Annotated in this window: 831 protein-coding genes, 20 tRNA genes, 2 other RNA genes, 3 pseudogenes and 3 riboswitches (2 of these 859 running past the window's edge); of the genes and pseudogenes, 539 read left to right on the top strand and 317 right to left on the bottom strand. The window is 68.3% G+C overall.

From position 1 onward, the window contains the following. Positions 1-679: the 3' portion of a zinc metalloprotease HtpX gene (gene htpX, locus P9849_RS13190; RefSeq protein ID WP_278267189.1), read on the top strand. It extends 191 nt beyond the left edge of the window; 679 of the gene's 870 nt are visible here — the last part of the coding sequence; its start codon lies off the left edge, out of view; its stop codon occupies positions 677-679. A 107-nt stretch (positions 680-786) separates the two neighbouring features. On the opposite strand, the gene efeB is transcribed toward htpX, so the two are convergent. The 4 genes from efeB to P9849_RS13170 form a co-directional block, all read right to left on the bottom strand. After that, positions 787-2142, bottom strand: coding sequence for an iron uptake transporter deferrochelatase/peroxidase subunit (efeB, locus tag P9849_RS13185; RefSeq protein ID WP_278267188.1), 1356 nt, complete (start codon positions 2140-2142; stop codon positions 787-789). A gap of 2 nt (positions 2143-2144) precedes the next feature. Next, positions 2145-3317 carry an iron uptake system protein EfeO gene (efeO, locus tag P9849_RS13180; protein WP_278267187.1) on the bottom strand — a complete coding sequence of 391 codons (1173 nt, stop codon included), beginning with the start codon at positions 3315-3317 and terminating at the stop codon, positions 2145-2147. Between the two features lie 33 nt (positions 3318-3350). Next, positions 3351-4250, bottom strand: coding sequence for an iron uptake transporter permease EfeU (efeU, locus tag P9849_RS13175; RefSeq protein WP_278267186.1), 900 nt, complete (start codon positions 4248-4250; stop codon positions 3351-3353). A 276-nt stretch (positions 4251-4526) separates the two neighbouring features. Further along, a complete protein-coding gene (locus tag P9849_RS13170; protein ID WP_066211754.1) occupies positions 4527-5018 on the bottom strand; it encodes a YajQ family cyclic di-GMP-binding protein in 492 nt (163 codons plus the stop codon). 193 nt (positions 5019-5211) lie between these two features. Here P9849_RS13170 and P9849_RS13165 point away from each other — a divergent pair, with 193 nt between their 5' ends. Further along, positions 5212-5514 (top strand): hypothetical protein, encoded by a 303-nt coding sequence (locus tag P9849_RS13165; protein ID WP_278267185.1) that lies wholly within the window; start codon positions 5212-5214, stop codon positions 5512-5514. Positions 5515-5630: 116 nt separating this feature from the next. Then, positions 5631-5715: transfer RNA gene (locus P9849_RS13160), tRNA-Tyr, on the top strand. A 100-nt stretch (positions 5716-5815) separates the two neighbouring features. On the opposite strand, the gene P9849_RS13155 is transcribed toward P9849_RS13160, so the two are convergent. Continuing rightward, positions 5816-6025 (bottom strand): hypothetical protein, encoded by a 210-nt coding sequence (locus tag P9849_RS13155; protein ID WP_066211749.1) that lies wholly within the window; start codon positions 6023-6025, stop codon positions 5816-5818. Positions 6026-6197: 172 nt separating this feature from the next. Between P9849_RS13155 and P9849_RS13150 the strand changes: the two genes are divergently transcribed. Continuing rightward, positions 6198-7016: an SAM-dependent methyltransferase gene (locus tag P9849_RS13150; protein ID WP_278267184.1), complete on the top strand. Its 819-nt coding sequence runs from the start codon at positions 6198-6200 to the stop codon at positions 7014-7016. Positions 7017-7020: 4 nt separating this feature from the next. Further along, the gene (locus P9849_RS13145; RefSeq protein WP_144627873.1) at positions 7021-7563 is read left to right on the top strand and encodes an acyl-CoA thioesterase; all 543 of its coding nucleotides are present in this window, start codon (positions 7021-7023) and stop codon (positions 7561-7563) included. A gap of 29 nt (positions 7564-7592) precedes the next feature. On the opposite strand, the gene P9849_RS13140 is transcribed toward P9849_RS13145, so the two are convergent. The 3 genes from P9849_RS13140 to P9849_RS13130 are packed head-to-tail and all read right to left on the bottom strand — an operon-like array spanning position 7593 to position 10066. Beyond that, positions 7593-8384, bottom strand: coding sequence for an ABC transporter permease subunit (locus P9849_RS13140; RefSeq protein WP_278267183.1), 792 nt, complete (start codon positions 8382-8384; stop codon positions 7593-7595). Position 8385: 1 nt separating this feature from the next. Beyond that, positions 8386-9408 carry an ABC transporter ATP-binding protein gene (locus P9849_RS13135; protein WP_278267182.1) on the bottom strand — a complete coding sequence of 341 codons (1023 nt, stop codon included), beginning with the start codon at positions 9406-9408 and terminating at the stop codon, positions 8386-8388. 1 nt (position 9409) lies between these two features. Next, on the bottom strand, positions 9410-10066 hold the full coding sequence (locus tag P9849_RS13130; protein ID WP_278267181.1) for a TetR family transcriptional regulator: 657 nt from the start codon (positions 10064-10066) through the stop codon (positions 9410-9412). A 121-nt stretch (positions 10067-10187) separates the two neighbouring features. On the opposite strand from P9849_RS13130, the gene P9849_RS13125 reads away from it, so the two are divergent. The 3 genes from P9849_RS13125 to P9849_RS13115 all read left to right on the top strand — a co-directional run bounded on the left by P9849_RS13125 (position 10188) and on the right by P9849_RS13115 (position 13001). Then, on the top strand, positions 10188-10574 hold the full coding sequence (locus P9849_RS13125; RefSeq protein ID WP_107004346.1) for a thioredoxin domain-containing protein: 387 nt from the start codon (positions 10188-10190) through the stop codon (positions 10572-10574). Between the two features lie 101 nt (positions 10575-10675). Next, the gene (locus P9849_RS13120; RefSeq protein WP_278267180.1) at positions 10676-11305 is read left to right on the top strand and encodes a rhomboid family intramembrane serine protease; all 630 of its coding nucleotides are present in this window, start codon (positions 10676-10678) and stop codon (positions 11303-11305) included. Between the two features lie 10 nt (positions 11306-11315). Then, a complete protein-coding gene (locus P9849_RS13115; protein WP_278267179.1) occupies positions 11316-13001 on the top strand; it encodes an AMP-binding protein in 1686 nt (561 codons plus the stop codon). A gap of 74 nt (positions 13002-13075) precedes the next feature. On the opposite strand, the gene P9849_RS13110 is transcribed toward P9849_RS13115, so the two are convergent. Further along, positions 13076-13738: an NAD(P)-binding domain-containing protein gene (locus P9849_RS13110; RefSeq protein WP_278267178.1), complete on the bottom strand. Its 663-nt coding sequence runs from the start codon at positions 13736-13738 to the stop codon at positions 13076-13078. A gap of 81 nt (positions 13739-13819) precedes the next feature. Here P9849_RS13110 and P9849_RS13105 point away from each other — a divergent pair, with 81 nt between their 5' ends. From P9849_RS13105 to P9849_RS13095, 3 genes are all read left to right on the top strand, one after another. Then, positions 13820-14320 carry a MarR family transcriptional regulator gene (locus P9849_RS13105; RefSeq protein WP_278267177.1) on the top strand — a complete coding sequence of 167 codons (501 nt, stop codon included), beginning with the start codon at positions 13820-13822 and terminating at the stop codon, positions 14318-14320. Further along, positions 14317-15447 carry an NAD(P)-binding domain-containing protein gene (locus P9849_RS13100; RefSeq protein ID WP_278267176.1) on the top strand — a complete coding sequence of 377 codons (1131 nt, stop codon included), beginning with the start codon at positions 14317-14319 and terminating at the stop codon, positions 15445-15447. Before P9849_RS13105 ends, P9849_RS13100 begins: the two co-directional genes overlap by 4 nt. A gap of 63 nt (positions 15448-15510) precedes the next feature. Then, entirely contained in the window at positions 15511-15804 is a 294-nt protein-coding gene (locus P9849_RS13095) for a DUF1905 domain-containing protein (protein ID WP_278267175.1), read from the top strand. Between the two features lie 18 nt (positions 15805-15822). Here the strand turns inward: P9849_RS13095 and P9849_RS13090 are convergent, their stop codons facing one another. The 5 genes from P9849_RS13090 to P9849_RS13070 all read right to left on the bottom strand — a co-directional run bounded on the left by P9849_RS13090 (position 15823) and on the right by P9849_RS13070 (position 24821). Further along, positions 15823-16830 (bottom strand): 3-methyladenine DNA glycosylase, encoded by a 1008-nt coding sequence (locus P9849_RS13090; protein ID WP_347567904.1) that lies wholly within the window; start codon positions 16828-16830, stop codon positions 15823-15825. 84 nt (positions 16831-16914) lie between these two features. Further along, on the bottom strand, positions 16915-20901 hold the full coding sequence (locus tag P9849_RS13085; RefSeq protein ID WP_278267174.1) for an error-prone DNA polymerase: 3987 nt from the start codon (positions 20899-20901) through the stop codon (positions 16915-16917). Positions 20902-20988: 87 nt separating this feature from the next. Next, positions 20989-22680, bottom strand: a complete 1692-nt coding sequence (locus tag P9849_RS13080; protein WP_278267173.1) for a DNA polymerase Y family protein — start codon at positions 22678-22680, stop codon at positions 20989-20991. Next, entirely contained in the window at positions 22677-23423 is a 747-nt protein-coding gene (locus P9849_RS13075; protein ID WP_278267172.1) for a hypothetical protein, read from the bottom strand. The genes P9849_RS13080 and P9849_RS13075 overlap by 4 nt, the downstream gene beginning before the upstream one ends. A gap of 171 nt (positions 23424-23594) precedes the next feature. Further along, positions 23595-24821, bottom strand: a complete 1227-nt coding sequence (locus P9849_RS13070) for an MFS transporter (RefSeq protein ID WP_278267171.1) — start codon at positions 24819-24821, stop codon at positions 23595-23597. Positions 24822-24903: 82 nt separating this feature from the next. Between P9849_RS13070 and P9849_RS13065 the strand changes: the two genes are divergently transcribed. The 3 genes from P9849_RS13065 (at position 24904) to P9849_RS13055 (ending at position 28141) form a co-directional block, all read left to right on the top strand. Next, positions 24904-25452 carry a Chromate resistance protein ChrB gene (locus tag P9849_RS13065; protein ID WP_278267170.1) on the top strand — a complete coding sequence of 183 codons (549 nt, stop codon included), beginning with the start codon at positions 24904-24906 and terminating at the stop codon, positions 25450-25452. Positions 25453-25552: 100 nt separating this feature from the next. Then, positions 25553-26938: a cystathionine beta-synthase gene (locus tag P9849_RS13060; protein WP_107004355.1), complete on the top strand. Its 1386-nt coding sequence runs from the start codon at positions 25553-25555 to the stop codon at positions 26936-26938. A 36-nt stretch (positions 26939-26974) separates the two neighbouring features. Next, positions 26975-28141, top strand: a complete 1167-nt coding sequence (locus P9849_RS13055) for a cystathionine gamma-synthase (RefSeq protein WP_278267169.1) — start codon at positions 26975-26977, stop codon at positions 28139-28141. 835 nt (positions 28142-28976) lie between these two features. Here P9849_RS13055 and P9849_RS13050 read toward each other — a convergent pair. The 3 genes from P9849_RS13050 to P9849_RS13040 all read right to left on the bottom strand — a co-directional run bounded on the left by P9849_RS13050 (position 28977) and on the right by P9849_RS13040 (position 33271). Next, positions 28977-30128: a hypothetical protein gene (locus P9849_RS13050; protein ID WP_278267168.1), complete on the bottom strand. Its 1152-nt coding sequence runs from the start codon at positions 30126-30128 to the stop codon at positions 28977-28979. Between the two features lie 119 nt (positions 30129-30247). Further along, a complete protein-coding gene (locus P9849_RS13045) occupies positions 30248-31714 on the bottom strand; it encodes an MFS transporter (RefSeq protein WP_278267167.1) in 1467 nt (488 codons plus the stop codon). A 6-nt stretch (positions 31715-31720) separates the two neighbouring features. Next, the gene (locus tag P9849_RS13040) at positions 31721-33271 is read right to left on the bottom strand and encodes an FAD-dependent monooxygenase (protein ID WP_278267166.1); all 1551 of its coding nucleotides are present in this window, start codon (positions 33269-33271) and stop codon (positions 31721-31723) included. Positions 33272-33487: 216 nt separating this feature from the next. On the opposite strand from P9849_RS13040, the gene P9849_RS13035 reads away from it, so the two are divergent. From P9849_RS13035 to P9849_RS12995, 9 genes are all read left to right on the top strand, one after another. Further along, positions 33488-34456, top strand: a complete 969-nt coding sequence (locus P9849_RS13035) for an AfsA-related hotdog domain-containing protein (protein ID WP_278267165.1) — start codon at positions 33488-33490, stop codon at positions 34454-34456. Positions 34457-34470: 14 nt separating this feature from the next. After that, positions 34471-35535 (top strand): hypothetical protein, encoded by a 1065-nt coding sequence (locus P9849_RS13030; protein WP_278267164.1) that lies wholly within the window; start codon positions 34471-34473, stop codon positions 35533-35535. Between the two features lie 47 nt (positions 35536-35582). Then, positions 35583-36521, top strand: coding sequence for a beta-ketoacyl-ACP synthase 3 (locus tag P9849_RS13025; protein ID WP_278267163.1), 939 nt, complete (start codon positions 35583-35585; stop codon positions 36519-36521). Between the two features lie 16 nt (positions 36522-36537). Further along, entirely contained in the window at positions 36538-36783 is a 246-nt protein-coding gene (locus P9849_RS13020; RefSeq protein WP_278267162.1) for an acyl carrier protein, read from the top strand. Further along, positions 36780-38012, top strand: a complete 1233-nt coding sequence (locus P9849_RS13015) for a beta-ketoacyl-[acyl-carrier-protein] synthase family protein (protein WP_278267161.1) — start codon at positions 36780-36782, stop codon at positions 38010-38012. The genes P9849_RS13020 and P9849_RS13015 overlap by 4 nt, the downstream gene beginning before the upstream one ends. Positions 38013-38068: 56 nt before the next feature. Continuing rightward, positions 38069-38701, top strand: a complete 633-nt coding sequence (locus P9849_RS13010) for an HAD-IB family hydrolase (protein WP_278267160.1) — start codon at positions 38069-38071, stop codon at positions 38699-38701. Continuing rightward, positions 38698-39720, top strand: coding sequence for a 3-hydroxyacyl-CoA dehydrogenase family protein (locus P9849_RS13005; RefSeq protein ID WP_278267159.1), 1023 nt, complete (start codon positions 38698-38700; stop codon positions 39718-39720). Before P9849_RS13010 ends, P9849_RS13005 begins: the two co-directional genes overlap by 4 nt. A 63-nt stretch (positions 39721-39783) precedes the next feature. Continuing rightward, positions 39784-40296: a MarR family winged helix-turn-helix transcriptional regulator gene (locus P9849_RS13000; protein ID WP_278267158.1), complete on the top strand. Its 513-nt coding sequence runs from the start codon at positions 39784-39786 to the stop codon at positions 40294-40296. 166 nt (positions 40297-40462) lie between these two features. After that, on the top strand, positions 40463-41014 hold the full coding sequence (locus P9849_RS12995; RefSeq protein ID WP_278267157.1) for a hypothetical protein: 552 nt from the start codon (positions 40463-40465) through the stop codon (positions 41012-41014). Here P9849_RS12995 and P9849_RS12990 read toward each other — a convergent pair. Beyond that, entirely contained in the window at positions 41011-42030 is a 1020-nt protein-coding gene (locus P9849_RS12990; protein WP_278267156.1) for an aldo/keto reductase, read from the bottom strand. The two genes, P9849_RS12995 and P9849_RS12990, sit on opposite strands and share 4 nt — an antisense overlap. Before the next feature lie 68 nt (positions 42031-42098). Here P9849_RS12990 and P9849_RS12985 point away from each other — a divergent pair, with 68 nt between their 5' ends. Together P9849_RS12985 and P9849_RS12980 are read left to right on the top strand one after the other, a co-directional pair. Beyond that, positions 42099-43073 (top strand): zinc-binding dehydrogenase, encoded by a 975-nt coding sequence (locus P9849_RS12985; RefSeq protein ID WP_278267155.1) that lies wholly within the window; start codon positions 42099-42101, stop codon positions 43071-43073. Then, positions 43070-43726 carry a hypothetical protein gene (locus tag P9849_RS12980; RefSeq protein WP_278267154.1) on the top strand — a complete coding sequence of 219 codons (657 nt, stop codon included), beginning with the start codon at positions 43070-43072 and terminating at the stop codon, positions 43724-43726. The genes P9849_RS12985 and P9849_RS12980 overlap by 4 nt, the downstream gene beginning before the upstream one ends. Before the next feature lie 232 nt (positions 43727-43958). Here P9849_RS12980 and P9849_RS12975 read toward each other — a convergent pair whose 3' ends face one another. Further along, a complete protein-coding gene (locus P9849_RS12975; protein WP_278267153.1) occupies positions 43959-44381 on the bottom strand; it encodes a helix-turn-helix domain-containing protein in 423 nt (140 codons plus the stop codon). Between the two features lie 84 nt (positions 44382-44465). Between P9849_RS12975 and P9849_RS12970 the strand changes: the two genes are divergently transcribed. Both P9849_RS12970 and P9849_RS12965 read left to right on the top strand, forming a co-directional pair. Then, a complete protein-coding gene (locus tag P9849_RS12970; protein ID WP_278267152.1) occupies positions 44466-45317 on the top strand; it encodes an NAD(P)H-binding protein in 852 nt (283 codons plus the stop codon). A 71-nt stretch (positions 45318-45388) separates the two neighbouring features. Further along, the gene (locus P9849_RS12965; protein WP_278267151.1) at positions 45389-45940 is read left to right on the top strand and encodes an AAA family ATPase; all 552 of its coding nucleotides are present in this window, start codon (positions 45389-45391) and stop codon (positions 45938-45940) included. A gap of 107 nt (positions 45941-46047) precedes the next feature. On the opposite strand, the gene P9849_RS12960 is transcribed toward P9849_RS12965, so the two are convergent. From P9849_RS12960 to P9849_RS12950, 3 genes are all read right to left on the bottom strand, one after another. Further along, entirely contained in the window at positions 46048-46833 is a 786-nt protein-coding gene (locus P9849_RS12960; protein WP_278267150.1) for a hypothetical protein, read from the bottom strand. Positions 46834-47045: 212 nt separating this feature from the next. Beyond that, positions 47046-47534 carry a hypothetical protein gene (locus P9849_RS12955; RefSeq protein WP_278267149.1) on the bottom strand — a complete coding sequence of 163 codons (489 nt, stop codon included), beginning with the start codon at positions 47532-47534 and terminating at the stop codon, positions 47046-47048. 145 nt (positions 47535-47679) lie between these two features. Continuing rightward, positions 47680-48033: a DUF2750 domain-containing protein gene (locus P9849_RS12950; protein WP_278267148.1), complete on the bottom strand. Its 354-nt coding sequence runs from the start codon at positions 48031-48033 to the stop codon at positions 47680-47682. Positions 48034-48230: 197 nt separating this feature from the next. Here P9849_RS12950 and P9849_RS12945 point away from each other — a divergent pair, with 197 nt between their 5' ends. The 3 genes from P9849_RS12945 (at position 48231) to P9849_RS12935 (ending at position 50311) form a co-directional block, all read left to right on the top strand. After that, on the top strand, positions 48231-49016 hold the full coding sequence (locus P9849_RS12945; RefSeq protein ID WP_278267147.1) for a VOC family protein: 786 nt from the start codon (positions 48231-48233) through the stop codon (positions 49014-49016). Positions 49017-49097: 81 nt separating this feature from the next. Beyond that, positions 49098-49727: an ATP-dependent Clp protease proteolytic subunit gene (locus P9849_RS12940; RefSeq protein ID WP_278267146.1), complete on the top strand. Its 630-nt coding sequence runs from the start codon at positions 49098-49100 to the stop codon at positions 49725-49727. Further along, complete coding sequence (locus P9849_RS12935) at positions 49724-50311, top strand: ATP-dependent Clp protease proteolytic subunit (RefSeq protein ID WP_278267145.1); 588 nt, start codon at positions 49724-49726, stop codon at positions 50309-50311. The genes P9849_RS12940 and P9849_RS12935 overlap by 4 nt, the downstream gene beginning before the upstream one ends. Before the next feature lie 24 nt (positions 50312-50335). Here the strand turns inward: P9849_RS12935 and P9849_RS12930 are convergent, their stop codons facing one another. The 3 genes from P9849_RS12930 to P9849_RS12920 all read right to left on the bottom strand — a co-directional run bounded on the left by P9849_RS12930 (position 50336) and on the right by P9849_RS12920 (position 52353). Further along, positions 50336-50707: a helix-turn-helix transcriptional regulator gene (locus tag P9849_RS12930; protein ID WP_278267144.1), complete on the bottom strand. Its 372-nt coding sequence runs from the start codon at positions 50705-50707 to the stop codon at positions 50336-50338. Between the two features lie 59 nt (positions 50708-50766). Further along, positions 50767-51189 (bottom strand): hypothetical protein, encoded by a 423-nt coding sequence (locus tag P9849_RS12925; RefSeq protein ID WP_278267143.1) that lies wholly within the window; start codon positions 51187-51189, stop codon positions 50767-50769. 111 nt (positions 51190-51300) lie between these two features. Continuing rightward, positions 51301-52353, bottom strand: a complete 1053-nt coding sequence (locus P9849_RS12920; RefSeq protein ID WP_278267142.1) for a helix-turn-helix domain-containing protein — start codon at positions 52351-52353, stop codon at positions 51301-51303. On the opposite strand from P9849_RS12920, the gene P9849_RS12915 reads away from it, so the two are divergent. After that, on the top strand, positions 52352-52741 hold the full coding sequence (locus P9849_RS12915; protein ID WP_278267141.1) for a cupin domain-containing protein: 390 nt from the start codon (positions 52352-52354) through the stop codon (positions 52739-52741). The genes P9849_RS12920 and P9849_RS12915 overlap by 2 nt on opposite strands. Positions 52742-52842: 101 nt before the next feature. Here P9849_RS12915 and P9849_RS12910 read toward each other — a convergent pair whose 3' ends face one another. The 4 genes from P9849_RS12910 to P9849_RS12895 all read right to left on the bottom strand — a co-directional run bounded on the left by P9849_RS12910 (position 52843) and on the right by P9849_RS12895 (position 60016). Next, a complete protein-coding gene (locus P9849_RS12910) occupies positions 52843-54984 on the bottom strand; it encodes a phospholipase C, phosphocholine-specific (protein ID WP_278267140.1) in 2142 nt (713 codons plus the stop codon). A 202-nt stretch (positions 54985-55186) separates the two neighbouring features. Next, positions 55187-57640, bottom strand: coding sequence for a cation-translocating P-type ATPase (locus P9849_RS12905; RefSeq protein WP_278267139.1), 2454 nt, complete (start codon positions 57638-57640; stop codon positions 55187-55189). Positions 57641-57818: 178 nt separating this feature from the next. After that, positions 57819-58856 carry a hydroxyacid dehydrogenase gene (locus P9849_RS12900; protein ID WP_278267138.1) on the bottom strand — a complete coding sequence of 346 codons (1038 nt, stop codon included), beginning with the start codon at positions 58854-58856 and terminating at the stop codon, positions 57819-57821. A gap of 68 nt (positions 58857-58924) precedes the next feature. Then, positions 58925-60016, bottom strand: a complete 1092-nt coding sequence (locus tag P9849_RS12895) for a LacI family DNA-binding transcriptional regulator (protein WP_066211699.1) — start codon at positions 60014-60016, stop codon at positions 58925-58927. A gap of 141 nt (positions 60017-60157) precedes the next feature. Here P9849_RS12895 and P9849_RS12890 point away from each other — a divergent pair, with 141 nt between their 5' ends. After that, positions 60158-62149, top strand: a complete 1992-nt coding sequence (locus tag P9849_RS12890; RefSeq protein WP_278267137.1) for a DUF2264 domain-containing protein — start codon at positions 60158-60160, stop codon at positions 62147-62149. On the opposite strand, the gene P9849_RS12885 is transcribed toward P9849_RS12890, so the two are convergent. From P9849_RS12885 to P9849_RS12875, 3 genes are read right to left on the bottom strand one after another with little or no spacing between them, the layout of a single operon-like run. After that, entirely contained in the window at positions 62130-63617 is a 1488-nt protein-coding gene (locus tag P9849_RS12885; protein ID WP_278267136.1) for an APC family permease, read from the bottom strand. The genes P9849_RS12890 and P9849_RS12885 overlap by 20 nt on opposite strands. Further along, positions 63614-64837: a glutathionylspermidine synthase family protein gene (locus P9849_RS12880; RefSeq protein ID WP_278267135.1), complete on the bottom strand. Its 1224-nt coding sequence runs from the start codon at positions 64835-64837 to the stop codon at positions 63614-63616. Before P9849_RS12880 ends, P9849_RS12885 begins: the two co-directional genes overlap by 4 nt. A 2-nt stretch (positions 64838-64839) precedes the next feature. After that, a complete protein-coding gene (locus tag P9849_RS12875; RefSeq protein ID WP_278267134.1) occupies positions 64840-65562 on the bottom strand; it encodes a Tat pathway signal protein in 723 nt (240 codons plus the stop codon). Positions 65563-65774: 212 nt separating this feature from the next. Here P9849_RS12875 and P9849_RS12870 point away from each other — a divergent pair, with 212 nt between their 5' ends. After that, positions 65775-67313 (top strand): ATP-binding protein, encoded by a 1539-nt coding sequence (locus P9849_RS12870; protein WP_278267133.1) that lies wholly within the window; start codon positions 65775-65777, stop codon positions 67311-67313. Continuing rightward, positions 67310-67984 (top strand): response regulator, encoded by a 675-nt coding sequence (locus P9849_RS12865; protein WP_278267132.1) that lies wholly within the window; start codon positions 67310-67312, stop codon positions 67982-67984. Before P9849_RS12870 ends, P9849_RS12865 begins: the two co-directional genes overlap by 4 nt. A 9-nt stretch (positions 67985-67993) precedes the next feature. Here the strand turns inward: P9849_RS12865 and P9849_RS12860 are convergent, their stop codons facing one another. Next, positions 67994-68407, bottom strand: a complete 414-nt coding sequence (locus tag P9849_RS12860) for a GNAT family N-acetyltransferase (protein WP_278267131.1) — start codon at positions 68405-68407, stop codon at positions 67994-67996. 84 nt (positions 68408-68491) lie between these two features. Between P9849_RS12860 and P9849_RS12855 the strand changes: the two genes are divergently transcribed. From P9849_RS12855 to P9849_RS12835, 5 genes are all read left to right on the top strand, one after another. Further along, positions 68492-69148: an MOSC domain-containing protein gene (locus P9849_RS12855; RefSeq protein WP_278267130.1), complete on the top strand. Its 657-nt coding sequence runs from the start codon at positions 68492-68494 to the stop codon at positions 69146-69148. A gap of 523 nt (positions 69149-69671) precedes the next feature. Then, complete coding sequence (locus P9849_RS12850) at positions 69672-71882, top strand: DEAD/DEAH box helicase (RefSeq protein WP_278267129.1); 2211 nt, start codon at positions 69672-69674, stop codon at positions 71880-71882. After that, positions 71876-72295, top strand: coding sequence for a LysM peptidoglycan-binding domain-containing protein (locus P9849_RS12845; RefSeq protein ID WP_278267128.1), 420 nt, complete (start codon positions 71876-71878; stop codon positions 72293-72295). The genes P9849_RS12850 and P9849_RS12845 overlap by 7 nt, the downstream gene beginning before the upstream one ends. A 120-nt stretch (positions 72296-72415) precedes the next feature. Further along, positions 72416-72487: transfer RNA gene (locus P9849_RS12840), tRNA-Thr, on the top strand. A gap of 62 nt (positions 72488-72549) precedes the next feature. Beyond that, positions 72550-72623, top strand: a tRNA-Met gene (locus P9849_RS12835). Positions 72624-72767: 144 nt separating this feature from the next. Here the strand turns inward: P9849_RS12835 and P9849_RS12830 are convergent. Next, positions 72768-74732, bottom strand: a complete 1965-nt coding sequence (locus P9849_RS12830; RefSeq protein ID WP_278267127.1) for a DUF5107 domain-containing protein — start codon at positions 74730-74732, stop codon at positions 72768-72770. Positions 74733-75186: 454 nt separating this feature from the next. Between P9849_RS12830 and P9849_RS12825 the strand changes: the two genes are divergently transcribed. From P9849_RS12825 to P9849_RS12775, 11 genes are all read left to right on the top strand, one after another. Further along, entirely contained in the window at positions 75187-76815 is a 1629-nt protein-coding gene (locus P9849_RS12825) for an ABC transporter substrate-binding protein (RefSeq protein WP_278267126.1), read from the top strand. Between the two features lie 131 nt (positions 76816-76946). After that, on the top strand, positions 76947-78032 hold the full coding sequence (locus P9849_RS12820) for an ABC transporter permease (RefSeq protein WP_278267125.1): 1086 nt from the start codon (positions 76947-76949) through the stop codon (positions 78030-78032). Continuing rightward, positions 78032-79084, top strand: coding sequence for an ABC transporter permease (locus P9849_RS12815; protein WP_278267124.1), 1053 nt, complete (start codon positions 78032-78034; stop codon positions 79082-79084). The genes P9849_RS12820 and P9849_RS12815 overlap by 1 nt, the downstream gene beginning before the upstream one ends. After that, positions 79081-80796: an ABC transporter ATP-binding protein gene (locus P9849_RS12810; RefSeq protein ID WP_278267123.1), complete on the top strand. Its 1716-nt coding sequence runs from the start codon at positions 79081-79083 to the stop codon at positions 80794-80796. The genes P9849_RS12815 and P9849_RS12810 overlap by 4 nt, the downstream gene beginning before the upstream one ends. Before the next feature lie 122 nt (positions 80797-80918). Beyond that, positions 80919-82514 carry a Na+/H+ antiporter gene (locus P9849_RS12805; protein WP_278267122.1) on the top strand — a complete coding sequence of 532 codons (1596 nt, stop codon included), beginning with the start codon at positions 80919-80921 and terminating at the stop codon, positions 82512-82514. Positions 82515-82617: 103 nt separating this feature from the next. Continuing rightward, a complete protein-coding gene (locus P9849_RS12800; protein WP_278269162.1) occupies positions 82618-83562 on the top strand; it encodes an aldo/keto reductase in 945 nt (314 codons plus the stop codon). A 163-nt stretch (positions 83563-83725) separates the two neighbouring features. After that, a complete protein-coding gene (locus tag P9849_RS12795; protein WP_066211663.1) occupies positions 83726-84586 on the top strand; it encodes a CoA ester lyase in 861 nt (286 codons plus the stop codon). 14 nt (positions 84587-84600) lie between these two features. After that, positions 84601-84828 (top strand): DUF3188 domain-containing protein, encoded by a 228-nt coding sequence (locus P9849_RS12790; protein ID WP_278267121.1) that lies wholly within the window; start codon positions 84601-84603, stop codon positions 84826-84828. Between the two features lie 132 nt (positions 84829-84960). Further along, positions 84961-85410: a MaoC family dehydratase N-terminal domain-containing protein gene (locus tag P9849_RS12785; protein WP_278267120.1), complete on the top strand. Its 450-nt coding sequence runs from the start codon at positions 84961-84963 to the stop codon at positions 85408-85410. Then, on the top strand, positions 85410-85877 hold the full coding sequence (locus tag P9849_RS12780) for a MaoC family dehydratase (RefSeq protein ID WP_278267119.1): 468 nt from the start codon (positions 85410-85412) through the stop codon (positions 85875-85877). Before P9849_RS12785 ends, P9849_RS12780 begins: the two co-directional genes overlap by 1 nt. Then, the gene (locus P9849_RS12775; protein WP_278267118.1) at positions 85874-86938 is read left to right on the top strand and encodes a UDP-N-acetylmuramate dehydrogenase; all 1065 of its coding nucleotides are present in this window, start codon (positions 85874-85876) and stop codon (positions 86936-86938) included. Before P9849_RS12780 ends, P9849_RS12775 begins: the two co-directional genes overlap by 4 nt. 54 nt (positions 86939-86992) lie before the next feature. Here P9849_RS12775 and P9849_RS12770 read toward each other — a convergent pair whose 3' ends face one another. After that, entirely contained in the window at positions 86993-87469 is a 477-nt protein-coding gene (locus P9849_RS12770; protein WP_278267117.1) for a hypothetical protein, read from the bottom strand. A 65-nt stretch (positions 87470-87534) separates the two neighbouring features. Between P9849_RS12770 and P9849_RS12765 the strand changes: the two genes are divergently transcribed. Further along, on the top strand, positions 87535-88674 hold the full coding sequence (locus tag P9849_RS12765) for a winged helix DNA-binding domain-containing protein (RefSeq protein WP_278267116.1): 1140 nt from the start codon (positions 87535-87537) through the stop codon (positions 88672-88674). Here the strand turns inward: P9849_RS12765 and P9849_RS12760 are convergent. The 16 genes from P9849_RS12760 to P9849_RS12685 form a co-directional block, all read right to left on the bottom strand. Continuing rightward, positions 88662-89309 carry a DUF3060 domain-containing protein gene (locus P9849_RS12760; RefSeq protein WP_278267115.1) on the bottom strand — a complete coding sequence of 216 codons (648 nt, stop codon included), beginning with the start codon at positions 89307-89309 and terminating at the stop codon, positions 88662-88664. The two genes, P9849_RS12765 and P9849_RS12760, sit on opposite strands and share 13 nt — an antisense overlap. Positions 89310-89405: 96 nt before the next feature. Further along, entirely contained in the window at positions 89406-90560 is a 1155-nt protein-coding gene (locus tag P9849_RS12755; protein WP_278267114.1) for an aminotransferase class V-fold PLP-dependent enzyme, read from the bottom strand. 262 nt (positions 90561-90822) lie between these two features. Next, positions 90823-91953 (bottom strand): aspartate-semialdehyde dehydrogenase, encoded by a 1131-nt coding sequence (asd, locus tag P9849_RS12750; RefSeq protein ID WP_278267113.1) that lies wholly within the window; start codon positions 91951-91953, stop codon positions 90823-90825. 293 nt (positions 91954-92246) lie between these two features. Then, on the bottom strand, positions 92247-92651 hold the full coding sequence (locus P9849_RS12745; RefSeq protein ID WP_278267112.1) for a hypothetical protein: 405 nt from the start codon (positions 92649-92651) through the stop codon (positions 92247-92249). 5 nt (positions 92652-92656) lie between these two features. Then, positions 92657-93295 carry a hypothetical protein gene (locus P9849_RS12740; protein WP_278267111.1) on the bottom strand — a complete coding sequence of 213 codons (639 nt, stop codon included), beginning with the start codon at positions 93293-93295 and terminating at the stop codon, positions 92657-92659. A 23-nt stretch (positions 93296-93318) separates the two neighbouring features. After that, positions 93319-94329, bottom strand: a complete 1011-nt coding sequence (locus P9849_RS12735) for a hypothetical protein (RefSeq protein WP_278267110.1) — start codon at positions 94327-94329, stop codon at positions 93319-93321. Positions 94330-94420: 91 nt separating this feature from the next. Continuing rightward, on the bottom strand, positions 94421-94651 hold the full coding sequence (locus P9849_RS12730; RefSeq protein WP_278267109.1) for an NF038396 family protein: 231 nt from the start codon (positions 94649-94651) through the stop codon (positions 94421-94423). A gap of 35 nt (positions 94652-94686) precedes the next feature. Next, positions 94687-95262 carry a dihydrofolate reductase gene (locus tag P9849_RS12725; RefSeq protein WP_278267108.1) on the bottom strand — a complete coding sequence of 192 codons (576 nt, stop codon included), beginning with the start codon at positions 95260-95262 and terminating at the stop codon, positions 94687-94689. Beyond that, entirely contained in the window at positions 95259-96062 is an 804-nt protein-coding gene (locus tag P9849_RS12720) for a thymidylate synthase (RefSeq protein ID WP_278267107.1), read from the bottom strand. The genes P9849_RS12725 and P9849_RS12720 overlap by 4 nt, the downstream gene beginning before the upstream one ends. 4 nt (positions 96063-96066) lie before the next feature. Continuing rightward, positions 96067-96495, bottom strand: coding sequence for a GntR family transcriptional regulator (locus tag P9849_RS12715; RefSeq protein ID WP_278267106.1), 429 nt, complete (start codon positions 96493-96495; stop codon positions 96067-96069). Beyond that, positions 96492-98129 carry a hypothetical protein gene (locus P9849_RS12710; RefSeq protein ID WP_278267105.1) on the bottom strand — a complete coding sequence of 546 codons (1638 nt, stop codon included), beginning with the start codon at positions 98127-98129 and terminating at the stop codon, positions 96492-96494. Before P9849_RS12710 ends, P9849_RS12715 begins: the two co-directional genes overlap by 4 nt. 150 nt (positions 98130-98279) lie before the next feature. Beyond that, positions 98280-98900, bottom strand: a complete 621-nt coding sequence (locus P9849_RS12705; protein WP_278267104.1) for a hypothetical protein — start codon at positions 98898-98900, stop codon at positions 98280-98282. An 11-nt stretch (positions 98901-98911) separates the two neighbouring features. Beyond that, positions 98912-99889 (bottom strand): NUDIX hydrolase, encoded by a 978-nt coding sequence (locus P9849_RS12700; RefSeq protein WP_278267103.1) that lies wholly within the window; start codon positions 99887-99889, stop codon positions 98912-98914. After that, on the bottom strand, positions 99889-102132 hold the full coding sequence (locus P9849_RS12695) for an RNA degradosome polyphosphate kinase (RefSeq protein ID WP_278267102.1): 2244 nt from the start codon (positions 102130-102132) through the stop codon (positions 99889-99891). The genes P9849_RS12700 and P9849_RS12695 overlap by 1 nt, the downstream gene beginning before the upstream one ends. A 54-nt stretch (positions 102133-102186) precedes the next feature. Continuing rightward, positions 102187-103173 carry a mycothiol synthase gene (mshD, locus tag P9849_RS12690; protein WP_278267101.1) on the bottom strand — a complete coding sequence of 329 codons (987 nt, stop codon included), beginning with the start codon at positions 103171-103173 and terminating at the stop codon, positions 102187-102189. An 81-nt stretch (positions 103174-103254) separates the two neighbouring features. Next, the gene (locus P9849_RS12685) at positions 103255-103953 is read right to left on the bottom strand and encodes a response regulator transcription factor (protein WP_066211624.1); all 699 of its coding nucleotides are present in this window, start codon (positions 103951-103953) and stop codon (positions 103255-103257) included. Positions 103954-104112: 159 nt separating this feature from the next. Between P9849_RS12685 and P9849_RS12680 the strand changes: the two genes are divergently transcribed. From P9849_RS12680 to P9849_RS12660, 5 genes are all read left to right on the top strand, one after another. Then, positions 104113-104958 (top strand): permease, encoded by an 846-nt coding sequence (locus P9849_RS12680; protein WP_278267100.1) that lies wholly within the window; start codon positions 104113-104115, stop codon positions 104956-104958. Positions 104959-105091: 133 nt separating this feature from the next. Continuing rightward, entirely contained in the window at positions 105092-105718 is a 627-nt protein-coding gene (locus P9849_RS12675; RefSeq protein WP_278267099.1) for an FABP family protein, read from the top strand. A 63-nt stretch (positions 105719-105781) separates the two neighbouring features. After that, a complete protein-coding gene (locus P9849_RS12670; RefSeq protein WP_278267098.1) occupies positions 105782-106897 on the top strand; it encodes a folate-binding protein in 1116 nt (371 codons plus the stop codon). Between the two features lie 172 nt (positions 106898-107069). Further along, positions 107070-107642, top strand: coding sequence for a PadR family transcriptional regulator (locus P9849_RS12665; RefSeq protein ID WP_278267097.1), 573 nt, complete (start codon positions 107070-107072; stop codon positions 107640-107642). Between the two features lie 69 nt (positions 107643-107711). Next, positions 107712-109214: a DHA2 family efflux MFS transporter permease subunit gene (locus P9849_RS12660; protein ID WP_278267096.1), complete on the top strand. Its 1503-nt coding sequence runs from the start codon at positions 107712-107714 to the stop codon at positions 109212-109214. Positions 109215-109351: 137 nt separating this feature from the next. On the opposite strand, the gene P9849_RS12655 is transcribed toward P9849_RS12660, so the two are convergent. The 4 genes from P9849_RS12655 to P9849_RS12640 form a co-directional block, all read right to left on the bottom strand. Next, positions 109352-110377 (bottom strand): 6-phosphofructokinase, encoded by a 1026-nt coding sequence (locus P9849_RS12655; RefSeq protein WP_208186556.1) that lies wholly within the window; start codon positions 110375-110377, stop codon positions 109352-109354. Positions 110378-110555: 178 nt separating this feature from the next. Continuing rightward, positions 110556-110810 (bottom strand): PspC domain-containing protein, encoded by a 255-nt coding sequence (locus tag P9849_RS12650; protein WP_278267095.1) that lies wholly within the window; start codon positions 110808-110810, stop codon positions 110556-110558. A gap of 31 nt (positions 110811-110841) precedes the next feature. Next, on the bottom strand, positions 110842-111402 hold the full coding sequence (locus tag P9849_RS12645; protein ID WP_278267094.1) for a hypothetical protein: 561 nt from the start codon (positions 111400-111402) through the stop codon (positions 110842-110844). Continuing rightward, entirely contained in the window at positions 111402-112820 is a 1419-nt protein-coding gene (locus P9849_RS12640; protein ID WP_278267093.1) for a PspC domain-containing protein, read from the bottom strand. Before P9849_RS12640 ends, P9849_RS12645 begins: the two co-directional genes overlap by 1 nt. Positions 112821-112946: 126 nt before the next feature. Between P9849_RS12640 and P9849_RS12635 the strand changes: the two genes are divergently transcribed. From P9849_RS12635 to P9849_RS12610, 6 genes are all read left to right on the top strand, one after another. After that, positions 112947-114323, top strand: a complete 1377-nt coding sequence (locus tag P9849_RS12635) for an ATP-binding protein (protein WP_278267092.1) — start codon at positions 112947-112949, stop codon at positions 114321-114323. After that, positions 114320-115015 carry a response regulator transcription factor gene (locus P9849_RS12630; RefSeq protein ID WP_278267091.1) on the top strand — a complete coding sequence of 232 codons (696 nt, stop codon included), beginning with the start codon at positions 114320-114322 and terminating at the stop codon, positions 115013-115015. The genes P9849_RS12635 and P9849_RS12630 overlap by 4 nt, the downstream gene beginning before the upstream one ends. A gap of 171 nt (positions 115016-115186) precedes the next feature. Further along, on the top strand, positions 115187-116614 hold the full coding sequence (locus P9849_RS12625) for an ABC transporter permease (protein ID WP_278267090.1): 1428 nt from the start codon (positions 115187-115189) through the stop codon (positions 116612-116614). A 2-nt stretch (positions 116615-116616) separates the two neighbouring features. Continuing rightward, on the top strand, positions 116617-117300 hold the full coding sequence (locus P9849_RS12620; RefSeq protein ID WP_278267089.1) for an ABC transporter ATP-binding protein: 684 nt from the start codon (positions 116617-116619) through the stop codon (positions 117298-117300). Positions 117301-117491: 191 nt separating this feature from the next. After that, positions 117492-118013 (top strand): M23 family metallopeptidase, encoded by a 522-nt coding sequence (locus tag P9849_RS12615; RefSeq protein ID WP_278267088.1) that lies wholly within the window; start codon positions 117492-117494, stop codon positions 118011-118013. A 104-nt stretch (positions 118014-118117) separates the two neighbouring features. After that, on the top strand, positions 118118-118876 hold the full coding sequence (locus P9849_RS12610) for an AraC family transcriptional regulator (RefSeq protein WP_278267087.1): 759 nt from the start codon (positions 118118-118120) through the stop codon (positions 118874-118876). On the opposite strand, the gene P9849_RS12605 is transcribed toward P9849_RS12610, so the two are convergent. Both P9849_RS12605 and P9849_RS12600 read right to left on the bottom strand, forming a co-directional pair. Further along, positions 118792-120006, bottom strand: a complete 1215-nt coding sequence (locus tag P9849_RS12605) for an MFS transporter (protein ID WP_278267086.1) — start codon at positions 120004-120006, stop codon at positions 118792-118794. The two genes, P9849_RS12610 and P9849_RS12605, sit on opposite strands and share 85 nt — an antisense overlap. 295 nt (positions 120007-120301) lie before the next feature. Next, the gene (locus tag P9849_RS12600; protein WP_278267085.1) at positions 120302-121522 is read right to left on the bottom strand and encodes a pyridoxal phosphate-dependent aminotransferase; all 1221 of its coding nucleotides are present in this window, start codon (positions 121520-121522) and stop codon (positions 120302-120304) included. A 182-nt stretch (positions 121523-121704) separates the two neighbouring features. Between P9849_RS12600 and P9849_RS12595 the strand changes: the two genes are divergently transcribed. The 10 genes from P9849_RS12595 (at position 121705) to P9849_RS12550 (ending at position 130367) form a co-directional block, all read left to right on the top strand. Next, positions 121705-121777, top strand: a tRNA-Trp gene (locus P9849_RS12595). Between the two features lie 115 nt (positions 121778-121892). Continuing rightward, positions 121893-122174, top strand: coding sequence for a preprotein translocase subunit SecE (gene secE, locus P9849_RS12590; protein WP_066211598.1), 282 nt, complete (start codon positions 121893-121895; stop codon positions 122172-122174). Between the two features lie 158 nt (positions 122175-122332). Next, positions 122333-123139: a transcription termination/antitermination protein NusG gene (gene nusG / locus P9849_RS12585; RefSeq protein ID WP_278267084.1), complete on the top strand. Its 807-nt coding sequence runs from the start codon at positions 122333-122335 to the stop codon at positions 123137-123139. A 130-nt stretch (positions 123140-123269) separates the two neighbouring features. Beyond that, the gene (gene rplK, locus P9849_RS12580; protein ID WP_066211594.1) at positions 123270-123698 is read left to right on the top strand and encodes a 50S ribosomal protein L11; all 429 of its coding nucleotides are present in this window, start codon (positions 123270-123272) and stop codon (positions 123696-123698) included. 127 nt (positions 123699-123825) lie between these two features. Further along, a complete protein-coding gene (gene rplA / locus P9849_RS12575; protein WP_066211592.1) occupies positions 123826-124533 on the top strand; it encodes a 50S ribosomal protein L1 in 708 nt (235 codons plus the stop codon). A gap of 176 nt (positions 124534-124709) precedes the next feature. Then, positions 124710-125834 carry a GNAT family N-acetyltransferase gene (locus P9849_RS12570; protein WP_278267083.1) on the top strand — a complete coding sequence of 375 codons (1125 nt, stop codon included), beginning with the start codon at positions 124710-124712 and terminating at the stop codon, positions 125832-125834. Next, the gene (locus tag P9849_RS12565; protein WP_278267082.1) at positions 125831-126952 is read left to right on the top strand and encodes a GNAT family N-acetyltransferase; all 1122 of its coding nucleotides are present in this window, start codon (positions 125831-125833) and stop codon (positions 126950-126952) included. Before P9849_RS12570 ends, P9849_RS12565 begins: the two co-directional genes overlap by 4 nt. Before the next feature lie 298 nt (positions 126953-127250). After that, a complete protein-coding gene (rplJ, locus tag P9849_RS12560) occupies positions 127251-127808 on the top strand; it encodes a 50S ribosomal protein L10 (RefSeq protein ID WP_066211587.1) in 558 nt (185 codons plus the stop codon). Positions 127809-127870: 62 nt separating this feature from the next. Then, positions 127871-128248 (top strand): 50S ribosomal protein L7/L12, encoded by a 378-nt coding sequence (gene rplL, locus P9849_RS12555; protein ID WP_066211585.1) that lies wholly within the window; start codon positions 127871-127873, stop codon positions 128246-128248. Between the two features lie 292 nt (positions 128249-128540). Continuing rightward, complete coding sequence (locus P9849_RS12550) at positions 128541-130367, top strand: 5'-nucleotidase C-terminal domain-containing protein (RefSeq protein ID WP_278267081.1); 1827 nt, start codon at positions 128541-128543, stop codon at positions 130365-130367. A gap of 85 nt (positions 130368-130452) precedes the next feature. On the opposite strand, the gene P9849_RS12545 is transcribed toward P9849_RS12550, so the two are convergent. Continuing rightward, positions 130453-131652 (bottom strand): acetyl-CoA C-acetyltransferase, encoded by a 1200-nt coding sequence (locus P9849_RS12545; protein WP_278267080.1) that lies wholly within the window; start codon positions 131650-131652, stop codon positions 130453-130455. 226 nt (positions 131653-131878) lie between these two features. Between P9849_RS12545 and P9849_RS12540 the strand changes: the two genes are divergently transcribed. The 31 genes from P9849_RS12540 to map all read left to right on the top strand — a co-directional run bounded on the left by P9849_RS12540 (position 131879) and on the right by map (position 160878). Further along, positions 131879-132298: a YbaK/EbsC family protein gene (locus P9849_RS12540; protein ID WP_307498711.1), complete on the top strand. Its 420-nt coding sequence runs from the start codon at positions 131879-131881 to the stop codon at positions 132296-132298. 287 nt (positions 132299-132585) lie between these two features. Then, the gene (rpoB, locus tag P9849_RS12535) at positions 132586-136086 is read left to right on the top strand and encodes a DNA-directed RNA polymerase subunit beta (protein WP_278267079.1); all 3501 of its coding nucleotides are present in this window, start codon (positions 132586-132588) and stop codon (positions 136084-136086) included. Positions 136087-136171: 85 nt separating this feature from the next. Next, entirely contained in the window at positions 136172-140071 is a 3900-nt protein-coding gene (locus tag P9849_RS12530; RefSeq protein ID WP_278267078.1) for a DNA-directed RNA polymerase subunit beta', read from the top strand. A gap of 436 nt (positions 140072-140507) precedes the next feature. After that, complete coding sequence (gene rpsL, locus P9849_RS12525; protein ID WP_066211570.1) at positions 140508-140882, top strand: 30S ribosomal protein S12; 375 nt, start codon at positions 140508-140510, stop codon at positions 140880-140882. A gap of 1 nt (position 140883) precedes the next feature. Next, positions 140884-141354 carry a 30S ribosomal protein S7 gene (gene rpsG, locus P9849_RS12520; protein ID WP_278267077.1) on the top strand — a complete coding sequence of 157 codons (471 nt, stop codon included), beginning with the start codon at positions 140884-140886 and terminating at the stop codon, positions 141352-141354. 69 nt (positions 141355-141423) lie between these two features. Then, complete coding sequence (gene fusA, locus P9849_RS12515; RefSeq protein WP_278267076.1) at positions 141424-143538, top strand: elongation factor G; 2115 nt, start codon at positions 141424-141426, stop codon at positions 143536-143538. 224 nt (positions 143539-143762) lie between these two features. After that, the gene (tuf, locus tag P9849_RS12510) at positions 143763-144953 is read left to right on the top strand and encodes an elongation factor Tu (RefSeq protein ID WP_066211563.1); all 1191 of its coding nucleotides are present in this window, start codon (positions 143763-143765) and stop codon (positions 144951-144953) included. Between the two features lie 643 nt (positions 144954-145596). Continuing rightward, a complete protein-coding gene (gene rpsJ, locus P9849_RS12505; RefSeq protein WP_003803825.1) occupies positions 145597-145905 on the top strand; it encodes a 30S ribosomal protein S10 in 309 nt (102 codons plus the stop codon). A 17-nt stretch (positions 145906-145922) separates the two neighbouring features. Next, positions 145923-146573: a 50S ribosomal protein L3 gene (gene rplC / locus P9849_RS12500; RefSeq protein WP_208186543.1), complete on the top strand. Its 651-nt coding sequence runs from the start codon at positions 145923-145925 to the stop codon at positions 146571-146573. A gap of 4 nt (positions 146574-146577) precedes the next feature. Further along, positions 146578-147198, top strand: a complete 621-nt coding sequence (rplD, locus tag P9849_RS12495; protein WP_066211557.1) for a 50S ribosomal protein L4 — start codon at positions 146578-146580, stop codon at positions 147196-147198. Beyond that, a complete protein-coding gene (gene rplW, locus P9849_RS12490) occupies positions 147195-147500 on the top strand; it encodes a 50S ribosomal protein L23 (protein WP_066211554.1) in 306 nt (101 codons plus the stop codon). Before rplD ends, rplW begins: the two co-directional genes overlap by 4 nt. A 28-nt stretch (positions 147501-147528) precedes the next feature. Beyond that, entirely contained in the window at positions 147529-148368 is an 840-nt protein-coding gene (gene rplB / locus P9849_RS12485) for a 50S ribosomal protein L2 (protein ID WP_066211552.1), read from the top strand. Positions 148369-148380: 12 nt separating this feature from the next. Continuing rightward, positions 148381-148662, top strand: coding sequence for a 30S ribosomal protein S19 (rpsS, locus tag P9849_RS12480; RefSeq protein WP_066211549.1), 282 nt, complete (start codon positions 148381-148383; stop codon positions 148660-148662). A 38-nt stretch (positions 148663-148700) separates the two neighbouring features. After that, entirely contained in the window at positions 148701-149066 is a 366-nt protein-coding gene (rplV, locus tag P9849_RS12475) for a 50S ribosomal protein L22 (RefSeq protein WP_066211546.1), read from the top strand. Next, complete coding sequence (rpsC, locus tag P9849_RS12470; protein ID WP_066211544.1) at positions 149067-149870, top strand: 30S ribosomal protein S3; 804 nt, start codon at positions 149067-149069, stop codon at positions 149868-149870. Next, positions 149871-150287 (top strand): 50S ribosomal protein L16, encoded by a 417-nt coding sequence (gene rplP / locus P9849_RS12465; RefSeq protein ID WP_066211542.1) that lies wholly within the window; start codon positions 149871-149873, stop codon positions 150285-150287. A gap of 2 nt (positions 150288-150289) precedes the next feature. Then, a complete protein-coding gene (rpmC, locus tag P9849_RS12460) occupies positions 150290-150613 on the top strand; it encodes a 50S ribosomal protein L29 (protein WP_278267075.1) in 324 nt (107 codons plus the stop codon). Beyond that, on the top strand, positions 150610-150903 hold the full coding sequence (gene rpsQ, locus P9849_RS12455) for a 30S ribosomal protein S17 (protein ID WP_066211537.1): 294 nt from the start codon (positions 150610-150612) through the stop codon (positions 150901-150903). The genes rpmC and rpsQ overlap by 4 nt, the downstream gene beginning before the upstream one ends. A gap of 246 nt (positions 150904-151149) precedes the next feature. Beyond that, positions 151150-153420 (top strand): excinuclease ABC subunit UvrA, encoded by a 2271-nt coding sequence (locus tag P9849_RS12450; protein WP_278267074.1) that lies wholly within the window; start codon positions 151150-151152, stop codon positions 153418-153420. Positions 153421-153723: 303 nt separating this feature from the next. Continuing rightward, positions 153724-154095, top strand: a complete 372-nt coding sequence (rplN, locus tag P9849_RS12445) for a 50S ribosomal protein L14 (protein WP_066211533.1) — start codon at positions 153724-153726, stop codon at positions 154093-154095. 2 nt (positions 154096-154097) lie between these two features. Beyond that, complete coding sequence (gene rplX / locus P9849_RS12440; protein ID WP_066211529.1) at positions 154098-154460, top strand: 50S ribosomal protein L24; 363 nt, start codon at positions 154098-154100, stop codon at positions 154458-154460. Further along, complete coding sequence (gene rplE / locus P9849_RS12435) at positions 154460-155038, top strand: 50S ribosomal protein L5 (RefSeq protein WP_066211524.1); 579 nt, start codon at positions 154460-154462, stop codon at positions 155036-155038. Before rplX ends, rplE begins: the two co-directional genes overlap by 1 nt. A 67-nt stretch (positions 155039-155105) precedes the next feature. Then, positions 155106-155504, top strand: coding sequence for a 30S ribosomal protein S8 (rpsH, locus tag P9849_RS12430; protein ID WP_066211521.1), 399 nt, complete (start codon positions 155106-155108; stop codon positions 155502-155504). Between the two features lie 18 nt (positions 155505-155522). After that, a complete protein-coding gene (rplF, locus tag P9849_RS12425) occupies positions 155523-156059 on the top strand; it encodes a 50S ribosomal protein L6 (RefSeq protein WP_278267073.1) in 537 nt (178 codons plus the stop codon). Between the two features lie 2 nt (positions 156060-156061). Continuing rightward, on the top strand, positions 156062-156445 hold the full coding sequence (rplR, locus tag P9849_RS12420; RefSeq protein WP_066211516.1) for a 50S ribosomal protein L18: 384 nt from the start codon (positions 156062-156064) through the stop codon (positions 156443-156445). 29 nt (positions 156446-156474) lie between these two features. Next, entirely contained in the window at positions 156475-157143 is a 669-nt protein-coding gene (gene rpsE / locus P9849_RS12415; protein ID WP_174521246.1) for a 30S ribosomal protein S5, read from the top strand. Between the two features lie 3 nt (positions 157144-157146). After that, positions 157147-157353 carry a 50S ribosomal protein L30 gene (gene rpmD, locus P9849_RS12410; protein WP_066211508.1) on the top strand — a complete coding sequence of 69 codons (207 nt, stop codon included), beginning with the start codon at positions 157147-157149 and terminating at the stop codon, positions 157351-157353. Then, positions 157353-157841 (top strand): 50S ribosomal protein L15, encoded by a 489-nt coding sequence (gene rplO / locus P9849_RS12405; protein WP_066211506.1) that lies wholly within the window; start codon positions 157353-157355, stop codon positions 157839-157841. The genes rpmD and rplO overlap by 1 nt, the downstream gene beginning before the upstream one ends. Positions 157842-158019: 178 nt before the next feature. Beyond that, positions 158020-159330 (top strand): preprotein translocase subunit SecY, encoded by a 1311-nt coding sequence (secY, locus tag P9849_RS12400; RefSeq protein ID WP_278267072.1) that lies wholly within the window; start codon positions 158020-158022, stop codon positions 159328-159330. After that, positions 159327-159920 (top strand): adenylate kinase, encoded by a 594-nt coding sequence (locus tag P9849_RS12395; protein ID WP_066211500.1) that lies wholly within the window; start codon positions 159327-159329, stop codon positions 159918-159920. Before secY ends, P9849_RS12395 begins: the two co-directional genes overlap by 4 nt. Before the next feature lie 127 nt (positions 159921-160047). Continuing rightward, a complete protein-coding gene (gene map / locus P9849_RS12390) occupies positions 160048-160878 on the top strand; it encodes a type I methionyl aminopeptidase (RefSeq protein ID WP_278267071.1) in 831 nt (276 codons plus the stop codon). Between the two features lie 129 nt (positions 160879-161007). Here the strand turns inward: map and P9849_RS12385 are convergent, their stop codons facing one another. The 4 genes from P9849_RS12385 to P9849_RS12370 form a co-directional block, all read right to left on the bottom strand. Further along, complete coding sequence (locus P9849_RS12385) at positions 161008-162468, bottom strand: chlorohydrolase family protein (RefSeq protein WP_278267070.1); 1461 nt, start codon at positions 162466-162468, stop codon at positions 161008-161010. Between the two features lie 335 nt (positions 162469-162803). Further along, positions 162804-164150 carry an ABC transporter substrate-binding protein gene (locus P9849_RS12380; protein WP_278267069.1) on the bottom strand — a complete coding sequence of 449 codons (1347 nt, stop codon included), beginning with the start codon at positions 164148-164150 and terminating at the stop codon, positions 162804-162806. 86 nt (positions 164151-164236) lie between these two features. Next, positions 164237-165106: a carbohydrate ABC transporter permease gene (locus tag P9849_RS12375; RefSeq protein WP_278267068.1), complete on the bottom strand. Its 870-nt coding sequence runs from the start codon at positions 165104-165106 to the stop codon at positions 164237-164239. After that, positions 165103-166086 carry a sugar ABC transporter permease gene (locus P9849_RS12370; protein WP_278267067.1) on the bottom strand — a complete coding sequence of 328 codons (984 nt, stop codon included), beginning with the start codon at positions 166084-166086 and terminating at the stop codon, positions 165103-165105. The genes P9849_RS12375 and P9849_RS12370 overlap by 4 nt, the downstream gene beginning before the upstream one ends. A gap of 250 nt (positions 166087-166336) precedes the next feature. Between P9849_RS12370 and P9849_RS12365 the strand changes: the two genes are divergently transcribed. The 11 genes from P9849_RS12365 to glmM all read left to right on the top strand — a co-directional run bounded on the left by P9849_RS12365 (position 166337) and on the right by glmM (position 174618). Continuing rightward, positions 166337-167326, top strand: a complete 990-nt coding sequence (locus P9849_RS12365) for a P1 family peptidase (protein WP_278267066.1) — start codon at positions 166337-166339, stop codon at positions 167324-167326. 231 nt (positions 167327-167557) lie between these two features. Beyond that, a complete protein-coding gene (gene infA, locus P9849_RS12360) occupies positions 167558-167779 on the top strand; it encodes a translation initiation factor IF-1 (RefSeq protein WP_009358723.1) in 222 nt (73 codons plus the stop codon). A 58-nt stretch (positions 167780-167837) separates the two neighbouring features. Further along, on the top strand, positions 167838-167951 hold the full coding sequence (gene rpmJ / locus P9849_RS12355; RefSeq protein ID WP_011775570.1) for a 50S ribosomal protein L36: 114 nt from the start codon (positions 167838-167840) through the stop codon (positions 167949-167951). A 178-nt stretch (positions 167952-168129) separates the two neighbouring features. Continuing rightward, a complete protein-coding gene (rpsM, locus tag P9849_RS12350; RefSeq protein ID WP_066211481.1) occupies positions 168130-168507 on the top strand; it encodes a 30S ribosomal protein S13 in 378 nt (125 codons plus the stop codon). Positions 168508-168560: 53 nt separating this feature from the next. Further along, entirely contained in the window at positions 168561-168962 is a 402-nt protein-coding gene (gene rpsK, locus P9849_RS12345; RefSeq protein ID WP_066211479.1) for a 30S ribosomal protein S11, read from the top strand. 127 nt (positions 168963-169089) lie between these two features. Further along, complete coding sequence (locus P9849_RS12340; protein WP_066211477.1) at positions 169090-170100, top strand: DNA-directed RNA polymerase subunit alpha; 1011 nt, start codon at positions 169090-169092, stop codon at positions 170098-170100. A 68-nt stretch (positions 170101-170168) separates the two neighbouring features. Next, positions 170169-170708: a 50S ribosomal protein L17 gene (gene rplQ, locus P9849_RS12335; RefSeq protein ID WP_278267065.1), complete on the top strand. Its 540-nt coding sequence runs from the start codon at positions 170169-170171 to the stop codon at positions 170706-170708. Between the two features lie 29 nt (positions 170709-170737). Then, positions 170738-171652 carry a tRNA pseudouridine(38-40) synthase TruA gene (truA, locus tag P9849_RS12330; RefSeq protein WP_278267064.1) on the top strand — a complete coding sequence of 305 codons (915 nt, stop codon included), beginning with the start codon at positions 170738-170740 and terminating at the stop codon, positions 171650-171652. 232 nt (positions 171653-171884) lie between these two features. Beyond that, the gene (rplM, locus tag P9849_RS12325) at positions 171885-172328 is read left to right on the top strand and encodes a 50S ribosomal protein L13 (RefSeq protein ID WP_066211456.1); all 444 of its coding nucleotides are present in this window, start codon (positions 171885-171887) and stop codon (positions 172326-172328) included. Positions 172329-172365: 37 nt separating this feature from the next. Next, a complete protein-coding gene (gene rpsI / locus P9849_RS12320) occupies positions 172366-172872 on the top strand; it encodes a 30S ribosomal protein S9 (RefSeq protein WP_066211453.1) in 507 nt (168 codons plus the stop codon). Between the two features lie 387 nt (positions 172873-173259). Then, positions 173260-174618, top strand: coding sequence for a phosphoglucosamine mutase (glmM, locus tag P9849_RS12315; RefSeq protein ID WP_278267063.1), 1359 nt, complete (start codon positions 173260-173262; stop codon positions 174616-174618). Between the two features lie 79 nt (positions 174619-174697). On the opposite strand, the gene mscL is transcribed toward glmM, so the two are convergent. From mscL to coaA, 3 genes are all read right to left on the bottom strand, one after another. Next, positions 174698-175072, bottom strand: coding sequence for a large conductance mechanosensitive channel protein MscL (mscL, locus tag P9849_RS12310; RefSeq protein ID WP_278267062.1), 375 nt, complete (start codon positions 175070-175072; stop codon positions 174698-174700). 135 nt (positions 175073-175207) lie between these two features. Continuing rightward, positions 175208-176038: a M15 family metallopeptidase gene (locus tag P9849_RS12305; protein ID WP_278267061.1), complete on the bottom strand. Its 831-nt coding sequence runs from the start codon at positions 176036-176038 to the stop codon at positions 175208-175210. Then, positions 176038-176988, bottom strand: coding sequence for a type I pantothenate kinase (gene coaA, locus P9849_RS12300; protein WP_066211440.1), 951 nt, complete (start codon positions 176986-176988; stop codon positions 176038-176040). Before coaA ends, P9849_RS12305 begins: the two co-directional genes overlap by 1 nt. Before the next feature lie 83 nt (positions 176989-177071). Between coaA and glmS (P9849_RS12295) the strand changes: the two genes are divergently transcribed. The 4 genes from glmS (P9849_RS12295) (at position 177072) to glgX (ending at position 183162) form a co-directional block, all read left to right on the top strand. After that, positions 177072-178976: a glutamine--fructose-6-phosphate transaminase (isomerizing) gene (glmS, locus tag P9849_RS12295; RefSeq protein ID WP_278267060.1), complete on the top strand. Its 1905-nt coding sequence runs from the start codon at positions 177072-177074 to the stop codon at positions 178974-178976. Positions 178977-178981: 5 nt separating this feature from the next. Then, positions 178982-179329 (top strand): holo-ACP synthase, encoded by a 348-nt coding sequence (locus P9849_RS12290; RefSeq protein WP_066211436.1) that lies wholly within the window; start codon positions 178982-178984, stop codon positions 179327-179329. A gap of 14 nt (positions 179330-179343) precedes the next feature. Continuing rightward, positions 179344-180957, top strand: a complete 1614-nt coding sequence (locus tag P9849_RS12285) for an NAD(P)H-hydrate dehydratase (RefSeq protein WP_278267059.1) — start codon at positions 179344-179346, stop codon at positions 180955-180957. A gap of 84 nt (positions 180958-181041) precedes the next feature. Next, positions 181042-183162, top strand: a complete 2121-nt coding sequence (glgX, locus tag P9849_RS12280; protein ID WP_278267058.1) for a glycogen debranching protein GlgX — start codon at positions 181042-181044, stop codon at positions 183160-183162. Between the two features lie 96 nt (positions 183163-183258). On the opposite strand, the gene P9849_RS12275 is transcribed toward glgX, so the two are convergent. Then, the gene (locus tag P9849_RS12275) at positions 183259-183489 is read right to left on the bottom strand and encodes a hypothetical protein (RefSeq protein WP_278267057.1); all 231 of its coding nucleotides are present in this window, start codon (positions 183487-183489) and stop codon (positions 183259-183261) included. Between the two features lie 292 nt (positions 183490-183781). Between P9849_RS12275 and mgrA the strand changes: the two genes are divergently transcribed. Both mgrA and P9849_RS12265 read left to right on the top strand, forming a co-directional pair. Further along, positions 183782-184834, top strand: coding sequence for an L-glyceraldehyde 3-phosphate reductase (mgrA, locus tag P9849_RS12270; RefSeq protein WP_278267056.1), 1053 nt, complete (start codon positions 183782-183784; stop codon positions 184832-184834). A gap of 235 nt (positions 184835-185069) precedes the next feature. Next, a complete protein-coding gene (locus P9849_RS12265) occupies positions 185070-186155 on the top strand; it encodes an inositol-3-phosphate synthase (protein WP_278267055.1) in 1086 nt (361 codons plus the stop codon). Positions 186156-186288: 133 nt separating this feature from the next. Here the strand turns inward: P9849_RS12265 and P9849_RS16230 are convergent, their stop codons facing one another. Beyond that, positions 186289-187386 (bottom strand): hypothetical protein, encoded by a 1098-nt coding sequence (locus P9849_RS16230; protein WP_347567903.1) that lies wholly within the window; start codon positions 187384-187386, stop codon positions 186289-186291. A gap of 313 nt (positions 187387-187699) precedes the next feature. Here P9849_RS16230 and P9849_RS12255 point away from each other — a divergent pair, with 313 nt between their 5' ends. From P9849_RS12255 to P9849_RS12215, 9 genes are all read left to right on the top strand, one after another. Continuing rightward, entirely contained in the window at positions 187700-188380 is a 681-nt protein-coding gene (locus P9849_RS12255; RefSeq protein ID WP_278267054.1) for an HAD family hydrolase, read from the top strand. A gap of 298 nt (positions 188381-188678) precedes the next feature. Then, entirely contained in the window at positions 188679-189740 is a 1062-nt protein-coding gene (locus P9849_RS12250) for a LacI family DNA-binding transcriptional regulator (RefSeq protein WP_278267053.1), read from the top strand. Between the two features lie 68 nt (positions 189741-189808). Continuing rightward, positions 189809-191482: an ABC transporter substrate-binding protein gene (locus P9849_RS12245; protein WP_278267052.1), complete on the top strand. Its 1674-nt coding sequence runs from the start codon at positions 189809-189811 to the stop codon at positions 191480-191482. A 377-nt stretch (positions 191483-191859) separates the two neighbouring features. Further along, complete coding sequence (locus tag P9849_RS12240; RefSeq protein WP_278267051.1) at positions 191860-192837, top strand: ABC transporter permease; 978 nt, start codon at positions 191860-191862, stop codon at positions 192835-192837. Between the two features lie 9 nt (positions 192838-192846). Next, positions 192847-193860, top strand: coding sequence for an ABC transporter permease (locus P9849_RS12235; RefSeq protein ID WP_278267050.1), 1014 nt, complete (start codon positions 192847-192849; stop codon positions 193858-193860). Then, positions 193857-194786 (top strand): ABC transporter ATP-binding protein, encoded by a 930-nt coding sequence (locus P9849_RS12230; RefSeq protein ID WP_278267049.1) that lies wholly within the window; start codon positions 193857-193859, stop codon positions 194784-194786. The genes P9849_RS12235 and P9849_RS12230 overlap by 4 nt, the downstream gene beginning before the upstream one ends. After that, positions 194783-195832: an ABC transporter ATP-binding protein gene (locus P9849_RS12225; RefSeq protein WP_278267048.1), complete on the top strand. Its 1050-nt coding sequence runs from the start codon at positions 194783-194785 to the stop codon at positions 195830-195832. The genes P9849_RS12230 and P9849_RS12225 overlap by 4 nt, the downstream gene beginning before the upstream one ends. Further along, positions 195832-197397, top strand: a complete 1566-nt coding sequence (locus tag P9849_RS12220) for a glycoside hydrolase family 32 protein (protein ID WP_278267047.1) — start codon at positions 195832-195834, stop codon at positions 197395-197397. The genes P9849_RS12225 and P9849_RS12220 overlap by 1 nt, the downstream gene beginning before the upstream one ends. A 119-nt stretch (positions 197398-197516) precedes the next feature. Beyond that, complete coding sequence (locus P9849_RS12215) at positions 197517-199115, top strand: glycoside hydrolase family 32 protein (RefSeq protein WP_278267046.1); 1599 nt, start codon at positions 197517-197519, stop codon at positions 199113-199115. 337 nt (positions 199116-199452) lie between these two features. On the opposite strand, the gene mshA is transcribed toward P9849_RS12215, so the two are convergent. Then, positions 199453-200664 carry a D-inositol-3-phosphate glycosyltransferase gene (gene mshA / locus P9849_RS12210; protein WP_278267045.1) on the bottom strand — a complete coding sequence of 404 codons (1212 nt, stop codon included), beginning with the start codon at positions 200662-200664 and terminating at the stop codon, positions 199453-199455. Positions 200665-200871: 207 nt separating this feature from the next. Here mshA and alr point away from each other — a divergent pair, with 207 nt between their 5' ends. The 5 genes from alr (at position 200872) to tsaD (ending at position 205034) form a co-directional block, all read left to right on the top strand. Continuing rightward, entirely contained in the window at positions 200872-202128 is a 1257-nt protein-coding gene (gene alr / locus P9849_RS12205; protein WP_278269160.1) for an alanine racemase, read from the top strand. Beyond that, positions 202125-202700, top strand: a complete 576-nt coding sequence (gene tsaE, locus P9849_RS12200; RefSeq protein WP_278267044.1) for a tRNA (adenosine(37)-N6)-threonylcarbamoyltransferase complex ATPase subunit type 1 TsaE — start codon at positions 202125-202127, stop codon at positions 202698-202700. The genes alr and tsaE overlap by 4 nt, the downstream gene beginning before the upstream one ends. Then, positions 202697-203401 (top strand): tRNA (adenosine(37)-N6)-threonylcarbamoyltransferase complex dimerization subunit type 1 TsaB, encoded by a 705-nt coding sequence (gene tsaB, locus P9849_RS12195; RefSeq protein WP_278267043.1) that lies wholly within the window; start codon positions 202697-202699, stop codon positions 203399-203401. Before tsaE ends, tsaB begins: the two co-directional genes overlap by 4 nt. Positions 203402-203469: 68 nt before the next feature. Beyond that, positions 203470-203940, top strand: a complete 471-nt coding sequence (gene rimI / locus P9849_RS12190; RefSeq protein ID WP_278269159.1) for a ribosomal protein S18-alanine N-acetyltransferase — start codon at positions 203470-203472, stop codon at positions 203938-203940. Beyond that, positions 203937-205034, top strand: coding sequence for a tRNA (adenosine(37)-N6)-threonylcarbamoyltransferase complex transferase subunit TsaD (tsaD, locus tag P9849_RS12185; RefSeq protein WP_278267042.1), 1098 nt, complete (start codon positions 203937-203939; stop codon positions 205032-205034). The genes rimI and tsaD overlap by 4 nt, the downstream gene beginning before the upstream one ends. A 99-nt stretch (positions 205035-205133) precedes the next feature. Here tsaD and P9849_RS12180 read toward each other — a convergent pair whose 3' ends face one another. After that, complete coding sequence (locus P9849_RS12180; RefSeq protein ID WP_278267041.1) at positions 205134-205832, bottom strand: type 1 glutamine amidotransferase domain-containing protein; 699 nt, start codon at positions 205830-205832, stop codon at positions 205134-205136. A gap of 123 nt (positions 205833-205955) precedes the next feature. Between P9849_RS12180 and P9849_RS12175 the strand changes: the two genes are divergently transcribed. After that, positions 205956-206855 carry a LysR family transcriptional regulator gene (locus P9849_RS12175; protein WP_278267040.1) on the top strand — a complete coding sequence of 300 codons (900 nt, stop codon included), beginning with the start codon at positions 205956-205958 and terminating at the stop codon, positions 206853-206855. 10 nt (positions 206856-206865) lie between these two features. Here the strand turns inward: P9849_RS12175 and P9849_RS12170 are convergent, their stop codons facing one another. Both P9849_RS12170 and P9849_RS12165 read right to left on the bottom strand, forming a co-directional pair. Further along, positions 206866-207198, bottom strand: a complete 333-nt coding sequence (locus tag P9849_RS12170) for a TfoX/Sxy family protein (RefSeq protein ID WP_278267039.1) — start codon at positions 207196-207198, stop codon at positions 206866-206868. Positions 207199-207334: 136 nt separating this feature from the next. After that, positions 207335-208489 carry a glutamate--cysteine ligase gene (locus P9849_RS12165; RefSeq protein WP_278267038.1) on the bottom strand — a complete coding sequence of 385 codons (1155 nt, stop codon included), beginning with the start codon at positions 208487-208489 and terminating at the stop codon, positions 207335-207337. Between the two features lie 219 nt (positions 208490-208708). Between P9849_RS12165 and P9849_RS12160 the strand changes: the two genes are divergently transcribed. From P9849_RS12160 to P9849_RS12145, 4 genes are all read left to right on the top strand, one after another. Then, entirely contained in the window at positions 208709-209926 is a 1218-nt protein-coding gene (locus P9849_RS12160) for a GTP-binding protein (protein ID WP_278267037.1), read from the top strand. Between the two features lie 49 nt (positions 209927-209975). Beyond that, entirely contained in the window at positions 209976-210098 is a 123-nt protein-coding gene (gene ykgO / locus P9849_RS12155; protein ID WP_278267036.1) for a type B 50S ribosomal protein L36, read from the top strand. 53 nt (positions 210099-210151) lie between these two features. Continuing rightward, a complete protein-coding gene (locus P9849_RS12150; RefSeq protein WP_278267035.1) occupies positions 210152-210988 on the top strand; it encodes a shikimate 5-dehydrogenase in 837 nt (278 codons plus the stop codon). A gap of 151 nt (positions 210989-211139) precedes the next feature. Then, on the top strand, positions 211140-213224 hold the full coding sequence (locus tag P9849_RS12145; RefSeq protein ID WP_278267034.1) for a hypothetical protein: 2085 nt from the start codon (positions 211140-211142) through the stop codon (positions 213222-213224). An 89-nt stretch (positions 213225-213313) separates the two neighbouring features. On the opposite strand, the gene P9849_RS12140 is transcribed toward P9849_RS12145, so the two are convergent. After that, positions 213314-214537, bottom strand: coding sequence for a class I SAM-dependent methyltransferase (locus P9849_RS12140; RefSeq protein ID WP_278267033.1), 1224 nt, complete (start codon positions 214535-214537; stop codon positions 213314-213316). An 81-nt stretch (positions 214538-214618) separates the two neighbouring features. Here P9849_RS12140 and P9849_RS12135 point away from each other — a divergent pair, with 81 nt between their 5' ends. The 3 genes from P9849_RS12135 to groL all read left to right on the top strand — a co-directional run bounded on the left by P9849_RS12135 (position 214619) and on the right by groL (position 217228). Next, the gene (locus tag P9849_RS12135; RefSeq protein WP_144627767.1) at positions 214619-215005 is read left to right on the top strand and encodes a hypothetical protein; all 387 of its coding nucleotides are present in this window, start codon (positions 214619-214621) and stop codon (positions 215003-215005) included. A 211-nt stretch (positions 215006-215216) separates the two neighbouring features. Then, positions 215217-215513: a co-chaperone GroES gene (groES, locus tag P9849_RS12130; protein ID WP_066211406.1), complete on the top strand. Its 297-nt coding sequence runs from the start codon at positions 215217-215219 to the stop codon at positions 215511-215513. Between the two features lie 104 nt (positions 215514-215617). Beyond that, positions 215618-217228, top strand: coding sequence for a chaperonin GroEL (gene groL / locus P9849_RS12125; protein ID WP_278267032.1), 1611 nt, complete (start codon positions 215618-215620; stop codon positions 217226-217228). A gap of 88 nt (positions 217229-217316) precedes the next feature. On the opposite strand, the gene P9849_RS12120 is transcribed toward groL, so the two are convergent. Then, a complete protein-coding gene (locus P9849_RS12120) occupies positions 217317-218324 on the bottom strand; it encodes a hypothetical protein (RefSeq protein ID WP_278267031.1) in 1008 nt (335 codons plus the stop codon). Beyond that, entirely contained in the window at positions 218321-218686 is a 366-nt protein-coding gene (locus P9849_RS12115) for a PadR family transcriptional regulator (RefSeq protein ID WP_278267030.1), read from the bottom strand. Before P9849_RS12115 ends, P9849_RS12120 begins: the two co-directional genes overlap by 4 nt. A gap of 172 nt (positions 218687-218858) precedes the next feature. Here P9849_RS12115 and P9849_RS12110 point away from each other — a divergent pair, with 172 nt between their 5' ends. Together P9849_RS12110 and guaB are read left to right on the top strand one after the other, a co-directional pair. After that, positions 218859-220955: an acyltransferase family protein gene (locus tag P9849_RS12110; RefSeq protein ID WP_278267029.1), complete on the top strand. Its 2097-nt coding sequence runs from the start codon at positions 218859-218861 to the stop codon at positions 220953-220955. Between the two features lie 136 nt (positions 220956-221091). Further along, entirely contained in the window at positions 221092-222603 is a 1512-nt protein-coding gene (gene guaB / locus P9849_RS12105) for an IMP dehydrogenase (protein WP_278267028.1), read from the top strand. A 204-nt stretch (positions 222604-222807) separates the two neighbouring features. Here guaB and P9849_RS12100 read toward each other — a convergent pair whose 3' ends face one another. Continuing rightward, positions 222808-223200: a MarR family transcriptional regulator gene (locus tag P9849_RS12100; protein ID WP_278267027.1), complete on the bottom strand. Its 393-nt coding sequence runs from the start codon at positions 223198-223200 to the stop codon at positions 222808-222810. Positions 223201-223284: 84 nt separating this feature from the next. Here P9849_RS12100 and P9849_RS12095 point away from each other — a divergent pair, with 84 nt between their 5' ends. Continuing rightward, entirely contained in the window at positions 223285-224760 is a 1476-nt protein-coding gene (locus P9849_RS12095; RefSeq protein ID WP_278267026.1) for an MFS transporter, read from the top strand. Between the two features lie 172 nt (positions 224761-224932). Here the strand turns inward: P9849_RS12095 and P9849_RS12090 are convergent, their stop codons facing one another. Beyond that, positions 224933-225580 carry a hypothetical protein gene (locus tag P9849_RS12090; RefSeq protein ID WP_278267025.1) on the bottom strand — a complete coding sequence of 216 codons (648 nt, stop codon included), beginning with the start codon at positions 225578-225580 and terminating at the stop codon, positions 224933-224935. A 340-nt stretch (positions 225581-225920) separates the two neighbouring features. On the opposite strand from P9849_RS12090, the gene P9849_RS12085 reads away from it, so the two are divergent. The 4 genes from P9849_RS12085 (at position 225921) to P9849_RS12070 (ending at position 230151) form a co-directional block, all read left to right on the top strand. Next, a complete protein-coding gene (locus tag P9849_RS12085) occupies positions 225921-227039 on the top strand; it encodes a Dyp-type peroxidase (protein ID WP_347567925.1) in 1119 nt (372 codons plus the stop codon). Positions 227040-227091: 52 nt separating this feature from the next. Next, positions 227092-227892: a family 1 encapsulin nanocompartment shell protein gene (locus tag P9849_RS12080; protein ID WP_278267023.1), complete on the top strand. Its 801-nt coding sequence runs from the start codon at positions 227092-227094 to the stop codon at positions 227890-227892. A 45-nt stretch (positions 227893-227937) separates the two neighbouring features. Beyond that, on the top strand, positions 227938-229068 hold the full coding sequence (locus tag P9849_RS12075; protein WP_066211386.1) for a GuaB3 family IMP dehydrogenase-related protein: 1131 nt from the start codon (positions 227938-227940) through the stop codon (positions 229066-229068). A gap of 705 nt (positions 229069-229773) precedes the next feature. Then, the gene (locus P9849_RS12070; RefSeq protein WP_278267022.1) at positions 229774-230151 is read left to right on the top strand and encodes an excalibur calcium-binding domain-containing protein; all 378 of its coding nucleotides are present in this window, start codon (positions 229774-229776) and stop codon (positions 230149-230151) included. Positions 230152-230303: 152 nt separating this feature from the next. On the opposite strand, the gene P9849_RS12065 is transcribed toward P9849_RS12070, so the two are convergent. After that, complete coding sequence (locus P9849_RS12065; RefSeq protein WP_278267021.1) at positions 230304-230807, bottom strand: hypothetical protein; 504 nt, start codon at positions 230805-230807, stop codon at positions 230304-230306. 45 nt (positions 230808-230852) lie between these two features. On the opposite strand from P9849_RS12065, the gene P9849_RS12060 reads away from it, so the two are divergent. The 3 genes from P9849_RS12060 to P9849_RS12050 all read left to right on the top strand — a co-directional run bounded on the left by P9849_RS12060 (position 230853) and on the right by P9849_RS12050 (position 234765). Beyond that, positions 230853-232340: a hypothetical protein gene (locus tag P9849_RS12060; protein ID WP_278267020.1), complete on the top strand. Its 1488-nt coding sequence runs from the start codon at positions 230853-230855 to the stop codon at positions 232338-232340. A 114-nt stretch (positions 232341-232454) separates the two neighbouring features. After that, positions 232455-234191 carry a glycerol-3-phosphate dehydrogenase/oxidase gene (locus tag P9849_RS12055; protein ID WP_278267019.1) on the top strand — a complete coding sequence of 579 codons (1737 nt, stop codon included), beginning with the start codon at positions 232455-232457 and terminating at the stop codon, positions 234189-234191. An 85-nt stretch (positions 234192-234276) separates the two neighbouring features. Continuing rightward, positions 234277-234765 (top strand): PTS sugar transporter subunit IIA, encoded by a 489-nt coding sequence (locus P9849_RS12050; RefSeq protein WP_278267018.1) that lies wholly within the window; start codon positions 234277-234279, stop codon positions 234763-234765. Between the two features lie 135 nt (positions 234766-234900). Here the strand turns inward: P9849_RS12050 and P9849_RS12045 are convergent, their stop codons facing one another. Continuing rightward, positions 234901-236733 (bottom strand): ABC transporter ATP-binding protein, encoded by a 1833-nt coding sequence (locus P9849_RS12045; protein WP_347567902.1) that lies wholly within the window; start codon positions 236731-236733, stop codon positions 234901-234903. Further along, positions 236726-238447: an ABC transporter ATP-binding protein gene (locus P9849_RS12040; RefSeq protein WP_278267017.1), complete on the bottom strand. Its 1722-nt coding sequence runs from the start codon at positions 238445-238447 to the stop codon at positions 236726-236728. The genes P9849_RS12045 and P9849_RS12040 overlap by 8 nt, the downstream gene beginning before the upstream one ends. 207 nt (positions 238448-238654) lie before the next feature. On the opposite strand from P9849_RS12040, the gene P9849_RS12035 reads away from it, so the two are divergent. The 5 genes from P9849_RS12035 to P9849_RS12015 all read left to right on the top strand — a co-directional run bounded on the left by P9849_RS12035 (position 238655) and on the right by P9849_RS12015 (position 246348). Beyond that, a complete protein-coding gene (locus tag P9849_RS12035; protein ID WP_347567901.1) occupies positions 238655-239503 on the top strand; it encodes an SURF1 family protein in 849 nt (282 codons plus the stop codon). Beyond that, positions 239500-239985: a DUF3817 domain-containing protein gene (locus P9849_RS12030; RefSeq protein ID WP_278267016.1), complete on the top strand. Its 486-nt coding sequence runs from the start codon at positions 239500-239502 to the stop codon at positions 239983-239985. The genes P9849_RS12035 and P9849_RS12030 overlap by 4 nt, the downstream gene beginning before the upstream one ends. Positions 239986-240175: 190 nt before the next feature. Next, a complete protein-coding gene (guaA, locus tag P9849_RS12025) occupies positions 240176-241762 on the top strand; it encodes a glutamine-hydrolyzing GMP synthase (RefSeq protein WP_278267015.1) in 1587 nt (528 codons plus the stop codon). 138 nt (positions 241763-241900) lie between these two features. Next, positions 241901-245737, top strand: a complete 3837-nt coding sequence (locus P9849_RS12020; RefSeq protein WP_278267014.1) for a DUF4011 domain-containing protein — start codon at positions 241901-241903, stop codon at positions 245735-245737. 125 nt (positions 245738-245862) lie between these two features. After that, positions 245863-246348, top strand: a complete 486-nt coding sequence (locus P9849_RS12015) for a hypothetical protein (RefSeq protein ID WP_278267013.1) — start codon at positions 245863-245865, stop codon at positions 246346-246348. Positions 246349-246530: 182 nt separating this feature from the next. Here P9849_RS12015 and cpaB read toward each other — a convergent pair whose 3' ends face one another. The 3 genes from cpaB to P9849_RS12000 form a co-directional block, all read right to left on the bottom strand. Beyond that, complete coding sequence (gene cpaB / locus P9849_RS12010; protein WP_278267012.1) at positions 246531-247217, bottom strand: Flp pilus assembly protein CpaB; 687 nt, start codon at positions 247215-247217, stop codon at positions 246531-246533. A 122-nt stretch (positions 247218-247339) separates the two neighbouring features. Then, positions 247340-247615: an FmdB family zinc ribbon protein gene (locus tag P9849_RS12005; RefSeq protein ID WP_278267011.1), complete on the bottom strand. Its 276-nt coding sequence runs from the start codon at positions 247613-247615 to the stop codon at positions 247340-247342. 100 nt (positions 247616-247715) lie between these two features. Next, a complete protein-coding gene (locus P9849_RS12000) occupies positions 247716-248354 on the bottom strand; it encodes a 5-formyltetrahydrofolate cyclo-ligase (protein WP_278267010.1) in 639 nt (212 codons plus the stop codon). A 73-nt stretch (positions 248355-248427) separates the two neighbouring features. On the opposite strand from P9849_RS12000, the gene galU reads away from it, so the two are divergent. The 4 genes from galU (at position 248428) to P9849_RS11980 (ending at position 251091) form a co-directional block, all read left to right on the top strand. Then, positions 248428-249324, top strand: a complete 897-nt coding sequence (gene galU, locus P9849_RS11995; RefSeq protein WP_278267009.1) for a UTP--glucose-1-phosphate uridylyltransferase GalU — start codon at positions 248428-248430, stop codon at positions 249322-249324. An 11-nt stretch (positions 249325-249335) separates the two neighbouring features. Further along, positions 249336-249950 carry a GNAT family protein gene (locus tag P9849_RS11990; protein ID WP_278267008.1) on the top strand — a complete coding sequence of 205 codons (615 nt, stop codon included), beginning with the start codon at positions 249336-249338 and terminating at the stop codon, positions 249948-249950. Between the two features lie 101 nt (positions 249951-250051). Continuing rightward, positions 250052-250948 carry a hypothetical protein gene (locus P9849_RS11985; RefSeq protein WP_278267007.1) on the top strand — a complete coding sequence of 299 codons (897 nt, stop codon included), beginning with the start codon at positions 250052-250054 and terminating at the stop codon, positions 250946-250948. Positions 250949-251018: 70 nt separating this feature from the next. Then, a tRNA-Ala gene (locus tag P9849_RS11980) sits at positions 251019-251091 on the top strand. An 82-nt stretch (positions 251092-251173) separates the two neighbouring features. Here P9849_RS11980 and P9849_RS11975 read toward each other — a convergent pair. Genes P9849_RS11975 through P9849_RS11965 form a run of 3 tightly spaced genes read right to left on the bottom strand, consistent with a single transcriptional unit; the run spans position 251174 to position 255310 of the window. Beyond that, positions 251174-253783: a hypothetical protein gene (locus tag P9849_RS11975; protein WP_278267006.1), complete on the bottom strand. Its 2610-nt coding sequence runs from the start codon at positions 253781-253783 to the stop codon at positions 251174-251176. 8 nt (positions 253784-253791) lie between these two features. Continuing rightward, positions 253792-254787 carry a magnesium/cobalt transporter CorA gene (corA, locus tag P9849_RS11970; protein ID WP_208186481.1) on the bottom strand — a complete coding sequence of 332 codons (996 nt, stop codon included), beginning with the start codon at positions 254785-254787 and terminating at the stop codon, positions 253792-253794. Between the two features lie 7 nt (positions 254788-254794). Further along, positions 254795-255310, bottom strand: a complete 516-nt coding sequence (locus tag P9849_RS11965; protein ID WP_278267005.1) for an Lrp/AsnC family transcriptional regulator — start codon at positions 255308-255310, stop codon at positions 254795-254797. A 171-nt stretch (positions 255311-255481) separates the two neighbouring features. On the opposite strand from P9849_RS11965, the gene P9849_RS11960 reads away from it, so the two are divergent. Continuing rightward, positions 255482-256714 carry an MFS transporter gene (locus P9849_RS11960; RefSeq protein WP_278267004.1) on the top strand — a complete coding sequence of 411 codons (1233 nt, stop codon included), beginning with the start codon at positions 255482-255484 and terminating at the stop codon, positions 256712-256714. Between the two features lie 46 nt (positions 256715-256760). Here P9849_RS11960 and P9849_RS11955 read toward each other — a convergent pair whose 3' ends face one another. After that, positions 256761-257264: an Lrp/AsnC family transcriptional regulator gene (locus P9849_RS11955; RefSeq protein WP_278267003.1), complete on the bottom strand. Its 504-nt coding sequence runs from the start codon at positions 257262-257264 to the stop codon at positions 256761-256763. Positions 257265-257326: 62 nt separating this feature from the next. Then, complete coding sequence (locus P9849_RS11950; RefSeq protein WP_278267002.1) at positions 257327-258379, bottom strand: nitronate monooxygenase; 1053 nt, start codon at positions 258377-258379, stop codon at positions 257327-257329. Between the two features lie 29 nt (positions 258380-258408). Here P9849_RS11950 and P9849_RS11945 point away from each other — a divergent pair, with 29 nt between their 5' ends. The 4 genes from P9849_RS11945 to P9849_RS11930 all read left to right on the top strand — a co-directional run bounded on the left by P9849_RS11945 (position 258409) and on the right by P9849_RS11930 (position 261136). Beyond that, complete coding sequence (locus tag P9849_RS11945; protein WP_278267001.1) at positions 258409-259332, top strand: BadF/BadG/BcrA/BcrD ATPase family protein; 924 nt, start codon at positions 258409-258411, stop codon at positions 259330-259332. A gap of 104 nt (positions 259333-259436) precedes the next feature. Next, positions 259437-259994: a phosphoribosyltransferase family protein gene (locus tag P9849_RS11940; RefSeq protein WP_278267000.1), complete on the top strand. Its 558-nt coding sequence runs from the start codon at positions 259437-259439 to the stop codon at positions 259992-259994. A gap of 117 nt (positions 259995-260111) precedes the next feature. Next, positions 260112-260333 carry a hypothetical protein gene (locus tag P9849_RS11935; protein ID WP_278266999.1) on the top strand — a complete coding sequence of 74 codons (222 nt, stop codon included), beginning with the start codon at positions 260112-260114 and terminating at the stop codon, positions 260331-260333. Then, positions 260333-261136 carry a Fic family protein gene (locus tag P9849_RS11930; protein ID WP_278266998.1) on the top strand — a complete coding sequence of 268 codons (804 nt, stop codon included), beginning with the start codon at positions 260333-260335 and terminating at the stop codon, positions 261134-261136. The genes P9849_RS11935 and P9849_RS11930 overlap by 1 nt, the downstream gene beginning before the upstream one ends. A gap of 18 nt (positions 261137-261154) precedes the next feature. Here P9849_RS11930 and P9849_RS11925 read toward each other — a convergent pair whose 3' ends face one another. Beyond that, entirely contained in the window at positions 261155-262195 is a 1041-nt protein-coding gene (locus P9849_RS11925) for a pirin family protein (protein WP_278266997.1), read from the bottom strand. A gap of 103 nt (positions 262196-262298) precedes the next feature. On the opposite strand from P9849_RS11925, the gene P9849_RS11920 reads away from it, so the two are divergent. The 4 genes from P9849_RS11920 to P9849_RS11905 all read left to right on the top strand — a co-directional run bounded on the left by P9849_RS11920 (position 262299) and on the right by P9849_RS11905 (position 267374). Further along, on the top strand, positions 262299-264122 hold the full coding sequence (locus P9849_RS11920; protein ID WP_278266996.1) for a beta-galactosidase family protein: 1824 nt from the start codon (positions 262299-262301) through the stop codon (positions 264120-264122). A gap of 89 nt (positions 264123-264211) precedes the next feature. After that, complete coding sequence (locus P9849_RS11915; protein ID WP_278266995.1) at positions 264212-265210, top strand: ABC transporter substrate-binding protein; 999 nt, start codon at positions 264212-264214, stop codon at positions 265208-265210. A 28-nt stretch (positions 265211-265238) separates the two neighbouring features. Further along, complete coding sequence (locus P9849_RS11910) at positions 265239-266459, top strand: pyridoxal phosphate-dependent aminotransferase (RefSeq protein WP_278266994.1); 1221 nt, start codon at positions 265239-265241, stop codon at positions 266457-266459. A 51-nt stretch (positions 266460-266510) separates the two neighbouring features. Then, positions 266511-267374, top strand: coding sequence for a polyphosphate kinase 2 family protein (locus tag P9849_RS11905; RefSeq protein WP_278266993.1), 864 nt, complete (start codon positions 266511-266513; stop codon positions 267372-267374). A gap of 70 nt (positions 267375-267444) precedes the next feature. Here the strand turns inward: P9849_RS11905 and P9849_RS11900 are convergent, their stop codons facing one another. Further along, positions 267445-267669 (bottom strand): exodeoxyribonuclease VII small subunit, encoded by a 225-nt coding sequence (locus P9849_RS11900; protein ID WP_278266992.1) that lies wholly within the window; start codon positions 267667-267669, stop codon positions 267445-267447. A gap of 1 nt (position 267670) precedes the next feature. Next, positions 267671-269032 (bottom strand): exodeoxyribonuclease VII large subunit, encoded by a 1362-nt coding sequence (gene xseA / locus P9849_RS11895; protein ID WP_278266991.1) that lies wholly within the window; start codon positions 269030-269032, stop codon positions 267671-267673. 141 nt (positions 269033-269173) lie between these two features. On the opposite strand from xseA, the gene P9849_RS11890 reads away from it, so the two are divergent. After that, positions 269174-270067: a hypothetical protein gene (locus P9849_RS11890; RefSeq protein WP_278266990.1), complete on the top strand. Its 894-nt coding sequence runs from the start codon at positions 269174-269176 to the stop codon at positions 270065-270067. Between the two features lie 16 nt (positions 270068-270083). Here the strand turns inward: P9849_RS11890 and P9849_RS11885 are convergent, their stop codons facing one another. Then, a complete protein-coding gene (locus P9849_RS11885) occupies positions 270084-270662 on the bottom strand; it encodes a MarR family transcriptional regulator (protein WP_278266989.1) in 579 nt (192 codons plus the stop codon). A gap of 131 nt (positions 270663-270793) precedes the next feature. Between P9849_RS11885 and P9849_RS11880 the strand changes: the two genes are divergently transcribed. From P9849_RS11880 to P9849_RS11870, 3 genes are all read left to right on the top strand, one after another. Further along, positions 270794-273001, top strand: coding sequence for an MMPL family transporter (locus tag P9849_RS11880; RefSeq protein ID WP_278266988.1), 2208 nt, complete (start codon positions 270794-270796; stop codon positions 272999-273001). A 123-nt stretch (positions 273002-273124) separates the two neighbouring features. Then, positions 273125-274210: a 4-hydroxy-3-methylbut-2-enyl diphosphate reductase gene (locus P9849_RS11875; protein ID WP_278266987.1), complete on the top strand. Its 1086-nt coding sequence runs from the start codon at positions 273125-273127 to the stop codon at positions 274208-274210. A 156-nt stretch (positions 274211-274366) separates the two neighbouring features. Continuing rightward, on the top strand, positions 274367-275212 hold the full coding sequence (locus tag P9849_RS11870; protein ID WP_278266986.1) for a PhzF family phenazine biosynthesis protein: 846 nt from the start codon (positions 274367-274369) through the stop codon (positions 275210-275212). A 102-nt stretch (positions 275213-275314) separates the two neighbouring features. Here P9849_RS11870 and P9849_RS11865 read toward each other — a convergent pair whose 3' ends face one another. Continuing rightward, a complete protein-coding gene (locus P9849_RS11865) occupies positions 275315-276511 on the bottom strand; it encodes a DNA recombination protein RmuC (RefSeq protein ID WP_278266985.1) in 1197 nt (398 codons plus the stop codon). A 78-nt stretch (positions 276512-276589) separates the two neighbouring features. On the opposite strand from P9849_RS11865, the gene ychF reads away from it, so the two are divergent. Further along, positions 276590-277675, top strand: coding sequence for a redox-regulated ATPase YchF (gene ychF, locus P9849_RS11860; RefSeq protein ID WP_278266984.1), 1086 nt, complete (start codon positions 276590-276592; stop codon positions 277673-277675). 68 nt (positions 277676-277743) lie between these two features. Here the strand turns inward: ychF and P9849_RS11855 are convergent, their stop codons facing one another. The 4 genes from P9849_RS11855 to P9849_RS11840 all read right to left on the bottom strand — a co-directional run bounded on the left by P9849_RS11855 (position 277744) and on the right by P9849_RS11840 (position 281139). Beyond that, positions 277744-279297 carry a hypothetical protein gene (locus P9849_RS11855; RefSeq protein WP_278266983.1) on the bottom strand — a complete coding sequence of 518 codons (1554 nt, stop codon included), beginning with the start codon at positions 279295-279297 and terminating at the stop codon, positions 277744-277746. Positions 279298-279659: 362 nt separating this feature from the next. Continuing rightward, a complete protein-coding gene (locus tag P9849_RS11850) occupies positions 279660-280031 on the bottom strand; it encodes a hypothetical protein (RefSeq protein ID WP_278266982.1) in 372 nt (123 codons plus the stop codon). Positions 280032-280088: 57 nt separating this feature from the next. Beyond that, positions 280089-280481: a hypothetical protein gene (locus tag P9849_RS11845; RefSeq protein WP_278266981.1), complete on the bottom strand. Its 393-nt coding sequence runs from the start codon at positions 280479-280481 to the stop codon at positions 280089-280091. 103 nt (positions 280482-280584) lie between these two features. Next, complete coding sequence (locus tag P9849_RS11840; RefSeq protein WP_278266980.1) at positions 280585-281139, bottom strand: TetR/AcrR family transcriptional regulator; 555 nt, start codon at positions 281137-281139, stop codon at positions 280585-280587. 117 nt (positions 281140-281256) lie between these two features. On the opposite strand from P9849_RS11840, the gene P9849_RS11835 reads away from it, so the two are divergent. From P9849_RS11835 to P9849_RS11790, 10 genes are all read left to right on the top strand, one after another. After that, positions 281257-282690 (top strand): MFS transporter, encoded by a 1434-nt coding sequence (locus tag P9849_RS11835; RefSeq protein ID WP_278266979.1) that lies wholly within the window; start codon positions 281257-281259, stop codon positions 282688-282690. Positions 282691-282903: 213 nt separating this feature from the next. Beyond that, positions 282904-283881, top strand: coding sequence for an alpha/beta fold hydrolase (locus P9849_RS11830; RefSeq protein WP_278266978.1), 978 nt, complete (start codon positions 282904-282906; stop codon positions 283879-283881). Further along, positions 283878-284327 (top strand): NUDIX domain-containing protein, encoded by a 450-nt coding sequence (locus P9849_RS11825; RefSeq protein ID WP_278266977.1) that lies wholly within the window; start codon positions 283878-283880, stop codon positions 284325-284327. The genes P9849_RS11830 and P9849_RS11825 overlap by 4 nt, the downstream gene beginning before the upstream one ends. Before the next feature lie 83 nt (positions 284328-284410). After that, the gene (locus P9849_RS11820) at positions 284411-284854 is read left to right on the top strand and encodes a helix-turn-helix domain-containing protein (RefSeq protein WP_278266976.1); all 444 of its coding nucleotides are present in this window, start codon (positions 284411-284413) and stop codon (positions 284852-284854) included. Next, positions 284851-285189, top strand: a complete 339-nt coding sequence (locus P9849_RS11815; protein ID WP_278266975.1) for a HepT-like ribonuclease domain-containing protein — start codon at positions 284851-284853, stop codon at positions 285187-285189. The genes P9849_RS11820 and P9849_RS11815 overlap by 4 nt, the downstream gene beginning before the upstream one ends. Before the next feature lie 247 nt (positions 285190-285436). After that, complete coding sequence (locus P9849_RS11810; RefSeq protein ID WP_278266974.1) at positions 285437-286300, top strand: AraC family transcriptional regulator; 864 nt, start codon at positions 285437-285439, stop codon at positions 286298-286300. Between the two features lie 184 nt (positions 286301-286484). Beyond that, entirely contained in the window at positions 286485-287213 is a 729-nt protein-coding gene (locus P9849_RS11805; RefSeq protein ID WP_278266973.1) for a hypothetical protein, read from the top strand. Positions 287214-287275: 62 nt separating this feature from the next. Then, positions 287276-287812 carry a hypothetical protein gene (locus tag P9849_RS11800; RefSeq protein ID WP_278266972.1) on the top strand — a complete coding sequence of 179 codons (537 nt, stop codon included), beginning with the start codon at positions 287276-287278 and terminating at the stop codon, positions 287810-287812. Positions 287813-288084: 272 nt separating this feature from the next. Further along, complete coding sequence (locus P9849_RS11795) at positions 288085-288366, top strand: type II toxin-antitoxin system RelE/ParE family toxin (RefSeq protein WP_278266971.1); 282 nt, start codon at positions 288085-288087, stop codon at positions 288364-288366. Then, entirely contained in the window at positions 288353-288655 is a 303-nt protein-coding gene (locus tag P9849_RS11790; RefSeq protein WP_278266970.1) for a HigA family addiction module antitoxin, read from the top strand. The genes P9849_RS11795 and P9849_RS11790 overlap by 14 nt, the downstream gene beginning before the upstream one ends. Before the next feature lie 33 nt (positions 288656-288688). Here P9849_RS11790 and P9849_RS11785 read toward each other — a convergent pair whose 3' ends face one another. Further along, positions 288689-289519 (bottom strand): oxidoreductase, encoded by an 831-nt coding sequence (locus P9849_RS11785; protein WP_278266969.1) that lies wholly within the window; start codon positions 289517-289519, stop codon positions 288689-288691. Positions 289520-289597: 78 nt separating this feature from the next. Further along, a complete protein-coding gene (locus P9849_RS11780; protein ID WP_278266968.1) occupies positions 289598-290503 on the bottom strand; it encodes a LysR family transcriptional regulator in 906 nt (301 codons plus the stop codon). 72 nt (positions 290504-290575) lie between these two features. Here P9849_RS11780 and P9849_RS11775 point away from each other — a divergent pair, with 72 nt between their 5' ends. After that, positions 290576-291514 carry a DMT family transporter gene (locus tag P9849_RS11775; protein WP_278266967.1) on the top strand — a complete coding sequence of 313 codons (939 nt, stop codon included), beginning with the start codon at positions 290576-290578 and terminating at the stop codon, positions 291512-291514. 65 nt (positions 291515-291579) lie between these two features. Continuing rightward, positions 291580-292815, top strand: a complete 1236-nt coding sequence (locus tag P9849_RS11770) for an alpha/beta fold hydrolase (RefSeq protein ID WP_278266966.1) — start codon at positions 291580-291582, stop codon at positions 292813-292815. A gap of 44 nt (positions 292816-292859) precedes the next feature. On the opposite strand, the gene P9849_RS11765 is transcribed toward P9849_RS11770, so the two are convergent. The 6 genes from P9849_RS11765 to P9849_RS11740 are packed head-to-tail and all read right to left on the bottom strand — an operon-like array spanning position 292860 to position 299422. Then, positions 292860-293684 carry an HpcH/HpaI aldolase/citrate lyase family protein gene (locus P9849_RS11765; protein ID WP_278266965.1) on the bottom strand — a complete coding sequence of 275 codons (825 nt, stop codon included), beginning with the start codon at positions 293682-293684 and terminating at the stop codon, positions 292860-292862. Further along, complete coding sequence (gene hpaH, locus P9849_RS11760; protein WP_278266964.1) at positions 293669-294454, bottom strand: 2-oxo-hept-4-ene-1,7-dioate hydratase; 786 nt, start codon at positions 294452-294454, stop codon at positions 293669-293671. Before hpaH ends, P9849_RS11765 begins: the two co-directional genes overlap by 16 nt. Positions 294455-294478: 24 nt before the next feature. After that, positions 294479-295642: a 3,4-dihydroxyphenylacetate 2,3-dioxygenase gene (gene hpaD, locus P9849_RS11755; RefSeq protein ID WP_066211290.1), complete on the bottom strand. Its 1164-nt coding sequence runs from the start codon at positions 295640-295642 to the stop codon at positions 294479-294481. 30 nt (positions 295643-295672) lie between these two features. Next, positions 295673-297226, bottom strand: coding sequence for a 5-carboxymethyl-2-hydroxymuconate semialdehyde dehydrogenase (gene hpaE / locus P9849_RS11750; protein ID WP_278266963.1), 1554 nt, complete (start codon positions 297224-297226; stop codon positions 295673-295675). Between the two features lie 41 nt (positions 297227-297267). Next, positions 297268-297945, bottom strand: a complete 678-nt coding sequence (locus tag P9849_RS11745) for a GntR family transcriptional regulator (RefSeq protein ID WP_278266962.1) — start codon at positions 297943-297945, stop codon at positions 297268-297270. A gap of 4 nt (positions 297946-297949) precedes the next feature. Continuing rightward, a complete protein-coding gene (locus P9849_RS11740; RefSeq protein WP_278266961.1) occupies positions 297950-299422 on the bottom strand; it encodes a fumarylacetoacetate hydrolase family protein in 1473 nt (490 codons plus the stop codon). Positions 299423-299573: 151 nt separating this feature from the next. Here P9849_RS11740 and P9849_RS11735 point away from each other — a divergent pair, with 151 nt between their 5' ends. Continuing rightward, positions 299574-300941, top strand: a complete 1368-nt coding sequence (locus P9849_RS11735) for an MFS transporter (protein WP_278266960.1) — start codon at positions 299574-299576, stop codon at positions 300939-300941. A gap of 143 nt (positions 300942-301084) precedes the next feature. Here P9849_RS11735 and P9849_RS11730 read toward each other — a convergent pair whose 3' ends face one another. Then, entirely contained in the window at positions 301085-302740 is a 1656-nt protein-coding gene (locus tag P9849_RS11730; RefSeq protein WP_278266959.1) for a thiamine pyrophosphate-binding protein, read from the bottom strand. Between the two features lie 288 nt (positions 302741-303028). Here P9849_RS11730 and P9849_RS11725 point away from each other — a divergent pair, with 288 nt between their 5' ends. Continuing rightward, a complete protein-coding gene (locus P9849_RS11725) occupies positions 303029-304927 on the top strand; it encodes an FAD-binding monooxygenase (RefSeq protein ID WP_278266958.1) in 1899 nt (632 codons plus the stop codon). 14 nt (positions 304928-304941) lie between these two features. On the opposite strand, the gene P9849_RS11720 is transcribed toward P9849_RS11725, so the two are convergent. Continuing rightward, the gene (locus P9849_RS11720) at positions 304942-305649 is read right to left on the bottom strand and encodes a helix-turn-helix domain-containing protein (RefSeq protein ID WP_278266957.1); all 708 of its coding nucleotides are present in this window, start codon (positions 305647-305649) and stop codon (positions 304942-304944) included. Between the two features lie 47 nt (positions 305650-305696). Continuing rightward, positions 305697-305921, bottom strand: a complete 225-nt coding sequence (locus P9849_RS11715) for a hypothetical protein (RefSeq protein WP_278266956.1) — start codon at positions 305919-305921, stop codon at positions 305697-305699. Positions 305922-306013: 92 nt separating this feature from the next. On the opposite strand from P9849_RS11715, the gene P9849_RS11710 reads away from it, so the two are divergent. The 7 genes from P9849_RS11710 (at position 306014) to P9849_RS11680 (ending at position 313608) form a co-directional block, all read left to right on the top strand. Further along, positions 306014-307021 (top strand): helix-turn-helix domain-containing protein, encoded by a 1008-nt coding sequence (locus P9849_RS11710; protein WP_278266955.1) that lies wholly within the window; start codon positions 306014-306016, stop codon positions 307019-307021. 116 nt (positions 307022-307137) lie between these two features. Beyond that, the gene (locus P9849_RS11705; RefSeq protein ID WP_278266954.1) at positions 307138-307353 is read left to right on the top strand and encodes a hypothetical protein; all 216 of its coding nucleotides are present in this window, start codon (positions 307138-307140) and stop codon (positions 307351-307353) included. Then, positions 307350-307895, top strand: a complete 546-nt coding sequence (locus tag P9849_RS11700; RefSeq protein ID WP_278266953.1) for an MOSC domain-containing protein — start codon at positions 307350-307352, stop codon at positions 307893-307895. Before P9849_RS11705 ends, P9849_RS11700 begins: the two co-directional genes overlap by 4 nt. Positions 307896-308189: 294 nt before the next feature. Then, positions 308190-309830 carry an ABC transporter substrate-binding protein gene (locus P9849_RS11695; protein WP_278266952.1) on the top strand — a complete coding sequence of 547 codons (1641 nt, stop codon included), beginning with the start codon at positions 308190-308192 and terminating at the stop codon, positions 309828-309830. A 145-nt stretch (positions 309831-309975) separates the two neighbouring features. Further along, a complete protein-coding gene (locus tag P9849_RS11690; RefSeq protein ID WP_278266951.1) occupies positions 309976-310905 on the top strand; it encodes an ABC transporter permease in 930 nt (309 codons plus the stop codon). Then, positions 310895-311884, top strand: coding sequence for an ABC transporter permease (locus P9849_RS11685; RefSeq protein WP_278266950.1), 990 nt, complete (start codon positions 310895-310897; stop codon positions 311882-311884). Before P9849_RS11690 ends, P9849_RS11685 begins: the two co-directional genes overlap by 11 nt. 11 nt (positions 311885-311895) lie before the next feature. Beyond that, positions 311896-313608, top strand: coding sequence for an ABC transporter ATP-binding protein (locus tag P9849_RS11680; RefSeq protein ID WP_278266949.1), 1713 nt, complete (start codon positions 311896-311898; stop codon positions 313606-313608). A gap of 171 nt (positions 313609-313779) precedes the next feature. Here P9849_RS11680 and P9849_RS11675 read toward each other — a convergent pair whose 3' ends face one another. After that, positions 313780-314550, bottom strand: a complete 771-nt coding sequence (locus P9849_RS11675; RefSeq protein WP_278266948.1) for an SGNH/GDSL hydrolase family protein — start codon at positions 314548-314550, stop codon at positions 313780-313782. A 348-nt stretch (positions 314551-314898) separates the two neighbouring features. On the opposite strand from P9849_RS11675, the gene typA reads away from it, so the two are divergent. The 3 genes from typA (at position 314899) to P9849_RS11660 (ending at position 318996) form a co-directional block, all read left to right on the top strand. Continuing rightward, positions 314899-316806: a translational GTPase TypA gene (gene typA, locus P9849_RS11670; RefSeq protein ID WP_144627705.1), complete on the top strand. Its 1908-nt coding sequence runs from the start codon at positions 314899-314901 to the stop codon at positions 316804-316806. Positions 316807-316937: 131 nt separating this feature from the next. Further along, entirely contained in the window at positions 316938-318482 is a 1545-nt protein-coding gene (locus tag P9849_RS11665; RefSeq protein WP_278266947.1) for a WXG100 family type VII secretion target, read from the top strand. A 52-nt stretch (positions 318483-318534) separates the two neighbouring features. Further along, complete coding sequence (locus tag P9849_RS11660) at positions 318535-318996, top strand: hypothetical protein (protein WP_278266946.1); 462 nt, start codon at positions 318535-318537, stop codon at positions 318994-318996. A gap of 16 nt (positions 318997-319012) precedes the next feature. On the opposite strand, the gene P9849_RS11655 is transcribed toward P9849_RS11660, so the two are convergent. Then, positions 319013-319498 carry a hypothetical protein gene (locus P9849_RS11655; RefSeq protein WP_278266945.1) on the bottom strand — a complete coding sequence of 162 codons (486 nt, stop codon included), beginning with the start codon at positions 319496-319498 and terminating at the stop codon, positions 319013-319015. 162 nt (positions 319499-319660) lie between these two features. On the opposite strand from P9849_RS11655, the gene P9849_RS11650 reads away from it, so the two are divergent. Continuing rightward, a complete protein-coding gene (locus P9849_RS11650) occupies positions 319661-320095 on the top strand; it encodes a DUF3592 domain-containing protein (RefSeq protein WP_278266944.1) in 435 nt (144 codons plus the stop codon). Positions 320096-320136: 41 nt separating this feature from the next. On the opposite strand, the gene P9849_RS11645 is transcribed toward P9849_RS11650, so the two are convergent. Further along, on the bottom strand, positions 320137-320394 hold the full coding sequence (locus P9849_RS11645) for a hypothetical protein (RefSeq protein WP_278266943.1): 258 nt from the start codon (positions 320392-320394) through the stop codon (positions 320137-320139). A gap of 120 nt (positions 320395-320514) precedes the next feature. On the opposite strand from P9849_RS11645, the gene fdxA reads away from it, so the two are divergent. From fdxA to P9849_RS11630, 3 genes are all read left to right on the top strand, one after another. Beyond that, positions 320515-320838: a ferredoxin gene (fdxA, locus tag P9849_RS11640; RefSeq protein WP_066211251.1), complete on the top strand. Its 324-nt coding sequence runs from the start codon at positions 320515-320517 to the stop codon at positions 320836-320838. 11 nt (positions 320839-320849) lie between these two features. Continuing rightward, positions 320850-321992, top strand: a complete 1143-nt coding sequence (gene dapC / locus P9849_RS11635) for a succinyldiaminopimelate transaminase (protein ID WP_278266942.1) — start codon at positions 320850-320852, stop codon at positions 321990-321992. Positions 321993-322217: 225 nt separating this feature from the next. Continuing rightward, positions 322218-323501 carry a citrate synthase gene (locus tag P9849_RS11630; RefSeq protein ID WP_208186409.1) on the top strand — a complete coding sequence of 428 codons (1284 nt, stop codon included), beginning with the start codon at positions 322218-322220 and terminating at the stop codon, positions 323499-323501. 82 nt (positions 323502-323583) lie between these two features. Here P9849_RS11630 and galE read toward each other — a convergent pair whose 3' ends face one another. Then, positions 323584-324597, bottom strand: a complete 1014-nt coding sequence (galE, locus tag P9849_RS11625; RefSeq protein ID WP_278266941.1) for a UDP-glucose 4-epimerase GalE — start codon at positions 324595-324597, stop codon at positions 323584-323586. A gap of 66 nt (positions 324598-324663) precedes the next feature. Between galE and P9849_RS11620 the strand changes: the two genes are divergently transcribed. Together P9849_RS11620 and P9849_RS11615 are read left to right on the top strand one after the other, a co-directional pair. After that, on the top strand, positions 324664-325272 hold the full coding sequence (locus P9849_RS11620) for a TetR family transcriptional regulator C-terminal domain-containing protein (RefSeq protein WP_278266940.1): 609 nt from the start codon (positions 324664-324666) through the stop codon (positions 325270-325272). An 89-nt stretch (positions 325273-325361) separates the two neighbouring features. After that, complete coding sequence (locus tag P9849_RS11615; RefSeq protein WP_278266939.1) at positions 325362-326003, top strand: hypothetical protein; 642 nt, start codon at positions 325362-325364, stop codon at positions 326001-326003. 65 nt (positions 326004-326068) lie between these two features. On the opposite strand, the gene P9849_RS11610 is transcribed toward P9849_RS11615, so the two are convergent. Both P9849_RS11610 and dapD read right to left on the bottom strand, forming a co-directional pair. Then, positions 326069-326923, bottom strand: a complete 855-nt coding sequence (locus P9849_RS11610) for a hypothetical protein (RefSeq protein WP_278266938.1) — start codon at positions 326921-326923, stop codon at positions 326069-326071. Positions 326924-327000: 77 nt separating this feature from the next. Beyond that, positions 327001-328011, bottom strand: coding sequence for a 2,3,4,5-tetrahydropyridine-2,6-dicarboxylate N-succinyltransferase (gene dapD, locus P9849_RS11605; RefSeq protein WP_278266937.1), 1011 nt, complete (start codon positions 328009-328011; stop codon positions 327001-327003). 68 nt (positions 328012-328079) lie between these two features. Between dapD and dapE the strand changes: the two genes are divergently transcribed. Then, positions 328080-329183, top strand: coding sequence for a succinyl-diaminopimelate desuccinylase (dapE, locus tag P9849_RS11600; RefSeq protein ID WP_278266936.1), 1104 nt, complete (start codon positions 328080-328082; stop codon positions 329181-329183). A 94-nt stretch (positions 329184-329277) separates the two neighbouring features. On the opposite strand, the gene P9849_RS11595 is transcribed toward dapE, so the two are convergent. From P9849_RS11595 to P9849_RS11580, 4 genes are all read right to left on the bottom strand, one after another. Then, positions 329278-330153 carry an amino acid ABC transporter permease gene (locus tag P9849_RS11595; RefSeq protein ID WP_278266935.1) on the bottom strand — a complete coding sequence of 292 codons (876 nt, stop codon included), beginning with the start codon at positions 330151-330153 and terminating at the stop codon, positions 329278-329280. Then, a complete protein-coding gene (locus P9849_RS11590; protein WP_278266934.1) occupies positions 330150-330797 on the bottom strand; it encodes an amino acid ABC transporter permease in 648 nt (215 codons plus the stop codon). The genes P9849_RS11595 and P9849_RS11590 overlap by 4 nt, the downstream gene beginning before the upstream one ends. Positions 330798-330866: 69 nt before the next feature. After that, the gene (locus P9849_RS11585; RefSeq protein ID WP_278266933.1) at positions 330867-331781 is read right to left on the bottom strand and encodes a glutamate ABC transporter substrate-binding protein; all 915 of its coding nucleotides are present in this window, start codon (positions 331779-331781) and stop codon (positions 330867-330869) included. Positions 331782-331919: 138 nt separating this feature from the next. Further along, a complete protein-coding gene (locus tag P9849_RS11580) occupies positions 331920-332675 on the bottom strand; it encodes an amino acid ABC transporter ATP-binding protein (RefSeq protein ID WP_208186400.1) in 756 nt (251 codons plus the stop codon). A gap of 104 nt (positions 332676-332779) precedes the next feature. On the opposite strand from P9849_RS11580, the gene P9849_RS11575 reads away from it, so the two are divergent. The 4 genes from P9849_RS11575 (at position 332780) to P9849_RS11560 (ending at position 335552) form a co-directional block, all read left to right on the top strand. Further along, positions 332780-333556, top strand: a complete 777-nt coding sequence (locus P9849_RS11575) for a TIGR00730 family Rossman fold protein (RefSeq protein ID WP_278266932.1) — start codon at positions 332780-332782, stop codon at positions 333554-333556. Between the two features lie 69 nt (positions 333557-333625). Then, complete coding sequence (locus P9849_RS11570) at positions 333626-334006, top strand: DivIVA domain-containing protein (protein ID WP_278266931.1); 381 nt, start codon at positions 333626-333628, stop codon at positions 334004-334006. A 79-nt stretch (positions 334007-334085) separates the two neighbouring features. Beyond that, the gene (locus P9849_RS11565; RefSeq protein WP_278269156.1) at positions 334086-335276 is read left to right on the top strand and encodes a hypothetical protein; all 1191 of its coding nucleotides are present in this window, start codon (positions 334086-334088) and stop codon (positions 335274-335276) included. Positions 335277-335381: 105 nt separating this feature from the next. After that, the gene (locus tag P9849_RS11560; RefSeq protein WP_278266930.1) at positions 335382-335552 is read left to right on the top strand and encodes a DUF3117 domain-containing protein; all 171 of its coding nucleotides are present in this window, start codon (positions 335382-335384) and stop codon (positions 335550-335552) included. Between the two features lie 85 nt (positions 335553-335637). On the opposite strand, the gene P9849_RS11555 is transcribed toward P9849_RS11560, so the two are convergent. Next, complete coding sequence (locus tag P9849_RS11555; RefSeq protein WP_278266929.1) at positions 335638-336270, bottom strand: O-methyltransferase; 633 nt, start codon at positions 336268-336270, stop codon at positions 335638-335640. Between the two features lie 215 nt (positions 336271-336485). On the opposite strand from P9849_RS11555, the gene sigE reads away from it, so the two are divergent. Beyond that, a complete protein-coding gene (sigE, locus tag P9849_RS11550) occupies positions 336486-337070 on the top strand; it encodes an RNA polymerase sigma factor SigE (RefSeq protein WP_278269155.1) in 585 nt (194 codons plus the stop codon). A gap of 84 nt (positions 337071-337154) precedes the next feature. Then, positions 337155-337529, top strand: coding sequence for a twin-arginine translocase TatA/TatE family subunit (locus P9849_RS11545; RefSeq protein WP_278269154.1), 375 nt, complete (start codon positions 337155-337157; stop codon positions 337527-337529). Between the two features lie 97 nt (positions 337530-337626). On the opposite strand, the gene P9849_RS11540 is transcribed toward P9849_RS11545, so the two are convergent. The 3 genes from P9849_RS11540 to P9849_RS11530 are packed head-to-tail and all read right to left on the bottom strand — an operon-like array spanning position 337627 to position 340692. Then, positions 337627-338757 (bottom strand): Mrp/NBP35 family ATP-binding protein, encoded by a 1131-nt coding sequence (locus P9849_RS11540; RefSeq protein WP_278266928.1) that lies wholly within the window; start codon positions 338755-338757, stop codon positions 337627-337629. Further along, positions 338754-339416: a DUF1003 domain-containing protein gene (locus P9849_RS11535; RefSeq protein ID WP_278266927.1), complete on the bottom strand. Its 663-nt coding sequence runs from the start codon at positions 339414-339416 to the stop codon at positions 338754-338756. The genes P9849_RS11540 and P9849_RS11535 overlap by 4 nt, the downstream gene beginning before the upstream one ends. Then, a complete protein-coding gene (locus P9849_RS11530) occupies positions 339409-340692 on the bottom strand; it encodes a CBS domain-containing protein (protein ID WP_066211215.1) in 1284 nt (427 codons plus the stop codon). Before P9849_RS11530 ends, P9849_RS11535 begins: the two co-directional genes overlap by 8 nt. 76 nt (positions 340693-340768) lie before the next feature. Here P9849_RS11530 and P9849_RS11525 point away from each other — a divergent pair, with 76 nt between their 5' ends. Continuing rightward, a complete protein-coding gene (locus P9849_RS11525; protein WP_278266926.1) occupies positions 340769-341770 on the top strand; it encodes a general stress protein in 1002 nt (333 codons plus the stop codon). Positions 341771-341935: 165 nt separating this feature from the next. Here the strand turns inward: P9849_RS11525 and P9849_RS11520 are convergent, their stop codons facing one another. Then, a complete protein-coding gene (locus P9849_RS11520) occupies positions 341936-343498 on the bottom strand; it encodes an aminopeptidase P family protein (protein WP_278266925.1) in 1563 nt (520 codons plus the stop codon). Between the two features lie 195 nt (positions 343499-343693). Between P9849_RS11520 and P9849_RS11515 the strand changes: the two genes are divergently transcribed. Both P9849_RS11515 and P9849_RS11510 read left to right on the top strand, forming a co-directional pair. Next, positions 343694-344995, top strand: coding sequence for an MFS transporter (locus P9849_RS11515; protein WP_278266924.1), 1302 nt, complete (start codon positions 343694-343696; stop codon positions 344993-344995). 33 nt (positions 344996-345028) lie between these two features. Then, positions 345029-345874 (top strand): PHP domain-containing protein, encoded by an 846-nt coding sequence (locus tag P9849_RS11510; protein WP_278266923.1) that lies wholly within the window; start codon positions 345029-345031, stop codon positions 345872-345874. Between the two features lie 4 nt (positions 345875-345878). Here P9849_RS11510 and P9849_RS11505 read toward each other — a convergent pair whose 3' ends face one another. Next, complete coding sequence (locus tag P9849_RS11505; RefSeq protein ID WP_278266922.1) at positions 345879-346505, bottom strand: TetR/AcrR family transcriptional regulator; 627 nt, start codon at positions 346503-346505, stop codon at positions 345879-345881. Positions 346506-346541: 36 nt separating this feature from the next. On the opposite strand from P9849_RS11505, the gene P9849_RS11500 reads away from it, so the two are divergent. Beyond that, positions 346542-347372 carry an alpha/beta hydrolase gene (locus tag P9849_RS11500; protein WP_278266921.1) on the top strand — a complete coding sequence of 277 codons (831 nt, stop codon included), beginning with the start codon at positions 346542-346544 and terminating at the stop codon, positions 347370-347372. A 115-nt stretch (positions 347373-347487) separates the two neighbouring features. Here P9849_RS11500 and P9849_RS11495 read toward each other — a convergent pair whose 3' ends face one another. The 3 genes from P9849_RS11495 to P9849_RS11485 form a co-directional block, all read right to left on the bottom strand. Then, positions 347488-348363 (bottom strand): DNA methyltransferase, encoded by an 876-nt coding sequence (locus P9849_RS11495; protein ID WP_278266920.1) that lies wholly within the window; start codon positions 348361-348363, stop codon positions 347488-347490. Positions 348364-348371: 8 nt separating this feature from the next. Beyond that, positions 348372-350030 carry a DEAD/DEAH box helicase gene (locus P9849_RS11490; protein ID WP_278266919.1) on the bottom strand — a complete coding sequence of 553 codons (1659 nt, stop codon included), beginning with the start codon at positions 350028-350030 and terminating at the stop codon, positions 348372-348374. Between the two features lie 265 nt (positions 350031-350295). Further along, positions 350296-351783, bottom strand: coding sequence for an RNB domain-containing ribonuclease (locus P9849_RS11485; RefSeq protein ID WP_278266918.1), 1488 nt, complete (start codon positions 351781-351783; stop codon positions 350296-350298). A gap of 131 nt (positions 351784-351914) precedes the next feature. Between P9849_RS11485 and P9849_RS11480 the strand changes: the two genes are divergently transcribed. The 3 genes from P9849_RS11480 to P9849_RS11470 all read left to right on the top strand — a co-directional run bounded on the left by P9849_RS11480 (position 351915) and on the right by P9849_RS11470 (position 354486). Then, positions 351915-352859, top strand: a complete 945-nt coding sequence (locus P9849_RS11480) for a DUF805 domain-containing protein (protein WP_278266917.1) — start codon at positions 351915-351917, stop codon at positions 352857-352859. Positions 352860-352991: 132 nt separating this feature from the next. After that, complete coding sequence (locus P9849_RS11475; protein ID WP_278266916.1) at positions 352992-353702, top strand: DUF805 domain-containing protein; 711 nt, start codon at positions 352992-352994, stop codon at positions 353700-353702. 106 nt (positions 353703-353808) lie between these two features. Further along, positions 353809-354486: a DUF805 domain-containing protein gene (locus tag P9849_RS11470; protein ID WP_278266915.1), complete on the top strand. Its 678-nt coding sequence runs from the start codon at positions 353809-353811 to the stop codon at positions 354484-354486. A 74-nt stretch (positions 354487-354560) separates the two neighbouring features. Here P9849_RS11470 and thiE read toward each other — a convergent pair whose 3' ends face one another. After that, entirely contained in the window at positions 354561-355223 is a 663-nt protein-coding gene (thiE, locus tag P9849_RS11465; protein ID WP_278266914.1) for a thiamine phosphate synthase, read from the bottom strand. 27 nt (positions 355224-355250) lie between these two features. After that, positions 355251-355367, top strand: a riboswitch (TPP riboswitch). Here thiE and thiO point away from each other — a divergent pair. The 3 genes from thiO (at position 355363) to P9849_RS11450 (ending at position 357594) form a co-directional block, all read left to right on the top strand. Continuing rightward, complete coding sequence (thiO, locus tag P9849_RS11460) at positions 355363-356562, top strand: glycine oxidase ThiO (protein WP_278266913.1); 1200 nt, start codon at positions 355363-355365, stop codon at positions 356560-356562. (Overlaps the previous riboswitch by 5 nt.) Next, positions 356559-356795, top strand: a complete 237-nt coding sequence (gene thiS / locus P9849_RS11455) for a sulfur carrier protein ThiS (RefSeq protein WP_278266912.1) — start codon at positions 356559-356561, stop codon at positions 356793-356795. The genes thiO and thiS overlap by 4 nt, the downstream gene beginning before the upstream one ends. 1 nt (position 356796) lies before the next feature. After that, positions 356797-357594, top strand: coding sequence for a thiazole synthase (locus P9849_RS11450; RefSeq protein WP_278266911.1), 798 nt, complete (start codon positions 356797-356799; stop codon positions 357592-357594). 200 nt (positions 357595-357794) lie between these two features. Here P9849_RS11450 and P9849_RS11445 read toward each other — a convergent pair whose 3' ends face one another. The 3 genes from P9849_RS11445 to P9849_RS11435 form a co-directional block, all read right to left on the bottom strand. Next, positions 357795-358097: a hypothetical protein gene (locus P9849_RS11445; RefSeq protein WP_278266910.1), complete on the bottom strand. Its 303-nt coding sequence runs from the start codon at positions 358095-358097 to the stop codon at positions 357795-357797. A gap of 6 nt (positions 358098-358103) precedes the next feature. Continuing rightward, positions 358104-358328 (bottom strand): DUF3107 domain-containing protein, encoded by a 225-nt coding sequence (locus P9849_RS11440; protein ID WP_066211181.1) that lies wholly within the window; start codon positions 358326-358328, stop codon positions 358104-358106. Between the two features lie 155 nt (positions 358329-358483). Next, entirely contained in the window at positions 358484-359101 is a 618-nt protein-coding gene (locus tag P9849_RS11435) for a TetR/AcrR family transcriptional regulator (protein ID WP_244907321.1), read from the bottom strand. 110 nt (positions 359102-359211) lie between these two features. Between P9849_RS11435 and moeB the strand changes: the two genes are divergently transcribed. Beyond that, positions 359212-360417, top strand: a complete 1206-nt coding sequence (moeB, locus tag P9849_RS11430; protein WP_278266909.1) for a molybdopterin-synthase adenylyltransferase MoeB — start codon at positions 359212-359214, stop codon at positions 360415-360417. Between the two features lie 48 nt (positions 360418-360465). Here the strand turns inward: moeB and P9849_RS11425 are convergent, their stop codons facing one another. Beyond that, a complete protein-coding gene (locus P9849_RS11425) occupies positions 360466-361869 on the bottom strand; it encodes a glutamyl-tRNA reductase (protein ID WP_278266908.1) in 1404 nt (467 codons plus the stop codon). Between the two features lie 146 nt (positions 361870-362015). Between P9849_RS11425 and hemE the strand changes: the two genes are divergently transcribed. The 9 genes from hemE (at position 362016) to P9849_RS11380 (ending at position 372442) form a co-directional block, all read left to right on the top strand. Further along, positions 362016-363092 carry a uroporphyrinogen decarboxylase gene (hemE, locus tag P9849_RS11420; protein ID WP_278266907.1) on the top strand — a complete coding sequence of 359 codons (1077 nt, stop codon included), beginning with the start codon at positions 362016-362018 and terminating at the stop codon, positions 363090-363092. Positions 363093-363099: 7 nt separating this feature from the next. Continuing rightward, positions 363100-364644 carry a protoporphyrinogen oxidase gene (gene hemG, locus P9849_RS11415; protein ID WP_278266906.1) on the top strand — a complete coding sequence of 515 codons (1545 nt, stop codon included), beginning with the start codon at positions 363100-363102 and terminating at the stop codon, positions 364642-364644. Positions 364645-364735: 91 nt separating this feature from the next. Further along, positions 364736-365446, top strand: coding sequence for a hydrogen peroxide-dependent heme synthase (gene hemQ, locus P9849_RS11410; protein WP_278266905.1), 711 nt, complete (start codon positions 364736-364738; stop codon positions 365444-365446). After that, positions 365443-366672 (top strand): ferrochelatase, encoded by a 1230-nt coding sequence (locus tag P9849_RS11405; protein WP_144627677.1) that lies wholly within the window; start codon positions 365443-365445, stop codon positions 366670-366672. The genes hemQ and P9849_RS11405 overlap by 4 nt, the downstream gene beginning before the upstream one ends. Positions 366673-366716: 44 nt before the next feature. Then, positions 366717-367691, top strand: a complete 975-nt coding sequence (gene hemC / locus P9849_RS11400) for a hydroxymethylbilane synthase (protein ID WP_066211166.1) — start codon at positions 366717-366719, stop codon at positions 367689-367691. After that, the gene (locus P9849_RS11395) at positions 367675-368622 is read left to right on the top strand and encodes a uroporphyrinogen-III synthase (protein ID WP_278266904.1); all 948 of its coding nucleotides are present in this window, start codon (positions 367675-367677) and stop codon (positions 368620-368622) included. Before hemC ends, P9849_RS11395 begins: the two co-directional genes overlap by 17 nt. 18 nt (positions 368623-368640) lie before the next feature. After that, entirely contained in the window at positions 368641-369618 is a 978-nt protein-coding gene (hemB, locus tag P9849_RS11390; RefSeq protein WP_278266903.1) for a porphobilinogen synthase, read from the top strand. Positions 369619-369717: 99 nt separating this feature from the next. Then, positions 369718-371367, top strand: coding sequence for a hypothetical protein (locus P9849_RS11385; protein ID WP_278266902.1), 1650 nt, complete (start codon positions 369718-369720; stop codon positions 371365-371367). A 22-nt stretch (positions 371368-371389) separates the two neighbouring features. After that, complete coding sequence (locus tag P9849_RS11380) at positions 371390-372442, top strand: LLM class flavin-dependent oxidoreductase (protein WP_278266901.1); 1053 nt, start codon at positions 371390-371392, stop codon at positions 372440-372442. A 90-nt stretch (positions 372443-372532) separates the two neighbouring features. Here P9849_RS11380 and P9849_RS11375 read toward each other — a convergent pair whose 3' ends face one another. Together P9849_RS11375 and P9849_RS11370 are read right to left on the bottom strand one after the other, a co-directional pair. Beyond that, on the bottom strand, positions 372533-373279 hold the full coding sequence (locus P9849_RS11375; RefSeq protein WP_278266900.1) for a 3-hydroxybutyrate dehydrogenase: 747 nt from the start codon (positions 373277-373279) through the stop codon (positions 372533-372535). Continuing rightward, positions 373276-374667 (bottom strand): MFS transporter, encoded by a 1392-nt coding sequence (locus P9849_RS11370; RefSeq protein WP_278266899.1) that lies wholly within the window; start codon positions 374665-374667, stop codon positions 373276-373278. Before P9849_RS11370 ends, P9849_RS11375 begins: the two co-directional genes overlap by 4 nt. 168 nt (positions 374668-374835) lie before the next feature. On the opposite strand from P9849_RS11370, the gene P9849_RS11365 reads away from it, so the two are divergent. Genes P9849_RS11365 through P9849_RS11355 form a run of 3 tightly spaced genes read left to right on the top strand, consistent with a single transcriptional unit; the run spans position 374836 to position 378400 of the window. After that, positions 374836-375750 (top strand): LysR family transcriptional regulator, encoded by a 915-nt coding sequence (locus P9849_RS11365; RefSeq protein ID WP_278266898.1) that lies wholly within the window; start codon positions 374836-374838, stop codon positions 375748-375750. A gap of 38 nt (positions 375751-375788) precedes the next feature. Beyond that, positions 375789-377090 (top strand): glutamate-1-semialdehyde 2,1-aminomutase, encoded by a 1302-nt coding sequence (hemL, locus tag P9849_RS11360; protein ID WP_107003591.1) that lies wholly within the window; start codon positions 375789-375791, stop codon positions 377088-377090. Positions 377091-377104: 14 nt separating this feature from the next. Next, on the top strand, positions 377105-378400 hold the full coding sequence (locus tag P9849_RS11355; protein ID WP_278266897.1) for a glycoside hydrolase family 3 N-terminal domain-containing protein: 1296 nt from the start codon (positions 377105-377107) through the stop codon (positions 378398-378400). A gap of 24 nt (positions 378401-378424) precedes the next feature. Here the strand turns inward: P9849_RS11355 and P9849_RS11350 are convergent, their stop codons facing one another. Next, positions 378425-379120: a LysE family translocator gene (locus tag P9849_RS11350; RefSeq protein WP_278266896.1), complete on the bottom strand. Its 696-nt coding sequence runs from the start codon at positions 379118-379120 to the stop codon at positions 378425-378427. An 80-nt stretch (positions 379121-379200) separates the two neighbouring features. On the opposite strand from P9849_RS11350, the gene P9849_RS11345 reads away from it, so the two are divergent. Next, the gene (locus P9849_RS11345) at positions 379201-379656 is read left to right on the top strand and encodes an Lrp/AsnC family transcriptional regulator (protein WP_278266895.1); all 456 of its coding nucleotides are present in this window, start codon (positions 379201-379203) and stop codon (positions 379654-379656) included. A 134-nt stretch (positions 379657-379790) separates the two neighbouring features. Here the strand turns inward: P9849_RS11345 and P9849_RS11340 are convergent, their stop codons facing one another. The 4 genes from P9849_RS11340 to P9849_RS11325 all read right to left on the bottom strand — a co-directional run bounded on the left by P9849_RS11340 (position 379791) and on the right by P9849_RS11325 (position 383490). Next, positions 379791-380528 carry an amino acid ABC transporter ATP-binding protein gene (locus P9849_RS11340; RefSeq protein WP_066211147.1) on the bottom strand — a complete coding sequence of 246 codons (738 nt, stop codon included), beginning with the start codon at positions 380526-380528 and terminating at the stop codon, positions 379791-379793. After that, a complete protein-coding gene (locus P9849_RS11335; RefSeq protein ID WP_278266894.1) occupies positions 380525-381289 on the bottom strand; it encodes an amino acid ABC transporter permease in 765 nt (254 codons plus the stop codon). The genes P9849_RS11340 and P9849_RS11335 overlap by 4 nt, the downstream gene beginning before the upstream one ends. Positions 381290-381382: 93 nt before the next feature. Continuing rightward, positions 381383-382330, bottom strand: a complete 948-nt coding sequence (locus tag P9849_RS11330) for an ABC transporter substrate-binding protein (protein ID WP_278266893.1) — start codon at positions 382328-382330, stop codon at positions 381383-381385. 428 nt (positions 382331-382758) lie between these two features. Beyond that, entirely contained in the window at positions 382759-383490 is a 732-nt protein-coding gene (locus P9849_RS11325) for a 3'-5' exonuclease (protein WP_278266892.1), read from the bottom strand. Positions 383491-383581: 91 nt separating this feature from the next. Between P9849_RS11325 and P9849_RS11320 the strand changes: the two genes are divergently transcribed. Genes P9849_RS11320 through P9849_RS11310 form a run of 3 tightly spaced genes read left to right on the top strand, consistent with a single transcriptional unit; the run spans position 383582 to position 390997 of the window. Beyond that, on the top strand, positions 383582-384004 hold the full coding sequence (locus P9849_RS11320; protein ID WP_278266891.1) for an MGMT family protein: 423 nt from the start codon (positions 383582-383584) through the stop codon (positions 384002-384004). Positions 384005-384017: 13 nt separating this feature from the next. Next, the gene (locus P9849_RS11315; RefSeq protein WP_278266890.1) at positions 384018-387572 is read left to right on the top strand and encodes an ATP-dependent DNA helicase; all 3555 of its coding nucleotides are present in this window, start codon (positions 384018-384020) and stop codon (positions 387570-387572) included. Continuing rightward, positions 387569-390997 carry an ATP-dependent DNA helicase gene (locus tag P9849_RS11310; protein WP_278266889.1) on the top strand — a complete coding sequence of 1143 codons (3429 nt, stop codon included), beginning with the start codon at positions 387569-387571 and terminating at the stop codon, positions 390995-390997. Before P9849_RS11315 ends, P9849_RS11310 begins: the two co-directional genes overlap by 4 nt. 41 nt (positions 390998-391038) lie before the next feature. On the opposite strand, the gene P9849_RS16225 is transcribed toward P9849_RS11310, so the two are convergent. Beyond that, positions 391039-392535: a phosphotransferase gene (locus tag P9849_RS16225; RefSeq protein WP_347567898.1), complete on the bottom strand. Its 1497-nt coding sequence runs from the start codon at positions 392533-392535 to the stop codon at positions 391039-391041. An 89-nt stretch (positions 392536-392624) separates the two neighbouring features. Between P9849_RS16225 and nudC the strand changes: the two genes are divergently transcribed. The 3 genes from nudC to P9849_RS11290 all read left to right on the top strand — a co-directional run bounded on the left by nudC (position 392625) and on the right by P9849_RS11290 (position 396631). Further along, positions 392625-393677, top strand: a complete 1053-nt coding sequence (nudC, locus tag P9849_RS11300) for an NAD(+) diphosphatase (RefSeq protein ID WP_278266888.1) — start codon at positions 392625-392627, stop codon at positions 393675-393677. Between the two features lie 258 nt (positions 393678-393935). Beyond that, positions 393936-396071, top strand: coding sequence for an ATP-dependent DNA helicase UvrD2 (locus P9849_RS11295; protein WP_278266887.1), 2136 nt, complete (start codon positions 393936-393938; stop codon positions 396069-396071). Further along, positions 396068-396631, top strand: a complete 564-nt coding sequence (locus P9849_RS11290; protein WP_278266886.1) for a M48 family metallopeptidase — start codon at positions 396068-396070, stop codon at positions 396629-396631. Before P9849_RS11295 ends, P9849_RS11290 begins: the two co-directional genes overlap by 4 nt. A gap of 135 nt (positions 396632-396766) precedes the next feature. Here P9849_RS11290 and P9849_RS11285 read toward each other — a convergent pair whose 3' ends face one another. Together P9849_RS11285 and P9849_RS11280 are read right to left on the bottom strand one after the other, a co-directional pair. Next, positions 396767-397333: a hypothetical protein gene (locus tag P9849_RS11285; RefSeq protein ID WP_278266885.1), complete on the bottom strand. Its 567-nt coding sequence runs from the start codon at positions 397331-397333 to the stop codon at positions 396767-396769. A gap of 228 nt (positions 397334-397561) precedes the next feature. Next, positions 397562-399001 (bottom strand): zinc-dependent metalloprotease, encoded by a 1440-nt coding sequence (locus P9849_RS11280; protein WP_278266884.1) that lies wholly within the window; start codon positions 398999-399001, stop codon positions 397562-397564. A 166-nt stretch (positions 399002-399167) separates the two neighbouring features. On the opposite strand from P9849_RS11280, the gene P9849_RS11275 reads away from it, so the two are divergent. The 5 genes from P9849_RS11275 (at position 399168) to P9849_RS11255 (ending at position 404603) form a co-directional block, all read left to right on the top strand. Further along, the gene (locus tag P9849_RS11275) at positions 399168-400298 is read left to right on the top strand and encodes a PDZ domain-containing protein (protein WP_278266883.1); all 1131 of its coding nucleotides are present in this window, start codon (positions 399168-399170) and stop codon (positions 400296-400298) included. Between the two features lie 233 nt (positions 400299-400531). After that, complete coding sequence (locus tag P9849_RS11270; RefSeq protein WP_278266882.1) at positions 400532-403519, top strand: UPF0182 family protein; 2988 nt, start codon at positions 400532-400534, stop codon at positions 403517-403519. Positions 403520-403619: 100 nt separating this feature from the next. After that, positions 403620-403693: transfer RNA gene (locus P9849_RS11265), tRNA-Met, on the top strand. Between the two features lie 148 nt (positions 403694-403841). Further along, a tRNA-Met gene (locus tag P9849_RS11260) sits at positions 403842-403915 on the top strand. A gap of 169 nt (positions 403916-404084) precedes the next feature. Further along, complete coding sequence (locus P9849_RS11255; RefSeq protein ID WP_278266881.1) at positions 404085-404603, top strand: GNAT family protein; 519 nt, start codon at positions 404085-404087, stop codon at positions 404601-404603. 197 nt (positions 404604-404800) lie between these two features. On the opposite strand, the gene P9849_RS11250 is transcribed toward P9849_RS11255, so the two are convergent. Together P9849_RS11250 and P9849_RS11245 are read right to left on the bottom strand one after the other, a co-directional pair. Then, the gene (locus P9849_RS11250; RefSeq protein WP_278266880.1) at positions 404801-405610 is read right to left on the bottom strand and encodes a PspA/IM30 family protein; all 810 of its coding nucleotides are present in this window, start codon (positions 405608-405610) and stop codon (positions 404801-404803) included. Positions 405611-405718: 108 nt separating this feature from the next. Next, positions 405719-407743 carry a TPM domain-containing protein gene (locus tag P9849_RS11245; RefSeq protein WP_278266879.1) on the bottom strand — a complete coding sequence of 675 codons (2025 nt, stop codon included), beginning with the start codon at positions 407741-407743 and terminating at the stop codon, positions 405719-405721. A gap of 283 nt (positions 407744-408026) precedes the next feature. On the opposite strand from P9849_RS11245, the gene P9849_RS11240 reads away from it, so the two are divergent. The 6 genes from P9849_RS11240 (at position 408027) to P9849_RS11215 (ending at position 414413) form a co-directional block, all read left to right on the top strand. After that, positions 408027-409643 carry a trypsin-like peptidase domain-containing protein gene (locus P9849_RS11240; protein ID WP_278266878.1) on the top strand — a complete coding sequence of 539 codons (1617 nt, stop codon included), beginning with the start codon at positions 408027-408029 and terminating at the stop codon, positions 409641-409643. Between the two features lie 218 nt (positions 409644-409861). Next, positions 409862-410662 (top strand): electron transfer flavoprotein subunit beta/FixA family protein, encoded by an 801-nt coding sequence (locus P9849_RS11235; protein WP_278266877.1) that lies wholly within the window; start codon positions 409862-409864, stop codon positions 410660-410662. A gap of 18 nt (positions 410663-410680) precedes the next feature. Further along, the gene (locus tag P9849_RS11230; RefSeq protein WP_278266876.1) at positions 410681-411619 is read left to right on the top strand and encodes an electron transfer flavoprotein subunit alpha/FixB family protein; all 939 of its coding nucleotides are present in this window, start codon (positions 410681-410683) and stop codon (positions 411617-411619) included. Between the two features lie 5 nt (positions 411620-411624). Further along, positions 411625-412386 carry a PIG-L deacetylase family protein gene (locus P9849_RS11225; protein WP_278266875.1) on the top strand — a complete coding sequence of 254 codons (762 nt, stop codon included), beginning with the start codon at positions 411625-411627 and terminating at the stop codon, positions 412384-412386. Positions 412387-412488: 102 nt separating this feature from the next. Continuing rightward, positions 412489-413034 (top strand): gluconokinase, encoded by a 546-nt coding sequence (locus tag P9849_RS11220; RefSeq protein WP_278266874.1) that lies wholly within the window; start codon positions 412489-412491, stop codon positions 413032-413034. Then, a complete protein-coding gene (locus P9849_RS11215; RefSeq protein WP_278266873.1) occupies positions 413031-414413 on the top strand; it encodes a gluconate:H+ symporter in 1383 nt (460 codons plus the stop codon). Before P9849_RS11220 ends, P9849_RS11215 begins: the two co-directional genes overlap by 4 nt. Positions 414414-414653: 240 nt before the next feature. Here P9849_RS11215 and P9849_RS11210 read toward each other — a convergent pair whose 3' ends face one another. Together P9849_RS11210 and P9849_RS11205 are read right to left on the bottom strand one after the other, a co-directional pair. Further along, positions 414654-415121 carry a tRNA (cytidine(34)-2'-O)-methyltransferase gene (locus P9849_RS11210; RefSeq protein WP_278266872.1) on the bottom strand — a complete coding sequence of 156 codons (468 nt, stop codon included), beginning with the start codon at positions 415119-415121 and terminating at the stop codon, positions 414654-414656. 35 nt (positions 415122-415156) lie between these two features. Then, positions 415157-416110, bottom strand: coding sequence for a J domain-containing protein (locus P9849_RS11205; RefSeq protein ID WP_278266871.1), 954 nt, complete (start codon positions 416108-416110; stop codon positions 415157-415159). A gap of 125 nt (positions 416111-416235) precedes the next feature. Between P9849_RS11205 and P9849_RS11200 the strand changes: the two genes are divergently transcribed. From P9849_RS11200 to secA, 12 genes are all read left to right on the top strand, one after another. Next, positions 416236-417165, top strand: coding sequence for a diacylglycerol kinase family protein (locus P9849_RS11200; RefSeq protein WP_278266870.1), 930 nt, complete (start codon positions 416236-416238; stop codon positions 417163-417165). Between the two features lie 44 nt (positions 417166-417209). Next, a complete protein-coding gene (locus P9849_RS11195) occupies positions 417210-418433 on the top strand; it encodes a cysteine desulfurase family protein (RefSeq protein ID WP_278266869.1) in 1224 nt (407 codons plus the stop codon). Positions 418434-418575: 142 nt separating this feature from the next. Continuing rightward, complete coding sequence (mnmA, locus tag P9849_RS11190; protein WP_278266868.1) at positions 418576-419682, top strand: tRNA 2-thiouridine(34) synthase MnmA; 1107 nt, start codon at positions 418576-418578, stop codon at positions 419680-419682. A gap of 109 nt (positions 419683-419791) precedes the next feature. Continuing rightward, positions 419792-420187, top strand: coding sequence for a chorismate mutase (locus tag P9849_RS11185; RefSeq protein WP_066211110.1), 396 nt, complete (start codon positions 419792-419794; stop codon positions 420185-420187). Next, positions 420184-421251 carry a hypothetical protein gene (locus P9849_RS11180; RefSeq protein ID WP_278266867.1) on the top strand — a complete coding sequence of 356 codons (1068 nt, stop codon included), beginning with the start codon at positions 420184-420186 and terminating at the stop codon, positions 421249-421251. The genes P9849_RS11185 and P9849_RS11180 overlap by 4 nt, the downstream gene beginning before the upstream one ends. A 66-nt stretch (positions 421252-421317) precedes the next feature. Then, entirely contained in the window at positions 421318-421992 is a 675-nt protein-coding gene (gene mtrA / locus P9849_RS11175) for an MtrAB system response regulator MtrA (protein WP_066211108.1), read from the top strand. Positions 421993-422224: 232 nt separating this feature from the next. Then, positions 422225-423925, top strand: a complete 1701-nt coding sequence (gene mtrB, locus P9849_RS11170) for an MtrAB system histidine kinase MtrB (RefSeq protein WP_278269153.1) — start codon at positions 422225-422227, stop codon at positions 423923-423925. Positions 423926-423936: 11 nt separating this feature from the next. Next, the gene (locus P9849_RS11165) at positions 423937-425760 is read left to right on the top strand and encodes an LpqB family beta-propeller domain-containing protein (protein WP_278266866.1); all 1824 of its coding nucleotides are present in this window, start codon (positions 423937-423939) and stop codon (positions 425758-425760) included. A gap of 273 nt (positions 425761-426033) precedes the next feature. Beyond that, complete coding sequence (locus P9849_RS11160) at positions 426034-426909, top strand: phosphoribosyltransferase family protein (protein ID WP_278266865.1); 876 nt, start codon at positions 426034-426036, stop codon at positions 426907-426909. Positions 426910-427050: 141 nt separating this feature from the next. Then, positions 427051-427731 (top strand): ribosome-associated translation inhibitor RaiA, encoded by a 681-nt coding sequence (gene raiA / locus P9849_RS11155; protein WP_107004430.1) that lies wholly within the window; start codon positions 427051-427053, stop codon positions 427729-427731. Positions 427732-427777: 46 nt separating this feature from the next. Next, complete coding sequence (locus P9849_RS11150) at positions 427778-428995, top strand: crosslink repair DNA glycosylase YcaQ family protein (protein WP_278266864.1); 1218 nt, start codon at positions 427778-427780, stop codon at positions 428993-428995. Between the two features lie 115 nt (positions 428996-429110). After that, positions 429111-431828 (top strand): preprotein translocase subunit SecA, encoded by a 2718-nt coding sequence (secA, locus tag P9849_RS11145; protein ID WP_278266863.1) that lies wholly within the window; start codon positions 429111-429113, stop codon positions 431826-431828. Between the two features lie 40 nt (positions 431829-431868). Here secA and P9849_RS11140 read toward each other — a convergent pair whose 3' ends face one another. Together P9849_RS11140 and P9849_RS11135 are read right to left on the bottom strand one after the other, a co-directional pair. After that, a complete protein-coding gene (locus tag P9849_RS11140) occupies positions 431869-432237 on the bottom strand; it encodes an Rv3235 family protein (RefSeq protein ID WP_278266862.1) in 369 nt (122 codons plus the stop codon). Between the two features lie 213 nt (positions 432238-432450). Then, positions 432451-433428, bottom strand: coding sequence for a hypothetical protein (locus P9849_RS11135; protein WP_278266861.1), 978 nt, complete (start codon positions 433426-433428; stop codon positions 432451-432453). Between the two features lie 106 nt (positions 433429-433534). On the opposite strand from P9849_RS11135, the gene P9849_RS11130 reads away from it, so the two are divergent. Beyond that, positions 433535-434143 (top strand): hypothetical protein, encoded by a 609-nt coding sequence (locus P9849_RS11130; RefSeq protein ID WP_278266860.1) that lies wholly within the window; start codon positions 433535-433537, stop codon positions 434141-434143. Positions 434144-434169: 26 nt separating this feature from the next. On the opposite strand, the gene P9849_RS11125 is transcribed toward P9849_RS11130, so the two are convergent. After that, positions 434170-434400: a helix-turn-helix domain-containing protein gene (locus P9849_RS11125; protein WP_278266859.1), complete on the bottom strand. Its 231-nt coding sequence runs from the start codon at positions 434398-434400 to the stop codon at positions 434170-434172. A 150-nt stretch (positions 434401-434550) separates the two neighbouring features. Here P9849_RS11125 and P9849_RS11120 point away from each other — a divergent pair, with 150 nt between their 5' ends. The 4 genes from P9849_RS11120 to P9849_RS11105 all read left to right on the top strand — a co-directional run bounded on the left by P9849_RS11120 (position 434551) and on the right by P9849_RS11105 (position 443113). Then, complete coding sequence (locus P9849_RS11120) at positions 434551-435186, top strand: hypothetical protein (RefSeq protein ID WP_278266858.1); 636 nt, start codon at positions 434551-434553, stop codon at positions 435184-435186. A 113-nt stretch (positions 435187-435299) separates the two neighbouring features. Then, positions 435300-436664, top strand: coding sequence for a P-loop NTPase (locus P9849_RS11115; protein WP_278266857.1), 1365 nt, complete (start codon positions 435300-435302; stop codon positions 436662-436664). Positions 436665-436747: 83 nt separating this feature from the next. Further along, positions 436748-441595, top strand: coding sequence for an NAD-glutamate dehydrogenase (locus P9849_RS11110; protein WP_278266856.1), 4848 nt, complete (start codon positions 436748-436750; stop codon positions 441593-441595). A 15-nt stretch (positions 441596-441610) separates the two neighbouring features. Continuing rightward, entirely contained in the window at positions 441611-443113 is a 1503-nt protein-coding gene (locus tag P9849_RS11105; protein ID WP_278266855.1) for a PAS domain-containing sensor histidine kinase, read from the top strand. A 450-nt stretch (positions 443114-443563) separates the two neighbouring features. Here the strand turns inward: P9849_RS11105 and P9849_RS11100 are convergent, their stop codons facing one another. Continuing rightward, on the bottom strand, positions 443564-443812 hold the full coding sequence (locus P9849_RS11100; RefSeq protein WP_066211085.1) for a WhiB family transcriptional regulator: 249 nt from the start codon (positions 443810-443812) through the stop codon (positions 443564-443566). Positions 443813-444096: 284 nt separating this feature from the next. Between P9849_RS11100 and P9849_RS11095 the strand changes: the two genes are divergently transcribed. Continuing rightward, a complete protein-coding gene (locus P9849_RS11095) occupies positions 444097-444582 on the top strand; it encodes a hypothetical protein (protein ID WP_278266854.1) in 486 nt (161 codons plus the stop codon). On the opposite strand, the gene P9849_RS11090 is transcribed toward P9849_RS11095, so the two are convergent. Continuing rightward, positions 444570-448502: an FtsK/SpoIIIE domain-containing protein gene (locus P9849_RS11090; protein ID WP_278266853.1), complete on the bottom strand. Its 3933-nt coding sequence runs from the start codon at positions 448500-448502 to the stop codon at positions 444570-444572. The genes P9849_RS11095 and P9849_RS11090 overlap by 13 nt on opposite strands. Positions 448503-448668: 166 nt before the next feature. Here P9849_RS11090 and glf point away from each other — a divergent pair, with 166 nt between their 5' ends. From glf to P9849_RS11060, 6 genes are read left to right on the top strand one after another with little or no spacing between them, the layout of a single operon-like run. After that, the gene (gene glf, locus P9849_RS11085) at positions 448669-449856 is read left to right on the top strand and encodes a UDP-galactopyranose mutase (RefSeq protein WP_278266852.1); all 1188 of its coding nucleotides are present in this window, start codon (positions 448669-448671) and stop codon (positions 449854-449856) included. Further along, complete coding sequence (locus P9849_RS11080; protein WP_278266851.1) at positions 449853-451895, top strand: glycosyltransferase; 2043 nt, start codon at positions 449853-449855, stop codon at positions 451893-451895. Before glf ends, P9849_RS11080 begins: the two co-directional genes overlap by 4 nt. After that, positions 451892-452761, top strand: coding sequence for an ABC transporter permease (locus P9849_RS11075; protein WP_278266850.1), 870 nt, complete (start codon positions 451892-451894; stop codon positions 452759-452761). Before P9849_RS11080 ends, P9849_RS11075 begins: the two co-directional genes overlap by 4 nt. After that, positions 452762-453511: an ABC transporter ATP-binding protein gene (locus P9849_RS11070; RefSeq protein WP_278266849.1), complete on the top strand. Its 750-nt coding sequence runs from the start codon at positions 452762-452764 to the stop codon at positions 453509-453511. A 7-nt stretch (positions 453512-453518) separates the two neighbouring features. Next, positions 453519-455684 carry an acyltransferase family protein gene (locus P9849_RS11065; protein WP_278266847.1) on the top strand — a complete coding sequence of 722 codons (2166 nt, stop codon included), beginning with the start codon at positions 453519-453521 and terminating at the stop codon, positions 455682-455684. A gap of 51 nt (positions 455685-455735) precedes the next feature. Then, a complete protein-coding gene (locus P9849_RS11060; protein ID WP_278266846.1) occupies positions 455736-456782 on the top strand; it encodes an ABC transporter substrate-binding protein in 1047 nt (348 codons plus the stop codon). A gap of 64 nt (positions 456783-456846) precedes the next feature. On the opposite strand, the gene P9849_RS11055 is transcribed toward P9849_RS11060, so the two are convergent. Then, positions 456847-458889, bottom strand: coding sequence for a DUF6541 family protein (locus tag P9849_RS11055; RefSeq protein ID WP_278266845.1), 2043 nt, complete (start codon positions 458887-458889; stop codon positions 456847-456849). Positions 458890-459038: 149 nt separating this feature from the next. Between P9849_RS11055 and P9849_RS11050 the strand changes: the two genes are divergently transcribed. The 7 genes from P9849_RS11050 (at position 459039) to P9849_RS11020 (ending at position 465548) form a co-directional block, all read left to right on the top strand. Then, complete coding sequence (locus tag P9849_RS11050) at positions 459039-459776, top strand: glycosyltransferase family 2 protein (RefSeq protein WP_278266844.1); 738 nt, start codon at positions 459039-459041, stop codon at positions 459774-459776. Positions 459777-459779: 3 nt separating this feature from the next. After that, positions 459780-460199, top strand: a complete 420-nt coding sequence (locus tag P9849_RS11045; RefSeq protein ID WP_278266843.1) for a DUF2304 family protein — start codon at positions 459780-459782, stop codon at positions 460197-460199. Next, entirely contained in the window at positions 460196-461092 is an 897-nt protein-coding gene (locus tag P9849_RS11040; protein ID WP_278266842.1) for a glycosyltransferase family 2 protein, read from the top strand. The genes P9849_RS11045 and P9849_RS11040 overlap by 4 nt, the downstream gene beginning before the upstream one ends. Positions 461093-461212: 120 nt before the next feature. Continuing rightward, positions 461213-462199 (top strand): UDP-N-acetylglucosamine 4,6-dehydratase (inverting), encoded by a 987-nt coding sequence (gene pseB, locus P9849_RS11035; RefSeq protein ID WP_278266841.1) that lies wholly within the window; start codon positions 461213-461215, stop codon positions 462197-462199. Beyond that, positions 462180-463331: an aminotransferase class V-fold PLP-dependent enzyme gene (locus P9849_RS11030; RefSeq protein WP_278266840.1), complete on the top strand. Its 1152-nt coding sequence runs from the start codon at positions 462180-462182 to the stop codon at positions 463329-463331. Before pseB ends, P9849_RS11030 begins: the two co-directional genes overlap by 20 nt. Beyond that, positions 463328-464074: a glycosyltransferase family protein gene (locus P9849_RS11025; protein WP_278266839.1), complete on the top strand. Its 747-nt coding sequence runs from the start codon at positions 463328-463330 to the stop codon at positions 464072-464074. The genes P9849_RS11030 and P9849_RS11025 overlap by 4 nt, the downstream gene beginning before the upstream one ends. Position 464075: 1 nt before the next feature. Continuing rightward, positions 464076-465548: a bifunctional UDP-2,4-diacetamido-2,4,6-trideoxy-beta-L-altropyranose hydrolase/GNAT family N-acetyltransferase gene (locus P9849_RS11020; RefSeq protein ID WP_278266838.1), complete on the top strand. Its 1473-nt coding sequence runs from the start codon at positions 464076-464078 to the stop codon at positions 465546-465548. A gap of 113 nt (positions 465549-465661) precedes the next feature. On the opposite strand, the gene pseI is transcribed toward P9849_RS11020, so the two are convergent. Both pseI and P9849_RS11010 read right to left on the bottom strand, forming a co-directional pair. Beyond that, positions 465662-466714 (bottom strand): pseudaminic acid synthase, encoded by a 1053-nt coding sequence (gene pseI / locus P9849_RS11015; protein WP_278266837.1) that lies wholly within the window; start codon positions 466712-466714, stop codon positions 465662-465664. 106 nt (positions 466715-466820) lie between these two features. Next, a complete protein-coding gene (locus P9849_RS11010) occupies positions 466821-467852 on the bottom strand; it encodes a hypothetical protein (protein WP_278266836.1) in 1032 nt (343 codons plus the stop codon). 393 nt (positions 467853-468245) lie between these two features. Here P9849_RS11010 and P9849_RS11005 point away from each other — a divergent pair, with 393 nt between their 5' ends. Then, positions 468246-469562: a hypothetical protein gene (locus P9849_RS11005; protein WP_278266835.1), complete on the top strand. Its 1317-nt coding sequence runs from the start codon at positions 468246-468248 to the stop codon at positions 469560-469562. A 21-nt stretch (positions 469563-469583) separates the two neighbouring features. Here P9849_RS11005 and P9849_RS11000 read toward each other — a convergent pair whose 3' ends face one another. Further along, positions 469584-472223, bottom strand: coding sequence for a GH25 family lysozyme (locus tag P9849_RS11000; RefSeq protein WP_278266834.1), 2640 nt, complete (start codon positions 472221-472223; stop codon positions 469584-469586). A gap of 282 nt (positions 472224-472505) precedes the next feature. On the opposite strand from P9849_RS11000, the gene P9849_RS10995 reads away from it, so the two are divergent. From P9849_RS10995 to ssrA, 14 genes are all read left to right on the top strand, one after another. Further along, positions 472506-473726, top strand: a complete 1221-nt coding sequence (locus P9849_RS10995; protein WP_278269152.1) for an ATPase, T2SS/T4P/T4SS family — start codon at positions 472506-472508, stop codon at positions 473724-473726. Next, a complete protein-coding gene (locus P9849_RS10990; protein ID WP_278266833.1) occupies positions 473726-474580 on the top strand; it encodes a type II secretion system F family protein in 855 nt (284 codons plus the stop codon). The genes P9849_RS10995 and P9849_RS10990 overlap by 1 nt, the downstream gene beginning before the upstream one ends. Beyond that, complete coding sequence (locus P9849_RS10985) at positions 474577-475515, top strand: type II secretion system F family protein (RefSeq protein WP_278266832.1); 939 nt, start codon at positions 474577-474579, stop codon at positions 475513-475515. Before P9849_RS10990 ends, P9849_RS10985 begins: the two co-directional genes overlap by 4 nt. Before the next feature lie 257 nt (positions 475516-475772). Beyond that, positions 475773-476018: a hypothetical protein gene (locus P9849_RS10980; RefSeq protein ID WP_278269190.1), complete on the top strand. Its 246-nt coding sequence runs from the start codon at positions 475773-475775 to the stop codon at positions 476016-476018. Positions 476019-476070: 52 nt separating this feature from the next. After that, complete coding sequence (locus P9849_RS10975; protein WP_278266831.1) at positions 476071-476472, top strand: TadE/TadG family type IV pilus assembly protein; 402 nt, start codon at positions 476071-476073, stop codon at positions 476470-476472. 424 nt (positions 476473-476896) lie between these two features. Further along, the gene (locus P9849_RS10970) at positions 476897-477253 is read left to right on the top strand and encodes a hypothetical protein (RefSeq protein WP_278266830.1); all 357 of its coding nucleotides are present in this window, start codon (positions 476897-476899) and stop codon (positions 477251-477253) included. After that, the gene (locus P9849_RS10965) at positions 477250-477753 is read left to right on the top strand and encodes a pilus assembly protein TadG-related protein (RefSeq protein ID WP_278266829.1); all 504 of its coding nucleotides are present in this window, start codon (positions 477250-477252) and stop codon (positions 477751-477753) included. The genes P9849_RS10970 and P9849_RS10965 overlap by 4 nt, the downstream gene beginning before the upstream one ends. 157 nt (positions 477754-477910) lie before the next feature. Next, positions 477911-478477, top strand: a complete 567-nt coding sequence (locus tag P9849_RS10960) for a GNAT family protein (protein ID WP_278266828.1) — start codon at positions 477911-477913, stop codon at positions 478475-478477. Between the two features lie 71 nt (positions 478478-478548). Further along, a complete protein-coding gene (gene prfB / locus P9849_RS10955) occupies positions 478549-479664 on the top strand; it encodes a peptide chain release factor 2 (RefSeq protein ID WP_278266827.1) in 1116 nt (371 codons plus the stop codon). 221 nt (positions 479665-479885) lie between these two features. After that, positions 479886-480641, top strand: coding sequence for a cell division ATP-binding protein FtsE (gene ftsE, locus P9849_RS10950; protein WP_278266826.1), 756 nt, complete (start codon positions 479886-479888; stop codon positions 480639-480641). Next, positions 480638-481552, top strand: a complete 915-nt coding sequence (gene ftsX, locus P9849_RS10945) for a permease-like cell division protein FtsX (RefSeq protein ID WP_278266825.1) — start codon at positions 480638-480640, stop codon at positions 481550-481552. Before ftsE ends, ftsX begins: the two co-directional genes overlap by 4 nt. Before the next feature lie 25 nt (positions 481553-481577). After that, on the top strand, positions 481578-483026 hold the full coding sequence (locus tag P9849_RS10940; protein WP_278266824.1) for a M23 family metallopeptidase: 1449 nt from the start codon (positions 481578-481580) through the stop codon (positions 483024-483026). 149 nt (positions 483027-483175) lie between these two features. Then, positions 483176-483646, top strand: a complete 471-nt coding sequence (gene smpB / locus P9849_RS10935; protein ID WP_066211021.1) for an SsrA-binding protein SmpB — start codon at positions 483176-483178, stop codon at positions 483644-483646. A 103-nt stretch (positions 483647-483749) separates the two neighbouring features. After that, positions 483750-484118, top strand: a transfer-messenger RNA (tmRNA) gene (gene ssrA, locus P9849_RS10930). A 68-nt stretch (positions 484119-484186) separates the two neighbouring features. Here the strand turns inward: ssrA and P9849_RS10925 are convergent. The 12 genes from P9849_RS10925 to P9849_RS10870 all read right to left on the bottom strand — a co-directional run bounded on the left by P9849_RS10925 (position 484187) and on the right by P9849_RS10870 (position 497011). Beyond that, a complete protein-coding gene (locus P9849_RS10925; protein WP_278266823.1) occupies positions 484187-484753 on the bottom strand; it encodes a phosphatase PAP2 family protein in 567 nt (188 codons plus the stop codon). A 64-nt stretch (positions 484754-484817) separates the two neighbouring features. Next, positions 484818-487028, bottom strand: coding sequence for a transglycosylase domain-containing protein (locus P9849_RS10920; protein ID WP_278266822.1), 2211 nt, complete (start codon positions 487026-487028; stop codon positions 484818-484820). 52 nt (positions 487029-487080) lie between these two features. Beyond that, positions 487081-487626, bottom strand: a complete 546-nt coding sequence (locus P9849_RS10915) for an SRPBCC domain-containing protein (RefSeq protein WP_278266821.1) — start codon at positions 487624-487626, stop codon at positions 487081-487083. A 63-nt stretch (positions 487627-487689) separates the two neighbouring features. Next, a complete protein-coding gene (locus P9849_RS10910) occupies positions 487690-488439 on the bottom strand; it encodes a hypothetical protein (RefSeq protein WP_278266820.1) in 750 nt (249 codons plus the stop codon). Positions 488440-488497: 58 nt separating this feature from the next. Next, positions 488498-489211, bottom strand: coding sequence for a metal-dependent transcriptional regulator (locus P9849_RS10905; RefSeq protein WP_278266819.1), 714 nt, complete (start codon positions 489209-489211; stop codon positions 488498-488500). 74 nt (positions 489212-489285) lie between these two features. Next, positions 489286-490545 (bottom strand): Nramp family divalent metal transporter, encoded by a 1260-nt coding sequence (locus P9849_RS10900; RefSeq protein ID WP_278266818.1) that lies wholly within the window; start codon positions 490543-490545, stop codon positions 489286-489288. Between the two features lie 87 nt (positions 490546-490632). After that, a complete protein-coding gene (locus P9849_RS10895) occupies positions 490633-491409 on the bottom strand; it encodes a class I SAM-dependent methyltransferase (protein ID WP_278266817.1) in 777 nt (258 codons plus the stop codon). A gap of 120 nt (positions 491410-491529) precedes the next feature. Continuing rightward, positions 491530-492939, bottom strand: coding sequence for an aminotransferase class V-fold PLP-dependent enzyme (locus tag P9849_RS10890; protein WP_278266816.1), 1410 nt, complete (start codon positions 492937-492939; stop codon positions 491530-491532). A 39-nt stretch (positions 492940-492978) separates the two neighbouring features. Then, a riboswitch (SAM riboswitch) is annotated at positions 492979-493094 on the bottom strand. A 72-nt stretch (positions 493095-493166) separates the two neighbouring features. Next, entirely contained in the window at positions 493167-493988 is an 822-nt protein-coding gene (hisN, locus tag P9849_RS10885) for a histidinol-phosphatase (RefSeq protein WP_066211009.1), read from the bottom strand. Positions 493989-494052: 64 nt separating this feature from the next. Then, a complete protein-coding gene (locus P9849_RS10880) occupies positions 494053-495150 on the bottom strand; it encodes a ribosome small subunit-dependent GTPase A (protein WP_278269151.1) in 1098 nt (365 codons plus the stop codon). 28 nt (positions 495151-495178) lie between these two features. Continuing rightward, on the bottom strand, positions 495179-496546 hold the full coding sequence (aroA, locus tag P9849_RS10875; protein ID WP_278266815.1) for a 3-phosphoshikimate 1-carboxyvinyltransferase: 1368 nt from the start codon (positions 496544-496546) through the stop codon (positions 495179-495181). A 3-nt stretch (positions 496547-496549) separates the two neighbouring features. After that, the gene (locus tag P9849_RS10870) at positions 496550-497011 is read right to left on the bottom strand and encodes a DoxX family membrane protein (RefSeq protein ID WP_278266814.1); all 462 of its coding nucleotides are present in this window, start codon (positions 497009-497011) and stop codon (positions 496550-496552) included. Positions 497012-497175: 164 nt separating this feature from the next. Here P9849_RS10870 and P9849_RS10865 point away from each other — a divergent pair, with 164 nt between their 5' ends. The 3 genes from P9849_RS10865 to P9849_RS10855 all read left to right on the top strand — a co-directional run bounded on the left by P9849_RS10865 (position 497176) and on the right by P9849_RS10855 (position 499686). Next, entirely contained in the window at positions 497176-497988 is an 813-nt protein-coding gene (locus P9849_RS10865) for a sigma-70 family RNA polymerase sigma factor (RefSeq protein ID WP_278266813.1), read from the top strand. Beyond that, positions 497985-498236 carry a mycothiol system anti-sigma-R factor gene (gene rsrA / locus P9849_RS10860; protein ID WP_278266812.1) on the top strand — a complete coding sequence of 84 codons (252 nt, stop codon included), beginning with the start codon at positions 497985-497987 and terminating at the stop codon, positions 498234-498236. The genes P9849_RS10865 and rsrA overlap by 4 nt, the downstream gene beginning before the upstream one ends. Positions 498237-498519: 283 nt before the next feature. Further along, positions 498520-499686, top strand: a complete 1167-nt coding sequence (locus P9849_RS10855) for a zinc-dependent metalloprotease family protein (protein ID WP_278266811.1) — start codon at positions 498520-498522, stop codon at positions 499684-499686. Between the two features lie 343 nt (positions 499687-500029). Here P9849_RS10855 and P9849_RS10850 read toward each other — a convergent pair whose 3' ends face one another. The 4 genes from P9849_RS10850 to P9849_RS10835 form a co-directional block, all read right to left on the bottom strand. After that, entirely contained in the window at positions 500030-500647 is a 618-nt protein-coding gene (locus P9849_RS10850) for a PadR family transcriptional regulator (protein ID WP_278266810.1), read from the bottom strand. Next, entirely contained in the window at positions 500647-501465 is an 819-nt protein-coding gene (locus P9849_RS10845) for a DUF4097 family beta strand repeat-containing protein (RefSeq protein WP_278266809.1), read from the bottom strand. Before P9849_RS10845 ends, P9849_RS10850 begins: the two co-directional genes overlap by 1 nt. A 167-nt stretch (positions 501466-501632) precedes the next feature. Beyond that, a complete protein-coding gene (locus tag P9849_RS10840; protein WP_278266808.1) occupies positions 501633-502235 on the bottom strand; it encodes a GDSL-type esterase/lipase family protein in 603 nt (200 codons plus the stop codon). A 171-nt stretch (positions 502236-502406) separates the two neighbouring features. After that, the gene (locus P9849_RS10835) at positions 502407-506225 is read right to left on the bottom strand and encodes a multifunctional oxoglutarate decarboxylase/oxoglutarate dehydrogenase thiamine pyrophosphate-binding subunit/dihydrolipoyllysine-residue succinyltransferase subunit (RefSeq protein WP_278266807.1); all 3819 of its coding nucleotides are present in this window, start codon (positions 506223-506225) and stop codon (positions 502407-502409) included. 345 nt (positions 506226-506570) lie between these two features. Here P9849_RS10835 and P9849_RS10830 point away from each other — a divergent pair, with 345 nt between their 5' ends. From P9849_RS10830 to P9849_RS10805, 6 genes are all read left to right on the top strand, one after another. Continuing rightward, the gene (locus P9849_RS10830) at positions 506571-507890 is read left to right on the top strand and encodes a hemolysin family protein (RefSeq protein ID WP_278266806.1); all 1320 of its coding nucleotides are present in this window, start codon (positions 506571-506573) and stop codon (positions 507888-507890) included. Further along, positions 507883-508965, top strand: coding sequence for a hemolysin family protein (locus tag P9849_RS10825; protein ID WP_278266805.1), 1083 nt, complete (start codon positions 507883-507885; stop codon positions 508963-508965). The genes P9849_RS10830 and P9849_RS10825 overlap by 8 nt, the downstream gene beginning before the upstream one ends. Positions 508966-509048: 83 nt before the next feature. Beyond that, complete coding sequence (locus tag P9849_RS10820) at positions 509049-510059, top strand: zinc ABC transporter substrate-binding protein (protein WP_278266804.1); 1011 nt, start codon at positions 509049-509051, stop codon at positions 510057-510059. Between the two features lie 93 nt (positions 510060-510152). Continuing rightward, the gene (locus tag P9849_RS10815) at positions 510153-510917 is read left to right on the top strand and encodes a metal ABC transporter ATP-binding protein (RefSeq protein ID WP_278269150.1); all 765 of its coding nucleotides are present in this window, start codon (positions 510153-510155) and stop codon (positions 510915-510917) included. Continuing rightward, the gene (locus tag P9849_RS10810; RefSeq protein ID WP_278266803.1) at positions 510918-511802 is read left to right on the top strand and encodes a metal ABC transporter permease; all 885 of its coding nucleotides are present in this window, start codon (positions 510918-510920) and stop codon (positions 511800-511802) included. Continuing rightward, a complete protein-coding gene (locus P9849_RS10805; protein WP_278266802.1) occupies positions 511795-513111 on the top strand; it encodes an MFS transporter in 1317 nt (438 codons plus the stop codon). The genes P9849_RS10810 and P9849_RS10805 overlap by 8 nt, the downstream gene beginning before the upstream one ends. On the opposite strand, the gene P9849_RS10800 is transcribed toward P9849_RS10805, so the two are convergent. Further along, a complete protein-coding gene (locus tag P9849_RS10800) occupies positions 513053-513490 on the bottom strand; it encodes a Fur family transcriptional regulator (protein WP_278266801.1) in 438 nt (145 codons plus the stop codon). The genes P9849_RS10805 and P9849_RS10800 overlap by 59 nt on opposite strands. Before the next feature lie 205 nt (positions 513491-513695). On the opposite strand from P9849_RS10800, the gene P9849_RS10795 reads away from it, so the two are divergent. Continuing rightward, the gene (locus P9849_RS10795; RefSeq protein WP_278266800.1) at positions 513696-514529 is read left to right on the top strand and encodes an aldo/keto reductase; all 834 of its coding nucleotides are present in this window, start codon (positions 513696-513698) and stop codon (positions 514527-514529) included. Between the two features lie 51 nt (positions 514530-514580). Further along, positions 514581-515267 carry an MBL fold metallo-hydrolase gene (locus P9849_RS10790; protein ID WP_278266799.1) on the top strand — a complete coding sequence of 229 codons (687 nt, stop codon included), beginning with the start codon at positions 514581-514583 and terminating at the stop codon, positions 515265-515267. Between the two features lie 135 nt (positions 515268-515402). Here the strand turns inward: P9849_RS10790 and P9849_RS10785 are convergent, their stop codons facing one another. Next, entirely contained in the window at positions 515403-516512 is a 1110-nt protein-coding gene (locus tag P9849_RS10785; protein WP_278266798.1) for a PLP-dependent cysteine synthase family protein, read from the bottom strand. A 130-nt stretch (positions 516513-516642) separates the two neighbouring features. Here P9849_RS10785 and P9849_RS10780 point away from each other — a divergent pair, with 130 nt between their 5' ends. Beyond that, complete coding sequence (locus P9849_RS10780; protein WP_278266797.1) at positions 516643-517482, top strand: sulfurtransferase; 840 nt, start codon at positions 516643-516645, stop codon at positions 517480-517482. 19 nt (positions 517483-517501) lie between these two features. Here the strand turns inward: P9849_RS10780 and P9849_RS10775 are convergent, their stop codons facing one another. The 4 genes from P9849_RS10775 to P9849_RS10760 all read right to left on the bottom strand — a co-directional run bounded on the left by P9849_RS10775 (position 517502) and on the right by P9849_RS10760 (position 522607). Continuing rightward, positions 517502-518953, bottom strand: coding sequence for an amidase (locus P9849_RS10775; protein WP_278266796.1), 1452 nt, complete (start codon positions 518951-518953; stop codon positions 517502-517504). After that, positions 518950-520182 carry a M20 family metallo-hydrolase gene (locus P9849_RS10770; RefSeq protein WP_278266795.1) on the bottom strand — a complete coding sequence of 411 codons (1233 nt, stop codon included), beginning with the start codon at positions 520180-520182 and terminating at the stop codon, positions 518950-518952. The genes P9849_RS10775 and P9849_RS10770 overlap by 4 nt, the downstream gene beginning before the upstream one ends. Positions 520183-520221: 39 nt before the next feature. Further along, positions 520222-521589 carry an MFS transporter gene (locus P9849_RS10765; protein ID WP_278266794.1) on the bottom strand — a complete coding sequence of 456 codons (1368 nt, stop codon included), beginning with the start codon at positions 521587-521589 and terminating at the stop codon, positions 520222-520224. Between the two features lie 91 nt (positions 521590-521680). Beyond that, complete coding sequence (locus tag P9849_RS10760) at positions 521681-522607, bottom strand: LysR substrate-binding domain-containing protein (protein ID WP_278266793.1); 927 nt, start codon at positions 522605-522607, stop codon at positions 521681-521683. Positions 522608-522696: 89 nt separating this feature from the next. Here P9849_RS10760 and P9849_RS10755 point away from each other — a divergent pair, with 89 nt between their 5' ends. Together P9849_RS10755 and P9849_RS10750 are read left to right on the top strand one after the other, a co-directional pair. Next, positions 522697-523860: an NAD(P)-dependent alcohol dehydrogenase gene (locus P9849_RS10755; RefSeq protein WP_278266792.1), complete on the top strand. Its 1164-nt coding sequence runs from the start codon at positions 522697-522699 to the stop codon at positions 523858-523860. Next, positions 523857-524285: an HIT family protein gene (locus P9849_RS10750; RefSeq protein ID WP_278266791.1), complete on the top strand. Its 429-nt coding sequence runs from the start codon at positions 523857-523859 to the stop codon at positions 524283-524285. The genes P9849_RS10755 and P9849_RS10750 overlap by 4 nt, the downstream gene beginning before the upstream one ends. Positions 524286-524396: 111 nt before the next feature. Here the strand turns inward: P9849_RS10750 and P9849_RS10745 are convergent, their stop codons facing one another. From P9849_RS10745 to P9849_RS10720, 6 genes are all read right to left on the bottom strand, one after another. Then, positions 524397-525380, bottom strand: coding sequence for a beta-ketoacyl-ACP synthase III (locus P9849_RS10745; RefSeq protein ID WP_278266790.1), 984 nt, complete (start codon positions 525378-525380; stop codon positions 524397-524399). Positions 525381-525483: 103 nt separating this feature from the next. Beyond that, complete coding sequence (gene hrpA / locus P9849_RS10740; protein WP_278266789.1) at positions 525484-529575, bottom strand: ATP-dependent RNA helicase HrpA; 4092 nt, start codon at positions 529573-529575, stop codon at positions 525484-525486. A 286-nt stretch (positions 529576-529861) separates the two neighbouring features. After that, a tRNA-Arg gene (locus P9849_RS10735) sits at positions 529862-529937 on the bottom strand. A gap of 183 nt (positions 529938-530120) precedes the next feature. Then, the gene (locus tag P9849_RS10730; protein ID WP_278266788.1) at positions 530121-531650 is read right to left on the bottom strand and encodes an oxidoreductase; all 1530 of its coding nucleotides are present in this window, start codon (positions 531648-531650) and stop codon (positions 530121-530123) included. Then, the gene (locus P9849_RS10725) at positions 531650-532525 is read right to left on the bottom strand and encodes an FAD:protein FMN transferase (protein WP_278266787.1); all 876 of its coding nucleotides are present in this window, start codon (positions 532523-532525) and stop codon (positions 531650-531652) included. Before P9849_RS10725 ends, P9849_RS10730 begins: the two co-directional genes overlap by 1 nt. 7 nt (positions 532526-532532) lie before the next feature. Next, on the bottom strand, positions 532533-533003 hold the full coding sequence (locus tag P9849_RS10720) for an FMN-binding protein (protein WP_278266786.1): 471 nt from the start codon (positions 533001-533003) through the stop codon (positions 532533-532535). Positions 533004-533189: 186 nt separating this feature from the next. On the opposite strand from P9849_RS10720, the gene argS reads away from it, so the two are divergent. The 10 genes and pseudogenes from argS to P9849_RS10670 all read left to right on the top strand — a co-directional run bounded on the left by argS (position 533190) and on the right by P9849_RS10670 (position 546010). Then, positions 533190-534839: an arginine--tRNA ligase gene (gene argS / locus P9849_RS10715; RefSeq protein ID WP_278266785.1), complete on the top strand. Its 1650-nt coding sequence runs from the start codon at positions 533190-533192 to the stop codon at positions 534837-534839. Next, entirely contained in the window at positions 534839-536353 is a 1515-nt protein-coding gene (gene lysA, locus P9849_RS10710) for a diaminopimelate decarboxylase (protein WP_278266784.1), read from the top strand. Before argS ends, lysA begins: the two co-directional genes overlap by 1 nt. Positions 536354-536376: 23 nt before the next feature. Further along, on the top strand, positions 536377-537681 hold the full coding sequence (locus P9849_RS10705; protein WP_278269149.1) for a homoserine dehydrogenase: 1305 nt from the start codon (positions 536377-536379) through the stop codon (positions 537679-537681). Continuing rightward, complete coding sequence (gene thrC, locus P9849_RS10700; protein ID WP_278266783.1) at positions 537682-538785, top strand: threonine synthase; 1104 nt, start codon at positions 537682-537684, stop codon at positions 538783-538785. Between the two features lie 3 nt (positions 538786-538788). Next, on the top strand, positions 538789-539757 hold the full coding sequence (thrB, locus tag P9849_RS10695) for a homoserine kinase (RefSeq protein ID WP_278266782.1): 969 nt from the start codon (positions 538789-538791) through the stop codon (positions 539755-539757). Between the two features lie 209 nt (positions 539758-539966). Beyond that, positions 539967-542093: a transcription termination factor Rho gene (rho, locus tag P9849_RS10690; protein WP_278266781.1), complete on the top strand. Its 2127-nt coding sequence runs from the start codon at positions 539967-539969 to the stop codon at positions 542091-542093. Between the two features lie 93 nt (positions 542094-542186). Beyond that, complete coding sequence (gene prfA / locus P9849_RS10685) at positions 542187-543260, top strand: peptide chain release factor 1 (RefSeq protein ID WP_278266780.1); 1074 nt, start codon at positions 542187-542189, stop codon at positions 543258-543260. A gap of 9 nt (positions 543261-543269) precedes the next feature. After that, a complete protein-coding gene (prmC, locus tag P9849_RS10680) occupies positions 543270-544154 on the top strand; it encodes a peptide chain release factor N(5)-glutamine methyltransferase (RefSeq protein WP_278266779.1) in 885 nt (294 codons plus the stop codon). 83 nt (positions 544155-544237) lie between these two features. Beyond that, positions 544238-544909 (top strand): annotated as a pseudogene (locus P9849_RS10675) (L-threonylcarbamoyladenylate synthase); the annotation flags it as partial. 354 nt (positions 544910-545263) lie between these two features. Next, complete coding sequence (locus tag P9849_RS10670; RefSeq protein WP_278266778.1) at positions 545264-546010, top strand: WecB/TagA/CpsF family glycosyltransferase; 747 nt, start codon at positions 545264-545266, stop codon at positions 546008-546010. Positions 546011-546047: 37 nt separating this feature from the next. Here the strand turns inward: P9849_RS10670 and P9849_RS10665 are convergent, their stop codons facing one another. Beyond that, positions 546048-546944 carry a glycosyltransferase family 2 protein gene (locus P9849_RS10665; RefSeq protein ID WP_278266777.1) on the bottom strand — a complete coding sequence of 299 codons (897 nt, stop codon included), beginning with the start codon at positions 546942-546944 and terminating at the stop codon, positions 546048-546050. 248 nt (positions 546945-547192) lie between these two features. Between P9849_RS10665 and P9849_RS10660 the strand changes: the two genes are divergently transcribed. The 13 genes from P9849_RS10660 (at position 547193) to P9849_RS10600 (ending at position 557435) form a co-directional block, all read left to right on the top strand. Further along, positions 547193-548299 (top strand): MraY family glycosyltransferase, encoded by a 1107-nt coding sequence (locus tag P9849_RS10660; protein WP_278266776.1) that lies wholly within the window; start codon positions 547193-547195, stop codon positions 548297-548299. A gap of 298 nt (positions 548300-548597) precedes the next feature. Next, positions 548598-548894, top strand: coding sequence for a DUF6355 family natural product biosynthesis protein (locus tag P9849_RS10655; RefSeq protein WP_278266775.1), 297 nt, complete (start codon positions 548598-548600; stop codon positions 548892-548894). 175 nt (positions 548895-549069) lie between these two features. Then, positions 549070-549582, top strand: a complete 513-nt coding sequence (locus tag P9849_RS10650) for a hypothetical protein (RefSeq protein WP_278266774.1) — start codon at positions 549070-549072, stop codon at positions 549580-549582. Between the two features lies 1 nt (position 549583). Then, the gene (locus P9849_RS10645) at positions 549584-549871 is read left to right on the top strand and encodes an AtpZ/AtpI family protein (RefSeq protein ID WP_278269148.1); all 288 of its coding nucleotides are present in this window, start codon (positions 549584-549586) and stop codon (positions 549869-549871) included. Between the two features lie 78 nt (positions 549872-549949). Then, complete coding sequence (gene atpB / locus P9849_RS10640; protein ID WP_278266773.1) at positions 549950-550750, top strand: F0F1 ATP synthase subunit A; 801 nt, start codon at positions 549950-549952, stop codon at positions 550748-550750. Positions 550751-550826: 76 nt separating this feature from the next. Then, a complete protein-coding gene (atpE, locus tag P9849_RS10635) occupies positions 550827-551030 on the top strand; it encodes an ATP synthase F0 subunit C (protein WP_278266772.1) in 204 nt (67 codons plus the stop codon). A 55-nt stretch (positions 551031-551085) separates the two neighbouring features. After that, positions 551086-551640, top strand: a complete 555-nt coding sequence (locus P9849_RS10630; protein WP_278266771.1) for a F0F1 ATP synthase subunit B — start codon at positions 551086-551088, stop codon at positions 551638-551640. After that, entirely contained in the window at positions 551640-552467 is an 828-nt protein-coding gene (locus P9849_RS10625) for a F0F1 ATP synthase subunit delta (protein ID WP_278266770.1), read from the top strand. Before P9849_RS10630 ends, P9849_RS10625 begins: the two co-directional genes overlap by 1 nt. An 82-nt stretch (positions 552468-552549) precedes the next feature. After that, positions 552550-554187, top strand: a complete 1638-nt coding sequence (atpA, locus tag P9849_RS10620; RefSeq protein ID WP_278266769.1) for a F0F1 ATP synthase subunit alpha — start codon at positions 552550-552552, stop codon at positions 554185-554187. A gap of 88 nt (positions 554188-554275) precedes the next feature. Continuing rightward, a complete protein-coding gene (locus tag P9849_RS10615) occupies positions 554276-555166 on the top strand; it encodes a F0F1 ATP synthase subunit gamma (RefSeq protein ID WP_278266768.1) in 891 nt (296 codons plus the stop codon). Positions 555167-555250: 84 nt separating this feature from the next. Continuing rightward, on the top strand, positions 555251-556705 hold the full coding sequence (atpD, locus tag P9849_RS10610; protein ID WP_278266767.1) for a F0F1 ATP synthase subunit beta: 1455 nt from the start codon (positions 555251-555253) through the stop codon (positions 556703-556705). Between the two features lie 2 nt (positions 556706-556707). Continuing rightward, positions 556708-556983: a F0F1 ATP synthase subunit epsilon gene (locus tag P9849_RS10605; RefSeq protein ID WP_066210930.1), complete on the top strand. Its 276-nt coding sequence runs from the start codon at positions 556708-556710 to the stop codon at positions 556981-556983. A 20-nt stretch (positions 556984-557003) separates the two neighbouring features. Then, entirely contained in the window at positions 557004-557435 is a 432-nt protein-coding gene (locus tag P9849_RS10600; protein WP_066210928.1) for a DUF2550 domain-containing protein, read from the top strand. Between the two features lie 114 nt (positions 557436-557549). Here P9849_RS10600 and P9849_RS10595 read toward each other — a convergent pair whose 3' ends face one another. After that, complete coding sequence (locus P9849_RS10595) at positions 557550-558782, bottom strand: amidohydrolase family protein (RefSeq protein ID WP_278266766.1); 1233 nt, start codon at positions 558780-558782, stop codon at positions 557550-557552. Between the two features lie 148 nt (positions 558783-558930). After that, the gene (gene nucS, locus P9849_RS10590; protein WP_278266765.1) at positions 558931-559626 is read right to left on the bottom strand and encodes an endonuclease NucS; all 696 of its coding nucleotides are present in this window, start codon (positions 559624-559626) and stop codon (positions 558931-558933) included. 264 nt (positions 559627-559890) lie between these two features. Here nucS and P9849_RS10585 point away from each other — a divergent pair, with 264 nt between their 5' ends. The 3 genes from P9849_RS10585 (at position 559891) to P9849_RS10575 (ending at position 562440) form a co-directional block, all read left to right on the top strand. Continuing rightward, a complete protein-coding gene (locus P9849_RS10585) occupies positions 559891-561141 on the top strand; it encodes a hypothetical protein (protein ID WP_278266764.1) in 1251 nt (416 codons plus the stop codon). An 83-nt stretch (positions 561142-561224) separates the two neighbouring features. Continuing rightward, entirely contained in the window at positions 561225-561566 is a 342-nt protein-coding gene (locus P9849_RS10580) for an ATP/GTP-binding protein (RefSeq protein WP_278266763.1), read from the top strand. A 58-nt stretch (positions 561567-561624) separates the two neighbouring features. Further along, positions 561625-562440 (top strand): alpha/beta fold hydrolase, encoded by an 816-nt coding sequence (locus P9849_RS10575; RefSeq protein WP_278266762.1) that lies wholly within the window; start codon positions 561625-561627, stop codon positions 562438-562440. An 84-nt stretch (positions 562441-562524) separates the two neighbouring features. Here P9849_RS10575 and P9849_RS10570 read toward each other — a convergent pair whose 3' ends face one another. Further along, positions 562525-563868, bottom strand: coding sequence for an AI-2E family transporter (locus P9849_RS10570; RefSeq protein WP_278266761.1), 1344 nt, complete (start codon positions 563866-563868; stop codon positions 562525-562527). Between the two features lie 136 nt (positions 563869-564004). On the opposite strand from P9849_RS10570, the gene P9849_RS10565 reads away from it, so the two are divergent. The 7 genes from P9849_RS10565 (at position 564005) to P9849_RS10535 (ending at position 572604) form a co-directional block, all read left to right on the top strand. Beyond that, positions 564005-565789: a hypothetical protein gene (locus P9849_RS10565; protein WP_278266760.1), complete on the top strand. Its 1785-nt coding sequence runs from the start codon at positions 564005-564007 to the stop codon at positions 565787-565789. A 67-nt stretch (positions 565790-565856) separates the two neighbouring features. Continuing rightward, a complete protein-coding gene (locus tag P9849_RS10560) occupies positions 565857-566843 on the top strand; it encodes a tetratricopeptide repeat protein (protein WP_278266759.1) in 987 nt (328 codons plus the stop codon). Positions 566844-567092: 249 nt separating this feature from the next. Further along, a complete protein-coding gene (locus P9849_RS10555; RefSeq protein ID WP_278266758.1) occupies positions 567093-567872 on the top strand; it encodes an ABC transporter ATP-binding protein in 780 nt (259 codons plus the stop codon). Next, positions 567854-569425 (top strand): transporter, encoded by a 1572-nt coding sequence (locus P9849_RS10550; protein WP_278266757.1) that lies wholly within the window; start codon positions 567854-567856, stop codon positions 569423-569425. The genes P9849_RS10555 and P9849_RS10550 overlap by 19 nt, the downstream gene beginning before the upstream one ends. 90 nt (positions 569426-569515) lie before the next feature. Further along, complete coding sequence (nagB, locus tag P9849_RS10545) at positions 569516-570298, top strand: glucosamine-6-phosphate deaminase (protein ID WP_278266756.1); 783 nt, start codon at positions 569516-569518, stop codon at positions 570296-570298. Between the two features lie 88 nt (positions 570299-570386). After that, complete coding sequence (locus P9849_RS10540) at positions 570387-570695, top strand: DUF3039 domain-containing protein (protein WP_066210908.1); 309 nt, start codon at positions 570387-570389, stop codon at positions 570693-570695. Between the two features lie 133 nt (positions 570696-570828). Beyond that, positions 570829-572604 (top strand): DEAD/DEAH box helicase, encoded by a 1776-nt coding sequence (locus tag P9849_RS10535; protein ID WP_278266755.1) that lies wholly within the window; start codon positions 570829-570831, stop codon positions 572602-572604. Positions 572605-572707: 103 nt separating this feature from the next. Here the strand turns inward: P9849_RS10535 and P9849_RS10530 are convergent, their stop codons facing one another. After that, positions 572708-573322, bottom strand: a complete 615-nt coding sequence (locus tag P9849_RS10530) for an isochorismatase family protein (protein WP_278266754.1) — start codon at positions 573320-573322, stop codon at positions 572708-572710. Then, on the bottom strand, positions 573319-574584 hold the full coding sequence (locus tag P9849_RS10525; protein ID WP_278266753.1) for a nicotinate phosphoribosyltransferase: 1266 nt from the start codon (positions 574582-574584) through the stop codon (positions 573319-573321). Before P9849_RS10525 ends, P9849_RS10530 begins: the two co-directional genes overlap by 4 nt. Before the next feature lie 170 nt (positions 574585-574754). Here P9849_RS10525 and clpS point away from each other — a divergent pair, with 170 nt between their 5' ends. The 6 genes from clpS to rdgB are packed head-to-tail and all read left to right on the top strand — an operon-like array spanning position 574755 to position 578951. Beyond that, positions 574755-575105 (top strand): ATP-dependent Clp protease adapter ClpS, encoded by a 351-nt coding sequence (clpS, locus tag P9849_RS10520; RefSeq protein WP_278266752.1) that lies wholly within the window; start codon positions 574755-574757, stop codon positions 575103-575105. Next, positions 575098-575703, top strand: coding sequence for a DUF2017 domain-containing protein (locus P9849_RS10515; protein ID WP_278266751.1), 606 nt, complete (start codon positions 575098-575100; stop codon positions 575701-575703). Before clpS ends, P9849_RS10515 begins: the two co-directional genes overlap by 8 nt. After that, entirely contained in the window at positions 575700-576698 is a 999-nt protein-coding gene (gene murI, locus P9849_RS10510; RefSeq protein WP_278266750.1) for a glutamate racemase, read from the top strand. Before P9849_RS10515 ends, murI begins: the two co-directional genes overlap by 4 nt. After that, complete coding sequence (locus P9849_RS10505; RefSeq protein WP_278266749.1) at positions 576695-577492, top strand: MBL fold metallo-hydrolase; 798 nt, start codon at positions 576695-576697, stop codon at positions 577490-577492. The genes murI and P9849_RS10505 overlap by 4 nt, the downstream gene beginning before the upstream one ends. Positions 577493-577515: 23 nt before the next feature. Next, positions 577516-578301, top strand: coding sequence for a ribonuclease PH (gene rph / locus P9849_RS10500; RefSeq protein WP_107002769.1), 786 nt, complete (start codon positions 577516-577518; stop codon positions 578299-578301). Next, positions 578298-578951 (top strand): RdgB/HAM1 family non-canonical purine NTP pyrophosphatase, encoded by a 654-nt coding sequence (gene rdgB / locus P9849_RS10495; protein ID WP_278266748.1) that lies wholly within the window; start codon positions 578298-578300, stop codon positions 578949-578951. Before rph ends, rdgB begins: the two co-directional genes overlap by 4 nt. A gap of 108 nt (positions 578952-579059) precedes the next feature. Here the strand turns inward: rdgB and P9849_RS10490 are convergent, their stop codons facing one another. Continuing rightward, entirely contained in the window at positions 579060-579731 is a 672-nt protein-coding gene (locus P9849_RS10490; RefSeq protein WP_278266747.1) for a VTT domain-containing protein, read from the bottom strand. A 164-nt stretch (positions 579732-579895) separates the two neighbouring features. Between P9849_RS10490 and P9849_RS10485 the strand changes: the two genes are divergently transcribed. The 4 genes and pseudogenes from P9849_RS10485 to P9849_RS10470 form a co-directional block, all read left to right on the top strand. Next, positions 579896-580297: a GntR family transcriptional regulator gene (locus P9849_RS10485; protein ID WP_278266746.1), complete on the top strand. Its 402-nt coding sequence runs from the start codon at positions 579896-579898 to the stop codon at positions 580295-580297. A gap of 2 nt (positions 580298-580299) precedes the next feature. Beyond that, positions 580300-581247, top strand: a complete 948-nt coding sequence (locus P9849_RS10480) for an ABC transporter ATP-binding protein (protein ID WP_278266745.1) — start codon at positions 580300-580302, stop codon at positions 581245-581247. Further along, the gene (locus P9849_RS10475; protein WP_278266744.1) at positions 581244-581930 is read left to right on the top strand and encodes a hypothetical protein; all 687 of its coding nucleotides are present in this window, start codon (positions 581244-581246) and stop codon (positions 581928-581930) included. Before P9849_RS10480 ends, P9849_RS10475 begins: the two co-directional genes overlap by 4 nt. Positions 581931-582018: 88 nt before the next feature. Next, positions 582019-582576, top strand: a pseudogene (locus tag P9849_RS10470) (3'-5' exonuclease); the annotation flags it as partial. A 103-nt stretch (positions 582577-582679) separates the two neighbouring features. Here the strand turns inward: P9849_RS10470 and P9849_RS10465 are convergent. Next, the gene (locus tag P9849_RS10465) at positions 582680-583798 is read right to left on the bottom strand and encodes an ADP-ribosylglycohydrolase family protein (RefSeq protein WP_278266743.1); all 1119 of its coding nucleotides are present in this window, start codon (positions 583796-583798) and stop codon (positions 582680-582682) included. A 71-nt stretch (positions 583799-583869) separates the two neighbouring features. Between P9849_RS10465 and P9849_RS10460 the strand changes: the two genes are divergently transcribed. Both P9849_RS10460 and P9849_RS10455 read left to right on the top strand, forming a co-directional pair. Continuing rightward, positions 583870-584226, top strand: coding sequence for a DUF202 domain-containing protein (locus P9849_RS10460; protein WP_082723999.1), 357 nt, complete (start codon positions 583870-583872; stop codon positions 584224-584226). A 2-nt stretch (positions 584227-584228) separates the two neighbouring features. Next, positions 584229-584561 (top strand): DUF202 domain-containing protein, encoded by a 333-nt coding sequence (locus tag P9849_RS10455; protein ID WP_278266742.1) that lies wholly within the window; start codon positions 584229-584231, stop codon positions 584559-584561. On the opposite strand, the gene P9849_RS10450 is transcribed toward P9849_RS10455, so the two are convergent. Then, positions 584505-585425, bottom strand: a complete 921-nt coding sequence (locus P9849_RS10450; protein WP_278266741.1) for an alpha/beta hydrolase — start codon at positions 585423-585425, stop codon at positions 584505-584507. The genes P9849_RS10455 and P9849_RS10450 overlap by 57 nt on opposite strands. Positions 585426-585478: 53 nt before the next feature. Here P9849_RS10450 and P9849_RS10445 point away from each other — a divergent pair, with 53 nt between their 5' ends. Both P9849_RS10445 and P9849_RS10440 read left to right on the top strand, forming a co-directional pair. Then, complete coding sequence (locus tag P9849_RS10445; RefSeq protein ID WP_278266740.1) at positions 585479-585859, top strand: MerR family transcriptional regulator; 381 nt, start codon at positions 585479-585481, stop codon at positions 585857-585859. 167 nt (positions 585860-586026) lie between these two features. Beyond that, a complete protein-coding gene (locus P9849_RS10440) occupies positions 586027-586980 on the top strand; it encodes an aquaporin (protein ID WP_278266739.1) in 954 nt (317 codons plus the stop codon). Positions 586981-587043: 63 nt separating this feature from the next. Here P9849_RS10440 and P9849_RS10435 read toward each other — a convergent pair whose 3' ends face one another. Beyond that, positions 587044-588030, bottom strand: a complete 987-nt coding sequence (locus P9849_RS10435) for a WYL domain-containing protein (RefSeq protein ID WP_278266738.1) — start codon at positions 588028-588030, stop codon at positions 587044-587046. A 92-nt stretch (positions 588031-588122) separates the two neighbouring features. Here P9849_RS10435 and P9849_RS10430 point away from each other — a divergent pair, with 92 nt between their 5' ends. Beyond that, the gene (locus P9849_RS10430) at positions 588123-588488 is read left to right on the top strand and encodes a VOC family protein (protein WP_278266737.1); all 366 of its coding nucleotides are present in this window, start codon (positions 588123-588125) and stop codon (positions 588486-588488) included. Between the two features lie 87 nt (positions 588489-588575). On the opposite strand, the gene P9849_RS10425 is transcribed toward P9849_RS10430, so the two are convergent. Continuing rightward, a complete protein-coding gene (locus P9849_RS10425) occupies positions 588576-589994 on the bottom strand; it encodes a DUF2130 domain-containing protein (RefSeq protein WP_278266736.1) in 1419 nt (472 codons plus the stop codon). Positions 589995-590182: 188 nt separating this feature from the next. Here P9849_RS10425 and P9849_RS10420 point away from each other — a divergent pair, with 188 nt between their 5' ends. Next, on the top strand, positions 590183-591496 hold the full coding sequence (locus tag P9849_RS10420; protein WP_278266735.1) for an MFS transporter: 1314 nt from the start codon (positions 590183-590185) through the stop codon (positions 591494-591496). A gap of 114 nt (positions 591497-591610) precedes the next feature. Here the strand turns inward: P9849_RS10420 and P9849_RS10415 are convergent, their stop codons facing one another. Continuing rightward, entirely contained in the window at positions 591611-592435 is an 825-nt protein-coding gene (locus P9849_RS10415; protein WP_278266734.1) for an alpha/beta fold hydrolase, read from the bottom strand. 250 nt (positions 592436-592685) lie between these two features. On the opposite strand from P9849_RS10415, the gene P9849_RS10410 reads away from it, so the two are divergent. From P9849_RS10410 to P9849_RS10390, 5 genes are read left to right on the top strand one after another with little or no spacing between them, the layout of a single operon-like run. Beyond that, entirely contained in the window at positions 592686-593447 is a 762-nt protein-coding gene (locus P9849_RS10410) for an NUDIX domain-containing protein (RefSeq protein WP_278266733.1), read from the top strand. Further along, entirely contained in the window at positions 593444-594757 is a 1314-nt protein-coding gene (gene nadA, locus P9849_RS10405; protein ID WP_278266732.1) for a quinolinate synthase NadA, read from the top strand. Before P9849_RS10410 ends, nadA begins: the two co-directional genes overlap by 4 nt. Next, complete coding sequence (locus tag P9849_RS10400) at positions 594754-596538, top strand: FAD-binding protein (RefSeq protein ID WP_278266731.1); 1785 nt, start codon at positions 594754-594756, stop codon at positions 596536-596538. Before nadA ends, P9849_RS10400 begins: the two co-directional genes overlap by 4 nt. Beyond that, a complete protein-coding gene (nadC, locus tag P9849_RS10395) occupies positions 596535-597437 on the top strand; it encodes a carboxylating nicotinate-nucleotide diphosphorylase (protein ID WP_278266730.1) in 903 nt (300 codons plus the stop codon). The genes P9849_RS10400 and nadC overlap by 4 nt, the downstream gene beginning before the upstream one ends. After that, positions 597434-598591 carry a cysteine desulfurase family protein gene (locus P9849_RS10390; RefSeq protein ID WP_278266729.1) on the top strand — a complete coding sequence of 386 codons (1158 nt, stop codon included), beginning with the start codon at positions 597434-597436 and terminating at the stop codon, positions 598589-598591. The genes nadC and P9849_RS10390 overlap by 4 nt, the downstream gene beginning before the upstream one ends. A gap of 26 nt (positions 598592-598617) precedes the next feature. On the opposite strand, the gene P9849_RS10385 is transcribed toward P9849_RS10390, so the two are convergent. The 9 genes from P9849_RS10385 to P9849_RS10345 form a co-directional block, all read right to left on the bottom strand. Beyond that, complete coding sequence (locus P9849_RS10385; protein ID WP_278266728.1) at positions 598618-599148, bottom strand: GtrA family protein; 531 nt, start codon at positions 599146-599148, stop codon at positions 598618-598620. 102 nt (positions 599149-599250) lie between these two features. After that, positions 599251-599724 (bottom strand): MarR family winged helix-turn-helix transcriptional regulator, encoded by a 474-nt coding sequence (locus P9849_RS10380; protein WP_278266727.1) that lies wholly within the window; start codon positions 599722-599724, stop codon positions 599251-599253. Then, a complete protein-coding gene (locus tag P9849_RS10375) occupies positions 599721-600854 on the bottom strand; it encodes an LLM class flavin-dependent oxidoreductase (protein ID WP_278266726.1) in 1134 nt (377 codons plus the stop codon). Before P9849_RS10375 ends, P9849_RS10380 begins: the two co-directional genes overlap by 4 nt. A 206-nt stretch (positions 600855-601060) precedes the next feature. Further along, positions 601061-604168 (bottom strand): efflux RND transporter permease subunit, encoded by a 3108-nt coding sequence (locus tag P9849_RS10370; protein ID WP_278266725.1) that lies wholly within the window; start codon positions 604166-604168, stop codon positions 601061-601063. Positions 604169-604295: 127 nt separating this feature from the next. Next, positions 604296-605807, bottom strand: a complete 1512-nt coding sequence (locus tag P9849_RS10365; protein WP_278266724.1) for a malate:quinone oxidoreductase — start codon at positions 605805-605807, stop codon at positions 604296-604298. 78 nt (positions 605808-605885) lie between these two features. Further along, on the bottom strand, positions 605886-607550 hold the full coding sequence (locus tag P9849_RS10360) for an ABC transporter substrate-binding protein (protein WP_278266723.1): 1665 nt from the start codon (positions 607548-607550) through the stop codon (positions 605886-605888). An 86-nt stretch (positions 607551-607636) separates the two neighbouring features. Beyond that, positions 607637-607721 (bottom strand) — tRNA-Leu (locus P9849_RS10355). 128 nt (positions 607722-607849) lie between these two features. Further along, on the bottom strand, positions 607850-608335 hold the full coding sequence (gene bcp, locus P9849_RS10350) for a thioredoxin-dependent thiol peroxidase (RefSeq protein ID WP_278266722.1): 486 nt from the start codon (positions 608333-608335) through the stop codon (positions 607850-607852). A 128-nt stretch (positions 608336-608463) separates the two neighbouring features. Beyond that, on the bottom strand, positions 608464-609717 hold the full coding sequence (locus tag P9849_RS10345) for an APC family permease (RefSeq protein ID WP_278266721.1): 1254 nt from the start codon (positions 609715-609717) through the stop codon (positions 608464-608466). A 363-nt stretch (positions 609718-610080) separates the two neighbouring features. Here P9849_RS10345 and P9849_RS10340 point away from each other — a divergent pair, with 363 nt between their 5' ends. The 3 genes from P9849_RS10340 (at position 610081) to P9849_RS10330 (ending at position 611233) form a co-directional block, all read left to right on the top strand. After that, positions 610081-610479 carry a hypothetical protein gene (locus tag P9849_RS10340; protein WP_278266720.1) on the top strand — a complete coding sequence of 133 codons (399 nt, stop codon included), beginning with the start codon at positions 610081-610083 and terminating at the stop codon, positions 610477-610479. A gap of 13 nt (positions 610480-610492) precedes the next feature. Further along, complete coding sequence (locus P9849_RS10335; protein ID WP_278266719.1) at positions 610493-610693, top strand: hypothetical protein; 201 nt, start codon at positions 610493-610495, stop codon at positions 610691-610693. 87 nt (positions 610694-610780) lie between these two features. Then, complete coding sequence (locus tag P9849_RS10330) at positions 610781-611233, top strand: hypothetical protein (RefSeq protein ID WP_278266718.1); 453 nt, start codon at positions 610781-610783, stop codon at positions 611231-611233. 530 nt (positions 611234-611763) lie between these two features. Here the strand turns inward: P9849_RS10330 and P9849_RS10325 are convergent. The 3 genes from P9849_RS10325 to P9849_RS10315 all read right to left on the bottom strand — a co-directional run bounded on the left by P9849_RS10325 (position 611764) and on the right by P9849_RS10315 (position 613573). After that, positions 611764-611976 carry a hypothetical protein gene (locus P9849_RS10325; protein WP_278266717.1) on the bottom strand — a complete coding sequence of 71 codons (213 nt, stop codon included), beginning with the start codon at positions 611974-611976 and terminating at the stop codon, positions 611764-611766. Between the two features lie 15 nt (positions 611977-611991). After that, positions 611992-612888 (bottom strand): hypothetical protein, encoded by an 897-nt coding sequence (locus P9849_RS10320; RefSeq protein ID WP_278266716.1) that lies wholly within the window; start codon positions 612886-612888, stop codon positions 611992-611994. A gap of 609 nt (positions 612889-613497) precedes the next feature. Next, positions 613498-613573, bottom strand: a tRNA-Lys gene (locus P9849_RS10315). 287 nt (positions 613574-613860) lie between these two features. On the opposite strand from P9849_RS10315, the gene ilvD reads away from it, so the two are divergent. From ilvD to metG, 8 genes are all read left to right on the top strand, one after another. After that, positions 613861-615564: a dihydroxy-acid dehydratase gene (gene ilvD / locus P9849_RS10310; protein WP_278266715.1), complete on the top strand. Its 1704-nt coding sequence runs from the start codon at positions 613861-613863 to the stop codon at positions 615562-615564. Between the two features lie 318 nt (positions 615565-615882). Further along, positions 615883-617772, top strand: coding sequence for an acetolactate synthase large subunit (locus tag P9849_RS10305; protein WP_278266714.1), 1890 nt, complete (start codon positions 615883-615885; stop codon positions 617770-617772). A gap of 2 nt (positions 617773-617774) precedes the next feature. After that, entirely contained in the window at positions 617775-618287 is a 513-nt protein-coding gene (gene ilvN / locus P9849_RS10300; RefSeq protein WP_066210822.1) for an acetolactate synthase small subunit, read from the top strand. Positions 618288-618336: 49 nt separating this feature from the next. Beyond that, positions 618337-619362 carry a ketol-acid reductoisomerase gene (gene ilvC, locus P9849_RS10295; RefSeq protein WP_066210821.1) on the top strand — a complete coding sequence of 342 codons (1026 nt, stop codon included), beginning with the start codon at positions 618337-618339 and terminating at the stop codon, positions 619360-619362. 193 nt (positions 619363-619555) lie between these two features. Next, entirely contained in the window at positions 619556-621151 is a 1596-nt protein-coding gene (gene serA / locus P9849_RS10290) for a phosphoglycerate dehydrogenase (RefSeq protein ID WP_066210819.1), read from the top strand. Positions 621152-621333: 182 nt separating this feature from the next. Next, positions 621334-624129 carry an FtsX-like permease family protein gene (locus P9849_RS10285; RefSeq protein ID WP_278266713.1) on the top strand — a complete coding sequence of 932 codons (2796 nt, stop codon included), beginning with the start codon at positions 621334-621336 and terminating at the stop codon, positions 624127-624129. Continuing rightward, on the top strand, positions 624126-624938 hold the full coding sequence (locus P9849_RS10280) for an ATP-binding cassette domain-containing protein (RefSeq protein ID WP_278266712.1): 813 nt from the start codon (positions 624126-624128) through the stop codon (positions 624936-624938). The genes P9849_RS10285 and P9849_RS10280 overlap by 4 nt, the downstream gene beginning before the upstream one ends. A gap of 43 nt (positions 624939-624981) precedes the next feature. Next, entirely contained in the window at positions 624982-626538 is a 1557-nt protein-coding gene (gene metG / locus P9849_RS10275) for a methionine--tRNA ligase (protein ID WP_278266711.1), read from the top strand. A 107-nt stretch (positions 626539-626645) separates the two neighbouring features. Here metG and P9849_RS10270 read toward each other — a convergent pair whose 3' ends face one another. The 4 genes from P9849_RS10270 to P9849_RS10255 form a co-directional block, all read right to left on the bottom strand. Next, positions 626646-629180, bottom strand: a complete 2535-nt coding sequence (locus P9849_RS10270; protein WP_278266710.1) for an ABC transporter permease — start codon at positions 629178-629180, stop codon at positions 626646-626648. Further along, positions 629180-629956 carry an ABC transporter ATP-binding protein gene (locus P9849_RS10265; RefSeq protein WP_278266709.1) on the bottom strand — a complete coding sequence of 259 codons (777 nt, stop codon included), beginning with the start codon at positions 629954-629956 and terminating at the stop codon, positions 629180-629182. Before P9849_RS10265 ends, P9849_RS10270 begins: the two co-directional genes overlap by 1 nt. 113 nt (positions 629957-630069) lie before the next feature. Continuing rightward, on the bottom strand, positions 630070-630783 hold the full coding sequence (locus tag P9849_RS10260) for a response regulator transcription factor (protein ID WP_278266708.1): 714 nt from the start codon (positions 630781-630783) through the stop codon (positions 630070-630072). A 2-nt stretch (positions 630784-630785) separates the two neighbouring features. Continuing rightward, positions 630786-632012 (bottom strand): sensor histidine kinase, encoded by a 1227-nt coding sequence (locus P9849_RS10255; RefSeq protein ID WP_278266707.1) that lies wholly within the window; start codon positions 632010-632012, stop codon positions 630786-630788. 166 nt (positions 632013-632178) lie between these two features. Here P9849_RS10255 and P9849_RS10250 point away from each other — a divergent pair, with 166 nt between their 5' ends. From P9849_RS10250 to P9849_RS10240, 3 genes are all read left to right on the top strand, one after another. Beyond that, the gene (locus tag P9849_RS10250; RefSeq protein WP_278266706.1) at positions 632179-633240 is read left to right on the top strand and encodes a 3-isopropylmalate dehydrogenase; all 1062 of its coding nucleotides are present in this window, start codon (positions 632179-632181) and stop codon (positions 633238-633240) included. Positions 633241-633326: 86 nt separating this feature from the next. Next, positions 633327-634439 carry a branched-chain amino acid aminotransferase gene (locus P9849_RS10245; protein ID WP_066210804.1) on the top strand — a complete coding sequence of 371 codons (1113 nt, stop codon included), beginning with the start codon at positions 633327-633329 and terminating at the stop codon, positions 634437-634439. Between the two features lie 98 nt (positions 634440-634537). Further along, entirely contained in the window at positions 634538-635434 is an 897-nt protein-coding gene (locus P9849_RS10240; RefSeq protein ID WP_278266705.1) for an MBL fold metallo-hydrolase, read from the top strand. Here P9849_RS10240 and P9849_RS10235 read toward each other — a convergent pair. Beyond that, positions 635431-636657: a beta-ketoacyl-[acyl-carrier-protein] synthase family protein gene (locus P9849_RS10235; protein WP_278266704.1), complete on the bottom strand. Its 1227-nt coding sequence runs from the start codon at positions 636655-636657 to the stop codon at positions 635431-635433. The two genes, P9849_RS10240 and P9849_RS10235, sit on opposite strands and share 4 nt — an antisense overlap. A gap of 62 nt (positions 636658-636719) precedes the next feature. Between P9849_RS10235 and P9849_RS10230 the strand changes: the two genes are divergently transcribed. The 7 genes from P9849_RS10230 (at position 636720) to P9849_RS10200 (ending at position 641311) form a co-directional block, all read left to right on the top strand. After that, the gene (locus P9849_RS10230) at positions 636720-637343 is read left to right on the top strand and encodes a TetR/AcrR family transcriptional regulator C-terminal domain-containing protein (protein ID WP_278266703.1); all 624 of its coding nucleotides are present in this window, start codon (positions 636720-636722) and stop codon (positions 637341-637343) included. Between the two features lie 126 nt (positions 637344-637469). After that, positions 637470-638246, top strand: a complete 777-nt coding sequence (locus tag P9849_RS10225) for a fumarylacetoacetate hydrolase family protein (RefSeq protein ID WP_278266702.1) — start codon at positions 637470-637472, stop codon at positions 638244-638246. A 182-nt stretch (positions 638247-638428) separates the two neighbouring features. Continuing rightward, positions 638429-639946, top strand: a complete 1518-nt coding sequence (gene gltX / locus P9849_RS10220; protein ID WP_278266701.1) for a glutamate--tRNA ligase — start codon at positions 638429-638431, stop codon at positions 639944-639946. A gap of 8 nt (positions 639947-639954) precedes the next feature. Continuing rightward, positions 639955-640809 carry an HAD family hydrolase gene (locus tag P9849_RS10215; protein ID WP_278266700.1) on the top strand — a complete coding sequence of 285 codons (855 nt, stop codon included), beginning with the start codon at positions 639955-639957 and terminating at the stop codon, positions 640807-640809. A 114-nt stretch (positions 640810-640923) separates the two neighbouring features. After that, a tRNA-Gln gene (locus P9849_RS10210) sits at positions 640924-640995 on the top strand. A gap of 65 nt (positions 640996-641060) precedes the next feature. Then, positions 641061-641133: transfer RNA gene (locus tag P9849_RS10205), tRNA-Glu, on the top strand. Positions 641134-641235: 102 nt separating this feature from the next. After that, positions 641236-641311 (top strand) — tRNA-Glu (locus P9849_RS10200). 271 nt (positions 641312-641582) lie between these two features. Here the strand turns inward: P9849_RS10200 and P9849_RS10195 are convergent. Both P9849_RS10195 and P9849_RS10190 read right to left on the bottom strand, forming a co-directional pair. Continuing rightward, positions 641583-642122, bottom strand: a complete 540-nt coding sequence (locus P9849_RS10195; RefSeq protein WP_278266699.1) for a DUF1697 domain-containing protein — start codon at positions 642120-642122, stop codon at positions 641583-641585. 15 nt (positions 642123-642137) lie between these two features. After that, positions 642138-642857 (bottom strand): IclR family transcriptional regulator, encoded by a 720-nt coding sequence (locus P9849_RS10190; RefSeq protein ID WP_066210786.1) that lies wholly within the window; start codon positions 642855-642857, stop codon positions 642138-642140. A gap of 133 nt (positions 642858-642990) precedes the next feature. Here P9849_RS10190 and leuC point away from each other — a divergent pair, with 133 nt between their 5' ends. Continuing rightward, positions 642991-644442 carry a 3-isopropylmalate dehydratase large subunit gene (leuC, locus tag P9849_RS10185; protein WP_278266698.1) on the top strand — a complete coding sequence of 484 codons (1452 nt, stop codon included), beginning with the start codon at positions 642991-642993 and terminating at the stop codon, positions 644440-644442. A 33-nt stretch (positions 644443-644475) separates the two neighbouring features. Then, positions 644476-645075 (top strand): 3-isopropylmalate dehydratase small subunit, encoded by a 600-nt coding sequence (leuD, locus tag P9849_RS10180; RefSeq protein ID WP_278266697.1) that lies wholly within the window; start codon positions 644476-644478, stop codon positions 645073-645075. 169 nt (positions 645076-645244) lie between these two features. On the opposite strand, the gene P9849_RS10175 is transcribed toward leuD, so the two are convergent. From P9849_RS10175 to P9849_RS10155, 5 genes are all read right to left on the bottom strand, one after another. Beyond that, on the bottom strand, positions 645245-646963 hold the full coding sequence (locus P9849_RS10175; protein WP_278266696.1) for a glycoside hydrolase family 13 protein: 1719 nt from the start codon (positions 646961-646963) through the stop codon (positions 645245-645247). A 74-nt stretch (positions 646964-647037) separates the two neighbouring features. Beyond that, positions 647038-648744 (bottom strand): glycoside hydrolase family 13 protein, encoded by a 1707-nt coding sequence (locus tag P9849_RS10170; protein WP_278266695.1) that lies wholly within the window; start codon positions 648742-648744, stop codon positions 647038-647040. A gap of 45 nt (positions 648745-648789) precedes the next feature. Then, positions 648790-649611 carry a carbohydrate ABC transporter permease gene (locus P9849_RS10165; RefSeq protein ID WP_244907215.1) on the bottom strand — a complete coding sequence of 274 codons (822 nt, stop codon included), beginning with the start codon at positions 649609-649611 and terminating at the stop codon, positions 648790-648792. 80 nt (positions 649612-649691) lie between these two features. Next, positions 649692-650594 carry a sugar ABC transporter permease gene (locus tag P9849_RS10160; protein WP_278266694.1) on the bottom strand — a complete coding sequence of 301 codons (903 nt, stop codon included), beginning with the start codon at positions 650592-650594 and terminating at the stop codon, positions 649692-649694. After that, positions 650591-651883, bottom strand: a complete 1293-nt coding sequence (locus P9849_RS10155; protein WP_278266693.1) for an extracellular solute-binding protein — start codon at positions 651881-651883, stop codon at positions 650591-650593. The genes P9849_RS10160 and P9849_RS10155 overlap by 4 nt, the downstream gene beginning before the upstream one ends. Positions 651884-652115: 232 nt before the next feature. On the opposite strand from P9849_RS10155, the gene P9849_RS10150 reads away from it, so the two are divergent. The 5 genes from P9849_RS10150 to P9849_RS10130 all read left to right on the top strand — a co-directional run bounded on the left by P9849_RS10150 (position 652116) and on the right by P9849_RS10130 (position 657836). Then, on the top strand, positions 652116-653342 hold the full coding sequence (locus tag P9849_RS10150; RefSeq protein ID WP_278266692.1) for an ROK family protein: 1227 nt from the start codon (positions 652116-652118) through the stop codon (positions 653340-653342). Between the two features lie 109 nt (positions 653343-653451). Then, entirely contained in the window at positions 653452-654774 is a 1323-nt protein-coding gene (gene murA, locus P9849_RS10145) for a UDP-N-acetylglucosamine 1-carboxyvinyltransferase (RefSeq protein WP_278266691.1), read from the top strand. Between the two features lie 36 nt (positions 654775-654810). Continuing rightward, complete coding sequence (locus P9849_RS10140) at positions 654811-655590, top strand: lysophospholipid acyltransferase family protein (RefSeq protein ID WP_278269147.1); 780 nt, start codon at positions 654811-654813, stop codon at positions 655588-655590. 56 nt (positions 655591-655646) lie between these two features. After that, a complete protein-coding gene (locus tag P9849_RS10135) occupies positions 655647-656651 on the top strand; it encodes an NAD(P)H-dependent glycerol-3-phosphate dehydrogenase (protein WP_082724048.1) in 1005 nt (334 codons plus the stop codon). Positions 656652-656720: 69 nt separating this feature from the next. Continuing rightward, positions 656721-657836, top strand: coding sequence for a D-alanine--D-alanine ligase family protein (locus P9849_RS10130; RefSeq protein WP_278266690.1), 1116 nt, complete (start codon positions 656721-656723; stop codon positions 657834-657836). A gap of 108 nt (positions 657837-657944) precedes the next feature. On the opposite strand, the gene P9849_RS10125 is transcribed toward P9849_RS10130, so the two are convergent. After that, positions 657945-658478 carry a DUF3515 domain-containing protein gene (locus tag P9849_RS10125; RefSeq protein WP_278266689.1) on the bottom strand — a complete coding sequence of 178 codons (534 nt, stop codon included), beginning with the start codon at positions 658476-658478 and terminating at the stop codon, positions 657945-657947. 142 nt (positions 658479-658620) lie between these two features. Here P9849_RS10125 and thiL point away from each other — a divergent pair, with 142 nt between their 5' ends. The 4 genes from thiL (at position 658621) to rsmD (ending at position 663583) form a co-directional block, all read left to right on the top strand. After that, positions 658621-659679 carry a thiamine-phosphate kinase gene (gene thiL / locus P9849_RS10120; RefSeq protein ID WP_278266688.1) on the top strand — a complete coding sequence of 353 codons (1059 nt, stop codon included), beginning with the start codon at positions 658621-658623 and terminating at the stop codon, positions 659677-659679. Between the two features lie 22 nt (positions 659680-659701). Then, positions 659702-660676: a DAK2 domain-containing protein gene (locus P9849_RS10115; RefSeq protein ID WP_278266687.1), complete on the top strand. Its 975-nt coding sequence runs from the start codon at positions 659702-659704 to the stop codon at positions 660674-660676. A gap of 63 nt (positions 660677-660739) precedes the next feature. Then, complete coding sequence (locus P9849_RS10110) at positions 660740-662959, top strand: ATP-dependent DNA helicase RecG (RefSeq protein WP_278266686.1); 2220 nt, start codon at positions 660740-660742, stop codon at positions 662957-662959. Between the two features lie 60 nt (positions 662960-663019). Next, positions 663020-663583 carry a 16S rRNA (guanine(966)-N(2))-methyltransferase RsmD gene (rsmD, locus tag P9849_RS10105; protein ID WP_278266685.1) on the top strand — a complete coding sequence of 188 codons (564 nt, stop codon included), beginning with the start codon at positions 663020-663022 and terminating at the stop codon, positions 663581-663583. A gap of 149 nt (positions 663584-663732) precedes the next feature. Here the strand turns inward: rsmD and P9849_RS10100 are convergent, their stop codons facing one another. Both P9849_RS10100 and P9849_RS10095 read right to left on the bottom strand, forming a co-directional pair. After that, positions 663733-664518, bottom strand: a complete 786-nt coding sequence (locus P9849_RS10100) for a fused MFS/spermidine synthase (RefSeq protein WP_278266684.1) — start codon at positions 664516-664518, stop codon at positions 663733-663735. Then, the gene (locus P9849_RS10095; RefSeq protein ID WP_278269146.1) at positions 664515-665720 is read right to left on the bottom strand and encodes an aminotransferase class I/II-fold pyridoxal phosphate-dependent enzyme; all 1206 of its coding nucleotides are present in this window, start codon (positions 665718-665720) and stop codon (positions 664515-664517) included. The genes P9849_RS10100 and P9849_RS10095 overlap by 4 nt, the downstream gene beginning before the upstream one ends. A 178-nt stretch (positions 665721-665898) precedes the next feature. Between P9849_RS10095 and coaD the strand changes: the two genes are divergently transcribed. The 9 genes from coaD to P9849_RS10050 all read left to right on the top strand — a co-directional run bounded on the left by coaD (position 665899) and on the right by P9849_RS10050 (position 675939). Continuing rightward, positions 665899-666381: a pantetheine-phosphate adenylyltransferase gene (gene coaD / locus P9849_RS10090; protein ID WP_208189183.1), complete on the top strand. Its 483-nt coding sequence runs from the start codon at positions 665899-665901 to the stop codon at positions 666379-666381. Between the two features lie 85 nt (positions 666382-666466). Next, the gene (locus P9849_RS10085; protein WP_347567897.1) at positions 666467-667054 is read left to right on the top strand and encodes a YceD family protein; all 588 of its coding nucleotides are present in this window, start codon (positions 666467-666469) and stop codon (positions 667052-667054) included. Between the two features lie 52 nt (positions 667055-667106). Next, positions 667107-667310, top strand: coding sequence for a 50S ribosomal protein L32 (gene rpmF / locus P9849_RS10080; RefSeq protein ID WP_066210751.1), 204 nt, complete (start codon positions 667107-667109; stop codon positions 667308-667310). A gap of 16 nt (positions 667311-667326) precedes the next feature. Further along, positions 667327-668022 carry a ribonuclease III gene (rnc, locus tag P9849_RS10075; RefSeq protein ID WP_278266682.1) on the top strand — a complete coding sequence of 232 codons (696 nt, stop codon included), beginning with the start codon at positions 667327-667329 and terminating at the stop codon, positions 668020-668022. A gap of 3 nt (positions 668023-668025) precedes the next feature. Beyond that, positions 668026-668985: a bifunctional DNA-formamidopyrimidine glycosylase/DNA-(apurinic or apyrimidinic site) lyase gene (gene mutM, locus P9849_RS10070; protein WP_278266681.1), complete on the top strand. Its 960-nt coding sequence runs from the start codon at positions 668026-668028 to the stop codon at positions 668983-668985. Positions 668986-669128: 143 nt separating this feature from the next. Continuing rightward, entirely contained in the window at positions 669129-672725 is a 3597-nt protein-coding gene (gene smc / locus P9849_RS10065) for a chromosome segregation protein SMC (protein WP_278266680.1), read from the top strand. Positions 672726-672746: 21 nt separating this feature from the next. Continuing rightward, the gene (gene ftsY, locus P9849_RS10060) at positions 672747-673952 is read left to right on the top strand and encodes a signal recognition particle-docking protein FtsY (RefSeq protein ID WP_278266679.1); all 1206 of its coding nucleotides are present in this window, start codon (positions 672747-672749) and stop codon (positions 673950-673952) included. A gap of 284 nt (positions 673953-674236) precedes the next feature. After that, entirely contained in the window at positions 674237-675604 is a 1368-nt protein-coding gene (locus tag P9849_RS10055) for an ammonium transporter (RefSeq protein WP_278266678.1), read from the top strand. Next, positions 675601-675939, top strand: a complete 339-nt coding sequence (locus tag P9849_RS10050) for a P-II family nitrogen regulator (RefSeq protein ID WP_066210740.1) — start codon at positions 675601-675603, stop codon at positions 675937-675939. Before P9849_RS10055 ends, P9849_RS10050 begins: the two co-directional genes overlap by 4 nt. Positions 675940-676069: 130 nt before the next feature. Here the strand turns inward: P9849_RS10050 and P9849_RS10045 are convergent, their stop codons facing one another. Further along, positions 676070-677473 (bottom strand): glucose-6-phosphate dehydrogenase, encoded by a 1404-nt coding sequence (locus tag P9849_RS10045; RefSeq protein WP_278266677.1) that lies wholly within the window; start codon positions 677471-677473, stop codon positions 676070-676072. Between the two features lie 142 nt (positions 677474-677615). On the opposite strand from P9849_RS10045, the gene ffh reads away from it, so the two are divergent. Then, entirely contained in the window at positions 677616-679187 is a 1572-nt protein-coding gene (gene ffh / locus P9849_RS10040) for a signal recognition particle protein (protein WP_278266676.1), read from the top strand. Between the two features lie 3 nt (positions 679188-679190). Further along, on the top strand, positions 679191-679700 hold the full coding sequence (locus tag P9849_RS10035; RefSeq protein WP_278266675.1) for a hypothetical protein: 510 nt from the start codon (positions 679191-679193) through the stop codon (positions 679698-679700). Between the two features lie 96 nt (positions 679701-679796). Here P9849_RS10035 and thiC read toward each other — a convergent pair whose 3' ends face one another. Continuing rightward, positions 679797-681569 (bottom strand): phosphomethylpyrimidine synthase ThiC, encoded by a 1773-nt coding sequence (gene thiC / locus P9849_RS10030; protein WP_278266674.1) that lies wholly within the window; start codon positions 681567-681569, stop codon positions 679797-679799. Next, positions 681563-681669, bottom strand: a riboswitch (TPP riboswitch). Its footprint overlaps the gene before it by 7 nt. Positions 681670-681762: 93 nt before the next feature. On the opposite strand from thiC, the gene P9849_RS10025 reads away from it, so the two are divergent. The 3 genes from P9849_RS10025 to P9849_RS10015 all read left to right on the top strand — a co-directional run bounded on the left by P9849_RS10025 (position 681763) and on the right by P9849_RS10015 (position 684325). After that, a complete protein-coding gene (locus P9849_RS10025) occupies positions 681763-682899 on the top strand; it encodes an amidohydrolase family protein (protein WP_278266673.1) in 1137 nt (378 codons plus the stop codon). Between the two features lie 27 nt (positions 682900-682926). Then, a complete protein-coding gene (locus P9849_RS10020) occupies positions 682927-683805 on the top strand; it encodes a VOC family protein (RefSeq protein ID WP_278266672.1) in 879 nt (292 codons plus the stop codon). A gap of 73 nt (positions 683806-683878) precedes the next feature. Continuing rightward, entirely contained in the window at positions 683879-684325 is a 447-nt protein-coding gene (locus tag P9849_RS10015) for a hypothetical protein (RefSeq protein ID WP_144627463.1), read from the top strand. 84 nt (positions 684326-684409) lie between these two features. Here the strand turns inward: P9849_RS10015 and P9849_RS10010 are convergent, their stop codons facing one another. Both P9849_RS10010 and P9849_RS10005 read right to left on the bottom strand, forming a co-directional pair. After that, a complete protein-coding gene (locus tag P9849_RS10010; protein WP_278266671.1) occupies positions 684410-685477 on the bottom strand; it encodes a cation diffusion facilitator family transporter in 1068 nt (355 codons plus the stop codon). Beyond that, a complete protein-coding gene (locus P9849_RS10005) occupies positions 685474-685839 on the bottom strand; it encodes a metalloregulator ArsR/SmtB family transcription factor (protein ID WP_278266670.1) in 366 nt (121 codons plus the stop codon). Before P9849_RS10005 ends, P9849_RS10010 begins: the two co-directional genes overlap by 4 nt. A 311-nt stretch (positions 685840-686150) precedes the next feature. Between P9849_RS10005 and rpsP the strand changes: the two genes are divergently transcribed. From rpsP to P9849_RS09930, 15 genes are all read left to right on the top strand, one after another. Continuing rightward, a complete protein-coding gene (rpsP, locus tag P9849_RS10000; protein WP_278266669.1) occupies positions 686151-686564 on the top strand; it encodes a 30S ribosomal protein S16 in 414 nt (137 codons plus the stop codon). Continuing rightward, positions 686565-686807: an RNA-binding protein gene (locus P9849_RS09995; protein WP_278266668.1), complete on the top strand. Its 243-nt coding sequence runs from the start codon at positions 686565-686567 to the stop codon at positions 686805-686807. A gap of 150 nt (positions 686808-686957) precedes the next feature. Further along, positions 686958-687506 carry a ribosome maturation factor RimM gene (rimM, locus tag P9849_RS09990; RefSeq protein ID WP_278266667.1) on the top strand — a complete coding sequence of 183 codons (549 nt, stop codon included), beginning with the start codon at positions 686958-686960 and terminating at the stop codon, positions 687504-687506. A 3-nt stretch (positions 687507-687509) separates the two neighbouring features. After that, on the top strand, positions 687510-688319 hold the full coding sequence (gene trmD, locus P9849_RS09985) for a tRNA (guanosine(37)-N1)-methyltransferase TrmD (protein ID WP_278266666.1): 810 nt from the start codon (positions 687510-687512) through the stop codon (positions 688317-688319). Positions 688320-688579: 260 nt separating this feature from the next. Continuing rightward, the gene (gene rplS / locus P9849_RS09980) at positions 688580-688939 is read left to right on the top strand and encodes a 50S ribosomal protein L19 (protein ID WP_066210717.1); all 360 of its coding nucleotides are present in this window, start codon (positions 688580-688582) and stop codon (positions 688937-688939) included. A 54-nt stretch (positions 688940-688993) separates the two neighbouring features. Continuing rightward, complete coding sequence (gene lepB, locus P9849_RS09975; protein WP_278266665.1) at positions 688994-689650, top strand: signal peptidase I; 657 nt, start codon at positions 688994-688996, stop codon at positions 689648-689650. Between the two features lie 19 nt (positions 689651-689669). Next, on the top strand, positions 689670-690488 hold the full coding sequence (gene lepB, locus P9849_RS09970; RefSeq protein ID WP_278266664.1) for a signal peptidase I: 819 nt from the start codon (positions 689670-689672) through the stop codon (positions 690486-690488). Between the two features lie 2 nt (positions 690489-690490). After that, a complete protein-coding gene (locus P9849_RS09965) occupies positions 690491-691201 on the top strand; it encodes a ribonuclease HII (RefSeq protein ID WP_278266663.1) in 711 nt (236 codons plus the stop codon). Positions 691202-691262: 61 nt separating this feature from the next. Then, complete coding sequence (locus tag P9849_RS09960; protein ID WP_278266662.1) at positions 691263-691589, top strand: DUF2469 domain-containing protein; 327 nt, start codon at positions 691263-691265, stop codon at positions 691587-691589. Positions 691590-691610: 21 nt separating this feature from the next. After that, entirely contained in the window at positions 691611-692906 is a 1296-nt protein-coding gene (locus P9849_RS09955) for an MFS transporter (protein WP_278266661.1), read from the top strand. 141 nt (positions 692907-693047) lie between these two features. Further along, on the top strand, positions 693048-693413 hold the full coding sequence (locus P9849_RS09950; protein ID WP_278266660.1) for a YraN family protein: 366 nt from the start codon (positions 693048-693050) through the stop codon (positions 693411-693413). Further along, positions 693413-694966, top strand: coding sequence for a YifB family Mg chelatase-like AAA ATPase (locus tag P9849_RS09945; RefSeq protein WP_278266659.1), 1554 nt, complete (start codon positions 693413-693415; stop codon positions 694964-694966). The genes P9849_RS09950 and P9849_RS09945 overlap by 1 nt, the downstream gene beginning before the upstream one ends. After that, entirely contained in the window at positions 694963-696162 is a 1200-nt protein-coding gene (gene dprA / locus P9849_RS09940; protein WP_278266658.1) for a DNA-processing protein DprA, read from the top strand. Before P9849_RS09945 ends, dprA begins: the two co-directional genes overlap by 4 nt. A 218-nt stretch (positions 696163-696380) precedes the next feature. After that, positions 696381-697304, top strand: coding sequence for a tyrosine recombinase XerC (locus P9849_RS09935; RefSeq protein ID WP_278266657.1), 924 nt, complete (start codon positions 696381-696383; stop codon positions 697302-697304). Between the two features lie 234 nt (positions 697305-697538). Further along, positions 697539-698042, top strand: a complete 504-nt coding sequence (locus P9849_RS09930; RefSeq protein WP_278266656.1) for a DUF3145 domain-containing protein — start codon at positions 697539-697541, stop codon at positions 698040-698042. Positions 698043-698253: 211 nt separating this feature from the next. On the opposite strand, the gene fabF is transcribed toward P9849_RS09930, so the two are convergent. The 6 genes from fabF to aceE all read right to left on the bottom strand — a co-directional run bounded on the left by fabF (position 698254) and on the right by aceE (position 706333). Next, a complete protein-coding gene (gene fabF, locus P9849_RS09925; protein WP_278266655.1) occupies positions 698254-699492 on the bottom strand; it encodes a beta-ketoacyl-ACP synthase II in 1239 nt (412 codons plus the stop codon). 207 nt (positions 699493-699699) lie between these two features. Beyond that, positions 699700-699945, bottom strand: a complete 246-nt coding sequence (locus P9849_RS09920; RefSeq protein ID WP_066210694.1) for an acyl carrier protein — start codon at positions 699943-699945, stop codon at positions 699700-699702. A 99-nt stretch (positions 699946-700044) separates the two neighbouring features. Beyond that, on the bottom strand, positions 700045-701094 hold the full coding sequence (locus P9849_RS09915) for a beta-ketoacyl-ACP synthase III (RefSeq protein ID WP_278266654.1): 1050 nt from the start codon (positions 701092-701094) through the stop codon (positions 700045-700047). Next, positions 701091-702074 (bottom strand): ACP S-malonyltransferase, encoded by a 984-nt coding sequence (locus P9849_RS09910; RefSeq protein WP_278266653.1) that lies wholly within the window; start codon positions 702072-702074, stop codon positions 701091-701093. The genes P9849_RS09915 and P9849_RS09910 overlap by 4 nt, the downstream gene beginning before the upstream one ends. A 91-nt stretch (positions 702075-702165) precedes the next feature. Continuing rightward, positions 702166-703395, bottom strand: a complete 1230-nt coding sequence (locus tag P9849_RS09905; protein ID WP_278266652.1) for a helix-turn-helix domain-containing protein — start codon at positions 703393-703395, stop codon at positions 702166-702168. A gap of 199 nt (positions 703396-703594) precedes the next feature. Further along, positions 703595-706333: a pyruvate dehydrogenase (acetyl-transferring), homodimeric type gene (gene aceE / locus P9849_RS09900; protein WP_278266651.1), complete on the bottom strand. Its 2739-nt coding sequence runs from the start codon at positions 706331-706333 to the stop codon at positions 703595-703597. Positions 706334-706679: 346 nt separating this feature from the next. Between aceE and P9849_RS09895 the strand changes: the two genes are divergently transcribed. The 5 genes from P9849_RS09895 (at position 706680) to P9849_RS09875 (ending at position 709001) form a co-directional block, all read left to right on the top strand. Then, positions 706680-707099: a DUF3052 domain-containing protein gene (locus tag P9849_RS09895; protein ID WP_066210681.1), complete on the top strand. Its 420-nt coding sequence runs from the start codon at positions 706680-706682 to the stop codon at positions 707097-707099. Further along, on the top strand, positions 707099-707593 hold the full coding sequence (locus tag P9849_RS09890; protein ID WP_278266650.1) for a peroxiredoxin: 495 nt from the start codon (positions 707099-707101) through the stop codon (positions 707591-707593). Before P9849_RS09895 ends, P9849_RS09890 begins: the two co-directional genes overlap by 1 nt. Beyond that, positions 707590-708456, top strand: a complete 867-nt coding sequence (locus P9849_RS09885; protein WP_278266649.1) for an NAD-dependent protein deacetylase — start codon at positions 707590-707592, stop codon at positions 708454-708456. The genes P9849_RS09890 and P9849_RS09885 overlap by 4 nt, the downstream gene beginning before the upstream one ends. Positions 708457-708590: 134 nt before the next feature. Next, a tRNA-Val gene (locus P9849_RS09880) sits at positions 708591-708666 on the top strand. Positions 708667-708836: 170 nt separating this feature from the next. Then, a complete protein-coding gene (locus P9849_RS09875; RefSeq protein ID WP_278266648.1) occupies positions 708837-709001 on the top strand; it encodes a hypothetical protein in 165 nt (54 codons plus the stop codon). A gap of 17 nt (positions 709002-709018) precedes the next feature. Here the strand turns inward: P9849_RS09875 and P9849_RS09870 are convergent, their stop codons facing one another. Both P9849_RS09870 and P9849_RS09865 read right to left on the bottom strand, forming a co-directional pair. After that, entirely contained in the window at positions 709019-710017 is a 999-nt protein-coding gene (locus tag P9849_RS09870) for an alpha/beta hydrolase (protein WP_278266647.1), read from the bottom strand. A 31-nt stretch (positions 710018-710048) separates the two neighbouring features. Beyond that, complete coding sequence (locus P9849_RS09865) at positions 710049-711368, bottom strand: MFS transporter (RefSeq protein ID WP_278266646.1); 1320 nt, start codon at positions 711366-711368, stop codon at positions 710049-710051. 184 nt (positions 711369-711552) lie between these two features. Here P9849_RS09865 and P9849_RS09860 point away from each other — a divergent pair, with 184 nt between their 5' ends. Continuing rightward, entirely contained in the window at positions 711553-712659 is a 1107-nt protein-coding gene (locus tag P9849_RS09860; protein ID WP_278266645.1) for a LacI family DNA-binding transcriptional regulator, read from the top strand. 14 nt (positions 712660-712673) lie between these two features. Here the strand turns inward: P9849_RS09860 and P9849_RS09855 are convergent, their stop codons facing one another. After that, a complete protein-coding gene (locus P9849_RS09855) occupies positions 712674-714311 on the bottom strand; it encodes a serine hydrolase domain-containing protein (protein ID WP_278266644.1) in 1638 nt (545 codons plus the stop codon). 224 nt (positions 714312-714535) lie between these two features. Here P9849_RS09855 and P9849_RS09850 point away from each other — a divergent pair, with 224 nt between their 5' ends. Then, a complete protein-coding gene (locus P9849_RS09850) occupies positions 714536-714784 on the top strand; it encodes a hypothetical protein (protein WP_278266643.1) in 249 nt (82 codons plus the stop codon). A 43-nt stretch (positions 714785-714827) separates the two neighbouring features. On the opposite strand, the gene P9849_RS09845 is transcribed toward P9849_RS09850, so the two are convergent. Together P9849_RS09845 and P9849_RS09840 are read right to left on the bottom strand one after the other, a co-directional pair. Continuing rightward, positions 714828-716375, bottom strand: a complete 1548-nt coding sequence (locus P9849_RS09845; RefSeq protein WP_278266642.1) for a S53 family peptidase — start codon at positions 716373-716375, stop codon at positions 714828-714830. Between the two features lie 113 nt (positions 716376-716488). Next, the gene (locus P9849_RS09840) at positions 716489-717418 is read right to left on the bottom strand and encodes a LysR family transcriptional regulator (protein WP_278266641.1); all 930 of its coding nucleotides are present in this window, start codon (positions 717416-717418) and stop codon (positions 716489-716491) included. A 122-nt stretch (positions 717419-717540) separates the two neighbouring features. On the opposite strand from P9849_RS09840, the gene P9849_RS09835 reads away from it, so the two are divergent. From P9849_RS09835 to P9849_RS09820, 4 genes are read left to right on the top strand one after another with little or no spacing between them, the layout of a single operon-like run. Further along, on the top strand, positions 717541-718845 hold the full coding sequence (locus P9849_RS09835; protein ID WP_278266640.1) for an aromatic ring-hydroxylating dioxygenase subunit alpha: 1305 nt from the start codon (positions 717541-717543) through the stop codon (positions 718843-718845). Beyond that, a complete protein-coding gene (locus P9849_RS09830) occupies positions 718842-720236 on the top strand; it encodes a ferredoxin reductase (RefSeq protein WP_278266639.1) in 1395 nt (464 codons plus the stop codon). The genes P9849_RS09835 and P9849_RS09830 overlap by 4 nt, the downstream gene beginning before the upstream one ends. Positions 720237-720290: 54 nt before the next feature. After that, entirely contained in the window at positions 720291-721214 is a 924-nt protein-coding gene (gene purU / locus P9849_RS09825) for a formyltetrahydrofolate deformylase (RefSeq protein WP_278266638.1), read from the top strand. A 25-nt stretch (positions 721215-721239) separates the two neighbouring features. Further along, positions 721240-723747, top strand: a complete 2508-nt coding sequence (locus tag P9849_RS09820) for an FAD-dependent oxidoreductase (RefSeq protein ID WP_278266637.1) — start codon at positions 721240-721242, stop codon at positions 723745-723747. Between the two features lie 197 nt (positions 723748-723944). On the opposite strand, the pseudogene P9849_RS09815 reads toward P9849_RS09820, so the two are convergent. From P9849_RS09815 to P9849_RS09765, 11 genes and pseudogenes are all read right to left on the bottom strand, one after another. Continuing rightward, positions 723945-724197, bottom strand: a pseudogene (locus P9849_RS09815) (hypothetical protein); the annotation flags it as partial. After that, a complete protein-coding gene (locus P9849_RS09810; RefSeq protein ID WP_278266636.1) occupies positions 724194-725375 on the bottom strand; it encodes a Cmx/CmrA family chloramphenicol efflux MFS transporter in 1182 nt (393 codons plus the stop codon). The gene P9849_RS09810 and the pseudogene P9849_RS09815, both read right to left, overlap by 4 nt. A gap of 253 nt (positions 725376-725628) precedes the next feature. Then, a complete protein-coding gene (locus P9849_RS09805) occupies positions 725629-727338 on the bottom strand; it encodes an APC family permease (protein WP_278266635.1) in 1710 nt (569 codons plus the stop codon). 136 nt (positions 727339-727474) lie between these two features. Further along, positions 727475-728980: an aldehyde dehydrogenase family protein gene (locus P9849_RS09800; protein WP_278266634.1), complete on the bottom strand. Its 1506-nt coding sequence runs from the start codon at positions 728978-728980 to the stop codon at positions 727475-727477. 4 nt (positions 728981-728984) lie between these two features. Next, a complete protein-coding gene (gene betA, locus P9849_RS09795) occupies positions 728985-730691 on the bottom strand; it encodes a choline dehydrogenase (protein WP_278266633.1) in 1707 nt (568 codons plus the stop codon). Between the two features lie 241 nt (positions 730692-730932). Beyond that, positions 730933-731517, bottom strand: coding sequence for a TetR/AcrR family transcriptional regulator (locus tag P9849_RS09790; RefSeq protein ID WP_278266632.1), 585 nt, complete (start codon positions 731515-731517; stop codon positions 730933-730935). Between the two features lie 206 nt (positions 731518-731723). Further along, positions 731724-732941 carry a formaldehyde dehydrogenase, glutathione-independent gene (fdhA, locus tag P9849_RS09785; RefSeq protein ID WP_278266631.1) on the bottom strand — a complete coding sequence of 406 codons (1218 nt, stop codon included), beginning with the start codon at positions 732939-732941 and terminating at the stop codon, positions 731724-731726. Between the two features lie 70 nt (positions 732942-733011). Further along, complete coding sequence (locus P9849_RS09780) at positions 733012-734001, bottom strand: ABC transporter substrate-binding protein (protein ID WP_066210630.1); 990 nt, start codon at positions 733999-734001, stop codon at positions 733012-733014. Positions 734002-734015: 14 nt separating this feature from the next. After that, positions 734016-736064 (bottom strand): ABC transporter permease subunit, encoded by a 2049-nt coding sequence (locus P9849_RS09775; RefSeq protein WP_278266630.1) that lies wholly within the window; start codon positions 736062-736064, stop codon positions 734016-734018. Beyond that, complete coding sequence (locus tag P9849_RS09770; RefSeq protein ID WP_278266629.1) at positions 736061-737068, bottom strand: glycine betaine/L-proline ABC transporter ATP-binding protein; 1008 nt, start codon at positions 737066-737068, stop codon at positions 736061-736063. Before P9849_RS09770 ends, P9849_RS09775 begins: the two co-directional genes overlap by 4 nt. 292 nt (positions 737069-737360) lie before the next feature. After that, the gene (locus P9849_RS09765; protein WP_278266628.1) at positions 737361-738017 is read right to left on the bottom strand and encodes a GntR family transcriptional regulator; all 657 of its coding nucleotides are present in this window, start codon (positions 738015-738017) and stop codon (positions 737361-737363) included. Positions 738018-738142: 125 nt separating this feature from the next. Here P9849_RS09765 and glyA point away from each other — a divergent pair, with 125 nt between their 5' ends. From glyA to P9849_RS09730, 7 genes are read left to right on the top strand one after another with little or no spacing between them, the layout of a single operon-like run. Continuing rightward, positions 738143-739435, top strand: coding sequence for a serine hydroxymethyltransferase (gene glyA / locus P9849_RS09760; protein WP_278266627.1), 1293 nt, complete (start codon positions 738143-738145; stop codon positions 739433-739435). Continuing rightward, positions 739435-740652 carry a sarcosine oxidase subunit beta family protein gene (locus P9849_RS09755; protein ID WP_066210620.1) on the top strand — a complete coding sequence of 406 codons (1218 nt, stop codon included), beginning with the start codon at positions 739435-739437 and terminating at the stop codon, positions 740650-740652. Before glyA ends, P9849_RS09755 begins: the two co-directional genes overlap by 1 nt. A 21-nt stretch (positions 740653-740673) precedes the next feature. Further along, entirely contained in the window at positions 740674-740967 is a 294-nt protein-coding gene (locus P9849_RS09750) for a sarcosine oxidase subunit delta (RefSeq protein WP_066210618.1), read from the top strand. Next, positions 740964-743936 (top strand): sarcosine oxidase subunit alpha family protein, encoded by a 2973-nt coding sequence (locus P9849_RS09745; RefSeq protein WP_278266626.1) that lies wholly within the window; start codon positions 740964-740966, stop codon positions 743934-743936. Before P9849_RS09750 ends, P9849_RS09745 begins: the two co-directional genes overlap by 4 nt. Then, on the top strand, positions 743929-744588 hold the full coding sequence (locus tag P9849_RS09740; protein ID WP_278266625.1) for a sarcosine oxidase subunit gamma family protein: 660 nt from the start codon (positions 743929-743931) through the stop codon (positions 744586-744588). Before P9849_RS09745 ends, P9849_RS09740 begins: the two co-directional genes overlap by 8 nt. A gap of 1 nt (position 744589) precedes the next feature. After that, entirely contained in the window at positions 744590-745444 is an 855-nt protein-coding gene (gene purU / locus P9849_RS09735; protein WP_278266624.1) for a formyltetrahydrofolate deformylase, read from the top strand. A 38-nt stretch (positions 745445-745482) separates the two neighbouring features. Continuing rightward, positions 745483-746334, top strand: coding sequence for an HAD-IIB family hydrolase (locus P9849_RS09730; protein ID WP_278266623.1), 852 nt, complete (start codon positions 745483-745485; stop codon positions 746332-746334). A gap of 45 nt (positions 746335-746379) precedes the next feature. Here P9849_RS09730 and P9849_RS09725 read toward each other — a convergent pair whose 3' ends face one another. Continuing rightward, on the bottom strand, positions 746380-747039 hold the full coding sequence (locus P9849_RS09725) for a class I SAM-dependent methyltransferase (RefSeq protein ID WP_278266622.1): 660 nt from the start codon (positions 747037-747039) through the stop codon (positions 746380-746382). A 92-nt stretch (positions 747040-747131) separates the two neighbouring features. Continuing rightward, positions 747132-748562 (bottom strand): PLP-dependent aminotransferase family protein, encoded by a 1431-nt coding sequence (locus tag P9849_RS09720; RefSeq protein WP_278266621.1) that lies wholly within the window; start codon positions 748560-748562, stop codon positions 747132-747134. Here P9849_RS09720 and P9849_RS09715 point away from each other — a divergent pair. From P9849_RS09715 to P9849_RS09705, 3 genes are all read left to right on the top strand, one after another. Beyond that, on the top strand, positions 748561-749496 hold the full coding sequence (locus P9849_RS09715; protein WP_278266620.1) for a DMT family transporter: 936 nt from the start codon (positions 748561-748563) through the stop codon (positions 749494-749496). The genes P9849_RS09720 and P9849_RS09715 overlap by 2 nt on opposite strands. Then, a complete protein-coding gene (locus P9849_RS09710; RefSeq protein WP_278266619.1) occupies positions 749496-750107 on the top strand; it encodes an FMN-binding negative transcriptional regulator in 612 nt (203 codons plus the stop codon). Before P9849_RS09715 ends, P9849_RS09710 begins: the two co-directional genes overlap by 1 nt. A gap of 114 nt (positions 750108-750221) precedes the next feature. After that, positions 750222-750482: a GlsB/YeaQ/YmgE family stress response membrane protein gene (locus P9849_RS09705; protein ID WP_278266618.1), complete on the top strand. Its 261-nt coding sequence runs from the start codon at positions 750222-750224 to the stop codon at positions 750480-750482. A gap of 119 nt (positions 750483-750601) precedes the next feature. Here P9849_RS09705 and P9849_RS09700 read toward each other — a convergent pair whose 3' ends face one another. Next, positions 750602-751351, bottom strand: a complete 750-nt coding sequence (locus tag P9849_RS09700; RefSeq protein ID WP_278266617.1) for an FCD domain-containing protein — start codon at positions 751349-751351, stop codon at positions 750602-750604. A gap of 191 nt (positions 751352-751542) precedes the next feature. Between P9849_RS09700 and gndA the strand changes: the two genes are divergently transcribed. Continuing rightward, positions 751543-752979 carry an NADP-dependent phosphogluconate dehydrogenase gene (gene gndA, locus P9849_RS09695; protein ID WP_278266616.1) on the top strand — a complete coding sequence of 479 codons (1437 nt, stop codon included), beginning with the start codon at positions 751543-751545 and terminating at the stop codon, positions 752977-752979. A gap of 135 nt (positions 752980-753114) precedes the next feature. Here the strand turns inward: gndA and P9849_RS09690 are convergent, their stop codons facing one another. From P9849_RS09690 to msrA, 4 genes are all read right to left on the bottom strand, one after another. Further along, complete coding sequence (locus P9849_RS09690) at positions 753115-753639, bottom strand: hypothetical protein (RefSeq protein ID WP_278266615.1); 525 nt, start codon at positions 753637-753639, stop codon at positions 753115-753117. Between the two features lie 94 nt (positions 753640-753733). Then, the gene (gene epsC, locus P9849_RS09685; RefSeq protein ID WP_066211882.1) at positions 753734-754309 is read right to left on the bottom strand and encodes a serine O-acetyltransferase EpsC; all 576 of its coding nucleotides are present in this window, start codon (positions 754307-754309) and stop codon (positions 753734-753736) included. Between the two features lie 189 nt (positions 754310-754498). Next, the gene (gene cysK / locus P9849_RS09680) at positions 754499-755434 is read right to left on the bottom strand and encodes a cysteine synthase A (RefSeq protein ID WP_107002885.1); all 936 of its coding nucleotides are present in this window, start codon (positions 755432-755434) and stop codon (positions 754499-754501) included. A gap of 65 nt (positions 755435-755499) precedes the next feature. Beyond that, complete coding sequence (msrA, locus tag P9849_RS09675; RefSeq protein WP_066210594.1) at positions 755500-756024, bottom strand: peptide-methionine (S)-S-oxide reductase MsrA; 525 nt, start codon at positions 756022-756024, stop codon at positions 755500-755502. Positions 756025-756154: 130 nt separating this feature from the next. On the opposite strand from msrA, the gene P9849_RS09670 reads away from it, so the two are divergent. Both P9849_RS09670 and P9849_RS09665 read left to right on the top strand, forming a co-directional pair. After that, complete coding sequence (locus P9849_RS09670; RefSeq protein ID WP_278266614.1) at positions 756155-757174, top strand: Nif3-like dinuclear metal center hexameric protein; 1020 nt, start codon at positions 756155-756157, stop codon at positions 757172-757174. Between the two features lie 125 nt (positions 757175-757299). Continuing rightward, positions 757300-758034 carry a C4-type zinc ribbon domain-containing protein gene (locus tag P9849_RS09665; protein ID WP_278266613.1) on the top strand — a complete coding sequence of 245 codons (735 nt, stop codon included), beginning with the start codon at positions 757300-757302 and terminating at the stop codon, positions 758032-758034. Between the two features lie 10 nt (positions 758035-758044). Here P9849_RS09665 and P9849_RS09660 read toward each other — a convergent pair whose 3' ends face one another. Beyond that, complete coding sequence (locus tag P9849_RS09660) at positions 758045-758809, bottom strand: peroxide stress protein YaaA (protein ID WP_278266612.1); 765 nt, start codon at positions 758807-758809, stop codon at positions 758045-758047. 114 nt (positions 758810-758923) lie between these two features. Between P9849_RS09660 and rnpB the strand changes: the two genes are divergently transcribed. From rnpB to P9849_RS09640, 4 genes are all read left to right on the top strand, one after another. After that, positions 758924-759300, top strand: an RNA gene (rnpB, locus tag P9849_RS09655) — RNase P RNA component class A. Positions 759301-759522: 222 nt separating this feature from the next. Beyond that, a complete protein-coding gene (locus P9849_RS09650) occupies positions 759523-760932 on the top strand; it encodes a glyceraldehyde-3-phosphate dehydrogenase (RefSeq protein ID WP_278269145.1) in 1410 nt (469 codons plus the stop codon). Between the two features lie 82 nt (positions 760933-761014). Next, positions 761015-761206 (top strand): hypothetical protein, encoded by a 192-nt coding sequence (locus P9849_RS09645; protein WP_278266611.1) that lies wholly within the window; start codon positions 761015-761017, stop codon positions 761204-761206. Between the two features lie 116 nt (positions 761207-761322). Next, positions 761323-762141: an HNH endonuclease family protein gene (locus P9849_RS09640; protein WP_278266610.1), complete on the top strand. Its 819-nt coding sequence runs from the start codon at positions 761323-761325 to the stop codon at positions 762139-762141. Positions 762142-762174: 33 nt separating this feature from the next. On the opposite strand, the gene P9849_RS09635 is transcribed toward P9849_RS09640, so the two are convergent. Next, positions 762175-762681 carry a GNAT family N-acetyltransferase gene (locus P9849_RS09635; protein ID WP_278266609.1) on the bottom strand — a complete coding sequence of 169 codons (507 nt, stop codon included), beginning with the start codon at positions 762679-762681 and terminating at the stop codon, positions 762175-762177. A gap of 90 nt (positions 762682-762771) precedes the next feature. Between P9849_RS09635 and P9849_RS09630 the strand changes: the two genes are divergently transcribed. Then, complete coding sequence (locus P9849_RS09630) at positions 762772-763659, top strand: LysR family transcriptional regulator (RefSeq protein WP_278266608.1); 888 nt, start codon at positions 762772-762774, stop codon at positions 763657-763659. A 90-nt stretch (positions 763660-763749) separates the two neighbouring features. On the opposite strand, the gene P9849_RS09625 is transcribed toward P9849_RS09630, so the two are convergent. Next, the gene (locus P9849_RS09625) at positions 763750-764592 is read right to left on the bottom strand and encodes an acyltransferase domain-containing protein (RefSeq protein ID WP_278266607.1); all 843 of its coding nucleotides are present in this window, start codon (positions 764590-764592) and stop codon (positions 763750-763752) included. 3 nt (positions 764593-764595) lie between these two features. Then, positions 764596-765180 carry a peptide deformylase gene (def, locus tag P9849_RS09620; protein ID WP_107002993.1) on the bottom strand — a complete coding sequence of 195 codons (585 nt, stop codon included), beginning with the start codon at positions 765178-765180 and terminating at the stop codon, positions 764596-764598. Positions 765181-765399: 219 nt separating this feature from the next. Between def and P9849_RS09615 the strand changes: the two genes are divergently transcribed. Further along, positions 765400-767190 (top strand): BCCT family transporter, encoded by a 1791-nt coding sequence (locus tag P9849_RS09615; RefSeq protein ID WP_278266606.1) that lies wholly within the window; start codon positions 765400-765402, stop codon positions 767188-767190. 44 nt (positions 767191-767234) lie between these two features. On the opposite strand, the gene P9849_RS09610 is transcribed toward P9849_RS09615, so the two are convergent. The 4 genes from P9849_RS09610 to orn all read right to left on the bottom strand — a co-directional run bounded on the left by P9849_RS09610 (position 767235) and on the right by orn (position 769756). Continuing rightward, positions 767235-768086: a PhzF family phenazine biosynthesis protein gene (locus tag P9849_RS09610; RefSeq protein ID WP_278266605.1), complete on the bottom strand. Its 852-nt coding sequence runs from the start codon at positions 768084-768086 to the stop codon at positions 767235-767237. Between the two features lie 128 nt (positions 768087-768214). After that, positions 768215-768691, bottom strand: coding sequence for a GNAT family N-acetyltransferase (locus P9849_RS09605; protein WP_278266604.1), 477 nt, complete (start codon positions 768689-768691; stop codon positions 768215-768217). A gap of 209 nt (positions 768692-768900) precedes the next feature. Further along, positions 768901-768976 (bottom strand) — tRNA-His (locus P9849_RS09600). Positions 768977-769108: 132 nt separating this feature from the next. Next, complete coding sequence (gene orn, locus P9849_RS09595; protein WP_278266603.1) at positions 769109-769756, bottom strand: oligoribonuclease; 648 nt, start codon at positions 769754-769756, stop codon at positions 769109-769111. 197 nt (positions 769757-769953) lie between these two features. Here orn and mptB (P9849_RS09590) point away from each other — a divergent pair, with 197 nt between their 5' ends. Continuing rightward, entirely contained in the window at positions 769954-771498 is a 1545-nt protein-coding gene (mptB, locus tag P9849_RS09590) for a polyprenol phosphomannose-dependent alpha 1,6 mannosyltransferase MptB (protein WP_278266602.1), read from the top strand. 137 nt (positions 771499-771635) lie between these two features. Here the strand turns inward: mptB (P9849_RS09590) and P9849_RS09585 are convergent, their stop codons facing one another. Both P9849_RS09585 and P9849_RS09580 read right to left on the bottom strand, forming a co-directional pair. Then, a complete protein-coding gene (locus P9849_RS09585) occupies positions 771636-772919 on the bottom strand; it encodes a glycosyltransferase 87 family protein (RefSeq protein ID WP_278266601.1) in 1284 nt (427 codons plus the stop codon). A gap of 9 nt (positions 772920-772928) precedes the next feature. After that, positions 772929-774233: a glycosyltransferase 87 family protein gene (locus P9849_RS09580; protein ID WP_278269144.1), complete on the bottom strand. Its 1305-nt coding sequence runs from the start codon at positions 774231-774233 to the stop codon at positions 772929-772931. A gap of 271 nt (positions 774234-774504) precedes the next feature. Here P9849_RS09580 and mptB (P9849_RS09575) point away from each other — a divergent pair, with 271 nt between their 5' ends. After that, positions 774505-776013 carry a polyprenol phosphomannose-dependent alpha 1,6 mannosyltransferase MptB gene (mptB, locus tag P9849_RS09575; RefSeq protein WP_278266600.1) on the top strand — a complete coding sequence of 503 codons (1509 nt, stop codon included), beginning with the start codon at positions 774505-774507 and terminating at the stop codon, positions 776011-776013. 64 nt (positions 776014-776077) lie between these two features. Here mptB (P9849_RS09575) and P9849_RS09570 read toward each other — a convergent pair whose 3' ends face one another. The 5 genes from P9849_RS09570 to P9849_RS09550 all read right to left on the bottom strand — a co-directional run bounded on the left by P9849_RS09570 (position 776078) and on the right by P9849_RS09550 (position 780587). Then, positions 776078-777310, bottom strand: coding sequence for an MFS transporter (locus tag P9849_RS09570; RefSeq protein ID WP_278266599.1), 1233 nt, complete (start codon positions 777308-777310; stop codon positions 776078-776080). Between the two features lie 61 nt (positions 777311-777371). After that, entirely contained in the window at positions 777372-778124 is a 753-nt protein-coding gene (locus P9849_RS09565) for a YoaK family protein (RefSeq protein ID WP_278266598.1), read from the bottom strand. Between the two features lie 51 nt (positions 778125-778175). Then, positions 778176-779996: a glutamine--fructose-6-phosphate transaminase (isomerizing) gene (glmS, locus tag P9849_RS09560; protein ID WP_278266597.1), complete on the bottom strand. Its 1821-nt coding sequence runs from the start codon at positions 779994-779996 to the stop codon at positions 778176-778178. Between the two features lie 74 nt (positions 779997-780070). Next, complete coding sequence (locus P9849_RS09555) at positions 780071-780331, bottom strand: hypothetical protein (RefSeq protein WP_278266596.1); 261 nt, start codon at positions 780329-780331, stop codon at positions 780071-780073. Between the two features lie 180 nt (positions 780332-780511). Beyond that, a tRNA-Arg gene (locus P9849_RS09550) sits at positions 780512-780587 on the bottom strand. A 151-nt stretch (positions 780588-780738) separates the two neighbouring features. Here P9849_RS09550 and P9849_RS09545 point away from each other — a divergent pair. From P9849_RS09545 to ettA, 3 genes are all read left to right on the top strand, one after another. Continuing rightward, positions 780739-781314 carry a single-stranded DNA-binding protein gene (locus P9849_RS09545; RefSeq protein WP_278266595.1) on the top strand — a complete coding sequence of 192 codons (576 nt, stop codon included), beginning with the start codon at positions 780739-780741 and terminating at the stop codon, positions 781312-781314. A gap of 157 nt (positions 781315-781471) precedes the next feature. Then, on the top strand, positions 781472-781936 hold the full coding sequence (locus P9849_RS09540) for a hypothetical protein (protein WP_278266594.1): 465 nt from the start codon (positions 781472-781474) through the stop codon (positions 781934-781936). A 126-nt stretch (positions 781937-782062) separates the two neighbouring features. After that, positions 782063-783745 carry an energy-dependent translational throttle protein EttA gene (gene ettA / locus P9849_RS09535; protein ID WP_107002906.1) on the top strand — a complete coding sequence of 561 codons (1683 nt, stop codon included), beginning with the start codon at positions 782063-782065 and terminating at the stop codon, positions 783743-783745. A gap of 133 nt (positions 783746-783878) precedes the next feature. Here the strand turns inward: ettA and P9849_RS09530 are convergent, their stop codons facing one another. Beyond that, a complete protein-coding gene (locus P9849_RS09530; RefSeq protein WP_278266593.1) occupies positions 783879-784805 on the bottom strand; it encodes an acyl-CoA thioesterase II in 927 nt (308 codons plus the stop codon). A 145-nt stretch (positions 784806-784950) separates the two neighbouring features. Between P9849_RS09530 and P9849_RS09525 the strand changes: the two genes are divergently transcribed. Further along, complete coding sequence (locus P9849_RS09525) at positions 784951-785433, top strand: thioesterase family protein (protein ID WP_278266592.1); 483 nt, start codon at positions 784951-784953, stop codon at positions 785431-785433. 102 nt (positions 785434-785535) lie between these two features. Further along, positions 785536-786246 carry a hypothetical protein gene (locus P9849_RS09520; protein WP_278266591.1) on the top strand — a complete coding sequence of 237 codons (711 nt, stop codon included), beginning with the start codon at positions 785536-785538 and terminating at the stop codon, positions 786244-786246. Between the two features lie 105 nt (positions 786247-786351). Here P9849_RS09520 and P9849_RS09515 read toward each other — a convergent pair whose 3' ends face one another. Both P9849_RS09515 and P9849_RS09510 read right to left on the bottom strand, forming a co-directional pair. Further along, positions 786352-786789: a globin gene (locus P9849_RS09515; RefSeq protein ID WP_278266590.1), complete on the bottom strand. Its 438-nt coding sequence runs from the start codon at positions 786787-786789 to the stop codon at positions 786352-786354. A 4-nt stretch (positions 786790-786793) separates the two neighbouring features. Continuing rightward, positions 786794-787393 carry a mechanosensitive ion channel domain-containing protein gene (locus tag P9849_RS09510; protein ID WP_278269143.1) on the bottom strand — a complete coding sequence of 200 codons (600 nt, stop codon included), beginning with the start codon at positions 787391-787393 and terminating at the stop codon, positions 786794-786796. A gap of 128 nt (positions 787394-787521) precedes the next feature. Between P9849_RS09510 and P9849_RS09505 the strand changes: the two genes are divergently transcribed. Continuing rightward, the gene (locus P9849_RS09505) at positions 787522-788505 is read left to right on the top strand and encodes an NAD-dependent epimerase/dehydratase family protein (RefSeq protein ID WP_278266589.1); all 984 of its coding nucleotides are present in this window, start codon (positions 787522-787524) and stop codon (positions 788503-788505) included. 60 nt (positions 788506-788565) lie between these two features. Here P9849_RS09505 and P9849_RS09500 read toward each other — a convergent pair whose 3' ends face one another. Together P9849_RS09500 and pepN are read right to left on the bottom strand one after the other, a co-directional pair. After that, positions 788566-789036, bottom strand: a complete 471-nt coding sequence (locus P9849_RS09500) for an OsmC family protein (protein WP_278266588.1) — start codon at positions 789034-789036, stop codon at positions 788566-788568. Positions 789037-789194: 158 nt separating this feature from the next. Then, complete coding sequence (pepN, locus tag P9849_RS09495) at positions 789195-791747, bottom strand: aminopeptidase N (RefSeq protein WP_278266587.1); 2553 nt, start codon at positions 791745-791747, stop codon at positions 789195-789197. Positions 791748-791877: 130 nt separating this feature from the next. Between pepN and P9849_RS09490 the strand changes: the two genes are divergently transcribed. The 3 genes from P9849_RS09490 to P9849_RS09480 all read left to right on the top strand — a co-directional run bounded on the left by P9849_RS09490 (position 791878) and on the right by P9849_RS09480 (position 794337). After that, on the top strand, positions 791878-792888 hold the full coding sequence (locus P9849_RS09490; protein ID WP_278266586.1) for a hypothetical protein: 1011 nt from the start codon (positions 791878-791880) through the stop codon (positions 792886-792888). Positions 792889-793006: 118 nt separating this feature from the next. Beyond that, positions 793007-793447 (top strand): ribose-5-phosphate isomerase, encoded by a 441-nt coding sequence (locus P9849_RS09485; protein WP_244907228.1) that lies wholly within the window; start codon positions 793007-793009, stop codon positions 793445-793447. Then, complete coding sequence (locus P9849_RS09480; RefSeq protein WP_278266585.1) at positions 793447-794337, top strand: DNA-formamidopyrimidine glycosylase family protein; 891 nt, start codon at positions 793447-793449, stop codon at positions 794335-794337. The genes P9849_RS09485 and P9849_RS09480 overlap by 1 nt, the downstream gene beginning before the upstream one ends. Positions 794338-794501: 164 nt before the next feature. On the opposite strand, the gene P9849_RS09475 is transcribed toward P9849_RS09480, so the two are convergent. Next, positions 794502-794572: transfer RNA gene (locus P9849_RS09475), tRNA-Gly, on the bottom strand. A gap of 118 nt (positions 794573-794690) precedes the next feature. Between P9849_RS09475 and P9849_RS09470 the strand changes: the two genes are divergently transcribed. From P9849_RS09470 to P9849_RS09445, 6 genes are all read left to right on the top strand, one after another. Next, positions 794691-794765: transfer RNA gene (locus P9849_RS09470), tRNA-Pro, on the top strand. An 87-nt stretch (positions 794766-794852) separates the two neighbouring features. Further along, positions 794853-796205, top strand: coding sequence for a trigger factor (gene tig / locus P9849_RS09465; RefSeq protein ID WP_278266584.1), 1353 nt, complete (start codon positions 794853-794855; stop codon positions 796203-796205). A gap of 244 nt (positions 796206-796449) precedes the next feature. Then, the gene (locus P9849_RS09460) at positions 796450-797043 is read left to right on the top strand and encodes an ATP-dependent Clp protease proteolytic subunit (RefSeq protein ID WP_208189416.1); all 594 of its coding nucleotides are present in this window, start codon (positions 796450-796452) and stop codon (positions 797041-797043) included. A 30-nt stretch (positions 797044-797073) separates the two neighbouring features. Then, positions 797074-797733, top strand: a complete 660-nt coding sequence (locus P9849_RS09455) for an ATP-dependent Clp protease proteolytic subunit (protein WP_107002914.1) — start codon at positions 797074-797076, stop codon at positions 797731-797733. A gap of 150 nt (positions 797734-797883) precedes the next feature. Next, positions 797884-799161, top strand: a complete 1278-nt coding sequence (clpX, locus tag P9849_RS09450; protein WP_278266583.1) for an ATP-dependent Clp protease ATP-binding subunit ClpX — start codon at positions 797884-797886, stop codon at positions 799159-799161. 59 nt (positions 799162-799220) lie between these two features. Beyond that, a complete protein-coding gene (locus P9849_RS09445) occupies positions 799221-799826 on the top strand; it encodes a DsbA family protein (RefSeq protein ID WP_278266582.1) in 606 nt (201 codons plus the stop codon). 15 nt (positions 799827-799841) lie between these two features. Here P9849_RS09445 and P9849_RS09440 read toward each other — a convergent pair whose 3' ends face one another. The 4 genes from P9849_RS09440 to gluQRS all read right to left on the bottom strand — a co-directional run bounded on the left by P9849_RS09440 (position 799842) and on the right by gluQRS (position 806136). Then, entirely contained in the window at positions 799842-800729 is an 888-nt protein-coding gene (locus P9849_RS09440; RefSeq protein WP_278266581.1) for a DNA-formamidopyrimidine glycosylase family protein, read from the bottom strand. Between the two features lie 390 nt (positions 800730-801119). Further along, positions 801120-802232 carry a ribosome small subunit-dependent GTPase A gene (gene rsgA / locus P9849_RS09435; protein WP_278266580.1) on the bottom strand — a complete coding sequence of 371 codons (1113 nt, stop codon included), beginning with the start codon at positions 802230-802232 and terminating at the stop codon, positions 801120-801122. 341 nt (positions 802233-802573) lie between these two features. Further along, positions 802574-805189, bottom strand: a complete 2616-nt coding sequence (valS, locus tag P9849_RS09430) for a valine--tRNA ligase (protein WP_278266579.1) — start codon at positions 805187-805189, stop codon at positions 802574-802576. A 38-nt stretch (positions 805190-805227) separates the two neighbouring features. After that, on the bottom strand, positions 805228-806136 hold the full coding sequence (gluQRS, locus tag P9849_RS09425) for a tRNA glutamyl-Q(34) synthetase GluQRS (protein WP_278266578.1): 909 nt from the start codon (positions 806134-806136) through the stop codon (positions 805228-805230). Between the two features lie 115 nt (positions 806137-806251). Here gluQRS and P9849_RS09420 point away from each other — a divergent pair, with 115 nt between their 5' ends. Together P9849_RS09420 and P9849_RS09415 are read left to right on the top strand one after the other, a co-directional pair. Beyond that, entirely contained in the window at positions 806252-806626 is a 375-nt protein-coding gene (locus P9849_RS09420) for a protease inhibitor I42 family protein (protein ID WP_278266577.1), read from the top strand. A 118-nt stretch (positions 806627-806744) separates the two neighbouring features. Further along, a complete protein-coding gene (locus P9849_RS09415) occupies positions 806745-807116 on the top strand; it encodes a DUF488 family protein (protein ID WP_278266576.1) in 372 nt (123 codons plus the stop codon). Between the two features lie 99 nt (positions 807117-807215). Here the strand turns inward: P9849_RS09415 and P9849_RS09410 are convergent, their stop codons facing one another. After that, the gene (locus P9849_RS09410; protein WP_278266575.1) at positions 807216-807749 is read right to left on the bottom strand and encodes a GNAT family N-acetyltransferase; all 534 of its coding nucleotides are present in this window, start codon (positions 807747-807749) and stop codon (positions 807216-807218) included. Positions 807750-808024: 275 nt separating this feature from the next. On the opposite strand from P9849_RS09410, the gene P9849_RS09405 reads away from it, so the two are divergent. From P9849_RS09405 to ndk, 7 genes are all read left to right on the top strand, one after another. Continuing rightward, positions 808025-809035 (top strand): NADP-dependent oxidoreductase, encoded by a 1011-nt coding sequence (locus P9849_RS09405; protein ID WP_278266574.1) that lies wholly within the window; start codon positions 808025-808027, stop codon positions 809033-809035. A 149-nt stretch (positions 809036-809184) separates the two neighbouring features. Then, positions 809185-810177, top strand: a complete 993-nt coding sequence (locus P9849_RS09400) for a TauD/TfdA family dioxygenase (RefSeq protein WP_278266573.1) — start codon at positions 809185-809187, stop codon at positions 810175-810177. Positions 810178-810360: 183 nt separating this feature from the next. Beyond that, positions 810361-811137 carry an SDR family oxidoreductase gene (locus P9849_RS09395; RefSeq protein ID WP_278266572.1) on the top strand — a complete coding sequence of 259 codons (777 nt, stop codon included), beginning with the start codon at positions 810361-810363 and terminating at the stop codon, positions 811135-811137. Between the two features lie 379 nt (positions 811138-811516). Continuing rightward, entirely contained in the window at positions 811517-814777 is a 3261-nt protein-coding gene (ileS, locus tag P9849_RS09390) for an isoleucine--tRNA ligase (protein WP_278266571.1), read from the top strand. Next, on the top strand, positions 814774-816135 hold the full coding sequence (locus P9849_RS09385; protein ID WP_278266570.1) for a folylpolyglutamate synthase/dihydrofolate synthase family protein: 1362 nt from the start codon (positions 814774-814776) through the stop codon (positions 816133-816135). The genes ileS and P9849_RS09385 overlap by 4 nt, the downstream gene beginning before the upstream one ends. Before the next feature lie 2 nt (positions 816136-816137). After that, positions 816138-816575 (top strand): DUF4233 domain-containing protein, encoded by a 438-nt coding sequence (locus P9849_RS09380; RefSeq protein ID WP_278266569.1) that lies wholly within the window; start codon positions 816138-816140, stop codon positions 816573-816575. 73 nt (positions 816576-816648) lie between these two features. After that, on the top strand, positions 816649-817062 hold the full coding sequence (ndk, locus tag P9849_RS09375; protein WP_278266568.1) for a nucleoside-diphosphate kinase: 414 nt from the start codon (positions 816649-816651) through the stop codon (positions 817060-817062). A gap of 69 nt (positions 817063-817131) precedes the next feature. On the opposite strand, the gene P9849_RS09370 is transcribed toward ndk, so the two are convergent. Beyond that, the gene (locus P9849_RS09370) at positions 817132-817773 is read right to left on the bottom strand and encodes a vitamin K epoxide reductase family protein (protein WP_278266567.1); all 642 of its coding nucleotides are present in this window, start codon (positions 817771-817773) and stop codon (positions 817132-817134) included. 457 nt (positions 817774-818230) lie between these two features. Between P9849_RS09370 and P9849_RS09365 the strand changes: the two genes are divergently transcribed. The 13 genes from P9849_RS09365 to P9849_RS09305 all read left to right on the top strand — a co-directional run bounded on the left by P9849_RS09365 (position 818231) and on the right by P9849_RS09305 (position 832509). After that, complete coding sequence (locus P9849_RS09365) at positions 818231-821791, top strand: ribonuclease E/G (RefSeq protein WP_278266566.1); 3561 nt, start codon at positions 818231-818233, stop codon at positions 821789-821791. Positions 821792-821940: 149 nt separating this feature from the next. Then, positions 821941-823485, top strand: coding sequence for a bifunctional hydroxymethylpyrimidine kinase/phosphomethylpyrimidine kinase (gene thiD, locus P9849_RS09360; protein ID WP_278266565.1), 1545 nt, complete (start codon positions 821941-821943; stop codon positions 823483-823485). Between the two features lie 284 nt (positions 823486-823769). Continuing rightward, positions 823770-824078 (top strand): 50S ribosomal protein L21, encoded by a 309-nt coding sequence (gene rplU / locus P9849_RS09355; RefSeq protein ID WP_066210498.1) that lies wholly within the window; start codon positions 823770-823772, stop codon positions 824076-824078. 44 nt (positions 824079-824122) lie between these two features. Continuing rightward, the gene (gene rpmA, locus P9849_RS09350) at positions 824123-824383 is read left to right on the top strand and encodes a 50S ribosomal protein L27 (RefSeq protein ID WP_066210496.1); all 261 of its coding nucleotides are present in this window, start codon (positions 824123-824125) and stop codon (positions 824381-824383) included. Between the two features lie 144 nt (positions 824384-824527). Next, positions 824528-826138 (top strand): GTPase ObgE, encoded by a 1611-nt coding sequence (obgE, locus tag P9849_RS09345; protein ID WP_278266564.1) that lies wholly within the window; start codon positions 824528-824530, stop codon positions 826136-826138. Next, entirely contained in the window at positions 826135-827268 is a 1134-nt protein-coding gene (gene proB / locus P9849_RS09340) for a glutamate 5-kinase (RefSeq protein WP_278266563.1), read from the top strand. The genes obgE and proB overlap by 4 nt, the downstream gene beginning before the upstream one ends. Positions 827269-827294: 26 nt before the next feature. Continuing rightward, the gene (locus tag P9849_RS09335) at positions 827295-828599 is read left to right on the top strand and encodes a glutamate-5-semialdehyde dehydrogenase (RefSeq protein WP_278266562.1); all 1305 of its coding nucleotides are present in this window, start codon (positions 827295-827297) and stop codon (positions 828597-828599) included. An 88-nt stretch (positions 828600-828687) separates the two neighbouring features. Then, positions 828688-828930 (top strand): hypothetical protein, encoded by a 243-nt coding sequence (locus tag P9849_RS09330; RefSeq protein WP_278266561.1) that lies wholly within the window; start codon positions 828688-828690, stop codon positions 828928-828930. A 46-nt stretch (positions 828931-828976) separates the two neighbouring features. Continuing rightward, positions 828977-829597 (top strand): nicotinate-nucleotide adenylyltransferase, encoded by a 621-nt coding sequence (nadD, locus tag P9849_RS09325; RefSeq protein WP_278266560.1) that lies wholly within the window; start codon positions 828977-828979, stop codon positions 829595-829597. A gap of 69 nt (positions 829598-829666) precedes the next feature. Continuing rightward, positions 829667-831244 carry a hypothetical protein gene (locus P9849_RS09320; RefSeq protein WP_278266559.1) on the top strand — a complete coding sequence of 526 codons (1578 nt, stop codon included), beginning with the start codon at positions 829667-829669 and terminating at the stop codon, positions 831242-831244. Between the two features lie 68 nt (positions 831245-831312). Beyond that, positions 831313-831714 (top strand): ribosome silencing factor, encoded by a 402-nt coding sequence (gene rsfS, locus P9849_RS09315; protein WP_278266558.1) that lies wholly within the window; start codon positions 831313-831315, stop codon positions 831712-831714. Positions 831715-831815: 101 nt separating this feature from the next. Continuing rightward, a tRNA-Ala gene (locus P9849_RS09310) sits at positions 831816-831888 on the top strand. A gap of 303 nt (positions 831889-832191) precedes the next feature. Beyond that, entirely contained in the window at positions 832192-832509 is a 318-nt protein-coding gene (locus P9849_RS09305; RefSeq protein WP_278266557.1) for a hypothetical protein, read from the top strand. Positions 832510-832673: 164 nt separating this feature from the next. Here the strand turns inward: P9849_RS09305 and P9849_RS09300 are convergent, their stop codons facing one another. Further along, positions 832674-833159 (bottom strand): hypothetical protein, encoded by a 486-nt coding sequence (locus P9849_RS09300; protein WP_278266556.1) that lies wholly within the window; start codon positions 833157-833159, stop codon positions 832674-832676. Positions 833160-833333: 174 nt separating this feature from the next. Here P9849_RS09300 and P9849_RS09295 point away from each other — a divergent pair, with 174 nt between their 5' ends. Continuing rightward, positions 833334-833708, top strand: a complete 375-nt coding sequence (locus tag P9849_RS09295) for a VOC family protein (RefSeq protein ID WP_278266555.1) — start codon at positions 833334-833336, stop codon at positions 833706-833708. Positions 833709-833771: 63 nt separating this feature from the next. On the opposite strand, the gene P9849_RS09290 is transcribed toward P9849_RS09295, so the two are convergent. Next, positions 833772-834599: a DUF6357 family protein gene (locus tag P9849_RS09290; RefSeq protein WP_278266554.1), complete on the bottom strand. Its 828-nt coding sequence runs from the start codon at positions 834597-834599 to the stop codon at positions 833772-833774. 425 nt (positions 834600-835024) lie between these two features. Here P9849_RS09290 and P9849_RS09285 point away from each other — a divergent pair, with 425 nt between their 5' ends. Next, entirely contained in the window at positions 835025-835648 is a 624-nt protein-coding gene (locus P9849_RS09285) for a ScbR family autoregulator-binding transcription factor (RefSeq protein WP_278266553.1), read from the top strand. Between the two features lie 122 nt (positions 835649-835770). Here the strand turns inward: P9849_RS09285 and P9849_RS09280 are convergent, their stop codons facing one another. Beyond that, a complete protein-coding gene (locus P9849_RS09280; protein WP_278266552.1) occupies positions 835771-837162 on the bottom strand; it encodes an NAD-dependent succinate-semialdehyde dehydrogenase in 1392 nt (463 codons plus the stop codon). A gap of 434 nt (positions 837163-837596) precedes the next feature. On the opposite strand from P9849_RS09280, the gene P9849_RS09275 reads away from it, so the two are divergent. Continuing rightward, positions 837597-838352: an SDR family NAD(P)-dependent oxidoreductase gene (locus tag P9849_RS09275; protein ID WP_278266551.1), complete on the top strand. Its 756-nt coding sequence runs from the start codon at positions 837597-837599 to the stop codon at positions 838350-838352. Between the two features lie 42 nt (positions 838353-838394). Here P9849_RS09275 and P9849_RS09270 read toward each other — a convergent pair whose 3' ends face one another. The 5 genes from P9849_RS09270 to P9849_RS09250 form a co-directional block, all read right to left on the bottom strand. Further along, complete coding sequence (locus P9849_RS09270; protein WP_278266550.1) at positions 838395-840119, bottom strand: thiamine pyrophosphate-binding protein; 1725 nt, start codon at positions 840117-840119, stop codon at positions 838395-838397. Positions 840120-840122: 3 nt separating this feature from the next. After that, a complete protein-coding gene (locus tag P9849_RS09265) occupies positions 840123-841835 on the bottom strand; it encodes an amidohydrolase (RefSeq protein WP_278266549.1) in 1713 nt (570 codons plus the stop codon). Positions 841836-841944: 109 nt separating this feature from the next. Beyond that, positions 841945-842703 (bottom strand): amino acid ABC transporter ATP-binding protein, encoded by a 759-nt coding sequence (locus P9849_RS09260; RefSeq protein WP_278266548.1) that lies wholly within the window; start codon positions 842701-842703, stop codon positions 841945-841947. Next, positions 842703-843623, bottom strand: a complete 921-nt coding sequence (locus P9849_RS09255) for an amino acid ABC transporter permease (RefSeq protein WP_278266547.1) — start codon at positions 843621-843623, stop codon at positions 842703-842705. The genes P9849_RS09260 and P9849_RS09255 overlap by 1 nt, the downstream gene beginning before the upstream one ends. A 27-nt stretch (positions 843624-843650) precedes the next feature. Next, positions 843651-844652 (bottom strand): ABC transporter substrate-binding protein, encoded by a 1002-nt coding sequence (locus P9849_RS09250; protein WP_278266546.1) that lies wholly within the window; start codon positions 844650-844652, stop codon positions 843651-843653. Between the two features lie 120 nt (positions 844653-844772). Between P9849_RS09250 and P9849_RS09245 the strand changes: the two genes are divergently transcribed. The 4 genes from P9849_RS09245 (at position 844773) to P9849_RS09230 (ending at position 848025) form a co-directional block, all read left to right on the top strand. Next, the gene (locus P9849_RS09245) at positions 844773-845471 is read left to right on the top strand and encodes a TetR/AcrR family transcriptional regulator (protein ID WP_278266545.1); all 699 of its coding nucleotides are present in this window, start codon (positions 844773-844775) and stop codon (positions 845469-845471) included. Positions 845472-845527: 56 nt separating this feature from the next. After that, positions 845528-846748 (top strand): PLP-dependent aminotransferase family protein, encoded by a 1221-nt coding sequence (locus P9849_RS09240; protein ID WP_278266544.1) that lies wholly within the window; start codon positions 845528-845530, stop codon positions 846746-846748. A 117-nt stretch (positions 846749-846865) separates the two neighbouring features. Then, complete coding sequence (locus tag P9849_RS09235) at positions 846866-847210, top strand: zinc ribbon domain-containing protein YjdM (protein WP_278266543.1); 345 nt, start codon at positions 846866-846868, stop codon at positions 847208-847210. Between the two features lie 134 nt (positions 847211-847344). Then, the gene (locus tag P9849_RS09230; RefSeq protein WP_278266542.1) at positions 847345-848025 is read left to right on the top strand and encodes a DNA alkylation repair protein; all 681 of its coding nucleotides are present in this window, start codon (positions 847345-847347) and stop codon (positions 848023-848025) included. A 337-nt stretch (positions 848026-848362) separates the two neighbouring features. Here the strand turns inward: P9849_RS09230 and P9849_RS09225 are convergent, their stop codons facing one another. Genes P9849_RS09225 through P9849_RS09215 form a run of 3 tightly spaced genes read right to left on the bottom strand, consistent with a single transcriptional unit; the run spans position 848363 to position 850208 of the window. After that, positions 848363-849373 (bottom strand): NADP-dependent oxidoreductase, encoded by a 1011-nt coding sequence (locus P9849_RS09225; protein ID WP_278266541.1) that lies wholly within the window; start codon positions 849371-849373, stop codon positions 848363-848365. Positions 849374-849388: 15 nt separating this feature from the next. Then, positions 849389-849784 (bottom strand): DUF1304 domain-containing protein, encoded by a 396-nt coding sequence (locus P9849_RS09220; protein ID WP_278266540.1) that lies wholly within the window; start codon positions 849782-849784, stop codon positions 849389-849391. A 1-nt stretch (position 849785) separates the two neighbouring features. Continuing rightward, positions 849786-850208: an organic hydroperoxide resistance protein gene (locus P9849_RS09215; protein WP_066210439.1), complete on the bottom strand. Its 423-nt coding sequence runs from the start codon at positions 850206-850208 to the stop codon at positions 849786-849788. Positions 850209-850258: 50 nt separating this feature from the next. Between P9849_RS09215 and P9849_RS09210 the strand changes: the two genes are divergently transcribed. Both P9849_RS09210 and P9849_RS09205 read left to right on the top strand, forming a co-directional pair. Further along, the gene (locus P9849_RS09210) at positions 850259-850699 is read left to right on the top strand and encodes a MarR family transcriptional regulator (RefSeq protein ID WP_278266539.1); all 441 of its coding nucleotides are present in this window, start codon (positions 850259-850261) and stop codon (positions 850697-850699) included. Positions 850700-850835: 136 nt separating this feature from the next. Continuing rightward, positions 850836-850908: transfer RNA gene (locus P9849_RS09205), tRNA-Ala, on the top strand. Positions 850909-851061: 153 nt separating this feature from the next. On the opposite strand, the gene P9849_RS09200 is transcribed toward P9849_RS09205, so the two are convergent. Beyond that, the gene (locus P9849_RS09200; RefSeq protein ID WP_278266538.1) at positions 851062-851667 is read right to left on the bottom strand and encodes a TetR/AcrR family transcriptional regulator; all 606 of its coding nucleotides are present in this window, start codon (positions 851665-851667) and stop codon (positions 851062-851064) included. A 105-nt stretch (positions 851668-851772) separates the two neighbouring features. Between P9849_RS09200 and P9849_RS09195 the strand changes: the two genes are divergently transcribed. The 8 genes from P9849_RS09195 (at position 851773) to P9849_RS09160 (ending at position 861211) form a co-directional block, all read left to right on the top strand. Further along, on the top strand, positions 851773-852678 hold the full coding sequence (locus tag P9849_RS09195; protein ID WP_278266537.1) for an AvrD family protein: 906 nt from the start codon (positions 851773-851775) through the stop codon (positions 852676-852678). Positions 852679-852687: 9 nt separating this feature from the next. Next, positions 852688-853293 carry a hypothetical protein gene (locus P9849_RS09190; RefSeq protein WP_278266536.1) on the top strand — a complete coding sequence of 202 codons (606 nt, stop codon included), beginning with the start codon at positions 852688-852690 and terminating at the stop codon, positions 853291-853293. A gap of 762 nt (positions 853294-854055) precedes the next feature. Continuing rightward, positions 854056-855087 carry a LacI family DNA-binding transcriptional regulator gene (locus tag P9849_RS09185; RefSeq protein ID WP_278266535.1) on the top strand — a complete coding sequence of 344 codons (1032 nt, stop codon included), beginning with the start codon at positions 854056-854058 and terminating at the stop codon, positions 855085-855087. Positions 855088-855096: 9 nt separating this feature from the next. Next, the gene (locus P9849_RS09180) at positions 855097-855831 is read left to right on the top strand and encodes a beta-phosphoglucomutase family hydrolase (protein WP_278266534.1); all 735 of its coding nucleotides are present in this window, start codon (positions 855097-855099) and stop codon (positions 855829-855831) included. Between the two features lie 91 nt (positions 855832-855922). Continuing rightward, positions 855923-858256, top strand: coding sequence for a glycosyl hydrolase family 65 protein (locus tag P9849_RS09175; protein WP_278266533.1), 2334 nt, complete (start codon positions 855923-855925; stop codon positions 858254-858256). A gap of 196 nt (positions 858257-858452) precedes the next feature. Then, complete coding sequence (locus tag P9849_RS09170; RefSeq protein ID WP_278266532.1) at positions 858453-858884, top strand: universal stress protein; 432 nt, start codon at positions 858453-858455, stop codon at positions 858882-858884. A 150-nt stretch (positions 858885-859034) separates the two neighbouring features. Then, a complete protein-coding gene (locus P9849_RS09165; RefSeq protein WP_278266531.1) occupies positions 859035-860354 on the top strand; it encodes a threonine/serine exporter family protein in 1320 nt (439 codons plus the stop codon). A gap of 35 nt (positions 860355-860389) precedes the next feature. Beyond that, complete coding sequence (locus tag P9849_RS09160) at positions 860390-861211, top strand: SDR family NAD(P)-dependent oxidoreductase (protein ID WP_278266530.1); 822 nt, start codon at positions 860390-860392, stop codon at positions 861209-861211. A 58-nt stretch (positions 861212-861269) separates the two neighbouring features. Here the strand turns inward: P9849_RS09160 and P9849_RS09155 are convergent, their stop codons facing one another. From P9849_RS09155 to arsB, 4 genes are all read right to left on the bottom strand, one after another. Continuing rightward, the gene (locus P9849_RS09155) at positions 861270-861608 is read right to left on the bottom strand and encodes a transcription initiation protein (protein ID WP_278266529.1); all 339 of its coding nucleotides are present in this window, start codon (positions 861606-861608) and stop codon (positions 861270-861272) included. An 86-nt stretch (positions 861609-861694) separates the two neighbouring features. After that, entirely contained in the window at positions 861695-863101 is a 1407-nt protein-coding gene (locus P9849_RS09150) for an FAD-dependent oxidoreductase (RefSeq protein WP_278266528.1), read from the bottom strand. 65 nt (positions 863102-863166) lie between these two features. Beyond that, entirely contained in the window at positions 863167-863577 is a 411-nt protein-coding gene (locus tag P9849_RS09145; protein WP_278266527.1) for an arsenate reductase ArsC, read from the bottom strand. After that, entirely contained in the window at positions 863574-864617 is a 1044-nt protein-coding gene (gene arsB / locus P9849_RS09140) for an ACR3 family arsenite efflux transporter (RefSeq protein ID WP_278269142.1), read from the bottom strand. The genes P9849_RS09145 and arsB overlap by 4 nt, the downstream gene beginning before the upstream one ends. Positions 864618-864773: 156 nt before the next feature. Here arsB and P9849_RS09135 point away from each other — a divergent pair, with 156 nt between their 5' ends. The 5 genes from P9849_RS09135 to P9849_RS09115 all read left to right on the top strand — a co-directional run bounded on the left by P9849_RS09135 (position 864774) and on the right by P9849_RS09115 (position 868225). Next, the gene (locus tag P9849_RS09135; RefSeq protein ID WP_278266526.1) at positions 864774-865127 is read left to right on the top strand and encodes a metalloregulator ArsR/SmtB family transcription factor; all 354 of its coding nucleotides are present in this window, start codon (positions 864774-864776) and stop codon (positions 865125-865127) included. A 29-nt stretch (positions 865128-865156) separates the two neighbouring features. Continuing rightward, the gene (locus tag P9849_RS09130) at positions 865157-865627 is read left to right on the top strand and encodes a GNAT family N-acetyltransferase (protein ID WP_278266525.1); all 471 of its coding nucleotides are present in this window, start codon (positions 865157-865159) and stop codon (positions 865625-865627) included. 143 nt (positions 865628-865770) lie between these two features. Next, positions 865771-866514, top strand: a complete 744-nt coding sequence (locus tag P9849_RS09125) for a phosphatase PAP2 family protein (protein WP_278266524.1) — start codon at positions 865771-865773, stop codon at positions 866512-866514. 39 nt (positions 866515-866553) lie between these two features. Continuing rightward, positions 866554-867228: a response regulator transcription factor gene (locus tag P9849_RS09120; RefSeq protein WP_278266523.1), complete on the top strand. Its 675-nt coding sequence runs from the start codon at positions 866554-866556 to the stop codon at positions 867226-867228. Continuing rightward, positions 867221-868225, top strand: coding sequence for a HAMP domain-containing sensor histidine kinase (locus P9849_RS09115; RefSeq protein WP_278266522.1), 1005 nt, complete (start codon positions 867221-867223; stop codon positions 868223-868225). The genes P9849_RS09120 and P9849_RS09115 overlap by 8 nt, the downstream gene beginning before the upstream one ends. Here P9849_RS09115 and P9849_RS09110 read toward each other — a convergent pair. The 3 genes from P9849_RS09110 to P9849_RS09100 form a co-directional block, all read right to left on the bottom strand. Beyond that, entirely contained in the window at positions 868216-869376 is a 1161-nt protein-coding gene (locus tag P9849_RS09110; protein ID WP_278266521.1) for an ABC transporter ATP-binding protein, read from the bottom strand. The genes P9849_RS09115 and P9849_RS09110 overlap by 10 nt on opposite strands. Beyond that, the gene (locus P9849_RS09105; protein WP_278269141.1) at positions 869373-870857 is read right to left on the bottom strand and encodes an iron ABC transporter permease; all 1485 of its coding nucleotides are present in this window, start codon (positions 870855-870857) and stop codon (positions 869373-869375) included. The genes P9849_RS09110 and P9849_RS09105 overlap by 4 nt, the downstream gene beginning before the upstream one ends. A 121-nt stretch (positions 870858-870978) precedes the next feature. Then, entirely contained in the window at positions 870979-872031 is a 1053-nt protein-coding gene (locus P9849_RS09100) for an iron ABC transporter substrate-binding protein (RefSeq protein WP_278266520.1), read from the bottom strand. 253 nt (positions 872032-872284) lie between these two features. Between P9849_RS09100 and P9849_RS09095 the strand changes: the two genes are divergently transcribed. The 4 genes from P9849_RS09095 to P9849_RS09080 are packed head-to-tail and all read left to right on the top strand — an operon-like array spanning position 872285 to position 876880. Beyond that, a complete protein-coding gene (locus P9849_RS09095) occupies positions 872285-873796 on the top strand; it encodes a fatty acid--CoA ligase family protein (protein ID WP_278266519.1) in 1512 nt (503 codons plus the stop codon). Continuing rightward, positions 873793-875058 carry a beta-ketoacyl-[acyl-carrier-protein] synthase family protein gene (locus tag P9849_RS09090; RefSeq protein WP_278266518.1) on the top strand — a complete coding sequence of 422 codons (1266 nt, stop codon included), beginning with the start codon at positions 873793-873795 and terminating at the stop codon, positions 875056-875058. The genes P9849_RS09095 and P9849_RS09090 overlap by 4 nt, the downstream gene beginning before the upstream one ends. Next, complete coding sequence (locus tag P9849_RS09085) at positions 875055-876227, top strand: acyl-CoA dehydrogenase family protein (protein WP_278266517.1); 1173 nt, start codon at positions 875055-875057, stop codon at positions 876225-876227. Before P9849_RS09090 ends, P9849_RS09085 begins: the two co-directional genes overlap by 4 nt. 29 nt (positions 876228-876256) lie before the next feature. Beyond that, positions 876257-876880 carry a GyrI-like domain-containing protein gene (locus P9849_RS09080; protein ID WP_278266516.1) on the top strand — a complete coding sequence of 208 codons (624 nt, stop codon included), beginning with the start codon at positions 876257-876259 and terminating at the stop codon, positions 876878-876880. 12 nt (positions 876881-876892) lie between these two features. On the opposite strand, the gene P9849_RS09075 is transcribed toward P9849_RS09080, so the two are convergent. From P9849_RS09075 to P9849_RS09060, 4 genes are all read right to left on the bottom strand, one after another. After that, complete coding sequence (locus P9849_RS09075; RefSeq protein ID WP_278266515.1) at positions 876893-877384, bottom strand: hypothetical protein; 492 nt, start codon at positions 877382-877384, stop codon at positions 876893-876895. A gap of 64 nt (positions 877385-877448) precedes the next feature. Beyond that, complete coding sequence (locus P9849_RS09070) at positions 877449-879470, bottom strand: glycosyltransferase family 39 protein (protein WP_278266514.1); 2022 nt, start codon at positions 879468-879470, stop codon at positions 877449-877451. A 45-nt stretch (positions 879471-879515) separates the two neighbouring features. After that, on the bottom strand, positions 879516-880004 hold the full coding sequence (locus tag P9849_RS09065; RefSeq protein WP_278266513.1) for a DoxX family membrane protein: 489 nt from the start codon (positions 880002-880004) through the stop codon (positions 879516-879518). Continuing rightward, a complete protein-coding gene (locus tag P9849_RS09060; protein WP_278266512.1) occupies positions 880004-880480 on the bottom strand; it encodes a DM13 domain-containing protein in 477 nt (158 codons plus the stop codon). Before P9849_RS09060 ends, P9849_RS09065 begins: the two co-directional genes overlap by 1 nt. Before the next feature lie 194 nt (positions 880481-880674). Between P9849_RS09060 and P9849_RS09055 the strand changes: the two genes are divergently transcribed. Further along, positions 880675-881370 (top strand): response regulator transcription factor, encoded by a 696-nt coding sequence (locus P9849_RS09055; protein ID WP_278266511.1) that lies wholly within the window; start codon positions 880675-880677, stop codon positions 881368-881370. Then, positions 881364-882545, top strand: coding sequence for a HAMP domain-containing sensor histidine kinase (locus P9849_RS09050; protein ID WP_278266510.1), 1182 nt, complete (start codon positions 881364-881366; stop codon positions 882543-882545). Before P9849_RS09055 ends, P9849_RS09050 begins: the two co-directional genes overlap by 7 nt. A 10-nt stretch (positions 882546-882555) precedes the next feature. Here P9849_RS09050 and P9849_RS09045 read toward each other — a convergent pair whose 3' ends face one another. Then, positions 882556-883164 carry a DUF4304 domain-containing protein gene (locus tag P9849_RS09045; RefSeq protein WP_278266509.1) on the bottom strand — a complete coding sequence of 203 codons (609 nt, stop codon included), beginning with the start codon at positions 883162-883164 and terminating at the stop codon, positions 882556-882558. A 236-nt stretch (positions 883165-883400) separates the two neighbouring features. On the opposite strand from P9849_RS09045, the gene P9849_RS09040 reads away from it, so the two are divergent. Beyond that, entirely contained in the window at positions 883401-884324 is a 924-nt protein-coding gene (locus tag P9849_RS09040; protein ID WP_278266508.1) for a hypothetical protein, read from the top strand. A gap of 1 nt (position 884325) precedes the next feature. On the opposite strand, the gene P9849_RS09035 is transcribed toward P9849_RS09040, so the two are convergent. The 5 genes from P9849_RS09035 to P9849_RS09015 all read right to left on the bottom strand — a co-directional run bounded on the left by P9849_RS09035 (position 884326) and on the right by P9849_RS09015 (position 889998). Continuing rightward, positions 884326-885303 (bottom strand): hypothetical protein, encoded by a 978-nt coding sequence (locus tag P9849_RS09035; protein WP_278266507.1) that lies wholly within the window; start codon positions 885301-885303, stop codon positions 884326-884328. 192 nt (positions 885304-885495) lie between these two features. Further along, positions 885496-886371, bottom strand: coding sequence for a carbohydrate ABC transporter permease (locus P9849_RS09030; RefSeq protein ID WP_278266506.1), 876 nt, complete (start codon positions 886369-886371; stop codon positions 885496-885498). Then, the gene (locus P9849_RS09025; protein WP_278266505.1) at positions 886368-887330 is read right to left on the bottom strand and encodes a sugar ABC transporter permease; all 963 of its coding nucleotides are present in this window, start codon (positions 887328-887330) and stop codon (positions 886368-886370) included. Before P9849_RS09025 ends, P9849_RS09030 begins: the two co-directional genes overlap by 4 nt. Next, positions 887327-888619, bottom strand: a complete 1293-nt coding sequence (locus P9849_RS09020) for an extracellular solute-binding protein (protein ID WP_278266504.1) — start codon at positions 888617-888619, stop codon at positions 887327-887329. Before P9849_RS09020 ends, P9849_RS09025 begins: the two co-directional genes overlap by 4 nt. Next, on the bottom strand, positions 888616-889998 hold the full coding sequence (locus tag P9849_RS09015; RefSeq protein ID WP_278266503.1) for a Gfo/Idh/MocA family oxidoreductase: 1383 nt from the start codon (positions 889996-889998) through the stop codon (positions 888616-888618). The genes P9849_RS09020 and P9849_RS09015 overlap by 4 nt, the downstream gene beginning before the upstream one ends. Positions 889999-890087: 89 nt before the next feature. On the opposite strand from P9849_RS09015, the gene P9849_RS09010 reads away from it, so the two are divergent. The 4 genes from P9849_RS09010 to P9849_RS08995 all read left to right on the top strand — a co-directional run bounded on the left by P9849_RS09010 (position 890088) and on the right by P9849_RS08995 (position 895458). Beyond that, positions 890088-891248, top strand: a complete 1161-nt coding sequence (locus tag P9849_RS09010) for an ROK family transcriptional regulator (protein WP_278266502.1) — start codon at positions 890088-890090, stop codon at positions 891246-891248. A gap of 107 nt (positions 891249-891355) precedes the next feature. After that, entirely contained in the window at positions 891356-893401 is a 2046-nt protein-coding gene (locus P9849_RS09005) for a right-handed parallel beta-helix repeat-containing protein (RefSeq protein WP_278266501.1), read from the top strand. A gap of 158 nt (positions 893402-893559) precedes the next feature. Then, entirely contained in the window at positions 893560-894414 is an 855-nt protein-coding gene (locus tag P9849_RS09000) for an alkaline phosphatase family protein (protein ID WP_278266500.1), read from the top strand. A 177-nt stretch (positions 894415-894591) separates the two neighbouring features. Further along, the gene (locus tag P9849_RS08995) at positions 894592-895458 is read left to right on the top strand and encodes an HAD-IIB family hydrolase (protein WP_278266499.1); all 867 of its coding nucleotides are present in this window, start codon (positions 894592-894594) and stop codon (positions 895456-895458) included. 81 nt (positions 895459-895539) lie between these two features. Here P9849_RS08995 and P9849_RS08990 read toward each other — a convergent pair whose 3' ends face one another. The 3 genes from P9849_RS08990 to P9849_RS08980 form a co-directional block, all read right to left on the bottom strand. Further along, complete coding sequence (locus P9849_RS08990; RefSeq protein WP_278266498.1) at positions 895540-896382, bottom strand: PRD domain-containing protein; 843 nt, start codon at positions 896380-896382, stop codon at positions 895540-895542. Positions 896383-896501: 119 nt separating this feature from the next. Then, positions 896502-897935 carry a glycoside hydrolase family 1 protein gene (locus P9849_RS08985; RefSeq protein ID WP_278266497.1) on the bottom strand — a complete coding sequence of 478 codons (1434 nt, stop codon included), beginning with the start codon at positions 897933-897935 and terminating at the stop codon, positions 896502-896504. A 33-nt stretch (positions 897936-897968) separates the two neighbouring features. After that, positions 897969-899840 (bottom strand): beta-glucoside-specific PTS transporter subunit IIABC, encoded by a 1872-nt coding sequence (locus tag P9849_RS08980; RefSeq protein WP_278266496.1) that lies wholly within the window; start codon positions 899838-899840, stop codon positions 897969-897971. 343 nt (positions 899841-900183) lie between these two features. Between P9849_RS08980 and P9849_RS08975 the strand changes: the two genes are divergently transcribed. The 8 genes from P9849_RS08975 to P9849_RS08940 all read left to right on the top strand — a co-directional run bounded on the left by P9849_RS08975 (position 900184) and on the right by P9849_RS08940 (position 908353). After that, complete coding sequence (locus tag P9849_RS08975) at positions 900184-901878, top strand: hypothetical protein (RefSeq protein WP_278266495.1); 1695 nt, start codon at positions 900184-900186, stop codon at positions 901876-901878. A 159-nt stretch (positions 901879-902037) separates the two neighbouring features. Then, positions 902038-902340 (top strand): urease subunit gamma, encoded by a 303-nt coding sequence (locus tag P9849_RS08970; RefSeq protein WP_278266494.1) that lies wholly within the window; start codon positions 902038-902040, stop codon positions 902338-902340. 8 nt (positions 902341-902348) lie between these two features. Beyond that, on the top strand, positions 902349-904502 hold the full coding sequence (gene ureC / locus P9849_RS08965) for an urease subunit alpha (RefSeq protein ID WP_278266493.1): 2154 nt from the start codon (positions 902349-902351) through the stop codon (positions 904500-904502). Positions 904503-904539: 37 nt separating this feature from the next. Beyond that, the gene (gene ureE / locus P9849_RS08960; protein WP_278266492.1) at positions 904540-905013 is read left to right on the top strand and encodes an urease accessory protein UreE; all 474 of its coding nucleotides are present in this window, start codon (positions 904540-904542) and stop codon (positions 905011-905013) included. Continuing rightward, positions 905013-905729: an urease accessory UreF family protein gene (locus tag P9849_RS08955; RefSeq protein ID WP_278266491.1), complete on the top strand. Its 717-nt coding sequence runs from the start codon at positions 905013-905015 to the stop codon at positions 905727-905729. The genes ureE and P9849_RS08955 overlap by 1 nt, the downstream gene beginning before the upstream one ends. Positions 905730-905739: 10 nt before the next feature. Next, complete coding sequence (gene ureG / locus P9849_RS08950) at positions 905740-906354, top strand: urease accessory protein UreG (protein ID WP_066212142.1); 615 nt, start codon at positions 905740-905742, stop codon at positions 906352-906354. After that, positions 906351-907298, top strand: coding sequence for an urease accessory protein UreD (locus P9849_RS08945; RefSeq protein WP_278266490.1), 948 nt, complete (start codon positions 906351-906353; stop codon positions 907296-907298). The genes ureG and P9849_RS08945 overlap by 4 nt, the downstream gene beginning before the upstream one ends. 62 nt (positions 907299-907360) lie before the next feature. Further along, positions 907361-908353: a nickel transporter gene (locus tag P9849_RS08940; protein ID WP_278266489.1), complete on the top strand. Its 993-nt coding sequence runs from the start codon at positions 907361-907363 to the stop codon at positions 908351-908353. 37 nt (positions 908354-908390) lie between these two features. Here P9849_RS08940 and P9849_RS08935 read toward each other — a convergent pair whose 3' ends face one another. Further along, complete coding sequence (locus P9849_RS08935) at positions 908391-909083, bottom strand: YitT family protein (protein WP_278266488.1); 693 nt, start codon at positions 909081-909083, stop codon at positions 908391-908393. 116 nt (positions 909084-909199) lie between these two features. Here P9849_RS08935 and P9849_RS08930 point away from each other — a divergent pair, with 116 nt between their 5' ends. Then, entirely contained in the window at positions 909200-909682 is a 483-nt protein-coding gene (locus tag P9849_RS08930) for an Lrp/AsnC family transcriptional regulator (protein ID WP_278266487.1), read from the top strand. 135 nt (positions 909683-909817) lie between these two features. On the opposite strand, the gene P9849_RS08925 is transcribed toward P9849_RS08930, so the two are convergent. From P9849_RS08925 to P9849_RS08915, 3 genes are all read right to left on the bottom strand, one after another. After that, a complete protein-coding gene (locus P9849_RS08925; RefSeq protein WP_066212148.1) occupies positions 909818-910222 on the bottom strand; it encodes a Rid family detoxifying hydrolase in 405 nt (134 codons plus the stop codon). Between the two features lie 95 nt (positions 910223-910317). Then, positions 910318-911064 (bottom strand): IclR family transcriptional regulator, encoded by a 747-nt coding sequence (locus tag P9849_RS08920; RefSeq protein WP_278266486.1) that lies wholly within the window; start codon positions 911062-911064, stop codon positions 910318-910320. Beyond that, positions 911061-911218 carry the 3' end of a sugar kinase gene (locus P9849_RS08915; RefSeq protein WP_278266485.1) on the bottom strand. The gene runs 838 nt beyond the window's last position, so the window shows 158 of its 996 coding nt (coding positions 839-996); the start codon falls outside the window, past its right edge; its stop codon occupies positions 911061-911063. The genes P9849_RS08920 and P9849_RS08915 overlap by 4 nt, the downstream gene beginning before the upstream one ends.

Here is a 911218-nt window from a genome sequence, read left to right as displayed (position 1 = left end):
GCAGGCCGTGGAGATCCCCGAAGCGCAGGCTCCCGAGCTGTACCGCGTGGTCCGGGAACTGTCCCAGACGGCCGGGCAGCCCATGCCGCGGATCTACATCTCACCCACCATGACCCCGAACGCGTTCGCCACGGGCCGCAATCCGCAGCACGCCGCGGTCTGCGTCACGCACGGCATCGTGCAGCTGCTGAACGACCGTGAGCTGCGGGGCGTGCTCGGCCATGAGCTCATGCACGTCTACAACCGTGACATCTTGACGTCCTCGGTCGCCGCGGCCGTTGCCGGCGTCATCACCTCGGTGGCGCAGTTCATGATGTTCTTCGGCGGCGGCAGCCGTGACGGCGAGCGGAACATGAACCCGCTCGCCGCGATCGCGATGGCGCTGCTGGCGCCGTTCGCCGCGTCGCTGATCCAGATGGCGATCTCACGGACCCGCGAGTACGACGCCGACGAGGACGGCGCGAAGCTCACGGGCGACCCGCTGGCGCTCGCCTCGGCCCTGAGCAAGATCGAGCGCGGCGTCAGCCAGTACCCCCTGCCGGCGGAGCAGACGCTCGTGAACACCTCGCACCTCATGATCGCCAACCCGTTCCGCGGCGCCAATGTGGCCAAGCTGTTCGCCACGCACCCGCCGATGAAGGAGCGCATCGCCCGTCTGGAGCGCATGGCGGGCCGCTGAGCCCTTCCCGTCTCGCGAAAAGCCAGTGGAGCACCACCCCGGGATCCGGGATGGTGCTCCACTGGTTCATCGCCGCGATGCGTTCTATGAGAAGTGCACGGTGCGTTCTAGGCGAACAGCCCCTGGCCCACGTATTCGCCCGGCTTGATCCCCGGTGGCACGGCGAACAGGCCGGAACCGGTGTGCTTGAGGTACTCAACGCTCAGCCGGTCGCTGGAAGCCAAGCGGTTCTGCATGGGGACGAACTGCGTGCGGGGATCCCGGACGAAGGCGATGAAGAACAGGCCCGCGTCCAGTCGGCCGAGGGAGTCGTTGCCGTCCGTGAAGTTGAAACCACGGCGGAGCATCTTCACGCCCTTGTTCGTGGCGGCATGCGCCAGCCGCACATGGGAGTCCATGGCGATCAAGGGGGCGTCGCCGCGCCCCTTGGCCTCGAAGTTCGGCTCGGTGAACTCCTGGCCGCCGGAGAGCGGGGCGCCGGTGGACTTGGTCCGCCCGATCACGGCCTCCTGCTCGCCGAGGGACGTCCGGTCCCAGACCTCGATGTGCATGCGGATCCTGCGCGCCACGAGGTAGCTGCCGCCCGCCATCCACTGTTCGCCGGGCTTGCCGCCGGGGGCCACCCAGACGTGCTCGGACAGCTGGTCCGGTTCCTCCGCCTTGAGGTTGGCGGTGCCGTCCTTGAAGCCGAAGAGGTTGCGGGGCGTCTGCTGGCTGGTGGACGTGGAGGACGTCCGGCCGAAGCCCAGCTGGGACCAGCGCAGCCGGGCCCGGCCGAAGGCGATGCGGGACAGGTTGCGGATCGCGTGGACGGCCACCTGCGGGTCGTCCGCGCACGCCTGGATGACCAGATCCCCGCCCGTGCGCTGAGGTTCCAGTTGATCGCCCGGGAAGTGCGGGAGCTCGATGAGCGCCTCCGGAAGGCGGCCGGAGAGACCGAAGCGCGGCGCGCCGTCGTCGGTCACGAAGAAGGACCGGCCGAAGCCGAAGGTGATGGTCAGGTTCGACGCCGAGAGGCCCATGGCCTCGCCGGTGTCGGAGGGAGGGGCCTCGTAGTCGCCGCCCACGGCGCCGCCTTCGCCGGCCTCGCGCCCGGCGGCCATCGCCTCCGCGGCGGACGTCCAGTCCTTCAGGAGGCCGATGACGTCGTCCCGGCTCGTGGCGGTGACGTCGAAGGCGGCGATGTGCAGGCGGTCCTGGACCGGCGTCACGATCCCGGCCTGATGCTCGCCGTGGAAAGGGACGACGGCGGTCGCCGCCGGCTGCGCATCGGCGCCGGACGGGCGCGTGACGGCGTAGCTCGCGGCGGCTCCGATGGCGCCCGCGCCGACCAGCGAGGCGGTGGTGAGGAGCCCGCGCCTGCTGACCCGCGGACCGGAAGACGACGGAACGCCCGCCGTCTCCTGGGAGGTGGTCTCCGGGGAGGCGGCGGGCGGGACCGGGGTGCTGTCCTGCTCGGGCATGGTCAGAGGACCACCGCGGCGGTCAACTGGCCGAGCGGCTCGCCGAGGGCGTCCACCAGGGCGGCGAGCTGCTTGACCTGATCGGGGGTCAGCTCGATGTAGTACTTGAAGCCGTCGCCGACCTTGTACTTGTCCAGCTCGGTCTGCAGGGCCGCGAACCGCTGGTCCAGGGTCTTGGCCAGTTCGGGCTTCTTCAGGGCCACCACGGGGCGGAGGTTCTGGTAGGCGATGCGCGCGCCGTCGACATTGGCCTGGAAGTCCCAGAGGTCGGTGTGGGACCAGATCTCCTCTTCGCCGGTGACCTTGCCGGTGGCCACCTCGTCCAGGAGCTCCTTGGCGCCGTTGCCGAGCTTGTCCGGGGTCAGGGTCAGCGTGCGGGTCCGCTCGAACAGCGTCTGAGTGTCCGCCACGAGCTTCTGGGACAGCTTCTGGCGTTCGGCCGCGGTCAGCGCGGTGTAGCCCTTCGGCGGGAAGAGGTCCTTCTCGGCCTTGTGCCAGCCGGTCCACTGCTGACCCTTCTCCAGGTCCGCCTCACGGAGGTCGAGGCTGGGGTCGAGGTCACCGAACGACTCGGCCACGGGCTCGATGCGCTCCCAGTGCATGCGCACCGAGGCGTAGAGGCTGCGGGCCTTCGCGGCGTCGCCGGAGGCGTAGGCGGCGGCGAACGCCTTGGTGCCGGTGAGCAGCTGCTCGGTCTGGTCCTTGACGTAGGAGACGTACTGCTTGGTGGCGGTGTCCAGGAGTGCCTTGGTGTCCGAGTCGACGGACGCCGTGGTGCCGGAGGCCTCGACGGTGAAGGCCGCGCGGATGCCCTCGCCCTGCATGCCGGGCTTGCAGGCGGTGAGGTACTTGCCTTCGGGAGCGGTCACCACGAGCTTGCGGGACAGGCCGGGACCGATGTTCTCGACCTCACCCACGATCCGGAGGCCGTCCTCGGCCAAGAGGTAGAACTCGGTGACCTGCTGGCCGTCGTTTTTCACATCGAACGTCAGGTGGCCGCTCTTGGCCGTGACCGCGCTGAGCGTGCACTCCTTGTCCGTGCTGCTCACGGAGATCGGACCGTCCGTGGCGCCGGCGGCCGGCTTGGCGTTGTCCGTGCAGGCGGTCAGCGCCAGGGGAGCGACGACGGCGAGGGCCGCGAGGGAGCTGAAGGCGCGACGAGGGGAAGCGGGCATGACTGTCCTTGGAGAGTTCTTGAGGGAGAGGAATCAGGAGACGGGGGCGGCGGCGCGGGAGGAGACCGGCGCGGTGTCCGCGGGGAGGCTCTGCGTGGCGCGGCGTGCGGCGGCTGCCTTGCGGGCGGCCTGCGAGCGGCGGTAGTTCCGCAGGTAGAAGTAGAGCGTCGGGACCACGTAGGCCCACCAGGCGATCGCTTCCAGCCAGGTGGTGGCCGGGGAGAAGTTGAAGGTGCCCTTGAGGAGCGTGCCGTACCAGGAGTCCGGCGGGATCGCGCCGGAGACATCGAAGGCGAGGTTGTGAAGACCCGGGAGCAGGCCGGCTTCCTGGAGGTCGTGGATGCCGTAGGAGAGCACGCCGCCGGCCACCAGGATCAGGAAGATGCCGGTGACGGTGAAGAACTTGCCGAGGTTGATCTTGAGGACCCCGCGGTGCAGCAGGTAGCCGAGCAGGACCGCGACGGCCAGGCCGAGGACCGCGCCCAGCAGCGGGACGGTGCTTTCTCCGGTCGCCTGTGCGGCGGCCCAGAGGAACAGGGCGGTTTCGAGGCCTTCGCGGCCCACGGAGAGGGCGCCCACCAGGATGATGCCCCAGGCGGCTCCCGTGGCCGCCGCGTCGATCTTGCCGTGCAGTTCGGTGCCCAGCGTCCGGGCGGTGCGCGCCATCCAGAAGACCATCCAGGTGACCATGCCGACGGCGACGATCGAGAGCGATCCGCCGATCGCCTCCTGGGCCTCGAACGTCAGGCCACGCGGGCCGAAGGTGAGGAGCGCGCCGAACGCGATGGAGATGGAGACGGCGGCGCCGATCCCGATCCAGAGTTTCGGCAGGAGGTGGGAGCGTCCGCTCTTGACCAGATAGGCCATGAGGATCACGACGACGAGGGTCGCTTCGAGGCCTTCGCGCAGACCGATCAGGAAGTTCCCGAGCATGCTGGATTCCTTGCTGTGTATGGGGTGCAGCGCGGCCCGGGGAGGGGTGCGCCGAGCAGAACATTACTCTCTCGGCTGAATTATGCAAACTTTATGTTGGCTATTGAAGTCAGGTGAGCTTGGCCTGGGTCCGGCACGGCTCGCGGCCGGTTCCAGGCCGGTCCCGCTTCCGGTCCACGGGGACGTCCGCAGACGACGACGGCGGGCGCCCCTGCATGGGAGGCGCCCGCCGTCGTCGTGGGCTGGCTCGGTTGGGCGCTGATGCGCCGGTCCGGCTTAGCTGCGGAAGTTCACGAACTGGAGGTCGACGTCCTCGAAGTTCTTGAGCAGCGCCATGGTGGCCTGCAGGTCGTCGCGGGACTTGGAGGTCACGCGGAGCTCGTCGCCCTGGATCTGGGACTTGACGGACTTGGGGGCCTCGTCGCGGATGAGCTTGTTGATCTTCTTGGCGATGTCCTGCTCGATACCTTCCTTGATGGAGGCTTCGATGCGGTACTCCTTGCCGGACGGGAAGGGCTCACCGGCATCGAGGGACTTGAGGGAGATGCCGCGCTTGATGAGCTTGGACTCGAAGACGTCCAGGACGGCCTTGACGCGGTCCTCGGAGTTGGCCTTCATGAGGATCTTCTCGCCGCTGAAGTCGATCTCGGCGCCGACGCCCTTGAAGTCGTAGCGCTGGGCGATCTCCTTCTGGGACTGGTTGAGGGCGTTGGCAACCTCTTGCTTGTCTACCTTGCTGACAACGTCGAACGTGGACTCGCCGGCCATGATTCTCCTTAGGCGGTGGGTGGTTTCTTCCTACGAGTTTAAGGCCTGGCGCCACGGAACGCGCGGGGAGTCGGGCTCGTGGCTCACAGTTCACTCTCAGCTGATCTCTGGGCGGAACTCATCCGGGCCGGGGAGAGTTGCCTCAGTAGGAACTCCACAGGGGTTCCCGGAATGAATGAAGGCAGGAGAAGTCATGACGGCGGAACGCACGAAGGGCGCGGTCTCGGCCTCGGCCGGCAAGCAGAGCAGCCGGACGGCCACGGTGATCAAGGGCGCGTCGGCCGCGCTCGCCTCCGCAGCAGTGGTGGCCGCGTCCGTGGCCTTCGCCCCGCAGGCCGCGCCTCAGGCCCGGGTGAACGGCATCCACGCGGATCTGCAGCGCGCGGTGCAGCTCAAGCAGCTCACGCCCGAGCAGGCCGCGCGTTTCGAGGAGCGCATGAGCCGCACGATCCTGGGGTCCGGCGGGGGCTCCGGCGGGGACGAAAGCCAGGCCTGATCCGCCGTCCGAAGGGCCTGACGAGGCCCGATTCGATTCTGCGGAGAATCTTCTGTAAAGTTGTCTTGCTTCCACTCGCCGGAAACGACGGGCGGAAGTGCTTCTTCGTGAAGCTCGGCAGATTACCCGAGCGGCCAAAGGGGGCTGACTGTAAATCAGCTGGCACTGCCTACGGGGGTTCGAATCCCTCATCTGCCACCAGGGAAAGGCCCGGAACCACATGGTTCCGGGCCTTTCGTGTTTCCTGGGGCGGGCTTGCCGTGCGCGCAGACGTCGGCGCGGGGCGGGCCCGTGAATGGGCTCAGTTCTCCAGCGCGTAACCGTCCAGGTGGTGGACCAGGCGGCGGCCCAGGCCGCCGTCGAGCTGGATCCAGAGGGTGGTGCGGTCGTGCGTCATGCCGTCGACGTGGCCGACGATGCGGTCGCCTCGCTGGTCCGCAAGAGCGATCGGCTGGCCCGAGGGGATTTCAGGCCAGAGGTGGTTGATCTCGGTGGCGCCCAGTGCACTCACGGCAGTCTCCTTTGCTGCTTGTTCTCATCTCAATGACCTCATTTTCCAGGAGTTGAATGAATGGCGGGTGAACATCCGCCGTGAATTACCCCCCCAGGTCGCCTTCGTCTTTCGTCCACATGCGGTGCGCATTTCCTTGTGCCGGACCAGACCATCGCCGAGCATGAATGTCATGAACACCCCGACCCTGGACACCGACAGCCTGGTGCTCCGTCTGCGCGCCGCCGGCTGCGTCTTCGCCGAGGAGGAGGCCGCCATCCTGGAGGAGAGTGCGCTGGACGAAGCGCATCTTCTCCGGCTGTGCGAGCGGCGGGAACGGGGCGAACCGCTGGAGCAGCTCGTCGGCTGGGTGGATTTCGGCGGCCTGCGGCTCTCGGTGGGGCCCGGAGTCTTCATTCCCCGGCAACGGACCCTGTTCCTGGCCGGGCTGACGCTCGGCGCTGCGCGGGAGCATTCCCATCCCGTGGTGCTGGAAGCCTTCTCCGGGGCGGCTCCGGTGGCCGCCTGGGTGGTGCACCACCTTCCCGGGGCGACGGTCCATGCGAGTGACGCCGACGCCGTCGCGCTGGCACATGCGGAGCGGAACCTCGGCTCCGGGGCCGTGGTGTCGCGGGGAACGGTGCTGTCGGCGGTGCCGCCGCGGTTCCGCGGCGCAGTCGACGTCCTGGCAGCAGTCCCGCCCTACGTTCCGGAGTCGGAGGCCCTGTTCATGTCCCGCGAGTCCCGAGAACACGAACCCGGCGCGGCCGTCTATGCCGGAGCGGACGGACTCGACTTCGTCCGGGCCCTGATCACCGAGGCGGGACCGTGGCTCAGTCCTTCGGGGCGGATCCTCCTGGAGATGAACCGTGAACAGCTCGCGGCAGCGGCCGCTCACGGTGAAGAGGCCGGGTACGATGCGGAGCGCCTTGTCGCGGAGGACGGCCACACCGGGGTGCTGTGCCTGTCCCGGTCCGGGTCTTCCGCCCTAAGTTACCGACAAGTAACATAAGGGCATGCACCTCATCTTCCGGACCCTCTGGCTGCTGTTCGCCTCGCGTCGCCGTTCACCGTTGAGCATCTGGGACACGTCCAGTCTGCCGATGCGTGCCCTGCCGACCGATGTGGACATCGCAGTCCACATCAACAACGGCATGTACTTCTCCCTCATGGATCTGGGCCGTTTCGACCTCATGGTCCGGGCCGGAGTGTGGGAGCGCATGCGCAGGAAGGGATGGAGCCCCGTGGTCTCCGCTCAGACCATCAGCTACCGCAAGTCGGTCAAGCTGTGGCAGCGGTACACCATCGAATCCCGCATCATCGGCCTGGACGCCAAAGCCATCTACTTCGAACAGCGCATGGTCGCCAACGGCGAGATCTACGCCCGGGCCTACATGGCCACGCGGCTGGTCCACCGGGGACGTCCGGTGAGCAACGAGGAGATCATCGCCGAGGTCGGCCCCGTTCCGGAGGACCTCGTGCTGCCGGAATGGATCCACGAGTGGCGTTCCGAGGTCGCACTGCCGGGGTCGCGCACGCCGGCGCCGCATGAGTGGTGACTGACCCCGCGGCCCGGTGAAGGTGCGGCTCAGCGGCCGACGTCGCGGGCGCGCAGCACGAGCGCGGCCAGCGCCATCAGGATGACCGTTCCGCCCCACATCCCGGCGCAGGCGCCCCAGTCCACGCCCTGGCTGAACGGGTCGGAGCCGAAGAACCAGTGGTACGGCGAGAAGTCCAGGAGCCACTTGGCGGAGTCGCTCTGCTTGCCGACCGCGTTGAAGACGTAGCCGAGCACCGCGACGGCCGCACCGAGGATGAGCCCGTGGACGCGGCGTCCCCGCAGTGCTCCGCCGAGGAGGGCGGCCGCGGTGCTCAGCGCCAGCAGCCCGGCGTAGCCGAGGGCCGCGCCCGTGACCTTGCCCAGGTCCAGGTTCAGCTGGGACGGGCCGTTGAGCACCGCCACCGCGCAGTACATGACCAGCACGAGGAAGAGCAGTCGCGCCAGGATCGCCAGCGCACGCCCCACCACGAGCTGCACCCGGGTCACGCCGTGCGCGAGGGTCAGTTCCAGCAGACCGGATTCCTCGTCACCGCCGACCGCCGACGCGCCCCAGGCGATCGTGGCCATGCTGAGCAGCAGGAAGCCGAGCAGTCCGAACAGCGTCGACTGGGTGTACCCCGGGCCGCTGCCGAGCTGGTCGTAGTTCAGGGTCCTGACCAGCTGGGTGGGCAGTGATTTCAGCAGCTGCTGCATCTGCCCATTGCCCACCATCGAGGGGAACAGCGGCAGGTAGAGCGCCGCCGCGGCCACCAGACCCACGGCCCAGGCGAGCGTCGCCCGCCAGCTGTCCACCACGCCACGCGTGAAGATCGCGAACATCTCAGGACTCCTTCCGTGCGTGCCGCTCATGGCGGCCGCCCCGGCGTGCCGCCTCCTCCGGAGGCGTCGGCTCAGTGTGGGCGCCGTACAGGGTGAGCACCGCCTGCTCCAGGTCGGGCTCTTCCAGCACGACGTCGGTGACCGGCAGGGCGGCGAGTGCTGCGAGCAGGGGGCGGACGCCGTCGTGCACGCTCGCCTCCAGCCGTCCGTCCGGGAGGGTGGTCAGGCCGTCGACGCCGGGGACGCTGCGCAGACGTTCGAGAGCGTCCTCACGCTGCTGGTCGCCGTCTTCGAGGCGGACCCGCAGGGTTCGGACCGCGGTCGCCCGCAATTCCTCGACGCTCGCGTCCGCGACGATCGTCCCGGCGCGAAGGATCGCCACCCGGTCCGCGCTCTGCTGCAGTTCGCTCAGCACGTGGGAGCTGAGTAGGACCGAACGGCCGTCCGCGCGGACCTCGGCGATCATCGAGAGGAACTCCTGCTGGAGCAGGGGATCCAGGCCGCTGGTGGGCTCGTCCAGGATGAGGAGTTCGGGGTCGTGCATGAAGGCCTGGATGAGCCCGAGCTTCTGCTTGTTGCCCTTGGAGAGTTCGCGGACCTGCTTGTCCAGCGGGACGTTGAGCCGTTCGGCCAGTTCCTCGATCCGGCCGTGGCGCACCGGGCCGCTCAGCCGGGCGAAGTGTTGGAGGAGCTTGCGGCCCGTGACCCGGGATTCCAGGATCAGTTCGCCCGGAAGGTAGCCGATCCTGCGGCGCAGCTCGGGGCCGGCGTGCCGCGGGTCCTCGCCGAGGACCCGGAGTGTCCCGCTGCTGGGCCGGATGATGTCCACGAGGCACCGGAGCGTGGTGGTCTTGCCGGCGCCGTTCGGCCCGATCAGGCCGAGGACGGAACCCGGCGGCAGCTCGAAGCTGAGCCCGTGGAGCACCTCGTTCCGCGCGAAGGACTTGTGCAGGGATTCGACGCTGATGCTGGCCGAACGGGCCCTGTCTGTGGCGACGCCGGCTGAACTGGTGCTGGACGACATGTCAGGCCTCCTGAGGTTCGTCGTGGTCCGGGGAGGTGGCCTCCCGGTAGGCCGTGAGGAAGGCGTCCGTGGTGTAGAAGCCGTGGGTGTAGAGCTCCAGGCCCGGTCCGCCGATGCGCTGCATGACGCTCTGCCAATCACCCTCCACTCCCAGTGCCTCTGCCGCGATCGGGCCGAAGGCGAGTGAGCCGACGCTGGTGAGGGCGGTGAGGACGGCGACCCCGCGGATGTCGGTGAAGGGCCGGACGGTCCCGTCCTCGATGCCGCTGCGGATCACCGATTCGCTCAGCTCCACGAGGTGCTGGAACAGCGAGGCGCTCGTGGCGGTGCCCTCCAGCAGAGCCTGGCGGAGGTAATCCATCTCCAGGGTGTAGCCCTCCGGATTGCGGTTGAACTCCGCCATGAGGTGTTTGAGTCCGCCGGGCCGCATCTTGTTGCTCGCCCGTTCGGTGGTCACGCCGAGAACCTGCTCGTCACAGGCTTCGCGCAGCCCGGCGGCCGAGCCGAAATGGTGGATGAGCAGGCCGGGGCTGACCCCGGCCTCCGTCGCGATGGCACGCAGGCTCGTCTTCGCGAAGCCATCGCGGGCGTAGAGCCTGATGGCGGTGTCGCGGATCCGGGCCTTGGTGGTGAGGTCGTCCTGTGGTGCTGAACGCATGTTTAAGATACTAAACACGTGTTCAATGGAGGGGAAGAGGCGGGCTGGAAATGGTCACGCCCTCAGCGGAAAGGGTGCGGGCACGGTGGCCAGGGGCCGCCCGGATGGTTACCGTGGAGACATGGCTACCGTAGACATCACCGGAGAACAGTTCACCGAGACCATTCAGGGCAACGACATCGTGCTGGTGGACTTCTGGGCTGATTGGTGCCGACCCTGCAAGATGTTCGCCCCCAACTACGCCGCCGTTTCGGAGAAGCACCCCGACGTCTTCTTCGCCAAGGTGGACACTGAGACGGAGCAGCAGCTGTCCGCCGAGGCCGGCATCACCTCGATCCCGACGCTCATGGCCTTCCGGGAGCAGGTCCTGGTCTTCTCCCAGCCCGGCGCCATGTCCGCTCCGCAGCTCGAGCAGCTCGTGGAGGCCGTCAAGGGCCTGGACATGACCGAGGTTCACGCTCAGGTCGCCAAGGCGCAGGCCGAAGCCGGCGAGACCGCCGAGGACTGAGCCACCCTCTCCCGTGCCGACGGCCCGGTGAGCGCCCCCGCGGGCGCCGCCGGGCCGTCGTCGTCCGCGGGGCCGAAAGGGCGGCCTTCTAGACTGTCCGCATGAGCCTCATTCCCGAGCAGGACGAGCAGGAGCGGCCCGGCCGGAGCCGCGTCGCGACCGCGGCCGTGACCATCGGCGGGTTCGTCCTGCTGCTCTGGGCCATCGAGCTGGTCGACACCGTCATGGGCCACCGGCTTGATTCCTTCGGAATCAGGCCCTGGAATCCGTCCGGGCTGAGCGGGATCCTCTTCGCGCCGCTGCTGCACTTGGGCTGGGGTCACTTGATCGCGAACACCGGCCCACTGCTGGTGCTGGGCTTCGTGATCCTGCTGTCCGGAGTCGGCGCGTGGCTGCGGGTCACCGCCGTCGTCTGGCTGGTGGGCGGCATCGGCACCTGGCTCACGGGCGGACCGGGGTCGCTGCACCTCGGCGCCTCCGGGCTGGTGTTCGGCTGGATCGTCTATCTCGTGCTGCGCGGGGTCTTCACCCGGAGCGTGCCCCAGATCGCGCTCGGCGTGGTGATCCTCCTCGCCTACGGGGCCGTTCTCTGGGGTGTTTTCCCAGGTCAGACCGGAATCTCCTGGCAGGGACACTTGTTCGGTGCGATCGGCGGAGTGCTGGCGGCCCGCCTCGAAAAGCCACGGCAGGACAGCCCTGAGGTCTGGCCGCCGACGCGTACCAACCAGTAACCTGCCTCACATGGACTCCTACACCGCCGGGGACGCCAGCGTCCCGCTGCTGAACCGGACGATCGGCGACGACTTCGAAACCGTCGTCCAGCGCTTCCCCGAACGGGAAGCGCTCGTGGAGGCGGGACTTCCCGGCCACGCACCGCGCCGGTGGACGTACCGTGAACTGAACGACGACGTCGACCTCCTGGCGCGTGCCCTCCTCGCCGTGGGCATCGGCGTGGGGGAGCGGGTGGGCATCTGGAGTGCCAATTGCGCCGAGTGGACGGTCCTTCAGTACGCGACGGCCAAGATCGGCGCCATCCTGGTGAACGTCAATCCCGCGTACCGCACGCACGAGCTCGAATTCGTGGCCCGGCAGAACGGCATGCGGATGCTGGTCCTCGCTCCGGATGACCGGAACAGCGACTACGTGGCCATGGCTCGCGCGGCCGTCGAGCACTGTCCCGAACTGCGGGAACTCGTCTTCCTTCCCGGCAACACCGAGACCGATCCGCAGCTGAGCCTGCGGGAGGGGGTCCCGCAGAGCCCCGGGGAGTGGAGCTGGAGCGGGCTGCTCGAGGAGGCGGCCGTCGTCGTGCCCGAAGCGCTCGCGGAGCGGATGGCGGGGCTGGACCCGCACGACGCCATCAACATCCAGTACACCTCCGGCACCACGGGGTTCCCGAAGGGCGCCACCCTCACGCACCACAACATCCTCAACAACGGACACCAGATCGGCGCCCTCCTGAAGTACACCGAGGAGGACAAAGTGGTCATCCCGGTGCCGTTCTACCACTGCTTCGGCATGGTGATCGGGAACCTGAACATCTTCTCCTACGGGGGCACGGCGATCATCCCGTCGCGCTCGTTCAACCCGGCGGCCGCGCTGCGGGCGGTACAGGAGTTCGGGGCGACGTCTCTCTACGGGGTGCCGACCATGTTCATCGCCGAGCTGGCCCTTCCCGACTTCGACTCGTACCGTCTCGAGACCCTGCGGACCGGCGTCATGGCCGGGTCGCTCTGTCCCATCGAGGTCATGAAGCGCGTGATCGGGGAGATGCACATGAAGGACGTGGCCATCTGTTACGGCATGACCGAGACGTCGCCCGTCTCGACCATGACCCGCGAAGGCGACACCCTGGCGCAGCGCACGGAGTCGGTGGGGCGGACGATGCCGCACTGTGAGAGCCGGATCATCGACCCGCTGAGCGGCGAGGTGGTGCCTCGGGGCGAGATCGGCGAGCTGTGCACCCGCGGCTACGTCGTGATGAAGGGCTACTGGGATCAGCCGGACAAGACCGCCGAGGCCATCGACTCCGAGGGCTGGATGCACACCGGAGACCTGGCCCGGATGGACCAGGACGGCTACGTGCTGGTGGAGGGTCGCATCAAGGACCTCGTGATCCGCGGCGGCGAGAACATCTATCCCCGGGAGATCGAGGAGTTCCTTTACCAGCATCCGGACGTTCAGGACGTCCAGGTGATCGGCGTCCCGGACGAGAAGTACGGCGAAGAGCTCATGGCCTGCATCATCCTGAAGCCCGGCGCGCCTGAACTGACCGTGGAAGGCCTCCGCGAGTACTGCGCGGGACGCCTGGCGCACTACAAGATCCCGCGATACCTGGAGCTGCGGGAGAGTTTCCCCATGACCGTCTCCGGCAAGATCCGGAAAGTGGAGATGCGCGAGGAAGCGGTGAAGAGGATGGGGCTGTAGGGGTTCTTCACGAATGCGGGGCCACTTGATGCCGGTTCCTGGCCCTGCGGGTGGCATTAAGTGACCCCGCAATCCTAGGCGGCGGCGGACTCCACTCCGATGAGCTCGCGCAGGTCGTCCGCCTCCACGTTCGCCCCGAAAGCGGGATTCCCGGGCTCGAGGCGGGCGCCGGCGGCGAGCGGGGTCAGGATCACGGGGTCGAAGCCGAGAGCGTCGACCAGCTCAGCGACAGCGCCGAGATCCTCTTCCTGATCACCCGCGACGGCGATCGCCTTCCGTCCGGCTGTCCCGGCGGGCCGGGCGCCTTCGTCCAGGTCGTGGTAGCCCATGTGGTTGAAGGCCTTCAGCACGCGGGACTCGGGCAGGAAGTCCTGGACGATCTCGCTGGTGGACGTCACGGGATTCCGGAGATCGTCGCGCAGACCGTCCGTCTCCCACCAGTAGTTCATCGCGTCGATCACCGGCTTGCCGCGGAGTTCCTCCACCGGAAGGCTCTGGTACTTGCCCAGGGGCAGGGCGAGGACGACCAGGTCAGCCTCTCGCGCGGCTTCCTCCGGACGCACGGCGACGGCGCCGGGGGCCAGGACGGCGGTGATGAGGGAGATTTTGGCGGGGTCGCCGGAGCCCGAGATGAGAACCTTATAGCCCGCCGCGACAGCCAGGCGCGCCAGGACGGTCCCCACCTTTCCGGCGCCGAGGATGCCGAGGGTGAGGGGGTTCTCCTGGTGTGCCGTCATGGCCGGGCGCCTTCCGCTGCAGAATGAATTGACATGTCAATAGTCCGCTTCTACAGTTGACATGTCAACTCGGGAGGAATCATGGCCCACATCCAGCACCGCCCCGGCTCTGCCCGGGACCACCTGCCCACGCGGGAGGAACTGCGCATCTGGCGGAACTACCTGGAGACGGCCGAGGCCCTGCAGGCCCGGCTCGCGGCCCGCTTTCTGAGCGAGACCGCTCTGTCCGCGGGCGACTATCAGGTGCTCCTGGCGCTGAGCGAGGCGGAGCGGAACACCCTGCGCTCCTCGGAGCTCGCGGACCTGGTCGGCTGGGAACGCAGCCGGCTGTCGCACCATCTGGGCCGGATGGAGAAGCGCGGACTCATCAGCAGGAACACCTGCACCGATGAGGCGCGGGGCATCGACGTCCGCGCCACGGACCACGGCCTGGAGACCTTCCGGGCGGCCTCCGTCCCCCATCTGAAAGCGGTGCACGAGCTGTTCCTCGAGGCCTTCACTCCGGACGAGCTCGTGGACGTCGACCGGGTGAGCCAGGCCCTGCGCCGGAATCTCGGGCTCGACTGGGACGGACGGAAGTGAGCGGCGCCTCGGCGGGGGAGGGCGTCCGGCGCGCCGCCGTCGTCGTCATCGGGGCAGGGCAGGCCGGCCTCTCCGCCGGTCATCATCTGCGGCGCAACGGCTTCGTCAGCGCGCTCGCAGAGCCGGAGGCGGAGCGAGGCTTCGTGATGTTCGACGCCGAGGAGCGGCCGGGCGGCGCCTGGCAGCACCGTTGGGCGTCGCTCACCATGGCGACCGTCAACAACATCTTCGATCTGCCCGGACTCCGGCAGCCCTCGGTCGACCCGGCCACGCCCAGCAGGACCGCCGTCCCGGAGTATTTCACCGCGTTCGAAGAGGCCGAGCATCTCCCGATCCTCCGGCCGGTCACGGTGCATTCCGTGTCCCGGGCCGATGACGATCCGGACGGCGAGCTCCTGATCGACACCAGCGCCGGACGGTGGAGTGCCCGGGCGGTGATCAACGCGAGCGGCACCTGGACCAATCCCGTCCTGCCCGACTACCCGGGACGGCAGACGTTCCTCGGCCGACAGCTCCACACCAAGGACTACGTCTCCCTCGACGAGTTCGCGGGGCTCCGCGTGGCCGTGGTGGGCGGTGGGATCTCGGCAGTGCAGCAGCTCGAGGAGATCTCGCGGGTCGCCACAGTCCGTTGGTACACCCGGCGCGAACCGGTCTTCCGCGAGGCCGGGTTCAGCCCGGAAGTCGAAGGGCGCGAGACCATCGAGAAGGTCACCGCCGACGCCGAGGCCGGCAACCCGACCGGCAGCATCGTCTCCTACACGCAGCTCGCCTGGACCCCCTATGCGCGTGCGGCCAAAGCCCGCGGCGCGCTGGAACGCCGGCCGATGTTCAAGGCGATCGAGCCTTACGGCGTGCGGGAGGCGGACGGTTCCTTCACCGGGGTGGACGTGATTCTCTGGGCCACCGGATTCCGCCCGGCTCTGGCGCATCTGGAGCCGCTCGCGCTGCGTAATGAGCGCGGCGGAATCGAGGTCCGGGGCACCCAGGTGGCGGCCGAACCGCGGGTGCACCTGATCGGCTTCGGTCCGTCGCAGTCGACCGTCGGCGCCAACCGGGCTGGCCGGGACGCCGTGGCGGGGATCGTCCGGCTGCTGGACCGGGAACGGGTCGCGGCCGAGGGCTGACGTCTCCCCTCAGGAGGCGTACCGTGGCAGGAGGGCAGGCTTTCAACGAGGAGAGGAACCCGAATGGCCGACGCGACACAGCCGGGACCACTGGACGTGACGTTCACCGCCACGCTCGTGACGAGTCCCGCCAAGGGCGGCTGGACCTATGTGCAGATGGACGGCTCGGCGGAGTACTTCGGAACCCGCGGGCTGGTCCGGGTCACGGGAACCGTCGACGGGGAGCCGTTCGAAAGCTCCTTCATGGCCCTCGGCGACGGCACCCACAAGCTCCCGATCAGTGCTGCGCTGCGGCGACGGAGCGGCAAGACCGCAGGCGACGAGGTGACGGTCCACCTGACCGAGCGGCGGGCCTGAGGGGTTCGGCTTCGGGCCTCAGTGGCCTCGGTGGTCCTGAATCGTCATCTTCGGTCCGTAACGCGGCGCCCGGACGCCGGCCGCGTAGAGCAGCCGGACGACCCGTTGCCGCTGCCCCTCCCATGGGGCGAGCAGGCGCAGCATCCCGGCGTCGTCCGTCCGTTCGCCGGTCAGCGCGAAGCCCACGAACTTGGCCAGGTGGAAATCGCCCACGGAGATGGCGTCAGGGTCTGCGTGCGTGCGCTGGGTGACTTCGGCCGCGGTCCACACCCCGATGCCCGGGATGCTCTGAAGCCCCGCGGCTGCCTCGGTGGCGCTCTTCTCCGCCAGCCGTTCGAGGCCCGACGCCGAGCGCAGCGCCCGCAGGACGGTCGCCGACCGCTGGGGGCCGACCCCGGCGCGGTGCCATTCCCAGGACGGCACGCGCAGCCATTGAGCGGCCGACGGCGCCACCATCAGCCCGGCGGGCGCGAACCGGCCCGCACCCGGAGCCGGGGAGCCGAAGCGGCGCACCAGGTAACGGTAGCCCCGGCGGGCTTCGAGTGTGGTGACCTTCTGTTCGAGGATCGTGGGCACGAGTGACTCGACCACCCGCCCCGTGGCCGGTGCCCGCAGGCCGGGGTTCCGGCGTCGGGCTTCCCGGACCAGTGTGGGCAGGGAGGTGTGGAAGGGGTCGGCGTCGAAGGTTCCCCAGTCATCGGTGAGGCCGAGGAGGGCCGGCGCGGAGGCGATGGCGTGAGCCGCACCGTCGCCCCAGGCCCGCGCCCGCAATTCGTCCCGGTGATGGGTGAGCAGGAGGGACACCGTGCCCTCCGGGGTGCGGAAGGCCGTCCAGAGTCCGCCCGGATGCGGGGCGAAGGTGAGGTCGCCGTCGCCTCGTTGCAAGGGGAAGCACGTGGCCGCGAGCGAGTAGTGCGCCGGCGCCTCCCAGACCTCTTCCGCGTCTGGTGCCGCGGAGACCCCGACCGGGCGCGCGGCAGGTGCCGCGGCACCTGAGGCGCGGGAGGTGGGGAGAACGGAGGTCACGGGAGCATCATGTCACGGGACACTGAACGCTTCCTTTCACCGGGTCGCTTCATGGGGTTCCTTTCATCGCCGCTCGGTTCGCACTCACCGGAAATCCCTCGAGGTGGTCTTGGCCCGCAGGGGGAGGGCCTCCAGTCGGTCGGCCACCAGATTGATGACGCCTTCCTTGCTGCGTTCCATCAGGCCCCGCACCACCATGGCCTTGGCGGTCTGCGCGACGCGTCGGTAGCGGGTCCACACCCCGACGCTGCACACCACGTTGAGAATCCCGGTCTCGTCCTCGAGATTCATGAACGTGATGCCCTGCGCGGTCTGAGGCCGCTGCCGGTGGGTCACGAGCCCCGCGACCTCCACCCGAGTGCCGTCCTCCGCGCTGCGCAGGGCCGTGATCCGCAGGACTCCGCGCGCGTCGAGGGGACCCCGGGCGTGCCGGACCGGGTGGTCGTCCGTGGCGATGCCGGTGGCCCACAGCTCGTACGCCACGGCCTCCTCGTCACCCAGTTCGGGCAGGAGAGGCGGCTGGATGTAAGGCTGCGTGCCGGGGAGCTGGCCCGGCCGTTCGAGCGCGGCAGAGCCTGCCTGCCAGAGGGCCTCACGACGGCTGAGCCCCAGGGATTCGAAGGCTCCGGCCGAGGCGAGTGCTTCGAGCTGTTCCGCGGTGAGGCCGGTGCGCCGGGAGAGATCCGTCAGACCGAGGAAGGGCCCGTTCGTCTCCCGCTCGGTCACGATGCGTTCGGCAAGGTCCTTCCCGATACCCGTGACGCTGGCGATCCCGAGGCGTACGGCGTGCGTCCCGTCGCGGCGGTGGGCCTCGCCGTCGTCGGGAGCCTCGGGATCGAAAGGACCGACCTTGGGCTGGAGGTCGTCCAGGCAGGAATCGAGCCCGCGGCGTGGGGTTCTACGGGATGAGGCTCCGTAGGATGAGGTTCCGTGGGGTGGGGTGGGTGTCCGGGGAGCGTCGTGGCCCCGGGCGGTGTCCCGGTGCGCGTCGCCGGGGTCCGCGCCGTCCTCCGGTTCGCCGTCGTCCGGCTCCAGGCACGCTTCCGCCCGGGAACGCAGGATGTCCGGGCGCAGCACCCGCACCCCGTGACGCCGGGCATCGGCCACCAGAGTCTGCGGTGAGTAGAAGCCCATGGGCTGAGCCCGGAGAAGAGCCGCCAGGAACGCGCCGGGGTAGTGCAGTTTGAGCCAGGAACTCGCGTAGACGAGCAGTGCGAAGCTCAGGGAATGCGATTCCGCGAAGCCGAAATTGGCGAACGCTTTGATCTGCAGATAGATGGTCTGGGCCTCCTCAGGGCTCAGCCCGTTCTCCGCCATGCCGGCGAAGAGCTTCTGTTTCAGGCTGTCGATCCTCTCGATTCCGCGCTTGGAACCCATGGCCCGGCGCAGGAGATCGGCGTCCTCGGCGCTGCACCCGCCGATCGCCATGGCCATCTGCATGAGCTGCTCCTGGAACAAGGGGACGCCGAGGGTCCGTTTGAGGACCGGCTCGAGGAGAGGGTGAGGGTAGGTTTCCTTCTCTTCCCCGGAGCGGCGCCGGATGTAAGGGTGGACGGCGCCGCCCTGGATGGGGCCGGGCCGGATGAGCGCGATCTCCACCACCAGGTCGTAGAACTCCCGGGGACGCAGGCGGGGGAGAGTGCTCATCTGAGCCCGGGACTCCACCTGGAACACTCCCACCGAATCGGCCCGGCAGAGCATGTCGTAGACGGCGGGCTCCTCTTTCGGCAGATCTGCCAGGGTCCAGCGTTCGCCGAAGTTCTCTTCGACCAGGTCGAAGCAGTACTGGAGCGCGGCGAGCATCCCGAGGCCCAGGAGGTCGAACTTGACGAGCCCCATCCACTCGCAATCATCCTTGTCCCATTGCAGAACCGTGCGGTTCTCCATGCGCGCATGCTCGATCGGCACCACTTCCCCCACGGGGCGTTCGGTCAGGACCATGCCGCCCGAGTGGATGCCGAGGTGCCGCGGATAGCCGAGCAGCTGCTCGGCGAGGGCGAGGACGGGTTCCGGAATGACGGCGTCGTCCGATGGTCCTTCCGAATCCGCTGGTCCCTTCGAGGAGGACGAGGACCCGGACGGCCGTGACGGTCGGGACGGTTGAGAGGAATGGGAGGACCGGGACGGCTTTGTCCGGCCCTCCGCGGCCCTGCTCTCCGGCTGCCCTCCTCCTGCCACGGCCGGATCCGCAGTGGTGTCCGCAGCAGATTCCCGGGCCGCCGGCTCGTGTGCCTCCGACTCGCGGGCCCCTGTCTCTCTCGCCCCTGACTCCCGGGCCTCTGAGAGGGCGTCCCAGCGGTTCAGCTGCTTGGACCACGCATCCTGCTGGCCCTGGCTGTAGCCGAAGGCCTTCGCGACATCCCGCACGGCGTTCTTGGGCCGGTAGCTGATGACGTTCGCCACCTGTGCCGCATTGGCCCGGCCATAGGTGGCGTAGACGTGCTGAATGACCTCTTCGCGCCGGTCCGAGTCGAAGTCGACATCGATGTCCGGTTCCTCCTCCCGCAGGCTCGAAAGAAAGCGTTCGAACGGCAGGCGGTACATGATGCTGTCCACGGCCGTGATGCCGAGGAAGTAGCAGGCGGCGGAATTCGCTGCGGATCCCCGGCCCTGGCAGAGGATGCCCCGGCTCTTCGCGAACTGAGTGATCTCATGAACGATCAGGAAATAGCCCGGGAAGTCCTTCTTCTCGATCACGGCCAGCTCCTGCTCGACCCGGGCCCGCACCTCCTCCACGGGCACCGGCCCACGCCACCCCGGCCCTGGAGCGCCATACCGTTCCGTGATGCCCTGCTCCACCAGCTCGCGCAGATACGACATGGGGGTGTGCCCCTCCGGGACGTCCTGCTGTGGCAGTTTCGGGCGGGCCGAACGGAGCGGGAAGGAGAGCTGGTCGGCCAGCAGGACCGTGTTCGCCACAGCGCCCGGATACCGTGCGAAGCGACGGGCCATCTCCTCACCGCTTCTCAGATGGGCTCCGTCGCTCGCGGGAAGCCAGCCGTCCATCTCATCGAGGCTCCGGCGCGCTCGGACGGCGGCGAGAGCCGTGGCCAGCGGGTGGCGGGACGGCTCCGCGAAATGCACCGCATTCGTGGCGACGCAGGGCAGGCCCAGCCGGTCGGCGATCGCGGCAAGGGCGTCATTGTGAGCGCTGTCGAGGGGATTGCCGTGATCGAAGAGCTCGACGGCGACACCCTCCGGCCCGAACCGCTCGACGAGGCGGCGCACGGCATGTTCGGCGGCGGCTTCGGGGCTGCGGAACCCGCCGTCCGCACCGGCTCCTGCGAGGGCCCGCCGGACGGCCCCTTTTCGGCAGCCCGTGAGAACCACGGCGTGTCCGCGCAGCCGCACGGCGAGGTCGTCGAGGTCGAAGACGGGGCGCCCTTTCTCCGCACCCACGGCGAGCTGGGCCTGCGTAATGGCCCCGGCCAGACGGTGGTAGCCCTCCTCGCCCCGGGCCAGCACCAGGAGGTGTTCGCCCTCGGGATCGGCCACCCCGTTCTGCGGTGCGCTCAGACCGAGGGAGAGCTCCGCGCCGAAGATGGTTTTGAGCCCATAGGCTTCGGCGGCCTCGGCCAGCCGGACCACTCCGTAGAAGCCGTCATGGTCGGTGATGGCCAGGGCGTGCAGGCCCAGTTTCACGGCCTCCTCCACGAGTTCCTCCGGGGAGGAGGCACCGTCCAGAAAGCTGTAGTGCGAATGCGCATGTAGTTCGGCGTACGGAATGGTGACCCTGGTGCCGGCTGCCCGTCCGTGATGTCCGCTTCGCGCCCGACCGGGCTCCGCCGTCGTGCGTCCGCCTGCGCCGGAGAAGTCCGGGTCTGCGCTGAGCGATGGGGCGCTGAGGGGCGAGGCACCGGCTGAGGCCGGGTCCGTTCCGGACTTCTCGGTGGCTGCGGCGAGGAGCTGGGGGAGTGGGATGTACGGGCCGCGTTTGTGGGACCACGCGGGGCTGTCCCCGCCGTCGCGCTCGATCGGAGCCCGCCCGGCGTCAGTGCGCTTGGCCTTCCGTTTCCCGGCACGCTGGACCTCGGTGCCGTCGAGGATGTCATGGAGCTGTTGCCATGGCATGGAGGGGTTGTTCCAGCCCACCGTCTTCTCCTTCCCGCTGTTCAGAATGACCGCTGTTCAGAGTGGCTGCCCCGCCTGCTCATGCTGTCAGTCGTACCGGGCTTCCGCCCACCACTCGCCGCCTTCGCCGAGCAGAAGCCAGGCCTCGTTCTCACTGTCGAGGATCTGAAAGCGCTCGGCCTGGCGTTTCTCCTCCGCATCCCACCAGCGCTGCCGCAACAGCCAGGGCCCGGCCCACCCCACGACGGCCCGGCGCAGGGCACGGGGGCCGGGGGAGAACCAGGCCGGAGGCGCGGCCAGATCCCCTCGTTCCCCGACCTGTAGGGTGCCCGAATGCTCGTCCAGCAAGCGGACCGGCAGAGGTTCGGGGAACACCGTGGCCGGCAAAGGGTCCGGGATGGCGCCGGGCCAGGGTCGTTCTGCGCGTGCTGCCGTGCCGGACGGGGCCTCCTCGCCCCAGGGCACCAGCAGGCTGCGTTCCGCCAGGAGACGGCCGCCTCCCGGCACAGGGTGCAGCACGGATCCATGGCCGAGCATCGTCTGGAGACGCCGGAGGCCATGGTCGAGACGTTCGTCCACGCCACCGAACAGGGCCTGTCCACGGCGGCCCAGCAGGTCCACGGCATCCGGGATGACCCTGATCTGGACGATGGGGGCGCCGAGGGCTTCACCCGTCATCCTCCACCGGGCTCCCGGGGCGGCAGTGTTCGCCGGGGCGGTCTTCCGGCGTGCCGGGGCCGGAACGCCGGACGACTGGAGCTGCCAGCGGATGCGGTCCACGACGTCGCCCGCGCCGAAGTGATGCGGGTGCCCCCAGCTGCGTTCGGAGCGATGCCCGGCGTCGTCCGTGATGCTCACTCGCAAGGTGGTGCAGGCGAGCCCTTGACGACGCAGCCGTTCCACGAATTCCTCCGCGGTCGGCCGCACGGCGAAAGCGATCTGATCCACCCGGTCCAGGCCGGGCTCGAACGTGATGGTCCGGTCCTGGGGAGGAGGAGGGATCCGTGGCACGATCTCCCGGGGATCCCGCCCGCGGGCGCAGGCGTGGGCCAGGAACCCCGCGGCGCCGAACCGGGACCGGACATCCGACGATGACAGGGCCGCGAGGCTGCCCAGGGTCTGGATGCCGAGACGGATCAGCAAGGAGACGAGCCGGGGCTCGCCCAGGACCGTGACCGGAATTCCTGCGAGGAAAGCGGGAGAGTCTCCTTCTGCGACGATGAACAGTGGCGAGAGCTCCGTGGTGCTGCGTGCCGCCTGTTCGGCTGCGAACACCGAATCCGCGATCCCGGCCCTCGCTTCGAGCCCCAGCTGCGCGGCCGCTTCAAGGGCGGCGCCGACGGCGGCCTCCTCACTCCCGTAGTAACGGACGGCGCCCCGGGCACGGATGACACACAGGCCGGGACGGAGGATCTGCACCCCCGGCAGCACGGCCTCGAGGGCCGTGACGACCGGTTCGAACTCCCGGGAGTCCCGGTCAGGGTCGGCGTGCAGCGTCACGAGGTCGGGGCAACGGGACTGTGCTTCGCGGACGCGGATGCCCCGGACCACGCCGGCTGCCCTCGCCTCGGACGAGCAGACCGCGACGAGACCCTTCTCGAGGAGCGCCGCGGGGACACGCTCAGGGATCTCCTCCGCCAGCTGTGCGGCGACGAGTGGCCAGTCGGGGAACCAGACGATGAGCGCCCGGGGGACGCCGGACGGCGTCCCCGTGCTGGGTGCCTCTGTGCTCGGTGTTCTCGCGTCCGGCCTTCTTGCGTCCGGTGGTCTCACGTTCATGGTGAGACCTGCACGAGAGCAGGGCGGTGAGCCGTCGACGCGTGCGGGGCCCGGGACGCTGACTGTCCTCCGGTGCCCTGCCACGTTCCGGCGCCGTCCAGGTTTCCGGAGGAATCCAGTGACGCGAGATCCAGGGAGGCGGTCCGGGTGCGCCCACGGTGCTGGAGTTCCAGCTCCATCCGGTGCCGCCTCAGGTGACCATGGCCGTCGCCGAGCCCTTCCCAGCGAGAGCCGCGCACCCGGAGCAGTCCCTCACTCTGCGGCCAGGGGCCGAGGACCAGGAGCGTTCCGCCGCGTTCGCGCAGGCGTGAGGCGAGGCGCGCCGCGTCCCCCGGGGCGACCCGGCCGGGAGGCCGGACCAGCAGCACCGGAAGGACGTCCGCAAGGGTCGAGACGACGGGGACCCACTCCGGTCCGGTGTCCGGGACCAGCACGAACCGTTCGAGCACGACGCCGAAGCCCGCGGCGGCCTCGGCGCCGAAGTCGGGGATGCCCGCCGCGCCGCACCACTGGCCGTTCGCGGACGGCCCCGCGAGCAGCGCCATGGCCACGGAAAGAGGGGTCTCGAGCGAATACGCCGCACCGCCCTTCAGCCCAGAGGGGAAAAGCCTTCGAAACCCCGGAATCACGGGGTGAGAGCCCTCCCTATTGCCCCTGCCCTGCATCACGTGGATGCGTTCCTGGAGCGCGCGCAGACCGTCCTCCGCGGAGGCGGTGGAGACGGAGCTGAGCGGGAGTGGCATGCCTCCATTATTCGAAAGTATGTTCGATTAAGTCAATCGGGCGAAGGGGTGCCTGTGGATACTTCGAGACCCCTTCCGGAGGGGTCTGCGAGGCTCCGGAAGGGGTCGTTTCGGGCGCTTTTCGGCGGGTTTCAGGGACCTTCTCGGAGCGGGCGGTGACGTCGTCGCTGGTCAGGTGGTCGGGGAGGGATGGCGGCGTTCGGCGGGGCGGTCAGCGGGCCGGGGGTCGCCGTCGTCGTCGCGCCGGAGACCGCTCCAGCCTGCCGCTCCGGCGACCGCGCTGAGGCCCGCCAGTGTGAGGAGCGCGGCCGGCAGGGTCCAGAGGGTGGCGAGCGCGCCGACGAGGAGAGGGCCGCCTGCGTCGCCGAGTTCGCGCCCCATCTCGGCGCTGCCCATCGTCCGGCCCATCCGTTCCTCGGGAGTCGTCGCGGCGAGGTGTGCGAAGGCGAGCGGCGTCAGCGTGCCGGTCATCACGCCGAACGCCAGGGTCGCGGCGAAAAGCGTGACGGCGTTCGGCCAGAAGGCGAGGAGGGTGAGGCCGACGGCGGCCAGGGCCATACCGACGGCGCTGCCGGTGGCGGTCCGGAGCCGCCCTTCGTCGTGCAGTCGTCCGATGACCGGCTGCGCGGCGGTCGAGGTCAGAGCGAGCAGTGCCACTGCGGCGGCACCCGTCAGGGGATGAAGCTCCAGGCGGACCGCCAGCAGGGGCAGGAAGCCGACCGCGACGCCGAGAACGGCGGTGGTCATCGCCATCAGCAGGGTGGGCAACAGGAAGCCGCGCGCCGTCACCTGCCGTGCCAGATCCCGGAGGGTCGAGCGCTGCCGTGGTGCCGGGGGCAGCGCCGGAAGGCCGCGGCTCACCCAGACGGCCGCGGCCAGGGCGAAGAGTGCGAGTGCCAGATAGAGGGACTGGATCCCGAACCATCCGGTGAGGGCGATGCCGATCAGCGGTCCCAGCACATACCCCAGGCTCTTCCAGGCGCCGTACCGTCCGAAGTAGCGGCCGAGCCGCTCCTTGCCAGCCAGTCGTGCGACCGCGGCCGACGACGCCGGAGAGAACGCCGACGCGGCCGCGCCCTGCCCCAGCCGGGCGAGGGCCAGCATGGCGGGGGAGGCGCTGAGCAAGGCCAGGAGGGACGCTGCGGCGAAGGCGATCAGACCGCCGATGATCACCGGCTTCGCGCCGATCCGGTCGCTGAGGGCCCCGAAGACCGGCTTCAGGACGACCTCGGCCAGGTCGTAGAGCGCCAGGATCGCCCCGAGTCCCAGGAGGGTCAGTCCCAGGTCGGCGGATTCCGCGCCCAGGACCGAGGCCACTCCGTGCGCTCCGAAGGCGGAGGTGAAGCCTGCCAGGTAGAGGGGGATGAGGGGGCGGGCCGTGTCATTCGATGCCGTCACATCAATCAATGTAACAGGCGTTACAAATGCTCGTGTGCCTGTGGTGAGCGATCAGGGTCTGTCAGGTGTTACGGTCCAAGGCATGGGTGCAGAGATCGAATGGGTTCTTGCCGTCGTCCAGGTCCCGGCCGAGCCGTCGCGGCACCGGGTGGCGGTCTGGCGTGAGCTGCGCCGAGCCGGAGCCGTCCTCATCTCGCAGAGCACCTGGGCGCTGCCCGCCACCGAACCCTTCCGCTCGGCGCTGGAGAAAGCCGCGCAGCTCGCGGCCGACGGCGGCGGAACCCTGGCGACGTTCGACGCCGGCCCGCGGGACAGCGCCTCACAGGACTTCATCGAGTCCGCGTTCCGGGCGGCTCGGGTGGATGAATGGCGCGAGTTCCTGGCCGATTGCGGAAAATTCGCCGAGGAGATCGACCGGGAGATCGCCAAGGAGAAATTCACCTTCGCCGAACTCGAGGAGGAGGAACAGAGTCTGGACCGGCTGCGCCGTTGGTACCGGGATCTGAAGAGGCGCGACGTCCTCGCCCTCCCGGAGGCGCAGGAGGCCTCCGACCGGCTCTCCGGCTGCGAAGACCATCTCCACCAGTTCTCCGAGCACGTCTACCGGGCGACGCGCGAACCGGGGGCCTGAATCCTCTTACGGGGCCTTTCCACAAGCCCGCGTGACCTTGGATTTCCACATCCCTCCTGCCGCCCCCGCGCTGTCAGTGCCAGCGGATAGAGTTGATGCCATGAAGTACGCGGAGTCCGTCCTGGACCTGATCGGCAACACGCCCCTCATCAAGCTCAACCACGTGACCGAAGGCATCGAAGCCACCGTCCTGGTCAAGCTCGAATACCTCAACCCCGGCGGGTCCATCAAGGACCGCATCGCGGCGAAGATGGTCGCGGATGCGGAGGCGAGCGGCAAGCTCCAGCCCGGTGGCACCATCGTGGAGCCCACCAGCGGCAACACGGGTGTCGGCCTGGCGCTCGTGGCTCAGCAGAAGGGCTACAAGTGCATCTTCGTGGTCCCGGACAAGGTGGGCGAGGACAAGCGCGCCGTGCTGCAGGCGTACGGCGCCGAAGTCGTGGTGACCCCCACCTCCGTGGCCCCGGACAGCCCGCAGAGCTACTACGGGGTCTCGGACCGTCTGGTCCGCGAGATCCCCGGCGCCTACAAGCCGGACCAGTTCTCCAACCCGGCCGCCCCCGGCAGCCACTACGAGTCCACCGGTCCCGAGATCTGGCAGGACACCGACGGCAAGATCACCCACGTGGTGATCGGCGCAGGCACCGGCGGCACCATCACCGGCACCGGCCGGTACCTCAAAGAGGTCTCCGCGGACCGTCCCGCATCCGAGGGCGGCCAGGTCAAGGTCATCGGCGCGGACCCGGAAGGCTCCGTCTACTCCGGTGGCACCGGACGCCCGTACTTCGTCGAGGGCGTGGGCGAGGACATGTGGCCCGGCAACTATGACAAGTCCGTGCCGGACGAGGTCATCGCCGTCTCGGATGCCGATTCCTTCGCCATGACCCGCCGGCTCGCCCGTGAAGAGGGCCTGCTGGTGGGTGGTTCCAGCGGCATGGCGGTGGTCGCCGCGCTGCGTGCGGCGAAGGACCTCCCGAAGGATGCCGTGGTCGTGGTGATCCTCCCGGACTCCGGGCGTGGCTACCTCGCCAAGATCTTCAACGACCAGTGGATGCGGTCCTACGGCTTCCTCCCGGGCGCTGAGGAGGACACCGTGGGCGCCGTGCTGGAAGGGAAGAACGGATCCCTGCCGGACTTGGTCCACATCCATCCCAACGAATCCGTCCGCGACGTCATCAACATCATGAACGAGTACGGGGTGGACCACATCCCCGTGCTGTCCGCCGAACCGCCCGTGGTGATGGGCGAGGTTCTGGGTTCCGTGGACGAACGCACCCTGACCAGCAAACTCTTCCGCGGCGAAGCCAAGATGACGGACAAGATCGCGGACCACATGGGGGAGAAGCTGCCCGTGATCGGCTCCCTCGAGTCCATCTCCGCGGCCCGCGCCCTGCTCTCCGAGTCGGACACCATCATGGTGACCTTCGTCGGAGCGCCCGTGGGCATCGTGACCCGTCACGATCTCCTCGCCTACCTCAGCAACTGACGCCCACCGGCACACGCCTCATGGAAGGGAAACACCATGTCCCACGCAGCTGACCGCACCGCGGGGTTCAACACCACCGCAGTCCACGCCGGCCAGGCCTTCGAACCCCGGACCGGCGCCGTGGTCCCGCCCCTGCACTTCTCCTCCACCTACGCACAGGACGGCATCGGCGGCCTGCGCGACGGGTACGAGTACGGCCGCGGCGGCAACCCCACCCGTGACGCACTCCAGGAGCAGCTCGCCGCGGTGGAAGGCGGCAAGTACGCCTACTCCTTCGGGTCGGGCCTGGCCGCAGAGGACGCCCTGATCCGGGCCCTCTGCCGCCCGGGGGACCACATCGTGCTGGGCAACGACGCCTACGGTGGCACGTACCGCCTGATCTCCCGCATCCACGGGGACTGGGGCATCGGCAACACCGCCGTGAACCTGGCTGATCTGGAAGCCACCGCTCAGGCTGTGCGAGACCACCAGACCCGCCTGCTCTGGGTCGAGACGCCGTCGAACCCCATGATGCGCATCAGCGACATCGCGGCGCTCGCGGACATCGCTCACGACGCCGGGGCCCTCCTGGTGGTGGACAACACCTTCGCCTCGCCGTACCTGCAGAACCCGCTGGCGCTGGGTGCCGACATCGTCATCCACTCCACCACCAAGTACATCGGCGGACACTCCGATGTGGTGGGCGGCGCCGTGGTGCTCAACGATGAGGAACTGGCTCAGAAGGTGCAGTTCCTGCAGTTCGCCGCCGGTGGCGTCTCCGGCCCCATGGACGCGTTCCTCACCACCCGCGGTCTGAAGACCCTGGGCGTGCGCATGGACCGTCACTGCAAGAACGGACAGGCCGTGGCCGAATGGCTGCTGACCCGTCCTGAGGTGGAGGCCGTGCTGTACCCGGGTCTGCCCGACCACCCCGGTCACGAGCTCGCCGCGAAGCAGATGCGCGGCTTCGGTGGCATGGTGTCCGTCCAGTTCAAGGGCGGCGCCGAGGCGGCCCGCAAGGTGGCCGAGTCCACTCGGGTGTTCACGCTGGCCGAGTCGCTGGGCGGCATCGAGTCCCTCATGAACTACCCGGCCGAGATGACTCACGCCTCGGTCAAGGGCACCGAGCTGGCCGTCCCGGACAACCTGCTGCGCCTCTCGTGCGGCATCGAGGACGTCGAGGATCTCCTGGCGGACCTGGAGCAGGCCTTCGCCCAGCTCTGATTCCCCGGGACTTTGGCCTGAAGCGCCGGTCGAGCACGGTGGTCCCCCACGGGGCCGTGCTCGGCCGGCGTTGTGCGTTGAGGCGCTCAGTCCCCTTTCCTCAAAGAGCGACAGCGAGCCCACCCGAGAGGCGACGATCCGGCGGTTGGGCCTCAAATCTCCAGCTGCAAGGTAGGAGGTTTTCGTCCGAACACCCTGGCACTGTCTAGAACTCGTCTCCCTTGCGGTGCCGCCGCCGAGTCGCTGCGCGGTCAAGGATCATCAGCCCCCTGATACTCGTGATGAGTCTGCGGCAAGTTTCGAATTTTACTCCTGAGCGTCAGCTGTTAACCTGAGGCCATGTGGGACCATGACGTGCGTGTAGCTTTGCATGCCTTCCTTGAGGAGGAACACGTTCATCAGAGGACCCCTACTCGTATCTTGGACGAGCTTGGCCTGGCCGGTGAGGTACGGGTGGATGTTGCCGTTTTGAACGGGTCTTTCTCAGGGTTTGAGATCAAGAGCGAACGAGACACGTTGAAGCGTTTGCCTAAGCAGGTCGAGGTGTATTCAAAGATCCTTGACTATATGACGTTGGTGGTAGCTGATCGGCACCTTGAGCATGCGTTGGAACAGGTGCCCGGCTGGTGGGGAGTGCTCACTGCCCGCGCTACCGACTCCGGGGTGCGTTTGAGCCGCCATCGCCAGGGATTGCCGAACCCCGGAGTCGAAGCCGCTTTTCTTGCGACCTTGTTGTGGCGCGATGAGCTCCTGGCTGCTTTGGAAGACCGGGGCCTTGTTAAGGGGTTCCGATCCAAGCCGGCGAATACTCTACGTGCTCGGCTCGTCGAGCATCTCAGTGGTGAGGAAGTGTCGGAGCTTGTGAGGGAGCAGCTGAAGGCCCGGACAAACTGGAGAGGGAATGTAGCGTGACCTCGATGTGCCTATAGGTTGCCCATTGTCGCCACGTCCCCGCGTTGCCCGGCTTGTAGGGCATTGAAGAGTCGAGGGTGTTATCGATCCAGTCATCGGCGCGGGTTCGAATTGGAGTGCCATAAAGATGATGCTGGGTGAGCGGCCCGGTAGCGGTCGGAACCGCTTTACCTCCTTTCCCTCTGCCTTGGCTTGCTTTATAGAGGTCACCTCGGCTGAACAACCAGTTTTCTTCCGTGGTGTAACGGAATGTGGCACTGATGGCCAGATAACGGGGATCAACCTCGAGCACAGCCTCTGGGTTGATGACAAGGTGGTCGAAGAAGTCTGCCCGGCGAGAGTCGGGTCCATTGAATGCTTGGCGACCAGCAGAATACTGCCTCCAATCATGTCGGGGGAGTACCGAGACCCCCTTGTCAGCCGGAGTAGCGGCCGGCCAGGCGTAGCCGCCCACCGTTACGCTCCGCCACTGCGTGGCTGATGGTGCCTGAAGCTCCGTCTGGATGGCCGAGGCTACAAAGGAACTGGTATCGGCGCCGAAATCGAGGAGAAGATCGACGTCGGCAGGTGCCACGCCCACCGCTGCGAGGATCGCCTGTGATGGCGAGGGGTTTTTGCTGGGCCACTCGGGCCCGGTCAGCTTCAAAGCGATTCCTCTCCCGGTCTCGTGATGCAGCGCCCGTGCGGCCGCTACAAGGGAAGAGGAACTCTCCGGTGTGAGGACCGGGGTCAGAGCCAAACCGAGTGACTCAGTCTTGCGGACCAGCCAGATGATCGGGTGGGTCGATCCATGGATGGGACGTTCATCATCGAGGAGCGAGGTGTCGACGAAGGCCTGGGGTGCCTTCCTGGCGGGGACGAGTTTCTCGGGAAATGGCGCGATGTGCTGTGCCATGGACTTCGTATGATCACCCTTGTCGTAGTCGAAGGGTCTTGCCGGGATGACAAAAATCGGTGTGAACCTCTCATGTGCCTCTTTCGAAAGATCCCTCAAGGCCTTCAACTCTCCTTCCCGGGCGAGGGTGAACGGTCGGTAATGTGGTGAGCCGCTTTGCTCAGTGTTTTCTTGGGACATCAGTCCTCCTGAAGGGCTGGTTGAGATGGAAAAGGGGAACGCTGGTCAGCCACGCGAATAGGCGCGACCTCCACCACTCGAGCAACGACCAGTGATTTCACAGATCCGACGATCCTGACCTAATAATCGACCTTCTCCGGAGCGGGTGCTTCAGTTTCGCTCGTGGCCTTGCGGCTCATAGAGGCCGCCTTGGGTCCGGGAAGGAAGACGGCGACGAGCGCGCCAACCACAAGCACGGCCACCCCATTGGCTCCGATCGCAACTGTCAGGCCATGCAGGAGGCCATTGGTGTGGCTGGAATCGCCAGTCGATGCAGCTGCGGCGAGAATCGATGCCATGATCGGCGTACCCAGGGCGAGTCCGACTTGTTGGCTGGTCGTGGTGAGACCTGTTGCAAGTCCTTGTTCGTCATCGGGCAATCCGGAGGTGGCTGTGACCATGAAACCGATGATGGAACCGATATGTCCGATCGCGCCAATGACGATTCCGGCGAGGATGAGGGCGAGGGACGACATGTTCGGTCCGGCGAATGCCAGCATGAGCGTCCCAGCGCCTTGGAAGACCAGTGCCGTGACTAGAAGGGTTTTCTGTCCGAAGCGGCCGATGATCTTCGGCACGAAGTTGGCTGCGACGATCGAGACGATGCCGATGGCAGCCACGATGAAACCGGTGATCAATGCGTTGAGCAGCAGGACGTCCTGGAGATAGAGAGTCAGCAGGAAGGTGAGTGAGGACATCATCGAGAACGTCGTGAGGCCGGCCAAGTTGCCGAGAGCGACTGTGCGCCTGCGGAGGATCTGCACGGCCACCAGCGGAGAAGCGATTCGGGATTCAACCCACCCGAAGATCGCGAGCAACACGATCCCTGCCGCGAGCCATGGGTAGGGAGCGCCTACGGTGACGCCGGTCTGGCCGGCAACCGTCAGCCCGTACACGAGCGCAGCAAGGCCGGCGCTGATGAGAACGGAGCCGGTGAGGTCGAGACGAGGTTTGGTCTCAGGCCGGGATTCCTGAAACAGGATGGGAGCAGCGACAAGGATCACCGCTGCGACTGGGACGTTGATGAAGAACGCCCACCTCCAGTTGAGTCCCGTGGTCAGCACGCCGCCAAGAAGCGCCCCGACGGTGAATCCTGCAGAAATCAGGGCGCCGTTGATACCGAGGGCTCTGGCCCGACGAGGCCCTTCTTCGAACGAAGTCGTGAGCAGTGACAGCGCAGTTGGTGCGACGGCGGCTGCGCCGAAGCCTTGCACGATCCGGGCACCGATGAGGATCCAACTGGTTGATGCGATGCCGCCGATGAGACTGCCACCGCCGAGCAGTATCATGCCGATCACAAAAAGCAGACGCCGACCGACGAGGTCGCCTAGACGTCCGAAGAGCAGCCCGAAACCGGCGGCGGGAAGGGCGAATGCTGTGATGACCCACTGCAGATCGGCTGCCGAGATTCCCACATCGTGCCCAATGTCGGGGAGCGCGACATTCAGGACGGAGAAGTCCACTGCGAGGGTGAAGCTGGCGCCCAGAAGCGCGATGAGTTTCCATCGTTCCCGCGCGGTGAGTTTCACTGAGGTTGGCTGGGACATGGGGTATTAGTCACCTTTCTTGTTCTCAAACAGGGCACGTGATGTGGCCTGTTGTGCATTCAGGACGTGCGGCGGAATGGCACCATCCCGGCCGAGGACGCCCTCGGCGATGATGTGCCCGTCGGGGCGGACGAGGTAGTAGTGCGGTCGACGCCCAAGTCTGAGGGCTGAGCCTGGCGCGGCGATGGCACCGAGGTCTCGAACGCAGTGTGCTGTGCGGGGCTCGATGGCGGCGACCTGAACCGCCCAGTTGTGCGCGAGCGTTCGCCCGGGCCAAAGGAAAAGGGTGTGACGGTCACGGTCGTGCGTTGGCCAACTCGACCATGGCGCCCGTGAAGGGGCCTTTCCGGCGAAGGACGGGAAGCGAGAACCGATCAGCTTGCTGCCGGAGGCCTCGTTATCTAAGTCGTAGCGGGTATCCAGCTGGGTGATGGTGTCGACAAGATTCGGTCGCCGCAGGCTTCGGGTCGCCACGAAGACTGCGGCATCCCGCATTTTGGTCGCCCGCGGACCCGATACCCCTGACCACCGGGCGAGGCGGGCAGACGTCGAGGCAACGCGGGCCGCAGCGGCGCGCCGCTCGTCGTCGTAGGTGTCGAGCAGCCGCTCATCAGCGATCTTCTGGATGACGTGTGCCAGCTTCCATCCGAGGTTGGCGGCGTCCTGCAGGCCTGTGTTCATTCCTTGGCCGCCAGCCGGACTGAGCAGATGAGCGGCGTCTCCGGCGAGAAGCACGCGTCCTGCGCGAAAACGTTCGGCGGTTCTGAAGGCGACGTCGAAGGCGCTGGTCCACTCCGGAGCATGGACATCGGTGACAAGCCGGCTGTTCTGGGTCAGGATTTTGCGAAAGAACGCGTGGTCGGGTTTCTCAGCATCCGGAGACATCGCCACTGCGATGCGCATCGTTTTTTCCGTGAAGGGTGAGATGCCGATCGCAGTCGACCGCGAATAGATGTAGTGAAGCATCCGTGTCGACAGAGTTCCCTCGATCGCGGCATCTCCGATGCCGAATCGAGCAGTCCCCGGTGGTCCGGTGAAGGTAATCCCGGCCAGCTCACGCACCGCACTGTGCGCTCCGTCGGCACCGATGACCCATTTCGCCCTCACGTTCTCCGTCCGGCCTACGGTGACCACCGTCAGATCGACCCCGGAAGCGTCCTGTGACAGGCCGACAACCTCGCTGCTGCGCGCCAGAGGGCCAAAGTCACCCTCGTACCTCTTCACGAGCATCCGTTCCGTCATCTCCTGTGAGATGGCGAGTCCGAACGGGTACGGGGCCTCGCGGATAGCGGAGAAGCGCAATTGACCCAGATCGTGCCGATTGGAGTGGAACTCGACCCCCTCGATGGCGCGGCCCCGGTCCATGAGGTCATCTACGACGCCGATGGCCTGCATCAGCTCAAGCTGCCGGGGCCAGAGGACCGACGCGCGTGAGTGCCGCAGCGGTCTGCGGGCCTTGTCCAACAGCTGGACCGAGACGCCGCGCATTGCCAGATCGATTGCCAGGTACAGGCCCACCGGTCCCGCCCCCACCACGACAACATCAACCTCGTTCATCGTGTCTCCTTCATTCATGGAGCAAACGGTAACAGACATCTGTTATATATCAGTAACCGTATCAACTGAGGATTGAGGCCAGAGCCGGGGAGCGAAAATGGACTTGACATGCGACAAGGCGCGCGCCAATATCAGAGCGCTGGTACGTAGCAACCAACTGTTTAGATCCTGCGCAGAGCTGAACCGTTGCGTGACCTGAGCTCTGAGAGGGAAGACATGACCGCGGTTCTGCAACCGAGAAGCAGCCGAACAATTGACCGACATTTGGTCCACCGAAGGCAGGTGCACGAGGTTTTCATCACTGAAGTGGACATGACTACCGGGTGGTGCACGGCTCAATTGCCGGCGAGCCACAGCTATTACGGAGACACCGCGGGGCCGGTTGACATCCTCGGTCTGATGGAGGTCTGTCGGCAGGCTGTCACAGCCGCAGCCCACCTCGAATGGAAGATCCCGTTCGGCACGCATTTCGTGCTCCGTCAGTGGGAAGGCAGTTTCCCCCTCGATGCCAGGCCCTCGCAGGACGATCCTCCCCTTGAGGTACAGGTGTGGGTCACGCTCCGAGAGCATCAAACCCGTCGGCAGCAGGTCCGTTCAGTGGCCAGTACCGTCGAGCTCTTTCGGGCAGACGGAAAGACGCTGGTCGGCACGATGTCGTTCGACGTGATGTTCCTTACCGAGGAGACGTACCAGTATTTGAGGTCCACCCGGTCTTCAGGGACACCGGCCCCTTCCAGCCTTAGTCTGAGTGACACCCCCTCCACGATCGAACCATGGGCGGTTGGCCGGACGCACCCCGACAACGTGCTCATCACTCAAGCCGTAGGCCGAGGCTCCTCGCTCATGGGTGTACTCCGTCTGCCCGTGCGCAACTGGAGCATCTTCGACCATCCGCAAGACCATGCTCCAGCCATGGCTCTCACGGACGCCGCGCGACAGCTGGTGGGGCTCAGTGAACCCTCCCACGGTCCCGAGCAGCAGTGCCTGGTCTGGTTCCGCGGTGAGTTCTCTAACTACGTGGAGCTGGACATGCCCGCGGTGTTGTCAGTTCGCGGTGGCAAGGACGCTCCGGCCGGCTCGAGCAGTCACCTCATAGAGATCCGCCAAAGTGGCGCGGTCGTTGCGACGATCCACCTCGGATTTGAGAAACACCTCACCCCATTCACTTCTCAGGAGACCCATTGAAGATGCCCCCGGGCGTGCGCATCGCCGCCACCGCCCTCGTCCTGGCGCCCACCATCGACACCGCGACCGCTGTTCAGCAAGGCATCGTCACGCAAGAGGTGGCCCGAGACGTCGGCGTCAATCGACTCCCCGCAGCACAGGAACCTGGACCGCCGCTTCTGGCATTGAAGGCTGCGGCGACGGCGATCTCGTCGGCCCACGTCGACAACGACGGGATCGGCCTTATCGCCCATGCCTGGATTCATCACCAAGGTCATGACTTCTGGTCTCCCGCGCATTACCTCGCCGATCAGCTGGGCGCTCACGCCGCCCTTCCGATCGGCGTGCAGACCATGTGCAATGGGGGAGAGACAGCCCTAGAGATTGCACTGGCGCGAATGGCTGTCGATCCCGCGTGCCGTGCCGCGCTGGTGTCAACCTCGGACATCTTCGACGGCGATTTCGATCGCTGGAACAGCGATTCCACGCTCTGGTACGGTGACGCGGGCGCTGCCGTGGTCTTGACGAAGTCAGCCGATGACAGGCTCCCTGAAATTCTCTCCACGGCCACCAGCGTGGTTCTTTCCGGTGAAGGCCTCCACCGCGGTGTGGATCCTTTCACCTGGAAGCCGGGAGAGGCTCGCGACACCATCGATGTACGCCGGACCAAGAAGGCGCACTTGCACACTCCGGGGCGTGCAGAATCGTTCGCTGCTGATATGGTCGACGCGCTGCGGTCAGTGATCACGCGGAGCCTTGCCGACGCCGGGATCCCGGTGGAGTCTGATCGGCTACGGTTCATCGCGCTTCCCCGCGTCGGCAGGAAAGTCGTGGGTGACATCTACGCTCCAGCGATCCGTAAGCTGACGCCGAAGCCCCTCGTGTATCTGGGTGATGACTCTGGTCACCTCGGCGCGGGAGACACTCTGGCCAACCTCCACGACATGCTCTCCCATGGCGTCCATGCGATCGACGACATCGGTCTTTTCATCTGCGCAGGGGCCGGGTTCACGGTCTCCTGTGTGGCTGTTCGCCTCGGTGACCTCAGAAGTTCAGGGAGATCGGTCGCTGAAGATGAGCGGACGGCGGTGTCTGCATGAGTCGTGGAGCAGTCCTTGTCGCAACCGGAAGCGCGCTGCCCTTGCACGTGGAGACCAATGAGATGCTCTCGATGCGGATGGACACCTCGGACGATTGGATTCGTCAACGCACGGGCATCCTCCAGCGGCACGTCGCCACGCACGAAACCACGAGGGACCTAGCCGCCGCCGCCGCAGAACGAGCGCTCGAACAGTTGCCGTCCGGGCGTTCCATCGACCAGCTGATCTTGGCTACCACGACACCCGACAGGGCCTGCCCGGCGATGGCCCCGGAGGTCGCGTCTCGGCTCGGGCTCGGTACGATCCCCGCATTTGACATCGCCGCAGTGTGCAGTGGGTTCTTATACGCGCTCGCCGCTGCCCGGAACGCCGTCTGCTCAGGCGCTGCCGACCGCGTCCTGATCGTGGCGGCGGAGACCTTCACCCGCCTCCTCGACCCCAATGACCGGACCACGGTGCCCTTGTTCGGAGATGGGGCAGGTGCAGTCATCATCGAGGCCGGCCATGCCGAGGATCCCGGGGCGATCGGAGAAATCGTCCTGCGCAGTGACGGCGCTCTGGCCGACTTGATCCGAGCCGAGGGCGCCGCAGTCGGGAGTGCCCCCGGGTCAATGGACCCTTACTTCCACATGCAAGGTCAGGCGGTCTTCCTCAATGCCGTGGTCCGCATGCAGGAGGCTGCTCAGATCGCCTTGACCAGTGCCGGCTGGGATGTCGAGGAGGTCGATCACTTCGTCGGGCACCAGGCAAACGCCCGGATTCTCGCAGCGGTGGCCGACCGACTCGATCTGCCCGCCAGTAGGGTCCGGATGAACCTCCGCCGCGTGGGCAACACGGCTGCGGCTTCCATCCCGATCGCCCTCGACGAGGCTCTGAGGAGCAACACGATCACTCGGGGACAACGGATCGCGCTCGCTGCCTTCGGAGGCGGAGCGACCTGGGGTGCAGCGACGCTCACCGCTCCGGATACCACCTTCACCATCTGAACAAAGGAACATGCCCATGCCGACCATCCACGACTCCTTCCTGACCATCCTCACCGAGAAGTTCGGTGTGCCCGTCGAAGAGACCGCGAACGCCTCCTCGACGATGGATGACCTTGGACTGGATTCCCTAGCTCTCGTCGAGATGCTTCTCGATGTTCAGAAGAGTTTCGGTGCCACCATCGAAACCGGAATCATTCTTCCGCACCACACGATCGATCAGGTTGTGAATCTGATTGCCGAGCGCGCTGGTGCATCGCGATGACGAGTGATCGTTTCGACGCCGCCATTACTGGCATCGGTCTGGTCACCCCGGCCGGCCTCACGGCCTCGACGACGTGGAGCACTATTCTCTCCGCCGCGCGAACTGAAGCACACGATCGCACGATCGGTGACGGATCCACGGTCCTGCCGGTCGCCGTCGTTCCTGACTTCGATCCGCGGGCGGAGTTCGGACCGGCAAAAGCCTGGCGGTTGGCCCGGTTCGTTCAGCTTGCGATCCTCGCGACCCGTGAAGCCCTCAACGACAGTGGCCTTGAGCCGACACGCTGGGACGGTTTCCGCGTCGGGCTGGTGATGGGGAACTCGCTGGGCGGAGCGGAGGTCTACGACAGGGCTGCGGAAGCGATGTCGAACGACGGCCCAAACGGTGTGTCGCCGCTGTTGATCCCATCTGCCATGCCGAACATGCTGGCTGGCACGCTCGCAATCGAATTCAAGGTGCGCGGGCCCGCGTTCACGGTCGCGACGGCCTGCGCGTCCGGCACGTCGGCGATCGGCCAGGGCCGTGACCTTCTGCGACAAGGTCGGTGCGATGTCGTGATCGTTGGTGGCGCGGAGAGCGCCCTGACAGACATCAACCTCGCAGCTCTCAACAACATGGGAGCGCTCAGCAAGCTCGGGAAACCCGTGGAGTCTGCATCGCGACCGTTCTCGGCTGACCGCGCCGGTTTCGTGCCCGCTGAAGGTGCGGGAGTTCTGATCCTGGAATCGGCAGAGGCGGCGCGATCGCGTGGGGCCCGGGTTTACGCCCACGTTTCCGGGTTCGGCTCGAGCACGGATGCCCAGCATGTCACGGCCCCGGATCCGTCCGGCGACGGCATCCGGCGTGCCATCCTGGAAGCTGTTGAAGTGGACGCTGGCTTGGGCCTGAGCGAGGTGACCCATGTGAACGCGCATGGCACGTCGACTCCGCTCAATGACGCGTCGGAAGCGGCGGCGATCCGCGATCTGTTCGGCTCGGGCGTCCCGGTGACCTCTGTCAAGGGCGTCACCGGGCACACCCTGGCGGCGGCCGGTGCGATCGAAGCCGCGGTGACGGCGTTGACCCTCTCGAAGCGTACGATCCCGCCCACAGCAAACACCGAGCGCGTCGACGCCGCCTTCTCGATCGACCTCGTGACCGGTCAGAGCCGGGAACTTGCATCAGGCGTTGCGGTCACCTTGTCTGCCGGTTTCGGCGGGCATAACGTCGCCCTCGCTCTGACTCCGTGAGGACTCTTGTGATAGCGAACGAGCAGCGCCATCGTCGGTCGGCTGCGTTCTTCGACGTGGATGAAACCCTCGTCAACCTGAAGACCATGCAGTCGTTCCTCAACCACTACTTCGGTTCAGACGCAGGCATCCGGCCCTGGGACCGCTTTCAGCAGGGTCTGGGAACGACTCCACGTGCTGACGGCAACCGAAGATACTACCGGCTCTGGAAGGACGAGTCCCTTGCGGACGTGGAAGCGGCCGGCCGCGCCTGGTTCGCGCGGGTGAGGCACCAGCCTGACTTCTACGTCGAGGAGACCCTTCGCCGTCTTGAGGCGCACCGAAGATGCGGGGACCTGGTCTTCCTCATTTCCGGGTCGTTCCACCCCTGCCTGGCCCCTCTGGCTTCTGCGCTCAAGGTCGACGGCGTGTATGGAACCATCTTGCAGGTCTCCGACGGGCGACTCACCGGTGAGGTCCTCGTCTCCAGAATCGGCGAGGGCAAGCGGGACGCCTTCACGCAGGCCGTCAGCGAGCACTTCATCGATCCTCGGCGCACCTGGGCGTACGGCGATCATCCTTCAGACGCCCCGCTGCTTTCCAGTGCGCGGAGACCGTACGTCGTTCGCCCCGACGCCACCATGCGTGACATGGCTCGGCAGCACGGCTGGCCGACCCTCACCTTCTGCAACGATCTGGAGGAGCGATGACTTCGATGGCCACCGCGGCCATAGCGGACCGGCTCGTCCATGGGCTGCGCTCGAGAACCATCGACGTTTCGCGCTCGACAGGGCTGTCTCTTCCAACCATCGCGCACACACTGTTCTTAGGTTGCGGAATCCCGGCATCAGTCAGCCTGGGAACTGATGCTGCCGGATCATTCTCCGGGGCCTTCGAGCAACCACTGGAGAACATCAAACGAGTAGGTGTCCTCGGGGCCGGCACGATGGGGGTCGGTATTGCTCAGGCGGTCGCGCACGCCGGCATCTCCGTGGCCGTGTACGGCCGCCGCGAAGGCCCCAGGTTGGCGGCCGTTGGAGAGGCACTGAGGACAGCCGCGGGTGGACGAACGGCTGGGATTTACGTTGGATCAGACCTTCAGGTTGTAAGCCGCAGCGATGTGATCATCGAAGCGATCGCTGAGGATCCTGCAGCCAAGGTCGAGGTCCTAGAAGACGTATGGCGGATGAACCCGGGCCCGCCCCCGGTCTTCGCCACGACGACATCGAGCCTGTCGATCACGGAACTCCAGCGTCGGCTCGGGGATCGCCTTGTCCTGGTTGGTGCGCACTTCTTCAATCCGGCCAGCACCAACCCACTCGTCGAGTTGATTCAAGGGAACGCGCCACGTGAGGCACTGGACCGTGTGGCCGGGCTGTGCCGACGGCTCGGGAAGTCGCCCACCGTGGTGCCCGACACTCCCGGGTTCGTGGTGAATCGAGTCCTGATTCCGTATCTGAATGATTTCTTCGGGGAGATTTCGCGCGGTGTTGATATCCGGGCCCTGGATCAGCACATGCGCAAGCTATATCGGTTACCGCTGGGTCCATCGCGGCTGGCCGACCTGATCGGGCTGGATGTGGTTCTGGCAATCCAGGAGTCTTTGGCCGAGCGCGAATCCGATCTTTCCCTGCGGCCGGCCCCTCTGCTGAAGGCGCTGGTGAAGAATGGAATTCTTGGACGTAAGAGTGGCCACGCGCTTGCGTCAGCGCCAATCGGTCTAAACTAGCGGAATTCGATCTTCAGTTTGTGCCACAGGCCTGTGAAGAAGCAGATGCGGTAGCATAATAAGATGCCTGCTACGAACGCGAAGAGCACTTCCGATCAACCGCGGCTGTCGGCTCCGCGACGCGGCCAGACCGCGTTCGAGGAGGACCTGGACTCCAGGCTCGGCACCTATCTGAAACTCGCAGAGCAGACACTCATGGCCGAGAAGGCACGGGCTCTCCGTGATTTTGATCTGAGTGTGGCGCAGTACGCGACCTTGATGGCGCTGTACTACGTTCCCGAACAGTCGGCGGCGATGCTGGCCCGTACGGCCGCTGTGACGCCTCAGACGATGGCCACAGTCCTGTCGAAGCTTGAGGCCAAGAGGCTCGTGGACCGTGTTCATTCAGAGATCCATTCCAAGGTCCTCCTGGTGTCGTTGACGCCGAGCGGCGAAGCGCTGGTGCTGAGAGCTGATGCCAGTGCCCGGGCTGTGGAACAGCGGCTGCGGGACGCATTCACCGAGAGCGAGGTGGCCGTCTGGAAGGAACTGCTTCTGCGCGCGGCGTCAGCGGTGCGCGATCAGGATGGCGAATAGCGCACTGCGGCCCTCGTCCCGGAACTGTCGAACGGCATTGGGCACAGCGTTGGAGGACTTGTTTCATAGCCGCGTCGATGCACTTCTATGGGTGATTGGACGGACGCAGGGTGAGGACTGGTCCCGTGGCGTGGGACCGTCGGCGCCGAGTGCTCGTTCCGTTCGTGTGGAATCTCAGGTCGCCGCCGAGATGGTCGACGTCGTGGCTGAGCTATGGGCATCGCTGACGTCAACCGAGATCCCTGCACTTGCAAGAGCTCAGCACGGCAAACCTGTTCTCGTCCTGGGCGACGAGCGCCGCGCGGATCTCACTGTGTCGATCGCACATGACTCGTCGTCCGTCGGGGTCGCTTTTTCCTTTCGACGAAGCATCGGCTTGGACATCGAGTCCCGCGAGCGGGTCATCCCGCCGGCCGTCGAGCTCCTCTTGACGCCGATATCGGCGCCAAGCCCCCGCTTTCTCACGCCGGTGGAGGCTTGGACGGTCTATGAAGCCCTCGCGAAGGCCGACGGGCGAGGCCTGGGCCTCGGCATCTCGGGCCTCTCGATCGCTGGGACAGCAGCGGGCGGAAACGTCTGGGCGGTGGCCGATGGCTCAACATACGCTGTGCACACGACGACCCTCGATACGGGTTCAACCGTCTCCGTCGCGGTGCAGGGTGCGGGTCCCGTGAGCGTCAGATTGGTGGTACCGGGTTCTGGGATGGGTGCTGTCTAGTAGCGGCTTCCCTGTGCGGGCCCGAGGCCGTCTAGCTCAGCGATGTCGGTCTCGCTGAGACTGACATCGATGGCTCCGAGGTTTTCCATGAGGTGGCGTGGAGTGCGGGTTCCTGGAATCGGGAGTACGCGGGGTCCTTGACCCAGAGCCCAGGCCAAAGAGACTTGCGCGGGTGACGCGTCGTGTGCTGTCGCGATCCGGCGCACGGTTGCGGTGATGAACCGGTTGTGTTCCATCGCCTCTGGCTGAAAGCGCGGATTTGTCTTGCGGAAATCGTCGTCATCGAGCTTGCCGACGTCGATGCTGTCAGTCAGGAAGCCGCGGCCGAGAGGTGCGAAGGGGACGAAGCTTGCGCCGTGGTCTGCGGTCCAGCTCACCACATCTCCGCCCGATGTGCTCGCCGACCCCGCAGTCGCGGGCCGCAAGTCATGGCCTGCCGAAGCGATCCCCTGAGCGTCGCGGGTCCACAGTGACAGTTCTGACTGGATCGCGGTGACGGGGTGGATCGCATGGGCACGCGCGGCTTCTACTGTGCTGACCTCCGACAGGCCGAGCCATCGAATCTTTCCCTGCGAGACCATGTCAGCCAGAGCGCCCCAGCTGTCCTCAAGGGGGACAGTCGGGTCGACTCGGTGAAGGTAGTACAAGTCGATGATTTCGCGTCCCAGATGCGACATGCTTTCGTCGACCTGGCGTCGCAGTGAATCCGGAGTGGCCTCCCGCCGCATCGTGTGTGTCGAAAGGTCGTCGACGACGAGACCGCCCTTCGTGGCGATCACGACGTCCGGCCGCTCTTTCAACGCTCTGCCGACGAGTCGTTCGTTATGGCCGTCGCCGTACACGCGCGCTGTGTCGAAAAAGTCGACGCCCTGATCAACCGCCGTGCGGATCACCGCCATGGACTCGGCGTCGTTGCGGCTGCTCTCCGCGTAACCCCAGCTCATCCCCATGCATCCCAGCCCAAGCGGGGAAACCATCCGTCCGGTTGTGCCAAGTTCTCGCACCATCTTTGTCATCGCATCCTGTCATGTATCAGATGTCTGCTATTGTGGCCAGCGTACACGACGAGTCGAGGAGTATGACGATGAAGGCGCTTCAGATCACTGACTACACCGGAGCCGGGATTCTGCGCTACCAGGATGCGGATGTGCCCGTGCCTGGGGAAGGGCAGGTCGCGATCGAGGTCACCCATGCCGGTGCGAATTACGTCGAGGCTCTCTTCGCGGGTGGCTTCGTCCCTGACCTGGCGGTGCCCTGGACGCCGGGGATTGAAGCGGTCGGGTATCTGCTCGGGAACGAACCCCTTGAAGGTTTAGGGAAGTCCGGGGATCTCATCGCGGCGCTGACCATCAACGGCGGCGGCGCCTACGGTCAAATCGCCGTGACAAACGCGCATCTGGTCAAGCGGATCCCGGCGGGACTGTCTCCTGTGGTGGCTGCCGCGGTGCCGTCCAACACCACCACGGCGCTGCTCGTCATCGAGCGCCTCGCAAAGCTCCGCCCCGGGGAGAGCGTTTTGGTCCATGCCGCTGCCGGGGGCCTCGGTTCGCAGATCGGACAGGTCGCCAAACACTGTGGTGCAGGGCGGGTGGTGGGCGTCGTCGGTCGTGAGGAGAAGCGTCAGCATGCGCTTGATCTCGGGTATGACGAGGTGTGGCTGCGCTCAGAACTCGATGAGCACCTGGACGAACGGTTTGATGTCATCGCTGACCCCGTGAGCGGCCCGGCCCGCGTGCTCAGCATTGACTTGCTCGCCTTTGAGGGCCGCCTTCTGGTCGTCGGCGACGCAGCGCAAGCCGGTGATCAGTGCATCAGCAGCAATAGCTTGTGGTTTGGCGGCAAGAGCGTCCTCGGATTCAACCTCGGCGCGCTCGCTGCGGCTCGCCCGAAGCTCGTGGGAGAGTATCTCGACCGTGCACTGCATCTGGTGGCGGACGGGACGATCCGCGTTGAGGTGACTGCGACCAAATCCATCCAGAACGGTGCATCCGTCCTCGAGGACCTGCGCTCCGGAACGACGATCGGCAAGACCGTCCTGTCTCACGAGCGAGACTCATGAGCGTGCAGGAGAGCCGAGTCATTTCGCGACGGGCTCTTCTCGCATCGAAGATCACGTTCGTCACGACGGTGATCGGGTTGATCGTCGCCGTGGTGGGGCTGGTCCAGTTCGCGCACCAGATCACGGATCAAAATGGGGTGATAGCCGGACGAGATAAGGACATCGAGAAGCTCAACCAGCAGGTGCAGGCCGACCGCGCCATCCTCGATTCCCGGCAGGAGACCATCACTTCGTTGCGAGCGGAGAACACCAAGCTCAGGGCGGCGGTTCCCTACACGGTCGCGCCCGAGGACACTCATCCAGTCCGGAGCGTAGCCACCATCACGCTGGCGAAAGAGGGGGACACCGCAGACCTCAATTCCACGTTGCCCAATTTCCGCAGCAGTGGAAACTCTTGGACGGACACGTTGAGATTCGCCGGTGACGAGGTCAGGCTTGGGTACGGGGTCTCCACCTTGATGCTGTCAAAAGGCCCTGCGAACTACGCCACTTGTGCAGCAGCCACCGGGTGGGAGAAGAAGCCCGATCTTGACCCTCATGTCCTGTCCAATCCCACCACATGCTTGCGTCTCGACTCGGGCCGCTATGGGGCAGTGCAGGTCCGCAAATATGACTCAGAGAAGGCGACACTGACGATCACTGTTTGGGAATGACCGGCCAGGGCGGCCCGCCCTTGGCGGTGGCCGTGTGGTCGGCGGGGCGGATCCTCCGTCATTGGGGCTGGCCGAGGCGGGATCTACGTCGCTTCGGATGTGCGTGCTGGAGTAGGCCCTCACCGAGGTGTCAACAAGGTCACCCTCCTTCGCATCGCCCGAGTGCCAGGGGGGATCGATCCTTGACCTCGGCCTGCCGGCAAGCGCTGACGGCTGTGAAGTGCCTTAGATCCTATCGGATGTCGTTGTCGGGGTGCTCGGCATCGTAGGCCTGACGGGCTCGGGCGATGCTGTCACGGTGTCCGAGTGACCAGTCGGCGAGTGCTTTGACGAGGTGCGTCAGGCTTTCGCCTGTGGCGGTGAGGCGATAGTCGACTTGGGCCGGCACCGTCGGATAGACGGTCCGAAGAACCAGGCCGTCGCGTTCCAGTCTGCGAACGGTCAAGGTGAGCATCCTCTGGGAGATTCCGTCGACGGCGCGCTGAAGCTCCCGGAAACGTCGGGCACCATTCGCGAGTTCGACGATCACGAGGACCGACCATTTGTCTCCAACTCGGTCCAGGACTTCCCGGATGCCGCAATCAGCATGGTCGGGCTGTCCGCAGGGGTCCAGGTCTGCTGGGCCTATGGTTACCCCGGTGTGCGTCAGTGACATCAAGCTGCCTCCTTGTGGACTGCCTTCGACTGGTCAAGACTCAGCCTAGTTACTGATGAGAACCACGAAGGAGAACGACCAGACATGATCTTGGTGACCGGCTCGAATGGACAACTTGCCTCACTGATTCTGCAGGAACTGGCCGCCAGGCAGGTGCCCGCCGTGGGCGGTAGCCGGACTCCCACCGGCAGGCAGCGCCGCCTGGACTTCGACGAGCCGTCCAGCATCGATCTGACGGGCGTCTCGACTCTGGTGCTTGTTTCTGCCGGCTATGCCGAGGACGACCAGGTCATCGCCCGGCATCGAGAGGCCCTTGCTGCTGCAGCCCGGGACGGCGTCGAGCACGTCATTTACACGAGTCTGACAGGTTCTGGCGATCACCTGGGGTTCGCCCTGGCGCACCGCGCCACCGAACAGTTGGTCGAGCGCAGCGGTCTGGCGTGGACGATCCTGCGCAATGGGCTCTACGCCGAGCTCTTCGGTGCGCTGCTGACGTGGACGACCGACGGCGTTCAGTCGGCCTTCGGCCAGGGAGCGCTGTGCGCAGTGGCGCGGGAAGATCTTGCCGCGGCGGCGGCCATCGTGGCTAGCGCCCCGGCAGAACATGCCGGCAGGATCTACGACCTGGTCGGTGATCCGGTGACAGCCGAAGATGTTGCCCGGCGACTTGGCGTCCCCCATGAGAACATCGGGCTCGCGGCGTACCGGGCACGGCTTCTCGCAGATCAGAACCTGCAGCCGTTCCAGGCACCGATGCTTGCCTCGATTGCCAGCAGCATCCGGCACGGCTTCCTCAGCAGTACCGGCTCTGACCTGGGACAGCTGCTGGGCCGACCGTTCACCGATCCGGTGGCCGTCGCCGCGGCTAGCGCGGCCGGGAATCGGCCAGCGGAGGCGGCCGCTCATGAGGAACCACAGGAGGCTGAGGTGTTTTGACCCCTTAGACGATTCCTGACCGGGGTCGGGCGGTCGGAAAGCACCGAGCCGGCCGTTGGTATCGTTGCGGGATGGCGCCGGGTACGTCTGGAATTTTTCTCAATGGGTCCTACGGGGTGGGCAAGACCTCGGTGCTTGACCACCTCGGGGACCGCTTCGCGGGGGCAGGGCTGCCTTTTGCTCTGTTCGATGTCGATTGGTTCCACCGTTCATGGCCGGTGGCTCCGGACGATCCGGGAAACATCCGGATTGAGGCGGACAACATGCGCACCGTGTGGAACAACTATCAGCGCAGTGGCCGACGGACGCCGATCATCGCCGGAATCATCGAAACCGATCAGGATCAGCGGCGGTATGAGGAATGCTTCGGCGTCGAGCTGCTCGTGGTGCATTTGACGGCATCGCCCGAGGTGGCCGCCGAGAGACTCCGTGGGAGATACCCGAGTTCTCGGAAGGAAGCGCTGACGTGGCACCTCGAACGCCATCAGGCACTCGCCGAACGGCTCCAGGCAAGCCCTCACGCGTTCGTCATCGATACCGGCGATGTCACCCCGGAGCATGTCGCTTCCGTGGTCTTTGCGCAGTTCACGTCCTGGATGCAAGCGTGGCGCAGGGCCGAGTGAAACCTCCGCCAGCGTTTCATCGATGAACTGACCCGCAGCCAGAAGTCACGGCTCTGGGGCAGGATCCGACTGACCCAGATCACCTTCTGAGACCGAACCGCTTCGGTCTACCGCCCGTACAGGTCAATGCGGCGTCGGACTTTTTCCAGATGGGTCAACTGTCCCAGGGGTTCTCCGATCGCGGACAGCCTGAGCTGCGCGTCGATGAGCCCCTGCTCGGCGAGGTCATCGATCGCGAAATTGCGGCGACGCTTCAGATCGGCGCGGTCGAAGACCGGCAAACGGCTCACTTCCTGGCGAATGCGCTCGACGCCGGTAGCACGGGAAGAGACTGTGGTTTTAGCCCCGAACCGGAGGAGCACTGCGAGTGTGAGCAGGAGGCCGGAGAAGATCGCCGTGAAGACGGGGACCCGCCAGGCACCCGCGTCATATCCGCTCGCCTCGACCAGGTTGCCGGTTCCTGTGGCCCCCAGGATGGCGAAGACAGCCGTGTAGACGCCGTAGAGGGCTGTCGGGCCGCTCCAGGTCGCACCGCGCTGCACCCACCTAACGGCCACCACCAGTTGCCCCACCAGGGTGACGATGAAGCACATCCCGGCCACGGGGATCGACGTGCTGGGCGGCGTTCTCGGGATGTTGCCCAGATAAGGGTGTTCGCCATAGATGGCCACGCCGAGTATCGGCGCCAGGAGAAGAGCTGCGAGGCCCACGACGGCCACGATGTTGATCAGGATCCGTGCATCGTCGGATGGTCTCGGAGGGACGATGTCCTCCTCGTCCTCGGCCTCGATGGCAGCGAGGATGGCCGGATGGTCCTTCAGGATCTTCCGTTCGAGCGCCCCGAGGTCGGGCCTGCCGCCCGGCCGCAGGGTGGGGTGTGATTCGTCTGCCATAAATCCAGAAGGTAGCAAAAAGGAAGGGAAAGCCATGATCTCTTCCGACGGGTCTTCCTTTGCGGTGCTCCGCTCCACTGAACGGGAGGGCCATGGACGGATGAGCGCCGAACCGAAGAACTGTGCCAGAGGAACCGCGCAGAGAAACGCAACCGTCCCACCACGTGCCTGTCCAAGGGCAACGAGGGGCGCCGCGTGGACCGCGACCAGGCCTACGGTGGCCAAGAGCCTTTCAGAAGCAACGCTGCTTCGTCGGTGATCCGTTTCCGGGGATCCTCGCGCTCATCGGCCCAAGGGCGGGCCCGGCCTTCCCCCTCCGTCACCGCGAGAACGATCGGTTGAAGGGCCGAAGGATGGCCGAGCTTGATCCATCCGTGGAACCAGATCAGCCGGCCGCCGATTTCCGGTTCGAGTTCTCCTCCGGTGATCTGTTCGCACCACCAGCGAACCAGTTCCCACCGATTGAGGGGGCTGTCGATAGGCTCAGCCGGTTCAAGACCCAGTTCGGCGACGACATCGTGGAACAGGTCGCGCGCGTCGCTTTCCTCCCGCCGGGAGAGTCCTGCCAGCAGCAAGAGGGATGCCGAGTCCACGCCGTCGAGCACCGCCCGCACGGCGACCGCGATCAGTGTGTGCGAACCGAGGGGTACCTGGAGCGCCTCGCTGAGGGCGAGCATCCGAAGGCCTTGGAGTGCATCCACGGGATGAGTCTGCCACGACGATCGGCGCGGGCCTGGTCACGAGGCTGAGGAGCGTTGGACCATGCTCACGAACATGAACGTGCCCCTTGAGGCAAAGGCAGTCGTTCCGCGGAGCGTGCGGTCGGGCCTGCGGACTGCTGCGAAATCAGTTTCTCAAAGCGCGCAGAGCATCCATGACGGTCAGCGGCGGCACCTCGAAACCGGTCGCGCGGGAGCCCGACCAGTTGAGTCCGACGAGCATTCCATCGCGGTGGAGGCCCGGGAGCCAAGCGTCCATCCACCGGTCCAGCGGCAGCGAGATCACCTCGAAGTCACGGTAATCAGGAACTGAACTGACGACGCTTTCCGCGCGGCCAAGGAGAGACCAGAAAGGCATGGTCCGGTGCCCTTCGGCGCTCAACGGAGCCGGAAAGCCCCGGTCATCGCGGACGGTCCACACCTCGAGGTGTTGGACGACTTCCCGGTAGAACGCGCTGGCGTGCGCGGCACTGATGCTCACGATCCTCATCCTTGCAGAAGGCGTCGAGAGAGTGCCTCATGCTGAGTCCCGACGTCTAGGCTGGTCGTGGAACGCTCGGGCGACGTCGCGAGAACCCCTTGGCTGATCTGTCCGGCCCGACCCCAGCGTCAAGCGAACCGCAGGACGGCCTACGGCAGGTTCTGGAACAACGATGTCCTACAGGTGAGGAGCTCAGCATGACCGGCACCCCTTCACTTCCCGCAGGGTCGCCCTGCTGGGTCGAGACGCTTCAGCCCGCCCCGGAATCCGCAGCGTTGTTCTACGGTGAGCTGTTCGGCTGGACATTTGATGAGGCGGGCCCGGACGGCTCCCGTGTCGCGCGCCTCGACGGGAGGCGTGTGGCCGGCGTCGCGCAGGCACCGCCGATCCTCGACCGGGGCGCCTGGGTGATGTACCTCCTGGTGACTGACTTGGAGGCGACCGTCGACGCCGTCCAGGAAGCCGGAGGCACCGTGCTCGCCGGGCCCCTGGAACTCCAAGAGGGTGAGCGCACCGCGCTCTTCACGGACCCGGCAGGAGCGGCCTTCGGAGTGCGCGAAGGCAGTGCCCCGACCATCAGCGAAGTCGTCGATGTGCCTGACGCCTGGCAGATGAGCGCACTGCACACCCCCGACGTCGAGGCGGCCGGCGCGTTCTACGCCGCGGTTTTCGGGTGGCGGATGGAGCCAGTGCCCGGTTCGGCGCTCGCCCTCTGGCGCCTGGACGGCAGCACGCGCAAGGCCGCCGACCCGGACCTTCCCGACGACGTGGTCGCCGTGGCCACGGAAACCCCCGCGGCTGCGGGCGTTCCGACGCACTGGGCGATCAATGTGCAGGTCGCCGACGCGGATGAGGTCGTGCGCCGAGTCATCGAGCTGGGCGGGTCCGTGCTCATGCCGCCGACGGATGCGCCGGGCTTCCGGAACGCTCTGATCGCGGACCTTCAGGGTGGAGTGCTCGCCATCAGCCAGATCGTCAGGTGACCCGGACCCCTCTGCTGTGGGCTGCTCTGCCCGTGGCAGAGAGGGGCCCATCGCAGGGTCACCCGGGGTGACGATGGCTTCATGACTGATGCTCCGAAACAAGCCCTCTTCTCCGAATCCATGCGGCGCGAGTTCTTCGAGCGCCGTGTCCTGGTGCTGGACGGCGTCCTCGACGACGACAACGGCACCGTCCTCGCCACCCAGCTGATGCTGCTGGCCGCCGATGACCCGTCGGCGGACATCGCTCTCTGGATCCATTCCCCGGGCGGCTCCGTTCCCGCGATGCTGGCGATCCGGGACATCATGCGGACCATCCCCAATGATGTCTCCACGCTCGCCCTCGGGATCGCGTGCAGCGCCGGGCAGTTCCTGCTCTCCTCCGGCGCCCAAGGCAAACGGAAGGCGCTCCCTCATTCCCGGATCCTGATGCACCAGGGCTCGGCGGGCATCGGGGGAACCGCGGTCGACATCGCCCTGCAGGCCGACGATCTTCGCCATATGCGCGACACCGTCCTCGGACTGATCGCCCAGGACACCGGCCAACCGGTGGAGCGCGTCCATGAGGACTCCCTGCACGACCACTGGTACACGGCGGAGGAGGCCAGGGCTTACGGCTTCATCGACGCGGTGGTCGGCTCCTTCGAGGAGTTCCGGCCGTCGTCGCGCGTCGCCGCAGGGTTCGCGCATGCCACGGGAGGGGCCGTCCGATGAGCAGCTACACGATTCCGAACGTCATCGCCCAGCATCCGCGCGGTGAACGCATCATGGACGTCTACTCGCACCTGCTCACCGAACGGGTGGTCTACCTCGGCACGGGGATCGATGCCGGCGTCGCCAACGCGCTCATCGCGCAGCTGCTGTATCTCGAGGCGCAGAACCCGGAGCATGACATCCAGCTCTACGTCAACTGCGAGGGCGGCGACCCGAGCGCCATGCTGGCGATCTACGACACCATGACGTTCATCAAGCCGGACGTGGCGACCACGTGTGTCGGGCAGGCCGTCGCGGTGGGGGCGGTCCTGCTCGCCGCCGGCGCGGACGGCAAGAGAGCGGCGCTTCCGCACTCCCGCATCGTGCTCCATCAGCCCGCGGCGCAGGGCCGGGGGACGATTCCCGACCTCATCCTGCAGGCCGACGAGGTGATCCGCATCCGCTCAGATATCGAGGAGGCGCTCGCGCTGCACACGGGCCAGAGTGTGGAGACCCTGCGCCGGGACACCGACCGGGACCGCACCTTCACCGCTCAGGCGGCGCGCGACTACGGCTTGCTGGACCTCGTGATCACGAGACGCTGAGCAGGGCCGCGTCGGGGTTGGGGATCAGGCGGCCAGCGCGAAGCAGGTCGGGCCGGCCATGCTCTGCTCCACCACGGGACGCTCGACCGTGAGGGCCTGCGCCACATCGAGCGTGAGATCCACGAGGGTCACGTCCAGGGCACGGGCCACGACGGCGATGATCTCGCTCGACGGCTCCTTGCGGCCACGCTCGATCTCGGACAGGTACTGCGTCGAAACGCCGGCCCGCGCGGCGACCGTCTCGAGGGTCTCACCCCGCTCGGTCCGCCGGCGGCGCAGCGACCCGCCGAGGAGGTGACGCCACAGCGGCTCCCGCCTCAGGGGGCTCACCGGCGAGAGACGAGCGACGACGTCGGGGGCTTCGGAGCGCTGTTCGCGGAAGGGATTCTCGGCCATGCTTCATCGTAGGACGGCGGGTCGCCGGGCAGGAGATTCTCTGCTGTCAGCAGAGAACTTCACCGCAGTGAGAGTGTGGCCGCCTCGGACGGCGGTTCCGGGGACACCGCCTTTTGCGGCACGACGACGATCTGGACGTCGTCCTCGTAGACGACCCGGCCGGGATCGTCCGAGTGGAACAGCTCGCAGGCGACGTCGTAGCGGCGCAGGAGGTCGACGTAGAGGTCGACCCTGGCCAGCAGGTGTTCGGCGGTCGACTTGAACCAGGCCTGGGCGGCCGGATTCGCGACGGGATCGTAGACCGACTTCGCCGGGGTCGGATAGGCGGCGTCGTAGTAGTCATTGGCGCTGCGCCAGGACGCCCAGTCCTCAGGACTGAGGTGACCCTGCTTCGCCAGCCGATTGGCCAGCGCGAAGATCCCCAGATGGATCCCCGTGCTGTCGGGCACCGGGGACTGGTAGCGGAGGAATCTCTGACTCATACCGACCAGCCAAGCAGACGAGGCGGAGACACGCCCGGAACCGGAGTGTGCGGGTTGCGACGTGGTGGGTCGATCGTCACTGCGGGTGGTCTCACGGCGTCGCCATCAGGCTCACGCACTCCCGGACGTTCCGCCCGGTCCCGGCCGGGATTCGAAGGTCCGTCGATAGGCCGTGGGAGTGAGTCCGGTCTGCGCGGCGAGGTGTTTGCGGAGGTTCGCGGTGGTCCCCAGCCCACTGCGGTCCGCGACCTGGTCCACCGAATAGTCGGTCTGTTCCAGCAGGCGGCGGGCGTGCTCCAGTCGGATGGCACTCAGCCATTGGAGCGGTGTGCAGCCGAGTTCCGCTCTGAAGCGCCGGTGGAGCGTGGCGACGCTCAGGGACGCGCGGGCGGCGACGTCGGAAACCGTGATCGCTTCGGTCGCGTGCCGTTCAGCCCAGTCGAGAGCCGCCGCCAGGTCGCTTTCGGCTTCTTTGGGGATCGGCCGGTCGATGAACTGCCGCTGACCTCCCGGCCGATGGCCTGGGAAGACCAGCCGACGGGCGACGGCGGATGCGACATCCGCTCCGTGGTCTTTCCTGATCACGTGCAGCGCCAGGTCGAGCGCGGCCGCGCTGCCGGCCGAGGTGAGGATGTCGCCGTCGTCGACGAAGAGGACCGCCTCATCGAGATCGACCTGTGGGTACCGGGTGCGGAATTCGTCCGCCCACTGCCAGTGAACCGTCGCGCGGCGGCCGGTCAGCACGCCAGCCTCCGCCAGCGTGAAGGCGCCGCTGCACATGCCCAGCAGGCGTGCGCCCCGTTCATGGGCCCGGGTGATCGCGCTGAGGACGTCGGGATGGTGGGGCATCGACGTGTCGGGGCGGTTGGGCACGATGACGGTCGTGGCGTCGTCGAGAGCTGAGAGATCCGCGATGCCGGTCATCCGGAAGAACCCCTGACGCATCCGGACCGTCTGGTGCGCGGCGCACAGCCGGAAATCATAGAGCAGGCCGCCGACCTCGGGGCGGTCGATTCCCAGGACTTCGGTGAGGCACGCGAGTTCGAAGGGGTTCGATCCCTCGTCGACCAAGGCGACCACGGTTTCCGATCGAGAGAATTGTTGCGACATGTGCCATTTATTGCACTTTCTCCAGCGCTCGGCAATCCGGACGATGGAAGACATGAAGCATCAGAGCGTCAACATCGACACCGTCCTCGGCTCTTTCCAGGAACTGTGGAGCCCTCGGATCCTCACGCAGGTCAACGACTGGGACGTCCGCTTGGCCAAGGTCGAAGGATCGTTCGTCTGGCACACTCACCCGGACACGGACGAACTGTTCATCGTGCTGGACGGTGCCCTCGACATCCATGTCCGGGAGTCGGGAGAGGAACAGGTGGTGCACCTCGAGCGGAACGATGTCTTCGTCGTCCCGCGAGGAGTCGAGCACCGCCCTGAGTCATCGGAAGGGGCGACGATCATGCTGTTCGAACCGACCGGCACGTTGAGCACGGGTGATTATGAGGGGGAGATCCCGGACCACATCACGTCGACCACGGGCCTGCCCGCCTGAGGCGGACGTCCCGTCCCTCTCACTGCACAGAACGCCGGTCGAGCGCCGCGCCCCGACAGGGAACGCTGCGCCCGAGCGGCGTTTCGGGCCGGAACCAGCCGCTAGCCGGAGATGCCGGGCCGGCCGTTCTCCTCGCAGCCGGTCAGACGACGGCGGAACGTCGGGTCCTGCTCGGCCGTGATCTCGACGTCGTACCAGCCGTTCTTCGTCTCCCAGCCGAGCGACTTGCGCGCCCCCGGCTTCAGGCGCACCGTGGTGGTCCGGTCCCGGTACTGCAGCGAGGTCAGGCACAGGGTCACCGCGGCGGTCCCGTTGTTCCGCAGCTCCAGGTGCAGCGAGTCGCCTGTGCGGCGATCCACGGAGACGTCGACGCCGGCCGCGGCGCCCGCCGTCGTGCCCTTGAGCTCGTACTGGAAGCGGTTCGGGCCGGTGACGATCAGGTCGACCCGGCCGCTCGGCGCGGGAAGGCGGACGGTCTCCGCGGACTTCACGTCCACGTGCCGCGGCTCGGCGACCTCGCCCGCGTAGCCGTACACGGTGAAGTGCGTGGAGCGGGTGCCGGCGTTGCGCAGCGACAGCTCGACGCCGTCGTCGTGCAGCGAGGCGGCGACGCGCGGCCGGTAGGGGAGCGGCCGCGCCGGGCGGGTGCCGCGTTCCTGGATCGGGGCCACCTGCGCGACCGGGGGAACCGGGTGCCAGCGGCCCACGGCGGCGGGGACCGGCGCCGGGTGATCGAGCTGCGGCGGGGTGCCGCCCGTCGTGAAGTCGAAGACGCCGGTGAGGTCGCCGCAGACCTCGCGGCGCCACGCCGAGATGTTCGGTTCCTGCACGCCGGTCCACTGTTCGAGGAAGCGCAGCACGGAGGTGTGGTCGAACACCTCTGAGCTGACGTGCCCGCCGATGGTCCAGGGGGAGACCACGGTCATGGGAACGCGCGGGCCCAGGCCGATGGGCCGGGCCGTGGTCCAGTCGGTGGACTCGCCCGAGGCCGGGCGGGGCTGGACGGGCGGCGGGACGTGGTCGAAGTAGCCGTCGTTCTCATCGAAGTTCAGGAAGATCGCGGTGCTGTCCCAGGTCTCCGGGTCGCTGGCGACGATGTCCAGCATCCGGTAGACGAAGTTCGCGCTGCCCACGGGCGTGGAGGAACTGGGGTGTTCCGAGTCGGCGGCGGAGGGGACCAGCCAGCTGACCTTCGGGAGCGTGCGGCCGGTGATGTCCGCCGCGAAGCGTTCCAGCAGCGTGTCCGGTCGGCCGCGGTGCATGGCCTTGTCGAACAGGGCCTGGTCGGCCTTGCTCAGGCGGGCGCGCCCGGCGTCGAGCTGTGCCAGCAGACGGTCCTGTTCGGCGGGGGTCTTGCCGTGCAGGGAGTCGTAGAACTCCTCGGTGGTGCGGAAGTTCCCGTCCACGGCCGCGAGCATGGTGCGCCCGATCTTCTTGAAGGTCTGGAAGTATTCGACGGCGTTGTCCGTGAAGTTGTCCCAGTCCTGGTAGATCCGCCAGGACACCCCGGCCTTCTCGAGACGCTCGGGGTAGGTGGTCCAGTCATACCCGCCGTGTGCGTAGTCGTAGGCCGCATTGGTGACGGCGCGCTGCGTGGAGCCGGGTTCGTAGCCCGTGGTGCCGCTCCAGAGGTAGGTGCGGTTGGGGTTGGTGGAGCCGTTCACGGAGCAGTGGTACGCGTCGCAGATGGTGAAGGTGTCCGCGAGTTCGTACTGCAGCGGGATGTCGGCGCGCTCGTAGAACGTCATGGTGGACGGGCCCTTCGCGGGGATCCACTGGTCGCACCAGCCGTTGTTCCAGGCCTTGGTGGTGCCGGCGAACGAGTGGTCCAGGGCGCCGAGGTACTGGATGTCCGAATCCGGCCGGCCGGCGAGCTCCGCGGCTTTGCGGAGTGAGAACGGCAGGACCGTCTCGCCGGTGGGGCGGGCTTGTTCATACATGCTCTTGCCGTTGGGCAGGCGGGTGATCGACCGGTCGCCATAGCCGCGCACACCGCGCAGCGAGCCGAAGTAGTGGTCGAAGGAGCGATTCTCCTGCATCAGGATCACCACGTGCTTGATGGACTGGAGGCCGCCCGGGCGGACGGGACGGGCCATGGCGGCCTGCACCGACGGCGGCAGCAGGGAGCCCGCTGCGGCCAGCGCGGTGGCGGCGGCGGTGGCGCCGAGGAAGCCGCGGCGGGACAGGCCGGTGGTGCCGGGAGTGGGGTTGTCGTCCGGGGAAGCGGGAGGTAGCGACGTCATGCGAATGCCTTCCGTGAGGGGTTGGGACCTCCCACGCTAGAAGGCCCCGGTGAACCCACGGTGACTTGTCTGTACATCTTCCGGCAACCACTCGAACAGAAGTGCGCGGCACCCCTCTCACACGCGAACCGCCAGTTGTGGCCCGTATCCGAGGTGGATACGGGCCACAACTGGCGGTTCGCGTGAGGGGGAGGGGAGGGGATCAGGCTGCGGCGCGGGACTTCCGGTTGCCGAACCACCAGGCGATCTCCACCAGCACGATGCCCACGGCCGCGACGCCGAACGCCGTCCAGAGCTGCGCCGGTCCGCCGATCTCGAGCTGCAGCACCGAGCGGGCCCCGGGGATCGCGAACATGGCCACCGTCCCGCCGATCATCGCGGTCAGCAGGAGCGCCTTCCACCAGGTGTACGGCCGCGCCACGATCGCGAGCACCCACAGGGCGATCGTCATGAGCGTCAGCAGGGCCGCGGTCGAACTCTGCGCCTGCGGCACGGCATCGCCGCGCACCATGAGATAGGACACGAACGCCGCGATGCCGACGACGACGCCGGCCGGCAGCGCGCGCCGCAGGACCCGGGAGGCGAAGCCCGGCTGAGCCCGGTCATGGTTGGGCGCGAGGGACAGGACGAAGGCGGGCAGGCCGATGGTGAACCACCCCACGATGGTCACGTGGCGGGGCAGGAACGGGTACGGCACCTGGTCCAGCCCGATCAGCCCGGGCAGCCCCACGAGAATCGCCAGCAGCACGGAGTAGACCGTCTTGGTCAGGAACAGCGTGGCGACGCGTTCGATGTTGCCGATGACCCGGCGCCCCTCGGCCACGACGTGCGGGAGGGTGGCGAAGGAGTTGTCGAGCAGCACGATCTGGGCCACGGCACGGGTGGCGGGACTGCCGGCGCCCATGGCCACCCCGATGTCCGCGTCCTTGAGGGCCAGGACGTCGTTGACGCCGTCGCCGGTCATGGCCACGGTGTGGCCCTTGGACTGCAGGGCCTTGACCATGGCGCGCTTCTGATCCGGGGTGACCCGGCCGAAGACGGTCCCGCGGTCCACCTCGTCCGCCAGCGCGGCCGGATCGGCGTCCAGCGTGCGGGCGTCCACGGTGCGCTCCGCCCCGGCCAGGTGGAGGGACCGGGCCACGGCGCCGACCGAATCGGCATTGTCCCCGGAGATCACCTTGACCTTCACGTTCTGCTCCGCGAAGTACTCCAGGGTGGCTGGCGCCTCGGCCCGGACCTTCTGTTCCAGGATCACGAGAGCTGCCGGGGCCTGGATCGTGGCGGAGTCGAGGTCGCGGGCACGGGCCAGGAGCAGCACGCGCAGGCCGGTGGAGCCGAAGCGGTCGGTCTCGTGGCGCCACGGTTCCAGCCCGGTGACGCCTGCGGCCTCGGCGGCGTCCAGAAGGACGTCCGGCGCTCCGAGGAGCCAGCTGCCGGAGGCGTCCTCGGCGGTGTCGCCCTGGAAGGTCGCGCCGCTGTACTTGCGGCTGGACGCGAAGGGCAGGGTCTCGGAGACCTCCCAGGCCGGTGCGGTGGGGTAGGCCTCGCGGATGGCTTCCATGGAGGCGTTGGGCCGCGGGTCGCTCGCCGCCAGCGCCGCCAGGGCTGAGGCGGCCAGCTGCCGGGCGGCTCCGTCGGCGCCGGGGGTGGCGCCGGCGTCGTCGTCCGCTGAGAAGTCGCCGGGGGTCTCCACAGAGCCCAGCCGCATGGCGTTCTCGGTGAGGGTTCCGGTCTTGTCCGCGCAGACCACGTCCACGCGCGCCAGGCCCTCGATGGCCGGCAGTTCGTTGACGAGGCACTGGCGGCGGCCGAGGCGGATGACGCCGACGGCGAAGGCGATGGTGGTCATGAGGACCAGGCCTTCCGGGACCATCGGCACCAGGGCGGCGACCATGCCCCGCAGGGCGTCGGACAGGGCCTGATGTCCGGAGAGCTGGTTGTAGATGGAGAGCACGCCGGCGGGGATGAGGAGCCAGGTGATGACTTTGAGGATCTTGTTGATGCCGTTGCGCAGTTCCGAGTTCACCAGGGTGAACTTGCTGGCCTCCGCGGAGAGCTTCGCGGCGTAGGCCTCCGAGCCGACCTTCGTGGCCCGGTACAGGCCGGTGCCGGAGGAGACGAAGCTGCCGGAGAGGACTTCGTCCCCGGGAGCCTTGGCGAGGGCGTCCGATTCGCCCGTGAGCAGGGACTCGTCCACCTCCAGGCCGGACGCTTCGAGGACCTCGCCGTCCACCATGACCTGGTCCCCGGGGCCGAGCTCGATGAGATCGTCCCGGACCACGTCCTCGGGTGCGATGTCCTGGCTGGTGCCGTCCCGGCGGACGCGGGGCTTCGCCTGCCCGACGATCGCGAGCCGGTCCAGGGTGCGTTTCGCCCGGATCTCCTGGATGATGCCGACCACGCTGTTCGCGATGATCAGGAGGCCGAACGCCGCGTCGATGAAGTACCCCGTGGACACCACGATCGCGGCCAGGACCGCGAAGATCGCGTTGATGCGGGTGAAGACGTTGGCGCGGACGATCTGCCAGGTGCTGCGCCCGGTGGAGTCCTCGGTCCGGTTGACGGCGCCCGCCGCGACGCGTTCGGCCACTTGATCCGGTGTCAGGCCTGTCAGGGGCACGCCGGGACGGTCATCGAGGGTCTGCACGGTGCTCACGAAGCCAGCCTAACGGCGGCGACTGGGCCGCGCCTCGGAGCGCGGGTGGAGATGCGGGTGCGCCTTCGGGATGACCCTGCCTTCCTCGCGTTGTGTGCTCAGTTGTTGCGGGTCCCGGCGGCCATGACCCGCAACAACTGAGCACGCAACGGCCGGAAGGATGGACGACGACGCCGGGTCAGGCCATGCGGTCCAGCTCGGCGAGCGTCACCTCGTGGAGGAGGGGCTCACCACGGGCGGCGCGGGCGGCCTCCGTGATCGCACTTCCCGCGAGCCGTTCCAGCTCGGTGCCCAGGGAGCCGGCGATGTGCGGGGTGAGGACGACGTTCGGCAGGGTGTAGAGCGGTGAGTCCTCCGGGAGCACCCACGGGGTGGTGACGTCCAGGATCGCGTCGATGTCGCCGAGGGCCAGGCGTTCGATCAGCGCCTCCTGGTCCACGAGTTCACCCCGCGCGGTGTTGATGAAGGTGGCCCCGGGCCTGAGGGTTCCCAGCAGCTCCCGGCTGATCATCCCGGCCGTGCTGGGCAGGGACGGCGCGTGGAGGGAGACCACGTCGCTCGTGGCGACGAGTTCGTCCAGCGGGAGCAGTGTCGCCCCGAGGGACTCCGCCTCCGTGGCGCTCAGGTAAGGGTCCGCGACGCAGAGTTCCAGCGAGTACGGCTTCAGGAGACGCAGCACGTGCCGTCCGATCCGGGACGCCCCGATGATGCCCACCCTCCGGCGGTGATTGCCGATGTCCGGGAACAGGGTGAGGGGATCCAGCCCCGCGCGCTCGCGGTGCAGCAGGCCGCTGAGCCGGAAGGCCTTCTTGTTGGCCAGCAGGATCATGGCCACGGTGTACTCCGCGACGGGGATGGCGTTCTCGTCCGCGGCGGAGGTGACCCGGATCCCCCGTTCCCAGCACTCCCGGGAGAGGTGAGGCTTCACCGTGCCGGCCGCGTGGTGAATCGAGCGGAGCCGCGGGGCCCGGTCCAGGACGGCGGCGTCGATCCAGGCGGTGCCCCAGCAGGTGAAGAGGGCGTCGACCTGGCCCAGGACCTCGAGCGCCTCGGGGGAGCCGTACTCGGTCAGGGGCGTCTCGGTGACCAGGGAGAGTTCCGGCGGGAGGTTCCGCAGGACGTCCTCCGGGAAGAACTGCCCGGCGGTCGCCGCGGGCATGGCCAGGGCGACGCGATACGGGGAGGAGCCGGGGAGGGAGCTGCTGGACGTGTTCATCGTTCTCTACTGAACGCTCCGACGTTCAGATGCACAACCAGATGAACAAAGACGGACGTGTCGGCCCCCTACAGCGCCAGGCCGGCCGGAAGCTGCGTCCGGGTGGACTGCCGTGGCACGAACTGCGGCGAGAGGGCCACGCGCTCGCGGGCGCAGAACCCGTCCCGGACCCGCTGCAGACAGAGGCTCGCGGCACGGTGACCCAGCTCGAACTTCGGCGGGGCCACGGCGCTCAGGGGGAGCAGGCCGAGAGAGGCGATCTCGTCGTCGTAGGCCACGACCTCCACGTCCTCCGGGACCCGGACGCCCTGCTCGAGGAACAGTTCCGTGAGGGCGAGCGCGCAGCCGTCGTTGTGGACGAGAACGCCGCGGATGCCCTCCGCCCGGCAGCTCTCGGCGAGGCGGGCGAGTGCGGCGCGGTGGGCCTCGTGCCCGTGCGCCGAGGACGGGATCCGCACCACATGCGGCGCGTGACCGGTAAGCTCCAGGGCCCGGCGGTAGCCCGCTTCGATGGGCGGTGAGTTGGGGCTGTCCTCGAGAATCCCGAGCGCGACCGGCCCTCCACTGGACTGCACCCAGCGCCTCACGAGCCGTTCGGTGCCGCGCACGTGATCGGTGAACACCGAGTCCCACGGGCCCGGGTCGAGGACGTTCTCGAGCGGCCGTTCCACCAGGACGACCGGGATCCGGGCGTCGTAGAGGGCTTCCAGCGTGGGGGTCGGACCGTCGTCCGCGCCGAGCGGGGTGATCAGGAGGGCGTCGATCGGCGACGCGAGGAAGCGCTTGAGCAGCCGCAGTTCCTCGTCGGGGTCGTAGCCGCTGACGCCGAGCACCAGCCGGGCGCCCGCCTGTTGAGCGGCGCGGCCCGCTCCTTTGATGATGAGGGAGAAGTAGTACTGCGAGGTGGGGACCAGCAGACCGATCGTGAGCTGACTCGGCGCGGCCGGACGGAAGGCGGAAGCGCCACCGGGCAGGCCGTCGTCGGCCGGCACCGCTCCACCGTGCACGCGACGCAGCACGCCCCGGCGCTCCAGCGTCGCGAGGTCACGCCGCAGCGTCATCCCGGAGACCCCGACCTTCTCCGCGAACTCGGTCGCCATCAGCTTGCCGGAGAGCGTGAGCTCCTGCTGGATGAGTGCGTGCCGCTCCTCGGCGTGCATGATCCCCCTCGGGTGTTCAGTTTCTTTCAGATGAACGACGTTCCTTCCAACTGAACAGGCCCGCCCCTAGCGTGGTCAAGAGCTGTCCGGGGTCTGACCGCCCAGCGCCGCCTCCGCGGCGCCCCCGGGCGCACGGAGAGGGTGAATGGACAGGTGAACGACGACGCCGCGCAGCGCCGCGCGTACTGGTTCGGCTTCGCGGACCGGCAGCTCCTCGCGGTGCGGCCGTACTTCTCGCCGGGCCACGCTTTGCTGCGGCTTCCTGGACGCCCGGCGTTCTCCGGGGTCCGCTCGGACGAGCTCGAAGGGTTCGCCCGCACCTTCCTGCTGGCGGCCCTGCGGGTGGCGGGGTCCGGCGGCGACGACCCCCACGGACACCTGGACTGGTACCTCCCGGGGCTGGTGGCGGGCGCGGAGCGGGCAGCGGGCGAGGGTGCCGACGCGGCGCGCACAGCAGCCGCCGACGAATCCTGGAACCCCGTCGTCAGCCGGACCCAGGCGCTGGTCGAGGCGGCGTCCGTGGCGATCGGGCTGCAGCTCACCCGGCCCTGGCTCTGGGACCGCCTGGGCCCTCAAGAACAGGACACGGTCGCGTCCTGGCTGCAGGGCGCCGGAACCGCCGACCCCTGGGACAACAACTGGGTCCTGTTCAACGCCCACGTGGCGGAGTTCCTGGCCGGCGTGGGACGTGACCACAACCCGAACCACATCACCGCGGCCCTGGACCGGATCGAGGACTGGGCCGTGGACGGCGGCTGGTACCGCGACGGGGACAACGGCGGCACCGGCGACTTCTTCGACTACTACTGCGGCTGGGCCCTGCACCTCTACCCGCTGCTCTGGTGCCGGTTCGCCGCGGACCGGTCGGTCGGCGGCGCTCACCCCTGGGCAGCGGACCGGTTGCCGCGGTACCGGGAACGCCTGAGCGAGTTCCTCCGGACGTACCCGGCCTTCTTCGGCGGCGGAGGGGAGCCGGTCTTCCACGGCCGTTCGCTGACCTACCGCTTCGCCGCGGCCGCTCCGCTGGCCCTTGGAGCGCTCTTCCTGGAACCGGACGACCCGGGTGGGGACGCGGAGTCACTGGCGCGGGCCGGGACCCTGGCCACGGCGACCCTCCGGTACTTCGACACCCCGGACGCGTTCCCGGACGGAATCGCCTGCCTCGGCTGGCAGGGGCCGTACGAGCCGATGATCCAGAACTACTCCGGACCCGGCTCGCCGTACTGGTCCTCGAAAGCGTTCCTGGCGCTCCTGCTCCCGGAGAGCAGTCCCTTCTGGAACACGCCCGTCGACACGCAACCGCCAGATCTGGAGGAAACCGCTCTCCTCCCGGGACCCGGTTTCCTCCTGCACCGCGGTCCGGACGGGATCGCCCAGCTCGCCAACCACGGCAGCGACAAGCACTACGGCCCCGGCAGCGACAACGCCCTCTACAGCCGCTTCGCCTTCTCCAGCCACACGGGGCCCATGCGGCTGCCGGGGCAGGGTCTCGGCAGCGGCACCGACCCTGTGCCGTCCGAGGCGGTGGACAATCATCTGGCCGTGCTCGACGCCGCGGGCCGCGCCTCGTGGCGCACCCGGATCCATCGCTTGGAGACCTGTCCGGGCACAGGCTCCGGAGCAGCGGTCGCGAGTTTCCACCGGCCGGTCTGGACGGTCACGGAGGACGAGGCGGAGCAGCCCCTCACCGTCGCCACCGGCACGACGGCGCGCGGCGGCTACCAGCTGCGCGTGCACCGGGTTCAGCTTCCGGCGGGTCCTGCCGGGCGGTACGACGGATGGTCCGTCCGCGAGGGAGGCTGGGCCGTCACTCCCGGGGTCCACGCCGCCCTCTGGCCTCTCACGCAGGACCCGCTCACGCAGGGGAGCGCCGTCGTCGTCGGAGAGATGCAGGGGACCACCGCCTTCGGCGAGGCGCGGTGCCCGACGGCGACCACCTCACTGAGTGCCGCCACGACCCTCCTGGCCTCCGTGCATCACCTCGGGCTGGAGACGCCCGGACACCGGCCCGGACCGTTCGCCCTCACCGAAAGCGGGGGATGGGTGCGGGCGTCGGTCCGGATGCTCCCCCTCCAGGACGATGAGGGGGAGCCGTTCACCCTCGGGCTCGAGTTCAGGACACCCGGGACGTGAAGTAGGCGCGGGTCGCGGAGGAGAAGCGCGCCCACAGCAGCAGGCCGATCCCCAGGACGGCCAGCACCAGCACGACCACCAGGGTCCCGCCCACGCCGCCGGCGGCGGTCTGCGAGAACTCCGGCTTCGCCCACTGGACGATCCCGGACACGAACGCCACGGTGAGCAGCACCCCGCCCAGGAGCGGCAGGATGCCCCGGAGCCAGAGGTTCCGGGCCGAGTCCCGCAGCGTGTGCCGGAAGGTCCAGACGCACGCGAACGCGGTGACGGCGTAGTAGAAGGCGATGAAGACCGTCACGGCGTTGGCGGAGTCGATCATGACGTTGGCGCCCAGGAAGGTCAGCACGAGGTAGTAGACGCCGGCGGCGCCGAACACCACCCAGGAGACCGTGCGCGGCGCCTGCGTCGCCGGTTCCACGGAACCGAGGCGTGCAGGCAGTGCGCCCTGACGGCCCATCGCCAGCAGGCTGCGCGTCACCGGGAGCACCGTCGCCTGCGCGCCGGAGAGGATCGAACCCAGCAAGGACACGAGGACCACCCATCCCCACGGGCCCAGCGCCGTCTCCCGCAGGGCGCCCATGACGTCGCCGGAGTTGTCCGGGTTGCCGAGGCCGATGCCGTTGGTGTCCGTGGAAGCGAACATCATGAGCAGCACCGTGAGGGCCAGGTAGACCAGGACCAGGGCCACGGTGGAGAGCAGCGCGCCCCGGCCGGGAGTGCGGGAGGGGTCGTCGCTCTCCTCGTTCAGGGAGAAGCAGGTGTCCCAGCCCCAGAAGAGGAAGATCGCCAGGAGCACGCCCTGGCCGAGCCGGGACGGGTCCTGAAGGGCGGCGCCCAGGTCGAACCAGCCCCAGTGGAAGACCTCGGCCGCGCCGTCGCGGACCACCCCCACCACGAGGGCGATCGCCAGGACGCCCAGGGCGATGTACTGCACATAGGTCAGGGTGCGCTGGACGTTCTCGCCCATCCGGATGCCCCGCGAGTTGACCCAGCACATGCCGGCCATGATGACCAGCGCCGTCGGGACGGTCAGCCAGGGCGAGACCTCCCAGGAACCCCGGGAGATGAGCGCCCACAGGTACTGCGCGGCCACATGCCCCAGGTTCACCAGGACCACGACGCTCGCCACGGCCGTGGCGAAACCGGCCGCCCAGCCGCTGTAAGGGCCGAACGCCCTCCGGACCCACGTGAAGGACGTCCCGCAATCGGGTTCGCGCGCGTTGAGCTCCCGGAAGGCCAGCGCCACCAGGAGCACCGGCGCGAAGCCCAGCACGAGCGCCAAGGGGGCGAAGTCGCCTACCCGGGACACGATCAGCCCCAGTGTCACGGACAGCGCGAAGACGGGCGCCGTGGAGGCCATGCCCAGCATGGTCAGATCGCCCAGGTCCAGGATCCCGGCCCGGAGGCCCTTCGGCGTGACGGCGACGGCGGCCGAGGGACCGCCGTCGGTGATGCCCTGACGGTTCATGCCGCACCTCCTGTGAATGCCTCAGCGGCTTCGGCTTCCAGCTCCGCGGCGGTGGGCGCCGGGGCGTCGATGATGTTCGGGACGAAACGGCAGAAGAAGTCCGTGACGGGACCGTCCGACTCCCGGATGCCGCAGCCCACGGACTCGCCGCCCACCACCCAGAGGCCCAGCACCGGATGGCTGCCGTCGAAGTCCGGGAGCTCCTGGTACTGCTGGTAGCACCAGCCCTCGCGGCCGTAGTCGCCGGGCTGTTCCAGGTCGATGCCTGGGGCGTGGATGCGGATGTTGTCGCCTTCGCGGCCGTGCAGGGGCTTGGCCACCCAGGCGGTCAGGTCGCGGGGCGAGTCCAGATACGCGGGCAGGAGGTTCGGGTGCCCGGGGTAGAGGTGCCAGAGGGCGGCGAGCAGCGCCTTGTTGGAGAGCAGCATCTTCCAGGCCGGCTCCACCCACTGCGGGTTGACCTCACGCCGCAGGAGGTACTGGCCGAAGGGCTCCTTGGCCATGAGCTCCCACGGGTACAGCTTGAAGATGGTGCTGATGGGGAAGTCGTCCATATCGACGAACCGCTGGTACCCGTGGTTCCAGCCGATGTCGGACATGTTGATGCCGACCGTCGCCCAGCCGGCCTGTTCGGCCACGTCCCGCATGTAGCCCGTGGTCATCCAGTCCTCGCCGGAATCCTCTTCCTCCGCATGCGCCAGGTGCAGACGGGACATGCCGGTCCGGGCCTGGTAGCGCCGCCATTGCTCGATCAGCGCCTCGTGGATCCCGTTCCACTGATCCTTCTCCGGCATGACGTCCTGCAGCCAGTACCACTGGGCGAGCGACGCCTCGATCAGACCGGTGGGGGTGTCCGCGTTGTATTCGAACAGCTTGGCGTCCCCGCCCTTGCCGTCGTAGGCGAAGTCGAAACGGCCGTAGATGTCCAGGTCGCCGGCCTCCAGGGACGCGACGGCGAGCTCACGCGCCTCGGGCCCGATGCCCAGGTCACCCATCGCCCCGGTGCCCAGGAAACGTGCGGCCTCCAGGCACATGCGATGCATCTCCTCGGCCACGAGTTCCAGACGCTCCACCTCGTCCATCTGGAATTCGTAGTAGGCGTTCTCGTGCCAGTACTCCACCTGGGTGCCGTCCGGCTTGGTGCTCGTGGAGAACACCAGTCCCACGGATTCGATCTTCTCGCGCCAGTCCGGGCGCGGGGTGGCGGGTTTGCGTTCCATGCTCAGCCTCCCGTGCTTCGGCCGCCGGAGCTCTTGCCGAAGCCGCCGCGGCTGGTCGTGCTCTTGGTGAAGCTGCCGCCCTTGGAGGAGAAGCCCTTCGCGGCGTGGGAGCCCTTGGGGAGAGTCGAGGTGCCGCCCGAGTAGTTCTTCACGGAGGAGCCGATCGCCGGGATGCTGCTGCCGCGAGGGAAGAAGTACCAGCCGTAGTGTGCGTGGCTCCGTCCGGCCGTGCTGCTGGCCCCCGAGTCCTCGCACTTCTCGTCCTCGACGCGCTGCTGCGTGGATTCGTCGGTGCAGACCTGGGCGTAGTCGTCGTCATCGTTCTGGCTGGCCACCACGGCAGTGATCGTGCCGGCCAGCAAGGCCGTCACCCCGAGGGTGATGACGACGGTGCGCCGCCGCTTCCGCTTGGTGTACCGGCGTTCGGTGGCCTCGGCTTCGAGGGCGAACGGGTCCACGGCGGGCGCCGGGTTGGCGCCGTACCCGGCGGGGGAGTAACCCGGAGCGGCTCCGCCATGGGGCGGAATGCCGGCTCCGTAGGGCGGCCGGGCTGGAGCGCCGGCCGCCGCGAGGTCTTCGTGCAGCGGCGGCTGAGGCGGCTGCCAGGGAGGGGTGGGGGAGGAGCCGTCCTTGCGCCGTCCCGCGCCACTGTCCGCCTGGGGCATGCCGGCGGGATCCCCCTGTGGGGGCTGCTCCGCTCCGGACGGTGTGTCGTTCTGGGCCATGGGCCTGTCCTCCCCGCGAGTGCTTCCGTGACCTTGCCGGACGCGGCCCGGCAAGCGGCGGCGCATCCGGCACGGTGTGACCGATCACGCTCAGTGTACTGAGACAGAACCGGAAAGGAAGGCGGATGACATGGGGAGGACTGCCCATCGCCCCCCGGAGGCTCGGGGACCGATCTTCCGCAGGCAGCGACCCGGCCTGCGAGACTGGTGGCATGACGCAGACGCAGAACTGGGCCCTGACCCGCACCTGGGCCCGGAAGGTGTTCGGGGTCCAGCGGCCCGGGCTCGGTCTGGTGCTGGCGTTCGTCCTCCCGGCAGTCCTCGAAGCCGTGGTCACCGCCACCGGCTTCCGGGACTTCCCGGTGGTCCTGCTCCTGCACCTGGCGGTCGCGGTGCTGGTGGCCGCGCTCGGCGGGCTCTGGCCGGCCGTGGTGGCCTCGGTGGTCGCGACGCTGCTGCTCAATCTCTTCTCCACCCAGCCCATCGGGTCCTTCCACATGGTCGATCCGAAGGCCGCCGTCACCGTCGTGATCTTCCTGGTGGTGGCGTGCTCCATGGCGCTCGCGGTCGGCCTGGCGGGGCGCCGCGCCATCCAGGCCGAACAGGCCCGCGACGAAGCCTCCCTCCTCAACGGCCTGGCGCTGCGCATTCTCGGCTCGGATGACTCCCTCGAGTCCTTCCTGCACCGCCTGAGCGAAACGCTGGACGGCCGCCCGGTCTCCCTGCTGTCGGTGGAGGACGACGGCGCGTGGCCGCAGGGCGCGCAGGTGGAGCGCCTGCTCGCCAGCACATCGCCCGAGGCGCCGGCGCGGTCGGCGGCAGCGGAGGCGGCGGTCGCCGTCGGGGACCAGTACCGGCTCCTGGTGGGCGGCGCCGAACTGGACGCCCGGCAGCAGCACCTGCTCGGGGCGTTCGTCGCCCTGGTCGTGGCCGTGCGGGAGCGGCAGGAACTCGTGGTGAGCCAGCGGGAGAACGCGAAGCTCAGCGAGGGCAACGTCATGCGCACGGCCATCCTTCAGGCCGTCTCCCACGATCTGCGGACACCCATTGCGGCCATCAAGCTCAATGTGGCCACGCTGCGGCAGCCGGGCATCGAATTCAGCGCGGAGGAACGGGCGGAGCTTCTAGCCTCGGTGGAGGATTACACGGACCGGCTGTCGTCGCTCGTGGCGAACCTGCTGGACATGTCCCGGCTCACGGGGGACTCGGCCGCGCCGTTGCTCCAGTCCGTGCGCTGGAACCAGGTGATGGGATCGGCGCTGCAGGGCGTCCCGGCGGGACTGGTGACCCTGGACGTCGACGGCCGGCCACCCGTGGAAGCGGACCCCGGCATGCTGGAGCGCGTGGTGGCCAACATCGTGGAGAACGCCGTCCGGCACGGACGGGGGTCCCGGATCACTCTCACGGCACGGGAGGATGTGGTGCTGTGCGGGCGGCCCGCGGCGGAACTGCGGCTGGCGGACCACGGCCCGGGCCTGGACCTGGACCGGCAGGAGGAGCTGTTCCAGCCTTTCCAGAGCCTCCACGATTCCTCGCAGGGCGGGGTCCGCGGCGTCGGCCTGGGGCTCGCGGTGGCCCGTGGCTTCACTCAGGCGATGGGCGGCCGGCTGCACGCGGAGGAGACCCCCGGGGGAGGCCTGACGATGGTCCTGACCCTGCCGTTGTCCGTAGGGCTGGGGAAGGCCGACTCGGGCGAAACGGGGCCGGGATCGGCAGACAGGAACGCACCGTCGACGGAGGGACGGCCATGACGAAGGTCCTGGTGGTGGAGGACGAATCGGGGATCGCCCGCGCGCTCCAGCTGAACTTCAAGGCGCACGGCTACCAGCCCCTGCTGGCGCCCAATGCCGCCGTGGCCCGCCGCCTCGCCGCCGACGAGCAGCCCGAGGTGGTCATCCTCGATCTGGGCCTGCCGGACGAGGACGGTGTGGATTTCATCCGCTGGCTGCGGCAGTGGAGCCTGGTGCCGGTGATCGTGCTGTCCGCGCGGCACGGGTCGCAGGACAAGGTGGCCGCACTCGACGCCGGCGCGGACGACTACGTGACCAAACCCTTCGGCATCGAAGAGCTCATGGCGAGGCTGCGGGCGGCGACCCGGCGCTCCGCCGTCGTGCAGGAGATCCCGCAGGTCCAAGGGGCGGATTTCACGGTCGACCTGGCCGCGCGGAAGGTCACCCGGGAGGGGGCCGAGGTGCGGCTGACGCCCACGGAATGGAGCATCCTCGAGATCCTGGTGCGGAACCAGGGCCGGCTGGTCAGCCAGCAGCAGCTGCTCCTGCAGGTGTGGGGACCGGCGTATGCCAAGGAGACGCAGTACCTCCGCGTCTACTTGAACCAGCTGCGCCGCAAGCTGGAGAAGGACCCGGCCACGCCGCGGCACCTCATCACCGAGGCGGGGATGGGGTACCGCTTCGAACCGTAGGGACGCAGGTCAGGCCTTCACCATGAAGCGGGAGGGGTCATCCAGCGGCCCGAAACCGTACTGCTCGTAGAGTCCGTGCGCGTCGGCGGTCGCCAGGAGCACGCGCCGCAGGCCCAGCGGCTCGAGGTCGGCGATCACTCCGCCGATCAGGTCCTTGCCGACGCCCTGCCCGCGGACCGCGGGATCCACGAAGACATCGCAGAGCCACGCGAAGGTCACCGCGTCGGTGACCACCCGGGCGTAGGCCACCTGCCGGCCCGTGGACCGGTCGAACACCCCGTAGTTCCGGGACGAATCCATGGCGGCGTCCTGCCTCGGCCGCGGCCGTCCCTGCGCCCAGTAGGACTGTTCGCTGAGCCAGCGGTGCACCTGCTCACGGTCCATGTCATCGAGCCGGGCGGAGAAACGGTAGGCGGAGTCCATGGCCTCACGGTAGTCCGGACTCCCGGGGGCGGCGAGTCGAAACGGGCCGTTCCGGGGTGACAGGGGCTTTAGTAGGCTGGTCGCATGCATCCCGGAACCGTCCTGGCCGTGTGCCGCGTCCACGAACTCCGTCCCGACCCCGAGGGCCGGGTGGGGGTCACCGCCATCGACAAGCGACCCGTCGAGGGCCCCGTCACCGTGCACCGGCTCGGCCTGCACGGCGACATCCAGGCGGACCGCGCCAACCACGGCGGGTTCGACCAGGCGGTCTACGCCTACTCCCAAGAGGACGCGGACCACTGGGCCGCGGAGCTGGCTCGCAATGTCCCCGCCGGGTACTTCGGGGAGAACCTGCGCCTCGCGGGCATCGCCACCACGCAGGCCGTGATCGGGGAGCGCTGGAGGATCGGCACCGACGTCGAACTCGAAGTGACGTCGCCGCGCGTCCCGTGCGCGACGTTCCAGCGCCGTGTGGAGGAGGCGGCCTGGGTCCGCCGCTTCACGCAGGAGGGCCGGGTGGGCTGCTACCTCCGGGTCATCAAGACCGGCGACATCCGCGAGGGCGATCATGTCCACCGCGTCTATGTCCCGGACCACGGCATCACCGTGGGGCAGTGGTTCAGCGAGCCGACGCTGGAGATGATCGACGCCCTGCGGGACGCCGAGGCGGACGGCCACATCGTGCTGCAGGACGAGTACCACGTGAAGTTCGAGAAGCTGGAGAAGCGCCTCGGCCGCTGACTTGCGCCGCTGACTTCTGAGCTGCGCTTCTGAGTCGCGTTCGTTGTGTGCTCAGTTGTTGCGGGTGTTTCGCCTCGGAACCCGCAACAACTGAGCACACAACTCGGTGGGAGCAACCACACGCCGATGACGGCGCCGCACGCCCCGCTGTGGCCAAGCTAACACCGCGAGCTGCCGCCGGCGTCTGGCGTCGCCCCGGTGGCGTCCCGTATGATGGAGACATCCCCCAATCCGGTTTTCCATTCATCCTGCCCAATTTTTGAGGCAGGACAGGTTGAACAAGGGGTCCACAGGGTGTGTGGGCAATTCATGGAACGGCCGGCTGAGCACGTAGAGGCTCGGAAGAAAGCACTGCGCAGAACTCGCTGAGAGAGCGACAGGGATGCAGTGGGATGCCTGGCCATGGGATTGCAAGAGCGCTGGGTTTCCGAGCATCGGGTCAACCGGCTCCGATGCCCGTACTGGCGGCCGCCCTTGACTGTGTGTGCGCCCGCCCGGCTGGAATGAATGAGGTTCCTCCACCGTGCCCGAAAACAATCTGACTGAAAACAACTCCGCCGAGACCGTCGAGAACGAGACCGTCCAGGCCCCCGAAGAGACCACCGCCGCTCAGGCCGTGGACGCGGCTCCGGCCGACGCCGAGACCGCCGCCCCGGAGGGCGACGACGACGGCGCCATCAAGTTCACCGACCTCGGCATCGACGGCCGCGTGCTGGCCGCCCTGAAGGATGTCGGCTACGAGAAGCCGTCCCCCATCCAGGCCGCCACCATCCCGCTCCTGCTGGAAGGCCGCGACGTCGTCGGCCTGGCCCAGACCGGCACCGGCAAGACTGCCGCGTTCGCCATCCCGGCCCTGTCCCGCATGGCCGAGCTGCATGACACCAACGGCCCCTCCCGCAAGACCCAGGCCCTGGTCCTGGCCCCCACCCGTGAGCTCGCGCTCCAGGTCGCCGAGGCCTTCACCTCCTACGCCAAGCACATGGAGGACTTCACCGTCCTCCCCGTCTACGGCGGCTCCGCCTACGGCCCCCAGCTGGCCGGCCTGCGCCGCGGCGCCCAGGTGGTCGTCGGCACGCCCGGTCGTGTGATCGACCACCTCGAGAAGGGTTCGCTGGACCTCTCCGAGCTGCAGTACCTCGTGCTCGACGAGGCCGACGAGATGCTCCGCATGGGCTTCGCCGAAGACGTCGAGAAGATCTTCCAGGAGACCCCGGACGACCGTCAGGTCGCCCTCTTCTCCGCCACCATGCCCGGTCAGATCCGCCGCATGTCCAAGCAGTACCTGAACAACCCGGAAGAGATCTCGGTCAAGTCCAAGACCACCACCGGTGCGAACATCCGCCAGCGGTACGTGCAGGTCATGGGCCCGCACAAGCTGGACGCCATGACCCGCATCCTCGAGGTCGAGGACTTCGACGGCGTGATCGTCTTCGTGCGCACCAAGATGGCCACCGAGGACCTCGCCGACAAGCTCAAGGCCCGTGGCTTCCAGGCCGCCGCCATCAACGGCGACATCGCTCAGGCTCAGCGTGAGCGGACCGTGGAGGCCCTGCGCGACGGCCGGATCGACATCCTCGTCGCCACCGACGTCGCGGCCCGAGGCCTGGACGTCGAGCGCATCAGCCACGTCGTCAACTTCGACATCCCGCACGACACCGAGAGCTACGTGCACCGCATCGGCCGCACCGGCCGTGCCGGTCGCAAGGGCGACGCGATCCTCTTCATGACCCCGCGCGAGAAGTACCTGCTGCGTGCCATCGAGCGTGCCACCAAGCAGCCCGTGGAGCACATGCACCTGCCCACCGCGGAGACCGTGAACAGCCTGCGCATGAGCAAGTTCGCCGACCAGATCACCGAGACCCTCGAGTCCGAGGACCTGAACGCGTTCCGCGACCTCATCGCGTCCTACGAAGAGGAGCACAAGGTCCCCGCCGCGGAGATCGCCGCGGCCCTGGCCGTCATGGCCCAGGGTGGCAAGCCCCTCCTGGTGGAAGAGCTTCCCGCGACTCCGGAGTTCCAGAAGCGTGAGCGCAACAAGGACGGCTTCAACTCCCGTGGCCCGTCCCGTTCGGTCACCGAGGGCAACGCCACCTACCGCATCGCGGTGGGTCGTCGCCAGCGCGTGCTCCCCGGCTCGATCGTGGGCGCCATCGCGAACGAGGGCGGCCTGAGCTCCTCGCAGATCGGCGGCATCGACATCCGCAGCGACCACACCCTCGTGGAGCTGCCGGCCGAGCTGACCAAGGATCAGTGGGCCGCTCTGTCCCGCACCCGGATCGGCGGCGAGCTGATTCAGCTCGAGCTCGACAACGGCCGTCGCCCCAACCGGGAGCGCAACGACCGTGGCGGCGACCGCGGTGGTGACCGTGGTTTCGGCGGCGGACGCGGCGGCAACTTCAAGGGCAACGGCGGGTTCAAGCGCGAATTCCGCAAGTCCGACGAAGGCGGCTTCAACCGTGACCGTGGCGAGCGCGGCGGTTCCGACCGTGGCGACCGCGGTGGCTTCACCCGTGACCGCGGGGAGCGCAGCAGCGCCGACCGTGGCGGACGCTCCTACTCCGAGCGCAACGAGCGCAGCTATGATCGGGACAGTGGTTCCCGCGGTGGATACGGGGAACGGCCGCGCACTGGCGGCTACGGTGAGCGCTCCGGCGGTGACCGCGGCAACAGCAGCTTCGGTCAGCGCAAACCGCGCCACGGCAAGGGCGACTTTGGCGGACGGAACAAGTGGTAAAAAACGTCTCTGAAGAGGCGTTCACCCCTGGGGTGGGCGCCTCTTCGGCGCATTCAGGGCATGGTCCGGCCCACCGGGAGGATGCTCCCGTCGACGCGGTGCCGGCGGGTGCTGAGCCGATCGACGGCGAGCAGACCAGTGCTGAGCCGGGCGAGGGCGTCGGGGCGCACGTCGCGGTACTGGGCCCCGACGACGCCGGGAGCCCCGACGAGGCGCCCGGGGAGACGGAGGTGCTGGCCGCCGTCGTCGTGCCGGAGAGGCCGCGGGAGGTGACGGTGGACGAGGGGGAGACCCTGGAGTCGATTGCAGCGCGCTGGGGTGTCGACGCGGGCGAGCTGGCGGCGCTGAACGCGTGGTTCGTGCCGAACCCGGGATCGCTGTTTCCCGGGCAGGTCCTGACGCTTCCCGACTGAGTCGAAAGAGCGCCGCAAAGGGCCGATGAGCTGGGCGGATGTGATCTGCGTCAAAGACGGGGCGTGGGTGCACTCTCGATTTGGCGCGCGGCCCCGGATCCGGTAAAGTATTTCTTCGTTGCCCCCTTAGCTCAGTGGTAGAGCGCGTTCTTGGTAAGAACGAGGTCGCCGGATCGATTCCGGCAGGGGGCTCTGGATGAGTGGCCTGTGTCAAGGCGGTTTTGACCGGCTTGGCATGGGCTTTACTCATCCGTGGCGGCGTAGCTCAGCTGGTTAGAGCGCACGACTCATAATCGTGAGGTCCCGGGATCGAGTCCCGGCGCCGCTACCGAGAAAGGCCCCCGGAACGTCAAAGTTCCGGGGGCCTTCTGCGTTCCCGTCTCACCCCCCATCGACTGCTCCATACGATGCCGAAGTCACGAATTTCCGGAAGAAAACGGTATCCTATGGAGCAGTCGATCTGAAGACCGGCTCAGGTCATCGTGAAGTCGTACTCCACGGGGAGCGGTTCTCCGGGAACGGACGACTCCCAGAGCTCCCGCAGCACATTCACGCCCTCTCGGAGGTCCGGGACTTCGATGCCGGCCTTCAGGAGCTCGGCCACCTCCTGCGTCCGGCCCAGCGCGTGCAGCGCCCGGGCCCTCAGGAGCAGCAGGCGGCCGTGGAAGAACGCTGTCGGGTCCTCGCACGGCACCCCCGACAGCAGCGCGAGCGCCTCCTCCGGCTCGCCCGCCGCAAGAACCGCGTCCAGCGCTTCGGCGAGCAGCCGCCGGTCGTCGGGCGCGAGGGCGCACGCCGTGCGGTAACGAGCCACGGTCTCGCGGCGCGCCTCTTCCTCTCCGCTGACATCGCCGACGACGCCGGCCCGCCCCCGCGCTATCAGGGCGAGGCCGCGGTGGGCCAGGGCGGTGTCGCGGGCGGAGAGCCCCCTCGTCGCCGGAGCCAGCGCCTCCAGATACAACGCCTGGGCCTCCTCCACCCGACCCGCGCCATGCGCCATGAAGGCACGCTGCAGCAGGGCCGCCGGATCGCCCGCCAGCGCCGCGAGCCGTTCCTCCCACAACGGCCCGGCCGGCTGCGTGGTGGCTCCGGGGAACGTGCCGTCGCGGAGCAGCGCGAGCCACGGTTCCTGCTCGGCGCCCAGCGAAGTCTCGGGGAACGGGGTGCCCGCCGGGAACGACGGGAGCCCGGACTTCTGGCGCACGTCCGCCTCGAGAGCGCCCCAGCCCTGCCCGTGGCCGAGGATCTCCTGCACCGGGAGGTCCATCCGCGATTCGGCGGCCCGGTGCGCCTCGTCGAGTCCCGCGCGGTCCAGGAGGGCGTTGACCCGTTCGCCTGCGTGCGCCACGGCCGTGGACCAGTCCTCCGCGTGCGCCAAGGCTGGGTCCACGGCGGCGTTCCCATACGCCTCGGTCCAGGTCCACGACCCGCCTGCAGGGAGGGGGAGTTGCTGGAACTGCGTCTGTGCCAGCCCCGCCTGGATCTCCGCGTACTCCCCACCGTCCGGAGTCAGCCAGCGCTGCCAGTGGCGGCCGCCTTCGCTCGTGCCCCAGACGAAGAGCTTGCGGCCCCTCAGCCGGTCGGTCGAGAGCATGGCGAGGCCGTCGCCGTCGTCGTCCGCCGTCAGCACCCACTTCCGCGCCGCCTCCGGGACATCGAAGAAGAAGTCGTTGGCGTGCCGGTTCCGGGCCGGCCACGTGCAGTCGCGGCCCTCGTAGCGGCTGGGATCCACGACCGTGATGCTCGAATAGTCACTCGAGTACGCCGTGGCCGCAGGGGCCAGGACCCGGCTCCCCGGGGTCTGGGGCACCGCCGCGTTCGACCACCAGTACATCGGCACGTCGTGGTCCTGGGGGTTGCTGATCCGCACCGAGACGAACAGGACGGGCGAGTCCTCGGGCAGCCACGCGTCCACCTGGAACACGACGCCCCGCAGACGTTCGTACTCCCAGAAACGCAGCACGTCCTGCCCATCCGGCCCGCGCACGATCCCGTGATGCAGCGGAGCGCACGTGGTGGGCGAGTGGCCCCGCGTGCCGATGTTCCATTCGATCCCGCCGGCGAACCAGGCGTTCCGCAGCGCGAAGTTCGCCAGCTGCAGGGTGCCGGGGGTGTGGAGGAGCTGCTTGCCACTCCTCTTGTCGAACAGCTCCCAGAGCCGCCCGCCCCAGCCGGGCAGGAACACGGCGCGGAGCAGTTCGTTCTCCAGCACGACCGTCCGCACGTCCTGCTCCACCAGCGTCCGTCCGTACCCGTCCTGCGGTGTGTAGGGATGCAGGCTCGGCGGGTATCCGTACTCGATGTCCCCGAGCCCCGCCGCCGCGCCCGACGCAGGATCATACGGCGTCTCGGGCAATGGGCCGAGAAGCGGCAACGTGCCGTCCGGACCCAGCGGGGCGACTTTCAGGCGGCGTGAGGAGGCGGTGATACTGGCCATGGGAACTCCCGGAGACGACGACGGCGGTGTGCTCGGGCGGGCGACCCGTCACGGCGCCGCGCTCACCGCTGATTCTCGCGGGGCCGCGCGGGACGGTCCAGGGCGGCGGGTCCAAGCGGTCAGCAATGAACACCGGAACCCCCACCCTCGATCGACTGCTCCCTACGATGCGATTCCGCCCCGGATTCCGGCGAAAAGGGAACCCTGTGGAGCAGTCGATGAGGAGAGGAGGAGCGCAACCCGGAAGGCACCGGTTCCGTGCGGCGGAACAGGTGCGTCGCCGTCGTCCGGTTCGGCCTCGCCGCATCACACTTTGGTAAACAGGTGTTGTGTGCTGCGCATCACATTCGCTAGTGTTGCGTCTGGCCTGAACTGGCAACACTTCTTTCAGATGTGGCCCGGGCCGGCGAGCGTGTGTTCCCACGCGCTGGAAGACTGACAAGGAAGTTCTCCGATGGCAACGAACAAGATCGCCCTGCGCAGTGTTATCGCACTGGCCGGGGTTTCCGCCCTGGCGTTGACGGCCTGCACCGGCCCGTCCGGCGGGGGGACCTCCACCGGAGGCAGTGGTGGGACCACCATCGCCTACGGCACCACCGACAAGGTCACCGCACTGGATCCCGCAGGTTCCTACGACAACGGCTCCTTCATGCTGATGAACCAGGTGTTCCCGTTCCTCATGAACTCCAAGCCCGGCAGTGCCGAGCCTCAGCCGGACATCGCGGAGTCCGCCGAATTCACCAGCCCCACCCAGTTCACCGTCAAGCTGAAGTCCGGCCTCAAGTGGGCGAACGGCCACACCCTGGATTCCAAGGATGTGAAGTTCAGCTTCGACCGTCAGATCAAGATCAACGACCCCAACGGTCCCGCCAGCCTCCTCGGCAACATCGCCTCGATCGCGGCCCCGGACGCCACCACCGTGGTGTTCACCCTCAAGCAGGCGAATGACCAGACCTTCGCTCAGATCCTGTCCAGCCCGGCCGGCCCGATCGTCGATGACGAGGTGTTCCCCGCGGACAAGCTGCTCTCCGATGAGGACATCGTCAAGGGCAAGGCGTTCGCCGGTCAGTACGTGATCGATTCGTACAACAAGAACACCCTGGTCAGCTTCAAGCCGTACGCCGACTACAAGGGCCTGCTCGGCGCTCCCGCCAACAGCGGCGCAACGGTCAAGTACTACACGGACCAGAGCAACATGAAGCTCGAGATCCAGCAGGGCGCCATCGACGTGGCCAACCGCAGCCTCAGCGCCACGGACATCGATGACCTCAAGAAGGACTCCAAGCTCAAGGTGCACGTCGGCCCCGGTGGCGAGATGCGCTACGTGGTCTTCAACTACGACACCATGCCGTTCGGTGCCAAGGCTCAGGGCGCGGACCCGAAGAAGGCCCAGGCCGTGCGCCAGGCCGTCGCCAACCTGGTGGACCGCCAGGCGATCGCGGACCAGGTCTACAAGGGCACGTATCTCCCGCTGTTCTCGAACGTGCCGAGCGGTTTCCTGGGAGCCAACACCTCCTTCAAGGACCTGTACGGCACCGATGGCAAGCCGGATGCTGACAAGGCCAAGAAGGCTCTCGCCGATGCCGGCGTCGCCACCCCGGTGGATCTGAAGCTCGAGTACAACCCGGATCACTACGGCAAGTCCTCCGGCGACGAGTACGCCATGGTCAAGGACCAGCTCGAGAAGTCGGGCCTGTTCAAGGTGGACCTGCAGTCCGCCGAGTGGGTCACCTACAACAAGGCCTCCAAGGCTGACGCGTACCCGGTCTACCAGCTCGGCTGGTTCCCGGACTTCTCCGACCCGGACAACTACCTCACCCCGTTCTTCCCCAAGGGCGGCTTCATGAACAACCACTACTCGAACCCCGAGGTGGACAAGCTCATCGCGAAGCAGCTCACCGAGAAGGACAAGACCCAGCGCGAGAAGGACATCCAGGATGTCCAGAAGCTGCTGGCTCAGGACATCTCCACCCTGCCGCTCCTCCAGGGCGCTCAGGTGGCCGTGTCCGGTGTGAACGTCAAGGGCGTGGACAGCACGCTGGACGCTTCCTTCAAGTTCCGGCTCGGCAGCGTTTCCAAGTAACACGACGGCAGGGGGCCGGGAAGCTTCATTCCCGGCCTTCTGCCGTTTCGGCTGTCAGCCTCTGACCGCCGCCCGGTGGCCGGGGCTGCTGTCCCCGGCACGGTCACGCACATCTCGACGCAAGGTTCCCCATGTCTTCCATCATCGAAGCTGAGTCCCCCGAGGCGCTCAGCCCCGCTGTCTCCCCCCGGAGCAGCGGGGGAGTGGGCCGGTACATCCTGGTCCGCTTCCTGCTCATCTTCCCCACGATCTTCATCCTGGTCACCCTGGTCTTCTTCCTCATGCGGGTCACCGGCGACCCCATCACCGCGGCACTGGGCGGACGCCTGCCGCAGGACCAGCTCGACGCCAGGATCCACGAGGCCGGTTACGACCGGCCCATCCTCGTCCAGTACTTCGAATACCTCGGCCAGATCGCCACGGGTAACTTCGGCACCACCATCTCGGACCGCCGGCCCGTCGCGGAGATGCTCGCGACCTTCGGCACCGCGACCCTCGAACTCACCTTCAACGCCCTGGTGGTGGCCCTGCTGATCGGTATCCCGCTCGGTATGATCGCCGCCCACAAACGGGACAAGGCGCCGGACGCCATCCTGCGCTTCTTCGCCATCCTGGGCTACGCCACCCCCGTGTTCTTCGCGGGCCTGCTGCTCAAGCTCACCTTCTCCGTGGCACTCGGCTGGCTGCCGGTCTCCGGGCGCGCGTCCACCACGACGGAACTGGCCATGAGCCAGCTCGCGGCCCCCACCGGGATCTACTGGCTGGACGCCCTGCGCAGTGGGAACCTCGACGCTTTCGGTGACGTGGTCAAGCACGCGATCCTCCCCGCCGTCGCTCTCGGCCTGCTGACAGCGGGCATCTTCCTGCGGCTGGTCCGCACCAACCTGATCGGCACACTCGGGAAGGACTACGTGGAGGCCGGGCGGTCCCGCGGTGTGAGCGAGTTCCGGCTCGTCACCAAGCACGCCTACAAGCCCGCGCTGATCCCGATCATCACCGTGATGGGCCTTCAGATCGCCATGATGCTCGGCGGCGCGGTCCTCACGGAGACGACGTTCGAGTGGAAGGGCCTGGGCTACCAGCTGGCGCAGTACCTGACCGCCCGTGACTTCGTGGCCGTGCAGGGCATCGTGATGCTGCTCGCCGTGATCGTGGCCGTGACCAACTTCGTGGTGGACATCGTGGCCGCCATCATCGACCCCCGGGTGAGGTACTGATGTCTGCAACACCGACGACGCCGGCCCCCGCGCCGCAGCTTCCTCAGCGCGGCTCCTGGCTGCGCCGCCTTCCCGTCATCTCCCACTTCCGCCAGAGCGTCGGCCTCCAGCGCGGCATGCTCGTGCTGGGCACCGCTCTGACGGTGCTCTTCGTTCTCGTGGCCCTGCTGGCGCCGGTGATCGCGCCGTACGGCTACTCCCAGATCTCCGACGCCGACGGCACCTTCCCGGCGCAGGCGGCCCCCGGCGGCAAGCACCTCTGGGGCACCACGGTCGGCGGCTATGACGTCTTCTCCCGTGCGGTGTGGGGCTCCCAGACCGCGGTGATCGTGATCCTCGTGTCGGTGGCCCTGTCCCTCGTGCTCGGCGTGCTGCTGGGCCTGGTCAGCGGGTACCTCGGCGGCTGGGTGGACCGGATCCTCGTGGTCGTCGCCGACGCGATCTACGCCTTCCCGTCGCTGCTGCTCGCCATCGTCATGTCGATCGTGATCAGCCACGGCCAGTCCAGCTTCTGGGGCGGCGTGCTCGCCTGTGCGTTCTCCATCACCGTGGTGTTCGTGCCGCAGTACTTCCGCGTGATCCGTGCGGAGACCATCCGCCTCAAGGCCGAGCCGTTCGTGGAGTCCGCCAAGGTGGTGGGCGCGTCCCCATGGCGCATCATGGGCCGCCATATCTTCAAGAACGCCACCCGCACCCTGCCGCTCATCTTCACGCTGAACTCCTCGGAGGCCATCCTGACCCTGGCCGGTCTGGGCTTCCTGGGCTTCGGCATCGAACCGACGTCCGCGGCCGAGTGGGGCTTCGACCTCAACAAGGCCATGTCCGACGCCTCGTCCGGGATCTGGTGGACCGGCGTCTTCCCGGGCGCCGCGATCGTGCTGACCGTCCTGGGCCTCACGCTCATGGGTGAGAGCATGAACGACCTCAACGACCCGCGACTGCGCGGACGCCGCAGGCCGGGCCGTAAGAGCACGTCCCGCGCCGCCGTCGTCGGCTCCGCGCAGGGCGCTCAGAGCGCGCCGGGTTCGAACGGAAAGGAAGCCACCGCATGAGCGCGGCAGCACATCGCGGGACGACCGGTCCCGTACGGCAGGACGGCGAAGCCGCGGTCCTGGACATCGAGCACCTGAACGTCACGTTCGCCACCGATGGCGGGGACGTGCATGCGGTCAAGGACGTCAGCCTGGAGGTGCGTCCGGGAGAGGTCCTGGCGATCGTCGGCGAGTCCGGCTCCGGCAAGACCGTGACGGCACGGACCATCCTGGGCCTCCTGCCCGAGACCGCGACCAGCCAGGGCGCCGTGCTCATCAACGGCCAGAACGTGGTCAGCGTCAGCCCGGCCGAACTGCGGAGGATCCGCGGCCGGGATGTGGCGATGGTGTTCCAGGAACCGTCCACGGCCCTGAACCCGGTGTTCACCATCGGCTGGCAGATCGCCGAAGGCATCCGGGCCCATGCCCGCGACGGTCAGAAGGTCTCGGCCAAGGACGCCAAGGCCCGTGCGGTCGAAGCGCTGCGCAAGGTCGGCATCCCGGAGCCCGAGGTCCGGGTGGACTACTACCCCCACCAGCTCTCCGGTGGCCAGAAGCAGCGCGTGGTCATCGCCGCGGCGCTGGCGCTGGACCCCGGGCTGATCGTGGCGGACGAGCCCACCACGGCCCTCGATGTCACCGTGCAGGCCGAGATCCTGGAGCTTCTGCGGGAGCTCCGGGACGACTACGGCACTTCGATCGTGCTCATCACCCACAACATGGGCGTGGTGGCCGACCTGGCCGACCGGGTGGTGGTCATGTACCGCGGCGATGTCGTCGAGGAGGCCCCGGTCCGGACCCTGTTCGCCGAGCCGAAGCAGGATTACACCAAGGACCTGCTGGCCGCGGTGCCGCACCTGGGACGGAACTCCGCATCGGAAGGTGCCGAGGGGCGGCTGCACCAGGACGGCAGGATCCTCGTGGAGGCGAAGGGTCTGAGTATCGAGTTCCCGGGCCGCTTCGGACGCCCGGGGTTCAAGGCCGTGGACGACGTCAGCTTCACCATCCGGGAGCGCGAGGTCTTCGGCCTGGTGGGCGAGTCGGGTTCCGGCAAGTCCACCATCGGCCGTGCGATCGCGGGCCTGAACCGGGTCACGGGCGGCAGCCTGACGGTGTTCGGGCAGGAGATGGTCGGGTTCCGCGAGAAGAACTTCAAGCCGCTCCGCAAGGACATCGGGTTCGTGTTCCAGGACCCCGCGGCGTCGTTCAACCCGCACCTCACCATCGGGGAGTGCATCGCCGAGCCGCTCATCATCCATCGGAAGCCGAGCGCGGCAGAGGCGCGCAAACGCGTCGGTGAGCTGCTCGAATCGGTGCAGCTGCCGGCGTCGTACGCGGCGCGGTACCCGCACGAACTCTCAGGCGGCCAGCGGCAGCGGGCCTCGCTCGCAAGGTCCCTGGCCCTCAATCCACCGCTCGTGATCGCGGATGAGCCGACCTCCGCGCTGGACGTCTCCGTGCAGGCGAAGGTTCTGGAGCTCTTCCGGGACATTCAGGAGGAGTACGGGTTCGCGGCGCTCTTCATCAGCCACGACCTGGCGGTGGTGGACATGCTCTCCCACTGGGTGGGCGTGCTGCTCAAGGGCCGGCTCGTGGAGCAGGGCATCGGCAGCCAGATCATGGGCCACCCGAGCCAGGAGTACACCAAGCGGCTCATCGCTTCGCTACCCGTGCCGGATCCGGACGAGCAGGCGGCGCGCCGCAAGGCGTACCGGGCGGGGCTGACGGCTTGATCCTGGCTGCCTGACTCACCGCCTGACTCACCGCCGAGTTCGGGGGTCCGTGCCCAGACCGGGGTCTGCAAGCCCCGCCAACGGACGGAACCCCCGAACTCGGCGGATGGAACAATGGCGACATGGAACAGCTCGCACTCATCGTCGGATTGCTCTTCGCCACGGTGCTCGCCGTCGGTCTCGGGGACCGCCTCAAACTCCCGTACCCGGTCCTCATGCTGCTGATGGCCATGGTGATGACCTTCATCCCCGGGTTCCCTGAACTGGCGATCGACCCCGAGCTGATCCTCCCGATCTTCCTCCCGCCCTTGCTTTTCGCGACGGCGCAGCGCAGTTCGTGGCAGGTGTTCCAGCTGCGCTGGCGCACTCTGCTGTGGCTCGCCGTCGGGCTCGTGGTGGTGACCACGGTGTTCGTGGCAGGGGCCGCCTGGCTCCTCATCCCGGGCATCGGCATCCCGGCGGCCATCGCGCTCGGCGCCATGGTGGCCCCGCCGGACCCGGTCGCCGTCGAGTCCGTGGCCGGCAAGGTCCACATGCCCCGCAAACTCATGAACATCCTGCAGAGCGAGGGCCTGTTCAACGACGCGGCCGCCATCGTGATCTTCCAGGCCGCCGTCGCCGCGACCCTGGCCGGGCGGAACCTCGACGCGAGCCTGGTGCCGAAGTTCCTCCTGGGCATCGTCCTCGCCGTGGTCATCGGCGTGGCCATGGGCTATGCGGCCAAACTCGTCACCTGGCTCGTCACCGCGGGTGTCGCGCGCACCGCTGTGAGCCTCGTCGTCCCCTTCGCCGCGTACATCCTGGCGGAAGAGGTCCACGCGTCGGGCGTCATCGCCGTCGTGGTCGTGGCACTGGAGATGAAGCGACACGCGCGGCCGGAGGACGCCGCGGAGCGCGTGAGCCAGGCGGCGTTCTGGGACGTGGTGGAGCTGCTGGCCACCGGCCTGGCGTTCGGCCTGGTCGGCCTCGACATCCGTCAGGTCATCCACCATGAGGGCGCGGGAATCTTCGCGATGGTCCCAGCGGCCATCGCGGTGTGCGCCGTGGTCGTGGTGGTCCGGTTCCTCTGGACCTGGCTGTACCTGTCCACCCGGCGGTCGCTGTATCGCGGCGACTGGGTGGGGATGCTCAAGGACGTCATCATCCTCAGCTACAGCGGCATGCGCGGACTCGCCACCCTGGCCCTGGCGCTCGCTCTGCCGCTGGTGCTCGACGACGGGTCGGCCTTCCCGGCCCGCGACCAGATCCTGGTGACCGCCTGCGCCGTGCTCCTGGTGACGCTCGTGCTCCCAGGCCTCACCCTGCCGGCCCTCATGAAGGTGCTCAAAGCCCAGGACGACGGCGCCGAGGAGAAGGAGGCGACCCGCATGCTCGGCCGCCGGGCCCAGAAGGCCGCCATGCTGGCGCTCAAGCAGAGCGAACTCGTCAACCAGCTCACGCCCGAGCAGCAGGCCCTGATGGTCAAGCGCTTCAAGTCCCTGCACCTGGAACTGCAGGGCGCCGATCCGGAGCACCCCGGCAAGGGCCTCCCCGACGACCTGCGTGAACGCTTCGCCAAGGGCCGCGAACTCATGGTGGCGGCGCAGACCATCGCCCTCGACGCCGCCCGCCAGGAGGTGCTCGTGGCCCGCAAGGAACTCGGCATGGATCCCGAGGTGGCGGACCATGTGCTGCGCCAGCTCGACCTGCGGACCATGGTGATGCCCAAGGCGGACTGAGCCGCCCGCGCGCCGCTGTTCAGGCGCTTGCCGTGACTGGCGGCGTCGCGGTGGGCCGTGAAAGAGTTCCTGTATGACCCAGAACACAGAAAGCGGGCCCGGCATGGGCCGGATCATCTATGGCTGCATGGGACTCGGCGGCGCCTGGGAACCTACGCCGTACACCGAGGCGGACGTGGCGCAGGCGTCCGACGTCATCGACGCGGCCCTGGCGATCGGCGTCGAGCTGTTCGATCACGCGGACATCTACCGCTTCGGCAAGGCCGAGGCCGTGTTCGGCGAGGTCCTGGCGGCGCGGCCCGAGCTGCGGGACCGGATCCTCCTGCAGAGCAAATGCGGCATCCGGCTTCACGAGAACGGCCTCAACAACTACTACGACCTCAGCTACGACTCCATCATGGAGCGCGTCGAGGGCATTCTGAGCCGGCTCCGGACCGACCACCTGGACACGCTCCTGTTCCACCGGCCGGACCCGCTGCTCAACCGCGAGGAGGCCGCCCGCGCGGTGCGCGAACTCCTGGCGGATGGCCGCATCAAGGCGCTGGGCGTCTCCAACATGTCCACGGCGCAGATGGAACACCTTCAAGACGCGCTGTCCACCCCGCTGGTCGCGAACCAGCTCGAGATGAGCCTCGGCACCCGCGACTGGCTGGATTCAACCGTCACGGTGAATCACCGCCAGGGTTCCGGCAACCCGTTCCCGCACGGCACGCTCGAACACTGCATGAGCCGCGGCATCGAACTTCAGGCCTACGGTTCACTGGCCAACGGACGCTACACCGGGGGAGTGCCGGCTCAGGAGCTCAGCGAGGCGGACCGCGCGACGGCGGACCTGGTCCAGGAGCTCGCCGCTGAGTTCGGCGTGGCGCCGGAGTCCGTGCTGCTCGGCTGGCTCATGAAGCACCCGGCCCGCATCTCCCCGGTGATCGGCACCACGAACCCCGGCCGCATCGCGGCCTGCGGCGACGCGATCGCGGTGGCCGAACGGATGGACCGGCTGCAGTGGTACCGGCTCTGGATCACGGCCCGGGGCGAGTTCATCCCGTAACCGGCGGCCCGGCACGGCGCGTCCTTCCTGGCTATACCGGTCTAGGGCCAAGGTGACGCTTGCCGCTCGGAATCTGTGAGAAAAGTCAAATAAGACCAGATATGACTGTCCGGGGCCCACAAACGCTTGGGCGGGTGTGGCCCCGGACCGGTACCGTATTCTCATGAGTTCTTCCGTCACTTCCACTGGTCGTCCCACTCGAAAAGTCAGCCCGGATATCGCCCGTTCGTGGCTCCTGGTCAACGCCATGAAGACGGAACTCTTCGATGACGCCGCCGCCTCCCGCGCGGACGCCATCATCCTGGACATCGAGGACGCCGTGGACCCCTCGCACAAGGACGAGGCCCGCGACAACGTCCGCGGCTGGCTGGAAGCCGGCGGGCAGGCCTGGGTCCGTATCAATGACGCCACGAGCCCCTTCTGGGCCGATGATCTGGCCGGCCTCCGCGGCACTCCGGGTCTGCTCGGCGTGATGCTCGCGAAGACCGAGTCCGCCGACCAGGTGACCGAGTCCTACCACCGCATGGACGGCAAGACCCCCGTGATCGCCCTGGTCGAGTCCGCCGTGGGCATCGAAGAAGCCAACAACATCGCCAAGGGCCAGGGCTGCTTCCGCCTGGCCTTCGGCTCCGGCGACTTCCGCCGCGACACCGGCATGGCGGCGACCCCGGAGGCCATGGCCTACCCGCGGGCCAAGCTCGTGGTCGCCAGCCGCGTCGGCGGCCTGCCGGGCCCCATCGACGGCCCCACCGTCGGCAGCAACCACCCCATCCTGCGCGAGCAGAGCGCCATCACGGTCACCATGGGCATGACCGGCAAGCTCTGCCTCGCCACGGACCAGACGGCCATCATCAACGAGGTCATCAGCCCGACGCCGTCCGACGTCGCCTGGGCCACCGACTTCATGAACGACTTCGAGGCCAACGGCCGCGTGATCCGTGACGGCTCCGACCTGCCCCGCCTGGGCCGTGCCGAGAAGATCATGAAGCTCGCCACCGCCTTCGGCGTCACCCCGGCGCTCTAGGACTGACCTCGTTCATGCTGGGTGACTTCTGGGCGAGCGCGTCCACCGCATACAAGACCGTGGTGCTCAGCGCCCTCGGCTTCATGGTGGTGGGCCTCGGCCTGAACATCATCGGCCTGGTGAAGCACAACAACCCCCTCGCGATCGGCGCGCTCCCGGTCATCGGCGTGGGTCTCCTGCTCCACGTGGTGGGCATGGTGATCCGCACCCGCGAACTCCGCAAGGGCGGCCCGGGGAAGTAGCCCTCGCCGTCGTCCTTCACCGCGAACCGCCACGTGGTGCCCGTATCCGTCACGGATAGCGGCACCACGTGGCGGTTCGCGTTTCCGGGGCGGTCTCCGGTCCGGCGGGCCGTCGGACGATAGGCTTGTTCCATGAGTATCAATCCCGATCTGCAGGGCCGCAGCTACCCGGCCGCCGAGGTGTACGAGGTGGGCCGCGAGAAGGTCCGCGAGTTCGCCCGCGCCGTGAAGGCCACCCATCCGGCACATTTCGACGTCGAGGCCGCCCAGGCGCTCGGCCACGCCGATCTGGTGGCGCCGCCCACCTTCGCCATCATCGTGGCGCAGCGGGCCGACGCTCAGCTGATCGAGGACCCCGAATCCGGGATCGACTTCTCCCGCGTCGTGCACGCGGACCAGCGCTTCACGCACCACCGTCCTATCGTCGCCGGTGACCGCCTGGTGGCCGAGCTGCACGTGGACACCGTCCGCGGCATGGGCGGCGGCGCCATGATCACCACCCGTTCGGAGATCTCGACCGTGGACGGCGAGAAGGTCGCCACCACCACGTCGTCCATCCTGGTCCGCGGAGAGGGACAGTAATGCCTGCACTGAATCGACCTGCCCTGAATCGACCTGCACTGAATGAGCTGGAGAAGGGCCAGGAGATCGGCCGTCGCGTCATCGACGTGAACCGCGTCGACCTCGTGAAGTACGCCGGCGCTTCCGGGGACTTCAACCCGATCCACTGGAACGAGGCCTTCGCCCGGGGCGTGGAGCTGCCGGGCGTGATCGCCCACGGCATGTTCACCATGGGCTCTGCGGTTCAGCTGGTCACCGACTGGGCGGGAGATCCCGGAGCGGTCACCGACTACCAGACCCGCTTCACGAAGCCGGTCCTGGTCGAGGACACCACCGGGACCGACGAGCCCGGCGCGCAGATCGAGGTGGCCGGCGTCGTCGGCGCGCTCGACGAGGAAGCAGGGACCGCCCGGATCGACCTCACCGTCACCTTCGACGGGCAGCGGGTCCTCATGAAGGCCCAGGCCGTGGTGAAGCTCTCCGCATGACACAGCCGACGCTGGCCGAACTGACCACCACCCGCGTGGGCGGCCCCGCGGGCCGTTACCTGGAAGCGGACTCCGAAGCCGCGATCATCGACGCCGTCCGCAGCGCCGACGCGGCGGGTGAGGATCTGCTGATCCTCGGCGGGGGATCGAACCTCCTGGTGTCCGACGACGGGTACCCCGGCACCGTCCTGCGCATCACGTCGCAGGGCATCCAGGTCTCCTCCGAGGAGACGTGCGGCGGCGCCACCGTCACGGTTCAGGCAGGGCACCCCTGGGACGCGTTCGTGCACCACAGCGTGCTGCACGCGCACTCCGGGGTCGAAGCGCTGTCGGGGATCCCCGGCAGCACGGGGGCGACCCCGGTCCAGAACGTCGGCGCCTATGGTGCGGACGTCTCGCAGACGATCGCCCAGGTGCGGACCTGGGACCGTGGGACCAACGCGGTCCGGACGTTCACCCTCTCCGAGCTGGAGTTCGGGTACCGTGACTCGATCCTCAAACGGACCACGAGCAACGGGTCCCCGCGCTTCGTGGTGCTGAGCGTGACGTTCCAGTTCCCGCTGGGCCGGATGAGCGCCCCGATCCGCTACGCCGAGCTCGCCCGCACCCTGGGTGTGGAGCCGGGGGAGCGGGCCAACGCGCTGGAGGTCCGTCACGCCGTGCTCGAGCTCCGCAAGGGCAAGGGCATGGTCCTGGACCCGGAGGATCACGACACGTGGTCCACAGGGTCCTTCTTCACGAACCCCGTGGTCAGCGAGGCGGAGGCGGCCCGGCTGCCCGAGGACGCCCCCCGGTACCCGGCGGGCGACGGACTGGTGAAGCTGTCCGCGGCCTGGCTGATCGACCACGCAGGATTCCCGAAGGGCTTCGGCCTGGCCGAGGACTCCGTGACGGGCGGACGGGCCTCGTTGTCCACCAAGCACACCCTGGCACTCACCAACCGTGGCGGCGCCAGTGCTCAGGACCTCCTGGCCCTGGCGCGCGAGGTGCGGGGCGGCGTGGAGGCGGCGTTCGGCGTCGTGCTCCACAACGAGCCGCTGCTCATCGGCCTGGAACTCTGACCCTCACTCGATCGGCTGTCCCCACGCCGGTGGGGACAGCCGATGGGAGGGGAGTCAGGCTTCGGGTTCGTCCAGTGAGCAGGCGCGGCTGAAGAGCAGGTAGCTGAGGGCCGAGGCGCAGGCGCCCGTGAGGAAGACCTGGCTGAAGGCGAGGGTCTGCGAGGTGGGGCCACCCACAAGGAACAGGCCGATCACGGAGAACGCGATGGCCCCCGAGAGCATCATGAGTGCCCCGAAGTAGAAGCTGCGCACCATGACGGGCAGCTCGTTGCTGAGGGAGAGCTGCCAGCGCGCCGAGCGGGGCTTGTCCAGGGGCTGCGAGAACACCGCGCAGGCCAGGAAGACGATCGAGAGCGCCGCGGCCGTGGAGCCGATCACCTGGATGATCTGCAGCGTGCTCGAGACCTTCAGCCCGGACGTGATCGCCACGAACAGGGCCGCGCCCATCCCGAGAAACGCCAGGAACCACCCGGGCACGGCCAGGCACCGGCTCAGCAGGCGCATGTTCGGCCAGAGTTCTCCCAGGGTCACTCTTCCACCTTATCCGGTGCGGCGTCGCCGGCACGGTGTCGGACCCCTGTGCCTAGGATGACAGCATGGCCTCGACGCTGACTCCGCGGGACATCCCGCGCCTCCGGCTCCTCAGTCATGGGCTGCTGCCCGCGCCGGAAGGATTCCCCCGACCCGACTTCCACGCCCCGGAGGACGTGGTCGGCTGGATGACCGCCCTGCAGGGGCAGGATTGGTATTCGGTCCCGTGGTCGATCGGCGCCCGGTGGACCGGTGGCGCGACGACGGCGGCGCAGGCCTCCGCTGCCTCCGCGGCTGCGGTGCGCCAGGCTTTCGCCGACGGCCGGATCGTGCGCTCGTGGCCCATGCGCGGCACCCTGCACACGCTGCTCCCGCAGGACCTCCCCCTGTTCCACGCTCTGACCGCCGAACGTCTCCTGAAGTCCATGGCCGCCCGGCATCGGAATCTGAGCATCGTCCCGGAGGACTGGGAGAAGGCCCGCTCCGTGGTCCGCGGGACCCTGCGTGGCGGGGGTCGCGCCACCCGGGCTGAACTGTTCACGGCACTCGAGGAGTCTGGGCAGGGCACCCGGGAGCAGCGGGGCGCCCATCTGCTCCTGGTCCTGTCCATCACGGGGACTCTCGTGCAGGGACCCGCCGACGGCAGGGAACACCTCTTCGTGCTCCAGGACGAGTGGATCACGTCGCCGCGCGAGCTGTCCGTGGAGGACGCCCTCGACGATCTGCTGGAACGTTATGTCCGCAGCCACGGCCCCGCGACCATCCGCGACTTCGCCTGGTGGACCGGCCTGCCCCTCGGCCCGTGCCGTGCGGCGCAGCTTCGTCTCGGCGACCGGGTGCGCGAGTACGAAGGCGGCTGGCTGCTCAGCGCGGAGACGGCGGCTTGGTTGGACGCCAGGGACGGCGAGCCGCTGCCGGGTGCGCGGTCGTTCCACGTGCTCGCCGGGTTCGACGAGTACATCCTCGGGTACACGGACCGCACTCCCGTTCTCGCCCGTGACCACTTCGACCTGATCGTGCCCGGCGGCAACGGCATGTTCAAGCGCACGATGATGAGTGGCGGCGTGACGGACGGGACGTGGTCCACCGACTCGCGCGGCGCCGTCGTCCTTGAACCGTTCGATGGGGCCGGCGCCCGGCCGCACCGTTCGAGCGCGGCGCGAGCGGCCGCCTACCAGCGGTTCATGGGCACTCAGCGGGTGTAGGTGTTGTCCTTCCCGGTGTCCGAGCCGGGAAGCTTGACGCCGGAGGACCAGTTGAAGGTGTTCGTGTCCCCGCTGACGGTCAGCCCGCTCAGGGTGCCGCTGAGGACAACCGTGTTGCGGTCTCCGGTCACCGTGAGGGCCTGGACGTCGTGGGCGTTCAGCGAGCCGCCGTCGGCCCCGAGCGTGACCTTCCCGGCTTTCCGGCTGAGGGTCACCGTGGTGTCCGCGCCGGACACGGTCAGCGTGGCGATCTCGTCGGCGTTGAGACTCGCCTTGGCGCCCGTCGTCTCGACCGCATCCCACTTCTTGCCGATGACCGCGGCGCCGGACCCGGTGACCACGAGCTTCTTCGCTGAATCGATGTTCGCGTGAACATCGCTCCCGGAAAGGGTCACCGTCCCGCAGTCGCCGGTGAGGACGGCCGAGGAGTTCTTCGCTGAGATCACGACGTCCTCGCCGGCGGCGCAGCTGCTGTCCGCAGTGATCTCCCGCGAGCCACTCGCGGAGGGCGCCGTCGTCTCTGAGTCCGAGGCCTGTGGTGCGGAGCAACCCGCGACCGTGAGAGCGATCAATAGACCCGCGGCTGCGGCGCGAGATGAAAGTGCGGTGCGTGCTGAAAGTGCGGTGCGGGTCATGGCAATCCCCTGTGCGTGACGTCGACTGATGGCTCCGATCCTAGCCGCTCACGTGGATCTCGGGAGCGTGATGTCGGAGGCCGGCCGCGTGATGCCCTAGGCCGGCTGGATTCCCATGCGGTCCAGGGCAGCGCGCAGCCGCTCGACCGTGCCGTCGACGTCACCGAGCTTGTCCAGCCCGAACAGCCCGACACGGAACGTGGAGAAGTCCTCCGGCTCTCCGCAGTGCAGCGGCACACCGGCCGCCACCTGAACGCCCTCCTGCCCGAAGCGGGCTCCGGACTTCAGCTCGGGGTCGGTGGTGTGCACGACCACGACACTCGGCGCCGCGAACTCCGAGGACGCCACCGACGGCAGCCCGCGCTCCGCGAGAAGCTCCCGGACCCGCCTCCCGAGCTCTTCCTGAGCCGTCCGCAGTTCCGTGTAGCCGCGGTCCCGCGTCTCGATCATCTGGGCGAGGTTCCGCACGATCGTGTCCGTCGGCATCGTCGCGTGATACGCAGCTCGGCCCTCGCGGTAGGCCTCGGAGATGGTGAGCCAGGTCCGCAGGTCGAGGGCGAAACTCGTCGACGCGCGGGATTCCACGAATTCCCGAGCCGTCCTGCTGAGCATGACGTAGCCGACGCCGGGGGAGCCGCTCCAGCCCTTCTGCGGGGCGCTGAGCAGGACGTCCACCCCGAGCGCCTCCATGTCCACGAGCAGGGCGCCGGAGGCGATGCAGTCGAGCACCAGCACGCCGCCCACCTCGTGCACGGCGTCGGCGAGGCCCCGGACGTACTCGTCCGGGAGGACCATGCCGGCCGCCGTCTCGACATGCGGGGCGAACACGACGGCGGGCCGCTCGGCACGGATGGCGGCTACGACCTCGTCGAGTGGGGCAGGGCTCCACGCCTCCTGCGCGCCCTCGCCGTCCGGGCGCGCGGTGCAGACCGTGACGCCGGAGGCGATGGAACCGGCGTCGAGGATCTGGGACCAGCGGTAGGAGAAGAGCCCATTGCGCACCACCAGGGCGTGCGCGCCCGCGGCGAAGTGCCGGGCGACAGCCTCCATGGCGTAGCTCCCTCCGCCGTTGACGAGAGCGACGGCGTTCGCGGAGCATGCGGTGCGGAGGATCTCGAGCGTCTGCTGCATCGCGGTGATGAAGCGCTGGGACATGTGGTTCAGGGACCGGTCCGTGAAGACCACCGAGTACTCCAGCAGGCCATCGGGATCGACATCGGGACGGGGCAGCTCAGGCGTGGGCAGGTTCATGGCTCCATCGTGGCATGACCGGAGGAGCAAGCACAGCACCGGGGCTTTCTTGTGGACGGAGTTATGCACAGAGCCGAAGACCGCTGCGCCGCCCCGCGGGACGCCCGTACCCCTCAGACCGCACCCCCAGACCGCAGCGCCGGACGCCGCGCCCCGCCGCCGTCGTCGCGCCCGGAAAGGAAAGGCTGCCACCGGAAACGACGGAAGGCGCGGACTCCCGCAGGAATCCGCGCCTTCCGGTGACGCGGGGAAGCTGGAACCGTCAGAGACGGCCGGTCGCGATGCTGACCATGCGGCGCAGCGGTTCGGCGGCGCCCCAGAGGAGCTGGTCACCCACGGTGAAGGCGCTGATGTACTCCGGGCCCATCTCCATCTTGCGGATGCGGCCGACCGGGATGTTCAGCGTGCCCGAGGCGGCGACGGGAGTGAGGTCGTTCATGGACGCCTCCTTGACGTTGGGAACGACCGTGGCCCATTCGTTATCGGCGTCGATGATCTTCTCGATCTCCTCGACGGAGAGGTCCTCGCGGAGCTTGAGGGTGAGCGCCTGCGAGTGGGAGCGCATGGCGCCGATGCGCACGCAGAGGCCGTCCATGATGATGCGGTCCGCGTCGGTGGTGCCGAGGATCTTGTTGGTCTCCACCCCGGCCTTCCACTCCTCGCGGCTCTGGCCGTTGCCGAGGTCCGAGTCGATCCAGGGGATGAGCGAGCCGGCGAGCGGCACACCGAACTGGGCGGCGTCCACGCCGTCGCGCTGGTGGGCGAGCACCTTGCGGTCGATCTCCAGGATCACCGACGCCGGGTCCTGCAGTTCGCTGCTGACCTCGGCGTTCAGCGTGCCGAACTGGTTGAGCAGCTCTCGCATGTGCCGCGCGCCGCCGCCCGAGGCCGCCTGATACGTCATGGACGTGCCCCACTCGACCAGGTTGTTCTTGAACAGGCCGCCCAGGCCCATGAGCATGCACGACACGGTGCAGTTGCCGCCGATGAAGTCCTTCACGCCGGATTCCAGCCCGCGGTCGATGACGTCACGGTTGATGGGATCCAGGACGATGATCGAGTCGTCGTTCATGCGCAGCGTCGAGGCGGCGTCGATCCACAGGCCGTCCCAGCCGCGCGAGCGCAGCGCGGTGTGGACCTGCTTCGTGTAGTCGCCGCCCTGAGCGGTGACGATGATCGGCAGCTTCGCCAGGGTGTCGATGTCGAACGCGTCTTCCAGCGTGCCGGCGCCCTCAGCGAAGGACGGGGCGGCACCACCTGCGTTGGAGGTGGAGAAGAAGACGGGGTTCAGGCTGGCAAAGTCATTCTCTTCCTGCATGCGCTGCATGAGGACGGAACCGACCATGCCACGCCACCCGACAAAACCTACGGAAGGCACGGCTGCGTTAGTCATGACCTGATTTTACGGGGAAAGACGCCCGCGTTTCCGCCGGTTACGTCACACGGGCGTTGGGAACGGTGTGGAAGCGCACGACGGCGGGTGGTTGGGGGCGTGGCGGGGCCGGGCGGGTGTGGCGCGGGCCGGCGGTTCCGGGTGCGTCACCGGGATCTGCGCCCCAGTTTGTTTTCTGCGCCCCAATTTCTTTTGTGCGCCTCAATTGGAGCGCACAAAAGAAACTGGGGCGCAGAAATCCCCGATTCCAGCAAGCGACAGCGCCTACAGCGGATGACGGTGGACGGACGTCGTCAGCGATCGCTGGGTTCAGGAGCGCCGCGGCTCCGGCGGACTTTCCTCGCCCGGTATTCGTCCCGCGCCATGCCGAAGAAATACCAGCTCAGGAGGGCGGCGAAGGCGGTCACCACAAGGATTCCCCAGGGGGCCGGGCCGCCGTTCGCGAGGACGACGAACAGGACGACCAGAGTGCCGAGACCGAGCAGCACCATGAAGCAGAAGAGGATCCCCATGCCCCACCAAGTGCTGACCTGGGGGTGCCCGCGCCCAGGAGAGAACCCGATCTCATCCGCGGGGTAGCTGCGCAGCCCCTGGTCCTTGGTGTGCCGCAGAACGCGCTTCTCGCCGCGGGCGAGGGCAGCCTTGTGCTCCTTGATCACCTCGTCGTTGTGACGCTCGCGGTCATTGCTGAACGCCAAGTCAATCAGTCCTGCCGGATGAGCCGGATCTGTGCCAGGAGCGCTGCATCGTCCAGACCCGCTGTCTCCGTGACATCGTCGTCGGCGGCAGTGGACAGCCCGATGGTCCAGGAACCGTTCCCGTTCTTGATGTAAAGGGTTCGACCGCTGGCATCTTCTCGCCGACGGACAGTGGCACCGCCCCGGGGATGAACGCGGAGGTGTTCCCGAACGATGAAGAAGTCGGCTTCCGCGCCGGAGAGGCCGGGACGCTGAGCCATGGCCCACCAGGTCAGGTATGCACGGGGCTGGAAGAGGAGGTGTAGGTCGGGGCTTTCGATCCCGATCACGCTGTCCGTCAGCTCCTCGGTGATCAGGGAGATCTCCATGCGGCGCGTGGCGGAGGACAGCGCCGCGGCCACCGCTGCGGTGGGCCCGGACACGGCGATGTCCCCACCCGCTTCGACAGTGGCCAGACCACGGGCGACGAGCGACGACGCACCCGCTGCGACCATGTCGGGGTTGCCGACGTACTCCGAGACACGCAGTGCCTCAGCACTCGCGGTCGTCGCTTCGCTGGGAACCATGGCGGCCAGCGTCGCGATTTCGGCGAACCCATAACCGATGGTGTCCGGCTGGGTCTGGGATTCGGTGTGTTCAGTCATCGTTCTCTTCTCCAGTCAGTGCGTCATAAACCAAGGAAACCGCCGAGCTTCTTCAATCCCTTGCCGGCAGCGTCAAGGGCCTTCCCGCCCGCATTCCAGGCTCCTACGGCAGCGTCGCCGATCGCCTTGCCGGTGGCGTTCACGGCATCATGCACGAACGGCACGTTGTCGTAGATGGCGAGGGCGCCACTAGCGACCATGGCTGCGGTTCCGATGGGCGGCGGAGCGAAGCAGGCCACCCCCAGCCCGGCTTTCACGGAGGAGTAGATGCCTTCCCCGATCTCGCCCTTGCTGAAGTTGTTGAAGGCGTCCAGTGTGTCGAGCCCGACACCGAGGCCACCGAGCGCCTTGCCACCGACGCTGAAGAACTTGGCCGCTTTGCCGTCCTCGGCGAGGTTCAGAAGGTTGCGGGCGTCTCCACTGTAGGCCTCGGAGAGCGAGTTGAGACCCTTGCTGATGTAGTTTTCATCCTGGAAGGCCTTGGCGATCGCCCGGAAGTCCTTGGACCAGAAGTCCTTGAATCCGTCCGCTTGCTTGGAGAAGTTGACCAAGTCGAAGATCCCGGCCCGCAAGTCAGGGTATGCCTTGATCGTGTTGTACAGATCCCAGCCGTTGCGGAAGGGTGAGTTGTCACCGTCCGCGAGCCAATCCGGGCCCAGCTGGAACGGACTACCGTTCCCACCGGGGCCACCCCCGGGACCGCCACCCCCGGGCCCCCCACCAGGACCGCCCGGCATCGGGCCGCCGCCGGAGCCGTGGGCCGCGTTCGACGCGGTCTCCTGCTCGTCGGCCTGCGTGAGCAGGAAGCGTGACTGCTTCTTGAGCGCCGACGCCGCGTTCATCAGCACCGTGCGGTGGCTGCTGTTCCACTCCGACTTGAACCGGACCGCGTCCGGGCCCTGCCATGCCTGTGCGCTGTTGATGCTCTGGCCCAGCTGGCTCGACTGCTGGAGCAGATTCTCCGATGCCTTACCGAAGGTCTGCGCCAGAGTGCGCAGCTGCGCGACGTCCGCGCCCCACACCGTGCTTCCCATCAGGACTCCTGTCGCCCTCTGTCATGTTCATCCACCAGCGAGAGTATCCCGGGAGCGTGCCGGGATGCGATGGGGAGCGCTCCCCATCGGCTCACTCCGCCTGGGAGGCCTCCTCGGCCAGGGCGGTACGGCGCTTCTTCACGGCCCACCAGGAGCCGAACACGAACACCTGGGTAACCACCACCAGGACGATCACGCCGGGGATGCGATTGCCGCCCAGGATCATGAAGAGCCCCAGGACGGCGGTCACGAGGCCAAGCAGCGGGAAGAGCATGTACCCGAGCACGAAGAGGACGTCGGAGCGGGTCAGAAGGTGTTTCATGCGGGCCTTTTCAGAATGCGGGGATGGTGGGCGCCTCAGGCGCGTTCCCAGAGGGTGAAGCGGTAGCGGGTGCCGTTCGAGGAGGTCAGCCAGCGCTCGGCCCCGTCTTCCGCCGGCTCGGGTTCGACGGCGGTGCGCCGCCACGAGTCCGGCAGCTCGGGAGCGTGCGTGTCGCCGTCGGCGTCGGAGTCGATCACGGTGATGACCGCGAAGTCGGCCTCCGGCAGGGACTGCCGGTAGATCTGACCGCCGCCGATCACCCAGCGGAGCCTGTCCCCGGCCTCTGCGAACGCCGCCTCCAGCGACGGCACGACGACGGCGCCCTCCGCCTCGGGCGTCCCCGCCCAGTCCTCGCTCCGGGTCACCACGATGTTGGTGCGGCCGGGCAGAGGGCGGAACTTCGCGGGGAAGGACTCCCAGGTCCGGCGGCCCATGATCACGGGGCGGCCCGCGGTCATGGAGCTGAAGTGCTTGAGGTCCTCCGGGACGTGCCATGGCATGGTCCCGGCGTTGCCGATCACGCCGTTCGCGGTCTGGGCCCAGATCATGCCGGTGCCCCGGAGTCCGCCGCGGATCCGGTCCGCGAAGGCCGTGGGCCCTCCGGAGCTCATACGGCCACCGGGGCCTTGATGCCCGGGTGGTGCTGGTAGTCGACCACTTCGAAGTCCTCGAACTCGTAGTCGAAGATGCTGTCCGGGACGCGCTTGATGTGCAGCGTCGGATACGGGAGGGCTTCGCGGCTGAGCTGGAGTTCCACCTGCTCCACGTGGTTGTCGTAGACGTGGCAGTCGCCGCCGGTCCAGACGAAGTCGCCCACCTCGAGGCCGGCCTGCTGAGCGATCATGTGGGTCAGCAGGGCGTAGGACGCGATGTTGAACGGCACCCCGAGGAACATGTCGGCGGAGCGCTGGTACAGCTGGCAGGACAGTTTGCCGTCGGCCACGTAGAACTGGAAGAACGCGTGGCACGGGGGCAGCGCCATGTTCGAGATCTCGGCGACGTTCCACGCGGAGACGATGTGGCGGCGTGAGTCCGGGTTCGACTTCAGGTTCGCCACCAGCTCGGCGATCTGGTCCACGTGGTTGCCGTCGGGGGTCGGCCACGAGCGCCACTGCACGCCGTAGACGGGGCCGAGTTCGCCGTCGTCGTCCGCCCACTCATCCCAGATGGTGACGCCGCGCTCCTGCAGCCAGCGCACGTTCGAGTCGCCGCGCAGGAACCAGAGGAGCTCCAGGGCGAGGGACTTGAAGTGCACGCGCTTCGTGGTGATCAACGGGAAACCCTCGGAGAGGTCGAAGCGGATCTGGCGCCCGAAAACGCTCCGCGTCCCCGTGCCCGTCCGGTCCGATTTGTGGGTGCCATGTTCCATGACGTCACGCAGCAGGTCCTCATAAGGCGTGGGGATGCTCATGGGTTCAGTCTACCGGGCCAGGGGCCGGCCGCAGAGGGTCCTGACCGCCCCTGTGGATGGCGCGGCTCAGCGTCTCGGACCCGACTCCGTGATGGCGCGCGACGGCGAGCAGCTCCTCCAGCGCGGCGGCCACGGGCGCGGGAAGCGCGGGAGCCTCACCGCCCAGGTGCGGCGCCCCGTGCCCGCGCGGCGGCGCGACGACGGTGCTTCCCGAGCGCCGTGCCGTCCGGATGAGTCCAGCCCCCTCGAGTTCGCGGTAGGCGCGCGCGACCGTCCCGGCTGCAAGGCCCAGGTCCCCGGCCAGGGCCCGGACCGTGGGGAGCCTGGCTCCGTCCGTCAGGGCCCCGTTCCGGATCATCGCTTCAAGTTGCGCCCGCACCTGCTCGAACGGGGGAACGGGGGAGTCGAGGTGGATCTCGATCCGGGCGTTCATACGTGGTGGGGTTCCGGGACATGAACCGCATCCTCCGGTTCGGGGACCGGGTCGACGGCGCTGAGTGACCAGAGCAGCACGGCCAGGAGGATCAGCACGGTGCCGGCGAGCTGAGCGAATCCGAGGATCGCAGTGGTCACACCGCCCTCCGCCGTACGTCCCGTGACCTCCATCGGGAGCCTGATCTGGAAGAGCAGGAAGGCGGAGGCGCAGAGCAGGATGGCGCCGCTCCACAGGGTCAGCCGCTGCCAGCGCTCCTGGGTGACGGCCTCGCGGTCCAGGCGGATCGTGGCGGGCAGCACCGAGGTGAGAGTGCGGATGGCGATCCGGCGGCCGGTCAGCAGTGTCAGGACGATGATCAGGAGCGAGCCGAGACCGCACGCGATGATGGCGGGGACGGCGATCTCGCTGTGATCTCCCTCGGTGGACGCGACGTTCCACAGTACGCTCGCCAGCGCGACGAGGACGGTGATGGTGCAGAGGGCGGCCACCGTCAGAGTCGAGGCGCGGGGGAACGGCAGGGAAACGGGGTGCGCCGCCAGGTGGGTCGGGGAAGCCGGGTGAGTCTGGGCTGCCGGGGGGTCTTGCGCGATCCGGGGATCCTGGAGGATCTTCCCCGTGCACCAGAGCACCCAGAACAGGAACAGGACTCCGGCCGTCAGGACGATCACGATCGAGTGCAGCCCTGCCCCGAATACGGCGAACGACGGGACGAGGACGAGGAGGGTGACGAGCCCGAACGGCACGGCCGGCACCACCGCGAGACGGTGCCATCGCAGCGCCGGGTCGGCGGGCTGCGGGTCGGACACCGGGCGGAAGAACGGGATGGGCCAGCGCCACATCACGAGGAGCACCAGGACGTTGAAGGCCGCCCCGGGTTCGATCCAGGAGTCGGTTCCGAAGCCCGGCACCTTCATCCCGGCGAACCCAGCGCCGATCGCCCCCAGCCCGGACGCGATGGTGGCCGAGGTCCGGAGCAGCCGGTTCATGGACAGGGTCCGCAGGTACGAGTTCTCCCGGCGGGTCAGTCCCGGCAGCTGGTGCCGGTGGGTGATCAGGAGGAGCACCGCCACTGTGCCGGCGGCGAGCGCCAGCCATGCACCACCCAGCCAGGCCGCGACCTCGACGCCGGGGAGCCGGCCCGGGTTCGGCACGGCGTAGGGGGAGGGGTCCTCGCGCGGCGCCATCCCGGCGAAGCCGAGCGTCGCGAGGATCATGAGCTGGCTGATCAGGAACACGAGTGCCGTGACCGTCGTGAGCGGTTTGGGAAGGAAGTCGATCAGCCGACGGGGCTGGATGTCCGCGACGCGTACAGACCGCCGGCCGCCCGGATAGCTCCACTGGCCGAGGGCATGGATGCCGAGGACCAGCAGGACCGGGACGAAGAGCATCCACGGCGCCGGCGCGGGACTGAACTGCGCCTGCTGGATCTCCCAGAACGTCGAGGCTCCGGCCAGCGAACTGGCCATCCAGCCGAGCACCCCCACGGTGAGTGAATGCCGGGCGGCGGTGGCCTGCGTCGCCCCGTGCGGGCCGGCGGACACCATCCGGCGCAGCAGCAGGAACAGGATGACGGCGCCGGCCAGGGCCATGCCGAAAGGAACGTAAGGCGTCAGCTCGTACGGAATGCTCATCTCAACCCCCAATTTTGTATCAAGTGTTTGATACAAAACAGGAGGTGTCAAGAGCATGCATCCCCCTTAATCGCCGCGAGGGAACAGCTGACGCCCTCTTCCGCGGCGGGAAGGTGCGTCAGCTGTTCCCTCGCGGGAAGGAAGGGCGAACTAGAGCGCGGCGGCCTCGAGAAGTGCGGCCACCTCGGCAGGGCCGAGCCCACCGACAGGCTCCTCCGCGCCGCTGGCGGAGATCCCGGCGAAGCGCCAGCCGTCGGCGTCGCGCGTGACGGCGTAGGAGCTGTCGCGCTCCTGGGTGCTGACGGTGACGGTCGCCTGGCTGCCCGGGTTCTCGTCGGCGTGCTGATGCAGGATGGACACGGCGGTCTGCGCGGCGGTCAGCTCCTCCGGCAGCGGGGTGGCGAACCACGTGCTCAGGATGCCGGGCTGGAACAGCATGCGCATCCCTTCGGCCTCCACCATCACCAGGCGTGTGGAGGCGTCTTCGCCCGCGCTGACCTGCAGCGTGATCCAGAGCCGTCCGCCGCCCAGCACGTGCGCGACGGCGGACGCCGCGCCGCTGATCCCCAGACCGTCGCCCTCGGGCTGCACGAAGCCGCGGGCTGCGAGGCCGGAAACCCCCACCTCGGAGAGCGTCGGGTCGGCGGCCCACGCCGCGGCGTCGAGTGCTTCGACGGAGCGGTCGTGGCCCGGCCCTTCGAAGCTGCTCAGCAGGAAGGCCAGTTCGGCGATGCCGAAGCCGATCGGCTCGGGTGCTGCGTTTTCAGTCATCAGTCGATCCTTCAGTCGTCGAAAGGCCGGTACTGCTCCACCGCGACCACGCGGGACCGGGAGTCCTTGCGCACGTGGAGGACGAGCACCTCTCCCGGGGCCAGGTACGGGTCCCGGGCGGGCAGGCTCTGGGCGAGCGGCGCTTTCATGTGCCTGGAGACCTGCTCCAGGATGGTCGGGAGGGTGGGCCGGTGCACGCACACGGCGGCGGGCACACCCTTGTCGAAGACCGCCTCGATGGCGGCCGCCGTCTTCTGGGGTTTGCGCTCGTGGCTGTGCTCCGTCAGGGCGTCCACGAGCTTCACCTTCGCCTTCGTCGCCTTCACATAGGGCGCGATGGTGGAGATGCAGCGTTTCCACGGGCTGCTGACGATCCGCTCCGGACCCCACACGGCCAGGAGCCGCCGCACGGCCTGGGCCTGGCGGAGGCCGGAAGCGGCCAGGGTCCGGTCTCCCTCGCCCTTCGTCCAGGACGCACGGGGCTTCGCCTTCGCGTGGCGCACGATCACGAGGGGCCAGGTGTCCAACGCGTCGTCCTCGAAGGCCGCCACCAGGGCTGCGAGAGGCTCGCGGTCGGAGGGGTTGCTGAGCAGTTCCGCCGCGCGTTCCGGCGAGCACCACAGGAGGCTGTCCACCTCCTTGCCGTCCTGCTTGACCTTGGCGTTCTGGGCGTTGACGGCCCAGTAGTGCACCACCTTCAGGCCGGACGCCACGCGGTAGTGGATGCTCGGCAGGGGGATTCCGAGGCCGGCGGTCAGGCCGATCTCCTCGAAGATCTCCCGCGCGCCGCACTCCGGCACCGTCTCGCCGGCGTCGAGCTTCCCCTTCGGCCAGGACCAGTCGTCATAGCGCGGGCGGTGGATCAGCAGCACCTCGAGCGCGCCCCGGGTGACGCGCCAGGGCAGCCCGCCCGCGGCGACGACCGCGATCTTCTCGCCGGGATGTTCGGACTGGTCGGCGACCAGTGCGTCGGCACGTGCTGCGGGCATCAGCGGAGGGACCCCGTGCGCTGGCGGGAGCGGGAGGCGAGCAGCCACGACTGGATGTCCAGGAGGGGCGTGCCGTCCTCGGCGAGGTGGTGACGTTCCCACTCGCCGTCGCTGTCCAGGTGCCAGCTGGAGGTGCCCGGGTCGACGTAGCGGTTCATGAGATCCAGCAGTTCCTGGATGTCGTCCTGGTTGGTCAGCTGCACGAGGGCCTCGACGCGGCGGTCCAGGTTGCGGTGCATCATGTCGGCGGAGCCGATGTAGACCACGGGGTCACCGTCGTTGGCGAAGGTGAAGACCCGCGAGTGCTCCAGGAAGCGGCCCAGGATGGACCGGACGGTGATGTTCTCGCTCAGTCCGGGCACGCCGGGACGCAGGGAGCAGATGCCGCGCACGATCACGTTGACCTCCACCCCGGCCTGGGAGGCGCGGTACAGGGAGTCGATGATCGCCTCGTCCACCATGGAGTTGACCTTGATCTGGACCTTGGCCTTCTTCCCGGCCCGGGCGTTGGCGATCTCCTGGTCGATGCGTTCGATCAGGCCGCTGCGCACGGAGCGCGGCGCGACGAGCAGACGCTTGAACGTCGACTTGGGGGCGTAACCGGAGAGCTGGTTGAACAGCTTGGACAGGTCCTCGCCCACCTGGTGGTTCGCGGTCAGCAGGCCCAGGTCCTCGTAGTACCGGGCCGTGCGGGGGTGGTAGTTGCCCGTGCCGATGTGGCAGTAGCGGCGGATGCCGTCCGACTCCTGCCGGACCACCAGGGAGAGCTTGCAGTGCGTCTTCAGGCCCACGATGCCGTACACCACGTGCACGCCGGCCTGCTCGAGCTTGCGGGCCCAGGAGATGTTGGCCTGCTCGTCGAAGCGGGCCTTGATCTCCACGAGGGCCAGGACCTGCTTGCCGGCCTCGGCCGCGTCGATCAGGGCGTCCACGATCGGCGAGTCGCCACTCGTGCGGTACAGGGTCTGCTTGATGGCCTGGACCTTGGGGTCCGCCGCGGCCTGCTCCAGGAAGGCCTGCACGGAAGTCGAGAAGGAGTCGTACGGGTGGTGCAGGAGGATGTCACGACGGCGCATGGCTGCGAACACATTCGCCGCCTTGGAGGTCTCGGACTCGTTCAGGTACCGCGAGGTGTGCGGGACCTGCTTCGGGTAGTGCAGATCGGCGCGGTCGATCCCGGCGATGACCGAGAGCCCGCGGAGATCCAGCGGCGCCGGGACGGCGACCACTTCGGATTCGTCGATGCTGAGCTCGCGCACCAGGAGTTCCCGCACCGCGGGGTTGATGTCCGTGGTGACCTCGAGGCGGACCGGCGGGCCGAAACGGCGGCGCAGCAGTTCCTTCTCGAGGGCCTGGAGGAGGTTCTCGGCGTCGTCCTCTTCAACCTCCACGTCCTCGTTACGGGTCACGCGGAAGGTGTGGTGCTCCACGACCTCCATGCCCGGGAAGAGCTGGTCGAGGTGCACCGCGATGACCTCTTCCAGCGTGATGAAGCGCGCCACGCGGCCGGGCACGGCGCCGGCACGCGGGCCGTCGACGGCGATCAGGCGCGGCAGCTGGTCCGGCACCTTCACACGGGCGAAGAGCTCCTTCTGGCTCACGGGGTTGCGCACCACCACGGCCAGGTTGAGGGACAGTCCGGAGATGTAGGGGAACGGATGGGCCGGGTCCACGGCCAACGGGGTCAGGATCGGGAAGACCTTCTCCGTGAACATCGTGCTGACCCGGTGCTGGGCCTCACTGTCCAGCTCGTCCCAGTGCATGAGGTGGATGTGCTCGTAGGCCAGGGCCGGACGGATCTGCTCGGCGAAGACGCGGGCATGACGCTCCTGGAGGGCGCTGGCGGCCTCGCTGATCTGCTCGAGAACCTCCACGGGGCTCAGCCCGGCGGGGGACGGCACGGCCAGGCCCGTCGCGATGCGGCGCTTGAGGCCGGCGACGCGGACCATGAAGAACTCATCCAGGTTGGACGCGAAGATGGAGAGGAAGTTGACCCGTTCCAGCAGGAAGAGATCCGGGTCTTCGGCGAGTTCCAGCACGCGCGCGTTGAACTTCAGCCAGGACAGCTCACGGTCGAGGAAACGGTCCGGGCTGATGTCGCCGTCGGGCAGCAGGCTCGGCTCCTGGAACTCCGGAAGCTCGATCCGGTCCTGCGTCGCGCGGGCGGCGTTGACCTCGGACGAGCCGAAACGCTGGGAGAGCCTGCTCACGGTCCCCGTGGAACCCTTGTTGTCGCTGCTCATGCCACACTCCTTAAACCGCAGTCGATCCACCTCAACCTTACAGAACGGAAACGGTCAGGAAGCCGGGTTTTTCCGGTACATGACGTCGCTGTCCCAATGGGTGAATCCGAGGCTTTCGTAGAGCCGCACGGCCGGGGCGTTGTCGGCCTCCACGTAGAGCAGCACGGTGGCCGCTCCGCGGTCCCGGAGATGCGTGATCCCGCGCCGCGTGAGGACCTTGCCGAGGCCCTTCCCCTGCGCTTCCGGGACGACGCCCACCACGTACACCTCGCCCTGGGGACCGTGCCCGTCGTGGGCGGATTCCAGCTTGGTCCAGTGGTAGCCGGCGATCCGGTCCTGCCCGTCGAGGACCAGGAAGAACCCCTCGGGATCGAACCACGCCTCGGCCTGGCGCTCCTGGAGGTCCCGCGGCGTCAGGGCGCCTTGTTCGGGATGGTGCGCGAAAGCCCGCGCGTTCGCGTCGAGCCAGGCGGCCTCGTCCCGGCCGGGCACGAAGGTGCGCAGCGTGTAGCCGTCCGGGAGCGCGCCGTCGTCGACGGGGGAGATCGCAGAGGGCGTGCTCAGGCGCATCCGCCACAGCTCGCGCACGCGGGTGAAGCCGAACTGCGCGGCGAGGTCCTCGGCCGCGGCGGCGTCGCCGTGGGACCAGGCCTGGATGCCGTCGAGGGTTCCGCGGCTCGCCTGGAGCTCCCCGGCCAGGCGCAGGCCGACCCCGATGTTGCGGTACCCGGGGTGCACCGCCATCTCGAGGACGGCGTCGTCCCCGGTGGTGACGAGCACCGCGAAGCCCGACAGGACGGCGTCGCGCGCGGACTCCTCCTCGGCGAAGGGGTCTTCCGGGGAGTAGACCAGGTACGCCTCCACCTGCTGACCGTCGTTGCCACCGGTGCGCAGGGCGATGAGGGACTGCTCGGAGACGCTCGGGGTGCCATCCGCCGCGGAGGAGGCCTTCAGGAGTTCGGCGGTCTCGGCGAGGAGCCCGGCGTCGAGCGGCGCCAGGTGGCGGTGGACCGGCCAGTGGGAGGCGTTAGCGCTAGTCATGTCACCAAGGCTAGTACCGGCCGCGCAGCCGCGTCCCGGACCTCAGGCCGCAGATTCCGGTCTGGCCTTCCGGTCTGACCTTCAGGCCTGGGCGTGCTGCTCGTCCTGCTCGCGCGTCATGGTGAGGCGGTAGCCCACGTTGCGGACCGTGCCGATCAGCGTCTCGTGGTCCGGGCCCAGCTTGGCGCGCAGGCGCCGGACGTGGACGTCCACCGTGCGGGTGCCGCCGTAGTAGTCATAGCCCCACACCTCGGTGAGGAGCTGCTGACGGGTGAAGACGCGCCCGGGGTGCTGCGCGAGGTACTTGAGGAGCTCGAACTCCTTGAAGGTCAGGTTGAGGGCCTCGCCGTTGATGCGGGCGGTGTAGCTGGCCTCGTCGATCACGACGCCGGACGCGCGGATCTCCGTGTCCGCCTCCTCCTCGGCGCTGCGCCCCCGGGCCAGGGCCAGCCGGATGCGGGCCTCCACCTCGGCGGGACCGGCGGATTCGAGGACGACGTCGTCCACGGCCCACTGGGAGGAGATCGCCGCCATGCCGCCCTCGGTGAGGATCAGCAGCAGGGGCACGGACAGGCCCGTGGCCTTGAGGAGTTTGGTGAGAGAGCGGGACCCGACCAGGTCTTTCCGGGCATCGAGGAAGATGATGTCGCACGGATCGGTCTCCAGCAGCGCCGTCGGCTCCGCCGGAAGGATGTGCACCCGGTGATTGAGCAGTTCGAGCGCAGGCAGGATGTCCACCGACGAATCGGTGCTGTTGGTCAGTAACAAGAGTTGCGACATTGTCCCCTCCAAGGATCTGGAGCGCGTCGTCGAGCCTGATGACTCAGTATATCGAGTCGGCCCTCGCATCGAGTTATTCCCGTCACAATGTGGACGGGACGGCGGGCGGGCGCTGTGCGGGGATGGGCGCGAATGCTCCGGATGGGGGAGGATGGCTGTGTGAGCCCAGCCGCTGAACCTTCCAAGAACGACGACGCCGGATTCGCCCTCCTGGGCCACGGCGCCTCCCGTGCGGGTTCCGGCCGCGCCGGGGGCTTCTTCTCGACGGGTCACGGATACCGCACGGTGGGTCTGGCATCCCTCGTGGTGCTCGCCGTCCTCGGCGTTTCACCCTGGCTCGGCCCCACCACCCACGCCGTGATCTGCGCCGTTCTGGCCGTCGTCTTCGGCCTGGCCTGGCGCCACTACCTCGGCATCCCGGCGCGCAAGACCCTCGGCGGCATCATCGCCGCCGTCGGCGCCCTCTCGGTGCTGGGCGCGGCGGTCTCGCCCGGTCCGGGGTTCCTGGCGTGGGCGGCTCCGCTCATCGCGCTCGGGATCATGGCCGTCATGCTCGTGGAGCTGATCCGCGGCACGGGCCAGCCTCAGCGCCTCGAATCGACCTTCGGCGCGAGCGGCGGCGTCGTCCTGTCCGCGCTTGCGGGCGGCTGGGTCGCCAATGTGCGCCTGGGCGGCCTGCGGGAGATGCTCGTGATCGTGGTGGTGTGCGCTGCCGTCGCGGTGTGCGTGGGCCTCATCCGCTGGCCGGACAGCATCGTGGCGCCGCTCGGCATCGTGCTCGCCGTGCTCGTCGGTCCGCTCGTCGGCTGGTTCAATCCGCACGTGTCCATGCTGCCCAGCGCGGCGCTCGGACTGGCGGCCGCGGTCCTCGTGGTGAGCTTCCGCCGGCTCATCACCTTCCGGGTCCACAGCGCCTCCCTCGTGGGCGCCGTGGCGCTCGGTCTGGGGCCGGTGCTCGCCCTCGGCAGCGTGGCGTATTTCCTCGGCAAGCTCCTGCTCGTTTAACCGTTAGGATGAAGTCATGTCCGTCCTTGCATTTGAAATCTTCTTCCTGGTCCTCCTCGGCGTCGCGAGCATCGCGATGGCCTGGTTCGCCGGCCTGGTGGTGTACCGCCTCTTCAAGGGCCAGAAGTAAGCCGTGCCCGTCGAGATCCCCAGTGACCTGACGCCCGAGCTGGTCCCTCTTTCCTGGTTGATCGGGGAGTGGGAGGGCCGCGGCCGTCTCGGCACGGGTGAAGAGGGCTCCGAGCACTTCGTGCAGCGCGCCACCTTCGCCCACAACGGTCTGCCGTATCTGCAGTACCGCGCCGAGAGCTGGCTCTGCGATGACGAAGGGACCATTCTGCGTCCCCTCACCGTGGAGATGGGCTTCTGGGCGCTGGAGCGGAAGCTGGTGGACGCCGACGGCGGCCCCGGCATGCTTCCGGCCGACATGGTCCCCGCGCTCAAGACGGCGGATGACGTGGAGGCGCTGCGCAACGACGACGGCGGCTTCGACATCTCCGTCTCGATCGCCCACCCCGGAGGCATCTCGGAGCTGTACTACGGCCAGATCAAGGGGCCGCAGATCCAGCTGAGCACCGACATGGTCATGCGGGGCAGCCACTCCAAGGACTACTCGGCGGCGACCCGCATCTTCGGTCTGGTGGACGGCAAGCTGCTCTGGCGCTGGGACGTCTCGCAGGGCAAGTCCTCGGGCGACCCGGCCGAGGGCAACGGCGGTCTGGAAGCCCACGCTTCGGCCATCCTCAGCAAGCTCGCCTGACACTCCCCGTCCGGGAGGTCTCGGGCGCGGAATAGCTCCCACCCCGGGAAGGTTGCACCCTGTATGGAGTACACAAGCCCTCTGTTGTCGCGCCCTTCAGCCGTGGCGGGAGCCGGTGTGGACAGCCCGGTGGCCGCCCACTACGGACAGCCGCTCAAGGAACAGCGGGCTCTGGCCGCAGGACGCGCCGTCGCGGACCTCTCGCACCTGGGTGTCGTTACGGTCAGCGGCCCTGACCGGCTCTCCTGGCTGGACACCCTGTCCTCGCAGCGCCTGAACGGCCTCGCCGAGGGCACCTCCACGCAGCTTCTCCTCCTCGACCTTCAGGGCAGGATCGATTTCGACATCCGGCTGGTCGATGACGGCACGACGGCGTGGCTCCTCGTGGAGCCCGGCCTCGCCGAGTCGCTGGCCGCGTTCCTGGACCGCATGCGTTTCATGCTGCGCGTCGAGGTGCAGGACGTCAGCGCGGACTGGGCCGTGGTCGGAAGTACCGGACCGGTGCCGGCCTTCGACGGTCTCCTGTCCTGGCAGGACCCCTGGCCCGAGGTGACGGAGGGCGGCTACTCCTACGCCGCCGTCGACGTCGAGCAGCACCCGGGCCGCGACCGTCCCTGGCGCGAGTGGCTCGTGCCCCAGGCGGAGCTCGCCGAGCGGACCGCGGGCCTCGAGCTGGCCGGCATGATGGCCGTCGAGGCGCTCCGGATCGCGGCGTGGCGTCCCCGGCAGGGATTCGAGACGGACAACCGCGCCATTCCCCACGAGCTGGATCTGATCCGCACGGCCGTCCACCTGTCCAAGGGCTGCTACAAGGGCCAGGAGACCATCGCCCGGGTGCACAATCTGGGGCATCCTCCACGGCGCCTCGTACTGCTCCAGCTCGACGGCTCGCAGCACACGCTTCCGTCGCTGGACAGCCCCGTGGTCCTGGACGGACGCACGGTGGGCCGTCTCAGCAGCGTGGCGCAGCACCACGAGATGGGGCCGATCGCCTTGGCCCTGATCAAGCGCAACGTCGATCCCGCGGCGGTGCTGAGCGTCGTCGATGCGAGCGGTTCGCAGGACCCCGACGGCAACCCCGTGGAGGAGACCTACGCCGCGGCGCAGGAAGTGATCGTCGCCCCCGAGGCCGGCCAGGTGGTCGGCCGCCAGAGCGGCTTCCTCCGCGCTCCTCGCTGAGCCCCGGCGGCGCCATCCAGAACAACACCTGACGAGAGCCATCTCACGCGGCGGACTATTCCACATGGAATAATCGGTGTGGAATGATGGTTGCAGGCATCGACCAGCCCGTGACATCCCGGGTGCTCCGGTCTGCCGGCCATCCCACCACACCCGGAAGGAACCGCACTCCATGACCTCTCCTTCCCTCACACCGCTCAGCCTCGCGGCGCTGGGGCTGCTCCGTGAGAAGCCCATGCACGCCTACGAGATGTACCAGACCCTGATGTTCCGCGGCGAGGACCGGACCGTGAAGGTCCGTCCCGGCACGCTCTACCACGCCGTCTCCCGGCTGGAGGAGCAGGGGTTCGTGGAGGAGGACGGGGTGGAGCGCGACGGCAAGCGGCCCGAGCGCACGGTTTACCGCATCACCGCGGCGGGGGAGGACGCCCTGGCATCCAACCTCATCGTGCTGCTGGGGGATGCCTCCAACGCCTACCCGCCCTTCCCTCTGGCCCTGGCCGAATGCCACAACCTGCCGAGCGAGGTGGTGGTGGACCGGCTGGAGGCCCGGATCGCCGGACTGTCCGAACGCCTTGAGGAGTACCGCTCCGCCGAGGCCCGGGCCATGGAGCGCCACGTCCCGCGCCAGTTCTGGCTCGATGTGAAGTATCAGCACCATCTGCTCGCAGCGGAGATCGACTGGCTCACCGGCCTGGTCGCCGAGATCCGCAGCGGGGACCTGGACATCAGCGTCCCCTCCTGACCCTGACGCGGGGAGCAGGCTCCCCGTCCTTTTCCAACCGACTCGACAACGACACCGAAAGGTTCCGACGTGGAACAGATCGCCCGACCGTGGCCCGCCCTCTGGTCCCTCGTGGTCGGCTTCTTCATGATCCTGGTGGACAGCACCATCGTGAATGTCGCCAACCCGAAGATCATGGAAGGCCTGAACACCGACATCAACGCTGTCATCTGGGTGACGAGCGCCTATCTTCTCGCCTATGCCGTCCCGCTGCTCATCACGGGCCGTCTCGGTGACCGTTTCGGCCCCCGCAACCTCTACCTGACCGGCCTGGCAGTCTTCACCCTCGCCAGCCTCTGGTGCGGTCTGGCCGGCGACATCGGGATGCTGATCGCCGCCCGCGCCGTTCAGGGTCTGGGAGCCGCCCTCATGACGCCGCAGACCATGGCCGTCATCACCCGCATCTTCAAGCCCGAGGAGCGCGGTTCCGCCATGGCCCTCTGGGGCGCCACCGCCGGTGTCGCCACCCTCGTGGGCCCGCTTCTGGGTGGTCTCCTGGTGGACAGCCTCGGCTGGGAGTGGATCTTCTTCGTGAACGTCCCCGTGGGCATCATCGGCTTCATCGCCGCCGCCCGCTTCGTCCCCAAGCTGGAACAGCACCAGCACCGCTTCGACTGGCTCGGTGTGCTGCTCAGCGCCGTGGGCATGTTCCTGCTGGTCTTCGGTCTGCAGGAAGGCCAGAGCTACAAGTGGGGCACCGTCACCCCGGGCATCACCGTCTGGGGTCTCATCACGGCGGGCATCGTGGTGCTGGTGGTCTTCGTCCTCTGGCAGTCCGTCTACCGCCGCCGCTACAACGGTGAGCCGCTCATGCCCCTGGACCTGTTCAAGGACCGCAACTTCAGCCTGGCGAACCTCGGCATCAGCCTCATGGGCTTCACCATCAGCTCGATGATGCTGCCGATCATCTTCTACATCCAGATGGTCCGCGGCCTGACGCCGACCCAGTCGGCCCTGCTCATGGCCCCCACCGCCGTGGTCTCGGGTGTCCTGGCGCCGTTCGTCGGCAAGTGGATCCCGCGGATGAACCCGAAGATCGTCATCCCGGTGGCCTTCGGCCTGATGTCGCTCTCGCTGTTCATCTACTCGTTCCTCACCACGCCGGACACCCCGGTGCTGATGTACCTGATCCCGGCCGCCATCATGGGTGTGGCGAGCTCCGGCATCTGGGCCCCGATGAGCGCCACCGCGCTGCGGAACCTCCCGCCGCGCAAGGCGGGCGCCGGTTCGGGCATCTACAACTCCACCCGACAGGTGGGCGCGGTGCTCGGTTCGGCGGCGATCGCGGCCCTCATCCAGGCGCGCCTGGCCGCGGAACTCCCGCAGGCCCCGGCCGGCAAGGGAGCTCCGAGCGGCGAGATGGCCACGGGTGTCCTGCCCGAGTTCCTGCACGCCGGGTTCTCTTCGGCCATGGCGCAGTCGATCGTGCTGCCGGCCTGCGCGATCCTCGTCGCCGCGGTGGCCGCGCTGTTCTTCGTCCGGCCCGCCGCGCCTGCGCCGGCGCCGGAGCAGGAGAAGGTCTCCGCCGACTGACGCGGCACCCGGTGGGCCATGGGGCGGTGGCTCACCGGGCGGAGTCGGGACACGGAAAAGGACGACGACGGCGGGTGCGCACCCGCCGTCGTCGTCCTTTCGTGTGTCTGCAGTCCGGCCGCCCGCCGGAGCGGCGATCAGCCGAAGAGGACCGCGGCTTCCTCGTAGCGGTGGAGCGGCACGGTCTTGAGGCGGCCCAGGGCGTTCTCGAAGGTGACGTGTTCGATCTCGGTGCCCTTGAGCGCGACCATGGTGCCCCAGCGTCCCTCGACCACCGAGTCGATGGCGGCCATGCCCAGACGGGTGGCGAGGACGCGGTCGAAGGCGCTTGGCACGCCGCCGCGCTGAATGTGGCCCAGGATGGTGGCGCGGGTCTCGATGCCGGTGCGGGCCTCGATCTCCGGGGCGAGCTGATCGGCGATGCCGCCCAGGCGCGGACGGCCGAAGGTGTCCAGGCCGCGCTCGGAGTGGGGCGCCTCGAGGTGTTCCGGGACGAAGCCTTCGGCCACGACCACGAGGGGCGCGCGGCCACGGTCGTGAGCCTCGGTGACCCACTCGGAGATCTGCTCGATGCTGACCTGCTGCTCCGGGATGAGGATGGCGTGGGCGCCGGAGGCCATGCCGGCGTGCAGCGCGATCCAGCCGACGTGACGGCCCATGACCTCGGCGATCATGCAGCGGTGGTGGGATTCGCCCGTGGTGCGGAGGCGGTCGATGGCCTCGGTCGCGATCTGCACGGCGGTGTCGAATCCGAAGGTGTAATCGGTGGCGTCGAGGTCGTTGTCGACGGTCTTCGGGACGCCCACGATCTTCAGGCCGGCGTCCGTGAGACGGCGGGCCGCGGCGAGGGTTCCTTCGCCGCCGATCGCGATGATGGCGTCGATGCCCAGGCGCTCCATGTGACGCATGATGGTCTCCGGGCCGCCGCCGTTCTCGAACGGGTTGGTGCGGGACGTGCCGAGGATGGTGCCGCCCTGCTTGGCGATGCCACGGACCATGGTGCGGGGGATGTCGATGACATCGCCTTCGACCACACCTCGCCAGCCGTCACGGAAGCCCACGAATTCGTGGCCGTGGATGGCGATCCCCTTGAGGACGGCGCCGCGGATGACGGCGTTGAGTCCGGGGCAGTCGCCGCCGCTGGTCAGGATGCCGATTTTCATAGCTCAGAGGCCCTTCGTCGATGAAGCAGTGTTGAAGAGCGCCCCGTTGAGCCCACGGCAATTCTACGGTTTTCTGTGACCCAGATGACAAATGGCCCCCCGTTCATGAACGGAGGGCCATGCTCGTCACGGGTCACGCCACGGCTGTGCCGCGACGTGTTCCCTGCTGACGTGGTGGTTACTTGACGCCGCGGTTCTGCAGGAAGCCCTGCAGGATGATGCGGCCGTCCTTGGTGTCCGGCAGGAGGAGCCAGGCCGCCAGGTAGACCACGAAGGCCGGTCCCGGCAGGAGGCAGAAGAGGAGGTAGCCGATGCGGATCCAGGCCACGTCCACCTTGAACTTGGCGGAGAGCCCGCCGCAGACGCCGCCCAGCCAGCGTTCCGGTCCACGCTTCAGGCCGAGGCCCCTGATGATGCTGAAGAACTTGTCCATGTCTCTAGCCTTCCGTGTCAGGCGTGCTTTGTCACGCGACGCCGGAGCCGTTGCCCGGCGACCGGCGATGGTCGGTGCCCCGCCCGGCGGGGGTCTTCCGTGCCGCGGCGGACACGAGTCCGCCGAGGACCAGGGCCGCGCCCGTCCCGATCATCAGACCGATCAGGACGTAGGTCCCGTCCAGCGCCACGATTCCCAGCCGGGAGACGATGAGGAGCCCGGCGAGTGCCATGATCAGCAGCCCCCAGACGATGGTGCTGACCCGGGGTCCGCCGTGGCGTTCCTCGGGAACGGCCTCGGGAGAGGTCGCGGGAACGGTGACGGGAGCGACGGCCGGAGCGGCGTAGGGTGCGGCATCGGGTGCAGGGTCCGTGGCCGGCACGAAGGGGGCGCCGTGAGGCGGCTCGCCGGCGTCGTCCGTACCGTGGGCATCGCCGGCCCCGGAAGACCCGATCGGCTTGTCAAAGAACGACGGGGCGGCGTCGAAGCGGTGCGTCGCGGGGAGCGCCGCGCTGACGGCCTCCGTGCGGGGGAGCACGGTGTCATCGGTGTTCTCCTGATCCGCATCCCGGGGGGATTCGTCGGTGTTCATCAGAGGCTTCCTTCCTGGACGGAGATGTTGCTGAAGGTCCCATCGAGTTCGATGACCAGCGGCTGGCCCGGCTTGCCGTCGTTGTAGTTGCGGGTGCCTTTGTCGGCCACGTGGCCCGTGTCGGTGCCGTCCTGTTCGAGCGAGGCGAAGGTCAGGTCGGTGCGGATCTGCACCGGGATGTTCTCCGGGATCACGAGGGTCAGATCACCGGCGGTGACGTCCAGCGGGACCACCACTCGGCTGCTCAGCGGCGCCCCGCCGCCCAGGCCGCTCAGGTCGACGGTGCCCTTGCCGCCCGTGAGGTCGAATCCCTGCCGGGCCTGGTCGACCCCGGCCGGGGTCCAGTCGCGGTTCTGGAAGTGCAGTCCTTCGGCCCGCGGGGCGATCGTGAAGAACGCGCCGATGACCAGGCCGACCACGGCCAGGAATCCGAGGAAACCGGAGGTCCGCCCGCGGATGCCCGCGATCAGGACACCGAGGCCGAGCACGGCCGCGCCACTGGCCAGGACCACCGCGGTGGAGGCGGTGCCGAGGTCGATGACGCGGGCCGCGTCCAGAGCCTTGAGCGCGCCGCCCACCAGCAGGGCCAGGCCCACGAAGACCGCGACGAGCGCGCTGCCGGGTCCCTGCCGATGCCGAGGGACCTTCGGAGGCCGCGGCGCGGCGGGAGGCGTCGAGCGGGGCGGCGCCGGGGCTGACGGCGCCGCGAGCGACGGCGACGGCAGCGGCGGCGCCGGGAGGTCCGTCGTCGTGGTGGCCTGGAAAGCCGGTGCGGGTGCCGCTGTGCCGGCGGCAGCGGACGTGAACGGCTGCTGAACGCCGGTGGCGTCCCAGTCCGTGTGCCGGAAACCATCTGCCGGTGAACCAGGCGCCGGGTGGTTCCGGGCGTCCTTGGCACGCTTGTGCTGCATCAGGTAGTAGATGCCGAAGGCCGCAGCTCCCACCCAGACCAGCGTCCAGAACAGGGCGTTGAGTCCGTTCCAGCCCCAGTCCCAGAAACCGCGTCCAAGGCTCGGGAAACCGATGATGGTGGTGATGAGCGCGCCGGTCATGCCGCCGCTCCACCGCCCCGCTCCCGCCTCCTGGACGTGGATCCGGCCGTCCGGTTCGGGCAGCAGGGCCCAGGCGACGCCGTAGGCGAGAACGCCGATGCCGGCGAAGACCGCCAGGACGATGAAGATGCCGCGCACGATCAGCGGGTCGATCCCGAACCGGTCGGCCAGTCCACTGCAGACACCGCCGAGCCAGCGGTCACTGCCGCGGCGGATGCCGAGGCTGCGGATCCAGGAGAAGAAGTCCTGGGACGTGTGTGCCGTGCCGGGCGCCTCCTGTGAGGCGCCGGCCCCCTGCTGACCGGCCTGGGCCGTGGCCCCGGCCGGCTGCCGGGGTTCCTCTGGTGTGGTGCTGTGCGTGTTCATGGTTCGATCCTCTCGTCCGGGAGCCCCGCCCCTCTACTGGGGGATACCCTGAAGCACCCCTGAGACCGCCCTGAGATCCCCGTCCGCCCGGCCGGGGAGACCCTGTTCCGTGGTTGGATGGACGACATGACGACAGCCGCCCAGCGCCCGCCCCTGGTCCGCAGTGGCGACCGCATGATCGCCGGTGTGTGCAGCGGGCTGGCCGCGCATCTGGGGTGGCCCGTGAAATTCGTCCGGCTCGGGATGATCATCGCGGCCTTCGCAGGTGGCGCGGGTCTGGTCTTCTACGGCTGGCTCTGGACCATGGTCCCGACGGCGGACGAGGACGCCCAGCGGAAGGCGGCCCGCCCGGCGTCGCCGATCGCCCCCGCCGTGAGCGGCACGGAACCGGTCCCGGCGGACGACGCAGGCCCACCTGCCGCTGGGCCGACCGCGGGACCGCCGTGGCTGCGCTCGCGTGACGGCAAGGGCTGGTCCGTCCCGTACGGCAAGGAGGTGCTGCTGGGAGCGGGCCTGCTCCTGCTCGCCGCGATCCTCATCGCACGGCAGCTGGGGGTCGACGTCCCTCTGGGCACCCTCATTCCCGTGGCGGCGATCCTGGGTGGCGCGGCCATCGCCTGGATGCAGCTCGACGAGACCCGCAGGGCCCACCTCGTGGACCGGACCCGCGCGAATCAGGCCGGGGGCTGGGTGCGCCTGCTGGCCGGCCTGGCCCTGGTGATGGCCGGGGTGCTGGTCATGGTGTCCGGCGCGGGGTCCTGGGAGCAGACCTGGCTGGCGCTGCTGGCCTCGGTCACAGTGCTGGGCGGGGTGGGGCTCGTGCTGCTGCCGTGGGGGCTGAAGTTCTGGAAGGATTTCGAAGCCGAACGCGCCGGGCGCATCCGCGAGACCGAACGCGCCGAGATCGCGGCCCATCTGCACGACTCCGTCCTCCAGACACTCGCGCTCATCCAGCGCCGTGCCGGCTCCGAGCAGGACGTGGTGCGCCTCGCCCGTGCCCAGGAGCGCGAACTGCGCACCTGGCTCTTCGGGGACACCAACCGCGACGCCGGCCTGCTCGCCGAGCGGATCAAGGCGGCCGCCGCGGAGGTGGAGGACACGCACGGCCACGCCGTCGACGTCGTCAGCGTGGGCGACGTGGCCATGAGTGAACGCCACGAGGCCCTCGTCCAGGCGGCGCGGGAGGCGATGCTGAACGCCGTCCGGCACGGCGGCGGGGCGGTGTCCGTCTACCTCGAATGCTCGGACGGAGGGGCGGATGTCTTCATCAAGGACCGCGGCCCGGGCTTCGACGTGGATGCCGTGCCCGAGGACCGCATGGGCGTGCGGGAGTCGATCATCGGCCGGATGCAGCGCCACGGTGGCACCGCCGTGATCCTCAGTGATGAGGACGGCACGGAAGTGCGCCTCAGCCTTCCCGCGGCGGCGCGCGACCACGAGGACACGGACTCCCGCAAACCCGACGCCCGGAAACCACAGCCACGGAATGGAGACGACGCATGACTGACCAGAGCCCCGCCGCGGAGGCCCGCGCGACCCCGGAGGCCCGCCCCGCCGCCCGCGTGGTGATCGTGGATGACCACGCCATCTTCCGTTCGGGCCTGCGGGCGGACCTCGGGGACACGATCGAGGTGGTGGGTGAGGCCGGCTCCGTGGATCAGGCCGTCGAGGTGATCACCCAGGAGGTTCCCGACGTCGTGCTCCTGGACGTCCACCTGCCCGGGGGACTGGGCGGGGGCGGCCGTGAGGTGATCAACCGCTGCGCCGCCCTCCTGGGCCAGGTCCGTTTCCTCGCCCTGAGCGTCTCCGACGCCGCGTCCGACGTCGTGTCCGTCATCCGCGCGGGCGCTCGCGGGTACGTGACCAAGACGATCTCCGGCGAGGAGATCACGGCGGCCGTGCACCGGGTGGCCGGCGGTGACGCGGTCTTCTCCCCGCGGCTGGCGGGTTTCGTGCTGGACGCCTTCGGCACCGCGGTGGAGGACATCGCCGACGACGAGCTGGATCGCCTGTCGGCCCGCGAACTGGAGGTCATGCGTCTGATCGCGCGCGGCTACAGCTACAAGGAGGTGGCGAAGGAGCTCTTCATCTCGATCAAGACCGTGGAGACTCACGTCTCCGCCGTGCTCCGCAAGCTGCAGCTCTCCAACCGCTATGAGCTGAGCCGTTGGGCCGCCGAGCGGCGCCTGCTCTGAGCTTCTTAAATCCCGGCTTCTTCAGACCTGCCCGCTTCAGACCTGGGCTGATCCAGACCAGCACGATCGTTCTCACAGCCCGCGCATAGCCTGGGCCGTCTCCTCGCACAGCGGGACTGCGCACTCTGAGGGGAGCAGTCCGCGACCGGCGGACCTTTCCCGAGGAGAACAGTGAACGTCCTTGCCCGGAGCGTAGGCAATGCCTTCCGCAACACCATCAGAACGACGGCGGTGGTGGCCGTCCTGGCGGTCGCCATCGGCCTGGCGCTGGCCATGCTCGTGGCCAACCAGGCCGTCGGGGCCAAAGTCCAGGAGCTGAACGCTTCCGTGGGGACCGTCCTGACGGTCAATCCCGCGGGCGGCCAGGGATTCGACGGCGGCGGGGAACCGCTGACCGAGGCTGAGGCGAAGACGGCCGCGGCAGTGCCGCATGTGCAGTCGGTCGTGTCGACGAAGGCCCTGCGGCTGCGCACGGAGAGTTCGGCGTCGTCCGGCACGCAGGAGCCTGGCTTCGGTGGACCCGGGGGGCAGACCACCGCCGTGACCACGAGCCTGCAGCCCGCCATCGACGCCGGCACTCTGGGTCGGCGCAACAACTCCGGCTCCACGGAAGGCTCTGGCGGCGGGGGAACCGGCGGCTCTGGCACCGGTGGCGCGCAGAACCGCACGTTCCAGCTCCCCATCACGGCCACCGGCACCGGCGCCGAGGTGGACAGCGCCGGCAAGGCCCTGAACATCACCGCGGGCACCGGGCTCGGTGATTACACGAAGGCGAGCACCAAGGCCCTGGTCGGCACGACGCTCGCCACCAAGAACGGCCTGAAGCCGGGTTCGGTCTTCACCATCGACGGGAAGAACTACACGGTGGCGGGCCTCTTCGACGCGGGCACCGAGTTCGGGAACAACGCCGTCTATCTGACCCTGCCGCAGGCGCAGGCTCTCGCGGGAACCACCGGCGAGGTGTCCAGCATGATCGTCACCGTGGACTCGATGGCGAACGTCGACTCGACCCGCACCGCTCTGCAGTCCGCGCTGGGCTCCAGCAAGGCCGACGTCACCCAGGGACAGCGCAATCTGGCGAGTGCCGTGAGCTCACTGGACAGCGTCAAGAACATCTCGATGGTGGCCTTCATCGCCTCACTGGCCACGGCCGGGCTGGTGGTCCTCTTCATCATGGTGCTGCTCGTCCGGGAACGCCGCCGCGAGATCGGCGTCCTGAAGGCGATCGGCGCTCCGAACCGCACCATCGGTCTGCAGTTCGTGCTGGAGGCGCTCGTCCTCGTGGCGCTCGGCAGCGTCGTCGGCGGTGTCATCGCGTCCTTCGCCAGCAGCGGGATCGCGTCGGCGCTCGTCAGCTCCAACACGGCCGGAGCGGCGGCGGGACGCCGTGGCCAGGGCGGTGGGTTCGGTCCCGGCGGCGGGGGAGGCGGGTTCCTGGGAGGCGCCAATCAGCTCCTGACCTCCGTCAATGCGAGCGTCTCGCCGGGCGTCATCGCCCTGGGCATCGGAGCCGTGTTCGTCGTGGCCATCATCGGCGCCCTGGTTCCCGCGCTCCTGACCGCGCGCATCCGCCCCATCGAAGTCCTGCGAGGAGAGTAGTCATGATCGAAGTCAAGGATCTGGTACGTCAGTTCAGCTCCGGGGACCGCACCATCAAGCCGGTCAACGGCGTCAGCTTCCAGCTCGAGCGTGGGGCGTTCGCCTCGATCGTGGGCAAGAGCGGCAGTGGCAAGAGCACACTGCTGTCCCTGCTCGGCGCGCTGGACAAGCCCACGAGCGGCGATGTCGTGGTGGACGGGGTGAGCCTGGCCGGTCTGCCGGACGCGAAGCTCACGGCGTACCGCCGTAAGGACATCGGGTTCGTCTTCCAGCAGTTCAATCTGGTGCCGAACCTGACCGCGCTGGAGAACGTCATGCTGCCCATGGAGTTCGCAGGCCTCGGCCGGAGCGCCCGGAAAGCCCGTGCCCAGGCGCTGTTGGAGCGTGTTCAGCTCGACCCGGAGAAACACGGCCGGAAGGCCAACCGCCTCTCGGGTGGCGAACAGCAGAGGGTGGCGATAGCCCGAGCGCTGAGCAATGAACCCCAGCTGATCCTGGCCGACGAGCCGACCGGCAACCTCGACGAGCAGACGGGCGAGCACATCGTCGAGCTGCTCAGCTCGCTGAGCACGGAGAACCGGACCACGGTGCTGGTCGTCACGCATGACCGTGGACTCGCGCAGAAGACCCAGCGGCGTTTCCGGCTCCAGCAGGGCACGCTGCGGGAGGAGGCGGCGCGGGCCTGATGGCGTCCCGTGATCGCGGGGGCGTCCTCCATTGGGGGGAGGATGCCCCCGCGCGACCGTACCGGTCCGGTGCGACTCTTGACAGCTCGGTCGATGTGTTGACAGCTTGTTCCTGGGTGTCGTGACACTGTGTTAAGCCACGGGCGACGCCCATCCGTCTCGCCAACCCATGAGCACTCAGGAGAACAGTCATGACCGATCGTCAGGAACCATCCATCCTGCCCAGCCGACGAAGCGTTCTCGGAGGCGGCCTCGCCGTCGCCGGTCTCACCGTGACGGGCATCGCCATCGCGCCCGCGGCCCAGGCCGCGTCCTACGTGCGTCCCGTGCGGGACCCCTCCGCCCACCCGATCACGGCGCAGTGGCGCCAGCCCGGCTCGTGGGCCGCCGGCTATCACACGGGCGTGGACATCGGATGCCCCGTCGGCACCCCGGTGTACGCGACCATCGGCGGCGACGTCCGCACCGGCCGGGCCAATTGGGGTTCCGCCTACGGCACCATGATCCTCATCAATGACAACGTGGACGGTTCGGACTGGGGCTACTGCCACCTGTCCCGCTCGGTCGTGAGCGACGGTCAACGGGTCGCCACCAACCAGCTCATCGGGTACTCGGGCAACACCGGCAACACCACCGGCCCGCACCTGCACCTCGAGCGGCGTCCGCGGTACGGCGGGTACGGCTCGGATAAGAACCCCAACCTCTGGCCGTGAGCTGAGCCCCGGCCCGGCCGGAGCACTCCCGGCCGGATGACTCTTGGCCCGCGCTCGGGCAGCATCCGAGGAATGACCGGGCCCCTGGACGCGTTCCGGTGAAGGTGACGGACTTTCAAGCCCAGTGGGAAGCCAGCGCCTCCACCGTGCTCGACCTCGCCGAGGGTGAAGCCCTTCCGTGGACTTCACCCTCGGCCTGGTTCCTGGTGCTCTCCGGGACCGTGATGCTCCGCTGGAACTCCGAGGAGCGCGCGCTCCCGGCATCCGCGGCCGCCTTCCTCCGCCAGGCGGCACGCTTCCAGGCGCGGGCGAAGGAACCGAGCCGGGTGCTCCACGTGGACCTGGCGGAACTGACCGGGGCCGCCCTGCCGGAGCCTGCGATCGTGCCCGACTTCAATGCCCGGCACCACGGTGTCACCGAATTCATCGCCGCCTGCCCTTTGAGCGGGAAACCGACGGTCCGCGATTTCAACCGGGGGTACGGACATCTGATCGGCGGCGCGATGATCGTCTCCCTGGACACGGCGGAATCCGTGGGCGAATGGGACCCCGGGGTGTGCCGGGCCGCCTCCGCCATCCGTCAGGATCCTGGGCACCCCTGGACCCTGCTGCAGCTGTCCAGGCTGGCGCTCCTGAGCCGTTCGGCCCTGGCGGAGCGTTTCCGCGCGCAGACGGGCGTGACGCCCATGCAGTACGTGCGCCAGGAGCGGCTCGCCCGCGCCGCCCATCTGCTGCGGAACGGGGACCAGCAGATCAGTCAGATCGCCGCGAGCGTCGGCTACGCATCCGACGCCGCCTTCGTCCGGGCGTTCTCCGCGGAACGCGGGACCACTCCCGGCCGCTGGCGGGCATCCGCGGGCTGAGCGGGCAGCAGCGCGAACCCGACGCCGGCCAGCACGGCCGCCGTCGCCGCGGTGACGAAGACCGCGGCCAGTCCCGAGTGATCCACCAGCAGCCCGCCGACGACGGCGCCCAGCGTGATCGCCGCCTGGAACGCGGTGACCTGAAGACTGACCGCGGCCTCGGCGTCGTCCGGCTCGACCGTGGTGACCCACAGCTGAGTCGTCACCGGCACCAGATTGAACCCGAGGCCCCAGGCGAGGCTCGCCACGGTCAGGGACGCCGTAGTGCCGCTCTGCGAGGCCAGCAGGAGCGAAGCCGCCAGGACGACGGGCCCGAGTGAGACGGCGAGCCGCAGCCGGCGCGAGATGGCGCCCGCCAGGACGTTCCCCACGAGGCCGCCGACGCCCCAGAGCAGCAGGAGCCAGCCCATGGCTCCCGGGTCCACGGAGTCGATCGCGAGCCTGATGTACGGGTACGCGGTGAAGTTCGCGAAGGCGGCCAGCCCGACGCAGAGGATCCCGAGCATGAGACGGCGACGCCCGAGAGCCCGGCGCATCATCGCGGACCCGGCCGAAGGATGCGCCGGCACGGTGGGCAGCGTGAGCGCGAGCGTGAAGGTGGCGAGGACGCCCACCGCGGCGGCCGCCCAGAAGACCTGCCGCCAGCCGAGCGCCGTCCCGACGACGGCGGCGAGCGGCATCGCGGCGATGGTCGCCACGCTGGTGCCGGTCGCCAGGGCCGTGGAGACCAGGGCGGCACGCGACGGCAGGACGTGGACCCCGGCCCCGAACGCCAGGGACCAGTAGCCCGCGATCGCGACGCCCAGGATCAGGCGTCCGAGCAGCAGGACGGGGAAGGACGGGGCGAGGGCCACCAGCACATCGGCCAGCGTCCCGATCCCGAGCAGGACGACCAGCACGGTCCGCCGGTCGGTGCGGGGCACCAGGCTGGCGAGGCTGGGGGCGGTCAGTGCGCCGGCCAGGGACGTGGCCGCCACGGCCAGTCCGGCGGTGCCGTCACTGACCCCCACGTCGGCGGCGATGAGGGGCAGGACGCTCGCCGGGAGGAATTCGCTGGCCACCAGCAGGGTGATGCCGAGGGCCAGGGCGGGGATCGCGAAGGGTGCGCGTCGAAGAGCGGTGGGTTTCATGGACTCCACTGTTCCGGGCTGAGAGCGCTCATCCTTGACCCGGAGTCCGGGGTCATTGCCCTGCCGTCCAGGACCGCCCGGCGGGCCGGGAATCCGGCAGGCAAGGACTCCGACGGGCAAGGAATCCGACAGGCCGGGGCATCGGAGCCAGGACCCTGGAGACAGGGCAGCGGAGCCGGAACCGCCGAGACACACCCTGAAAACACGAACGCCCCGCACCGTGCTGGACGGTGCGGGGCGTTCGTGTTGCCGCGGTACGACCGCGGCGCGGCCGTTGCGGCTCAGGCGGCGTGGCTCACGCGGCCTTGCCGAGGAACTCCTGCAGACGGCGGACGCCTTCGGCGAGGTCGTCGTCGCCCAGGGCGTAGCTCAGGCGGAGGTAGCCGCTCGGGCCGAACGCCTCACCCGGCACCACCGCGACCTCGACCTCGTCGAGGATGAGCGCCGCCAGCTCGGCACTGGTCTGCGGAATGGCGGTCCCGCCGGCGGCCGTCGGGAACGACTTCCCCAGCAGCCCGCGGACGTCCGCGTAGGCGTAGAAGGCGCCCTTCGGCGTCGGGCACTCCACGCCGTCGATCGCGTTGAGGCCCGCCGTGATCGCCTGACGGCGACGGTCGAAGGCCACCTTCATCTCATCCACCGCGGTGAGCGGGCCGGAGACGGCGGCCAGCGCGGCGATCTGCATGATGTTGGAGACGTTGCTGGTCGCGTGCGACTGCAGGTTGGTGGCCGCCTTGATGACGTCGGCCGGGCCGATCATCCAGCCCACGCGCCAGCCGGTCATGGCGTATGTCTTGGCCACGCCGTTGAGGATGATGACCTTGTCGCCGAGCTCCGGAGCGGCGGCCGCGATGGAGGTGAAGGGCACGCCGTCGTAAGTCAGGTGCTCGTAGATCTCATCCGTGACCACCCAGAGACCCTTGGAGGCGGCCCAGGCGCCGATTTCGGCGACCTGCTCCGGGGAGTACACGGCGCCCGTGGGGTTGGACGGGGAGACGAAGAGCAGGACCTTGGTGTTCTCCGTCAGGGCGGCTTCGAGCTGCTCCACGGTGACCAGGTAGCCCTGCTCCGGTCCGGCGAAGACCTCCACGGGCACGCCACCGGCCAGGCGGATCGCTTCGGGGTAGGTGGTCCAGAACGGGGTCGGGACGATGACCTCGTCGCCCGGATCCAGGAGCGTGGCGAAGGCGTTGTACACGGCCTGCTTGCCGCCGTTGGTCACCAGCACCTGGGAGGCGTCCACCTGGTAGCCGGAGTCACGGAGCGTCTTCTCCGCGATGGCCTGCTTGAGCTGGGGCAGACCTCCGGCCGGGGAATAGCGGTGATACGCGGGATTCTTCGCGGCCTCGATCGCGGCTTCCACGATGTACCCGGGGGTGGGGAAGTCCGGCTCACCTGCCCCGAAGCCGATCACCGGACGGCCCGCGGCCTTGAGGGCCTTGGCCTTCGCGTCCACCGCGAGGGTGGCGGATTCGGCGATGGAGGAGATGCGTCGGGAGATGCGTGAAGAGGGCATGGGGCGGAGTCCTTCGCGTGTTTTTCAGCGTGATCCCGGGGTCAACCGGCACTTCCAAGCTTAGGCTGAGGTGATCCACGAGGCACAGCCGGAACCGGCGATGAGTCCCACTTAGACGTTTTCCCACATCTTGCGTATAGTTGTACCTCGGTGTTGGAAGCCGAAAGGCCATCCGACTCCATAGGGTAGTGGCGCAATTGGTAGCGCAGCGGTCTCCAAAACCGCAGGTTGCAGGTTCGAGTCCTGTCTGCCCTGCGCATGGTTAGCTCCAGGCGTGAGCCGGGAAAACCACAGCACCAGCACTGAGGCTTGCCGAACGGTAGCCGCACGGGTTCGTCAGAACAGCACGGCAAAGAAGAGCGAGGGAACAGTGACCGATACTGCCGCCAATGACGCTCAGGGCCGTCCAGCCAAGAGCGGCGGGAAGAAGGGCAAGAAGCTGGGCTTCTTCGCCCGGATCGCCCTGTTCTTCCGGCAGATGATCGGCGAGCTGAAGAAGGTCGTCACGCCGACCCGCTCCGAACTCCTCAACTACACGCTGGTGGTGCTGGTCTTCGTGGCGATCGTCATGCTGATCGTCACCCTCCTGGACCTCGCCTTCGGCGTGGGCGTCGGCTGGGTGTTCGGCGGCACGGGTCCCACGGAACGCTGACCGACTGACTTTCCGCAGGCCACCGGATCGCCCCCGCGAGGGGGTTGAGATGGCTGCCTGTGGAATTGAGCCATTTAAGTGGGATGCCCCTCTGGGTGGCTCGGCCACCCCGAGCGTACCCACGCTTGCAATGCACTAACGACGAAGCAGGAGACCACGTGTCTGAGCAGGAGCTCGAATTCAGCGAGGCCGTCAACCAGGACGTCGCCCCGGAGTCCCAGGACGCCGTCGAGGCTGACACTGCTGCGCCCGAAACCCCGGCCGCCGAGGCTGAGGAAGCGGAAGCCGTCGCCGAGGCAGACGACGCGGAGGCTGTCGACGCGGAGGAGAGCGACGCCGTCGCCCCCGCAGCACCTGCCGAGGATCCCCTCGAGGCCTTCAAGGCCAAGCTCCGCCGCCAGGAGGGCGACTGGTTCGTCGTCCACACCTACGCCGGCTACGAGAACCGCGTGAAGACCAACCTCGAAACCCGTGTCCAGACCCTGGACATGGAGGACTACATCTTCGAGATCCAGGTCCCCATGGAAGAGGTCGTGGAGATCAAGAACGCGCAGCGCAAGGTCGTCACCCGCGTGCGCATCCCCGGCTACTGCCTGGTCCGCATGGAACTCACGGACGCCTCCTGGGGCGCCGTCCGCCACACCCCGGGCGTCACCGGATTCGTGGGCAACGCCCACAACCCGGTCCCACTGAAGCTGGACGAGGTCGTCTCCATGCTGGCTCCGGTCTTCGAGCAGGAGCAGGCTGAGCAGGAAGGCGGCAAGCAGGCCCGCGTCGCCGCCGCCCCGGTCCACGTCGACTTCGAGGTCGGCGAGTCCGTGATCGTGAAGGAGGGCCCGTTCGAGACCCTGCCCGCCACGATCTCCGAGATCAAGGTCGAGTCCCAGACCCTCGTGGTCCTGGTCTCCATCTTCGAGCGCGAGACCCCGGTCACGCTGGCGTTCAACCAGGTCACCAAGATCTGACACCCCGAGATTTCGTTCCCGGACCGTGCTGCTTTAGCGGTTCTGGAACGTCCGGCCACCTCGCCAAGGTGGTCACCCAACTGAGGCGCACTCCTGTTCCTCAGTAAGCAATTGAGAGAAGGACCCTACATTGGCTCCCAAGAAGAAGGTCACCGGCCTCATCAAGCTGCAGATCCAGGCAGGTGCCGCCAACCCGGCCCCTCCGATCGGTCCCGCGCTTGGTCAGCACGGTGTCAACATCATGGAGTTCTGCAAGGCGTACAACGCTGCGACGGAATCCCAGCGCGGCAACGTCATCCCGGTCGAGATCACGGTGTACGAGGATCGCTCGTTCACCTTCATCACCAAGACCCCGCCGGCTGCTGAGCTCATCAAGAAGGCCGCAGGCGTGGCCAAGGGCTCTGCAACCCCCCACACCGTCAAGGTCGCCAAGCTGACCCAGGCACAGGTCGAGGAGATCGCCACCACCAAGCTGGCCGACCTCAACGCCAACGATGTCCAGGCTGCTGCCAAGATCATCGCCGGCACCGCTCGCTCCATGGGTATCACGGTCGAGTAATCACGGCCTCAGGCCACCCGCCGGTTCGCCGGCACTTCGAAATTCATAACGTCCCGTGCAACGACGGGGCAGTGGCAGGGCCGAGCGCGGTCCGCAGACCACAACTGCACAAGGAGAAATACGCAGCATGGCAAAGCGCAGCAAAGCATATGAGGCAGCCGCCGCCAAGATCGACGCGGAGAAGCTTTACGCTCCGGCCGAGGCGGTCACCCTGGCCAAGGAGACCAACCCCTCCAAGTTCGACGCGACCATCGAGGTGGCTTTCCGCCTGGGTGTCGACCCCCGTAAGGCCGACCAGATGGTCCGTGGCACGGTCAACCTGCCGCACGGCACCGGTAAGACCGCCCGCGTCCTCGTGTTCGCCACGGGTGACAAGGCTGAGGCCGCACTGGCCGCCGGCGCCGACTTCGTCGGTTCCGACGACCTGATCGAGAAGATCTCCGGTGGCTGGACCGACTTCGACGCAGCCGTCGCGACCCCCGAGCTCATGGGCAAGGTCGGTCGTCTCGGTAAGGTCCTGGGTCCGCGTAACCTCATGCCGAACCCCAAGACCGGCACCGTGACCCCGGACGTCGCCAAGGCTGTCAACGACATCAAGGGCGGCAAGATCGACTTCCGTGTCGACAAGCACTCCAACCTCCACTTCATCATCGGCAAGGCCAGCTTCGACGCCGAGAAGCTCGCCGAGAACTACGCCGCTGCTCTGGAAGAGGTGCTTCGTCTGAAGCCGACCGCCGCCAAGGGCCGTTACATCCAGAAGGCCACCGTGGCCACCACCTTCGGCCCGGGCATCTCCGTGGACCCGAACGTGACCAAGGTCGTCCTCGGCGCCTAGTCGCCCCTCGCAGGCTTCGCCTGCACGGTCCCGTCTGACGACGGAGGCCACCCCTGACAGAGGCCGCTCAGCATCGCTGGGCGGCCTCTGGCATTCCCGGCCGGCGGTCGTCCGGACCGGGGACGGCAGTGCGATCGGCCGGGGACGGCGGAGCGGCGCCGGGTTAGGGTGGAAGGATGACGGAGTCCACCTTCAGCATCGAACAGCTGGTCCTGCCGGAGTCTCTCGAGTCCCCGGAGGCCCGGGACTTCCTGGACGTGTGCACGCTGTCGGATGAGCTGGTGCTCCGGACGCGGGGCAATCTGGACCTGGCCACCCCGAACCGCGCACGCTTCATCCTGTGGCGGGACACCGAGTACGCTCGGCTGCGCGTCTACTTCGTGCGCCTCGAAGGCCGCGTGGTGGCCCGCGCCTGGATCCACTTGCCACTCAAGGACAACCTCGACACCGCTTGGCTGAGTGTCGGCGTGCATCCCGACTTCGAGGGCCGCGGTCTCGGCCGGGCCCTGGCGGACCACCTGGAGGCGGTGGCGCTGAGCGAGGGCCGCACCGTGGTCCAGATGGGCACGGAACACCCGACGGGCACTGCGGACGACGACGGCGAGCGGCTCCTCCCGCCGACGGGCAGCGGCAGCGTCCCTGCGGAGTCGCGGGCGGTCCGGTTCGCGCGGCGTCGCGGCTACGAGCTCGTGCAGGTGGAGCGGACGAGTGTGCTCGAGGTGTCCGACGAGTCCCGCCGTGCCGCCCACGCGCTGCTGGAGGAGGCGGCCGCCCGGGCCGAGGAGTCGTACGAGCTGGTCACGTGGTTCGACGAGACCCCGGAGGACTATGTCGAGGATCTCGTCAGGCTCTCCACGAGCATGTCCACGGAGATCCCTCTCGGCGGACTGGAACTCGGCGAGGAGGTCTTCGACGCCGGCCGGGTGCGTGAGATCGACGCCCGCCGCCGTGAAGGCGGCGTCCGCGCGGTGACCACGGCGGCCCGCCACCGGACCACCGGGGAGCTCGCCGGCTATTCCGTGCTCGAGTACCTCCCGGATCACCCTGAGGTGGGGGAGCAGGACAACACCCTGGTGCTGCCGGGGCATCGCGGGCACGCCCTGGGCCAGTGGATGAAGGCCGCCAACTTCGAGAGGCTCCTGGAGGCGTTCCCGGCGGTGCGCAGGATCTACACCTACAACGCGGACGAGAATCAGCACATGCTTGCTATAAACATCGCGACGGGGTTCCGTCCGGCGGGTCATGACGGGCAGTGGCAGGCGCATCTGGACGGTCGTGCGGCAGCAGCGGAGGGGTCATGAGCATCAGGATCGAGCAGCTGTGGATCCCGGACACCCTTGACGGTCCGGACGCCGCGGACTTCCTGGCGGCCGTGGACGTGTCACGCCGGGTCCGGCTCGCCACGTGGGGGACCGACGACCTCGCCTACACGCCGCTGGAGAAGCTCTACGAACTGCGCGACCCCTATGAGCGGCAGGTGCTGCTGACCGCCACCCTGGACGGCGTGATGGTCGGCGTCGCGGACATCTCGCTGCCCCTGCTGGGGGACATCGACGTCGCGGAATTCACCCTGGACATCCTGCCGGAGGCCCAGGGCCGTGGCGTGGGGCGGGATCTCATCCGGGCCGCGGAGCAGTTCGCCCGGTCGGAGGGCCGGCGGCACCTGCTGGTCGACACGAACCACCCTGCCGCCAGCCTCGGGGACACCGAGGACAGCCTGCAGCCGGACAGCGGTCCGGGCTTCGTACCGCTCGCGAGCCGCTCCGTCGACTTCGCCCAGCGCAGCGGTTACACCCTGGAGCGGATCGAGCAGTTCAGCTCCTGCGCCCTGCCGCTGGACACGGTCCTGGAGGGCCAGCTCACGGCGGAGGCCGAGGCCGCGAACGACGGACGGTACCGTCTGCACCACTGGCGGGACCGCTGCCCCGAGCGCTGGCTGGCGGACATGACCGCGCTCGACTCCTCCGCGGAGGACCTCACCCTCGCCGCTGCCGCGGATGCCGGGGTGCCCGCCACCGTCTGGGAGGACTACGACGTGGAGGCGCTGCGCCGTGCGGAGGAGATCGCCATGGCGCAGGGGCGGCGGACGGTGGTCACCGCCGTCGAGCATGTGGAGACCGGCGTTCTCGTAGGCGTCACCACCATCAGCGTGCTGCCGCAGCGGCAGGACGTGGTGTTCCAGGACGAGACCCATGTGCGGCTCGCGCACCGCGGCAACAAACTGGGCCTGCTGCTGAAGATCTCGAACATGCAGCAGCTGCAGGACCTCTTCCCGGATGTCCGCGTGATCTACACCTGGAACGCCCTCGAGAACCGGTATCTGCTCACCGTCAATCAGCAACTGGGGTTCCGGACCGCGGGGGTGACGGGCCTCTGGCAGAAGCAGCTGCCTGATCTCCGCCAGCCGCACCTGAGCTGAGGCCGGCCCGCCGATTTGCCCGTCCGGCGGGATCTCCCGTAAGCTGGGATCACCAAAGACCGTCGGTTGTTGGATATCCCTGTGCTTTCTGCCCTGCAGAACCGTGTGGATCTCCATCGAAGGACCCTTCAGCATAAGGGCGGCCGGCGCAGGTGAACCGAGCGAGAAGTCTGATCTTCCACGCCCCGTGCGCCTGCGCGGGGCGTTTTTTGTTGGTGCCCCTGAGTACCTGATGCGCGGCTCACGCCGCGAGCAGCGAGGACCTTCCTGACCGGCCTGATTCCCCGGAAGGAGGGTTATGACAACGCCGAACAAGGTGGCCGCAGTTTCTGAGATCACCACCGATTTCAACGAATCGACCGCCGCTGTCCTGACCGAATACCGCGGGCTCTCTGTCGCACAGCTCAAGGAGCTGCGTCGTTCCCTGGGCGCGGAGACCAAGTACTCCGTCGTCAAGAACTCCCTGACCGCGATTGCAGCCAAGGAAGCCGGTGTCGACGCGTTCGACGGCCAGCTCGCAGGCCCCACCGCAATCGCCTTCATCAAGGGCGACGCCGTTGCTGCCGCGAAGAGCCTCACGGACTTTGCCAAGGCCAACAAGCAGCTGGTCATCAAGACCGGTTACTTCGAGGGCAAGGCTCTGAACGCTTCGGAAGTTGCCGCACTGGCCGCTCTCGAGTCCCGTGAGCTGCAGCTCGCGAAGGTCGCCGGTGTCCTCAAGGCCCCGGCTGCCGCAGCTGCCCGCATCATTGATGCCCTGCGCATCAAGCTCGAAGAAGAGAACGGCGCTCCGGCGCCCGCCGCTGAGGAAGCACCTGCCGAGGCTCCGGCCGAGGCCGCTTCCGAAGAGGCCTGATCCTCTTCTCCCCACCCACACACTGTGGTGCGCAGGCACCAACTACAGGAAGGACGCCAATCATGGCGAAGCTCAGCAACGAAGAGCTCATTGAAGCTTTCAAGGAACTGACTATCATCGAGCTCTCCGAGTTCGTCAAGCTGTTCGAGGAGACCTTCGAGGTCACCGCCGCAGCTGTTGCCGTTGCAGGCCCCGCCGGTGGCGGCGCTGCTGAAGAGGCCGAGGAGAAGACCGAGTTCGACGTCGTCCTCGAGGCCGCCGGCGACAAGAAGATCGGTGTCATCAAGGAGGTGCGCGCCCTGACCTCCCTCGGCCTGAAGGAGGCCAAGGACCTCGTCGACGGTGCCCCCAAGGCCGTCCTCGAGGGCGTCAACAAGGAGACCGCCGAGAAGGCCAAGGAGCAGCTCGAGGCTGCCGGCGCCACGGTCACCGTCAAGTAGCATCTGCTGCTGGTCGGTTCCCCGGTCCTCTGAGGATCGGAGACTGTCTGCTGAGAAGATCCCGTCCACTTCGGTGGGCGGGATCTTCCGCGTTAACGAGGCCGGGGGAGTGGTGCGCGGACCGGCGCGGCCGGGACGGGCGGTAACCTCCGGTGAACAATTCAGGAATCGTTTCACAACTCCTTCCCAGGGCTGTGACGGCGGCCTAGACTGGCGCTTTGGGCCCCTCGGTCCATCCCCCTCGCGCCCGGTCTCCGGGCGTCGTCCCGTCGTCACCCCCCAGAGGTAACCCATGAGTGAAACCAGCACCGTCAGCCGCCGCGCCATGCTGAGCGCCGCCGTCGTCGCGGGCTCCAGCGCCGGAGCCCTTCTCGCCGCCGCACCTGCCGAGGCGAGCCCCGGCCACGGCGCCAAGCGCTTCCGTCTGACCGTGCTCGGCACCACGGACCTGCACAACAACGTGTTCAACTGGGATTACTTCAAGGACGCCGCCTACGCGGACAAGGCGGGCAATCAGATCGGCATCGCTCAGGCCTCGTCGCTCATCAAGGCGGTCCGCGCCGAACGCGGTGAGTCCAGCACCCTGACCATCGACGCCGGCGACACCATCCAGGGCACACCGCTCGCTTACTACTTCGCCAAGATCCGCCCCGCCTCCCGCACGGTGAAGCACCCCATGGCCCTCGCCATGAACGCGGTGGGCTACGACGCCGTCGCGCTGGGCAACCACGAGTTCAACTATGGCATCGACCACCTGCGCACCTGGGAGCGCCAGCTGACGTTCCCCGTCCTGGGCGCCAACGTCCACGTGGCCGGCCGCGCGGCCCGCGCCTTCAGCCCCTACGTCCTCAAGCGCGTGCGGACCTCCGCAGGCTGGGTGACGGTGGGCATCGTGGGTTTCGTGACCCCGGGCTGTGCCCTGTGGGACCGCCACAACGTGGAGGGCAAGCTGGACTTCAACGGCATCGTCGAGGAGGCGAAGAAGGTCATCCCCGAGGTGCGTGCCGCAGGCGCGGACGTCGTGATAGTCTCCTGCCACTCCGGCGCGACGCCGGGCTCCTCCTACGGTGACGCCCTGCCCTTCCCGGAGAACGCCTCGAGCCAGCTCGCCGAGCAGGTGCCCGGGATCGACGCGATCCTGGTCGGCCATGCGCACCAGGAGATCCCGGAGCGGTTCGTGACCAACACGGCCACGGGACGGCAGGTCCTGCTCACCGAACCCCTGCGCTGGGGCATGCGCGTCTCCGTGATCGACCTGGACCTCGTCAAGGAGCGGGGCCACTGGAAGGTCGAGACCGCTCACTCCCACCTGCTGGACGCCAAGACCGCGCCCGAGGATCCCGCCGTCGTCCAGGCCGTCACCTCCGCCCACCGCGAGGCCGTGAAGTACGTGAACACCGCCATCGGCTCCTCCACGGCGCCGCTGTCGACGGCCACGGCCTGCTGGGAGGACACCGCCGCCATCGACGCGATCAACTTCGTCCAGGCGACCCGGATCAAGGCCGAACTCGCCGGCGGCCCGAACGCCGGGCTGCCGGTCCTCTCGATCGCCGCGCCGTTCTCCCGCTCGGTGGACGTGGCCGCGGGTCCGCTGACCATCCGCGACATCGCCGGCCTCTACATCTTCGACAACACGCTGCTCAGCATCAAGCTCACCGGCGCCCAGCTCAAGGCCTACCTCGAGTGGTCCGCGACGTACTACAAGACCGTCACGGGCACCACGGTGGCCGCCGCGGACCTGACGAACGCCCCCACCGCGCTCGCTCCGGCGGGCACCCCGGATTACAACTACGACATCGTCTTCGGCCTGGACGCACCCCTGGAGTACAGCATCGACGTCGCCCGTCCCGCGGGTCAGCGCATCCAGGGGCTGAGCTACGGGGGAGCGCCCGTCGCGGACGGCGCGGAGTTCGCCCTGGCGATCAACAACTACCGCCAGAGCGGCGGCGGCAGCTTCCCGGGCGTCACCCAGGCTCCGGTCCTGACCAACAGCCAGCAGGAGATCCGCCAGCTCATGATCGATTACGTGGTGGAGCACGGGGTCCTGGATCCTGCGGCCGTCGCCCGCAACGACTGGAAGCTGGTGGTCGACGGTCAGCCGCTGACCGTCACGGCCTGACACGGCTCACTGAATGCGAGAGGCCGGCCGGGCACCCAGATCACTGGGTGCCCGGCCGGCCTCTCCTGTGGGGCAGGAGCCGCGATCAGTCGCGGTAGAGCAGAAGGGCCTCGCCCTGACCACCACCACCACAGAGGGCGACGGCGGCCTTGCCCTGGCCTCGGCGCTTCAGCTCGAAGGCGGCGTGCAGCGCCAGGCGGGCGCCGGAGGCGCCGATCGGGTGGCCCAGGGCGATCGCCCCGCCGTGGATGTTGCAGCGGTCCAGCGGGTAGTCCAGGTCCTTGAGGGACTGCACGGCCACCGAGCCGAAGGCCTCGTTGATCTCGATGAAGTCCAGGTCCCCGGTCTCCCAGCCGGCCCGGCGGAGGGCCGCCTGGATCGCGTGCGAGGGCTGCGAGTGGAGCGAGTTGTCCGGCCCGGCCACCTGCCCGGGGCTGCCCACGACGGCGAGGTAGCCCAGGCCGTGGTCGTCCGCATACTTGCGGGACGAGAGCACCAGCGCGGACGCGCCGTCGGAGAGCGGCGAGGAGTTGCCGGCCGTGATCGTCCCGTCCGTCGCGAACGCGGCCTTGAGGCCGCCCAGGGTCTCCAGGGTGGTCCCGGGACGCACCCCTTCGTCGGTGTCCACGATCAGCGGGTCGCCCTTGCGCTGGGCGATGCTGAGCGGCGCGATCTCCTCGGTGAAGACCCCCGCGGCGATGGCGTCGGCCGCGCGGTTGTGGGACGCGGCGGCGACCTCGTCCTGGGCTCGGCGATCGATGCCCAGGGTGAGATTGAGGCTCTCCGTGGACAGGCCCATCGACTGGCCGTCGAAGGCGTCCGTGAGGCCGTCGTGCGCCGCATGGTCGAGCGCCTGCACGGTGCCGTAGTTCCAGCCCTGCCGCGAGCCGGGCAGCAGGTGCGGGGCGCGGGTCATGGACTCCTGACCTCCGGCCACGACGACGTCGGCCTCCCCCGAGCGGATGAGGCGCGCGGCGTCGATCACGGCGGTGAGCCCGGAGAGGCAGACCTTGTTGAGGGTCACCGTGGGCACGTTCCAGCCGAGGCCGGCTCCCACCGAACTCTGGCGCGCCGGATTCTGGCCGGCGCCCGCCTGGAGGACCTGTCCCATGATGACGGCGTCCACGTCGTCCGGGTCGATGCCCGCGCGTTCCACGGCGGCCTTGATGGCGTGGCTGCCGAGCTGGACGGCGGTCTTGCTGGCGAGCTGTCCGTTCAACCGGCCCTGCGGCGTGCGGGCAGCGGCGAGGATGACAACGTCATTGTTGCTTTCAGTGCTGGACATGGGCCTTCGCTTTCCGTGATGTGGTTCTCCACCAAGGCTATCGCGTGGTGGCCTCGGCTTCGCCGGCCTGCCAGGATGGTGTGGACAGCAGAGGAATGACGGCGATGAAGGAGACTCCGTGACCGAGTCCACCACTGGAAGCGCATCCCAGGAGACGGCCGGTTCCCAGGAGCCCGCGGACCCGCAGGATCGCGTCAGGCGAGACGCCGCGGAGCGGGGCCTGGAGATCGAGATCCGCGAGCGGCCCGCCGCCGGGTCCCTCCAGGAGGCTGCGGCGCTGCTGGGCCTGCCGCCGTCGGGCATCGTGAAGACGCTCGTGGTCAAGCGTTCGGACGGGACGTACCTCTTCGCCCTGGTCCCGGGCGGCCGTGCCATCTCCTGGCCGAAGCTGCGCGCGGTGGTGGGGGTGAACAAGCTCCGTCTGCCGGAGGCCGAGCTCGCCTTCGAGGCCACCGGGTTCGTGCGGGGCACCATCACCCCGATCGGGAGCACCACCGACTGGCCCGTCTTCGCGGACCAGTCGATCACGGGCCGGAGGGTGGCCATGGGGGCCGGCGCGCACGGGTACAGCCTGTTCGTGGACGCCGATGAACTGATCCGCGCCTACGGGGCCACGGTCGCCGACATCACGGTCCCGGAGGACTGACGGCGGCTCGCCGGGTCCCGGCCCGGCTTGACTCGGGCACCGCGACTGAGGTAGACATATTCGTTTCTGTCCTGTATCGTGGATATTTGCGTCTTCCCTCTGTACCTTCGGCCTTCATATAGCGGTGGGCTGGTCGTGTCTGTGGCATTTAAGCAAAGAGTGCTTATGCCGCTCTACGGTCCCGGGTCATATAGCGGTCCCGGTCGGGTGGTGCCAAGCGTGTCGTGCGCTTCGGACACTCAATGGGGGAGGGCTGTTCAGCCCGAAGGTCTGTGGAAGGAACCCTCTTGGTCGCCTCGAGCACCCCAAACAATGAAACCGCTACCACTGATGGTGCGACTCGTCGCATCTCATTCGCGAAGATTCACGAGCCGCTTGACGTCCCGAATCTGCTCGCACTCCAGACGGACAGCTTTGACTGGCTGGTAGGGAACGAGCGCTGGCAGGCCAAGGTCGCCGCCGCTGTCGAAGCCGGCGACGAGTCCGTCGCCACGACGTCCGGCCTGGCCGACATCTTCGAAGAGATCTCCCCGATCGAGGATTTCCAGGGCACCATGTCCCTGAGCTTCTCCGATCCGGAGTTCTACGAGCCCAAGTACACCATGGCCGAGTGCAAGGATCGCGACGCGACCTACTCCGCTCCGCTGTACGTCAAGGCCGAATTCATCAACAACAACACGGGCGAGATCAAGCAGCAGACCGTGTTCATGGGTGACTTCCCGCTGATGACGGAAAAGGGCACCTTCGTGGTCAACGGCACCGAGCGTGTCGTCGTCTCGCAGCTGGTCCGTTCGCCCGGCGCCTACTTCGAGAAGTCCCCGGACAAGACCAGTGACAAGGACATCTACTCGGCCCGCATCATCCCGTCCCGGGGTGCCTGGTTCGAGCTCGAGATCGACAAGCGCGATCAGGTCGGCGTCCGTCTGGACCGTAAGCGCAAGCAGTCCGTCACGGTGCTGCTGAAGGCACTCGGCTGGACCGAAGGCCAGATCCTGGAGGAGTTCGGCCAGTACGACTCCATGCGCGCCACCCTCGAGAAGGATGCCACGCAGACCCAGGAGGAGGCCCTCCTGGACATCTACCGCAAGCTGCGTCCGGGCGAGCCGCCCACCGTCGAGGCCGCCCAGAACCTTCTGGACAACCTCTACTTCAACGCCAAGCGCTACGATCTGGCCAAGGTCGGCCGCTACAAGATCAACCGCAAGCTCGGCATCGACCGCCCGCTGTCCGACCGTGAGGCCTCCATCCTCCACGTCGAGGACATCGTGGCCATGATCAAGTTCCTCGTGGCACTGCACGCCGGTGAGACCACCATCAAGGGCGTCCGTGACGGCCAGGAAGTGGATCTGCGCGTCGAGGTCGATGACATCGACCACTTCGGCAACCGCCGCATCCGCGCCGTGGGCGAGCTCATCGAGAACCAGGTCCGCACGGGTCTGTCCCGCATGGAGCGCGTGGTCCGCGAACGCATGACCACGCAGGACGTCGAAGCCATCACGCCGCAGTCGCTGATCAACATCCGCCCGGTGGTGGCAGCCATCAAGGAGTTCTTCGGAACTTCGCAGCTGTCCCAGTTCATGGACCAGAACAACCCGCTCTCGGGTCTGACCCACAAGCGCCGTCTCTCGGCTCTTGGCCCGGGTGGTCTGTCCCGTGACCGCGCCGGCATGGAAGTCCGTGACGTGCACCCGTCGCACTACGGCCGCATGTGCCCCATCGAAACCCCTGAAGGCCCGAACATCGGTCTGATCGGCTCGCTGGCATCCTACGGCCGTATCAACGCGTTCGGCTTCATCGAGACCCCGTACCGCAAGGTGTCCAACGGCGTCGTCAGCGACGACGTCGAGTACCTCACCGCGGATGACGAGGCCGAGGTCGTCATCGCCCAGGCCAACGCGCCGCTGGACGCCGACAACCGCTTCACCGAGGAGACCGTCCTCGTCCGTGAGCGCGGCGGTGGAGGCGAGCCCGTGCTCATCCCGGCCGAGGACGTGCAGTACATGGACGTCTCCCCGCGCCAGATGGTGTCCGTGGCGACCGCCCTGATCCCGTTCCTCGAGCACGACGACGCCAACCGCGCCCTCATGGGTGCGAACATGCAGCGTCAGGCCGTGCCGCTGGTCCGCGCCGAGGCCCCCTTCGTGGGCACCGGCATGGAGCGCGCCGCAGCCGTGGACGCCGGCGACGTCGTGGTGGCCAAGAAGGCCGGTGTGGTCTCCGAGGTCTCCGCCGACCTCGTGGTCATGCTGAACGACGACGGCACCGAGACGAGCTACCGCATCGGCAAGTTCTCCCGGTCCAACCAGGGCAACTGCTACAACCACCGCGTTCTGGTGGATGAAGGCCAGCGCCTCGAGGTCGGCGGCATCATCGCCGACGGTCCCTCCACGGACCAGGGTGAGCTCTCCCTGGGACGCAACCTCCTGGTCGCGTTCATGTCCTGGGAAGGCCACAACTTCGAGGATGCCATCATCCTGTCCCAGCGCCTGGTGGCCGAGGACGTCCTGTCCTCCATCCACATCGAGGAGCACGAGATCGATGCCCGCGACACCAAGCTCGGTGCCGAGGAGATCACCCGTGACATCCCGAACGTCTCCGAAGAGGTCCTGGCGGGCCTGGACGAGCGTGGCATCATCCACATCGGCGCCGAGGTCGAGGCCGGGGACATCCTGGTCGGCAAGGTCACCCCGAAGGGCGAGACCGAGCTGACCCCGGAGGAGCGCCTGCTGCGCGCCATCTTCGGTGAGAAGTCCCGCGAAGTGCGTGACACCTCCCTGAAGGTGCCCCACGGCGAGTCCGGCACCGTCATCGGTGTGCGCGTCTTCGACCGTGACAACGACGACGAGCTGCCCCCGGGCGTGAACCAGCTGGTGCGCGTCTACGTGGCCGCGAAGCGCAAGATCACGGACGGTGACAAGCTCGCCGGCCGTCACGGTAACAAGGGTGTCATCTCCAAGATCCTGCCGATCGAGGACATGCCGTTCCTGGCGGACGGCACCCCGGTCGACGTGGTCCTGAACCCGCTGGGTGTCCCGGGCCGAATGAACGTCGGTCAGGTGCTGGAAACGCACCTGGGCTGGGTCGCGAAGACCGGCTGGAAGATCGAAGGCGAGCCGGAGTGGGTCAAGAACCTCCCGAACCTGCCTCGTGAGACCGCGCCGAACCAGACCCTGGCCACCCCGGTGTTCGACGGCGCACGTGAAGAGGAGATCGCAGGCCTGCTGAACTCCACCAACGTGACCCGTGACGGTGACCGTCTGATCGACGCCTCCGGAAAGACCCGTCTGTTCGACGGCCGTTCCGGCGAGCCGTTCCCGGACCCGATCTCCGTGGGCTACATGTACATCCTGAAGCTCCACCACCTGGTGGACGACAAGATCCACGCCCGGTCCACCGGTCCGTACTCCATGATCACGCAGCAGCCGCTGGGCGGTAAGGCCCAGTTCGGCGGTCAGCGCTTCGGTGAAATGGAAGTGTGGGCGCTGGAGGCCTATGGCGCGGCGTACACGCTCCAGGAGCTCCTCACCATCAAGTCTGACGATATCCACGGCCGCGTGAAGGTGTACGAGGCGATCGTCAAGGGCGAGAACATCCCGGAGCCGGGCGTTCCCGAATCCTTCAAGGTTCTGATCAAGGAAATGCAGTCGCTCTGCCTGAACGTGGAGGTCCTCTCCACCGACGGCACCACGATCGAGATGCGTGACTCTGACGATGCAGTCTTCACGGCTGCCGAAGAACTGGGCATCGATCTGTCCCGCGCAGAGCCCAGTTCCGTCGAAGAGGTGTAGTGACGTGCGGCGGCGGCTCCGGCCGCCGCTGCACCCCACCTCTTCCTGACAGTCAAGACTTAGAGACAAGAGAGAACAGGATTCCATGTCCAGCGAATCTTCCTTCGGCCTCATGCAGATCGGCCTGGCCACTGCGGATGACATCCGTGACTGGTCCTATGGCGAAGTCAAGAAGCCGGAAACCATCAACTACCGCACTCTGAAGCCGGAGAAGGACGGTCTTTTCTGCGAGAAGATCTTCGGTCCTTCCCGTGACTGGGAGTGCTACTGCGGCAAGTACAAGCGCGTGCGCTTCAAGGGCATCATCTGTGAGCGCTGTGGCGTCGAGGTCACCCGCGCCAAGGTGCGCCGTGAGCGCATGGGCCACATCGAGCTCGCCGCTCCCGTCACCCACATCTGGTACTTCAAGGGCGTTCCGTCCCGTCTGGGGTACCTGCTCGACCTGGCGCCGAAGGACCTCGAGAAGGTCATCTACTTCGCCGCCTACATGATCACGAGCGTTGACGAGGAGAACCGTCACGCCGAACTGCCGAACCTCCAGATCGAGCACGACGTGGAGAAGAAGCAGCTGGTCGACACCCGCGACGCCGACATCGCCGCGATCGCCCGCGACCTGGAGGACGAGCTCGCTCGCCTCGAGGGCGAAGGCGCCAAGGCCGCCGACAAGAAGAAGGCCCGCGACTCCGCCGACCGCCAGATGGCGAACGTCCGCAAGCGTGCGGACGCCGACATCGAGCGTCTCGAGCAGGTCTGGGACCGCTTCAAGAACCTCAAGGTCGCCGACCTCGAGGGCGATGAGGGTCTGTACCGCGAGCTGCGCGACCGCTACGGCATGTACTTCGAGGGCTCCATGGGCGCCGAGGCGATCAAGAAGCGCCTCGAGACCTTCGACCTCGAGGCCGAGGCCGAGCTGCTCAAGGACATCATCCAGAACGGCAAGGGCCAGCGGAAGACCCGCGCGCTCAAGCGCCTCAAGGTCGTCAACGCGTTCCTCACCACGGACAACAGCCCGCTGGGCATGGTCCTGGACGCCGTCCCGGTGATCCCGCCGGAACTGCGCCCGATGGTGCAGCTGGACGGTGGCCGCTTCGCGACCTCCGACCTCAACGACCTGTACCGCCGTGTGATCAACCGCAACAACCGCCTCAAGCGTCTGCTCGAGCTCGGTGCTCCGGAGATCATCGTCAACAACGAAAAGCGCATGCTGCAGGAAGCTGTTGACAACCTCTTCGACAACGGCCGTCGCGGCCGTCCCGTCACGGGTCCGGGCAACCGTCCGCTGAAGTCCCTGAGCGAGATGCTCAAGGGCAAGCAGGGTCGTTTCCGCCAGAACCTCCTCGGCAAGCGCGTCGACTACTCCGGCCGTTCGGTCATCGTCGTCGGCCCGCAGCTGAAGCTGCACCAGTGTGGTCTGCCCAAGCAGATGGCTCTGGAGCTCTTCAAGCCGTTCGTGATGAAGCGCCTCGTGGACCTCAACCACGCGCAGAACATCAAGAGCGCGAAGCGCATGGTCGAGCGTTACCGTCCGCAGGTCTGGGACGTGCTGGAAGAGATCATCACCGAACACCCGGTGCTGCTCAACCGTGCACCCACCCTGCACCGTCTGGGCATCCAGGCCTTCGAGCCGCAGCTCGTGGAAGGCAAGGCCATCCAGCTGCACCCGCTCGTGTGCGCCGCCTTCAACGCGGACTTCGACGGCGACCAGATGGCTGTGCACCTGCCCCTGAGCCCCGAGGCCCAGGCTGAGGCGCGCATCCTGATGCTGTCCTCGAACAACATCCTGAAGCCGTCCGACGGCCGCCCCGTGACCCTCCCGTCGCAGGACATGATCATCGGTCTCTACCACCTGACCACCAAGCGTGTGGGCTCTGCTGGTGAAGGCCGGATCTTCTCCTCCGTCTCCGAGGCGATCATGGCGTTCGACGCGCGGGAACTCCACCTGAACTCCAAGGTGAAGATCCGCCTGGACAACTTCGTGCCGTACGAAGGCTGGGAAGGCCCCGAGGGCTGGGAGCCGGGTCAGCCGGTGCTGGTCGAGACCTCCCTGGGACAGGTCATCTTCAATGACACCCTGCCCGCGGACTACCCCTGGGTCGAGGCAGTCGCCGACAAGGGCGAGCTCTCCCGGATCGTCAACGATCTGGCCGAGCGTTACCCCAAGGTCGTCACCGCCGCGACGCTGGACAACCTCAAGGACGCCGGTTTCTACTGGGCCACGCGCTCCGGTGTGACCGTCGCCGTGTCCGACATCGAGGTCCCGGCCGCCAAGCCGGAGATCCTCGCGGGCTACGAGGAGAAGGCCGCGAAGATCCAGAGCCAGTACGACAAGGGTCTGATCGACGAGGACGAGCGCCGTCAGGAGCTCATCGAGCTCTGGGGCAAGGCCACCGACGAGGTCGCCTCGGTCATGCGCAAGTCCCTGTCCCCGATGAACACCATCAACCGCATGGTGTCCTCCGGTGCTCGTGGTAACTGGATGCAGGTCCGTCAGATCGCAGGTATCCGTGGCCTCGTGGCCAACCCCCGTGGTGAGATCATCCCGCGTCCGATCAAGTCCTCCTACCGTGAGGGCCTGTCCGTGCTCGAGTACTTCATCGCGACGCACGGCGCCCGTAAGGGTCTGGCTGACACCGCTCTGCGTACCGCCAACTCGGGTTACCTGACCCGTCGTCTGGTGGACGTCTCGCAGGACGTCATCGTCCGCGAGGCCGACTGTGGCACCGAGCGTGGTCTGGTGACCCCGATCGCCCTGGTCGACGAGAACGGTGAGCTGCGTCTGGACGAGAACGTCGAGAACAGCGCCTACGCCCGTACCCTGGCCGTCGACGTCGTCGACGCCGAGGGCAATGTGCTGGCCGCTGGCGGCAGCGACTGCGGTGACGTCGTCATCGCCGAGCTGTTCGCCGCGGGCATCACTGAGGTGAAGGTCCGGTCCGTGCTGACCTGTGAGTCCACGGTGGGCACCTGTGCTCTCTGCTACGGCCGTTCGCTGGCCACCGGCAAGACCGTGGACATCGGCGAGGCTGTCGGCATCATCGCCGCTCAGTCCATCGGTGAGCCCGGCACGCAGCTGACCATGCGTACGTTCCACACCGGTGGCGCCGTGTCCGCCGGCGGTGGCGACGACATCACCCAGGGTCTGCCCCGTATCCAGGAGCTCTTCGAGGCCCGCACCCCGAAGGGTGTGGCCCCGATCTCCGAGGCCGCCGGTCGCGTGAACATCGAGGAAGGTGAGAACTCGGTCCGCATCGTCGTCACTCCTGACGACGGCACGGAGGAGCTCGCCTACCCGATCCTGCGCCGCTCGCGTCTGCTGGTCGCCGACGGCGAGCATGTCTCGGTGGGCCAGAAGCTCGTCCAGGGTCCGGTGGACCCCAAGCAGGTGCTGCGCATCATGGGCCCCCGTGCCGCGCAGAAGTTCCTGGTGGACGAGGTCCAGGGCGTGTACCGCAGCCAGGGCATCGGCATCCACGACAAGCACGTGGAGGTCATCGTCCGCCAGATGCTGCGTCGCGTCACCGTGATCGAGTCCGGCGATTCGGATCTGCTGCCCGGCGAGCTCGCCGAGCGCAGCCGCTTCGAAGGCGAGAACCGCCGCGTGGTGTCCGAGGGCAAGAAGCCGGCCTCCGGCCGTCCCGAGCTCATGGGCATCACCAAGGCGTCGCTCGCCACCGAGTCGTGGCTGTCGGCCGCTTCCTTCCAGGAGACCACCCGGGTGCTCACCCAGGCGGCCATGGAAGGCAAGAGCGACCCGCTGCTGGGCCTCAAGGAGAACGTCATCATCGGTAAGCTCATCCCGGCCGGCACCGGCCTGCCGCGCTACACCGATGTCAGCGTCGAGCCGACGGAGGAGGCCAAGGCGAGCATCTTCTCCGCTCAGGCCTCGTTCAGCGACTTCTCCTACGACCCCATGGGTGTCGACGGAGGCAGCGAGTTCCACGCCATCCCGCTGGATGACTACGACCTCGGCGGCGACTACCGCTAAGGATCGCAGCGCATCCGATGCGTGACAGGGAGGGCCTCACCGGTTTCCGGTGGGGCCCTCCCGCCTTTCCCCGGGCGGCACGACGGCGGCCACGCGCCGTCGTCGGTCGAGCGGGGGGAGCGCCGGGGCAGAGGGAGTGTGGCCAGGCGCCAGGGCGCCCGCGATTCACGGAGGCGGTCTGCGCCGTGGTACAGTTGATCTGATTGATTTACGTGGCAGCGGACACCGTCCATGTTGTGGGGAACTTGCACAACGAATGCCACGATTTTGCATGCCTGGGGCCCTTGCGGATTGTTCGGATCGGGGCCGGGTGTGCATCTCTTTGAAGTGCTTCGCCCTGGCGTTCCTGTGGTTCGGTCCGCAGACTGACAGGCCGGGGCAAAGCAAATGGGGAGCGGCTGGGAACGGCCGCTCCAGATGATGGAGAACACGAACAGTGCCTACTATTCAGCAGCTGGTCCGTAAGGGCCGCACGCCGAAGGTCTCCAAGACCAAGGCTCCTGCCCTTAAGGGCAGCCCGATGCGCCGCGGCGTCTGCACCCGCGTCTACACCACCACCCCGAAGAAGCCGAACTCGGCTCTCCGTAAGGTCGCCCGCGTCCGCCTCAACGGCGGCGTCGAGGTCACCGCGTACATCCCGGGTGTGGGTCACAACCTGCAGGAACACTCCATCGTGCTGGTGCGCGGTGGTCGTGTGAAGGACCTCCCCGGCGTTCGCTACAAGATCGTCCGTGGCGCCCTCGACACCCAGGGTGTGAAGAACCGCAAGCAGGCTCGCAGCCGCTACGGCGCAAAGATGGAGAAGAAGTAATATGCCTCGCAAGGGTCCGGCCCCCAAGCGGCCGCTCGTTTCGGATCCGGTTTACGGTTCCCCGCTGGTCACCCAGCTGATCAACAAGGTTCTCGTGGACGGCAAGAAGTCCACCGCCGAGCGCATCGTCTACGGTGCTCTTGAAGGTGCCCGCGAGAAGAACGGCAACGATCCCGTCGTCACCCTGAAGAAGGCCATGGACAACATCAAGCCGAGCCTTGAGGTCAAGTCCCGCCGTGTCGGTGGCGCCACCTACCAGGTTCCGGTCGAGGTCAAGCCGGGTCGCGCCACCGCGCTGGCCCTCCGCTGGCTCGTCGGTTACTCCAAGGCCCGTCGTGAGAAGACCATGACCGAGCGCCTCCGCAACGAGATCCTGGATGCCTCCAACGGTCTCGGCGCCGCCGTGAAGCGTCGCGAAGACACCCACAAGATGGCCGAGTCCAACAAGGCCTTCGCCCACTACCGCTGGTAAAAACACACGAACCGCCGCCGGCCTCCTCGGTCGGCGGCGGACGTGTTGTCCATCTCAAAGGGAGACACCGTGGCACAGGACGTGCTTACCGACCTTAACAAGGTCCGCAACATCGGCATCATGGCCCACATCGATGCCGGCAAGACCACTACTACGGAGCGCATCCTCTTCTACACGGGTGTGAACCACAAGATCGGTGAAACGCACGACGGTGCGTCCACCACCGACTGGATGGAACAGGAAAAGGAACGCGGCATCACCATCACGTCTGCCGCCGTGACCTGCTTCTGGAACAAGAACCAGATCAACATCATCGACACCCCCGGTCACGTGGACTTCACCGTTGAGGTTGAGCGCTCCCTGCGCGTCCTCGACGGCGCCGTCGCCGTCTTCGACGGCAAGGAAGGCGTTGAGCCGCAGTCCGAGACCGTGTGGCGTCAGGCTGACAAGTACAACGTCCCCCGCATCTGTTTCGTCAACAAGATGGACAAGCTGGGCGCTGACTTCTACTTCACCGTCGACACCATCATCAGCCGCCTGGGCGCCAAGCCGCTCGTGATGCAGCTGCCGATCGGTTCCGAGAACGACTTCATCGGTGTTGTGGACCTGCTCGAGATGCGTGCCCTGGTGTGGCCCGGCGATGCCAAGGGTGACGTGACCATGGGCGCCTCCTACGAGGTCCAGGAGATCCCCGCCGATCTGCAGGAGCGTGCCGAGGAATACCGCGCACAGCTCGTGGAGACCGTCGCCGAGTCCTCGGAAGAGCTCATGGAGAAGTACCTCGAGGGCGAAGAACTCACCCTCGAGGAGCTCAAGGCCGGCATCCGCAAGATGACCGTCAACTCCGAGCTCTACCCGGTGTTCTGTGGCTCCGCCTTCAAGAACCGCGGTGTGCAGCCGATGCTCGACGCCGTCATCGACTTCCTGCCGTCCCCGCTGGACGTGCCGGACATGGTCGGCCACAACCCGCGCAACGAGGAAGAGGAACTGGTCCGTAAGCCCAGCGCTGACGAGCCCTTCTCCGCTCTCGCCTTCAAGATCGCGGCACACCCGTTCTTCGGTCAGCTGACCTTCGTCCGCGTGTACTCCGGTCACGTCGAGGCCGGCGCCCAGGTGGTCAACTCCACCAAGGGCAAGAAGGAGCGCATCGGCAAGCTCTTCCAGATGCACGCCAACAAGGAGATGCCCGTCGAGGGCGCCACCGCCGGCCACATCTACGCCGCCATCGGTCTGAAGGACACCACCACGGGCGACACCCTGTGCGATCCGAACAACCAGATCGTGCTGGAGTCCATGAGCTTCCCGGAGCCCGTGATCTCGGTGGCCATCGAGCCGAACTCGAAGGGTGACCAGGAGAAGCTCTCCACGGCCATCCAGAAGCTCTCCGCTGAGGACCCGACCTTCCAGGTCTCCCTCAACGAGGACACCGGCCAGACGGTCATCGCCGGCATGGGCGAGCTCCACCTGGACATCCTGGTGGACCGCATGCGCCGCGAGTTCAAGGTCGAGGCCAACGTGGGCAAGCCCCAGGTCGCGTACCGCGAAACCATCAAGAAGGCCGTTGAGAAGGTCGACTTCACCCACAAGAAGCAGACCGGTGGTTCCGGTCAGTTCGCTAAGGTGCAGGTTTCCTTCGAGCCGCTCGAGACCACGGACGGCACCTTCTACGCGTTCGAGAACAAGGTCACCGGTGGCCGCGTTCCGCGCGAGTACATCCCCTCCATCGACGCAGGTATCCAGGACGCCATGCAGTTCGGCATCCTGGCCGGCTACCCCATGGTGGGTGTGAAGGCCATCCTGATCGACGGCGCGTACCACGACGTCGACTCCTCGGAAATGGCGTTCAAGATCGCCGGTTCCCAGGTGTTCAAGGAAGGCGCACGCCGTGCCAACCCGGTTCTGCTGGAACCGCTCATGGCCGTCGAGGTCCGTACTCCCGAGGAGTACATGGGCGATGTCATCGGCGACCTCAACTCCCGCCGTGGCATGATCCAGTCCATGGAGGATGCTGCCGGCGTCAAGGTCATCCGTGCCAACGTTCCGTTGTCCGAGATGTTCGGCTACATCGGTGACCTGCGTTCCAAGACGCAGGGCCGCGCGGTGTACTCGATGACCTTCGACAGCTACGCCGAGGTTCCCAAGGCTGTGGCTGACGAGATCATCCAGAAGAACCGCGGCGAGTAAGTTGTCGCACCCCGGTGGGGGAGGCCTTCGGGCTTTCCCCGCCGGCGTCGCGTGGCTTTCGGCAGCTCGCCGAGGGAGCCGCGACACTCAGGCCCCAGGGACCAACCGGCCCCTGAACCGCAATTTCATCAAAACCCCTGCCCCCAAGTAGACTTGTAGAAGTTCTGCCGCGACACCCGTAGCAGAGTCAGCACGTCACTTGAAAAATGTTCTAGGAGGAACCTGTGGCAAAGGCAAAGTTCGAGCGGACTAAGCCGCACGTCAACATCGGCACCATCGGTCACGTTGACCACGGTAAGACGACGCTGACGGCCGCCATTTCCAAGGTGCTGTACGACCAGTACCCGGATCTCAACGAGCAGCGCGACTTCGCTTCCATTGACTCTGCTCCGGAAGAGCGCCAGCGCGGTATCACCATCAACATCTCCCACGTGGAGTACCAGACCGAGAAGCGTCACTACGCACACGTCGACGCCCCCGGTCACGCTGACTACATCAAGAACATGATCACCGGTGCTGCTCAGATGGACGGTGCAATCCTCGTGGTTGCCGCCACTGACGGCCCGATGGCTCAGACCCGTGAGCACGTTCTGCTCGCCCGCCAGGTTGGTGTCCCCTACCTGCTGGTCGCGCTGAACAAGTCCGACATGGTCGAGGACGAGGAACTCCTCGACCTCGTCGAGATGGAAGTTCGTGAGCTTCTGTCCTCGCAGGACTTCGACGGCGACAACGCTCCCGTCATCCGCGTCTCCGGTCTGAAGGCTCTGGAAGGCGACCCCAAGTGGGTTGCTTCCGTCCAGGAGCTCATGGCCGCCGTCGACGAGTCCGTTCCGGACCCGGTTCGTGACCGTGACAAGCCGTTCCTGATGCCGATCGAGGACGTCTTCACCATCACCGGTCGTGGCACCGTGGTGACCGGCCGCGCCGAGCGTGGCACCCTCGCCATCAACTCCGAGGTCGAGATCGTCGGCATCCGCCCGGTCCAGAAGACCACGGTCACCGGTATCGAGATGTTCCACAAGCAGCTCGACGAAGCATGGGCCGGCGAGAACTGTGGTCTGCTGCTCCGTGGCCTCAAGCGCGACGATGTCGAGCGTGGCCAGGTTGTGGTGAAGCCGGGTTCCATCACCCCGCACACCAACTTCGAGGCCAACGTCTACATCCTCTCCAAGGATGAAGGCGGCCGCCACAACCCGTTCTACTCGAACTACCGCCCGCAGTTCTACTTCCGCACCACGGACGTCACCGGCGTGATCACCCTCCCCGAGGGCACCGAAATGGTCATGCCTGGCGACAACACCGAAATGAGCGTTGAGCTGATCCAGCCCATCGCCATGGAAGAGGGCCTCGGCTTCGCCATCCGTGAAGGTGGCCGCACCGTTGGTTCGGGTCGTGTGACCAAGATCATCAAGTAGTCACTGACTGCTGATCGCCGGCTGATGCCGGTGTGAAGGCCCCGCTGCTTCGGCAGCGGGGCCTTTGCTTTGTCCTTTGCTTTGTCCTCGGGCAGGGGAGGACTCCAAGGACCCCATGAGTCCCGCGCATAGTCCTCTGGCGGCTGGGAGTGCGCCGCCCGGGGCTTGACGGCTGCAATCGCGCGTCCCACGGCCGTCGCGGCCTCAGCGGCGCCTCCCTCGCAGGTGCTTCGGGACCTGATCCGGCGCCGTTCCCACGTCCTCGGCACTGGCGCTCTCGAGTGCCCGTCAGATCCCGATTCGCTATTCCCTTCCAGATGCGCCATACTTGAAGGGTTGTTCAAGCGCCCCTTCGTGCCCCGACCCGGATAATGCCGGGTGTCAGGGACCAGGCTGGGGACCAAACATGACCAATCCATCCACTGAGAACGGTGTGACGCGTCCAGAATCTGGCCGACACGCCCGACCGCGTGGGTCGGTTGCTCCGGTGGGTTGAGGAACCCGGGCTCAGCTCGGATTCAGCTCATGCGGAGAGCGGTAGTCACGACTTCAAATGCCTCGGCAGCCGCACATAACAGCAAAGAGATGCGAATAGCGGTCCTGATCACTCAGGACTGAACCTAATGAAAGAGAGTCAGGCGACATGGCGGGACAGAAGATCCGCATCCGGCTGAAGTCATATGACCACGAGGTCATTGATGTTTCGGCACGGAAGATCGTTGAGACGGTCACGCGCGCAGGCGCAACGGTAGTCGGCCCGGTGCCGCTGCCCACGGAGAAGAACGTTTACTGCGTTATCCGTTCTCCCCACAAGTACAAGGACAGCCGTGAGCACTTCGAAATGCGTACTCACAAGCGTCTGATCGACATCATCGACCCCACGCCGAAGGCTGTTGACTCGCTCATGCGTCTCGACCTGCCGGCCGACGTGAACATCGAAATCAAGCTCTAGGGAGGTGCTGAGAGACTATGACCGCAACCCGCAACGTTAAGGGCCTGCTGGGCACGAAGCTCGGCATGACCCAGGTTTGGGATGAGAACAACAAGCTCATCCCCGTGACCGTCGTCCAGGCCGACTCCAACGTCGTCACCCAGCTGCGCAACGCAGACAAGGACGGCTACACCGCGGTTCAGATCGGCTTCGGCCAGATCGACCCGCGCAAGGTCACCAAGCCGCTCGCCGGCCACTTCGACAAGGCCGGTGTCACCCCGCGCCGTCACGTCGTCGAACTGCGCACCGCTGACGCCGAGAGCTACGAGCTCGGCCAGCAGCTCTCCGTGGAGCTCTTCGAAGCCGGTCAGAAGATCGACGTCGTCGGCACCACCAAGGGCAAGGGCTTCGCCGGTGTCATGAAGCGTCACGGCTTCTCCGGTGTCGGTGCTTCCCACGGTGCTCACAAGAACCACCGCAAGCCCGGTTCCATCGGTGGCGCATCCACCCCGAGCCGCGTCTTCAAGGGCCTGAAAATGGCCGGCCGCATGGGCAATGTCCGTCACACCACGCTGAACCTCACGGTTCACGGTGTCGACGCCGAGAAGTCGCTGCTCCTGATCAAGGGTGCCGTTCCCGGCGCCCGCGGCTCGGTCGTCCTCGTACGCACCGCCGTGAAGGGAGCCTAGTACCATGGCCAACACCATCAAGGTTGACCTGCCCGCCGAGATCTTCGACGTTCAGACCAACGTGCCGCTGCTGCACCAGGTCGTCGTCGCGCAGCTCGCTGCTGCTCGTCAGGGCACTCACAAGACCAAGTCCCGCGGCGAAGTCGCCGGTGCCGGTCGTAAGCCGTTCAAGCAGAAGGGCACCGGCCGCGCCCGTCAGGGTTCCGTCCGTGCTCCTCACATGACCGGTGGTGGCGTCGTCCACGGCCCGACCCCGCGTGACTACTCGCAGCGCACCCCCAAGAAGATGAAGGCTGCTGCTCTCCGTGGCGCCCTCTCCGACCGCGCTCGTAACGGTCGCATCCACGTGGTGGAGTCCCTGGTTTCCGGCACCACGCCGAGCACCAAGGACGCCCGCGCCGCGCTGAAGGCGATCTCCGACCGCAAGAACCTGCTCGTGGTGATCGACCGCGCCAACGATGTTGCAGCACTGTCCGTGCGCAACCTCGTCGAGGTTCACGTTCTGTACGTCGACCAGCTCAACACCTACGATGTGCTGATCTCCGACGACGTGATCTTCACCAAGGACGCCTTCGACGCCTTCGTTGCCGGTAAGGACAACAAGACCGTGGAGGAAGCCAAGTGAGCGCCGTCTTCAACAAGGACCCGCGTGACGTCATTCTCGCGCCCGTGGTCTCCGAAAAGAGCTACGGCCTGATCGACGAGGGTCAGTACACCTTCCTGGTGGACCCCCGTTCGAACAAGACCGAGATCAAGCTGGCCGTGGAGAAGATCTTCTCCGTCAAGGTCGACACGATCAACACCATCAACCGTGCCGGTAAGCGCAAGCGCACCAAGTTCGGATGGGGGCAGCGCAAGAGCACCAAGCGCGCGATTGTCACCCTGAAGGAAGGCACCATCGACATCTTCGGCGGTCCGCTCGCGTAGCGGAGACCACTTTAACGAGGAATAAATTATGGCAATCCGCAATTACAAGCCGACCACCCCGGGCCGTCGTGGCTCGAGCGTGGCCGACTTCAGCGAAGTAACTCGCTCGACTCCGGAAAAGTCGCTGCTGCGTCCGCTCACCAAGAGCGGTGGCCGCAACAACACCGGTCGTATCACCACCCGTCACAAGGGTGGTGGCCACAAGCGCCAGTACCGCGTGATCGACTTCCGTCGTCACGACAAGGACGGCGTGAACGCCAAGGTCGCGCACATCGAGTACGACCCCAACCGTACGGCTCGTATCGCGCTCCTGCACTACGTTGATGGCACCAAGCGTTACATCATCGCTCCCAACAAGCTCTCCCAGGGCGACATCGTGGAGTCGGGTCCGAACGCTGACATCAAGCCCGGCAACAACCTGCCGCTGCGCAACATCCCGGTCGGTACCGTGATCCACGCAGTTGAGCTCCGCCCCGGTGGCGGCGCCAAGATGGCCCGCTCCGCCGGCGCCTCCGTGCAGCTCGTCGCCCGTGAAGGCCGTTTCGCCCAGCTGCGTCTGCCGTCCGGTGAAGTCCGCAACGTCGACGTGCGCTGCCGCGCCACCGTCGGCGAGGTCGGCAACGCCGAGCAGTCGAACATCAACTGGGGCAAGGCCGGCCGTATGCGCTGGAAGGGCGTCCGCCCGACCGTGCGTGGTGTGGCCATGAACCCGGTTGACCACCCGCATGGTGGTGGTGAAGGCAAGACTTCTGGTGGCCGTCACCCGGTCAACCCGAACGGCAAGCCTGAGGGTCGCACCCGCCGCCCCAACAAGGAAAGCGACAAGCTCATTGTGCGTCGTCGTCGTACCGGCAAGAACAAGCGATAGGAGCCTGGAAACATGCCACGCAGCCTGAAGAAAGGTCCTTTCGTTGACCAGCACCTCTTCGTGAAGGTCGCCAAGGAGAACGAAAAGGGCACCAAGAACGTCATCAAGACGTGGTCCCGTCGCTCGATGATCATCCCGGACATGCTGGGTCACACGATCGCCGTGCACGACGGACGCAAGCACGTGCCGGTTTTCATCACGGAGTCGATGGTCGGGCACAAGCTCGGCGAATTCGCCCCGACGCGGACTTTCCGCGGCCACGTGAAGGACGACCGCAAGGGCAAGCGCCGCTAGGCGCCTGACCTCGGTCTTAAGACGAGAGAAGGAAAGCAATGGAAGCCAAGGCTATTGCGCGTCACATCCGCGTAACGCCTATGAAGGCCCGGCGCGTCGTCAACCTTGTTCGTGGCAAGCAGGCGAATGAGGCTCTGGCGATCCTGAAGTTTGCTGAGCAGGCAGCTTCGGAGCCGGTCTACAAGGTAGTTCAGTCCGCCATCGCGAACGCCCGTGTCCTCGCGGACCGTGACGGCGTCGCGTTTGACGAAGGTGATCTGTACATCAGCGAGGCATTCGTTGATGAGGGTCCGACCATGAAGCGGTTCCAGCCGCGTGCCCAGGGTCGTGCCTTCCAGATCAAGAAGCGCACCAGCCACATCACCGTGGTTGTCGCTACCCCGGAGAACGAGGAGGCCCGCTAAGTGGGACAGAAAGTAAACCCGAACGGGTTCCGACTCGGCATCACCACCAATCACATCTCGCACTGGTTCGCGGACAGCAACAAGCCCGGTCAGCGCTACAAGGACTTCGTCCGTGAGGACGTCAAGATCCGCGAGCTCATGACCACCGGCATGGAGCGCGCCGGCATCGCCAAGGTCGAGATCGAGCGTACTCGTGACCGCGTGCGTGTGGACATCCACACCGCCCGTCCGGGTATCGTGATCGGCCGTCGTGGTGCTGAAGCAGACCGCATCCGCGGCGAGCTGGAGAAGCTCACGGGCAAGCAGGTTCAGCTGAACATCCTCGAGGTCAAGAACCCCGAGATCGAAGCTCAGCTGGTGGCCCAGGGCATCGCCGAGCAGCTCTCTTCCCGCGTGGCTTTCCGCCGTGCGATGAAGAAGGCCATGCAGTCCGCACAGCGCGCCGGCGCCAAGGGCATCCGTGTCGCTTGCTCCGGTCGTCTGGGTGGCGCTGAAATGTCCCGCTCGGAGTTCTACCGCGAAGGTCGTGTGCCGCTGCACACCCTGCGCGCCAACATCGACTACGGCTTCTACGAGGCAAAGACCACCTTCGGCCGCATCGGCGTGAAGGTCTGGATCTACAAGGGCGATGTGACCGCGAAGGAGCTTGCTGCACAGCAGGCCGCAGCCCCGTCCCGTGGCCGCAACGAGCGTCCCGGCCGCCCCGGTGGCGACCGTCGTCGTCGCAACGAGCGTCCGGCCGCCGACGCAGCTCCGGCTGCCGAGGCACCGGCTGCTGAAGCAGCAGAAGGAGGACAGGCTTAAATGCTGATCCCACGTCGAGTCAAGCACCGCAAGCAGCACCACCCGGGTCGTTCCGGCGCTGCCACCGGTGGCACCGAGGTCACCTTCGGTGAGTTCGGTATCCAGGCGCTGACCCCGGCCTACGTGACGAACCGCCAGATCGAATCTGCGCGTATCGCCATGACCCGTCACATCAAGCGTGGCGGTAAGGTCTGGATCAACATCTACCCGGACCGCCCCCTGACCAAGAAGCCTGCCGAAACCCGCATGGGGTCCGGTAAGGGTTCCCCCGAGTGGTGGGTGGCCAACGTCAAGCCGGGACGGGTTCTCTTCGAACTCTCCGGTGTGAATGAAGAAGTGGCCCGCGAGGCACTGCGCCTGGCAATCCACAAGCTCCCGTTGAAGGCACGCATCGTGCGTCGCGAAGGTGGTGAATAGAAATGGCAGTTGGATCCAAGGATCTGGCCCCGGCACAGCTTGACGGTTTCGACAACGAGCGTCTGGTTGCTGAACTCCGTAAGGCCAAGGAAGAGCTGTTCAACCTGCGTTTCCAGTCCGCCACTGGTCAGCTGGAGAGCCATGGCCGACTCAAGTCCGTGAAGCGCGACATCGCTCGCATCTACACGGTCCTGCGTGAGCGCGAGCTGGGCATTCGCCCGGAGCCCGCTCCGGTGGTCGAGGCCAAGGAAGAGAAGAAGGCCAAGAAGTCTTCCAAGAAGGCCGAGGCCGTTGAGGCCGCAGCTACCGAGGAGGACGCCAAGTGAGTGAAAAGGATCAGAACGTGACGGAAACTGCTGCGCAGCAGCGCGGTTACCGCAAGACGCGTCGCGGCTACGTGGTCTCCGACAAGATGGAGAAGACCATCGTCGTCGAGGTCGAGGACCGTGTGAAGCACGCTCTGTACGGTAAGGTCATCCGTCGTACGTCCAAGATCAAGGCTCACGACGAAGAGAACACCGCCGGCATCGGCGACCTGGTTCTCCTCGCCGAGACCCGCCCGCTCTCCGCCACCAAGCGCTGGCGTCTGGTGGAGGTCATCGAGCGCGCCAAGTAAAACCGGCCGCTTGATCGCTCCACTGAGCATCGAGAAGACCCCCGTTCCCTTCTGGGAGCGGGGGTCTTCCGCTTTCCCCGGCTCCCGGCCATGGCTCAGCGCAGCGCGCGGACGGCGAGACGACGACGGCGGCCCGGCTTCGCGCCGTCGTGCGTCCACCGGGTGCCGGGCCAGGATGTCGGAGGCGGCGGGTATTCTGTCCTCAGTGCGCGGGGGAGCGCTCCGCCGATGATCCTGAGGTGACTCATGCCGACTGACCTTGCCCGCCATGCCGCCGATTCGCATGGCCTCATCAAAGTGCGCGGGGCGCGCGAGAACAACCTTCAGGACGTCTCGCTGGATCTGCCCAAGCGCCGCATCACGGTGTTCACCGGAGTGTCCGGTTCGGGCAAGAGCTCCCTGGTCTTCGGGACCATCGCCGCGGAGTCCCAGCGGCTCATCAACGAGACCTACACGACTTTCGTGCAGTCCTTCATGCCGAGCCTGCCCCGCCCGGACGTGGACGAGTTGGAGAACCTCTCCGCCGCGATCGTGGTGAACCAGGAGCGGATGGGGAGCAATTCGCGGTCCACGCTGGGCACCGTCACCGACGCCCACGCCCTGCTGCGGATCATCTTCTCCCGGGTGGGGGTGCCGAGCGCCGGTCACGCCGGGAAGTACTCGTTCAACCTGGCGGAAGGGATGTGCCCGGAGTGCGAGGGCGCGGGGGAGATCTCCGCGCTGGACGTGGACGTGCTCCTGGACCGGAACCTGTCCCTCTCCCAGGGGGCCATCAAGGTGCCGGGCTTCACCGTGGACGGCTGGCTGATCAAGGTGCTGCTCGGGACGGGACGGTTCGATCCGGATCTGCCGGTCAAGGACTACGATCCGGAGACGCTCGACTTCCTGCTCCACTCGCCGGCCGTCAAGGTCAAGATGGACAACGTCAACATGACGTTCCTCGGGCTCGAGACCCGGATCCGGCAGAGCTACCTGGCCGGAGGCAAGGAGCCCAAGCAGGCGCACATCAAGGCCTTCCTGGAACGGGCCGCCACCTTCGCGGAATGCCCGCTGTGCCACGGCGGCCGCCTCAACCAGGAAGCCCTGGCCAGCAGGATCGACGGGCAGAACATCGCGGAGTGCGCCCAGATCCAGGTCACGGATCTGATCGAGTTCCTGCGGGGCGTCGACGAGCCCTCCGTGGCGCCGGTGATCACGAACCTGCTCGGCACTCTGCAGGCCCTGGTCGACATCGGCCTCGGGTACCTCAGTCTGGACCGGGCGTCCTCCACCCTGTCCGGGGGAGAGGCCCAGCGGGTGAAGATGGTCCGGCACCTCGGGTCGCCGCTCTCCGACGTCACCTATGTCTTCGATGAACCGACCGTGGGCCTCCACCCGCATGACATCGCCCGGATGAACGATCTGCTGCGGAGCCTGCGGGACAAGGGCAACACGATCCTGGTGGTCGAGCACAAGCCGGAGGTCATGGCGATCGCCGACCACATCGTCGACATCGGTCCCAAGGCCGGCATTCACGGCGGGGAGATCGTCTTCCAGGGCAGCTTCGAGGATCTGTCCTCCGCTCAGACCCTCACCGGACAGCACGTCGGCTCACGGGTCCCCTTCAAGGAGTCCGTGCGGACCGCGACCGGAGCCTTGGAGATCCGCGGCGCGAACACGCACAATCTGCGCGACGTGGACGTGGACGTGCCCACCGGGGTGCTGTGCGCCGTCACGGGCGTGGCCGGTTCGGGGAAGAGCTCGCTCATCCATGGGGCGCTCGGCAAGCGGGACGGCGTGCACGTGGTGGACCAGTCCGCCATCCGCGGTTCGCGCCGTTCCAATCCCGCCACGTACACCGGGGCGCTGGACCACATCCGGGCGGCCTTCGCCAAGGCCACGGGCACCAAACCCGCCTTGTTCTCCGCCAACTCCGAAGGCGCCTGCCCCACCTGCAAGGGGGCAGGGGAGACGTTCACCGAGATCCCCGGCATGGCGCCGGTGGGAACGCTGTGCGAGGACTGCGGCGGCAAGTGCTTCACGGACGAGGTCCTCGAATACCGCCTGGGCGGGCTCAACATCTACGAAGTGATGCGGCTGAGCGTCGAAGAGGCGCTGGACCAGCTCGCGGTGCCCAAGGCCCGGCCCATCCTGGAACGACTGGCCCGGGTCGGCCTCGGATACATCACCCTCGGCCAATCGCTCTCCACCCTCTCAGGCGGCGAGCGGCAGCGGATCAAGCTCGCCACGCACATGGGCAGCGACGCCGGGGTGTTCATCCTGGACGAGCCGACCACGGGACTGCACCTGGCCGACGTCGAGAACCTGCTCGGCCTGCTCGATCAGCTGGTGGACGAGGGGAACACCGTGGTGGTGATCGAGCATCATCTCGGCGTGGTCGCCCATGCGGACTGGGTCATCGACATGGGTCCAGGAGCCGGCCACGACGGCGGCACGGTGGTCTTCGAGGGCACCCCTGAGGCGCTGGCGGACTCGGACAGCCTGACCGGGCGCTACCTCAAGGCGTACGTGTCCTGAACCACCCGGAATCCCAGGATTCACGCGGGTTCCCGGTTCGTGGAGCGCGCCTGCGCTGTGCTAGGATATTGAGCTTGTATGGGTGCGTCATGCGCCCGAACAGATCCTCGTAAACCATCGTGCCAGTGCATACTGCCTCAGGGCCGGTCCCCGGCCAGGGGGCCCAGATGCGTCTGGAACGAGGGTTTAACCCTGTGCTGGCAAAATCCAGGCAGGGCAGAGACACCCCAACAACCGTTCCGCAAGGCTCGCACTGTAGGCAGTATTTCAGCGTGAGAACCGGCGCGACGCAAGGAGTAAACATTGATTCAGCAGGAGTCGCGGCTTAAGGTCGCCGACAACACGGGTGCCAAGGAAATCTTGACCATCCGCGTTCTCGGTGGATCCGGTCGCCGCTACGCAGGCATCGGCGACGTCATCGTCGCCACCGTCAAGGACGCTATCCCTGGCGGAAACGTGAAGAAGGGCGACGTCGTCAAGGCTGTCGTCGTCCGCACCCGTAAGGAGCGCCGTCGTCCGGACGGTTCCTACATCAAGTTCGATGAGAACGCAGCCGTGATCCTGAAGAACACGGACGGGGAGCCCCGCGGCACCCGTATCTTCGGCCCGGTTGGCCGCGAGCTTCGCGACAAGAAGTTCATGAAGATCGTCTCGCTGGCCCCGGAGGTGCTGTAACTATGGGTGCAAAGATCAAGAAGGGCGATCTCGTCCAGGTCATCACCGGCGCTCGTCAGTCCCGTGGTGGAGACCGTGGCAAGCAGGGCAAGGTCCTGCGGGTGTTCCCGGAATCCAACCGCGTTCTGGTTGAGGGCATCAACCGTGTCACCAAGCACGTGAAGGCCGGCCAGACCCAGCGCGGCACCAACACCGGTGGCATCGAGGTCGTTGAGGCCCCGATCCACCTGTCGAACGTCGCTCTGGTGGATCCGTCCACCAAGAAGCCGACCCGCGTCGGTTTCCGTGTCGAGAAGGTTGAGCGCGACGGTGTGGAGCGCGAAGTGCGCATCCGCGTCGCCAAGGCCTCCGGGAAGGACATCTAATGACTGAGACCCTCGAGACTCCGGTGAAGATCGTCCCGCGTCTGAAGACCAAGTACGCCGAGAACATCAAGCAGTCCCTGCAGGATGAGTTCGAGTACGAGAACGTCAACCAGGTTCCGCGCCTTGTGAAGGTCGTCGTGAACATGGGTGTCGGTGACGCCGCCAAGGATTCCAAGCTGATCGACGGCGCCGTCCGCGACCTGACCGCGATCACCGGTCAGAAGCCCCAGGTCACCAAGGCCCGCAAGTCCATCGCCCAGTTCAAGCTGCGTGAGGGTATGCCGATCGGCGCCCACGCGACGCTTCGTGGCGACCGCATGTGGGAATTCCTGGATCGTCTGGTCACCCTCGCACTGCCCCGTATCCGCGACTTCCGCGGCCTGAACGGCAAGCAGTTCGACGGTAACGGCAACTACACCTTCGGTCTCACGGAGCAGGTCATGTTCCACGAGATCGACCAGGACGCCATCGACCGCGTCCGTGGTATGGACATCACGGTTGTCACCACCGCGAAGACCGACGAGGAAGGCCGCGCGCTGCTCAAGCACCTCGGCTTCCCGTTCAAGACCGAAGACTAATCCAACTACGTAAAAGGTCCACTGGCTCCGCCCGTGGAAACCGGTACGAGGAAGGGCATGAGCCCTCATGACCATGACTGATCCCGTCGCAGACATGCTGACCCGTCTGCGCAATGCAAACTCGGCGTACCACGACACCGTGTCGATGCCGTACTCCAAGCTGAAGGCCCGCGTCGCCGACATCCTGAAGGCCGAGGGTTACATCTCGGACTGGAAGGAAGAAGAGGCACGCGTCGGCAAGACGCTGACCATCACCCTTAAGTTCGGTCCGAGCCGCGAGCGTTCCATCGCTGGCGTCCGCCGTATCTCCAAGCCCGGTCTGCGCGTTTACGCGAAGTCCACCAACCTGCCGCACGTGCTGGGTGGCCTGGGTATCGCTATCCTGTCCACCTCTTCCGGCCTCCTGACTGACAAGCAGGCCGGCAAGAAGGGCGTGGGCGGCGAAGTCCTCGCGTACGTCTGGTAACGGGAAAGGAAGAGAAGAATGTCGCGTATTGGACGTCTCCCCATCACCGTTCCGGCTGGCGTTGAGGTCAAGATCGATGGAGCCGTTGTCACCGTCAAGGGTGCCAAGGGCGAACTGAGCCACACCGTGGCCAGCCCCATCGAGGTGGCCCTGGAAGAGGGCACGATCTCCGTGTCCCGCCCGAACGACGAGCGCACTGCTCGCTCGCTGCACGGCCTGACCCGTACCCTGATCGCCAACATGATCGACGGCGTGACCAAGGGCTACGAGAAGAAGCTGGAAATCGTCGGCACGGGTTACCGTGTGCAGGCCAAGGGTTCTGACCTGGAGTTCGCTCTGGGCTACAGCCACCCGGTCAGCGTCGTCGCTCCCGCCGGCATCACGTTTGCCGTTGAAGGCCCGACCAAGCTCTCTGTTGCTGGCATTGACAAGCAGCAGGTCGGCGAAGTCGCTGCCAACATCCGCAAGCTGCGCAAGCCCGACCCCTACAAGGGCAAGGGCATCCGTTACGCCGGCGAAATCATCCGCCGCAAGGTCGGAAAGGCTGGTAAGTAACCATGGCCATCAGCATTAACAAGAAGCGCAACAGCAAGAACAAGACCTCGGCCCGTAGCCGTCGTCAGCTGCGTATCCGCAAGCGCATCTCCGGTACCCCGGCTCGTCCGCGCCTCATCGTCAACCGTTCGGCCCGTCACATCTTCGTGCAGGTCGTGGATGACACCGTGGCAAAGACCCTCGCCTCGGCCTCCACCATGGAAGCCGATCTGCGTGCGTTCGAAGGTGACAAGACCGCCAAGGCCAAGCGCGTTGGTGAACTGGTCGCCGAGCGTGCCAAGGCAGCCGGTGTTGAGGCCGTGGTCTTCGACCGCGGTGGCAACAAGTACCACGGCCGCATCGCCGCCGTCGCTGACGGTGCTCGCGAAGGTGGTCTGGCGCTGTGACCGAAGTGAACAACGAAAAGGAAACCCAGGTGACTGAAGCTGCAGCCGCTGTTGCAACTGAAACCACTGAGGCTGCCAACAACGACAACCGCCGTGGCGGCCGTCGTGGTGAGCGCGGCGAACGTGGTGGCCGTGGCGAGCGTGGCGGCCGTGGCCGTGACGCCCGCGAGGCCGAGAAGAGCCAGTTCGTTGAGCGTGTTGTAACCATCAACCGTGTCGCCAAGGTGGTCAAGGGTGGCCGCCGCTTCAGCTTCACCGCCCTCGTGGTGGTCGGCGATGGCAACGGCATGGTCGGTGTCGGTTACGGCAAGGCTCGCGAAGTCCCCGCCGCCATCGCCAAGGGTGTTGAAGAGGCTAAGAAGTCCTTCTTCCGCGTCCCGCGCGTCGGCAGCACCATCCCGCACCGCGTCCAGGGCGAAGCCGCCGCTGGTGTCGTGATGCTCCGTCCGGCTTCCCCGGGTACCGGTGTTATCGCCGGTGGTCCGGTCCGCGCCGTGCTGGAGTGCGTCGGCATCCACGACGTGCTGTCCAAGTCGCTGGGCTCCTCCAACGCCATCAACATCGTTCACGCGACTGTTGAGGCTCTGCGTCAGCTCGAGGAGCCGGCAGCTGTTGCCGCTCGTCGTGGCCTGCCGCTGGACGAGGTTGCTCCCGCAGCTCTGGTGCGTGCTCTGAACAACCAGAAGGCAGGTGCCTGAGCCATGGCAAAGAACCTGACTCCGTCCGACGCTCAGTTGGAAATCACCCAGATCAAGGGCGTCATCGGCGCCAAGCAGAACCAGCGTGACACGCTCCGCTCTCTCGGTCTCAAGCGCATCGGCCACTCCGTGGTCCGTTCCGCTGACGCCGTGACCGTGGGCATGCTCAACACGGTTCCGCACCTCGTAGAGGTCAAGGAGGCGAAGTAATGGCTGAGAAGAAGACTGCTGAGCCTGCAGCGACCGAAGAGAAGCAGCACGCTCTGAAGATCCACCACCTGCGTCCCGCCGCTGGTGCCAAGACCGCGAAGACCCGTGTGGGCCGTGGTGAAGGCTCCAAGGGTAAGACCGCCGGTCGTGGTACCAAGGGCACCAAGGCGCGTTACCAGGTCAAGGCCGGCTTCGCCGGTGGCCAGCTGCCGCTGCACATGCGCCTGCCGAAGCTTCGCGGCTTCAAGAACCCGTTCCGTGTCGAGTTCCAGGTGGTCAACCTTGACCGTCTCTCCGAGCTCTTCCCGGAGGGTGGCACCGTGACGGTGGCCGACCTGGTCGCCAAGGGCGCGGTTCGCAAGAACCAGCCCGTCAAGGTGCTCGGCTCTGGTGACATCACCGTCAAGGTCGATGTGACCGTGGATGCCTTCTCCGCCAGCGCGGCTGAGAAGATCCAGGCCGCCGGTGGTTCCGTCACCGCTCTCTGAGAGCCGGACCCGCTGAACGCGATCTGAGAACTCCCGGCACCCGGACAGCTGTCCGGGTGCCGGGAGTTCCTGCATTCGCGACGAATTACGGGGCTGACCGACACAACGGTTAGACTCTGATGTCGGGTTCAACCAGGAACCCACTCTCCTTTACCTCACAGATCCCTCAGGAGGACGCTTGCTCAGCGCATTCGGCCGTGCCTTCAGGACCCCTGACTTGCGACGCAAGTTGCTGTTCACTCTTGGCATCGTCACGATCTTCCGGCTCGGCGCGTTCATCCCGGCACCGGGTGTGAGCTATAACAACGTTCAGCAGTGTCTCCAGCTGACGCAGGGCAACAGCAGCCTGCAGCAGATGGTGAACATGTTCTCGGGTGGCGCCCTGCTTCAGGTCTCCATCTTCGCGCTGGGCATCATGCCGTACATCACCGCCAGCATCATCGTTCAGCTACTGCGCGTCGTGATCCCCCGGTTCCAGGAACTGTATGAGGAAGGCGCCTCCGGGCAGACCAAGCTCACGCAGTACACGCGGTATCTGACGATCGCCCTGGGCCTCCTGAACGCCACCACGCTGGTGTCCCTGGCCCGTTCCGGTCAGCTGTTCCAGGGCTGCGCCCTGCCGCTGATCCCGGACAACAGCATCATCACGACGATCCTGCTGATCATCACCCTGACCGCAGGCACCGGCCTCATCATGTGGATGGGCGAGCTCGTGACGGAAAAGGGCATCGGCAACGGCATGTCCCTGCTGATCTTCACCTCCATCGCGGCCGGCTTCGTGCCCGCCATGAACGGCATCATCGGAGCCAAGGGCTGGGGCACGTTCATCGCGGTCCTGCTGGTCGGCCTCCTGACCGTGGCTCTCGTGGTCTTCGTCGAGCAGTCCCAGCGGCGCATCCCGGTGCAGTACGCCAAGCGCATGGTCGGACGCCGCACCGTCGGTGGCACCACCACCTACATCCCGATCAAGGTCAACATGGCCGGCGTGATCCCCGTGATCTTCGCGTCGTCCATCCTGTACCTGCCGGCGCTGATCGCGCAGTTCAACACCCCGACGGACGGGCGCCCCGTTCCCGAGTGGGTGGTGTGGATCAACAACAACCTCACCAAGGGTGATCACCCGTTCTACATGGCGGTGTACTTCCTGCTGATCATCTTCTTCACCTACTTCTACGTCTCGATCACCTTCAACCCTGAAGAGGTCTCGGACAACATGAAGAAGTACGGTGGCTTCATTCCCGGGATCCGGGCGGGCCGTCCCACTGCTGAGTACCTGCAGTACGTGCTGTCCCGGATCACCCTGCCAGGTGCGCTGTACCTCGGCATTGTTGCGCTCATCCCGCTGGTGGCCCTGGTCCTGGTCCAGGCCAACCAGAACTTCCCCTTCGGCGGCACCTCGATCCTCATCATGGTCGGTGTCGGACTGGAGACGGTGAAGCAGATCGACGCGCAGCTTCAACAACGGCACTACGAAGGGCTCTTGCGATGACAAGAATGCTGATTATCGGTCCTCCCGGCTCCGGCAAGGGGACGCAGGCCGAGCGGATCTCCGATCGTCTCGGTGTGGTGGCCATCTCCACCGGCGACATCTTCCGCGCCAACGTCAAGGGCGAGACCCCGCTGGGCCTGGAAGCCAAGAAGTACATGGACGCCGGGGACTTCGTCCCCGACTCGGTCACCAACCGCATGGTCCGTGACCGGCTGGGCCAGGACGATGTGGCGGAGGGCTTCCTGCTCGACGGCTACCCGCGCACGGTCGCGCAGGTGGACGAGCTGGACCAGATCCTCTCCGAGTCCGGCACCCGCCTGGACGTGGTGCTCCAGCTGACCGCGGATGACGAGGAACTCGTCACCCGTCTGCTCGGCAGGGCTCTGGAGACCGGCCGCAGCGATGACAATGAGACCGTCATCCGCCACCGGCTGGATCTCTACCACGAGCAGACCGAAGCCGTGGTGGGCAAGTACGCCGAGCGCGGGATCCTCCGCCGCGTGGATGGCATCGGAGCCATCGACGAGGTCACGGACCGCGTGATGGCCGCCATCGCCGAGGCCGTGGCGGACGAAGCCGCCAGCGCCTAGAAATCCCTGTCATGCCCCTGGAGACACTCCGGGGGCATGGTTTTTCCCCGGTGGCCCCGAACCGGCCGCCCCGACGTCAGTAACCCCGAAGGCCGCGTGACACGCGACCGGAACCGAAGGAAGACCTGTGGCATTCCACTCTCCGCGGATCGAGTACAAGACCAACGCCCAGATGCGCATCATGCAGGAGGCCGGCGAGCTTCTCAGCCGTGCCCTGGACGCGGCCGTGGCCGCGGTCGCACCGGGTGTCACGACCGATGAGCTGGATGCCGTCTTCGCCGCGGTGGTGGACGAGGCGGGCGCGCAGTACAACTTCCTCGGCTACCACGGCTATCCCAAGCACATCTGCGCCTCGGTCAATGACGAGGTGGTGCACGGCATCCCCGGGCCGCGCGCGCTGGAGCCCGGTGACGTGGTGAAGATCGACGGCGGCTGCATCGTGCGCGGCTGGAACGCCGACTCCGCACGGACCGTCATCGTGGGCCAGGGGGATCCGGAGGACGAGCGTCTCTCCGAGGTCACCCGTATGGCCATGTGGCACGGCATCGCGGCGCTGGCCACCGCCAAGTACGTGGGCGACATCGGCGACGCCATCGACGACTACGTGACCGCTCAGAAGGGCAAGCCGCTCGGCATCCTGGAGGACTACTGCGGCCACGGCATCGGCTCGCAGATGCACATGGCGCCGGACGTCCTGAACTACCGCAGCAAGCACCGGGGCCCGAAGATCAAGCCGGGCATGTGTTTCGCGATCGAGCCGATGCTGGTCCGCGGCGGACTCGAAACCGCCGTGCTGGAAGACGACTGGACCGTCGTCACCACCGACGGCGCCCGGGCTTCGCAGTGGGAGCATTCCGTGGCCGTCCACCGCGAGGGCATCTGGGTCCTCACGGCACCCGACGGCGGCGCCTCCGAGCTCTCGAAGCTCGGCGTGACCGTGGTGCCGATCCCGGGGTGAGCCAGGTCCGCCGTCGCGCGTGAACAGGCGACGGCGGCGCCGTGACAGTCTGCGCAGAGGCCCCTGACCGTGCTGGTCAGGGGCCTCTGGCGTTTCCTCCCGAGGTGGGCCAGGTGAGGCCCGCGCCGCTCAGGCGAGGGGGAAGCTCGGAGGGAGCAGTTCCTCCGTGGAGCGGTGGGCGTGGTCGGAGGCGCTGAGCGAGGCCATGTAGCGGTTCAGGAACTCCTGCGCACGACGGCGGTGGTCGCTCGTGTCCACGGTGACGACCCGGTGGTCCTCGACCACGGTCCGGCCGGCGACGACGACCCGTGAGATGTCCCGCCCGTCGGCGTTGAGGATCAGGGTGCGGATCGGGTCGGCGTACGGGCCGATGTGGCTGCCGGTGAGGTCCAGGACGAAGTAGTCCGCCTGGCAGCCGGGCGCGAGGCGTCCGAGGTCGTCCCGGCCGAGGGCTTCTGCGGGATCGAGGGTGGCGGAGCGGAAGAGATCTCCCGCCTGAGCCGCCGCCCGGTCTCCGGTGGTGGACTTCTGCATCGCCATCGCGAGGTCGAGGCCGCGGATCATGTTCGGCGGCGCCGAGTCGGTGCCCATCACCACCCGGATCCCGCGGGCGCGGTACGCGTCATAGTCCTCCAGCACATTCCCGTAGTGGGCGGAGGGGATGGGGCAGAACACCACGGACGTCCCCGACGCCGCGAGGAGTGCGAGGTCGTCGCCAGCCCCGTAGGCGCTGGGCATGTGGCGATGCCCTGGCACCGTCCAGGCGTGCGGGATGAAGGTGCGGTCCGCCAGGAAGCCGATCGAATGGAGGTAGGGGAGAGGGCGCAGCCCGGTGCGTTCGATCATGGTCGCCACCTCGGACAGCCCCTGGGCGGCGTGGAGCCGGACCGGGATCCCCAGCTCGTCGGCCGCCTGACGCGTGAGCCGGAGTGTCTTCTCCGTCTGCGTCTCGATCCGGGCCGGCAACAGGGCCGTGCGGATCCTGCCGTCCGCCCGTCCTTCATGGTCCTTCGCGAAGCGGATGGCTTCGGCCAGCCCGTCCAGGCCCCGCTGCTCGTCCTCGTGCAGCAGTACGCGTGTCCCGTCGGTGTAGGGGATGTGGGTGCGGTAGCTGGGACCGAGGTACGCCCGCAGGCCGATGTCCTCGACGGCCGATGCCAGGTGCGCCAGATCCTCATAGTCCTCGCACCAGTCGAGATAGCTCTCCGCCGCGATCGGCATGAGGGTGGTGATGCCGTTGAGTGCGAGCTGGGTCAGGGCGAACTCGCGGCGGAAGCGCAGCTCCTCCGGGTTGAAGACCGGAGCGTTGTCCTGGAGGTGCTGCTCCGACCGGAGGAGGCCCAGCCGGGTGTCCGGTCCGTGCCAGGAGTCGAAGATCGCGTGGTCGATGTCGGCGAGGGCGTTGAGGTCGATGAAGCCGGGGGAGACGATCGAGAGTCCCGCGTCGATTTCCCGGTCGACCGGCCCGGCGTAGTCCCGGCCGACGAACAGGATGGCGCCGTCGTCGTGGACCAGTTCGGCGTCCGGCAGGATGCGGTGGTCACCGTCGGCGTAGCCGATGATGAAGGCCGCCTTGATGCGGGTGATCACTCGTGTGCTCCTCGGATGGCAGGAAGTGGGGCCACCGGTCGGGATCCCCGCCCGACCAGGATGGCATCCCCGGTGTTCCAGGACCAGCGGGCTCCGCCGTTCATGGCGCAGATGTGTTAAATCGTGGCGTGGTGATGGCGGGACTGTGCTGTTGTCGCGGCGTCCTGCCACTGCGCCCGGACGCTGTGCCCGGCCACGGCGTCCCGCCACGGCGGCCGGAGAGCGCAGCTGCCGGACGCTACGGCTCCCAGACCCGACGCCCTGCGAAAACGACGACGACGGCGGCCACCGCTGAGGTGGCCGCCGCCGTCGTCGTGCTCCGGAGAGTGAATGCCCTACTTGGCGATCTTCGGCTTCACGTCCTTGGTGTAGATGCCCTCGAGGGTGCCCTTCAGGGTGGTGAGGCTGCTCTTCACGTCGGCCTTCTGGGTCAGGATCGCCGCGGCGGCCTTGGCCATCTCCTGGTCCGCGCCCGGCAGGAACACCCGTGCGTTGTCCTGCTTGCGGGTCACCGCCAGCTGATCCATGGCGATCTTGATCTGAGGCGTCTTGGCCAGCGCCGAGGTCATGTCCGCGGACTTGCGGGTGGGCATGTAGCCGGTGGCCGCGGAGAAGAGCGCGGTGTTCTCCGGCTCCGTCACGAACTTCAGGAACGTGGCGGCGGCGAGCTGCTGGTCCTTCGGAACGCCCGCCGGGATGCCCAGGCCGGCGCCGCCGGTCGGGCAGACCGGGTTCTGCGAGGCGGAGCCGCCCGGCAGGAAGCCGACGCCCACGGTGAACTTGGCGTTCTGCAGCACGCCCACGAGCGAGCCGGTGGAGGACAGGGTGGCCGAGGCGATGCCCGCGGCGAAGTCGTCCGCGGAGTCCTTGGAGGAGACGCCGGCCCAGCCGTCCTTGTAGACCGAGTCCTGCGCGAACTGGAGCGCCTTGACGTTGGCGTCCGAGTCGGCGGTGATGTCCCAGTCCTTGGACCAGCCGCCGCCTTCACCCCAGAGGTTGTTCTGCAGGGTCCAGCCCGCGTAGCCGGCCAGTGCCGGGTACATGAAGGCGAACTCCGCCTTGGACGCGGCCTTGAGCTTCGGCGCCCATTCGGCGAACTCGGCCCAGGTCTTCGGCGCGCGGTCCGGGAGACCTGCGGCCTTGAAGTGGTCCTTGTTGTAGTAGAAGAGCGGGGTGGAGCGGGCGTACGGCATGGCCCACTGCTGGTTGTCGTAGCCGTAGTCCGCCACGAGGGTCTCGCGGAAGTCGGACAGGCTGAAGTCGAGCTGCTTGATCAGGCTGTCCAGCGGGATGATGCTCTTGTTCATGTAGTAGCGGAACCACCACACATCGGACAGGACCACGAGCGCCGGCAGTCCGCTCTTGGCGGCCTGTGCGGTCTGGAACTTCTGGGCGATCTCCTCGTAGTCCTTGCCGCCGGTGATGAGGTTGACCTTGATGTCCGGGTGCTTGGCCTGGAACTTCTCGATCAGCTGCTTCTCGACGTCCTGGGACTTGCCCGGGTGGGTGGACCAGAAGTCGAAGCTCGCGGCGGGCTTCACACCGCTGAAGTCCGTGTCCGCGGCGGCCTGGGAGGCCCCGCCACCGCTGGTGGAGGGACCGCCGCAGGCGGCGAGGGCGGCGGTGACGGCCGCGGCGGCGGAGAGGCCGAGGAATTGACGACGGCGCAGGGGCGTGTTCATGAGGTGACCTTTCAGTGATGCTGGGGGTGCGATGGTGCTGGTGTGGTGTCGGTGGGGAGGCGCGCCTCCCGGGATGGGGCCGGAGATCAGCCCGTGACGCTGCCCTGGGTGAGGCCGGCGACGATGTAGCGCTGGAGCATGGCGAAGATGAGGAGGACCGGCAGGATGACCAGGACCGAGCCGGCCATGAGGATTCCCCAGCCGGCGCCGTTGCTCTCCGAGTTCTGAAGGAGCGTCAGGCCGACGGGAAGGGTCATGCTCTCCGGGCGGTCCGTGATGATGAGGGGCCAGATGTAGTCGTTCCATTCGCTGACCACGGTCACGAGGCCCACGGTGGCGATCGAAGGGATGGAGACCGGCACCACGACCCGCCAGAGACGGCGCCAGTGCCCGGCGCCGTCGAGCTCCGCGGCTTCCAGGATGGAACCCGGCAGGGTGAGGAAGTGCTGGCGGAGCAGGAAGGTTCCGAAGGCGGTGCCCAGGCCCGGCAGGATGATGCCCCACAGGGTGTTCTTGCCGCCCAGCCCGGCGATCAGGATGTAGTTCGGCAGGATCGACACCTGGGCCGGGACCATGAGAGCCACCAGGATGATCACGAACACGACGTTCTTGAACGGGAACCGGACGAACACCAGGGCGTAGGCCGTCAGGATGGCCAGGCTCACCTTGATGGCGGAGCCCACGGCCGTGACGATCACGCTGTTGAGGAAGAACTGTCCGAACGGCACGGTGGTCATGGCCGTGTGGTAGTTGTCCAGAGTGGGCGCCTGGGGCAGGATCTTCAGGTCCGTGGTGACGATCTCGCCGGGCTGCTTGAAGGAGCTCAGCACCATCCAGAGCAGCGGCAGGAACACCACGAGCGTGGCCACGATCAACGGGATGTAGCCGCCGGCGAGTGTGGCCACGAGGTTCTTCCTGCTGAGAGCGCGGGGACGGCTGTCGGTCAGAGTGCTCATGCGTAGTGCACCTTCTTCTCCACGAAACGCAGCTGGAGGACGGTGACCACCAGAAGGATGGCGAACAGCACCACGGAGATGGCCGCCGAGTAGCCGGCGCGGTTGTAGGCGCCGAAGGCCTGCAGATAGGCCTCGTAGATGAGTGTGCTGGTGCCGTTGCCCAGCGGCGTCATGATCCGGATCAGGTCGAAGGCCTGGAGCGAGCTGATCATGGTGGTGATGAGCAGGAAGAACGTGGTGGGGGAGAGCAGCGGCAGCGAGATGCTCAGGAATCGCCGCATGCCGTTGGCGCCGTCGAGGGACGCGGCCTCCATCACCTCGGTGGGCAGTGACTGCAGGCCCGCGAGGAAGACGACGGCGCAGTAGCCGAGGTTCTTCCAGACGTAGACCACGATCACCATGACCAGGGCCAGCTGGGGATCGTTGATCCACTCGGGGCTCTTCAGCCCGGCGCCGCGCAGGATCCAGGCCAGGACGCCGTAGCCGGGGTCGAAGATGAACAGCCAGACCAGGCCGACGCCGACGCCGGACAGGACATAGGGGGCGAACACCGCGGCGCGGGCGAAGGTGGTGCCTTTGACCTTGGCGTTCAGGGCGAGGGCCACCAGGAGGCCCAGGACCATCGAGCCGCCGACCGTGAGCACGGTGAACACGGCGGTGGTCCCGAGGACGCGCGGCGCGTCCGGGCTGGTGAAGAAGGTCAGGTAGTTGCCGAACCCGACCACGGTGGCCTCGGCCGAGCCGAGCGTCCAGTCCAGCGTGGAGTAGTAGATGTTGTTCAGCAACGGCAGGTAGGTGAAGACGCCGATCAGCAGGAGGTTCGGCGCTGCGAAGGCGAGGAACACCAGGAAGTCGCGACGGCGCCGGGGGCTCCAGCCGCGTTTCCGTTCCGCCGTCGCTGGGGCGGGAGCGCCGGCGGCGGCCCGGGGAGGGGCCTGCGTCGCGGGGCGCTGGGCAAGGGGGATCTCAGTATCAGTCATCAGGGAATCTGGGTCGTTCCAACCTGCGTCAGAACGCGCAGGACATCCTCACTTCACCACAGCGCCGCCCGTCGCAGCCCGGCTTTCCGGGCCATCCGGCCAGAGTTCCCGGACACTTCAGGACCGGTTCTCCGGACGTCCACCGGAGCGGCACCTCGCGTTCACAAACGAGGGGCGACTCCCGGTTTCGGGGGCGTTCCTGTGAGGAGTCCCCCAGCGGACCGGGAGCCCCGGGGTGGACAATGAAGCCATGGGACGGATCACGGAGGTGCCCGGGGTGCGGGTGGGCCATGCGGAACGCATCGGCGAGGGCTGGCTGAGCGGGGTCACCGTGGTGCTGCCCCCGCCCGGGACCGTGGGGTCGGTGGATGTGAGGGGCGGCGGGCCGGGAACGCACGAGACCGACGCCCTGGATCCCAGCACGCTCGTCCCGACCGTCGACGCGGTCGTCCTGACCGGCGGCAGTGCCTACGGACTCGCCTCGGCGGGCGGTGCACAGCTGTGGTGCGAAGAGCAGGGCCTGGGCTTCCCGGTCCAGGGTGGCGTGGTGCCGATCGTCCCGGCCGCCGCGATCTTCGACCTGGGGCGCGGAGGCGACTTCCGCGCGCGCCCCGATCTGGAGATGGGGTACCGGGCGGCGCGGGACGCCGGATCGCGCGAGCCGGGGCACGACGTCGAGCGGGGCACGGTCGGCGCCGGAACCGGCGCACTGATCGCCCAGGGCGCGTACAAGGGAGGGCTCGGAACGTCGGCCGTCCACCTGGACGGCGGCATCGTGGTCGGAGCGCTCGCGATCGTCAATGCGCTGGGAGTCCCACAGTTCCCGGCAGCGGCGACAGGCGCAGCGGCGAGCCGGGAGGAATCCGGAAGCGAGGCGAAGGATGCTCACGCTGCGCCGGCCGCCGGCTCGCTCAACACGACGCTCGCCGTCGTCGTGACGAACGCCGCCCTGGACGCCGCCCAATGCCGCCGCACGGCCACGGCGGCGCACGCCGGCCTGGCCAGGGCCCTCAGCCCCAGCCACACCCTGGCCGACGGGGACACGGTGTTCGCGCTCTCGACCGGTGGATCCACGGCCTGGACCGGGCTGGATCCGGCGGCCCGGACCGCGTTCCTGATCGGTCTGCAGAGCGCCGCGGCCGAGGCGGTGCGCCTGGCCATCCTGGACGGAGTGGCTCGGGCGGAAGGCGTCACCACGCCGGCGGGGACGTTTCCGGCATTCGGCGATGGGGGTGCGTGATCCGTCGAAGGACGGCTATCATGGCCCGATTTAACTTCTGGCACCGGATGCCGTACAGTTGATGGTTGGTTGTCTGTTCCGTCATGCCCTCTGCGCTTCCGAGCGTGTGGGGTCGGCCCACTTCAGGGTGGGAATGCATGGACTGGCAGCCTGTGGGAATGATCCCACAGGAAAACACCCATTGCCTGCTGAGCACACCCGTGCTCTCCGGCACAACAGTTAGCGGAGGATATGGCCAAGAAGGACGGGGTCATTGAGATCGAAGGCGTGGTGACCGAAGCGCTGCCCAACGCGATGTTCCGTGTTGAGCTGACGAACAAGCACATCGTCTTGGCACACATCTCTGGAAAGATGCGTCAGCACTACATCAGGATCCTCCCGGAGGACCGCGTGGTGGTGGAGCTGAGCCCTTACGACCTCACCAGGGGTCGTATCGTCTACCGCTACAAGTAAAGACCACTGCCGCGGCCCGCCGCGGCAGAGGACAACTGCAAACACGCAAAGGAAAGCCATGAAGGTCAAGCCGAGCGTCAAGCAGATCTGCGACAAGTGCAAAGTGATCCGCCGTAACGGCCGGGTCATGGTGATCTGCGAGAACCCGCGCCACAAGCAGCGCCAGGGCTGATTCCCCTTCGGGGACCACACTGGACTGCTTGCCCACGCAAGTAATAGATAAGGCAGCACAAGCTGCGCTGGGACGTAATGGGCCCGGACAGCTAACCCCCGGTCGGAGGCTGGGGCCGCAGTGAAACTGCGGGTGTACTGCCTACGACCTCCGGTTCAATCAAGGAGTACCGCCAAACATGGCTCGTCTCGCTGGCGTTGACATCCCCCGCGAAAAGCGGTTGGTGATCGCGCTTACTTACATCTACGGCGTGGGCAAGACCCGTGCACAGGAAACCCTGGCTGCCACCGGCATCAGCCCGGACGTCCGGGTCAAGGACCTCAGTGACGCTGAGCTGGTTCAGCTGCGTGACTACATCGAGGGCAACTACAAGGTTGAGGGTGACCTTCGCCGCGAAGTGGCTGCTGACATCCGCCGCAAGGTCGAGATCGGCAGCTACCAGGGTCTGCGTCACCGCAGGGGCCTGCCGGTCCACGGTCAGCGCACCAAGACCAACGCTCGCACCCGTAAGGGTCCGAAGCGGACCGTCGCAGGCAAGAAGAAGGCCGGCCGCTAAACCCCTTGGGTTTAGCTCCGGGTTTCCCAAGAAACTTTCTGTAGGAGAAAAGCATGCCCCCGAAGACTCGTGGCGCTGTCCGCAAGCCGCGTAAGAAGGACAAGAAGAATATCGCGCTTGGACAGGCGCACATCAAGAGCACTTTCAACAACACCATCGTGTCCATCACGGACCCGTCCGGTGCTGTGATCTCCTGGGCTTCCGCCGGTGAGGTCGGCTTCAAGGGCTCCCGCAAGTCCACCCCGTACGCCGCGCAGATGGCTGCTGAGACCGCCGCGAAGCGCGCGCAGGAGCACGGTCTCCGCAAGGTGGACGTGTTCGTGAAGGGCCCGGGCTCCGGCCGCGAAACGGCTATCCGTTCGCTGCAGGCCGCCGGCCTCGAGGTCGGTTCCATCCAGGACGTGACCCCGAGCGCTCACAACGGCTGCCGTCCGCCGAAGCGCCGCCGCGTCTAGTAGCAGTGGCCTGGTCATGCCGTCATCACCGCCTCGGGCGGCGGTGACGGCATGACCGACGGAACGACGTCGATTTCCACTACCTGTGTTGCGTCATATAGCGGATGCTCGCTGAAAGGAAACATAAGTGCTCATTGCACAGCGCCCCACCCTCACTGAAGAGGTCGTTTCCGAAAACCGCTCCCGGTTCGTCATCGAACCGCTGGAGCCGGGCTTCGGTTACACTCTCGGCAATTCCCTGCGTCGTACCCTGCTCTCCTCGATCCCCGGCGCTGCTGTCACCAGCATCCGGATCGACGGCGTGCTGCACGAGTTCACCACTGTTCCGGGTGTGAAGGAGGATGTCACTGAGATCATCCTGAACATCAAGAACCTGTCGGTGTCCTCCGAGCACGATGAGCCGGTTGTCGCATACCTGCGCAAGCAGGGTCCCGGTGTCGTCACCGCTGCGGACATCGCTCCGCCGGCCGGCGTGGAATTCCACAACCCGGACCTGCACATCGCGACCCTGAACTCCAAGGGCAAGTTTGAGCTCGAACTGACCATCGAGCGTGGCCGTGGCTACGTCTCCGCTGCTCAGAACAAGGCTGGCGACTCCGAGATCGGCCGTATCCCGGTCGACTCGATCTACTCGCCCGTCATGAAGGTGACCTTCCGCGTGGAGGCCACCCGTGTCGAGCAGCGCACCGACTTCGACAAGCTCGTCGTCGATGTCGAGACCAAGCAGTCCATCGCCCCGCGCGATGCCGTCGCTTCCGCCGGCACCACGCTGGTCGAGCTCTTCGGTCTGGCCCGCGAGCTCAACGTTGCCGCTGAGGGCATTGAAATCGGCCCGTCGCCCACGGACGCTGCTCTGGCAGCCGACATGGCGCTGGCCATCGAGGAACTGGACCTCACCGTCCGTTCCTACAACTGCCTCAAGCGCGAGGGCATCCACACCGTGGGCGAACTCGTGGCGCGTTCCGAGGCCGACCTGATGGACATCCGGAACTTCGGTGCCAAGTCCATCGACGAGGTCAAGGCCAAGCTTGTTGAACTGGGTCTCTCTCTGAAGGATTCGCCTCCCGGATTCGATCTCGCCGCCCGCGCGGCCGCGATCGATGAGGACGACGCGACCTTCAGCGACGAAGAAGCCTGATAAAGCAGATTTTGGTTCTCCCGGGCCGTTGATGGCCCGGTGAAACCACCCATCTAGGAGATAGAACTATGCCTACCCCCTCCAAGGGTCCGCGCCTGGGCGGTGGCCCGGCTCACGAGCGCCTGATGCTCGCGAACCTGGCCGCTCAGCTCTTCGAGCACAAGCGCATCACCACCACGGTCACCAAGGCCAAGCGCCTGAAGCCGTACGCCGAGCGTCTGGTCACCTTCGCCAAGCGTGGCGACCTCGCCTCCCGCCGCCGCGTGCTCGGCCTGATCAGCGACAAGGGCATCGTCCACGAGCTGTTCACCGACATCGCCAAGCAGGTGGAGAACCGTCCCGGCGGCTACACCCGCATCACCAAGATCGGCAACCGCAAGGGCGACAACGCCCCCATGGCCGTGATCGAGCTCGTGCTCGAGCCGCTCTCCGCGAAGCAGGCCGTCGTGGCCGAGGCCACCAAGGCTGCTGAGAAGGCCGCTCCGGCCGAGGAAGCCGCTGTCGAGGCTCCGGCCGAGGAGACCACTGAGGTCGTCGAGGAGACCGTCGAGGCTCCCGTCGCCGAAGAGGCCACCGAGGAAGCAGCTGAGGAGAAGGACGCCAAGTAAGGCTCCTTCAACCCAGTAGACTTTGGTCTATGCAGTTCGAAGAACCCGTCGTCACCCCCACCGGTGACGGCGGGTTTCTTCGTGTCCGGATGGGGCTGGCCTATGACGGCGCCCCGTTCCGTGGCTGGGCCGTGCAGCCGGGACTGCTCACGGTCCAGGGCGTGCTGGAGGAAGCTCTCGAGATGATCCTCCGCCGGCCTGTGCGCCTCACGGTCGCCGGGCGGACTGACGCGGGCGTCCACTCCCGCGGACAGGTGGTCCACTGGGACACCACCGAGGCGGAGTGGGAGCGTGTGGGCCGCGGGAACGTGGACGGCGCCGCCCAGACGTTGCAGCGCAGGCTCCGCGGCACCCTGGCGAAGGTTCTCGGGAACCTGAGCGGCGCCGTCGTCGTGCACAGCGTGGAGCTCGCGGCGGAGGGCTTCGACGCCCGCTTCAGCGCCCTGTGGCGCCGCTACAGCTACCGGATCGCCGACGACGCGCGGAACTGGGATCCGCTGGGCCGCTCGCTCGTGCTGTGGCACAAGAAGGCCCTGGACACCGAGGCGATGAATCGCGGCGCCGCGCAGCTCCTGGGACTGAACGACTTCAGGTCCTACTGCAAACCCCGTGAAGGGGCCACCACGGTTCGCGAGCTCCAGCGTTTCGACTTCGAACGGGGCGCGGACGGGATCATCACGGCGCACATCCAGGCGGACGCGTTCTGCCACAACATGGTGCGGGCGCTGATCGGCGCCACGCTGACCGTGGGGGAGGGCGCCGAGCCGCCTCCGTGGCTCTGGGAGCGGCTGCTGGAGAGGAAGCGTGACTCGCGATCGGTCCTGGCGCCGGCGCATCCGCTGGTGCTGGAGTACGTCGCCTACCCCGAGGATGACCAGCTCAAGGCCCGCGCCGACCAGACCCGGGCCGTCCGGGACGAGGGCCGGCCCGGCGCTTTTGCCTGAACGGGTCATTAACGATAAAGTTTTAAGTCGTTGTGCGTGTGCCCTCTCGATGTTGGGTGCCGGCCGGATGATTCTGTTGCATGGATCGTGAATCCGGTCGCGCTATCGAGCTTCGGGTCTCACTGGTTCCCTAGAGCCCTCACCTCTGATCCGGTCGCACAGGAACCCTTCAGCAGGAACTCACGCCTGCTGAAACTACTTTGAACGCCAGAACAAGAACGAGGCATACACCGTGCGTACGTACACCCCGAAGCCCGGCGATGTTGATCGCCAGTGGCACGTCATTGACGCAACCGACGTCGTCCTGGGCCGTCTTGCCAGCCACACCGCCAATCTCCTGCGCGGCAAGCACAAGCCGACCTTCGCCGCTCACATGGACATGGGCGACTTCGTCATCATCATCAACGCTGAGAAGGTCGCCCTGACCGGCGCCAAGCTCGAGCAGAAGCGCGCTTACCGCCACTCCGGTTACCCGGGCGGCCTCAAGAGCGTCAACTACGCCGAACTGCTGGAGAAGAACCCGGTTCTGGCCGTGCAGAAGGCCGTCAAGGGCATGCTGCCGAAGAACTCCCTGGCTGCCGCTCAGCTGACCAAGCTGAAGGTGTACCGCGGTGCTGAGCACCCGCACGCCGCTCAGCAGCCCCAGACTTTCGAAATCACCCAGGTCGCCCAGTAGTCCTGGCCACCACCCAACTTAGTTTTCAAGGAGAATCGTGGCTCAGAACGAAGAACTGACCACCGAGGCCGTCGAGGCCGAGGAAATCCCCACCAGCTACACCTCGGAGAGCGCCCCGGCGCAGGCTTCCGAGCAGAAGGAGCGCCCGGCCCTGACGGTGCCCGGCTCCGGTGTCGGCCGCCGTAAGGAAGCCATCGCCCGCGTGCGCGTCGTTCCGGGTTCCGGCAAGTGGACCATCAACGGCCGCGAGCTGGAGAACTACTTCCCGAACAAGCTGCACCAGCAGGAAGTCAACGAGCCGTTCCGCATCCTCGAGCTCGAGGGCGCTTACGACGTCATCGCCCGCATCCACGGTGGTGGCCCCTCCGGCCAGGCCGGTGCGCTGCGCCTCGGCATCGCTCGTTCCCTGAACGAGATCGACGTCGAGAACAACCGCCCGACCCTCAAGAAGGCCGGCTTCCTGACTCGTGACGCCCGCGTCATCGAGCGTAAGAAGGCCGGTCTCAAGAAGGCCCGTAAGGCACAGCAGTACTCCAAGCGCTAAATCGCGCCTACCAAAAAAGCGGTTCGCAGCGCGAGCCGCTTTTTTGGCGCCTCGGCGCGATTCAGCGCTTGGCTCCACAAGCGCTGGGGGCGTCGTCTTCCCGAAAGGGCCGGTCGCAGGGCGACCGGCCCTTGGGGGTCTCTCGGCGTTTCCTCCAGGCTCGGCCGTTTCTCGGCTGCCGGGCCTTCGGAGTTCCCCGGGGCTGTGGACATTCCCCTGCGCTGCAGCGGCGGGGAAAGTCCGGATGACCGGGGAAAACGACGTCGGAGGGCCAGGGCGCGGGTCCGGTGGCGGGGGTGTCGCGACGGGCCGGCAGCGGGGGAGCGGAACGGAGCCCCGGAACGACGGTCTGCGCTGCCGGGGGTCCCGTCGGCTAGAATCGATCCGATGTCTAGATTATTTGGAACCGATGGTGTCCGGGGCCTGGCGAACGGACTGCTGACCGCTGAACTGTCCCTGCAGCTGGCTCAGGCCGCGGCCGTGGTGCTGGGGCACAACCACAGCAACGGCAGTCGGCCACGCGCCGTCGTCGCACGAGATCCGAGGGCCAGCGGCGAGTTCATCTCGGCCGCCGTCGAGGCCGGCCTCGCCAGCTCCGGCGTGGACGTCTACGACGCGGGCGTGCTGCCCACCCCGGCCGCCGCCTTCCTGGTGGCGGACCTGGAGGCCGACTTCGGCGTCATGATCTCCGCCTCCCACAACCCGGCGCCGGACAACGGCATCAAGTTCTTCGCCCGCGGCGGCCACAAGCTGCCGGACGAGGTGGAGGACGCGATCGAGGCCCAGATGGAACTCGGCTTCGAACGCCCCCAGGCCGCCGGCGTGGGCCGTATCCGCCGCTTCTCCGACGCCGAGGACCGCTACATCCTGCACCTCTTGCGGTCGATCGCCCCCCAGCGCCTCGAAGGCCTCAAGGTCGTGCTGGACTGCGCGAACGGCGCCGCCAGCGGCTGTTCCCCTGAACTCTTCAAGGATGCCGGCGCGGACATCGTGGTCATCGGCGCCGATCCGGACGGCCTGAACATCAACGACGGCGTGGGCTCCACACACCTCGGCCCGCTCAAGGCAGCGGTGCTGGAGCACGGCGCGGACCTCGGGATCGCCCACGACGGCGACGCCGACCGCTGCCTCGCGGTCGACCACGAGGGCCAGGAGGTCGACGGCGACCAGATCATGGCGATCCTGGCGCTCTCCCTCAAGGAGGCCGGCCAGCTCAGCCAGGACACCCTCGTGGCCACCGTGATGAGCAACCTCGGCCTCAAGATCGCCCTGCGCGACGCCGGGATCACCATCAAGGAGACCGCGGTCGGGGACCGCTACGTGCTGGAAGGCATGCGCGAGGGTGGCTTCAACCTCGGCGGCGAGCAGTCGGGCCACGTGATCTTCGCGGACTACGCGACCACCGGTGACGGCCTCCTCACGGGCCTTCAGCTGGCCGCTCAGGTAGCCCGCACCGGCCGCAGCCTCAAGGACCTGGCCGGGGCCATGAACAAGCTCCCGCAGCTCATGATCAACGTCAAGGGCGTCGACAAGGCCCGCGCCACTCAGGATCCCCACGTGGCCGCCGCCGTGGCCCGCGCGGAACAGGAGCTCGGCGAGACCGGTCGCGTCCTCCTGCGCCCCTCCGGCACCGAGCCCGTGGTCCGGGTCATGGTGGAGGCCGCGGACATGGAGACCGCCACTCGCGTGTGCGAGGATCTCGCGGCGATCGTCAAGGAGCACCTGGCACTCGAGTCGACCTCCTGAGTCCCCGCGTCACGACGACGAAGGCCGCCACCCGTTCGGGTGGCGGCCTTCGGTCGTTCCGGGGAGAAGGGTCTGCGGGTCAGCGGTTCTTGAGGGAGTCGCGGATCTCGGTGAGGAGGGCGATCTGGGGATCGACCGCCTCCTCCTCTTCCTTGATGCCGAGCTTGGCATTGCGACGGGCGATCATGTGGTTCATCGGCATGACGATGACGAAGTAGATGGCGGCGGCGATGAGGACGAAATTGATGACTGCGGCGATGACGCTGCCGTAAGCGAAGCCCTCCCAGGTCATCCCGGCGAGGTCTTTGGCCTGGAACAGACGGGCGATCAGCGGCGTGAGCAGCCCCTTGACGATGGAGTCGATGACGGCGCTGAACGCGGCGCCCATAACGACGGCAACGGCCAGATCGACGACGTTGCCCTTCATGATGAATTCTTTGAAACCCTTGAGCATAAGCTTCAAACTAGCGCATCCAACGCCCGATCAGGTGGCTTAAAGCTTACTTTTCTCCGAACGGCGTGTCTGGAAGTGACAGAATTCCACATCCGCTGCAACCGCCATGGCCAGTGATTGACAGCTTTTCGCAGGCTAGCGGTAGCCGGGTGCGGAGGGCAGACCGAAGTACTGCTCCAGGTTCTTGATGCCGCGCTGATGCATGTCGCGGGCGGCTTCCGGGCCGATGTACCGCAGGTGCCAGGACTCCGCGAGATAACCCGTCACGGCCTCCTGGTCCATCTGATAGCGGACGATGAAACCGAACTCGTGGGCCCGCTTGGCGGCCCAGACGGCAGCCGGGGTCGAGGCGAAGCACGGGACGAAGGCGCAGGCGCCGCCGCTGTCCCCGATGTCGAACGCCCAGCCGGTCTGGTGCTCGGAGTAGCCCGGGCGGGCCGAGGCAGTGTCCGCGCTGGCGGCGCCGCGGGCATCCGCGTACGACTGGTACAGCCGCACCTGGGTCGCGTGAGAGCGATATCCGCTCGCCAGGACCAGGCCCACGCCGTCCTGAGAGGCGGCGGCGAACATCTTCTCGGCCGCAGTGGCGGTGGTCGCGTTCACGAGGGCAAGTTCACCCTGAGCCGTGGATGCGACCGCGGGGGCGCGCAGGTCCTGCGGCGCGAAGTCCACGGGTCGCAGGGGCCGGTGCTTGTTCACCACGACCCACGGGCTCCGGGGGTCATCGAACGAGTGCCGTGTGCCTCGCAGTGACAGGTACGGGGCGGCCGGGGTGGGCTTCGGCGACGGCGCGGCGGAAGCGGACGGCGACGGCGCGCGCGAACCGGAGGCGGAGATACCACCCGCCGCGGCTGGTGAGGCCGAGGCGGAACCCTGGGGCGGCGTCGTCGGCGAACAGGCGGCGAGGCCGAGTGCCCCGGCGCCGAGCAGGCCGGCCCGCAGAAGATTTCTCCGTCGTGGTTCCATCAGACCTTCCTGAGCAGCATGCGCCGGATCGAGTGATCCGGGTCCTTGGTCAGCACGAGCTGGGCCCGCCCCCGGGTGGGCAGCACATTGTGGACGAGGTTGGGTTCGTTGATGCGCTTCCAGATGTCCCGGGCGGTCTCCTCGGCTTCAGCATCACTGAGGGACGCGTAGCGGTGGAAATAGGAGTCGGGCTGGGAGAACGCCGTGGTGCGGAGCTTGCGGAAGCGGTCCACGTACCACTCTTCGATGTACTGGGTCTTCGCATCCACGTAGATGGAGAAATCGAAGAAGTCCGACAGGGCCAGTCCGAGCCGGCCATCCTGGCGGATCTGCGCGGGGGCGAGGACGTTGAGGCCCTCCACGATCAGCACGTCCGGCCGGCGGACGACCACTTCGCGGCCCGGGACGATGTCATAGGTGACGTGCGAGTACCACGGCGCCCGCACCTCCTCGGCTCCGCCCTTGATCGCCGCGACGAACCGGAGCAGCGCGCGGCGGTCGTAGGACTCCGGGAAGCCCTTGCGGTCCAGGAGTTGACGACGGCGGAGCTCGGCCAGGGGGTAGAGGAAGCCGTCCGTGGTGATCAACTCGACATTGGGGGTGCCGGGCCAGCGCCGCAGCATCTCCCGGAGCACACGGGCGATGGTCGATTTGCCTACCGCGACCGAGCCGGCGACACCGATCACGAACGGGGTGCGCTGGGTCTGCTCGCCGAGGAAGGTGGTGGTGGCGGAGTGCAGCTGGCCGGCGGCCTCCACATAGAGGTGAAGGAGGCGTGACAAGGGAAGATACACGTCCCGGACCTCCGCCATGTCCAGGGGGTCGCCGAGGCCGCGCAGGCGGTCCAGGTCCTCCTGGTTGAGCGGCTGCTCCATCTGGGCGGCCAACCGCGACCAGGTCTGGCGGTCCAGCTCCACGAAGGGGGACGCGCCGTCGCCCTGGTTGTCCATGCGGTGCAAACTCACCTAAGAGATTCTGCCCGCCCGCGGGGCCAGAATGAAATGCACACGCCCGGGCCGGTAGGCTTGTGCGCATGTGTGGAATTGTGGGATACACCGGCCGGACCACCACTGCCGATGAAGCGGGCCGCTCAGCCCTCGGCGTGGTCCTGGAAGGCCTCCGTCGTCTGGAATACCGTGGATACGACTCCGCGGGCGTCGCCGTGCTCGAAGAAGGCGGTGTCGCCGCCCGGAAGAAGTCCGGCAAACTGGCGAACCTGCTGAGCGAGCTCGAAGCGCACCCGCTCCCCGAGTCCCTGACCGGGATCGGGCACACCCGGTGGGCGACCCACGGCGGCCCGACCGACCAGAACGCGCACCCGCATCTGGCCGACGGTGGCAAGCTGGCGCTCATCCACAACGGCATCATCGAGAACTACTCGGAGATCAAGCAGGAACTGCTCGCCCAGGGCGTCGAGTTCCTCTCCCAGACGGACACCGAGGTGGCCGCGGCCCTGCTCGGCCAGCTCTACCGCAAGCTCGCGGGCGGCGCCATGTCCGGCGACTCCGGCACCGCCATCCTGACCGAGGCCATGCGTCAGGCCTGCCAGCGCTTCGAGGGCGCCTTCACCCTGCTGACCATCCACGCCGACGCCCCTGAGGCCGTCGTCGCGGCCCGCCGTAATTCCCCGCTGGTCGTCGGACTCGGCGACGGAGAGAACTTCCTCGGTTCCGACGTCTCCGGCTTCATCGACTACACGCGCCGCGCGGTCGAGCTGGGCCAGGACCAGATCGTCACGATCACCCCGGACACCGTGGAGATCACCGACTTCCACGGCAACCCGGCCGAGGGCCGTGAGTACCACGTGGACTGGGATCCGGCATCCGCCGAGAAGGACGGCTACCCGTCCTTCATGGAGAAGGAGATCCACGACCAGCCTGAGGCCGTGGCCAACACGCTCCTGGGCCGTTCCGACTCCCACGGCAACCTGACGCTCGACGAGGTCCGCATCGACCCCGAGCTGCTCAAGTCCGTCAACAAGATCATCGTGCTCGCCTGTGGCACCTCCGCCTACGCCGGCCAGGTGGCCAAGTACGCGATCGAGCACTGGTGCCGCATCCCCACCGAGGTGGAGCTGAGCCACGAGTTCCGCTACCGTGATCCGATCGTGGACGAGAACACCTTGATCGTCTCCATCTCCCAGTCGGGCGAGACCATGGACACCCTCATGGCCGTCCGGTACGCCCGTGAGCAGGGCGCCAAGACCGTGGCGATCTGCAACACCAACGGTTCCACGATCCCGCGTGAATCCGACGCCGTGCTCTACACGCACGCCGGCCCGGAGATCGCCGTCGCCTCGACCAAGGCGTTCCTGGCGCAGATCACCGCCGCCTACCTGCTGGGCCTTTATCTGGCACAGCTGCGCGGAAACAAGTTCAAGGGCGAGATCAAGGACATCCTGTCCGACCTCGGCAAGATCCCGGCCAAGATCTCCGCGATCCTCGAGCGTGAAGAGGACATCAAGTCCCTGGGCCGCGGCATGGCCGAGGCCAAGTCCGTCCTGTTCCTGGGCCGTCACGTGGGCTTCCCGGTCGCCATGGAAGGCGCGCTCAAGCTCAAGGAGCTCGCGTACATCCACGCCGAGGGTTTCGCCGCCGGTGAGCTCAAGCACGGCCCGATCGCATTGATCGAGGAGGGCCAGCCGGTCTTCGTGGTGGTGCCGTCCCCGCGCGGCCGCGACTCGCTGCACTCCAAGGTGGTCTCCAACATCCAGGAAGTCCGCGCCCGCGGCGCCCGCACCATCGTGATCGCCGAGGAAGGCGACACGGACGTGGTGGACTACGCCGAGCACGTCTTCTACGTGCCGGAGACCCCGCCGCTGCTGGCGCCTCTCCTGACCACGGTGCCGCTGCAGCTCTTCGCCGCAGCTCTCGCCGAGGCGAAGGGCTACGACGTGGATCAGCCGCGTAACCTCGCCAAGAGCGTGACCGTAGAATAAGCGCCATGATTGTTGGAATCGGCGTTGACGTGGTGGATATCGAGCGTTTCAAGCGGCAGCTGGAGGGCACTCCGGCGCTGCGGGACCGGCTCTTCGTCCCTGCCGAGCGCGAACTGAACGACCGCTCCCTGGCCGCGCGTTTCGCCGCCAAGGAGGCCGTGGCCAAGGTTCTGGGCGCTCCGGCGGGCATGAACTGGCAGGACTGCTGGATCGGGCTCTCCTCTGAAGGGCCCAGCATTCAAGTCAAGGGCACGGTCAAGGCCGTGGCCGATTCCAAGGGCATCAAGCACTGGCATCTGTCGATGAGCCACGACGGTGGGATCGCCACCGCCATGGTCGTGGCGGAACGCTAGACGACGAGCAGGACATGATCGGCGCTCATTCCGCGGATCAGGTGCGGGCCGCTGAGCGGCCCGCCCTGGACGCCGGGATGGGCGCCGAACTCATGTGCAGGGCCTCCCACGGTCTTGCTCTGACGATCACCCGGGAACTCCGGGCCCGGCGCGGACGGGTCTACGGGGCCCGGGTGACAGGCCTGATCGGCAAAGGGAACAACGGGGGCGACGGGCTCTGGGCCCTGGCGTTCCTGGCCCGGCGCGGCGTGGCCGTCACTGCCGTCCTCGTGGACGCGTCGGCCCATGCCGAGGGACTCGCGGCACTCCTGGCCGCAGGGGGCCGGGCGGTGCGTCTGGCGCCCGGCGATCCTGCGCAGCAGGACGGTTCGGCCAGCGACCATCCGGCGCGCGACGACGCCGCCCGGCTCCCGCTGTGCACGCTCGCTGAGGCGCAGGACCAGTGCGTCCGGGCGGACATCGTGATCGACGCGATCCTGGGCACGGGCTCACGCGGCGGACTCCGGGGCACCGCCGCCGGACTGGTCGAACTCCTGCTCCGTGAGGGCTCCGAGGGGCGCGCCATTCCATACGTCGTGGCCTGCGACGTCCCCAGCGGCGTCGACCCGACGACGGGTGAGGTGACCGGTCCGGTGCTCCGGGCCGGGACGACCGTCACGTTCGCCACGGCCAAGTCCGGGCTGTTCCTTCCCCCGGGGGCGGGATGCGCCGGCCGGGTGGAGGTGGTTCCGATCGGCGTGGAGGACCGTCTTCCGGAACCGGTCGTGCTGCGGCTCGCGCCGGAGGACGTCTCGCGTCTCCTGCCACGGCCCGCGGCGGAGGGCCACAAGTACACGCGCGGCGTGCTGGGGGTGGTGGCCGGGTCGGAGGAATACCCCGGCGCCGCCCTCCTGGCCTGCACCGGCGCCCTGGCCGCCGGGGCCGGCATGGTCCGCTATTTCGGCCCGCCGTCGGTGGCCGCCTTGGTCAACGCCGCGCTGCCGGAAGTGGTCTGCCACACCGGTCCCGAATTGCAGGGCCGGGTCCAGGCCTGGGTTCTCGGGTCCGGGGTGTCCGGCGAGGAACAGCTGGACCGCTGCCGACAGGCTCTGAGCCTGGGACAGCCCGCCGTCGTGGACGCAGGAGCACTGGACCTCGTGGGGGAGCGCGTCGAGGACCGTCCGGAGCTCATCCTCACCCCGCACGCCGGGGAACTCGCCCGGCTCCTGGGCCGTCTGGGGACGGAGCGTGACCGCGCGGAGGTCGAAGCGACCGCCGGGGCTTCGCTGCGGGAGGCGGTCCGCCTCACCGGGACGACCATCCTGCTGAAGGGGCCGCACACCCTGTGCCACGAGCCCGGCGGGAGCCTTTTCTCCCAGGCCGACGGCACACCGTGGCTCGCGACGGCGGGCAGCGGGGACGTCCTGGCGGGAGTCCTCGGCGCGCTGCTCGCGCAAGGCGGCGCGGCGCCGTCGTCGGGCCGGGAGGAAGGCGACGCCGGACGCTGGGCCGCCACCGCCGCTCTGGCCGCCGCGGTGCACGGCAGGGCGGGCCGGATCGCGTCGGGAGAGGCCGATGGCGGGCGCGGCCATCCGATCACCGCACGGGACATCGCCCACGCCGTACGCCTCGTGTGGGATGCTCCATGACATCCGCGTAGCGGAATCGACATCTGAGTGCACTAAGGTGAGCCCGCAGGGGCACCGGGACTACCGCCTGAGGAGGCACACCGCGTGGAGAATGTGAATCAGCAAGTCTGGCCGGGCAAGGCGTATCCGCTCGGGGCGACGTATGACGGCGCAGGCACCAATTTCGCGCTCTTCAGCGAACGCGCCGAGGCCGTCGAACTGTGTCTGGTGGGCGACGACGGCGGCGAGCAGCGCATCCCGCTCACCGAGGTGGACGGGTACGTCTGGCATGCGTACCTGCCGGCCGTGCGCCCCGGCCAGAAATACGGATACCGGGTATCCGGCCCGTACGAGCCCGAGCGCGGCAATCGCTTCAACCCGAACAAGCTCCTCCTGGACCCTTACGCGAAGGCCGTGGCGGGACAGGTCGACTGGGATCCGGCCGTGTTCAGCTACGACCACGAGGACCCCACGCAGCGCAACGATGACGACTCGGCGCCGCATGTGATGCTGGGCGTGGTCATCAACCCGTACTTCGACTGGGCGGGCGATCAGCAGCCGGGCATCCCGTACCACCAGAGCGTCATCTACGAGGCACACGTCAAGGGCCTCACCCAGCTGCACCCGGACGTTCCGGAGGATCAGCGGGGCAGCTACGCGGGCATCGCGCACCCGTCGGTGATCAAGCACCTGCAGGACCTCGGGGTCACGGCGATCGAGCTCATGCCCGTGCACCAGTTCGTCAACGACTCGGTGCTGCAGGAGAAGGGTCTCTCCAACTACTGGGGCTACAACACGATCGGCTTCTTCGCGCCTCACAACAAGTACTCCTCCACGGGGGAGCAGGGCGAGCAGGTCCAGGAGTTCAAAGCCATGGTGCGGGATCTGCACCGGGCCGGCATCGAGGTGATCCTGGACGTGGTCTACAACCACACCGCGGAGGGCAACCACCTCGGTCCTACGCTGTCCTTCCGGGGCATCGACAACGCCGCGTACTACCGACTGACCGATGACGATCCCCAGTACTACATGGATTACACGGGGACGGGGAACTCCCTGAACGCGCGCAACCCGCACTCGCTGCAGCTCCTCATGGACTCGCTGCGGTACTGGGTGACCGAGATGCACGTGGACGGCTTCCGCTTCGACCTCGCGGCCACCCTGGCCCGTGAGTTCTACGACGTGGACAAGCTGTCGTCCTTCTTCGAACTCGTGCAGCAGGATCCGGTGGTGTCCCGCGTGAAGCTCATCGCCGAGCCGTGGGATGTGGGGCCGGGTGGCTACCAGGTGGGGAACTTCCCGCCGCAGTGGACCGAATGGAACGGCAAGTACCGGGACACGGTCCGCGACTTCTGGCGTGGTGAGCCGGCAGCGCTGGGCGAGTTCGCCTCGCGCCTGACAGGTTCGGCGGATTTGTACGAGCACTCCGGGCGGCGTCCGGTGGCCTCGATCAACTTCGTCACGGCCCACGACGGGTTCACCCTGCGCGACCTGGTGTCCTACAACGAGAAGCACAACGAGGCGAACGGCGAGGACAATCGCGACGGCGAGTCCCACAACCGGTCCTGGAACTGCGGCGTCGAAGGCCCCACCGACGACCCCGAGGTGCTGGCGCTGCGCTCACAGCAGCAGCGGAATCTCCTGGCCTCGCTGCTGCTGTCCCAGGGTGTCCCAATGATCCTGCACGGCGACGAACTGGGCCGGACCCAGGACGGCAACAACAACGCTTATTGCCAGGACGCGCCGCTGACGTGGGTGCACTGGGACGAGGTGGACGAGGACCTGATCGACTTCACCGGCCGGCTGAGCAAGCTGCGGCAGGAGCATCCGGTGTTCCGGCGCCGCCGCTTTTTCGACGGTCGCCCGGCCGAAACCTCCGAGGGCGAGTGGCTGCCCGACGTCGTCTGGCTCGATTCGGACGGCACGCCCATGACCGACGAGGACTGGAACAACGGCTTCGCCCGGACGCTCGCCATGTTCCTCAACGGCGGCGCCATCCAGGCGCCGGGGGAGCGCGGCGAGGAGATCCTGGACGACGACTTCATCCTCTGCTTCAACGCCCACGACGACGAGGTGGAGTTCACGCTCCCGGCAGAGAACTACTCCGCGTCCTGGACCCCCGTGCTGGACACTTCGGGCCGTGAATGCAAGGGATCGCTCGCGGCACGGTCGAAGGTCTCGGTGCCGGCCAAGTCCATGCTCGTGCTGCAGGGCTGGCGGGGGTAGGGGCCAGTCGTGGAGTGATCCGGCGCTCCCGCACGACGCGCCGTGGGCCGGGTTCCAGGTGGAACGCGGCCCACGCGCGTCACAGGAGACGGACTGCTACTTCGTCAGGGCCGACGCCCGGACTGCAGCCTCTTCGCGGAAGGTTTTGAGCTTCGCGAGTTCTGCCGAGCGCTGCTCGACAGCCGTGGTGAGGTACCGGGCCAGGTTGTCCTCGATGCGCTGCACCAGCCGGGTCTTGTCGCGACACTGGTCGATCGGCAGGGGATCAACCCGGAGGGGGAGAGGAATCCTCCTGGCGGTGATCGGCGCGGCCCCGGCCACGTCCAAGCGTTGTTCACAGCTCCTCCGGTGAAGCCCTCGTGGTGGCTGGAGTGGAGGCCTGGAACCGTGGTTCACCTTGCACTTTCTCGGGGCTCAGCGCCGCGAATCCCGAGAAAGTGCAAGGTCGAGTGATGGTGCTCAGTCGGGCTGGTTGCCGTCGCCATCGGGCACTCCTGCGCCGGCACGTCGCCCATGCTCCGGCGCGTCACAGGTGGGTCCAGCCCCGGCCCCTGTGCACCGGGGTTCACTCTGCGGGACGGTCCTCGCCCGCGGGTTACTCGAGTGGCAGGATGGTGACGTGACTTACCTTGCTTCCCCTCAGCGCTACGACACCATGCGCTACCGCCGCGTCGGACGCAGCGGTCTGAAGCTGCCGGCCATCTCCCTCGGCCTGTGGCACAACTTCGGCGACGACAAGCCCTTCGAAACCCAGCGCGCCATCCTGCGCCGTGCCTTCGACCTCGGCGTCACCCACTTCGACCTCGCCAACAACTACGGTCCGCCTGCCGGCAGCGCCGAAACCAACTTCGGCCGGCACCTCGCGGAGGACTTCCGCCCGTACCGGGATGAACTCGTCATCTCCACCAAGGCGGGGTATCACATGTGGGAAGGCCCCTACGGTGAGTGGGGCTCCCGCAAGTACCTGCTCTCCAGCCTGGACGCCTCGCTCCAGCGCATGGGCCTGGACTACGTCGACATCTTCTACAGCCACCGCCCGGATCCTGCGACCCCGCTCGAAGAGACCATGGGCGCCCTGGACACCGCGGTCCGTTCCGGCCGCGCGCTGTACGCGGGCATCTCCTCCTACACCCCGGAGCAGACCCTGGAGGCGGCCCGCATCCTCAAGGACCTCGGGACCCCGCTGCTCATCCACCAGCCGAGCTACTCGATGCTGAACCGCTGGACCGAGGACGGCACGCCGAACCTCTATGAGGCGCTGGACCAGGTGGGCGCGGGCACCATCGCGTTCTCGCCTCTGGCCCAGGGCATGCTCACCGACCGCTACCTGAACGGGATCCCCGCGGATTCGCGCGCCGCGCAGCAGCGGTTCCTCAGCGAGAAGGCGCTGACCGACGAGGCCATGGACCGCGTCCGCGGCCTCAACGAGATCGCCGCCGGGCGCGGGCAGACCCTCGCCCAGATGGCCATCGCCTGGATCCTCCGGGACCAGCCGAAGGGCTCCCCGGTCACATCCGCCCTGGTCGGCGCGTCGAGCGTGCGGCAGCTCGAGGATACCCTCGGCGCCATCGACCGGCTCGATTTCACGGCCGACGAGCTCTCCGCGATCGACAAGTTCGCGGTCGAGTCGGACATCAACGTCTGGTCGCCGAAGCTGCACCGCAACTCCTGACCACCCGCACACGTGAGCGACGACGGCGGCCGCCCGGCCGCCGTCGTCGCTCACGTTCCGGGGCCGGGACTAAAAACGTGGCCCGGAGCGTTGTGAGGTGTTGCCGAGGGTTTTAGGGCCACTTCGGCGTGTTCGATAGACTGCATGAGCGCCTGAGGCATCGCCGCCGGGCGCTCGCTGCCGCTCCCCGGCCCCGGGTGGAGCCCGCAGTTCACGTATTTGACTAAGGAGTTCCGTGCCGTCACACCCCATTCGCGTTGCCATTGTTGGCGTAGGCAACTGTGCCGCTTCCCTGGTGCAGGGCGTCGAGTACTACAAGGATGCTGATCCGAACAGCACGATTCCCGGCCTCATGCACGTGGAATTCGGGCAGTACCACGTTCGCGACGTGCAGTTCGTGGCCGCCTTCGACGTCGACTCGAAGAAGGTGGGTCTGGACCTGGCCGACGCCATCGGCGCCAGCGAGAACAACACGATCAAGATCGCCGACGTGCCCAGTACGGGTGTGACCGTTCAGCGTGGCCACACCCTGGATGGCCTGGGCCGCTACTACCGCGAGACGATCGTGGAGGCGCCGGAGGAACCGGTCGACGTCGTCGCCGCCCTCAAGGCCGCCGAAGCGGACGTCATGGTCTGCTACCTGCCCGTCGGCAGTGAGGAAGCCGCCAAGTTCTACGCGCAGTGCGCCATCGACGCCGGCGTGGCCTTTGTCAACGCGCTGCCCGTCTTCATCGCCGGCACCCCGGAGTGGGCCGCGAAGTTCGAGGCTGCCAAGCTCCCGATCGTGGGCGACGACATCAAGAGCCAGATCGGCGCCACCATCACGCACCGCGTCATGGCCAAGCTGTTCGAGGACCGCGGTGTGACCCTGGACCGCACGTACCAGCTGAACGTCGGCGGCAACATGGACTTCAAGAACATGCTCGAGCGCGACCGTCTCGAGTCCAAGAAGATCTCGAAGACCCAGGCCGTGACCTCCAACGTCGAGGCCGAGCTCCGCGCCGACGACGTGCACATCGGCCCGTCCGACTACGTGGCCTGGCTGGATGACCGCAAGTGGGCCTTCGTCCGCCTGGAAGGCCGTAACTTCGGCGACGCCCCGGTGTCCCTGGAGTACAAGCTCGAGGTGTGGGACTCCCCGAACTCGGCCGGCGTGATCATCGACGCGATCCGTGCCGCCAAGATCGGCCTGGACCGCGGCATCGGCGGCCCGCTGCTGTCCGCCTCCAGCTACTTCATGAAGTCCCCGCCGGAGCAGGTCAACGACTCGGCGGCACGCGAGAACGTCGAGGCGTTCATCCGGGGCGATCTGGAGCGCTGAGTTTCTCCGCTGACCCGCACATGACGAAGGCCCCCTCCGCTCGGAGGGGGCCTTCGTCATGCCCGGTGCCAGGGCGGCGGCGCCGGCGTCGCAGTCAGCGTGCGACGCCGGCCTGAGCCGCCGGCGTCGACCGTCAGCGGCGGCCGGCCTGGAGACCGGCGCGCGCCATGGCGTCCGCGTAGGAGCGGCCCATGTCGATCAGCCACTCGGTCTGGCGTTCCTTGGAGCCGGCGAAGGAGCGGCCGTGCAGGGAACGGGCCTTGTAGACCTTGAGGCCGCGGCGCCAGATCAGCGGGTTGTCCGTCTTGAGAAGCATCTGGGCGAGGCGGTTGGCCTCGGTGCCGTGGGCGACGATCGCCGATACGCGCGGGAGGATCCGCAGCAGGGCGATCAGGGGCTTGAGGCCCGCGCTGACCTGCTCGGGGGTCAGCTTGGCGTTGGGCTCGCCCGGGGTGAACCACGGGTGGGTGTTCCACGGCATCATCCACTCGGGACGCAGGCCCAGCTGGAACTGGAGGCCGAGCAGGCGGGTGGCCGCGGCGTCGTCGCCGGCCCACACCACGCCCTGCGGAGAGGCCGCGCTGTTGTTGGAGAACAGGCTCAGGATCCGGCAGTCCTCCACCGAGTGCATCGGGTCCACATAGGGCACCTCGAAGCCCGGGCGGAGCTTCCGGAGGAACTCGACGTGCTCGTTCACGGGCGCGATGTGCGGGGCGAAGAACGGGCTGTCCGGCAGGGTGCGCGGCTCGTCGGCCGGAGCCTCGTCGGCGTCGACGACGGCGGCGTCCGCGACGGCGGCGGCGGTCTCGGCGTCGGCTTCCGCGGCGAGAGCCTCGGCCTGGGCTGCGGGCCGAACGGCGGGCTCCGCTGCGACCGGCTCGACGACGACAGGTTCGGCGACCGGCTCAGCGACGACCGGCTCGATCCGGCGGGTGATGACCTCGCTCGCCTTCGGGGGAGTCCTGACGGTCTTCTTGGCTGCGGCCGGCGCCTTCTGGGTGGCCGTGGCCTTGACGGCGGGCTTGCGACCCGGCTTCTTCGCCTCGGGCGCCGGGGCGTCCAGGTCATCCTCGTCGACGAGGATGCCGCTCAGCAGCTTGTCCAGCTCGTCGAAACCGTTGTCGTACTCGTCGTCGGGCTCATCGGTGTGGCCGAAGCCCTCGTCGTAGCGGGAACTACGGCTGTCGTAGTCCTCGTCCTCGAAATAATCCGTGTCGGCCAGGGCGGTCATGAGGGCAGGGCTCTCCTCGGGTCATGCGGGCCGGTTTCAGGGCGCAAGACAGTGCGCCCGGTCCTGGCCGGGAAAGTGGGGTGAGGGGTGCCCACCGGAAAGCCGGTGAGACTGTCAATATTAGCAAGCCGCGGGACTCTTTTGGAGCGCTCGTGGCACAGGTCTCTTCTCCGACGATTCATGACGGCCGGCGCGGCCTGACCCACCCTTTTACGGAATACCCACGGACATTTCCGTGGGTGAACCACGAACGGGTGGGTGGCGTTGAGGACGAAGGGATGGGCCTGACGATCCGTTGAGTATTCTCGGGAAGGTGAGCAGCCTCAGAGCGGTCGGATTCGATCTGGACGGGACCCTGTTCGAGCACCGCGGCTCCGCGACGGCGGCGGCCGACGGATTCCTGGCTGAGTTCGGTGTGGTTCCCACGGACCACACCCGGGAGCTCTGGTTCGCCGCCGAGGAGCACGAGTTCGAACGGTGGCGAGCCGGTGACATCGGGTTCCAGCAGCAGCGCCGCAACCGCGTGACCACGGTGTTCGGAGCTCTCGGTCTGGAAATCCCGGACACCTCAGAGAGCCTGGATGCGCTGTTCGACCGATACCTGGCGGCTTATCGCGCGGCGTGGCGGCTCTTTCCGGACTCGGGAGACGTCCTCCGGCGGCTCCGGCTCCGCGGCGTCAGCATCGGCATTCTGACGAACGGCGCTCAGGAGCAGCAGCGGGAGAAGCTGGAGCGAACCGGGCTCGTGGATCTCGTGGACGCGGTCTGCGTGTCGGAGGAGATCGGCGCGCGGAAGCCGGACCGCCGGGCGTTCAGCATCCTTGCAGAGCGCCTCGGGGTGGCTCCGGACGCCTGTCATTTCATCGGTGACAACCCGGAGCACGATGTGGCCGGGGCCCGGGATGCCGGAATGAGCTCTTCCCTGATCGAGCGTCATCGCCCCGGAGCGCCGAGCCTGCTGGAGATCGTGGAGCGGGCGGTCGGACGTCTCTGATCCGTCTGGCCCAGTCGGTCCGGCCGGCGCGGCCTGACCCACCCTTTTGCGGATCACCCACGGACATTTCCGTGGGTGATCCACCAAAGGGTGGGTGGGGCGGCGGGCCTGGGGCGGAGGAGGATGGCAGGGCGAGGAAACGGGCCGTGGGGAATGTTCCGGCAACCTCGTTGACACGCATTGGTAACGCGCGTAACCTAAATCACATCGCGCAGGTAACGCGCGTTACTAGAGGACTTCATCACGGCCTCGCACCGCCTCCGTGCGGAGCGGGCGAGGACAGGCACCGGAGCATTCAATGGCGAAAATCACCCCCGCGAAGAAGCGGCGACAAGGCGTCACCATGACCGACGTCGCGCGTCGCGCAGGGGTGTCCCGCACCACCGTCTCCTTCGTGCTCAGCAACCGGGAAGACGCGAACATCTCCGAGGAGACCCGCCAGCGCATCGCCGAGGCGGTGCAGGAACTCGGCTACCGTCCGAACGCCGGGGCCCGGGCGCTGGCCGCACGCCGCAGCGACTGGTACGGGATCGTCACCGAGATCGTGACGGCGCCCTTCGCCGTGGACATCATCAAGGGCGCCCAGGACCAGGCCTGGAAGGACCGCCGGTTCCTCCTGGTCGCGCCCTCCGACCAGGCGGACTCCACGGGCCCGAACCGCGGTCTCGAGGACGCGGCGGTGGAGAAGCTGCTTGAACAGCGGGTCGAGGGCCTGCTGTATGCGGCCACCTATCACCGCGGCCTCCACGTCCCGGCCGCGGCCGGCGAGGTGCCGACCGTCCTCATCAATTGCTACGACGCCGACGGCCGCTTCCCCTCGATCGTCCCCGATGAGCGGGGCGGCGGACGGGTGGCCACCGAACGACTCTTGCGCGCCGGCCACACCCGGATCGGCGTCATCGATCTGGACCCGGGGATCCCGGCGTCCGTCGGGCGGCTGGAAGGGTGCCGCGAAGCCCTCGCCGCCGCCGGCCTGGAACTCGACGACGAACTCGTGGTCTCCGGACACGCCACGGCCGACGGCGGCTACGAAGCGGCCGCAACGATTCTTGACCGGTTCCCGGCAGGAGGGGGCAGACCCACCGCCCTGTTCTGCCTCAACGACCGGATGGCGATGGGCGCCTATGACGCCATCAAGGAACGGGGACTGACCATCCCCGGGGACATCGCCGTGATCGGGTTCGACAACCAGGAGCTCATCGCCGCCTACCTCAGGCCGAAGCTCACCACGGTTGCCCTGCCCTTCGAAGACATGGGCGCGCTCGGCGTGAAAACGCTGGCCGCGCTCACAGCAGGACAGCCGATCGCCGCCGACCGGCAACTGGTCGGCTGTCCGCTGCTTGAACGTTCTTCAGTCTGACCGCGAAATCACCACTGAAGAACAATCCCACCCCACCTTTGCTGTAAGACAGGAATGAGACCACCATCATGACACACCCTCGTTTTCTGAGGGCTGCGCGGGTCACCGCCGCAGGCCTCGCCCTGGGGACCCTGCTCCTCACCGGCTGTTCCGCCAACCCCGGAGGGGCAGGCAAAGCCCCGGCGGCTGATGTGAGCGCCCTGCTCACCATCCCGCGGGAGGACATGGCGACCTTCGACAACAACTTCAACCCGTTCGCACCCACCGTGAACCCCCTGGTGCAGCAGGCCATCTACGAACCGCTGCTCGTCTTCAACCCCGCCAAGGGCGACACCACCCCGTGGCTCGCGACCGCCTGGGACGTGGCCAAGGACGGCCGGTCCATCACCTTCACCCTGCGGGACGGGGTCAAATGGTCCGACGGTCAGGCCTTCACCGCCGCGGACGTCGCGTACACCTTCCAGCTCCAGAAGAAGCTCAAGGGCGGCTTCGACTACCTGAAGTCCGTCACTGCGGACGGCAAGAACAAGGTGGTCTTCACCTTCACCAAGCCGTGGTCCCCGGCCCTCTACGACGTGGGGCAGCTGCCGATCGTCCCGCAGCACGTGTGGTCCAAGATCTCCGACCCGGCCAAGGACCCCAACACCAAGCCCGTGGGCACCGGTCCGTACACCGAGGTGGACGGCTTCCAGTCACAGTCCTACGTGCTGAAGAAGAACCCGCAGTACTGGCAGCCGGAGAAGCAGAAGATCGCCGGCATCAAGATGCTGGCCATGTCCGGCAACGACGCGGCCAACCTCGCGGCGGTCAACGGGGACGTCGACTGGGCCCCGCAGTACATGCCGAACATCGAGAAGACCTACGTCTCCAAGGACAAGGAACACCGTCACTACTGGTTCCCGCCCACGGGCGCCATGATCAACTGGCAGCTCAACACCACCAAGGCGCCCTTCAACGACCCGCAGGTGCGCAAGGCCCTCAGCATGGCCGTGGACCGCGAGCAGGTGGCCAAGATCGGCATGAGCGGCTACGCCCAGCCGGCCGACTGCACCGGTCTCTCGGGGAACTACAGCACCTGGAAGGACCAGGACCTCGCGGCGAGCTGCACCTGGACCAAGCTGAACGTGGACGAGGCCAATAAGGCGCTCGACGCCGCCGGCTACCCGAAGGGCGCGGACGGCAAGCGGACGCTGAAGAACGGCAAGCCGTTCGAGTTCAAGATCTCCGTGGGCGCCACGTCCTCCGACTGGCTCTCCGTGGCCAATGTGATCTCCCAGAACCTGCAGGCGGTCGGTGTGACCGCCAAGGTCGACTCCCCGGACTGGGCCTCCGTGGTCTCCGGCTACGAGCAGGGGACCTTCGACTCCGGCATCGTCTGGAGCGCCAACGACCCGAGCCCCTACAAGTACTTCGACACCATCATGGGCACCGACACCGTCAAGCCGGTCGGCGCCAAGACCACGGACAACTACCACCGCTTCGGTGACCCCAAGGCCGACACCCTGCTGAGCCAGTTCGCCGCCGCCGGTGACGACGCCGCACAGAAGAGCCTGGCGAAGAAGCTGCAGGCCGAGTACAACGACGCCGCGCCGGTGGTGCCGCTGTTCTCCGGCCCGGAGTGGGGGGCCTACACCGACGCTCGCTTCACGGGCTGGCCCACCGAGGCGAATCCGTACGCGACCCTCTCGGTCCGCTCCGCCACGACCGTCCTGGTGCTCACAAACCTCGAACCCCGGAAGTGACCCGGCGTTCCTGACCGGCCGGGCGCTGCTGAAGGTCCCGCCCGGCCGGTCAGGACACCCGGCTTGTCTCGTCGCTCCGTGTCGGCGGCGCCACGGCGGGCCTCGCCTCCCGCGCTCCGGCGGCGCCACTCCGCCACCCCGACGGTGTGCCCGCTCCGGCCGCCTGCCGCGGCCCCGCACACGAGCGTCCTGCACCTCACCGCCCTGCGGCGCCACTCCGCCACCCCGACGGTGTGCCCGCTCCGGCCGCCTGCCGCGGCCCCGCACACGAGCGTCCTGCACCTCACCGCCCTGCGGCGCCCGCGCGCCATCGGGCCCCACCCTCCCTCCGCGCACCCGGAGGGAACCCCATCAGCCATCCCGAACGGAGGGATCCCGTGCGCTTCATCCTGCGCCGCCTGGGTTTCTACCTGATCGCCTTCTGGGCATCCATCACCCTGAACTTCCTGCTCCCACGCTTCATGCCGGGGGACCCCGTCTCCCGCATGTTCGCCAAGTCGCAAGGCAAGATGCAGCCCGAGCAGCTCGAGGCGCTCCGCACCATGCTCGGTGTGGACGACCGGCCGCTCTGGCAGCAGTACGCCGACTACCTGCACAACATCCTGACCGGCAACATGGGCATCTCCATCACCCGTTTCCCCACGCCGGTCACCGAGGTCATCGCGTCCCAGGTGGGCTGGACCCTCCTGCTGGGGGCGACTGCCCTGGTGATCGCCGCCGTCGTCGGCAATCTGCTGGGGATCCTCGCCGCCTGGCGACGCGGCGGCTGGGTGGATTCGGCGCTCCCGCCGGTCCTGATCTTCATCGGCTCGTTCCCGTACTTCTGGCTCGCGATGGGCGCGCTGTACCTCTTCGGGGTGACGCTCGGCTGGGCTCCGCTGCGGCACGCCTACAGTGACGGGCTGGAACCGGCGTTCACATGGGAGTTCCTCTCCGACGCCGGGGCGCACCTGGTGCTGCCGGCGCTGACGATCGTGCTCGTCTCGATCGGCGGCTGGATGCTCGGGATGCGCAACACCATGATCGCCACGAACGCCGAGGACTACATCACCATGGCCGAGGCGAAGGGCCTGCGGCCGGGGCGCATCATGTTCCGCTACGCCGCCCGCAACGCGATGCTGCCGTCCGTGACCAGTTTCGGCATGAGCCTCGGCTTCGTGGTGGGCGGCGCCCTGCTCACCGAGGTGGTGTTCGCCTACCCCGGCGTCGGGTACCAGCTGCTCAACGCCGTGCAGGGCCTCGACTACCCGCTCATGCAGGGCCTCTTCCTGACCATCACGGCAGCGGTCCTGCTGGCCAACTTCCTGGTGGATGTCCTCTACGTCCGCCTCGACCCGCGCGTGCGCAGCAACTAGGAGCCGACCATGAGCATCTTCACCGATCCATCCGTTGACGCCACGGCTGAGCACGAGCCGGCGCCGAACCCCGGCACGACGACGGCGCCCGTCGCCGGCGCGGCCTCGACCGCGCCGCGGGGCACGCGGAAGCCGCGGCTGGGATTCCTGCGCGGCCTCCTGCGCAACACCAAGGCCCTGGTGGGCGTCACCATCCTCCTGGTCTTCGTCCTGCTGGCCCTCCTGGCCCCGGTCCTCTTCCCGGGGAACCCCTCCCGCATCACGGACCTGGCCAGCCTGGAACCGTCGCCCGAGCACTGGCTCGGGACCTCCGCCAAGGGCCAGGACGTCCTGGCCCTGACCGTCCACGGCGCCCGCAGCTCGCTGCTCGTGGGATTCACCGTGGGGCTCGCCTCGACCCTCGTGGGCATCCTGGTCGGCCTGGCGTCGGCCTATTTCGGCAAGGCGATCGACGAGACCCTCTCCCTCGTGACCAATGTCTTCCTGCTCCTGCCCGGCCTGCCGCTCCTGGTGATCCTGGCCGCGTTCCTCCCACCCGGGCTCGGGACCGTGATCCTGGTCCTCATCGTCACGGGCTGGGCGGGATCCGCGCGCGTGCTGCGCTCGCAGGCCTTGTCCATCCGGTCCAAGGACTTCGTGGCGGCGTCCATCGTCTCCGGCGAAGGGACCCTGCGGATCATGTTCGCGGAGATCCTGCCCAATATGGCCTCGATCGTGATGGGCACCCTGCTCGGCTGCGTCATCTACGGCATCGGCGCCCAGGCGGGCCTCGAATTCCTGGGCCTCGGGGACATCAGCACGGTCTCCTGGGGCAACAACCTCTTCTGGGCCGGCAATGAAGGTGCGCTGCTGACCGGCAGCTGGTGGGTGTTCGTGCCGTCCGGGCTCTGCATCGCCCTCGTCGCCTTCGCCCTCGCCCTCATCAACTACGCCGTGGACGAGGTCACCAACCCTCGCCTGCGCACGATCAAGGCCGCGCGGCCGGCCGCCGTCGCGCGTCGTTCTGGAAGGAGCGCGTCATGACCGTCTCCCAGGTGTCCTTCGGATCTCACGAGTCCGTCCTGGAAGTCACCGACCTCACCGTTCAGTATGTGGGCGAGGCCCGCTCCACCACGGCCGTGGACCGCGTGTCCTTCAGCATCGGGGCAGGGGAGGTGTTCGGCCTGGCCGGGGAATCCGGCTGCGGTAAGTCGACCATCGCCAATACGCTCATGCGGTTGCTCAAAGGCCCGGCCCGGATCGCGGGCGGCTCCATCCGGTTCGGTGGCCGCGACGTCCTGGCCATGAGTCCGGAGGAGCTCCGCCGGTTCCGCTGGCAGGACGTGGCGATGGTGTTCCAGTCGGCCATGAACTCCCTCAACCCGGTGCTCACCGTCGGGGAGCAGATCGTGGACATCTACACCACCCACGCCGGCTACTCGCGCCAGGAGTCCCTGCGCCGGGCGGCCCAGCTCCTGGAACTGGTCCGCATCGATCCGGTCCGGCTGAAGTCGTACCCGCACCAGCTCTCCGGCGGGATGCGGCAGCGCGTGGTCATCGCGATGGCGGTGGCGCTCAAACCGTCCCTGCTGATCCTGGACGAACCGACCACCGCCCTGGACGTGGTGGTGCAACAGGAGATCATGGCGCAGATCAAAGAGCTCCAGCACGAACTCGGGTTCTCGGTCCTGTTCATCACGCACGACATGTCCCTCATGGTGGAGCTCTCGCACCGGATGGCCGTCATGTACGGCGGGCGGATCGTGGAGACCGCACGGGCCGCGGACATCCACCAGCAGCCGCGGCACCCCTACACCCAGGCGCTCATGGGCGCCTTCCCACCCCTGAGCGGCCCGCGCGTGCCGCTCGCCGGCCTCGCCGACGGAGTGAAATTCCGGGACATCCCGGACCTGGAGGAAGTCTCCCCGGGCCACTTCGTGGCACCCGTCCTGGAAGGAGGGCTCCGATGAGCATCACTGACGTGTCCTCACTGGCCCCCGTCGCCCCCACGGAGACGGTCCTGGAACTGCAAGGTCTCAGCAAGACGTTCCCCCTGGGCGGGCTGTTCTCCCGGAAGTCCACGCGGGCGCTCCACGAGGTGGACCTGACCCTGGGGCGGGGCGAGATCGTCGCCCTGGTCGGGGAGTCGGGCTCCGGCAAGAGCACCCTGGCCCGCTGCGTCGCCCGGCTGGAGACGCCCAGCTCCGGCCGGATCCTCCTCGAGGGCACGGACGTGCTGGCCAGAAACCGCTTCCAGGCCACGCGGGCGTACCGCTCCCAGGTCCAGATGGTGTTCCAGGACCCCTTCGGCTCCCTCAACCCCGTTCACCGGATCGAACACTTCCTCCGGCGCTCCCTGGCGCTGCACGGCCGGACGGGCTCGGAGAAGGAGACCCGCGAGCGCCTCGAGGAGCTCATGGATGTGGTGGGGCTGGAGACGGCCATGCTGCAGTCGTATCCGCACGAGCTGTCCGGAGGGCAGCGGCAGCGCGTGGCGATCGCCCGGGCGCTCGCCGTGGAGCCGGAGGTGATCCTCGCCGACGAACCCACCTCGATGCTGGATGTCTCGGTGCGGATCGGGATTCTGAACCTCATGCGATCGCTGCGTGACGAGCGCGGCATCTCCATGCTCTACATCACCCATGACCTCGCCTCCGCCCGCTACCTGGCGGACCGGATCGCCGTGATGTTCGCGGGGGAGCTGGTGGAGGAGGGGGAGTCGCTGGATCTCCTGGCGGACCCCCGGCATCCCTACACCCGGCTGCTCGTCTCGGCCGTGCCGGACCCGGCGCGTGCAGGCTCTTACGATCCCGCGCTGAGGGCGGAGCTGCGGGCGGCCGTGATGCACGCGGCGTCGTGCCCGTTCGACGGCGATCCCGAGCAGGCTTGTTCCGCCGAGCGCCCCGTGCGCCACCGCGTGGGCGACCCCGCACAGCGGCACTGGGTCCGCTGCCATCTCTACCGCCCGGCCGCATCCTCGGCCGGCCACGCACTCGCAGAAACCAAAGGGCACTGATGACCGAAACCCTGCACCCGCTCGCCCTCGTCCCGGAGGACGAGCTGGTGGCCCGCGCGGAATCCGATCCGCTCCGGCCGCGCTTCCACTTCGCTTCGCCGGCCGGCTGGCTCAACGATCCCAACGGCGTCAGCCAGTGGAACGGGGAGTACCACCTCTTCTACCAGTACAACCCAGAGGGGGCCTTCCACCACCGGATCCAGTGGGGCCACGCCACCTCGACCGACCTGGTCCACTGGAACGACCGCCCCGTGGCCCTGGTCCCCGGGGACGGACCTGACGATCCGGACCGGGACGGCTGCTGGTCGGGGGTGCTGGTCGACGACGGCGGCACGCCCACCCTGGTCTACTCCGGCCGGCACGGCGAGCGCGAGCTTCCCTGCGTGGCGCTCGGGAGCCCGGACCTCCTCAGCTGGACGAAGGACCCGCGCAATCCCGTGATCGCCGCCCCGCCCGCAGGGGTGGACGTGACCGCATTCCGGGACCATTGCGTCTGGAAGGAGAACGGACGCTGGCGCCAGCTCGTCGGTTCCGGGATCCGTGGCCATGGAGGGACGGCGTTCCTGTACGAGTCCGCGGATTTGCGGCACTGGGAGCTCCTTGGCCCGCTGCTGGTGGGGTCCGCGGCGGACGGCGCCTCCGGGGACGCCGACTGGACCGGCACGATGTGGGAGTGCGTGGACCTGTTCAGCGCGGGGAGCGGGGCCGCCGGCGACCCGGAGGCCCGGGACGTCCTGGTGTTCTCCGCCTGGGACGACGGAGTCACGCACCACCCGCTCTACTGGACCGGACGGTATGCGCACGACTCGTTCCTCCCGGAGGCACTCCACCGGCTCGACTACGGCGGGCGCCACTTCTACGCCCCGCAGTCCTTTCGGGACGACGCCGGCCGCCGGATCATGTTCGGCTGGCTCCAGGAAGCACGGAGCGATCGGGCCGCGGTGGAGGCGGGCTGGGCGGGTGTCTTGAGCGTGCCCCGCCTGCTCCTGCCCGCTGCCGACGGGTCCCTCGACTTCGCACCGGTCCCGGAGCTGGAGGCGCTGCGCCGGGACCACCGGACTGTGGAGCCGCGGGTCCTGGTGGGGCCGGAGCGTCCCGGGGATCTCGCCACCGTCGTGCTGCCCGTGGAGGGGGTCCAGCTGGACCTGGAACTCGACGCCGAACTGGCCCCCGGCTCCGAGCTGCGCCTGGGGGTGCTGGCGGTCCGTGCCGCGGGCCGGGCGGTGGAGGAGACGGCCGTCTCGGTGTCCCGGGACGCCGACGGAAACGGCATCCTGTCCCTGGACCGGAGCCTGAGCAGCATGGACACCGCCTCCGGGCTGGACCGCTCCGGGCTCGCCGGACCCGTCCCGCTGCCGTCCGGCCGGGTCCGGCTGCGCGTCCTCGTCGACCGTTCCGCCATCGAGGTGTTCGCCAACGGCAAGCCCCTGACGGCCCGGGTCCACCCGACGCTCGGCGGGGGCCAGGTCACCCTCGGCGCCATGAGCGGGACCGTCCGTCTCCTGTCCTTCGACGCCTGGACCATGGCGGACAGCACCCCGGACGGCCGCACGCTCCGTCCGTGACCCCACCCGGGTGCTCCGCCGGGCCGCCTACCAGAACGTGGTGGTCACGCCGCTCTGAGCAGCGTGACGACGAGCAGCAGCACCATCCCCAGCACCATCCCGAGAAAGGACCAGGAGACATGAGGAGATCCATCAGCAAGGACCGCAGCCCGGCCGCCGGCACGGGCGAGGGACCAGGGATGAGCAGGCGATCCCTTGTCACGGGAGCCGGGGTGGCCGCCGTCGCGGCACTGGCGGTTCCTCTCAGCGGCTCGCCCGCGGAGGCGGCGCCGGCAACGAACGGAGGACGAATGCGTCAGCGGCCCGAATTCCATCTCAGCGTCCCGGACAACTGGAAGAACGACCCCCAGCGGCCGGTCTACGTCAACGGCGAGTATCTGTACTACTACCTCTACAACGGAGACTATCTCGCAGGCGGTGGCGGCACCTCCTGGCGGCTCGCCACCACGCGGGACCACGTGTCCTTCCGGGACCGGGGCGTCGCCATCCCGAAGTTCACCAATGCCAACGGGGACTGCTGGTCGGGGAGTCTCGTGGTGGATGAGGAGAACACCGCGGGCTACGGCAGGGGCGCGGTGATCGCCGTCGTCACCCAGGCCCCGGAGGGCAAGCAGGCCCAGTATCTCTGGTACTCCACCGACGGCGGGCGCACTTTCCGGCCGGGTGGGACGGAGCCTGTGCTGCCGAACCCCGGCGTCCCCGACTTCCGGGACCCGAAAGTGGTCTGGGATGCCGAGCGGCGGCGCTGGATCCTGGTCAACGCCGAAGGCCACCGGCTGGGCTTCTACGCTTCGTCCGATCTGCGGTCCTGGGCGAGGGTGGGGGAGTTCGTGCGGACCGACATCGGGCTGCTGGAATGCCCGGACCTCTTCCGGATGACCGCGGACGACGGGAGCGCTCACTGGGTTCTCGGCACCAGCGCGAACGGCAAGGGGCGGGGGCTGCCCGCCACCTACGCATACTGGACCGGGACGTTCGACGGAGCGTCCTTCACCACGGATCACGACGAACCCCACTGGCTGGACTGGGGTTTCGACTTCTACGGCGCAGTCACCTATCCGGATCACCTGGCCTCCGGCGCGGAGAATCCCTCGCTCCGGCGCGCCATCGGCTGGGCCAACTTCTGGGACTACCCGCACAACACCCCCACGCTCGCCACGGACGGGTACAACGGGGACGACATGATCGTCCGGGAACTCCGCCTGGTCCGCACCGGGAACGGTTACCAGCTCGCGTCGAGGCCGCCCGCCGCCCTCGCATCGTACGTGACGCGCACGCACCGGCTCGGCGACGTCCGGGTCCGGGGCACCCGGGACCTCACGATCCGCTCCGGCGCCTACGACCTGAGCTGCGAACTGGTGTGGAATCCGTCGGCGCCACCGTCCAATATCGGGCTCGAGCTGTGCCGGGCTCCCGGCGGCGGGCGGCACGTGGCGGTGGGCGCCTACCTCCGTGGCCCGTTCAGCTACGTCAACCGCCGGCCCACGATCAACCCGACGGGCGGTGAGTCCCAGACCCCCCTCGATCCGTCGACGGGACGGCTGGCGATCCGCGTCCTGGTGGACCGGACGAGCGTCGAACTGTTCGTCGGGGACGGCACGGTCGTCCATTCGCACCGGGTCTTCCCGCTGGAGGGCGACGACGGCATCCGGCTCTATGCGAACGACGGCGAAGCCACCTTCCGCGGGCTCACGGTCCGGGAGCTGCGGGTCAGGTAGGCGGGGCACCCGGATCGACCCCCGGCTTTGTGGAATACCCACGGACATTTCCGTGGGTGATCCACACAAGGGTGGGTGGTAGCGGAGATCGGGGACTCGAGGCCCGGAGGTTTTGGGTCCGGGGGCCCTGAGGCCGGAGGCGCGCCAGGCTGGCCCGACACGTCGTGGGACGACAACGCCGGGCGGCCCGGTCCGGCGGATGGGGTAACCCGGCTTTGCCCCCGGTTGTGTGGATCACCCACGGACATTTCCGTGGGTATTCCACACAAGGGTGGGTCGGATGGCAGATCGGGGACTCGAGGCCCGCGTGGGACGACGACGCCGGCGGCCCGGTCCGTCAGCCGGCGTCCAGGGCCCGGCGATAGGACGCCAGGGTGGCGCGGGCGGCGCTGTCCCAGCCGAAAGCAGAGGCGTGGCGCACGGCGCCGAGGCTGAGCGCGGTGCGGAGGGCGGCGTCGTCGTACAGGCGTTCCAGGGCGGCCGCCCAGGCGGTGATCCGGTGACCGTCCACGAGCAGGCCGCTGACGCCGTCATCCACGGCGTCGGCCAGCCCGCCCACGCGGGTTGCCAGCACGGGTGTGCCACAGGCCTGCGCCTCAAGGGCGACGAGCCCGAACGACTCGCTGTAGGACGGCATCGCCACCACGTCCGCGGCGCGGAACCAGGCGGCGAGCTCCTCGCGGGGCACCGCATTCCGGCGGGTCACCACGTCGCTCATGCCGCTCGCGGTGATGACGGCGTCGATGTCGTACTGACGGCTCCCACTCTGCTCCCCCAGCAGGGTCAGACGCAGCGGGATGTCCGGCCGCCGGGCCCGGAGCGCGGCGGCCGCCTGGACCAGGACATGCGGTCCCTTGAGCCGCTGCATCCGGCCGGCGAAGACCACGTGGAAGCCCGGTGGCGCGGGCGCAACCGGCCCGGCAGGGGAGAAGACGTCCAGGTCCACGCCCGGCGCCACCACGTCGATCGCGGCGGGAGAGGCGTCGTAGTGGGACTGGAGTTCGAGCGCCTCGGCCCGGGTGTTGGCGATGAGTCGCGCGGCGCCGTCCACCACGCACTGCTCGCCCTCCTCCCGGTTCGCCGGCTCGGCGTGCTCCCCGGAATGCAGATGCTGGTTCTTGACCCGCGCCATGGTGTGCATGGTGTGCACCAGCGGCACGTCCCACGCCCGGGCCAGGTGCAGCCCGGCGACCCCGGAGAGCCAGTAGTGCGAGTGGATGAGCTGGTAGTGGCCCTGCGCCTGCCGGGAACGGATGGCGTCCACCTCGTCGGCCATCCGGTGGACCAGGGAGGGCAGCTGTTCCTTGGGGATCCGCCGCTTCGGGCCGGCCTGGATGTTGTGCACGCAGATGCCGGCCTCGGGATGCTCGACGTCGGGCTGGTCAGGAGCCACCGCGCGCGTGAAGATCTCCACCTCGACCCCCGAGCGGGCCAGGGCGGACGCCAGGGACCGCACGTAGACGTTCATGCCGCCCGCGTCCCCGGAGCCGGGCTGTTCCAGCGGCGAGGTGTGGAGCGAGAGGAGTGCGACGCGGCTGACCGGTGGCATGATTCCTCCCTGGTTCGCGGGGCTGATTCGGCAGGGACGGAGGATGCTGACGTCCCTCAGAGACTTTACCGCTCCGCGGTGTCACGCCCGCGACGCCGGAGGGGTGACACCGGCCTCGTGACGAGGGCTACGCGGTGGCGCCAGGAAAGAGCCGGGCCACGCACCTAGACTTAACGGGTGACTTCCGAGACCCCGACCTCCCCGACCGTGCCGCACAGCCAGCCGGTGACCGCGCAGGACGGCGCCGCCCTCCCGGAGCGGGCTGCGATCATCGATCTGGCCGCCATCCGCCACAACGTCCGCCGCATGGCGGAGATCGCGGCGCCGGCGAAGGTCATGGCCGTGGTCAAGGCCGACGGGTACGGTCACGGCGCTCTCCCCACCGCTCAGGCGGCGCTCGACGGCGGCGCGAGCTGGCTCGGCACGGCCCACGTGAGCGAGGCGCTGGCTCTCCGGAACGCCGGGATCGACGCGCCGCTGCTCGCGTGGCTGCACACCCCGGACACTGACTTCACCGCTGCCATCGAAGCCGGCATCGACCTCGGCTGCTCGGGCTGGGAACTGGAGCATATCGTCGCCGCCGCGCGTTCCGTGGAGCACCCGGCACGCGTCCACCTCAAGGTCGACACCGGCCTGGGCCGGAACGGGTCCACGGTCGAGTCGTGGGACCAGCTCATCGGCGAGGCCATCGACTACCAGGATCAGGGTCTGCTGCGCGTGGTCGGCATCTTCTCCCACCTGGCCGTGGCCGATGAGCCGCACCGCCCGGAGACGGATCACCAGCTGGACGTGTTCCGTGAGGCGGTCGCGCTCGCGGAGGATGCCGGGATCGACCCGGAGGTCCGGCACCTCGCCAACACCCCGGCCACGTTCACCCGGCCGGACGCGCACTTCGACCTGGTCCGCGTGGGCATCGGCGTGTACGGGCTGTCGCCGTTCGCGGATCAGCGCAGCGACGACCTCGGCCTCATCCCCGCCATGACCCTCCAGACCCGGGTGGCGAACTGCAAGGCCGTCCCGGAGGGTCAGGGCGTCTCCTACGGACTGCATTACAAGACCAAGGCCCCCAGCACCCTCGCCCTGATCCCGCTCGGCTACGCGGACGGCGTGCCGCGCATCGCCACCGGCGGGCCGGTCCGGCTCGCCGGGCGCACCTACCCCGTGGTCGGCCGGATCGCGATGGACCAGATGGTGGTGGACCTCGACGCCGCACTGGACGGCGCGGAACGGCTCGCCCTGGTGGGCACCCCCGCGGTGCTCTTCGGCTCGGGCCGCGACGGCGGGCCGCTCGCCGATGACTGGGCCGCCGCCGCGGGCACCATCAACTATGAGATCGTGACCCGGATCAGCGGCAGGGTCCCGCGCGTCTATGTGGACAGCGAGGCCCGTCCGGATGCTGCGCCCGCCGAGGCGCGCCCGGCCGCCCGCGAAGAGACCGACACCCGCCAGGAGACGGACGCATGAGCGAAGCCCGCTGGACCGCGACCTTCCACGTGGCCGATGTGGAGGAGACGCAGGCGCTCGCCGAGACCATCGGCGCCACCCTGGACGCCGGTGACCTGCTCATCCTCAGCGGCGGTCTCGGCGCCGGGAAGACGACCTTCACCCAGGGACTGGGCCGCGGCCTCGGCGTCCGCGAAGGCATCATCTCGCCCACCTTCGTCCTGGCCCGTCGGCACCCGAACCTGCCCGACGGCCCGCGTCCGGGCGGCCCGGACCTGGTGCACGTGGACGCCTACCGGCTGGGCAGCGCGGAGGAGCTCGAGGACATCGACCTCGAGGAGACCCTGGACACCTCGGTCACCGTGGTCGAGTGGGGCCGGGACCGCGCCGAGCAGCTGTCCGCCAGCCGCCTGGAGATCGACCTGGAACGCGCCACCGGCCAGGAGGCCGGGGAGCAGATCATCCTGGATTTCGAGGATGAGGACGAACCGCGCACCCTCACCGTGACCGCGTACGGGGACCGCTGGGCCGAGCGCCCGGCGTGGGCCCGCGCCACGAACGCATCAGCCACCCCGCAGGAAGGGAACCAGTGACGACAGTCCTGTCCATCGACACCTCGGCCATCGCCGGCGCCGCCATCCTCCGGACCGCGCCCGACGGCGTGGAGGTCCTGGCACGCTTCGCCACCGAGGACACCCGCAGCCACGCCGAGGTCACCGCCCCGGCCGTCGCAGGGCTCCTCGAGGAGACCGGCCTGACCGGCAAGGACCTGGACGCGATCATCGTGGGCGTCGGACCGGGCCCGTTCACCGGGCTGCGCGCCGGGCTGACGGTCGCGCGCACGCTCGGCTTCGCCTGGGGTATCCCCGTGCACGGTGTCATGAGCCTGGACGCCATCGCCGCGGCGGCGGTCGACGCCGGGGCGCCGGAGCGTTTCCTGGTCGCCACCGACGCGCGCCGCAAGGAGGTCTACTGGGCCCTCTACACCCACGACGCCGGCGCCCCGGTCCTGCTCGACGGCCCGCACGTGCAGCTCCCGGCCGAGGTCCCGCTCGGCGAGCTGCTGGGCGACGCCGCGGCGCGTGGCACCGCCGTGTACGGGGCGGGCGCGGGGCTGTACCCCGGAGCCCTGCCCCCGGTGGAGGGCTTCGCGCACACCCAGCCCGGCGCCGTCGCGCTCGGAAAGCTCGCCCTGCAGCGCCTGGCCCGCGGCGAGCAGCTCCTGGACACCGAACCGCTGTACTTGCGGGAATCCGACGCCCAGGTGCCCGGCCCGAGGAAGCGGGCTCTGTGAGCGGGAACGACGAATCGCCCCGGAGGTATGTGGTGGATGAGCGGGATCCCGGGTTCAGCCTGCGCGCGATGACCCCGGAGGACCTTCCGGTGGTGCACGGCCTGGAGGAACGGCTGTTCCCGGAGGACGCCTGGCCCCTGGACATGTTCGAGGCCGAGCTGATGCAGCGGGACACCCGTGAGTACTTCGTGGCGACCATCGGCGGCACGGTGGTGGGGTATGCGGGGCTCATGTGCATCCCGCCGATCGCCGATGTGCAGACCATCGCCGTGATCCCGGAGTTCGAAGGCCGGGGGATCGGCTCCGCGCTGCTGCGGACGCTGCTCCAGCGGGCGGCGCACGGACAGGCGGATGACTTGCTGCTCGAGGTCCGGGAGGACAACCCCCGCGCGCAGGAGCTCTACAAGCGATTCGGTTTCGAGCAGATCGCGGTGCGGAAGAACTACTACAAGGGCGGGGTCAACGCGCTCATCATGCGGCGGGCGCTGGACCCCGGACAGGGAGCGGACGCCGTGCAGGACGACGGAGGCAAGCCATGAACCGAACCGAACCGCTGATCCTCGGCATCGAATCCTCGTGCGATGAGACCGGGGTCGGGATCGTGCGCGGCAGCACGCTGCTGAGCAACACGGTGTCCTCCTCGATGGACGAGCATGTGCGCTTCGGCGGCGTGATCCCCGAGATCGCGTCCCGCGCCCACCTGGAGGCGATCGTCCCCGCCCTCGACGCGGCCCTCACGGAGGCCGGAGTCACCCTCGACGAGCTCGACGGCATCGCCGTGACGGCGGGCCCGGGGCTCGCGGGCGCGCTCATGGTGGGAGTGAGTGCCGCGAAGGCGCTCTCGGTCGCCACCGGCAAGCCGCTCTTCGCGATCAACCACCTCGTGGCGCACGTCGCGGTCGGGCTCCTCGATCAGCAGGTCTTCGCACCCGGCCCCGAAGGCTCCGCCGCGCTGCCGGAGAACCTCGGCGCCCTCCTGGTGTCCGGCGGGCACACGGAAGTGCTGCGCGTGCGGAGCATCCACGACGTCGAACTGCTCGGCAGCACGATCGACGACGCCGCGGGCGAGGCTTACGACAAGGTGGCGCGCCTGCTCGGGCTGGGGTACCCCGGCGGACCGGTGATCGACCGGCTGGCCCGCGAGGGTGATCCGAAGGCCATCCGGTTCCCGCGCGGCCTGACCCAGCCGAAGTACATGGGCACCGCGGAGGAACCCGGCCCGCACCGCTACGACTGGTCGTTCAGCGGCCTGAAGACCGCCGTCGCGCGCTGCGTGGAGCAGTTCGAAGCGCGCGGTGAGGAGCCTCCCGTGGCGGACATCGCCGCGAGCTTCCAGGAGGCCGTGGTGGACGTGGTGACCGCGAAGGCGATGCTCGCCTGCAAGGAGCACGGCATCACGGAACTGCTGCTCGGCGGCGGGGTGGCGGCGAACGCGCGGCTGCGCGAGCTGACCGCCAAGCGCTGCGCGTCGCACGGGATCAGCCTGCACGTGCCGCCGATCAGCCTGTGCACGGACAACGGCGCGATGGTCGCGGCGCTGGCGTCACGGCTCGTGATGGACGGCGCGGAACCGTCGAGCCTCGGCTTCGCCCCGGACTCGTCGCTGCCGGTGTCCACGGTCCTCCTGCCCTAGTTTTCGCCCGCGAACCGCCAGTAGGTGCCCGTATTCCGCATGGATACGGGCACCTACTGGCGGTTCGCGCAGGGGAGGTCCCGCGCGGGGGCGGGGCGGTCAGGCGGACAGCAGATCGATCAGCGCGTTGGCGGTGACGGCGCTGGACTGAGGGTTCTGTCCGGTGAGCAGGTTCCCGTCGATCACGAGGTGCGAGGACCAGGGGGCATCCGTGGCCACCACGGCTCCGCTCTCCCGTAGACGGGATTCGAGCAGGAACGGGGAGAGCTCACCGAGGCCGCCCTGCTGCTCCTCCACATCGCTGAACGAGGTGAGGCGACGCCCGGCGAAGAGGAAACCGTCGCCATCCCGTGCGGACAGCAGACCCGCCAGCCCGTGGCACAGGGCCGCGATGGGCAGGCCGTCCCGGTCCGCGTCGGCGAGGAGCGCCCCCAACCCGGGATGGTCTACGAGATCCGCCATGGGCGCATGGCCGCCTGGCAGAAAGAGCGCGTCGATGTGTTCCAGGCTCGTGTCTTCCAGTGCCACGGGGTTCTCGAGTGAAGGGGCGATCCCGTCGAGATAGGCGCGGAACCGTGCGGCGGCCTCGGGCTCCACACCGCCCTGCGCCGACAGGCTGGCGGGATCGACGGTGGGAGCGACGCCTCCCGGGGTCGCGAAGGTGACCTTGAGGCCGGCTTCGCTGAAGAGCCGGTGAGGCTCCGCGACCTCCTCCGCCCAGAAGCCGGTGGGATGCAGGGTGCCGTCCGAGAGGCGGAGTTCGGTGGCCGCACTGAGGACCATGAGGATGCTTGACATGAAGAGCTCCGTTCGATGAGCCGGCCGACGATCGGCCGCTATGGAGTGAAGCCATGGACCATCGGGATTCTTCCGTGACCCGTCAGCAAGCCATAAGATTTCTGATGACGGAAGGGTGGCGGAATGAATCTCGATGTGGTGCAGAGTTTCCTGGAGATCTACCGGAGGGGGTCCCTGACGGCTGCGGCGACCGCACGCGGACTCAGCCAGCCCGCGGTCAGCGGACACCTCCGGCGCCTCGAAGAGCACCTGGGCGAGAGCCTCTTTCAGCGGACCGGCCAGGGAGTGACGCCCACCGCCCGTGCCGACCTGCTGGCCCACCGGCTCGGAAGCCACCTGGACGAAGTGAAGGCGGCACTCCGGGAGAGCGATGAGGAGGGGTGGACGGGCACGGTGAGGATCGGAGCCGCTGCCGAGATCACCGCGGCCCGGCTGGTCCCCGGGCTGTCATCGTTGGCCGGCCCGGGCCTGCAACTGCGATTCACCACCGGACATCCGGAGGGGCTGCTTCCAGAGCTCGTCGAGGGTCGGCTGGACCTGGTGGTGTCCTCGGTCCGGCCGCGGATGCCAGGGGTGGAGGCCGTGCCGCTCATTGATGAGGAGTTCGTCCTGATCGCCGCCCCGGGGATCGCACGGCGAGTGGATCCGGAGCTCTTGAGCTCCTCGCCCCTGAAGGCGCTGGCGTCACTGCCTCTTGTCGCGTACTCCGAGGAACTCCCCATCATCCGTCGGTACTGGCGCAGCGAGTTCGGGCAGCGGCCGGGTAACCCCGTGGCGCTCCTGGTTCCGGACCTGCGGGCGGTGCTGGCCGCCGTCGTCGCTGGCGTGGGGGTGTCCGTCCTCCCGCGCTATCTGGCCGGTCCCGCCGTCAGCGTGGGGCAGGCCGAGGTGCTTCATGAGCCGGTGGTGGCTCCGCTCAACACCCTTCATCTGGCACGCCAGGGCGGAGTGCCTCCGACTCCGGCGGCGTCGCGGGTGGCCCGCCGGCTCCGGGAGCTGGCCTCGTCGTGGGGCGATCTCTGACGAGGGCTTCCTACTTCGGCGGCAGGGACGCGGCGTAGTCGACGCCGACGCGCACCCAGCGTGCCAGCCCGTCGTCGTCGCGGGTCACGTCATCGGCCACGCGCAGCCAGCCGTCCATGGCTCTGCCCCGCATGACCGCGCGCTCGACGCCGGGATGGGAGCAGAGCTCGTCGCTCGCGGTGGGATCGGCGCGGAGCATGAGGCCGCCCTGTCCGCTCGCGCTCACGGCCATGTTGCCGCCCACCAGGAAGGCGAGCCCGCCGAACATCTTCTTCTCGGTGAAGTCCACGGCGCCCGTCAGCAGATGACGGATCCGGGCCGCGAGTTCCTCGTCGTATGCCACGCCCTCATCGTCGCACCGGGACGGGGGAGCGGCAATGGTTTTCCCGTCGCCAAGGAGTCGCGAAGGAACAGCTCACGCCCGGAAAACGCCCGTGACAGGGCACGACGTGTTCCCTCGCGGGGTCGGGGAGGGGCGATCAGGCGTCGGGGCCCTTGCGCATCTGCTGAATGAGGTCGAGCACGACGGCGTGCAGGTCGCCGTCGTTCGCTGCCGCCACTTTGCGCTGCCGCTGGTAGCCGGCGCCCCGCTCGATGATCTTGTCCACGTGGGCGAGTTCCTCGGAGCAGCCGAGCTTGGCCGCGATGGGCTCGAGGCGGTTCAGCACGTTGTTGCGCAGGTGGTCGGTGACCAGGAGTTCGTCGCCGGCCCGGTTCAGAATGATGATGGCGTCCAGGCCGTAGCGGGCCGCACGCCACTTGTTCTCCTTGAGGAACCAGCGCGGCATGGTGGGGATGGCCCAGCCGGCATCGAGCTGCTGGGATGCCTCCTCGACCAGGCACTGGGTCAGCGCGGCGATGGCGCCGACCTCTTCGAGGGTGGCGAGCCCGTCGCAGACCCGCATCTCGATGGTGCCGAGAGCGGGCACGGGGCGGATGTCCCAGCGGATCTCGCTGCCGGTGTCGATCACCCCGGTGGTGAACATGTCGTAGACGTAGTCCTCGTACTGCCCCCAGGACTGGAAGGTGAACGGCAGGCCCGCGGTGGGAAGCTGCTGGAACATGAGGGCCCGCTGGGAGGCGTAGCCGGTGTCTTCCGCGCCCCAGTACGGGCTCGAGGCGGAGAGCGCCTGGAAGTGCGGCATGTAGTTCAGCAGCGCGTCCATGACGGGAAGCGCCTTGTTGCGGTGATCGAGGCCGACATGCACGTGGACGCCGTAGATCACCATCTGGCGGCCCCACCACTGGGTGCGGTCGATCAGCTTGGCATAGCGCTCCTTGTCCGTGACGGGCTGGAGCTGCGGCGGGCTGAAGGGGTGACTGCCGGCGCAGAAGACTTCGACGTCCATGGGGTCGGTGACTTCGCGGACCGCGTCGAGGGAGCGCTGCAGATCGGCCTTGGCCTCGGACACGGTGTGGTGCACGCCGGTGACGAGTTCCACGGTGTTCAGGAGGAGTTCCTGTTTGATGTGCGGGTGTTCTTCGCCATCCTGGAGCCCGGGGTGGTTCGCGGTGACCTGGTCCAGGACTTCCTGGGCCACGGACGCGAGCTCTCCGGTGTGGCCGTCGACGAGAGCGAGCTCCCATTCAATGCCGAGTGTGGACTGCTCCGAGTCTGCGAAGTCGATCTGCACCTGGTCCCCTCCTTCTTGCTCGGCTTCCTCTGAGTGGCGGTCAGGAGACCTTGCCGATGCTTGCGTAAGTCTAATATGCGAGGGGCCTCGGCCGAGCTGGTGAATCCTGCGTGACAGCGGGAGATGCGTCACGCGCTGACACATGACGCCGCGCGTCGCCGGGGGACAGGACCGCCCCTCGAATTGATAATGAGAATCATTCTCATATAAGCTCTCTCCATGCATCTCACCATGGTCAGCTCCCTGGACAGCCACTGCCGCGCGGAGGCCGTGAAGCTCGTGGGCCGAGGTCACCGCGATTCGGTGCTCGTGCTCCATGACCTGCTTCCCGACTCCCGCGTCCTGCGCCGGGTGCACTTCCGCGACCGGATCATCGACCGCCAGGAGAAGCTCCTGGAACACGGCTGCCTGGCCTGCACCGTCCGCCTCGACGTCGTGCCGACCGTGCGGGAGTTCGCCCGCGCGGGCTGTCCCCATCTGGTGCTCGGCCTTCCGCCCGGGGTGGCCGCGGGTCAGGTGCTGGAGGAGCTGCGGATCAACGGGCCCGAGGATCTGGTGATCGACAACCTCCTCGTGGCCGTGGACCCGTCCGAACTCGACGATCAGATCTGGGATCCGCGGACCCTGCATGACGCGGGGTTCACCCCGATGCCCGCGGACGACCGCGTGAGCGGCGAGTTCCTGGTGGGCGAGTTCGTGCTCGGCGACACCGTGCTGACCGTTCCCGGGCTGTCGGCCTCCCTCGCCACGGACCTCGCCGTGGACGCCGCCTCGAACCTTGCTGCGGACGCCGACGCCGACCGCGGCGCCGATGCTCCCTCGGCGCCGGCATTCCCCGGACCGTCGTGGACCGAGGGCGTGCGCCTCCTGGGGCACCTGGCGCCCCATGCCGCGGTGCTGGGCGCCGGAGACGAGTTCCGGCCCGGATGCCACGACAGGGCGGAGGCGCTGACCCGCTCGCGCCCGGGGGCGGTGCTGGCTCCTCGGGAGCAGGACCCGGCCGATGGCCCGGGAGCGTTCCGCACCGTGGTGCACCGTCTCGCCCGGCCTCTGCATCCGCTCCGCCTGCATCTGAACCTCCCGGAGCTGGCCCAGGGGGCGCACTGGCTGCGGGGCACGCTCCGTCTGGCGTCGTCCGGCTACCGGAGCGTGGCGCTTCAGGGCGTCGGGCCTCGGGTGTGGATGGAACTGGCCGAGAGGCCCGCGCCCGGCGCCCGCCCGGAGCCGTTCCCCACGCGCTGGGGAGGGGGTCCGCTCACGGCGGAGGCCGCCGTCGTCGCCGTGACGGGGCGTGTCGAGGACATCGACCCGGCGGCGGTCGCGCGGCTGCTCGATTCCTGCCAGCTCACTGACGCCGAGCTGGCCCTCAACCCCGCGCGCTTCCCCGACCCGTTCGGTCTGCCGGACCGCGATCCGACGGCCTGGCCCGGCCTGTGACCGCGGCGGGCCCCACGCTTCCACCATCCCCATCCCGAAAGGAACAGCCATGAAAGTCCGCAATTCGCTGCGCGCCCTGAAGAAGGTCCCCGGAGCCCAGGTGGTCCGGCGGCGCGGCAGGACGTTTGTGATCAACAAGAAGAATCCGCGGTTCAAGGCCCGGCAGGGCTGACTCCGCCACGGCCCGGCGTCCACGGACGCCGGGCCGTGCAGTTTAATGAGCGCATGGCGATCTTGAACAAGGACATGACCCTCTGCATCTCCCTCGCGGCGCGGCCCAGCAACATCGGGACCCGTTTCCACAACTACCTCTACGAGAAGCTCGGGCTGAACTTCGTCTACAAGGCCTTCGCCCCGGCCGATCTGGCCGCCGCGGTGCAGGGTGTCCGCGGCCTGCCGATCCGTGGCGCCGCCGTGTCCATGCCGTACAAGGAGGCCGTGATCCCGCTGGTGGATCACCTGGCGCCGTCGGCCGCCGCGATCGACTCGGTCAACACGATCGTCAATGACGACGGCGTCCTGACCGCCTACAACACCGACTACCAGGCCGTGGAGCGCCTCCTCGCCGAGAATCGGGTCGACAGCGGGCTGTCCGTCATGCTCCGCGGCTCCGGCGGCATGGCGAAGGCCGTGGTCGCCGCCTTCCGGGATGCCGGCTTCCGCAACGTCACCGTCGTCGCGCGCAACGAGGAGAAGGGCCGCGCCCTCGCTGGGCTGTACGGCTTCGCCTGGCAGGCCGACGACGACGGCGGCCACCTCGCGGACGGGTCGCAGGCCCAGGTGCTGGTCAATGTCACTCCGCTCGGCATGCGCGGCGCCGAGGAGGACGCGCTGTCCTTCCCGCAGTCGGCGATCGAGGCGGCCGAGCTGGTGTTCGACGTCGTCGCCATGCCGTCCGAGACTCCTCTGCTGAAGGCCGCCCGCGCCGCCGGCAAGCCCGTGATCACGGGCGCCGAAGTGGCGTCGATCCAGGCGGAGGAGCAGTTCGTGCTGTACACCGGGGTGCGTCCGGACGCGGAGCTCGTCCGCGAGGCGAGCGAGTTCTCCCGCCGCGAGGCCTGACAAGCCGCCCGCCGCAAGCCCTTCACAGCTCCTGTGCAGTCCTGTCCGGACCCCTTGGCGGCGCATCACTAAACCGTTATAGTTCCTGGCAGCGGCGCAGCGCTGCGCCGCCAGCGACCTGAAGGGCGGTATCTGAATGTCCAGTTCCAGCATGACCAGCAGGCGAACCTTCCTCACCGTGGGCGGAGCGGGCCTGGCCGGAGTGCTCGGCCTCGCCACGGCCCCCGCGGCCTCGGCTGCCGGCGGCGCCTCGGCGGGAGTGCATCCCGTCATGGCGCCGGCCGGCGTCCCCGTGCCGGGCAGCGGCGGCATCCCGGCCGGGCCGTCCACCTTCGGGTGGAATCCCCGGGACCTGCTCGACTTCGACCCCGCGACCACCCCGTGGGGCCGGCATCTGCGGTGTCTCCTGCCGCGGGCCGAACGCATCGCGCCGTTCGCGCCGACGCAGGCCCACCCCGACCTCGACCCGGCCGTCCAGCTGTCCACCCTGACCATCGACGACGCCGGTTCGGTCTACGAAGGGCGGAACCAGGCGATCGGCCAGGAACCGTATGTGTACACGCAGCGGTACTGGCCGTACATCGACATCTGGGGGACCTGGCACGGACAGGTGCTCGCCTCCGTGCCGGATGACGTGGTGAAGAACCCGTCCGCCCCGGGCCGTGACTACGGCGTCATCGACATCCCGAACCCCGGATGGACCGAAGCCGCGCACAAGAACGGCGCCCGTGCCATCGGCGGCTGGTTCTGGCCCCGCAGCACCACGGCGTTCGATGAGTTCCTCGTGCAGCGCGCCGACGGCGGATTCCCGGTGGGGGACAAGATCGTGGAGCTGAAGCAGTACTTCGGTTTCGACGGGCTCTTCATCAACCAGGAGGCCTCGATCACCAAGGCTCAGGTGGGCAAGCTGTTCGAGCTCTTCCGGTACATCAAGTCGATCGACCCGGACTTCTATCTGCAGTACTACGATGCGGTGCTGCCGGACAGCGGAGTCCTGGACTATCAGAACGAACTCAACGCCCGGAACCTGCCCTCGCTCGGCACGCCGGGGGACCGCGCCGTCGACTCCATCTTCATCAACTACGACTGGCCGCGCGTGGATCCGGGCCTGCGGAACAGCGCGGCCGCCGTCAAGGCCGCCGGCTTCGACCCCCGCGAGGTCGGTTTCGCCGGGGTGGAGCACCAGAAGGGCGGCTTCCGTCCGATGGAGTGCTTCGGGGACCTGGCGGCGCCGGGGAAGCCCGGACCGCTCTCGGTCGCGCTCTTCGTGGACAGCGAGTTCTGGCTGGACGCCGCTCACCGTGGCGAGGTCCATGACCCGGAGGGCCGTGCGCGGTACCGCGATCTGGAGCAGAAGTTCTGGTCCGGGCCCACCGGGAATCCGGCGGAATCGGGCCGGCTGGAGCCGCGCAAGCCTCCATACCGCAGCGACGTGCTGAACTACCGGCAATGGGACGGCATCGCCCATTCCGTGGTCGAGCGCTCGCCGTACGGTGCGCTGCCGATCGTGCACTCGTTCAACGTGGGCGTCGGGTCGTCGTTCAGTGTCGGGGGACGGGCGGTCAGCTCGCGGGGCTGGGACAGCCAGGGCATCGCCGACCCCTCGCTCAGCTGGCAGTACTGGACCGAGGGCCGGCTCGCCGTCGCGCTGGATGAGACCGCCTCCTACGACAGCGGCCACAGCCTCTCCGTCTCCGGCACGGGCGTGCTGCACCTCTTCAAGACCGACCTCCGCCAGAGCCGTGCGGTGCAGGTGGAGGTGGTCGCGAGCCCCGGTCTGACCCTGGAAGTCGGGGTCACCCGCCGGTCGAAGCCGGGCCGCATCGAGTGGCGGCCTCTCACGCGCGACGGCGGCCCGTCAGCCCCGTGGGCGCCGCACCGCGGCGTCATCCCGGCCGACCGCGACGCCGTCGTGCGGCTCTCGCTGCGGATCAGCGGCGCCGGACGGCTCGGACGCCTGTCCTTCCGCGAGTCGGGGGCCACGACGGCGCCCGCGGCGGTGCGTGGCCTGGCGGTCCGGACGGTCGGTGGCGGCACGGACGTGGAACTCACCTGGGCCCTCGGCAGCGGCGCGACCGCGTATGACGTGTTCCAGGGGGACGCGTGGCTCGGCAGGACGCACCGGGACGCGTTCTTCTCCCCGGCGGTGGACCTGGCTTCGGGCCGGACGTTCTCCGTGGTGCCGATCTCGGCCGCAGGAGTCCGCGGGACGGCCACTCGGGTCACGCTCGCGTGATGCGGCGCCCTGAGGCGCTGTTCGCCGGTCACTGTCACCGCGGACAGCGCCTCAGGGCCGGCTCACGTCGGGCTCGGCCCGACACCCGCTCAGCCGCGGTCGACCGGCTCCACCACGATCACCACGCGGTCCTGGCCGATCCTGGTCAGGACCAGGGTGGCGTGGTTCCCTCCCTTGCGCGGCTTGCCCGGCAGGAGGAGTTTCCGGAGTTCCTCGGGGGTGACGGCGGTGCCGCGCTTCTTGATGTCGAGGCTGCTCACGTCGTGGGCTTTGACCCAGTTCCGGAGAGCCTTGACGTTGTACGGCATGGTCTCGAGGATGCGGTAGCTCCGCGCGAAGGGCGTTGCAAGAGCCTTCTCGCTTGCGAGGTAGGCGATCTGAGGATCGAGGAAGTGCGCCCCGATCCGTTCCGCCAGATCCGAGACGAGCCCGGCGCGGATGACGGCGCCGTCGGGCTCGTGCAGGAAGCCCTCCACCGGGCCGGTCAGCGCCTCCGGGCTCTCGCCGAACTCTGTCCCGGAGGTGAGTTCCACTCGACCCGCGGGTGTCAGCAGGAGCGCCGAGCGCCGGACGCCCTCCCGCGCCAGGGCGTTGAACCAGAGGGTGACCTCCGTGACGTCGCCGTCCACGGACACCCACTGGGCCTCGCAGCCCGCCGGGATCGATTCGTGGGGCATGCCCGGGCCGAACTTCACACCCACGGCCTTCTCCTCCGCGGCGAGGCGCTCCACGAAGGACAGGGGAGGGGAGAACGCTTCGGGGTCCCACAGCCTGGCCGAGCCGGACGTGGAGACCTCCCGGCGCGCGGGATCCAGCCACACGCCGTCGTACTCCGCGAGGTCCAGCGTAGTGGCGTCCGTGTGCAGCACGCGCGCCTCCGGGAAGGACCGCAGATTCACGGCGGCGCAGGCGGCGGTCTCCTCGTCCCGCTCGACGGCGGTGACGTCGAGGTTGAGGGACGCCAGGGCCAGCGCGTCGGCGCCGAGGCCGCAGCCGAGGTCGATCACGCGTGTCACCCCGGCCCGGCGGTACCGTTCGGCGTGCAGGGCCGCGACGTTGAGCCGGGTTGCCTGTTCCAGGCCGGCCGGGGTGAAGAACATGTCCTGCGCGAACGGACCGAACTTCGCCTCCGCCTTCGCCCGGAGCCGGCTCTGGGTCAGCAGGGCGGCGACCAGGGCCGGATCATGTCCCTCTTTACGGAGCCGGAGGTTCTGCGCCAGGGCGTCCTTCTCGGAGTAGGGTTCCAGCGAGTTCAGCAGGGAGAAGGCCTCGGCAGTGAGCAGGGGCGCGATCTGGCCGTCGGGGGTGGGCATGGTTCCAGCCTAGTGCGCGGGCCGGCGGCGGAAGGGTCGCGGGCGGAGCGGGCGTCCAGCCATGGCCGGTAGGCTGGCAGTATGAGCGCCCACCAGCCCAGATCATCCGCCTCGAGCTCCCGGAAGGTGCTGGTGGCCCTGCTCGGCGAGTATTCGCGGGCCCTGCTGATCGTGGGCGTGGTCGTGCTCCTCGTGGCCTTCGCCGTCCTGGGTGTGCTGTGGGTCCTCGACACGTTCAATGCCGCCGTGTACTCCGTGGACGGCAAGAACATCGCCGACGCCACCGAGGAGGCGAAGGGGCTGCGGGAGATCTACTCGCCCGTGCGCGCCGGGGCCTGGGTGGTCCTCATCCTCGCCGCCGTGTTCGCCGCACTCGGGGCCGTGGGGCTCTATCTCAACCGCGACAACCGTCCGAAGGGGCAGGATCCTGAGCAGGGCGACCTGGGCGTCGAGGACATCCTCGACTGACCGTGCCCCGGCCCCGCGCCGAACGTCGAGGCGGAGGTGTTCCGCCGATGACGAATAGTTGGCACTCGCCTTGACCGAGTGCTAACGCATCCCTACAGTTGCTATTAGCACTCGTACCCCTCGGGTGCTAAGCCCAAGGTTGCTGCCGGCACCGCGACGACGGTTGGCACCGCGGCTGAAGACGTAAGAAATCTCATGCAAAGGAGAGATCGTGTCGGTCTCCATCAAGCCTCTTGAGGATCGTATTGTCATCCGCCAGCTCGCCGCTGAAGTGACCACCGCTTCCGGCCTGGTCATCCCGGACTCCGCTCAGGAGAAGCCGCAGGAAGGCGAAGTCGTGGCCGTTGGCCCCGGCCGCGTGGACGACAATGGCAACCGTGTTCCGATCGACGTTGCCGTGGGCGATGTCGTGCTGTACTCCAAGTACGGCGGCACCGAGGTCAAGGCCGGCGGTGAGGAGTACCTCGTGCTGTCCTCCCGCGATGTCCTGGCGATCATCGTCAAGTAACGCCCCTACAGCTCATGTAGCGCAGATCCCCGCACCATGACCGGGTGCCCGGCCTGGCCGGTGCCCCCTGTCGGTGACGGGGATCTGCTCTTGAAAGGACACTCATGGCAAAGCAACTGGCGTTCGACGACGCCGCACGCCGCGCGCTCGAGGCCGGTATCGACAAGCTGGCCAACACGGTCAAGGTCACCCTCGGCCCGCGCGGCCGCAACGTCGTGCTGGACAAGAAGTGGGGCGCGCCCACCATCACGAACGATGGTGTGACCATCGCCCGTGAAGTCGAGCTGGACGACCCCTACGAGAACCTTGGCGCACAGCTCGCCAAGGAGGTCGCCACCAAGACCAACGACGTGGCCGGCGATGGCACCACCACCGCCACCGTTCTGGCCCAGGCCCTCGTCAAGGAAGGCCTCCGCAACGTGGCCGCCGGCGCTGCTCCGGGCGAGATCAAGCGTGGCATCGAGACCGCGGTGGAAGCCGTGGCCGATCGCCTTCTGGAGAACGCCCGTGAAGTGGAGGGCAACCACGTCGCGAACGTGGCCGCCATCTCCGCGCAGTCCGAGGAGATCGGCGAGCTGCTCGCCGAGGCCTTCGGCAAGGTCGGCAAGGATGGTGTCATCACCATCGAAGAGTCCTCCACCACCCAGACCGAGCTGGTCCTCACCGAGGGCATGCAGTTCGACAAGGGCTTCCTGTCCCCGTACTTCATCACGGACCAGGACCGCCAGGAGGCCGTCCTGGAGGACGCCTTCATCCTGATCAACCAGGGCAAGATCTCCAGCCTTCAGGACCTGCTTCCCCTGCTGGAGAAGACCCTGCAGGCCAACAAGCCGCTCTTCGTGATCGCTGAGGATGTCGACGGTGAGGCTCTGTCCACGCTGATCGTCAACCGCCTGCGCGGCACCCTGAACGTGGTCGCCGTCAAGGCTCCGGGCTTCGGCGACCGCCGCAAGGCCATGCTGCAGGACATCGCGATCCTGACCGGCGCCCAGGTCATCTCCCCGGAGCTGGGCCTGAGCCTGGACCAGGTGGGCCTCGAGGTGCTCGGCACCGCCCGTCGCATCACGGTCACCAAGGACTCCACCACGATCGTGGACGGCGCCGGCACGGCCGACGACGTCGCCTCGCGGGTGGCTCAGCTGCGTGCCGAGCTGGAGCGCACGGACTCCGAGTGGGACCGTGAGAAGCTCCAGGAGCGCCTGGCGAAGCTCGCCGGCGGTATCGGTGTCATCAAGGTCGGCGCCGCCACCGAGGTCGAGCTCAAGGAGAAGAAGCACCGCATCGAGGACGCCGTGTCCTCCACGCGTGCCGCTCTCGAAGAGGGCATCGTCTCCGGCGGTGGTTCCGCTCTGATCCACGCTCTCAAGGCGCTGGATGAGAGCCCGGCCGTCGCCGCCCTGCAGGGTGACGCCGCCGCTGCCGTGGGCATCGTCCGCCGCGCTCTGGCTCAGCCGCTGCGCTGGATCGCCCAGAACGCCGGCTTCGACGGCTTCGTGGTGGTCTCCAAGGTCTCCGAGCTGGAGAACAACCACGGCTTCAACGCCAAGACCGGCGAGTACCAGAACCTCATCGAGGCCGGCGTCATCGACCCGGTCAAGGTGACCCGTTCGGCTCTGCGCAACGCGGCCTCCATCGCCGCGCTGGTGCTGACCACGGAGACCCTGGTCGCCGAGAAGCCCTCCGACGAGGATGAGCACGCAGGTCACCAGCACTGACCCGTCTCTGACACGGAAAGGCCCGGATCCCCCCAATGGATCCGGGCCTTTCGTGTTGTCGGGGCCGGCTCACCGCCGGCGGCTGGGCTCAGCGGCCGGGCGTGGCGCTCGGCTTCGGACTGGTCGGAGCCGGTGTGACCGGCGACGACGGCGCGGGGGAGCGCGGCGCGGACGTCGCACCGGCGCCGGGCACGGCGCTGCCTGGTGTTGCAGGGCCGGGTGTGGTCGGGCTGGGCGCGGGACTCATGCCCGGGGCCACGGCTCCGGACGTGCTCCGCGGCGCGACGACCCACGGGCCGGGATCCTCCGCCGGGGCCAGATCGATCGGGATGCTGGACCCGTCGTTGGTGAAGAACCGGACGTTCTCCAGGCGCGTGCCGTCCGGGCCGTAGACGAAGAACGGTCCCACGACCGAGCCGTTGTGGCAGACGCCGTCGTACAGGGCGCACGATCCTGCGGGGACGTACCCGGTGTACTCCTTGGTGCTGTTCGCCACCGAGATCGCCATGGGGACCGTGACGAGGGATGCCACCACCGTCACCACATTGGTGATCGTCCGCAGCCGGGCAGGCCGGTGTCCGGGCCGGAGGACCTTGGTGCTCCAGCTGACGCTCAGCACCACGCAGAGGATGAAGAACGCCCACGTCAGCGGTCCGTGCGGGAACACGAAGCGCGGGACGCCCGATCCCCACGCCGACGCGATGATCTGATACACCGTCCAGGCCCGGACCACCCACCAGAGCGGTCGCAGCAGGACGAGGAAATCCCAGGTGGCCCGGAGGAGGGGGTATCGATCCGCGGCGAGGCGGAGCTTGGTGACGGCCTCGCGGTATAGGGCGGTGAAGCCACGCACCGCGCCGGACCGGCTCTCGCTCCTGGGGGCGAGTCCGGCGGACGTCCGCAGTTCCGCCGCGTACGAGGCCGGCGATTCCAGCGGCGCCGTCCCGGACTCACGGAACTGCTCCAGGAGGTCGGCGTCGAGGCCTTCGGTCAGCTCGTCGACGTCGTGCTTCGGCAGATCGCCGAGCTCGCGGCGTACGGCCGCCGCGTAGTCGGCGATGGCTGCCGGGACGCCCGTGGTTCCAGTGGTGCTCATTCCGTCTCCTGGGTGGTTTCGGTGGTGCGGGTGCCGGGGAGCGGACCCCCGGAGATCAGCAGGTCCATGCTGCGCGAGAAGTCCTGCCATCCTTTGGCCTGGACCTCCAGCAGGGCCTTGCCCTGCGTGTTGATGCCGTAGTACTTCCGGTGCGGGCCCCCGTCGGAGGGCACGACATAGCTGCTGAGCGCGCCTCCGTTGTAGAGCCGGCGCAACGTGCCGTACACCGAGGCGTCCCCGACCTCCTCGAGTCCCGCCGCGCGGAGCCGTCGGACGACGTCGTAGCCGTAGCCGTCCTCACGCTCCAGCACGGCCAGGACGGCCAGGTCCAGGACACCTTTGAGCAACTGTGTGGTTTCCACGGATCCCCCTTTCCGACCTCATGGTTCGTCCACGGATCTTCTGCACACGACACTACTACGCAATGCACACTAGTCAAGAGTGCGGAGTAGGCCAGTAGGTCCCGAGGAGGCGCATAGCCGGCGCACAGGCTAGAATGTAACGATGAGATAACGCTCCGACGGCTGGATAGGTATGCTCACCGCGACGATGAAGAACGCCCTCACACGGCTCTCTGGAGGCACGGCTCGCACGGCCGGCCCCTCGAGCCCCGACGCGACCCCTTCCGCGGGCGCGGCGCGTTCCTTCCGTCCGGAGATCCAGGGGCTCCGCGCTCTCGCGGTCCTGATGGTCGTCACCTATCACGTCTGGTTCGGGCGCGTGTCCGGAGGCGTGGACGCGTTCCTGCTCATCTCCGCCTTCCTCATGACACTGCAGTTCACGCGGCGCTTCGAACGGGGGCAGCGGGTCAGCCTGCCGAAGCACTACCTCCATGTCTTCCAGAGGCTGCTCCCTGCGGCCGTCCTCGTGATCGTGGTGGTGCTCCTGGCCGTCCGGTTCCTGGTGCCCGCCACGCGCTGGGCCGACATCATCGGCCAGGGCCTCGCCTCGCTGTTCTATGTGGAGAACTGGGCCCTTCAGGCGCAGTCCGTGGACTACTACGCCCCGGACCATTCGCTGGCGAGTCCCTTCCAGCACTTCTGGTCGCTGTCCATCCAGGGGCAGATCTTCATCCTGTGGCCCCTGATCTTCGTGCTCTGCGGAATCCTGGCGCGGAAGTTCGGCTGGAACTACCGCGCGGTGCTGATCCCGGTGTTCTCTGTGGTTTTCGTGGCGTCCTTCATCTTCTCGGTGCAGTACACCGCGAGTCATCAGGCGCTGGCGTACTTCGACACCTTCGCCAGGATGTGGGAGTTCGCGCTGGGAACCCTGCTGGCGCTGGTCCTGCCGTACCTGAATTTCCCCCGCACGGTGCGGATCGTGCTGGGCTGGGCCGGCGTGGCCGCCATGCTGAGCTGTGGGTTCATCCTCGACGTCCAGGGAGCCTTCCCCGGTTATGTCGCCCTGTGGCCGACGCTCGCCGTGTCCGCGGTGCTGGTCGCCGGCGCCACGGAATCCCGGGTGGGGGTCGATCGGATCCTCAGCTCCAAGACCCTGGCGCGGCTCGGTGGGAACTCCTACGCGCTGTATCTCTGGCACTGGCCGGTGCTGACCCTCGCTCTCGTGGTGGCCGACCGGGAGTCCGCGGGCTTCCTGCTGGGCCTGGGCATCATCGTCTTCTCCCTCGCGGCCGCGGTCCTCACCACGCGCTTCGTGGAGAAGCCGCTGCGCAGCTGGAACTGGGTCGAGCGGAGGACGAGCAACGCGGTCGTCGCGACGGTGACGCTCGTGATGTGCGCCGCCGTGCCGCTGACCGCCTGGCGGGTCGACTACAAAGCCAAGTCCATGACGCCCGTGAGCGTCTCCACCGTCACCAACCCGGGCGCCACCAGCCTCGAGCCCGGCTATGTCCCGGAGGAGCAGTCGGCCAGCGCCGTCGTGCCCCAGCCGGAGCGCGTCGGCAGTGACTGGTCCACGCTGGAGGGCGGCTGCGAGGGCGCCTTCAGCCCGAGTCAGGGAGACGAGGTCATCCGCAACTGCGCCCTGCAGCCCGCCGAGGGGACCGCGTCCAAGACCGTTCTGGTGGTGGGTCACTCCCACGCTCAGCAGATGCTCGCCGCGATCAAGCCTCTGGCGGCCCAGCAGAACTGGAACCTCATCGCCGATGTGAAGGGCGGTTGCCCGTACTCCGTGGAGCCCACGGGCAACGAGGAGTGCGACGCGTTCAACGCCGATCTGCGCCAGTACATCAAGCAGCTCAAGCCGGACCTCGTCATCACGATGGCCACCCAGTCCACCCCGGACTCCCCGGACGAGCAGCTGAGCACCGGATTCGAGAGCACTGCCCGCGATCTCGGCGAGCAGGGCATCAAGGTGGTCGGGCTGCGGGACAACCCCCGCTCCTCCAAGAACCTCGCCGAATGCGCGCTGGTCAAGGGCGTCGACAACCCGGCCTGTGTGATGCAGCGGGATCAGGTGCTGCCGGCGGTGCCCGTCTACGCGCCGCTGGAGCCGGTCCTGAAGAACACCACCTTCATCGATCTCAGCGACTACATCTGCCTGCCCACCACGTGCCCGCCGGTGGTGGGGAAGGTGCGGGTGTTCCTGGATTCGAACCATCTGACGGAGACGTTCGTGGACACGCTGGCGGCGCCGTTCGCGTCGGAGTTCACCCGGCTCATCAAGTGGTGAAGCTCACGCGGGCCCGGAGGAACAGCGGCCCCGTCTGTCGCGTTTAGAATTAATCAACTACGCACGGACCAGACCCGTAATGACTGGCTGGTCATCTGTTGCACACCCACCCGGTATCCCCGAAAGAGGCGCACTCATGACCACCCCTGAACACGATCCGTTCGGCTTCGTGGGACTCACCTACGACGACGTCCTGCTCCTGCCCGGCCACACCGACGTCATCCCGTCGGACGCCGACACCTCGTCCCGCATCTCCAAGCGCATCACGGTCCAGACCCCGCTGCTCTCCGCGGCCATGGACACCGTCACCGAATCCCGCATGGCCATCGCCATGGCGCGTCAGGGCGGCCTTGGCGTCATCCACCGCAACCTGTCCATCGCGGACCAGGCGGACCACGTGGACCGCGTGAAGCGCAGCGAATCCGGCATGATCACCAACCCGCTCGTGGTGGGTCCGGACGCCACACTCCTCGAGCTGGACCAGCTCTGCGCCCGCTACCGCGTCTCCGGTCTTCCGGTGGTCGACGCCGACAACCGCCTGCTCGGCATCATCACCAACCGCGACACCCGCTTCGTCCCCGAGAGCGAGTACCCCAACCGCCTCGTGCGCGACGTCATGACCAAGATGCCGCTCGTGACCGGCCGTGTCGGCATCACCCGTGACGAGGCCTCGGACCTCCTCGCGAAGAACAAGATCGAGAAGCTCCCGCTCGTGGATGCGGACGGCCGTCTCCAGGGCCTCATCACCACCAAGGACTTCACCAAGGCGGAGCAGTACCCGCTGGCCACCAAGGACGAGGAAGGCCGCCTCCGCGTGGGCGCCGCCATCGGCTTCTTCGGTGACGGCTGGGAGCGCGCCATGACCCTGGTCGAGGCCGGCGTCGACGCGCTGTTCGTGGACACCGCCAACGGCCACTCGCAGGGCGTGCTGGACATGATCGCCCGTCTGAAGGCCGAGAAGTCCGCCGCGCACGTGGACATCATCGGCGGTCAGGCCGCCACCCGCGAGGGTGCGCAGGCCCTGATCGACGCCGGCGCCGACGGCATCAAGGTCGGCGTGGGCCCGGGCTCCATCTGCACCACGCGCGTCGTGGCCGGGGTGGGCGTCCCGCAGATCACCGCCATCTACGAATCCGCCAAGGCGGCCATCCCGGCGGGCGTCCCGCTGATCGCCGACGGCGGTCTGCAGTACTCGGGCGACATCGGCAAGGCCCTGGTCGCCGGCGCCGACACGGTCATGCTCGGTTCGCTCCTGGCCGGCTGTGCCGAGTCCCCGGGCGACCTGATCTTCGTCAACGGCAAGCAGTACAAAAGCTACCGCGGCATGGGCTCCCTGGGCGCCATGCAGAGCCGCGGCAAGAACACCTCGTATTCGAAGGACCGCTACTTCCAGGCGGACGTCTCCGGTGACGACAAGCTGATCCCCGAAGGCATCGAAGGCCGCGTCGCCTACCGCGGCCCGCTGTCCTCCGTGGCGTACCAGCTGGTGGGCGGCCTGCGCCAGACCATGTTCTACGTCGGCTCCCCGAACATCGCCGAGCTGAAGGCCCGCGGCAAGTTCGTCCGGATCACCCCGGCCGGCCTCAAGGAGAGCCACCCGCACGACATCCAGATGACGGTCGAGGCGCCGAACTACACCTCGCGCTGAGTTCCGGTGCGGCGCTGAGCCTCTGAACAGCGCCGAGCAGCACCTCGCTGACGACGACGGCGGCGGGCCACCTTACCGGGTGGCCCGCCGCCGTCGTCGTCTCCGGTCCGCTCGCCCCGTCGGATACGCGAACCGCCACATGGTGCCCGTATCCGTGGGGGATACGGGCACCATGTGGCGGTTCGCGTGAGGGGGGGAGGCCTCTCAGGACTCCGTGGGCGCCGCGAGGGTGTTCATCAGGACCTCGCGGTGGATCTTCGCGGCGTCCTCGTGCAGCTGGACTCCCGCGTCGGTGAGGCCCACCACGAGGGAGCGCCGGTCCTCGCTGCACGCGGAGCGGTGGACGTAGCCACCCTTCTCGAGGCGGTCGACGATCTTGCTCAAGGCGCTCTGCGTCATGGGGGAGACCTGGGTGAGGTCCTTCATGCGGCACTCCGCATCCCCGTACTCCGCGAGCAGGTCCAGGGTCTCGAAGTCGTTCAGCCCGATCCCGAAGTGCGAGGCCAGCTCGCGGTCCAGGGTGTTGGAGGTCTTGAGATAGCAGCTCTGCACGGAGCGCCATTGCTCCACGAGGGCCGTGGCGTCTGTAGTTGACATGTCGCCATTTTAGTCCATGACGGAATATTTTTCCATGGAAACATTTTCCTTGTCATTCGATGATGCGTCATATAAGTTGTTCCCATGGATTCAGGAAGCACACTGACCGCAGCCCCCGTGACAGGGGCCGGCCCCCGGACCTCCCCGGCACCCGGCCTGGCTGTCTCCGACCTTCTCTGGAGCCGCCGCACCTGGCTGCTCCTCGTGACCCTTTGCATCGTTCTCGCCCTCGACGGCCTCGACGTCTCCATGGTGGGCGTCGCCCTTCCCTCCATCGGCCAGGAACTCGGCCTCGGCACCGGCGCCCTCCAGTGGATCGTCTCGGCCTACGTACTCGGCTACGGCGCCCTGCTGCTGCTCGGCGGCCGCATGGCGGACCTCCTCGGCCGCCGTCGGGTTTTCCTGGTGGCCCTGAGCGTCTTCGGCCTCGCCTCCCTGCTGGGCGGCCTGGTCAGCGACCCCACCCTGCTGATCGCCACCCGTTTCATCAAGGGGCTGGCCGCCGCGTTCACCGCCCCGGCCGGCTTCTCGATCATCACCACCAACTTCGTCGAGGGCCCCGCCCGCAACAAGGCGATCTCCATCTACGCGACCTTCGGCGCCAGTGGCTATTCGCTGGGCCTCGTGGTCGGCGGATTCATGACCGAGCTGAGCTGGCGCTGGACCTTCCTGGTCTCGGTGCCGGTCGCCGCCCTGGTCCTGCTGATGGCCCTGCGGTTCATCCCGCGTGACCGCCCCGCGGCGGAAGGCGGCCACGACATCTGGGGCGCCGTGACGCTGGCGCTCGGGATGCTCGGCCTTGTTTTCACCGTGGTCCAGGCCCCCGATTCCGGCTGGACCTCGCCCTTCACCATCGGCGGATTCGTCTTGTCCGCCGTGGTGCTCGCGCTGTTCGGGCTCATCGAGACCCGCACCCGTCACCCCTTGATCCGCTTCGGCATCCTCCGGGAAGGCTGGGTGGCCCGCGCCAACCTCGCGGCCGTCGCGCTCTTCGGCTCGTACCTGAGTTTCCAGTTCATCGTCACGCTGTTCCTGCAGTCAGTTCTCGGCTGGGCGCCGCTCTCGATGGCATTGGCACTCCTGCCCGCCGGACTCCTGGTGGTCAGCAGCGCACCGTTCGCGGACAAGCTCATCGACCGCTTCGGCGCGACCCGTCTGATCGTGGTGGGCCTGACCGCCCTGACGGCCGGATACGCGTGGTTCCTGCGCATCGGCCCGGACATCAACTACGTGGTGGACGTCCTGCCGTCGGTCCTCCTGCTCGGCGTCGGCTTCGCCCTCGGATTCCCGGCCATCAATGTGCAGGCGACGGCGGGTATCCACGACGACGAGCAGGGCCTCGCCGCCGGCCTCATCCAGTCGAGCACCCAGGTGGGCGCGGCTCTCGTGCTCGCCGTGACGACGGCAATCGTCACCTCCGGGTCGCACGGCGGTTCCCCGACCCACGACGCCTCCGCGATGCTCGCCCAGTTCCGTCCGGGACTCGTGCTCAGCATGGTGATCGCGGTGGTCGGTCTCGGCATCGCGCTGTTCCCGCAGCGCCGCCGGTCGCACGTCTGACGCGCGTCTGGTTCGTCCGCGCCCGTTTCACCCGCACCCGCCTCGGTCGCGAAGTGACAGTTGATGCCCCCAAAACCCGGTTGTGGGGGCATCAGCTGTTCTTTCGCGTCTGAAGGTGATTCGTGGCGGGGCCTTCTGGCAGGGGTGGTCTGGGAGGGGCCGTAAGGGGCGTTCAGAGGGGTCCGTAGCTTGCGTTGCCGACGGGATCGCGCCACGTGGCCAGGTCCTGTTCCAGCAGGGACCGGAGGGCCGGGTCGGTGGTCGCGCGCCTCCGGAAGGATTCCCGGGCACGGCCCTGGACGGTCGACGGCACCGCGATGCCAGCGAGAAGGAGCGAGACGAAGAGGACGTAGGCGCCCGCGAGGCCGATCACGGTGCTGGTGCCGCGGGACGCCGCTCCGGGGATGATCGCGGCGAGGACCGCTCCCAGCACCGCGGCGAGGAACCCTGCCATGATCAGCCCGCCGCGCGCGGAGCCCGGCCTGCGGGAGATCAGGGTGCGGGACGTGTCAGGCAGTGCCGAACGGACCCGCTTCCAGAAGACGAGCCCCAGGGCCAGCAGGACCGCACCCAGACCGCCGAGCACCAGCACTACGGCGACGGCGCCCGTCATGGCCGTGATGAACGCGCCGGTGAGGATGAGGACGGGACCCATGCCGATCGCGCTGCTCCATGCCGCCGACAGCGTGCCCTGGGCATCGGCCAGCTGACGGAGCCGGGAGGGCGCGTTCGGCGGGCCGACCTGCGCGAGCCCCGGATCCAGCCAATGGTCCAGCGGATGGGTCGGCTGCGGCAGCGGGGCGGGCTGAACGGTGGCCATCAGACGCCGGCTCCCGGAACGTCCGTGCCGCCGGTCGCGGGGAACGAGGGGGCGGCGTCGTTCTGTGGGGTCATCGGAACCTTTTCTCGAGTGCGTCGTCGTCTCGGCGTTTCAGGTCTCAGTCTAGGAAAGCCTGGCCCCGGCACCCGCTGGCGCCCGGCTGTACGGCGCGGTCTTCGAACGTGACGCCCGTCGTTCGACGCCGACGAGAACACTGCCGCCGTGACCAGGCACGCTGTTACTGTGAGGGCATGTCACTCACGGTGTGGATCACGGCTGTCGAACCCCTCTCCGCAACGACCGTCCGGCAGAGCGAGGAACGCCGGTGACGGCGCACAGCCTGCCGCCGGGAGGCGGCTACACCGCAGGGTCCATCACCCAGAACGTGTCCGGCCCACTGACGCGTTCCGCGGTCTTCCTGGTGCTGTCCGTCGCGGACGAGCCGGGCGCGCTGGACACGGTCCGCGACGTCCTTTCGGACCTGGACGGCCTCGTCAAGACCGTGGGATTCCGTGACCTGAACGGCCGCCTGTCCTGCACTGTCGGGATCGGGGACCGCGTCTGGGCGCCACTGTCCGGTCTGTCCCGGCCTGCCGAACTTCATCCTTTCCGCGAGATCGTCGGGGCCACCCACACCGCCGTCTCGACTCCGGGCGACCTGCTCTTCCACATCCGCTCGGACCGGCAGGACCTCTGTTTCGAGTTCGAACGCCTCCTCCTCGCCGCCCTCGGGACGTCCGTGAGCACCGTGGACGAGGTCTCGGGCTTCCGGTACTTCGACGCCCGTGACCTGCTGGGGTTCATCGACGGCACCGCCAACCCCGTGGGCCCGGACCTGCCCGAATCCGCCCTGGTGGGGGAGGAGGACCCGCAGTTCGCCGGCGGCAGCTACGTGGTGGTCCAGAAGTACCTGCATCCGATCAGCGCCTGGCAGGGCCTCACCACGGAGCAGCAGGAGAAGATCATCGGCCGCACCAAGGCCGACAACATTGAACTCGACGACGCCGTGCACGGCCAGAAGTCCCACAAGACTCTCGCCACCATCACGGATGAGAACGGCGAGCACGACATCGTCCGGGACAACATGCCATTCGGAACCCCGGGCGCCGGCGCCTTCGGGACGTACTTCATCGGGTACTCCCGGCATCTCTGGGTGATCGAGAAGATGCTCGAACGGATGTTCATCGGCGACCCTCCCGGACTGCATGACCGGCTGCTGGACTTCTCGACGGCGGAGACCGGCACCACGTTCTTCGTCCCCACCGCCGAGATGCTCGCCGCCCTCGGCGACACCGCCGCTGCCGCGGAAGCTCCGGCGACGCCCGCCGAGGAGGACGTGGCCGCGGTGGCGGAGCCCGCCGTCGTCGGGCCGGAGGCCGCTGCTCCCGCCCCGGCAGGTGCTGCGCCTGCCGCCGGTTCCCTGGGGATCGGTTCCCTCCGGAACGTCTCCACCCCCTGACCGCCCGCATACTGAACGCCCCGCCCGAGCACGCCCGTCGAAAGGACCAGCCATGAATCACCTGCTGCGCGAACACGCTCCCATCACCCGGGACACCTGGGCGATGATCGATGACGAGGCGAAGACCCGGCTATCCGCGGCTCTGGGCGCCCGCCGCCTGGTCGATTTCGCCGGGCCGCTCGGCTGGCAACACTCCGCGACGTCGACGGGCCGGGTCGGCCCTGTGGTGTCTGCTCCTGCGGAGGGCGTGATCGCCCGGCCGCGCAAGGTGCTGCCGCTCGCCGAGGTCCGGGCCGGTTTCTCGATGTCCCGCGAAGAGCTCGACGCCGCCACGCGCGGGGCCGTGGATGTGGACTTCGCGACGCTGGACGCCGCCGCCCGGAAGATCGCCGAGGTCGAGAATTCCGCGGTGTTCGACGGCTGGGACGAACTCGGCATGACCGGCATCGCCGCGGCCTCTCCTCATACGCCGATCCAGACCGGAGATGACCCCCGCCGTCTGGCCGTGCATGTCGCCGCCGCGGTGGCCGCACTCAAGAACTCCGGGATCGGCGGCCCGTACGGTCTCGCCCTCGGCTACGACGCCTGGGTGAACGCGACCGGCGGCAACGACATGGGCGGCTCACCGCTCCCCACGCATCTGCAGCGCATCCTGGAAGGCCCCGTGCAGTGGACCCCGGGCATCAACTCCTCCGTGGTGCTGAGTCTGCGCGGCGGGGACTTCATCCTGGAGAGCGGCGAGGACCTGGCCGTGGGGTACGCGGACCACTCCGCCGCGAGTGTGGAGCTCTATCTCCAGGAGACCTTCAGCTTCCGCGTGGCGACTCCGGAGGCCGCGATCGTCCTCGCCTGAGCGACGCAATCCGTCCGGAACCCGCTTCACGATAGAGTTGGACGCGTGACTTACGAGATTGAGATTGGCCGTGGGAAGCGCGGACGCCGTGCGTATGGACTCGATGACATCGCGATCATCCCCAACCGCCGGACCCGTGACCCGCAGGACGTGAGCGTGTCCTGGCAGATCGACGCCTACAAGTTCGACATGCCGGTGATCGCCGCTCCGATGGACTCGGTCATGTCCCCGACCACGGCCATCCGCCTCGGTGAGCTCGGCGGTCTCGGCGTGCTGGACCTGGAAGGTCTCTGGACCCGCTTCGAGGATCCGCAGGCCCAGCTGGACCGCATCGCCGAACTGCAGCAGGAGTCCCCGAGCGAGCTCGTGACCCGCACCCTGCAGGAGATCTACCAGGCTCCGATCCAGGCCGAGCTCATCACGCAGCGTCTCGCTGAGATCCGTGCCGCCGGTGTCACTGTGGCGGGTTCGCTCACGCCGCAGCGCACCCAGGAGTTCTACAAGACCGTCGTGGCCGCCGGCGTCGACATCTTCGTCATCCGCGGCACCACCGTCTCGGCCGAGCACGTCTCCAAGACCACGGAGCCGCTCAACCTCAAGCAGTTCATCTACGAGCTGGACGTTCCGGTGATCGTGGGCGGCGCCGCCGGGTACACCCCGGCGCTGCACCTCATGCGCACCGGTGCGGCTGGCGTCCTCGTGGGCTTCGGTGGCGGCGCCACCACCACGACGCGCCGCGCGCTCGGCATCCACTCGCCGCTCGCCTCGGCCATCTCGGACGTCGCCGCCGCGCGCCGCGATTACCTGGATGAGTCCGGCGGGCGCTACGTGCACGTGATCGCCGACGGCGGCATGGGCACCTCGGGCGACATCGTGAAGGCCATCGCCATGGGCGCCGACGCCGTCATGCTCGGTTCCGCACTGGCGCGCGCCGAAGAGGCACCGGGCAAGGGCTGGCACTGGGGCGCCGAGGCGCACCACCCGGAGATCCCGCGCGGCGACCGCGTCCAGATGGGCACCGTCGGTCCGATGGAGGAGGTCCTCTTCGGGCCGGGCCACCACACCGACGGCACTTCCAACCTGATCGGCGCCCTGCGCCGGTCCATGGCGACCACGGGCTACTCGGACCTCAAGGAGTTCCAGCGCGTGGACGTCGTGGTGCGCCCGCGCCACTGAGCCGCCCCGCAGCCGCTGCTCCACACGACGACGGCGCGGCTCCCGCATGGGGGCCGCGCCGTCGTCGTGTTCGGGGCTGCGTCCCCGGCGAGTGCGCCGAGATCGCTATACAAGGTCTGAGATCGCTGTCGGACGTAGCGAGGTCAACCTCGGGATAGCGAGTTCAGCCCACCTTCGCGGTGCCGGGCTGATCTCCGGCGAGTCTGCCCTTCGTGACGGTGTGGTGACTGGCGGGATTTCGGGAATTCCCGGCAAGGGAGTACGTTCCAGGGATATCGCACGTTCCTGGGGGATCGAGTCATCATGAATTCTTCTGTCAGCCATCGCCGGACACGGCGGAAACCGACGGGTGCGGTGCGTGTCGCGTCGCTCGTCCTGGGGGCGGCTCTCGCCCTGACGGGATGCTCCGTCACGGTGCAGCGGGCAGGTGGTGCGCCGACTGCATCATCGTCTGCTTCGCCCACGGAGACCTGTCCCAGCCCGGAGCCCACGGTGAGGGTCACGGCCACGGCGGGCGTCGAGCCGTCGACGGGGGCGACGTCGGCGCCCACCGATGACGCCCCTGCGCCCTGTCCGACCGCGACGGAGACCATCACCGTGGCTCTCCACCGGTCCGGCGAGGTGTGCACGAGGATCGGCGACACTTACCTTGCCGTTGAGCCCGCCCTGACTTGCTTCAAAGACAAGACCGGCAAAGCTCTGTGGATGACGGCCGCCCAGGTCCGGCAGACCCAGGCGGAGATCGCGAAGGCCAAGGCCGCGGCCGACGTGGCGCGCAAGAAGGCTCAGGAGGCGGCGCGGCAGAAAGCCGCGGCGGCTGAATTGCAGAAGGCGGCGGCCGCCGCGGCTCAGCAGGCAGCGGCAGAGGCTCAAAAGGCCCAACCGCCTGCGGAACAGACTCCGCGCCGGTTCGTGCCGGAAGCGCCCCAGAACCCGCCGGCGCCCGCGGCTCCGGACCCGGGCTCGGTCTATTACGCGAATTGTGCTGCGGCCAGGGCCGCTGGCGCCGCTCCGCTCCATATCGGTGAGCCTGGCTACAGGCCGAAACTGGACCGGGACGGGGACGGCGTCGCCTGCGAATAACCCACCCGTCGTCGTCGGTCGGGACGGTTTCGGGCCGGGTGCGCCGAGATCGCCAGCCCGACCTGCCCATGCCACTGAGTACGCTATCGGGGGTCTGAGTCCGCTACATCATGTAGCGGACTCAGACCCCCGATAGCGTACTCAGCCAAGTTTCAGGCGGCCGTTCCGGGAGTCCAGCCGCCGTCGAGCAGTTCCTGGATCCGGGCGAACTCCCGCCGATGCCATTGCGAGTGCTGCTTCCGACATGCGCTCGCGGGGACCAGCGACCACTTGCGGTGGTGATGAGTGCAGATCCGCTCGACCAGGGTGCCCTTCTCCGTCGGTTCGAGGCGGAGTTCGAACCGTTCCGCGGGCCCGGTCTGGCCCCAGCTGCGCGCCACCAGGCTGCGCTGGGGGATCTCTTCGAGGATCTCGCACGCGGCGTGGAACTCCTTCCCCGCACGCTTGGCCACCAGGTGGTGGATTTCGCCGACACCGTCCGCCGGCGGCTCCGCATACCCGCGGACGGCTCCGGCAACCAGCAGGGGTGCGTACTCGGCGGGCCGGAGAAGGTCCCAGATCAGTTCGGCGGGAGCGAAGATCTCGGCGCTGTCACGCATCTCCAGGACGCGGTGCTTTCCGGCGTCACGGTCTGTTCCTGGGGTCCACCACGGCATGGGGCCAGCGTATCCGGCCAGACCGGTGTGGACGAGCTCGGGGACATGGACACCCTGGAGAGAATGCACTTGTCACCCTGGACTGGACATGGTGAAGTGGTCCATCAGCAGTGGCGACTTCAGGGGGAAATGGACATGCCGATACCAAGCCTGGATGGTGGAGACCGTGAGGGCAGCGAAGTCTCCTTGATCTCAGATGGGGACGGTATCGCGGTCCTCGGTCACCCGACTGCTGTCGATCGCTTCCTGGAATCGGCGGGAGTGGAGTCCCGGGAACTGAATTTGGCGCGGTTGCAATCATCGCTTGGGACGGGTTCGGGCGTAGCAGCCGCAGGTGCCGCGATCGCCGAGAATTCGGGACGCTGGGTTCAGCTCACCAAAGAGTCGGCGAAGTTGATTAGCAAGAACAAGTTGATGACGAACTCGGCATCCGGTCTCAGCATGGGGGTGGTTCAGGACCGGGCGGGCCAGATCAAAGGAATCGTTCAATTCGCCAAAACAGGAACGACTTCGGTCCTCGGTAATCCAGCCGTCCTCTCCGGAGTCGCGGGCATCATGGCTCAGCTCGCCATGCAGCAGGCGATGGATGAGATGAACGACTATCTCGCCAAGATCGATGAGAAAGTCGACAGTGTGCTCCGTGCACAGAAGGACGCGGTGCTGGCAGACATGATCGGTGTCGACCTTCTCTTGGAGGAGGCGATGATCATTCATGAACGGGTCGGATCAGTTTCACAAGTGACCTGGTCGAAAGTGCAGAGTTCGTCAGCGACATTGTCACGAACGCAGGGGTATGCGCTGCGCCAGCTGGATGCTCAGCTCGCCCGACTTGAGAAGAAGGTCAAGGTCGGAGAGCTCGTTGATGTACTGGCGGACGTGACTCCGGCGATACAGGAATGGCTTGCCGTTCTGGCCCGGTGCGTGCAGTTGCAGGACGCCACTGCATTTCTCGAGCTGGACAGGGTGCTGGGTGAGACGCCCGACGAATTGGATCGCCATCGGCTCGGGTTGAAGGTCGCCCGGAAGAATCGTCTCGATCTGATTTCGCGAACTTCTGCCCGGATGCTGGAGCGGGCGCATGCTGTCGGACGCTGGGCCAACAACAAGGTCTTGATGCACCCCCGTGATTCACCGATTGTCGTGAGAGACCTCATGGTCATTGCCGGAAGTGTTCACGATTTCCATCACGCCCTAGGAATTGAGAGAGACTCCGAGGCTCTCGAATCGCGGCGTTGGCTGGAGGCCGTCACCGATGCCGGGGACAAGTTGCTTGAAACGGGCGCGGAAGGTTTAGTCGCCGCAAAGAGCGGCGTGACAAACACCGCGATCACGGTCACTCGTTCCTTCCGGAGCATTGATCGCGACGGTGATGGAGTCCTCGACGAGCCGAAGGTCGTGAGCTCGCTGAAAGACGTTGGTGGGAAGATAGCGAGCGCCGTAGACACGGCCGGTGGGCTGACGGGACGTCTCGGCTTCAAGAAACGGGACCGTGACGGGCGGAATTCGCAGGAGGGCGGATTCCCCGTCGACTGAGATCACAGGACGCGGCACGAGCGGTGTCGAACAGACCGCTTTCGCCCCTGCCCAAGGAGCCCCCGAAAGACTAGGGTGGAACCAAGTCTTAGCCACGCATATCGGGAGGCTTCCATGAGCCAGAATGCCAGCAGCAAGGTCCTCGGTCCGGAGCAGCGCGAGCTGTCCATCGAGGCACTCAAGAAGACCACGGAGCCGGGTCAGGAACTCGACATCCTGATCGTGGGCGGTGGTGTGGTCGGGGCCGGTGCCGCCCTCGACGCCGTCACCCGCGGTCTCAAGGTCGGCATCGTCGAGCAGCGTGACTGGGCCTCCGGCACGAGTTCCCGCTCGTCGAAGCTCATCCACGGTGGGCTCCGCTACCTTGAGATGCTGGACTTCGCTCTCGTCACGGAAGCATTGCAGGAACGCGGTCTGCTGATCCAGCGCATCGCGCCGCACCTGGTCCGGCCCGTGCCCTTCCTGTACCCGCTCTCGAAGAGGTTCGTCGAGCGCCCGTATGTCGGCGCCGGGATCCTGCTCTATGACACGCTCGGCATGACCAGCGGCAACGCCCGCGGCGTCCCCATGCACAAGCACCTCACGCGGCGCGGCACGCTCAAGGCGGCGCCGAGCCTCAAGGATGACGCCATGGTGGGCTCCATCCGCTACTACGACGCCCAGGTGGACGACGCCCGCCTGGTGGTGAACATCATCCGCACCGCCGCCGGCTATGGCGCTCACGCCGTCAACCGCATGAAAGTGGTCGAGTTCCTCCGGGAGGGCGAGCGCGTGGTGGGCGCGCGCCTGGAGAACATGGAGGACGGCAGCACGTTCGACGTCGCCGCCAAGCAGGTCGTGAACGCCACCGGTGTGTGGACGGATGAGACGCAGGCCCTGGTCACCGACCGTGGTCAGCTCAAGGTCCGTGCGTCCAAGGGTATCCACCTGGTGGTACCCCGGGACCGGTTCCAGTCGACGGTCGGTCTGATCCTCCGCACCGAGAAGAGCGTCCTGTTCGTCATCCCGTGGGGTCGGCACTGGATCATCGGCACCACGGACACGGACTGGAAGCTGGACAAGGCCCATCCGGCGGCCTCCAGCAAGGACATCGACTACGTCCTGGAGCACGTCAACAAGGTGCTCAAGCGCCCCCTCACCAGGGAGGACGTGGAGGGCGTGTACGCCGGGCTCCGTCCGCTCCTGGCCGGTGAAAACGACTCGACGGCGAAGCTCTCCCGCGAGCACGTCGTGGCCCATCCGGTTCCGGGCCTCGTGGTGGTGGCCGGCGGCAAGCTGACCACGTACCGCGTGATGGCCAAGGACGCCGTGGACGAGGCGGTGCGGGGTCTCGACGACCGGGTCGCCCCGAGCTGCACCGAGGGCATCCCGCTCCTCGGAGCCGAAGGCTTCAAGGCCGCCTGGAACCGCCGTCATCGCAGTGCGGAGGAAGCGGGCGTCCATGTGGCCCGGGTGGAGCATCTCCTGAATCGCTACGGTTCGGAGACCCAGGAGCTCCTGGACCTGATCCGTGAACGGCCCGAGTTGGCGGAACCGCTGCCGGGAGCGGATGATTATCTGGGCGCGGAAGTGGTCTTTGCGACTACCCATGAGGGCGCCCGTCATGTGCATGATGTCCTCACGCGCAGGACCAGGATCTCCATCGAGTCCTGGGACCGTGGAGTCTCGGCGGTGCCCGTGGTAGCCCGCCTCATGGGCGAGGTGCTCGGCTGGAGCCCCGTCCAGGAGGAGAGCGAGATCAAGCACTACCTGGCCCGCGTGGAGGCCGAACGCCTGTCGCAGGAGCAGCCGGACGACGAGTCCGCCGATGCGGCGCGGATCGGTGTGGATGACATCATCCCGCTCCGCTGAGGACGACGCCTGGAGGCGCCGTCCGGTGGTGGCCCGCAGCGATGCGGGTCCGCCACCATCGACCGTTGACTGAAAGGACGCCCCCGTGGCTGAGGATCTTAACCGTTATGACGCTGAGCTCACCCTGCCCAGCATGGTGATCCTGGAAATGGAGGCCACGGACCGGGAGGACGCCGCGGCGCAGCTCGCGCAGCGGCTCTTCAGCGCCGGGCGGGTGTCCAATCTGGTGGGCTTCCTCGAGAGCGTCAACTCCCGCGAGCACCAGATGGCGACCGGCCTGCCGGGCGGCATCGGGCTTCCGCATGCCCGCAGCGAATTCGTCACTCAGCCGTCGATCGCCGTCGGCGTCACCAAGTACGGGCACTCGCTCGACTTCGGCGCGGCGGACGGACCGGCCAATCTGATCCTGCTCATCGCCACCCCGGCCCAGTCGTTCTCGGAGCACCTCGAAGTGCTCGCGACGCTGGCGCGCTCGCTTTCCAAGGAGAGCTACCGGGAGTCCCTGCGCCGGGCCCACGATCCCGAGGTCATCGCCGAGCTGATCAACACTTCGCTGGTGTTCTTCGACCACTGAGGTTCCCCGGCCACTCGCCCGGCTACTGAGCCGGCCACTGGCCCGGCTACTGGCACGCCTCGGTCGAAACCACCCCTGAAACAGACATTCCCCGGCGCCACAGCGCCGGGGAATGTCTGTTTCAGCAGGGATGCGTCACTCGCTGCGCCACGACCGCCACAGGGCGGCGTAGGAACCGTCGAGCGCCAGCAGCTCGTCGTGACTGCCGAGCTCGGTGATCCGGCCGTCCTCCACGACGGCGACCCGGTCGGCGTCGTGGGCGGTGTGCAGGCGGTGCGCGATCGCCACCACGGTGCGGCCGCTCAGCACGGCACCGAGGGAGCGTTCCACGCTGCGGGCCGCCTGCGGATCGATGAGGCTGGTCGCCTCGTCGAGCACCAGGGTGTGAGGATCGGCCAGCACCAGACGGGCCAGGGCGAGCTCCTGCGCCTGCGACGGGGTCAGCGCGTGACCTCCCGAGCCCAGCTCCGTCTCCAGGCCGTCCTTGAGCGCGGAGAACCACGGCGCGGCTCCCACATCGTCCAGGGCGGCGAGCAGCTCGGCGTCGCTCGCCTCCTCCTTGCCGAGGCGCAGATTGTCCGCCAGGGTCCCCACGAACACGTGGTGTTCCTGCGTCACGAGGGCCACCTCGCGGCGGAGCTCCTCCACCGGCAGGTCCACGAGTGGCACCCCGCCGACCGTGACGGCTCCGGACGTCGGCGGGTTGATGCCGGCGATCAGGCGGCCGAGCGTCGATTTGCCGGCGCCCGACGGGCCCACCATGGCGAGCCGCTCGCCGGGCACCAGTTCCAGGTCCACCCCGTGCAGGACGTTCCGCCCCGCCCGGTAGGCGAAGGTCGCACCGCGGACCGAGATCCGGCTGCCGTCGGGAGTCTCGCCGCTCACCACACGGTCCGCGGGAACCTCCTTGACGCCCACGATCCTCGCGAGCGAGGCGGCGCCGAACTGCAGTTCATCGAGCCACATGATGAGGGTGTTCACCGGCTCCACGAGGGCCACGGCATACAGCGCGACGGCGGCCACGGACCCCGCGGACACGGCGCCGACGGAGACCAGCCAGCCGCCCCAGAGGACCACGAGCACCGCCGGCAGCCACAGCGCCAGCTCGGTCACGGGGAACAGCGTCGAGCGGAGCCACAGCGTGTACTTCTCGGCCTCGAAGGCCTCACGGATCGCGGCCCGCGTGCGGTGGATCCGCTGAGGTCCGAGGCTGAGGGCGTCCACCGTGAGGGCGCCGTCCGCCGCTTCGGAGATGGTCCCGTCGATGGTGCCGTACGCCGCGTGCTCCCGCTGGTAGCCCGGGCCCGAGCGCTTGAGGTACCAGCGGGTGACCGGGATGATGAACGGCGCGCTGACCAGCAGCCCGAGGCCGAGCAGTGGGGACACCACGAATGCCGCGGCCAGCGTCAGCGTCACGGTGACGACGGCGACCAGGAGCCGGGGCACCCCGAAACGCACCGCATGGGAGAGCGCTTCGACGTCGTTGGTCGTGCGGGAGAGCAGATCGCCCGTGCCGGCGCGTTCCACGGTGGAAAGGGGCAGCGAGGTGACGTCGCCCATGAACTCCTCGCGGAGGTCCGCGAACACCTTCTCGCCGAGGACCATGGACCGGTAGGAGGCGAGCCGCTGCAGCAGTGCCTGCGCCACCACCGATCCGAGGAGGGCCACGCTCAGAGCGGTCACGGTTGACATGGTGGTTCCCGACGTCACGGTGTCCACCAGCCGCCCGATGATGAACGGCCCCACGAGGCCCATGATCGCGGCGGCCGCGTAGAACACCATGACGCCGACCAGGCCGCGCCGGTTGCGCCGGAGCAGCCGCCACGCCTCCGCCCGCACCTCGGCGGACGCGGCGATGGGCAGACGGTTGCCGGGATGGGGGAGGGCCGCTGCTGCCTCGGGCAGGCTCTGGCGCGCCTCGTTCTCCTCCAGCAGAGGTTCCTCGAAGGACTCCACCGTGTTACTCACTGCGAATCACGACCATTCGGTACTCGGGACAGCGCTCCAGCAATTCGGCATGGGTGCCGGTGAGCGGTTCGCCGGTTTCGGGAAGGAAGATGACGCGGTCCATCGCATGCAGCAGCAAGGGACTCGCGGTGGTCACCAGCGTCGCGGAGCCGCCGTGACCGTTCAGCGAACCGCGGGACTGGGAGAGCCCCTCGGCGATCCGCGCTTCGGTGTGGGCGTCCACCGCGCTCGTGGGCTCCACGAGCAATAGGAACTCGGGCTCGCTCAGCAGTGCCCGGGCGAGCGAGAGCCGCTGACGCTGCCCGCCGGAGAAGCTGCGGCCCTTCTCGTCGACCTCATGGTCCAGCCCCTCCTCGAGAGCGTCCAGGATGTCCAGGCCCGCGGCGGCTTCCAGCGCCTGCAGGATGCGCTGGTCGCTGTGGCGCCCCTGCGGGTCCAGCGTGCTCCGGAGGCTACCTGTGAACAGCTGAGCTTCCGCCTGGCTGAACACGATCCGCCGGCGGATGTCCGCGAGCGGGTAGGCCTCGAGGGGCAGGTCGCCCCAGAGGACGTTGCGGGAGGCGGCGTCCTCGAAGCGGCCCAGACGCTTCGCCACCGCGGCCGAGCGGCCGGGATCCGAGCAGACCAGCGCGGTGAGACCCTGCGGCGGGACCGTCACGCCGCTCTCGCCGTCCTCCAGTGGGGAGGACGACGGCGGCGCCGAGGTGCCGTCGTCGCTCACGAGAGGCGGCGCTCCCAGGAGCTTGCTGACCTTGCGCGATCCCACCACGCCGCGGATGCCGACGTTGAGGGCCTCGGACCCCGTCCTGATCGGAGCGACGAGGAACACCGAGAAGCCGTACAGGGACATGAGCTGTCCCGGGGTGATCGTGCCGTCCAGGGCGAGTGCCGCGCCCGTGAAGGTGAAGAACACACTGAACGCGCCGCCGATGAGAAGCTGCGAGGCTTCCAGGGTCGCGACCGACTTGGCGACCTCGATGCCCTGTTGACGCGCGTGCTGGGAGCGCTCGCGGTACCGGTTGACGAAGATGCGCTCGCCGCCGATGCCGCGCAGCACCCGGAGGCCCGCGACCGTGTCCGCGCCCACGGAGGTCATCTTGCCGGTCGCCTCGCGCTGGGCCTGCTGGCGCTTCTGGAACGGCTTGACCACGAAGACCAGGAGCGCGCCGAGTGCGGGCACGCCGATGAGGACGGCGATGCCGAGCGGCAGGTGGATGCCCGCCACGAGCGCGGAAACGACGAGGTAGGAGACGATCGAGCCGGAGAGCCGGGCCGTCACGTCGAAGAGCTGTCCGATGCGCGGGGCGTCATTGGACGCGACCGTCACGATCTCGCCTGTCGGCACGGCCCGTCCCACGGATTCGCCGCCGCGAGAGACCTTCACTCCGATGAGCTCCTTGGTGGTCAGAGCGGCCTGCAGCCAGTTGCTCACCGCGAGGCGGTGCCGGATGGTCGTGGTGGCCGCCTGGATCGCCGCGAGGCACAGGAAGATGGCCGTCCAGAACAGCAGGGCGCTGAAGTCCTGAGCGACCACGCCGAGATCCAGGGCCTTGCCGATCACGAACGGGGCGAAGGCCTGTGACAGCATCCAGATGATGCCGAAGAAGAACCCGCCGATGAGGGTGGGCAGCTGAAGGCGACCCAGCCAGAGCAGGAATCGACTGGGGGAGAGACCGAAAGGCTCGTCAGGACGGGGATAAGGGTACTCTCGCACAGCGCCAGCCTAAATGAGGCCTGAGTCACAGGGAAGTTCATGTGAAAGATTTCTTTCGGGAAATTCTGGAATAAAGCGTTCTTGCTGGTGGAGGGCCATTCTGTTACGGGTGCCGGACCGGTCGCGAGGGTGTGTGCGGGGGCCGTGGGGGTCACGTGCGCGAGGGGAGGCTTTTGGGGAATTCCGAGGTTCAGACAGTACGGTGGAATGGTGCTGAAAACTGCCCTCAAGCCGCGTTGGATCGCCGGATTGCTCTTCGCGCTGCTGGTGTCCACGGTTTTCGTGCTCCTCAGTCAATGGCAGTTCGGGCGTTCCACCGAGCAGGAGAAGACCCCGGACAGCGCTCTGGAGTCCCCGCGGCCCCTCAGCGAGGTGCTCAAGCCGGGCACGTTCTTCCCCTCGTCCGTGGCGGATCAGATGGTCACGCTGACCGGGCACTATGACCCCTCACGCCAGGTGCTGGTCAAGGACCGTCTGCTGGATGGCCGGAGCGGGTTCTGGGTGGTCACCGCCTTCGCCGTCGACGGCGCCCCGCGTCTCGCCGGGGCGAAAGCCACCCCTGCCACGTGGATCCCTGTGGCCCGCGGATGGATCGCGTCCGAGGATCAGGCGCCCCGGGCGCCTCAGGGTCAGATCGCTCTCACCGGCCGGCTGGTTCCTTCCGAAGCCCCCACGGTCACTCAGGATCTCCCGCAGAGCAGCTATTCCAATCTGTCCGTGGCGGAACTCATCAACGTCTGGGACGTGTCGAGCTATCAGGGCTTCGTCGGCGCCAGTCAGGAGAAGAGCGCGGGCCAGGATGTCGGCGCCCGTGACGATACGGACCTCAAGCCGCTGCGGCTGAAGGCGGCGCCCCCCGAGCAGGGCGTGAACTGGCTCAACATCTTCTACGCCGTGGAGTGGGTGGTCTTCGCAGGATTCGCCCTCTTCATCTGGTGGCGCCTGGTGAAGGACGACTACCAGCGGCAGCTCGAAGCCGAAGAGGACGCGGCGCTGTTCGCCCGCCATCAGTCCGCTTCGCAGAACACCCCCGATGACCACAGGAGCAGCGAATGATCGACCCCAAGCCCGCAGGCACCCCCGCGCCCCGTCCGCGGCGTTTCGGAGGGACGGAGCAGCAGATCCGTTCCGCGCTCAAGTTCTACAAGGTCCTGGCCTACGCCACGGGCTCCTTCCTGCTGCTGCTCTGCGTCGAGCTCATCCTGCGGTACGGCTTCGGCCAGTTCCTCTTCGTGGGCGGCACGAACGCCGTGACCGGGCAGCCGCACGTCTTCGGTCTGGCCAGCGCCGACCCGGCCGGTGTGGTGGGCGGCGCAAACCTCTCCATCATCGTGCTGATCGTGCACGGCTGGATGTACGTGCTGTACCTGATCTCCAACTTCCGTCTCTGGAGCCTGATGCGCTGGCCGTTCGGCAAGCTCGTGGTCCTGGCCCTCGGCGGCGTGGTGCCGTTCCTCTCCTTCATCGTCGAGAAGAAGACCCACGCTGAGGTGGAGTCCGAACTCGCGGCGAACCCCCAGGGCGCCAGCCGCTACTGAGCGGTCCGTTTCACCAGGTCACCACGACGCCGGGCGGTCGCGCTGAGCGGCCGCCCGGCGTCGTCGTGTGTCTGGACTCCGCGCGCGACAGCGGCCGCGCGCCACGGCTGTGACGGCCGCGGTTGTGAGCCGCACTACTCGGGGCCGGTCCGGTGTGCGGGGGAGGGCCGCGGGACCGTATCCTTGAGGGGTGACCAATTCCCCCGCAGCTCAGACTTCTCAGCGCCCCGTGCTGGTGGTTGACTACGGTGCACAGTACGCGCAGCTGATCGCCCGCCGCGTGCGTGAGGCGAACGTGTATTCGGAGATCGTTCCGCACACGCTCAGCACCGAACAACTTCTGGCCAAGAACCCCGCCGCCATCATTCTTTCCGGTGGTCCCTCCAGCGTTTACGCCGAAGGTGCCCCGAACGTCGGCGCGGACCTTTTCGAGGCCGGCGTCCCCGTCCTCGGCATCTGCTACGGCTTTCAGGCCATGGCCCGCGCCCTCGGCGGAGAGGTCGCTCAGACCGGCCTCCGCGAGTACGGCTCCACGGAGACCACCCTCGTCGGTGAGCCCCACTCGCTGCTGGAAGGCGTGACCGACCACCGTTCGTGGATGAGTCACGGCGACTCGGTGCACCGCGCTCCCGAAGGCTTCGAGGTCCTCGCCACCACGGCGGGCGCTCCGGTGGCGGCTTTCGCCAACGAGGAGAAGTGCCTGTACGGCGTGCAGTGGCACCCCGAGGTCAAGCACTCCGAGAGCGGCCAGAAGATCCTGGAGAACTTCCTCTACAAGGGCGCAGGCCTGGACGCCAACTGGACCACCGGCAATATCGTCGAGGACCAGGTGGAGCGCATCCGCGAGCAGGTGGGCGACGCCCGCGTGATCTGCGGTCTGTCCGGCGGTGTGGATTCCGCCGTGGCTGCGGCCCTGGTGCAGCGCGCCGTGGGCGACCAGCTGACCTGTGTGTTCGTGAATCACGGCCTGCTGCGTGAAGGCGAGGCCGAGCAGGTGGAGCGCGACTTCGTCGCCGCCACCGGGGCGAACCTCTATGTCGCCAATGAGCAGGAGCGCTTCCTGAACGCCCTGGCCGGGGTCAGCGATCCCGAGACCAAGCGCAAGATCATCGGCCGCGAGTTCATCCGCGCGTTCGAAGAGGCCGAGCGGGCGATCATCGCCGAGGCGGCTGCCGATGGCGAGAGCATCAAGTTCCTGGTCCAGGGCACCCTGTACCCGGACGTCGTCGAGTCCGGCGGCGGCGAGGGCACGGCCAACATCAAGAGCCACCACAACGTGGGCGGCCTGCCGGAGGATCTCCAGTTCGAACTGGTGGAGCCCCTGCGCACGCTGTTCAAGGACGAGGTCCGCGCCGTCGGCGCCCAGCTGGGTCTTCCGGCCGAGATCGTGGGACGACAGCCGTTCCCGGGCCCGGGTCTGGGCATCCGCATCGTCGGTGAGATCACCGCTGAGCGCCTGGATCTGCTGCGCAAGGCCGACGCGATCGCCCGCGCCGAGCTGACCGCCGCCGGCCTGGACAATGAAGTGTGGCAGATGCCCGTCGTGCTGCTCGCCGATGTGCGCAGCGTGGGTGTTCAGGGCGACGGCCGCAGCTACGGTCACCCGATCGTCCTGCGTCCCGTGTCCAGCGAGGACGCCATGACGGCCGACTGGTCGCGCCTGCCGTACGACCTGCTCGCCCGCATCTCCAACCGCATCACCAACGAGGTGGATGGCGTGAACCGCGTGGTGCTGGACGTGACCAGCAAGCCGCCGGGAACCATCGAGTGGGAGTGATCCCACCCGGCAGTTGATCCGTGACCGGTCCGCTTCTGCGGGCCGGTCACGGCTTTTTCCCCGGAATTCCGCTGGACTTTGGCAAGTCGTGGGCGTTGCAAGCCCCGGTGGCGCTCCGAGGCGGATACCCTCGAAGGTATGCCTATCTGGTCTAAAGCCTCACGCGCCAGTGCAGCCAGTGCAGAGAAGAAGGAACCCGTGCCGGAGAACCCACAACACGACGAACGCTCCGAGGAGCTGAGCCGCTGGCTCGCCGCGTTCGCGCCGGTGTCAGGCCCGGACACCCTGCTGCGCTTCTCACGCACGGCGGACGGCACCATCGACCTGGCGCACGCCCACCCGTCCGGCCTCGCCCAGCTGATGGCGGGCCGTAAGACCCGCCTGTCCACGCTGATCCGCGAGCCGCAGGAGTACACCCGCGCGGCCAGGGCCGCCCGGAGCATCCGCGCCAAGGTCTATGAGATGGGCAATGAGCGGGGCATCGACGTCGGCTACCTCTCGGCCGGAACGGCCGTGTGGACGTCGGCCGTCGGCGGCAAGCCGCAGCGCGTCACGGCGCCGGTCCTGCTGGCCGCCATCAGCCTGAGCCTGCGTCCCAGCGGCGACGACTACGAACTTCAGGTCCTGGAGCAGGCGCGGATCAATCCGGCCCTGGTCCGGCACCTGAAGACGGTGCACGGCATCATCTTCGACGTCAACGCTCTGGCGCGTCTCGCCTACAGCACCGCCCGCTTCGATCCGCAGCCCGTGCTGGAGCGGATGGAGACGGTCATCGCGCCGATCCATGGAGCCGAGATCCTGCCTGAACTGCTGGTCTCCACGTTCGCGGACCTCCCGCAGGATCTGGACGATCCGTGGATCAGCGACCGTCATGAGCTGATCAGCGCGCTGGCGGACCCGAGCACGGTGGAACCGCGGGTGCCGATCACGGCCGACGAGTTCGTGCCGCTGGATGAGCGAGATCCCGCGGACGAATTCCTGCTGCTCGACGCCGACGCGTCCCAGCAGCTCGCTCTCGACGTCGTCCGCGCCGGCGACTCCGTGGTGATCTCCGCGCCTCCCGGCACCGGTCAGACGCAGACGGTGGTGAACGCCCTCGGTGAGCTCGTGATGGCCGGCAAGTCCGTCCTGGTGGTGGGCGAACGCCGCACCTCGCTGGCCGAGCTCAATCAGCGCCTTGCAGCCCTCGGTCTGGAAAGCCTGGTGCTGCCGCTGAGCACGAGCGCCAATCCGGCGCAGCTCAAGGCACAGCTGATCCAGGCGATCGTGCGCAATGAGAAGGCCGAGGAACCGCAGCTCGATCAGCTGCACAACACCCTGCGGAGCCGCCGGCACTCCTTGGCCGAGCACGTCGCCTCGCTGCACAACGTGCGGTCCAGGTGGGGCTGCTCGCCCTATCAGGCGATGCAGGCGCTGGCTCGCGCCGTGGCCACCGACACGACGCCGGGCACGACCGTGCGCCTTAAGCGCAGCGTCCTGGACAGCATCAAGGACCGTGAAGTCACCGCGACGCAGCTGATCCGTGCTGCCGAGCTGGGCAGTTTCACCCGTTCCACCGTGACGAGTGAATGGCATGGCGCACGCCTCCTGACCCGCAAAGAAGCCCAGGAGGCCCACGAGACGGCGGCCCGCCTGAGCACCTCGGTGCCGGAGCTGCGCCGCCGCATGGAGGAGTTCGCCGAGCAGGCGCAGCTCCACCTCGGCGCGAACTTCCACGAGTGGGGCGAGCAGCTCGGGCTGTTCCTCGGCATGCGTGACAGCCTCAGCCGCTTCTCCGTGGAGATCTTCGACCGCGACGTCCATGACTTCATCGCGGCCACGGCCCCCAGCGCCTGGCGCCGCGAGCGGGGCATCGAGATGACGAGCCTGGGCCGCGCCAAGCTGCGCAAGTACGCCAAGGAGTTCGTCCGCCCGGGCGTGCACATCCTGGACCTGCACGAAAGCCTCAAAGAGGTGCAGGTGCAGCGCGAGCAGTGGTCCAAGTACGCGGCGTCCCAGCGGCACCCCGTGGTGCCGTCCGGCCTCGCCGATCTTGACACCCGCTACACGGAGGTCAAGAAGGACCTGCTGACCCTGAGCCAGGCGCTCAAGGGAACCCGTGGCGGGACCGATCTTCAGGAGATGCCGCTGGCGGCTCTGGAGACCCGCCTGGCCTCGTTGAGCGGTGACACCGAAGCGCTGGAAACCCTTCCCGAGCGCACTCTCATCCTGGACAGCCTGCGGGGCCAGGGACTGGACGAGCTGCTGGATGACCTGGCGGCCCGCGAAGTCCCGGCCGAGGCGGTCAGCGCCGAACTGGACCTCGCGTGGTGGCAGTCCGTGCTCGAAGCGATGATCAGTGGCGACGACTATCTCGCGATGTCCGACGGCGACAGCCTCCGCACCATCGAAGGGGAGTTCCGCCTCGCCGACAGCGCGCACATCGCGAGTGGCGCCGGACGCCTCCGGTGGTCTCTGGCGGAGCGCTGGCGGGACCTCGTGCAGCGGGAGACCCGCCAGGCCGAGCTGCTGCGGAGTCTGCTCAAGGACGGCCGGGTCAGCATGGCAGCCCTCTGGGCACAGGCTCCCCAGCTGCTGTCCAGCCTCGTCCCGATCTGGACGGTCAGCCCGCATTCGCTGTCCCGCGCGCTGCCGGCCGGGGTCCACTTCGACGCAGTCGTGGTCATCGACGCCGAATCCACCTCGCTGCGCAGCGCTCTGCCCGCCGTGGCCCGAGGCACCCAGGTGGTGGCCTTCGGCGATGCGAGCATCGGATCGCCCCGGGCTTTCTCGGTGGCCGTCGAGCGACCGGATGACCGGGCCGATGTCACTCAGACCGTCACGAGCACTCTCGACGCCCTGAGCGAGGTGCTGCCCAGTGTGGAACTGCGCAATGCCTACCGCTCGGTGGATGAGGATCTGAGCCTCCAGCTGAGCCGTTCGTTCTACGGTGAACGCCTGAACCGTCTGCCCGACGGGAACGCGGTCACCGGTCTCGACCGGTCGATCGTGGTCGAATACCTGCCGGACGGCACGGGCCTGCCGGTGCAGGGCAAGGAAGCCGTGGAGTCGGTCATGGCCGAGGTCAACCGTGTGGTGGAGCTCGTCTTCGAACACGCGAGGACCCGTCCGCGGCGCTCTCTCGCGGTCGTGACGAGCACCCTGAACCATGCCGCGCGGATCGGCGAGGCCATCAGGCTTCAGCTGCCGAACCACCCGTTGCTGGCGGACTTCTTCCATGGGACCGGGCCGGAATCCTTCCGTGTGGTGGACCTGGAACGCTCCCGTGGCCTGGTGCGGGATCACATCATCTTCTCGCTCGGTTTCGGACGGACGCCCCATGGCCGGGCGCTGCACAGCTTCGGGCCTCTTTCGGCCCGCGGTGGCCGTGCCAAGTTCGCTCTTGCCATGTCCCGGGCGCGTCAGCATCTTCATGTCCTCACCTGCTTCAAGCCGGAGGACCTGGACCGCAGCCGCCTGAGCCACGGCGCCGCGGACTTCTACGATCTGCTGGACCGTGAACTCGGGGGCAACTACTCCCTGGGCAGTCACGCTTCCCGCGCCGCATCGAGCGATCCGAGCCTGGGGGAGGACGCCCTGGTGGTCGATCTCGCCGAGCGCCTCCGGGTGCGTGGCGCCCGGGTGTGGCACCAGTACGACGGCGCCATCGATGTGGTGGCCGCGGCCGACCCCCTGCACACCATGGGCAAGGACGACTCCGAGATCCCCACGCCGGTGGCGATCGAGTCCGACGGCACCGCCGCCTACCAGAAGCGGTCCATCCGTGAACGGAGCCGGCTGCGTCCCGAGCTGCTCGAACGGATGGGCTGGCGTCATGTCTCCCTCTGGACGATCGAGGTCTTCACGGATCCTTCGTTCTGCGCCGACCGCATCGCCTCCTATCTCCACCTGGAAGGCGAGGAACCGGCAGGGACTGAGAACACCGCCACCGGCTTCATGACGCAGGTGCCCCTGGGCGACGACGGAGTGCTGTGAGCGGTGCTCCCGGTGATCCCGGGGGAGCTCAGGACGGCTCTCCGGATGCCACCTCGGCAGAGTCCACGTCGAACTCCACGTCATCATCAGGGACCGCAGGAAGCGAAGGCGCAGGAAGGAATAGCGTGGACGCCGGTGTTGCCGCGAGTGGTTCCACGTCCGCCCTGTCCGCTCCGGCCGGTGAGTCAGGCACGGGGCGGAAACGGCGAGGATCCCGCCGCGCCACGGTGCAGGTGACCCGACTGGACGTGGCCGTCGGCCAGTCGATCGTGATGCCGTCGGCGAAGGCGCCGCGTGCGCAGCCTTCGTCGCCGGCCCCCGGACGTCCGGCCTCCGAAGGCCCCGCCACCGGAAGCGCGGCCGCCGAAGACACGACGCCGGGTTCCGAGGGAGCCGCTCGGCGGACTGCCGCGGCGTCACCGGGCACCTCCGTTCCGGGGGCCTCCACTCCGCGCACCTCCACTCCGAGCGCCTCTCGGCGGAAGGGCATCCCGGAAGGGATCCTGCCCGACAAGGCCGCCGAAGACCTGGACGCCGCCTGGGGCGGGTCGACGGGCAATCCCGAACGGGACGACTGGCTGAAGGAACAGCGGCCTCCCCACTGGGACTGACGGTCGCAGCGCGCCGGCGCCGTCGTCGTCCGGAACGATGTGACCGAACGGTCCGCCCGGCGCCAGTGCTCGGCGAGGACCGACCGTGCGCGTGCCGCAGGCAGACCGGGCCGTGCCTCCAGCACCCCACGCGAGGATGTGATCCCAGCAGTCCGCCCGGCGCTGTCCCATGGTCAGCGGACTCATCGGACCAGCACGAATGACAAGCGGCCCTGACGCTGCACTCCGGCAAGCGCCCTCGACTGTGACGGCGTCGCTCCGACCACAACCAAGCCCGGCGATTCCTCGGCTCCGAGCCACGAGCCGGAACCCTTCTCTCCTTGCCCGATCCAGAGAACGGCGACCCGGCGCGCCAGAAGCCGCGGCTCCTGGTCCTCGGGGTCCCGGGCCGCTTCCGGGCCGGGCTCGGGACTGAAGACCACGTCGATGAGTTGTCCCGGACTCAGAATGCGCAGGGACGACGGATCGGCCATCCGGAGTGGCACGGCCGTGGTGCCGGGCGGAGTTCCTGCGAGGAGTCCGGGCCCGGTGAGTGAGGTGTCATTGAGTGCCTGGCCCCGGCGGAGGGGTGTGGCCAGTCGCCGACCCAGCAGGGCCGTGAGGTCCCGGTAGCTGCCCGCGGGAACCGCGGAGGGTGGCAGTTGCACCGTGGTGAGCTGGGTTCGTTCCAGCGTGGCCCCGGCCGGAAGGTCGGCGGAGGCGGCCACCACGGCGGTGCGTTCGGCCGGTTCGGGAGTGAGCTGGTACACCGCGAGACTTGCCGCGGCGGCGAGGCTGGCGGCCGCGAGAAAACGGCGGTGCCGGATGGCCCAGGAACGGACTCGGCGCGGGGCGGGGATGCGGCGTGGGCCGGACGATGGATTCCTCATACACCGAGGCTAGGGAGCGGACGTGCTCCCGACGGTGGGGAAATCGTCTATGTGGACAACGGGGTGCTCCCGGGTCATGGTGGGGGAGTGACTCCCCTGTCGCAAGCGCCCGGGAGCCCCGGTCAGTTGCTGCTGCTGGCGGGGGCCGCCGCAGGGGCGGAGGAGCCGGAGGCCGTGGAGGACGCCGAGGAGGCGGCCGGGACCGTGCTCTGCGAGGACGAACCGCGGGAATCGGTCCGGTAGAACCCGGAACCCTTGAAGACCACGCCCACGCTGTTGAATTTCTTGCGCAGAGTTCCGCCGCACTCGGGGCACGTGGTCAGGGAGTTGTCACTGAATGACTGGACGATCTCGAAATCGTGGCCGCAGTCCTTGCAGGCATACGCATAAGTCGGCACGGATTCTCCTCAGTTCTCTCGGTCCTGAACGGATACGGATTAGCACTGTCAGGTTCCGAGTGCCAATTCTATCAAAGAGGTCAACGCGCGGACCGTGGAATCACTTCCCGAAGGCCCGCCACTGCCGCTCCGTCACGACGGCGTCCACGGGCCGGTCGAGCGCGCCGACGGCGAAGGATCCCTGCGGGACGAACTCCGGCTCGAAGACCAGGGCCGCCAGGGGGACGTCGTGCCCGGTGTCCGCCAGCGTCGCGAGGAAACGATCGTAGTAGCCGCCGCCCTGCCCCAGCCGGTTGCCCGCCGCATCCACGGCGGTCGCGGGCAGGAGCATCGCATCCAGCCCGGGGCCGTCCGCACCGAAGAGGTCCTGGAAGCCGAGCCCTGGACCCACGGGTTCGTCGACCGGGGCGAGGTCACTGCGGCGGACCTCGATGCCGGGATGCCAAAAGACCCACTCCATCAGGTGCCCGGGAAGGCAGACCGGGACCAGGACCGTGCCCCCCTGGTCGTGGAGGGCCTGGAGCAGCGCGGCGGTGGGTGGTTCGACGGCGGCGTTCAGGTAGCACGCCACGCTGGGGGCGGACGAAGGGTCCGTCGGCAGGACCGTGGAAAGCCAGGCCGAGGCCTGCTCGGCGAAGGACGCACTCAGGCGTGCGGCGTCGTCGTCGGTGCGGAGAGCGGCGTCCGCGCGGCGTCGGCTGCGCTGCGCGGATCGGAATTCCGCTTTTGCTGCTGGCATGGATAAAACCGTCATTCTGTCGCAGGAAAACCCGGGAGGATGGACTGGTGACTGTATCGGCTAGATTAGTCCTGTGACCGAACAGAAGCAGATCCGTAAAGCCGTCATCCCGGCCGCAGGCCTGGGAACCCGATTCCTGCCGGCCACAAAGGCCATGCCCAAGGAAATGCTGCCGGTGGTGGATAAGCCGGCCATTCAATATGTGGTGGAAGAAGCATCCAGCGTCGGCCTGGATGACATTCTGATGATCACGGGCCGCAGCAAGAGGGCCCTGGAGGACCACTTCGACCGCGTCCCGTCCCTGGAGGCGACGCTGGAGGCCAAGGGTGATGCCCGCAAGCTCTCCGCCATCCAGGAGTCCACGAATCTCGCGGACATCCACTATCTCCGGCAGGGCGACCCCCTCGGCCTGGGCCACGCGGTGCTGCGTGCCCAGCAGCACGTGGGCCAGGAGCCTTTCGCCGTGCTCCTCGGCGACGACCTGATCGACCCCCGCGATGAACTGCTGTCCACCATGATGAAGGTGCAGCAGAAGACCGGCGGATCCGTGATCGCTCTCATCGAGGTGGAGCCGGACCAGATCAGTGCGTACGGCTGCGCCGACATCTCCCCGGTGGAGGGCGAGGACTTCGTCCGCGTCAGCCAGCTGGTCGAGAAGCCGTCCGTCGAGGAGGCCCCGTCCAACCTCGCCGTGATCGGCCGTTACGTCCTGCACCCCGCCGTGTTCGACGTCCTGGCTCACACCGAGCCCGGCCGTGGCGGCGAGATCCAGCTGACCGATGCCCTGCAGACGCTCGCCGCAGGCGACGGCGAAGGGTACGGCGTCTACGGCGTGGTCTTCCGTGGCCGCCGCTATGACACCGGGGACAAGCTGAGCTACCTCAAGGCCGTCATCCAGCTGGCTTCGGAAAGTGAGGACCTCGGTCCTGACCTCCGCACCTGGCTCGGCGAGTTCACCTCCGCTCTCTGACGCAGCCGCCGGTGCGTCAGGTTCCGTACTGGCCCGTCACCCTGGAACACGGTGACATCGTCCTGAGGCCCATCCGGCAGAAGGACCGTGTCGAGTGGACGACGGTCCGTCAGCGCAACAGGGACTGGCTGCAGCCCTGGGAGGCGAGCAACCCGAATCCGGGCGGTCGCCTGCCCACCTACCGGGAGATGGTCAGCTCGCTCAGGACGCAGGCGCGTCAGGGCAGTGCGCTGCCCTTCGTCATCACCGAGCGCCGGCCGGGCCTGACGGCGCCGGCGATCGTCGGCCAGCTGACCGTCTCCAACATCATGTGGGGGTCGGCCATGATGGCGAGCACCGGTTATTGGGTGGATCAGGACCGTGCCGGCCGGGGCATCGTGCCGACCGCGGTGGCCCTCGCGACGGACTTCTGTTTCGAGGAGCTCGGCCTGCACCGGATGGAGATCAACATCCGGCCGGAGAACACCCCGAGTCTGAGGGTGGTGGAGAAGCTCGGCTTCCGGCCGGAAGGGCTGCGCCCGGCGTTTCTCCACATCAACGGCGAATGGGCGGATCATCTCAGCTTCGCTTTGACAGCTGATGAGGTCCCCGGCGGCGTGCTGAACCGCTGGCTCGCCGGCAGATGAGACCGGGTCGCCGTCATTTCCTGGCGAGTTGGGCGACACACTAGGTCAAATGGTCAGGCGGGTGGTGACCACCCCCTAACGTGAAGACTGTGGATTTCCCCATGAGCAGCTCAGTGGTCCTGGTGGCTGCTGTCGCGTTCTGGCTCCTGGGGATCGCTCCATCCCTGCTGAAGCGCCGCGTCCGGGTTCGGACCGTGGAAGTGGAGAGGGAGGAGCGTCCCGCTTCCTTGCCGGTGGCAAGGATCGGGCCCGCGGTGACAATGCAGGACGGCAGCGAGGAGGAAGAGACCGTGCCCATGGAGAATCCAGGCCAGCAAGATCTCTCAGTCAACCCTGTCCGCCGTCCCAGGATCAAGACGGGAAGGGCATCGCTCGCGCTGCTCGGCGCCGTCTCCCTGGTCGCCGTTCCGGTGACGGCCGTGCTCACGCTGTTCTCGGTCGTCGCGCCGAGCGCCCCTCTGCTGTGCTTGTTCGTGACTGCGGCGTGCGTCGCGGTCCTGCGCCAGCTCGCCAAGCGTGACCGTCTGCGCCGAGTGGAGCGCGCCTTCCAGGACGCCATGGCGTCCCCCGCCTCTCCGGTGCGCGACGTCGCGGTGGAACGTCCGCTGTCGTCTCCCAGTGAGCCTTTCGACGGTTCGCTCGCGGAGCCGGTGAAGGAGACGGAGGAACCGCCGCTCACAGCGGCTGAGCTGCGTCTCGCGGCCCTCGCCGTCGCGCGGGAGATCGGCGACTCCGAGGCCGGGTCCGGCGAGACCTGGGAACCGGTCGATGTCCCGAAGCCCCTGTACGTCGACGCGCCGCGCGCGGAACGTCCCGCTCCGGAGCCGCTCGACCTGCCCGAGGCCCCCAAGCCCGAGGGCAAGCCGATCATCAAGGACGCGCTGAAGCCGGACCTGGCGCAGGCCGTCCAGGCCGGTGCGGCGAACGTCGCCGTGGTGGGACAGGGCCAGTCGGCACTCCGGAATCTGGACGCGATCCTGCAGCGCCGGAGGGCCTGAGCCCCGCGTTTTTGAACTTGCGGCTGTTTCTTTGTAGTCTGATCCAGTTGGTTCCCGCGAGAGCGGGTCCGGGGCTATAGCTCAGTTGGTAGAGCGCTTCGTTCGCATCGAAGAGGTCAGGAGTTCGAATCTCCTTAGCTCCACAGTTTCACCGAAGGCCCCTCCTGATCAGGAGGGGCCTTCGGTGTTTCCAGGGCAGTGGGGGCTCCGTGCGCCGCCGCGACGTCACCGTTGCCGTTTGGCGGCCTTCTGCGCGAGCTTGAGGAGGTTGGCCGCCTCGCGGAGTTCGTCCGGGCTGAAGCCGAAGTGATGCGCCGTGCGGATCCAGGCGTAGGTGTCGGCGGCGGAGCGGTGGTCGCCGAGCTGCGCGAAGCAGGTGGCCAGCGCGAAGGCGGAGGATCGTGCACGCTGCAGGACGGCGGGCTCCGGGGCGGCTCCCGCGATGTCCAGGACCTGTCGGTGTGCCGCGGCGGAGTCCGCGAACAGGGCGAGCCGGTCCAGCAGCAGGCTCTTGTTGCGAAGGGCTTTCACCGCGCGGAGCCGGCGTTCGGGGGACGACGCCGACGCCTGCTGAACCCAGAGAAGGCGGTCGTAGGCCACCAGCGCGGCGTGGACGTCTCCCAGGTCGTCGAGGAGCACCGCGCGGTTGTAGAGCGCCGTCTCGCGCGCGCTGACGATGTCCCCGTCCTGTGAGCCGTCGGCGAAGCGGTCGAGGGCGTCGTAGACGTTCAGGGCCGAGGACGGATCGCCGAGCTGGGCCTGCGCCCGGGCGAGGCGGAGATGCGCCCGCGCGTTGATGCGGGCGGCGCGCGTGTCGAGGTCCGGGCGTGGTGGCGCGGCGCGACCCGCCACGAGGGAGAGCTCCTCCCAGCGCCCCGCATCCTCGAGGAGCCCACCCAGGGCGTCGAGCGCGGCCAGCACGAGCAGGACGGTCGCCTGGTCCGTGGGGCGGGCGCCGCCGTCGTCGGTGATGGAGCGCAGCACTGTCTCGGCGTGCGCGAGGTGGCCGGCCTTGACCGCCCGGTCCGCTTCGTCGAGGCGTGCCCGCAGATCGCGGTAGCGAGCGCCGGAAGCGCTGTCCGACTGCGCCACGGCCGGCACGCTGAGGATGCCCAGATTCTCCCGGGCGAGGCGCACAGTGTCCCGGATGTCGGCTTCGCTGCTCTCGCCGTGCCGGGCGACGAGCGAGTTCAGAAGCGCGACGGCGGTGTCCTTCCGGCCGCGCTCCGCTTCGTCCGTGGCCTGGCGGAGGAGCCGACGGGCGTCGAGTCCGCGGATGTGAGGATCCTCGTCCTGCCCGAACAGGACGCCGAAGCGGGCCCGCGCGGCCTCCTGGTCCTCCGGCGACACGTCCGGGGACTGCCAGAGGGAGAAGAGGGAGTTCGCGGCCTGGGCCCTCTGCCGGGGGTCTTCCGCTGTGGCGAACCGCCCCAGAAGCTCTTCGATGACGGCCCGGGATTCGGTCAGTCGCCCTGCTTCGCGGAGCAGACGTCCGTGCCAGTACAGGGCCTGAGCGATGACGCCCGAGGCGTCCGGCAGACCGTCCTCTACGGCGAAACGGACCGGGATCGACGCCAGCAGTGCCCGCGCTTCCTCGCGCCTGCCGACATCGTCCAGACGCAGGGCCCGTTCCAGCTCGGCGAGCGCGAACGGCACCCGCAGTTGGGGATCCCCTTCGGCGTCCGGGAAGCGCCGTGCCAGGTCTTCCGACAGCGCGACGGCGCGCACCGGGTCCCCGAGCGCGGCGGTCGCTTCCGCCACTCGGGCCGCCAGCCGCAGCCGGGCGGCGACGGTCACCGGGCTGCGGTCTCCGGCGAACACGGCGTCCGCGTGAGCCAGAACTCGGAGGGCCGTGGCCGTCCGGGAGGACTCCTCGCCCTGCCGGCCGTAACGGAGCAGGAGGGCCCACAGCAGGCCGTCCCGGAGTTCGTCGTCCGGATGCCCGCCGAAGCGGTCGATGAGAGCCCGGTGACGGGCTTCAGCCTCGGCTTCCCGTTCCTCCTCGGGGACACGGAGCAGCACCTCGTCCAGGAAGGCGCGGTGCAGTGCGAATCCGCGCCGCGTTTCCTCGGTCAGGGGCAGGGCGAGCACGGCGTCGGCCAGGGACCGGATGGACTGCGTGGCGTCACCGTCCTCGGCGTCCAGAAGGAGCAGTGCGGAGCGGTGCAGGAGAGGCCGCGCATCGGGGAGATCCTTCGCCTCCTCGATCACCCGCCGGAGCAGCTCGAGGCTCTCGGCGCGGCCGTCGTCGAGCCCCAGGCGTGTCTTCGATGCCTCGTACAGTGCTTGGAGGCGGACCGTCCGGAGGCGGGGGTCGTCCTCGCCGGTCAGCGAGAGGGCCAGGTGTTCGAAGGCCCGTGCCACATCATTCGACGGGCGGCCGAGGTGCCGTGCGAGCAGGCCGGCGGTCAGCAGGGCTTCGGATCGGGCGCGCCGGATGACCAGGGCTTCGTCGGGGTCGCCGTAGCGGTCGGCATAGGTTTCCGCGGCGCGCAGGACGTCCACCAGCACGATCGCGTCGGGATCCGCGCCGTGGATCCACTCGATGGCCTCCAGCTCCGCGAGGGCGCAGGCTTCCCTGACCGCGGGGGTGGGCACGCCGGCGGTCAGCTCGCCGAGCCGCCGGAGGTGTTCGGCGGCCAGGGGATACGTCTCGGGGGTGGTCCCGAGCCGGAGCAGGAGGCCCACGGCCTCGGCCAGGGCGACCGCCTCCGGTTCGGTCCGGGCCGGCGGGGCATCCGCGAGGGCTGCGCTGAGCAGCTCGACGGCCTGTTCGTCGTCACCGCCATCGGACAGGACACGGACGAAGGCGAGGAATTCGGCGTCGATGCTCATGATGCTCCCTACATCCAGCCCTTCTTCTTGAAGATCAGATACAGCAGCGCCGCGAGGGCGACCATCATGCACACGGCGAGCGGATAGCCGAAGGGCCACTCGAGTTCCGGCATCTCGCGGAAGTTCATGCCGTAGATCCCGGCGACGATGGACGGGGCGAAGAAGATCGCGGCCCAGCCGGAGATCTTCTTGACCTGCTCGTTCTGGGCGAGGGTCACCTCGTTCATCCGGTTCGCCGTCAGGGTGCCGTCCAGCGTGAGGGCGTTCTGGAGGATTTCACGGAAGGAGTTCACACGGGCGATCACGGAGGCCACGTGGTCGCGGACGTCCCGGAGATTGCGCTGCAGTTCGACGTTGACCTGGTACTTGGTGAAGCCCCGTTCCAGGACCTCCATCATGTCCGGGAGCGGCTGGATGGCTCGCTGGAACTGGATCACCTCTCGGGTGAGTTCGTAGATGCGCCGGGACACGGTGGAGTCTCCGGCGAACAGCTGGTCCTCGATCTCGTCGATGTCGTTCTCCAAGCCGGCCACCACGGGGGAGTAGTCGTCCACCACCTTGTCCAGCAGCGCGTACAGCACGGCCTCGGGACCCATGCTGAGCAGCTCGGGATTGTCCTCCAGCCGCTTCCGCACCGCTGCGACGCCCTGGGTCTCGGCGTGACGGATGGTCACCACGAAGTCCGGGCCGGTGAAAATGTGGAGCTCCCCGAACTCCACGGTCTCGGTGGAGTCGATGTAGCGGGCCGGGCGGAGCACGGTGAAGAGGGTGGAGTCGTACCGTTCCAGTTTGGGGCGCTGGTGCGCGGTGACGGCGTCCTCGACGGCCAGGGGGTGGAGCCCGAACTCCACCGCGATGTCCTTCATGTCCTCCTGGCTCGGGCGGTACAGGCCGAGCCAGGCCATCCCGCCGGTCTCCTCCATGCATTCGCTGGTCTGCAGCACGGACTGCGGTTCGAGAATCCGGCGGCCGTCCACGTAGACGGCATTGTCGATGATCGTCACGGCTTCATTATGGATGAGCGGCGGCCTGGGCGCGCGCTGCGCGGGCGTTCTCCTGCACATCCAGGGCCCGGCTGAGCAGCGGTTCGGTGCGGTAGGCGATGTGGGTGTGGAGGGCCAGCACGGTCTCGGTCCTGATCACGCCCTTGATGCGGACCACCTGACGGAGCACGGATTGGAGCTGGTGGGTGTCCGTGGCGGTGAGACGGACCCAGAGATCGCCCCGGCCCGAGATCTCGTGGACCTCCAGCACTTGCGGGATGAGCCTGAGGGCGGCGATGACGGAGTCCAGTTCGCGGTGGGTCACCTCGATCGTGACGAACGCGACGACGTCGTACCCCACCGCTTCGAGGTCGATCTCCCGGCCGCCTCCGGTCAGGACGCCGGAGCGCTGCAGGCGGCGCAGCCGCGCCTGCGCGGTGTTGCGGGCGATGCCCAGGACTTCACTGAGTTCGCTGACCTGGATCCGCGGTTCCCGGACAAGTTCCAGGAGGATCTTCAGATCGGTGGCATCGAGATTGTTCAATTGCGCACTCCAGCTCAATAGACGGCGAATCTGTTGAATGTTTTGCGCAATTATCTCTGCGCACACTGATCGATAGTACGGGAATGCCTCATGATCTGAACAGGCCTCAACCCAGGGCCTGAGAGCTTCGCGACGGCACACCCACCGTCCACAGCCGCGAGGAAGATCCCGATGACCGTCATCAGTGAACTGCGTATGCGCCCGGCCGCCCGTGAATGGGGCTGGGAAGCGTCCACCACGGCCCGCCTGGTGCTGTCCGGCGTGGTCATCTTCGTGCTCCTGGTCGGAGCCAATCTGGCCACCCCGCTCTACCCCTCCCTGCAGGCCGAGCTCGCCCTGGGTCCCTTCGGCACGACGGTCGCCTTCTCGAGCTACGTGATCGCCCTCGTGGCCACCCTCGTGCTCGCCGGCCACTGGTCCGACCACATCGGTCGGCGCGCCGCCCTGGTGGTCTCGGTGGTGGTTGGGCTAGCCGGCACCGCGGTGTTCGGGCTGGCACAGAATCTGCTGATGCTGTGCGGCGGGCGGGTGCTCCAGGGCGTCTCGATCGCGCTCGCTACGGGAGCCAGCGCCGCGGCCCTGCGCGAACTCCTGCCGACCCGCCCGGAATGGGCTTCCCGCTTCACGTTGCTTTCGTCGTCCGGTGGAGTCGCTGCCGGGCCGGCCATCGGCGGCCTGTTGGCCCTGCTTCCCGGTGGACGGACCGCGCCGTTCGTCGTGCAGATGGTGGTGCTGGCGCTTCTTCTCGTGCCGCTCTGGCTCATCAAGGCCCGTCCAGCCATCATGCGTGCCGAGCACGGCTTCGACCATAGGGCCCTCGCCCCTCGGCGGCTCGGGGTGCCGTCCCAGGCCCGCGGGCCCTTCTGGCTCGCGGCGCTGGTCGGATTCCTCAGCTTCGCGATCTTCGGATTCCAGCTCTCCCTCGCTCCTGGGTTCTTCGCCCAGGGGATGCACCTCAATTCCCTTCCCCTGGTGGGGGTCCTGGCGGGTCTCTCCCTCGGCGCCTCGGCGCTGAGCCAGCTCACCGGGTTCTCCGGCAAGGCGACCGTGCCCGTGGGACTCACGGTGCTCGGACTCTCGATGCTCCTGACCGCTTGGGCGAGCAACACCTCCGCGCTGTGGCTTCTGGTGGTGGCCTCGGTGGCGGCCGGGTTCGGACAGGGCCTGTCCTTCCGGACCGTGTTCAACCGTGCGGCGATGGCCGTGTCACCGACCCAGCACGCGCAGATGGTGTCCACGGTGTACGTGGTGACCTACCTGGGGAGCGCGGTGCCGGTGCTCGGCCTTGGCCTTGCCGCCGCGGTCTGGGGGATGACGACGGCGGTCACCGCCTTCGCGATCCTGGCCGCCGTCGCAGCGTTCCTCCTGGCCCTCGCGTCCCTGCGCGGTTCTCGCCGGGTCTGAGGGGGACAGGGTGCCTGAACGCCCACAGCCCCGGTCGGGCCGCCCCTCAATCCAGCAGGCCCGAGTTCCCGTCCATGTGCTCGAACACCAGGGTGGTCTCGGTGTGCCCGACCACCGGGTCGGTGGCGAGGTTGTCCAGGACCCAGTCGCGGAGTTCCTCCGTGGTGGCCACCGCGATGTGCAGGAGGTAGTCCACCGAGCCCGAGGTGTGGAAGGTGGACAGCACTGCGGGGAGACGTGGAACGCGCGCGGTGAACTGATCGATCTGATCGCGGTCGTGCGCCCGGAGGCGGACGGCGATCAGCGCTTGGACGCTGCGGCCGATCGAGGCGAGATTGAGTTCGGCGGTGAAGGACTTGATGATGCCGCGTTCCTGAAGCGTCCTGGTCCGCATCAGCGCCGTCGAGGGTGCGATGCCCACGTCCTCGGCCAGCTGCTTGTTGGAGATGCGGGCGTCCTCCGAAAGAATCCGGATGATTTTCCGGTCCACGTCGTCCAAGGTTTCGCCAGTAGCCCCTGGATTGCGAAGATTCTTCGCTGAATCGGCCATTGTTCCTCCGCTTCGAATGTCACTACATGATACGGCGGGGCGGCGATTCGCGAAATGCCGGATCAGCGCTCGGATGCGACGCTGAGGAATGGCGCCAGGACCTCGCGCAGCGGGGCGGTGGACGCCTGTCGCCAGCCGGTGCCGGCCCAGAGGTTCAGGCCGTCCGCGAGTCCCTGCCGGGCGGCCTCGGCGCGCAGTGGCGCGGTGAGGTGGTGGACGGCGGGATATGCGTCCGGTGCGAGCGCGTCATACTCGCGCAGGAAGGCGTTCTCGAGACCGCGGGCCCGTCGTCCCGTGAAGGCTCTCGTCATGCGGGTCGCGACGAAGCGGGCGTCGCCCAGGGCGTCCTTGTGCAGCGGGCGCGCCCCGGACTCCGGCGTCCGCAGCAGCGCGGTGCCGAGCTGCACCGCGGAGGCCCCGGCGTCGTACGCCGCACGGGCGTCCGCGGGCGTCATGATGCCCCCGGCGGCGATGAGAGGCAGAGCGACGTGCCGGGCCAGCTCGGCGACGAGGCCCGCGGCGTCGCCGGCTGCAGGCGGTTCGCCCGGAAGGAAGCGGCCCGAATGACCACCCGCACTCTCGTGCTGGACCACCAGAGCGTCGACGCCGAGAGCGACCGCAGCTTCGGCCTCCGCCAGGTGGGTCACCGTCGCCCAGAGTCGGCTGCCGCGGGCCTGGAGCGCCTGGGCGTCCTCGGCGGACGGGAGGCCGAAGGTGAAGCTGACCACCGGGACCGGGTGCTCCAGCAGCAGGCGGATCTTGGCGGGGCAGTCGTCATCGTCGTCGAGGACCGGCTCGGGCACCGCGACCCCCAGGCGGTCAGCCCAGGGACACAGGGCCTCCGCGTAGTGGAGCACGGCCTGCGGGTCGACAGGCGCCGGGTCCGGAACGAACAGGTTCGCCCCGAACGGAGCTCCGTCCAGCGCGGAGGACCGCGCCTCGATCTCCTCGAGCTGAGCGCCGAGCTCCGCGGCACTCCGGTAGCCGGCGGCGACGAATCCCATGGCTCCGGCGTCCAGCGCGGCACTCACGAACGCGGTGCTGCTGGTTCCTCCCGCCATGGGAGCGGCGATCACGCGGGACGGCAGCGGCATGCCGTCGTGGGTTCCTGACATGGGGTTTCCTCCTGCGTACCCTTGGACTCGTGACTACTCCAAGCCATCCTGCCACCGAGCTGCCCGAGACCGCCTCCCACGAAGCCGTGGCCATCGACATCGGAGGCACCAAGACCCGCGGCGTGCTGCTGCGGAACGGTCGCATCGCCGGTGATCTGACCGTGGGCAGCGCCAATGTGCAGAACGTCAGCGAGGACGCCGCGCGGCAGGCTTTCGCCGAGCTGTTCGCCGGACTCGCTCCGACGGCCGTCACGCGCGTGGTGGTCGGTGCGGGTGGCGTCGACACCGAACAGGACAAGCACGCCCTCGCGTCCCTCATCCAGCCGCACGTCCCGGGTGCGGACATCACCGTGGTGCACGACTCCGCTCTCCTCCTGGCCGCCGCGGGTGCGACGGCCGGCGTCGCCGTCATCGCCGGGACCGGCACCGCGGCCTGGGGCCGCGACATCTCGGGCCGGGAGTCCCGCTTCGGCGGTTGGGGCTATCTGCTGGGGGACGAGGGCAGCGGTTACTGGCTGAGCCGCGAGGCGGTACGGCACTCGCTGCGCCGCTTCAACTCGGGCCTGGAAGCCGATGCGCTCGCCGTGGCCTTGTGCGAGTCGGTCGGAGCGCCCGACGTCGCCGGGCTGATCGCCGCTTTCCATCACCCCGACAAGGGCCGCCGCTACTGGGCGGAGCGGAGCCGCGTGGTGGTGGACGCCGCGCGGGGCGGCAACGAAGGGGCCAAGGACATCCTGCGCCGCGCCGCGGACGAACTCACGACCCTCGCTCTCGGCGTCCTGGACAACCTCGGCATCGAAGGCCCCGTGGTGCTCGGCGGCGGCCTGGGTCAGCACGTCCCGGAGATCTCGGTGCCGTTCCGCGAGGGCCTGGCCGCCCGCGGTCACCACGACGTCCGTGTGCTCGAGCAGGAGCCGGTCTTCGGAGCCGTCGCGCTGCTCACGGCGGGGTAGGGGCCTTCTGCCGGTTGGTGCTGGTGGTTCGAGCGCGCTCGCGCTGTGGAAGCCGGGGCTCGCTCGCCGCAGTCGGACGAGGGCTCTGATCTATGATTCACCTCATGCATTCCGACGGACCAGACGACCTCCGCCGGCGCATGGCGGAATCCTTCGCGTGGAAGACGAGTCCCGGCACCGGAAACCAGTATTTCAATCTGTACACCTGGTGGCGGGACCCGGACATCGTGGGAACGGTCGGCGATCTGCTCGCGGCGCCGTTTCGAGAAGCCGGACCAACGGTCGTCATCGGTCCGTCCGCCAGCGGTTACATCACCGGTGTGCTTGCGGCCACGAGCCTGTCGGTGGGCTTCTGCCCCGTTCGGAAGGACGCTGCGCCGTCCTTCGACACTGATCCGTGGATCACCGTCACCAGCCCGCCCGACTACAAGGACCGGCATCTCGAGCTGGGTCTTCCCAAGGGATTGATCCGTCCCGGTGACCGCGTGCTCGCTGTCGACGACCTGATCGACAGCGGCGGTCAACTCTTGGCATTGCAGCGCCTCGTCGAAACCATCGGAGCGACTTGGCTCGGCGCTTCGGTCCTGATCGACAATCTCAAGGAGCCACGGCTGAGGCGGCAGCTGAACCTCAAAGCCGTCTTTCACAGCCGGGACCTCTGACCGCTGTCACGCCGATCCGCGCTCTGAAGGTGACGACGTGAGATCGCGGTCAATCGCCCTGTTTTCCCTTGTCGGTGTCACGGCGTACCTTGTGGAGAGGACCCGAAGGAGCACGTAATGGATGACCAGCGATTGAACGCCAGGGAGCGGTGGCTCGAGGCATTCGACGGCCTGAGCGCGCTGCAGGCGCATGCCCTGGAGCAGGCCCTCGTGTCCTCCTGGCATGAGGGCGTCGAGCCGACGGCGGACCTCGTTCATGACATCGCGGCCCGCGCCCGGAGTGAGATCAGCTTCTCTGAGTTCAGAGACCGGGTGTTGCGGCGAGCAGGAGTTCAGTGATGGACACTTTGCCCGGCCCGGAGGCCGTTGCGCAGGAGGAGTACATTTATCCGGAGACCTGTGACCCGGCCACGGGCCGCGCGGTGTTCCAGAATCTCCACGGGATCCGGGACCTTGCCACCCTCGCCACGGTCGAGTCGGAACTTGCGACCGCACGGTTCCGGCAGCTGCTGCAGGGCGTGGTCCGGATACCGCTCGAACCGGACACTTCGTACCTGCAGGACGTCCACCGGCACCTGTTCCAGGACACCTACGCGTGGGCCGGGGAACTGCGGACCGTGAACCTCGCCGCGGGGGACATCGTCTTCCCGGACAGGAATCTACTGAGGACCCATCTCCGCCCTGTCCTGTGCACGGCGGCCACCACGGACTGGCGCAGGATCGATCTCGACGGCTTCGTGCGCATGGCGTCGATCCTCTTCGCGGGGCTCAACCACGTGCGCCCCTTCCGCACGGGCAACGGGCGGATGATCATGGCCGTCCTGCATGAGATCTCGACCCTCAGCAGGTTCGAGTTCGACTTCGACAGGGTGAGCCGGTACGCCTGGGACGCCATGACCCAGGCGACCCTGCCCGCCCGGGGTGAGTTCATGCCCCGGGCGACGGAGGCGGTCGCCGTCTTCCGGGCGGCCTCGGTCGGCCGCACCACCCCCGTTCCGAATCGCACCATCCAGGCGATGCGCGAAATCTCACGCAGGAGTCCGTCCGGACGCTTCACCAGCCCGGACGCCCTCAGGGCTCGCCATGACGAAGCGGAGCACCGGCGGTATCACGGCTACGGAGAAGAGCGGCAGGACCCCTGACCGCGACGACGGCGGCCTTCAGCGCCGCCGCACGCGCGGCCTGAGCGTCACACCGGGCAGCGGAGGCGCCGGGATGTGTCCGACTTCCGCCTGTGCCGCGGCGGTCGCGCCTCCCTGATGACCCGCGACCCAGCCGAAGCGTGACCCGGCGATCTCCGCGGCCGTGGGCTCGGCGCCGTCGTCCGTGTAGAGGGCGCCGCTGGCTTCCCAGTCGTCCCGGGCCTGCACGATCTCCTCGTGGTTCCGGCCCACGAAGTTCCACCACATGAGGAGGTCCTCGCCGAGCGGTTCGCCGCCCAGGAGGAAGAAGCGGGCGCCGGGTCCGGCGTCGACGGTCAGGTTCGTGCGCTGTCCACCGAGGTAGAGCAGGGGACCCGGCTCGAGGGACTGTCCTTCGACGGTGAGCGTCCCGTCGATGACCAGCAGGGCATGCTCGAAGCCCGGATCCAGTGGGATGATCGCGGAGCCTGCGGCGTCCACCTGAGCCCCGACGAGGGGACTGAACGCGCTCGCAGGGGAGGCGACGCCCGCCAGGGACCCCATCACGACGGTGGCCTCCCAGCCCTCACCCTCGGCGACGGGCAGGTCCTGATGCTGTTCGAAGGCCGGTTCGCGGTGCCGGTGCTCCTCGGGCAGCGCCACCCAGAACTGCAGGCCTTCCTGGACCGGGATCTCATCGCCGTCCAGGCAGGTGAACTCGGAGTGGGCGATCCCGCGCCCGGCCGTCATCAGATTGAGCTCCCCGGGGCGGACGGTCACATCGCTGCCGAGGCTGTCCCGGTGGCGGATCTCGCCCTTCAGCGGCCACGTGACGGTCTGCAGCCCGATGTGCGGGTGAGGCAGCACGGTCATGGCGACACGGCCCGGTCCGAACCGGTCCAGGAAGCACCACGCCCCGATGGTGGGGAGGTCCTTGAGGGGGAGTGTCCGCTGGACGGTGATCGCACGGATTCCGCCGAGGGGCACGGCGCGCTCAGGCCAGAGTTCGAGGCACGGTTCCGGCACGGTGGTCCGGGCCGGGCAGGCCTGCTGATCCGGGGACGGGTCGAGGTTGGTCACAGCGCCACTCTACGCCGCCGGAGCGGGCCGGGCAGTGGGATCATGTGTGCGTAATTGTTTATTTTGTATCGATTAAGTGTGCTGCCACTTCTAGACTGGTCCCATGCCCACTCCGATTCTCAGCTACCGCGATGCCCGCCTCTTCAAGGGCGACCGCGAGCACCGCATCCTGGCCGGCGCCATCCACTATTTCCGCGTTCACCCCGAGCTGTGGGAGGACCGTCTGGCACGTCTGAAGGCGATGGGCGCCAACACCGTGGACACCTACGTCGCCTGGAACTTCCACCAGGAGCGGCGTGAGGATGCCCCGGACTTCAGCGGCTGGCGGGATCTGGGCCGGTTCATCGACCTGGCGGGCGAACTCGGCCTGGACGTGATCGTCCGCCCCGGACCCTACATCTGTGCCGAATGGGACAACGGCGGGTTCCCGTCCTGGCTCACCGGGACCCCCGACATCATGCTCCGCTCCACCGATCCGCGCTTCACCGGGCCTGTCGGCGAATGGCTCGACCATCTGGTCCCCGTCATCGCGAGCCGGCAGGCGGCGCAGGGCGGGCCCGTCGTCGCGGTCCAGGTCGAGAACGAGTACGGCAGCTACGGGGACTCCGCCGAGTACATCCGTTGGAGCGCCGAGGCGCTGCGGGAGCGCGGCATCACCGAACTGCTGTTCACCGCGGACGGCGGCAGCGACTACTACCTCGACGGCGGCGCCGTCCCGGAGATCTGGGCGACCGCCACGCTGGGGTCCCGCGGCGCCGAGGCGATCGAGGTGTGGAAGCGCCGCCGGCCCGCCGAGCCGTTCTTCAACGTCGAATTCTGGGGTGGCTGGTTCGATCACTGGGGCGAAGCCCACCATGTGCGTCCGGGCAGTGAAGCGGCGGCTGAGATCCGCACGATGCTCGACGCCGGCGGCTCCCTCTGCGTCTACATGGCCCACGGCGGGACGAACTTCGGACTCGGCGCGGGAGCGAACGAGGACGGCGGCATCCAGCCGACCGTGACGAGCTACGACTCCGACGCCCCCATCGCCGAGAACGGCGCCCTCACCGAGAAGTTCCACGCCATCCGCGCCGAATTCCTGCGCGCCCAGGGCCTGGCCGACGACGAGTGGCCGGCCATCCCGGCGGCGCTCCTGGAACCGGCGCCGGTGCTGCCCGCGCGCACCCTGGAGCTGTCCCCGGCCCGTCTGCCGCTCCTGGACGCCTTGCGCGCGGGGCTCGACTCCGCCGTCGAGGCCGGAGAGCATCACCCGAGCGAGCGGCCGCTGAGCTTCGAGGAGATCGGCCACCATAACGGTCTGCTCTTCCACCGCGCGACGGCGGTCCTCCCGGGCCGCGAGGACGCTCCCCAGGAGTGCCTCCTCAAGCTGCCTGAGCTCCACGACCGCGCTCAGATCTGGGTGGACGGCGAACCGGTGGGCATCCTGGACGATACGACCGGCGCGGCGGGCCTGGCCGTGCTGGGCCACGGTCGCGAGGTGGTGCTGGAGATCCTCGTGGAGAACGTGGGTCGCATCAATTACGGCCCGCACACCGGTCAGCGCAAGGGCCTGCTGGGCGGGGTCCTGGTCAACCAGCGCTTCACGCTCGGCTGGGAGCACCTGGTGGTCGACCCGTCGCGGTTCGGCCAGGAGGACCTGGCTGAGCTGGCGACCGCTGACTTCGAGGCGGAGATCTCGGCGGACACGTACCTCGCGCTGCCCGGCTCGACCAAGGGCTTCGTCTGGATCAATGGGTTCCTGCTGGGACGGTACTGGGAGATCGGGCCGCAGGAGACCCTGTACGTGCCGGCGCCGCTCGTGAAGGCCGGTCGGAACACGGTGCACATGCTGGAGCTCGGCGTCAGCGGCGGCACGGTGGAACTCCGGGAGGCTCCGCAGCTCGGGGCCACCCGCGTGGACGTCCTCACGGAGGCCGAACTCGCCTGAGCCGGAGCACCCAGGATCGGTGCGAGGCCGCGGGATATGCTGGACAGGCTCTCGCACCGTCCAGAACGCCCCCTCGAAGGAGTGCCCCCATGGCCCCGATGCGTCCGTCTGCCGTCGTCCGGACCGTGATGGCCGCAGCCGTTCTGGCCTGCCTGCCGGCCTTCACCGCCTGCGCGCCCGGCCAGCCCGCCCCGAGTCCGGCCGTGACGAGCGGCGCGCCCCAGCGGCCCGTCGTCGTCGGTGCGCTGGACACGGCGGAAGGCGCGCTTCTCGCCGAGCTGTACTCGGGCGCGATCCGTTCGGCCGGGGTGCCGAGCAGCGCCAAGCTCAATGTCGGCGGACGCGCCGCGACGCTGGAAGCCCTTCGCTCCGGCCGGGTGCAACTGGTCCCGGCCTACACCGGCAGCCTCCTGGAAGCACTGGGCGGCACCACCAAGGACACGGGCGACGATGCGGTGAAGACCGGGATCAACGCCGCCTTGCGCAAGCCACTGGCCGTCCTGGACGCCTCGGGCGCTCAGGACCGCGAAGTCGTGGCCGTCACCAAGGTGACGGCCGAGAAGTATCAGCTCAGGACGCTGGAGGACCTGGGGAAGGTCTGCGCGCAGACGGTGTTCGCCGCGGCGGCGGATTTCAGCGGAGGGCTTTACGGCTCTCAGGCCCTGAAGACCGCGTACTCCTGCACGCCCAAGCGCGTGATCACCTACGGCATGACGAGCGGACCGGACGGCGGACCGTCGCTGCCGAATTCCGACGCGCAGCCCAATGCCACCCTTCCGCAGCCGCTCAAGTCGCTCCTCGAGGACGAGGCTCAGGTGGCGGTCCTGCTCAGCACCGATCCCGCGATCGTGGACAACGATCTGGTGGTCCTGGAGGACAACCGCAAGGCGCTGCTGCCGGAGCAGGTCGTGCCCGTGGTGGACGAGGCTGCATTGCCGGAGCGTGCCCGGGACGCCGTCAACAATGTCTCGCGGACCCTCACGGCGGACGATCTGGTGACCATGAACCGGGCCATCCGGGGTGACCAGGCCCGCACACCCCACGAAGTCGCCCTCTCCTGGCTGAAAGAGAGGGGGATCACAGGGTAGAGGCTGTGTCATATGGCATATTTGGTGAATGGCAGAATTCAAGCAGTCCACCAAGCTTCACAACGTCCTCTATGACATCCGGGGACCGATCCTTGAGGCTGCGCAGCAGATGGAGGCCGAGGGTCACAAGATCCTGAAGCTGAACATCGGCAATCCGGCGCCCTTCGGCTTCGAAGCGCCGGACGCGATTCTGGTGGACATGATCCGCCATCTGCCCCATGCCCAGGGCTACAGCGACTCCCGTGGCATCTTCTCCGCCCGCACCGCCGTCTCGCAGTACTACCAGACCCGCGGCATCCAGAACATCGGCGTCGATGACATCTACCTGGGCAACGGCGTCAGCGAGCTCATCACGCTCTCCCTCATGGCGCTGCTCAACGACGGCGACGAGATCCTGATCCCGACCCCGGACTACCCGCTGTGGACCGCGTCCGTCAGCCTCGCGGGCGGCCGCCCCGTCCACTACCTCTGTGTGGAGGAAGAAGGCTGGGCGCCGGACATCTCGGACCTCGAGTCCAAGATCACCGAGCGCACCAAGGGCATCGTCCTCATCAACCCGAACAACCCCACGGGCGCGGTGTACTCCGAGCGCACCGTCCGGGCGATCGTCGAGCTCGCGGACAAGCACGGCCTGGTGGTCTTCTCCGACGAGATCTACGAGAAGATCCTCTACGACGATGCCGTGCACGTGAACACGGCCAAGATCGCCGGCGACGACGTCCTCTGTCTCACCTTCAACGGTCTGTCCAAGGCGTACCGCATCTGCGGGTACCGGGCGGGCTGGATGGCCATCTCGGGCCCGAAGGCCGCCGCCAAGGACTTCCTCGAGGGCATCAACCTCCTGGCCAATATGCGTCTGTGCGCCAACGTCCCCGGGCAGCACGCGATCCAGACCGCCCTCGGCGGGTATCAGAGCATCAACGATCTGATCCTGCCCGGCGGCCGGCTCCTCGAGCAGCGGAACAAGGCGTACGAGCTGCTCAACGCCATTCCGGGCGTCAGCACGGAACAGGCCCACGGCGCGCTGTACCTGTTCCCGAAGCTGGACCCTGAGGTCTATCACATCCGGGATGACGAGAAGTTCGTCCTGGACCTCCTGCGGGAGCAGAAGATCCTGGTGTCGCACGGCCGTGCGTTCAACTGGGTCCGCCCGGATCACTTCCGGATGGTCACACTACCTGCGGTCCCCGACATCGAAGAGGCGATCGGGCGCATGGCCGATTTCCTGAGCCGGTATCCCGGCAACTGACCGACCTCCGGTCAGTCAACAGCCCGCACATCCCTGGGGAAGGAATGGAACATGGCGTCGAAGAAGAGCCTGGTGGACTTCACGAAAGATCCGGCGAAGACCTTGAAGGTGAAGGAGGGCTTCGCCCTCGCGGACGTCGATCCGGACTCATCGCCGGGATTCCCGGGCCGGAAGAGCGACGGCGCCGCACACCTCGAGCGGCAGGACGCCCTGTTGTCGGGTCTGCAGGAGCGGCTGTTCGCGGCGTCCAAGGGCGGCGCCCCGGATCGGGTGCTCCTGGTGCTGCAGGCCATGGACACCGCGGGCAAGGGCGGCATCGTCAGCCACGTGGTGGGCGCGATGGATCCGCAGGGGGTGCGTCTGAAGGCGTTCAAGGCCCCCACGGAGGAGGAGAAGTCCCACGACTTCCTGTGGCGCATCGAGAAGGAGGTGCCCGGAGCCGGCATGGTCGGTGTCTTCGACCGCTCCCACTATGAGGACGTGCTCATCCACCGGGTGCACGGCTGGGCCGATGGCGCCGAGCTGGAACGCCGCTACGCCGCCATCAACGAGTTCGAGGAACGCCTGATCGCGGAGGGCACGCGCGTGGTCAAGGTGATGCTCCACATCTCCAAGGACGAGCAGAAGGAACGCCTTCTCGCCCGGCTGGAGGATCCGGCCAAGCACTGGAAGTACAGCACCGGGGACCTGAAGGAACGCGGGTTCTGGGAGGACTACCAGGCCGCCTTCCAGGCCATGTTCGAGAGGACGTCCACTGCGGCGGCGCCGTGGTACGTGGTCCCGGCGAACAAGAAATGGTACGCCCGCATCGCCGTCCAGCAGCTGCTCATCGACGCCCTGGAGGACATCGATCCGCAGTGGCCGGCCGCCGACTTCGACGTGGCCGAGCAGATCGCCGCGGTCGAGGCCTCCTGAGGGGACCCGCCCGGGCCGGCGCCCTGAGCGTGGTTCCCCCGAAGGGAGCGGTCGGCTGACCGCTGCCGGGTCAGGCCTCGGCGTCCGGCTGGGCGGCCTTGAGCCGGGCGCGGGCGCCCTCCAGCCACTCCTCGCAGCGGGCGGCAAGGGCTTCTCCGCGCTCCCAGAGCGCCAGCGAATCCTCCAGGGTGCTTCCACCGGCCTCGAGACGCTGCACCACGAGGAGCAGTTCTTCGCGGGCCTCCTCGTAGCTGAGAGCGGTCACGTCCGGTGCGGTGGTGGTCTTCTCGGCCATGTCAGTTCCTCACGTCCTGGGAAGCGGTGTCGCCTCCGGTCTTGTCCTGTCGGGTGGTCTTGTGCTGCTGCGTGGTCTTGCGGGCGCGGGCGGTGGTCCCGGACGACGCCGGGGTGGTCGCCTGTGCCGTGAACTTGCCTCCGGCGACGCGGATGAGCAGGTCCCGCCCACCCTCGGTCTGTGCCGGGTCCCGGACGATCGCCCCGGAATCCTTCCCGCCCTCCAGATGCACGACGGCGTACCCGCGGTCCAGTGTCTTCTGCGGGGAGAGCGCGAGCAGCTGAGCCCGGAGGTGGGTGATCTGATCCTGACCGCGCGCAAGGGCGGAGGTGAGCGCCGTCGTGGACGTCTGGCGGAGGCGCCGGAGCTCCTCGGCCCGTGAGTCCACCATGGTCAGGGGCTGCGCCAGCACCGGGCGCGAGCGGAGCTGTTCCAGACGCTCGGACTCCCGGTCCACGCGCTGGTGGATGACGCGGCGCATCTGATCCCGGGCGTAAGCGAGACCCGCGAGTTCCTCGGCGACGTCCGGGACGATCCGCTTGGCGGCATCGGTGGGGGTCGAGGCACGGAGATCGGCCACGTAGTCCAGCAGGGGCTGGTCCGCCTCGTGGCCGATGGCGCTGACCACCGGCGTGGTCGCGCGGCTCACGGCCCGGATGAGGTCCTCATTGCTGAACGGGAGTAGGTCCTCCAGGGAACCGCCGCCGCGCGCGATGACGATGACGTCCACGTCGGGGTCGGCATCCAGCTCGAGGAGGGCGGCGGTGACCTGACCGACGGCCGTGACGCCCTGGACGGCGACCTCCCGCACGTCGAACTCGACCGCCGGCCAGCGGAGCGCGGCGTTGCGGAGCACGTCCTTCTTGGCGTCCGAGTCCCGGCCGGTGATGAGCCCGATCCGGTGCGGCAGGTAGGGGAGGGGACGCTTCAGTTCGTCGGCGAACAGGCCCTCGGCGGCCAGCGCCTGCCGCAGCCGTTCGATCCTGGCGAGCAGATCCCCGAGGCCCACGGGGCGGATGTCCCGCACGGACATGTTGAGGCGGCCCGTCTTGAGCCAGAACTCCGGCTTGAGCTGGGCCACCACGCGGGAGCCGCGCTCCAGGGTGGCGTCCAGCCGATTGAGGTTGTTCGCCCAGATGGACGCCGGGAGCGATACTTCGGCGTCCACGTCGCGCAGGGTCAGATACGAGGCGCTGCCGCGGTGGTTCAGCTCGATGATCTGGCCTTCGACCCACGCCATGGGCGTCCGGTCGATGTGGGCCTTGAGCTTCTCCGACAAAAGCCGTAGAGGCCAGGGGTTGTCCGGGGAGGTCTCGCCCGCGGTGGCGGGCAGAGCCGCAAGGCTGTCCTGCGGTTCACTCATGTGCTTTCCTCACTCTCGCCATTCCTTCCTTCACCCTATCGAGGAGCGAGGACATTTTCGTGCCGACTAGACTGGCTGGTGACCCCGGCGACCCACCCGCGGGTTCCTCCGCCCCGCTTCCCCGCCCATAGAAAGGCCACGGTGCGTACCACCATCGCCGTCCTCGCGGCCATCCTGTCCTTCGTCCTGACCCTGATCGCGGGTCCCGTGCTGTGGCTGGACAAGAATGTCGTGGACCGGGCGGGATTCGTGCAGACCATGAGTCCGCTCGGCCAGGACGACTCGTTCAAGAGGGATCTCGCGACGGCGATCGGACGGCGCGTGGCGGCCGAAGTCCCGGTTCCGGAGCAGATCGATTCCGTGGTGAGCAAGGCCGTGACCGCCGCGGCGAACGGCATGTTCGACCTCCCGGGATATCCCGAGGCCTGGAACGCCACCCTCGAGCGGAGCCACGCCCTCACCATCGGCGCGGAGTCGAAGACCTCCACGACCGCCTTCACCCTCGACGTCGCGCCGCTGGTGGACCTCGTGGTGAAGGAGGCGAACAAGAAGCTCCCGGTCAAGGTGGCAGGCCCCAAGGTCGCGCTCATCAGCATGGGCGACCTGAGCCAGCGCCAGATGATCGAACCCGTTCTCAAGGTCGCGCCGTACGGCACTCCGCTGACCGTCGGCGCCGTCATCGCGTTCCTTCTGGCCCTGGTCAGCGCACGACGGCGGGGCGCATTCCTCATGGTGGCGGGCGTCGGCGCGGTGGTCATCGCCGTCATCTGGAAAGTGGTCACGTTCGCCGGCGTCACCGTCCTGGGCCAGCGCATGAGCGGTGAACTCGAAGGAGTGGTCCTCACCCGGGTCGGCGATGTCGTCACGGCGCAGGTCGATCAGACCTTCTGGGCCTTCGTCATCGCCGGGCTCGCCGGATTCCTGGCCGGCATCGTGATCGAGTCGGTCCGCCGTCGGAAGGAGATCCGCCGGGTCGGCGCCTCCGCCCCGCGCGCGGACGATGACTACGACGACGGATTCCTGCCCGGCCGCTGACGGTCCCGCCGGCGGCTCACTCCGCCGTGGCGGACTCCCAGATCTCCGGTGACGGGGTGATCTCCCGGGCCATCTCCTGCAGGAAGCGGATGACGACCTCCCTCTCGGCCGGCGCGAGGCCCGCCGCGACGCCGAACCGGCGCGCCTGCTGACGGCCCACCGTGTTCATCGCCGCCGCGCGGGTCTCCTCGGTGACGGTGATGGCCAGGGCCCGGCGATCGCTGGGGTGGGCCTGTCGCAGCACGTGTCCCGCTCGCTCCAGCCGGTCCAGGAGCTTCGTGGTCGAGGCGGTGGAGATCCCCAGGTGCGTCGCGATGCCGCCCGGGGTGGCAACGATGCCCTGATTGCGCGCCACGATCAGGTAGTGCAGCGCCCGCATATCCGACTCATTGAGCTTCATGTAGCGGCGGGAGGCGTCCGACAGCTCGTTCTCCGCCGTCCGGAGTGCCGCCAGCGCCTCCATGACCCGGTTGATCTGCTGGAGGTCCTCGGGGGACACCCCCGACCGGTCGACCAGTTCCTCGTGCGGATCGGCGGTCTCGGCGTGATACATGGACGCGGGTCCGAGGCCCTCCTCGTCGCCAGGAAAAGTCATCCCTCAAGTTTACTCCTTGGCTTTCTTTCAACTTGTCTAATTGCTAGCCTGGCTAGAAACAAGGTGATGGAAGTATGTTGGTGACCGAACCGGAACACTTTCCATCGGGATGACGAGGGCAGGACATGAGAATGCAGCGGACCCAGGAACAATCTCCCCGGGAGGTGGCGGCGCCCCCGTCCACGGGCTCCCCGAAGACTCCGGCTCGTTGGATCAGGATCTTCCTGCCGGCGCTGCTGATCGTCGGCTGGCTCGTGGCCGGAAGCATCGGGGGACCGTATTTCGGCAAGGTGGACGAGGTCTCGTCCAACGACCAGACCACCTACCTGCCGTCGTCGGCGGAAGCCACTCAGGTCCAGCAACTGCTGCCCGCGTTCAACGAGCCTGACCGGATTCCCGCCATCGTCCTGTTCACCGCGGACTCCGCGCTCACCCGGGACCAGAGCGCGAAGATCACCGCGGTCCTCCAGGACCTGAAAGGGCGTCAGGGTGTCGCGGGGGACATCTCCCCGGCGATCCCGTCGGAGGACGGGAAGGCCGTTCAGGCGTTCGTGAGCATCGACTCGACATCCGAGGTCGGCGCCGTGGTCGAAGAGCTGCGCCAGGAGCTGCGTCAGAACACGCCCTCCGGGATCACCGTCCAGGTGACCGGACCCGCCGGGTTCACCGCGGATCTGCTGGAAGGTTTCTCCGGGATCGACGGGCTGCTGCTGGCGGTCTCCCTGATCGCCGTGCTGATCATCCTGGTGGTGGTCTACCGTTCCTTCCTGCTGCCGCTGGCGGTGCTGCTGAGCAGTGTCTTCGCCTTGTGCGTGGCCCTGCTGACCGTCTGGTGGCTGGCGAAGGCCGGCGTGCTGCTGCTCAACGGCCAGACGCAGGGCATCCTGTTCATCCTGGTCATCGGTGCGGCCACCGATTACTCCTTGCTCTACGTGTCACGCTACCGGGACGAGCTGGCCCGAGGCCACGAGCGCTGGGCAGCCTCCCGCACGGCCCTGCGCCGTTCCCTTGAGCCGATCGCGGCGTCCGGCGGAACCGTGATCGCGGGCCTGCTGTGCCTGTTGCTCAGTGATCTGAAGTCCAACAGCGCCCTGGGTCCGGTGGCGGCCATCGGAATCGTCTTCGCCATGCTGTCGGCCCTGACGTTCCTCCCCGCGCTGCTCTACGTCATGGGCAGGGCCGCGTTCTGGCCGCGCCGCCCGCGTGCCGTGGACGACGACGCCGACCCGGACTCGGCGACCACGCGCCGGACCGTCTGGGACCGCCTCGCCGTGGCCATCCGGCGTCGTCCGCGACTGATCTGGAGCAGCACCGTGGTGCTCCTGGTCGCTGCCTGCTTCGGGCTGGGCGGGCTGCAGGCGTCCGGCGTGCCGCAGTCGGATCTCGTCCTGGGGAAGTCCGAAGCTCGTGACGGTCAGAAGGCCCTGGGGGAGCACTTCCCCGGAGGGTCGGGCAGCCCCGCGCTGCTGGTCGTTCCCGCGGACCGCTGGACCGATGCCGCCGCCGTCGCGTCCCGGGAGCCGGGAGTCCAGTCGGTGAGCGTGAGTTCCAAGGACGCCCCGGGCGGGTCGATTCCGTGGACCCCGCCGGGGGAGAAGCCGGCGAATCGTGCTCCCCAGGCCACCAGCGCCACACCGACCGAGGCCGACGGCCGTGTGCTGCTCCAGGCGACGCTTCGGGACGCCCCGGACTCGCAGGCCGCGGAGGACACCGTGGTGGCGCTGAGGAGCGCGGTCGGCCGGGAGGTCCCGGGGAGCCTGGTCGGCGGCGTGACCGCCACCGCCCTGGACACCAACACCGCCTCGGTCCACGACCGGAATCTCATCATTCCCGTGGTGCTCGGAGTCATCTTCGTGATCCTGGGTCTGCTGCTGCGCTCGATCGTGGCTCCGCTGCTCCTGATCCTGAGCACGGTGCTGTCCTTCGGCGCCGCGCTGGGGGTTTCGGCTCTGGTGTTCAACCACGTGCTGCACTTCCCCGGAGCGGACGCGTCGGTGCCCCTTTACGGGTTCGTGTTCCTCGTGGCGCTCGGCATCGACTACAACATCTTCCTCATGAGCAGGGTGCGGGAGGAGATGAAGAAGCACGGCTCCCGGGAGGGGCTGCTCCGCGGGCTGAAGGCGACGGGCGGTGTGATCACCTCTGCAGGCCTGGTGCTGGCGGCGACCTTCGCGGCGCTGGGCGTGATCCCGATCCTCTTCCTGGCCCAGATCGCTTTCATCGTGGCCTTCGGAGTGCTGCTGGACACCTTCGTGGTCCGGTCACTGCTGGTGCCTGCGGTCGGGTATGAGCTGGGGCGGTGGATCTGGTGGCCGTCGCGCTGGTCGCGGAAGCCGTGACACCTGCGGGACGCGCCGTTCACGGTCGATGGGGGACCGGGAACGGCACGACCTCGGCGCCGGGGGTTGGCTGGGACGCAGCTCACCCCCGGAGGCCGGGTCCGGTTCAGTAGAATGGATGTCATGACCTCGGCCGCCATCTCAGTGCCCATGCCCTCCATCCCGCGCAAGCGCCGGACCCGCGAGGAGGTGGAGGCCGCTGCGCCGGTGGCCGCTCCGAAGAAGGTCCTGCTCGCCGCGCCGCGTGGTTACTGCGCCGGCGTGGACCGCGCGGTGATCGCCGTCGAGAAGGCGCTGGAGCACTACGGCCCTCCCGTGTACGTCCGCAAGCAGATCGTCCACAATGTGCACGTCGTGACCTCCCTTGAGGAGAAGGGCGCCATCTTCGTGGAGGAGAACGACGAGGTGCCCGAGGGCGCCCTGGTCATCTTCTCCGCTCACGGTGTTTCTCCGGCCGTGGTCCAGTCCGCCGAGGACCGTGGCCTGCGGACGATCGACGCCACCTGCCCCCTGGTGACCAAGGTGCACCGCGAGGCCGTCCGCTTCGCGAAGGATGATTACGACATCCTGCTCATCGGCCACGAAGGTCATGAGGAGGTCGAAGGCACCGCGGGTGAGGCGCCTGAGCACATCCAGATCGTCAACGGGCCGCACGAAGTTGACCAGGTGACGGTCCGGGATCCGAACAAAGTCATCTGGCTTTCGCAGACCACACTGAGCGTGGACGAGACCATGGAGACTGTGCGCCTGCTGCGGCAGAAATTCCCCACCCTGCAGGATCCGCCCAGCGACGACATCTGCTACGCCACCACCAACCGCCAGGTGGCCATCAAGAAGGTCGCCCCGCAGGCGGACCTCGTGATCGTGGTCGGCTCGGCGAACTCGTCCAACTCGGTCCGTCTCGTGGAGGTGGCCCTGGAGTACGGCGCCAAGCGGTCCGAGCGCGTGGACTACGCGAACCAGGTCGATGAGGCATGGTTCGAAGGCGTGGCCACCGTCGGCGTCACGTCCGGAGCGTCGGTCCCCGAGGTCCTGGTGCAGGACGTCCTGCGCTTGCTGGCCGACTACGGGTACGGCGATGTCCAGGAAGTCGTGACGGCCGAGGAGGACCTGCTGTTCTCTCTTCCCAAGGAACTGCGGGCGACCCTCAAGGCGGCCGGCGATTCCAGCCGGGCCCTGGGTGGCCGTGGCAACCGGCCCCTGAGCTGACCTCCCAGCGTTCGCCGGCTGAAACCCCCTGGATCACCGTTGCGTGATGCAGGGGGTTTTCCTGTTTCGCCACGGCGCGGAAGAAGCCCCTCTGACCTGCGCTGATGCCCGGGAAGCCGGTCCATCCCAGCCTCTGCCGGCTGATAGCCTCGAAGGATGAGCAGGCGATTCAGGCAAGTGGATGTTTTCGGCACGACGGCGCTGGGTGGTAACCCGGTGGCCGTGGTGCTCGACGGCGAGGGGATGACCACCGAGGAGATGGTCCGCTTCACCGCCTGGACCAACTTGTCCGAGTGCACCTTCGTCCTGCCGCCCACCACCGATGAGGCCGACTACCGGGTCCGGATCTTCGCCCCGGGTTCCGAGTGTCCCTTCGCCGGCCACCCGACGCTCGGAACGGCACGCGCCTGGCTGGACGCCGGTGGGGTGCCGAAGACGCCCGGGGTCATCGTGCAGGAGTGTGGCGCCGGTCTGATCCAGGTCCGTGAGGAAGAGGGGCTGCTCGCCTTCGCCGCCCCGGGTCTGATCCGTGGCGGTGAGGTCGAGGAACCCTACCTGCAGGACGTGGTGGAGATCCTGGGCGTCGAGCGCGAGGACGTCGTCGAAGCCCGGTGGATCGACAACGGGCCCGGGTGGGTGGGGGTCCTCCTGGCCGACGACCGCACCGTGGTCGGCCTTGAGCCGAATGCGAGCCGTCATCCCGGACGATGGGACATCGGTGTCCTCGGTCCGTGCCCGGACGGCGACCAGGACGCTTTCGAAGTGCGGGGCTTCTTCTCCGACGGGATCGGCGGCCCTCTGATGGAGGACCCGGTGACCGGCAGCCTCAACGCGTCGGCGTCCCAGTGGATGATCGAGACCGGTCGCGCGACGCCTCCGTTCACCAACCGGCAGGGCGGCTGCATGGGCCGGGACGGCCGCATTCACCTCAAGGACGTCGACGGCGAGCTGTGGGTGGGCGGCACCGCCGAAGTGGTCTTCAGCGGCGAGTACCGCGGCTGAGTGCTGCGGATTGGGTTCCGTGGGCTGGGGCCCGCAAGCTGAGGCCCGCGGGCTGAGGCCTGTGGGCTGAAGTCCGTGGGCTTGGCCTCGTGGGCTTCGCCGTCAGGAGGCGGCCCGGTCTTCCTCGTCGAGGAGCTCCGCTGAGGTGAGCACCCTGGGCGTCGTTTCGATGGTGGCCGGGGTGCTGAACTGTTCGGCGTCGCCGAGGTTCAGGCTCGTCATCTTGCGGGCGGTGCTCAGGACCCGGGTCTCGAGGGTGCCGACGAAGCGGTTGTAGTTCTCCACGCTCGATTTCAGCGACGTGCCCATCTTGGAGATGTGGCCGCCCATGGTTCCCAGGCGGGTGTACAGCTCCTGGGAGAGGTCGTAGAGGTCCTTGGCGTTCTCGGTCAGGAGCTCCTGCCGCCACGTGACGGCGACGGCCTTGAGCAGCGCCATCAGGGTGGCGGGGGAGGCGAGGGCGACGTTCCTGCTGAAGCCGTAGTCGAGCAGGCTGCCGTCGGCTTCCAGCGCTGCGGCCAGGAACGACTCCGCGGGCAGGAAGCAGACCACGAGTTCCGGGCTGGCGGGGACGGCATCCCAGTACCGTTTGCTCGCGAGGGCGTCGATGTGGGCCCGGACAGCCTTGGCGTGGGCTTTCAGGAGGTCGTTCCTCCGCTCCGGTGAGGAGGCTCCGTTCTCCTGGGCTTCCAGGAAGGAGCTGAGCGGCACCTTCGAATCCACCACCAGGTACTTGCCCTGGGGCAGCTGCACCACGAGGTCGGGGCGGACCGCCGCGTCACCGGACACCGAACTGAACTGTTCGTGGAAGTCCACGTGGTCCAGCAGACCGGCGGACTCGACCACCCGACGGAGCTGGACTTCTCCCCAGCGTCCGCGGCTGGCGTTGTTCTTGAGGGCCGACGCCAGTGAATGCGTGCTCTCGAGGAGTGCCGCCTCCACCTGACGCGCCGATTGGAGCTGCTCGGAGAGCTGCCCGAACTGGTGCTGCCGGTCCCGTTCCAGGAGTGCGACGTGCTGCTGGACGGCGGCGAGTTTCTCGGCCACGGGCGCCAGCGCATGCAGGACGGTGTTCTCCTGCTCGTCGAGGCTGCTGAGGGCACTGTTCTGGCGTTCGAGCAGTTCAGCCCGCGCCCGGGCGTCGGCGAGGGATTCGCGGCTGAGGCCCAGCTGCTGTTCCGCATCCCGCAGCTGGGCGCGCAGGAGGGGCGCGCCGTCGTCGTTCCGGGAGCGTCCCCAGAGGAAACCGGCGGCGAGTCCGAGCAGCAGAGCGAGAAGGACGAGCAGGATGTTTTCCATGCTTTTCACTGTGCCATGGGGGACTGACATTAATGGCGGCGGCGGGCCGAGGGGCGGTTCCCGGTATGATGGTTGACCGTGGCTCTTACTATCGGCATCGTCGGACTTCCCAATGTTGGCAAGTCAACGCTCTTCAACGCACTGACCCGCAACCAGGTCCTCGCAGCGAACTACCCGTTCGCGACGATCGAGCCGAATGTCGGCGTCGTCAACCTCCCGGATCCGCGCCTCACCCAGCTCGCCGAGATCTTCGGCAGCCAGCGGATCCTGCCGGCCACCGTGTCCTTCGTGGACATCGCCGGCATCGTGAAGGGCGCGTCGGAGGGTGAAGGCCTGGGCAACCAGTTCCTCGCCAACATCCGCGAGGCCGAGGCCATCGCCCAGGTGGTCCGCGTGTTCGATGACCCGGACGTCATCCACGTGGACGGCAAGGTCGACCCGCGCTCCGACATGGAGACCATCAACACCGAGCTGATCCTCGCCGATCTGCAGACCATCGAGAAGGCGATCCCGCGCCTGGAGAAGGACATCCGCGCCCGCAAGCGCGAGCAGTCCGAACTCGACGCCATCAAGGCCGCCCAGGCCGTCCTCGAGCGCGGCGACACCATCTTCTCCTCGATCGCCTCGGACAAGCTGGACCTGGACAAGCTCAAGGAACTGAGCCTGCTCACGGCCAAGCCCTTCATCTACGTCTTCAACGCCGACGAAGGCATCCTGGGCAGCGAGGAGAAGCAGGCCGAACTGCGCGCCCTGGTCGCGCCGGCCGACTGCATCTTCCTCGACGCCAAGCTGGAGTCCGACCTCGTGGAGCTCTCCGAGGAGGAGGCCCGCGAGATGCTGGAGATGAATGGTCAGGAGGAGTCCGGCCTGGACCAGCTCGCGCGCGTCGGTTTCCACACCCTCGGCCTGCAGACCTACCTCACCGCAGGTCCCAAGGAGGCCCGTGCCTGGACCATCCGCCAGGGTGACACCGCCCCGCAGGCCGCCGGCGTGATCCACACCGACTTTCAGCGCGGCTTCATCAAGGCGGAGGTCGTCTCCTTCCAGGACCTGGTCGACGCCGGTTCCATGGCTGAGGCGAAGTCCCGCGGCAAGGTCCGCATCGAAGGCAAGGAATACGTCATGTCCGACGGCGACGTGGTGGAGTTCCGCTTCAACGTGTAGTTCTCCGCACGGAAAGGCCCCGGCAGCTTCGGCTGCCGGGGCCTTTCCTGTTGTTCAGATGTCTGCCGTCAGCGGTACGTGACCGTGACCCCGTAGCGCGGATGCCAGGTGAGGTATCCGTGCTGGAAGAACTGCCGGGAACCCCAGACGTTGTTCGGGTAGGTCCGGCCCATGAGCAGCGGCTTCTCCTCCGTGGTGGGGTATCCCAGCCGGCCCCACGCCCACTTCAGGGACTGGTAGACCTTCGCGTTCGGTCCCATCACGCGCTGGGCGCCGGTCGTGGGGGACCACCAGATCATCCCGTTCTGGAACCACTGGTAGCAGCCGCGGCCCGGGGCCGTGCACTGCTCATCGCCGATCGGGTAGCCCAGGGACTTTCCGGTGTACGCCGACGACTTGTAGTCCGCCCACACGTAATTGGCGCGCTGGTAAGCGCCCAGGACCGCGCCCCGGACGGCACGTGCGCCGCTCGCCTTCGACCACCAGATCATGCCGTGCTGGAAGCGCTGGTAGCAGCCCGACTTGTCCACGGAGTTCACGATCAGTCCGAAGCACTGTTCGACGGCGGTGGGATACCCCAGGTAGCCCTTCTCGCCGCCCAGGGACCGCCACTTGGTGCGGATGGCGCCGGCGACGGGCTGGGCGCCTGTGGTGGGTGTCCACATCACGGTTCCACGGGCGAATTCCTGGCTGCAGCCCTTCTGGGGCAGACCGCACCGCTCGTCGGACAGCGGCGCCCCGTACAGACCGACGTTGACCCTGTCGCCGTCCCAGCGGAACATCGCTCCCCGGACCACCGCGAGCGACGTCCCCTTGGTGTAGATGGAGGCGTGCTGGAACGTCGTCTTGCAGTAGCCGACCGCGTACGTCAGGTCGCACGTCGAGTACAGCGGATAGCCGGCCGCCTGGCCTGCTTCGCCGCCGAGAGCCCGCCAGCGCGTCCACTCGGGGCTGCCGACCGCGATGGAGCCTCGGACCGAGGTCCCCAGCGAGTACATCTGGACGATGACGTTGTTTCTCACGCTGTTCGCGTAGCCCACGAACCGCGCAGTGCAGCCTCCCTGGGCGAGGCCGCATTGCACCGGGGACAGCCAGCGGACGCCGCTGCTGGTGGAGCCGCGCGGCTGCAGGTACTGAACGATCGGCTGGCTGCGGTCGAGCACGAAGGCGGCGGCTCCGTCGGGCGCGACGATGACGGCCTTCTGGAACACCTGCTGGTCGGAACCGGGCACCGAGAGACCGGGTTCGGTCCACCGGTAGTCCGTGAGGTCGCCTTCCGGCATGCCGTACTTCGCGTATCCGCCGCCTTCGAAGTACTTGGCGCCCACCGCCGTCGTCCGCGAGACCCCATGGGCTCCGACGCTGGTGTTCCAGTAGGCGGTGCCGTCTTCGAACTCCTGCGTGCAGAAGGTGGCGGACGCGCACACCTGTGCGGTGACCGGCTTGCCGAACCGCGGTGGGATCTCGTAATACCGGTACCACGTGGCGAACTTGTCGCCGATGGCGACGGGCGTCGGTGTGGCGCTTGGAAGCGGAGTGGGTGCCACGGTGGCCGTGTCGCTGGGGGAGGGCGACGGTGTCGGCTCCGACGACGGCGTGGCGGTCGGTGCGTCAGTGGTCACCGGGTCCGTGGCGGACTCCGTCGGGGAGGGCGTCGCCGACGGAACCGATGTGCTGCTGACCTCGGGGGTGGACGATTCCTCAGCATTCGCAGAGGCCACGGGGGTGACCAATCCGCTACACAGAGTGATCGCTGTGGTCACCGCGAAGAGAGCTTTCAGCCCTCGACGCCGAATGCTGGGCACGTGTGCCATGGTCCCCCAAAAAATACCGTACGGCCGGATTGCTGAACGGATTCTATCGGGTGGGAGGACCGCTGGGAAGGGCGCGAAGACATCGTGCTCGACGACGACACGGTGCAGTGCCGCTTCACTGTGTGACCACGGTGCGAAGGGGAACCGGTCGGACCCGGAATCGTCTCCGTTCAGAAGGTGTTGTCGGCGGACAGCTCCGTCTTCGGCGGTCGCCCGAACTTCGCCCGGTAGGCCTTGATGAGTTCGCCTCCAGTGACCTCGTCACCCGATGCGAGCCGTGCAAGGTGCGGCACGAGCCAGCGGGCGTCACAGGCGTCGAATTCCTCGGCAAAGCTCTCGTTCAGCGCGCCGTCGAGGATCACCCATGTGACCGCCACTTGTCCGCCGGCGTTGGCGATGTGAGGGCCCATCGAAAAGTTGAGAAGGGTCCTCTCACCGCGTGGGTAGACGCTGATCGACACCGGGTGCGGCCAGCCGGTGGCGCCCTCGGGCGAGTGGCCGAGCACCAGGAAGTTCAGCTGCCCGCGTGATGTGCCGGCCATGCGGTCTCCTTTGTCTTCCAGGGACCGTGTGCCGGTCCTGCGGATCGGGTCATCAGACTAGTCCGCTGAACCAGCCGCCGGGCCCGCCGCCGCGGCCTCCGCGAGACCCTTGAGGTGCTTCGCCGTCGCGCGCCTGATCGAGGCCACCTTCGGGCTGTCGACGCGCCCCGGGGGCAGGCTGTCCAGAATCGTGACGCCCGCGCGGGCGGCGAGCGTCAGCAAGCCCCACATGCCGATCGAGTCCAGTTCCAGGTTGATCTCCTGGGCAGTGGCGGCCGCGAACGCCGCATGCGCGACCGCTTCGACCTCAGGGTCGCTCGGCCTCTTGGCCGCGCCTTTGACGGCGTTCGGCTGGTTCGAATAGTTGTCGAGCGCGGTGAGCAGCCGGTCGGCACGCTCGGCCCCGAGGGCGGCCTCGACCCTCTCCTGAATCGGGTACGTCTCCGTCATGGTCGTTTCCTGGCCTCATAGGGTCACTGCGGTGATGTCCGCCGGAACCCCGGCGGGCGTACACCGCTCATGGTAACCACGTCGGCGCAGATGCGCGGGAGTGTCAGGTGCGCGGCGCCAGGAGTCCGTCCGCGAGGACGTCGAGCATGGCGGTGACGGCTTCCGGAGGCAGGCTGCTGTTGTCGGCGACGGCGGCCACGCCACCCACCAGGCGGCACATCTGCAGGGCTTCCGCATCGGACCGGAGATCGGGCCCGAGGGCGTCGATGACCCTCTGGTTGGCCTGCATGTAGGTCTGGCATTTGGCCTCGTACGGGGACCCGGCCACTCCGAGCGAGGCGGTGATCCGCGCGGCGGCGCCCTGGTGTGCCGTGAGCATCGCGGTGTACTCCCGGAGCCACAGGGCGAGCCGTTCCCGCGGGGTTCCCGGCGCCTCCATGGCGGCGTCCGCAGCGGCGTTGACCTTGTCCGCCCAGGCTTCGATGACGGCGTCGTGCAGCGCGTCCTTGGTGGGGAAGTGGCGGTAGAGGGTGCCGGCGCCGATGCCGGCCTTCTTGGCCACCTCGTCCATGGTCAGCGCATCGTAGCCTTTGGCGCGGGCCAGCTCCCGGGCCACTTCGACGATCCGGTCACGGTTCCGACGGGCGTCAGCGCGCACCTGAACACTTCCTTCGAGAAAAGTCTTGCGAAAACGGAGAGTGTCTCCGTATAGTTCTAAGCGGAGCAACTCTCCGATTAGTGTACGCCAGTCCCCGTCGTCAGAACAGGACTCCCCATGGCTCCCCTCACAGACACCCTTCTGCCCACCCGGAACCGGGCCACAGCCCGGACAACCTCCCTCGGGCTGGGCCTCGTCATGCTCGCCCAGCTCATGCTCGTCCTCGACGCCACCGTCGTGAACGTGGCGCTGCCCCGCATCGCCACGGACCTCCACTTCTCCCCGGCTCAGCTCAGCTGGGTCCTGAACGCCTACGCCCTTGCCTTCGGCGGCCTCCTGCTGCTCGGCGGCCGCGTAGGCGACGTGCTCGGCCGCCGTCGGACCTTCCTGGCCGGCGTCGCCGTCTTCACCCTCTTCTCACTCCTGGGTGGCCTCGCCACCGATCCGCTCTTCCTGGTGGTCGCACGCGCCTTCCAGGGGGTCGGCGCCGCGTTCGCCGCCCCGAGCGTGCTGGCCCTCATCACGACCAGCGCCCGCGATGACAAGGCGCGCAACCGCGCCCTGGCCATGTTCTCCGCGATCTCCTCCATGGGTGGCGCGCTCGGCCTCATCCTCGGCGGCATCCTGACCTCGACGGCGGACTGGCGGTGGACGCTGTTCATCAACGTCCCCATCGGCCTGGCGATCCTCGTGACCGTGCCGAAGCTGGTGGCGGAGACCCCGCGCCAGACCGGGCACTTCGACGTCCTGGGAGCCGTCACCGCCACCGGCGGCGCCGTCGCGATCGTCTGGGCCCTGATCCAGGCCGCCGAGGACGGCTGGTCCAGCCCGCTCACCCTGACGGGGCTCGCCGTCGGCGCCCTCCTGCTCGTCGCGCTCGCCGTGACGGAACGCAGGGTGGCCCATCCGCTGCTCCGGCCGCAACTGCTCCGCAGCCCCAGCCGTGTGGCGGCACTGGCCGCGATGGCGGCGACGTACGCCGGAATGCTCGCGATGTTCTTCCTGATGGTGCAGTACCTGGAGGATGCGCAGGGCTACTCGCCGCTCCTCACGGGACTGATGTTCCTGCCCATGCCCGTCGGAGTGTTCACGATGTCACGCATCGTGCCGAGGCTGGTGGAGCGCTTCGGCGCGGAGCGTCTGGTGAATGTCGGCGCCGCGCTTCGGGTCGCCGCTTTCGTCCCTCTGGCGCTGATCGGCCCGCAGACCCCGCTCACGCTGGTGATCGCCGCGCTCGCCTTCACCGGCATCTCGGCAGGGCTGACGTTCATGCCGTTGACGACCCTCGCCCTGCGGAACGTCGATCCGGAGGAGGCCGGTGCCGCATCTGGCCTGTTCCAGACCATGCAGCAGCTCGGTGGCGCGGTCGGCCTGGCCATCGTGGCCTCCGTCTTCGCGGCCTTCGCGATCCCCGGCGACTTCTACGCCGGAGGCAGGGCGGGCTTCCTCGCGGCGACCGTTCTCTCGGTCATCGCCCTGCTGTCGGTGCTCGGCCTGGCGTTCCGGACGCGGAGTGCCCGACCGCTGGAGGCCGACGTCGACGCCGTCTGAGCCATCCGCTCGCTGTTCACGCACTGACGGGAAAGACCCCGGCACCACCTGGTGCCGGGGTCTTTCCGTGTCGTGGGTCGGAGGGCGAAGTCGGCGACGTCGCCGAGGAACCGGAGGTCGTGTGGCAGGCTCGTGCTGTGGCACGGTCGGCGGCGGCCACGACGACGGCGACCCGTCGCCTCCCGGGGCGCGGCAGGGAAAGGGCGTGACGGCATGTCAGAGGTTCCTCGCGAGTCCGGCTTCCTCGAGGTCACCGAAGGCCAGCGGATCTACTGGGAGGAGTGGGGCGACCCCCTGGGAATTCCCGTCCTTTATCTGCACGGAGGTCCCGGCGGAGGACTCGGTGCGAGTGGCTATCGGCGGCGGGTGGACCTGGAACGGACCCGGGTGGTGGGCTTTGAACAGCGAGGGTGCGGACGCTCACTACCGCACGCCTCCGATCCGCTGACCGACCTCGGGGTGAACACGACGGCCCATCTCATCGGCGATATCGAATCACTTCGTGCCGACCGCGGGATCGATCGCTGGGTGGTCAATGGGGTCTCGTGGGGTTCCACCTTGGCGCTGGCGTATGCCCAGGCCCACCCGGACCGGGTGCTGGGGCTCGTGCTCGTGGCGGTCACCACGACGAGTCGCCGCGAGGTCGAGTGGATCACCGAAGGTGTCGGCATGATGTTCCCCGAGGCCTGGGACCGACTTGCTGCGTTCGCGGAGGGTTCGGATATCGGATACCGGCGGGGCGAGGGCCGATTGATCGATGCCTATGCCCGGCTTCTGAGCTCGGCGGACAGCGGGCTCCGCGATGCGGCGTCGAAGGAATGGGCGCTCTGGGAGGACACCCACGTGTCCATCGGCTCCGGCGGATTCTCCAGAGACCCGCGATGGGAGTCCGACGCCTACCGCCTCGCGTTCGCGACGCTGACGACGCATTACTGGTCGAACTCAGGGTTTTGCGAGGCTGGGCTCCTGGCGGGTATGGCCGGCATCGCGGACATACCCGGCGTGCTCATCCACGGCCGGAACGATATTTCCGGCCCTGCGGTGACCGCCTGGGAGGTGCATCGCGCATGGCCCGCGTCCCGTCTGGTGATCGATGAGGGGGAAGGCCACGGAGGCGCCGGGATGATCGAGGCGTGGTCGCAGGCGAACGACGACATCCTGGCGGCGGTCCGCGCCCGGGGCATGGCATGAGCGGCGCAGCGCCCCGGGAGGCGCGGGTGGTCCAGAAGGCCGTCGCCTACGTCGTCCACCACGGACGACTCCTGGTCTTCACCCACGACGACGTGCCGATCGAGGTCACGGGCGTGCAGGTTCCGGCGGGCACCGTCGAGCCCGGGGAGGCTCCTGCGGAAGCGGCTGTCCGGGAGGTGTTCGAGGAGACCGGCCTGAAGACCCGTGTGGTCCGTGAGCTGGGCACGGAGTTCTACGATGTGCGGCCGGCCAAGGAGGAGCGTCACGAGCGTCATTTCTTCCAGCTGGTGCCGGTGGAGGACTCTGTCCCGGAACGATGGCAGGCCGGTGAGGAGCATCCGTCCAAGGGGCAGGCGCAGCGCTGGACCTGCTGGTGGGCGCCCTTGGAACACGGTCACGTGCTGTGCGCGGGCTTCGGGGCCCTGCTGGGGGAAATCGTCGGCTGATGCTGCCTTTTGAGTCGAAGATGGCGGGCTGATATCGATGGATTTCACAGACGCGCCCCTATATCACGCGATATATTTAGTGGGTGAGTAACCGCGTTCGAGAAATCCGCGAAGCCGCTGGATTGAGCCAGGCCGAGCTGGCCCGCCGCTCCGGCGTGGCTCAGCCCAACATCGCGGCTTACGAGGCTGGTCGGCGCAAGCCGAGCGTTGATATGGTGAACCGCCTCCGCGCGGCAACACTGCCGCTTCCCCACGATGCGTTGGCTGACCACCGAACTGACCTGGTCGATCTCGCGCACCACTATGGTCTTGTCAACGTGAGAGTCTTCGGGTCGGTCGCTCGACGTGACGACAGGCCCGGCAGCGATCTGGACCTTCTGGTCACGAGACCTGCAGGCATGGGTCTGTTGACGCTTGCTAAGTTTGCCGATGAAGCCGGCGAACTCTTGGGCATCGAGGTCGACGTCGTGACTGACGGCGGCCTACCGGACGACCATGAAATTCTGAAGTCTGCGGTTGAAATATGAGCGATCGTGACAGCCGGGCCTTGAACGAGATCCTGAGGCTGTGTGCGATCGGCGCCGATCTCGTCGCGCGAGGGCACGACTGGTACACCGGTGACCCTGACAATGTGCCAGGACTCGCAGCAGAGTCGCTCATCGTGAAAATCGGTGAAAACGTGGCGCGCATGAGTTCAGAGACGATTGGGCTGCATCCGGAAGTTCCCTGGTCCTCCATCAAACGCATGCGTGACCGATTGGCCCATCACTATGAGGGAACGGACTACGGGGCCGTCTGGGACACCCTGGTCAACGATCTGCCGGTCATCGATGGATATATCCGGTCGCTCGATCTCGGATGAATCCTGGAGGCCGCCCGACAGGGTGTTTTTTGCTGAGCGCGAGTCTGAGAAGTTCGAGGTCTGTGGACCATGCCACCGATGTTGCGCTGCAGATCGTCCGCGGTCTGTAGGTCGCTCGGCGTGGCCGCATGATGTACAACCTGCTGCCCACTGGACATTGAGCGAGCAACCCTGATCGAACCGGACCGGAACTATCGGGTCCCGTCCCCGGCCCGCCCCGGAGAATCATTGGTGTCAGGAGGACCACATGATCGCCACGCTCAACGCCCTGGTCGACCACATCGAGGAGAATCTCGGTGAGCCGATCGACGTCGCCGGATTCGCCCGGCGGCACGGCACCACGGAGTATCACCTGCGGAGGATGTTCGCATCGCTGGCGCAGCTGCCGCTCTCGGAGTACATCCGCAACCGCCGGATGACCCTCGCCGGCGCCGAACTGGCCGCAGGCGCGCCGCATCTCCTCGATGTGGCCGTGCGCTACGGCTACGGGTCGGTCGAGGCGTTCGGCCGGGCGTTCCGTTCCGTGCACGGCGCCAGCCCGTCCGACGTGCGACGCCATGGTGGTCCGCTCAGCACTCACACCATGCTCAGGTTCCGCCTGAGCGTAGAAGGGGGCACGTCCATGGACGTCACCATCACCGAACTGCCCGGCCTCATGCTCGTCGGGCATGCCGCTCGGGTCCCGCTCATCCATCGAGGGGTCAACCCTCACATCCAGGCGCACCTCGCCGCGATCCCGGTCGAGGAACACGTGCGCCTCAAGGCCCTGAGCAGCGCCGAGCCGTCGGGCATCCTCGCAGTCACCGACGGCACCGATCCGGACGCTCCGGAAGGATCTCTGCTCACGTATCTGCACGGCGTCGCGGTGGAAGCCGGCACGGAGTTCCCCGAGGATCTCGACGCTCTCCCGCTCGAAGCCGGCACCTGGGCGGTGTTCGCCGCGCGGGGCCCGTTCCCGGAAACGCTGCAGAACCTCTGGGCCGCGACGGCGACCGAGTGGTTCCCGTCGAACCCGTGGCGGTTGCGGCCCGGTCCGTCGATCGTGCGGTATCTGGAATTCAAGGAGAGCTTCGCTTCGTGCGAGCTCTGGTTGCCGATCGAGAAGGGGTGAGCGAGCGGTCCTGGGGCGGGGGCGATGCCCCGGGACCATTGCCGACCTTGAGGGGGCCACCTAGGATCGGGATGTGTTGCTCGCCGCTCTGTCTCCGTGCCATCTTGGGTCGGCGGAAGACCTCGCCCCCCTGCGTTTCGGACCTCCCGACCCGGCGTCCCCGATAGCGTCGCGCAGTCTCTTCATGGCGGGCGCACAGGCGTTCGAACTCTCGTCATGGTGCGGCACCTGTCCGTTCCTTTTCAAACGTCTGCCCGGTGCGAACGGCACTCTCTCGTCAGCGGTGACCTCAGTCCCGGCGCTGGAGCAGGCGATCGGGGCAGTGGACGCGGAGTTGATCGAGGCCTTCGCCGGGTTGCTTCCTGAGGGCGATTACCTTCCTCTTCTTCTGGAAGTCCGCCCGGAGCTCGTGAAGCCCGGCGACCAGAGGGACTACTTCGCGCACGAGCAAGTGGAGACCTGGGGCATCGACAGCTTCTGGGGTCTGCCTGAGGATCCACGGAGCTTCTACTATCGGACCTTTGAGACGTCCGTGGGAGACGCCGCGCACCTCTACGAGTTCGTCGTCCCCATGGTCCCGCCGACCTGGAACGACCGCGGGCGGGTTGCGCAGTATGAACAGATCCTGGGCCAGGGCACGACGCCGACGGCGGTCGCCCTGTCGACGCTGGACGTGTGTCAGCCCGCGCTCGCCGGGCCTTCCGGGGACTACTACGCCCATTGGGGACTCACGCATTTCCTGCTTGACGGGCACCACAAACTAGAAGCTGCGGCGCGTCGGGGAGGGGTGGTTCAGATCCTGGCATTCGTCAGTCTGAGCGACAGTCTCGCCACGTTCGCGGAACTGCAAAGACTCCCTGAGCTGCTGCAGCGCCCGCCCGGTGCGCGCCGCACGTCGGGCGAAGGTAGCTGAGACGCCTGTAATCGGCGGTCACCTCTGCGCGGCCGACGTCGGTCATGGCAGGATCAGTGTCCATGACCGACGTCGAGAACATCACGGATGGCATTGCGCTCCTCCGCGCCCTGGAGACGATCCCCACGTGGAGGAAGCCCCGGTGGGGAGATCTTGGCCTGCCTGTCGTCGACCGAGGTGACCATGCCATCTTCCCTCTCGCGATGGCCCCTCTGAGCGATTCCGGTGACGCCGGCGCGCTCCTCGAGACCGAGACCACGCTGAGGCGTCACTGCATTCACTTCTACGGCGGCGACTCCTTTCACGCCGAGTCGGTCCTCAGTCCGGACGACGGTTACGGGCGGAAGGTGCTCGAGGCCGGAGCCATTCCCCACGGAAGCGCTGTGCTGTGGTGGGGGATTCAGAACCTCGCCGTCGTGCTCATCCGGGCTGTTGATGAACGACGGCGGTTGGAGACCCTCGCCCTCCATGTCCTCCCCAAGGACTGGGTCTGGGAATCAGCGGTGCCGTTGAGCACCAAGCGGGCCGCGTCTCATGCCCGGCGCATGGCCCGGGAATGCAGCGCCGCTGACGCGCGGTGGTCCTGGCCGTTGAGCTGAGGCCGCGGGTCATCTGCGGCGGAGGCGAGTCTGTGTGGCCGTGGCGCGAGTCTTCCACACCGGACCTTGTCCACATAGCGAACTTCACCAGGCGACGAGGCGGTGCGACTGGACGAAGCTGAGGGCATGAGTATCAGAGAGATCATGCGGCGACAGGTCTTCGTTGCGGGAGTCCTGCAAGGGAGCAGCCCGCGCTATCGGCACCTGGTGACGTGGCGAGCTTTTGGTATAACGCATTCCGTTAATAACGCGATGCGTTATATGCTGGCGCTGTGATCAGGTCGTTCCGCGACCCCGCCACCGGTCGCCTGTGGCGGAGGGATCGCGTACCGTCGATCGATTCTCGGATCCATCGTGTCGCCCTGCGAAAGCTCCGTCAGTTGGGAGCGGCCGAATCACTCGCGGATCTGCGCGTACCGCCTGGCAATCGCCTGGAAGCGCTCGCGGGTGAACGTGCAGGGCAACACAGCATCAGGATCAATGACCAGTGGCGCATCTGTTTCCGGTGGACGGACGCTGGTCCCGAGGAGGTTGAGATCGTTGACTATCACTGAGCGGCTCGCGCCGGTCCACCCCGGTGAAGTGCTCCTGGCCGACTTCATCGAAGCCTTCGGCATCACACAGAACAAGCTGGCAGTCTCGATCAAGGTGCCTCCGCGAAGGATCAACGAGATCGTGCACGGAAAGCGGGCGATCACGGCCGATACCGCGCTCCGGCTCGCGCGGTACTTCGGTACCACGCCCCAGTTCTGGCTCCATCTCCAGATTCAGTATGAACTGGACCGTGCCGAGGATCGGGTGGCCGGACAGATCGCCGAGATCACGCCGTTGCAGGTGGCTTAGCACACGAGTGCCGCCGCACTCCCGTTCTAAGCCTCAGACCCCCAGTCCCCGGGCGATCAGTGCGTCGAAAGCGCGGTCGGGGAGCACCGCCCGCAGGAACACCAGCGGTTTGGCGCCGAAGCCCGGGAGGTACCGCGTCCGGGGGTGCTTGGCGGTCGAGGCTTTCACGACGGCCTTGGCGACCACTTCGGGCCGGGAGGCCAGGCGCGCCGTCGGACCCGAGCTGCCGCCGATCGTCAGGGCCATGGCCGCGGCCTGTCCGGCGTACGGCCCGTCCCCGGAGACCTCCTGTAGGTTTCCTGCGGCGATGCCGCCCCACTCGGTCCGGATGGACCCGGGTTCGATGAGCACGACGTCGATCCCGAAGGGCGCGAGTTCCATCCGCAGGGCGTCGCTGAGTCCCTCGACGGCGTATTTGCTGGCGTGATACCAGGCGCCCATCGGCATGGCGAAGCGTCCGCCCATGGAACTGACGTTGAGGATCCGGCCGCTGCCCTGAACGCGCATCCCCGGGATCACGAGCTGCGCCATCCGGGCGAGCCCCAGGACGTTGACGTCGAGCTGCGCCTGAGCCGTCGAGAGCGGCACCTCTTCCACCGAGCCGTAGGACCCATAGCCGGCATTGTTGACCAGCACGTCGATCCGGCCCTCCGGCTCCAGGATCGAGGCGATCGCGGCGGCGGACGACTCCGCGTCGGTGACGTCCAGGGCGATCGTGTGAATGCCGGCGTCGGCGAGGGCTGCCATGCGGTCGAGGCGGCGGGCCGCCGCATAGACGGTGAAGCCCGCCGCGTGCAATCCGCGGGCGGCGGCCTCGCCGATCCCCGAGGAGGCTCCCGTGACCACTGCGACCTTCTGCGTCATGTCCTCGTCCTTTCCTGGCGTGTGGAATCCCGACCGGATCGTCCGGACCGAGAGGTGAAGCGCTTGCTCACCACATTCTCACGGAGTTTCCAGGGACAATCCTGACTGCCGCAGGATCTCTTGAATGACGGCCCGCAGATTGGGGCCGTCGGCGGCCGCCGCCCGGACCACGAGTGACACCTCGCGGAAGGAGGCTTCCCCCGTGAGCGGCACCGCGGCGACACCGGGCGGCAGGGGTCCGCGACCGAGACGGGGGACCGCGCCCACGGCCAGGCCTGCCGCGATGTACTCGATGATCGACTGGAATTCCGCGGCCTCGTAGACGGGGCCGGTGGGATTGCCGAGTCCGCCCTGCGCGGCGATCCACTGGCGGTACGGTCCGTCATCCGGTGTCACGGCCCACGGCTCCTGCCGCAATTCCTCCATGGACACCCCGGGCCGCCCAGCCAGCGGATGCTGGGCGGGGAGGATCGCGTCCACGCGGTCCACCCCGAGCGAGAGGCGCCGCAGTTCGGGATCGGGAGCCTCCTCCGCGAGGCGGCCCCACGTCTTCACGAGCGCGAGATCCGTCAGGCCGGTCCGGACGAAGAGCAGGGATTCCTCGGGCTCGAGCTCCAGCGGTTGCACTGCCAGGGCCGGGTGCGCGGAGCCGAGGGCCGCGACGGCGGGGATGATCAGCCCCCGCAGCGCCGTGGGGAAGACGGCGATCCGCACCCGGCCCGCCGGTTCGCCGTCGTGCGCCGCCGCCAAGTCGTCCAGCGCGAGGACGATGGGACGTCCGCGCTCCACGAGCGATCGCGCGTACTCCGTGAGCACCACCCCGCGCCCCACTCGCTCCAGGAGGGCGCACTGGACGGTCCGTTCGAGGCGGCGGATGTGCTGGGTGATGTTCGACGGCGTGTAACTGAGCAGGGTCGCGGCCGAGGTCACCGAACCCGTGTCGGCCACGGCGATCAGAGCGCGGAGCGAAAGGACGTCGATCATTCACTAATTCTACAATGAAATGCCTAGAAACTATTACTGGTGCTAAAAGAAAATCGCGCTCATGATCGATACATGACCTCCTCCGCAGACCTCACCAGCACCCGCCGGCAGTCTCCCTCAGGCCCGCCGTCAGCCTCCACAGTGCTGCGCGCCAAGATCTGGCTCGCGCTCGCCATGGCGGGCTGGGGCACCATCGGGGTGTTCAGCATCCAAGCCGGCACCGACCCGATCACCACCGTCGCGTGGCGCTGCGTCTTCGCCTCCGGCGCACTGCTGCTCCTCGCGCTGGCGACCGACGCGTTCCGCAAGAGCACCTGGACCGCGAAGGCGGTCCTGCTCACTCTCGGCGGCGGCGTGGCACTCGTGGCGAACTGGGTGTTCCTCTTCCAGTCCTTCGCCACCACCACGCTCACCGTCGCAACGGTGTCGTATCACATGGAGCCGTTCCTGCTGGTGGCGCTCGGCGCGCTGATCAGCCGCGAACTGCCGAGAAGGCGGGACCTGATCTGGCTGGTCGTGGCGTTCGGCGGGCTCCTCCTCGCCACGAAGTTCATCGGGCCCGGAGGGATCGAGAACCTCGCGCCACGCGAGATCGGTGGCGTCCTCTCGGCGCTGCTCGCCGGCCTCCTCTACGCTCTCGCCACCCTGGCGGCGAAGCACACAGCAGGGATCCGCCCGTATGTCATGACCCTGATCCAGTGCGTGACGGGGGCCCTTCTGCTCCTGCCGTTCGCCGCCCAATTGCAATGGAGCGGCACCGGCTGGTGGTGGATCGCGGCGATGGGCGTGATCCACACCGGCCTGCTGTACTCGGCGCTCTACGGCTCGGCACGGGTCCTGTCCACCATGGCCCTCGCGGCGCTGTCCTTCGTGAATCCAGCCGTGGCGATCTTCGCGGATATCGCGGTCTACGGCCACATCCCGGACCTGGTCCAGCTCGCCGGCATCGTCCTGATCGCGGTCGCCACCGTCACCATCACGGTGCCCCGGAAGGACAAGGTCCTCGATTAGTCTGGTGACTGTTCTGTCCTGGTCTGTCCAGCGGCGATCCAGCCCTGACGAAGGAGTTCCCCGCGATGTCTTCCGTGCTCATCCGCGACTGCCGCGGACCCGAGGAGTACCCCGGGCTGGTCGCCATCTGGCGCAGTGCCGTGGACGCGACCCATGACTTCCTCGAGGCCGCGGACCGCGACGGGATCGAGGCGCAGCTCGCCGAGGCGTACTTCCCGCAGGTGCGGCTGAGCGTCGCGGAGCTCGACGGGCGGGTGGTCGGCTTCGCCGGGACGGCCGAGGACCGGCTGGAGATGCTCTTCGTCGACGCCTCCGCTCATCGGCAGGGGATCGGAGGCGCCCTGCTGGACCACGTGATCAGCGCGCAGGGCGTGCGGTCCGTGGACGTCAACGAACAGAATCCCGGGGCCGCCGCCTTCTATGCGCACCACGGGTTCGTCGTGACGGGGCGCAGCGAGACCGACGACGCCGGGCGCCCGTATCCGCTCCTGCACCTCGCCCTCGCGACGGTGCGGCCCCAGCCGCACCTCGTCCGGCGGGGCGAGGGCACACCGCTCCTGTTCGTCCACGGCAACGGCATCGACCACCGCCTGCTGCTGGATCTGGACGACGTGTTCGACGACGGCGGCTGGGAACGTCTGTACCTCGACCTCCCCGGATTCGGCGGCACTCCCGCCCTGACCGGCGATGGCGATCTGCCGGCTCTCGCGGACTGGCTCGACGCCGCGGCGGGGGAGCTGACGGGCGGGCGGCCCTTCGCCGTCGTGGGCAACTCCCTGGGTGGCCTGCTGGCGCGCGAACTGGCGGCGCGGCGGCCCGATCAGGTGCTCGGGCTGGCGCTGCTGGCTCCGGTGGTGGACTCGGTTCTCTCCCGTCGCACGCTGCCGGAGCAGACCGTGCTGCGGCGCGACGAGGATCTGCTGCGCTCGCTGAAGCCCGGCGATGCGATGGCGTATGAGGAACTGTCGGTGGTGCAGTCGCCGGAGAACTGGGAGAGGTTCCGGACCGCGGCGCTGCCCGGGCTGAAGGCCGCGGACCCGCGCGCCATGGATCGCCTGGCTAAGCGCTACGTCCTGGACCCGGCGCCGGACGCCCGGCTGGCGGGGTTCGCCAAGCCGGTGCTGATCGTGGCCGCGCGACAGGATCACGTGGTCGGTTTCGAGGACCAGGAAGTCCTCGCTCAGAGCTTCCCGGACGCGCGGTACGAGGTTCTGGATGAAGCCGGCCACAACGTCCACCTGGATCAGCCGGAGAAGGTCCGCGAGCTGCTCCGGGAGTGGGCGGCGCGGGTGCGGCGGTAGCGTACCCGGCCGGGCCTGTCGGCCCGGGCCGGGCAGGGCGCGTTTCAGTACGAGGCCGTGGCCCCGCCGCCGTCGCCCCCGTCGCCGTCCCCGGGCTGGGGGATGAAGCGCGCGGCGAGAGCCTCGGACGCTCTGGCCGTCAGCGCGACGTCGGCCCCCACGAGCAGGAAGGCCGCCCCGGCCTCCGCATAATCGGCGGCGGCCTGCGGGTCGAAGGCGTTGACGCCCACGGGTTTCCCCGCGGCCATCACGTCGGCGAAGGCGCGGCCCACCGCGGCGACGACCTCCGGGTGGCCCTGCCGGCCGAGGAAGCCCAGCGACGCGGCCAGGTCGCTGGGACCGACGAACACGCCGTCGATCCCGTCCACCGCTGCGATCGCACGTGCGTTCTCCACGCCCTCGCCGGTCTCCACCTGCACGAAGACCGACACGTGCTCGGCCGCGTTCTGCAGGTAGTCCGGCACGCGGTTCCAGCGGGCGGACCGTGCGAGGGCACTGCCCACACCCCGGATGCCGTGCGGCGGGTACTGGGCGGCGGCCGCCACGGACCGCGCCTGTTCCTCGGTGGAGACCATCGGCACCAGGATGGTCTGAGCGCCCAGGTCCAGGACCTGCTTGATGATGACCGGATCAGCGGACGGCACTCGCACCACGGCCGTGACCGGGTATCCCGACACGGCGTGGAGCTGGGAGAGCACGGATTCGAGACCGTTGGGCGCGTGCTCCATGTCGAGGAGGATCCAGTCGAGGCCGGATCCGGCCATGACCTCCGCCATGACGGGCGAACCGGAGCAGACCCAGCCGCCGAACAGGGGACGGTCGGACCCGCGCAGGCGGTGGCGGAGTGTGGGGCTCAGAGGAAGCGGCATGAGATGGTTCCCAACGGTCCGTAGTCGCAGAGCACGCTGTCGCCCCGGGAGATCCAGACGGGCCGGGTGAAGGACCCGGCCAGGATGATCTCCCCGGCCTCCAGCCGGTCTCCGTGGTGGTGCAGCTTGTTCGCCAGCCACGCGACGCCGGTGGCCGGATGGTTGAGGACGCCCGCGGAGACGCCGGTCTCCTCGATGGTCTCATTGCGGTACAGCAGGGCGGACACCCACCGCAGATCGATCGCATCCGGCTTGGTGGGATTCCCGCCGAGGACCATGCCACCGTAGGCGGCGTTGTCGCTGATGGTGTCCACGATCGTGCGCCCCTCCAGCTCGAGGTGGGAGTTCAGCACCTCCAGCGCCGGCGTGACGTACTCCGTGGCCCGGAGCACGTCCATGACCGTGCAATGCGGTCCTTCCAGTGGCGCGTTGAGCACGAAGGCCAGCTCCACCTCGATCCGCACATTCGAGTACGCGTCGAAGGGGAGCACGGAGCCGTTCTCCCACACGGTGTCATCGAACATCACGCCGTAATCGGGCTCCGAGATCCCGGTGGCCTGCTGCATGGCTTTGGAGGTGAGCCCGATCTTGCGGCCCACCAGGCGGCGGCCCGCCGCCAGGTTCTTCTCCTGCCAGACCCGCTGGATGGCGTACGAGTCATCGACCGTCGCCTCGGGGTGCCGTGCGGTGATCCGGGGGATCACCGCACGGTCGCGTTCGGCGTCGGCGAGTTCCTGGGCCAGCTGGGCGATGGTGCTGTCGTTCAGCATGGTGTTCCTCCCTCTCCGCTGACTCTAGAGCTGGTTGCCCAGCTTGTACTCGCCCTGCTTCCATTCGGGCATGGCCTCCTGGTCGTCCGGCCGGGTGTAGGAGAACCCGTCCGCGCCGATGGTGACGGCCATTTCGCTCGAATCGGTGCGCGCGACGACGGGCTGCGGGTTCCCGTCCAGGTCCAGGACCAGCGACGCCTCGGTGTACCAGCTGGGCACCACCGGGTTGCCCCACCAGTCGCGGCGCTGGTTGTCGTGCACATCCCAGGTGACCACCGGGTTGTCAGGGTCCCCGGTGTAGTAGTCCTGGGTGTAGACCTCCACCCGGTGGCCGTCCGGATCCCGCAGGTACAGGTAGAAGGCGTTGGAGACGCCGTGCCGTCCCGGACCGCGCTCGATCGCGTCGCTGCGGCGCAGCGCCCCGAGCTTGTCGCAGATCGCGAGGATGTTGTGCTTCTCATGCGTCGCGAAGCACACGTGGTGCATCCGGGGGCCGTCGCCGCCGGTCATCGCGGTGTCGTGCACGGTCGGCTTCCGGCGCATCCAGGCTGCGTAGACGGTGCCTTCGTCATCCTGGATGTCCTCCGTGACCCGGAACCCCAGGTCCTGCATGAACTTCACGGCACGGGGGACATCCGGGGTGACCTGGTTGAAGTGGTCCAGGCGCACCAGCTCACCCGGAACGTGCAGATCGTAACGCCAGGACAGGCGTTCCACGTGGTCGGTCTGGTGGAAGAACTCATACGGAAAACCCAGGGGATCCTCCACACGGACCGAGTCGCCGATGCCCTTCACGAAGCCTTCCGGGCGACGCTCCACCCGACAGCCGAGCTCCGTGTAGAACGCGACGGCGCGGTCCAGGTCCTCCGGTGTGCGGACACGGTAGGAGAAGGCGGCGACGGCGGCCACGGGTCCCTTGCGCAGCACCAGATTGTGGTGGATGAACTCCTCGGTGGAGCGCAGGTAGATCGCGTCCTCGTCCTCTTCCGTCACGTGCAGGCCGAGCACGTCCACGTAGAAGACCCGGGAGGCGGCCAGGTCGGTCACCACGAGTTCCATGTACGCGCAGCGAAGGATGTCCGGCGCGGGGGACTCGGGGGTGGCCACCGGGTTCGCCGTGTGGATCGGCGCCTCCTGGCTCACGTAGAAACCGGAGGAGGTGAGGGTGCGGTCTTCCAGATGCGTCATGTCATGCGTCCTTGCGTGAGATGGGGCGGTTCAGCGGGGGTCCGGGTCGTCGAGATCGTTCTCGTGAGGCGGTTCCTGCTTGCCGAAGGTCGGGTTGTGGACCTTGCCGAGCGTGATGTGCACGGCCTGCTGGTCGGTGTAGAAGTCGATCGAACGGTAGCCGCCCTCGTGACCGAGACCGGAGGCCTTGACGCCGCCGAACGGGGTGCGCAGATCACGGACGTTGTTCGAATTCAGCCACACCATGCCGGCCTCCACGGCCTGCGAGAAGTTGTGGGCCCGCTTCAGATCGTTCGTCCACACATAGGCGGCCAGGCCGTACTTGGTGTCGTTGGCCAGCGCGAGCGCTTCCTCCTCCGTGTCGAAGGGGGTGATCGCCACGACCGGGCCGAAGATCTCCTCCTGGAAGATCCGGGCGTCCGGTGCGACGTCGGCGAACACGGTCGGCGCCACGAAGTTGCCGAACGCGAAACCTTCCGGCTGTCCGCCGCCGGCCACGAGGCGACCCTCACCCTTGCCGATCTCGATGTAGCCCATGACCTTTTCGAAGTGCTCGGGGTGCACCAGCGCGCCGACCTCGGTGGCGGGATCGTGCGGGTACCCGACCTTGACCCGCCGGGCCTGAGCGGCGTAGCGCTCCACGAATTCGTCGTAGATGCCGCGCTGGACCAGGATGCGCGAGCCGGCGGTGCAGCGCTCGCCGTTCAGGGAGAAGACGCCGAAGATCGTGGCGTCGATCGCGGCGTCCAGATCGGCGTCGTCGAACACCACGGCCGGGCTCTTGCCGCCCAGTTCCATGGACAGACCCTTCAGGAACGGCGCGGCGTTGCCGAAGATGATCTGACCGGTGCGGCTCTCGCCCGTGAAGGAGATGAGCGGCACGTCCGGGTGCTTCACCAGGGCGTCGCCGGCGTCCTCGCCGAGGCCGTTGACGAGGTTGAACACGCCCTTCGGCAGGCCCGCCTCCTCGAAGATCCCGGCCCAGAGGGAGGCGGAGAGGGGGGTGAACTCGGCGGGCTTGAGCACCACGGTGTTGCCGGTCGCCAGGGCGGGGCCGAGCTTCCAGCTCTCCAGCATGAAGGGGGTGTTCCACGGGGTGATGAGCCCGGCGACGCCGATCGGCTTGCGGTTCACGTAGTTGATCTGGCGGCCGGGGACCTTGAAGGTGTCATCCGCCTGAGCCACGATCAGGTCCGCGAAGAAGCGGAAGTTCTCGGCCGCACGGCGGGCCTGGCCGAGGGCCTGGGTGATGGGCAGACCGGAGTCGAAGGACTCCAGCTCGGCGAGGCGCTCGTCCCGGGACTCGACGATGTCCGCGATGCGGTGCAGGATCCGGGAGCGCTCGCGGGGGAGCATGCGGGGCCACGGGCCCTCGGTGAAGGCGCGACGGGCGGCCGCGACGGCGCGGTCGATGTCGGCTTTCTTGCCCGCTGCCGCGGTGACGTAGCTTTCGTTGGAGACGGGTTCGAGGACGTCGAAGGTGTCTCCGTCGAGGGAGTCGACGAATTCCCCGTCGATGTAGTGACGGATGCGCTCGGGCAGGTCCGCGGGGACGTGCCGGCGGTCCAGGGCCGTGGGGGTCATGCTCTCCTCCAAGGTTGTGATCGTGACACCCGGATGGGTGCTCAGGCGGTGTGCCCGTCGCCGGGATGGCGTTGGGCGAGGTAGGCGTTCATCGTGGCCCAGCGGTGGTCCCGGGCGGCCATCTCGATCTCGAGAGGGCTGGCGTTGCTCCGGATGAGCTCGATGATGTGGTCGTGTTCCTCCACCGACTCGCGGGCGCGGCCGGGGATGAAGGAGAAGGTGGAATCGCGGACCCCGGCCATGCGGGCCCAGCCCCGGTGCACCAGGTCCAGGATGTGCGGGTTCGGGCACGGCTCGAACAGCACGGTGTGAAACTGCTGGTTCACCACGGTGAAGAGGTGGGGGTCGAAGTCGTCGAGGAGCCGGCGCAGCCGTTCGTTCATCTCCGCCGCCCGGTCCAGGTCGATCGAGACGAGGTGCGGTGCGGACAGCGAGGTCGCGACACCCTCCACGACGCCGAGCGTCTGCATGGTGTGCACGTACTCCTGCTCGTCCACGAGCGTCACGCGGGCGCCGACATTGCGTTCGAACTCCACGAGACCCTCGGCCTCGAGCCGCCGGACGGCTTCGCGCACCGGGACCACGCTCATGTCCAGGGAGGACGCGATCGACCCGAGCACGAGCCGGTAGCCGGGCCCGAACTCGTGGCGCGCGATGCGCTCGCGGATCCACTCGTAGGCGATCTGGGACTTGCTGAGGGAGGTCACGGTGCTGCTCATGCCCTCATTCTCCCGTTCCGCGTTCGGCCTCGAAGAGGGCCCGCCACTCGGCGTTCAGGGGGAACAGCCCGTCCACGGGATGACCGTCGGCCACCTGGCGCGCGATCCAGGCGTCCTCCGCTTCCTGGGCCAGGGCCGCGTCGGCCACCTCTTCGGCGAGCGACGGCGGCAGGACGATCACGCCGTCGTCGTCGCCGACGATGATGTCGCCGGGCTGAACGGTGGCGCCGCCGCAGGAGATGGTCAGATCGCTGTCCCACGGCACGTGCTTGCGTCCGAGGACCGCAGGGTGGGGGCCCTGGCTGAAGACCGGGAGGCCGGTCTCCGCCACGGTCACGTAGTCCCGCACGCCGCCGTCGGTCACGACGCCGGCCGCGCCCCGGACCTGCGCCCGCAGCGCGAGCACGTCCCCAAGGGTGCCGGAGCCACGCTCACCGCGGGCCTCGATGACGATGACCTCACCTTCGCCGACAGAGTCGAAGACGCGTTTCTGGGCGTTGAAGCCGCCGCCGTGGCTGCGGAAGAGGTCTTCGCGGTTCGGGACGAAGCGGAGCGTCTTCGCGACGCCCACCATCTTGGTGCCGGGCACGGAAGGCCGCACGCCGTCGATCGCCACATTGTCGAGACCGCGCTTGCGCAGCTGCTGTGAAAGGCCCGCCACCGGGGTCTCCAGCAACTTGGCCCGCAAGGCGGGGGAGAGGGCGGGGCCTGGTTCGCCGAGACCGGCCGCCTCACGGGAGCCCCAGGCCTCCTCGCGCTGGTGGTCGTCCACGGACGGCAGGGAACCGAGGGCGGGGTCGAAGGCGCCCGGGCCCTCGACCACGCGGGAGACGAGGCGTCCGCTCGACGGCGCGCCTTCCACCGTGGGAGCGTCGACCTCGACTTCGATCACGTCGCCGGGCACGGCCACGGAGGAGCCGGCCGGGGTGCCGGTGAGGATCACGTCGCCGGTCTCGAGGGTGAGGTGCTGAGAGAGATCGGCGATCAGCTGGGAGAACGGGAAGATCATGGCGCCCGAGGTGTCGTCCTGGACCAGGTCGCCGTTGCGCCAGGCCCGCACGCGGAGGGCGGCGGGGTCGATCGTGCGCGCGTCGATCAGCTCGGGGCCCACCGGCGTGTAGCCGTCCCGCCCCTTGTTCCGCAGATTGGAGCCCTTGTCGTTGGACCGGAGGTCGTACAGCCCCCAGTCATTTGACGCCGTCACCCAGGCGACGTGGTTCCAGGCCTCGCCCACGGAGACCCGGTGCGCGGGCTCACCGATGACGAGCGCGATCTCGCCTTCGAAGGCGAGCAGTTCGGTGCCGGCGGGCCGCTCCACGGTGCTGCCGGAGACGCTCAGGGAGCTCGTCGGTTTGAGGAAGTAGGAAGGCGAAGCGGGCGTCCGGCCGCGCTGCGCGGCACGCGACGCATAGCTCAGATGCACGGCGATGATCTTGCCGGGAGTCACCTGAAACGGCGTGGATTCCTTGGTCGGCACGGGCGTCCCTTCACTCGCTGACGGAGGTCGTACACCAAATCATATACGATTTGGATTCACTGACAAGGGGGTTGTCAGGTCATATCTGAAATCGTATATTTTCTGGTGCAATGCGATGGTGCATCGCCCGAACTCGCCCCTGGAGCACCAGATGAACGAGAAATCCCCTGTCCTCACCCGCCCGGAAGCGTCCGCCACGGACCGCCGCCGGGTCCTCTTCGCCACCGTCGTCGGGACGACCGTCGAGTGGTACGACTACTTCATTTACGCCTCCGCCGCGGGGCTCGTCTTCGGACACCTGTTCTTCGAACCCGCCGGGAAGGGGATCGGAACCATCCTGGCCTTCCTCACGGTGGGCATCAGTTTCCTCTTCCGCCCGCTCGGAGCCTTCCTCGCGGGTCATTTCGGTGACAAGTACGGCCGCCGGATCGTCCTGGTGGTGACGCTGATTCTCATGGGCGTCTCGACCGTGCTCATCGGCCTGCTGCCGGGCTACGCGCAGGCCGGCATGCTCGCGCCGGTCCTGCTCATCATCCTGCGGATCCTCCAGGGCATCTCGGCCGGTGGCGAGTGGGGCGGCGCGGTCCTGATGGCCGTCGAGCACGCCCCGCGGAACCGGCGGGGGCTCTACGGGGCCATGCCGCAGATCGGTGTGCCGATCGGGCTGCTGCTCGCGAGCGCGATGCTCGCCATCATGAACGCGCTCTTCCCGGGCGAGGCCTTCCTCGGCTGGGGCTGGCGCATCCCGTTCCTCTTCTCCGTGGTCCTGATCCTCGTGGGTTATTGGGTGCGCCGGCGGGTGGAGGAGAGCCCGGTGTTCACCGAGATCGCCGCCCGCAAGGAGCAGACCGGGATGCCCGTGGTGCGCCTGTTCGCCCGGTACACGCCGCTGGTCCTGCTGGCCGCGCTCGTGTTCGCCGGCAACAACGCCGCCGGGTACATGACCACCGGCGGCTATGTGCAGAACTACGCCACCAATCCGGACGGGCCGGTGGGTCTGGACCGCGGGTCCGTGCTGTGGGCCGTGACCGCATCGTCGGTGAGCTGGCTCGTGTCCACCTTCGTGGCCGGCTGGCTGAGTGACCGTATCGGCCGCAGGAACACCTATCTGATCGGGTGGGTGCTCCAAGGGTCGGCGGTCCTGGCCCTGTTCCCGCTGGTCAACACCGCGAACTCCGGCCTGCTGGCCCTGGGACTCATCCTGCTCACGCTCGGACTCGGTTTCACGTACGGCCCGCAGTCGGCCTGGTACTCGGAGATGTTCCCGGCATCCGTGCGCTTCTCCGGGGTTTCGATCTCGTATGCCATCGGGGCCATCGTCGGCGGCGCCTTCGCTCCGACCATCGCCGCCTGGCTCCAGCAGACCACCGGCACGTCCCAGTCGGTCACCTGGTATCTGCTGGGCATGACCGTCGTGGGTCTGATCGCCACGCTCCTGCTCCGGGACCGGCGGGGCATCGACCTCAGCCCCGCCGCGGAGGAGGAGCAGTCGCACGGCGTCTACGCCTGGCAGCGCTGAACAAGGGCGGTGCTGACCAGGCGGTGAGTTGACCGCGAGGCCCGGCGCCGGCGTCGTGCGTGGTTGAGATGGCCCCTTCTCGGGCGGAACCTCGCGGTTTCCCCGAGAAAGTGCCATCTCGCCGACGACGCCGGCCCCCGGCGTCAGCTGTTCACGCGGATGACCTCGCGCTGGTAGGGGGCGATCACCGAGCGTGAGATCCTCAGGTCGAGCACGAGGAAGGGGCGCTCTCCCGCCGGACGGGAGGCCCATTCGGCGAGCCGGTCGAGATCCTCGATGCGCCGCACCACCACGCCTTCGGCCCCCACGGCGCTGCCCAGCGCGGCGAAGTCCACGTCCGGGATGAGCATGGGATCCTCGGCCAGGCCTTTGAGGCCGTAAAGGTTGACCTCGGCGCCGTACGCTCCGTCGTTCCAGACCACGCACAGGCCCCGGCCGCAGGCGGTACGCACCGCGGTCTCCAGATCGGACAGCGCCATGAGGCCGCCGCCGTCGCCCGTCGTGAGGACGATCGTCGCGTCAGGGTCGGCCTGCGCGGCACCGGCGACGCTGGGGAAACCCAGTCCGATCGACTGGTACGCGGTGCCGACCATGATCATGCGGGTGGGCGAGGCCACCGGCCAGAACATGTTGGCCCAGGCGATGAAGTGCCCGCCGTCGCTCACCACGATCCGGTCCTCCGGCAGCAGTTCGGCGATCCGCGCGGCTGCCAGCCGGGGATCGAGCCGCCCGTCGGCCAGCTCGGGCTCTCCGGGATCCTGGGTGCGCAGGGCCGCGACGTCCACGGTGTCCCGCCAGCCCGATGGCCGTGCGCCGTCGAGGGCCGCGTCGAGGGCCGCGGTGAGCGCCTCCGCCACCAGGCGCGCGTCGCCCTGCAGGTAGTCGCCCACGCGGGGATGGGTCGCGGCCGGCGCGATGTCCACCTGCACCACGCGGGTGCCCGGCGCGAAGAGCTCGCCGAACCGCATGGTGAACGGATTCAGTGACGCGCCGAAAACGATCGCGACGTCCGCTTCCCGGATCAGCTCCATGGCGCCCGGCGCTCCGAAACCACCAGTCACCCCGAGGTCGAAGCGCTGGTCGGGGAAGACGCCTCGCCCGAGCGCGCTGGACGAGGTGACGGCCCCGGTGGCGTCCGCGAGGGCTCCGAGAGCGGGGCCGGCGCCGGCGAGATGCGCTCCGCGCCCGGCGAGCAGGAGCGGCCGTTCGGCCTGGGCGAGCGCCTCGGCCACGCGGGCGATGGCGGCCTGGGTGAAGGGGGCCGGCGCCTGGGGCTGTGGGAGCCGGAGCGGGGGAGTGGCGGGGACGTCCCCGGCCTCCAGCGTGGGCACGTCGTAGGGGATGGCGAGGACCACCGGGAGCCGATACGCGAGGGCGTGCTCGATCGCGATAATGGTGGTCGCCGCCGCGTCGAGCCGCCCCGCGGTATAGGTGCGGACCCCGACGGCGGACGCGAGGGCGATCTGATCCACATCCCACGGGCGGGGGCCGGAGGTCGGCTCGTCCCCGACGATTAGCACCAGCGGGATGCGTGCCTGGGCCGCCTCCGCCAGCGCGGTCAGCGTGTTGGTGAACCCGGCGCCATAGGTGGTGGTGGCCGCTGCGATGCGACCGGATGCGCGGTAGTGCGCGTCCGCCGCCACCACGGCGCCGGCCTCGTGGCGGACCGCGGTGAAGGTGGCGTCGGTGTCGCGCAGGATCGAGTCCAGGAAGTAGGCGTTCCCATTGCCCATGAGGCCGAAGACCTGATCGATGTGGCGGGACAGGGCGATCGCGACGTGCTGAGAGACGGTGGGCATGGTCGTGCCTTTCGAGACAGACGGAGAGGTGGTGTCCGTATGTGTCTCGCGCGTGCTGTTCGCACGGCTTCGTGCCCCTTTTTCGGGCACCGGGCTCGGCCGCCTGTGAGGCTGGCTGTGCCGGACGTCACACATCATACCCAAGAACATGGATCGTATACGTTCTCTTGTCGCGCCGGTTCCGGGCGGTTATGCTCACTTCATTCGATAAAGGAATAGTGGGTTCAATTATCGAACTTTGACTATTGGCAGCGTCTGTCACCACACAGCGACGTGAGGAGATCCACCGTGCAGTTCCACCACCATGGGTACGTATCCGGCGACCCGCGCATCCAGCCGGCCGCGGGCGTTGGGCTGAACCGCCCGGATGAGCTGCCGGATGAGGTGGACGTCCTCATCGTCGGCACGGGACCCGCAGGCATCACCCTCGCCGCGCAGCTGTCCCAGTTCCCGGACGTCACCACCCGCATCATCGAGCGCCGTCCGGGCCGCCTCGAAGTGGGACAGGCCGACGGCATTCAGGCGCGGAGCGTCGAGACCTTCCAGGCGTTCGGCTTCGCCCAGCGGATCACCGAGGAGGCGTACCGGATCACCGAGATGGCGTTCTGGAAGCCGAACCCCGAGCAGCCCGGCGACATCATCCGCACCGCCGTGGCACCGGATGACCCCAGCGGCGTCAGCGAGTTCCCGCACCTGATCGTGAACCAGGCCCGCGTCCAGGACTACTTCCTGGAATTCATGAAGAACTCTCCCACCCGCAACCGGCCGGACTACGGCTGGGAGTTCGTGGGCCTCGAGATCGACCCCGAGGGCGGGGAGGGCCCGGTCTCGGTCACCCTGCGCCGGACGGCGGGCGCGGACGAAGGCACCGAACGCGTGATCCGGGCGAAGTTCGTGGTGGGCGGCGACGGCGCGCGCAGCAAGGTCCGCGACGCCATCGGCCGCAAGCCGGTGGGGGACCAGGCCTTCCACGCCTGGGGCGTGATGGATGTCCTCGCGGACACCGACTTCCCGGACATCCGCCGCAAGTGCGCCATCCAGTCGCACGACGGCGGCAGCATCCTCCATATTCCCCGCGAAGGCAACCACCTCTTCCGCATGTACGTGGACCTCGGCGAGGTGCCGCACGACGACTCGGGCAAGGTCCGTCTGACCAGTCAGGAGGAAGTGGAACGCCGGGCCAACCAGATCCTGCACCCCTACACCCTCACCGTGCGGCATGTCGCGTGGCGGAGCGTCTACGAGGTGGGGCACCGCGTCACGGACCGCTTCGACGATGTCCCCGCCGAGGAGGTGGGCTCCCGGACGCCGCGCGTGTTCATCATGGGCGACGCCTGCCACACGCACAGCGCCAAGGCCGGTCAGGGCATGAACGTGTCCATCCAGGACGGCTTCAACCTGGGCTGGAAGCTCGGGCACGTGTTGGAAGGCCGGGCGCCGCTCTCCCTGCTCGACACCTACTCCGCCGAACGTCAGGTCGTGGCGCAGAACCTGATCGACTTCGACAAGGAGTGGTCCAGTCTCATGGCGGCCCGTCCGGACGAGATGGCCGATCCCGCGGAGCTGGAGCGCTTCTACGTCCAGACCGCGGAGTTCCCAGCGGGCTTCATGACCGAGTACACGCCGTCACTGATCGTCGGGACCGCCGACCACCAGGATCTCGCCACCGGCTTCCCGCTGGGCAAGCGCTTCAAGTCCGCCGAGGTCACCCGGGTGTGTGACGGCAACCCGGTGCACCTCGGTCATCACGCCCGGGCCGACGGCCGCTGGCGCATCTACGTCTTCGCCGGCCACGACGGCCTCGATCCGGCGTCGGAGACCGCCGGTCTCGGACGCTGGCTGGGGGAGTCCCCGGAATCCCCGCTGGCGGCCACGCCGGCCGGTCTGGACACGGATGCCTGGTTCGACGCCAAGGTGATCTACCAGCAGCCCCACCTGGACATCGACATCACCACGGCGCCGGAGGTCTTCCTTCCCCGCACCGGGCCGTTCCAGGTCATCGACCATGAGAAGGTCTACGCCGCCGATCCGCGGCATGACGTCTTCGACGCCCGCGGCATCGACCGGGACGGCGTGATCGTCGTGGTCCGCCCCGACCAGTACGTCGCGCAGGTCCTTCCGCTCACGGCTCGGGATGAACTGGCCGGGTTCTTCGCGCAGGCCAGCCCGAAGGCATCGCGCTCCTGACGGCCAGAGCGCGCTCAGGCGCCGTACGCCCGCGCGATCCGCTCGCCGGCGGCCTTGAGCCGCTCGGCGATGGACTCCTCCTCATGGGGAAGCGAGACGTGGATGACCGCGATCGACGCCGGCGGCTGGCCCGGCAGGGTCAGCGGGACGGCGACCGACCACAGCGACGGGACCACCTCGTCATGGCTGAGGGCGTACCCGCGTCGGCGGCTGAGGTCGATCTCGGCGCGGAGCTGTTCGTCGACGTCGTCGGGCCAGGCTTCGGACGGGAGGGAGAGCAGGATCGCTTTCCCGGGGCCGCCACGCGTGATCGGGTGGCGGTGTCCCGGACGGTAGGAGACGACGGCCACGGTCTGGCGCGGGGACGCGCTGATCAGGGTGACCGCCTCCTCATGGTCCAGCTGGACGGCGAGGAGGCAGGTCATCCCGAGTTCGTTGGCGACCGCGTTGAGTTCGGGGAGGGCGGCCTGCTGGAGGTCGCGGGACACCCCCGCGGCCAGCGCTGCCAGGCCGGCGCCCAGGGCCACCCGTCCGGAGGCGTCCCGGAAGGCCAGGCCATGGCTTTCCAGCGTGAGCAGGAGCCGGTAGGCGACGGAACGGTGGACGTTCAGCGCCGCCGCCAGTTCCGCGATCGTCGGCGGACGGTCGGACGCGGCGATGATCTCCAGCAGGCGGATGCCACGGCTGAGGGTCTGGGATCCGGGCGTGCTCGTGTCACTCACATGTTCGATAGTAGAACAGGCACGTCCCGGCTCCCGGCCGCTGGAATTCAGTGGATGACGGTGCGCGCCTGAGCACGAGCCAGCTCGACCTCGCGGCGGACGGTCTCGTCCTCCTTCCGTGCGCGGTACTCGAGATCCAGACGGTCGCGCAGCACGTCCCGCTCGCACGGGGAGAGCGGACGCTGGACGGTGCGCCGAGGGATGAAACGGGTGAGGGACGGGAACAGACGACGGCGGAGGGATGGGCTGGAGTGAAGGGGTGAAGTGACCATGTCCTCAGTCTTGGCGGGCCGGCTGGTGGAGTCCTCGATTCGGCGCAGGCCGAATCATCGAGGCCGGCGTCGCCCCGTATTACTCTCAAGCCATGCTGCTGCAACTGACCCCGGCGGACCTCACCCGGATCCGCTTCAGCGTCTCGCCCTGGTGGGAAGCGGTCACTTCGGTGCTCACGCTTGCCAAAGGAGTGCCGATGCACCGGCGATGGATCGCGGAGTCCAAGGAGGTCCTGACCGCGAGCCCCGGCGCCGCACGGAAATGGGATGTGCTCCGGGCCTTCATCACGGCCAACGGGCACATCCTGGACGGACTCACCCCCACGCCGTCGCGGGATGAGAGCTTCCAGGACAGCAAAGACCGCGTGCTGAATCAGGACGCGAATCTGCTGCTGCATGACCTGCGGATCATCCGCTCGGTGGCCGATCACCCGGCCGCCCCCGCGATCCTGGACGCCTTCGAAGCCGAGCCGCACCGGGTGATCGAGGAATTGTGCGACGCCGTCGAATGGGTCTGGCGGCTCGCCGTCGAACCTCATTGGGAACGCATTCATGCGCTGCAGGTGGCCGACATCGACTACCGGCTCCGCCTGCTCTCCCGCGGCGGTCTCGACGAGGTGCTCAGGACCCTTCACCCCCAGGTGCTGCGGGTGGACGAGGGGCTCGATTTCGTCGGCAAGAGCTGCGATGTCTTCTCGGGCACGAGCTGCGACCCTGCGGTCGATCCCGCCGGCCCGGGCCTGACCCTCATCCCCTGCGTCTTCGCCTGGCCGGGAACGGTCTTGCTCAACGCCCGTCCTTACACGCCGACCGTCAGCTATGCGCCGCGCGGCGTGGGCTCCCTCTGGGAAGTGCGCGACGGCGGCCGGGACGCCTGCGCGCTGTCCGATCTCATGGGCGGCACGCGCGCCGCCGTGCTGGCCCAGCTGGACATCCCCATGACCACGAAGTACCTCGCGCGGCATCTGGACATCTCACCGGCCACGGTCAGCGAACACCTCAAGGTGCTCGCGGCGGCGCGCCTGCTGGAGGCGTATCGGCGGGGCCGGGAGGTCTTCTACCGCCGGACCTCGCTGGCGGACGAACTGCTGAAGGCCTGATCGATGGGGTCCGGCGGCTCGGCGATCCGGGGCCTGACTGCGTCGCGCGGTCGGCCTTCCGCAGGCGCCGGCCGGGTGCTCTTCCACCGGAACCCGCCGCACCCTAGGCTGGTCCCGTGAGCCTCCTCGATGACCCCTTCGACTACAGCGAGACCAAGGACAGGAAGATCCTGATCCGTCGCGGTGGTCGGCTGGTCGTGACCGTCGCCGGAGGCCGGGCGCAGGATCTGGCGGCCCGTCTGGCACGCTCGGATGAGGACGCCCGGCAACAGCTCCTGGCCCGGGTCACCGGCAATTACCGCCGCGGCAACGAGAAGGGCGGGCGGGGATGAGCGTGGCAGGCCACGTCGTGGCTCTGCATCGGAGTCCTGTGCACGGCTTCTCCAAGGAGACGGTCGACTCGCTCCGTCTCCTGGAGGGTCAGGGCGTCGAAGGGGACGCCCACTGTGGGGTGACCGTTCAGCACCGCTCGCGGGTGGCGGCGGATCCGTCCCAGCCCAACCTCCGTCAGGTGCACTTAATCCAGGCCGAGCTCTTCGAGGACCTGCGGGTGGCCGGCTTCGCGGTGAAGCCGGGAGATCTGGGGGAGAACCTGACCACGAAGGGAGTGGATCTGCTGTCCCTTCCGGTGGGGACCCGGCTGCTCATGGGTGAGACCGTCATCACGGTGACGGGCCTGAGGAACCCCTGTCAGCAGATCAACGGCTTCCAAAAGGGGCTGCTGAAGCAGGTTCTGAAAGTTGATCGGGACGGCCGTCCGATCCGGCTGGCGGGCGTGATGGGCATCGTCTCGCGCGGGGGAGAACTGTCCACCGGCGACCGCATCGAGGTGGTGCTTCCCGCCGGAGAACACTTCCCTTTGACAAGGGTCTGAACCGGCTCGGGCTGCTGAACTGCGCCTTCGACAAGGGCGCGGAGAAGTGGTGGAGAAATGGCGAGCGCCGGACGCATTGCGTCATGGGAGGTGACAATCAAGTCAACTCCCCGCAGCGGCGTAACAAAGGGCCGGTTTGAGGATCACGGTTTGGCAACGGATGCCCACTGGGTGGACAAAATCAAGCTAAGCTTTCACGTTATGTAGGCCAAGTCACACCTGTGTGTCCTGGACCTCGTTCATGGGAATCCGCGAGATTCCCCATCTCTACTCAGGAACTCCAAAGGAGGCGGAATGCGTTTCTCGCGCACTTCCAAAGCACTGGGCCTGGCGGCCATCGCTGCACTGGCCCTCACGGCCTGTGGTGGCGGCGGCACCACCGCTGGCGGCTCCAACGGTGGCGGCGACACCACCAAGGTGATCACGGTGGACGGATCCGAGCCCCAGAACCCGTTGATGCCTGCCGGCACCAACGAGGTCGGCGGCGGCAAGATCATCGACCTCATCTTCGCGGGTCTGGTCAGCTACGATCCCACCGGCAAGCCGGTCAATGAGCTCGCAGAGTCCATTGAGACCAAGGACGCCCAGCACTACACGATCAAGCTCCGTGCGGGCAAGAAGTTCACGAACGGCGAGGCCATCACCTCCAAGAGCTTCGTGGACGCCTGGAACTTCGGTGCTGCTGCGAAGAACGCCCAGCTGAGCTCCTACTTCTTCGAGAGCATCAAGGGCTTCGACGAGGTGAACAAGGAAGGTTCCACCCTGGACAAGATGTCCGGTCTGAAGGTCGTGGATGACACCACCTTCACGGTCGAGCTGGCTCAGCCGGAGTCTGACTGGCCGCTGCGTCTCGGCTACTCCGCCTTCATGCCGCTGCCCTCGGGCGCCATCAAGGACCCGAAGGGCTTCGGCGAGAAGCCGGTCGGTGACGGCCCGTACAAGCTGGACGATTCCGGCTGGCAGCACAACGTCCAGATCAAGCTCGTTCCGAACCCGGATTACGACGGCCCGCGCAAGCCGAAGAACGGCGGCGTGGTCTTCAAGATCTACCAGAACGACGAGGCGGCCTACCAGGACCTCGTCGCGGACAACCTGGACGTACTCCAGACCATCCCGACCAGCGCGATCGCGAACTTCAAGACCGATCTGCCGGACCGGAACATCGAGAAGCCCTACGCGGGCAACCAGACCATCGCCATCCCGTACTACCTCAAGGGCTGGTCCGGTGAAGCAGGCAAGCTGCGTCGCCAGGCGATCTCCATGGCCATCAACCGGCCCGAGATCACCAAGGTCATCTTCCACGACGGCCGCCAGCCGGCCAAGGACTTCACCGCACCGGTGCTGTCCGGCTACTCCGACTCCCTGCCGGGTTCTGAGAACCTGAAGTTCGACGCCGCCAAGGCCAAGGAACTGTGGACGAAGGCCGACGGCATCGAGAAGTGGGATCCGAACCAGACCTTCACCATCGCGTACAACGCGGACAAGGGCGGTCACAAGGCGTGGGTCGAGGCTGTCACCAACCAGCTGAAGAACAACCTCGGCATCAAGGCGGAGGGCAAGCCCTACGCCACCTTCAAGGAAGCCCGTAACGACGCAACGAAGGGCACCCTGACCGGCGGCATCCGCGCCGGCTGGCAGGCCGACTACCCGTCGCTCTACAACTTCCTCGGCCCGATCTACGCCAAGGGCGCCGGATCGAACGACGCCCGGTATGACAACCCGGCGTTCGACAAGCTGCTGAAGGAGGGTCTGGGCGCCACCTCGGTCGAGGAGGGCAACAAGACCATGAACAAAGCTCAGGAGATGCTGCTGCAGGATCTCCCGGCGATCCCGCTCTGGTACCAGGTCGCCCAGGGCGGCTGGAGCACCAAGGTGACCAACGTGGACTACGGCTGGGACGGCGTTCCGCTGTACTACAACATCACCGCCAAGTAACACCTGAAGACGACGACGGCGGAGCCCGCCAGCCGCTGGACGGCACGGCTCCGCCGTCGTTCTCATGTTTCGAAATAAGGTTCCTTGATGAACACATCCATCTCCCGCACAGCGGAGCACAACTCCGGAGAGGTGGGTTGACCCCGTGGTTAGCTACATCCTCAAACGCTTCCTGCAGCTCATTCCCGTCTTCCTGGGCGCCACCTTCCTGGTGTACTACCTGGTCTTCAGCCTTCCCGGTGACCCGATCGCCGCGCTGTTCGGCGACAAGCCAGTCAACCCGGCCGTCGCGGCTCAGCTCCGTGCCCAATACCACCTGGACCAGCCCTTCATCGTCCAGTACCTGCTCTACCTCAAGAGCATCTTCACCTTCGATCTCGGGCTCGATTTCTCCGGGCGCCCGATCGCCGCGGTGCTCGGCGAGATCTTCCCGGTCACGGCGAGGCTCGCCATCATGGCGCTCGTCTTCGAGGCCGTCTTCGGCGTCCTGTTCGGCCTGTTCGCCGGCCTGCGCAAGGGCAAGTTCTTCGACGGCACCGTCCTGGTGGCCTCCCTCATCGTGATCGGCATCCCGATCTTCGTTCTCGGCTTCCTGATGCAGTTCTTCATCGGTGTCCAGCTCAAATGGGCCAAGCCGACCGTCGGCGCCGGCGCCCCTTTCGAGGACCTCATTCTCCCGGCGCTCGTCCTGGGCCTGGTGTCCTTCGCCTACGTGCTCCGCCTGACGCGCACGAGCGTCATCGAGAACATGAACGCCGACTACGTCCGCACCGCCACGGCCAAGGGCCTGTCGCGGTCCCGCGTCGTCACCGTCCACATCCTCCGGAACTCGCTGATCCCGGTCGTGACCTTCCTGGGCGCCGACCTCGGCTCGCTCATGGGCGGCGCGATCGTGACGGAAGGCATCTTCAATGTGCCCGGTGTGGGCAACCGGCTCTACCGTGCGGTCCTCACTGGTGAAGGACCGACCGTGGTGTCCATCGTCACGCTGCTGGTGCTGGTGTACTGCATCTCCAACCTCGTCGTGGATCTGCTCTATGCCTGGCTCGACCCGAGGATCCGTTATGACTCCTGAGAACGATATTCCGAACATGAACGAGACCCCGCGTCCGCAGACCATCCCGCACTTCGTCGCACCGCTGGACGAGACTCCGCTTCAGGCCACGGACAAGGTGGACGAGGGCGCCGCTCCGTCCAGCCTGTGGAAGGAAGCCTGGCGGAATCTGCGCCGTCAGCCGCTCTTCATCCTGTCGGCCTTCCTCATCATCGTGGTGGTCCTGGTGGCGCTGTTCCCGGGACTCTTCTCGCCGCTGAACCCGGCGGATGACAAGTGCCTCCTGGAGAACTCGAACGGGCCGGCATCCGCCGGGCATCCGCTCGGCTTCACCCAGCAGGGCTGCGATGTCTACGCCCGCGTGATCTTCGGCACGCAGAACTCGGTGACGGTGGGTGTCTTCACGACCCTCGCCGTGGTCCTCTTCGGCGGTGCCATCGGCGCCCTGGCCGGCTACTACGGTGGCTGGGTCGACGCGGTCCTGGCCCGTATCAGCGACATCTTCTTCGCACTGCCCATGATCCTGGGCGCGATCGTCGTGATGCAGCTCCCCATGTTCCGTTCCTCCCGTACGGCATGGACCCTGGTGGTCATCCTGGCCCTGTTCGGCTGGCCTCAGGTCGCCCGCATCACCCGTGGTGCGGTGATCGAGGTCAGGAACGCCGACTTCATCACCTCGGCGCGGTCGCTGGGTGTCTCGCGATTCCGGGCGCTCCTGCGCCACGTGATCCCCAACGCCATGGCACCGGTGATCGTGGTCGCGACCATTTCGCTCGGTACGTTCATCGCGGCGGAATCCACCCTGTCCTTCCTCGGCATCGGTCTGCCCCCGAGCGCGATGAGCTGGGGCAACGACATCCAGAGTGCTCAGGCGTCGTTGCGCTCGAACCCCTGGCCGTTGCTGTGGCCCTCGTTCGCCCTGATTCTCACCGTGCTGAGTTTCATGATGCTGGGTGACGCCCTGCGCGATGCGCTTGATCCCAAAGCACGGAAGCGGTGACAGGAGCTCCCATGACTCAGAACATTCAGATCCGAGAAAGCGGTGCGGACGCACAGCGTCCGCTCCTGGAGATCAAAGACCTCGCCATCACCTTCCGCACGAGCCACGGAGAGGTCGACGCGGTCCGGAACGCCAACTTCACGGTCATGCCCGGCGAGACCGTCGCGATCGTCGGCGAGTCCGGCTCGGGCAAGTCGACGTCGGCCCTGGCCGCCATCGGTCTGCTCGCCGGCAACGGGCGGGTGTCCGCCGGTCAGATCATCTTCGACGGCGAGGACATCACTCATGTGAGTGAGAAGCGCATGATCGAACTGCGCGGCAACTCCATCGGCATGGTGCCTCAGGACCCCATGTCCAACCTCAACCCGGTGTGGAAGATCGGCTTCCAGGTCAAGGAGACGCTCAAGGCCAATGGTCTTCCGAGCGGCCCCAAGGACGTCGCGAAGGTGCTCGCCGAGGCAGGACTGCCGGACGCCGAACGGCGTGCCAAGCAGTTCCCGCACGAGTTCTCGGGCGGCATGCGCCAGCGTGCGCTGATCGCCATCGGCCTCTCGTGCCAGCCGCGCCTGCTGATCGCGGACGAGCCCACCTCGGCGCTCGACGTGACCGTCCAGCGCCAGATCCTGGACCACCTCGACCGCATGACGACGGAACTCGGCACTGCCGTGCTGCTCATCACGCACGACCTCGGTCTCGCGGCCGAGCGGGCGCAGAAGGTCGTCGTCATGTACAAGGGCCAGGTGGTCGAGTCCGGGCCGTCGCTCGAGCTCCTCCGCAACCCGCAGCACCCGTACACCAAGCGCCTCGTGTCCGCGGCTCCGTCGCTGTCCTCGCGGCGCATCCAGGTGGCCAAGGAGGAAGGCGTCGAAGCCGTCGACCTGCTTGCTCCCACCGAAGTGGTGCATGAGAAGGGCAAGCCGGACGAGGTCCTGAAGATCGAGAACCTCAAGAAGGTCTTCAAGCTGCGCTCGGGCTTCGGACGCAGCACGGACTTCACCGCGGTGGACGATGTCAGCTTCACCGTCAAGCGCGGCACCACCACCGCGATCGTCGGTGAGTCCGGCTCCGGCAAGTCGACCGTCGCCCAGATGGTTCTGAACCTGCTGAAGCCCACCAGCGGCAAGATCATCTTCGACGGCGTGGACACCTCGACTCTGAACGCGGCGGAGCTGTTCAAGTTCCGTCGGCGTGTGCAGCCGATCTTCCAGGACCCGTACGGTTCGCTGGACCCGATGTACAACATCTACCGGACCATCGAAGAGCCGCTGCGCACCCACAAGGTCGGCGACAAGGCCAGCCGTGAGAAGAAGGTCCGTCAGCTGCTGGACCAGGTCTCGCTGCCGCAGTCGGCGATGACCCGGTACCCGAATGAGCTCTCCGGCGGTCAGCGTCAGCGTGTGGCGATCGCCCGCGCTCTCGCGCTCGATCCCGAAGTGATCATCTGTGATGAGGCGGTGTCCGCTCTCGACGTGCTCGTTCAGGATCAGGTGCTCAACCTGCTCGCGAACCTGCAGTCCGATCTGGGTCTGACCTACCTCTTCATCACACACGACCTCGCGGTGGTCCGTCAGATCGCCGACGAAGTCTGCGTCATGGAGCGCGGCAAGCTCGTGGAGACCGGCACGACGGACGACGTGTTCGAGAATCCGCAGCAGGACTACACCCGGCGGCTGCTCGACGCCATCCCGGGCGCCACTCTGCTGCTGCCTCCCGAGGTCGCCTGAGATCCGGAGACCTGCAGAGGCCGGAGCCACACCGCATGCGGTGGGGCTCCGGCCTTCGGTGTTAAAGGGGCCCGGTGTTAAAGGGGTCCGCTGCCAGAGGCATCCCGCCCTGTTCCGCCACGGGTCGCTGTCGAGGACCAGTGTTCCGGGACGTTCAGCAGCCTGGGGTGTTCAACGGCCTTCCAGTGCCCGGGCCAGGTGCTCCGCGAACACGGGCGTCAGGCGCTGATGGCCGCTCGCCTTCAGGTGCACTCCGTCCGCCATGTCGTTCTGGAGTCCGTACGTGGACACCCAGCCGCCGGGATCCACGAATGGGGCCCGCAGCTCTTCGGCGACCCCCGCCAGCATCGAGTCGACCACCAGCCGCCGCCCGCCGCCGTCGTTCGCCGAACGGGAGAGCACGCCCACCATCACGAGCCGGGAACCGGGATAGCGGCGGTGCATCAGGTACGCCAGCTGGCGGGCGTTCTGCGAGACTTCGGAGAGCTGCTTGCCCTGGCCGGCGTCGTTGCCGCCGCCCTGGAACACGATCAGCTCCGGCGCGAACGGCGGGAGCTTCCAGGCGCCGTGCCGGTACGACTGAAGGTAGTTCCCGGACCGAGGCCTGGTCGCGGCGTACCCGGTGCCGCCTGCCCCGACCCACGTGACCGAGTAGCCGAGCGAGGCGAGGCCGCGCCGCGGCCAGGTGTCCTCGCCGGGGACCCCGGCGGCCCCGGCCGACTGGGAGTCTCCCACGAGGAGCGCGGTGCCTTTCCGCACACCGTCCGGCCCGGTCACGGCGACGACGGCGGTCCCGCGCCCTGCGCCGACTCCGCCCGCGGCCATCTGGCCGGGGGAGCTGTGGGCGGGGGAGAGGGGGGCCTTCTCGCTGACGACGACGGAGCCCGCGACGAGGGCGAGCACGGCCGCGGAGAGTGCGACGCGACGGAAGGCGATGTTCACAGGGTTCCTTAGACGAGGGGCTCTGCACTCAGTGTGGGGCCCGTGGAAGGGGTTTGACCAGTCGGTGGGCGTATCGAAATGATCACGACCTGCAACCCTGCCCGGAAGGGCATGGCGCCTCTGACATCGGAGGACTCGCCGGTGCCGGGCCGAAGCGCGGAACGAGGTGGCCCGAGGTCTGTCCTGGCCCGGGATTCCCGGCTGGTCCCAGGGCCCTTGCTCAACCCGGTAGAATTGTCGTGGAAGGGCTGTGGTGTCCTCCCCCTGCTTTGTGCCCCGTCGCTGGACAAGTGATCCGCGGGCACGGAATTCACTGTCTTGTCGTCGTTGAAACGAGTCGAAAACCGCATGTCCGAAAACACTGCCTCGCGTTCTGATCTGCGCAATGTCGCAATCGTCGCCCACGTTGACCATGGCAAGACCACGCTCGTGGACGCCATGCTCCGTCAGACGAACTCCTTCGCCTCCCACGGCGAGGTCGAGGACCGCGTCATGGACTCTGGTGACCTTGAACGTGAAAAGGGCATCACCATCCTGGCCAAGAACACCACGGTGGCCTACAACGGTCCCGCCTCCAACGGCGAGACCATCACCATCAACGTGATCGACACCCCCGGCCACGCCGACTTCGGTGGCGAGGTGGAGCGCGGTCTGTCCATGGTCGACGGCGTCGTGCTGCTCGTGGACGCGTCCGAGGGCCCGCTGCCCCAGACCCGCTTCGTGCTCCGCAAGGCGCTGGCCGCGCACAAGCCGGTCATCCTCCTGGTCAACAAGACCGACCGTCCCGACGCCCGCATCGAAGAGGTCGTGCACGAGTCCATGGACCTCCTGCTGGGCCTGGCCTCCGACCTGGCCGACGAGGTTCCGGACCTGGACCTGGACAAGGTCCTCGAGGTCCCCGTTGTCTACGCCGCCGCCAAGGTGGGGCGCGCCTCCACCGAGCAGCCGGCCGACGGCACCGCTCCGGAGAACGAGGACCTGGAGCCGCTCTTCAAGACGATCATCGATCACATCCCGGCGCCGACCTACAACCCGGACGGCGTGCTGCAGGCTCACGTGACCAACCTGGACGCTTCTCCGTTCCTGGGCCGTCTGGCGCTGCTCCGCATCTACAACGGCACCCTCCGCAAGGGCCAGCAGGTCGCCTGGGCCCGTCAGGACGGCACCCTCAAGACCGTCAAGATCACCGAACTCCTGGCCACCAAGGCGCTGGAGCGCGTTCCGGCCGAGTCCGCCGGCCCGGGTGAGATCGTCGCCGTCGCCGGTATCGAGGACATCACCATCGGTGAGACCCTGACCGACCTGGAGAACCCGCAGCCGCTGCCGCTCATCACGGTGGACGACCCCGCGATCTCCATGACCATCGGTATCAACACCTCGCCGCTGGCCGGCAAGGTCAAGGGCGCCAAGGTGACGGCCCGTCAGGTCAAGGACCGCCTGGACAAGGAACTGATCGGCAACGTCTCCCTCCGTGTCCTGCCGACCGAGCGTCCGGACGCCTGGGAGGTCCAGGGCCGTGGCGAGCTCGCCCTGGCCATCCTCGTCGAGCAGATGCGCCGCGAAGGCTTCGAGCTGACCGTGGGCAAGCCGCAGGTGGTCACCAAGACCATCGACGGCAAGGTCCACGAGCCGATGGAGCACATGACCATCGACGTGCCGGAGGAGTTCCTCGGCGCCGTCACGCAGCTCATGGCCGCCCGCAAGGGCCGCATGACCAACATGGCCAACCACGGCACCGGCTGGTGCCGCATGGAGTTCATCGTTCCGGCCCGTGGCCTGATCGGTTTCCGCACCAAGTTCCTCACGGACACCCGTGGCGCCGGCATCGCCTCCTCGATCGCCGAGGGCTACGAGCCGTGGGCCGGCCCCATCGAGTACCGCACCAACGGTTCCATGGTCGCCGACCGCGCCGGTGTGGTGACGCCGTTCGCCATGATCAACCTGCAGGAGCGTGGCTCCTTCTTCGTGAAGCCCACCTCCGAGGTGTACGAGGGCATGATCGTCGGCGAGAACTCCCGCGCTGACGACATGGACGTCAACATCACCAAGGAGAAGAAGCTCACCAACATGCGTGCTGCTTCTTCGGACTCCTTCGAGAACCTCACGCCGCCGCGCGAGCTGACCCTGGAGGAATCCCTCGAATTCGCCCGCGAGGACGAGTGCGTGGAGATCACCCCCGAGGACATCCGCATCCGTAAGGTGATCCTGGACTCCAACGAGCGCCTGAAGGCCGCCAGGGCCCGCGCGCGTTCCTGATTCCCGCCTGACCTGGGCGCCGTGCGCCATGGGGAGTTATCCCCATGGCGCACGGCGCCTTTGTCGTGAAAGGCTGTCGACTGGATCAATACGGTGGCCAGGGGATGCCCGGCGCGGGGAGGAATGGACTGATGGGCCTTTACGGAGCGGATGTCGCCAGACTCCGGGAACTGTCCAGTGCCATGGACAAATCGGCGGAACTGCTGAAATCCCGGACCAGGAATCTTCAGGCCGAGATCATGAACTCGCCCTGGAAAGGCCAGGACGCACGCCGTTTCCTGCAGAGCTGGAGCAGTGAGTACCAGCCGATGCTGGAGAAGGCCATCAACGCCTTGAGCCAGAACGCGAAGACGCTCACCGCCCAGGCGAAGGAGCAGGAGGACGCTTCCAACTCCTCTGGCGCCGGAACCGGTGGCGGCCCGGGCGGAGTTCAGAAGACCTCCCCTGAGGAGCTGACGAAATCCCTGGAGGAGATCTCCCACGCGACGCCGGCGCAGCAGGCGGCCTGGTGGAACGCCCTGTCGGACGAGGACAAGAAGTACCTCCTGAGCAATCCGGCCACCGCAGCGCTCATCATGAAGCTCGACGGCGGCGTGCCCGATTCCGCGCAGGAACAGGCCCGGAAGTTCCTGCAGGACGAGGCCAAGCGCACCATCCCGGTCTACAAGGAATCCCTCAAAGCCGACGCCAATCTCCGGGTGGCCTGGGTGCATGGAGGCGTGGGGGTGAGTGCGGAGGTCGTGCAGAACGCCGATGGTTCCGCCACCCTCAGGGTCTCCGGGAAGCTCGGCATCGGCGCCAACAACCCCACGGGTGAACTGGGCGCCACGCTCAACGGCGAGATGTCCCGCGAGTACAAGTTCGCCTCCCTGGAGGAGGCGATGAAGGCCCGCACCCAGATGGTCACGGATCTGCCGCCGGACAGCTTCGACAAGGCCGTGGACGCCACCACGAACGCCCCGAAGTACGTGCTGGACACGATCGACAACGCCGCCGACAAGAACGGCGCGTCGAGCCATGTGGACCGTCTGAAGGGCTCGCTCTCGCTCGAGGCCGAAGGCAAGGCCGGAAGCGCCTCCGGAAGCGCGAAGCTCGATCTGGCGTACGAGCACAATCTCTCGGACGGCACCTCCAAGGGTTCCGGCGAGTTCTCCGCCAAGGGCAACCTCGATCTGGACGGCCGGCGCTTCGAGGCCGACGGCAAGGGCGGCCTGACGGTCAACTGGGACAAGGACCACAACATCAAGTCGGTCTCCGTGGCCGTCGAGGGCACCGTGGCGCAGGGCGTCAAGGACTCCGTCAAGGGCGTGGACAACGGGCTGTCCGCAAGTTCCACGACCACCACCGGGACCCAGGGGTCGGTCAAGATCGACATCCCCTACACCCAGGAGAACCAGCAGCTGATCCAGCAGTACCTGCAGCATGCGGCGTCGAACGACACCGCGGGTGTGGCAGGGGATCTCTCCAGGCTCTACGACGCGGGCTCCGCCACGGTCCAGGTCAACGAGGTGGTCACGAACAAGAACGAGTTCAAGGTGGACGCCAAGGTGGTGGAAGCCAAGGTCAGCACCGAGGCCAAGGTCACGCAGAACGTGGTCACCTATTACAAGGTGCCCAACGACGGCCGCCTGGATGTGGTGAACGGCAAGGTCCCGCCGGGATCGGGTGGCTGGTGAGCAGCGCCGATAGGCTGTTTCCGAGTAGTCAGTCCTCAAGGAGAATCGCATCATGACCGTGAACATCGACTCCCCGCTCGGCTTCCGGGCCGAGTTCCCCGAGCACACCCTCACGCTGGACGAGTCCACGGGCGGGCCGCTGACCGAGCAGTACGGCCTTCCGGGCAACGTCCTGGTGACCCTGTACCAGGACCGGAACGTCCCCGCCGACGTCGCCGGCGCCAACCTGTGGGCGCACCGTCAAGGTGACTACTACCTCAACGAGATGAATGCCTCGCAGCTCACCGAGGGCGCGTTGAACGGCGATGGGAAGGAAGCCTACGTCGTCATGCTCAAGCTGCCCGCGGGCGACGAGGAGGCACCGAGGATCGTCTCCTGCGTCGGGATGGTGCAGAACGGGTCGTTCCTCGGCCTCGTGACGGTGTGGCCGGTGTTCGACGAGTCGGTGGAGCCGCGCACGGAACTCCTGCGCGAGATCGTCGGCTCCGTGACGGTGCTGCCCCCGGCGTCGTAGCGTTCCGGAGAGCCGGTCAGAGCACCTTCAGGGTGAGCGTGACCCCCTCCGGGCTGCAGAGCCCGGAGGCACGCAGGAAGTGCTGTGACACGAGATCCTTGTCCTGCTTGCTGGGGCCGTCGCCCTCACCGGCGGCCTTGCCCTGGTACGCCAGCACCACGATGCTCATGGACTTGTACAGGCCCTGCAGGTCGTAGGGAACGGCGTCGGAGGCCCGATCGAATTCGTCCCAGAGATCGAGAAGCCCCTTCTTGTCGGTCGGCTGCAGTCCGGCGAGCTTCTCGTCCAGGGAGTTGAACTTCTCGCAGCCTTCCTTGAGGCTCAGGGCGCCGGTGCTCGCGGAGGGGCTGCCGGCGCTGTCGGAAGGCGAGGATCCGTCCACCGGCGTGGTGGCGGACTCGCTCGGCTGGCTGGAGGCCGGAGCGGGGAGCGGAATGGTCGGTGCGCACGCCGCGAGCAGGGGGACGAGTGCCAATGCGGGCCAGAGCGAGGTCTTCTTCATGGTGCCTTTTCTGCCGGTCGTGTTCTGGACGGTGCGTGTACTGTGAGCCACGCTACCGGGACCGCCCGGCCCGTGCATGTCATGTGGATGGGGAGACCTGCCCATCCGGACGGAAAGGGGTCCCGCTGTGAACCAGGGATCCGGTGAAGAGAGGAACCGCCCATGTCCACCGTTCAGACCATCGCCTGGAGCATCTGGGGAGCCTTCGTCGTCCTGATGGTGGTCGTCTCCGTGGTCCAAGTGCTCGCTTTACGACGGCGGGAGCGCGGCATGCGCGAGTGGCCGCGCGTTCAGGCCGTGGTGGTAGGCCACAAACTGGGCCCCGGGGTGGGCGATGGCACGGACGGCACAGCGCGGTATTTCCCGATCTACCAGTACCAGGGTCCCGATGGCCGGGTGCTCCAGGGGCGCGCCCTGCGGGGCGGGCCTAACCCGTATCCGTTGGGCAGCGCCCTCGAAATCTGTGTCAATCCGCAGAAGCCCAGCGAGTCTTATGTGATCGAGAAGACGAGCAAGGTCTTGCTCGGCTGCACCCTGGTGTTCGCGGTGGTCTTCCTGATCGGATCGTTCTTCTTCCTCAGGATCCTGCTGGGCTGACGGGTCGGGCCGGCGCCCCGGGACGCCGGCCGGGAACAGCGTCAGAACCGCGGCGCACGACGCGCGGGCGGCGGCGGGACGGGCTTGGCCAGGGTCACGCGGTCCAGCGGGATGCTGATCTCGCCGGTCCTGCCCGTGATGACGATCCGCGGACTCACGACGGCGGCGTCGTCCCGCGCGGTCAGCTCGCCGAGAGCGTCGCTGAGGGCGCCGTCGTCGAGCCGGAAACGCACGACCACCCGAGTGCCCAAGGGGGCGCTGAGCAGCAGGGGAACGCCGCGAAGAGTGGAGAACGACACGCCTCCATCGTAGAGCGGCGTCATCCTCTTCGGTGAAGTGACCTCCGGGGTAATACAGTGGAGTCCAACGGAGGAACGCCTGCGGGACACGGGCACCGTTATCGGAAGGAATATGGGAACGTGACGTACGTAATCGCGCAGCCTTGCGTGGACGTGAAGGACAAGGCCTGCATTGAGGAATGCCCGGTCGACTGTATCTACGAAGGCGAGCGTTCCCTCTACATCCACCCGGACGAGTGCGTCGACTGCGGCGCCTGCGAGCCGGTCTGCCCCGTCGAGGCCATCTACTACGAGGACGACGTCCCCGACGAGTGGAGCGAGTACTACAAGGCCAATGTCGAGTTCTTCGTCGACCTCGGTTCGCCCGGCGGCGCCGCCAAGGTCGGCAACACGGGAACGGACCACCCGTTCATCTCGGCCCTTCCTCCGCAGAACCAGGACTGAGTTCCGCGACGATGGCGTTTCCCTCCGAGAGCTTCGGTCTGAGTCTTCCCGAGTACCCCTGGGAGGCCCTCGCGCCGTACCGCGCCAAGGCGGCGCAGCACCCGGGTGGTGTGGTGGACCTGTCCATCGGCACCCCGGTGGACCCCACTCCGGCCTTCATCCAGGACGCCCTGGCGGCCGCGGCCGACGCTCACGGGTATCCCACGGTGCACGGCACCCCGGCGCTCCGAGAAGCCGTGGTCGACTGGTTCGAACGACGCCGGAACGTCGCAGGGCTGAACCCCGACGCCGTGCTGCCCACCGTCGGGTCCAAGGAGATGGTCGCCTGGCTGCCGTTCTTCCTGGGCCTGAAGCCCGGCGACGTCGTGGTGCGGCCGAGCGTCGCCTACCCCACGTATGACATCGGCGCCCAGCTGGTGGGCGCCACGCCCATCGCCGCCGACGACCTGGACGAGCTGGACGCCGCCACGCGCGCCAAGGTGCGACTGGTCTGGCTGAACTCCCCGGGCAACCCCACGGGCGAGGTCCGTTCGGCCGAACGCCTCAAGAAGGTGGTGGACCAGGCGCGTGCACAGGGCGCCGTGGTCGCCTCCGACGAGTGCTACGCCGAACTGGGATGGGACGCCTGGGACGCACAGCGAGGCGGCGAGGCCGTCCCCAGCGTGCTGGACGAGAGGGTCAGCGGGGGAGACGTGTCCGGTCTGCTCGCCGTCTACTCCCTGAGCAAGCAGTCCAATCTCGCGGGGTACCGCGCGTCGTTCGCGGCCGGTGACCCCGTCCTGATCGCCAACCAGGTCAACGCCCGCAAGCATGCCGGCATGATCGTTCCGGCGCCGGTGCAGGCCGCGCTGCGGATCGCCCTGGGGGACGATGCCCACGTGCAGGCGCAGAAGGACCTCTACCGCGGCCGCCGCGAGCGTCTCCTGCCCGCCCTCCGCCACTTCGGCCTGGACATCCAGCACTCCGAGGCCGGCCTGTATCTGTGGAGCACCGCGGGCGAGGACACCTGGACCACGGTGGACCGCCTGGCCGACCGCGGCATCGTGTGCGGCCCCGGCGTCTTCTACGGACGGCGCGGCGAAGGCTTCGTCCGCATCGCCCTCACGGCCACGGATGAGCGCGTGGACGCCGCGGTCGAACGCCTGCTCGCCTGAGCCCCGGCGTCGCACTTCTACTCCGCCGCAAGGCGCCGCGCAAGCCTTGCTGGGAAAAAGCTGTCGATTAGGGTAGCGCTTGCCGGTGGTTGTAGTTTGTTACTGGAAACCTGGCGATTCCTCCGGGAAATCCGCCCTGGCTTTGTCGGATACGGCCAACCCGCAGCCGCTGAAGCCACTGGATCACGAGTTCTACCGGGGCGACGCCCCCATGAAGGAGACTCCATGACTGAGCACAAGAGCGCAACGCTCCGCCATGAAAACGGCGAGCTGCAACTTCCCCGTATCGCCGCGGTGGAGGGCAACGACGGGTATGACGTCTCCAAGCTCCTGAAGGCCACGGGCGCCGTCACCTACGACCCCGGGTTCATGAACACGGCGGCCACTTCGTCCGCCATCACCTACATCGACGGCGACGCCGGGATCCTGCGCTACCGCGGGTACCCGATCGAGCAGCTGGCGCAGCACTCCAGCTTCCTCGAGGTCTCCTACCTCCTGATCTACGGCGAACTGCCGACCCCCACCGAGCTCGAAGAGTTCGACCAGAAGATCCGCCGTCACACCCTGCTGCACGAGGATCTCAAGGGCTTCTTCGGAGGTTTCCCCCGTGACGCGCACCCGATGCCGGTGCTCTCCTCCGCCGTTTCCGCGCTGTCCACCTTCTACCAGGATTCCCTGGACCCCTTCAACCAGGAGCAGGTGGAGCTCTCCACCATCCGCCTCCTGGCCAAGGTCCCGGTCATCGCGGCGTACGCCCACAAGAAGTCCATCGGACAGCCGATGCTGTACCCGGACAACTCGATGAACCTGGTGGAGAACTTCCTGCGCCTGTCCTTCGGTCTCCCGGTGGAACAGTACGAGCTGGACCCGACCATCGTGAAGGCCCTGGACCTGCTGCTCATCCTGCACGCGGACCACGAGCAGAACTGCTCCACCTCCACGGTCCGCCTGGTGGGCTCGGCCAACGCCAACCTCTTCGCGTCCGTCTCCGCCGGCATCAACGCCCTCTTCGGTCCCGCCCACGGCGGCGCCAACGAGGCCGTGCTGAAGATGCTGCGCCAGATCCAGGCCGACGGCATCAAGCCGGAGGACTACATGGAGAAGGTGAAGAACAAGGAGGACGGCGTCCGCCTCATGGGCTTCGGTCACCGCGTGTACAAGAACTACGACCCGCGCGCCAAGATCATCAAGGCGACCGCTCATGAGGTCCTCGGCAAGCTCGGCGGCAACGACGAACTGCTGGACATCGCGATGCGCCTGGAGGAGAAGGCCCTGGCGGATGACTACTTCATCCAGCGCAAGCTCTACCCGAACGTGGACTTTTACACCGGCCTGATCTACAAGGCCATGGGCTTCCCCGAGAAGATGTTCACCGTGCTGTTCGCCATCGGCCGTCTGCCGGGCTGGATCGCCCAGTGGCGCGAGATGATCAACGATCCCGCCACCAAGATCGGCCGCCCGCGCCAGCTCTACACGGGCTACCCGGAGCGCAACTACCCGGCGGTCTGATCCCTGCTTCAACGACGACGGCGGCCGCTCACCTTTCCGGTGAGCGGCCGCCGTCGTCGTTCAAGCGCTGGAGGCTCCGCCGTCAGGAGGCGTAGCCGTTCGGGTTGTTCTTCTGCCAGCGCCAGTGGTCCTCGCACATCTCGTCGAGGGACCGAGTGGTGGACCAGCCGAGATCGGCCAGGGCGGAGGAGGGGTCGGCCCAGAAGGCTGGGAGATCGCCCTGACGTCGGCCGGTGATCTCGTAGGGGAGCGGGCGCCCCACGGCCTGCTCGAACGACTTGAGCACTTCCAGGACGCTGGACCCCCGTCCGGAGCCCAGGTTCCAGCGGAAGGCGCCGGTGCGGGAGGCGATGTGGTTCAGCGCGGCGAGGTGGCCCTCGGCGAGGTCCACGACGTGGATGTAGTCCCGCAGGCAGGTCCCGTCCGGAGTGTCATAGTCGCCGCCGAACACCATGAGCTTCTCGCGGCGCCCCACCGCGACCTGGGCGATGTACGGCACCAGGTTGTTGGGGATGCCCTGCGGGTCCTCGCCGATGAGGCCCGAGGGGTGGGCTCCGACCGGGTTGAAGTAGCGCAGGAGTGCCACGGACCAGCGCTCGTCCGCGGCACTGAGGTCACTGAGGATGTCCTCGATCTGCTCCTTGGTGCGGCCGTAGGGGTTGCTCGCGCCGATCTCCATCTTCTCGATGTACGGGATGGGGTTGTGCTCCCCGTACACCGTGGCGGAGGAGCTGAAGACGATGCTGCGCACGTCGTGGGCGTCCATGGCGCGGAGGAGATTGATGGTGCCGGCCACGTTCCGGTAGTAGTACTCGAGCGGGATGCTCGCGGATTCGCCCACGGCCTTCAGGCCCGCGAAGTGGATCACCGCGGTGAAGTCGTAGGCGGAGAACAGCCGGTCCAGGCCTTCCGGGTCGGTGAGGTCCACCTGATGGAAGGGGACCGGCTTGCCGCTGAGCTGCGCCACCCGGCGCAGCGACTCCTCGCTCGAATTGGACAGATTGTCCATCACCACCACGTCATGTCCGGCCTCCTGGAGGGCCAGGACGGTGTGCGAACCGATGTAGCCGGAACCGCCGGTAACCAAAATCGTCATGGCATCACCGTATCGCAGCGCGCAGAAGAAGCGCAGGTGTGCTACAAACTAAGGGTGCCGAAAGTCGTGAATGCAGCAGCCCGAAGAGCCGATGTGGCCGATGCGGTCTTCCGGATCATCGCCACCGATGGCCTGGCCCGCGTGTCACTCCGGGAGGTCGCCGCGGAGGCGTCCCTCGTGGTCGGTTCCGTCCGGCACTACTTCAAGGACAGCGCTGAGCTTCTCGAGCACGCCTTCGCCACGGCCCACGACCGGCTGGAGGAGCGTCTGGCCGCCCGGCTCCCCGCCGTGCACGCGGCCGTCGAAGCCGGGGACCGGGAGGCCCTGACGGAGGCCTCGCTCCTGCTCCTCGCGGAGTTCCTGCCCCTCGACGGGAACAGCGCGGCCGAATGCAGCGCCAGGACGGAGTTCCGCCTGGCCTCTCGGGGGAACGCCGGGCTCCAGGCAGAGGCCGAGCGCGGCTACCGGGCGTCCGCCGCCGTCGTCGGGCAGGTCATCCAGGCCTTCCGGCCGGACGGGAGGCTGGAGGATCTGGTGGTGGAGGCGGAACGCCTCATGTCACTGCTGGACGGGCTCTCCCTCCACGCCCTCGTGCACACGCAGTGGCTGGACGCGTCCATGTGCCGGAGCGTGCTGCTGGCCCATCTGGCGAGCCTGGAGTCTCCCGAGGTTTAAACCCCCAGCCCATTAACACTGCGGGACCGCGGATCTACACTGAGAGCCGGGGCCGTATGCCGTGCTGACGGCAGGGCCAGGAGGTCTGCATGAGCGTCGATGAACCCATCGGCTCCGGAGGGTCCGGGGCGGACGAGCCAGCACCGTGGAACATCACCGTGGGCACCTCATTCCCGTTGCTAGTCGCCCTGTATCTCCGGGACAGCTCGGGGATGCACGACGCCGGGATCCCCACCCTGGCGCCCATCGAACCGCGCGTGCACGGCAGTGAGCACCACCACCTGATCTCGGAGGTGGGCGGCCGTGACGCCCTCCGGATCGAGTGGGAGGCCTGGTGGGAGCATCTTCTCCGGACCCACCACAGCCACACCCAGTCGCCGGCCATCCTGGAGACGGCCCAGTTCGTCGGGTCCCCGGCGCTCCACCGGGTGGCCAGCGCGCACCGCGGCGCGGCGTACAGCTGGGCGGAGGCGAGGGTCCGCGAGCACACCCAGCATGAGGCGCGGCATTCCGGGGTCCTCGAGGCCGAGGTGGAAGCCGTGGTGAAAGCCCGGGAGAAGGCCGTACGACGCCGGGCGCGGACGTTCAGCCTGAACGTCGTGGTGCTGCCGTTCGCCGAGCCGCGCGCCTGGTATTCGGCGCCGGATCTGGTGCTGCTCAGTCACCACCTCACGCGGGACCCGCTGCTGCTGCGCAGCTATCTGGAGCCGATCGTGGAGCTGCTGGTCTGACGACAGCGCTGGTCAGAAGACTGCGCTGGTCTGAGGACTGCGGGGAGCCCGCGCCGGGATGCGGGTCAGGCGCCGGGCCCGGAGGCGAGGGTGATGACCACCTGGTGGCCGAGCGCATGCGTGGACCGCCAGCCGTCGCGGTTCTCCCGCAGCCAGGTCTGCGTGTCGTAGTCCACCCGGTCGATCCCGAACGCCTTGGCATGAGCCACGGCCCAGTGGGCCACCGCCCAGCCCGCCGTCCCGGAGACGTCCACCCGGACCTCGCGGCCGGAGCCGTCGAGCTCGAGGTGCGGGAAGGCCTTCGCCAGTTCCTTCCGCACGGCCTGCGGATCCCCGGCGCCGGGCGCGGGTGCCAGGCTGCAGCTGAAGGACGCAGGGGACTGGCCGGTCAGGGCCGAGGCGAACGCGCGGCCTTCGCTCTCATGATCCGCGTAGGCCTCGGGGAAGGCGGAGCGCTGAACGGTCTGGGCGGCCTCGGTCAACGGGATCGACTGGTAGTTCGGCACCTTCACCAGGGCCTTGTAGAAGGTGGCCGTCGAGTAGTACGGATCCATGATCTGGGCCTCGGTGCCCCAGCCCTGCGAAGGCCGCTGCTGGAAGAGGCCGCGGGAGTCCGGGCCGGCCGCATCGCCGTAGTTCAGGTTCCGGAGGTTCGATTCCTGGATGGCTGTGGCGATCGCGATGGAGGAGGCGCGCGGTGGGAGCTCGCGGCTGACGCCGACCGCGGAGATCAGCGAAGCATAGACAGACTGCTCGGGGGTCAGCTGGAACTTCTGTCCGGACGTCTCGGTGGTGCACAACTCGGGTCCGTCGGCACTGATCGAGTGGGTCAGCTGGACGGCGACCCAGATGCCTCCGGCCACAAGGCTGGCGAGGAGGACGAGCGTGATCCAGAGCCTGAGGTGGCGACGTCGTGACACGAGGAGCTTCCGTTGGGGGACAGGAGAGGGGGCGGAGCCTGCGGCTCCACCCCCTCCATGGTAAATGGCGTTCCTGACTAGTTGGCGTGCAGCGCCTCGTTCAGTTCCACCGTCTGGCCCTTGCGCGGCAGGACCTCGACCTCACCCGTGCTGGAGTTGCGGCGGAAGAGCAGGTTCGGGACACCGGAGAGCTCCACGGCCTTCACGATCTGCTGCTGCTCCTCGCCGTCGGCGTCCTTCGGCCCGTGGACGCGAACCCGGGTTCCGGCCGTGACGTACAGGCCGGCCTCGACCACCGAGTCGTCGCCGATGCTGATGCCCACGCCGGAGTTGGCGCCGAGCAGGACCCGCTCACCCAGGGCGACGCGCTCCTTGCCGCCGCCGGAGAGGGTTCCCATGATGGAGGCGCCGCCGCCGACGTCGGTCCCGTTGCCGGCCACGACGCCGGCCGAGATCCGGCCTTCCACCATGGAGGTGCCGAGGGTGCCGGCGTTGAAGTTCACGAAGCCCTCGTGCATGACCGTGGTGCCGTCGGCGAGGTGCGCGCCCAGGCGGACGCGGTCGGCGTCGGCGATCCGCACGCCGGTGGGGACCACGTAGTCCACCATGCGCGGGAACTTGTCCACGCCGTACACCGTGACGTTGCCGCGCTTGCGCAGCTTGGCGCGCACGCTTTCAAAGCCCTCGGGCAGGGCCGGGCCGAAGTTGGTCCACACGACATTGGCGAGCTTTCCGAAGAGGCCGTCCAGATTGATGGTGTTCGGGGCCACGAGGCGGTGGGAGAGCAGGTGCAGGCGCAGGTAGGCGTCGGCGGTGTCCGCGGGGGCCTCGTCCAGGTCGATCTGCACGAAGACCACCTGCTGCTGGGTGCCGCGGTCGGCGTCGTCCCCGGCGGCGGCCGCCTCGATCAGATCCTGCGGGGCGTTCTCCACGGAGCGCAGGGACTCGGCGGCCTCCCCCAGGGCGGGTGCCGGGAACCAGACGTCCAGGACGGTGGCGTCCTCGCCGCGGACGGCGATGGTGGCGATGCCGAAACCGTGGGCGGTGCGGCTCTGGGCGGAAGCGTTCTCAGGGGCTGCGGAAGTCATGCGAGCAGTTTATCGGCGCGTCGTGCGGCCTCAAAAGCAAGGGCTCCGCGTGACGGTAGAGTGAAAAAATGACCGCTCTGGACCTTCAGCAGGACGTTTCGCTCCTCACCGCCGCACTGATCGACATCAACAGCGTCTCCGATCAGGAGACCGCCATCGCCGACGCGGTGGAGCAGGCCCTGCGGGCCCTGGACTTCTTCGAGGTGACGCGCGACGGCGATTCGATCGTCGCGCGCACGACGGCGGGCCACGCCGAACGGGTCATCCTCGCCGGCCACCTGGACACCGTGCCCCTGCCGGGCACCGAGGGAGCCCGCGGCACGGTGCCCAGCAGCTGGGAAGGCACTCCGGGCGAGGGTGTGCTCCACGGACGCGGCGCCGTCGACATGAAGGGCGGAGTGGCCGTGCAGCTGGCTCTCGCCGCCGCGATCGGTCGAGGCGAGCTGGTCCCGCAGCGCGATGTCACGTTCGTCTTCTACGACCATGAAGAGGTCGAGGCCTCCAAGAGCGGTCTGGGCCGGCTCGTGAAGAACCACCCCGAGCTGCTGACGGGTGACTTCGCGATCCTGCTCGAACCCACCAACGGCGTGGTGGAGGGCGGCTGCAACGGCACGAGCCGCTTCGAGGTGACGACCCGTGGCGTGGCCGCGCACTCGGCCCGTGCGTGGATGGGGGAGAACGCGATCCACGCCGTGGCGCCGGTCCTGACCCGGCTCGCCGCATACCAGCCCCGCACCGTCGCGGTGGACGGGCTGGACTACCGCGAGAGCCTGAACGCGGTGCTCATCCACGGTGGCACCGCCGGGAACGTCATCCCGGACCGCTGCGTGGTGGAGATCAACTACCGCTTCGCCCCGGACAAGACCGCGGACGATGCCGAGCTGCACGTCAAGCAGCTCATGGAGGGCTTCGACGTGGTGCGGACGGACGCCGCGCCGGGCGCCCGGCCCGGCCTCAACCACCCGGCGGCCGCGAGCTTCGTGGCCGCGGTCGGTGGCGAGCCGAAGCCCAAGTATGGCTGGACCGACGTCGCGCGCTTCTCCGAGCTCGGCATCCCCGCCGTGAACTTCGGCCCGGGGGACGCGCTGCTGGCCCACAAGGACGACGAGCGCGTGGATGCTCAGGCCGTGCGGACGTGCCTGGCGGCGCTCACCGCCTGGCTCTCGGACTGAGCCCGGCGCACCAACAGAGTCCTGCGGAACAGCAGAGAGGCCGTGACCCCCAGGGGTCACGGCCTCTCTCGTGCGCGGATTCAGGATGCCGGCGTCAGGCGCCTGCGCTGCCGCCCTCCGCGGCGGAGCCCGGAGCCGGATTGGCGTCCAGCACCTTGCCCTTGCGCCCCTTCCGCAGACGGATCTCCACCAGCTTGGCGATGCCGGACAGGATGAGGCACAGGCCGATGTAGATCACCGCGGCCACCATGGCGGCCGGGATGATCGGCGAGCCGTAGAGCGTCTGCGAGCCGAAGTACTTGGCCTGGAACAGGATCTCGTTGTAGGTCACGATGAAGCCCAGTGCCGTGTCCTTCAGGATCACGACGAGCTGCGCCAGCACGAGAGGAAGCATCGCGCGGAACGCCTGGGGGAAGAGGATCAGGCTCATGACCTGGCCCTTCCGCAGGCCGATCGCCAGGCCGGCCTCCTTCTGGCCCTTCGGCAGCGACTCGATGCCGGCGCGGAAGGCTTCCGCAAGGACCGAGCCGTTGTACAGGGTCAGGCCGCCGACCACTGCGGCGAACGGCGTCACGCCGTGCACGCCGATCGTCGGCAGGCCGTAGTAGATCATCATCATGAGGATCAGCAGCGGGACGGCCCGGAACAGCTCCACGAACCAGAAGCAGGGCACCGAGACCCAGCGGTGGTCCGAGAGCTTGCCGACGGCGAGCAGCATGCCGAGCACGATGCTGAGCACCGCGGCCAGGGCGAAGGCCGAGAGCGTGGCTCCGACGGCCTGGACGATCGTCTGCTGCACCAGGGGGAAGGTGAAGATCTTCCACTTGGCCGCAGTGAACTGGCCGGAGTCGATCAGCCGGATGATGACGAAGGCGAGGATGCCCAGGACCACCAGGAGCGTGACCGCGCCGCCCACCAGATAGCGAGTTCTGGCCTTGGGGCCGGGTGCGTCGAAGAGTACCGAGGTCATCGTGCCACCTTCCACTTCTTCTCAAAGTGCCGCTGGAGCAGGGAGAGCAGAGCGACCAGGATGATGAAGCCCAGGGCCACCCACAGCAGACCGACCATGGCGGGCTCACCGCGTTCGGACAGATTGGCCCGGATGGCGCCGGCCTCCATGACCGAGAAGCCCGCGGCCACCGTGGTGTTCTTCAGCAGGGCGATCAGCACGCTGAACAGCGGCGGGATCACCGCCCGCACGGCCTGGGGCAGGACCACCAGGCTCAGGGTCTGTCCGAAGTCCAGGCCGATGGCACGGGCCGCTTCAGCCTGACCGACCGGCACGGTGTTGATGCCGGACCGGATGGTCTCCGCGATGTAGGTGGCAGTGTAGAGGCTCAGGCCGATGATCGCCGCCACCATGAAGCTGATCTGCGGCAGGCCGAGCTTCGGATATCCGAAAGCGAAGAAGAACAGGATCAGGGTCAGCGGGGTGTTGCGGACCAGGTTGACGTACACCGTGCCGACCGCCCTGGCCGCCGGAACGGGGGAGACGCGCATGGCGCCGACCACGGTGCCGATGATCAGGGAGAAGATGGCCGAGAAGAAGAACAGGATGATGGTGTTCTTGAAACCCTCAGTGAAGAGGTCGAGGTTGTCGAGCAGCGTGTTCACGTCTCAGATCGCTTTCGCTCGCAGGGACAGGGACGGCTCGTGGGGCGGTTTCCCGCCCCACGAGAGATGTCACTTGTAGTCATCCACCGGCGGCTGCTGCACCTTGGTGCCGGTGCTGCCGAGGGTCGAGTCGTAGATCTTCGTCCAGGTGTCCTTGCCGTCCGTGAACAGCTTGTTCACGAAGTGACGCAGCGCGGCGTCGCCCTTGGCCATGCCGACGCCGTACTTTTCGGTCGTGAACGGCTCGCCGACCACCTTGAGCGCCTTGTCAGGATCCTGCGACGCGTAGCCCAGCAGAATGGCCTGGTCGGTGGTGACCGCGTCGACCGTGCCGCTCTTCAGAGCATCGACACACTGCGAGTAGTTCTCGAACTCCTTGGTCTCGGCCTTCGGGAAGTTCTCCTTGATGTTCTGGATCGGGGTGGAACCCGTGGCGGAACAGACCTTCTTGCCGTCCAGGTCCTTCTCGCTCTTGATGCTGGTGTTGTCCGACTTCACCAGCAGACCCTGACCCGTGATGAAGTACGGGCCGGCGAAGTCGATCTGCTTCTTGCGCTTGTCGGTGATGGAGTAGGTGCCGACGTAGTAGTCGATGTCACCGTTCTGGATCGCGGACTCGCGGTTGGCGGAGGGGATCGGCTTGAATTCGATCTTGCTCTTGTCATAGCCGAGCGAGGCGGCGATCCACTTGGCGATCTCCACATCGAAGCCGCTGAACTCGCCCGTGGCTGCATCCTTGAAGCCGAGTCCGGGCTGGTCCTGCTTGACGCCGATGCGGATCTTGTCATTGGACTTGATCTTGTCGAAGGTCGGGCTGCCCGTCAGAGAGACGTCCTTGGCGACGGTGTACGGAGCGTCACCGCCGCCTGCGGCGCCGTCGCTCGGGGAACCGCCGCTCGAGCCGCCACAGGCGGAGAGCGTCAGGGCGAGTGCCGCGGCTGCGGCGCCCAGTGCCGCGGTGCGGCCGGTGAAAAGCTTCCTCATGGTTGTCGTTCCCTTTCCGTGTCCGGTCGGTGGACCGGGGAGATGGAGATGAGCCGGGTGCGTGGCTCGGTACTGAGCAATCGAGTAGAAATCGGTCACTGAGCCATCACATGCCGACAGCCTCAGTGGTGGGTGGGGTCAGTGGGTGAGCAGCTTGGACAGGAAGTCCTTGGCACGGGAGCTCTGAGGATTCGTGAAGAACGCCTCGGGCTCGGAATCCTCCACGATCTGCCCATCGGCCATGAAGACCACCCGGTCCGCGGCCTTGCGGGCGAAGCCCATCTCGTGGGTCACCACGATCATGGTCATCCCCTCCTTGGCCAGCTGGACCATGACGTCCAGGACCTCGTTGATCATCTCGGGGTCCAGGGCGCTGGTGGGTTCGTCGAACAGCATGACCTTGGGCTTCATGGCCAGAGCACGGGCGATCGCCACGCGCTGCTGCTGGCCTCCCGAAAGCTGAGCGGGGAGTTTCGGGGCCTGCTTGCCCACCCCCACCCGTTCCAGAAGTGCGCTCGCATCGCGCTCGGCGGTGGCCTTGTCCTGCTTCTTGACCTTGATGGGGCCCAGCGTCACGTTGTCCAGGATGGACTTGTGCGCGAAGAGGTTGAAGGACTGGAACACCATTCCGACATCAGCGCGCAGATTCGCGAGCTGCTTGCCTTCCGCCGGGAGTTCCTTGCCGTCGATGGTGATGACACCGTCGTCGATGGTCTCCAAGCGGTTGATGGTCCGGCACAGCGTGGATTTCCCGGACCCGGACGGCCCGATGATCACCACCACCTCGCCGCGCTTCACCTGCAGATTGATGTCCTGCAGAACGTGCAATGCGCCGTAGTGCTTGTTAACGCCCTTGAGGGAGACGAGGGCCTCCCCTTCCTCATGTGCGGTCATGCCATGACCTTAGTCACATCTTTTGGGCAATGTGAACTCAAGCACACAATCTCTGCCGGATTGTGATCCACGCTGAGCTGGGCTGATCCCGTTAGCCTAAGACCATGAGCACGCACTTCACTTCCCCCCGGCACAACGAACCCCGGCGTCGCGGCCCCGTGGAACTGCGGCGCGGGCAGGCCGGCATCGAAATGGCGGACCAGCGGCTGCTGGACAGCGGCACGCCGGGCGCCTTCGTCCACTCCGACCCCTGGCGCGTCATGCGGATCCAGAGCGAGTTCGTCGAGGGCTTCGGCGCCCTGGCGGACCTCGGGCCGGCCATCAGCGTGTTCGGTTCGGCCCGCACCAAACCCGGCTCCCGGTATTACGAGCTCGGAGTGCAGATCGGCCGCAAGCTCGCGGAGAGCGGGGTCGCGGTGATCACCGGTGGCGGACCCGGCTCGATGGAGGCCGCCAACAAGGGCGCCGTCGAGGGCGGCGGGGTCTCAGTGGGACTCGGCATCGAGCTGCCGTTCGAGCAGGGTATGAACGAATGGGTGGACCTCGGCGTCAACTTCCGGTACTTCTTCGCCCGTAAGACCATGTTCGTGAAGTACGCCCAGGGTTTCGTGGTGCTGCCGGGCGGCCTGGGGACGCTCGACGAGCTGTTCGAGGCCATGGTGCTGGTCCAGACCCACAAGGTGACGTCCTTCCCGATCGTGCTGGTGGGCGTGGACTACTGGACGCCCATGATCGAGTGGATCAAGGGGACGCTGGTGGCCGAGGGGATGGTCTCCCCGCAGGACCTGGACCTGATCCAGCTGGTGGACGACCCCGACGACGCCGTGCGGCGAGTGCTCCACGACGTCCACCCGGGCACCTCGGACGAGCGCCCCGAATAGGGTTTCTCCCCGCGAGCCCCGCCCCGGTCCGTTGTCGGCCGGAGCGGGGCTTTCTGGCACCATGGAGGCATGAGTTTCCTCCTGGTCTTTCTCGCGATCGTGGTGCTCGGCGCGGCCTTCGTCATGGCCACGCCGCTGCTGCGCAGGATCAAGGTGGGAGGACGATCCGTGACCGCCCCCGATCTGGAGGACGGTTTCGAGGAGCCGGTGGCGAACCTGCCGGCCGTGCTGCTCCCGGAACGTCCCACACCCGCGGATGTGGACCGGCTGCGGTTCTCGCTTGGCCTGCGCGGGTACCGGATGGACCAGGTCGACGAGGTCCTCGATCGCCTGCGGGATCAGCTCGCCGTCCAGCAGAGCGAACTGAGCCGGCTGCGTGGCCGGCTCGCGGAGCTGACGGCGGGTGGCGCCGCCGTCGGGCCTGCTGCCAATGACCAGCCGCATGAGTGAGCCGGCCAGCCGCATGAGTGAGCCGGTCTCCGACCAGCTCCGCCGGGGTGTGGGGGAGCCGGCGCTGCGCGCCCAGGGCATGTTCATGTCGCCGCGGAGCTGGCCCTGGTGGGCCCAGCTCAGCGCGGTCTACGTGGCGGCACGGGTCCTCAGCTTCTTCGTGTTCTCCGGCGCCGCGTTCAAGCAGGGCATGAATCCCTGGATGCCGGCGAGCCCCGGGTACTGGGACTTCATCACCATCTGGGACGGCCGCTGGTACCAGACCGCCGCCGAGCAGGGATACCCGTCGCAGCTCCCGGTCGACGCCCTCGGAAACGTCCAGGAGAACGCGTGGGCTTTCTACCCGCTGTTCCCGCTGCTGGGGAAGGCCCTCTCCGGACTCCTGGGGATTCCGGTCCTGGCATCGTTGACTGCGATCGCCATGGTGGCCGGTCTCTGCGCCGTGCTGGTGATCTTCCGTCTCTTCCTCTGTTTCGCTTCCCACCGCACGGCCTTCTGGGGTGCGGCCTTCGTGGCCGTGTTCCCCGTGTCCGGGATTCTGCAGGTGCCGTATGCGGAATCGCTGAATCTCCTGCTGCTGGCCGCCTCGCTCCTGGCGGTCGTGCGGAAGCGCTACCTGACCGCGATCCCGTTCGTCATCCTCGCGGCGCTCTCCCGCCCCACCGGGGTGCCTTTCGGCGCGCTCGTGGGGCTGCTGCTGGTCCATCGCCTGTGGGCGCTCTTGCGGGCGCGACGCCGGCCGGCCCCGGAAGAGCTCGGCTCGCTGCTGCGTCACACGGCGCTGACCGTGGTGGCCTGCGCGGCCGCGCTCACCTGGCCGGCGCTCGCCTGGCTGAAGACCGGAGACCCCCAGGCGTACACCCGCACCGAGACCGTGTGGCGGGGGACCGACCTGGTGCCGTTCAAGCCGTGGTGGGACATGGCCGTCGGGCTCCTCGGACCGGGACTCGGGCCCGTCGCCCTCCTGCTGTTCGTGGGCGGGCTGGCCTGGGCCCTGCTGAAGGCTCCGGCGGTCCGGGCGATCGGCGTCGAACTCCGCCTGTGGTGTGCCTGCTACTTCGGGTACCTGCTGGCCTTCCTGCACCCTCAGACCAGCACATTCCGGATGCTGCTGCCGCTCTTCCCGCTGGCGCTGGCAACGGCATTCGTCTCGCGTTCGAGGGCGTACCGCTGGACGGTCGTCCTCATGTTCTCCCTGCTCCAGATCGTGTGGATCGTCTGGCTCTGGGCCTGGGCCCAGCTGCCGGGCGGCGGCGACTATCCGCCGTGACCTGGGGTCCTGCCCATGACCGGGTTGGTCCATCGATTAGCCTGTGACGCGCGACTCAGGGGATAATGGACTGGACGCACTCGACGAACGCAAGGAGAATCTCCTATGGCCGCCATGAAGCCCCGGACCGGGGACGGACCCATGGAAGTGACCAAAGAAGGACGCAGTCTCATCATGCGGGTCCCGCTGGAAGGCGGAGGCCGCCTGGTGGTGGAGCTCAACGCCGACGAGGCCGCTGAGCTCAAGGGCTGCCTGGAGGGCGTGACGCAGAGCTGAAGGCCTGCAGTGCTGAAGGCACACGGAGCGCGGCTGCTGGAAAGCGGCCGCGCTGCGGCATTTAAGGAGGCTCGGCTGAGCAGGCTCAGCGCTTGACCGCGGCGAGGAGGCCGTCGCCGGTGGTGAACACGGTCGTCAGCACGCCCTCGTCCTCGCGCAGGCTCTTGATGAGCTGGCGCAGGGCGACGGTGGTCTGGTCGCGGTTGGCGGGGTTGCTCACGCGGTCGCGGTCGAGGGCGTCGTTGAGCAGGAGGACGCCACCGGGCTTGAGCAGGCGGAGCGCCTGGGTGACGTAGAAGGGGGCCTGGACCTTGTCGGCGTCGATGAAGACGAGGTCGTAGGCGGAATCGGTGAGGCGCGGCAGGACGTCCTGGGCGCGGCCGGAGATGGTGCGGGTGCGATTGGCGGGCACGCCGGCTTCGGCGAACGCCACGCGGGCCGCGCGGAGGTGCTCCACATCGTGATCGATCGAGGTCAGCACCGCCTGCGGGGAGAGCCCGCGCAGCAGGTACACGCCGGAGACGCCCGCGCCGGTGCCGATCTCCACGGCGGTCCGGGCCTTCGCCGTGGCGGCGAGGACGGAGAGGGCCATGCCGGTGCCCGCGGAGACCGCGGGGACACCCAGGTCGAAAGCACGTTCCCGTGCCCGGAGGAGCACCTGGTCTTCCTCCGGCAGGCCTTCAGTGAAGGACCAGCTGGTGGATTTGTCGGTGCTCATGTGATTCGCCCTCTGCGGAAAAGATGTAATCGGAAGAAGCTCCCCAGATATTTCACAGGGAACCTTGACATGATAACGGTCAAAGTGCTGGCGATTGAAGCCGGGACTCGGTATGGCGCATACCCGCCATCGGGGGATGGATCGGAAGGGAGCAGGACATGCTGAACATGGCTGACAACCCTGCCACCGCGGTGGCAGGCGAGGACTCCGGCCCAATGGAAACGCCGCTGGAGGAATGGAAGCGCCCCAGCTGGGAGGAAGTGGTCACCAACCACTCCGCCAAGGTCTTCCGCCTGGCCTTCCGTCTCACGGGCAACCGCCACGACGCCGAGGACCTCACGCAGGAGGTCTTCGTCCGTGCCTTCAAGTCCCTGGACAAGTTCAAGCCCGGCACGCTGGACGGCTGGCTCCACCGCATCACCACCAACCTCTTCCTGGATCAGGTGCGCCGCAAGGCCCGCATCCGCTTCGACGGACTGCCCGAGGACGCGGACCAGCGGATCCCGGGCAACGAGACGAGCCCGGAGCGCAGCTTCGAATTCAACAACCTGGATTCCGACATCCAGGCCGCGCTGGACAAGCTGCCGATCGAATTCCGCACGGCCGTGATCCTGTGCGACATCGAGGGTTTCTCCTACGATGAGGTCGCCACCGCGCTCGGCATCAAGCTCGGCACCGTGCGCTCCCGGATCCACCGTGGACGTGCGCTGCTCCGGACCGCTCTGGCGGACCGCGATCCGCGTCGCACGGCCACCGGACGGCCCCAGCTCAAGCTCCCTCGCGTGGCGGGAATCCACTGACCGGAGACGCTCCGTGTCACTGAAGATCGGCCCCACGTCCGGGATCGTCCGGGAGGCGGGGGAGAGGGTAGTCTTTCCAACGTGATATTCGGTATTAATGGGCCAGAATTCCTGATCCTGCTGATCATCGGCATTCTGGTGATCGGCCCCAAGCGTCTGCCCGAATACACCCAGGGCCTGATGAATCTGGTCCGTGGCGTCCGGAAGATGGCTTCCGGCGCCCGCGAGCAGATCAAGGACGAGGTCGGCATCGACATCGACGAGGTCGACTGGCGCAAGTACGACCCCCGTCAGTACGACCCCCGCCGCATCATCCGCGAAGCGCTGCTGGAACCGGACACCCCGGCCGCGGCGTCGGCCGCCGTGGGTGCGGCCGCTGTCGCGACCGCCATGCCCGAGCGGGAGATCCCGCGACTGGCCGAGGGCGAAAGCGCGCCTTTCGACACCGAGGCCACCTGAGCCGAGCTGCCAGCACGACGACGGCGTGCCGACCACTGTGGGTCGGCACGCCGTCGCCGTCTCCGGGGTGAGCCGTGGCCGTCTGGACGGCCGACGGTCACCCCCGGGGGGTGACTCCGAGGGAGAGCCCGCTCAGCCCGCGTGGCTTGGCGGCCAGCGCGTCCGCCACCGAGAGCAGTTCGCGCGAGACCGCGGTGTCCGGGTGGGCCAGGACGACAGGCATCCCGGAGTCCCCGCCCTCCCTGAGAGCGATCTCCAGGGGCAGTTGGCCCAATAGTGGGACCTGGTAACCGAGAGTCTCCGTCAGGCGCTGGGAGAGCGTCTCACCGCCTCCTGAGCCGAACACCTCGAGCCGCTCGCCGCCCGGGGTGTCCAGGTACGACATGTTCTCGACCACGCCGACCACCTGCTGGCCGGTCTGCGTGGAGACCGTGCCGGAGCGTTCGGCGACGTCGGCCGCCGCCGACTGCGGGGTGGTGACCACCAGGACCTCGGCGGACGGAAGGAGCTGCGAGACGGAGATGGCGATGTCGCCGGTGCCCGGGGGCAGGTCCAGGAACAGGTAGTCCAGGTCGCCGAAGTACACCTCGGAGAGGAACTGTTCCAGGGCACGGTGCAGCATGGGGCCGCGCCAGGCCACGGGGGCGTTGCCCTCCACGAACATGCCGATCGAGATGACCTTCACTCCGTGGGCCACGGGCGGCAGGATGAGCTCGTCCACGCGGGTCGGGGACTGGGTGATACCCATGAGGCCCGGCACGGAGAAGCCGTGGACGTCGGCGTCGACGATGCCCACGCGCAGGCCCCGGGCCGCCAGGGCGCAGGCGAGGTTCACGGTCACGGAGGACTTGCCGACGCCGCCCTTGCCGCTCGTCACGGCGAACACCTTGGTGAAGTTGCCGGGCTGGTTGAACGGGATCCCGCGGGTGTCGCCAGGTCCCCGGAGCTGGTCTTTGAGCGCCTGCCGCTGCTCCGGGGTCATGACGGAGAGCTCCACGTCCACGGACGTCACTCCGGGGACCGTGAACAGGGCCGCCGTGGCATCGGCCGTGATCGTGTCCCGCAGGGGGCAGCCCTGGATCGTGAGGAGCACGCGCAGACGGACCGCGCCGTCGTCGTCGATCTCGACCGCGTCGACCATGCCCAGCTCGGTGATGGGACGCCGGAGTTCAGGGTCGATGACCGTGTCCAGGGCGCGTTGCAGCTGCTCCGTGGTGGGCGCGGTCATGCTCCCGGGTCCTGGCTGGGCTTCTTGATCTTCGGGATCTGCTGGGTGCGGGGGCCGCGCTGACGGTCCCGCTTGTCGCGGATCTTCTCCTTGACCTTGTCGGCCGTGGTCTCGCCGTCGCCCGTGCCGTCTTCGCCCGAGTGGAACTCCTCCTGAGCCTCGATGATGTCCTCGAGGAGGGAGCGCATCTCGGCGCGGACGTAGTCACGGGTGGCCACTTCACGCAGCGCGACACGCAGTGCGGCGAGTTCGCGGGTGAGGTACTCGGTGTCCGCGAGGTTCCGCTCGGCGCGCTGGCGGTCCTGTTCCAGTGCCACGCGGTCACGGTCGTCCTGCCGGTTCTGGGCGAGGAGGAGCAGCGGCGCCGCGTAGGAGGCCTGAAGGGAGAGCATGAGCGTCAGGAGGGTGAATCCGAGGGCCTGCTGGTCGAACTGCCAGTCGGCGGGGGCCCAGCTGTTCCAGGCCAGCCAGAACACGCAGAAGATCGTCATGTAGACGAGGAACTGCGGGGTGCCCATGAAACGGGCGAAGCCCTCGGTGGCCTTGCCGAACGCGTCCGGGTTTGGCGAGAACCGGGGGAAGAACCGGCCCCGCGCGGCGCGGGGGGTGTCCAGGCTGTACTTGTCCGCCCCGGGGCGGCGATCCTTCTTGTCAGCCATTGCGACCCCTCAGCTTCTTGAACGGGACGTCCTCGGCGTGGGCGCGCCAGTCTTCGGGCAGGAGGTGATCCAGGACGTCATCGACGGTGACGGCGCCGACCAGCCGGCCGGTGTCGTTCACCACGGGCAGGGCATTGAGGTTGTAGACCGCCATGATGCGGGCCACCTCGCTGATGTGGGCCTGATCCTGGACGGGCTCCAGGTTCTTGTCCACCAGATTGCCGATCGGTTCAGGCGGGGGATACCTCAGGAGCTGCTGAATGTGCACGACGCCGAGGAAGCGGCCCGTGGGGGTCTCCAGCGGCGGGCGGGCGATGAAGATGGAGGACGCGAGCGCCGGGGTCAGCTCTTCGCGGCGCACGTGGGCCAGGGCTTCGGCCACGGTGGCCTCCGGCGGGAGGATCACGGGGACCGGGGTCATGAGACCGCCCGCGGTGTCCTCGTCGTATTCCAGGAGGCGGCGGACGTCCTCGGCCTCTTCGGGCTCCATGAGCTGCAGGAGTTCCTCCTGCTGCGCCTCGGGGAGCTCGGAGAGGAGGTCGGCGGCGTCGTCCGGGTCCATCTCCTCCAGCACGTCGGCGGCGCGCTCGCGGTCCAGCGAGGACAGGATCTCCACCTGGTCCTCTTCAGGGAGCTCCTGGAGCACGTCGGCGAGACGTTCGTCCTGGAGTTCGCTGGCCACCTCGAAGCGGCGCTTGTCGCTCATCTCCTGCAGGGCCTCGGCGAAGTCGGCCGCCTTGAGGTCCTCGTGGCTGGCGACGAACGCCGTGGCGGCCTGCGGTTCGGTGGCCGCGGCCGGGACGGCGTCCGTCCAGTTGATGATCATGGTCTCGTTGCGGCGCAGCCGGGCGAGCGGGGAGAACGAGTGACCTCGGCGCACGAAGAGCTTGGAGACGAACCAGTCGCCGGAGCGGTGCTGGTCGATCGCGATGTCCTCGATCGTGGCCGAGCCCGAGCCGTCCGTGAGGGTGACGCGGCTGTCGAACATCTCGGCGACCACGAGAGTCTCCATGCCGCGCTGTTCGAAGCGGCGCAGATTGACGAGCCCGGTGCTGATGACCTGGGCCTGGTCCATGCTCGTCACGCGCGTCATCGGCACGAACACGCGTTTCTTGCCCGGGACTTCCACGACCAGGCCGACCGCATGCGGAGGCGCGTTGTTGGCGCGGGCCAGCACCACGACGTCGCGGACGCGTCCGAGCCGATCACCCAAAGGGTCGAAGACATCCAGACCGAGGAGGCGGGCAACGAAGACGCGGGAAGTAGGGTTGCTCACCCGACTAGGCTATCCACTTCGTCCACGTTTGGCTGAATTCCGGTTGCAGACCGGCTGAATAGGCAAGAATGTGGGTATGTCGAACTTGTTTGGTGCACCCAGGATTCCCGAGGAGCTCCGTTCCGTGCCGCAGGGCGTGACGGTGGGCTCCTACAACTCCTACCTCGATGCCCAGAAGGCCGTGGACTACCTGGCGGACCAGCAGTTCCCCGTCCAGTACGTCTCGATCGTGGGCAACGACCTGAAACTCGTGGAGCGCGTGACCGGCCGTCTGAGCTACCCGCGCGTGGCCATGTCCGGCCTGCTCAGCGGCGTGTGGTTCGGTCTCTTCATCGGTCTGCTGCTGTCTCTGTTCTCCCCGGGCGGCGCGTTCTCCGTGGTGACCTCGGTGCTGATGGGCGCGGCTTTCTTCGCGCTCTTCGGCATCGTCAGCTACGCCATGCAGCGGGGCAAGCGGGACTTCACCTCGACCAGCCAGGTGCTGGCCAGCAGCTATGACGTGATCGTGGCACCTGAGGTCGCGGGGGAGGCGAGCCGGCTGCTGCTGCAGCTTCCCATGCGGGGCAACGACGGCGGCAACCGGAAGCCCGGCCAGCAGCAGGGTCCGCAGGGCGGTCAGCACTCGGGCTACGGGCAGGGCCACGGTCAGGGCTACGGCCAGCCGCAGGAACCGCAGCGGCCCGAGGCCTGGGGCAATCCGTACGGACAGCGCGCCGAGGACGCCGGCCAGCAGGCTCAGGCGCCGGAACAGCAGGCGCCGTCCACGGTGTCCTCGGACTATCGCGACCTCCCGGACGGCCGCCCGCAGTACGGTGTCCGGCTGAACCAGACGCCCCCGGCGGCTCCCGCCGCGCCGGCCCACGAACCGCAGCACGCTGAGCCGCAGCCGGCTGAACAGCAGTTCGCGGAACAGCAGCACGACGCCGGGTACCAGCCCGACGCCGCTCCGCAGACGGAGCCGCAGGGCGAGCACGCGCAGCAGCCGGATGGCCAGCAGGACGACGGCCAGGCGCAGCATGACGAGCCTCAGCAGGGCCGGCACGGCGAGCAGCCCACCAAGGACCCCCGGGGCGAGTAGCACCGGCCGGTTCCGGCGGGACCACGAAGTGTGACGCCGCGCGTCGCACGGGTCCGGAACGACGAATGGCCCCGCACCGGGATTACGGTGCGGGGCCATTCTCATGCCCGGGGCGCGGTGCTCACGCTGTCGCGTTCAGCGCGCCACAACGGCGGTGAGCGGCACTCAGGCGCGCAGGCTCGCCATCCAGGCCTCGACGTCGTCGGCCGTGCGGGGGAGGGCGGCGCTCAGGTTCACGGCGCCGTCCGCGGTCACCAGGATGTCGTCCTCGATGCGGACGCCGATGCCGCGGTACTCCTCCGGGATCGCGAGATCCTCGGACTTGAAGTACAGGCCCGGCTCGATGGTGAACACCATGCCCTCGGCGAGTTCGGCGTCCAAGTACAGCTCGCGCTTGGCCTGGGCGCAGTCGTGGACGTCCATGCCGAGGTGGTGGCTCGTGCCGTGCGGCATCCAGCGGCGGTGCTGCTGACCGCTGTCCGCGACGGCCTCCTCCACGGTCACGGGCAGCAGGCCCCACTCGGCCAGGCGCTCGGCCAGGACGCGGGTGGCGATCTGGTGCAGTTCGCGGAACTTCAGGCCCGGGCGTGCGGCGGCGAAGGCCGCGTCGGCGGCGTCCAGCACGGCTTCGTAGACGCGGCGCTGCACCTCGGAGAAGGTGCCGTTGACCGGCAGGGTGCGGGTGATGTCCGCGGTGTAGAGGCTCTCGGCCTCGACGCCGGCGTCCAGCAGGAGGAGGTCGCCCTCCTTCACCTGACCGTTGTTGTTGATCCAGTGCAGGATGGTGGCGTTGTTGCCGGAGGCGGCGATGGTGTCGTAGCCGAGGTCGTTGCCTTCCTCGCGGGCCTTCGCGAAGAACGCGCCTTCCACGACGCGCTCACCGCGGTGGTGCGCGACGGCGCGCGGCAGGGCCTTGACGACCTCGTGGAAGCCTTCGACGGTGGCGGCGACGGCCAGCTTGAGCTGCTCGACCTCCCACTCGTCCTTGATCAGGCGGAGCTCGGACAGGGCCTCGGCCAGCTTCTCGTCGAGGGCGTCGAGCTGGGAGAGGTCCAGGTTCTCGGGGTCCTGGGCGGTGTTGTAGCGGGCGGTGTCCACCAGGGCGTCGATGTTCTCGTCCACCTTGCGAAGCAGGCGGATGGAGATACCGCCGATCTCGGAGGCACCGACGTTCTTGGTGATCGCCACTTCGAGTTCGTCGAGGTGCGCGGTCGCCAGGTCGAGGCGGGCTTTCAGGTCGGCCAGGCTCGGGCGCGGGCCGATCCAGAACTCGCCGGACCGTGCGTCCGCGTAGAACTGCTCGGTGTCGCGGCCGGCCATCGGGCGGAAGTAGAGGGTGGCGTGGTGGTGGCCGCCGTCGTCGCCCTGGCCGTCATCGGTGGGTTCGAGGATCAGAACCGCATCCGGTTCGTGGTCCACGCCCAGGCCCGTCAGGTGAGCGAAGGCCGAGTGGGGGCGGAAGCGGTAATCCGTGTCATTGCTGCGGACCTTGTGCGGACCGGCCGGGATCACCAGGCGTTCGCCCTTGAACTGCTCCGAGATCGCACGACGGCGGCGGGCGGCGTGTGCGGCGACGGCTTCCTCGGCCGGAAGCTCCTGCGAGGCGGGAGCCCAGCTGCTGGCCATGAAGGCCTTGAAGGCATCGGAGGAGGGGCGCTGCGAACGGTTGTTCACACGGTCCTCCAACGGCTGGGTGCTGGCATCAGTGGTGTGTTCTGCGTCATTCACCCTCCTATCGTCTCACTGATCCGGGCGGGCAGGAGCCGGGACCCGGAGTGCCACTCCAGGTGTTTGACTCGCGTCACGGACGAGTCCGCTGTATATGTCGTACTTCATGCCGAAACCCCGGCCGGCCCGGGGCGTCTGGGGAGCGTGGTGTTCCGCCGGATCGGTTCGGCAGCCCGATTCAAGGTCAGGTCATCGATGCGCGCGGAAGTGACGGATACGGCCCGGAGAGCCGGCCTGCCCCTTGCCTTCTTCGGCTTCCTCACCGCCGTCAGCATCTCGAACATCGGGGACAGTTTCCGATCGCTTTCCCTTGATCTGTGGTTCTACGAGGCATCTGCGGACAAGGAGGCAGCACGGGTCACGTTGCTGCTGATGACGATCCTCCCGGCTTTGGTGCTGGGCCCCCTCGCCGGCGCCGTGGCGGACCGGTGGGACCTTCGGCGGACCTTCCTCGTCACGACCGTGTTCCGAGGGCTTCTGAGTTTCGGACTTGCCGCTGCGGCATGGCTCGCCGGGCCGGGGTACCTGGCCGTGCTGATCGTGACCGCCTCGGCGATCTCGTCGGTGTTCTTCGCTTCGTCGGCGTTCGTCTTCCTTCCACGGCTGGTCAAGGAAGGTCTGCTCTCCCGGGCGAACGGCTACCTCGAGTCGGCCACCTGGGCCGTGAGCTCGGTCGGGCCTGCCCTGGCGTCGGGCGCCTTCGCGCTCTGGGGTGCGGTGCCCGCTTTCCTCATCGATGGCGTGTCCTTCATGGCCGCCGCGTACCTGTTCTCCAAGGTCGTCCGGAAGACGCCCGGAGCGGGCACTGAACGTGTGCCGTTGGCGGACCGGCTCCGGGTCTTCAAGGAGGAACTGCGGGAACTGGTGCTGGGCATTCCTCCCGCGGTGCGCTATCTGGCAGGACACCGTCCAGCTCTCGGGATACTCCTGGGTTCTTATGGGGTCACCATCACCGCCGCGGTCAACTCGTTCAGCCTGATCTTCCTGATCGCCTCCGATCTCGGGCTGCCCGCGGAGGTCTTCGGCTTCGTGCTGTCGCTCAATGGCATCGTGGCCGTCGCCGCCGCGGTTCTCACCGGCGTCTTCCTGCGCACCGAGGCTCTGCGCCGGTACTTCCTCGCCTGTCTGCTCCTGCTTGCCACATCGCAAATGATCATGGGGCTGTCGCCGAATGTGATCCTGTTGCTGGTGGGCGTGGCGGTGAGCGCGAGCGTCAATGCTCCGTACAACGTGGCCGTCACGACGCTGTTCCAGAAGTCGATCTCGGAGAAGTTCCTGGGGCGTGTCGAAGGTCTGGACGTGTCAGTGGACAACGCGCTGAGAATCATCGTTCTCCTGGCCGCCGCCTGGTCGGTGGGTTCCTTCGGGGCACGTCCGGCGCTGATCGTGTCGGGGGTGATCGCGGTCGTCCTCTGTGGCGTCGCGTGGTGGCTCACCCGGGAGACCGGTGAACCAGGGGAGCCCCGCCCGGTGAGGGGCGACGACGGCGACGGGTGAGCTCCGCGGGTCCGCCGGGACTACGCTGGGAGCGTGAGGATCGACCTGCATGCACACTCGAACATCTCGGACGGCACTCAGCCGCCCGCCGACCTCGTGGCCTCCGCCGCTCAGGCCGGGCTCGACGTCGTCGCGCTGACGGACCATGACACCACCGACGGGTGGGCTGAGGCCGCCGAGGCGGCGAAGGCTCTGGGCGTCGCCCTGGTGCCGGGCATGGAGATCAGCTGCCGCACCTCCGAGGGCATCAGCGTCCATCTGCTGTCCTATCTGCACGATCCCACGCACCCCGGCCTGCTGGAGGAGATCTCGAAGGCCCGCGACGCGCGGCTCAGCCGGGCCGAACACATGGTCGCGCTGCTCGCGGAGGACTACCCGCTCAACTGGGACGACGTCACCCAGCACCTGGCGCCGGGCGCCACCGTGGGCCGCCCGCACATCGCGGACGCCCTCGTGGCCGCAGGGATCGCGAGTGACCGGACCGAGGCCTTCGCCACGATCCTGACGTCCCATTCGCGGTACTACGTGCAGCATTACGCCGTGGAGCCGGCGCTCGCCGTCGAGCTCGTCAGGGACGCCGGCGGCGTTCCCGTGTTCGCCCATCCGGTCGCCAGTGCGCGCGGCCGCGTGGTGGGGGAGCGGACCTTCCACGAGATGATCGACGCCGGCCTCGGCGGCCTGGAGGTCTGGCACCGGGACAACCCGCGCGAAGGCCGCGAATACCTGCTGGGGCTCGCCGCGAAGCACGACCTGATCGTCACCGGTTCCAGCGACTACCACGGCAAGGGCAAGCCCAATCTGCTGGGCGAGAACCTCACGTCACCGGAGCAGCTCGCACGGATCGAGGAGCAGGGCCGTGGCAGCGTGATCCGGGGGTAGGACCTCAGGCTTGAGAGGATGTGGCGAGTGTCTGCCGGGCGATCAGCCGGAGGGTGAGACGAGCCGTGTCCAGGAGTTCATCCCGTCCTGCCCCGAGATTCGATTGTGCGGACAGTCCGTGCCACACCGACTGGATGAAGGACGTCAGTGTCTCCGGTGAGACGCCGGGGCGCAGCTCGCCGTCGGAGGCCGCCTGGCGAAGCCGCGTGAGCAGGGCCTCCGCGTTGGAGGCCTGCAGGTCCGCGATATAGGCGCGGGCGTCGAGGGTGCTCGTGCTGTCGGCCAGGGCGGCACTGCTGATGAGGCAGCCGGGATGAACCTCGCTGCTCTGGGTGAACTCGCCCACCGAATCGACGAGCACTCGCTCGATGACCGCCAGAACGTCCGGTTCGGCGACGGCCTGTTGGTAGATCTCGCGGTAACGCTCGGCGTAGGTCCGCACGGTCTCCTCGAAGAGGCCAGCCTTGCTCCCGAAGGCGGCGTAGAGGCTCGACGTCGAGATCCCCAGCTCCGTGGTCAGCGTACGGGTTGACGTCCCGGAGTAGCCGTGGCGCCAGAAGAGGCGAGCGGCACCCAGGATGGCGCGATCGCGGCTGAACGTCGAGGGGCGGCCTCGAGTGGTGGAAGACACCCTGGAATTATAGATCGTTTGCTCCATAATTGATTTATGGAGCAAACGATTCAAAAAACAGTGAAGCGTGACGACGGTAGCTGGGTGACGGTGGATGTGTACGGTGACCCCGCCGCGCCCGGCCTCATGATGGTGCCGGGCGTGATGAGCGACGCCCGGTCCTGGGGAGCCGTGGCGCGGGCGATCACGGCCTGGCCTTCGGTCGCCGTGCTGAACCGCCGGGGCAGGACGCCGTCTGGCCCGCTCACCGCGGACTACTCCCTGGATACCGAAGTAGGCGATCTGCTCGAGGTGCTGAACGTCCTCGGTCCTGTGACGACCGTGTTCGGCTGGAGCTACGGTGGCCTGATCGCTCTGCTCGCCGCCGGCCGGCATCCGATGGAGCAGGTGATCGCCTACGAGCCCGTCGAACGGCCCTTCGCCGCGGAGGTTCTTCCGGCACTGCGGGCGGCGGAGCAGGCGCACGATTGGGATCGGAGTGTGGAGATCGTCAACCGCGATATCTCAGGTTTCACGGCTGACTACGTCACGGGGCTGCGGGCGGATCCCGCCGTCTGGGAGGAACTCCGGCGCTTCAGCGTGCCGCTGTCCGCCGAACTGATGGCGCTGAACGCGGTGGCGCCGCCGAAGACCCTGGCGCCGGAAGCCGACCGGGTGGATCTCATCGTCGGCGAGCGCAACCGCCACCGTGAGCCCTATGGGGTGGCGTTCGACGCCATCGCAGCCCGGGTTTCCGGCGCGGGGATTCACGAACTCGCCGGAGTGGGCCACCTCGCGCATCTGGAGGACCCCGTCGGGCTGGGACGTCTCCTCGACGCCCTCGCCCGGATCGAGGACCAGGGCCGTGGCAGCGTGATCCGGGGCTGACGGGTCCGGTTACGCCGGTCTCGGCGCCCCTCTCGACGCAGTGCGCCGCAATGGGGGCGCGCCATGCCGACAAGGGCGCAACCGCCACCGAGGGCACACGGCCGGGAAGGCGCCCTCAGTCCAGCGTATGCACCGTGGCGGAGTCCGCGAGGCGGGTCGCCATGACGGACACGGCTGACGGGTTCTCGTCCACACAGACGAAGCGGCGGCCGGTCTTCGCGGCCACCGCCCCGAGGGTTCCGGAACCCGCGAAGAAGTCCAGGCACCAGTCGCCGGGGCGTGTGGAGGCCATGACCATGCGGCGCAGCAGCCCTTCCGGCTTCTGCGTCGGGTAGCCCGTCTTCTCCTTGCCCGTGGGGGAGACGATGGTGTGCCACCAGACGTCCGTGGGCAGCTTCCCGCGCTGGCGCTTCTCCTCGGTCACGAGACCAGGGGCCATGTACGGTTCGCGGTCTACCTCGGCCGCGTCGAAGTGATACGTCTCCGGGTCTTTGACGTAGACCAGGATGTTGTCGTGCTTGGCGGGCCAGCGGCGACGGGCGCGGGCGCCGTAGTCGTAGGCCCAGATGATCTCGTTCAGGAAACACTCCCGCCCGAAGATCGCGTCGAGCATCACCTTGGCGTAATGCACCTCGCGGTAGTCCAGGTGCAGGTACAGCGTCCCGTCCGGGGCCAGGAGACGCCACGCCTCCCGCAGTCGGGGCTCCAGGAACGCCCAGTAGTCCTCGAAGGCGTCGTCGTAGCGGTGCAGGTCCCCCCGCAGTGTCTGGTACGACCGTCCCTGGAAGCCGATCCGGTCACCTTCGCCTTCCGCGCTGCGGACCATGGTGGTCTGCTGGCGGCGCTGGGTGCGACCCGTGTTGAACGGGGGATCGATGTAGATGAGCGTGAACGAGTCATCCGGCAGGGCCGGCAGGAACCCGGCGTTGTCCGCTTGGACCACCAGGTTCCCGCCGTCCGGCTGCCAGAGCTGTTCAGCGGTCCGGGCCATGGATCCCGTCAGGATTCCTGGGCGGGGGCGCCGGCCTCGCGGGCCACGACCTCGCCGTTGCGGCGGCGGGTGCGGTTGCGCGGGCGGCGGCGACGGGAGTCGTCGTCGCTCTTCTTCTCGGCGGCAGGCGCTTCGGTGGTCTCCGCGGCAGGCTGACGCGTCCGACGACGGCGGCCCTCGCCGTCCCCGGAAGCCCCCTCGCTGCGCCGGCCATCGGAGCGGCGCTCGCCGCTGCGCTGACGGTCGCCTCGGGAGGAGGACGACGGGCGCTTGGTCACGCGCTTTCCGGTCTCGCCCAGATCTTCGAGGACCTCGGCATCCACGCCGGCCAGGACGCGCTTGTCCCGGGGCAGACGTCCCTTGGTGCCCTCCGGGATGTCCAGATCGGTGTAGAGGTGCGCGGAGGACGAGTAGGTCTCCACGGGCTCGGCGAAGTCCAGCCCCAGAGCCTTGTTGATGAGGGCCCAGCGGGGCATGTCCTCCCAGTCCACGAAGGTCACGGCGGTGCCCTTGTTGCCGGCACGGCCCGTGCGGCCCACGCGGTGGAGGTAGATCTTCTCGTCCTCGACGCACTGGTAGTTGATGACGTGGGTGACATCGTCGACGTCGATGCCGCGGGCTGCGACGTCGGTGGCCACCAGGACGTCCACCTTGTTGTTGCGGAAGGCCCGCAGGGCCTGCTCGCGGGCGCCCTGGCCCAGGTCGCCGTGCAGGGCGGCCGCGGCGAACCCGCGGTCCACGAGCTCCTCCGCCACCTTCGCGGCGGTGCGCTTGGTCTTGGTGAAGATGACGGTGCGGCCGCGGCCCCGGGCCTGCAAGATGCGGGAGACGACCTCGATCTTGTCGAGAGCGTGGGCGCGGTACACCAGCTGGCGGATGTCCCGCTTGGTGAGGCCCTCGTCGTCCGGGTCGGCCGCGCGGATGTGGGTGGGGCGCGTCATGTACCGGCGGGCCATGGCGATGACCGGGCCGGGCATGGTGGCGGAGAAGAGCATGGTCTGGCGCGTGCCGGCCGGGGTGGCGGCCATCAGCGTCTCGACGTCCGGCAGGAAGCCGAGGTCCAGCATCTCGTCGGCCTCGTCCAGGATGACGATCTTGATGTTGGAGAGGTTCAGGTGGCGCTGCTTGTACAGGTCGATCAGGCGGCCCGGCGTGCCGACCACCAGGTCGACGCCGTTCTGCAGCGCTTCGATCTGCGGCTCGTAGGCACGGCCGCCGTAGATGGTGGCGATGCGGACCTGGTGCAGCCGGCTGGCGGTGGCGAGGTCGTTCGCGACCTGCACCGCGAGCTCGCGGGTCGGGACGATCACGAGGGCCTGCGGAGCACCCGGGACCTGCAGCTTCGAGTACTTCGGGTCATCGCTGGTCACGATGCGCTCCAGCGCCGGGACGCCGAAGCCGAGGGTCTTGCCCGTGCCGGTCTTCGCCTGGCCGATGATGTCGTGCCCGCCGAGCGCGACGGGGAGCGTCAGCGCCTGGATGGGGAACGGGTGGACGATGCCGGCCTGGGCCAGGGAATCGACGATCTCGGCGCGGACGCCGAAGTCCGCGAAGGTCTTCTGGACCTCGGCGTGCGGTTCCGCCGTGGTGGTGATGGTCTCTTCCGGCTCGACACTCTCGGTGCCGCTGGTGTCGACCAGGACTTCATGACTGTGGGTTTCGCTCACGCGTGCCTCCTTGGCATTGCTCCGCCAGCGCCGGGACGGGCGTCTGCCAACCTTGGCGACGGCACCGGTCGTTCCAGGAAAGAACCCGGAGAAGGCGGAGTACGGGTGGAAGCCGATCGCGGTCTGCGTGGGCCGCACTGGCGGCCATCAGGGGTGCCGGGCCCGTGAAGAACGGGCGGGGCGGGGGAAATCAATGGTCAATCAACGACCGGGCATCCATGACTACCCCTTCATTCTAGGGGATGGAGGGCTGATTCCCCGGATTTCACCCCTCGGCTGCGGCCGGTGAGGTCTCTTCGACCAGGCTGAAAGTGACGGAGCGGCCCTTGATGTCCGCGGCGTCCAGCCGGACCTTGACCCGGGTCCCGGGTTCCATGACCCCGGTGCAGCGTGCCGAGACCGCCGGGTCGAGCAGCTGGACCGTGGCGACCGGCGCGGTGGCGTTCTTCCCATTGCCGGTGGAGATGACCACGGCGTCGAAGACCTCTCCCAGGCGCGGCAGCATCAGCGCGGCCTCGACCGTGTCGATCGCGGCGCGGTCCAGGCGGGACGAGCGCTGCTCGGCGGCTTTCATGAGGTCCGGCACCTGAGCCAGGCTGTCTCGGGCCCAGGCCGGGACTTCGGTGCCCTGGCTCAGCGCTTCGCAGACCACGAGCACCCAGCGGTCGACCAGACGGCGCAGCGGCGCGGTCGCGTGGGAGTAGGGCGCGGCGATGGCGGCCTGGATGGTGTCCTGGGGGACCTCGCCGTCGAAGGCCAGATAGCCCGCGCCGCGGAAGAGGGCGGCCGCCGCATGGATGATCGCGAGGTCCTTCGGCTGAGCGGGATCCAGTGTCCTCAGGTATTCGCCGTAACTCATGCCGCCCGGGCCGTGGGCGCTCCACGGTTTGCCGAGGGCGGCGGTCTGGCGTTCGAAGGTCTCGAGGGAGCGCGCGTCGGGAGAGGGCATGGTCCTCAGGATGCCCACCGAGCCGCGCACCATCAGGTCCGCGGCCGCCATGCCCGTCATCAGCGAGATCTGGGCGTTCCAGTCCTCCACGGGGAGGGGGACCTCTGTGAGGAGGCGGTAGGCGCCGGTCTCCGGGTCCTGCTCCACCACCTGGGCGGGGAGTTTCAGGGACGCGCCGCCCCGGAGGCGTTCCAGCTCGATCCGCTTGAGCCCCACCTCCCGGAGGAGCTGCAGGCACTCGCTGGCGGTGCCGCCGTCGATGGCCTCCTGCACGCCCTGGTAGCTCAGCTTGGCGCGCGAGCGGACGCGGGCCCGGCGGACCGTGGCGTTCACGACGGCGGCGGTGGAGTCGAGCGTGAACTCCCAGAGGAAGGCGGACCGGTCGACGTCGGGCAGCAGACTGCCGGCATCCTCGGAGATCGCTTCCGGGTGGAGCGGGATCCGTCCGTCGGGGGCGTACAGGGTCAGCCCGCGACGACGGCACTCGGCGTCCAGCGCCCCGCCCGGCGCGACGAACGAGGGCACGTCCGCGATCGCGTAGTAGACGGTGTAGCCGTCCTCGTGACGCTCGATGAAGAGGGCCTGGTCCAGATCCGTGGACGACGCCGGGTCGATCGTCACGAACTCGACGTCGGTCCGGCCCCAGTCCGGAAGCGCGTGGGCGCGGATGGCGCGCTCGGTCTCCTCGAGGACCTCGGGCGGGAAGGCCTGGGGGACTTCGAGTTCTTCGCGGAGTGCCGTGAGCGCCTCCGCGAGACCGTCCTGAACTCCTGGGGCGCCACTGGGGATCCATGTGTTCGTCACGCTCACAGGCTAGCCCCCGGGCGGACTCCCGGCTTCTCCGACATCCCGCCGAGCCCTGCTTCTGGCATACTGACAGCAAAATCATCACCGCGTGTCACGGCCGTCAAGGCCAGTCAGGAGCAGGGCCAGCCATGACGAATCAGCCCGAGTCCCAGCAGCCGCAGCCTCAGCAGCCGCCGGTTCCCCCGCAGCGCCCCCAGAATGCGCCGACCCAGCAGGGCCAGGGGCAGCCGCAGGGCCAGCCGCAGCAGTATGGCCAGCAGCCGGGACATCAGCCGCAGTACGGCCAGCAGCAGTACGGCCAGGGCGGGCAGCAGCCCCAGCAGTACAGCCAGCAGCCCGGAAACCAGCAGCAGTACAACCAGCAGCAGTACAACCAGCAGCCTTACGGCCAGGGCCAGCCCACGCAGCAACAGGGTTACCCGCAGCAGGGCCACTACCAGCAGTACGGCCAGCAGCAGAGCGGCCAGTACCAGCAGCAGAGCCAGTATCAGCAGGCCGGCCAGGCCGCGCCGCAGCAGTACGGTCAGCCGGGTGGATCGTATGGCCAGCAGGCGTACGGTCAGCAGCAGTTCGTCTATGGTGGCCAGTCCGCCGCAGTGCCGGGCCCCCTGGACCCGGGTGCCAGCCTCGGCTTCATGGCCGCCATCAAGACGGTGTTCCGGAAGTACGCCACGTTCACCGGCAGGGCGGGCCGTCCGGAATTCTGGTGGTGGTTCGTGTTCGTGGCCGTGATCGGCGTCGTCCTCAGCACCCTTGCCGTGATCTTCTTCAGCACTGGCCTGTCGCAGGCGGTCGCCGACGGTGATTACACGGAGATCCCCGGCACCGGTCAGGCACAGGTCAACTCGAACGCCTCGATGATCATCGGCTTCGTGCTCTGGGGTATCGCCGGCCTGTTCTCGCTGGCGGTCCTCGTGCCGACCCTCGCCGTCGGGGCCCGGCGTCTCCACGACGCCAACTTCAGCGGCTGGTTCCTGCTCCTCTACCTGGTCCCTATCGGCAACCTGGTGCTCCTGTTCCTGTGGGCTCAGGCTCCCAAACCCGAAGGCGCGCGCTTCGACGCGAGCTTCTGACGCCGTCGTCGACGGCCAATCTGGAGCCGAAAGGCCGCCACGGAGCATCTCCGTGGCGGCCTTTCCTTTCCCTGGGGCGTTCCGTGGGCGAGACTGGCGGGAGAACAGGACACCACCAGGGAAAGCGTGAACATGAGCCAGCCTCCGAACCACCCCGGCGACACCCCTTCCGCGAGCGGCGCGCAGCCGCCGCAGCCCGGCACCCAGCCGGTCCAGCCCGGCACGGGCGCACCGGTCCCGCCGGAGACCGCGCCCGGGTATTCACAGCAGTACCCGCAGCAGCACCCCCAGGCCTACCCGCAGCAACACCCGCAGGGCGGTCCCGCCTGGCAGGCTCCCGCGTGGCCGGCGCCCGGATGGGGTCAGCCCGTCCCGTTCGTGCCGCGCCCTCGCGTCGGGTTCGTGGACGCCATCAAGTCCGGCTTCCGAAACTACGCCACCTTCAACGGCCGTGCGGTCAACTCCGAGTTCTGGTGGTGGTTCGTCTTCGAGTACCTGGTGCTCGGGATCCTCGGCTATGTGGCGTACTTCTTCCTGTTCGCCGGCATCATGACGTCGCTGGGCGGGGCGCTGTCGACGTCGTCCCGGCGCGGTTACCGCAGTCCGGAGACCGACTTCATCTGGAGCGCTCCGCTGGTGGCCGGGATCGTGCTGGGCATCCTCTTCGTCATCGTGGCGCTGGCGCTGCTGATCCCCGGGCTCGCTCTGCGGGTCCGCCGTCTGCACGACGCCGGATACAGCGGCTGGTTCGTCCTGCTGAGCCTCGTGCCGTTCGGTTCGGTGGTCGTGCTGGCGCTCCTGGCCATGGAAAGCAGCCCCGAAGGCATGAAGTACGGATATTGAGCCTGCTCAATGGGGAGTTTTCCCCATTGAGCGAAGGCTGGATGTGGTGGAGACTGTACGGTGAAGAAGCATCAAGCGCACCCATGAACAGGGAAAGAACAGGACCATGACGCAACAACCCGATTGGCAGAACAACAACGGCGGCCAGCCGCAGCAGCCGTCCTACGGCCAGCAGCCTCCTCAGGCACCCCAGTACGGGGCCCCTCAGGCGCCGCAGGCTCCTCAGTACGGCCAGCAGCAGCCGTACGGCCAGCAGGGCTACCAGCAGCAGCCCGCCAGCCCGTACGGCCAGCCCGCTTACAGCGGCGGCCTCTACCCGCCGTACGTCCCGCGCCCGAGCGTCGGATTCTCGCAGGCCATCAAGATGGGCTTCGCCAACTACGCGAACTTCAAGGGCCGCGCCAGCCGGAGCGAGTTCTGGTGGTGGTACCTCTTCCAGGCACTGGTGGCGGGTATCCCGATCGCCATCGGCTACGGTCTGTTGATTGGTGGGATCGTCTCTCAGTCGGCGTACTCGGACTCCTCGACCGGTTACACGTCCTCTTCGGACGTCACCTTCACCGGGGCGATGGTGTTCGGCACCATCCTCCTGATCCTGGGTGGCCTCATCGGACTGGCCCTTCTGGTGCCGTTCATCGCCGTCGCGTGGCGCCGTCTGCATGACGCAGGCTTCCCCGGCCCGATGTATTTCCTGGGCCTCATCCCGTACGTGGGTGGCATCATCCTCATCGTGCTGTGTGCCATGCCCAGCAAGCCCGAGGGCATGAAGTACGAAGTCCAGTAGCTCCGGCTGCGACGACCACGGCCCCGGCGCCTTCGCGAGAAGGCGGCCGGGGCCGTGGCTGTTTAAGAGAAGTGTCAGGCGTCGGGGAGCTCCGCGAGCAGGCGGCGTGCGGCGTCCGCAGGGTCCGCGGCCTCGGTGACGGCGCGGACCACCACCACACGACGGGCCCCGGCCTCGACCACCTGGGCCACGTTGCCGTGATCGATGCCGCCGATGGCGAACCACGGGACGGAGGTCCCGGTCGAGTCCGCGTACCGGACCAGATCGAGACCCACCCCGGCGCGGCCGGGCTTGGTCGGAGTGGCCCAGAGCGGCCCCACGCAGAAGTAGTCGGTCTCACCGCGAGCCGCGGCAGCGAGGGCGGCGTCCACCTGCTCCGGCGCGTGGCTCGAGAGGCCGAGCAGGACGTCGTCGTTCAGCAGGGAACGTGCGGCAGGCAGCGGCAGGTCCTTCTGGCCCACGTGCAGCACCGGGCTGCCGGAGAGGCGCGCGATGTCGGCGCGGTCGTTCACGGCCCAGAGCTTCCCGTGGCGTTCGGCAGCCTCGCGGAGCACTGCGAGGAGCTCCAGTTCCTCGGCCGCTTCGATCTTCTTGTCCCGCAGCTGGATGATGTCCACCCCACCGGAGTACGCGGCGTCCACGAAGTCCGCGAAGTCCCCTCGTTCCGCCCGCGAATCCGTGCAGACGTACAGTCGTGCGGCGGCGAGGGAAGGTGTCGCAATTGCTCGATTACCCATGGGCTTCAGCCTAGTTCCTCTAGACTGGTGCGGTACTGCGGGAGCCGGAGCGGATGGTCACATTCGCCGGCTGAGAGGGCTTGAGCGCCGACCGCCACACCTGATCCGGTTAGCACCGGCGTAGGGAAGGACGAGGAGCATGGAACAGGAGCCGGTGGACGTCGCCGTGATCGGCGCGGGCATCGTAGGCCTGGGGATCGCCTGGACGCTGCTGTGCTCCGGCCGCCGCGTGACCTTGATCGACCCGGCCCCCGCACAGGGCGCGACCTTCGCCGCCGCCGGCATGCTGGCCCCGGTGAGCGAGTACCACTATCAGGAAGAAGCTCTCCTGGCGCTGACCCTGGAATCGGCGGCGCTCTGGGAGGATTTCGCCGCCCCGTTCGGGCCCCTCAACGGCCACCAGACGACGCCGACCCTCGTGGTGGGCTTCGACGCGGCCGACCGTGCCGCGCTCGCCGACCTGCAGGCGGCGCAGCAGGCACACGGCCTGGAGGTGCAGACGGTGTCGCTGCGCGAGGCGCGCCGGATGGAGCCCCTGCTCTCGCCGCAGCTCTCCGGCGCGTTCCTCACTCCGGGTGATCATCAGGTGGATCCGCGGGTCCTGCACGCCGTGATGCTGGAGGCCTTCCGCCGCGACGGCGGGACGGTGCTGACCGAGCGGGCGGATGGGCTGCACTGGACGGCGGACGACGACGGCGGCTCCTCCACGGACCGGGTGGCGGGAGTCCTGCTCGCCTCGGGCCGCGTCGTGGCCGCCGAAGAGGTCATCGTGGCGAACGGCCTGGCGTCCCCTGAGCTGAGTGGGCTGCCCGAGGGGCTGGACCTGCCGATCCGCCCGGTGTACGGGGACATCCTGCGACTGCGGATCCCGGAACGCCTGCGGCCCTTCCTTTCCGCGACGGTGCGCGGCTCGGTCCGCGGAATCCCCGTCTACCTGGTGCCCCGTGAGGACGGCACGGTGGTCATCGGAGCGACCCAGCGCGAGGACGGGCAGGCCGGAGTGTCCGCGGGCGGCGTGCATCAGCTCCTGCGGGACGCTCAGCAGCTGGTCCCCGCAGTGGCGGAGCTCGAACTCGAAGAGATCACGGCACGGGCGCGGCCCGGGACACCGGACAACGCGCCCCTGCTCGGCAGGGTCGCCGCCGCACACGGAGGCGAGGTGGCCGGACTGGTCATCGCCACCGGATTCTTCCGCCACGGCGTCCTGCTGACACCCGTGGCGGCCCGGGCGGTCCTGGACCTGCTCGACGGACATGACGACGGGCGCTGGGCGGCCTTCCGGCCCGACCGGTTCAGCCCGGGACTTCTGAACGAACACACAGTGGAGGCGCACGCATGAACATCACGGTGAACGGCGAACGGCGCGCCGTGGGGGAGGACGCCACGGTAGCGGTCCTGGTCTCCCAGGTGACCGGACGCGAGATCCTGGCGGACGGAAGGGCAGCGGACGGCCGCCGCGTCGGGATGGCCGTGGCCCGGAACGCCACCGTGATCCCGCGGAGCCTGTGGTCCGGGACCGTGCTGGAAGACGGCGACGAACTGGAACTCGTGACCGCGGTGCAGGGAGGCTGACATGACGGAGATGCTGCAGGACCAGGGGCTCGATCCCTTGGTGGTCGATGGAGTGGAGCTGGGGTCCCGGCTCATCATGGGCACGGGAGGGGCGCCGAGCCTGGACGGTCTGGGCGCCGCGCTCGTCGCCTCCGGGACGGAACTCACCACCGTGGCGATGCGGCGGTACAGTCCGGCGCAGAGCGGCTCCTTGTTCCAGCTGCTCGTGGACCAGGGGATCCGCGTTCTGCCGAACACGGCCGGGTGCTTCACGGCGCGCGACGCCGTGCTGACCGCGGAACTGGCGCGCGAGGCCCTGGAGACGGACTGGGTGAAGCTCGAGGTCATCGCCGACGAGCACACGCTGCTGCCGGACGCCGTGGAACTGGTGGACGCCACCGAGCAGTTGGTCTCCCGCGGCTTCAAGGTCTTCGCCTACACGAACGACGACCCGGTCCTGGCGCTGCGCCTCGAGCAGCTCGGCGCCGCCGCCGTGATGCCGCTGGGCGCCCCGATCGGCACGGGGCTGGGCATCCTCAATCCGCACAACATCGAAGTGATCGTCTCGCGGGCCTCTGTTCCCGTGGTGCTCGACGCCGGCATCGGCACGGCGTCCGACGCGGCGCTCGCCATGGAACTGGGCTGTGATGCGGTGCTCCTGGCCACGGCCGTCACCCGTGCGCAGGATCCGGTCCGCATGGCGACCGCCTTCCGGCACGCCGTGACGGCGGGCCGCCTGGCCCGCCTCGCCGGCCGTATCCCGCGCCGCGAGCACGCACTGGCCTCCTCCAGCATGGAGGGCCGGGCCGAGTTCCTCTGAGCCACGGGGGTCCTCCGGGACGTTCCTCTGACGCCCAGAGGGCAGGGTGGAAGATTCCGGGGCGGGGGCTCCGGCGCGGATCGCGGCGCGCGGCGAGACCCGAGCGAGAGGCGACAACGACTGAGGGGCGCCTCCCGGACCTGAACGGTACGGGAGGCGCCCCTCGGCGTCGCGCCTGAAAGACGTCCGGCCTGAAGGAATCAGACCTTCAGGATTTCCGTCAGCGCCTTGGCGTCCTCGGCGGATCGGCGGGAGCTGAGGATCCAGGACACGGAGAACGACGCCGCGATGCCCAGGACCAGCGGTCCGATCCACGGCAGCCAGGTCCAGCCGGGCAGGTAGCCCAGTCCGAACGCGATGAAGATGATCCAGCTGAGTGCGGTGACCAGGACGCCCGCCCCGGCCGGGAGTGCGGCGCCCAGCGTGGCGCGCTGCCGGTTGACGGCCCAGGCGAGCGCGCCGACGGCCGCCACGAGCAGGACCGGGATGATCAAGGACAGCATGTCTGCCTACAGAGCGCCGAAACCGACGCGGCGCTGCTCTTCCGGGCCCATCTCGACGTAGCCGAGGACCGCTGCGGGGATGATCACGCGGCGGCCCTTGTCATCGGTCAGGGAGAGCTGTCCGCCGGAGGCGAGGGCCTCGGAGACGGCGGTGGCGATGGCCTCCGCTTCCTCGGAGGACTCGAACACGACTTCGCGAGCGACGTTCTGGATGCCGATCTTTACTTCCACAATTGCCTCCTGGCAGTTTCGTGCGGGCCACGGACGAACACGGCGCACCGCAGGCTTCAACAGCTGTTCCAAGCCTAATATGGCGGGCCGGGGGAGAAGGCCTGTTCGGGCACGCTGGGAGCGAACACGGGGTCGGGCGGAGCGGAGGCGCGCGCTCAGCTCTCCTTCGGGAAGCGGCTGATGCCGCGCCAGGCGAGGCGGTAGATGAGGTCGCTGGCGACGTCGAGGTCGAGCTTCCCGTCCGTCTCGAGCCAGTACCGCGCACTGACCTGGGCCATGCCGGCCAGGCCGCGTCCGAGGAGCTGCGCTTCCAGGAGGGGGAGTTTCGTGTCTTCGGCGATCACCCGGGCGACCGCGTCCGCGAAGGTCCGGTTGAACGTCTCCAGACGGTCGCTGACCTCCTCGTCATTGGTCAGTCCGGATTCGAAGACCAGACGGTGCGCCTGATCGTCGCCGGCCATGAACTCGAAGTAGGCCCGCATGACGGCCTGGACGCGGAGCTTGTTGTCCGTGGTGGAATCGATGGCCGTCAGGAGCATGTCCGTCAGCACCGCCAGATGGCTTTCCAGGAGTGCGAGGAAGAGTTCCCGTTTGGAGGGGAAGTGCTGGTAGAGGACCGGCTTGCTGACCCGGGCCGTCTCGGCGATCTCGTCCATCGCGGCACCGTGATAGCCGTTCGCGACGAACACCTCCTGGGCCGCCTGGAGCAGCTGTGCCCGCCGTTCGTCCCGGGGAAGACGCGCGGTACGAGCGCCCGGCCGTGCTTCGCTCACCGTCACATTCCATCCTTTACTTCCAGCGCCATCCCTGTGCGTCCGGCGTGAAGGCCAGTTTACCCATAGGTAATATGACGCGTGTGAGGCGGTGGGCATACATTGAAGACATGTCCTCCCTGACTTCCCGCACCGCTTTGCCGCCCCTGGTCGAACCCGCGGCGGATCTGACCCGCGAAGAGCTCGAGCGCTATTCGCGCCACGTGATCATCCCGGAGATCGGCTCCGAGGGCCAGCGCCGGCTGAAGAACGCGCGCGTCCTGGTGATCGGCGCCGGTGGGCTGGGCTCGCCTGCGCTGCTCTACCTCGCGGCGGCGGGCGTGGGCACCCTGGGCGTGGTGGACGACGACGTCGTGGAGCTGAGCAATCTCCAGCGGCAGGTGATGCACACGGTCGATCGTGTGGGGCTGCCGAAGACCGAATCGGCCGCGCTGGCCATCGCCGAGCTGAACCCGTTGGTGACCGTGGTCCAGCACCGCGTCCGCCTGGACTCCTCCAACGCCGTCGAGCTCTTCCGGCAGTACGACCTGATCCTGGACGGCGCCGACAACTTCGAGACCCGCTACCTCGTCAACGACGCCGCGGCGATCGCGGGCAAGCCGTACGTGTGGGGCTCGATCTTCCGGTTCGACGGGCAGGTGAGCGTGTTCTGGGAGCAGCACGGCCCCACCTACCGGGATCTGTACCCCGAAGCCCCGCCGGCCGGCAGCGTCCCGAGCTGCGGCGAAGGCGGCGTGTTCGGCATGCTGTGCGCCGCGGTGGGCTCCCTCATGGTGAGCGAGGCCATCAAGCTGGTGACGGGCGTGGGCCGGTCCCTGCTGGGCCGTGTCGCGCTGTTCGATGCCCTGGGCGGGTCCTGGCGGGAGATCACCGTGCTCAAGGATCCTGAGGCGCAGCCCATCACCGAGCTGAGCGACTACGCCGCGTTCTGCGGCATCGCACCCGCGGAGGAGGCGTCGTCGGAGGCCGGCGGTGAGGACGACGGAGTGATCGACGCGCGGCGCCTGGCTTCGATGCTGGAGCAGCGCGACGCCGGGACACGGGACTTCCTGCTGGTGGACGTGCGGGAGACGGGGGAGCGGGACATCGTGGCGATCCCGGGCTCCGTCCTCATCCCGCAGGGCCGGATCCTGGCAGGCGACGCGTGGAACGAGCTGCCGCGGGACACCGAGATCGTGTTCCACTGCAAGGCGGGCAGCCGCTCCGCGAACGTGCTGGCCGCCGCGCGCCGCGAGGGCTACACGAAGGTCAGCCACCTCGACGGCGGCGTGCTGGCATGGGTGCGGGACGTGGAGCCGGGCAAGCCGGTCTACTGAGGGTTCGGGCCTGAGCGTCCGGATGTCCGGGTTCCAGGCCCGGAGGCCTCAGGCGCTGAGGTCCTGCTGAGTCTGAACCTGCTGAGTGTGATCCTGCGCGGCGCCGCCGTGCGACGGGGCTTCATGCGCAGGGCAACCGGCCTCCGACGCGGCAGGCTGCGGCTCGGCGACGTCGATGCCGTAGAGCGCCTCGATGGCGTTCACGTACTGCTCCTGCAAACCGGCGGCGGCGAGTTCGCGGCCGCGGACCATGGGGGTGTGCAGGAGCTGCTTGACCATGCGGCGCAGCGCGAACTCCACCTCCTCGGCGGCGGCGGTGCAGCCGTGCCTGGCCCGCACGCGCTCCATCTCGGAGTCGAGCACGGACATGGTGTGGCGGCGCAGCGCCACGATGGCGGAGTCCACGCTGCGGGAGCGCCGCTCCGCTTCGAATTCATGCGCGGCGGAATCCACGATCCGGGTGGCCTCGGCCAGGGATTCGGCGGCTTCCTCGGGCGCGGCGAGCCGCACGGATTCCAGCGTGAGGAGTTCCACGCCGTCGAGCTCATCCACGGCGGGGTCGAAGTCGCGGCTGAGCGCCAGATCGATCACGATCAAGGGCCTGGGCTCCGGGCCGCGGACCTCGGCGAGCTCCTCGGCGGACACCCGGCGGTCCGAACCGCTGCAGCCGATCAGGACGTCGGCTTCGGCGATCGCGGCGGACAGATTGTCCGCGTCGAGCGCGGTGCCGCCACGGGCCGCCACGAATTCGCCCGCCCGGCCGGAGCCGGAGAAGACGCTGACCCGGGTGCAGCCGCGTTCGCGGAGCAGGGCCATGGTGGCTCCGGCGTAGGCGCCGGTGCCGAAGAGGACCACGCGGGTGTTCTCCCAGTCGCGGTCCACGGACAGCTCGGTGGCCAGTTCGAGAGCCACGGAGACGATCGAGAGGCCGCGGCTGCCCAGGGCGGTGCGGGTGCCGACCTCCTTCGCCGTGCGGCTGGCTGCCTGGAACAGGCGCACCAGGCCGGGGCTCGCGGTGCCGGAATCCTGGGCGGTGATGAGGGCGCGGCGCACCTGGCCCGCGATCTCGCGTTCGCCGACGACGGCGGAGTCGAGTCCCGCGCCGACCGAGAAGAGGTGGCGGGCCACTTCGGGGCCACGGCGGAGTGTCAGGGCCTGGGAGACGGTGTCCACGTCCAGGCCGCTCTGGGTGGTGATGTTCTTGAGAAGTTCGTCACGGGCCGCTTCCAGGCCGCGTTCGGTGGCGGCTTCGGCGTAGATCTCGAAGCGGTTGCAGGTCGCCAGGACCACGGAGCCGTTCAGCGCGAGGTCCTCGGCGGCGTCACCGGAGCGGCCCGGCAGCGGCGGCGACATGGCGCTCCGCGAGGCGACGGCGGAAGCGCCCTTGCTCAGCCGAGCAACGGTTTCGAGGTTCAGATCGGCGTGGGTCGCCGTGAGGGAAAAGAGCACCACAGTGGCACCATCTTATGCTCTTCGCACCTTTGTAGAAAAACCGGCCGCGAATCCGCGGATCCCAGCAATGGCGCGGAAATCACTGACACAGTGTCAGTGACGAAGTGTCGTCAAGTGGGAGCCCCGAAGGTAGGCACAATCAAGATATGCCTTCCATGCTCCAGGCCCTCCCGGCTGCCCACCCTCTGGTCACCGGCGCCACGTCGGATTCCCCGCTGATCACCGCGTACCGCGGAGGCAAGCCCACCCGTCGGCCCGTGTGGTTCATGCGCCAGGCCGGCCGCTCGCTGCCCGAATACCGCGAGGTCCGCCAGGGGATCTCCATGCTGGACTCCTGCCTCAAGCCCGAGCTCGCCGCGGAGATCACGCTGCAGCCCGTGCGCCGCCACGACGTCGACGCCGGCATCTTCTTCTCCGACATCGTGATCCCCCTCAAGCTCGCGGGCGTCGGCGTGGACATCGTCCCCGGTGTCGGCCCGGTCCTGGAGAACCCGGTGCGGACGGCTGCGGACGTCGCCGCCCTGCCGAAACTCACCTGGGAGGCCCTCGAGCCCATCCGGCAGGCCGTCCGGCTCACCGTCGAGGAGCTGGGCAGCACCCCGCTGATCGGTTTCGCAGGCGCCCCGTTCACCCTGGCCGCCTACATGGTGGAAGGCCGCCCGTCGCGCGACCACCTCGGCCCGCGGACGATGATGCACGCCGACCCCGAGACCTGGGAGGCCCTGGCCGCCTGGGCCGCCGACGCCTCGGGCCTCTTCCTTCAGGCGCAGCTCGAAGCCGGCGCCTCCGCCGCCCAGCTGTTCGACTCCTGGGCCGGTTCCCTCGGCCTGGCCGACTACGAGCGCTACGTCGCCCCCGCCTCCGCCCGGGCGCTGGACGCCGTCCGCGGCCTCGGCGCCCCGCTGATCCACTTCGGCACCGGCACCTCCGAACTGCTGCCCGCCATGCATCGGGTCGGCGTGGACGTCATGGGTGTCGACTACCGTCTGCCCCTCGACGAGGCCAACCGTCGCCTCGGTGGCGCGGTCCCGCTGCAGGGCAATATCGACCCCGCCTTGCTGCCCGCTCCGTGGGAAGTCCTGGAGGCCCATGTCCGCAAGGTCATCGCGGCGGGCGCCTCCGCCCCGGGCCACGTGGTCAACCTCGGTCACGGGGTGCCCCCGGAGACGGATCCTGACGTGCTCACCCGTGTGGTCGAGCTCATCCACTCGATCGGGTACTGAGCCCGCCATGTCCCAGCACACCCAGCCACAGCAGGGCCGCGGCCCTGCCCCGGTGACCGCGCCCGCCGGGGTGCGGCGCGCCGTCGTCGTCGGCGGGGGAGTGTCGGGGCTGCTGGCCGCGTACCGGCTGAGCGCCGACGGCGTGGCCGTCACCCTCGTGGAGGCGCGGCCCGTGCTGGGCGGTGCGGTGGGTTCGCACACTGTGGGCGGGCTGACGCTCGACTCGGGCGCGGAGTCCTTCGCGACGCGCGGCGACGCCATCCCTGCTCTCCTGACGGAGCTGGGACTCGACCAGGACGTGGTCGCGCCGCATCCGTCGGGTGCGTGGGTGAGGCTTCCCCAGGGGCCGCGCGAACTCCCGAAGACCGGTGTCCTCGGCATCCCGGCCGATCCCTGGGACGAGGAGGTCCGCCGCACGCTCGGCTGGACCGGATCCCTGCGGGCGAGCCTCGACCGGGTGCTGCCCGGCAATCTCGGCGCCGGTGCGGACGTCAGCAGCGTGGCCCGGCTGGTCAGGCTGCGGCAGGGCCGGCGGGTGCTGAAACGCCTGGTCGAGCCGGTGGTGGGCGGAGTCCACGCTGCCGATCCGGGCCTGCTCGATGTGGACATGGTGGCCCCCGGCCTGCGGAACCGGATGAGGGAACACGGCTCGCTCGGCGCGGCCGTCCTCGCGCAGCGGCAGTCCGCCCGGGCGATCGCCGGGGACTCGGACCGGTCCGGAAGCCCTCGCCGTGCGGGGTCCGCCGTCGCGGGTCTCCGTGGCGGCATGCACCGGCTGGTGGAGGCGCTGGAAGCGCGCGTCCGGGAGGCCGGCGCCCGCGTGCTCACCTTTGCCGTGGCGCGGCCCGTCAGCCGGGACGCCGAGGGCGTCTGGACCGTTCCCGTCGAGCGCGACGGCGCGGCGGAGACGCTGCGCGCCGAGCACCTGGTCGTGGCGCTGGACGGCCCTGCCGCCGTCGAGCTGCTCGCCTCCCAGGTGCCCGCTCTCGCAGCGCACCGCCCCGAGCCGGGGGCGCGGATCAAGCTCGTGACCCTCGTGGTCGACCAGCCCGAGCTGGATGCCCGCCCCCGCGGCACCGGCATCCTCGTGGCGCCCCAGACGCAGGGTGTGCAGGCGAAGGCCCTCACGCACGCGACCGCGAAGTGGCCGTGGCTGGCCGAGGCCGCAGGGCCGGGCGTTCACGTGCTGCGCCTCAGCTACGGTCGTCAGGACGGTGACCCGGGTCAGGGGCCCGGCCCCGCCGCCCCCGAGAGCGACGAGGAGCTCTTCCGGGCTGCCCTGGCCGATGCGTCCGAGCTGCTGGGCGTGCCCCTCGCCGCGGAGGACGTGCTGGATCACGACGTGGTCCGCTGGTCCGGGGCGCTGCCGTTCGCGGCGGTCGGACACCGGCAGCGTGTCGCGGCCGTCCGGGAGCTGTGCGCTGCGGAGCCGGCACTCGACGTCGTGGGAGCATGGCTGGCGGGAACCGGGCTCGCCGCCGTGGTGGCGGACACGCTCAAGATTTTCACCGGAGCCGGGACCGGTTCCGGGCAGGGGCCCTCGCGGGCCTAGAATTCTACGTATCGTAGAAGTCAAAAGAAGTACCGAAGTACACAGCGGAGACGGACATCCGATCACTTCCGATGCAGGAGGACACAGCAGCATGAGCCACGCAGCAGCAGGACACCACGCCGGGGCGCCGGAGCCCCAGGGCGGCGGCAACGAGTTCTTCACCCTCTGGGCCGTCTTCAAGCGCACCGGCGCCGTGGAGCGTGCCGAGGGCGCGGTGGCCGCCTTCGAGACCCTCGTCGAGTCGCTCTCCGAGCATCAGGTGACCCTCCGCGGCGCCTACGACGTCTCCGGCATGCGCGCCGAGGCCGACGTCATGCTCTGGCTGCACGGCGCCAAGCCGGAGGAGCTGCAGGCCGCACTGCGCCGCATCCGCCGCACCGAGCTGTTCGCCGGCACCGAACTGGCGTTCTCCGCCATGGGCGTGCACCGTGACGCGGAATTCGCCAAGAGCCACACCCCGGCCTTCTCCCGCGGCGTCCCCGCCGAGGAGTGGCTGTGCGTCTACCCGTTCGTCCGCTCCTACGAGTGGTACATCCTCCCCGCCGAAGAGCGCGGCCAGATGCTCCGTGAGCACGGTCTGCTCGGCCGCGAGTTCCCGCAGGTCCAGTCCAACACCGTGGCATCCTTCGCCCTGGGCGACTGGGAGTGGATCCTGGCCCTCGAAGCGCCGGAGCTGGTGGACCTGGTGGACCTGATGCGCCACCTGCGTCACAGCGAGGCCCGTAACCACGTCCGCGAAGAAATCCCGTTCTACACCGGTCGTCGCATCCCGGCGGCCCAGATTGCCGAGGTCCTTGCATGAGCACCCCAGTCGACGCCGCCCTCGAGGCGCTGCACATCAGCACCGAACCGAACCCCGTCACCGACCGCGGCCGCATGGCCCCGGCCGAGTACGACGCCGTCCTCCTCGCCTCCTTCGGCGGGCCCGAGGGCCAGGACGACGTGATCCCCTTCCTGCGGAACGTCACCCGTGGCCGCGGCATCCCGGACGAGCGCCTCGAAGAGGTCAGCCACCACTACCGCGCGTTCGGCGGCATCAGCCCCATCAACCAGCAGAACCGTGAGCTGAAGGCGGCCATCGAGTCCGAGCTCTCCGCCCGCGGCCTCGACCTGCCGCTCTACTGGGGCAACCGCAACTGGGACCCCTACATCCCGCAGACGCTCCAGCAGATGTACGACGACGGCCACCGCCGCGTCCTCATGATCACCACGAGCGCCTACTCCTGCTACTCCAGCTGCCGCCAGTACCGCGAGGACATCGGCCTCGCGCTCACCGAGACCGGCCTGGACGGCAAGCTCCAGGTGGACAAGGTCCGCCAGTACTTCGACCACCCGGGCTTCATCCTCCCGTTCGTCGAGGGCACGCTCGAGGGCCTGCAGAAGATCCGTGTGGCCCTGGAAGCCGAGGACGGCTCCCGGGACTCGGAGATCCGCGTCCTCTTCGCCACGCACTCCATCCCCACCCGTGACGCCGAGGCCGCCGGCCGCAGCGCCGACGAGCCCCGCGATTTCGAGGGCGGCTCCGCCTACGTCGCGCAGCATCTGGCCGCCGCGCGCGCCATCATGGCCGTCGTGGCCCCCGAGGTCGCCTGGGATCTGGTCTACCAGTCCCGCTCCGGCGCCCCGCACGTGCCGTGGCTCGAGCCGGACATCAACGACCACCTGGAGGAGATCGCTCCGCAGGGCGTCAAGGGCGCCGTGATCGTGCCTCTCGGCTTCGTGAGCGACCACATGGAGGTCGCCTGGGACCTGGACACCGAGGCGCTGGAGACCTGCAAGGAACTCGGCGTCGAGGCCGTCCGCGTGCCGACCCCGGGCACGCACGGCACCTTCGTGGCCGGCCTCGTGGACCTCATCAGCGAGCGGACGGTGGCCCAGAACATCGCCGACCGCCCGCACGTCACGGACCTCGGCGCCTGGTACGACATCTGCCGTCCCGGCTGCTGCGAGAACTTCCGCGGCGCCAAGCCGGTGATCGCCGAAGCCGGTGTCACCCTCGGCACCACGCACGACGCATACCCGGCCTAGGCCGCATCACCCGGGGACACCGGGACAAGGAGGAAGAGAAGAGCATGGGCGTCCGCATCGGAACGCGTGGGAGCCAGCTGGCTGTCACACAGTCCCAGCACACCGCAGATCAGCTGGCCGCGGTCGGCGGTTTTGAGACGGAACTGATTCGCATCAAGACCGACGGCGACGTCCTCACCGGCCCGCTGTCCCAGATGGGCGGCACGGGGGTGTTCGCCGTCGCGCTGCGCGACGCGCTGCTGGTGGAGCGCTGCGATGTGGCCGTCCACTCGCTCAAGGACCTCCCGACGGCGGCCGTCCCCGGCCTGACGATCGCGGCGGTCCCGGCGCGTGAGGACGTCCGCGACGCGCTCTGCGCGCGGGACGGCCTCACGCTGGAGACCCTGCCCATCGGCTCGAGGGTCGGCACCGGATCCCCGCGCCGGGCGGCCCAGCTCCTGCTGACCCGTCCGGACCTGGAGATCGTGGACATCCGCGGCAATGTGGACACCCGTCTGGGCCGCGTGCCGGGCCTCCCGGGCAACGCCGCGGACGCCCCGGGTGACCTGGACGCCGTGGTGCTGGCCGCCTCCGGGCTGAAGCGGCTGGGCCGGACCGATGTCATCAGCGAGTACCTCGAGACGTCCGTCATGCTCCCCGCCCCCGGGCAGGGTGCCCTGGCCGTCGAGACCCGCAGCGCCGACGCGCCGCAGGACCTCTCGCAGGCCGCTGCGCCGGACGTTCTGGCGCAGGCTCTCGCCGCGATCGACGACGCCGACTCCCGGCTCGCCGTGACCGCGGAGCGCGCGCTGCTGGCGCGGCTCGAGGCCGGCTGCGCCGCACCGGTCGGTGCCCATGCGTTCCGCAAGGGCAGTTTCCTGCACCTGCAGGCCGTGGTCTGTGCGCCGGACGGCACCCGGCACGAGCGCCGTTCCAAGGCGACGGACGTCTTCACCGAGGTGGGAGCGACCCTCCTGGGGATCGAACTGGCTGAGGAACTCCTCGACGCCGGGGTGGCGGACTTTGCCGACCTCGGCTGAGCGGCCCTCCGCCGAGGGGTTCCCGCAGACGTCCACCGACTTGGAGGACCGGGACATCCGGGCCGAGCGGGAACGCCTTGGCCTGGACCCCGAGCGCCTGCCGCTCGCCGGCCGCACCGTGCTCCTGACCAGGTCCCCGGATCGGGCGCAGGTCATGAACCACGCCCTGAAGGTCCACGGCGCGTGGCCGGCGCTCCTGCCTCTCATCGACTTCGAGGCCGTGACCGACCCGTCCGCGGTGGTCGACGCGGTGGACCGTGCCATCGCCGGCGAATACGACTGGCTGGTGGTCAGCAGTATCACCACGGTCCGGGCTTTGGTGCAGTACGCGGGCACCGAGCGCTGGAAGGCGCTCACCGAGGCGCCGGTCCAGGTCGCGACCATCGGGCCCACCTCGCGGGCGATCCTGGAACGGCTCGGACTGACCGTGGCGCTCGCGCCCGAGGACCGGCAGTCCGCGGAAGGACTCCTGGCGCTGTGGACCGGACAGGGTCACCGGATCCTCCTGCCGCAGGCCGACATCGCGGGCACGGTGCTCTCCGAAGGGCTCCGGGCCGCCGGGAACACCGTGGACACCATCACGGCGTACCACACGGTGGACGCCCCGGCCCGGCCGGAACGCCGCCTCACGGTCGAACTCGGCCGCAGCGTGACCGGTGCGCCGAGCGTGTCCTCCTTCGCGATCCTCAGCCCGGAACAGGCCAGGCAAGCCGATGCGCACGGGCGGCTCGACGCCGTCGTCGCGGCCTCGCCGAGTGCCGCACGCGCCGTCGTGGAGCGTCTCGGTGACGCCCTCCAGGCCCGCTTCGTGGCGATCGGGCCGAGCACCGCGGCCGAGGCGGAGCGCCTCGGCCTCACCGTGGCCGCCGTCGCGGCCACCCCCACACCCCAGGGAATCGTCGACGCCGTCATCGCGGCGCTGGACGACTGACATTCAGGAGAAGAACCCATGGAACTCCACCACCGTCCCCGCCGTCTCCGGACCACCCCCGCCCTGCGCCGTCTGGTGGCCGAGCACCGCCTGGCGCCGGCCGAGCTGATCCTGCCCGCGTTCATCCGCGAAGACCTCAGCGAGCCGGCCCCGATCACGTCGATGCCCGGCGTCGTGCAGCACACCACCGATTCCCTCAAGCGCGCGGCAGCCGAGGCCGTGGAGCTGGGAGTGGGCGGCATCATGCTGTTCGGCGTGCCGGCGGTGCGCGACGCCGAAGGCAGCGCGAGCCTCGACCCCGACGGCGTGCTGAACAAGGCCATCCGCGACGTCCGCGCCGAAGTCGGCGACGAACTGGTGGTCATGAGCGATGTCTGCCTGGACGAGTTCACCGATCACGGCCACTGCGGCGTGCTCGACGCCGACGGCCGCGTGGACAACGACCGCACGGTCGAGATCTACGCACGGATGGCCGTGGCACAGGCGGAGGCCGGCGCTCACGTCCTCGGCCCGTCCGGCATGATGGACGGCCAGATCGCCCCGATGCGTTCCGCGCTGGACGCCGCAGGATTCCAGGACGTCTCGATCCTGGCCTACGCCGCCAAGTACGCCTCGGCGTTCTACGGCCCGTTCCGTGAAGCAGTGGATTCCCAGCTTCAGGGCGACCGCCGGACCTATCAGATGGACGCCGCCAATCGCCGCGAAGCCCTGCTCGAGGTCCAGCTGGATCTCGACGAGGGTGCGGACATGGTCATGGTCAAGCCGGCCATGAGCTACCTGGACATCCTGGCGGACGTCGCTGAGATGAGCCCCGTGCCCGTGGCGGCGTACCAGATCTCGGGCGAGTACGCGATGATCGAGGCCGCGGCCGCCAACGGCTGGATCAACCGCGACGCGGCGATCATGGAGTCCGTCCTGAGCATCAAGCGGGCCGGTGCCGATATGATCCTGACGTACTGGGCCAGCGAGCTGGCCGGGTGGCTGCGCCGGGGCTGAACCCGAAGGTGTTCCGGGGCGTCTGAGACGGCGCCCCGTACGGCGCGGCCGGCAGGGCGTCCCGGATCGGCCGTGGCGCCGATGACGAGGGGGACGTCGATGGGTGCGGAGCGGGCTGCGGGGAAAGCCTGGACGAAGGCGGTTCCGACGGGGCCGAGGGAGTCCTGGATCGACGTCCTGCGCGCTCAGGGCCAGGCGGTGTTCTCCGGGCGCGGCCTGAGAACACTGCTGTCGCTCGTGGCGGTGATCCTCGTCTTCTCGGTGCTGGCCGGCGTCGTGCTGACGATCGTCCTCATCACGATGCTGGCGACGGTCACCGGCCTTCCCCTCGACGCCGGCGCCCTGGCCGAGCACCCGGAGACCGCCGTCGTCGTCCTGCTGGTCGAGGCGGGCATGCTGCTCGGCGGAGGGCTCGACGCGACCTTCCACGGCGCGCAGATCGCTCAGGGCACCGCGTTCTCGCAGCTCCATGCGACCGGGCTGGTGATGAGCTTTCTCCTGCTCCTCTGGTGGTGTGTGCGAGGTGTGTACCGGCGGTCCAGCCGCCGGGAAGAGAGCCCCTGGCCGATGACGGCGATTCTGGCGCGGGCGTTCTGGGAGGCGTTGTTCACCACGTTCGTGGTCGTGCCCGCGCTCGGGTTCTGGTCCCCGACCGTGGACCTTCCGCTGACTCTCAGCGTCACTCTGCAGACGCGCTGGTGGTCGATGGCTCTCACCGTGTTCACCCTGGTCTTCCTGGCGGCGGTGACCGGCCGTCTCCAATGGCTGCGCGCACCGGGCCAGGGTCTGCTGGAACTTCTCGTCGATGAGGTGCGGCGGATCACTGTCCACTTCCTGGTGGCGTTCACGGTCATCGCGACGGTGTTCGCCGCCGTCGCCCTGGCCGAGGCTCCTCCACAGCCGGACGTGCCGGGTGACGGCACGCTGGGCCCAGCGCTGCTCTTGACGGACCCCGTGTACCTGGGGTTCCTCGCTGCGGCAACGGTGCTCGGTGGTGGGGTCATCACGTGGTCCTCGGTGGCGCTGCCCATCCGCGCTCTGGTGGAGACCCCTGCTCCCTTCACCTCGGGCTTCGGACCGGAGGGCGCCGCAGCGGCGACACCGCTTCTGCTCGGACTCTGGATGCTGGCACTCGTGCTGGCGCTGCGCCCCGCCGTCGTGCTCGGACTGCGACGGCGGGCCGCCGACAAGGCGCTGGCCGCCCGTGATCTGGCCGAGGGGCGTCCGTCGGGTGCGGACGAGGGACAGGCGCGAAGCTGGGAGTCGATCCGCTCCCGCAGGAGGAGGGTAGGCCGTGCCGTGGCTCTTCCGGTGCTCGTGACGGCCTTGCTCGTGGTCCTGCAGCAGACGTTCGTGAATGCCGTCTCCTGGTTCGAGCCCGTGATGATGCCTCCGTTGGACGGTCCCGCGCCGGGGTACTCCTCAGGGGTGTCCCTGCCCTGGTACCTTCCCCTGTTCGGCGGCGTCTTCACCGCCCTGATCTCGGCCGGAGCGGCGTGGCTTCCGTCCCTGCTCGAGCGCGCGCCCCGGCTGATGGGCCTGCTCGCCTGGCGCACGCGGGAGCTGGCCGACTGGCAGGCGGCCCGTGGTCTCACGGAGCGGGCCGGAGGCACTTCGCCTGCGGGGCGGCGTCCAGCGGCGGAGGCGTCCGTGGCCGGGGCGTGGGACGCGGGCAGCGGTGACGTCGAGATCCGGGAACTGGAGTACGACGGGCCGGTCCCGGACGGCCCGTTCCGCGGCCGGGAATGAATCCGGACCACCCTCGGTTTGCATGCATATGCATACAGATTCCACGCACTCGGTTCATCTCGGCGTCGACACCTTCGGTGATGTGACCCTCCGCCAGGACGGCGCGCCCAAGTCTCATGAGGAAGTCCTCCGCGACGTGGTGGAGGAGGGGGTCCTGGCCGATCAGGTGGGTCTGTTCGGTTTCGGCGTGGGGGAGCACCACCGCAAGGACTTCGCGGTCTCCGCGCCGGAGGTGGTCCTCGCCGCGATCGCCGGGAAGACGGAGAACATCCGCCTCTCCTCGGCTGTCACCGTGCTCTCCTCCGACGACCCCATCCGCGTCTTCCAGCGCTTCTCCACCCTCAACGCCATCTCCGGCGGACGGGCCGAGGTGGTGCTGGGCCGTGGATCGTTCATCGAGTCCTTCCCGCTCTTCGGCTACGACCTCGAGGACTACGAACTCCTGTTCGAGGAGCGCCTCGCCCTCTTCGACAAGGCCCGCTCGCAGAAGCCCATCCACTGGGAGGGCCGCACCCGCGGGCCGATCCGCGGGCTCATGGCGTATCCGCAGGTCTCCGACGGGCTGCTTCCCGTGTCGATCGGCGTCGGCGGCAGCCCGCAGTCGGTGGTGCGCGCCGCGAGCTACGGCTACCCGATGACGCTCGCGATCATCGGCGGCGACCCCGCCCGCTTCCGTCCCTACGTGGACCTGTACTACAAGTCGCTCGAGGAGCAGGGCAAGGAGTGGCAGCCCCTCGCCGTGCACTCCCCGGGCCACGTGGCGGAGACGGATGAGCAGGCTCGCGAGGAGTTCTTCCCGCACTGGCTCGCCAGCCGCAACAAGATCGGAGCCGAGCGTGGCTGGGGTCCCGCGAGCCGCATCGAGTTCAACGAGCAGGTCGCGGCGCACGGCGCGCTCTACGTCGGTTCGCCGGAGACCGTGGCCCGGAAGATCGTCACGGCCAAGAAGAACCTCGGCATGCAGCGCTTCGATCTGAAGTACTCCAACGGCACGCTCCCGCATGCCTCCATGCTGAAGAGCATCGAGCTGCTGGGCACCCAGGTCGCGCCGCTCGTCAACGACATGCTGGCGTAGCAGCACCGAGGCGTTTCCCTGACAACGGACTTCCCCCGGCGTTCCGGCGCCGGGGGAAGTCCGTTGTCGCGGGGAGAGCGATGCCGGGCGTCAGCGCGCCGACCAGCCCCCGTCCATCGTGTAGCCGGCCCCGGTGACCATGGCGGCGTCGTCGGAGGCGAGGAAGCGGGCGAGTGACGCGACCTCCTCCGGTTCCACGAGGCGTTTGATCGCCATCTCGGTCAGCATGACCTTCTCCAGCACCTCGGAGGGGGTGATGCCGTGCGCGGCGGCCTGATCCGCGATCTGCTGTTCGACCAAGGGAGTCCGGACGTAGCCGGGGTTCACGCAGTTCGAGGTGACGCCGTGGGCCGCGCCCTCCAAAGCGGTGGCCTTCGACAGTCCTTCCATCGCGTGCTTGGCGGTCACGTAGGCGCTCTTGAACGGCGACGCCCGTAGCCCGTGCACCGAGCTGATGTTGATGATCCGTCCCCAGCCCCGGCGGTACATTCCGGGGAGTGCGGCCCGGATCAGGAGGAAGGGCGCCTCCACCATGAGCCGCTGGATCCGTCGGAACGTGTCCGGGTCGAACTCGGTGATCGGCGCGACCTTCTGGAATCCGGCGTTGTTGACCAGGACGTCGCAGTCCAGCTCGAGGGTCTCCAGAGGGGCGGTGTCCAGGAGGTCGACGGCCCACGCCTCTCCGCCGATCCGGGTGGCCACCTCCTCCGCGGCCCGGCCGTCCACGTCCGCCACGACCACGTGCAGCCCGGCGTCCGCCAGGGCCGTGGCCACGGCGGCGCCGATCCCCGAGGCCCCTCCCGTGACGAGCGCCTTCCGCCGCCGGTCCGCGCTCATCGCAGGGACTCCTTCGGATGTCCGACGACGGCGGCGGACGCCCCGCGACCCGGCGCGGCTCCGGCGTCGAGGGCCCGCAGGGAGATCCCGCGCGTCTCGCGCAGACACAGTGCCGCCACCAGGGTGATGACGCCGGCGACGGCGAGGTACACGGCGGTGGGCCACCAGGAGCCGGTGCTCTTGAGCCATTCGGTGGCGAGGACGGGTGCGAGCGATCCCGCCACGATCGAGGTCACCTGGTAGGCGATGGAGACCCCCGAGTACCGCATCCGCGTGGGGAACATCTCCGCCATGATGGCCGGCTGCGCGGCGTACATCAGGGAGTGGAACAGCAGGCCGACGATGATCGTGAGCACCACGATCCAGGTGTTCCGCGTTCCGAAGGCGGGGAACGCCCAGAAGCCCCAGGTGCCGCCGAGGATCGCGCCGGCGAGGTACACGGGCCGCCGTCCCACACGGTCGGCGAGGCGTCCCACGAGGGGGATCGCGATGAAGTGGCACACGTGCGCCACGGCGATCATGCCGAGGATCTCCGCCGTGTTCACCTTGAGGGCCGTCCCGAGATAGACGATCGAGAACGTCACGACGAGGTAGTACAGGATGTTCTCCGCGAAGCGCAGCCCCATTCCCACGAGGACGCCGCGGGGGTACTTGCGCAGGACCTCCCAGACCCCGAACCCGGCGTTCTTCTCGCGGTCCATCTCCGCCTTGGCCTCCTGGAACACCGGTGCGTCCGTGATCCTGGTCCGGATGTAGTACCCGACCAGGACCACCACGGCGGACAGCCAGAACGCCACGCGCCAGCCCCAGGACAGGAACTCCGCCGGAGCGAGGACCGAGGTCATGATCCAGAGAACCAGAGTGGCCAGCACGTTGCCGAGGGGCACCGCGGCCTGTGGCCAGGACGACCAGAAGGCCCGTTGACCGTCAGGGGCGTGTTCGGCCACCAGGAGCACGGCGCCGCCCCATTCGCCGCCCAGCGCGAGGCCCTGGATGAAGCGGAGTGCGACGAGGAAGATGGGCGCCCACACCCCGATCTGCTGGTAGCTCGGGAGGCAGCCCATCAGGACGGTCGCGACCCCGATCATCATGATGGTGATCTGCAGGGTCTGCTTCCGGCCGACGCGGTCGCCGAGATGCCCGAAGACCACGCCGCCCAGGGGCCGAGCGATGAAGCCGACGGCGTAGGTGATGAAGGCGGCGATGATGGCGTCGTACTCGTTGCCCATCTTAGGCAGCAGGATCTTGTTGAAGACGATCGTCGAAGCCGTGGCATAGAGGAAGAAGTCGTACCACTCCACCACGGTCCCGGCCATGGAGGCGGAGACGATGCGGGTCAGGAGCGGACGGTCGGCGGCCGCTTCGGCGGATTGTTCTCTGGTGCTCATGGAGTTCCTCCGGTGTCTGCAGTGAGCCGGCACCACCGCGTTATGATGCGCGTCACTGGATCCCTGCCAGTATCGCTGCGCGAATTTGCCGCATCAATGGCCAGTGCCGCACCACGAATGTGCAGAATTGCACAGCACGTGGTGGGCGGCGGGTCTAAGGTGGTGCCCATGACGACGCCGTCACCCTCGCCGGATCAACTGCTGGTCCTCCTGGAGGTCTCCCGCTCCGGACGGTTCACCGTGGCCGCCGGAGCCCTGGGGCTGAACCACACCACGGTGGCCCGGAAGATCGCCGCCCTGGAGAAAGCGCTCGGAGGCCGCGTCCTGGTCCGGTCGGCCGGCGGCTGGGAACTCACGCCGCTGGGGGAGCGGGCGGTGGGCGTCGCCGCCCAGGTGGCCGACGCCGTCGCGCGTCTGGGGCCCGAGGCGGAAGACCCGGTGACCGGGGTGGTCCGCATGACCGCCACTGACGGATTCAGCGCCTACATCGCCTCGCCCGCGGTGGCGGCGCTGCGCAGGACGCATCCCGGTCTCGCGGTGGAGCTCGTCACCGTGACCCGGCGCGCCCAGCAGCAGCGCTCCGGCGTCGACATCGAAGTGGTGGTCGGGGAGCCCCAGGTGCACCGGGCGGAGGCCATCCCGCTGGGCGCCTACACGCTCGGCATGTACGCGTCCCGCGACTACCTGGCTCGGCACGGGACGCCGGAGTGCGAGGAGGATTTCGCCCGGCATGGCCTGGTGTACTTCGTGGACTCGATGCTCCAGGTGGATGACCTGGACGCCCCGCGACGGCTCGCGCCGCAGATGCGGGACGCCCTGACCTCCACCAACGTCTTCGTCCATGTCGAGGCCACGCGGGCCGGCGCGGGTATCGGCTTCCTGCCCTGTTTCATGGCAGACCGGCATCCGGACCTGGTCCGGCTCCTCCCGGAACGGTTCAGCGAACAGCTCCCGTACTGGATGGTGGTCCGCGCCGACGCGCTCCGCCAGCCCGCCGTCGCAGCGGTCATCTCGGCCATCCGGAGCAAGGTGGCGGAGGAGCGCGAGATGCTCCTGGGACGGCCGGTCCCGGGGGCCTCCTGAACGTGCGTGGAGCCCTCCCGGAGTGGGAGAATGGAGTCATGACCCACTCCGAAGAGCTCTTTGCCCGTGCCCAGCAACTCATGCCCGGTGGGGTGAACTCGCCCGTCCGGGCGTTCGGCTCGGTCGGCGGCACTCCTCGGTTCATGGCGGGCGCGAAGGGCGCCTACCTGTACGACGCCGACGGCCAGGAATACGTCGACCTCGTCTGCTCCTGGGGCCCCGCGCTCCTGGGCCACGCGCACCCCGCCGTCCTGGACGCCGTGCACCAGGCCGTGGACCGCGGCCTCTCCTTCGGAGCGTCCACCGAGGACGAGGGCCGCCTCGCCGAACTGGTCATGCAGCGCGTCCCCGCCGTCGAGCGCATCCGCATGGTCTCCACCGGCACCGAGGCGACCATGACCGCCATCCGCCTCGCCCGCGGTTTCACCGGCCGGGAGCTCGTCATCAAGTTCGCCGGCTGCTACCACGGCCACGTGGACTCGCTCCTCGCCGCCGCCGGCTCCGGCCTGGCCACCCTCGCGATGCCGGGCAGCGCGGGCGTCACCGAGGCCACGGCGTCGCAGACCCTGGTGCTTCCGTACAACGACCTCGCGGCCGTCGAAGCCGCGTTCGCCGCTCACCCGGGCCGCATCGCCGCGGTCATCACGGAGGCCGCCCCGGCGAACATGGGCGTCGTCACCCCGGGCGAGGGCTTCAATGCGGGCCTGCGCCGGATCACCGAGGCCAACGGCGCCCTGCTCATCCTGGACGAGGTCCTCACGGGCTTCCGCACCGGCTGGGCCGGCTACTGGGGCCTGACCGGCGCCACCGAGGGCTGGGCTCCCGACCTCTTCACCTTCGGCAAGGTGATCGGCGGCGGCCTGCCGACCGCAGCCCTGGGTGGCCGTGCCGAGGTCATGGATCACCTTGCTCCTCTGGGTCCCGTCTACCAGGCGGGCACGCTGTCCGGTAACCCGGTCGCGATGGCGGCCGGCGTCGCGACGCTGACCCACGCGACGCCCGAGGTCTACGCCACGGTGGACGCCCGTTCGCTGGAACTGTCCACGGCCCTTTCGGCAGCCCTGGACGCCGAAGGGGTGGACCACTCCATCCAGCGCGCCGGAAACCTCTTCTCGGTGGCCTTCGGAACCTCCGCCACCGGCGTCCACGACTACGCCCAGGCCCAGGCCCAGGAAGCGCACCGCTACGCGCCGTTCTTCCACTCGATGCTCGACTCCGGTGTCTACCTGCCGCCGAGCGTCTTCGAGGCCTGGTTCCTCTCCGCCGCGCACGACGACGCCGCCATGGACCGCATCTTCACCGCACTTCCCGCCGCGGCCAAGGCAGCCGCGGGGGCTTGATCAAAGGACTCGCCATGGGCGCGCGCAGCCTGCGAAGGACCCGGGGAGCGGGCATCACCGCCCTGCTCCTGGTTCTTTCCGGCTGCGTGCTCTCCGGCTGCGCGTGCCAGGCGCAGCCGGTGAGTCCGACCGGTTCCTCCACGGCGTCCGGGAGCGTCGGCGCCACGGCAGGGTCGTCGCCGACCCGCTCGGCGACCCCCACTCCGACGCCCACGCCCACCTCGACCCGCAGCACTCCGAGCCCGGCGCCGTCGCCCGCCGCGCCCGGCGCCAGCCCCGCCAAGCCGCCCCCCGGTCTGGCCTCGCTCAGTCTGCGCCAGCGGCTGGGACAGCTCTTCCTGGTCTCGGCCAAGGCGGACGGGAGCAATCTGGGCGCGACCGCGGCGGCCCTCCAGGCAGGCGTGGGCAACTTCTATCTCAACGGCCGGACGTCCGACGGCGTCGACGGGACGGCCTCCGTGGTCGCTCAGCTGCGCGCCGCGGTCCAGTCCTCGCAGACCGTCATCCCTCCCGCCATCGCCACGGATCAGGAGGGCGGGCAGGTGCAGGTGCTGCGTGGGCCCGGGTTCAGCGCGATTCCGAGTGCCGTGCAGCAGGGGCAATGGGCTCCCGCCGATCTCCGGGCGGCCGCCCGGCAGTGGGGGAGCGAGCTTCGCGCGGCCGGGATGACGATGGATCTGGCCCCGGTGCTGGATGTGGTCCCGTCCGCGGACTTCGCGCCGCAGAACATCCCGATCGGCCACTACCAGCGCAATTACGGCTTCGATCCGGCGACGGTCTCGGCGTCCGGGAACGCCTTCGCGCAGGGGATGGCCTCGGCGGGCGTGGCTCCCGTGGTGAAGCACTTCCCGGGCCTCGGCCGGGTCACGGCCAACACCGACGTCGCCACCGATGTGCATGACACCGTCACCACGCGGAACGACCCCTCGCTGCAGCCGTTCCGCCAGGCCGTCCAGTCGGGAGTCCAGTGGGTGATGCTGTCCAACGCCTACTACGACCGGATCGATCCGTCCCGGATGGCGCCGCTGTCGCCGGTGATCATCCAGGGCATGCTGCGCCAGGATCTCGGATTCCGTGGGGCCGTGGTGTCGGACGATCTGTGTGAGGCGAAGCAGCTGTCCTCGCTGAGCCCGGAGGACCGCGCGATCGGGTTCTTCAACGCCGGCGGGTCGCTCCTGGTGTGCGCCAACAGCTGGACCGCGAGCCGGATGCTGGATGCCGTGGTGGCCCGGGCCGAGGCTGACCCGGCGTTCCGGGCGAAGGCCGAGGCCGCCGCCCAGCTCGTCGTGCGGACCAAGTCCGCGTCCTGAACCGGACGCCCGGGCCGTTGGCGGTCAGGCCAGCAGGTGCCCGCCCTGCTCGACCAGAAGCGCGACGGAGATCAGCAGCATGAGCAGTCCGCTGCCCAGCGTGACCGTGCGGGCCAGTCCGGGGCGGCTCCGGAGCAGACGGCGGGCGGCGAACGCCACCGCCCCGTAGACGAGCACGCAGATCAGCACGTGGGACAGGCCCATCACGGTCGTCTGCGCGGCCACCGGCAGGGGTGAATTCAGCGTCACGAACTGTGGCATGACCGCGGCGAAGAGCAGCACGCCCTTCGGATTGATGCCGCTGGTGCCCAGCCCCACGAGGAACTCCCGTCCGCGGCGGGGACGCTCGGCGACGGGCGCGGACGGAAGGGTTCCTGCGGTCTGGTCGAGGATCGGAAGGTCGCCCGAGGACGCCGGGCCGGTGGACTCGATCCGTGCCGAACGCCACGACCGCAGGGTGCTCAGGCCCAGCCAGGCGAGGTAGAACGCCCCGGCGATGGACAGCCAGGAGACGAGGTCCGGCCGGGCCGCCAGGAGCACCCCGAGCCCGGCGGTGACGAGGGCGGTGTGGACGACGTATCCCGTGCAGAGACCCGCCACGGACGGAACCGGGGAGGAGCGGCGGAGACCGGCCGCGATCGTGTAGGCCCAGTCGGCGCCCGGAGTCATGACGAGTGCCAGCGAGATGCCTGCGAAGCCCAGGAACGGCGAGAAGTCCATGGCGCAAGACTAGGGAAATCCTCGCGAGAAGTGCTCGCGACTTTGCGGCGGATTCCCGCATTCTGCGATAGATTCTTCTCGTGATCGACGCCATTGACAGAAGTATTTTGCGCAGCCTTCAGAAGGACGGCCGGATGACGGCCACCGCGCTGGCCGCGGAGGTCGGGCTGACGGTGGCGCCGTGCCATCGACGGCTCAAGGATCTGGAGGCCGACGGCGTCATCCGCGGCTACCGTGCCGAGGTGGATCTGCAGAGCGTCGGACTCGGTTTCGGAGCCCTCGTGTTCGTCACGCTCCGCGAGACGTCCCAGGAGACGATCCGGGCGTTCGAGGACGCCGTGGTGGCGGAGGTGCAGATCGTCGAGGCGTACCGCTTGTTCGGTGATCCCGACTACCTGCTGAAGTGCGTGGCGACCGATCTCGCCGGCTTCCAGTCCCTGTACGACACTCACCTCGCGGCGTTGCCCGGGGTGGCCAAGCTCAGCTCCACGATCGTCATGCGGGATCTGAAAGGCGCAGGCGTCCTGCCGCTGTGACCCGCGCGCTCTGACGGCCACGACGGCGGGCGGTGCGCCGCCGTCGTCGTCCCCCGGATCCGCGAGGGAACAGCTGAGGCCCCCACCCGAGCCGGATGGGGGCCTCACCTGTTCCCTCGCGAAGGGGGAAGGCGTCAGAGCACGTCCGAGAGGAAGGTCTTCAAACGGTCGGTCTGCGGGTCGGTGAAGAGCTGGTCCGGGGACCCGTTCTCGACGACCACGCCGCCGTCCATGAACACCACCTGGTTGGAGACGTTGCGGGAGAAGCCCATCTCGTGGGTGACGACGACCATGGTCATGCCGTCCTTCGCCAGGTCCGTCATGAGGGCCAGCACGCCCTTGACCAGTTCCGGGTCGAGGGCTGAGGTGGCCTCGTCGAAGAACATGACCTCGGGCTGCATGGCGAGGGCGCGGGCGATCGCGACGCGCTGCTGCTGCCCGCCGGACAGGGTGGCGGGACGCACCTCCGCCTTGTGCTTCAGCCCGACCTTGTCGAGCTGCGCCAGCGCCTCGGTCCAGGCCTGGTCCTTGGGCAGCTTGCGGAGCTTGCGCAGGGCGAACGCGACGTTCTCGCCCACCGACTTGTGGGGGAACAGGTTGAACTGCTGGAACACCATGCCGATGCGGCGGCGCAATTCGTCGGGATTGTCCTTGAGCACCGAGCGGCCGTCCAGCAGGATGTCACCCTGGTCGGGCTCGATCAGGCGGTTCATGACCCGCAGCAGCGTCGACTTGCCCGAGCCAGATGGGCCGATGACCGAGGCGGCCGTGCCCTTCTCGACATGGAGGTCGATGCCGCGGAGCACCTTGTTGCTGCCGAAGGCGAGGTGGAGGTTCTTGCCTGTCAGGGAACCGGATTCGAACTGGCTCATGCGTGGGATCCCTTCCCGATGACGGCTGCGGCCTCATCCGGCTCGGCCTTCTGGGCCTTGCCGGTGCGCAGGCGGTTGTCGAGGTAGTTGACCAGGTGCGTCAGGGGGATGGTCAGCACCAGGTAGAAGATGGCGGCGGCGACCAGCGGCGACTGGTTGCCGTTGTTCGCGGCAAAGTCCTGGCCGATCTGGAACAGCTCACGTTCGCGGGCCATGAGGCCCAGGGTGAAGACGAGGGAGGAGTCCTTGATGAGCGAGATGAACTGGTTCATCAGGGCCGGCAGCACGCGGCGGATGCCCTGCGGCACCACGATCGAGCGCATGGACGAGCCATAGCCGAAGCCGAGCGCGCGGGCGGCCTCCAGCTGTCCCTTGTCCACGCTCTGGATGCCGGAACGGAAGACCTCGCCGGTGTATGCGGCGGCCATCAGGCCGAGGGCGATGATCGCCATCGGGTACGGGCTGGAGATGCCCGTGAAGTCCTTGAGGATCGGGCCGAAGCCCAGGCCGATCACCAGGATGACCAGCACCGCGGGCAGGCCGCGGAAGACGTCGGTGTAGATGCGTGCGATCCACCGGGCCACGGGGTTCCGGGAGATGCCCATCAGGGCCAGCAGGATGCCGAGGACCATGCCGATCAGTGCCGAGCTGACAGCCAGGACAATCGTGTTCAACAAGCCGTAGGAGAACATCGTGGGCAGAACCTCAGCGATGTAGTCCCAGTTCAGAAAGGTGTCCGCAAGGCGGCTCCAGGCGTCCATATGACTCCTTCGGTATCAGCCGCTCAAGCCTGGACCCCGAAGGGCCCAGGCTTGAGGGGCGGTGTTCACAGCGACGTGACCTGCGGTCAGCCGTTACTTGTCGGCGGGGACCTTGACGGCCTTGCTGCCCGGCTTCCAGCCTTCCGGCAGACGCTCGGCGTCGGTCTTGCGCTCCGGGAACCACTGCTTCACGAGCTTGGTCCAGGTGCCGTCGGCGATCACGGCGTCGAGGGCTGAGTTCAGAGCGTCGGTCAGCGGCTGGTTGTCCTTGGCCACGGCGTAGGCGGAGAAGTTCTGGGTGGCGACCTTCTTCTCCTGAATCTTGGTGCCGTCGCCCTCCTTGATCTGGCCTTCGGCCTGCTGAGACGGGGCCAGCCAGGCGTCGATCTGACCGCTCTTCACGTTCGCGTAGGCGGTGTTGTAGTCCGGGTAGCGGACCGGGTCCAGGCCCAGCTGGTTGGTGACCATGTCGTCCTGGACCGTGCCCTGGACGACGCCGACGCGGACGCCGGACTTGAGTTCAGAGATGCTCTTGACCTTGCTGTCCGTCTTGGAGACGAGGGCCATGAAGCCGAAGTCGTAACCGTTGGTGAAGCCGACGGTCTTGCGACGGGCGTCCGTGGTGGAGATGGAGGAGGAGCCGACGTCGAACTGCTTGTTCTTGACCTGGGCGAGCAGGCTCTGGAACTTGGTGGAGGCGAACTCGACCTTGAGGCCGAGCTTGGCGCCCATGGCGCGGAGCAGCTCGTTGTCGAAGCCGGTGAAGTTGCCGGACTTGTCGATGTAGATGCTCGGCGGGGCGTCGGACAGGGTGCCCACCTTGATGGTGCCCGGGGTCAGGAGGCCGAGCTTGTCCTTCTCGATCTTGTCGATCGGGGTCACGTCCGCCGTCGTGTACTTGTCCGGCGTCTGAGCGCCTGCGAGGGCATCCGTGGAGGCACCGCCGCTGGCCGGGCCCGAGGTCCCGCCGCACGCGGCGAGGGACAGGGAGAGGACGGCGGCGATGGCGCCGGTCTTCAGGAGATTTCCGGTCAGTTTCAAAGGTGTGGTGCTTTCTCTCGTGGCCTGGCCCGGTCCGTCCGGGGGAGATGGTCCGCGCGGACTCCGGGGGTTCCGGTCGTCGAAACGGCCCGCGGGTATGGTGTTCTGATCAGTCACCCGGCGCGGGCCGAAGAATGAATTTAAGTATGGCACGCGGGGATTCGCGGCTTCACGAAGGCGTAACATTCGGAGTTGACTTGATTTCACCGAATTTTCTGCAATTCAAGCTGAAGAAATGCTGGGAAAGTGGTGGCGCGAGAGCCGTATCTCAGAAGCTCTGAGCTGCGCGCCGGATCACGTCCCGCTGTGACCTTGATCTCACGACGGGCGGATTCGTGAGGTGGCGGGGCTGCCTGCGGATGCGGCCTGGGTGGTCCCGTGAGACGGCAGTGGTCCCGTGCGGCGGCGTGACGCTGCGCGACGCAGCGTCAGAAACCGCCGCGCTCGGGTTCCTCGGGCGGCAGGACCGGCCACTCACCCTCGATCACGGCGGTGGGCTTGGTCCGGCGGAGGTACTGCTGGAAGTCGGCGGCCTGAGCGGCGGCCCACTCGATCTGCAACCGGTGGAGTGCCGCCGTCGGCATGACGATCTTGGGGAACTTCTTCGCCATCGCATCCAGCAATCGCACCGTGGCCAGGGCGTCCGCCGCGGAGGTGTGGGCGTTGTCCAGGCGGACTCCGTACTCTTCGCAGAGGGCGCCGAGGGTCCGGGTGCCCTTGCGGTACCGGTCCACCTGCTTGTTGATGATGAAGGGGTCCAGCACGGGGAAGCGCGTGACCTGCGGGATTCCGTGGCGGGCGCATTCAGCGGCGAGAACGGTGAAGTCGTAGTTGGCGTTGAACGCCATGACGGGGGTGCCGGCGTCGAACAGGTCCTGAATGGTGTTCCGCAGCTCCAGCACGACGGCGGCGGCCGGACGGCCGTCGGCGCGCGCCTTGGCGGTGGTGATGCCGTGCACCTCGGCGGCCTCGGCGGGGATCTCGACGCCGGGATCAGCGAGCCACTCGTGTTCCTGCAGGACCTCGCCCTTCGCGTCCACCACGATGAGCGAGGCGGTGACGATCCGGGCCGCGCGGGAGTTCTTTCCGGTGGTCTCCACGTCGAAGGCCGCGCGGGGCCCCGCGTTCCAGATGCTCTCATTCCGCTGCGTGCTGCTCATGCCTCAACGCTACCTGGACCGGCCGATGGAATGATCCACATGCGGCGTTCTGGACAGGGCAGACCGGCCGCGGGCCTCTACGCTGAGGAACATGCGGCAGGAATACATCGATGCGGTCCGGCGGATCGTGGCCATGGTGCCCCCGGGCACCGCGGTGGCTTACAGCGACATCTCCGATCTGCTCGGGCAGGGTGGTCCTCGTCAGATCGGCGCGATCATGGCGCGGCACTCGGACGGGCTCTGCTGGTGGCGGGTGCTGCGCGCCAGCGGAGAGGCTCCGAGCGGTCATGAAGTGGATGCCTTCCGGAAGTACCTGGAGGAGGGCACGCCGCTCCGGGGTCAGGTGGAGGACTTCGCGCGGACGGGGGAGGGCCGCTGGCGGGTGGACTTCCCCGCGGCGCGCTGGGCGCCTCGCGAGGAGGAGTTCCTCGTGATGGATGCCCTGGCCGAGGCCCTGCGGGCGGCGGGGCCGGAAGGCGCCGTGGTCGGCGGAAAGAATGTCGGAGCCCCGTGATGGAATGGTTCGCGTGACGGAACAGATCTCAGGACGGCAGTCCGCGGCAGTCCGCGGCGCACGGCCCACGCTGCTGCCCCCTCTGCGGGTGGCGGGCGCCCGGCCGGAGCTGAGCCCGGACCAGCAGGCCGTGGTGGATCTCCCTCAGGGGAGTGGGCCGGTGATCCTGTGGGGAGCGCCCGGCACCGGAAAGTCGACCACGCTGGTGGAAGCGGCCGTGCGGCGGGTGGACGCCGATGAGGTGGACCCGGAGCGTGTCCTCGTCCTGGCTCCGAGCCGTGTGGCTGCCACCCGTCTGCGGGACTCCCTGACAGCCCGGCTGGGCAGGAGCCTCGGCACCACCCCGGCGCGGAGCTGGGCGGCGTACGCCTTCGACGTGATCCGCCGTGCCCACGCCGAAGGGGCGATCGCCCTGGACGGGCCGCCCCGCCTGCTGTCCGGGCCGGAGCAGGACCAGGTCATCAAGGAATTGCTGGACGGCGCACAGGAGATGCCCGGCGCCGGCGTCCGATGGCCTCGGGACCTCGAGGCCGCGCTGCCCACCCGCGGCTTCCGGCAGGAGGTCCGGGAACTCTTCGACCGGCTGATCGAGCACGACGGCGGCGCGGAGGATCTGGAAGAGCTGGCCGGAGAGGTGGGGCGGCCGGAATGGCTGGCCGCCGCCCGTTTCTACCGTGAGTACCGGGATGTCATGGACCTGCGGAACGCCGGGGCCTTCGACCCCGCGGGGATCATCTCCGCCGCACGATCGGTGTTCGCAGGATCTCCAGGGTTCCTGGCTGCGGAGCGGGAACGCCTGCAGCTGATCCTGGTGGACGACCTCCACGAATCCAACCGCTCGGTGTACGAGTTCTTCCTCGACCTGGCGCAGGGCAAGGACGTCATCGCGACGGTCTGCCCTGACACCGCCGTCCAAGGATTCCGTGGAGCCCGGCCTGACCTGGTGGCCCGGGTCGCTGAGGAGCTCGGCGCGGAGACGTCCGGCGCGGACGGGAAGGGCGTCCTGAACCGTGAACTCACCACGTCGCACCGCCTGACCCGGCAGCTGGCCGAGGTGTACGAGCGGGCCGCCGCCCGGGTGCCCCGCGGCGCGGACGCGTCCTGGGCCCGCACGCTTGAAACCCGCACGCTCGAAGCCCGCACGCTGGAAACCGCAGCGCCGCGCTCAGGTGAGGATGGGACAGATCCTGCCTCCACAACGACTGCGGTGACTGATGGACGGAAGCCGCCGGTCACCGGAGCCGTGTTCCGCGGGAGCGGCCATGAACTGAGGTTCCTGGCCTCGGAGATCAAGTCCGAGCACCTCAAAGGGAAGAGGAGCCTCGAGGATCTCGCCGTGGTGGTCCGCAACGGTGCGGAGGTCTCACGTGTTCAGCGATTTCTCCTCGCCCAAGGCATCCCGGTGCGCGTGTCCCTTGGTGAGACGGCCGTCCGGGACGAGCTCGCGGTGCGACCGCTGCTGGACGTCCTGGGCGTGATTCTGGACCAACTCGCACTGGACCCCGAACGTGCCGTGGAACTTCTGTCCTCGCGGGTGGGAGGGGCCTCCAGTCTCGACATCCGGCGGCTGCGGCAGAGGCTGCGCCATGAAGAACTGATCGCCGGGGGCACGCGGGGCAGCGACGATCTGCTGGTCGAGGCGCTGGGGGATCCGGGCTGGTTGGAGTCGCTGGGCATCGTGGCTCGCCATGCCTTCCGGATCGCCCGGATGCTCGCGGACGGCAGGAGAGCCGCCGAGGAGCAGGCCGCCAATGGTGAGACCGTGCTCTGGGCCATCTGGAAGGCCTCCCGCCTTGCTGATCCCTGGGCGGAGACCGCTCTCGAATCCGGCACGGCCGGCGCACGCGCGGACCGCGACCTGGACGCCGTCATGGCGCTGTTCGAAAGCGCCGAGCGTTTCGCCACGCAGTTCCCCGGGTCGGGCGCGGCGCAGTTCTACGACTACCTGACCGCGCAGGAACTTCCGATGGACACCCTCACGGCTCGGCCTCCCGTCGAGGAGGCTGTGGAGGTTCTGACGCCTGCCGGAGCCGCCGGACGCGAGTGGCCCGTGGTCTTCATCGCGGGCCTCCAGGAGGGTACCTGGCCCAACACCAGGCTCCGGGGTGAGCTGCTGGGCAACACGCTGCTCGCGGACGCCATGGAACATGGCCCTGTCGTCGCCTTGCAGCAGGGACCTGGGGAGCGGCTCCGGGCCATCCGCACCGATGAGCTCCGGACCTTCGTCGCGGCACTCAGCAGGGCCTCCGAGCGGCTGGTGCTGACGGCCGTCGAGGATGAGGAGTCACGTTCCTCGGCCTTCCTGGAGCTGGCCGTTCCTGGCGCCTCGGACGAGGTGGGGACCCAGGCCATCCGTTCCCTCGATCTGCGCTCACTCGTCGCGGAGCTGCGGCGCACCGCGGAGGAGTATCATGCGGGGTCAGGTTCCGGGGAAGGACTGTCGCGATCCGGCGTTCCGTCCGCCGGTCGTGAGAGTGCCGGCCCGTCCACCGGGTCTCTCAACGCCCCACTTCGGGACGCTGTGCCTCACGACGCACGTCCTCACGGCGCACGTCCTCACGACGCCGCAGCAGCCGTCGCCCGGGATGCGGCCCAGGTGCTGGCTCTGCTCTCCCGCCACGACGTCCCCGGCGCCCACCCCGCGCAGTGGTGGGGGCTGGCGCCGGCCAGCACCGAGGACGATCTCGTCCCGGACGGTGGCACGGTGGTGGTGTCGCCGTCGAAGGTGGAGAAGGCCAGCAAATCGCCGCTCGAATGGTTCGTCCCGGCCGCCGGCGGAGAGGCGCACACGGACTTCGCCAGGAGCCTGGGGACATTGATTCACGCCATCGCGGCAGAACTCCCGGACGGCACGCTCGACCAGTACAGGGAACTGCTCGACCGTCGCTGGCCCGAACTGGGCCTTCCGGAAGGCTGGGAGAACGACGCGCTTCGGCGACGTGCGGACCTGATGCTCTTCAAGCTCGCCAGTTACGTCGCATCCCTCAAGGGCACAGGAACCACGGGCACGGGACGGTCGCTCGCGGCGGTCGAGATCGACTTCACCGTGGACCTCGCGGAGCCACTGGAGTTCGTGCCGGAGGGGGAGACCACGGCCAGGAAGCTGCACACCAGGATCAGAGGCCAGATCGACCGGCTGGAGGTGGACTCCCAGGGCGGCGCTTACGTCGTCGACTTGAAGACCGGGAAGTCCAAGCCCCGGAAGGAGGACATCATCCAGCACGCCCAGCTCGGCACGTATCAGGCCGCCATCAATGCGGGGGCTTTCGAGAACGGCGCCCGTCAGGAGGATCCCTCAGCCGGGTCCAGGACCGTCCCACCGATCAACTGGAGTGGTGGCGCGGCCCTGGTGCAGCTCGGCGACACCACCAAAGGATTCACCGAGCAGCAGCAGCCGCAGCTGGGCCCGGAAGACGGCTGGGCGATGGACTTGGTCCACCAGGCGGCCATCGCCATGGCAGGTCACGCATTCGAGGCCCGGCACGATTCGGCGGGGACGCCGTTCGGCGGTTGCAAGACGCCGGAAGTCTGCCCGCTGTGCCACTCGGGAAGGCAGGTCACGGAATGACGGAAACCACCGCGGCGATCATCTCGCCGGAGGAACTGGCCACCCTGCTCGGCGGCAACACCCCCACGGAGGAGCAGTCCCGCATCATCGCGGCGCCCCTTGAGCCGCTCTTGGTGATCGCCGGTGCAGGGTCGGGCAAGACCGCCACCATGACCGACCGGGTCGTGTGGCTCGTCGCCAACGGACTGGTCAGTCCCGAGGAGGTCCTCGGCGTCACGTTCACGCGCAAGGCGGCGGGGGAACTCGCCCATCGGGTCCGGAAAGCGCTCCAGCAGTTCGCCCAGGTCAATCAGCGGCTCGGGATCGCTCCTGTGCAACTGGCGGTGGACGAGCTCCACGAACCACGGGTTTCCACGTACCACTCCTATGCGAACTCCCTCGTCGCGGACTTCGGCCTGCGCCTCGGGATCGAGCGGGACGTCACCCTGATGGGTCCGGCGCAGGCCTGGCAGCTCGCCAGCCAGGTGGTCGAAAGCTATGACGGTCCCATGGAGTACGTTGAGGCCGCGAAATCGAGCCTGGTCAACGGCGTCCTGAAACTCGCGGGAGAGTGTGCCGAGCATCTCCGCCCCGCGGTGCCGGGTGCACTGGCCGGGTCCTCGCAGCGCGTCAGCGTGGAGGAGTGGGTGGCGGATCTTCTCTCGCAGTATGAGGCGCTGCCCCCGAAGGTCGCAGGACGTGCGGCGGAGACTGCGGCGAGGTCGCTCCAGACCAAGTTCCGCACCCGGGTGGCCCTGGCCCGCATGGTGGGCCGTTATGCCGAGGTCAAGCGGCAGCGTGGCTTGCTGGACTATGGCGATCTGGTGGCTCTCGCCGCCACGATTGCCCAGGACGTCCCGCAGGCCCGGCAACTGGAGCGGGACCGGAGCAGGGTCGTGATCCTGGACGAGTTCCAGGACACGTCCCATGCGCAGATGGTCCTGTTCTCGGAGCTGTTCGGCGAAGGCCATGCGGTCACCGCGGTCGGCGATCCGAACCAGTCGATCTACGGCTTCCGCGGCGCCTCCGCGGGCCAGCTCTTCCGCTTCACCGAGGCATTCCCTCGACGGCGGCCCGACGGCGGTTTCGAACCGTCCGGCACGGCCTACCTCACCACCGCCTGGCGCAACGGCGAACGGATCCTGGAAGTCGCGAACCGGGTGGCAGGTCCGCTCTCCTCCGCGTCGGGGACCGCGAGCGTCCCGGAACTCAGGCCCCGTCCGGGGGCTCCTGCCGGGGCGGTCGTGCTGGCCCGTTTCACCGACCAGTACAGCGAGGCTGCGGCGCTCGCCGACGATGTGCTGTCCCTGCGCGCTCCCGGACGGCCCGCCCGCACGATGGCGGTCCTGTGCCGGAAGCGGTCTCAGATGCTCCCGGTCCAGGAAGCCCTGGAAATGCGGGGGATCCCGTATGAGGTGATCGGCCTGGGAGGCCTGCTGGAGACGCCGGAGATCATGGACCTCACGGCCACCCTCCACGTGCTGGCTGATCCCGGACGGTCGGACAAGCTCATGCGCCTGATGGCGGGGGCGCGCTGGCGGATCGGGCCGGCCGACCTCATGGCGCTGCAGGAGTGGTCCTCCCAGCTGGCGCGGCGTCGGTCCTCCCGGATCCGAGCGGACGCGGAGGAACCGGACGAGGACAGCGCTCTGACCCCGGACCCGGTCGACGACTCGAGCCTGATCGAAGGACTCGACTTCCTGCCGACACCGGGCTGGGTGTCTTCCGCCGGGCGGTCCTTGAGCCCTCTCGGTCAGCAGCGTCTGGAACGGCTGTCCGAGGAACTCCGGCGACTCCGGGGACACCTGGGCCATGAACTCGTGGATCTGATCGCCGAAGTGGAACGGGCCATGCTCCTGGACATCGAGGTGGAGGCGCGGGCTGGGCGGAGCCTCCATTCCGCGCGCCGGAATCTCGAAGCCTTCACGGATCAGGTGCTGCAGTTCAACCGCAGCAACGAGCGGGTGGACCTCCTCGCGTTCCTGTCCTGGCTCGAAGCCGCGGCGCGCGAGGAGAACGGGCTTGCGGCAGCTCCTCCTGAACCGGATCCCGAAGCCGTGCAGATCCTGACCGTGCACGCCTCCAAGGGCCTGGAATGGGACGCGGTCTTCGTGCCCGGTCTCAACACGAAGGATTTCCCGTCGGAGCGGGCCGCGCACTGGGATGTCGAGATCGACACCTTGCCGTGGCCCCTGCGCGGTGATCATGCCAGCCTTCCCCTGTGGGACACCACAGAGGCGGGCCAGGCCGAATGGACCCGCAGCGCCAAGCAGTTCGCCGAGGAGGCGAAGGTGCACGCCGTCCGTGAGGAGCGGCGGCTCGCCTATGTGGCGTACACCCGGGCCAAGGATCTGCTCTGGGTGTCGAGCCATGCGTACGCCACGGCCGGCTCGCTGCGCCCGATGTCGGACTTCCTCGCGGAACTGCTCCCGCTCGCTGAGGACGAGGACTTCCCCGAAGTGCAGCTCCACGGACTCAGCGTCGGGGAAGAGGACATCCCGGATGCCAATCCGCTGACGGCGCAGACCCGTCGCTCGCCCTGGCCGTACGACCCGCTCGAGGGCCCCCTCGACGGCGAGACCGGACAGCGCAGAAGCATGGTTCCGGGGCGTCGAGCCGCTCTGGAGGCGTCCGCTCACGCCGTGCTCGCCGCACTCGAACCGAGCGGTGAGGACCGTCCCGGGCGATCCGGACTCGCGACGTCTGAACCTGACGGGCAGCACGACGTCCTCACGCCAGACCCCGACCACGCGCCACTCTCCGTCCGCACGCCACAGGGCGAAGCCTGGCTCGAGGATGCCGAGCTCCTGCTGGCGGCCCAGCAGCGGCAGCCCCGGCGGCATGAGGTCCGGCTGCCCGCGCACATCTCGGCCTCGACCCTGGTGGAACTGGGCACGGATGCCGAGGCGGTGGCACGCAGGCTCCGGCGTCCGGTTCCCCGGGAGCCGGGCCAGGCCGCCCGGAAGGGCACGGTGTTCCACGGCTGGGTGGAGGAGTTTTTCGGACAGGCAGGCATGCTGGACCTCGACGAGCCCCTGAGCGAGGACGCCGCATTCGACACCGCGCTCGGTCTCGATGAGCTGGTGGCGCGGTTCAAGGCCTCGGACTGGGCCCACCGCACTCCGGCGTACCTGGAGGCGCCGGTCGAGACGTCGGTCGGACCTCTCGTGGTCCGGGGACGGATCGACGCCGTGTTCCGCGACGCCGACGGCGGGTGGGACCTCGTCGACTGGAAGACCGGCAGGGCGCCACGGGACGCGCAGGACCTGGCCAGGAAGTCAGTCCAGCTGGCGGTCTACCGGCTGGCGTGGTCACGGTTGCGAGGAGTTCCCCTGGACTCGGTCAGGGCGGCCTTCTACTACGTGGCCGACGATCAAGAGATCAGGCCGCATGACCTCGCGGATGCGGAGGAACTGGAAAGGATCGTCAGCGATGCGCTCGGCTGAGCGTGACAGAGGCTGCGGTGGGCCGTGGTGCGGCCTGCCGGTCAGCCTTCCTGCTTGATGACCGGCAGGGCCGTGGTCTCGACGCCGGCCTGCGAGTCGCGGGCTTCGTCCTCGCGCTCGGACGGGGATGCCGCCTCCTCGGAGGGTGCGCCGTCCAACGGTTCCGCACCGACAGGGGCGGCTTCCGAGGAATGCCCGGAGCCCGGGACCGAGGGAGTACCGGGTACATCGGCGCCGGCGCCCTTGGCCTCGTCGGCACCGGCATGGTCCCGGTTGCCGTTCACGGCGCCGGCGCCCTCGCTGTCGCGTGCAGTGGCACCGGCCTCCGGATCCGCCGAAGACTCGGACGGAGACGGCACCACGGACAGGCGAGGGGCGTTCCCTTCGTGGACGTCCTCGTCCGCCCCACCGCTCGTGGCCTTCGTGGCCTCCGCTGCGGCGGTTCCGGAGATCGACGTCACGGTGACCTTGGACCCCTGGCCGGTCACCGGGGCGGCTCCGGAGCCGTCCTCGTCACGCTCCCGCTTCAGACGCGCGGACTCCTCGGCGGCCTCGGCCGCGTCAGCCTCGGCCGCTGCTTCCTCCGCCTCCTCGAGTTCGCGGGCCGCGGCCTCGCTCGCCCGGATGTCCGAGGCGAGATCGGCCAGCATGGTCTCCGCCTCGCCGATCACGGCGGCGTCGTTCTTGGCCAGGCCCCTCATGAGGTACTGCGCCAGCGCGAACTCCGCGGAGAGTGCGGCGCGTCGCAGCAGATGCGGGTCCGGGACCTGCCCGGCCGGGCCGGGCAGCGCATCGCGGTAGTGGTGCAGAACGGCGTCCACGAAGGAGGTGTCATGGGAGGCGACGAGCCAGGCGAAGTCGTCCGCCGGATCGCCGATGTGCAGATCGGTCCAGCCGGTCACGGCAGTGACCTTGCCGTCGTCGAACAGCAGGTTGTCTTCGTGCAGATCGCCGTGCACCACCGAGGCGTTGAAGCGCCACAGCGTCACATCCTCCAGCGCGTGCTCCCAGCGCAGCAGGAGCTCGGCGGGGATCTTCCCGCTGGTGGCGGCCTGATCCAGTTCGTTCAAGCGGCGCTGCCGGAACTCGTTGGCGCTGTAACGGGGAAGGTCGGCGCGGTCCACGACGTCCTGCGGAAGGGCGTGGATGGCGGCCAGGACGGAGGCGACCTCTTTCGCCGCGGCGTCCCCGGACCGTTCGAGCTGCTCCAGCGGGAACGACTGCCCAGCGACGTGGGTGTAGACGAACGTGCTGAGCGGGCCCCGTCGGACGCAGCCGAGCACGGTCGGGATGCGGAACGGCAGCTCGGCACGCAGAGCCGCCGGGAAGGCACGGAGGATGGCGAATTCGCTCTCGAGCCGGGCACTGGCTTCTTCGTGGCGAGGCGAACGGACGCGCCAGCGCTGTTCGTCTTCGCCGAAGAGCAGGGCGGCGTCAAAGTCTGCGGGGTCGTCAAGATCGGCCCGGACGGCGGTGGGGGAGATGCCGGGCACTGCAGCGGCGGCCAGGGCTGCCAGTTCGAGGGGGGAGCGCTTCACATCTTCCACCGTAGAGGGGTGTGCACCCGACTGTCCCCAGCACGGGCGGCGAGTCGCCAATCCCGGAAGGCAGTGGGTACGGTTGAGGCATGCATTCCCCCGGGCTTTCCACCACTTCCGCAGGCCTGCTCTCGCCGACGGTTCTCGGGACGCCTCCGGCCCTCATGGACCGCATGTCCGGTGAGAGAGCGAGGCCGGAAGCTCTGGCGGCGCTCCGCGAGGACCCCGCCACGCGATACCTGCTCCTGGCCCGCCGCAGCACCCCCGTTCTGGCCGAGGAGGACAGCCAGCGGCTCGTCTTCCTGTCGTCTGCCGAGGTCGACGCTCTGGGTCCGGTGCGGGTCCTGCAGGAGATCCACCTGGGCCGCGTGCTCCCGACGCGCGACGACGCCGACCCGGCTACCGGGTCCGGCGACGGTCCGCTGCCGGCGGGGACCGCCGTCGTCGCCCTCGTGCTGAGCGAACCTCTCGCCGCGGACAGTCCCGCACTTCCCGCGGGAGCGGTGTGGCGTGGCTACCGCGAGAGCGGCGCGTGGCTCTCTCCTCTCGAATCGGAGCTGTTCATCGAGGCGCAGGCGATCGCGGGGTGGCATGAAGGCCACGGATTCTGCCCCCGCTGCGGAACCCCGACCGAGATCGAGCAGAGTGGCTGGGTGCGTCGCTGCCCCCGGGAGAACGTGGAGATCTTCCCGCGGATGGATCCCGCCATCATCGTGAGTGTCGTGGGTCCGGACGGGCGGATCCTGCTGGGCGGCGGTGGCCCGGCCGATGGCAAAGGACATTCGGTGCTGGCAGGCTTCGTCGATCCGGGGGAGTCGCTCGAACAGGCGGTCGTCCGTGAACTGGGCGAGGAGGTCGCGGTCGAGGTGGACGCGGTCCAGTATCTCGGGTCGCAGTCGTGGCCGTTCCCGGCCTCCCTCATGCTGGGTTTCACCGCACGGACCAGGAGCAGCGATGCCCGGCCGGACGGCGTCGAGGTGACTCACGCCCGCTGGTTCACCCGTGAGGAACTGCAGGATTCGGTCCTGGCCGGCACGGTGATCATCCCCAGCCGGTTGTCGATCGCGAGGAACCTGATCGAACATTGGTATGGCGGTGAGGTGATGGAGCCCCCGGCGCCGCCGGTGAGCGTGCGGAGCTGAGCGGGGCGGGCACGCACCGCCAAGCCACCCCGCAAACCATCAGGCCCAGACCATCAGGCCCAGACCACCGGCCCAGACAACCTGCCCAGGCCACCCGCCCGGGCCGCAGCACCACCGCCTGACCCTGGCCCCACCTGACTCGGGAAGGGCGCAAGACCGGGCGCGGGCCCCGGGCCGACTCAAGACCTGGCCCGCAGCAAGATCCGGCCCGATGCAAGACCTGGCACGACGCATGACTCGGCACCTCGTGGTGCCGCAGTGACTGAAGGAGCAGACACCCTGGACGTGGAGAACGGCAGCAGCCTCGAGGAACGGATTCTCGGAGGCCTGGATGCGGAACAGCGAGCGGTCGCGACCACGCTGACCGGGCCGCTGTGTGTCCTGGCGGGCGCCGGGACCGGTAAGACGCGCGCCATCACGCATCGCATCGCGTACGGCGTCCACTCCGGGGTCTACACCCCGCAGCGACTTCTCGCGGTGACGTTCACCGCCCGTGCAGCCGCGGAGATGCGCAGCCGTCTGCGGGACCTCGGCGTCCCCGCGGTGCAGGCCCGCACCTTCCACGCGGCGGCGCTCCGCCAGTTGCAGTATTTCTGGCCCCAGGCGATCGGTGGCTCGGTCCCGCAGCTCCTGGACCACAAGGCCGGTCTCATCGCCGAATCGGCCCGCAGGCTGCGCCTCACCGTGGACCGGGCCGCGGTGCGGGACATCGCGGCCGAGATCGAGTGGGCCAAGGTGTCCATGCTGACCCCGGCCAACTACCTCGCCCGCGCCCAGGGCCGCGGTGAGCCGGGCGGCCTGGAGCTGCCCGCCGTCGCGCGCATCTTCGAGGCGTACGAAGAGGTGAAGACGGACCGCAACATCATCGACTTCGAGGACGTCCTGCTCATCACGGTGGGCATCCTGGAAGAGGATCCCAAGGTGGCCGCGACGGTGCGCGACCAGTACCGGCACTTCGTGGTGGACGAATACCAGGACGTCTCGCCCCTCCAGGAACGGCTGCTCCAGCTGTGGCTCGGAGGCCGCGAGGAACTATGCGTCGTGGGCGATGCCAGCCAGACCATCTACTCGTTCACCGGCGCGACGCCGCGGCATCTCCTCGACTTCCCGAAGACCTACCCGCAGGCGCAGGTGGTGCGCCTGATCCGCGATTACCGTTCCACGCCGGAGGTGGTGAAGCTCGCGAACACCCTCCTGCGGAGCCGCCCGTCAGGTGGTCCGGAGGCCGACAAGGTCTGGGCGAAGCCCCTGGAACTCGTGGCGCAGAGGCCGCACGCCGCGGAACCGGTGTTCATCGAGTGCCCCGACGACGAGGCGGAGTCGGCGGTCGTGGCCGAACGCATCTCGACGCTCATCGCGGCCGGCACCCCCGCGGCCCAGATCGCCGTCCTGTTCCGCACCAATGGACAGTCCGAGGCGTTCGAGCAGGCCCTGTCCGCCCGGGACATCCCGTATCAGCTCCGCGGCGGGGAACGGTTCTTCCAGCGCCGCGAAGTGCGCGAAGGGATGCTGCAGCTGCGCGCCGCAGCCCGCGCCGACTCGACCCGCGGCGCCGCCGTTCCCGGGACCGTGGCGGACGTCCTCTCGAGCCTGGGCTACACGTCCGAGGCGCCGGTCGGTGGCGGCGCCGTCCGGGAGCGCTGGGAATCCCTGGCGGCCCTGGTCAATCTGGCACAGGATCTGGCGAACAGCCGCGGGGAGGATTTTTCCCTGCTCGACTTCGTGACGGAACTCCAGGAACGGGCCACGGCCCAGCACGCCCCGACGGTGCAGGGTGTCACCCTCGCCTCGCTGCACTCCGCCAAGGGCCTCGAATGGGACGCCGTGTTCCTGGTGGGCATGAGCGAAGGACTCATGCCGATCTCCTTCGCCGAGACCCCGTCCGACGTCGATGAGGAACGACGGCTGCTCTACGTGGGCATCACGCGTGCGCGGACCGACCTCTGCTTCACCTGGTCCACCGCGCGCACCCCGGGCGGCCGCGCACACCGCAAGCCCTCCCGCTTCCTCGACGCGCTGCGGCCCGGCGGCAACGGCAGCACGGTGCGCGAATCCGCGACCCGTCTCCGCAAGAACCGCGTCAAGGCCGTCGCGACCCAGTGCAAGGTGTGTGGCACGCAGCTCACCACCGGCCCGGAGCGGAAGGTCGGCCGCTGTGTCGACTGCCCGCCGTCGCTGGACGAGAAGCTGTTCGAGGCGCTGCGCGAGTGGCGCAAGGCGGAGGCGTCGTCGGCGGACGTCCCGGCCTATGTGGTCTTCACCGATGCGACCCTCACGCTGATCGCGGAGGAGAAGCCGGAGACCATGGAGGCGCTCGCGGTGCTCTCCGGTGTGGGGCAGCGCAAACTCGAGAAGTACGGTGAGGCCGTGCTGAAGGTGGTGGCGGCTCAATGAGCCGTGCGGGTCAAGCGGAGCAGCCCCGGTTCGCACCGGACGGGACCCCCGTGGTGGTGCGCCGCTCGGCCCGCCGCAAGCGCACCGTGAGCGCGTTCTGGGAAGGCGGGACCGTCGTCGTCGCCATCCCGGCGCGCTTCACCCACGCTCAGGAGGACGAATGGGTGCAGAAGATGCTGCTCCGCCTCCAGTCGCGGGAAGCCTCCGGCAAGGCAGCAGGCCGGAACGACGACGAGCTCGCCGAGCGCGCCCGGCTCCTGTCCCAGCGGTACTTAGGCGGCCAGGCGCGGCCGAGCAGCGTGCGCTGGGTCAGCAACCAGAATTCGCGATGGGGTTCCGCCACCCCGGCGGACCGTTCCATCCGCCTGTCCGACAAGCTTCAGGGCATGCCGGACTGGGTGGTCGACTACGTCCTGGTGCACGAGCTGACGCATCTGCTCGTGGCGGGACACGGCCCGGACTTCTGGAAGCTGTGTTCGGCCTACCCCGATCTGGAGAAGGCGAAGGCGTTCCTCTCCGGCGTCGCGTACGCGCAGTCGAGGGGCCTCACCGAGGACTGAGGACGGTGTTGATCTTGTCCACACCGTCACCTATCGTTGAAGTGTCTCCCCATCGTGGTGGGTGAGGAAGTGAGCCTCAGGAGTTCCTGCCGTATGACAGGGCCTGGGGCTTCGCGTTTTCCCGGACTGCCCTGTTCAGGCAGGAAGGCGATGGATTTCCGCGAGCGAGATCAATTCCGAGTAGGCGGTTTGCGGCACGGTCTCACCGTGGGCCACCACGCCGCAGAGGACGTCGGCCGCCCACAGCAATGGCTCACGAGGGCCTGCGCAATGCTCCATTCTCAGAGTTCCGTCGATGATGCGGCGCGAGCGGAGCATCTGAAGCATGGCCAGATCGCGCCGGTCGTCGGCTGGTCCACGGGATTCCACCACGACGAGCGTCACTTCCAGCGCCCGCAACTCGAACAGGAGCCGTTCAAGGCAGAGGCGGCGCTGGCGTTCCTGCGTGTGTCCAGAGTGCTGCGACCGGATCACGACGCACCCCGTTGCTGGAAGCTCCGCCATCGCCTTCACTATGGCGAGACGGGCGGAGTCATTCGAGTCGCGCCAATGGAGCTTCTTGGCCTTCTTCGGCTTGAGCCCGGACACCTGTCTCCGGGCCTCGTCCAGATCGTCTGAGTGGAGCACCACAGCGGCCAGGATGTAGGTGGCGCCCCCAGGGACGGCGAGCATGGACTCATCGACGAACGCGACTCGGGTCACCGCATCTCCCGCTCCTGGTCAAGGCGTGGTCAAGGCCTGGGCAGGGCATCGGCCGCCCAGAGGGTTTTCGATTCCCGATCCTAGTGGCGAGGGCTGACACGTGATGTCGAACGGTTCTGAAATCGCAGGGTCCTCAGGCGCTGACCGGCCAGAGCCATGGGGGGCGTGGTCCTTCAGGACCACGCCCCCACGGGGATTGAGCGACCGGCGCCCACGGGCATCAGCGACTCACGCCCCGGGCTTGCCGTCCTCGTCGGACGGCCCTTCGGCGGGACCATCCGTGGACTCGTCCGTCGACCCCTCGGCCGGCTCGTCGAATCCGCCGGAGAGCAGCTTCTCGATCGCGTCGTCCACCTCGGCGTCGCTCGCCTCGGCCAGCTGACGGCGGGCGCCGAACCCCTGGGGGTCGTTGAGATCCTCGGTGGTCGGGATGAGGTCGGGGTGCTTCCACACGGCGTCGCGGCCTTCGGTCCCGCGTTCCTCCTTCAGCGCGGCCCACAGGGCGGCGGCCTCACGGAGGCGGCGGGGACGGAGTTCCAGGCCCACCAGCGAGGAGAATGCGTGCTCGGCCGGGCCACCGGTCGCACGACGACGGCGGACGGTCTCGCGCAGCGCGGGCGCGGTGCTCAGCACCCCTTCCAGGGCTTCCGTGGTCACTTCGTCCACCCAGCCCTCGATCAGGGCGAGGGCCGTCTCCAGCTTGTCGAGCGCGGCCTGCTGGGCAGGGGTCCGCTCCGGCATGAACACGCCTTCCTGGAGCGCGGCCTGCAGGGACTCGGGGTTGGACGGGTCGACATCCTGAGCCAGGTCCTGGATGCGCGAGACGTCGATGTGGATGCCGCGCGCGTAGTCCTCAATGGCGCCCAGGACGTAGCCGCGCAGCCACGGCACGGAGGTGAAGAGGCGGGCATGGGCGGCTTCGCGGACACCGAGGTAGATCCGGACGTCCTCAGCGGGGATCTCCAGACCCTCGCCGAATGCCGCGATGTTCGTGGGCAGCAGAGCCATCTCGAGATCGGCCAGCGGAATGCCGATCTCGGTGGAGCCGACCACTTCGGTGGCCAGCGAGCCGATCGCCTGGCCGAGCTGCATCGCGAAGATGGCGCCGCCCATGTTCTGCAGCATCGAGCCGGCCCCGCCCATCATGCCGCCGAGGCCCTGGAGCTTGAGCTCCTCGGGCAGGTTCTGCGTCATCGCGTCGGTGAGGGCCTTGGCGACACTGTTGGCCACGGGCTCCGTCAGGCGGCGCCAGGTCGGCATGGTGGCTTCGACCCACTCGGCCCGGGACCAGGCCTTGCCGATGATGTTCGGCTCGGGGAAGTCGGTGACCTTGTTGAGCCACAGGTCCGCGAGGCGCAGAGTCTGATCGACGTCGCGCTGCTCGACGGAGCTCGGGGTGGGGTCGCTCGACTGCGCGGCGACGTTGCGTGCAGTGTCGTGGGCCAGCTTCCAGTTCACGGGGCCGTCCGAGCTGGACGACAGCATGGCCTGGACCTGCTGGAACATGGAGGCCAGGAACTGGGGGTCGTCCGGCAGACCGCTGGCCTTGGCGAACTCCTGGGCGTCGAAGCCCTCCGGAGCAGCACCTCCCATGAGTCGCCGCAGCATCTCCTGAAACTGGTCCTGGGGATCCTCGCCGGGGTTGTTCGTGTTGGGCTCGTTGCTCATGGTCCACCGATCTTTCCTGGGCCTTTTCCTTCACGGTACCCCTGCCCAGGCACCCCTGTCGCCGGTGCCGATGGCGGTTTCGCTGAGGGCAAAGCAGGGTCCGCGGCGGGGACACTCAGTTTCGCCGCCTACCCTTGAGTGAGCACCGTTGATCCGGAAGGAAACCATGAGCGAGCAGTTCCCGGCGACCCCGCCGGCGCAGCCCTATTCGATGCCGGCACCGCCGGAGGGCACGCCCGGACGGCGGCGCCGTCGTCGTTTTCCGATCGGCGCGGTGATCTGGGGACTGTTCTTCGTGGTGCTGGCGCTGGGCTCGCTCGTCCCGCTGCCGTACGTGATCGAATCCCCGGGTCCGACGTACAACACGATCGGCACCGTCGAGGACAAGAAGGTCATCCAGATCACCGGGCACGAGAGCTTCCCGGCTCAGGGTGATCTCGACCTCACCACCGTCTACGTCTCGGGTGGCCCCGGCGGCCGCGTGACCGGATTCGAGCTGATCCAGGCGTTCATGGATCCGTCCAAGGCGGTCTACGACGAGGACCAGATCTTCCCCAAGGGCGTCACCAAGGAGCAGAACCAGAAGGAGAACGCCCAGGCCATGACCAGCTCCCAGGAGAACGCCACCGCGGCGGCCCTGGGCGCGCTGAAGATCCCGTTCCAGCAGAAGCTCACGGTGGGCGGCTTCACCGAGGACTCTCCGGCCGAGGGAAAGCTGAAGGACGGCGACGTCCTCCTGAGTATCGACGGGAAGCCTTCCACCTCGATGACCGCCGTCCGTGACGCGCTCGCCGCGTCGAACGGCAATGAGGTCTCGGTCCAGGTGCAGCGCGGCGCGGACAAGCCGACCGTCCGCTTCGCGCCGGTCAAGGACAAGGACGGCCGCTACCTCATGGGCATCGGGCTGGCCTTCTCCTTCGACTTCCCGTTCAAGGTCCAGTACCAGCTGGACCAGGTGGGCGGTCCGAGCGCGGGCCTGATGTTCACCCTGGGTCTCATCGATTCGCTGACGCCGGGGGACCTGACCGGCGGCAAGCACATCGCCGGCACCGGCACCATCACGCCGGACGGCCAGGTGGGCCCGATCGGCGGCATCGCCCAGAAGATGCACGGCGCCCGTTCGGCCGGCGCGGGCCTCTTCCTGGCTCCGGCCGCCAACTGCGACGAAGTGGTGGGGCACATCCCGGACGGGCTGGAGGTCGTCAAGGTGAACACCGTGTCCGACGCCCGCACCGCGGTGGAGACCTACGCCAAGGGCGGTGACCTCGCCGCCCTGCCGCACTGCACGGCAGGCTGAGTGCCCGACGGCGCGTGGCCGGGCACGCGCCCGGCTTTGCACGGGGTGTCGTGCCACGTCATCCGGCCGGCCGCGCGGGAACGGCCCGGGCAGGCGCGGGGCCGGGGGAGTTAGGCTGAAGGCGGGGAACCTCACGGCCGATCCGTTCGTGGAACAGGTGTGACGGGTCCCCCGTCCATCACCGCAGCGAAACTTCCATCGAGGTACTGAGCGTGTCAGGAACACCCCATCCCATGTCAGCCCCCGGGCCCCGCAGGCGACGCGGAGCCTTCGTGCCAACACTCATCGTGGTGGCCGCACTCGTGGCCGGCTTCGTCTTCTTCGCCAATGTCTGGACCGATGTCCTCTGGTACCAGCAGCTCGGGTTCATCGGGGTCTTCGTGACCCAGAACCTGGCGCGGATCGGAGTCTTCCTGGCCGTGTTCCTCCTCATGGGACTGGCCGTCTACTTCTCCATCCGGGTGGCCTATCGCGCCCGCCCGGTGTACGCGCCTGATCAGGCCGCCCAGGACAATCTGGGCCGCTACCAGGCTCAGTTGGAACCGGTCCGCCGGGCCGTGATGATCGGCCTGCCGGCGGTCCTCGGCCTCTTCGCAGGCACCGCGGCGATGGGTCAGTGGCCCAAGGTCCTGCTGTTCTTCAACCAGGAGTCCTTCGGTCAGACCGACCCTCAGTTCAACCTGGACCTGGGTTTCTACGTCTTCTCGCTGCCATTCCTCGGCTTCCTGCTGTCCCTGCTCATGAGCATCGTCGCCGTGGCGGGACTCGCGGGTCTGCTGACCCACTACCTCTACGGCGCGATCCGGATCCAGCCGCGAGGCGTGTTCTTCAGCCACGCCGCACGCCTGCAGCTCGGCATCACGATCGCCGTCTTCCTCCTCCTGCTCGCCGCGAACTACTGGCTCGGCCGCTACACCACCGTGCAGAACCCGAACGTCGGCCGCTGGGCCGGTGCGCTGTACACCGATGTGAACGCCGTGGTGCCCACCCGGTCGATCCTGGCTGTCGCCGCGGCGATCGTGGCCGTGCTGTTCATCGTGGCCGCGATCATCGGCAAGTGGCGTCTGCCGGTCATCGGCACCGCCATGCTGATCATCACCTCGCTGCTCGCCGGCGGCCTGTACCCGTGGGTCATCCAGCAGTTCCAGGTGCGTCCGTCGGAGCAGACTCTGGAGAAGGAGTTCATCCAGCGGAACATCGACGCCACCCGCGCCGCCTATGGCCTCGACAAGATCAAGGTCAACGAGTACAAGGCCACCACGACCGCGACTCAGGGCGCGCTCCGGAATGACGCGGAGACCGCGGCGAGCATTCGTCTGCTGGACCCGAACCTGGTCTCGGCGTCGTTCGGCCAGCTCGAGCAGTACCGCCCGTACTACCAGTTCCCGGGCACTCTCAACGTGGACCGCTACAAGATCAACGGCAAGGTCCAGGACACCGTGATCGCCTTGCGTGAGCTGAACCCGGACGGGCTGAACGCCGACCAGCAGTCCTGGTACAACAAGCACATCGTCTACACGCACGGCTACGGCGTCGTGGCGGCCAAGGGCAACAAGTTCACCTCGGACGGCAAGCCGGACTTCCTGCAGTCGGGCATCCCGAGCACCGGCGTGTTCGGTGATGACAGCAAGTACCAGCCCCGCATCTACTTCGGCGAGAATTCGCCCGAGTACTCGATCGTCGGCGCCCCTCAGGGCGCCCCTCACCGGGAGCAGGACCGCCCGGCCAGCAAGGACGGCGGCGAGACCCAGTACACCTTCACGGGCAACGGCGGCCCCAACGTGGGCAATCCGCTCAACAAGCTGCTGTACGCCATCAAGTTCCAGTCCTCGGACCTGCTGCTCTCCGACGGCGTGAACGCCGATTCGCAGATCCTCTACGACCGGAACCCGCGCGACCGCGTCGAGAAGGTGGCTCCGTACCTGACCATCGACGGCAACGCCTATCCCGCCGTGGTGGACGGCCGGGTGAAGTGGATCGTCGACGGCTACACCACCAGCAGCGATCTGCCGTACTCGCAGTCGCAGCAGCTGGACTCCGCGACCCGTGATTCCCAGACCGCGGCCGGCCGGCTCGCGGCGCTGCCCGGTGAGTCGGTGAACTACATCCGCAACTCGGTCAAGGCCACGGTGGACGCCTATGACGGTTCCGTCTCCCTGTACGCGTGGGATGACCAGGACCCGATCCTCAAGGCATGGCAGAAGGTCTTCCCCAGCACGGTGAAGCCGCTGTCCGAGATGTCCGGCGACCTGATCAGCCACGTCCGGTACCCCGAAGACCTCTTCAAGGTCCAGCGGGAACTTCTGGGCCGGTACCACGTGACCGACGCCGACGGGTTCTACAAGAACAACGACGCGTGGAGCGTGCCGAACGACCCGACGATCAAGGGCAACGACGTCGCACCCGTGAAGCAGCCGCCGTACTACATGTCGATGCAGATGCCGGGTGAGTCCAGCACGGCCTTCCGCCTCACGAGCACCTTCATCCCGCAGACCGTCGGCGGCAACGCCCGCAACGTGCTCTACGGCTTCCTGGCCGCCAATGGCGACGCCGGGGACAAGGCGGGTGTGAAGGATCCCAAGTACGGTGAGCTCGAGCTGCTCAGGCTGCCCACCGACACCCTGGTCCCGGGTCCGGGTCAGGCTCAGAACAAGTTCGACTCGGATCCGAACGTCTCGCGTGAGCTGAACCTGCTGCGGCAAGGCGCCTCCTCCGTGGTCAGCGGCAACCTGCTCACGGTTCCCATGGGCGGCGGTCTGCTTTACGTGCAGCCGGTCTACCTGAAGTCCACCGGCAGCACGGCGTACCCCACGCTCCAGCGCGTGCTGGTGGCGTTCGGTGACCAGGTCGGCTTCGCTCCGACGCTGGATGCCGCGCTCGATCAGCTGTTCGGCGGCAACTCGGGCACCAAGGCCGGTGACGCCGCGAACAACAACGGCAACTCCGGGGGCACCGGCTCCGGTTCGTCCTCGGGCAGCTCCGGCGGCAATGGCGGGGGCACGGCTCCCGCTCCGGGCCTGAAGGCGGCGCTGGACGACGCCAAGAAGGCGATCGACGCCGGCCAGGCGGCCCTGAAGAACGGCGACTTCGCGACCTACGGCGAGCAGCAGAAGAAGCTGCAGGACGCGCTGAACCGGGCCCTGGCCGCCGAGGGCGCTCAGGGCGGGGCGACGCCCAGCCCGTCGCCGTCGTCGAGCCCCTCGCCGAGCACGGGGAAGTAGCCGGAAGCCGCCCCGCGTCGCGTATCGCGGCAGGTGAGGCGCTGATCACGTCACCTCGATTTGGTCTGCGGTTCATCAGCCGGTAGAGTAGTTCATGCGACGCGGGGTGGAGCAGTTCGGTAGCTCGCTGGGCTCATAACCCAGAGGTCACAGGTTCAAATCCTGTCCCCGCAACTGGCAGAAGGCCGGAACCATTGGTTCCGGCCTTCTTGTTTTCCCGATGCTTTTCAGTACTGCGCTTCCGGCGCCCGGAGCATGAGGCGGAGATCACGTGGTCTCGAATTGGTCTGACGGGTCTCAGCGGGTAGCGTGGTGGGTACGACGCGGGGTGGAGCAGTTCGGTAGCTCGCTGGGCTCATAACCCAGAGGTCACAGGTTCAAATCCTGTCCCCGCAACGCGCAAGGGCCGGAACCAATGGTTCCGGCCCTTTTTCATGCCCCGGCACTGGTCGAGCTTGCACTTTCTCGGGAGTCCCGGGGACGGAAGCCCGAGAAAGTGCAATCTCGGCTCCTCCGGGTGGCCTGTCCGCTTGCCGTCCGGCCCGGCGGCGACCAGGATGAGCTGATGACCACCCTGCGCCCCCTCACCCTGAACGATGCCGCCGCCGTCGCCGCCCTGCTCCAAGAGAGCCGCGAGCACCTGGCGCCCTGGGAGCCCGTGCGGCCCGAGGCCTTTTTCACGGAGGAAGGGCAACGCCTGGAGATCCGCGGCGCGCTGGAGGCGCTGGCGCAGGGGAGCAGGGCGCCCTTCGTCATCCTGGACGACGACGGCGCGGTGGCCGGCCGCCTGAACATCAACAACATCGTGCGGGGCGCCTTCGAATCGGGCAGCCTGGGCTACTGGGTCGCCGCCGGGCGCACGGGCCGCGGTCTGGCCGGAAAGGCCGTCGGCGAGGCTGTCGAGCACGGTTTCCGGCACCTGGGGCTCCACCGGCTGGAGGCGGGCACCCTGCTCCACAACGCGGCTTCACAGCGTGTCCTGCTCAAGAACGGCTTCACGGAATTCGGGACGGCGCCCCGGTACCTCAAGATCGAGGGCCGCTGGCAGGACCACCGTCTGTTCCAGCGGCTCAACGAGGGCTGACGCCCGGGGCTCTCCGCGCACTTCGGGCTCTGGGGTGCACCCGGACTCTCCGGCGCGCCGCGGGCCGTCAGGCGTGAGGGAAGCGCGAACACCGACCCCGCGAGCCGGACCCCGTAGACCGACGACAAAGCCCCCGGACCACGAAGGGTCCGGGGGCTCGTCGTCTGAAGGGCACGCCCTTCAGGAGAGTCTGACGCTCAGAGGCGGTCGAAGTCCTCTTCGTTGACGGTGCCTGCGCCCGCCAGCGGCTTGGCGGCCGCAGGCGCGGCCGGGGTGCCGGAGATCGCGGCGGGGCTGCCACCGGCCTTCAGGGCGGCCAGGCGGGCTTCGATCTCGGTCTGCTCGCCGAGGTCCTCGAGCTGGTTGAACTGAGCGTCCAGGCTCGATGCGGCGATTTCCTGCTGACCGAGGACCTTGGCCTCTTCGCGACGGATCTTCTGCTCGAAGCGGCCGACCTCGCTGGTGGGATCCATGATGTCGATGCTGCGGAGCGCGTCGTTGACCTGGGTCTGGGCCTGGGCGGTCTTCGCACGGGCCACGAGTTCATTGCGCTTGGAGGTCAGCTCGTTGAGCTTGCCGCGCATCTGGTCCAGGCCGGTCTTGAGGCGGTCCACCACCTCGGTCTGCGCCGCGATGTTGGGCTCGGCCGCGCGGGCCTCGCTCTCGGAGCTCATCTGACGCTGGATGGCGACCTTGGCCAGGTTGTCGAACTTCTGGGCGTCGGCGGCGTTGCCGGCCGCACGGAACTCATCGGCCTTGCGAGAGGCGGCGAGGGCCTTGTTGCCCCAGTCCTGGGCGTTGCGGACGTCCTCGGCGTGGTCCTGCTCCAGCATGCGGAGGTTGCCGATGGTCTGGGCCACGGCCGACTCGGCTTCCGCGATGTTGTTGGAGTAGTCGCGGACCATCTGGTCCAGCATCTTCTGCGGGTCTTCGGCGGAATCGAGCAGCGCGTTGATGTTCGCCTTGGCCAGCTGCGCGATGCGACCGAAAATGGACTGCTTTGCCATGGTTTTACCTTTCGTGTGGCCCGTGATGCCGAAGGCGGCCGCCGCCGGCGTGGTCATGGACGCGTGGGTGATGTGTGTCTGAAATCGTAGGGTCTGGTCTGACGGGGATCAGAAGCTGCCGCCGCCACCGGAGTCGCCGCCCCAGTCGCCACCGCCGCCGGAGTCGCCCCCACCGAAGCCACCCCAGCCGCCGCCGGAGTCGCCGCCGCCCCAGCCCCCGCCGGAATCGTGGTGGTTGCCGCTGTTCAGGATCGAGTTGATCAGGAGCCCGCCGAGGATCGCGCCTCCCAGTCCGTTGCCGTTGCCTCCGCCGAACATGCCACCGCCGCCGTAGCCGCGCTGGTTCATGCCGAACTGGTCGACGTCGGACTGGGCCAGCTGGGCCGCCTGTCCGGCCAGCGCGTTGGCCTGGTTGGCGTAATTGAGGGCCTGCACTGGATCGCTCTGGGAGATGGAGATGGCGTAGTCGAGATTGCGCTGTGCTTCCGCGAGTCGAGTGCGCGCCTCGGTCCCGACGCCGCCGCGCCGTGCCGCGACGTAGTCGCTCGTGGCGCTGATCTGGGACTGGGCCGTGACGATGCTCTGCTGCAGCGACGCGCGCGCCCGCTGAGCCTGTTCCTGCTGGTCCCGCACGCCCGTGAGGACCTGATCGAGAGCCGCCGTCGAGTTCGACAGCGCCTGCAGGTCCGCTACCGGATCGAGGTGGCCGTCCTGGTAGCGGGCTTTGATCCCGGCCAGTGCCGCCTCCACGCCCGCCACGGGACCATTCAGTTCAGGGTGCTGACCGGTCTGGGCGTAGGCCTTGGCCTGGGCCAGGTCCTGTGCGGCCTGGGACACTGCGGCTTCCAGCGAGGTCTTGGCCTGCGCCAGGTTCTGGTCCACGGAGGAGATGGCCTCGACGAGTTTCTGCGCCTGACCGAGGGCCCCTTCCGCGGCGCGGACCGCGACGGCGGCCTGGCCGCCGTCGCCGGCCTGAAGACGCTCCTCGGCGGTGCCCACGGCGTTGCCGACGAAGTCGAGACGCTCCCGTGCCTGCGCGATGTTGTCCTGGACCTGCGCGAGGGCCGTCGGGGCGTAGCCCTGGCGGAGACCCTCGAGCTTCTGCTCGGCGTCCTGGATGGCCTGGGTGGCCGCGCCGGCGTCGGACTTGATGCGGACCACGGCCTGCGGGGCGTTCTTCTCCAGCTCACGCAGGGAGTCGAAGGACGCCTGCTGATCCTTGAGGGAGGCGATCGCCGCCTCGGAGTAGCCGATGATCTGCGTCAGCCAGGTGCGCTGCTGCTCCGGGGTGTCCGGGATGTGGTCATCCAGCTGCTGCTGGAACTTGAAGGACTCGCTGAGCTGGGCCTTGGCCTGCTGCACCGCCGCGGCGAAGTCCTTCACCGCGTCCGGCCCGAACTGCGCCTCCGCGAAGCCGAGTTCCTGCTCGCTGGACTTGATGGCGTCGTCGGCGGCGATCAGGAGGGGGCCGCTCTCGGCCCGCAGCTGCTCGATGCTCATCCGGGCCAGACGGTCCTGCTCGGTGGGCGCGTTCTCGATGCCGGCGGCCTGTGCGGCCTGACGACGGCGGCGGACCAGCCAGAAGGCGCCGGCGCCTCCGACGACCACCACGGCGCCGCCGACGAGGAACGGCGTGGCGCCGGGGCCGGAGAGCTCCTTGTCCGTCTGCTCGGCGACCGCGACCGCCGCACCGGTGAAGTCAAGCTTGCCCTGGGCCAGCTGCTCCCGTCCTGCCTGGATGATGCTGTCACGCTGGCCGCTGCTGATGGTGCTGCCGGGACCTCGGGTCAAGTAGTACTGGCCTCCGCTGGTGCTCACCGCATAGAGCAGGTCTTTGGAACCCATGCCCTTCTGCTTGCCGACCACCGTGGACCATTTCTGCGGATCGCTCGGGTTGGTGAAGGTATCCACCACTACGACGAAGAGGTTGATCTTCTGGTCCTTGTACAGCTTGCTGATGGCGGACTGCACCTTGCCGTGGTCCAGCTTGTTGCCGGGGTCCACGATGTTCTGTCCCGGACCGATGGTGACGGGGTCGGCCGCCTGCGCGGCTGTGGTGCCGAGGAGGAGAGTGGCCGAGAGGCCCAGCCCCACGGCGAGAATCGTCCTGGCCTGTTTCAACAGGGTGCGCATCCGCTACCTTTCAGCAGTCACGGGACCCGCTGAGGTAGTCGGACCCGCTGCCATGAACGTCCCCAGCCGTACTGTTCAGCCGTTGGCCGCTGTGGCATTTCCTTGATTCTAGGCATGCCCCGAAAGGGGCGTCCATCAAAGGAACTCCGCCCGTGGCGAAAAGGTTCCCCAGCCGGTCGTGTGCCGCGTCTAGGCTTTCAGCAAACAGTCAGCCAGTGCTTTCAGTCCGCTCAGACTCCTTATGGATAGTGGAAGCCAGAAGACGAATCTGAAAGGCAGAACGATGACGGAGAACCCCAGCAACGAGCACGGCGGACCGGCTTCCCAGGAGCCCCGTCCCCAGGAGCACCCGACCATGCCTCTCGAGCACGCCACGGAGCCCACGCAGGCACTCCCGAGCCGCCCGGCCGCCCCGGGGTCTCCTTCTCAGGACCAGCCGCAGGCCCACCAGGCTCCGTACCGGCAGGGCGGTTACCAGCAGCCCCAGCCGCAGCAGCCGCCCCAGCCGGGCTACGCGCCGGGGGCGCCGGCCGCGCCGGCCATGGCGGGCGCCTCGGCGTCGCAGCACGGCGGCACGCACGACGGCGGCGCGCACGGCGCCGGTCCTCAGTTCTACGGCCAGCAGAGCGGCTACCCGCAGCAGCAGGCGGCACCGGCCCAGGCCTACACCACCCAGGGAGCCCAGCCGAAGACGGCGCGGAAGATCGGCGTCGGCACGCTCGTGGCGGCCGTGCTCGCGGCGGGTCTGGTCGGCGGCGCCGTCGGCGTCGGTGGCAACTCCCTGCTCAACGCGGGCCAGCCGGCCGCGGCGACCCAGTCCAACAGCAGTGGACAGGGGGGCATCGTCATCAACAACAAGGACAGCGTCACCGCGGTGACGGCCGCGGCGGCCAAGGCGGCGCCGAGCGTCGTGACCATCGCGGCCAGCGGCGGGAACTCGTCGGGCACGGGATCGGGCATCGTCCTCGACGACCAGGGCCACATCCTCACCAACACCCACGTGGTGACGCTGGACGGCGCCGTCTCCAAGCCCACGGTCGAGGTCCGCACGAGCGGGGGCAAGGTCCTCAAGGCCACCGTGGTCGGCACGGACCCGCTCTCCGACCTCGCGGTCATCAAGGTCGACCCGTCCGGACTGGTCCCCGCCACGCTGGGGGACTCCGGCAAGCTCAACGTCGGCGACACGGCAGTGGCCATCGGCTCGCCGCTCGGTCTCACCAACACGGTGACGGACGGCATCGTCTCCACGCTGAACCGCACGATCTCGGTGCAGTCCTCGGCCGCCCCCTCGGACGGCAGTGACTCGGGCAAGGACGACGGCGGTTACAACTTCGCCCCGCCCTTCGGCCAGAACAAGTCCTCGTCCTCCGGCGGCTCGGTCTACCTCAATGTCATTCAGACGGACGCCGCCATCAACCCCGGCAACTCGGGCGGCGCCCTCGTCAACGGCAAGGGCGAGGTGGTCGGCGTCAACGTCGCCATCGCGACGGCGGGCAGCGGTTCCAGCGATGGCAGCGGCAGCACCGGCAACATCGGCGTCGGCTTCAGCATCCCGATCAACTACGCCAAGCGGATCGCCCAGGACATCATCAAGGACGGCAAGGCGACGCACGGCCAGTTCGGCACCACGGTGCAGAGCCAGGCCGCCGGCTCCGGCGACTCCTCGGCGTTCTCCGTGGGTGGGCTCGTCATGAGCGTCGTGCCGGGTTCCGCGGCCGACAAGGCGGGGATCCGGAAGGGCGATGTGATCACGCAGTTCGCCGGGTACACCATCTCCGATGCGAAGGAACTGACCGCGGCGGTCCGCGAGCAGCCCGCCGGCGGCAAGGCCACGGTGACCGTGGTGCGGAACGGCCAGAGCCAGCAGATCGAGGTGACCCTGGACGCGGCCAAGCAGTAGGCGTCAGGCTCCCCCCTCGCTGTGAGGCCGGGCTCTGTGGCTGGTCGTGGTGACGCACCATGACCGGCGGCAGGACCCGGCCTCCGTCGTGTGGCAAGCTAGGAGATGCAGCCGTCCGTCCGCATCGTCGCGGGCGGATGCGGCTGTCCGCCCCGCGCGGTGATTCCCGTCAGCCAGGGCCTGAACCGAGGCCTGCGTGAGAACACTATGGGAGAACCATGAAGATCGTGGTCTTGGTCAAGCACGTCCCGGACGCTCAATTCGAGCGCCATCTGTCCGGTCCGGGTCACACCGTCGACCGTTCGGAGAGCATCCTGTCCGAGCTCGATGAGTACGCTCTGGAAGCGGCTCTGCAGATCAGCGAGGCGAACGGTGGTGAGAAGGGCGGCAACACCGTGATCGCCCTGACGATGGGCGCCGACGGCGCGTCCAACTCCATCAAGAAGTCCCTCCAGATCGGCGCGTCCGAGGGCTATCACCTGAGCGATCCGGCCCTGGCCGGTTCGGATGCGGCGGCCACGTCCCTCGCCCTCGCGGCGGCGATCCAGCGCATCGCCCAGGACGGTCCCGTGGACCTGGTGATCGGCGGCATGGCCTCCACCGACGGCGAGACCTCGCTGGTCCCGGCGCAGCTGGCCGAACGCCTCGGCTGGGCCTATGTGGGCCACGCCAAGTCCCTCGACGTGAACGGCGCGACGGTCGCCGCGTCCCGTGAGGTGGACGGCTTCGCCGAGACCCTCGAAGCGTCCCTGCCGGCCGTGGTGTCGGTGACGGATCAGATCAACGAGCCCCGGTACCCCAACTTCAAGGGCATCATCGCGGCCAAGCGCAAGAAGACCCACCCCCTCGCGCTGGGCGACCTGGGCCTCGAGGCGGCGTCGGTCGGCGCCGCGGGATCGCTCACGGTCCTGGAGGACGCGCAGGAGCGTCCGGCCCGCACCCAGGGCACCATCATCACGGACGAGGGCGACGCCGGCATCAAGCTGGTCGAGTTCCTGGCCGCCGAGAAGCTGATCTAGCGTTACCAGGAGCGAAACATGGCACATGTCCTTGCAGTCATCACCAGCCCCGATGGCGCCCTCAAGAAGAACCAGCGCGAACTCCTCACCCTCGGCCGCGGCCTGGGTGACGTCTCCGTCGCCCTGATCGGCGACGACGCCGCGGCCACCGAAGCCGCGACGTACGGCGCCGCGGTCACGTACACCGCCCCTGCCGCCGTGAGCGCGCTCGGCGGCTCCGCGCGCGCCGCCTTCGTCGCAGAAGCGGTGTCGCGCTCCGGCGCCGACGTCGTCCTGCTCGAGAACGGCGTCGCGGCCAAGGAACTCGCGGCGAGCCTCGGCGTGAAGCTGAACGCCGGCGTCGTGACCGATGTGGTGTCCCTGAGCACCGACGGCGCGGCCACCAAGTCCGTCCTGGCCGGGTCCTACACCACGGTGGCCCGCGCGCGCACCGCCGTGGCCGTCTACACCGTGAAGGCCCACGCGGTCGAGCCGTCCGAGGCTCCGGTCGAGGGCCGGACCGAGGCGATCGACCTTCCGGAGTCCGCCTACGGCGCGGCGGCCCGCATCACGTCCCGCGAGGCCAAGCCGGCCACGGGCCGCCCGGATCTGGCCGACGCTCGGATCGTCGTGGCCGGCGGCCGCGGCGTGGACGGCGATTTCGGCCCCGTCGAGGAACTCGCCGATCTGCTCGGCGCCGCCGTGGGCGCGTCCCGCGTCGCCACCGACAACGGCTGGATCGGCCACGATTCGCAGGTCGGCCAGACCGGCGTCGTCGTGTCCCCGCAGCTGTACATCTCCGCCGGCATCTCCGGCGCGATCCAGCAGAAGGCCGGCATGCAGACGGCGCAGGTGATCGTCGCGATCAACACCGACGAGGACGCGCCCGTCTTCGAGATCGCCGACTTCGGCATCGTGGGTGACCTGTTCACCGTGCTGCCGCAGGCCAGCGAAGAGATCCGGCGCCGGAGGGGCTGAACCACGTGAGCATCACTCATCACCCGTCCGCTTTCACTCCGCGTGAGGGCGGGCGGGTGCTCTGTTTCACCGCCCACCCGGACGACGTGGACTTCGGCGCGGCCGGCACCATCGCCGCCTGGACCGCCGCAGGGGTGGAGGTCATCTACTGCGTCATGACCGACGGCGACGCCGGCGGCTTCGAGGCCGAGGAGGACATCGCGTCCCGCCGGGTCGAGGAGCAGCGCCGTGCCGCCGCCCTGGTGGGCGTGGAGACGGTCCACTCTCTGCACGAGCGGGACGGGTATCTCGAGCCGACCCACGAGGTCATCAGCCAGGTGGTCGCGCTGATCCGGCAGTACCGGCCGGACGTGGTGCTGACCATGCATCCGGAGCGCAACTGGGAGCGTCTGCAGAAGAGCCACCCGGATCATCTGGCGGCGGGGGAGATCGTGACCCGTGCCGTGTACCCCGCGGCGGAGAACCCCTTCGCGTACCCCGAGCTGGAGGCGCGCGGTCTGCGGGCGTACAAGGTCCCGCAGCTCTGGTTCATGGCGGCGCCGCAGGAGCGGGAGAATCACTTCGTGGATGTCACCGGGACGGTGGACGCCAAGCTGGCCGCTATCCATATCCACGCTTCTCAGCATCCGGATCCCGATGCCATGGACGCCCAGGTCAGGGCTCAGTTGCGGGAGAACGGAGCGCGGACCGAGGCGGGGGACCGCGCCCTGGTCGAGTGCTTCCACGTGGTGTTCGTGAACGCGGAGTCGACGTTCGCCGGCTTCTAAAAATGTGATTTATTCCACTGCGCCATCTTGCGCGAGGAGTAGGCTGGGTCTACAGTTCTAGAGAAATTAAATAATACTTATTCCTCTGAAGGGCAGACCTCAATGGAGAAGACTGCAATCGAGCACCCGGTCCTCGTGATCATGGGTGTCTCGGGCTCCGGCAAGTCGACCGTGGGCGGATTCCTGGCCGGCGCGCTGGGTTGGGAACTCGCCGAGGGCGACGACTTCCACCCCGCGGCCAATGTGGCCAAGATGGCCTCCGGCCAGCCGCTCACCGATGAAGACCGGTGGCCGTGGCTCAACACCATCGCCGATTGGATCCGTAACCGGGACACCCTGGGTGAACCCGGCGTCGTGACGTGCTCGGCGCTCAAGAAGCGATACCGTGACGTGCTCCGCGGCCCGAACGTCGTGTTCGTCTACCTGCATGGCGGCAAGGGCCAGATCTCCGACCGCCTCCAGGCGCGCCACGGGCATTTCATGCCGCCGGAACTCCTCCAGTCCCAGTTCGAGGCTCTCGAAGAGCCCACTGAGGACGAGAACGTCCTGATCGTGGACATCGAGGGGACGCCCGCAGAGGAAGCACACCGCATCATCCAGGGTCTCGGACTGAAGCCCACCCCGTATGGAGAGGCAGAAATCGCATGAACACGACGGCGTGGACAGGGCATGACACTCAGCTCATCATCGTGGCGCTCATCGGCATCGCCGCGATCGTCCTCCTCATCACCAAACTCAAGGTCCACCCCTTCCTGGCGCTCGTGCTGGGATCGGCATTCGTGGGCCTGGCGTCCGGCGTCGAGCTGGACAAGGTCATCAAGAACTTCGAAGAAGGCGTGGGCGGTGTCCTCAAGGAGGTCGGCCTCCTGATCGCCCTGGGCGCCATGCTCGGGAAGCTCCTCGCGGACTCCGGCGGCGCCAACCGGGTGGTCGACACCCTGCTGGACAAGGCCAAGGGCAACAAGCTCGTCTGGATGATGACCCTCGTCGCGGTCATCATCGGCCTGCCGATGTTCTTCGAGATCGGTCTCGTGCTGCTGCTTCCCGTGATCGTGCTGGTCGCCCAGCGCTCGGGGCTCAAGCTCATGCGCGTCGCGATCCCGGCTCTGGCCGGCCTGTCCGTCCTCCACGGTCTGGTCCCGCCGCACCCGGGTCCGCTCGTGGCCATCGCCGCACTGAAGGCCGACCTCGGCCTCACCCTCATCTTCGGCCTCACGGTCGCCGTTCCCACGGTCATCATCTGTGGTCCGCTGTTCTCCAAGCTCGCGGCCCGCTGGGTCCCGGTGGACGCTCCGGCCGTGGCCGGCGGCATCGACACCCAGCACGGTCCGGACCTCAGCGAGGTCAAGCGCGTGCCGAGCTTCGGGATCACCCTCTTCACCATCGTGTTCCCGGTCATCCTGATGCTCTTCAAGGCGATCGTGGACATCGTGACGCCGGCCAAGGACCCGTCGGCTCTCCGGGTCTTCGCCGACTTCATCGGTCAGCCCCTCGTGGCCATGACCCTGGCCGTCCTCCTGGCCATGGTGACCTTCGGCTACGCGGTCGGCTTCACCGGGTCCACCATCACCTCCAAGCTCGGCGCCAGCCTGGGCCCCATCGCCGCGATCATCCTGATCGTCGGCGCGGGCGGCGGCTTCAAGCAGACCCTCATCGGCGCCGGGGTGGGTGACGCGGTGGCCAAGTGGGCGACCGGAGCCAACATCTCGGTCCTCGTGCTCGGCTTCCTCATCGCGGTCGCCCTGCGCCTGGCGACCGGTTCGGCCACCGTGGCCACGGTCACCGCGGCGGGCATCGTGGCGCCGCTCGCCAGCAGCCTGTCCCCGGGGCACGCCGCGCTCCTGGTCCTCGCGATCGGCGCGGGCTCGCTCTTCCTCTCGCACGTCAACGACGCCGGCTTCTGGCTCGTGAAGGAGCTGTTCGGCCTCACCGTGGGTCAGACGTTCAAGACCTGGTCCGTGATGGAGACCCTGATCTCCGTGGTCGGCTTCGTCTGCGTCATGCTGCTCTCCTTCGTGGTCCCGTAGCGCCAGGCCGACATGGCTGGGCCCTCGACGGGTCCGACGGCGGGGCCCACGTCGGCGAGGGCCCCGACCCGCAGCGAAGCAAGGGTCGGGAGCCGATGGGGACGGGTGGTCACCTATTCCGGGTGGCCACCCGCCGTCGTCGTTTAAGCCGATCGACTGCTCCACACGAGGTCATTCCAGGGTCCCGGAGGCCCGGAAACGGCATCGTGTGGAGCAGTCGATCGGAGGGGGGAGCAGGGATCAGAGCTGGGCGCCCTGGAAGCCGTTCTGACGCCAGGCCTCGAAGAGGACGATCGACGCCGAGTTCGCGAGGTTCAGCGAGCGGCGCGAGGGCAGCATGGGGATCCGCACCCGCGAGGTCACGTGAGGGTCGTCCTTCACCTCGCGCGGCAGGCCGACCGATTCCGGGCCGAACATCAGCACGTCGCCCGGCAGATAGTCGACATCCGTGTAGGAGGTCTCGCCGTCGCTCGTGAACGCGAAGACGCGGCGCGGCTTGAGAGCCTCCCAGGCCGCCTCGAGCGTGGGGTGGACCGTCACGACGGCGAGGTCGTGGTAGTCGAGCCCGGCGCGGCGCAGTTTGGCGTCGTCGAAGTCGAATCCGAGAGGTTCCACGAGGTGGAGCTCCGCCCCGGAGATGGCCGCCAGACGAATGGCGTTGCCGGTGTTGCCAGGGATTTCGGGGGTGTAGAACAGGATGCGGAACACCCGATCATCCTATCCGGACGGAGGGGACGGCCCGCTCAGTGCATCCCGCGGATGAGCCGGGCGAGCGACGGCACGTGCACCACGTTCGGCTGCGGCCCGCCGCCCAGGAACTCCCGCAACCCGCGGATGGTCCCGGCAGCGTTGCCCACTTCCACGCCTCCCGTGACGCCCGGCCTGCGGTCGATCACGGGTTCGTGCAGATTGTCCCCGGGGCCGAGAACCATGGTCCAGCCCGTGACGTGGAGCTCCGGGAAGAGGTCCTGCAGATGGCGCACCGAGTGGGCGAGCAGCGGCGGCAGCACCGACCGTCCGCCGTGCAACAGGCTCTCCCCGTCCCAGGCATAGGCGCCGTGAGGCAGCACCATCGAATCGATCAGGGCCAGACGGTACCCGGCGAGGATCGCGTGATCGATGTGCGTTCTGCCGTCCGGGGCCTTCAGGCCGTTGATCAGTCGCGCGGACGGCTGCTGGGCCACCACGTGGCGCAGCAGGAGCTGCATCGTCCGCTGCTCCCGCCGGATGCGCGCCTCGGCCCCGAAGATGCCGCGTTTCCGGGGCAGCCCGTGCATCTGGAGCCGGGCGAGATCCTCGGGCAGCAGCGTCCCCGGAGCATCGAGCGGGGGAGCGAAGACCGCAGTGTCGGAAGCCTTGGGCCGCGGACCGGAGGAACGTGTGGTGGCGTGAGAGTCGGTGCCCGCCTCCCAGGCCGTGGAGAATCCGTTCCGGGACGGGCTGCCCCAGGCACCCTGGCCGTCGGCTTGGCCCCCGCCTTGTCCCGCGCCGTAGCTCGCGTCGTATCGCGCCCGGGACTGATCGTCGACCAGGATCTCGTAGGCGAGCGTGACGGCACGGAAGCGCTCGGGATCGCCGCCCCGGTCCGGGTGGGTCAGTCGGGCGGCCTTGCGGTAGGCGACCTTGATCTCCTGGGTGCTGGCCGTCATGGCCACGCCCAGAACCTGGTAGTGGTTCTCACCAGGTACTGCGGTCATCAGCACTGCCTTTCCTGTCCGACGTTCCTGTCCGTCGTCCCATTCCGCCGGGGCCATCCCGCGATCGCCGGGTGGTGGTGCAACGAATCGTTCGCCGGGCCGGTTCCTGGCGTGCACAATAAAGCGTGATCAATCGCCCGCGCCCCGTCAAACCACGGCCCCTGGAGGGCGTGAGGCTCGCCGTCCTGGTCAATCCCTCGGCCGGCAGCCGGCAGGGGATGCTCCGGGCGGCCCGCGCGGTCGCGGTCCTGCAGGAGGCCGGCGCCCGGACCACGGTGCTGTCGGCCGCGGACCCGGACACCCTCGCCGCGATGGCCGACGACGCCGCCTCCTCCGCCGATGCGCTCGTCGCCGTCGGCGGGGACGGCATGGTCCAGGCCGGCGCCGAGGCCGCCCTCCGGAGCGGGCTCCCCCTCGGCATCATCCCGGCCGGCACGGGGAACGACGCGGCCCGGGCCCTCGGAGTGCCTCGCCGGGGTGACGCGGCGGTCCAGCGGCTTCTCGGTGTCTGGGCCTCGGGAGGCAGGGCGGTGGACGTCGCTCGCGTGGATCTGCCCGACGGAGCCGTGCGGCACTACGTGACCGCGCTCGCGGCCGGCTTCGACGCCGTCGTGAACCGGCAGGCCAATGAGTGGACCCGCCCGCGGGGAACGCTGAGGTATGTGGCGGCCATCTTCCGCCGCATCGGGGGATTCCGCCCGGTGCACTACCGCTTGCGGGTGGACGGCGTCACCGAGGAGACCGACGCCGTCATCCTCACGGTGGCGAACGGCTCGTCCTTCGGCGGAGGGCTGAGGATCGCTCCCCGGGCCGTGCCGGACGACGGGATGCTGGACCTGGTCACCGTCGCGCCGATCTCCCGGCTCCTCCTGGTGCTGATCTTCCCTCTCGCCTTCTTCGGCCTGCATGTACTGCACCCGGCCGTGACGGTGCGCCGGGTGCGGGAGGTGCGGCTGGAATCCGGCGGTCCCGTGTGCCACGCGGACGGGGAAGCCCTCGCCGCGCCACCCCTCACCGTCACGGTGCTGCCCGGGGCGCTGCGCGTGCTCGTCTGACGGCCGGCGCTCCGCGGCCGTCACGGCGGACTTAAACTGGTGATGTGCCTGTCTATCTCGACCATGCCGCCACCACCTCCCTCCATCCCGCCGCGCTCGCAGCCATGACGCGTGAGCTGACGCGCACCGGCAACCCGTCCTCGCTGCACGGCGCGGGACGCCGGGCCCGGAGCGCCGTCGAGGAGGCCCGCGAGGCCATTGCCGCGGCCGGTGGCGGGCACTCGTCCGAGGTGATCTTCACCTCGGGCGGCACTGAAGCGGACAATCTGGCGGTCAAGGGGCTCTTCTGGCAGCGCCGGGCCGAGGATTCCCGCCGGGTGCGCATCCTGTGCTCGACGATCGAGCACCACGCCGTCCTGGACACGGTCGAGTGGCTGGAGCGTCACGAGGGCGCCGAGGTGACCTGGCTCCCCGTGGACGGGGAGGGCCTCCTGGATCTGGCGGCCCTGGAAGCGGAACTTCAGCGAGACCCGGAGTCGATCGCGCTCGTCACCGTCATGTGGGCCAACAACGAAGTGGGGACCATCCAGCCGATCCGGCGGGTGGTGGAACTCGCGCAGGCCGCCGGGGTCCCGGTGCACTCCGACGCCGTGCAGGCGTTCGGCGCGCTGCCGCTGGGATTCCGGGACTCCGGGCTGGCCGCCATGAGCGTCAGCGGCCACAAGATCGGGGGGCCAGTGGGCGTCGGGGCGCTGTTCCTGCGCCGCGACGTGAAACTGGTCCCCGTGCAGCACGGCGGGGGACAGGAACGCGATGTGCGGTCCGGCACGCTGGACACCGCCTCGATCGTGGGTTTCGCAGCGGCCGCGACCGCCTGCGCGCAGGCGTTGGACGAGGAAGGTGCCAGGCTCTCCGCGCTCCGCGACCGTCTCATCGAGGGTGTTCGGGCCGCTGTGCCCGAGGCCGTTCTCCGCGGCGCGCCGGGCCCGGGACGCCTTCCGGCCAACGCGCATTTCACGTTTCCGGGCTGTGAAGGGGATTCGCTGCTCTTCCTGCTCGACATGTCCGGCGTCGAGAGTTCGACCGGTTCCGCGTGCACCGCGGGCGTTCCGCGACCGTCCCATGTGCTGCTGGCGATGGGGCTCAACGAGGAGACGGCGCGCGGCGCCCAGCGGTTCAGCCTGGGGCACACGACGACGGACGCCGACGTCGACGCCCTGCTCAAGGCCCTGCCGGGCGCGTTCGCCCAGGCTCGCAAGGCGGGCATGGCCGGTCATGAGTCGAGCATCCAGACGGCCGCGACGGTCGCGCGGGGGAGTGGAGCCTGAGCGGTCGCGGGCTTTTCCGGGAATACCGCTCAGCCGGGGGCGTTAAGATGGAAGTACGCGCAGACCGCTCGCGGTGCGCGTCCTTCCACGCTCCCTCCCCGAGAAACCTGATGAGAAAGCCGGTATGCGAGTTCTAGCAGCCATGAGTGGCGGAGTCGACTCCGCCGTCGCCGCAGCACGGGCGGTCGAGGCCGGCCACGACGTCGTCGGCGTACACCTCGCGCTGTCCCGCATGCCCGGCACGCTGCGGACCGGAAGCCGCGGCTGCTGCACGATCGAGGACTCCCGCGACGCCTACCGCGCCTGCGACGTGCTCGGCATCCCGTACTACGTGTGGGATTTCTCGGAGCGGTTCAAGGAGGACGTGGTCCAGGACTTCATCGACGAGTACGCCGCGGGCCGCACCCCGAACCCGTGCATGCGCTGCAACGAGCGCATCAAGTTCGCCGCGCTCCTCGAGAAGGCCGTCGCCCTCGGCTTCGACGCCGTCTGCACGGGGCATTACGCCAAGGTGATCGAGGACGAGAACGGCAACCGCGAACTTCACCGCGCCGCCGATTGGGCCAAGGACCAGTCCTACGTCCTGGGCGTGCTCACCCACGAGCAGCTCAAGCACGCCATGTTCCCGCTGGCCGAGACCCCGTCCAAGGCCGAGGTCCGGGCCGAGGCGGAGCGCCGCGGCCTCTCCGTGGCCAACAAGCCGGACAGCCACGACATCTGCTTCATCCCCGACGGCGACACCGCCGGCTGGCTCGCTGAGAAGATCGAGATGGAGCCGGGGGACATCCTGGACGAGACCGGCGCGAAGGTCGGCGAGCACGGCGGCGCCAACGCGTTCACCGTCGGACAGCGCCGCGGCCTCAAGCTGGGCCGCCCGGCGCCCGACGGCAAGCCGCGCTTCGTTCTCGAGATCCGGCCCAAGGAGAACACCGTGGTGGTGGGTCCGCAGGCCCTCCTGGCCATCGACGAGATCCGCGGCATCAAGATCTCATGGGCCGGCCTCCCGATCGCCGAGGTCGCCACGGGCGAGGACTTCCCCTGCCACGCCCAGGTCCGGGCGCACGGCGACCCCGTCCCGGCCCGTGCGCGGGTCGAGGAGCGCGACGGCGTGCCGCAGCTCGTTGTGACGCTCGACGAGGCTCTCCGCGGCGTCGCCCCCGGCCAGACAGTGGTCCTCTACCAGGGCTCGCGCGTGCTGGGTCAGGCGACCATCGACAAGGCCCGTTCCCTGCAGCGCGCCGAACTCTGAGGCGGGGCGCCGGGAGGGCGGGCTTGAGGACCTTCGGGGTCCCGCCTCGCCCGTCCCACTCAGCGGACATCCGCCGTGGTTGCCGGTCCGCGTCAGTAAACTGGTTCCCATGACCGCGGAGCATCACATCAGCCAGGCCTTTGATTTCGATCCCGAAGCGAGCTCGCTCGCCGGGGAAGTGGACCAGAGTGTCATGGACGAGCTCCTCACCATCCGGTCCAGCATCGACAACATCGATGCCACCCTCGTCTTCCTCCTGGCAGAGCGGTTCAAGGCCACGCAGCGTGTCGGCGTGCTCAAGGCCCGTCACAAGCTGCCCGCCGGGGACCCGGGCCGTGAGGCGGCGCAGATCGCCCGCTTGCGCGCCCTCGCCACGGAGGCCCACCTCGATCCCGCCTTCGCCGAGAAGTTCCTGAATTTCATCATCAGTGAGGTCATCCGGCACCACGAAGCCATCTCCGCCGATCACGAGCGCCAGGCCGGGCAGGCCGGCTCCCCGGCGTGACCGCCGAGCAGCGGGGCCTGAGCGGCGCCCGCGTGATCGGGTCCGCCCACGGCCCCTGGCCCGGGACCGACCCGCTCGAAGCCACGCGGGCCCTGCGCGGGGAACTCGGAGCACCGCACGCGGCTCCGTTGGCCGAGCTGCCGTCCCGGGGTGTCGGCTCCGACGCCACTGGACGGAGCGCCGCGCTCCTCGTCGGGCTGTCGGCCGATGTGCAGCCCCATGGCTGGCGCCTCGGTGAGACCGGCTCCGCGGATCATCGCCGTGCGCTGTCGGCGCTCGCCACGGATCTGCAGGTGCTCGCCGACGTCGCCGGGGAGGAGGAGGCCGCGCCCGGGCCCCTCAAGCTCCAGCTGCTCGGGCCCGTGACCCTCGCGGGTTCGCTGTATCTGCACCATGGCGAACGCGTGATCTCCGACCACGGTGCACGCCGCGATGTGGCGCAGGCCCTCGCGGAGGGGGTCCTGGACCACGTGGCCGCCGCCCGGCGTGCGGTCCCCGGTGCCGAGATCGCCGTCGTCGTGGAGGAGCCCCTCGTGACCGAGGCGCTCGCCGGCACCATCCCCACCGCGAGCGGCTACCGCACCCTGCGCTCCCTGCCCGGCGAGGAGGTGACCGCCTCCTGGCGTTGGCTCGTGGACGCGCTGCACTCCGCGGGCGCCGCCGAGGTCGCCATCGCCGTTCCCGGGGTGGAAGCGCCACTGGAGCGCATCGTGCAGGCGGGCGCGGACGGGGTGGGTCTCAAGACGGCCACCCTCACCACCCGGCAATGGGAACGGCTCGCGGGGCTTCTGGAAGGCGGGAGGACCATGTGGGCGGAGTGCGTGCCGCTGACGGTCGCGCCCGGCCAGGAGGCGCGCACGACGACGGCGCTCGCGGACTCGCTGCTGAGGACGTACCGCGATCTGGGGCTGCCGTCCTCGCTGGTGCCGCGGCTGCGGCTCCTGCCGGAATCGCGGTTCGTGTCCGAACGGGGCGGCTGGAGCCGGACCCCTCAGGAGGCCCTTCGGACCCTGCAGCGCGTCACCGCGCTGGCGGACTCGCTGGAGCAGTCGATCGCGTCCTGACCGGGCGAATCACCGCTGAGGACACGGATACGACAAAGCCATGGCCGTTAAGGGAAGATGGGTGCCATGAAGGGACGCATTCTGGTAGTTGACGACGACGAGGCACTGGCCGAGATGATCGGCATCGTGCTGCGCAACGACGGCTTCGACCCGAGCTTCTGCGCAGACGGCGCCCAGGCGCTCAGCGCCTTCCGCAGCGCCAAGCCGGACCTCGTCCTGCTGGACGTCATGCTGCCCGGCTCGGACGGCATCGAGGTCTGCCGTGCCATCCGGGCGGAGTCCGACGTCCCGATCGTCATGCTGACCGCCAAGTCGGACACCACGGACGTGGTCCGGGGTCTGGAGTCCGGCGCGGACGATTACGTCCCCAAGCCGTTCAAGCCCGCCGAACTCGTGGCCCGTGTGCGCGCCCGCCTGCGCCCGGGCGACCAGAAGGCCCCCGAAACCCTCAAGATCGGTGACGTGTCCATCGACGTGGCCGGTCACACCGTGACCCGTGCCGGGGCGCCGATCTCCCTGACCCCGCTGGAATTCGACCTTCTCGTGGCCCTGGCCCGCAAGCCCTGGCAGGTGTTCACCCGTGAGCTGCTCCTGGAGCAGGTCTGGGGCTACCGTCACGCCGCGGACACCCGTTTGGTGAACGTCCACGTCCAGCGGCTGCGGTCCAAGATCGAGAAGGACCCGGAGTCCCCGGAGATCGTCCTGACGGTGCGTGGTGTCGGATACAAAGCCGGTTCCTGATCCCGGCGCCTCCGCTGGTTCCTCACCTGCCGGCGCCTCCGTCGGCTCCGCGACCGCCGTGCCGGGCAAGGCCCTGGTGCGTGTGACGGACGCGACCACCCTCCCTGCCGGGGGAACGCAGACGGAGGCGGCCGCCGTCGTGCCGGAGACCCAGGACGCCAGCGGGGTTCTGAAACGCTACGGCGGACGGAGCGGGCGTCTCGTCCGGCTCTTCGGACTCCGGGCGCTGGCGATGCTGCGCCGCGCCGCGCGGCTCCTCTGGCGCGGCGTGACCTGGCTCGGCCGGTCCATCATCCACCGCTGGCGCCGTTCGCTCCAGTTCCGCACGGTGCTCGTCACGGTGCTGCTCGCCTCCGTGGCCCTGGTGGCCGTGGGCGCGTACCTCAGCAGCCAGATCGCCAGCAATCTCTTCCAGGAGCGTCTGCACCAGGCGGAGAACGACACTCGGAGCAGTGTCGCCACTGTTCAGAACACGTTCGACGGCGCTCAGGTCACGGACCTCGACTCGGTGCAGAAGCTCGTGGGGGACACCCTCGCGGCGCTGGACAGCAGGGGCACCCAGCTGAACCGGCGGTTCATCTTCCTGGCCGTCCCGGACCAGACCCAGCCGCGCACCCGCTGGGTGGACTCGCGGAGTTCCACCGACATCGGGCTGAGCGTCCTCCCGGATGATCTGCGCGAGGCGGTCCAGAAGGCCGGCCACGAGCAGTACTGGGCCTCCACCGCGCTGCCCGTCCCGGGTGGGACCGATCCCGCCATCGTCATCGGCAACAAGGTGTCCTTCAACGGCAGCGTCTATGAGCTGTACCTGATCTACGACATCTCCTCGGCCGAGACGACCCTGAACGACATCCAGAACGTGCTCCTCATCGGCGCCGGAGTCCTCGTAGTCCTGATCGGGGTGCTCGCCTGGTACGTGACGAGCGCCGTGGTCCGGCCCATCAGCCATGCCGCGCACGTGTCCGAGAACCTCGCGGCCGGTCAGCTTCAGGAACGGATGCTGGTCAAGGGCGAGGACGAGGTCGCCCGTCTGGGCGCCTCGTTCAATCACATGGCGGCGAGCCTGCAGGAACAGATCACCCAGCTCAACACGCTGTCGCAGATGCAGCAGCGCTTCGTCTCGGACGTGTCCCATGAGCTGCGGACGCCTCTCACCACGGTCCGCATGGCGGCCGATGTGCTGTACGAGTCGCGGGACGATTTCGACCAGATCAACAAGCGCTCCGCGGAGCTGCTGCACACCCAGGTGGAGCGGTTCCAGTCCTTGCTGGCCGACCTCCTGGAGATCTCCCGCTACGACGCCGGAGCCGCGCAGCTCGACGCCGAACCACTCGACCTCGCCGCGCTCATGGGACGCGTGATCGAGGGCGCCGAGCCGGTCGCGGAGGAGTACGGCTCGGCCGTGCACCTCACCGCGCCGCCGGAGGGTGTCGTGGTGGAGATGGATGCCAAGAGGATCGAGCGGATCCTCCGGAATCTGCTGCTCAACGCCCTGGAGCACGGCGAAGGCCGTCGGATCGACGTGATGGTCGCCGCCAACGACGATGCGGCGGCGGTGACCGTGCGGGATTACGGTCTCGGACTGGACCCGGCCCAGGCGGCCCGGGTGTTCGACCGCTTCTGGCGGGCCGACCCGGCGCGCGCCCGATCGACCGGCGGCAGCGGCCTGGGCCTGTCCATCGCCCTGGCCGACACGAAGCTCCACAACGGCTGGCTCGAGGCGCGTGGCCGCAAAGGCGACGGCAGCACCTTCCGGCTCACCCTCCCGCTCAAGGTCGGCGGCACGATCGTCGAATCCCCGCTGCCGGTGGACAACTATCAGCCCGCTGAAGCGCCCGTAAGCCTTCCGCGCTTCCTGCCGCCCGCCCTTCCGGCCGGGTCCGGAATCGCCGAACACCACGTCGAGGAGATCGGGCGGGAGGACTCCCGGTGAAAGGACATTCCGTGGAACCGAGACGGTCCGGCGCGGCAGCCGCGGACTCCGCGGCCGTGACCACGGCGCAGGGTGCGGTCAGTCGCGGACGGATTGCCGGACGACGGCTTGCCGGACGACGACGGGGCGCGCCGTCGGTGCGGAAGGCCCTCGCGCTGGTGCTCGCCGTCGTCGTGCTGGTGGCGGCAGGCGGCTGCGCGTCGATCCCGCGCTCCGGACCGGTGGGCAAGAGCCAGGGCGACACGGCGCCCCAGGCCAAGGACGCGCAGAACTACTATCCGCAGCCCCCGACGCCCGGCGGATCGCAGGACTCGATCATCGAGGGCTTCTACAACGCGGGCAGCAGTGACGCCGACGATTACCAGGTGGCCCGCCTGTACTTGTCGCAGAGTGCGTCGACCACGTGGAAGGCGGAGGTGGGCACCCTGGTGTACCGCTCCGCGAAGGTGGAGCGCGGGGCCAAGGCCAACGAGTACGTCTATGACCTCGACCTCGCCTACGAGGTGGACGGCCAGGGCATCGTGACCACCCACCCGAAGGGCACCCACCGTCGGGTGCCGCTGACGCTGGCCCAGGTCAACGGCGAATGGCGCATCAGCCAGCTCGCCGGCGGGACGGTCATCCCTCAGGATGTCTTCCAGCGCCGGTACAACCCCTACACGCTCTACTTCTACGACCCCAGTTTCCGATACGCGGTCCCCGATGTGCGCTGGTTCATCCGCGGTTCCAGCACGGCCACGTCGATCGTCAAGGCGGTCCTCGCCGGGCCGGCGCCCCACTTGAAGGGGGCCGTGGTCAGCGCGTTCCCGGATGGGACCCGGCTCGCCAAGGACTCGGTGCCGATCGTGTCCGGCACCGCACAGGTGGACCTCACGGCGGAACTGCTGCAGAGCTCCGTGACGGACCGGCACCGGATGCTGAACCAGCTGACGATCGCCTTGCGCGCGCCCGCCTCGGTGGTCAGTGTCCAGCTTCTGGCGGGTTCCACGGCGCTGACCATGGACGGTTCCGACTCCGTGGTCCCTCCCATCCTGAACGCCACGGTCCCCTCGTGGCAGGTGTCCGTGCTGCAGAAACAGCTCGGGATCTACGACAACAACAAGGCCGAAAGGGTGAAGGGGCTGGACACCGCGGAGTACAACCCTCGCAATCCGGCCGTGTCCTACACACAGGACACCTTCGCCTTCCTCAACCAGCAGCGCTCGGCCCTGTACATGGCCAGCGCCGGCAAAACGCTGAAGGAAGTCCTTGACGGCACGGAGCTGCTCCGGCCGAGCTTCGATCCGCAGGGCTGGGTCTGGAGCGGTAACAGCGGCACCGCAGGCGGTAAGCTCACCGCGTTCAACTCGGACAATGCCTTCGGTCCCGCTCCGCCGGCCTCCGTGACGCTCACCCCGGACTGGCTGCGCGGGCAGACCGTCAAGGACGCTCAGCTTTCACGGGACGGCACCAGGATCCTGATCCTCACCGGCTCGGGGGAGGGCACCAAGGTCCTCATCGCCGGGGTCATCCGCAGCGCGGACGGCACGCCCCGTGGCCTGACCACGCCCTTGCCGCTCTCCGACGGGAAGAACGTCACCCAGGGCGCCTGGGTCAGCGACACCCAGGTGCTCGTGGCCAACACCTCGGGCTCCGGCGCCGAATCGCCCGTGCTGCTGTCGCTGCGGAGCTTCCAGGCCCAGGAACTGTCCGACGTCGTCGGCCTGCGCGGGATCAGCGTCGGCAACGGCGTCCAGGACATCTACGTGCAGACGGCCACCGGGCTGGCTCAGCGGGTGGGCAACACCTGGGTCCAGCAGGGTGCGGGTGTGAAGGACCCGAAGTTCGCCGGCTGAGGGACGTCTGGACGACCTGATCCGTGCCTTGTGTGGATCGATATCCACATGCACGAGCTGTGTGTTCCACCGCGGACGGTTCTCGCCCAGGATCGTCCCATGGACTCCTTCACCTCTCCGGTCTCTGCCAGCGGACGGTTGCCTTCCGCCGGCCGGCTCTTGCCCGCCGGCCGGCTCTTGCCCGCCGGCCGGCTTTCGCCCAGCGGTCGACGCGCGGCGCCTCGGACCGGACTGTCACGCGCGGTGGGTGGGCTCCTCGCGGGCCTGACCTCCATGGCCAGCCTCGTCACGGGCGCCGAATGCGCGGCCTGCGGGCTGCCCGAGGTCATGCTCTGTCCCGCGTGCCGGCGCGAACTCCACCGCCACGGCCTGGCGCCGTTCCCCGTGGGGGACCGGGCGCCGGCACTCGCGGGCCGTCCGGACTGGACGGTGCTGACGGCCGCCGACTACGCGGGGGTCCTCTCGCAGGTGATCCTGACCCAGAAGCGCCTCGGCCATCGTGAACTGTCGCGCGAACTCGGGGCTCTGCTGCACCGCGCGATCTGGGCGTTTCCCCGAGGGGCCGCACCCGCCACCGGACGGCAGGAGGCTCCGCGTCCGATGTGGCTCGTGCCGGTGCCGGGCAGTGGGGCCTCTTTCCGCACACGTGGCTTCGACCCCCTGGCCCTCGTCGTGCGCTGCGCCGCTGCCGCCGGGCTTCCGACCGACTGCGGAATGATGCCGGCGCTGGCCGTCCGCGGCGTTTCGGAACGCGTGGCGCGCGCGGCCGTGCGCGGCGCCCGACCACGACATGACGGCAACCAGGCCCCGGTGCTGAAGAGGGTGGGCCGGGCGCTCCGGAAAACCCTGCCGCGGCCGGGAAACGGGCAGAAGGGACTCGGCGCCTCGGCCCGCAGAGCACGCCTGTCCGGCAGCATGAGACTGTCCCGGGCCTTCAGGGTCGTCCACCGGGCCGATGCGCTGAAGGGCGCCGACTGTGTGCTCGTGGACGATGTCCTGACCACCGGCGCCACGCTGGATGAGGCGGGCCGGGTCCTGGAGGAGGCCGGTGCGAGAGTCCTCGGGGCGGTGGTGCTCGCCGCAGCGAGGCCGCCCTCGGACCGGGGGAGTTCCCAGGAAGAAATAAGTGAACAAGGGATGAATTACTGAGCGCTATCCACTAACGTCAGTACTGGGTACCAAGCCAAGAAGGTACCTGTCGATAGCGGCTCGGAAAGGGGCTCGACTGTCAAACAGACCGGCCCCAGGAACCAGCCGTCGTCGTGCCACCGAAACACTGTGGAGGACACCATGGAGTTCATGATCAGCGGCCGCAACGTGACTGTATCGGACCGTTTCCGCGAGTACGCGAGCGAGAAACTCTCCAAGCTGGAGACGCTGGGCGACAAGGTCCAGCGGATCGACACGAAGGTCTCCAAGAAAGCCCACTCCCGGTCGGCGGATAACGATCTCACCGTCGAGGTCACTGTTCTGGGACGTGGCCCGGTGATCCGGGCCGAGGCTGTTTCGGGTGATAAGTTCGCGGCCTTCGACCTGGCCTATGGCAAGCTCCTCGAGCGCCTGCGCCGTGCCAAGGACAGGCGGAAGGTCCATCACGGCAGGCACACTCCACAAGCGGTGCATGAAGCGACCGCGAGCCTGGAACCACCGGCGCCTGAATCCCCTGAACCTCCGGCACCCTATGAGATCCCCAACGACATCCCCGCGGGCGATTCGCCCGTGCTGATCCGCCGGAAGGTCTTCCCCGCCACGACCATGACGGTCGACGAGGCCGTGGACAACATGGAGCTCGTGGGCCACGCCTTCTACCTCTTCGTGGACAAGGAGACCGAACAGCATTCCGTGGTGTACCGTCGCACGGGATGGACCTACGGCGTCATCACCCTCGACCCTGAATGCACGGAAGCCGAGGGCCAGGAGAAGATCCACGCCTACCGCTCCGACGATGAGGACGCGGTGGTCGTCGCCTGACGGAAGTGCGCGCCAGAGGTGGCGCGCAGGACAGACAAGGAGCACCGTGCCGGAAACGCTGACTCTCGCCCAGGCGAGGAGAATCGCACTGGCGGCACAGGGACTCTCGAAGGAACGGCCCACCGGCCCCGCCACAGCGAGGTCGGTGGGCCGTTCCTTCGCTCAGATGCAATTGGTGCAGATCGACTCGGTCAACGTCCTGTCCCGCAGCCACTACCTTCCGTTCTTCTCGCGGCTGGGAGCGTACGACAAGGCCCTGGTGGACCGGATGTCCCAGAAGGCTCCGCGGAGCACGATGGAGTTCTGGGCACACGAGGCGAGCTTCATCCAGCCGGCCCATTTCGAAGCCCTGCGCCATTGGCAGCGCCGCCGTTGGGTGAGCGCCGAGCACCTCGACGCCGGTCAGCGTGAAGAACTGCGGGAGAGCATTCTGGACGTGCTCGGGCGCTCGCGGCCACTGACCGCGTCCCAGCTCACGGAGCGCCTCGGCCACGTCGAAGAGAAGCGCAACGACCACTGGGGCTGGAACTGGAACGCCGTGAAGGTGGTGCTGGAGTACCTCTTCGCCCGCGGCGAGGTCACGTCTGCCGGCCGGACGGAACAGTTCGAACGCCGTTACACCCTGACCGCCCGGGCCTTCCCCCTCCTGGATTCCCTTCAGGGGCCCGACTTCCATGATCCTGCCGCCCGGGAGTCCTCCCTCGATCTCCTGGTGGAGGCTTCCGCCAGAGCACACGGCGTCGGCACGGTGAAGTGCCTCGCGGACTATTTCCGGCTGCCGGTCCGGCCGGTGGCCGAGGCCCTCGAGCGCCTGGCCGCGCGCGACGTCGTGCGCCCCGTGGACGTCGACGGCTGGGGGAGCGGGCTGTACCGTCATCTCGGGGTGAAGCTTCCGCGGGCCTCCGCGGGGCAGGCCTTGCTGAGTCCGTTCGATCCGATGGTGTTCGAGCGCACCCGCCTGGAACGGCTTTTCGGCTTCCACTACCGGATCGAGATCTACACGCCCGCCCATCGCCGCCGTTACGGGTACTACGTGCTGCCGTTCCTGCTCCGGGACACCATGGCCGCACGGGTCGACTTGAAAGCGGATCGCGCGGCGTCGCGTCTGCTGGTGCGCGGCGCCTACGAGGAGCCCACGGCTCCGTCGGACACGGCGGCCCGGCTGGCCGGGGAACTGGAGACCATGGCGTCCTGGCTGGGACTGGAATCGGTCGAGGTCGAGGGAAGCGACGACTTCACCGCCCGGCTGAAGCGTTCGCTGTAGGCGCATTCGACCCTGCAAGCGGGAACCCTGGGCGGTTCCCACACGTGTCTCACGTAGACTGAACACGCCGTGAACGGCATGCCAAGACACGCGTATCGATTGGGAGTACCCGCACGTGGCCTCACTTCTTGAAAAACTCTTGCGCACCGGCGACAAGAAGACGCTCAAGCGTCTCCGCAACTATGCGGACGCCATCAATGCACTTGAGGATTCCTTCACAGGCTTCACCGATGCCGAACTCCGTGCTGAGACGGACCGGCTGCGGGAACGCCATGAGGACGGCGAGTCCCTCGACGCGCTGCTGCCGGAGGCCTTCGCCGCCGTCCGTGAGGCTTCAGCCCGAACCCTGGGCATGCGGCACTTCGACGTCCAGCTCATGGGTGGAGCCGCGCTGCACCTCGGCAACATCGCCGAGATGAAGACCGGTGAAGGCAAGACCCTGGTGGCCACCGCTCCCGCGTACCTGAACGCGCTGAGCGGCAAGGGCGTGCACGTCGTCACGGTCAACGACTACCTCGCTGAATATCAGTCCGAACTGATGGGCCGCGTGTACCGGTTCCTAGGCCTGACCAGCGGTTGCATCCTGGCCAATCAGGATCCCGCTCTGCGCAAGGTCCAGTACGACGCGGACATCACCTACGGCACCAACAACGAGTTCGGCTTCGATTACCTGCGCGACAACATGGCGTGGGACAAGTCCGAACTGGTGCAGCGCGGTCACAACTTCGCGATCGTCGATGAGGTGGACTCCATCCTGATCGATGAGGCCCGTACGCCGCTCATCATCTCCGGCCCGGCCCAGGGCGATGCCAACCGCTGGTACGGCGAGTTCGCTTCGCTGGTGCAGAAACTCGAGGAAGGCCGCGACTACGAGGTCGACGAGAAGAAGCGCACCGTCGGTGTTCTCGAGTCCGGCATCGCCAAGGTGGAGGACTACCTCGGCATCCACAACCTCTACGAATCCGCGAACACCCCGCTCATCGGGTTCCTGAACAACGCGATCAAGGCCAAGGAGCTGTTCAAGCGCGACAAGGACTACGTTGTCATGGACGGCGAAGTCCTCATCGTCGATGAGCACACCGGGCGTGTGCTCGCCGGCCGCCGCTACAACGAAGGCATGCACCAGGCGATCGAGGCCAAGGAGAAGGTCGAGGTCAAGCCTGAGAACCAGACTCTGGCGACCGTGACCCTGCAGAACTACTTCCGTATGTACGACAAGCTCTCCGGCATGACCGGCACGGCCGAGACCGAGGCCGCCGAATTCATGTCCACGTACAAGCTCGGCGTGGTGCCGATCCCCACGAACCGGCCGATGCAGCGCATCGATCAGCCCGACCTCGTCTACAAGAACGAAGTGGTCAAGTTCGACGCCGTCGTGCAGGACATCGTCGAGCGTCACGAGAAGGGCCAGCCGGTCCTGGTGGGCACCACCAGCGTCGAGAAGAGTGAGTACCTCTCCCAGAAGCTGGCCAAGGAGGGCGTCCGTCACGAAGTCCTCAACGCCAAGAACCACGCTCGCGAAGCCGCGATCGTCGCCGAGGCAGGCCGTAAGGGCGCCGTGACCGTGGCCACCAACATGGCCGGTCGCGGTACGGACATCATGCTCGGCGGCAGCCCCGAGTTCACCGCGGTCGCTGCGCTCAAGGCGCGGGGGCTGGACCCCGAGGAGCATCCCGAAGAGTATGAGGCCGCCTGGCCTGAGGCTCTGGAAGCCGCGAAGAAGGCGGTCAAGGACGAGCACGAGGAAGTCCTGGAACTCGGCGGTCTGTATGTGCTCGGCACGGAACGTCACGAGTCCCGTCGTATCGACAACCAGCTCCGTGGCCGTTCCGGCCGTCAGGGTGATCCGGGTGAGTCCCGCTTCTACCTGTCGCTCACGGATGACCTCATGCGCCTCTTCAACTCCGGTGCGGCGGAACGTCTGATGGCTTCGACCCTGGACGACGAGACCGCGCTCGAGTCCAAGATGGTCTCCCGTGCGATCGCCTCGGCCCAGGGCCAGGTCGAAGGACGCAACGCTGAGCAGCGGAAGAACGTGCTCAAGTACGACGACGTCCTGAACCGCCAGCGCGAGGCCATCTACGGCGACCGTCGCCGGATCCTCGAGGGCGACGATCTGCACGAAAAGGTGCAGTTCTTCCTCGAGGACACCATCAACGCGGTGATCGATGACGCCACAGCCGAGGGACACAGCGAGGAGTGGGACTACGACCTCCTGTGGAGCAACCTCAAGACGCTGTACCCGATGACCCTGAGCCAGAAGGACATCTTCGATGAGGCCGGTGGCAAGGCCGGCGTCACCGCTGCCTTCCTCAAGGACGAGATCCTCTCCGACGCGCGTCTCGCCTACGAGGCACGGGAGAAGCAGCTCGGCAGCGAGAACATGCGCGAATTCGAACGCCGTGTCGTTCTCTCCGTGATCGGCCGCAAGTGGCAGGAACACCTGTATGAGATGGACTACCTGAAGGAAGGCATCGGGCTCCGCGCGATGGCCCAGCGCGACCCGCTGGTGGAGTACCAGCGCGAGGGATACACGCTCTTCCAGGCCATGATGGCCGGTATCCGCGAGGAGTCGGTCGGCTTCCTCTACAACCTGGAGGTGGAGGTCACCGAGACTCCCGCCGCCGAGGCCACGTCGGAGCCGCACATCCATGCAGCAGGCCTGGAGACTCCGGAACAGCCCGCGCAGCTGCAGTACTCCGCTCCGGGTGAGGATGGCGAGACGGAGACCCACGTCGAGCGGAAGGACTCCGCGACGGACGCCACTCGTGACGCACGGTCCGGCAACCCCGCCCGCAGTGGTGGCAAGAAGGGCAACCGCAAGCGTCGCTAGTCGCCGGGATTAATCGCCGGGTCGGGAAACCGTCCAGTGGTCACCCGATCTCGAGGGCCGTCACGATCCAGGAAACACGCCGTGCTTCCATCCGGATCGCGACGGCCCTCGTGCGTTGACGGCAACGGACCACGGCGGTGGCCTCGAGGACCAGGGGCGTGACGCATTGGGCGTGGACGCTCTGCACATGGGCGTCCGCGTAGGGTGACGGGCGATCCCGCCCGAAGTGTTCCTGACATTCCTGGACCAGGGCCCTGCGGAGCTGAAGCGATGAGAACAGCGGAGGTTCCATCCAGCGCGACAACTGTTGAAGCGGCCGTGTGCCGTTCAGCGCCTCCATGATGGCCTGCACCAGGCGATGGACCTGCCCTTTGAGCTGATGCAGCCTTCGAGCGTCGTCGAGGGACACGGGAAGAGGCTGGGGCGGGATCGATCGTGGAGGCGTGATGGTCCGGAGGGTTTCCGCACGGCCATCACCCGTTCTGGGTGATCGGTGCGGACTTGCTGGGGGAGGAGCTCCAGCCTCGGCAGGTGTTGATGCAGGCGGTGTCATGGGATGTTCTCCTTCGAAAACGTTGGTGTCGGGGTGCCGTCATCACGGCAGGGTGGAGAAGCCGCCGCGTCATCGCCTGTCCGGCACTGTGAGGACCGTTCCCGGCAAGAGGTGGTTCGGGTCGCCACCGATCACGTCGCGATTGGCGGCATACCAGCGGGGCCAATACCTGGCGATCTCCACGTCCGTGGCTCCGGGGCCCAGCTCGCGGGCCGCCAGAATCCAGAGGGAATCACCGGACCGGACTTCGACTTCCCGCGGTGCGGATGGATGGGCCGCAGGGGATCGCCGCGGCCCTGCCGCCAGATGGCCCGCCTCGGGGAGGCCGCCCGAAGGTGTCCAGCCAGGATCCAGCGAACCCGGCCCGTCCGAGGGGGCGGGGGACCAGACACCTTTCGCGGAGTTGCCGTGAGCCCGGGCCCTCGGCTCCGGGGGTATGTCCGTCTCGGAGACTCCGTCCGACCACGTCGGCTCAAGGGACCGCTCCTCGAGGGTGTGCGAGGCGGACTCTGTCGGCGTGTTCGTTCCGTGCGCGCCGCTCAACGAATCCAGGAGACCTTCCCGTACCGGCGACGTCGAATGGCGGGGCTGCGGCGAGGAGGCGGGGTGAACGGGCGAATCCGCGAGGACGGTACTCGGTGCGGCACTGACGGCGGCCTGGGCTCCGGTGCTGCCGAGGAGACTGAGGCCCAGGACCGCCAGTGCCAGGCGTCGCATGAACGCCGGCGACCACTTGCCCAGCTGGTCAGACGGCGTTCGGCGCCCACGCATTTCCGAGGCGGCGGACAGGAAGGCCATCACCATGGACAGCAGCCACCAGACCACTGTCGCCGACCCCGCCCAGAAAACGATCGAACCCACCAGTGTCTCCACCCGCTGGTCGGGCAGGTCCGAGGTGGCCCAGCCGGGGTGTGCCGAGCCTGTTGAGCGATTGAACCAGCCGATCAGCATCAAGCCGGCTCCCACACCGAGGACGTACAAGGACACCACGGCATCTGCCCTGGTTCCTGAAGGCATGTGGCGGTGCTGAGGCTGCGCGAGCTTCATCAACCTCTCCTTTGATGTCATTTGATGCGATTTGATGAAAGTAGATCCATCTTGATCCGGCTGAGGGCGTTTGTCCAGAGTGTGTTTCAAACAGTGTGACTTTTGAATGACAGGGCGTCCCTTCTACGGTGATCCCATGCGCTGGGGACTGCTCTTCGGAGACATCGAAGCTCAAGTGGATGAGGCTCTGCGCCTGGAGAGAGAATCCAGTGCGGCCGAAATGGAACGCGCCGAGTTCGCTCGTGTGCGGTTCCGTGACCGCCTGAGGGGTGCCGAGGGTCGTGTCGTCACCCTGGAGGTGGCCGGCGTGGGTCGACTGGAAGGGGTGGTGCGACGGGTCGGCAGCGATTGGCTGATCGTGGAGGAGAGCGCCTCCGACTGGCTGATCTTCACTCCGTCGATCCTGTCGGCGACAGGGGTGGGCGCGTCCGCTCCTCCTGCCGAAGGGGCCCTGTGGGAAAGACTGGGCGTGACATCCGCCTTGAGGACGGTGTCCCGTGATCGGTCCGCGGTCCGGGTGTTCCTGAGCTCCGACGGCCAGGGATCCCCGGTGCGGTCCGGGGTGATCGCGCGGGTCGGCGCCGACTTTCTGGATCTCTGGGAGGCGGACCGGGCCATGGAGGCCGGAGGGCGGCACGCGGTCCACACGATTCCCCTGGCCGCCTTCAGGGCGCTCCAGAGCGGAGCGGGGGCAGGGGTGTTCGGCGCCCTCTGACGCCCGGAGTCCGGTGGAGCCGGACCTCAGCTGGAAGTGGGGCTCTCCGAGGGGGAAGCGGAGTTCTCGATGCTGAGCCTCGTCTGCTCGTACTGCTCCTGGATGTACTCCTCGAGCTTCTCGGCCTCTACTCGCCAGACACCGCGTCCGCCGATCCGGATGGCCTTCAATTGCCCACTCCTGACGAGCGCATAGGCCTGCGAGGAGTTGATCTGGAGGATCTCCTCCACGTCGGCGAGGGTCAGGAAGCGGCGCATGAACCCATTCTGCCATCTTGTGGATCGGCGCGAAGGTCAGTTATCCACAGACCGGGATCATGCGGTGTCACTCGACAGAGAATTGCGTCACTCTTCATGAATAATCACCCGGGAAAGTGATGTGTTCCCTTCGATGGATTGGAGAGTTCCATGAGCGACGCCGCCGTGAGCCGCCTGAGAAAGCCCTCGTGGAAGGATCCTCGTCTTCTCCTGGGACTTCTTCTGGTCCTGCTGTCCACCGCGGGCACGATCTCGCTGGTCGCCAGCCTCGACCGGGGAATCGAGGTCTACGTGGCACGGAAGGGGATCCCGGCGGGTGATCACCTCGTGGCTGCCGACTTCGAGCGCTCCACCATGAGACTTGGAGGTGCGGAGACGCAGTACCTCCGCGCGGACCAGCCGTTTCCAGAGGGGATGATCGCGACGGCGTTCGTCGGAAAGGGGCAGCTCGTCCCCACCAGCAGCATCGCCGCAGCCCGCACGCTCACCAGCAAGCCGGTCGCCGTTCCGGTGGAGGGCGTACTTCCGGAGCAACTGCAGGAGGGCGCCGCCGCGGACCTGTGGGTCGCCGCTCCGGACGAGCGTAACGGATTCAAGGAACCTCACCTTCTCGTCCGGGCGGGAGACGTGGTCAAAGTGGTGCAGAACCAGCAGACGTTCGGTGCGAATGCCTCTCAGGTGGTGATCGTGCTCATCCCTGACGGCCAGTTATCCCAGGTTCTCGCCGCGCAGGCCAACAAGTCCAGGATCTCGCTGGTCTGGAATCCTGCGGGGCACGCTTCATGACAGTGAGCATCGCCGCTCATGGCAGCGGATCGGCGGAACTCGCAGAGAGGCTGAGTGGGGCGCGACGCGGCGTGTTCACGGTGGTCAGGCGGAGCGAGAGCCTTGAGGAACTGATGGGTGCCTGTCAGGCCGGCCTGGCGCAGGTGGCGCTCTTCGCCGGAGGCGATCTGGCGCTGGACGCCACCACGGTCGACCGACTGAGAGCTCTCGGGGTCGTGGTGCTGGTGCTGAGTGGTGATCCTTCGGAACGAGAGCGGCTGGCGCGCGTGGGAGCGCTGACCCTGCCTCCCGACGCTGAGGTGGCGCAGGTGGAGGAATCGCTCTCGACGGCTCTGGACGTGGTGGGCCGCCAGGTGGATTCATCGCGTGCGGCCAACGACGACGGCGCGTCCGGGCCGAGGGCGACGCCGGGGAGTTCCTGGGCGCGGGTTCCCCACCAGAGCACCGGCCGACCGCCGGAATCCGCGGTGGACGGGTCCGCGGACGCCGGTGGAGACCCCGCCGGCCGCCCGGTGGGCGGTCGAAGTCAAGTGGTGGGAATGCGGGGCAACGCCGCCGGTGCCGGAACGGCCACCGAGGGGCGCCGGCATCGACAGCACACGGCGCAGGATCCGGCGGGACCGCCCTGCGTCCTTGTGGTCTGGGGGCCTGCAGGAGCGCCGGGACGGACGACGGTGGCGGTCAACATCGCGGCCGAACTCGCGATGGAGGGGCGCCGTGTCGCACTGCTCGACGCCGACTCCTACGGTGCGAGCGTGGCCGCACACCTCGGACTCCTGGACGAGTCGGCCGGTCTCGCCCAGGCGTGCCGTCTGGCGGACCAGGGCAGACTCGATGCGACGGCGCTCGAACGCCTCCGGGTGCCGCTCGCACTGGGGACGGGATCCCTGGACGTGCTGAGTGGCCTCACCCGGCCGGAACGGTGGACCGAGCTCCGCGGGCCCGCGCTCGCGATCGTTCTGGACCTCTGTTCCGCCCTCTATGACCACGTGGTCATCGACGTGGGCTTCTGTCTGGAGGCCGACGAGGAACTCAGCTTCGACACCATGGCGCCCCGGCGAAATGCGGCCACTCTCGTAGCTTTGGAAGCGGCGGAAAGGGTCTACGCGGTGGGGGAGGCCACTGCTGTGGGATTGCCCCGTCTGGTGCGTGCCGTGCCGGCTCTGCTCGAGGCTGCGGCGCAGGCTGAAGCGGTTGTGCTGATGAACAAGGTGCGGCAGGACGCCGTGGGACGCTTCCCGGAGCGCCAACTGCGGGAAGCGTGGGAACGTTTCGGTCCCTCCCTGCCGATCGCTTCATTTCTCCCATTCACCCCGCTGGTTGCGGACACCGCTCTGCGGCAGGGGAGTGTTCTGGCGGAGTCCGCGCCGCACTCCGAACTGCGTCGGGCGGTCCGAACATTGGTTTGTGCACCTGCACAGCGTTCTCGGAAATCCTCTGTGTTTTACGCCACGACGCGGCGCGCAGGATCGCGCTAGGCTCGCCACTAAGACCGCAATGAAGCGGTGAATCATTCTCCCTGGAGGCGTGCAACGTGTCGCTGGCAGACAGCAATCCGACGATGACCAAGGAAACGGTCGACACTTTCCTGGACAACTACTACCAGCACCTCGCACCCGAGGACCGGGCGCGCTACGACGCGGACGTGCTCCGCGAGCGTGCGCTGGCCCACCACGGGCTCGGGAGCCGCCGCTCCCCGGAGCAGGCCCTGGTGGAAGTCCGGACCGAACCCGGATGCAGCGTCGTCCTGATCGTCACGGACGACATGCCGTTCCTGGTCGACTCCGTCGTCGCCGAGCTGGTCCGCCAGCACCGCGCCATCCGCCTCGTGGTGCACCCGATGCTCGTCGTGCAGCGTGATTCCGACACCCACGAAGCCGGCAAGATCTCCCAGGTCCCCGCACACGTGGGCCAGACCAGCGGTGACACCGCCGCCATCCCCTCGCTCGCCTCGTTCGTCGCCGCGGAAGGTTCCACCACGCGCCTCGAGTCGTGGATCGCCGTCGAGATCGACCGGGCTGACGAGGAGGAAGCCGCGGAGCTGGTGACCGGACTCGAGAAGGTCCTTCACGATGTCCGCACCGCGGTCGAAGACTGGCAGAAGATGCGCGACAAGGCCTCCGAGGTCGCCGATGAGCTGGGCCAGCTTCCCGCCGACGCCGGCATCCAGGACGTCGCCGGCGCCCAGGCGCTGCTGCGCTGGATGGAGGACGACAACTTCACCTTCCTCGGCTACCGCGAGTACGACCTCCTGGACGTCAACGGCGAGGACGTCCTGGAGGCCCACGAAGAGGGCGGTCTCGGCCTCATGCGGAGCCTCGGCGATTCCCCGAAGATCCAGCACCTGACGGATTCCGGCCGGTCCAAGGCCCGCGAGAAGCGCGCGCTGGTGATCACCAAGGCGAACTCGCGGTCCACCGTGCACCGCGCCGCGTACCTCGATTACATCGGCATCAAGAGTTTCGACGCCGCGGGCAACGTGACCGGTGAGCGCCGTTTCATCGGGCTCTTCTCCACCAACGCCTACACGGGCTCCGTGCGGACGATCCCGATCATCAAGGACAAGGTGCGCGCCGTCCTCGAAGCCTCCGGGTTCCCCACGGAGTCGCACTCGGGCAAGGATCTCCTCGGCATCATGGAGACCTACCCCCGTGACGAGCTGTTCCAGATGGACGTGCCGGAACTCGTCGCCACCACCCAGGCCATCATGCTGCTGCAAGAGCGCCGCCGGACGCGCCTCTTCCTCCGCCCCGACATCTACGGGCGGTTCATGTCCGCGGTGGTCTTCATTCCGCGGGATCGGTACACGACATCCGTGCGCCTGCGCCTCCAGGACGAGCTGACCCGCACGTTCGACGCGGTCTCGATCGACTTCGAGGCCCGGATGAGCGAGTCGGCCCTCGCCCGCGTATTCTTCCGCATCCGGCTGCCGAAGGGCGCCGATCTGAGTGCCTTCGACACCGATGGCCTCGAAGAGCGCCTGGTGCGCGCCGCCCGTTCCTGGTCCGAAGGATTGGGCGAGGTCCTCGGCGAGAATTACCCGGAGGCGACCGCGGAGCGCCTGGCCTCCCAGTGGAGCGACGCCTTCCCGGCCAGCTACCGCGTCGATTACGAGGTGGAGGACGCCCTGCTGGACATCCAGCGCTTCGAGGACTGCCTCGCCCACGCGGCGACGCAGGGCGGGGAGAAGGCCGTCGAGCAGCAGATCCAGCTGCACGCGTACCTTCCGGAAGGCGCCGGCGAGATCCTCGAGGAGGATGCCCGCGTCAAGATCTACCTGCTCGCACCGCGAAGCCTCAGCAAGATCCTGCCGGTCTTCCACAACCTGGGTCTCGAGGTGCTCGATGAGCGTCCGTTCGAGATCGAGACCAAGGATGGCCAGGACTTCTTCCTCTACGACCTCGGCCTGAAGTACCCGGCTGGGACCGATCCGCTGGCCAGCAGCAGCCTGCTCGCCGAGTCGTTCTCCGCGGCGCTGAACGGCACCATCGAATCCGACCGCTTCGACCGCCTGGTGCTCGCCGAAGGCATGACCTGGCGCCAGGTCCTGATCCTGCGCAGCTACGCCAAGTACATGCGGCAGATGGGCAACACCAACTCGTACGGCTTCATCGCCGACACGCTGCTGGCCAACGCCGAAGTCACGCGCGGTCTGGTGGCGCTGTTCGAGGCCCGCTTCGATCCCGCCCTGCCCACCGCCGGCGGCGAGCTCGACGACGACGGCCGCGCCGTCGCCGTCGAGCAGGCTCACGCTGCGCTGGAGGAGGCCATGGCCGGGGTCGCGACGCTCGACGCCGACCGAGTGCTGCGGACGTTCATCAACCTCATCGATCAGACGCTCCGGACCAACTACTACCAGGGCAAGGAGTACCTCAGCTTCAAGCTCAACCCGGCCGGCATCGAAGGTCTCCCCTTCCCGCGGCCCGCGTTCGAGATCTGGGTGTACTCGCCCCGGGTCGAGGGTGTCCACCTGCGCTTCGGCGCCGTGGCCCGTGGCGGCCTGCGCTGGTCCGACCGCCGTGAGGACTTCCGGACCGAGATCCTCGGCCTCGTGAAGGCACAGATGGTCAAGAACGCCGTGATCGTCCCGACCGGCGCCAAGGGCGGCTTCTTCGCCAAGCAGCTCCCGGACCCGTCGGTGGATCGCTCCGCCTGGATGGCCGAGGGCATCGAAAGCTACAAGACCTTCATCCGCGGTCTGCTGGACATCACGGACAACCTCGTGACGGACTCCAACGGTGAGCACGTGGTGGCACCGCGCGACGTCGTCCGCCACGATGCGGATGACAGCTACCTGGTGGTGGCCGCGGACAAGGGCACCGCGTCCTTCTCCGACATCGCGAACGCCATCTCGGCCGAATACGGTTTCTGGCTGGGCGACGCCTTCGCTTCCGGCGGTTCCGTGGGCTACGACCACAAGGCCATGGCCATCACCGCCCGCGGTGCGTGGGAGTCCGTGAAGCGTCACTTCTCCGAGCTGGACCTCGACACGCAGAGTGAGGACTTCACCGTGGTCGGCGTCGGCGACATGTCCGGCGACGTGTTCGGCAACGGCATGCTGCTGTCCGAGCACATCCGGCTCCTGGCCGCATTCGACCACCGGCACATCTTCCTGGACCCCCAGCCGGATGCGGCTTCCTCCTTCGCTGAGCGCAAGCGGTTGTTCGAGCTGCCGCGTTCGTCCTGGGATGACTACAACCGCGATCTGATCAGTGCCGGGGGCGGTGTGTTCCCGCGTTCCGCGAAGTCGATCCCGATCTCGCCCCAGGTCCGCGTGGCTCTGGGCCTGCCCGACGGCACCGAGTCCATGAGCCCGCCGGAACTCCTCAAGGCGATCCTCTTGGCACCGGCCGACCTCCTCTACAACGGCGGCATCGGGACGTACGTCAAGGCCAGCACCGAGAGCCACGCCGAGGTGGGTGACAAGGCGAACGACGGCATCCGCGTCGACGGGCGCGACCTGCGCGTCAAGGTCGTCGGTGAGGGCGGCAACCTGGGCATGACCCAGCGTGGCCGGATCGAGGCGGCCCTGCAGGGCGTCATCCTCAACACGGACGCGATCGACAACTCCGCCGGCGTCGACTGCTCCGATCACGAGGTCAACATCAAGATCTTCATCGATCGCATGGTGTCGGCCGGCAAGCTCGATCCGGCGGAACGCGCAGCGTTCCTGGCGTCCATGACGGACGAGGTCGGCGAGCTGGTGCTCGAAGACAACATCGAGCAGAACATCCTGCTGCTCAACGACCGCACGCGGGTCGCCGAGTGGAGCCCGAGCTACGAGCGCCTCATGGACTGGCTGGACGTGAAGGCCGATCTGAACCGCGAGCTGGAGGCCCTGCCGTCCACCGAGGTTCTGCGCCAGCGTCTGGCACAGGGTCAGGGTCTCACCTCTCCGGAGCTGTCGGTCCTCGCCGCCTACGCCAAGATCGAACTCGCCGACGCTCTGCGCGACAGTGACCTCGCGGACGATCCGTGGTTCGGTTCCACGCTGCGGGCCTACTTCCCGAAGGCTCTGGCGGAGCGTTTCGACGCCGAGCTGGACAGCCACCCGCTGCGCCGCGAGATCATCGCCACCGTGGTGGCCAACGAGATGATCAACGTCGGCGGCATCACGTTCGCCTTCCGCGCCATCGAGGAGACCTCGGCCACCGAGTCCGCCGTGGCGAAGGCGTTCATCGCCCTCCGCGAGATCTACAAGCTCCCGGAGATGCTCAACGCACTGAACAGCCTGCCGGCGTCGTTCCCCACCGCGCACTGGACCACGGTGCACCTGGACATCCGTCGTCTTCTCGACCGCGCGGTGCGCTGGCTCGTGGCCGACGGCGCGACCAGCGCTCCGGTGGCGGACATCGTGGCGGACTTCGGTCCCAAAGTCGCCGCCCTCCGTGGCCGCCTCGCGGATTACCTCCGCGGCGAGGACCTGGTGCGCTTCGAGGCCTGGCGGACCCGCGCCAGCTCCTGGGGTCTGCCGGACGAACTCGGCATCCGGTGGGCGGAACTCTTCGAGAGCTTCCCGCTGCTGGAGATGGCCAGGATCTCCCGTCAGACCGGCGAGAACATGGACGATGTGGCACGCGTGTACTACACGGTGTTCGACCGCTTCCACGTGGACTCCCTGCTGGAGCGCATCAGTGCGCTTCCGCGGGATGACCGCTGGCAGGCCTTGGCCCGTGCCGCGCTGCGCGACGACCTCTACTCGACGGTCGCCGACATGACCACGTCGGTGCTCGGCGTCAGCAAGGGTGAGACCGCGGCCGACGACCGTCTGGCGCAGTGGGAGGACCGGAACGCCGAGCAGCTGATGCGGGCGCGGAACATGTTCGAAGAGGTCAACTCGCTCGAGAAGGACGACATGGCGTCTCTCTCGGTAGCATTGAGGCTCTTGCGTTCCATCGTCCGGCACTGATCGAGGAGACTCCCCGTGGCCATATTCACTGATCCCATCAAGGAACATGCTGATTTCGGCCCCGGGGACGCGGAGTGGCTCCATCTGCTGGTCGGTGACTGGCAGATGGTGGCCGACCTCGCCTTCGCCGACCTCGCCTTGTGGTTCCCGGATCCCGAGCTGGGATTCGTGGCCCTCGCTCACGTGAGGCCGTCCACGAGTCATACCGTGTTCCACACGGACTTCGTCGGCGAAGGCATCCGCTCGGATCTTCAGCCGCTCGTGGAGCGTGCGTGGAAGTCCCGCCACATCGAGCGGTCCTCCGAGGCGGCCTGGAGCAACGGGGACTCGGCGCTCCGGGTGGAGGCGATCCCCATGGTCCGCAATGGCCGGACGCTGGCGGTGGTCACCTCTCACCTGGACCTGTCGAGTTCACGGATGCCGTCCCGGCTGGAACTCACGTACCGGCAGTGCGCCTATGACCTGCTCAAGATGGGCACGCAGGGCCTCTGGCCGGATTTCGCCTCCCCGACGGGGTCACGTCGTGGCGCACCCCGTGTGGGAGACGGCCTCATCCGCTTGGATGCCGATGGCATCGTGCAGTACGCCAGCCCCAACGGGGTGTCGGCTTTCCGTCGGCTCGGTGACATCGAGTCGCTGGAGGGCCGCTCCCTGGCGGAGGTCACGGCGGGCCTCATCAAGGACCGGCGCCTGGCGGACGAGACCCTTCCGCTCGTCGTCACGGGCCGCATGCCGCTGCGTTCCGAGATCGAGTCCCGGGGCGTGTCGCTGACGCTGCGGGCGATCCCTCTGCGGGACGGCACCCATCGTTTCGGGGCACTAGTCCTGTGCCGCGACGTTTCAGAGCTCCGCCGTCGCGAACAAGAGCTGGTCAGCAAGGACGCCACCATCCGGGAGATCCATCACCGGGTGAAGAACAATCTCCAGACCGTGGCCGCGCTGCTGCGGATGCAGTCACGCCGCATGGTGAGCGAGGAGGCCCGTCAGGGTCTGGAACAGGCCATGCGCCGGGTGGCGACGATCGCCCGTGTGCACGAAACCTTGTCGCAGGGCCTGTCGCAGGTCGTCGATTTCGACGAGCTCATCAGTCCGCAATTCCGACTGTCGGCGGAGGTCGCTTCGCCCGCACAGAAGGTGAGCACCGAGCTGACCGGGGAATTCGGCAAACTGCCGAGCGACCTCGCGACGCCACTCGCGCTGGTCATCAACGAACTCGTCACTAATGCCGTCGAACACGGCCTGCAGGACCGGGCGGGCACCGTCTGGCTCGACGCGCAGCGAAGCGTCACCGAAGCGGGCGAGCGCCAACTGACCGTCACGATTTCCGACGACGGCGTGGGGCTGCCGCCGGATGCCGATCCCGCGGCCGGTCCGGGCACCCTCGGCGGCACCAGCGGGGGACTCGGCCTTCAGATCGTCCGCACACTCATCACGTCGGAGCTTCGCGGCACGATCCGCTGGCTGTCCCGTGACGGCGGGGGAACCGTCGTCCGTCTGGTGGTCCCGCTCGACGCCTGAGGCCGTCGGATCCGCGCGGGACTGCTTCAGGTAGGCCGTGCCAGCACCACGGCACCACTGTCGGCAGGTCCTTCCGGCACCAGCTGCCGGCGGCGCAATCCGCCGGTGCGGTCCGCGGCCGCCAGGGTCCGTGAGCAGTGCAACTTGTTGGCTGCGCGGTCCGGTGGCGCGAACTGCCGGCGGCGTAACCCGTTGCACCACGGTCCGCGGGTGCGGACCATGGACTCCACTGTTCGGTGCCGCGACCTGGGGGAGAACGGTCCACCGGCGGCTCGACCCATTGGCGGCACGGTCCGTCGGCGCAGACCACGGGCGCCAGGGTCCGGTGCCGTCGACTTCCAGCAGCACGATCCGCAAGGAGCACGCCAACGCAGTGGCGGGCCGGAACCCTCAGGTTCCGGCCCGCCACTGCGTTGTACTGCTCGGAAGTTCGACTGCTCCGTTTGCGCTTTAGGAGGCGCGGCGAGCCCTCGCGGCGCGGCGCTTGAGTGCGCGACGCTCATCTTCGCTCATGCCACCCCAGACGCCGGCATCCTGGCCGGACTCGAGTGCCCACTGCAGGCAGGTGTCCACCACGGGGCACCGGCGGCAGACGCTCTTGGCTTCTTCAATCTGGAGAAGCGCTGGGCCCGTGTTGCCGACAGGGAAGAAAAGCTCGGGGTCCTTGTCCAGGCAGGCGGCACGGCTACGCCAATCCATGCGATCACTCACTCCAAATCTGTGTTTCAGGCTTTGTGAAAAATTTCACTTGGCCCTTCATAGGAAAGGGGCCATTTCTGGCCCCGCGACTCTATTAACAAGCGTGTCACGTTAACGCGGAGCAAACAAGGGGTGAAAGCCGTCAAATCGCCGGAAAACATGAGTGGTGCATCACATCCCCGGCTCAGTGATGTCCCGAATTTGACTATGTCCGGTAGGGTGCGACTGTGTCAAGGGTCCTGCCGTAGGGCGCCCGTCCCAGCCGCGTGGCTGAAAGAGAAAGCATGCCGATGAATTCCCCTCAGACCGGTGCCCTCCTGTCCCGGCCACTCTCGGTGACGGTGGTCTCCCTGGTCGCCCTGGTGGAAGGCCTGGTCCTCCTGGTGGTCGCCGGGATCTATGTGGTCAACCTCCTCGCGGGAACTCCCGTCCTCACCTTCGCGGGCGCCGTCTTCCTCGCGGTGTTGTTCGCCGCGCTCGGGCTGGGCCTCATGGCGATCGGACATTTCCTCTTCCGCGGCTACCGGTGGCCCCGATCCGGCGCCTTGGTGGCGCAGCTGTTCATCCTGGCGATCGGAATTCCGACGCTTCAAGCCGGCCTGATCTGGCAGGGTCTCCTCATCATCATTCCCGCGGCCGTTTCCGCCGTGCTGATTTTCGATCCGAGAGCTGTCGCCTACGGCCGATGGAGCACGCAGGCCGCCGACGACGACGAATCCAGCGCCGAGCAGGGAGCGACCGGCGAGCCATCGGACGGTCAGCCGAAGTAATTCCACCAGTCGTCCAGTGAGGCGACGTCCAGCGAGAGGTCGCTCTCGGGCCGGTCGCCCGCCGACGTGGCGGTTCCGGCATAGAGCCGCTGGACCTCGGGCTCCGGGTCAGGGTGCCACGCCTCCGGCGTCGACGCCCTGGCGGACACCGGCTCTGCCACCTGCAGTCCTCCACCGAAACGCGAACTTCTCAGCAGCACGCGCGACGACGACGGGTCGAGCCGAGCGAGCGCCGCGGAGAGCCGGAGGTCCTCCTCAGCCCGGGCTGAGGGCAGGTAGATCGAATGGCAGACCGTTCCCACGGCGCGGGACGACGTCAGACCCTCATTGCCGCCGACGAGAACGCGGACTCCGGCGACACCGTCGCTGCGCAGCAGGTCAAGAAGTTCTCCCTCCAGTCCGTAATGCTCTGAGGATCTGATCGCAGCGAGCGTCGATTCCCAGGACTCGATATAGAGGAACACCTCTCGGTCGGAATCCTGCCGGCCTTCCCGCAACTCACGGAACAACTGGGCGATTTCAGCGGTGTTCTGAGCGGGGATGATCCGGGGGCGAGGGTCCGTCTCCGACAGGCTCGCGGACGAGATCCGGTCGGGAGCCCGAAAGACTGAGCAGTTCAACCCTGCTGGAGGAGGCGGGTCGGTTCCGGGCCAGGTCGTCTGCAGGGTGAGGGCGACGAATAGAGGAGCGCGTCTGTGAGCGGCGGTCGCGAAGAGAGCAGAGACCAAGGCGTTCCTGTCGTGTGGTGCTCCCAGCACCGCGATGGATTCCCCGCGTGCCCACCGCAAGACGTCCAGGCGCTGATGATCGGGACGGTCGACCAGGGCGAGGGGTGGATCATCGTCCGCTCGGGCAAGGGCGAAGTCCGGGAGCCTGGCCGGGTCGAACCGTCGGGGCAGAGGCGGCGCAAGGACTCTCCGCGGGCGCGGCCCCGACCCTGGTCTCAGGCCCGGCCTCAGCCCGAGAGCCGGCCCCGGCCTCGGCCCGAGGCCCGGCCCCATCCTCAGCTCGATTCCCCACTCCGTCGGATGTCCCGGGCGCCCGTCAGGAGCAACCTCGGCCTCGTGATCCGCGTTCCATGTCTGCCAGGCGGAGGACACCTTACTGCACCACGACGTGAGGTGCGCACCGGAGTCGTCTGCCTCGTGCGACGCCCTCTCATTCGACGGCTCGTGTTCGCCCCACACGCTCACCCGGACGTCGTCGTCGGCGACAAGCGGGGCAGAGGAGGCGTCGGCCACCTGGATCAGTGTCCTGCTGGCACCCTTCGCCAGCACGGCACGGCCGGGCAGCTCCGACGGGATTTCCGCGGCCTGGGACGTGCCGATCACGTCCAGGGAGTCGAGTTCCGATTGAACCCTCAGAGCGATGCTCGTCCCCAGGTTGGCCCGGATGTCGGCACTCACGGCACCCTGAGGCCTCTGTGTCGCCAGGACCAGGTGCAGTCCCAGCGACCGACCGATACTGGCGAGCCTGATGAGTTCGCGGAGACTGTCCGGAGCATGGTCCATCATCATCCGGAACTCGTCGATGATGAGGCAGACGCGGGGGAGCGGAGACTCGTGCGACCGTCGAACCCTCCGATAGCCGGCCCAATCCGAGACTCCGAGCTCGCGGAACCGTTGTTCCCGGTGGAGGACCTCGGCCCGGAGGGAGGCGAGAGCCCGGTCCAGTTCGGCCGGCCCGAGATCGGTCACCAGTCCATGGACGTGCGGCAGGTCAGCCACCCCGTCGAAGGCCGCGCCTCCCTTGAAGTCGACCAGGACGAAACCCAGCTCCGAAGGTGGCAGGTGGCTCGCCGCGGAGAGGACCATCGTGCGGAGAAGTTCCGACTTGCCGGACCCTGTCGTGCCGGCCACCAGGAAATGCGGGCCGTCGTGCACCAGATCGAGAAGGACCGGTCCCTCCTGACTGACGCCCACAGGGAACGAGAAGGCGTCCGCTGCGCAGCTGGAATGCCAGGTCTCGACGATCGCCGGGGCGGACGTGGGGGAGAGGCTGCCGAGGGACACGGTGCCAGGGACGGCCGTGCGCTCCTCGGGGAATCCGGTGCCCGTCACGAATGGGTGCAGAGCGCGGAATCTCCGGCAGAACCGGTCGAGGACTTCCGGTGAGACGAGGTCGGGGATGAAGGTCCGGGCAGGCAGGTTCGTGTGGGCGGGGAGCACCGTGCCCAGAGTGCGGTCGATTCTCACCATCGACAATCCGTGAAGCCCGCGGGGAACCGAGGCACCGGCGCCGGGCGATTCCTGGAAAACGACCGTCGCCGACCCCGGGGCGCCTCGTTCCCCCGGACCACAGGGAGGCGGCGCCGCGGGCGCGCCGACCACGACGAGGTGAGGCGGTCCCGAGGCCGCCGTGTGCTGGGACAACCTGTGCTGGGACAACGGGTGCGGAGACGTCGACCCCTGCGAAAAGGCCTCCGCCCAGCTGTTGACCCAGCGGATGCCGGGCAGAAACCGCAGCGAGGCGGGCATGACCCGGTCAGGGTCGACCAGGATCACGCCCGGCCGGCGCCCGCCTGGTCTCCGGAGAAGCTGGACCAGGAGCCCGCAGACGAATTCCGTGTACTCGGGAGGTTCGGCGACCACCATCAGTCCGGGGTCGGCCCGGACGAGGATCGGGGCATCGTGATGAACCAGGGCAGGGTTTCGTGGATCTGCGCCCGTGCGTTCCCGCATCTTCCGGGAGTCGGGGTATCCGCCGTGGCGGCGCGCTCGCAGCCGACCGCGAGGACGGAATCGTGGTTCCCTCGACCGCGCGCGCGATTCCTGGGTCCCGCCTCGGAGTGCTTCAGTGCGGTCTCGGGACCGTCGGGTGCCACCGGCCTCCGAGGTCCGGATCGCCCGGGCGATGAGCGGTGTCTCCGCGCGGCACACGATGTCGGCTGGCGCCTCGCCGGTGCCGAGCCTCAGCCACAGACCGTCGTCGGACGCCGGTCCGCCACCCCCCGGACGGACGCCGTCCGGTCCCGCCGTGGGTAGGTGGTGCACGGTGGGGGCGGCCTGTGCGAGGAGCAGTGTCCCCAGTGGAGGGAATCCGGTCGCCAGATGCTCGCGGTCCTCGGCCACCGCCTCCTCGAGCCGGAGCTGGAAGGCCCGTGCCGCGCGGGTGCCGGCGATCGCAGGGAAGATGAAGGGCGCCGAGGACAGCAGGGAGAGCAGCGCGAACTGCCATGTCCCGGAACTCCACGCCAAGGCCAGCCCACTCAGCAGGGGACCGGCCGCCAGGAGCAGGGTCATCGCCCTGCCATGGTCCTTCTGCGGTGCGGTGACCTCCTGAGGCGGTCCCGGCGGTGCTCCGAGCGAACTCAGATCCGTTTCCCACAGTGCGGTCGCGCGCAGAGCGAACTCGGTGGCCCCGCACCTGATGGCGCTCGCCGTCGAAACCGCCGACGTGCCGCGAAGGCTGACGCCATCCACGATGGTCCCGTGCAGACTGCCCCGGTCAGTCCACCGGATGGACTCAGGCGAGACGGACAGGACCGCATGATCCCGGGAAAGGCTCGGATCGGTGAGACCGAGGGCCGGGGCGCCCCGTCCGAGGTGATGCTCGCCACGTCGGAGAGGAAGGGCTGCCCCCGCGTCCGGGCCGGACAGCACGACCAGTTCGAGATGCGCCGCGGGCTCGGCGGAGCGGCCGGATCCGGCCACGTTCCCGAGCGAGGGACCCAGGATGACGCACCCGGTCACGAGGGGTTCTGCGCCAGGGATGAGCGAGAACAGAGGCCTGCCCGCGACGGTGAAGGGCCCCGGGCCGTAGCGGCTCTCGAGGGCGGTGGAGAGGTGGGTTCCCTCCGCCGCCGGCCCGCAGACGATGGTGAGTTCCACGGAACGCGAGCCGAAGCCGGAAGGCGCCCCCGCGCCGTCGTGCACCACCAGCGTGCACTCGAGAATCACGGGTGACCGGAGACGTTTCATGCCGTGAAGACTAGGGAGCGGATGGCCCGGAAAAACCCCGCTGGTCTCGCTATGTGGACAAACCGGTCCTCCGGCCTGTGGGCACAAACTCGGGTACCCTAGTTCAGCAGGCGCATGCTCCTCCATGCATGGCCGCCGGTCCGCCCCGAGTAGTTCAGGAGAATTGGTGAACGCTGATCTGGTTGTTGTCGGTTCAGGCTTTTTTGGTCTGACCATTGCGGAACGGGCCGCGCGTGAGCTGGGCCTGAAGGTCGTGGTCCTGGACAAGCGTCATCACATCGGTGGCAACGCGTACAGCGAGACCGAACCCCAGACGGGAATCGAGGTGCACCGCTACGGCGCCCACCTCTTCCACACCTCGAACGAGAAGGTCTGGGAGTACGTCAACCGCTTCACCACGTTCACGAACTACGTGCACAAGGTCTACGGCGTCCACAAGGGTGAGGTCTACTCCCTGCCCATCAACCTCGCCACGATCAACCAGTTCTTCCGGGCCAACATGACCCCGGGCGAGGCCAAGGCCCTGATCCAGGAGCAGGCCGGCGAACTGGCGGGCACGGATCCTCAGAACCTCAATGACAAGGGCATCCAGCTCATCGGACGCCCGCTGTACGAAGCGTTCATCAAGCACTACACCGGCAAGCAGTGGCAGACGGATCCCAAGGATCTGCCGGCCAGCATCATCTCCCGCCTCCCGGTGCGCTACAACTACGACAACCGGTACTTCAACGACAAGTACGAGGGTCTGCCCACGAACGGATACACCGCCTGGATCGAGAAGATGGCGGAGCATCCGAACATCGAGGTCCGGCTGAACACCGACTTCTTCGACGATTCGCACGAGTATTCCAAGTCCAAGGTCGTTGGCAAGATCCCCGTGGTCTACACCGGCCCCGTGGACCGTTACTTCGACTACGTCGAGGGCGACCTCTCGTGGCGCACGATCGACTTCGAAGAGGAAGTCCTGCCGATGGGCGACTTCCAGGGCACGAGCGTGGTGAACTACAACGACGAGGACGTCGCCTTCACTCGCATCATCGAGCCCCGTCACTTCCACCCGGAGCGTGGCTACCAGGAGGAGAAGACCGTCGTGATGCGCGAATTCTCGCGCTTCGCCGAGAAGGGCGACGAGCCCTACTACCCGATCAACACCCCCGAGGACCGCGAGAAGCTCCTCAAGTACCGCGATCTCGCCGCCGCCGAGGACATGGTCCTGTTCGGCGGCCGCCTCGGCACGTACAAGTACCTGGACATGCACATGGCCATCGGCTCGGCGCTCTCCATGTTCGAGAACAAGATCCGTCCCGCCTTCGCGGACGGGGCGAAGATGGAAAGCGGTGGGGTGGACGCATGAGCAAGGGAGTCCTTCCCGGGCAGACCGGTGTGGATGACGCTTCCGGATGGGTCACCCTCCAGCGGGTCATCTTCCCGGAGCATTCGGAGATGGACACCGCCCCGCTCTATGTGGACATGGGCACCGCCGCAGGCATGCCCGCGCCGAGCGAGCAGGAGGCACGGCGGCAGGGCCGCCGTCCGGTCCGCCTGAGTTCGCAGGCCCGTGAAGCACACGCCGAGGATTTCACCGGGCGCTGCTCCACCAGGGTCCGCCCGGGTGAGCGTGTCTCGTTCGGCAGCTACTTCAACGCCTTCGCGGCCGGGTACTGGCGCAAGTGGACCACTCTCAGCAAGGTCCGCCTGAGTGTGAGCACCCGCGGTGAAGGCACGATCGTGGTGTTCCGCTCCAACGCCAAGGGCGCGCTTCTGCAGCAGAAGAGCATTCCGGTGACGGGTGATCAGACCTCCGTGGTGGACCTGGATCTTCTGCCGTTCGGCGACGGCGGCTGGTACTGGTTCGACCTGGTGGCCGGCCGCGGCGAGCTCTTCCTGGAGTCTGCCGAATGGCAGGCGCCGGGCCCCGCCCCCGAGCGTGCCACGGTCACGCTCGAGATCACGACGCTGAACAAGACGTCCTACTGTCTGAACAACCTCCGTCTCCTGGCGGATCACCCAGAGTGCCTGGAGCAGGTCACCGAGGTCCTGATCGTGGACCAGGGCACCGACAAACTCGTCGAGGCCACAGGATTCGACGAGGTCGCGAGCCGTCTCGAAGACAAGCTCCGGATCATCGAACAGTCCAATCTGGGCGGCTCGGGCGGCTTCTCCCGCGGCATGTTCGAGGCCTGTGAGAACGGCAGCGACTACGTGCTGCTCATGGACGACGACGTCGTGATCGAGCCGGAGAGCATCACGCGCCTCCTGACGTTCGCGGCTTACTGCCGCAAGCCCACGCTCGTGGGCGGACACATGTTCGATCTGCACCACCGGACCGCCCTGCACACGCTCGGCGAGATCGTGAATCCTCACCGGATCCAGCCGGACCAGCCCTACGGGGAGATGGAACTCGGCCACGACTTCCTCACGTCCAATCTGCGGCAGACGCCGTGGATGCACCGGCGGGTCGACGTCGACTACAACGGCTGGTGGATGTGCCTCATCCCGACGTCGGTGATCCGCGAGATCGGCCTGGCACTGCCGATCTTCATCAAGTGGGACGACGTCGAGTTCGGCCTGCGTGCCAAGGCGAAGGGGTACCAGACGGTCAGCCTTCCCGGCGCGGCCGTGTGGCACATCTCGTGGGGCGACAAGGACGATCTGGTCGGCTGGCAGGCCTACTTCCACAACCGCAACCGGCTCATGGTCGCCCTGCTCTACAGTCCCTTCGCCCGTGGCGGCCGTGCCCTGGTGGGCGCGTTGTTCGCCGACATCAAGCACACCCTTTCCATGCAGTACGCCACGTCCCAGGGACGCGTCTGGGCGATGCAGGACCTGCTCAAGGGTCCCCGTGAGCTGCACGGCACCCTGAGCACCACGCTGCCGCGCATCCGGACGATGCTCGCATCCCACAGCGACACCGTGTACAAGAGCGACCCCGAAGCGTTCCCCACCGCTCAGAAGGAACAGAGCCTCGGAGGAAGCGCAGCGGTGTCCAGCCGTCCGTCGCTGAAGATGATGCTCCCGTGGGGTCTGAAGACCCTCCGGAAGCAGCTGTTCACGGACGTCTCCGACCGGGACCGCGCCGTGCCTCAGACGCGGATCGCCCACCAGGACAACAAGTGGTGGACGGTGTCGCAGTTCGATTCGGCGATCGTGACCAACGCCGACGGCACGGGGGCGTCCTGGTACGTCCGCGACCCCCGCCTGGCGAAGTCCCTCCTGATGAACGCGGTCGGCAGCCTGGCCCAGATCGTCCGGAACTGGGACGACCTCGCGGCACGGTACAAGGCCGCGCTGCCGGAGCTGACCTCCCGCGAGAGCTGGGCGAAGACCTTCGCGGAGCACACCATCTCGGACACCCGTGAGAAGAGCTCCCAGGCGGTGGGGGAGCGAGCATGAGTTCGCTTCAGGACACCCCCCTGATCCGGCCTGGGATCGGGCACGGGCTCAAGGACGTCTTCCGGCAGAGGTATCTGCTCAAGCTGCTGGTGCAGAAGGAGATCAAGCTCCGGTACCGCGGCTCGGTGCTGGGCGTCCTGTGGTCCTACGTTAAACCCGCGATCCAGTTCGTGGTGTTCTACGTCGCCATGGGCGTCTTCCTCGGGCAGAACCGCAACGTCGAGAACTACGCGGTGTATCTCTTCTCCGGCATCGTGCTGATCAACTTCTTCACCGAAGCCCTGAACAACGCGGCCAGGTCGATCGTCTACAACAGCGGGCTGATCAAGAAGATCTTTCTGCCCCGCGAGCTGTTCCCGGTCGCGTCGGTCTTCGTCTCGGCGGCCCATTTCCTCCCACAGCTCGTGGTCCTGCTGATCGGCTGTCTCCTCACCGGGTGGCGTCCCACGCTGCTCGGGCTGATGGCCGGCATCGCGGGATTCGTGGTGCTCGCCATGCTCTCTGTGGGGCTGGGTCTGTTCTTCAGTTCAGTCAACGTGTACTTCCGGGACTCGGAGAACTTCGTCGAGATGATGCTCATGGTCGCCACCTGGGCGTCCCCGGTCATGTACCAGTGGAACATGGTGCACGACCGCCTCGGCGAGTTCTGGTTCGCGGTGTACCAGGCGAACCCGGTCACCGTGGGCGTCGAGCTCTTCCACTACGCCTTCTGGTCCACGACGACGGGGGGCTCGGCCACCCAGGCCGCCCCGCCGATGCTCTTCGAGCTGTGGCTCCCGGTGGCTCTCATCGTCTCGGCTGCGGTCCTGGCTCTCGGCCAGTTCACCTTCCGCAAGCTGGAAGTCAAGTTCGCGCAGGAGCTCTGAATGTCCGAACAATCGCCCATCACCGTCGAGATCAAGGGCATCAGCAAGCAGTTCGTCCTGCGGCACACGCGCTCGATCAAGGAAGCCCTCATCTGGTTCCTCAAGGGCCGCAAGGGTGATCTCTCCGCGAAGTTCCACGCCCTGCACGATGTCAGCCTGGACATCCGCCAGGGCGAGACCGTCGCTCTTCTCGGATTCAACGGCTCGGGCAAGTCGACGCTGCTCAAGCACATCTCCGGCGTCATGACTCCGGACGAGGGGACCGTGCGCACCCGCGGACGCGTCGCCGGCCTCATCGAGGTTGGGGCCGGTTTCCACCCTGATCTCTCCGGTCGCGACAACGTCTATCTCAACGCCGCCATCCTCGGGATGTCGGAGGCCCAGATCAAGGAGCGTTTCGACGCGATCGTCGACTTCGCCGAGATCGGCGAGTTCATCGACACCGAGGTCCGTTTCTACTCCTCGGGCATGTACCTGCGGCTGGCGTTCTCCGTGGCGGTCCACACCGATCCGGAGGTCTTCCTGGTCGACGAGATCCTCGCCGTGGGCGATGAGCCGTTCCAGCGCAAATGCCTCGCGAAGATCCAGGAACTCGCCGACGAGGGCAAGACCCTCGTGGTGGTGAGCCATGACCTGGACCTCGTGCAGCGGGTCTGCGACCGGGGGGTCCTCCTGGAACACGGTCGCGTCATCAAGGACGGGCCCAGCCACGAGGTCGTGGAGTTCCTGCGCTCCCGAGAGAGCGCGTGATCGCCCGATGACGCAGGACGCACCCACCCTGGCGCCGGCGGCCGAGAAGCCGAAGAGGCCCCAGGGGAAGTTCCGCACCGACATCCAGGCCCTGCGCGCCCTGGCCGTGGCCGCCGTCGTCGTCAACCATCTCTGGCCCGCCGCGCTGCCCGGCGGCTATGTGGGCGTCGACATCTTCTTCGTGATCTCGGGCTTCCTGATCACGCGCCACCTGGTCGACGAACTGCGGGGGACCGGCAGGGTCCGTTTCGCCGCGTTCTACGCCCGCCGCATGCGCCGGCTCCTGCCGGCGGCTCTGCTCGTCTCGGTGGTGGGGCTGGTGGCTTCCTGGTTCATCCTGCCGTATTCGCGCTGGCTCGACGTGGCGTGGGAGACGCTGGCCGCGTCCTTCTACGGTGAGAACTGGATGCTGGCCGCGAAGTCGATCGACTATTCGGCCGACCATGAGCTGGCCACGCCGGTGCAGCACTACTGGTCCCTCTCCGTGGAGGAGCAGTTCTATCTTGTCTGGCCGCTGCTGCTGGCGGGGGCCTTCCTGCTCGCCCTGCGTCTGCGCAAGCAGCCTCTGCGTCTGCTGAGCCTGGTCATGGGCGTGGTGTTCGCCGCCTCCCTGGCCTACAGCGTCTACTTCACCGCCACCAGCAAGAACGAGGCGTACTTCGTCACCACCACGCGGGCGTGGGAGTTCGCCCTGGGCGGCCTGCTCGCGATCCTCACCTTCGCACTGTCGGGCCGTGGCGCCCGTGCTCACGACGCCGAGCCGCCGGTCGCGGCGCGGCGGTGGATGGGCGCGCTGGGACTCGCCGGCGTGGCCGCGCTGGTCTACTCGCTCGCGACCTTCAGCACGGAGACGGAGTTTCCCGGCTACATGGCCTTGATCCCCGTGCTGGGCACCGGGGCGATCGTGCTGTCCGGGTCCGTGCTCGGCCAGAGCGCCCTCCCGTGGGTGGGATTCCGGCCCGTCCAGTTCCTGGGCGACATCTCGTACTCCTTGTACCTCTGGCACTGGCCCCTGATCATTCTCGCGATGCCCCTGCTCGGACGGGAGCTGGGGAACTGGGAGAAGCTGGCCATCGCGGTCCTGGCGATCCTCCTGGCGTTCCTGACCAAGCGGTACGTGGAGGATCCGGGCCGGTCCCGGCTGTTCCGGAACCGGAAGGCCCGCGTCACCATCCTCGCCGGTTTCGGCACCATGGCCGTCGCCGGGGCCCTCTCCGTCGCCATGGTCTTCTCCGCCGGTCAGGCCGAGAAGATGGAGCAGGAACAGCTCGCCCAGCTGGCGAAGTCGCCATGCTACGGCGCTGCGAGCCTTCTCAAGGGCGCTGCCTGCCCCGACAAGTACGGTCCTCCCGACGCGCAGAACATCGGCAAGGCCGAGTCCCCTTACTTCGCGGTGCCCGGTTGCCGTGGTGCGGCTGACCCGCTGGTCGTCCAGGGGGTGTCCTACCTGCAGGAGTGCGATTTCTCCCGGGGCAAGACGGACGCCCAGGACGTGTGGTTCATCGGGGACTCTCACGCCGAGCAGTGGAAGTCGGTCTTCTTCGATCTGGCGCGCAAACAGCAGTGGAAGGTGCGGATGAGCCTCGCCGGGGGATGTTCCCTCGCCGATGCCCGCCGGGTCGCCTTCATGGATGCGCCGAGGCTTGACGCTGGGAGCCAGCAACGTTGCCTGGACTGGAGCCGGCAGGTCTCCGACCGGATCATGAAGCAGCGTCCGGACCTGGTGGTCGCCTCGACGTTCTCGGCCAAGGAGACGATCGACGACGGTACTGGCCGCGACCAGCTGAGCCAGTATCACTCCAGCGTGGAGCGGCGCGTCGCCAAATGGGCGCAGAACGGGAGTCGTGTGGTTATTCTGCGCGATCCGCCTCTGACCCTCGGCAAGAGCACCCCGACCTGCGTGCTCAACAACAAGGGCAACGCCCTCGCCTGTGCCACGGAACGTGCCAAGGCGCTCGTGGCGGACCCGACCGCTCAGGCGGCCGAGAAGCTCCAGGTGCGGAATCTGAAGGTGCTGGACATGACCGATCAGTTCTGCGACGACTCTCGCTGTTACGCGGTCACGGGTGGGCTTTTCGTCTACTTCGACAACAATCACCTCACCAGGAGCTATGTTGAAAGCCTTGCACCCGTGTTCGAGCGGAGGCTCCTGGGCCTCGTACAAGGGGCATAGCCAGAACGCCATGACGACAGGAATGCCGATTTTCATGATGGGAAGCGAGAAATGACCTCCGGACCCGACTTCAACAGCACCAGCCGCCGCGGCTTCCTGGCGCTGTGTGCAGCGATCCCACTGGCCCTGAGCGCCTGCTCGGGCGGTAAACAGGGACCCGCCAAGGCGCAGGCCTCAAACACGGGTTTCCCGCGGACCATCAAACACCGGTTCGGTTCGACGGAAGTGGCCTCGCCGCCGTCGAAAGTCGTCGCCCTGGGCACCGTCGAAGCCGAGACTCTCGTCGCGTTGGGGCTCGCGCCCCTCTCTCGCCCTGGGGCGGACTCCACCTCGTGGTACCGGGCCGGCCTGCGTGCACTCGCGCCGGAAGACGCCCCACAGAACTATGACGACAGCCGGGTGCTGAGCGCCGGCGATTTCAAAGACCTCAAGCCGGACGCGTTCATTTCCGTCGGTTCTCGGCTGAGCCGCGAAGAGTATGAATCTCTGTCGACGGTGGCGCCAGTCATTGTTGCGCCGGATTCCGTTCCGGCTGCGCAATGGGAACCCGTCACGGCCTTCATGGCAGAAGTCCTCGGTCTGAAAGAGCCTGCCGCCGAGCTGATCTCCGATGCCCGTCAGAAGATCTCTGATGCTGCGGCCACCTATCCCGGACTGAAGCATTCGACGGCGCTGTTCGTCTCTGCGTCGTCCGCGTCCGGTTCCGACCTGGTCCTGTCGGGGAAGTCCTCCGCGCCCCTCGCCTTCTTCAGCACGGTCGGTCTCACTCCTGCGCAGGTCGTCAGCGCGTTGGAGAAGGATGTAAAGCCGACATCGTCCCGTTTCCCGCTCGGAACCGGCTATCTTCCGCGCGCTCGCGCAGACGAGCTGGCTGCGGATGTTCTGGTCGTGTCGGTCCCGATGAGCGATTACACCGTGTACAAGGCGAACAAGAAGCTCAGCTCCGACTTCCCCGCTTTCGGGAAGGGAACTGTCTATGTCGTCGCCGGTGACGAGACGGTGGCCCTTCAACGACAGTCCATTCTCGGGGCTCTTTGGGCAGCGAGGAATGTGCTTCCGGAACTGGCCAAGTCCGCCTACAAGTCCAAGCACGCCTGAGCAGCGGCCGACGAAAAGGGGCGGCGCACCCTATGGTGCGCCGCCCCTTTTTCGCGTCGTCGGCTCACTGACAGGCGGTGACCCGGAAGAGCCGGGCCTTTCCGACCGCCTTGACGAGTTCGACACCCGGAGCCGAATTGTCTGCCAGGTCGCGCGTTCCTTCCAGCGGTTCTCCACGAGGGGTCATCTCGTCATCCGCGAAGTCCAACGCCCAGTAGGCGCGTTTCTCCTTGATGACGGGGCACACGCTGGGGTTGTACGCCGCCTCGCTCCAGTGGTCCATCAAGAGTTTCTCGCTGTCGCTTCGCGCACCGAGGATGTGGGGAGCTATGACGTGGCGTCCGGAGAAGGCATAAGCCATGGAAGCGCCGGTCCGAGGATTGCCCACGATGATGTCGCTTGCGGGCACCAAGGAAGCCAGTTGCTTCATGAGCGTCAGTTCGTCCGTCGTCACGAGGCTGGAATCGCTCCGGGTCTCGAACGTCGTGGTGAGCTTCTGCTGAACGTTGGCCAGGGTGCCGCCCTGGGCGGCGATACCGAGCACCAGGATGACGACGGCGGCAGTCGTGGTCGAGCCGGTCGGGCCCTGAAGGCGTGCTGCGAGCTTACGCAATGGCTGGAGCGGCGACTTTGCCCGGAGCTGCGTGTCTGAGACCCAGCGTGTGAGGATCGGGCTGAGCCTGGCGATGATCCAGTCGAGGCCGAGGGCGACGACCGGGAGGGTCACGAGGGGAAGCATCGCGGCGAAGCGGTTGCTGTCCGAATACCACACGCCGGTCATGAAGTACCGGAAGGATCCGGGTGGCCAGGCTGAGACGATCAGGTACAGCACTCCAGCGATGATGAACATCCCCAGGGTCCACCAGTAGGTCCGGAAGCGGCGGGCGATGACGTAGAGACCTGCGACGGTGAAAAGGAAGATAATCCAGGCCACAGTGGTTCCCATGGGGGCGCTCGTCAAGACTTCGCCGAGGGCTTGTGCGTTGGTCTGGAACGGAGGCCAGCTTGCCGCGCTGAGCGGGGGACGGGCTGCGATCCAGACGCCCAGAGTACCGAGGAAGTAGACCGCTGTCGCGAGAGCCCAGAGGATGAAGGCCTTCGTGGAGAGGTCACCCCTGGCCCGCCGGGCTAGAGATCTGAAGAAGACACCCAGGACGGCTGGAGCGGTGAAGGCCAGAAGCGCGACGAATGCGCTGGGGTGGGTGAGCGCCAGACCTGGAACCGTGGCGACGAGGAGAATCAGCGCGCTGACGTTCAGGCGAAGCTTTCCCGAGCGGATGCCCGTGGCTTCGATCGCCAGTGCGAGAACGGCTGGGAGCATGGTGAGCGCGGCATGGTTGGGATAGAGGATGCCGAATGCCACCATGAGGTACGGGAAGCTGCTGAAACCGGCGGAGAGGACGCCCGCCCCGAGGAGTGTCAAGGGCCGGGAGCCGATGATGCGGGTGACCAGGAACAGGGAGCCAAGCGGCCAAACGAGTGCCCCATAGAGGATGGATCCCCAGTTCACCACCACGGTGATGGCCTGTCCGCCGGACATGAACACCAACGCCAGCAGGGCGTGCATGCCTGCGGGGTACAGACCCTTGGACGTCTCCGTGAGGTTCCCCAGGGTCAGCGTATTCGCCGTTTGGGTATCCGCAATGTAGCGGACCGCGTTGAGGTGGTAGACATTGTCGAAGGTCTCGGAGAACGACTCCGGTGACCCGAACCCGGACATGTACCGGGCGCCGATGATGAGCGCCGGGACGAGCACTGAGAGAAGGATGATGAGAGTGTTCAGCCGCGTCTTGGGGTAAGAGACCAGGTCAGCCTCACCGATGGACAGGTGGTCCTGGGACACGCCGCGGCGGCGCAGCACCAGCCGCACCGCGACGATGATCACCAGCACGACCAGCGTCAGGGCGAGTACGGTCAGCGGATTGAACGGAATCCGTGCGAAACCGAAGATGATGCCGCCCGATGCGGCTACGGTCGTCGTCACGGGTACGGCCAGAACAGCCAGGCTCAAACCACGCACGCCGGCGGCCCACAACAGGGAGAGGCCCGGGACAAAGAAGACCAGGACGGCGATGGCGAGCGTGGGCAGGGTTTCCCACCAGGACATAGATCAACTCCTATTAACGTCAACGCAAGACTACTAGGCCTGGCCGGGAGATCGGGGCTGAGGGGCTTGCCGCGCGCCTAATCCGGGTCCGCTCCTTGCTACAATTCAGGATCATGGGTAACTCACGGCGTTCTGGCGTTCTCATCGTCATGCCAGCGTGGAACGAAGCCGAGGCGATCGGTGACACCATCCGAAATGTGCTTGCTGTGGTTCCCCAGCACGATGTCCTGGTGGTCGATGACGGCTCCAAGGATGACACGCCGCGGATCGCGGCGGAGGCAGGGGCCACCGTTCTCCGGCTTCCCTTCAACCTCGGTGTCGGCGGCGCCATGCGCGCCGGATTCAAGTACGCGCTCCGCAACAGGTATCGCGCGGTCATCCAGGTCGACGCCGACGGTCAGCACGATCCGCATGACATCGACCGGGTCCTCGCGGGCCTCGAGCACGCTGACATCTCGATCGGCGCCCGTTTCGCCGGCCGCGGCAGCTACGGCGCCAAGGGGCCCCGCCGCTGGGCGATGTTCTTCCTCGCGAAGGTGATCTCCGGCGTCGCGCACACGCAGCTCACGGATGTCACGTCCGGGTTCCGCGCCGCCAACGAGCGGGCCATCCGGCAGTACATCTCCCATTTCCCCACCGAGTACCTCGGTGACACGATCGACTCCCTCGTGGTGGCCATCAAGTCCGGCTGCAAGGTGACACAGATCCCCGTGGAGATGAAGGAGCGCCAGGCGGGCACGCCGAGCCAGAGCCCTCTGAAATCCACCATCTACCTGGCCCGTTCGGGTCTGGTCCTGTGCTTCGCGCTGGCCCGGCGCAGGACCCCGCGCCCGCTGGAGCTGCACGCACCGCAGTCGGGCGACATCGCCGGAGAGGGAAGTGTCTGAGGCATGAGTGTCGCAGTGTCGTTGGTCCTGTCCATCCTGATGGTCATCGTCGTTCTGGTCATGCTCCGGAACGGACGCCTCCGTGAGAAGTACGCGATTCTCTGGCTGGTCATCGGTGGCCTCACCATCATCCTCGGGCTGTTCCCGCACCTTCTGAACTGGGCCGCCTCGCTGGTGGGCGTCGTCGTGCCGTCGAACCTCCTGTTCGCGCTGTCGATCCTGCTCCTGGTGGGCGTGAGCCTGCACGTGTCCCGTGAACTGACCATCCTCGAGGACGAGACCCGCATCCTCGCGGAAGAGGTCGCCATCCTCCGCTGCTCCGTGGAGCAGCTCCAGCGTGATGTCCACGCTTCCCAGTCCCTGGCCCCGGATTCCCAGGCCGCCACTCAGCCAAGCCTTCTAGCGAGAGAAGAAGACAAGTGACGATTGATGTAATGCTGCCGTACTACGGCGACGTGGCCATGATGAAGGCCGCCGTGGATTCGGTGCTGGCCCAGGACGACAAGGACTTCCGGTTCACGATCGTCGACGACGGGTACCCGGACGAGAGCCTCCCGGCCTACTTCAACGGCCTGGTCGAGGGCGACGACCGCGTCCGGTACTACCGGAACGAGGAGAACCTCGGGGCCAACGGCAACTACAAGAAGTGCATCGGCCTCGTGGAGCACGACATCGTGATCATCATGGGCGCCGACGACATCATGCTCCCCAACTACCTGAGCACGGTCCGCAAGGCGTTCCAGGACCCGTCCGTCAGCATCGTGCAGCCCGGCGTCGAGGTCATCGACGAGAACGGCGCCGTCTACGAGCCACTCGGCGACAAGGTGAAGACCTACCTGCGCCACAAGCTCGTCGGTGGCAGCAGCGAGGCCGTCGTCGAGGGCGAAGCGATCGCGGAGAGCCTCATGGTGGGCGACTGGCTGTACTTCCCGTCGGTGGCGTGGCGCTCCGAGGCCGTCAAGCACCACGACTTCCGTCCCCAGTACAACGTGGTCCAGGACCTCGCGCTGGCGACCGACATCATCCTGTCCGGTGGCCGCATGGCCGTGGTCTCCACGGTCTGCTTCCAGTACCGCCGCCACCGCGAGTCCGACTCGTCGGTCCGTGCGCTCGACGGCCGCCGCTTCGCCGAGGAGCGCGCCTTCTTCGACGAGTGCGTCCGTGACTTCACGGCCAAGGGCTGGCCGCAGGCCGCCCGCGCCGCCAAGTGGCACCTGACGTCCCGCCTCAACGCGGCCTCCCTGACCCCGAAGGTCATCTCCAAGGGCATGTGGCCCGGCCTGCGCAAGCTCGCCGCGCACGCAGTCCGTCCCTGATCTCCAGCGTCCCGCCAAAATGGCGGAATGCTAAGCTATGCAACAGTCGGGGTCGGCGCGAGTGAGCTTGCGTCGGCCCTGGAACATCTACTCTCAACAATTTCAAGGTGGTTCAAACGGATGTCTCTCCTGAGCGGTTCTTCGGTTCTGATCACGGGCGGTACAGGCTCCCTGGGTAAAGCCCTCATTCGGGAAATCCTGGATAACCATGATGTCCGTCGGCTCGTCATCTTCAGCCGTGACGAACTCAAGCAGCTCGAAGTGCGGACGATGTTCAACAACGATCCGCGCCTCCGCTGGTTCATCGGCGACATCCGGGATCGCAGCCGCCTGAACCGTGCCTTCCACGGGGTCGACTACGTCATTCACGCCGCCGCGCTGAAGCAGGTTGACACCGCTGAGTACAACCCCTTCGAGTACGTGCAGACCAACGTTCAGGGTTCGCAGAACGTGATTGACGCTGCCATCGACGCAGGCGTTAAGAAGGTGGTGGCGCTGTCCACCGACAAGGCTTCCAGCCCGGTCAACCTGTACGGCGCCACCAAGCTGTGCGCAGACCGGCTGTTCATCTCGGGCAACCACTACGCTGCCGCGTACGACACCCGTTTCTGCGTCGTCCGCTACGGCAACGTCATGGGCTCCCGTGGCTCGATCGTGCCGATCTGGAAGAAGATGGCGGCCGAGGGCCAGTCCCTGGGCATCACTGACAATCGCATGACCCGTTTCTGGATCACTCTCGACCAGGCGGTGAAGTTCGTTCTGGATTCCTTCGAGATCATGCAGGGCGGCGAGCTCTACGTTCCGAAGATCCCTTCCATCCGGATCACGGACCTCGCCCTGGCAGTCGACGAGAACGCCAAGACGCACGAGATCGGCATCCGTCCTGGCGAGAAGCTTCACGAAGAGATGATCGCTGCTGATGACTCCCGGCGCACGGTGTCCGTGGGTGACCGCTATGTGGTGACTCCGCACCTCGGTGGGTGGGGTTACGAGGTTCCGGAAGGCGCCGAACCCGTGAAGGACGGCTGGAGCTACCAGTCGGATGGCAACGAGCGCTTCCTGTCCATCGAAGAGCTGCGTGCGATGTTTGAAGCGGAAGGTCTCTGAGAACGTGCTTCCTTACGGGCGGCAGTCGATTGCCGACGAGGACATCGAAAGTGTCGTAGAGGCGCTTCGGAGTGACTGGCTCACCACCGGACCCAAGGTGGATGAGTTCGAACGGGCGATCTCCGAGGTCGCCGGTGGCTCACAGGCAGTAGCGGTGACCTCCGGAACGGCGGCACTGCATGTGGCGTACGTGGCAGCCGGGATTAAGCCTGGCGACGAGGTGGTCACAACTCCGATGACCTTCGTCGCCACGGCTTCGACGGCGGCGATCGCCGGTGCGAAGATCGTCTTCGCTGATGTCGAGGAGAGCACCGGAAACCTCTCGCTCGAGGCGGCTCGCGCGGCTGTCACGGACCGCACCAAAGTGATCACCGCGGTCGATTACGCTGGGCTGCCGGTCGACGCCGTCGCCTTCCGGGATCTGGCTCACGAGAACGGTGCGCTGTTCATCGAAGACGCCGCTCACTCCGTGGGTTCCCTGCTGAACGGTGTGCCGGTAGGCAAGGAAGCGGACTTCACCACGTTCTCTTTCTTCCCCACGAAAAACATGACCACCGCTGAAGGCGGCGCGGTCGTGACACCGTCGGATGAGCTGGCTCTCCGTGCTCGGCGGTTCAAGGGGCAGGGTCTGATTCGCGAACAGAGCGAGTTGCGGTACCCGGACGAAGGTCCGTGGCACCAGGAAGTGCACGACTTCAGTCTGAACTATCGTCTGCCGGATGTCCTCTGCGCCCTTGGGATCAGCCAGATCACACGCCTGGGGGAGTTCCGCACCCGTCGGCAGTGGATCCACGATCAGTACAACGCTGCGTTCGGACCTCACGAGGCGCTCAAGATTCCCGGCACCACGCCGGGAGCTGAGCCCGCGTGGCACCTGTACCCGTTGCGAGTGGAAGCCGCTCGTCGTCGTCAGATCTTCGAGGAACTGCGTGCGCGGGGCATCGGTGTCCAGGTCAACTACATTCCGGCCTACTGGCACCCGGTGTTCGAAGACCTCGGATACCAGCGGGGCATGTGCCCGGTGGCGGAACAGTACTACCGCGAGGAGATCTCGCTGCCGTTGTTCCCCGGCCTCAAGGACGACCAGGTCGAGATGGTCATTGAGAACGTCCTCGACGTCGTGGGCTCATGACGATCAAGCAGTCACCGCGCGTTGTCGCGGTCATTCAGGCCCGCGTCGGTTCGTCCAGACTGCCGGGGAAGGTTCTCCGTCCGCTGGGCGGCCGGCCGGTCCTCGAGTGGGTCGTGAATGCCGCCCGCCGGGCAGAAGGAATCGATGAGGTGGTGATCGCCACCTCATCGGAATCCGGTGACGATGCGATCGTCGAATTCGCCTCGACACGCGCCCTCAAGGTGATCCGCGGCAGTGAGGACGATGTCCTGAGCCGGTTCCTGCTGGCCATCGAGGAGACTCAGGCAGATGCCGTGGTCCGTCTCACGGCGGACTGTCCGCTTCTGGATTCCACCGTCATCTCGCAGGTGGTCTCCCTCTGGCGGACGGACACCACTTTGGATTACGTCTCTACGACCCAGGTCCGGTCTCTGCCGCGGGGGCTCGACGTGGAACTTGCCACGGCGTCTGCTCTTGTACGGGCGGACCTGCGCAGCGAGCCGCATCACCGTGCCCATGTGACAAGTTCGTTGTATGAAGAAGGTTCGGAGTTCTCCAGGGCTGCATTGACGTTCACTCCTCGTTTCGACCACTACAGGGTGACGCTCGACACCGTTGAAGACGCCGCATTGCTCGACGCACTTGTGGCTTCCCTGGACACTGAGGCGCCGTCGTGGAGGGACGTGGTGTCCGTGCTGGACCGGAACCCGCAGATCGTCGCTCTCAACGCCCATATTGAGCAGAAGGCTCTGACCGAGGGCTGACGTGCGGATTCTCTTTCGTGCAGATTCGCGCAAGGCTCAGGGACTGGGGCATGTCGTCCGGGTTCTCGCCCTGGCGGAGGCTGCGCAGCACGCTGGTCATCAGGTGTTCTTCTCCGGAGACGTGGAGATCCCCTTCGGCGAGGACATGGTTCTTGCCCTGTTCGGGGAACGGTTTCCCAGGCCTCAGGGCCCTCAGGAGCTCGTTGAGCTGGCACTGCGGCTCCAAGTGGACCTGGTGCACATCGACACCTATGAGGAGCAGGGACCGCTGAAGGCGGTCTTCGAGGAGTCCGGTCTCCTCCTGTCCTCGACGGAGGATGGGAACTTCGGCCGGAGGCCGGCGCATCTCGTGATCGATTCCTCTCCGGGATGTGAGCTCGAACGGCGCCCGGATGATGGATCCTGGCGGCTTCTGCGCGGCACGTCCTTCACACCCATCAGGCCGTCTCTGCGTGACATGGATCTTCCGGCGGAACTCCGGGATTCTGCGGGTTCGTCCGAGCTGCGGGTCATGGTGGTGATGGGCGGGACCGATGCGCGGAACCTCACCCAGCAGGTGGCGGGATGGTGGGCGGCCAGCGGCGTGGAGTCGACCTGCTACGTGGTGGGCGGTGGCGTTCTGGATGTCACGCTCAGTCCCGGTCAACGTCTGGTCCGCTGGGATCCGTCGCCGTCCGTGTCAGGTGCTTTCCGCGCGATGGATCTCGTCATTTCGGCGGCGGGGACGACGGTGTGGGAGCTGGCCAGCTTGGGCGTCTCGTCAGCCGTTGTCCAGACGGTCGACAATCAGCGGGACAATTATCGCTTCATGACGGAGAACCGGGTGGCTGTCGGTCTCGGTGACGCCAGCACAGGCAGTGTCGCGACGGAGGCAGCAGTCGGCGAGATCAGGAGTCTGCTTCTGGATCCGCGGAGGCGCACCGCTCTGGGTGATCAGGCGCACTCCATCGTGGATGGCCAGGGGAGCGCGCGTGTCGTGGGGGTGTGGGAGGACTTCGTCTCTCCCGCTCATCGCGGTGTCTCGGCACGGCCTGCAGGGCTCGGAGATGCGTCGTTGCTCTTCGAGTGGCGTAATGATCCGAGCGTTCGAGCCGTGTCCAGGCAGACGTCCGAGCTCGACTGGGCCGGGCATGCCTCCTGGGTCGCCCGGACCCTCTCCCTTCCGGACAGAGTTCTGTTGATCGTGGAGCAGGATACGAAGCCGGTGGGCACCGTCCGCTTCGATGAAGTGTCGCCACGGGTGTGGGAGTCCTCCATCACGATAGCCCCGGCTGAACGAGGCAAAGGACTCGCACTCGACATCCTCGGCGCTGCTGAACGCACTTTGCTGGCGGAACGCGATGTCGAGCAGTTGGTAGCTGAGATGCTGACGGACAATGTCGCCTCGCACCGGTTGTTCCTGAAAGCGGGCTATGCGGGCGGACCAGCCACCGGCAGACCAGGATGGCAGCACCTGAGCAAGCGTGTGCACTGACCGGAGACTCTTGGGTCCGTTGAGCTGACCTCAGGCTTGCGCCGGCTCGTGAATGACGAAGGGCTCGCCCCAGGGCTTCTCCTGGGGCGAGCCCTTCGTCATTCAGTCGTATGTCAGACGATGTCCCACGTCAGCGGGGTGCCGGCATCGGCATCGGCACGGAACGTGCGACCCATCACTGTGTCGAGGTACGAAGGCTCAAGGCCACCTGCGGGACGGATCGACCTGACATTCTCTGAGGTGACGGTTTCTCCGGCACGAACCGGCTTGACCACGTACAGCGATCGACGCAGCCGGAGGCTTTCAGACTCGCCGGTGGTGTGCTGGATGACAGGGGAGCCAAGGGCTTCCCAGGCGGTGCGGCTCTCGGATACGAGGGCCTGCAGTTCGTTCGGCTCGAGGGAGAAATCGGAGTCGACCCCTCCGTCGGCCCGGCTCAGGGTGACGTGCTTTTCCACCACGGTCGCTCCGAGCGCGACTGCGGCGATGGCGGCGCCGATTCCCATCGTGTGATCCGAGAGGCCGACCTGGATGCCGAAAGCGTCGCGAAGGACGGGGATCGTCCGGAGGTTGGACTCAGACGGGGCCGCCGGGTAGGACGAGGTGCAGGCCAGGACGACAATCTGGTCATTTCCCTCGGCGCGGATGGTCTTGACCGCCGTGTCGATGTCGGTCAGCGTCGCGGCGCCGTCGGAAAGGATGACGGGTTTGCCGGTCTGAGCCACTCGGCGGAGGAGCGCAAGATCGCCGATCTCCAGTGACGCGATCTTGTACAGAGGAGCGCCCAGAGACTCGAGGAGATCGACAGCGGTGTGATCGAACGGGCTTGAGAAAGCGATCAGCCCACGGGACCGCGCTCGTTCGAAGATGGCCTCGTGCCACTCCCACGGCGTGTGCGCTTCCGTGTACAGCTGGTAGAGGTTCTTGCCACCCCACAGCGGGTGATCGCCACTGATGGTGAACTGCGGCTTGTTGGAGTCAATCGTGATCGTGTCAGCGGTGTAGGTCTGCAGTTTGACTGCCTGAGCGCCGGATTCGGCAACCATGTCGACGATGTCGAGTGCGCGCTTCAAGTCACCGTTGTGATTTCCGGACATCTCCGCGATGATGAAAGGCGGTGCGTCGGGGCTGATACGGTGATTCGCGATTTCGTAGGAAAGAGGCATCAGGGGCCGTCCTCAATAAGCAGATGGGTTCTCTGGAAAGTTGTTCAGCTACTAACAGTAGTCCGGAGTGGCCGTGAGGGCCGTGATACAGGGAACAGTTCGGCGCTCAGACCTGGATGTCGAGATCCGGAGCGACAAGATGTCTGGAGACCTGGGCGGTCAGGCGATCGGGGAGATGTTCGACGGGATGCAGCACGAAGTGCCACGGTGACACTTTGACGGCATTGACCACGGGACCGACTTCACGTTTCTTCAGACCGAGAATCGCTGCGGCCTTGGCGAGTGGTGCCCCGAGCCAGTAATGGAATGCGGCCCGATAGTTCGGCCCGTTCCACCCTAAGAGATCCCGGAGTTCGTCCGGTGACCGCATGGCGTCAGCGCCAAGCTCCGCCCTTGCCAGCGACTTCAGCGCCGCCAGGTCAGTGTTGGGGTCGTAGAACTCGGGCCACAGCTTGCGGAGGTATTCCTCTGAGGATTCTTCCTGGATGCCGGCGATCTGGAAGTGAGGACCGTAGATCTCAATCGGAGTGCCCACCGCCGCTGCATAGACCAATGCGGTGGCAAGACGGTTGGACACTACCTTTTTGGCATTCATGATCAGCCAGAGCACGCGTGCCAGGAAATCCGGATCTCTGCGTTCTCCCGCGGTGGTCAGGCGGTGACCCGCATCGCGCCACGCCGCAACGACGTCGGGCCGCTGGAGGTCATCGATGTGCATGCAGACGAGCGCCGGTCCTTCTTTTTCGTAGATCTCCCGGGCGTAGGCCGCCTGATCGCCTTCGACAGCGACCAGCCGGGTGCCATGGAAGGGGAAGACTACGGTGTCGAGAGTGGGCGTCGGACGCTCGCCGTTCTTCTCCACCATATCGGCGAGATACAGGGCGGGAGCGCCGATGGGCGTGCTGTGGAATCCGGTCTCCCGGAATGACTCTTCTTCCGTCCAGCCACGCGAGTCGTGGGTCCACGTGAAGAGATTGCCCGCGGGGGCAGAGCCGGCGAGATCCGCGAAGTGAGTGCGGATCGGCGTGACTGGAGTCCAACCGTGCTGCAAGAGGCCCTGGAAGTGCCGGGGACGGGTGAGCCCCGCAAAGCCAGCAAGGACAGCAGAGTGCCCGTAGAAGTGGTTCTGAATATCCACGTACCGTTCTCCTCCGGAGGTTCAAGGGGTGGCCGCTGCGCTTGGCGCACGGGCCGCACTTCAGAATACGCCATGTGATCCTGCAGCATTCTCGGAGGAAGGTACCGGTAGAATCACCACCGTGGCCTCGTGGCCGTCCTCGAAGCCAGGACCTTCAGGGCCGGTCGACTGAACGGTCACGTGGCCCAGCGTCTTGTCACGTCAGCGCAGACGGCGCCCGGAGGCCACTCGGCTCCTCCGGTTGGCCGTAGTCCATTCGCCCGTATCTTGCGGGTGCCGCTCCGATTGATTGCGATTCACGTGTCCGTCACACCCTCCACCACACAACAGACGGCGTCTGTGGGCCGAAACTCCTTCCTCTACCTGCTGGGCACTCTGACCCAGGGGGCAGGGGTGTTCCTGCTCCAGCCCATCACACTGCGCGTGCTGCATGACGATGTGAAGTGGCAGGAGCTGTTTCTTTCCATCTCCGTCATCCAGGTGGGCGTCGTCCTTGCGACCGCTGGTCTTCCGCTCGAAATCACCAATTCCTGGTACGACAAGGACGGACCTCGGCGGTCCCGGGCGATCAGTGGTTTTCTGTCATTCGGCGGCGCTTTTCTGGGTATCGCTGTCGCGGCCGCCTTTCTTCTCCTCTCGACCGTTACGGGGTGGGCACCAGTTTTCGCATTGGCCATAGCGGCCTTGGGCTTCCAGGCCAGTGTGCTGAGCGCCCAGGCGATTCTGAGAGCACAGGGGCGCGCGGTCAGATTCGTCGTCCTGAGCCTGATGTCCTCGATGGGCGCGTATGGCATCGGCTTGCTGGTGATGGTCATCTGGGGTCCGGAGCCCTTCGATTTCATGCTGGGCTATCTCGGCGGTGTGGTGGCCACTGCCCTCCTGGCCTGGAGCTGGACGCGACCGAGCAACCCGTTCAGGATTCCTGGCATCATCGGTGAGTCCTTCCGGATCGGCCTCCCGGTTCTGCCGCACACCGGCGCCCTCATGCTGCTGACGCAGGGCATGCCGTTCCTTCTGGCGCTCGTGGCGGCGCCTGGACTCTCGGGTGACTACGGCAAGGTCCAGATCTTCGTTCTGGGTACCATCTCCGTGCTGAATGCGCTCAACAATGCCTGGGTCACTTCGATCATGTCCACGCGGGGGGCGGCGCGAACGGTTCAAGTCCACAAGATCGCGAGGACGGCCAGCTGGATTTCGGTGGGACTTGTGGTTCTGGCCGGAAGTGCCGCGAACCTGGTCGTGCACCTCATGGCACAGGGGAAAGAAAGCCTGATCCCGCTGGCTCAGGTCATGCCATTGGTCGGGATCGGCTACGCCCTCTATCTGACGGCATGCACCTTGCTTTTCGCTGTCAGGGAGACCTGGTGGCTGGCGATCCTGTCTCCACTGGCGCTCATTGTGGGGATTGCGATCGCGGTAATGCCTGCATTGCGAGGCGATCTGACTCTGGCCGGGCTGGCCTCGGCGATGAGCTTCCTGTTGCTTGGCTTCATGTACTACCTGGTCGCCAAACGCCATCTGGAGGGCCACTGGCCGCTGAGGGATTTCGTGATTGCAGCCGTGGTGTCGGCCGCCTACGTGGCGGCGATCGAGTTGCTCCCCAGGGACCTTCTCACGGGGCTCATCACCTGCTGCGCAGGCCTGATTCTGGCGGCTGCTGCCGTCGCCGTCGTCGTGCTGAAACGGCGGCGGGCGAGGAGCGCTGCCTGAACGTGGCAGCGCTCCTCAGGGTCAGCCTGCGCCGAGATTGATCAGGACGTTGCGGCTTCCGCCGCGTCCATCACCGGACATGAGCTGCAAGGTCCCATCCGTCTGCCGGTACAGAATGCTCGGGTAGCCCGTCGAGGTGAAGTCGTGGGCCGGGATCAGCAGGTCGGTGTTGGCCCATGGCGCCGGCACCGATGTGCGGGGCAGGAATCCTCCCTTTCCATCGCCAGGATAGAGCCACTTCCCGCCCGCGGGCGTTGTGGCCAGCAGATCCGCTTTACCGTCACCGTCGTAGTCTCCGACAGGGAGGATGGCGTTGAAGGCGTTCCAGCCATTGCCGATCACCCGGCGGGGGAGGAATCCGTCGCTCCCGTTCCCCGGGTACAGCCAGAGGGTGCCATCCGATGAGCGGGCAACGACGTCGCCCCGGCCATCACCATTCCAGTCTGCGACCGCGCTGATCGAGCTGAAGATCTGCCATCCTCGTCCGATCGCCTTCCGAGGAAGGAAACCGCCTCGCCCATCAGTGGGGTACAGGAAGAGCGTGCCGTCGCCGGCACGGCTCAGGAGCGCCGGATTCCCGTTGGCTGCGAACCGGGGCGCATGCGTGACCGAGTCGAAAACCTGCCATCCGGACCCGATCTGGCGGCGCGGCTTCCAGCCGCCGCGGCCGTTGCCCGGATAGAGGAAGAGGATTCCCGCCTTGTCCTGAGCGAGCACGTCAGGAACGCCGTCGCCGTCGAAGTCCTCACTGCCCAGGATCCGCGAGAATCCTTGCCACGCTGCGCCTACGGGGACCGAGTCCGCGAACGACGATTTGCCACTGCCCAAGTACCCGGTGAGCTTGCCCGTGGAGTCCTCGACGATCACATCGCTGCGACCGTCGCGGTTGACGTCAACACCGCCGACGATCGAGGTGAAGCCACTCCAGCCTCGACCGATGACAGTCCGACCACCGAAGCCATTGGAAGAGTTGCCCGGATACAGGAGGAGATCTCCCGAGACGGTGAGGGCCAGGAGATCGGGAATGCCGTCGCTGTTCATGTCGCCGGCCGGAAGAACGGACGCGAATTGCTGCCAGCCCTGACCGATGATCGACCGGGCCTTGAAGCCGCCCCGGCCGTTACCGGGATAGACCCAGAGGGTTCCGTCCGGGGACACCGCCATCAGGTCATTGAACCCGTCGCGGGTGAAGTCCCCTGGTGCCAGGATGGTGGTGAATACATCCCAGCCGGTTCCGATCCTCACCCGTGGCAGAACACCGCCCCGGCCATCACCTGCGTAGAACCAGAGGTCGCCCGCGCCGTCCCTTGCCAGAATGTCCGGGGTCCGGTCGCCGTTGAAGTCCTTGCTCGCCACGACGATGTCGTAGATGTTCCATCCTGTGCCGATCGTGGTGGGCGTGGCGAACGACCCGTCCGGAAGACCTCTTTGGAGCGAGAGGATCCCGGAGCTCGACTTCTTGACCAGATCCGGGAGGCCATCGGACGTGAAATCACCGCCGGTGAGCCGGAAGGTGTTGGTGAAGTTCGCCGGCGGCGTGCCCTTGGCAAACCGGGCGAGACCGGCCTGATCACCGTTCCAGACGTTCGAGTCCCCGACGAACGGACCCTCGTCGCTGTACTGCCAGAGGCTGTACTGCTGCCAGCTCGCCGGGAGTGTCCCGGGAGTGTTGCTGGCGGACGACGGGTAGGCCGCGATCCACAGCGGGTAATCGGAGAACGCGGCCGAGTTGCCGGTGCAGCGGCTCCACCAGTCCGTGGTGGTGTAGATGACCGGGTACCGTCCGGTCAGCTGCTTCATGGTGTTGCCGAAGTCGGTGATCCACCGGACCATGGGCGCGCCGGCCAGGCTGTAGCAGGTGTCGCCGGAGTTGTAGCCGAGGTCGGTGCGGCCCTGGTAGGGGTTGTACTCGATGTCCAGGACAGGCGGAAGGGTGATGCCGTCGCTGCTCCATCCACCGCCGTTGGCGACGAAGTACTTGGCCTGGTCCGCGCCCGAGGACCAGCTCGGGATGGCGAAGTGGTACGACCCTCGCACCATGCCCTGATTGGCCGATCCGTTGTACTGGGACGCGAAGTTCGCGTTCGTGTAGTAGGAGCCCTCGCTCGCCTTGACGTAGGCGAAGCGGGAACCGAGGTTCCACTGTGCCCTCCAATCTACGGTGCCCTGCCAGGCGCTGACGTCCTGGCCCGGGACACCGAAGCCGGGGCGCCAGTGGCCCGTGCTGAAGGCGGCGGGCGCCATGCGGGAGAGGCCAGAGGAGGAGACCGGGCCGTTGCCGGCGCCGGTCACCGGCGCATCGGGATGGTCGGGGGCCGTCAGGGCCTCGGGCTTGGGCTGCGGGCCGGCCGTGGGCTGGACGGCCAGGTGTTTCCGGTCGGCATTCGACCGCATGGTGGCGCCGATCCGTCCCACGGCGTTCCGGGCCGTGGCGGGATCGCCGGCCGTCTCGCCGTCGGGCAGTGGTTCGGTCGCCGGCGGCGTCAGGGTGTTCTGGGACGGTGTGGGCGCCCCTGTCGTGGGCGCCGCCGTGGCAGGTGCCGTCGTCGCGGGTGCGCTGGGCGCAGGGGTGGAAGGGGTGGTGCGAACCGGCGTCGCGGTGCCGCTCGGCTGCGGGGTGGGAGCCGCGGTCGCGGAGTTGACCAGGGAGAGAAGCAGCACTGTGGACAGTGCCGCGGATGCCAGGCTTCTGGCGAATGCACGACGACGGTGGGCTGGGGTGGCGGGCTGAGACCCGTGGTGCATGAGACTCTCCGAGGGCCGGAAGGGTGGGGGAGGCGGGAGCGGGGCGGACTCGCGCAGTGCCTCCAGACTAACAGCGCGCTCTCGGATGAGTCAGGGGGCGTCGAGGCGTTGTCCACAGGCCGCCGGATGTTACTTGTCGCGAATTGGCGTGTTTCATAACATGACTTCACCATGACAGAAATCAACGGAGGGCGAGCCGTGGAGGCTGTGGAACTCATCGAGTCCGAGGTGCGGGAACTGGTGCGGCGTCGGGGGATCGATCCGTGGGCAGACGCGGAGCAGATCAAAGGCCTCGTCGCGGAGGCGGTGGCGGACTATGAGGAGCGGGCGGTGCGGGGCGGTCTCCCGGTGCTGGAGGGGCCGGAGGAAGCCGCGCGCCACTTGCTGGATTCGGTGGCGGGATTTGGCGAGCTCCAGTCCTATTTCGACGACCCGGAGGTGGAGGAGATCTGGTTGAACGGGCCGAGTGAGATCTTCGTGGCGCGAGCCGGGGAGTCGGAGCGAACCGGTCTGGTGATCTCGCAGGCACGGGTCGAGGCCCTGGTGGAACGCATGCTGAAGACGTCGGGCCGTCGTCTCGATCTGAGTTCCCCGTTCGTGGACGCCTCCCTGCCGGACGGTTCCCGCCTTCACGTGGTCATTCCGGACATCACGCGTCGGCATTGGGCCGTCAACATCCGGAAGTTCGTGGTGAGGGCGTCCCGCCTGGAGCATCTGGTGGAACTCGGCACCCTGACCCGGTCGGCGGCGCGGTTCCTCGGCGCCGCCGTGAGCAGCGGGCTCAACATCCTCGTCTCGGGTGCCACCCAGGCCGGGAAGACCTCGCTCCTCAACTGCCTGACCTCTGCGATCGGCGCCCGCGAGCGGGTCATCACCGTGGAGGAGGTGTTCGAGCTGCAATGTCCGCTCCCTGATGTGGTCGGTCTTCAGTGCCGCCAGCCGAATCTCGAAGGGGAGGGGGAGATCCCCCTGCGGCGGCTGGTGAAGGAGGCGCTGCGGATGAGGCCGGACCGGCTGATCGTCGGTGAGGTCCGTGCCGCCGAGAGTCTCGATCTCCTGATCGCCATGAACTCCGGGGTGGGGGCGATGGCCAGTGTCCATGCCAACTCCGCCCGGGATGCCGTGACCAAGATCTGCACCCTGCCCCTGCTCGCCGGCGGCAACATCACCAGCGACTTCGTCGTGCCCACCGTTGCCTCGTGCCTCGACCTCGTGGTCCACTGCCAGCGGCAGCCCAGCGGCCGACGGCTGGTCACGGAGATCGTCGCGCTCGGGAGACGGGTGGAGAACAACGTCATCGAGTCCAGTGCCATCTTCGCTCTGCAGGATGGGGTCCTGGAAGCGACCGGCCAGTTCCCGCCGGAGGAGAAGTTCGTCCGCGCCGGGTTCCGGCTGCAATCGCTCGTGGGGGCTGCCTGATGTCGGCGGCGCTGGGACTCCTGCTCGGCATGGGCGTACTGCTGATCTGGTGGTCCTGCTGGCCGCGGCCCGAACGAGACACGACGCCGTCACGGCCCTCGCGGATGGCCAGTGCGCTTCAAGCGGCAGGGGTGGAGCGGGTGACACCCGCCGGCCTGGTGGGTTCCGCGGCGGCTCTGGCACTGGTCACCGGGCTGGCGCTCCTGGGCCTCACTCGGTCAGCGCCCATCGCCCTGTGCTTCGCCGCGTTCGCCGCCTGGGGGCCGTGGTCACTGGTGACCTGGCGGGCACGACGCCGTGTCGTCGCCCTGCGACGCGCCTGGCCGGACGCGGTGGATCACCTGCGGTCCGCCATCCGCGCCGGGCTCTCGCTGCCGGAAGGGCTGATGCAGCTGGCGCTCAAAGGGCCGGAGGACCTGCGTCCCTTCTTCGCGGAGTTCGCAGCCGACTACCGCTCCGGTGGGAGCTTCGACATCTCCCTCGCGCGCTTGAAGGGTCGTCTGTCCGATCCTGTCGCGGACCGGATCATCGAGGCGCTGAAGCTGACCCGCGACGTCGGGGGAGCGGACCTGGGAATACTGCTCTCCGCCCTGGCCGACTTCCTCAGGGATGATGCGAGGACCCGGAGCGAACTTGAGGCCCGGCAGTCGTGGACCGTCAATGCCGCGCGGCTGGCGGTGGCGGCGCCCTGGCTGGTGCTCCTTCTGATGTCTACCCGGCATGAGGCGATCAGCGCGTACAGCACGGTGCAGGGGATGGCCGTCCTCGCGGGTGGGCTGGTCGTGTCGGTCGTCTGTTACCGGGTCATGCAGCGGATCGGTGCGCTCCCCTCCGACGAGCGGGTCCTCGGATGAGCCCGGCGTTCGTGGCCGCCCTGTGCGGTTTCCTCTGGGGTTGCGGCGTCTGGCTCGCGGTGGTGCGCCTGCCGATCATGAGGTCCACGACGCTCACCGAACGTGTCGCCCCGCAGCTGCGGTCGCAGGACACGAGTTCGCGGCTGCTCAGGTCCGCGGCGCACTCCCTGACACCCTTCGGCCCGCTGGAGCGGATCCTCGCGCCCGTCGTCCGTGATGCGGGCGCCTGGCTGAGCCGGTTCCGCTGGGGGAATGCCGCGCTGCAGGACCGTCTGACGCGCGCCGGGAGTGCCCGCACCCCTCTGGATTTCCGGGTGGTCCAGCTCCTGCTCGGGGCCGCGGCCTTCACCGGCATTCTCACGGTGAGTCTGCTCGGGGTCGTTGCCGGACGGGTCACTCCTGTGCAGGCGGTCGTCGCCTCCTTGAGCTCAGCGGCGGTCGCGGCACTGGCGCAGGAGCAATGGCTGGCGCAGCGGATCAGGGCGCGGGAGGCGAAAATTCTGCGGGAGTTCCCCGGGCTCGCCGAGATGATGGCACTGGCCGTCGGCGCCGGGATGAACGCTCGTGGCGCCGTGGAGAGGATCGCCACGATCGCGCAGGGTGAACTCGCGGACGAGTTCGCGCGGACGGTGGCCGATGCCCGGTCCGGCACACCCTTCCTTGACGCGCTGCGGGGTCTCGCCCGCCGGGTGCGCCTCGTCCCGGTCGAACGATTCGTGGACGGTCTCATCGTGGCCATGGAGCGAGGCACGCCGCTCGGCGATGTGTTGCGTGCCCAGGCCCAGGACGTCCGCGACGCAGGCAAGCGCGAGCTCATGGAATCCGCCGGCCGCAAGGAGATCTTCATGATGGTGCCGGTCGTGTTCGGTGTGCTGCCGCTGACCGTGCTCTTCGCCGTCTTCCCCGGCCTCGCGGCCATCACGCTGATGCTCTAGGTCCTCTGATGTTCTGGGCCGATGGCCTCAAGTGCGTCTTCTGAAAGACGCGTGCACGCCCCTGAAGGACCAACCAGTTCCGCTGAAGGAAAGGTATATCGATGACACCCTACGAGAGGATCCCGGCCCGCTTCCGCCGGACGGCAGCGCCCCCTCCCAGGACGCAGGGCCCGCCCTGGGCCCCAGCGGACCGGCGAGGGGACCCCTGCGTTGTCCGCGCCCCGCACTGGCGAGTGCCCAGTAGCCCGCGAACGGTCGTGACCCTGCTGTCCGTCTGGATCGCGGCGCTCTGTCACTTCCTTCTCACGTTCCGCACGTCCCTCTGGACCCAACGCTGCGCTGAACTCGAGGAGCGGAGCCGGCACCCGGAACGAGGGGACGTGCCCGGCTGGGTGATGGTGACGCTGATGACGGCAGCACTGGTGGCTCTTTTGCTGGCGGTGGCGGGACCCGCCCTCGAAGGTCTGTTCCGCCAGGCGATCGACACCGTCACCCGGAAATGAGGTGCGTGTGAGGGGCGGGGTGCGCCGACGAATCGAGCCGTGTGGTGGCCCCGTGCCGTCAGCGCGGTGCACGGCTCGCGGACGTGGTCTGGAGCGGGGTTCGGCGGTGGTCGATTTCGTGCTGGTGTCGGGGCTTCTCACTCTGGTGTTCCTCGGGGTTCTGCAGCTCACCCTGATCCTCCATGTCCGGAACTCGTTGATCGATGCGGCCTCTTCAGGTGCGCGCTATGGAGCGCTCGCCGACCGGGCCCCGGAGGATGCAGTCTCGAGGGCCAGGGATTTGATCTCGGGATCCGTCGGGCAGGGATTCGCGCAGGACATCTCGGTCACGGAGTCCCGGGAAGGCGAGGTCCGGCTGATCACCGTGACCGTGAGGGCACCGTTCCCGGTCCTGGGCCTCCTGGGCCCGGACAGGGAACTGGAAGTGAGCGGTCATGCTGAACGCGTCGAGTGAGGGCGTTGCCCGTCGGTTCGTCCGGCGCCCTCAGGTAACCAGCACGATCAAAGTCCAGCCCTGGCACTCCTCTCCCGAGGGGTTGTACCGGGCCACGGCCTATGACGCGGCCGCGGGACACGGGGCACTGGAGAAACACGAGGCATCCGGCATAGGCGGTGCATTTGAGAAGAACTGTGCAGTCGAGCAGCCTAGTGCACTTGCGAAACACAACGCACTCGAGACCCGCCAAGCTCAGCAGAAACACAAGGCACTTGAGAAACATCGGGCGCCTGGGAATCACCCCGGTTCTGAGAACGACACGGCTCCCGCTCCCTCTGGCGTGACGTCGGTTTCCCGGCCGGGTCGCGAGGCCTGTGCCAGCGGGAGCAGTGCCTCGGAGCGGGGGAGCGCCACCGTCGAGTTCGTCTTTCTGTCTCTTCTGGTGCTGATTCCGGTCCTCTACTTCGTCCTGACGGTCACCAGGATTCAGGCCGCGGGATTCGCGGTGACCGGAGCCGCGGATCAGGCGTCGCGTTTAGCGGTCCACTCGAAGGACGAACGAAGCGCCCGGCTCGCCATGGACCGTGCCGTCGAACTCGCGTTGGCCGATCAGGACATCCCGGCCGGGACCGCGCAGCTCACGGTCACCTGTCAGCCTGCGGACTGCAGGCGGCCCGGCACCGCGGTGACGGTGGAGGTGGCGGTCGACGTCCAGCTTCCTTTCACACCACCGGGCCTCGGACTCGACGTCGCGCATCTCGCCGCCAGCGGCACGCAGATCGTCGGGAGGTTCGGATGAGCGTCGGTGACGCCCGGCAGGTCAGCCGATCCGGCACAAGGGCGGGCAGTCGACTGGCGACCACCTGGGGAGAGCGAGGGAGCATCAACATCCTCACCCTCGGCTACGTCGTGATCGCTCTGCTGGCCGCGGTGGTCCTGCTCGATGTCTCCTCGGTGTACCTCGAGCACAAGAGATTGCTGTCCCTGGCCGACGGCGCGGCCTCCGCCGCGGCGGATTCATTCGACGTCACCGGCATCGCGGGGGAGGGGCCGGACCGCGCCGCGGTGCGACTCGACGACGGCAGGGTGCGCGCGACGGCGACGGATTACCTCCGACGCAGCCCGGCGGCGTCGAACCTGGATCAACTGGCGGTGGTGGGTGTTTCCGGCAGTCCCGACGGGCGGAGCGCCACGGTGAAGCTCAGTGCCGTGGCGCACCCACCGCTGCTCGGGGTCGTCGTGCCGGACGGCATCACGATCGAGGCCGGCTCGACGGCGCGTGCCCGGCTGATGCGGTAAGGCCCGGAACCCTCGACGGCTGGGCGCACCCGCGAACCCGGCGCTCGCCGAAAGGCGACCCTTTGGTGTGCAGGGGCCGTGGTGTACAGGACCCGTGGTGCATTGTTCCGCGGCATGCTCTGCCCACGGCGTACCGTGCCCGTGGTGTACTGGGGCGATGCTGCCGAACGAGATGCCCCGTCTTCAGCACGGCCCGGTCGTGCTGCGAGCCTTCGAAAGCCGCGACGCTGCGCTGGTGCAGGCGGCCGCGTCCGATGAGCTGATCCCGTTGATCACGACGGTGCCGGTCAGCGGGACGCACGAGGAAGCCCTGGCGTTCATCTCGCGGCAACACGACCGCCTGTTCACCCGCACCGGGTACTCGTTCGCCATCGCGGACGCCGTGTCCGGCGAAGCAGTCGGCCAGATCGGACTGTCGTTGCGGGATATCGAACAGGGGCGTGCGAGCACCGGCTACTGGGTGGCCAGGGCTCACCGGGGCCGGGGATATGTCACCGCAGCCTTGCAGGCGCTCACCGTCTGGGCGTTCGAGCTCGACGAGGTGGAGCGACTCCAGCTGTACGTCGAGCCGTGGAACCGGGCTTCGTGGCAGGCCGCTGAACGCTGTGGGTTCCAGCGCGAGGGACTGCTGCGATCGTGGCAGCAGATCGGGGGAACCCGGAAGGACATGTACGTGTACAGCAGGATCAGACAAGACCCCTCGATACCCACGGCTTCGTCCTGAACGGTGCGAGCAGGCGCCAGGCACCCAGGCCAGGACGGCGACCGCCGCGCATGCCGTAGTCTTGGAAGACCATGGCTGAGATTGATTTTCCTGCAGAGATCCGTGCACTGAGGGCTACCTACGACTCGATCGCACAAGTGTCAGACGTCGATTCCCTGCGCCGGGACATCGCCGAACTCAGCGAAAAGGCAGGCGTCCCCGATCTCTGGGACGACCCGGCCGCCGCTCAGGTGGTGACCTCGCAGCTTTCCCACCGTCAGTCGGAACTCGAACGCCTGACCACACTGGCCGGGCGGATCGAGGACCTGGAGGTCCTGGTCGAACTCGGCCAGGAAGCCGGCGATGAGGACTCTCTGACCGAGGCCGCGAACGAGCTCGCCTCGATCCGTGCCTCCCTCGAGCAGCTCGAGGTCGTCACGCTCCTGTCTGGTGAATACGACGAGCGCGAGGCCGTGGTCACGATCCGTTCCGGCGCCGGTGGAGTGGATGCCGCGGACTTCGCTGAGATGCTCATGCGCATGTACCTCCGCTGGGCCGAACGCCGCGGGTACTCCACGAAGGTCATGGACACCTCCTACGCTGAAGAAGCGGGCATCAAGTCCGCCACGTTCGAGGTCAACGCGCCCTATGCCTTCGGCACCCTCAGCGTGGAGGCCGGCACGCACCGCCTCGTGCGCATCAGCCCCTTCGACAACCAGGGCCGCCGTCAGACGTCCTTCGCCGCCGTCGAAGTCATCCCGCTGATCGAACAGACCGACTCCATCGAGATCCCGGACAACGAGATCCGTGTGGACGTGTTCCGTTCCTCCGGCCCCGGCGGCCAGTCGGTCAACACCACGGACTCCGCCGTCCGCCTGACCCACATCCCCACGGGGATCGTGGTCTCGATGCAGAACGAGAAGTCCCAGATCCAGAACCGCGCAGCCGCCATGCGTGTCCTCCAGTCCCGTCTGCTCCTCCTCAAGAAGGAGCAGGAAGACGCGGAGAAGAAGGCTCTGGCCGGTGACATCAAGGCGTCCTGGGGCGACCAGATGCGGTCCTACGTCCTCAATCCGTACCAGATGGTCAAGGACCTCCGGACCAACCATGAGGTCGGCAACACGAGCGCCGTCCTCGACGGCGACATCGACGATTTCATCGACGCCGGCATCCGCTGGCGCGCCGACAGCCGCAAGGCCGAGGCCTGAGCCGGAGCCGAGGAGAACGCCGGCTCGGAGCGTCGATGACAGCGGCCTCACCTGGGGGAGCCGTGCAAGCCTTTGCACGACACGCCGCCCGAATGGGGCGGCGTTCCCGGAGCGCGAACATAAACTCGAGGAGCCGGTGCCATCACTTCCCCCAACACTAGGCCCAGGCCCCGGCCGCTGGAGCGGTTCCGTCGCGCCTGCCGACCGGGCTGTGTGAAGCCATGATTCGATTCGAAAATGTCACCAAAATCCACGACCCCAAGGCCAGACCCGCGCTCGACTCGGTGAGCGTGGAGATCGAAGGCGGCGAATTCGTCTTCCTCGTGGGCGCTTCCGGGTCCGGCAAGTCGACCTTCCTCAAAATGGTGTACCGCGAAGACGTGGCCACCACGGGATCCGTCTACGTCGCCGGACACAACGTCTCCACCCTCTCCAGCTGGCGCGTGCCCAAGCTGCGCCGGAAGATCGGTGTGGTGTTCCAGGACTTCCGCATCCTGCCGCAGAAGAACGTGTACCAGAACGTCGCTTTCGCCATGCAGGTGATCGGCGCCAGCCGTGCCCGCACCAAGGAGCGCGTGACCGACGTGCTCGCGATGGTGGGCCTGGAGGGCATGGAGAAGCGCATGCAGCATGAGCTCTCCGGTGGTGAGCAGCAGCGCGTGGCGATCGCCCGCGCCGTCGTCAATCAGCCGGACATCCTGCTGGCCGACGAGCCCACCGGTAACCTCGACCCGACCACGAGTGTGGAGATCACCGAGGTGCTGAAGAAGATCAACGCCAACGGCACCACCGTGGTGATGGCCACGCACGATGACGACATCGTGGACCAGATGCGCCGCCGCGTCATCGAGCTCACCAAGGGCAAGGTCGTCCGCGACGAGGCCAAGGCCACGTACACGTCCCTCATCCCCAAGGTGAAGACGTCCGCCGGTGCGCCGGAGACCGCCGCCACGACGACGGGGGAGCCGCGCGCATGAGGCCCATGTTCATTCTCGGAGAGATCGTCAACGGCCTCCGCCGGAACCTCTCCATGTTCATCTCGGTGGTCCTGGTGACCTTCGTGTCCCTCACCTTCGTGGGCGCCGCCGGGATGCTTCAGATGCAGATCAACCAGATGAAGGGCTACTGGTACGACAAGGTCCAGGTCGCCATCTTCCTCTGCAGCCCCGGCTCCACCACGGCCAACTGCTCCTCCGGCCCGGTGACCAAGGAACAGCAGGACAATCTGCGCAAGACCCTGGATTCGGATGCGATCCGCCAGTACGTCAACGACTTCCAGTTCGAGTCCCAGGACGAGGCGTACAAGCACTTCAAGGAGCAGTTCGCCAATTCGCCGATCGTCGACTCGGTGACCCCGGACCAGCTGCCCTCCTCCTTCCGCGTGAACCTGAAGGACCCCGAGAAGTACAAGGTCATCTCGGAGACCTTCTCCGCCCAGCCCGGCGTGGAGAGCGTGATCGATCAGCGCCAGATCCTGGAGAAGCTCTTCTCTGCCATGAACACGGCCTCGTTCGTCGCCATCGGCATCGCGGCGATCATGATCATCTGTGCGGCGCTGCTGATCGCGACCACCATCAGGCTCTCGGCCTTCATGCGGCGCAAAGAGACTGCCATCATGAGACTGGTGGGAGCGTCCAAGGCGGTGATCCAATTGCCCTTCATCCTCGAAGGCGTGATCGCGGCCGTGGTCGGAGCGCTCCTCGCCTCCGGAGCGATCTGGGGGATCTCGCACTTCTTCCTGACCGGCTACCTTGCCGAGCAGTACAAGCAGACCGCCTTCATCTCGGATGCGCAGACCCTCTGGCTGGTTCCCGGCCTGATCGCTCTGGGCGCCGTGATCGCCGGCGTCTCGTCCCTGTTCACCCTCCGCAAGCCGCTCAACGCCTGAGCGTGGGCCCATGGAAAGGAACGTCATGAACGTTGCAGGACCGACTCAGAGGGCTCTCGCGAAGGCTGCGCGGCTCCGTTTCCCGTACGACGGCGACCAGTGCCGCAAGGCCGTGCGCCGCACCGTGGGCGCCTCCGCCGTCGTCGCGCTCCTGCTGGGCTTCGGCCTCACGCCGAGCCAGGCCGACAACCTGGACGATCAGCAGCAGGCGCTCCAGAACCGCGCGAACCAGGTGCAGTCCTCGCTCGAGTTCCTGGACGGCAAGATCGCCAAGTCCGCGGCCGACCTGACCCTGTTCCAGGGCCGGTTGCCGGGGGCGCAGAAGGCTCTGGCCGACGCTCAGGGGCGGGTCGCGGCGGCTGCGTCCGAGGCCCAGTCCCTGGCCGTGCGTGTCGACGCGGCTCAGCAGAGCAAGGCGAAGCTGGCGCAGGAGATGAGCCAGGACAAAGCGAAGTCCAGCGAGACCAAGAAGCTGATCGGGCAGATCGCCACGCAGGCCTACAAGTCGGGTGGCGTGCCCAACGACCTCACGCTGTTCTTCGGCGCCACGGACACGGAGAAGCTGGTCAGCAGCATGGACCTGGCTGATCAGGCGCTGCGCACGCAGAACGCCGCGATGGAGAAGCTCAACCAGCAGAGCGCCGTCAACGTCAACCAGTCCGCGCGCCTCGCCGCCGTCGAGCAGGAGATCGCCGACCTCAAGGCGCAGGCGGACGCGGCCCTGGCCCGGGAGCAGTCGGCCCGTGACGAAGCCGCACGTCAGAAGGCGGCGGTGGACAAGCTCGTCTCGGACACGACGCGGCTGAACAAGGAACTTGAAGCCTCCAAGCCGGCGATCCAGGCTCAGTTGGCCAAGGTCAACCAGGCTCAGGACCAGGTGGCCGCTCAGATCAAGGCCCGCGACGAGCGGCTCCGCCAGGAATGGCTCGCCGAGCAGCGTCGCAAGGCCGAGGAGGCCGCCGCGGCTGCCGCCGCCGAGGCCGCACGGCAGGGTCAGGCTCAGCCTCCGGCCCAGCCGCCGTACGTGCCGCCGGCGCCGGGGCCGATCTCCTCGTTCGGGATCCGGGCTCCGTTCGACGGCAACCCGCCCATCACGTCCGGCTGGGGCTGGCGTGCGGTCCCTCCGGGCACGATCGACTTCTGGGGCACCGGCGGTTACATGCACACGGGCGTCGACTTCGGCGTCGGCTGCGGCACCCCCGTGCACGCGGCGGCATCCGGCACGGTGACCCTGGCCGGCTGGATCACCACCGGTGGTGGCTGGACCGTCCAGGTGTCCCACGGCGTCGTGCAGGGCAACGCGCTGACCACGGTGAACTACCACAACAGCTCGGTCGTGGTGTCGGCGGGACAGCACGTCGAACAGGGCCAGGTCATCGCCTATTCGGGTAGCTCCGGCAACTCGACCGGCTGCCACGCCCACTTCGAGACGTGGGTCAACGGCTCCCCGGTGGACCCGATGACCATGCTCTAGACGTCCTGGAGCGTCACCTGGAAGGCCTGTTCCCCGAGGGGGAGCGGGCCTTCCGGCGTCTGGCGCGTTCTTCCCGAGCGGACAATGCGCGGTACGGCGCGGCGCATGGGTAGACTGGAAGGACTGTTTTCAGACCGAAGGAGTCAGCCGTGCCGAAGGAAAGTGGCCGGAAAGTCGTGGCCACGAACCGCAAGGCGCGCCACGACTACGAAGTGCTGGACACCTATGAGGCGGGGATCGCGCTCATGGGGACCGAGGTGAAGTCCCTCCGCGAGGGGCACGCCAACATGGGCGATGCGTTCTGCACGTTCTACAACGATGAGCTCTGGATGGAGCAGGTCAACATCCCGGAGTACAGCCAGGGGAGCTGGACCAACCACTCCTCGCGCCGCCGCCGGAAGCTGCTCCTGCACCGCGCCGAGCTCATCAAGATCTCCCACAAGATCCGGGAGAGCGGCTTCACGATCGTCCCGTTGCAGCTGTACTTCGTGGACGGGCGCGCCAAGGTCGAGATCGGCGTGGCCCGCGGCAAGAAGGAGTACGACAAGCGCCAGAGCCTGCGCGAAGCCCAGGACAAGCGCGAGGCTCAGCGGGTCCTCCGGGCGCGCAACAAGCGCTAGCCGGCCTCGCCCGGGGATGCCTCCGGGCTTGGTTTCGTGCGCCAGTGGAGGTATGCTGGAGAGTCCTGTTGGGGAGACCTGACAGGGATTGGTAAATGAACATGGGGATGATCGGTTTCGACGATGTCTGTCGACGCAGGTGAAGCGGGCCGAGGATGCAGGCTTATCTCGTAAACGATGTCTGCAAACCAATAAGTGCCGAATCTAAGCGCACTGACTTCGCTCTTGCTGCCTAAGCAGTAAGACAGTCCGTCAGCCCACGGTTGCTATCGCCGTGGAATCTGGCGTCGTCTAGATAGCCACTGCCAGGGGCCCTCGTCATCGGGGCTTCTGGGACTTCAAGATGACTGGGCCCGGATCAGCCAGCTGTTTGCAGCATGGCTGGGGCCGAGAAATTCCGACGCAAACTGCGCCCGGAGAAGCCCTGCAGAAGCAACATCGGACGCGGGTTCGATTCCCGCCATCTCCACCTTTGAAAGGCCCTGGATCTTCACGATCCGGGGCCTTTCGCCGTCTTCAGGGTGGTTGCTCAGGACTCTTTCACGCCATGAGCGCGTAGGCGCCCCAGACGAGGAGTCCGGCCGGGACGCCGGCGAGCACCTGGGCGACAGTGTGGTCGCCTAGACGGACCCGCGACCAGCCGACGGCGACGGGGATGAGCAAGAGCGGAGCGCTCCACGGCCCCAGGGCGGTCACCAGAGCCATGGTGGTGAACACGACGACGGCGGTGTGCACGCTCAGCTTCCAGAACGCGTTGACGGCTCCCACCACGATCATCCCGAGCGCCACCCCGAGCAGGCCGAGCACAGCGGACCACGGCGCGTTCAGGAGAAGGAGAACCGCCCAGCCGATCGCCGCCGAGCCGAGCGAGGCGATCAGCACGGGCAGACGCTGCTTGCGGTCGCCCACGTGATGGTCGCTGAGCCGCCCGCGCCGGGACGCGATGACGATGCCGAGGAACGGCCCGATCGCAGTGAAGACCGCGGCGAGCAGGCCGAACCTCAGACCGCGCCAGCCGTCCGCCACGGCACAGCTGATCAGCAGGAAAGCGGTGACGAGGACGGTGGGGGAGAAGACCTCAGTGAGGATCCGGGCTAGACGGCGCACGTCGCCCATCGTATCCGGCGGCGGACGGCCTCAGAGAACTACTGGAATGCCACTGGAGAACCGCTCACCGCCGTGGCTTGGCCTTCTTCGCCGTGTCCGGCTTCTTCTGCTCGGCTTTCTTCGGCGCGGCCTTCTGGGGCAGGGTCGGCGGATCGAACGGGCCGTGAGCGTACAGGCCGTAGACGGCCTGCATGTACCGCGCCCACTGCGGCCCGGCGATGTCCGCGCCGTCGACCGCAGGGTAGGTGCGGCCGTTGATCGTCACGTTGGTGCCCGGACGCGATTCGCTCGCGTTGAACGGATCGCCGAAGAAGGACGCCGTGGCCAGACCCCGCGTGTAGCCGACGATCCAGGTCTGGTTGTTGTACTGATTCGTGCCGGTCTTGGCCGCGGCCGGCGCGGTGACCTTGTCCGGGATCAGGAGGCCGGAACCCTTGGAGAGGACGTCCTGGAGCACGTTGGTCGCTCGTTTGGCCACCTCGGGGGTGATCGCGCCGGCCCTACATGACGGGCTCTGGCCTCCGAGGCGTTTGCCCTTCCCGTCCTCCACACGGGTGATGGAGATGGGGGTGCAGTACGTGCCATTGCTCGCGAAGGTCGCGAAGGCGTTCGCCATGGTCAGCGGGGCCACATTGGCGCCGCCCAGGAGGTTACCGAGGGTGTTGAGCTGGAGCTTCTGGCCCTTCCCGGCGCCGTCGTGCATGCCCAGGGCGTCGGCCGCACGCTGGATGTCGCAGAAATCGTTCAGCCCGGCGGCCGAGGCGAAGGTGGCCGTGTTGATGGAGTAGTAGATGCCCATCCGCACGGTCATGGGCCGGTAGAAGCCGGGGGTGTCGTTCTGCAGGTCCGGGGCTGCGCCCTTATCCATCTCCCGGGAGTTGTACGCGCCCGCGACGGGGCCGCAGGTGCTCTTCCACGGGAAGTTCAGCGGATAGACGCGGCGCGCGGCATCCACCGTCTGATCGGGCGACTTGCCCTCACCGAGCCAGGCGGCGAGCGTCACCGGCTTCATGGTGGAGCCGGGCTGCATGCCGCCCACGCCGCCCAGGGCCTGGCCGGCGTCGTCGGTCTTGTCCACGTTGAAGTTGTACGCCGTGACGAAGCCGGAGCCCTGTTTCGCGAGCATCCGGGAGTTCTGTGCCATGGCGACCACCTTGCCCGTGCCCGGCTGGATCGTCACCAGGGAGGCGCCCCACTTGTCCGGATTGGCGCCGGTGGTCGCGTCGACCTGGCGCTGCGCCGGACCCTGCAGACGCGGGTCGAGCGTGGTGCGGATCGTGAGACCGCCGCGCTGCAGCAGCTTGAGGCGCTCGTCCGGCGTCGCGCCATAGGCGGGATCGTTCAGGAACTGGTGCAGCACGTAATCGCAGAAGTACGGCGACTGCGCGGCGTAAGCACAGCCCTGGCGGGGCTGCTTCACCGCCAGCTTGAGCGGGGTCTTGACGGCGGCGTCGTGCTTCTTGGCGGTGATGTAGCCGTGCTTGAGCATCGCGTCCAGCACCAGATTGCGGCGCTCGACGGCGCGGTCCGGGTGGGCGATCGGGTCGTAGTAGCCGGGGCCGTTCACCAGGCCGGCGAGCAGGGCGGCCTGCGGCAGGCTGAGCTTCGCGGCGTCCACCGAGAAGAAGTACTGGCTGGCGGCCTGGACACCGTACGCGTTGCCGCTGAACGCCACGATGTTGAGGTAACCCTGGAGGATCTGATCCTTGCTCAGGCGCTTCTCCAGACCGAGGGCGAGCTTCATCTCGCGCAGCTTGTCCCCGGTGGTCTTCTGGCCGTTGAGCACGACGTCGGCTGCGTCGCCGCGGGCGGTCCGGCTGTCGTTCAGGACATTGGTCACGTATTGCTGGGTCAGCGTGGAGGCGCCCTGCCGGCCACCCGACGCGTTGCTGACCAGGGCGCGCATGATGCCCATCGGATCGATGCCGCCGTGTTCGTAGTAGCGGTAATCCTCGACCGCCACGAGCGCGTTGCGCATGTCCGGGGCGACCTGCTTGAGTGTCACGTCCTGACGGTTCTCACTGAAGACGGTGGCGATCGGGGAGCCGTCTGCGGCCACGATCTTGCTCACCTGCCCGGGTGGGTTGATGGTGAGCTCCTCCGGCAGGCTGTCGAAGAACTCCACCGAGCCCTTGGTGGCGGCATCCGTGGCGGCCACCAGAGGCGCCAGGAAACCGACCAGGAGCGCACCGATCACAGCGCTCACGGTGGCGAAGGCCAGGAGTCTTCCACCCACTGCGGCCACGGACTTCAGGACATTTCTCGCAGGGCTCATCTCTTCGAGCCTAACGGAAATGCCTGGACGGCCGCTCAGAAGTCGACGTGCTTCAGCGGTAGAAACCGTCCCGGAGGCGGACTCCGTGTTCCAGCCAGGCCTTCATCGCGGCGAGCATTCCGGTCCAGCCCATGCAGTTGCCGAAGGCCGCCGTGGCGCCGTCCTCCGTGGGCTTCCACGCGCGCTCGCGCACCACGACCTTGGTGCGGGCGCCGTCGTCCACGGAGGAGAACAGGAAGTCGACCACGGTGCCGTCCGTCTCGACGGACGTGCCCGGGGCGGCGCCCCAGCGCAGCGAGATCGCCTCACTCGGCTCGGCCCGGAGGACCGTGACGGGGAAGGCCCCCGGGAAGTCCGCGAAGTCCCACCGGACGGTGGCGCCGGTCTCGAGGCGGCCCACCGCGCCGCCGGTGGTGAAGTACTCACTCAGGATGGCCGGATCCGCCACCGCCTCATAGACTTCCGCGACGGGCCGCGCGATGAACCCGAAGACCTCGAAGCGGAGGTCCGTCACCGGGGCGCCGCCACTGGGCTCTTGTGAGGCGGCCGGATCCTGCGAAGTGGTCGGATCCTGCCGAGCGCTGTTCTGGTCTTCCATGAAATCTCCTTACTCTCGGGGCCTGGAACGACCGGCCCGGGTGCGGTGTCCGGCCGTGCTGTGTCAGCGTGCGGCCTGCCGCCGTTCTGCGGGCCGCCGTCGCATGGCGATCGACTTGAGGTGATCCGGCCGGGCGGGGTCGAACCAGACATCCACGAGTTCACCGGTGACCACGGGATCGTCCGCGGTGATCATGGCCGGACGGCGGACGAATCGGCGGGTGCCGTTGAGGTCCTCGAAAGAGTAGGTGACCGACGTCAGGATCCGGCTGGACTCGTGGAACCGCTCATAGCCCTGGTTGGTGACCACCCCTGTGGTCAGCCGCCCGGTTCGCAGGGTCTCCTCCTCACGACGCCGGTCGGCGGCCCGTGCGCCCCAGGAGACCACGGACAGGATCCCCAGGAACAGGGCGATCCCGCCCAGCCACCAGGTCCCGGGAATCATGCGCGGTTCCCGGAACCACTCCGGTGCGGGCGCCACGACGGCCGTTCCGAAGGCGGCGGAGGCGCAGGCGAGTGCCTGGGCCGCGCCGAATCCGGGCAGCCGGGGATTGCGCACGGAGCGGGCGACCCAGGTGTTCAGGCCCAGGATCGTCGCTCCTGCGGCGACGGTCAGGGCCGTGATGCGGAGGATCCACTGCCACGGTTCGGGATCCTCGTTCTCCGTGTCGAGCACGGTCACGAACGCGGTGATGCTGTACGCCGTCACGAAAGCGCCGAGGATCAGCGTGAGGCCGGGCAGCCAGAGGTCCCGGGCCTGCGGGGTCCTGGACGCTCTGGCGCGAGCGGCGGCATCCGGATCGATGATGCTCATGCAAGGATGCAAACACGATGCCCCGCGATCCGCAACGTTCCGGAGAAGGGGCGGACTCTCAGGGGAGGATGCAGCCCTCGTGCGGCGAGTCGTCCGCCACCCACAGGGCGTGCAGCGCCTGCTCGCCCAGTTCCGCGGTGTGGCCCTCCTGGCCGCCGGGAGGGGCGACATGGACCTGCAGCGCGCCGCTGAACGGCTTGCGTTCGCCGACCTCGACGACGGCGTCGACGTCCACGCCCTCCCGGCTGAGATAGCGCAGAAGCTCCGGGTCGTCGTCGCTGATGCGGGTGATGAGCCCGTGGTGCCCCTCATCCAGCTCGGAGAGGAGCCGGGCCTCGGGCAGCGCGACGGTGCCGTCGGCCGTGGGGATGGGGTCGCCGTGGGGGTCGCGGTCCGGATGACCGAGCTTCTCGGCGAGGCGCTCCACGAAGGTCTCGGAGACGGCGTGTTCCAGTAGCTCGGCCTCGTCATGGACCTCGTCCCAGGCGTAGCCGAGTTCGCGGACCAGGAATGTCTCGATGAGGCGGTGCCGCCGGACGACGGCGAGGGCGAGGGACCGGCCCTCCGCCGTGAGCGTCACGGCGCCGTAGGGTTTGTGGTCCACCAGGCCGAGGTCTTTGAGTTTGCGCACCATCTCGGACACCGAGGAGTTCGCCACGCCCAGCCGCTGGGCCAGCTGGGTGCTGCTGATGGGCTTGTCCTGCCACTCGGTGAACGAGTAGATGACCTTGACGTAGTCCTCGATCGAGGAGGAGGCGACGGCAGACTTCACGGCCCCAGTTTAGTCGAGGCCGGTGACGGAGCCGGGGTGGTGACCGTCCGCCGTCGTGCCAGGGCCGCGTTTCCTCAGCCGCCCGGGACGAAGGTCAGCCAGATCAGCACCCCGTTGAGGACGATCACGAGGAGTGCGCTCACGGCGGCCGCCACCTGGAGCGCGGGATGGTCCGCGTGGCGCCCCATGACGCGGCGGTCCCGGCTGAGCAGGTAGAGCGGGATCAGGGCGAAGGGGATGCCGAAGCTCAGCGCGACCTGGCTCAGCACCAGCACCTGGGTGGGGTCCATGCCGACGGCCAGGATGATCACGGCAGGGATGAGGGTGAGGACCCGGCGCAGCAGGAGCGGGATCTGCACCTTGAGCAGGCCGCCCATGATCGTGGCGCCGGCATAGGACCCGACCGCGGTGGAGGCGAGACCTGAGGCGAGCAGCCCGACGGCGAACACGGCGCCGATGACCGGGCCCAGCGTCGTCGTGATGGCGGCATGGGCGCCCTCGATGCTGTCGGTGCCCTCCCGGCCGCTCAGGGCGGAGGCCGCGAGCAGGAGCATGCCGATGTTCACGGCGCCGGCGATCGCCAGCGCGGAGACGACATCCCAGCGGGTGGCCCGGATGAGGCGGCTCAGAGCCCGGTCGTCCGGTTCCGGGCCTCCCAGCGGGCGGTGCCGGTCCCGGGAGAGGGCGGAGTGCACGTAGATCGCGTGGGGCATGACGGTCGCGCCGAGCATGCTCGCGGCCAGCATCACGGACTCGGTGCCCTGGAAGCGGGGCACCAGGCCTCCCAGCACCCCGCCGGCACTGGGTGGGCTCACGATCAGGCCGCACAGGAAGCCCGCGGTGATGACGGCGAGCAGCACGATGATCGCGTTCTCGAAGCTGCGCTGGCGCCGCCGGTTCTGCATCAGGAGCAGGGCCATGGACGCCGCGCCGATGATGATCCCGCCGAGGGGGAGTGGAATGCCGAACAGCAGGTTGAGGGCGATGGCGCCGCCGACCACCTCCGCGAGATCCGTGGCGACGGCCACCGTCTCGGCCTGCAGCCAGAACAGCCGCCGGCCCCAGGTGGGGAACCGCTGTCCCAGAAGTTCCGGCAGGGAGTGCCCGGTGACCAGCCCGAGCTTCGCGGACTGGTACTGGACCATCACGGCCATGATGTTGGCGGCGACGAGTACCCAGACCAGCAGGTAGCCGAACTGGGCACCCGCGGTGAGGTTGGCCGCGACATTGCCCGGGTCCACATAAGCGATGGCGGCGACGAAGGCCGGCCCGAGCAGCAGGATTCCCGCGCCACGACGCGGTGCGACGACTCCTGGGGACAGCTCGGTCTTCATCTCATCCTCCCTTAGGTGTGCCGAACCAAATGATTTCGGCTTGCCTAAAACTCTAGGGTCGGAGGCCTTTCAGCGCAAGTGTGACCGTCAGTGCCGCGTGGTCTTCCAGGCGTAGCAGCGGTAGGGGAGGGTGAGGACCTCCCCGGGATGATGGCCGAGATGTTCGTAGAGGTACCACTCGAGGTTGGCGAGGACCTTCTCCCGTGTGGGCACGGACGCGCGCAGGTAGTAGCTCCGGGATTTGGTCAGCTCCAGGAGATCCTCCGGCGTCACCCGGTCCTGCCACGGGATCACCGCGGCCTGGAGGTCGCCGAAGCCCGGCCCGACGGCGGGGACGAAGTGCGGCTTGATGACGTCGCCGGCATGCATGATGCGGGACAGCCGGTGCACCCAGGGGACGGACGTGTCCAGCTGGTTCCAGATCAGCGCGAGCGTCCCGCCCGGCCGCAGGACCCGGAGGGCCTCCGCACTCGCGGCGAGAGGATCGAACCAGTGCCAGGCCTGGGCCACCGCGATCAGATCGGCGCTCTCCGCAGGAAGGCCGGTGGCCTCCGCCGTTCCCTGAACGGTCGCGACGCCGGGGAGCTCCGCATGCAGCTGGGCCAGCATGTCGGCGGAGGGCTCCACCGCCGTCACGTCCAGGCCGAGATCCACGAGCAGCGCGGTGTACTTCCCGGTGCCGGCTCCCAGGTCCACGGCCGATCGCGCGCCATCAGGCACACACCAGGCAGCGGACTCCGCCGGATAGGAGGGCCGGACCTGAGCGTAGTGCTCCCCGCCCTGTTCGAAGGCGCGGCCCATCTCCCGGCGAGTGGTGGTGTCCATGCGGGGACCACCGGGCGGCGACACGTGACGGGCTGACATGCTGACTCCTGGACCATGACGGGATCCGCCCGCGGTGCGTGGGGACGGCTTGCCGTTTAAGGGTCGCACAGGGGGCGGCCGCGCCGACCCCTGTGCGACCGGAGGGGCCGCGTCAGAGGATCAGTCCGTGGTGGTGCAGGGCGCGGCGCCCGCCGTGCCGGGGGTGTTCGGCGCCCAGTGCGGGTAGCTGCGCTGATCGTTCGCGGGGACCCAGCGTCCGGCGTCGACCACGTAGTCCCAGCCGAGACCGCGCTCGCGCAGCTGCCGGATCCCCTCGATGAGACGCTCGGCGTCCTCGAGCCGGGATCCCAGACCGAAGCTGGCCCGGAGCGATCCGGCGGGCAGACCCAGCCGCTTGAGCAGCGGGTGGGCGCAGAACTTGCCGTCCCGGAGCCCCACCCCGTGCTCGGCGGAGAGGTACGCGGCGACGAGGCCCGCGTCGTAACCTTCGACGGAGAAGTTCACCACGCCGATCGAGTCGGTGGAATCGCTGAAGATCCGGTGCACGGTGACGCCGTCCAGGGCGGCGAGGCCGTCCTCCAGGTGGCGGCGGATGTCCGCCTCGTGCTGCTGCCAGGAGTCGTGGTCCAGGGACACCAGGACCTGGGTCGCCCGGGCGAGGGTGGCCGCGCCGAGGACGTTGGGGGAGCCGCCCTCATGGCGGGCCGGTCCGGTGGTCCACACGACCGAGTCGAGGCGGGCCTCCCGCACGGCGCCGCCGCCGAGCAGGTGGGGAGTGCCGGCGTCGAGCCAATCGGCGCGGCCCACCAGGACTCCGGCGCCGAACGGCGCGTACAGCTTGTGGCCGGAGAAGGCGAGGAAGTCGACGTCGAGCGCGGTGATGTCGATCCGGCGGTGCGGCGCCAGCTGGGCGGCGTCCACGACGATCCGGGCGCCGTACTCGTGCGCCAGGGCGGCGAGCTCGGCGATCGGCAGGATCTCACCAGTGACATTGGAAGCGCCCGTCACGGCCAGGAGCGCGACGCCGCCGGCTTCGAGTTCCTCCCGAAGGGCCTCCACGGTGGCCGCGATGGTCTCCCGCGCCACGAGGCTCCGGTGACCGACCCGCTGCCAGGGAAGAAGATTGGCGTGGTGCTCGATGTCCAGATAGAGGACGTCACCGGCCTGTTCGCCCTGGCGCTGGGGCAGGCAGCCCGCCAGCACGTTCAGGGAATCGGTGGTGTTGCGCGTGAAGATCACCAGGTCATCGGGGCGTCCGCCCACGAAGTCGCGCACGATCTCCCGGGCGTTCTCGTACACCGAGGTGCTGATCTGCGACGCGTACCCGGCGCCGCGGTGCACGCTCGCGTAGTACGGCAGGATCTCGTTCAGGTAGGCCGAGACCACGCTGAGCGCGGGGGCGGAGGCGCCGTAGTCGAGATTGGCGTAACGGACCGTGCCGCCCTGGATGAGCGGGGCCTGGATCTCCGCGCCGGTGACCGCGGCGAACGGATTGGCGGCCAGCGACGGCGCGTGGGTGCGTCCGGTTCCGGCGACGGCGGAGCGGGGGGCAAGGGTGTTGACGGACATGCTGAGACCTCTGCATCGTGGAGGGGCCCGCACAGGCGGGCGCCGCGCTTGCCGCACCACTTTCTGTGGCCGGCCTGGTCGTCACCCGGGGCACCCCACCGCGTCTGGAGGGTTGCCGGCCAGCAAACCGGGGTTTAGCGCTGGCACTCGTGACCTGATTACGAGAGTAAAACAGCGGCGCGTCCCCGAAGGAACGCGCCGCGAATATTACGTGGAATATGACCTGCTCAGGGGGCCTGCAGCAGATCGTCCAGCCCGGGATTGAGCCTGCGGAGGAACTCCGAATGCAGGATGCCGTTGCTGGCCACCGCGTTGCCGCCGAACGGGCCGTCCTGCCCGTCCAGCGAGGTGAAGCGGCCGCCGGCCTCGGTCACGATCGGCACGAGTGCCGCCATGTCATAGAGGTTCAGCTCCGGCTCGCACGCGAGGTCCACGGCGCCCTCGGCCAGGAGGCAGTAGGACCAGAAGTCGCCGTAGGCGCGGGTGCGCCAGACCGTGTCGTGGAGGTCGAGGAACTCGTCCCGCAGGCCGAGTTCCTTCCAGCCGCCCAGGCTCGAGTAGGAGAGGGAGGCGTCCTCGAGGCGGTGCACATCGGACACCTTCAGCCGGGTGGCGGAGGCGAGGGAGCGCCCCGTGTAGGCGCCGTGGCCCTTGGAGGCCCACCAGCGGCGGCCCAGGGCGGGCGCACTGACGACTCCGACCACCACCTGGTCGTCCTCGATGAGGGCGATCAGGGTGGCCCAGACCGGCACACCGCGCACGAAGTTCTTGGTGCCGTCGATCGGATCGATGACCCAGCGGCGGGAGGAGTGGCCCGTGGTGCCGAACTCCTCGCCGATGACGGAGTCCCGCGGCCGGGCCCGGGACAGCTGGGCACGGATGTACTCCTCGGCGCTCCGGTCGGCGTCGCTCACCGGCGTCAGATCCGGCTTGGTCTCGACCTTCAGATCCTGGGCCTTGAAGCGCGCCATGGTCTGGGCATCCACCTGGTCCGCCATGACATGGGCAAGCCGGAGGTCATCGGTGTAGTTCTGGGAGGAGTCCATCATGGGTTAAACCGTACCCACAAAGCGCGCGTCCCAGTTCATCCGGGGCGCGGACGCGATCGCGCCGTCAGGGAGCGCCGAGCTCCTTGGCCTCGCGTTCCTCCTGCGTTCCGGCGTCCAGGACCCGGCGGAGTGACTCCAGCCGGGAAGCGCCGGCGGGCCCGGCGTGTCCCTCGGCGACCCAGGCGTCCAGGCCACAGCCGATCGCCTGTGCGCCGTGCTTGCAGCCGCGCTCGCAGGCCTCGGTGCCGGGCGCCAGATCCGGGAACGCCTGCAGGATGCGTTCGGGATCGACCAGGGCGAGACCGAAGGACCGGACGCCGGGCGTGTCCACGATCCACGTCCCGGGCCGTGCCCCCGGCATCTGGAGTGCCAGGGCGGAGCTGGAGGTGTGGCGGCCACGGCCCGTGACGGCGTTGACCTGTCCGGTGGCCCGTTCGGAACCGGTCAGGGCGTTGACCATGGTCGACTTGCCGACGCCGGAGTGCCCCAGGAGGACGCTGACCGAGCCGTCGAGTTCCTCGCGGAGTTCCTCGACCGCGGTGCCCAGCAGGGAGGCGGAGCCGCCGTCGGCGCTGCGGGCGTCGATCCCGCTGGCCCCCGCCTCCGTGGTGCGGCTGATGATGACCTTGAGATCCAGGGCCTGGTAGTTCGCCAACAGCTCGGCGGGGTCCTTCACATCGGCCTTGGTGATGAGCAGGATCGGTTCGATCCCGGCGTCGTACGCGGCCACGAGGGCGCGGTCGATGAAGCCGGTGCGGGGCTCGGGGTTCGCGGCCGCGACCACGACCACGAGCTTGTCCGCATTGGCGACGACGACGCGCTCCACCGGGTCGGTGTCGTCCGCGCTGCGCCGCAGCAGGGTCTTGCGCGGCTCGATGCGCACCAGCCGGGCCAGGGTGTCCGGATCACCGGAGACGTCGCCCACGAGGGCCACGAAATCGCCCACCACGACCGGGTTGCGCCGGAGCTCCTTGGCCCGCGCCGCGATCACCGTTCGTTCTTGCGACGTTCCCTCGTCCAGGACGGCGGTGTAGCGGCCGCGGTCCACGGTGATGATGCGTCCGATCACCGCGTCCGAATGGCTCGGACGGTCTTTCGTGCGCGGCCGGGACCCTCGTTTGCTCGGCCGGAGCCGGACATCGGATTCATCCCAGGAAGACAGGGAACGACCGGATTGCCCACGCCCCACGTCAGGAGCCCGCCTGAGTGCCGGCGGGCGAGGTCTGCCCCGTGTCCCCGGCGCGTCCGTCCAGCATGGCCGTCCAGAGCGCGGGGAAATCCGGCATGGTCTTGGCGGTGGTGGCGATGTCCTCCACGAAGGTCCCCGGCACGGCCAGGCCCCAGATGGCGCCCGCGGTGGCCATGCGGTGATCCGCATAGCTGTCCAGGACGGCGCCGTGCAGAGGGACGGGCCGGATGATCAGGCCGTCGGCGGTCTCCTCCGCATCGCCGCCCATGCGACGGATCTCGGTGACGAGCGCCTCGAGGCGGTTGGTCTCGTGCCCGCGCAGATGAGCGATGCCGCTCAGGCGCGACGGCGACTCGGCCAGGGCGCACAGCGCGGCGACCGTGGGCGCCAGTTCGCTCGTGTCGGCGAAGTCGCCGCCCAGGATCCGGGGTCCGCCCTGCACCACGAGAGTGGAGCCGTCCAGGGTGACCGTGGCGCCCATCCGGGTGAGGATGTCCCGCCAGAGATCTCCCACCTGCGTGGTGGGACTGGGCCAATGCGGCACGCGGACGGTGCCGCCAGTGACGAGTGCCGCGGCGAGGAAGGGACCGGCGTTGCTGAGGTCCTGCTCGATCCGGACGTCGAAGGCGCTGATGGGGCCGGGGGAGACGAACCAGTGATCCGGCACGGAGTCGTCCACCGTGACGCCCAGGGACCGGAGGACCTCGACGGTCATCCGGATGTGATCCAGGCTGGGCACGGGCTTGCCTGCGTGCTCGATGTGGAGGCCGTCCTCGAAGCGGGCGCCGACCAGCAGGAGGGCCGAGACGAACTGGCTGCTCCCGCTCGCGTCGATGATCACGTGGCCGCCGGGGACGGAGCCTTCCCCGCGCACGGTGAAGGGGAGCGACGCCGGGGCGCCGCCGTCGTCGGACGCCAGGGTGATGCCGAGCGCCGCGAGTGCCTGGATGATCGCGCCCATGGGGCGCTGGCGTGCGTGGGGGTCGCCGTCGAAGTGGGTGTCACCGCGGCGCAGGGCGGCGAGCGGTGGGACGAACCGCATGACCGTCCCGGCGAGCCCGCAGTCCACGCTCACGGGGGACGCCGGGGCGTCCTGGGGGATGGGGGTGATGACCAGATCGGGACCGAAGGACCCGTCCCCGGGGACCTCGTCCACGGTGGCGCCCAGGCTCCGCAGCGCCTGGATCATCAGCGCCGAGTCCCGTGAATGCAGGGGTGCGCGGAGCCGGGACGGGCCGTCAGCGAGTGCCGCGAGGACGAGGTAGCGATTGGTCAGGGATTTGGAACCCGGCACCGAGACGGTCGCGTCGACCGGACCGGTGGCCAGGGGAGCCGCCCAGGGCTGGACGACAGGGGCTTGCTGCGGCACGAATCAGTCTCCCTTGGAGGCGCCGGCGCCACCCTCGGGCCGGTGCTGCACGCGCCACACGAGGCTCGGCTTCCCCGCGGTGTCCACCATGGCCAGCAGGGCGGCGCCGTTGAGCGAGAGGTTCTTCAGGAGCTGATTGCGGCGAGCCGCGCGGCCTTCCTTGGTGGTCGCGTCAGCGGCGCGGTACTCCAGCGCCGTGGTGCACGCGGCGGAGGCGGCGAGCACCAGGGCGGCGAGACGGGGCAGCTTGCCGAAGGCGAAGAGGGCACCCGCACCGAGCTGTGCGCCGCCGGCCGCGCGATTCAGGAAGGCGTCCCCGAGTTCGACCGGCAGGGTGTCCGCCACGCGGCGGGCCAGCACGGCGGGCCGGACGGTGGGATCCTGCGCCTTCTTGATCTTGTGGATGCCGTCGGCGATGAAGCTGCTGGCGAGGAGCGGACGGGCAAGGAATCGAACCACGGACACGAGACCTCCTGGAGAGATGGTTCACCTGGTGGGTCACGGGACAGGAGCGCCCGGACTACCTCTAGTCTTGCATCTTTGCGGAATAATTGCGCCGCGGAAGCGGTTGTCCGAAGCAGTGATGACACGAGGAGAAGCCTCGTGCCGACGATGTTTCAGGAGTGCCCATGCCCGTGGTCTTGGATCGCCCGGCAGCACCCGTGGGCTGGACCGGTGGCTCCCGGGTTCCCGCCCTTGCCGCGGGGCTAGACTGGGACGCGATGAACACCACGGAATCGGAGATCCCCGGGTCCGGAGCCGCAGCGGCCCGGAAGACGGACGAAGAAGCAACGGGGCGGTCCGCCTCGGACAGCAGTGCGGTGGACGTCGCGTCCGAGAGCGACGACCAGCGGAGGGCCCGTTTCGAACGGGACGCCATGCAGTACGTGGACCAGCTGTATTCGGCGGCCATGCGCATGGCACGGAACCCCGCCGACGCCGAGGATCTGGTGCAGGAGGCCTACACCAAGGCGTTCTCGGCCTTCCATCAGTACAAGCCCGGGACGAATCTGAAGGCCTGGCTGTACCGCATCCTGACCAACACGTACATCAATCTCTACCGCAAGCGGCAGCGGGAGCCCCTGCAGTCCCATGGGGAGACCATCGAGGACTGGCAGCTGGCGCGAGCGGAGTCCCATACGTCCACCGGCCTCCGTTCCGCTGAGACGGAAGCCCTGGACCACCTGCCGGACTCGGACGTCAAGCGGGCCCTGCAATCCATTCCGGAGGAATTCCGGCTGGCGGTGTACTTCGCGGACGTCGAAGGCTTCGCCTACAAAGAGATCTCAGAAATCATGAACACCCCGATCGGGACGGTCATGTCCCGCCTGCACCGTGGACGCCGGATGCTCCGCGAGATGCTGGCGGAGTACGCGGCGGAACGGGGGATCGGCGTGCGGCGCACCGCGGTCGACACGGCACCAGTGGAGAAAGCGAAATGAAAGACTGCCAAGGCCTGGGCGATTGCGAAGACGCCCGTATTGAACGCATCTACGAATACCTCGACGGCGCGCTGCCCCGCGCCGATGTCGAGGAGATCAAGGATCACCTGGCGAACTGCCCCAATTGCCTGGAGCAGCACGACCTCGAATGCATGATCCGGTCCATGGTGAAGCGTTCCTGCACGGAAGCCGCCCCGGACCAGCTGAAGCAGAGCATCCTGGACAAGATCCACGCCGCCCGCGCCTGACCTTCGGCCTGCGCGGCGCGCCGAGTGCCGGCGCCCTCTGCATCCGGTGAAAGCCCCCGTGCCCGTCCCGAGTGGACCGGCACGGGGGCTTTCTCGTGTCCAGGAACGCAGCTTCTCGGGAGGCGGTCTTCCGTGGAGTCGCCTGTTGTTAATTGTTTAACTTTTTCTGTAACAGTCGTTGAAGAGGACTGTGACGATCTGGTCTTGTGGAAGTGATCACAGCCCGGCCCACCCGGCCGGGCGTCCTGTGGTCCTCGCACCTCCACCCTGAAAGGTGATCATCATGAGACAGAAGATCGTGAACGCAGCCTCCGCCGGGGTTCTGACCCTGGGTCTGGGCCTGTTCGGCGTGCTGCTTCCCGCCAGCCCCGCCCAGGCGGCCATCACACCGACCTCTACGGACTCCGACGGCGACGGCCTCCCGGACGCCTGGGAGACCAACGGCGTCGACACGAACGGAGACGGCGTCATCGACCTCGACCTTCCCGCACTGGGGGCCGACCCGCACCGGGCGGACCTCTTCGTCGAGCTGGACTACATGCCGGGCCTCCTGCCGTCCACGGCGGAACTCGACAGGATCCGGCAGGGTTTCGCCGGCCTCCCCGTCAACAACCCTGATGGCACGACGGGTGTCACGATCCACCTCGACGCGGGATCAGCGCGCGGAGCGGCCTACGACCTGGGCGGCGGCAATGAGATCCCGTACAAGCAGAATCTGAGCGGCGTGGATGAGGTCCGCACGCTCCGGCAGCAGTACTCCGACCCGAACCGTGCCAACGTCTTCCATTACGCGGTCTTCGGGGACAGCTACGGCAACAGCTCGTCCTCGGGACAGGCCTGGATCAACGGACTCGAACTGCTGGTGACGGTGGGACCCCGCTACTGGGGCAACGCCAGCAGTGACACGCGCGTGGGCACCTTCATCCACGAGCTCGGGCACAACCTCGGCCTGACGCACGGCGGCGCCGACAACGTCAACAACAAGCCGAACTACCTGAGCATCATGAACTATTCGTACCAGCTCACGGGCGTTCCGCAGACGGCGGGAGGAGCCTACTTCGGGTACTCCACCCGTTCGCAGATCAGCCTCAATGAGGCGGCCCTCAACGAGGCGGCCGGACTCGGCCCCGCGGCGGCGGGCTACCAGCTGTACTGGTGGACCGGTGGCACGCGCCACCAGGCCAGGGCCGACGCGGCGATCGACTGGAACTGGAACGGCGCCATCAACGCGGGCACCGTGAGGCAGGACATCAACAAGGACAACGCGGTGGCGACCCTGAACGGTCCGAACGATCTGCAGAACCTGAGTCTCGCCGTCGGCACCAAGGGCAAGGCGTACAGCGGCCGGACCGCGCGCAGCGCACCGGTCCCGCTCGTGGCCGAGACGAATGAGCTCGCCTATGAACTGGCCCGGCAGCTCCACCCGGACAAGGTCCCGGCCAAGCACTGAGCGGCGTGAGCGTGCCGAACGCCTGCTCACGCCCTGAACGCCCGACGTCGGCCCTCACTCTGCGCCGACGGCGCGGTTTCGCTCCGGTCGCCTCCATATGGGAGACTTGAGGGCAGCTCTTTGAGAGTCGAGAACAGAAGGAGTCCAGCTATGAGCAAGCGTGCACGCAAGCGTCGTGATCGTAAGCGTGGCGGTGCCAACCACGGCAAGCGCCCCAACACCTGAGACTGACCGCCGCTCCGTGCGGCGGATCATCTCAGCGTGACGCTGAACAGTCGGGCCCTGGAACCATTGCGGTTCCAGGGCCCGAGGCGTCTGTGGATCACGACGGCGCGTGGCGGGGTCAGCTCCTGAAGAGCTCCTTCGCCTCCGCGCGGGCCCTGTCCAGAATGGTGCGCAGGGCGTCCAGCTCGGTCTCGTTCAGCTCACCGTGGGCTTTGCGGAGCCTCACGAGCATCAGCAGTTCCGAGCGGAAGCCCGTGATGAGCTGTTCCGCCGCCTGGCTGAGGGCGGTCGCCCGAGCCTGGGATGCGGACGTTCCCGGCTTCACATACCCGTGATGAGCGGCCTCCGCGCGGGCCTGACGGGTCGTGGAGGCCAGTTCCTCGCGGAGTGAGCGCATGTTGCTCCCGATGTCCTCCCGCAGGGTGTCCGCCAGGCGCCGGACGGACGCCGAGATGTCGTTCTCCACACCGGACAGCTCCTCCCGGCGGCTCTCGAGTTCGCGGCGGCCGGCGTCGGTCAGGCTGTAGCTCGTGCGACGTCCGTCCACGTGGGTGCTGACCAGTCCTTCCTCCTCCAGCTTGGCGAGCCGGGGATAGATGGTCCCGGCGCTGGGGGAGTAGGTCCCGTTGAAGCGGTCGCTGAGGGCCTTGATGAGGTCGTAGCCGTGTTTGGCGCCGTCCTCCAGCAGGGCCAGAAGATAGAGGCGCAAGGCGCCGTGGGCGAAGACGGGGGGCATTACCGGGTTCCTTCCTCTGCCGGGGCATGCACCACCGAGACGTCGCCGGACACGGAGTTGGTGCGGAGCACCAGGAGGTGCTCCTCCGGGCCGACGATCGTGGCGACCGTGTTCTTCACGGGCATGTAGCGCTGCGTGTCGATGATGACCTGGCCGGAGCCGGTCTTGGCCTTCAGATCGACGCCCACGGTGTGGGGGAGCCGGATGGTCATGTCGCCCGAGACGGTGTTCGCTCCGATGTCCTGTGTGTCCTCGGAGACGTCCAGGAGGATCTCCCCGCTGACGTTGTTGAGCCGGACGTGGTTGAGCGCGCCGGTGGCCGTGACCGCTCCGGACACGGTATTCACGGACAGGCTGCCGTGGTGATTGCGGACGATCGCCTCACCGCTGACCGAGTTCACGTCCAGGTGGGAGGAGGTCCGGTCGGCCACCACATCGCCGGACACCGTGTTGAGCGAGGTCTTGGCGGTGGTCCCGGAGACCAGGCCGCCGCCGGCGACGGTGGAGGCGTCCACCTGGATGCCGGCGGGCACGGCGATGCTGATGATGACCGAGTTCTCCTGGGACTGGGTCACGGTGTTCATGACGTTCTTGAACCAGCCCTGGGGCCCCGGTTCCTGGTGCCGGACCTCGAGCCGTCCGGCATTGAAGCTGACGTCGAGGGGATCCCCGGAGATCTCTGAGACCTCGATCCGGGTGATGCTGTCCTCGTGGGTGACCACGTCGAAGCGCCCGTGCACGATGCCGAGCTTCAGGGACGTCACACCTTCGATGTCGATCGTCTGTGGACCGGTGACGGACCAGCGTTCCTCTGCCATGTTCTCCTCCTCGAATCTTGCGATATATCGCGTTTGTGATTTCACGATATATCGCGATATATCTCGAGTCAAGAGGCTCCTTAAACGCAGTGAGTGCTCAGTTGTTGCGGGTGTCGGCATTCGACACCCGCAACAACTGAGCACTCAGTGTGGGAAGCGGGAGAGGGTCAGTCCGTGGGCTCCGCGATCTTGAGCCACTGGAACCAGCCACGGTGCAGGACGAGCCAGGCCATGAGCCCGTAACCGGCCTGGCCGGGAGCGCCGGCATTGGCCGCCAGGTCGTTGCGCCATTGCTCATGGTTGAGCAGGGGAGCGAAGGTGTCCACATACAGGTGGTGACGGCGGGTGGTGACATCGGCGAAGGCGGTGTTGAGTTCGGCCAGACGCCGGTTCTTGGCCGGGTCGAGGCTCGGGGGCGGGCCCACCACGAAGACGGAGACGCTCGCCTGTGACGCGTGATCCAGGATGTTCGCCAGGTTCAGGCGGCTGCGGGCGGTGGAGAGCCCGAAGTCGATGTCCCGTCCGGACAGGCCGATGACCAGGCGGTTCTCATAGCCCTGACCGAAACGGCGGCCCGTCTCGTCCGCCCAGCGCGCCGAAAGGCCCTCGGTGCCCTCCTCGGGGCACGGCAGCGAGTAGCTCTCCAGGGCGAACTGATCCCGCGGCGTGCGGGCCAGCACCCGGCCGTACCAGCCCAGTGCGCGGGGGTCGCCGAGACCTGCCAGCAGTTCATCGCCGATCGCGGCGATTCGAAGTTTCCTGTCCTCCACAATGTCCTTTCGCGCAGCTGATGCGCCGTGTCCGGCGCAGCGTCCCCACTCCATTAAACGACAGACGCCCGCCGCCTGTGCCACGAAGCGCAGGTGACGGGCGTCTGAAAGCCGCGACGCGCCGTCGTGCGTCACCGCTGTGCGGTGGGCGACGACGGCGCGCCGGCCGGGTCAGGCCCGGTGGTCGAAGGCCTGCTGGAGGAGCAGTGCGTTCTCGGCCGCGTGACGCTTGCCGGTGCCGGCTGCCGTCGAAGCGGACGCGCGACGGCTGACCAGGCGGACCGGGCGGTCCAGGGACGGCACCAGGTTCAGAGCCATGAAGCTCCACGGACCCTGGTTGGCGGGCTCGTCCTGGGCCCAGACGACGTCGGCGTTCGGGTACTTGGCGAGCTCCGCGCGGATCTCCTCTTCGGGCAGCGGGTACAGCTGCTCGACGCGGATGATCGCCGTGCTGGAGTCCTGAGCCTTGTCGCGGTTGGCCAGGAGGTCGTAGTACAGACGTCCCGCGACCAGGATGACGCGCTTCACGGCGGCCGGATCGAGCTCGGCGTGGTCGCCGATCACCGGCTGGAACCCGCCTGTGGTGAAGTCGGCGACCGAACTGGCGGCGCCCTTCAGACGGAGGAGCTGCTTCGGGGTGAAGACGATCAGCGGCTTGTGCGGGCGGCTGTAGGCGTGGCGGCGCAGCAGGTGGAAGTGGTTCGCCGCGGTCGTCGGCTCCGCCACCACCATGTTGTTCTCCGCGCACATCTGCAGGAAGCGCTCGATGCGGGCCGAGGAGTGGTCCGGGCCCTGGCCCTCATAGCCGTGCGGCAGCATGAGGACGAGCGAGGAACGCTGGCCCCACTTCTGCTCGGCCGAGGAGATGAACTCGTCGATCACGGTCTGGGCGCCGTTGACGAAGTCGCCGAACTGCGCCTCCCACATGACCAGGGCGTCCGGACGCTCCACCGAGTAGCCGTACTCGAAGCCCATGGCCGCGTACTCGGAGAGCAGCGAGTCATAGATCCAGAGCTTGGCCTGGTCCTCGGAGAGGTGTTCCAGCGGAGCCCATTCCTGGCCGGTCTTGCGGTCGTGGAACACCGCGTGACGCTGCACGAAGGTGCCGCGGCGGGAGTCCTGACCGGTGAGACGGACGGGGACGCCCTCCATGACGAGCGAGCCGAAGGCCGCGATCTCGCCGAAGCCCCAGTCGATGCCGCCGTCGACGGACATCTGCGCACGCTTCTCGAGGAGCTGCTTGAGCTTCGGATGGACTGTGAAGCCCTCCGGGACGTTGAGGAAGGCCTTGCCGATGTGGGCAAGGGTCTGAGCGCTGATCGCGGTGGTGCTCGGCGTGTTGACCATGCCGTCGTTGCGCTGCGCCATCGGCCGTTCGATGCCGGACACGGCCGCGGAATCTGAGGTGATGACCGGGATGGGGGAGGTCTGAGCGGCGTGAGTCTCCGCGAAGACGCGCTCCAGGCGCTCCTGGTAGTCGCGCAGCAGCTGCTCCGCTTCTTCCTCGGTGATGTCGCCACGGCCGATCAGGGCCTCGGTGTACAGCTTGCGGACGCTGCGCTTGGCTTCGATCAGGTTGTACATGAGCGGCTGGGTCATCGAAGGGTCGTCACCCTCGTTGTGACCGCGGCGGCGGTAGCAGACCATGTCGATGACGACGTCCTTGTGGAACCGCTCGCGGAACTCGAAGGCGAGCTGGGCCACACGGACCACGGCTTCCGGGTCATCGCCGTTCACGTGGAAGACGGGCGCCTGGATCATCTTGGCGACGTCGGTGGAGTACGTGGACGACCGCGAGGACGACGGCGACGTGGTGAAGCCGACCTGGTTGTTCACGATCACGTGGATGGTGCCACCGGTGCGGTAGCCGCGCAGCTGGGACAGGTTCAGCGTCTCCGCGACCACGCCCTGGCCCGCGAAGGCCGCGTCGCCGTGGACGAGGATGGGCAGGACCGGGAAGGCGGTGCCCTGGTCCAGCAGATCCTGCTTGGCGCGGACGATGCCTTCCAGCACCGAGTCCACGGCCTCGAGGTGGGACGGGTTGGCGGCCAGGTACACCTTGGTGGTGTTGCCCGACTCGGAGGTGAAGGTGCCCTCGGTGCCGAGGTGGTACTTCACGTCACCGGAGCCCTGGACGCTGCGCGGATCCTGCGTGCCTTCGAATTCGCGGAACACCTGGGCGTAGGTCTTGCCGGCGATGTTGGTCAGCACGTTGAGGCGGCCACGGTGGGCCATGCCGATCGCGACCTCGTCGAGGCCCTTGTCCGCGGCGTCCGAGATGATGGCGTCCAGCAGCGGGATGAGCGACTCGCCGCCTTCGAGGGAGAAGCGCTTCTGCCCGACGAACTTGGTCTGCAGGAAGGTCTCGAAGGCCTCGGCGGCGTTCAGACGCGAGACGATGCGCAGCTGCTCATCGCGGCTCGGCTTGGAGTACGGGTGCTCCAGCTCGTCCTGGAACCACTGACGCTCCTCGGGATCCTGGATGTGCATGTACTCGATGCCCGTGGTGCGGCAGTATGCGTCGCGCAGCACGCCGAGGATGGTGCGGAACTTCAGGAACTGCTTGCCGCCGAAGCCGCCGGTGGGCCATTCGCGGTCCAGGTCCCAGAGGGTCAGACCGTGGTTGAGCACATCGAGGTCCGGGTGCTTGCGCTGGACGTACTCGAGCGGATCGGTGTCCGCCATGAGGTGGCCGCGCACGCGGTAGGAGTGGATGAGCTGCTGGATGCGGGCGACCTTGTTGATCTCGTCGGCCGGATCGACCTGGACGTCCGGGCTCCAGCGCACGGGCTCGTACGGGATGCGGAGCTCTTCGAAGATCTCGTCGTAGAAGTTCTGCTCGCCCAGCAGGAGCTGGTGGACGATCCGCAGGAACTCGCCCGAACCGGCGCCCTGGATGACGCGGTGGTCATAGGTGGAGGTCAGGGTGATGATCTTGCCCACGGCCATCTCGGCGAGCTTCTTCTCGCTGGAACCCTGGAACTCGGCTGGGTACTCGAGAGCGCCGACGCCGATGATCGCGGCCTGGCCCTTGGACAGGCGCGGGACCGAGTGCACCGTTCCGATGCCGCCCGGGTTGGTCAGGGAGACCGTGGTGCCGGAGTGGTCATCGGCGGTCAGCTTGCCGTTGCGGGCGCGCTTGATGAGGTCCTCATAGGTGCGCCAGAACTCGGCGAACCGCAGGGTCTCGGCCTTCTTGATGTTCGGCACCACGAGCAGGCGGCTGCCGTCGGGCCGGGGCATGTCGATCGCGATGCCGAAGTTCACGTGGGCGTTCTCGACCGCGACCGGCTTGCCGTCCTGCACGTCGTACGTGACGTTCATGGAGGGGAACTGCTTGAGCGCCTTGACCACGGCGAAGCCGATCAGGTGCGTGAAGGAGACCTTGCCGCCACGGGCACGGGCCAGGTGGTTGTTGATGACCACGCGGTTGTCGATCAGGAGCTTGGCCGGGACGGCGCGCACGCTGGTGGCCGTGGGGACCTCGAGGCTGGTCACCATGTTGGCGGCGATCGCCTTGGCCGGTCCGCGGAGGACCTGGACCACGTTCTCCTCGTGCGGGCCGGAGTCCGCGGGGGCGCTCTTGGGCAGCTGGGCGGGGATCGGCGCGGTGGCCGTGGTGCGGTTGCCGTCCTTGGCGACGACGCGCGGCGGGGCCTTGGGAGCGGGCGCGGCGGGGCTTTCCTGGGCCGGGGCGGCGGGTGCCGGAGCGGCAGGCGCCGGTGCAGCGGCGGCGGGCGGCGCCGTCGCGGGAGCAGGTGAGGCGGGGGCCTCGGTCGCAGTGGCGGTCTTGGTCGCCTGGGCCACGGTCGGCAGCACCTGAGTCTGCGTCGACGGGGCCGGGTTGCCTGAACCGTAGTTCTCGAAGACAGACCACCACTTGGAGTCCACAGAGTTCTTGTCTTTCAGAAACTGCTCGTACAGCTCATCTACAAGCCACTCATTTCCGCCGAACTCTTCGGGTAGACGGTGGTTTGGCTGCTCTGGCACGTGATACGCCTCTTCCATTTTTGTTTGCCCGCTGGAATGAGAGCCGGCCTCGGTGCCGGCCTGGTCCAGTGCCGGGTTGCGTGAACCCAGACCTTTGCCAGTCTAGTGACGACGCTTGCTGAGGGCTAATCTACAGAGCGTAAAAGTTTGCGTGCCTTTCGGGCCCGCCTCTGGATAGACTGGTGTTCTTATGGACAGTCATTCCAGGTGCCGGCCTGGACGCTCCCGACGCCGCCGCAGCCATGCTGCCCCCGCGGCGTCCGATCCAGCCGGCAGACCCCGATCCCATGCCCATCCACCCACCCGCGGACTGACCGCTGCCAGCCGAGGGGGTGACCACGCTCCATGGAATGGCTCTTCCTCGTCTTCGGCATCCTGCTGATCTTCGGCACCGGCTTCTTCGTGGCCGTGGAATTCTCCCTCGTGGCCCTCGACCAGGCGCAGGTGCAGGCCGCCGTCGACGACGGCGATGAGGCCGCCAAGCCTCTGCTGGCCTGCCTGAAGTCCCTCTCCACCCAGCTGTCCAGCTGCCAGTTGGGCATCACCCTGACCACATTGCTCACCGGCTATGTGCTGGAACCGTCGGTCGGCAGCCTGCTCAAGGAACCTCTCCGAGGCCTCGGCCTCGCCGACCCGACGCCGGTGTCCCTCGTGATCGCGATGATCGCGGCGACCGTCTTCTCCATGATCCTGGGCGAGCTGGTGCCCAAGAACCTCGCGATCGCCCAGGCGATGGCGGTCGGCAAGGCCGTTGCCCGTCCGCAGCTCGTGTTCACCATGATCTTCAAGCCCGCGATCATCGTCCTCAACGGCTTCTCCAACAAGGTGCTCGGCATCTTCGGTTTGGAGGCCAAAGAGGAGATCTCCGGCGCGCGCACCCCGGACGAGCTCGCCTCCCTGGTGCGCCGTTCCGCGGAGATGGGCACGCTGGACCCCGGCACGGCCGAGTTCCTGGCACGCACCCTGCGCTTCTCCGACAAGACCGCGGCGGACGTCATGACCCCGCGTTTCCGCATGGAGACGCTGGACGCCGTGGAGCCGGTGACCGCCGTCGTCGACGCGGCCCGTGCCACCGGATACTCCCGCTTCCCCGTCACCGGAGAGTCCGTGGACGACATCAGGGGAGTGGTGCACATCAAGAAGGCCGTGTCGGTTCCGTCCGCCAAACGCGCCGAACTAGAGGTCGGCTCCCTCATGACCGAGGTGTTCCGGGTTCCGGAGACCATCCCGCTGGATGACCTCATCGCCGAGCTGCGTGCCTCCAACATGCAGCTGGCCGTGGTGCTGGACGAATACGGTGGCACCGCCGGCGTCGTGACGCTGGAGGACCTGGTCGAAGAGATCGTGGGTGAGGTCGCCGACGAGCATGACCGGCGGAGGCCGGGCGTGCTCCAGGGTGCGGACGGCCGGTGGTTCTTCCCCGGTCTGCTGCGTCCGGACGAGGTCGGGGCCCAGATCAAGGGCCTCGTCATCCCCGAAGACGGTTCCTACGAGACGGTGGGTGGCTTCGTGATGAGCAGCCTGGGACGCATCCCGGTGGCCGGCGATCACGTCGCGGTCCAGGGCGGCGAACTGCGCGTGGTCCGCATGGACGGGCGCCGGGTGGACCGGCTCGCCTTCCTGCCGCGCGCCGAGGAATCCACCGAGGGGGCGCGCCATGAGTGACTGGATGGGAATCCTCTGGCTGGTGGTGCTGCTGCTCGGCAACGCCTTCTTCGTGGCGGCGGAGTTCGCCATCATGTCCGCGCGCCGCAGCCAGATCGAGCCTCTGGCCGAGGCGGGGTCGCGACGTGCGGCCACCACCTTGAAGGCCATGGAGCAGGTCTCGCTCATGCTCGCCTGCGCCCAGCTCGGCATCACGGTGTGCTCGCTGCTCATCCTGCAGGTGGCCGAACCGGCCATCCACCACCTGATCGCGGAGCCGCTCGAGCACCTGGGCATCCCCGAGACGCTCGCCGGTGCGCTGGCATTCGCCGCCGCGCTGATCGTGGTGACGTTCCTGCACGTGACCTTCGGTGAGATGGTGCCGAAGAACATCTCGGTGTCCGCCGCGGACAAGGCGGCCCTGCTGCTGGCCCCTGTGCTGGCGGCGCTGGCCACCATGCTGCGGCCGGTCGTGGCCACGCTGAACTGGTGCGCCAACCACGTGCTCAAGCTCATGCGCGTGGAGCCGAAGGATGAGGTGACCTCCACCTTCACCCTGGAGGAGGTGCAGTCGATCGTCCACGAATCCACCCGGCACGGCCTCGTGGAGGACGACGCCGGCCTGCTCACGGGCGCTCTGGAGTTCTCCGAGCGCCGCGCCTCCCAGGTCATGGTCCCGCTGGACCGGCTGGCGACGCTGAGTGAGGACGCCACGCCGCAGCAGTTCGAGCGGATGGTCTCCAAGACCGGCTACTCCCGCATCCTGCTGAAGGACGACGAGGGCGAGCTGTCCGGGTATCTCCACATCAAGGACGTCATCTCCATCCCGGAGTCCCAGTACGACCAGCCCATCGCCGTGGTCCGTCAGCGTTCGCTGGTGAACATCGACCCGGAGATGGAGATCGAGGACGTGCTGGCCCGGATGCAGAAGAGCGGGTCCCACGTGGCCCGCGTGGTGGACGGGCAGGGGCACACCCTGGGCGTCCTCTTCCTCGAGGACGTGATCGAGGAGCTGGTGGGCGAGATCCAGGACGAGACGCAGGCGAAGGACGCCGTGCGGTACTGGGAGAGTCAGCGGACGTCCGAAGAACAGTGACGTCCACCCTTAAATGGAAATGATTCTCATTTAGGTCTAGGCTGGGGGAAGCAACTTTCCCCCAGCCTGAACCAGAGGTCCCCGTGCAGTCCCGAAAGAACGTGCCGTTCCGCAAGAACATCCTGTCCCTGACCGCGCTGTCCGGCGTCGTCCTCCTGAGCGTCGCCGCCTGCTCCACCCCCGGCAGCAGCGCCGCGGGCACGGAGAGCGCCAAGACCGGCGAGATCACCGTCGTCGCATCCACGAGCGCCTACGGCAGCCTCGTGAAGGCCATCGGCGGCGACAAGGTGACGGTCGAGTCGATCGTCTCCAAGATCAGCCAGGACCCGCATTCCTACGAGGCCACGGCCCAGGACCGGCTCAAGGTCTCCAAGGCCGGGCTCGTCGTGGTGAACGGCGGAGGCTATGACAGCTTCATGGACGGCATGGTGGCCGACGCCAAGCTCGATCCCGCCAATGTCATCAATGCGGTGAACATCTCCGGCCTCCAGCAGGAGAGCACCGAGAGCCCCGCCCCGAGCACCTCCGCGGCGGACGACCACGGGCACGATCACGACCACGGCTCCTTCAACGAGCACGTCTGGTACAACTTCCCGGCCATGCAGAAGGTCGCGGCTCAGGTGGAGCAGCGGCTGAGCGCGCTGGCCCCGGCGTCGGCGGCGGAGTTCAAGCACAATGCGGAGGCTTTCACCTCCCGACTGAGCGGCTACCAGCAGACTCTGGAGAAGCTGACGAAGGGCAGCCATGTGGATGTGGCGGTCACCGAGCCGGTGCCGCTCTACCTCCTGGAGGCCGCAGGCCTGCACAACGTCACCCCCGAGGAGTTCACGAGCGCGGTGGAGGAGGGGCATGACGTCCCGGCCTCCGTCCTCGACGAGACCCTCAAGCTGTTCTCCTCGAAGAAGGCGGCCTTCCTCGCCTACAACGAGCAGACCTCCGGCCCGCAGACCGAAGCGGTGAAGAAGGCCGCCACCGACGCCGGCGCGCCCGTCGTGTCCTTCACCGAGACCCTGCCGGACGGCAAGGACTACCTGAGCTGGATGTCGGACAACGTGGACGCCGTCCAGAAGGCCGTGGAGAAGGTCCGGGGCTAAAGTGATAGCGATGCGCCGTTGCGCATCCTCCATCGTCCCGTGCTCAGGGAGAACATGAACGAGAATACGATTCACCCGGGCCCGGCCTCCCTGATGTCACTCAGGGAGGCCGGGCTCGGCTTCGGCCGGCGCGTCCTCTGGGAGGACCTGAACCTGGATCTGAAGGCCGGCGAGTTCCTAGCCGTGCTCGGCGCCAACGGCAGCGGCAAGAGCTCGCTGCTCCGCGTCCTGCTGGGGCTCCTGCCGCTGACCTCCGGCACATTGGAGAGCAGGGTGCCCAAGGAGCGCGTGGGCTACGTGCCCCAGCAGAAGTCGTTCGCCCCGGACACCGCCCTCCGGGCACGCGATCTCGTGGCGCTCGGTGTCGACGGGCACCGGTGGGGCGTCCGCCTGGAACGGCGCGGCGTCAACCGGAAAGTCGACGAGCTGCTGGCGCACGTCGGGGCCACGGACTACGCCAAGGTCCCCGTGGGCCAGCTCTCCGGCGGCGAACAGCAGCGCTTGCGGATCGCGCAGGCGCTCGCGGCCGACCCCGCCATCCTGCTCTGCGATGAGCCGCTGCTCTCCCTGGACCCGCGGCACCAGAACATCGTGAGTGAACTGGTCAACCGTCAGTGCCGCGACGAGGGCTCCGCCGTGGTGTTCGTGACCCACGAACTCAACCCGGTGCTGCCCTATGTGGACAAGGTCCTCTATCTGGCCGGGGGACGCTTCTGCATCGGCACCCCCGACGAAGTCATGAACACCGAGACCCTGTCCGAGCTGTACCAGGGCCACGTGGAAGTGATCCGGTCCGGCGACCGGCTGATGGTCTCGGGCATCCCCGAACAGGTGCACCACGAACAGGAGAGCGAGTAAGTGGATTTCAACTCCGTTCTGAGTGCCATCTTCAACTTCGAGAACTACGGCGAACTGCTGGCCCTGCTGCAGAACTCTCTCTGGGCCGGAGCGGTCCTGGGCGTGCTCGGGGGCCTGGTCGGCGTGTTCGTGGTCAAGCGGGACCTCTCCTTCGCGGTGCACGGCATCTCCGAGCTGTCCTTCGCCGGCGCCTCCTTCGCCTTGCTGATCGGGGCCGACGTGGTGTTCGGCTCGCTGCTCGGCTCTGTGGCGGCCGCCCTGCTCCTGGGCGTGATGGGTCTGCGGGCCCGGGAGAAGAACTCCCTCATCGGCGTGCTCATGCCCTTCGGTCTGGGCCTCGGCATCCTGTTCCTCTCGCTGTACGAGGGCCGCGCTGCCAACAAGTTCTCCCTGCTCACCGGGCAGATCGTGTCCGTGGACGCCGTGCAGCTGCAGATGCTCGCGGTCACCGCCGCCCTCGTCATGGTGGCGCTCGTGGTCCTGTGGCGGCCCCTGAACTTCGCCAGTGACGACCCCGACGTGGCCGAAGCCCGTGGCGTCCCGGTCAAAGGCCTGTCCATGGCCTTCATGCTGATCCTGGGCGTCTCCGTGGCACTGTCCATCCAGGTGGTGGGCGCGCTCCTGGTGCTGGCCCTGCTCATCACTCCCGCGGCCGCCGCCTTCAAGGTGACGGGTTCGCCGGCGCTCGTCGTGCTGCTGAGCGTCGTTTTCGCCACCACGTCCACCGTGGGCGGCATCCTCCTGGCGCTGGGCGGGCGCATCCCGATCAGCCCCTACGTCACGACCATCTCCTTCCTCATCTATCTCGTGTGCTGGGGGATCGGGTCCTGGCGGAAGCGGAAGGGCCGCAACGGGCGCCGCGTCGAGGATGTGGCAGGTGCCTGAGGCATCCCCGGCGGTGGCCGGTGGGCTGACCGACGACGGCGGCCGGGCGCGCGCGCAGCGGCGGACGCTCGCCGTCGTCGTGATCAGCCAGGTCCTGGGCGGCGCCGGGCTCGCCGCCGGCATCACGGTGGGGGCGCTGCTGGCGCAGGAGATGCTCGGCAACGACGGCGTCTCCGGTCTGCCGACCGCGCTCTTCACCCTGGGCTCCGCCCTGGCGGCCTATCTCGTGGGCCGGACCACGCAGCGCTTCGGCCGGCGGCCCGGGCTGGCGTTCGGCTTCGGCGCGGGCGCTCTGGGAGCGGCCGGCGTGGTGCTGTCCGCGATCCTGTGGAACCCGGTGCTGCTCTTCGTCTCGCTGTTCCTGTACGGCGGAGGCTCCGCCACGAACCTTCAGGCCCGTTATGCCGGGACCGATCTTGCGACGGCTGATCAGCGCGGCCGAGCCGTGAGCATCGCCCTGGTGTCGACCACTCTGGGCGCGGTGGCCGGCCCCAATCTCGTGGAACCGCTCGGCGCGCTGGCCCGCTCCTGGGGGCTGCCGGTCCTCTCCGGGCCGTTCCTGCTGGCCGCGGTGGCGTACGCGGCGGCCGGTCTGGTGCTCTGGGTCCTGCTGCGGCCCGATCCGTACCGCCTGGCCCGCGAGCTGCGGCAGTCGGCGGAAGCCGCGGCCGAGGCGCCCGCCGTCCCGGAGACACCCGCTCCCGCGTCCGCCGCGGTGGAGCCGGTGAGGAAGCCCGCGCGGCACGGCGTCGCGCTGGCCGCGCTCATCATGGTGCTCACCCAGGTGACCATGACCGCGATCATGACCATGACCCCGGTGCACATGCGGGCACATCATCACGGCCTCGGGGAGGTGGGTCTGGTGATCGGCGTCCACATCGGTGCCATGTACCTGCCGTCCCTGGTCACGGGCTGGCTCGTCGACCGGATCGGCCGGGTCTGGATGGCCTGCGCCGGCGGGCTGGTGCTGGTGGCCTCAGCCGTTCTGGCGACACTGGCCCCGAGCGATTCCCTGGGACTGCTTCTGCTGGCGCTGGCCCTGCTGGGCCTCGGCTGGAACTTCGGCCTCATCACGGCGACCGCGCTCCTGGTGGACGCCACCGAACCGGAGAGCCGCGCCCGGGTGCAGGGCGGCGTCGACGTCCTCGTGGCGCTGTCGGGCGCCGGTGGAAGCGCCATGGCGGGGGTGGTGATGGCGGCGGGGGATTACTCCGCGGTCACTCTCGGAGGAGGGGTGCTCGCTCTCCTGCTCATTCCTGTGGTGCTGTGGTCCCAGCGGACTGGGAGCATTCGGCGCACAGCCCCATAATCTCCACGGTGTGGGTGACGGCGGTGAAGCCGTGCTCGGCGGCCATCTTCGCGGCCCAGGCCTCGACGGCGGGCGCTTCGATCTCCACGGCCTTGCCGCAGCGACGGCAGAGCAGGTGATGGTGGTGGCTGTCCGCTTCGCAGCGGCGGTAGACGGCCTCGCCATCGGTGCTGCGGAGGACGTCCACGACGCCTTCATCCGCCATGGACTGCAGGATGCGGTAGGTGGTGGCCAGGGAGACGGAGACGCCGGAGTCCTGCAGGGAGCGGTGCAGTTCCTGCGTGCTCACGAAGTCCTCCAGCTGATCCAGGGCGGCGTCCACTGCAAGGCGCTGCTTGGTCACCCTCGTCTGCACCCGGGCCTCTGAGCTCTGCTCCACGACTACTCTCCTGGTTGTCCTGTTCTGAACGTCCAGTTTAACAAGGAGCGGACGGGGATTAGTCCCAGCAGGGGCCGGGGGCGGTGAGAGGTTCGGCTCAGGGTGTCCGGCTCAGTGTGATCGGCTCAGTGTGATCGGCTCGTGGGAATGGCAACAATCGGGTTCCCAGCACGCCACGGTAGTTCACGCAGTAGGCTTCACTGCCATGGCCTCGTTGAAAACCGTCACGCTGTCCGATGGCGCCGTTCTGCCTGCGCTGGGGCAGGGCACCTGGTTCGTGGGGGACGACCCCTGGCGCCGTGATGCCGAGATCGCCACGCTGCGGGAGGGGATCGACCTCGGCCTGACCCTGGTGGACACCGCGGAGATGTATGGCGACGGGCGCTCGGAGGCCCTGGTCGGGGAGGCCATCGCGCCGGTCCGGGACCGGGTGTACCTGGTGGACAAGGTCCTGCCGTACAACGCGTCCCGGCGCGGCACCGTGCAGGCCTGCGAGCGGTCCCTCGAGGTGCTGGGAACCGATTGGATCGACCTGTATCTGCTCCACTGGCCCGGCCCCCACCCAGTAGAGGAGACCGTCGAAGGCTTCGACGAACTCATCCGGCGCGGGCTGATCGGGGCCTGGGGGATCAGCAACTTCGACGCCGACGCGCTGGACCGCTTCCCGAGCGCGCCCGCGGTGAACCAGGTGCTCTACAACCCCTCGCGGCGCGGCCCCGAGTTCGACCTGTTCCCGGCGCAGGCGCGGCTCTCCAGCCCGGTGAGGACAATGGCGTACTCGCCGATCGAGCAAGGCCGTCTGCTGGACGACCCCGCGCTCGGGGACATCGCGGAGGAACACGGCGTGAGTGTGGCTCAGGTGCTCCTCGCCTGGGCGATCCGGTCCGGGGACGTCATCGCCATTCCCAAAGCGTCACGTGTCGAGCACGTCCGCGACAACGCTGCCGCCGCCGCACTGGAACTCAGCGCTGCGGACCTGGATCGTATCGACGCCGCATTCCCGGCGCCCACCCGGAAGGTTCCGCTGGAGATGCTGTGAGGGTGCTGGATCAGCTGATGTCATGACAGTCCGCAGGCGTACCCTGAGGTCATGCAGCTGACCAAGTACACCCATTCCTGTGTCCGCCTCGACAAGGAGACCCCTGAGGGGCACCGTACCCTGGTCATCGACCCGGGATCGTTCTCGGAGACCGGGCCCGCTCTGGACGGTGCCCACGCCATCCTCATCACCCACGAGCACGCGGACCACGTGGACGTGCCGGCGGTCGTGGCGGCGCTCGTGAGCTCGCCGGACCTGGTCGTCTATGCCCCCGCCGGCATCGCGGGCACTTTGCGGCAGGAGGCCGCGGCAGCGGGCGCCGCCGCCCCGGACGGCCGGGTGCACGACGCCGGGAGCGGGCTCGACGTCGTCGTCGCCGGGTACTCGGTGCGCGGCTTCGGCAGCCAGCACGCGATCATCCACCCGCTCGTGCCGCTCGTGGCCAACACCGGGTACCTCGTGGACGGGACGCTGTTCCACCCGGGTGACAGCTTCACGGTGCCGTCCGGGGTGGAGGTGGACACGCTGCTCGTGCCGGTGCACGCGCCGTGGTCCAAGATCCAGGAAGTGATCGACTTCGTCATCAGCGTCCGCGCACGCCGCGCGTTCAACATCCACGAGGCGCTGCTCAACCCCGCCGGGCTGTCGATGCTGGAAGGACACGTCACCCGGCTGGGCGGCCTGTACGGCACGAGCTACGAGCACCTCGACTCAGGGGAGACCCGCGACCTCGGGTGAGCGCATGTCGTCGTTGCGTGCTCAGTAGTTGCGGGTGATCCGGCGTGGAACCCGCAACTACTGAGCACGCAACAACCACTGAGCACGCAACAACCACTGAGCACACAACGGGAGGGAAGGGGCGCCCCCGGCGGATCACTCCGCGAACTGCTCCCACACGCCGGTGTCGAGGAAGCGTTCGATCGTGCGCTCATGCGAGGAGGGATCCAGTCCCTTGTCGGCGAGCCACGCGTCGTTCTGGTGGCTGCAGGCGTAGCGGTTGCCCGGATCGCACATGAGCGTCACCACGCTGCCCTGTTCGCCGCGCGCGACCATGCCGGCGATGATCTGCCACACGCCCCAGAGGTTCGTGCCGGTGGAGGGGCCGGCGTCGAGGTTCGCGTAGCGCTTGAGGTGACGCATCGCCGCGATGGACGCCGCGTCCGGGATGGGGATCATGGCGTCGATGACGGCGGGGACGAAGCTCGGTTCCACGCGCGGACGGCCGATCCCTTCGATCCTCGACGGCATCCCGGTGGTGAGCTCCGGGTCCCCGTCCCGCCAGGAAGGGTAGAAGGCGGAGTTCTCAGGGTCCACCACGGCGAGCTTCGACGGGTGCCGGTGGTACCGCAGGTAGCGGCCGATCGTGGCGCTCGTGCCGCCGGTCCCGGCGCCCACGACGATCCACTCCGGGACCGGATGCTTCTCCCGCGACATCTGCTGGAAGATCGATTCGGCGATGTTGTTGTTGCCCCGCCAGTCCGTGGCCCGTTCGGCATAGGTGAACTGATCCATGTAGTGGCCGCCGGTGGTCCGGGCGACCTCTTCCGCGGTCGAGTAGACCTCGCCGGGGTGGTCCACGAGCAGGCAGGAGCCGCCGAAGTCCTCGATGAGGCGGATCTTCTCCTCGCTCGTGCTGCGGGCCATGACCGCGATGAAGGGCAGGCCGAGCAGCCGCGCGAAATAGGCCTCTGAGACGGCTGTGCTGCCGCTGCTGGCCTCCACGATGGTGGTCCCCGGCCCGATCCAGCCGTTCACCAGGCCGAAGAGGAAGAGCGAGCGCGCCAGCCGGTGCTTCAGGCTGCCGGAACGGTGGGTCGATTCGTCCTTGATGAACAACTCGATGCCCCACTGCTCCGGCAGCGGCACGCTGTACAGGTGGGTGTCGGCGGAGCGGTTGGCCTCCGCCGTGATGATCCTGATGGCTTCGTCGGCCCAGGCCCGCTCCTCGGAACGGACCACCTGGGGGAAATCTGCTGCGCTCACGGGCACTAGCCTACTGGGCGGGCGCCTCCTCATCGGCGTGGCGGACGTGCCCCCGGAACCGGTCCCAGCCCTGTTCAGCCTGTGGTGGGGTGTTGCCCGGGAGCGCGTCGACGGGCATAGAGTGTGCCTCATGGACCAAGAATTCCCCGTGACCATCGCCCCTGCCGAAGTCCACGATCTGGACCCGGACAAGCTCGTCCTCTTGGATGTCCGATGGAAGCTGGGCGATCCGCTGGGCCGGGACAAGTACCTCATGGGACACCTGCCGGCCGCCGTGTACGTGGACATGGAGACCGACCTGGCGGGCCCCGCCAGTCCGGAGGACGGCCGTCATCCGCTGCCCGACCTGGAGAGCTTCCAGGCCGCGGCGCGGCGCTGGGGCATCAACGACGGCGACACGGTCGTGGTCTACGACAACTCCGGATCCATGGCGGCCGCCCGCGCCTGGTGGCTGCTGCGCGCGTACGGCCACGCGGACACGCGGATCCTCGACGGCGGGCTCATGGCCTGGGTCCAGGAGGACTTCCCGATCGAGAAGGACGAGGTGGTCCTCCCCGCGGGGAACGTGACGCTCCGGCCGATGGCCCAGGGCACCGCGATCTCCATCGACCAGGCCGCCGAGTGGCCGGCCGACGGCATCCTGCTCGACGCGCGCGCCGGGGAGCGGTTCCGCGGCGAGACCGAACCGATCGACCCCCGCGCGGGCCACATCCCGGGCGCGGTCAGCGCGCCCACCACCGAGAACGTCGACGAGGACGGGCTGTTCCTCGAGCCGGAGGCGCTCCGGGCGCGGTTCGCCGGACTCGGCGTCGAGCCCGGCGGCCGCGTGGCCGTCTACTGCGGTTCCGGCGTGACGGCGGCGCACGAAGTGGCGGCCCTGGCGCTCGCGGGCATCGACGCCACCCTGTACCCCGGTTCGTTCTCCCAGTGGTCCCACGACGCCTCCCGCGAGGTCGCCACGGGGGAGTGAAAAGGGCAGGGCAACGCCGTCAGACCCGGCTGAGCCCGAGCGACGGCATCCGGTGATTCCAGGGGCGCAGTTCTTCGACCGCGGCGCCCAGGGAGAACACGGTCGCGTCGTCGAAGGGGTGACCCACGATCTGCACCCCCGTGGGGATGCCGCACGCGGCCATGCCGCTCGGCACCGCGAGCACAGGACAGCGGTTGGCGATGTTGAACGGCCCGGTCATGTGCGCCTGCCAGTAGTGCTCCAGGTGGACCCCGTTCACGTCGATGCCGTCGAGATACAGGCCGTCGGCTTCCAGCGCGGCGACGGCGGACGCGGGGCAGAGCAGCGCGTCGAAGCCGGTCATGGCCTCGGCGAGCTGAGCCTGGATCCGCGCCTCGGCCCGGATGCCGTCAAGCAGACGGTCCTGGGCCGTGGCGGCACGAGCGTCCGCCATGAACCGCCGGGTGTACGGCGCCAGGAGGTGCTCCGAGCCGGCCGTGTCGTCCTCCATGGCCGGTCCCAGGAGATGGCCGAAGTGCGTGAACATGGTCCGGCTGATCTCTTCCGTGGTCCACGGCAGGGAGATCTCCTCCACCACGGCGCCGGCGGCCCGCAGCGCCGCGGCGACCTCGCGGGTGTTGGCCTCGACGTCGGGTTCCACGGGGTAGTCGCCGAGCCGCACGCACAGGGCGATGCGGCGGCCCCGGACCGCGTCCACGGCTGTGTCCGGGAGTGCCAGCACGGGCGGAGGGTCCGTGAGCGTGGCGTGATCGCCGGGGTGCCGGCCCGCCAGGACGGAGGCGAGCAGTGCCGTGTCGGCCACCGTCCGCGCCATGGGTCCGTCACCGCGGTAGTGGTCCGCGGCCAGGGGCGCCAGCCCCGGGATCCTCCCGTAGGGCGCCTTGAATCCGACCGTGCCCGTGAAGGAGGCCGGGAGGCGGGTGGAGCCCGCGATGTCCGACGCCGTGGCGAGGGGCGACATCCCGGCGGCCAGCGCGGCCCCGGCCCCGCCGGACGACCCTCCGGGTGAGTACCGCGGGTTCCACGGATTCCGGGTGACTCCCCAGAGCGGGCTGTGCGTGACGGTGGCGCAGCTGTATTCAGGGGTGGTCGTCCGGGCGTGGATGATCCCGCCGGCCGCACGGATCCGTTCGATGACGGGGTGGTCCTGCTCGGCGATCACGTCTCGGTGAGCCACCAGCCCCTGGGACAGGGTGTGGCCGGCCAATCCGTGCTTCTCCTTCGCCGCGACCGGCAGGCCGAGCAAGGGGGTGATGCCGTGCCCGCGGGCATAGCGGTCGGCGGCCTCCTGGGCGGAGACGAGCGCCGTGTCGAAGAGCGTTTCGCTGAGTGCGTTGACGGCGTCGTCGACGTCTTCGATCCGCGCGATCAGCGCTTCCATCAGCTCGACCGGGGAGAGCTCCCTGCTGCGGAAGAGGCGGAGGGCCGTGGTGGCGTCCAGCCGGTGCAGTTCGGTGGAGCCGCCCGTCACGAGAGTGCCCCCGTGACGAGTTCACGGGCCACCCCGGTGAGCATGGCGAGGCCCGCGGTCATGTCGGCGTCCGTGGAGAACTCGCGCTCGCAATGGGAGACGCCGTCCACGCTCGGGATGAACAGCATCACCGTGGGGGCCACGGTGTTGAGCGCGACCGAATCATGGCCGGCCATCGTCTGGATGCGGCGGGCGGACAGGCCGAGGTTCGCCGCGACCTTCTCGGAGAGCTCCAGGCCGTTCTCCGGGAAGCGGCGGATCGGGCGGACGTCGAAGTCCTTCACGGTGATGGTGAGGTCGTGCTCCCGGGCCAGCCGGTCGATGTCCCGCAGGAGACTCTCCCGCGCCGCAGCCACGATCGCGGGGTCGCCGGAGCGCAGATCGGCGACCAGATGGACACGCCGCGCCACGACGATGGGGGAGTTGGGCTCCAGGGTCATCTGACCCACGGAGGAGACCAGCGCCTCATCCGGGAAGTCGCCCGTCACATCGTGCACCTGGAGGATGATCTTGGACGCCGCCACCAGGGCGTCGTGCCGGTCGGCCATGGCGGTGGCCCCGGTGTGGGACTGTTCGCCCAGCACCTCGATGTCCAGCTTCTGGGTGTACCAGCTGGAGTCGACCAGACCGATCGTGTGCCCCTCGCGCTCCAGGATGCGTCCCTGTTCGATGTGGATCTCGGCGTACCCGACCACGTCCGGACCCTCGTCCGTGCCGAGGTATCCGATCATGTCCAGCGCCTGGCGGACCGCCGTCCCCTCCAGATCGCGGACCCGGAGCATCTCATCGCGGTCGAAGAGGCCCGCGAACACGGAGCTGCCCATGATGCTCGGGGCGAAGCGGCTGCCCTCCTCGTTGAACCAGTTGACCACCGCGAGGTTGAACTTCGGGCGCTCGCCGGAGGCGACCACCTCGGCGTCGAGTGCCTTGGCGGTGTGCAGGGCCGCGAGGACGCCGTACGCGCCGTCGAAGCGGCCTGCGAGCGGCTGGCTGTCCAGATGCGAGCCGAGCAGGATGTACGGGGCGCCGGGAGTCCATTCGAGCAGGCCGAACATGTTCCCGATGCCGTCCACGCGGAGCTGCCATCCGGCGTCGCGGATCTTGCCGGCGAACCAGTCACGGGTCTGGCGGTCGGTGTCGGTCGCGGCCTGGCGTTCGACGCCGTGGCGCGGCGTCGCGCCGATGGTCGCCACGTGGTGGAAGTCGCTGAGGAATTCGGAAGCGCTCATGAGCTTCTCCTTTGTCGTGAAGGCGTGAAGGAAGGTGGGTCAGCCGAGGCGGCCGCGGGTTTCGGGAACCTTGGTGAACAGGAGCAGCAGGAGGACGACGGCGGCGGCCGCCGCCATGTACACGCCCGGCATGAAGGGCACTCCGCTCGCTCCGACCAGGGCCGTGCCGATGAACGGCGCCGTGCCGCCGAAGAGGGCATAGGCGACGTTGTAGCTGACGGCGGCCGAGGTGAAGCGTGTCCTGGTCGTGAAGATCTCGACGAAGAAGGTGTAACAGCCGCCGCCGTAGACGCAGAGAGCCACCACGAAGAGGGCCTGGCCCAGGAGTGCGAGCATCGTGTTCCCGCTCGTGACCAGCGCGAAGCTGGGCACCGACAGGACGGCGAGCGCGGCGGCCCCCGCGATGAGCAGGGGTTTCCGGCCGAATCTGTCGCTGAGCCGTCCGCCGAACGGGAGCAGGATCGCGTACAGGGCCAGGGCCGAGGCGTTCACCAGAAGCGACTGCTCGCGGGTGAGGTGCCCCGCGGTCTGCACGTAGGAGACGAAGTAGGCGGAGAGGAAGTAGAACCCCATGGCGGTCAGGCCCATCACGACGATGACCTGGACCATGCGGAGGCCGTTCTCGCGGAATGCGGCGCGGACTGGGCTGAATTCGGGGTCCCGATCGGCGCGTGCCTGGTGGAACGCTTCACTCTCCTCGGTCCGGCTGCGGATCCACACCCCGACCAGGGCCAGCGGCAGCGCCAGCAGGAACGGCAGGCGCCAGCCCCAGGAGGTGAATGCCTCGTCCGGCAGGGAGCGGCTGAGGAGCAGGATCATGCCTCCCGCCACCACGGAGGGCAGGGCCGTCGCGGCGATGGTGATGTTGAGCCAGAAGGCCCGCTTGTGCACGGGGGCGTGTTCGAACACGAAGGACGGCGCCCCCACGGATTCGCCGCCGGCGGAGAACCCCTGGATGAGCCGGCACAGCACGAGCAGCGCGGGCGCCCACGGGCCGATCTGCGCATAGCCCGGCAGCACGCCCATCAGGGCCGTGGCCCCGCCGATCGCCATGAGCGTGATGGTGAGGACCCGGCGTCGTCCGATGCGGTCGCCGAGCGCGCCGAAGAACAGGCCGCCCAGTGGACGCACCACGAAGGCGACGCCGAAGGTCGCGAAGGTGGCGAGCAGGCCCACGACCGGGTTTCCGCTGGGGAAGAACAACTGGGAGAAGATGACGGCCGTGAGGCCGTAGAGGGTGAAATCGTAGAACTCGATGAACTGGCCGACGCTTCCTCCGAGGAGGACCCGTCGCTGCATGACGGTGCTCTTGCCTGCTGCGGCGGTGGTGGTGACGGTGGGGGCTGGGGGTTCCGTGGTGCTCCCGGTGCGGGTTCCGGTGAGGTCGACGGCGTGCTTCAGGACCATGGGATCTCCTTTGAAGGACTTGCCATCAACGATCAGTGGCGCGGATCACATCTGTCTAATTGATTGTTTTTAGCCCTCCCATAGATTTCCTTTATGAGTCCGGGGAGCCGGCCCGTCCGTAGATGAGCCGGCAGGTGTCCTCGAACGCGAGGGCGCGGCGCGTGGCTTGCACTCCTGCGGGGCGCACCAGCATCACCTCGATGGGCGGGAAGTCATCGCTCAGTTCCAGCGCGACGACCCGGCCGCTAGAGTAGGTGCGGTCATTGTGGAGGCGCTGATTGAGGACGGCGTAACCGTGTCCCTTGGCGACGAAGGAGCGCACGGTCTCGTAGCCCGAGAAACGGTGACGCACCCGGGGGCTGATGCCGGCGCTCCGGTACAGCCGTTCGTAGTATTCGCGGCTGTGCGGGAGGTCCAGCACGATGGCCGGATCGTTCTCCAGCTCCCGCAGCGCGATCCGGCTCCGTCCGGCGACGGCGAGCGGGTGGTCCGCGTGCACGAGGACGTGCGGCGGGATCCGTTCCAGGACTTCGGACGTGAAGCCGGCGCCGAGTCCGAGGCCGTACATCAAGGCGACGTCGCACTCGCCACGGAGCAGCACCTCGTGGAGCCGGGCGAGGTCGGCCTCCACGATCGAGACCGACACCTCCGGGTGCTCCGCTTCGAACGCCTGCAGGATGGTGGGCAAGCGGAACGGGGCGAGCGGTGCGAAGACCCCGAGCTTCAGCTCGCCGCTCAGGGACGCGGACATGCCGTTGACGGACTCGTAGAGCGAGTCGGCCTGCTCCAGGATCGGTTTGAGGTCCTGGGCCAGCTGACGGCCGCTCGCCGTGAGCCGCACCCCGCGGGGCCGCTGGCGGACCAGCAATTGCGTCTGCAGCGCGGACTGAAGCTGCGCCATCGCCGTGGAGAGGGCAGGCTGCGAGATGTTCAGGGCGTTCGCGGCGGCCGTCATGTTCTGAAGCTCGGCGACCACCGCGAAGTAGCGCAGCTGGGTCAGCGTGAAGGGGCGTGACATGCCTCCATGGTGGCATCCCGGCCGTCGGGCGGGGCGTCCGGACCCGCCCGCCTGGTCAGCCGCGCGGCCCGGGCGGTAGCGTTTCGGGTATGACTCCCGGACGTCCCGTGCCCCCTCCGCTGGGCAGACCCCTTCCCGATCTCGACTCTCCGCTCGGTGATCCGCGCGACGACGAAGGGCGCCTGGTCGCGGCCCTCGGCGCCCGCTCGGCGGACGGCGGCCTGGAGCCGCTCACGCTCGCACGGCGGGCTCCCGCCCCGGACGACGTGGAGATCCTGATCGAGTTCTGCGGACTGTGCCATTCGGATGTCCACTCGACCCGTGGCGAGTGGGGGAGTGCGAAGTATCCGATCGTCCCCGGTCACGAGATCGTGGGCCGGGTCCTGCGCACGGGGTCCGCGGTGACGGACGTCGCCGTCGGGGACCGCGTCGGCGTGGGGTGCATGGTGGACTCGTGCCGTGAGTGCGACGCCTGCGAGGACGGTCTGGAACAGTACTGCTCCCGCGGCATGGTGGGCACGTACGGGGCCTCCGACGTCCGCCACGGGAACGAGCGGACCCAGGGCGGCTACGCGCGGACCATCGTCGTGGACCGGAACTACGTGCTGCGCGTCCCCGAATCCCTCGACCCCGCCGCGGCCGCGCCGCTGCTCTGCGCGGGGATCACGACCTACTCGCCCCTGCGCCACGCCGGCGTCGAGGAGGGCGACGACGTCGGCGTCGTCGGGCTGGGCGGGCTCGGCCACATGGCCGTGAAGCTGGCCAAGGCCATGGGCGCCACGGTCACGGTCTTCACCACCTCGGAGTCGAAGCGGGAGGCCGCGGCCGAGCTCGGCGCGGACCGCGTGGTCAACTCCCGCGACGAGGAACAGATGCGTGACGCCTCGGACTCCGTGGACGTCATCATCGACACCGTCGCGGCCCCGCATGACCTCAACGCCCTGCTGCGGGCCCTCCGGCGGGACGGCGTGATCTATCAGCTCGGCCTCCCGTCCGGCGAGATGCCGCCCGTGGACCCCGGGCTGCTCATCCGCAAGCGGGCGGCCTATGCGGGGTCCCTGATCGGCGGGATCGCGGAGACCCAGGAGATGCTCGATTTCTGCGCGGAGCATTCGCTCACGAGCGACATCGAACTGGTCGGCGCGGAGCAGGTCAACGAGGCCTTCGAGCGGATGGTGGCCGGTGACGTGAAGTACCGTTTTGTCCTGGACAACAGCACATTGCAGCCCGCAGGGAAGGAAGCAGACGCGTGAGCACTCTCTTCACCAAGATCATCAACGGCGACATCCCCGGACGGTTCGTCTGGCGCGATCCTGAGGTGGTCGCCTTCCTCTCGATCGGCCCGCTGGCGCCGGGCCACACCCTCGTCGTCCCGGTGGAGGAGGTCGACCGCTGGACCGATGCTTCGCCGGAGACCCTCTCGAAGGCCATGATCGTGGCCCAGCGGATCGGTAAGGTCCAGGTCGAGGCTTTCGGCTCGGAGCGGGCGGGCCTCCTGGTGGCCGGCTACGAGATCGACCATCTGCACGTGCACGTGTGGCCGTCGAACTCGATGAAGGACTACGACTTCGCCGCGGTGGACACCAACCCGGATCCCGCGGAGCTGGATGCGAACGCGGAGAAGATCCGCGAGGGCCTGCGCGCGGCGGGTTACGCCGAGTTCGTCCCGGAGGAGTGAGGCCTTAACCCTCCAACCCCTTAAACACATCGACTGCTCCACAGGATGCGCATTTCGCCGGTTTTCCGGGGATTCCAGCATCCTGTGGAGCAGTCGATGGGGGGAGGGCTGTTACTTCGTGCGCGGGGTCATGGCGACCATGCCCGCGAACGTGAAGCCGCCGCCGAAGCCGAAGAGCAGCGCCGGGACGTCGGCCGGGATCTTGCCCGCGTGCCACCACTTGCTGTAGCCGAGGGGGACGCTCGCGGCGGACGTGTTGCCGGACTCGGTCACGTCTGTCACCACCACCTTGTCCGTCAGGCCGAGGACCTGCGCCATGGGCTCGATGATGCGGAGGTTAGCCTGGTGCGTCACGAGGACTTCGATGTCCTCCATCTGCAGCCCGGAGCGCTCGACGGCGGCGCGGGCGTGCTTCTCCGCGTCCTTCAGCGCCCAGCGGAGCACCTCGCGGCCGTTCTGCCAGAACTTGTTGGTGGGCGGCGCGATCAGCACGGCGTCGGCCAGATCGCCCTTCGAGCCCCACACCACGGGGCCGATGCGGGGTTCGTCGGTCGCGCCGATCACCATGGCGCCCGCGCCGTCGGCGGTGAGCACGGCGGTGCTGCGGTCGGTCCAGTCCGTGACCTTGGAGAGCGTCTCGGCGCCCAGCACCAGGGCGTGGCTCGCGGTGCCGGAGCGGATCGACTGGTCTGCCAGGCCGAGGGCGTATTCGAAGCCCGAACAGGCGGTGTTGATGTCGATGATGCCGGGCCCGCGCTCAGCGTTGCCGAGACCCAGGGCCTGCGCCACGCGCCCGGCGGTGTTGGGGGAGCGTTCCGCCGCGGTGGTGGTGGCCACGATGACCAGGTCGATCTGCTCGGGGGCGATCCCGGAATCCTCCAGGGCCATGCGGGCCGCGGGGATGGCCAGGTCCTTGACCGTCTCCTCCTCACCGGCGATGTGTCGCGTGACGATGCCCGTCCGCTGACGGATCCATTCGTCGGAGGTCTCCATCATCCCCTCGAGCTCATGGTTGTCCATGACCCGTTCCGGCTGGGCGTGGCCAAGGCCGAGGATTTCAGTGCCGGCGTTCGGCGCGGGGAAGCTGAGCTTCATATGGAGTCCTTAGGTTGCGGATGGGCGGACCATCCAAGTTTATTTGACCGGGCCGCATCCTGGCTTCCATGACGTCCGGCGCGGAGGGTCAGGGTGAGGAGGGTCAGGGTGCGAGGGCCTTGTTCAGCGCGACTCGGATCCGCTTCTCGCTCACCGAATACTGCGTGCCGAGCTCGACGGCGAACAGGCTGACCCGCAGTTCCTCCAGCATCCAGCGCACATGGGTTAACTCGGGGCCAGGTCCTTCGCCTGAGCGAAGTGCCGCCACGGCGTCGTCGTACTCATCCTCCAGGCGCTGGACGACGGCCATGTTGTTGGCGTCGCGCTGGACGTTCGTCGGCAGCTTCTCGAGTCGGCGCTCGACGGCGGTCAGGTACCGCGGCAGCTGAGCGAGCTGCTGGTAACCCGTCTGTGCGACGAACCCGCGGTACACGAGCTGGGACAGATGGCTCTTCTCGTCGTTCAGCGCGCTGATGAGTGCCAGGCTTGTGCTGCCCTTGAGCTGCTTCTCGATCCGGCGGGCGCTGGCGAGGATGCGCTCGACCACGGCGGTCACGGTGAACACCGTGTCGATAAGGTCGGCCCGCACTTGTTCGTAGAGGGCGTCGAACGCCTTGGCATCCCACGGGAGCTGGGCCGGCACGAGCTTGTCGATCGCGGCCTGGGCGCAGTCCGCGATCAGCTCGCTCACGCTGCCGTGCGGGTTCTGGCTGAACGTCAGTTTCTCGGTGTTGCTCAGGTGTTCCAGGACGTAGCGGTCCGGGGCGGGGATCTTCAGGGCGAGCAGGCGGATGACACCGGCACGCATGGCGGCTTCCTGGCGTTCGGCGGTCTGGAACACGCGCAGGCCGACGGTGGAGCCCTCGTCCACGAGTGCCGGGTATCCCGTGACCGTGTGGCCACCGAGCTGCCGGCTCACGCTGCGCTGGATCACGCCACCGCTTGCGGCGGTCAGCGCGGCCCAGTCCTTGAGCCCGCTCAGTTCCGCGATGCCCGAGGCGTGCAGGCCTGGCTCGGCGCCCGCCGTCGTCGTGCTGTCCGGAATGCGTGAGCCGTCCGGAATGCGCGCACCGGCGCCGGTCTTCCCGCCGGCCTTGCCCGGCCTGCCCGGGGTACCGCTCACCGACTTCGGTGTGGCGCCCAGGCTCTCCGCGATCGCGCGGCGTGTGGCGGGGGCGAGTTCGTCCTGGAGCGCGGCGAGGTCCTTGCTGTCGCCGAGAACCTTGCCCTTCGCGTCCACCACACGGAAGCTCATGCGCAGATGAGGCGGCACGGAGTCCCAGGAGAAGCTGCCTTCCGGAACCACCTGACCGCGGAGCCGCCGAAGGGTCAGCGCCAGGGCGTCCTCGATCCGGTCCTCGGTGGGGGAGAAGTCGGTGTCCAGTGCCGCCACGGCCTGCCGGGCGACGTCGGGGGCCGGGACGAAGTTCTTCCGGACCGCCTTGGGCATGGACTTGATCAAGGCGGTGACCAGCTCCACGCGCTGGCCTGGGATCTGCCAGCGGAAGGGCTCGGGATCCACCTGGTTCAGGAACAGCGCCGGGATCTCCACGGTGGCGCCGTCGGACGGATCCGGGGTGGCGCCCGGGGCGACGGGATGGAACTCGTAGCTCAGCGGGAACTCGAAGCCCTGCTGGTGCCAGGTCCGGGGGAAGGCCGACTCGTCCAGGTCGTCAGCCTCGTCACTCATGACGAGGGCGCGGTCGAAGTCGAGCAGTCCCGGATCCTGCTGGCGGGCTTGCTTCCACCAGGCGTCGAAGTGCCGCTCGGAGACGACTTCGCGGCCGATCCGCTGGTCGTAGAACTCGAACAGCGTCTCATCATCCGCCCGGATGTCGCGGCGGCGCATGCGGGTCTCGAGTTCCTCCACCTCCCGCAGAAGAGCGCGGTTGCGCTGGAAGAACTTGTGGTGGGTGCGCCATTCGCCGTCCACCAGGGCGTGCCGGATGAACAGCTCGCGGCAGAGTTCCGGGTCCACGGAGGCATAGTTGACGCGGCGCTTGGGGATGATGGGCACGCCGTAGAGCGTGACCTTCTCATAGGCCATGACGGAGCCGGACTTCGAGGACCAATGCGGTTCACTGAAGGTCCGTTTGACCAGCTGCGGGGCCACCAGTTCCGCCCACTCGGGCGCGAACGCCGCGGCGACCCGTGCCCAGAGACGGCTGGTCTCGACCAGTTCCGCCGCCATGACGAAGGCCGGGGACTTCTTGAACAGCGCCGAGCCGGGGAAGATCGCGAAGCGGGTGCCGCGGGCGCCCGCGTATTCGCGCTTGCGCTCGTCGTAGAGTCCGATCTGGCTGAGCAGGCCGGACAGGAGGGACTGGTGGATCACGTCGTGCAGGCCCACAGGATCGGTGTCCCGGCTGTTGTCCACGGTGATGCCGAGCGGTTTGGCGAGCTGCCGGAGCTGCGCGTAGAGCTCCTGCCATTCCCGGACCCTGAGGTAGTTGATGAACTCGGTGCGGCACAGTCGGCGGAACTGACTGGAGGAGAGCTCCCGTTGCTTCTCCTGCAGGTAGTTCCACAGGTTCAGGTAGCCGGTGAAGTCGCTCTTCTCATCCTTGAAGCGGGCATGCTTCTCCGCGGCCTGCTGCTGTTTGTCGGTGGGCCGTTCGCGCGGGTCCTGAATGGTCAGCGCGGCGGCCAGCACCATGACCTCACGCGCGCAGCCGCGGCGGGCGGCCTCCACGATCATGCGGCCGAGGCGCGGATCCACGGGGAGCTGCGCCAGCTGATGCCCGACGGCGGTCAGCCCGGACGGCTTGCGGCCCCCGGAACGCTCGCCACGGCCCCGCCCGCCGCGGCGTCCGCCCCGGCTTGCACGGGTGGCGCCGTCGGTGCTGGTCCCGTCGGCGCTGACCTCCTCCGTGGGGGCCGCGTCGGCCGACCCGCCCGGCGCGGGAAGGGCGCCGAGCTCGCGCAGGAGGGTGACGCCGTCGTTGACCGCGCGGGTGTCCGGCGACTCGACGAACGGGAAGCCTTCGACGTCCTTCGGCGTGCGCGCGACGCCGATCGCGATCATCTGGAGGATGACGGCGGCCAGATTCGTGCGGAGGATCTCGGGGTCGGTGAACTCGGGACGGCCGAGGTAATCGTCCTCCGAGTACAGCCGAATGGCGATGCCGTCGCTGACACGGCCACAACGGCCGGAACGCTGATTCGCGGATGCCTGGGACACGCGTTCGATGGGCAGCCGCTGGACCTTGGTCCGGTGCGAATACCGGGAGATCCGTGCGGTGCCGGTGTCGATCACGTATTTGATGCCGGGCACGGTGAGCGACGTCTCGGCGACGTTGGTGGCCAGGACGATGCGACGTCGCGGCCCCGGGTTGAACACCTTGTGCTGCTCCGCGAGGCTCAGCCGTGCGAACAGCGGCAGGATCTCGGCGTCGGCCAGGCGGGGGTTGCGGGGGAGACGGCCCTGCAGCGCTTCCGCGGCTTCGCGAATCTCCCGCTCGCCGGAGAAGAACACCAGGATGTCGCCGGGGGCCTCCCGGGAGAGCTCGTCCACGGCGTCGCAGACCGCGTCCACGGGGTCCCGGTCCTCTTCGAGTTCGTCGTCCAGTTCCTCCTCGCCGCCCGGTTCGGACAGCGGGCGGTAGCGGATCTCCACGGGGAAGGTGCGCCCGGAGACCTCGACGATCGGCGCCGGGGTGTCCTCGCCGCCGAAGTGGCGGGCGAAGCGCTCCGGATCGATCGTGGCCGAGGTGATGATGATCTTCAGATCCGGGCGCTGGGGAAGCAGGCGCTTGAGGTATCCGAGGATGAAGTCGATGTTGAGGCTGCGCTCGTGGGCCTCGTCCACGATGATGACGCTGTACTTCCGCAGGAGACGGTCCCGTTGGATCTCCGCGAGCAGGATCCCGTCCGTCATGAGTTTGACCTGGGTCTGCGGCCCCACCTCACCGGTGAAACGGACCTGGTAGCCCACTTCCTGGCCGAGCTCCACATCAAGCTCCTCCGCGATGCGCTCCGCGACGGTGCGGGCGGCCAGACGACGGGGCTGAGTATGGCCGATCAGACCGTGCTCGGCCAGGCCGAGTTCCAGGCACATCTTCGGCAGCTGCGTGGTCTTGCCGGAGCCGGTCTCGCCGGCCACGATGACGACCTGGTTCTCCGAGATGGCGGCCATGATGTCCTCACGGCGTTCGGAGACGGGGAGCGCGGCGGGGTATGTGATGTTCAGAGGCATGACCTGATCAGTCTAGTTGGGCGTGTGAGGTGCGTCGCCGAAGGGCCGGGCGCCGGGGTGGCAGAGGTGCTCTGCTTGCTTTCCCCGCGCCTTGTGGCTGAGTGACGAGGGGGTCTGGGCGCGGGGCCCCTTGACGCAAGCCGCCGCACCTCTGCCACTCTGGCCGCCGTTGAGTGACATCGTCGGCATCGCACTCGGCCGTCGCGGACTGCCCAGTCGTGCCGGTCCGGGGGAGGGGGAGATGACGAGAGCCCCGGTTCCGTGGAACCGGGGCTCTCGCTGTATCTGGTGCCCTCGATAGGATTCGAACCTACGGCCTTCTGCTCCGGAGGCAGACGCTCTATCCCCTGAGCTACGAGGGCGGGCCAGGGATCCCGGGATGGCCCCGGAACGTCCTCGAGCTTAGCAGGAATCCCCCTCCGGATGCGAAATCGGCCCGCCCGGGGAACGCGGTGGGCGCGTCGCCTCCGGGCCGGGTCGGGTCGAACCCTGTACCCGGACCGTCGCCCCTCGACACGTGGCCCGTCGTAGGGGGCGTGAGGGAATCAGTACCCCAGGAAGGAATCGCTCTTCACCCGGCGGACTCCTGCTGCACGCAAGGCGCCCCGGAGGGCGGCGACGAAGTCGGGGGCGCCGGACACGAGTGCGTGCCGCCCCGCGGCGTCGGGCACCAGCTCGGCGATCCGTGCGGCGCTGAACCGCTCGCTGCCCACGTGCTCGACGCCGTCGGGCAGCCGGGTGCCTTCTGGAAGCGGCGTGGAGGTGCGCAGGAGGACTTTCGCGCCGGAGCGGGCCAGCGCGCCGAGGTAAGCGGCGTCGTCGTAGTCCCGCACCGAGTAGAGGACCACGGTGTCCGGGAGAGACCCGGCGGACGCGCCATCCAGCATGCCCACGAACGGGGTGATCCCGATGCCGCCGGCGACCAGGAGCGCTGGACGGTCCGATGGGCCGAGCAGGAATTCGCCCCCGGTGCGGCTCAGACGGAGCGCCGTGCCTGTCTCCATTTCGTAGAGCGCCTTCTTGGCGGGCGATGGCTGGCTCGGCATGCGGGTGGCGATCCGGAGGACACCGTCGCCGGCCGCGACCGGGCTGAACACCCGCCGCGAGGAACCGATGCCGGGCACCGGAATGGTGAGTTCCACGTACTGTCCTGCGGCGAGGCGAGGGTCGTCAGCGGCGCGGAAGGTGAACTCGGTGATGTCCTTGCCCACCGGTCGATGATCGAGAAATGTCACCAGGCTGGAACTCTTGGGCCGGAGGATGAACGCGAGGATGTTGCCCACGAGCAGCACGGCCTCCGGAGCGTTCGAGAGGATCACGGTGCCGAGTTGGAGCGAGAACGGCAGGCTGAAGAGCACGCCGACCAGGACACCGACCAGGATCCGCTGCCACCGTCGTGGCGGAAGGGTGAGCGGTTCACTCAGCATGAAGCAGGCGAAGAACACCGTGGCCTGACTCGTGAACCACAGCGCGGGCACCTCCGCCGCCGACATTCCGCGGCCCAGAGCCACGGCGACGGCCGTCACCAGCGAGGCCGCCAGGAACGTGAGGGCCACCGGGAACTGCCCGGCACGGTAGAGCACCAGCAGACCCAGCGGAACTACCGCCCAGAGCAGCAGGGGAGAGCCCACCCACCAGGTCGCCGCATTCAGACCGGTCAGCGAGATGATGAAGGCCCCGAGTGCGGCGGGGTTGAACAGGTGCCGGCCGTGCCAGGCGAGGGCGTATTTCGACGCGGAGGCCAGCACGGCGGCCAGCGCCACGCCCAGCCCCTCACGGAAACCCGTCGCCGGCCAGAAGAGGAAGTACAGCAGTCCCGCGGTGACCAGCGACGAATCCCAGTAGGGCCGCATCCGGAACAACAGGGCGCAGGCTCCGTTGGACAGCGCGGTCGCCGCAAGGCAGAGGACCAGGTGGAGGCACAGTTCGGGAACACCGAACTCGGTCCAACCGAGAGCGTCCAGAACGAGGCTGTAGACGATCAGGACGCCGAGGGACAGCGCCACCACGCGGGTCATCGACAGGCGGCCCAGTGGCCGGGTCACACGCTGCGTGACGCTCAGAAGTGCGGACATCAGAACAGGCCTTCCAGGAAGTACTCGGAACCTTCGGCGTGCCCATCGCTGTGCACGGTCAGCCACTCCACGCCGTAGCGCGCCGCCAGCTCCTGGCCGGGGACGAAGAACAGCGCCGTGGCGAGCCCGTCGGCCTGTATGGCCTCGGGTGCCAGAACCCAGCTTGCCACCACTCGCCGCACGGGTTCGCCCGTCAGGCCGTCCAGGACGTGGTGCAGCCCGCGGCCCCATGCGCGACGCGCGGTGCCGGAAGCCGCGAGCGCCTGCTGCTGGACCGCGACGACGCCGATCGCCCGGCTGCTGTCGAACGGGCTCTCCAGCCCGATCCGCTCAGCCATGGCGCCCGAGTGCCGGAGGTCGCCGCCGGCGTCGACCAGGTAGTCGGAGACCCCGGAGTCCTCGAGGACTCCGCAGACCAGATCCACCAGAAGTCCTTTGCCCGCCGCGCCGATGTCCAGCAGAACCGGACCGCGCGCCGACACGGTCTGGTCTTCCCAGCGCGCGTCCCGGCCCCAGACGGGTGCGGGGACGGCGGGCCCGTGGGGAGTCAGGGAGTAGGCCGCGTCGTAACCCAGCCGTACGAGGGACTCCCCGATGAAGGGGGTCACCGAGCCTCCGCTCAGTTCGTGGAGCTCCCGGTACAGGCGTCCGAGGGGTGCCGCCTCGGCGGGGAGCACCAGAGTCCGCTCGGCGCCGTTCCGTGGGGCAGGCTCGGCCGCCCAGCGCGCGACCGTGGAGTCGGAGCGGAAACGCGACCACACGCTGTCGAACTCGTCGATCCTTCGCCGGATGTCCGCTTCGATCCGTTCGGTGAGTCCCTCGGCCCGGATCCACCAGCGGGTGCCGATCGCCTCGAATTCCAGGGGACCGTTCATGCCGGCATCAGCCCGCCTGCTTCTTGATGGCCTCCACCGCGTCCTTGAACCCGCCACTGGTCAGGCTCGATCCGGCCACCCGGCTCACGTCGAGCTCATCGATGCTCTTGCCCACCACCAGGTCCTTGATGCCGCCGGCGAAGCGGTTCTGGAACAGCTGGGTGTTCGCGCTGGTGGGATGGGTGGCGATCTTGACATCGCTGATCTTGCCCGATGCCAGCGTGAGAGTGACCCCCACAGTCTCTTCACCGTTGGGGGAGGTGTAATGCCCGTCCGCGCTGTAGGTGCCGTCCTTGTAGTGACCAGGGGTGGCAGGGGTTCCGGTGCCGCCCGCGGCACTGGAGGCGCCGCCTGTGGGGGAGACATCGGCGGTCGAGGTCCCCTGCTTCGCCGGGGCGCAGGCCGTGGCGCCGGCCAGCACGGCCAGTCCAGCGGCGGTGCCGGCCAGGAACTTCAGAGAAGGGGTGGAGGTGGTCATCGATGCTCCTGGTGGGGAAGAAGGCATGGAGACCCGGAGGGCTGGCTCCACCGTAAATCGCCTTGCTGGGCGTATGTCCAGAGTTTCCTGAGAATGGATGGTTTATGTGGACAACCCGTCCGAAGCTGTCCACATGGCGGGTTCATGCTTTTCCGCCGGGCAGGCCCCTCCCCGTAGGATTGGGGGGTGACTCCCGAACAGCTTTCCGCAGCAATCACCGCATGCCTGAAGGACGCCGTCGCTGACGGCTCGATCAACCTCCCCGCCGAGGCGCTGGAGGCCGAGGTCCGTGTGGAGCGACCGAAGAACCGGGAGCACGGAGACTGGGCCACCAATGCCGCCATGCAGTTCGGGAAGCGCGCCGGCCTCTCGCCCCGCGAGTTCGCCGCCGTTCTGGCCGCGAAGCTCGAAGGCGTTGAGGGCGTGGCGTCGGTGGACATCGCAGGTCCCGGCTTCATCAACATCACTCTGGACGCCGGCGCCGCCGGCGAGCTCGCGCGCACCATCGTCGAGGCGGGCGCCACCTATGGCAACAATGACGCGCTCGCAGGCCACACGGTCAACATGGAGTTCGTCTCCGCCAACCCGACGGGTCCGCTGCACATCGGCCACACCCGCTGGGCGGCGCTGGGCGATTCCATCGCCCGTGTGCTGCGTGCCGCCGGCGCCGATGTCACGGCCGAGTACTACATCAACGACGCCGGCAGCCAGATGAACGTGTTCGCCAACTCGGTGCTGTCCCGCCTGCGCGGCCGGGACGTGCCGGAGGGCGGCTACCCCGGTCAGTACATCGTGGACCTGGGCCACGAGGTCCTTCGCGAACACCCCGCCATCCGCGAACTGACCGATGAGGCCGCGCTGCCCATCGTCCGCGAGGCCGCCTACCAGGCGCAGCTCGAGGACATCAAGCAGACGCTGGCCGATTTCGACGTGCATTTCGACGTGTACTTCTCGGAGCGGACCCTGCATGAGTCCGGCGCGCTTGAAGCCTCGGTGGACCGCCTGCGCGAGCAGGGACACGTCTTCGACCAGGACGGCGCCGTCTGGCTGCGCACCACGGACTTCACGGATGACAAGGACCGCGTCCTCATCCGTGCCAATGGCGAGCCCACGTACTTCGCCGCGGACGCCGCGTACTACCTCACCAAGAGGGATCGCGGCTTCGAGGAGAAGATCTACCTTCTCGGCGCCGACCACCACGGCTACGTCAACCGCCTCAAGGCCATCGCCGCCTGCGCCGGCGACGACCCGGAGAAGAACATCGAGGTGCTGATCGGGCAGCTCGTGTCCGTGAACGGTGCCAAGCTGTCCAAGCGTGCGGGCAACATCATTGAGCTCAAGGACCTCATCAGCTGGCTCGGCAAGGACGCGGTGCGCTACTCTCTGGCTCGTTTCCCCGCGGACTCGCCCATCACGCTGGAGCCTGAGGTCCTCAAGAAGAACAGCAACGAGAACCCCGTCTTCTACGTGCAGTACGCGCACGCCCGCTCGCGCGGCACGGCGCGCAACGCCGTGGCCGCGGGCGTGGACCGCAGCGAGTTCGACGCGTCGCTGCTGATCGATCCCACCGAGAACGAGCTGCTGTCCCAGCTGGGCAGCTTCCCGTCCATCGTGGCGAAGGCGGCCGAGCTCCGGGAGCCGCACCGCATCGCCCGTCACCTTGAGGTCATCGCCGGGGCGTACCACCGCTGGTACGACGCCTGCCGTGTCACCCCACAGGGCGACGAAGAGGTCACCACGGTCAACCGCACCCGGCTGTGGCTCAACGATGCCACCAGCCAGGTTCTGGCCAACGGCCTCGCGCTCCTCGGTGTCTCCGCCCCGGAGCGCATGTAGTGAGCGGCGTGGACGTGACCGGGCCCAGTCCGCTGGCCCCGGAATGGCTGCGGCTTCCTTCCGATCTGAACGCCTTGCACGCCCCGAGCTGGGCGCACGACGTCGCACGAACGGATGCCGGCGAGCTCGCCGTGGACGGGGTGACGGTCGGCTCTCTGAAGGAGCAGTTCGGCACTCCGCTCTTCGTGCTGAGCGAAGGCGACTTCCGTGCTCGTGCCCGGGCGTTCCGTGATGCGTTCAACGAAGCTTTCGCCGACCTCTGCGGGGGAGTGGACGTCTACTACGCGGGCAAGGCTTTCCTGAGTGTGGAGGTCGCACGGTGGGTCCGTCAGGAAGGGCTCCGGCTCGACACCTGTTCCGGCGGCGAACTGGCGGTCGCCCAGCGAGCCGGCTTCCCGGGTGAGCTGCTCGGACTGCACGGCAACAACAAGTCGGCCGCCGAGATCAACCGTGCCCTGGACATGAACCTCGGCCGGATCGTCGTGGACAGCATCGACGAGCTGGAGCGCGTGGCGGACATCGTTCAGCGCCGCCGGGCCGAAGGCGCCCAGGAGCCCGGTCGGCAGGCGACCGCCAAGGTCATGCTGCGCCTGACGCCCGGCGTGCACGCCCACACCCACGAGTTCATCGCCACGGCCCATGAGGACCAGAAGTTCGGTCTCTCCATGGCGCCGGGCACCGCGGAGGACGCGGAACTGCGCGGCATCGACCCGGCTCTGTCCGCGGCGGAGCAGGCCGTGGACGCGGCCGTGGCGCTGGAGGGCATCGAACTCCTGGGCCTGCACTGCCACATCGGATCGCAGATCTTCGAGGCGGACGGCTTCGCGGTCGCGGCCAGGAAACTGCTCGCGTTCCACGACGCGATGCAGCGCAAACACGGGATCGTCCTGCCGGAGATGGATCTCGGGGGAGGCCACGGCATCGCCTACACCCCCGTGGACACCCCGCGCCCGGTGGCCGAGATCGCGCAGGCCCTGGCCGGCGTCGTGGGGGACACCTGCCGCGAGCTGGGCATCGCGTGCCCGCGCATCTCGATCGAGCCCGGACGGGCGATCGTGGGCAGCACCACCTTCACGTTGTACGAGGTCGGCACTCGCAAGACCGTCCAGGTCGAGGCGCCGGACGACGCGGAGCGGACGTACCCGCGGCGCTACGTCTCGGTCGACGGCGGCATGAGCGACAACGCCCGCCCGGTGCTTTACGACGCCGATTATTCGGCCGCCCTGGCGAGCCGTTCCTCGGATGCTCCCGCCCAGTTGTCCCGAGTGGTGGGCAAACATTGCGAGAGCGGGGACATTGTTGTTAAAGATGTTTACCTGCCCTCGGATGTCAGGGCCGGTGATCTCCTGGCGGTGCCGGGCACCGGCGCCTACTGCTTGGCACTCGCGAGCAACTACAACTACCTGGCACGTCCGGGAGTGGTCGCGGTCTCTGACGGGACCGCCCGGTGGATCATTCGTGGGGAAACCGAGGAAGACCTCTTGAACCGAGACATGGGAGCCGGACAGCTGTGAACACCGACGTTGTGAACACCGACGTGAAAGACACCAGGACCCTCAAGGTCGCGCTTCTGGGCTGCGGCAACGTGGGATCTCAGGTGGCCCGCATCCTCCTCGAGGACGCCGAGACCCTGGCCGCCCGCACCGGCGCCCGTCTGGAGCTCGTCGGCATCGGCGTCCGCACCATCGACGCGCCCCGTGACGTCGAGCTTCCCCGGGAGCTCTTCACCACCGACTCCGAGTCCCTCGTGGCCGACGCCGACCTCGTCATCGAGCTGATGGGCGGCATCGAGCCCGCCCGCAGCCTGATCCTGTCCGCGGTCCGCCACGGCGCGTGCGTGGTCACGGGCAACAAGGCTCTGCTCGCCCAGGACGGCCCCACCCTCTACGAAGAGGCGGACCAGGCGGGCGTGCAGCTCTCGTATGAGGCCGCCGTCGCGGGGGCCATCCCGATCCTGCGTCCCATCCGTGACAGCCTCTCGGGTGACCGCATCACCCGGGTGCTCGGCATCGTCAACGGCACCACGAACTTCATCCTGGACCAGATGGATTCCACGGGCGCCCAATTCGAGGATGCCCTGGCGGAGGCGCAGCGCCTCGGATACGCCGAAGCGGATCCGACCGCGGACGTGGAAGGCCACGACGCCGCGGCCAAGGCCGCGATCCTCGCCTCGCTGTCCTTCCACACCCGGTTCTCCCTCGACGACGTGTACTGCGAGGGCATCACCAAGGTGAGCGCTGCGGACATCGCCGCCGCCAAGGACGCCGGATTCGTCATCAAGCTGCTCGCCATCGCGGAGGAGCTGACGGACGACGCCGGAGCCGAGGGCGTCAGCGTCCGCGTCCACCCGACGCTCCTGCCGCGGGAACACCCGCTGGCCGCGGTCCGGGGAGCGTTCAACGCGGTCTTCGTCGAGGCGGAGAACGCCGGCGAGCTGATGTTCTACGGCCAGGGCGCAGGTGGCACCCCGACCGCGTCCGCCGTCCTGGGCGACCTCGTCTCCGCGGCACGTCGGATCGTGCTCGGCGGCCCCGGCCGCACCGAGACCACCACGGGCCATGTTCCGGCGCTGCCCATCTCGGCGAGCCGGACCAGCTACCACGTGGGCCTTCGCGTGGCGGACCAGCCGGGCGTCCTCGCCCGGATCGCTCAGGTTTTCAGTGACAACGGTGTGTCCATCGAACTGTTCCGGCAGAGCATCAGCAGCGCTGATCAGTCCGCCGAACTGCGGATCGTGACCCACCGGGCCAGCGAGGCGGACCTCGCGGCGACCGTCGCATCCATTTCTCAACTGGACGTCGTGCAGGACGTGACGTCCGTCCTCCGTGTGGAAGGTGTCTAAGTGGCTCATCAGTGGCGCGGCGTGATCCGCGAATACGCCGAACGTCTGCCTGTCGACGAGAGCACCAGGGTCATCACCCTGGGCGAAGGCGGCACTCCTCTGGTGCACGCCCAGAAGCTCTCCGAGCTCACCGGCAACACCGTCTACCTCAAGGTCGAGGGCATGAACCCGACCGGCTCGTTCAAGGACCGCGGCATGACCATGGCCATGACGGCCGCCGTGCAGGCCGGAGCGCAGGCCGTGGTCTGCGCCTCCACCGGCAACACCTCGGCGTCCGCCGCGGCCTACGCCACCTCGGCCGGTCTTCGCTGCGCCGTCCTGGTCCCCGAGGGCAAGATCGCCATGGGCAAGCTGTCCCAGGCCATCGCCCACGGCGCCACACTGCTGCAGGTGGACGGCAACTTCGATGACTGCCTCGAGATCGCCCGCAAGCTGAACGAGGCGTACCCGGTGTTCCTGGTGAACTCCGTCAACCCGGCCCGCATCGAAGGCCAGAAGACCGGCGCCTTCGAGGTCGTCGACGCTCTGGGTGACGCCCCCGACATCCACGTGCTGCCCGTCGGCAACGCCGGCAATATCAGCGCGTACTGGAAGGGCTACAAGGAGTACGCGGCGCCGTACCAGTCTGCGACCGCCGGCGAACTGGCCGCCGTCGCGACGCGCACCCCCGCCATGTGGGGCTTCCAGGCGGCCGGCGCGGCGCCGTTCGTGGCCGGACACCCGATCACCCACCCCGAGACGATCGCCACCGCCATCCGGATCGGCAATCCCGCTTCCTGGGACACCGCCGTCGCCGCCCGTGACGAGTCGGGCGGCCTGATCGAGGCCGTCACCGATGAGGAGATCCTCGCCGCCCACCGCTGGCTGTCCAGCAAGGAAGGCGTCTTCGTGGAGCCCGGCTCCGCCGCAGGTGTCGCCGGTCTGATCAAGAAGCATGCCGCGGGCGAAGTCCCCACCGGCAAGACCATCGTCATCACCGTGACCGGTCACGGCCTCAAGGACCCCCAGTGGGCCCTCCGCACCGAGGACGGCAGCGACGTCTCCCCGGTCAAGGTGCAGAACGACGTGGTCTCCGTGGCCGCGGCCCTCGGCTTCGAGGGCTAGGTCTTGGCTCACCATCACGACGGCGGTGCGGCGTCTCTCGCCGCACTGCCGTCCGGTCTTTCCGTCACCGTCCGCGTCCCGGCGACGAGCGCGAACCTCGGCCCCGGCTATGACAGCCTCGGCCTGGCCGTCCAGCTCTTCGACACCGTGACGGTCGAGACCCTCGACTCCGGCGCCCTCGAATTCACCCTCACGGGTGAAGGCACGGAATCCGTGCCCCGGGACGGCAGCCACCTGGTGGTCCGTTCTCTCGAGTCCGCCCTGGCCCAGCTCGGGTACCGGCACCAGGGTCTGCACCTGAGCGCGGAGAACGTCATTCCCCACGGACGCGGACTGGGAAGCTCGGCGGCCGCCGTCGTGGCCGCCGCTCTCGCAGCCAACGGCCTGGTGCCGGAGGAGTCCCGCCGCGGGCTGGACTGGGTCCTGCAGTTCACGAGCGAGCTGGAAGGGCATCCGGACAACGTCGCCCCGGCGATCTTCGGCGCCCTCGCCCTCTCCTGGCAGGAAGGGTCGGAGTTCCGCAGCGCCCGCGCGGAGGTGCACGCGGATGTGGTCCCCGTCGTCGCGATTCCGGATTTCGAGCTCTCCACGGAACTCGCCCGGACGCTCCTGCCGGCCCGGATCGACCACCACGCCGCGGCCATGAACTCCGGCAGGGCGGCGTTGCTCGTGGCGGCGCTGACGTCACAGCCGGATCTGCTCGTGCCGGCGACGCGGGACTATCTCCACCAGGATTACCGCGCCACGGCGATGCAGCCCAGCGCGGATCTCATCGCCGAGCTGCGCGAACGCGGCCATGCCGCCGTCGTCTCCGGAGCCGGTCCCACGGTCATGACCCTCGCCCGTTCGACGGCAGAGGCCGCCGAGGTGGAGGAATTCATCCGGCAGCGGGAATCGGCAGCGGTGTCGTGGCGTGTTCTGCGACCGGCCGTAGACCGTGAAGGTGCTAAAGTGGAAGTGCATCCGCGGTAAATCCGCAGTGGATGCCACTTTTTGCGCGCGGGGAATCCACCCGCGGATCCTCTTCTTGGACCGTGTGTTTCGCGCGGCAAATTCCTTGCAAAAACTCGTGCATCGCCCCATTGCGCGGTCATGAGCAGCCCAGGATGATCTGAAGGCCTGTGCTGTCAACCCAACCGTCCGGCTCCAGCCCGGACGCCATCGAGGGGGAAGGATCCTTCGTGACTGAAACCACTGTCCTGACTACGGATGTGGACAAGACAAGCTCCGCTGCACCGGCAGCGAAGAGCGGCGGCCTGGCGGGCCTCAAGCTCGCCCAGCTGCAGGCGCTTGCCAGCCAGCTCGGCATCTCCGGGAGTTCCCGGATGCGCAAGGGCGACCTCGTGACCGCCATCTCCGACCACCAGCGCGGTTCCTCCGTGGCCGATCGTCCCGCCAAGGGCGAGGAAGCCGCCAAGGCGCCTGCCACCACCAAGGCGACCGCCGCCAAGACCTCCTCCGCCAAGGCCGCCGCGCCGCAGGCCGAGGCCACGTCTGAGGCCAAGGCCGATGCTCAGCCCGCTTCTTCCGAGCAGGAGTCCTCCGCGGACGCCGCGCCGGCCCGGAGCCGCACCCGCGGCCGCTCCCGCCGCGCGGGCAGCGACGGCGTCGTCGCCGCGTCCGAGACCGCTGCGGAGACCGCACCCGCCGAGACGGCCGCTCCGGCCGCCGAGCAGCGCTCCGAGAACGCTGACAACGCCTCCGGCGAGCAGGGTTCCGAGCGCCGCAACACCCGCACGCGCAACCGCAACCGTCGTGCCGAAGGCGGCGAGAACGCCGGTGAGCGTTCCGAGACCCCGTCCGAGACCGCCGAGGCCTCGTCCGAGCAGGGCGACGTCCGTGACGGCGAAGGCAACCGCCGCAACCGTCAGCGCTCCGAGCGCGGCCCCCGCAACGGTGAGGGCAACGGCCAGAACAACGGCAACCAGCAGGGCGCACGCCAGCAGGAGAGCCGTCAGCAGGAGACCCGTGGTGACGAGGAAGAGGGCGGAAACCGCCGGAACCGTCGCAACCGCCGTGACCGCAACGAGCGGAACGACCGCAATGACCGGAATGATCGCAACGACCGCTTCCGCGATCGCAATGAGCGCCGCCGTGGCCGCAACCAGGGCCCCGAGGTGGACGACACCGAGCTGAGCGATGACGATGTCCTGGTGCCCGTGGCCGGCATCCTCGACGTCCTGGACAACTACGCGTTCATCCGCACCTCCGGTTACCTGCCGGGCCCGCAGGACGTGTACGTGACCCTCAACCAGGTCCGCAAGTACAACCTGCGCAAGGGCGACGCCGTCGTCGGCGCGATCCGCGCTCCCCGCGAGGGCGAGAACAACAACCAGCAGAACAACCGCCAGAAGTTCAACGCTCTGGTCCGCGTCACGAGCGTCAACGGCCTGCAGCCGGAGGAGCTCAAGAACCGCGTCGAGTTCAACAAGCTCGTTCCGCTCTACCCGTCCGAGCGCCTGCGCCTGGAGACCGATCCCAAGAAGATCGGCCCGCGCATCATCGACCTCGTGGCTCCCATCGGTAAGGGCCAGCGTGGCCTGATCGTCTCCCCGCCGAAGGCCGGTAAGACGCTCATCCTGCAGTCGATCGCGAACGCCATCACCACCAACAACCCTGAGGTCCACCTCATGATGGTTCTGGTGGATGAGCGTCCGGAAGAAGTCACCGACATGCAGCGCACGGTGAAGGGTGAGGTCATCGCCTCCACCTTCGACCGCCCCGCTGATGACCACACCACGGTGGCCGAGCTTTCCATCGAGCGCGCCAAGCGTCTGGTGGAGATGGGCAAGGACGTGGTGGTCCTCCTGGACTCCATGACCCGCCTGGGCCGTGCCTACAACCTGGCCGCGCCGGCTTCCGGCCGCATCCTCTCCGGTGGTGTCGACTCCGCCGCGCTGTACCCGCCCAAGCGGTTCTTCGGCGCAGCCCGCAACATCGAGAACGGCGGCTCGCTGACCATCCTGGCCACGGCCCTGGTGGAGACCGGCTCCAAGATGGACGAGGTCATCTTCGAAGAGTTCAAGGGCACCGGCAACATGGAGCTCCGCCTGTCCCGCCACCTGGCGGACAAGCGCATCTTCCCGGCCGTCGATGTCAACGCGTCCAGCACCCGTCGCGAGGAGAACCTGCTCTCCGCTGACGAGGTCAAGATCATGTGGCGTCTGCGCCGCCTGCTCTCCGGCCTCGAGCAGCAGCAGGGCCTGGAACTGCTCACGAGCAAGATCCGTGAGACGCAGAGCAACGCCGAGTTCCTGCTCCAGGTGCAGCGCACCACCCTGGCTGCAAAGTCGGAGAACGACAAGTAGCTCCTGACGGGGATGGGACCGGCCACACGCCGGTCCCATCCCCGTTTGCCGTCTCCCGATAAACTGGTGACCAGGTCGAAAGAGGTTTAGAACATGTTTGAGTCCGTCCAGGGTCTGCTCGACGAGCATGCCGCGATCCAGGCGCAGCTGAGCGATCCCGCCGTCTACGCGGACCAGTCGCTGGCCCGCAAACTGGGGCGTCGTTCCGCGCAGCTCAACGGCATCGTGGAGGCGTACAACATCTGGCGCGGACTCACCGATGACCTGGAAGCCGCCCGTGAGATGGCCGCCGAGGATCCCGACTTCGCCGAGGAGGTCGCCCAGATCGAGGAGAAGCTGCCGGCTGCGCAGGAGAAGCTGCGCCGTCTGCTCATTCCGCGCGATCCCGACGACGCCCGCAACATCATCATCGAGGTCAAGGGCGGCGAAGGCGGTGAGGAGGCCGCGCTGTTCGCGGCCGACCTGCTCCGGATGTACACCCGCTATGCCGAGTCCCGTGGCTGGAAGACCGAACTGATCTCCGCCAACGAGTCCGATCTCGGTGGGTACAAGGACGCTCAGATGGCCATCAAGGGTTCCTCCAATGACCCCGCGGAGGGTGTCTGGGCCCGTCTGAAGTTCGAGGGCGGCGTGCACCGCGTGCAGCGCGTCCCCGCGACCGAATCCCAGGGGCGCATCCACACCTCGGCCGCCGGTGTGCTGGTGTTCCCGGAAGTGGACGAGCCCGAAGAGATCGAGATCCTCCAGAACGATCTCAAGATCGATGTCTATCGGTCCTCCGGCCCCGGTGGACAGTCCGTGAACACCACGGACTCCGCCGTCCGCATCACCCACCTGCCCACGGGCATCGTGGTGGCGATGCAGAACGAGAAGTCCCAGCTGCAGAACCGTGAGGCCGCCATGCGCGTGCTCCGGGCCCGCCTTCTGGCGCACCAGCAGGAGCAGCTCGACGCGGAGAGCGCCGAACACCGCAAGTCGCAGATCCGGACCATGGACCGCTCCGAGCGCATCCGCACGTACAACTTCCCGGAGAACCGCATCGCGGATCACCGCACCGGGTACAAGGCGTACAACCTGGACGCCGTCATGAACGGCGACCTGGAGCCGGTCATCCAGTCCGCCATCGAGATGGACGAGCAGGCACGCCTGGACGCCATCGGCGAGTAGCGGAACACCGTGTACGACGACGACGCGCTGCGCCCCGGCGCGCCCCTGGCCCCTGCGGTCCGGGCCGCCGCGGCCGTGCTCACCGCGGCGGGCGTGCCGAGTCCGCGCCGGGACGCCGAGCTGCTCCTGGCGCACACCCTGGGCCTCGACCTCAAGGAACTGCAGCACGCGGTCCTCATGGGATCGCGTGTCGTCCCGGAGGAGTTCGAGCGACTCGTGGAGCAGCGCGCGGAGCGCATTCCACTCCAGCACCTGACCGGGGTCGCCTCCTTCCGGCACCTGGAACTCTCTGTGGGCCCGGGCGTGTTCATCCCCAGGCCTGAGACCGAGACCGTGGTTCAGTGGGCCGTGGACCGGTGTGCCGAGCTGCGGGCCGACGGGGTCGTGGCACCTCTTCTGGTGGACCTCGGCACGGGTTCGGGAGCCATCGCGGCTTCGCTGGCACATGAGGTGCCGGGTTCGCGCGTGCATGCCGTCGAGCTGAGCCCTCTGGCGATCGCCTGGGCCGAGCGCAACACGCGGCCGCACGGCGTCGAGCTTCATCAAGGCGATCTGCGGGACGCGCTGCCGGAACTGAACGGCCTGGTGGACATGGTGGTGTCGAATCCGCCCTACATCCCGAGTGAAGCGGTGCCCCGCGAACCCGAGGTCGCCGAGCACGACCCCGAGATGGCGTTGTACGGCGGGGGAGTGGACGGCATGGAGCTGCCTCTCGCCGCTGCCGCCAGCGCTGCGCGTCTGCTCAGGACCGGCGGTTGGTTCATCATGGAGCACGCCGAGGTGCAGGCGCCGTGGCTCGCCACGCGTCTGGGCCAGGACCCCGCCTGGTCCGACGTGACGACCCACCAGGACCTCAACGGCCTGGACCGCGCCACGTCCGCCCGTCGCAATTGAGGCGGACACCGGGCCGGACCCCTCTGCCGGAGGTGGGACACGGCACGGACTCTGGATCTGAAAAGAGATGGGAGAATGTCAGCGTGACTTCTAGCTACGACTGCTCAACGGAAGAAACCCGCTTCGAGGGACTGGCGCACGCCCAGCGAGCCATCGCCGAACAGCAGTGCATCGTCTTCCCGACGGACACGGTGTACGGGATCGCCGCGGACGCCTTCTCCCCGCTGGCCGTCCGTCTCCTGCTGGCCGCCAAAGGCCGCTCCCGGACCATGCCTCCGCCCGTGCTCATCCCGCGCGTTCAGACCATGGACGGGCTCGCAGTGGACATCGGCGACGACGCCCGGAAGCTCGCCGAGAAGTTCTGGCCCGGCGCCCTCACCTTGATCCTGCATGCCCAGCCGTCCCTGGAATGGGATCTGGGCGAGACCAAGGGGACCGTCGCACTGCGCGTCCCGGATGACGAACTGGCCCTCGAGATCCTGGCCCGGACCGGCCCTCTGGCCGTGTCCTCGGCCAACCGGAGCGGCCAGCCGGCGGCGCAGACGGCTGCCAACGCCCAGGAGCAGCTCGCCGAATCGGTGGAGGTCTACCTCGACGGCGGGCCCCGTCCTGCCGAGTCCGACAGCGACGACGTCGCCCTGCCGTCCACGATCGTGGACTGCACCGGCAGCCGCGCCCGCGTGGTGCGCCAGGGTGCGATCGCTCTGGAAGATCTCCGCGACGTCGTCCCGTCGATCCTGGCCTTCGGCCAGGAGGTCCCCGTCTGGCAGCCCGGCGCCGACAGCGCGCTGAACGGCGCGGACGCCGCGACTGACGCGGACGCCGTGACGGACGAGGCCGAGACGGCCGAACAGACCGACGCCCCGGAGACTCCCGCCGCCGACGGGACGGACGAGGCCGTCGCCGCGACCGAGGCGACCGACGTCACGGAGGGGTCTGACTCCGCTACCGCTGAAACGCCCGCTGATGTGGCTGCCGCCCCGGCCGTGGCCACTGAAGAGGAAGCCTCAACGTCCGACGCCCCAGCCGGCCTCCCCACGGACGACACGGCACACTCCACCGGGACCGACCGGATCCCCGGACAGCAGGAACCGGGTAAGGACGCCTGAGTGAAGCGCGAGAGGGTCCCTCTGCTCGGCGTGGAGGTGACCCCCTGCACCGCCACGGAGCTCCTGGAAGAGCTCGGACGGCTCGTGTCCGACGGCGGCACCCACACCGTGGCGGGGCACAATCTGCACAGCGTCACCCTCTGCCTGTCCGATCCGGATTTCGCGGCGTTCTATGACGAGAGCTCCGTGGTCCTGATGGACGGCGCGCCGGTCGCGAAGCTCTGGGCACGGGCCCATGGGCCGGCCTCAGGCGCGGGGGAGTACCGTCTCGGCACCACCGACTGGCTGCACCGGATCGGTGAGGTGCCCGGTCTGGACCGTGTCGCCGTCCTGGGCGCGGGTGCGGAGGCCAATGACGCCGCCGTGCAGGAACTGGCCCGAAGGCTTCCTGACGCCCGGGTGGAGGGCATGTCCGGTGAGAACTGGGGGCCGGAGGCCGAAGCCCGGGCCGCGGCGTGGCTCGGGGGATTCCGCCCCCAGCTCGTGCTCGTCGGCCTCGGCATGCCCCTGCAGGAACAGGTCATCGGCCGTCTGGCCGCTCAGGGCCTTCCCGCGGTGTACTGCGCCGTGGGTGGCGCGATCGAACAGACCGCCGGTCTCCAGCGCCTGGCTCCCCGGTGGATCGGACGCCTCGGATTCGAGTGGGCCTACCGCTTGCTGTTCCATCCGCGCAGGGTCGCCTACCGCGTGTTCGTCGAACCGTGGAAGCTCGCGTGGCTCCTGGCCCGGCGCAAGTTCCGGGGCTGATCCGTGCCCTCTCGGCGCGGCACGGATCGCGCCCGGATCAGAACTTCTGCTGGTCCAGCGGTGCGAAGCCCTTCTCCCGCAGCCCGAGCGAGAACGCCCGCAGCCAGCCCAGATACCCCTTGAGGTCGCCGCGGCGCAGGAAATACACGGTGTAGCCGCCGACGTCGGCCACGAATGACTTCACCCGCTTGTAGCGGCGGATGAGGTACCCCCGGTTGCGGTAGTAATAGAAGCGCTTGAACGCGGTCCCGGGCACGATCACGTGCCAGCGCGCTCCGAAGACGTGCTGCGTCTCGTCCTCCGCCGCCGGGTGGCTGATGGCGGCCGTGGTCACCGTGCCGAACCGGATCCCGGCCTTGCGGAGCCGGATGGTGAAGTCGACCTCGTCGCCCCGGATGAACAGCCGGATGTCCGGGAAGCCTACGCGGAAGAACACGTCCGAGCGGATGAGCGCCCCGTTGAAGAAGTGCCCGTCGTCGGGGATGAAGCCCAGTCGTTCCACCTCCGAACGCTCATGGGTGACCTTGCCGTCCAGGCGGAAGAAAAACGAGAGTCTGCTGGAGTCCTGCGGTGACACGACCAGGGGCACGACGGCGTCGAGTCCTCGCGCTTTGGCCTCCCGCACCAGGGTGGCCAGGCAGTCCTCGCCGAGCGGGACGGCGTCGTCATCCATCATCCAGACCCATTCGGCGCCGCTGGCGACGGCCTTCAGCGCGGCCAGGGCGAAACCGCCACCGCCTCCGAGATTCGCCTCGGACCGGATGTAGTCCACCCGGGGATGCCGTGCGGCGATGTCGGAGGCCGGCCGGGTGCCGCTGTCCACCAGGCAGATGCTGGTGATCGGTGCGCTCTGAGCCGTCAGTGAACCGAGGAGGACCTCGAGGTCGTCGGGACGGTCGAAGGTCACCGCCGCCACGGCAACGGTCGGATTCATTGTGTTCCTCTCAGGGTGTTCTGCCACGTCGCCGTGTCACCACTTGGTATGGTGAAACCCGCAACCACGTCACGGACTGAGTATCCTGACTACCGTCAACCTTATTACGTGGTCCGGTCGCCGTCGGGACGGTGCAACGCAGGACACCGCGGATCCGACGATCCCATGAGAGCAGGATCAGTGCAGAAGAACAACCGACGCGGAAGCGGGGACCTCGTTCCCACTCACGCATCGCGGGGCCGTTCCGCATGATCATGTACTCCCTCATGGCGCTCACCGCCATGGTCGTCTCCTACTTCGCCACGTGGCTGGCCAGATCGCTGGGCAACCGGTACGAGCTCTTCACACCGATCCGCCTCCGTGACCAGCACACGAAGCCGGTGCCGCGGCTCGGCGGCCTGGGGATCTTCGCCGGTGTCCTGGTGGCGCTCCTGGTGGCCAGCCAGTCCTTCTTCGTCAAGGACATCTTCAAAGGCAACGCCTCGCCGTGGGGGGTGCTCGCGGGAGCCGCCGTGATCGTGCTGGTCGGACTTCTGGACGACCTCATCGACCTCAAGTGGTGGATCAAGCTGCTGGGGCAGTTCGGCGCCGGGCTCGTCGTGGCCGTCTGGGGTGTGCGGATGACGGTCATCCCGTTTTTCGGGGAGCCGATCCATCTCACGTCCTACCCCCTCAGCGTCGCGGTGACGGCCTTCCTGATCGCCGTCACCATGAACGCCCTGAACTTCATCGACGGGCTGGACGGCCTCGCGGCGGGTGTCTCGATCATCGGCGGCTCGGCCTTCTTCCTCATGGCGTATTGGGTGCACCGCAATGCCGTGCTCCTCGACTACTCGGACCTGGCCACCCTGCTCACGGCTGTGATCGTGGGGAGCTGCCTGGGCTTCCTTCCGCACAACTGGTATCCGGCGCGGATCTTCATGGGGGATTCCGGCGCCATGCTGATCGGACTGCTCATGGCCTCCGCCGGTATCGTGGCCACGGGTCAGGTGGGATCCGGGCTGTACGAGCGGGTCAACGGCCTGCCCACCGTGCTGCCGCTGCTGCTGCCCTTCATGGTGATGGCCGTCCCGCTGCTGGATCTCATCTCGGCGGTGGTGCGGCGCACTGCACGCGGCCGGTCGCCGTGGGCCGCCGACCGTGGACATCTGCACCACAAGCTCCTGGACCTCGGGCATTCCGACCGCTCGGCCGTGCTCCTCATGTACGCGTGGACCGCCGTCCTCGCCTACGGCTGCGCCGCGATGGCGTTCTTCCCGTGGGGGACCGTGGTGACCGTGGTGCTCATCCTGTGCGCGATCCTCACCGCGATGACGCTCAAGCCCCGCCTCGCGCGCTCCGCCGACGACTCCTGAGGCACCGGTCATAGCCTGACGGCTATCTTCGGCGCTGAACGGCTGACGAGCACTCTTCGCGCCCCGCCTTTCCAGAGCATCAACTGGCCAGTGATGGGCTCAAGATCACCCGTGCGTGTTCGCCACAGAAGGATTCCGGGCACTCCGTCCATCGTCAGATCGTGCTGTCGTAACTGCAGGCACTCCGCGAAAGACTCCTTTCGGAAGTCTCTTGACAAAACGCTCGATATCCAATTGACTCACCTTGTCAGTCGTAAGTGAGGCGTAACACTTAGTGAGAGGCAATGTGATGAAACGGATGATTTCCGCACTGGCAGCCACAGCGATGCTCTGTCTGGCAGGAGTGGCGGTGGCGGAGCCGGCGCAGGCGGTTCCCACCGGCCCGAACAGCGGTCCTTGCGGCCTGCAAGGCGTCTATGACGTGGTGGCGGGCAATTTCGCCGACTACCGGCATTGTGGATCCGCGTCGGTCTGCGTTCACATCGACTACTGGGTCGGCTCCGGGGTCGAGAAGGCATGGCCGGGCGGCAACAGGTTCTACGGAGCGGCTTGGAACAAGATCACCAACGTCTATTACGTACCGGGCAGCTGCTGACCACATGATGTCTGGGAGAAGGGCTGGGCGCCAGAGGCGTTCAGCCCTTCTCCTTTCAGGGGCGAGCTGATGGGCGAGGCCCTCAGCCGTTGGCTCGTTTCTATCTCGTGTAGAATTGATAGGACGGAGGCACCCTGCCGATTCCGTTCCATTCCTATCGACCGCTAAGGCCGCCATGTCTGCATCCTCGCCCCGCCCTTCCAGGGCTTCTCGGCGTCGGACGACGACGGCGGGCGACCCCGGATCGCTCTGGCTCCGCCTTCTGGCGCTCAGTTCAGCAGCGGCCGCCGCTGGTCTCCTCGTCACCGCGGTCATCGCCGCGGTGCTGAACGGGGGACTGGGCGCCCTGTCCGTGCTCTGCGGCGGCGCACTGGTGATCGTCTTCTTCGGGATCTCCCTGCTCGCTGGCCACTTCGTCGGAAGAAACAACCCGTCCGGGGCCGTCGGGCTCATGGCGGCGCTGTACTTCGTGAAGGTCGTCGTGTTCGGCGTCGTGTTCCTGGTGTTCCGCGCTCCGGCGTGGCTGCATGGCCGGTGGTTTGTTACAGCGGCGGTCGTGACGGTCATTCTGTGGCAGATCGCGGAACTCTACGGTTTCTCGCGCGCACGACTCCTCATCTTCAACGAACGTTCACAGGCCGCTGATCAGGGCAAAGGTCCCGCCGATGCACCAGAAGGCGGTCGCTGACATGGTCAAAGATTCGAAGAACACGAAAGCTGCCGAGCCGACCGATGCTGGCGACGGTGGATACAACGCCGGGATGGCAGTCTTCAGCTACATCGTCGGCGGAATCGTGGTCTGGAGTTTGATAGGCTGGGGACTGGATTCACTGTGGGGAACGCGCTGGTTGGTGCTCGCTGGAGCCATTCTCGGTGCCGCCGGAGGTTTCTATCTCGTTCAGATGCACGGCTTCTTCAAACATCGTGCCGAGAACCCCGGGCCCGAGCCTGGGAAGCCCCACAAGCCTTCCAAATAATTTCACAGGGGGATCCGCTCTCAGAGCGAGCACGCCCCGCCACATGCCCAACGATGGACACTGCAGAGAGGAAACGCGTTGTTCGCGCTTACGCTCCCCGCTCAGGATTCGGGTTCTTTCAACCCGCCTGGTATTGATGAAATGCACCTCCCGGCGATTCTGCCTTGGGGGGCGGCGGACGGTTTCTCCAAGCAGATGCTTCTGGTGATCCTCTCCGTGGTCATCATCGCGGCCTTCTTCCTGGCCGCCGCCCGCAAGGGCAAGCTCGTCCCCGGAAAGCTCCAGTTCGCCGGTGAGACCGCCTACGGTTTCGTCCGCAACAGCATCGCCAAGGACATCATCGGCGGCAAGGACTTCCTCAAGTACGTCCCGCTGCTGTTCAGCCTCTTCTTCTTCATCCTCGTCAACAACATCTACGGTGCGATCCCCGTGATCCAGCTGCCGTCCTTCTCTCACGTGGGCGGCGCCTATGTGCTGGCCGGCCTGGTGTACCTGACCTGGATCGTCATCGGCGTCAAGAAGAACGGCATCCGCTACTTCAAGCTGGCAACCGTTCCTTCGGGCGTTCCCTTCTACATCCTGCCGCTCGTGATCCCGATCGAGATCATCTCGAACTTCGTGGTCCGCCCCATCACGCACAGCCTCCGTCTGTTCGCGACCATGCTGGCAGGCCACCTGATCGTGATGATCGCCGGTTCCGGCATCGAGTTCCTCATCTCCCAGGAAAGTGTCCTCCTGAAGGGCACCTCGATTCTGGTTCTGGCCGGCGCGGTGGCCATGTACATGCTCGAAGCGCTGATCATGGTGCTGCAGGCGTACGTGTTCACGCTGTTGACCGCCATCTACATCGAAGGCGCGCTCCACGCCGACAGCCACTGAGGCATCCAAGAATTCCCGGCGACGGGATAGCTCAAACCCCTAAAACAGCCGCTCAGCGGCGACTGAAAGGAAAACAATGCAGGGCAATCTCAACCTTGTTGGTTACGGTCTCTCCGCCATCGGTGGTGGCATCGGCGTGGGTCTCGTCTTCGCCGCCTACATCAACGGCGTTGCCCGCCAGCCGGAGGCTCAGCGCGTGCTGCAGCCGATCGCGTTCCTCGGCCTGGCACTGACTGAAGCTCTTGCCATCCTCGGCCTGGTCTTCGCTTTCGTTCTCTAGTAGAGGCTTCTCCTCACACGCGAAACCAACTACTAGCAGATAAGGACGGGTGAATATGGATCAGCTGATCCTCGCCTCCGGCGACGCCGCTGAAAAGCCCAACCCTCTCATTCCCAATGTCTGGGAAATGGGCGTGGTCCTGGTCGGCTTCCTGGTTCTGCTCTTCATCGTGGTCAAGTTCGTTGTCCCGATGTTCGAGAAGACCTTTGCCGAGCGTGCCGAGGCCATCGAAGGCGGCATCGCCAAGGCCGAGAAGGCGCAGGCGGAAGCCACCGCAGCGCTGGAAGAATACAAGCAGCAGCTGACGGACGCCCGCGCAGAGGCCAATCGCATCCGCGAAGAAGCCCGTGCCGAAGGCGCCCAGATTCTCGCTGAGCTCAAGGAGAAGGCCGCCGCTGAGGCAGCCCGCATCACCGAGCAGGCCCACGTACAGATCGAGGCAGAGCGTCAGGCCGCCGTCGTCTCCCTGCGCAGCGAAGTCGGCAGCCTTGCCACGACGCTCGCCGGGCGCATCGTCGGTGAGTCGCTGGAAGATGATGCCCGCGCATCCCGCGTGGTCGATCGCTTCCTCGCCGATCTGGAGAACCAGAGCGCAGGTGCAGCACAGTAATGGCAGGTGTATCGAGCGAATCGCTGAAGGCGGCTCTGGCCGAGGTGGAGCCCAAGCTCTCCACGGCTCCGCTGTCCCTGGCGAACGAGCTTTTCGGAATCCTCGAGGCGCTTGACGGCTCGGCCGGTCTGCGTCGCGCTCTGACGGACCCTTCGCGCACCGCGGAGGAGAAGTCGGGCCTGATCCGTGGACTTCTGGCCGGCAAGGTCTCGGCCGATGCAGAGCAGATCGTCAGTTCGCTGGCGGCCTCCCGCTGGGCTGACTCCCGTGACATCGGCGATGCGCTCGAAACTATCGCCGCAACCGTGGCGATCGCCGTCGCTGAGTCCAAGGGCGCCGCAGCAGGTCACGGCGCCTCCGGGCTGGAAGCACTGGAGAACGATCTCTTCGCCTTCAACACGGTCGTCGGCGCCAGCCACGAGCTGCAGCGCGCCCTCGTGGAGCCGGCTGCTGCACCGCAGCAGAAGGCGGAACTGGCACGCAAGCTCGTTCCGAGCGCCAGCGAAGAGGCACAGCTCCTCATCCGTCAGGCCGTCGTCGCCCCGCGTGGCGTCAAGCCGGCCAAGCTGGTGGAGCGCTTTGCAGAGTTGGCCGCCAAGCGCCAGGAGCGCTGGATCGCCACGGTGGAAGTGACCCGCCCCCTCACCGAAGAGCAGCAGGCCCGCCTCCAGGCCGGTCTGAACGCGCTCTACGGCCGGGAGCTCAAGGTCAACACCGTCGTGGATCCGGAGCTCATCGGCGGTATCCGCGTCAAGGTCGGTGACGAAGTGGTTGACGCTTCCGTGCTGACCAAACTCGGCGAACTGCGCCGCAAGCTGGCCGGCTGAGCCAGGCAAGCACAACTTACCGACAGAACACCAGGTCATCGTGAGCAGCGATGATCACGAAACAGGAGAGCAGGGACTGCAGATGGCCGAATTGACCATCAATGCCGACGACGTCCGCAATGCCTTGAACGAGTTCGCGGCGTCTTACGAGCCCGGCAACGCCGAGCGCGTCGAGGTCGGCCGTGTGACCACCGCCAGCGACGGTATCGCCCGTGTCGAGGGTCTTCCCTCGGTCATGGCCAACGAACTCCTTCGCTTCGAGGATGGAACTCTGGGTCTGGCCCAGAACCTTGACGTCCGTGAGATCGGCGTGATCGTACTCGGTGACTTCACCGGTATCGAAGAAGGCCAGGAAGTGCACCGCACGGGTCAGATCCTTTCTGTCCCCGTCGGCGACGCGTTCCTCGGCCGCGTGGTTGACCCGCTGGGCCAGCCCATCGACGACCTGGGCGACATCAAGGCTGAGGGCACCCGCGCACTGGAGCTCCAGGCCCCGGGCGTGACCCAGCGTAAGTCGGTCCACGAGCCGATGCAGACGGGTCTCAAGGCCATCGACGCCATGATCCCGATCGGCCGTGGCCAGCGTCAGCTGATCATCGGTGACCGCCAGACCGGTAAGACGGCCATCGCGGTGGACACCATCATCAACCAGAAGGCCAACTGGGAGTCCGGCGACGTCAACAAGCAGGTTCGCTGCATCTACGTCGCGATCGGCCAGAAGGCGTCCACCATCGCCGCTGTGCGCCAGACCCTGGAAGAGAAGGGCGCCCTGGAGTACACCACGATCGTGGCCTCCCCGGCTTCCGACCCCGCGGGCTTCAAGTACCTGGCTCCGTACGCCGGTTCGGCCATCGGCCAGCACTGGATGTACGGCGGCAAGCACGTCCTCATCATCTTCGATGACCTCTCCAAGCAGGCCGAAGCCTACCGCGCCGTGTCGCTGCTGCTGCGCCGCCCGCCGGGACGTGAAGCCTACCCGGGTGACGTGTTCTACCTGCACTCCCGTCTGCTCGAGCGTTGTGCCAAGCTCTCCGACGAGCTGGGCGCGGGCTCGATGACCGGTCTGCCGATCATCGAGACGAAGGCGAACGACGTGTCCGCCTACATCCCGACCAACGTCATCTCCATCACCGACGGCCAGATCTTCCTGCAGTCGGACCTCTTCAACGCCAACCAGCGTCCCGCTGTCGACGTGGGCATCTCGGTGTCCCGCGTGGGCGGTTCCGCTCAGGTCAAGGCCATGAAGAAGGTCTCCGGCACCTTGAAGCTGGACCTCGCTCAGTACCGCGACATGCAGGCCTTCGCCATGTTCGCCTCGGACCTGGATGCGGCTTCCCGCCAGCAGCTGACCCGTGGCGCCCGCCTCATGGAGCTGCTCAAGCAGGGCCAGTACCAGCCGTACCCGGTCGAGAACCAGGTCGTCTCCATCTGGGCCGGCACCAACGGCTACCTGGACGATGTCCCGGTCGAGGACGTGTCCCGCTTCGAGTCCGAGTTCCTCGAGCACCTGAAGCACAGCACGTCCATCCTGACCACCATCGGCCAGACCAACCTGCTGGAGAACGACACGGTCGAGGCTCTGAAGACGGCGATCACCGACTTCAAGCGCGGCTTCTTCGGCGAGGGTCACAGCCAGCTGGTCGGCGCCGGCCACGAAGAGCACGAGGCCATCTCGGGCGACTCCGTGGACCAGGAAAAGATCGTCAAGCAGAAGCGCTAGAGGCAGTCACCCCGGGGCCACCTTCGCGGGTGGCCCCGGGGTACCGCACCGGAGCCTTGGATCCGCTGGATCCTAAGAAAGGACAAGTATGGGAGCCCAGATCCGGGTCTACCGCCAGAAGATCGCCTCGACCACGTCGATGCGCAAGATCTTCAAGGCGATGGAACTGATCGCGACCTCTCGCATCGGTAAGGCACGTGCTCGTGTGGCTGCATCCCAGCCCTACGCCCGCGCCATCACCCGTGCCGTTTCTGCTGTCGCCAGCCAGAGCCAGGTGGAGCACCCGCTCACCACCGAGCCCGCTCAGGTGCGCCGCGCCGCCGTCGTCGTGATGACGGCCGACCGTGGTCTCGCCGGCGCGTACTCGGCGAGTGTGCTCAAGCAGGCCGAAGGCCTGATCGAGCTGCTCCACAGCGAAGGCAAGGACGTCAAGACCTACCTGGTGGGTCGCAAGGCGCAGGCCTACTTCGATTTCCGTTCCCGTCCTTACGCCCGCGTCTGGACCGGCGGCACCGATGCTCCGGAGTTCGCAACCGCTCAGGAGGTCAGCAAGGTCATCCTGGATGACTTCGCCACCGACTTCGAAGAGGGCGGCGTGGAGGAGATCCACGTGGTGTACACGCGCTTCAAGTCCATGGTGACCCAGGAGCCGACCGTCGTCCGCCTCCTGCCCCTGGAGGTCGTGGAAGAGGAGAATACTCCGGAAGCGGAGATCCTGCCCCTCTACGACTTCGAGCCCGAGACCGAGCAGGTGCTGGACTCGCTGCTGCCGCGCTACATCGAATCCCGCATCTTCGCGGCGATGCTGCAGGCCGCAGCGTCCGAGCTGGCCGCCCGTCAGCGTGCCATGAAGTCCGCAGGCGACAACGCGACCGAGCTGATCAAAAAGTACACGCGACTGCGCAACACGGCCCGTCAGGCCGAGATCACGCAGGAGCTCACCGAGATCGTGGCCGGTGCCGACGCACTCGCGTCGTAACCGCCCGACAATCCCGGCGCAGCCTTCGCGGCTGTACCCAAAGCTAGACTTAACACACGCCATCTACTGAGTGAAGTGAGAGAGATGACTGCCACCGCCACCGAGCACGCAGCCACCGCGGCCGGCGCCACCGGTCGTATTGCCCGCGTCATTGGGCCGGTTGTCGACGTCGAATTCCCGGCCGACGCCATCCCGGAAATCTACAACGCCCTGACCACTGAGGTCACCCTCAATGGTGAGACCAAGACCATCACCTTCGAGACTTCGCAGCACCTGGGCGACAACCTGGTCCGCGCCATCTCGCTGCAGGCGACCGACGGCCTGGTCCGCGGCACCCAGGTGTTCGACACCGGTGCCCCCATCTCCGTGCCCGTGGGCGACGGCGTCAAGGGCCACATCTTCAACGTGCTCGGCAAGCCGCTGGACGTCGAAGAGTCCGAGCTCCAGGTCTCCGAGCGCTGGCCCATCCACCGCAAGGCCCCGAGCTTCGCGAGCCTCGAAGGCTCGACCGAGATGCTCGAGACCGGCATCAAGGTCATCGACCTTCTCACCCCGTACATCAAGGGTGGCAAGATCGGCCTGTTCGGCGGCGCCGGCGTGGGCAAGACCGTGCTCATCCAGGAAATGATCACCCGTGTTGCTCGCAACTTCGGTGGCACCTCCGTGTTCGCCGGTGTCGGTGAGCGCACCCGTGAGGGTAACGACCTCTGGGTCGAAATGGACGAGGCCGGGGTTCTGAAGGACACCGCCTTGGTGTTCGGCCAGATGGATGAGCCGCCGGGAACGCGTCTGCGCGTGGCCCTGTCCGCTCTGACCATGGCGGAGTACTTCCGCGATGTGCAGAACCAGGACGTGCTGCTCTTCATCGACAACATCTTCCGCTTCACCCAGGCCGGTTCCGAGGTGTCGACCCTGCTGGGCCGCATGCCGTCCGCCGTGGGTTACCAGCCGAACCTGGCCGATGAGATGGGTCTCCTCCAGGAGCGCATCACCTCGACCAAGGGCCACTCGATCACGTCCATGCAGGCGATCTACGTCCCTGCTGACGACTACACCGACCCGGCGCCGGCCACCACCTTCGCGCACCTGGATGCGACCACCGAGCTCTCCCGTGAGATCGCTTCCCGTGGTCTGTACCCGGCCGTGGACCCGCTGACCTCCACTTCCCGCATCCTGGATCCCCAGTACATCGGCAAGGACCACTACGACACCGCTGTGCGCGTGAAGCAGATCCTGCAGAAGAACAAGGAACTCCAGGACATCATCGCCATCCTCGGTGTCGATGAGCTCTCCGAAGAGGACAAGATCGTCGTGGCCCGTGCCCGTCGTATCCAGCAGTTCCTGTCCCAGAACACCTACACCGCCAAGCAGTTCACCGGCGTCGAGGGTTCGACCGTGTCCATCAAGGACACCATCGAGGGCTTCAAGGCGATCTGCAACGGCGACGTCGACCACATCGCCGAGCAGGCGTTCTTCAACGTCGGTGGTATGGACGATGTCGAGCGTCAGTGGGCCAAGATCCAGTCTGAGACCCGCTGATCATGGCTGAGCTCGACGTTGAGGTCGTCGCGGCGGACCACTTCGTGTGGTCCGGCGCGGCCAAGGTGGTCAACGCCCGCACCAGCGATGGCGCGATCGGCATCCTCCCCGGGCACGCGCCGGTTCTGGCGATCCTGGCGGAAGGTGAACTGTCCATCGAGCCGGTCACGGGCAGCCGCATCCACGTCACCGTGGATGGGGGATTCTTCTCCGTTGACAATGACCGAGTGGTGATCGTGGCTGACAATGCTCAGCTCAACGATTCCGCCGCGGCGTAGGGCTGAATAGTCCGCGCTAGATGGGTGATTCGGTCATTGTCACTCTGGGCATCGCAGCGATCCTCGCGATCATCATCGGTGCTCTGTGCCTGGTAGGGGTGCGCCGCGTCAATCTGCGGCGCGCCCTGGGCACCATCGACGCCTCCATCTGCCTGGCCAACGGCCGCTGGCAGATGGGGGTTTGTCGTTTCCAGGGTTCGGAGCTCGAGTGGTTCAAGATGTTCTCCCTGAGCCCCACGCCGCGCTACAGCTTCGAGCGCAACCAGCTTGATCTGGTCCGACGGCGTGAGCCGGGCGAGGTGGAGTCGTCCAGGATCCAGCCGGGCTCGGTGATCGTGGAGCTGAGCTACGAGGGCCAGGAAGTGCTGCTCGCGATGCGTTTCGACGAGTACACCGGGCTCTCCTCCTGGCTGGAAGCCGGGCCGAGACCGGGACTCAACCGGCTCGACTGAGCATGCGCCCGGGAGCACCTCCCGAGGATGACGAAAGGCCGGGCCGTGGGCCGCTGTGGGATTCTCCACGGCGGCCCACGGCCCGGCCTTCGGCGTCTGTGAGGGTTGCGCGGCTCAGACGAGCCATTCCCCCTGGCGCATGACGCGCTGGAGCCGCAGATCGGCGTCGAGCACCACGACGTCGGCACGCAGGCCGCGGCGCAGGCTTCCCACCTCGTCGTCGAGTCCCAGGACGTCGGCGGGGACAGCGGTCGCCGAGCGGACGGCGTCGGCGAGGGGGACGCCGGCGGCGACGGTCCGCTGGACCACCTGGAGCAGCGTGGCGGTGCCACCCGCGATCGACCCGGTGGCGTCGAGGGTCGCGACCCCGTCCGCCACGGTGACGGGGGAGGGGCCGAGCATATAGTGCCCGTCGCTCAGTCCGGCCGCGGCCATGGAATCCGTCACCAGCAGCACATTCGCGGAACCGACCAGGTCGAAGACGGTCAGCGTGGTCTGGGGGTCCAGGTGCGTGTTGTCGGCCACGAGTTCCACGGCGGCCCGCCCGGCCTGGGCGGCGCGGAGGCACGCCGTCACGGGGCCGGGATCGCGGTGGTGGATGGGGCGCATGCCGTTGAACAGGTGGGTGACGGTCGGTCGGCTCGTGGAACCGTCGAACCCGGCGGCGGCCAGGCCGTCCCGGGCCGCGGCCAGGGAACTGGCGGCGGTGGGGTCGTCGGAATCGGTGTGGCCGAGCGAAGGGACCACACCGTGGGTGGTCAGCAGGTCCACGAGCTCCGCCGCCCCTGGCAATTCCGGGGCGTAGGTCATGGTGCGGAGCTTGCCGTTGGCTGCGAGGATCAGCTCTTCCGCGAGCTCCAGATCCGGGTTCAGCAGGAAGGCCGGGTTCTGCGCTCCGCAGCGGGCCTCGGACAGGAAGGGACCTTCGAGATGGATGCCTTCAAGGAGCCCTTCCTCGGTCAGCCCGACATAGAGCTCGATGCCGTGGAGAAGGTCTTCGCGTGACGCGGTGACCATGCTCGCGAGCAGCGACGTGGTGCCGGCACGGTGCAGGAAGTCGATCGCGGTGCGGGCGGAGTCTTCCTGCCCCGAGGGGAAGTCCCCGCCGTTTCCGCCGTGGCAGTGGATGTCGACCAGGCCGGGGATCAGGATGGCGCCGTCGGGCAGGGGAGTGGGCTCCACGCCGTCGAAGGCCGGGTCTGAGAAGTCCGCTGCGGGCCCGGCATGGACGATCCTGCCGTCCGCGATGGCCACCAGACCGTCGGCGAGGGAGTCGCCGTCGGAGACGATGCGGCCGCGCAGGATGACGCGCTGTCCATCAGGGGAAGAGGTGCTGTCCAGAGGCATGCCATGAGTCTACGGGCAGGACAGCGGGCGGTTGAAGCGTGACCTGCGTGGGGTGGCGCGGGCCCGCCGTTCGGCAAGCAAACGGGAGCCGCGCGGGAGCGGGCGCCTACGGCAGGTGGCTCAGGCCAGGTGCCTCACAACTGACAGCTCAGAACAGGCGGCTCTCCGCGTCGTCCACGCCGCGCATGGCGTCGTAGTCGAGCGTCACGCAGTCGATGCCGCGGTCCTGTGCGAGCACTCGCGCTTGCGGCTTGATCTGCTGGGCGGCGAAGATGCCGCGCACGGGGGCGAGCACCGGGTCGCGGTTGAGCAGTTCGAGGTACCGCGTGAGCTGCTCGACCCCGTCGATGTCGCCGCGGCGCTTCAGCTCGATCGCCACGGTGGCGCCGGCGGCGTCGCGGGCCAGGATGTCGACAGGGCCGATCGCCGTGAAGTATTCGCGGCGGATGAGGCTGTAGCCGGCGCCGAGCAATTCGATCTGCTCGGCCAGAAGACGCTGGAGGTCCGCCTCGACGCCGTCCTTGATCAGCCCGGGATCGACACCGAGGTCGTGGGCGGTGTCGTGGAAGATCTCGTGGATGTTGACGATCAGCCGGTCGTCGGTCTTGGAAGACTGCACCACCCACTGCTCGGAGACCCCGGTCTCGAGCTCGGTGTCCTCGGGGGCCTGGACCCGCAGGGTGGCGGGTGGGCTCATCCAGTTGAGGGGCTTGTAGGAGCCGCCGTCGGAGTGGACGAGGACGGAGCCGTCCGCCTTGACCACCAGGAGGCGCTTAGCCAACGGCAGATGGGCCTTGAGCCGGCCGACGTAGTCCACGGAGCACTGAGCAATCACCAAACGCACGCACAGAACAATACCGGCTCGGGCCGTGATCAGGCGTGCGGGCCACGGCCCTGTGCGCCCCGGGCCGCGCAGGTGAACCTCCTGCGACCCTGACGAACGTCATCTGAACGGCGCGCGAGCGCTCCATGAACTCTTCGCCAGAGGGCCTCCGGACCTCTGGGCAGCCAGGTTACCCGTTGGTAATTTCAGTCTCGGCCCCACCGCCGGGGCCGTCCGCGGGACCTTCGGACCTGAGGGCGCGTCACCGATCAGGAGTCTCCAGACATGCAGCATCATGCCCGCGGGATGCGTTCCCGTCTCGTCCCAGCACTGACCACAGCACTGACCTCGACGCTGGGCATCGCCGCCCTGGTGTTCGGCTCGCTGCTGGCCGGCGCGCCTGCCGCCAGCGCAGACAGTCCCGGCGCCGGTGATCCATGGGTGGTCTCCGTCGGGGACTCCTACATCTCGGGCGAGGCCGGGCGCTGGGCCGGAAACACCAACGGCAGCGCCGGGGCGATCGATGCTCTGGGCGCGAGCGCCTACAACGACAACGCGTCGAACACCGCCGAGACCATCGCCCGGTGCCACCGGAGCCACGCCGCGGAAGTGGGCATCGGGGGAGGGGTGAACAGCCTGAACCTCGCCTGCTCCGGGGCGCGCACCTCGACGTTCACCAATTCGAGCGGCTACTTCAAGCCCGGCCTGGACTTCTACAGCTCCGGCGGTCAGCAGGGCCAGGCCCTCATGCTCCAGAACTTCGCGGCGAACCACAACGTGAAGATGGTGGCGCTGTCGATCGGAGGCAACGATTTCGAGTTCGGCACGATCATGCAGGAATGCGTCACGGACTTCCTGACCTCCTTCAGCTGGAGCCCGAAGTACTGCAAGAACGGCAGCACGGTCGCGACCGCCATGAGTTCCGGCACGGTCGCCGCCAACACCGGCAAGATCGCGACGGCGATGCAGAACATCCGTACCGCCATGCGGAACGCGGGGTACAGCGATGGTTCGTGGACGCTGCTCGTCCAGAACTACCCGTCGCCGCTCCCGGTGAGCGGCGCGATGCGCTACGGCCAGAGCGGCTACACCCGGCAGAACACGGGCGGATGCGGACTGTGGGACGCCGACATCGACTACGCGGCGAACACCCTCCTGCCCACGATCAACGGCGCGGTCTCTCAGGCCGTCGCGCAGAGCGGGCTGAGCAATGTGAAGACCCTGGACGTCACGTCACTCTTCTCGGGCCGGAGGCTCTGCGAGAACACCGTGGGGCTACTGGAGGAGAAGGGGGTGGGGTCCTGGACTCAGGCCGGCGCCGCCGACGCCACCGAGTGGGTCAACCAGATCCGCACCGTCAGCACTGCGAATTCGGACTACTTCGTCCAGGAGTCCCTGCACCCCAACTACTGGGGCCAGCTGGCCCTGCGGTCCTGCCTGCGCCAGGCCTACAACCAGGGCGCTCCGAAGGGCGGCAGCTGCGCACGTTCCGGCACCGGCCTGCTGAGCGGGGAACCCGTCGTCGCGCTGCGCTGACCGGCTTCTTCTGCACGGTTCCGGGCGCGTCCCGGGGCGACACAGCGGCGGCCCGACGGCGACGGCTTTGGCACAATGGAACCATGCCCCGCAGCAACCGTCCCCGCCGTCGTCCCGGGAGCACGCCCACCGGGAGCGGGAAGCGCGGTGCGGCACCTGCTCCGCTCGAAGGGCTGGAGCGCGCGCGGATCGGCATCGACCGGCGGGAAGTGGCCCCGGACGGTGTCTGGATGGTCCGGACGATGACGGCGCTCAGGGCCGGCAAGGAGTACACCTGCCCCGGCTGCCATCGGCAGATCCCGCCCGGACTCGCCCATCTGGTGGTGTGGGAGGAAGACCACCTCTTCGGCGAGCAGGCCGGCATCAACGAACGCCGCCACTGGCACACGCGCTGCTGGACGGGCCGCAGCTACCGGTACCGGTGAATCCCTGCGCTCCGTCACCGGGCGCGACGTCGGGTGGTGCTGACTTAGGCTTGAGACCATGACTGCAGTGCCCTCCGCCTATGACCCCGCCGACCCGGCGACGCTCACCTTCACCGACCCGGGAGGGCCGCAGCCCCTCCGCGCGTCCACGGTTCTTCCGGCCGTGCGGGAGAACATCGAGCTGCGCACGGCGGACGGCCTGACACTGTACGGCGAACTCGCGCTCCCGGCCGACGGGCAGGTCCGTGCCACCCTCATCACGCTCCACCCGCTGCCCACGCACGGCGGGTTCATGGACTCCCACGTCTACCGGAAGGCGTCCTACCGCCTTCCGGCCCTCGCCGGGATCGCCGTGCTGCGTTTCAACACGCGCGGCACCTCCTCACCGCGCGGCACGAGTGATGGCGGGTTCGACGGCGGCGTCTCCGAACGTCACGACCTTGAGGCCGCGGTGCGCTTCGCCGTCGACCGCGGGCTTCCGAGGCTCTGGCTCGTCGGATGGTCCTTCGGCACCGAACTCGCGCTCCGTTACGGCAGCGTCAGCCCGGCCGCCGAGGAGATCGAGGGGGCGATTCTGCTGTCCCCGCCTTTGCACCGCGCTGGCGATGACGATCTCCGCCGCTGGGGCGCGTCCCCTTTGCCGTTGAAGGTCCTGGTCCCGGAGCATGACGATTACCTGCAGCCGGCGGAGGCCGCGCAACGGTTCTCGCTGGTGCCGCAGGCGGACGTGATCGGGGTCGACGGCGCCAAGCACCTCTGGGTGGGGGAGAAGCAGGTGCAGCGGGTGCTCAACGAGATCGTGGCGACCGTGGCGCCGGAGGTTCCCACGCCGCTGCCCACCGAGTGGGCCGGTCCCGCTGCACAGGGACAGTAGCGGCTACTTCGCCGGACGACGAAGGGCCCCACCGCATCAGCGGTGGGGCCCTTCCTGGTCAGACCTGCTGGTTCCTGCCCGGTGCTACTTCCGGTCCTGCTGTGGGACCAGGACTTCCTTGATGAGGAGCATGATCGCGGCGGCGGTCGGAATGGCGATCAGGGCGCCGAGCACTCCGAGAAGGCTGCCACCGGCGATCACGGAGATCACGGCCACCGAACCCGGGACGGACACGGCGCGCTGCATGATGCGCGGCGAGACGAAGTACGCCTCGAACTGCAGATAGGCGAAGTAGCAGATGGCGTAGATGACGGCGGTCTGCCAGCCCATGGTGAAGGACACCAGCGTCACGAGGATCCCCGCGATCAGGCCACCCACCAGCGGGATGAAGGCGAGCAGCGCCACGACGAAGGCGAGCAGGACGGAGAACGGCACGTTCAGGATGGACATCACGATGAACGCGAAGGTGGCGTTCAGGAGGGCCACGCAGACCTGGCCGATCACGTAGTTGCCCACCGAGCGGGTGATCTCCTCGGAAAGCTCCATCACGCGCGGGCGGCGCGAGCGCGGGGCCAGACGGTAGGCGAACGACTTCATGGACGGCAGAGCGGCCAGGAAGTACAGCGTGAGGACGAGGACGATCAACGCGCCGAACAGGCCGTTGGCCACCGAGGTGCCGAAGCCGACGATCCCGCCGAACACGCCACCCACGGCGCTGGAGTCCTTGATGAACTTCTGGATCTCTTCCGTCACACGGTCTTTCAGCCCGAACTGCTCGTTGAGGTTGTTGTAGAAGTCCGAGCGCAGGAAGTCGTTGATCCAGACGGGACCCTGCGTGATGATCTGGTTGACCTGGTCGACCACGGTCGGGATCAAGGTGGCGAAGAAGCCGCCCACCACGGCCAGGAGACCGAGCAGGACGATCACGATGCCCGCCGGACGGGGGACCTTGCGGTTCTCCAGCGTGCGGACCACGGGATCAAGCCCGAGGGCGATGAACAGCGCGGCGATGATCCACAGGATGAGCTGCGTGGTGTGGCTTCCGACGTAGAAGAGCAGCAGTGCCAGCCCGACGCCCACGGTGAGCATGAATCCCAGCAGCACCGGACGCTGCACGGAGAAGCCCTGGCCGGTCGGCTCTGTGAGGTTCGCCTCGTCGTCGCTCGCCTCGGGGAGCGCGAAGTGCGCCCGGGGCAGTGCGCCCGGCACCGGCTTCTTCAGCTGGCCGAAGGCACGCTTGACCCGGCCAAGCAGACCCGTGTCCGCAGCCGCAGCCTCCGGCAGCTTCGCCGCGGCCGCGTCCGCGCCCTCGCGGGAGGCGGGCGCTGCAGGGGTCGGCGCCGGGACGGAGGCGGCGGACTCCGTCTCGGGAGTCGTCTGCTCCGCCGCCTCGGTGGGCGGGGTGTTCTCCGGCTGGTGTTCACTCATGGGGTCTTCCTTGGGTGGTCAGGCGAAATGATGGGCTGGGGCCGGATTCACACTATCAGCGCAGTCCTTTCCTCCCTGCTTCCCAGCCTCAGCGGATACCATGAAAGAGACCATGACCCCGATGTTAGGTGCATTTGTGCGTTTGAAGTCAGCGATCGCCGTCTTTGTCCTGGGACTGGTAGCCCTGTTCCTGGGCATTGGCCAGAAGACCTTCTGGGCTCCGCCCGAGAGGGTGAGCGTTGCGCTCCCTTCCTCGGTGCAGCAGGCCCCGCTCACGGTGGTGGACCCTGCGTTCGCGAAGTTCGGCGACGGCAAGGTCGACCTGGACATCAAGGGTGAAGGCAGCTTCACCGTCGCGGTCGGACGTCCCGACGACGTCGCCGCCTGGGTCGACAAGACCGCTCACAACACCGTCAAGGGCGCGGACGCGGAAGGCAAGGCGCTCGACGTCCAGCACGTCGACGGCGACGCCAAGGCGCCGAACCCGGCCACCGCCGACATCTGGGCGAGCACTCAGTCCGGCAACGGTGAGCTCAAGTTCGCCTGGTCCGCGCCGGAAAAGGGCGACTGGTCGCTGGTGATCGCGAGCGACGGCACCAAGCCCGCTCCTTCTCAGCTCGAATTCAGCTACGCCAATGACACCAGCACCCCGTGGAGCGTTCCGCTCATGGTGCTGGGCGGCCTGCTCATGCTGGGCGCTCTCCTCTTCGCCTTCCTCTTCGGCAAGGGCGGCTCGACGCCGGCCAAGGCCACGGCGGCCGACGGCGCCACGACCTCGGGTGACGCGGACACCGTCGTGGCGGCTCCTGCCTCCGAGGCCTCCGACGCCGAGACGACCGCCACCGAGGAGAAGACCGCGGACATCGCCGAGCCAAAGAACGCCGAGCCGAAGGACAAGCCGTCGGCCTTCCAGCGGATCCCCGCCATCGCCGGCGCGCTCAGCCTGGCGGTGGCCGGTGCGCTGGGAGCAGCGGTCCCCGCTCACGCCGAGAACTCGCCGTCGAGCCCCGCGGCCTCCGACGCCGGGTCCGGCGCGGTGCCGGTCGTGACGGACGATCAGCTGAAGCGCATCCTCGCCAGCACCGCGGACGCGGTCAGCACCGCGGATGCCGCCAAGAACGCCAAGGACCTGGGCGATCGCGCCACCGGTGAGGCGCTCACGATCCGCACGCAGAACTACAAGATCCGGGCCTCGGCCTCGAGCCACCCGGCGGTCGCGCCGGTCGCCGCTCAGAAGCTGCTGACCCAGGTCGTCCCGACCGATCGCGCCTGGCCCCGCACGGTGACCGCCGTGACCCAGGGCGCCAAGAACCCCACGCCGCTGATCCTGACGCTGACCCAGAAGTCGGCCCGGGAGAACTACAAACTCGTGAGCGCGTCGTACCTCCTGCCGGGCAACACCTTCCCCGCGATGAGCGCGGACGGCGTCAAGACGCTGGACGCGAAGAGCGCCAATGGTCTGACCGCGAGCCCCACGGATGCGATCGCGGCCCTCGTGGCGCGTCTGAAGGACCCGAACGGCTCCGCGAAGCTGAAGTTCGGTGACAACACCTACTTCCAGCAAGCGGAGCAGCAGAAGAAGGACGCGATCGACCCGAAGAACAACGGGGCGAACGTGAAGCCCGGGTTCGACTACAAGCTCCTCGGTCAGCCGGACGCCGTGTTCCAGTCGGACGACGGCGGCGCCGTGGTCGTGGCGGACCTCGAGTTCACCATCACCCTTCAGCCCACCAACGACGGTGACACCGTGGACCTGTCCGACCAGGCCGTGGCTACCCTGGCGGGCACCAAGAAGACGAACAAGAAGGTGACTCAGCACTTCATCGACTCGGTGACGCTGCGCATCCCGCCGGCCGGTTCCAAGGAGAGCTTCACCCTGTTGTCCGCGGACCGTTACCTCACGGGCGTCAAGCTGGGCTGAGCCCGTCCACGCATCGTTTCCCGGCCGGTGAGGTGATCCCTCACCGGCCGATCCCCTAGGAGGACAGTTGCCCCAGGCAGCACAGAACCCATTCGATTCACTCGCCAGTCTTCGCGGTGCGGTCGATCTCTCGGCCCTGAAGGCGCGCGCCCAGGCTCCGGCCCCGGCTCCTCGGGCAGCCGCACCGGCCGCGTCCGCCGCCGACGGAGCGGAACCGTCCGGCGGCGCGGGGTCGTACCGCGCGAACGTCACCGAGGCGAACTTCCAGGACGTGGTGGAGCTCTCCGTCCAGGTGCCCGTGATCCTCGCACTCTGGGCCCAGTACTCGCCGGAGTCGCAGCGCACGCTGAGCCTCGTCGAGGATCTGGTCAATCGGCAGGACGGCACGATGGTCCTGGGCGCGGTCGACGTCGAGGCCTTCCCCGAGATCATGCAGGCCATGCAGATCTCCGGCGTTCCCGCCGCGGTCGCCGTCGTCAAGGGTCAGCCCGTGCCCCTGTTCCAGGGACCGGTGGAGGAGGCGCATCTGGAGGCGCTCTTCACCGAGCTGCTGCAGCTCGCGCAGGCGAACGGCGTGCACGGCCGGATCGGCCCGGTCTCCGGCGCCGGCGCGGAGCCGGCCGAGGCGCCGCTGCCGCCGCTGCATCAGGAGGCCCTGGAGGCCATCGAGTCCGGCGACTACGCCGCCGCCGAACGCGCCTACCAGCAGGCTCTCGACGAGCAGCCCGCCGACCACGAGGCCAAGGCCGGACTGGCGCAGGTGCGCCTCCTGCTGCGTCTCGACGGTCTGAGTGCCACGGACGCCGAGGCTCTGCGCCAGCAGGCCGCAGCAGACCCCGACGACGTCGAGGCCCAGTTGCGTCTGGCGGATCTGGACGTCTCGGGCGGCCACGTCGAGGACGCCTTCTCGCGGATCGTCACCTTCATCGGACGCCACTTCGGACCTGAACGTGAGACCGCTCGGGTCCGCCTGCTGGAGCTCTTCGAGGTGGTGGGCGTCAAGGATCCGCGCGTGGCCGCGGCGCGTCAGGCTCTGGCGAGGGTTCTGTTCTGAGCAGACGCTCGGTGAGCTGACCGTCGGCGTCGCGGGACCGTGACGCCGGGGCCACACGCATGACCGCAGGGAGGGCATTCCGCACGGATGCCCTCCCTGCGGTGTGTCCCGAGGTTTCCGGAGCCGGGCGCGGGGCACCCGCTGGGCGTAGTCAAAGATCGTCCTGAAGTAGCATCCCGGAGCGTCATCACACTTGTTAGCGTGAAATGCATGACTCACTCGCACCCGGAATCCCAGCCATTTTCCCCGGTGGAAGTCCCCAGGACCCCGTCGCACGTTCCGGCCATCGCCTTGCGCGGCCTGGCCAAGCGCTTCGGTGAGAAGATCGCCGTCGACGGCATCAGCCTGGATGTCCCCGTGGGTTCCTTCTTCGGTCTGGTCGGACCCAACGGCGCCGGCAAGACCACCACGCTGTCCATGGCGACCGGACTCCTGCGCCCTGATTTCGGGAGCGCCGAGATCCTCGGGGTGGACATGTGGCAGGACCCGACGGCCGCGAAGAAGCTGCTGGGGACCCTTCCGGACGGTGTCCGCCTGTTCGACCGCCTCAGTGGCGAGCAGCTGATCACGTACTCCGGTCTCCTGCGGGGGATGGACCGGGAGACCGTGGCCGTGCGCGCCCAGGAGCTGCTGGCCGCACTGGACCTCACGACGGACGCCGGCAATCTCGTGGTGGACTACTCGGCCGGCATGACCAAGAAGATCGCCCTGGCCTCGGCGCTGATCCACGCTCCGCGGGTCCTGGTGCTCGACGAGCCTTTCGAGGCCGTGGATCCCGTGTCCTCCGCGAACATCACCGACATCCTGAAGGGTTTCGTGGCCTCGGGCGGCACCGTGGTGATCTCCAGCCACGTGATGGACCTGGTCCAGCGCCTCTGCGACCACGTGGCCGTGGTGGCCGGCGGACGTCTCCTGGCGGCGGGCACCGTGGACGAGGTGCGTGCGGGGCAGAGCCTCGAAGAGCGCTTCGTCAGCCTGGTGGGCGGCCGTCACGAGGGGGAGGGGCTGGCATGGTTGCGACACTCCTGAGGCTCAAACTCCAGATCCTGGGCAACGGGTTCCGCCGCAGTCCGTGGCAGATCGTCGGCCTGGTGCTCGGCGGGCTGTACGGCCTGGGCGTGCTGACGTTCATGGTCATCGGCCTGATCGTGCTGCGCCTGGCGGACGTCGACCTCGCCCGGACCATCCTGGTGCTGGCCGGATTCGCCGCGGTGCTGGGCTGGACCGTGGTGCCGATCCTCGCCTCCGGCATGGACATGACCCTGGACCCGCAGCGGTTCGCCGCCTTCGGCATCCCGCAGCGTGACCTCATGACCGGCATGGCGCTCGCCGGTCTGGTGGGGATACCCGGCCTGCTGACGGCCATCCTGAGCCTGACCACGGTCGTGAGCTGGTGGAGGTCGCCGCTGCAGGTGGTCGCCGCCCTCGTGGGCGCGCTCCTGGGCCTGGCGAGCTGTCTGCTCTATTCGCGGTGTGCCGCCGCCTGGGGCAACAACCTGGCGCAGTCCCGCCGCTACCGGGAGATCGGGACCATTCTGATCTTCATCCCGCTCGTGCTCCTGGGCCCGATCATCAGTGGCGCCGCCCAGGGCCTCCAGGACAACGCGCGGTACCTGCCCGACCTCGCCGCCGCTCTCGCGTGGACCCCCTTCGGCGCCCCCTGGGCCCTGCCCGCCGACGTCGCGGCCGGTGATTACGGCTCGGCCGCGCTCCGGATCCTGATCTGCCTCGCCGTGATGGCATTGGCGGTCTGGCTGTGGAACATCGCCCTGGTGCGGTCCATGGTCAATCCGCCGCGCGCCAGCGGCGCCAAACGAGCGGCCGGCAAGCTCGGCTTCTTCTCGTGGTTCCCGGCGACCCCCACAGGTGCTGTCGCCGCTCGCACGGCCACCTACTGGTTCCGCGATCCGCGGTATTCGGCGTCGCTGATCGTGGTGCCTCTCATGCCGGTGCTTCTGTACTTCATGGGCACGCAGAACGGGAACTTCAGCATGCTGCTGGTGGTGGGCCCGCTCGTGGCATTCCTCATGTCCTGGAGCATCAGTTCGGACGTCTCCTATGACGACACCGCCTTCGCTCTGCACCTCTCCACCGGCACGCCGGGACGCGCCGACCGCTGGGGCCGCGTCCTCGGCTGCTGCATCCTGGCGGTGCCCGCCGTGGTGGTCGTGGTCTTCGCCTCCATCGCCCTCAGCGGGCGGTGGGAACTGCTCGCGGGCATCTTCGGCGCGTCGGCCGGCGTCCTCATGGCGGGTCTGGGCCTGGCTTCGGTCATCTCGGCCCGCTACGTCACGGCGGTTCCGAAGCCCGGGGAGAGTCCGTTCAAGAACCCGCCCGGAGGCAAGGGCCTCACCCTGGCGATCCAAGGCGTCGGCATGCTCGTGCTCCTGGTGATCTGCCTGCCGATGGCCGGGCTGCTGATCGCGGAGCTCGTGACCGGAAACCACCTGTGGGGCTGGATCAACCTCGTGGCCGGAACGGCCTGGGGAGCCTTCCTCCTGTGGTTGGGAGTGCGTCTCGGAGGCCGGGATGTTGAGCGCCGAGGACCGGAACTTTTAGCGCAATTGATTAAAAATAGCTAACTTCACTCACTTTCTATCGTTTTTTGGGGTCGAACTGTATAAGATCGAAGCAGTTCACAGCTCCTGAGTAGGAAATGAGGCCGCAAGAGCATGGAAGTTGTCATCCTCCCCGATGCCGCTCACATCGGTGCCATGGCGGCGGACGCCATCGAGGCGCTCCTGAAGCGCAAGCCGGAAGCGGTGCTGGGCCTGGCGACAGGCTCCTCACCGCTGCCGATCTATGACGAACTCGCCCGCCGCCATGCGGAGGACGGTCTGGACTTCTCCCGGGCGAGCGGCTTCGCCCTGGACGAATACGTCGGTCTGCCGCTGGGTCATCCGGAGTCCTATCGCGAGGTCATCCGCCGTGAGTTCAGCGACCGGGTCAACATCGATCCGGAGAACGTGCACAGCCCCAACGGCGCCGCGCGGGACCTTGCGGCGGCCTGCCAGGAGTACGAGGACGCGATCAAGGCGGCGGGAGGGGTCGACCTCCAGATCCTGGGCGTCGGAACCGATGGGCACATCGGGTTCAACGAGCCCGGCTCCTCGCTGGCCAGCCGGACCCGGATCAAGACGCTCCTGGAACAGACCCGCAAAGACAACGCCCGGTTCTTCCACAGCATCGACGATGTCCCGCATCACGTCGTGACCCAGGGACTCGGCACCATCATGGACGCCCGGCACGTGGTCCTCGTGGCCACGGGCGCCCAGAAGGCGCAGACGGTCCACGACTTCGTGGAGGGACCGGTCGCCGCGATCTGCGCGGCTTCGGTCCTCCAATTGCACCCGCATGCGACGATTCTGATCGACGAGGCGGCCGCCTCCTCGCTGCGCCTCGCGGACTATTACCGCCACGCTTTCGAGAGCAAGCCGGAGTGGCAGGGACTCTGAGTCCAGCCTCCCGCGAAGGGCTCCCAGCAGACGTCCAGACGTCCACCGGGAGCCCTTCTTCGGGTCCGGGCACGGTAGAGTGGATGTCATGACGTTGCCTCCCGATCCTTTTGAGAACGACCCCTCGCGCGAGCTCTCCGGCCCGGGCGGTTCGACCGCGACGATCGAGCGCACCGAGCAGCGCGAACAGGTGGAACCGGGCGATCATGAGCGCTTCTCGCACTATGTGCGCAAGGAGAAGATCATGGAGTCCGCGCTGACGGGCGAGCCTGTCATCGCGCTCTGCGGCAAGGTCTGGACCCCGGGCCGTGACCCGCAGAAGTTCCCCGTGTGCCCCACGTGCAAGGAGATCTACGAGGGCCTCCGTCCGGGCAAGGACGACGACGGCGCCAAGTAGCGCCTGCCCTTCCGCGCCGTGCGCGCGGGTTTCCTGACGGCCCGGCCGGGTGCCGCCGCGCTCCGGCGTTCACCACGGCCCGGCATTGCTTCTTCCGCTGACGACCGACGACCCTAGCGAGGCTCTTTTCCCCATGACTGACACGCTCTTCGGCGGCCCCACCCTCCCACCGGCCTACCCCGAGCGTGCCGCCTGGGGCACCGCGCCCAAACTGCGTGCCTGGCAGCAGGAGGCTCTGGACAAGTACCTCAGCACCCGGCCCCGGGACTTCCTCGCAGTCGCGACGCCGGGCGCCGGCAAGACGACCTTCGCCCTCCGGGTGGCGACCACCCTGGTGGATTCCGGCGTCGTGAATCGCATCTGCATCGTGGCGCCCACCGACCACCTGAAGCGGCAGTGGGCCGACGCCGCAGCCCGCGTCGGCCTGGCGATCGACCCCAACTTCAAGAACTCGGACGGCCGGCACGGCCAGGGATTCATCGGCGTCGCGGTGACGTACGCCCAGGTGGCGTCGAAGCCCATGCTGCACCGGGCCCGGACCGAGGCGGCCCGCACGCTCGTCATCCTGGACGAGATCCACCACGGTGGCGAGTCGCTGTCCTGGGGCGACGGGCTCCGCGAGGCGTTCGAACCGGCCGCGCGGCGCCTGTCCCTCACGGGCACCCCGTTCCGCTCCGACACCTCGCCCATCCCGTTCGTGGAGTACGCCGAGGACAAGGACGGCATCCGCCGTTCCAAGGCCGATTACAGCTACGGTTACGGCAACGCGCTCAAGGATCACGTGGTCCGTCCGGTCATCTTCATGGCCTACTCGGGTCAGATGCGCTGGCGGACCAGTGCCGGTGAAGAGATGGCCGCGTCGCTCGGTGAGGCGGCGGTGACCAAGGACGTGACGTCGCAGGCGTGGCGGACGGCGCTGAACCCCCAGGGCGAATGGATCCCCGCGGTCCTCTCGGCGGCGGACAAGCGGCTCTCCGAGGTCCGCCGCACCGTGCCCGACGCGGGCGCCCTGGTGATCGCCACGGACCACGAGGATGCGCGCGCCTACGCCGGGCAGCTCCGCCGGATCACGGGGGAGTCGCCCACGGTGATCCTCTCCGACGACGCGAAGGCCTCGAGCAAGATCGAGGAGTTCTCCGCCGGGCAGAGCCGCTGGATGGTGGCGGTGCGCATGGTGTCCGAAGGCGTCGACGTGCCGCGCCTGGCCGTCGGCGTGTACGCCACCTCGACCTCCACGCCGCTCTTCTTCGCCCAGGCCGTCGGCCGCTTCGTGCGTGCCCGGAAGCGCGGCGAGACCGCCTCGGTGTTCCTGCCGTCCGTCCCGCAGCTGATGGGCCTCGCCAACTCCATGGAGGCCGAGCGCGACCATGCGCTGGACCGCCCCCGGAACGAGGACGAGGACGGACTCTTCAACCCCGAAGACTCGTTGATGGACGAGGCGAACCGGGAGGAGAAGGCCTCCGACTCCCTGACCAAGGGCAAGTTCGAGGCGCTGGACTCCCAGGCCTCCTTCGACCGTGTCCTGTTCGACGGCGGCGAGTTCGGCACCGGTGGCGACATCGGCAGTGAGGACGAGCTGGACTTCCTCGGGATCCCCGGACTGCTCGACGCCGACCAGGTGGGCGTGCTTCTGCGGCAGCGCCAGGCGGAGCAGCAGTCCCGCCGGCGGAAGCCCGCCGCCGCTCCCGCGGAGGCGCCCGGCGTCGCGGATCACCGCCGCCTGATGGATCTGCGCAACGAGCTCGCGAAGAACGTCTCGGCCTGGTCGGCGCGCACCGGTACACCGCATGGCATGGTGCACAACACGCTGCGTGAGGTGTGCGGCGGTCCGGCCGTCGCGCAGGCGAGCGAGGAGCAGCTCAAGGCCCGTCTGGCGAAGATCCAGGGCTGGTTCGTCGGACGGAAGTAGCGTCCGGGCGTGCCCGGAATCTTGCGTGACCGGATGGTTGCGTGCTCAGTTGTTGCGGGTGTTCCGGAAGAAGACCCGCAACAACTGAGCACGCAACGCCGGATCAGGCGATGACGACGCCTGACTCCTCGAGCTCGTCGAAGGTCGGCTCCGGGTCATCCGCCACCGAGGCGGTCAGCTCGCGGAGGACCGTGACGGCATAGCCGGCCTGGACGCCGTCGAGGGCGGTCGCGCGGACGCAGTGATCCGTGGCGATCCCGACCACCACGATGTCCTCGACATCGCGTTCCTGGAGCCACTCGTCCAGGGACTCGCCGTCCTCGTCCTCGGAGGGCAGCGCGCCGGGCTGGCGGTCCCCGGTGGACACGGCGTCCTCAGGGGCGAGCAGCCCTTCGAAGCCGGAGTAGGCGGCGGCGAAGCGGCCCTTGCGGAAGATCGCCTCGATGAACTCCTGGTCCAGGTCGTGATGCAGCTCCGCGCCGCTCGTCCCGGCGACGCAGTGGCGCGGCCAGGAGTCCTGGAAGTCCGGCTCGTCGGAGAAGTGGCTGCCCGGATCGACATGCCAGTCCTGTGTGGCCACGACGTGGTCGTACAGGTGGCCGTGATCGTCCAGGTATTCGCTGATGGCCGCGGCCAGGGCGGCTCCGCCCTCGACGGCCAGCGATCCTCCTTCGCAGAAGTCGTTCTGCACATCCACGATGATCAGGGCTTTGCTCATGGTGCCTCCTCATAGAGGGTGGGAATGACCGGTTCTCCTCGCTGGAGCCTGTTCACCGCCGGCGGCATCTCGGCCAGGGACGCGGCATGCCGTTCGCGGGCGCGCGTCACCGCCTCAGGACCGGTCCAGCCGGGGAGGACTTCGCCGCCGGCCACGAACTGCACGAGGAGCGGGCGGTCGTTGCCGTCGTTCACGGGTTCATGGCCGATGCCCACGAGCTCCGCGGTGGCGGTGCCCCGCTCGTTGAGCCGTCGCAGCGCGTACTTGCGGCCGCCGACGCTCGCCTTGTTCTTGGCGGCCTTGGCGACGGAGACGAACTCGCCATCGTCGTTGGTGCGGCTCACGAGCTTGTAGACCATGCCCGCGGTCGGAGCGCCGCTGCCCGTGACGAGGGAGGTGCCCACACCGTAGGAGTCCACCGGGGCGGACTGCAGGGCGGCGATGGCGTACTCGTCCAGGTCGCTCGTCACCACGATCCGGGTGTTCACGGCGCCGAGTTCGTCCAGCAGCTGGCGCACCCACTGCGCCTGCGCCACCAGGTCGCCGGAGTCCAGGCGCACCGCGCCCAGCTTGTCTCCGGCCAGGTCCACGGCCGTGCGGACGGCGGTCTCGACGTCGTACGTGTCCACCAGGAGGGAGGTCTCCGGGCCCAGCGAGCTGAGCTGCGCGGTGAACGCGTCGCGTTCGGTGTCATGCAGCAGGGTGAAGGAGTGTGCGGCGGATCCGAAGGTCTTCAGCCCGTAGCGCAGCCCGGCTTCCAGGTTGGACGTGCTGACGAAGCCGGAGATGATCGCGGCGCGGGCGGCCGCGACGGCGGACTCCTCGTGCGTGCGGCGGGAACCCATCTCGATACACGGGCGGCCCCGGGCGGCCAGCGCCATGCGGGACGCGGCCGAGGCGATGGCGCTGTCATGGTTGAGGACCGACAGGACGTAGGTCTCGAGGATGCACGCCTCGGCGAACGTCGACTCGATCACCAGCAGCGGGGAGTTGGGGAAGTACAGCTCGCCCTCGGGATAGCCCCAGATGTCGCCCGTGAAACGGTAGGACGCGAGGAAGGCCAGGGTCTTCTCGTTCACCACGCCGGTGCTGCGGAGGAATTCGAGTTCCTCCGGCCCGAAACGGAAGTTCCGGATGCCTTCCAGAAGACGGCCCGTGCCCGCGACGACGCCGTACCGGCGGCCGTCCGGAAGGCGACGGGCGAAGACCTCGAAGACGGAGCGCCGCTGGGCGGCGCCTGACTCCAGAGCCGCCTGCACCATGGTGAGCTCGTAGTGGTCGGTATACAGCGAAGCGCGGGGTTGCTGCCAGGATGTACTCACGCATCACACTTTATCCTCACGCCGTGATCCGGCGCTGGTCCGGTCCCTGCCCGGCGCCGGGCGACCCGGCGGGGACGCGACGGGCCCCGGACACTGCCTAGAATGGACTAATGAATCCCACAGCCACGGCAGAGGTGCGGCTTGCCGCCCTGACGGACCCGGAGGTCCGTGAGGAGCACGGCCTGGAGGAACGGACGCTCACGGACACCCCGTGGAATCTGGTGGTCTGGAACGACCCCGTGAACCTCATGAGCTATGTCAGCTACGTGTTCCGGAGCTACTTCGGATACTCCCAGAAGAAGGCCGACCGGCTCATGATGGAAGTCCACCGCAAAGGCCGCTCGATCGTGGCTCACGGGGGCCGGGAGCGCATGGAACAGCACGTGGTGGCGATGCACGGGTACGGCCTGTGGGCCACCGTGGAACGCGCCGGTGCCGGTGGAAAGGGACAGCATGGCTAAGACATTCGTGCCGGGCAGCCGGGGCATCACCGGTTTCCTCGAGGAAGAGGAGCGGGAGCTCCTGCGGAAGCTGTTCTCCGACGTCATCAGCATGCTGGAGCCCGAGGCTCTGGACTCCGAGGACCCGCTGGTGGCCCTGGTCGGTTTCGACCCCCACATCGCCCCTCCGTCGGATGCCGCGCTGCGCCGCCTCCTCCCGGACGGTGTGAAGGACGACGACGAGGCCGCCCTCGAATTCCGCCGCTTCACCGAGCGCTCGCTGCGGGAGAGCAAGATCGGCGCGCTGCGTGCGGCCTCCCTCGCGCTCGAGAGCAATGAGCTTCACCTGGACGAGAACCAGGCCCGGAACTTCGCCATGGCCCTGAACGACGTGCGCCTGGTGGTGAGCGAGCGCCTCGGCATCCGCACCCAGGACGACGCCGAGGCGGTCCACGCCATGCAGGAGTGGTCGGACGCCGACGACCTGGAGACCTACCTCTCCGTGGTCTACAACTTCGTGACCTGGCTTCAGGACTCCCTGGTCCAGGCCCTCAGCTACAGCCTGGACACCGGCTCGTCCCGGGCCGGGAAGAAGGGCGAGGGGGAGGGCCTCGCATGAGTCTGCCGGGCTCCGAGCAGTTGCTGCCGGCCGCGAACGAGGCCACGCAGCTGCCACGCTCCGAACGTCCGATCGGGATCTTCGACTCGGGCGTCGGGGGACTGACCGTGGCACGGTCCGTGATCGACCAGCTGCCCACCGAAGCCGTGCTCTATGTCGGGGACACCGCCAACGGCCCCTACGGCCCTCTGCCGATCGCGGAGGTGCGGGCCAACGCTCTCGGCATCATGGACGAGCTCGTCGACTCGGGCGTGAAGCTCCTCACGATCGCCTGTAACACGGCGTCGGCGGCCGTGCTCCGCGACGCCCGCGAACGCTACGAGGCGCGCTACGGCATCCCCGTGATCGAGGTCATCCAGCCCGCGGTGCGCCGGGCGGTCTCCTCGACACGGAACGGGCGCATCGGCGTGATCGGGACCTCCGCCACGGTGGGGTCCCGGGCGTACGAGGACACTTTCGCGGCGGCCCCTGACCTGGAGGTCCTCTCGGTGGCGTGCCCCGAGTTCGTGCCGTACGTGGAGGAGGGCATCACGACGGGGCCGGAACTTCTGGCGCTCGCCGAGGATTACCTGGCGCCGCTGAAGGCCGCAGGCGTCGACACCCTGGTGCTCGGGTGCACGCACTACCCCTTGCTCACCGGTGTCATCTCCTACGTGATGGGGGAGGACGTCACCTTGGTCTCCAGTGCGGAGGAGACGGCCAAGGACGTGTACCGTTCACTCATCAGGCACGGTCTGGAACGCCAGGACCCCGCCACTCCGAAGCACCATTTCGTCGCGACGGGTGACGCCGACGGGTTCGGGAAACTGGCCCGTCGATTCCTCGGACCGGAGGTGGTCAGCGTGGAGCATGTGGATCATGTCTCGGCGAGCTATCCCACCGGAAGCCTGGCGAAGATCACACCGGAGATGCTGGAGGCGGCACGGGCGGCAGCTCGGCAGCCGCGCATCTCCCACTTCGTGGCGAAGGCCACGGCGGACGGGGGACAGGGATGAAGCTGACCATCGTGGGCTGCACGGGGAGTTTCCCCGGGCCCGGTTCGCCGGCGTCGTGCTATCTCCTGACCGCGGACAGCGGCGGACGCCGCTGGAAGATCATCCTGGACCTCGGCAGCGGCGCCCTCGGCTCGCTCCAGCGGTACACGGATCTCGAGGACATCGACGCGATCTTCCTCAGCCACCTGCACCCGGACCACTGCATGGACCTGTGCGGACTGCACGTCGCGGTGCACTGGAAGCCCGGTGGCTGGGACCGCGGCCGGATCCCGGTCTGGGGACCCGAAGCGACGGCGGACCGTCTCGCCACCGCCTACGGCCTGGAGCTGGACCCGGGCATGCACGAGGACTTCGACTTCGGTTCCTGGACCGTGGAGAAGCCGGTCCAGGTGGGCCCGTTCACCGTCACCCCCTACGCCGTGAACCACCCGATCGAGGAGGCGTACGCCCTCCGCGTCGAGTGCCGTCAGGAGCTCGAGGACGGGACCGTCAAGGAGACCGTGCTCAGCTATTCGGGTGACACGGACAGCTGCCCCGCACTGGTCGAAGCTGCCCGCAACGCCGATCTGTTCCTGTGCGAGGCGGCCTTCCAGGAGGGCCGTGACGACGCGATCAAGGACGTGCACCTGACCGGCAAGCGAGCCGGGGAGGCGGCCGTCGAGGCGGAGGCCAAGCGGCTCCTCCTGACGCACATCCCGGTCTGGACGGACGCGAACACCGTGCTCGCGGAGGCCAAGGAGGTCTTCGGCGGCGGCGTCTCGGTGGCCGTGGCGGGCGTGCATTACGAGCTCTGACCGCCCGCGATAGGCTTGGTGTCATGACCCCCAACCTTTCGAACGAGTCATCCCTGCCCGCCACCGTGGTGCGCGCCGATGGCCGCAGCCCCGAGCAGCTGCGGCCCATCAGCATCACCCGCGGCTGGTCCAACCAGGCCGAAGGGTCTGCGCTGATCGAGTTCGGCAACACCCGGGTGCTGTGCACCGCGTCCCTGACCGAAGGGGTGCCGCGCTGGCTCAAGGGGGAGGGCCGCGGCTGGGTCACGGCCGAATACGCCATGCTGCCCCGCGCCACGAACACGCGGTCCGACCGTGAGTCCGTGAAGGGCAAGATCGGCGGCCGCACCCACGAGATCTCCCGGCTCATCGGCCGTTCGCTGCGCTCCATCATCGACACCAAGGCGCTGGGCGAGAACACCATCGTCCTGGACTGCGACGTGCTCCAGGCCGACGGCGGCACCCGCACCGCGGCGATCACCGGCGCCTTCGTGGCGCTCGCCGAGTCCATCCGCTTCGCGCGGGAGAACAAGCTCATCGCCCCGAAGGCCAAGCCGCTGACCGACACGATCGCCGCGGTCTCCGTGGGCATCATCGACGGCGTGCCGATGCTGGACCTGCCGTATGTGGAGGACGTCCGCGCCGAGACCGACATGAACGTCGTCGTCACCGGTGGCGGCAAGTTCGTGGAGGTCCAGGGCACGGCCGAGGGCGCGCCGTTCGACCGGGATGAGCTGAACCGCCTCCTGGACCTGGCCCTGATCGGCACGAGCCAGCTCGCCGCGATCCAGCGGGAGACGCTCGGCGAAACCCTGGACGGCATCCTGTGACCGCCCCGGAGTACACCGTCCCCGACGGCGCCCGCCTGGTGCTCGCGACCCGCAACGCCGGCAAGCTGAACGAGCTGCGCGATCTTCTGCGCGGGCAGGTGCCCGGTCTGGACGTCGACACGCAGGTCATCGACGCCGCGACGGCCGGTGTGCCGGACGTGGTGGAGGACGGCACGAGCTTCGCCGAGAACTCCCTGCTCAAGTCCCGCGCCGTGGCGTCGGCCACCGGGCTGCCGTCCATCGCGGACGACTCGGGCCTGAGTGTGGACATCATGGGCGGCGCGCCGGGCATCTTCTCGGCCCGCTGGGCCGGCCGCCACGGCGACGACCAGGCGAACCTCGATCTTCTGCTCGCCCAGCTTGGGGACATCGCCGAGCCGCACCGCGGCGCCGCCTTCGTGTGCGCCGCCGCGCTCACGGTGCCGGGGGCGGACGAGGAGGCGTACGACGTCGTCGAGTACGGCACGCTCAACGGCACCCTGCTCCGTGAGCCGCGCGGTGAGGGCGGCTTCGGTTACGACCCCATCCTGCAGCCGGAGGGGGAGGCCCGCAGCTGCGCCGAGCTGAGCCGCGAGGAGAAGAACGCCATCAGCCACCGCGGCAAGGCGTTCCGGGCCCTGCTGCCCGCGATCGTGAAGGCGCTGTCCTAGCCGCGGACCCGCCGGTGATGCACTGCCGGCCTGCGACGCACGAGAGCCCCCACTGGAATCCAGTGGGGGCTCTCGTCTGTCCGGGGCCGGATGGGTCCGCGGGAGGGCTCAGGCCTTGCCGGACTTCTTCCGGTCGAGGTAGCCCTTGATGCCTTCGATGAGGATCGGCAGGACCGAGACGAGCACGATCACGATGAAGATCAGGTCCAGGTTCTTGGAGACCCACGGCACACGGTCGCCGAGGATGTAGCCGAGCAGGGTGACGCCGCCGCCCCAGAGGACTCCGCCGATCACGTTGAAGAGGAAGAACTTCTTCCGGTCGTACTCCGCGACGCCCACGATGACCGGGACGAAGGTGCGGATGATGGGCACGAAGCGGGCCAGGATCAGGGCCTTGCCGCCGTGCTTTTCGAAGAAGACATGGGCCTTCTCGACATTCTCGTGCTTGAACAGCCGGGATTCGGGACGGTTGAAGAGCGCGGGGCCGGCCTTGCGGCCGATCAGGTAGCCGCACTGGTTGCCGATGATGGCCGAAATGACCACGAGGGTGATCAGGGCGACGATGTTGAACTTGATGGTTCCGGTGGCCACGAGCAGGCCGGCCGTGAAGAGCAGGGAATCACCCGGCAGGAAGAACCCCACCAGCAGACCGGTCTCCGCGAAGACGATGCCGCAGACCAGCAGGACCACCCACGGCGCCAGCGCCGGGTCGGCCAGGAAGATCTGCGGGTTCAGCCAGTCCGGCAGGAAGGAAGCGGTCGGTACGGGTACACGCGCCATGGCGTGCAGGGTATCGGCGGCAAAAGAGGCATCAATCACCGTCCCAGCCTACGGGTCCCCACTGGGGTTTCGCTGGACGTTCCCTCCACGGGCTTGCGTGACGGGTTCAGTGGTTCTATGGTTAGTTACATGAGTAATGAACCAATGTGGTTGGGAGGCGCGCCGTGATCGACGACTCCGGCCCGATCTTTCTCCAGATCGCGGCGCTCATCGAGAACGACATCGTCTCGGGCGCGCTGCCGGAGGAATCTCAGGTGCCCTCGACCAATGAGTTCGCCCAGTACTACCGCATCAATCCGGCCACGGCCGCCAAAGGAGTGAACACCTTGGTGGAAGAAGGAATCCTGTACAAGCGCCGCGGCATCGGCATGTTCGTCGCCGCAGGAGCGCGGGACAAGCTGCTCGGCCGTCGCCGGGAGCATTTCAAGTCGCAGTTCGTGGAGCCGCTCTGCCTCGAGGCCGGCAAGCTGGGCATCGCCCGCGCCGAGCTCCTGGCGATGCTGACCGCGGCGCTGGACGACGAGAAGGCCGAAGGCCACGACACGAGCACGCAGGGGAAGGCATAGCCATGAACGAACAGACAGTGGTCCAGGTGCGCGGCCTCGGCCGGAGGTACAAGGACGTCACCGCCCTGGAGGAGGTGGATCTGGAGTTCCGGGAGAACAGGATCTACGGCCTGCTCGGGCGTAACGGGGCGGGCAAGACCACCCTGATGTCCATCCTGACCGCACAGGGTTTCCCGAGTGGCGGCACGGTCCGTGTGTTCGGCGAGGATCCGTACGAGAACGAGCGGGTCCTGCGCAGGATCTGCTTCATCCGCGAGTCTCAGAAGTACCCGGACGACTTCACCCCCGCGCAGGCGTTCCAGGCCGCCGCCCTGTTCTTCGCGGACTGGGACCAGACCTTCGCCGAACGCCTCGCCGAGGATTTCCAGCTGCCTCTCAAGCGGCGGATCAAGAAGCTTTCGCGGGGCCAGCTCTCCGCCGTCGGGATCGTGATCGGCCTGGCGAGCAGGGCGGAGCTGACGTTCTTCGACGAGCCGTACCTGGGTCTGGACGCGGTGGCCCGCCACCTGTTCTACGACCACCTGGTCAAGGACTTCGCCGAGCATCCCCGCACCGTGGTGCTCTCTTCCCACCTGATCGATGAGGTGGCCAATCTCCTGGAGCACATCGTGGTCATCGACCGGGGCCGGATCATCATGGACGACGAGGCGGAGGAGATCCGGGGTTCGGCCGTCAGCGTGGCGGGTCCGGCCGACGTGGTCGCCGCATTCGTCGAGGGATACCCGGTCCTGTTCGAAGAGCGTCTGCTCAACACGGTGTCGGTTTCGATCGCCGGACGGCTCAGCCCGATGCAGCGCCGCGAGGCGGCCGAACTGGGACTCACGCTCGGACAGGTCTCGCTCCAGCAACTGGTGGTCCACGCCTCCCTGTCCGCTCAGGGCGCGGAGAGCTCATTGAACGACGCCGCCGGCTCCGGCCGCGGCACGGACAGCAAGGAGGCGGCCCGATGAACAGGGTCCTGGCGGTCAGCCGCATGCAGCTCATCAACAAGTGGACGTTCCTGGGGATCCCGTCCGTCATCCTCGGCGGAGCCTTCGCGCTCTGCCTGGCGCTCTTCGCCATCATCCCCGCCGGCCCGAAGTTCAGCGGAGGCGCGCCCTTCGCACCGCTCTGGTACTTCTTCGCCCTCGGGATCCAGAGCCTGACACTGACGTTCCCCTTCTCGCTCGGCATGAGCGTCACCCGCCGGGCCTTCTTTCTCGGCACCTATGTGACGTTCACCGCCGTGGCACTCGGCATGGCCGTGATCTACGGCATCGGCACCCAGGTGGAGCTCGCGACGCACGGCTGGGGGATGGACGGGTACTTCTTCCGCGTCCCGTTCCTCTTCGACGGGCCGTGGTGGCAGAGCATGATCGTGTCCTTCGTGATCACACTGTTCTTCTTCACGCTCGGTTTCTGGGGCGCCACGCTCTACAAGCGCTGGGGTGTCACGGGAGTCCTCGTGGTGAGCATCGGACTGGCTCTCCTGGTGGTGGCCGCGATCTTCGTCATCACGCTCGGCGGTCTCTGGGGTGCTGTGGGCGACTTCCTCGTCCAGATCTCCATCCTGGGCCTCTCAGGGATCCTCGCGCTGCTGGCGGCGGCGATGGGACTGGGTGCGTTCCTCACCATCCGCCGGGCGGTGCCCTGACGGGCCGCCTGGGTGGGAACGGTCGGACGGCGTGAGCTCGCCGGATGGCCTGACCCGGAGGATCGGCGCGAAGGCGTAGGCTTGAGGAGTGCCCCTGAATTTCACCGCGATCGACTTCGAGACCGCGAACGGATTCTGGGGCTCTCCTTGTGCCCTGGGGATGACCCGGGTCCGTGACGGCCTCGTGGTGGAAGAGGACTGCTTCCTGATCCGGCCGCCCGCGGGGCACGACCATTTCGACCCCCGCAATATAGCGATCCACGGCATCCACCCGCATGAAGTGGCCGGGGAACCCCGCTTCCTGGAGCTGTTCCCGCGCATTCAGGAGTTCATCGGGGATGACGTGGTGGTGGCTCACAACGCCGCCTTCGACCTGGGCGTCATCGACGCCGCGCTCAGGGTTTCGGGGGAGCGTGCGCCGCGGTACCGCTACGCCTGCACCGTGGTGCTCTCGCGCCGGTGCTACAGCCTGCCGTCCAACTCGTTGCCGTTCGCGGCGCACCAGGCGGGCGTGCCCCTGGTCAACCATCACGACCCGGCGGAGGACGCCCGGGCCTGCGCGGGGATCCTGGTGGACATCGCCACCCGGCAGGGCGCCGGCTCGGTCGAGGAGCTGTACCAGGGTCTCGGCATGGCATTGCCGCAGACCTCGGGTGTGCCGACGCGCTGAGAGGTGTGGGCCGCTGAGTGCAGGGCCCGCTGAGAGGTGTGGGCCGCAGTGCGGGTTGCTCTGCGAGCTCCCCTGCGCCCTACTCCGCGACGAGCCGGGCGAGTTCGTCCGCGATGTGCCCGACCACGTCCAGACCCGTGACGCCACTCAGCCAGGCCTCCGGAAGCGCCTCTTCGCCGTACAGCACGCCGAGGATGTTGCCGGCCAGGGACGCCGTGGAATCGGAGTCACCGTCATGATTCACCGCCAGTGCGACGGCGGCGCGGAAGTGCCGCTGGGCCTGCGCCACGGCGGACTGCCCGGCCGTCGGCTGAGCGTCCGCGGCGCCGGCGCCCGGCGTCGTCGTGCCGGAAGCATCACCCGTGGGATGGGTGGCCAGCACGGCGTACAGCGCGATGGCGAGCGCTTCCTCCGCCACCCATCCCTCGCCGAGCTCAGCGCATAGGTGCTCGGGCGTCAGAATGCGGCCTTCGGCCGCGAGCTCCAGGGCGCGGGAGACGCGGAGCAGCAGGGCCGGGTCGGTCGCGGGGTCCTCCCGGAGCCGCGCCGCCAGCGCGGCGACCGCATCATCGAGCGATGCTCCGAGCAGGAGTTCCTGAATGAGGAGCGAGAAGTGCGCGGCCGACTGCCGGGCGGACGGGTGCCCATGCGTGAGGGATGCGGCGTCGGCGCTCAGGCGCAGCACCGCCTCGGGAGCCAGCTGGGGGACCAGGCCGAACGGGGCGGACCGCATGACGGTGCCGCAGCCCTTGCTGTCGGGATTGACGGGGCGGGCCGGGGTGCCCATCTGGCCGGTCGAGAGGCCCGTCAGGCAGGCGTTGCCGGGGTGTCGCTGATGGCGGAGGATCTCCTGGCCGTCGATCCATCGGGGCTGCGGGTGCGGCGCGGAGTCCGGCAGCTCGACGCCCTGTGTGTCCAGCCAGCGGAGATAGGCGAGCCACACGCAAGCCAGTTCGTCGGCTGCCACGCCGTCACGGGCCCAGGCGAGCACCTCCGAGAGGCCGTCCGCGCTGTACAGGGTCATCTGGGTGTCATCGGAGAAGTCGACGGGCCCGCTCAGCTGCTCGAACCCCTGCAAGCCTTCGGCGCCGAAGCGCTCGCGGATGACGGGGGTCCGGTCGAACTCGACCACGTAGCCGAGAGCGTCCCCGAGGGCGCCGCCCAGGAGTGAGCCGCGGATCTTCGATGCGATTGCCATGGTGCCAATCTATCGTCCCGCAAGGGCGCCCGGCGCACGGCCCGGCATCGCTGCGCCGGTACCCTTGGTTCATGCGACAACCTCGGTGGCGGCAGCGTGGCACTGCCCCTGACTACCGCTTCTCCCTGGCCAATGAACGGACCTTCCTGGCATGGCTCCGGACGTCGCTGGCACTGCTTGCCGGGGCGGTCGCCGTCGACCAGCTGGCGCCCGGGATCGCCCCGGTGTTCCTTCGCATCACGCTGTGCGTGGTCCTGGCGCTGATCGGCGCGGGACTGGCCGGGATGGCGTACCGCCGCTGGGCTCAGGCCGAGGACGCCATGCGTCAAGGGCGGGAGCTGCCGTTCTCCTGGATCCTGCTCGTCATGAGCGTGGTGGTCGTGCTGGCCGCGATGGTCCTGGCCGTGCTGATCGTGGTGCGGCACTGAGTATGGAGGACACCGAGCGGGACCCGGGGCTCCAGCCGCAGCGTACCGCGCTCGCCTGGCGACGGACTCTCCTCTCCCTGTTGGTGGTGGACTTCTTCATCCTGCGGTCCTGGCTGTTCCCCCGTGCCGACGGGAGTGGCGCCGTGACCGTGGTGAACGGCGTCGCCGTTGCCGCCGCGGCAGCCGCCACCGTCGTGGTGTGCACCTTCGCGGTCCTCCGCGTGCGGCACCTGCGCGACGGCGAAGGGGCGCCCCGGGCGCTCGCCGTCGCCGGCAGTTCAGCGGCCGTGTGCCTTCTGGCGTGCAGTGCGGTCGCCGTGATGCTCGTGCGCTGAGGGGGAGTGATACTGGAGGGCCGCAAGCCAGCCCCGGATGACCGCCGACACCGCGGAAGCATCTTCATACGGAGCGAGATGGCCGACGTCGTCAAGAACGGTGATCTCCGGTCTGCCGGCAAGAAGCGATTGGAGCCGGTAAGCCTGCTCGAGCGGGATCCACTGGTCCTGTGCGCCCCAGCCGATGTGGGTGGGGCAGCGGACCGACCCGAGGCGTTCGGCCAGGGGCCGGGTGTCTTCGGCGCTCAGCGACGCGATCTGCCGATAGAACGCGCTTTGGCCCGGCTCGCCCAGCCAGGGTGACACGAGCCGATGCAGGGCCTCAGCGGGGAGGTCTCGGGCCAGTGCTCCGGAGATGTACTCCTGGACCAGGGCGGCATGGAGGTTGGATGGAAGCTCCGTGAAGACCTCGGAGTGATCCGATACCAGGCGGAAGAACGGGGATCCCCACGGTTCGAGCGTGACGATGTCCCACAGCAGGAGATCCGAGTACTCCGCCCCGTGGACGAGGTGAGCGCCGAGGGCGACAGCCCCGCCGATGTCATGGGCGACGACGTGGGGTCGTTCGATGTGCCATCGGTCAAGGAGCTCCACGAGCCGCGGCGCCTGAGCCCGGAGGCTGGTGGACACCGAGGGTCCCTTCGCGGAGCCGCCGTAGCCGGGCATGTCCCAGAGAAAGACACGGTGATCCCGCCGCAGGTCTTGGGCGACTTGACCCCATACGGCGGACGACCAGGGCGTGCCGTGGCAGAACACGATGTCACCCCGGGATGGTCCGGGCGGTTCCAGCACGCGCGTCGCAATGGCGTGGCCGTCAACGGTCACGATGGTCGGTTCCGGCAGGACTGGATCATGGATGGTCATGAGGCCACGGTAAAATCTCAGGTCAACCTGAGGTCAAGGAAAGGTGGTCCGGGATGAAGATCGGGATGGCCGCGAAAGAAGCCGGGGTCGACGCGCATGTCCTCCGACACTGGGACGAGATGGGCGTCGTTGTGCCGGACCGAGCCCCGTCGGGACACCGGGAGTACACCTCCGATCAGGTCACCCGGCTGCGCGTCGTGCGGGCGTGCCAGGAAGTAGGGATGAGTCTGGCGGAGATCCGGCTCATCCTGCATCGCGACGAGGCCGGGCGCGCCGAAGTCATCGGAGACCGGCTGGCACGGATCCGTTCGCAGCGTTCGCAGCTGGAGGACGCCGAGCGATACCTTGAGCATGTCCTCGGGTGCACCCATGATCTGCTGTCGAGATGTCCGGACTGCACGCGATATGCGTCGGGCGGCAGACCGTCCTCGTGACCGTCCAGTGCCTGCCCCCAACTTCGCAGAGCTCAGCCCGGGGACCCCTGGCACTAGACTTGGAGCTACAGGGGGTTCCCAGGCAGTGATGCCATGGTGAGGGGGCCCGCGTGGCCGGAACCTTGCCGCGCACCACATCAAGCTGACATTCGAAGGACAGGACATTCATGACTTCCGTCGACGCTGAGCGCGCCGAAACGGCCATCCGTACGATTCCCGGCAGCGGACAGAAGCCGGCACACAGCCTGCTGCTGCGCGCCGGAGCCGAGGTCCTGGGCACCTTCCTGGTGGTCTTGGCCGGTGCGGGCGTGGTGATGTTCACCAACACCTCACTCGCGCTGTTCCCCGGCCCCATCGCCACCGGTCTGGCGACCATCGCGGCGATGTACGCCCTGGGGCGCGTCAGCGGCGGTCATTTCAACCCGGTGCTGACCCTCGCCTCCGCCGTCGCCGGACGGTCGGCCTGGCGTGACGCGATCGTCTACCTTCTCGCGCAGCTGGTCGGCGCCCTGGGTGCCGCGCTGGCGCTCGCGGCCGTGCTCCGCAACATCCCGGGCATCAAGGTCGACAGCTCGTTCCGCTTCGTCGCCGCGGGTTACGCCGAACACTCGCCGTTCTCGGTGCAGCTGCCCGGCGTCCTCCTCGTGGAAATCGTCGGCGCCGCCGTGCTGGCGGCGGTGTACCTGGCCGCGAGCAAGGATGGCAAGAACCGCAACATCCCCGCCGCGGCCGTCTCCGTGGGCCTGGCCCTCGCCGTCCTGGGCCAGTTCGCCCAGGGTCTGTCGAACAGCCAGTTCAACCCGGTGCGGGCTTTGGCCACGGCCATCTTCGCCGAGCCGTGGGCTCTTGAACAGCAGTGGCTCTTCTGGGTCGCACCGCTCGCCGGCGCCCTGCTGACGGGCATGGTCGCCCGGCTCATCACGGTCACCGGCGCCGACCTCGCGGCAGCGGAGGAAGTCCGCGCCGCGGAGGCCGGCCTGCCGGCGGAGGCTGGGACCGGCGTCGTCGCGCAGGAGGCTGCGCAGGAGACCGTGGTGGAGGAGGCTCCCCAGGAGAAGGCCGAGAGCGCCCGCGCCGCCGCCGAGCATGAGGAGGCCCGGGACTTCTTCGACAAGAAGTAACCCGCTTCCCTCGCAGCAGGGGCCGCCGACCATCAGGTCGGCGGCCTCTGCGCGTTTCCGGCGTCAGGTGTTCCCGGGACGAATCGGCGCGTGCCGCAGGGCCAGGTCCTCCGCGAGGCGGTGGATGACGTCGCGGGCGCCGGCGGGGGAGAGGACTTCGAGATGGTCCCCGAACTGGAGCAGCTGCCGCACCGATTCAAGGTCCGGATAGAGCAGCACCGCGGTGCACCAGCCGTCCTGTCCTTCGGCCTCGGAAGGCTCGACGGTCTCCAGCCGCGACCCGAGGATCCGCCGGGCCAGGTCGAGCCGGCTCGCCCGCAGACGGACCGTCACGCGCACCCGTCCGGACCCCTCGGTGCGTTCCTTCAGGGCCGTCCATGCGGTCCGCAGGGTCTCGCCGTCGCGCAGTCGTGCCGGGGTCTCCAGCATCGCGTAGTCGGTGAGCCGTTCCAGGGCGAACAGGCGGCCCTCCCCGTCGGCGTCCGCGACGAGGTACCAGCGCCCCGATTTCGCGACGATTCCGTACGGGTCCACATCGAGCGAGGACGGCTTCGCCTCCGCGCTGCGCCGGTACTCGATCCGCAAGCGGTGGCCGGAGCGGAGAGCCCATGCGAGATCCGCGACGTCGGCTCCCGCGCCGGGATCGGCGAACCAGGCCGTGCTCTCGACATGAACCAGATCAGCCAGGCGGGCCGGCTCCCGGGCGCCCGGGTTCGCGGCGGCCCGCGCGGCGATCTTGCGTGCGGCCGCCTGGTGCGCGGAGGACAGTCCGAGAGCGTCGAGCTGCGCCGCGTCCAGTCCCGTCAAGGACAGCGCCTCCAATTCCGTCGGATCCAGGTGGGAGGCGTTGAGCCGGGCATCGGAGAGCAGGACGATCCCGCCCGCGCGTCCGCGTTCCGCATACACCGGAACCCCCGCCGTGGAGAGCGCCTCGACGTCCCGCAGAATGGTCCGTCGCGACACCTCCAGGCGCTCCGCGAGCTCCGTGGTGGTGACGCGCTGGCGGACCTGGAGCAGGAGGAGGAGATGCAGCAGCCGCGAAGCCTTCATGGACAGCAATCCTCGCAGAAAAGGTGACAGATGGTGTCGTGTTTGAGGATCTGATGGTCCTGTACCGGCCAACAGCGACCCGAGGAGTTCTCATGTCCGCACCGAATCTGTTCCTGTTCTACGTTCGCGATGCCGAGGCGTCCACCGCCTTCTACAGCGACCTGTTCGACGTCGCCCCCACCTTCACGAGCCCTCGCTACGTCGCGTTCGAAGCTGCCCCGGGCGTGCTGTTCGCGCTGTGGACCGGCCGCAGCGAACACGCCGTTCCGAGCACGCCGCGGACGAGCGAGATCGGGTTCATGGTCCCCGGCTCGGCGGAGGCCGTGGATGCGGTGTACGCGCGGTGGGTCGCGAAGGGCGTCACGGTCCTGGAGGAGCCGCACGACGACGTCTTCGGACGCACCTTCGTCATCGCCGACCCGGACGGCAATCTGATCCGGGTGTCGCCGGTGGACTAGGGGGCGACGCCGGCCGGCTGGGTGCCCGGGCGCCCGGCCCGCAGGAGGGCCAGCCCGCCCGGGGCAGCCCGCCCGGGGCAGCCCGCGCTACTCCAGTGTGGGCTGTTCCGGGCCGTCCGGCCGGGACAGCTCGGCGAACTTGGCCGCCATGGTCGGATTGCCGCGGGTGAGCTTCTTGATGGTCACATCCTGCGCCTTGTCATTGGCCAGCCGCAGGTTCCGCTCCGATCCGAGCAGCGACTCCTTGACCTTCTGCAATTGCGCGATCGACTTGTCGATCTGGTCGATGGCCTCGTGGAAGCGCCGTGACGCCAGCTCGTAGTTCTTGCCGAAGCGGCTCTTGAAGTCCTCCAGCTGGTCCTCGAAGTCCGTGATGTCGATGTTCTGAGCCCGGACGAGCTCCAGCTCGGTCTTGTACTTCAGAGAATTCAGGGCGGCATTGCGGAGCAGGGTGATGATCGGGATGAAGAACTGCGGCCGCACCACGTACATCTTCGGGTAGCGGTGGGAGACGTCCACGATCCCGCCGTTGTACAGCTCGCTGTCGGCTTCGAGGAGACTGACCAGCACGCCGTACTCGCAGCCCTTCTCGGCGCGGTCCCGGTCGAGTTCCTTGAGGAAGTCCTCGTTCTTGTGCTTGGTGGCCGTGCCGTCGTTCTCGTTCTTCATCTCGAACATGATGGAGACGATCTCGGTGCCGTTCTCATCGCTGTCGCGGAAGATGTAGTCGCCCTTGCTGCCGCTTCGCGCGTCGTTGTCCTTCTCGAAGTACGCGCGCGGGAACGCGGTGGCCCGCAGGCGGTTGAACTCGGTCTCGCAGTGCTGTTCCAGCGTCTCGCCCACCATCTTGGTGGAGAGGCGGGCCTTCATGTCCCGCAGTCGCTCGATCGCGTCGTCCCGGTCCCTCAGCTGGGTCTCGTACTTGTCCTTGAGCGCCTGCTCCGCGAGCTTCTTCTCCAGGGCCGCGCGCTCCAGCTCGTTGCGGAGCGCATCGCGGTCCTTCTCGACGTTGCCCACCGCTTCGGTGATCGCCAGCCGCCGGGCGGTCTCGCCGGCGTCGAGCTTCGCTTTGAGGTTCTGGATCTCCGCGTCCTTGGCGGCGGCCGCGGCCTGCAGTTCACTGCGCAGCTTCGCCTCGAGCAGTTCGGTGGCGGTCTGCTGGTCACGCCGGGCCTGCTGGAGCTCGCTCTGGAGGGCGTCGCGCTGCTTCTCCACATCGCCCAGGGCCTCCGCGACGGCGAGGCGGCGCGCGGTCTCCTCGGCTTCGAGCCGTGCCTTCAGATCCTGGATCTGGGTGTCCTTGGCGCTGGCGGACTTCTGAAGCTCCTGAGCCATCCGGGACTCGGCAAGCTCGACCGCCGCGGCCTTCTCCTTCTCGGCCAGCTCGAGCCGCTGATGCAGCTGCTCCTCGAACTCACGGTCCCGGACCTGCCGGACGATCTCGGCGTAGCCCGCCTCATCGATCGTGAAGGCCTTCCCGCAATGGGGGCAAACCACCTCGTGCATGTGCGCGTTCCTTCCACGTCGCCAGGATGCATTCGCAGCCCCCAGCCTATAGGGGACGGCTGACACTCTGACGCGCTGCGGGGACGGGAACGCCGGTATACTGGAGGGAGTACAAAGGGTCGGGCGCATCGGGTGGCAGGGACGGTGCGCACTGCGTTCTGCAGTATCACCTTCCAGGAGTCCTGCGCATGACAGCACCCTCCCGTACCTCTGAAGACCGCCCCTCCGTGGCGGCATCCCCGGTCTCCGCCTGGGAGCGCATCGTCGGCATGTTCCGGCAGTACGCGCAGCTCCCGCGCCTCAGCGGTGGCTGGTACATCTTCCTCACCATGCTGGCCCGCCTGCCGCTGGCCATGCTCACCATCGGAACCATGAGCCTCGTCACGGCGGTGACGCACTCCTACGCCTCGGCCGGGCTGGCCGCCGGAGCGGTCGGCATCGGCTCCGCGGTGGGCGCGCCCTTGGTCGGCATGCTCGCCGACCGCCTGGGGCAGCGTCCCGTGCTCCTCGGCTACGCGGCCGCCAACGTCCTCTCGCTGGCCCTTCTTCTCGGAGCCTGCCTCACCTCGCAGGATCCTTCCGTGCCGTGGATCGTGGCGGCGGCCTTCGCGGGCGGCTTCACGTCTCCGCAGGTCGGACCGCTCTCCAGGGTGCGCTGGCTCGCGCTCATCGCACGGAAGCGCGGTTCGCGTGCCGGTATGAACGACGTCGCCATGTCCTTCGAGGGCACCACGGACGAACTCACCTTCGTGCTCGGTCCCGCCCTGGTCGGTGTCCTGGCGGCGTTCCTCGCGCCCTGGCTGCCGCTCGCGCTCGCCGCGCTCCTCACCCTGGTCCTCGTCCCGCTCTTCGCCCTCCATCCGAGCGTCACTGCCGTGCAGGGCACGCGGAACGCGCCGGCCGGCACGACGACGGCGGAAGCCCCCGACGGTGCGGGCCGCCTGCGTCTGGCGATGGTCGTCGTCGCAGTGCTGGCCATGGTCTGCATGGGCACCTTCTTCGGCGGCACTCAAGCCGCACTCAGCGCTTTCGCCGGTGAGTTCGCCAACCCGGAACTCGCGGGCCTGCTCTATTCGGCCATGGGGCTCAGCTCCGCGGTCATGGCGCTGTCCATCGCGGCCTGGCCCGAGAAGTTCCGCCACGGCGCACGGTGGGTGTTCTGCGCCCTGCTGCTCACGGCGGGCAGCGCGCTGCTCCTGCTGCCGCTCACCTTCGGCAGCATCATCCCGGTGCTGCTCGTGCTGGGTGTCGCGGTGGGGCCGCTCATGGTCACCGTGTTCGCGATCGGCGCCCAGGTGGCTCCCGCGGCGCGCATGTCGACCGTCATGACCGCCCTCTCGAGCGGGATCGTCGCCGGGACGGCTCTCGGTTATGCCGTGGCGGGCGCCGCGGCGCAGGCCGGCGGTTCGCATCCGGCGTTCCTGGTGTCCGGCTCGGCCGCGCTGCTGCTCATGCTGCTCGGCCTGGTGGCCGGGTGGATCCTCAAGGCCCTGTCCCGCTGAAGGGTGCTTCGCCCTTGAGTTCCGTTTCTCCTTGAGTGCTCAGTAGTTGCGGGTCCTGGGCGTCGGAACCCGCAACAACTGAGCACTCAACGCACTGGGCAGGGCGGCCCGTGATCAGCGGGACAGGAACTCGAGCGCGGCTTCCTTGAAGACCCGGCTGGTGACGGCGTTCGTGTGATTCCGGCCCGGGATCAGCAGGGTCTCGGCATGGCCGCCCGCCTCCTCGACCAGGGCCGCGAGGGTGGGGAGGGACGCCGCGCGGGGATCCTCCGAACCCGCCGCGAGGAGCACGTCCTGATGGGGCACGGCGTCCTCGGGGTCGAACGGCTCGACCTTCGCCGCCTCGATCAGCTGCAGGAACGCGAAGATGTTGTTGCTCGGCACGAGCTGTGCCATGGTGAGCAGCGCCGCGGTGGACGCGTCGGCGATCGGAGTGCCGTCAGCGAGGTGACGCTGAGCGGCCACGACGTCGAACTCCGCGAGCGGGTCGTTGTGGCTCGGGCCGCCGAGCACCGCGCGCCGGACGAGCCCGCGCTGGGTGCCGGCGATCTCCCAGCCGATGCGCCCGCCGAGTGAGTAGCCGATCACGTCGAGGCCGCTGCTCGGGTCGCCGTCGCGCAAGGGGCGGGCGCCGACGTCGGTCACTGCCTGCAGCAGATCGGCGCGGATCTTGCCGGGGGAGTAGGAGTCCATGTCCGCGGGAGCTTCGCTGTGCCCGTGGCCGGGGAGGTCCACGGCGATCGCCCAGCGGCCGGCCTTCAGGAGATCCCGGATCCAGCCGCTCTGAACCCAGTTGAGCTCGATGCTGGACGAGAAGCCGTGCACGAGCAGGATGGGCGGCAGGCCGGCGTCGGTGTCACCGCGGAACACTTCGACGTTGAGCCCTGGGTCGCGTCCCTCCACGGTGTGCGGCTGGTTCTGGCCTGCGTGCCGGGTCATGTCCGTGTCCCTCCTGGGTGATCTCGCGGCCGTCGCGCCGGTCGCCTCCGGGGCGCCGTCGTCGGGGTCCGGGGCCTGGGCCGGCCCGTGAAGTCACTCTACCGCTCGCCCGGGACGGAACAGCAGCCCCGAAGGGCCCGCTTCATCCGCTTGTCCGTCGGGCCGGTGGAGGTCTATCCTCAGTTATAGTCATAGTGACTTTAACTCGACTGAGACGCCGAGGAACCGGAATCCCGGGAAAGGAGAGCCGATGGATCAGTGGCAGCCCTTGACGGTCCCCGTGCAGGCCAACCCGGTCGGCAATGTGGAGGAACGTCGCCTCGCGGCGCCCGGGCTGGCGATCTCCACGGTCATCTTCGCGCTGAAACCCAGCGAGACCTCCGGTCGTCCGACGCTCTGGCTTCCCCTGGTCCGCCGGATCCGGGAGCCGTTCAAGGGACAGTGGGCGCTCCCGGGTGGCCCTCTCCGCCACGATGAATCGCTGCCCGAGGCCGCCTCGCGGAACCTTCTCGACACCACGGGGCTGGCTCCCCGCTACCTGGAACAGCTCTACGCCTTCGGCGGCCTGCACCGCTCACCCGCTCAGCGCGTGGTGAGCATCGTCTACTGGGCGCTGGTCCAGTCGGAGGAGGCCGAACTGCCCGGCGAAGAGGAGAACGTCCGCTGGTTCCGGGCGGACAAGGTCGAAGACCTGGCCTTCGACCACCAGGAGATCGTGGACTACGCCCTCTGGCGGCTCCGCAACAAGATGGAGTACGCCTCGATCGCGTTCCACTTCCTCGGCGAGTACTTCACCCTGGCCCAGTTGCGGGAGGTCTACGAGGCCGTCCTGGACAAGCCTCTCGATCCCGCGAATTTCCGGCGGCACGTCACGAATGCCGTCGGGATCGAACCCAGCGACCGGTACCTCCAGGGCGGCAAGCACCGCCCGCCGCGCCTCTACCGCTACACCGGCCCCGCGCCGTCGAGCACTCCCCGGACAGCACCGACCACAGCAAGGACCCCCTCATGAGCAGCGTCAACGCCACCATCCAGCTCCTGACCCGCGAACAGGCCGAAAGCGCCGCGCTGTCCCGCGCCGCCGGGCAGAGCACGTGCAGCACCGAGCTGGCCAGTGGCCCCTGGGAGTACGACGCCGCCGAGGCCGCACGCGGCGTCCCCGCGTACGGACCGGGCGCCTCCAGTGCCGACGTCGCGCCCGCGAGCACGCCCCGGCAGGGTGAGATCCCGGCCGAGTACAAGCAAGCGAGCGACGCCGAACTGGACCGCCGCATCCTGGCCGCCAAAGAGGCGCTGGGAGACCGGGCGGTCATCCTGGGGCACTTCTACCAGCGTGACGAAGTGGTCAAGTACGCCGACTTCGTGGGCGACTCCTTCCAGCTGGCGAACGCCGCCCTGACCCGTCCCGAGGCGGAGGCGATCATCTTCTGCGGGGTCCACTTCATGGCCGAGACCGCGGACATCCTCTCCACGGACCGCCAGGCCGTGATCCTCCCCAACCTGGCGGCCGGCTGCTCCATGGCGGACATGGCGGACATCGACTCCGTGCAGGAGTGCTGGGAGCAGCTCGAGGAGATCTACGGCACCGCGCCGGATGCCGACGGCAAACTCCCCGTCATCCCGGTGACCTACATGAACTCCTCCGCCGCGCTCAAGGCGTTCTGCGGTGAGCACGGCGGGATCGTCTGCACCTCCTCCAACGCCGCGACCGTGCTGGAATGGGCCTTCGAGCGCGGGCAGCGGGTCCTGTTCTTCCCGGACCAGCACCTGGGCCGCAACACGGCGAAGGCCCTGGGCGTGCCGCTCGAGCACATGCCGCTCTGGAATCCGCGGAAGGACCTGGGCGGCAACAGCGAGGCCACCCTGGAGGAGGCCGAGGTCATCCTCTGGCAGGGCTTCTGCTCGGTCCACAAGCGCTTCACCGTCGCGCAGATCGAGAAGGCCCGTCAGGATCACCCGGGTGTGACCGTGATCGTCCACCCCGAATGCCCCATGGAGGTGGTGGATGCGGCCGATTCGGCCGGATCCACCGACCACATCCGGAAGGCCGTCGCGGCCGCCACCGAGCCCACGACCTTCGCCATCGGCACCGAGATCAACATGGTCAACCGGCTCGCCGCCGAGTACCCGCAGCACACGATCTTCTGCCTCGACCCGGTGATCTGCCCCTGCTCCACCATGTACCGCATCCACCCCGCCTACCTGGCCTGGGTGCTGGAGGAACTGGTGCAGAGCCGGGTCGTGAACCAGATCGTCGTGGATGACGCCGTGCAGCAGGGCGCCCGCGTCGCCCTGGAACGGATGCTGGCGGCGCGGCCATGACAGCCCGCCCGGATCTTCCCGGAGCCGACGACGCCGCCACGCCGTCCGCCGGTCGCGCGCCGTCCGCCGGACTCGCCGTGGTCGGCGCCGGGATCGCGGGCCTCTACGCCACGCTGCTCGCCGCCGAAGCCGGAATCCCCGTGGTGCTCCTGACCCGGAGCGAGTTGGAGGCGAGCAACAGCTTCGCCGCCCAGGGCGGGATCTGCGCCGTCCTGGACGAGGCCCGCCGGGCTCCCGGCGACTCGGTGGAGGCGCACGTCCGGGACACGCTGGCCGCGGGGGCCGGACTGTGCGATCCGGAGGCCGTCCGCATCCTCTGCTCGGGCGCCCAGCTGGACGTGCGGAATCTGGAACGGTTCGGCGTGCGCTTCGACGCCGGGGCGTCCGGCGATCCGGCGCTCGGCCTGGAGGCCGCGCACTCCCACCCCCGGATCCTTCACGTCGGCGGGGACGCTACCGGCGCCGGGATCGTCCGCGCCCTGGTCTCGGCCGTCATCGCCCAGGTGCTGGCCGGACGGGTCAGCCTGGTGGAGAACGCCTGGGTCACGGCGCTCCTGCCTGATGCCCGCGATGCCGGAAGCGTCCGCGGCGTCGTGTTCGAGCGGGACGGCATGCGCCACGAATTGCCGGCGGCAGGAGTGCTCCTGGCCACCGGCGGCGCCGGCCGTCTCTTCGCTCGGACCACCAATCCGTCCGGGGCTCTGGGGGAGGGCGTCGGCCTGGCGCTGGAGGCCGGTGCGGTCGTGACGGATGCGGAGTTCCTGCAGTTCCACCCGACCGCGCTGCGGCTGCCGGGCCAGGCGCAGGACGGCTGGCTGGTCTCCGAAGCCGTCCGGGGCGAGGGCGCCGTGCTGCTGGATGACGAGGGCCGTCGATTCATGCCGGACTATCACCCTCTGGCCGAGCTGGCCCCGCGCGATGTGGTCTCGCGGGCGGTCGCCGCTCACCTCGCTGAGCGCGGCGCCCCCGAAGGGGCGGTGTTCCTCGACGCCAGGCCCCTCGTGGAACGCGAGGGCCGGGGATTCCTGGCGCGCCGTTTCCCGAGCATCAGCGCCGCGCTGGCGCTCGCGGGGATCGACTGGGAGCGTGAGCCCGTCCCGGTGGCTCCCGCCGCCCACTACTGGATGGGAGGCGTCGCCACGGATCTCTGGGGCAGGACCTCCGTCCCCGGACTCTGGGCCGCCGGTGAGGTGGCGTGCACCGGGGTGCACGGTGCGAACCGGCTCGCCTCCAACTCGCTGCTGGAAGGTCTCGTCTTCGCCCGCCGTGCCATCGAGGCGCTCTCGGCGGAAGGGTCGGGTTCCGCTGATTCCGCTGGAACCCCCTGGCCTGCTCGCCACCCGGCGGCGGGTGTGGCGGGGCTGCCGGTGCCGGCCGTCGGTGAGGACAACGACGGCGGCGCGCCGGCGTCCGGCTCCGCTGTGCCTGGCGCCGCAGCACCACGGCTCGAGGACCCGAGTCTTGAAGCCTCCGGCCTCGAAGCGCTGCAGCACCTCATGACCGCGGAGGCCGGCATGTCCCGCACCGCGGAGGGGCTGACCCGGGCCGCGTCCGTGCTGGACGGCTGGCTCGCGCGGTCGAACACCCCCGCCTTCCGGCACAGTCTCCTCGCCGCCCGGGTCCTCGTGGCGGGAGCCCTCTCCCGCGAGGTCAGTGTCGGCGCCCATCACCGCGCGGACGCCCCGGCCGGGCAGCCTGTCGATCAGCGGCACCTGAGCTGGCGCGCCGAGCCGCGCGCCGTCGTCGTCCCCTCGCCTTCCGGAAGGATCCCCACCCCATGAACCAGACGCTGACCACCGGATTCCTGGTGGGTCCGGACGAACGGGCCCTGGACCGGGTCATCCTCACCGCGCTGGAGGAGGACGCCGCGCACGGCGATGTCACCAGTGAGGCGTTCATCCCGCTGGGGGCGACCGCCCAGGCCGTGGTGCGGGCCCGGGTCCCGGGCGTCCTGAGCGGAGGACCCGTGGTGCAGCGGGTGTTCGCGCTGGTCGATCCCCGGGTCCGGGTGACGGCGCTCGTGGAGGACGGCAAAGCGTTCGAGCCGGGGGAGCGGCTGACCCTGATCGAGGGTCCGGCCCGCTCAGTGCTGCTGGGCGAGCGGATCGCGCTGAATCTGATGCAGCGGATGAGCGCGATCGCCACCGCCGCTCAGGAACTCGTGGCGGCGGTGGCCGGGACGCGTGCGCGGGTGGTGGACACCCGGAAGACGACGCCGGGCCTGCGGAACCTCGAACGGTACGCCGTGCGGTGCGGTGGCGGGCACAATCACCGCTACAGTCTGTCCGACGCGGTCATGGTGAAGGACAACCACCTGGCCGTCCTCACCGGTGGAGACCCCGGGAAGATCACCGAGGCGCTCCTGGACGGCAAATCCCGCCTCGGCCACACGGTGCACCTGGAGGTCGAGGTCGACGGTCTGGAGATGATCGAACCCGTGCTGGCCGCCGGCGTGGACACCATCATGCTGGACAACTTCTCCCTCGAGGACCTCGCCGAGGGTGTGCGCCGGGTGGCGGGACGGGCGCTCGTGGAGGCGAGCGGCAACGTCCGGCTGGACACCATCGCGGCGATCGCCGCCACCGGAGTGGACATCATCTCCTCCGGTGCGATCACGCACAGCGTCGCCAATCTGGACCTGGGCCTCGACATCGACATCCACCCTCAGGGCACGCCGTGATCTACCTGGACGCGGCGGCCACCACCCCGGTCCGCCCCGAGGTGCTGCAAGCGCTCTGGCCGGTCCTGTCCGGCACGTTCGGCAATCCGGCGAGTCACCACGAAGTGGGCGAAAGCGCCCGGGCGGTCCTGGAGGACGCACGACGCCGGGTGGCCGCCGTGCTCGGCTGCCGTCCCGCGGAGGTGCTCTTCACCTCCGGCGGCACCGAAGCCGACAACGCGGCGCTGAAGGGCATCGCCCTCGCCCGCAGGGCACGCGATCCCCGACTCGACCGTGTCCTGATCAGCGCGGTCGAACACCCCGCGGTGGCGGAATCGGCGGAGTATCTCGCCAGGGTGCACGGCTTCACGGTGGATGTCGTTCCCGTGGACCACCGGGGTGTGATCCTCGCCGAAGAGTTCGGCGCTCTCCTCGGGGAGCGCACCGCGGTGGCGAGTGTCATGTATGCGAACAACGAAGTGGGCACCGTTCAGGACCTTCCGGCCCTGGCGGCTCTCGCGCAGGCGGCCGGCGTTCCGCTGCACAGCGACGCCGTGCAGGCCGCCGGCGCGCTGCCGCTGGACGTCCGTGGACTGGGCGTCGCCGCGCTGTCCCTGGCCGGGCACAAGCTGGGCGCCCCCAAGGGCAACGGCGTGCTGTACCTGAAGGCCCGGACCCCGTTCGAAGCGCTGCTCCACGGCGGTGGCCAGCAGAGGGACCGGCGTTCCGGGACGGAGGACGTGGCGGGGGCGGTCGCCTTCGCGACGGCCCTGGAACTCGCCGAGTCGGAACGCCGCACTATGGACGGCCCTGCCGCGGAAGATCGACGGGACCGCTTCATCCGCGCCGTCCAGGACGCCGTCCCGGGTGCGGTGCTCACGGGCGATCCCGTGAACCGGCTTCCCGGTTCGGCCTCATTCTGCTTCCCTGGAGTGGCGGGGGAGACGGTGCTGCTCGAGCTGGAGCGACGGGGGATCGTGTGTTCGAGCGGCTCGGCGTGTGCCGCCGGGTCCAGCGAGCCGTCCGCCGTCCTGACGGCCATGGGCCTTCCCGCGGATGTGGCGCTCACCGCCGTGCGCTTCAGCCTCCAGCGGGAGACGAGCGAGGAAGACCTGGCGGTGACCGCACGAGCGCTGGGTGACATCTTCAGCCGGCTCGGCGCCGGAACCGTCTGATCCTCAGGAGTTCAGGCGCTCCGTGTTCAGGCGCTCCGTGCGCGGCGGAAGATCCACTGCCGGAACAGGGTGAACCGGACCACCGTGGCCAGGAACCCGGCCAGGGTGGTGGTCCAGAGTTCCTCGGTGACGGTCGCCTCGGGCTGGAGCCAGTGCAGCAGGGCCAGGCTGGACGCCGTGATGACCCAGGCGATGCCCATCACGAGGAGTCCGCGTGCGTGATCCCGGGCCGCGCCCTGTCCGCCCTGGATGCGGAACGTGGCGGCGCGGTTCAGGGCCGTGTTGAGGATCGACGTCGAGACGAGAGCGAGCGCGTTGGCCCACTGGGGGCCGACGGAGGGGCGCAGCAGCGCGTACAGGCCGATCGACGCCGCCGTGCACAGGACGCCGACCACCGTGAACCGGCCGATCTGGCCCCAGAGGCGGGAGGCCGCCGTCGTGGGTCGCGCCGCGGAGCCGCCACCGGCTTCACCCGTCACGGCGACGGCCGCCGGCGACCCGGGTCCGGGCTCCGCGGCGGCCGTGCTTCCGACGGTCCCGGTGGTGCTGCTGCTCATGCCCTCAGTCTTTCACGGCACCCTGTGGCGTGCCGGTGGATTGCTGTGCGGTGGCTGGGGATTTCCTGGTCGGCCACCACCGGTCGTGCGGCGGGCCGGGCCCTATTCCGGGTGCCCGAGCCCCTGCCGCAGCTTCTCGGTCAGGCGCATGAGGTCGGCCATCTCGTCCTCCGTGAGGGCCGGACCCACGACGGCGGCGATGTCCCGGACGTGCGCCCGGCCGATCTCCTTCTGCACCGCGCGGCCTTCCGGCGTGAGGCGGATCAGGATGCCCCGGCCGTCGTCCGGCGCGGTCTGACGCTCGATCAGCCCACGGTTCTGCAGGCGCTCCACCAGTCGGCTCAGGCTCGACTGGCTGAGGAGCACGCGATCGTTGATCTCGTGCAGGCGCAGCCAGCCCTCCGGGCAGCGGCTGAGCGTGAACAGGACGTCGTACTCCTTCACGCTGACCTTGTGGGAGACGCCGACCTGCCTGAAGGCGGGAGCCTCATTGAGGCGCCGCATGACCGCCACCTGGGCCCGGAAGAGGGACTCCCAGGTGGCGGCGGCCGTGCGGACGTGCGGTGCCTTGCTCATGACGTCGCGACCTGCCCGGCCGGTTCGTCCTGGCCCGCGCCCTCACTCTCGGCCTGCTTGGCCTCCTTGGCGGCCACGAGCGAGGCGTGCGTCGGGGCGTCCGGCACGGTGGCGGGACGGCCTTCGGCGAAGCCCTTGCGGAGCTCCGGCAGGATCTCACCGAGCAGGTCCAGCTGCTCCAGGACCGTCTTCAGCGGAAGACCGGCGTGGTCCACCAGGAAGAGCTGGCGCTGGTAGTCGCCGAAGGTCTCACGGAAGCTCAGGGTCTTCTCGATGACCTCCTGCGGGCTGCCCACGGTGAGCGGCGTCTGCGAGGTGAAGTCCTCCAGGGACGGTCCGTGGCCGTAGACGGGGGCGTTGTCGAAGTACGGGCGGAATTCGCGGACGGCGTCCTGGGAGTTCCGGCGCATGAAGAACTGTCCGCCGAGACCCACGATGGCCTGCTCCGCCGTGCCGTGGCCGTAGTGCTCGTAGCGCTCGCGGTACAGGGCGATCAGCCGCTGGAAGTGCTCCTTCGGCCAGAAGATGTTGTTGGCGAAGAATCCGTCACCGAAGTAGGCCGCCAGCTCGGCGATCTGCGGGGTGCGGATGGAACCGTGCCAGACGAACGGCGCGACGTCGTCCAGCGGACGCGGGGTGGAGGTGAAGTTCTGCAGCGGGGTGCGGAACTTGCCCTGCCAGTTGACGATGTCCTTGTCCCACAGCTCACGCAGCAGGCTGTAGTTCTCGATCGCCAGGTTCACTCCGTCCTGGATGTTCTTGCCGAACCAGGGGTAGACCGGCGGGGTGTTGCCGCGGCCCAGCATGAGGTCCACACGGCCGTCGGCCACGTGCTGCAGCATCGCGAAGTCCTCGGCGATCTTCACCGGGTCATTCGTGGTGATGAGCGTGGTGGACGTGGAGAGGATGAGCTTCTCCGTCTGCGCCGCGATGTACGCGAGCGTGGTGGTGGGGGAGCTGGAGAAGAACGGGCGGTTGTGGTGCTCGCCGAGCGCGAACACGTCCAGGCCCACGTCCTCGGCCTTCTTGGCGATCTCGACCGTCGCCTTGATCCGCTCGTGCTCCGTGGGGGTGGTGCCCGTGGTGGGGTCCGTGGTGATGTCACTCACGGTGAAGATTCCGAATTGCATTGCTGCCTCCTTGGCCACGTCCAACTCTACCAAATTATATGCATTTGCATCTAATTTCACTCGTGTCAGCGCTGGAAGGTCAGGATCTATTCCCGGGGGATCCGGAACCGGAACGGAGCGGCCCGCCCGGGGCGCCGGCATGCAGCCGAGGCCCCGGACGGGCCGGGTCGTGCGGAGATTCCCCAGGTCAGTCCTGGGCGAACGAGTCAGTCCTGGATGGCCACGTGCCGGTGGTGCTCCTGCTTCCGTTCCTGACGCCGTTCCCGCCGCCCCTCGACGAGGCGGTAGAGGACCGGCACCAGGATCAGGGTGAGGAGCGTGGAGGACACGAGCCCGCCGATCACCACGATCGCCAGCGGCTGCGAGATGAAACCGCCACCGCCGGTCAGTCCGAGCGCCATCGGGGTCAGGGCGAACACCGTGGCCGCCGCCGTCATCAGGATCGGCCGCAGACGGCGGCGGGCGCCGTGTTCGATCGCGTCCGCCACGGACATCGCCTCACGGCCCGGCTCCGCCCTCCGGTACTGGTTGATGAGGTCGATCAGCACGATCGCGTTCGTGACCACGATGCCCACGAGCATGAGCATGCCGATCAGGGACGGCAGGCCGAGCGGCACGCGGGACACGAGGAGCAGGCCGATGGCACCGGTCGCGGCGAACGGGATCGAGACGAGCAGGATGAGCGGCTGGACCAGGGACTTGAACGTCGCCACCATGATCACGTAGACGATCGCGACGGCGGCCAGCAGCGCCAGCCCCAGCTGACGGAAGGAGTCGGCCTGTTGCGTCGTGGCGCCGCCCACGGCCGCCGTCGTGCCGGCCGGGAGCTTGATGGACGCCAGACGCTTCTGCACCTCCGTGCTGACCGCGCCCAGGTTGCTGCCGTCCGGGGTGACCGAGACGACGGCGGTGCGCTGGCCGTTGCTGCTGGTGATGCTGGACGGCACGTTGACCTGCTGGACGTCGGCCACCGCGGAGAGCGTCAGCGGAGTGCCCGGGATCTTGCTGTCCTTGAGCTCCTGGATGCTGCGGAACGGCTGGGCCTCGCCCACGCGGACGGAGTAGTCCGTGACGCCGAGGCGCAGCTTCACATCGAGCGGCGGGTTGGACGCGCTGGCCAGCAGGCCTCCGATCTGCTGCTCCGAAAGGCCCAGCGCCGCGGCCTTGGCCCGGTTCACCTCCACCTGGACCACGGGGTAGGAGGACGCCAGGTTGCTGGTCACGGAGGTGGTGTTCGGCACGTCGCCGAAGGCTGTGACGAGCTGCTGGGAGGCCTTGGCGAGGGCGTCCGAGTCGCCCGAGCGGATGGTCACGTCGACCGTGTTCGAGCTGCCGAAGCCGCCCTGTTGCGAGCCGATCGTGAGCTTGCCCGCGTCCTTCAGGTCGTTGAGCTTGGCCCGTGCGGCGTCCTGGAGCTTCAGCTGGTTCTTCTTCTCATCCGTGGTCACCGTGAAGTTGGCGTCCGACGAGCCGCTGGAGACCATGGCGCCGTACCCGGTCCCGGCGTTGCCGAGGATGACCTGGACGTCCTTGACGCCGTCGACGTCCTTGAGCGCGCTCTCCACCTTCGCCGCGGCCTTGCTGGAATCGTCGAGGGTGGTGCCCGCGGGCAGGGACTGCCGGATGGTGAAGCTGTTCTGGCCCGAGTCGCCCAGCAGGTTGGTGGGCAGCAACGGGGTCATGGCGAAGGTCGCCACCAGGATCACGACGGCGGAGACCAGGGTGATGACGGGATGGCGCTGAGTGGCGTGCAGGACGGGGACGTAGCCACGGGCGAGCCAGGAGCGCTCCTCCTTGGCGTGGGCCTCCCGCTCGATCTCCGCCTGCTCGCGGCCGTGGACGTTCCCCGACTTCAGGAACCAGTAGGCGAGCACCGGGACGATGGTGAGGGAGACGAAGAGCGAGGCCAGCAGGGCGATGGTCACCGTGAGGGCGAAAGGCCGGAACAGCTCGCCCGCGATGTCGCCCACGAACGCGATCGGCAGGAACACGGCCACCGTGGTGAGGGTGGAGGCGGTCACGGCCCCGGCCACCTCGCGGATGGCGGTCAGGATGGCCGTCTTCTTGTCCTCGCCGTAACTGAGGTGCCGCTTGATGTTCTCGATCACCACGATCGAGTCGTCCACCACACGTCCGATCGCGATGGTCAGGGCGCCGAGCGTCAGGATGTTCAGGGAGTACTTGGCCGCCCCGAGACCGATGAAGGTGATGAGCAGGGAGAGCGGGATCGAGATGGCCGTGACCAGCGTGGACCGCACGGAGAGCAGGAACAGCAGGATGATCACCACGGCGAATCCGAGGCCCAGAAGGCCTTCCGTGGTGAGGTCCTTGATGGACTTCTCGATGAAGGGCGCCTGGTCGAAGACCGAGGTGAACTTGGCGCCGTGACCGAGCTCGTCCTGCAGCGCCGGGATCGCATCGCGCACCGCGTGGGAGAGCGCCACGGTGTCCGCTTCGGGCTTCTTCGTGACGGAGAGCGCGAGCGTCTGCACGCCGTTGGTGCGCGTGATGGAGGTGGCCGGGTTGTCCTTGAGCTGGACCTGGGCGATGTCGCCGATCGTGGTCGGCGTGTTCGCACCCGCGAGCGGGAGCGCCTTCACGGCGTCCAGGGTGTCCACGCGCGTGCCGACCTGCAGGGACAGCTCCTTGCCCTGCTCGGTGATGGTTCCGACCGGGATGACGGAGCCGTTGTCCTTGAGGGCCTGGCGGATCGACTGGGCGCTGAGGCCACGCTGGGCGAGCGCTCCGGCCTGCGGCAGGATCGAGACGTACTGACCGGTGGCGCCGCTGACTTCGGCGCCGCGCACGCCGTCGAGCTTGAGCAGGCGCGGCACGCTCAGGCGGTTCAGCTGCTCGCTGAGCACGCTCAGCGGCTGGTCCGAGGACACCGCCAGATAGACGACCGGGAAGTCGTTGATGTTGCCCGCGTAAGACTGAGGGTCGACGTCGGCCGGCAGGTTGCGCTTGGCGCTGGAGATCGCGCGGTCCACCTGGTTGCGGGCCCGGTCCAGATTGGTGCCGTAGGCGAACTTGAGGCTCACCGTGGAGACGCCGCTGCGGGAGGTGGAGGTGGTCGACTCGACCGCCTCCACGCCGCCCAGGGCCTGCTCCAGGGGCTCGCCCACCTGCTTGTCCACCACTTCGGCGGAGGCGCCCGGCATGGTGCTGAGCACGGAGATCTGGGGGAACTCGATCGACGGGATGAGCTCCTGCTTGAGAGAGCCCATCGTGATGACGCCGAACACCGCGGCGAACACCGTGATCAGCGCGATCAGGGCCCTGTTGGCGAGAGAGAGCTGGGAGAGGCGGAACACGGTACTCCTTGAGCAGGAACGGTCAGTGCGGGACTCGGCCGTGAATGCAGAGAACCCCCGCCACAGGGCGGGGGTTCATCACGGGTTCAAGGACCCGCGCTGCCAAACACTGTTGCTGAGGGCAATCTTACTGTGCGGTCCTGACGGTATTCGCCTCGTCCAGCTGGAGCACGGTGGCGGTGTGGGTTGCCAGCTCGCGGGCCAGTTCAGGGTTGTCGTTCAGGCGCACGCCGTAGCCGGGGAGCATCTCCTTGATCTTGCCTTCCCAGCCCTTGAACTGCGCGGGGAAGGAGCGCTTGAGGAGCTCGAGCATGATCGGGACCGCGGTGGAGGCTCCGGGGGAGGCGCCGAGCAGGGCGCCGATCGAGCCGTCACGGCTCGTGATGACCTCGGTGCCGAACTGCAGGGCGCCGCCGCGCTTCGGGTCCTTCTTGATGATCTGCACGCGCTGGCCGGCCGTGATGAGCTCCCACTTGTCGCCGTCGGCTTCGGGGTAGTACTCGCGCAGGGCCTCGACCTTGGCGCCGTGGCTCTTGGTGACCTCCTTGACCAGGTACGCGACCAGGTCCAGGTTGTCCTTGGCGACGCCCAGCATCGGCACGATGTTGTTGGGACGCACGCTGCCGGGGAGGTCCCAGTAGGAGCCGTTCTTGAGGAAGTTGGTGGAGAAGCCGCCGTACGGGCCGAACAGCAGGGAGCGCTGGCCGCCCACGTAGCGGGTGTCGAGGTGCGGCACGGACATGGGCGGGGCGCCCACGGAGGCCTGGCCGTACACCTTGGCGTTGTGCTGGGCGGTGACGGTCTCGTCGGTGCAGCGGAAGAACTTGCCGGAGACCGGGAATCCGCCGTAGCCCTTGGATTCGGGGATGCCGGAGGCCTGGAGCAGGTGCAGTGCGCCGCCGCCGGCTCCCACGAACACGAACTTGGCGTCGATGCTGCCGCGCTCGTTCGATCCCAAGTGGCGGGTGGAGACCTTCCAGCCGCGGCCGAAGGAGAGTCGCTCCAGGTCGGTGACGTCGTGGAAGTAGTTGACCTCCACGCCGGAGCGCTCCAGGTACGCGGTGAGCTCGCGGCTCAGGGCGCCGAAGTCGACGTCGGTGCCCTCGGCCACGCGGGTGGCGGCGAAGCGGCCCGGCTGACGGCCTTCCATCACCAGGGGTGCCCAGCCCCCGATGGTCGCGGCGTCCTCGCTGTGCTCCATGGTGGAGAAGAGCGGGTGCGGCTTGAGGGCCTCGTAGCGCTTCTTGAGGTAATCGGAGTGCTCGTCACCGAGCACGAAGCTCATGTGCGGCACGGTGTTGATGAAGCCCTTGGGGGAGCCGATGAGCTGCTCGGACACCAGGTGGGACCAGAACTGGCGGGAGAGCTGGAATCCCTCGGCGATGCCGAGTGCCTTGGCCGGGTTCACGGAGCCGTCCTTGGCCTGCGGCATGTAGTTCAGCTCGCAGAAGGCGGAGTGGCCGGTGCCCGCGTTGTTCCAGGGATCGGAGCTTTCCAGGCCCGCCTGGTCGAGGCGCTCATAGAGCACGATCGACCAGTCCGGCTGGAGCTGCTTGAGGAACGCACCGAGGGTGGCGCTCATGATGCCTCCACCGATGAGGACGACGTCGGCGGAGGAAGTCTTGGAAATGAAGGTCACAGTGAACTCCGATTGCAGCAACATTGGGCAGTAGCAGAATATCCCCTGGCGGTCTCTATCAAAAATTGCCCCTGAGAGTTATCCTTTGAGTTTTACCTTCGAAAAGACTTCGTTCAGAACGGGGGACGAAGGGTAGCTCACCACGCGGTCCGACATCGCCAGAGCCGAGATCGGATAGGCGATGGGGAGGGCGGGCAGCGCCTTGGCGATCCGCTCGTTGATGGAGCGGTAGAGCGTGGAGCGCTCGTCCCCGTCCGGGAGGGTGCGGGCACGTGCGATGTCCTTGAAGAGGTCCGCATCGGTGTAACCGAACTCACTGCGGGTGGAGCCGAAAAGCGGGGAGAGGAAGTTGTCCGGATCGGCGTACGAGCCGTTCCAGCCGAACAGGTGAAGGCCGTGGTTTCCCGGCGAGGTCACCTTCTGCGCGTAGCCCTCCGTCCAGGGGACGGGCACCGGCTTGATCACCAGGCCGACGGCGGTCAGCTCACGGGCGATCTCCGCGTAGACCTTCTCCGGGGACGGCAGGTACGCCCGGGTCACGTTCACCGGGTAGTAGAACGGGATGGGCTTGCCGTCGTAGTTGGCCTCCTTGAGGAGGGCCTTGGCCTTGTTCGGGTCGTAGCCGAGCGCAGGGGCCCCGTTGTTGAAACCGGACAGCCGGGGTGGGACGAACTGCGTCGCCTGGGCGGTGCCGTCCAGGTAGAAGCGCCGCACGATCGTGTTCTTGTCCACGGCGTACTCGATGGCCTGCCGGACCTTGAGATTGTTCAACGGGGCCACGGACTGGTTCATGCCCAGGTACATCACGGAGAAGGGGTCGCGCTGGACGACCTGCTGACCCTTCTTGACCAGGGCCTCCATGGTGTCCACGGTGATGTTGTCGTAGGCGTCGATCTCACCCTTGTCGAGGGCTTCGCGGCGCACTTCCGGGTGGGAGATGACGCGGAACGTCACGGTGCCGATCTCGCCGCGGTCACCCCAGTACCGCGGGTTGGCCTTGAGCGTGACCTCGGAGTCGTCCCAGGACGCGAACTGGAAGGGCCCGGTCCCCACGGGGTGGGTGCCGTACGCGGACACCTTGGTGCCGGCCTTGGTCTGTGTGAGGGCGTCGGCCTTGCCTTCAGTGAGGGCCTTGGGGGAGGAGATCGCCAGCGACGGCATCGTGAGCGACTGGAGGAAACCGGTGAAGGGCTCCGACAGGTCGATCGAGACGTGATGGGCGTCCTTGGTGGTGCAGCCCCGGTAGATCGACTTGGCCGGTTCGTCCGAATAGCCCCGGAAGATCGTGCCGAAGGTCGCGCTGCTTTCCTTGCGGAGGGCAGGGCTCAGCTTGTACCAGCGCTGGAAATTGGCGCAGACGGCCTGGGCGTTGAAGGGGGTCCCGTCCTGGAAGCTCACACCCTGGCGGAGGGTGAAGTCGTAGCGCAGACCGTCGTCGGACGCCTTCCATTCAGTGGCGAGGGACGGCGCGGGCTTGCCCGTGATGGCGTCGACGGTCAGGAGACCTTCCAGCACCTGCCGGGTCACCCGGTAGGACTCGAGATCGGAGGTGAGCGCCGGATCGAGGCCCACGGGCGGCGCCGGGGTTCCGAAGCGGAACGCCTTGCTGGGAGCGGTGGAGGAGCTGCTGCTCGGCTCGGGCGTCGCAGTGGGCGTACAGCCACTGAGAAGGACGGCGGCGGCACTGGCGGCCGCCAGCAGGCGCCGCGTGCGCGGAACACGGACGGAGCGGGCTGGGGCCACTGGCTTCATCACCTCACGTGTGGAAAGGCCGCCGGCTGTCCGGCGGCCCGTGGACTGCTTGGTGTTCTGGGGTCATGCTGTGTCACTGGTGCGCAAGGTGGGACTTGAACCCACACGCCCGAAGGCACAGGAACCTAAATCCTGCGTGTCTGCCAATTTCACCACTCGCGCTGGTGTTGTGCGGCGCTGAACGCCACGCTCAAGTCTAGACGCAATCGCAGGGGAGTCGGCTCAGCGAATTGCGTGATGTGGGTCCTGATGCGGCGGCCACGGACCGCCGCCTCAGGGCCCACACCCGTTCAGGCGGGGAGCTTGAGGTCCCGGCGCAGCTTGGCCACGTGGCCCTTGGCGCGCACGTTGTACTGGGCCACCGCGACGTTCCCTTCCTCGTCGATCACGAACGTGCTGCGGATGATCCCCTGGTACGGCTTGCCGTAGTTGAGCTTCTCGCCCCACACGGCGTAGCGGTCCGCCACGAGGTGGCCTTCATCGGCGAGCATCGTGTAGCCGAAGTGCTCCCGCTGGTCCCAGGCTGCGAGCTTGTCCACCGGGTCCGGGGAGATGCCCAGGACCGTGTAGCCCTCCTGACCGAAACGTGCCAGGTTGTCGCGGAAGTCGCACGCCTGCTGCGCACAGGCCGGGGTGTCGGCCTGCGGGTAGAAGAAGAGGATGACCCGCTGGCCGCGGAGCGAGGAGAGCGTGACGTCGTCGCCCTGGGCGTTCTTCAGCGTGAAGTCCGGAGCCGGTGTTCCCGGCGTGAGGCGCGGAGTGGTGGACGTGGGCAAGGGTCTCCTCCTTGAAGCGGTGATCCGGGGGCGACGGCGCCTGCTGCGCGGCGCCGTCGGTGACTTTCAGCCTATAAGTCCGGGCCAGGGGCGCCCTAATCAGACGGGTCCCCCGTGGGAGGACGGCTTCAAGAGGCCCGAGCGAGCCGGATCCCTCGCAGGATGATGCCGACGGCGAAGACCGCCGCCCCGGCCACGACGGACGGCAGCGGAAGGGTCGCGGCCAGTGCGACGCAGGCCAGTGCCCCGAGCACTTGGAACACGCGCGGGTACCGACGGTCGGCGCCGTTCTGGGTGTAAGCGGCGACGTTGGCCACGAGGTAGTAGATCAGCACACCGAACGAGGAGAAGCCGATCGCCCCACGGAGATCCGCCACCGCGATGATCCCGCAGATCGCGACGGCGACCGTCACCTCGGCCCGGTGCGGCACCCGGTACCGGGGGTGCACGGCCGCGAGCCAGTGGGGCAGGTCGTGTTCCCGGGCCATCGCCAGACTCGTCCGTCCGAGACCGGCGATGAGGGCGAGGAGCGCCCCGAGTGCGGCGACCGCCGCTCCCGCGCGCACGACCGGCGTCGCCCAATCGGCGTTTCCCGACGCGACGGCGGCGGCGAGCGGCGCGGGTTCCGCGGCGACGCCCGACGGTCCAAGCGTCGCGAGCAGCGTGACGGCGACCGTCGCGTAGACGACGGCGGTCACCGCCAGGGCGATGAGGATGGCGCGGGGGATGGTCCGCCGGGGTTCGCGGACTTCCTCGCTCAGGGTCGCGATCCGGGCGTACCCGGCGAACGCGAAGAACAGCAGCCCCGCGGACTGCAGAATGCCGTACCAGCCGTGCGCCAGGAGTCCCTCTCCGGCGATCTTGCCCGGATCAGGGGAGGAGCCCGTCCAGCAGGCGGCGACGATGATGGTCAGCGCGGCCAGGACCAGGACCATGAGAATGCGGGTCAGGCGAGCGGTCCGGGTGATGCCGTGGTAGTTCACCGCGGCCAGCGCGATCACGGCGAGGACGGCGACGGAGCGCTCCCAGCCGGGTGGGGCCACATACGCGGCGAAGGTCATGGCCATGGCGGCGGCGCTCGCGGTCTTGCCGATCACGAATCCCCAGCCGGCCAGGAATCCCGCCCACGGACCGATCCTCTCCCTGCCGTAGAGGTAGCTGCCGCCCGAGGCCGGATACGCCGCGGCGAGCTGCGCCGAGGAACTGGCATTGCAGAAGGCCACGAACGCGGCCACCAGAAGTCCGATCAGCAACCCCGACCCGGCCGCCGCGGCCGCCGGGGTGAACGCCGCGAACACGCCGGCGCCGATCATGGACCCGAACCCGATCAGCACGGCGTCGACGGTGCCGAGACGGCGTGCCAGCGCAGGGGTCTCACTCATGCGGGGTTCCTTCTCAGGTGTCGTCGCTCAGGAGGCGTGCATCGGGAACCGTGCCTCTCCCACAGATCGTTGCATGCTCTCGTTACCGGACGCATCCCGAGTGCACCGGCACGCGGCACGGCGCCGCAAATGACTCTTAATCAATGGGTTCCGGGTTCACAACCGGACGCCGGTTGTCGCTACTCGCTGTAGTGGATCTTTCCCTGCGACTACCGTCTGTCACGGTGGCGTGCTTGGATCAGAGGACGGTTTGAATCGAACTTCGCACCGTGTATACGACGCCGTCCGGCGGCTGTGCCCACGACGCGAGGAAATGGCCACACTCTACGGCGCGTGCGGCCGGAAGGTCAGGGGGAGATCGCTGTGCTGCTGATGACGGAAATGCTGGAAGGTTCGAGTCCGGGGTTCGAGGTGCAGACCGTGGAAGTCGTGGAGGGATATCTCCTGGTGCGTCTGCGCGTCGGCGACGAACGGCAGGAGTACCTGGACACGCCCAGAGGTGTGCGCCTCACGCAGCGGAGCCTCCTGGAGGACGGGGTGATCTTGTCCGATGAATCGGGCAACAGGGTGAGTCCTCTGCAATCAGTGAGCTCCGGTGGTGGACCCTTTGCGGGAATGGAGGACATCGCCTTTCCTTTGATGCCGTCGCTGTCGTTGGAGGACACCCTGACCCTGGACGCCGCGGACGTCCACCTGCGTTTCGCCGTCGTGACGCCTGGGCCGGCAGCAGCGGAATCCTTCGACACTGTCGGCCGAGGCTGACGAGAGGATCACGATGAGCTACTGCAAGAAAGCCGCCTGGTGGCAAGGTTCAGTGTTCATTGTCCTGGCGGTGACCAACGCGCTGTCGGACCACAGGCCGGGGTGGAAGATCGGGCTGGTGACGGCGAGTTCGGTGATGGCCGTGGTGGTCATCGCGGGATGGCTGTGGCGCGACCGTCGTGAACCGCCGCCGCGGGGGTCGGCCCGGGAATAGCGCGGGGCCGGGCGGCTCCAATCCGTTCCCACGTGTGGTTCCGAATCGTTGCATATCGATCCGGACCACACCAGAAGGCGGCACACCGTGAGCACCCTCTCCTTCCTCGACCGTCTGCCGACGGCGCATCGACTCACCGGGGACCATCGCGACGGGCTCAGCACCGAAGCGCTGGCCGCCGTCGACCACATCTTGTCCGGGGGAGCGGTGTATCTCCCGTTTGCTCGGCTCGGGCATCGGACCGCCATGGATCGGGGCATGAGCCCTGAGGTGGAGTTCCTGGGCCAGTTCTCCGCGTCGTCGCCCTACACGGCAGGCGTACTGCTGAAGGTCCGCTTCGCCGACGATCCGTTCGTGTCCTTCTGGGTCCCGGCGGACTACCTTGCGCACGGGGACTGCCGAACGTGCCGGCAGTTGTGGGACGAGGTGGAGGCGCTCGCCGCCGACGCCGCCCCGGGGGTGATGCTGTACGGCCTGACGAGCGCGGAGAACGGTGTGCTGGTCAAGGAGGCGGACCTGGTGCGGGCCCACGCGGGGTGAGAAGGGCAACACGGCATGGCCGCAGGTGTAGGTCCCGATGGCAGTGGCGTCGATCCAGTGCTCGCCGTGGATGGTCTCGTATTTGACGGTCCGCAGGTCCGGCGGCGCCGCGGTTTTGGGGTCCTCCGGCTCCAAGCCGGGGAACAGTGCGGAGGTCATGTCCTTTGTCCTTGTGCTGTGTCAACGGGTTGGTCGGTGAAGGGCCATCAGAGCCGGCAGGTTGTGCATGCCCGCACGCAGCTCCTGTTCAGGTGGGTGGGGTGTTTGCACTGTCCGCAGAGCGGCGGTGGGAAGAGGAGCAGGGTGGGCATGGTCAGGCTTTCGGGCATGAAATGGCACCCGGGAAGGGTGCTCGGGGGCGAGGGCTGCTGGGCGGTGTGGTGGAATACGTCGGTGGCCGCGCTGCGGCCTCACCGCAGATTTTGAATCGACTGGCCGTGGCACGCAAGAGGCCCGGGCCGACAAACCGCCGACCCGGGCCTCTTTGTGGCGCGACCTATAACGCCACAACCTACCCGATGGGAAACTCATCAATTTCGGAGCCATTCCTTATTGGCGAAGTACAAGATCATCCTCGTGCCCTCCACGTAGATGATGTGTCCACCAGCCGCAATAAGTGCGATGTAGAACCACCTCTCAACCGTTGGGTGGAGCAGGAGTGGACCGGCGAGCCAGCCCACGAAGGATGTCGCGATCAACGCCATGACGACTTTCAGAATCTTGAGGAAATTCTCCTTCTTCACGACTTCGCCTCCCAACTAGTGGCATTGACTTCCACTGTAGACGAACGTGTTCCACGAAGCGTATGGCGGAAGTGGGATTGGGTAGCCGATAATTCCGACACACTTCTGCTGGGCCGTTGCCACGCCAGCGGTAATCGTCACATACGCCGTTGCGAGCCGACAGGCGATTGCAGCAGGGCCAGGAGCTGCTTGGCAGGCCGCAGAGATGTACTGTCGCCCGAGTGAACCTCCGGAGGCGATAGCCGCGGTCTCGCCCCTGTCGAAGTAGATTGAGCACCACGGGACGCCGCATCCGAACTCTGGGTCTGCCACGACCGGGTACGCTGCGCCACGGTGATCGACCTTTTGAAGGAGCGTGTTCCCCGACACCGTGTATGAGGTGGGGAGGGACTTCCCTGAGACGTCCTTGGCCCAGGGGGGAAGGATCTGGTTCAGCTGTTCGCCAGCCGCGTTCGTAACGTTCACCGAGCCATCCTTATTGAGGCTCAGTGTGGTGTTGGCGTCTCCGACGATGAACTTGTACTCGCTCGGCGCCGTGGGGGTGTTGATCACCACGTACCCGGCTTTGGTGCCGTTCGGGCCGGTGCCGATGACGGTTCCGTAGTCGTTCCCGCGGGCGCGGTTGACCTTGACACCGTTCTCGACGGTGGCGGTGGTGCCGGGTACGGAGGCCGTGAGGTCCACGGGGGCGATCTTCGACTCGGTCGCGGGCTTGGTCGCCAGGTTTCGCGCGGCGATCTTGCTCTGCGCCGTGGCGGCAGGTGAGCCGATGAGGCCCTGCTGCTGGACCACGGCGAGTGGATCCTCGTGGTGGTTCGCCTCGGCGGCGTTCGCCGGTCCGGCGACTCCCAAGGATGTTGCGACGACGAGTGCGGCTGCCGCGCCCGTCAGTAACTTCTTCAGTGCTGACATGTAGTTCTCCCCTGAACTGCTTGTTGACTTGGAAATTTTTGACCGATCGTACTGGCTATTTTTCACGCTACCCGGCGCGACGTGACAGTTGTTGTCGCCCCTAGGGGGCATTTTCTACACCGATTTGAAAATAGATGGGGCCTGTTCGGCCGGCTTGCCCGAAACCGGCGAAGCGGCGGGGCGCGTTGAAGCGTTCTGGGGACGGCCCGACCTTGTGGGGAACCAGAAGTCGGGATGGGTGAGCGCGCCGATCTGCGTACAGAACTCGACCTCCGCGAAGCGGGAATGTGGTGGTTCTGCGCCGAGTGCGGCCCGGCGGGTGCATTCGACGGAGGCGTGCACGTGCTGGTTCGGGTGGCCAGGGTTCCTCATGGCGGTCGCCGCCTGGCGCGTCCCGTTGATCAGGGGCCTGGAGGTCCAGTCCACGGTGCCCGCACGAGACATGGTTGCCTGGGCGTCCGCGTCAAGGAATGGCGTCGTGCAGACGCACGTTGCATGGCGCTGAAACGCAGGCGCACGGTGTTCCCGCAGCACCTAAGGGATGCGAAGAGGCGGGGTACAAAAAAGTCCCGCCCGATCATGCCTTTCAGCAGATCGAGCGGGACTCGTTGGTGCACCCCCCGGGACTCGAACCCGGAACCCATTGATTAAGAGTCAATTGCTCTGCCAGTTGAGCTAGAGGTGCATCGTTGTGGCTTCTCAGCCGGGCTTTTCTTCCCGTCTGCGTTCCCCGCAACGAGTAAGAACTCTACTGGAGTTTTCCGCAAAAGTGAAATCGGGGCCTCGGGGGAGCTTCGAAGCGGTCCCGCAGGCCCTTCCGGCCCGGTTTTCCGGGGGAGTGGATGCCGCGCGCTGTCGCAATCAGACCGCTGGCAACTCGTCCGGTGCCATTCTGTGAGGCACGTCATAGACTGGCCGCAACGTGCCGGGCCTTGCTCGCTGGGCCCAGGCTCCCGAGCGACGGAGGATGCCATGACCGCAGAACCCACTCCAGACATCAAGCCACGTTCCCGGGTGGTGACGGACGGCATCCATGCGGCTCCGGCGCGCGGCATGTTCCGCGCCGTGGGTATGGGCGACGAGGACTTCGCGAAGCCGCAGATCGGCGTCGCGAGTTCCTGGAATGAGATCACCCCGTGCAATCTCTCGCTCAACCGCCTCGCCCTGGCGGTGAAGGAAGGCGTGCACGCCGGAGGCGGGTTCCCGATGCAGTTCGGCACGATCTCCGTCTCAGACGGGATCTCCATGGGCCACGACGGCATGCACTTCTCGCTCGTCTCCCGCGAGGTGATCGCGGATTCGGTGGAGACCGTGATGCAGGCCGAGCGGATCGACGGCTCGGTGCTTCTCGCGGGCTGCGACAAGTCGCTCCCCGGAATGCTGATGGCCGCCGCGCGCCTGAACCTGGCGAGTGTCTTCCTCTACGCGGGCTCCATCATGCCCGGCTGGGTGCGCCTGGAGGACGGCTCCGAGAAGGAAGTCACGCTCATCGACGCCTTCGAAGCGGTGGGTGCCTGCGCAGCGGGCCGGATGAGCAGGGGAGACCTGGACCGGATCGAGCGCGCGATCTGTCCGGGGGAGGGCGCATGCGGCGGCATGTACACGGCGAACACCATGGCGTGCATCGGCGAAGCGCTCGGGATGTCCCTGCCCGGTTCCGCCGCGCCGCCGTCAGCCGACCGGCGTCGTGACGATTTCGCGCGTCGTTCCGGTGAGGCCGTGGTCAACCTCCTGCGGCTGGGCATCACCGCGCGGGACATCATGACCAAGCCCGCGTTCGAGAACGCCATCGCCGTCACCATGGCCTTCGGCGGCTCGACCAACGCGGTGCTGCACCTTCTCGCGATCGCGCGGGAGGCCGGCGTCGACCTCGTTCTCGACGACTTCAACCGCATCGGCGACAAGGTGCCCCATCTCGGCGACCTCAAGCCCTTCGGCCGCTATGTGATGACCGACGTCGACCGCATCGGCGGGGTGCCGGTCATCATGCGGGCACTGCTCGACGCCGGCCTCCTGCACGGCGACTGCCTCACCGTCACCGGCCGCACCGTGGCCGAGAACCTCGAAGCGATCAACCCGCCGGACGTCGACGGCAAGATCCTGCGGGCCCTCGACAACCCGATCCACAAGACCGGCGGCATCACCATCCTGCACGGATCGCTCGCCCCGGAGGGCGCCGTGGTGAAGACCGCCGGTTTCGACGCCGAGGTCTTCGAAGGCACGGCCCGCGTCTTCGAGCGGGAGCAGGGCGCCCTCGACGCGCTGGACCGCGGCGAGATCCAGAAGGGCGACGTCGTCGTCATCCGCTACGAGGGCCCCAAGGGAGGCCCCGGCATGCGCGAGATGCTCGCCATCACCGGCGCGATCAAGGGCGCGGGCCTCGGCAAGGACGTCCTGCTGCTGACGGACGGGCGCTTCTCCGGCGGCACCACCGGGCTCTGCATCGGACACGTCGCGCCGGAAGCGGTCGACGGCGGGCCCATCGCCTTCGTCAAGGACGGCGACCGGATCCGGGTGGACATCGCGGCCCGGTCCTTCGATCTCCTGGTGGAGGAGGAAGAACTCGCGGCCCGCAAGGTGGGCTGGGCGCCGCTGCCGGCGCGCTTCACCACGGGCGTCCTCTCGAAGTACGCCAAGCTGGTCAATTCGGCGTCCACCGGGGCGTACTGCGGCTAGCCGGCGCTCTCGCGCGACGACGACGGCGGCTCCCCGCCGCCGTCGTGCCCGCATGCCGGACGCGGCCGTCCACATTGTGAGACGAGGCGTCCGGCAGTTGACACTAAATCGCGCCACGGGGAACACTGTAGCCATGACTGAAACCGTGATCGTCGTAGTCCTTACCAAGCGCGTGGCATAAGCCAAGCTGGTAACGGTCAGTCACGCGCAACCCCTCGAAGAGCCTCACGGCTGAGGGGTTTTTTTGTTGCTAGAGACGTCACGGCCAGTCACCCACCCGAAATCGCCCCTCAGGGGGCACCAACGAGGAAGAGTCCGATGAGCAAAGGATCGCCCATCAGCCCCACGCTGTTGGCTGCAAAGTCCGCGAAGAATGCGGAAAAGTCCGAGCGCGCCGTCACCGCTGCCGATGACGCAGCGGCCCTCTCTCCTGTCCTCGGGCCGAACAACGTTGTACCCCCAACGGAGATGACCGGCTCACAAGCACTCGTCCGCTCGCTCGAAGAACTCGGCGTCAAGGACATTTTCGGTTTGCCCGGTGGTGCCATCCTGCCCACCTACGACCCGTTGATGGCTTCCAGTTTGAATCACATCCTGGTCCGTCACGAGCAGGGAGCCGGCCACGCCGCGCAGGGCTATGCCATGGTCACCGGTGAGGTGGGCGTGTGCATCGCCACCTCCGGTCCTGGCGCCACCAACCTGGTCACCGCCATCATGGACGCCCACATGGACTCCGTGCCGATGGTCGCCATCACCGGTCAGGTCAGCAGTGGCGTGATCGGAACGGACGCCTTCCAGGAGGCGGACATCGTCGGCATCACCATGCCGATCACCAAGCACTCGTTCCTGGTCACGGACCCGGACGAGATCCCCCGGGTCATGGCCGAGGCCTTCCACCTCGCCTCCACGGGCCGTCCCGGCCCCGTCCTGGTGGACTTCGCCAAGGACGCCCAGGTCGCCAAGACGATGTTCTCCTGGCCGCCGAAGATCGACCTGCCCGGGTACCGTCCCGTGCTGCGCGGTCACAGCAAGCAGCTCCGCGAGGCCGCCAAGCTGATCGGCGCCGCCAAGAAGCCCGTGTTCTACGTCGGCGGCGGCGTGCTCAAGGGCCACGCCTGTGAAGAGCTGAAGGAACTCGCCGAGCTGAGCGGCGCCCCCGTGGTCACCACCCTCATGGCCAAGGGCGCCTTCCCGGACTCCCACCCGCAGCACGTCGGCATGCCCGGCATGCATGGCACGGTCTCCGCGGTCACCGCACTGCAGCAGGCGGACCTGCTCATCACGCTCGGCGCCCGTTTCGATGACCGCGTGACCGGCGTGCTGAAGACTTTCGCACCGAACGCCAAGGTCATCCACGCGGACATCGACCCGGCCGAGATCTCCAAGAACCGCACCGCGGACGTGCCGATCGTGGGCAGTGTCAAGGAGATCATCCCCGAGCTGACCGAGGTCCTCCGCGCGTACTTCGAGGCCAACGGCAAGCCCGACCTTGGCGCCTGGTGGGCGTTCCTGAACAACCTCAAGGAGACCTACCCGCTCGGCTGGACCGAGCCGGAGGACGGCCTGATCGCCCCGCAGCGCGTGCTGCAGCGGATCGGCGAGCTGACCGGTCCCGAGGGCGTCTTCGTGGCAGGCGTCGGCCAGCATCAGATGTGGGCCGCGCAGTTCATCAAGTACGAGCGCCCGCACGCCTGGCTGAACTCCGGCGGCGCCGGCACCATGGGCTACTCCGTCCCGGCCGCCATGGGCGCCAAGGTCGGCAACCCGGACCGCGTGGTCTGGGCGATCGACGGCGACGGCTGCTTCCAGATGACCAATCAGGAACTCGCCACCTGTGCCATCAACAACATCCCGATCAAGGTCGCGATCATCAACAACTCCTCGCTGGGCATGGTCCGCCAGTGGCAGACCCTGTTCTATGAGGGCCGGTACTCGAACACCGACCTCAACACGGGCCACGACACCGTCCGGATCCCGGACTTCGTCAAGCTCGCCGACGCCTACGGCTGCGCCGCGCTGCGCTGTGAGCGGGAAGAGGACATCGACGCCACCATCCAGAAGGCCCTGGAGATCAACGACCGCCCCGTCGTGATCGACTTCGTGGTCAGCCCCAACGCCATGGTGTGGCCGATGGTGCCCTCCGGCGTGAGCAATGACCAGATCCAGGTCGCCCGGAACATGACCCCCGAGTGGGAAGAAGAGGACTGATCATGAGCCGTCACACTCTCTCCGTGCTGGTGGAGGACAAGCCCGGCGTGCTCACGCGCGTCTCCGGCCTCTTCGCCCGCCGGGCCTTCAACATCAATTCCCTCGCCGTCGGCCCCACGGAGGTGCCGGGCACGTCCCGCATCACCGCGGTGGTCGAGGCGGAAGGTGACCTCATCGAGCAGGTCACCAAGCAGCTCAACAAATTGATCAATGTGATCAAGATCGTAGAGCTCACGAGCGACGCTTCCGTGCAGCGCGACCATATCCTGGTCAAAGTACGGGCCGATGCCGCAACGCGTCTGCAGGTCACCCAAGCCGCAGACCTGTTCCGCGCCTCCGTGGTCGATGTGTCCACCGACTCATTGATCATCGAGGCCACCGGTCATCCGGAGAAGATCACAGCACTGCTGTCAGTCCTGGAGCCCTTCGGCATCCGCGAGATTGTGCAGTCCGGCACCTTGGCCGTTGGACGGGGACCCCGCTCCATGAGTGACCGCGCTCTGCGGTCCGCCTGAATCCCACACGAGACACCGTTCCACCCCCACCATTCCAAGGAGAATTTCCATGACCGAGCTGATCTACGATGACGATGCAGACCTGACGATCGTCCAGGGCAAGAAGGTCGCCATCGTCGGCTACGGCTCCCAGGGCCACGCCCACGCCCAGAACCTGCGCGACTCCGGCGTCCAGGTCGTCATCGGCCTGAAGGAGGGCTCCAAGTCCATCGCCAAGGCGGAGGACGAGGGCTTCGAGGTCAAGAGCGTGGCCGACGCCGCGGACTGGGCCGACCTCATCATGATCCTGGCGCCGGACCAGCACCAGCGTGCGATCTACAACGACTCCATCAAGGACAAGCTGACCGCGGGCAAGACCCTGGCCTTCGCCCACGGCTTCAACATCCGCTTCGGGTACATCCAGGTCCCCGAAGGCGTGGACGTCATCCTCGTCGCTCCGAAGGCCCCGGGCCACACGGTGCGCCGCGAGTACGTCGCCGGCCGAGGCATCCCGGACATCATCGCCGTCGAGCAGGATGCCACCGGCACCGCCTGGGAGACCGCCAAGTCCTACGCCAAGGCCATCGGCGGCACCCGTGCCGGCGTCATCAAGACCACCTTCACCGAAGAGACCGAGACGGACCTCTTCGGCGAGCAGGCCGTCCTCTGCGGTGGCGTGTCCCAGCTGGTCCAGTACGGCTTCGAGACGCTGACCGAGGCCGGCTACCAGCCGCAGATCGCCTACTTCGAGGTGCTGCACGAGCTCAAGCTGATCGTCGACCTCATGTGGGAGGGCGGCATCGCCAAGCAGCGCTGGAGCGTCTCCGACACCGCCGAGTTCGGTGACTACGTCTCCGGCCCGCGTGTCATCGACCCGCGCGTCAAGGAGAACATGGCGGCCGTCCTGGCCGACATCCAGAACGGCGCCTTCGCCAAGCGCTTCATCGACGACCAGGACAACGGCGCCGTCGAGTTCAAGGAGCTGCGCGCCAAGGCGGAGCAGCACCCGATCGAGGCCGTGGGCAAGGACCTCCGTGCCCTGTTCTCGTGGAAGCAGCAGGACTCCGACTACGTCGACGGTTCCGCCGCTCGCTGATCGCCGCCCGAAGGACCATGATCCTTCACAAAAGGGAAGCCGATTCCCGGCACGCCGCACCGAGCCAGTAATCTCGGTGGCAGGCGTGTGAAGCAAGGACGCCGGGCCCGCACACTGTGCGGGTCCGGCGATTCCACGCTCAGGACACCTGAGACAAGCCACTGCAGTATCGATCGCCACAAAGAGGTCACCGGTGACAGACACCAAGCCCGTAGTACTCATTGCCGAAGAACTATCGCCTGCCACCGTGGCGGCACTGGGACCGGATTTCGACATCCGGCAGACCGACGGCGCCGACCGTTCCCAGCTCCTGCCGGCCCTGGCCGACGCCCACGCCATCCTGGTCCGCTCCGCCACGCAGGTGGACGCCGAAGCCATCGCTGCCGCGCCGAACCTCAAGGTGATCGCCCGTGCCGGCGTCGGCCTGGATAACGTCGACATCAAGGCCGCCACTCAGGCCGGTGTCATGGTGGTCAACGCGCCCACCTCGAACATCATCTCCGCCGCCGAACTCACGGTCGGCCACATCCTCAGCCTGGCCCGCCACATCCCGCAGGCCTGCGGCGCCCTCAAGGCGGGGGAGTGGAAGCGCTCCAAGTACTCGGGCACCGAGCTGTTCGAGAAGAAGATCGGCATCATCGGCTTCGGCCGCATCGGCGCCCTCGTCGCCGCCCGTCTCCAGGCCTTCGGCACCGAGATCCTCGCCTACGACCCCTACGTCACCTCGGCCCGCGCCGCACAGCTCGGCGTGAAGCTCGTGACCCTGGACGAGCTCCTGGCGCAGTCCGATTTCATCACCATCCACATGCCGAAGACCCCCGAGACCGTGGGCATGCTCGGCGCGGACGCCTTCGAGAAGATGAAGGAGACCGCGTACGTGGTCAACGTCGCCCGCGGTGGCCTGGTCGACGAGACCGCCCTGCACGAGGCGCTCGTGGCCGGCAAGATCGCCGGCGCCGGCATCGACGTGTTCTCCAAGGAGCCCTCCACGGACCTGCCGTTCTTCGGTCTGGACAACGTGGTCGTCACCCCGCACCTCGGCGCGTCCACCGCGGAGGCCCAGGAGAAGGCCGGCATCTCCGTGGCGAAGTCGGTCCGTCTGGCCCTGGCCGGAGAGCTCGTCCCCGACGCGGTCAACGTGGCCGGCGGCGTCATCCACTCCGACGTCCGCCCGGGCATCCCGCTGATCGAGAAGCTCGGCCGGATCTTCACCGCCCTCACGCACGACTCGGTGACCCAGATCGACGTCGAGGTGGCCGGTGAGATCGCTGCCCTGGACGTCAAGGTCCTCGAGCTGTCCGCGCTGAAGGGTGTGTTCGCCGACGTCGTCTCCGAGCAGGTCTCCTACGTCAACGCCCCGGTGATCGCCGAGCAGCGTGGCATCAACGTCCGCCTGATCACCACCGAGAACGCCGAGGACTACCGCAATGTGCTGACCCTCCGCGGCGCGCTGAGCGACGGTTCGCAGATCACGGTGTCCGGCACCCTGACGGGTCCGAAGCAGGTCGAGAAGCTCGTGGGCGTCAACGGTTTCGACATCGAGATCCCCATCACCGATCACCTGATCGTGGTCAGCTACCAGGACCGTCCCGGCGTCGTCGGCACCATCGGCCACATCCTGGGCATGAACAACATCAACATCGGCGGCATGCAGGTGGCGCGCAGCGCCGAAGGCGGCGACGTCCTGGCCCTGCTGACGGTCGATTCCTCCGTGCCGCAGCAGGTCCTCGACGCCATCAAGGCGGGCGTGGGCGCCAACGCCGTGCGTGAGGTCGACCTCGAGTCGTAAGGCCACACTGACGGGACCGAGGGTCCCGGGAACCCGGGCCGGTCTGCCTACAATAGCTATGGCGCTTTTGAGCGTCGCAGCGGTCGGCAGGCCGGCCCGAAGTCTTGAACCACCCCGTCGGAGCGTGGGCGAAGCCATGTCTGCAGTGCAGCCCTCTCCCGTTCCCTCACCCCAGGAGTGCAATGAACGCCGTTGAACGGTTCATCAGGAGCCGCGTGCTGCTGCTGACCGCGACCATCCTGATCGCGACCATGGCGCTGTCCGTCCTGGTCCAGAGCAGCTCACAGGCGGCTCTGGTCAAGACCGTGGACCAGAACTCCCGCGGCCTCTACGACATCCTGGTGCAGGCGCCGGGACAGGGCGAGGGCAAGCTCATGCAGCCGGACATCGTGACCGGCCAGGGCGGGATCAGCTTCGATCAGCTGGACAAGATCCGTCAGATGGACGGCACCGCGGTCGCCGCGCCCATCTCGCTGGTGTCCCGCGTGACGCAGAACCTCGAAGCCCCGCAGCTGCGGGCGATGGACTACCTCGGGTACAACTCGGGCCTGGTGGGGCTGCAGCAGACCAGCACCCCCGGCTCCACCGACGGCTCGAAGTGGCCGCAGGCCGAGTCCGTGCTCCCGGACAAGGCGACGAAGTACCGGATCACGGCCAGCGCCACGAGCTCGGACGGGGTGACCGAGCGGCAGCTGTTCAGCACCGTGGGCGAAGGGACGCTCGGCAAGGCCAAGGTCGTCCAGACCACGGTCGCCGGCGGCAAGTCCGTGCAGATCCAGGCTCCGGAAGGCGAGACGGGCATCAAGTTCCCCGCCCCCGCAGGCACCTCCACCCACACTCTCTTCAACGCCAACATCGCGCTGCCGCTGGCACCGGAGATCAGCGAATCCGTGGTGGCCGTGGACCCGACTGCCGAGCGCGCCCTGCTCGGCGAGGCCGGCGCGTTCCTCGCGCCGCTCGAGAAGGCTCCGCCTGCGGACGGCCGCAACGCCGGCGCCATCGGCCGTTTCTTCCAGGAGAAGCTCTCGTCCGGCATGTCCCAGCAGGACATCCAGGACGGGCCGGACTTCCTGGGCGTCCGCCTGAAGTACTGGGCCCCCACGCTCATGCAGTACGAGGCGAGCGTGCGCAGCAAGCAGATCACCGACGACTCCCAGGCCATCCCGCTGGTGGTGCGCCAGGGCACCAACCTGGACGTCAAGTACAACGTCAAGATCGAAGAGCTCGACGACGCCGGCAACGTCAGCAAGGAGGTCGGCACCGTCTCCAAGAACCTCGGTGACGGCTACCTCCCATTCGTCTCCAAGTCCCCGTTCGTGCTGCAGTGGCCGGGCGGGACGGACCATTCCGACCTTCTGGGCTCCACGTCCAGCTTCGCGTCCGGTCTGTACGACCCCGCCACCTGGAGCACCCAGTTCGCGGCCGCGCCGGACTACTCCGCCAAGAGCACCGAGGCCAACGGCTCCGAGGAGAAGCAGGCCGTCCCCGGTGACTGGGTCACGGTCAACAGCCTCCCGGAACGCGCCCTCGACGGCACGGCCGTGGATCAGGGCCAGCGCAAGCCGGTCCAGGACCGCTCCTACCGCAAGGACGTGGCCCGCGGCGACGCCAAGGCGACCCCGCTGCCCATCGTCTACGGCACCTTCGACCCCGCCGCGGTCCAGAAGGCCGCGGGCGACATCAACCGCCTGCCGCTCGGCGGCTACGATCCCGTGCCGTTCAGCCTTGCGAAGGACGCCTCGGGCGGCGACGCCGGCTCGAAGGCCCTCAAGCCGAGTCTGAGCGCCACGGGTCTGGTCAGCCAGTCCGCCGGTGCGATCACGGACTACTACGGCCTGGCCGCCGCCCGCGGCTACACCAAGGACGCCGACGTCGTGGACGCCATCCGCGTGCGCGCCAAGGCGGAGGGTGGCTGGCGTCAGGCCGGCGGCGATATCGCCAAGCTCGCCGACCAGATCCGCGCCCTCGGCCTCAAGGCCACCGTCGTCTCCGGCTCCGCCCGTGAGGACGCCAACATCTTCGTCCCGGGCTACAGCAAGGACGCCTCCGGCGCCGAGCAGGCCCTCGGAACCGTCCAGCAGTCGTGGGTCCGCCAGGATGCCGCGGCCGCGGTGAGCAGCTCGCTCTCCGGGACCAACATCATGCTCCTCTTCCTCGCCCTGCTGGGCGCCACCCTGCTGACCGCGGCCTCCACTGTCAGCTATGTGCGCAAGCGCCGGAGCGACGCAGGCATCCTGCGGGCCATGGGCTGGAACCAGAAGCAGATCAGGAAGTGGGTCCTCCAGGAGTTCGGCGTGGGCGCCGCGGCGCTGGCCGCAGCAGGCCTGATCCTCAGCGTCCTGAGCTGGAACCTCGCCACCGCGATCGTCTCGCTGCTCGTCCTGGTCATCTACGCGGTCGCGGCCTGGCTGGCGGTGCGTCAGCTGCGCCACCACCACGTGGTCGACCAGGAGGTCGTGGACGACTCCAGCCTCATCACGATCGATTCGCCGCTGACCTTCGCGAACCGTCAGCTGAAGACCCACCGCTTCAACACCCTGGCCCTGGCCGTCGCGGTCGGCGTCTTCGGCGCGGCGGTCGGCGCGCTCGTCTCGGTCCTCGTGGACATCCCGCGAGCAGCCGGCGCCTCCGCCCTGGGCGGCCTGGCGGCGGGGAGCATCGTCCTCCCGGCCATCATCCTGGCCGTGGCCGGCGCGGTCGTGGGGCTGTTCCTGACCATCGTGACGGGCCGCTTCGAACTGGGCGCCAAGCGCGAACAGATCGGCGTGCTCAATGCGATGGGCTGGAACCCTGACATGCTCCGTCAGGTCCGTTTCTTCGAACACGCCCTCGTGGGCCTGTACGCCCTCCCCATCGGCGTGCTGGGTGCCGCGCTCCTGGGTATTTTCCTCGCCCCCTACGCGGCTGTCTGGGCAGGCCTGGCCGGTCTGCTCGCCGTCGTGGTGTGGGTTCCCGTAGCGACAAGGATCATTCGATGACCATTGAACCGGAATCCCGGAAGAACCGCCGCGCCGAAGAGCGCCCCGCCCCGACCCAGGACCAGGAGAACACCGTGAGCGTGGAGCAGTCCGCCGTGGACGGCACCGAACTCCAGACCCGTGCGAACACCATCATCAAGGTGGCCGACCACGAGACCCCGCTGCGCCTGGAGGATGTCACCATCCGCTACGGCGGGGAGCGCAACGGCGCCGAGCGCGTCACCGTGGTCGAGAATTTCACCATGGACCTCGACGCCGGTGAGATGCACTGCGTCGCAGGCCGCTCCGGCTCCGGCAAGACGTCCATCCTGACCGTGAGCGCAGGCCTGACGCTGCCCACGAGCGGCCGCGTGTTCTGGGAGGACGCACCGCTCGACGCGATGAACGATGACGAGGTGGCCGACCGCCGTCGCGCGCTCATCGGCTATGTGGACCAGGGCGGCGCCCTGATCGAGGGCATGAGCGCCCTGGAGAACGTGCTGCTGCCCGCCGTCCCGGATGGCGAGGTGGAACAGCGCACCGAAGCCGCGAAGGACCTGCTGGAGCTGGTCGGTCTCGGCAAGCGCATCAAGCACCGTCCGGCCCAGCTGTCCGGCGGTGAGCGCCAGCGCGTGGCGATCGCCCGCGCGCTGATCCTCGGCACCCGCGTGCTGGTGGTCGACGAACCCACCGCCAGCCTGGACCGCGCCGCGGCCAACAAGATCATCGGCATCCTCAAGGACACCACCAAGGACGGCATCTCGGTCCTGGTCGCCTCGCACGACCACGAGCTCATCCGCGTGTCCGACACGATGACCGAGCTCAACTGATCACCGCCCAGCGCCCCGCACGCACAGCAGGAGAGAACACACCGTGACGCAGCAGAAGCCGTCCTACTACCTGACCACGGCCATCACGTACCCGAATGGCGTCCCGCACATCGGACACGCCTACGAGTACATCGCCACGGACGCGATGGCCCGCTTCAAGCGGCTGGACGGCTTCGACGTCATGTTCCTCACCGGCACGGACGAGCACGGCATGAAGATCGCGCAGGCAGCCGAGAAGGAAGGCATCACGCCCCAGGAGCTCGTGGACCGCAACGCGGAGATCTACAAGGCCACGCACGCCGAGCTGGGCATCAGCTACGACCGTTTCATCCGGACCACGGACGAGGACCACTACGCGGCGAGCCAGGAGATCTGGCGCCGCATGGAGGCCAACGGCGACATCTACCTCGGCAAGTACGAGGGCTGGTACTCGGTGCGTGACGAAGCGTTCTACGGCGAGGACGAGACCGAGCTCCGCGAAGACGGCAAGCGCTACTCCAAGGCCACGGACACCGAGCTGACCTGGACCGAGGAGGAGAGCTACTTCTTCCGGCTCTCCCAGTACCAGGAGAAGCTCCTGGCGCTCTACGAGGAGCAGCCGGAGTTCGGCTACCCGCGCGGCCGGTTCAACGAGGTCATCAGCTTCGTCAAGGGCGGGCTCGAGGATCTTTCCATCAGCCGCACCACCTTCGACTGGGGCGTTCCCGTCCCGGGCGATGACAAGCACGTCATGTACGTCTGGGTGGATGCGCTGACCAACTACCTGACCGGCGTCGGGTTCCCGGACGAGTCCAGCGAGAAGTTCCAGCGGTTCTGGCCCGCCGATGTGCACGTGATCGGCAAGGACATCTCGCGATTCCACGCGATTTTCTGGCCGGCGTTCCTCATGAGCGCCGGGCTGCCGCTGCCGAAGCGCGTGATGATCCACGGCTTCCTGCACAACAACGGCGTGAAGATGTCCAAGTCGCTGGGCAATGTGGTGGCGCCGGCGGACTTCGTGGCGCAGTACGGCCTGGACCAGGTGCGCTACTTCTTCCTGCGGGAGGTGCCGTTCGGCGCGGACGGCAGCTACAGCCATGACGCGATCGTGGGCCGCATGAACGCTGATCTGGCCAACAACTTCGGCAACCTGGCGCAGCGGTCGCTGTCCATGGTGGCGAAGAACTGCGACGGCGCCGTGCCGGTCCCCGGCGACTTCACCGCCGCGGACGAGGCCATGCTGGCGCAGGCGGACGCGCTGCTCGGAACCGTGCGGGCTGAGTTCGAGGAGCAGCAGTTCTCGCGGGCCCTGGAGGCCATGTGGCACGTGCTGGGGGAGTGCAACGCGTACTTCGCCGAGCAGCAGCCGTGGGTCCTGCGCAAGACCGACCCGGCCCGCATGAACACCGTGCTCTACGTGACGCTGGAGGTGCTGCGCCAGGTCGCGATCCTGAGCCAGCCCGTCATGCCCGCCTCCGCGGGCAAGGTGCTCGACCTGCTCGGCCAGGAATCCGAGGAGAGCCGTCTGTTCGCGGCGCTTCCGACGCGACTGGTGACCGGCACGGCCCTGCCCGCCCCGGCTCCCGTCTTCCCCAAGTATGAGGAGCCCGAAGAGGCCTGATCGCCTTCTCGTCCTTCACGAAGGAACAGCTGAGGCCCGGAAAACATGGTTTTCCGGGCCTCAGCTGTTCTCTCGCGTCAGGGGGGAGCCCCGACGCTCGGAGCGGGTCAGCTCACGGCGAGACCTTCCACGGGGGAGAGGCGTGCCGCACGCCGTGCCGGGACGATGGAGGCGAGGAGCGCCGCCACGATGGCCACCAGCAGCACCCCGGCGACACCCAGCCACGGGGCGTCGAAGGGGACGGGACCCATCACGCCGAGGGCGGACTTCGCGCCGAGCCAGCCGAACGCTCCGCCCAGCAGCACACCGAGGAGTGCCGAGACGCCCGCGATCAGGACTGCTTCCAGGGCCAGCATGAGCCGGAGCTGGCGCCGCGTCAGACCGAGCGCCCGGAGGAGCGAGTTCTCCCGGGTGCGTTCCAGGACGGACAGGCTCAGCGTGTTGGCCACACCGATCAGCGCGATGAAGACCGCCACCGCCAGCAGGGCCGTGACCACGAGGAGCATGACATTGATGACCTCTTCGAACGCGGCCCGTTCCATGACGGCCCCGCTCACGTAGGCGGCCGGGACGTCCAGGGTCGTGGCGATCGTGTTGACCACGCCGCGGATGTCGCTGGCCTGCACGTCGGCATTGAGCTTCACCCAGAGCCGTTCCCCACTGGTGGGAAGGGCGTTGTTGATGGCGCGGGCGTCGTCGAGCGTCATGACCGGGACCATCTCATCGGTCCTGGTGCGGATGGCCTCGAGCACGATCTTGCCGCGCGGGCCGTTCACGGTCACGGGACCCTTGGGTCCGGTGCGCGACACCAGGAGCGTCCCGTTCTGGGGCTGCCGGTTCTGGTCGTTGAGCACCGTGCGGGCTGCGCTCGGATCCACCGCGTAGACGGTCATCTGAGATCCGTTGGCGCCTTCGGAGGTGTCAACGACATTCCCCGCGGTGACCAGCATCGCGGTCGCCGCGACACCCTTCAGACCGGCGACGCTCTGGGCCGAGGCCGGGGTGAAGCCCTTGGAGGAGGGTCCCTGCTGACCCACGGCCGGTCCGGCGGGTGAACTGACGCTGATGTCCACGGGGTACCGTTCGGCAAGGCCCTGTCCCAGGGCAGCCTTGGCGGACCCCGCCCCCACCATCATCATGGTCACGAGCGTCACGCCGATGAGCAGCGCCGACGCCGTCGCGGAGGTGCGGGCGGGGTTGCGGACCGCGTTGAGGGCCGCGAGCCGACCGGGGACTCCGCTCGGCCGGGCGAGCCGGCCCACGGTGCGCACGGCGCCGGGGATGAAGAGTCCGGCGCAGAACAGGACGCCCAGGAAGGTCAGCAGACCGCCGGGAAGAGCCACGAGGAGACTGTTCATCCAGGCGCCGCCCAGCAGCATCGGCATGCCGATGACGAGCAGGATGAAGCCGATCACCAGACGGACCCGGCCGCGGCGGTTGCTGAGCGAGGCGTCGTCGAGCGGGCGGAGGGCAGCCAGCGGGGCGACACGCGTCGCGGCCCGGGCGGGCACCAGGGCCGCGATGAAGGTCATGATCACTCCGACGAGCACGCCCGCCACGAGGGCCAGCGGATCGACGGCGAGGGTGGCGAAGGACCGGGTCGGGTCCGTCTTGGCCAGGGCGATCAGCCCGGCCATCACGCCGACACCTGCCAGGGCGCCGACCACCGAGGACACGAGGCCCACGATCGCCGCTTCCACGAGCACGGAGGAACGGATCTGAGACCGCGTCGCGCCGATGCAGCGGAGCAGGGCGAGTTCGCGGGTGCGCTGGGCGATGATCACCGAGAAGGTGTTGGACACCACCAGAGCGGAGACGAACAGGGCGATCACCGCGAAGGCGAGCAGCACGACGGTCAGCTGATCCTGGCCGTCCGTGAACTGCTGGACCTGCGCGACGGCGGCCTCCTCCGGTGTCCGGACGGATGCGGCCACGGGGCCGGAAGCAAGAGCCTTGGAGGCCTTCTCCTTCATCTGGCCGACGTCGGCGCCGGGGGCGAGCTTGAGCTGGATCATGGACACGCGGTCCTCACCGCCCGAGAGCTGTGAGACCACGGAGGCGGGCGCGAGGAGCTGAGCGAAGCTCCCGCGCAGCGGATCTGAGCTCGGTTCCAGGATGCCGGAGACCTTCAGAGTGATCGGCTCGGGCTTGCCCGCTCCCGCGCCGTCTTCCGCGGCGCCGGCCGGCTGAAGCTTCAGCACGGATCCGACGCTGAGCCGGAACTGCCCGGCCGTGCTGGCGTCGACGGCCACTTCGCCGGTGCCGCCGGGGAGATGGCCCGAGCGAGTCCGCGCGGATTCCAGTTCGGCGGGGGCGGAGTTCTGGACCATGCCCAGGAAGGAGGCGTTGTGGCCGTCCACCAGGGTCATGGCATTGGACTGACCGTAGACGGTTTCGACGCCGGGCACGGTGGTCAGGTTCTTGACGTCCTGAGCGGTGAAGTTCTCGTTGCTCTTGACCGGGGCCACCACCAGACCGGCTCGGTGATAGCTCTCACCGAGGCTGGCGGCCAGGGACGCCTTCGTGCTGGAGGACACCAGGAGGGTGCTGACCAGGAAGGCCACCGCGAGCATGATGGCCAGGCCCACGGCGATGAAGCGCCGCCCGTGGGTGCGCAATTGGGAGAGTGCGACGCGCAGCATCAGGCCCCCAGCTCGCTCATGGCGGCCAGGACGGACTCGGCGGTGGGCTCCTCGATCTGTCCCACCACCTGGCCGTCGCTCATCAGGATGACGCGGTCCGCGTAGCTCGCTGCCACCGGGTCGTGGGTGACCATGATGATGGTCTGGCCCAGTTCCTTGCTGCTGCGGCGCAGGAGCGAGAGGACCTCGGCGCCGGAGCGGGAGTCCAGGTTTCCGGTGGGCTCGTCGCCGAAGAGGACGTGCGGACGGGTCAGGAGGGCGCGTGCGACGGCGACGCGCTGCTGCTGGCCTCCGCTGAGCTCGTGCGGGCGGTGCTTCAACCGGTCCTTCAGGCCGAGGACGCCCACGATGAAGTCGAACCATTCGAGGTCGGCCTTGCCGCCCGCGAGTTCGATGGGGAGCAGGATGTTCTGCTCCGCGGTGAGGGTGGGGACCAGGTTGAAGGCCTGGAACACGAAGCCGACGTTCTCACGGCGCAGGGTCGTGAGCTGGGTGTCGTTCAGGCCGGTGATCTCGGTGTCGCCGAGGTGGATGTGGCCGGAGTCGGCGGTGTCCAGGCCGGCGAGAAGGTGCATGAGAGTGGACTTGCCCGAGCCGGAGGGGCCCATGATGGCGGTGAAGCGGCCCTTGGCGAAGTCGATGCTGACGTCGCGCAGGGCGGCCACGGCGGTTTCGCCCTTGCCGTAGTTCTTCACGAGATGACGGGCGCTGACGGCCAGGTTCGTGGCCCCTGAAGGCGAACCTGGGGAAGGGACTTGGTGCGTTGTGGTGGTCATGCTTCCACGCTATGGCGCGGCGCCGCTCCGGCGGATCGGGCCAGGGTCTGCCTTTCGGGACCGGCGGGCTCATACCGGGGGATGAGCTTCCGACGGCACGTCTCCGACCAGGGTCAGCCCACGCCCGGGGTGACCACTCCCGCCTCGTAGGCCATGACGACCAGCTGGACGCGGTCCCGGGCCTGCATCTTGGCCAGCACGTGCCCCACATGGGTCTTGACGGTGGCCTCGGAGACGAACAGACGGGCGGCGATCTCCGGGTTGGAATCGCCCGCGGCGATCATCTCGAACACTTCGCGCTCACGGGGCGTGAGGGAATCGAGCTCCTCCTGGTGGTTGCCGCGGGCCTGGGGGCTGTTGCGGAGCAAGGGCGCCACGTGGTCCAGGAGCCTGCGGGTGGTGGAGGGTGCGATCACGGCGTCGCCGCGGTGCACGGTCCGGATGGCTTCCAGGAGCTCCTCCGGGGGCGCGTCCTTCAGGAGGAATCCGCTGGCGCCGGCCTGGATGGCTTCGAGTGCGTACTCGTCCAGGTCGAAGGTGGTCAGGACCACGACTTTGAGGCCGGCGCGCTGCGAACCGGGGTTCTGGCGGGACGAGTCCTCCAGCAGCCGTCGGGTGGCTTCGATCCCGTCCATGCCCGGCATGCGCACGTCCATGAGGACCACGTCGGCCGTGGTGGCCGCAAGGTTCTGGAGTGCCTCGAGACCGTTGGACGCCTCGGCCACCACACTCAGATCCGACTGGGAGTTGATGAGCATGCTGAAGCCCGAACGGACCAGCTGCTGGTCATCAACCAGCGCGACGCGGATGGGGGTGGGTTCCTGCATGGTCAGGCCTCCGAATAGGGGATCAGTGCTTCCACGGTGAATCCTCCGCCGGGAGCGGGGCCCGCCGTGACCTTTCCATCGTAGAGTGCCACACGCTCGGCCATCCCGCGCAGCCCGTTGCCGCCGCCGGCCGACGGCGGATCGGCGGCGGCTCCGCGGCCGTCGTCCTTGACCGTGAGGTGCAGGCCCTTGCCGCTCCAGCGCAGCGTGGTGTCGACGGAGGCGGCCGGCCCGGCATGCTTGAGGCAATTGGTGAGCGCCTCCTGGACCAGCCGGTAGGCGGTCAGCCCCGCACCGGCGGGCAGCGCCGAGCGCGGCGCGCCTTCCTCCTGAAGCGCGACGACGAGCCCGCTGGCCCGCATGTCCGCCACCAGATGCGGGATGTCCTCGAGCCCGGGCTGGGGACGGTACTCCGTGTCCTCTTCCTGCCGGAGCACTCCGAGGAGCCTGCGCATCTCGGCGAGCGAGGAGCGGCCGGTCTGAGCGATCGTCTCCAGCACCTTGCGGCCCATCTCCGGATCGGCCACCGCGGCGTACCGGCCGCCGTCGGCCTGGGTGATGATGACCGAGAGGGAGTGGGCCACGATGTCGTGCATCTCCCGGGCGATGTGCGCCCGCTCGTCCGCCGCGGCCAGGGCGCGTTCCTGCTGGTTCTCGATCTCCAGCCGCCGGGCCCGGTCCTCCAGCGCCTGGATCCTGATGCGGCGTGCCCGGGTGAGGGCGCCGAGGGTCCAACAGAAGAGGACGACGAGCCACAGGGTGACCGCGGCCATCGCGACGCCGAAGATCTCGCCCCGGGAGAAGTCGTTCACGTTCTGCGCGAGGATCTTGGCGGGGAGCAGGACACCGCCGAGCAGGCCGAGGATCAGGGCGAAGCGGCCGTCCCAGCGCCGGCCGTACGCCGCCGCGGCGTAGATGATGAAGGGGACGGCGAGGATGCCTCCGGCCAGGTCGTACTCGATCCCCAGGCTCGCGAGACAGAGCACCGCGAGGGTCCACATCGCGATCCGCGGCCGGGTCCGGCGCCAGGCCAGGGTCGCGAGCATAGGGAGGCTCAGGATGGCGCCCCAGATCCTGCTCGTGTACATCGGATCGCCCGGGTCCGGCGAGGTGACCATCGACAGCAGGTAGATGGACTCCACGCCGAGAATGACGAGGACCGCCACGATCACGTCCACGATGAAGTGGTGCCGGTGGGTCCAATGGGTGATGCGCTGCCAGAATTCCATCGTTCCCGACCTTATGCCACCACCCCGGCAGCGTCCTCAACCCTGGGTCGGAAACCTGGGGCCGAAATCCGGGCCGGAATTCCGGGGCGCGGCGGCTCCCTCAGGAGCCCCGTCCACGATGTGAGATGCGTTGACCATATTCTGGATGCTCTGGCACTGTGGAACCATGAGCACGAGCACCATTGATCTGGCAGTCATCCCCGGCGACGGCATCGGACCCGAAGTCACCGCTGAGGCGCTCGCCGTGCTCACCGCCGCCGTCGAACGTGACGGCGTTCAGGTCTCGCCCACGCACTACGCGCTGGGCGCGCAGCACTGGCTCGAGACCGGCGAGACCCTGCCGGAATCCGTGCTGGAGGACCTCAAGACACGGGACGCCATCCTGTTCGGAGCCATCGGCGCCGCGCCGGGCGACACCCGCATCCCGTCAGGCCTGATCGAGCGTGAATTGCTGCTCAAGCTGCGCTTCTCCCTGGACCACTACGTGAATCTGCGTCCCTCCCGCCTGTACGGCACGGTGGGCAGCCCCCTGGCGAACCCGGGGGAGATCGACTTCGTCGTGGTCCGCGAAGGCACTGAAGGCCCCTACGTGGGCAACGGTGGCTCCCTCCGCACGGGAACCCCGCAGGAGGTGGCCACCGAGGTCTCGCTCAACACGGCCTACGGCGTCGAGCGCGTGGTCCAGGACGCCTTCCGGCGTGCCAGCCAGCGCCCCCGCAAGAAGGTCACCCTGGTGCACAAGCACAACGTCCTGGTGTTCGCCGGGCACTTGTGGAAGCGCACCGTGGAGGCTGTCGCCCAGGAGTTCCCTGAGGTCAGCCACGATTACCTGCACATCGACGCGGCCACGATCTTCCTGGTGACCGATCCCAGCCGCTTCGATGTGATCGTCACGGACAACCTCTTCGGTGACATCCTCACCGACCTCGCCGCTGCCGTCACGGGTGGCATCGGCCTGGCGGCGTCCGGGAACATCAACATGGACCGCACCGCACCGTCCATGTTCGAACCCGTGCACGGCTCGGCGCCCGACATCGCCGGCCAGCAGAAGGCGGACCCCACGGCGGCCATCCTCTCCGCCGCGCTCCTGCTCGATCATCTGGGCCACCACGAGGCGGCCCGGCGCATTGAGACGGCCGTGGCGGCCGACGTCGAGTCCCGCACGGGTGCCCCGCGCACCACGAGCGAGATCGGCGCAGCCATCACCGAAGCCGTCCGCAAAGCGTAAGCTTGGCAAGGACAACTCACCAGCCGCAGGCGGCGTCCCCTCAGCGATGAGCAGGCGCCGCTTCAGCGGCACTTTTTGGAGGAATCATGACTGCGACGGCTCAAGACGTCACCTTCACCATCCAGCGCTCGGAGACCCCGAAGTCCGCTGAGGAACGCGCCGAGATCCTGGCGAACCCGGGATTCGGCAACCACTTCACCGACCACACCGCCGTCGTCGACTACACGGTCGACGCGGACGGCAACGGTTCCTGGCATGACGCCCGCGTCGAGCCTTACGGCCCGATCAGCCTGGACCCCGCGGCCGGCGTGCTGCACTACGGCCAGGAGATCTTCGAAGGCCTCAAGGCGTACCGTCACGCTGACGGTTCCATCTGGACCTTCCGCCCCGACGCCAACGCCCGCCGTCTGAACAAGTCCGCCGAGCGCCTCGCGCTGCCGCAGCTTCCCGAAGAGGTCTTCGTCGAAGCGATCAAGCGGCTCGTGGCCGAGGACCAGGACTGGGTCCCGTCCGGCGACGGCGAGGCCCTGTACCTCCGTCCGTTCATGATCGCCACCGAGGCGTTCCTGGGTGTCCGCCCGGCGCGCGAGGTCTCCTTCCGGGTCATCGCGTCCCCGGCCGGCAACTACTTCGGCGGCGAGCTGAAGCCCGTCTCCATCTGGATCTCCCGCCAGTACGCCCGTGCGGGCCGCGGCGGCACCGGTGCGGCCAAGTGCGGCGGCAACTACGCCGCATCGCTCATCGCCCAGATGGAAGCCGAGTCGCACGGCTGCAAGCAGGTCCTCTTCCTGGACCCGTTCAATGACAACGCGGTCGAAGAGCTCGGCGGCATGAACGTCTTCTTCGTCCTCAAGGACGGCTCCCTGGTGACTCCCGCGCTCAGCGGCACGATCCTCGAAGGCGTCACCCGGTCCTCCATCATCACCGTGGCCCGTGAAATGGGCCGAGAAGTGGTCGAGCGCAAGATCACCCTGGATGAGTGGCGCGACGGCGTGGCCTCCGGCGAGATCGCCGAGGTGTTCGCCTGTGGCACGGCCGCGGTCATCACCCCGATCGGCCTGCTCAAGGATGAGACCGAGAGTATCGGCAGCGAGGACGCCAAGGCCGGCGAGGTCACCATGGCCATCCGCGAACGCCTGCTCGGCATCCAGACCGGCAAGGTCGAGGACACTCACGGCTGGCTGACCCGCCTGGCCTGAGCCCGTTCTTCCCGGCCCTCCTCTGAGTGCCTCCCGTGGCCGCCCGGTGACGCATCGCGTCGCTGGGCGGCCACGGCCGTATCTGGCAAGCTGTCCTCATGCCGGACACCACTCCTGACGCCGTCCCTCCCGTGTCTGAACCTCAGTCTGAGCCTTCTGCCGCCGAGCTGCCTCTGCCCGCCGAGCTGCTTCCGGGCGTCCTGAGCGACGCCGGCCCCGGCCTTCGCGTGCTGCTCGCTCCGAACCCCGGGCCCATGAGCCTGCGCGGCACGCAGAGCTATGTGATCGGGCCGGACGGTTCCTGTGTGATCGTGGATCCCGGACCCGAGGACGAGGCCCATCTGGCGGCGCTGGCGGCTCTCCGTCCGGTGTTGATCCTGGTCACGCACCGCCACGCCGACCACACCGCGGGGATCGACCGGCTCCGGGAGCTGACCGGCGCACCGGTGCGGGCCGCGTCCCCGGACTTCTGCCGCGCCGCCGAACCGTTGCTGGACGGGGAGGTCCTGACGGCGGGTGATCGGGAGATCCGCGTGATCGCGACGCCGGGCCACACCTCCGATTCACTTTGCTTCCACGTGCGGGGTGTCGAGGCGTCCAGCGAGGACGGGGGACCGGATGGCGGCGGCCTCTTGAGCGGTGACACGATCCTCGGCACCGGCACCACGATGCTGGACCACCCGGACGGCACGGTCGCCGACTACCTCGCCAGCCTCGGGAAGCTGGCCGCCCTCGCGGAGGACGCCGGGGCTCCGGTGACCCTGTTCCCGGCCCACGGCGGGCTGGGTGGGGACCTCGGCGTCGTCGTGCGGGAGTACTTGGAGCACCGCCTGTCCCGGCTCGCCGAGGTGCGCCGTGCCGTCGCCGCCGTGGGTGACGACGTCGACGCGGTCACCGCCGCCGTCTACCCCGACGTGCCGGACGGGGTGCGGCGCGCCGCGCGGCTGAGCATCGAAGCGCAGTTGCGGTACCTGCGGGAGTCCCGCGACGGCTAGGCCCGGGTGATCACGAGCGACACGTTCTGCCCGCCGAAGCCGAAGGAATTGCTCAGCACCGCGTCCTGAGGCGCCTCCCGGCGTTCGACCACGAGGTCCAGATCGATGTCCGGGTCCACCGTGTCCGGAGAGAGGTTCCGGGTGGGCGGGACGACCCCGTGTTCCACGCTCAGGACCGCCAGGAGCGCCTCGATCGCCCCTGCGGCCCCGAACAGGTGGCCCAGGGCGGCTTTCGGCGCGGTGACCGTGGCCCGTCCGAAGACCTCGCGGATCGCGTGGGCCTCGCCGGAATCGCCCACCGGCGTCCCGGTCGCGTGCGCGTTGACGTGGGAGATGTCCTCCGGGCGCAGCCCCGCCTGGGCGAGGGCCTTGCGCATGGCGGCGGTCTGCCCCGAACCGTCCGGTGCCGGGGCCGTGATGTGGTGTGCGTCGGAGGTGATGCCCGCCCCGGCCAGGACGGCGTGAACCGCCGCGCCGCGGCGTCGCGCATGCTCGGCGCTCTCCAGGACGACGACGGCGGCGCCTTCGGAGAGCACGAAACCCCGCCGGTCGGCGGCGAAGGGCCGGGAGGCGGAAGCGGGGTCTTCGCCGGGCTGCGCAAGGGCGCGGGTCTGGGCGAATCCGGCCACGGTGATCAGTGCGATGGCGGCCTCGGTTCCGCCCGCAATGACCACGTCCGCCTCGCCAGACCTGATGAGCCGGGCCCCGAGTGCGATGGCCTCGGCGCCCGACGAGCAGGCCGACACCGGGGTGTACGCGCCGGCGCGGGCGCCGTACTGGATGCTGACGGTCGCAGCCGCGGCATTGGGCATGAGCATCGGGATGGTCCGCGGGGAGACGCGGCGCTGCCCCGACGTTTCCAGCACGTCGTCCTGCTCGAGGAGCGTGGTCACCCCGCCGATGCCCGTGCCGATGGCGACGGCGAAACGGGCCGGGTCGACGTCGGGTGTCCCCGCGTCCGCCCACGCCTCCGCCGTGGCCACGAGGGCCGCTTGCTGGGAGCGGTCGAGCCGCTTGGCCTGGACAGGGTCCAGCAGGGTGGCCGGATCCGCTGCCATCCGGCCCGCGACCTGCGGGGCCAGCGCGGCGATCCCGGTGCCCGGCAGGGTGACGATGCCCAGCCCGGAGCCGCCGGTCAGAAGCGCGGCCCAGGTCGTGGGGACGTCCTGGCCCAGGGGAGTGATGGCGCCGAGGCCGGTGATGACCACATCGGAGGATTCCATGGGATCGCCTTTCTTGTATGCGATACAACAATGCTTAAAGTTGTATCACATACAATTTGAGGATGATCGTCGAACGACACCCGGCGTCCGCAGCAGCCCTCTCCTCGGGAGGGGAGCGGGGCCGCGCCACCCGGAACCGCCTGATGGCCGCGGCCGCCCGGCTCTGTTCGGAACGGCGGAGCCTTGACGTGAGCGTGGCGGAGATCGCCCGCGAGGCCGGGGTCTTCCCCAACCAGGTCACGTATCACTTCGGATCCAAGGACTCGCTGCTCCTGCAAGCCGCCTTCCTGGTGCTGCTGCAGGAGACGCGGAGGGTCGAGCGGATCGGGCGGCAGGCTCCCGACGCCGGGGCGTTCCGCCGGAACATCTCCCGGGCCGTGCTGGCCCTTCCCGCGCTTCCCCTCGTGGCGAAAGCCCTCGCGACCGGGGTCGCCAAGCCGGAACTCGCTCCCGTGGTCGATCACCACCTGCACCTGCTGTTCCGCCAGTCGGAGCGGTTCCTGCGGCAGCAGATCGACGGCCGGGGGTGGTCGACGGCGCGGCCCCTCGAGGCCGAGGCCCGCACCTTCTGGAGCACGGCACTGGGGGCGGCGCTCCTCTCGCGGGCCGGCGTGGACGGCACCGCCGATGATCTGGACCTGGCCGGAGTGCTCAGCGTCCGGGACGGGGCCGAACTGCCGGGCTGAGGTGCCGGGCCGAGCCTCGTTCTGCGCCCGAAATCGGTTTCCGCGCCCCGATTGAGGCGCGCTCGGTGAATCAGGGCGCAGAATCACGGGACAGGGGGTGTTCCCTCGCGCCCTAGACTTAGCACCATGCGTATCGCCCGTTTCGTCCTTGACTCCGAACCCCAGTACGGCATCGTCGACGGCCCCGCCGGGTCCGAGACCGTGACCGTCATCCACGGCGACCCGTTCTTCAACGGTGTCGAGCGGACCGGAACCACCCACCCGCTCGTCGACGTCCGCCTCGTGGCCCCGATCATCCCGCGCAGCAAGGTGGTGGGTGTCGGCCGCAACTACGCCGAACACGCCGCTGAGCTGGGCAATGAGGTCCCCGAGGAGCCGCTGCTCTTCTTCAAGCCCAACACCTCCGTGATCGGCCCCGGTGAGCCCGTCTTCCTCCCTGAATTCAGCGATGAGATCTCCTTCGAGGGCGAGCTCGCCGTCGTGATCGGCCGCATCTGCAAGGACGTCCCGGTGGAGCGCGCCGACGAGGTCATCTTCGGCTACACCTGCGCCAACGACCTCACCGCCCGCGACGTGCAGCGCCGCGAGAAGCAGTGGGCCCGCGCCAAGGGCTTCGATGGCTCCGCGCCCCTGGGTCCGTGGATCGAGACCGAGCTGGACACCGAGTCGCTCGGCCTGCGCACCCTGGTCAACGGTGAGGTCAAGCAGGACGGCAACACCGCGGACATGGTCTGGGGTGTCAAGGAACTCGTCGCCGAGGTGTCCCGCGCGTTCACTCTCCTGCCCGGCGATGTCATCCTCACGGGCACCCCGGCCGGCGTCGGGCTGCTGAATGAGGGGGACCGGGTCTCCGTGGAGATCGAGGGTATCGGGACCCTGACCAACCCGGTGGTGCGGCGCTAAGCGTCCCACCCGAGCCTCCCGGACGGCCTGTCCGGGCATGACGGCGCGTGGCGGCGGAAGCCGCGACGCGCCGTCGCGCTGTCCGGACTGAGCCGCGGTTATCTCCAGGGCGCTCAGGCGGCCAGCGCGTAAATGGGGCTGCCCGAAAACGTCAATGGAACTGACGTAAAGTTAGAACCACTATGACTACCGCTGAACGCCTTGGCTCCGAAATCCCCAGCGTCGATGACACCACGCCTGTCCGCGTGCGCTTCTGCCCGTCTCCCACGGGCACCCCGCACGTCGGCCTGATCCGCACCGCCCTGTTCAACTGGGCCTACGCCCGCCACACCGGCGGCAAGATGATCTTCCGCATCGAAGACACGGATCAGCAGCGCGACTCGGAGGAGAGCTACCAGCAGCTCCTCGAGGCCCTGGCGTGGCTCGGGATCACCTGGGATGAAGGCGTCGTGACCGGTGGCCCGCACGAGCCGTACCGGCAGTCGCAGCGCGGTGAGATCTACCAGGACGTCATCGCCAAGCTGGTCGCCGGCGGGCACGTCTACGAGTCCTACTCCACCCCGGAGGAGATCGAGGCCCGGCACCGCGCCGCAGGCCGCGATCCGAAGCTCGGCTACGACGGCTTCGACCGCGAGCTGAGCGAGGAGCAGGTGGCGGCGTTCAAGGCGGAGGGCCGCGAGCCCGTGCTGCGCCTGCGCATGCCGGACGAAGACCTCACCTTCACCGACCTGGTGCGCGGCGAGATCACCTTCAAGGCCGGCTCCGTCCCGGACTTCGTGGTGGTCCGCGCCAACGGCCAGCCCCTCTACACCCTGGTGAACCCGGTGGACGACGCGCTCATGGGCGTGACGCACGTGCTCCGCGGCGAGGACCTGCTGTCCTCCACGCCGCGCCAGATCGCGCTCTACCGTGCGCTGTACGCCATCGGTGTCGCCGAGTACATGCCGCTCTTCGGTCACCTGCCGTACGTCATGGGCGAGGGCAACAAGAAGCTCTCCAAGCGCGACCCGCAGTCCAGCCTCTTCCTGCAGCGGGACCGCGGCTTCATCCCGGAGGGCCTGCTGAACTACCTGGCCCTGCTCGGCTGGTCGCTGTCCGCCGACGAGGACATCTTCACGGTGGACCAGCTCGTGGAGAACTTCGACATCCACGATGTCCTGGCCAACCCGGCGCGCTTCGACCAGAAGAAGGCGGACGCCATCAACGGCACGCACATCCGTCTCCTCGGCGCCGAGGACTTCCGCAACCGCCTGGTGCCGTACCTGCGCGCCGCGGGCCTGGTGGGGGAGACCCTCACCGGTCGCGAGGAGGAGATCCTCACCGAAGCCGCCCCGCTGGTCCAGGAGCGCATCACCCTGCTGGGCGAGGCCCCGGAGATGCTCGCCTTCCTCTTCAAGGCCGATGACGCGATCGACGTCGCGGATGACGCGCTGAAGGGCATGCCGGAGAACGCCGGCGAGGCCCTGGACGCCGCGGTCGACGCGCTGGACGCCCTGGAGGACTGGAACGCCGAGACCATCCAGGAGGCCCTGCGAGGCGCTCTGGTGGACGGCCTGGGACTCAAGCCCCGCCTGGCCTTCGGCCCGGTCCGCACGGCCCTCTCCGGCCGCCGGATCTCCCCGCCGCTGTTCGAGTCGATGGTGATCCTGGGGAAGGACTCGTCCCTGGCCCGTCTCCGCGCGTTCCGCGCCACCCGCTGAGGCCGGCCATGGTCCCCACGGGAGTCCTGTTCGACATCGATGACACCCTCGTGGACCTGGCCTCCGCCATGACCCGCGCCCTGGGCGGCAGCCTCCTCGAGGTCCTGCCGCCCGGGGCGCTGGCGTCCCTGGGGCTGGGTTCCGGCGTGCCCGCCGCGGACGGCGCGGGACTTTCCGCGCACGACGCCGAGGCCCGCCGTCGCTGGCTGGCGTTCAGTGAGCACTTCGTGCAGGACGTCACCGGCGCCTACGACGACTACCTCACCGGCCGGCTGGACTTCCAGTCCATGCGGATCCTGCGGCTGCACCGCGCCGCGGAGCCGCTCGGCCTGACCGTCGACGACGAGCTCGCCCTGCGCTGGGTGCTGCGGTTCGCGCAGCTCGCCGAGACCGGGGTGACCCCGTTCCCGGACGTGCTCCCCGTCCTCGATCTCCTCGACGCGCACGGTATCCCGTATGGGGCCGTCAGCAACAACGTGGAGGCGTTCCAGCGGGCCAAGCTGGGCTACGCCGGGCTGTCCCGCATCACCGTGGTGGTGGGGACCGACACCCTCGGCGTGACCAAGCCCGACCCCGCCATCTTCCACGAGGGCGCGCGCCGGCTGGCCGTGCCGCCCGCGGAGTGCTGGTATGTGGGGGACAACCCGGTGGTGGATCACGACGGCGCCGTGGCCGCCGGGCTGAAGGGCGTGTACCTGGATCGCGGCATCCCCGGCAGCGGCAGCTCCGGGAACTCTCCCGTGCCCGGATTCGTGCGGCCCGCCGGGGAGCGACTGACCATCCGTTCCTTGTCCGAGGTGCCGGCTCTGCTCGGTCTCGACGACCCGGCGAGGGAGTCCCTGAGCGTCGGTGACGCGGTGTGATCCACCGCTCCGGCCGCCGATTTGTCAGCGGCCAGGCGAACAGGTAAAGTAATTACTCGTGCTGAGGGGCACGGCGAACCGCAAGGGGAACCGGCGAATGCCCTGAAATGCCGATGGGATATGGTGTAATTGGCAACACTACGGTTTCTGGTACCGTCATTCTAGGTTCGAGTCCTGGTATCCCAGCGCAGGATTTCCTTCGGGAAAAACAGCCGGAAGATCGAGTTTTCTCTGATCCTCCGAAAAGTACTGGCCCCATCGTATAGCGGCCTAGTACGCCGCCCTCTCACGGCGGTAACGCGGGTTCGAATCCCGCTGGGGTCACGAAATCCATTCACGCGGCGTGCCGGGTGGATGGTCTTCACGTCTGTTCGCAGGCGACAATCGGTGCGGCGCCGTTCTCCGGAACGAAAGCCGCAAGTGCTCGGCCCCATCGTATAGCGGCCTAGTACGCCGCCCTCTCACGGCGGTAACGCGGGTTCGAATCCCGCTGGGGTCACCACGAAGAATCCCCGGTCCTCATGGGCCGGGGATTCTTGCGTTTAAGCCTGTTCGGCTGCCCGCTGTTCGCCGAGTTCGTGTGTGAGTTCGCCCGTTGTGGACGTCCGCTCATGATGCGCCTTCACCGAGTTCGGGGGTTTGTTCCGAAAACAGGGGTTGCAGCCACCGCGCTCGGAACGACCCCCCGAACTCGGCAGGTGGGGGTGCGGGGGCGTGGGGCTCGTGGGGGGCGTGTGGGTGTGGGTTCGGGCGGCGCGAGAGACGCGCGGCCCTCAGGCGAGGGCGGCCTGGACCTTGAGGAGCGTCCGGAGGTTCCGGGTCGTGGTGTAGGGCTTGTAGGCGGCCCGTGCCATGAGTTTGGAGACGGGAGCGTCCGTGCTGGATCCCACGGCCACCTGGGTCGCGATGGCACCCGGTGTCAGGCGGACGATGCCCGTGGGGCCGAGGGCCGAAGCGGCCTCGATCAGGGAGTCCAGGACCTGAGGATCGCTGGCCAGGGTGACGTAGGAGTGCTGCTCGGGATCGTCGGCGGGATACGGGGTGGCCTCGACGATCCGGTCGATCTCCTCGCGGTCCGTGACGATCACCCAGGCGTCGTAGCCGAACCGGGCCCGCAGGGCGTCCTCGCAGGCCTTCTTCACGACTTCCGGCCCGGAATCCGCCTCCAGGATCACGTTCCCCGTGGCCAGCAGCGTCTTCACGTTCTGGAAAGGGCCCTCGCCCAGGCAGGCCTTGAGCTCCTCCATCCGGATGTTGATCCCTCCCACGTTGATCCCGCGGAGGAAGACGGCGTAGCGGTGCGGCTCGGTCATGACGTCAACCGTGCCTCAGTCGTTGCCCTTGCGCAAGGCTTCGGTGAGCAGGCGCCCGGCGTTGCAGACGACCTCGGCGTGCATCCGGCCCGGCTGACGGGTGAGGCGCTCGATCGGTCCGGAGATCGAGACGGCGGCGATCACGCGGCCGGACGGGCCGCGCACGGGGGCCGAGACGGAGGCGACTCCCGGCTCGCGTTCGCCGAGGCTCTGAGCCCAGCCGCGGCGTCGTACGCCGGCGAGGACGGTGGGGGTGAAGCGGGCGTTCTGCAGGCCCTCGAGCAGGCGGTCGTGGTCCTCCCACGCGAGCAGCACCTGGGCGGCGGAGCCGGCCTTCATGGACAGCTGGGTGCCGACGGGGATGGTGTCCCGCAAGCCGACGGGGCGCTCCGCGGACGCGACGCAGACGCGCCATTCGCCCTGGCGGCGGAAGATCTGGGCGGATTCGCCGGTGGCGTCCCGCAGCTGGAGGAGCACCGGGCCGGCGGAGGCGATCAGACGGTCCTCGCCGGCTGCGGATGCCAGCTCGACGAGGCGGCTGCCCAGCACGAAGCGGCCCTGCATGTCGCGGCTCACCAGGCGGTGGTGCACCAGAGCGAGGGCGAGCCGGTGCACGGTGGGACGTGCGAGTCCGGTGGCAGCGACCAGCTGTGCCAGGGTGGTCGGTCCGGCCTCGAGAGCGTCGAGAACCTGAGCCGCTTTGTCGATGACGCCGACGCCACTTGAAGTGTCCATACAATGATATTGCCGTCTCAATATCTGAGATGCAAATCATTTCGCTGGCACTCTCCGGTGCGGGCTGGAACAGTTGAAATACAGCATCAGCACACCGCGGGGCCACCGGCCCGCGCAATGAAGGGAGAAGGCCATGCCGAAGACACTGGCCGAGAAGGTCTGGGACGCGCACATCGTGCGTAAAGGCGAGGGTGAAGGAGTCAACGCCCAGCCCGATCTCCTCTTCATCGATCTTCACCTGGTGCACGAGGTGACCTCACCGCAGGCCTTCGAGGGTCTGCGCCTGGCCGGCCGTCCGCTGCGCCGCCCGGATCTGACGATCGCCACCGAGGACCACAACACCCCGACGATCGACATCGACAAGCCGATCCCGGATCCCACCAGCCGCACCCAGATCGAGACGCTGCGCGCCAACTGCAAGGAGTTCGGCGTCCGCCTGCACTCCCTGGGTGACAAGGAACAGGGCATCGTCCATGTCGTCGGACCTCAGCTCGGACTGACACAGCCCGGCATGACCGTGGTGTGCGGCGACTCCCACACCTCCACGCACGGCGCGTTCGGCGCGCTGGCCATGGGCATCGGCACCTCCGAGGTCGAGCACGTCATGGCCACGCAGACGCTGTCCCTGAAGCCGTTCAAGACCATGGCCATCAACGTGGAGGGCACCCTGAAGCCGGGCGTCTCCTCGAAGGACATCATCCTGGCGGTCATCGCCAAGATCGGCACCGGCGGCGGACAGGGCTACGTCCTGGAATACCGCGGGTCCGCCATCCGGGCGCTGTCCATGGAGGCCCGCATGACCATCTGCAACATGTCGATCGAGGCCGGCGCCCGCGCCGGCATGGTGGCGCCGGACCAGACCACCTACGACTTCATGAAGGGCCGCCCGCACGCTCCGGAAGGCGCCGACTGGGACGCCGCCGTCGAGTACTGGAACACCCTGCACACCGATGAAGGGGCCGTCTTCGACGAGGAGGTGTTCCTGGATGCCGACACCCTCGAGCCGTTCGTCACGTGGGGCACCAACCCGGGCCAGGGCGTCTCCCTCTCCCAGGCCGTCCCGGACCCCGAGTCCTTCGGCGACGAGAACCAGAAGGCCGCCGCACGCCGCGCCCTGGAGTACATGGACCTGGAAGCCGGCACTCCGATGAAGGACATCCGCGTGGACACGGTCTTCCTCGGCTCCTGCACCAACTCCCGCCTGGAGGATCTGCAGGCCGCAGCGGACGTCATCCGTGGCCGCCGCAAGGATCCCAATGTCCGCATGATGGTGGTCCCCGGCTCCGCCCGCGTCCGTCTGGAAGCGGAGGCGATCGGCCTGGACAAGGTCTTCAAGGAGTTCGGCGCCGAGTGGCGCTTCGCCGGCTGCTCCATGTGCCTCGGCATGAACCCGGACCAGCTGGCCCCGGGCGAGCGCTGCGCGTCCACCTCCAACCGCAACTTCGAAGGCCGTCAGGGCAAGGGTGGGCGCACCCACCTGGTCTCGCCCGTGGTGGCCGCCGCCACCGCGGTCCGCGGGACGCTGAGCTCCCCGTCGGATCTGGAACCCCTGGCCCAGGACGACGCCGGCACCGCCGCCGCCTGAGCCCGCCGCGACACGAATTCCCAGGAGCACACGATGGAAAAATTCACCACCCACACCGGCATCGGCGTCCCGCTGCGTCAGAGCAACGTCGACACGGATCAGATCATCCCCGCCGTCTACCTCAAGCGCATCACCCGTACGGGCTTCGAGGACGCGCTGTTCGCCGGCTGGCGCAAGGATGAGAACTTCATCCTGAACCAGGAGCCCTTCAGCCGCGGTTCCGTGCTGGTGGCGGGGCCCGACTTCGGCACCGGTTCGTCCCGCGAGCACGCCGTCTGGGCGCTCAAGGATTACGGGTTCAAGGCCGTGCTGTCCTCCCGCTTCGCCGACATCTTCCGCGGCAACTCCGGCAAGCAGGGCCTCCTGGCCGCCGTGCTGGAGCAGGACGACATCGAACTGATCTGGAAGGTCCTCGAGAACGCTCCGGGCACCGAGGTGCGCGTGGACCTGGAGTCCAAGGTCGTGGAGTGCGGCAATGTCGTGGCGCCGTTCCAGATCGACGACTACACCCGCTGGCGCCTGCTGGAAGGCCTGGATGACATCGGGCTGACCCTGCAGCATGAAGAGGACATCACCGCCTATGAGGCGACGCGTCCGTCCTTCAAACCGAAGACGCTCCCCGCCAAAAGCTGAGGGCCAGAGCGCTGAGTAGCAGAGCGCTGAGTAGCAGAGCGCTGAGCGGCAGCGTGCTGGTAGGCCGAGTTCCCGGCCAGGACTGACGTGACACACGACGACGGCGGCCCCTCCTGAGGGAGGGGCCGCCGTCGTCGTGTGCTGGGTGCTTCAGCCGGTGTGCGCTTGATCAGCCCCGCAGCCAGGCGGTGGTCGCGCCCGGGAGGGTGTGTCCCTCGAGCGGGGCGCTGCTCAGCAGCACCTCGCCGTCCGGGAGCGTGGCCGGAGCGTCGCCGAAGTTCGTGACGCTGATCCAGCCCCCGGGGCGCCGGAAGGCGAGCACCGAGGAGTTCTCCGTGGGCAGCCATTCGAGGTCCTCGGCGCCTTGGAGCTCGGCGCGGAGGGCCAGGGCCTTGCGGTAGAAACTCAGCGTGGAGTCCTCCTCCGCTTCCTCCGCCTGCACCGAGTACTCCGCGAACCACGCGGGCTGGGGCAGGTGGGAGCCACCCGTGCCGAAACCGAACGCCGGACCATCGCTCGTCCAGGGCAGGGGCACGCGGCAGCCGTCGCGGCCGATCTCCACACCGGGGTTCCGGAAGAAGGACGGGTCCTGCCGCTCGGCGTCCGGGATCTGGCCGACCTCCTGGAGACCGAGTTCCTCACCCTGGTACAGGTAGGACGAGCCCGGCAGCGCGAGCATGAGCTGTGTGGCGGCGCGGGCGCGGCGCAGGCCGAGCGCGGCGTCCACCGCGGCCGGGTCGCCGCCGTCGAGCAGCCAGGACTTGCCGGCGTTGGCCATGATCGCGCCGGACTCCGCCGGACCGGACTCGGGCAGCCCGTAACGCGTGGCGTGACGGACCACGTCGTGGTTCGAGAACACCCACGTGGAGGAGGCGCCGCTCGCCGCGGCCTCGGCGAGGTTCTTCGTGATGATCTCGCGGAAGTCCTCGGCCCGGAAGTCCGCCTGGAGCAGGTCGAAGTTGAACGCCTGGCCCAGCCCCTCCGGGCTCGCGTACCGGGCACGGCGGTCCGGGTGAACCCAGGCCTCGGCCACGGCCGTGCGGGCGGGGGAGTACTCGTTGAAGACCGTGCGCCATTCGGCGTAGATCTCGTGCACCGCGTCGCGGTCCCAGAACGGGTGGGAGCCGTCCACGAACCCGTCCGTGCCGGTGTTGAGGGCCTGGAGGTCCGCCTTGGACGGCATCGGCTCGGAGAAGTCCTTCACCATACCGTGCGCCACGTCAACGCGGAAGCCGTCGACGCCGCGATCGGACCAGAAACGCAGGGTCTTGAGGAAGTCCTCGCGGACTTCGGGATTGTCCCAGTTGAAGTCCGGCTGTTCCTTGGCGAACAGGTGGAAGTACCACTGGCCCGGCGTGCCGTCGGGCTCGGTGACGCGCTCCCAGGCAGGGCCGCCGAACACCGAATCCCAGTCGGACGGCGGCAGTTCGCCGTGCTCTCCCTTGCCGTCACGGAAGATGTACCGGTTGCGGGCGGGCGAGCCGGGCTCCGAGGCCAGCGCCTCGCGGAACCACTCGTGGCGGTCCGACGAGTGGTTCGGCACGATGTCCACGATGAGGCGGATGCCGGCCGCGTGGAGCGCGGCGACCATGTCGTCGAAGCCCGCGAGGGTCCCGAGCCGCGGATCGACGTCGCGGTAGTCGTCCACGTCGTAGCCGCCGTCGGCCAGCGCCGAGGGATAGAACGGGCTCAGCCAGACGGCGTCGACCCCCAGCTCCCGGAGGTACCCGACCTTGGACGTGATGCCGGGCAGATCGCCGATGCCGTCGCCGTTGGAATCGGCGAAGCTGCGCGGATAGATCTGATAGACGGCCGCCTGGCGCCACCAGTCGGGGTCGCTCAGGTGGCCGGCGTCGCGGTGCTGTGCCTCGGGGGCGGTGGTGCTCACAATGCTCCTTGTCGGAAGGTCGGGGGTGTTCCCGGCCCAGGGGTCGCCCGGGCCGGGAACGGGAATGAAGGCGGTCAGGCCGAGGCCGCGGTGCCCGGGACACGCAGCCACGCGGTCGCGGAGCCGGGCAGGAGGCCGTTCTCCACGGGCGCGCTCGCGAGCAGCAGCTCTCCCACGGGCAGCTCCACGGGTTCCTGGCCGAAGTTGGTGATCGTCAGCCAGCCGCCAGGCCGGGTGAAGCCGAGTGCCTCAGAGGGCGTCTCCACCCACTCCAGCGTCTCGGCGCCCTGCAGCGTGCTGCGCAGGCGCAGAGCCGTGCGGTACAGGTTGAGGGTCGACGCCGGGTCAGAGTCCTCGGCTTCCACCGAGTACGCGCCGAACCACTCCGGCTGGGGCAGATGTGCGCCGCCCGGCCCGAAGCCGAACGATGGCCCGGACGACGTCCAGGGGAGCGGCACGCGGCAGCCGTCGCGCCCCAGGCCGTCGTAGGACCAGGCGGGCTGGTGCACCGAGCGGTGGTAGGCCGGGTCCTGCCGCGCCTCGGCGGGCAGGTCGCCGACCTCCTGCAATCCGAGCTCCTCACCCTGGTAGAGGTAGGTGCTGCCGGGCAGGGCCAGGAGGAAGAGCGTCGCGGCGCGGGCCCGGGCGAGGCCGAGCGCGGGATCGACGCCGTCGGCCGGCGCCCCGGCGATCATCCACTCGATGCCCTGCTTCACGCCCTTGCGGCCGCCCAGTGGCGGCAGACCGTAGCGGGTGGCGTGGCGGGTGACGTCGTGGTTGGAGAGCACCCAGGTGGAGGACGAACCCGTGGTCGCCGACTGGGCGAGGTTCTCCGTGACGATCCGCCGGAACGCCTCCGGGTCGAAGTCCGCGGTCAGGAGATCGAAGTTGAAGGCCTGGCCCAGGCCGTCCGGCGAGGCGTACTTCGCGCGGCGCACCGGGGAATCGACCCAGGCTTCGGCGACGGCGGTGCGGGGCGGGTCGTACTCGTTGAACACGGCGCGCCAGTCGGCGTAGATCTCGTGCACCTCGTCCCGGTCCATGAGCGGGTGGGTGCCGGAGTCGCGGTCCAGCGCGTCCAGGTCCGCCCGGCCGGGCAGCGTCTCCGGAAGGTCCTTCACCAGGAGGTTCGCCACGTCCACGCGGAATCCGTCGACGCCGCGGTCGGACCAGAAGCGCAGGGTCTTCAGGAAGTCCTCGCGGACCTCGGGGTTGTCCCAGTTGAAGTCCGGCTGTTCCCTCGCGAAGGTGTGCAGGTACCACTGGCCGGGAGTGCCGTCCGGTTCGGTGATGCGTTCCCAGGCGGGTCCGCCGAACACCGAGTCCCAGTCCGACGGCGGGATCTCCCCGTGCTCACCCAGCCCGTCCCGGAAGAGGTACCGTTCCCGGGCCGCGGAGCCGCGGGGCGAGGCCAGGGCCTCCCGGAACCACGCGTGCTCGTCCGAGGAGTGGTTCGGCACGATGTCCACGATGACGCGGATGCCGGCCGCGTGCAGGGCGGTCACCATCTCGTCGAACTCCTCGAGCGTGCCGATCCGGGGGTCGACGTCGCGGTAGTCCGCCACGTCGTAGCCGCCGTCCGCGAGGGCTGAGGGGTAGAAAGGGCTCAGCCACACGGCGTCGATCCCCAGAGCAGCCAGGTACGGCACTCGCGAGATGATGCCCCGCAGATCGCCGATGCCGTCGCCGTTGGCGTCCGCGAAGGAGCGGGGGTAGATCTGGTAGACGGCGGCCTGACGCCACCAGGTGGCCTCGGGGAGAAGGACGGATTCTGCTGCCATGGGGGATTCCTCGGAGAAGTCGGTGAGGTGGATGCGGAGCGGGCGTCAGCCCTTGACGGCGCCCTGGGTGACGCCCGCCATGACCCAGCGCTGCGTGAACAGGTAGGCGACGATCGCGGGGGCCATCGCCATGAGGTAGGACGCGAAGGACACGTTGTAGTTGTTGCTGAATTGAGTCTGGAACAGGTTCTGCCGAACCGGAAGGGTCTGCAGCGCCGGATCCGAGATGATGAGGGACGGCATCATGAAGTCGTTCCAGGCGTACAGGAACGCGAAGATGCCCACCGTGGCGCTCATGGGGGCGAGCAGCGGGAAGATGATGCGCCAGAAGGTGACCCAGGTGCTCGCCCCGTCGATCCGGGCGCTCTCCTCGAGCTCCAGCGGGATCGACCGGAGGAAGGCGGTGAACAGCAGCACGCTGAAGCTCAGCTGGAACATGCTGGCCAGCAGGATGACGCCGAGCGGGTTGTCCAGATGCAGGAGCCCGGTGAGCTGGATCTGCGGCAGCGCCACCACCGGGAACGGGATGAACATCGCGGCGAGCAGGTAGTAGAACGAGTAGCGGAACACCTTGCGGTCCCAGTTGCGCACGATCGCGTACGACGTGAACGCCGAGAGCACGATGGTGAGCACCACGGTGCCGGCCGTCACCAGGAGGCTGACGCCTGCCCCGACGGGGAAGCTCGTCAGATTCCAGGCCTGCACGAAGCCGTCGACCGAGAAGGGCGCGGGCAGGGAGAAGGCGTTGCCGTCCACGGCCTGCGCCCCGGTCTTGAACGCCATCGAGAGGGTGACGTAGAGCGGCAGCAGCACGGTGACCGCGCAGAGCAGGAGCAGGACGGTGGCGGGCCAGTTGACCCGCTCCATCCGGATGCGGGGCGCGCGGCCCCGGCCGCGCTCGCCGTCGGCGGCGTGGGTCTCGGGGGTGAGAAGCGTCTGCGTCGACATCAGAGTGCGTTCCTTCCGCGGGTCAGCGAGAGCTGGAGCAGGGAGATGAGGACCGCGACGACGAAGAAGATCGTCGCGTTGGCCATCTGGTAGCCGTAATCGCCGCCGTTGAATCCGGCGATGATGCTCATGGCGATGCTGCGGGTCGAGGTGCCCGGACCGCCGTCGGTGAGGCCCTTGATGATGTCGTAGGCGTTCAGGAAGCCCTTGAAGCCGAGGATGACATTGATGACCACGTAACCCGCCACGAGCGGCATGGTCACCCGCAGGAGCTGCTGCGTCTTGCTGGCGCCGTCCAGATCGGCCGCTTCGTAGACGTCGCCCGGAACCGAGAGGAGCCCGGCGATGTAGATGAGCAGCGTGCCGGGGATGGCCTGCCAGGCGGTGACGGCCACGATCGCCACCCAGGCGAGGTCCGGGTTGGCGAGCAGACTCGTCTGGAGCCAGGTCACGCCCGTGGCCGAGCCGACGGCGGGCAGCGAATTCGAGAAGAGGAAGTTGAAGACGTAGGCGATGATGATGCCGGAGATGACCATCGGGATCACGAAGACGGTGCGGAGCCCGGTCTTGAAACGGATACGGGCGGTGAGTCCGATCGCCAGGAGGAAGGCGATCACGTTCACCACGAGCACGGTGACGATCGAGAAGCCGAACGTGAACAGGTAACTCTGGAGGATGGCCGGGTCGCTGAACAGGGCGATGTAGTTCGTCAGGCCGTTGAAGCTCCAGTCGCCGACGCCGATGGAGTCAGTGAAGCTGAACGTGATGCCGATGATGCCGGGCACCGTGATGGCCAGGGTGAACAGGACGAGACTCGGCAGCAGGAAGAGCCAGTAGACGGGTTCGACACGACGCCGGCCGCGCAGGACCGTGCGCCCCGCGGCGCTGGTGGAGGTGCTCATGTGGTCTTCTCTTTCGTGGCCGGCGCCCGGAAGGCGAGCCGCGCCCAGTCGGCGTCGAGGGTGCGCAGGGTGGCTTCGGGCTCCGCGCCGAGGGCGATCGCCTGGGCGTAGTTGAAGACCGGGATGGTCTTCGGGATGAGGACCGAGGGGCCCTGGTAGACCTTGCCCTGGTCGACGTAGGGGATCATCCCGGCGACCCGGGGATCCTTCGGCGGCGCGGCGCCCTTGAGCGGGGTGAACCCCAGCTGGGAGTCGTTGTACGCCTGGATGTGCTCGGGCTTGTAGAGGTAGTCCAGGAACGCCCGGGCGGCCTCCTGATGCTTCGAGGCCTGGGGCACCATGGCCGCGAGGTCCAGGTTGACCCGCACGGCCAGGTCCTTCTCGTCGTTCGTCATCGGCAGGGGGAAGGTGCCGAGCTCCAGATCGGGCGCCGTCTTGGCGATCTCGCTGAAGGCCCACGGCCCCTGCAGGTACATGGCCGCCTTGCCCTGGGCGAAGGCGAGGTTGCCGTCGCCGTAGGTCTGGCTTGAAGCGTTCTTGTTCGTGTACTTCAGGAGCTGCTGCATCCGGGCCATCGGCGCGGCGAACGCCTGGGAGAAGGACGTCGTGGACGTCGTGCCCACCGTGTCGCCTTCGGCGGCGAGCCGCTGGTAGAAGTCCACCACGTTGAGCGAGCCGCCCACGGCGTAGTCGAACCAGCCCTGGCCGACCGTCCAGTTGTCCATGATGGTCGCCTGGAAGGGCGTGACGCCGGAGGCCTTGAGAGCTTCGCAAGCGGCGAGCAGCTGGTCCCAGGTCTTCGGCACGGCGATGCCGTGAGCGGCGAAGATCTTCTTGTCGTAGATGACCGAGGACGCCATGACGGAATAGGGGAGTGCGCTCTGGCGGCCCTCGCAGTGCCCGTACTGATCCAGCAAGGGCTGGTAGTCCTGGCGGATCTGCCCCGCGGCGGCCGTCCCGCTCAGATCGCTGAGCGCGCAGCGGTCGATGAACCGCGACACCTCGGTGTTGTAGTTCGCCAGCATCAGATCCGGCGGGTTGCCGCGGACGAAACTCGCCGAGACCACGTCCACTCCCGAGGTGTCCAGCACCACCCGCGTCTTGGTCTGGGATGCGTTGTACTCGTTGACCACCTTGGTCATGAAGGGGATCGCTTCACGCTTGCTGAAGGTGAAACGGATGGTCTCCGTCCCGCCGTCGCTCGCGCACCCTGAGAGCAGGCCGCCCAGCAGGGCGAGGCTCAGCGCCAGCCCCGCTGCGCGCCTGGCCCGTGTCGGTTTCACAGACACCGTTGTCCTTTCGTCGTGCGGCCGGGCCGCGGGCGCCGGGCGGGGAAGTCCTTCTGAGAGTTGCCGGGCGAGTTTAGATAGGAGGTAAATTTATAACCTATCGACAGTATAGAGGTGATCCGGCTCACGCCGTCAAGGGCGCTCGTGACGTGTTTCGCCACCTCGATTCATGAGCTAGATTTCAGAGCAGACCCGCGGACGGGCCTCGCAGGCAGAAGGAGTGTGGGCGTCGATGATGAGCGAGACCGCGCCTTCGACCCAGGTGGTGCGCAGGATCAACGCCAGAGCCATGCTGCAGGCCATGCGCGGCGCCGGGGTGCTCACGGGCACCGAACTCATGGCGGGGACAGGCCTCTCCCGGGCCACGGTCATCTCGATCTGTGACGAACTCGTGCGGCTCGGCTGGCTCCGCGAGCTGGGGAACCAGCGGGACGCGGGAGACTACGTCAAGGGCCGCCCGGCCCGCCGCTTCGTCTTCGACGACGGCGCCGCGAGTGTCCTGGGCATCGACATCGGCGCCCACAAGATCACCGCCATCGTGGCGGACATGGCCGGAACCCCCTTGTCCCAGGTGACGCTGCCGTTCCGCGCCGACAACGTCGCAGCCGACGAACGCGCGGACGTCCTGGACCGCCTCGCCGCCCAGGCGCTCGCCGACGCCGGGGTGGACGCCGATTCGGTGCTCGCGGTCTCCGTGGGCGTGGCGGCCCCGGTCGGCCGGGACGGGAACGTCCTCACCGTCCAGGAGTTCTGGCGGTCCTTCGACGTTCGGGCCATCGTCTCCGAACGCCACGGCTGGCACGTGCTCCTGGAGAACGACGCCAACCTCGCTGCGCTCGCGGAACGCTGGATCGGCGTCGCGCAGGGCATCGACAATCTCGCGGTCATGCTGGCCGGCGACCGGCTCGGTTCCGGCGTGCTCGAGTCCGGCCGGCTCCTGCACGGCCAGCTCGGCGGCTTCGGCGAACTCGGCTACCTCGAGCACCTCGACGGGGTCGGCGACACGCACGGCATCGCGCACCATGTGGCGCAGTGGGCGCGGGATGCGCTCGACGACGGCGCGGACACCGCCTTGCGCGTCGCCTGCGGCGGGGAGCCCTCCGCCGTGAGTGCGGAGATGGTGTTCTCGGCCGCGGCGGACGGCGACGCGACCGCCGTCGGGATCCTCGACAGGGTGGCCCGGCGCATGGCGCGCGTCATCGGCGCGCTGAGCACCATGGTGAACCCGGAGGCCGTGGTCATCGCGGGCGCCGTGGCCGAGTCGGCGGGCGCGCTGCTGCCCGGGATCACCCGCGAGCTGCCGCGCTACACGCACACCCCTCCGCGGGTCCTCGTGTCCTCCCTGGGGGAGGGCATCGTGTCCCTCGGAGCCGTCCGCCACGCCCTCGATTACGTCGAGGAGAACGCCCTGGACGTGTACCCTGCGTCGCTGCGCCAGGCCCCGGCCGGACGGGCCTGATCCACGCCGGGGCGGGCGCGCAGGGTCCCGCCCGCGCGCCGTCGGGGCTCTATGCTTGATGAGGAGCTGGGACCCAGCTCCGAACGTAGAAGTGCGAGGACAGATGTCGATGAGTAGTGTGCTGACCATCCGGGGCGGGGTTCCGCTCAGTGGCAAGGTTTCCGTGCGGGGCGCCAAGAATCTGGTGCCCAAGGCGATGGTCGCAGCACTGCTCGGCAGCGAGCCCTCCGTGCTCCGCAACGTCCCGGAGATCAAGGACGTCGAGGTCGTCACCAGCCTGCTCCAGCTGCACGGAGTGACCGTGGTGAAGGACCCGGTGACCGGGGATCTGAGCCTGGACCCGGCCAACGCCAGGAACGCCTCGCACACCGAGATCGACGCGCACGCGGGTGACTCCCGCATCCCGATCCTGTTCTGCGGACCGCTCATCCACGCGATCGGCGCGGCCTTCATCCCGGATCTGGGCGGCTGCCGCATCGGCGACCGGCCCATCGACTTCCACCTCGCCGTGCTCCGCAAGTTCGGCGCCGTGGTGGAGAAGACCGGCAACGGCATCCACCTCTCCGCGCCGGAAGGCCTCAAGGGCGCCAAGATCACGCTCGACTACCCGAGCGTCGGCGCCACCGAGCAGGTCCTGCTCTCCGCCACCCGTGCCGAGGGCATCACGGAGCTGCGCGGCGCCGCCATGGAACCCGAAGTGGTGGACCTCATCGCGGTGCTCCAGAAGATGGGCGCCATCATCAGCATCCAGACGGACCGGACGATCCGGATCGAAGGCGTCTCCGAGCTCCGTGGCTACGATCACCGAGCGCTCCCGGACCGCAATGAGACGGCCTCCTGGGCCTCCGCCGCGCTCGTGACCCAGGGCGACATCTTCGTCGAGGGCGCCGCCCAGCACGACATGATGACCTTCCTGAACACCTACCGGAAGGTGGGCGGCGGCATGGACATCATGGACGAGGGCATCCGTTTCTACCACCCGGGCGGCAAGCTCAACCCGCTCGTGCTCGAGACCGACGTGCACCCCGGATTCATGACCGACTGGCAGCAGCCCCTCGTGGTGGCCCTGACCCAGGCGGACGGTGTCTCGATCGTGCACGAGACCGTGTATGAGAACCGCTTCGGCTTCACCCAGGCCCTCACCCGCATGGGCGCGAGCATCCAGCTGCACCGCGAATGCCTCGGCAGTGTGCCGTGCCGCTTCGGGCAGCGGAACTTCCTGCACTCGGCCGTCATCTCCGGCTCCACGCCCCTGGTGGGCCGGGACATCGACGTCCCGGATCTGCGGGGCGGCTTCAGCCACCTGATCGCGGCCTTCGCCGCCACGGGCGTCTCCCGCGTCACCGGCACCGAAGTGATCCAGCGCGGCTATGAGCGTTTCACCGAGAAGATCGCCGGGCTCGGCGCCGATTTCGAACTCACCGGAGCGTAGAACCCCATGGGGAAGACCGAGAAGACTCAGCACGGCATGAAGGAGAGCCCGGGGTCCCGGGCCACCTTCGCCTTCCTGGCCGGTGTGCTCCGGCCCCTCATGAACCTGGTGCTCTCCAAGCGCTGGGAGGGCCTGGAGAACCTGCCTGAGGGCGGTTTCATCGCCGCGCCCAACCACGTCACGGAAATCGATCCGGTCGTCGTGGGCCACATGCTCTACAACGCCAAGCGCCCGCCGCACTTCCTGGCCAAGGCGAGCCTGTTCAAGATCCCGGTGTTCGGACGCCTGCTGCACAGTTCGCGGCAGATCCCGGTGGAGCGCACCACCGCGGGAGCGAACAACTCGCTCAAGGTGGCGCAGGAGGTGGTGGACGCCGGTGGCTCCATCATCATCTACCCGGAGGGCACGCTGACGCGCGACCCCGATCTGTGGCCCATGAAGGGGCACACGGGCGCAGCGCGGCTGGCGCTGCAGACCGGTGCGCCCGTGGTCCCGATCGGCCACTGGGGCGCGCAGGAACTGTTCCCGCGGTATGCCAAGCGGCTCCACGTGTTCCCGCGGAAGAGGGTGCGCGTGGTCGTCGGACGGCCGGTGGACCTGGAGGACCTGCGGGGCAAGCCGATGACCAAGACCGTGCTCACCGAGGCCACCACGCGCATCATGGATGCCGTGACCGCCCTGGTCGCGGAGCTCCGCCAGGAGCCGGCGCCGGCCGAGCGCTGGGATCCGGCCGCCCACGGGCAGAGCGCCACGGGCCGGCTCGACCCGACGGGCGCCGCTCCGGCCCCGAAGAACGACGACGGCGGCGCCGCGTGAGCGCTCACGACACCGCCACCGCACCGGGAGAGGCAGCTGTGGAGAAGATCGCCGTCATGGGCGCCGGTTCCTGGGGGACCACTTTCGCGAAGGTCCTGGGCGACGCGGCCCTCGCAGCGGGCGAACCCCGGGACATCGTGCTCTGGGCCCGGCGTGCCGAGGCCGCGGAGGAGATCAACCGCGAGCACCGCAACAGCCGCTACTTGCAGCAGATCCCGCTGCCGGACGCGGTGCGCGCCACGGACAGTGCCGTCGAGGCCCTGCGGGACGCCGCCGTCGTCGTGCTGGCGGTCCCTGCACAGTCCCTGCGCGAGCAACTGCGTGCCTGGAAGGACGCCGTGGCGCCCGGAGCCCTCGTGGTCTCCCTCATGAAGGGCCTGGAACGCGGCACGGACGAGCGGATGAGCGAGGTGATCGCCCAGGAGTGGGGGACGCCCGCGTCCCAGATCCTGGTGCTCTCCGGCCCGAACCTGGCCATGGAGATCGCCCGGGAGGAACCCACGGCCTCCGTGGTGGCCTGCGCGGACGAGGCCATGGCGCAGCGCGTCGCGGAACTCTGCACGGCGCCGTACTTCCGCCCGTACATGAGCTCGGACGTGGTCGGGGTGGAGATCGGCGGGATCGTCAAGAACGTCATCGCCCTGGCCGTCGGCATCTGCGAAGGCCGGGACATGGGGGACAACACCAAGGCCTCCGTGATCACGCGCGGCCTCGCCGAGACCACCCGCCTGGCGCTGGCACTGGGCGGCGAAGCCCACACCCTGGCCGGTCTGGCGGGTCTGGGCGACCTCGTGGCCACCTGTGCCTCGCCCCTCTCCCGCAACCATACGGCGGGCAAACTGCTCGGCCAGGGCCTGACCCTGGACGAGGTGGTGGAACGCATGACCCAGACCGCGGAGGGCGTGAAGTCCGCGGACGCCGTGCAGGAACTGGCGGCGCGGCATGGCGTCGAGATGCCGATCACCGCGGCCGTGGTGGCGGTGCTCGCCGGTAAGCTGGCTGTCGAGGATCTGGGCCCGCTGCTCCTGAACCGCTCCTTGAAGTCCGAGGACGGCTACTGAGCCGGCCGCTCCCGCCAACCATCCGCACCACTGACGACCCGCACCATCGACGACCCGAACGGAACCACTGTGACTGACGCCCGGAAGCCCCGCATCGCCGTCCTCTTCGGAGGACGCTCCAGTGAGCACGCCGTCAGCTGTGTCACCGCAGCGGGCGTGCTGGGAGCCATCGACCGGGAGAAGTACGATGTGATCCCGATCGGCATCGCCAAGACGGGCCAGTGGGTCCTGCCCGAGGCGGACCTCGACCAGTGGTCGCTCACCGCGGACGCCCTGCCCGAGGTCACCCCCGGGGAGGCCACCGTGGCCCTGGCCGAGATCGGCGGAGAGCACCAGCTGATCGTGGCGGCGCCCGATCAGGTCCCCACCGAACTGGGACAGGTGGACGTGGTCTTCCCGCTCCTGCACGGGCCGTTCGGTGAGGACGGCACGATCCAGGGCCTGCTCGAGCTCAGCGACACCCGCTATGTCGGCGCCGGCGTGCTGGCCTCGGCCATCGGCATGGACAAGCACTTCATGAAGGTCGTTTTCGAGGCCGCGGGTCTGAAGGTCGGACCGTACCTCGCCGTGACCGACCGTCAGTGGCTCCGTGACGCCGCCGGGGTGCGCCGCCAGGTGGAAGAACTGGGCTTCCCCGTCTTCGTCAAGCCCGCCCGGGCCGGTTCCAGCATGGGCATCTCCAAGGTGGACCGCGTGGAGGATCTGGACGCCGCCATCGAGGAAGCCCGCAGGCACGATCCGAAGCTGGTGATCGAAGCCGGGATCGTGGGCCGGGAGATCGAGTGCGCCGTGCTGGAAGGCCGGGGCACCGACGAACCGCGCGCCTCGCTGCCCGCCGAGATCGCCGTGGCCGTGGGGGAGCACTCCTTCTACGACTTCCAGGCCAAGTACGTGGACAACGCCGCGTCGCTCAGCTGCCCGGCGGATCTGCCGGAGGAGGCCATCGCCGAGGTCCGGAAGCTCGCGGGCGTCGCCTTCGACGCGATCGGCGCCGAGGGACTGAGCCGCGTGGACTTCTTCTACACCCCGGACGGCGAGTTCATCATCAACGAGATCAACACGCTGCCCGGCTTCACTCCGAAGAGCATGTACCCGCAGATGTGGGCCGCGACGGGCCTGAGCTACACCGAGCTGATCGACGAGCTCATCCATCTGGCGCTGCACCGCAAGACCGGGCTGCGCTGAGCCGACTGCGCTGAGCGGCATACGCTGAGCCAGGCACACGGAAGGCCCTCACCGTTCGCGGTGGGGGCCTTCGCCGTCAGTGCGGTCTTCCCTGTGTGGGGCGACCGCCTACTTGCCGCTGCCCGGGAGGTTCTGCAGATCCTCCTGGCCCACGCACTTCTTGGTGGCTTTGATCTTGCTGGCGGGCGCCGAGAGATCGGCCAGCACCGTGGCGGACGAGATCTTCCCCGGATCCAGGAGCACCTCGACGGCGGGGGTCCGGCCGAAGGTCGTCAGGGTGTAGATCGGGCTGCCTTTCTCGCCCTCCTTGATGACCCAGTCCACGCCGTTCACGGTGGCGCAGCGGTCCTTCGTGGGACCGGGCGGGGTGACGCCGCAGCGCAGGATCACCAGGGACGGGTCGCCCCACGCGGCCGTGGCCTGGGCATTCGTCTTCCGCAGCGCCGCGTCGCCGATCTTGTCCGGAAGCGCCACCATCATCGGAGCGCAATCCGGGTTGGCGGCATCCTTGGCCGGGGTGACGTCGACGGCGGGTGAGCAGGCGCTCAGGGCCAGCACGGAGCCCAGCGAGAGGGCCAGCAGGGCCGCCGGTTTCGGAAGTTTCCGGGCCGCGGACCGCGGGGCAGGACGGGTGACACGCATGGCACCAGCCTACCGAGCTTCGCTGGGAGCCCTTGTCAGGGGACCTTCGCACGGCGGCTCCGCCCGGACTTCCCGCGCCGGATGACTGGTCCGCCCCGGGAGCGGTTGACGCTCCGGGCCGGAAGTTGGATAGCGTTGCCGTGTGCCAGAGAACCAGCCGACCGTCGCCGCCGTGGGGGAGTCGGGCCTCCTCGCGAGGATCTTCCCCCTCCTGCCGCAGGGCCCCGCCACCCTCCTGGGTCCCGGGGACGACGCCGCTGTGGTCTCGACGCCGGGCGGCAGCGTGGTGGTCTCGATCGACACCCAGACGCAGGACCAGGACTTCCGCCTCCGCTGGAACAACGGCTATGCGAGCACCGGTCACGACGTCGGGTGGAAGTCCGCGGCCCAGAATCTGAGCGACATCAACGCCATGGGCGCGGAGCCCCACTCGCTGCTCATCAGTCTCACCCTGCCCCCGGAGACGCCCGTCGCCTGGGTGGAGGACTTCGCCCGCGGAGTGCACGACGCCGTGCGCGCGCTGGGGGCGGAGGTCGCCGTCGTCGGGGGTGACCTCGGCCGTGGCCGGGAGATCTCGGTGACCGCCACGGCGATGGGCCGGGAGGTGGCCGGGAAGGTCGGACTGCGCTCGGGGGCCTCGGCCGGTGACGTCGTCGCGGTGGCCGGAAGGCCCGGCCGTGCCGCCGCCGGGTGGTCCCTCCTGGAGAGCGCCGTCCCCGTGGGGGATCTCACGCCGGACCAGCGTGCTCTGATGGATGCCCAGTGCCGGCCGTGCCCGCCTCTCGGCAGTGGAGCGGCGGCCCTGGCGGCGGGCGCCACGGCCATGATGGACGTCTCGGATGGGCTGCTGAAGGACTCCGGGAGGCTTGCCCGGGCGAGCGGCGTCACTCTCGAACTCGACCCCCTCCTGCTGGCCGTCTTCGGCCCGGAACTGCGCCCCGCGGCCGAGCTGCTGGCCGCCGTGCCGGGGTCCGGCGAATCCGCGGAAGACCTGGTCCGGGGGTGGATCCAGGGCGGGGGCGAGGACTTCTGCCTCCTCAGCACTTTCCCAGGAAACGGTCCCGTGCCGGACAGCTTCACTGTTGTAGGCTCAGTGGTGCCCACCCCGCCTGGACAGGAACACGGTTCCCGGATCCGCACCGATGACGGGGACGCAGCAGGGCACGCGACGCGAGGATGGGATCACTTTGGGGCACCATAAGATTGCCGCCAACGCTCAGGCGATGAGGCGCTGGCTCTGCACCGCGGAGCAGGTGGTGGGCAATCACAGCGACCGACTGAATGCCATCAACATCTTCCCGGTGGCCGACGGCGACACCGGAACCAACCTCTATCTGACCCTCCGGGCCGCGGCACGCGCCATCGGTCCTGAGGAATACCCGGTCGGCAACGACGTCGGCGTCGTGCTCGCCGATGCCGCAGGCGCCGCCATGGAGAACGCCCGCGGGAACTCCGGCACCCTCCTGGCCGTCTTCCTCGCCGCGCTCGCGGAATCCGTACAGGGCCACACCCGCCTCAGCGCCCCCTTGCTGGCCTCCGGTCTGCGGCGGGCCAGGATGCGCTGCTGGTCCGCGCTGAGCGAGCCGGTGGAGGGCACCATGCTGTCGGCGCTCGCGGCCGCGGCCGACGCCGCCGAGGAGATGGACTCCGCCCTCAACGGCGACGACAGCAATCTGGCCCTTGCCCAGTCCCTGAACCACGTGGTGGAGACGGTGCAGCAGGCCGTGGTCCGCACGGAGGAGCAGCTCGGCGCACTGCGCCAGGCCCAGGTGGTGGACGCCGGCGCCGTCGGGTTCCTGCTGGTCCTGGACTGCCTGCGCGGCACCATCCTGGGCACGCAGACGAGCGAGACCGCCTGGGACGAGCTGCACGGCTACCAGACCGAGTTCCCGCACATCCACGGGGACATGCCCGCCGACGACGGCTACGAGGTCATGTGCACCATCGAGCTGTCGCCGTTGGACGCCGCCACCCTCCGGCAGCGCCTCGACGAGATCGGTGAGTCCGTCATCATCTCGCCGGTGAAGGCCGTGACCGGGCACCGCGACGGCGTCGATGTGCAGGAAGGCGAACTCAGCTACCGCTGGCGCGTCCACGTGCATGCGGCGGATCCCGCCCCGGTGCTCGAACTGATCAACGCCCTGGGCGAGCCCGCCAACGTCACCCTGTCGGAGCTGGCCGCCCCCCGCGAGTCCTGAATGGGACGGCGGAACGCACGCGTGCCCGCGGTCCTGGACCCCTCCGGCCGGAGATGATGACCCATGGAACAGCACACCTCGCTTGAGCTCCTTCTCGGCAAGCGCGTGGCCGGGAGCCTGGAGAAGAATCTGGGCCTGCACACCGTGGCGGACCTCCTGGACGACTTCCCGCGCCGGTACCTGGACCGCGGAGAGCTGAGCAGCATCGAGACCCTGCCGTTCGATGAGGACGTCACGATTCTCGCCCGCGTCATCTCGAGCAGCACCCGCACCATGCGCGCCCGTCGCGGCTCCATCACCGAAGTGGTGATCAGCGATGCCGAGGACGAGTTCGGGCCGGCGCTCTCCTCCGTGAAGCTGAGCTTCTTCAACGGCTTCAAGGCGAAGCAGCAGCTCCAGCCGGGCGTGCTGGCGCTGTTCTCCGGCCGGGTCGGCTCCTATGCCGGCAAACTCACGCTCACCAATCCGGACTTCATCCTGCTGGACGAGGCGGTCACGAGCACCGCGGACGCCGAGGCTCTCGCGCGGATGCCGATCCCCGTGTACGCGGCCACCGCGAAGGTGAGTTCCTGGACCGTCCAGCGGGCCGTCGGGATCGTGCTGGACCGGGTGGACACCGGCGGCTGGGGCGACCCGATCCCCGCGGAGATCCGCCGCCGGAAGCACCTTCCCGGGCTGTCCGAGGCGTACCGGATGATTCACCAGCCCGCCACGGCCGAGGACTACTGGCGTGCGCGTCACCGCTTCCGGTACCAGGAGGCGCTGGTCCTCCAGACGGCGCTGGCCCGTCGCCGCGCGGAGATGGCGCAGGAGGTGGCCACCTCCCGTCCCGGAAGGCTCGACGGCGCGCTCCAGGTCTTCGACGCCCAGCTTCCGTTCACGCTCACCGCGGGACAGCGGCGTGTGGGCGAGGAGCTCTCCCGCGACCTGGCGACCTCCCATCCCATGAACCGGCTTCTGCAGGGCGACGTGGGTTCGGGAAAGACGCTCGTGGCGCTCCGGGCGATGCTTCAGGTGGTGGATTCGGGCGGTCAGGCCGCACTCCTCGCCCCCACGGAGGTCCTCGCCGCTCAGCACGCCGAGTCGATCCGCAGGACCCTCGGAACCCTCGCGCGCGACGGCCTCCTCGGCCCCGGCGACGGCCCCTCCGTGAGCGTCGCCCTCCTCACGGGTTCCCTCTCGACGGCGGCACGCCGCCAGGCGCTCCTGGATGCGGCCTCGGGCGACGCGGACATCGTGGTGGGCACGCATGCCCTGCTGGGGGAGAACGTGACGTTCTTCGACCTCGGGCTCGTGGTGGTGGACGAACAGCACCGCTTCGGTGTGGAGCAGCGGGACGCCCTCCGCGCCAAAGCGGACGCCCCGCCGCACCTGCTCGTCATGACGGCCACCCCCATCCCGCGCACCGTGGCCATGACGGTCTTCGGCGATCTGGAGACCTCGGTGCTGGACGAGCTGCCGGCCGGACGTGCGCCGATCGTCACCCATGTGGTGGGACTGCAGGAACACCCGTCCTGGGAGGCGCGGCTCTGGCAGCGGGCCCGGGAAGAGGTCGACGCCGGACGCCAGGTGTACGTCGTGTGCCCCAAGATCGGCGATGGTGACATCTCCAACGACGACGGCGGCGAGGGCCTCGCCGACCCGGCCGGCGGTGAGCAGGGCACGCAGCAGCTCGCCGGCGTCGTGGGCATGCTGGAGACGCTCCGCGCGGCTCCGGCTCTCCAGGGTGTGCGGGTCGAAGCCCTGCACGGACGCATGGCCCCCGAGGAGAAGTCCGCCACCATGGCCGCCTTCGCAGCCGGGGAGGTCGGCGTGCTGGTGTCCACGACGGTGATCGAGGTGGGCGTGGACGTCCCGAACGCGACGCTCATGGTGATCCTCGACGCCGACCGCTTCGGCATCTCCCAGCTGCACCAGCTGCGCGGCCGGGTGGGCCGTGGTGGCCTGCCGGGCACGTGCCTCCTGGTGACGCGGCTGGAACCGGATCATCCCAGCAGGGAGCGGCTGACCGCCGTCGCCGCCACGACCGACGGCTTCGCGCTGTCCCAGGAGGATCTCAAGCTGCGGCGTGAAGGCGATATCCTGGGCGCCCGGCAGTCGGGCGGGCGGTCGACGCTCAAGCTGCTGCGGGTCATCCAGGACGAGAAGATCATCGCCGAGGCCCGGGACGACGCGCAGGATCTGGTAGCCGAGGACCCCACCCTGCAGCAGCATCAGGCGCTCCGGGTGGCGATGGAGAATTATCTGAACCCTGAGAAGGAAGCCTTCCTTGAACGGGGCTGAGCACGGACACCGGTGCGCGGCGGGACCCGAGGTCCGCGAAGCACTCGAAGGAAGGAACCCATGAGCCGGATCATCGCAGGCGCCGCCGGAGGTCTGAGCCTGGTCTCGGTGCCGGGCACGGCCACGCGCCCCACCACCGACCGGGTCAAGGAGGCGCTGTTCTCGCGCCTGGAGTCGTACGGGATCCTGCAGGGCGCCGAGGTGCTGGACCTCTTCGCAGGCTCCGGAGCGCTCGGCCTGGAAGCCGGGAGCCGTGGCGCCGCCTCGGTGACACTCGTGGACTTCGACGAGAAGGCCTCCCGGGTGTGCCAGAAGAACGCCGAGCTGGTGACGGCTTCGGCCAAGGGGCTGCGGACGTCGGTGCAGCGGGCCAAGGTGGCCACGTTCCTGGAGCGGACGGCCGTGGGATCGTGGGACCTGGTGTTCCTCGACCCGCCGTACCCGCTCACCGAGGAGGACCTGGTGAGGGTGCTGGAACTGCTCGTGCCGCGGCTGTCGGACGGCGCCGTCGTGGTGCTCGAGCGGAGCTCGCGGTCTCCCGAGCCGGGGTGGCCCGCGGGGCTCGAGCGGTTCGCGGAGAAGAAGTACGGCGAGACGACCCTGTGGTTCGCGGAGCCGGCCTGAGCGTTCGTTCCTGAGGCTGGCGGGTCTTCGTCTGACGTGCGCCCGTCGGGTGTTTTCCCCCGCGGCTTAGACCCGCCTCTGCGCTCGTTCCTCGCTGCGAGGCGCGATGCGCCGCTTCCGGGAAAGCACCCGCCGGGCGGCCCCCTAGTTCACCCCAGCCAGTCTTCGAGCTCCATGCCGCTCAGGACCGCGGCGGGGTGGGGTCCTGCGGCCAGGAGCGCGTCCGTCCAGGCGGCGGGCCACGGTTCGGCGCGGGCCGCGAACACGATGTTGCCCGGGTAGCGCGCGGCGAGCATGCCTGTCTCGCAGAGGGCCGCGACCCCGCCGGGGAAGACCTCCAGGAGTGCCTTGCCCTGGCTGCGGATGAGGGTGAAGGGCGGGTCGTCGCCGACATTGACCAGGAAGAGCCCGCCCGGTTCGAGCCGCTCCGCCACTTCGCGGTAGAAATCCGCCGACGCGAGGTGCGCCGGGGCTTCCGGACCGGAGAAGACATCCAGCACCACGACGTCGAAGCGCCGCGGCCCGCCGTCGGCCTCCGGTTCCAGCGCCGCGAACTCCGCTCGCGCATCTCCCAGCGCCATCTCCAGCAGGGTGCCCTCGGGCAGGGGCAGTTCCGTCAGGACGAAGTCCGGCAGCTCACGTTCCAGTTCCACGGCCCACTGGCGCGAGCCGGGGCGCGTGTGCTGCAGATACCGCGGCAGGGTGAGGGCGCCGGCGCCGAGGTGCGCGGCCGTCACGGGCTGTGCGGGCGGCGCCACGAGATCCGTCGCGTGGGCCATGCGGGCGAGGTACTCGTAGAAGATCTGGCCCGGGTCGGCCAGGTTCACGTGGGACTGCTCGGCGCCGCCCAGTGCGAGGATCGCGGAGCCGGGCACCAGGGTGTCCGGCTCGATGCTCGCGTGGACGCCGCTGGCCCGGAGGTACCGCGAGCTCACCGGCTCACCTCTGAGGACTGGCCCAGCGCGTCGCTCAGCCCGCTCAGGCGGGCGACCGCCTCACGGAGCACCGGCTCACGCTTGCAGAAGGCGAAGCGGAGCAGACTCGCGGTGCGGCGTGCGCCGTCGTCGTGGCAGAAGACCGAGAGCGGGATGGCCGCCACCCCGATACGTTCCGGCATCAGCCGCGCGAGTGCGGCGGCGTCATGGAAGCCCAGGGGAGCGGTGTCCACGGTGACGAAGTAGGTGCCCTGCGGCTCGTAGACGGTGAAGCCGGCGGCCCGCAGACCGTCCGAGAGGAGGTCCCGCTTCCCGCGCAGCGTTTCGGCGAAGCCACGGTAGAGGGAGTCGTCCAGATTGAGTGCCGATGCCACGGCGCCCTGGAACGGTGTCCCCGAGCTGTAGCTCAGGAACTGCTTGACGGTCCGGGCGGCCGCGACCAGGGGAGCGGGCCCGCTCAGCCAGCCGACCTTCCAGCCGGTGAAGGAGAAGGTCTTGCCGGCCGAGGAGACCGTGAGGGTGCGGTCGAAGGCGCCGGGACGCGTCGCGATCGGCACGTGGGGCACGTCGAAGGTCAGGTGCTCGTAGACCTCGTCGCTCAGGATCACCGCGTCATGTCGCGTGGCCTGCTCGACGATCAGGTCGAGCACCTCCGTCCCGAACACCACACCGCACGGGTTGTGAGGGTTGTTGAGGATCACCAGCCGCGTCCGCGGACCGAACGCGGCGGCCAGTTCCTCCGGTTCCGGCTGGAAGTCCGGGGCGCGCAGCGGGACGGTGCGGTGCACGCCGCCGGCCAGCGCGATCATCGCCCCGTACGAGTCATAGAAGGGCTCGAACGTCACCACTTCATCACCCGGACGCACGACGGCGAGGATCGCCGCCGCGATCGCCTCGGTGGCGCCGGTGGTCACCACCACCTGGGTCTCCGGATCGAGACCGATCCCGTAGAAGCGATGCTGATGTCCGGCGATGGCCTCGCGGAGCGGCTGGATCCCCTTGCCCGGCGCGTACTGGTTCTCGCCGCGGGCGATCGCCTCCTGGGCGAGCTCGCGGATGGGCCCGGGGCCGTCCTCGTCGGGGAACCCCTGGCCCAGGTTGATCGCCTGGTGCCGGACCGCCAGGCCCGTCATCTCCTCGAAGATGGTCGTCCCCAGGGAGCCGTCGGCGCCGAGGAGGTTCGCTCCCCGGGCCGCGTCCATCCACGGGGAGTCCGTCAGCCAGGTGAGGTCTTCTGCTGGAGTCACGTGAGGTGCCTGCTTCGCATGGTGCCGCTCCGGGGCGTCCGCGCCCGTGCATCACGTCGTGGGCCCTGGGAGGAGGCGCGGCGCGCCCCTGTCGGTCATGCTATCCCGGGCGCCTCTGCTGTAGCGTCGAGACATGCGTCGTGCTGTGTGCCCCGGTTCCTTCGATCCCATCCATCATGGGCATCTCGAGGTGATCGCGCGTGCCGCGAACATCTTCGATGAAGTGGTGGTGGCCGTGTCGACCAATCCTGCCAAGAAGTACCGCTTCACGCTGGAGGAACGGCTCGACATGGCGAGGGAGACGCTCGGCTATCTGAGCGGGATCATCGTGGAGCCGATGGGGGAGGGACTGCTCGCCGAGTACTGCCACCGCCGCGGCGCCAGCGCCATCGTCAAGGGCCTTCGTTCCTCGAGCGATTTCGACTACGAACTCCCGATGGCCACCATGAACCGGCAGCTCTCCGGCGTGGAGACGGTCTTCCTCGCGGCGGAGGGCCGCTTCACCCACATCTCCTCCTCCCTCATCAAGGAAGTGGACTCGCTGGGCGGGGACATCTCTGATTTCGTGCCCCGTGCCGTGCTCAAGCGGCTTGGCGGCGGCGCGCCGAAGGGCTGAGACCCGGCGGTTAAGGGTAGGATTTCTGGGTGGACGGACCGGGCTCACGCCTGCGGTTTGAGTCAAGTGCCTGCCTCACGCTAAGATGGTTCGTCGGTCCTATGTTCTTTCAGGAGTTCTCATCAAACGCGATCACCGCACACCTTTGACTATCGACGTCAAGGATCTTGGGCGTAGCCCAGGCAGCATGCGGACCCTGGAAGAGCAGGTGCCAGCACCAAGTGATCTTGGTGTGCCGCTCATTGGCGTCAAGGAAGGATCCCCCGTGGAACTGGACTTGAGGCTGGAGTCCGTACACGAAGGAATTCTGGTATCGGGTACCGCGGATGTCCTCATCGAGGGCGAATGCGGCCGCTGCCTGGATCCCCTTGCGTATGACCAGCGCGTCACTGTGCAAGAGCTTTTCTTCTACCCGGAACACGTGTCCGCGGCAGAGGGAGACGATGAAGAGCAACGTCGAGTCGAGCACGATGAGATCGATCTTGAGCCGGTGTTGCGGGATGCGGTAGTCACTGCGCTGCCCTTCCAGCCGGTGTGCCGGGAAGATTGTCAGGGCTTGTGTTCCGAATGCGGAATTCGCCTTGATGACGAGCCGGGGCACCACCACGAGGTATTGGACCCTCGCTGGGCTGCCCTCGCGAATTTGCAAGGCCAAACCGGCAAAACCGATTGATTCAGTGTTGGACCCAAGTTCAGAGATGGACTGAGAGAGAAAAGAGTTAGCCGTGGCTGTTCCCAAGCGGAAGATGTCTCGCTCGAATACCCGTGCCCGCCGCTCCCAGTGGAAGGCTGCCGCCCCCAACCTGGTGAAGACCGTTGAGAACGGCCGCGTCACCTACAGCCTGCCGCACCAGGCCAAGGTTGTGACCGACTCCGCCGGTACCGAGCTCTTCCTGGAGTACAAGGGCCGCAAGGTCGCTGACGTCTAATCCGCCCCCGGCTGATATGACGTCTTCACCCGAAGACCTGATGAAGCGTCTCGGCGTCACTCTTGACGCCGAGACGCTTCGTCTTGCACTCACACACCGGTCCTATGCCTACGAGAACGGCGGGATCCCCACCAACGAGCGCCTGGAGTTCCTGGGCGACTCCATCCTGGGATTCTCCGTGACCGACGCGCTGTACCGTGATTACCCGGATCTGCCGGAAGGCGAGCTGGCCAAGCGCCGCTCCGCCGTCGTCAGCACCCGGGCGCTGGCCGGCGTCGCGCGCCAGCTCGGCGTCGGGGAGCACATCTACCTCGGCCAGGGCGAGAAGCGCACCAACGGGATGGACAAGGCGTCGATCCTCGCGGACACGATGGAAGCCCTGATCGGCGCCTGCTACCTCAACCACGGGATCGACGTCGCGCGGGACATGGTCATGCGCCTGATGGGTCCCCTCCTGACGGATGCCGCCGCCCTGGGCGCGGCCACCGACTGGAAGACCTACATCCAGGAGTACGCGGCCAGCCGTCAGCTCGGCCCCGTGATCTACGACGTCACCGGCTCCGGCCCGGATCACGCCCGGGTCTTCCAGGCCGTGCTCATGATGGGTGGCACCGCCTACGGCACCGGCCACGGCAACTCCAAGAAGGAAGCCGAACAGGAAGCCGCGGGTGACGCCTGGCGTCAGCTGAACCCCGCTCCGGTCGAATCCTGATCCATGCCTGAACTGCCCGAAGTCGAGGTGGTGCGCTCCGGCCTGGAGCGGTGGGCGGTCGGCCGCCGCATCGAACACGCGGAAGTGCTCGACGCGCGGAGCATCCGCCGCCACGACGGCGCGCCTTCCCACTTCACCTCCTCCCTCGGCGGCGCCCGCATCAACGCGGCGGTCCGCCGCGGCAAGTACCTCTGGCTTCTGCTCGAGCCGGCCGGGGGAGAGACCGATCGTCCCGGCCCGTTTCCGGCCACCGCGCTCCTAGCCCATCTGGGCATGAGCGGCCAGCTGCTCCTCGAAGAGCCGGACGCCCCGCACGAGAAGCACTTGAAGGTCCGTCTGTCCCTCAGCCCGAGCGCCGGGATGCCGGACGAGCTGCGGTTCGTGGACCAGCGCATCTTCGGTGGGCTGTCGGTGACCTCTCTCGTGCCGACCCTCGACGGGCTGCCCGGCGGGCGTGGTTCCGAGGCGCCTCTGCTGCCCGGCGAGGTCCGGAACATCGCCCGGGACCTGCTCGATCCTCACTTTGATCCCGAAGCAGTGCACCGGGTGCTCATCCGCCGGCGCAGTACCGTCAAGCGAGCCCTGCTGGACCAGAACCTCCTGTCCGGCGTGGGCAACATCTACGCCGACGAGGCGCTGTGGGCCGCGCGTCTGCACGGCGAACGCTCGACGGCGACCCTGCGGAGGCCCGAGACGTTCCGGCTCCTCGACGCGTGCCGCGAGGTCATGGAACGAGCCCTGGCCGCGGGCGGCACCAGCTTCGACTCCCTGTATGTGAACGTGAACGGGGCATCGGGGTACTTCTCCCGGTCCCTGAACGCTTACGGACGGGAAGGGCGGCCGTGCCTGCGCTGCGCCGCCGAGGGCCGGGAGACGCTCATCTGTCGCGCGTCGTTCATGAACCGCTCCTCGTACTTCTGCCCCAAGTGCCAGCCGGTGCCGCGGGGGCGGCGGGCGGACTAGCGGCCGCCGCCCCGGCCCCGAGCCGCCTGACCAAGCCCTCCGCCCCACCGCGCCACCCTCAGAATCCCCGCCATCCCGGGATAGTCTTGGGGGACGCGTATTCCTCCAACCCGTCCTGAGCCGGCCAGAGAGTCCCCACCACCGTGCACCTGAAGAACCTCACCATCCGTGGCTTCAAGTCTTTCGCCTCGGCTACGAGCTTCACGTTCGAGCCGGGCGTGACGGCCATCGTGGGGCCCAACGGCAGTGGTAAGTCCAATGTGGTGGACGCCCTCGCCTGGGTCATGGGGGAGCAGGGCGCCAAGACCCTGCGCGGCGGCAAGATGGAGGACGTCATCTTCGCCGGGACCTCCGGGCGCCCGCCACTGGGCCGCGCCCACGTCTCGCTCACCATCGACAACGCCGACGGCGCCCTGCCCATCGATTACAGCGAAGTCACCATCTCCCGCACGCTCTTCCGCACGGGCGGCAGCGAGTACGCCATCAACGGGACCAGCTGCCGCCTTCTCGACATCCAGGAGCTCCTGTCCGACTCGGGCCTCGGCCGCGAGATGCACGTGATCGTGGGGCAGGGCCAGCTGGACCGCATCCTCCACGCCACCCCGGAGGACCGCCGCGGCTTCATCGAGGAGGCCGCCGGCATCCTGAAGCACCGCCGCCGGAAGGAGCGCACGCTCCGCAAGCTCGACGCCATGCAGGGCAATCTTCAGCGCCTCAGCGACCTCTCCGCCGAGCTGCGCCGCCAGCTCGGACCGCTCGGGCGGCAGGCCGCCGTCGCGCGTCGGGCCCAGACCGTGCAGAGCGAACTGCGGGACGCCAAGGCGCGTCTTCTCGCGGACGATCTGGTGCGACTCACCGGGGAGCTCGAGTCCGACGCCGCCCGCGAGCAGGCGCTCCGGGAGCGGATCGCCGTGGTCGAGGCGGATCTCGCGCAGGGCCGCGAACAGCAGTCCCTCGCCGAGCAGTCGGCCGCCGCGATGTCCCCGCGGATCACCCAGGCCCGCGCGACCTGGCACCAGCTGACCACCGCCCGGGAACGCCTGCGCGGCCTCGGTCAGCTCGCCACCGAGCGCCACCGCCTGCTGGGCAGCTCGGAGCCCGTGACACGTCACAATGACGCCGAGCAGATGGAGCAGCAGGCCGTCCGGGCCCGGGAGGAAGCCGCCCGGATCGCCGCCGAGGTGGAGCAGCTGAAGGAGATGCTCGACGTCGTCGTGAACCAGCGGGCGGAAGCCGAAGCGCTCGCGCGGGCCGAGGACGCCCGGGTGACCGCTGCGCTGCGGGCCGCCGCGGACCGCCGGGAGTCGCTCGCCACCCTGAGCGGCAAGGTGGGCGCCGCGCGGTCGCGCGTGCAGTCCGTCGAGGCGGAGCTTGGCCGCATCCACGACTCCCTGCTGGAATGCGAACGTCGCCGCGCGACGGCGGAAGCCGAGTTCGCGTCCCAGGAAGCCGAACTCGCGGACAGCGAGTCCGGCGAGCAGGACCTGGACAGCGAGTACGAGCAGGCCGCCGACGCCCTGGAAACTCTCGAAGCGCAGGACGAACGGCTCGCCGCGGAACAGCGCGACGCCGAGCACCAGCTCGCCGCGCTCGGCGCCCGGATCGAGGCGCTCCGCCAGGCCACGGCGCCCCGGGACGGCAGTGCCCGTCTGGAAGGCCATCCCGGGATCCTCGGGAGCATCGCGAACGCCGTCAAGGTCACGCCGGGTCACGAAGCCGCCATCGCCGCGGCCTTGGGACCGTTCGCCGAGGCGCTCGTCGCGGACGGGGTGGAGGGCGCCGCCCGCGCGCTCGAACAGCTCAAGGACGAGGACGCCGGACGAGCGAACGTCCTGATCGGGCGTCCTGGCGAGCAGGACGGCCCGGCAGGGACCGAGCCGACGGAGAGGCCCGAGGGCGCTGTGCCTGCCGACGCCGTGCCCGCACGCGCCGTCGTGACCGCCCATGGCCCCGGCGGGGAAGCGGTGCTCCGGCTGCTGGAGTCCGTCCTCATCGCCGAGACCCTCCAGGCGGCCGGCAGGATCCTGGCGGCGGCACCGGACTCCACCGTGGTGACGCGCGAGGGCGACGTCCTCTCCGCCCACACCGCGAGCGGCGGTTCCCCGGCGAGCGGCTCGCTCCTGGAAACCCAGACGGCCCTCGAGGAGACCGAGCAGCGGCTCAGCACTGTGACTTCGGAGCTCGAGCGGCTGCGGTTCGCCCGCAAGGGTCTCGCGGACCAGCTCGAGCAAGCCAGGGAACGGGCCGACGCCGCCCTGGACCGCCTGCACGAGTCCGACGCCACCCTCGCCGCCTCCGCCGAGAAACTCGGCAGCCTCAAGGGGCAGCTGCGCTCCATCACCGCCGAGGCCGAACGTCTGCGCGAGACCCGCGACCGGGCTCAGAAGACCCTTGCCCAGGAGAACGAGAGCCTGGAAACCCTCGCGGCCCAGCTGACCCGGGCCCACGAGGACGCCTCCCAGTCGCAGGAGGGTGAAGCGATCCAGGACCAGCGGGAGACGCTGGAGACCCGCGCCCGTGAGGTCCGGGCCATGGAAGTGGATGCCCGGCTCGCGTTGCGCACGGCCGAGGAACAGCTGTCCAACGGCGAACGCCGGGCGGCAGGACTGGAGCGCGCGGCCGCGAGCGAACGCCGGGCCCAGCAGGAAGCCGTGGTCCGTGCCGAGCGCCGCCGTCGGCAAGCTGCCCGTGCGGCCGCCGTCGCGGAGGCCGCACGGCAGGCCGTCCTGGTGGCGGACCGCTCCGTCGAATCCGCCGCCGCGGAACTCGCCCGCGTGGAAGAGGACGGCAGCAAATACGACACTCTCCTCGGAGGCCTGCGCGCCGGGAACGACGCCCTGGCCCGGGAACTCGCGGAGCTGACCGGGTCCGCGCACCGTGACCAGCTCGCACTCACCCAGCAGCGCGCGCGGATCGAGGCCGTGGAGCAGCGTGCCATCGACGAACTCGGACTCGGACCGGAGGAGCTCGTGGCCGAATTCGGGCCCCACCTCCCCGTGCCGTCGGTGGACGGCGCCCAGGACAAGTGGGCCGAGCTGCGGCAGGAGGTGGATGATGAGGGCAATCCCATCCCCACGGGCGTGCCCTTCGTCCGTGCTGAGCAGGAGAAACGTCTCAAGCGCGCCGAGAAGGACCTGTCCTCGCTGGGCAAGATCAACCCGCTGGCGCTCGAGGAGTTCGCCGCGCTGGAGGAACGCCATCAGTTCCTCAACACGCAGCTCGAGGACCTGAAGGCGAGCCGCAAGGACCTTCTGGACATCATCAAGGAAGTGGACGCCCGCGTGCAGGAGGTCTTCTCCCAGGCGTTCGCTGACACGTCGGAGCAGTTCGTGCACGTCTTCGGGCGGCTGTTCCCCGGCGGCGAGGGCCGGCTGGTCCTGACCGATCCGGATGACATGCTCACCACCGGCATCGAGGTCGAGGCCCGGCCCGCCGGCAAGAAGATCAAGCGCCTGTCCCTGCTGTCCGGCGGCGAACGGTCTCTGACAGCCGTGGCGCTTCTCGTGGCGATCTTCAAGGCGCGCCCCTCGCCGTTCTACGTCATGGACGAGGTGGAGGCCGCCCTGGACGACGTCAACCTCGGCCGCCTCATCACGATCTTCGAGGAGCTGCGGGAGTCCAGCCAGCTGATCGTGATCACGCACCAGAAGCGCACCATGGAGGTGGCGGACGCCCTCTACGGCGTCACGATGCGCGGCGACGGCGTCACCACGGTGATCTCACAGCGCATGGGGGAGTAGCCCGCGTGAGAAGCTAGGGGGGTGAATGACGTCCTCCTTCCCGTGATCCTGTCCATCGTCGGCGCCCTGGTGGTCATCGGCCTGGCGGTCCCGCTGCTTCTCAAGGGCCGCAACTCCCGGAAGTACACCAGCACGCGTGACGCGAACGATCCCGTGCGTCCCTCCTCGGGCGGCACCGCCGTCCTGGACCGCGACGACGAAGCGGCCGCCGCGCACGACGCCGCCACCTCGCCCTCCGCGGGCACGCTCGTCGAAGAGCCCGTCGAGGAGGTCCTGCCCGCCGCGCCGCTCGTGGAGCGCCCCGCGCCGGTGGCCGGCCGCCTGAACCGTCTCCGGGCCCGCCTGGTCGGCTCCGGCAACATCCTGGGCAAGGGCCTGCTCGCCCTGCTCTCCAGCGACCGCATCGACGAGGACACCTGGGACGAGATCGAGGAGACCCTCCTCCTGGCCGACCTCGGCACCGAGCCGACCACGGAGCTGATGGATGCGCTCCGCGCCCGCGTGAAGGTCATGGGCACCCGTGACACCGCCGAGGTCCGCGCCATGCTGCGCGAGGAGCTCCTCAAGCTCGTCGACCCGTCCATGGACCGCGCCCTGAACGTGACCCGCCATGCCGAGCGCCCCGCCGTCGTGCTCGTGGTGGGTGTCAACGGCGTCGGCAAGACCACCACGGTCGGCAAGCTGGCCCGTGTGCTCGTCGCCGAGGACAAGGACGTGCTCCTGGGCGCCGCGGACACCTTCCGCGCCGCCGCCGCCGAACAGCTCACCACCTGGGGCGAGCGCGTGGGCGTGCCCACCGTCAAGTCCGACGTTGAAGGCGCCGACCCGGCGTCGGTCGCCTACGAGGCCGTGAAGGCAGGCATCGAGCAGGAAGTCGACGTGGTCATGGTGGACACCGCCGGCCGCCTGCAGAACAAGACCGGTCTGATGGACGAGCTCGGCAAGGTCAAGCGCGTCATCGAGAAGCTGGCCGAGGTGGACGAGGTACTCCTGGTCCTGGACGCGACGACGGGCCAGAACGGCCTCACCCAGGCCAAGGTGTTCTCCGAGGTCGTGGACATCAGTGGCATCGTGCTCACCAAGCTCGACGGCACCGCCAAGGGCGGCATCGTCGTCGCGATCCAGCGCACCCTGGGCGTCCCGGTGAAGCTCGTGGGCCTCGGCGAGGGCCCCGACGATCTGGCGCCGTTCGACCCCGAGGCGTTCGTCGACGCGTTGCTCGACTGAGCATTTCTCCGGACCACAGAACTCCGGATCCCTTCCGAAGGCCCCGCAGGCGAACGCCTGCGGGGCCTTCGTGCGTCCCGGGGCCGCGAACCTGGCCGTGAAACATGCCGGAAACGTTTCCGACACCGACCCTTTACGCCCGGGCCGGAAGCGTAACAACCACGCAATGAACCACCAGGCCAGGTGAAACACGGAACGCCGAAAGTTGAATGCAGGACGCCCCGGCGTCAGAGAGAACCACGGGCACCTCGCGAGAGTGCCCCTTCGAGAAAGGACCGAAAGCCATGGAACTTACCGCCAGCAATGTGTGGGTCATGGTGGCTGCGGCCCTGGTGTTGTTCATGACGCCCGGCCTGGCATTCTTCTACGGCGGCATGACCCGTGCCAAAGCTGCCCTGAACATGATGATGATGAGCTTCATCTCCATCGGCATCGTTGGCGTGGTGTGGGTCCTCTGGGGATCCTCCATGAGCGGCGGCGAAGGCGTGTTCGAACTGTTCGGCAACCCCTTCGCCACCTTCGGTCTGGAGAACGTCAGCACCCCTGACGGCCTGATCAAGGCCGGCTACGCCGCCACCTTCGCCATCATCACGGTGGCCCTGATCTCCGGCGCCATCGCGGACCGTGCGAAGTTCGGCGCCTGGGCGCTCTTCGTGCCGGTCTGGGTGACCCTGGTCTACTGCCCGATCGCGTTCATGGTGTGGGGCGGCGGTCTCTTCGGCCCCGACGGCGCCATCGGCAAGGCGCTCGGCCCGGCCATCGACTTCGCCGGCGGCACCGTGGTGCACATCAACGCTGGTGTCGCAGGCCTCATCCTCGTCCTGATCATCGGCAACCGCCGCGGCTTCGGCAAGGACCCGAACCACCGCCCGCACAACATCCCGTTCGTCATGCTCGGTGCGGCGATCCTCTGGTTCGGCTGGTTCGGCTTCAACGCCGGCGCCGCCACCACCGCGCAGCAGGGCGGCCTCATCTGGATCAACACCCTCGCCGCTCCGGCCGCTGGCATGCTCGGCTGGCTCGTGACCGAGCGCATCCGTGACGGCCACCCGACCTCGCTGGGCGCCGCATCCGGTGTGGTCGCGGGTCTGGTCGCCATCACCCCCGCCTGTGCCAACGTCAGCCCGGTGGGCGCCATCGGTCTGGGCATCGTGGCCGGTGTGGCCTCCGCCCTGGCAGTCGGCCTCAAGTTCCGCTTCGGTTACGACGACTCCCTGGACGTGGTGGGTGTCCACCTGGTCTCCGGCATCATCGGCACCGTCGCGCTCGGCTTCATCGCCATCCCGCTCGAAGGCTCCCGCGCCGGCCTCTTCTACGGCGGCGGCTGGGACCAGCTGTGGTCGCAGCTGGCGGCGGCAGGCTTCTCCATCGTCTACACCGCGGTCCTGACGGCCATCATCGGCTTCGCCATCCACAAGACGCTCGGCTTCCGGGTCTCGGAGGAGCAGGAGGAGATCGGCGTGGACCTGTCCCTCCACGCGGAGTCGGCCTACGAGTTCGGCATCGCCGGTCAGGGTGGCACCTTCCAGCCGCACGGTTCGCTGGACGCCATCTCTGAGGCGCTGGACCGCCGGGCAGCAGAGTTCCAGCGGAATTCCGCCGGATCCAAGAAGAGCGCAGGCAAGGATCGCAAGGAGAGTGTTGACGCATGAAACTCGTCACGGCAATCGTCCGCCCGGAGAAGCTCGAGAGCATCCGCGAAGGTCTTGAAGCGTACGGGGTCCAGGGACTCACGGTGAGCGCGGCCAGCGGCTACGGCCGACAGCGCGGCTACACCGAGGTGTACCGCGGGGCCGAGTACAACGTGAACCTCCTGCCGAAGCTGCGGGTGGAGGTCCTGGCCACGGATGAGACGGCGGATGACGTCGTGGACGTCATCATCGCCAGCTCCAACACCGGCCGCGCCGGTGATGGCAAGGTCTGGTCCGTGGACGTGTACGAAGCGGTCCGGGTCCGGACCGGAGAACGCGGAGCAGCCGCCATTTAGCGGAGCTGTTCCGGCCTCCCGCCCGGCGGGAGGCGAAAACCTCCCCAGCACGATCACCTCCCCCCACGACGACGGCGACGCACCCGGCCAGGGTGCGTCGCCGTCGTCGTGCGTTCAAGGGGGTGGGGGGTCAGCTCTCGGTGACCGGCCCCTGGGACCCCGCCGGGTAGTCCTCGAGCGGGACGCGCCCGTGGGACCACGCGGACAGGACGGGGTCCACGATCCGCCAGCAGTCCTCCGCCACGTCGGCGCGCACGGAGAGCAGCGGGTCGCCGTGCAGCACGCCGTCCAGGACTTCGCCGTAGGGCAGCAGGGCCGAGGAGTGCAGTTCGGTGGCCAGCTCCGCCCGGGAGAGTTCGAAGCCGTTCCCGGCGCTCGTGACGTCCAGGCCGATGCTCAGGGTGTCCGGCCCGAAACCGATGCGCAGTTCGTCCGGCTGGTCCGTGCCGCTGAAGCCGGCCGGCAGATGCGCCAGCGGACGGAAGCGGACCACGGCCTCCTTGCGGCGCGTGCCCATGGCCTTGCCGGTCCGCAGGATGAACGGCACCCCGGCCCAGCGGGTGTTGTTGATCTCGACGCGGACCTCGGCGAACGTCTCGGTCTCACGGTCCGGGTGCACGCCCTCTTCGGCGACGTAGTCGGGGACCTTCCGGCCGCCGATCCTGCCGGCGGTGTACCGGGCGCGGCGCGTGTTGCGCCGGAACGGCGTGGCGACGCGGCTGGCGCGCAGGACCGTGGCGATGCCGTCCCGCAGATCGCGCTCGCTGAGCGTCGCGGGAGGTTCCATGGCCATGAGCGCCATCACCTGGAGCAGGTGGCTCTGGATCATGTCACGCAGCGCTCCCGCGGAGTCGTAATAGCCCGCACGGCCCTCCAGGGCGAGGTCCTCCTCGAACGCGATCTCCACTTCGGCGACGTTGTCCCGGTTCCACAGCGGCTCGAAGAAGCGGTTCGCGAAGCGCATGCCGATGATGTTGAGCACCGTGGACTTGCCGAGGAAGTGGTCCACCCGGTGGATGTGCTCCTCGGGAACCAGGCGGCGCAGGGTGCCGTTGAGCTCGCGGGCCGAGGCCGCGTCCGAGCCGAACGGCTTTTCGAGGACCAGGCGCGTACCGAAGGGAACCTCCTCGGGGGAGAGCGATTCGCAGGCGAGCTGGCTGATGCGCGGCGGCAGGGCGAAGAAGACTGCCACGGGGCCGTCCAACGACGCGAGCAGGCCGGCCAGGGCGCCGGGCGCGGTCACATCCACCTGGCGGTACTGCGAGGTGGCCATGAGCTCCTTCCAGTGGGCGCTCGCCTCCTCGCCGGCGTCCAGGGGGAGGGCCTTCGCGAGCCGCCGCTGCCACTTGCTGGGCGTCCAGGGCTCGGTCCCCGCACCCACCAGGGTGAGCCCGGGCGCCCGCCCGGCGGAGACCAGGGAAGCGAGCCCCGGGAGCAGGAGCCGTCCCGTGAGGTCGCCCGAGGCGCCGAGGATGAGCAGTGTCTTGATGTCCTGGGCCCGGGATCGCCGGGCGCGTCGCGTACTGGTCACCATGCCAGCATGCCATCTCGTCAGTCCGACTTGGTACCCTAGAAAGCTGAAAGCCCGTGCCACCCTGGCGCGGGGCCCGGTGAGGGGTTCGTTCCCGCACCTGGGCGAAGTCCTAGAACCTCCATCCGAAAGAAGTGCGCGGCGCGTGTTCAATTCACTCTCTGACCGGCTCACAGCGACGTTCAAGAACCTCCGCGGCAAAGGCCGCCTGAGCGAGGCCGACGTCGATGCCACCGTGCGCGAGATCCGTCGCGCCCTGCTGGATGCCGACGTCGCCGTGCCCGTGGTGCGTGAGTTCGCCTCCCGCGTGAAGGAGCGCGCCCTCGGCGCCGAGGTCTCCGCTGCGCTGAACCCGAGCCAGCAGATCGTCAAGATCGTCAACGAGGAGCTCGTCACGATCCTGGGCGGCGAGACCCGCCGCCTGCGTCTGGCCAAGAACCCGCCCACCGTGATCATGCTCGCCGGTCTGCAGGGCGCCGGTAAGACCACCCTGGCCGGCAAGCTCTCCAAGTGGCTCAAGGGCCAGGGCCACAGCCCCCTGCTGGTGGCATGTGACCTTCAGCGCCCCAACGCCGTGACGCAGCTCCAGGTGGTCGGCCAGCGCGCCGGCGTGCCGGTCTTCGCACCGCACCCGGGCACCACCAGCGAGTTCGACGTCCCCACCGGCGATCCGGTCGCCGTCGCGGAGGCCGGCGTGGCCGAGGCCCGCCAGAAGCTGCACGACGTGGTCATCGTGGACACCGCCGGCCGCCTCGGCGTGGACGCCGAGATGATGGACCAGGCGCGCCGTATCCGTGAGGCGATCAACCCTGACGAGGTCCTGTTCGTCATCGACGCGATGATCGGCCAGGATGCCGTCAACACGGCGAATGCCTTCCACGAGGGCGTCGACTTCACCGGCGTCGTGCTGTCCAAGCTCGACGGCGACGCCCGCGGTGGCGCCGCGCTCTCCGTCGCGTCGGTCACCGGCAAGCCGGTCATGTTCGCCTCCACCGGCGAAGGCGTGGACGACTTCGAGCTCTTCCACCCGGACCGCATGGCCTCCCGCATCCTGGACATGGGCGACATCCTGTCCCTGATCGAGCAGGCCGAGCAGAACTGGGACAAGGACGAAGCCGCCCGGATGGCGAAGAAGTTCGCCGACCAGGAGGACTTCACCTTCGACGACTTCCTCGCCCAGATGCAGCAGATCCGCAAAATGGGCTCGATGAAGAAGATGCTCATGATGATGCCGGGCGCGCAGAACATGCGTCAGCAGCTGGAGCAGTTCGACGAGCGCGAAATCGACCGCGTCGAGGCGATGGTCCGCTCCATGACCCCGCACGAGCGTGTGGCGCCGAAGATCATCAACGGCTCGCGCCGCGCCCGTATCGCCCGTGGTTCCGGCGTGCACGTCTCCGAGGTCAACGGCCTCCTGGAGCGCTTCGGCCAGGCCCAGAAGATGATGAAGAAGATGGCGCAGGGCGGTATGCCGGGGATGCCTGGCATGTCGATGGGCGCCGGTGGCGGAACGGCTCGCAAGGCGGCCAAGAAGAACGCCGGTAAGAAGAAGGCCCGCTCGGGCAACCCGGCGAAGGCCGCTCAGGAACTGCGCGAAGCCGAGGCCCGGAAGGCGAACCGCGCCCCGTCCGGCGCGGCGTTCGGGCAGCAGGCGCAGGACTTCGACCCGTCCACCATGGAGCTCCCCAAGGGCTTCGAGAAGTTCCTGGGCAAATAAGGTTTGGTCCTGAACAGCACCGGCGCGCTGCCCCGGGTGGTCTTCGTCCCCGGGCGTGACGCGTCCGGGGCCGCCGCCTGGCCACGGCAGCACGGACTGGCGCTCGAGTTCGACGCGCTGTTCCTGAAGCAGCCGGACGGTCAGGCGCTCGACGCCGAGGCGGTCCTCGGCACCCTGGCCGAGGTGCCGTCCGCCCTCGTGGCGCATGGCGAGGGTTCGACGGCGGCCGTGCAGGCCGCCGTCGAGCATCCCTCACTGGTGCGGGCCCTCGTCCTGTGCGAACCGTGGCTGCCGGATCTCACCGCGCCCCGTCCCCAGGGGACCGAAGGCGCGATCATCCCGGGTGTTCCGATGCTCGTGCTCTCCGGCGGGTGGGAGCCGGCATACGAACGCACCGCACGGCTCCTGGCCGAGTCCGGCGCGGAACACGTCGTGGCGCCAGGCGGTCACCGGCCACAGGACTCCTTCGAGGGCGCGGCCGCCATCAAGGATTTTCTCCGCCGCACCGCCTGAGGCGCACTGCCTTAAACCTTAAACGCACTGCGGGGGTCACTTCCTGCCGGCTCCGGACGGATCATCCGGCAGCAAGCGACCCCGCATTCCTGCGACTCAGTCCTGGGGCGCGCCCACCGGGATCGATTCCACGTAGACCTTGCCGCCTTGGGACCGGAATTCCCGGCTCTTCGCCGCCATCCCGGCCAGGGCTTCCTGAGCCAGGGCTTCCTCCACCGTGGCCTCCTGGGCTTCCCGCGAACCGAAGTCCCGCCGGATGTCCTGGGAGATCCTCATGGAGCAGAACTTCGGCCCGCACATCGAACAGAAGTGCGCCGTCTTGGCCGGTTCGGCGGGCAGCGTCTCGTCATGGAACGCTTCGGCCGTGGCGGGGTCGAGGGACAGCGAGAACTGATCCTTCCAGCGGAACTCGAACCGGGCCTTGGACAAGGCGTCGTCCCGTTCGTGTGCCCCCGGGTGGCCCTTGGCCAGGTCCGCCGCGTGGGCCGCGATCTTGTACGTGATCACGCCGGTCTTCACATCGTCCTTGTTCGGCAGCCCCAGATGCTCCTTGGGCGTGACGTAACACAGCATGGCAGTGCCGTAGCGGGCGATCTCCGTGGCGCCGATGGCCGAGGTGATGTGGTCGTAACCCGGGGCGACGTCCGTCACGAGTGGGCCGAGCGTGTAGAACGGGGCGCCGTCGCAGAGTTCCTGCTGGCGTTCCACGTTCTCGCGGACCAGGTGGAACGGGATGTGCCCCGGGCCCTCGACCATGACCTGGACGTCGTATTCCCACGCCCGCTTGGTGAGCTCAGCCAGCGTGTCCAGCTCGGCGAACTGCGCGGCGTCGTTGGCGTCCGCCGTCGAGCCGGGGCGCAGGCCGTCGCCCAGGGAGAAGGCGACGTCGTACTGCGCGAAGATCTCGCAGAGTTCGTCGAAGTGGGTGTAGAGGAAGTTCTCCCGGTGGTGCGCCAGGCACCAGCCGGCCATGATGGAGCCGCCGCGGGAGACGATGCCCGTGACGCGGTCCGCCGTGAGCGGCACGTAGCGCAGGAGCACCCCGGCGTGGATGGTCATGTAGTCCACGCCCTGCTCGCACTGTTCGATCACGGTGTCCCGGAAGACCTCCCAGGTGAGCGCCGAGGCGTCGCCGTTGACCTTCTCCAGGGCCTGATAAATGGGCACGGTGCCGATCGGCACGGGGGAGTTCCGCAGGATCCACTCGCGCGTGGTGTGGATGTCGTCCCCGGTGGAGAGGTCCATGACCGTGTCCGCGCCCCACAGGGTGGCCCAGTGGAGTTTGTCCACCTCTTCGGCGATGGAACTGGTCACCGCCGAGTTGCCGATGTTGGCGTTGATCTTGACCAGGAAGGCCTTGCCGATGATCATCGGCTCGGATTCCGGGTGGTTGATGTTGGCCGGGATGATCGCCCGGCCGGCGGCGAGCTCGGAGCGGACGAGTTCCACCGGGCAGTTCTCGCGGAGTGCCACGAAGCGCATCTCCGGGGTCACGATCCCGGCGCGGGCGTAGTGCATCTGGGTCACCCGCCGGCCGGGTTGTGCCTTCAGCGGCGGCCGCTGCGCACCTCGCCACTCCGCGGAGGCGGCGCCACGGCGTGCGGCCGAGCGGCCGTCGTCGAGCAGATCGCGCTGCCGCCCTTCGTACTCTTCGACGTCGCCGCGGGCGGCTATCCAGCCGGCGCGGAGGGCCGGCAGGCCATGCTCGGGTTCGCTGCCCGGCCCCACCGTGCGGTACGCCTGGAACGGGGCGTTGGCAGTGCCGTCGGGCGAGTCGTCCAGCTGGATGCTCGTCACGGGCACGGCGATGCCGTCGTCTCCCGTGAGGAATTCCAGGCTGTGGGCAGGGGATTGCTGCAAGGATTTCATCGGTACTCACTTCCTTCGCCGGCATTACCCGGTCAGGTTCTACGGTCCGGACAGTGACAGTCCGATCTCAGCCCCTCCTGGGACACCCGTGTGGTCGCGAACACCGTAGCACGGTCCGGACGGGGCGGTCCGCAACGCCCGGACCGTGACCGTCATCTCCCGCTCGCCGGCGCACTGACCTACGCTTGAAGCCATGCCGGACATGCGACGCCATCCAGTCATCGAGTTCACAGGCCCCGTTCTGCTGGGGCCGGACGACGAAGCCCTCGGGCTCTGGTCCGTGGACGGGCGCCTGACGTTCAGCATGCCGACGGTGGAACCGGACCTCACGCTGGACGGCTGGGTGGTCCCCGGCCTGGTGGACGCGCATTGCCACATCGGCCTCGTGGAGGGCGGCGCCGCGGACGAACCCACCTCCTTGGCGCAGGCGCGCGCCGATCTGGCCGCGGGCACTCTTCTGGTGCGCGACGCCGGGTCCCCGGCGGACACCCGCTGGCTCACCGGGCGGGCCGACGCGCCGCGCATCATCCGGGCGGCGCGGCACGTCGCCGCCTCCCGTCGCTACCTCCGCGGCCTGGCCCTCGAGGTTGAGGACCGGGACCTCGTCGAGACCGTCCGCGAACAGGCTCGCCTTTCCGTGGCTGCTGACCCGCGGGGCTGGGTGAAGCTGGTGGGGGACTGGATCGACCGCGACGCCGGCGACCTCCGCCCGTCGTTCCCCGCCGATCTGGTGGCGGAGGCGATCGCCGCGGCCCACGAGGAGGGCGCCCGGGTCACGGCGCACTGCTTCGGCGAGGAGGTCCTGGACGATGTCATCGCCGCCGGGATCGACTGCATCGAACACGCGACGGGTCTCCAGCCGGAGCACCTGCCCCGGCTCGTGGAGGCGGGCATCCCGATCGTCCCCACCCTGATCAACATCGCCACGTTCCCGGACATCGTGGCCCAGGCCGAACCGAAGTTCCCGGTCTATGCGGCGCACATGCACGCGCTCTGGGAGCGGCGCTACGAGAACGTCGCCCGTGCCTATTCGGCCGGGGTCCAGATCTTCGCGGGGACGGACGCCGGCAGCGTGATCGCGCACGGGCGGATCGCGGACGAGATCGCGGAGCTGCACCGCGCGGGGCTGCCGTCGGTGGTGGCCCTGGACGCCGCGTGCTGGTCCGCCCGGGAGTGGCTCGGGGCGGAGAACCTCGAGGAGGGCGCTCCGGCTGATGTGGTGCTGTACGCGCAGGACCCGCGCCGGAACCTGGGGACGCTGGCCGCGCCACGCCGCGTGGTCCTGAATGGTGACCTGCCGGGCGAAAAACGCGCCACCGGGATGGAATAAATTGAAGCTTCAAGTAATTTTAGAGGTATGAACACTTCGCTCCCGCAGTCCCAGGACCTCCTCCCCGCCGATCTGAGCATGGGGACCGTCATGCTCAAGGTCGCCGACATGAACCTCATGAGCGACTATTACCAGCGCGCACTCGGCCTGGAGGTCGTCGCCGAACGGGACGGCGGCCTCTACCTCGGCCGCGGCGACGCCGCCCTCGTGCACCTGGAGCCGGCCGCCGGGCTGCAGCTTCCGGGCCGGGGAGAGGCCGGGCTCTTCCACACCGCGCTCCTCTTCGAGGATCAGGCGTCCCTCGCGGCCACGCTGGCCACCGCCGCGTCCTATGACGCGCGGCTCTTCCAGGGGAGCGCCGATCACCTCGTCAGCCAGGCGTTCTACTTCGGCGACCCCGAGGGCAACGGCATCGAGCTGTACTACGACCGTCCGCGCAGCGAATGGTCCTGGGACGGGAGCACCGTCGTCATGGACTCGCTGCCGCTGGATCCCAACGGCTACCTCGGCGAGCACCTGAGTGAAACCGCGCTGCAGCAGCAGCGGCAGGCGCGTGCCGACGTCGGGCATGTGCATCTCCAGGTGGGGGACGTCGCGACCGCCGCGCGCTTCTACGTGGACACGCTGGGCTTCGAGCGCACCGCGGAGATCGGGAACAGCGCCCTCTTCGTCTCGGCCGGCGGCTATCACCACCACATGGCCATGAACGTGTGGAACAGCCGCGGAGCCGGTCCGCGCAAGGACACGCTGGGGCTCGGCGAGGTCCTCCTCCATGTCCCGGCGGACGACGACGTCGCGGCGCTCGCGGACCGTCTCCGCGTCGCCGGGGTGGCCCATCACCACACCGGTGCGGAATTGCGCTTCGAAGACCCGTGGCGCAACCAGGTGCGCATCGCGGTGGGATAGCCTGAAGCCATCCGGCTCCAGTCGTCCTGGAGATCCGGGAACCCCCAGCGCCACCGACGAACCCGAGGATGACATGAGCCAGTCGAACGCTTTCGTAGAGGTCTTCATCGCCACTCACCAGGAGGCCCTGCAGCGGGCCAAGGCTTTGTCCGGGGGTGCGGCCCCTGACGGGTCGTCTCTCCGGATCCCCGGCATCAGTGATTTCGAAGTCGAGCAGCTGTGCTCCCTGGCCGCGCAGGCCGTGCACACCCAGGGCGAACAGGAGCTCGAGATGGCGGACATCGCCGTCGACGAGCTGTACGCCTTCCCGGCCTCCGCCGTCCGCGTCCTGGAGGAACTGCCCGGCTACCAGAGCGACGGCGAGGACCCCGCGCTGCAGTCCGTGGCGGTCCAGTGGGCGGCCGACGAGGACGTGCCGTTCGCGGCCGGCGAGGCGCAGCAGTACCTGCTCGCCTTGTCCGCGCTCGCGGGCAGGACCGATTCCTCCTCCCGGAACCGGCTGTACCTGTACTCGGCCTGAGGTTCGCGAAAGGCGTGTGGGCGCCGGTCCTGAGGGGCCGGCGCCCACACGCCTTTCTGTCGCCGGGACGTGGATGTCCCCGGCTCAGGCCGGGCGGGTCGCGGTGACCCGCACCGTCACCTCGTCCAGTGTGGGCAGGTGCCGCTTCAGGGTGTCTTCAGCCTCTTCCGCCACCTGATCGGCCTCGGCGAGTGTGAGGGCCGAGGTGCGGACGACGGCGTCGCCGTGCAGACGGTGACCGACCCAGCGGAGGCGAACCCGCTCGACCGTCTCGATCCGGGCGACATGCCCGAGCGCGTGCTCCGCGCGTCCCAGGAGCTCGGGCTCGATCCCGTCCATGAGCCTGCGTCCCACGGAACGGACGGTGCCGATGAGGAGCACTGCGATCATGACCGAGATCAGCAGTCCGACCAGGGGATCCGCGAGGGGGAAACCGAGCAGGACTCCCACGCCGCCGAGGACCACGGCGAGCGACGTGAAGCCATCCGTGCGGGCGTGGACGCCGTCGGCGACGAGTGCGGCCGATCCGATCCGCCGGCCCACCCGGATGCGGTAGACCGCCACTGCCTCGTTGCCGAGGAACCCGATGACGCCGGCGGCGATCACCCAGCCGATGTTCTCCACCGGACGCGGCGTGATGATCCGGTCCACGGCCTCCCACGCGGCGATCACGGAGGACAGGGCGATCATGAGCACGATGAACAGGCCCGCCAGATCCTCCGACCTGCCGAAGCCGTAGGTGTAGCGCCTCGTCGCGGCCCGGCGGGAGAGCACGAAAGCGATCCACAGAGGCACCGCCGTCAGGGCGTCGGACAGATTGTGGATGGTGTCGGCCAGCAGGGCCACCGAACCCGAGAAGCTGACCACGGCGGCCTGCGCGGCCGTGGTCAGCCCCATGATGACGAGGCTCAGTTTCAGCGCGCGGATGCCTTCAGAGTGCGCTTCGAGGGCATCGTCGATCGAGTCGGAAGTGTCGTGGGAATGCGGGACGAAGAGGCCGTGGAGGAAGCCCTTCAGTCCCGAGGGGTGCGCGTGGTCATGGCCGTGATCGTGGGAGTGGCCTTGGGGGTGATTGTGGGAGTGCCCGTGCGCTCCATGTCCGTGCTGAGGTCCTGCGTGCGCGTGCGCGTGGGCGCGCTCGTCCGCTGTCATGCTCCGCCCCGTTCGGTGTGGTGGTGGCGCGGGAGCCCGCCCAGGGAGTGTTCCGCCTGGAAGATCGCGTCGGAGACGAGCTGGGAGGCGTGCTCATTCTCGAGCCGGTAGAACACCCTCTGCCCTTCCTGCCGGGTGGCGACGATCCGGGCCATCCGCAGCTTGGCCAGATGCTGCGACACCGCGGCGGGGGACTTGCCCACCAGTTCGGCGAGGTGATTGACGGAGAGTTCCTCCTCGCGTCGCAGGGCCAGGATGATCCGCACCCGGGTGGCGTCCGCGAGCAGGGTGAAGACCTCCACGGCGAGTTCCACGTACTGACCGTCGGGATCCATTCCGCATATCTGCTTATCTGCGTCCATACGCAGATTATTGCACGATGGCGACTTATTGCACGATGGCGACGCGGGAAGCCGTGCGGAGGGATGGGGGAGCGGCGAGAAGCCCTTGGTGCTCCGGGGCTCGAAGTCCGGCGTCGGACGCCGTGGTTCAGCGCGCTGCGCGGCGCATTAGGCACCCTTGGCCGTCTCTGGCATAATGGACGGGTACCTGATCTGCGTGGCCCCTCTTCCCGTGCAGGATCATGTTCCTTTCGAACCCTCCAGTATGGCCCGCCCCACGGGAGCAGAACGCTGGGTTCAACCCCGTTTCAGAAACAGGAGTGACCACAACAGTGGCCGTTAAGATTCGCCTCAAGCGCTTCGGCAAGATGCGCGCACCGTACTACCGTATCGTCGTTGCGGATTCCCGCACCCGCCGCGATGGCCGTGCCATCGAGGAGATCGGCAAGTACCACCCCACCGAGCAGCCCTCCTACATCGAGGTCGACTCCGAGCGTGCTCAGTACTGGCTGTCCGTTGGCGCTCAGCCGACCGAGCAGGTTCTGAACCTCTTCAAGATCACCGGTGACTGGCAGAAGTTCAAGGGTCTCCCGGGCGCCGAGGGCACCCTGAAGACCAAGGAAGCCAAGCCGGCGTTCGTGGCTCCGTCCACCGACTCCGTCGTCATGCCGGAAGCCATCACCCCGAAGGCCAAGAAGGCTGAGGAGGCTTCCGAGGAAGCCGCCGAGACCACCGAGGCTGAGTAGTTGCTTCCCGAGGTTCTTGAGCACCTGGTCCGCGGCATCGTGGACAGCCCCGAGGATGTCTCCGTCGCCGCCAAGAGCGGCCGCCGCGGAGAGAGCCTCGAGGTTCGTGTGAACGACGACGACCTGGGCCGAGTCATCGGCCGTCAGGGCCGTACGGCACGCGCGCTCCGCACGGTGGTGGGCGCCCTGTCCGAGGGTGGCCCCGTCCGCGTGGACGTCGTCGACGGCGAACGTCGTCGTTAGAACCGGCCTGCGACAAGGCTCATGCCGGAACGGCCCCTCCGCCCTCGTGGTGGAGGGGCCGTTCCCGTCAGATGACATCCTCAGAAGACCTTCACGGTGTAAACCCGGCGCTCCCGGCGCCATCGACAGACATGAATTGGTAGGTGGAACATGCAGCTCCAGGTTGCACGCTTGGGCAGGCCGCACGGCATCCGTGGGGAAGTCACCGTCGAACTGTTCACGGACGATCCCGAGGGCCGCTTCGTCCCAGGCGCCGAGTTCGTCACCGAGCCGGCGGCCAACGGCCCACTCACGGTGACCAGCGCGCGCTGGAACAAAGGCACGCTCCTGCTCGGCTTCGACGCCGTGCGGGACCGCAACCGCGCCGAGGAGCTCCGCGGCACCTACCTCTTCGTGGACAGTGACGAACTGGAGGACGACGGCGAGGACGAGGGCTGGTACGAGCACGAACTGCTCGGCTTGGAGGTCCGAGTGGGGGACGAGAAGGTCGGCGCCGTCACCGAACTCCGCACCATGCCGGTCCAGGACCTGCTGGTCATCCGCGCCGTCGACGGCCGGGACGTGCTGATCCCGTTCGTGGACGAAATCGTCCCCGAGATCGACCCCGAAGAGGGCTACGTCCTGCTGACCCCGCCGCCGGGACTGCTGGAACTGAACGCCGAGCAGGAGGGCTCCGCCCCGTCCGGCGACGAGGCCTGACCCATGCGCATCGACGTCATCAGCATCTTCCCGGAGTACCTGCAGCCGCTGGGGCTTTCGCTGCTCGGCAAGGCCCGCCAGGACGGCCTCCTGTCGCTCGAGGTCCACGACCTCCGCGACTTCACCACCGACCGGCACCGCACCGTGGATGACACCCCGTACGGTGGCGGCGCCGGGATGGTCATGAAGCCCGAGCCGTGGGCCCAGGCACTCGAATCGGTCCTTCCGGAGGAGGGGACCCGTAAGGGCAAGCCGGTCCTGATCGTCCCGTCTCCCGCGGGGGCGCGCTTCACCCAGGCGATGGCGTACGAGCTGGCCGAGGAGCCGCAGCTGGTCTTCGCCTGCGGCCGGTACGAAGGCATCGACGAGCGCGTGATCGACTGGGCGCAGGAGCACTTCGACGTCCGGCCCGTCAGCCTCGGCGACTACGTCCTGAACGGCGGCGAGGTGGCCGTCATGGCCATGGTCGAAGCGATCGGCCGGCTGGTGCCCGGCGTGGTGGGGAACGCCGAGTCCCTCGTGGAGGAGTCCCACTCCGACGGCCTCCTCGAGTACCCCGTTTACACCAAGCCTTCGTCCTGGCGGGACCACGAGGTTCCCGACGTCCTGCTGTCCGGGAACCACGGCAAGATCGCCCAGTGGCGCCGTCACCAGCAGTACGCCCGGACGGCCGAGCGCAGGCCGGACCTGCTCGCGGACTTCGACGCGGCGAAGCTGCCCCGCGCGGACCGCGAGGCGTTCTCGGCGCTGGGGTACGACGTCGTCGGCGGCCGTCTGGTGCGCCGTCCCGAGAGCGGCGACTCCGGAGCTTGAGGCGCCGCGCGCTGATGCCGGCGGGGGAGTGATCCTCTTGCCGGTCGCCGGATTGGCCTCGCCCCCGTGGCTGTGGCAAAATTGATTCTTGGTGTCCATTGGGCTGCCGCCTGCCACAGGGGGTGTGCCGTCAACAAGAGGACCACCGCGGAACCCACAAGGGGACCGCGGCTTGCAACTTCAGCACCGTGCCCGGCTCCGGCCGTCGCGGCGCTGGCTACCCAAGCGGATGACCTGTGGCGCCCGCCAGGAGTATGGATATGAACATCCTCGATTCCATCGATGCAGCGTCGCTGCGCAACGATGTCCCCGACTTCCGCCCCGGCGACACCCTGAAGGTGCACGTCAACATCATCGAAGGCAAGAACAGCCGTGTTCAGGTCTTCCAGGGCTTCGTCATGGGTCGTCAGGGCGCCGGCGTGCGCGAGACCTTCACGGTCCGCAAGGTCTCCTTCGGTGTCGGCGTGGAGCGTACCTTCCCGGTGCACTCCCCGATCATCGAGAAGATCGAGCTCGTCACCCGTGGTGACGTGCGTCGCGCCAAGCTGTACTACATGCGCAAGCTCCGCGGCAAGGCTGCGAAGATCAAGGAAAAGCGCGACTTCAGCAACGCCAAGTAAGACTTCGGGTCAGCGTCTCCGCCTCGGCGGGACGCTCCTGAGATCTTCCTTCGCATGAAGACGACAAAACGCCAGAACCCTCTGCGGGGCTGGCGTTTTGTCGCTTCCGGGGTGGTTCTCGCCATCCTCCTCGTCTCCTGCGTCCGCGCCCTGTGGGTGGACGTGTATTACATCCCCTCCGCCTCCATGGAGCCGCTGCTGCAGGAAGGGGACCGGATCGCCGTGTCCCGCACGGCGTTCCAAGGCCATCCGCCGCAGCGCGGTGACCTGGTGGTCTTCGACGGACGGGGTTCCCTCGACCCGGCCGAGAGCGGGCGGGGACCCGTACTCGACGCGTTCACGTCGATCGGGCAGTGGCTCGGCGTGATCGGGCACGACACCGTGTATGTGAAGCGCGTCATCGGTGTCGGCGGGGACCGGGTGCACTGCTGCACCGTGGACGGAAAGCTCGAAGTGAACGGGAAGTCCGTGCCGGAAAGCTATCTGTTTCCTGGGGACACGGCGAGTGACGTCGCGTTCGACGTGAAAGTGCCGGAGGATCGTCTGTGGGTCATGGGCGATCACCGCTCGGTGTCCCGCGACTCACGCGCGCTGCTCGGGGCTCCGGGCGGTGGCATGATCGCGCTCGACCGTGTCATCGGACGGGCGGAGAGCATCGTGTGGCCTCTTGATAGATTTGGACAGATTCCGTCACCGGCAACTGGCCCGTGACCTGAACGGAAGGACGGCATTGGGAGCACACCTTCCCGAACCGGAACCCCAGCCTGAAGAGGCTCCGCAGGATCGCAAGAGCCGGGCACGGCAACGGAAGAAGGATCATCCGCTGCTGTCCTTCGTGAAGGAGGTGGGCGGCATCGTCGCCGCCGCGGTGGTGCTGTCCTTCCTCATCAAGACCTTCTTCTTCCAGGCCTTCTTCGTGCCGAGTCCTTCGATGGTCCACACCCTCGAAGTCGATGACCGGATCTTCGTCAACCGCCTGGTGCCCAATCCGATCGCCCTGGAACGCGGCGACGTGGTGGTCTTCCGCGACACCAAGGGCTGGCTCACGCCGCCGCCGGCCGAGAGCCGCGGCCCGTTCGCGTGGATCGGGGACGCCCTGGTGTTCCTCGGCCTGCAGGCGGATGACACCAAGCAGTACCTGGTCAAGCGGCTCATCGGGCTGCCTGGCGATCACGTGGTGTGCTGCGACGCGCAAGGCCGGATCCAGATCAACGGCGCCAGCCTGAACGAGAAGTACATCAACCCGGACAGCACCCCTGTGGTGAAGCCCTTCGACGTGGTCGTGCCCGAAGGCAAGATCTGGGTCATGGGGGACAACCGGAACGACTCCGCCGACTCCCGTGCCCACGTGGAGGGGCCGGGCAGCGGCTTCATCGACATCAAGGACATCCAGGGCCGGGCCGCGGTCATCGTGCTTCCGCTGAACCGCATGTCCGTGCTGGACAACTACCCGGACGTGTTCAAGGACGTCCCCGCCCCGTCCAAGGCGGCCGAAGACAGCCGCCCGGATCAGGGCGCGTCCGCGGGCACCACCCACTCGGGGGAGTAGTCATGGCCGCCCCCACCCTCGACATGGAACGGTCCCTGGCCGGGCCGTCCGTCCGGTACCTTGCCTGCCTCGATGAGGTGGGCCGCGGAGCGCTGGCCGGACCCGTGAGCGTGGGGCTGACCGTCCTTGACCTCACGGCGCTCGTGGAGCTGCCGGACGTGCGGGATTCGAAGCTTCTCAAGGCGGCGCGCCGGGAGGAACTCGCGCCCGTGGTCCGGGAGTGGGCCGCGTTCTGCGCCGTGGGACACGCCACAGCGGCCGAGATCGACGCGCTCGGGATCGTGGAGGCGCTGGCCCTCGCCGCGCAGCGTGCCTGGCATGGTGTGGTGGCCGCGGGTGGGCGGGCGGACGCCGTCCTGCTGGACGGCAAGCACAATTGGCTCCAGAGGCCGGAGGAGTCACTGTTCGACCTGTTCGCTCCTGCCAGTGCCGCGCCGGTGACCGCGGGCTTCGCCGCCGTCGTCGCGTCCGCAGTGGACATCCGCGACATCCCGGTGACCATGCGCATCAAGGCCGACATGGACTGCCAGGGCGTGGCGGCCGCCAGCATCCTGGCGAAGGTCGAGCGTGACGCGATCATGGCCGAGCTGGCCGTGGAGCACCCGGCGTTCGGCTGGGACGTCAACAAGGGGTACGGCACGGCCACCCACAAGGACGCGATCCGGCAGCTCGGGCCGTGCGATCACCACCGCCGGAGCTGGAAACTCCTCTGAGCCGATTGGCTCGCCCACGGGCCGGTGTGCACTCACGTCCCGCCTGGGGGAAGATGGAGGCATGAGTGCCGAGGATCTTGAGAACTACGAGACGGAGATGGAACTCCAGCTGTACCGGGAGTACCGGGATGTGGTGGGGCTGTTCAGCTACGTCGTGGAAACCGAACGGCGCTTCTATCTGGCGAACCACGTGGACCTGAACGCCCGCAGCGCCGACGGTGAGGTCTATTTCGACCTGAAGCTCACCGACGCCTGGGTCTGGGACGTCTACCGCACGGCCCGCTTCGTCAAGAACGTCCGGGTCATCACGTTCAAGGACGTCAACGTCGAGGAACTGCCCCGCAACGATGACCTGGGTCTGCCGCAGCCCGGAGACCTCGGAAACTGATGTGCCCGTGGGCGGACCGACGTGAGTGACGCGCGCGGTTCCGTCCTGCGGATTTCCGGGTTCCGTCGTCTCCTGCAGGTGATGTCGGCGACCGTCTTCGCGGAGTTCCTCCTGGAATCCGTGGTGTACTGCTGGATCGTCGCCGCCACGGTCACGGATCCGGGGGTGCGCTCCCTGCTCCTCGGTTCCTACGTGGTGCTGTCCACGGTCCCGAGGATCTTCGGTGCGGCCGTCATGGGGGTCTACGCGGACTCCCTCGGCGCCGCGCTCTCGCTGAAGATCTCGACGGCGGCCCGTGCCGGACTCGCCGCGGTCGCCGCGGGCAGTGCGTATCTGGGCCGGACCGAGGTGCCGTGCCTGGCCGTGGTCCTGCTCGTGCTCGTGGTCTGCTGCTCCACGGTGAACCAGCTGTTCACGGCGGCCCGCGCCAAGGCCGTCCAGCAGTACGTGCCGCAGGAGCTGCGGGGCTCCGCCTCCAGTCTTTCCATGACCGTGCTCACCGCGCTGAGTATCGTGTCGGCGTCGCTGGGGCCGTTCGCCTTCACCGCCGCCGGCCTTGAGGTCAGTTTGCTCCTCATCACCCTGTTGTTCGCCGTGGGCACGGTCCTGAGCCTCACGGGGTTCCCGCCCACGACCGGTGACGGAGCACCACCCGCAGGCGTTCGGCCCGGGTTCTTCGCTGCGCTGATCGCCGGGTGGAAGGCCTCCTGGACGGTGCCCCGGCTCCGGTTCGTGCTGCTCGGATCGGTGCTGTACGGCGTGCCGCTGGGGGTGAACAACGTGGCCCTGGTGCTGCTCTGGGTGGACACCAAAGGCGGGACCCTCATCGACTACGGACTGGGGTCCTCCTTGTTCGGGGTGGGCGGCTTCGTGGGGGCGGTGGCCGCGCATCGACTGGTCGCAGGCGGGAACCTCCACCGGCTCTTCTCCGCGAGCCTTGCGGCGCTGGGAGTGAGCTACGGGCTGCTGGCGTGGACGCCGGACCACGCCGTGTCCTTCGCGCTCATGTTCGTGAGCGGGTTCCTGTTCAGCCTCTACGCCGTCGTGCAGTCACCCATCCTCCTCGAAGCCGCGCCTGCGGAGCTCACCGGGCGGATCGTCTCGACGACTGCGTCCGTCGCCGCTCTCAGCTCGCTCGCGGCCGCGGCCGTCGTGTCGCTGTTGTTCGCCCTTCCGGATGCCGGTGACTCACTGGTTCCGTGGGCCGTGTGCCTCGGTGGTGCCGTCACAGTGCTCGGTGGGGCGCTGCTGCTGTTCCGCGGCCAGCATACTGAGGAGTCTGTGTCTGAGGCGGTCGGCACCGTTCACGAGCGGTGAGCGCGCCGTAGCGCTCTGAGTTCCTGTCCGGCCGACGACGGCGCGCGCGGGTGCCTGTGGGCTGTTCGCCTCAAGGTTTGTCCACATCCGCTGATTCCCCTCTCTGTTCCTTGTTGACCTGCCTCGAGACTGGGTGTGGAGGTGAGGGACATGAGAGCGAAGGACGCGCTCGGGCAGCGAGGTGAGGAGCTTGCCGCGGATTTCCTGGAGGACCAGGGAATCCGGGTGGTGGAGCAGAACTGGCGGTGCGCTGCGGGGGAGCTGGACATCGTGGCCGTGGACGGTGACACCCTGGTGGTGGCCGAGGTCAAGACCAGGAGCAGCCTGGACTATGGGCATCCTTTTGAGGCGGTGACGCCCCCGAAGCTTGCCCGCTTGCATCAGCTGGCCTGTCGGTGGACCGCGGAGCGGGGGCTGCGTCTTCCGCGCCGCCGGCTGGATGCCATCGCCGTCATCGCCGCGCGCGGTGAAGAGCCGGTCATCGAGCACCTGAGAGGGATCGGCTGATGGCGGGCGGGAACGGGGTCGGAAGGTCCCTGTCCGTGGCGCTTCATGGTCTCGAAGGCCGGGTGGTGGAGGTCGAGGCGGACATCGGGAACACCCTTCCGGGATTCGTCATTCTCGGCCTGCCGGACACCGCGTTGTCGGAGTCGAGGGAGCGGATCCGGGCGTGTGCGTCGAACTCGGGGATCCCGTTGAGCCGCCGGAAGATCACCGTGAATCTGTTTCCCGCGTCGTTGCCGAAGCGCGGTTCGGGATTCGATCTGGCCATCGCTGTCGCGGCGATCGCTGCGAACGGGGAGATCCGGGGGACCGAGGGTGTGGTGTTCCTGGCGGAGCTGGGCCTGGATGGGCGGTTGCGTCCGGTGCGGGGCGTGCTGCCGGCGGTCGCCGCGGCGGTCAAGGCTGGTCATTCCCGGGTGGTGGTGGCTCGTGGTAACGCCGCCGAAGCGTCTTTGGTGCCGGGTGCGGAGGTGTCCTCGTATCGGACCTTCGCCCGGCTGGTGTTCGACTTCGGTGCGGATCCGAAGGAGTTGAACCTGGACTTCGATCCGGCTGATTCCAACGGTAAGGAGGAGACTGTGGAGCTCTCCGCTCCTGTGCCGGATCTGGCGGACGTCGCCGGCCAGCACGAGGCGCGTTTCGCCTTGGAGGTGGCCGCGGCCGGGGCGCACCACATGCTCATGGTCGGCCCGCCGGGAGCGGGGAAGACGATGCTGGCCGAGCGGCTGCCGGGTCTGCTTCCCGCCCTGGAGGATGACGCCGCGCTCGAAGTGACGAGCATCCACTCGCTGGCAATGCAAGGAGAAGTCCGCACCGAACTCATCCGGCAGCCGCCCTTCGAAAACCCTCACCACACGGCGACGTGTGCGGCCATCGTGGGCGGCGGTGCGGGTCTGCCCCGGCCGGGCGCCGCCTCAAGGGCTCATCGCGGGGTGCTCTTCCTGGACGAGGCTCCGGAGTACGAGCGAAGGGTCCTCGACGCGCTGCGCCAGCCCCTGGAACACGGAAAGCTCGTGATCCACCGGGCCGGGGGCAGCGCCTCTTATCCTTCGCGCTTCCAGCTGCTCTTGGCGGCCAACCCCTGCCCGTGCGGCAAGGCGAGCGGCAAGGGTCTGGACTGCACCTGCACCCCGCTGGCACGGCGACGCTACTTCGGGCGCCTCTCGGGACCACTTCTGGACCGCGTGGACATCCAGCTAGGGGTCCAGAAGATCAGCCGTCTGGATCTGGACTCGCAAGGGGAGAACGAAGACACCGCTACGGTCCGGGATCGAGTACGCCTCGCCCGCGAGGCACAGGGCGAACGCCTCAGGGCTTTCGGTCTGGAGACCAACTCGATGGTCCCGGGCAAGATCCTGCGGGGCGGTCTGCGGCCGGATCGTGCTTCGACCCGCATTCTCGATGCGGCCATGGACCGTGGGTCGCTCAGCGCCCGCGGCTATGACCGAGTCCTGCGCCTGGCGTGGACGCTGGCCGATCTGGACGGCTCCACGACTCCGAGCGGTGACCACGTGGGCCTCGCGCTCGCCTTGAGGACGCCGGAGGCGGCAGCATGAGTGAACTTCTGGCCCGTGCTTCTCTGACACGGTTGTTCGAACCGCAGGACGCGGTGGGGCTCGCCCTGGTCGCGGTCCTCGGCCCGGAAGAGGCACTCGACCTCATCGTCTCCGGGGGCGATCCGGATCAGCGCCTGGAGGCTTCACTGCAGGATCTGCTCGCTGAGCACAGCGGGAACACGACGTGGAAGGGCCTCGGCGCAGCCTTCGGACGGTGGAGGCCTCGAGTGCCGTCCTTGGCACCCGAACGGGATCTCATGGTGCTGCACCGGCTCGGCGGCGGATTCCTGATGCCGTCGGACGCGGAATGGCCGCGGCAACTGGATGATCTCGAGCTCCAAGCCCCGCTAGGACTCTGGTTCCGGGGGAACCCTTCCCTCCTTCCGGACGCCGGGCGGGCGGTGGCGGTGGTGGGGTCGCGTGATTCCACCGCGTACGGCGCCACGGTCAGTGCCGATATCGCCCACGGGCTGGCGCGACGCGGGTTCACGGTGGTCTCCGGCGGTGCCTACGGGATCGATGCGCATGCGCATCGCGCGGCTTTGGCAGGAGCCGATCCTGGCGGGGACCGGGCCCCGACCGTCGCCTTCATGGCGGGTGGGCTGGACCGCTTCTACCCGAGCGGCAATGACGAGCTCCTGAGGACGGTCGCTCGCCGTGGGCTGGTGCTCGCGGAGGTGCCACCTGGAGCTGCGCCGACCCGGTACAGGTTCCTTCAGCGGAACAGGATGATCGCTGCGTTCGCCGGAGCGACGGTGGTGGTCGAGGCCCGGTGGAGGTCCGGCGCTCTGAACACGGCCCACCACGCCGAGGCCCTGGGCCGACCCGTGGCAGCCGTCCCAGGTTCGGTGCTGTCGGCCAATAGTGCCGGCTGTCATCGGCTCCTGCGCGACGGCGGGGCTGTCCTCGTCACCGATGTCACGGAGGTGCTTGAACTGCTGGGAGGGCCCTCGGATGCCGGCGGTAATCTCCGTCAGAGGGATGAAGCGGCGATTCAGGACGGATTGACCTTGGAGGATCTGATCCTCCTGGACGCCCTGCCGCTGCGGACCCCCGTCCCGCCGGAGAAGCTCTGCGTGGTGGCCGGGCTCAGCCTGCTGGCAGTCCGTGCGGGGCTGGGACGCCTCCAGGTGCTGGGACTGGCGGAATCCGTCGGGCTTCTCTGGCGCCGAGGGCCGACGAGGAATCCCGTATGAGAGATTGGAGGGGAGTGGGCTGCCCGATCCGGCCAGGGCAGACCCACCAGCCGCAGATCTGGCACTACAGGATCCGGCACCGCCCGATTCACCGCTGCCAGACCTGCGCCTCCGGATCCAGCGAGACTCGCTCTCAGCCGGCCTGGTCCGGCTCGGACCAGGCCGGCCCCTTCCGTGTCCGGCTTGATCCTGGCCCACGAGGGCGGCACAGTGGAGAGGTGCCACAGAAACCAGCCCCCTTCCAGGACAGCATCCTGGACGAATACGCTCGGTACCTCACGGGCGAGCGGGGCCGGTCCGGGAACACCCTGCGGGCGTACCTCACGGACGTCCGGCAGTTGCAGGAGTTCGCCGCGAAGGCCGGGGCGACGTCCTGGGATGACGTGGACCTTCATTTGCTGCGCGAGTGGCTCGCGGACCATTCGGCTCGGGGGATGGCGCGGGCCACCCTGGCGCGGCATGCGGCCAGCGCCAGGACCTTCTTCGCGTGGCTCCTGCGCGAAGGCGGGATCACGCAGGACCCCACGCTTCGGCTGCGGTCGCCGAAGAAGACCTCTGGCCTGCCCACCGTGCTCCGTCCGGCACAGATGGACAAGGTGCTCCAGGACCTGCAGGCTGCGGCCCAGGAAGCCGATCCTGTCGCACTGCGTAACCTCGCCGTGGTCGAGACCCTGTATGCCTCGGGCATCCGCGTGGGGGAACTGGTCGGCCTCGACGTGGACGACGTTGATCTGGAACGCCGCACACTTCGGGTCCTCGGCAAGGGAGACAAGGAACGCACCGTTCCCTTCGGCGTTCCCGCCTCCCGCGCGATCGTCGACTGGCTGCGGCGGGGACGGCCTGCGCTGGTCACGGCGTCGAGCGGTCCTGCGCTCTTCCTCGGCGCGCGAGGCGGGCGAGTGGATCCGCGGCAGATCCGCAGCCTGGTGGCGGACCGCTTCGCCACCCTGGGGGACACCGCGGCCACCGGGCCCCACGCTCTCCGCCACACGGCCGCCACCCACCTCCTGGACGGCGGTGCGGAACTCCGGGCCGTGCAGGAACTCCTGGGCCACAGCACGCCTGCCACCACCCAGCTGTACACCCACGTCTCCGTCGAACGCCTCAGGGACAGCTACCGCCAGGCTCATCCCCGAGCCTGAAAACCTCATGCCTCGCCGTGCGCGCACCGGCCGGGCGACTCCGCCACTGGCACAAATCACCGCCCTACGGCACAATAAGAACCAGCGCCGGGGTTCAAGTAGTGCTTGAACCATCGGCCGGTGCCGCAAGGCCACAGACAACTCAAGAGCCTGCAAGAAGGCGACACAGGAATCACCGGACTTCACGGAGTCGAGGGCGTTGGGGAAGACGTACCTACGGCTAAGGAGGATGGGATGTCTGTTGCAATGACTCGGGGAGTGCTGTTCGTGCACTCCGCCCCAGCTGCGCTGTGCCCCCACGTCGAGTGGGCCGTCGCATCGCTGCTGGACGATTCGGCCACCCTGGAGTGGATGGCTCAGCCCGCCGCGCCTGGAATGTTCCGGGCTGAGCTGGCCTGGACCGGTGCCCCCGGGACCGCGATCCAGCTGGCGTCCACGCTCCGTGGCTGGACTCATCTCCGCTACGAAGTGACCGAAGAAGCGTCGCCCGGAACCGATGGCGGCCGCTGGTCCCATACCCCGGAACTCGGCATCTTCCACGCCGTCACGGACGCTCACGGCAACATCATGGTCTCCGAAGACCGGATCCGCTTCGCCTACGAAGCCGGTGCCGGCGACCCCGCCGCCGTCTACCATGAGCTCTCGCTCGCCCTCGGCGAAGCCTGGGACGAGGAATTGGAGCCGTTCCGTCACGCCTCGGAAGGTTCCAACGTCCGCTGGCTCCACCAGGTGGGCTGACTCCCTCTGACGCGCAGCACTACGCGCACATCCTCGGGACGGCCCGTCCTCCAAGCCATGGGCCGGCACCGAGCGTGAATGCCGTCGGACCCCACGCGCCTCGAGGCTGTCCGCAGCGCAGCCGCGGCAAGGGAAATCCTGCACCAACGAGAACGGCGCCGCTCACCATCAGGTGAGCGGCGCCGTCGTCGTCAATGCGGCTGCGTGCGGATCAGTAGTTACGGACCGCGATCACGGCGTTGTGGCCGCCGAAGCCGAACGAGTTGCTCAGCGCCACGATGTCACCGGCGGGGAGCTCGCGGGCGGTCTTGGTGACCACGTCCAGCGGGATCTCCGGGTCCTGGTTCTCCAGGTTGATCGTGACCGGTGCCTTGCGCTCGTAGACCGCCAGCGCCGTCAACACGGCCTCCACGGCGCCGGAGGCGCCCAGGAGGTGACCCATCTGGGACTTGGTGGCGGAGACCGCCACGTCGTCCACGTGGGTGCCCAGAGCGGCACGCAAGGCGGTGTACTCGGGCTTGTCGCCCACTGGGGTGGAGGTGGCGTGGGCGTTCACGTGCACCACGTCCTCCGGCTGGATACGGCCGTCGAACATGGCGGCCTTGAGCGCGCGGGTGGCGCCCAGGCCCTCGGGGTCCGGAGCCGTGATGTGGTACGCGTCAGCGGTGACCGAAGTGCCGGCCAGCTCGCCGTAGATGCGGGCGCCGCGGGCCAGAGCGTGTTCCTCGGCCTCGAGCACCAGTGCGCCGGCGCCTTCACCCATGACGAAACCGTCACGGTTCACGTCGTACGGACGCGAAGCGTGCTGCGGGTCGTCGTTCCGGCGGGACAGGGCCTGCATGGAGGCGAACGCGGCGATCGGCATCGGGTGGATGGCGGCTTCCGCGCCACCGCACATGACCACATCGGCCTTGCCCGAGCGGATCAGGTCCAGGCCCAGGTGCAGGGCCTCGGTGCCGGAGGCGCACGCCGACACGGGGGTGTGGGCGCCGGCACGGGCGCCGAGGTCCAGGCTCACGGCCGCGGCCACGCCGTTGGGCATGAGCATCGGCACGGTCATGGGCAGCACGCGGCGGGGGCCACGCTCCTTGAGCGTGTCCCAGGCGTCCAGCAGGGTCCAGACGCCGCCGATGCCGGTGGCGAAGGCCACGCCGAGGCGGTCCTTGTCCATGTCTTCGATGCCGGAGTCCGCCCAGGCTTCGCGGGCCGCGACCACACCGAACTGGGTGGACGGGTCCATGCGCTTCATCTCGACACGGCTGAGCTTCTCAGACGCCGGTTCGGAGCAGCGGGCTGCGAAAGTGACGGGGAGCTCGTAGGTGCTGACCCACTCGTCCTCGAGGGTGCGCGCGCCGGAGACGCCCTTGAGGGCGTTCTTCCACAGAGTGGGGACGTCGCCACCGATGGGCGTGGTGGCACCGAGGCCGGTGATGACAACTTTGCGAGGCATCGTCACTCTCCAAGTGATCTAAGGGTCTGCCCTGTAGGGCGTCAGGTTCAGGGGAGTGCCGTGGTGGGCGCCTCCTGGGACGGCGTCCGGCACGGGCAGGGCGGGCGGTGGCGTCCTCGGTTGAGAGGGGCGCCGCCGCCCGCCGTGCCAGGGAGCGCCACCTCGGGATGTGGTCATCCCGGGGTGGTCAGCTCCGGCAGCAGGCGATCAGGCCTGGGCGTTCGCGATGAAGTTCACGGCGTCGGCGACGGTCTTGAGGTTCTTGACCTCTTCGTCGGGGATGCGCACGCCGAACTTCTCCTCAGCGTTCACCACGATGGTCATCATGGAGATGGAGTCGATGTCCAGGTCCTCCGTGAAGGACTTGTCCAGCTCGACAGCCTCGGGAGCCAGGCCGGTCTCCTCGTTGACGATTTCAGCCAGGCCGGCCAGGATCTCTTCGTTGCTAGCCATGTCGGCTCCTTTTCTGTGTTGTTCCGGCAGCTGCCGGGGCTTGACGGCCAGCTTGTGCTGACCGGTGCTTGTGAAGTTGTGGTCGGGAAGTCATGAGGCTCAGGGGAGCCGGACCACCTGCGCTCCGAACACCAGACCGGCCCCGAAGCCGATCTGCAGGGCGAGGCCGCCGCTGATGTCCGGATTCTCCTCGAGCAGGCGGTGCATGGCCAGGGGGATCGACGCTGCGGACGTGTTGCCCGAATCGGCGATGTCCCGCCCGACTTTGACGTGCTCGGGAAGCTTGAGCTGCTTCACCATCTCATCGATGATGCGCATGTTCGCCTGGTGCGGCACGAAGGCGCTCAGATCCTCGGCGGCGACGCCGGCGGCGTCGAGCGCGGACTGTGCCACCTTGGCCATCTCCCAGACGGCCCAGCGGAAGACCGTGGGGCCGTCCTGGCGCATGGTCGGCCAGATGTTCCGCGCGGCTTCGACGACGGCGTCCTCGTCACCTGCCGCGGCGAGGCTTTCCAGCCCGCGGACGTCGTTGAGCGAGTGCGTCATGCCGATGGCGCCCCACTTGCTGCCATCGGAACCCCAGATGGACGGGCTGATGCCCGGCTCGTCCGAAGGGCCGACCACGACCGCGCCGGCCCCGTCCCCGAGAAGGAAGGAGATGGTGCGTTCGTGGTTGTCGATGAAGTCGGAGAGCTTTTCGGCGCCCACCACCAGGACGTACTCGGCGGCGCCGGAGCGGACCAGCGCGTCCGCCTGCGCCACGCCGTAGCAGTAGCCGGCGCATGCTGCGGAGATGTCGTAGGCGGGGGCCGGGGTCGCTCCGAGGCGTTCGGCCAGAGCTGTCGCCGCGGACGGCGTGGCGAAAGGGTGTGAGACCGTGGAGACGATGACCGCCCCGAGACGGGACGCCTCGATGCCCGCCTTGACCAGAGCGTCGCGAGCGGCGCCTTCGGCCATGTCGATGACGCTCACGTCCTGGGAGGCGCGGCGCCGGGTCACGATGCCCGTGCGCTGCCGGATCCATTCGTCCGAGGAGTCGATCCACTGGCAGACGTCGTCATTGGTCACCACGACGTCAGGGCGGAAGGCCCCCACACCGTGGATGCGGGTTCCTGCCCGGACGTCGTTCTGCCGGAGGACGGGGGTCATGCCTGCGCGCCCTCGCCGTTCCCCGCCGCGTGGTGGCCGGAACCGCCGGGAGCGGCGTCCTGCTCGACCTCGGCGAAGAGTGCCAGGGCGGCGTCGAGGTCGGACGGGGTCTTGACCGCGACGGTCTTGATCCCGGGCATGCCGCGCTTCGCGAGACCGGTGAGGGTGCCGGCGGGGGAGAGCTCGATGACGCCCTTGACGCCCTGCGCCAGCAGCGTCTCCATGCAGAGATCCCAGCGGACCGGGCGGGAGACCTGGGCTACCAGGCTGGCGACGCCGGCCTTGCCGTTGGCGACGAGCTGACCGTCGTAGTTGGAGAGCAGGGGAACCTGCGGTTCGTGGATGTCCAGTTCGTGCTGCAGCACGTCCAGTGCGGCCACGGCGGGTGCCATGTGCGTGGTGTGGAAGGCGCCTGCGACCTTCAGCGGGATCACGCGGGCCTTGGCCGGCGGATTGGCGGCAAGGGCTTCGAGCTGCTCGAACGTGCCCGCGGCCACCACCTGACCGGCGCCGTTGACGTTCGCCGGAGTGGCCCCGGAGGCCTCGATCGCGGCGAGCACCTCGGTGGGATCGCCGCCGACGACGGCGCTCATGCCGGTGGGCGTGACGGCCGCGGCCTCGGCCATGCCGTTCGCGCGCTCGCGCACGAAGCGCATGGCGTCGGCTTCGCTGAGGACGCCGGCGAGTGCGGTCGCGGTGATCTCACCGACCGAGTGACCGGCCAGGGTGACGGGCAGGGTCGAGAGCTCGACGTCGAAGAGGGCCTTCGCGGAGACCAGACCGGCGGCCACGATGAGCGGCTGCGCGACGGCGGTGTCCTTGATGGTCTCCTCATCGGAGGTGGTTCCGTGGGCGGCCAGGTCCTGCTGAGCCACTTCGCTCAGGGCGGCCAGGTGCTCGGCGACGCCGGGGACCTCCAGCCAGGGGGCGAGGAAACCGGGGGTCTGGGAGCCCTGTCCGGGGCAGACGATTGCTAGCACTTAATCAGCTTTCCAAATCGAGGGGGCATTGCCGCCTGTTTGCTTGAACGAAGCTCAGGGGGCCTGTTTGTAGGAAGTCTACAAGAATGGGTCAATGTGGGCGGGTTGCATGGCGGTCGTGCGCGGGTCGCTGCGGCGGAGCGAGGCGGCCGACCGCCAGCGCGGTCTGCAGCACATACGCTTCGCGGGGGATCAGCGGGTCCCAGCCGGTGACGTCGCAGACCCTCTTGAGCCGGTACCGCACGGTGTTCGCGTGGACGAAGAGTTCGCGGGCCGTCGCCTCGAGCGAATGCCCGAGTTCGAGGTAGCTGCTCAGCGTGTCCACCAAGCCGTTCGAGGCCGCCAGCAGCGGACGGTAGATCCCTGCCACGAGCTGCCGCCGGGCGGTCTCGTCACCGGAGATGACCCGCTCTGGGAGGAGGTCGCCCGCCGCCACGGGGCGGGGCGCCGCAGGCCAGGCGCGGGCCGCGGTCAGTCCGGCGAACGCCGCCTGCGCGGACAGACTGGCGTCGGTGAGTGAGGCCGCTTCGGGGCCGTGCACCACGGGCCCCGGTGCGAACAGCTCGCTCAGCTTCGCGAGGGAGTTTTCGCGGTCGTGCAGGCCGCCGAGCACCAGGATGAGCCGGTCGCCCTGGATGCCCACCAGGGCATCGTCGGCGTAGCGGCCGGCAGTGCGCCGCAGCTCGCTCACGTAGCTGGCGCTCGGTTCCAGGGGCGTCTTGCCGACCACCACGGTGAAGCGCTCCTGGGCCTTCCAGCCGAGAGCCGCGATCCGGGACCTGAGGGCGTCCGTGTTCTCGCCGCGGAGGATCGCGTCCACGATGAGCGCTTCGAGACGGGTGTCCCAGGATCCGCGGGATTCGGCGGCGCGGGCGTAGACATCGGCTGCCGCGAAGGCCACCTCGCGCGAGTACCGGAGGACGGCCTCGCGGAGTTCCGGCTGCGCCTTCTCCGGGGCGAGCACGGGGACCTGCTCCTCGACCACCTCGACCACGATCCGGATGAGCTGGAGCGCCTTCTGCAGGCTGATGGCGCGGGTCATCTCGCTCGGCGCCGTGCCGAAGACGTCGGACAGGATCCAGGCGGGGGAACTCGGCCGCTCGTACCAGGTGACGAACGCGGCGATGCCGTTCTGCGCCACGAGGCCCAGCGTGGACCGCTCGTCGGCGCTGAGGCGGGCGTACCAGGGGAGCGAGGCTTCGAGCTGCCGGGTGGTCCGGGTCGAGAGCTGCCCGACGTTGGCGCGCAGCTTCTTCAAGGTCTCCGCCTTGTCCGCGGAGGCGGACGGGGTGGGCGAGGGCTTTCCATCGGACTGCGTCATGCTAAGAAGCTTAGTGCCAGGTGCTTTGTGTGAAGGCTACAACTGAGCCGCGGCCCACCTGGGGTGATGACCGCGGCGCCGACGACGGCGAGCCCCGCCCGCCGTCGTCGTGCGCGGCTGACGCTGTGCGCAGGGACGGCTGAGGCCCGCATCCGGTGGGATGCGGGCCTCAGTTGTCAGCAGCGTCGGTGGACGGGGATCAGGCGTCGCCGCCCGCACCGCCCGTGGTTCCGGCGTTCACGTTGTTCAGATCGTACTTCTCGATCGCCTGGCGCGGCGCGGTCGCGTCGACCTTGCCCTCGGCGGCCAGCTGCTGGAGAACGGCGACCACGATCGAGTGGGTGTCGTTCTTGAAGAAGCGGCGCGCGGCCTGACGAGTGTCGGAGAAGCCGAAGCCGTCCGCACCCAGCGCGGTGAAGCGGTTGGGGAGGTACTGGCGGATCTGGTCCGGCACGGCACGCATGTAGTCCGAGACGGCGACCACCGGGTGGGGGTTGTCGGCCATCTTCTGCGTGATGTACGGGGTCTGGAGGTCCTCCGGGTTGAGCAGGTTGTGCTCGTCCACGGCCACGCCGTCGCGGCGCAGCTCGTTGAAGGAGGTGACACTCCAGACATCGGCGGCGACGCCCCAGTCCTCGGCGAGGACCTGCTGGGCTTCGAGGGCCCACGGCACGGAGACACCGGCGGCGAACACGTTGGCACGGGGGCCGTCGACGCTCGGGGAGCTGATGTGGTGGATGCCGCGGGTGATGCCCTCGACGTCCACGTTCTCCGGCTGCGCCGGCTGGTGGATCGGCTCGTTGTACACCGTGAGGTAGTACATGATGTTCCGGTCGTCGGAGTCCGGGCCGTACATGCGCTCCAGGCCGTCCCGCATGATGTGGGCGATCTCGTAGCCGAAGGCCGGGTCGTAGCTGCGGATGGCCGGGTTGGTGCCGGCCAGGATCGGCGAATGGCCGTCCGCGTGCTGGAGACCTTCACCCGTCAGGGTTGTGCGGCCGGCGGTGGCGCCGATGATGAAGCCACGCGTCATCTGGTCCGCGGCGGCCCAGAAGGAGTCGCCGGTGCGCTGGAAGCCGAACATCGAATAGAACACGTAGATCGGGATGAGCGGGACGCCGTGGGTCGCGTAGGACGTGCCGGCCGCGGTGAACGCGGCGACGGCGCCGGCCTCGTTGATGCCCGGGTGGATCAGCTGACCGGTCGCGGCTTCCTTGTAGGCCAGGACGAGCTCACGGTCCACGGACAGGTAGTTCTGGCCGTTCGGGTTGTAGATCTTCGCCGTCGGGAAGAACGCGTCCATACCGAAGGTGCGGGACTCATCCGGGACGATCAGGGCGACGTGCTTGCCGAAGTCCTTGTCGCGGAGGAGGTCCTTGAGGAGACGGACGAAGGCCATCGTGGTGGCCGCCTTCTGCTTGCCAGAACCCTTGTACGCGACCTCGTAGGCCTTGTCGGACGGCAGCACGAGTTCGTCGTGCTTGGCACGGCGCTCGGGAACCGAACCGCCGAGGGCCGCGCGGCGCTCCATCATGTACTTGATCTCCGGTGCGTCGGTGCCCGGGTGGTAGTACGGCGGGTTGTAGAGGTCCTTCTCGAGCTCTTCATCCGTGATCGGGATGCGCAGGTGATCGCGGAAGGCCTTGAGGTCCTCCATGGTCAGCTTCTTCATCTGGTGGGTCGCGTTGCGGCCCTCGAAGTGGGTGCCGAGGCCGTAGCCCTTGACCGTGTGCGCCAGGATGACCGTGGGCTTGCCCTTGAACTCCATGGCTGCCTTGTAGGCCGCGTAGACCTTGCGGTAGTCGTGGCCGCCGCGCTTGAGGTTCCAGATCTGATCGTCGGTGAGGTCGGCGACGAGTTCCTTGGTCTGCGGGGTGCGGCCGAAGAAGTGCTCACGCACGAAGGCGCCGTTCTCGGCCTTGTAGGTCTGGTAGTCGCCGTCGACCGTCGTGTTCATGATGTCGACGAGCGAACCGTCCTGGTCCTTGGCGAGCAGGTCGTCCCACTCGCGGCCCCAGACGACCTTGATGACGTTCCAGCCCGCGCCGCGGAAGAAGGCTTCGAGCTCCTGCATGATCTTGCCGTTGCCGCGGACGGGTCCGTCGAGGCGCTGGAGGTTGCAGTTGATCACGAAGGTCAGGTTGTCCAGGCCTTCGTTCGCCGCGAGCTGCAGCAGGCCGCGGCTCTCCGGCTCGTCCATCTCGCCATCGCCGAGGAAGGCCCAGACGTGCTGGTCGCTGGTGTCCTTGAGCCCGCGGTTGTGCAGGTAGCGGTTGGACTGCGCCTGGTAGATGGCGTTCATGGGGCCGATGCCCATGGACACGGTCGGGAATTCCCAGAACTCCGGCATGAGGCGCGGGTGCGGGTAGGAGGACAGGCCGTGCGGGGCCTTGGACTTCTCCTGGCGGAAGGCGTTGAGGTCTTCCTCGCTCAGACGGCCTTCCATGAACGCCCGGGCGTACATGCCGGGGGAGGCGTGGCCCTGGAAGAAGACCTGGTCGCCGCCGCCCGGGTGGTCCTTGCCACGGAAGAAGTGGTTGAAGCCGACTTCATAGAGGGTCGCGGCACCCGCGTAGGTGGAGATGTGACCGCCGACGCCGATCCGCGGGTCCTGCGCGCGGTGCACCATGATCGCGGCGTTCCACCGCATGTAGGCGCGGTAGCGGCGCTCGAGCTCTTCGTTGCCCGGGAAGGCCGGCTCCTGGTCCACCGGGATGGTGTTCACGTAGTCGGTGGTGGTGACCATGGGGACGCCCACGGACTGTGCGCCGGCACGCTGGAGCAGGGAACGCATGATGAAGCGTGCGCGCTCCGTGCCTTGCTCCTTGACCAACGCGTCGAATGATTCAACCCATTCGCTGGTCTCCTCGGGATCCACATCGGGGACACCGGCGGTCAGACCGCTCAGGATCGAAGGGGTGATTTCTTCAGCAGCCACGTCAAACCTCTCTTTGATGCAACTGCGGCGCCTCGCTGATCCAGGGGCTACCGCGCGCGGCAAATCGCTTCCGGGCGCCGGTCAGGTGATTCCGGCACTCTCAACTGGTCACTCGTCCTGCACGGCCGGGGTTCCGGACATGACTCACTCGTGTTCATGGATCACTCTAGCCCTCACATCGCGGCCTTCGCATTTGGGGACCCGTGCATTGCGCGCGGTCCGCGGGTCTTGAAGCGACGCCTGAGGACAATTCGGTGTCAACCGCTGCGAAAGAGCCGCTCATGCATCACAATGGGAAGTGACGCGGGCCGGAATGGAGTTACCGGCCTACTACGAGGAGGAACGAGTGAGCGAGGCCGACGCCGTCGCGGACGTCACCACTGCCAGCCGTCTGGGTTTCAAGGACGGCGACCTGATCCAGGAGTTCGGATACGACGAGGATGTCGACTTCGACTTCCGCGCGGACATCGAGGACATCACCGGTTCGGAGCTGCTGGACGAGGATGAACAGGAAGTAGTCGACGCCGTCATCCTGTGGTGGCGCAACGATGATGGCGACCTGGTGGACGCCCTCGTGGACGTCCTTCCCGCCCTGGAAGGCGACGGTGTGGTCTGGATCCTGACCCCCAAGTCGGGCCGGGAGGGTTACGTTCCTCCTGCCGAGATCCAGCAGGCCGCCCCCACCGCGGGTCTGCACAGCACATCGACTCTGTCCGCAGCGAAGGACTGGTCCGGGACCCGACTGGTGTTCCGGAAGAAGAAGTGATGTCGCAACAAGTGGCGAACCCCCTGGGGCTGGTTTCCCCGGCCGTGGGGGAGGAGGCGCCCGACTTCACCCTGGTGAACCAGTTCGGTGAAGAGGTGACCCTCAGCGCGCTGCGCGGCCGACCCGCCGTCGTCGTGTTCTTCCCGTTCGCGTTCTCCGGCATCTGCACGGGTGAGCTGTGTGAGATCCGGGACAACATCTCCCTGTTCGCCGGGCTCGACGCCCGCGTGCTGGCCGTGTCCGTGGACAGCAAGTTCGCGCTGCGCGCCTGGGCCGATCAGCAGGGCTATGACTTCGACCTCCTGGCGGACTTCTGGCCGCATGGCGCAGCCGCCCGGGCGTACGGGGTGTTCGACGAGGAGTCCGGCATGGCCGTGCGCGGCACGTTCATCCTGGACGCTGACGGGGTGGTCCGCTACGGCGTGGTCAACCCGCGCGGTCAGGCACGCGACTTCGAGGCGTACCGGCAGGCCCTGGCGGAACTCGCGGAATGACCGATATCACCACGGACGAGGCGCTCGAGGAGGCTCTGGGTCTTCTCCGCTCCCGTGCCGTGGTGGTGCTGACGGGTGCCGGGATCAGCACGGATTCCGGGATCCCCGCATATCGGGGCCCGAATTCGCGCCCGTCGAATCCGATCACGCTCCAGGAGTACATGGGCTCCGCCGCTGCCCGGCAGCGGTACTGGGCCCGGAATCATCTGGGGTGGCGACGGGTGAAGTGGGCTGAGCCGAACGACGGTCACCTCGCGCTGGCCGAGCTCGAACGCGCTGGAGCCATCCAGGCCGTCATCACGCAGAACGTGGACCGCCTTCACGAGGACGCCGGCAGCGAGAACGTGGTGGATCTGCATGGCCGCGTCGACCAGATCATCTGCACCGAGTGTGGCGACCTGTTGCGGCGCCGAACGCTCGAGGAGATGCTGACCGCGCTCAATCCCGGGTTCATCGAGCGAGCCGAGGAGCTGGGTGTCGTCGAGGCGCCCGATGCCGACGCCCAGATCGATGACGCCCTGGCCCGCGAGTTCGTGGTCGCTCCGTGTCCGCGCTGCGGGGGAGTGCTCAAGCCCGACTTCGTGTTCTTCGGGGAGAACGTGCCGAAGCCGCGTCTGGCGCGTGCCCTGAAGCTTGTGGAGGAGGCCGACGTGCTGCTCGTCGCCGGGACCTCGCTCACGGTCATGAGCGGGCTGCGTTTCGTCCGACAGGCCGACAAGTCCGGAACCCCGGTGGTGCTCGTCAACCAGGGCCCGACCAGGGGCGATGAGCTGGCCACCGTTCGGCTGCACAGCGGCACCTCGGAGACCTTGCGGGCGTTCGCCCGCGCGCTGCTACCCCCTCCGGTGCCCCGGGCACACTGACCCGCGCACGACGACGGCGGTCGGCCTCCTCCGGGGGCGGTGCAGCAGGGGTGCAGGCGGCGTCGCCGTTTGCCCGCTGAACTGGGGATCCGCTAAGGTTGATACCTGTTGACCGCAGCGCGGACAGCAGAGAAGGGCCTTTAGCTCAGCTGGTAGAGCGCCACGTTTACACCGTGGATGTCATCGGTTCGATCCCGGTAGGGCCCACCACCGAAAGCCCCGGTGTTGCAGGATTTTCATCCTGCGGCACCGGGGTTTTCCGTATGCGTCGGCTCATCCGACCCCTGCCGCCAAGCCACCGCACCGTTGTCCTCGGGAGCTCACCTCGATAGGCTCCAGAGACAACCGGTCGAAAATCGTGAGCAGTGGGGAGCACTCAGATGAACTTGTGGGGGACGGCCATCGTGACGGTGCTGGGCGCCGGAGTGGGCTACTACGTGAACGGGCCGACGTCGGCGGCGATCGGGGCGATCACTGCCGCGATCCTGGCGGAGTCGTCCCGCCGGAAGCGCCTCGAGCGGGAAGCGGCTCGCGAGCGCGGCTGAGAAACGCCCCGCACCACCTACTCCCGCAGCCGAGCCACCTCGCTCACCCATGCGCGGTGCGCGAAGTCGCCCGCCGCGAACGGGACCGGGATCCCCAACGACTCGTGGGTCTGTGACACGAACCGCAGTGCCGTCACCGGGACGCCGGACGCCGAGAGCGCCCGGGCATACGCCTCGCCGTCACCGCGCAGCGGATCCAGCTCCGCGGTGAAGATCACCGCGGGTGGGAGTCCCTCATGAGACTCTGCGAGAAGCGGTGACGCATACGGTTCCCGAGCGAGTGCCCGGTCCGGCCCGAGATACTGGGCCACGAGCGCCCGGCCCGCCTTCTCCAGGATGACGTGCGGCATGCTGGGGCCGATGCCGCTCATGTCCGCGTGGCCGATCGTGAGATCGAGGGCCGGGTTCTCCAGGATCTGAAGCCGCACCGGAATCCGGTTCCGCTCGCGATTCATGAGGGTCACCGCCGCGGCGAGATTGCCGCCCGACGAGGCGCCGCCGACCGCCATCCGGTCCCGCGATCCTCCCAGTTCCTCGGCGTGCTCACAGGCCCACTCCAGCGCCGCCCAGCACTGCTCCGGCTGAACCGGGAACTGGTGCTCGGGTGCGTGCGCGTAGTCCGGCGCGACGATGATGACCCCGGCGTCCTGCGCTCGCCGCCGCAGTCTCGCGTCCCAGGCCTTCCAGTCGATGCCGCCCAGCGTGAAGCCGCCGCCATAGAAATACACCAGCACCGGGAGTCCCGCTCCGGGAGACGCCGGCTCCCAGCCCGGCCAGTAGACCCGCACCCGCACGTCAGGCGCCTGACGCGCCGGTACCAGGTGATCCGCCGTCGCTGTTTCGAGCGGTGTTTCGGCGAATTCCACCTGGATCCGGTCGTCATTCTCCTGAGCCACGCGGCGACGCCCTGCGGCATCAGAGGGCTCAGGCTTCTTGAAAGGGGCCGCAGCCTTCTCGAAGGCGGTGACGGCCGGGTCGACGGCGGGACGCCGCCAGCGTCCTCGTCTCCACCTCATCCGAGGCCGCCTTTCCTGGTGACGCAGGTCATCAGCGCACACTCCTGATTCTGAGGACGGACAGTCCGGCGAACACCGCCATGACGAAGGCGGCCACGTAGAGGGCCACGAAGTTCTCCCCGGTCGGCGATCCGATCCTGGTGAGGAGGAAGCCCAGCACCGGGACGAAGATGTTCGGCAACAGATACGCCAGCGCGACGATCCCGAGATCCTTGCCGGCTTCCTCCACCGAGGGGAGGCATTCGGTCATCAGGGCCACATCGGCCGAGATGTAGGCGCCCTGTCCCGCGCCGATCAGGGCGATCCCGACCAGGAAGATCGGCAGACCCGGCGTCGCGACCGCCACGATGAGGCCGACGGCACTGAGCATCGCACCGAACAGCACACTGGGCTTGCGCCGCCTGGTCCGGTCCGAGATGACGCCGAAGAGGAAGGCGAACAGCAGATTGCAGACGGTGAAGACCAGGGTGGCCTGCGTCTGCACTCCGGCGATCACCGAAGGATCGTCGAGGTCGAACCGTCCGGAGATCGTCAGGTAGAGGTAACTCGTCACCGTGACGATCGACGCGGTCATGAGGAAACGGCAGATCCAGGCCCAGGCGAAATCCGGGTGGCGCCGAGGACTGAGCCAGAAGGTGCTGATGAACGCTTCCAGATTGAACGGCGGGGGAGCGTCCGTCCGGTGGAGATCCCGCAGGGTGACGAACAGCGTCAGGGACAGCACCACCGCCACGGCTCCCGGGATGAGGAACATGGCGGCCTGCCCCAGGGAGGCGAGCTGCCCGGTCATCATTGTGCCGACCAGGATGCCGACCGTGCCCGCCGCCCCGGTGACCGCCGACATGATGGCGCGGATCCGGCGCCGGATCTGATCCGCGAAGAGGCTGTGTTGCGCCATGGCGACGGCGCCCCAGCCCACGTAGTTCAGCACGATGCCGATCCAGAGCCAGGCGGGGGTGGGCGCCCAGGCGAGGGCGAGGTAGCCGGCGAGGGCGATCAGTGATCCGGAGAGGATCCACGGCCTCCGCAGCCCCAGGCGGGACCGCGAGCGGTCGCTCAGCCGGCCGAAGACCGGGGTCACCACGAGCGTGGCGAAACCGCCCACCGTCAGCAGGACACTGAGGTTCGCTGAGGCGCTCGCCGCGTCCCACTGCTTGAGCAGCTGCGGCACGGCGACGCCGGCCACTCCCTGCGCGACGCCGGTCGCGCCCCACGCGAGGGCGAAGCTCACCCAGAACCACGGAGTCTGCCGCTCCCCGGGCACCGTTTCGGCGTCGGCCAGGTGCACGACGGGTTCCGTAACGGCCGCCGACGGGTCGAGCGCGGCGGGGATTCTCTTCTGGACCGACATGTAACTCCTCATCGAGTTGGTGCACGGATGTCGTACCCGAGGTTGGTGGACACGAGTGTATGCGCGTACATTCGTGGAAACAAGGGCTGGAGTGGCGCTTCTTCCGATACCGTTGGGGGCGGCGGCCCCGGCCCATTCCGGGGCGGCCGACGCCGGACCGGCGTCGAAGGACAGGGAGTGAGGGATGACCGTGACGAAGGCGCGTCCATCGGTGTACGACGTCGCAGCGGCGGCCGGCGTGTCCACGGCGTCGATCTCGAGGTACTTCCGCACTCCGGAAAAGCTCAGCGAGACGCTCCGGGACCGCATCCAGAGCGCCGTCCAGGAACTCGGCTATCTGCCCAGCGGTCTGGCCCGCGGCCTCGCCGAACGGAGCACCGGCACTCTCGGCTTCTACTCGTTCAGTGGGCACGAACCCGACGAATGGGACCGCAGCCCGGTGCCGAGCGCCGAGGGCGAGGTGCCCCGCGTCGAGTACCGCGGACGCTGGCCCCGGCTGTTCCCGCTGTATGCCGACGAGGTGCTGCGGGGTATCGAATTGGAGTGCACGCTCCGCCGACTCCCACTCCTGGTCGGCTGGCAGGACTCCGACGGCCGCGGTGTGGCGCTCGATGACATCGCACGCCGCAGCGACGGTCTCGTGGTGCTGCCCGCCACGATCGAGGAGGCGCAACTGCGACTCCTGGCGCAGCGGCTCCCGATGGTGCTCGTCTCACAGCTCGTGCCAGAGGGCATGACCGCGTCCTCGGTCAGGGTCGACGACTTCAGCGGCATGCGGGCGCTCACGGCACACCTGGCGGACGAACACGGAGCCCGTCGTTTCGCGTTCGCGGGTTCGGCCACGGGTGCCGAGCATGCGGCTCGTCACGCCGGTTTCACCGCGGCGCTGCAGGACCGCGGGCTGAAGGTGCCGGTCGAGCCGCTCGTGGATGCCGGGTCCCGCTCCGCCACGTACGCCGCCGTGACTACATTGCTGACCGCAGAGCGGTCGTTCGCGGACCGGCTCCCCGATGCGATCGTCTGCTCGAGTGATCAGACGGCCCTGGGGGTGCAGGCCGCGCTCGGGGACCACGGGATCGCGGTCCCCGGGGACGTCGCGATCACGGGCTTCGACGGGCTCGACGCGGCGCGGCTGGCGGATCCGCCGCTGACCACGGTCCGCCAGCCGATGGACGAGCTGGGGCGCGTCGCCGTCGAGCTTCTCACCGAGGCTCTCGACGCGCCGGGGACCAGCCGCCACGTCGTCCTGCCCGTGGCGATGCTCCTGGGCCGCAGCTGCGGCTGCCCCTGAGGGGTCGGTCGGACCTACACCTGATAGCCCGCGAGGCCACGTCCCACGAGCGTCGGTTCCCGCCAGGTGAAGGAGAAGTGCCCGGTCTCGGGGGAGAGTCTGAGCAGCCCCACATGCGGGCCCTCGATCATCCGGAGCTCGGCCTCGAACGCGTCGGTCCCGTCCCAGCCGCCCCGCGTGGCGAAGCGGACCGGGGGATCGCTCAGCAGTTCGCCCCGGGTCCAGTCATCGCCGCCGACGCGGAGACCATACGCCACGCCGTCGAGCGTCAGAGTCAGGGTGTCGCCGTCGAGCCGCACTGATTCGAGCTCCGGCAGGTCCGTGCCGCCCAGCCCGCCGAAGCGCACCTCGGGAAGCCCCGGCTCGCCGGGAGCGCGAGTGAAGACGGTTCCGGCAACGCTGTGCGACGACGGCGGCGCGAGCGGTGCGCCCGCAGTCCTGATCGCCTGGGCGGCCAGGGCGGCCCACTCCGGCGCCCGCTCGGCGGCCTCCGCCCAGCCGTCGGGCGCAGCCTCTCCCCGCAGGGCCAGCACGAGTCCCGCCAGCATCCCGAGGTTGGCTTTCGCCTGGGCCTCGGCGCGGCGTTCGGCGCCGGCAGTGGGCGCGGGGATGGCCGTCTCCTGAAGACGCCGGGAGAGAGCAGCGCTGTCCAAGGAGCCGGCATCGGTCCCCAGGGTGTCGCCCCGACTCGACAACACGGGGAGCAGGTGCTCCCAGACGGCGTCGAGGAGGGGCTGACCGAGCACGGTCGAGGCGGTCAGGGCGATCACCGAATTCACCCCGGGCAGGACGAGGCACAGCTGGCTGTAGGCGCCGCCCGCGTGGTATCCGTGATCGCCGATCCAGAACTGATACCCGTAGCCGAGCGAACTGTCCCGGTCCACCGGCTGGCCCGGCGGGAACCGGTGGTCCGCGTCATTGCTGATCCGCACCGAAGTGGCCTGATCGATCCACTCCGCCGGCACGAGCCTGCGGCCCTGCCAGACTCCGCGCTGCAGGAGCAGCTGCCCGAACGCGGCGATCGATGCGGTGCGGAGGTGGAGGCCCGTGAAGCCGGGGTTGGAGTCGCCGCCGGCCCACTTCGCCTCCGTCGCCCCGAGGGGTTCGAGCAGGCGAGGGCGGAGGTACTCGAAGAGGGAGGTTCCGGCGGCTCGTTCGATGATCTTGGCGACCGCGAAGGTGGCGAGCTGATCGTAGGTGAAGATCTCTCCAGGGCCCCGCTCCGGGTGGTACGCGGCCAGCAGCTGGAGAAGGCCGTCGTCGGTGACCGGAAGCTCGACACTCGGGTCGAGGACGGGATCGAGGAGGTGTCCCACCGACATGCGCAGGGCGTCGGCGATCGTCGCGTCGCCGTAACCCGCCGCCTCCGGGAGGAGATCGGCCAGCCGGTCGTCCCTGCGGAGCAGGCCCTCGGACTCGGCGATGCCGGCTGCCACCGAGGTGAAGCTCTTGCTCAGCGAGTACAGCAGGTGAGGTGTGGATGCGTCGTACGGATGCCACCAGGACTCGGCGACGACGGCGCCGTCGACCGCGATCATCAGGCTGTGAAGCTCGATGCCCGCGGCCTCGACCGCGTCGAGGAAGGCGCCGATTCCGCGCGGGTCCACGCCGAGCTGTTCGGGAGTCTGACGAGGCAACACTTCCTGGGTCACGATGACCGCCTTCCACCTGGAGACTGTATGCGCATACATGGCGCTTGACGTCAGCCTATGCAAGCGGGAGCCCACGGTCCACCCCTGGCGCACGAGCTCGGACCCGGACGAATTCAGGGCGCGGAGTCGCGTCACGATCCGGGGTCTCGCGCCACTCATCAAAGTGACGCGGTGGCGCCGAGGTCTGCCATCGGCGGCCCGCCCAGAGGATTGAGGATGTCAACGTGAGTGAGAGCTACCTGGCTTTCGGTGGGAAGTGCGCCTTCGCCCTGTCCCTCGGCGCCGGATCGACCGCCCCGGAGGGTAAACCGGAGTTCACCCTGGAGCGCGACGGGAAGACGTACGTCTTCTCGGGTGCTGTGCCGATGGCGTTGTTCCGGTGGATTCCGGGCAGCGCCGTGCGGGCTCGCAAAAGCTGGATGAAGGCACGGCGGGGCGCGCGGGGTCGACGCCGGGCCAGCAGCTCCGTCTAGCGTCTCGGGGTCGGCGGGGGTCGGCGGGGTTTCAGCGCGGCTCTCAGGGGGCCGGTTTCAGCGCCGCCAGCAGTGCGGCGCCGTCCGGGGTGCCCAAGCCCGTGCAGGCATCCCAGCCGGGCCCCGCGTGGTAGCTTCCGTTGTTGCCGACCGTCACGTCCCGGAATCCTGAGGACACGGCGTAGAGCGCGGGCTGGATGAGCCCGAAGCGCCGGTTCCCGGCCTGCGCGAAGCGGGCGATGAGCGCCGCCCAGAGCGGTGCCACGGCACTCGTGCCGCCGATCACCAGGTCCTTGCCGTCCACGCGGATCCGGTAGCCGGTCTGTGGATCCGCGACCGCGCTGACGTCGGGGACCCCACGCCCGGAATGCCCGGAGGCCGAGGGCGACTGCCAGGCCGGTCGGGGGAAGGCTTTGCTGTACCCGCCGCCGGTCGCCGAGTCGGGGCCTTCGTTCCATACGGTCTCCGAGCTGATCGTCCCGGTCTCCGGGTCCGCGTCGAGCCGGGTCCCGCCGCAGGCCAGGGCATGCGGGCTCGAGGCCGGGAAGTCCACATGGGCCTTTCCATCGGCCGCACCGTCGCTGCTGCCGCGGTCCCCGGCGGCCACGGTCGTGGTGATGCCGAGCGCTGCGGCGTCGGCGAGGGCCTGATCGAAGGCGTCGCGGGCCTGGGCCGTCCATTGGTCCTCACTCTGGCCCCAGCTGATGCTGATCGCACACGGCGCGGCCTTCGTCGCGGCGACCACGGCGTCCAGGAATCCCGCGTCCGTGTTGGGGGCGAAGTACACCTGGATCGCCGCTTTCGGCGCCAGAGCCCCGACCACCTCGATGTCCAGCAGGACCTCGCCGTCCGCACCCTGCGGATCGTTCCCGCCCTGGTTCGCGCCGCCGTCGACGCCGATGGACGTGATCTGGGGAGTGGCGAAACCCAGCCCCGCGAAGTAGGCGTCGAGATCGGCCTGAGCGTAGCCTCCGCCGAGCTCGATGATGGCCACCGTCTGGCCCGAGCCGTCGGTGCCGTCGGGGAAGCCGTACACCCGGCCCAGGTCCACCGGGCTGTAGCCGGTGCCCGCCGTCGCGCGAGGGAGGACGCGGAAATGGGCGCGCGCCTGCGGACGGTCGTCGAGGCCGAGCACGGCGACCACGATGCCGTTCAGCTCGGCGGGGATCCTCAGTTCGCCCTGCCGGTGACGGTAGTGCACCGTGGCTCCGTCCGGCGCGGTGCTCGTGGCATCCTCCAAGGTGGTGCCGAAGATGCTGCTCAACTGTTCCACCGTGCCGGACAGCCGGAGACGCCGCGACGCGGGGTCCGACTCGACCACATCCGCGCCCAGCCGGGTGAAGACCTCGGTGGCGAGCCGCACGTCGTCGTCGGAGGCCCCGTACTCGGAAGCCAGCTCGGCAGCCGTCAGATGGCCGACCGCCGCCTGAGCCGGCAGCGCCGTCCTGCGCCGCAGGACCACCGTGATCTCCAGTCGGCCGGCGCCGTCCGCCGGGCCGTGCAGCTCCACGCCGGGCACGACCGCCCGGGCGGAACTCTTGAGGGGAATGCCGTCTTCCCGTGCGTTGTAGGGTTCGTTCACTCCGGCCATCGAGTCCTCCAGACATCGTCGGTTCACCACGGATCCCCGATGCCAGTATCACCGTGCCGACTGACAGGGTAAAGGCCCTTCGCTCCCTCGGGCGGGCCGTGAAACCCGGGTGCTCAGTCCTCTTCGTCCAGGCGCGCCGTGAGGATCTGGTGCGCGCCGGCCTGCAGGATCCCGAGCGATTCCTGGATCAGCGGGGAGCCCAGGCTGCCTCGTCGCGCGACGGCGATGATCCGGCGCGAGGGCCGCCCCTTGCCGCTGATCCGCAGCCGCACGACGTTCTCGGCGCCGCGCAATGGCGCCAGTCGCGGCAGCAGGCCGACGCCGAGGCCGGCGCCGACGAATGCGATCATGGTCTCCCACTCGGAAGCCTCGTGAGCGATCCGGGGTGTCACGCCGACCGCCGTGAACGCCGCCGTGAAGAGTGAGTGATAGGTGGAACCGACGGCCTCCGTGATCCACGGTTCCGAGGCCAGCTCCTCCAGCGTCACGACGTCCCGCGACGCCAGAGGATGATCGGCGGGGACGATCACATCCAGCGGGTCATCCAGCAGAACCGTCTTCTCGAAGCGCTGATCCTCCTCCTGCGCGTCCGACTGCATCGCGATGATGACCGCCAGATCGATCCGCTCCGCGACCAGGAGGTCGAAGCACCGGGCCGGGTCGGCTTCGAGGACCTGGACGTCGACGAGGGGCCGGGTGGACCGCAGGGTCGCGGCGAGCGGGGCGAGCAGGTGGGCCGCCGCCGTCGAGAAGCCCCCGAGGCCGAAGTGGGACTGGACCTGGTCCCCGGCCTCCATGGCGGCCGCCCGCAGGCGTTCCCATTCGGCGATCAGCGCGTCCGAACCGGCGACGAGGATGCGTCCCGTGGTGGTCAGCCGCAGGCCGCGTCCGTCCTTGGTGAGCAGCTGCATGCCGAGCACCCGCTGCAGTTCGCGGAGCTGCGCGGACACCGCTGAGGGGGAGTAGCCCGTGAGCTCCGCGGTGGCGCCGATGGTGCCGCATTGGCCGAAGACGCGGAGTGTGATGAGCCTGACATCGATCATGCGCTAATTCTGCATGGATATTCGCAAAATCTCGCGCTTTTTCTGCGGAGAATGTGACCCTAATCTCATCATGACAAGCCTGTCGCGCACCCCGCCCCTCGTGTCTCCCCGGGAGGAAACCCATGACCGCTCCAGCGAACGCTCCCCTCAGCTCGCGCGGACGACTCGCCGCCACTCTGCCCGTGGAGCAGCTGGCCGAGATCTCCGCCTTGTTCGAGTTCCGGCGCACCGGATATTCGCTCGACGCCCCGTTCTACACGGACCCCACGATCTTCAAGCTGGACATGGAAGCCATCTTCGGGCAGCACTGGATCTTCGCCGCGAGCACGGCGGAACTGCCGGAGCCGGGGGACTATGTGACGGTTGATTACGGGCCCTACTCCCTGATCGTCCTGCGCAACGACGACGGCGGCGTGAACGTCCTGCACAACGTGTGCCGCCATCGCGGCGCCCGCGTGCTCACCGAGGCCGCGGGGCAGACCGGCAACCTGGTCTGCGGGTACCACTCGTGGACGTACTCGCCCGAGGGCAACCTGATCCACGCCTCCGCCCCCGGCGAAGCCAAGTTCGACAAGAACTGCTTCGCGCTCAAGAAGGCCCACGGCCTCGAGGTCGCCGGGCTCATCTTCGTGTGTCTCGCGGCCGAACCGCCCACCGACTTCTACGAGACCGCCAAGATCTTCGAGCCGTACCTGGCGCCCCACGAGCTGGCCAAGACGAAGATCGCGTACCAGCAGAACATCATCGAAGAGGGCAACTGGAAGCTCGTCATGGAGAACAACCGTGAGTGCTACCACTGCGACGGGCACCCCGAGCTCGCCTGCTCCCTGTTCCCCACCTGGGGTCTGACGGAGGGACTCATCCCCACGCACCTTGAGGAGGTGTGGGAGCGCAACAAGGTGGCCCAGGCGGATCTTGAGGCGCGCTGCGACCGGTACGGCCTGCCACATCAGGTGGTGGAGGAGCTCGACACCCGCATCGCCGGCATCCGCATCTCCCGTGAGGCCCTCGACGGTGACGGCGAGTCGTTCTCCGCCGACGGCCGCCGGCTGTCCAAGAAGCTCCTCGGCGATCTCCGGGACTTCCGCCTGGGCCGCTGCTCGATGCACCTCCAGCCGAACTGCTGGTTCCACTTCATGAGCGACCACGTCATCACTTTCGGGGTGTTCCCGATCAACGAGCACCAGACGCTCGTCCGCACCACCTGGCTGGTGGCCGACGACGCCGTGGAAGGCGTCGATTACGACCTGGACAAGCTCACCTACACCTGGAAGCAGACCAACATCCAGGACAAGGCGTTCGTGGAACTCTGCCAGCAGGGCGCCGCGAGCCCCGCCTACGAACCCGGCCCATACATGAAGAGCGAGTACCAGGTGGAGGCGTTCATCAACTGGTACGTGCACCGCGTGCAGGAGCACCTGGCATGACCGAAGTCCTCACTCAGCAGGCGGTCCGGGAACCCCAGCGCATCCGCGGGCTGGAGATGCCCTGGAACCGGGTGATGGGCAGCGCCGAGACTCCCGCCCGGGCCGCCCGGGCACTGGGTCCGTGGCACCCGCAGGAGTTCATGGCCGAGTGCGTCGAGACCATCCCCGAAGCGGGCGGTCTGATGACCTTCGTGTTCCGCCGTGGGGACGGGGCCCCGCTCGCGTTCCGTGCGGGCCAGTACGTCAACATCGCCTTCCCGGTGAACGGCGACGACGAGGACCCGGTGGACCGCAGCTACTCGCTGTCCAGTTCGCCCACCCAGCCGTGGACGTTCAGCTTCTCCGTGAAGAGGGATGCCGCCGGCGCGGTCTCGCCGTGGATCCACGAGAACGTGAAGCCGGGCACCGTGCTGGACATGCTCGGTCCGGTCGGCGCGTTCCATCTGCCGGATGCGGACCGTCGCGCCCGCTATCTCCTGCTGGCCGCGGGGGCAGGCATCACTCCCATCATGTCCATGGTCCGGACCATCCATTCGCTGCCCGGCCAGGCCGACGTCGTCGTGCTCTATCACGGCGCGGAAGCCGACGGCTTCGCCTTCCAGCGGGAACTGGACCACATCGCTTCCGTCGACGCGCGGATCCGGGTGCACTACTCACTCGGCGACCGGGGCGTCCCGGAGGGATGGCAGGGCCTGCGCGGGCGGCTCAGCGCGGCGATGATCGATGAGGTCGCCCCGGACGCCAACGGCCGGCAGGTCTACGCCTGCGGACCCGAGGGCTATCTGAACACCGCCACGGAGCTCCTGAAGAAGGTCGGGGTGGATGACACCTCGATCTACATGGAGTTCTTCACCGGGAACCGGCAGACGCTGCTGGAGTACCAGCAGGAGATCGCGCTGGCCTCAGACATCGCGGAGGAGATCGCGGAGGAGATCGCGGAATCCCCTGAAGAGTACTTCGAGAGCCAGCCCGCCGCCTTCGGGCTCTACGAACCCGGGTACGACGAGGACGGCACGCTCGACGCCACGGGCCTGCCGCTGGAAGCGGCGGGCACGGAAGCGGCAGGCCCCGTGGCTGCGGCCGACCCGGGCACCCCGGACCCGTCCGGCTTCACCACGGTGGGCACAGGAAGCCTCACCCTGTCCTTTCTCCGCACCGGGGTCAACGTCCGGATCGACCCCAGCGAGCACATCCTCGAGGTGGCTCAGCGAGCGGGCGTGCGGATCGGCGCCAACTGCAAGGAAGGCATGTGCGGCTCCTGCAAGGTCGTCAAGCTCTCCGGCGACGTCGACATGAACCATCAGGGCGGCATCCGGGCGCGGGAGATCGCCGCCGGGAAGTTCCTGCCCTGCTGCTCCACGGCGAAGACCGACCTGGTCATCGACGCCTGACCTCTGTGTCACCCCTGTCACCCCTCAGCACGTCTCAAGATCCAGGAGTAGATCGTGACCGTTGTTCTTGAAAGCCGCACCGCCGGCGAGGCGACCGCCGAAAACCTCACCAACCCCGCCAAGACCAGCACGGCCCAGTACGTCCTCACCCTCGCCTGTCCGGAGCGTCCCGGGATCGTCCGGGCCATCACCGCCTTCCTGGCGGACCGAGGGTTCGACATCATCGAGCACCAGCAGTTCGACGACCAGGTCAGCGGCAAGCTGTTCCTGCGCACGGCCTTCACCCCCGGCGACGACGACGTCACCGTCGAAGGCCTCAGCGCGGAATTCGCCGCCGTGGCGGAGGAGTTCGGCATGGACTTCACGATCCATGACGGCAGGCCGCAGCGCCTCCTCGTGATGGTGTCCAAGTTCGGCCACTGCCTCAACGACCTCATCTTCCGGTGGCGGGCCGGCAGCCTGGGCGCGGAGATCGCCGTCGTGGTGTCCAATCATGAGGACCTGCGGGCCATGGCGGAGGCCGCGGGTCTGCCGTTCATCCACGTGCCGATCACCGCCGACACCAAGCCCCAGGCAGAAGCGCGGCTGCTCGAACTCGTGGAGCAGTATCAGGCCGATCTGGTGGTGCTGGCCCGCTACATGCAGGTCCTCTCCGACGGCCTCACCCAGACCCTGCGGGGCCGGGCGATCAACATCCACCACTCGTTCCTCCCGGGCTTCAAGGGCGCCAAGCCGTACCACCAGGCCTACGACCGCGGGGTGAAGCTCATCGGGGCCACCGCGCACTACGTCACGGCGGACCTGGACGAAGGCCCGATCATCGAGCAGGAGGTGTTCCGGGTGGACCACAGCCTGGACGCGAACGCCCTCGCCACGGTCGGCCGCGACGCCGAATCCCAGGCCCTGTCCCGGGCCGTGCAGTGGCACTGCCAGCACCGGGTCCTGCTGAACAACACCCGAACCGTCGTTTTCCGCTGACGCGAACCAGGAGAAACACAAGAAGATGAGCACATCACCACGAGTCGTCATCATCGGCGCCGGCATCGTCGGCACCAACCTCGCGGACGAACTCTCCAGTCGCGGCTGGACGAACGTCACGGTCGTCGAGCAGGGACCCCTGGAGCTGGCGGGCGGATCGACGTCCCATGCGCCGGGCCTGGTGTTCCAGAACAACGGTTCCCGGACCATGACCCAGTTCGCCACGTACACCGTGGAGAAGCTCCTGGCCCTGAGCAAGGACGGCCAGTCCTGCTTCAACCAGGTGGGTGGCCTCGAGCTGGCCACGACGCCGGAACGGCTGAAGGACCTCCACCGCAAGATGGGGCTCATGACCTCGTGGGGCGTCGAGAGCCGCATCATCGACGCCGACGAATGCGAGAAGCACTACCCTCTGCTGACCACGGGCGCCCTGAGCGACGGCCGCGAGATCCTCGGCGGCCTGCTCATCCCGAGTGACGGACTGGCGCTCGCCGCCCGTGCCGTGCAGCTGCTCATCGAACGCGCGAGCGAGCGCGGCGTCGAGTTCCGCGGCTCCACCACCGTCACCGGCATCGCCCGCGACGGCGGCAAGGTCACCGGCGTCGAGACGGACGCCGGGCTGATCCCCGCCGACATCGTGGTCTCCTGCGCCGGATTCTGGGGCCGCGAGCTGGGCAAGATGGTCGGGCTCGAAGTGCCGCTGCTGCCGCTCGGCCACCAGTACGCCGTCACCACGCCCCTGCCGGAACTCGAAGGGGTCAACGAGCTGCCCAAGGGCGCGAGCAAGCCGATCCTGCGCTACCAGGACAAGGACCTCTACTACCGCGAGTGGGGCGACCGCATCGGCATCGGCAGCTACGCCCACCGCCCGATGCCCGTGGACATGACCCGGCTGCCGCAGGTCTCCGCCGAAGAGATGTCCGATCACAAGATGCCGTCCCGCCTGGACTTCACGCTGGACGACTTCCTCCCGGCCTGGGAGGACAGCCAGGACCTGCTCCCGGCCCTGCGGAACGCGGAGATCGAGGACGGCTTCAACGGGATCTTCTCCTTCACCCCCGACGGCGGCCCGCTCATCGGCGAGCACCCGGACCTGAGCGGCTTCTTCGTCGCCGAGGCGGTCTGGGTGACCCACTCCGCCGGCGTCGCGAAGGCCGTGGCCGAACTCCTCATCGAGGGCCGTTCCCGCACGGATCTGCACGGCACGGAGCTCACCCGCTTCGAAAAGGTGCAGACGTCCGACGATTACGTCTCGGAGACCTCGCAGCAGAACTTCGTGGAGATCTACGACATCCTGCACCCGCTGCAGCCCAAGGAATCCCCGCGGGACCTGCGCGTGAGCCCGTTCCACGTCCGGCAGAAGGAACTGGGCGCCTTCTTCCTGGAGGCCTCCGCCTGGGAACGCCCGCACTGGTTCGAGGCGAACCGCGGGCTCCTCGAAGAGCTCCCGGACGAGTGGCAGGCGCCGGAGCGCGAGTCCTGGTCCGGTATGTTCCATTCGCCCATCTCCGCCGCCGAGGCGTGGAAGACGCGCACCGCCGTCGCGCTGTATGACATGACGCCGCTCAAGCGCCTCGAGGTGGTCGGCCCGGGCGCCGAGGCACTGCTGCACCGCCTGAGCACCGGCAACATCACCAAGAAGCCGGGCGCGGTCACGTACTGTCTGCTCCTGGAACACGACGGCGGCATCCGCAGCGACGTGACCGTGGCCCGCCTCGACGAGGAGCGCTTCCAGCTCGGCGTCAACAGCAACGTCGACTTCGACTACCTGCGGGCCGAGGCGCGCCGGCAGTCGGCTGAGGATCCGTCGCAGTGGGCCCACGTCACCGACATCACCGGCAGCACCTGCTGCATCGGCCTCTGGGGTCCTCTGGCCCGTGAGGTGATCGGCAAGGTGAGCGGCGACGATCTCAGCAACGACGGCCTGAAGTACTTCCGCGCCAAGGAGATCTCCGTGGGCGGCATCCCGGTCACCGCGATGCGCCTGTCCTACGTCGGTGAACTCGGCTGGGAGCTCTACACGAGCGCCGAATACGGGCTGAAGCTCTGGGACCTGCTGTTCGAGGCCGGTCAGGAGTTCGGCATCATCGCCGCCGGACGCGGCGCCTTCAACAGCCTGCGCCTGGAGAAGGGCTACCGTCTCTGGGGCACGGACATGAACACCGAGCACCACCCGTACCAGGCGGGTCTCGGCTTCTCCGTGGCCAAGGACAAGGTGGGCTTCACCGGCGCCGAGGCGCTCGCCGAGCGCAAGGAGCAGCCGGCGGAGAAGACGCTGCGCTGCCTCACGATCGACGACGGCCGCTCCGTGGTGCTGGGCAAGGAGCCCGTGTACGTCGACGGCGAGGCCTCCGGGTACGTCACGAGCGCCGCGTACGGCTTCTCGATCCACCGCCCGATCGCCTACGCCTGGCTGCCCACCGCCGTCGGCATCGGCGACCGGGTGGAGATCGAGTACTTCGGTGAGCGGATCCCCGCCACGGTGACCGCCGAGCCGCTCTACGATCCCTCCATGGAGCGCATCCGCGGCTGATCCGCCGTCAGCCCTGACAGCTCCGCCCTGGTCACGGACCTCCGTGACCGGGGCGGAGCTGTGTCGTGTGAGGGCGGTGCTCCCGGTGACGATGAAGGCGCCGCCGGGCGAGAGGGAGGAGGCTTGCGGGAGCAGGAGAGGCGAAGGTGACGGCGGTCCTCCGGAGATCCCCTGGCTGATGATCTTTCCCCGGGACGGCGGTTCAGGCCGTGCCCGGCCAGGTGCCGTGTGACGGCGCGCCGGCTGATCGCAACGCCGTCTGGATGCAGTTCGAAGGCGATGCGGGACGCCGAGCACTTGTGCTCGCGCCGTAGTTCCTCAAGTCGCGCTAGCGTCTCGCCAGGTGTCGCGCATGGCTGCCGGGTTGGAGCAGACGAGGGGCCAAGCCCGACAAACCTCGATGAGTCGGCGACGACGTTCGACCGTCAAGGGCGAGTTTGCGTGCGTCACTTGCCTCCTTCGCTGTCGACGGGGGCGATCAGCCGAAGAAAGGGAACGGCGAGCAGCAGTGCCGCAGCGGTCGCGATGACGGCCACCCAAACGGGCCCGAGCGCGCCGGGCATCACGCTGAGCGTGGCAGCGGCAAGGACGGGACCGGCTGCTGCGCCGACGTTGAGTGCCGCTGTCGCGTACGACCCCGCCATGGTGGGGGCACCCGCTGACGCATAGAGCACTCGCGTGATCAGTGTGCTCCCGACGGCGAACCCCAGGACACCCTGAGCGAAAACGAGTCCCAGCAGGGCAACCGGGATCGTTGCGAAGAGCGCCAATGCGACCCACCCGAGCACAAGAACACTGCCACCACTCACGATGACGATTCGGGGTCGGGCATCTGAGAGTCGCCCAGCAATGGTGACGCCGATGAAGGAACCGACGCCGAAGAGCACAAGCGCCACCGACACCCACCACTGGCTCAGGCCGGCGGTGTCCATGACGATCGGCGCTAGGAAGGTCAGGGTGGCAAAGGTCCCGGAATTCACCAGGGCAGCGAGCAGCATCGTCAGACCAAGGCGCAGTGACGCAAGCTGCGCCAGCTCCATCCGCAGCGAGGTCGAGGAGGAAGCCTCCCTTGACGTGTCGTCAGCTTGAGTGGTGAAGCCCGCGGCAATGCCGATTGCCGCGGGGACGCAGAGGAGAGCGATCGCCCAGAACGTCGACTGCCAGCCGAGTGCCGTGCCGACTAGAGCACCGGCGGGGACGCCGGCGACGGTTGCGACGGTGGTTCCCGCCAGCAGAGTCGCCACAGCCCGACCTTTGGCGTCGGGTGCTACGAGTTGCGTCGCCGCACTCAGCGCGACCGCCAAGAAACCTGCATTGACGATCGCGGCGATCACCCGCGTGATGAACAGAACAGTGAAGTCCGGCGTGAGTGCGCCGACGACATGGGACAGCGCGAATACGATCACGAAGCCCAAGAGCGACGCTTTCACGGGGAGGCGACGAGTGAGTGCGGCCATCGCAGGTGCGCCGATCACCATCCCCGCGGCGAACGCCGATGTCAGGAGACCAGCGGTCCCTACGGAAACGTCGAAGTATGTGGAAATGCCGGGCACAAGGCCGGCGAGCATGAATTCGGAAGTACCCATGGCGAAGACCACCAGGGCAAGAACATAGAGAGCGAAAGGCATCGAGATTGCTCCGAAGCGAGAGTACGAACAAGAGAACGTCTCGTCACCACGGTCAGCGCCCAAAGGACACTCCAATGTCGTGCTGCATGCAGCTATGGCCTGCAGCAGAGAGCTGAAGGCTCAGTGGGGGTGAGGGGCTGACGGCGTGACCGAAAGCCCCTGAGTGTCCGATTCAGGGCTCGACATACCGCTCACCCTACCCGTCTGCGTCGCGACCCCCAAGAAACGTCGACAACCTCTTGGCCGGCGACAACTAGTTCCCCTGCGGCTCGTAAGGACAGCGGGCGGTTCCGGCGCCGCTGAGAGCGGGCGTCCTCCGATGGTGGCGGTGGTGCACGGGGCACGGCTGGAGCGACAGGTCGCCCGTTTCCGCGGAGCTGGTCTCGTCGGCCGGATCCGCCTGAGCTTCTGGAGGCTCTGCCGCCGCGGCGGCGTGCTCGGCGAGGACGCCCGTCTGATGCCGGAGCTTCAGGCGGTACAGCAGGGTGCCGATGACGATCACCCCGACCACGAACATCACCCCGCCCCACTGGAAGTACCACTCGAAGGGCGGGACGGAGTTGTAGATCTCCTGGCGCGGCCACACGAGGTTGAGCGTCATGGCCCCGCCCCACAGCACCGCCAGGATGTTCACGGGGAGGCCCCATTTCCCGAGGCTGAAACCGACCTCGGCGCCGTCGTCCTTCAGCGGCCACTTCTTCAGGAACCGACGGCGGAGCATCGGCGCGGTGACCAGCAGATACGACAGGTAGATCAGCACGATGCTGATGCTGGACAGGATGGTGAAGATGGCCGGCTGGGTGATGTTCACCAGGAGCGGGATGATCGCCAGCACTCCGATGACGATGGCGGCCACCGTGGGCGTCTTGCGGACCGGGTCCACCTTGCTGAGCTGGCGGCTGAACGGGAGGTTGTTGTCGCGGGCCATGGCGAACATCATGCGGATGGCCGCGGCGTGCACTGCGAGTGTGCACACGACGACGGCGACGACGATGCAGACCAGGAACGCCTTCCCGAAGGGGCCGCCCAGCACGGACAGCACGATGTGCTGCAGTCCGCCGTCGGGGGAGCCCAGCTTCGGGTCGTTCAGATCCGGCGCCGCGAGGATGCCACCGAACAGCAGCAGGCCGCCGAGCAGGAAGGACGCCGTGACGGCGCGGAGGATCGCCTTGGGCGCGGTCTTCTTGGGATCCTTCGTCTCCTCGCCCAGGGACGAGGCGGTGTCGAAGCCGTACATGACGTAGCCCGAGGCCATCGCCGCGATGAGGAACACGCCGAAGAAGCCCATCGGCTTGCCTTCGCCGAAGCCGCGGGTGTCCAGCAGGACCTCGGGGCCGTTGTTCACGTGCCAGAAAAGGGCGGCGACCAGGAGCACGGCGGCGATGAGCTCGACGAAGACGCCGATGCTGTTGATCTTGGTCATGAGCTTCACGCCGAACGCGTTGATCAGCGTGGAGATGACGATCATGCCGGTGGCCAGGACCACGCCGTTGATCGCGAAGTCGTAGGGGCCGGAACCGTCGCCGACGAACTGGAAGCCGCTCCACAGCTGCGGCAGGGTGATCTGGAGGGCCAGGGCGACGGATCCGAGCGCCATGATCGACGAGATCAGGAGCAGCCAGCCGGCCAGCCAGGACGGGGTGCCGCTGCTGAGCCTCTTGGCCCAGTTGTAGACCGAACCGGCCACCGGATACCGGCCTGCGAGTTCGGCGAAGCAGAGTGCGACCATGAGCTGGCCGACGAAGACGATGGGCCAGGACCAGGCGTAGGCCGGTCCGGCGGTGGAGAAACCGAAATAGAAAAGCTGGAAGACGCCGGTCAGGATGGAGATGTAACTGACTCCTGCGGCGAAACTGGCGAATTTCCCGATGCTGCGGTCGAGAGTCTGGGCATAGCCGAACTCATCCATTCCGCTGCTGTCGGCGGCCTTGCCGGGGCCGGTGGCGGTGCGTGTTTCTGACATCTGTGCTCCTTGTTCAGGTGACCCGCCGGTTCCGCCGCCCCGGGGACGGGGCGGCGGAACCGATCAGGCGTGCCTCGTTGCACGCCCGGCCGGATCCTGGAATACCGGATGCTGCTGTTCTGCCGGTAGGCGCTGCTCAGTCGGAGGAGCCGAACCAGCCGCTGGGTGCGGGCTGGATGTTCTGCCAGATGTGCTTGGCCTCCCGGTACTCGTTGAGCCCGGCGCGTCCGAGTTCCCGTCCGATGCCCGACTTGCCGAACCCGCCCCACTCAGCCTGGGGGACGTAGGGGTGGTAGTCGTTGATCCAGATGGTCCCGTGCCGCAGAGCGCCGGCGACCCGCTGCGCCTTGGACGCGTCCGAGGTCCACACCGCGCCCGCGAGGCCGTACTCGGTGTCGTTGGCGATCGCCACGGCCTCGGCCTCGGTGCTGAAGGTCTCGACGGTCAGCACGGGGCCGAAGGACTCCTCCTGCAGCACGCTCATGCCGGAGCGGCAGTTGCCGAGCACGGTGGGCGGGTAGAAGTAGCCGTCGGCGAGCGGACCGTCGTCGGGGATGAAGCCGCCGCAGAGCAGCTCGGCCCCTTCGGCGATGCCCGCCTGCACGTAGGCGTGGACCTGGTCACGGTGCTTCGCGGAGATGAGCGGACCGGTCTCGGCGTCGGCGTCGAAGGGGCCGCCCATGCGGATCTTCTGAGCGCGCTCCACGATCTCGGCGACGAAGCGGTCCGCGATGCTCTCCTCGACGACAAGCCGGGCGCCGGCCGAGCAGACTTGACCGGAGTGCAGGAACACCGCGGTCAGGGCGTTGTCCAGCGCCGCGTCCCAGTCGGCGTCGGCGAACACGACGTTCGGGTTCTTCCCGCCGAGTTCGAAGGCGATGCGCTTCACGGTCTCGGCCGCGGACGCCATGATGGTCTGGCCGGTGGCCAGGCTTCCCGTCATGGAGACGAGATCCACCCGCGGATCGGAGCTCAGCACCGGTCCGACCTTGGAGCCGCTTCCCGTGACCAGGTTCGCGACGCCGGCCGGGACGCCGGCCTCCGCCAGCGTCTCCATGAGCAGGATGGACGTCGAGGGGGTCAGCTCGCTGGGCTTGAGCACGAAGGAGTTACCCGCCACGAGCGCCGGGGCGACCTTCCAGGCGGCCTGGAGGAGCGGGTAGTTCCACGGCGCGATGAGGGCGCAGACGCCGAGCGGTTCGTAGACCACGCGGCTGATGGCGTTCGGCAGTCCGGTGTCGATCACGCGCCCGGCGTCGAGGCCCGCGATCTTGCCGTAGTACCGGAAGCAGGAGGCGATGTCGTCGATGTCGTACTCGGCCTCGACCAGGCGCTTGCCCGTGTCCAGGGCCTCGGCCCGCGCGTACGCGGCCTTGTCGCGTTCGAGCAGGCCCGCGATCTTCAGGAGGACCTCGCCGCGCTCGATGTCCGTCTTGCGGCGCCACGGGCCCTCGTCGAAGGCGTTGCGTGCGCTGGCGATCGCCCGCTCGGCGTCCTCGACGGTGGCCGACACGACGACGGCGACCTCCTGCCCGTCCGCCGGACAGCGCACGGTGGTGGTCCCGCCGTCGGCGGCCTGCTGCCAGGACCCGTCGATGTACAGGCCTCGGATGGTCTTCGTCTCGGTGGGAGTCACGGTCATCTTCTCAACCCTTCACTGACTGGCCGTTGGCGGACTGGTCCCGCTCGAGCGGGGAGACGCCGTGGCGGTAGAACTTGGTGTGCTGCGCGGCAAGCGGCTCGTTGCCCAGAATGAGGTCCGCGGCCCGCTCGGCCAGCATCATCACCGGGGCGTAGATGTTCCCGTTGGTCACGTACGGCATGGCGGAGGCATCCACGACCCGCAGGCCCTTGGTGCCGTGCACACGCATGGTGAGCGGATCCACGACCGCCATCGGATCCGAGGCCGGGCCCATCTTGGCGGTGCAGGACGGGTGGAGGGCCGTCTCGGCGTCCTTGGCGACCCAGTCGAGGATCTCCTGATCGGTCTGGACCGAGGGGCCGGGGGAGATTTCGCCGCCGTTGTAGGGGGACATGGCGGACTGGCCGAGGATGTCGCGGGAGATGCGGACGGCCTCCACCCACTCGCGGCGGTCCTGATCGGTCGACAGGTAGTTGAAGATCATGGACGGGTGCACGGTCGGGTCCGAGGAGCGGATCTTCAGGCTGCCGCGGGCGTCGGAGTACATGGGACCGATGTGGACCTGGTAGCCGTGCTTGGCCTCGGCTTTCTGGCCGTCGTAGCGCACCGCGACCGGCAGGAAGTGGAACATGAGGTTGGGGTAGGCCACGTCCTCGTTGGACCGGACGAAGCCGCCGCCCTCGAAGTGGTTGGTGGCCGCGGGACCCTTCCGGCCGAGGAGCCACTGCAGACCGATGAACGGCATGCGCCACACGTCGAGCGCGGGCTGCATGGAGACGGGCTGGGTGCAGGCGTGCTGGATGTAGACCTCGAGGTGGTCCTGGAGGTTTTCGCCGACGCCGGGAAGGTTGACCACGGATTTGATGCCGAAGTTCCGGAGGTGCTGCGCGTCGCCCACGCCGGAGAGCTGCAGCAGCTGCGGGGTGTTGATGGCGCCGCCGGACAGGATCACCTCGCCGGCGTTGACGGTGTGCGTCTTGCCGTTGTGGCGGTAGGTGACGCCCGTGGCGGTGTCGCCCGTGAAGTTGATCTTGGTGACGAACGCGCGGGTCTGCACGGTCAGGTTCGGGCGGCCGCGGTTCGGACGGAGGTAGGCACGGGAGGCGGAGAGGCGCTGGCCCTTGTGGACGTTGCGGTCGAAGGGGGCGAAGCCCTCCTGGCGGTAGCCGTTGACGTCGTCGGTGAGAGGGAATCCGGCCTGCTGGGCGGCCTGGAAGAACGCGCCGAAGAGGGGGTTGGTGGCCGGGCCGCGTTCCAGGACGAGGGGGCCGTCGTGGCCGCGGAACTCGTCATCCGGGTCCGCGGCGAGCGTGGTCTCCATGCGGCGGAAGTAGGGCAGACAGTGGGCGTAGTCCCACGTCTCCATCCCGGCGTCGGCGCCCCAGCGCTCATAGTCCAAGGGGTTGCCGCGCTGGAAGATCATGCCGTTGATGGAGCTGGAACCGCCGAGGACCTTGCCACGGGCATGGGCCACGCGACGGCCGCCCATGTGGGGCTCGGGATCCGATTCGTAGCGCCAGTCGTAGAACGGGTTGCCGCTGGGGAAGGTCAGGGCCGCGGGCATCTGGATGAACAGGTCCCACGGGTAGTCACTGCGGCCCGCTTCCAGGACCAGCACGCTGCGGGTGCCACCCTCGCTCAGGCGGTTGGCCAGCACGGAGCCGGCGCTTCCTCCGCCCACGATCACGTAGTCGTAGCTGCTGTTGCTCATGAAGTCTCCTTGCACCTCGAGCGGAAGCACGGCGTCTGCTCCGCGCGACCCACGTCGGTGTGACGCGGGTCATATTTTCGAGGTTAGCGGAGCTTGAACAAACGTTCAAGACCTAGTTTGGGCATCTGTTCAAAGGGGCGCGGGCCGGTGCCCGTCGGGCCTGTTCAGGCGCGGAAGAAGGCGCTTCGGGCAGAGAGAAAGAGCCGCGTCACATTGGCGCGGAGAGGGGGAGGGGCACCGCTCAGTCGGCGAAGGCGATCTCTTCCGTGCGGAGGATGTTCCGCTCGATGGACGACGGATCGATGCCCAGCAGCGACGTGAGCCACATGCCGTTCTGCACCACGACGACGTCGGCCGCCCGGTCTTTGCACTGCGCCGGCGTGAGCGCGGGCTTCGCCTTGGAGATCAGCTCGGCGAGCCCGTCGAGGTACCGGTCGAACGCCTCGGCGTTGATGGCGGCGAACTCCTCGTCGGCCTGGGCGAGGGCCCAGAGGTGGAGGCGCAGGGAGAGGTACTGGGTGGTCAGGATCTCCGGCGCCGCGACGCGCCGCAGCGCCGTGCGCAGCTGTTCGTCGGGGGACGCCTCGGGGTCCGGGGCGACCAGCCGCAGATCGCTTTCGCTGATCCGGCCGAGCACCGCGCGGATGAGACTGGGCTTGTCCGCGTAGTAGTAGTTCACGAGTCCGAGCGCGACGCCGGCCTCCCGCGCCACCGCTCGCATGTTGACCCCCGAGATGCCATGGCGCGAGAGCAGCTCCAGCACCGCATCCAGAATGCGGGACTGGCGGTCCACCTGCTGCCGGGAATTCACTGTGCTGGGTTCCACTCGGACAGACTATGGCGAAACTCCCCGGAGGCGCATCCACCGGCCTTCCGCGGGTCGCCGCACGACGCCGGGCACGACACCCGGCACGACCGCAGGGCGACGCGGGGCGCGCGAAGAGGGCCCTCCCGGATCTCGCCGGGAGGGCTCGGGACACGGGCGCACGGGCCCACCCGCGGGGGTGGGCCCGTGCGCGCAGGCGCCTCGTGTCAGTTCCGCACGTAGCCGTTCGGGTTGAGCACGTACTTGGTGGCGGCGCCGGCGTCGAACTCGGCATAACCGCGCGGGGCGTCCTCCAGGGGGATCGCCTGGGCGTTGACCGCCTTGGCGATCTGCACCTTGTCGTGAAGGATCGCCATCATGAGCTGGCGGTTGTACTTCATGACCGGGCACTGGCCGGTGGTGAAGGAGAGCGACTTCGCCCAGCCGGTGCCGAGCGAGAGCGAGAGGGACCCTCGCTGGGCGGCCTCGTCGATGCCGCCCGGGTCGCCCGTGACGTAAAGGCCCGGGATGCCCAGCGCGCCGCCGGCGGCCGTCAGGTCCATGAGCGAGTTGAGCACGGTCGCCGGGGCCTCGTGGGAGGCGTCCTTGCCGTGCCCCCGGGCCTCGAAGCCCACGGCGTCGACACCGCAGTCGACCTCCGGCACTCCGAGCAGCTGTTCGATCTGGTCCCGGGGGTCGCCGGCTCCGACGTTCACGGTCTCGCACCCGAAGGAGCGGGCCTGCGCCAGGCGGTCCTCATTCATGTCGCCGACGATCACGACGGCGGCGCCCAGCAGCTGCGCCCCGGCCGCGGCCGCGAGGCCCACCGGGCCGGCGCCGGCGATGTAGACGGTGGACCCCACGCCCACGCCCGCCGTCACGGCGCCGTGGAATCCAGTGGGGAAGATGTCGGAGAGCATGGTCAGATCCATGATCTTCTCCAGGGCCTGGTCCCGGTCCGGGAATTTCAGCAGATTCCAGTCCGCGTAAGGGACCAGGACGTACTCGGCCTGGCCTCCGACCCAGCCGCCCATGTCCACGTAGCCGTAGGCGCTGCCGGGACGGTCGGGGTTCACGTTCAGACAGATGCCGGTCTTGCGCTCCTTGCAGTTGCGGCAGCGGCCGCAGGAGATGTTGAAGGGGACCGAGACGATGTCGCCGACCTTGAGGAACTCGACGTCGGGCCCCACCTCGATCACCTCGCCCGTGATCTCATGACCCAGGACGAGGTCCTGGGGAGCCGTGGTGCGGCCGCGGACCATGTGCTGGTCCGAGCCGCAGATGTTGGTGGTGACGGTCCGCAGGATCGCACCGTGCGGGACCTTGCGGCCCACGTTGAGCGGGTTGACCCCCGGCCCGTCCTTCAATTCGAACGTCGGGTACTCGGTGTCGATGACCTCCACGACTCCGGGCGCTTTGTAGGCTACTGCTCTGTTTCCTGACATGCGCTGCTCTCCATTCTGTTGATGTGGCGAACCCGGGGCGGAGCCGCGGACGGCTCCACCCCGGGGACGTTTATTTGAGCCAGGCCGCCACCTTGTCCGGGTTGGCGTCGATCCACTTCTTGGCCGCGGCCTCCGGGCTCATGCCGTCCTTCGCGATGTAGCCGGCGACGGCGTTCTGGTCCGCGTTGGTCCACGTGAAGTTCTTCACCAGCTTGTAGGCCGGGCTCCCGGAGGAGGCGAACTTGCTCGAGGCGATCTTGTTCAGCTCGTACTTCGGGTAGTCACAGGCCACCTTCGCGGCGTCGGCGTCGCAGCCTGCCGTGTAGGCGGGCAGGTTGACCTTCACCAGCGGCACCTCGTTGAGGAACCACTGGGGTTCATAGAAGTAGCCGAGGAGCGGGGTGTGCTTCTGCTCCGCCTGGCGGAAGGCCTGGATCAGGGCGGGCTCGCTGCCCGCGTAGACCACCTTGAAGTTCAGGTTCAGGTTCTTGACCAGGGCCTCGTCATTGGTGACGTAGGAGGGGTCGCCGTCGAGCAGCTGTCCCTTGCCGCCCGACTCCGAGGTCTTGAACAGATCGGCGTACTTGTTCAGATTCTTGTAGTCCGTGATGTCCGGGTACTGCTTGGCCATCCATGGCGGCACGTACCAGCCGATCACTCCGGTGTTGCCGGTGGGCCCGGCGTCCACCGCGGTCTTCTGCTGCTTGATGTACTTGTCCGTCAGCTCAGGGTGGCCCCAGTTCTCCAGGACGACGTCGACCTCACCGCTGCCGAAGCCCTGCCACGCGACTTCCTCTTTCAGGGTCTTGTAGTTGACGGTGCAACCGAGCTTCTCCTTGGCGACGGTGCCGACCACGTAGGCATCGGCCTCGTAGCCCACCCAGGGGTTCACGGCGACGTTGAAGGCGCCGCAGGCCGCGGCCGCTCCGGACGAGGAACCCGCCGAGGAGATGTCCCCGCCGCAGGCCGTGAGTCCGAGCAGGCCCGTCATGAAGACCGCGGCGAGGGCCGTGTTCCTCAAGCGTGCTGCGCCCCCACGCTGGTGATTCGTTTTCTTCATGGCATTTTCCTTTGTCAGATCCGGCCCAGACGGGCCGCGGTGTATTTGGTGATGCGGTCGAGCATGACGCCCAGTGCGGTGATCGAGATGCCGGCCGCCAGACCCTTGCCGAAGAGCTGGGACTGCGAGAAGCCGGCGACCACGAGGTACCCGAGCCCACCGCCGCCCACCAGGCCGCCGACCACGACCATGGATAGCACGTAGAGGAGACCTTGATTCGCGGCGAGCACGACGGCGGAGCGGGACATGGGCAGCTGGACTTTGGAGATCATCTGCCAGGACGTGGTGCCCATGGACTCGGACGCCTCCACCGTGACGGGGGAGACTCCCCGGATCCCGTCGGCCACGAGCTTGGTGGCGATGGGGACCCCGTAGCAGAACGCCGCGATGATGGCGGTGAAACGGGTCGGTCCGAACAGGGCCAGCGCCGGGACCAGGTACACGAAGGACGGGATGGTCTGGAGCGCGTCCAGCACCGGCCGGATGACCGAGTCCACCATTTTGCTCCGCCCCATCCAGACGCCCAGCGCCATGGCCGCGATGATGACCAGGAGCGTGGCCACGAGGGTGGTGGCCAGGGTCTTCATGCTCTCGTTCCAGAGCCCGGTGCCGAGGATGACCGCCTCGCAGACCAGCGTCACAGCCGCTGCACGCAGGCCGCCGAGAGCCAGGGCGACGCCCAGCAGGACGATGACCATGACCCACCACGGGGACTGGGCCAGGAGGGACTGCAGCGGGTCCACCAGGAGCGCCGTCACGGTGTCCTTGAGCCAGCCGGTGAAGCCGGCGAAGGTCGAGACGATCCACTGCGTGGCGGCGGAGATGGCGTTGGCCAGCGGCGTCCCGAGGTCCGGAGAGGACGGGAACTTGGCGAGGGCCAGGTAGTTGTGCGAGAGGTAGACGGCGATCGCCGCCACGACGGCTCCCGCGGTCACGAGGATGCGGCGCTTGCGCGGTCCCGGCATGAGGCCCGAGCGGGAGCGCTTCTGGAAGCGGGCGGCCACGGCGGAGCGTTCGGAGGCGGCCGTTGTCGTGCGGTCGAGCATGACGGCCATGAGGACGATCGCGAGGCCGGAGACGAAGGCGCCGCCGACATCCAGCGACTGCAGGGACTGCAGGACCGGCTGGCCGAGGCCGGGGCCGTTGATCAGGGCGGCGATGGTCGCCATCGAGAGGGCGGCCATGGTGCACTGGTTGATGCCGACCACGATCGTCCGGCGGGCCATGGGCAGCTGCACCTTGACGAGCGTCTGCCAGGCGGTGCCGCCCATGGAGGTCACGGCCTCGAGGGTGGTCGGGGAGACGTTCCGGATGCCGTGTTCGGTGATGCGCACCAGGGGCGGCAGGGAGTAGATGATGGTCGTGACGATCGCCGCGGCCGGGCCGATGCCGAACACCAGGGCCAGCGGCGCGAGGTAGGCGAAGGACGGCAGCGTCTGCATCAGGTCCAGCACGGGGGTGAAGATGGCGGAAACCCGCTGGCTCCTGGCCATCCAGATCCCGAGGGGCAGGCCCACGATCGCGCAGAGGATCACCGCCACGAAGGTGACGATCAGGGTGTCGATGCTCTGCTGCCAGTAGCCGAAGAAGCCGAAGAGCAGGACGCAGACCGTGACCAGGATCGTGGAGCGGAGCCCCGCGAACGTGAAGGTCAGCCAGGCGAGCAGCGCCACGACGCCCAGCCAGCCCACCTCGGGGACCGGCCGCGTGGCGCTTCCCTGACTGAACAGGCTCTGCAGGCCCGTGACGAGGCCGTTGACGCCGTTCGTGATGGGCTGCACCACGTACTGGAAGAACGCCGACGAGTCCCGGGCCGAGTCGAAGGCGTCCCGGACACTGTTGAGCCACAGGTGGATGTCGGTCTTGTCCGCGCCGCCGATCTCCAGCGTCTGGGTGCCCTTCAGCACGGCCCAGAGGATGAGCCAGAGAACGACGACGGCGATCAGCAGCGTCCTGCGCCAGTGCCGCCGGAGGATGCTCAGCGGCGGAGTCTGCTCCACCCCGGTGGCGGGCTCCCCGGCCGCCGTGGCCGTGCGTTCCGGGGCGGTCGTGGACGTGCTCACGGGGCTTCCTCGGCCACGACCACGCGCAGGATGTCGTCGTCATCGACGACGCCGAGGAAGTCCTCGCCGTCGAAGACGCGGACGGGCAGCGAGGAGTGGAGGACCTGACTGGCGGCCGACCGGACCACCTGGTCGGCCTGCATGATGGGTCCGTCCAGCGCTTCGCCGGGTCGCGGTTGCCGCACCACGTAGCGGAGGGTCAGGACGTGCGAGCGGGGCACTTCGGAGACGAAGTCACGGACGTAGTCGTCGGCCGGGTTGGCCACCACCTCGGCGGGGGTGCCCACCTGGACGATCTCGCCGTCGCGCATGATGAGGATCCGGTCCCCGATCTTCAGCGCCTCCTGGAGGTCGTGGGTGATGAAGACCATGGTCTTGCCCACCTCCTCGTGGAGGCGGACGACCTCGTTCTGCATGTCACGGCGGATCAGGGGGTCCAGCGCGGAGAACGGTTCGTCGAAGAACAGGACCTCAGGGTCGACCGCCAGCGCGCGGGCGAGCCCGACGCGTTGCTGCATGCCGCCGGAGAGCTGGTCGGGGAAGGACTGCTCGTAGCCGGACAGTCCGACGAGCTCCACCATCTCCTGGGCTCGCGCCTGGCGGACCGCCTTGGACTCACCGCGGACCTCCAGCCCGTAGGCGACGTTGTCGATGACCTTCCGGTGCGGCAGGAGGCCGAACTGCTGGAACACCATCGACATGTGCTTACGGCGCAGCGTCCGGAGCTTCGTCGTGCTCGCTTCGGTGACGTCCTCGCCGTTGATCGTGACGCGGCCGGCCGTCGGTTCGATGAGCCGGGTCAGCAGGCGGACCAGGGTCGACTTGCCGGAGCCCGAGAGGCCCATGATGACGAACACCTCGCCGCGGGCGACCTCGAAGGAGATGTCCTTCACGGCGGCGAGACATCCGGTCTGGCTGAGGAGCTCCTGCCGGCTGAGATCCGCCTGCGCGGTGCCCATGATCTTGTCCGCTTTGGGGCCGAAGATCTTCCACAGTCCTTCCACGCGGAGAGCGGTGTCTTCAGAGGCTGGGGCGGATCTTCCGGCAGAGGATGGTTCCGCGGTGGCCACAGTGTTCACGTCGTTCTCCTTAGCGGTTGCGGCCTCGGATTCAGGTCATCTGAGGCAACTGGAAGCAACATGCACAACTGTGACGCAACTCATATATCAGCGTCAAGGGTTCGCGGTGTAAACACTGTGTTGCGTCGAAAAGTCCGGAGAGGGGACCGTTCGCGCCGGCCGGAGCGGCGTGGAATTCCGGGGGAGAAGGCTGCCGGCCCGCCGTTCGCGGAGCCGCTCAGAGGACCTTGCGGATCTCCGTCTCGAAGTCGGTGACGTGCGCCAGAGCGAGCTCGGCCGCGCGGTCGGCGTCGCCGTCGACGATCGCCTGCAACAGGGCCGCGTGCTCGACGATGTGCCCCGACAGCCCGGGCAGACGCTCGATCACCAGGCACCAGATGCGGGTGGAGAGGTTGTCGTAGCGGATCAGGACGTCTTCCAGGTGGGGATTGCCCGCGGCACGGTAGATGAGGCGGTGCACCGACATGTCCAGGCGCATGAGCTCGCTCTGTGCGTCCGCGGATTCGTCGACGGCGAGGAGCCGTTGGATGACGTCCTTCATCTCCTGGCGCACGGCGGGGGTGGCGTTCTCGGCGGCGCGGCGCGCGGCGACGGGCTCCAGCACCGAGCGGATGTCCCAGATGGCGGCGAGCTCCGTGATGTCCACGCTCGTGGCGAAGGTGCCGCGCCGGGGGTAGGAGACCAGGAGGTGGTCGGTTTCCAGACGTTTGATCGCCTCGCGCACGGGCGTCCGGCCCATGCCGAGCTCGGCCGCCAGGAGGCCGTCATTCAGGGGCTCGCCGGGCCGGATGTCGAGCATGACCAGGCGGTCCTTGATCGTCTCGTACGCCTGGTCTGCGAGGGACCGTCCTGCGACTCCCGGATCCGCTGTCACGTCAGTCCTTCCTTTCCTGATGGATCGTCGTTGACATCTTCTCAGACCAACGCGATACTCGTCTTAGAACTCTGATATATCAATTAGATACTAGCCATCAGAGACCAGCCCTGTGAGGAGAACAGATGACCGAGGTTCTGACGCGTTCGCTCGCCGACACCGATCCCGACGTCAAGGCGGCCATCGACCGGGAACTCCTGCGCCAGCAGGGGACCCTGGAGATGATCGCCTCCGAGAACTTCGCGCCGCTCGCGGTGATGGAGGCTCAGGGATCGGTCCTCACGAACAAATACGCCGAGGGCTACCCCGGAAAGCGCTATTACGGTGGGTGCGAGCACGTCGACGTCATCGAACAGCTGGCGATCGATCGCGTCAAGGCCCTCTTCGGCGCGGAGGCCGCCAACGTCCAGCCCCACTCCGGCGCCCAGGCCAATGCCGCCGCGATGTTCGCGCTCCTGGAACCGGGGGACTCCATCCTCGGGCTCTCCCTGGCCCACGGCGGCCACCTCACGCACGGCATGAAGATCAACTTCTCCGGCAAGCTGTACCAGGTGGTGCCGTACGAGGTGAACCGGGACACCCTGCTGATCGACATGGCCGAGGTGGAGCGTCTGGCTCTGGCGCACCGCCCCCGGCTCATCGTCGCTGGGTGGTCCGCCTACTCCCGTCAGCTGGACTTCGCCGAGTTCCGCCGCATCGCGGACCTCGTGGGCGCCTACCTCATGGTGGACATGGCCCACTTCGCCGGGCTGGTGGCCGCCGGCCTGCACCCGAATCCGGTGCCGTACGCCGACGTCGTGACCACCACGACGCACAAGACCCTCGGCGGCCCACGCGGCGGCGTCATCCTCAGCAAGGAGTCCCTGGCGAAGAAGATCAACTCCGCCGTCTTCCCCGGCCAGCAGGGCGGTCCGCTCGAGCACGTGGTGGCGGCGAAGGCCGTGGCCTTCAAGCTCGCCGCGGAGCCCGCCTTCCGGGACCGCCAGCAGCGCACCCTGGAAGGAGCGCAGATCATCGCCCGCCGTCTGCTGGCCGACGACGTCGCGCAGGCCGGCGTCTCCGTGGTCAACGGGGGCACCGACGTCCACCTCGTCCTGGTGGACCTCCGGAATTCCGCGCTGGACGGTCAGCAGGGCGAGGACCGCCTGCACCGGATCGGCATCACCGTCAACCGCAATGCCGTGCCGTTCGACCCGCGACCACCGATGGTCTCTTCCGGTCTGCGCATCGGCACGCCCGCGCTCTCCGCCCGCGGCTTCGGCGCCGCCGAGTTCACCGAGGTGGCGGACATCATCGCCGCAGCCCTGAAGCCGGACTTCAGCGACGAGCTCGCCGGCGAACTCAGCGCCCGCGTCCGCGTCCTGGCGGACAAGCACCCCCTCTACCCGAACCTGAACGCCGAGAACGGAGCGCTCTGATGGCGGATCTGCTGCCCGAACACCCGGATTTCCTCTGGCGGAACCCGGATCCCAAGCCCTCCTATGACGCGATCATCGTCGGCGGCGGTGGGCACGGTCTGGCCACCGCCTACTACCTCGCCAAGCACCACGGCATGACGAACATCGCCATCCTGGAACGCGGCTGGCTCGCCGGCGGCAACATGGCCCGCAACACCACGATCATCCGCTCCAACTACCTCTGGGATGAGTCGGCGGCCATCTACGAGCACTCTCTGCGCCTCTGGGAGGCTTTGCCGGAGGAACTGGAGTACGACTTCCTGTTCAGCCAGCGCGGCGTCATGAACCTGGCGCACACGCTCCAGGACGTGCGGGAGTCCGTGCGGCGCGTGGGCGCCAACAAGCTCAACGGGGTCGACGCCGAATGGCTGGAACCCGAGCAGGTCAAGGAACTCTGCCCCATCCTGAACATCGGCCAGGACATCCGGTACCCCGTCCTGGGCGCCACGTACCAGCCGCGCGCGGGCATCGCCAAGCACGATCACGTGGCCTGGGCCTTCGCCCGCAAGGCCGACGAGCTGGGCGTGGACATCATCCAGAACTGCGAGGTCACCGGGTTCCTGAAGGACGGCAACCGCGTGGTCGGCGTCCAGACCAGCCGCGGCACCATCCACGCCGGCAAGGTGGCCCTGTGCGCCGCCGGGCACTCCTCGGTGCTGGCGAAGATGGCCGGCTTCGACCTGCCGATCCAGTCCCACCCGCTGCAGGCCCTCGTCTCCGAGCTGCACGAGATCGTCCACCCGACCGTCGTGATGTCGAACCACGTCCACGTGTACGTCTCCCAGGCCCACAAGGGCGAGCTCGTGATGGGTGCCGGCATCGACTCCTACAACGGCTACGGCCAGCGCGGCGGCTTCCACGTCATCGAGGAGCAGATGGCCGCCGCCGTCGAACTGTTCCCGGTGTTCGCCCGCGCTCATCTGCTCCGCACCTGGGGCGGCATCGTGGACGTCACCCTGGACGCCTCGCCGATCGTGGGCAAGTCGCCCGTGGAGAACCTGTACGTGAACTGCGGCTGGGGGACCGGCGGCTTCAAGGGGACCCCGGGAGCCGGCTGGACCATGGCCCACACGATCGCCACGGACGAGCCCCACGCGCTGAACGCCCCGTTCGCCCTGGAGCGCTTCGAGACCGGCGCCCTCATCGACGAGCACGGCGCGGCCGCCGTCGCTCACTGACCCCACGAAAGGAGCCGAGCCATGCTGCTCATCACCTGCCCGAACTGCGGGCCGCGCGACGAGACCGAGTTCCATTACGGGGGACAGGCGCACGTCCCGTATCCCGAGGACCCCAGCGCCCTGAGCGACGCCGAATGGTCGCGGTACCTGTTCTACCGCGAGAACCCCAAGGGCCTGTTCGCCGAGCGCTGGGTCCACAGCGCCGGCTGCCGCAAGTGGTTCAACGCCCTCCGCGACACCGTGACGTACGAGTTCAAGACCATCTATACGGGGGAGAAACCCCTGACCGCCGGCGCGAAAGGAGACTCCCAGTGAGCCCCGCAGAGTCCGCCCAGCCGTTCCGTCTTCCCGCGGACCGGGCACCGCACGCCCGCATCTCCCGTGAGGACACCCTCCGCTTCACGGTCGACGGCACGGAGTACACCGGTCACGCCGGTGACACGGTCGCCTCCGCGCTGATCGCCCACGGGGTGGTCGAAGCGGCCCCGTCCCTGTACCTGGGCCGACCCCGTGGCATCCTGGCCGCCGGGGTCGAGGAGCCGAACGCCCTGCTCAAGGTCAAGGACCGGGGCGCCGGTGGCGTGGACGAGTCCATGCTCCCGGCCACGATCGTCGAGCTGACGGACGGCCTGGACGCCGAGTACCTGTCCGGCCTCGGCAAGCTGGACCCCCGCAAGGATGAGGCGTACTACGACAAGAAGCACGGCCACACGGATGTCCTGGTGATCGGCGCAGGCCCGGCGGGCCTGTCCGCCGCCCGCCAGGCCGCCGCCACCGGCGCCCGCGTCATCCTGATCGACGACCAGCCCGAGCTGGGCGGGTCACTGCTCTCGGCTCCCGGCGAGACCGTCGACGGCGTGCCCGCACCCGAGTGGATCGCCGCGGCCGCCGCGGAACTCGCCGCCGCCGAGGAGGTCACGGTGCTGACCCGCACCAACGCCTTCGGCTCCTACGACTCCAACTACGTGATCGCCCTGGAGTCCCGGACCGACCACCTCGGCTCGGAGCGCGCCCGGGAACTGAATGCCCAGGGAGTGTCCCGGCAGCGGCTGTGGCACATCCGGGCAGGCCAGGTCGTGCTCGCGACCGGCGCTCATGAGCGGCCTCTCGTCTTCGCGGACAACGACCGCCCGGGCATCATGCTCGCCTCCGCGGTGCGCACGTACGTCAACCGGTACGGTGTCGTGCCCGGCAGCCGGGCCGTGGTCTTCACCACGAACGACTCCGCCTACGAGACGGTCCGTGACCTGGCGTCCGCCGGGGTTCCCTTGGCGGCCGTCGTCGATGCCCGCGCGGAGAAGAGCGACGCCGCCCTGACCGCCGAGGCGGAGGGCGTGCGGGTGATCAGCGGGGCCGCCGTGTGCGGCACCGAGGCGGACGGGGAGACCGGCCGCGTGAGCGCCGTCGTCGTCCGCGCGCTCGATGCCGACGGCTCGCTCAGCGGCGAGCCCGAGCGGATCGAGGCCGATCTCCTGGCCGTCTCCGGCGGCTGGAGCCCGGTGGTCCACCTCTTCAGCCAGCGGCAGGGCAAGCTGCGCTGGGACGAGGAGCTGGCCGGATTCGTGCCGGCGAGCACCGTCAAGGCGCAGCAGATCGTGGGCGCGGCCCGCGGTTCGTACCGCCTGGCGGACTGCGCGTCCGAGGGCGCCCACGCCGGTGCCGTCGCTGCGTTCAATGCCGGCTTCGTGACCGAGGCCGGAGCCCACGCGTCCGCCCTGTCCAGCCATGCGCCGTCCGCCGCCGCGCCGACCCGTCAGCTCTGGCTGGTGCCCGGTGCGGAGGGCGGCCCGGGGGAGTGGAAGACCCACTTCGTGGACCAGCAGCGGGACCAGACCGTGGCCGATGTCCTCCGGGCGACCGGGGCCGGCATGCGGTCCGTGGAGCACATCAAGCGCTACACCTCGATCTCCACCGCCAACGATCAGGGCAAGACCTCCGGGGTCAACGCCATCGGCGTCATCGCGGCGGCCCTGAAGGACGCTCAGGGCGGGGTGCCGGAGAACCTCGGTTCCATCGGCACCACCACCTTCCGGGCTCCGTATGCGCCCGTGGCTTTCGCGGCCATGGCGGGCCGGAAGCGCGGCGATCTGTTCGACCCGGAACGGATCACCTCGATCCACCCCTGGCATGTGGCCCACGGGGCCGAGTTCGAGTTCGTCGGCCAGTGGCTGCGTCCCTGGTACTTCCCGCAGCCGGGTGAGTCGATGGACGAGGCCGTGCTCCGCGAGTGCCGGGCCGTCCGTGAGTCGGTCGGCTTCATGGACGCCACCACGCTCGGCAAGATCGAGATCTGGGGCGCCGACGCCGGCGAATTCCTGAACCGCATCTACACCAACGCGTTCAAGAAGCTCGCGCCGGGCATGGGCCGCTACGGCGTCATGTGCGGCCCGGACGGCATGATGTTCGACGACGGCGTGACCCTCCGCCTCGACGAGGACCGCTTCTTCATGACCACCACCACCGGCGGGGCCGCGAAGGTCCTCGACTGGCTGGAGGAGTGGCACCAGACGGAGTGGCCGGGCCTGGACGTCAACTTCACCTCCGTCACCGAGCAGGTCACCACGGTCGCCGTCGTGGGTCCCAGGTCCCGCGAGGTCATCGCGAAGGTCGCGCCCGGGCTCGACGTGGACAACGACGCCTTCCCGTTCATGGCCTGGCGCGAGACCACCCTGGCCTCGGGGATCCCCGCCCGCGTCTGCCGGATCTCCTTCTCCGGAGAGCTGGCCTTCGAGATCAACGTGGCCACCTGGTACGGCCTGCAGGTCTGGGAGGACGTGGCGGAGGCCGGGGCCGAGTTCGGGATCACCCCGTACGGCACGGAGACCATGCACGTGCTCCGCGCCGAGAAGGGGTACCCGATCGTCGGCCAGGACACCGACGGCACGGTGACCCCGCAGGACGCCGGCATGGAGTGGATCGTCTCCAAGGCGAAGGACTTCGTGGGCAAGCGCTCCTACGCCCGGCTCGACACCGCACGCACGGACCGCAAGCACATGGTCTCGCTGCTCCCGGTGGACCACTCGTTCCGGCTGCCGGAAGGCACGCAGGTGGTGGAGCAGGGCATCTCGCTCAACCCGGCCTACGGTCCGGTCCCCATGCTGGGACACGTGACCTCCAGCTACCACTCGGCCGCGCTGGGACGTTCCTTCGCGCTGGCCCTGATCAAGAACGGCCGGAACCGCATCGGCGAGAAGCTCACCGCCGTCGCCGGGGACCGGATCGTGGAAGTCCTGGTCGGTGACACCGTCCTTTACGACCCTGAAGGGAAGCGCCGTGATGGCTGAGATGATTTCCGAGGCAACCCTGGCCGACGCCGCGAGCCTGCGGCGCAGCCCGGCCGCGCAGCTCGCGGAGGCCTTCGCGGCCGCCGGAGTGTCCGGCGAACGGGGTGTGACCCTCCGGGAGATCCCGTTTCTGACCCAGCTGGGCCTCCGTGCCGTGCCGGGATCCGCCGCGGCGGCGGCCGTGGAGGCGGCGCTGGGTGTGCCGCTCCCGTCCGGTCATGGGAGCACGACGGCGGGCGGCGGCTACACCGTCCTCTGGATCGGCCCCGACGAGTTCCTCGCGGTCGGTGACGAGAGCACGGCCGGCCTGGACCGCGGTCCGGCGGAGGCGGGACGGCTCGCCGCGACCCTCGGCGAGCCCGGCTCCCGGGCGCCGGGCGCCGTCGTCGACCTCTCGGCGAACCGCACCACCTTCGAACTGAGCGGTCCGAGCGCCCGTCCGGTCCTGGAGAAGGGCGTCTCCTTCGATCTGCACCCGCGGTCCTTCCATGCGGGCCAGGCGATCGTCACGGTGCTGGACCACGTTCCGGTCCTGGTGTGGAAGACGGGCGCGGAGACGTTCAGGGTGCTGCCCCGGGCGTCGTTCGCCGATCATGTGGGCCGCTGGCTCGTGGATGCGATGCGCGAGTTCTCCGCGCCGGAGGTGTACTGAGATGACCGGACCAGAATTCGTCCTGACGCTCGACTGCGGCTGGTCCACGGGGATCGTGGCCGCGGTGTCCGGCTTCCTCGCGGAGCGGGGCTGCGACATCGAGGACATCAAGGAGTACGGCGACCGCCGCGGTGGGCACTTCTACATGCGGCTGCACTTCGAGGCGAAGCCGGGGGAGACGGCGGAGGCGCTGGCGGAGGACTTCGCCGCCGTCGCCGAGCCGTTCGGCATGACCTGGACCCTGCGGCCCGCCGGGGAGAAGACCAAGGTGCTGCTGATGGTCTCCAAGTTCGGGCACTGCCTCAACGACCTGCTGTTCCGGGCCCGGATCGGGGAGCTGCCGGTGGAGATCGTGGCCGTGGTGTCCAACCACGAGGACCATCGCGGACTCGTGGAGTGGCACGGCATCCCGTACCACCACATCCCGGTGACCAAGGAGAGCAAGCCGGAAGCCGAGGCGGAGCTGCTCTCCGTGGTGGACCGGTACGGTGCGGAGCTGGTGGTCCTGGCACGCTACATGCAGGTCCTCTCGGATGCGCTGGCCACCCGCATGGCCGGCCGCGTGATCAACATCCACCACTCCTTCCTGCCGTCCTTCAAGGGTGCGAAGCCCTATCACCAGGCCTGGGAGCGTGGCGTGAAGACGGTGGGCGCCACGGCGCACTACGTCAACGCGGAACTGGATGAGGGGCCGATCATCGCCCAGCAGGTGATCGATGTGGACCACACCCACTCGCCCGAGGACCTGGTGGCCGTGGGCCGCGACGCCGAGTGCAAGGCCCTCTCCAACGCGGTGCGCTGGCACTGCGAAGGACGGGTCGTGCTCAACGGGAACCGGACCGTGGTCCTGCGGTGACCCTGCTCCTCGGGACGGAAGTGCCGGAGACTGGGTTGATGGGCACACCGGCGATCCGCGCGGGATCCACGGCCCGGCCCTCGCGGCCGCGCCTGATCGCGAGCGATGTGGACGGCACGATTCTGAGTCCGGGCGGAGTCGTCTCCGCCCGGACCAGGGCCGCGTTCCGCCGTGCGCGCGAGGCCGGCGTGGAGGTCGTCTTCGTGACCGGCCGTCCGATCCGCTGGCTCGGCCCGCTCGAGGAACAGCTCGACCACGCCGGCACCGTCATCTGCTCGAACGGCGCGGTCGTCTGGGACATGGCCCGGCGAGAGGTCGTGGCCGCCGAGGCATTCCGGCTGGAACAGGCCCTCCACCTGCAGGAGGTCATCAGGGCGCTCCATCCTGAGGCGGGGTTCTCCAGCGAACTGGTGACCGGTCCGCACCGTGAGCCGGCATTCCTTCGGCTCCATCCCGGCCTGCCCGTGGAGGACCAGGTGGTCGGGCCACTGTCCGAGACGCTGGCGCCGGATGCCGCCGTCGTGAAGCTGCTCGCCATCTCGCCCGTGCTCAGCGCCGAGGAGTTCCACGCGCTCGTCGCGCCGGCCGTGCAGGGCCTGGCGCACGTGACCTATTCGGACGTCACTCGCCTGGCACTTCTGGAGCTGGCCGTCCCCGGCGTCACCAAGGCGCGGACACTCGAAAAGCACGCGGCCTCCCTGGGCATCGGGGCGTCCGAGGTCATCGCTTTCGGTGACATGCCCAACGACCTGGAAATGCTCTCCTGGGCCGGCGAGGGCTACGCCATGGCGGACGGGCATCCGGAGGCGCTCGCCGCCGCGCGGTTCCGGGCGCCTGCGTGTGCGCACGACGGCGTCGCGCAGGTTCTGGAAGACGTGCTGGCACGCTGAGGCGGGCGGGGTTCGAGGCCGGGTTGGCCGGCCGAGCTGATCCTCTCAGGCGAGCCGGGTCGCCCGCACCACCAGATCGTGCAGGGAGCGATCCCGCTCGGGCATCCGCACGGTGCGATGACGCTCGTCGGCCGCGTCGATCCTCCAGCGACCCGCATCCAGGACAGCCACCGTGTCCGCCAGCGTGACGGTGCTCTTCTCCGGGGCGTGGCCGCCGTCGTGACCGCGATCCGACTCCGGCGCTTCATCTGGTGCGGGATGCCGGACCTCGGACAGGTGACCGTGCAGGTGCCCCACGATCAGCAGCGTCCCGCCGACCGCCACCCAGTCCGCGATCCTGCGGTAGAAGTCCAGCTGTGGAGTCTCAGGATGCGCGTAGTTGGTGACGACCAGATCGAAGCGCTCGTCCGGCTCCCACGTGGTCAGATCGGCCTCGACCCAGCGGACCTGATCCGCCACTCCGGCCTGGGTGGCCCGTGCCGCTGCTTCGCGCAGCGCGTGCGGAGAGAGGTCCGCCCCGGTCACTCGCCAGCCGTGCCCGGCGAGCCAGACCGCCTCGGCTCCTGTCCCGCAGCCGGCGTCCAGGGCCGTGCCCGGGGTCAGCGCCGACAGATGTTCCTGCAGGTACGGGTTGGCCGGCGTCGGCCGGTCCGCCGCTTCGCGCCAATGCCCGTCCCAGTACTGCTTGTCGAAGGTGTGCGTCACGTGGCGGCCTTTCATCCGGAGTCCCCTCTCAGCATCGCCACCACGACGGCGAGTGGCAAGCCGGTTTGCCGGAAGGGCAAACCGCGAGGCGTTCAGCTCTCGCCCAGCACCTCGCCCAGCACCTCGCCCAGGACTTCACCCAGGATGCGGGCCGCGTCGGGGAATCGTTCGGGGTTGGAGCCGGAGTAGTTGAGCCTGACATAGGAGCCGGACGGCTCGGCCGGGAACCACTCGGTCCCCGGCGCGAGGATGACACCGCGGCTTTCGCAGTGCCGCGCCAGCAGCTCCGCGTCCGTGCCGTCGGGCAGCCGCGCCCAGAGATTGAGGCCGCCCGGGGGAGTGAACTCCACCTGTGCCTGGGGAACGTGCGCGCGCAGAGCGTCGAGCAGCAGATCACGCCGGTCCTTCAGCTGACGCCGGAGACCCTTGAGGTGCGTCCGCCAGGACGGCTGCGTGACGACGTCGAGGGCTGCCGCCTGGAGCAGCCCACTCACGTACATGGACTCGGCGGCCCGGTCCGCCAGGATGCGGTCCCGCGCGGGACCGCGGGCGATCAGCGCCGCGACGCGCAGGGACGGAGAGACGCTCTTGGTGAGTGAGCGCAGGTAGATCACGTGCCCCTGATCGTCCTGGGCCGCGATCGGATGCGGCTCGGTGTCGATGCCCAGGTCATGAGCCCAGTCATCCTCGATCAGGAAGGCCCCGTGGCGGCGCACCACGTCGAGGATCGCGAGCCCGCGTTCGCGGCTCCACTGAGCGCCGCTCGGATTGGCGTAGCTCGGCTGGGCGTAGAACGCGCGTGCCCCGGTCTCCTCGAAGGCCCGCTCGACGTCGGCGGGGTCGGGTCCGTGCTGACCGCTCGGCACGGGCACCAGGGTCACCCCGGCCTGGGCGGCGGCGAGGATCGACCCCCAGTAGCTGGGCGATTCGATGACGAGGGGCTGCCCCGGTCCCACGAGGGCCCGGAAGATCGAGCTCAGGCCGCTCTGGCTCCCCGAGAGCACCAGGACGTCCCGCGCGCTCGGCGGGGTGACGTCCACGGGGGCGAAGGCCGCCAGCTCGCCGGCGAACCAGGCCTGCAGCTCAGGCAGCCCTGCGGCGGGGGAGCGCCCCATGGCGGCCTCGGTGCGCGCGGCGCGGGCGAGGGCCGAGCGGACGAGTCGTTCCGGGAGCAGCTCGCGGGCGGGATAGCCGGAGTGCAGGCCGATCGCGTCGGGAGCCACGGTGCGCTGGGTCGAGGAGAGCGAGCCGCCCCGCGACGGCGGAGCCCCGAGGGCCGCCGTCTGCCAGCCGAAATCGGCGGGCCGGGTGGGCCGGACACCCCGGACGAACGTTCCCACGCCCGGACGGCTCTCGATGAGTCCCAGTGAGGCGAGCGACCGCATCGCCTTCTGAACGGTGACCGGGCTGGCGCCGTATTCGGCCGTGAGAGCCCGGTTGGACGGCACTCTGGCGCCGGGCGGTGCGGTGGAGATCCACGCGCGCAAGCCCTGGACGATACGCTCGGTGCTATCATGATTCATGAAAGTAGATAGTAGCGTTACTCTCGATCGACCGACAGTGCTATCCCGGTATCCGGGCCTCTGGTGGGGCCTGCTGGGCGTCGTGGCTTTCTCCTTCACCCTCCCGTTCACGCGGATCGCGGCCGCCGGTCTTCCGGCCCTGTTCGTCGGCTCGGCCCGCGCGGTCGTCGCGGCGGTGCTCGCCGCCTGCGCCCTCGCGCTCACCCGTCAACGGCTGCCCCGCGGGGCGCAGTGGCTCCGGCTCGCGCTCGTGGCCGCCGGCGTCGTCGTCGGCTTTCCGGTCCTCACCTCCTACGCCCTCACCACGGTGCCGGCGAGTCACGCCGCCGTGGTGATCGGCCTGCTGCCCGCCGCGACGGCGGTCCTGGCCGTACTCCGCAGTAGGGAGCGGCCGGCACGTTCCTTCTGGGTGTTCTCCGGACTCGGCGCGGTGTGCGCCGTGGCCTTCGCGTCCGTGCAGGGTGGAGGGATCGGAACCCTCCACTGGGCGGACGCCCTGTTGTTCGCCGCGGTGCTCGCCGCCGCCGCCGGCTACGCGGAGGGTGGGCTGCTCGCCCGCGAACTCGGCTCCTGGCAGACCGTCTCCTGGGCGCTCGTGCTGGCGGCGCCCCTCATGACGGTGCTGACCATCTCCTCTCTCGACGACCGGGTCCTCCAGGCGGACCCGGCGCAATGGTGGGCCTTCGCCTACCTGGCCGTGGTGAGCATGTTCCTCGGATTCTTCGCGTGGTACCGCGGACTCGCCCTCGGCCCGATGGCCCAGGTGAGCCAGATCCAGCTCACTCAGCCCGTCATGACCATCCTCTGGTCCGCGTTGCTGCTGGGCGAGCATCCCGGCGTGCCGACACTCCTGGGCGGCCTCGCCGTCATCCTGTGCGCCGCGCTCGCGGTCCGCACCCGGGCCACACCCGTCTCCTCCTCGAAAGGACTCTGATGCGTCACACACCCCGCTATCTCATGACCGATCCCGCCGAGGTCAAGCGGCTCATCCGCAACAACCCGTGGGCGACGTTCGTCTCCCCGTCCTCGCAGGGACTCACGGCCTCCCACTACCCGGCCATCCTGGACGAAGATGAGGAGGGGATCGTGATCGTCAGCCACTTCGGACGACCCGATGAGAAACTCCACGAACTCGGCGAGCACGAGATCCTGGTCATCATCCAGGGTCCTCACGACTACGTCTCCCCGAGCTGGTACGCGCCGGGCGATCTGGTGCCCACCTGGAACCACGTGACCGCGCATCTCTACGGGACACCGGAGATCCTCGGCGACGAGGAGAACTACGCCATGCTGGGGCGCCTCACGGATCACTTCGAGCGCCACCAGCCGCACGGCCGGAGCCTGAGCGAGGACGAGGAGGGGACGCGCCGCATCGCGAAGGGCACCGTCGGCCTCAGGATGAGGGTGACGCGGTTCGAGGCGCGGGCGAAACTCAGCCAGAACAAGAGCCCGGAGGTCGTGGAGAACATCGTGGGGGAGCTGGGAAAGGGCAACCCCGCACTGGCCGAGGAGATGCGCCGGGTTCACCCCCGCGAGGAGGCGTGAACCCCGTCCCTCCGCACCCCCGAAAAGTCAGGTCCGCCGCGTGCGGGTGTCCGACGGTAGGCTGAAAGAAGCCTCAACCGGGCTCTGAGAAGGCTTTCTACAGAAAGGTTCATCATGGGATTTCTTGGTTGGATCGTCCTCGGACTCATCGCCGGCGCGATTGCGAAGGCCCTCATGCCGGGCGAGCAGGGCGGCGGCTGGCTGGCGACCCTGCTTCTCGGAGTGGTGGGCGCCTTGGTCGGTGGCTGGATCGGATCAGCCATCTTCCATGTCGGCGTGAATGAATTCTGGTCCCTGTCCACCTGGCTGCTGGCGATCGTCGGCTCGCTGGTGGTGCTCTTCATCTGGGGCCTGATCACGAAGCGGCGCGCCTGACGGTGTGCTGACGACGACGGCGGGGCCGGTCCTTCGGGGCCGGCCCCGCCGTCGTTCCGCCTCGCCGTCGTCATGCCACCGTGTGCGGTGGCCGGCGTCCGCGCGCGGCGGAGGCGCCGCTAGCCCTGCGTGCTGAGTGGCTTGAGGGGGACGAAGACACGGGGCTGACCGGCCCACTGAGGCGAGAGGTCCTCGATGGTCTCGTTGATCAGCTTGGCCGAGGCCCGGCGGGCGGCCGCCGCCTTGCCGTCCAGGATCGCCCGGGCCACGTCGAGGTGCCATTGGAGCGCCTCCTCCTTGGGCTGGCTCGGCATGAGCCCGTGCGTGGTGCGACCGGCCAGAGTCTCGGCCACCTGCCCGATGAGGGTCGCGAACATCTCGTTGCCGGAGCCGCTGAGCACCAGGGCGTGGAAGCGTGTGTCGAGCTCGAGGAAGCGTTCGAGCTTTCCCTGGCGCCCCACCCTCGCCATCTCCTCGGCCACCTGCAGCAGCTCACGGCGCAGGGCGAAGGGCGCGTTCTGAGCCGCCAGCTCACTGGCCACGGGCTCGACCGCGGACCGCAGTTCCGCCAGGGACCGCAATTGGGCGCCCCGCGCGTCGCTGTCCATCTTCCAGCGGATCACGCTGGCATCGAAGGGATTCCAGGCGTGGGCCGGCAGCACGCGGATCCCGACGCGTTTGATGCTCTCCACCATGCCGATCGACTGGAGGACCCGGACGGCTTCACGGACCACGGACCGTGACACTTTGAGTTCGGCTTCGAGATTTTCGGCGAGCATGACGTGACCTGCGGGAAGGTCTCCCGTGACGATCCTGCGTCCGAGGATCTCCAGTGCCTGGTGGTGAAGGCTGGGCTGACGGCTCGTCATCGATGTCGAAATCCTCAGGGTGAAGTGGTCAAATGTGAAGTAACACCAGCGTAGGTTCTGCGGGCGGTTTCCGCCTCGACCACGTTAAAGGTGTTTCACCTTACAGCTTGCTCTTCCGTCGCCGGTGTCCAGGACGTAGGGTTGAAAACGTCTTGTTAAAATCAGATTACTAGCATTGACTTGGAGTGTAGATGCCTGCACAAATCGGTGTCACCGGTCTCGCCGTCATGGGGGCCAATCTGGCCCGGAACCTCGCCCGCAACGGCTTCACGGTCGCTCTGCACAACCGCTCCGTTGAGAAGACGGACGCCCTGCTCGCCGCCCACGGCGACGAAGGCGACTTCGTCCGCACGGAGAGCCTCCAGGAACTCGTCGACTCGCTCGAAAAGCCGCGCCGCGTGCTCATCATGGTGAAGGCGGGTGCTCCGGTCGACGCCGTCGTGGACCAGCTCGTCCCGCTGCTGGATGAGGGCGACATCGTGATCGACGCCGGCAACTCCCACTACACGGACACCCGCCGCCGCGAAGCCGCGCTGGCGGAGAAGGGCCTCCACTTCGTGGGCGTCGGCGTCTCCGGTGGCGAGGAAGGCGCGCTCAACGGCCCGTCCATCATGCCCGGCGGCTCCAAGGAGTCCTACGAGGCTCTCGGCCCGCTGCTGGAGAAGATCTCCGCTCATGTGGACGGCGAGCCCTGCTGTGCCTGGATCGGCACCGACGGCGCCGGCCACTTCGTCAAGATGGTCCACAACGGCATCGAATACGCCGACATGCAGGTCATCGGTGAGGCCTACGACCTGCTGCGCAGCGCCGCCGGCATCGAGCCCGCGGAGCAGGCCAAGATCTTCGAAGAGTGGAACAAGGGCGAGCTGTCCTCCTTCCTGATCGAGATCTCCGCCGAGGTGCTCGGCCACGTGGACGCCAAGACCGGCAAGCCGTTCGTGGACGTCGTGGTCGATTCCGCCGGACAGAAGGGCACCGGCCGCTGGACGGTCCAGTCCGCGCTGGATCTGGGATCGCCGGTTTCCGGCATCGCCGAATCCGTGTTCGCCCGCGGCATCTCCTCGCAGCGTGGTCAGCGCGCGATCGCCCAGGAGACCCTGGAAGGCCACGAGATCGAGGTGGCGCTTCCCGAGAACTTCGTGGAGGACGTCCGCCAGGCTCTCTACGCCTCCAAGCTCGTGAGCTACGCCCAGGGCCTGGACATGCTGACCAGCGCCGCCAAGGAGTACGGCTGGGACCTCAAGCTGGACGAGATCGCCTCCCTGTGGCGCGCCGGCTGCATCATCCGCGCCGAGCTGCTCAAGGACATCATGGCCGCCTACGAAGGCGACGCCAAGCCGGAGAACCTCCTGTTCGCCCCGGCGTTCGCGAAGTCCGTCGGCGAGGCCGTCCCGGCCTGGCGCCGTGTGGTGGCCACCGCCGTTCAGCTGGGCATCCCGGTCCCGGTGTTCTCCTCCTCGCTGGCCTACTACGACGGACTGCGCCGCAAGCGCCTGCCCGCCGCCCTGATCCAGGGCCAGCGCGACCTCTTCGGCGCCCACACCTACGGGCGCGTGGATGAAGAGGGCACGTTCCACACCCAGTGGAGCGGTGACCGCACCGAGGTCAGCGCGGTCGACACCCACTGACGCACCCCGCACGACGACGGCGGCCCTCACCTTCCGGTGGGGGCCGCCGTCGTGCTTCATCGCGTTGCGTGCTCAGTTGTTGCGGGTATTCGGCGTGAACACCCGCAACAACTGAGCACGCAACGGGAGGCGCGGTCAGTCCTTGCCGAGGTGCCGGGCGATCGTCTTCATCTCCGGAGCGAACGCGTAGACGGTCCCGTTCGCCGCGGACACCCACCACTTGCCGCAGTAGTGGCTCGCCTTGCGCTCCTGGCCCGCCGGCCACCAGTCGGCGGAGAGGGTGGCCTCCGAGATGAAGTCGTCGGCCGTCCGGCGGTCCTCGTTGTCCGGCTGAGGGCTCGGTGCGGCGCCGGAGGGAACGGCCTTGCACTGAGCGGGGAGACCGGACACGTCTCCGGAGTACGTCAGGATCCGTTCGGCGCCGGTGGTCCGGATGACCTCACGGACGTCCGTGGCTCCGGCCGGGATCCAGGCGGGGGCCACGCCGTCCTTCGTGGCCTCGGCGCCGCGGGGCCAGTCGTGGCTCTCCCGCTTGTCGTAATTGTCGGCCAGGGAAGTGATGCTGCAGGCGCTCAATGGCAGAAGGGCTGCGCCGGCCAGTCCGAGGACCGCCACTTTCCGAGCGCGGCCGGTCACGGTGGATGTTTTCAGAGTTCTCATACCGTCCACGCTATGGGCGCGGACGCAGCCGTCGCCTCGGTCCCGGGACGGACTTGCAGGCAGGGGATCTCGGCCCGCGGGCGGAGAGGACCCGTCAGATGTAGTAGTACTCCGCGGGGTCCACGGCGGGCTTCGTCTCGACCTCGGCCACGCGGGGACGCCAGGTGGCGGGGATGCCGGTGACGATCGAATTGGCGGGTGCGTCCTTCACGACGACGGCGTTCGCGCCGATCGCGGAATCGTCACCGATGACGATGGGGCCGAGGACCTTGGCGCCTGCGCCGATGGTGACCCTGTTGCCGATGGTCGGGTGCCGCTTGACCTTGGCCAGGGACCGTCCGCCGAGGGTCACGCCGTGGTAGATCATGACGTCATCGCCGATCTCGGCCGTCTCGCCGATGACCACGCCCATGCCGTGGTCGATGAAGAAACGCCGTCCCACGGTGGCGCCGGGATGGATCTCGATGCCTGTGAGGAAGCGGGTCAGCTGGGACAGGACGCGTGCGGGGAAGCGGAGAGCCGGCTTCTGCCACATGCGGTGCGTCACGCGGTGGACCCAGATGGCATGCAGGCCCGAATAGACGAAGAAGTTCTCCGCGGACCCGCGGGCGGCGGGGTCATGGGAGCGGGCGCTCTCGAGGTCCTCTTTCAGGCGGGTGAAGAAGCTCACGCTGTCCTTCTGGTCGCCGTACACGGGCGCGTACGTGGTGGATGCTGAACGGATAACCAGCGGGCCCGGGAAAGAATTCCCCGGGCAGCCGACTGCCCGACGTCGCCTTCCGTCCGTGGTCCATGCGCTGGAGCACGCAGGGACCACCGGGACGGGAGGGGCGACGCCGGGCAGGCGAAGCCGGGAGGATCAGCCGCGGATGTCGTCGTACAGGACGGTGGAGATGTAGCGCTCACCGAAGTCGGGCACGACCGCCACGATCAGCTTGCCCTTGTTCTCGGGACGCTTGGCCAGTTCGAGGGCGCCCCAGACGGCCGCACCCGAGGAGATGCCGCCGAGGATGCCCTCCTTGACGCCGAGCGCACGCGCGGTGGCGACGGCGTCCTCCAGGCTGGCGTCCAGCACCTCGTCGTAGATGCCGGTGTCCAGCACCTCCGGGACGAAGTTCGCGCCGAGGCCCTGGATCTTGTGCGGGCCCGGGGCGCCGCCGTTGAGGATGGGGGAGTCCTTGGGCTCCACGGCCACCACCTGGACCGAGGGCTTGCGTTCCTTGAGGACCTGGCCGACGCCGGTCACGGTGCCGCCGGTGCCCACGCCGCCCACGAAGATGTCCACTTCACCGTCGGTGTCGGCCCAGATCTCCTCGGCCGTGGTGGTGCGGTGGATGGCCGGGTTGGCCGGGTTGGCGAACTGCTGGGCCCAGATGGCGTTCTCGGTGTTGGCGACGATCTCCTGGGCCTTCTCCACGGCGCCGCGCATGCCCTCGGACCCCGGGGTCAGGACGATCTCGGCGCCGTACGCGCGCAGCATGACACGACGCTCGGTGGACATGGTCTCCGGCATGGTCAGGATGACCTTGTAGCCGCGAGCCGCTCCGACGAGGGCCAGGGCGATGCCCGTGTTGCCCGACGTGCCTTCCACGATGGTGCCACCCGGCTTCAGCGCGCCGGCCTTCTCGGCCGCGTCGATGATGGCCACGCCGATGCGGTCCTTGACGCTGTTGGCCGGGTTGTAGAACTCGAGCTTCACGGCGACCGTGGCATCCAGGCCCTCGGTCAGACGGTTCAGCCGGACCAGGGGGGTCCGGCCGATGAGCTGAGTGACGTCATCGTAGATACGTGCCATGGTGTACTGCTGCCTATCTCCAGGTGGATGGTTAAGGAAAGCCTAGTGAGCCGGTTCACCCAGCGTCATGACTTCAGCCATGCGGAGTAATATTTCCGGGCCTTGGCCAGCTTCGGATTGATGATCACCTGACAGTATCCCTGCCCGGAGTTGTTGGCGTAGTAATCCTGGTGGATCGCCTCGGCCTCGTAGAAGCGGCTGGCCCGGGTCACCTCGGTGACGATCGGCGCGCTCCACAGCGCCTGGTTGCGCTCGATGGCGGCGCGGAACAGCTCAGCCTCCTCCTCGTCCTGGTAGAACATCGCGGACCGGTACTGTGTCCCGACGTCGTACCCCTGACGGTTCAGCGTGGTCGGGTCGTGCAGAGCGAAGAACATGTCCAGGATGACGTCGGCCGGGATGATGTCCTCGTCGAAGGTGACGGCCACCGCTTCGGCGTGCCCGGTGGTGCCGGAGCAGACCTCGTAGTAGCCCGGATCGGGCAGGTGCCCGCCGATGTAGCCGGAAACAACAGAAGAGACGCCGCGCGTCTGCTGGTACACCGCGTCAAGGCACCAGAAGCAGCCGCCGGCCAGAATGAAAGTCCTCACAGCATCCTCAATGGCCGGTGGCGCCGAAATGTTCCCCGGATGGTCCCGAGCGGGTTCAGCTCTGGGAGAAGCGCCTTCCCTGGACCGGGGGAGCGGCCCCTTCGCGGAGGAGGTGCGGTAGAACTTGAGTATGCAGAATGAGACGCACGGCAGCCCCGGACCGGCTCTGGAAGGGCAGGTTCCGCCTACCGCGGCCCCTGACAGCTCGGCCCACGAAGCTGCGGATGAGACGACGACGCCGGGCGAGGACACCGCCCCCGTCCCTGGTGAGGCGGCCGGCACCACGGCCCCCGAGCAGCAGGTGCCGACGCTCGCCGAAGTGCTGCTCGCCGTCGAGGAGCTCTGGCCCGAGTCGCTCGCCGAGGACTGGGACAAGGTCGGCCTCGTGACGGGGCGGCCGGAACAGCCGGTGCGCCGCATCCAGTTCGCGGTGGATCCCACCGAAGAGGTGGTCCAGGAGGCGGTGGACCTCGGGGTCGACCTGCTGATCACCCATCACCCCTTGTTGCTGCGCGGCGTCAGCTCGGTGGCGGCCACCACCGCCAAGGGCCGGGTGATCCACCGGCTCATCGAGAATGGTGTCGCCCTTCTGACGGTCCACACGAACGGCGACTCGGCCGTCGGCGGCGTCTCCGATGTCATCGCCGATGCCCTGGATCTGCACGACCGCGAACCGCTGACGGCGGCCCGCAACGGGCTTCCCGAGGAAGGCGTGGGACGCGTCGGCGCCCTCGGCTCCGCCGTCACCCTGGCCGAGCTGGCCGCCCGGCTCTGCGGTTTCCTGCCCTCCGTGGCGGGCGGGGTCCGCGTGGCAGGGGACCGGGACGCGCTCGTGCAGCGCGTGGCGATCTGCGGCGGCGCGGGGGACTCCCTCTTCGATGATGTCCGCGCGCGCCAGGCCGACGTCTACATCACCGCGGACCTGCGGCACCATCCGGCGTCGGAGGCGCGGGAGACCGCGCGCGGCGGCCGACCGTACCTCATCGACGTCTCCCATTTCGCGAGCGAATGGCTCTGGCTTCCGGCCGCCGCTCAGGCTCTCGACAATGTGCTCGAGGACCAGGGCTTTCCCGTCGAGATCGGCGTCAGCGGGATCAACACGGACCCGTGGGACTTCATCCTCACTCCGCACGGCGACGGCGAAGGCTGACCTGGACCGGGCCGCGATCCCCGGAGCGACCGTGCGCGTTTCGTTCGGCCCGGATATGGCCTAGTCTCAAAGCACCTGTCACCAGAGAGACGGCCCGATCCTCAGTGCCGTCATAGGAGGTCCGCATGGCCAAGGCACCGGCTGCCGAGCAGCTCAGACTCCTCGAACTCCAGGCGTTCGACAGCGCCCTGAAGGCGAACGCCACGCGGCTGAAAGCGCTCGAGCAGGACCCGCGACTGCCGGCCCTCCTCGCCGCCGTGGAGGATGCTCAGGCCGGCGCCGAGGAAGCGGCGCAGGCGCGGGATGCCGTCCGGAAATCGCTGACCGCGCTGGAGGACGAGGTCTCGGCGCTGGACGTGAAGATCGAGCGGGACACGGTGCGGCTCAATGCCGGCGGGCTCTCCAAGGACCTCATGGCGCTCCAGAAGGACATCGAAACGCTGAGTGCGTTCAAGTCCGGCAAGGAGGACACGGAGCTGGAGCTGATGGAGGAGCTCGAAGCCGCCGAAACCGAGGTGGTGAGGACGCAGGAGGCGCTCGCCGAGGCGAAGAGCCGGCTCCGTGAGGTGCAGGACGAACTGGCCGCCAAGACGGCGGAGGCCGAGGCGGAGCGCGACAACGTGCGCGGCGAACGGGACGCGTTCGCCGTCACGCTGGATCCGGCCCTCCTGGCCCTCTACGAGAAGACCCTGGACCGGCGCGGCGTGGGCGCGGCGCGTCTTTTCCACGGTCACAGCGAGGGCTCCGGCATGGACCTGAGTCCGGGAGACCTGGCCGAGGTCAAAGCCGCCGCCGAGGACGACGTGGTGTACTGCCCGGACTCCGGCGTCATCCTGGTGCGCAGTCCCGAGTGGAACTGAACCCGGAGCGTCAGTCCGTGAGGATGATGTTCAGGGCATGCGCCTTGCGTGCGGTCCCCGGAACGAGTTCTGCCCGGTAGAGCTCCGAGGCGGCCTTGAGCAGCTGCTCGGGAGACTGCGGAGCCTTGCCGCGGCGCGTGAGCAGGTGGCGCGCCAGCTCGCCGCGCGTGTGTTTGGCGAAGTGGCTCACGACGCTCCGCTTGCCGTCGCGCTCGCGGAACACGTTCACGGCCACGGTCTGCTCCGCCGGCGGGACCCAGGCGGTCGCGTACGTGCTCGAACGGCAGTCGACCAGGAGTTCCCCGTCGATCAGCGGCGCCAGCGCCTCGGACAGCCGGGGCTTCCAGTAGGAGGCGAGCCGGCCGAGCCCGGCCAGAGCGGTGCCCATGGACAGGCGGTAGGCGGGGACGGCGTCGTCGAACTTCAGGGCGCCCCAGAGTGCGGAGATGATCACGACGGCGTCATCCGCCTTGCGCCGCTGGGCGGCGGTCATCGAGGCGTAGCCGAGCGCGTCGTAGAGGACGCCGGAGTACACGCTGTGCGCCGGGGCGGCGGATTCGTGCCGGAGCCGTGTGTTGCGGGCCACCTCCTCATGCAGGGAGGCTCCCACGCCCAGCAGCTCCAGAGCGTCCTCGTGGGCGCTCACGGTGCCGAGCGCCTCCAGCACTTCAGCCCGGGCCGTGTTCAGTTCCGGGAAGCTCAGGGCGGAGAAGTCGACGCCGGGGCCCTGGGACGCGGCGGTCTTGCCTTCGGAGGGAGGGAGGAGGATCAGCACCGTTCGATGGTAGCGAATCCGGGGACCGCTCCCGATCCGGCTCGACGCCGTCCTGTCCAGGCCGGTCCGGGCTGGCGGCCGGGCGGTCCCGCGGCGGATAGAATGGTCGCTGGACGGGTTGGCTGGGCGATCGCGTTGACGCTCCGGCGTCACCGAGGAAAGTCCGGGCTCCGCAGAGCAGGGTGGTGGGTAACGCCCACTCGGGGTGACCCGCAGGCCAGTGCCACAGAAAACAGACCGCCACGCGCCTCGGCGCGGGGTAAGGGTGAAACGGTGGTGTAAGAGACCACCAGCTCCCCGGGTGACCGGGGAGGCTCGGTAAACCCCACCTGGAGCAAGGCCAGACAGGATGTGTTCGAGGGCTGCTCGCCCGAGCATCCGGGTAGGCCGCTTGAGGCCACTGGCAACAGTGGTCCTAGATGGATGATCGCTACGCCGCCTCCGGTAACGGGCGCGGCTGACAGAACCCGGCTCACAGGCCAACCCGTCCACTCATCGATCCGTTTGTGACTGATGTCACCGGAGTCCCGTCCCGGGGGCGGTCCCGGGGACGATAAACTGATCACGAACGCTGTTGTTCACCCCGCCGGGCCTGCGTTCGCCTAGGCGGTTTTTTCATGCCCTGAACCCCGGTGGCGAACTGCGCCCGACGTCGCGCGCAGAAGAGAAAGGTTCCTTGAGTGAGTCAGAACTCCGAGTCCTTCGAGCAGTGGATGAGCCGTGAGGCCAAGGCTGAGGCGATGATCCCGATCGTCGGCCGCCTGTACCGCGACAACAATGTGGTGACCAGCATCCACGGGCGCAGCCTGATCAACAAGTCCACCATGCAGATCCTCAAGGCGCACCGTTTCGCCCGCCGGATCAGCCAGCGCGAGCTGACCCTGGAGGACACCCTGCCTCTCGTGGAGGCGATCGACCGCCTCGAGCTCGGCGCCGCGGCCGTGGATCTGGCCCTGCTGAACGAGAAGTACCACGACACCGCCGCCGATCGTCCGCTCGAGGAGTTCCTCCGCGAGGAGCTGGCCCCCGTCGTCGGCCGTCAGGGCGCCGATGATCGCACGAGCCAGGACGTGGTGCTGTACGGTTTCGGCCGCATCGGCCGTCTGCTGGCCCGCATCCTCGTGGAGAAGCACGGCGGCGGTCAGGGCCTGCGTCTGCGGGCCATCGTGGTCCGCAAGGGCAGCGACAACGACCTCGCCAAGCGCGCGAGCCTGCTCCGCCGCGACTCCGTCCACGGGCCTTTCGAGGGCACCATCCAGGTGGACGAGGAATCCCAGACCATCACGGTCAACGGCATCCGCATCCAGGTCATCTACTCGGACAGCCCGTCCACCGTGGACTACACGGCGTACGGCATCGAGAACGCCCTCGTGGTGGACAACACCGGCCGCTGGCGTGACGCCGAAGGCCTCAGCCAGCACCTGCAGAGCAAGGGCGCGGCCCGCGTGCTCCTCACGGCTCCGGGCAAGGGCGATCTGAAGAACATCGTCCACGGCATCAACCACGGCGTGATCTCGGACGAGGACACGATCGTCTCCGCCGCGAGCTGCACCACCAACGCGATCACCCCGGTTCTGAAGGCCATCAACGACAAGTTCGGCGTCCTGCACGGCCACGTTGAGACCGTCCACTCCTTCACCAACGATCAGAACCTGATCGACAACTTCCACAAGGGTGACCGCCGTGGCCGTTCCGCCGCGTTGAACATGGTCATCACGGAGACCGGCGCCGCCAAGGCCGTCGCCAAGGCCCTGCCGGAACTGGCCGGCAAGCTCACGGGCAACGCCATCCGCGTCCCCACGCCGGACGTGTCCATGGCGATCCTGAACCTCAACCTGGAGAACGGCACCACCAAGGACGAGGTCAACGAGTACCTGCGCGAGCTGTCCCTGCACTCGGGCCTGCGCAAGCAGATCGACTTCATCGACTCGCCCGAGGTGGTCTCCACCGACTTCGTCGGATCGCGCCGCACCGGCATCGTGGACGGCCTCGCCACGATCGCCAACGACAAGAACCTGGTCCTCTACGTCTGGTACGACAACGAGTTCGGCTACAGCTGCCAGGTCGTCCGCGTGATGGAGGAGATGGCGGGCGTGAACCCGCCGGCCTTCCCCGCCGCCTGAGCATTTCCGCTGGAAGCTGAGAGGTCACGCCACCCTGGCGTGGCCTCTCGCTTTTAACGCGGCGCGGGATCAAGATGGCTGCATGGAACACGACACCACTTTGGAACACGCACTCGACATCGCCACCGCCAACAGCAAGGAGGCGCACCGCCTGCTCGACCAGGCGAAGGCCATGCTGGAGAGCGGTGACGTCACCCAGGAGCGGGTGGACCAGCTCCAGGAGCTGGCCGACGCCGCCGACGCCGACCTCGTCAGGGTGCGGAAAGAGCAGTAACACCCCGGCCCGCGTGTGAGTTTTTCCACATCCACACGGCGGGCCCCGGAACCTGTCAGTGACTCCTCCTAGGCTGGACCGGTGCGGACATCGGTCCGGTCTGGAAGGGGTTGTCTGTGAGCGTGAACTGGGCCGGTTACCGGAGACGACGACGGCGCTCCCGGTCCGCCGCGGCGCTCCTCGCCGCGGTCACGGCCGCCGTCGTGGGGCTGCTCGGCTGGTTCTTCCTGCGGGGGCAGTTCGAGATCGGGGAGGGTGGCTCGGGCCCCACCACCGCGCGTCTGTACGACATGACCTGGATGAAGCCGCTGCCGGGTGTGCACGCCGTCCCCGACTCGCCCGCGCGTGCTGTGCTGGACGCGTTGCCCGTGGCGCCGAAGGGGTCCTCCCGTGGCTACGATCGCGCGGTCTTCGGTCAGGCCTGGGCCGATGAGGACCGCAACGGCTGCGACACCCGCAACGACATCCTGCGCCGTGATCTGGACGCCGTCACGTTCACGAGCAGTTCGGCACGGACGCAGTGCCGTGTGGCCACAGGCCAGCTCTGGGATCCGTACACCGGGCACCACATCCCGTTCGAGCGAGGGCAGGGGAGCAGCCAGGTCATCCAGATCGACCATGTGGTGGCCCTGGCCGAAGCCTGGAAGAGCGGCGCGGACCACCTGACGGCCGTCGAGCGCCAGACCCTCGCCAACGATCCGCTGAACCTTCTCGCGGTGGACGGTCCGTCCAATCAGCAGAAGAGCGCCCAGGACGCGTCCACCTGGCTCCCCGCCAGCAGGGGATTCCGCTGCCACTATGTGGCTCGTCAGGTCTCGGTGAAATACAGCTACGGCCTGAGCGTCAGCCCTCAGGAGCGGGACGCGATGCGGCGCGTGCTGGACGGCTGCCCGGACCAGCACGCCATCGCGCGTCCGGCCGTCCCGGCACGCTGATCCGGCGTGCCGGCCCTGCCTGTCAGAGCAGGGCTACTTCAGTTCCAGGTAGACGTCGGCGCGGTCCAAGGCGAGGGCGTAATAGTTCTTGACGGGCACTTCGTCCGGCCGGATGCTCACGAATCCCGCGGCCCGGTAGAGGCGCAGGGCGCTGGTCAGTGCGTGGTTCGTGCTGAGGAAGAGTCTCCGGCCGCCGAGCGCGGAGGCCCGCTCGATCGCGGCGTGCACCAGCAGGCCGCCGATGCCCCGCCCGCGGGCGGCGTGGCGCACCCCCATCTTGGCGAGTTCGAACACGTCCTCCGGATACGCGACCAGGGCGACGGCCCCGACAACCTCACCGGTCGCGTCATCGCGGGCCAGCAGGACGTCGCCGCCGGCGTTGATGATGGTGCGTTGCGGGTCGCCCAGGGCGTGGAGATCCTCCGGCTCGACCTGGAAGTGTTCCGTGAGCCATTCCTCGCTGATCTGGCGGAAGGCGAGAGCGTCCGCCTTTCCCCGGAGTGAATCGATGGTGATGCCGCGGGTGGGCTGCTGGGACATGGAGGCCTCCTTTCAGGCGTGGAATCAGTCTGGCCAGCCACCATCCAGAAGTCCAATAGATCGGAAGGCGGTGATTGATAAGCTCCTTTTATGGATTCATCGCTCGAGCTGAAACACCTCCGTGCCTTCGCCGTGCTGGCCGAGGAACTCCACTTCGGGCAGGCCGCGTTCGAGCTGGGCATCGCCCAGCCGGCCCTGTCGCAGCGGATCCGGCAGATGGAGGATCTGCTGGAGATGCGGCTCTTCGAGAGGACGTCGCGCCACGTGGCGCTCAGCGAGGCGGGCGCCGCCTTCCTGCCGCGTGTCCGGGACCTCCTGGACCGCCTGGACCGGGACGTGGAGGAGGCCAAACGCGTGGCGCGCGGTGAAGCGGGGCGACTGGACCTGGCCTTCATCACCTCGGCCGGCGTGATCGTCAGCGGACACCTGCAAGGATTCGCCGCGGTGCGGCCGGATGTCCAGGTGCGGCTGTCCAACGGCGACACCACCCAGGTGCTGGACCAGCTCCGGCGGGGCAGCTGCGATATCGGGATCGTCCGCGACGCGGAGCCCGAAGACGGGATCCTGCTGAGCACGCTGAGCCGTGAGGATTTCGTGGCGGTGCTGCCGGCGGATCATCCGGCGGCGGGGTCCGCCGAGGTGGGCGCCGCCGAGCTGCTGGACTCGCCCTTGATCCTGTTCCCGCGCGCGAGCGGTCCCCGGGCCTACGACCTCACTGTGAAGCCGTTCCGGGACCTCGGGGTGGAGCGCCGGGCCGACCAGGAATGCACGGGCTGGCACACCATCATCCAGCTCGTGTCCCGGGGGCTGGGCGTCACGATCGCCCCGAAGAGCGTGACGGGGGAGCTGCCGGTGGGCGCGGTCCGAGTGAGCCTCGCCGGACCGGAGCGCTACACCACGGAGGTGCAGCTCGCGACGCGCGATGGCGACCACCGGGCCGTCGTGGAGGCCTTCCGGCAGGCCGCGGGCGTTCACTGAGGAGGCGTGTGCTGAGCGGCGTCGATTGGGACGGCGTTCACCGAGCCCGCCGCCGCTCCGGCGGCGACGGGAACCGGACGGAGGCCCGGGTCAGCCGCGCGGCAGGGTCAGGTGACCGTGGCCGAGGCCCCACTCGCCGCCGTCGTCGATGTGTTCGAGCACCGCGCGCTGGAGCGAGCTGTCGCGGGGCAGCCGGTCCAGGCCGTCGAGCCCGCGCTGGCGGAACGTGAAGTATACGGCGTCCGTGGGGGACGCGCTCGTGCGGTCGAGGGTGAAGCGCTGGGCGAAGGCGGCCATGTTGCTGCCCGGGACGCGTCGCGCCAGTTCGGGGTCCAGGAGCCAGGAGATGCACTCCGCGCTGTGGACCGGCTTGTCCGGGAAATGGCGGGCGAAGAACTCGACGGCCTGCGCGAAGCTCGCGTCCACGGCGGCGGGGGAGAGGCCGCCGCCTTCCGGGATGTGCACCGAGAGGATCCATTCGCCGGGCTCGGCCCAGTCGGCGTCCTTGTGATGCTGGAGCAGGTGGAACTGCAACCGCCCGAGCTGGAACAGATTGCCCGCGAAATGCAGCGAGAGCCAGCCGAAAGTCTCGAAACCGAAGGTCCCGAAGACCCTGCGGTTGATGTCCACATGGCGGCCGAGGTCCGCGAGCGTCGCGGCCACGATGTCCTGAGGGATGCCGAGGCCTTCCCAGGAGGCGAGGAGCTCCGGCGTGAACCGGGCGTAAGCCTCCAGCCAGCCGAACTCGTCGACGTCGCTCTGGGGGGCGTATCCGCCGGGGAACGTACCGAGCCGCTCCCGCAGCACGCCGAGAGCGGTCTGTGCGCCCTCACTCGGCGGGCCGTCCAGCAGCGCCAGCACGGCATGCCGATCGGCGTCCTGCACGCCGAGCAGCGACAGCAGTTCGGTCGGCTCCAGTGCGGTGCGGTCCACGGCTCAGTCCTCCGCGTCGTGGCCGAAGGGATCGGGATCGACGCCGGGCATCCAGGTCAGACCGGGGACGCCCCAGCCGTTGCGCTTCACCTGGCGCTTGGCGCGGCGGGCGTACCGGTCGATCAGGCGGTCCACGTAGAGCAGCCCGTCCAGGTGGTCGTACTCGTGCTGCATGACGCGGGCGAACCAGCCGGTGGCCTCGAAGGAGACGGGTTCGCCGAAACCGTCGAAGCCCTCCACGCGGACCCAGTCGGCGCGCTGGAGCGGGTAGTGCTCGCCCGGGAAGGAGAGGCAGCCCTCCACGTGGTCCTCCGGATCCGGCGCTGCGCCGGAGACCTTGGAGAGCGTGAGGCGGGGGTTCACGAGGACGCCCTGGGGCGGGACTCCATCCTCGTTGGCGTACTTGTAGACGAAGATCCGCAAGCCGACGCCGATCTGCGGCGCCGCCAGGCCCACGCCGTTGGCCGCGTCATTGGTCTCGAACATGTCCGCGATGAGAGCGCGCAGCTCGTCATCGAACACGGTGACCTCGTCGGCCCGGCGGTGGAGCACCGGTTCGCCCCAGATAGTCACAGGACGGACTGCCATGGCCGCCACTTCCCCTCTTGCCGATGTGCGGATGAACGAATAAGGCCGCATCGGAATCCGATACGGCCAAGCGGGCCGGAGCCCTGGAACCGTGCCGTGGGGCACGTCCGGAAACATTACCGGAAGCGGCAATCGCGGACAAACCGCCTGGTCCCGCCGGGCCGTCGGAGTGGGACCGCCGGCTTGCCCGTCGATTCAGCGCTTGGATACGGTCGAAGCATGAGTACGGAGAGCCAGAGCCCGCCCGTCCCTTCAACAGTCTCCCGGACCGGGATCGCCCGCTGGGTCTTCTGGCCCACCGCGGTCATCGTCCTCGCGTTCGTGACAGCGACCATCATCAGTCCCGACGGCATGAGCGTCGGCATCGCGGCCGTCCAGGGCGCGATCATCGCGAACTTCAGCTGGTGGTATGTGCTCCTGGCCTTCGGCTTCGTGCTCTTCTGCATCTACCTGGGGTTCTCCCGGAAGGGCGACGTCAAGCTCGGCCGGCCCGACCATGACCCCGAATTCTCCCTGGTGAGCTGGTTCGCCCTGCTCTTCGCGGCAGGCATGGGCATCGGCCTCGTCTTCTACGGGGTGACCGAGCCGCTGACCCATTTCGCCACCCCCAAGCCGTCCCTCGCGGAGCAGCACCTGCAGCCGAGTGCTCAGGCGCAGGAGGCCATCGCGACCACCTTCCTGCACTGGGGTTTCCAGCCGTGGGCGATCTACGTCGTCGTCGGCCTCGCGCTGGCGCACGCCATCCACCGCCGTGGCCGTCCGCTGGCCGTGCGCTGGGCCCTCGAACCGCTCTTCGGTGAGAAGGCGATGCGCGGGGGCTGGGGCAACACCATTGACGTTGTGGCGCTCGTGGGCACCGTGTTCGGCGTGGCCACCTCGCTGGGGCTGGGCGTGACCCAGATCAGCGCGGGTCTGAAGTCGCTGGGTGTGATCGCCGAGGACAACCACTGGATCGAATACGTGATCATCGTGGTGGTCACGTGCTTCGTGCTGTGGTCGGTGCTGTCGGGCGTCTCCCGCGGCATGAAGTGGCTCTCCAACATCAACCTGATCCTCGCTGGCGGGCTCCTGCTCTTCATCCTGATCGTCGGCCCGACGCAGTTCCTGGCCAAGGAGATCGTGCAGTCCGTGGGCCATTACCTGCAGAACTGGCTCGGCATGTCCACGGACACCTCCGCGTTCACAGGCTCCGCGGGAGAGGCCTGGCAGGCCTCCTGGTCCACCTTCTACTGGGGCTGGTGGATGAGCTGGGCGCCGTTCGTGGGCGTGTTCATCGCGCGGATCTCCCGCGGCCGCACCGTCCGTGAGTTCATTCTCGGCGTGGTGCTCGTCCCGGCCCTCATCACCTTCGTCTGGTTCGGCGTCCTGGGCGGCACGGCGATCTTCCACGAGATGAACAAGACCGCGGGCTACACCTCGGTGATCGCCGCCGACGGCAGCGTGGACGCCAATGCCGCCCTGTTCCAGGTGCTGGAGCAGCTGCCCGCCGGTGGACTGCTCGTGGTGGGCGCGATCATTCTCTCCGCCATCTTCTTCATCACCTCCTCGGACTCCGGCTCCCTGGTGATGGCCATGCTGGCCACGGGCGGCGACACCGAACCGCGGAACTGGATCCGGGTGTTCTTCACGCTGGCGACGGCGGCACTGGCCGCTGCGCTGCTCCTCGCGGGTGGCCTCGCCGCTATTCAGACGCTCGCCGTCTCCATCGCGCTGCCCTTCAGCGTCGTGATGATTCTCATGTGCGTGGCGACGTTCAAGGCGTTGCAGCGGAACGTCCGGCGGGCGGACCGCCTGCGCCGGGAGGCGCTCGTGGCGGACCTCTCCGAGAAATTCGGTTTGGAGTCCGACGACGACGCCATCGAGTCCGGGCCGCGCAGCGCGGACGTCTGGTGGGACGGGCTGAGCAGCCGCCGTCAGCAGGCGATCGTCATGGGGGTGGCGAAAGCCGCCCAGACGCTTCCTGCCGAGCATCGGGAGAAGCTCCTGGGACGGCGCAAGCGCAAGGAGTAGGCTCCGTTCGGCGGCCGGGCGGACCCGCCCGGCCGTCGGCGCCACTACAGCAGCACGGTCCCCGCGACGCCGTCGCGCACCGCACCGCCCACCCACAGCCGGTCCTCGGCGTCACGGGTCAGGAACAGGCGGCCGGCCCGGCCGATGCCGGTGCCCTGATGGGCGACGTAGGGCGTGTCCAGGACGCCTTCACGGGACAGCCAGCCCGCCAGCCCGGCATTCAGGCTGCCGGTCGCGGGGTCTTCCGCGGTGCCCTGCTGTGTCAGGGTGATGCCGCGGACCTCGAGAACGGGTTCCTCGCCGTCGTGCCTCGGGTGCAGCGCGCACATCCCAGCCTTGACCCCGAGCGCCCGCAGCACCGCCGATTGCGGGCGCGCCGCACGCAGCGTCTCGACGTCGCGCAGGAGCAGGCCCATCCAGCGCGCGCCGTTGTCGATCCAGCAGGCGCCGAGCAGGGCGCCCTCCGGCAGGTCCAGAGCCCGCGTGACCTCCGCCTGCAAATCGTCCGGGACGGGCTCCAGGAGAGGATTCGGGGCGGCGAAGTGCAGCAGGCCGGCGTCCCGTCGGACCCGGACCAGGCCTTGGGCGGATTCCTGGACCACGTGGTCCGGGTTCCGGGGTGTGCCGCCGGCGGCGAGCCACGCGTGGCAGCTGCCCAGCGTGGGGTGGCCCGCGAACGCCAGCTCCGTGAGCGGGGTGAAGATCCTGACCCGGTAGTCGGCCCCGGGGGAGTCCGGCGGGAGCAGGAACGTGGTCTCGGAGAGGTTCGTCCAGCGGGCGAATTCCTGCATCTGTCCGGCGTCGAGCCCGTCGCCGTCCAGGACGACCGCGAGCGGGTTGCCCCGGTAGGAGGCTCCGGAGAACACGTCGACTTGGCGGAAGGGGCGGTGGCGCATGGGGGATCCTCGCTGCTGATGGCCGGGTTCACCGATCATTCTGCCTGGTCAGGCGCCTCGTCCCCGGCAAGCCCGGCGCGGCGTCTCGATGACGGAACCGGCGGCGGGACCCTTAGCTCCCGGAAATCTCAGCGCGCATCGAGGCGGTACAGGTACTCCGTGACCTCGCGGCCGACGCCGGCCGCATAACCGGTGTCCTGCCCGACCTCCTCGAAGCCGTTCTTCCGGAGCACGGCACGGGAGGCGGGATTCGTCTCGGCGACCCGGCCTCGCAGCGGACGGTTGGTCTCGACCTCGAGAAAGAGGCCGAGTGCCTGGGACGCGATGCCGTGGCCCCAGTGTTCCCGTGCGACCCAGTACGAGATCTCGCGGTCGCCGTCGAGCCAGAAGCTGGAGATCGTCCCCACCGGTTCGCCCGCAGCCTCCATCACGCGGATCAGATTGGACGGTTCCGCCCGGATCCTGCGGTAGTGCTCGTCGAAGGCGGCGCGATCGCTCGGATCGCTCCGGGTGAAGGCCGCCAGCCCGACGCCGGCCGGATCACTTTCCCACGCGAAGACCGCGTCCAGGTCCGCATCCCTCAGCTCGCGGAGACGAAGCTCCATGGTGTCCCCTTTCCGGCGTCCTTGTCCGGCGCCCCTCTTCGGCGCCCTGGTCCGATGTCTCGGTCCGGCCACGTGGCCGCGCCGTTCCGTCGTCTGGAATCGCACCGCCAGTCTAAAGAGCGGGACTGACAGGAGTAAGAGGACGCCGAAAGGGTCCACATGCGGGGAAAACAGAAGTGGCGAGGTTCAGAATTGAACCTCGCCACACATGGGGTGAGCGACGGGGGTTGAACCCGCGACCTCCTGGACCACAACCAGGCGCTCTGCCAACTGAGCTACGCCCACCATGCGGCTTTCGACGGACCGGTTTCCCGGTGTTCCCCCGAAAAGCAACGTCAACTAGCTTACCTGCTCCGGAGCCCACTTCGTGCCACTTTTGGCACTTTTCGCGAAAAAAGTTTCAGCGAGTGGCGCAGATTACAGCTGCTGCTCGAGCCGGGCCGCGGTGGCGGCGCTCTCGGGGGCGGCGGAGATCTGAGCGGAGATCTCCCGCGCGGTGGCCGTGTCCGGCCCCGGGGCCGGGACGAAGACCGCCTGGCGGTAGTAGCGCAGCTCGTCGATGGAGTCGCGGATGTCGCCCAGGGCGCGGTGTCCGCCGTGCTTGGCCGGCGCCTGGAAGTAGGCCCGGGTGAACCAGCGGCGGGAGAGCTCCTTGATGGTGCTCACGTCGATCACCCGGTAGTGCAGGTGGTTCACCAGCTCCGGCATGTCGCGGAGCAGGAACATCTTGTCCGTGCCGATGGAATTGCCGCCCAGAGGGGCGACGCCCACCCCGGGAACCCATTCCTTGATGTACGCCAGGACCTTCTCCTGCGCCTCCGCCATGGTCATCCCGTGGGGGAGTTCATCCAGCAGCTTCGAGTCCGTGTGCATCTGACGGACGAAGTCGTTCATCTGGGCCAGTGCCTCGTCGGACGGCTTGATCACGACGTCCACGCCGTCACCCAGGATGTTCAGCTCCGAGTCGGTGACCAGGGCCGCCACCTCGATCAGGGCGTCGTGTTCCAGGTCCAGCCCGGTCATCTCGCAGTCGATCCAGACAATTCGCTCTTGTGTTTTAGCCACGAGGACAGACTACCGGTCAGTAGTGCGGGAGACCGGCAGACCGACGGCGCGGGGTCGCAGCCTTCCGCTCGCGCGTCGGCCGCGCTGATAAAATGGCGTCTGCAAAAGCAGGGGCGCGGCCGGCCGGCCGACGATCACCCCTGCCGGCACGCTGGAATGGAAGTGGTAGGAACGGACGGGTGGCGGTGGTGACGGGTATGGCGGAGACGCAGGACAGCACCACCGTGAAGAAGCCGGACCGCAAACGCCGTCTGTCCTGGCGCGAGCCCTGGGCCGGCAATCCCTGGCCGGCCATCATCGAAGGGACCGTCGGCTCCTTCCTCATGTTCGCCGGGTCGATCGGCATGGGCTGGATCGCTCCCGCGTCACCCATGCTCCGGCATCCGCTGGTCATCTTCCTCCGCACCGACGGCCAGGGCATCGCGGCGTCCACCCTGGCGCTCAGTCTCGGCGCCATGATCCTCATCCGGTCGTGGATCCGGCTGGGCCAACGGCTGGGAGGCTGGGGGACCGGCTCACTCAAAGCGGTGGTCTGGGCGATCTCCCTGTGGGCGCTGCCCCTGTTCTTCGCCGTTCCGATCTTCTCCCGTGACATCTACGCCTACACGGGTCAGGGCCGGCTCGTGGCCGAGGGCCTCGACCCGTACACGCAAGGCATCTCCTCGCTCAGCAATTGGTTCCAGCTGGGCGCAGACAAAGCCTGGGCGGAGAACCGGACCCCGTACGGGCCGTACTTCCTCTGGCTGGCCCGCGCGGTCGTGGGCATCACGGGAGCCCAGCCGGATTATTCCGTGCTGCTCTTCCGGGTGGTCGCGCTCATCGGCGTCGTGCTGTGTGTCGTCTACGTCCCCAAGCTGGCGGCTCAGCACGGCATCAACCCGGGCAGGGCGCTGTGGCTGGCCGTGGCGAACCCGCTCTTCATCATCAGTTTCGTGGCCAGCGCCCACAATGACGTGCTCATGATCGGTCTCGCCGTGGCGGCCTTCTACTTCGCCTCGGTGGGCAAGCACAAGACCGCTCTGCTGCTCATCACGGCCTCCATCGGGGTGAAGATCATCACCGTGATCTTCCTGCCGTTCCTGGCGCTCATGTGGGCCGGCAAGGGCGCCGGGTGGCTCCGCAAAGTGATGTTCTGGGCCATCAGCGGCCTGGGGTCACTGGCGATCCTCGTGGTCAGCGGGATCCCGTACCACCTCGGCATGGGGTGGCTGTTCGCCCTCACGGACCCCACCCCGGGATACACCGGCTATGCGCCCTCGGGCTTCCTGGGGCAGCAGCTGGAGATGATCTTCAACGCGCTCGGTCTGCCCGGCGGGGACATCGCCACGGGCTTCCGGACCCTGTTGAAGGTGGGTTCGATGGTCATCGCGGCGCTGCTGATCCTGCGCGGCAAGCACGAGCACCTGGTGCGGCGCGCGGGCCTGGCCATGGCGTCGATCGTCCTGCTCTCGCCCATCATCCAGCCCTGGTACATCCTCTGGTTCGTGCCGCTGCTCGCGGCCACCGGCATCCGCAACGACTGGCAGGTCAAGTCCCTCTACATCGTGGTGACCTTCTTCGTGGTGTTCGGCGCACAGGACCAGCTGTCGGTCTACTCCTTCGTGCAGCTGGGCGTGCCGGTCTCCTCGATCGCCTTCTTCGTGGCGCTCGGGATGACCGTGTACCTCGCGTTCCTCGACGTGCACACCCGCAAGGCCCTGTTCGGCGGTCGCCGGAACGACGGGAACTGGGGCGTCATCTGAGCTGCACAGCGCGCGCCTGAGCGGGCGGCGCCCCTCCCGGCCCGGGATGTGGCGCCGGGAGACGGAACAGGACGACGACGGCGCGCCGGTGGCGCGCCGTCGTCGTCCTGTCGGAGGGTGGTGGCCGCAGCCCTGGTTCAGAGAGCCGGGGCCGGCGCGTCCTCCACGCGGCGGGTGGCGCTGCGCCCGAGGTCCAGCGTCCTCCGGATCGACCACACCAGCAGGACCACCAGCAGCACGTTCCGCAGGGTCAGCACGGCGGCCATGACCGGGTGCGCGTGGATCAGCGGCGTGTAGAACAGCGGGTAGATGACGAAGGTGGTCATGGCGATCACCATGAGGAGCGCTCCGGGGACCTTCCAGCGGTCCCAGTCGTGCGTGAGGCCGGCGATGACCACGGGTGCCAGCCAGATCATGAACTGAGGGGAACCCACCTTGTTGAACACGATGAACGCGGTGGTCATCAGGAGCGCGCCTTCGAGGAACAGTTCCTCGCGCTCGGCGCCACGGCGCAGGGCCCAGACGAGGATCGCGGCGCCGCCGACGATCACCAGCAGGAACAGGGGCTGCATGAGCCAGGCGGCCACGGAGGCGCCCGGGCCGTAGACTTCGGACGAGTTGATCGCGACGTTGTCCGCGATGCGGGAGCCGGCGATCCCGAAGACGCTCAGCCACACCCAGGGGGTGGAGAACGTGGCCTCCAGCTGCATGCCGCGTTCGCCCTGCTGGAGCATGAAGTCGGCGATGTGGGAGAGGTTGCCCGTGCTCCAGAGGCCCACGGCGACCAGCACCGTGACCACCACGCCGGTGGCCAGGACCTTGATCCGGTCCCGGCTGGCGATGACGATCGGCGCGATCACCGCGGCCGGCCAGACCTTGATCCAGGTGGCCACGCTCAGGAGGGCGGCCGCGAGCACCGGTCGGCGCACCGCGGCGAGCAGGCCCACCAGCACGATCGGCGCCACGACCCCCTCCACGCGGGCGAAGCTCAGGTAGCCCATGAACACCAGGAAGAACATCCACCACCAGGCCGGCGCGATGCCGGTCGTCCGGCGCGGACCGGACAGCAGGACCACGAGGGCCCACGCGTTCAGTGCGGTGATGAGCAGGAACCAGCCGAGGAGGTACAGCGACGGGCCGAAGACGTTCGCCAGGTGGATCGGGATCTGGGCCAGCGCCGGATACACCCAGGGGGTGATGGGCGCCATGCCGGGGCGGTCCGGAACGACACCGGTGGCCCATTGGCGGTACTGCTCGGTGTCGCTGAAGGTGTCCCCTCGGAGGAAGAAGGACGCCATCCACGCCAGGAAGTAGCCGTGCACCACGGCGAAGCCCCACCAGACGCTGGCACGGGTGCCGAACCACGCCACGACGGGGGCGGGCAGGACACGGTCCCGCAGGGAGGTCAGACGATCCAGCATGGTCAGCTCCTAGGCCGCGGTGACGGCCGGGGCGGCCGTCCTGGCGTCGCGGCCCAGGACGTACAGGCGGTGGACGGAGATCACCAGCAGGCCGACGAGCAGCAGGTTCCGGACCGTGAGGACCAGAGCCATGAGCGGATTGTTGTGGCTCAGCGCGTCGTAGAAGAGCGGGTAGATGAGGAAGGTGGTGATCGCGATCAGGATCAGCATGACGGCCGGCGTGCGCCAGGCCTTGAAGTCATGGATCAGGCCGAGCGCCACCGCAGGAGCCAGCCACACCATGAACTGCGGGGAGCCCACCTTGTTGAACACGATGAACGCCGTGGTCAGAGCCAGCGCGCCTGCGAGCAGCAGTTCGGTCCGGTCGATGCCGCCGCGCTGCTTGCCCTGATGCAGGGCCCAGAACACCAGGCCGGTCACCACGAGTGCGGCGAGGACCAGGAGCGGCTGCATGAGGGCCGACATCACGGTGGTGCCGGGGCCGTCCACCTGCATCGAGTTGATGTCCGTGTTCATGTACATGTGGGAGTCCCCGACGCCGAGCACGGAGAGCCAGAGCCACGGCGTGGTGAACGTGGCTTCGAGCTGCATACCGCGGTCACCCTGCTGGGTCAGGAAGTTGAGGAGGCGGGGGAGCACGCCGAGCGCGGCGGCGACGGCGGCGACACCCGCGGTGACCACCACGCCGCCGAGGATCACGCGGACGCGGCTCTTCACCACGGCGAAGAGCGCCAGCATGACCGCGGCGGGCCACACCTTCATCCAGGTGCCGACGGCGAGGATCACGGAGGCGACGAACGGCCGGCGGACGCCGTGGATGAGGGCGATCAGGACGATCGGCGCGGTGAAGCCGTCCACCCGGGCGAAGCCGAGCCAGCCCATGAGGAACACGAAGCTGAGCCACCACCAGGCCGCCGTCATGGACTTCCGGTTCCGGCCCCAGTCGGTGAGCATCCCCAGGGCGACCCCGTTGAGCACCGTGATCATGAGCACCCAGAGGAAGAAGAACAGCGCGGGCCCGAAAGCGTAGGCGATCGCCATCGGCGGCAGGGCCAGGATCGGGTACACCCAGGGGCTCGGGCCGGAGATCAGCTGGTCGTTGAACCCGGCCGCCACCCAGTCGCGGTAGATGAAGGTGTCGCTGAAGGCCTCATTGCGCGTGGCGAGCACCAGGGCGAAGATCAGGAAGACCGCGTGAAGCACTCCGAAACCGGTCCAGAGGCCGCGAGGGGTCGTCAGCCAGTCCTGGGCTCGGCGGGGGATGAGCCTTGTCCTGAGGTCCGTCAGTTTCGAGAAGAAGGCGTCGGAGAAAATGGGCTTGTCCTTGTCTGCCAGCGAATGGGTCCACGGCCAACACGCGCGGCCTCGGCCTGGGCGTGGTGGTACGGAGACAGAGGCCCAGACGGTACATTTTATCCCAGTACCCTCTTCCCAGCCGATCCTGAGAACACTCGGATAGCCTCGGTGGGGGTGCGGTGACCTCCGGGTCCCGCTTCCGCCCGGGTGCCACGCGGTCACCGGGACGGGCACGTGCCTTCCATCACGTGCCACAGATTCAGAGTGTCGGAAGGAACCAGGACTGCAGATGAGTGCGCCGAAGCCCGCTGGGGGCGGGGTCGAGGTGGCGTTGCGCCAGGGACTGCTCGGTTCCGTTCTGATGACCCTGGGTTCCGTCGGTGTCGGCTGGCTGGCCGGCACCAGCAGCGTCCTGATCCGCACCTGGCCCTTCATCGTCGCGCGCACCACGCTGCCCGCCGTCGTCGTGTGCACCATCCTGCTCTGCGCCGGCGCGGTGCTGCTCCTGCGCGCCTGGCTGCGTCTCGGCCAGAAGGTGGGCGAATGGACGCCGGAGACGCGGCCGCTGCTGAAGAAGGCGCTCTGGTACTGGGTGACCCCGATGGTGTTCGCCGTGCCGCTCTTCAGCCGGGACATGTACGCGTACATCGGGCAGGGCCGTCTCATGCTGGAGGGCCTCGATCCGTACACCAACGGGATCTCCTCGCTGAGCAACTACTTCAACCTCGGTCCCGACACCCTCTGGACCGAAGCCCCGACGCCGTACGGTCCGCTGTGGCTGTGGATCGAGTTCGGGACCGTGCTCGTCACCGGCGGGATCCCCGAACCGGCGCTGTTCCTGTTCCGGCTCGCCGGGGTGCTCGGCGTGGTCCTGCTGTACATCTACCTGCCGCGCATCGCCTCGCTGGTCGGCCTCAACCCGGAGCGCACGCTCTGGCTCGTGGTGCTGAACCCGGTGCTCCTGATCAACTTCGTCGCGAGCGGTCACAACGACTCCCTCATGATGGGGCTCGTCGTGGCCGGCCTGTACTACGCCGCGACCCGCCGTGCCGTGCGCGGGGTCATCCTGATCACCGCGTCGATCGCCATCAAACCCATCACCATCCTGGCCCTGCCCTTCGCGGGTCTCCTGTGGGCCGGTCGTGACGCGCGCTGGCCGCGCCGTCTGCTCTGCTGGGGCGCGACGGCGGGCATGTCCCTGGGCCTGCTGGCGGTGGTCGGGTACTTGAACGGGCTGGGCTTCGGCTGGCTGGGCGCCCTCCAGACGCCAGGTGCGGTCTGGATCTGGTTCGCCCCGGTGGGACTCGTCGGTCATGCCGTCGGTTTCGTGGTCCAGCTGCTCGGAGGTTCCGGCGACCCCGTCACCGACGTCATCCTCACCATCGGCAAGGTGCTGTCCGTCATGGTGGTGCTCTGGCTCGTCTTCCGCTGGCCTCGGAAGGACCAGGACTTCACGCTGGAGATCCTGAGGAACAACGCGTGGGCGTTCGCCGCCGTGGTGGTGCTCGCCCCGGTGATCCAGCCCTGGTACATGGTATGGTTGCTGGTCTTCTTCGGCATGACCGGGATCGCGGAGGGCTGGCAGCTTCGCCTGGTGTACTACCTGACGGTGTTCTTCGTGCTGATCGCCCTGACCGATCAGCTGAGCGTGTTCGGCTGGATCCCGTTCGGCATGCCGGTGGCCCGGGGAGTCGCGATAGTGGTCGGCGTGGTGCTGGTGCTGCACCTGATCTACTCCGACCGGAAGACCCATCACCTGTTCAACGCGCCGCGTCTGCGGAAGCGCAAAGCAGGCTGACGTCCGGGACGACGCCCGGAGCGAGGGTCCGGCTGGGTTGAGTGATCGGGGCCGGTGCCCGGATTCAGCGACCGGGAGCGGTGTCCACGGGATCCGCGGACTGGAGCTTGCGTGAGTCCGGGACCAGCGCCCAGGTGAGCGTGGCGGCGGCGAGCAGCGCGGCGGTGACCGAGAACGCCCAGCCGAAGCCCGCGGCGTCGAGCAACGCGCCCGCGATGAGCGGACCGAGCACACCGCCCAGGTCGCTCGCCATCGAATAGGCCGCCACCACGTTGCCGCCGCGGCGCTGCGCCAGGACATCCGCGAGCACGGCCTGCTGCGCCGGATTGACCAGGGCGGACCCCATGCCCGCGATCACCATGAGGGCCAGGGTGGCCCAGAGGATCGGCACCGCCGGCACCAGCAGATAGACCGCGGTCATGAGCAGGAGCCCGGAGACGAGCAACGGCTTGCGGCCCATGGTGTCGCCCCAGCGCCCGGCCGGGAAGATGAGCGCCGCATTGCCTGCCGCATAAGCGGCCAGGACCCAGGCCGCGGTCGCCGGGTCGCCGTGCAGCCCGACGACGACGAAGATCGGGATCACCGACACGCGCACCCCGAAGGACGTCCAGCCGAAGGCGAACACCGACAGGAGCAGGGCACGGTACTGGGGGATCACCAGTGCGGCGCGGAACGCCACCGGCGCCTCGGTCCCGGGCCGGGGCACGCTCCGCGCCGCGTGGCTCGAACCGCGGAGGGCGATCGCGACCACGGTGGCCGCCGCCAGCAGGGTGAAGAAGTAGAAGACGAACGGCGCGCGCAGCCCGAAGGCCGTGACGATACCGCCGAACACGGGTCCCAGCAGACCGCCCAGCAGGAATCCGGCGGCGTTCAGGCTCGCGACCCGGGCGCGTGCGTTTGGCGGGCTCACCTTGATGAGCAGGGCCGTCGCCGCGATGGTGAACAGGGCGGAGCCGATGCCACCGGCCCCTCGGAGCACGAGGAACTGGGCGTAGTCGACGGCCAGGGCGGACGCGCCCGTGGACAGCGCGACGATCAGGATGCCCGTGATGTAGGTGCGGCGTTCGCCGAAACGGTCGATCACCCGGCCCGCCACGGGGGCGGAGACCACCCGCATGAGGGCGAAGGCACTGACGATCGCGGAGGCGGCGAAGTTCGAGACCCCGAACTCCAGCGCGAACTGCGGGATGACCGGCGCCACCACGCCGTAGCCGAGGGCCACGGTGAACCCTCCGGCCACGAGGGCCCAGACTTCGAAGGGCAGCCGGGTCTTCCGCGGTTCGGGGGTGTTCAGCACCAGTCGATCTTAGCCGGGCCGTCCGTCACGAGGAGTTCAGCCCGGCCCGTCCCGAGGGCGTTCAGGCGGGCTTGGTCACCCACCCGGTGGTGGCGCGACGGGACCGTGCCGTCCACAGTGTGACCCCTCCCAGCAGGAACGTGGCGCAGACCAGGACCCAGCGGCCCTGCCCGGATTCGATGAGGAGCACTCCTGCCAGGCCTCCCAGGAACATGGCGAGCACCGAGAGGAGCCTCCTGCCGATCCGGCCGTCCCGGCCGCCCGCGATCCTGCTGTCCGCGCCCATGCCCGTGAGGGTCATGGTCAGAACCGTCGTGGTGAGATCCGGGACGCCGAGACCGCGCGCCGTCGCGTTCTGGAGGCCCATGGCGATGCCGAGAACGACGATCAGGGCCGTCAGCAGGACGCCGTCGTACGAGTCCCGGGGCGCCGGCGCGGGGGCGACGAGCGTGAGGATCAAGGCCGCGAGGAGGAGGGCGGTCTGGGTTGCCGCTGCTGCGAACAGATGCCGGCCACGGTGGCCGCCCGCCGTCGCGCCGATCCTGCCGCCGAGGAACGCCCCGAGCAGGAACGTCAGCACCGCCAGGAGCGACGCCCACCAGAGGAAGCCCGGCGCCCCGCCCAGCGCGAACGACAGGAACACGACGTTGCCGGTCATGTTCGCCACGAAGACCCGGCCCAGCTCGAGGTAGCTGAACGCGTCGACGAGGCCCGTCACCACGGTCAGGAGCACGAGCATCGGGGCGAGCGGCCCATGGGGGTCATCCGGCCGCGGCCTGAGGGTGTGCCACGCGTCGCGCCAGGGTGTGCTCATGGGTGCTCCTGATCGTTCGGTTGATCGCTCGGCCGGTCCGGGCCGCCCGGGTCACTCGACGGTGACGGACTTGGCGAGGTTCCTCGGCTTGTCCACATCATGACCCAGAAGCACCGCCACCTGATAGGCGAGCAGCTGCGTCGGGATCGTGAGGAGGATCGGATCCAGCTCCGGCTCATTCTTCGGAACGACGATCTTCTGCGCCTTCAGATGCCCGAGCTCGACGGACTCGTGGGTGATCGCCACGAGAGGCCCCTTACGGGCGAGGACCTGCTCGGCCGCGGCGACATTGCGGTCGGTCAGCATGTCATCCGGGATCACCGCGATGGTCGGCATCTGCTCGTCGATGAGGGCCAGAGGGCCGTGCTTGAGTTCGCTCGTCTGGTACGCCTCCGCGTGGATGTAGCTGATCTCCTTGAGCTTCTGCGCGCCCTCCCGCGCCACCGGGAAGCCGCGCACCCGGCCGATGTAGAACACGCTGCGTGCCTTCGCGATCTCCTGAGCGAGCGCGGTCACCTGGTCGGCGTCGTCGAGGATCGCCTTCACCTGCTCCGGGATGCGCTGCAGGCCGCGCAGGATGCGCTCGCCCTCGGCATGCGAGAGGTCGTGGAGACGGCCCAGGTGCAGGGCGAGGAGGGCGAACGCGAGGGCCATGTTGGTGAGCGCCTTGGTGGATGCCACCGAGATCTCCGGCCCGGCGTGCAGATAGATGCCGCCGTGCACGGTCCGGGCGATCGTGGAGCCGACCACGTTGACGACGCCGATCACGCGCCCGCCCTTGCGCTTGATCTCTTCGACGGCGAAGGCGGTGTCCGCGGTCTCGCCGCTCTGGCTGACCACCACGTACAGCGTGTCCGGTTCGATGATCGGCTGACGGTAGCGGAACTCGGACGCGGCCTCGGCGTCCGCGGGGATGCGGGCCAGGTCCTCGATCAGCTGGGCGCCCAGCTGGCCGACGTAGTACGCGGAGCCGCAGCCCAGGATCTTCACCCGGCGGAAGCCGCGCAGTTCCCTCGGGTCCAGGCCGAGGCCGTCCAGGCGGGCCGTCGCGAAGCGCTCATCCAGGCGTCCGCGCAGGACCATGGCCGCCGCGTCGGGCTGCTCGTGGATCTCCTTGAGCATGTAGTGCTGGTACCCGCTCAGTTCCAGGTCCTCGGCGGCCACGCTGATCTCCACGGGCTCCCGGCTGGTGGGACTGTTGCCACGGTCGAAGGTCCTGAATCCGGTGGCCGTGACGGTGGCGAGTTCGCCGTCCTCCAGGTGCACCACCTGGTTGGTGTGGCGGACGAGAGCGGCCACGTCGCTGGCCACGAGCATCTCCTTGTCCCCGATCCCGATGATGAGCGGGGAGCCGCTCCGGGCCAGGACGATGCGGTCCGGATGCTGCTCGTCGAGCACGGCCAGCGCGTAAGTGCCGGTGATCTTGCCGAGGGCGTCGAGCACCGCCTCTTCGAGGGTCGTCGCGGCGGACCGTGCGACCAGATGCGCGATCACCTCGGTGTCGGTCTCGCTCGTGAAGGTCACGCCGGCGTCCGTGAGCTGCGCTCGCAGGCCTGCGGCGTTGTCGATGATGCCGTTGTGGACCACGCTGATCCGGCCGTCCTGGCTCCGGTGCGGGTGTGCGTTCTCCTCGACGGCGGGGCCGTGGGTCGCCCAGCGGGTGTGGCCGATGCCCGCCTTGCCGGCCAGCCGCTTGGGGAGTGCCGCCTCGAGCTGGCGCACACGGCCGACCTGGCGGACCGTCGTCGTGCCCTTGCTGCCGACGACGGCGATCCCCGCCGAGTCGTAGCCGCGGTACTCGAGGCGGGTCAGGCCTTCGATGAGGATGGGCGCGGCCGGCTGGTGGCCGATGTATCCGACGATTCCGCACATGGGGGAGTCTCCTGGGGGGCGAGGGGGTGTAGGGGGTTTACAGGGTGCTGCGTGGCGAGCCTGGTGGTGCCGGTTCAGCCGTAGATCATGCGGCGCAGTTGCCGGACCGAGAGGTCGGGCGCCGCGAAGGGGCGGTCCTTGAGTTCGGCCGCGATGAGTTCGAAAGCCTCGGTATTACGGGTGCCGTGGATCTGGAGTTCCGCGTGACGGCGCCGGACGTAGCTGTCGACCGTCTCGGAGTGCACGGCGAGGACGTCCTCGATCACCCGGGCCGCGACGGACTCGGGCAGGCCCGTGGAACCGGCGATCCGGCGGATGAGGTCGTGGTCAGGCATACAGGGAGTATTGCCCCATTCGGAGCCGAGTGGCAAAAATCTGCCCGAATTCGGGCAGGAAATGAGGAAATGGCGCGATTTCTGGTGTCGTAGGTGGCCCTGTGCAAGAAGGGAGGGCGCATCAGGTGCGGAACGCGAAATGCCCGGGCCTCCGGTGAAAGGAGGCCCGGGCATTCGGGCTGGTGCCCCTGGAGGGAGTCGAACCCCCGACCGTCGGATTAGAAGGCCGCTGCTCTATCCACTGAGCTACAGGGGCCGGCCGGGGTAACCCGGCGGCCCATCGAGTCTACCCCGAAGTTGTGGAGGGCCAGTTGCGCGAGGTGTCCACATACGGGGATTTGCCGGTCCGGCGCGGGGCGCCCTGGCCCAGGCTGGAGTCATCGATTCAGCACGAGAAAGGAACGACCATGGCAGACATCATCACGGTGCGGGGTTTCGTGGCCGGGGACGTCCGGCCCGGGACCACCAACGGCGGCGTCAACACGGCGAACTTCCGCCTGGGCTCCACGGACCGTCACTACGACAGGGCCACCCAGCAGTGGGTGGACGGGGACACCAACTGGTTCACGGTCCAGGCCTATCGCCAGTTGGCGGGGAACATCGCGGGCAGCGTCAAAAAGGGCCAGCGTGTGGTGGTCATGGGCCGCCTGAAGCTCCGGCAATGGGAACGCGACGGCAGGATCTACAACGTCGCGCAGATCGATGCGGAGAGCATCGGCCACGACCTCAGCTGGGGGACGGCGAACTATCAGCGGAGCGTCGCGCAGCAGCCTGCGAGCCGCGAGCCCGAGGCCGGAACTCAGGCGGCACGCGAGGAAGTGCTCCTGGTCGAGGGGCGGCGCGTGGATCCGGACACGGGCGAGTTCCTGGACGATCGGCCGGCCGACGCGCCACGCGGCGACGACGGCGAGGGGCAGAAGGACGGACCCCTCGGTGTGGTGCACGATGACGGCGAGACCGGCCGCTTTTCGGAGGCGGCCTGAGCGCTCCGGCTGAGGGGGTATCCGGGCCAGGGGAGGCGGGGTCCCGGCATCCTGACGGGGCGGCATGGCACAATAACGCCTGATGAAGCCCTCCGCCCCCGCCCCGCAAACGTCCGTCCGCGAGCCCGCACTTCACCGTGCGAGGTCAGGGTCCGACGTGCGGCGCGGTGGTTCGCGCCGCCTCCTGGCGGCCGGAGCCGTCAGCCTGGGTCTCCTCCTGAGCGCGTGCGGTTCCCCGGCCCCTGGACCGGTGGCGCCGGACTCCTCGGCGACGACGACGGGCGCGGGCTCCGCCGCCACGCCGAACCCTGCCGAGCAAGCGCGGCGGAAGGTCCAGGCTTCCGTGGAGAAGAGCCTCAAGGGAGTCTCCAAGCCGTCCACGGACGCGGTCCGCAAGGCCCTGCAGGCGGCGGTCGGTCCGGGCGTGGCGGTGGAGGTCAGCAACTCGGTCACCCCGACCGGGCTGGAAGCGGACTCCGTGGTCGGCGCGGCAGTGGTGGCCCCCAAGAACTGCGTGTTCGTCTACCTCCGGGATGGAGCGGTCAGCACCGCTGTGCTGCCGACGCTGAGCAACGGCAAGTGCTTCGTCGGCGACCGGGGCTCTCCTCGAACGGGCACCTGAACTCAGCAGTCAGGGTCTTTCGGGCGGTGACGCGGCGGGCCGGCGGCGAGCCGGCCGCGATGCCGGCGCGGGGCGGTTCGAGGAACGAATAGGACTTCGGTGCGCCCACGCACTAGATTTAAGGTCATGGCGGAATTCATTTACACGATGACCAAGGCTCGCAAGGCCGTTGGTGACAAGGTCATTCTCGATGACGTCAGCATGTCGTTCTTCCCCGGTGCCAAAATCGGTGTCGTGGGCCCGAACGGTGCTGGTAAGTCGACCATCCTCAAGATCATGGCCGGGCTGGACACCCCCTCCAATGGTGAGGCCCGGCTGAGCCCCGGTTACACCGTGGGCATCCTTCTCCAGGAGCCTCCTCTGAATGAGGAGAAGACCGTCCTGGGCAACGTCCAGGAAGGTGTCGCTGAGATCTACTCCAAGGTCCAGCGCTTCAACGAGATCTCCGAAGAGATGGCCAATCCCGATGCGGATTACGACGCTCTCCTCGAAGAGATGGGCAAGCTGCAGGAGGCCATCGACGCCGCCAATGCCTGGGACCTCGACTCCCAGCTCGAGCAGGCCATGGACGCGCTGCGCTGCCCGCCGGGCGACGCCGACGTGACGGTCCTCTCCGGTGGTGAGCGCCGCCGCGTCGCACTCTGCAAGCTCCTGCTGCAGAAGCCCGACCTCCTCCTGCTCGATGAGCCCACCAACCACCTGGACGCCGAGAGCGTGCTGTGGCTGGAACAGCACCTCAGCAACTACGAGGGCGCCGTTCTGGCGGTCACCCACGACCGCTACTTCCTGGACCACGTCGCACAGTGGATCTGTGAAGTCGACCGTGGACGTCTCTACCCGTACGAGGGCAACTACTCCACGTACCTGGAGAAGAAGCGCGCCCGTCTGGAAGTCCAGGGCAAGAAGGACGCCAAGATGGCCAAGCGCCTGGCCGAGGAACTGGACTGGGTCCGTTCCAACGCCAAGGGCCGCCAGACCAAGTCCAAGGCCCGTCTGGCCCGTTACGAGGAGATGGCTGCGGAGGCCGAGCGCACCCGTAAGCTCGACTTCGAAGAGATCCAGATCCCGCCGGGACCGCGCCTGGGCAACCTCGTCATCGAGGCCGAGAACCTGCGCAAGGGCTTCGATGACCGCGTCCTGATCGACGGCCTGACCTTCTCCCTGCCCCGCAACGGCATCGTCGGTGTCATCGGCCCCAACGGCGTCGGCAAGTCCACGCTCTTCAAGACCATCGTCGGCCTGGAACCCCTGGATGGCGGCGAGCTCAAGATCGGTGACACGGTCAAGATCTCCTACGTCGACCAGAGCCGTGGCGGCATCGATCCGGAGAAGACCCTCTTCGAGGTCGTCTCCGACGGTCTGGACTTCATCCAGGTCGGCCAGGTCGAGATGCCGTCCCGCGCCTACGTGGCCGCCTTCGGCTTCAAGGGCCCGGACCAGCAGAAGAAGGCCGGTGTGCTCTCCGGTGGTGAGCGCAACCGCCTGAACCTCGCGCTGACCCTCAAGCAGGGCGGCAACGTCCTGCTCCTCGATGAGCCCACCAACGACCTCGACGTCGAAACCCTCAGCAGCCTCGAGAATGCACTGCTGGAGTTCCCCGGCTGCGCCGTGGTCGTCAGCCACGACCGCTGGTTCCTGGACCGAGTGGCCACGCACATCCTGGCCTACGAAGGCACCGAAGAGGACCCGGCCAACTGGTACTGGTTCGAGGGCAACTTCGAGTCCTACGAGGCCAACAAGGTCGACCGTCTGGGCGCCGAAGCGGCTCGTCCGCACCGCGTGACGCACCGCCGCCTGACCCGCGACTGATCGCGACAGGCCGGACAGGTCGGCGCCGCTGACCACGAGACAGCGCAACGGCAAGGGCCGACGACAGCGGGAGACCGCCGTCGTCGGCCCTTGCCGTTTCTGAGGTGAGACCAGGCAGAACGGGTCCCGTGCCCTACAGCTCGGGGACGCGGACCATGCCCTCCTGGGCGACCGATGCGACGAGGACGCCGTTCCGGTCGTAGATCCTGCCTTGCGCCAGGCCGCGGGAGTTCTGGGCGCTGGGGGAGTCCTGCACGTAGAGGAGCCATTCGTCGGCGCGGACCGGGCGGTGCCACCACATGGCGTGGTCCAGGCTGGCGACGCTCATCCCCGGCTTGCTCCAGGCCAGGGAGTGCCTGCGCAGGATCGGTTCGAGCAGCGTGTAGTCGCTCGCATAGGCGAGAGCGGCACGGTGCAGCGCGGGATCGTCCGGCAGCTTGTCGAAGGTCTTCATCCACACCGCATTCCGGCTTCCGGCGTGCGGGTCGGCACTCAGGTAGAGCGGGGCGTCGATGTGCCGGATGTCGAAGGCGCGCTCGAAGGCCCAGTATCGCGCCACCGGATGGTCGATTCCGGCCAGCAGATCAGCGGTGGACGGGAGGGACTCGGGATCCGGCATGCCCTCGGGCATCGGCTCGAAGTGGTCAACTCCTTCGTCCTCAGTCTGGAAGGACGCGATCATCGAGAGGATCGGCACACCCCCCTGATACGCGTGCACGCGGCGGGCGGAGAAGGAGCGACCGTCCCGCAGGCGCTGAACCCCGAACGTGATGGGCTCCTGGGAATCACCGGCCCGGAGGAAGTACCCGTGCATCGAGTGGACAGCGCGCTCCGGATCGACCGTGCGGCCGGCCGCCATGAGGGACTGCGCCAGGACCTGACCGCCGAACACGCGGCTGCGGGGCTGCTCGTGCACCGGCCCGACGAAGATGTCCTCGTCCGTCCGGATGCCGTTGAAGTCGTCCAGTTCCAGCAGCTTCAGCAGTTCCTGGGTGGCCTTCCGCCCGGTCTCCTGGAAGTCCGGAACGGTGGGGTTGGGACGATCACGCTCTGCAGTCATGGAGCCGACTTTACTCAGTGTCTTCCGGCAGGCTCAACCGAGAGCGTGGTGGCATTTCGACGGCGATCCTCCGGGCTCGGCGGAAGGCCGCCGGGTGCGGCCCGTGGGACCAGGACCGCCGAGCTGATCTGGAAGAATCTCCTTCATGACAGAACGACCCGGCCTGAGTTTCCCCGTCCAGATCCGCTTCGGCGACATCGACAGCTACGGCCACGTGAACAACGTGGTCTACCTCAGCTATCTCGAGGATGCGCGTGTCCAGCTGATCCATCGGGCGCTCGGCGAGGATGCGGGTGCGGGCGCCGCGGAGGAGGACTCGTTCCACGATCTGGTGGGCGTGGAGAATTTCACCCTGGTGGCGCGGCACGAGATCGAGTACGTCAAGCCGCTGCTCTTCCGCACTGATCCGGTGCACGTCAACATCTGGGTCACGGGCATCGGCGGTTCGAGTTTCGATTTCGGGTACGAGGTGGCGGAACCGGACGGCTCGGCTGTGTATGCCCTGGCCGCGTCGTCCATGGTCCTGGTCAACCGCGCGAGCGGCGTGCCCGTCCGCCTTAGCCCCGCTCAGCGGCACGCGCTGGAGCAGTGGAACGGTGAGGCGGTGCCGTTCCGCCGTCGTCGCTGAGGCAGTCCGGAGAGATTCGCAACGGTGCAGACCGGGACCGGGCGATGAGGTGTGTGACACAGCGCGACCTTCGGCGGCGCAGGCCCGAGTAAAGTCGATGGAGTGCAAGCATCCACCCTCTTCCGTCCGGAGCAGCTCGACTTCAGCGATGCCCGGGACCTCGCCGACCTGAAGAACTTCGTGACGCGCGCCAAGTCGATCCAGGATTCGGGCATCCGGCTGCAAGCCGCGGGACCCGTCCTCCTGGCTTCGGTCTGCGTGCTGCGTCCCGCGCTCCTCGGCGAGTCGACGCCGACCGTCCTGGGCCTGCGCACGGTCGCCCTCGCCGCCCCGGCGGAGCTGGATGTCACCGTGCCGCTGTCAGCGATCCTCGACCGGGTCGCGCGCCAGCCGGAGGCGTCCCACTTGGAGATCCCGCCGACCACGGTCCGTGAGTCGTGGGCCGGCGTCGGGGTGCCCCGCGGTCCCTGGGAGCCGGTCGCCACGGTGTCCGGCGCAGCACTCCGCGAGGCCGCCGAGGAAGGCATCCGCCGCGTGGCGGGGATCCTGCCGGACAGCCCGGGCGCGCTGATCGTCAACAATGCCCGGGCGAGCGTCTGGGGCGAGCCGTTCACGGCGCCGTGGACCGTGGAGCAGGGCGAGGCGGGGGAGTCCGCCGCGGAACTGCCGCGGGGCGCGGCCTTCGCTGCGCATGCCCTCGGTTTCCTGACCGACGACGCCGACGCTACCCTGTTCCGCCACGGCACCTGGTGGCGGCTGAGCACGCCCGCCGGCCACGTGCTGGTGCGTCGCCCTGCCAGCCTGCTCGGCTGATCCTTCCCGCCAGAGCACCGGCAGATACGAGGCCTGCAACCAGGACTCCTGCCAGCAGGACACCTGACCCGGGCCCCTCGGGCGTGGACCCCGCCCCTCGTGGGCCTAGCCCGGCGTGTTGACCAGCGAGTGGGCGGCGCGTTCCATGTAGTCCCAGAGCGTCGCCTCGTGCAGGGGCGCCAGTTCGAGGGCGTCCACGGCCGTGCGCATGTGCAGGAGCCAGCGGTCGCGCGCCTCCGCCGTCACGGTGAAGGGGAAGTGCCGCATCCGCAGACGGGGGTGGCCGCGCTCCTGGCTGTAGGTGTTCGGCCCGCCCCAGTACTGCTCGAAGAACATCGTGAGCCGGTGCTTCGCGGGGCCGAGGTCCTCCTCGGGGTACATCGGCCGGAGCAGCTCGTCCTGGGCCACGCCCTCGTAGAACACGTCGACCAGCTTCACGAACGTCTCGTGACCACCGATCAGCTCGTAGAAGCTGTCCGTGTACGTAGGCTGCGAGAAGGGGTCGTTGCGCATGAGCTGCGGACGCTCCTCGGGGTTGACCATGCGCTTACTGTCCTTCTTCCGTGCCGGAGGGGGTCTCTGCGGGGATGTAGTTGCCCTGCGAGCGGTTCCCCACTCTCATGATCTCACCGTTGCGGAGGTACCAGATCGTGCCGTCGTCTCCCTCGACCTTGGTGATCCGCAGACCCACGGCCTTCACGATGCCCTCGACCTCACTGGTCACGATCCGGTCTCCGATGCCGTACTGGTCCTCGAGGCTGATGAAGATGCCGGCCAGGTAGTCGCGGATGAGCTGCTGGGAGCCGAAGCCGATCGCGATGCCCACTACGCCGACGCTCGCCAGGAGCGGCGCGATGTCCACGCCGAACGCCTTGAGAACGTAGAACACGACGATCACGGAGATCACCACCGTGGTCACGCTCGTCAGCAGGGAGCCGATCGTCTTGGCCCGCTGCTCGCGGCGCTGGCTCTCCAGGGCCTGCAGCGCCGGAGCCACCCAGCGGAAGCGCTCCTTCTTCAGGAACGTGATCCCCTGGGCGATCCGCTTGGTGACCTTGCGGATCAAGAAGGTGGCCAGCGCCCAGATCAGCACTCCGACCGCGATCACGATCGCCACTTCGAGGAAATCGACGGACGCTCCTGTCATCACGATCGCCGCCTGCTCACTGCTGCCTGTCTTGAATGCCACTCGGGTCCTTTCCTCGCCGTACGGGTCGATCTCTGCCGTGGGCTGAAGCCATGGCCTTCACCACCCTAGCGCCGTAGCCTGAACGCATGCGCATAGCGATCCTCGGTGGCACCGCATTCCTCTCGTCCGAACTGACCCGCCAGGCCCTCGCCGCGGGCCACGAGGTCCACATCGTCGCCCGTGGGGAGAGCGGAGCGGCCCCGGACGGCGCCCGCTGGCACCGGTCCGACCGGGAGGCGGGAGTCGCCGCGCTGGACGCGCTCACGGGGGACTTCGACGCCGTCGTGGAGGTGACACGCCAGCCGCACCATGCGGCGTGGGCGCTCGAGGCTCTGGCGGATCGGGCGGCGCACTGGACCCTGGTGTCCAGCTGCTCCGTCTACGCCGTGCATGACGTGCCGGAGGCCGACGAAACCGCGGAGCTGCTCGATCCGCTCCCGGCCCGCACACCGATGGTGTCCATGGAGGAATACGGCCCCGCGAAGGTCCGCTGCGAGCTGGAGGTCCTGGACGCCCTCCCCGAGCGCGCCCACATCAGCCGGCCGGGGCTGTTGATCGGTCCCGGTGATCCGAGCGACCGCTTCGGCTACTGGCCCGCCCGCCTCTCCCAGGGAGGCCGGGTGCTGCTGCCCCGCGGGGAACGCTCGAGCGTGCAGCACCTGGATGTCCGGGATTACGCCGCGTTCCTGCTGACCGCCGCGGAACGGCGCCTGGCGGGAACCTTCAATGCGGCCGGCATGTCCCGGCCCTGGGTGGATGAGGTGGCCGAGTGGCTGCGCGTCTCAGGGTTCGACGGCGAGCCGGCCGTCGCTGAGGACGCCTGGCTGGATGAGCAGGGCGTCGCACCGTGGGCCGGTCCCGGGTCGTTGCCCGTCTGGCTCCCGGCCGGCTATGAAGGGTTCATGACCCGCACCGCGGCGGGAGCAGTCGCCTCGGGGCTGCGCCAGCGGCCTCTCGAGGAGACCTGGGCCGACACCCTCGAATGGGAGCGGCGGCAGGGCCTCGACCGGGAACGGAAAGCCGGTCTCAGCGCGGCCCGGGAGGCTGAACTGCTCGGTCTCCTGCGGTAGGCGCGGCCCGCCCGTACCGGGGCGCCTACCGCCAGGGGCGCTGCGTGAGCAGGCGGACCGTCAGGCCCGCGCGCTCGGTTCGTGATGCACCGGGAAGTTCACGCTGTTCGCGATGAAGCACAGGCGGTTGGCCTCACGGTGCAGCTCGTCGGCGAGCTCGCGGTGCGCGGGATCCGCCACCGTGACCTCGGGGTGCAGAGTGACCTCCTCGAACTGGCCGCTGCCGTCGCGGTTCAGCCGCATGGTCCCCGTGGCGTGATCGCGGTACGCCGTGACGGTCACCCCGTGCTGCACCGCCACGTGGAGGTACGACAGCATGTGGCACTGCGCCAGCGCGGTGAGCAGGAGCTGCTCGGGGTTGTACCGCTCGGCGTCGCCGTGAAACGTCGGGTCCGCCGAGCCGGGCAGCGGCGGCAGTCCGGGCAGCTGGACGGTGTGGTCCCGCGAGTAGGCGCGGTAGGAACTCGTGCCCGTCCCGAGGTTCCCGGTCCAGTCCACGGTCACGTCGTAATGATGCAGGTCGATGGCCATGTGCTCAGCCTAATGCCGCGCCATGCCTGCCTCGGCCGTCCGGGCCGTCCGGATGAGGACGGCGGTACGACGACGGCGGGTGGGCCACTCGCCTGAGTGGCCCACCCGCCGTTGTCGGGGATGCTGTGGCGGCTCCACCGCTCAGGTCACCGCCGGGATCAGACGTCCGCGGCCTGCGCCCGGAGTGCGCGCTCCACGGCGTCCCGGTTCTCGAGGAGGGTGCGGCGCAGGGCGGCGCTGTCCTCGTCCAGGGTCTCCAGGAACGCGTTGGTGCGGTCCACCGTCTGCTGGGTCGTCTGGTAGGACGGGTACAGGCCGACGAGGATCTGCTGCGCGAGGGCCAGCGTGCGGCTCTTCACGATGCCCGGGACGGCCTCGAAGAACTTCTCCGCGTACGGGGCCAGGAGGGCCGCATCATGCACGCGGGTGAAGCCCGACACCGCGGAGCCCTGGATCGCGTTGGACAGCTTGCCGTCCACCACGATCTCCTGCCATGCCGCGGCTTTGGCCTCGGGGGTGGCGATGGCGGCCTTGGCCAGCGCCGCGGAGTTCTGGCCGTTCGCGGTGTTGTCGCGCTCCAGCTCGGCGTCGATCTCCGCCTGCGCGGCCCGCCCGCCGACCACGAGCGAGGTCAGCAGCTCCCAGCGGAGGTCCTGCTCCACGGCGAGGCCGGGGACTTCCCGGGTGCCGTCGAGGATCTCGGCGACGCAGTCCAGCTGAGCCTGGCTGCGGGCGTGCAACGCGAAGGCCTTGATGAACTGGAGCTGGCTGTCGCTGCCCGGCGCCGCGTTCTCGGCGAGTTCCAGGAGGGCGTCCGCCGCCTCGATGATGGCCTGCTCCCGGTGCTCCGGGGCCACGTAGAAGTTCAGCGTGGTGGCCAGCTGGCGGAGCTGGATGAGCACCACGGAGGAGTCCGTCTCGGCGCCGATGTTGTTCAGGAGCAGCTGCAGGTACTGACGGGCCGGCACCTCGGCGTCACGGGCGGCGTCCCAGGCGGAGGCCCACACCAGGGTGCGGGGGAGGGACTCCGCGAACGCGGAGAGGTGTTCCTGCGCATAGCTCCAGGACGACGGGTCGAGCCGGACCTTGGTGTACGCGAGGTCATCGTCGTTGATCAGGATGAGCCCGTCGTGCGGCGTTCCCACCAACTCCGGGACCTCGGTGCGCTCGCCGTCGACGTCGAGTTCCAGACGGCGGGTGCGCACCAGGCGGCCTTCGGCGTCCAGCGAGTACAGGCCGATGGCCAGGCGGTGCGGACGGAGGGTCGGGTGATCCTCGGGCGCGGTCTGCACCAGCGTGAACGACGTGATGACACCGGCCGCGTCGAGCTCCAGCTCGGGCTTGATGGTGTTCACGCCGGCGGTCTCCAGCCAGAGCTTGCCCCAGTCGCCCAGATCGCGCCCGCTGGCGGCCTCCAGCTCGACCAGCAGGTCGTTCAGGACCGTGTTCTTCCAGGCGTGCTTGGCGAAGTAGGCGCGCACGCCCGCCATGAACTCCTCCTGGCCCACCCAGGCCACGAGCTGACGGAGCACCGAAGCGCCCTTGGCGTAGGTGATGCCGTCGAAGTTGACCTCGACGTCCGCGAGGTCGTTGATCGCGGCGAAGATCGGGTGCGTGCTGGGCAGCTGATCCTGGCGATAGGCCCAGGACTTCTCCACCGAGGCGAACGTGGTCCAGGCGTTGGTGAATGTGGTGTTCTCCACGGCCGCCAGGTGGGACATGTACTCGGCGAACGACTCGTTGAGCCAGAGGTCGTTCCACCAGCGCATGGTGACCAGGTCGCCGAACCACATGTGGGCGAGCTCGTGCAGCACGGTGATCGCGCGGCGCTCCACCTGGGCCTGGGGGACCTGTCCGCGGAAGACGTAGCCCTCCAGGATGGTCACGGCTCCGGCGTTCTCCATGGCGCCCGCGTTGAACTCGGGGACGAAGAGCTGGTCGTACTTCTCGAAGGGGTACGGGATGCCGAACTGCTGCTCGAAGAACTCGAAGGCCTGGCGGGTCAGCTCGAAGATGTTGTCCGCGTCGAGGTACTGCATGAGGGACTTGCGGGCGAAGACGCCGAGCGGGATGGTGCGTCCCTCGGAGTTGACGAGTTCGCTGCGCACCGACTGGTACGGGCCGGCGATCAAGGCGGTGACGTACGAGGACAGCCGCGGCGTGGGGGTGAAGCTCCACAGCGAGCGGGCGCCGCCGTCCTCGCCTGCGGGCTGCGGCACGGGGACCGGCGTGGGGGAGTTGGAGACCAGGTCCCAGTGGGCGGGGGCCGTCACGTTGAACGTGAACGTCGCCTTGAGGTCCGGCTGCTCGAAGACGGCGAACATGCGGCGCGAATCCGGGACCTCGAACTGCGTGTAAAGGTACACCTCGCCGTCCACGGGATCCACGAAGCGGTGCAGACCCTCGCCGGTGTTCATATAGGGGTTCTCGGCGACCACGGTGAGGACATTCTCGGCGGCCAGCCCGTCGAGCTGGATCCGCACGCCGTCGGAGACCTGGGCGGGATCGAGGTCCGCGCCGTTGAGGATCACCTGAGAGACCGAGTCGGTCACCGCGTCGATGAAGGTGGAGGCGCCGTCCTTGGCCGTGAAGCGCACCGTGGTGGTGCTGCCGAAGACCCGATCGCCCCTGGTGAGGTCCAGGTCCACCGTGTAGGAGTCAACAGAAAGGAGCGCTGAGCGCTCCTCGGCTTCCGCTCGGGTGAGATTCATTCCTGGCAAGTTCTGCGCCTTTCCCTGGGGCTGATGGTGAGGAGCGCCACCTTTGGCGCCACTTTGAAGCTAGTGTTTCACAACTATGCCCGCTGACCGCTCCTCTCCGCCAGAGGGTAGCGTGAAGAACATGCGTGGTGCAGAAGGAGACGAAACACGACGTCGGCGTGACGGGGTGGTCGACTGGCGGACCCTGCGCTTCGCGGTCGGCTTCCCCGGGGTTCTGGCCGGCGCGTTCTGGCTGGCCGTGCAGGCGGTCGCGCGCCGCCTGCCCACGCCCGTGGCGTTCCGCTGGGAGAGCCAAGGCGGCGTGGCGTTCACGGACCTCGCCGGCTATCTGACGATGGCGGTCCTCCTGATCATCGTCCCCTCCCTGCCGTTCCTGGTGGCCTCCGGTCTGACGAACCTCCCCGTGCTGATGCGGCGGATCATGCTCTCCGCCGGCATCACCCTGAGCCTGTTCCTCTGCACGGCGGCCGCTGCCGGACTCGCGGGTCAGTTCGACGTCGTGGATGCCCGGAACTCCCACGTGGACGATCTGGTCCTGCTGCTGGGCACCGGCGGCGCCCTTGGTCTCGGCCTGCTGGTCCATTACGTGTACGCCCCGCTCGCACAATGGGACCCCCGCGACGACCGCGCGCTGCAGCGGGAGCTCGAGGCACTGGCGCATCCGGAGCTGGCCGCCGTGGAGACCGCGGTATGGGCCCGCCCCCGCACCTCGGTGCTCGTGATGACGGGTCTTCTGGGGGTCTTCCCGGCGGCCCTGGTGAGCATTGTGAATCCGTGGCTTGCCCTCGTGCTCCTGGTGCTGGCCGTGGCCGCCGCGGCACTCCTCATCCTGCGGGTCCGCGTGAGCCGGGAAGGGCTCTCGCTGCGTCTGGGCGGGTTCCTGCCCGTGTGCCGGCTCTCCGCGGGGGACATCCGAGGCGCCGAAGCGCTCGAGGCGACCGCTGCCGACTATGGCGGCTGGGGGCCGAGGACGGGGGAGCGCGGCCGCAGCTTCCTCGTGGCGAGCGGGCCCGCCGTCGTCGTGCTGCCGGTCACGGGTAGCGGCCATCCGGCGGTGACGTTCTCCGCCCCCGATCCGGAAACAGCCGAACGGCTCGCGGCCGCGCTGCGCAGCCTCGCCCGTCCCGCGTAACGTGCGCCCGGGACGGGTAGGGTGGAGAGGACCGATCCCTCCTCAGAATTCCCCGGAGACCCACGTGACCGACACTGCCGTCAAGCCCCGCGTCCACATCGCCACCGACCACGCCGGAATGGAGCTGAGCGCCTACCTGGTGAAGCACCTGACCGAGCAGGGTTACGAGGTCATCGACCACGGGCCCACCGAGTACGACGCGCTCGATGACTACCCGGGCTTCTGCATCAACGCGGCACAGGCCGTCGTCGCGGACCAGGCCGCAGGGGTCCACGCTCTCGGCATCGTCCTGGGCGGTTCCGGCAACGGCGAGCAGATCGCCGCGAACAAGGTGAAGGGCGTCCGTGCGGCGCTCGCCTGGAACGACTCCACGGCCCGTCTGGCCCGTGAGCACAACGACGCCAACGTGGTGGCCGTGGGCGGCCGTCAGCACAGTGTCGAAGAGGCCGCCGCGCTGATCGACGCCTTCCTCACCGAGCCGTTCAGCAACGACGAGCGCCACGTCCGCCGCATCGGCAAGATCGCCCACTACGAAGAGACGGGCGAGGTCCTGGCCTAGTGCCTGAAGGGCATTCGGTCAGGCGACTGGCCATCCAGTTCCACGACGTCTTCGCCGGTCAGCGCCTGGCGGTGAGCAGCCCTCAGGGGCGGTTCGCCGCGGGCGCTGCCCTGCTTGACGGGCGTCGCCTGCTCTCCTCCGAGGCGCATGGGAAGCAGCTGTTCCTCGGGTTCGAGGGAGATCTCTGGCTGCACGTGCACCTCGGCCTGTATGGCGCCTGGGAGTTCGGCGGCGACGAGACCTTCACGGGCGCCTCGAGCATCGGCGCCCCGCGGCGGATCGGCGAACGCGAAGTCGCGGACAGCGGCGAGGACGTCTACACGGGCCCTCCGGCGCCCGTCGGCGCCGTCCGCGTCCGCCTCGTGAGCGAGCACGGCTGGGCGGATCTGCGGGGCGCGAGCCGCTGTGACGCCGCCACCGGCCCTGACGTGGCGGCCGCGCGCGCCAAGCTCGGCCCGGACCCGCTGCACCGGGGTCTTCCCGGCCATGAGCGCGACGGCGAGGAGTTCGCCCGCCGCCTGCGGTCGCGTCGCACGTCGGTGGGACAGTTGCTGATGGACCAGGGCGTGGTGGCCGGGATCGGCAACATCTATCGCGCCGAGCTGCTGTTCCGCGCCGGGATCGATCCGGCCCGGCCCGGGACGTCCCTCAGTGCTGAGGAGGCCGCTGGTCTCTGGGCCGACGCCGAGCGTCTCCTGGCCGACGGGGTGCGGGACGGCCGGATCATCACGACGGAGCCGGGCTCCTGGTCGGGTTCACTGCCGGAGGAACACGAGGCGTTCTCCGTCTATCAGCACCAGGGCAGTCCTTGCCCGCGGTGCGGCACGAGCATCGCTCTCCGCGAACTGGCCGGGCGCAAGCTGTACTGGTGCCCGGGCTGCCAGCGCTGAATCACCGGCTCCATCGTTGTGTGCTCAGTTGTTGCGGGTGTTCTCCTGGAACACCCGCAACAACTGAGCACACAAGTCGAGACCAGCACGCAGGCCGACCGGCACACAGGCCGAGATCAGGGCATGAAAAATGCCCCGGTTCAGCTGAACCGGGGCATCGGGAGAGGGGACGACGGGAATCGAACCCGCGTAATCAGTTTGGAAGACTGAGGCTCTACCATTGAGCTACGTCCCCGTTGCGCGTTTGAGCTTACAGGCGAGCCGGGACGATCGCAAAACGGGGCTTCCCCCGGTGCGTTGAACCCGATTTAGGGAATGCGTCACGGTGGCCTATAGACTGTCATCTGCACTAACGGGGTGTAGCTCAGCTTGGCTAGAGCGCCTGCTTTGGGAGCAGGAAGTCGCAGGTTCAAATCCTGTCACCCCGACTCTGCGCACACATCTGCCATCGGTGCGTTCACAGCAATCCGGCGGCGCAGAACTGAATCCAGACACCAATCAGGAGAACGAACGCCGTGAAGAGCGCTGTCGAGAACCTTTCGCCCACCCGGGTCAAGCTCAATGTCGAGGTCCCCTTCGAGGAGCTGAAGCCCAGCATTGACGAGGCGTACAAGACCATCGCCTCCCAGATCCAGGTCCCGGGCTTCCGCAAGGGCAAGGTTCCGTCCAAGCTGGTCGACCAGCGTGTCGGTCGTGGCTACGTCCTCGAGACCGCCATCAACGACGGCCTCAACGGCTGGTACCAGCAGGCCGTGGCCGAGACGGAGATCCGTCCGCTGAGCCGTCCCGAGGTGGAGATCACCGAGGTCCCCGACCCCTCCGCCACCGATGGTGAGCTGAAGTTCCAGGTCGAGGTGGACGTCCGTCCCGAGGTTGAACTCCCGGACTACGCCGGCATCAAGGTCGAGGTCGCCGCCGCTGAGGCCACCGAGGCCGACGTCGACAAGGCGCTGGAGGACCTGCGTGGCCGCTTCGGCACCCTCGTCGCCGCCGATCGCCCGGCCGCCAACGATGACTTCATCACGATCGACATCACCGCCAGCATCGACGGCGAAGAGGTCGACAGCGCCACCGGCCTGTCCTACCAGGTGGGCTCCGGCACCATGCTGGAAGGCCTGGACGAGGCCGTCACCGGTCTGTCCGTCGACGAGGACGCCGTCTTCGACACCACCCTCGTGGGCGGCGAGCACGCCGGCACGAAGGCACAGGTCAAGGTCGTTCTCAAGGGCGTCAAGGTCCGCGAACTGCCGAAGGCCGATGACGACTTCGCTCAGCTGGCCTCCGAGTTCGACACCATCGCCGAACTCCGTGAGGACCTGGCCAAGCAGGCCGCCGAGGGCAAGCTCATGGAGCAGGGCGTCGAGGCCCGCGACAAGGTCCTGGACAAGCTCGTCGAGCTGATCTCCGTGCCGGTCCCCGAGTCCGTCATCGAAGAGCAGATCGAGCAGCACTTCTCCCCGGAGAACAACCACGCCGGTGAGGACCACGACACCGAGGAGCACCGCGCCGAGGTCAAGGCCAACTCCGAGCGTGCGTTCCAGAACGAGATCATCCTGGACGCCATCGCGGACAAGGAAGAGGTCGGCGTCTCCCAGAACGAGCTCATCGACTACCTGGTGACCACCGCTTCGCAGTACGGCATGGAGCCGAACCAGTTCGCCCAGATCCTCGACCAGGCCGGCCAGGTGCCGCTCATGGTCGCCGAGGTCCGCCGTCGCAAGGCTCTGGCCGTCGTGCTGGGCCAGGCCGAGGTCGTCGACTCCGAGGGCAAGGCCGTGGACCTGAGCGACTTCGTCAAGGGCCGCGACGAGCTCGAAGCCGAAGCCGCCGAAGAGGTCGCCGAGGAAGCCGCTGACGCCAAGGCGTAAGCGCGACGACGACGGCGGGCTGCCGCCGTCGCACGCTGCATGACCCGAAGGACCGTCGGAGGAATCATCCTCCGGCGGTCCTTTGCGCTGTCCGGCCGCCGGCCCGGTGCGCCTAAAGCGAACAGGGCCGTTTTGGCGAACAACGGCCCGCCGAAAACGGTTAGTGTCCAAGTAACCGAAATCCGTTTGCGGCCATCCACGAAAGAGGTAGGCAACCATGTCACAGCAAACACCGGCACCGCGCATGGCGAGCGTTGACCCTGCGGCGCAGGACAACTACATCTACAATCGCCTGCTCAAGGAGCGCATCATCTGGCTCGGCTCGGAGGTGCGTGACGAAAACGCCAACGCCATCTGCTCCCAGCTCCTGCTCCTGTCGGCAGAAGATCCCGAGAAGGACATCTACCTCTACATCAACTCGCCCGGCGGTTCCGTCACGGCGGGCATGGCGATCTACGACACCATGCAGTTCATCCCGAACGATGTGGTGACGGTGGCGACCGGCCTGGCCGCCTCCATGGGTCAGTTCCTCCTCTCCTCGGGCACCAAGGGCAAGCGCTACGCCACCCCGAACGCCCGCATCCTGATGCACCAGCCGTCCGGCGGCATCGGCGGCACGGCCTCGGACATCAAGATCCAGGCCGAGCTCATCCTTCACATGAAGAAGGTCATGGCGGAACTCACCGCCGATCAGACCGGTCAGAGCGTGGAGACCATCCTCAAGGACAACGACCGGGACAAGTGGTTCACCGCGAAGGAGGGCCTGGAATACGGGTTCTTCGACAAGATCGCCGAGCACGCGGCCTCCGTGCCGGGCGGCGGCGGAACCAACAAGTAACATCGGACCGATTCGCAAGGAGTCACAGACATGAACTACAACTTCGGTTGGTCCGCGGGAAACCTGCCCAACAACCGCTACGTCCTGCCCCAGTTCGAAGAGCGCACGCCGTACGGCTTCAAGCGCCAGGACCCGTACACCAAGCTGTTCGAGGACCGCATCATCTTCCTGGGTGTCCAGGTGGACGACGCTTCGGCCGATGACATCATGGCGCAGCTGCTCGTGCTCGAGTCGACCGACCCGGAACGGGACATCACCCTCTACATCAACTCCCCGGGTGGGTCCTTCACGGCGATGACCGCGATCTACGACACCATGCAGTACATCCGCCCGGAGATCCAGACGGTCTGCCTGGGCCAGGCGGCCAGCGCCGCCGCGGTCCTGCTCGCCGCCGGAACCCCCGGCAAGCGTCTGGCTTTGCCGAATGCCCGTGTCCTGATCCACCAGCCCGCCCTCTCCGGCGGTCAGGGCGGCCAGGCCTCCGACCTGGAGATCCAGGCCAACGAGGTCATGCGGATGCGTTCCTGGCTGGAGGAGACGCTGGCTCAGCACTCGGGCCGCACGCCTGAGCAGCTGAACAACGACATCGAGCGCGACAAGATCCTGACCGCCGCCGAGGCCGTGGAATACGGCCTCGTGGACCAGGTGCTTGATTCCCGCAAGGTGAAGAAGGCCGCGATCACGCGCTGATCCTCAGCGCAACCGGAAGTCGCCGGGGCAATTATTTGCCCCGGCGACGGCTGTCTTCGGCCAAAGTGTCGGAGCCCTGACTTAGAGTGGAAATACGACTGGAGCCCGGAGACACACCGTTCCCGGGTGGGCGACGAAGGGAAGTCCCTCATGGCTCGGATTGGTGAGAGCACGGACCTGCTCAAATGCTCCTTCTGCGGAAAGAGCCAGAAGCAGGTGCGCAAGCTCATCGCAGGTCCCGGGGTGTACATCTGTGACGAGTGCATCGAGCTCTGCAACGAGATCATCGAAGAGGAGCTGGCGGAGGTCAAGGACCTCGGCCCCATGGAGCTGCCCAAGCCTCGCGAGATCTTCGACTTCCTGCAGCAGTACGTCATCGGCCAGGAGCCGGCCAAGCGCGCGCTGTCCGTCGCCGTCTACAACCATTACAAGCGCATCCGCTCGGGAGCCTCCGGCACCGCCCTGGGCGAAGGACTTGACGAGGTCGAGGTGGCGAAGTCCAATGTGCTGCTCGTCGGCCCCACGGGCTGCGGCAAGACCTACCTGGCGCAGACCCTCGCCAAGAGGCTCAACGTCCCGTTCGCGGTGGCCGACGCCACGGCCCTCACCGAGGCCGGGTACGTCGGTGAAGACGTCGAGAACATCCTCCTGAAGCTCATCCAGGCCGCGGACTATGACGTGAAGAAGGCCGAGCACGGCATCATCTACATCGATGAGATCGACAAGATCTCCCGGAAGAGCGAGAACCCGTCCATCACGCGTGACGTCTCCGGTGAAGGTGTGCAGCAGGCGCTGCTGAAGATCCTGGAAGGGACCGTCGCCAGTGTGCCTCCGCAGGGCGGCCGGAAGCACCCGCACCAGGAGTTCATCCAGATCGACACCACCAATGTGCTCTTCATCGTGGCCGGCGCCTTCGCCGGCCTGGAGGAGATCATCGGCTCGCGGGCGGGCAAGAAGGGCATCGGCTTCGGTGCCCCGCTGCATTCCGCTGAAGACCACACGGACAACTATGCGGACGTCCTTCCGGAGGACCTGCTGAAGTTCGGCCTGATCCCCGAATTCATCGGGCGCCTGCCCGTCATCACGAGCGTCTCCCACCTGGACCGCCCCGCACTCATCCAGATCCTCACTGAGCCGCGCAACGCCCTCACCAAGCAGTACCAGAAGATGTTCCACCTCGACGGGGTGGAACTGGAATTCGACCAGGAGGCGCTGGACGCCATCGCGGACCAGGCCCTGGAACGGGGCACCGGCGCTCGCGGCCTGCGTGCGATTCTCGAAGAGGTCCTGCTGCCGATCATGTTCGATCTGCCCAGCCGCGAGGACGTGGCCACCGTGGTGATCACCAAGGACGTGGTCACCGATCAGGCCGACCCCACCATCATCAGCCACGAGGTCCGGGCCAAGCGCCGGAACAAGTCCGCCTGATCCGATCCGTCTGAGATCCGGACCCGGAACAGTCCAGTACAGCAAGGAGAGCATTTCCAGTGGAACAGCAGCGCGCCGATTTCTGGTTCGATCCCGTGTGCCCCTTCGCCTGGGTGACCAGTCGCTGGATCGGCGAGGTGGAAGAAGTCCGGCCCATCACGGTTCAGTGGCACGTCATGAGCCTTTCGGTCCTGAATGAGGGCCGCGATCTGCCGGAGAACTATCGGGCCCTCATGGATCAGGCGTGGGCCCCCGTGCGGGTGATCATCGCGGCGAGCCAGCAGCACGGTGAGCAGTACATCAAGCCGCTCTACGACGCCATGGGCACCGAGATCCACAACAACGGGAACAAGGACTACCCGGCCGTCGTCGCGAAGGCACTGGCCGAGGTGGGTCTGCCCGCCGAGCTGGCCGCGGCCGGCGAGAGCGACGCCTATGACGAGGCGCTCCGTGCCTCTCATGAGGACGGGATCTCCCGTGTGGGCCAGGACGTCGGGACCCCTGTGGTGGCGTTCAACGGCACGGCCTTCTTCGGCCCGGTGATGACCCGGATCCCGCGCGGTGAGGAAGCGGGCCGCATCTGGGACGCCGCTGTCACTCTCGGTGGGTACCCGCACTTCTTCGAGCTCAAGCGGAGCAGAACCGAAAGCCCCGAATTCGACTGATCCCGCGTCCTGACGTTATTTCAGGAACCGTGAGGTGCGGCGGTCCGCGAGGATCTTCCCGTGCGTCTGGCAGGTGGGGCAGTACTGCAGCGCCCTGTCGGCGAACGAGACTTCGCGGACCGTGTCACCGCACACCGGGCACGTCTGGCCCGCCCGTCCGTGGACGCGCATGCCACCCCTCTTGGCGTCCTTGAGCTGTTCCGGCGGCTTGCCGGACGCGGACGCCACGGCCTCACCGAGAATCTGCTCGACGGCGGTGAAGATGCGGGTGCGCTCGTCCTGATCCAGCGACTTGGCGATGGCGAACGGGGAGATCCTCGCAGCATGCAGGATTTCGTCACTGTAGGCGTTGCCGATACCCGCGATCACGGACTGGTTCCGCAGCAGCCCCTTGATCTGCTGCGAGCTTCCCTCGATGATTCCGTCCAGCACGTCCTGCGTGAAGCCGGGGTCCAGCGGATCAGGTCCCAGACTGGCGATACCCGGAACCTCCAAAGGATCGCGGACCACGTACACCGCCAGGCTCTTCCGGGTGCCGGCCTCCGTGAGGTCGAAACCCACGTGCGCCGGTCCCTGTCCGTCCCGGGGCGCCGTCGTGAAGGTGAGCCGGGCTGCTATCGGGCCGGAACCAGGCCGGAGCGGTTTGGACGAAGGGTTGTCCGTGAAGCGGAGCCAGCCGGCCTTGGCCAGGTGGAAGACGAAATGAATCCCCTCGGCGTCGAGGTCGAGGAACTTCCCATGGCGCGCGACGCCGGTGATGGTCCGGCCCTCCACAGCTGAATACGGGGGATCCGCCGTCTTGAGCACGGCGAAGGAGGTGATCCGCACGGAGTCCACGACGGCGCCGTGGAGAGCATGGTCCAGGAAGGTCCGCAGCCCCGTGATCTCTGGCAGTTCCGGCATGCCACTACTGTGCCACAGAGTGCCCGGCCTGCGGTGCGCGTGCTCGGTGATGTCGGCACACGGGCACGGAAACCGACGCCCCGGAATCACATCGGAGTAGTTCTTCCGGAGGCCTTGTCCTGCTCAGCGGGCAGGTTCACAATGGTGAGTACCACTCCGCAAGGAGAGGACGCGGAAGCCAGAGATTCAGAGATGAGGGACTCCTGACGCAGCCATCGGCGAAGTCGGGAACTCGCCGCCAGTGACGAGGCGGGAAGACCTGAAGACCCGAGGATTCCGCCAGACTGCCGGTCCGTCACCAGGCAGCCGAAAGTCGAAGCCCCACCGACGGCAACACGCCGATGGGGCTTCCCCTTTGCCCGGACCGGGACGGCTCGTGGTCCCGCCGGCTCAGCGGCGACGGTCGCGGTTCTTCGCGAGTCCCCGCTCCTTGGCGAAAGCCCGGTGCTGATGCGCCATCGACTTCATCTGGGCCAGCCGTTCGGAGCGCAGCCTCGCGTCAGTGCGGGCCGCCATGCGTTCCGCCTCCCGCTGGAGCTTTCGGTAGCTCTGCAGCCGGCGCTCCGTGAGCGTGCCCGCGGAGATCGCCGCCTGCACGGCACACCCTGGTTCGCTCGTGTGGGCGCAATCCGAGAACCTGCACCGCTCGGACAGCTCCTCCAGGTCGGAGAAGGCGTCGCTGACCCCCTCCTCGGAACCGGTGACCCCCGCGGACCTCAGGCCGGGGGTATCCAGGAGCACGCCGCCGTCGGGCATCGGCAGCAGTTCCCGCCAGGCGGTGGTGTGGCGTCCCTTCCCATCGACGGCGCGGACATCTCCCGTGGCCAGGAGATCTTCTCCCAGCAGTCGATTGCCCAGACTGGACTTGCCGGCTCCGGAAGGCCCGATGAGGGCCACGGTGCCGCTGAGTGCGGCGCGGAGTTCGTCCAGGCCTTCCTCGGTCTCGGCGCTCGTGGCGACGACCCTGACACCGAGTGCCACCGGTCCCAGTTCCTCAAGCGCCGCTTTCGGGTCCGGATGAGTGTCGGCTTTCGTCAATGCCACGACGGGCGTCGCGCCCGAGGCCCAGGCGAGGGCCAGGAGCCGCTCCGTGCGGGAGTGCCGGAGCGGGCTCGCCAGCGACACCGCCACCACGACGGTGTCGACGTTCGCGGCGAGTGCCTGCTCCTGGGAGCTGCCGGCCGCCGTCGCGCGGGCCAGCAGTGTCCGCCGCGGCAGGACGGAACCCAGATGCGCCGCCGTCGCGCTCGTGGCGGGGACCATGGAGATCCAGTCTCCCGTGGTCGGCCAGAGGCCGTGGCCGACGCCGGGGGAGCCGTGGAGCTGGACGCGGTCCGGTCCGTGAGCGGTGATGACCTCGCAGAGGCCGCGTTCGGCCCGGAGCACCCGGGCCGGGAGAGTTCCGGGCTCGGCGAGCCCTGAGAAGGTCTCCTGCCACTCCGGGTCCCAGCCGTGGGCGCGGAGCTGTGGGGAATCAAAGGTGTCATGCAGTGAAGAAGTCACAGTGGAGACTCTTTCGTGGAGGTCTCCTGCCGCAGCTTGTGGCGCGGTGCGGTGCGTCCCGGAGGGACGGAGTGCGGACGGCGCGGGAAGGAATGCGGCTCAGGCGGAGACGGGGGAGGTGTGGAGTGTCGAAGCGTCGCCGGGCATGGCGACAGTGAGCGTGACAGTCATGGTCACACCTCCTTCGGCGTCTCGGGCAGGCGGTCGGAACGCCTGAATGTGAAGCAACCCTAGCATAACGCCGAAGGGGTGACCCCGGAAGATCCGGGGCCACCCCTTTCGGTGTCACGGCACCTGGCGCCGCGACTCAGTCATGCGATCGGCTCAGTCCTGCGCTCGACTCAAGCCTGCGCCGGCGCCTCAGCCGGAGCCAATTCAACCTCGCTGACGGTGAGCTCGCCGTCGGCCTCCACCAGGGAGACCTCGCGGGCGTTCGCCGCGGCCTTCAGATCGGCGAGACCGGCCTCGAGCTGCGCGATCCGCGCGGCGGGACCGGAGACCGTCGCCTGCAGGACCTCGGTGCGCTGCTTGACCTTCGCTTCGGACTTCGCCTTGCGGAGACCGGAGAGGGCCTCACCGACCGTGGCGAGCAGAGCGACGTCGCCGTCGATGCCCTCCAGCGGGGCCGGCCACGCGGCGCGGTGCACGGACCCGGTGCGCCACCAGCTCCACACCTCTTCGGTCGCGAACGGCAGGAACGGCGCGAAGAGGCGCAGGAGCGCATCCAGCGTGGTCGCCAGGGCGGCGAGGACGGACGCCTGTCCTTCCTCGCCCTGAGCGCCGTAGGCACGGTCCTTGATGAGCTCGACGTAGTCGTCCGTGAACTGCCAGAAGAAGGACTCGGTCACCTGCAGGGCGCGGGCGTAGTCGTACTTCTCGAACGCGTCCGTGGCCTGGCGGACCACCTCGGCGAGCTGCGTCAGCAGACCGCGGTCCAGGGCGTTCGTCAGCACCGCACTGTCGGCCGTCAGCACGGAGGCCTCGGTGGCGCCGAGGTTCAGGACGAACTTGGACGCGTTGAGCAGCTTGATGGCCAGGCGGCGGCCGATCTTCATCTGGGCGATCTCGTACGCGGTGTCCGCGCCGAGCTTGGCAGAGGAGGCCCAGTAGCGGACGGCGTCCGAACCGAACTCCTCGAGGACGGCGGTCGGGACCACCACATTGCCCTTGGACTTGGACATCTTCTTGCGGTCCGGGTCCAGGATCCAGCCGGAGATGGCGGCATGCTTCCACGGCGCCACATTCTGGAGCGCGTCGGCGCGGACCACCGAGGAGAAGAGCCAGGTGCGGATGATGTCGTGGCCCTGCGGGCGGAGGTCGAACGGGAACACCTTGGCGAAGAGGTCCTCGTCACGGCTCCAGCCGCCCACGATCTGCGGGGTCAGCGCGGAGGTGGCCCAGGTGTCCAGGACGTCGGCGTCGCCGATGAAGCCGCCGGGCACGCCGCGCTGGTCCTCGGTGTAACCGGGGGCCACGTCCGCGGCGGGGTCCACGGGAAGCATCTCGTCGGCGGGGACGATCGGGTTCTCGTAGTCCGGGTTGCCCTCGGCGTCGAGGCCGTACCAGACCGGCACGGGCACACCGAAGAAGCGCTGGCGGGAGACCAGCCAGTCACCGTTGAGGCCCTCGATCCAGTTCTCGTAGCGGGACCGCATGAAGGCCGGGTGGAAGTCGATCTCCCGGCCTCGCTGGATGAGACGCTCGCGACGGTCCTCATCGCGGCCGCCGTTGCGGATGTACCACTGACGGCTGGTCACCACTTCGAGGGGCTTGTCGCCCTTCTCGAAGAAGTTCACGGCGTGCATGATCTTCTTCGGCTCGCCGTCCAGAAGGTCCTGCTCGCGGAGCATCTCGACCACGGCCTCCTTCGCGGAGAACGCGGTCTTGCCGGCGATCCGCTCGTAGGCTTCACGGCCGGCGTCGGTGGTGATCCACTCGGGTGTCTCGGCGAGGATGCGGCCGTCGCGGCCGATGATCGCGCGGGTGGGCAGCTGCAGCTCGCGCCACCAGGTGACGTCGGTCAGGTCGCCGAAGGTGCAGACCATGGCGATGCCGGAACCCTTGTCGGCCTTGGCCAACGGGTGGGCCCTGACCTCGACCTCGACGCCGAACAGCGGCGAGGTGACCTTCTTGCCGAACAGCGGCTGGTAGCGCTCGTCGTCCGGGTTCGCCACGAGGGCGGCGCATGCGGCGAGCAGCTCGGGACGCGTGGTCTCGATGAAGATCTTCTCGCCGTCCTCGGTGAAGAACGGGTACCGGTGGTACGCGCCGGCGACTTCGCGGTCCTCGAGCTCGGCCTGTGCCACGGCGGTCCGGAACGTCACGTCCCAGAGGGTCGGTGCCTCGGCCAGGTAGGCGTCCCCGGCCGCGTGGTTCGCCAGGAAGGCGCGCTGGGAGACGGCGCGCGAGGCGTCATCGATGGTGCGGTAGGTCATGTCCCAGTCCACGGAGAGCCCGAGGGTCTTGAACAGGTGCTCGAAGACCTTCTCGTCCTCGACGGCCAGGCGCTCGCACAGCTCGATGAAGTTGCGACGGGACACGACGTCCCAGTCACGCTGGTTCTTCGCCGGCTCGGCCGGGGGCTGGTAGCCCTCCTGGTACGGGATGGCCGGATCGCAGCGGACGCCGTAGTAGTTCTGGACGCGGCGCTCAGTGGGCAGACCGTTGTCGTCCCAGCCCATCGGATAGAAGACGTTCTTGCCCTGCATACGCTGGTAGCGCGCGAGAACGTCCGTCTGGGTGAAGGAGAACATGTGGCCCACGTGCAGCGAGCCGGAAGCGGTGGGAGGGGGAGTGTCGATCGAGTAGACCTCACCCCGGGTGGTGTCCTGCTGGAACTTGTAGGTCCCGTCGGCCAGCCACCGCTCGGTGAGCTTGGCTTCCAGGCCCTCGAGGGCCGGCTTGTCGGGAACGGTGGTGGCTTCGGGCGTGTCTGTACCCTGCGTCGCATCAGTCATGAGAACAATTCTTTCATGCCTGGTGCACGCGGCGGTCCTCAGCCGGGTGTGCCGTGGCTCAGTGTGCCGCGGAACACCCAGGGTTCGCGGGGGAGCCGTTCCGGGTCGAAGGACGCCAGGGCGTTCTCCAGCCCGCCGCCGGGCAGACCCAGCGATGCCAGCAGCGCGTCGCGGACCTCCGTCGCGTCCCAGCCTGCGGCGGCCAGGTCGCCGAGCGTCACCGCGCCGTCGCGCTTGGCCAGTCTCTTGCCTTCCGGCCCGAGCACGAGCGGCACATGGGCGTACGACGGCGGCGCGTGGCCCAGGGTGCGCGCCAGGCGGATCTGGGTGGGTGTGGAGGCGAGGAGATCGTCGCCGCGCACCACCTGGTCCACGCCCTGGTCGGCGTCGTCGACCACGACCGCGAGGTTGTAGGCGACGGCTCCGTCGTTCCTGCGCAGGACCACGTCGTCCACCGGACCCGCGTAGTCGCCCGCCAGGGTGTCGGTGAAGTGCTCCGTGCCGCCCCCGGAGCGGAAGCGCAGCGCGGCAGGGCGTTCCCGGCGCCGTACCGCGCGTTCGGCATCACCGAGGTTCCGGCAGGTCCCGGGGTACAGGGGAATCGCGCCGTGCGCTGCGGACGTCGCCTCGGCGATGTCGCGGCGGGTGCAGAAGCATTCGAAGGTCCGGCCATCGAGGATCAGCGTTTCGAGGGCGGCATCGTGAAGCCCTCCGCGTTCGGACTGGCGGACCGCTGGTCCGTCCCAGGTCACGCCCACGGCCTCGAGGTCGCGGAGCTGCGACTCTTCGGCACGCGCCCGGACTCTGTCCAGATCCTCCACTCGCAGAAGGAAACGACGGTCCGTGCTGCGGGCGAAGAGCCAGGCCAGCAAGGCGGTACGGAGGTTGCCCAGATGCAGGTCACCGCTGGGGGACGGGGCGTAACGGCCGGCACTGGAAGAGTTCACGGTGCCACTGTAACCGGCCCGGCGTACGCCGTGCGGGTACACTCCGACCATGGCCGGTCATCGGGGGAGCAGGGGAATGGCGTCAGGATCATCAACGAGCCGGCGCGCGGTGCTGGTGTCGGTTCCGGCAGTCTGGCTGGCCTTCGCCGCCAGCGCATGTGCGGCGCCGGAGGTCCGTCTGGACAAGGACCACACCGCTGCGACAGTCCCCGTGGGCGGCCGGGTCATCATCGATCTCGGCATGACCAATTCTTCCGTCGGATACCGCTGGGTGCGCGTCGAAGGCCCGGGATCTCATCTCGCCGAAGTCTGGAAGGAGCCTCCCGCCGAGCGACGGCCTATCGGGGGACCTTCGGAACAGGTGGAGACCTTCACCGCGGTCTCCACGGGGACGACGACCATCATCTACGAGTTCGAGGTCCGGCCTGAACTCAGCGACCGCTACGAACTCGACGGGCAGCGGATGACGTTCACCGTGACGGCGTCCTGACCGGAGCGCCTGGGCTGCCCAGACGGTCAGCGGAACCTCACAGGGCGTGGCCCGGCCGGTTGTCCACATAAAGACCTTCACCTGGGTCTCCATGGATCCGCGGTGCCTAGCATGAACCATGACGAATCAGCAGCTTGGACAATTGACCACCGCCCGGATCTACGACGAGCCCGTCGAAGGCCGGTACCGCATCCTCGTGGACCGGCTCTGGCCGCGCGGGGTGAGCAAGGAGATGGCCGCGCTGGACGAGTGGCTCAAGGACATCGCCCCGTCCGGCCCACTCCGGACGGAGTTCGCCCACATGGCATCCCGCTTCGAGGAGTTCACCACGCTGTACCGGGAGGAGCTCGATGAGCACCCGGTACCGGTGGACCACGTGATCGGACTCGTGAGGGAGGGCCGGGACGTCGAGTTGCTCTACGCGGCGAAAGATCGCGAGATCAATCACGCCCAGGTGCTGCGCGCCTATCTGTTGGAACATCTGGAGTGACACCCGTCCGGTGCCACGGTCCGGGTGGGAAGGCCGGAGGCGGACGGACTCTGCGAGCGCACGCCAGGGGACCACGGGGCCTCACGGATTCAAGGGAGCTCACGGACGAGGCCGAGGAAACTCCATGGCCATGACGGTCCGGGCCGGTCCGGTGCCCTCGAGAGCTCCCGAATCCCCGTGATCATCCGGGCCCTGCACCATGCCGAGTTTCTCCGCCACCCGCCGGGATGCCCGGTTCTCCGGGTGGATGATCGCGACGAGTTCCTGAGCACCGAGCACGTCCCGTGCGAAGTCCCGGCACGCTTGAGCAGCTTCCGTGGCCAGACCCCGGCCCTGGAACTCCGGCATGACGTGGTAGCCCACTTCGAGGCGGGGCAGGCCATTGACCCGCTGCCACGTGAGACCGCAGTCCCCGAGGAAGGTGCCGTCGTGGTCCTCCACGATCCAGAGTCCGTGACCGAGCTCGCGGTAGTTGCGCTGGTTCCATTCGATCCACGCCAGCGCCTCGGGCCTGGTCTTCGGGCGGGGGTAGAACTCCATCACGGTGGGATCACCGAGAAGCCGGGCCATCGCGTCCAGGTCAGCCGGGGTCATGTCCCGGAAACGGAGGCGTGACGTGGGGGAAGGCAGCATCCAACCACTGTAATCCTGAGATTCCGTGGGGTGGGTGAAGATTGTCTCCCGGAACGGTGTTCGTCTTGTGAGATGTCCTCTCGGAGGCGCAGGAGTGACACACGGGAGTACGGTCGAACGACAGCACGGGCAACGGGCAGGCATCGCCGCGCAACCGATTGGGGCGCGGAAAGATGCGGGAAGAGCAGTCGCGGGAGTAGCAAAGGGCCGGAATCGGCCGGCCTTCGACAGGCAGTCATCTGAAAGCCGGTAGGCATTCGACAGAAGGAGATCTCATGGCACGGCACTGGATCGCGTCGGAATGGGGAAGCCCTGAAGGATGGGAGTTCGTCGAATACGCTCCCACGAAGCCCGGGCCCGGAGAAGTGACGATCTCCGTGCGGGCCGCCGGGGTCAACCCGGCCGATGCCAAGCACGTCGCGGCGCCGCGTACGGGTCAGCAGCTACCGGTCGCTATCGGCTACGAGGTCGCCGGCACCGTGGTGGCGGTGGGTCCCGGCACGACGGCGGTGACAGGCCCCGTCGCGATCGGCGACGAGGTGCTCGCCTTCCGGGTCCGTGGCGGCTATGCCACGGAACTCACGGTGCCGGCCGAGAAGGTCCTGCACCGTCCGCCGTCGCTTGATGTCGAGGAAGGCGCGAATCTCCTGCTGGCGGGGACCACCGCGGCGGAGATGCTGCACGCGGTCGGCGCGACCGCCGGCGAGACTCTTCTGCTGCATGGGGCGTCGGGCGCGGTCGGGTCCATCGTCCTTCAGCTCGCGGCGCTGCGGGGCATCACCGTGATCGGCACGGCGAGTGAGGCCCGGGCGGAGGACGTCCGGGCACTCGGCGGGACTCCGGTCCGCTACGGGCCCGGGTTGCAGGAGCGGGTTGAGGAAGCAGTCCGTTCTCTCAAACGCGCCGGAGTGGATGCCGCACTGGACGCCGCAGGCACCGACGAAGCCGTGGAGGTGTCGTTGTCCCTCGTCTCCGACCGGCAGCGCATCGTCACCGTCGCCGCTCCCCGCCAGGCCGAGGAACACGGGTTCCAGGCGCTCGCCGGCACCAAGCCCGAGAGTGGGACATTCCGGGACGCGGCGCGCGAGGACCTGGTGACGCTCGCAGGCCGGGGTCTGCTGCGCGTCCCGTTGAGCCGCAGCTACCCGTTGTCCGAGGCTCCGAAGGCTCACCGCTTCCTGTCCACGGGCCATCCCGGCGGAAAACTGACGCTCGTTCCGGGCCTGGAATCAGACGTCACGGAGGCTCATACCGAGTCACACGAGCGTGCCGGGAGTGACCTCTGATGTCGCCCGTTTAACCGCCACGTCGCACGGTTGAGCTGAAAGTCGGTGCGCCTTCCGTCGGGCCGGAAACCCCGGTAGACACGGGGTACGGCCCGCCCCACGGCGGGTCCGCTGACCTTCCAGATAGACGACCGAAAGGACGGCACGTGATGAGCACCATCGCCGCCACCAAGCTTGAATTCACTCCGCTCAGCGCCCGCATCGGGGCCGAGATCCGAGGTCTGGACCTCAGTGGAGATCTGGACCCGGACACGGTGACCCAGATCCGTGAGGCCCTCAACCGGCACAAGGCCCTGGTCTTCCGCGAAGCGAACATCCTCAGCGATGAGGATCAGGTCCGATTCGCCAGTCACTTCGGCCCGCTGACCAAGGCCCACCCGACGGTCGCGTCCGTGGAGGGGGAGGAGAACGTCCTTCCCGTGGACAGCGAGAACGGCTCGGCGAACACCTGGCACACGGATGTCACCTTCGTGCTGAACCCACCTCAGGCCTCCACCCTCCGCAGCATCGAGGTGCCGGCCTACGGCGGAGAGACCCTGATCGCGACCACTGAGGGCGCCTACCGGGACCTGCCCGAGGAACTGCGCCGCTTCGCGAACACTCTGTGGGCCATCCACACGAACGACTACGACTACTCCGTCCCGAAGAACCTGGAGCACGCGACCGCGGAGGAACGGCGTAAGGAGTTCACCCGAGTGCACTTCGAGACGGCGCATCCCGTGGTCCGCGTTCATCCGCTGACCGGCGAGCATGGTCTCTTCATCGGCGGCTTCGCCCAGCGGCTCCGGATCGTCGGCCTGTCGAATACCGAGTCCAGGGACATCCTGCGACTCCTCCAGGCGTACGTGACCCGTCCGGAGAACGTCGTCCGCGTGAACTGGGAACCCAATCAGGTGGTTCTCTTCGACAACCGCATCACCCAGCACTACGCGCCGGACAACTACGATTCCCAGCCGCGCCGGCTCAACCGCGTCACGATCGCCGGCGACATCCCTGTCGGCGTGGACGGCACGGTGAGCCAGTTGCTCCAGGGCGACTCTTCGGTGTACTCCGTGATCGCCCCGGTGGACGCACCTCGGGATACCGTCAATGCCGCGGCGGGCGAGGAGCTGGACCGGGAGGTCTCCGGTCATGGCCTGTGAGAGCGACTGTCCAGGTGATTGTCAGAGGCACTGGGGCGTCGTGAGAATTGCGCGGAGGCGGAGGGAGCGGCATCCTTCCGCCTTCGTCGCGTCCGGCGCGAGGCGATCAGCTCCCAGCACATGGCGGTTCGCGAGTGAGACGCTTGTGACAAACCGTTCCTCAGCGCCGGTTAAAGTGGTCCCATGACGCTCCAGAACTCCCAGACTCCCCGTACCGCTCTCGTCACGGGAGCCAGCACCGGCATCGGCGAGGCGACGGCCCGTCGGCTGAGCGCGGACGGCTGGAAGGTCTTCGCCGTCGCGCGCCGTGCGGACCGTCTGGAACGCCTCGCGCAGGAGACCGGCGTCGTGCCGCTCGTGGCGGACATCAGCGAAGACGGCGACGTCGAGCGCCTCCTGGAGACCGTGACCGCCGACGGCGGCATCGACACCCTGATCAACGTGGCCGGCGGCGCCCGCGGCGCGGACCGTGTCGCGGCCGCCGACACCGACGACTGGGAATGGATGTACCGGGTCAACGTCCTAGGGACTCTCAAGCTCACCAAGGCGTTCCTGCCCCAGCTGCGCGCTCACGGCCGCGGCACGGTGCTCAACGTCACCTCCACCGCCGGTCACGTCGCCTATGAGGGCGGGGCCGGGTACAACGCCGCCAAGTTCGGACAGGCCGCGCTCAACGATGCGCTGCGCCTGGAGGAAGCCGAGCACAACATCCGTGTCATCGAGATCGCGCCCGGCCTGGTGCAGACCGAGGAGTTCGCCCTCCGCCGGCTGGGCGACGCCGAGGCCGCAGCGAAGGTCTACGCGGGCGTGGAGGAACCCCTGGTGGCCGATGACGTCGCGGACGTCATCGCCTATGCGGTTCAGGCGCCGCACCATGTGAACCTCGCTCACGTGACCATCCGGCCCGTGGCTCAGCCCGCGGCCCACAAGCTTCTGCGCGGCCCGCTCGGCGGCCGCTGAGGCGTCGGCAGGGCCCGGGCCTGTGCCCGACCCGGGCGCCGCTCCGGTTCCGTGCACGTCCACTTCGCCGGGCCCGCGCCACCTTGCGGTATCCGCTAAACTGGACACAAAGCTTTGACCCGGCCATCACCGGTGAGCTTCCGGAAGAAATCCCGTCCCGGCGCCGTCGTGCGCCAGGAGCAGCGGGAGAGTAGAACCGGACGGTCGTGCCCGTCACAGCGCATCAATGAGCGGTCGTCCCTCCGCAGCAGCGGGAGGACGGCAAGCGGGGTGGTACCGCGCCACCTGTCCCCAGCGGCAGGGAAGCGTCCTCGCGCAGTCGCACCGTGCCCCTGCGGGCACAGCGCGCCGACACGCAGCGAAACGCCAGGATGCCACAGTGACCATCTACCCCAAGGTCTCCTCCAGCGAGGACCGCACCGTCTCCGCCTCCGTCCGCTTCCCTGAGATCGAGAAGCGGATCCTCAAGTACTGGGATGAGGACGGCACCTTCCAGGCCAGCATCGACCAGCGGGATGCGGGCGTCGATGGCAGCAACGAGTTCGTCTTCTACGACGGCCCTCCCTTCGCCAACGGCCTGCCGCACTACGGCCACCTCCTCACCGGTTACGCCAAGGACCTCGTCGGCCGCTACCAGACGCAGCGCGGCAAGCGCGTGGAGCGCCGCTTCGGCTGGGACACGCACGGCCTGCCCGCCGAACTGGAGGCCATGAAACAGCTGGGCATGACCGACAAGACCCAGATCGCCGCCATGGGCATCGACAAGTTCAACGACGCCTGCCGCGCGTCCGTCATGAAGTACGCGGATGAGTGGAAGGACTACGTCCGCGCCCAGGCCCGCTGGGTCGACTTCGAGCACGACTACAAGACGCTCAATGTCGAGTACATGGAGTCCGTGATCTGGGCCTTCAAGCAGCTCCACGAGAAGGGCCTGACGTACAACGGCTACCGCGTCCTCCCGTACTGCTGGAAGGACGAGACGCCGCTGTCCAACCATGAACTCCGCATGGATGACGACGTCTACAAGAACCGCCAGGACCAGACCGTCACCGTCACGTTCCCGCTGGTCGTGGGGGAGAACCCGCTGTCCCGCGAACTCGACGGTGTCCTCGCTCTCGCCTGGACGACCACGCCCTGGACGCTGCCCACGAACGCCGCGCTCGCCGTCGGGCCGGAGATCCAGTACGCCGTCGTGCCGATGGGTCCGAACGGCGTCAAAGCCTCCGACGTCCCCGCCGGTTCCCGTTTCCTGATCGCCCAGGACCTCCTGGGCGGCTACGCCAAGGACCTGGGATACGACGACGCCGCTGCCGCCGCCGAGGCGGTCACCGCCACCTACGCGGGCGCCCAGCTCGAGGGCATCGGCTACCAGCGCCTCTGGGACGACTTCGCCGATGCCGAGAAGTACGGCAGCGAGAACGCCTGGCGCATCCTCGTGGCCGACTACGTCACCACCACCGACGGCACCGGCCTGGTCCACCAGGCTCCCGCCTACGGTGAGGACGACCAGAAGGTCTGCGAGGCGGCCGGGATCCCCGTCGTGCTGTCCGTGGACGAGGGCGCCAAGTTCCTGCCGCTGTTCAAGCACGGCGAACTGGCCGACATCGCCGGCCTGCAGGTCTTCGAGGCCAACAAGCCGATCACGCAGCACCTCAAGGCTCAGGGCCGCCTGGTCCGCCAGGCGAGCTACGAGCACAGCTACCCGCACTGCTGGCGCTGCCGCAACCCCCTGATCTACCGCGCCGTCTCCTCCTGGTACGTCTCCGTGACGACCTTCAAGGAGCGCATGGTCGAACTCAACCAGGAGATCAACTGGATCCCGGGCAACGTCAAGGACGGCCAGTTCGGGAAGTGGCTCGAGAACGCCCGTGACTGGTCGATCTCCCGCAACCGTTTCTGGGGCAGCCCCATCCCCGTCTGGGAGTGCGACGGCGAGGAGTGCGAGCACCGTGAGGTCTTCGGCTCTCTGGCGGAGATGCAGGAGGCCTTCGGCCGCCTGCCCGTGAACCACCAGGGCGAAACCGATCTGCACCGTCCCTTCATCGACGAGCTGACGCGCGTCCACGAAGGCTGTGGCGGCACGCTGCGCCGCGTGGAGGACGTGCTGGACGTCTGGTTCGACTCCGGCTCCATGCCCTACGGCCAGGTGCACTACCCGTTCGAGAACGAGGAGTGGTTCAACACCCATAACCCGGCGGACTTCATCGTCGAGTACATCGGTCAGACCCGCGGCTGGTTCTACATGCTGCACATCCTGTCCACCGCGCTCTTCGACCGCCCGGCGTTCCGCAACGTCATCAGCCATGGCATCGTGCTGGGCTCCGACGGGCAGAAGATGTCCAAGAGCCTGCGCAACTACCCGGACGTGTCCGAGGTGCTCGATCGCGACGGGTCCGACGCGATGCGCTGGTTCCTCATGTCCAGCCCGATCCTGCGCGGCGGCAACCTGGTGGTCACCGAGCAGGGCATCCGCGACGGCGTGCGCCAGGTGCTGCTGCCGCTGTGGAACGTGTACAGCTTCTTCTCGCTCTACACGAACACCGCGAACGGCGGACAGGGCTACGAGGCGAAGCTCCGTTACGACGGCTACAGCGACGAACTGGACCGTTACCTCCTCGCCAACACGGGCGCCCTGGTGACGACCGTCCGCGAATCGCTGGACTCGTACGACATCTCCGATGCGTGCGACGCCCTGCGCGAGTACCTGGACATGCTCACCAACTGGTACGTGCGCCGCAGCCGCCAGCGCTTCTTCGACGAGAACACGGACGCCTTCGACGCCCTCTACACGGCGCTGGAGACCGTGACGCGTGCCGCCGCGCCGCTCCTGCCCCTCGTGGCGGAGGAGATCTGGCGGGGCCTCACGGGCGGCCGGTCCGTGCACCTCACGGATTACCCGGACGCCGCGCTGTTCCCGCAGGACGACGAGCTGGTCGCGGCCATGGACCGTGTGCAGCAGATCTGCTCCACGGGATCCTCGCTGCGGAAGGCCGCCAAGCTGCGCGTGCGCCTGCCGCTGCAGGAGCTGACCGTGGTGGCGCCCGGTGGGGCGTCGCTGGAGGCGTTCGCCGGCGTCGTCGCCGATGAGCTGAACGTCCGCAAGGTCCGCGTCCTGGATGCCGAGTCGGCGTCCCCGGAGGAGTTCGGCATCGAGCAGAAGCTCGTGGTCAACGCCCGTGCCGCCGGCCCGCGCCTCGGCAAGAACGTCCAGCTGGCCATCAAGGCCAGCAAGTCGGGCGATTGGTCGGTGGGCGACGACGGCGTGGTGACCGCGGGCGGGCTCGCCCTCGAGCCGCACGAGTACGCCCTGGAGACCGTGGTGGCCGAGTCGGAGGACGCGGGCTCCCGCGCCGCCGCGGTCCTGCCCGGCGGTGGTTTCGTGGTGCTCAACACCGAGGTGACCCCGGAGCTGGAAGCCGAAGGCGTGGCCCGTGACATGGTCCGCGCCATCCAGCAGGCCCGTAAGGACGCCGGGCTGGAGGTCTCCGACCGGATCCGCACCCGCATCGGCGCCGATCAGGCGACCGTGGACGCCCTCGAGGCGCACCGCGAGCTGGTCAAGGGTGAGACCCTGAGCCTGGAACTGGATCTGGCGACCGCTGACGAGCAGACCGTGACCGTGGAGAAGGTGGAAGCATGAGCGACGAATTCTCGGTGGAGAGCGTCTACGCCGAACTGCTGGGCCGCGCGCCGGAGAACAAGATGGAGCCGCGTCTGGCCCCCCTGTTCCGGGCGATGGAGGTGCTGGGCGAGCCGAACAAGGCGTGCCCCATCATCCACATCACCGGCACCAACGGGAAGACCAGCACGGCCCGCATGATCGAGCAGGGGCTGATCGCCCACGGGCTCAGCACCGGGCGGTACACCAGCCCGCACCTGTCCAAGGTGACCGAGCGCATCAGCATCAACGGCGAGCCGGTCAGCGATGAGACGTTCGTGCGGATCTGGGATGAGATCCGCCCCTACCTCGCGATCGTCGACGCCGAGCTGGAAGCGGATGATCAGCCGCGCCTGACGTACTTCGAGTGCCTGACCATCCTGGGCTACGCGGTCTTCGCGGACCAGCCCGTGGACGTCGCGGTGGTCGAAGTGGGCCTGGGCGGCATCACCGACGCCACCAATGTGGGCGACGGCGCGGTCTCCGTGGTGACCCCGATCTCGCTGGACCACACGGATCTGCTGGGCGACACCACGGGCGAGATCGCCGTGGAGAAGGCCGGGATCATCAAGCCCGGCGGTTTCCTGGTCAGCGCCGTCCAGCCGCGCGACGCGGCCCAGGTGCTCCTGGAGAAGGCGCAGGAAGTGGGCGTGCCGTTCCGCTTCGAGGGCGTCGAGTTCGGTGTGGAATCCCGCGCCGTGGCCGTCGGCGGGCAGATGCTCGACATCCAGGGCCTGGCCGGCCGCTACGACGAGGTCTTCCTCCCGCTGCACGGCGCTCACCAGGCAGAGAACGCCGCCGTGGCCGTCGCCGCGCTCGAGGCGTTCTTCGGCGGGGGAGAGCGTGAACTCGATCCCGAGGTGCTGCGCGAGGCATTCCTGAACGTCAGCTCGCCCGGCCGCCTCGAGGTGGTCCGCACCGCTCCGACCATCATCGTGGACGCGGCGCACAACCCGGACGGCGTCCGCGCCTCGGCCGAGGCGATCCAGGAGTCCTTCAACTTCAGCAAGCTCGTCGTGGTGCTGGGCGTCCTTCAGGAGAAGGACGCCGCCGAGATCCTCAACCAGCTCAAGGAGTCCCTGGGCGACCTGGCGGAGGAGATCTGCCTGACCCAGTCCACCTCGCCGCGCGCCATCCCCGCCGCGGAGCTGGCCGAGCTGGCCGTCGATCTGGGCTGGGGCGAGGAGAACGTCCACATCTCCGAGAAGCTCGACGACGCCATCGAATGGGCCGTGGCCCGATCCGAGGCGAACGATGATCTGAGCGGAGGGGTCCTCATCACCGGTTCGATCACCGTCGTGGCGGAGGCCCGCATCCTGCTCCAGGCCAAGGGGGCGTGAGCATGGCGAAACTGACCCGAGCGCAGCGGGAATGGCGGCCCGGCACCCCGAAGAAAGCCCGTTCGACCAAGGTCACGTTCGCTTCGACCGTGCTGGTCCTCGAAGCGTTCGTGATGTTCTTCGCGGCGCTCGTGGTCTTCGGCCTGCGGAAGAGCGAGCCGGTGGCCCCGGTCCTGCTCGGGGTCGGCATCGGCCTGGCCGTCCTGATGGTGCTCTCCTGCGCCTTCCTGCAGAAGAAGTGGGGCTACGGCCTGGGCTGGGGCATCCAGCTCCTGCTGATCCTCACCGGTTTCCTCGAGCCCACCATGTTCGTGATCGGCGTCCTATTCGCCATCACGTGGTGGTACGGGCTCCGGGCCGGCGGGCGGATCGACCGGGAGCAGCGGGAGCGCGCCGCCGAGCAGGCCCGCTGGGAAGCCGAGCACCCGGACGAGGCCTGACCCGCCGTCGTCGGCCGCTCCGGCCACAACTTAGAATCGTTACGGAACCAACCATCTCTTTTTGGGAGCAGTAGTGAGCATTGAGCGCACCCTCGTCCTCGTCAAGCCTGACGGCGTCCAGCGGCAGCTGACCGGGGCCATCCTGGCCCGCATCGAAGCCAAGGGCTACACCCTGGCCGCCTTGAAGAAGCTCGACGCCGGCCGCGAGCTGCTGGAGCAGCACTACGCCGAGCACGAAGGCAAGCCCTTCTACGAGCCGCTGCTCGACTTCATGCAGTCCGGCCCTGTTGTGGCCGCCATCGTCGAGGGCAACCGTGTGATCGAGGGCTTCCGGTCACTGGCCGGGACCACCGACCCCACCACGGCCGCACCGGGCACCATCCGTGGTGACTTCGGCCGCGACTGGGGCGTCGCGGTCCAGCAGAACCTCGTGCACGGCTCCGACTCGGTCGAGTCCGCCGAGCGCGAGATCGCCATCTGGTTCTGAGAACGTCGCCTTAAGCCACGAAGCCGGTCCAGGAATTCTCCTGGACCGGCTTCGTCGTCTCCGCAGGACTCACATGGTGGAGCCGAAGAAGACCCCGCTGAAGCGGATCAGGATCGAGGCGATCACGCCGATGTAGAGCAGTGCCACGAGCGGCCAGGCGAAATCCCCGACGGACTTCCGGAACTTCTCCGGGACGGGGATGACCCCGTGGACGATGTTCCGGACCGTGACCCAGACGAACATGGGGATCATCATGGCCCACACGATCATGCAGAACGGGCACAGGATGCCGATGGCGTAGAGGGCCTGGGACCACAGCCAGCAGACGAAGGCGAAGCCGAGGGTGACGCCGGTCTGGAGGCCGAGCCAGTACCAGCGCGCGAAGCGGGCGCCCGACAGCAGGGCCATGGCGGTGGTGATGATGACCGGGAACGCCACGATGCCGATGAACATGTTCGGGAAACCGAACACGGAGCTCTGCGCGGTCTGCATGACCTGGCCACAGGAGATCCAGGGGTTGATGTCGCAGATGGTGGCGTGGTTCTTATCCTGGAGGACTTCCAGTTTCTCGATGACGAGCCACCACGACGCGATGAAGCCGACGACGCCGGTCACGAGCAGGAGCCACGCGAAAGGCCGGTGCCGGGTCATGAGGGGAAGCGCCTTCTCCTCCAGGTGCTGGGTGGGAGTGCCTCCCGCGGCGGTACTCATACGCTGGCGTGTCCTTTCGATAAGACCGGTATGCCGCCGATTGTAACCATGGGACCTCCGGAAAAACTCCGAGCGGTGCGCCACGGTGCGGGAAAGCCGGTTCGCGGGCTTTTGTGGGATGATGGGTACGGCTGGGCCCGGTCCACACCCGGAGCCCTGGCCCAGTGTGATGCCCGCAAGATCCACGTGATGCGTCGGGTGCCCGATCACCGGAGGGATGCTTCGTCGCTTCCCGGCCCGGAACCAGGCACCCTGAAGCCACTGTGGCACCTGGCCGTAGTCCTTACGGCGGGTTCCAGGCTCCATTGGCCCGAGCCGGCCGTGGTCCTCGCTTTGATCCGAGGCACGCAGCCGCCGGGTACCTACTGACTTTCGTCGGTGCCCGAGGGTGCTGACTTCGTGAAACGCCTCGCGCGGGACCGGGTGTGGGGGCTCCCGTCGGGCGGGAATGTTGACCATGGATTCCGAAAATCTCCCCGCAGGGGAAGCAACGAACGCAGAACAGAATTCCACGGAGGCGGTGAAGAAGCCCGCCAGGTCGCGGCGCCGCATCGCGTCCGCGCCGGCCGGTGCGCCGGCTCCCGTGACTGAGGTCCCGGCCGCAGCGGCGCCCTCGGCCGAATCCGCCGGGGAAGCCCCCGCGAAGACCACCACGCGCCGTCGTCCGTCCCGGGCGAAGGCGGCTGCCGCGGAAGAGACCACCCCGGTGGCCGAGACTGCCGCAGCGAGCACTGAAGCCCCTGCAGCAGCCGCACCCGCGAAGGCGCCGGCCCGCAAGCGCGCGCCCCGGAAGGCCACCGCCCCGACCTCTTCGCCGGAGCCCCGCGCCGAAGCCGAGTCCGCTCCGGCTTCCGTGCAGGCCGCGGCCTCCGAGTCTCCCGCGGCGGAGGCGCCCGCCGCCAAGGCCTCCACCCGGAAGGCGCCGGCCCGCCGCCGCAAGGCGACCGACACCGCGGCTCAGCAGACCGCGTCGACCGAGGACGCCGCTCCAGCCGCCGTCGCCGAGACCGCGGCCGCCGACGCTCCGGCGCAGGAGACCACGCCCCAGGATTCCAAGAGCCAGGGCGCGCGCTCCTCGCGTGGCCGCCAGCAGGCCGAGCGGTCGAAGGGCGCTCGCACCGAGGGCGGCCGCTCCCAGAATTCGCGGAGCAGGAACTCCCGCTCGCAGGGCGCGGCATCGTCCGGCGCCGACCGGGCCTCGAACCAGGTCGCTGACCGGCAGGCCGCCGCTCCGGTCTCCGAAGACACCACGGCGCCGGTGCGCCGTCGCCGTGCCAGCAAGTACAAGGCGGCCCCGCAGACCGTCGAAGCCGAAGTGACGGAGATCGCCGTCCCCGAGGAGACGGTCGCCGACGTCACCGCGTCCGTGCAGGCGACGGAGACCGCCGACGCGGTGCTGATCGTGGCCACCGAGCCGGCCGTGGCTGAGGAGAAGGCCGCCGAACCCGCCGCTGAGACGTCCACGGACGCCGCGGTCGAGGAGACCACCGAGGAGACTTCCTCGGTGTCCAGCCTCTTCCTGGCCCCCGCTGATGTGACCTCCGTGCTGTTCCACGCCCCGGACCTGTCCCTCGCCTTCCCGGAGGATGAGGAAGCCGAGGACGCGGACGACGAGGATGACGACGATTCCGCCGAGGGCACGGGCAGCCGCTCGCGCCGCCGGCGTCGCGGCCGTTCGCGCGGCCGCAGCGGCGAAGGCGCCCAGGAGGCCTCGCCGGCCGAGGGCGACTCCGAGGAGAGCGACGGCGTGACGTCGCGCCGCCGTCGTCGCCGCCGCCGTGGCGATCAGGACCTCGAACTGACCGGCGGCCTGGACGATGATCCGCCCAACACGGTCACCCGGGTCCGCGCGCCGCGCACGCCCTCCGAGTCCGTCAGCAACAAGGTGACCAGCGTGAAGGGCTCCACCCGCCTGGAGGCCAAGAAGCAGCGCCGCCGCGAGTCCCGTGAGTCGGGCCGCCGTCGTCAGGTCATCACCGAGGCCGAGTTCCTGGCGCGCCGCGAGTCCGTGGACCGCCAGATGGTGGTCCGTCAGAAGGACGACCGCATCCAGATCGCCGTTCTGGAGGACGGGGTGCTCGCCGAGCACTTCGTCTCCAAGACCCAGCAGGACTCCCTGATCGGCAACGTGTACCTGGGCAAGGTCCAGAATGTGCTGCCGAGCATGGAAGCAGCGTTCGTGGACATCGGACGCGGCCGCAACGCCGTGCTGTACGCCGGTGAGGTCAACTGGGACAGTGTGTCCCTGGAGGGCAAGCCGCGCCGCATCGAGAACGCGCTGAAGTCCGGTGACTCCGTGCTGGTTCAGGTCAGCAAGGACCCGATCGGGCACAAGGGCGCGCGCCTGACGAGCCAGATCTCCCTCCCGGGCCGCTACCTGGTGTACGTGCCGGGCGGCTCCATGACGGGCATCTCCCGCAAGCTGCCCGACGTCGAGCGCAACCGTCTCAAGCGGATCCTCAAGGACCGTCTGCCGGAGAACGCCGGCGTGATCGTCCGCACCGCGGCGGAAGGCGCCTCGGAGGAGGAGCTGACCAACGACATCAACCGGCTCCGTGCTCTCTGGGAGTCCATCGAGGCCCAGACCGGCTCGACCAAGGTCCTGGCTCCGGAACTGCTGTACGGCGAGCCGGATCTGACCATCAAGGTGGTCCGCGACGTCTTCAATGAGGACTTCTCGAAGCTGATCGTCTCCGGTGAGGAAGCCTGGGACACCATTGAGGCCTACGTGACCTACGTGGCGCCGGACCTGGTGGGCCGCCTGGAGAAGTGGACCGACGAGAAGGACATCTTCTCCGCCTGGCGCATCGACGAGCAGATCCACAAGGCCCTGGACCGCAAGGTCTTCCTGCCGTCGGGTGGCTCCCTCGTGATCGACCGGACCGAAGCCATGACCGTGGTCGACGTCAACACCGGCAAGTTCACCGGCAGCGGCGGAAACCTCGAGGAGACCGTCACCAAGAACAACCTGGAGGCGGCCGAGGAGGTCGTGCGCCAGCTCCGCCTGCGGGACATCGGCGGCATCATCGTGATCGACTTCATCGACATGGTGCTCGAGTCGAACCGCGATCTGGTGCTCCGTCGCCTGGTCGAGTGCCTGGGCCGTGACCGGACCAAGCACCAGGTGGCCGAAGTGACCTCGCTGGGCCTCGTGCAGATGACCCGCAAGCGGATGGGCACCGGCCTCCTCGAGGTCTTCGGCGAGCAGTGCGAGCACTGTGCCGGCCGCGGCGTCATCACGCATGACGAACCGCTGGACACCCGCCGTCCGACCGGCCACTTCGAGCACCAGCACGGTGTGCGTCCGGAGACCCCGCAGCAGCCGAGCGGCCGTTCGGAGCGCAAGCGCCGCCGCGGACGGTCCAATGCCGCGGCCGCGGAGGAGACTCCCGCGCCGCAGCAGGCTCCGGAGCACGACGACGAGGACAAGGCCGCGAAGGCCGCCGCCACCCGCGCGGTCCTGGCCAACATCGCTGCCGCGGCTCACGCCGCGCATTCCCACGACGGGGAACATGGTCACGAGGCCACCGAGGACGACCAGACGGATCGTCCCGCGGCGGTGCTGACCATCGGCGGCGAAGTGGTCGAGCTGCCCCTGGGCCAGGTCGAGGAGCCCGTTCAGGAGCCGGCGCCCGTGCTGAGCCTGGACGCCCTGGCGGCGGCCTTCGACAGCATCGGCGGCCCGTCGGCTCCCACTGCCACCGCGGCGCCGGCACAGGAAGCCGCACCGGCTCAGGAGCCGGCCGCCGAGCAGGCCGCTCCTGCCGAGGCCCGCGAGGAGAAGGCGCCGGAGGAGAAGGCCCCCGAGGCCAAGCGTCCCGCGCGCCGTCCTCGTGCGTCCCGCCGGGCTCAGAGCGCCGTCGGCGCCTCGGACGTCCAGCAGGTGGAGGTGACCGCGGCTCAGGAGAGCGGGTCGGTCCGCAGGGCATCCGTCCAGGCCGAGCAGTCCCGGGACAAGGGCCCCAGCGGCGAAGAACCGCTGGTGCTCGGCGTCGGGGTCCCGGCATCCGAACTGTAAGGCACCGGCCGCTTTCAGGAGGCCGGAACGGTCACGGACCGTCTGCGGACGGCATGTGACCGATGGAGCACCTCACAGGAGGGGGCGTGGCGAGAGCCACGCCCCCTCCTGTATTACATTGGTGGCACATCCCCGATTGGAGTTCTCCCATGACCCGTGTGCCCGCCTCCTCGCTCCTGCCGGCGCAGGCTCCGCCTCGGCCCCGCGTGCTCAGCATCGCCGGATCCGATCCGGGCGGGGGAGCGGGCATTCAGGCGGATCTCAAGAGCATCGCGGCCAATGGCGGCTACGGCATGGCCGTGATCACCGCGCTGACGGCGCAGAACACGCAGGGCGTCCGAGGGGTGCATGTCCCGCCCGTGGAATTCCTGGCGCAGCAGCTGGAGACGATCAGCGACGACATCACCGTCGACGCCGTGAAGATCGGCATGCTCGGCAACGCCGCGGTGATCGACACGGTCAGCTCGTGGCTGGAGTCGCACCGGCCGCCGGTCGTGGTCCTGGACCCGGTCATGGTGGCCAGCAGCGGAGACCGGCTCCTGGACGCCGAAGCGGAAGCCGCGTTGGAGCGCCTGCTCGGCCTGGCCGACGTCGTGACCCCGAACATCCCCGAACTGGCCGTCCTGCTGGGGGCGAGCCCGGCCTCCGATTGGGAGACGGCCCTGGAGCAGGGCAAGCGGCTTGCCGCGGCCCACGGGCTCGCCGTGCTGGTGAAGGGCGGTCACTTGGACGGCGAGACGGCCTGGGACGCCCTGGTGGACCTGAGCGGCCGCTCGGTCTCCGACGTGACCGTGTTCGAGGGGCCTCGCGTGGAGACCCTGAACACCCACGGAACCGGGTGCTCGCTCTCCTCCGCCGTGGCGACCCTGCTGGGCGCAGGCCTCGACCCGGAGCATGCGGTGCGCCAGGCGAAGTCGTGGCTGCTGGACGCCATCAGGACCTCCTCCGAGCTGCAGGTGGGCCGCGGACACGGTCCGGTCAATCATTTCCACCACGGGGTCCTTCCCGGCGCCCGGAGCCAGGCGGCCTACGCCGAGGATCTCTGGGCCACCGCCGCCACGGACCTGGAGCGGATCCACGCGCTGCCCTTCATCAAGCAGCTGGGAGCGGGGACGCTGGCTGAAGCGGACTTCGCCTACTACCTCGCCCAGGACGCCCTCTACCTGAACGCGTACTCGCGAGTCCTGGCCGCGGCGAGCACCCTGGCGCCGTCGGAGGCAGAGCAGGCGTTCTGGGCCAAAGGCGCCCGGGAATGCCTCGAGGTGGAGGCCGAACTGCACCGCACGTGGCTCGTGGGCCGGGAAGTCAGCCTGACCCAGGGGCCCGAGACGCGTCAGTACGTGGACCACCTGCTCGCGCGCGCCGCGGAGGGGGACTACGCCGTCCTGGTCGCCGCCGTGCTGCCGTGCTACTGGCTCTACGCCGAAGTGGGAGCCACCCTGTTCCGCGCCTTTGAAGAGTCGGGTGCGCCGGACAGCCACCCGTACGCGGTCTGGCTCCGCAGCTACTCGGATCCCGCCTTCGCGGAGTCCACCCGGCAGGCCATCGCCTGGACCGCTCAGGCGGCTCGGCAGGCCAGTCCGGAGCGCTGGGCCTGCATGCAGGAGGCCTTCGCGGTGTCCTCCGGCTTCGAGGTGGACTTCTTTGACGCGCCGCGCCGCAGGGGTCCGCGGAGTGCGTCCGGCATCCGTTAGACTTTAATGTCGGGAAAGGCGCCGCGTGGGATATACCACGCTCGGCGCCCTGTGGACCAGCCTCATTTGCAGCGAGGGTGAGCACTAGCGTAAGCTAGACCTTCGGTGCTAACGCCAACCCATGGGTATTGCGGGAAGATCCTGAAGAGGAATCGCCCGGACTCCTTTATCGGCCCCTTATCGTAGGGTCCGACGGCGCAGAGGCACAGCCAGGACCTTGGAGGATTTTCCTCTGGTCCGGCACGCAAACTTAGTAAGAATCGTCGAGAGAAGTGAGTTCCCAAGTGGTGTACGCGATTGTCCGCGCCGGCGGCCGTCAAGAAAAGGTCTCGGTTGGAGACTTCGTAACCCTGAACCGCGTCGCCGGTGAAGTGGGTGGCACCATCGAGCTGCCTGCCCTCCTGCTGGTGGATGGTGACAAGCTCACCACGAAGGCTGCCGATCTGGCCAAGGTCAAGGTCACTGCCGAGATCCTGGAAGACCTGCGCGGCAAGAAGATCGTCATCCAGAAGTACAAGAACAAGACCGGTTACAAGAAGCGTCAGGGTCACCGTCAGGAACTGACCCGCGTCAAGATCACCGGCATCAAGTAAGACCCTTCACGGGATTACTTCTACCTAGAAGGCAGGCATAAGGCATGGCACATAAGAAGGGCGCGAGTTCCACTCGCAACGGTCGCGATTCGAACGCTCAGTACCTCGGTGTGAAGCGCTTCGGTGGTCAGGTCGTCTCCGCTGGTGAGATCCTGGTCCGCCAGCGTGGCACCCACTTCCACCCCGGCAACGGCGTGGGCCGTGGCAAGGACGACACCCTGTTCGCCCTGACGCCCGGTGCTGTCGAGTTCGGCACCCGCCGTGGACGCCGCGTTGTCAACGTGGTGGCCGCAGCCGCTGAGTGATCAGTCGCACACTTTCGATGGGGCGGGCCTGAGGCCCGCCCCATCGGCGTTTAACATCCGGGCCAGGCCCTGGCCGGGATCATAGAATCATTCTGGAAGCCGCGCGTCGACGCGGATCTTCGACAGCAGAACAAAGGAGAACCAGTGGCGAGCTTTGTGGACCGTGTGGTCCTGCACGTCTCCGGCGGCAATGGGGGACACGGTTGTGTCTCCGTCCATCGGGAGAAGTTCAAGCCACTGGGTGGTCCCGACGGCGGCAACGGCGGCAACGGCGGAGACGTGGTGCTCCGGGTCGATCCACAGGTCACCACGCTCCTCGAGTACCACCACTCACCGCACCGTCACGCCGGCAACGGCGGACCCGGCATGGGTGACTGGCGCGGTGGCAAGGCCGGTGAGACTCTGGTGCTCTCCGTGCCCGAGGGCACGGTCGTCAAGGACCGCGACGGCGCCGTCCTGGCCGACCTCGTGGAGCCCGGCACCGAGTTCATCGCCGCGGCCGGTGGCATCGGCGGGCTGGGCAACTCCTCGCTCGCCTCGCAGCGCCGCAAGGCTCCCGGCTTCGCCCTTCTCGGCATCGAGGGGGAGCAGCGGGACATCGTCCTGGAGCTGAAGTCGATCGCCGACGTCGCGCTGGTCGGGTTCCCGTCCGCCGGCAAGTCGAGCCTCATCGCCGCCATGTCGGCGGCGCGCCCGAAGATCGCCGACTACCCCTTCACCACCCTGGTCCCGAACCTCGGCGTCGTGCAGGCTGGCGATGTCCGGTTCACCATCGCCGACGTGCCCGGCCTGATCGAGGGCGCGAGCGAAGGCAAGGGCCTGGGCCACAACTTCCTCCGTCACGTGGAGCGCTGCGCGGCGATCGTGCATGTGCTGGACTGCGGCTCCCTCGAGTCGGACCGAGACCCCCTGAGCGATCTGGACATCATTGAACGGGAACTCGAGCGCTACGCCGTGGACATGGCGTACGGCGACGGCGAGGTCATCCCGCTCAACGAGCGTCCCCGCATCGTCGCGCTGAACAAGGTGGACCTGCCCGACGGCAAGGACATGGCCGAGTTCGTGCGCCCCGATCTGGAGGCCCGCGGCTACCGCGTCTTCGAAGTGTCCGCCACGAGCCATGAAGGCCTCCGGGCCCTCGGCTTCGCGATGGCCGAGCTGGTCCAGGAGGCGCGCGACCGCATCGCGATCGCCCCGCCGGTGGTCGCTCCGACCGTCCTGCGGCCCCGTGCCGTCAACGAGACCGGCTTCGTCATCCGCCGTGAGGAACGCAATCTGGAGCCGCTGTTCCGCGTCCGTGGCGAGAAGCCCGAGCGCTGGGTCAAGCAGACCGACTTCGAGAACGAGGAGGCCATCGGCTACCTCGCCGACCGCCTGGCGAAGCTCGGCGTGGAGACCGAACTCTTCAAGATGGGCGCCAAGCCCGGCGACACCGTCGTGATCGGCGACGACAACGGCGTCGTGTTCGACTGGGAGCCGACGATGGCCGCGGGAGCCGAGCTGCTCGCGTCGCCGCGTGGCACGGACATCCGTATCGCCGATGCCGAGACCAGCTCGCGTCCGACCCGTGCCCAGAAGCGCGAGGAGCAGCAGGAGCGCCGCGATGCCAAGGCCGCCGCCCGCGCCGAGCTGGAAGCGGAACGCAAGGCCGGCATCTGGACCGAGTCGTCGCAGCGCCGCCGGCAGGACAAGGCCGCCGCCGTCGAACGTGACATCCTTTCCGCCGAAGGCCTGGGTGACGAGGACGAGGCGTGAGCCTCGCGTCGCTCACACAGGAGGGCCGCGCCGTCCTGCGTGACGCCAAGCGCGTGGTGGTCAAGGTGGGCTCGTCCTCGCTGACCAGCATTCAGGGCGGGATCTCCGAGGAATCGGTGCTCGCGCTTGTGGAGGCCCTGGCCGAGCGGCGTAATGGAGGCACTGAGGTCATTCTCGTGTCCTCGGGCGCCATCGCCGCGGGACTGGCGCCGCTGGGTCTGGCGCGCCGTCCCCGCGATCTGGCCACCCAGCAGGCCGCGGCGAGCGTGGGACAGGGCCGGCTCATGTCGCGCTACACCCAGGCGTTCTCCGTGCACGGGATCACCGTGAGCCAGGTGCTGCTCACTGCGGAGGACCTCGTGCGCCGCACGCAGCACGCCAACGCCTTCCGGGCGCTGGACCGGCTGCTCAATCTCGGCGTGGTGCCGATCGTCAATGAGAACGACACCGTGGCCACCCACGAGATCCGCTTCGGTGACAACGACCGGCTCGCCGCGCTCGTGGCCCACCTCGTGCGGGCCGATGCTCTGCTGCTGCTCTCCGACGTCGACTCCGTGTACGACGGTCCGCCGAAGGACGGCGCCCGCCGCATCACCGAGGTCCGCGGCCCGGAGGACCTGGCCGGCGTCGTGGTCGGGAGTGCGGGCAAGGCGGGTGTCGGCACCGGTGGCATGGCCACCAAGGTGCAGGCCGCGAGCATCGCGGCCGGGTCCGGGATCCCCGCGCTCGTGACGTCGACCGCCAACGCCCAGGCCGCACTGCGCGGTGAGGACGTGGGCACGTGGTTCGCCGTGCAGGGGGACCGAAAGCCCATCCGTCTGCTCTGGCTGGCACATCTGGCCACGGCGCGCGGTGAGATCCTGCTCGACGACGGCGCCGTGCGGGCCGTGACGCGGAACAACCGTTCGCTCCTGCCGGCGGGTATCACCGCTGTGCGCGGTCAGTTCGAGGCCGGCGACCCGGTGGACCTGCTGGATCCCGCCGGGGCCGTGGTGGCCCGTGGGCTGGTGAACTACTCCGTGGAGGAGCTCCCGCGGATGCTCGGACGGTCCACCAAGGAGCTGGCGCGCGAGCTGGGCCACGAATATGAACGCGAAGTGGTTCATGTTGACGACCTGGTCGTCCTCTGAGGCGGACACTGGCCTAAACTTGTGGCATGACTGACACCGCTCTTTCCACCGGCCTCGACGACGCGCAGCTGCACGACGTCGAGGCCGCGGTCCACGCGATCGCCGACCGGGCGCGCACCGCGTCCCGCCGGATCGCCCGTGCCACCCGGGCGCGGAAGGACGAAGCGCTGCGGGCCATCGCCGCGGCGCTCCTGGAACACGAGCCACGCATCCTCGCCGCGAACGCGCAGGATGTCGAGCGTGGCCGTGGCAACGGCACCTCCAAGGCCATGCTGGACCGTCTGAGCCTCACCCCTGCGCGCATCCAGGGCCTCGCGGACGCTCTGGAGAACCTCGCCTCCCAGCCGGATCCCGTCGGCACGGTGGTCCGTGGCCAGACGCTGCCCAACGGCCTTCGCCTGCGCCAGATCAACGTGCCCATGGGCGTGGTGGCGGCGATCTACGAGGCCCGTCCCAACGTGACCGTGGACATCGCCGGGCTCGCACTCAAGTCCGGCAACGCCGTGATCCTCCGAGGCGGTTCTGCCGCCGCGAGCACCAATGAGGCGCTCGTAGAGATCCTGCGGGACGCGCTGGATTCCGTCGGCCTGCCCGCGGATGCGATCCAGACCATCGACGCCTACGGCCGGGAGGGCGCGAACGTGCTCATGCGGGCGCGTGGGCGCGTGGACGTGCTGATCCCGCGCGGCGGCCGTGAGCTCATCCAGACCGTGGTGCAGAACTCCGCCGTCCCCGTCATCGAGACGGGCGAAGGGAACGTGCACATCTACATCGACGAGTCGGCGTCCGAGGACATGGCCGTCGAGATCCTCCTCAACGCCAAGACCCAGCGTCCGAGCGTCTGCAACACCGTGGAGACCCTCCTGGTGCACTCGCATTCGACGGTGCTTCCCGCGGTGGCACGTGCCCTGCGCGACGCCGGCGTGCGGCTCCACGTCGACGGCCGGGTGGCGGCGCTGCTGCCCCCGGGTGAGGACGTCTCCGCCGCCACGGACGAGGACTGGGGCACGGAGTACATGGATCTCGACCTCGCGGTCGCGATGGTGGACACCCTGGACGAGGCGCTGGAGCATATCCGCACCTGGAGCACGGGGCACACCGAAGCGATCCTGACCAACGATCTGCGCAATGCGGAGAAGTTCATCGCGGAGATCGATTCCGCCGCGGTGATCGTGAACGCCTCCACCCGCTTCACGGACGGCGGCGAGTTCGGGCTGGGCGCCGAGGTGGGCATCTCCACCCAGAAGCTCCACGCCCGCGGACCCATGGGCCTGGGGGAGCTGACCACCACCAAGTGGATCGTCCAGGGTGAAGGGCAGACCCGCGCCTGAGTGCGGGTAGGATTGAACAACGTCACGGCGGCAGCGTCGCTGGTCGCCCCCGGAGTGATCCGGGAAGAAGCACTGTGAAGGGAACACCATGCTGGCTCAACTGGCCACCACTGTAATCCAGGCATCCGCCGAGGGCGGCCACGAAGAGCTCGCCCCGCTGATCGCCCCGCCGTTCGTGGTGGGTGGCGTCATGATGGCGATCCTGCTGACGCTGCTGTTCATCACGGTGTCCTACAGCAACCTGGGCAACCGTCACGACGCCGTCGAGGAGCACGCGGACCCGCACCGCCAGCACCCCAACAAGCACGATCACAGCCACCAGGGACACTGACATTCCCAGCGGCACCCAGGAGCCGCGCCGTCACCGTCTCGGGGTGATGGGTGGCACCTTTGATCCGATCCACCATGGGCACTTGGTGGCCGCCAGTGAGGTGGCCGCCAAGTTCCATTTGGACGAAGTGGTCTTCGTCCCTACCGGCGAACCCTGGCAGAAGGCCAAGAAGAAGGTCAGCCCCGCCGAACACCGGTACCTCATGACGGTGATCGCCACGGCGTCGAATCCTCGCTTCACCGTCAGCCGTGTCGACATCGACCGTGCGGGTCCGACCTACACGATCGACACGCTCCGGGATCTTCACCGCCTGCGACCGGGCTCCGATCTGTTCTTCATCACGGGCGCGGACGCCATGGCGCAGATCGTCTCCTGGAAGGACTCCGAGGAGCTCTGGAAGCTCGCCCATTTCGTCGGTGTGACCCGGCCCGGGCACGAGCTCGACGCGCTGGGACGCGAGGACGTCAGCCTGCTGGAGGTGCCGGCCATGGCGATCTCCTCCACCGACTGCCGCGCCCGCGTGGCCGACGGAAATCCGGTGTGGTACCTCGTGCCGGACGGTGTTGTGCAGTACATTGCCAAGTACGGCCTCTACGAACGCGATGCGGCATCTTCCGTACCGGGGAACCCTGGCGTGCTGCCATCCGTTCCTTCACGGGGACACTGAAAACTTGAACGGCGGGGCGGGCCTTTCGCGGACACCCCGCACCATTGAACGGAACTGGATGATTAACTGATGAGTCAGGAAGAGCAGCCTTTCCGCACACGTCGAGAACTGCGTGAGGCGCGCGAGCGGGCAACGGTGCAGACCACCGCTGCGGATTCGCCGACTCCTGACGCCCGGCCGGATGAGCAGGCATCGGCCGGCTCAGAGGCACCCGCTGTCCCGGAGGCGCCTGCCGCCGGCGCGCCCGTCCGGACGCCCGGGCCGAGCGCCCGGCCCGCCCCTCCCACGGGACGCACCCGCCGGGTCGCCGAGGGCCCCATCGACGCCCAGCCCGTGCGCTCCGAACGCAGCTCGCAACTACGCGCCAGGGACCGGGCCGCATTGCGTGCCATCAAGGACCTCGCGGAGAAAGAAGAACAGCTCAGCGGCGGCACGCCCACCCGTCGGCAGCGCAGGCTTCAGGAACTGGCCCTGGAGACCACACAGCGGCCCGTGGTGCCGATGCCCACGCCCGCTCAGGACGGAGCGGACCAAGCGGCGTACCAGGGCGGTGAGCGCCCTGCGATGGGCGTGAGCTTCGGCCCGGTTCCCGGCACCGGAGCGGTGCGCGTGGTGACGAAGAGCGCGGGGGAGCCCCTTCCGGAGGACATGAGCCTCGAAGAAGCACTGGCCGAGCGGGAACGTTTCACGGCCCAGGCGCAGGAGTATTTCTCGAAGCTGGCCGAAAATCCCGGTGCCACCCCTGGAGAGGTGGACCAGGACGTCCTCGCCGAGCAGATCGCGATGGCGGAACGCGCGGCGATCCTCAATCAGCGTGCACAGCGCAAGGAACAGCTCGCGCGGGAGGCGGAGAGCGCCAAGGCCGCGCCGAAGCCGTCCTTCGCTCCTGCCACCGCCCATAATCTCGGCACGGTGTCGCGTGAGGAGACGGTCGAGGTGCCCGGCGTGGCGCATCCCGTCATCAAGGCGCCGACCACTCAGGTCCAGATCCCGGTCCCTCAGCGTCTGCCGCGGAAGCCCGAGACGGCCCCGGCCGCCCCCACCACGGGCGAAGAGCCGGCTCCCGACACGGTTCAGGTGCAGCGCGTGCCGGTCGACGGGCAGGCATCGGCCGGGACCGAAGCAGGGGATACGACGACGGCGCAGGGCGAGGCCGCCACGTCGGGTTCCGCGCACCACGGGAAGAAGGGCGGCAAGGGCCGCAAGCCTGGACGACGCGCCCAGCTCCTGGCCCAGGCGGAGGCTCTCGCCAGCGCCGGTGAGGCGGAGGGGGAGCCGGAGGGCGCCGTCGTCGTCCCGGCTGCTGCCGTGGAGACGCAGACGCAGAACCTCGGCAAGGTCTTCACTCCGGCCGTGCCGGTCGCAGCCCCGGTCACGGTGGCGGAGCCGGCGTCGGGCCGGCGGGAACCTGCCGTGAAGGCGTCCCTCGCTCCGGCCGCGGCCTCTCAGGCCGCCCAGAGTGCGGTGGCGGTCGAATCGCGGCCGGTGGCCGCGCGGGACGCGCATGGCCTGGACCCGCTCGATGTCGGAACCGCCGGGGTGCATGTCGCCACCCGGCTGCGGCTGCTCTACTGGGGTGTGCTGGCGCTGGGCGGCGTGGCGCTGGTGGTCGGTGTGATCCTGGCCATCTCCGCCGGTGGCCGCTGAGTGCAGGGACTAGAATTGAACGATGCTGGCATCCGTCCAGCGGCAACTGTGTGTGACAAAGGAGACCTGTGAGCGCTAGCTCTTCCGCGATTGAAACGGCCCGACTGATCGGCAAGGCAGCTGATGACAAGCAGGCCGAGGAGATCCTGGCTCTGGATGTCAGTGAGCGCATGCCGTTCTCGGACATCTTCGTCATCGCCTCCGCCGCGTCTGAACGGCAGGTCAAGTCCATCGCCGACGAGATCGAGGAGCAGCTGATCGCCAGCGGCCGCAAGATCCTCCGTCAGGAAGGCCGTGCCGCCGGCCGATGGATCCTCCTGGACTTCTCCGATGTGATCGTCCACGTCCAGCACGGCGAAGAGCGCGTCTTCTATGCTCTGGAGCGTCTGTGGCAGGACTGCCCCGTGGTGGATCTCGGACTTCCGGAGCACTCCGCCGCCGCATCTGTCGACGACGAGGCGACCGCCTGAGTGACGCCCGGATTTGCTGCTCATCCGGCAGATGGTCTACACTGGATGAGTTGCCCCGGCCGGGAAAGCACGCTGAAACGGCGGGGTGAACAAGTGAATATGGGGGTATGGCGCAGTTGGTAGCGCGTCTGCATGGCATGCAGAAGGTCAGGGGTTCGAATCCCCTTACCTCCACCGATGGAGGGCCGGTCGAAAGACCGGCCCTTCGGCGTTTCCAAGGTCCTAGTCGTTGTGGGGACGGGGACCTGCTTGTTGTTGGGACTGTTCTGAGGACCAGGGCATCGAACTGCTGCTCAGGGGCACCCGGGGCCAGGCGAGGTCGGTCTTGAATTCGCGGCGGGTTTGAATATTCCTCCGCGTTATCAACGCAGCGGTCTGGACAACACGCCTCGGATCATGAATGCTTTTGGCTAGTCGAAACCGGATTTCACCTGGCACGTCGGGCCTCGACGCGTACACGATGTGGAGTATCGGCTGATGGCACCCACCAAGGGATTCAAACTGGGAACATTCCTCTTTGCGCTGCTCTTCATGGTGATAGCTGGCGGCTGGGGTGTGCTGGAAGTCGCGCAAGGATACGGCGCAGGTGCAACCGATCTCAGCAAGTCGATAACGTTGACGGTCACTGCGGTGATGATCGTGCCATTCGTGATCCTGATGTTGATCATTCTTTTCGCTGACAAGATCTTCCGTCGCAGTGGCGAGAAAATGTACTGGATCCTTGGCGGAATCACTTTCGGATGGTTCTTCGTGTCCCTGTACCTCATGCTGATTTTTGGAGTCGGAGGATTCTGACGGCACGTAGCTGACGCCGGATGAGGTGCTGCACTCCGCACTCGACGTTCGGTAGAGGCAGTATTTCCCCTGGTCGATAGGCCTCCAGCATCAGGGTTTCAGCACCACCAATGAAGGGCCGGTCGCGAGACAGCCCCTTCGGCGTTTCCAGGGTCACTGCCCTCTCACGTGGCGCTGGAGGCGTGTTTCCTCCTGGGCGGAAAGACGGTGTGGGAGGCGAAGAAGGCCACGGCCAGCCACCCTGCGAGCATCAGCCAGCCATCGGGCACGTCTTCGGCGTAGTACTCTCCGTCCACGACTCCGGTGTCCAGGTGGTTGAAGAGATACGAGAAGCCGATGAGGGCCAGGCCGGCCAGCGTGCCGACGACCCCAATCCACCAGTGCTGGGCCCACCAGTGGCGTGCTCGCGGCACCAAGCGCAGGTGAAGGCCCGGCAACTCGGTGACCACCAGCGTCAGGGTGGGGGAGACCGACAGTGCGAAAGCCCAGAACAGGATTGAAAGGCCACCGTCGTAGCTTTTCACCAGGCCGGACAGGATGAGGACACCCAGAACCACGAGGAGCACATAAGTGGCCGCCATCTGCCAGATCACGAGCGGCAGCCCGGTGCGGGGCCGTCGGAGGGGCACGAAGTCGTCGAGTGTGGTCACAGGATGCATGGGAACGCCGCCTATCGGCTGGAGCGATTCGCTGGGCATGTGACCACCTCTTCCAGGCCGACCCGACTGCGCCGGCCTCTTCCTGTGAGGATGGCACGGCCGACGGCGGCGGAGCAAGACAGGCGGGGTCTTGCGCAGTGCGCCCCGGCCGCGAAGACTGAAGACATGATCGGACGCCTGAGTGGAATTGTGATCGACTGCCCCGACCCCCGTGCCCTTGCACCCTTCTATGAGGAGTTGCTGGGTGCCTCGAGGGCCTACGACGACGAGGAGTGGGTCTCCCTGGACCTCGGACCGGGGCTCCCCTCCCTGGATCTTCAGAAAACCGAGAAGTTCCATGCCCCGGACTGGACGTCGGGTGACCCGGCGCAGCAGCTGCACTTCGATGTCCGGGTGGACGACTTCGACGAGGGGGAGAAGGCCGTCCTGGCAGCCGGCGCCACCCTCCTGGAGGGATCCGAGGACCATCCGGGATTCCGGGTCTACGCCGACCCGGTGGGACACCCGTTCTGCCTGGTGCGGCCCCGGACCGACGGCTGACCGTCGCGCCCGCATGCCCCCGGATCTGCGGCATGCGGGCGGCTGCTCCTGGGCGGGTGACCGTCAGGCCTGGCCTTTGTCCTTCGCCAGGAGATCCGCCAGTTCGTGAGCCTCGCTGCAGATCAGGAAGCTGACCGTCTCCACTGCATCATCGACCAGTTCAGGGTAAGCGGTCCTGATAGCCAGCTGCGCAGCTTCCTTGACCCTGTTCCATTCCTGCCGCTTCCGTTCGCGACGTTCCCCTTCGCCCCAGCCGGGTGACATGGGCATTCCCGCGGTCGCGTGTTCCGCGACCGCGATCACCTCCAGGACCTGCGGCAGGAGCTCGGGATCGACGGCGGAGGGACGGCGGTCGGGTGACTTCCCGCCCTGGGCGTAACGTCCCGTGTACCTGAGCAGCGCTGCGTCGAGGGGACTGAGCCTGACGCCCCGCTCCGCGCGGCGCTGATCGGCGTCGTACTCCCACATGCGGTCCCAATCGGAGTACTGGGTGGCCGTCTGGGCGGCGTCGAACACTTTCCCGCGTTCGAGCAGTGGAATGTCGGCTCCTTGTGCGACCAGCTGGCGTTTGTCCCACCGGATGCGGCGGAACAGCGCAGTGATCTCCTGGGGTGTTCCGAAGAGGATGGGGTCCAGCAGTGCCGTTGCCGCCCGGGTGTTGAGCGGACCTCGGGTCCCGGCGTCGTAGCAGAGAGGCAGGAAAGCGCTCCACAGCAGCAGATGGCGCGGCAGGTCTTTTTCGAGGGCGGCCAGCTGTCCCTCGGTGAGAGGGATGGTGAATTCGCGGGGATCATGGTTCGCGTTCGCGCCTCCGACGATACGGAGGCTGAGGACCTCTCCCTCGCGGATCGCGGTGGGCATCCAGGGATCTCTGCTGAAGACGACGGCCACGGATTGCTCCTCAGACGGCTGATGTGACGGAAGGTATGGACGATTAAAGCAAGAGGTGCGGCCGATGACCGCACCTCCCCCCAATCCAGCTTCGCTGACAGATCAACCGCTCCCGGTTGGTGGCATCAACAGTTCTCAGTGTATTCCTGTACTCCACGGTAAACAAACCGTTTGGCCGGTTTTGCACAAAATGATCGTATTGTTATCTCTCGGTGATCTTTCCCTCGAATCGAACCGATCATTCGAGGGGCGGGAGGGGCTGCGGCGTCATCGGCGGGGGTGCTGAACAGAGTGATACGGTGTGGGGCAAGAACGTGCCAAGCCGGTCATCCACCAGCCGGGACGCCGCCTTGCCCCTTCTCGGCAGTCAGGTCTTTCATAGAGGCAAGCACTCCTGACCCCACGACGAAAGGTCCACCGCCGCCATGCAACAGCGGGCCATTGAAACCCGGAGTTCCGTGATTGAAGGCGCGTCCAAGGTTTTTGAACGCGCCGGGTACGGCAATGCCAGCCTCAGTGAGATCTCCACGCAATCCGAGGTCACCAAGGGCGCGTTGTACTTTCATTTCAAGTCCAAGGAGGAGATCGCCCTCGCGGTGATCGAAGCCCAGCACGCCCGGTCCCGTGAAGCGGGGGACAAAGTGACTTCGCGCGGTGACAAGGCGTTGCCCACCATCCTGGAATGCTGCCGCGTCTTCGGACAGCAGCTGCTCGACGACGTCGTGGTGCGGGCCGGCATCCGGCTCACCTTTGAAGCCTCCGTGTTCGACGCCGACGTCACGGGGCCGTATCAGGACTGGGCGGAGACCATGACGCAGATGACGGCACAGGGGCAGCGGGAGGGCGACATCAAGGCGGAGGTCGACCCCGCCGACTTCGCCAGGTACCTCGTGGCTTCTTTCACCGGGGTGCAGATGGTCTCCAACGTGCTGACCGGGCGCCAGGACGTCATGGAGCGGATCCGCCAGATGTGGGACTTCATGCTGCCGGCTGTGGCCGTCGACCCTTCGCGGTGGAACACGGAGGAGCTGTTCGCCGCGCGGGCCTAGCGGCGAGGAGTCTCCCGATTGGCGGTCTCCTCGAGAGGCCGCGCGAAGAGAACAGGCCCGAAACGATCAGGGGCGGTGCACCGGAGAACCGGTGCACCGCCCCTGATGCGGGACTGGGGTGATCAGTTGGCCACGAAGTAGAGGCGCTTGTTCACGAACTCGTCCATGCCCAGCGGGCCCAGCTCACGGCCGAAACCGGAGCGCTTGACGCCACCGAACGGCAGCTCTGCGCCCTCACCCGCGGGGGTGTTGACGTTGGCCATGCCGACCTGGAGCTTGTCCGCGATCTGGCGGGCGCGGTTCTCGTCCTTCGCGAACACGGCGCCGCCGAGGCCGAACGGGGTGTTGTTGGCCAGTTCGAGGGCTTCGTCATCGCTCGTGACCTTGTAGACCACGGCCACCGGGCCGAACAGCTCCTCCTGGAAGGCGCGCATGTCCGGGGTGACGCCCGTGAGGACGGCGGGGGAGTAGTACGCGCTGTCGCCCTCGGCCAGAACGCCACCGGCGTGCAGGGTCGCGCCCTTGGCGACGGCGTCCTGCACCTGGGCGTCGAGGTCCTCGGCTGCACGACGCGAGGACATGGGGCCGTAGGAGTTCTCGCCCGGCTCCAGCGGGTCGGCCGGCTTGACGGCCTTGGCCAGCTCGGTCAGCTCGGAGACGAAGTCGTCGAAGATGTCCTCCATGACGATCATGCGCTTGTTGGAGTTGCAGGCCTGACCCGTGTTGTAGATGCGGGTGCCCCACGCGGTGGCGGCTGCTTCCTTGATGTCATCGGAATCCAGGATCACGTACGGGTCGGAGCCTCCGAGTTCCAGCACGGCCTTCTTCAGGGCCTTGCCGGCCTGGGCGCCGATGATGGCGCCGGCACGTTCGGAACCGGTCAGGGAGACGCCCTGGATGCGGGGATCCTCGATGATGGTGGAGACCTGCTCGTGGGTGGCGAAGACGTTGACGTAAGCGCCCTCGGGAACGCCCGCGTCGCGGAAGATCTGCTCGATGGCCAGCGCGGAACGCGGGCAGGACTCGGCGTGCTTCAGCAGCACGGTGTTGCCCAGCACGAGGTTCGGGCCGGCGAAACGGGCCACCTGGTAGTACGGGAAGTTCCACGGCATGATGCCGAGCAGCGGGCCGATCGGCAGCCGCTGGATGACGGCCTTGCCGTCGGCGAGGGTCGGGACCTCCTGGTCCGCGACGAAGGCGGGGCCGTGCTCGGCGTAGTAGCCGACGATCGCGCTGGAGAACTCGGCCTCTTCGATGCCTTCGTGGAACGGCTTGCCCATCTCCGTGGCGGCGATGCGGGCGAGCTCCTCCTTGCGCTCTTCGAACAGTTCGGCGGCGCGCTGCACGACGGCGGCGCGCTCCTCGATGGTCCGGGATCCCCAGTCCTCGTAGGCGGTCTGGGCCTTGGTCAGCGCATCGTGCACCTCAGCATCGGTGGAGAAGGGAAACTCCTCCACGACCTCGCCGGTGGCAGGGTTGGTGACCCGGTAGCCCTGTTTTGTGGTCGTCGCCATTGAACGTGTCCTTTTCGCTTCAGCTACGAGGTCCGGTGGGAACCGGACCTAATTTTCTACACGCATTCATTTTCCACTGGCAGGCGTGGTTCGGCTAGTCCCTGCCGGCGGCGCGGACGCCGTGCCCCACGAGCCTATCCCCACGCGCCCCCTGAATGCGAAGGATTGCGTGGGGCCGGAAACCGTTACCCGCGAGGGGGTGCTGTGACTCCGGCCACAAGGTCTGTTGAGTAAATACTATAGTTCCAGATGATTTATTCCCAAGGCCGGTGCCCGGAAGCCGGTGCGCCGGCTGCTCTGGCCCCGGAGCGGGACAGTTGCTAGCCTGCCAAGTGTCCTGTGAGGACGCTCACGAAGCCGTCCCACCTCAGCCTGGGGCCCGCGGATCGGCACGAACCGGCCCGGGCCCGCATTCCACTCAAGGAGCCGGGTCCATGGAACTCACCGCCACAGCAGCTCTCGTCACCGGAGGGGCCTCCGGCCTCGGAGCGGCCACGGCGGCCGCCCTCGTGGAGCGCGGGGCCCGCGTCTTCGCTCTGGACCTCCCGCAGCAGGTGGAGCGCGTTCCGGCGCCCGACGGCGTGACCTTCATCCCCGCGGACGTGACCGACGCAGAGCAGGTCCGGGCCGCCGTCGAGCAGGCCGGTGCGGAGCTGCCGCTCCGCACCGTGGTGAACTGTGCGGGGATCGCCCCGAGCCGCCGCATCCTCGGCAGGAACGGCGTCCACGACCCCCAGCTGTTCGCCACGGTGCTCAACGTCAACCTCCTCGGGACCTTCACCGTCCTCGCCTATGCGTCGGAGGCCATCGCGGCCACGGCCCCGGACGACGACGGCCAGCGCGGCGTCATCATCAACACCGCCTCCGTCGCCGCCTACGAAGGCCAGATCGGCCAGGTGGCCTACTCCGCGTCGAAGGCCGGCGTCGTGGGCATGACCCTGCCCGCCGCTCGCGACCTGGCGCGGCACGGGATCCGGGTCTGCACCATCGCCCCCGGGATCGTGGACACCCCCATGCTCGCCACGGTGAGCGAGGAGTACCGCGCGGGCCTGGCCGCGAGCGTCCCCTTCCCGCAGCGGCTCTGCCGCCCCGAGGAGTACGCCCGCCTGGTGACCATGATCGTCGAGCACGACTACCTCAACGGCGAGACCATCCGGATGGACGGCGCCCTCAGGATGGCTCCGCAGTAGTTGGCACGGGTTCCGGGGCGGCTCCGCCCCGGAACCCGTGGCTCAGTCCTGAGCGTCCGCCGGCGATTCCCCGCCCGGGCGGGCGTCGCTGAAAATGCTGAGCGGCACATGCACGAGCTGCACGCCTCCGGCAGCGAGAGCCTGCTCGACGGCGGACCGCACCTCCGCCGGGGCGCTCACCGACACCCCGTGGCCGCCGAAGGCCGTGGCGAGAGCAGCCCAGTCCGGCTGGCGCAGTTCGACGCCCACCGGAGGGATCCCACGGTCCGCCTCGTTCTGCTTGATCTCGGCATAGCCGCCGTTGTCGACGCACACGACCACGAGATCCAGGCCCTGCTCCACCGCCGTGGCGAACTCCTGCACCGCGAACATCAGGGCACCATCGCCCACGACGGCCACCACCGGCCGGTCCGGAGCTCCGACCTTGGCCCCGATCGCGGCAGGCAGCCCGTAGCCGAGCGTGGCGTAGGCGGGAGTGTAGAGGAACGAGTGCGGCTCGTCCTGGGGGATGAAGGTGGACGTGCCGAAATAGGTGATCTGTGAGGAGTCGCCGGCGATGATCGTGTCCGCCGGAACCGCGGCCTGGATCTCGCAGGCCAGGGCGGCGAGATCCGGGGCCATCGCCCGGCCGGCGTCCTTCAGCTCGGTGCGGAGCGCGATGAGCCGGGCCGTGAGTCCGGAGCCGCGAGGTTCATGGCCCGTGGTGGCCGTGGCCGCCGCCTCCGAGAGCGCGCTCCGCACCGCCTCGAGCAACTGCGGGAGAACCGCCGCGGTGTGTCCGACCAGCCGGACGTCCGCGGTCAGGTTCGTGTCCATCTGGCGTTCCAGGATGTCCACCCGGATCACGGTGCCACGGGGCGCCACCTCGCCACCCCAGAGTTCGGCCTCGCCCACCTTGGAACCCACGACGAGCAGGACGTCGGCGTCATTGCATAATGCCTGTGCCGCGGGCAGACGGATGTCGGAGCCGAGGGAGAGCGGGTGGGACTCGGGCAGGGCGCCCTTCCCGTTCAGGGTCGTGACCACGGGGGCCGGCAGGGATTCCGCCAAGGCTCGCAGAGCGCCACGGCCGGGCAGCGATCCTCCGCCGGCCAGGATGACCGGGTGGGCTGCCCCGGCGAGCAATCGCGCGGCGGTGGCGACGGCGTCGTCGTCCGCCAAGGAGGGATCCGGCGCGGGGCGTGCGGCGAGGAGCCGCCTGCTCAGCGCGGCAGGGCCTTCGAGGACGTCCAGGGGCACTTCGAGGTGGACCGGGCGCGGACGGGTGCCCCGGAACAGCGCGAAGGCCCGGTGGATGGCCTCCACGGCCTCCTCGGCGGAGGTGGCGCGCAGGCTCCATTCGACGATCGCCCCGGCGGCCGCCGTCGAGTCCTTGGTCTCGTGCAGAGCGCCGCGGTCCGCGAACTCGTCGCCCAGCGCAGGACCGGGGGAGAGCAGGAGGAGGGGGCGGGATTCGCAATAGGCCGTGCCTGCGGCCGAGAGGGCGTTGAGCAGGCCCGGGCCGGAGGTCGTGATGACGACGCCGGGCAACCCGGTCTGCTGCGCCCAGCCGTCCGCGGCGTACCCGGCGCCCTGCTCGTGGCGGCTGGTCACAGGGTGGATGCCCAGGGGCGCCAGGTGCCGGTAGAACTCGAGATTGTGGGTGCCGGGGATGCCGAAGATGGTGTCGATGCCGTAGTTGCTCAGGGTCGTCATGATCGCGAGTCCGGCGTTGGCGTGCGGTCCGGCTTCGATCGGCTGCTGCTCGGGGGAGGTGATGGTGTTCATGTCTCAGTCCTGGGTCGCGTGGTGTGCGGGGAGGGCGGTGGGGGTTCCGGCGAGGAAGCGGCGTCGCCCGTCCACCCAGGTCTGGATGACCTGGATCCGGGCGATCTCCTCCTCGGGGACCGTGAGAGGGTCGGCGGACAGCACCGCGAAGTCGGCCCGCTTGCCGACCGCGAGGGATCCGAGATCGGTCTCCCGGCCGATCGCCCGGGCCGCCGTGAGGGTGTGCGCCTTCAGGGCCTCTTCGCGGCTGATCCGCAGGTCGAGGGAACCGAGCCGGTGGCCGCGTCGGGTGACCCGGGTGACCGCAGCCTGGATGGCTTCGAGGGGCAGAGGATCCGCCACGGGGGCGTCGGAGCTGATGGTGACCGGCACGCCGGCCCGGACGAACTCGCCGAGCGGGTTGAAGCGCTCGCCGGGTGTGCCGATCGCGGCCGTGACCCCTTCGCCCCAGTTGTAGTAGTGCTGCGGCTGGTTGACCGGGTGGATGCCCGCGGCGGCCATCCGGTCGATCTGCTCGGGCGTCGGCAGCCCGCAGTGCTCGATCCGGTGGCGTGCGTCGTCGTCCGGACGGTCCTCCAGGGCCGCCTCGATCGCTCCGATGACCATCTCCAGCGCGGTGGGGGACTGTGCGTGCGTGGCCGTCTGGATGCTCGCGGCGTGAGCCTTGCGGATCAGCTCCCGGTACTCGGCGGGCTCATGATAGAGCTGGCCGGTCCGGCAGGGGTCGCCGACGTAGCCGTCCGGGAAGTACGCGGTCCAGCCGCCCAGCGTCCCGTCCGCGTAGAGCTTGATCCCGGCGAAGCTCAGCATGTCGTTGCCGAAGGCGCCGTGCAGGCCCATCTCCAGTGCGTCATCGAGCAGATGGGACAGCAGGTACATGCTGACGCGGGTCTTCAGGCCGTCGGCTTCGGCGAGGCGGAGGTACATGTCGAACTCGCGACGGGACACTTGCGCGTCGCCGATGGCGGTCACCCCGCCGGCCAGGAACTTCTCCTGAGCGGCCGCGAGCTGGCGGAGGTGCTCCTCCGGCGCGTCGGCGAGGTGGAAGTTCGGGCCGTGATGGCCCACCTTCACGCCGTGCACGCCGGTGAGGACGTTGCAGGCGGCGTCGGACAGCTCGCCCGTCAGCTCGCCGTCGGCGTCCCGGAAGAACTCGCCGCCCGGGGGATTCGAGGTGTCCCGCGTGACGCCGTGGAGCTCCAGGGTGAAGCTGTTCACGACCCCGCCGTGCCCCGACGCGTTCATCAGGTACACCTCGCGGTCGGTGGAGACCTGGTCCAGCTCCTGGCGCGTGGGGTGCCGGCCCTCGACGAGGTTCCGGTGCTCGTAGCCGTACCCGCGGACGGGCCGGCCAGCCGGCAGTCCCCGGGCGGCCTCCTGCAGGAGCGCCACGATCTCGGGAATGGAGCCGGCCTTCTCCGGGCCGCAGTCCACCCACGTCATGAGCTGGCCATACATGAGCGGGTGGGCGTGCGCGTCGATGAAGCCGGGGACGACGACGGCGCCGCCCAGGTCGACGACCTCCGGCTCCGCGGGGCTCAGGGCAGCCGCTGCCGCGAGGCAGTGCTCAAGCGTCCCGGTCGCGGCGATGTCCTGGCCGAAGACGAGGAGGGCCTCCGGCGAGGACCCGTCCTCCAGGGTGTGGAACGTGGCGTGGTGGAGCACCACCGGGTGGGCCTGGGAGGCGGGCCGGTGGAACGTGGTGAGGGTGCGCATGGTGGGCTTTCGGTCGATGAGGCGAAGGGTGGGACAGTGGTCCGTGACGGCAGGCGCCGGGTGCGGGGATCCCGGGGCTGGGGCAAGGTTCCGCGTCAGCGGACTTCCGTCAGAGGACTTTCGAGAGGAAGGACCGGGTGCGTTCGTGCTGCGGGTTCAGGAGGACGTCGTCCGGGAGGCCCTGCTCCACGATCACGCCGCCGTCCATGAAGACCACGACGTCCGCCACTTCCCGGGCGAACCCCATCTCGTGGGTCACCACGATCATGGTCATGCCGCTCGCGGCCAGCTGCTTCATCACGTCGAGCACTTCGCCCACCAGCTCGGGGTCCAGGGCCGACGTGGGTTCGTCGAACAGCATGAGGTCCGGCTTCATGGCGAGGGCCCGGGCGATCGCCACCCGCTGCTGCTGACCGCCGGAGAGCTGGGACGGGTAGTTGTTGGCACGCTCGGCCAGACCGACTTTGGCCAGGAGTTCCCTGGCTTCGCTCTCGGCCTGGGCCTTGGGCGTCTTGAGGAGCTTGGTGGGGCCGAACATCACGTTCTCCAGGGCCGTCATATGCCCGAAGAGGTTGAAGCTCTGGAACACCATGCCGATGCGGGAGCGGCGCCGGTCGATCTCGGCGTCGGACGCCTCGACCAGTCGGTCTCCATGCACGTTGTAGCCGATCATCTGGTCGTTGACCAGGATGGCGCCGGCGGTGGTGACCTCGAGGTGGTTCACGCAGCGCAGCAGCGTGGACTTGCCGGAGCCGGACGGGCCGATCAGGCACACGACCTGCTGCGGTTCCACCCGGAAATCGATCCCCTTGAGGACCTCCACGGGCCCGAAGCTCTTATGGACATTGAGGAACTCGACGGTAGCCATCAGCGGGCCTCCTTCTTGGCGGGCTTGGCCGGGCGGGCGGTGCCCTTGGAGTACTTCTTCTCGAGCCGCGACTGGAACCAGCTCAGGACACTCGTCAGGGCGATGTACCAGATGCTGGCCACGATCAGCAGGGGGATCTGCTTGAGGTTCTGGGCGTAGATCTGCTGGGCGTTGTAGAGCAGATCACCGACGCCGATCACGATCACCAAGGACGTGGTCTTGAGCATCGAGATCACGTTGTTGCCGATCGGCGGGATGATCACCTTCATGGACTGGGGGATCACCACGTACCAGAGGGTCTTCAGGTGGCTGAAGCCCATGGAGCGGCTGGCCTCGGTCTGACCGGCGGGAACGCTGAGCAGACCGGCCCGGATGATCTCCGCGGTGTACGCGGCCTCGTTCAGACCGAGGCCCAGGATGGCCGCGCCCATCAGGGAGATGACGTCATTGGTGTTCCACTCCACGAAGTTCGGTCCGATGAACGGGATGCCGATGCCGATGGTGGGGAACAGGGCCGCGGCGAAACCCCAGAAGAGGAGCTGGACGAGCAGCGGTGTGCCGCGGAAGAACCAGATGTAGGCGCCGGCCACACCGGAGATGAGCCGGTTGGGGCTCATCCGCATGACGGCGAGAACCATCCCGACCGCGAAGCCGATGACCTCGGCGATGACGGTCAGCTCCAGGGTCAGGAGCAGGCCGGCGAGAATGCGCGTGTCGAAGAGATACTTGCCGACGGTCGGCCAGCCGAAGCCGGGGTTGGTCAGCAGGGTGCCCACCATCAGGACGAGCAGGAAGGCGATCACGATGACGGAGATCACCTGGCCCGGGCGCCGTCGTTTCAGGACGGGGAGGCCGGACATGGCCAGGTAGTCGATCCGGCCGTGGTCTACGGTCACGGCTCCGGGGCTGGAAGGGGTCACGGGGTGCTCCTGGGTTCGGCGCGCGGGCTACTTGACGGGGTTGATCTCAGAGGCCGGGATCGCGGAGGCGGACATGCCCCAGGCCGAGAGGATCTTCTGGTACGTGCCGTCCGCCATGAGGGAGCCGAGAGCCTTCTGAAACGCCTTGGCGAGGGCGGAGTCCGCCTTATTGGTGATCACACCCGTGAGCGCAGGTTCCACGAGGATGCTGTCCACGGCGGAGAACACGTCCGGCTGCAGCTGCGAGTAGTACGCCACGAGGGCGTTGTCGGCAGCCATGGCCTGGGCGCGGCCCGTGGAGACGGCCTGGTTCACATTGTCCTGCTGGGGGAGGATCAGGGCTGTGATCTGGCCCTTGCCGGCATCCGCGCACTGCTTCTGGAAGGCGGGCAGGACGGACAGTGCCTGGGTGGTGCCGGTCTGCGCCGCGACAGTCTTGCCGCACAGGTCCTCCACCTTCTGGATGCCGGAGGTGTTGCCCTTCTTCACCATGACGGACGTGCCGCCCTTCATGTAGCTGACCATGTCCACCTGCGCTGCGCGGTCGGCGGTGATGGAGAAGGCGGCCCAGGACGCGTCGTAGCGCTTGGCCTGGATGCCCGCGATGATGCCGTTGAAGTCGCCCTTGCTGAAGTCCGCCTTCAGGCCCATCTTCTTGCCGACCGCGACGGCGAGGTCCGGCTCCAGGCCCACGAAGGCGCCGTTGCTGTCGGTGAAGGTGATGGGGGCGTAGGTGGGGTCGGTGACGAGGCTGAGGGCGCCCTTCTGCTTGAGGGTCGCCGGGACGAGGGCTTCTACGGCCGGATCGGCCTGCACGGCCTCCGCGGCGGCGCGGCCGCCCGCGCCGACTCCGCCGGGGGCGTTGGCGCCGGAGGCTCCCGGGGTGCCCGCCGCCGTCGGGGTCTCGGTGTTGGTGCAGGCTGCGGTGCCGGCGACGAGCACGAGGGCGGTCAGGGTGAGAGCAGTGCGGCGTGCCAGGTGGCCGGCGGTCTTCTTCTGGGTGATCTTCTTCGGGGCGATCTTTTTCATGGGTCTTCCTTGGCGGCTGGGTGGGGAGGCAGCTGGGGTTGCTGTTGAAAACTTCAATAAGTTCAACTTATTATTTGAGTGATGCGAGTCACTGTCAAGGGCGATCCGCTAGCGTTCTGAATGTCACTGCAATCCGTCAGGAGGAAGTCCATGGGCACCGTGGTGCGTCGCAGGAGCAATGCCGTCACCGAGGAGGCCATCGCCGAACGGCGGGTCGAAATCCTTCGCTCCACTGCGTCCGTGATCGTGGATTCCGGCCTGTCCGGCTGTTCCTTCGGGGCGGTGTCGGATGCCACGGGATTCAGCGTGGGCATGATCCAGCACTACTTCCGCACCAGAGACAAACTGATCGAGGCCTGCGTGGAGCACCGCATGGAGGAGTCCGAGGCCGAATGGCGACAGATCGCTTCTCGGCACGGCGGAGCGGACGCCGCCCGCAAGCTCCGCGGCCTGATCGACTACGCCGTCATGGGGGAGAAGGACTTCACCGACGCGTGGGGCTTCTGGTTCGAGCTCTATGCCGCGGCGCGTCTGGACGTCGCCTTGGCGGAGAAGGTCAACGATCGGCTGCGCTATTGGCAGCGCCTCTTCACCGAGGCGATTCAGGACGCCCTCGACTCCGGCCAGGCGGTCACCGAACGATCCGTGGAGGACGTCGTCAACACGGTCCTGGGTCTCACCGACGGACTCGCCTTCCAGGCGATCAACGGCACCTTCGGTATGACGGCGCCCCGCATGCACACGATCCTCCACAGCTTCGTCGAATCCGAACTGAAACTCCCGCGCGGCGCTGACACGGCCGCCGTCGACTACCACTGAAATCAGGCCAGACCGGCGACGACGCCGGTGCCGCTCCCACCATGAATGAGGCGACCATGAGCACTACCCCCACCTTCCTCCAGCCCGCCGCCCGTGCGGCCGGCTACCGCCCCTCTCCGGTACGCGACTTCTGGGAGGTCTCGATGCAGCCGGGCGTGATCTCGCTGGCCGGCGGCAACCCGGATCTCACCGTCCTTCCTCTTGCGGAGATGGGAGCCGCGGCCTCGCGGATCGTCACGGAGCGAGGCATGGAAGCGCTCCAGTACGGTTCGGGCACCGGAACGCAGGGCGCGCGCGACGCCGTCGTGCAGGTCATGGCGGCGGAAGGCATCCCGGTGGACGCGGACAGCGTCCAGATCACCGCGGGCTCGCAGATGGCCCTGGAACTGGTCATCAAGCTGCTGTGCGATCCGGGCGATGTGATCCTGGCCGAGGGGCCCACCTATGTGGGTGCGCTCGGCGTGTTCGCGGGTCTGCAGGTGGACGTGGAGCACGTCGCCATGGACCAGGACGGCCTGCGGCCCGACGCCCTCGAGGAGACGATCGCCCGGCTGCGCTCGCAGGGGCGCACGGTCAAGGCGCTCTACACGATCCCGAACTTCCACAACCCCACCGGGATCACGCTCTCGGCCGAGCGGCGCCCACAGGTGGTCGAGGTGTGCCGCCGCGCCGGGGTGCCGATCATCGAGGACAATCCCTACGGCCTGCTGTCCTTCGACGGCGAGGTCCAGCAGAGCATGCAGCAGCTCGATCCGGAGAACGTCATCTACCTCGGATCGTTCTCCAAGATCGTGGCGCCTGGTCTCCGGGTGGGCTGGGCCGTGGCGCCCGAACCGCTCCGCCGTCCGCTGCAGCTCGCCTCCGAAGCCACGACCATCTGCGCCTCGGTGCTGAGCCAGGCGCTCATCGAAGAGTACGTGCTGGGTCATGGCTGGCAGGCGGCGCTCACGACGGCGCGTGGCCTGTACCGCGGCCGGGCCACCGCGGTGCGGGAGGCCTTGGAGGAGCACATGCCGGCGGGGACGCGCTGGAGCGTGCCGCGCGGCGGCTTCTTCACCTGGCTGGATCTGCCCGAGGGAGTCTCCTGCCACACGGTGCTGGATGCCGCGATCGATGCCAAGGTGGTCTTCGTTCCGGGGACCGCGTTCTACGACGGTCCGGACTTCGGCGCCGGGGCGCCGGGCCTCTCTCAGCTGCGGCTGGCGTTCTCGCTGGAGGACGAGGAGACCCTGCGAGAGGGCGTGAAGCGCCTGGGAGGCGCCATCGCCGGTCGGTGAGCCGAAGCAAGCATGAAAAGGAGAGGGCCGGCCGTCGCGCAGCGCGGCCGGCCCTTACGCGGCGTCGCGAACCTGAGCGCGGTGCGGCGGGCGGTCCTGCCCGGATAAAATCTGACGGTGAGTGAAACCCTGCCTTCCTGCCCCGAGTGCTCCAGCGAGTACACCTACGAGATGGGCGCGCTCCTCGTGTGCCCGGAATGCGCCCACGAATGGGAGTCCACGTCCACCGAGGAGGCCGCGGAGAAGGTCATCAAGGACGCCGTCGGCAATGTGCTCGCCGACGGCGACACCGTCACCATCGTCAAGGACCTGAAGGTCAAGGGCAGCCCCACGGCGATCAAGGTGGGAACCAAGGTGCGGAACATCCGGCTGATCGACGGCGTGGGGGATCACGACATCGACTGCAAGGTGGACGGTTTCGGGCCCATGCAGCTCAAGTCCAGCGTGGTCAAGAAGGTCTGATCCGGATCGGTCTGCGCTCCCGCGGCGTAGGCTGACACTGAGCGCTCTGAGGCAGAGCAGCGGGACACGGCGCACCAGGAGACAGTGCGCCCGGACACAGTGCACCACGTAGTCCACGAGCGACAGGAGACGCGATGACCGCAACCACCGAGACGACCACCGTGGCCGGGCTCCTGGAGGAACTCGCCGCACTGGATGACCCGCGGGCCCGTGAGGTCAATCTCCGGCATGGTGACGATCATGGCGTGAATCTCGGCAAATTGCGGGCCATCGCCAAACGTCTGAAGACCCAGCAAGACCTCGCCCGCGAACTCTGGGCCACAGACGACACCGCGGCCAGGCTGCTGTCCCTGCTGATCTGCCGTCCCAAGGATTTCAGCCGCGACGAACTCGATACCATGCTGCGCGAAGCCCGTGCCCCCAAGGTGCAGGACTGGCTGGTGAACTACGTCGTCAAGAAGTCCCCGCACACCGAGGACCTGCGGCTCCTCTGGTTCGCGGACGAGGACCCCGTGGTGGCGAGTGCGGGATGGATGCTTACGGTCGACCGGGTCGCCAAGAAGCCCGAGGGCCTGGACCTTGATGGCCTCCTGGACACGATCGAGGCCCGCATGAAGGACGCGCCGGAGCGCCTGCAGTGGGCGATGAATCACTGTCTCGCGCAGATCGGCATCGAACACCCTTCCCTGCGGGCCCGTGCCCTGGAGATCGGGGAGCGGCTCGAAGTCCTCAAGGACTATCCCACGCCGCCGGGCTGCACCTCGCCCTTCGCCCCGGTGTGGATCACTGAGATGGTGCGCCGCAAGGAAGGCTGAGGCCCGCCGACGTCGTCTCCGATTCTCACTACGGGCCCGGCGATGTGACTCCAAGTCATGGTCACTGCGGACAAGGTTGTCAGCAAGACGGCTGGGGAGGGGAAGAAAGCCGATAGCAGTGAGGTGGACCGGAACACTCCAGCGCCAAGGTCCCACCCCACAGACCCGGCCGCACTGGGGAGGGCGTGCCGCGCTGAAAGGGCCCGGAACCTCCATGGTTCCGGGCCCTTTCGGCGTTGTGAGGGTGTCCCGCAACGAAAAGACCCCCGGCTTCGTGGACCACCCACGGAAATTTCCGTGGGTCTCCCACCAAGCCGGGGGTCGGACCGCTGGAGAATCAGATGCGCACGAGCATCTTGCCGGTGTTGGCGCCGCGCATCATCGAGAGGAACGCCTCGACGGTGTTCTCGACGCCGTCCACGATCGTCTCGTCATAGCTGATGAGGCCCTCGCTGAACCAGCCGTTCATCCGCTCGGAGAACTCCTGGCCGAGATGCAGGTAGGAGCCGAGGGTGAAGCCCTGGAGCCGCAGACCGCGAGTGATCAGATTGGCCATGTTGTCCGGACCCGGCGTGCGGTCCGTGGTGTTGTACGCCGAGATCGCGCCGCAGAGGGCCGCGCGACCGCCGTCGTTGAACGCGTCCAGCGCGGCTTCGAGGTGGTCCCCGCCGACGTTGTCGAAGTAGACGTCGATGCCCTCCGGAGCGGCGGCCGCGAGGAGTTCGCGCACGTCGCCGTCCTTGTAGTTGAAGGCGGCGTCGTAGCCGTACTTCTCGGTCAGCAGCGCGACCTTCTCGGGGGAACCGGCGGAGCCGATGACGCGCTTGGCGCCCAGGAGCTTCGCGATCTGGCCGGCAGCCGTGCCGACGGCGCCGGCTGCGCCGGAGATGAAGACGGTCTCGCCTTCCTTGAGGTTCGCGATCTCGGTGAGGCCCACGTAGGCGGTGAGGCCGGTCATGCCGAGGATGTGCAGACGCAGGGAGAGGGGCACGCCCGGGATCTCGGGAACGGCGCGGAAGGTCTCGGCGGCGTCCTGGACGCCGTCCATCCAGCCATGCTGGTGCAACACCACCGTGCCGACGGGCAGATCCTCGGAAGCGGACTCCACCACGCGGCCGATGGCACCACCCGCGATCGCCTCACCCAGGGGATACGGGGCTACGTAGCTGCGGGTGTCGTTCATCCGGCCGCGCATGTACGGGTCCACGGAGATGAACTCATTGCGGACGCGGACCTGACCGGGGGCGAGCGCGGGGTGGGAGACGGTCGCGGTGGTGAAGTCCTCCGGCACGGGCCAGCCTTCGGGGCGGCGTGCGAGCTGGATCTCGGTGGTGGTGAAGTCAGTCATGGGGTTCCTTCCGGGTCAGAGGGTGATGCCGAGAATGAGGGAGATGACGCCAAGCGCGGGGATCACGCCCTGCTTGAGCGCTGCGGATGCCTTCTCCGGGCTGGAGAGCAGGAGCACCAGGCTGGCGGCGACCATCGAGCCGGCGCCAGTGAAGACGAGGGTGCTGCCGACGGCGGGCTGGCCGGCGGCCACGAGGATGATGCCGAGCAGGACGGCGATCGCCAGGAAGAGGTTGTAGAAGCCCTGGTTGAAGGCCAGCTCACGAGTGGCGGCGGCTTCCGTCTCGCTGGTGCCGAACACGGCACGCGCCCGCGGCGAAGTCCAGGCGAAGGATTCCATCCAGAAGATGAAGACGTGCACGAGCGCGGCGATGCCGCTGAGGATGAGGCCGACGACGGCGAGGACGGTCATGTCAGGCCACCGCGAGTTCGACGTCGATGTTGCCGCGCGTCGCGTTGGAGTACGGGCAGACCTGGTGGGCCTTCTCGATCAGTTCCTGAGCCTGCTCGCGCGGGAGGGCGGGCAGGTCGACCTCAAGACGGACGGAGAGGCCGTAGCCGCCGTTGTCGAGGGAGTGCAGGGAGACGTCGGCGACGACCTCCGACTCCCCGGCGTCGAGCTTGGCCTGCGCGGCGACCAGCTTGAGTGCCGAGTGGAAGCAGGCGGCGTAGCCGGCGGCGAAGAGCTGCTCCGGGTTGGTGGCCCCGCCGGCGCCGCCGAGTTCCTTCGGGGTGCGGACCGGAGCGTCGAGGAGACCGTCGGAAGACTGGATGTGGCCGTTGCGGCCATCTCCATGGGCGACGGCGGTGGCGGTGTAGAGAGCTTTTGTAGTCATGTACGCAACTATATTGTGCAAAATACAAATGCGCAATCTAGAATGGAGGCATGTCCTACGAACAACTCGACCTCGACGCGCAGCTCTGCTTCCCGCTGCACGCGGCATCGCGCGCCGTGACGCGCGCCTATGGGGAGCTGCTGGCCGAATCGGGCCTCACCTACCCGCAGTATCTGGTGATGCTCGCGCTGTGGAAGGCGGAGGGTTCGCTGAGCGTCGGCGAGCTGGGGGAGCGGCTGCGGCTCGACAGCGGCACCCTCACGCCGCTGCTCAAGCGTCTCGAGACGGCGGGAAGGTTGACTCGTCACCGCTCGCCGGAGGATGAACGGCGGGTGCTGGTCTCCCTGACCCCTGAGGGACTGGCCCTCCGCGAGGTGGTCGCGGAGGTGCCTGGCCGCCTGGGGGAGATCGTGGGACTCGACCGGGAGGATGCCGAGAAGCTGAAGAGCCTGCTGACCACCGTGATGAGCTCCCTCGACGGGCACCGCTGAGGGGTGGGGCGGCGCGCGTTTCGGGGAATGGAAACGCAGGTCAGGCCTCGATTTGGGCGATCCGCCACCGGTGGTCTAAGCTATATGAGTCGCAGCGGCGGGGAATGATTTCCCGGCGAGGTGGACAAGTGAATATGGGGGTATGGCGCAGTTGGTAGCGCGTCTGCATGGCATGCAGAAGGTCAGGGGTTCGAATCCCCTTACCTCCACAGATGAAGGGCCGGTCGAGAGACCGGCCCTTCGGCGTTCCCGAGGTGTGGTCGATTGCCGCGCCGAGCCTCGCTGACGTGCCCCGCCGTTGCGGTGACATGCCTGGCCGCGACTTCGCCGACCGTCGTCGCGCCTTGTCAGATCTTGGCGGCTCAGACCCTGGCGGCAGGGGCGGCGGTCGCCATGAGCTGATCGAAGGCCAGTTCAGCCGTTCGCCGGGCGAGCTCGTCCGTGAGGCCCGCGCCCACCGGCAGCAACGCTTTGGTGAGGAGCGGGCTCAGCAGAAGGTCACAGATCCAGTCGAGGTCGATCTGCTCGGCCTCCAGCTCTCCGCGGACGACCGCCCGGTTGAGCACGGCCTGCACATTGCCGCGCCGTGGGGCGATGAACTGTGTGAGATACAGGACGCGGATCGACTCGTCGATCCGGATCGTCTCCAGCAGGCCTGGGAGGTTGTTCCGGAGCAGCGGGTCCGCGAACATGGCGACTTCCTGTCGCTGCAGGCGGAGGAGGTCGGTGCTGAGTGCCCCCGTGTCGTCGATTTCATTCACACCGAACCGGTGCTGAATGACGTCGAACGCGAGATGTCCGACGTTACGGTACCTGCGATAAAACGTCGGCCTCGTGGTGCCGACTTCAGCGACCAGACCGTCCACGGTGAGGCTCGAATAACCGGAGCTCTGCATGATGCGTTCGGCGGCCTTTCGGAGCGCTTCGCTGACATCAGAAGAAAGCGGCCGGCCTCGTTTGGTTGCCATGCGGCCAGTCTACCAAGCCGCTTGGATCGCGGATTCTGGCGCCCCTGCGGTGAATTAATATAGGGATGGCGCTGTAACGCAACTCTGCGCGGTGAAGGAGAAGTCGTGGGGGAGAAGCCTGGCGGATCGAGTCTCGACGACGAACTCGGTCCCGCGGAAGACCGGTACTTCGGTGGCGGGTATCGCCAGGTGGAGCACGAACTGACGGAGGCGGACGACGGCGACGGCAGCCGGTGGCGGGGCCGGGTCACCTATCCGGCGCGCTGGTCGCTCGGGCCTGACGGGCGTTCGCGCCGACCTCACCTGAGCTCGGTGGACGCTGTGGTGCTCCCGATGGCGGCGCTCGCCACGAACCCCGCACGGTGGGCCGCGGCGGCCCCTGCTGATGCGCGGTTCTGGATCCGCAGGGTGAAGATCCGGGCGGGGAGCGAGCCGTGGAGCCGGTTGGCGGATGTGCCGGTCACACTCGAGATGGGCAGGCGCTCGGTGGAGGGCCAGGCCCTTGAATGGTGCTCCGCCCGGGTGGGGAACATGACGGTCGAACTGGGACTCGCGGTGGCCGGGATGAGGTCATCGGCCGGCGTCCTGGCAATCGGCGATCTGGAGTACAAGAGCCACTCGATCGCGTCCTCGGTGGAGGCTTTCGACGGTGCAAGCGGCGGACTCAGGTCCCGGCATCTCCTCGCGATCGGTCCGGCGTCCGACCCCGGCGCGGAGCAGGCGTCCGCGATCGACTTCCTCGTCACGATGGGCCAACTGGCCCAGGCGCTGGTGTACCGGACCGATGCGACGGACCGCGGCGGCGTCGAGAATCTCTGGATGCGGACGATGACAATCGCCATTCACGGTCACCGGCCCATCGCCCCCGGCGCCTTCGACGCCGTCACGACCCTCGACCGGCAGGGTGGCGTGGTGATCGACGGACGGCGGCTGCGGACGCTGCGGGTCCGGTCCCTGGCGTCGGTCGGCGTCGAGGGCGTCGCGGATCTGGCGTATTTCACAGAAGGATGAGGCATCAGCATGATTTCGGACCCAGATCGCCGGCAGGAAATCCTTGCTGCCGCGGCGTCGTTGCTCGTCTCCACGCCCCTGGCGGACGTGACCCTGGACGACGTGGCCCAGGCGCTGCGGGAACCGGTCCGGGACGTGGGTCGCCACTTCGGGTCCGTTCGTGAGATCGGTGCGGCCATTCTGGACGCCGAGGGCGACAGCATGCGGGAGGCTCAGCGCGTCGGCGCGGCTGCCGGAAGCGATCCGCTCGCGGTTCTCCAGGCGACGTTTCGCGCGGTGGCCGTGAACATCAGCTCGCGGCCGATCGTCCGTGCGGGCATCAGAATCGCGCAGGAGTCCCGGCATCTCTATCCCGAGCGCCGCATCGACCCTTTCCGCACCTGGAAGGCCTTCGTGGTCGGCCAACTGGAACTGGCGAAATCGGCGGGTCGCCTCCGTCCCGGAGTCGAGTGCGAGTCCGCGGCCTGGCTGATCGTGTCCTCGGGACTCGGGACGAAGGAGCTGGTGGCTTTCACCGGGCGATGGGATGAGCTGCCCCAGCTCATGGCGGACACGATCGGTCAGATCGTCGCCCTGCTCGAAGCCGACGGTGAGCCGGCCTGTGGCAAGGCCTGACCTGCGCGTTCTCCAGGAGCGGGCGGCCGACGAGCTCCGTCATCATTTGTTTCACGACGTTCGCAGATTACGGCAGGTGGTGTAACGTAAAGGCGTTGAGACGGTGACGTCTCGCGAGCACCTGATGGGGGAGACCCCTCGGTGGGAGGAGCGCGCACCCGCTACATCGGGTTCACCTTCATGTCATTGGGGGCTTGAAGGTGGCCACGGCGGCCTTTTGTTCTGGGGGGCAAGGCCGACGGGGACGGTCGCGCGAAGGTGCGCAGGACGCGGAGCCGTTTCGCGATGGATCGCCTGCGCCATCTCCCCGCCGCTGGGATTCAGGCTCTTGGTGCTTGGAGGGCTGCTGATCGGGCGCGGGTGTCATGCCGATCCGGTCAGCAGCCCAAGCCCGGCTCGCAGTGCCGCCCGGCCAGATGCTCGAGCGGTCCCCGCCTGGAGCGCCGGCTGTTCCTGTTCAGAGAAGCTCCTCCTCCTGGCCGGCCTCGTCCTGACACTCGTCGGCGCGATCTGCCTCCTGGTCACAGCGGCGATGCGTCGTCGGGCGGCCTCGGGATCCTGAGCCCCGCAGTCCCCGGGAACTGACAGTCAGGCGCCGGTGTTCGACGGCGGCCGCCCACCTCTTCCCACGCAGCCCCGCCGTCGCCGGGACATCCTTTTCTGAAGCGTTGTCAGCGGCAAGTGTAAACGCTTACAATCTCTTTCGGCGCTGACTCCATCGCGCCGGAAAAGTGCACCATGAAAGGGTTGAGGCCGTGTTCCTTGACTGAGCGCAACCGCGCGACCATCCGGGACGTCGCCCTGCTGTCCAGTCTGTCCATCTGCACCGTCTCGCGGGCTCTGCGGGGACTCCCGAACGTCTCCGAGGACGCCCAGCGACGTGTCGAGGATGCGGCCGCCAAACTCGGATACCGCGCGTCGTCCGCCGCGGCTCGACTGGCCGGCGGCAGAACGGGATCCGTGGCGATCATCGTCCCAACGGCCACCACCTGGTTCTTCGCGCAGGCCGTCGAAGCGGCCGAAGAGGTGTTCGCCGACAGCGGGCTCGACTCCGTGCTCATCAGCCTGCGGGGACGCGCCGATGTCCGGAAGAGGATCTTCGGCGATCTGGACGCTCTGGCTCAGCGTGTCGACGGGGTCCTGCTCCTCGGCGTCGACCTCGACGGCGAAGAGGTGGAGGCTCTCGCGTCCTCACCTCTGGAGGTGGCGAGCATGGGACTGAGCGGCGTACCGTGGGACACCGTAGGGATCGATGATGTCCAGGCGGCTCACCGTGCGACCAGCCACCTCCTCGGCCTCGGCCATGGGGATTTCGCCATCCTGGCAGCCGGCGAGGACGACCGTGGAACCGTCAGCACCGCGGGTGACCGCTTGCGAGGGTTCAGCCAGGCCCTGGCGGAGCACCATCTCGAAGTCCACCCTGACCGCATCATCAAGGAACCGTCCAGCATCGAAGGCGGGTACCGGGCCATGACCGAATTGATCGATAACCGCGGCCTTCCCGAGGCCGTGTTCGCGGCCTGCGATGAGGCCGCCTTCGGAGCGCTCAAGGCGCTCCGCGAGCACGGGCTGTCCGCGCCGAAGGACGTCTCGCTCATCGCGATCGACGATCATCCGATGAGCACGGTCCTCGGACTCACGACCGTCGCCCAGCCCGTGGCGGACCAGGCGGCCTTCGCCGCCGACCTGCTCGCCGAGAGGCTTCGCGGCGCGGGCGGGGCACCCCAGGACCACCGCCTGCCCGTCGCCCTGATCGAACGCAAGACCACCCGCCGCCCCCGGCGTCAACCCTGAGGACTCCCCATGACCACATCACTGAACACGTCGATCTGGGACGGCACCGAGGCGCTCCTGTTCGACCTCGACGGCGTGCTGACCCCCACCGCGCTCGCCCATGAGCAGGCGTGGCGCACCTTGTTCGAGGACGTGCTCGCCGTCGAAGGCGTCGGGCCGGCGTACACGGACGCCGACTACTACGCCCACATCGACGGGCGGCCGCGCTACGACGGCGTCCGCGAATTCCTGGCCTCCCGGGGTCTCACCCTTCCCGAGGGGCAGGACGACGACGCGCCGACCGAGCGCACCGTCCGCGGCCTCGGCAACCTCAAGAACCGGCTGTTCGCGCAGATCATCGAGGACGGCATCGACCCGTACCCCGGTTCGTCCCGCTTCGTGGCCGCGGCCCGGGAGCGCGGCGTGAAGCTCGCGGTCGTCTCATCGTCCCGCAACGCGCCGGCCGTGCTCGAGGCGGCGGGAATGGCGGATCTGTTCCCCATCGTGGTGGACGGCAACGTCGCGGCCCGCGAGGGGCTGCCCGGCAAGCCGCATCCGGCCACGTTCCTGAGAGCCGCCGAGCTGCTCGGGGTCGACCCTGCCGCCGCCACGGTGGTGGAGGACGCCGTCTCCGGAGTCGAGGCCGGAGCGGCCGGCGGGTTCCGCGCCGTGATCGGCGTCGACCGTGGAGCGGGGGAGGACGTCCTGCGCTCCGCCGGCGCCACGCTCGTGGTGTCCGACCTCGACGAGCTGCTCCCGGCCTGACCCTCAGGCACCCCACCCCCCCACACTCCGCCGGGACTCTTCCCCCAGGTCCCGGCGCCCCCCGATCGATCCAGCGTCCGAAAGCCTTCCCATGTCACTGATCTCCGCTGACCGCACCCGATTCCCCGCACAGCCCTGGGCCCTGCTCGAGACCTCCTACGCCCCCGGTTCGGAGGGCGCCCTGGAGACCGTCTTCGCCCTCGGCAACGGTCATCTCGGGGTGCGCGGCGCCCATGCTTCCGCCGCCGACGCCTTCCTGCCGGGAAGCTTCATCAACGGCTTCCACGAGACATTCGACATCCGCCATGCCGAAAACGCCTACGGCTTCGCCAAGCAGGGCCAGCGGATGCTGTACGTGCCCGACGTCCAGGAGACCCTGCTCCGCGTGGACGGCGAGGAGCTCTCGCTCGGCACGGTGCCGGTTCTCGACTACCGTCGCACCCTCGATTTCGCGAGCGGGATCTACGAATGCGCCGTCGTCTGGCAGTGCGCCTCCGGTGCGGTCGTCACGACGGTCGAACGCCGGGTGCTGGGCCAGGGGCACCGCGGCTCGATGGCCGTCGAACTGCGCCTGAGCGCGGACCGCCGGATCGTGCTGGATGCCGTCTCCCAGGTGGTGAACCGGCAGGATCAGCCGGCCGAGGACCACTCCGACCACGACCCCCGCCGGTCCGGCCGTCACGCCGGCCGGGTGCTCATGCCGGCGTTCAGCGACGGCTCCAAGGGCTCCCTGCGGCTCGCCTGGACGACGGCGGCATCCCGCCAGAGCGTCGCCGTCGCGGTTGATCACGTGGCGCCGGGCGCCCTCCCGCCCTTCTCGACGGAGACGGACGCCGACCGGAGCTCGGTCCGCTACGTCCTGCCGGTCGATCCGGGGGAGGAGTTCCTGCTCGAGAAGCGCGTCTCCTACGCCGTGGGTCCGGAGACGCCGGAGACGCTCCTGGCCCGTGCCGAGGAGTCGCTTCTCGGTTTCGAGGAGCTCGCTGCGGAATCGGCCGAGCACTGGGCGCAGTACTGGTCGACCGCGGACATCGAACTTCCCGGTCAGCCGGAACTGCAGCAGGCGGTCCGCTGGAACCTCTTCCAGCTGGGCCAGGCGACCGCGCAGGCCGGCGTGTCCGGGATCCCCGCCAAGGGCGTCAGCGGGTCGGGCTATGAGGGCCATTACTTCTGGGACCAGGAGGTGTACCTGATGCCTTACCTCAGCTACACCTCCCCGGATGCCGCCCGCAAGGTGCTGGCCTTCCGGCACTCGATGCTGCCCGCCGCGAGGGCCCGGGCCGCCGAGCTCAGCGTGGACGGCGCGCTGTTCCCCTGGCGCACCATCAACGGCCAGGAGGCCAGTGCGTACTACGCCGCCGGCACTGCGCAGTTCCACATCAACGCCGCGGTCGCCTTCGCCGCGGCCCGGTACGTCTGGGCGACGGGCGACGACGAGTTCCGCACCGGGGAAGGCGCGGAGATCCTGTCCGAGACGGCCCGCATGTGGGCCTCCTTGGGCTTCTTCGGCAAGGACGGGCGTTTCCACCTGCACGGCGTCACCGGCCCCGACGAGTACACGGCCGTGGTCAACAACAACCTGTACACGAACGTCATGGCGCGGTTCAATCTCCGGGCCGCGGCCGCCGTCGAGGGGCCCTTCGCCGGAGTGACGGAACGGCAGCTCTGGTCCGAAGCCGCGGAGCGCATGACCCTGCCCTACGACAGCGATCTGCGCGTGCACGCCCAGGACGCCGATTTCATGACGCTGGAGCCGTGGGACTGGGACGTGCCGCGGGACAAGTACCCGCTGCTCCTGCACTTCCACCCGCTGGTCATCTACCGGCACCAGGTGCTCAAGCAGGCGGACACCGTGCTGGCGATGTTCCTGCAGTGGCAGGACTTCAGCGCCGAGGAGAAGCAGCGTGCCTTCGACTTCTACGATCCGCTGACCACCGGCGACTCGACGCTCTCGGCGTGCGTGCAGGGCATCATGGCGGCCGAGGTCGGCTATGGGGATGTGGCGCTGCGGCACTTCACGACGGCGGCGTTCATCGACCTGGACGATCTGCACCACAACACGGTGGACGGCGTCCACACGGCCTCGGCGGGCGGCGTCTGGGCCGCGCTCGTCAACGGCTTCGCGGGCTTCCGTGATCAGGGGGAGCGCCCGCTCTTCGACCCCCGGCTGCCGGAGGGCTGGGACGGGCTCGCGTTCCGTCTGCGGATGTGCGGCTCAGTGCTCTCGGTACGGCTGGCGCCGGGCGCGATCACGCTCAGCGTCGACTCCGGCGATCCTCTGGAAATCCAGGTGCGGGACCAGGTCGTCCTGGTGGGCGCGGAGCCTGTGACGGTCGACCTGGCGGAGGTTCCCGCTCCGGCGCCGAGCGTCTTCCCGCAGTCGCCCGCCACGGCCGGCCTGCAGACGGTGCTGACCCGTGCCTGAGTGAGCGGCCGACGACGGCGGGGGACCGCCGTCGTCGGCCGCTCGGCCGGCGTCATGGCCTGCGCCGCCCTGGCCGGTGTTTTCTCCATCACTTTCGGCCCGAGTTCCGGCGTTTGTTACGGATGATCCCGCCTCGGCGGACGGTGCGCACGGTACCGTTTTGAGCAGGCAATCATCGTTGAGAAGGAGCACCAGCATGCCGGAGATCATCGTCGTCGGAGTGGACGGAACCGAGACCGCGGCACGGGCCGCCGAGCAGGCCCTGCGCCTCGCCCAGGGTTTCGGCGCGACGCTGCATGTGGTCACCGCGTACGAGGGCACCAAGGCATCGCTGCACGGCGCCAACTACGAGCGTGCCGTGGTCTTCGGCGACCGCCAGGAGAAGGCGGCGGAGACCGCCCGGACTGTCGCCGCGAACCTGACCGCGGACGGTGTCCAGGTCGAGTCGTTCTCCGTGGTGGGCACGCCCGCTGAGGCGCTCATCGCCCACGCGGAGCAGCACGACGCCAGCGTGATCGTGGTGGGCAACCGCCGCATGAAGGGCCTCGCCCGCGTCCTGGGCAGCGTCGCCAACTCCGTGGCGCACGAAGCCAAGTGCAACGTCTACATCGCGGACACCACCGACTAGTCCGCACGCCGGGGTGCCATGGCTGGGTGACGGCGCCGAGGTCGGGGGTCAGGTCCGCGTGCGCGGGCTGCAGCCCGTGATCTCGGCGGGTTCCCCCGAGCTCGGCTGCGTGACCCCGCAGGCCGGGCCGGGGCACCCTAGGATCGAGGCATGGAAGCAGCAGCCTCATCCTCCGGCCTGAGCGCGCCCGAGCCCTCGGCAGAGGGTCTCTCCGCCAAGAAGGTGCGTCTCCGCCTCGCCTTCCTGTCCGCGCTGGGCCACGGCTTCCTGGAATCCGGCCAGACCACGCGGCAGACCGAGGAGGCCCTCGGGAGGTACGGCCGTGAGCTCGGCCTGGACGGCCTCGTGCTCAATTCCTTCGGCCGGATGCTGCTGCTGGAAGCCGTCACGCGCGACGGCGGCACGGTCACCCTCTCCGGGGCGGCCCGTTCGCTCGACGCCATCGACTGCACCCGGGCGCGCGCACTCGACAGACTCGCTGAGCGCACCATCGAGGACGCCCGGGGCTGGGCCGATTCCGCCGCGGCCCACGACGGCCTCACGGCAGCGCGGCTGGAGGTCGAACGGCTCCGCGACTCGGTCACTCCGTGGTGGGTGGTCACGCTCGGGCTGACCCTCCTGGCGTTCTTCATCAGCATGCAATTGGGCGTGAGCTGGCAGGCCTGGGTCACCGCGGCCCTCGTGCAGGCGGTGACCTCCCTGGTGGGGGTCGCGGTCGGCGGGCTGAGGCTGCCGCGGCTGTTCGCAATCGCTGTGCAGAGCTGTGCGGCGGGCGCCTTCGCCACCGTCCTCGTCCAGCTCGGTTTCGTGGATCCGGTGGGCGCGGCCGCGGCGATCGCGGTGAACTGGCTCCTGCTGATCCCTTTGCCGCAGGTCATCGGGGCGGTCACGGACGCGATCGAAGCCGACCATCTGTCCGCGATGACGCGCGTGGCGAGCGTCGCCATCGCGGCCGGAGGGATCGCGATCGGCGGAGGATTCACGTTCGCGCTGGGGGAAGTCCTTGGCATGGCCCATCCGCGGCTCGACGCCCTGCCCACCCTGCCGTGGTATCTGGTGCTGGTGTTCTCCGCCTTGGGCGCGGTCGCCAACGCGTTCGCGAACGGCGGGAGGGCGGCACTCGTCGCGCCGGCGGCGTTCCTCGGCCTGGTCACGGCCGCCGTCAACCAGGTCTTCCTGCACGTGGCGGGCCTGTCCGCGGTCTGGGCCAGCTCGCTCTCGGCCGTGGTCCTCGGCCTCGTGAGTGCCGCCCTGGTGAAGCGCACCGGATATCCGTACCAGGTCCTCGCGCTCATGGGCATCACGGGCGCTCTCCTGCCTGGGATCCCGGTGTTCTTCGGCATCCTTCAGGCGATGGGCGGGGGCAATGCGGCGGAGCATTTCGGCACCGCCGCGGCGATCAGCCTGGGCATCGGCACGGGGGTCGCGCTCGGCGTGCATCTCGCGCGTCTCAGGTGGCGCACGCGCTGATCCGTCCGCGCGGTGCGGGGGCGTACGATGACCGCATGTCTGATGTCGCACTGATCACTGGAACCTCCTCCGGCATGGGCCTGCATGCCGCCGTGGACCTGGCACGCCGAGGTCTCACCGTGGTCGCCACGCTGCGCGACACCTCCCGGGCCACCGCCCTCCACGCCGCCGCCCGCGACGCCGGGGTGGAACTGGACGTGCGGGAGCTCGACGTCGTGGATCACGGCGCCGCCGAACGGGTGGTGCGCGACGTGCTCGCCGACCACGGCCGCATCGATGTCCTGATCAACAACGCGGGCCGCGGCAGCGTGGCGACGGCCGAACAGCTGTCGATGGACCAGATCCAGGCCCAGCTGGACGTCAATTACCTGGCCCCGGTGAACCTCGCCAAGCTGGTCCTGCCCGGCATGCGGGAACAGGGCAGTGGCCGGATCCTCACCGTCACGAGCGTGGGCGGAGCCGTGGGCCAGCCGTTCGCCGACGCGTACTGCGGGGCGAAGTTCGCGGTGGAGGGCTTCATGCAGTCGCTCGCGGTGGTCGCCGAACGATTCGGCGTGCAGGTGGGCGTGATCGAGCCCGCCGCGGTGGCCAGTGAATTCGTGGCGAACGTCGCGCGGCCCACGGACGCGGGCGCGTACGGAGCCTTGCTCGACGCCTATGTCAGCCGCACCGCCGGGGCGTTCTCCCAGGCCCAGACCGCAGTGAGCGCGGGTGCCGCGATCGCGGAGATCGCGACCGCGCCGGACTTCCACTTCCGGAATCAGACCTCCGATGCCGCACGGAACTTCGTCGGCGTCTCCCTGGCTGACGGCGACGGCGAACGCGTCCTCGGCTTCACCCGCCCCTGGATCGCCTGAGCACGGTCAGGCCGGGTCAGGCGAGGGAGGAGCCGCCCCGAGCTGAGCGGCAGCCCGCTCAGCTCATCGGGTCGTACATGAACTCCCGCAGTTCCTGCGGGCAGCGGCACGAGGCGGCGATCTTCGCGGCCCACGCCTCCGCTGATGCGCGGTCCGGGAGTTCGAGGATCGTGAAGCCGCCGCGGATGTCGAGGCCCGGATACGGTCCTGGGCTGATGGACCCGTCGGCCCCGACGCGCACCGGCTCCACTTCCTCGTTGATGCCGCCGCCGAAGACGTAGACGCCGGCCGCCTGCGCTTCCGCGATGACGGCGTGGGACTCCGCGACGACGGTGGGGAAGTCCTCCTCCGGGACCACCATCGCGTCACTGGGGAACGAAATCAGGTACTTGGTCATAGGGCGATCCTGAACCCGCCGGTCGGCGGGCGCAAGGGGTGTGTTTCCCGTCAGACTCTCCTAGGGGTCGAGTGAACGCGTGCCGATCACAGTCGTTCCGTCTTGCCAGCAGCGAAGGATCCGGCCGCGGCCCGCCCGTGGGCCAGCCCGGTGGGAATGCCGAGGAACGCCGGTTCAGGGGTGCGGCAGCAGGACTCGGTGTCGGTTTCCGGGTCCTGGCCTGTGGGGGTGTCGCAGCTGGTTCCGGCGCCGGCGGAGCAGACCCCCGTTTCGGGCAGGACGAGCTGTACGTCCTCTGCGGCCGAGCTGTCCCCGGCCAGGGCCGCGGTGATGGACCGGACTTGTTCGTAACCGGTGGCGAGGAGGAAGGTCGGGGCGCGGCCGTAGGACTTAGAACCGACGATGTAGAAGTCGTGCTCGGGGTGGGCCAGGTGCCGGGCGCCGTGGGGTGGGACGGTGCCGCAGGAGTGGAATTCCGGATCGATCAGCGGTCCGAGCCGGGTGGGTGCTTCGACGATGGGGTCGAGATCCAGGCGGAGCTCGCGCAGCATGTCCAGCTCCGGGCGGAACCCGGTGGCCGGGACCAGGACATCGGCTTCCAAGGCGCGCCCGTCCACCGCGGTGAGGACCAGGCAGTCGTCGGTGGCGTCGATCCGTTGGGTGTGGAATCCGGCGGTGAGCTGGATGGTGCCAGCCTCGACGAGGCGGCGCAGGCGGGTGCCGAGCTGCCCGCGGGCGGGGAGTCCGTCGGCGTCCCCGCCACCGTAGACGCGGTTGGCGGTGTCGGCCCGGATCGCCCAGAGAACCCGGGTCCCGGGCTCGTCCCGGGCCAGAGTGGCGAGGTTGATCAGGGTGTTCGCTGCGGAGTGTCCGGAGCCGATGACGAGGACGCGACGGCCGGCGAACCGGTCTCGGTCGGCGCCCAGCGCGTCGGGCAGAGGCGAAGTGATCCGGTCGGCGGCGGAGTCTTCGCCGATCGCGGGCAGCCCACCGGTCCCGACAGGGTTGGGGGCGTTCCACGTGCCGGAGGCATCAATCACCGCGGCTACGAGGTGGTCGACGACGGTGCCGTCGGTGCTCTGGACGCGGATCCGGAACGAGGCCTGCTCCCGGGTCCGGCTGTGGGTCTTGTCCAGCCCGGCCCGGGTCACGGCGATCACGCGGGCGCCGGTGTGGAGGCGCCCCGCGATCGCCGGGTGCGCGGCCAGGGGTGCCAGGTACTCGTCGATGAGTTCCCCACCGTAGGGCAGGGCCGTGAGCCGGGGGGATTCCCAGCCGGTGGGTTCCAGGAGCCGGACGGCGGCGGCGTCGAGATTGAACCGCCAAGGGGAGAACAGGCGGATGTGCCGCCACTGGTTGACTGCGGCGGCCGGGGTGGGGCCGGATTCGAAGATCACCGGGTCCAGGCCCTGCTCGAGCAGGTGCGCGGCGGCGGCTAGGCCGATCGGGCCGGCCCCGATCACGGCCACGGGAAGCTGCGAGGTGCTGTCCATGAGGATTCTCCTAAGGGATCACGACGCCTCTTGGCGGCGCCTGGATACTCTCGTGCGGTGGGCTGCTACTTCGTGAGGGTTGCGATGAGGTCCTGGACCCGGGTCTTGATCTCGTCCCGGATCGGACGAACGGCCTCCAGGCCCTGCCCGGCCGGGTCTTCCAGAACCCAGTCCTCGTACCGTTTGCCAGGGAAGTACGGACAGGTGTCCCCGCATCCCATGGTGATGACCACATCGGATTCCTGCACGGCCTCGGTCGTGAGGACCTTGGGGATTTCAGCGGACATGTCGATCCCGACCTCGGCCATCGCTGCTACCGCGGCGGGGTTGACCTGATCCGCCGGTTGCGAGCCTGCAGAACGGACCTCGATCGCCCCACCGGAGAGGCTGGTCAGGTAGGCCGCGGCCATCTGGGACCGGCCGGCGTTGTGGACGCAGACGAACAACACGGAGGGTTTCTTGGTTTCAGTGCTCACGAGATCTCCTGGAGGGCGGGCTGGTTGGGGGTGGTGAAGTAACGGGTTCTGGCCCAGAGGGCCGCGTAGACCAGGCCGAGCAGTGCCGGCACTTCGATCAAGGGGCCGACGACCCCGGCCAGGGCCTGGCCCGAGGTGACGCCGAAGGTGCCGATGGCCACGGCGATCGCCAACTCGAAATTGTTCCCTGCCGCGGTGAACGCCAAGGTGGTGGTGCGGGCGTATCCCAGACCCAGCACCTTGCCCGCGAGCATGCCGGCGGCGAAGACCACGGCGAAATACACCAGCAGCGGGACCGCGATCCGGGCCACGTCCAGGGGACGGGCCAGGATCGTGCCGCCCTGCAAGGCGAAGAGCACGGTGATGGTGAACAACAGCCCGTACAGCGCCCACGGGCCCAGACGAGGCAGGAACCTGCCCTCATACCAGGCGCGGCCCTTGAACCGTTCGCCCACAGTCCGGGTCAGGAAACCGGCGATCAGGGGAATACCGAGGAACACCAGCACCGAGGCCGTGATCGTCTGGAAGGAGAAGTCCGCACTGGTGGTGGGCAGACCGAGCCAGGCGGGCAGCAGCTGCAGGTAGAACCAGCCGAGCGCCCCGAACGCGAGGACCTGGAACACCGAGTTCAGCAACACCAGCACCGCGGCCGATTCCCGGTCACCACAGGCCAGATCGTTCCAGATCAGCACCATCGCAATGCACCGGGCCAACCCCACGATCACCAACCCGGTCCGGTACTCCGGCAGATCCGGCAAGAACACCCACGCCAGCACGAACATGAACGCCGGCGCCAGAACCCAGTTCAACACCAGAGAAGCGATCATCAACTTCCGATCCGCCAGCACCCGATGAGCCCGGTCATACCGGACCTTGGCCAGCACCGGATACATCATCACCAACAACCCGACCGCGATCGGCAAGGACACCTGCCCCACCTTCACCGCCTCCAGCGCCGGACCCAGCCAGGGTGCCAACGCCCCCAACCCCAGACCCGCAGCCATCGCCACCAGGATCCACACCGGCAAGAACCGGTCCATCCGCGACAAACGCCCACCGGCCGAGGCAGACGCATCCCGCACCGCGGCCACTCCCTGAGAACCCACCACACCCACACTCTTCATTGATGAACATCGATCTACCTGAGTATCAAACCACAGATCGATGGATGTCAATGTATGTGGGAGGATGGACTCATGAACGCCTCGCGAACTCTGGAGCTCACCCCCGTGGGAACGGCCTGCTGCGAGCCCTCCGCCCCGCCGGCCCTCACCGCCGAGGACGTCGCGGACCGCGCCGTGGTGTTCAAGGCCCTGGCCGATCCGAACCGGCTGCGCCTGCTCTCGATCGTGAAGAACGCCCCAGGCGGGGAGGCCTGCGTGTGTGATCTGACCGAGCCGTTGAACCTCGGCCAGCCGACCGTCTCACACCACCTGAAGATCATGGTCGACGCCGGACTGCTGCACCGTGAAAAGCGCGGCACCTGGGCGTACTACTCCCTGGTCGAGGGCGCCCTGGACCGGGTCACCGGACTCGTGGAGAGCCTGTGAACCCCCGACTCGCGGCGGACATTCGTCCCTTGGAGGCCGGAGACTGGCCTGCCGTTGAAGAGATCTACGCCCAAGGGATCGCGACCGGACTGGCGACCTTCGAAACCACCACCCCCACCTGGGAGGCCTTCACCGCCTCACGGCTCCCGGCGCACCGCCTCGTCGCCGACGTCGACGGGGAAGTGCTGGGCTGGGCCGCGGTCTCGGCCGTCTCCGCGCGTCCGGCGTATGCAGGCGTCGTCGAGCACTCCATCTACCTCCACCACGCAGCACGCGGTCAAGGACTCGGCAAAATCCTCCTGACCGCGCTCATCGGTTCCACCGAGGCCGCCGGAATCTGGACCCTCCAATCCAGCATCTTCCCCCAGAACGAGGCCAGCCTCCGCCTGCACGAAAACGCCGGATTCCGCCTCGTCGGCCGCCGCGAACGCATCGCGCGGCGCGCTGATGGCGAGTGGCAGGATACGTTCCTCATCGAACGCAGATCTGGGACGTGCTGATTGATGCGGTAGGTCAATGACCACGCCACTGGATCCCTGAACCCGAGGCCGGAGCCCCGCACAGAGGCCCAGAGCACTTCTTAAGAGTTTCTGAGGACCGCCCTGACACGATCGGAGCCACGCACGGTTCGAAAGGAACATCCATGGCTTCGCAGTCCACGCCTGCCTCTCCCGCCCGGCCGAGGCCTCCCCGGGGGTTCCCTCGGCTGAGCGTTCCGCGGCACTGGCTGCCGGCGTCGTCGGCGCTCGCGCTGGCCGCCCTGACGCTGGGGCTCTGCATCCGCCTGATGCCCGGCCTGAGCGGTGCAGAGCTCGGGGTGGATCAGGAGCTCAGCCGGCACCACGAGGCCTTCCTGACCGCCGTCGCCATGGGCCTGAACACGCTGTTCAGCCCGGTGGCCGGGGTGCTGATCATCGTGGTGGGGGCCGTCATCCTCCTGGTCCGTCGACAGGTCCTGCGGGCGGTGCTGTTCGCCTCGGCGGTGAGCTGGGGCTGGGGCATGTCGCAGGTGTTCAAGCTGATCGTGGCGCGCCCGCGGCCGAACCCCGCTCTGCTCCTGGACCCTCTGGCGCCGGAGACCGGCTCCAACAGCTTCCCCAGCGGCCACACGTGCCTGGCGGTGGCGCTCGTCTTCGCGGTCTACTTCCTGCTGCAGGGGACCCGCCGGGCACGGATCGTGGTGTGGGCCGGGGCGGCGGTGGCGCTGGTGGTGGCCTGGTCCCGTCTCTACATCGGGGTGCATTACCCCACGGACGTGCTCGCCTCCTTCCTCGTGACCGGTGCGGCGATGCTCGCGTTCACCTGGCTCTGGAACACTTTGGTTCCGCGGGTTCTGGCTCTTCCGCTGGTCTCCCGCGTGGCCCGCAAGGTGGAAGGACACGGCTGAAGACCACGGTCCCGCGCGAGAGGGAGCGAGAATGGTCCTGTGAATCACGCGCCCCGGCCCTCCGTGCTCCTGGTGGAGGACGACCCCGTCCTGGGTCCTCTGACCGCAGAACTCCTCGCCCCTGAGTACCGGGTGCAGCTCGCCGTCCAGGGCCGGGAGGGCCTGCACCTCGCGCTCAGCCGGGAATGGGACGTGCTGGTGATCGATCGCGGGCTGCCGGGTCTGGACGGCATCGCCATCGTCCAAGCTCTGCGGGAGCACGGCGTGGCGACACCCGTCCTCCTCCTGACCGCGCTCGGCGCCACCGAGGAGAAGGTCAGGGGGCTCGACGCCGGCGCGAACGACTACATGACCAAGCCATTCGACGCCGCCGAACTGGCCGCTCGGCTCCGGGCGCTGACCCGCACGTACGACGCGCCGCCGTCGTCGCTCAGCTTCGGTAACTGGGAACTCGACGCCGCGGGGCGGCAGGCCCGCTCGGTCCACGGACTCAGCGCCTCGCTCACCGCCAAGGAGGGGGAGCTGCTCGCGCTCTTGGCGGCCGATCCTGAGCGGGTCTTCAGCCGCGAGGAGATCCTCGCCCGCGTCTTCCAGCCCACCGACACCCCGGGTCTTGTGGACACCCACGTGCACCATCTCCGCCGCAAGATCTCCCGCGCCGTGGTCCGCACGGTCCACGGCGTCGGCTACCAGATCGGTGACCCTCATGACTGAACCCCGCCGTCCCGGCCCCGACCAGGTGGAGCTCCGCAGGGCCGCGCTGCGGATCGCCCTCCGGATCAGCGCCGCCTGCGGCGCCCTGGTGCTGTGTCTGCTCGCCGTGGCGACCGTGTACCTCGTCAGCAAGGCCGGCGGCCCGGGCCCCGATGCCGCAGAGCCGGGGGCGGTCTTCGTCTCCCTGGACACGCGGGACCTGATCCGCGACATGATCCTGGTGGGACTCGTGGGTGTGGTGCTGGCGGGCGTGATCGGCTGGTTCAGCGCCCGCAGCTCGATCCGGCCCCTCAGCGACGCCCTCGCCCGCCAGCGGCGGTTCGTGCAGGACGCGAGCCATGAGATGAGGACACCCTTGGCCATTCTGGACGCGCGCGTGCAGCTGGCGCAGCGGACCAGCCCCGCGGATTCGCAGGCCGGCCAGGCACTCGCGCAGATCCGGCAGGACACCGCGGCGCTGACGGAACTGGTCGACGGGCTCCTCGAGGCTGCCACCGGACGCGAGACCGCGCAGGACGCCGGCCCGGTCGACGTGGGCGCATTGGCGATCGAGGTGGTCGGGAGCGCGGCGGGGCTCGCCGCGGACCGTCACGTCACCGTGGAACACCAGGGACTGCCCGGTGCGACGGCGGTGATCAGGGAGCAGAGTCTCCGGCGCGCGCTTCTCGCGCTGCTGGACAACGCCCTGGCCCACACCCCCGACGGCGGCCACGTCACCGTGACGGTGGGCCAGGAGCGGGACATGGTCACGCTCAGCGTCGCGGACACGGGCAGCGGGATCTCCGACGTCGACCGGCAGCGGATTTTCGAACGCTTCGTTCACAGCTCCGCCGAGTCGGCCGGGACTGGGCGGCGCGGGTACGGGATCGGACTGGCGCTGGTCCGGGAGATCGCCGTGCAGGCCGGTGGCCGGGCCGAACTAGTCCGGACGGGTCCGGACGGCACGGTCATGCGGATCGTCCTGCCGACGGCGAAGCCGGGGCGCACTCAGTCCTGAGCGGAATCCCAAGGGAAGGCGACGCCTTCGCCGATGACGCGCAGGCACAGTTCCGTGCCGGGGCGCGTGATGGAGGCGTTCCAGTGGCGGATGGTGATCGTCTCGCCGCCGCCGGGGATCTCGGGACCGCCGGCCGTGGCCGGACGGGGGTTGAGCCGGATCCGGACGGTGGTCTCGGGGCCGAAGTAGTCCGTGTCCACGACCGTGCCGCGGATCGGGCCGTCCGGGGCGATCCGGATCTGCTCGGGCCGCAGCATCAGGTGGACTTTGCCCTGTGCCGGAGGGCGGCGGACCGGGATCCCGCCCAGGGAGCACATGGCGAGCGAGCCTTCGAGCCAGGCGTCCAGCACCACGGCCTCGCCCAGGAACTCCGCGGTGGCCCGGTCGGAGGGCCGGGTGTAGACGACGAACGGGTTGCCCACCTGGGCCAGGGCGCCGTCCCGCATGACGGCCACCTGATCGGCGAAGGACAGGGCCTCGGCCTGATCGTGGGTGACGAGCACGGTGGTGACGCCGGCGGTCCGTAGCACCTCGCCGACGGCGCGGCGCGTGGCGACGCGCAGGCCGGCGTCGAGCGCTGAGAAGGGCTCGTCCAGGAGCATCACTTCGGGTTCACGGGCGAGGGCGCGGGCGAGGGCGACGCGCTGCTGCTGGCCGCCGGAGAGCTCGTGGGGACGGCGTGTGGCGAGAGCCGGGTCCAGGGACACCATCTCGAGCAGTTCCCGGATCCGGGCCTTGGCCGCGGAGGACCGGTGACTGCCCAGATCACCGGCGAGGCCGAAGGCGACGTTCTGGGCGACCGACAGATGCGGGAACAGCGCGCCGTCCTGCGCCACGTAGCCGACGTTCCTCCGATGTGCCGGAACCCAGGCGGAACCCTGCGCCACGGCCGTGCCGCTCAGACGGATGGAGCCGGCGTCGGGCCGTTCGAATCCGGCGATGAGCCGCAGCAGTGTGGTCTTGCCCGACCCCGACGGCCCCACGATCGCGGTGGTCCCGCCGCGGGCGACCGCGAGGTCGATCCCGCGCAACACCTCTTGGCTGCCGAAGTTCTTGACCACGCCGTCGATCGCGAGATGGGTGTCGGTGGTGCCGGCCACGGAGGGCGCGACGCCGGGGGCGACGGAGTGGGCGGAGGAGGGGGAGGTCACTGTCCGGCTGCTTTCTTGGACTGGTGGAACAGGAGGTAGGTCATGGGGGCGGAGAGCACGATCATCAGGAGCGCGTAGGGGGCGGCTCCGGCGTAGTCGATCTCGCTGCTCTTGCTCCAGAATTCGGTGGCCAGGGTGTGCGTGCCGTTGGGCGAGAGGAGGAGCGTCGCCGTGAGTTCGTTGACGATGGCCAGGAACACCAGGGCGGCGCCGCCGGCCGCCGCGGGGGCGGTGAGGCGCAGCGTGACGCGTAGGAACGCCAGGAACGGGGACGTGCCGAGTGCCTGGGCCGCCTCCTCCAGTTCCTTCGGGGCCTGCACGAGACCGGAGCGCAGGCTGACCAGGGCCCGGGGGAGGAACAGCAGCACATACGCGGCGATCAGCACGCCGGTGGTCTGATAGACCGCCGGCGCGAGGCGGATGGTCACTGTGACGAACGCCAGACCCACCACGATCCCGGGCAGTGAACTGGTCACGTAGTTGCACAGCTCCAGGGCCTTGCTGAACCAGGTGGGGTTCCGCACCGCCAGATACGCCAGCGGGAACGCCACCACGGTGGTCACCGCGGCGCCGACCACCCCGTAGAAGAGGGTCTGCAGGAGGGCGGGGACGAACTCGTCCGCGGTCCAGACGGCGGCGCCACCCTGCACGGCCCAGCGGAGGACCAAGGCCAGGGGCAGGCCGAAGGCGAGCAGCACGAGGGCCAGCAGCGACAGCTGCGCCGGCAACTGGTAGCGGCCCAGCGGGAGGCGGAGGGCGATGCCCTGGCTGCCCGAACCGACGCGGGAGTACCGGGCGGATCCGCGTCCCCGGACCTCGGCGAGCAGCAGGAGCAGGCACAGGAAGACCAGGACGCTGGCGAGCATGTTGCCCGCGGTCCCGTTGAAGGTGGACTGGAACTGGATCATGATCGCCGTGGTGAACGTGTCGAAGCGGATCATGGCGAAGGCGCCGTACTCGGCCAGCAGGTGCAGCGACACCAGAAGCGCGCCACCGGTCAGTGCCACGCGGAGCTGGGGGAGGACCACCCGGAAGAAGGACGCCCACGGACCCAGGCCCAGTGAGGCGGCCGAGTGCTCGAGCGCCGGATCCAGCCGGCTGAGAGCCGCGGCCGCGGGGATGTAGACCAGCGGGAAGTAGGAGAGCGTGGAGATCAGCACTCCGGATCCGATCCCCTCGAGGGATGGGACGGCGGAGACCCAGGCGTAGCTGTTGACGAAGGCAGGGATCGCGAGGGGCGCGGCGAGGGCCACGGCCCAGAACCGGTGACCGGCGAGCGTGGTCCTCTCCACCAGCCAGGCCCCGCCGACGCCGAGCACCAGGCACAGCGGCACGGTGAGGACCACCAGGAGCACGGTGTTCAGCAGGAGCTCCCCGACGCGCGGCCGGACGATGAGCGAGACCGCCGTGTCCCAGCCCGTCGTGACCGTCATGTAGACGACGTACCCGAGGGGGATGAGCGACAGCAGCGCGATGAGCATCGCGATCAAAGAGATCACGGAGACGCCGAAAGGCGGGCGAGGGCGTGCGCCCTTGCCCGCCTGCGGCGGCCTGACGGTGGCCTCCACCGGGGCGGAGGCCGTTGAATCAGCGGTCACGGAATCAGAGCAGTCCGGCCTGCGTCATCAGCTCGGTGACCTTGGCGGAGTTCAGCTTGGCCGGGTCCACCGTGGGGGCCTGCAGATCCTTGATCGGCACGAGCTTCGGGTTCGCCTCGACGTTCGACGCGATCGCGTACTCGAAGGAGGTGCCGTTCTTGAGGACCTCCTGGCCCTTCTTGCCGGTGATGAACTTCAGGAACGCCTGTGCGGCGGCCGGGTTCTTGGCGGACTTCAGGACGCCGCCGCCGGAGACGGACAGGAACGCGCCCGGATCCTGGTGCTTGAAGAAGTACGGGGTGACGTTCTTGGAGTTCTCGCCGGTCTTGGCCTGATCACCGTAGTAGTAATAGTGGTAGATCAGCGCGGCATCCACTTCACCGGCGTTGACGGCCTTCATCGCGGTGCTGTTGCCCTTGTAGGCCTTGAAGTTCTCCTTCATGCCCTTGAGCCACTCGATGGTCGCGGCCTCGCCCTTGAGCTCCAGCAGCGCGGCGACGATCGCCTGGAAGTCGGCGCCCGACGGCGACGCGGCCCACTTGCCCTTCCACTCCGGCTTGGCGAGATCCAGCATGGACTTCGGCAGCTTGTCCTCGGAGATCTTCTTCTTGTCGTACACGAGCACGGTGGAGCGGGCGGCGATGCCCGTCCACTTGTTCGTCGACGGTCGGTAGGCGGCGGGGACCTGATCCACGGTGGCCTTGTCGACGTCCGCGAACAGGCCGGCGTTCTCCACCTGCGCCATCGCGGGAGAGTTCTCGGTCAGGAAGACATCGGCGGGGGAGGCGGCGCCTTCCTGGACGATCTGGTTGGACATCTCCGAGTCGTCACCCTGGCGGACGGTCACCTTGACGCCGGTCTCCTGGGTGAACGCGTCCACCCATTCCTTCGTCAGGGACTCGTGCTGGGCGTTGTAGACCGTGATCTCGCCGGAGATCTTGGAGCCTCCGGATCCGCCCGCGGCGGGCGCGGAGCTGCCGGAACCGCAGGCGGCCAGGCCGAGAGCGGCGGTCGCGGCGAGGGCGATGCCCGCCAGAGCGTTCTTACGCAACTTCATGGGAACTGCTTTCTACGTGCAAAAGGGTTCGGAGTCCTGGGGAGGGTCCTGAGCAAGCTTAGGTTAGCTATGCCTAAAGGTGCCAATGCGTGAAGGACGGGACGATCCGAAGATGACGTCGGGGCCCGTCCGCGAGGGTCGCGGTCCGCCCGTGAGGCCCCGAACCGCCACGGAACCCCTTGCTAAACTGGGGCCGAACCCGAGGCCTGACTGAGCCGGGCCGTGCCGGGATGACCACCAGGGAAGGACGCAGGTGCCGATCACCCGGACCGTGCTGGATGTCGCGGAACACCATCCCGAGCGGACGGCCATCGCCGGAGCCGAAGGGCGATTGAGCTACCGGGGTCTCGTGGAGGATTCGCGCCGGGTCTTCGCCGCCGTGGAGTCCCTGCACTGCGGCCAGCCCGCTCCGCCGGCGCCCGCGGCCGAGACCCGGGGGATCCCGGTCACCGCCGTGAGCATCGACTCCGCCTTCCACACCGCGAGGATCATGGCCGGGCTGGCCGGTTACCGTGCGGTGTCCGCCACGATCGATCCCCGCTGGCCCCTGGAGCACCGGGTGGGCGTGATCCTCTCGACCGGGATCGGTCTGGTCATCAGCGACTCGGAGGACCTCGCGGCGGCGCTCACGGCAAGCGGCTGGACGGGAACCCTCCTCGGCCTGACGGACTTCCGGGACCTGGAACAGACGCTGCCTCCTGCACCGGCGCCGACGGTCCGCGGCGGCGACGAGGCGTTCCTCCTGCTGTTCTCCTCCGGCACCACGAGCAATCCCAAGGCGTTCCTCAAGACCCGGCAGCAGTACCGCGCGAACGTGGCGGTCTCGAGCGCTCATCTGGAGCCCCTGCCGGGCGTGAGCACTCTGGCACCGGGGCCGGTCTCCTACAGCCTCACCCTGTATGCGGTCATCGAATGCCTTGCGACGGGCGGCAGCGTGCACGTGGCGGACGCGTTCGACCCGATCGCGCTGGGCCCGCGCCTCGCCGCCGGCGGCATCAGCCGGGTGGTGGCGGTCCCGGCGGTGGTCCAGGCGATCACGGACGGCGCCCGTCGGGACCCCGAACGGTTCGCTTCGCTGGACCTCATCGTCACGGGCGGCGCCAATCTGTCCTCGGCGATCCGCACGGGTCTCGCCCGCGCGCTGCCTCAGGTGCGCTTGATCAGCTACTACGGCGCGGCGGAGATCGGTTTCATCGGAGACAGCCGGGACGGGGACGGCACGGCCATCGCGGTCTATCCCGGCATCGAGGTCAGCGTCCGGGACCGCGCGGGCGAGGAGCTGCCCGACGGCGAGCCCGGCACCCTGTGGGTCCGCGCGGCGGCCTGTTCGGACGGTTATCTGGCGGGCACCACGGACGCTGTGCTCCGGCAGCCGGACGGTTGGGCCACGGTGCACGATCAGGCCCGGCACGTGGGGGAGCGAATCGAACTTCTGGGCCGGTCGGGCGACATCGTGGTCAGCGGTGGGCACAAGATCGCGCTGCCCGAGGTGGAGCGCGCCTTCGAGGACATGCCGGGGCTGGGCGCCGTGTGCGCCGTGGCCGTGCCGGACGCGCGCCTCGGCAGCGTGGTGGCGCTCGTGCTCGAAGGCGAGCACGCCCCGGGCAAGGAAGCGCTCCAGGCCTGGGCCCGGGAACGCCTGGCGCCCCAGTTCGTGCCGCGCCGCTGGTATCTGGCGCCCCGGCTGCCGCGCACGGTGGGCGGCAAGATCCGCCGCCCGGCCACGGCTGAGCTGCTCGACGGCGACGCGGCGGTCCGGCTGTGAGCGCGCCGCGCGACGTCGTCGTCACAGGACTCGGGGCCATCACGCCCAGCGGTCTCAGCGCGGAGCTGCTCTGGGAGTCCGTGTCGCAGGGCCGGAGCGCGATCACGCGCCTGGAGGGGGAAGAATTCGACGGGCTGCCGGTGCGGATCGGCGGCCAGGTGCGGGACTTCGACCCCGAAACGGTCCTGGAACGGAACCTCGTGCGGCGCCTCAGCCCGGTGCAGCACTGGGCGCTCGCCGCCGCCGACGAAGCGCTCGGTCAGGCCGGAGCCCTCGGAGCGGAACTGCCCTGGGATCCCTCCCGGGTCTCCGTCATCGCGGGCACGGGGTCCGGCCCCGTGGACGCGATGCAGCAGGCCACGCGTCTCCTCGACTCCCGGGGCCCGCGGGCGGTGCCGCTGACGCTCTCGATGCATGGTGCGCCCGACGCCGCCGCGGCACTCCTCAGCCAGCGTCACGGCCTGCGCGGCCCGGCCCAGGGCGTGTCCGCCACGTGCGCGAGCGGGACCATTGCGCTCGGCGAGGGGCTGCGACGCATTCGGCACGGCTACGCCGACGCGGTCCTGGTCGTGGGCATGGAGGACTGCCTCAATGGGGTGAACCTCTCGTCCAACGCGAATCTGCGGGCCCTGGCCACTGGCCACGACGACGACCCCGCCGCGGCGAGCCGGCCCTTCGACCGGGCACGCTCCGGCTTCGTCATGTCCGCCGGGGCGGCCGCGCTCGTCCTCGAGTCGGCGGAGCATGCGGCGGCCCGGGGTGCGGCGCCGTTGGCACGGGTCGCCGGCTTCGGGGCGTCCAGTGACGCGCACCATCCGACCGCGCCGCACCCACAGGGACTCGGGGCGGCTCAGGCGATCCGAGACTGCCTCGCCGACGCGGGGGCCGGTCCGGTCGACGTCGGGCACATCAACGCCCACGGCACCGGCACCCCGGCGGGGGACGCGGCGGAGCTGCTCGCCTTCGAGGCGGCCCTGGGCGCTGCGGCCCGCACCATCCCGATCAGCGCCACCAAGTCCCTCACCGGACATCTGCTGGGGGCGTCCGGAGCGGTGGAGGCCGTGCTCTCCATCCTCGCCCTGCGCGACGGGCTCCTGCCGCCCACCCTGAACCTCGACGATCCCGAGTTCCCGGACTGGGACATCGTCACCGGAATCGCCCGGCCGCTCCGCATGAACAGTGTGCTGTCCACGTCTTTCGGATTCGGCGGGCACAATGCCGCGGTGCTGCTGGCCCGCGCGGATGAAGGAGGAACACCGTGACCGATCGGGTGACGCAGCAGGCGGAACTGGCGGAGCGGTACCTGCCGCAGGAGCTGCTTGAGCGGTTCCGTGAGCGGGCGGCCGTCTACGACCGGGAGAACCGTTTCTTCGACGAGGACTTCGCCGAGCTGCGGGAGCTGGGCTACTTGCAGCTCTTCGTCCCGGAGGAGTTCGGCGGCCCCGGCCTGAATCTGCTCGAGGTCACGCGGCTGCAGCATCGCCTGGCGACGGCGGCCCCGGCCACGGCCCTGGCGATCAACATGCATCTCATGTGCACCGGCGTCGCACGGGCCCTGTGGGCGCGCGGCGACGACTCCCTGACCCGCGTGTTCGAGGAGGCGATGGCCGGGGAGGTCTTCGCCTTCGGGATCAGCGAACCCTCCAACGACTGGGTGCTGCAGGGGTCCACCACCGTGGCCGAGGTCCAGGAGGACGGCGGATACCTGTTCACCGGCGTCAAGATCTTCACGTCGCTCTCCCCGGTCTGGACCCGCCTGCTGGCGCACGGCCTGGATGCGTCTGATCCGGAGAACCCCCGACTCGTCTACGGGTTCGTCGAACGGGACGCCCCCGGCATCACGGTGTCGGATCAGTGGGACGTGCTCGGGATGCGGGCCTCCCAGAGCCGCGCCACGATCCTCAAGGACGTCCCGCTGAAAGCCGGGAACGTGGTGCGGAGGATCCCGCCCGGCCGCACGCCGGATCTGCTGACGTTCGCCATCACGAGCCATTTCCAGCTCATGATCGGCTCCGTCTATGCCGGGGTGGCGTGGCGCGCCCTGGAGCTGGGCGCCGCGGGTCTGAAGCGCCGCAGCTCGGCCAAGAGCGGCACCCCCTTCTCGGAAGTGCCGGAGTACCGCGCGCGACTGGCCGACGCCCACCTCGAGTACCTGGCGGTCCCCGCCCAGCTGGACACCTACTCCCGCGACGTCGACGAGCTGGTCGATCACGGCGCCGGCTGGCCGCTGCGCCTCGTGAGCGCCCGGCTCAACGCGGCCACCGCCGCACGGCGGGCGGCCGAGACCGCGCTGATGTGCGCCGGGGGCAGTGGCTTCGACAACGGCTCCGAGCTTAGCCGTGTCTGGCGGGACGCGACGGCGGGGCTCTTCCACCCGCCGTCGGCCGACGCCGCGCGACCGATGTTCGCGGCGGCCCTGCTGGACGACTGACAGATCGAGACGCGGAGTGAGGGGACACCATGGACAAGATCGATCTCAAGAAGACCCTGGACTCGTACCAGGCGCCGAAGGGCGCGTTCCGGATCCTCACGATCCCGGAGCGGCGGTACCTCATGATCGACGGGCACGGGGACCCCAACTCCTCACCCGACTTCACGCGGGCCGTCGAGTCCCTGTACCCGGTGGCCTACAAACTGAAGTTCGGCAGCCGCGCCACGACAGGCCGTGACTACGTGGTCCCCCCGCTCGAGGGACTGTGGTGGGCCGAGGACCTGGACGCCTTCACCACGGCACGGGACAAGTCCCAGTGGGACTGGACCATGATGCTGCTGGTGCCCGAGTGGATCGACGAGGACCAGGTGCTGGCGGCCAAGGAGCAGGCCGCGGCGAAGAACCGCCCGGCCCGCCTGGACGACGTCCGGTTCGAGGCGCTCGCGGAAGGGCTGTGCGTGCAGACACTCCACCTCGGCTCGTTCGATGACGAGGCCCCCGTCCTGGACCGCCTCCACCACGAGTTCGTCCCGGCGGAGGGACTGGCCCTCCGCGGGAAGCACCACGAGATCTACCTGAGCGACTTCCGCCGGACCGCCCCGGAGAAGCAGCGCACCATCCTCCGGCAGCCGGTGGAGCGCGTGCAGCGCTGAGTCAGGCGGGAGTCAGCGCGGGGCTGGCGCGTCCGGCTCCGCGCCGGGGGTTGCGCTGTCGGGCGCTGCGCTGAGGTGGTCCAGAAGGTCATCCAGCGAGTCGAAATCGACCGTCGGAACGTCCTCGTCGGCCACCTCGATGCTCTCCACGCTCTGGTCCGGCCCGAGCGTGCAGTAGACGGTGGATTCGCCGGCGGGGGACTGCGCGGTGTACAGCAGCACGACGACGCCGCCCGGCTCGACGATCACGCCGTCCAGGCCGAGCGTGGGCGCCTTCGTCGTGGTGCCGCCGTCGAGCGCGGCAAGGATCTCGCGCTCCGCCTCGGAGAACGTCCCGCGGTCCAGGGGCCGCAGCGCGTCCTCGACGATCTCCGTGAGCTGCTCCAGACTGAGCTTCTGCTCGCCGGGTTCGGCCAGCACCTCCACGTCCCGTTCGCCGGGCAGCGTGGTGGAAGCCGTCAGGGAACCGTCCTCATCCAGGGCGGCATCGATCAATCCGGACACGTCATCTCCTTCGTCGTGGTCCCATCATGTCACCCGGGGAAACCAGCCGGGCCCCGAGGGAGCCTCACGCCCCTTGCGCGGCCGTCGCGGTGCACTGGTAGAGGCCGGTGACGCCGTCGGCGGTGACCGCCGTGCAGTTCGCCTCCACCCAGGTCCTGATCTCGGAGGCCGTGGTCGTCGCCGTGGAGCCGCCCGGCGCACCGCCGAAGCTGCCGCCGAAGCCACCGCCCCTGCCGCCCTCGCCCACGAGCACATACTTCAGCGCTCCCGAACTGACGAGTGCCGTGAACTTCTGCAGGGTGGGCGCGGGGTCGTTGCCGCTGAAGCCGCCGATGGGCAGCACGGGTTCGCCGCCGGAGCCCGTGATGAGACCCGCCGCCTCCTGCGCCCCGAAGGTCGCCACGAGGTAGTCCGCGTCTCCACGATTGGCCCGCAGATAGCTGAGCAGCGCCGTCGACGCCGTGCCTTCACGGCCGCCAGCTGCGCCCTGGGGGAAGCCGGCCCCGCCCGGGGCGCCGTTCAGGCCGCGGCCCTGGAATCCATTCGGCGGGGTGCCCGGCATGCCCCCGAGCTGGCCCTGTCTGAAGCCCTGCCGGTTGCCACCGAAGCGGGCCGCGGCACCGTCAGGTCCGCCTCGCCCTCCGAAGCTCATGTCGCTGACGCCGCCGGCGACGGGATTGGTCGCATTGGGGTGCGCGATCGTCACCACGGACCACGCCGCCGGAGTGAGGAGCAGCCCGCAGAGCAGCAGCGCGGACGTCCAGAACCGGGTTCCCGCACCACTCCGGGCCTCGCGGAGGATGAGAGCCATCGCGCCGAGTCCGAGCACGACCTGGACGGCGGCGACCGCCACGGAGTACCCGCCATAGACGAACGCGATCGCCACCGCGGTCACCATCGCCGTGCCCAGCAGGGCGAGCTGCGCCCAGACCACCCGCCGCCGTCGGGCCACCCCGATCGCCAGGCCGACCGCCAGCCCCATCGGCACGGCGAGCGCCGCCGTGTAGAACTGGTGCATCCCGGCCACCGCGGAGAACATGGCCCCGAAGGTCAGGATCCACACCCCGAGGAACACCGTCACCGCCGGCTTGAAGCGGAGGATCGCCAGCACGACGACGGCGAGCACCGCCACCGGGACGAGCCACCCGATCTGCCCGGCGAGCTGCTCGTTGAAGAGACGGAAGGCGCCGGCCGAGCCGGAGAACGGCGGAGTGAACGAGTTGTAAGCGGAGGAGTCCGCGGTGCTGGTCCCGAAGCGTCCCAGACCGTTGTAGCCGAACACCATCTCCCACGGATCGTTGTGGAGCGTGCTGCCCACATAGGGGCGGTCCGTGGCCGGGATGAGGGCGACCGCAACGATCCACACGAGCGAGAGGGCCAGGCTGGTCACCCCTGCGAGCGCAGCATGCCAGAGTTTCCGCCACCACGGCTGTGCCGTGCACAGGTAGGCGGCGGCCAGGGCGGGCCAGACCGCCCAGGCTTCCAGCATGTACGTCTGGAACGAGACCGCGACGAACGCTCCCGCGAGGAGGAACCAGCCGAGGCTCCGCCGTTCGAGCGCGCGGACGGCGGCCCAGGAGGTGAGAGCGAGGCCCAGGACGAAGAAGGTTTCCGGCTGGTTCGAACGGGACACCGCCACGAGGATGGGCGTGGTGGCGACGACCGCACCGCCCACGAGCCCCGCCGTCGTGCCGGCCACCCGTTTCGCCGTGACCGCCACGAGCAGCGTCGCGGCCACGGCGGCCAGGGCGTTCGGCAGGACGACGGTCAGCGTGGAGAACCCGAAGAGCCGGACGAACAGTGCCGGAATCCAGAAGGAGCCGGGGATCTTGTCCAGGGTCACGGTCCCGGACGGGTCGAACGCTCCGAAGAAGAAGTTGTGCCAGTTCTGGCTCATCGAGAGCGCGATCGAGGCGTAGTACTCGGACCGGGATCCGGACCACACACCCCACACCGTGAGCGCGGCGGCCCCGAGTCCCAGGACGAGCAGCCCGAGCGGCCAGGGGCCCCAACGGCCGGTGCGGGGCGTGGGACGGTCGAGTGCCGGTGAGAAACCGGGGGACAGGGAGGCTGGGCTGGAAGTCATGCACACCAGCACACCCCGGCAGGGCATGTGGCGACTGTGCCGATCCTATGCGCCTGCTGTGCCTGACCGCCGTCGTCGGACGATCCGGAGCAGGAGCGCGTCGAGTGAGAGGCGCGTCGCGCTGCGCGGCAACAGCACCACCCCCAGGGACAGCAGCACCATGACCGGGTACTGGGCGATCAGCTGGTCAGCCATCCAGTAGGTCATGAGCGTGAAGACCGACCCCACCGCGGCGGGCAGTGTCAGGACCCCGAGGATGAGCGCCACGCCCAGCCCGGCCTCCAGCAGCGGCATGAGCACGCCGAACAGCTCAGGCGCCTTGCCCAGGACCCCGGTGGCGAACCACTGGAAGTACTCCGGCACCCGGCTGTTGCCCGAGGCGCTGCCCGCCACCAGGAGGATGTCCGCCCGGCCAAAGCCCGCACGGTATTTGGTGATGCCCTCATTCAGCCACAGGATCCCGAGGACCACCCTCACCGCTCCGACGACGAGCGGGGCGGTGAGGGCGGGGATCCGTGGTCCGGTGCGGTCCATCAGGACAGCTTGGCGGCGCCGAACACGGCCTTCGCCTTGTCGCAGTGCACCACCACGTAAGCGGAGGACCCGGCGCCGGCCGGGAGGGTGAACGTCTGGGACGCGGTGTTGAAGGAGACCTTGCCGAGCTGGGTGCCCGTGCCGATGGCCGCCTCGTCCGTTCCGGACGCCAGGTACAGGTGCAGATCCGGGCCTTCGTCCGAGGAGAAGCCGGCCAGGGTCACCTTGCCGTCGGCGACGGTCACGGTGCCCTCGACGGACTTCCCGTTGAGCCCGGCGAAGTCGCCCTGGTGCTTGGCCATGGCCATGGAGGACTCCGACGCCATCGACGACGGCGACCCGCCCGCCGCGGGCATGCTCGACTCGGGCATCGAGGAGGAGCCGCCGCTGGGCGAGCCGGCGGTCCCGCCGCCGCACGCGGACAGGGAGAGGGCGAGAGCGAGAAGTCTTGCACCGACGAGAGCCTTGGTACGCATGATGTTCTTCCTTCTATGAGGTGAGGTGATCCGGTCAGGAGCGGAACACCACCCGGAGGAGGGCCGCTCGCTGTCCTCGAGTCAAGCAGCCGCGAAGCGCTCGCGGGCCGGTCCTTTCACGGCCGTAAGAGACCTTTCAGAACGGTAAGATCCACCACCGTCCGGAGCCGGAGCGGCGCGGCTAAGCTTCGACTATGGACCCTGGAACAGCCCGCGTGATGGTCGTGGAGGACGACCCCACCGTCCGCATGATCGTGAGCGATTACCTGCGCGCCGCCGGATACGCGGTGGCCCAGCACGCCGATGGGGCGAGCGCCCGCGACGCCCTGCGGGAGCAGGTGCCCGATGTGCTGATCGTGGACCGCATGATGCCAGGACTCAGCGGGGACGAGCTGTGCCGTGAGGTGCGGACCTTCTCCGACGTGCCGATCATGATGCTCACCGCGATGGGCGCCGTCGAGGACCGGATCGAAGGGCTGGAACACGGGGCCGATGACTACCTCAGCAAACCCTTCGCCCTGCGCGAGCTGCAGCTGCGGGTAGCGGCCCTGGTCCGCCGCCGCGTCTCCTCGAGCGCCCCGTCAGCCTTCACCGCCGGCCGGTTCCGGATCGACCCGGCACACCGGCGCGTCTGGGCCGACCAGCGGGAGATGGCGCTTACCACGCGGGAGTACGAGCTGTTCCTCTACCTCGTCCAGCACCCCGACCAGGTGGTGAGCCGGGACGAGATCCTGCGGGAGGTGTGGGGGTGGGGCTTCGGCGACCCCTCCACCGTGACCGTGCACGTCCGCCGGCTGAGGGAGAAGATCGAACCCGATCCGCGCTTCCCCTGCTATCTCCGGACCGAGTGGGGAGCCGGATACCGTTTCACGATCGAGCCGTCATGCTGAGTCCTGCGGATCTGCTGCTGATCGTCGTGACGACGGCCGTCTGCACGGGGGCCGTCAGCCTGCTCGCCTGGCTTGCCCTGCGCTGGAACCGGCGCGGATCGATCGCCTCCCAGTTCGCGATCGTGATCGTCGCGGTCGTCCTCTCGATCGCCTGTTCCACGCTCGCCGTGCTGGTGGAGATGTTCTTCTCACCCCACGACCTCACGGTCCTGGTGTGGGTCCTCGGGGTGTCTGCGGTCCTGAGTGTCACGGCAGCCGTCCTCGTCACGGGGAGGACCGCACGGCGGTCCCTGGACGCGCTCGTGGCGTCGGCGCAGCGGGTAGGGGACGGCGCCGTCGTCGTGGCGGGGACGCCCGGCTGGCAGGAGTTCAACGAACTGTCCGCGGAACTCGCTGAGACGTCACGCCGGCTCGCGGCCGCACGCGCCGAACTGGAGAAGCTCGACGCCGCGCGGCGAAAGTTCTACGCGGGGATCTCGCATGATCTGAGGACGCCCCTCACCGGGATCCGCGCGCTCGCGGAAGCGCTCGAGGACGGCGTGGTGGAGGACGCCGGGGTCACCGCGCGCCGGATCGGGTCCCGCGCCGAGGCGATGACGAGGATGGTGGACGACCTGTTCGAGCTGTCCAAGCTCCAGGAGGGCACCTTGCGGCTCCAGCCGGAACTGGTGGAGCTGCTGGACCTGGTCTCGGACGCCGTGACCGATGTCCAGCCGCTGGCGGAGCGGAAGGGCATCCGCATCTCGCAGCGCGGCGTCGAGGGGCGGGTCCTGTGGGCCGATCCCCGGGAGCTGAGCCGGGTGCTGGGGAACATGCTCAGCAATGGCATCCGGCACGCACCGGAGCATTCGGAGATCCTCATCTCGGCGGACACCCTGGAGCGGGACCGGTTGGTCCTCACGGTGCTCGACCAGGGCCCCGGCGTCGTCGCCGAGGATCTGGGCCGCATCTTCGAGGTCGGGTGGCGCGCCGATGCGGCGCGGACCGCCGAGGAGCCGTCGGCGCTCTCCTCGGGCGCGGGTCTCGGGCTGGCGATCGTGCGAGGCATCGTCGAAGCGCATGGCGGGATGGTCCGGGCGGGCCAGGTCCCCGACGGCTTCCAGCTGGAGGTCACGCTGCCGCTGGGCCGTGACGGTGCCGGAGACGCTCCGCCGCCCGCGGCTTCAGCTGGTTGACCCGGCCCGATCAGCCCGGGGGAAGGACCACGCCGAAGCGGCCCGCGGTGCGCTCGAACTGGGCCAGGAGGCGCGGCCAGCGGTCCTCGTGACCGAATTGCTCCTGAGCCGCCGAGAGCTGCGCGGCCCGCTCCTCGCTGTTCCCGCTGGCACACCACCAGGCGAACAGATCGAGGTTGAGGGGACCGCCGCTCCGCAGCGCCTCGGCGAGGGCCGGTGCGGCATCGATCGCCGCGAGGTGCCCGTCGAGCTGGAGCAGGGCCTCACCGAACGCCGGGTGGAGGTCCTCGTCCGTCCAGGATTCCAGGTTGATCCACTGGCCGGGCCAGTCGATCACGGATTCGAAGCGCCTGCTGTACTGCGGCGTCGCCTTCTCCAGCCGATCCGGGACGGTGGCGCCCACGGTCCGCGCGAACTCCGGCACATACGCACTCACCTCGACGTAGAACCGCAAGTGGTCCGGCGCGTTGCCCTGGCTGCGCTGCAGCGTGATGCCGTGCACCGCCTCGGGCGTCTCCCGCGACCAGCTGAGCTTGCGCTTCCGGTAGCCGAGGGGCTTGAGCGCGGGCACAACGACGCCGGCTACGAGAGCGTCGAACCGTGCCTCCAGCTCGCTCATGCGCGCCCCTCCCGGCGGAGAGGCGTCATCGGCGGCGTCGCTGCCTGCTGCGCTGTGGATCCCATGTGTTCCCCCTGTCGTCCAGTCGCCGGTTCCTCCCGGCGACTCTGGAAGAGTATGCGGAATGCAGTCCGATTGACCAGGGCACGGCCTTCGGCTCCTCGGAGGAGGCTCCGAGGCCCACCCCGCCGCCGCATGACAGGCCCGCGCTGTGACCTTCGTGCCATGATCAGGACATGGACACGACCGATACGGCCCCGGCCCTTCGCCCCCGCACGCGCACCGGACTCCCCGACTGGGCCGGCTTCGTCCTCGGCGTCGTCTGTGCTCTGGTGGGCTTGCTGCCGTGGCTCCTTCAGGGCATGCGGCTGCCGCTCCAGAATCTCTGGGCGGACGAGGTGTCACCGGACGCGATGCCGCTGGTGGCCCTGCCGTTCAGTCAGTACTCTCTGGTCCTGCTCGTGTCCCTGATCGTGACCGGTTCGGCGCTGGCAGGGCTGTTGCTGCGGAGCGTGGGCCGTCCCCGGCGGGCCCGGGGGTTCGTCCTGGCCTGGGCGGGGCTCCTGCTCGTGCAGGGTGCGGCCACCGCGCAGACCGCCTCGGCGGTGCGCCCGGGACTGTCGGAGGACTCGCGGAGCGATCTCTACTTCGGGACCATCCTGGGAGTGATCATCGCGTCCATCGTGGTGGGCCTGCTGGTCGCGGTGCTCGTGTCGCGCGCTCCGGCGCCGGGTGCCGCGCTGGGCCTGACGATGGGCGCCCTCGTCGTCGACTCGTGGCTCAGCACGCTGCTGTACGCGCAGGACGGCCCATTCCGGATCGCCTCCCCGGTTCCTTTGCTCGAATGGCTCCCCGCCGTCCTGGTGGGCGCGGTGCTGGCCTGGTGCGGGGTGCGCAGCGTGGGCCGGGTGCTGGCCTGGATCGTGTCGCTGTTCCTGCTCTGGATCGTGCCGGCCCTCTTCACCGGCATCATGACCGCGGCGGGCTCCCGGGTTCTCCTCCGCAATCCCCGGGATGCGCTGGAAGCGGCCGGAGAGACCTTCGCCGCAGCGCTCGGACCGGCGGGCATGTCGTGGCGATATGTGCTGGTCGCGCTGGTGATCGGTGCCGTGGGCGCCGTCGTCGCCGGAGTGATCCGGCGACGACGGCGCGCGGCTTGATTCAGGCCACGCGCCCCTCGGCATACTCCCGCAGCAGGGTGACGAGCGCCTGGCGCTGCTCGGGGCTGAGGCCTTCGGGCAGCTGATGGACGGAGCCCGGAGCGGCGATGATCTGACGGTCGCTGTCGGGGCTCAGCCGCAGGCCTTCGGGATCGATGGCGGCCCGGTCCGTGCTGACCGGTTCCTCTCCGAGATCGCGGGAGAGCAGGCGCCGGTCCGTGACGAGGAGACCGTAGACGCCCATCAGGGTGGCCGAGGTGAAAGCCGCCAGCAGGCGCTCGCCCGGCTCGAGAGGCAGCTTCTTCGCCGCCTTGGCGAAGTGTTTAGCCTGCTTGGGGTCGTCGTCGTATTTCACGACGTCGCCGAGACCCAGCTCCTGCACGCGGCCACGGAGGTCCGTGGCGGTGATGGGCGCCTGCGGAACCGTGGCGCCGAGGGACGGCGACAGCTCCAGCACGGTGAGGAGGGCGTCGGCGAGCAGGCGGCTCAGGCCGGCGGTGCGATCGTCATCCAGCAGGCCGGACGAGTACTCCCAGTTGTACGACTCCGTCGCGACCGTCGCGGTCCCTGCCGCGGACGCCGCAGCCCCGCCGGGACCCGTGAACAGCGGATACTGGCGGGGGAGCGCCTTGCCGAAGATCCCGTCCACATCGTCCTTGACCACCAGCCGCCGGTCGGTGATCAGGAAGCCCTGCGCCTCGCGCCGGCCGGAGAAGCGGCTCTTCACGTGATAGCCGAGCCAGGCGAGCGGCAGTTCGTCCTCTCCTGAGGGATTCGACAGCATCAGTTGCTCCGTGGCCTGCCAGAACACCTCCTCATGGTCACTGTGCACGGGGCGCGGCTCGCCCGGGATGAAGACGAGCCCGTCGAGCGCCGGGCCGGGGGCGAGACGCTGCCGGAGCGCTGCGGTCAGGGTCGAATGGATGCTGCGGCGGTCGCCGGACAGGGCATCGAGGTACGCGGACAAGGATGAGGGCATGGAGGCCTCCGGTCAGAGGTGCCGGCGGATGGGTCCCAGGTCCGTCCGCCGAGGGCGAGTGTGATGGTTCATGCTAAATCATCACGATCGTCCGGACCATGGACGAATCGTGTCCGCCAGGCGAACGGTGTGCGGACACGCGGGAGGCCCGGGATCACGGAGATGCGGCGGTCCCGGGCTTCGCCGGCGGCGTCACTTGCCCATGCCGGCGGTCATGCCGTCGATGATCCTCCGCCCGACCCACAGATACAGCACGACCATGGGGAACACGAGGATCACGATCCCGGCGAACAGGCCGCCCCAATCGGAGCTGTACTGCATGGCCGAGTACAGGTTCAGCAGGGCCACCGGAAGAGTGCGCTGCTCCGGATCGGACACGATCAGCATCACGAGCAGCGCCGAGTTCCAGAGGCCGATGATGTTGAGCACCAGAACGGTCGTCAGCCCGGGCTTCGCCAGGGGGAGCACGATCTGCCGGAACAGCGTGAGCGGGCCCGCGCCGTCGACCTCCGCCGCCTCCTCCACCTCGTGCGGGAGGGAGCGGAAGAAGCCCGTGAGGACGAAGACGGCGAACGGCAGCGAGAACACGACCTCGAAGATCAGCAGCGTGATCCGGTCGTCCCACCAGCCGGTGACCCAGTCCACCATGAAGCTGCTCAGGCCCAGCTTCGCGACCACGATCGGCACCGCGAGCGTCTGCAGCGGAATCGAGAGCCCGACGGCGAAGTACGCCGTGAGCGGGCCGGCCACCTTCTTGCTCGACCGGGCCAGGACATAAGCTGCCGGCGCGGCGATCGCCACGATGAGCAGCGCTCCGACACCGGTGACGACCACGCTGTTGAGCGCCGCCTGGGCGAACTGCCCGAGCTCCCAGACCGTGCCGAAGTTCTTCCACTGCGGGTCGGTGGGCAGGGCGAACGGGTTCTGGATGATGTCCCCCGAGGTCTTGAGCGACTGGATGCCGATCCAGGCGACCAGCACCAGGTTGAACGCCACCCACACCCACAGGGCCGCGACGGTGACGGACGGGACGAAGACGTTGCCGCAGAAGCGGCCGAGTTTCCTCATGAGAGCTCCACCTGTTCGCGGGCCGTGATCCGGCGGACCAGGACGATGAGGATGATGGTCAGGACGGTCACGATGACGCCCATGGCGGCGCCGGCTCCGAGGTCCGGCACGCCGCCGCTCACCACCACCGAGTTGTACTGCTGGACCGCCACGGTGCGGGCCTGGATCGGCGGCACGCCGACCGCGCCGCCCGTGGTGAAGGCGATGACGATCTCGAAGGTCTTGAGACTGTTCACCACCCACAGCACCGAGGCCACGGCGAACACGTCCCAGGAGAGCGGCAGCGTGATGAAGCGGAACTGCTGCCACTTCGACGCGCCGGTCAGAAGAGCCGCTTCGTACAGGTCCTCCGGGATCGCGTCCATGGCGGAGAGCATGAGCGCGATGTACAGGCCGGTCGAAGACCAGACCACCCCGCCGATGATGCAGGCGAAGACGGTGTCCGGCCCGAGGAAGCCGACGGGCGCGATGCCGAAGAAACCGAGGATGCGGTTCGCCACGCCGTCGGGGTTGAGCAGGAAGCCGATCGCCGCGCCGACCGCGATGGGGGAGATGATCACCGGCAGGAAGACCACGGAGCGGATGAACGCCCGGCCCTTCAGCTGGCGCAGCACCACCATGCTCAGGAAGGTGACGCCGAAGACGAGTGTCCCGCTGACCACCGCGAGCACCAGGGTGTTGCCGAAGGAACGAAGAAAGGCCTCATTGCCCAGGAGCGACACGTAGTTCTGCAGGCCACGCCAGGACATCTCCGATCCCGGACCGGCCCACTTGGTGAGACTGACCCAGACGCCGAAGAAGGACGGCGCCACGAACAGGAGCGTGTAGAGCGCCAGCGCCGGTCCGAGGAAGGCCCAGAAGACCTTCTCCCGGGACGGCAGCAGCGGCTTGCGGATCACCTCCGCCGGGGCGGTCCGGTTCTGCGGGACCGCCCCGGCATCCGCGAGGCGACTGGTCATTTCTGCCCGGCCATGATCTGAGCGGACTTCTGCTTGCCCTGCTGGACGAACTGGGCCGCGCTGATCTTGCCCTGGAGGAGCTGGTCGTCCAGGGGCAGGAACATGTCGTTCCACCAGGCCTTGTTGCCGGCGGCGGTGTCGTAGGTCAGGTGCACGTCCTTGGCCTCGGCCAGGGCCTTCTGCGCGTCCGAGAGGGCCTTGGGGGCCGGCACATCACTGCGGGCCGGGATGTTCTTCGCCTCGTCCGCGATGCGCTTCTGGTACTTGGACTGTTCGAAGAAGGCGAGGAACTTCTTGGCGTCCTCGGCGTTCTTGCCCTTGGCATTCACTCCGAGGCCCAGCGCGCCGGCCTCCACGGAGTCCTTACCGCCCACGGGGAGCTGGAAGGAACGGATCTGGGCGCCGGACGGGGTGGCGGAGGCGACTTCACTGGCGAGCCAGGTGCCGTTGATATTCAGATCGCACTTGCCCTGAACCCAGTCGTTCTGGGCGGCCGGGTACTTGGTGGCGATGAAGTTCGGCTGGAAGTAGCCGCCCTTGGCCAGCTGCTCCACCTTGCCCGCGGCCGCGAGGACCTCCGGCTCGTCCCATGCCTCCGAGGTCTTCTGAAGACCCAGCAGGCTGCCCGAGCCGCCCGCGTTCACCAGGGCGGAGTACAGCCAGTAGACGTTGTAGAACGGGACGGTCCCGTCCTGGCAGATCGGGGTCCGACCGGCGGCCTTGGCCTTGTTCAGGTACGCGACGAACTCATCCCAGGTCTTCGGGGGAGCGGACGCGAGTTCCGGGTGCTTGGCGGCGTCGAACCACACGGCGGTCGAGATGGCGGTGTGCGGAAGGAAGCCGAGGCCCTTGTCATCCGAGGCGGCCTTCTGCAGGGCCGCCGGCACCAGATCGCCGACCGTCTTGCCGTTCTCGCCCGGGACGGGCATCTTCAGCACGTCGTCCACCGGGGCGGCCAGGTTCTGGGCCCGCCATGCGGGCAGATTGTCCGAGCCGGCGTCGAACAGATCCGGCCCCTTCCCTGCGGCCATCTCGGTGGTCAGCGCGTCACCGCCCGTGCGCCCCACGAACTTGACGTCGACCTTGACGCCTTCCTGCTGGGCGAAGTCGTCCAGGGCGCTCTTGAGGATCTTGGCCTGCGGCTCGTCGGCGCTCCAGATGGAACGGTAGCTGAGCGTGCGCTCGGCGGCCGCGGAGGCGCTGTTCTTCTGGCCGCACGCGGAGGCGCCGGTGGCCACCGCGCCGGCCAGGACGACGGCGGTGAGGATCCGCAGTGAGTGGTTCTTCATGCTGTGTACTCCGATTCTTCCTGTTTCGTCATTGAAAGGTGTGTCGCTGAAAGTGCTGTGGGCGGGAGCACCGGTGCCGGACGGTCCGGCGACGGCGGGATCGTGACCACGGTGCCCTGCTTCCGGGCGGTCTCCGCGGCCCAGACCACCCGGTGGGTGTCGAGGCTCTCGCGTCCGCTGCTGAGGATCCGGGACGGATCGTCGTGGCGGAGGGCGTCGAAGAAGGCGTCCGCCAGGGATTCGTCGGCGCCACCGTGCCCGCCGGCCATGGAAGCGTCGTCGCCCCCACCGGTGTCGATCTCGGTCCAGCTGTCCGAGACGAAATCGTGGATCCGGAGGTGACGGCCGTCGCCGTCGATCGACCCGTGCGTCCCGAAGATCCGGGTCTTGCGATGTTCGAGGGCGGCGAACGCTGTCACGGTGATGGTCGCCGTCGCGCCGGTGCCGAATTCGAGGGAGACGGTCTGGGTGTCCACCACGTCGTTGTCGCAGGCGTAGACGCAGCGGCCGTACGGGCCGGTGCGCAGCGCCCGCTCCACGCCTTCGGGAGTGGCGTCCTCCGTGACGGCGGACAGCGGCCAGAATTCCTTCTCCGGATCGCCGAGACACCCGAGGTACAGACGCTTGGCCGAGTACGGGCAGATGGCTTCCAGAGGGCAGTCCCAGCAGCGGTCGGCGGCGCCCGCGGGGCGGGCTGCCGCCGTGAAGTGGGTCAGCGCCCCGAAGGAGGAGACACGCTGTGGGATTGCTCCCATCATGTAGGCAAGCCAATCGACGTCGTGGCAAGCTTTGGCCAGAAGGAGCGAGGCGGACTCCGCCTCCTTGCGCCAATTGCCGCGGACGAAGGAGTGAGCGTGATGCCACCAGCCCACCTGCTCCAGATGCTGCACATTGATCACTTGACCAATAGTGCCGTCTTCGAGGATCCTCCGCAGGGCCCGCGTGTAGGGGGAGTACCGCATGACGTGGCAGACGGCCAGAATGACGTCGTTCTCCTCCGCCGCGGCCAGGATGCGGGTGGCCTCCTCCTCGGTGGGCGCGATCGGCTTCTCCAGGAGGATGTGATAGCCCTTCCCGGCTGCCGTCACGGCCGGTCCGGCATGCATCCGGTCCTGAGTCCCGATGATGACGCCGTCGGCGAGCCGTTCGCCGGCCAGGAGGTCCTCCCAGTCGGTGAAGACGTTCTCGGCCGGGATGCCGTGCTCACGGGCGAACCGCTCGCGGCGCACCGGATCGGGTTCCGCGACGGCGACGATCCTCGCAGCGCCGGTCGTCAGGGCCCGCTGGGCGTAGACCGTGCTGCGGAGGCCGGCGCCGATCACGGCGAGGGTGGGTGCGTCCGCTGGAGGAGCGGACGCCGTTGGACTTGCAGACTGCACGTGGTTCCCCCGACCATAGAAATTAAAAGAGGTTTCTTTAATCTGAGGTCCCGGGAAGGGAACTGTCAAGACCTTGAGAAGGAGTGAATGTGGAATTGCGCCGAGGTGACACCTCCCGTCTGCGACGCCAGAACGCGGTCCTGACCATGAAACTGCTCCGCGACAACGGAGCCATGGGCCTGACGGAGCTGGCCACGCAGAGCGGGCTGTCCCGCCCCACCGTGGAAGGCATCGTGGATTCGCTCCTCGACGCCGGGTGGCTGCTCTCCCATGATCCGGAGACCGGCCAGGTGGGCCGTCCGCGGCGCCTGGTGGAGTTCCGGGCGGACGCCGGGCACGTCATGGGCGTGGACATCGGATCGGTGACCGTGCGTGCCGTCGTGGCGGATCTCGCGGGGGAGCCGGTCGGCTCGTCATCCGTGGCGGTGCTCCCGGACCACGGACGGGAGGCGCGGCTCCGGGCGGCACGGGCCGCCGCGGCCCAGGCCGTGGCGGACGCCGGCCTGACGCCGTCGGCGCTGGCCGCCGTCTGCGTCGGGACCACCGGCACAGTGAGCACCGCGGGCGTCGTCACCCACTCCGTCGCGCTGCCCGGCTGGGAAGGTGTCGACCTGGCCGGCGCGTTCGCCGAGGATTACGCCTGCCCCGTGGCGGTGGAGAACGACTGCAATCTCGCGGCGATGGCGGAGGCCTGGAAGGGCGTGGCGGCGGGGTACAGCGAGGTCGCGTACATCCACTGCGGCATGAGGACGGGAGCGGGGCTCTTCATCAACGGCAAGCTCTACCGCGGCGCCCGCGGGCTGTCCGGTGAGATCGGAGCCCTGCCGCTCGTCGGCTGGCACCGTGCGCCGTCGCGCCTTGCGGCGTTCTCCGGCCTGAGCGAGGGAACGCCCGGCGAATCCGTGGCGGCCACGGTGTTCGACGCCGCCAAGACCGGCGACGCCGAAGCCCGCTGGGCGGTGGAGCGCTATGCCAGCGACCTGGCGGAAGGCATCGCCGCGCTGGTCCTGACGCTCGATCCGGAACTCGTGGTCCTGGGGGGCGGCGTCTCGCGCTCCGGGGAGATCCTGCTGGAGCCGCTCGCCCGCTACCTGGCGCCGCTCTGCATCGAAGCGCCCCAGCTCAGCCTGTCCTCGCTGGGGGAGCGCGCCGTCGTGTCGGGGGCCCTGCGCCACGCGCTGAACCTGGTGGACGATCAGCTGTACGACGTCGAGAGCGTGCTGCCCGCGCCACTCGCCGCAGCCTCCTGACCGCCGCCCGGCCGGTTCGGAGAGGCTGGAAATAATCCTTGACGCGGGTCCGGGCCGCCTGTACTTAATTAAAACTCCTTTCATTAGTGAACTCGATGAGGAGTGCCATGAAGCGACGGACCAGCACCATCGGTGCCATCCTTGCCAGCAGCGGTGTCCTCCTGGCGACAGGCCTGGCTCCGGCCGTGGCTTTGCCGGGAGAGGTCACGGCGCAGGCCGGGATCCAGACGGCAGTGCAGACCACCACCAGTTACTACGTCGATCCGGCGGGCAGCGACACAGCGGACGGCCGGTCCCCGGGGACCGCCTGGAAGAGCCTGTCCAAGGTCTCGGCCCAGACGTTCGGACCGGGGGACCGGATCCTGTTCAAGGCGGGCGGGCAGTGGACGGGCCAGCTTGCCACGCATGGCTCCGGCGCGCCGGGCCAGCCGATCGTCGTCGGCGGCTACGGGACCGGGGCCAAGCCACGGATCGACGGCGCGGGCGCCGTGGACGCCGCCGTGAAGGTGGAGAACGAGCACGACATCACCATCGACGGGCTCGAGGTGACCAACACCAATGGAGGCGCCACTCCGCGGATCGGCATCCAGGTCACGGCGCGCGACTACGGTGCAGTGGCCGGGGTGACCGTCCGGAACAGTTACGTCCACGGCATCCAGGGCGCCACGAGCGGCAACGACTCCTCGAATCCCTCGGTGGGCGGGATCATCGTCTCGGCTCTGGGCTCCACGACCCCCACCTTCTATCGGAACCTGCGGATCGAAGGCAATGAGGTGGCCGACTCCCGGTCCTACGGCATCGTGACGTGGTCCTCCTGGATGCAGCGCGAAGGCTGGAACGACCTCTGGGACTTCATGCCGGTCCCCGCGGGCGGTTACCGCCCCTGGACGCCGAGCACGGGCACGGTCGTCACGGGCAACACCGTCCATGACATCTCCGCCGGCGGCATCACGGTGATGCAGGCCCAGGGCGCCCGGATCGATCACAACCGGGTGGACAAGACCGCCCAGAACCACGGCAACGTCGGCATCTGGTGGGCCGGCGCCGATGACACGGTGGTCGAGTACAACGAGGTGTCCGGCACCAAGTACTGGGGCCTGGCGAGCGATGGCAACGGCTTCGACGCCGACGCCTCCGTGCACCGCAGCCTGGTGCAGTACAACTACAGCCACGACAACGAGGGCGGCTTCTTCATCGCCGTCTCCACCGGCACAGGTCCCGCGGAGGCGACCATCCGCTACAACGTGAGCCAGGGCGACGGCAATCAGATCTTCGCGCTGTCCACGAACGCGAAGAACATCGACATCTACAACAACACCATCTGGACCCCGTTGACGCCGTTCATCGCCAACAACCCGGACCGCGCCGAATTCAGCATGGTCAAGGTCTGGAACACCTCGGTCTCCAACGTCAGCTTCCGCAACAACATCATCTACAACGGCGCGGGCCTCGCCTACCGCGACTCCGCCGCGGTGACCTACGACCGCAACTTCTACCAGAGCGGACCGATCCCGGCCCGCGAACGTGCGGCCCTCAGTGGGACCGCGGGTCTGAGCGCGCCGGGTGCGGCCACCTCGATCAACGACCTGGCCGGGTACGCCCCGACGGCGGGATCGCCCGTCACCGCGCAGGGACTGGACATCCCGTTCGACGGCGGCCGGGACGTCCGCGGCACGCTGCTACCCTCGGGCATGGCGGACCTCGGCGCGGTGCAGTCGACCGCGGGCGCGGGCCTGAACGAGGCGGCGCCGACGGTGACGACGAGCTTCGGCAACGGTCAGTCCACCGTGCCCGCCGCCATCGCCGACGGCAGCGATCTGACCCCCTGGGCGAGCCCGTCCAGCGGGGTCCGGTTCCCCGGGAACATCACCCTGGAGTTCGCGAATCCGCGGAGCGTGAAGGCCGTGGAACTGGCGACCATCTTCGGCGCGGGCCAGGGCATCAAGACCGTCGACGTGCAGAGCTGGGACGGCGCCGCCTGGGTCACGCAGGTCTCCAATACTCAGCTGAGCTGGACCGGGAACTCCGCTGCCGTTGAACGGAAGACGGTCCAGCTGCCGTCCGCCGTGACGACGGGCAAGATCCGGCTGGTCGTCAAGGCGGCCAACCTGACGTGGGGCAATCTGGCGGTCAGCGAGATCTCGACACGCTGACCCGGTCTCAACCACCGGTCTCAGCCACCGAGCCTGCCGGACGCCGGGCCTCCTTGAGGTCCGGCGTCCGGCCTGCGAGAGTGGGCGTGGCTCCGTCACGCCCCGCGCCGGGTCCAGCCCCGGCGGCACCACCAGCACACCGAAAGGCGGCAGACGACATGCCCGCAGCGAAGAAGCAGCACATCCTGGTGATCGGCGTGGACGGCTGCCGTCACGACAGCCTCTTGAAAGCCCACACCCCGCATCTCGACGCGCTGGCAGGGCAGGGGTTCCTGGCGCCGGTGCGCGTCGACGAGCGCAACCCCACCATCTCCGGGCCGGTGTGGTCCACGGTCGCGAGCGGCGTCTACTCGGACCTCCACGGCATCCGGGACAATCAGCTCGCGGGCCATCGGCTGGAGGAGTACCCGGACTTCCTGAGCCGTGTGCGGGAGCACGTGCCCGGAGCCACCACGTTCGCCGCGGCCGCCTGGGGACCCCTCGTGACGGAGTCCGCCGGGGGTCCGGTCTTCGCGCCGGGCGGCTACCGGCCCGGCCTGCCGGTGGACTCTGAGGAGGGGGAGCTGGACGTCATCGAGGTCATGGACGAGGCGGTCACGTCCCGGGTGGCGCGCACGCTGCTCCACGACGCGCCGACGGTCACGTTCGCCTATCTGCTCCTGGTCGACATGGTCGGGCACCACGAGGGGGTCACGCCCCGCTACCAGGAGGCGATCGAACGCTGCGACGAGCAGATCGGGGTCATGCTCGCCGCGATCGAACAGCGTCCCACCCGTGGGGACGAGGACTGGACCGTGATCGTCCTGACCGATCACGGTCATCGCGACGCCGGGCACCACGGCGGCGACAGCGACGAGGAACGCACGGCCTGGATGTGCGCCGCTGGCCCGGGCCTCGGCGGACCCGGGCAGCGCGCCGACGTGGACCATGCGGACGTCCACCCGCACATCCTGTCCCTCCTCGGGATCGAGCCCGAACCGTCCTGGGGACTCCTGGGGAGCCCGCTCGGCTGAGCCCCGCGGAGGCGCCGTCGCCTCGTGACGGACGACGACGGCGCCGCCGCCCCGGGTGCCGGCGCAGGGCCCGGCGGGGGTCGCCGTCGTCGTGTCCACCAGGTGGTCTCCGGCCCGCGGAAGGGGTGCCCGGCCGATAGGATCGGAAGGGCCGACATCAACCCGAGGAGATCCCGCGTGACCAGCCAGCAGCCCTTCCGTCCTCGCGCCGTCTTCCTGGACATCGACGGCACCTACGCGGACCACGGCCTGGTGCCGGACGCACATGTCGAGGCGGTTCAGCTGGCGCGGAGCGTCGGCCACAAGGTGTTCCTCTGCACCGGACGGCCCCTCGCGATGATCGCGGACCGCATCCTCGACCCCGGCTTCGACGGCGTCGTCTCCGGTGCCGGCGCCCGCGTGGATGTGGGTGGTGAGACCCTCCGGGACACCCGGTTCGAGCAGGGTCTGGCGGATCGCGTGATCGAGGCGCTCGACGCCCACCACGCCGCGTACATCCTGGAAGCTCCGCACGCCCTGCACGGCCGCCACGGGGTGGATCAGCGGCTCCGCGAGGTCCTGGCCCCCATCTTCGCCGGCCGGGAGACGAGCCCGGGGCGTCACAGCGCCACGGTGGATCCGGCGGCGGACATCCTCGGCCCCATGCGGTACGCCGATGACCTGCGCGGCACCTCCTTCGCGAAGGTCTCCTGCTTCGCCTCGGACACCCCGCTGACCCAGGTGATCGCCGAACTGGGCCCCGAGGTGGGACTCGTGCCCAGCTCGCTGTCGGCGCTCGGCGACACCGCGGGGGAGATCTTCGTCGCGGGAACCCACAAGGCGGTGGGCATCCAGGTGGTCCAGGACCATCTCGGACTGGTCCGTGAGGACATCATCGCGATCGGCGACAGCGCCAACGACCTGGAGATGCTGGAGTACGCGGGGATCGGGATCGCCGTCGAGGGTGCGGCCCCGGACCTGGTGGCGGTGTCGGACCGCATGACGGCCGGTCCCGCGGAGCACGGTGTGGCCCGCGCGCTGGCGGAACTCGGCCTGCTGGGCTGACGCCTGGCCGGGCCCGCCGGTCCCGCCCGGCAAACCCGACCAGCCAGTCCCGCTCGGCCCCGCCCGTTCGGCAGCGGGAGTTCAGCCGCGGGAGTCGTCCGCCATCCGGGCCAGGTGCAGGGTGAGGTAGGCGACCTCGTCGTCCGTGAGCTCCTGATCCAGCCGGAGTTCCAGCACGGACTGGAGCTTCACGGCGGTGGCGTAATCCGCCGGGTAGGCCTCCCGGATCGCCGTGAACAGCTTGTCATTGCCTTCGTTGAGCTGTCGCCCGGAGTGGGCCCGCACGAAGAAGTACCGCAGGTGGGTGATGAAGCGGGCGGCGTTCACCGAGTCGCGGTCGAACGGGCGCCCGTAGGCGGTCTCCATGACCTCGAACAACTGGGTCAGCACGCCCGTCATACGGTAGGTGTAGGCGAGATTGCCGGTGGAGAATCCCGCGTTGACCAGGTGCAGCGCCACCGCCACGGACTCCTCCTCCGGGAGGCTCACCTCAAGGGCTGCGTTGACGTGCTCCACGGTCCGGCGGGCCATACGGAACTCGTGAGGGTAGAGATGCAGGACCTCGGAGCGCAGCGGATACTCGAGCCGGATGCCCTGCCGGACGCGCTTGATGGCGAAGCTCAGGTGATCCGCCAGGGCCACCAGGAGCGTCGATCCCACGGCGTCGCTGAACTCGGCGGACACGGCCTTGAGCGCCTGATCGGCCAGCAGCAGATGTTCGGGCGGGATCGCGGCCACCACGGCCCCGAAGTTGTCGGGGTCGCGGCCGTTCTCCGGCACGAAGACCCGGATCACCTTGGCCGGATCCACCTGCTGGCCCGGTTTGGCCTGGAACCCGAGGCCCCGGCCGGTCAGGATGGTCTCCTGCCCCGCGTCGTTGCGGGCCAGGACGACGTTGTTGTTGAAAACGCGGAGGATCTCCACGATGGGTGCTGCCTGTCTGTCGGAATCGGTCGGAACGTCCCGGAAGAGCTCCTGGGGAGAGGATACGGCCGTGTGGCGGGACCGGGCGGTCCCGCCACACGGCAGGGATGCGGAAGAGGTCAGGCGAGGTTGGCGCCGTTGGCGGCGATCACGTCCCGGTACCAGCCGAAGGACTTCTTCCGGTAGCGCTCCAGGGTGCCCGAGCCGTCGTCGTTGCGGTCCACGTAGATGAACCCGTAGCGCTTGCTCAGCTGCGCCGTGGAGGCGCTGACGATGTCGATGCAGCCCCACGTGGTGTACCCGAGCACCTGCGCGCCGTCGGCGATCGCCTCGCGCACCTGCACGAGGTGATCGTTCAGGTAACGGATCCGGTAGTCGTCCTCCACGGTCTTCGCGCCGTCCACCTCGACCAGCTGATCCTTGGCGCCCAGACCGTTCTCCACGATGAAGAGCGGCTTCTGCCAGCGCTCCCAGTAGTCGTTCAGCACGACGCGCAGGCCCTGCGGGTCGATCTGCCAGCCCCACTCGGAGGCCTCGAGGGTCGGGTTGGGCACTCCGCCCATGATGTTGCCGGGTCCCTGGACGTGGTGGTCCGGATCGGCGGTCTCACAGATGCTCATGTAGTAGCTGAAGGAGACGAAGTCGACCGTGTTCCGCAGGTCCTCCCGGTCCTGTTCGGTGATCTCCAGCTCGATGCCGTTGTCCCGGAAGAAGCGCAGGAGGTAGCCCGGGTACTCACCGCGGCAGTGGATGTCACCGAACGCGTAGCTGGCGTGAGCGGTGTCCATCGCCTTCACGACGTCGGCCGGGGCGGGCGTGAGCGGATACACCGGGAGTGCGAGGATCATGCAGCCGACCTTGGCCTCCGGCATGATCTCGCGGGCCAGGCGCGTCACCCGGGCGGACGCCACGAGCTCGTGGTGGATGGCCTGGTAGAGATCGGAGTCCGTCAGTTCCTCGCGGGGCGTCGGGATGCCGCCGGACATGAACGGCTCGTGGATGACCGAGTTGATCTCATTGAACGTGAGCCAGTACTTTGCGCGTGCGCCGAAGCGCTCGAACAGCACCCGGCAGTACCGCTCGTAGAACCCGATCAGCTCCCGATTGGTCCAGCCGCCGTACTGCCGCGCGAGGTGCAACGGGGTCTCGTAGTGGCTGATGGTCACGAGGGGCTCGATGCCGTGCTTCTCCAGCTCGTCCAGGACGCGGCCGTAGTAGGCGAGGCCCTCCTCATTCGGCTCGGCCTCGTCGCCGAGTGGGAAGATGCGGCTCCACGCGACGGAGAAGCGGTAGACCTTGAACCCCATCTCGGCGAAGAGCGCGATGTCCTCCGCGTACCGGTGATACGAATCCACGGCGACCTGCTTCAGGTTGTCCGGCGTGGGTCCCTCGGTCGGGGGTGTGGTGATGCCGTGCGGCATGACGTCCTGGATGGACAGCCCCTTGCCGCCCTCGGCGTAGGCCCCCTCCACCTGGTTCGCGGCGGTTGCGCCGCCCCAGAGGAAGCCCTCCGGGAAGGGGCCGGTCGCGGGCCGGGTCACGGTGTTGCTCATGCTGGTGCTCCTTGTCTTCTTTTCGGGACCGGATCAGAGTTCGACGTCGAGCGCCGGCACCCCATGCGTCAGGCGGCCCTGGGCGAGCGGCACGACGGCGGTGAGGTCCTTGGTGTTGGTGACCACCATGAGGGTGGTGGTGTCGTAGCCGGCCTCCAGGACCTTGGCGCGGTCGACGGTGGCGAGCAGGGTGCCGGCCTCGACGCGATCGCCGCGCGACACGGCGGAGACGAAGCCCTCGCCCTTCATCTGCACGGTGTCGATGCCGATGTGCACCAGCACCTCGACGCCGTCGTCCGACTTGATGCCGTACGCGTGGCCGGTCTTCATGACGGCCTGGACGGTGCCGGCGACGGGGGAGTAGACCCGGTCCTCTTCGGGGACGATGCCGAGGCCCGCACCCATCGCGCCCGAGGCGAAGACCTTGTCCGGGACGTCGGCCAGGGCGACGACCGCCCCGGTGACGGGGGCCAGGACGGTGATGTTCCCGTCGGCGGCCACGGCGGGGCCGGCCGGTTCCTGCGCGGCGGTGGCGGCGTCGTCGTCGGCCTGTTCGCGGGGACCGAAGAAGAAGGTGAGGAGGAAGGCGATGAGGACCGCGGCCAGGACGCCCAGCATGAGGACGGCGAAGCTGCCGACCTGGGAGAAGGCGGGAAGGGAGAGCAGGGACGGGAACACGAACGCCGTGGCCGCGCTGCCGCCCATGCCCGCGATCGCACCGCCGACGGCGCCGCCCGCGATGCCGAAGTAGAACGGCTTCTTCAGAGGAAGGTTGACGCCGTAGATGCCCGGCTCGGTGACACCGGCGAGGAATCCGGACAGGGCGGCGGGCGCGGCCACGGCCCGGCGCTTGGCGCTCCGGCTGCGGAGGGCGACGGCGAGCATCGAGGCTGCCTGGGCGAGCACGGCCGGGACCACCGGACCGAACATGATCGAGTAGTGCAGGGTCGCGAGATCGGTGGCCATGAGCGGGACGAAGCCCCAGTGCAGGCCGAAGAGGACGAAGACCTGCCAGAGGCCGCCCATGATGGCGCCCGCCAGCCAGGGGGCGAAGCCGAAGATCGCCGAGACGCCGTTCGAGATGCCGGCCGAGATGAAGGTGGTGACCGGGCCGACCGTCATGAGGGTCAACGGGACCATGATCGCGATGCAGAGGAGCGGGACCAGGAAGTTGCGGACGGCCGAGGGGAGGATCTTCAGCAGGAAGCGCTCGAGGTAGCCGAGCAGCCAGACCGCCACGAGGATCGGGATGACCGAGCTGGTGTAGTTCATCATCACGACCGGGATCCCGGCGAACGCGACAGGCTTTCCCTCGGCCGCGAGGGCGACGATGGTCGGGTAGACGAGGGCCCCGGCGATCGCCATGGCCGTGAACTGGTTCGCCTTGAAGCGGCGGGCCGCGGTCACGGCGAGGAAGATGGGCAGGAAATAGAAGAGCGCATCGGCGGCCGCGGCCAGGATGATGTAGCTCTGGTCGGTGGCCTTGATCCAGCCGAAGGTGGTGGCCATGGTGAGGAAGGCTTTGAAGAGGCCCGATCCTGCCAGTGGCCACAGCATCGGCGTGAAGATCCCGGAGACCATGTCGATGAAGCGGTTGAACAGATTGCCCTGCGCGGGAGCATCGCTCCCGGCGCCCGCGTCTTCGGAGCCGAAGCGCGTGATCCGGCTCAGCTCCGCGTACACGGTGGGGACGTCGTTGCCGATGACCACTTGGTACTGGCCGCCGGCCTTCATCACGGTGATGACGCCGGGGAGCTTCTCGATGGCGGCCGTGTCCGCCTTGCCCTCGTCCTTGAGGCGCAGGCGCAGGCGGGTGGCGCAGTGCACGGCGCTGGACACATTGTCCTCCCCGCCGACCTCCCGCAGGATGTCGGCGGCCAGCGACCTGTAATCGACCGATGCCATGGTAGGTCCTTTCTTCCTGTTTCCGTGCCCGCACTGGCCCGGAAACGACAAAAGACCTAGGACCCACCCAGAGGGGTGTTTCCTAGGTCTTGCCCCGGTTCATCCCGGGTGACAATCCTTCGCGGCCTCAGAGGACCACAAAAGTTGAAGATACACGTGATCTGATTCACAGGCAAGTGATGCGGGCCGGCTTCGGCCCGGCTTCTGCGAAATGTCGCCGAAACACGGATTTACCCCGCCGACACACGTCGATACCTCGCCGAAACACCAGCGTCATCGCGGGGGCATGGCGGCTCCGTAGCGTGCTGCGCAGGAACCTCATCCGATCACCAGGAGGCCGCTCTTGACGCAGGACACCCTCACCACACCCCAGACCCCACCATCTCAGCAGGCATCCTCGCAGGACGCCGCCGCCCAGGCGGCGACCCGCGAGAGCCTCGAGGACTACACCCTCCGCTTCGCGCCGCGCTCGTACCGGAAGTGGGGCGTCGGCGTCGTCGCGACCAGTGCGCTGGGAGGCATCGCCTACCTGGCGGACTTCGCGATCGGCGCCAACATCGGCATGGCGTACGGCACGGTGAACGCGCTGCTCGGCATCGCGATCGCGGCTGTGATCATCTTCGTGACCGGCTTCCCGCTGGCCTACTACGCGGCCCGCTACAATATCGACCTGGACCTCATCACCCGTGGCTCCGGCTTCGGCTACTACGGCTCCATCCTGACCAACGTCATCTTCGCCGTCTTCACCTTCATCTTCTTCGCCCTCGAAGGCTCGATCATGGCCCAGGGTCTCGAGCTGGGCCTCGGCATCCCGCGCTGGCTGGGCTATCTGATCTCCTCCGTGCTGATCATCCCGCTCGTCATCTTCGGCATGAACGCCCTGGCGAAGCTGCAGGTCTGGACCACCCCGCTGTGGCTCCTGCTCATGGTGGTGCCGCTCGTGTACCTCGTGGCGGCGCACCCGGATTCGCTCGGCGCCTTCCTCAGCTACCAGGGCACCTCGGGACAGGGCGGGGTGGATCTCGCCTCGGCCATGCTCGCCGCCGGTGTGTGCCTCTCGCTCATGGCGCAGATCGCCGAGCAGATCGACTACCTGCGCTTCATGCCGCCCAAGACGCCGGAGAACAGCCGCTCCTGGTGGCGCGCCGTGATCCTGGCCGGTCCGGGCTGGGTGGTGTTCGGCGCGATCAAGCAGGCGGTCGGCCTGTTCATCGCGGTGTACCTTGTCGCGCGGCTCGACCCGGCGGCGTCGGCGACGGCGAATGAGCCGGTGCATCAGTTCCTCGGCGTCTACCGCGAGATGATGCCGCCGTGGCTCGCCATGACGCTCGCGGTGGTCCTCGTGGTCATCTCCCAGATCAAGATCAACGTGACCAACGCGTACTCCGGCTCGCTGGCCTGGACCAACTCCTTCACGCGGCTCACCCGCCGCTACCCGGGACGGCTCGTGTTCGTGGTGGTCAACGTGGGCATCGCCCTGGTTCTGATGGAGGCTGACATGTTCTCCTTCCTCAACGCGATTCTCGGCTTCTACGCGAACTGCGCCATGGCCTGGGTGGTCACGGTCGCCACGGACATCGGCATCAACAAGTACGTCCTGAAGATCTCCCCGAAGGTCCCGGAGTTCCGCCGCGGCATGCTCTACGCGATCAACCCGGTGGGCTTCGTCTCGATGATCCTTTCGGCGGGCCTCTCGATCGCGGTCTTCTTCGGGGCCTTCGGTACGGCGATCCAGCCGTTCTCGCCCGTGGTCGCCGTCCTGGTCGCGTTCATCGCCACCCCGCTCATGGCCGTCCTGACCCGCGGCAGGTACTACCTGCGCCGGGCCGACGACGGAGTCGACCTACCGATGTTCGACGAGCACGGCAACCCCTCCGGGGAGACGCTGCTGTGCCACGTCACGGGGCTGGAGTTCGAACGCCCGGACATGATCCGCTCCGCTGTGGACGGGCCGGAGGGCGAGATCCGCTATGTGTCCTCGCTCGCTCTCGCGACGGACCGCAGCGGCGCGCACGTCCTGCCTGCCGATCCGCGGTGAGAGGGCGACGGCCGAGGGTCCCTCGGTAACAAACAGCGACACGCCACGGTTCTGTTGCCCCATGAAACAGATCCGCCGCGTGTGGTCGTACGATCAAATTCCCCCACCCCGAGAGTGCCGGAGCCCTGAGCCGCCACTCCAGTCCGCAGGAGCCTCCCCATGCGTCTTTCCCCACGTGAGCAGGAAAAACTGATGATCGTGGTCGCCGCCGATCTGGCGCGGCGCAGACAGGCGCGCGGGCTGAAACTCAACTATCCCGAAGCGATCGCCATCCTCAGCTACGAACTGATCGAAGGGGCGCGGGACGGCCGCTCGGTGGCGGAACTGATGTCCTGGGGAGCCACGATCCTCCGTCGCGAGGACGTCATGGACGGGGTGCCGGAGATGATCCACGACGTCCAGATCGAGGCCACCTTCCCCGACGGCACCAAGCTCGTCACCGTCCACGAACCGATCCGTTAGGCCGAGCCATGAGCATCGAGAACAGCATCGCGTCCGCCCCGTCCTTCACGCCCGGCGAGACCCTGGTGGCGGATGGCGACATCACGCTCAACGCGGGCCGTCCCGTCACCGAGCTCGCCGTCACCAACACGGGCGACCGGCCGGTCCAGGTCGGGTCGCATTTCCACTTCGCCGAGACCAACCGCGGCCTCGACTTCGACCGGCAGGCGGCACACGGGCTCCGGCTCGACATCCCGGCCGGCACGGCGGTGCGCTTCGAGCCGGGGGACACCAAGACCGTGCGGCTCGTCCCGCTCGCCGGAGCGCGCGAGGTGTACGGTCTCCGCGGACTGACCGAGGGCCCGTTGGATGACGCGGTGGCCGCGAACGACGGTGCGGGGGCGGCGCCGTCGTCGTCGGCCGAGGAAGCGGAAGGCGGCCTGCCGAATCTCGCCATCCCGCGCACGCAGTACGCGCAGCTCTACGGGCCCACCACCGGTGACCGCGTCCGCCTCGGTGACACCGGGCTGTTCGCCGAGGTGGAGCGGGACCTGACCGTCTACGGCGAGGAAGTGGTGTTCGGGGGCGGCAAGGTGCTGCGCGACGGCATGGGACAGAACGGCCAGGTGACACGCGACGGCGGCGACGTGCCGGACACGGTCATCACCAACGCGCTCATCGTGGACCACAGCGGGATCTACAAAGCAGACGTCGCGCTGCGCGACGGCCACATCCAGGCGATCGGCAAGGCCGGGAACCCGCTCATCCAGGACGGCGTGGACATCGTGGTCGGGTCCTCCACCGAGATCATCGCGGGGGAACGCAAGATCCTCACCGCGGGCGGCATCGACACCCACATCCACTTCATCTCCCCGGATCAGATCCCCACCGCTCTGGCGTCCGGCGTGACCACGATGATCGGCGGCGGCACGGGACCGGCCGAGGGCACCAAGGCCACCACGGTCACGCCCGGCGCCTGGCACATCGCCCGGATGCTCCAGGCCGCGGAGGCGTTCCCGATGAACATCGGCCTGCTCGGCAAGGGGCATGCCAGCAGCACCGAACCTCTCGCGGAGCAGATCCGCGCGGGCGCCATCGGCCTCAAGATCCACGAGGACTGGGGCGCCACACACTCCTCGATCGACAGGGCGCTGCAGGTCGCGGACGAGTACGACGTGCAGGTCGCCATCCACACGGACACCCTGAACGAATGCGGCTTCCTGGAGGACACGGTCGCGGCCATCGGGGACCGGGTGATCCACACCTTCCACACGGAGGGCGCCGGAGGCGGTCACGCGCCGGACATCATCGCCATCGCGGCTCAGCCCAATGTCCTGCCGGCTTCGACCAACCCGACCATCCCCTTCACCCGCAACACGGCGGAGGAACACCTGGACATGCTCATGGTGTGCCACCACCTGAGCCCATCGATCCCCGAGGATGTCGCGTTCGCCGATTCCCGCATCCGGCCCGAGACCATCGCGGCGGAGGACGTGCTCCATGATCTCGGCGTGTTCTCGATCATGTCGAGCGATTCCCAGGCCATGGGCCGCGTGGGGGAAGTGGTGACCCGCACCTGGCAGCTGGCGGACAAGATGAAGGCCCAGCGAGGTCACCTGAATCCCGACGGCAGCACGACGGCGCCGGACGCCGGCACGGATTCGGACAACTTCCGCATCAAGCGGTACGTCGCCAAGTACACGATCAATCCCGCCATCGCGCAGGGCATCGCGGACTCGGTGGGCAGCGTCGAAGTGGGCAAATTCGCGGACCTGGTCCTCTGGGATCCGGCGTTCTTCGGTGTGAAGCCGGACCTGGTCCTCAAGGGCGGCACGATCGCCAACTCCGTGATGGGCGACCCGAACGCCTCGATCCCCACGCCGCAGCCGCAGACCCTCCGCATGGCCTTCGGCGCGTATGGGGGCAGCGTGCAGGCCTCCTCGATCACCTTCCTCTCGCAGGCGGCCGTGGACGCCGGCGTGGCCGCCTCGCTGGGGCTGAGGAAAGTCATCCGCCCGGTGCACGGCATCCGCACGCTGCGGAAACAGGATCTGCCGTTCAACGGCGAGACGCCGCGGCTGGAGGTCGATCCGCAGACCTATGAAGTGCGGGTGGACGGTGAGGCCGTGACCTGCGATCCCGTGGACACCGTGCCTCTGGGCCAGCGGTACTTCCTGTTCTGATAGCCGTTCCGGACCGGACCCGGAGAAAGAGTCGACCATGATCGTGACCAGCATCCTCGGCAACATCCATGACGAGGACCACCCCTTCCCGGCCGGCCACCGCGAGAAGGTCACCCTTCCCGTGGCGGACCTGGCCAAGCGGATTCAGCGCGTGACCAGTGACCACGGCCGCGAGCTCGGAATCCGGCTGCCGGCCGGCTCACCCGATCTGCGCGACGGCGACGTGCTGTTCGCGGAGGAGGGGAACGCCGTCGTGGTGGCCGTGGAGGCCAGCGACGTGCTGGTGATCGCGCCGCGGAGCATCGGTGAGGCGCTGTTCACGGCCCACTCGCTCGGCAACCGCCACCTGCAGGCGCAGTTCTTCGGGCCGGCCTCGGACTATGCAGCCGACGTCATGGTGTGCCAGTACGACCACACCGTGGAGGACTTCCTGAACCACCATCACGTGCCGTACAGCCGTCAGGAACGGGTCATGGCCGTGCCGTTCCGCCACGCGGAGCACACCCACTGATGAGCCGTCCGGCCCCCAGCCTCGCGGCACTCCTCCAGCTCACCGATTCGGCCCTGCCGACCGGTGCGTTCAGCCATTCCTTCGGCCTGGAACCGTACCTGGACAGCGGCGAGGTGACGGACGAGCACACCCTGCTGGCCTGGCTGGAGGGGTACCTCAGCACCCAGCTGACGTTCACGGACGCCATCGCGGTGCGCCAGGCCTGCCGGTTCGCGGCTGAGCTGGGGGACCACCCCGGCGGAGCGGCTCTTGAGGGTCTTCAGGACCTCGACGCCGAACTCGGCGCGCTGCTCATCCCACGCCAGCTCCGGGAGGCGAGCCTGCGCATGGGCCGCCGCCTGCTGGAGATCGCCCGGGAGTCGTTCCCGTCGACGGCCGTGGACGCCTACGCCGACGCGGTGGCCGCGGGAGACTGCCAGGGCCACTTCGTCCTGGCGTTCGCCCTCGCGGCGCACGGGCTCGGCTTCGACGAGGACACCGTCGTGGAGGCGCACCTTTCGGCGGCGCTGACCTCCCTCGCCTACAACGCGGTGCGGGCGATCCCGCTGGGCCAGCTCTCCGGGCAGCGTGTCCTGGCGGGGGTGCGCGCCCGGGTGCCCGCCGCCGTCGAACGGTCCAGGACCGCCGAGGAGCGGCATTTCGGCGCTGCAGCGCCCGCCCTTGAAATCCATCAGATGCGGCACGAGCACCAGCGTGCGCGCATGTTCGCCAGTTGAGGAGCAGACCATGAACGATCCCGTGATCATCGGCATCGGCGGCCCCGTGGGCGCCGGGAAGACCCAGTTGGTGGAGCGCGTGACCCGTGCGCTCATCGACGACTTCTCGATGGCCGCCATCACGAACGACATCTACACGATCGAGGACGCCAAGATCCTGGCGCGCAACGGCGTGCTCCCGGAGGACCGGATCGTCGGCGTGGAGACCGGCGGCTGCCCGCACACCGCCATCCGCGAGGACACCTCCATGAACACGGCCGCGATCGAGGATCTGAAGGAACGCCACCCCGGCCTGGAGCTGATCTTCGTCGAATCGGGCGGCGACAACCTCTCGGCCACTTTCAGCCCGGAACTCGTGGACTTCTCCGTCTATGTCATCGACGTGGCACAGGGGGAGAAGATCCCGCGCAAGGCCGGGCAGGGCATGATCAAGTCGGATCTGCTCGTCATCAACAAGACCGACCTGGCGCCGCACGTGGGCGCGGATCTGGCGGTCATGGAGAGCGATTCGCGGTCGTTCCGCGGAGACCGCCCGTTCTGTTTCACCAACCTCAAGACCGACGACGGCCTGGATTACGTGCTGAACTGGATCCGCCGGGATGTGCTCATGACGGACCTCGCGTGACCGTGACGACGGTGGCGCCCGGGGCTGCCGGGTCCGGCCCGGCCGAGCCCACGGGCGAGCTGCGACTCCGGCTCGAGGCCCGGAACGGCCGCTCCGTGGTCGCCGGGCAGTTCCACTCCGGCGCGCTCCGGATGCTCCGGCCGCTCCATCCGGGGGACCGGGCCCGGCCCGCCGCTCGGAGGACAGTGGAGCAGACCGGGCAGACTGGGCAGGCCGAGCAGCTTGGGCAGGCCGAGCAGGTCCTTGTCACCGCCATCAACCCGGGCGGCGGCTACCTGGGCGGGGACCGGTACGTGCTCGGCGCGGAGCTGGGCGCGGACACCTCGCTCCTGCTGACCACGCAATCGGCGACGAAGGTCTACCGCACACCCCAGGGGCCCGCCCGGTCGAGCCAGGTGTTCCGCCTGGACGCCGGTGCACGCCTCGAATCCGTCCCGGACGCGCTGATCGCCTATCAGGCCGCCAGCTACCACCAGGACACCGAGGTGCGGATGCATCCGTCGGCGTCGCTCGCCCTCGCGGAGACCGTCACGCATGGCTGGGCGCCCGACGGCACGCCGTTCCGCTTCGACGAGGTGTCCCTGCGCACCCGTGTCCATGTCGGTGACCGGCTCGCGGTCTCCGACAACCTCCTGCTACACCCGGACCAGGGCGGCACGGCCCGTCTCATGCTCGGCGGGCACTCGCACCTCGCGACGCTGCTCGTGGTCGACCCCCGCGCGGACGACGACGCCGTGCAGCGGCTCCGCGAGGAGCTCGGCGTCCTGCTGCCGTCGGCGTCGTCCGGCGCACTGCTGGGGATCACCCGCCTGGCCGTGCCGGGTTTCGTCCTGCGAGCCCTGACCGGCAGCACCCAGTCCGCGGAAGCCGTCCTCCACCGGACACTGGACTGGATGCGCCGGGAATGGCATGGGCAGCCGCCCGTCGACCTTCGCAAATACTGACGGCGCACACCGACCACGGAAGACCCCGACCGCCGCAACCACAGACCTGAGGAAGTACCGAGATGCGACACAAGACCCTCCGGGCCGCAGCCGTGGTCCTCGTCCTGCACCTCCTGGCCGGGGCGTTCCTTCTCGCCGCCGCCGGGCCGCAGTCCGGCGCCGCCCTGGGCCTGTGCGCGGTGGCGTACCTGGCCGGCGTGAAGCACTCCTACGACTGGGACCACATCGCGGCCATCGACAATTCCAGCCGCCGGTTCGCCGCGCAAGGCAGGTATCACACCGGCGTCGGCCTGGCGTTCAGCCTGGGGCATTGCACCGTGGTGGTCCTGGCCTGCGCGCTCCTGGTGCTGGGGGTGGGCTCCATGCAGCAGCTCTTCGCCGAGGGCAGCACCGCGAACGTCGTGCTGTCCTGCACGGGGGCGGCCGTGTCCGGGTTCTTCCTCCTGACGCTCGGCCTCTTCAATTCGGGCGCCTTCTTCGGCACGGCCCGGACGGCACGGCTGCTGCGGGAGGGCCGTCCGGTCAGCACCCAGGATCTCGAACCGCGCGGCCTGGCGGCGCGCCTGGTGGCCGCGCCGCTGAAGGCCGTGCAGGCGCCGCGCCACCTGTATGCGGTGGGGTTCCTGTTCGGGCTCGGCTTCGACACCGCCACCACGGTCGGCCTGCTCGTGACCTCCGCGTCGGCCGTCCTGGCCGGGGTGCCCGCCGTCGCGCTGCTGGCCATGCCGTTCGCGTTCTCGGCCGCGATGACCCTCTTCGACACGGCCAACGGCGCCGCGATGATGACGCTCTACCGGAACGCGCTCGCCCAGCCCCTGCAACGGCTCCGCTTCAACCTGGTGGTGACCGGGATGTCCGCCGTCTCGGCACTGTTCGTCGCCACCATCACGCTCGGGGCGCTCTTCCGGGAGCTCCTGGGGCTGGCGGATCCCGTCACCGGGTTCCTGGCCTCGATCGATCTCGGTGACGCAGGCCTTCTCCTGGTCGCGTCCTTCCTCGTGGTGTGGGCCGTCGCGGCCCTGGCGCGCCGGGTGCGACGCCCGTCCGTGGGCTGAAGCTGCTTCGAACCGACCGCCCCGACGACGACGGCGCTCAGATCCCCGTGTAGCGGCCCGGGCGGTGGTTGAACGCCAGGATGATGTTCAGGACGATCGCGCCGGCGGCCGACAGCAGGACCAGGTTCCAGGGGACCACGGTGAGGGCACCGAGGATCACGAGGATGTCGGCCACCATGAGCACGTAACCGGCCCGCCAGCCGATGCGCTCCTGGATGAGCAGCGCCAGGATGTTGAATCCGCCCAGGCTGGCCTTGTGCCGGAACAGGATGAGCAGCCCGACGCCGGAGAGCAGATTGCCGGCCAGTGCTCCGTAGACGGGGTTCAAGTGGATCTCGCCGAGGGCCAGGGGGTGCAGGGAGGTGAGCGCCGAGACGGCGAGGGCGCACACGATGGTCCGGAGGGTGAAGTTCCAGCCCTTCTTCCAGGCCGCGAGGGCGAAGAACGGGGCGTTGACGATCAGGAAGACCACGCCGAACGGGGCGCCGACAGCGTAGCTGAGCAGGAGCGACAGCCCCGCCGTCCCACCGGTCACCGTCCCGCTGCTGTGCAGGAGGTACAGACCGAGGGAGGCGATGAAGGTTCCCGTGATGAGCCCGAGCAGGTCCTCGGCCAGTCCGTGCCGGGTGGTCTCCGGAATGAGGGAAGGAGTCGCGTCGGATGGAGTGACGGGGGAGTCCGGACGGGCTGGAGAGACGTCCTGCGGACGACGGGCCTGCATGATGGTCATGAGAGAATTCTCGGAACGCTGGGACATCCGCGCAAGCTCGGTCCCTTTTGCTGGGATGGATGCCTAGAAAATAACCGAAACACCTGCAATTCTGACAAGAGAAGGAGTGATCCACGATGAATGACCCTCACGGACTGGACGCGCTCGACGCCCGCATCCTGCTCGCCCAGGACGAGGAGCCGGGTGCTTCCGTGCTGCGGCTCGCTCAGCTGGTGGGGGTTTCCCGCAATACGGTGCACGCCCGGGTGCAGCGGATGAACCGCCAGGGGCTCCTGCTCGGCTTCACCCAGCGGGTGCCGCCGTCCGCCCTCGGCTACGGTCTGGTCGCCTTCGTCTCCCTCGCGATCGCTCAGGCGGACAGCGCGACGGCGGTGCGGAGCGTCCAGGAGATCCCCGAGGTGGTGGAGATCCACAAGACGACCGGCGACGCGGACTTCCTGGTCAAGGTGGTGGCGCGGGACACCTCGGATCTGAACCGGGTCACGCAGGCGATGGTCGCGGTGCCGGGAGTCGTCCGGTCGAGCACGGCGGTGTCGCTCGAGGCGACCATGCCGTTCCGCACCCGCGCGCTGCTGGAACGCCGGGCGGCCGAGGGCTGAGGACCCGCGGCTGAACGATCCAGCGCTGACGCGCGTCAGGGGATGCCGAAGGCCCGGAGCGGTTGTCCGCTCCGGGCCTTCGTGCTGCCCGGCGGTTCGCCTGAGGGATCAGGCGCCGGACGGCGTTCGTCGTGCTCAGGCCGTGACGGCGAGGGCGTCGATCTCGACCAGCATGACCTCGTGGGGCAGGTCCACGAACACGGTGGTGCGGCTGGGAAGCTGGCCGCTCGGGACGTTCTCCTGGATGAACTCGCCGTAGACCTCGTTCATGGCGGAGAAGTCGTCGCGGGTGGTCAGGTACACGCGGAACATCACGACGTCCTCCACGGAGGAGCCGCCGGCCTCGAGGATGGCCTTGACGTTCTCCAGGGTGCGACGGGTCTGGACGCGGACATCGCCGTCGCCGATGTACTGGTTGGTCTCGGGATCCATCGGGCCCTGGCCGGAGACCTGGAACAGGCCGCCCTTCTTCACCCCCTGGGAGAAGGTGTGGGCCGGTGCCGGTGCGTTCTCCGTGAAGACGATTTCCTTGGAGCTCATGGTGATTCCTTTCGATGCTGATCTGATGTGATGCTGAGGGAAGTGCTGATGGAAGAAAGAGCTGGTGGAGGCCGGTCAGACCGGCCGTGGAGTGGTCACCGCTTCGTGTAGCCGAGCTCGGCCGACACGGCGTCGGTGCATTCCCGGAGTGCGGGCAGCAGGCCCAGGAGGCCTTCGCGGTCGAGCATGACGGTGGGAACCGAGCAGGAGACGGCCGCGACCACCCGGCCGCTCGCATCCCGGATGGGCGCTGCGACACAGTGCACGAACTCCTCGAACTCTTCGCCGTCGAGCGCCCAGCCCTGGCCCGCCACCTGCTCCAGCTCGCGCAGGAAAGCGTCCGGGCCCGTGATGGTGTTGTCCGTGTACCGGCGGTACTCGAGGCTGTCGGCCAGGGTCTTCCGCTGCTCGAGGGGCAGGTCCGCGAAGATCACCTTGGACACCGCGGCGGCGTGCAGCGCGGCGGTCAGGCCGATCCGGGAGTACATGCGCACCGGATGCCGGGACTCGAGCTTGTCGATGTAGACGATGTCCTGCCCCTCGGGAGCGGCGAGGTGGATGGTGTGCCCGGTGGCCTCGTTGAGCTTCGCCAAGTAGGGGTGGGCGGAACTGCGGATGTCCCGCTGCTCCAGGGCCAGGCTGGAGAGTTCGAAAAGCTTCGAGCCGAGGCGGTAGCGCTGCTGGGCGTCCCGGACCACGAACCTCCGGTCCTCCAGGCTGTGCAGCAGTCGCATCACGGTGGTCTTGTGAACGTCGGCCGTGGACGCGAGTTCGTCGAGGGTGGCGGGGCCGGCGGCCAGCGCGGACAGCAGATCCAGCGCGCGCACCAGACTCTGGCTCATGACTGTCCCACCAGGAACCGGCCGTGAGCCACGGTGATGGCGTCCCACTCGCCCTCGGGGCAGCGCAGGATGCGGTCGAGATCCTCGTCGTCCGGAAGCGGCCCCCGGTCGCCGTGGACCGTGAGGGTGCAGGCGGCGGCGACATGTCCGCGGC

It is taken from the genome of Arthrobacter sp. Y-9, from assembly GCF_029690065.1.
GTDB lineage: Bacteria > Actinomycetota > Actinomycetes > Actinomycetales > Micrococcaceae > Arthrobacter_E.
This window is presented reverse-complemented; position numbering and strand designations above follow the sequence as displayed.

Bases quoted from the DNA above. Each gene is read 5' to 3' on its own strand.
- P9849_RS09960 (WP_278266662.1), top strand. From the start codon at position 691,263: ATGAGTGCCGAGGATCTTGAGAACTACGAGACGGAGATGGAACTCCAG.
- P9849_RS09330 (WP_278266561.1), top strand. From the start codon at position 828,688: ATGCTGGCTCAACTGGCCACCACTGTAATCCAGGCATCCGCCGAGGGC.
- infA (WP_009358723.1), top strand. From the start codon at position 167,558: ATGGCCAAGAAGGACGGGGTCATTGAGATCGAAGGCGTGGTGACCGAA.
- P9849_RS12670 (WP_278267098.1), top strand. From the start codon at position 105,782: ATGGAGTACACAAGCCCTCTGTTGTCGCGCCCTTCAGCCGTGGCGGGA.
- P9849_RS10730 (WP_278266788.1), bottom strand. From the start codon at position 531,650: ATGTCCGCACTTCTGAGCGTCACGCAGCGTGTGACCCGGCCACTGGGC.
- clpS (WP_278266752.1), top strand. From the start codon at position 574,755: ATGAATCCCACAGCCACGGCAGAGGTGCGGCTTGCCGCCCTGACGGAC.
- P9849_RS13035 (WP_278267165.1), top strand. From the start codon at position 33,488: ATGACCGCGGTTCTGCAACCGAGAAGCAGCCGAACAATTGACCGACAT.
- P9849_RS11125 (WP_278266859.1), bottom strand. From the start codon at position 434,400: ATGCGCCGCTTCCTGACCCTCGCCGACGTGGAGGAGATCCTCCAGATC.
- P9849_RS12885 (WP_278267136.1), bottom strand. From the start codon at position 63,617: ATGAACCGTCAGGGCATCACCGACGGCGGTCCCTCGGCCGCCGTCGCC.
- P9849_RS11730 (WP_278266959.1), bottom strand. From the start codon at position 302,740: ATGCCCACCGTCTCTCAGCACGTCGCGATCGCCCTGTCCCGCCACATC.
- betA (WP_278266633.1), bottom strand. From the start codon at position 730,691: ATGAGCAACAGCAGCTACGACTACGTGATCGTGGGCGGAGGAAGCGCC.
- truA (WP_278267064.1), top strand. From the start codon at position 170,738: ATGCAGTTCGAAGAACCCGTCGTCACCCCCACCGGTGACGGCGGGTTT.
- P9849_RS09380 (WP_278266569.1), top strand. From the start codon at position 816,138: ATGGCGAAACTGACCCGAGCGCAGCGGGAATGGCGGCCCGGCACCCCG.
- P9849_RS12305 (WP_278267061.1), bottom strand. From the start codon at position 176,038: ATGGAACCACGACGGAGAAATCTTCTGCGGGCCGGCCTGCTCGGCGCC.
- nadA (WP_278266732.1), top strand. From the start codon at position 593,444: ATGAGCAGCGTCAACGCCACCATCCAGCTCCTGACCCGCGAACAGGCC.
- ilvC (WP_066210821.1), top strand. From the start codon at position 618,337: ATGACCGAGCTGATCTACGATGACGATGCAGACCTGACGATCGTCCAG.
- P9849_RS09485 (WP_244907228.1), top strand. From the start codon at position 793,007: ATGGAGCTGAGCGCCTACCTGGTGAAGCACCTGACCGAGCAGGGTTAC.
- P9849_RS12365 (WP_278267066.1), top strand. From the start codon at position 166,337: ATGGGACGGATCACGGAGGTGCCCGGGGTGCGGGTGGGCCATGCGGAA.
- P9849_RS10795 (WP_278266800.1), top strand. From the start codon at position 513,696: ATGGCCTCGTTGAAAACCGTCACGCTGTCCGATGGCGCCGTTCTGCCT.
- P9849_RS10615 (WP_278266768.1), top strand. From the start codon at position 554,276: ATGGGAGCCCAGATCCGGGTCTACCGCCAGAAGATCGCCTCGACCACG.
- P9849_RS10780 (WP_278266797.1), top strand. From the start codon at position 516,643: ATGGACCAAGAATTCCCCGTGACCATCGCCCCTGCCGAAGTCCACGAT.
- P9849_RS12915 (WP_278267141.1), top strand. From the start codon at position 52,352: ATGAAGCATCAGAGCGTCAACATCGACACCGTCCTCGGCTCTTTCCAG.
- P9849_RS11370 (WP_278266899.1), bottom strand. From the start codon at position 374,667: ATGAGCACCAGAGAACAATCCGCCGAAGCGGCCGCCGACCGTCCGCTC.
- P9849_RS09610 (WP_278266605.1), bottom strand. From the start codon at position 768,086: ATGCGCCACCGCCCCTTCCGCCAAGTCGACGTGTTCTCCGGAGCCTCC.
- pepN (WP_278266587.1), bottom strand. From the start codon at position 791,747: ATGAATCTCACCCGAGCGGAAGCCGAGGAGCGCTCAGCGCTCCTTTCT.
- P9849_RS10890 (WP_278266816.1), bottom strand. From the start codon at position 492,939: ATGTCCGTCAACACCCTTGCCCCCCGCTCCGCCGTCGCCGGAACCGGA.
- P9849_RS09080 (WP_278266516.1), top strand. From the start codon at position 876,257: ATGGACAAGATCGATCTCAAGAAGACCCTGGACTCGTACCAGGCGCCG.
- ilvD (WP_278266715.1), top strand. From the start codon at position 613,861: ATGACCGCAGAACCCACTCCAGACATCAAGCCACGTTCCCGGGTGGTG.
- P9849_RS10895 (WP_278266817.1), bottom strand. From the start codon at position 491,409: ATGTCAGCCCGTCACGTGTCGCCGCCCGGTGGTCCCCGCATGGACACC.
- P9849_RS09615 (WP_278266606.1), top strand. From the start codon at position 765,400: ATGAGTACGGAGAGCCAGAGCCCGCCCGTCCCTTCAACAGTCTCCCGG.
- P9849_RS12070 (WP_278267022.1), top strand. From the start codon at position 229,774: ATGACGGCCGCCCAGGTCCGGCAGACCCAGGCGGAGATCGCGAAGGCC.
- P9849_RS10230 (WP_278266703.1), top strand. From the start codon at position 636,720: ATGATCGTCGAACGACACCCGGCGTCCGCAGCAGCCCTCTCCTCGGGA.
- P9849_RS13125 (WP_107004346.1), top strand. From the start codon at position 10,188: ATGGCTACCGTAGACATCACCGGAGAACAGTTCACCGAGACCATTCAG.
- P9849_RS08970 (WP_278266494.1), top strand. From the start codon at position 902,038: ATGCGTCTTTCCCCACGTGAGCAGGAAAAACTGATGATCGTGGTCGCC.
- P9849_RS09440 (WP_278266581.1), bottom strand. From the start codon at position 800,729: ATGCCGGAACTGCCAGAGATCACGGGGCTGCGGACCTTCCTGGACCAT.
- ftsE (WP_278266826.1), top strand. From the start codon at position 479,886: ATGATTCGATTCGAAAATGTCACCAAAATCCACGACCCCAAGGCCAGA.
- P9849_RS10490 (WP_278266747.1), bottom strand. From the start codon at position 579,731: ATGGCGCGTGTACCCGTACCGACCGCTTCCTTCCTGCCGGACTGGCTG.
- P9849_RS09395 (WP_278266572.1), top strand. From the start codon at position 810,361: ATGACGCTCCAGAACTCCCAGACTCCCCGTACCGCTCTCGTCACGGGA.
- groL (WP_278267032.1), top strand. From the start codon at position 215,618: ATGGCAAAGCAACTGGCGTTCGACGACGCCGCACGCCGCGCGCTCGAG.
- P9849_RS09200 (WP_278266538.1), bottom strand. From the start codon at position 851,667: ATGGCAACCAAACGAGGCCGGCCGCTTTCTTCTGATGTCAGCGAAGCG.
- P9849_RS10720 (WP_278266786.1), bottom strand. From the start codon at position 533,003: ATGACCACCTCCACCCCTTCTCTGAAGTTCCTGGCCGGCACCGCCGCT.
- P9849_RS10170 (WP_278266695.1), bottom strand. From the start codon at position 648,744: ATGGCAGCAGAATCCGTCCTTCTCCCCGAGGCCACCTGGTGGCGTCAG.
- P9849_RS11335 (WP_278266894.1), bottom strand. From the start codon at position 381,289: ATGGACGCCTGGAGCCGCCTTGCGGACACCTTTCTGAACTGGGACTAC.
- ilvN (WP_066210822.1), top strand. From the start codon at position 617,775: ATGAGCCGTCACACTCTCTCCGTGCTGGTGGAGGACAAGCCCGGCGTG.
- P9849_RS12225 (WP_278267048.1), top strand. From the start codon at position 194,783: ATGAGCATCACTGACGTGTCCTCACTGGCCCCCGTCGCCCCCACGGAG.
- P9849_RS11365 (WP_278266898.1), top strand. From the start codon at position 374,836: ATGACGACGCCGTCACCCTCGCCGGATCAACTGCTGGTCCTCCTGGAG.
- pseI (WP_278266837.1), bottom strand. From the start codon at position 466,714: ATGCCTCTTTCCTACGAAATCGCGAATCACCGTATCAGCCCCGACGCA.
- P9849_RS12650 (WP_278267095.1), bottom strand. From the start codon at position 110,810: ATGGACAAGTTCTTCAGCATCATCAGGGGCCTCGGCCTGAAGCGTGGA.
- P9849_RS12450 (WP_278267074.1), top strand. From the start codon at position 151,150: ATGCCGACTGACCTTGCCCGCCATGCCGCCGATTCGCATGGCCTCATC.
- P9849_RS11830 (WP_278266978.1), top strand. From the start codon at position 282,904: ATGTCAGAGGTTCCTCGCGAGTCCGGCTTCCTCGAGGTCACCGAAGGC.
- P9849_RS10005 (WP_278266670.1), bottom strand. From the start codon at position 685,839: ATGGACGCAGATAAGCAGATATGCGGAATGGATCCCGACGGTCAGTAC.
- P9849_RS12765 (WP_278267116.1), top strand. From the start codon at position 87,535: ATGGCCTCGACGCTGACTCCGCGGGACATCCCGCGCCTCCGGCTCCTC.
- nudC (WP_278266888.1), top strand. From the start codon at position 392,625: ATGCATTCCCCCGGGCTTTCCACCACTTCCGCAGGCCTGCTCTCGCCG.
- P9849_RS11135 (WP_278266861.1), bottom strand. From the start codon at position 433,428: ATGAAGCTCGCGCAGCCTCAGCACCGCCACATGCCTTCAGGAACCAGG.
- typA (WP_144627705.1), top strand. From the start codon at position 314,899: ATGTCCGAAAACACTGCCTCGCGTTCTGATCTGCGCAATGTCGCAATC.
- P9849_RS11595 (WP_278266935.1), bottom strand. From the start codon at position 330,153: ATGACCTCGGTACTCTTCGACGCACCCGGCCCCAAGGCCAGAACTCGC.
- xseA (WP_278266991.1), bottom strand. From the start codon at position 269,032: ATGAGTGAACCGCAGGACAGCCTTGCGGCTCTGCCCGCCACCGCGGGC.
- P9849_RS09905 (WP_278266652.1), bottom strand. From the start codon at position 703,395: ATGACGCAGTCCGATGGAAAGCCCTCGCCCACCCCGTCCGCCTCCGCG.
- purU (WP_278266624.1), top strand. From the start codon at position 744,590: ATGACCGGACCAGAATTCGTCCTGACGCTCGACTGCGGCTGGTCCACG.
- rsmD (WP_278266685.1), top strand. From the start codon at position 663,020: ATGAGCCGGATCATCGCAGGCGCCGCCGGAGGTCTGAGCCTGGTCTCG.
- P9849_RS11785 (WP_278266969.1), bottom strand. From the start codon at position 289,519: ATGACGCAGAAGGTCGCAGTGGTCACGGGAGCCTCCTCGGGGATCGGC.
- P9849_RS12970 (WP_278267152.1), top strand. From the start codon at position 44,466: ATGATCTTGGTGACCGGCTCGAATGGACAACTTGCCTCACTGATTCTG.
- P9849_RS10760 (WP_278266793.1), bottom strand. From the start codon at position 522,607: ATGTCACGCCCCTTCACGCTGACCCAGCTGCGCTACTTCGCGGTGGTC.
- P9849_RS09275 (WP_278266551.1), top strand. From the start codon at position 837,597: ATGGAACTCACCGCCACAGCAGCTCTCGTCACCGGAGGGGCCTCCGGC.
- glmS (WP_278266597.1), bottom strand. From the start codon at position 779,996: ATGTGCGGAATCGTCGGATACATCGGCCACCAGCCGGCCGCGCCCATC.
- P9849_RS11960 (WP_278267004.1), top strand. From the start codon at position 255,482: ATGACCGTCATCAGTGAACTGCGTATGCGCCCGGCCGCCCGTGAATGG.
- P9849_RS12605 (WP_278267086.1), bottom strand. From the start codon at position 120,006: ATGAAACCCACCGCTCTTCGACGCGCACCCTTCGCGATCCCCGCCCTG.
- P9849_RS10050 (WP_066210740.1), top strand. From the start codon at position 675,601: ATGAAACTCGTCACGGCAATCGTCCGCCCGGAGAAGCTCGAGAGCATC.
- P9849_RS10020 (WP_278266672.1), top strand. From the start codon at position 682,927: ATGAACACTTCGCTCCCGCAGTCCCAGGACCTCCTCCCCGCCGATCTG.
- P9849_RS09710 (WP_278266619.1), top strand. From the start codon at position 749,496: ATGCGTCACACACCCCGCTATCTCATGACCGATCCCGCCGAGGTCAAG.
- P9849_RS10900 (WP_278266818.1), bottom strand. From the start codon at position 490,545: ATGAAGACCGAGCTGTCCCCAGGAGTCGTCGCACCGCGTCGTGGCGCG.
- P9849_RS08940 (WP_278266489.1), top strand. From the start codon at position 907,361: ATGCGACACAAGACCCTCCGGGCCGCAGCCGTGGTCCTCGTCCTGCAC.
- P9849_RS09170 (WP_278266532.1), top strand. From the start codon at position 858,453: ATGCCGGAGATCATCGTCGTCGGAGTGGACGGAACCGAGACCGCGGCA.
- rplQ (WP_278267065.1), top strand. From the start codon at position 170,169: ATGCCTACCCCCTCCAAGGGTCCGCGCCTGGGCGGTGGCCCGGCTCAC.
- rplF (WP_278267073.1), top strand. From the start codon at position 155,523: ATGTCGCGTATTGGACGTCTCCCCATCACCGTTCCGGCTGGCGTTGAG.
- hisN (WP_066211009.1), bottom strand. From the start codon at position 493,988: ATGATGGACTCCTCCCAGAACTACACCGATGACCTCCGGCTTGCCCAT.
- P9849_RS10595 (WP_278266766.1), bottom strand. From the start codon at position 558,782: ATGCCTCTGGACAGCACCTCTTCCCCTGATGGACAGCGCGTCATCCTG.
- P9849_RS09945 (WP_278266659.1), top strand. From the start codon at position 693,413: ATGGCGGGCGGGAACGGGGTCGGAAGGTCCCTGTCCGTGGCGCTTCAT.
- P9849_RS12710 (WP_278267105.1), bottom strand. From the start codon at position 98,129: ATGAGCATTCCGTACGAGCTGACGCCTTACGTTCCTTTCGGCATGGCC.
- P9849_RS08935 (WP_278266488.1), bottom strand. From the start codon at position 909,083: ATGACCATCATGCAGGCCCGTCGTCCGCAGGACGTCTCTCCAGCCCGT.
- P9849_RS10815 (WP_278269150.1), top strand. From the start codon at position 510,153: ATGTCACTCAGGGAGGCCGGGCTCGGCTTCGGCCGGCGCGTCCTCTGG.
- P9849_RS10585 (WP_278266764.1), top strand. From the start codon at position 559,891: ATGCAGCATCATGCCCGCGGGATGCGTTCCCGTCTCGTCCCAGCACTG.
- P9849_RS12730 (WP_278267109.1), bottom strand. From the start codon at position 94,651: ATGAAACACCTTCTGACCCGCTCCGACGTCCTCTTCGTGCTCGGGTAC.
- P9849_RS11835 (WP_278266979.1), top strand. From the start codon at position 281,257: ATGGCTCCCCTCACAGACACCCTTCTGCCCACCCGGAACCGGGCCACA.
- P9849_RS09125 (WP_278266524.1), top strand. From the start codon at position 865,771: ATGGCTTCGCAGTCCACGCCTGCCTCTCCCGCCCGGCCGAGGCCTCCC.
- P9849_RS09245 (WP_278266545.1), top strand. From the start codon at position 844,773: ATGTCACTGCAATCCGTCAGGAGGAAGTCCATGGGCACCGTGGTGCGT.
- P9849_RS11100 (WP_066211085.1), bottom strand. From the start codon at position 443,812: ATGGATTGGCGTAGCCGTGCCGCCTGCCTGGACAAGGACCCCGAGCTT.
- P9849_RS12925 (WP_278267143.1), bottom strand. From the start codon at position 51,189: ATGAGTCAGAGATTCCTCCGCTACCAGTCCCCGGTGCCCGACAGCACG.
- P9849_RS11810 (WP_278266974.1), top strand. From the start codon at position 285,437: ATGATCGCCACGCTCAACGCCCTGGTCGACCACATCGAGGAGAATCTC.
- P9849_RS11480 (WP_278266917.1), top strand. From the start codon at position 351,915: ATGACGAATCAGCCCGAGTCCCAGCAGCCGCAGCCTCAGCAGCCGCCG.
- rnc (WP_278266682.1), top strand. From the start codon at position 667,327: ATGACGTCTTCACCCGAAGACCTGATGAAGCGTCTCGGCGTCACTCTT.
- coaD (WP_208189183.1), top strand. From the start codon at position 665,899: ATGCGTCGTGCTGTGTGCCCCGGTTCCTTCGATCCCATCCATCATGGG.
- thiO (WP_278266913.1), top strand. From the start codon at position 355,363: ATGGAACAGGAGCCGGTGGACGTCGCCGTGATCGGCGCGGGCATCGTA.
- P9849_RS12640 (WP_278267093.1), bottom strand. From the start codon at position 112,820: ATGAACACGCACAGCACCACACCAGAGGAACCCCGGCAGCCGGCCGGG.
- mshA (WP_278267045.1), bottom strand. From the start codon at position 200,664: ATGCCACCGGTCAGCCGCGTCGCACTCCTCTCGCTCCACACCTCGCCG.
- P9849_RS09630 (WP_278266608.1), top strand. From the start codon at position 762,772: ATGGATTCATCGCTCGAGCTGAAACACCTCCGTGCCTTCGCCGTGCTG.
- hemL (WP_107003591.1), top strand. From the start codon at position 375,789: ATGACCCACTCCGAAGAGCTCTTTGCCCGTGCCCAGCAACTCATGCCC.
- P9849_RS10580 (WP_278266763.1), top strand. From the start codon at position 561,225: ATGCCCCGCAGCAACCGTCCCCGCCGTCGTCCCGGGAGCACGCCCACC.
- rplC (WP_208186543.1), top strand. From the start codon at position 145,923: ATGACCGCAACCCGCAACGTTAAGGGCCTGCTGGGCACGAAGCTCGGC.
- P9849_RS12880 (WP_278267135.1), bottom strand. From the start codon at position 64,837: ATGGAACGCAAACCCGCCACCCCGCGCCCGGACTGGCGCGAGAAGATC.
- P9849_RS09690 (WP_278266615.1), bottom strand. From the start codon at position 753,639: ATGAGAACTCTGAAAACATCCACCGTGACCGGCCGCGCTCGGAAAGTG.
- mshD (WP_278267101.1), bottom strand. From the start codon at position 103,173: ATGACTAGCGCTAACGCCTCCCACTGGCCGGTCCACCGCCACCTGGCG.
- P9849_RS12000 (WP_278267010.1), bottom strand. From the start codon at position 248,354: ATGCCAGCAGCAAAAGCGGAATTCCGATCCGCGCAGCGCAGCCGACGC.
- P9849_RS12060 (WP_278267020.1), top strand. From the start codon at position 230,853: ATGGACACCCTGGAGAGAATGCACTTGTCACCCTGGACTGGACATGGT.
- rplD (WP_066211557.1), top strand. From the start codon at position 146,578: ATGGCCAACACCATCAAGGTTGACCTGCCCGCCGAGATCTTCGACGTT.
- P9849_RS09670 (WP_278266614.1), top strand. From the start codon at position 756,155: ATGCAGAATGAGACGCACGGCAGCCCCGGACCGGCTCTGGAAGGGCAG.
- P9849_RS09055 (WP_278266511.1), top strand. From the start codon at position 880,675: ATGGACCCTGGAACAGCCCGCGTGATGGTCGTGGAGGACGACCCCACC.
- P9849_RS13165 (WP_278267185.1), top strand. From the start codon at position 5,212: ATGACGGCGGAACGCACGAAGGGCGCGGTCTCGGCCTCGGCCGGCAAG.
- P9849_RS09515 (WP_278266590.1), bottom strand. From the start codon at position 786,789: ATGGTCAACCCCGAGGAGCGTCCGCAGCTCATGCGCAACGACCCCTTC.
- P9849_RS11975 (WP_278267006.1), bottom strand. From the start codon at position 253,783: ATGAGCATCGACGCCGAATTCCTCGCCTTCGTCCGTGTCCTGTCCGAT.
- P9849_RS11515 (WP_278266924.1), top strand. From the start codon at position 343,694: ATGCGCGCGGAAGTGACGGATACGGCCCGGAGAGCCGGCCTGCCCCTT.
- P9849_RS10855 (WP_278266811.1), top strand. From the start codon at position 498,520: ATGAGACAGAAGATCGTGAACGCAGCCTCCGCCGGGGTTCTGACCCTG.
- murA (WP_278266691.1), top strand. From the start codon at position 653,452: ATGAGTAGTGTGCTGACCATCCGGGGCGGGGTTCCGCTCAGTGGCAAG.
- nadD (WP_278266560.1), top strand. From the start codon at position 828,977: ATGGGTGGCACCTTTGATCCGATCCACCATGGGCACTTGGTGGCCGCC.
- P9849_RS11355 (WP_278266897.1), top strand. From the start codon at position 377,105: ATGGGCGCGCGCAGCCTGCGAAGGACCCGGGGAGCGGGCATCACCGCC.
- P9849_RS13055 (WP_278267169.1), top strand. From the start codon at position 26,975: ATGTCCCACGCAGCTGACCGCACCGCGGGGTTCAACACCACCGCAGTC.
- P9849_RS10245 (WP_066210804.1), top strand. From the start codon at position 633,327: ATGACTGCGACGGCTCAAGACGTCACCTTCACCATCCAGCGCTCGGAG.
- P9849_RS11560 (WP_278266930.1), top strand. From the start codon at position 335,382: ATGGCCGCCATGAAGCCCCGGACCGGGGACGGACCCATGGAAGTGACC.
- P9849_RS11230 (WP_278266876.1), top strand. From the start codon at position 410,681: ATGGCACATGTCCTTGCAGTCATCACCAGCCCCGATGGCGCCCTCAAG.
- P9849_RS12630 (WP_278267091.1), top strand. From the start codon at position 114,320: ATGACTGACCAGAGCCCCGCCGCGGAGGCCCGCGCGACCCCGGAGGCC.
- coaA (WP_066211440.1), bottom strand. From the start codon at position 176,988: ATGGACAACCAGGGCGACGGCGCGTCCCCCTTCGTGGAGCTGGACCGC.
- prfB (WP_278266827.1), top strand. From the start codon at position 478,549: ATGGCTGAGATTGATTTTCCTGCAGAGATCCGTGCACTGAGGGCTACC.
- P9849_RS10025 (WP_278266673.1), top strand. From the start codon at position 681,763: ATGCCGGACATGCGACGCCATCCAGTCATCGAGTTCACAGGCCCCGTT.
- P9849_RS09830 (WP_278266639.1), top strand. From the start codon at position 718,842: ATGACCGAAGTCCTCACTCAGCAGGCGGTCCGGGAACCCCAGCGCATC.
- P9849_RS09060 (WP_278266512.1), bottom strand. From the start codon at position 880,480: ATGCGTACCAAGGCTCTCGTCGGTGCAAGACTTCTCGCTCTCGCCCTC.
- P9849_RS10450 (WP_278266741.1), bottom strand. From the start codon at position 585,425: ATGACCATCCATGATCCAGTCCTGCCGGAACCGACCATCGTGACCGTT.
- hemB (WP_278266903.1), top strand. From the start codon at position 368,641: ATGGAACTCCACCACCGTCCCCGCCGTCTCCGGACCACCCCCGCCCTG.
- nadC (WP_278266730.1), top strand. From the start codon at position 596,535: ATGAACCAGACGCTGACCACCGGATTCCTGGTGGGTCCGGACGAACGG.
- P9849_RS12735 (WP_278267110.1), bottom strand. From the start codon at position 94,329: ATGGGAAGCACGGTGTGGGGCGCGGACGTCGCGCAGCTGCGCACTCTG.
- P9849_RS09720 (WP_278266621.1), bottom strand. From the start codon at position 748,562: ATGAATCATGATAGCACCGAGCGTATCGTCCAGGGCTTGCGCGCGTGG.
- P9849_RS09865 (WP_278266646.1), bottom strand. From the start codon at position 711,368: ATGTCGGTCCAGAAGAGAATCCCCGCCGCGCTCGACCCGTCGGCGGCC.
- P9849_RS09875 (WP_278266648.1), top strand. From the start codon at position 708,837: ATGAACTTGTGGGGGACGGCCATCGTGACGGTGCTGGGCGCCGGAGTG.
- P9849_RS10455 (WP_278266742.1), top strand. From the start codon at position 584,229: ATGGAGGACACCGAGCGGGACCCGGGGCTCCAGCCGCAGCGTACCGCG.
- P9849_RS09455 (WP_107002914.1), top strand. From the start codon at position 797,074: ATGAACTACAACTTCGGTTGGTCCGCGGGAAACCTGCCCAACAACCGC.
- P9849_RS12980 (WP_278267154.1), top strand. From the start codon at position 43,070: ATGAGCGTGCAGGAGAGCCGAGTCATTTCGCGACGGGCTCTTCTCGCA.
- P9849_RS12795 (WP_066211663.1), top strand. From the start codon at position 83,726: ATGAGTTCTTCCGTCACTTCCACTGGTCGTCCCACTCGAAAAGTCAGC.
- rplP (WP_066211542.1), top strand. From the start codon at position 149,871: ATGCTGATCCCACGTCGAGTCAAGCACCGCAAGCAGCACCACCCGGGT.
- raiA (WP_107004430.1), top strand. From the start codon at position 427,051: ATGGAGTTCATGATCAGCGGCCGCAACGTGACTGTATCGGACCGTTTC.
- P9849_RS09530 (WP_278266593.1), bottom strand. From the start codon at position 784,805: ATGACTGCAGAGCGTGATCGTCCCAACCCCACCGTTCCGGACTTCCAG.
- glyA (WP_278266627.1), top strand. From the start codon at position 738,143: ATGACCGAGGTTCTGACGCGTTCGCTCGCCGACACCGATCCCGACGTC.
- P9849_RS09165 (WP_278266531.1), top strand. From the start codon at position 859,035: ATGGAAGCAGCAGCCTCATCCTCCGGCCTGAGCGCGCCCGAGCCCTCG.
- P9849_RS11495 (WP_278266920.1), bottom strand. From the start codon at position 348,363: ATGGCCCGGACCGCTGAACAGCTCTGGCAGCCGGACGGCGGGAACCTG.
- P9849_RS13135 (WP_278267182.1), bottom strand. From the start codon at position 9,408: ATGTCGTCCAGCACCAGTTCAGCCGGCGTCGCCACAGACAGGGCCCGT.
- rpmA (WP_066210496.1), top strand. From the start codon at position 824,123: ATGGCACATAAGAAGGGCGCGAGTTCCACTCGCAACGGTCGCGATTCG.
- P9849_RS12685 (WP_066211624.1), bottom strand. From the start codon at position 103,953: ATGTCGCAACTCTTGTTACTGACCAACAGCACCGATTCGTCGGTGGAC.
- P9849_RS11715 (WP_278266956.1), bottom strand. From the start codon at position 305,921: ATGGTCACTTCACCCCTTCACTCCAGCCCATCCCTCCGCCGTCGTCTG.
- rplJ (WP_066211587.1), top strand. From the start codon at position 127,251: ATGACAACGCCGAACAAGGTGGCCGCAGTTTCTGAGATCACCACCGAT.
- P9849_RS11235 (WP_278266877.1), top strand. From the start codon at position 409,862: ATGAAGATCGTGGTCTTGGTCAAGCACGTCCCGGACGCTCAATTCGAG.
- hrpA (WP_278266789.1), bottom strand. From the start codon at position 529,575: ATGCCTCTGAACATCACATACCCCGCCGCGCTCCCCGTCTCCGAACGC.
- P9849_RS10240 (WP_278266705.1), top strand. From the start codon at position 634,538: ATGCCGGACACCACTCCTGACGCCGTCCCTCCCGTGTCTGAACCTCAG.
- P9849_RS10920 (WP_278266822.1), bottom strand. From the start codon at position 487,028: ATGAGCCCTGCGAGAAATGTCCTGAAGTCCGTGGCCGCAGTGGGTGGA.
- P9849_RS09555 (WP_278266596.1), bottom strand. From the start codon at position 780,331: ATGCCTGACCACGACCTCATCCGCCGGATCGCCGGTTCCACGGGCCTG.
- P9849_RS11955 (WP_278267003.1), bottom strand. From the start codon at position 257,264: ATGGCCGATTCAGCGAAGAATCTTCGCAATCCAGGGGCTACTGGCGAA.
- P9849_RS09860 (WP_278266645.1), top strand. From the start codon at position 711,553: ATGACCGTGACGAAGGCGCGTCCATCGGTGTACGACGTCGCAGCGGCG.
- thiD (WP_278266565.1), top strand. From the start codon at position 821,941: ATGACCCGTGTGCCCGCCTCCTCGCTCCTGCCGGCGCAGGCTCCGCCT.
- rplE (WP_066211524.1), top strand. From the start codon at position 154,460: ATGACTGAGACCCTCGAGACTCCGGTGAAGATCGTCCCGCGTCTGAAG.
- P9849_RS12960 (WP_278267150.1), bottom strand. From the start codon at position 46,833: ATGGCAGACGAATCACACCCCACCCTGCGGCCGGGCGGCAGGCCCGAC.
- P9849_RS11660 (WP_278266946.1), top strand. From the start codon at position 318,535: ATGACCGTGAACATCGACTCCCCGCTCGGCTTCCGGGCCGAGTTCCCC.
- pseB (WP_278266841.1), top strand. From the start codon at position 461,213: ATGTCTCTCCTGAGCGGTTCTTCGGTTCTGATCACGGGCGGTACAGGC.
- P9849_RS10660 (WP_278266776.1), top strand. From the start codon at position 547,193: ATGATCATGTACTCCCTCATGGCGCTCACCGCCATGGTCGTCTCCTAC.
- P9849_RS09930 (WP_278266656.1), top strand. From the start codon at position 697,539: ATGTCTGTTGCAATGACTCGGGGAGTGCTGTTCGTGCACTCCGCCCCA.
- moeB (WP_278266909.1), top strand. From the start codon at position 359,212: ATGTCCTCCCTGACTTCCCGCACCGCTTTGCCGCCCCTGGTCGAACCC.
- P9849_RS12875 (WP_278267134.1), bottom strand. From the start codon at position 65,562: ATGGCCCAGAACGACACACCGTCCGGAGCGGAGCAGCCCCCACAGGGG.
- P9849_RS12285 (WP_278267059.1), top strand. From the start codon at position 179,344: ATGATCGGCGCTCATTCCGCGGATCAGGTGCGGGCCGCTGAGCGGCCC.
- P9849_RS11615 (WP_278266939.1), top strand. From the start codon at position 325,362: ATGAGCGTCGATGAACCCATCGGCTCCGGAGGGTCCGGGGCGGACGAG.
- mptB (WP_278266602.1), top strand. From the start codon at position 769,954: ATGGCGGAGACGCAGGACAGCACCACCGTGAAGAAGCCGGACCGCAAA.
- P9849_RS11115 (WP_278266857.1), top strand. From the start codon at position 435,300: ATGGGTGCCTGTCAGGCCGGCCTGGCGCAGGTGGCGCTCTTCGCCGGA.
- P9849_RS09365 (WP_278266566.1), top strand. From the start codon at position 818,231: ATGGATTCCGAAAATCTCCCCGCAGGGGAAGCAACGAACGCAGAACAG.
- P9849_RS10215 (WP_278266700.1), top strand. From the start codon at position 639,955: ATGGTCCCCACGGGAGTCCTGTTCGACATCGATGACACCCTCGTGGAC.
- P9849_RS13060 (WP_107004355.1), top strand. From the start codon at position 25,553: ATGAAGTACGCGGAGTCCGTCCTGGACCTGATCGGCAACACGCCCCTC.
- P9849_RS09400 (WP_278266573.1), top strand. From the start codon at position 809,185: ATGAGCACCATCGCCGCCACCAAGCTTGAATTCACTCCGCTCAGCGCC.
- P9849_RS12755 (WP_278267114.1), bottom strand. From the start codon at position 90,560: ATGAACCTGCCCACGCCTGAGCTGCCCCGTCCCGATGTCGATCCCGAT.
- hemC (WP_066211166.1), top strand. From the start codon at position 366,717: ATGGGCGTCCGCATCGGAACGCGTGGGAGCCAGCTGGCTGTCACACAG.
- P9849_RS10790 (WP_278266799.1), top strand. From the start codon at position 514,581: ATGCAGCTGACCAAGTACACCCATTCCTGTGTCCGCCTCGACAAGGAG.
- P9849_RS09635 (WP_278266609.1), bottom strand. From the start codon at position 762,681: ATGTCCCAGCAGCCCACCCGCGGCATCACCATCGATTCACTCCGGGGA.
- rplA (WP_066211592.1), top strand. From the start codon at position 123,826: ATGGCAAAGCGCAGCAAAGCATATGAGGCAGCCGCCGCCAAGATCGAC.
- P9849_RS12600 (WP_278267085.1), bottom strand. From the start codon at position 121,522: ATGCCCTCTTCACGCATCTCCCGACGCATCTCCTCCATCGCCGAATCC.
- P9849_RS11070 (WP_278266849.1), top strand. From the start codon at position 452,762: ATGTCCGAACAATCGCCCATCACCGTCGAGATCAAGGGCATCAGCAAG.
- hpaH (WP_278266964.1), bottom strand. From the start codon at position 294,454: ATGCTGAACGACAGCACCATCGCCCAGCTGGCCCAGGAACTCGCCGAC.
- P9849_RS10375 (WP_278266726.1), bottom strand. From the start codon at position 600,854: ATGCAATTCGGAATCTTCACCGTGAGTGACATCACCACGGACCCCACC.
- P9849_RS11065 (WP_278266847.1), top strand. From the start codon at position 453,519: ATGACGCAGGACGCACCCACCCTGGCGCCGGCGGCCGAGAAGCCGAAG.
- P9849_RS11780 (WP_278266968.1), bottom strand. From the start codon at position 290,503: ATGATCGACGTCCTTTCGCTCCGCGCTCTGATCGCCGTGGCCGACACG.
- P9849_RS10575 (WP_278266762.1), top strand. From the start codon at position 561,625: ATGACTGCAGTGCCCTCCGCCTATGACCCCGCCGACCCGGCGACGCTC.
- P9849_RS11540 (WP_278266928.1), bottom strand. From the start codon at position 338,757: ATGACCGCGCCCACCACGGAGCAGCTGCAACGCGCCCTGGACACGGTC.
- rplL (WP_066211585.1), top strand. From the start codon at position 127,871: ATGGCGAAGCTCAGCAACGAAGAGCTCATTGAAGCTTTCAAGGAACTG.
- P9849_RS10135 (WP_082724048.1), top strand. From the start codon at position 655,647: ATGGGCGCCGGTTCCTGGGGGACCACTTTCGCGAAGGTCCTGGGCGAC.
- P9849_RS10505 (WP_278266749.1), top strand. From the start codon at position 576,695: ATGAAGCTGACCATCGTGGGCTGCACGGGGAGTTTCCCCGGGCCCGGT.
- P9849_RS12900 (WP_278267138.1), bottom strand. From the start codon at position 58,856: ATGAACACGTCCAGCAGCTCCCTCCCCGGCTCCTCCCCGTATCGCGTC.
- P9849_RS12985 (WP_278267155.1), top strand. From the start codon at position 42,099: ATGAAGGCGCTTCAGATCACTGACTACACCGGAGCCGGGATTCTGCGC.
- P9849_RS13080 (WP_278267173.1), bottom strand. From the start codon at position 22,680: ATGAACGTGAGACCACCGGACGCAAGAAGGCCGGACGCGAGAACACCG.
- P9849_RS09115 (WP_278266522.1), top strand. From the start codon at position 867,221: ATGACTGAACCCCGCCGTCCCGGCCCCGACCAGGTGGAGCTCCGCAGG.
- P9849_RS11905 (WP_278266993.1), top strand. From the start codon at position 266,511: ATGGCGTCGAAGAAGAGCCTGGTGGACTTCACGAAAGATCCGGCGAAG.
- P9849_RS12895 (WP_066211699.1), bottom strand. From the start codon at position 60,016: ATGCACGCCGAGGAGCGGCACGCACTCATCCAGCAGGAGCTCACGCTC.
- P9849_RS11710 (WP_278266955.1), top strand. From the start codon at position 306,014: ATGCTGCTGCAACTGACCCCGGCGGACCTCACCCGGATCCGCTTCAGC.
- P9849_RS09000 (WP_278266500.1), top strand. From the start codon at position 893,560: ATGCCCGCAGCGAAGAAGCAGCACATCCTGGTGATCGGCGTGGACGGC.
- P9849_RS11770 (WP_278266966.1), top strand. From the start codon at position 291,580: ATGTCTTCCGTGCTCATCCGCGACTGCCGCGGACCCGAGGAGTACCCC.
- P9849_RS09915 (WP_278266654.1), bottom strand. From the start codon at position 701,094: ATGACCCCCGTCCTCCGGCAGAACGACGTCCGGGCAGGAACCCGCATC.
- P9849_RS10665 (WP_278266777.1), bottom strand. From the start codon at position 546,944: ATGAATCCGACCGTTGCCGTGGCGGCGGTGACCTTCGACCGTCCCGAC.
- P9849_RS11940 (WP_278267000.1), top strand. From the start codon at position 259,437: ATGCATTCCGACGGACCAGACGACCTCCGCCGGCGCATGGCGGAATCC.
- arsB (WP_278269142.1), bottom strand. From the start codon at position 864,617: ATGGACCGGTTCTTGCCGGTGTGGATCCTGGTGGCGATGGCTGCGGGT.
- P9849_RS10605 (WP_066210930.1), top strand. From the start codon at position 556,708: ATGGCTGAGCTCGACGTTGAGGTCGTCGCGGCGGACCACTTCGTGTGG.
- P9849_RS09225 (WP_278266541.1), bottom strand. From the start codon at position 849,373: ATGACTGACTTCACCACCACCGAGATCCAGCTCGCACGCCGCCCCGAA.
- P9849_RS12855 (WP_278267130.1), top strand. From the start codon at position 68,492: ATGCATCCCGGAACCGTCCTGGCCGTGTGCCGCGTCCACGAACTCCGT.
- rpmC (WP_278267075.1), top strand. From the start codon at position 150,290: ATGGCAGTTGGATCCAAGGATCTGGCCCCGGCACAGCTTGACGGTTTC.
- P9849_RS09500 (WP_278266588.1), bottom strand. From the start codon at position 789,036: ATGGCCATCGACCTGCATCATTACGACGTGACCGTGGACTGGACCGGG.
- P9849_RS10010 (WP_278266671.1), bottom strand. From the start codon at position 685,477: ATGACAGCGGACGAGCGCGCCCACGCGCACGCGCACGCAGGACCTCAG.
- P9849_RS08955 (WP_278266491.1), top strand. From the start codon at position 905,013: ATGAGCCGTCCGGCCCCCAGCCTCGCGGCACTCCTCCAGCTCACCGAT.
- P9849_RS11845 (WP_278266981.1), bottom strand. From the start codon at position 280,481: ATGACGGAGACGTACCCGATTCAGGAGAGGGTCGAGGCCGCCCTCGGG.
- rplR (WP_066211516.1), top strand. From the start codon at position 156,062: ATGGCCATCAGCATTAACAAGAAGCGCAACAGCAAGAACAAGACCTCG.
- P9849_RS09715 (WP_278266620.1), top strand. From the start codon at position 748,561: ATGAAAGTAGATAGTAGCGTTACTCTCGATCGACCGACAGTGCTATCC.
- P9849_RS13095 (WP_278267175.1), top strand. From the start codon at position 15,511: ATGGCCGACGCGACACAGCCGGGACCACTGGACGTGACGTTCACCGCC.
- P9849_RS10525 (WP_278266753.1), bottom strand. From the start codon at position 574,584: ATGGTGCAGGCGGCTCTGGAGTCAGGCGCCGCCCAGCGGCGCTCCGTC.
- P9849_RS09740 (WP_278266625.1), top strand. From the start codon at position 743,929: ATGGCTGAGATGATTTCCGAGGCAACCCTGGCCGACGCCGCGAGCCTG.
- P9849_RS11325 (WP_278266892.1), bottom strand. From the start codon at position 383,490: ATGAGCAGCACGCAGCGGAATGAGAGCATCTGGAACGCGGGGCCCCGC.
- P9849_RS10985 (WP_278266832.1), top strand. From the start codon at position 474,577: ATGAGCCCGGCGTTCGTGGCCGCCCTGTGCGGTTTCCTCTGGGGTTGC.
- P9849_RS11340 (WP_066211147.1), bottom strand. From the start codon at position 380,528: ATGAGCCAGTTCGAATCCGGTTCCCTGACAGGCAAGAACCTCCACCTC.
- def (WP_107002993.1), bottom strand. From the start codon at position 765,180: ATGGCAGTCCGTCCTGTGACTATCTGGGGCGAACCGGTGCTCCACCGC.
- P9849_RS13110 (WP_278267178.1), bottom strand. From the start codon at position 13,738: ATGACGGCACACCAGGAGAACCCCCTCACCCTCGGCATCCTCGGCGCC.
- P9849_RS10480 (WP_278266745.1), top strand. From the start codon at position 580,300: ATGAACGAACAGACAGTGGTCCAGGTGCGCGGCCTCGGCCGGAGGTAC.
- P9849_RS13005 (WP_278267159.1), top strand. From the start codon at position 38,698: ATGACTTCGATGGCCACCGCGGCCATAGCGGACCGGCTCGTCCATGGG.
- P9849_RS11500 (WP_278266921.1), top strand. From the start codon at position 346,542: ATGGAGCAAACGATTCAAAAAACAGTGAAGCGTGACGACGGTAGCTGG.
- P9849_RS10645 (WP_278269148.1), top strand. From the start codon at position 549,584: ATGGTCAAAGATTCGAAGAACACGAAAGCTGCCGAGCCGACCGATGCT.
- P9849_RS11080 (WP_278266851.1), top strand. From the start codon at position 449,853: ATGAGCAAGGGAGTCCTTCCCGGGCAGACCGGTGTGGATGACGCTTCC.
- rpmD (WP_066211508.1), top strand. From the start codon at position 157,147: ATGGCAAAGAACCTGACTCCGTCCGACGCTCAGTTGGAAATCACCCAG.
- P9849_RS11290 (WP_278266886.1), top strand. From the start codon at position 396,068: ATGAGCCGTGCGGGTCAAGCGGAGCAGCCCCGGTTCGCACCGGACGGG.
- P9849_RS09835 (WP_278266640.1), top strand. From the start codon at position 717,541: ATGACCGCTCCAGCGAACGCTCCCCTCAGCTCGCGCGGACGACTCGCC.
- P9849_RS13045 (WP_278267167.1), bottom strand. From the start codon at position 31,714: ATGTCCCAGCCAACCTCAGTGAAACTCACCGCGCGGGAACGATGGAAA.
- P9849_RS10755 (WP_278266792.1), top strand. From the start codon at position 522,697: ATGACTCCCGGACGTCCCGTGCCCCCTCCGCTGGGCAGACCCCTTCCC.
- P9849_RS09265 (WP_278266549.1), bottom strand. From the start codon at position 841,835: ATGCGCACCCTCACCACGTTCCACCGGCCCGCCTCCCAGGCCCACCCG.
- P9849_RS09410 (WP_278266575.1), bottom strand. From the start codon at position 807,749: ATGCTGCCTTCCCCCACGTCACGCCTCCGTTTCCGGGACATGACCCCG.
- P9849_RS11075 (WP_278266850.1), top strand. From the start codon at position 451,892: ATGAGTTCGCTTCAGGACACCCCCCTGATCCGGCCTGGGATCGGGCAC.
- P9849_RS10250 (WP_278266706.1), top strand. From the start codon at position 632,179: ATGAGCACGAGCACCATTGATCTGGCAGTCATCCCCGGCGACGGCATC.
- P9849_RS13050 (WP_278267168.1), bottom strand. From the start codon at position 30,128: ATGTCCCAAGAAAACACTGAGCAAAGCGGCTCACCACATTACCGACCG.
- P9849_RS11880 (WP_278266988.1), top strand. From the start codon at position 270,794: ATGCAGCGGACCCAGGAACAATCTCCCCGGGAGGTGGCGGCGCCCCCG.
- P9849_RS10625 (WP_278266770.1), top strand. From the start codon at position 551,640: ATGGCAGGTGTATCGAGCGAATCGCTGAAGGCGGCTCTGGCCGAGGTG.
- P9849_RS11380 (WP_278266901.1), top strand. From the start codon at position 371,390: ATGCATATGCATACAGATTCCACGCACTCGGTTCATCTCGGCGTCGAC.
- P9849_RS11270 (WP_278266882.1), top strand. From the start codon at position 400,532: ATGTCAGCCCCCGGGCCCCGCAGGCGACGCGGAGCCTTCGTGCCAACA.
- fdhA (WP_278266631.1), bottom strand. From the start codon at position 732,941: ATGTCAGGAAACAGAGCAGTAGCCTACAAAGCGCCCGGAGTCGTGGAG.
- thiS (WP_278266912.1), top strand. From the start codon at position 356,559: ATGAACATCACGGTGAACGGCGAACGGCGCGCCGTGGGGGAGGACGCC.
- P9849_RS12145 (WP_278267034.1), top strand. From the start codon at position 211,140: ATGACCAGCAGGCGAACCTTCCTCACCGTGGGCGGAGCGGGCCTGGCC.
- P9849_RS09385 (WP_278266570.1), top strand. From the start codon at position 814,774: ATGAGCGACGAATTCTCGGTGGAGAGCGTCTACGCCGAACTGCTGGGC.
- P9849_RS13000 (WP_278267158.1), top strand. From the start codon at position 39,784: ATGCCTGCTACGAACGCGAAGAGCACTTCCGATCAACCGCGGCTGTCG.
- hpaE (WP_278266963.1), bottom strand. From the start codon at position 297,226: ATGACCCCCACGGCCCTGGACCGCCGGCACGTCCCCGCGGACCTGCCC.
- P9849_RS09510 (WP_278269143.1), bottom strand. From the start codon at position 787,393: ATGACAGGAGCGTCCGTCGATTTCCTCGAAGTGGCGATCGTGATCGCG.
- P9849_RS10335 (WP_278266719.1), top strand. From the start codon at position 610,493: ATGAGCTACTGCAAGAAAGCCGCCTGGTGGCAAGGTTCAGTGTTCATT.
- P9849_RS12570 (WP_278267083.1), top strand. From the start codon at position 124,710: ATGACGGAGTCCACCTTCAGCATCGAACAGCTGGTCCTGCCGGAGTCT.
- P9849_RS12550 (WP_278267081.1), top strand. From the start codon at position 128,541: ATGAGTGAAACCAGCACCGTCAGCCGCCGCGCCATGCTGAGCGCCGCC.
- P9849_RS09105 (WP_278269141.1), bottom strand. From the start codon at position 870,857: ATGCTCATCGCGCTGCTGTCGCTCATCCCCCTCGGGTACGTCGTCTAC.
- P9849_RS11240 (WP_278266878.1), top strand. From the start codon at position 408,027: ATGACGGAGAACCCCAGCAACGAGCACGGCGGACCGGCTTCCCAGGAG.
- P9849_RS09585 (WP_278266601.1), bottom strand. From the start codon at position 772,919: ATGCTGGATCGTCTGACCTCCCTGCGGGACCGTGTCCTGCCCGCCCCC.
- P9849_RS09070 (WP_278266514.1), bottom strand. From the start codon at position 879,470: ATGACTTCCAGCCCAGCCTCCCTGTCCCCCGGTTTCTCACCGGCACTC.
- P9849_RS09460 (WP_208189416.1), top strand. From the start codon at position 796,450: ATGGCGAGCGTTGACCCTGCGGCGCAGGACAACTACATCTACAATCGC.
- P9849_RS09285 (WP_278266553.1), top strand. From the start codon at position 835,025: ATGCAACAGCGGGCCATTGAAACCCGGAGTTCCGTGATTGAAGGCGCG.
- rsrA (WP_278266812.1), top strand. From the start codon at position 497,985: ATGAAAGACTGCCAAGGCCTGGGCGATTGCGAAGACGCCCGTATTGAA.
- P9849_RS11405 (WP_144627677.1), top strand. From the start codon at position 365,443: ATGAGCACCCCAGTCGACGCCGCCCTCGAGGCGCTGCACATCAGCACC.
- P9849_RS11445 (WP_278266910.1), bottom strand. From the start codon at position 358,097: ATGCTGTCCTTGATCATCCCGGTCCTGCTCGTGGCGGCCGTCGGCGCG.
- P9849_RS12530 (WP_278267078.1), top strand. From the start codon at position 136,172: ATGTCCAGCGAATCTTCCTTCGGCCTCATGCAGATCGGCCTGGCCACT.
- gltX (WP_278266701.1), top strand. From the start codon at position 638,429: ATGACTACCGCTGAACGCCTTGGCTCCGAAATCCCCAGCGTCGATGAC.
- P9849_RS10225 (WP_278266702.1), top strand. From the start codon at position 637,470: ATGCGTATCGCCCGTTTCGTCCTTGACTCCGAACCCCAGTACGGCATC.
- valS (WP_278266579.1), bottom strand. From the start codon at position 805,189: ATGACTGATGCGACGCAGGGTACAGACACGCCCGAAGCCACCACCGTT.
- P9849_RS10530 (WP_278266754.1), bottom strand. From the start codon at position 573,322: ATGAGCAAAGCCCTGATCATCGTGGATGTGCAGAACGACTTCTGCGAA.
- P9849_RS11555 (WP_278266929.1), bottom strand. From the start codon at position 336,270: ATGAGCACCGACAAATCCACCAGCTGGTCCTTCACTGAAGGCCTGCCG.
- P9849_RS10320 (WP_278266716.1), bottom strand. From the start codon at position 612,888: ATGTCAGCACTGAAGAAGTTACTGACGGGCGCGGCAGCCGCACTCGTC.
- P9849_RS10260 (WP_278266708.1), bottom strand. From the start codon at position 630,783: ATGCAGGAACCCACCCCCATCCGCGTCGCGCTGGTTGATGACCAGCAG.
- P9849_RS11185 (WP_066211110.1), top strand. From the start codon at position 419,792: ATGACCGCGGAGCATCACATCAGCCAGGCCTTTGATTTCGATCCCGAA.
- P9849_RS10140 (WP_278269147.1), top strand. From the start codon at position 654,811: ATGAAGGAGAGCCCGGGGTCCCGGGCCACCTTCGCCTTCCTGGCCGGT.
- rplV (WP_066211546.1), top strand. From the start codon at position 148,701: ATGGAAGCCAAGGCTATTGCGCGTCACATCCGCGTAACGCCTATGAAG.
- P9849_RS11665 (WP_278266947.1), top strand. From the start codon at position 316,938: ATGGGCCTTTACGGAGCGGATGTCGCCAGACTCCGGGAACTGTCCAGT.
- P9849_RS11375 (WP_278266900.1), bottom strand. From the start codon at position 373,279: ATGAGCGCGGACCGGCGGCGGAAGGCGCTCGTCACGGGAGGGGCCTCG.
- P9849_RS10515 (WP_278266751.1), top strand. From the start codon at position 575,098: ATGGCTAAGACATTCGTGCCGGGCAGCCGGGGCATCACCGGTTTCCTC.
- P9849_RS08930 (WP_278266487.1), top strand. From the start codon at position 909,200: ATGAATGACCCTCACGGACTGGACGCGCTCGACGCCCGCATCCTGCTC.
- P9849_RS12825 (WP_278267126.1), top strand. From the start codon at position 75,187: ATGGCAACGAACAAGATCGCCCTGCGCAGTGTTATCGCACTGGCCGGG.
- P9849_RS10420 (WP_278266735.1), top strand. From the start codon at position 590,183: ATGACAGCACCCTCCCGTACCTCTGAAGACCGCCCCTCCGTGGCGGCA.
- P9849_RS11130 (WP_278266860.1), top strand. From the start codon at position 433,535: ATGACAGGGCGTCCCTTCTACGGTGATCCCATGCGCTGGGGACTGCTC.
- P9849_RS12620 (WP_278267089.1), top strand. From the start codon at position 116,617: ATGATCGAAGTCAAGGATCTGGTACGTCAGTTCAGCTCCGGGGACCGC.
- P9849_RS12860 (WP_278267131.1), bottom strand. From the start codon at position 68,407: ATGGACTCCGCCTACCGTTTCTCCGCCCGGCTCGATGACATGGACCGT.
- P9849_RS13085 (WP_278267174.1), bottom strand. From the start codon at position 20,901: ATGCCATGGCAACAGCTCCATGACATCCTCGACGGCACCGAGGTCCAG.
- P9849_RS12095 (WP_278267026.1), top strand. From the start codon at position 223,285: ATGGATTCAGGAAGCACACTGACCGCAGCCCCCGTGACAGGGGCCGGC.
- P9849_RS12815 (WP_278267124.1), top strand. From the start codon at position 78,032: ATGTCTGCAACACCGACGACGCCGGCCCCCGCGCCGCAGCTTCCTCAG.
- P9849_RS11090 (WP_278266853.1), bottom strand. From the start codon at position 448,502: ATGAAACGTCTCCGGTCACCCGTGATTCTCGAGTGCACGCTGGTGGTG.
- P9849_RS13075 (WP_278267172.1), bottom strand. From the start codon at position 23,423: ATGCCACTCCCGCTCAGCTCCGTCTCCACCGCCTCCGCGGAGGACGGT.
- clpX (WP_278266583.1), top strand. From the start codon at position 797,884: ATGGCTCGGATTGGTGAGAGCACGGACCTGCTCAAATGCTCCTTCTGC.
- mtrB (WP_278269153.1), top strand. From the start codon at position 422,225: ATGCTGCGCCGCGCCGCGCGGCTCCTCTGGCGCGGCGTGACCTGGCTC.
- mutM (WP_278266681.1), top strand. From the start codon at position 668,026: ATGCCTGAACTGCCCGAAGTCGAGGTGGTGCGCTCCGGCCTGGAGCGG.
- P9849_RS11120 (WP_278266858.1), top strand. From the start codon at position 434,551: ATGAGCGACGCCGCCGTGAGCCGCCTGAGAAAGCCCTCGTGGAAGGAT.
- P9849_RS11060 (WP_278266846.1), top strand. From the start codon at position 455,736: ATGACCTCCGGACCCGACTTCAACAGCACCAGCCGCCGCGGCTTCCTG.
- P9849_RS10965 (WP_278266829.1), top strand. From the start codon at position 477,250: ATGAGCGTCGGTGACGCCCGGCAGGTCAGCCGATCCGGCACAAGGGCG.
- P9849_RS10915 (WP_278266821.1), bottom strand. From the start codon at position 487,626: ATGGAAGACCAGAACAGCGCTCGGCAGGATCCGACCACTTCGCAGGAT.
- P9849_RS10410 (WP_278266733.1), top strand. From the start codon at position 592,686: ATGGATCAGTGGCAGCCCTTGACGGTCCCCGTGCAGGCCAACCCGGTC.
- gndA (WP_278266616.1), top strand. From the start codon at position 751,543: ATGCCTGCACAAATCGGTGTCACCGGTCTCGCCGTCATGGGGGCCAAT.
- P9849_RS09280 (WP_278266552.1), bottom strand. From the start codon at position 837,162: ATGGCGACGACCACAAAACAGGGCTACCGGGTCACCAACCCTGCCACC.
- P9849_RS09705 (WP_278266618.1), top strand. From the start codon at position 750,222: ATGGGATTTCTTGGTTGGATCGTCCTCGGACTCATCGCCGGCGCGATT.
- P9849_RS09335 (WP_278266562.1), top strand. From the start codon at position 827,295: ATGACTGACACCGCTCTTTCCACCGGCCTCGACGACGCGCAGCTGCAC.
- P9849_RS10160 (WP_278266694.1), bottom strand. From the start codon at position 650,594: ATGAGCACCTCCACCAGCGCCGCGGGGCGCACGGTCCTGCGCGGCCGG.
- hemE (WP_278266907.1), top strand. From the start codon at position 362,016: ATGCCTTCCATGCTCCAGGCCCTCCCGGCTGCCCACCCTCTGGTCACC.
- P9849_RS09370 (WP_278266567.1), bottom strand. From the start codon at position 817,773: ATGAGTACCGCCGCGGGAGGCACTCCCACCCAGCACCTGGAGGAGAAG.
- P9849_RS11700 (WP_278266953.1), top strand. From the start codon at position 307,350: ATGAGCGTGGCAGGCCACGTCGTGGCTCTGCATCGGAGTCCTGTGCAC.
- P9849_RS09870 (WP_278266647.1), bottom strand. From the start codon at position 710,017: ATGAGGTGGAGACGAGGACGCTGGCGGCGTCCCGCCGTCGACCCGGCC.
- P9849_RS11580 (WP_208186400.1), bottom strand. From the start codon at position 332,675: ATGACCGCACATGAGGAAGGGGAGGCCCTCGTCTCCCTCAAGGGCGTT.
- P9849_RS12805 (WP_278267122.1), top strand. From the start codon at position 80,919: ATGGAACAGCTCGCACTCATCGTCGGATTGCTCTTCGCCACGGTGCTC.
- P9849_RS12720 (WP_278267107.1), bottom strand. From the start codon at position 96,062: ATGAGCATCCCCACGCCTTATGAGGACCTGCTGCGTGACGTCATGGAA.
- P9849_RS09155 (WP_278266529.1), bottom strand. From the start codon at position 861,608: ATGACCAAGTACCTGATTTCGTTCCCCAGTGACGCGATGGTGGTCCCG.
- P9849_RS10085 (WP_347567897.1), top strand. From the start codon at position 666,467: ATGGTTCGTCGGTCCTATGTTCTTTCAGGAGTTCTCATCAAACGCGAT.
- P9849_RS10910 (WP_278266820.1), bottom strand. From the start codon at position 488,439: ATGAGCATCATCGATCCGGATGCCGCCGCTCGCGCCAGAGCGTCCAGG.
- P9849_RS12790 (WP_278267121.1), top strand. From the start codon at position 84,601: ATGCTGGGTGACTTCTGGGCGAGCGCGTCCACCGCATACAAGACCGTG.
- P9849_RS13040 (WP_278267166.1), bottom strand. From the start codon at position 33,271: ATGAACGAGGTTGATGTTGTCGTGGTGGGGGCGGGACCGGTGGGCCTG.
- P9849_RS10125 (WP_278266689.1), bottom strand. From the start codon at position 658,478: ATGCGTGTCACCCGTCCTGCCCCGCGGTCCGCGGCCCGGAAACTTCCG.
- P9849_RS09750 (WP_066210618.1), top strand. From the start codon at position 740,674: ATGCTGCTCATCACCTGCCCGAACTGCGGGCCGCGCGACGAGACCGAG.
- P9849_RS12940 (WP_278267146.1), top strand. From the start codon at position 49,098: ATGACTGATGCTCCGAAACAAGCCCTCTTCTCCGAATCCATGCGGCGC.
- P9849_RS10280 (WP_278266712.1), top strand. From the start codon at position 624,126: ATGACCATTGAACCGGAATCCCGGAAGAACCGCCGCGCCGAAGAGCGC.
- P9849_RS09845 (WP_278266642.1), bottom strand. From the start codon at position 716,375: ATGGCCGGAGTGAACGAACCCTACAACGCACGGGAAGACGGCATTCCC.
- P9849_RS09800 (WP_278266634.1), bottom strand. From the start codon at position 728,980: ATGACCGTGACTCCCACCGAGACGAAGACCATCCGAGGCCTGTACATC.
- P9849_RS09270 (WP_278266550.1), bottom strand. From the start codon at position 840,119: ATGAACACCATCACCTCCCCCGAGCAGCAGCCGATCGAAGCCGGACCG.
- P9849_RS12725 (WP_278267108.1), bottom strand. From the start codon at position 95,262: ATGAGCTCCGGAGGGCCCACGGCCTTCGCGGACCGGATCCGCGGCGGA.
- P9849_RS09605 (WP_278266604.1), bottom strand. From the start codon at position 768,691: ATGGAGCTTCGTCTCCGCGAGCTGAGGGATGCGGACCTGGACGCGGTC.
- P9849_RS10655 (WP_278266775.1), top strand. From the start codon at position 548,598: ATGATTTCCGCACTGGCAGCCACAGCGATGCTCTGTCTGGCAGGAGTG.
- P9849_RS11470 (WP_278266915.1), top strand. From the start codon at position 353,809: ATGACGCAACAACCCGATTGGCAGAACAACAACGGCGGCCAGCCGCAG.
- P9849_RS09005 (WP_278266501.1), top strand. From the start codon at position 891,356: ATGAAGCGACGGACCAGCACCATCGGTGCCATCCTTGCCAGCAGCGGT.
- P9849_RS11745 (WP_278266962.1), bottom strand. From the start codon at position 297,945: ATGAGCAGCACCGTGACCTCCCTCAGCAAGTCCCAGATCGCCTACGAG.
- P9849_RS10115 (WP_278266687.1), top strand. From the start codon at position 659,702: ATGAGGCGCTGGCTCTGCACCGCGGAGCAGGTGGTGGGCAATCACAGC.
- P9849_RS12375 (WP_278267068.1), bottom strand. From the start codon at position 165,106: ATGAGCACTCTGACCGACAGCCGTCCCCGCGCTCTCAGCAGGAAGAAC.
- P9849_RS09525 (WP_278266592.1), top strand. From the start codon at position 784,951: ATGACAGAACGACCCGGCCTGAGTTTCCCCGTCCAGATCCGCTTCGGC.
- P9849_RS12935 (WP_278267145.1), top strand. From the start codon at position 49,724: ATGAGCAGCTACACGATTCCGAACGTCATCGCCCAGCATCCGCGCGGT.
- P9849_RS12180 (WP_278267041.1), bottom strand. From the start codon at position 205,832: ATGTCAAGCATCCTCATGGTCCTCAGTGCGGCCACCGAACTCCGCCTC.
- thiE (WP_278266914.1), bottom strand. From the start codon at position 355,223: ATGGGTAATCGAGCAATTGCGACACCTTCCCTCGCCGCCGCACGACTG.
- hemG (WP_278266906.1), top strand. From the start codon at position 363,100: ATGTCCCAGCACACCCAGCCACAGCAGGGCCGCGGCCCTGCCCCGGTG.
- P9849_RS10425 (WP_278266736.1), bottom strand. From the start codon at position 589,994: ATGCACGAGGTGGTTTGCCCCCATTGCGGGAAGGCCTTCACGATCGAT.
- P9849_RS12800 (WP_278269162.1), top strand. From the start codon at position 82,618: ATGGGCCGGATCATCTATGGCTGCATGGGACTCGGCGGCGCCTGGGAA.
- P9849_RS10765 (WP_278266794.1), bottom strand. From the start codon at position 521,589: ATGGTCCTGAAGCACGCCGTCGACCTCACCGGAACCCGCACCGGGAGC.
- P9849_RS11320 (WP_278266891.1), top strand. From the start codon at position 383,582: ATGCGGCAGGAATACATCGATGCGGTCCGGCGGATCGTGGCCATGGTG.
- P9849_RS09065 (WP_278266513.1), bottom strand. From the start codon at position 880,004: ATGGACCGCACCGGACCACGGATCCCCGCCCTCACCGCCCCGCTCGTC.
- P9849_RS10850 (WP_278266810.1), bottom strand. From the start codon at position 500,647: ATGCCCCCCGTCTTCGCCCACGGCGCCTTGCGCCTCTATCTTCTGGCC.
- P9849_RS13115 (WP_278267179.1), top strand. From the start codon at position 11,316: ATGGACTCCTACACCGCCGGGGACGCCAGCGTCCCGCTGCTGAACCGG.
- P9849_RS12870 (WP_278267133.1), top strand. From the start codon at position 65,775: ATGACGCAGACGCAGAACTGGGCCCTGACCCGCACCTGGGCCCGGAAG.
- P9849_RS10600 (WP_066210928.1), top strand. From the start codon at position 557,004: ATGGGTGATTCGGTCATTGTCACTCTGGGCATCGCAGCGATCCTCGCG.
- rpsK (WP_066211479.1), top strand. From the start codon at position 168,561: ATGCCCCCGAAGACTCGTGGCGCTGTCCGCAAGCCGCGTAAGAAGGAC.
- P9849_RS09025 (WP_278266505.1), bottom strand. From the start codon at position 887,330: ATGACCAGTCGCCTCGCGGATGCCGGGGCGGTCCCGCAGAACCGGACC.
- P9849_RS10570 (WP_278266761.1), bottom strand. From the start codon at position 563,868: ATGAGTGAACACCAGCCGGAGAACACCCCGCCCACCGAGGCGGCGGAG.
- P9849_RS12110 (WP_278267029.1), top strand. From the start codon at position 218,859: ATGCTCACCGCGACGATGAAGAACGCCCTCACACGGCTCTCTGGAGGC.
- P9849_RS16230 (WP_347567903.1), bottom strand. From the start codon at position 187,386: ATGACCGCCCTGGCCGACACGGATTATTTCGAGGACGAGGACTACGAC.
- P9849_RS11350 (WP_278266896.1), bottom strand. From the start codon at position 379,120: ATGGACTTCTCGCCGTTCCTGGGCTTCGCAGGCATCTCGCTGGCACTC.
- P9849_RS11255 (WP_278266881.1), top strand. From the start codon at position 404,085: ATGACCACCCTGCGCCCCCTCACCCTGAACGATGCCGCCGCCGTCGCC.
- P9849_RS11875 (WP_278266987.1), top strand. From the start codon at position 273,125: ATGACCTCGGCCGCCATCTCAGTGCCCATGCCCTCCATCCCGCGCAAG.
- P9849_RS09045 (WP_278266509.1), bottom strand. From the start codon at position 883,164: ATGAGCGAGCTGGAGGCACGGTTCGACGCTCTCGTAGCCGGCGTCGTT.
- P9849_RS12635 (WP_278267092.1), top strand. From the start codon at position 112,947: ATGACGACAGCCGCCCAGCGCCCGCCCCTGGTCCGCAGTGGCGACCGC.
- P9849_RS12655 (WP_208186556.1), bottom strand. From the start codon at position 110,377: ATGAAAATCGGCATCCTGACCAGCGGCGGCGACTGCCCCGGACTCAAC.
- P9849_RS09320 (WP_278266559.1), top strand. From the start codon at position 829,667: ATGAGTCAGGAAGAGCAGCCTTTCCGCACACGTCGAGAACTGCGTGAG.
- mnmA (WP_278266868.1), top strand. From the start codon at position 418,576: ATGAGTGGCGGAGTCGACTCCGCCGTCGCCGCAGCACGGGCGGTCGAG.
- P9849_RS12220 (WP_278267047.1), top strand. From the start codon at position 195,832: ATGACCGAAACCCTGCACCCGCTCGCCCTCGTCCCGGAGGACGAGCTG.
- mptB (WP_278266600.1), top strand. From the start codon at position 774,505: ATGAGTGCGCCGAAGCCCGCTGGGGGCGGGGTCGAGGTGGCGTTGCGC.
- P9849_RS11865 (WP_278266985.1), bottom strand. From the start codon at position 276,511: ATGGAAAACATCCTGCTCGTCCTTCTCGCTCTGCTGCTCGGACTCGCC.
- efeB (WP_278267188.1), bottom strand. From the start codon at position 2,142: ATGCCCGAGCAGGACAGCACCCCGGTCCCGCCCGCCGCCTCCCCGGAG.
- P9849_RS12245 (WP_278267052.1), top strand. From the start codon at position 189,809: ATGACACACCCTCGTTTTCTGAGGGCTGCGCGGGTCACCGCCGCAGGC.
- P9849_RS09545 (WP_278266595.1), top strand. From the start codon at position 780,739: ATGGCAGACATCATCACGGTGCGGGGTTTCGTGGCCGGGGACGTCCGG.
- P9849_RS09230 (WP_278266542.1), top strand. From the start codon at position 847,345: ATGACCGCAACCACCGAGACGACCACCGTGGCCGGGCTCCTGGAGGAA.
- rplB (WP_066211552.1), top strand. From the start codon at position 147,529: ATGGCAATCCGCAATTACAAGCCGACCACCCCGGGCCGTCGTGGCTCG.
- prfA (WP_278266780.1), top strand. From the start codon at position 542,187: ATGTTTGAGTCCGTCCAGGGTCTGCTCGACGAGCATGCCGCGATCCAG.
- cysK (WP_107002885.1), bottom strand. From the start codon at position 755,434: ATGGCACGTATCTACGATGACGTCACTCAGCTCATCGGCCGGACCCCC.
- P9849_RS09240 (WP_278266544.1), top strand. From the start codon at position 845,528: ATGAGCACTACCCCCACCTTCCTCCAGCCCGCCGCCCGTGCGGCCGGC.
- rplX (WP_066211529.1), top strand. From the start codon at position 154,098: ATGGGTGCAAAGATCAAGAAGGGCGATCTCGTCCAGGTCATCACCGGC.
- P9849_RS11050 (WP_278266844.1), top strand. From the start codon at position 459,039: ATGCCAGCGTGGAACGAAGCCGAGGCGATCGGTGACACCATCCGAAAT.
- P9849_RS12150 (WP_278267035.1), top strand. From the start codon at position 210,152: ATGGCGATCTTGAACAAGGACATGACCCTCTGCATCTCCCTCGCGGCG.
- P9849_RS10540 (WP_066210908.1), top strand. From the start codon at position 570,387: ATGACGTTGCCTCCCGATCCTTTTGAGAACGACCCCTCGCGCGAGCTC.
- P9849_RS10725 (WP_278266787.1), bottom strand. From the start codon at position 532,525: ATGAACGGTCCCCTGGAATTCGAGGCGATCGGCACCCGCTGGTGGATC.
- P9849_RS12615 (WP_278267088.1), top strand. From the start codon at position 117,492: ATGACCGATCGTCAGGAACCATCCATCCTGCCCAGCCGACGAAGCGTT.
- P9849_RS09220 (WP_278266540.1), bottom strand. From the start codon at position 849,784: ATGACCGTCCTCGCCGTCGTCGGCCTCATCCTCAGCGGCATCGCCGCG.
- P9849_RS10865 (WP_278266813.1), top strand. From the start codon at position 497,176: ATGCCCGTGGTCTTGGATCGCCCGGCAGCACCCGTGGGCTGGACCGGT.
- P9849_RS12565 (WP_278267082.1), top strand. From the start codon at position 125,831: ATGAGCATCAGGATCGAGCAGCTGTGGATCCCGGACACCCTTGACGGT.
- P9849_RS10110 (WP_278266686.1), top strand. From the start codon at position 660,740: ATGGAACAGCACACCTCGCTTGAGCTCCTTCTCGGCAAGCGCGTGGCC.
- P9849_RS10465 (WP_278266743.1), bottom strand. From the start codon at position 583,798: ATGGCAATCGCATCGAAGATCCGCGGCTCACTCCTGGGCGGCGCCCTC.
- P9849_RS09040 (WP_278266508.1), top strand. From the start codon at position 883,401: ATGGACACGACCGATACGGCCCCGGCCCTTCGCCCCCGCACGCGCACC.
- cpaB (WP_278267012.1), bottom strand. From the start codon at position 247,217: ATGAGGAATCCATCGTCCGGCCCACGCCGCATCCCCGCCCCGCGCCGA.
- P9849_RS11850 (WP_278266982.1), bottom strand. From the start codon at position 280,031: ATGGCCGGCACATCACGCGGGCAGCTGAACTTCCTGGTGCTCGGCCAC.
- P9849_RS10960 (WP_278266828.1), top strand. From the start codon at position 477,911: ATGCTGCCGAACGAGATGCCCCGTCTTCAGCACGGCCCGGTCGTGCTG.
- P9849_RS12395 (WP_066211500.1), top strand. From the start codon at position 159,327: ATGACAAGAATGCTGATTATCGGTCCTCCCGGCTCCGGCAAGGGGACG.
- P9849_RS08980 (WP_278266496.1), bottom strand. From the start codon at position 899,840: ATGGCATCGGTCGATTACAGGTCGCTGGCCGCCGACATCCTGCGGGAG.
- P9849_RS12990 (WP_278267156.1), bottom strand. From the start codon at position 42,030: ATGACAAAGATGGTGCGAGAACTTGGCACAACCGGACGGATGGTTTCC.
- P9849_RS11385 (WP_278266902.1), top strand. From the start codon at position 369,718: ATGGGTGCGGAGCGGGCTGCGGGGAAAGCCTGGACGAAGGCGGTTCCG.
- ureC (WP_278266493.1), top strand. From the start codon at position 902,349: ATGAGCATCGAGAACAGCATCGCGTCCGCCCCGTCCTTCACGCCCGGC.
- P9849_RS13015 (WP_278267161.1), top strand. From the start codon at position 36,780: ATGACGAGTGATCGTTTCGACGCCGCCATTACTGGCATCGGTCTGGTC.
- P9849_RS09175 (WP_278266533.1), top strand. From the start codon at position 855,923: ATGTCACTGATCTCCGCTGACCGCACCCGATTCCCCGCACAGCCCTGG.
- P9849_RS13020 (WP_278267162.1), top strand. From the start codon at position 36,538: ATGCCGACCATCCACGACTCCTTCCTGACCATCCTCACCGAGAAGTTC.
- mtrA (WP_066211108.1), top strand. From the start codon at position 421,318: ATGAAGGGACGCATTCTGGTAGTTGACGACGACGAGGCACTGGCCGAG.
- P9849_RS12230 (WP_278267049.1), top strand. From the start codon at position 193,857: ATGACCGTCTCCCAGGTGTCCTTCGGATCTCACGAGTCCGTCCTGGAA.
- P9849_RS12020 (WP_278267014.1), top strand. From the start codon at position 241,901: ATGCCTATCTGGTCTAAAGCCTCACGCGCCAGTGCAGCCAGTGCAGAG.
- P9849_RS12975 (WP_278267153.1), bottom strand. From the start codon at position 44,381: ATGTCACTGACGCACACCGGGGTAACCATAGGCCCAGCAGACCTGGAC.
- P9849_RS11310 (WP_278266889.1), top strand. From the start codon at position 387,569: ATGACGGAAACCACCGCGGCGATCATCTCGCCGGAGGAACTGGCCACC.
- P9849_RS10285 (WP_278266713.1), top strand. From the start codon at position 621,334: ATGAACGCCGTTGAACGGTTCATCAGGAGCCGCGTGCTGCTGCTGACC.
- P9849_RS11815 (WP_278266975.1), top strand. From the start codon at position 284,851: ATGAGCGATCGTGACAGCCGGGCCTTGAACGAGATCCTGAGGCTGTGT.
- P9849_RS10190 (WP_066210786.1), bottom strand. From the start codon at position 642,857: ATGGACACTTCAAGTGGCGTCGGCGTCATCGACAAAGCGGCTCAGGTT.
- P9849_RS11885 (WP_278266989.1), bottom strand. From the start codon at position 270,662: ATGACTTTTCCTGGCGACGAGGAGGGCCTCGGACCCGCGTCCATGTAT.
- P9849_RS10445 (WP_278266740.1), top strand. From the start codon at position 585,479: ATGAAGATCGGGATGGCCGCGAAAGAAGCCGGGGTCGACGCGCATGTC.
- P9849_RS09180 (WP_278266534.1), top strand. From the start codon at position 855,097: ATGACCACATCACTGAACACGTCGATCTGGGACGGCACCGAGGCGCTC.
- P9849_RS12945 (WP_278267147.1), top strand. From the start codon at position 48,231: ATGACCGGCACCCCTTCACTTCCCGCAGGGTCGCCCTGCTGGGTCGAG.
- P9849_RS09415 (WP_278266576.1), top strand. From the start codon at position 806,745: ATGACGAATCAGCAGCTTGGACAATTGACCACCGCCCGGATCTACGAC.
- tsaE (WP_278267044.1), top strand. From the start codon at position 202,125: ATGAGCGAAGCCCGCTGGACCGCGACCTTCCACGTGGCCGATGTGGAG.
- P9849_RS11095 (WP_278266854.1), top strand. From the start codon at position 444,097: ATGCCGATGAATTCCCCTCAGACCGGTGCCCTCCTGTCCCGGCCACTC.
- P9849_RS13065 (WP_278267170.1), top strand. From the start codon at position 24,904: ATGGGTGCAGAGATCGAATGGGTTCTTGCCGTCGTCCAGGTCCCGGCC.
- fabF (WP_278266655.1), bottom strand. From the start codon at position 699,492: ATGCCTCGCAAAGTTGTCATCACCGGCCTCGGTGCCACCACGCCCATC.
- P9849_RS10055 (WP_278266678.1), top strand. From the start codon at position 674,237: ATGGAACTTACCGCCAGCAATGTGTGGGTCATGGTGGCTGCGGCCCTG.
- dapD (WP_278266937.1), bottom strand. From the start codon at position 328,011: ATGACTTCCGCAGCCCCTGAGAACGCTTCCGCCCAGAGCCGCACCGCC.
- P9849_RS09645 (WP_278266611.1), top strand. From the start codon at position 761,015: ATGGAACACGACACCACTTTGGAACACGCACTCGACATCGCCACCGCC.
- P9849_RS13130 (WP_278267181.1), bottom strand. From the start codon at position 10,066: ATGCGTTCAGCACCACAGGACGACCTCACCACCAAGGCCCGGATCCGC.
- thiC (WP_278266674.1), bottom strand. From the start codon at position 681,569: ATGAAATCCTTGCAGCAATCCCCTGCCCACAGCCTGGAATTCCTCACG.
- P9849_RS09565 (WP_278266598.1), bottom strand. From the start codon at position 778,124: ATGAGCACACCCTGGCGCGACGCGTGGCACACCCTCAGGCCGCGGCCG.
- P9849_RS12030 (WP_278267016.1), top strand. From the start codon at position 239,500: ATGATCGACCCCAAGCCCGCAGGCACCCCCGCGCCCCGTCCGCGGCGT.
- dprA (WP_278266658.1), top strand. From the start codon at position 694,963: ATGAGTGAACTTCTGGCCCGTGCTTCTCTGACACGGTTGTTCGAACCG.
- P9849_RS09650 (WP_278269145.1), top strand. From the start codon at position 759,523: ATGAGCCGTGAGGCCAAGGCTGAGGCGATGATCCCGATCGTCGGCCGC.
- P9849_RS12080 (WP_278267023.1), top strand. From the start codon at position 227,092: ATGAATCACCTGCTGCGCGAACACGCTCCCATCACCCGGGACACCTGG.
- P9849_RS09305 (WP_278266557.1), top strand. From the start codon at position 832,192: ATGGCACCCACCAAGGGATTCAAACTGGGAACATTCCTCTTTGCGCTG.
- P9849_RS11800 (WP_278266972.1), top strand. From the start codon at position 287,276: ATGACCGACGTCGAGAACATCACGGATGGCATTGCGCTCCTCCGCGCC.
- P9849_RS11735 (WP_278266960.1), top strand. From the start codon at position 299,574: ATGAACGAGAAATCCCCTGTCCTCACCCGCCCGGAAGCGTCCGCCACG.
- P9849_RS11900 (WP_278266992.1), bottom strand. From the start codon at position 267,669: ATGGCCGAGAAGACCACCACCGCACCGGACGTGACCGCTCTCAGCTAC.
- P9849_RS10550 (WP_278266757.1), top strand. From the start codon at position 567,854: ATGGTTGCGACACTCCTGAGGCTCAAACTCCAGATCCTGGGCAACGGG.
- P9849_RS10345 (WP_278266721.1), bottom strand. From the start codon at position 609,717: ATGAGTGAGACCCCTGCGCTGGCACGCCGTCTCGGCACCGTCGACGCC.
- P9849_RS10845 (WP_278266809.1), bottom strand. From the start codon at position 501,465: ATGGCAGAGGAACGCTGGTCCGTCACCGGTCCACAGACGATCGACATC.
- P9849_RS09805 (WP_278266635.1), bottom strand. From the start codon at position 727,338: ATGTCAGAAACACGCACCGCCACCGGCCCCGGCAAGGCCGCCGACAGC.
- atpA (WP_278266769.1), top strand. From the start codon at position 552,550: ATGGCCGAATTGACCATCAATGCCGACGACGTCCGCAATGCCTTGAAC.
- P9849_RS12215 (WP_278267046.1), top strand. From the start codon at position 197,517: ATGAGGAGATCCATCAGCAAGGACCGCAGCCCGGCCGCCGGCACGGGC.
- P9849_RS12965 (WP_278267151.1), top strand. From the start codon at position 45,389: ATGGCGCCGGGTACGTCTGGAATTTTTCTCAATGGGTCCTACGGGGTG.
- P9849_RS09885 (WP_278266649.1), top strand. From the start codon at position 707,590: ATGACCGATATCACCACGGACGAGGCGCTCGAGGAGGCTCTGGGTCTT.
- P9849_RS12715 (WP_278267106.1), bottom strand. From the start codon at position 96,495: ATGAACGCCCGGATCGAGATCCACCTCGACTCCCCCGTTCCCCCGTTC.
- P9849_RS09210 (WP_278266539.1), top strand. From the start codon at position 850,259: ATGTCCTACGAACAACTCGACCTCGACGCGCAGCTCTGCTTCCCGCTG.
- P9849_RS12930 (WP_278267144.1), bottom strand. From the start codon at position 50,707: ATGGCCGAGAATCCCTTCCGCGAACAGCGCTCCGAAGCCCCCGACGTC.
- P9849_RS11650 (WP_278266944.1), top strand. From the start codon at position 319,661: ATGTCCACCGTTCAGACCATCGCCTGGAGCATCTGGGGAGCCTTCGTC.
- P9849_RS13105 (WP_278267177.1), top strand. From the start codon at position 13,820: ATGGCCCACATCCAGCACCGCCCCGGCTCTGCCCGGGACCACCTGCCC.
- P9849_RS09505 (WP_278266589.1), top strand. From the start codon at position 787,522: ATGCGCATAGCGATCCTCGGTGGCACCGCATTCCTCTCGTCCGAACTG.
- P9849_RS12135 (WP_144627767.1), top strand. From the start codon at position 214,619: ATGAGCGCCCACCAGCCCAGATCATCCGCCTCGAGCTCCCGGAAGGTG.
- P9849_RS09030 (WP_278266506.1), bottom strand. From the start codon at position 886,371: ATGAGGAAACTCGGCCGCTTCTGCGGCAACGTCTTCGTCCCGTCCGTC.
- P9849_RS10270 (WP_278266710.1), bottom strand. From the start codon at position 629,180: ATGCTGCGCGTCGCACTCTCCCAATTGCGCACCCACGGGCGGCGCTTC.
- P9849_RS09810 (WP_278266636.1), bottom strand. From the start codon at position 725,375: ATGCCTTTCGCTCTCTATGTTCTTGCCCTGGTGGTCTTCGCCATGGGT.
- P9849_RS11910 (WP_278266994.1), top strand. From the start codon at position 265,239: ATGGCAGAATTCAAGCAGTCCACCAAGCTTCACAACGTCCTCTATGAC.
- P9849_RS10770 (WP_278266795.1), bottom strand. From the start codon at position 520,182: ATGAGCGCTTCCGAATTCCTCAGCGACTTCCACCACGTGGCGACCATC.
- P9849_RS11870 (WP_278266986.1), top strand. From the start codon at position 274,367: ATGAGCAGGCGATTCAGGCAAGTGGATGTTTTCGGCACGACGGCGCTG.
- P9849_RS11805 (WP_278266973.1), top strand. From the start codon at position 286,485: ATGGCGGGCGCACAGGCGTTCGAACTCTCGTCATGGTGCGGCACCTGT.
- rpsH (WP_066211521.1), top strand. From the start codon at position 155,106: ATGACCATGACTGATCCCGTCGCAGACATGCTGACCCGTCTGCGCAAT.
- P9849_RS10255 (WP_278266707.1), bottom strand. From the start codon at position 632,012: ATGGAATTCTGGCAGCGCATCACCCATTGGACCCACCGGCACCACTTC.
- P9849_RS12760 (WP_278267115.1), bottom strand. From the start codon at position 89,309: ATGACCCGCACCGCACTTTCAGCACGCACCGCACTTTCATCTCGCGCC.
- P9849_RS11045 (WP_278266843.1), top strand. From the start codon at position 459,780: ATGAGTGTCGCAGTGTCGTTGGTCCTGTCCATCCTGATGGTCATCGTC.
- P9849_RS09260 (WP_278266548.1), bottom strand. From the start codon at position 842,703: ATGGCTACCGTCGAGTTCCTCAATGTCCATAAGAGCTTCGGGCCCGTG.
- P9849_RS12700 (WP_278267103.1), bottom strand. From the start codon at position 99,889: ATGCCCGCAGCACGTGCCGACGCACTGGTCGCCGACCAGTCCGAACAT.
- ureG (WP_066212142.1), top strand. From the start codon at position 905,740: ATGAACGATCCCGTGATCATCGGCATCGGCGGCCCCGTGGGCGCCGGG.
- P9849_RS10475 (WP_278266744.1), top strand. From the start codon at position 581,244: ATGAACAGGGTCCTGGCGGTCAGCCGCATGCAGCTCATCAACAAGTGG.
- dapE (WP_278266936.1), top strand. From the start codon at position 328,080: ATGACCGCTCTGGACCTTCAGCAGGACGTTTCGCTCCTCACCGCCGCA.
- hpaD (WP_066211290.1), bottom strand. From the start codon at position 295,642: ATGACGCATCTGGAAGACCGCACCCTCACCTCCTCCGGTTTCTACGTG.
- P9849_RS11935 (WP_278266999.1), top strand. From the start codon at position 260,112: ATGGATGACCAGCGATTGAACGCCAGGGAGCGGTGGCTCGAGGCATTC.
- P9849_RS12290 (WP_066211436.1), top strand. From the start codon at position 178,982: ATGATTGTTGGAATCGGCGTTGACGTGGTGGATATCGAGCGTTTCAAG.
- P9849_RS11695 (WP_278266952.1), top strand. From the start codon at position 308,190: ATGCGTTTCTCGCGCACTTCCAAAGCACTGGGCCTGGCGGCCATCGCT.
- P9849_RS11245 (WP_278266879.1), bottom strand. From the start codon at position 407,743: ATGCGCACCCTGTTGAAACAGGCCAGGACGATTCTCGCCGTGGGGCTG.
- P9849_RS11025 (WP_278266839.1), top strand. From the start codon at position 463,328: ATGACGATCAAGCAGTCACCGCGCGTTGTCGCGGTCATTCAGGCCCGC.
- P9849_RS11205 (WP_278266871.1), bottom strand. From the start codon at position 416,110: ATGACCGCAGTACCTGGTGAGAACCACTACCAGGTTCTGGGCGTGGCC.
- P9849_RS10825 (WP_278266805.1), top strand. From the start codon at position 507,883: ATGAGTGACTGGATGGGAATCCTCTGGCTGGTGGTGCTGCTGCTCGGC.
- P9849_RS11915 (WP_278266995.1), top strand. From the start codon at position 264,212: ATGGCCCCGATGCGTCCGTCTGCCGTCGTCCGGACCGTGATGGCCGCA.
- P9849_RS10045 (WP_278266677.1), bottom strand. From the start codon at position 677,473: ATGGTGACCAGTACGCGACGCGCCCGGCGATCCCGGGCCCAGGACATC.
- tsaD (WP_278267042.1), top strand. From the start codon at position 203,937: ATGAACCGAACCGAACCGCTGATCCTCGGCATCGAATCCTCGTGCGAT.
- P9849_RS09215 (WP_066210439.1), bottom strand. From the start codon at position 850,208: ATGACTACAAAAGCTCTCTACACCGCCACCGCCGTCGCCCATGGAGAT.
- P9849_RS13120 (WP_278267180.1), top strand. From the start codon at position 10,676: ATGAGCCTCATTCCCGAGCAGGACGAGCAGGAGCGGCCCGGCCGGAGC.
- P9849_RS09150 (WP_278266528.1), bottom strand. From the start codon at position 863,101: ATGGACAGCACCTCGCAGCTTCCCGTGGCCGTGATCGGGGCCGGCCCG.
- P9849_RS11685 (WP_278266950.1), top strand. From the start codon at position 310,895: ATGACTCCTGAGAACGATATTCCGAACATGAACGAGACCCCGCGTCCG.
- P9849_RS10460 (WP_082723999.1), top strand. From the start codon at position 583,870: ATGCGACAACCTCGGTGGCGGCAGCGTGGCACTGCCCCTGACTACCGC.
- P9849_RS11215 (WP_278266873.1), top strand. From the start codon at position 413,031: ATGAACACGACGGCGTGGACAGGGCATGACACTCAGCTCATCATCGTG.
- rplO (WP_066211506.1), top strand. From the start codon at position 157,353: ATGGCTGAGAAGAAGACTGCTGAGCCTGCAGCGACCGAAGAGAAGCAG.
- P9849_RS12090 (WP_278267025.1), bottom strand. From the start codon at position 225,580: ATGGCCACCGTTCAGCCCGCCCCGCTGCCGCAGCCGACCCATCCGCTG.
- P9849_RS13145 (WP_144627873.1), top strand. From the start codon at position 7,021: ATGCACCTCATCTTCCGGACCCTCTGGCTGCTGTTCGCCTCGCGTCGC.
- P9849_RS09035 (WP_278266507.1), bottom strand. From the start codon at position 885,303: ATGCCCTCATCCTTGTCCGCGTACCTCGATGCCCTGTCCGGCGACCGC.
- P9849_RS10630 (WP_278266771.1), top strand. From the start codon at position 551,086: ATGGATCAGCTGATCCTCGCCTCCGGCGACGCCGCTGAAAAGCCCAAC.
- P9849_RS11565 (WP_278269156.1), top strand. From the start codon at position 334,086: ATGTTCATGTCGCCGCGGAGCTGGCCCTGGTGGGCCCAGCTCAGCGCG.
- P9849_RS08985 (WP_278266497.1), bottom strand. From the start codon at position 897,935: ATGAGCAACACCGTGACCCGGCCCGCGACCGGCCCCTTCCCGGAGGGC.
- leuD (WP_278266697.1), top strand. From the start codon at position 644,476: ATGGAAAAATTCACCACCCACACCGGCATCGGCGTCCCGCTGCGTCAG.
- P9849_RS12820 (WP_278267125.1), top strand. From the start codon at position 76,947: ATGTCTTCCATCATCGAAGCTGAGTCCCCCGAGGCGCTCAGCCCCGCT.
- P9849_RS10165 (WP_244907215.1), bottom strand. From the start codon at position 649,611: ATGGAGCGGGTCAACTGGCCCGCCACCGTCCTGCTCCTGCTCTGCGCG.
- P9849_RS09840 (WP_278266641.1), bottom strand. From the start codon at position 717,418: ATGATCGATGTCAGGCTCATCACACTCCGCGTCTTCGGCCAATGCGGC.
- P9849_RS10535 (WP_278266755.1), top strand. From the start codon at position 570,829: ATGACTGACACGCTCTTCGGCGGCCCCACCCTCCCACCGGCCTACCCC.
- P9849_RS12780 (WP_278267119.1), top strand. From the start codon at position 85,410: ATGCCTGCACTGAATCGACCTGCCCTGAATCGACCTGCACTGAATGAG.
- rplS (WP_066210717.1), top strand. From the start codon at position 688,580: ATGAACATCCTCGATTCCATCGATGCAGCGTCGCTGCGCAACGATGTC.
- P9849_RS11765 (WP_278266965.1), bottom strand. From the start codon at position 293,684: ATGCCGCTTCCTCTGAGCCCCACACTCCGCCACCGCCTGCGCGGGTCC.
- mscL (WP_278267062.1), bottom strand. From the start codon at position 175,072: ATGCTCAAGGGTTTCAAAGAATTCATCATGAAGGGCAACGTCGTCGAT.
- P9849_RS09700 (WP_278266617.1), bottom strand. From the start codon at position 751,351: ATGACGAGCCGTCAGCCCAGCCTTCACCACCAGGCACTGGAGATCCTC.
- trmD (WP_278266666.1), top strand. From the start codon at position 687,510: ATGCGCATCGACGTCATCAGCATCTTCCCGGAGTACCTGCAGCCGCTG.
- P9849_RS09665 (WP_278266613.1), top strand. From the start codon at position 757,300: ATGGCCAAGGCACCGGCTGCCGAGCAGCTCAGACTCCTCGAACTCCAG.
- P9849_RS10015 (WP_144627463.1), top strand. From the start codon at position 683,879: ATGAGCCAGTCGAACGCTTTCGTAGAGGTCTTCATCGCCACTCACCAG.
- P9849_RS11280 (WP_278266884.1), bottom strand. From the start codon at position 399,001: ATGAGCAACGAGCCCAACACGAACAACCCCGGCGAGGATCCCCAGGAC.
- P9849_RS12065 (WP_278267021.1), bottom strand. From the start codon at position 230,807: ATGCCGTGGTGGACCCCAGGAACAGACCGTGACGCCGGAAAGCACCGC.
- P9849_RS12830 (WP_278267127.1), bottom strand. From the start codon at position 74,732: ATGGCCAGTATCACCGCCTCCTCACGCCGCCTGAAAGTCGCCCCGCTG.
- P9849_RS12235 (WP_278267050.1), top strand. From the start codon at position 192,847: ATGAGCATCTTCACCGATCCATCCGTTGACGCCACGGCTGAGCACGAG.
- rpsG (WP_278267077.1), top strand. From the start codon at position 140,884: ATGCCTCGCAAGGGTCCGGCCCCCAAGCGGCCGCTCGTTTCGGATCCG.
- P9849_RS10150 (WP_278266692.1), top strand. From the start codon at position 652,116: ATGATGAGCGAGACCGCGCCTTCGACCCAGGTGGTGCGCAGGATCAAC.
- P9849_RS09405 (WP_278266574.1), top strand. From the start codon at position 808,025: ATGGCACGGCACTGGATCGCGTCGGAATGGGGAAGCCCTGAAGGATGG.
- P9849_RS10400 (WP_278266731.1), top strand. From the start codon at position 594,754: ATGACAGCCCGCCCGGATCTTCCCGGAGCCGACGACGCCGCCACGCCG.
- P9849_RS11220 (WP_278266874.1), top strand. From the start codon at position 412,489: ATGGAGAAGACTGCAATCGAGCACCCGGTCCTCGTGATCATGGGTGTC.
- P9849_RS09190 (WP_278266536.1), top strand. From the start codon at position 852,688: ATGATTTCGGACCCAGATCGCCGGCAGGAAATCCTTGCTGCCGCGGCG.
- P9849_RS12100 (WP_278267027.1), bottom strand. From the start codon at position 223,200: ATGTCAACTACAGACGCCACGGCCCTCGTGGAGCAATGGCGCTCCGTG.
- P9849_RS12665 (WP_278267097.1), top strand. From the start codon at position 107,070: ATGACCTCTCCTTCCCTCACACCGCTCAGCCTCGCGGCGCTGGGGCTG.
- dapC (WP_278266942.1), top strand. From the start codon at position 320,850: ATGGCGTTTCCCTCCGAGAGCTTCGGTCTGAGTCTTCCCGAGTACCCC.
- P9849_RS09920 (WP_066210694.1), bottom strand. From the start codon at position 699,945: ATGGCTAGCAACGAAGAGATCCTGGCCGGCCTGGCTGAAATCGTCAAC.
- P9849_RS10305 (WP_278266714.1), top strand. From the start codon at position 615,883: ATGAGCAAAGGATCGCCCATCAGCCCCACGCTGTTGGCTGCAAAGTCC.
- P9849_RS10415 (WP_278266734.1), bottom strand. From the start codon at position 592,435: ATGACCCGGCACGCAGGCCAGAACCAGCCGCACACCGTGGAGGGACGC.
- P9849_RS09490 (WP_278266586.1), top strand. From the start codon at position 791,878: ATGCGTGGTGCAGAAGGAGACGAAACACGACGTCGGCGTGACGGGGTG.
- P9849_RS12035 (WP_347567901.1), top strand. From the start codon at position 238,655: ATGGTGCTGAAAACTGCCCTCAAGCCGCGTTGGATCGCCGGATTGCTC.
- rpsS (WP_066211549.1), top strand. From the start codon at position 148,381: ATGCCACGCAGCCTGAAGAAAGGTCCTTTCGTTGACCAGCACCTCTTC.
- P9849_RS10265 (WP_278266709.1), bottom strand. From the start codon at position 629,956: ATGACCACCACAACGCACCAAGTCCCTTCCCCAGGTTCGCCTTCAGGG.
- P9849_RS11930 (WP_278266998.1), top strand. From the start codon at position 260,333: ATGGACACTTTGCCCGGCCCGGAGGCCGTTGCGCAGGAGGAGTACATT.
- P9849_RS12250 (WP_278267053.1), top strand. From the start codon at position 188,679: ATGGCGAAAATCACCCCCGCGAAGAAGCGGCGACAAGGCGTCACCATG.
- P9849_RS10990 (WP_278266833.1), top strand. From the start codon at position 473,726: ATGTCGGCGGCGCTGGGACTCCTGCTCGGCATGGGCGTACTGCTGATC.
- P9849_RS12140 (WP_278267033.1), bottom strand. From the start codon at position 214,537: ATGCCCACCCCCGACGGCCAGATCGCGCCCCTGCTCACTGCCGAGGCC.
- hemQ (WP_278266905.1), top strand. From the start codon at position 364,736: ATGAGCCACGCAGCAGCAGGACACCACGCCGGGGCGCCGGAGCCCCAG.
- P9849_RS11275 (WP_278266883.1), top strand. From the start codon at position 399,168: ATGAGCGAGCAGTTCCCGGCGACCCCGCCGGCGCAGCCCTATTCGATG.
- P9849_RS10440 (WP_278266739.1), top strand. From the start codon at position 586,027: ATGACTTCCGTCGACGCTGAGCGCGCCGAAACGGCCATCCGTACGATT.
- atpE (WP_278266772.1), top strand. From the start codon at position 550,827: ATGCAGGGCAATCTCAACCTTGTTGGTTACGGTCTCTCCGCCATCGGT.
- P9849_RS11985 (WP_278267007.1), top strand. From the start codon at position 250,052: ATGAGCAGCTCAGTGGTCCTGGTGGCTGCTGTCGCGTTCTGGCTCCTG.
- rimI (WP_278269159.1), top strand. From the start codon at position 203,470: ATGACCCCGGAGGACCTTCCGGTGGTGCACGGCCTGGAGGAACGGCTG.
- P9849_RS11450 (WP_278266911.1), top strand. From the start codon at position 356,797: ATGACGGAGATGCTGCAGGACCAGGGGCTCGATCCCTTGGTGGTCGAT.
- P9849_RS13140 (WP_278267183.1), bottom strand. From the start codon at position 8,384: ATGTTCGCGATCTTCACGCGTGGCGTGGTGGACAGCTGGCGGGCGACG.
- P9849_RS11250 (WP_278266880.1), bottom strand. From the start codon at position 405,610: ATGGCAAAGCAGTCCATTTTCGGTCGCATCGCGCAGCTGGCCAAGGCG.
- leuC (WP_278266698.1), top strand. From the start codon at position 642,991: ATGCCGAAGACACTGGCCGAGAAGGTCTGGGACGCGCACATCGTGCGT.
- rph (WP_107002769.1), top strand. From the start codon at position 577,516: ATGACCCCCAACCTTTCGAACGAGTCATCCCTGCCCGCCACCGTGGTG.
- P9849_RS10435 (WP_278266738.1), bottom strand. From the start codon at position 588,030: ATGAAGGCTTCGCGGCTGCTGCATCTCCTCCTCCTGCTCCAGGTCCGC.
- ykgO (WP_278267036.1), top strand. From the start codon at position 209,976: ATGAAAGTCCGCAATTCGCTGCGCGCCCTGAAGAAGGTCCCCGGAGCC.
- P9849_RS11775 (WP_278266967.1), top strand. From the start codon at position 290,576: ATGACCTCCTCCGCAGACCTCACCAGCACCCGCCGGCAGTCTCCCTCA.
- P9849_RS09250 (WP_278266546.1), bottom strand. From the start codon at position 844,652: ATGAAAAAGATCGCCCCGAAGAAGATCACCCAGAAGAAGACCGCCGGC.
- P9849_RS12645 (WP_278267094.1), bottom strand. From the start codon at position 111,402: ATGAACACCGACGAATCCCCCCGGGATGCGGATCAGGAGAACACCGAT.
- P9849_RS09965 (WP_278266663.1), top strand. From the start codon at position 690,491: ATGGCCGCCCCCACCCTCGACATGGAACGGTCCCTGGCCGGGCCGTCC.
- P9849_RS12175 (WP_278267040.1), top strand. From the start codon at position 205,956: ATGAATCTCGATGTGGTGCAGAGTTTCCTGGAGATCTACCGGAGGGGG.
- P9849_RS12910 (WP_278267140.1), bottom strand. From the start codon at position 54,984: ATGACGTCGCTACCTCCCGCTTCCCCGGACGACAACCCCACTCCCGGC.
- P9849_RS11630 (WP_208186409.1), top strand. From the start codon at position 322,218: ATGACTGAGCACAAGAGCGCAACGCTCCGCCATGAAAACGGCGAGCTG.
- sigE (WP_278269155.1), top strand. From the start codon at position 336,486: ATGGAAACGCCGCTGGAGGAATGGAAGCGCCCCAGCTGGGAGGAAGTG.
- P9849_RS09100 (WP_278266520.1), bottom strand. From the start codon at position 872,031: ATGAAGTTGCGTAAGAACGCTCTGGCGGGCATCGCCCTCGCCGCGACC.
- glmM (WP_278267063.1), top strand. From the start codon at position 173,260: ATGTCTAGATTATTTGGAACCGATGGTGTCCGGGGCCTGGCGAACGGA.
- P9849_RS09050 (WP_278266510.1), top strand. From the start codon at position 881,364: ATGCTGAGTCCTGCGGATCTGCTGCTGATCGTCGTGACGACGGCCGTC.
- P9849_RS11570 (WP_278266931.1), top strand. From the start codon at position 333,626: ATGAGTTTCCTCCTGGTCTTTCTCGCGATCGTGGTGCTCGGCGCGGCC.
- P9849_RS10745 (WP_278266790.1), bottom strand. From the start codon at position 525,380: ATGAAGCTCAGCTTCCCCGCGCCGAACGCCGGCACTGAAATCCTCGGC.
- P9849_RS10430 (WP_278266737.1), top strand. From the start codon at position 588,123: ATGTCCGCACCGAATCTGTTCCTGTTCTACGTTCGCGATGCCGAGGCG.
- P9849_RS11655 (WP_278266945.1), bottom strand. From the start codon at position 319,498: ATGAAGAAGACCTCGCTCTGGCCCGCATTGGCACTCGTCCCCCTGCTC.
- glmS (WP_278267060.1), top strand. From the start codon at position 177,072: ATGTGTGGAATTGTGGGATACACCGGCCGGACCACCACTGCCGATGAA.
- P9849_RS09780 (WP_066210630.1), bottom strand. From the start codon at position 734,001: ATGAAGAAAACGAATCACCAGCGTGGGGGCGCAGCACGCTTGAGGAAC.
- P9849_RS12160 (WP_278267037.1), top strand. From the start codon at position 208,709: ATGCATCTCACCATGGTCAGCTCCCTGGACAGCCACTGCCGCGCGGAG.
- P9849_RS11110 (WP_278266856.1), top strand. From the start codon at position 436,748: ATGACCAAGGAAACGGTCGACACTTTCCTGGACAACTACTACCAGCAC.
- P9849_RS09020 (WP_278266504.1), bottom strand. From the start codon at position 888,619: ATGAAGAACCACTCACTGCGGATCCTCACCGCCGTCGTCCTGGCCGGC.
- P9849_RS11920 (WP_278266996.1), top strand. From the start codon at position 262,299: ATGCCCACTCCGATTCTCAGCTACCGCGATGCCCGCCTCTTCAAGGGC.
- P9849_RS09730 (WP_278266623.1), top strand. From the start codon at position 745,483: ATGGGCACACCGGCGATCCGCGCGGGATCCACGGCCCGGCCCTCGCGG.
- P9849_RS09820 (WP_278266637.1), top strand. From the start codon at position 721,240: ATGAGCACATCACCACGAGTCGTCATCATCGGCGCCGGCATCGTCGGC.
- P9849_RS11055 (WP_278266845.1), bottom strand. From the start codon at position 458,889: ATGTCCTGGTGGGAAACCCTGCCCACGCTCGCCATCGCCGTCCTGGTC.
- P9849_RS09890 (WP_278266650.1), top strand. From the start codon at position 707,099: ATGTCGCAACAAGTGGCGAACCCCCTGGGGCTGGTTTCCCCGGCCGTG.
- P9849_RS11680 (WP_278266949.1), top strand. From the start codon at position 311,896: ATGACTCAGAACATTCAGATCCGAGAAAGCGGTGCGGACGCACAGCGT.
- P9849_RS12055 (WP_278267019.1), top strand. From the start codon at position 232,455: ATGAGCCAGAATGCCAGCAGCAAGGTCCTCGGTCCGGAGCAGCGCGAG.
- P9849_RS13150 (WP_278267184.1), top strand. From the start codon at position 6,198: ATGAACACCCCGACCCTGGACACCGACAGCCTGGTGCTCCGTCTGCGC.
- P9849_RS12740 (WP_278267111.1), bottom strand. From the start codon at position 93,295: ATGACTGAACACACCGAATCCCAGACCCAGCCGGACACCATCGGTTAT.
- galE (WP_278266941.1), bottom strand. From the start codon at position 324,597: ATGACGATTTTGGTTACCGGCGGTTCCGGCTACATCGGTTCGCACACC.
- rpsJ (WP_003803825.1), top strand. From the start codon at position 145,597: ATGGCGGGACAGAAGATCCGCATCCGGCTGAAGTCATATGACCACGAG.
- murI (WP_278266750.1), top strand. From the start codon at position 575,700: ATGAGTCTGCCGGGCTCCGAGCAGTTGCTGCCGGCCGCGAACGAGGCC.
- asd (WP_278267113.1), bottom strand. From the start codon at position 91,953: ATGACTAACGCAGCCGTGCCTTCCGTAGGTTTTGTCGGGTGGCGTGGC.
- efeO (WP_278267187.1), bottom strand. From the start codon at position 3,317: ATGCCCGCTTCCCCTCGTCGCGCCTTCAGCTCCCTCGCGGCCCTCGCC.
- P9849_RS12775 (WP_278267118.1), top strand. From the start codon at position 85,874: ATGACACAGCCGACGCTGGCCGAACTGACCACCACCCGCGTGGGCGGC.
- P9849_RS12695 (WP_278267102.1), bottom strand. From the start codon at position 102,132: ATGAGCAGCGACAACAAGGGTTCCACGGGGACCGTGAGCAGGCTCTCC.
- rpmJ (WP_011775570.1), top strand. From the start codon at position 167,838: ATGAAGGTCAAGCCGAGCGTCAAGCAGATCTGCGACAAGTGCAAAGTG.
- P9849_RS10940 (WP_278266824.1), top strand. From the start codon at position 481,578: ATGAACGTTGCAGGACCGACTCAGAGGGCTCTCGCGAAGGCTGCGCGG.
- efeU (WP_278267186.1), bottom strand. From the start codon at position 4,250: ATGCTCGGGAACTTCCTGATCGGTCTGCGCGAAGGCCTCGAAGCGACC.
- P9849_RS09755 (WP_066210620.1), top strand. From the start codon at position 739,435: ATGGCGGATCTGCTGCCCGAACACCCGGATTTCCTCTGGCGGAACCCG.
- P9849_RS09135 (WP_278266526.1), top strand. From the start codon at position 864,774: ATGAACGCCTCGCGAACTCTGGAGCTCACCCCCGTGGGAACGGCCTGC.
- P9849_RS12120 (WP_278267031.1), bottom strand. From the start codon at position 218,324: ATGAGCACCACTGGAACCACGGGCGTCCCGGCAGCCATCGCCGACTAC.
- P9849_RS10385 (WP_278266728.1), bottom strand. From the start codon at position 599,148: ATGAGCAGCAGCACCACCGGGACCGTCGGAAGCACGGCCGCCGCGGAG.
- P9849_RS11475 (WP_278266916.1), top strand. From the start codon at position 352,992: ATGAGCCAGCCTCCGAACCACCCCGGCGACACCCCTTCCGCGAGCGGC.
- P9849_RS10380 (WP_278266727.1), bottom strand. From the start codon at position 599,724: ATGAGCAAGGCACCGCACGTCCGCACGGCCGCCGCCACCTGGGAGTCC.
- P9849_RS11825 (WP_278266977.1), top strand. From the start codon at position 283,878: ATGAGCGGCGCAGCGCCCCGGGAGGCGCGGGTGGTCCAGAAGGCCGTC.
- P9849_RS08920 (WP_278266486.1), bottom strand. From the start codon at position 911,064: ATGAGCCAGAGTCTGGTGCGCGCGCTGGATCTGCTGTCCGCGCTGGCC.
- P9849_RS12865 (WP_278267132.1), top strand. From the start codon at position 67,310: ATGACGAAGGTCCTGGTGGTGGAGGACGAATCGGGGATCGCCCGCGCG.
- P9849_RS12545 (WP_278267080.1), bottom strand. From the start codon at position 131,652: ATGTCCAGCACTGAAAGCAACAATGACGTTGTCATCCTCGCCGCTGCC.
- P9849_RS11160 (WP_278266865.1), top strand. From the start codon at position 426,034: ATGGCCAGCCTCGTCACGGGCGCCGAATGCGCGGCCTGCGGGCTGCCC.
- ettA (WP_107002906.1), top strand. From the start codon at position 782,063: ATGGCGGAATTCATTTACACGATGACCAAGGCTCGCAAGGCCGTTGGT.
- P9849_RS09295 (WP_278266555.1), top strand. From the start codon at position 833,334: ATGATCGGACGCCTGAGTGGAATTGTGATCGACTGCCCCGACCCCCGT.
- P9849_RS11575 (WP_278266932.1), top strand. From the start codon at position 332,780: ATGAGCACGCACTTCACTTCCCCCCGGCACAACGAACCCCGGCGTCGC.
- P9849_RS10830 (WP_278266806.1), top strand. From the start codon at position 506,571: ATGGAATGGCTCTTCCTCGTCTTCGGCATCCTGCTGATCTTCGGCACC.
- P9849_RS10650 (WP_278266774.1), top strand. From the start codon at position 549,070: ATGTCTGCATCCTCGCCCCGCCCTTCCAGGGCTTCTCGGCGTCGGACG.
- P9849_RS10195 (WP_278266699.1), bottom strand. From the start codon at position 642,122: ATGACCGAGCCGCACCGCTACGCCGTCTTCCTCCGCGGGATCAACGTG.
- P9849_RS11535 (WP_278266927.1), bottom strand. From the start codon at position 339,416: ATGGCTGACAAGAAGGATCGCCGCCCCGGGGCGGACAAGTACAGCCTG.
- P9849_RS09160 (WP_278266530.1), top strand. From the start codon at position 860,390: ATGTCTGATGTCGCACTGATCACTGGAACCTCCTCCGGCATGGGCCTG.
- P9849_RS08925 (WP_066212148.1), bottom strand. From the start codon at position 910,222: ATGAGCTCCAAGGAAATCGTCTTCACGGAGAACGCACCGGCACCGGCC.
- ftsX (WP_278266825.1), top strand. From the start codon at position 480,638: ATGAGGCCCATGTTCATTCTCGGAGAGATCGTCAACGGCCTCCGCCGG.
- P9849_RS10235 (WP_278266704.1), bottom strand. From the start codon at position 636,657: ATGGAATCCTCCGATGTGGTCATCACCGGCCTCGGCGCCATCACTCCC.
- guaB (WP_278267028.1), top strand. From the start codon at position 221,092: ATGACCACCCCTGAACACGATCCGTTCGGCTTCGTGGGACTCACCTAC.
- P9849_RS13170 (WP_066211754.1), bottom strand. From the start codon at position 5,018: ATGGCCGGCGAGTCCACGTTCGACGTTGTCAGCAAGGTAGACAAGCAA.
- P9849_RS12370 (WP_278267067.1), bottom strand. From the start codon at position 166,086: ATGACTGATACTGAGATCCCCCTTGCCCAGCGCCCCGCGACGCAGGCC.
- P9849_RS10095 (WP_278269146.1), bottom strand. From the start codon at position 665,720: ATGGACGCGGCCCGGGGAGCGAACCTCCTCGGCGCCGACGGCTCCCTG.
- P9849_RS12810 (WP_278267123.1), top strand. From the start codon at position 79,081: ATGAGCGCGGCAGCACATCGCGGGACGACCGGTCCCGTACGGCAGGAC.
- P9849_RS11525 (WP_278266926.1), top strand. From the start codon at position 340,769: ATGTCGAACTTGTTTGGTGCACCCAGGATTCCCGAGGAGCTCCGTTCC.
- P9849_RS12785 (WP_278267120.1), top strand. From the start codon at position 84,961: ATGAGTATCAATCCCGATCTGCAGGGCCGCAGCTACCCGGCCGCCGAG.
- atpD (WP_278266767.1), top strand. From the start codon at position 555,251: ATGACTGCCACCGCCACCGAGCACGCAGCCACCGCGGCCGGCGCCACC.
- P9849_RS12380 (WP_278267069.1), bottom strand. From the start codon at position 164,150: ATGAACACGCCCCTGCGCCGTCGTCAATTCCTCGGCCTCTCCGCCGCC.
- rpsM (WP_066211481.1), top strand. From the start codon at position 168,130: ATGGCTCGTCTCGCTGGCGTTGACATCCCCCGCGAAAAGCGGTTGGTG.
- ureE (WP_278266492.1), top strand. From the start codon at position 904,540: ATGATCGTGACCAGCATCCTCGGCAACATCCATGACGAGGACCACCCC.
- P9849_RS12705 (WP_278267104.1), bottom strand. From the start codon at position 98,900: ATGACTGAAAACGCAGCACCCGAGCCGATCGGCTTCGGCATCGCCGAA.
- P9849_RS12920 (WP_278267142.1), bottom strand. From the start codon at position 52,353: ATGTCTTCCATCGTCCGGATTGCCGAGCGCTGGAGAAAGTGCAATAAA.
- rimM (WP_278266667.1), top strand. From the start codon at position 686,958: ATGCAGCTCCAGGTTGCACGCTTGGGCAGGCCGCACGGCATCCGTGGG.
- lepB (WP_278266665.1), top strand. From the start codon at position 688,994: ATGAAGACGACAAAACGCCAGAACCCTCTGCGGGGCTGGCGTTTTGTC.
- P9849_RS11585 (WP_278266933.1), bottom strand. From the start codon at position 331,781: ATGAGGAAGCTTTTCACCGGCCGCACCGCGGCACTGGGCGCCGCAGCC.
- nagB (WP_278266756.1), top strand. From the start codon at position 569,516: ATGGAAGTTGTCATCCTCCCCGATGCCGCTCACATCGGTGCCATGGCG.
- P9849_RS11950 (WP_278267002.1), bottom strand. From the start codon at position 258,379: ATGTCAGGAACCCACGACGGCATGCCGCTGCCGTCCCGCGTGATCGCC.